At 65.4% G+C, this 908488-nt stretch carries 837 protein-coding genes, 13 tRNA genes, 2 other RNA genes, 8 pseudogenes, 3 riboswitches and 1 other annotated feature (2 of these 864 cut by a window edge); of the genes and pseudogenes, 383 read left to right on the forward strand and 477 right to left on the reverse strand.

All coding sequences use genetic code 11. The features are described 5' to 3' along the window. Positions 1 to 223, forward strand: partial view of a lasso peptide biosynthesis B2 protein gene (locus tag ACVENA_RS10780; RefSeq protein ID WP_449328793.1) — the 3' end only. It extends 368 nt beyond the left edge of the window; only the last 223 of its 591 coding nucleotides appear in the window; the start codon falls outside the window, past its left edge; its stop codon occupies positions 221 to 223. Positions 224 to 348: 125 nt separating this feature from the next. Then, on the forward strand, positions 349 to 2019 hold the full coding sequence (locus ACVENA_RS10785; protein ID WP_449328794.1) for an asparagine synthase-related protein: 1671 nt from the start codon (positions 349 to 351) through the stop codon (positions 2017 to 2019). Here the strand turns inward: ACVENA_RS10785 and ACVENA_RS10790 are convergent. The 4 genes from ACVENA_RS10790 to ACVENA_RS10805 form a co-directional block, all read right to left on the reverse strand. Further along, positions 1916 to 4342 (reverse strand): prolyl oligopeptidase family serine peptidase, encoded by a 2427-nt coding sequence (locus ACVENA_RS10790; RefSeq protein ID WP_449328795.1) that lies wholly within the window; start codon positions 4340 to 4342, stop codon positions 1916 to 1918. The two genes, ACVENA_RS10785 and ACVENA_RS10790, sit on opposite strands and share 104 nt — an antisense overlap. Before the next feature lie 23 nt (positions 4343 to 4365). Next, entirely contained in the window at positions 4366 to 7413 is a 3048-nt protein-coding gene (locus ACVENA_RS10795) for a TonB-dependent receptor domain-containing protein (protein ID WP_449328796.1), read from the reverse strand. 106 nt (positions 7414 to 7519) lie between these two features. Further along, the gene (locus ACVENA_RS10800; RefSeq protein WP_449328797.1) at positions 7520 to 8521 is read right to left on the reverse strand and encodes a FecR family protein; all 1002 of its coding nucleotides are present in this window, start codon (positions 8519 to 8521) and stop codon (positions 7520 to 7522) included. Positions 8522 to 8531: 10 nt separating this feature from the next. Then, the gene (locus tag ACVENA_RS10805) at positions 8532 to 9059 is read right to left on the reverse strand and encodes an RNA polymerase sigma factor (protein WP_449328798.1); all 528 of its coding nucleotides are present in this window, start codon (positions 9057 to 9059) and stop codon (positions 8532 to 8534) included. A gap of 517 nt (positions 9060 to 9576) precedes the next feature. Here ACVENA_RS10805 and ACVENA_RS10810 point away from each other — a divergent pair. Then, on the forward strand, positions 9577 to 9843 hold the full coding sequence (locus ACVENA_RS10810) for an EexN family lipoprotein (protein ID WP_449328799.1): 267 nt from the start codon (positions 9577 to 9579) through the stop codon (positions 9841 to 9843). Positions 9844 to 9864: 21 nt separating this feature from the next. Here ACVENA_RS10810 and ACVENA_RS10815 read toward each other — a convergent pair whose 3' ends face one another. The 15 genes and pseudogenes from ACVENA_RS10815 to ACVENA_RS10885 all read right to left on the reverse strand — a co-directional run bounded on the left by ACVENA_RS10815 (position 9865) and on the right by ACVENA_RS10885 (position 23502). Continuing rightward, positions 9865 to 11169 (reverse strand): type II toxin-antitoxin system RelE/ParE family toxin, encoded by a 1305-nt coding sequence (locus ACVENA_RS10815; protein WP_449328800.1) that lies wholly within the window; start codon positions 11167 to 11169, stop codon positions 9865 to 9867. Beyond that, on the reverse strand, positions 11159 to 11446 hold the full coding sequence (locus tag ACVENA_RS10820; protein ID WP_449328801.1) for a ribbon-helix-helix protein, CopG family: 288 nt from the start codon (positions 11444 to 11446) through the stop codon (positions 11159 to 11161). Before ACVENA_RS10820 ends, ACVENA_RS10815 begins: the two co-directional genes overlap by 11 nt. A 78-nt stretch (positions 11447 to 11524) precedes the next feature. After that, a complete protein-coding gene (locus ACVENA_RS10825; RefSeq protein ID WP_449328927.1) occupies positions 11525 to 11926 on the reverse strand; it encodes a helix-turn-helix transcriptional regulator in 402 nt (133 codons plus the stop codon). Beyond that, positions 11817 to 12044, reverse strand: a complete 228-nt coding sequence (locus ACVENA_RS10830; protein ID WP_449328802.1) for a DUF2274 domain-containing protein — start codon at positions 12042 to 12044, stop codon at positions 11817 to 11819. Before ACVENA_RS10830 ends, ACVENA_RS10825 begins: the two co-directional genes overlap by 110 nt. After that, entirely contained in the window at positions 12037 to 13257 is a 1221-nt protein-coding gene (locus tag ACVENA_RS10835) for a TrbI/VirB10 family protein (protein ID WP_449328803.1), read from the reverse strand. Before ACVENA_RS10835 ends, ACVENA_RS10830 begins: the two co-directional genes overlap by 8 nt. Continuing rightward, positions 13250 to 14071, reverse strand: a complete 822-nt coding sequence (gene trbG, locus ACVENA_RS10840; RefSeq protein WP_449328804.1) for a P-type conjugative transfer protein TrbG — start codon at positions 14069 to 14071, stop codon at positions 13250 to 13252. The genes ACVENA_RS10835 and trbG (ACVENA_RS10840) overlap by 8 nt, the downstream gene beginning before the upstream one ends. Continuing rightward, positions 14068 to 14865: a conjugal transfer protein TrbF gene (gene trbF, locus ACVENA_RS10845; protein ID WP_449328805.1), complete on the reverse strand. Its 798-nt coding sequence runs from the start codon at positions 14863 to 14865 to the stop codon at positions 14068 to 14070. Before trbF (ACVENA_RS10845) ends, trbG (ACVENA_RS10840) begins: the two co-directional genes overlap by 4 nt. Positions 14866 to 14868: 3 nt before the next feature. Then, on the reverse strand, positions 14869 to 16173 hold the full coding sequence (gene trbL / locus ACVENA_RS10850; protein ID WP_449328806.1) for a P-type conjugative transfer protein TrbL: 1305 nt from the start codon (positions 16171 to 16173) through the stop codon (positions 14869 to 14871). Between the two features lie 122 nt (positions 16174 to 16295). After that, the gene (gene trbJ / locus ACVENA_RS10855) at positions 16296 to 17021 is read right to left on the reverse strand and encodes a P-type conjugative transfer protein TrbJ (RefSeq protein ID WP_449328807.1); all 726 of its coding nucleotides are present in this window, start codon (positions 17019 to 17021) and stop codon (positions 16296 to 16298) included. Further along, positions 17018 to 19474, reverse strand: coding sequence for a conjugal transfer protein TrbE (gene trbE, locus ACVENA_RS10860; RefSeq protein ID WP_449328808.1), 2457 nt, complete (start codon positions 19472 to 19474; stop codon positions 17018 to 17020). The genes trbJ (ACVENA_RS10855) and trbE (ACVENA_RS10860) overlap by 4 nt, the downstream gene beginning before the upstream one ends. Next, positions 19468 to 19740, reverse strand: coding sequence for a VirB3 family type IV secretion system protein (locus ACVENA_RS10865; protein WP_329626526.1), 273 nt, complete (start codon positions 19738 to 19740; stop codon positions 19468 to 19470). The genes trbE (ACVENA_RS10860) and ACVENA_RS10865 overlap by 7 nt, the downstream gene beginning before the upstream one ends. Then, the gene (locus ACVENA_RS10870) at positions 19737 to 20072 is read right to left on the reverse strand and encodes a TrbC/VirB2 family protein (protein WP_449328809.1); all 336 of its coding nucleotides are present in this window, start codon (positions 20070 to 20072) and stop codon (positions 19737 to 19739) included. Before ACVENA_RS10870 ends, ACVENA_RS10865 begins: the two co-directional genes overlap by 4 nt. Before the next feature lies 1 nt (position 20073). Then, positions 20074 to 21093 carry a P-type conjugative transfer ATPase TrbB gene (gene trbB / locus ACVENA_RS10875; RefSeq protein ID WP_449328810.1) on the reverse strand — a complete coding sequence of 340 codons (1020 nt, stop codon included), beginning with the start codon at positions 21091 to 21093 and terminating at the stop codon, positions 20074 to 20076. After that, positions 21090 to 21494: a ribbon-helix-helix protein, CopG family gene (locus ACVENA_RS10880; RefSeq protein WP_449328811.1), complete on the reverse strand. Its 405-nt coding sequence runs from the start codon at positions 21492 to 21494 to the stop codon at positions 21090 to 21092. Before ACVENA_RS10880 ends, trbB (ACVENA_RS10875) begins: the two co-directional genes overlap by 4 nt. Before the next feature lie 3 nt (positions 21495 to 21497). After that, positions 21498 to 23502 (reverse strand): annotated as a pseudogene (locus ACVENA_RS10885) (conjugal transfer protein TraG). Between the two features lie 344 nt (positions 23503 to 23846). Between ACVENA_RS10885 and ACVENA_RS10890 the strand changes: the two are divergent. From ACVENA_RS10890 to ACVENA_RS10905, 4 genes are all read left to right on the forward strand, one after another. Then, a complete protein-coding gene (locus tag ACVENA_RS10890; protein ID WP_449328928.1) occupies positions 23847 to 24215 on the forward strand; it encodes a transposase in 369 nt (122 codons plus the stop codon). 222 nt (positions 24216 to 24437) lie between these two features. Beyond that, entirely contained in the window at positions 24438 to 25004 is a 567-nt protein-coding gene (hslV, locus tag ACVENA_RS10895; protein WP_449328812.1) for an ATP-dependent protease subunit HslV, read from the forward strand. Positions 25005 to 25006: 2 nt separating this feature from the next. Then, entirely contained in the window at positions 25007 to 26308 is a 1302-nt protein-coding gene (gene hslU, locus ACVENA_RS10900) for an ATP-dependent protease ATPase subunit HslU (RefSeq protein WP_449328813.1), read from the forward strand. Between the two features lie 359 nt (positions 26309 to 26667). Beyond that, positions 26668 to 27606 (forward strand): IS110 family transposase, encoded by a 939-nt coding sequence (locus ACVENA_RS10905; protein ID WP_449328814.1) that lies wholly within the window; start codon positions 26668 to 26670, stop codon positions 27604 to 27606. A gap of 146 nt (positions 27607 to 27752) precedes the next feature. Here the strand turns inward: ACVENA_RS10905 and ACVENA_RS10910 are convergent, their stop codons facing one another. Beyond that, a complete protein-coding gene (locus ACVENA_RS10910; protein ID WP_449328815.1) occupies positions 27753 to 28304 on the reverse strand; it encodes a hypothetical protein in 552 nt (183 codons plus the stop codon). Between the two features lie 329 nt (positions 28305 to 28633). On the opposite strand from ACVENA_RS10910, the gene ACVENA_RS10915 reads away from it, so the two are divergent. The 6 genes from ACVENA_RS10915 (at position 28634) to ACVENA_RS10940 (ending at position 34615) form a co-directional block, all read left to right on the forward strand. After that, the gene (locus ACVENA_RS10915; RefSeq protein WP_257550979.1) at positions 28634 to 29494 is read left to right on the forward strand and encodes a helix-turn-helix domain-containing protein; all 861 of its coding nucleotides are present in this window, start codon (positions 28634 to 28636) and stop codon (positions 29492 to 29494) included. Between the two features lie 117 nt (positions 29495 to 29611). Further along, entirely contained in the window at positions 29612 to 30547 is a 936-nt protein-coding gene (locus ACVENA_RS10920) for a tetratricopeptide repeat protein (protein WP_449328816.1), read from the forward strand. After that, positions 30501 to 31502, forward strand: a complete 1002-nt coding sequence (gene tilS, locus ACVENA_RS10925) for a tRNA lysidine(34) synthetase TilS (RefSeq protein WP_257550983.1) — start codon at positions 30501 to 30503, stop codon at positions 31500 to 31502. Before ACVENA_RS10920 ends, tilS begins: the two co-directional genes overlap by 47 nt. A 98-nt stretch (positions 31503 to 31600) precedes the next feature. Next, the gene (gene ftsH / locus ACVENA_RS10930) at positions 31601 to 33544 is read left to right on the forward strand and encodes an ATP-dependent zinc metalloprotease FtsH (RefSeq protein ID WP_257550985.1); all 1944 of its coding nucleotides are present in this window, start codon (positions 31601 to 31603) and stop codon (positions 33542 to 33544) included. A gap of 40 nt (positions 33545 to 33584) precedes the next feature. Then, positions 33585 to 33977 carry a hypothetical protein gene (locus ACVENA_RS10935; protein WP_449328817.1) on the forward strand — a complete coding sequence of 131 codons (393 nt, stop codon included), beginning with the start codon at positions 33585 to 33587 and terminating at the stop codon, positions 33975 to 33977. A gap of 32 nt (positions 33978 to 34009) precedes the next feature. Further along, positions 34010 to 34615: a DUF3800 domain-containing protein gene (locus tag ACVENA_RS10940; RefSeq protein ID WP_449328818.1), complete on the forward strand. Its 606-nt coding sequence runs from the start codon at positions 34010 to 34012 to the stop codon at positions 34613 to 34615. A gap of 56 nt (positions 34616 to 34671) precedes the next feature. Here ACVENA_RS10940 and rpoZ read toward each other — a convergent pair whose 3' ends face one another. Beyond that, complete coding sequence (gene rpoZ / locus ACVENA_RS10945; protein WP_257550991.1) at positions 34672 to 35016, reverse strand: DNA-directed RNA polymerase subunit omega; 345 nt, start codon at positions 35014 to 35016, stop codon at positions 34672 to 34674. Positions 35017 to 35148: 132 nt separating this feature from the next. On the opposite strand from rpoZ, the gene ACVENA_RS10950 reads away from it, so the two are divergent. Beyond that, a complete protein-coding gene (locus ACVENA_RS10950; protein ID WP_449328819.1) occupies positions 35149 to 36345 on the forward strand; it encodes a phospholipase D-like domain-containing protein in 1197 nt (398 codons plus the stop codon). Here ACVENA_RS10950 and ACVENA_RS10955 read toward each other — a convergent pair. Beyond that, positions 36342 to 36977, reverse strand: a complete 636-nt coding sequence (locus ACVENA_RS10955) for a class I SAM-dependent methyltransferase (protein WP_257550995.1) — start codon at positions 36975 to 36977, stop codon at positions 36342 to 36344. The genes ACVENA_RS10950 and ACVENA_RS10955 overlap by 4 nt on opposite strands. A 178-nt stretch (positions 36978 to 37155) precedes the next feature. Between ACVENA_RS10955 and ACVENA_RS10960 the strand changes: the two genes are divergently transcribed. Then, positions 37156 to 38430 carry an MFS transporter gene (locus ACVENA_RS10960; protein ID WP_329627639.1) on the forward strand — a complete coding sequence of 425 codons (1275 nt, stop codon included), beginning with the start codon at positions 37156 to 37158 and terminating at the stop codon, positions 38428 to 38430. 25 nt (positions 38431 to 38455) lie between these two features. On the opposite strand, the gene ACVENA_RS10965 is transcribed toward ACVENA_RS10960, so the two are convergent. Together ACVENA_RS10965 and ACVENA_RS10970 are read right to left on the reverse strand one after the other, a co-directional pair. Next, positions 38456 to 38602, reverse strand: coding sequence for a hypothetical protein (locus ACVENA_RS10965; RefSeq protein WP_257550997.1), 147 nt, complete (start codon positions 38600 to 38602; stop codon positions 38456 to 38458). Beyond that, positions 38599 to 40935 (reverse strand): CDC48 family AAA ATPase, encoded by a 2337-nt coding sequence (locus ACVENA_RS10970; RefSeq protein WP_449328820.1) that lies wholly within the window; start codon positions 40933 to 40935, stop codon positions 38599 to 38601. The genes ACVENA_RS10965 and ACVENA_RS10970 overlap by 4 nt, the downstream gene beginning before the upstream one ends. Positions 40936 to 41096: 161 nt before the next feature. Here ACVENA_RS10970 and ACVENA_RS10975 point away from each other — a divergent pair, with 161 nt between their 5' ends. After that, a complete protein-coding gene (locus tag ACVENA_RS10975) occupies positions 41097 to 41975 on the forward strand; it encodes a LysR substrate-binding domain-containing protein (RefSeq protein WP_449328821.1) in 879 nt (292 codons plus the stop codon). Between the two features lie 55 nt (positions 41976 to 42030). On the opposite strand, the gene ACVENA_RS10980 is transcribed toward ACVENA_RS10975, so the two are convergent. After that, positions 42031 to 42105, reverse strand: a tRNA-Thr gene (locus ACVENA_RS10980). Positions 42106 to 42186: 81 nt separating this feature from the next. Between ACVENA_RS10980 and ACVENA_RS10985 the strand changes: the two genes are divergently transcribed. Then, the gene (locus ACVENA_RS10985; protein ID WP_257551004.1) at positions 42187 to 42351 is read left to right on the forward strand and encodes a hypothetical protein; all 165 of its coding nucleotides are present in this window, start codon (positions 42187 to 42189) and stop codon (positions 42349 to 42351) included. Here the strand turns inward: ACVENA_RS10985 and ACVENA_RS10990 are convergent. Continuing rightward, positions 42341 to 42655, reverse strand: a complete 315-nt coding sequence (locus ACVENA_RS10990; RefSeq protein WP_449328822.1) for a DUF1905 domain-containing protein — start codon at positions 42653 to 42655, stop codon at positions 42341 to 42343. The two genes, ACVENA_RS10985 and ACVENA_RS10990, sit on opposite strands and share 11 nt — an antisense overlap. Before the next feature lie 5 nt (positions 42656 to 42660). Further along, positions 42661 to 43575: a peptidylprolyl isomerase gene (locus tag ACVENA_RS10995; protein WP_449328823.1), complete on the reverse strand. Its 915-nt coding sequence runs from the start codon at positions 43573 to 43575 to the stop codon at positions 42661 to 42663. Between the two features lie 125 nt (positions 43576 to 43700). Between ACVENA_RS10995 and ACVENA_RS11000 the strand changes: the two genes are divergently transcribed. The 5 genes from ACVENA_RS11000 (at position 43701) to ACVENA_RS11020 (ending at position 47182) form a co-directional block, all read left to right on the forward strand. Next, positions 43701 to 43791 (forward strand) — tRNA-Ser (locus tag ACVENA_RS11000). Between the two features lie 182 nt (positions 43792 to 43973). Beyond that, on the forward strand, positions 43974 to 45320 hold the full coding sequence (locus ACVENA_RS11005) for a tyrosine-type recombinase/integrase (protein ID WP_449328824.1): 1347 nt from the start codon (positions 43974 to 43976) through the stop codon (positions 45318 to 45320). Between the two features lie 186 nt (positions 45321 to 45506). Beyond that, complete coding sequence (locus ACVENA_RS11010) at positions 45507 to 45839, forward strand: type II toxin-antitoxin system RelE/ParE family toxin (protein ID WP_449328825.1); 333 nt, start codon at positions 45507 to 45509, stop codon at positions 45837 to 45839. Positions 45840 to 45849: 10 nt separating this feature from the next. After that, positions 45850 to 46149, forward strand: coding sequence for a Fis family transcriptional regulator (locus tag ACVENA_RS11015; RefSeq protein WP_449328826.1), 300 nt, complete (start codon positions 45850 to 45852; stop codon positions 46147 to 46149). A 181-nt stretch (positions 46150 to 46330) separates the two neighbouring features. Then, positions 46331 to 47182 (forward strand): endonuclease/exonuclease/phosphatase family protein, encoded by an 852-nt coding sequence (locus tag ACVENA_RS11020; protein ID WP_449328827.1) that lies wholly within the window; start codon positions 46331 to 46333, stop codon positions 47180 to 47182. Positions 47183 to 47206: 24 nt separating this feature from the next. Here ACVENA_RS11020 and ACVENA_RS11025 read toward each other — a convergent pair whose 3' ends face one another. The 5 genes from ACVENA_RS11025 to ACVENA_RS11045 form a co-directional block, all read right to left on the reverse strand. Beyond that, positions 47207 to 47593 carry a hypothetical protein gene (locus tag ACVENA_RS11025; protein WP_449328828.1) on the reverse strand — a complete coding sequence of 129 codons (387 nt, stop codon included), beginning with the start codon at positions 47591 to 47593 and terminating at the stop codon, positions 47207 to 47209. 127 nt (positions 47594 to 47720) lie between these two features. After that, positions 47721 to 48824 (reverse strand): NAD-dependent epimerase/dehydratase family protein, encoded by a 1104-nt coding sequence (locus ACVENA_RS11030; RefSeq protein WP_449328829.1) that lies wholly within the window; start codon positions 48822 to 48824, stop codon positions 47721 to 47723. Continuing rightward, positions 48742 to 50679, reverse strand: coding sequence for a hydantoinase B/oxoprolinase family protein (locus ACVENA_RS11035; protein ID WP_449328830.1), 1938 nt, complete (start codon positions 50677 to 50679; stop codon positions 48742 to 48744). Before ACVENA_RS11035 ends, ACVENA_RS11030 begins: the two co-directional genes overlap by 83 nt. Before the next feature lie 14 nt (positions 50680 to 50693). Next, complete coding sequence (locus ACVENA_RS11040; protein WP_449328831.1) at positions 50694 to 52748, reverse strand: hydantoinase/oxoprolinase family protein; 2055 nt, start codon at positions 52746 to 52748, stop codon at positions 50694 to 50696. A 537-nt stretch (positions 52749 to 53285) separates the two neighbouring features. Further along, positions 53286 to 54197 (reverse strand): alpha/beta hydrolase, encoded by a 912-nt coding sequence (locus ACVENA_RS11045; RefSeq protein ID WP_449328832.1) that lies wholly within the window; start codon positions 54195 to 54197, stop codon positions 53286 to 53288. A 98-nt stretch (positions 54198 to 54295) separates the two neighbouring features. Between ACVENA_RS11045 and ACVENA_RS11050 the strand changes: the two genes are divergently transcribed. Beyond that, positions 54296 to 55189, forward strand: coding sequence for a LysR family transcriptional regulator (locus tag ACVENA_RS11050; RefSeq protein ID WP_449328833.1), 894 nt, complete (start codon positions 54296 to 54298; stop codon positions 55187 to 55189). A gap of 2 nt (positions 55190 to 55191) precedes the next feature. Here the strand turns inward: ACVENA_RS11050 and ACVENA_RS11055 are convergent, their stop codons facing one another. Together ACVENA_RS11055 and ACVENA_RS11060 are read right to left on the reverse strand one after the other, a co-directional pair. Further along, complete coding sequence (locus ACVENA_RS11055; protein WP_449328834.1) at positions 55192 to 56121, reverse strand: electron transfer flavoprotein subunit alpha/FixB family protein; 930 nt, start codon at positions 56119 to 56121, stop codon at positions 55192 to 55194. Next, positions 56118 to 56867 (reverse strand): electron transfer flavoprotein subunit beta/FixA family protein, encoded by a 750-nt coding sequence (locus ACVENA_RS11060; RefSeq protein ID WP_449328835.1) that lies wholly within the window; start codon positions 56865 to 56867, stop codon positions 56118 to 56120. The genes ACVENA_RS11055 and ACVENA_RS11060 overlap by 4 nt, the downstream gene beginning before the upstream one ends. Before the next feature lie 205 nt (positions 56868 to 57072). Between ACVENA_RS11060 and ACVENA_RS11065 the strand changes: the two genes are divergently transcribed. Genes ACVENA_RS11065 through ACVENA_RS11075 form a run of 3 tightly spaced genes read left to right on the forward strand, consistent with a single transcriptional unit; the run spans position 57073 to position 60026 of the window. Further along, positions 57073 to 57990 carry an SDR family NAD(P)-dependent oxidoreductase gene (locus ACVENA_RS11065; RefSeq protein ID WP_449328836.1) on the forward strand — a complete coding sequence of 306 codons (918 nt, stop codon included), beginning with the start codon at positions 57073 to 57075 and terminating at the stop codon, positions 57988 to 57990. 11 nt (positions 57991 to 58001) lie between these two features. After that, positions 58002 to 59177: an acyl-CoA dehydrogenase family protein gene (locus ACVENA_RS11070; protein WP_449328929.1), complete on the forward strand. Its 1176-nt coding sequence runs from the start codon at positions 58002 to 58004 to the stop codon at positions 59175 to 59177. A 3-nt stretch (positions 59178 to 59180) separates the two neighbouring features. Beyond that, positions 59181 to 60026 carry an FAS1-like dehydratase domain-containing protein gene (locus ACVENA_RS11075; protein WP_449328837.1) on the forward strand — a complete coding sequence of 282 codons (846 nt, stop codon included), beginning with the start codon at positions 59181 to 59183 and terminating at the stop codon, positions 60024 to 60026. A gap of 4 nt (positions 60027 to 60030) precedes the next feature. Here the strand turns inward: ACVENA_RS11075 and ACVENA_RS11080 are convergent, their stop codons facing one another. The 7 genes from ACVENA_RS11080 to ACVENA_RS11110 all read right to left on the reverse strand — a co-directional run bounded on the left by ACVENA_RS11080 (position 60031) and on the right by ACVENA_RS11110 (position 71263). Then, complete coding sequence (locus ACVENA_RS11080) at positions 60031 to 61473, reverse strand: MmgE/PrpD family protein (protein WP_449328838.1); 1443 nt, start codon at positions 61471 to 61473, stop codon at positions 60031 to 60033. Positions 61474 to 61607: 134 nt separating this feature from the next. Then, positions 61608 to 64085 (reverse strand): TonB-dependent receptor, encoded by a 2478-nt coding sequence (locus ACVENA_RS11085; RefSeq protein WP_449328839.1) that lies wholly within the window; start codon positions 64083 to 64085, stop codon positions 61608 to 61610. 198 nt (positions 64086 to 64283) lie between these two features. Then, positions 64284 to 65828 carry an aldehyde dehydrogenase family protein gene (locus ACVENA_RS11090; RefSeq protein WP_449328840.1) on the reverse strand — a complete coding sequence of 515 codons (1545 nt, stop codon included), beginning with the start codon at positions 65826 to 65828 and terminating at the stop codon, positions 64284 to 64286. A gap of 137 nt (positions 65829 to 65965) precedes the next feature. After that, entirely contained in the window at positions 65966 to 67468 is a 1503-nt protein-coding gene (locus ACVENA_RS11095) for an aldehyde dehydrogenase (RefSeq protein WP_449328841.1), read from the reverse strand. A gap of 107 nt (positions 67469 to 67575) precedes the next feature. Further along, positions 67576 to 68439, reverse strand: coding sequence for a helix-turn-helix transcriptional regulator (locus ACVENA_RS11100; RefSeq protein ID WP_449328842.1), 864 nt, complete (start codon positions 68437 to 68439; stop codon positions 67576 to 67578). A 68-nt stretch (positions 68440 to 68507) separates the two neighbouring features. Further along, a complete protein-coding gene (locus tag ACVENA_RS11105; RefSeq protein WP_449328843.1) occupies positions 68508 to 69308 on the reverse strand; it encodes an enoyl-CoA hydratase/isomerase family protein in 801 nt (266 codons plus the stop codon). A 23-nt stretch (positions 69309 to 69331) separates the two neighbouring features. After that, positions 69332 to 71263, reverse strand: coding sequence for an AMP-binding protein (locus tag ACVENA_RS11110; RefSeq protein ID WP_449328844.1), 1932 nt, complete (start codon positions 71261 to 71263; stop codon positions 69332 to 69334). A 219-nt stretch (positions 71264 to 71482) separates the two neighbouring features. On the opposite strand from ACVENA_RS11110, the gene ACVENA_RS11115 reads away from it, so the two are divergent. Genes ACVENA_RS11115 through ACVENA_RS11125 form a run of 3 tightly spaced genes read left to right on the forward strand, consistent with a single transcriptional unit; the run spans position 71483 to position 74312 of the window. Next, on the forward strand, positions 71483 to 72457 hold the full coding sequence (locus ACVENA_RS11115) for a LysR family transcriptional regulator (protein ID WP_449328845.1): 975 nt from the start codon (positions 71483 to 71485) through the stop codon (positions 72455 to 72457). After that, complete coding sequence (locus ACVENA_RS11120) at positions 72454 to 73185, forward strand: nitroreductase (RefSeq protein WP_449328846.1); 732 nt, start codon at positions 72454 to 72456, stop codon at positions 73183 to 73185. The genes ACVENA_RS11115 and ACVENA_RS11120 overlap by 4 nt, the downstream gene beginning before the upstream one ends. Further along, a complete protein-coding gene (locus tag ACVENA_RS11125; RefSeq protein WP_449328847.1) occupies positions 73182 to 74312 on the forward strand; it encodes a CaiB/BaiF CoA transferase family protein in 1131 nt (376 codons plus the stop codon). The genes ACVENA_RS11120 and ACVENA_RS11125 overlap by 4 nt, the downstream gene beginning before the upstream one ends. Before the next feature lie 29 nt (positions 74313 to 74341). Here ACVENA_RS11125 and ACVENA_RS11130 read toward each other — a convergent pair whose 3' ends face one another. Together ACVENA_RS11130 and ACVENA_RS11135 are read right to left on the reverse strand one after the other, a co-directional pair. After that, positions 74342 to 75577, reverse strand: a complete 1236-nt coding sequence (locus ACVENA_RS11130; RefSeq protein WP_449328848.1) for a CaiB/BaiF CoA transferase family protein — start codon at positions 75575 to 75577, stop codon at positions 74342 to 74344. A gap of 52 nt (positions 75578 to 75629) precedes the next feature. Further along, positions 75630 to 77060, reverse strand: coding sequence for an MmgE/PrpD family protein (locus ACVENA_RS11135; RefSeq protein ID WP_449328849.1), 1431 nt, complete (start codon positions 77058 to 77060; stop codon positions 75630 to 75632). Positions 77061 to 77294: 234 nt separating this feature from the next. On the opposite strand from ACVENA_RS11135, the gene ACVENA_RS11140 reads away from it, so the two are divergent. The 6 genes from ACVENA_RS11140 (at position 77295) to ACVENA_RS11165 (ending at position 82819) form a co-directional block, all read left to right on the forward strand. Next, complete coding sequence (locus ACVENA_RS11140) at positions 77295 to 78197, forward strand: HpcH/HpaI aldolase/citrate lyase family protein (protein ID WP_449328850.1); 903 nt, start codon at positions 77295 to 77297, stop codon at positions 78195 to 78197. Continuing rightward, positions 78187 to 79044 (forward strand): MaoC/PaaZ C-terminal domain-containing protein, encoded by an 858-nt coding sequence (locus ACVENA_RS11145; protein WP_449328851.1) that lies wholly within the window; start codon positions 78187 to 78189, stop codon positions 79042 to 79044. The genes ACVENA_RS11140 and ACVENA_RS11145 overlap by 11 nt, the downstream gene beginning before the upstream one ends. A 3-nt stretch (positions 79045 to 79047) precedes the next feature. Continuing rightward, positions 79048 to 80220, forward strand: a complete 1173-nt coding sequence (locus ACVENA_RS11150; RefSeq protein WP_449328852.1) for an acyl-CoA dehydrogenase family protein — start codon at positions 79048 to 79050, stop codon at positions 80218 to 80220. Continuing rightward, a complete protein-coding gene (locus ACVENA_RS11155; protein WP_449328853.1) occupies positions 80220 to 81416 on the forward strand; it encodes an acetyl-CoA C-acetyltransferase in 1197 nt (398 codons plus the stop codon). Before ACVENA_RS11150 ends, ACVENA_RS11155 begins: the two co-directional genes overlap by 1 nt. A gap of 230 nt (positions 81417 to 81646) precedes the next feature. Beyond that, positions 81647 to 82216 carry a nuclear transport factor 2 family protein gene (locus ACVENA_RS11160; RefSeq protein ID WP_449328854.1) on the forward strand — a complete coding sequence of 190 codons (570 nt, stop codon included), beginning with the start codon at positions 81647 to 81649 and terminating at the stop codon, positions 82214 to 82216. Positions 82217 to 82393: 177 nt separating this feature from the next. After that, positions 82394 to 82819 (forward strand): hypothetical protein, encoded by a 426-nt coding sequence (locus ACVENA_RS11165; RefSeq protein WP_449328855.1) that lies wholly within the window; start codon positions 82394 to 82396, stop codon positions 82817 to 82819. Here ACVENA_RS11165 and ACVENA_RS11170 read toward each other — a convergent pair. Continuing rightward, positions 82816 to 83991 (reverse strand): CaiB/BaiF CoA transferase family protein, encoded by a 1176-nt coding sequence (locus tag ACVENA_RS11170; RefSeq protein ID WP_449328856.1) that lies wholly within the window; start codon positions 83989 to 83991, stop codon positions 82816 to 82818. The two genes, ACVENA_RS11165 and ACVENA_RS11170, sit on opposite strands and share 4 nt — an antisense overlap. Before the next feature lie 147 nt (positions 83992 to 84138). Here ACVENA_RS11170 and ACVENA_RS11175 point away from each other — a divergent pair, with 147 nt between their 5' ends. Continuing rightward, complete coding sequence (locus ACVENA_RS11175; protein WP_449328857.1) at positions 84139 to 85632, forward strand: aldehyde dehydrogenase family protein; 1494 nt, start codon at positions 84139 to 84141, stop codon at positions 85630 to 85632. Positions 85633 to 85657: 25 nt separating this feature from the next. On the opposite strand, the gene ACVENA_RS11180 is transcribed toward ACVENA_RS11175, so the two are convergent. Genes ACVENA_RS11180 through ACVENA_RS11200 form a run of 5 tightly spaced genes read right to left on the reverse strand, consistent with a single transcriptional unit; the run spans position 85658 to position 89507 of the window. After that, positions 85658 to 86068, reverse strand: coding sequence for a YybH family protein (locus tag ACVENA_RS11180; RefSeq protein ID WP_449328858.1), 411 nt, complete (start codon positions 86066 to 86068; stop codon positions 85658 to 85660). Beyond that, entirely contained in the window at positions 86065 to 86928 is an 864-nt protein-coding gene (locus ACVENA_RS11185) for an amidohydrolase family protein (protein WP_449328859.1), read from the reverse strand. The genes ACVENA_RS11180 and ACVENA_RS11185 overlap by 4 nt, the downstream gene beginning before the upstream one ends. Before the next feature lie 12 nt (positions 86929 to 86940). Further along, positions 86941 to 87429 (reverse strand): MaoC family dehydratase, encoded by a 489-nt coding sequence (locus ACVENA_RS11190; protein ID WP_449328860.1) that lies wholly within the window; start codon positions 87427 to 87429, stop codon positions 86941 to 86943. 13 nt (positions 87430 to 87442) lie between these two features. Further along, complete coding sequence (locus tag ACVENA_RS11195) at positions 87443 to 88321, reverse strand: HpcH/HpaI aldolase/citrate lyase family protein (RefSeq protein WP_449328861.1); 879 nt, start codon at positions 88319 to 88321, stop codon at positions 87443 to 87445. Positions 88322 to 88340: 19 nt separating this feature from the next. Continuing rightward, a complete protein-coding gene (locus ACVENA_RS11200) occupies positions 88341 to 89507 on the reverse strand; it encodes an acyl-CoA dehydrogenase family protein (protein WP_449328862.1) in 1167 nt (388 codons plus the stop codon). Positions 89508 to 89717: 210 nt separating this feature from the next. Here ACVENA_RS11200 and ACVENA_RS11205 point away from each other — a divergent pair, with 210 nt between their 5' ends. From ACVENA_RS11205 to ACVENA_RS11215, 3 genes are all read left to right on the forward strand, one after another. Beyond that, on the forward strand, positions 89718 to 90362 hold the full coding sequence (locus ACVENA_RS11205; protein WP_449328930.1) for a TetR/AcrR family transcriptional regulator: 645 nt from the start codon (positions 89718 to 89720) through the stop codon (positions 90360 to 90362). Between the two features lie 152 nt (positions 90363 to 90514). After that, a complete protein-coding gene (locus ACVENA_RS11210; protein ID WP_449328863.1) occupies positions 90515 to 91678 on the forward strand; it encodes a CaiB/BaiF CoA transferase family protein in 1164 nt (387 codons plus the stop codon). 358 nt (positions 91679 to 92036) lie between these two features. Then, positions 92037 to 92750 (forward strand): helix-turn-helix transcriptional regulator, encoded by a 714-nt coding sequence (locus ACVENA_RS11215; protein ID WP_449328864.1) that lies wholly within the window; start codon positions 92037 to 92039, stop codon positions 92748 to 92750. 90 nt (positions 92751 to 92840) lie between these two features. Here the strand turns inward: ACVENA_RS11215 and ACVENA_RS11220 are convergent, their stop codons facing one another. Together ACVENA_RS11220 and ACVENA_RS11225 are read right to left on the reverse strand one after the other, a co-directional pair. Then, positions 92841 to 93422 (reverse strand): nuclear transport factor 2 family protein, encoded by a 582-nt coding sequence (locus tag ACVENA_RS11220; protein ID WP_449328865.1) that lies wholly within the window; start codon positions 93420 to 93422, stop codon positions 92841 to 92843. Between the two features lie 94 nt (positions 93423 to 93516). After that, positions 93517 to 95712, reverse strand: coding sequence for a TonB-dependent receptor (locus ACVENA_RS11225; RefSeq protein ID WP_449328866.1), 2196 nt, complete (start codon positions 95710 to 95712; stop codon positions 93517 to 93519). A gap of 301 nt (positions 95713 to 96013) precedes the next feature. On the opposite strand from ACVENA_RS11225, the gene ACVENA_RS11230 reads away from it, so the two are divergent. The 6 genes from ACVENA_RS11230 (at position 96014) to ACVENA_RS11255 (ending at position 102182) form a co-directional block, all read left to right on the forward strand. Then, positions 96014 to 96772, forward strand: coding sequence for an SDR family NAD(P)-dependent oxidoreductase (locus ACVENA_RS11230; protein WP_449328867.1), 759 nt, complete (start codon positions 96014 to 96016; stop codon positions 96770 to 96772). A gap of 61 nt (positions 96773 to 96833) precedes the next feature. After that, a complete protein-coding gene (locus tag ACVENA_RS11235; protein ID WP_449328868.1) occupies positions 96834 to 99212 on the forward strand; it encodes a TonB-dependent receptor in 2379 nt (792 codons plus the stop codon). Positions 99213 to 99227: 15 nt separating this feature from the next. Next, positions 99228 to 100169 (forward strand): helix-turn-helix transcriptional regulator, encoded by a 942-nt coding sequence (locus ACVENA_RS11240; RefSeq protein WP_449328869.1) that lies wholly within the window; start codon positions 99228 to 99230, stop codon positions 100167 to 100169. Between the two features lie 131 nt (positions 100170 to 100300). Further along, a complete protein-coding gene (locus tag ACVENA_RS11245) occupies positions 100301 to 100639 on the forward strand; it encodes a hypothetical protein (RefSeq protein WP_449328870.1) in 339 nt (112 codons plus the stop codon). A gap of 26 nt (positions 100640 to 100665) precedes the next feature. Continuing rightward, complete coding sequence (locus ACVENA_RS11250) at positions 100666 to 101910, forward strand: aromatic ring-hydroxylating oxygenase subunit alpha (protein ID WP_449328871.1); 1245 nt, start codon at positions 100666 to 100668, stop codon at positions 101908 to 101910. 86 nt (positions 101911 to 101996) lie between these two features. Next, positions 101997 to 102182 (forward strand): hypothetical protein, encoded by a 186-nt coding sequence (locus tag ACVENA_RS11255; protein ID WP_449328872.1) that lies wholly within the window; start codon positions 101997 to 101999, stop codon positions 102180 to 102182. Positions 102183 to 102397: 215 nt separating this feature from the next. On the opposite strand, the gene ACVENA_RS11260 is transcribed toward ACVENA_RS11255, so the two are convergent. After that, positions 102398 to 103423, reverse strand: coding sequence for an IS110 family transposase (locus ACVENA_RS11260; RefSeq protein WP_449325887.1), 1026 nt, complete (start codon positions 103421 to 103423; stop codon positions 102398 to 102400). A 180-nt stretch (positions 103424 to 103603) separates the two neighbouring features. Between ACVENA_RS11260 and ACVENA_RS11265 the strand changes: the two genes are divergently transcribed. Together ACVENA_RS11265 and ACVENA_RS11270 are read left to right on the forward strand one after the other, a co-directional pair. Beyond that, positions 103604 to 103954: a transposase gene (locus ACVENA_RS11265; protein ID WP_003051010.1), complete on the forward strand. Its 351-nt coding sequence runs from the start codon at positions 103604 to 103606 to the stop codon at positions 103952 to 103954. After that, positions 103927 to 104751: an IS3 family transposase gene (locus tag ACVENA_RS11270; RefSeq protein WP_216313989.1), complete on the forward strand. Its 825-nt coding sequence runs from the start codon at positions 103927 to 103929 to the stop codon at positions 104749 to 104751. Before ACVENA_RS11265 ends, ACVENA_RS11270 begins: the two co-directional genes overlap by 28 nt. A 178-nt stretch (positions 104752 to 104929) precedes the next feature. On the opposite strand, the pseudogene ACVENA_RS11275 reads toward ACVENA_RS11270, so the two are convergent. Together ACVENA_RS11275 and ACVENA_RS11280 are read right to left on the reverse strand one after the other, a co-directional pair. After that, a pseudogene (locus ACVENA_RS11275) lies at positions 104930 to 105250 on the reverse strand (ATP-binding protein); the annotation flags it as partial. Beyond that, positions 105222 to 105856 (reverse strand): annotated as a pseudogene (locus ACVENA_RS11280) (IS3 family transposase); the annotation flags it as partial. The pseudogenes ACVENA_RS11275 and ACVENA_RS11280, both read right to left, overlap by 29 nt. Beyond that, positions 105459 to 105575 (reverse strand) — a sequence feature (AL1L pseudoknot). It overlaps the preceding pseudogene by 117 nt. Positions 105857 to 105943: 87 nt before the next feature. Here ACVENA_RS11280 and ACVENA_RS11285 point away from each other — a divergent pair. Further along, positions 105944 to 106282 (forward strand): hypothetical protein, encoded by a 339-nt coding sequence (locus ACVENA_RS11285; RefSeq protein WP_449328873.1) that lies wholly within the window; start codon positions 105944 to 105946, stop codon positions 106280 to 106282. Here ACVENA_RS11285 and ACVENA_RS11290 read toward each other — a convergent pair. After that, positions 106275 to 107446 (reverse strand): IS3 family transposase gene (locus ACVENA_RS11290; RefSeq protein ID WP_449328931.1). Its coding sequence is split into 2 segments (ribosomal slippage): positions 106275 to 107179 and positions 107179 to 107446, totalling 1173 coding nucleotides; the frame shifts between segments, so codons are not numbered across the junction. The two genes, ACVENA_RS11285 and ACVENA_RS11290, sit on opposite strands and share 8 nt — an antisense overlap. Positions 107447 to 107746: 300 nt before the next feature. On the opposite strand from ACVENA_RS11290, the gene ACVENA_RS11295 reads away from it, so the two are divergent. Then, entirely contained in the window at positions 107747 to 108112 is a 366-nt protein-coding gene (locus ACVENA_RS11295) for a hypothetical protein (protein WP_449325471.1), read from the forward strand. Positions 108113 to 108298: 186 nt separating this feature from the next. On the opposite strand, the gene ACVENA_RS11300 is transcribed toward ACVENA_RS11295, so the two are convergent. The 8 genes from ACVENA_RS11300 to ACVENA_RS11335 all read right to left on the reverse strand — a co-directional run bounded on the left by ACVENA_RS11300 (position 108299) and on the right by ACVENA_RS11335 (position 120981). Continuing rightward, complete coding sequence (locus ACVENA_RS11300) at positions 108299 to 109126, reverse strand: 2OG-Fe(II) oxygenase (protein ID WP_449325472.1); 828 nt, start codon at positions 109124 to 109126, stop codon at positions 108299 to 108301. A 68-nt stretch (positions 109127 to 109194) separates the two neighbouring features. Further along, positions 109195 to 112758: an autotransporter domain-containing protein gene (locus ACVENA_RS11305; RefSeq protein WP_449325473.1), complete on the reverse strand. Its 3564-nt coding sequence runs from the start codon at positions 112756 to 112758 to the stop codon at positions 109195 to 109197. A gap of 158 nt (positions 112759 to 112916) precedes the next feature. Further along, positions 112917 to 113570 (reverse strand): response regulator, encoded by a 654-nt coding sequence (locus tag ACVENA_RS11310; protein WP_449325474.1) that lies wholly within the window; start codon positions 113568 to 113570, stop codon positions 112917 to 112919. Continuing rightward, positions 113567 to 115714, reverse strand: a complete 2148-nt coding sequence (locus ACVENA_RS11315) for a sensor histidine kinase (RefSeq protein ID WP_449325475.1) — start codon at positions 115712 to 115714, stop codon at positions 113567 to 113569. The genes ACVENA_RS11310 and ACVENA_RS11315 overlap by 4 nt, the downstream gene beginning before the upstream one ends. 1262 nt (positions 115715 to 116976) lie before the next feature. Continuing rightward, positions 116977 to 117909 carry a hypothetical protein gene (locus ACVENA_RS11320; RefSeq protein WP_449325476.1) on the reverse strand — a complete coding sequence of 311 codons (933 nt, stop codon included), beginning with the start codon at positions 117907 to 117909 and terminating at the stop codon, positions 116977 to 116979. Between the two features lie 132 nt (positions 117910 to 118041). Further along, the gene (locus ACVENA_RS11325) at positions 118042 to 119433 is read right to left on the reverse strand and encodes a tetratricopeptide repeat protein (protein ID WP_449325477.1); all 1392 of its coding nucleotides are present in this window, start codon (positions 119431 to 119433) and stop codon (positions 118042 to 118044) included. A gap of 10 nt (positions 119434 to 119443) precedes the next feature. Further along, positions 119444 to 119773 (reverse strand): hypothetical protein, encoded by a 330-nt coding sequence (locus ACVENA_RS11330; protein ID WP_039337648.1) that lies wholly within the window; start codon positions 119771 to 119773, stop codon positions 119444 to 119446. A 428-nt stretch (positions 119774 to 120201) separates the two neighbouring features. Continuing rightward, positions 120202 to 120981, reverse strand: coding sequence for a pseudouridine synthase (locus ACVENA_RS11335; protein ID WP_449325478.1), 780 nt, complete (start codon positions 120979 to 120981; stop codon positions 120202 to 120204). A gap of 399 nt (positions 120982 to 121380) precedes the next feature. Between ACVENA_RS11335 and ACVENA_RS11340 the strand changes: the two are divergent. Continuing rightward, positions 121381 to 122353: pseudogene (locus ACVENA_RS11340) on the forward strand (IS701 family transposase); the annotation flags it as partial. Between the two features lie 15 nt (positions 122354 to 122368). On the opposite strand, the pseudogene ACVENA_RS11345 reads toward ACVENA_RS11340, so the two are convergent. Together ACVENA_RS11345 and ACVENA_RS11350 are read right to left on the reverse strand one after the other, a co-directional pair. Beyond that, positions 122369 to 123070, reverse strand: a pseudogene (locus ACVENA_RS11345) (plasmid partitioning protein RepB C-terminal domain-containing protein); the annotation flags it as partial. Continuing rightward, a complete protein-coding gene (locus tag ACVENA_RS11350) occupies positions 123070 to 124563 on the reverse strand; it encodes a recombinase family protein (protein ID WP_449328932.1) in 1494 nt (497 codons plus the stop codon). The pseudogene ACVENA_RS11345 and the gene ACVENA_RS11350, both read right to left, overlap by 1 nt. Positions 124564 to 124764: 201 nt before the next feature. Here ACVENA_RS11350 and ACVENA_RS11355 point away from each other — a divergent pair, with 201 nt between their 5' ends. The 4 genes from ACVENA_RS11355 (at position 124765) to ACVENA_RS11370 (ending at position 126785) form a co-directional block, all read left to right on the forward strand. After that, complete coding sequence (locus tag ACVENA_RS11355) at positions 124765 to 125400, forward strand: DeoR family transcriptional regulator (RefSeq protein ID WP_449325479.1); 636 nt, start codon at positions 124765 to 124767, stop codon at positions 125398 to 125400. 73 nt (positions 125401 to 125473) lie between these two features. Beyond that, on the forward strand, positions 125474 to 125791 hold the full coding sequence (locus ACVENA_RS11360; RefSeq protein WP_449325480.1) for a type II toxin-antitoxin system MqsR family toxin: 318 nt from the start codon (positions 125474 to 125476) through the stop codon (positions 125789 to 125791). Continuing rightward, positions 125784 to 126206, forward strand: coding sequence for a type II toxin-antitoxin system MqsA family antitoxin (locus ACVENA_RS11365; protein ID WP_336927648.1), 423 nt, complete (start codon positions 125784 to 125786; stop codon positions 126204 to 126206). Before ACVENA_RS11360 ends, ACVENA_RS11365 begins: the two co-directional genes overlap by 8 nt. Before the next feature lie 201 nt (positions 126207 to 126407). Continuing rightward, complete coding sequence (locus tag ACVENA_RS11370) at positions 126408 to 126785, forward strand: hypothetical protein (RefSeq protein WP_449325481.1); 378 nt, start codon at positions 126408 to 126410, stop codon at positions 126783 to 126785. A 296-nt stretch (positions 126786 to 127081) separates the two neighbouring features. Here ACVENA_RS11370 and ACVENA_RS11375 read toward each other — a convergent pair whose 3' ends face one another. The 7 genes from ACVENA_RS11375 to ACVENA_RS11405 all read right to left on the reverse strand — a co-directional run bounded on the left by ACVENA_RS11375 (position 127082) and on the right by ACVENA_RS11405 (position 133001). Continuing rightward, the gene (locus ACVENA_RS11375) at positions 127082 to 127225 is read right to left on the reverse strand and encodes a hypothetical protein (RefSeq protein WP_449325482.1); all 144 of its coding nucleotides are present in this window, start codon (positions 127223 to 127225) and stop codon (positions 127082 to 127084) included. A gap of 138 nt (positions 127226 to 127363) precedes the next feature. After that, entirely contained in the window at positions 127364 to 128527 is a 1164-nt protein-coding gene (gene metB, locus ACVENA_RS11380) for a cystathionine gamma-synthase (protein WP_449325483.1), read from the reverse strand. A 100-nt stretch (positions 128528 to 128627) separates the two neighbouring features. Then, positions 128628 to 129131: a DUF6306 domain-containing protein gene (locus ACVENA_RS11385; protein ID WP_449325484.1), complete on the reverse strand. Its 504-nt coding sequence runs from the start codon at positions 129129 to 129131 to the stop codon at positions 128628 to 128630. Next, positions 129128 to 129976, reverse strand: coding sequence for a LysR family transcriptional regulator (locus tag ACVENA_RS11390; RefSeq protein WP_449325485.1), 849 nt, complete (start codon positions 129974 to 129976; stop codon positions 129128 to 129130). The genes ACVENA_RS11385 and ACVENA_RS11390 overlap by 4 nt, the downstream gene beginning before the upstream one ends. Before the next feature lie 114 nt (positions 129977 to 130090). Further along, positions 130091 to 131131, reverse strand: a complete 1041-nt coding sequence (locus ACVENA_RS11395) for a rod shape-determining protein (RefSeq protein WP_449325486.1) — start codon at positions 131129 to 131131, stop codon at positions 130091 to 130093. Between the two features lie 231 nt (positions 131132 to 131362). Then, a tRNA-Leu gene (locus ACVENA_RS11400) sits at positions 131363 to 131447 on the reverse strand. Between the two features lie 99 nt (positions 131448 to 131546). Next, complete coding sequence (locus ACVENA_RS11405) at positions 131547 to 133001, reverse strand: coniferyl aldehyde dehydrogenase (RefSeq protein ID WP_449325487.1); 1455 nt, start codon at positions 132999 to 133001, stop codon at positions 131547 to 131549. A gap of 660 nt (positions 133002 to 133661) precedes the next feature. Between ACVENA_RS11405 and ACVENA_RS11410 the strand changes: the two genes are divergently transcribed. Beyond that, a complete protein-coding gene (locus tag ACVENA_RS11410) occupies positions 133662 to 134849 on the forward strand; it encodes an acetyl-CoA C-acyltransferase (RefSeq protein ID WP_449325488.1) in 1188 nt (395 codons plus the stop codon). Between the two features lie 268 nt (positions 134850 to 135117). Then, positions 135118 to 135585, forward strand: a complete 468-nt coding sequence (locus ACVENA_RS11415) for an RcnB family protein (RefSeq protein WP_257551029.1) — start codon at positions 135118 to 135120, stop codon at positions 135583 to 135585. 73 nt (positions 135586 to 135658) lie between these two features. On the opposite strand, the gene ACVENA_RS11420 is transcribed toward ACVENA_RS11415, so the two are convergent. Together ACVENA_RS11420 and ACVENA_RS11425 are read right to left on the reverse strand one after the other, a co-directional pair. Continuing rightward, entirely contained in the window at positions 135659 to 136636 is a 978-nt protein-coding gene (locus ACVENA_RS11420; protein WP_449325489.1) for a phosphatase PAP2 family protein, read from the reverse strand. Between the two features lie 84 nt (positions 136637 to 136720). Then, the gene (locus tag ACVENA_RS11425; RefSeq protein ID WP_449325490.1) at positions 136721 to 137179 is read right to left on the reverse strand and encodes an SH3 domain-containing protein; all 459 of its coding nucleotides are present in this window, start codon (positions 137177 to 137179) and stop codon (positions 136721 to 136723) included. A gap of 125 nt (positions 137180 to 137304) precedes the next feature. On the opposite strand from ACVENA_RS11425, the gene ACVENA_RS11430 reads away from it, so the two are divergent. Continuing rightward, positions 137305 to 138303, forward strand: coding sequence for a 2-hydroxyacid dehydrogenase (locus ACVENA_RS11430; protein ID WP_449325491.1), 999 nt, complete (start codon positions 137305 to 137307; stop codon positions 138301 to 138303). A gap of 111 nt (positions 138304 to 138414) precedes the next feature. Here ACVENA_RS11430 and ACVENA_RS11435 read toward each other — a convergent pair whose 3' ends face one another. From ACVENA_RS11435 to ACVENA_RS11450, 4 genes are all read right to left on the reverse strand, one after another. After that, positions 138415 to 138717, reverse strand: a complete 303-nt coding sequence (locus ACVENA_RS11435; protein ID WP_449325492.1) for a GIY-YIG nuclease family protein — start codon at positions 138715 to 138717, stop codon at positions 138415 to 138417. A 105-nt stretch (positions 138718 to 138822) separates the two neighbouring features. Next, complete coding sequence (locus ACVENA_RS11440; RefSeq protein WP_449325493.1) at positions 138823 to 140226, reverse strand: NAD(P)H-dependent flavin oxidoreductase; 1404 nt, start codon at positions 140224 to 140226, stop codon at positions 138823 to 138825. 84 nt (positions 140227 to 140310) lie between these two features. Further along, a complete protein-coding gene (locus ACVENA_RS11445; protein ID WP_449325494.1) occupies positions 140311 to 141492 on the reverse strand; it encodes a glycosyltransferase family 4 protein in 1182 nt (393 codons plus the stop codon). Continuing rightward, on the reverse strand, positions 141489 to 142385 hold the full coding sequence (locus ACVENA_RS11450; protein ID WP_449328933.1) for an alpha/beta fold hydrolase: 897 nt from the start codon (positions 142383 to 142385) through the stop codon (positions 141489 to 141491). The genes ACVENA_RS11445 and ACVENA_RS11450 overlap by 4 nt, the downstream gene beginning before the upstream one ends. Positions 142386 to 142562: 177 nt before the next feature. Between ACVENA_RS11450 and astD the strand changes: the two genes are divergently transcribed. The 6 genes from astD (at position 142563) to ACVENA_RS11480 (ending at position 148004) form a co-directional block, all read left to right on the forward strand. Beyond that, a complete protein-coding gene (gene astD, locus ACVENA_RS11455; RefSeq protein WP_449325495.1) occupies positions 142563 to 144008 on the forward strand; it encodes a succinylglutamate-semialdehyde dehydrogenase in 1446 nt (481 codons plus the stop codon). Between the two features lie 76 nt (positions 144009 to 144084). Next, positions 144085 to 144882, forward strand: a complete 798-nt coding sequence (cobA, locus tag ACVENA_RS11460; RefSeq protein ID WP_449325496.1) for a uroporphyrinogen-III C-methyltransferase — start codon at positions 144085 to 144087, stop codon at positions 144880 to 144882. Further along, positions 144870 to 145166: a DUF2849 domain-containing protein gene (locus ACVENA_RS11465; RefSeq protein ID WP_449325497.1), complete on the forward strand. Its 297-nt coding sequence runs from the start codon at positions 144870 to 144872 to the stop codon at positions 145164 to 145166. Before cobA ends, ACVENA_RS11465 begins: the two co-directional genes overlap by 13 nt. 1 nt (position 145167) lies before the next feature. Then, positions 145168 to 146802, forward strand: a complete 1635-nt coding sequence (locus ACVENA_RS11470) for a nitrite/sulfite reductase (RefSeq protein ID WP_257551054.1) — start codon at positions 145168 to 145170, stop codon at positions 146800 to 146802. Further along, entirely contained in the window at positions 146795 to 147220 is a 426-nt protein-coding gene (locus ACVENA_RS11475; RefSeq protein WP_257551056.1) for a DUF934 domain-containing protein, read from the forward strand. The genes ACVENA_RS11470 and ACVENA_RS11475 overlap by 8 nt, the downstream gene beginning before the upstream one ends. Continuing rightward, positions 147213 to 148004 carry a phosphoadenylyl-sulfate reductase gene (locus tag ACVENA_RS11480; RefSeq protein ID WP_257551059.1) on the forward strand — a complete coding sequence of 264 codons (792 nt, stop codon included), beginning with the start codon at positions 147213 to 147215 and terminating at the stop codon, positions 148002 to 148004. Before ACVENA_RS11475 ends, ACVENA_RS11480 begins: the two co-directional genes overlap by 8 nt. A gap of 37 nt (positions 148005 to 148041) precedes the next feature. On the opposite strand, the gene ACVENA_RS11485 is transcribed toward ACVENA_RS11480, so the two are convergent. Beyond that, entirely contained in the window at positions 148042 to 149553 is a 1512-nt protein-coding gene (locus ACVENA_RS11485) for a replicative DNA helicase (RefSeq protein WP_257551061.1), read from the reverse strand. 245 nt (positions 149554 to 149798) lie between these two features. Here ACVENA_RS11485 and ACVENA_RS11490 point away from each other — a divergent pair, with 245 nt between their 5' ends. From ACVENA_RS11490 to ACVENA_RS11520, 7 genes are all read left to right on the forward strand, one after another. Beyond that, a complete protein-coding gene (locus ACVENA_RS11490; protein ID WP_257551063.1) occupies positions 149799 to 150296 on the forward strand; it encodes a UPF0262 family protein in 498 nt (165 codons plus the stop codon). A 2-nt stretch (positions 150297 to 150298) separates the two neighbouring features. Then, positions 150299 to 151054, forward strand: coding sequence for a glycoside hydrolase family 25 protein (locus ACVENA_RS11495; RefSeq protein ID WP_257551067.1), 756 nt, complete (start codon positions 150299 to 150301; stop codon positions 151052 to 151054). After that, a complete protein-coding gene (locus ACVENA_RS11500; protein ID WP_257551069.1) occupies positions 151051 to 151500 on the forward strand; it encodes a cytidine deaminase in 450 nt (149 codons plus the stop codon). The genes ACVENA_RS11495 and ACVENA_RS11500 overlap by 4 nt, the downstream gene beginning before the upstream one ends. 163 nt (positions 151501 to 151663) lie before the next feature. After that, complete coding sequence (dcd, locus tag ACVENA_RS11505) at positions 151664 to 152218, forward strand: dCTP deaminase (RefSeq protein WP_257551071.1); 555 nt, start codon at positions 151664 to 151666, stop codon at positions 152216 to 152218. Positions 152219 to 152292: 74 nt separating this feature from the next. Continuing rightward, on the forward strand, positions 152293 to 152781 hold the full coding sequence (locus ACVENA_RS11510) for a DoxX family protein (RefSeq protein ID WP_257551074.1): 489 nt from the start codon (positions 152293 to 152295) through the stop codon (positions 152779 to 152781). A 72-nt stretch (positions 152782 to 152853) separates the two neighbouring features. After that, entirely contained in the window at positions 152854 to 154023 is a 1170-nt protein-coding gene (locus tag ACVENA_RS11515) for a saccharopine dehydrogenase family protein (RefSeq protein WP_257551076.1), read from the forward strand. A 7-nt stretch (positions 154024 to 154030) separates the two neighbouring features. Then, a complete protein-coding gene (locus ACVENA_RS11520; RefSeq protein WP_257551078.1) occupies positions 154031 to 154831 on the forward strand; it encodes an acyl-CoA thioesterase in 801 nt (266 codons plus the stop codon). A gap of 205 nt (positions 154832 to 155036) precedes the next feature. On the opposite strand, the gene ACVENA_RS11525 is transcribed toward ACVENA_RS11520, so the two are convergent. From ACVENA_RS11525 to ACVENA_RS11540, 4 genes are all read right to left on the reverse strand, one after another. Further along, complete coding sequence (locus ACVENA_RS11525) at positions 155037 to 156389, reverse strand: ATP-binding protein (protein WP_449325498.1); 1353 nt, start codon at positions 156387 to 156389, stop codon at positions 155037 to 155039. Continuing rightward, positions 156386 to 157114 carry a response regulator gene (locus ACVENA_RS11530; protein WP_257551096.1) on the reverse strand — a complete coding sequence of 243 codons (729 nt, stop codon included), beginning with the start codon at positions 157112 to 157114 and terminating at the stop codon, positions 156386 to 156388. The genes ACVENA_RS11525 and ACVENA_RS11530 overlap by 4 nt, the downstream gene beginning before the upstream one ends. A gap of 129 nt (positions 157115 to 157243) precedes the next feature. Then, positions 157244 to 157861, reverse strand: coding sequence for an EF-hand domain-containing protein (locus ACVENA_RS11535; RefSeq protein ID WP_449325499.1), 618 nt, complete (start codon positions 157859 to 157861; stop codon positions 157244 to 157246). A gap of 323 nt (positions 157862 to 158184) precedes the next feature. After that, complete coding sequence (locus tag ACVENA_RS11540; protein ID WP_257551100.1) at positions 158185 to 158358, reverse strand: DUF1328 family protein; 174 nt, start codon at positions 158356 to 158358, stop codon at positions 158185 to 158187. Between the two features lie 215 nt (positions 158359 to 158573). Here ACVENA_RS11540 and ACVENA_RS11545 point away from each other — a divergent pair, with 215 nt between their 5' ends. The 3 genes from ACVENA_RS11545 to ACVENA_RS11555 all read left to right on the forward strand — a co-directional run bounded on the left by ACVENA_RS11545 (position 158574) and on the right by ACVENA_RS11555 (position 161356). Continuing rightward, on the forward strand, positions 158574 to 159842 hold the full coding sequence (locus ACVENA_RS11545) for a bifunctional alpha/beta hydrolase/OsmC family protein (protein WP_257551102.1): 1269 nt from the start codon (positions 158574 to 158576) through the stop codon (positions 159840 to 159842). A gap of 48 nt (positions 159843 to 159890) precedes the next feature. Continuing rightward, positions 159891 to 159964, forward strand: a tRNA-Gly gene (locus tag ACVENA_RS11550). 162 nt (positions 159965 to 160126) lie between these two features. Next, positions 160127 to 161356, forward strand: a complete 1230-nt coding sequence (locus tag ACVENA_RS11555; RefSeq protein WP_449325500.1) for a tyrosine-type recombinase/integrase — start codon at positions 160127 to 160129, stop codon at positions 161354 to 161356. 7 nt (positions 161357 to 161363) lie between these two features. Here the strand turns inward: ACVENA_RS11555 and ACVENA_RS11560 are convergent, their stop codons facing one another. Continuing rightward, positions 161364 to 162458, reverse strand: coding sequence for a hypothetical protein (locus ACVENA_RS11560; RefSeq protein ID WP_449325501.1), 1095 nt, complete (start codon positions 162456 to 162458; stop codon positions 161364 to 161366). A gap of 100 nt (positions 162459 to 162558) precedes the next feature. Here ACVENA_RS11560 and ACVENA_RS11565 point away from each other — a divergent pair. From ACVENA_RS11565 to ACVENA_RS11670, 22 genes and pseudogenes are all read left to right on the forward strand, one after another. Further along, positions 162559 to 163922, forward strand: a protein-coding gene (locus tag ACVENA_RS11565; protein ID WP_257546647.1) for an IS3 family transposase whose coding sequence is annotated in 2 segments (ribosomal slippage) — positions 162559 to 162906 and positions 162909 to 163922 — 1362 coding nt in all. Because the reading frame shifts where the segments join, the coding sequence is not laid out codon by codon here. A 165-nt stretch (positions 163923 to 164087) separates the two neighbouring features. Further along, positions 164088 to 164723, forward strand: a complete 636-nt coding sequence (locus ACVENA_RS11570) for a hypothetical protein (RefSeq protein ID WP_449325502.1) — start codon at positions 164088 to 164090, stop codon at positions 164721 to 164723. A gap of 210 nt (positions 164724 to 164933) precedes the next feature. Next, a pseudogene (locus tag ACVENA_RS11575) lies at positions 164934 to 166938 on the forward strand (conjugal transfer protein TraG). Positions 166939 to 166941: 3 nt separating this feature from the next. Beyond that, positions 166942 to 167346 (forward strand): ribbon-helix-helix protein, CopG family, encoded by a 405-nt coding sequence (locus tag ACVENA_RS11580; protein ID WP_337180446.1) that lies wholly within the window; start codon positions 166942 to 166944, stop codon positions 167344 to 167346. Further along, positions 167343 to 168347, forward strand: coding sequence for a P-type conjugative transfer ATPase TrbB (trbB, locus tag ACVENA_RS11585; protein ID WP_449325503.1), 1005 nt, complete (start codon positions 167343 to 167345; stop codon positions 168345 to 168347). Before ACVENA_RS11580 ends, trbB (ACVENA_RS11585) begins: the two co-directional genes overlap by 4 nt. Before the next feature lies 1 nt (position 168348). Further along, entirely contained in the window at positions 168349 to 168684 is a 336-nt protein-coding gene (locus ACVENA_RS11590; protein ID WP_449325504.1) for a TrbC/VirB2 family protein, read from the forward strand. Next, on the forward strand, positions 168681 to 168953 hold the full coding sequence (locus tag ACVENA_RS11595) for a VirB3 family type IV secretion system protein (RefSeq protein ID WP_449325505.1): 273 nt from the start codon (positions 168681 to 168683) through the stop codon (positions 168951 to 168953). The genes ACVENA_RS11590 and ACVENA_RS11595 overlap by 4 nt, the downstream gene beginning before the upstream one ends. Then, complete coding sequence (trbE, locus tag ACVENA_RS11600; RefSeq protein WP_449325506.1) at positions 168947 to 171385, forward strand: conjugal transfer protein TrbE; 2439 nt, start codon at positions 168947 to 168949, stop codon at positions 171383 to 171385. Before ACVENA_RS11595 ends, trbE (ACVENA_RS11600) begins: the two co-directional genes overlap by 7 nt. An 11-nt stretch (positions 171386 to 171396) precedes the next feature. Beyond that, positions 171397 to 172131 carry a P-type conjugative transfer protein TrbJ gene (gene trbJ / locus ACVENA_RS11605; protein WP_449325507.1) on the forward strand — a complete coding sequence of 245 codons (735 nt, stop codon included), beginning with the start codon at positions 171397 to 171399 and terminating at the stop codon, positions 172129 to 172131. 126 nt (positions 172132 to 172257) lie between these two features. Further along, positions 172258 to 173562, forward strand: a complete 1305-nt coding sequence (gene trbL / locus ACVENA_RS11610) for a P-type conjugative transfer protein TrbL (protein WP_449325508.1) — start codon at positions 172258 to 172260, stop codon at positions 173560 to 173562. Between the two features lie 3 nt (positions 173563 to 173565). Next, entirely contained in the window at positions 173566 to 174357 is a 792-nt protein-coding gene (gene trbF / locus ACVENA_RS11615) for a conjugal transfer protein TrbF (RefSeq protein WP_067184145.1), read from the forward strand. After that, positions 174354 to 175169 (forward strand): P-type conjugative transfer protein TrbG, encoded by an 816-nt coding sequence (trbG, locus tag ACVENA_RS11620; protein ID WP_067184142.1) that lies wholly within the window; start codon positions 174354 to 174356, stop codon positions 175167 to 175169. Before trbF (ACVENA_RS11615) ends, trbG (ACVENA_RS11620) begins: the two co-directional genes overlap by 4 nt. After that, positions 175166 to 176377, forward strand: a complete 1212-nt coding sequence (locus tag ACVENA_RS11625) for a TrbI/VirB10 family protein (protein ID WP_449325509.1) — start codon at positions 175166 to 175168, stop codon at positions 176375 to 176377. The genes trbG (ACVENA_RS11620) and ACVENA_RS11625 overlap by 4 nt, the downstream gene beginning before the upstream one ends. Next, positions 176370 to 176585, forward strand: a complete 216-nt coding sequence (locus ACVENA_RS11630; RefSeq protein ID WP_067105495.1) for a DUF2274 domain-containing protein — start codon at positions 176370 to 176372, stop codon at positions 176583 to 176585. Before ACVENA_RS11625 ends, ACVENA_RS11630 begins: the two co-directional genes overlap by 8 nt. Next, entirely contained in the window at positions 176582 to 176803 is a 222-nt protein-coding gene (locus tag ACVENA_RS11635; RefSeq protein WP_082737238.1) for a helix-turn-helix domain-containing protein, read from the forward strand. Before ACVENA_RS11630 ends, ACVENA_RS11635 begins: the two co-directional genes overlap by 4 nt. A 451-nt stretch (positions 176804 to 177254) precedes the next feature. Beyond that, the gene (locus tag ACVENA_RS11640; protein WP_067184137.1) at positions 177255 to 177542 is read left to right on the forward strand and encodes a hypothetical protein; all 288 of its coding nucleotides are present in this window, start codon (positions 177255 to 177257) and stop codon (positions 177540 to 177542) included. Continuing rightward, positions 177539 to 177763 (forward strand): hypothetical protein, encoded by a 225-nt coding sequence (locus ACVENA_RS11645; RefSeq protein WP_067105493.1) that lies wholly within the window; start codon positions 177539 to 177541, stop codon positions 177761 to 177763. The genes ACVENA_RS11640 and ACVENA_RS11645 overlap by 4 nt, the downstream gene beginning before the upstream one ends. 115 nt (positions 177764 to 177878) lie before the next feature. Continuing rightward, complete coding sequence (locus ACVENA_RS11650; protein ID WP_449325510.1) at positions 177879 to 180026, forward strand: catalase; 2148 nt, start codon at positions 177879 to 177881, stop codon at positions 180024 to 180026. Positions 180027 to 180038: 12 nt separating this feature from the next. Continuing rightward, positions 180039 to 181271: an NAD(P)/FAD-dependent oxidoreductase gene (locus tag ACVENA_RS11655; RefSeq protein WP_095388157.1), complete on the forward strand. Its 1233-nt coding sequence runs from the start codon at positions 180039 to 180041 to the stop codon at positions 181269 to 181271. A gap of 196 nt (positions 181272 to 181467) precedes the next feature. After that, the gene (ybaL, locus tag ACVENA_RS11660) at positions 181468 to 183294 is read left to right on the forward strand and encodes a YbaL family putative K(+) efflux transporter (protein ID WP_449325511.1); all 1827 of its coding nucleotides are present in this window, start codon (positions 181468 to 181470) and stop codon (positions 183292 to 183294) included. 442 nt (positions 183295 to 183736) lie between these two features. Further along, positions 183737 to 183889 (forward strand): hypothetical protein, encoded by a 153-nt coding sequence (locus ACVENA_RS11665; protein ID WP_156482940.1) that lies wholly within the window; start codon positions 183737 to 183739, stop codon positions 183887 to 183889. A 126-nt stretch (positions 183890 to 184015) separates the two neighbouring features. Continuing rightward, positions 184016 to 184192, forward strand: a complete 177-nt coding sequence (locus ACVENA_RS11670) for a hypothetical protein (protein ID WP_156482939.1) — start codon at positions 184016 to 184018, stop codon at positions 184190 to 184192. 120 nt (positions 184193 to 184312) lie between these two features. On the opposite strand, the gene ACVENA_RS11675 is transcribed toward ACVENA_RS11670, so the two are convergent. From ACVENA_RS11675 to ACVENA_RS11700, 6 genes are all read right to left on the reverse strand, one after another. Then, positions 184313 to 184495, reverse strand: coding sequence for a hypothetical protein (locus tag ACVENA_RS11675; RefSeq protein ID WP_067184129.1), 183 nt, complete (start codon positions 184493 to 184495; stop codon positions 184313 to 184315). Between the two features lie 11 nt (positions 184496 to 184506). Next, positions 184507 to 185808, reverse strand: a complete 1302-nt coding sequence (locus ACVENA_RS11680) for a glycoside hydrolase family 130 protein (RefSeq protein ID WP_067184126.1) — start codon at positions 185806 to 185808, stop codon at positions 184507 to 184509. Further along, complete coding sequence (locus ACVENA_RS11685) at positions 185801 to 187984, reverse strand: glycosyltransferase family 4 protein (protein ID WP_297661134.1); 2184 nt, start codon at positions 187982 to 187984, stop codon at positions 185801 to 185803. Before ACVENA_RS11685 ends, ACVENA_RS11680 begins: the two co-directional genes overlap by 8 nt. A gap of 141 nt (positions 187985 to 188125) precedes the next feature. Next, entirely contained in the window at positions 188126 to 188260 is a 135-nt protein-coding gene (locus tag ACVENA_RS11690) for a hypothetical protein (RefSeq protein WP_255211373.1), read from the reverse strand. 1 nt (position 188261) lies between these two features. After that, a complete protein-coding gene (locus ACVENA_RS11695) occupies positions 188262 to 188507 on the reverse strand; it encodes a hypothetical protein (RefSeq protein WP_067105488.1) in 246 nt (81 codons plus the stop codon). A gap of 348 nt (positions 188508 to 188855) precedes the next feature. Next, on the reverse strand, positions 188856 to 189686 hold the full coding sequence (locus ACVENA_RS11700) for a hypothetical protein (RefSeq protein ID WP_067105487.1): 831 nt from the start codon (positions 189684 to 189686) through the stop codon (positions 188856 to 188858). A 111-nt stretch (positions 189687 to 189797) separates the two neighbouring features. Here ACVENA_RS11700 and ACVENA_RS11705 point away from each other — a divergent pair, with 111 nt between their 5' ends. From ACVENA_RS11705 to ACVENA_RS11730, 6 genes are all read left to right on the forward strand, one after another. Continuing rightward, positions 189798 to 190016, forward strand: coding sequence for a hypothetical protein (locus ACVENA_RS11705; RefSeq protein WP_067184118.1), 219 nt, complete (start codon positions 189798 to 189800; stop codon positions 190014 to 190016). A gap of 431 nt (positions 190017 to 190447) precedes the next feature. Next, positions 190448 to 190771, forward strand: a complete 324-nt coding sequence (locus ACVENA_RS11710; RefSeq protein ID WP_067105485.1) for a DUF6961 family protein — start codon at positions 190448 to 190450, stop codon at positions 190769 to 190771. A gap of 277 nt (positions 190772 to 191048) precedes the next feature. Then, entirely contained in the window at positions 191049 to 191651 is a 603-nt protein-coding gene (locus ACVENA_RS11715; protein WP_449325512.1) for a hypothetical protein, read from the forward strand. After that, the gene (locus ACVENA_RS11720; RefSeq protein WP_067105483.1) at positions 191641 to 191937 is read left to right on the forward strand and encodes a hypothetical protein; all 297 of its coding nucleotides are present in this window, start codon (positions 191641 to 191643) and stop codon (positions 191935 to 191937) included. The genes ACVENA_RS11715 and ACVENA_RS11720 overlap by 11 nt, the downstream gene beginning before the upstream one ends. Then, the gene (locus tag ACVENA_RS11725; protein ID WP_067105482.1) at positions 191927 to 192160 is read left to right on the forward strand and encodes a hypothetical protein; all 234 of its coding nucleotides are present in this window, start codon (positions 191927 to 191929) and stop codon (positions 192158 to 192160) included. Before ACVENA_RS11720 ends, ACVENA_RS11725 begins: the two co-directional genes overlap by 11 nt. Before the next feature lie 30 nt (positions 192161 to 192190). Continuing rightward, positions 192191 to 192460 (forward strand): hypothetical protein, encoded by a 270-nt coding sequence (locus ACVENA_RS11730; RefSeq protein ID WP_067105481.1) that lies wholly within the window; start codon positions 192191 to 192193, stop codon positions 192458 to 192460. A gap of 208 nt (positions 192461 to 192668) precedes the next feature. Here ACVENA_RS11730 and ACVENA_RS11735 read toward each other — a convergent pair whose 3' ends face one another. The 5 genes from ACVENA_RS11735 to ACVENA_RS11755 form a co-directional block, all read right to left on the reverse strand. Further along, positions 192669 to 192905 carry a hypothetical protein gene (locus tag ACVENA_RS11735; RefSeq protein ID WP_257551146.1) on the reverse strand — a complete coding sequence of 79 codons (237 nt, stop codon included), beginning with the start codon at positions 192903 to 192905 and terminating at the stop codon, positions 192669 to 192671. Positions 192906 to 192984: 79 nt separating this feature from the next. Continuing rightward, a complete protein-coding gene (locus ACVENA_RS11740) occupies positions 192985 to 193191 on the reverse strand; it encodes a hypothetical protein (protein WP_212597297.1) in 207 nt (68 codons plus the stop codon). A gap of 16 nt (positions 193192 to 193207) precedes the next feature. Then, positions 193208 to 193351 (reverse strand): hypothetical protein, encoded by a 144-nt coding sequence (locus tag ACVENA_RS11745; protein ID WP_212597296.1) that lies wholly within the window; start codon positions 193349 to 193351, stop codon positions 193208 to 193210. A gap of 24 nt (positions 193352 to 193375) precedes the next feature. Continuing rightward, positions 193376 to 193633 (reverse strand): translation initiation factor IF-1, encoded by a 258-nt coding sequence (infA, locus tag ACVENA_RS11750; protein WP_067105478.1) that lies wholly within the window; start codon positions 193631 to 193633, stop codon positions 193376 to 193378. Positions 193634 to 193648: 15 nt separating this feature from the next. Further along, a complete protein-coding gene (locus ACVENA_RS11755; protein ID WP_067105477.1) occupies positions 193649 to 193855 on the reverse strand; it encodes a cold-shock protein in 207 nt (68 codons plus the stop codon). A gap of 590 nt (positions 193856 to 194445) precedes the next feature. Between ACVENA_RS11755 and ACVENA_RS11760 the strand changes: the two genes are divergently transcribed. From ACVENA_RS11760 to ACVENA_RS11770, 3 genes and pseudogenes are all read left to right on the forward strand, one after another. Continuing rightward, on the forward strand, positions 194446 to 194823 hold the full coding sequence (locus ACVENA_RS11760; protein ID WP_169799620.1) for an RNA-dependent RNA polymerase family protein: 378 nt from the start codon (positions 194446 to 194448) through the stop codon (positions 194821 to 194823). Between the two features lie 569 nt (positions 194824 to 195392). Continuing rightward, a pseudogene (locus tag ACVENA_RS11765) lies at positions 195393 to 195812 on the forward strand (conjugal transfer protein TraG); the annotation flags it as partial. Beyond that, on the forward strand, positions 195781 to 195966 hold the full coding sequence (locus ACVENA_RS11770) for a helix-turn-helix domain-containing protein (RefSeq protein ID WP_082737236.1): 186 nt from the start codon (positions 195781 to 195783) through the stop codon (positions 195964 to 195966). The pseudogene ACVENA_RS11765 and the gene ACVENA_RS11770, both read left to right, overlap by 32 nt. 286 nt (positions 195967 to 196252) lie before the next feature. Here the strand turns inward: ACVENA_RS11770 and ACVENA_RS11775 are convergent, their stop codons facing one another. The 5 genes from ACVENA_RS11775 to ACVENA_RS11795 all read right to left on the reverse strand — a co-directional run bounded on the left by ACVENA_RS11775 (position 196253) and on the right by ACVENA_RS11795 (position 203450). Beyond that, the gene (locus tag ACVENA_RS11775) at positions 196253 to 197176 is read right to left on the reverse strand and encodes a cation diffusion facilitator family transporter (protein WP_449325513.1); all 924 of its coding nucleotides are present in this window, start codon (positions 197174 to 197176) and stop codon (positions 196253 to 196255) included. An 11-nt stretch (positions 197177 to 197187) separates the two neighbouring features. Further along, positions 197188 to 200430, reverse strand: coding sequence for an efflux RND transporter permease subunit (locus ACVENA_RS11780; protein ID WP_449325514.1), 3243 nt, complete (start codon positions 200428 to 200430; stop codon positions 197188 to 197190). Positions 200431 to 200433: 3 nt separating this feature from the next. Then, positions 200434 to 201600 (reverse strand): efflux RND transporter periplasmic adaptor subunit, encoded by a 1167-nt coding sequence (locus ACVENA_RS11785; RefSeq protein WP_449325515.1) that lies wholly within the window; start codon positions 201598 to 201600, stop codon positions 200434 to 200436. Between the two features lie 109 nt (positions 201601 to 201709). Continuing rightward, on the reverse strand, positions 201710 to 203017 hold the full coding sequence (locus tag ACVENA_RS11790) for a TolC family protein (protein WP_449325516.1): 1308 nt from the start codon (positions 203015 to 203017) through the stop codon (positions 201710 to 201712). A 64-nt stretch (positions 203018 to 203081) separates the two neighbouring features. Then, the gene (locus ACVENA_RS11795) at positions 203082 to 203450 is read right to left on the reverse strand and encodes a hypothetical protein (RefSeq protein ID WP_257551170.1); all 369 of its coding nucleotides are present in this window, start codon (positions 203448 to 203450) and stop codon (positions 203082 to 203084) included. Positions 203451 to 203713: 263 nt separating this feature from the next. On the opposite strand from ACVENA_RS11795, the gene dinB reads away from it, so the two are divergent. After that, a complete protein-coding gene (gene dinB / locus ACVENA_RS11800) occupies positions 203714 to 204766 on the forward strand; it encodes a DNA polymerase IV (protein ID WP_449328934.1) in 1053 nt (350 codons plus the stop codon). Positions 204767 to 204930: 164 nt separating this feature from the next. Here the strand turns inward: dinB and ACVENA_RS11805 are convergent, their stop codons facing one another. Then, positions 204931 to 206523, reverse strand: a complete 1593-nt coding sequence (locus ACVENA_RS11805; protein WP_449325517.1) for a peptide chain release factor 3 — start codon at positions 206521 to 206523, stop codon at positions 204931 to 204933. A gap of 77 nt (positions 206524 to 206600) precedes the next feature. On the opposite strand from ACVENA_RS11805, the gene ACVENA_RS11810 reads away from it, so the two are divergent. Continuing rightward, positions 206601 to 207239 (forward strand): hypothetical protein, encoded by a 639-nt coding sequence (locus tag ACVENA_RS11810; protein ID WP_449325518.1) that lies wholly within the window; start codon positions 206601 to 206603, stop codon positions 207237 to 207239. Between the two features lie 307 nt (positions 207240 to 207546). Next, on the forward strand, positions 207547 to 208350 hold the full coding sequence (locus ACVENA_RS11815; RefSeq protein ID WP_449325519.1) for an enoyl-CoA hydratase-related protein: 804 nt from the start codon (positions 207547 to 207549) through the stop codon (positions 208348 to 208350). Positions 208351 to 208406: 56 nt separating this feature from the next. On the opposite strand, the gene ACVENA_RS11820 is transcribed toward ACVENA_RS11815, so the two are convergent. From ACVENA_RS11820 to ACVENA_RS11835, 4 genes are all read right to left on the reverse strand, one after another. Then, complete coding sequence (locus ACVENA_RS11820) at positions 208407 to 208646, reverse strand: hypothetical protein (RefSeq protein WP_449325520.1); 240 nt, start codon at positions 208644 to 208646, stop codon at positions 208407 to 208409. A 24-nt stretch (positions 208647 to 208670) separates the two neighbouring features. Beyond that, a complete protein-coding gene (locus ACVENA_RS11825; protein ID WP_257551191.1) occupies positions 208671 to 209273 on the reverse strand; it encodes an HD domain-containing protein in 603 nt (200 codons plus the stop codon). Between the two features lie 69 nt (positions 209274 to 209342). Then, positions 209343 to 210065, reverse strand: a complete 723-nt coding sequence (locus tag ACVENA_RS11830) for a hypothetical protein (protein WP_449325521.1) — start codon at positions 210063 to 210065, stop codon at positions 209343 to 209345. Further along, entirely contained in the window at positions 210040 to 210606 is a 567-nt protein-coding gene (locus ACVENA_RS11835; protein ID WP_449325522.1) for a hypothetical protein, read from the reverse strand. The genes ACVENA_RS11830 and ACVENA_RS11835 overlap by 26 nt, the downstream gene beginning before the upstream one ends. Positions 210607 to 210755: 149 nt before the next feature. On the opposite strand from ACVENA_RS11835, the gene ACVENA_RS11840 reads away from it, so the two are divergent. Both ACVENA_RS11840 and ACVENA_RS11845 read left to right on the forward strand, forming a co-directional pair. Then, the gene (locus ACVENA_RS11840; protein ID WP_257551198.1) at positions 210756 to 211202 is read left to right on the forward strand and encodes an RrF2 family transcriptional regulator; all 447 of its coding nucleotides are present in this window, start codon (positions 210756 to 210758) and stop codon (positions 211200 to 211202) included. Positions 211203 to 211274: 72 nt separating this feature from the next. Continuing rightward, complete coding sequence (locus tag ACVENA_RS11845) at positions 211275 to 212480, forward strand: cation:proton antiporter (RefSeq protein WP_449325523.1); 1206 nt, start codon at positions 211275 to 211277, stop codon at positions 212478 to 212480. A gap of 179 nt (positions 212481 to 212659) precedes the next feature. Here ACVENA_RS11845 and ACVENA_RS11850 read toward each other — a convergent pair whose 3' ends face one another. Next, positions 212660 to 213094, reverse strand: a complete 435-nt coding sequence (locus ACVENA_RS11850; RefSeq protein ID WP_449325524.1) for a hypothetical protein — start codon at positions 213092 to 213094, stop codon at positions 212660 to 212662. A 152-nt stretch (positions 213095 to 213246) separates the two neighbouring features. Next, positions 213247 to 213924: a FadR/GntR family transcriptional regulator gene (locus tag ACVENA_RS11855; RefSeq protein ID WP_449325525.1), complete on the reverse strand. Its 678-nt coding sequence runs from the start codon at positions 213922 to 213924 to the stop codon at positions 213247 to 213249. 406 nt (positions 213925 to 214330) lie between these two features. Between ACVENA_RS11855 and ACVENA_RS11860 the strand changes: the two genes are divergently transcribed. The 3 genes from ACVENA_RS11860 to ACVENA_RS11870 all read left to right on the forward strand — a co-directional run bounded on the left by ACVENA_RS11860 (position 214331) and on the right by ACVENA_RS11870 (position 219393). Beyond that, positions 214331 to 215764, forward strand: coding sequence for an MFS transporter (locus ACVENA_RS11860; RefSeq protein ID WP_449325526.1), 1434 nt, complete (start codon positions 214331 to 214333; stop codon positions 215762 to 215764). A gap of 127 nt (positions 215765 to 215891) precedes the next feature. Further along, positions 215892 to 218117 (forward strand): TonB-dependent receptor, encoded by a 2226-nt coding sequence (locus tag ACVENA_RS11865; protein ID WP_449325527.1) that lies wholly within the window; start codon positions 215892 to 215894, stop codon positions 218115 to 218117. Positions 218118 to 218175: 58 nt separating this feature from the next. Next, on the forward strand, positions 218176 to 219393 hold the full coding sequence (locus ACVENA_RS11870; RefSeq protein ID WP_449325528.1) for an amidohydrolase family protein: 1218 nt from the start codon (positions 218176 to 218178) through the stop codon (positions 219391 to 219393). 245 nt (positions 219394 to 219638) lie between these two features. Here the strand turns inward: ACVENA_RS11870 and ACVENA_RS11875 are convergent, their stop codons facing one another. Together ACVENA_RS11875 and ACVENA_RS11880 are read right to left on the reverse strand one after the other, a co-directional pair. Then, positions 219639 to 220850 (reverse strand): CaiB/BaiF CoA transferase family protein, encoded by a 1212-nt coding sequence (locus tag ACVENA_RS11875; protein WP_449325529.1) that lies wholly within the window; start codon positions 220848 to 220850, stop codon positions 219639 to 219641. A 213-nt stretch (positions 220851 to 221063) separates the two neighbouring features. After that, positions 221064 to 221798, reverse strand: a complete 735-nt coding sequence (locus tag ACVENA_RS11880; protein WP_257551216.1) for a FadR/GntR family transcriptional regulator — start codon at positions 221796 to 221798, stop codon at positions 221064 to 221066. Between the two features lie 148 nt (positions 221799 to 221946). On the opposite strand from ACVENA_RS11880, the gene ACVENA_RS11885 reads away from it, so the two are divergent. Next, entirely contained in the window at positions 221947 to 223125 is a 1179-nt protein-coding gene (locus tag ACVENA_RS11885) for an acyl-CoA dehydrogenase family protein (protein WP_449325530.1), read from the forward strand. A gap of 82 nt (positions 223126 to 223207) precedes the next feature. On the opposite strand, the gene ACVENA_RS11890 is transcribed toward ACVENA_RS11885, so the two are convergent. Further along, a complete protein-coding gene (locus tag ACVENA_RS11890) occupies positions 223208 to 223771 on the reverse strand; it encodes a flavin reductase family protein (protein WP_449325531.1) in 564 nt (187 codons plus the stop codon). 87 nt (positions 223772 to 223858) lie between these two features. On the opposite strand from ACVENA_RS11890, the gene ACVENA_RS11895 reads away from it, so the two are divergent. Genes ACVENA_RS11895 through ACVENA_RS11915 form a run of 5 tightly spaced genes read left to right on the forward strand, consistent with a single transcriptional unit; the run spans position 223859 to position 229443 of the window. Then, positions 223859 to 225508, forward strand: coding sequence for an FAD-binding protein (locus tag ACVENA_RS11895; protein ID WP_449325532.1), 1650 nt, complete (start codon positions 223859 to 223861; stop codon positions 225506 to 225508). Positions 225509 to 225519: 11 nt separating this feature from the next. Beyond that, the gene (locus ACVENA_RS11900; protein ID WP_449325533.1) at positions 225520 to 226287 is read left to right on the forward strand and encodes an alpha/beta fold hydrolase; all 768 of its coding nucleotides are present in this window, start codon (positions 225520 to 225522) and stop codon (positions 226285 to 226287) included. Positions 226288 to 226291: 4 nt separating this feature from the next. Then, positions 226292 to 227065, forward strand: a complete 774-nt coding sequence (locus ACVENA_RS11905) for an SDR family NAD(P)-dependent oxidoreductase (RefSeq protein ID WP_449325534.1) — start codon at positions 226292 to 226294, stop codon at positions 227063 to 227065. A 27-nt stretch (positions 227066 to 227092) separates the two neighbouring features. Beyond that, complete coding sequence (locus ACVENA_RS11910; protein WP_449325535.1) at positions 227093 to 228361, forward strand: cytochrome P450; 1269 nt, start codon at positions 227093 to 227095, stop codon at positions 228359 to 228361. Continuing rightward, on the forward strand, positions 228358 to 229443 hold the full coding sequence (locus ACVENA_RS11915) for a zinc-binding dehydrogenase (RefSeq protein ID WP_449325536.1): 1086 nt from the start codon (positions 228358 to 228360) through the stop codon (positions 229441 to 229443). Before ACVENA_RS11910 ends, ACVENA_RS11915 begins: the two co-directional genes overlap by 4 nt. Positions 229444 to 229724: 281 nt before the next feature. Here the strand turns inward: ACVENA_RS11915 and ACVENA_RS11920 are convergent, their stop codons facing one another. Genes ACVENA_RS11920 through ACVENA_RS11930 form a run of 3 tightly spaced genes read right to left on the reverse strand, consistent with a single transcriptional unit; the run spans position 229725 to position 234004 of the window. Next, positions 229725 to 230759, reverse strand: a complete 1035-nt coding sequence (locus ACVENA_RS11920) for an LLM class flavin-dependent oxidoreductase (protein ID WP_449325537.1) — start codon at positions 230757 to 230759, stop codon at positions 229725 to 229727. Then, positions 230756 to 232279: a class I adenylate-forming enzyme family protein gene (locus tag ACVENA_RS11925; RefSeq protein WP_449325538.1), complete on the reverse strand. Its 1524-nt coding sequence runs from the start codon at positions 232277 to 232279 to the stop codon at positions 230756 to 230758. Before ACVENA_RS11925 ends, ACVENA_RS11920 begins: the two co-directional genes overlap by 4 nt. A 6-nt stretch (positions 232280 to 232285) precedes the next feature. Further along, positions 232286 to 234004, reverse strand: coding sequence for a thiamine pyrophosphate-binding protein (locus ACVENA_RS11930; protein WP_449325539.1), 1719 nt, complete (start codon positions 234002 to 234004; stop codon positions 232286 to 232288). Positions 234005 to 234062: 58 nt separating this feature from the next. On the opposite strand from ACVENA_RS11930, the gene ACVENA_RS11935 reads away from it, so the two are divergent. Beyond that, the gene (locus ACVENA_RS11935; RefSeq protein ID WP_449325540.1) at positions 234063 to 234542 is read left to right on the forward strand and encodes a hypothetical protein; all 480 of its coding nucleotides are present in this window, start codon (positions 234063 to 234065) and stop codon (positions 234540 to 234542) included. A 62-nt stretch (positions 234543 to 234604) separates the two neighbouring features. On the opposite strand, the gene ACVENA_RS11940 is transcribed toward ACVENA_RS11935, so the two are convergent. Both ACVENA_RS11940 and ACVENA_RS11945 read right to left on the reverse strand, forming a co-directional pair. Then, positions 234605 to 234680 (reverse strand) — tRNA-Ala (locus ACVENA_RS11940). Positions 234681 to 234806: 126 nt separating this feature from the next. Then, on the reverse strand, positions 234807 to 235130 hold the full coding sequence (locus ACVENA_RS11945) for a TIGR02300 family protein (protein WP_257543103.1): 324 nt from the start codon (positions 235128 to 235130) through the stop codon (positions 234807 to 234809). 125 nt (positions 235131 to 235255) lie between these two features. Between ACVENA_RS11945 and aroA the strand changes: the two genes are divergently transcribed. From aroA to ACVENA_RS11965, 4 genes are all read left to right on the forward strand, one after another. Further along, on the forward strand, positions 235256 to 236596 hold the full coding sequence (gene aroA / locus ACVENA_RS11950) for a 3-phosphoshikimate 1-carboxyvinyltransferase (protein ID WP_257543105.1): 1341 nt from the start codon (positions 235256 to 235258) through the stop codon (positions 236594 to 236596). After that, positions 236593 to 237222: a (d)CMP kinase gene (gene cmk, locus ACVENA_RS11955; protein ID WP_257543107.1), complete on the forward strand. Its 630-nt coding sequence runs from the start codon at positions 236593 to 236595 to the stop codon at positions 237220 to 237222. The genes aroA and cmk overlap by 4 nt, the downstream gene beginning before the upstream one ends. A gap of 529 nt (positions 237223 to 237751) precedes the next feature. Beyond that, on the forward strand, positions 237752 to 239464 hold the full coding sequence (gene rpsA, locus ACVENA_RS11960; RefSeq protein WP_257543109.1) for a 30S ribosomal protein S1: 1713 nt from the start codon (positions 237752 to 237754) through the stop codon (positions 239462 to 239464). Between the two features lie 207 nt (positions 239465 to 239671). Further along, positions 239672 to 239950 (forward strand): integration host factor subunit beta, encoded by a 279-nt coding sequence (locus ACVENA_RS11965; protein ID WP_257543111.1) that lies wholly within the window; start codon positions 239672 to 239674, stop codon positions 239948 to 239950. A 93-nt stretch (positions 239951 to 240043) separates the two neighbouring features. Here the strand turns inward: ACVENA_RS11965 and ACVENA_RS11970 are convergent, their stop codons facing one another. Beyond that, a complete protein-coding gene (locus ACVENA_RS11970; RefSeq protein ID WP_257543113.1) occupies positions 240044 to 240811 on the reverse strand; it encodes an ABC transporter permease in 768 nt (255 codons plus the stop codon). 112 nt (positions 240812 to 240923) lie between these two features. After that, the gene (locus ACVENA_RS11975; protein ID WP_449325541.1) at positions 240924 to 241865 is read right to left on the reverse strand and encodes an ABC transporter ATP-binding protein; all 942 of its coding nucleotides are present in this window, start codon (positions 241863 to 241865) and stop codon (positions 240924 to 240926) included. A 103-nt stretch (positions 241866 to 241968) separates the two neighbouring features. Here ACVENA_RS11975 and ACVENA_RS11980 point away from each other — a divergent pair. Continuing rightward, positions 241969 to 242054 (forward strand) — tRNA-Leu (locus tag ACVENA_RS11980). Positions 242055 to 242060: 6 nt separating this feature from the next. Here ACVENA_RS11980 and ACVENA_RS11985 read toward each other — a convergent pair. After that, on the reverse strand, positions 242061 to 242891 hold the full coding sequence (locus ACVENA_RS11985) for a sterol desaturase family protein (RefSeq protein WP_449325542.1): 831 nt from the start codon (positions 242889 to 242891) through the stop codon (positions 242061 to 242063). Positions 242892 to 242979: 88 nt separating this feature from the next. Here ACVENA_RS11985 and ACVENA_RS11990 point away from each other — a divergent pair, with 88 nt between their 5' ends. The 3 genes from ACVENA_RS11990 to ACVENA_RS12000 all read left to right on the forward strand — a co-directional run bounded on the left by ACVENA_RS11990 (position 242980) and on the right by ACVENA_RS12000 (position 246396). Next, on the forward strand, positions 242980 to 244308 hold the full coding sequence (locus ACVENA_RS11990) for an alpha/beta hydrolase family protein (protein WP_449325543.1): 1329 nt from the start codon (positions 242980 to 242982) through the stop codon (positions 244306 to 244308). A gap of 130 nt (positions 244309 to 244438) precedes the next feature. Next, complete coding sequence (locus ACVENA_RS11995) at positions 244439 to 245932, forward strand: ABC transporter substrate-binding protein (RefSeq protein WP_449325544.1); 1494 nt, start codon at positions 244439 to 244441, stop codon at positions 245930 to 245932. Between the two features lie 41 nt (positions 245933 to 245973). Beyond that, positions 245974 to 246396 (forward strand): DUF4112 domain-containing protein, encoded by a 423-nt coding sequence (locus tag ACVENA_RS12000; protein ID WP_449325545.1) that lies wholly within the window; start codon positions 245974 to 245976, stop codon positions 246394 to 246396. 30 nt (positions 246397 to 246426) lie between these two features. Here the strand turns inward: ACVENA_RS12000 and ACVENA_RS12005 are convergent. Further along, positions 246427 to 246512: transfer RNA gene (locus ACVENA_RS12005), tRNA-Tyr, on the reverse strand. An 80-nt stretch (positions 246513 to 246592) separates the two neighbouring features. Between ACVENA_RS12005 and rlmB the strand changes: the two genes are divergently transcribed. Then, on the forward strand, positions 246593 to 247354 hold the full coding sequence (gene rlmB, locus ACVENA_RS12010) for a 23S rRNA (guanosine(2251)-2'-O)-methyltransferase RlmB (RefSeq protein WP_449325546.1): 762 nt from the start codon (positions 246593 to 246595) through the stop codon (positions 247352 to 247354). An 83-nt stretch (positions 247355 to 247437) separates the two neighbouring features. On the opposite strand, the gene ACVENA_RS12015 is transcribed toward rlmB, so the two are convergent. Next, positions 247438 to 247755, reverse strand: a complete 318-nt coding sequence (locus ACVENA_RS12015) for a 2Fe-2S iron-sulfur cluster-binding protein (protein WP_449325547.1) — start codon at positions 247753 to 247755, stop codon at positions 247438 to 247440. A gap of 101 nt (positions 247756 to 247856) precedes the next feature. On the opposite strand from ACVENA_RS12015, the gene ACVENA_RS12020 reads away from it, so the two are divergent. Beyond that, on the forward strand, positions 247857 to 248474 hold the full coding sequence (locus ACVENA_RS12020) for a DNA-3-methyladenine glycosylase family protein (RefSeq protein WP_449325548.1): 618 nt from the start codon (positions 247857 to 247859) through the stop codon (positions 248472 to 248474). A gap of 293 nt (positions 248475 to 248767) precedes the next feature. On the opposite strand, the gene tig is transcribed toward ACVENA_RS12020, so the two are convergent. Both tig and ACVENA_RS12030 read right to left on the reverse strand, forming a co-directional pair. Next, positions 248768 to 250354: a trigger factor gene (gene tig, locus ACVENA_RS12025; RefSeq protein WP_449325549.1), complete on the reverse strand. Its 1587-nt coding sequence runs from the start codon at positions 250352 to 250354 to the stop codon at positions 248768 to 248770. 92 nt (positions 250355 to 250446) lie between these two features. Beyond that, positions 250447 to 250531, reverse strand: a tRNA-Leu gene (locus tag ACVENA_RS12030). A gap of 169 nt (positions 250532 to 250700) precedes the next feature. On the opposite strand from ACVENA_RS12030, the gene ACVENA_RS12035 reads away from it, so the two are divergent. The 3 genes from ACVENA_RS12035 to ACVENA_RS12045 all read left to right on the forward strand — a co-directional run bounded on the left by ACVENA_RS12035 (position 250701) and on the right by ACVENA_RS12045 (position 253569). Next, the gene (locus ACVENA_RS12035; protein ID WP_449325550.1) at positions 250701 to 250898 is read left to right on the forward strand and encodes a hypothetical protein; all 198 of its coding nucleotides are present in this window, start codon (positions 250701 to 250703) and stop codon (positions 250896 to 250898) included. 161 nt (positions 250899 to 251059) lie between these two features. Further along, positions 251060 to 252742 carry an amidohydrolase gene (locus ACVENA_RS12040; protein WP_449325551.1) on the forward strand — a complete coding sequence of 561 codons (1683 nt, stop codon included), beginning with the start codon at positions 251060 to 251062 and terminating at the stop codon, positions 252740 to 252742. 71 nt (positions 252743 to 252813) lie between these two features. Continuing rightward, the gene (locus tag ACVENA_RS12045) at positions 252814 to 253569 is read left to right on the forward strand and encodes a hypothetical protein (RefSeq protein WP_449325552.1); all 756 of its coding nucleotides are present in this window, start codon (positions 252814 to 252816) and stop codon (positions 253567 to 253569) included. Between the two features lie 15 nt (positions 253570 to 253584). Here ACVENA_RS12045 and ACVENA_RS12050 read toward each other — a convergent pair whose 3' ends face one another. Continuing rightward, complete coding sequence (locus tag ACVENA_RS12050; RefSeq protein WP_449325553.1) at positions 253585 to 254076, reverse strand: hypothetical protein; 492 nt, start codon at positions 254074 to 254076, stop codon at positions 253585 to 253587. Positions 254077 to 254386: 310 nt separating this feature from the next. Here ACVENA_RS12050 and ACVENA_RS12055 point away from each other — a divergent pair, with 310 nt between their 5' ends. Together ACVENA_RS12055 and ACVENA_RS12060 are read left to right on the forward strand one after the other, a co-directional pair. Continuing rightward, on the forward strand, positions 254387 to 255127 hold the full coding sequence (locus ACVENA_RS12055) for a hypothetical protein (RefSeq protein ID WP_449325554.1): 741 nt from the start codon (positions 254387 to 254389) through the stop codon (positions 255125 to 255127). Positions 255128 to 255196: 69 nt separating this feature from the next. After that, the gene (locus ACVENA_RS12060) at positions 255197 to 256153 is read left to right on the forward strand and encodes a hypothetical protein (protein ID WP_449325555.1); all 957 of its coding nucleotides are present in this window, start codon (positions 255197 to 255199) and stop codon (positions 256151 to 256153) included. A 14-nt stretch (positions 256154 to 256167) separates the two neighbouring features. Here ACVENA_RS12060 and gatB read toward each other — a convergent pair whose 3' ends face one another. From gatB to ACVENA_RS12085, 5 genes are all read right to left on the reverse strand, one after another. Beyond that, positions 256168 to 257634 carry an Asp-tRNA(Asn)/Glu-tRNA(Gln) amidotransferase subunit GatB gene (gatB, locus tag ACVENA_RS12065; RefSeq protein ID WP_449325556.1) on the reverse strand — a complete coding sequence of 489 codons (1467 nt, stop codon included), beginning with the start codon at positions 257632 to 257634 and terminating at the stop codon, positions 256168 to 256170. Then, a complete protein-coding gene (locus ACVENA_RS12070) occupies positions 257631 to 257930 on the reverse strand; it encodes a hypothetical protein (RefSeq protein WP_449325557.1) in 300 nt (99 codons plus the stop codon). The genes gatB and ACVENA_RS12070 overlap by 4 nt, the downstream gene beginning before the upstream one ends. Position 257931: 1 nt before the next feature. Beyond that, a complete protein-coding gene (gene gatA / locus ACVENA_RS12075; protein ID WP_449325558.1) occupies positions 257932 to 259413 on the reverse strand; it encodes an Asp-tRNA(Asn)/Glu-tRNA(Gln) amidotransferase subunit GatA in 1482 nt (493 codons plus the stop codon). After that, a complete protein-coding gene (gene gatC / locus ACVENA_RS12080) occupies positions 259413 to 259715 on the reverse strand; it encodes an Asp-tRNA(Asn)/Glu-tRNA(Gln) amidotransferase subunit GatC (protein ID WP_449325559.1) in 303 nt (100 codons plus the stop codon). Before gatC ends, gatA begins: the two co-directional genes overlap by 1 nt. A gap of 75 nt (positions 259716 to 259790) precedes the next feature. Continuing rightward, positions 259791 to 261560, reverse strand: a complete 1770-nt coding sequence (locus ACVENA_RS12085) for a DUF4153 domain-containing protein (RefSeq protein ID WP_449325560.1) — start codon at positions 261558 to 261560, stop codon at positions 259791 to 259793. Between the two features lie 409 nt (positions 261561 to 261969). On the opposite strand from ACVENA_RS12085, the gene ACVENA_RS12090 reads away from it, so the two are divergent. From ACVENA_RS12090 to ACVENA_RS12120, 7 genes are all read left to right on the forward strand, one after another. Further along, complete coding sequence (locus ACVENA_RS12090; protein WP_449325561.1) at positions 261970 to 263253, forward strand: DUF3089 domain-containing protein; 1284 nt, start codon at positions 261970 to 261972, stop codon at positions 263251 to 263253. Between the two features lie 127 nt (positions 263254 to 263380). Beyond that, positions 263381 to 263839, forward strand: a complete 459-nt coding sequence (ruvX, locus tag ACVENA_RS12095) for a Holliday junction resolvase RuvX (RefSeq protein WP_449325562.1) — start codon at positions 263381 to 263383, stop codon at positions 263837 to 263839. A gap of 14 nt (positions 263840 to 263853) precedes the next feature. Beyond that, positions 263854 to 264171: a DUF1294 domain-containing protein gene (locus ACVENA_RS12100; RefSeq protein WP_449325563.1), complete on the forward strand. Its 318-nt coding sequence runs from the start codon at positions 263854 to 263856 to the stop codon at positions 264169 to 264171. 13 nt (positions 264172 to 264184) lie between these two features. Further along, positions 264185 to 265183 carry an aspartate carbamoyltransferase catalytic subunit gene (locus tag ACVENA_RS12105; protein ID WP_449325564.1) on the forward strand — a complete coding sequence of 333 codons (999 nt, stop codon included), beginning with the start codon at positions 264185 to 264187 and terminating at the stop codon, positions 265181 to 265183. Then, complete coding sequence (locus tag ACVENA_RS12110; protein ID WP_449325565.1) at positions 265174 to 266388, forward strand: dihydroorotase; 1215 nt, start codon at positions 265174 to 265176, stop codon at positions 266386 to 266388. Before ACVENA_RS12105 ends, ACVENA_RS12110 begins: the two co-directional genes overlap by 10 nt. A 278-nt stretch (positions 266389 to 266666) precedes the next feature. Further along, a complete protein-coding gene (locus tag ACVENA_RS12115; protein ID WP_449325566.1) occupies positions 266667 to 267620 on the forward strand; it encodes a hypothetical protein in 954 nt (317 codons plus the stop codon). Positions 267621 to 267849: 229 nt separating this feature from the next. Beyond that, entirely contained in the window at positions 267850 to 269013 is a 1164-nt protein-coding gene (locus ACVENA_RS12120) for a helix-turn-helix transcriptional regulator (protein WP_449325567.1), read from the forward strand. Positions 269014 to 269225: 212 nt separating this feature from the next. On the opposite strand, the gene ACVENA_RS12125 is transcribed toward ACVENA_RS12120, so the two are convergent. From ACVENA_RS12125 to ACVENA_RS12135, 3 genes are read right to left on the reverse strand one after another with little or no spacing between them, the layout of a single operon-like run. Beyond that, the gene (locus tag ACVENA_RS12125) at positions 269226 to 270638 is read right to left on the reverse strand and encodes an SPOR domain-containing protein (protein ID WP_449325568.1); all 1413 of its coding nucleotides are present in this window, start codon (positions 270636 to 270638) and stop codon (positions 269226 to 269228) included. A 20-nt stretch (positions 270639 to 270658) separates the two neighbouring features. Further along, the gene (locus tag ACVENA_RS12130) at positions 270659 to 271330 is read right to left on the reverse strand and encodes a hypothetical protein (RefSeq protein WP_449328935.1); all 672 of its coding nucleotides are present in this window, start codon (positions 271328 to 271330) and stop codon (positions 270659 to 270661) included. A gap of 13 nt (positions 271331 to 271343) precedes the next feature. Then, entirely contained in the window at positions 271344 to 272066 is a 723-nt protein-coding gene (locus ACVENA_RS12135; RefSeq protein ID WP_257543179.1) for a ParA family protein, read from the reverse strand. 259 nt (positions 272067 to 272325) lie between these two features. Here ACVENA_RS12135 and ACVENA_RS12140 point away from each other — a divergent pair, with 259 nt between their 5' ends. Beyond that, a complete protein-coding gene (locus ACVENA_RS12140) occupies positions 272326 to 273486 on the forward strand; it encodes an SPOR domain-containing protein (RefSeq protein ID WP_449325569.1) in 1161 nt (386 codons plus the stop codon). Between the two features lie 33 nt (positions 273487 to 273519). Here ACVENA_RS12140 and ACVENA_RS12145 read toward each other — a convergent pair whose 3' ends face one another. The 5 genes from ACVENA_RS12145 to ACVENA_RS12165 form a co-directional block, all read right to left on the reverse strand. After that, positions 273520 to 274365 (reverse strand): hypothetical protein, encoded by an 846-nt coding sequence (locus ACVENA_RS12145; protein ID WP_449325570.1) that lies wholly within the window; start codon positions 274363 to 274365, stop codon positions 273520 to 273522. A gap of 25 nt (positions 274366 to 274390) precedes the next feature. Further along, positions 274391 to 276358, reverse strand: coding sequence for a pyrroloquinoline quinone-dependent dehydrogenase (locus ACVENA_RS12150; protein ID WP_449325571.1), 1968 nt, complete (start codon positions 276356 to 276358; stop codon positions 274391 to 274393). Further along, positions 276355 to 277056 (reverse strand): GntR family transcriptional regulator, encoded by a 702-nt coding sequence (locus tag ACVENA_RS12155; RefSeq protein WP_449325572.1) that lies wholly within the window; start codon positions 277054 to 277056, stop codon positions 276355 to 276357. The genes ACVENA_RS12150 and ACVENA_RS12155 overlap by 4 nt, the downstream gene beginning before the upstream one ends. A gap of 17 nt (positions 277057 to 277073) precedes the next feature. Then, a complete protein-coding gene (locus ACVENA_RS12160; protein WP_257543189.1) occupies positions 277074 to 277982 on the reverse strand; it encodes an alpha/beta hydrolase in 909 nt (302 codons plus the stop codon). Between the two features lie 194 nt (positions 277983 to 278176). Then, positions 278177 to 280387 carry a TonB-dependent receptor gene (locus ACVENA_RS12165; protein ID WP_257543191.1) on the reverse strand — a complete coding sequence of 737 codons (2211 nt, stop codon included), beginning with the start codon at positions 280385 to 280387 and terminating at the stop codon, positions 278177 to 278179. Positions 280388 to 280633: 246 nt separating this feature from the next. Here ACVENA_RS12165 and ACVENA_RS12170 point away from each other — a divergent pair, with 246 nt between their 5' ends. The 5 genes from ACVENA_RS12170 to ACVENA_RS12190 all read left to right on the forward strand — a co-directional run bounded on the left by ACVENA_RS12170 (position 280634) and on the right by ACVENA_RS12190 (position 287332). Then, a complete protein-coding gene (locus tag ACVENA_RS12170; RefSeq protein WP_257543193.1) occupies positions 280634 to 281953 on the forward strand; it encodes a DUF1254 domain-containing protein in 1320 nt (439 codons plus the stop codon). Between the two features lie 62 nt (positions 281954 to 282015). Next, entirely contained in the window at positions 282016 to 283533 is a 1518-nt protein-coding gene (locus ACVENA_RS12175; RefSeq protein ID WP_257543198.1) for a serine hydrolase, read from the forward strand. A 51-nt stretch (positions 283534 to 283584) separates the two neighbouring features. After that, positions 283585 to 284898 carry an alkyl sulfatase dimerization domain-containing protein gene (locus ACVENA_RS12180; protein WP_449325573.1) on the forward strand — a complete coding sequence of 438 codons (1314 nt, stop codon included), beginning with the start codon at positions 283585 to 283587 and terminating at the stop codon, positions 284896 to 284898. A 128-nt stretch (positions 284899 to 285026) separates the two neighbouring features. Then, on the forward strand, positions 285027 to 285800 hold the full coding sequence (locus tag ACVENA_RS12185; RefSeq protein ID WP_449325574.1) for a GntR family transcriptional regulator: 774 nt from the start codon (positions 285027 to 285029) through the stop codon (positions 285798 to 285800). After that, positions 285797 to 287332: a sulfatase family protein gene (locus ACVENA_RS12190; RefSeq protein ID WP_449325575.1), complete on the forward strand. Its 1536-nt coding sequence runs from the start codon at positions 285797 to 285799 to the stop codon at positions 287330 to 287332. The genes ACVENA_RS12185 and ACVENA_RS12190 overlap by 4 nt, the downstream gene beginning before the upstream one ends. A 180-nt stretch (positions 287333 to 287512) precedes the next feature. Here ACVENA_RS12190 and serB read toward each other — a convergent pair whose 3' ends face one another. Continuing rightward, positions 287513 to 288397 (reverse strand): phosphoserine phosphatase SerB, encoded by an 885-nt coding sequence (gene serB / locus ACVENA_RS12195; protein WP_297665258.1) that lies wholly within the window; start codon positions 288395 to 288397, stop codon positions 287513 to 287515. Between serB and miaA the strand changes: the two genes are divergently transcribed. The 7 genes from miaA (at position 288396) to bioD (ending at position 295495) form a co-directional block, all read left to right on the forward strand. Further along, positions 288396 to 289358: a tRNA (adenosine(37)-N6)-dimethylallyltransferase MiaA gene (gene miaA, locus ACVENA_RS12200; protein WP_449325576.1), complete on the forward strand. Its 963-nt coding sequence runs from the start codon at positions 288396 to 288398 to the stop codon at positions 289356 to 289358. The genes serB and miaA overlap by 2 nt on opposite strands. 75 nt (positions 289359 to 289433) lie before the next feature. Further along, on the forward strand, positions 289434 to 291188 hold the full coding sequence (gene ilvB, locus ACVENA_RS12205) for a biosynthetic-type acetolactate synthase large subunit (protein ID WP_449325577.1): 1755 nt from the start codon (positions 289434 to 289436) through the stop codon (positions 291186 to 291188). A 148-nt stretch (positions 291189 to 291336) separates the two neighbouring features. After that, positions 291337 to 291852: an acetolactate synthase small subunit gene (gene ilvN, locus ACVENA_RS12210; RefSeq protein ID WP_297665264.1), complete on the forward strand. Its 516-nt coding sequence runs from the start codon at positions 291337 to 291339 to the stop codon at positions 291850 to 291852. Positions 291853 to 291977: 125 nt separating this feature from the next. Further along, the gene (gene ilvC / locus ACVENA_RS12215; protein ID WP_449325578.1) at positions 291978 to 293012 is read left to right on the forward strand and encodes a ketol-acid reductoisomerase; all 1035 of its coding nucleotides are present in this window, start codon (positions 291978 to 291980) and stop codon (positions 293010 to 293012) included. A 41-nt stretch (positions 293013 to 293053) separates the two neighbouring features. Beyond that, the gene (locus ACVENA_RS12220) at positions 293054 to 293659 is read left to right on the forward strand and encodes a DUF6151 family protein (protein ID WP_449325579.1); all 606 of its coding nucleotides are present in this window, start codon (positions 293054 to 293056) and stop codon (positions 293657 to 293659) included. A gap of 94 nt (positions 293660 to 293753) precedes the next feature. Beyond that, a complete protein-coding gene (locus ACVENA_RS12225) occupies positions 293754 to 294890 on the forward strand; it encodes an 8-amino-7-oxononanoate synthase (protein ID WP_449325580.1) in 1137 nt (378 codons plus the stop codon). Next, complete coding sequence (gene bioD, locus ACVENA_RS12230) at positions 294887 to 295495, forward strand: dethiobiotin synthase (protein ID WP_449325581.1); 609 nt, start codon at positions 294887 to 294889, stop codon at positions 295493 to 295495. The genes ACVENA_RS12225 and bioD overlap by 4 nt, the downstream gene beginning before the upstream one ends. A 6-nt stretch (positions 295496 to 295501) precedes the next feature. On the opposite strand, the gene ACVENA_RS12235 is transcribed toward bioD, so the two are convergent. The 9 genes from ACVENA_RS12235 to ACVENA_RS12275 form a co-directional block, all read right to left on the reverse strand. Continuing rightward, positions 295502 to 297043, reverse strand: a complete 1542-nt coding sequence (locus ACVENA_RS12235; RefSeq protein WP_449325582.1) for a long-chain-fatty-acid--CoA ligase — start codon at positions 297041 to 297043, stop codon at positions 295502 to 295504. Between the two features lie 17 nt (positions 297044 to 297060). Continuing rightward, positions 297061 to 297999: an NAD(P)-dependent oxidoreductase gene (locus tag ACVENA_RS12240; protein ID WP_449325583.1), complete on the reverse strand. Its 939-nt coding sequence runs from the start codon at positions 297997 to 297999 to the stop codon at positions 297061 to 297063. Next, positions 297996 to 299297 (reverse strand): phosphopyruvate hydratase, encoded by a 1302-nt coding sequence (gene eno, locus ACVENA_RS12245; RefSeq protein WP_257543231.1) that lies wholly within the window; start codon positions 299295 to 299297, stop codon positions 297996 to 297998. Before eno ends, ACVENA_RS12240 begins: the two co-directional genes overlap by 4 nt. After that, positions 299294 to 300316, reverse strand: a complete 1023-nt coding sequence (locus ACVENA_RS12250; RefSeq protein ID WP_449325584.1) for a phosphotransferase family protein — start codon at positions 300314 to 300316, stop codon at positions 299294 to 299296. Before ACVENA_RS12250 ends, eno begins: the two co-directional genes overlap by 4 nt. Before the next feature lie 70 nt (positions 300317 to 300386). After that, entirely contained in the window at positions 300387 to 301295 is a 909-nt protein-coding gene (locus ACVENA_RS12255) for a fumarylacetoacetate hydrolase family protein (protein WP_257543235.1), read from the reverse strand. A gap of 86 nt (positions 301296 to 301381) precedes the next feature. Further along, the gene (locus tag ACVENA_RS12260) at positions 301382 to 303718 is read right to left on the reverse strand and encodes a TonB-dependent receptor (RefSeq protein ID WP_449325585.1); all 2337 of its coding nucleotides are present in this window, start codon (positions 303716 to 303718) and stop codon (positions 301382 to 301384) included. Positions 303719 to 303788: 70 nt separating this feature from the next. Further along, on the reverse strand, positions 303789 to 305054 hold the full coding sequence (locus ACVENA_RS12265; RefSeq protein ID WP_449325586.1) for an MFS transporter: 1266 nt from the start codon (positions 305052 to 305054) through the stop codon (positions 303789 to 303791). 38 nt (positions 305055 to 305092) lie between these two features. Then, positions 305093 to 305464, reverse strand: a complete 372-nt coding sequence (locus ACVENA_RS12270; protein ID WP_257543241.1) for a carboxymuconolactone decarboxylase family protein — start codon at positions 305462 to 305464, stop codon at positions 305093 to 305095. A gap of 42 nt (positions 305465 to 305506) precedes the next feature. After that, positions 305507 to 306424 carry a VOC family protein gene (locus tag ACVENA_RS12275; RefSeq protein ID WP_257543243.1) on the reverse strand — a complete coding sequence of 306 codons (918 nt, stop codon included), beginning with the start codon at positions 306422 to 306424 and terminating at the stop codon, positions 305507 to 305509. A gap of 214 nt (positions 306425 to 306638) precedes the next feature. Between ACVENA_RS12275 and ACVENA_RS12280 the strand changes: the two genes are divergently transcribed. After that, positions 306639 to 307652 (forward strand): LacI family DNA-binding transcriptional regulator, encoded by a 1014-nt coding sequence (locus tag ACVENA_RS12280; protein ID WP_449325587.1) that lies wholly within the window; start codon positions 306639 to 306641, stop codon positions 307650 to 307652. A gap of 13 nt (positions 307653 to 307665) precedes the next feature. Here the strand turns inward: ACVENA_RS12280 and ACVENA_RS12285 are convergent, their stop codons facing one another. Both ACVENA_RS12285 and ACVENA_RS12290 read right to left on the reverse strand, forming a co-directional pair. Further along, positions 307666 to 308259 (reverse strand): malonic semialdehyde reductase, encoded by a 594-nt coding sequence (locus ACVENA_RS12285; RefSeq protein ID WP_257543248.1) that lies wholly within the window; start codon positions 308257 to 308259, stop codon positions 307666 to 307668. 179 nt (positions 308260 to 308438) lie between these two features. Next, positions 308439 to 309059 (reverse strand): TetR/AcrR family transcriptional regulator, encoded by a 621-nt coding sequence (locus ACVENA_RS12290; protein ID WP_449325588.1) that lies wholly within the window; start codon positions 309057 to 309059, stop codon positions 308439 to 308441. A 127-nt stretch (positions 309060 to 309186) separates the two neighbouring features. On the opposite strand from ACVENA_RS12290, the gene ACVENA_RS12295 reads away from it, so the two are divergent. Genes ACVENA_RS12295 through ACVENA_RS12310 form a run of 4 tightly spaced genes read left to right on the forward strand, consistent with a single transcriptional unit; the run spans position 309187 to position 314570 of the window. Next, on the forward strand, positions 309187 to 311535 hold the full coding sequence (locus ACVENA_RS12295) for a TonB-dependent receptor (RefSeq protein ID WP_449325589.1): 2349 nt from the start codon (positions 309187 to 309189) through the stop codon (positions 311533 to 311535). Continuing rightward, complete coding sequence (locus ACVENA_RS12300; protein ID WP_449325590.1) at positions 311535 to 311885, forward strand: c-type cytochrome; 351 nt, start codon at positions 311535 to 311537, stop codon at positions 311883 to 311885. Before ACVENA_RS12295 ends, ACVENA_RS12300 begins: the two co-directional genes overlap by 1 nt. Beyond that, a complete protein-coding gene (locus ACVENA_RS12305; protein ID WP_449325591.1) occupies positions 311885 to 313300 on the forward strand; it encodes a D-arabinono-1,4-lactone oxidase in 1416 nt (471 codons plus the stop codon). The genes ACVENA_RS12300 and ACVENA_RS12305 overlap by 1 nt, the downstream gene beginning before the upstream one ends. Then, complete coding sequence (locus tag ACVENA_RS12310) at positions 313293 to 314570, forward strand: alanine racemase (RefSeq protein WP_449325592.1); 1278 nt, start codon at positions 313293 to 313295, stop codon at positions 314568 to 314570. The genes ACVENA_RS12305 and ACVENA_RS12310 overlap by 8 nt, the downstream gene beginning before the upstream one ends. 16 nt (positions 314571 to 314586) lie before the next feature. Here the strand turns inward: ACVENA_RS12310 and ACVENA_RS12315 are convergent, their stop codons facing one another. After that, positions 314587 to 316761 (reverse strand): S9 family peptidase, encoded by a 2175-nt coding sequence (locus ACVENA_RS12315; RefSeq protein ID WP_449325593.1) that lies wholly within the window; start codon positions 316759 to 316761, stop codon positions 314587 to 314589. Positions 316762 to 317073: 312 nt separating this feature from the next. Here ACVENA_RS12315 and ACVENA_RS12320 point away from each other — a divergent pair, with 312 nt between their 5' ends. Continuing rightward, complete coding sequence (locus tag ACVENA_RS12320; protein WP_449325594.1) at positions 317074 to 319203, forward strand: TonB-dependent receptor; 2130 nt, start codon at positions 317074 to 317076, stop codon at positions 319201 to 319203. 50 nt (positions 319204 to 319253) lie between these two features. On the opposite strand, the gene ACVENA_RS12325 is transcribed toward ACVENA_RS12320, so the two are convergent. The 3 genes from ACVENA_RS12325 to ACVENA_RS12335 are packed head-to-tail and all read right to left on the reverse strand — an operon-like array spanning position 319254 to position 321785. Continuing rightward, complete coding sequence (locus ACVENA_RS12325; protein ID WP_449325595.1) at positions 319254 to 320261, reverse strand: histone deacetylase family protein; 1008 nt, start codon at positions 320259 to 320261, stop codon at positions 319254 to 319256. Beyond that, the gene (locus ACVENA_RS12330) at positions 320258 to 320833 is read right to left on the reverse strand and encodes an FMN-binding negative transcriptional regulator (protein WP_449325596.1); all 576 of its coding nucleotides are present in this window, start codon (positions 320831 to 320833) and stop codon (positions 320258 to 320260) included. Before ACVENA_RS12330 ends, ACVENA_RS12325 begins: the two co-directional genes overlap by 4 nt. Next, on the reverse strand, positions 320820 to 321785 hold the full coding sequence (locus ACVENA_RS12335) for an alpha/beta hydrolase (RefSeq protein ID WP_449325597.1): 966 nt from the start codon (positions 321783 to 321785) through the stop codon (positions 320820 to 320822). The genes ACVENA_RS12330 and ACVENA_RS12335 overlap by 14 nt, the downstream gene beginning before the upstream one ends. Before the next feature lie 174 nt (positions 321786 to 321959). On the opposite strand from ACVENA_RS12335, the gene ACVENA_RS12340 reads away from it, so the two are divergent. Then, complete coding sequence (locus ACVENA_RS12340; protein WP_449325598.1) at positions 321960 to 322718, forward strand: helix-turn-helix domain-containing protein; 759 nt, start codon at positions 321960 to 321962, stop codon at positions 322716 to 322718. 114 nt (positions 322719 to 322832) lie between these two features. Beyond that, positions 322833 to 324359, forward strand: coding sequence for an amino acid permease (locus tag ACVENA_RS12345; RefSeq protein ID WP_449325599.1), 1527 nt, complete (start codon positions 322833 to 322835; stop codon positions 324357 to 324359). On the opposite strand, the gene ACVENA_RS12350 is transcribed toward ACVENA_RS12345, so the two are convergent. Beyond that, positions 324314 to 324529 carry a hypothetical protein gene (locus ACVENA_RS12350; RefSeq protein ID WP_449325600.1) on the reverse strand — a complete coding sequence of 72 codons (216 nt, stop codon included), beginning with the start codon at positions 324527 to 324529 and terminating at the stop codon, positions 324314 to 324316. The genes ACVENA_RS12345 and ACVENA_RS12350 overlap by 46 nt on opposite strands. Positions 324530 to 324640: 111 nt before the next feature. On the opposite strand from ACVENA_RS12350, the gene ACVENA_RS12355 reads away from it, so the two are divergent. Beyond that, positions 324641 to 325936 (forward strand): glycoside hydrolase family 1 protein, encoded by a 1296-nt coding sequence (locus ACVENA_RS12355; RefSeq protein WP_449325601.1) that lies wholly within the window; start codon positions 324641 to 324643, stop codon positions 325934 to 325936. A 42-nt stretch (positions 325937 to 325978) separates the two neighbouring features. Here the strand turns inward: ACVENA_RS12355 and ACVENA_RS12360 are convergent, their stop codons facing one another. Genes ACVENA_RS12360 through ACVENA_RS12375 form a run of 4 tightly spaced genes read right to left on the reverse strand, consistent with a single transcriptional unit; the run spans position 325979 to position 332576 of the window. Then, entirely contained in the window at positions 325979 to 328102 is a 2124-nt protein-coding gene (locus ACVENA_RS12360; RefSeq protein WP_449325602.1) for a beta-N-acetylhexosaminidase, read from the reverse strand. A 22-nt stretch (positions 328103 to 328124) separates the two neighbouring features. Next, positions 328125 to 329678: a carboxylesterase/lipase family protein gene (locus ACVENA_RS12365; RefSeq protein ID WP_449325603.1), complete on the reverse strand. Its 1554-nt coding sequence runs from the start codon at positions 329676 to 329678 to the stop codon at positions 328125 to 328127. 3 nt (positions 329679 to 329681) lie between these two features. After that, entirely contained in the window at positions 329682 to 331919 is a 2238-nt protein-coding gene (locus tag ACVENA_RS12370; RefSeq protein WP_449325604.1) for a beta-glucosidase, read from the reverse strand. A 24-nt stretch (positions 331920 to 331943) separates the two neighbouring features. Next, on the reverse strand, positions 331944 to 332576 hold the full coding sequence (locus ACVENA_RS12375) for a TetR/AcrR family transcriptional regulator (RefSeq protein ID WP_449325605.1): 633 nt from the start codon (positions 332574 to 332576) through the stop codon (positions 331944 to 331946). 81 nt (positions 332577 to 332657) lie between these two features. On the opposite strand from ACVENA_RS12375, the gene ACVENA_RS12380 reads away from it, so the two are divergent. After that, entirely contained in the window at positions 332658 to 333554 is an 897-nt protein-coding gene (locus ACVENA_RS12380) for a sugar phosphate isomerase/epimerase family protein (protein ID WP_449325606.1), read from the forward strand. Here the strand turns inward: ACVENA_RS12380 and ACVENA_RS12385 are convergent. After that, a complete protein-coding gene (locus ACVENA_RS12385; RefSeq protein ID WP_449325607.1) occupies positions 333549 to 334403 on the reverse strand; it encodes an SGNH/GDSL hydrolase family protein in 855 nt (284 codons plus the stop codon). The genes ACVENA_RS12380 and ACVENA_RS12385 overlap by 6 nt on opposite strands. Before the next feature lie 132 nt (positions 334404 to 334535). On the opposite strand from ACVENA_RS12385, the gene ACVENA_RS12390 reads away from it, so the two are divergent. After that, positions 334536 to 336806 carry a TonB-dependent receptor gene (locus tag ACVENA_RS12390; RefSeq protein WP_449325608.1) on the forward strand — a complete coding sequence of 757 codons (2271 nt, stop codon included), beginning with the start codon at positions 334536 to 334538 and terminating at the stop codon, positions 336804 to 336806. Between the two features lie 214 nt (positions 336807 to 337020). On the opposite strand, the gene ACVENA_RS12395 is transcribed toward ACVENA_RS12390, so the two are convergent. Next, entirely contained in the window at positions 337021 to 339003 is a 1983-nt protein-coding gene (locus tag ACVENA_RS12395) for a hypothetical protein (protein WP_449325609.1), read from the reverse strand. Between the two features lie 333 nt (positions 339004 to 339336). On the opposite strand from ACVENA_RS12395, the gene ACVENA_RS12400 reads away from it, so the two are divergent. From ACVENA_RS12400 to ACVENA_RS12420, 5 genes are all read left to right on the forward strand, one after another. Continuing rightward, positions 339337 to 340590: an adenosylmethionine--8-amino-7-oxononanoate transaminase gene (locus ACVENA_RS12400; protein ID WP_449325610.1), complete on the forward strand. Its 1254-nt coding sequence runs from the start codon at positions 339337 to 339339 to the stop codon at positions 340588 to 340590. A 200-nt stretch (positions 340591 to 340790) separates the two neighbouring features. After that, positions 340791 to 341237, forward strand: coding sequence for a hypothetical protein (locus ACVENA_RS12405; RefSeq protein WP_449325611.1), 447 nt, complete (start codon positions 340791 to 340793; stop codon positions 341235 to 341237). Positions 341238 to 341291: 54 nt separating this feature from the next. Next, complete coding sequence (locus ACVENA_RS12410; protein WP_449325612.1) at positions 341292 to 341930, forward strand: YceI family protein; 639 nt, start codon at positions 341292 to 341294, stop codon at positions 341928 to 341930. A gap of 311 nt (positions 341931 to 342241) precedes the next feature. Further along, positions 342242 to 343906 carry a 2-isopropylmalate synthase gene (gene leuA, locus ACVENA_RS12415; RefSeq protein ID WP_449325613.1) on the forward strand — a complete coding sequence of 555 codons (1665 nt, stop codon included), beginning with the start codon at positions 342242 to 342244 and terminating at the stop codon, positions 343904 to 343906. A gap of 26 nt (positions 343907 to 343932) precedes the next feature. Next, positions 343933 to 344274 carry a hypothetical protein gene (locus ACVENA_RS12420; protein ID WP_449325614.1) on the forward strand — a complete coding sequence of 114 codons (342 nt, stop codon included), beginning with the start codon at positions 343933 to 343935 and terminating at the stop codon, positions 344272 to 344274. 17 nt (positions 344275 to 344291) lie between these two features. On the opposite strand, the gene ACVENA_RS12425 is transcribed toward ACVENA_RS12420, so the two are convergent. Further along, the gene (locus tag ACVENA_RS12425; RefSeq protein ID WP_449325615.1) at positions 344292 to 345143 is read right to left on the reverse strand and encodes a DUF7946 domain-containing protein; all 852 of its coding nucleotides are present in this window, start codon (positions 345141 to 345143) and stop codon (positions 344292 to 344294) included. Positions 345144 to 345188: 45 nt separating this feature from the next. On the opposite strand from ACVENA_RS12425, the gene ACVENA_RS12430 reads away from it, so the two are divergent. The 7 genes from ACVENA_RS12430 to ACVENA_RS12460 all read left to right on the forward strand — a co-directional run bounded on the left by ACVENA_RS12430 (position 345189) and on the right by ACVENA_RS12460 (position 349368). Then, positions 345189 to 345857: a hypothetical protein gene (locus ACVENA_RS12430; protein ID WP_449325616.1), complete on the forward strand. Its 669-nt coding sequence runs from the start codon at positions 345189 to 345191 to the stop codon at positions 345855 to 345857. A gap of 75 nt (positions 345858 to 345932) precedes the next feature. Then, positions 345933 to 346952, forward strand: coding sequence for a hypothetical protein (locus tag ACVENA_RS12435; protein ID WP_449325617.1), 1020 nt, complete (start codon positions 345933 to 345935; stop codon positions 346950 to 346952). Between the two features lie 393 nt (positions 346953 to 347345). Continuing rightward, a complete protein-coding gene (locus ACVENA_RS12440) occupies positions 347346 to 347552 on the forward strand; it encodes a cold-shock protein (RefSeq protein ID WP_257543305.1) in 207 nt (68 codons plus the stop codon). 3 nt (positions 347553 to 347555) lie between these two features. Continuing rightward, positions 347556 to 347819: a translation initiation factor IF-1 gene (gene infA, locus ACVENA_RS12445; RefSeq protein ID WP_136173950.1), complete on the forward strand. Its 264-nt coding sequence runs from the start codon at positions 347556 to 347558 to the stop codon at positions 347817 to 347819. A gap of 66 nt (positions 347820 to 347885) precedes the next feature. Next, the gene (locus ACVENA_RS12450; RefSeq protein ID WP_449325618.1) at positions 347886 to 348038 is read left to right on the forward strand and encodes a hypothetical protein; all 153 of its coding nucleotides are present in this window, start codon (positions 347886 to 347888) and stop codon (positions 348036 to 348038) included. Positions 348039 to 348063: 25 nt separating this feature from the next. After that, positions 348064 to 348261: a hypothetical protein gene (locus tag ACVENA_RS12455; protein WP_449325619.1), complete on the forward strand. Its 198-nt coding sequence runs from the start codon at positions 348064 to 348066 to the stop codon at positions 348259 to 348261. A 135-nt stretch (positions 348262 to 348396) separates the two neighbouring features. Continuing rightward, a complete protein-coding gene (locus ACVENA_RS12460) occupies positions 348397 to 349368 on the forward strand; it encodes an NAD(P)H-dependent flavin oxidoreductase (protein WP_449325620.1) in 972 nt (323 codons plus the stop codon). On the opposite strand, the gene ACVENA_RS12465 is transcribed toward ACVENA_RS12460, so the two are convergent. From ACVENA_RS12465 to ACVENA_RS12525, 13 genes are all read right to left on the reverse strand, one after another. Next, the gene (locus ACVENA_RS12465) at positions 349365 to 349844 is read right to left on the reverse strand and encodes an AHH domain-containing protein (protein WP_449325621.1); all 480 of its coding nucleotides are present in this window, start codon (positions 349842 to 349844) and stop codon (positions 349365 to 349367) included. The two genes, ACVENA_RS12460 and ACVENA_RS12465, sit on opposite strands and share 4 nt — an antisense overlap. Then, positions 349844 to 350665 (reverse strand): hypothetical protein, encoded by an 822-nt coding sequence (locus ACVENA_RS12470; protein ID WP_449325622.1) that lies wholly within the window; start codon positions 350663 to 350665, stop codon positions 349844 to 349846. The genes ACVENA_RS12465 and ACVENA_RS12470 overlap by 1 nt, the downstream gene beginning before the upstream one ends. Positions 350666 to 350766: 101 nt before the next feature. After that, entirely contained in the window at positions 350767 to 352725 is a 1959-nt protein-coding gene (locus ACVENA_RS12475) for a potassium transporter Kup (RefSeq protein ID WP_449325623.1), read from the reverse strand. A gap of 57 nt (positions 352726 to 352782) precedes the next feature. After that, positions 352783 to 353433 carry a tetratricopeptide repeat protein gene (locus ACVENA_RS12480; protein ID WP_449325624.1) on the reverse strand — a complete coding sequence of 217 codons (651 nt, stop codon included), beginning with the start codon at positions 353431 to 353433 and terminating at the stop codon, positions 352783 to 352785. Continuing rightward, positions 353430 to 353867 carry a cytochrome c-type biogenesis protein gene (locus ACVENA_RS12485; RefSeq protein ID WP_449325625.1) on the reverse strand — a complete coding sequence of 146 codons (438 nt, stop codon included), beginning with the start codon at positions 353865 to 353867 and terminating at the stop codon, positions 353430 to 353432. Before ACVENA_RS12485 ends, ACVENA_RS12480 begins: the two co-directional genes overlap by 4 nt. Then, the gene (locus ACVENA_RS12490; RefSeq protein ID WP_449325626.1) at positions 353864 to 354394 is read right to left on the reverse strand and encodes a DsbE family thiol:disulfide interchange protein; all 531 of its coding nucleotides are present in this window, start codon (positions 354392 to 354394) and stop codon (positions 353864 to 353866) included. Before ACVENA_RS12490 ends, ACVENA_RS12485 begins: the two co-directional genes overlap by 4 nt. Further along, positions 354391 to 356358, reverse strand: coding sequence for a heme lyase CcmF/NrfE family subunit (locus ACVENA_RS12495; RefSeq protein WP_449325627.1), 1968 nt, complete (start codon positions 356356 to 356358; stop codon positions 354391 to 354393). The genes ACVENA_RS12490 and ACVENA_RS12495 overlap by 4 nt, the downstream gene beginning before the upstream one ends. A 106-nt stretch (positions 356359 to 356464) precedes the next feature. Continuing rightward, a complete protein-coding gene (gene ccmE, locus ACVENA_RS12500) occupies positions 356465 to 356902 on the reverse strand; it encodes a cytochrome c maturation protein CcmE (RefSeq protein ID WP_257543316.1) in 438 nt (145 codons plus the stop codon). Beyond that, positions 356899 to 357054 (reverse strand): heme exporter protein CcmD, encoded by a 156-nt coding sequence (ccmD, locus tag ACVENA_RS12505; protein ID WP_449325628.1) that lies wholly within the window; start codon positions 357052 to 357054, stop codon positions 356899 to 356901. The genes ccmE and ccmD overlap by 4 nt, the downstream gene beginning before the upstream one ends. A 3-nt stretch (positions 357055 to 357057) precedes the next feature. Further along, a complete protein-coding gene (gene ccmC / locus ACVENA_RS12510) occupies positions 357058 to 357795 on the reverse strand; it encodes a heme ABC transporter permease CcmC (RefSeq protein ID WP_449325629.1) in 738 nt (245 codons plus the stop codon). 97 nt (positions 357796 to 357892) lie between these two features. Further along, entirely contained in the window at positions 357893 to 358246 is a 354-nt protein-coding gene (locus tag ACVENA_RS12515) for a YbaN family protein (RefSeq protein ID WP_449325630.1), read from the reverse strand. 96 nt (positions 358247 to 358342) lie between these two features. Then, positions 358343 to 359392, reverse strand: coding sequence for a Glu/Leu/Phe/Val family dehydrogenase (locus ACVENA_RS12520; RefSeq protein ID WP_449325631.1), 1050 nt, complete (start codon positions 359390 to 359392; stop codon positions 358343 to 358345). A 97-nt stretch (positions 359393 to 359489) separates the two neighbouring features. Beyond that, positions 359490 to 359566, reverse strand: a tRNA-His gene (locus ACVENA_RS12525). A 102-nt stretch (positions 359567 to 359668) separates the two neighbouring features. Here ACVENA_RS12525 and ACVENA_RS12530 point away from each other — a divergent pair. Both ACVENA_RS12530 and ACVENA_RS12535 read left to right on the forward strand, forming a co-directional pair. After that, on the forward strand, positions 359669 to 360349 hold the full coding sequence (locus ACVENA_RS12530; protein ID WP_449325632.1) for a prolyl hydroxylase family protein: 681 nt from the start codon (positions 359669 to 359671) through the stop codon (positions 360347 to 360349). A gap of 66 nt (positions 360350 to 360415) precedes the next feature. Further along, on the forward strand, positions 360416 to 361036 hold the full coding sequence (locus ACVENA_RS12535; protein WP_449325633.1) for a hemerythrin domain-containing protein: 621 nt from the start codon (positions 360416 to 360418) through the stop codon (positions 361034 to 361036). Between the two features lie 149 nt (positions 361037 to 361185). Here ACVENA_RS12535 and ACVENA_RS12540 read toward each other — a convergent pair whose 3' ends face one another. Next, the gene (locus ACVENA_RS12540) at positions 361186 to 361935 is read right to left on the reverse strand and encodes an SIMPL domain-containing protein (RefSeq protein ID WP_297662980.1); all 750 of its coding nucleotides are present in this window, start codon (positions 361933 to 361935) and stop codon (positions 361186 to 361188) included. A 133-nt stretch (positions 361936 to 362068) separates the two neighbouring features. Between ACVENA_RS12540 and ACVENA_RS12545 the strand changes: the two genes are divergently transcribed. Continuing rightward, positions 362069 to 363847, forward strand: a complete 1779-nt coding sequence (locus tag ACVENA_RS12545; RefSeq protein ID WP_449325634.1) for an ABC-F family ATP-binding cassette domain-containing protein — start codon at positions 362069 to 362071, stop codon at positions 363845 to 363847. Between the two features lie 170 nt (positions 363848 to 364017). Here the strand turns inward: ACVENA_RS12545 and ACVENA_RS12550 are convergent, their stop codons facing one another. Then, on the reverse strand, positions 364018 to 364500 hold the full coding sequence (locus tag ACVENA_RS12550) for a DUF6456 domain-containing protein (RefSeq protein WP_449325635.1): 483 nt from the start codon (positions 364498 to 364500) through the stop codon (positions 364018 to 364020). A gap of 84 nt (positions 364501 to 364584) precedes the next feature. Here ACVENA_RS12550 and ACVENA_RS12555 point away from each other — a divergent pair, with 84 nt between their 5' ends. Together ACVENA_RS12555 and ACVENA_RS12560 are read left to right on the forward strand one after the other, a co-directional pair. Continuing rightward, positions 364585 to 365145, forward strand: a complete 561-nt coding sequence (locus ACVENA_RS12555; RefSeq protein ID WP_449325636.1) for a helix-turn-helix domain-containing protein — start codon at positions 364585 to 364587, stop codon at positions 365143 to 365145. A gap of 108 nt (positions 365146 to 365253) precedes the next feature. Then, positions 365254 to 366423: a glycosyltransferase gene (locus tag ACVENA_RS12560; protein ID WP_449325637.1), complete on the forward strand. Its 1170-nt coding sequence runs from the start codon at positions 365254 to 365256 to the stop codon at positions 366421 to 366423. Positions 366424 to 366439: 16 nt separating this feature from the next. Here the strand turns inward: ACVENA_RS12560 and ACVENA_RS12565 are convergent, their stop codons facing one another. The 4 genes from ACVENA_RS12565 to yajC all read right to left on the reverse strand — a co-directional run bounded on the left by ACVENA_RS12565 (position 366440) and on the right by yajC (position 370143). Beyond that, entirely contained in the window at positions 366440 to 367033 is a 594-nt protein-coding gene (locus ACVENA_RS12565; protein ID WP_449325638.1) for a hypothetical protein, read from the reverse strand. Between the two features lie 118 nt (positions 367034 to 367151). Continuing rightward, the gene (gene secF, locus ACVENA_RS12570) at positions 367152 to 368132 is read right to left on the reverse strand and encodes a protein translocase subunit SecF (protein WP_449325639.1); all 981 of its coding nucleotides are present in this window, start codon (positions 368130 to 368132) and stop codon (positions 367152 to 367154) included. Positions 368133 to 368150: 18 nt separating this feature from the next. After that, positions 368151 to 369764, reverse strand: a complete 1614-nt coding sequence (gene secD, locus ACVENA_RS12575; RefSeq protein ID WP_449325640.1) for a protein translocase subunit SecD — start codon at positions 369762 to 369764, stop codon at positions 368151 to 368153. 49 nt (positions 369765 to 369813) lie between these two features. Next, a complete protein-coding gene (gene yajC / locus ACVENA_RS12580) occupies positions 369814 to 370143 on the reverse strand; it encodes a preprotein translocase subunit YajC (RefSeq protein ID WP_257543337.1) in 330 nt (109 codons plus the stop codon). 232 nt (positions 370144 to 370375) lie between these two features. Here yajC and ACVENA_RS12585 point away from each other — a divergent pair. Then, positions 370376 to 370452: transfer RNA gene (locus ACVENA_RS12585), tRNA-Pro, on the forward strand. A 138-nt stretch (positions 370453 to 370590) separates the two neighbouring features. Here the strand turns inward: ACVENA_RS12585 and ACVENA_RS12590 are convergent. After that, the gene (locus ACVENA_RS12590) at positions 370591 to 372042 is read right to left on the reverse strand and encodes an alpha-L-fucosidase (protein ID WP_449325641.1); all 1452 of its coding nucleotides are present in this window, start codon (positions 372040 to 372042) and stop codon (positions 370591 to 370593) included. 511 nt (positions 372043 to 372553) lie between these two features. On the opposite strand from ACVENA_RS12590, the gene ACVENA_RS12595 reads away from it, so the two are divergent. Both ACVENA_RS12595 and ACVENA_RS12600 read left to right on the forward strand, forming a co-directional pair. After that, complete coding sequence (locus ACVENA_RS12595) at positions 372554 to 375049, forward strand: TonB-dependent receptor (protein ID WP_449325642.1); 2496 nt, start codon at positions 372554 to 372556, stop codon at positions 375047 to 375049. A 9-nt stretch (positions 375050 to 375058) separates the two neighbouring features. Further along, positions 375059 to 376498 (forward strand): MFS transporter, encoded by a 1440-nt coding sequence (locus tag ACVENA_RS12600; RefSeq protein WP_449325643.1) that lies wholly within the window; start codon positions 375059 to 375061, stop codon positions 376496 to 376498. A 51-nt stretch (positions 376499 to 376549) separates the two neighbouring features. Here ACVENA_RS12600 and ACVENA_RS12605 read toward each other — a convergent pair whose 3' ends face one another. Continuing rightward, entirely contained in the window at positions 376550 to 377188 is a 639-nt protein-coding gene (locus tag ACVENA_RS12605; protein WP_257543391.1) for a TetR/AcrR family transcriptional regulator, read from the reverse strand. A 100-nt stretch (positions 377189 to 377288) separates the two neighbouring features. Here ACVENA_RS12605 and ACVENA_RS12610 point away from each other — a divergent pair, with 100 nt between their 5' ends. Continuing rightward, complete coding sequence (locus ACVENA_RS12610; protein WP_257543393.1) at positions 377289 to 378263, forward strand: Coq4 family protein; 975 nt, start codon at positions 377289 to 377291, stop codon at positions 378261 to 378263. Between the two features lie 13 nt (positions 378264 to 378276). On the opposite strand, the gene ACVENA_RS12615 is transcribed toward ACVENA_RS12610, so the two are convergent. Beyond that, positions 378277 to 379623 carry an oxygenase MpaB family protein gene (locus ACVENA_RS12615; RefSeq protein WP_449325644.1) on the reverse strand — a complete coding sequence of 449 codons (1347 nt, stop codon included), beginning with the start codon at positions 379621 to 379623 and terminating at the stop codon, positions 378277 to 378279. Positions 379624 to 379862: 239 nt separating this feature from the next. Between ACVENA_RS12615 and ACVENA_RS12620 the strand changes: the two genes are divergently transcribed. After that, complete coding sequence (locus tag ACVENA_RS12620; protein ID WP_257543398.1) at positions 379863 to 380606, forward strand: sulfite exporter TauE/SafE family protein; 744 nt, start codon at positions 379863 to 379865, stop codon at positions 380604 to 380606. Positions 380607 to 380645: 39 nt separating this feature from the next. On the opposite strand, the gene ACVENA_RS12625 is transcribed toward ACVENA_RS12620, so the two are convergent. Then, positions 380646 to 380987 carry an EF-hand domain-containing protein gene (locus tag ACVENA_RS12625; protein ID WP_257543400.1) on the reverse strand — a complete coding sequence of 114 codons (342 nt, stop codon included), beginning with the start codon at positions 380985 to 380987 and terminating at the stop codon, positions 380646 to 380648. Between the two features lie 98 nt (positions 380988 to 381085). Further along, positions 381086 to 382063 (reverse strand): NADPH:quinone oxidoreductase family protein, encoded by a 978-nt coding sequence (locus tag ACVENA_RS12630; RefSeq protein ID WP_257543403.1) that lies wholly within the window; start codon positions 382061 to 382063, stop codon positions 381086 to 381088. A gap of 72 nt (positions 382064 to 382135) precedes the next feature. On the opposite strand from ACVENA_RS12630, the gene ACVENA_RS12635 reads away from it, so the two are divergent. Next, the gene (locus ACVENA_RS12635) at positions 382136 to 382711 is read left to right on the forward strand and encodes a glycoside hydrolase family 108 protein (protein WP_449325645.1); all 576 of its coding nucleotides are present in this window, start codon (positions 382136 to 382138) and stop codon (positions 382709 to 382711) included. Positions 382712 to 382767: 56 nt separating this feature from the next. Next, entirely contained in the window at positions 382768 to 383181 is a 414-nt protein-coding gene (locus ACVENA_RS12640) for a holin family protein (protein ID WP_449325646.1), read from the forward strand. A gap of 160 nt (positions 383182 to 383341) precedes the next feature. Here the strand turns inward: ACVENA_RS12640 and ACVENA_RS12645 are convergent, their stop codons facing one another. The 11 genes from ACVENA_RS12645 to dapA all read right to left on the reverse strand — a co-directional run bounded on the left by ACVENA_RS12645 (position 383342) and on the right by dapA (position 396774). Next, a complete protein-coding gene (locus tag ACVENA_RS12645; RefSeq protein WP_449325647.1) occupies positions 383342 to 383815 on the reverse strand; it encodes an SRPBCC family protein in 474 nt (157 codons plus the stop codon). Then, positions 383812 to 386478 (reverse strand): alanine--tRNA ligase, encoded by a 2667-nt coding sequence (alaS, locus tag ACVENA_RS12650; RefSeq protein ID WP_449325648.1) that lies wholly within the window; start codon positions 386476 to 386478, stop codon positions 383812 to 383814. The genes ACVENA_RS12645 and alaS overlap by 4 nt, the downstream gene beginning before the upstream one ends. A gap of 210 nt (positions 386479 to 386688) precedes the next feature. Further along, positions 386689 to 387282: a hypothetical protein gene (locus tag ACVENA_RS12655; protein WP_449325649.1), complete on the reverse strand. Its 594-nt coding sequence runs from the start codon at positions 387280 to 387282 to the stop codon at positions 386689 to 386691. Next, positions 387272 to 387898 (reverse strand): glutathione S-transferase family protein, encoded by a 627-nt coding sequence (locus ACVENA_RS12660; protein WP_449325650.1) that lies wholly within the window; start codon positions 387896 to 387898, stop codon positions 387272 to 387274. The genes ACVENA_RS12655 and ACVENA_RS12660 overlap by 11 nt, the downstream gene beginning before the upstream one ends. Positions 387899 to 388524: 626 nt before the next feature. Further along, positions 388525 to 389598, reverse strand: a complete 1074-nt coding sequence (recA, locus tag ACVENA_RS12665) for a recombinase RecA (RefSeq protein WP_257543417.1) — start codon at positions 389596 to 389598, stop codon at positions 388525 to 388527. A 229-nt stretch (positions 389599 to 389827) separates the two neighbouring features. Continuing rightward, on the reverse strand, positions 389828 to 390178 hold the full coding sequence (locus ACVENA_RS12670; RefSeq protein ID WP_449325651.1) for a response regulator: 351 nt from the start codon (positions 390176 to 390178) through the stop codon (positions 389828 to 389830). Further along, positions 390171 to 392543 carry a response regulator gene (locus ACVENA_RS12675; RefSeq protein WP_449328936.1) on the reverse strand — a complete coding sequence of 791 codons (2373 nt, stop codon included), beginning with the start codon at positions 392541 to 392543 and terminating at the stop codon, positions 390171 to 390173. Before ACVENA_RS12675 ends, ACVENA_RS12670 begins: the two co-directional genes overlap by 8 nt. Before the next feature lie 95 nt (positions 392544 to 392638). Beyond that, positions 392639 to 394693: a M13 family metallopeptidase gene (locus ACVENA_RS12680; RefSeq protein ID WP_257543422.1), complete on the reverse strand. Its 2055-nt coding sequence runs from the start codon at positions 394691 to 394693 to the stop codon at positions 392639 to 392641. 86 nt (positions 394694 to 394779) lie between these two features. Further along, positions 394780 to 395406, reverse strand: coding sequence for a DUF2062 domain-containing protein (locus ACVENA_RS12685; protein WP_257543424.1), 627 nt, complete (start codon positions 395404 to 395406; stop codon positions 394780 to 394782). Further along, entirely contained in the window at positions 395403 to 395888 is a 486-nt protein-coding gene (gene smpB, locus ACVENA_RS12690; protein ID WP_237838242.1) for an SsrA-binding protein SmpB, read from the reverse strand. The genes ACVENA_RS12685 and smpB overlap by 4 nt, the downstream gene beginning before the upstream one ends. A gap of 10 nt (positions 395889 to 395898) precedes the next feature. Then, positions 395899 to 396774, reverse strand: coding sequence for a 4-hydroxy-tetrahydrodipicolinate synthase (dapA, locus tag ACVENA_RS12695; RefSeq protein WP_257543429.1), 876 nt, complete (start codon positions 396772 to 396774; stop codon positions 395899 to 395901). A gap of 100 nt (positions 396775 to 396874) precedes the next feature. Between dapA and ACVENA_RS12700 the strand changes: the two genes are divergently transcribed. The 3 genes from ACVENA_RS12700 (at position 396875) to ACVENA_RS12710 (ending at position 400132) form a co-directional block, all read left to right on the forward strand. Beyond that, on the forward strand, positions 396875 to 398902 hold the full coding sequence (locus ACVENA_RS12700; protein WP_449325652.1) for a transglycosylase SLT domain-containing protein: 2028 nt from the start codon (positions 396875 to 396877) through the stop codon (positions 398900 to 398902). Between the two features lie 5 nt (positions 398903 to 398907). Beyond that, positions 398908 to 399390 (forward strand): transcription elongation factor GreB, encoded by a 483-nt coding sequence (greB, locus tag ACVENA_RS12705; protein ID WP_449325653.1) that lies wholly within the window; start codon positions 398908 to 398910, stop codon positions 399388 to 399390. 91 nt (positions 399391 to 399481) lie between these two features. Beyond that, entirely contained in the window at positions 399482 to 400132 is a 651-nt protein-coding gene (locus tag ACVENA_RS12710; RefSeq protein WP_449325654.1) for a hypothetical protein, read from the forward strand. A 6-nt stretch (positions 400133 to 400138) separates the two neighbouring features. Here the strand turns inward: ACVENA_RS12710 and ACVENA_RS12715 are convergent, their stop codons facing one another. The 3 genes from ACVENA_RS12715 to ACVENA_RS12725 form a co-directional block, all read right to left on the reverse strand. After that, entirely contained in the window at positions 400139 to 400294 is a 156-nt protein-coding gene (locus tag ACVENA_RS12715; RefSeq protein ID WP_449325655.1) for a hypothetical protein, read from the reverse strand. A 72-nt stretch (positions 400295 to 400366) separates the two neighbouring features. After that, an RNA gene (rnpB, locus tag ACVENA_RS12720) (RNase P RNA component class A) lies at positions 400367 to 400753 on the reverse strand. A gap of 317 nt (positions 400754 to 401070) precedes the next feature. Next, positions 401071 to 402603, reverse strand: coding sequence for a class I adenylate-forming enzyme family protein (locus ACVENA_RS12725; protein ID WP_449325656.1), 1533 nt, complete (start codon positions 402601 to 402603; stop codon positions 401071 to 401073). A 65-nt stretch (positions 402604 to 402668) separates the two neighbouring features. Between ACVENA_RS12725 and ACVENA_RS12730 the strand changes: the two genes are divergently transcribed. After that, on the forward strand, positions 402669 to 403376 hold the full coding sequence (locus tag ACVENA_RS12730; RefSeq protein ID WP_449325657.1) for a winged helix-turn-helix domain-containing protein: 708 nt from the start codon (positions 402669 to 402671) through the stop codon (positions 403374 to 403376). A gap of 199 nt (positions 403377 to 403575) precedes the next feature. Here ACVENA_RS12730 and ACVENA_RS12735 read toward each other — a convergent pair whose 3' ends face one another. The 7 genes from ACVENA_RS12735 to ACVENA_RS12765 form a co-directional block, all read right to left on the reverse strand. Further along, a complete protein-coding gene (locus ACVENA_RS12735; RefSeq protein WP_449325658.1) occupies positions 403576 to 404265 on the reverse strand; it encodes an N-acetylmuramoyl-L-alanine amidase in 690 nt (229 codons plus the stop codon). Positions 404266 to 404332: 67 nt separating this feature from the next. Continuing rightward, positions 404333 to 405205, reverse strand: coding sequence for a CheR family methyltransferase (locus ACVENA_RS12740; protein ID WP_449325659.1), 873 nt, complete (start codon positions 405203 to 405205; stop codon positions 404333 to 404335). Further along, entirely contained in the window at positions 405202 to 406314 is a 1113-nt protein-coding gene (cheB, locus tag ACVENA_RS12745) for a chemotaxis-specific protein-glutamate methyltransferase CheB (protein ID WP_449325660.1), read from the reverse strand. Before cheB ends, ACVENA_RS12740 begins: the two co-directional genes overlap by 4 nt. A gap of 10 nt (positions 406315 to 406324) precedes the next feature. Next, positions 406325 to 406699 carry a response regulator gene (locus ACVENA_RS12750; protein WP_257543449.1) on the reverse strand — a complete coding sequence of 125 codons (375 nt, stop codon included), beginning with the start codon at positions 406697 to 406699 and terminating at the stop codon, positions 406325 to 406327. 72 nt (positions 406700 to 406771) lie between these two features. Next, a complete protein-coding gene (locus ACVENA_RS12755) occupies positions 406772 to 407209 on the reverse strand; it encodes a chemotaxis protein CheW (RefSeq protein ID WP_257543451.1) in 438 nt (145 codons plus the stop codon). Next, positions 407206 to 409587, reverse strand: coding sequence for a chemotaxis protein CheA (locus tag ACVENA_RS12760; protein WP_449325661.1), 2382 nt, complete (start codon positions 409585 to 409587; stop codon positions 407206 to 407208). The genes ACVENA_RS12755 and ACVENA_RS12760 overlap by 4 nt, the downstream gene beginning before the upstream one ends. Before the next feature lie 109 nt (positions 409588 to 409696). Continuing rightward, on the reverse strand, positions 409697 to 410338 hold the full coding sequence (locus ACVENA_RS12765; RefSeq protein WP_449325662.1) for a histidine phosphotransferase family protein: 642 nt from the start codon (positions 410336 to 410338) through the stop codon (positions 409697 to 409699). Positions 410339 to 410607: 269 nt separating this feature from the next. Between ACVENA_RS12765 and ACVENA_RS12770 the strand changes: the two genes are divergently transcribed. The 3 genes from ACVENA_RS12770 (at position 410608) to ACVENA_RS12780 (ending at position 412990) form a co-directional block, all read left to right on the forward strand. Further along, a complete protein-coding gene (locus ACVENA_RS12770) occupies positions 410608 to 411564 on the forward strand; it encodes an RluA family pseudouridine synthase (RefSeq protein WP_449325663.1) in 957 nt (318 codons plus the stop codon). 80 nt (positions 411565 to 411644) lie between these two features. Next, complete coding sequence (gene rpoH, locus ACVENA_RS12775; RefSeq protein ID WP_257543459.1) at positions 411645 to 412547, forward strand: RNA polymerase sigma factor RpoH; 903 nt, start codon at positions 411645 to 411647, stop codon at positions 412545 to 412547. Between the two features lie 56 nt (positions 412548 to 412603). Continuing rightward, positions 412604 to 412990 carry a cupredoxin domain-containing protein gene (locus ACVENA_RS12780; RefSeq protein ID WP_449325664.1) on the forward strand — a complete coding sequence of 129 codons (387 nt, stop codon included), beginning with the start codon at positions 412604 to 412606 and terminating at the stop codon, positions 412988 to 412990. A gap of 144 nt (positions 412991 to 413134) precedes the next feature. Here ACVENA_RS12780 and ACVENA_RS12785 read toward each other — a convergent pair whose 3' ends face one another. After that, a complete protein-coding gene (locus ACVENA_RS12785; RefSeq protein ID WP_449325665.1) occupies positions 413135 to 413929 on the reverse strand; it encodes a transporter in 795 nt (264 codons plus the stop codon). Between the two features lie 100 nt (positions 413930 to 414029). Between ACVENA_RS12785 and mtgA the strand changes: the two genes are divergently transcribed. Further along, complete coding sequence (mtgA, locus tag ACVENA_RS12790) at positions 414030 to 414707, forward strand: monofunctional biosynthetic peptidoglycan transglycosylase (protein ID WP_449325666.1); 678 nt, start codon at positions 414030 to 414032, stop codon at positions 414705 to 414707. A gap of 154 nt (positions 414708 to 414861) precedes the next feature. On the opposite strand, the gene ACVENA_RS12795 is transcribed toward mtgA, so the two are convergent. The 7 genes from ACVENA_RS12795 to ACVENA_RS12825 all read right to left on the reverse strand — a co-directional run bounded on the left by ACVENA_RS12795 (position 414862) and on the right by ACVENA_RS12825 (position 422083). Further along, entirely contained in the window at positions 414862 to 415398 is a 537-nt protein-coding gene (locus ACVENA_RS12795) for a J domain-containing protein (RefSeq protein WP_449325667.1), read from the reverse strand. A gap of 283 nt (positions 415399 to 415681) precedes the next feature. Next, positions 415682 to 416467: a polyphosphate kinase 2 family protein gene (locus tag ACVENA_RS12800; RefSeq protein ID WP_449325668.1), complete on the reverse strand. Its 786-nt coding sequence runs from the start codon at positions 416465 to 416467 to the stop codon at positions 415682 to 415684. A 77-nt stretch (positions 416468 to 416544) separates the two neighbouring features. Further along, a complete protein-coding gene (locus ACVENA_RS12805) occupies positions 416545 to 417417 on the reverse strand; it encodes an alpha/beta fold hydrolase (RefSeq protein ID WP_449325669.1) in 873 nt (290 codons plus the stop codon). Positions 417418 to 417530: 113 nt separating this feature from the next. After that, positions 417531 to 419312 (reverse strand): aspartate--tRNA ligase, encoded by a 1782-nt coding sequence (gene aspS / locus ACVENA_RS12810; protein WP_449325670.1) that lies wholly within the window; start codon positions 419310 to 419312, stop codon positions 417531 to 417533. Positions 419313 to 419510: 198 nt separating this feature from the next. Continuing rightward, a complete protein-coding gene (locus ACVENA_RS12815; RefSeq protein ID WP_449325671.1) occupies positions 419511 to 420389 on the reverse strand; it encodes an LOG family protein in 879 nt (292 codons plus the stop codon). Positions 420390 to 420436: 47 nt separating this feature from the next. Continuing rightward, a complete protein-coding gene (locus ACVENA_RS12820) occupies positions 420437 to 421297 on the reverse strand; it encodes a cupin-like domain-containing protein (protein ID WP_449325672.1) in 861 nt (286 codons plus the stop codon). A gap of 78 nt (positions 421298 to 421375) precedes the next feature. Continuing rightward, positions 421376 to 422083, reverse strand: a complete 708-nt coding sequence (locus tag ACVENA_RS12825; RefSeq protein WP_449325673.1) for an extensin family protein — start codon at positions 422081 to 422083, stop codon at positions 421376 to 421378. Positions 422084 to 422250: 167 nt separating this feature from the next. Between ACVENA_RS12825 and ACVENA_RS12830 the strand changes: the two genes are divergently transcribed. The 3 genes from ACVENA_RS12830 (at position 422251) to ACVENA_RS12840 (ending at position 426339) form a co-directional block, all read left to right on the forward strand. Next, positions 422251 to 423378 (forward strand): phosphoserine transaminase, encoded by a 1128-nt coding sequence (locus ACVENA_RS12830; RefSeq protein WP_449325674.1) that lies wholly within the window; start codon positions 422251 to 422253, stop codon positions 423376 to 423378. A 108-nt stretch (positions 423379 to 423486) separates the two neighbouring features. Continuing rightward, a complete protein-coding gene (serA, locus tag ACVENA_RS12835) occupies positions 423487 to 425073 on the forward strand; it encodes a phosphoglycerate dehydrogenase (RefSeq protein ID WP_449325675.1) in 1587 nt (528 codons plus the stop codon). Between the two features lie 150 nt (positions 425074 to 425223). Then, positions 425224 to 426339, forward strand: coding sequence for an ATP phosphoribosyltransferase regulatory subunit (locus ACVENA_RS12840; RefSeq protein ID WP_449325676.1), 1116 nt, complete (start codon positions 425224 to 425226; stop codon positions 426337 to 426339). Positions 426340 to 426430: 91 nt separating this feature from the next. On the opposite strand, the gene ACVENA_RS12845 is transcribed toward ACVENA_RS12840, so the two are convergent. Further along, the gene (locus ACVENA_RS12845) at positions 426431 to 426808 is read right to left on the reverse strand and encodes a DOPA 4,5-dioxygenase family protein (RefSeq protein ID WP_449325677.1); all 378 of its coding nucleotides are present in this window, start codon (positions 426806 to 426808) and stop codon (positions 426431 to 426433) included. Positions 426809 to 426943: 135 nt separating this feature from the next. Here ACVENA_RS12845 and ACVENA_RS12850 point away from each other — a divergent pair, with 135 nt between their 5' ends. After that, entirely contained in the window at positions 426944 to 428233 is a 1290-nt protein-coding gene (locus ACVENA_RS12850; RefSeq protein WP_449325678.1) for an adenylosuccinate synthase, read from the forward strand. Here ACVENA_RS12850 and ACVENA_RS12855 read toward each other — a convergent pair. Further along, the gene (locus ACVENA_RS12855; RefSeq protein ID WP_449325679.1) at positions 428223 to 429116 is read right to left on the reverse strand and encodes a haloalkane dehalogenase; all 894 of its coding nucleotides are present in this window, start codon (positions 429114 to 429116) and stop codon (positions 428223 to 428225) included. The genes ACVENA_RS12850 and ACVENA_RS12855 overlap by 11 nt on opposite strands. Positions 429117 to 429194: 78 nt before the next feature. Here ACVENA_RS12855 and ACVENA_RS12860 point away from each other — a divergent pair, with 78 nt between their 5' ends. Both ACVENA_RS12860 and ACVENA_RS12865 read left to right on the forward strand, forming a co-directional pair. Beyond that, complete coding sequence (locus tag ACVENA_RS12860) at positions 429195 to 429692, forward strand: L,D-transpeptidase family protein (RefSeq protein ID WP_449325680.1); 498 nt, start codon at positions 429195 to 429197, stop codon at positions 429690 to 429692. Between the two features lie 15 nt (positions 429693 to 429707). Next, positions 429708 to 430298, forward strand: coding sequence for an NADPH-dependent FMN reductase (locus tag ACVENA_RS12865; protein WP_449325681.1), 591 nt, complete (start codon positions 429708 to 429710; stop codon positions 430296 to 430298). A gap of 5 nt (positions 430299 to 430303) precedes the next feature. Here the strand turns inward: ACVENA_RS12865 and ACVENA_RS12870 are convergent, their stop codons facing one another. After that, complete coding sequence (locus tag ACVENA_RS12870) at positions 430304 to 430789, reverse strand: DUF2721 domain-containing protein (protein WP_449325682.1); 486 nt, start codon at positions 430787 to 430789, stop codon at positions 430304 to 430306. Then, positions 430789 to 432009, reverse strand: a complete 1221-nt coding sequence (locus tag ACVENA_RS12875; RefSeq protein WP_449325683.1) for an LL-diaminopimelate aminotransferase — start codon at positions 432007 to 432009, stop codon at positions 430789 to 430791. The genes ACVENA_RS12870 and ACVENA_RS12875 overlap by 1 nt, the downstream gene beginning before the upstream one ends. Before the next feature lie 115 nt (positions 432010 to 432124). Here ACVENA_RS12875 and ACVENA_RS12880 point away from each other — a divergent pair, with 115 nt between their 5' ends. The 3 genes from ACVENA_RS12880 to clpS all read left to right on the forward strand — a co-directional run bounded on the left by ACVENA_RS12880 (position 432125) and on the right by clpS (position 435314). After that, a complete protein-coding gene (locus tag ACVENA_RS12880) occupies positions 432125 to 433906 on the forward strand; it encodes a PHA/PHB synthase family protein (RefSeq protein WP_449325684.1) in 1782 nt (593 codons plus the stop codon). Between the two features lie 122 nt (positions 433907 to 434028). Then, positions 434029 to 434757, forward strand: a complete 729-nt coding sequence (locus tag ACVENA_RS12885) for a phasin family protein (RefSeq protein ID WP_449325685.1) — start codon at positions 434029 to 434031, stop codon at positions 434755 to 434757. 191 nt (positions 434758 to 434948) lie between these two features. Beyond that, positions 434949 to 435314, forward strand: coding sequence for an ATP-dependent Clp protease adapter ClpS (clpS, locus tag ACVENA_RS12890; protein WP_257543505.1), 366 nt, complete (start codon positions 434949 to 434951; stop codon positions 435312 to 435314). A 102-nt stretch (positions 435315 to 435416) separates the two neighbouring features. On the opposite strand, the gene ACVENA_RS12895 is transcribed toward clpS, so the two are convergent. Beyond that, positions 435417 to 435908 carry a winged helix-turn-helix transcriptional regulator gene (locus tag ACVENA_RS12895; RefSeq protein ID WP_449325686.1) on the reverse strand — a complete coding sequence of 164 codons (492 nt, stop codon included), beginning with the start codon at positions 435906 to 435908 and terminating at the stop codon, positions 435417 to 435419. A gap of 192 nt (positions 435909 to 436100) precedes the next feature. On the opposite strand from ACVENA_RS12895, the gene ACVENA_RS12900 reads away from it, so the two are divergent. Together ACVENA_RS12900 and ACVENA_RS12905 are read left to right on the forward strand one after the other, a co-directional pair. Continuing rightward, entirely contained in the window at positions 436101 to 436826 is a 726-nt protein-coding gene (locus ACVENA_RS12900; protein WP_449325687.1) for an SDR family oxidoreductase, read from the forward strand. 200 nt (positions 436827 to 437026) lie between these two features. Then, complete coding sequence (locus tag ACVENA_RS12905) at positions 437027 to 437626, forward strand: DsbA family protein (RefSeq protein ID WP_449325688.1); 600 nt, start codon at positions 437027 to 437029, stop codon at positions 437624 to 437626. Between the two features lie 165 nt (positions 437627 to 437791). Here the strand turns inward: ACVENA_RS12905 and ACVENA_RS12910 are convergent, their stop codons facing one another. Beyond that, positions 437792 to 438754 carry a DUF3011 domain-containing protein gene (locus ACVENA_RS12910; protein ID WP_449325689.1) on the reverse strand — a complete coding sequence of 321 codons (963 nt, stop codon included), beginning with the start codon at positions 438752 to 438754 and terminating at the stop codon, positions 437792 to 437794. Positions 438755 to 439143: 389 nt separating this feature from the next. Between ACVENA_RS12910 and murA the strand changes: the two genes are divergently transcribed. After that, on the forward strand, positions 439144 to 440427 hold the full coding sequence (gene murA / locus ACVENA_RS12915; RefSeq protein WP_449325690.1) for a UDP-N-acetylglucosamine 1-carboxyvinyltransferase: 1284 nt from the start codon (positions 439144 to 439146) through the stop codon (positions 440425 to 440427). Here murA and ACVENA_RS12920 read toward each other — a convergent pair. The 6 genes from ACVENA_RS12920 to ACVENA_RS12945 all read right to left on the reverse strand — a co-directional run bounded on the left by ACVENA_RS12920 (position 440414) and on the right by ACVENA_RS12945 (position 446047). Then, positions 440414 to 441679, reverse strand: a complete 1266-nt coding sequence (locus ACVENA_RS12920) for an alpha/beta hydrolase family protein (protein WP_449325691.1) — start codon at positions 441677 to 441679, stop codon at positions 440414 to 440416. The genes murA and ACVENA_RS12920 overlap by 14 nt on opposite strands. 35 nt (positions 441680 to 441714) lie before the next feature. Continuing rightward, positions 441715 to 442674 (reverse strand): DMT family transporter, encoded by a 960-nt coding sequence (locus ACVENA_RS12925; RefSeq protein WP_449325692.1) that lies wholly within the window; start codon positions 442672 to 442674, stop codon positions 441715 to 441717. Next, positions 442671 to 443681, reverse strand: a complete 1011-nt coding sequence (locus tag ACVENA_RS12930; RefSeq protein ID WP_449325693.1) for a threonine aldolase family protein — start codon at positions 443679 to 443681, stop codon at positions 442671 to 442673. The genes ACVENA_RS12925 and ACVENA_RS12930 overlap by 4 nt, the downstream gene beginning before the upstream one ends. Before the next feature lie 42 nt (positions 443682 to 443723). Continuing rightward, positions 443724 to 444449, reverse strand: a complete 726-nt coding sequence (locus ACVENA_RS12935) for a hypothetical protein (protein ID WP_449325694.1) — start codon at positions 444447 to 444449, stop codon at positions 443724 to 443726. 69 nt (positions 444450 to 444518) lie between these two features. Then, on the reverse strand, positions 444519 to 444725 hold the full coding sequence (locus ACVENA_RS12940; RefSeq protein ID WP_449325695.1) for a hypothetical protein: 207 nt from the start codon (positions 444723 to 444725) through the stop codon (positions 444519 to 444521). Positions 444726 to 444829: 104 nt separating this feature from the next. After that, positions 444830 to 446047 carry an argininosuccinate synthase gene (locus ACVENA_RS12945; RefSeq protein WP_449325696.1) on the reverse strand — a complete coding sequence of 406 codons (1218 nt, stop codon included), beginning with the start codon at positions 446045 to 446047 and terminating at the stop codon, positions 444830 to 444832. 443 nt (positions 446048 to 446490) lie between these two features. Between ACVENA_RS12945 and ACVENA_RS12950 the strand changes: the two genes are divergently transcribed. After that, entirely contained in the window at positions 446491 to 447741 is a 1251-nt protein-coding gene (locus ACVENA_RS12950; protein WP_449325697.1) for a cytochrome P450, read from the forward strand. 139 nt (positions 447742 to 447880) lie between these two features. Here ACVENA_RS12950 and ACVENA_RS12955 read toward each other — a convergent pair whose 3' ends face one another. Next, positions 447881 to 448165, reverse strand: a complete 285-nt coding sequence (locus ACVENA_RS12955) for a hypothetical protein (RefSeq protein WP_449325698.1) — start codon at positions 448163 to 448165, stop codon at positions 447881 to 447883. Positions 448166 to 448333: 168 nt separating this feature from the next. Here ACVENA_RS12955 and ACVENA_RS12960 point away from each other — a divergent pair, with 168 nt between their 5' ends. Beyond that, positions 448334 to 449407: a tetratricopeptide repeat protein gene (locus tag ACVENA_RS12960; RefSeq protein WP_449325699.1), complete on the forward strand. Its 1074-nt coding sequence runs from the start codon at positions 448334 to 448336 to the stop codon at positions 449405 to 449407. A gap of 54 nt (positions 449408 to 449461) precedes the next feature. Continuing rightward, complete coding sequence (locus ACVENA_RS12965; protein ID WP_449325700.1) at positions 449462 to 449899, forward strand: DUF1801 domain-containing protein; 438 nt, start codon at positions 449462 to 449464, stop codon at positions 449897 to 449899. Between the two features lie 11 nt (positions 449900 to 449910). Here ACVENA_RS12965 and ACVENA_RS12970 read toward each other — a convergent pair whose 3' ends face one another. From ACVENA_RS12970 to ACVENA_RS12980, 3 genes are all read right to left on the reverse strand, one after another. Continuing rightward, entirely contained in the window at positions 449911 to 451068 is a 1158-nt protein-coding gene (locus ACVENA_RS12970; protein WP_449325701.1) for a pyridoxal phosphate-dependent aminotransferase, read from the reverse strand. A gap of 92 nt (positions 451069 to 451160) precedes the next feature. Further along, entirely contained in the window at positions 451161 to 452405 is a 1245-nt protein-coding gene (locus ACVENA_RS12975) for a class I SAM-dependent methyltransferase (protein ID WP_449325702.1), read from the reverse strand. A gap of 161 nt (positions 452406 to 452566) precedes the next feature. Further along, entirely contained in the window at positions 452567 to 454279 is a 1713-nt protein-coding gene (locus ACVENA_RS12980; protein ID WP_449325703.1) for a class I adenylate-forming enzyme family protein, read from the reverse strand. A gap of 135 nt (positions 454280 to 454414) precedes the next feature. Here ACVENA_RS12980 and lgt point away from each other — a divergent pair, with 135 nt between their 5' ends. From lgt to ACVENA_RS13010, 6 genes are all read left to right on the forward strand, one after another. After that, a complete protein-coding gene (gene lgt, locus ACVENA_RS12985) occupies positions 454415 to 455236 on the forward strand; it encodes a prolipoprotein diacylglyceryl transferase (protein WP_449328937.1) in 822 nt (273 codons plus the stop codon). Continuing rightward, complete coding sequence (locus ACVENA_RS12990; RefSeq protein ID WP_449325704.1) at positions 455229 to 456293, forward strand: class I SAM-dependent methyltransferase; 1065 nt, start codon at positions 455229 to 455231, stop codon at positions 456291 to 456293. Before lgt ends, ACVENA_RS12990 begins: the two co-directional genes overlap by 8 nt. After that, positions 456290 to 456808 (forward strand): GNAT family N-acetyltransferase, encoded by a 519-nt coding sequence (locus tag ACVENA_RS12995; RefSeq protein ID WP_449325705.1) that lies wholly within the window; start codon positions 456290 to 456292, stop codon positions 456806 to 456808. Before ACVENA_RS12990 ends, ACVENA_RS12995 begins: the two co-directional genes overlap by 4 nt. After that, entirely contained in the window at positions 456805 to 457566 is a 762-nt protein-coding gene (gene pgeF, locus ACVENA_RS13000) for a peptidoglycan editing factor PgeF (RefSeq protein WP_449325706.1), read from the forward strand. Before ACVENA_RS12995 ends, pgeF begins: the two co-directional genes overlap by 4 nt. 131 nt (positions 457567 to 457697) lie before the next feature. Continuing rightward, positions 457698 to 458981 (forward strand): MFS transporter, encoded by a 1284-nt coding sequence (locus ACVENA_RS13005; RefSeq protein ID WP_449325707.1) that lies wholly within the window; start codon positions 457698 to 457700, stop codon positions 458979 to 458981. A gap of 82 nt (positions 458982 to 459063) precedes the next feature. Continuing rightward, positions 459064 to 460356, forward strand: a complete 1293-nt coding sequence (locus ACVENA_RS13010; protein WP_449325708.1) for a cystathionine gamma-synthase family protein — start codon at positions 459064 to 459066, stop codon at positions 460354 to 460356. Positions 460357 to 460511: 155 nt separating this feature from the next. Here ACVENA_RS13010 and ACVENA_RS13015 read toward each other — a convergent pair whose 3' ends face one another. Further along, entirely contained in the window at positions 460512 to 461231 is a 720-nt protein-coding gene (locus ACVENA_RS13015) for an HAD family hydrolase (RefSeq protein WP_449325709.1), read from the reverse strand. Between the two features lie 89 nt (positions 461232 to 461320). Between ACVENA_RS13015 and ACVENA_RS13020 the strand changes: the two genes are divergently transcribed. The 5 genes from ACVENA_RS13020 (at position 461321) to ACVENA_RS13040 (ending at position 465382) form a co-directional block, all read left to right on the forward strand. Then, positions 461321 to 462427 carry an MlaE family lipid ABC transporter permease subunit gene (locus ACVENA_RS13020; protein WP_449325710.1) on the forward strand — a complete coding sequence of 369 codons (1107 nt, stop codon included), beginning with the start codon at positions 461321 to 461323 and terminating at the stop codon, positions 462425 to 462427. Beyond that, on the forward strand, positions 462427 to 463293 hold the full coding sequence (locus ACVENA_RS13025) for an ABC transporter ATP-binding protein (protein ID WP_257543558.1): 867 nt from the start codon (positions 462427 to 462429) through the stop codon (positions 463291 to 463293). The genes ACVENA_RS13020 and ACVENA_RS13025 overlap by 1 nt, the downstream gene beginning before the upstream one ends. Further along, entirely contained in the window at positions 463293 to 464234 is a 942-nt protein-coding gene (locus ACVENA_RS13030) for an MlaD family protein (protein ID WP_297665032.1), read from the forward strand. The genes ACVENA_RS13025 and ACVENA_RS13030 overlap by 1 nt, the downstream gene beginning before the upstream one ends. Positions 464235 to 464245: 11 nt before the next feature. After that, positions 464246 to 464842 carry an ABC-type transport auxiliary lipoprotein family protein gene (locus ACVENA_RS13035; RefSeq protein ID WP_449325711.1) on the forward strand — a complete coding sequence of 199 codons (597 nt, stop codon included), beginning with the start codon at positions 464246 to 464248 and terminating at the stop codon, positions 464840 to 464842. 219 nt (positions 464843 to 465061) lie between these two features. Continuing rightward, positions 465062 to 465382, forward strand: coding sequence for a DMT family transporter (locus ACVENA_RS13040; RefSeq protein ID WP_449325712.1), 321 nt, complete (start codon positions 465062 to 465064; stop codon positions 465380 to 465382). Positions 465383 to 465546: 164 nt separating this feature from the next. Here the strand turns inward: ACVENA_RS13040 and pepN are convergent, their stop codons facing one another. Further along, the gene (gene pepN, locus ACVENA_RS13045) at positions 465547 to 468141 is read right to left on the reverse strand and encodes an aminopeptidase N (RefSeq protein WP_449325713.1); all 2595 of its coding nucleotides are present in this window, start codon (positions 468139 to 468141) and stop codon (positions 465547 to 465549) included. Positions 468142 to 468188: 47 nt separating this feature from the next. On the opposite strand from pepN, the gene ACVENA_RS13050 reads away from it, so the two are divergent. Next, the gene (locus tag ACVENA_RS13050; RefSeq protein ID WP_449325714.1) at positions 468189 to 468980 is read left to right on the forward strand and encodes an SDR family NAD(P)-dependent oxidoreductase; all 792 of its coding nucleotides are present in this window, start codon (positions 468189 to 468191) and stop codon (positions 468978 to 468980) included. Between the two features lie 28 nt (positions 468981 to 469008). Here ACVENA_RS13050 and ACVENA_RS13055 read toward each other — a convergent pair whose 3' ends face one another. From ACVENA_RS13055 to ACVENA_RS13075, 5 genes are all read right to left on the reverse strand, one after another. Beyond that, positions 469009 to 470274 carry a DUF445 domain-containing protein gene (locus ACVENA_RS13055; protein ID WP_449325715.1) on the reverse strand — a complete coding sequence of 422 codons (1266 nt, stop codon included), beginning with the start codon at positions 470272 to 470274 and terminating at the stop codon, positions 469009 to 469011. A gap of 234 nt (positions 470275 to 470508) precedes the next feature. Then, positions 470509 to 473925 (reverse strand): efflux RND transporter permease subunit, encoded by a 3417-nt coding sequence (locus tag ACVENA_RS13060; RefSeq protein ID WP_449325716.1) that lies wholly within the window; start codon positions 473923 to 473925, stop codon positions 470509 to 470511. 43 nt (positions 473926 to 473968) lie between these two features. Continuing rightward, on the reverse strand, positions 473969 to 475147 hold the full coding sequence (locus ACVENA_RS13065; RefSeq protein WP_449328938.1) for an efflux RND transporter periplasmic adaptor subunit: 1179 nt from the start codon (positions 475145 to 475147) through the stop codon (positions 473969 to 473971). Between the two features lie 353 nt (positions 475148 to 475500). Then, on the reverse strand, positions 475501 to 475773 hold the full coding sequence (locus tag ACVENA_RS13070; RefSeq protein ID WP_257543578.1) for a GlsB/YeaQ/YmgE family stress response membrane protein: 273 nt from the start codon (positions 475771 to 475773) through the stop codon (positions 475501 to 475503). 116 nt (positions 475774 to 475889) lie between these two features. After that, positions 475890 to 476156 carry a GlsB/YeaQ/YmgE family stress response membrane protein gene (locus ACVENA_RS13075; RefSeq protein ID WP_449325717.1) on the reverse strand — a complete coding sequence of 89 codons (267 nt, stop codon included), beginning with the start codon at positions 476154 to 476156 and terminating at the stop codon, positions 475890 to 475892. Positions 476157 to 477137: 981 nt separating this feature from the next. On the opposite strand from ACVENA_RS13075, the gene ACVENA_RS13080 reads away from it, so the two are divergent. Together ACVENA_RS13080 and ACVENA_RS13085 are read left to right on the forward strand one after the other, a co-directional pair. Beyond that, entirely contained in the window at positions 477138 to 477422 is a 285-nt protein-coding gene (locus ACVENA_RS13080) for a BrnT family toxin (RefSeq protein ID WP_449325718.1), read from the forward strand. Positions 477423 to 477468: 46 nt separating this feature from the next. Then, positions 477469 to 477663: a helix-turn-helix domain-containing protein gene (locus ACVENA_RS13085; RefSeq protein ID WP_449325719.1), complete on the forward strand. Its 195-nt coding sequence runs from the start codon at positions 477469 to 477471 to the stop codon at positions 477661 to 477663. On the opposite strand, the gene ACVENA_RS13090 is transcribed toward ACVENA_RS13085, so the two are convergent. The 11 genes from ACVENA_RS13090 to ACVENA_RS13140 all read right to left on the reverse strand — a co-directional run bounded on the left by ACVENA_RS13090 (position 477664) and on the right by ACVENA_RS13140 (position 487053). Beyond that, on the reverse strand, positions 477664 to 478056 hold the full coding sequence (locus ACVENA_RS13090; protein WP_449325720.1) for a hypothetical protein: 393 nt from the start codon (positions 478054 to 478056) through the stop codon (positions 477664 to 477666). Then, positions 478056 to 479045 carry a quinolinate synthase NadA gene (gene nadA / locus ACVENA_RS13095; protein WP_449325721.1) on the reverse strand — a complete coding sequence of 330 codons (990 nt, stop codon included), beginning with the start codon at positions 479043 to 479045 and terminating at the stop codon, positions 478056 to 478058. The genes ACVENA_RS13090 and nadA overlap by 1 nt, the downstream gene beginning before the upstream one ends. Before the next feature lie 72 nt (positions 479046 to 479117). Continuing rightward, complete coding sequence (locus ACVENA_RS13100) at positions 479118 to 479741, reverse strand: DUF4230 domain-containing protein (protein ID WP_449325722.1); 624 nt, start codon at positions 479739 to 479741, stop codon at positions 479118 to 479120. Beyond that, entirely contained in the window at positions 479738 to 480505 is a 768-nt protein-coding gene (locus tag ACVENA_RS13105) for a hypothetical protein (protein ID WP_449325723.1), read from the reverse strand. Before ACVENA_RS13105 ends, ACVENA_RS13100 begins: the two co-directional genes overlap by 4 nt. After that, positions 480502 to 481419: an MBL fold metallo-hydrolase gene (locus ACVENA_RS13110; protein ID WP_449325724.1), complete on the reverse strand. Its 918-nt coding sequence runs from the start codon at positions 481417 to 481419 to the stop codon at positions 480502 to 480504. The genes ACVENA_RS13105 and ACVENA_RS13110 overlap by 4 nt, the downstream gene beginning before the upstream one ends. Positions 481420 to 481672: 253 nt before the next feature. Continuing rightward, the gene (locus ACVENA_RS13115) at positions 481673 to 483379 is read right to left on the reverse strand and encodes a M56 family metallopeptidase (RefSeq protein ID WP_449325725.1); all 1707 of its coding nucleotides are present in this window, start codon (positions 483377 to 483379) and stop codon (positions 481673 to 481675) included. Then, entirely contained in the window at positions 483376 to 483744 is a 369-nt protein-coding gene (locus ACVENA_RS13120; protein ID WP_257543599.1) for a BlaI/MecI/CopY family transcriptional regulator, read from the reverse strand. The genes ACVENA_RS13115 and ACVENA_RS13120 overlap by 4 nt, the downstream gene beginning before the upstream one ends. A gap of 352 nt (positions 483745 to 484096) precedes the next feature. Then, complete coding sequence (locus ACVENA_RS13125; protein WP_449325726.1) at positions 484097 to 485821, reverse strand: cytochrome c biogenesis protein DipZ; 1725 nt, start codon at positions 485819 to 485821, stop codon at positions 484097 to 484099. A gap of 278 nt (positions 485822 to 486099) precedes the next feature. After that, positions 486100 to 486432, reverse strand: coding sequence for a Grx4 family monothiol glutaredoxin (gene grxD, locus ACVENA_RS13130; protein WP_257543603.1), 333 nt, complete (start codon positions 486430 to 486432; stop codon positions 486100 to 486102). Positions 486433 to 486482: 50 nt separating this feature from the next. Then, entirely contained in the window at positions 486483 to 486716 is a 234-nt protein-coding gene (locus tag ACVENA_RS13135; protein WP_257543605.1) for a BolA/IbaG family iron-sulfur metabolism protein, read from the reverse strand. Positions 486717 to 486726: 10 nt separating this feature from the next. Continuing rightward, positions 486727 to 487053, reverse strand: coding sequence for a DUF1476 domain-containing protein (locus tag ACVENA_RS13140; RefSeq protein WP_257543608.1), 327 nt, complete (start codon positions 487051 to 487053; stop codon positions 486727 to 486729). Between the two features lie 210 nt (positions 487054 to 487263). Between ACVENA_RS13140 and ACVENA_RS13145 the strand changes: the two genes are divergently transcribed. The 7 genes from ACVENA_RS13145 (at position 487264) to ACVENA_RS13175 (ending at position 506565) form a co-directional block, all read left to right on the forward strand. Continuing rightward, positions 487264 to 490359, forward strand: coding sequence for a CHAT domain-containing protein (locus ACVENA_RS13145; protein WP_449325727.1), 3096 nt, complete (start codon positions 487264 to 487266; stop codon positions 490357 to 490359). A gap of 4 nt (positions 490360 to 490363) precedes the next feature. Then, complete coding sequence (locus ACVENA_RS13150) at positions 490364 to 492439, forward strand: CHASE2 domain-containing protein (protein WP_449325728.1); 2076 nt, start codon at positions 490364 to 490366, stop codon at positions 492437 to 492439. Then, complete coding sequence (locus tag ACVENA_RS13155; protein ID WP_449325729.1) at positions 492426 to 493190, forward strand: hypothetical protein; 765 nt, start codon at positions 492426 to 492428, stop codon at positions 493188 to 493190. Before ACVENA_RS13150 ends, ACVENA_RS13155 begins: the two co-directional genes overlap by 14 nt. Positions 493191 to 493469: 279 nt before the next feature. Beyond that, positions 493470 to 495218 (forward strand): ShlB/FhaC/HecB family hemolysin secretion/activation protein, encoded by a 1749-nt coding sequence (locus ACVENA_RS13160; protein ID WP_449325730.1) that lies wholly within the window; start codon positions 493470 to 493472, stop codon positions 495216 to 495218. 30 nt (positions 495219 to 495248) lie between these two features. Beyond that, positions 495249 to 503987, forward strand: coding sequence for a hypothetical protein (locus ACVENA_RS13165; protein ID WP_449325731.1), 8739 nt, complete (start codon positions 495249 to 495251; stop codon positions 503985 to 503987). Positions 503988 to 504033: 46 nt separating this feature from the next. Next, the gene (cysS, locus tag ACVENA_RS13170; RefSeq protein WP_449325732.1) at positions 504034 to 505512 is read left to right on the forward strand and encodes a cysteine--tRNA ligase; all 1479 of its coding nucleotides are present in this window, start codon (positions 504034 to 504036) and stop codon (positions 505510 to 505512) included. Positions 505513 to 505620: 108 nt separating this feature from the next. Next, a complete protein-coding gene (locus tag ACVENA_RS13175) occupies positions 505621 to 506565 on the forward strand; it encodes a D-2-hydroxyacid dehydrogenase (protein ID WP_449325733.1) in 945 nt (314 codons plus the stop codon). 40 nt (positions 506566 to 506605) lie between these two features. Here the strand turns inward: ACVENA_RS13175 and ACVENA_RS13180 are convergent, their stop codons facing one another. The 7 genes from ACVENA_RS13180 to pyk all read right to left on the reverse strand — a co-directional run bounded on the left by ACVENA_RS13180 (position 506606) and on the right by pyk (position 516112). Beyond that, positions 506606 to 507454, reverse strand: a complete 849-nt coding sequence (locus ACVENA_RS13180) for a metallophosphoesterase (protein ID WP_449325734.1) — start codon at positions 507452 to 507454, stop codon at positions 506606 to 506608. A 49-nt stretch (positions 507455 to 507503) separates the two neighbouring features. Then, a complete protein-coding gene (locus tag ACVENA_RS13185) occupies positions 507504 to 509441 on the reverse strand; it encodes a cytochrome c3 family protein (protein WP_449325735.1) in 1938 nt (645 codons plus the stop codon). A gap of 18 nt (positions 509442 to 509459) precedes the next feature. After that, complete coding sequence (locus ACVENA_RS13190) at positions 509460 to 510341, reverse strand: hypothetical protein (RefSeq protein WP_449325736.1); 882 nt, start codon at positions 510339 to 510341, stop codon at positions 509460 to 509462. Then, positions 510341 to 512776 (reverse strand): cyclic nucleotide-binding domain-containing protein, encoded by a 2436-nt coding sequence (locus ACVENA_RS13195; protein ID WP_449325737.1) that lies wholly within the window; start codon positions 512774 to 512776, stop codon positions 510341 to 510343. The genes ACVENA_RS13190 and ACVENA_RS13195 overlap by 1 nt, the downstream gene beginning before the upstream one ends. A gap of 411 nt (positions 512777 to 513187) precedes the next feature. Next, positions 513188 to 513577, reverse strand: a complete 390-nt coding sequence (locus tag ACVENA_RS13200; RefSeq protein ID WP_449325738.1) for a DUF3060 domain-containing protein — start codon at positions 513575 to 513577, stop codon at positions 513188 to 513190. An 82-nt stretch (positions 513578 to 513659) separates the two neighbouring features. Beyond that, positions 513660 to 514433 carry an arginyltransferase gene (locus ACVENA_RS13205; RefSeq protein ID WP_449325739.1) on the reverse strand — a complete coding sequence of 258 codons (774 nt, stop codon included), beginning with the start codon at positions 514431 to 514433 and terminating at the stop codon, positions 513660 to 513662. Between the two features lie 224 nt (positions 514434 to 514657). Beyond that, positions 514658 to 516112: a pyruvate kinase gene (gene pyk, locus ACVENA_RS13210; protein WP_449325740.1), complete on the reverse strand. Its 1455-nt coding sequence runs from the start codon at positions 516110 to 516112 to the stop codon at positions 514658 to 514660. Between the two features lie 107 nt (positions 516113 to 516219). Between pyk and ACVENA_RS13215 the strand changes: the two genes are divergently transcribed. The 15 genes from ACVENA_RS13215 (at position 516220) to pal (ending at position 525912) form a co-directional block, all read left to right on the forward strand. Next, the gene (locus ACVENA_RS13215; RefSeq protein ID WP_449325741.1) at positions 516220 to 516540 is read left to right on the forward strand and encodes a DUF1244 domain-containing protein; all 321 of its coding nucleotides are present in this window, start codon (positions 516220 to 516222) and stop codon (positions 516538 to 516540) included. Between the two features lie 63 nt (positions 516541 to 516603). After that, entirely contained in the window at positions 516604 to 516846 is a 243-nt protein-coding gene (locus ACVENA_RS13220) for a DUF2312 domain-containing protein (protein ID WP_058814959.1), read from the forward strand. 21 nt (positions 516847 to 516867) lie between these two features. After that, on the forward strand, positions 516868 to 517185 hold the full coding sequence (locus ACVENA_RS13225; protein WP_257543645.1) for a YbjQ family protein: 318 nt from the start codon (positions 516868 to 516870) through the stop codon (positions 517183 to 517185). 57 nt (positions 517186 to 517242) lie between these two features. Beyond that, entirely contained in the window at positions 517243 to 517989 is a 747-nt protein-coding gene (locus ACVENA_RS13230; RefSeq protein WP_449325742.1) for a YebC/PmpR family DNA-binding transcriptional regulator, read from the forward strand. A gap of 96 nt (positions 517990 to 518085) precedes the next feature. Further along, positions 518086 to 518559, forward strand: coding sequence for a crossover junction endodeoxyribonuclease RuvC (gene ruvC / locus ACVENA_RS13235; RefSeq protein WP_449325743.1), 474 nt, complete (start codon positions 518086 to 518088; stop codon positions 518557 to 518559). 293 nt (positions 518560 to 518852) lie between these two features. Beyond that, positions 518853 to 519452, forward strand: coding sequence for a Holliday junction branch migration protein RuvA (gene ruvA, locus ACVENA_RS13240; protein WP_449325744.1), 600 nt, complete (start codon positions 518853 to 518855; stop codon positions 519450 to 519452). Beyond that, on the forward strand, positions 519449 to 519859 hold the full coding sequence (locus ACVENA_RS13245) for a GFA family protein (RefSeq protein ID WP_449325745.1): 411 nt from the start codon (positions 519449 to 519451) through the stop codon (positions 519857 to 519859). Before ruvA ends, ACVENA_RS13245 begins: the two co-directional genes overlap by 4 nt. A 68-nt stretch (positions 519860 to 519927) precedes the next feature. After that, the gene (locus ACVENA_RS13250) at positions 519928 to 520269 is read left to right on the forward strand and encodes a GIY-YIG nuclease family protein (RefSeq protein WP_449325746.1); all 342 of its coding nucleotides are present in this window, start codon (positions 519928 to 519930) and stop codon (positions 520267 to 520269) included. Then, positions 520247 to 521311 (forward strand): Holliday junction branch migration DNA helicase RuvB, encoded by a 1065-nt coding sequence (ruvB, locus tag ACVENA_RS13255; protein WP_449325747.1) that lies wholly within the window; start codon positions 520247 to 520249, stop codon positions 521309 to 521311. The genes ACVENA_RS13250 and ruvB overlap by 23 nt, the downstream gene beginning before the upstream one ends. Before the next feature lie 105 nt (positions 521312 to 521416). Continuing rightward, positions 521417 to 521881 carry a YbgC/FadM family acyl-CoA thioesterase gene (locus tag ACVENA_RS13260; RefSeq protein ID WP_449325748.1) on the forward strand — a complete coding sequence of 155 codons (465 nt, stop codon included), beginning with the start codon at positions 521417 to 521419 and terminating at the stop codon, positions 521879 to 521881. Continuing rightward, positions 521875 to 522573, forward strand: a complete 699-nt coding sequence (gene tolQ / locus ACVENA_RS13265; RefSeq protein WP_329626713.1) for a protein TolQ — start codon at positions 521875 to 521877, stop codon at positions 522571 to 522573. The genes ACVENA_RS13260 and tolQ overlap by 7 nt, the downstream gene beginning before the upstream one ends. Continuing rightward, positions 522573 to 523079, forward strand: coding sequence for a protein TolR (gene tolR, locus ACVENA_RS13270; RefSeq protein WP_449325749.1), 507 nt, complete (start codon positions 522573 to 522575; stop codon positions 523077 to 523079). The genes tolQ and tolR overlap by 1 nt, the downstream gene beginning before the upstream one ends. A gap of 9 nt (positions 523080 to 523088) precedes the next feature. Beyond that, entirely contained in the window at positions 523089 to 523916 is an 828-nt protein-coding gene (locus ACVENA_RS13275) for a hypothetical protein (RefSeq protein ID WP_449325750.1), read from the forward strand. After that, positions 523913 to 525292 carry a Tol-Pal system beta propeller repeat protein TolB gene (tolB, locus tag ACVENA_RS13280; RefSeq protein WP_449325751.1) on the forward strand — a complete coding sequence of 460 codons (1380 nt, stop codon included), beginning with the start codon at positions 523913 to 523915 and terminating at the stop codon, positions 525290 to 525292. The genes ACVENA_RS13275 and tolB overlap by 4 nt, the downstream gene beginning before the upstream one ends. Before the next feature lie 110 nt (positions 525293 to 525402). Next, on the forward strand, positions 525403 to 525912 hold the full coding sequence (gene pal, locus ACVENA_RS13285) for a peptidoglycan-associated lipoprotein Pal (RefSeq protein ID WP_449325752.1): 510 nt from the start codon (positions 525403 to 525405) through the stop codon (positions 525910 to 525912). Positions 525913 to 526027: 115 nt separating this feature from the next. On the opposite strand, the gene ACVENA_RS13290 is transcribed toward pal, so the two are convergent. From ACVENA_RS13290 to ACVENA_RS13360, 15 genes are all read right to left on the reverse strand, one after another. Then, positions 526028 to 526807 (reverse strand): prepilin peptidase, encoded by a 780-nt coding sequence (locus ACVENA_RS13290; protein ID WP_449325753.1) that lies wholly within the window; start codon positions 526805 to 526807, stop codon positions 526028 to 526030. A gap of 138 nt (positions 526808 to 526945) precedes the next feature. Beyond that, positions 526946 to 527662, reverse strand: coding sequence for a type II secretion system protein N (gspN, locus tag ACVENA_RS13295; protein WP_449325754.1), 717 nt, complete (start codon positions 527660 to 527662; stop codon positions 526946 to 526948). Continuing rightward, positions 527659 to 528141 carry a type II secretion system protein GspM gene (gene gspM, locus ACVENA_RS13300; RefSeq protein ID WP_449325755.1) on the reverse strand — a complete coding sequence of 161 codons (483 nt, stop codon included), beginning with the start codon at positions 528139 to 528141 and terminating at the stop codon, positions 527659 to 527661. Before gspM ends, gspN begins: the two co-directional genes overlap by 4 nt. Beyond that, entirely contained in the window at positions 528138 to 529271 is a 1134-nt protein-coding gene (gspL, locus tag ACVENA_RS13305; RefSeq protein ID WP_449325756.1) for a type II secretion system protein GspL, read from the reverse strand. The genes gspM and gspL overlap by 4 nt, the downstream gene beginning before the upstream one ends. A gap of 13 nt (positions 529272 to 529284) precedes the next feature. Further along, positions 529285 to 530292, reverse strand: a complete 1008-nt coding sequence (gene gspK / locus ACVENA_RS13310) for a type II secretion system minor pseudopilin GspK (RefSeq protein WP_449325757.1) — start codon at positions 530290 to 530292, stop codon at positions 529285 to 529287. Next, on the reverse strand, positions 530289 to 530999 hold the full coding sequence (gspJ, locus tag ACVENA_RS13315; protein ID WP_257543683.1) for a type II secretion system minor pseudopilin GspJ: 711 nt from the start codon (positions 530997 to 530999) through the stop codon (positions 530289 to 530291). Before gspJ ends, gspK begins: the two co-directional genes overlap by 4 nt. An 8-nt stretch (positions 531000 to 531007) precedes the next feature. Then, positions 531008 to 531370, reverse strand: a complete 363-nt coding sequence (gene gspI, locus ACVENA_RS13320) for a type II secretion system minor pseudopilin GspI (RefSeq protein WP_257543685.1) — start codon at positions 531368 to 531370, stop codon at positions 531008 to 531010. Then, positions 531360 to 531836, reverse strand: coding sequence for a GspH/FimT family pseudopilin (locus ACVENA_RS13325; protein WP_449325758.1), 477 nt, complete (start codon positions 531834 to 531836; stop codon positions 531360 to 531362). The genes gspI and ACVENA_RS13325 overlap by 11 nt, the downstream gene beginning before the upstream one ends. Continuing rightward, positions 531811 to 532293: a type II secretion system major pseudopilin GspG gene (gene gspG, locus ACVENA_RS13330; protein WP_449325759.1), complete on the reverse strand. Its 483-nt coding sequence runs from the start codon at positions 532291 to 532293 to the stop codon at positions 531811 to 531813. Before gspG ends, ACVENA_RS13325 begins: the two co-directional genes overlap by 26 nt. Before the next feature lie 4 nt (positions 532294 to 532297). Beyond that, on the reverse strand, positions 532298 to 533512 hold the full coding sequence (gspF, locus tag ACVENA_RS13335) for a type II secretion system inner membrane protein GspF (RefSeq protein WP_449325760.1): 1215 nt from the start codon (positions 533510 to 533512) through the stop codon (positions 532298 to 532300). Further along, positions 533505 to 534998, reverse strand: coding sequence for a GspE/PulE family protein (locus tag ACVENA_RS13340; protein WP_449325761.1), 1494 nt, complete (start codon positions 534996 to 534998; stop codon positions 533505 to 533507). Before ACVENA_RS13340 ends, gspF begins: the two co-directional genes overlap by 8 nt. Further along, positions 534995 to 537199, reverse strand: a complete 2205-nt coding sequence (gene gspD, locus ACVENA_RS13345) for a type II secretion system secretin GspD (protein ID WP_449325762.1) — start codon at positions 537197 to 537199, stop codon at positions 534995 to 534997. Before gspD ends, ACVENA_RS13340 begins: the two co-directional genes overlap by 4 nt. Positions 537200 to 537204: 5 nt before the next feature. Beyond that, complete coding sequence (locus tag ACVENA_RS13350; RefSeq protein WP_449325763.1) at positions 537205 to 538071, reverse strand: type II secretion system protein N; 867 nt, start codon at positions 538069 to 538071, stop codon at positions 537205 to 537207. Between the two features lie 296 nt (positions 538072 to 538367). After that, on the reverse strand, positions 538368 to 541112 hold the full coding sequence (locus ACVENA_RS13355; protein ID WP_449325764.1) for a TonB-dependent receptor domain-containing protein: 2745 nt from the start codon (positions 541110 to 541112) through the stop codon (positions 538368 to 538370). 80 nt (positions 541113 to 541192) lie between these two features. Continuing rightward, entirely contained in the window at positions 541193 to 542818 is a 1626-nt protein-coding gene (locus ACVENA_RS13360) for a hypothetical protein (RefSeq protein ID WP_449325765.1), read from the reverse strand. Between the two features lie 316 nt (positions 542819 to 543134). Here ACVENA_RS13360 and ACVENA_RS13365 point away from each other — a divergent pair. After that, a tRNA-Leu gene (locus ACVENA_RS13365) sits at positions 543135 to 543221 on the forward strand. A 74-nt stretch (positions 543222 to 543295) separates the two neighbouring features. Here the strand turns inward: ACVENA_RS13365 and ACVENA_RS13370 are convergent. Then, positions 543296 to 544195 (reverse strand): hypothetical protein, encoded by a 900-nt coding sequence (locus tag ACVENA_RS13370; protein WP_449325766.1) that lies wholly within the window; start codon positions 544193 to 544195, stop codon positions 543296 to 543298. A 193-nt stretch (positions 544196 to 544388) separates the two neighbouring features. On the opposite strand from ACVENA_RS13370, the gene ACVENA_RS13375 reads away from it, so the two are divergent. Continuing rightward, a complete protein-coding gene (locus ACVENA_RS13375) occupies positions 544389 to 546401 on the forward strand; it encodes a M3 family metallopeptidase (protein ID WP_449325767.1) in 2013 nt (670 codons plus the stop codon). 113 nt (positions 546402 to 546514) lie between these two features. Next, on the forward strand, positions 546515 to 547540 hold the full coding sequence (locus ACVENA_RS13380; RefSeq protein WP_449325768.1) for a formylglycine-generating enzyme family protein: 1026 nt from the start codon (positions 546515 to 546517) through the stop codon (positions 547538 to 547540). A 161-nt stretch (positions 547541 to 547701) separates the two neighbouring features. Here ACVENA_RS13380 and ACVENA_RS13385 read toward each other — a convergent pair whose 3' ends face one another. From ACVENA_RS13385 to ACVENA_RS13395, 3 genes are read right to left on the reverse strand one after another with little or no spacing between them, the layout of a single operon-like run. Next, on the reverse strand, positions 547702 to 549111 hold the full coding sequence (locus ACVENA_RS13385) for an efflux transporter outer membrane subunit (RefSeq protein WP_449325769.1): 1410 nt from the start codon (positions 549109 to 549111) through the stop codon (positions 547702 to 547704). Next, complete coding sequence (locus ACVENA_RS13390) at positions 549104 to 552271, reverse strand: multidrug efflux RND transporter permease subunit (RefSeq protein WP_449325770.1); 3168 nt, start codon at positions 552269 to 552271, stop codon at positions 549104 to 549106. The genes ACVENA_RS13385 and ACVENA_RS13390 overlap by 8 nt, the downstream gene beginning before the upstream one ends. Before the next feature lie 10 nt (positions 552272 to 552281). After that, positions 552282 to 553463: an efflux RND transporter periplasmic adaptor subunit gene (locus ACVENA_RS13395; protein WP_257543698.1), complete on the reverse strand. Its 1182-nt coding sequence runs from the start codon at positions 553461 to 553463 to the stop codon at positions 552282 to 552284. A 109-nt stretch (positions 553464 to 553572) separates the two neighbouring features. On the opposite strand from ACVENA_RS13395, the gene ACVENA_RS13400 reads away from it, so the two are divergent. Continuing rightward, positions 553573 to 554208 carry a TetR/AcrR family transcriptional regulator gene (locus ACVENA_RS13400; protein ID WP_257543699.1) on the forward strand — a complete coding sequence of 212 codons (636 nt, stop codon included), beginning with the start codon at positions 553573 to 553575 and terminating at the stop codon, positions 554206 to 554208. Here the strand turns inward: ACVENA_RS13400 and ACVENA_RS13405 are convergent. The 4 genes from ACVENA_RS13405 to ACVENA_RS13420 all read right to left on the reverse strand — a co-directional run bounded on the left by ACVENA_RS13405 (position 554205) and on the right by ACVENA_RS13420 (position 559211). Then, positions 554205 to 555542 carry an efflux transporter outer membrane subunit gene (locus ACVENA_RS13405; RefSeq protein ID WP_449325771.1) on the reverse strand — a complete coding sequence of 446 codons (1338 nt, stop codon included), beginning with the start codon at positions 555540 to 555542 and terminating at the stop codon, positions 554205 to 554207. The two genes, ACVENA_RS13400 and ACVENA_RS13405, sit on opposite strands and share 4 nt — an antisense overlap. Positions 555543 to 555556: 14 nt before the next feature. Next, on the reverse strand, positions 555557 to 556774 hold the full coding sequence (locus tag ACVENA_RS13410) for an HlyD family secretion protein (RefSeq protein WP_449325772.1): 1218 nt from the start codon (positions 556772 to 556774) through the stop codon (positions 555557 to 555559). Further along, the gene (locus tag ACVENA_RS13415; RefSeq protein ID WP_449325773.1) at positions 556771 to 558453 is read right to left on the reverse strand and encodes an MFS transporter; all 1683 of its coding nucleotides are present in this window, start codon (positions 558451 to 558453) and stop codon (positions 556771 to 556773) included. Before ACVENA_RS13415 ends, ACVENA_RS13410 begins: the two co-directional genes overlap by 4 nt. Before the next feature lie 122 nt (positions 558454 to 558575). Continuing rightward, positions 558576 to 559211: a cation transporter gene (locus ACVENA_RS13420; RefSeq protein WP_449325774.1), complete on the reverse strand. Its 636-nt coding sequence runs from the start codon at positions 559209 to 559211 to the stop codon at positions 558576 to 558578. Between the two features lie 69 nt (positions 559212 to 559280). Between ACVENA_RS13420 and ACVENA_RS13425 the strand changes: the two genes are divergently transcribed. Then, on the forward strand, positions 559281 to 559691 hold the full coding sequence (locus ACVENA_RS13425) for a MerR family transcriptional regulator (RefSeq protein ID WP_257543704.1): 411 nt from the start codon (positions 559281 to 559283) through the stop codon (positions 559689 to 559691). A 62-nt stretch (positions 559692 to 559753) separates the two neighbouring features. On the opposite strand, the gene ssrA is transcribed toward ACVENA_RS13425, so the two are convergent. Together ssrA and mscL are read right to left on the reverse strand one after the other, a co-directional pair. Further along, positions 559754 to 560108: a transfer-messenger RNA gene (gene ssrA, locus ACVENA_RS13430) on the reverse strand. Between the two features lie 109 nt (positions 560109 to 560217). Then, positions 560218 to 560634: a large conductance mechanosensitive channel protein MscL gene (gene mscL, locus ACVENA_RS13435; protein ID WP_257543705.1), complete on the reverse strand. Its 417-nt coding sequence runs from the start codon at positions 560632 to 560634 to the stop codon at positions 560218 to 560220. 118 nt (positions 560635 to 560752) lie between these two features. Here mscL and ACVENA_RS13440 point away from each other — a divergent pair, with 118 nt between their 5' ends. From ACVENA_RS13440 to ACVENA_RS13460, 5 genes are all read left to right on the forward strand, one after another. Then, positions 560753 to 561355 (forward strand): LemA family protein, encoded by a 603-nt coding sequence (locus ACVENA_RS13440; protein WP_449325775.1) that lies wholly within the window; start codon positions 560753 to 560755, stop codon positions 561353 to 561355. A gap of 1 nt (position 561356) precedes the next feature. After that, positions 561357 to 561881 carry a TPM domain-containing protein gene (locus ACVENA_RS13445; RefSeq protein ID WP_449325776.1) on the forward strand — a complete coding sequence of 175 codons (525 nt, stop codon included), beginning with the start codon at positions 561357 to 561359 and terminating at the stop codon, positions 561879 to 561881. Next, on the forward strand, positions 561878 to 562699 hold the full coding sequence (locus tag ACVENA_RS13450) for a TPM domain-containing protein (RefSeq protein ID WP_449325777.1): 822 nt from the start codon (positions 561878 to 561880) through the stop codon (positions 562697 to 562699). Before ACVENA_RS13445 ends, ACVENA_RS13450 begins: the two co-directional genes overlap by 4 nt. Before the next feature lie 12 nt (positions 562700 to 562711). Beyond that, a complete protein-coding gene (locus tag ACVENA_RS13455) occupies positions 562712 to 563392 on the forward strand; it encodes a TPM domain-containing protein (RefSeq protein ID WP_449325778.1) in 681 nt (226 codons plus the stop codon). A 155-nt stretch (positions 563393 to 563547) separates the two neighbouring features. After that, on the forward strand, positions 563548 to 564093 hold the full coding sequence (locus ACVENA_RS13460; RefSeq protein WP_449325779.1) for an NUDIX hydrolase: 546 nt from the start codon (positions 563548 to 563550) through the stop codon (positions 564091 to 564093). A 160-nt stretch (positions 564094 to 564253) separates the two neighbouring features. Here ACVENA_RS13460 and ACVENA_RS13465 read toward each other — a convergent pair whose 3' ends face one another. The 5 genes from ACVENA_RS13465 to carA all read right to left on the reverse strand — a co-directional run bounded on the left by ACVENA_RS13465 (position 564254) and on the right by carA (position 570627). Further along, positions 564254 to 564889 (reverse strand): rhomboid family intramembrane serine protease, encoded by a 636-nt coding sequence (locus tag ACVENA_RS13465; protein ID WP_449325780.1) that lies wholly within the window; start codon positions 564887 to 564889, stop codon positions 564254 to 564256. Between the two features lie 16 nt (positions 564890 to 564905). Further along, entirely contained in the window at positions 564906 to 565382 is a 477-nt protein-coding gene (greA, locus tag ACVENA_RS13470) for a transcription elongation factor GreA (RefSeq protein WP_257543712.1), read from the reverse strand. 96 nt (positions 565383 to 565478) lie between these two features. Further along, on the reverse strand, positions 565479 to 568799 hold the full coding sequence (gene carB / locus ACVENA_RS13475) for a carbamoyl-phosphate synthase large subunit (protein ID WP_449325781.1): 3321 nt from the start codon (positions 568797 to 568799) through the stop codon (positions 565479 to 565481). Then, positions 568799 to 569383: a hypothetical protein gene (locus tag ACVENA_RS13480; protein WP_449325782.1), complete on the reverse strand. Its 585-nt coding sequence runs from the start codon at positions 569381 to 569383 to the stop codon at positions 568799 to 568801. The genes carB and ACVENA_RS13480 overlap by 1 nt, the downstream gene beginning before the upstream one ends. Continuing rightward, positions 569380 to 570627, reverse strand: a complete 1248-nt coding sequence (gene carA, locus ACVENA_RS13485; RefSeq protein WP_449325783.1) for a glutamine-hydrolyzing carbamoyl-phosphate synthase small subunit — start codon at positions 570625 to 570627, stop codon at positions 569380 to 569382. Before carA ends, ACVENA_RS13480 begins: the two co-directional genes overlap by 4 nt. Positions 570628 to 570759: 132 nt before the next feature. Here carA and ACVENA_RS13490 point away from each other — a divergent pair, with 132 nt between their 5' ends. From ACVENA_RS13490 to ACVENA_RS13520, 7 genes are all read left to right on the forward strand, one after another. Beyond that, entirely contained in the window at positions 570760 to 571212 is a 453-nt protein-coding gene (locus tag ACVENA_RS13490; protein WP_449325784.1) for a GatB/YqeY domain-containing protein, read from the forward strand. Between the two features lie 100 nt (positions 571213 to 571312). Then, on the forward strand, positions 571313 to 571699 hold the full coding sequence (locus ACVENA_RS13495; protein WP_449325785.1) for an endonuclease domain-containing protein: 387 nt from the start codon (positions 571313 to 571315) through the stop codon (positions 571697 to 571699). Further along, positions 571699 to 573576 carry a DNA primase gene (gene dnaG / locus ACVENA_RS13500; protein WP_449325786.1) on the forward strand — a complete coding sequence of 626 codons (1878 nt, stop codon included), beginning with the start codon at positions 571699 to 571701 and terminating at the stop codon, positions 573574 to 573576. The genes ACVENA_RS13495 and dnaG overlap by 1 nt, the downstream gene beginning before the upstream one ends. A gap of 38 nt (positions 573577 to 573614) precedes the next feature. Continuing rightward, positions 573615 to 575627, forward strand: coding sequence for an RNA polymerase sigma factor RpoD (gene rpoD / locus ACVENA_RS13505; protein ID WP_329628877.1), 2013 nt, complete (start codon positions 573615 to 573617; stop codon positions 575625 to 575627). Between the two features lie 379 nt (positions 575628 to 576006). Further along, on the forward strand, positions 576007 to 576705 hold the full coding sequence (locus ACVENA_RS13510) for a PspC domain-containing protein (RefSeq protein ID WP_449325787.1): 699 nt from the start codon (positions 576007 to 576009) through the stop codon (positions 576703 to 576705). A gap of 243 nt (positions 576706 to 576948) precedes the next feature. After that, positions 576949 to 577635, forward strand: coding sequence for a DUF6975 family protein (locus ACVENA_RS13515; RefSeq protein WP_449325788.1), 687 nt, complete (start codon positions 576949 to 576951; stop codon positions 577633 to 577635). 99 nt (positions 577636 to 577734) lie between these two features. Next, positions 577735 to 578580 carry an AAA family ATPase gene (locus ACVENA_RS13520; protein ID WP_257543723.1) on the forward strand — a complete coding sequence of 282 codons (846 nt, stop codon included), beginning with the start codon at positions 577735 to 577737 and terminating at the stop codon, positions 578578 to 578580. Between the two features lie 128 nt (positions 578581 to 578708). Here ACVENA_RS13520 and ACVENA_RS13525 read toward each other — a convergent pair whose 3' ends face one another. The 4 genes from ACVENA_RS13525 to guaB form a co-directional block, all read right to left on the reverse strand. After that, positions 578709 to 580106, reverse strand: coding sequence for a methyl-accepting chemotaxis protein (locus tag ACVENA_RS13525; RefSeq protein WP_449325789.1), 1398 nt, complete (start codon positions 580104 to 580106; stop codon positions 578709 to 578711). A 255-nt stretch (positions 580107 to 580361) separates the two neighbouring features. Continuing rightward, on the reverse strand, positions 580362 to 580886 hold the full coding sequence (locus ACVENA_RS13530) for a tetratricopeptide repeat protein (RefSeq protein WP_449328939.1): 525 nt from the start codon (positions 580884 to 580886) through the stop codon (positions 580362 to 580364). Positions 580887 to 580918: 32 nt separating this feature from the next. Next, on the reverse strand, positions 580919 to 582109 hold the full coding sequence (locus tag ACVENA_RS13535) for an RsmB/NOP family class I SAM-dependent RNA methyltransferase (RefSeq protein ID WP_449325790.1): 1191 nt from the start codon (positions 582107 to 582109) through the stop codon (positions 580919 to 580921). 55 nt (positions 582110 to 582164) lie between these two features. Next, entirely contained in the window at positions 582165 to 583622 is a 1458-nt protein-coding gene (guaB, locus tag ACVENA_RS13540) for an IMP dehydrogenase (RefSeq protein WP_257543732.1), read from the reverse strand. Positions 583623 to 584009: 387 nt separating this feature from the next. Between guaB and ACVENA_RS13545 the strand changes: the two genes are divergently transcribed. Together ACVENA_RS13545 and ACVENA_RS13550 are read left to right on the forward strand one after the other, a co-directional pair. Further along, complete coding sequence (locus ACVENA_RS13545) at positions 584010 to 585251, forward strand: MFS transporter (RefSeq protein ID WP_449325791.1); 1242 nt, start codon at positions 584010 to 584012, stop codon at positions 585249 to 585251. Positions 585252 to 585305: 54 nt separating this feature from the next. After that, positions 585306 to 586436, forward strand: coding sequence for a diguanylate cyclase (locus ACVENA_RS13550; RefSeq protein WP_449325792.1), 1131 nt, complete (start codon positions 585306 to 585308; stop codon positions 586434 to 586436). A 122-nt stretch (positions 586437 to 586558) separates the two neighbouring features. Here ACVENA_RS13550 and ACVENA_RS13555 read toward each other — a convergent pair whose 3' ends face one another. The 10 genes from ACVENA_RS13555 to coxB form a co-directional block, all read right to left on the reverse strand. After that, positions 586559 to 587449, reverse strand: coding sequence for a class I SAM-dependent methyltransferase (locus ACVENA_RS13555; RefSeq protein WP_449325793.1), 891 nt, complete (start codon positions 587447 to 587449; stop codon positions 586559 to 586561). After that, positions 587442 to 588839 carry a threonine synthase gene (gene thrC / locus ACVENA_RS13560; protein ID WP_449328940.1) on the reverse strand — a complete coding sequence of 466 codons (1398 nt, stop codon included), beginning with the start codon at positions 588837 to 588839 and terminating at the stop codon, positions 587442 to 587444. Before thrC ends, ACVENA_RS13555 begins: the two co-directional genes overlap by 8 nt. Before the next feature lie 28 nt (positions 588840 to 588867). After that, the gene (locus ACVENA_RS13565) at positions 588868 to 589509 is read right to left on the reverse strand and encodes an SURF1 family protein (protein ID WP_449325794.1); all 642 of its coding nucleotides are present in this window, start codon (positions 589507 to 589509) and stop codon (positions 588868 to 588870) included. Beyond that, a complete protein-coding gene (locus ACVENA_RS13570) occupies positions 589493 to 589888 on the reverse strand; it encodes a DUF983 domain-containing protein (RefSeq protein WP_449325795.1) in 396 nt (131 codons plus the stop codon). The genes ACVENA_RS13565 and ACVENA_RS13570 overlap by 17 nt, the downstream gene beginning before the upstream one ends. 1 nt (position 589889) lies before the next feature. Next, the gene (locus tag ACVENA_RS13575; protein ID WP_257543746.1) at positions 589890 to 590765 is read right to left on the reverse strand and encodes a cytochrome c oxidase subunit 3; all 876 of its coding nucleotides are present in this window, start codon (positions 590763 to 590765) and stop codon (positions 589890 to 589892) included. An 81-nt stretch (positions 590766 to 590846) separates the two neighbouring features. Continuing rightward, positions 590847 to 591428 (reverse strand): cytochrome c oxidase assembly protein, encoded by a 582-nt coding sequence (locus tag ACVENA_RS13580; protein ID WP_257543748.1) that lies wholly within the window; start codon positions 591426 to 591428, stop codon positions 590847 to 590849. After that, positions 591425 to 591574 (reverse strand): hypothetical protein, encoded by a 150-nt coding sequence (locus ACVENA_RS13585; protein ID WP_257543750.1) that lies wholly within the window; start codon positions 591572 to 591574, stop codon positions 591425 to 591427. Before ACVENA_RS13585 ends, ACVENA_RS13580 begins: the two co-directional genes overlap by 4 nt. Further along, entirely contained in the window at positions 591571 to 592482 is a 912-nt protein-coding gene (locus ACVENA_RS13590; RefSeq protein WP_257543752.1) for a heme o synthase, read from the reverse strand. The genes ACVENA_RS13585 and ACVENA_RS13590 overlap by 4 nt, the downstream gene beginning before the upstream one ends. 73 nt (positions 592483 to 592555) lie before the next feature. Next, positions 592556 to 594226, reverse strand: coding sequence for a cytochrome c oxidase subunit I (gene ctaD / locus ACVENA_RS13595; protein ID WP_257543755.1), 1671 nt, complete (start codon positions 594224 to 594226; stop codon positions 592556 to 592558). A gap of 16 nt (positions 594227 to 594242) precedes the next feature. Then, positions 594243 to 595364, reverse strand: coding sequence for a cytochrome c oxidase subunit II (coxB, locus tag ACVENA_RS13600; protein WP_449325796.1), 1122 nt, complete (start codon positions 595362 to 595364; stop codon positions 594243 to 594245). A gap of 229 nt (positions 595365 to 595593) precedes the next feature. Between coxB and pyrE the strand changes: the two genes are divergently transcribed. The 6 genes from pyrE to ACVENA_RS13630 are packed head-to-tail and all read left to right on the forward strand — an operon-like array spanning position 595594 to position 599578. Beyond that, complete coding sequence (gene pyrE, locus ACVENA_RS13605) at positions 595594 to 596178, forward strand: orotate phosphoribosyltransferase (protein WP_449325797.1); 585 nt, start codon at positions 595594 to 595596, stop codon at positions 596176 to 596178. Then, complete coding sequence (locus tag ACVENA_RS13610; RefSeq protein ID WP_449325798.1) at positions 596175 to 596918, forward strand: pyridoxine 5'-phosphate synthase; 744 nt, start codon at positions 596175 to 596177, stop codon at positions 596916 to 596918. The genes pyrE and ACVENA_RS13610 overlap by 4 nt, the downstream gene beginning before the upstream one ends. Continuing rightward, positions 596915 to 597166: a hypothetical protein gene (locus ACVENA_RS13615; RefSeq protein ID WP_449325799.1), complete on the forward strand. Its 252-nt coding sequence runs from the start codon at positions 596915 to 596917 to the stop codon at positions 597164 to 597166. Before ACVENA_RS13610 ends, ACVENA_RS13615 begins: the two co-directional genes overlap by 4 nt. Continuing rightward, on the forward strand, positions 597163 to 597564 hold the full coding sequence (acpS, locus tag ACVENA_RS13620) for a holo-ACP synthase (protein ID WP_449325800.1): 402 nt from the start codon (positions 597163 to 597165) through the stop codon (positions 597562 to 597564). Before ACVENA_RS13615 ends, acpS begins: the two co-directional genes overlap by 4 nt. Positions 597565 to 597566: 2 nt before the next feature. Beyond that, entirely contained in the window at positions 597567 to 598412 is an 846-nt protein-coding gene (lepB, locus tag ACVENA_RS13625) for a signal peptidase I (protein WP_449325801.1), read from the forward strand. An 11-nt stretch (positions 598413 to 598423) separates the two neighbouring features. Then, the gene (locus tag ACVENA_RS13630) at positions 598424 to 599578 is read left to right on the forward strand and encodes an AI-2E family transporter (protein ID WP_257543771.1); all 1155 of its coding nucleotides are present in this window, start codon (positions 598424 to 598426) and stop codon (positions 599576 to 599578) included. A gap of 36 nt (positions 599579 to 599614) precedes the next feature. Here the strand turns inward: ACVENA_RS13630 and ACVENA_RS13635 are convergent, their stop codons facing one another. Both ACVENA_RS13635 and rpsU read right to left on the reverse strand, forming a co-directional pair. Further along, positions 599615 to 600127: an FKBP-type peptidyl-prolyl cis-trans isomerase gene (locus ACVENA_RS13635; protein WP_257543773.1), complete on the reverse strand. Its 513-nt coding sequence runs from the start codon at positions 600125 to 600127 to the stop codon at positions 599615 to 599617. A 406-nt stretch (positions 600128 to 600533) separates the two neighbouring features. Further along, positions 600534 to 600740, reverse strand: coding sequence for a 30S ribosomal protein S21 (gene rpsU, locus ACVENA_RS13640; RefSeq protein ID WP_003047635.1), 207 nt, complete (start codon positions 600738 to 600740; stop codon positions 600534 to 600536). A 269-nt stretch (positions 600741 to 601009) separates the two neighbouring features. Between rpsU and ACVENA_RS13645 the strand changes: the two genes are divergently transcribed. The 4 genes from ACVENA_RS13645 to ACVENA_RS13660 all read left to right on the forward strand — a co-directional run bounded on the left by ACVENA_RS13645 (position 601010) and on the right by ACVENA_RS13660 (position 604784). Further along, on the forward strand, positions 601010 to 601774 hold the full coding sequence (locus ACVENA_RS13645) for a class II aldolase/adducin family protein (RefSeq protein ID WP_257543775.1): 765 nt from the start codon (positions 601010 to 601012) through the stop codon (positions 601772 to 601774). 27 nt (positions 601775 to 601801) lie between these two features. Further along, complete coding sequence (locus ACVENA_RS13650) at positions 601802 to 602347, forward strand: (2Fe-2S)-binding protein (RefSeq protein WP_105998231.1); 546 nt, start codon at positions 601802 to 601804, stop codon at positions 602345 to 602347. Positions 602348 to 602471: 124 nt separating this feature from the next. Next, positions 602472 to 603395: an RcnB family protein gene (locus ACVENA_RS13655; protein WP_257543779.1), complete on the forward strand. Its 924-nt coding sequence runs from the start codon at positions 602472 to 602474 to the stop codon at positions 603393 to 603395. A 117-nt stretch (positions 603396 to 603512) separates the two neighbouring features. Further along, positions 603513 to 604784 carry a metal-dependent hydrolase family protein gene (locus ACVENA_RS13660; protein ID WP_257543781.1) on the forward strand — a complete coding sequence of 424 codons (1272 nt, stop codon included), beginning with the start codon at positions 603513 to 603515 and terminating at the stop codon, positions 604782 to 604784. A gap of 7 nt (positions 604785 to 604791) precedes the next feature. On the opposite strand, the gene ACVENA_RS13665 is transcribed toward ACVENA_RS13660, so the two are convergent. After that, entirely contained in the window at positions 604792 to 607374 is a 2583-nt protein-coding gene (locus tag ACVENA_RS13665) for an EAL domain-containing protein (protein ID WP_449325802.1), read from the reverse strand. A gap of 555 nt (positions 607375 to 607929) precedes the next feature. On the opposite strand from ACVENA_RS13665, the gene ACVENA_RS13670 reads away from it, so the two are divergent. Next, positions 607930 to 608961, forward strand: a complete 1032-nt coding sequence (locus ACVENA_RS13670) for a fatty acid desaturase family protein (protein ID WP_449325803.1) — start codon at positions 607930 to 607932, stop codon at positions 608959 to 608961. A gap of 209 nt (positions 608962 to 609170) precedes the next feature. On the opposite strand, the gene ACVENA_RS13675 is transcribed toward ACVENA_RS13670, so the two are convergent. The 5 genes from ACVENA_RS13675 to ACVENA_RS13695 all read right to left on the reverse strand — a co-directional run bounded on the left by ACVENA_RS13675 (position 609171) and on the right by ACVENA_RS13695 (position 613498). After that, positions 609171 to 609944 carry an HvfC/BufC N-terminal domain-containing protein gene (locus ACVENA_RS13675; protein ID WP_449325804.1) on the reverse strand — a complete coding sequence of 258 codons (774 nt, stop codon included), beginning with the start codon at positions 609942 to 609944 and terminating at the stop codon, positions 609171 to 609173. Beyond that, a complete protein-coding gene (bufB, locus tag ACVENA_RS13680; RefSeq protein ID WP_449325805.1) occupies positions 609937 to 610788 on the reverse strand; it encodes an MNIO family bufferin maturase in 852 nt (283 codons plus the stop codon). The genes ACVENA_RS13675 and bufB overlap by 8 nt, the downstream gene beginning before the upstream one ends. Before the next feature lie 56 nt (positions 610789 to 610844). After that, the gene (locus ACVENA_RS13685; RefSeq protein ID WP_257543793.1) at positions 610845 to 611156 is read right to left on the reverse strand and encodes a hypothetical protein; all 312 of its coding nucleotides are present in this window, start codon (positions 611154 to 611156) and stop codon (positions 610845 to 610847) included. Between the two features lie 116 nt (positions 611157 to 611272). Then, positions 611273 to 611755 carry an asparaginase domain-containing protein gene (locus tag ACVENA_RS13690; protein ID WP_449325806.1) on the reverse strand — a complete coding sequence of 161 codons (483 nt, stop codon included), beginning with the start codon at positions 611753 to 611755 and terminating at the stop codon, positions 611273 to 611275. 141 nt (positions 611756 to 611896) lie between these two features. Continuing rightward, the gene (locus ACVENA_RS13695; RefSeq protein WP_449325807.1) at positions 611897 to 613498 is read right to left on the reverse strand and encodes a lysine--tRNA ligase; all 1602 of its coding nucleotides are present in this window, start codon (positions 613496 to 613498) and stop codon (positions 611897 to 611899) included. Positions 613499 to 613618: 120 nt separating this feature from the next. Between ACVENA_RS13695 and ACVENA_RS13700 the strand changes: the two genes are divergently transcribed. The 3 genes from ACVENA_RS13700 (at position 613619) to ACVENA_RS13710 (ending at position 617472) form a co-directional block, all read left to right on the forward strand. Next, a complete protein-coding gene (locus ACVENA_RS13700; RefSeq protein WP_449325808.1) occupies positions 613619 to 613987 on the forward strand; it encodes a PilZ domain-containing protein in 369 nt (122 codons plus the stop codon). A gap of 145 nt (positions 613988 to 614132) precedes the next feature. Then, the gene (locus ACVENA_RS13705) at positions 614133 to 616874 is read left to right on the forward strand and encodes an ATP-dependent DNA helicase (protein WP_449325809.1); all 2742 of its coding nucleotides are present in this window, start codon (positions 614133 to 614135) and stop codon (positions 616872 to 616874) included. A gap of 46 nt (positions 616875 to 616920) precedes the next feature. Continuing rightward, positions 616921 to 617472, forward strand: coding sequence for a SixA phosphatase family protein (locus tag ACVENA_RS13710; RefSeq protein WP_449325810.1), 552 nt, complete (start codon positions 616921 to 616923; stop codon positions 617470 to 617472). A gap of 387 nt (positions 617473 to 617859) precedes the next feature. Here ACVENA_RS13710 and ACVENA_RS13715 read toward each other — a convergent pair whose 3' ends face one another. The 5 genes from ACVENA_RS13715 to rpmF form a co-directional block, all read right to left on the reverse strand. Continuing rightward, positions 617860 to 618258 carry a MerR family transcriptional regulator gene (locus ACVENA_RS13715; RefSeq protein ID WP_449325811.1) on the reverse strand — a complete coding sequence of 133 codons (399 nt, stop codon included), beginning with the start codon at positions 618256 to 618258 and terminating at the stop codon, positions 617860 to 617862. A gap of 14 nt (positions 618259 to 618272) precedes the next feature. Beyond that, positions 618273 to 618566: an integration host factor subunit alpha gene (locus ACVENA_RS13720; protein ID WP_257543808.1), complete on the reverse strand. Its 294-nt coding sequence runs from the start codon at positions 618564 to 618566 to the stop codon at positions 618273 to 618275. A 172-nt stretch (positions 618567 to 618738) separates the two neighbouring features. Further along, positions 618739 to 619704: a beta-ketoacyl-ACP synthase III gene (locus ACVENA_RS13725; RefSeq protein WP_449325812.1), complete on the reverse strand. Its 966-nt coding sequence runs from the start codon at positions 619702 to 619704 to the stop codon at positions 618739 to 618741. Beyond that, a complete protein-coding gene (plsX, locus tag ACVENA_RS13730; protein WP_449325813.1) occupies positions 619701 to 620735 on the reverse strand; it encodes a phosphate acyltransferase PlsX in 1035 nt (344 codons plus the stop codon). Before plsX ends, ACVENA_RS13725 begins: the two co-directional genes overlap by 4 nt. A 23-nt stretch (positions 620736 to 620758) precedes the next feature. Then, entirely contained in the window at positions 620759 to 620935 is a 177-nt protein-coding gene (rpmF, locus tag ACVENA_RS13735; protein ID WP_053553947.1) for a 50S ribosomal protein L32, read from the reverse strand. A gap of 327 nt (positions 620936 to 621262) precedes the next feature. Here rpmF and ACVENA_RS13740 point away from each other — a divergent pair, with 327 nt between their 5' ends. Continuing rightward, positions 621263 to 621703, forward strand: a complete 441-nt coding sequence (locus ACVENA_RS13740; RefSeq protein WP_257543820.1) for an MAPEG family protein — start codon at positions 621263 to 621265, stop codon at positions 621701 to 621703. A 33-nt stretch (positions 621704 to 621736) separates the two neighbouring features. Here ACVENA_RS13740 and ACVENA_RS13745 read toward each other — a convergent pair whose 3' ends face one another. Next, positions 621737 to 622402, reverse strand: a complete 666-nt coding sequence (locus tag ACVENA_RS13745) for an MBL fold metallo-hydrolase (RefSeq protein WP_449325814.1) — start codon at positions 622400 to 622402, stop codon at positions 621737 to 621739. Between the two features lie 243 nt (positions 622403 to 622645). Here ACVENA_RS13745 and ACVENA_RS13750 point away from each other — a divergent pair, with 243 nt between their 5' ends. Further along, positions 622646 to 623005: a hypothetical protein gene (locus ACVENA_RS13750; protein ID WP_449325815.1), complete on the forward strand. Its 360-nt coding sequence runs from the start codon at positions 622646 to 622648 to the stop codon at positions 623003 to 623005. A 31-nt stretch (positions 623006 to 623036) separates the two neighbouring features. On the opposite strand, the gene ACVENA_RS13755 is transcribed toward ACVENA_RS13750, so the two are convergent. The 3 genes from ACVENA_RS13755 to ygfZ form a co-directional block, all read right to left on the reverse strand. Beyond that, positions 623037 to 623612 carry a retropepsin-like aspartic protease family protein gene (locus tag ACVENA_RS13755; protein ID WP_449325816.1) on the reverse strand — a complete coding sequence of 192 codons (576 nt, stop codon included), beginning with the start codon at positions 623610 to 623612 and terminating at the stop codon, positions 623037 to 623039. 18 nt (positions 623613 to 623630) lie between these two features. Continuing rightward, a complete protein-coding gene (locus ACVENA_RS13760; RefSeq protein WP_449325817.1) occupies positions 623631 to 624203 on the reverse strand; it encodes a hypothetical protein in 573 nt (190 codons plus the stop codon). 179 nt (positions 624204 to 624382) lie between these two features. Continuing rightward, the gene (gene ygfZ, locus ACVENA_RS13765; RefSeq protein WP_449325818.1) at positions 624383 to 625114 is read right to left on the reverse strand and encodes a CAF17-like 4Fe-4S cluster assembly/insertion protein YgfZ; all 732 of its coding nucleotides are present in this window, start codon (positions 625112 to 625114) and stop codon (positions 624383 to 624385) included. A gap of 151 nt (positions 625115 to 625265) precedes the next feature. On the opposite strand from ygfZ, the gene pyrC reads away from it, so the two are divergent. Continuing rightward, positions 625266 to 626288: a dihydroorotase gene (pyrC, locus tag ACVENA_RS13770; RefSeq protein WP_449325819.1), complete on the forward strand. Its 1023-nt coding sequence runs from the start codon at positions 625266 to 625268 to the stop codon at positions 626286 to 626288. A 201-nt stretch (positions 626289 to 626489) separates the two neighbouring features. On the opposite strand, the gene rarD is transcribed toward pyrC, so the two are convergent. Beyond that, entirely contained in the window at positions 626490 to 627407 is a 918-nt protein-coding gene (rarD, locus tag ACVENA_RS13775) for an EamA family transporter RarD (protein ID WP_449325820.1), read from the reverse strand. 10 nt (positions 627408 to 627417) lie between these two features. Next, entirely contained in the window at positions 627418 to 627639 is a 222-nt protein-coding gene (locus ACVENA_RS13780; protein ID WP_257543835.1) for a hypothetical protein, read from the reverse strand. 182 nt (positions 627640 to 627821) lie between these two features. On the opposite strand from ACVENA_RS13780, the gene ACVENA_RS13785 reads away from it, so the two are divergent. From ACVENA_RS13785 to ACVENA_RS13800, 4 genes are all read left to right on the forward strand, one after another. Beyond that, positions 627822 to 628220, forward strand: coding sequence for a glycine zipper 2TM domain-containing protein (locus tag ACVENA_RS13785; RefSeq protein ID WP_257543837.1), 399 nt, complete (start codon positions 627822 to 627824; stop codon positions 628218 to 628220). 164 nt (positions 628221 to 628384) lie between these two features. After that, a complete protein-coding gene (locus ACVENA_RS13790) occupies positions 628385 to 628936 on the forward strand; it encodes a GNAT family N-acetyltransferase (protein ID WP_449325821.1) in 552 nt (183 codons plus the stop codon). Next, a complete protein-coding gene (locus tag ACVENA_RS13795) occupies positions 628933 to 629373 on the forward strand; it encodes a DUF1330 domain-containing protein (RefSeq protein ID WP_449325822.1) in 441 nt (146 codons plus the stop codon). The genes ACVENA_RS13790 and ACVENA_RS13795 overlap by 4 nt, the downstream gene beginning before the upstream one ends. 253 nt (positions 629374 to 629626) lie before the next feature. Beyond that, the gene (locus ACVENA_RS13800; RefSeq protein ID WP_449325823.1) at positions 629627 to 630379 is read left to right on the forward strand and encodes a hypothetical protein; all 753 of its coding nucleotides are present in this window, start codon (positions 629627 to 629629) and stop codon (positions 630377 to 630379) included. Between the two features lie 196 nt (positions 630380 to 630575). Here ACVENA_RS13800 and ACVENA_RS13805 read toward each other — a convergent pair whose 3' ends face one another. Together ACVENA_RS13805 and ACVENA_RS13810 are read right to left on the reverse strand one after the other, a co-directional pair. Further along, a complete protein-coding gene (locus ACVENA_RS13805) occupies positions 630576 to 630758 on the reverse strand; it encodes a CsbD family protein (protein ID WP_257543845.1) in 183 nt (60 codons plus the stop codon). A gap of 110 nt (positions 630759 to 630868) precedes the next feature. Next, on the reverse strand, positions 630869 to 631579 hold the full coding sequence (locus ACVENA_RS13810; RefSeq protein WP_449325824.1) for a Crp/Fnr family transcriptional regulator: 711 nt from the start codon (positions 631577 to 631579) through the stop codon (positions 630869 to 630871). A gap of 149 nt (positions 631580 to 631728) precedes the next feature. On the opposite strand from ACVENA_RS13810, the gene ACVENA_RS13815 reads away from it, so the two are divergent. Continuing rightward, a complete protein-coding gene (locus ACVENA_RS13815; RefSeq protein ID WP_449325825.1) occupies positions 631729 to 633114 on the forward strand; it encodes a DUF1254 domain-containing protein in 1386 nt (461 codons plus the stop codon). 59 nt (positions 633115 to 633173) lie between these two features. On the opposite strand, the gene ACVENA_RS13820 is transcribed toward ACVENA_RS13815, so the two are convergent. Genes ACVENA_RS13820 through thiS form a run of 4 tightly spaced genes read right to left on the reverse strand, consistent with a single transcriptional unit; the run spans position 633174 to position 635164 of the window. After that, a complete protein-coding gene (locus tag ACVENA_RS13820; RefSeq protein WP_449325826.1) occupies positions 633174 to 633794 on the reverse strand; it encodes a nucleotidyltransferase family protein in 621 nt (206 codons plus the stop codon). A gap of 40 nt (positions 633795 to 633834) precedes the next feature. Further along, positions 633835 to 634611 (reverse strand): bifunctional sulfur carrier protein/thiazole synthase protein, encoded by a 777-nt coding sequence (locus ACVENA_RS13825; protein WP_449325827.1) that lies wholly within the window; start codon positions 634609 to 634611, stop codon positions 633835 to 633837. 2 nt (positions 634612 to 634613) lie between these two features. Next, entirely contained in the window at positions 634614 to 634964 is a 351-nt protein-coding gene (locus ACVENA_RS13830; protein ID WP_449325828.1) for a VOC family protein, read from the reverse strand. Next, positions 634964 to 635164 (reverse strand): sulfur carrier protein ThiS, encoded by a 201-nt coding sequence (thiS, locus tag ACVENA_RS13835; RefSeq protein WP_449325829.1) that lies wholly within the window; start codon positions 635162 to 635164, stop codon positions 634964 to 634966. The genes ACVENA_RS13830 and thiS overlap by 1 nt, the downstream gene beginning before the upstream one ends. Positions 635165 to 635242: 78 nt before the next feature. Between thiS and ACVENA_RS13840 the strand changes: the two genes are divergently transcribed. From ACVENA_RS13840 to ACVENA_RS13855, 4 genes are all read left to right on the forward strand, one after another. Continuing rightward, complete coding sequence (locus ACVENA_RS13840) at positions 635243 to 635683, forward strand: type II 3-dehydroquinate dehydratase (protein ID WP_449325830.1); 441 nt, start codon at positions 635243 to 635245, stop codon at positions 635681 to 635683. 68 nt (positions 635684 to 635751) lie between these two features. Beyond that, positions 635752 to 636237, forward strand: coding sequence for an acetyl-CoA carboxylase biotin carboxyl carrier protein (accB, locus tag ACVENA_RS13845; RefSeq protein ID WP_449325831.1), 486 nt, complete (start codon positions 635752 to 635754; stop codon positions 636235 to 636237). Positions 636238 to 636245: 8 nt separating this feature from the next. Further along, on the forward strand, positions 636246 to 637607 hold the full coding sequence (gene accC, locus ACVENA_RS13850) for an acetyl-CoA carboxylase biotin carboxylase subunit (RefSeq protein WP_449325832.1): 1362 nt from the start codon (positions 636246 to 636248) through the stop codon (positions 637605 to 637607). A 153-nt stretch (positions 637608 to 637760) separates the two neighbouring features. Continuing rightward, the gene (locus tag ACVENA_RS13855) at positions 637761 to 639134 is read left to right on the forward strand and encodes a L,D-transpeptidase family protein (RefSeq protein ID WP_449325833.1); all 1374 of its coding nucleotides are present in this window, start codon (positions 637761 to 637763) and stop codon (positions 639132 to 639134) included. A gap of 126 nt (positions 639135 to 639260) precedes the next feature. On the opposite strand, the gene ACVENA_RS13860 is transcribed toward ACVENA_RS13855, so the two are convergent. Further along, positions 639261 to 640028, reverse strand: a complete 768-nt coding sequence (locus tag ACVENA_RS13860) for a murein L,D-transpeptidase catalytic domain family protein (protein ID WP_449325834.1) — start codon at positions 640026 to 640028, stop codon at positions 639261 to 639263. A gap of 169 nt (positions 640029 to 640197) precedes the next feature. Here ACVENA_RS13860 and ACVENA_RS13865 point away from each other — a divergent pair, with 169 nt between their 5' ends. Both ACVENA_RS13865 and ACVENA_RS13870 read left to right on the forward strand, forming a co-directional pair. Then, on the forward strand, positions 640198 to 640542 hold the full coding sequence (locus tag ACVENA_RS13865; protein WP_449325835.1) for an arsenate reductase family protein: 345 nt from the start codon (positions 640198 to 640200) through the stop codon (positions 640540 to 640542). Between the two features lie 199 nt (positions 640543 to 640741). Then, entirely contained in the window at positions 640742 to 640948 is a 207-nt protein-coding gene (locus ACVENA_RS13870; protein WP_449325836.1) for a hypothetical protein, read from the forward strand. Here ACVENA_RS13870 and recF read toward each other — a convergent pair. After that, the gene (recF, locus tag ACVENA_RS13875) at positions 640932 to 642044 is read right to left on the reverse strand and encodes a DNA replication/repair protein RecF (protein WP_449325837.1); all 1113 of its coding nucleotides are present in this window, start codon (positions 642042 to 642044) and stop codon (positions 640932 to 640934) included. The two genes, ACVENA_RS13870 and recF, sit on opposite strands and share 17 nt — an antisense overlap. A gap of 332 nt (positions 642045 to 642376) precedes the next feature. Here recF and ACVENA_RS13880 point away from each other — a divergent pair, with 332 nt between their 5' ends. Continuing rightward, positions 642377 to 642505, forward strand: a complete 129-nt coding sequence (locus ACVENA_RS13880) for a hypothetical protein (RefSeq protein ID WP_257543888.1) — start codon at positions 642377 to 642379, stop codon at positions 642503 to 642505. 58 nt (positions 642506 to 642563) lie between these two features. Further along, positions 642564 to 642743, forward strand: a complete 180-nt coding sequence (locus ACVENA_RS13885; RefSeq protein WP_257543890.1) for a PspC domain-containing protein — start codon at positions 642564 to 642566, stop codon at positions 642741 to 642743. Positions 642744 to 643061: 318 nt separating this feature from the next. Here ACVENA_RS13885 and rpoC read toward each other — a convergent pair whose 3' ends face one another. Next, positions 643062 to 647345, reverse strand: coding sequence for a DNA-directed RNA polymerase subunit beta' (gene rpoC / locus ACVENA_RS13890; protein WP_449325838.1), 4284 nt, complete (start codon positions 647343 to 647345; stop codon positions 643062 to 643064). Positions 647346 to 647398: 53 nt separating this feature from the next. Then, on the reverse strand, positions 647399 to 651577 hold the full coding sequence (gene rpoB / locus ACVENA_RS13895) for a DNA-directed RNA polymerase subunit beta (protein WP_449325839.1): 4179 nt from the start codon (positions 651575 to 651577) through the stop codon (positions 647399 to 647401). A 363-nt stretch (positions 651578 to 651940) separates the two neighbouring features. Here rpoB and ACVENA_RS13900 point away from each other — a divergent pair, with 363 nt between their 5' ends. The 4 genes from ACVENA_RS13900 (at position 651941) to ACVENA_RS13915 (ending at position 654233) form a co-directional block, all read left to right on the forward strand. Continuing rightward, complete coding sequence (locus ACVENA_RS13900; protein ID WP_257543927.1) at positions 651941 to 652555, forward strand: hypothetical protein; 615 nt, start codon at positions 651941 to 651943, stop codon at positions 652553 to 652555. Between the two features lie 172 nt (positions 652556 to 652727). Beyond that, positions 652728 to 653237: a DUF2975 domain-containing protein gene (locus ACVENA_RS13905; RefSeq protein ID WP_449325840.1), complete on the forward strand. Its 510-nt coding sequence runs from the start codon at positions 652728 to 652730 to the stop codon at positions 653235 to 653237. After that, the gene (locus tag ACVENA_RS13910; RefSeq protein ID WP_257543931.1) at positions 653237 to 653461 is read left to right on the forward strand and encodes a helix-turn-helix domain-containing protein; all 225 of its coding nucleotides are present in this window, start codon (positions 653237 to 653239) and stop codon (positions 653459 to 653461) included. The genes ACVENA_RS13905 and ACVENA_RS13910 overlap by 1 nt, the downstream gene beginning before the upstream one ends. Then, positions 653451 to 654233 carry a hypothetical protein gene (locus ACVENA_RS13915; protein ID WP_449325841.1) on the forward strand — a complete coding sequence of 261 codons (783 nt, stop codon included), beginning with the start codon at positions 653451 to 653453 and terminating at the stop codon, positions 654231 to 654233. The genes ACVENA_RS13910 and ACVENA_RS13915 overlap by 11 nt, the downstream gene beginning before the upstream one ends. Before the next feature lie 217 nt (positions 654234 to 654450). On the opposite strand, the gene ACVENA_RS13920 is transcribed toward ACVENA_RS13915, so the two are convergent. From ACVENA_RS13920 to ACVENA_RS13930, 3 genes are all read right to left on the reverse strand, one after another. Further along, entirely contained in the window at positions 654451 to 655128 is a 678-nt protein-coding gene (locus ACVENA_RS13920) for a DUF4197 domain-containing protein (RefSeq protein ID WP_449325842.1), read from the reverse strand. Between the two features lie 275 nt (positions 655129 to 655403). Further along, on the reverse strand, positions 655404 to 657215 hold the full coding sequence (locus ACVENA_RS13925) for a diguanylate cyclase (RefSeq protein ID WP_449325843.1): 1812 nt from the start codon (positions 657213 to 657215) through the stop codon (positions 655404 to 655406). Between the two features lie 100 nt (positions 657216 to 657315). Next, positions 657316 to 657924, reverse strand: a complete 609-nt coding sequence (locus ACVENA_RS13930) for a TetR/AcrR family transcriptional regulator (protein ID WP_449325844.1) — start codon at positions 657922 to 657924, stop codon at positions 657316 to 657318. A gap of 84 nt (positions 657925 to 658008) precedes the next feature. Between ACVENA_RS13930 and ACVENA_RS13935 the strand changes: the two genes are divergently transcribed. Then, on the forward strand, positions 658009 to 659454 hold the full coding sequence (locus tag ACVENA_RS13935; protein WP_449325845.1) for an 8'-apo-carotenoid 13,14-cleaving dioxygenase: 1446 nt from the start codon (positions 658009 to 658011) through the stop codon (positions 659452 to 659454). Here ACVENA_RS13935 and ACVENA_RS13940 read toward each other — a convergent pair. Both ACVENA_RS13940 and ACVENA_RS13945 read right to left on the reverse strand, forming a co-directional pair. After that, complete coding sequence (locus tag ACVENA_RS13940) at positions 659375 to 660235, reverse strand: NTP transferase domain-containing protein (protein WP_449325846.1); 861 nt, start codon at positions 660233 to 660235, stop codon at positions 659375 to 659377. The two genes, ACVENA_RS13935 and ACVENA_RS13940, sit on opposite strands and share 80 nt — an antisense overlap. Next, the gene (locus ACVENA_RS13945) at positions 660232 to 661254 is read right to left on the reverse strand and encodes a D-alanine--D-alanine ligase family protein (protein WP_449325847.1); all 1023 of its coding nucleotides are present in this window, start codon (positions 661252 to 661254) and stop codon (positions 660232 to 660234) included. Before ACVENA_RS13945 ends, ACVENA_RS13940 begins: the two co-directional genes overlap by 4 nt. A 138-nt stretch (positions 661255 to 661392) precedes the next feature. On the opposite strand from ACVENA_RS13945, the gene ACVENA_RS13950 reads away from it, so the two are divergent. Together ACVENA_RS13950 and ACVENA_RS13955 are read left to right on the forward strand one after the other, a co-directional pair. Further along, positions 661393 to 662907: a hypothetical protein gene (locus ACVENA_RS13950; protein WP_449325848.1), complete on the forward strand. Its 1515-nt coding sequence runs from the start codon at positions 661393 to 661395 to the stop codon at positions 662905 to 662907. Between the two features lie 130 nt (positions 662908 to 663037). Continuing rightward, positions 663038 to 664009, forward strand: coding sequence for a hypothetical protein (locus tag ACVENA_RS13955; RefSeq protein WP_449325849.1), 972 nt, complete (start codon positions 663038 to 663040; stop codon positions 664007 to 664009). A 104-nt stretch (positions 664010 to 664113) separates the two neighbouring features. On the opposite strand, the gene rplL is transcribed toward ACVENA_RS13955, so the two are convergent. Beyond that, positions 664114 to 664491, reverse strand: coding sequence for a 50S ribosomal protein L7/L12 (rplL, locus tag ACVENA_RS13960; RefSeq protein ID WP_257543950.1), 378 nt, complete (start codon positions 664489 to 664491; stop codon positions 664114 to 664116). A 56-nt stretch (positions 664492 to 664547) separates the two neighbouring features. Further along, complete coding sequence (rplJ, locus tag ACVENA_RS13965) at positions 664548 to 665063, reverse strand: 50S ribosomal protein L10 (RefSeq protein ID WP_449328941.1); 516 nt, start codon at positions 665061 to 665063, stop codon at positions 664548 to 664550. A 473-nt stretch (positions 665064 to 665536) separates the two neighbouring features. Here rplJ and ACVENA_RS13970 point away from each other — a divergent pair, with 473 nt between their 5' ends. Together ACVENA_RS13970 and ACVENA_RS13975 are read left to right on the forward strand one after the other, a co-directional pair. Continuing rightward, positions 665537 to 666103, forward strand: coding sequence for a PadR family transcriptional regulator (locus tag ACVENA_RS13970; RefSeq protein ID WP_449328942.1), 567 nt, complete (start codon positions 665537 to 665539; stop codon positions 666101 to 666103). Continuing rightward, on the forward strand, positions 666103 to 666420 hold the full coding sequence (locus tag ACVENA_RS13975; protein ID WP_449325850.1) for a DUF2218 domain-containing protein: 318 nt from the start codon (positions 666103 to 666105) through the stop codon (positions 666418 to 666420). The genes ACVENA_RS13970 and ACVENA_RS13975 overlap by 1 nt, the downstream gene beginning before the upstream one ends. A gap of 1 nt (position 666421) precedes the next feature. Here ACVENA_RS13975 and ACVENA_RS13980 read toward each other — a convergent pair whose 3' ends face one another. The 3 genes from ACVENA_RS13980 to ACVENA_RS13990 form a co-directional block, all read right to left on the reverse strand. Continuing rightward, positions 666422 to 669220, reverse strand: coding sequence for a DUF3857 domain-containing protein (locus ACVENA_RS13980; RefSeq protein ID WP_449325851.1), 2799 nt, complete (start codon positions 669218 to 669220; stop codon positions 666422 to 666424). A gap of 94 nt (positions 669221 to 669314) precedes the next feature. Further along, positions 669315 to 670712: an amino acid permease gene (locus ACVENA_RS13985; RefSeq protein ID WP_449325852.1), complete on the reverse strand. Its 1398-nt coding sequence runs from the start codon at positions 670710 to 670712 to the stop codon at positions 669315 to 669317. Positions 670713 to 671029: 317 nt separating this feature from the next. Further along, complete coding sequence (locus ACVENA_RS13990) at positions 671030 to 671317, reverse strand: 4a-hydroxytetrahydrobiopterin dehydratase (RefSeq protein ID WP_449325853.1); 288 nt, start codon at positions 671315 to 671317, stop codon at positions 671030 to 671032. 51 nt (positions 671318 to 671368) lie between these two features. Here ACVENA_RS13990 and ACVENA_RS13995 point away from each other — a divergent pair, with 51 nt between their 5' ends. From ACVENA_RS13995 to ACVENA_RS14005, 3 genes are all read left to right on the forward strand, one after another. Continuing rightward, on the forward strand, positions 671369 to 671800 hold the full coding sequence (locus ACVENA_RS13995; protein WP_257543960.1) for a metallopeptidase family protein: 432 nt from the start codon (positions 671369 to 671371) through the stop codon (positions 671798 to 671800). A 23-nt stretch (positions 671801 to 671823) separates the two neighbouring features. Then, the gene (ccmA, locus tag ACVENA_RS14000; RefSeq protein WP_449328943.1) at positions 671824 to 672408 is read left to right on the forward strand and encodes a heme ABC exporter ATP-binding protein CcmA; all 585 of its coding nucleotides are present in this window, start codon (positions 671824 to 671826) and stop codon (positions 672406 to 672408) included. 103 nt (positions 672409 to 672511) lie between these two features. Continuing rightward, positions 672512 to 673159: a heme exporter protein CcmB gene (locus ACVENA_RS14005; protein ID WP_449325854.1), complete on the forward strand. Its 648-nt coding sequence runs from the start codon at positions 672512 to 672514 to the stop codon at positions 673157 to 673159. 16 nt (positions 673160 to 673175) lie between these two features. Here the strand turns inward: ACVENA_RS14005 and ACVENA_RS14010 are convergent, their stop codons facing one another. The 12 genes from ACVENA_RS14010 to ACVENA_RS14065 all read right to left on the reverse strand — a co-directional run bounded on the left by ACVENA_RS14010 (position 673176) and on the right by ACVENA_RS14065 (position 682960). Next, on the reverse strand, positions 673176 to 673406 hold the full coding sequence (locus ACVENA_RS14010; RefSeq protein ID WP_449325855.1) for a hypothetical protein: 231 nt from the start codon (positions 673404 to 673406) through the stop codon (positions 673176 to 673178). 26 nt (positions 673407 to 673432) lie between these two features. Then, the gene (locus ACVENA_RS14015) at positions 673433 to 674404 is read right to left on the reverse strand and encodes an alpha/beta hydrolase (protein ID WP_449325856.1); all 972 of its coding nucleotides are present in this window, start codon (positions 674402 to 674404) and stop codon (positions 673433 to 673435) included. After that, positions 674401 to 674613: a toxin-antitoxin system HicB family antitoxin gene (locus ACVENA_RS14020; protein WP_257543971.1), complete on the reverse strand. Its 213-nt coding sequence runs from the start codon at positions 674611 to 674613 to the stop codon at positions 674401 to 674403. The genes ACVENA_RS14015 and ACVENA_RS14020 overlap by 4 nt, the downstream gene beginning before the upstream one ends. A gap of 10 nt (positions 674614 to 674623) precedes the next feature. Then, the gene (locus ACVENA_RS14025) at positions 674624 to 675526 is read right to left on the reverse strand and encodes an SPFH domain-containing protein (RefSeq protein ID WP_449325857.1); all 903 of its coding nucleotides are present in this window, start codon (positions 675524 to 675526) and stop codon (positions 674624 to 674626) included. 365 nt (positions 675527 to 675891) lie between these two features. Further along, positions 675892 to 677991 (reverse strand): M3 family metallopeptidase, encoded by a 2100-nt coding sequence (locus tag ACVENA_RS14030; protein WP_449325858.1) that lies wholly within the window; start codon positions 677989 to 677991, stop codon positions 675892 to 675894. Positions 677992 to 678328: 337 nt separating this feature from the next. After that, entirely contained in the window at positions 678329 to 679198 is an 870-nt protein-coding gene (locus ACVENA_RS14035) for an SMP-30/gluconolactonase/LRE family protein (protein ID WP_449325859.1), read from the reverse strand. Between the two features lie 168 nt (positions 679199 to 679366). Next, on the reverse strand, positions 679367 to 680065 hold the full coding sequence (gene rplA, locus ACVENA_RS14040; RefSeq protein WP_257543981.1) for a 50S ribosomal protein L1: 699 nt from the start codon (positions 680063 to 680065) through the stop codon (positions 679367 to 679369). A gap of 2 nt (positions 680066 to 680067) precedes the next feature. Then, a complete protein-coding gene (rplK, locus tag ACVENA_RS14045; RefSeq protein WP_058808269.1) occupies positions 680068 to 680499 on the reverse strand; it encodes a 50S ribosomal protein L11 in 432 nt (143 codons plus the stop codon). A 157-nt stretch (positions 680500 to 680656) separates the two neighbouring features. Then, positions 680657 to 681586, reverse strand: coding sequence for an acyl-CoA thioesterase (locus ACVENA_RS14050; protein ID WP_257543987.1), 930 nt, complete (start codon positions 681584 to 681586; stop codon positions 680657 to 680659). Positions 681587 to 681677: 91 nt separating this feature from the next. Further along, complete coding sequence (nusG, locus tag ACVENA_RS14055; protein ID WP_242777348.1) at positions 681678 to 682214, reverse strand: transcription termination/antitermination protein NusG; 537 nt, start codon at positions 682212 to 682214, stop codon at positions 681678 to 681680. Positions 682215 to 682248: 34 nt separating this feature from the next. Next, positions 682249 to 682446, reverse strand: coding sequence for a preprotein translocase subunit SecE (secE, locus tag ACVENA_RS14060; protein ID WP_257543992.1), 198 nt, complete (start codon positions 682444 to 682446; stop codon positions 682249 to 682251). A 193-nt stretch (positions 682447 to 682639) separates the two neighbouring features. Beyond that, a complete protein-coding gene (locus tag ACVENA_RS14065) occupies positions 682640 to 682960 on the reverse strand; it encodes a DMT family transporter (RefSeq protein ID WP_257543994.1) in 321 nt (106 codons plus the stop codon). 739 nt (positions 682961 to 683699) lie between these two features. Between ACVENA_RS14065 and ACVENA_RS14070 the strand changes: the two genes are divergently transcribed. Genes ACVENA_RS14070 through ACVENA_RS14080 form a run of 3 tightly spaced genes read left to right on the forward strand, consistent with a single transcriptional unit; the run spans position 683700 to position 687678 of the window. Next, the gene (locus tag ACVENA_RS14070; protein ID WP_449325860.1) at positions 683700 to 685760 is read left to right on the forward strand and encodes a TonB-dependent siderophore receptor; all 2061 of its coding nucleotides are present in this window, start codon (positions 683700 to 683702) and stop codon (positions 685758 to 685760) included. Further along, positions 685757 to 686338, forward strand: a complete 582-nt coding sequence (locus tag ACVENA_RS14075) for a hypothetical protein (protein WP_257543998.1) — start codon at positions 685757 to 685759, stop codon at positions 686336 to 686338. The genes ACVENA_RS14070 and ACVENA_RS14075 overlap by 4 nt, the downstream gene beginning before the upstream one ends. Beyond that, complete coding sequence (locus tag ACVENA_RS14080; RefSeq protein WP_449325861.1) at positions 686335 to 687678, forward strand: PepSY-associated TM helix domain-containing protein; 1344 nt, start codon at positions 686335 to 686337, stop codon at positions 687676 to 687678. Before ACVENA_RS14075 ends, ACVENA_RS14080 begins: the two co-directional genes overlap by 4 nt. A gap of 53 nt (positions 687679 to 687731) precedes the next feature. Here ACVENA_RS14080 and ACVENA_RS14085 read toward each other — a convergent pair whose 3' ends face one another. Together ACVENA_RS14085 and ACVENA_RS14090 are read right to left on the reverse strand one after the other, a co-directional pair. Then, positions 687732 to 689027 (reverse strand): HAMP domain-containing sensor histidine kinase, encoded by a 1296-nt coding sequence (locus tag ACVENA_RS14085; protein ID WP_449325862.1) that lies wholly within the window; start codon positions 689025 to 689027, stop codon positions 687732 to 687734. After that, positions 689024 to 689728 (reverse strand): response regulator transcription factor, encoded by a 705-nt coding sequence (locus tag ACVENA_RS14090; RefSeq protein ID WP_449325863.1) that lies wholly within the window; start codon positions 689726 to 689728, stop codon positions 689024 to 689026. The genes ACVENA_RS14085 and ACVENA_RS14090 overlap by 4 nt, the downstream gene beginning before the upstream one ends. Positions 689729 to 689896: 168 nt before the next feature. Here ACVENA_RS14090 and ACVENA_RS14095 point away from each other — a divergent pair, with 168 nt between their 5' ends. The 6 genes from ACVENA_RS14095 (at position 689897) to ACVENA_RS14120 (ending at position 695862) form a co-directional block, all read left to right on the forward strand. After that, complete coding sequence (locus ACVENA_RS14095) at positions 689897 to 690226, forward strand: BA14K family protein (protein WP_449325864.1); 330 nt, start codon at positions 689897 to 689899, stop codon at positions 690224 to 690226. A gap of 63 nt (positions 690227 to 690289) precedes the next feature. Next, positions 690290 to 690991 carry an EF-hand domain-containing protein gene (locus ACVENA_RS14100; RefSeq protein ID WP_449325865.1) on the forward strand — a complete coding sequence of 234 codons (702 nt, stop codon included), beginning with the start codon at positions 690290 to 690292 and terminating at the stop codon, positions 690989 to 690991. A gap of 142 nt (positions 690992 to 691133) precedes the next feature. Further along, positions 691134 to 692537 carry an efflux transporter outer membrane subunit gene (locus ACVENA_RS14105; protein ID WP_449325866.1) on the forward strand — a complete coding sequence of 468 codons (1404 nt, stop codon included), beginning with the start codon at positions 691134 to 691136 and terminating at the stop codon, positions 692535 to 692537. After that, complete coding sequence (locus ACVENA_RS14110; protein ID WP_449325867.1) at positions 692534 to 693931, forward strand: efflux RND transporter periplasmic adaptor subunit; 1398 nt, start codon at positions 692534 to 692536, stop codon at positions 693929 to 693931. The genes ACVENA_RS14105 and ACVENA_RS14110 overlap by 4 nt, the downstream gene beginning before the upstream one ends. A gap of 3 nt (positions 693932 to 693934) precedes the next feature. Continuing rightward, complete coding sequence (locus tag ACVENA_RS14115; RefSeq protein ID WP_449325868.1) at positions 693935 to 694657, forward strand: ABC transporter ATP-binding protein; 723 nt, start codon at positions 693935 to 693937, stop codon at positions 694655 to 694657. Beyond that, the gene (locus tag ACVENA_RS14120) at positions 694654 to 695862 is read left to right on the forward strand and encodes an ABC transporter permease (protein ID WP_449325869.1); all 1209 of its coding nucleotides are present in this window, start codon (positions 694654 to 694656) and stop codon (positions 695860 to 695862) included. The genes ACVENA_RS14115 and ACVENA_RS14120 overlap by 4 nt, the downstream gene beginning before the upstream one ends. 41 nt (positions 695863 to 695903) lie before the next feature. On the opposite strand, the gene ACVENA_RS14125 is transcribed toward ACVENA_RS14120, so the two are convergent. The 4 genes from ACVENA_RS14125 to ACVENA_RS14140 form a co-directional block, all read right to left on the reverse strand. Next, positions 695904 to 698213 carry an arylsulfatase gene (locus ACVENA_RS14125; RefSeq protein ID WP_449325870.1) on the reverse strand — a complete coding sequence of 770 codons (2310 nt, stop codon included), beginning with the start codon at positions 698211 to 698213 and terminating at the stop codon, positions 695904 to 695906. Next, positions 698210 to 699433, reverse strand: coding sequence for a lipase family protein (locus ACVENA_RS14130; RefSeq protein ID WP_449325871.1), 1224 nt, complete (start codon positions 699431 to 699433; stop codon positions 698210 to 698212). The genes ACVENA_RS14125 and ACVENA_RS14130 overlap by 4 nt, the downstream gene beginning before the upstream one ends. Beyond that, complete coding sequence (locus ACVENA_RS14135; protein ID WP_449325872.1) at positions 699433 to 701889, reverse strand: TonB-dependent receptor; 2457 nt, start codon at positions 701887 to 701889, stop codon at positions 699433 to 699435. Before ACVENA_RS14135 ends, ACVENA_RS14130 begins: the two co-directional genes overlap by 1 nt. Positions 701890 to 702027: 138 nt before the next feature. Continuing rightward, positions 702028 to 702897, reverse strand: a complete 870-nt coding sequence (locus tag ACVENA_RS14140; RefSeq protein WP_449325873.1) for an alpha/beta fold hydrolase — start codon at positions 702895 to 702897, stop codon at positions 702028 to 702030. Positions 702898 to 702978: 81 nt separating this feature from the next. Here ACVENA_RS14140 and ACVENA_RS14145 point away from each other — a divergent pair, with 81 nt between their 5' ends. Both ACVENA_RS14145 and ACVENA_RS14150 read left to right on the forward strand, forming a co-directional pair. Further along, a complete protein-coding gene (locus ACVENA_RS14145) occupies positions 702979 to 703698 on the forward strand; it encodes an SDR family NAD(P)-dependent oxidoreductase (protein WP_449325874.1) in 720 nt (239 codons plus the stop codon). 76 nt (positions 703699 to 703774) lie between these two features. Further along, the gene (locus ACVENA_RS14150) at positions 703775 to 704419 is read left to right on the forward strand and encodes a TetR/AcrR family transcriptional regulator (protein WP_257544029.1); all 645 of its coding nucleotides are present in this window, start codon (positions 703775 to 703777) and stop codon (positions 704417 to 704419) included. Positions 704420 to 704425: 6 nt separating this feature from the next. On the opposite strand, the gene ACVENA_RS14155 is transcribed toward ACVENA_RS14150, so the two are convergent. Genes ACVENA_RS14155 through ACVENA_RS14175 form a run of 5 tightly spaced genes read right to left on the reverse strand, consistent with a single transcriptional unit; the run spans position 704426 to position 709938 of the window. Then, entirely contained in the window at positions 704426 to 705592 is a 1167-nt protein-coding gene (locus ACVENA_RS14155) for a thiolase C-terminal domain-containing protein (protein WP_449325875.1), read from the reverse strand. Next, complete coding sequence (locus ACVENA_RS14160) at positions 705592 to 705990, reverse strand: Zn-ribbon domain-containing OB-fold protein (protein WP_449325876.1); 399 nt, start codon at positions 705988 to 705990, stop codon at positions 705592 to 705594. The genes ACVENA_RS14155 and ACVENA_RS14160 overlap by 1 nt, the downstream gene beginning before the upstream one ends. A 1-nt stretch (position 705991) precedes the next feature. After that, a complete protein-coding gene (locus ACVENA_RS14165; RefSeq protein WP_449325877.1) occupies positions 705992 to 707212 on the reverse strand; it encodes a cytochrome P450 in 1221 nt (406 codons plus the stop codon). Positions 707213 to 707222: 10 nt separating this feature from the next. After that, positions 707223 to 708722, reverse strand: a complete 1500-nt coding sequence (locus ACVENA_RS14170; RefSeq protein WP_449325878.1) for a class I adenylate-forming enzyme family protein — start codon at positions 708720 to 708722, stop codon at positions 707223 to 707225. Between the two features lie 37 nt (positions 708723 to 708759). Beyond that, a complete protein-coding gene (locus ACVENA_RS14175; RefSeq protein ID WP_449325879.1) occupies positions 708760 to 709938 on the reverse strand; it encodes an aromatic ring-hydroxylating oxygenase subunit alpha in 1179 nt (392 codons plus the stop codon). A gap of 120 nt (positions 709939 to 710058) precedes the next feature. Here ACVENA_RS14175 and ACVENA_RS14180 point away from each other — a divergent pair, with 120 nt between their 5' ends. From ACVENA_RS14180 to ACVENA_RS14190, 3 genes are all read left to right on the forward strand, one after another. Further along, positions 710059 to 711675, forward strand: a complete 1617-nt coding sequence (locus ACVENA_RS14180; RefSeq protein WP_449325880.1) for a GMC family oxidoreductase — start codon at positions 710059 to 710061, stop codon at positions 711673 to 711675. A gap of 1 nt (position 711676) precedes the next feature. Next, positions 711677 to 712681, forward strand: a complete 1005-nt coding sequence (locus ACVENA_RS14185) for an acyl-CoA dehydrogenase family protein (protein ID WP_449325881.1) — start codon at positions 711677 to 711679, stop codon at positions 712679 to 712681. Between the two features lie 380 nt (positions 712682 to 713061). Further along, positions 713062 to 713892 carry a 23S rRNA (adenine(2030)-N(6))-methyltransferase RlmJ gene (locus ACVENA_RS14190; RefSeq protein ID WP_449325882.1) on the forward strand — a complete coding sequence of 277 codons (831 nt, stop codon included), beginning with the start codon at positions 713062 to 713064 and terminating at the stop codon, positions 713890 to 713892. Positions 713893 to 714027: 135 nt separating this feature from the next. On the opposite strand, the gene ACVENA_RS14195 is transcribed toward ACVENA_RS14190, so the two are convergent. Further along, positions 714028 to 715233 (reverse strand): acyl-CoA dehydrogenase family protein, encoded by a 1206-nt coding sequence (locus tag ACVENA_RS14195; protein ID WP_449325883.1) that lies wholly within the window; start codon positions 715231 to 715233, stop codon positions 714028 to 714030. A gap of 4 nt (positions 715234 to 715237) precedes the next feature. Further along, positions 715238 to 716650, reverse strand: a complete 1413-nt coding sequence (locus ACVENA_RS14200) for an aldehyde dehydrogenase family protein (protein WP_449325884.1) — start codon at positions 716648 to 716650, stop codon at positions 715238 to 715240. Positions 716651 to 716767: 117 nt separating this feature from the next. Here ACVENA_RS14200 and ACVENA_RS14205 point away from each other — a divergent pair, with 117 nt between their 5' ends. Both ACVENA_RS14205 and ACVENA_RS14210 read left to right on the forward strand, forming a co-directional pair. Next, positions 716768 to 717178, forward strand: coding sequence for a GFA family protein (locus tag ACVENA_RS14205; protein ID WP_449325885.1), 411 nt, complete (start codon positions 716768 to 716770; stop codon positions 717176 to 717178). Further along, the gene (locus ACVENA_RS14210; protein ID WP_449325886.1) at positions 717175 to 719379 is read left to right on the forward strand and encodes a CoA transferase; all 2205 of its coding nucleotides are present in this window, start codon (positions 717175 to 717177) and stop codon (positions 719377 to 719379) included. The genes ACVENA_RS14205 and ACVENA_RS14210 overlap by 4 nt, the downstream gene beginning before the upstream one ends. A 776-nt stretch (positions 719380 to 720155) precedes the next feature. Here ACVENA_RS14210 and ACVENA_RS14215 read toward each other — a convergent pair. The 5 genes from ACVENA_RS14215 to parS all read right to left on the reverse strand — a co-directional run bounded on the left by ACVENA_RS14215 (position 720156) and on the right by parS (position 724705). Beyond that, on the reverse strand, positions 720156 to 721181 hold the full coding sequence (locus ACVENA_RS14215) for an IS110 family transposase (RefSeq protein ID WP_449325887.1): 1026 nt from the start codon (positions 721179 to 721181) through the stop codon (positions 720156 to 720158). A gap of 228 nt (positions 721182 to 721409) precedes the next feature. Then, positions 721410 to 722138 (reverse strand): IS21-like element helper ATPase IstB, encoded by a 729-nt coding sequence (gene istB, locus ACVENA_RS14220; protein ID WP_031304487.1) that lies wholly within the window; start codon positions 722136 to 722138, stop codon positions 721410 to 721412. Then, positions 722125 to 723639 (reverse strand): IS21 family transposase, encoded by a 1515-nt coding sequence (istA, locus tag ACVENA_RS14225; protein ID WP_021238707.1) that lies wholly within the window; start codon positions 723637 to 723639, stop codon positions 722125 to 722127. The genes istB and istA overlap by 14 nt, the downstream gene beginning before the upstream one ends. A 200-nt stretch (positions 723640 to 723839) precedes the next feature. Beyond that, positions 723840 to 724277, reverse strand: coding sequence for an RES family NAD+ phosphorylase (locus tag ACVENA_RS14230; RefSeq protein ID WP_449325888.1), 438 nt, complete (start codon positions 724275 to 724277; stop codon positions 723840 to 723842). Next, complete coding sequence (parS, locus tag ACVENA_RS14235; RefSeq protein WP_449325889.1) at positions 724274 to 724705, reverse strand: type II RES/Xre toxin-antitoxin system antitoxin; 432 nt, start codon at positions 724703 to 724705, stop codon at positions 724274 to 724276. Before parS ends, ACVENA_RS14230 begins: the two co-directional genes overlap by 4 nt. Positions 724706 to 725024: 319 nt before the next feature. On the opposite strand from parS, the gene ACVENA_RS14240 reads away from it, so the two are divergent. Then, the gene (locus ACVENA_RS14240; RefSeq protein WP_241940809.1) at positions 725025 to 725846 is read left to right on the forward strand and encodes a phytanoyl-CoA dioxygenase family protein; all 822 of its coding nucleotides are present in this window, start codon (positions 725025 to 725027) and stop codon (positions 725844 to 725846) included. Here ACVENA_RS14240 and ACVENA_RS14245 read toward each other — a convergent pair. Then, positions 725839 to 726492 (reverse strand): TetR/AcrR family transcriptional regulator, encoded by a 654-nt coding sequence (locus tag ACVENA_RS14245; RefSeq protein WP_449325890.1) that lies wholly within the window; start codon positions 726490 to 726492, stop codon positions 725839 to 725841. The genes ACVENA_RS14240 and ACVENA_RS14245 overlap by 8 nt on opposite strands. Positions 726493 to 726668: 176 nt before the next feature. Between ACVENA_RS14245 and ACVENA_RS14250 the strand changes: the two genes are divergently transcribed. From ACVENA_RS14250 to ACVENA_RS14260, 3 genes are read left to right on the forward strand one after another with little or no spacing between them, the layout of a single operon-like run. After that, positions 726669 to 728177: an MFS transporter gene (locus ACVENA_RS14250; protein ID WP_449325891.1), complete on the forward strand. Its 1509-nt coding sequence runs from the start codon at positions 726669 to 726671 to the stop codon at positions 728175 to 728177. Continuing rightward, positions 728174 to 728608, forward strand: a complete 435-nt coding sequence (locus ACVENA_RS14255) for a hypothetical protein (RefSeq protein WP_449325892.1) — start codon at positions 728174 to 728176, stop codon at positions 728606 to 728608. Before ACVENA_RS14250 ends, ACVENA_RS14255 begins: the two co-directional genes overlap by 4 nt. Before the next feature lie 3 nt (positions 728609 to 728611). Further along, a complete protein-coding gene (locus ACVENA_RS14260) occupies positions 728612 to 731890 on the forward strand; it encodes a carboxyl transferase domain-containing protein (protein ID WP_449325893.1) in 3279 nt (1092 codons plus the stop codon). Between the two features lie 42 nt (positions 731891 to 731932). On the opposite strand, the gene ACVENA_RS14265 is transcribed toward ACVENA_RS14260, so the two are convergent. Genes ACVENA_RS14265 through ACVENA_RS14275 form a run of 3 tightly spaced genes read right to left on the reverse strand, consistent with a single transcriptional unit; the run spans position 731933 to position 736849 of the window. Further along, the gene (locus tag ACVENA_RS14265) at positions 731933 to 733507 is read right to left on the reverse strand and encodes an AMP-binding protein (RefSeq protein WP_449325894.1); all 1575 of its coding nucleotides are present in this window, start codon (positions 733505 to 733507) and stop codon (positions 731933 to 731935) included. A 25-nt stretch (positions 733508 to 733532) separates the two neighbouring features. Then, positions 733533 to 734381: a phytanoyl-CoA dioxygenase family protein gene (locus tag ACVENA_RS14270; RefSeq protein WP_449325895.1), complete on the reverse strand. Its 849-nt coding sequence runs from the start codon at positions 734379 to 734381 to the stop codon at positions 733533 to 733535. 26 nt (positions 734382 to 734407) lie between these two features. Further along, positions 734408 to 736849 (reverse strand): TonB-dependent receptor, encoded by a 2442-nt coding sequence (locus ACVENA_RS14275; RefSeq protein ID WP_449325896.1) that lies wholly within the window; start codon positions 736847 to 736849, stop codon positions 734408 to 734410. Between the two features lie 435 nt (positions 736850 to 737284). Between ACVENA_RS14275 and ACVENA_RS14280 the strand changes: the two genes are divergently transcribed. Together ACVENA_RS14280 and ACVENA_RS14285 are read left to right on the forward strand one after the other, a co-directional pair. Next, positions 737285 to 739456 carry a CoA transferase gene (locus tag ACVENA_RS14280; protein WP_449325897.1) on the forward strand — a complete coding sequence of 724 codons (2172 nt, stop codon included), beginning with the start codon at positions 737285 to 737287 and terminating at the stop codon, positions 739454 to 739456. A gap of 110 nt (positions 739457 to 739566) precedes the next feature. Next, the gene (locus ACVENA_RS14285) at positions 739567 to 740328 is read left to right on the forward strand and encodes a sulfite exporter TauE/SafE family protein (RefSeq protein WP_449325898.1); all 762 of its coding nucleotides are present in this window, start codon (positions 739567 to 739569) and stop codon (positions 740326 to 740328) included. Positions 740329 to 740402: 74 nt separating this feature from the next. On the opposite strand, the gene ACVENA_RS14290 is transcribed toward ACVENA_RS14285, so the two are convergent. From ACVENA_RS14290 to ACVENA_RS14330, 9 genes are all read right to left on the reverse strand, one after another. Then, complete coding sequence (locus ACVENA_RS14290) at positions 740403 to 740861, reverse strand: MaoC family dehydratase (protein WP_449325899.1); 459 nt, start codon at positions 740859 to 740861, stop codon at positions 740403 to 740405. Between the two features lie 43 nt (positions 740862 to 740904). Next, positions 740905 to 741891: an NAD(P)H-dependent flavin oxidoreductase gene (locus ACVENA_RS14295; RefSeq protein WP_449325900.1), complete on the reverse strand. Its 987-nt coding sequence runs from the start codon at positions 741889 to 741891 to the stop codon at positions 740905 to 740907. Positions 741892 to 741977: 86 nt separating this feature from the next. After that, positions 741978 to 743039: a phosphotransferase family protein gene (locus ACVENA_RS14300; RefSeq protein WP_184095170.1), complete on the reverse strand. Its 1062-nt coding sequence runs from the start codon at positions 743037 to 743039 to the stop codon at positions 741978 to 741980. Beyond that, complete coding sequence (locus ACVENA_RS14305; protein WP_449325901.1) at positions 743039 to 744034, reverse strand: NADPH:quinone oxidoreductase family protein; 996 nt, start codon at positions 744032 to 744034, stop codon at positions 743039 to 743041. The genes ACVENA_RS14300 and ACVENA_RS14305 overlap by 1 nt, the downstream gene beginning before the upstream one ends. 62 nt (positions 744035 to 744096) lie before the next feature. Further along, complete coding sequence (locus tag ACVENA_RS14310) at positions 744097 to 745347, reverse strand: acyl-CoA dehydrogenase family protein (protein WP_449325902.1); 1251 nt, start codon at positions 745345 to 745347, stop codon at positions 744097 to 744099. A gap of 67 nt (positions 745348 to 745414) precedes the next feature. Then, a complete protein-coding gene (locus ACVENA_RS14315) occupies positions 745415 to 747799 on the reverse strand; it encodes an acyl-CoA dehydrogenase (RefSeq protein WP_449325903.1) in 2385 nt (794 codons plus the stop codon). Further along, positions 747796 to 748539, reverse strand: a complete 744-nt coding sequence (locus ACVENA_RS14320; RefSeq protein ID WP_184095176.1) for an enoyl-CoA hydratase/isomerase family protein — start codon at positions 748537 to 748539, stop codon at positions 747796 to 747798. Before ACVENA_RS14320 ends, ACVENA_RS14315 begins: the two co-directional genes overlap by 4 nt. An 11-nt stretch (positions 748540 to 748550) precedes the next feature. After that, positions 748551 to 749327 (reverse strand): SDR family oxidoreductase, encoded by a 777-nt coding sequence (locus ACVENA_RS14325; protein WP_184095178.1) that lies wholly within the window; start codon positions 749325 to 749327, stop codon positions 748551 to 748553. 62 nt (positions 749328 to 749389) lie between these two features. Further along, positions 749390 to 751750, reverse strand: a complete 2361-nt coding sequence (locus tag ACVENA_RS14330) for a TonB-dependent receptor (protein WP_449325904.1) — start codon at positions 751748 to 751750, stop codon at positions 749390 to 749392. 273 nt (positions 751751 to 752023) lie between these two features. Here ACVENA_RS14330 and ACVENA_RS14335 point away from each other — a divergent pair, with 273 nt between their 5' ends. Genes ACVENA_RS14335 through ACVENA_RS14345 form a run of 3 tightly spaced genes read left to right on the forward strand, consistent with a single transcriptional unit; the run spans position 752024 to position 755964 of the window. Next, positions 752024 to 753169, forward strand: coding sequence for a serine hydrolase domain-containing protein (locus ACVENA_RS14335; protein ID WP_449325905.1), 1146 nt, complete (start codon positions 752024 to 752026; stop codon positions 753167 to 753169). Further along, entirely contained in the window at positions 753157 to 754620 is a 1464-nt protein-coding gene (locus ACVENA_RS14340; RefSeq protein WP_449325906.1) for an AMP-binding protein, read from the forward strand. The genes ACVENA_RS14335 and ACVENA_RS14340 overlap by 13 nt, the downstream gene beginning before the upstream one ends. 9 nt (positions 754621 to 754629) lie before the next feature. Continuing rightward, the gene (locus ACVENA_RS14345; protein ID WP_449325907.1) at positions 754630 to 755964 is read left to right on the forward strand and encodes a TetR/AcrR family transcriptional regulator; all 1335 of its coding nucleotides are present in this window, start codon (positions 754630 to 754632) and stop codon (positions 755962 to 755964) included. Here the strand turns inward: ACVENA_RS14345 and ACVENA_RS14350 are convergent. Together ACVENA_RS14350 and ACVENA_RS14355 are read right to left on the reverse strand one after the other, a co-directional pair. Continuing rightward, positions 755961 to 756533, reverse strand: coding sequence for a carboxymuconolactone decarboxylase family protein (locus tag ACVENA_RS14350; protein WP_257544111.1), 573 nt, complete (start codon positions 756531 to 756533; stop codon positions 755961 to 755963). The two genes, ACVENA_RS14345 and ACVENA_RS14350, sit on opposite strands and share 4 nt — an antisense overlap. A 20-nt stretch (positions 756534 to 756553) precedes the next feature. After that, the gene (locus ACVENA_RS14355; RefSeq protein WP_449325908.1) at positions 756554 to 757435 is read right to left on the reverse strand and encodes a crotonase/enoyl-CoA hydratase family protein; all 882 of its coding nucleotides are present in this window, start codon (positions 757433 to 757435) and stop codon (positions 756554 to 756556) included. Positions 757436 to 757584: 149 nt separating this feature from the next. On the opposite strand from ACVENA_RS14355, the gene ACVENA_RS14360 reads away from it, so the two are divergent. Beyond that, positions 757585 to 758727, forward strand: a complete 1143-nt coding sequence (locus ACVENA_RS14360) for an acyl-CoA dehydrogenase family protein (protein WP_449325909.1) — start codon at positions 757585 to 757587, stop codon at positions 758725 to 758727. Positions 758728 to 758735: 8 nt separating this feature from the next. Here ACVENA_RS14360 and ACVENA_RS14365 read toward each other — a convergent pair whose 3' ends face one another. Then, the gene (locus tag ACVENA_RS14365; protein ID WP_449325910.1) at positions 758736 to 759599 is read right to left on the reverse strand and encodes an SDR family oxidoreductase; all 864 of its coding nucleotides are present in this window, start codon (positions 759597 to 759599) and stop codon (positions 758736 to 758738) included. Between the two features lie 181 nt (positions 759600 to 759780). On the opposite strand from ACVENA_RS14365, the gene ACVENA_RS14370 reads away from it, so the two are divergent. Next, positions 759781 to 760407, forward strand: coding sequence for a TetR/AcrR family transcriptional regulator (locus tag ACVENA_RS14370; protein WP_184095194.1), 627 nt, complete (start codon positions 759781 to 759783; stop codon positions 760405 to 760407). 7 nt (positions 760408 to 760414) lie between these two features. On the opposite strand, the gene ACVENA_RS14375 is transcribed toward ACVENA_RS14370, so the two are convergent. From ACVENA_RS14375 to ACVENA_RS14395, 5 genes and pseudogenes are all read right to left on the reverse strand, one after another. After that, entirely contained in the window at positions 760415 to 762331 is a 1917-nt protein-coding gene (locus tag ACVENA_RS14375; RefSeq protein WP_449325911.1) for a flavin-containing monooxygenase, read from the reverse strand. Between the two features lie 156 nt (positions 762332 to 762487). Continuing rightward, entirely contained in the window at positions 762488 to 763897 is a 1410-nt protein-coding gene (locus ACVENA_RS14380; RefSeq protein ID WP_449325912.1) for an MFS transporter, read from the reverse strand. A 731-nt stretch (positions 763898 to 764628) separates the two neighbouring features. Continuing rightward, positions 764629 to 765654, reverse strand: a complete 1026-nt coding sequence (locus ACVENA_RS14385) for an IS110 family transposase (protein WP_449325887.1) — start codon at positions 765652 to 765654, stop codon at positions 764629 to 764631. A gap of 252 nt (positions 765655 to 765906) precedes the next feature. Then, positions 765907 to 766227, reverse strand: a pseudogene (locus ACVENA_RS14390) (ATP-binding protein); the annotation flags it as partial. A gap of 768 nt (positions 766228 to 766995) precedes the next feature. Beyond that, a tRNA-Trp gene (locus ACVENA_RS14395) sits at positions 766996 to 767071 on the reverse strand. A gap of 93 nt (positions 767072 to 767164) precedes the next feature. On the opposite strand from ACVENA_RS14395, the gene ACVENA_RS14400 reads away from it, so the two are divergent. Both ACVENA_RS14400 and ACVENA_RS14405 read left to right on the forward strand, forming a co-directional pair. Then, positions 767165 to 768103: a DMT family transporter gene (locus tag ACVENA_RS14400; RefSeq protein WP_449325913.1), complete on the forward strand. Its 939-nt coding sequence runs from the start codon at positions 767165 to 767167 to the stop codon at positions 768101 to 768103. Continuing rightward, positions 768100 to 768717: a glutathione S-transferase family protein gene (locus tag ACVENA_RS14405; protein WP_449325914.1), complete on the forward strand. Its 618-nt coding sequence runs from the start codon at positions 768100 to 768102 to the stop codon at positions 768715 to 768717. Before ACVENA_RS14400 ends, ACVENA_RS14405 begins: the two co-directional genes overlap by 4 nt. 217 nt (positions 768718 to 768934) lie before the next feature. Here the strand turns inward: ACVENA_RS14405 and ACVENA_RS14410 are convergent, their stop codons facing one another. The 31 genes from ACVENA_RS14410 to ACVENA_RS14560 all read right to left on the reverse strand — a co-directional run bounded on the left by ACVENA_RS14410 (position 768935) and on the right by ACVENA_RS14560 (position 802935). Continuing rightward, the gene (locus ACVENA_RS14410) at positions 768935 to 770494 is read right to left on the reverse strand and encodes a fatty acid--CoA ligase (RefSeq protein ID WP_449325915.1); all 1560 of its coding nucleotides are present in this window, start codon (positions 770492 to 770494) and stop codon (positions 768935 to 768937) included. 98 nt (positions 770495 to 770592) lie between these two features. Then, the gene (locus ACVENA_RS14415) at positions 770593 to 771210 is read right to left on the reverse strand and encodes a DUF938 domain-containing protein (protein WP_449328944.1); all 618 of its coding nucleotides are present in this window, start codon (positions 771208 to 771210) and stop codon (positions 770593 to 770595) included. An 11-nt stretch (positions 771211 to 771221) separates the two neighbouring features. Continuing rightward, positions 771222 to 771668 carry an ABA4-like family protein gene (locus ACVENA_RS14420; protein ID WP_449325916.1) on the reverse strand — a complete coding sequence of 149 codons (447 nt, stop codon included), beginning with the start codon at positions 771666 to 771668 and terminating at the stop codon, positions 771222 to 771224. A 140-nt stretch (positions 771669 to 771808) separates the two neighbouring features. After that, positions 771809 to 772147: a hypothetical protein gene (locus ACVENA_RS14425; RefSeq protein ID WP_449325917.1), complete on the reverse strand. Its 339-nt coding sequence runs from the start codon at positions 772145 to 772147 to the stop codon at positions 771809 to 771811. Further along, positions 772144 to 773667 carry an aminomethyl-transferring glycine dehydrogenase subunit GcvPB gene (gcvPB, locus tag ACVENA_RS14430; protein ID WP_449328945.1) on the reverse strand — a complete coding sequence of 508 codons (1524 nt, stop codon included), beginning with the start codon at positions 773665 to 773667 and terminating at the stop codon, positions 772144 to 772146. The genes ACVENA_RS14425 and gcvPB overlap by 4 nt, the downstream gene beginning before the upstream one ends. A 32-nt stretch (positions 773668 to 773699) precedes the next feature. Continuing rightward, positions 773700 to 775058, reverse strand: coding sequence for an aminomethyl-transferring glycine dehydrogenase subunit GcvPA (gcvPA, locus tag ACVENA_RS14435; RefSeq protein WP_449325918.1), 1359 nt, complete (start codon positions 775056 to 775058; stop codon positions 773700 to 773702). Between the two features lie 3 nt (positions 775059 to 775061). Next, complete coding sequence (locus tag ACVENA_RS14440) at positions 775062 to 775880, reverse strand: glycosyltransferase family 2 protein (protein ID WP_449325919.1); 819 nt, start codon at positions 775878 to 775880, stop codon at positions 775062 to 775064. 39 nt (positions 775881 to 775919) lie between these two features. Further along, positions 775920 to 776291, reverse strand: a complete 372-nt coding sequence (gcvH, locus tag ACVENA_RS14445; RefSeq protein WP_449325920.1) for a glycine cleavage system protein GcvH — start codon at positions 776289 to 776291, stop codon at positions 775920 to 775922. A 3-nt stretch (positions 776292 to 776294) separates the two neighbouring features. Then, the gene (gene gcvT / locus ACVENA_RS14450) at positions 776295 to 777428 is read right to left on the reverse strand and encodes a glycine cleavage system aminomethyltransferase GcvT (protein WP_449325921.1); all 1134 of its coding nucleotides are present in this window, start codon (positions 777426 to 777428) and stop codon (positions 776295 to 776297) included. A gap of 53 nt (positions 777429 to 777481) precedes the next feature. After that, positions 777482 to 777589: riboswitch (glycine riboswitch) on the reverse strand. After that, positions 777590 to 777687: riboswitch (glycine riboswitch) on the reverse strand. A 59-nt stretch (positions 777688 to 777746) separates the two neighbouring features. Further along, a complete protein-coding gene (locus tag ACVENA_RS14455; RefSeq protein WP_449325922.1) occupies positions 777747 to 778391 on the reverse strand; it encodes an NAD(P)H-binding protein in 645 nt (214 codons plus the stop codon). A gap of 67 nt (positions 778392 to 778458) precedes the next feature. Further along, complete coding sequence (locus tag ACVENA_RS14460; protein WP_449325923.1) at positions 778459 to 779631, reverse strand: deoxyguanosinetriphosphate triphosphohydrolase; 1173 nt, start codon at positions 779629 to 779631, stop codon at positions 778459 to 778461. Beyond that, positions 779628 to 781448, reverse strand: a complete 1821-nt coding sequence (locus ACVENA_RS14465) for an SPOR domain-containing protein (protein ID WP_449325924.1) — start codon at positions 781446 to 781448, stop codon at positions 779628 to 779630. Before ACVENA_RS14465 ends, ACVENA_RS14460 begins: the two co-directional genes overlap by 4 nt. Before the next feature lie 83 nt (positions 781449 to 781531). After that, a complete protein-coding gene (ftsZ, locus tag ACVENA_RS14470) occupies positions 781532 to 783001 on the reverse strand; it encodes a cell division protein FtsZ (RefSeq protein ID WP_257544151.1) in 1470 nt (489 codons plus the stop codon). A gap of 151 nt (positions 783002 to 783152) precedes the next feature. Beyond that, positions 783153 to 784409 carry a cell division protein FtsA gene (ftsA, locus tag ACVENA_RS14475; protein ID WP_449325925.1) on the reverse strand — a complete coding sequence of 419 codons (1257 nt, stop codon included), beginning with the start codon at positions 784407 to 784409 and terminating at the stop codon, positions 783153 to 783155. Between the two features lie 3 nt (positions 784410 to 784412). Next, positions 784413 to 785354: a cell division protein FtsQ/DivIB gene (locus tag ACVENA_RS14480; protein WP_449325926.1), complete on the reverse strand. Its 942-nt coding sequence runs from the start codon at positions 785352 to 785354 to the stop codon at positions 784413 to 784415. Then, positions 785351 to 786274 (reverse strand): D-alanine--D-alanine ligase, encoded by a 924-nt coding sequence (locus ACVENA_RS14485; protein WP_449325927.1) that lies wholly within the window; start codon positions 786272 to 786274, stop codon positions 785351 to 785353. The genes ACVENA_RS14480 and ACVENA_RS14485 overlap by 4 nt, the downstream gene beginning before the upstream one ends. Continuing rightward, positions 786271 to 787143, reverse strand: a complete 873-nt coding sequence (gene murB / locus ACVENA_RS14490) for a UDP-N-acetylmuramate dehydrogenase (protein WP_449325928.1) — start codon at positions 787141 to 787143, stop codon at positions 786271 to 786273. The genes ACVENA_RS14485 and murB overlap by 4 nt, the downstream gene beginning before the upstream one ends. A gap of 116 nt (positions 787144 to 787259) precedes the next feature. Continuing rightward, positions 787260 to 788693, reverse strand: coding sequence for a UDP-N-acetylmuramate--L-alanine ligase (gene murC, locus ACVENA_RS14495; protein ID WP_449325929.1), 1434 nt, complete (start codon positions 788691 to 788693; stop codon positions 787260 to 787262). After that, positions 788693 to 789874, reverse strand: coding sequence for an undecaprenyldiphospho-muramoylpentapeptide beta-N-acetylglucosaminyltransferase (murG, locus tag ACVENA_RS14500; RefSeq protein ID WP_449325930.1), 1182 nt, complete (start codon positions 789872 to 789874; stop codon positions 788693 to 788695). Before murG ends, murC begins: the two co-directional genes overlap by 1 nt. Next, positions 789871 to 791106 carry an FtsW/RodA/SpoVE family cell cycle protein gene (locus tag ACVENA_RS14505; RefSeq protein WP_449325931.1) on the reverse strand — a complete coding sequence of 412 codons (1236 nt, stop codon included), beginning with the start codon at positions 791104 to 791106 and terminating at the stop codon, positions 789871 to 789873. The genes murG and ACVENA_RS14505 overlap by 4 nt, the downstream gene beginning before the upstream one ends. A gap of 4 nt (positions 791107 to 791110) precedes the next feature. Next, positions 791111 to 792418 carry a UDP-N-acetylmuramoyl-L-alanine--D-glutamate ligase gene (murD, locus tag ACVENA_RS14510; RefSeq protein WP_449325932.1) on the reverse strand — a complete coding sequence of 436 codons (1308 nt, stop codon included), beginning with the start codon at positions 792416 to 792418 and terminating at the stop codon, positions 791111 to 791113. Next, entirely contained in the window at positions 792415 to 793485 is a 1071-nt protein-coding gene (mraY, locus tag ACVENA_RS14515; protein WP_449325933.1) for a phospho-N-acetylmuramoyl-pentapeptide-transferase, read from the reverse strand. The genes murD and mraY overlap by 4 nt, the downstream gene beginning before the upstream one ends. Further along, positions 793485 to 794861, reverse strand: coding sequence for a UDP-N-acetylmuramoyl-tripeptide--D-alanyl-D-alanine ligase (locus ACVENA_RS14520; protein WP_449325934.1), 1377 nt, complete (start codon positions 794859 to 794861; stop codon positions 793485 to 793487). The genes mraY and ACVENA_RS14520 overlap by 1 nt, the downstream gene beginning before the upstream one ends. Further along, entirely contained in the window at positions 794858 to 796297 is a 1440-nt protein-coding gene (locus ACVENA_RS14525; protein ID WP_449325935.1) for a UDP-N-acetylmuramoyl-L-alanyl-D-glutamate--2,6-diaminopimelate ligase, read from the reverse strand. The genes ACVENA_RS14520 and ACVENA_RS14525 overlap by 4 nt, the downstream gene beginning before the upstream one ends. Continuing rightward, on the reverse strand, positions 796297 to 797991 hold the full coding sequence (locus ACVENA_RS14530) for a peptidoglycan D,D-transpeptidase FtsI family protein (protein WP_449325936.1): 1695 nt from the start codon (positions 797989 to 797991) through the stop codon (positions 796297 to 796299). Before ACVENA_RS14530 ends, ACVENA_RS14525 begins: the two co-directional genes overlap by 1 nt. Next, complete coding sequence (locus ACVENA_RS14535; protein WP_449325937.1) at positions 797988 to 798602, reverse strand: hypothetical protein; 615 nt, start codon at positions 798600 to 798602, stop codon at positions 797988 to 797990. The genes ACVENA_RS14530 and ACVENA_RS14535 overlap by 4 nt, the downstream gene beginning before the upstream one ends. Further along, the gene (rsmH, locus tag ACVENA_RS14540) at positions 798596 to 799588 is read right to left on the reverse strand and encodes a 16S rRNA (cytosine(1402)-N(4))-methyltransferase RsmH (RefSeq protein ID WP_449325938.1); all 993 of its coding nucleotides are present in this window, start codon (positions 799586 to 799588) and stop codon (positions 798596 to 798598) included. The genes ACVENA_RS14535 and rsmH overlap by 7 nt, the downstream gene beginning before the upstream one ends. Continuing rightward, positions 799585 to 800085 carry a division/cell wall cluster transcriptional repressor MraZ gene (locus tag ACVENA_RS14545; RefSeq protein WP_449325939.1) on the reverse strand — a complete coding sequence of 167 codons (501 nt, stop codon included), beginning with the start codon at positions 800083 to 800085 and terminating at the stop codon, positions 799585 to 799587. The genes rsmH and ACVENA_RS14545 overlap by 4 nt, the downstream gene beginning before the upstream one ends. A gap of 296 nt (positions 800086 to 800381) precedes the next feature. Then, positions 800382 to 801623 carry a Gldg family protein gene (locus ACVENA_RS14550; protein ID WP_449325940.1) on the reverse strand — a complete coding sequence of 414 codons (1242 nt, stop codon included), beginning with the start codon at positions 801621 to 801623 and terminating at the stop codon, positions 800382 to 800384. Beyond that, positions 801620 to 801967 carry a hypothetical protein gene (locus ACVENA_RS14555; RefSeq protein WP_257544191.1) on the reverse strand — a complete coding sequence of 116 codons (348 nt, stop codon included), beginning with the start codon at positions 801965 to 801967 and terminating at the stop codon, positions 801620 to 801622. The genes ACVENA_RS14550 and ACVENA_RS14555 overlap by 4 nt, the downstream gene beginning before the upstream one ends. Beyond that, entirely contained in the window at positions 801964 to 802935 is a 972-nt protein-coding gene (locus ACVENA_RS14560) for a cysteine synthase A (RefSeq protein WP_257544193.1), read from the reverse strand. The genes ACVENA_RS14555 and ACVENA_RS14560 overlap by 4 nt, the downstream gene beginning before the upstream one ends. Positions 802936 to 803130: 195 nt before the next feature. Here ACVENA_RS14560 and ACVENA_RS14565 point away from each other — a divergent pair, with 195 nt between their 5' ends. The 5 genes from ACVENA_RS14565 to ychF all read left to right on the forward strand — a co-directional run bounded on the left by ACVENA_RS14565 (position 803131) and on the right by ychF (position 808497). Continuing rightward, positions 803131 to 805203, forward strand: a complete 2073-nt coding sequence (locus ACVENA_RS14565; protein WP_449325941.1) for a TonB-dependent receptor — start codon at positions 803131 to 803133, stop codon at positions 805201 to 805203. A 412-nt stretch (positions 805204 to 805615) separates the two neighbouring features. After that, on the forward strand, positions 805616 to 806242 hold the full coding sequence (locus ACVENA_RS14570; RefSeq protein ID WP_257549582.1) for a 50S ribosomal protein L25/general stress protein Ctc: 627 nt from the start codon (positions 805616 to 805618) through the stop codon (positions 806240 to 806242). A gap of 168 nt (positions 806243 to 806410) precedes the next feature. Further along, positions 806411 to 806980 (forward strand): aminoacyl-tRNA hydrolase, encoded by a 570-nt coding sequence (gene pth, locus ACVENA_RS14575; RefSeq protein ID WP_257549580.1) that lies wholly within the window; start codon positions 806411 to 806413, stop codon positions 806978 to 806980. After that, positions 806977 to 807396, forward strand: a complete 420-nt coding sequence (locus tag ACVENA_RS14580) for a GNAT family acetyltransferase (protein WP_449325942.1) — start codon at positions 806977 to 806979, stop codon at positions 807394 to 807396. The genes pth and ACVENA_RS14580 overlap by 4 nt, the downstream gene beginning before the upstream one ends. Before the next feature lie 3 nt (positions 807397 to 807399). Then, positions 807400 to 808497 (forward strand): redox-regulated ATPase YchF, encoded by a 1098-nt coding sequence (gene ychF / locus ACVENA_RS14585; RefSeq protein ID WP_449325943.1) that lies wholly within the window; start codon positions 807400 to 807402, stop codon positions 808495 to 808497. A gap of 217 nt (positions 808498 to 808714) precedes the next feature. Here ychF and fabG read toward each other — a convergent pair whose 3' ends face one another. The 5 genes from fabG to ACVENA_RS14610 all read right to left on the reverse strand — a co-directional run bounded on the left by fabG (position 808715) and on the right by ACVENA_RS14610 (position 812080). Next, positions 808715 to 809455 carry a 3-oxoacyl-[acyl-carrier-protein] reductase gene (gene fabG, locus ACVENA_RS14590; protein ID WP_449325944.1) on the reverse strand — a complete coding sequence of 247 codons (741 nt, stop codon included), beginning with the start codon at positions 809453 to 809455 and terminating at the stop codon, positions 808715 to 808717. A gap of 11 nt (positions 809456 to 809466) precedes the next feature. Further along, a complete protein-coding gene (locus ACVENA_RS14595) occupies positions 809467 to 809922 on the reverse strand; it encodes a GxxExxY protein (RefSeq protein WP_449325945.1) in 456 nt (151 codons plus the stop codon). 45 nt (positions 809923 to 809967) lie between these two features. Next, on the reverse strand, positions 809968 to 810906 hold the full coding sequence (fabD, locus tag ACVENA_RS14600; RefSeq protein WP_449325946.1) for an ACP S-malonyltransferase: 939 nt from the start codon (positions 810904 to 810906) through the stop codon (positions 809968 to 809970). 114 nt (positions 810907 to 811020) lie between these two features. Further along, entirely contained in the window at positions 811021 to 811848 is an 828-nt protein-coding gene (locus tag ACVENA_RS14605; RefSeq protein ID WP_449325947.1) for an LD-carboxypeptidase, read from the reverse strand. Between the two features lies 1 nt (position 811849). Beyond that, positions 811850 to 812080: a hypothetical protein gene (locus ACVENA_RS14610; RefSeq protein WP_449325948.1), complete on the reverse strand. Its 231-nt coding sequence runs from the start codon at positions 812078 to 812080 to the stop codon at positions 811850 to 811852. Positions 812081 to 812125: 45 nt separating this feature from the next. On the opposite strand from ACVENA_RS14610, the gene ACVENA_RS14615 reads away from it, so the two are divergent. The 4 genes from ACVENA_RS14615 (at position 812126) to rplI (ending at position 815106) form a co-directional block, all read left to right on the forward strand. Next, positions 812126 to 813505, forward strand: a complete 1380-nt coding sequence (locus ACVENA_RS14615) for a Mur ligase family protein (protein ID WP_449325949.1) — start codon at positions 812126 to 812128, stop codon at positions 813503 to 813505. A 350-nt stretch (positions 813506 to 813855) separates the two neighbouring features. Further along, complete coding sequence (rpsF, locus tag ACVENA_RS14620; protein WP_257544208.1) at positions 813856 to 814221, forward strand: 30S ribosomal protein S6; 366 nt, start codon at positions 813856 to 813858, stop codon at positions 814219 to 814221. Positions 814222 to 814232: 11 nt separating this feature from the next. Next, entirely contained in the window at positions 814233 to 814457 is a 225-nt protein-coding gene (gene rpsR, locus ACVENA_RS14625; protein WP_037554562.1) for a 30S ribosomal protein S18, read from the forward strand. A 13-nt stretch (positions 814458 to 814470) separates the two neighbouring features. Beyond that, positions 814471 to 815106: a 50S ribosomal protein L9 gene (gene rplI, locus ACVENA_RS14630; protein WP_257544215.1), complete on the forward strand. Its 636-nt coding sequence runs from the start codon at positions 814471 to 814473 to the stop codon at positions 815104 to 815106. A gap of 285 nt (positions 815107 to 815391) precedes the next feature. On the opposite strand, the gene folE is transcribed toward rplI, so the two are convergent. Then, a complete protein-coding gene (gene folE / locus ACVENA_RS14635; RefSeq protein WP_257544217.1) occupies positions 815392 to 815988 on the reverse strand; it encodes a GTP cyclohydrolase I FolE in 597 nt (198 codons plus the stop codon). A gap of 436 nt (positions 815989 to 816424) precedes the next feature. On the opposite strand from folE, the gene ACVENA_RS14640 reads away from it, so the two are divergent. Further along, positions 816425 to 819460, forward strand: coding sequence for a TonB-dependent receptor (locus ACVENA_RS14640; protein WP_449325950.1), 3036 nt, complete (start codon positions 816425 to 816427; stop codon positions 819458 to 819460). A 111-nt stretch (positions 819461 to 819571) separates the two neighbouring features. Here the strand turns inward: ACVENA_RS14640 and ACVENA_RS14645 are convergent, their stop codons facing one another. Next, positions 819572 to 822166, reverse strand: a complete 2595-nt coding sequence (locus tag ACVENA_RS14645) for a TonB-dependent receptor (RefSeq protein ID WP_449325951.1) — start codon at positions 822164 to 822166, stop codon at positions 819572 to 819574. 282 nt (positions 822167 to 822448) lie between these two features. Between ACVENA_RS14645 and ACVENA_RS14650 the strand changes: the two genes are divergently transcribed. Further along, complete coding sequence (locus ACVENA_RS14650; RefSeq protein ID WP_449325952.1) at positions 822449 to 823054, forward strand: cytochrome b; 606 nt, start codon at positions 822449 to 822451, stop codon at positions 823052 to 823054. 23 nt (positions 823055 to 823077) lie between these two features. Here ACVENA_RS14650 and ACVENA_RS14655 read toward each other — a convergent pair whose 3' ends face one another. Genes ACVENA_RS14655 through ACVENA_RS14700 form a run of 10 tightly spaced genes read right to left on the reverse strand, consistent with a single transcriptional unit; the run spans position 823078 to position 833750 of the window. Then, positions 823078 to 824727 carry an AMP-binding protein gene (locus tag ACVENA_RS14655; protein ID WP_449325953.1) on the reverse strand — a complete coding sequence of 550 codons (1650 nt, stop codon included), beginning with the start codon at positions 824725 to 824727 and terminating at the stop codon, positions 823078 to 823080. Further along, positions 824724 to 826316, reverse strand: coding sequence for an AMP-binding protein (locus ACVENA_RS14660; protein WP_449325954.1), 1593 nt, complete (start codon positions 826314 to 826316; stop codon positions 824724 to 824726). The genes ACVENA_RS14655 and ACVENA_RS14660 overlap by 4 nt, the downstream gene beginning before the upstream one ends. Beyond that, the gene (locus ACVENA_RS14665) at positions 826313 to 827722 is read right to left on the reverse strand and encodes an aldehyde dehydrogenase family protein (RefSeq protein WP_449325955.1); all 1410 of its coding nucleotides are present in this window, start codon (positions 827720 to 827722) and stop codon (positions 826313 to 826315) included. The genes ACVENA_RS14660 and ACVENA_RS14665 overlap by 4 nt, the downstream gene beginning before the upstream one ends. 12 nt (positions 827723 to 827734) lie before the next feature. After that, positions 827735 to 829963 carry a TonB-dependent receptor gene (locus tag ACVENA_RS14670; protein WP_449325956.1) on the reverse strand — a complete coding sequence of 743 codons (2229 nt, stop codon included), beginning with the start codon at positions 829961 to 829963 and terminating at the stop codon, positions 827735 to 827737. Positions 829964 to 829986: 23 nt separating this feature from the next. Continuing rightward, positions 829987 to 830457, reverse strand: a complete 471-nt coding sequence (locus ACVENA_RS14675) for a cytochrome C (RefSeq protein ID WP_449325957.1) — start codon at positions 830455 to 830457, stop codon at positions 829987 to 829989. Continuing rightward, on the reverse strand, positions 830454 to 830894 hold the full coding sequence (locus tag ACVENA_RS14680; RefSeq protein ID WP_449325958.1) for a c-type cytochrome: 441 nt from the start codon (positions 830892 to 830894) through the stop codon (positions 830454 to 830456). The genes ACVENA_RS14675 and ACVENA_RS14680 overlap by 4 nt, the downstream gene beginning before the upstream one ends. Beyond that, on the reverse strand, positions 830894 to 831448 hold the full coding sequence (locus ACVENA_RS14685) for a methylamine dehydrogenase light chain (RefSeq protein WP_297665146.1): 555 nt from the start codon (positions 831446 to 831448) through the stop codon (positions 830894 to 830896). Before ACVENA_RS14685 ends, ACVENA_RS14680 begins: the two co-directional genes overlap by 1 nt. Positions 831449 to 831478: 30 nt before the next feature. Beyond that, the gene (locus ACVENA_RS14690; protein WP_257544243.1) at positions 831479 to 832069 is read right to left on the reverse strand and encodes a redoxin family protein; all 591 of its coding nucleotides are present in this window, start codon (positions 832067 to 832069) and stop codon (positions 831479 to 831481) included. Next, positions 832066 to 832584 carry a MauE/DoxX family redox-associated membrane protein gene (locus ACVENA_RS14695; protein WP_257544245.1) on the reverse strand — a complete coding sequence of 173 codons (519 nt, stop codon included), beginning with the start codon at positions 832582 to 832584 and terminating at the stop codon, positions 832066 to 832068. Before ACVENA_RS14695 ends, ACVENA_RS14690 begins: the two co-directional genes overlap by 4 nt. Further along, a complete protein-coding gene (locus ACVENA_RS14700) occupies positions 832584 to 833750 on the reverse strand; it encodes an amine dehydrogenase large subunit (RefSeq protein ID WP_257544247.1) in 1167 nt (388 codons plus the stop codon). Before ACVENA_RS14700 ends, ACVENA_RS14695 begins: the two co-directional genes overlap by 1 nt. 147 nt (positions 833751 to 833897) lie before the next feature. On the opposite strand from ACVENA_RS14700, the gene ACVENA_RS14705 reads away from it, so the two are divergent. Next, entirely contained in the window at positions 833898 to 834557 is a 660-nt protein-coding gene (locus tag ACVENA_RS14705; protein WP_257544272.1) for a TetR/AcrR family transcriptional regulator, read from the forward strand. A gap of 62 nt (positions 834558 to 834619) precedes the next feature. On the opposite strand, the gene ACVENA_RS14710 is transcribed toward ACVENA_RS14705, so the two are convergent. The 5 genes from ACVENA_RS14710 to ACVENA_RS14730 form a co-directional block, all read right to left on the reverse strand. Beyond that, on the reverse strand, positions 834620 to 834790 hold the full coding sequence (locus ACVENA_RS14710; protein WP_257544274.1) for a hypothetical protein: 171 nt from the start codon (positions 834788 to 834790) through the stop codon (positions 834620 to 834622). A gap of 169 nt (positions 834791 to 834959) precedes the next feature. Further along, positions 834960 to 837170 carry a beta-glucosidase gene (locus tag ACVENA_RS14715; RefSeq protein WP_449325959.1) on the reverse strand — a complete coding sequence of 737 codons (2211 nt, stop codon included), beginning with the start codon at positions 837168 to 837170 and terminating at the stop codon, positions 834960 to 834962. Between the two features lie 25 nt (positions 837171 to 837195). Then, the gene (locus ACVENA_RS14720; protein WP_449325960.1) at positions 837196 to 838935 is read right to left on the reverse strand and encodes an arylsulfatase; all 1740 of its coding nucleotides are present in this window, start codon (positions 838933 to 838935) and stop codon (positions 837196 to 837198) included. A gap of 65 nt (positions 838936 to 839000) precedes the next feature. Continuing rightward, on the reverse strand, positions 839001 to 841292 hold the full coding sequence (locus ACVENA_RS14725) for a TonB-dependent receptor (RefSeq protein WP_449325961.1): 2292 nt from the start codon (positions 841290 to 841292) through the stop codon (positions 839001 to 839003). 150 nt (positions 841293 to 841442) lie between these two features. Then, positions 841443 to 842501, reverse strand: coding sequence for a LacI family DNA-binding transcriptional regulator (locus ACVENA_RS14730; RefSeq protein ID WP_449325962.1), 1059 nt, complete (start codon positions 842499 to 842501; stop codon positions 841443 to 841445). Between the two features lie 139 nt (positions 842502 to 842640). On the opposite strand from ACVENA_RS14730, the gene ACVENA_RS14735 reads away from it, so the two are divergent. After that, positions 842641 to 843570 carry a formylglycine-generating enzyme family protein gene (locus tag ACVENA_RS14735; protein ID WP_449328946.1) on the forward strand — a complete coding sequence of 310 codons (930 nt, stop codon included), beginning with the start codon at positions 842641 to 842643 and terminating at the stop codon, positions 843568 to 843570. Between the two features lie 305 nt (positions 843571 to 843875). Here ACVENA_RS14735 and ACVENA_RS14740 read toward each other — a convergent pair whose 3' ends face one another. From ACVENA_RS14740 to ACVENA_RS14755, 4 genes are read right to left on the reverse strand one after another with little or no spacing between them, the layout of a single operon-like run. Further along, positions 843876 to 846014, reverse strand: coding sequence for a TonB-dependent siderophore receptor (locus ACVENA_RS14740; RefSeq protein WP_449325963.1), 2139 nt, complete (start codon positions 846012 to 846014; stop codon positions 843876 to 843878). Positions 846015 to 846062: 48 nt separating this feature from the next. Then, positions 846063 to 846350 (reverse strand): DUF3325 domain-containing protein, encoded by a 288-nt coding sequence (locus tag ACVENA_RS14745; protein ID WP_449325964.1) that lies wholly within the window; start codon positions 846348 to 846350, stop codon positions 846063 to 846065. After that, entirely contained in the window at positions 846347 to 847888 is a 1542-nt protein-coding gene (locus ACVENA_RS14750) for a PepSY-associated TM helix domain-containing protein (protein WP_449325965.1), read from the reverse strand. The genes ACVENA_RS14745 and ACVENA_RS14750 overlap by 4 nt, the downstream gene beginning before the upstream one ends. 20 nt (positions 847889 to 847908) lie before the next feature. Continuing rightward, positions 847909 to 848214, reverse strand: coding sequence for a hypothetical protein (locus ACVENA_RS14755; RefSeq protein ID WP_449325966.1), 306 nt, complete (start codon positions 848212 to 848214; stop codon positions 847909 to 847911). 163 nt (positions 848215 to 848377) lie between these two features. Between ACVENA_RS14755 and ACVENA_RS14760 the strand changes: the two genes are divergently transcribed. After that, a complete protein-coding gene (locus ACVENA_RS14760) occupies positions 848378 to 850507 on the forward strand; it encodes a TonB-dependent siderophore receptor (protein ID WP_449325967.1) in 2130 nt (709 codons plus the stop codon). A 202-nt stretch (positions 850508 to 850709) separates the two neighbouring features. Here ACVENA_RS14760 and ACVENA_RS14765 read toward each other — a convergent pair whose 3' ends face one another. From ACVENA_RS14765 to ACVENA_RS14790, 6 genes are read right to left on the reverse strand one after another with little or no spacing between them, the layout of a single operon-like run. After that, entirely contained in the window at positions 850710 to 851024 is a 315-nt protein-coding gene (locus tag ACVENA_RS14765; RefSeq protein WP_449325968.1) for a 2Fe-2S iron-sulfur cluster-binding protein, read from the reverse strand. A 3-nt stretch (positions 851025 to 851027) separates the two neighbouring features. Next, positions 851028 to 851471 carry an SRPBCC family protein gene (locus ACVENA_RS14770; protein WP_449325969.1) on the reverse strand — a complete coding sequence of 148 codons (444 nt, stop codon included), beginning with the start codon at positions 851469 to 851471 and terminating at the stop codon, positions 851028 to 851030. A gap of 25 nt (positions 851472 to 851496) precedes the next feature. Next, positions 851497 to 852822, reverse strand: coding sequence for a CitMHS family transporter (locus ACVENA_RS14775; protein WP_449325970.1), 1326 nt, complete (start codon positions 852820 to 852822; stop codon positions 851497 to 851499). An 11-nt stretch (positions 852823 to 852833) separates the two neighbouring features. After that, positions 852834 to 853142 carry a DUF4387 domain-containing protein gene (locus ACVENA_RS14780; protein ID WP_449325971.1) on the reverse strand — a complete coding sequence of 103 codons (309 nt, stop codon included), beginning with the start codon at positions 853140 to 853142 and terminating at the stop codon, positions 852834 to 852836. Continuing rightward, positions 853135 to 854520, reverse strand: coding sequence for an acyclic terpene utilization AtuA family protein (locus ACVENA_RS14785; protein WP_449325972.1), 1386 nt, complete (start codon positions 854518 to 854520; stop codon positions 853135 to 853137). Before ACVENA_RS14785 ends, ACVENA_RS14780 begins: the two co-directional genes overlap by 8 nt. Continuing rightward, the gene (locus tag ACVENA_RS14790; protein ID WP_449325973.1) at positions 854517 to 856760 is read right to left on the reverse strand and encodes a TonB-dependent receptor; all 2244 of its coding nucleotides are present in this window, start codon (positions 856758 to 856760) and stop codon (positions 854517 to 854519) included. The genes ACVENA_RS14785 and ACVENA_RS14790 overlap by 4 nt, the downstream gene beginning before the upstream one ends. Before the next feature lie 155 nt (positions 856761 to 856915). On the opposite strand from ACVENA_RS14790, the gene ACVENA_RS14795 reads away from it, so the two are divergent. Then, positions 856916 to 857590 carry a Crp/Fnr family transcriptional regulator gene (locus ACVENA_RS14795; RefSeq protein ID WP_449325974.1) on the forward strand — a complete coding sequence of 225 codons (675 nt, stop codon included), beginning with the start codon at positions 856916 to 856918 and terminating at the stop codon, positions 857588 to 857590. 170 nt (positions 857591 to 857760) lie between these two features. Here ACVENA_RS14795 and ACVENA_RS14800 read toward each other — a convergent pair. Beyond that, positions 857761 to 857835, reverse strand: a tRNA-Gln gene (locus ACVENA_RS14800). 199 nt (positions 857836 to 858034) lie between these two features. After that, the gene (locus tag ACVENA_RS14805) at positions 858035 to 859120 is read right to left on the reverse strand and encodes a branched-chain amino acid aminotransferase (RefSeq protein ID WP_449325975.1); all 1086 of its coding nucleotides are present in this window, start codon (positions 859118 to 859120) and stop codon (positions 858035 to 858037) included. Between the two features lie 91 nt (positions 859121 to 859211). Between ACVENA_RS14805 and ACVENA_RS14810 the strand changes: the two genes are divergently transcribed. Beyond that, entirely contained in the window at positions 859212 to 859721 is a 510-nt protein-coding gene (locus ACVENA_RS14810) for a MarR family winged helix-turn-helix transcriptional regulator (protein WP_449325976.1), read from the forward strand. Here the strand turns inward: ACVENA_RS14810 and proC are convergent. Together proC and ACVENA_RS14820 are read right to left on the reverse strand one after the other, a co-directional pair. Further along, positions 859718 to 860548 carry a pyrroline-5-carboxylate reductase gene (gene proC / locus ACVENA_RS14815; RefSeq protein ID WP_449325977.1) on the reverse strand — a complete coding sequence of 277 codons (831 nt, stop codon included), beginning with the start codon at positions 860546 to 860548 and terminating at the stop codon, positions 859718 to 859720. The genes ACVENA_RS14810 and proC overlap by 4 nt on opposite strands. A 22-nt stretch (positions 860549 to 860570) precedes the next feature. Continuing rightward, on the reverse strand, positions 860571 to 862253 hold the full coding sequence (locus tag ACVENA_RS14820) for an alkaline phosphatase family protein (protein WP_449325978.1): 1683 nt from the start codon (positions 862251 to 862253) through the stop codon (positions 860571 to 860573). 166 nt (positions 862254 to 862419) lie between these two features. On the opposite strand from ACVENA_RS14820, the gene ACVENA_RS14825 reads away from it, so the two are divergent. The 5 genes from ACVENA_RS14825 (at position 862420) to ACVENA_RS14845 (ending at position 866603) form a co-directional block, all read left to right on the forward strand. Next, the gene (locus ACVENA_RS14825; protein WP_449328947.1) at positions 862420 to 864264 is read left to right on the forward strand and encodes a protein-disulfide reductase DsbD family protein; all 1845 of its coding nucleotides are present in this window, start codon (positions 862420 to 862422) and stop codon (positions 864262 to 864264) included. Further along, positions 864264 to 865004 (forward strand): TlyA family RNA methyltransferase, encoded by a 741-nt coding sequence (locus ACVENA_RS14830; RefSeq protein WP_449325979.1) that lies wholly within the window; start codon positions 864264 to 864266, stop codon positions 865002 to 865004. The genes ACVENA_RS14825 and ACVENA_RS14830 overlap by 1 nt, the downstream gene beginning before the upstream one ends. A gap of 62 nt (positions 865005 to 865066) precedes the next feature. Beyond that, positions 865067 to 865618, forward strand: a complete 552-nt coding sequence (locus ACVENA_RS14835) for a TspO/MBR family protein (protein ID WP_449325980.1) — start codon at positions 865067 to 865069, stop codon at positions 865616 to 865618. 36 nt (positions 865619 to 865654) lie between these two features. Next, positions 865655 to 865966 carry an accessory factor UbiK family protein gene (locus ACVENA_RS14840; protein ID WP_449325981.1) on the forward strand — a complete coding sequence of 104 codons (312 nt, stop codon included), beginning with the start codon at positions 865655 to 865657 and terminating at the stop codon, positions 865964 to 865966. A 130-nt stretch (positions 865967 to 866096) separates the two neighbouring features. Next, complete coding sequence (locus tag ACVENA_RS14845; RefSeq protein WP_449325982.1) at positions 866097 to 866603, forward strand: YbjN domain-containing protein; 507 nt, start codon at positions 866097 to 866099, stop codon at positions 866601 to 866603. Positions 866604 to 866836: 233 nt separating this feature from the next. On the opposite strand, the gene ACVENA_RS14850 is transcribed toward ACVENA_RS14845, so the two are convergent. From ACVENA_RS14850 to ACVENA_RS14875, 6 genes are all read right to left on the reverse strand, one after another. Beyond that, positions 866837 to 867790 (reverse strand): right-handed parallel beta-helix repeat-containing protein, encoded by a 954-nt coding sequence (locus tag ACVENA_RS14850; RefSeq protein WP_449325983.1) that lies wholly within the window; start codon positions 867788 to 867790, stop codon positions 866837 to 866839. A gap of 125 nt (positions 867791 to 867915) precedes the next feature. Further along, entirely contained in the window at positions 867916 to 870537 is a 2622-nt protein-coding gene (metH, locus tag ACVENA_RS14855; RefSeq protein WP_449325984.1) for a methionine synthase, read from the reverse strand. Positions 870538 to 870559: 22 nt separating this feature from the next. After that, positions 870560 to 871084: an N-acetyltransferase family protein gene (locus tag ACVENA_RS14860; protein ID WP_449325985.1), complete on the reverse strand. Its 525-nt coding sequence runs from the start codon at positions 871082 to 871084 to the stop codon at positions 870560 to 870562. Next, the gene (locus ACVENA_RS14865; RefSeq protein ID WP_449325986.1) at positions 871084 to 872151 is read right to left on the reverse strand and encodes a homocysteine S-methyltransferase family protein; all 1068 of its coding nucleotides are present in this window, start codon (positions 872149 to 872151) and stop codon (positions 871084 to 871086) included. The genes ACVENA_RS14860 and ACVENA_RS14865 overlap by 1 nt, the downstream gene beginning before the upstream one ends. Positions 872152 to 872263: 112 nt before the next feature. Next, a complete protein-coding gene (metF, locus tag ACVENA_RS14870; protein ID WP_449325987.1) occupies positions 872264 to 873202 on the reverse strand; it encodes a methylenetetrahydrofolate reductase in 939 nt (312 codons plus the stop codon). Beyond that, complete coding sequence (locus ACVENA_RS14875; RefSeq protein ID WP_257544323.1) at positions 873199 to 874179, reverse strand: ArsR/SmtB family transcription factor; 981 nt, start codon at positions 874177 to 874179, stop codon at positions 873199 to 873201. Before ACVENA_RS14875 ends, metF begins: the two co-directional genes overlap by 4 nt. A 225-nt stretch (positions 874180 to 874404) precedes the next feature. Here ACVENA_RS14875 and ACVENA_RS14880 point away from each other — a divergent pair, with 225 nt between their 5' ends. From ACVENA_RS14880 to ACVENA_RS14905, 6 genes are all read left to right on the forward strand, one after another. After that, entirely contained in the window at positions 874405 to 874728 is a 324-nt protein-coding gene (locus ACVENA_RS14880) for a hypothetical protein (RefSeq protein ID WP_449325988.1), read from the forward strand. A gap of 163 nt (positions 874729 to 874891) precedes the next feature. Next, positions 874892 to 875221, forward strand: a complete 330-nt coding sequence (locus ACVENA_RS14885; RefSeq protein WP_449325989.1) for an entericidin EcnAB — start codon at positions 874892 to 874894, stop codon at positions 875219 to 875221. Positions 875222 to 875296: 75 nt separating this feature from the next. Next, positions 875297 to 875497 carry a hypothetical protein gene (locus ACVENA_RS14890; protein ID WP_449325990.1) on the forward strand — a complete coding sequence of 67 codons (201 nt, stop codon included), beginning with the start codon at positions 875297 to 875299 and terminating at the stop codon, positions 875495 to 875497. 34 nt (positions 875498 to 875531) lie between these two features. After that, a riboswitch (ZMP/ZTP riboswitch) is annotated at positions 875532 to 875624 on the forward strand. A gap of 22 nt (positions 875625 to 875646) precedes the next feature. Further along, a complete protein-coding gene (locus tag ACVENA_RS14895; RefSeq protein WP_449325991.1) occupies positions 875647 to 876336 on the forward strand; it encodes a DJ-1/PfpI family protein in 690 nt (229 codons plus the stop codon). Positions 876337 to 876506: 170 nt separating this feature from the next. Further along, positions 876507 to 876923, forward strand: a complete 417-nt coding sequence (locus ACVENA_RS14900) for a hypothetical protein (RefSeq protein WP_449325992.1) — start codon at positions 876507 to 876509, stop codon at positions 876921 to 876923. Between the two features lie 31 nt (positions 876924 to 876954). Further along, complete coding sequence (locus ACVENA_RS14905; RefSeq protein ID WP_449325993.1) at positions 876955 to 877434, forward strand: N-acetyltransferase family protein; 480 nt, start codon at positions 876955 to 876957, stop codon at positions 877432 to 877434. 10 nt (positions 877435 to 877444) lie between these two features. Here the strand turns inward: ACVENA_RS14905 and ACVENA_RS14910 are convergent, their stop codons facing one another. From ACVENA_RS14910 to ACVENA_RS14920, 3 genes are all read right to left on the reverse strand, one after another. Then, complete coding sequence (locus ACVENA_RS14910) at positions 877445 to 878569, reverse strand: S41 family peptidase (RefSeq protein ID WP_449325994.1); 1125 nt, start codon at positions 878567 to 878569, stop codon at positions 877445 to 877447. A 76-nt stretch (positions 878570 to 878645) separates the two neighbouring features. Beyond that, complete coding sequence (locus ACVENA_RS14915) at positions 878646 to 878843, reverse strand: hypothetical protein (RefSeq protein WP_257544340.1); 198 nt, start codon at positions 878841 to 878843, stop codon at positions 878646 to 878648. A 9-nt stretch (positions 878844 to 878852) separates the two neighbouring features. Next, positions 878853 to 879983, reverse strand: a complete 1131-nt coding sequence (locus ACVENA_RS14920; protein ID WP_449325995.1) for an acyltransferase family protein — start codon at positions 879981 to 879983, stop codon at positions 878853 to 878855. A gap of 92 nt (positions 879984 to 880075) precedes the next feature. Between ACVENA_RS14920 and ACVENA_RS14925 the strand changes: the two genes are divergently transcribed. Beyond that, a complete protein-coding gene (locus tag ACVENA_RS14925; RefSeq protein ID WP_449325996.1) occupies positions 880076 to 880939 on the forward strand; it encodes a LytTR family DNA-binding domain-containing protein in 864 nt (287 codons plus the stop codon). A gap of 99 nt (positions 880940 to 881038) precedes the next feature. On the opposite strand, the gene ACVENA_RS14930 is transcribed toward ACVENA_RS14925, so the two are convergent. Further along, complete coding sequence (locus ACVENA_RS14930) at positions 881039 to 882556, reverse strand: acyl-CoA carboxylase subunit beta (protein WP_449325997.1); 1518 nt, start codon at positions 882554 to 882556, stop codon at positions 881039 to 881041. A 56-nt stretch (positions 882557 to 882612) separates the two neighbouring features. Between ACVENA_RS14930 and ACVENA_RS14935 the strand changes: the two genes are divergently transcribed. The 5 genes from ACVENA_RS14935 (at position 882613) to ACVENA_RS14955 (ending at position 887061) form a co-directional block, all read left to right on the forward strand. Continuing rightward, positions 882613 to 883119 (forward strand): thioredoxin family protein, encoded by a 507-nt coding sequence (locus ACVENA_RS14935; protein WP_449325998.1) that lies wholly within the window; start codon positions 882613 to 882615, stop codon positions 883117 to 883119. Beyond that, positions 883116 to 883889, forward strand: coding sequence for an SDR family NAD(P)-dependent oxidoreductase (locus tag ACVENA_RS14940; protein ID WP_449325999.1), 774 nt, complete (start codon positions 883116 to 883118; stop codon positions 883887 to 883889). Before ACVENA_RS14935 ends, ACVENA_RS14940 begins: the two co-directional genes overlap by 4 nt. A 115-nt stretch (positions 883890 to 884004) precedes the next feature. Further along, positions 884005 to 885606 (forward strand): S10 family peptidase, encoded by a 1602-nt coding sequence (locus tag ACVENA_RS14945; protein WP_449326000.1) that lies wholly within the window; start codon positions 884005 to 884007, stop codon positions 885604 to 885606. Then, positions 885606 to 885977 (forward strand): hypothetical protein, encoded by a 372-nt coding sequence (locus tag ACVENA_RS14950; protein WP_449326001.1) that lies wholly within the window; start codon positions 885606 to 885608, stop codon positions 885975 to 885977. The genes ACVENA_RS14945 and ACVENA_RS14950 overlap by 1 nt, the downstream gene beginning before the upstream one ends. A 181-nt stretch (positions 885978 to 886158) precedes the next feature. Continuing rightward, complete coding sequence (locus ACVENA_RS14955) at positions 886159 to 887061, forward strand: DMT family transporter (protein WP_449326002.1); 903 nt, start codon at positions 886159 to 886161, stop codon at positions 887059 to 887061. A 184-nt stretch (positions 887062 to 887245) separates the two neighbouring features. On the opposite strand, the gene ACVENA_RS14960 is transcribed toward ACVENA_RS14955, so the two are convergent. Further along, complete coding sequence (locus tag ACVENA_RS14960; RefSeq protein WP_449326003.1) at positions 887246 to 888202, reverse strand: L-threonylcarbamoyladenylate synthase; 957 nt, start codon at positions 888200 to 888202, stop codon at positions 887246 to 887248. Between the two features lie 55 nt (positions 888203 to 888257). Between ACVENA_RS14960 and ACVENA_RS14965 the strand changes: the two genes are divergently transcribed. The 6 genes from ACVENA_RS14965 to ACVENA_RS14990 all read left to right on the forward strand — a co-directional run bounded on the left by ACVENA_RS14965 (position 888258) and on the right by ACVENA_RS14990 (position 897875). Then, the gene (locus ACVENA_RS14965) at positions 888258 to 890000 is read left to right on the forward strand and encodes an acyl-CoA dehydrogenase (RefSeq protein WP_449326004.1); all 1743 of its coding nucleotides are present in this window, start codon (positions 888258 to 888260) and stop codon (positions 889998 to 890000) included. 115 nt (positions 890001 to 890115) lie between these two features. Continuing rightward, positions 890116 to 892407 carry an EAL domain-containing protein gene (locus ACVENA_RS14970; RefSeq protein ID WP_449326005.1) on the forward strand — a complete coding sequence of 764 codons (2292 nt, stop codon included), beginning with the start codon at positions 890116 to 890118 and terminating at the stop codon, positions 892405 to 892407. A 1000-nt stretch (positions 892408 to 893407) separates the two neighbouring features. Further along, positions 893408 to 895357: a ribonucleoside-diphosphate reductase subunit alpha gene (locus tag ACVENA_RS14975; RefSeq protein ID WP_449326006.1), complete on the forward strand. Its 1950-nt coding sequence runs from the start codon at positions 893408 to 893410 to the stop codon at positions 895355 to 895357. Positions 895358 to 895477: 120 nt separating this feature from the next. Continuing rightward, a complete protein-coding gene (locus ACVENA_RS14980; RefSeq protein WP_449326007.1) occupies positions 895478 to 896542 on the forward strand; it encodes a ribonucleotide-diphosphate reductase subunit beta in 1065 nt (354 codons plus the stop codon). A 128-nt stretch (positions 896543 to 896670) separates the two neighbouring features. After that, complete coding sequence (locus tag ACVENA_RS14985) at positions 896671 to 896901, forward strand: hypothetical protein (RefSeq protein ID WP_449326008.1); 231 nt, start codon at positions 896671 to 896673, stop codon at positions 896899 to 896901. Between the two features lie 98 nt (positions 896902 to 896999). Continuing rightward, positions 897000 to 897875 (forward strand): toll/interleukin-1 receptor domain-containing protein, encoded by an 876-nt coding sequence (locus tag ACVENA_RS14990; RefSeq protein ID WP_449326009.1) that lies wholly within the window; start codon positions 897000 to 897002, stop codon positions 897873 to 897875. Between the two features lie 179 nt (positions 897876 to 898054). Here ACVENA_RS14990 and ACVENA_RS14995 read toward each other — a convergent pair whose 3' ends face one another. Continuing rightward, positions 898055 to 898594 (reverse strand): hypothetical protein, encoded by a 540-nt coding sequence (locus ACVENA_RS14995; protein WP_449326010.1) that lies wholly within the window; start codon positions 898592 to 898594, stop codon positions 898055 to 898057. A gap of 152 nt (positions 898595 to 898746) precedes the next feature. Between ACVENA_RS14995 and ACVENA_RS15000 the strand changes: the two genes are divergently transcribed. After that, positions 898747 to 898905, forward strand: a complete 159-nt coding sequence (locus tag ACVENA_RS15000) for a hypothetical protein (RefSeq protein ID WP_449326011.1) — start codon at positions 898747 to 898749, stop codon at positions 898903 to 898905. A 130-nt stretch (positions 898906 to 899035) separates the two neighbouring features. Then, positions 899036 to 899497, forward strand: coding sequence for a hypothetical protein (locus ACVENA_RS15005; RefSeq protein WP_449326012.1), 462 nt, complete (start codon positions 899036 to 899038; stop codon positions 899495 to 899497). Positions 899498 to 899645: 148 nt separating this feature from the next. On the opposite strand, the gene ACVENA_RS15010 is transcribed toward ACVENA_RS15005, so the two are convergent. The 7 genes from ACVENA_RS15010 to mnmA form a co-directional block, all read right to left on the reverse strand. Further along, entirely contained in the window at positions 899646 to 899885 is a 240-nt protein-coding gene (locus ACVENA_RS15010; protein ID WP_257544388.1) for a DUF2171 domain-containing protein, read from the reverse strand. A gap of 119 nt (positions 899886 to 900004) precedes the next feature. Beyond that, on the reverse strand, positions 900005 to 900565 hold the full coding sequence (locus ACVENA_RS15015; RefSeq protein ID WP_449326013.1) for a thermonuclease family protein: 561 nt from the start codon (positions 900563 to 900565) through the stop codon (positions 900005 to 900007). A gap of 128 nt (positions 900566 to 900693) precedes the next feature. Next, positions 900694 to 901002, reverse strand: a complete 309-nt coding sequence (locus ACVENA_RS15020) for a hypothetical protein (RefSeq protein ID WP_449326014.1) — start codon at positions 901000 to 901002, stop codon at positions 900694 to 900696. 56 nt (positions 901003 to 901058) lie between these two features. Then, a complete protein-coding gene (locus ACVENA_RS15025; RefSeq protein WP_449326015.1) occupies positions 901059 to 901745 on the reverse strand; it encodes a DsbA family oxidoreductase in 687 nt (228 codons plus the stop codon). A gap of 33 nt (positions 901746 to 901778) precedes the next feature. Continuing rightward, positions 901779 to 901919: a hypothetical protein gene (locus tag ACVENA_RS15030; protein ID WP_257544398.1), complete on the reverse strand. Its 141-nt coding sequence runs from the start codon at positions 901917 to 901919 to the stop codon at positions 901779 to 901781. Between the two features lie 93 nt (positions 901920 to 902012). After that, entirely contained in the window at positions 902013 to 902435 is a 423-nt protein-coding gene (locus tag ACVENA_RS15035) for a hypothetical protein (protein ID WP_449326016.1), read from the reverse strand. A gap of 53 nt (positions 902436 to 902488) precedes the next feature. After that, on the reverse strand, positions 902489 to 903625 hold the full coding sequence (gene mnmA, locus ACVENA_RS15040) for a tRNA 2-thiouridine(34) synthase MnmA (RefSeq protein ID WP_449326017.1): 1137 nt from the start codon (positions 903623 to 903625) through the stop codon (positions 902489 to 902491). Between the two features lie 144 nt (positions 903626 to 903769). On the opposite strand from mnmA, the gene ACVENA_RS15045 reads away from it, so the two are divergent. From ACVENA_RS15045 to ACVENA_RS15055, 3 genes are all read left to right on the forward strand, one after another. Beyond that, positions 903770 to 904153, forward strand: a complete 384-nt coding sequence (locus ACVENA_RS15045; RefSeq protein WP_257544404.1) for a hypothetical protein — start codon at positions 903770 to 903772, stop codon at positions 904151 to 904153. A gap of 2 nt (positions 904154 to 904155) precedes the next feature. Continuing rightward, positions 904156 to 904455: a CtrA inhibitor SciP gene (sciP, locus tag ACVENA_RS15050; protein WP_242770829.1), complete on the forward strand. Its 300-nt coding sequence runs from the start codon at positions 904156 to 904158 to the stop codon at positions 904453 to 904455. 154 nt (positions 904456 to 904609) lie between these two features. Next, positions 904610 to 904891 (forward strand): hypothetical protein, encoded by a 282-nt coding sequence (locus ACVENA_RS15055; protein WP_449326018.1) that lies wholly within the window; start codon positions 904610 to 904612, stop codon positions 904889 to 904891. An 87-nt stretch (positions 904892 to 904978) separates the two neighbouring features. Here the strand turns inward: ACVENA_RS15055 and ACVENA_RS15060 are convergent, their stop codons facing one another. Next, complete coding sequence (locus ACVENA_RS15060; RefSeq protein ID WP_329626935.1) at positions 904979 to 905590, reverse strand: GNAT family N-acetyltransferase; 612 nt, start codon at positions 905588 to 905590, stop codon at positions 904979 to 904981. A gap of 158 nt (positions 905591 to 905748) precedes the next feature. Between ACVENA_RS15060 and ACVENA_RS15065 the strand changes: the two genes are divergently transcribed. Beyond that, a complete protein-coding gene (locus tag ACVENA_RS15065) occupies positions 905749 to 906156 on the forward strand; it encodes a helix-turn-helix transcriptional regulator (protein ID WP_257544413.1) in 408 nt (135 codons plus the stop codon). Between the two features lie 34 nt (positions 906157 to 906190). On the opposite strand, the gene lepA is transcribed toward ACVENA_RS15065, so the two are convergent. After that, on the reverse strand, positions 906191 to 908014 hold the full coding sequence (gene lepA / locus ACVENA_RS15070) for a translation elongation factor 4 (protein ID WP_257544415.1): 1824 nt from the start codon (positions 908012 to 908014) through the stop codon (positions 906191 to 906193). Positions 908015 to 908093: 79 nt separating this feature from the next. Beyond that, positions 908094 to 908488, reverse strand: partial view of a hypothetical protein gene (locus ACVENA_RS15075; protein WP_449326019.1) — the end only. Its footprint extends 664 nt past the window's final position; the window shows 395 of its 1059 coding nt (coding positions 665-1059); the start codon falls outside the window, past its right edge — the gene reads right to left on this strand; it ends in the stop codon at positions 908094 to 908096.

The following is a 908488-nucleotide window of genomic DNA, read 5'->3' on the forward strand; positions in this document are numbered from 1 at the left end:
ATGGCTATGGTTGCCGCGGCGGCCGAAATGCCTGTTCGGCTCCTTCTTCCTGCTGCATTTCCTGGCCCGATACGGCTTTCGCGCGGACTGGGTCTTTGGCGTACAGCTTTTCCCGTTTCGCGCCCATTGCTGGATCGCGGCAGAGGACGAGCTTCTCAACGAGGCTCCACATGCGATCGAGGATTATCATATCATCTGGGTTTCGGCGCCCGCGACGCAATGACACCCTTTCTCATCCTGTCATGGCCTCTCGACGGCGGATCATCCGAAGCGACGGCGCGCGGCCTTCGCGCAAATCTGGTCGCGCTGCACCCAAGCTGGACGCTGCTGCTCGATGAACCGGGAAGATTGATCGCGATCAAGGCAGGCGGCCGCGTCATTAGCGGACGGTGCGGCGGCCACCCCAGCTTCCTCATCGGCGATGTATTTTCGGGCGGCCTGCGCTCGATCGACCGGATTTTCGCCGAGACGATCGATTTCGCCGAACTCTGTCGCAAGCTTTCCGATGATTTCTGGGGCGCCTATCTGGCCGTGCAGACGCGCGAGCCGGGGAACGTCTCGGTCTTTCGCGATCCGATCGGAATGCGGGATGGGGTTCGCTGGTCGCGATCGGGGCTTCATCTCATTGCATCCGACATCCTCCCCTGGCTTAGCCTTTCGGCCCCCGACGAACTCGCGATCGATTGGCGCCGGATCAGCGAACTTCTGTTCGCCTCGTCAACGGTAGCGGAGGCCACGCCCCTTCTTGGTGTCGAGACGCTCGAACCGGGCGCCTTGCTGACACTCGGCGACGGCGATGCGTTGGCACGCCGTTTGTGGGTGCCGCGCCGTCATTATGATGACCGCGCTCAGCCCGCGGGCGCCGACGAGCTGCGCCAGATCACGACCCGCTGCGTTGATGCCTGGCTGACTGCCTATCCCCGCCCTCTCCTTGAATTATCGGGCGGGTTCGATTCCGCCGTCATTGCCGCCGCTGCCACCCAAGCCGGACAGGAGATCAGTTGCGGCGTCAATGTGTTCGCCGACGATTCCGCAGGCGACGAACGGCGCTATGCCCGCGACATAGCGCATCTCCATGCCCTCGCCTTGCACGAGATCTTCATGCCGGTGGGGGAGTTCGCACTGACCGATCTCGAAGACATGCCGATCGGTGTGCGTCCGGGCCTTGGAAGCACATCATTGGCGCACGATCGCCTCCTCGCGAATTTCGCCGAGGCGCGGGGCGCAGACACGCTGATCACGGGACATGGCGGCGACGCGGTCTTTTTTCAGCATCCCACACCGATAATCGCCGCCGACCCCAGCTTTCCCCGCACTGCGTTCCAAGCCTATGCGGACCTTGCCCACTGGAGCAAAACGTCGATCTGGACGGTGGCACGCCATGCCTTCCGCATCGGCCCCGGCGGAGGCGCGGCATTCTTCGATGATGCGATGACGTTACGTCCCCTCGGCTCCGTCGCGCGCGAACCGCGCTCAACCTGGGCCGGTGATCTCGAAGGCCTGCCGCCCGCAAAGGTGCTACAAATTGACGCGATCGCCGGCGACCGCAGCGCGTTCGGCCCCTCGTGGCGAAGCCAATCGCTGACCGTGGTGCATCCCCTGCTTTCACAGCCGCTAGTCGAACTGATGATCGGGACCGACGTCTTTCATCTTACCGAGGGCCAACGCGACCGGGCGCTCGCACGCCACGCCTTCCGGAAGTTTCTTCCAGCATCGATCGCAGAACGCAGGGGCAAAGGCGCGCTCAACTCCTATTTCGGAAGGCTGCTTGCCGCGAGCGCATCCTTTCTGCGGTCGTATCTGCTCGATGGTCAGCTTGTTCGGAATGGCGTCCTCGACGGCGAGCGACTCGATGCGATGCTCGATCGCGATATCCTGATGCAAATCGACTATTATGGCGAGCTTCTCGCGGCCCTCATCGTCGAGCAATGGGCGCGGGCCTGGGTCGATCGACTGGATGTGATCCGGCGGGATCGCAACGCATCCTCGGATTCGAAGCCGTCCGCTCGAGCCAACTGAAGATACGCTCATAGAAATCGCGCAGATTGGCCGGGCTGCCCACGACATGCCCCTCACCCCAGTAAGTCACCAGCTCCGCATCCTTTTCCTGACGGGCGAGCGCCATGAAAAGCTGTTCGGCGCCCGCCAGGGGCGATGGATCGTTATCGGCGGCAACGATCAGCAAGGGCGTCCGAATCCGCCCCGCCTGATAGACCGGACTGGCGGCGATATATCGCGCGGGGTCGGTCCACGGGGTCACGCCAAGCCCACCCTGCCCTGTCTCCGCCCATGCGAAATAGGATGCAGGGCCGAAACCCATCTCGGGTGCGAGCCGCGTCGATTGCCCCAACGTCCCGGTGACCGCTGCCAGGTCATAGACCCCCGCCGACGCGATTCCCGCCGCATAGCGGCAGCTATCAGCAAGGATCATCGCGACCGCATAGCCGCCGAAACTATGCCCCCACATCGCGATGCGCTCGCGGTCGATCAGTCCCGTCGCAACCGCCGCGTCTACCGCGCGGCCCGTATCCTCGACGAAAGCCGGCGGCTCGTTCGTGACGAAGGGTCTCGTCGGCAGGCTGGGCAGCAGCACGGCATAACCGCGTCCGGCAAGTATCTGGGCGCTCGTATAGAAGCGGGCGGCACCTAGCCCCTGTCCGCCGGGCTCGGCGTCGCCATAGCTCGCGCCGGGATAGGGGATTACCACCAGCGGCAAAGGCCGGCCATCTCGATCGCCCGGCGGCAGATAGAGCCATGCTATGGCTTCGCGCCCATCGGCGAGTCTGTAGGACAGCTTTCGGGCACGCGCTGGCTCGACATCCGAAAGCCGGGCATTTGCCGTCGCAATCGTTTCGGCGCGATCGTCCGACACGAGCGTCAGCGACTTGACGCCCTGATCGGTCGATCGGCGCAGAAGCAACATCCGCCCATTGTTTGGCACATCGACCGCTTCGATCCGTCCGCTCGAGCCGGTCGTTACTGTGCGATCCGACAGGACGTCGCCCATGAACGAGACTTCGCCGGACCGCGCCTTCCAGCCGATCGTCCGCCCATTGGAGATTTGAACATCGGGGCCGAAAAGCCGTCTCGGCCCCGGAGCATCAAGACACCAGATGCCGTCGGCCGTCGACATCGCCGCCTGGCAAGCCGGTGTCGTCGACAGGCTGGGCCCGACCTCGGCCAACGTCGAGGTCAACGGGTATGCGCGATCCCGGCGCACGACATACCAATCGACACGCGGGTTCTCCGTCCCCGTCGCGCGGGCCAACAACAGAAGGTCGGTCCCGCGCCAATGAAAGGCGATGCGCGCGGTCCCATCGGGAAATTCGGTCACGGCAGGACGGACACCGGGTGGATCGAGGCGTTCGAGGGACCGGTCATCAATCGACAATTGGACCAATCCAGCGTCCTTCCAATCCTGCCTTCCGCGCCGCGCAACAAAGGCAAGATGCCTGCCGTCGGGCGACCACTGAGGCCGCCACAACAGGTCGCAATCGCCGCAGGGGCGCGTCAACTCGTGCTGCCGCAGATCATAGAGGGCCAGCCTTTGCCGAAAGGGAACGTCGATCTGGCTGACGGCGCGATCCTGTGGAACCGGTGCGTCAGCCCCCTGCTCGACAAGCGCCAGATGTCTACCGCCCGGCGCCATCGCCACCGAGACGAAACGCCCCGTAGCGAGCCGCCGCATCTTTCCCGACCCGGCATCGATCGCGACCAGCAGCTTGCCGGGCGCCGCCGCGCCGTCTTGCTGAAATCGGCCGCTGCCGATCACGGTGACGGCGGACGCACGCCCCGATCGCGTCGCCTGCCACCGCTCGGGCAGGACTTCGGCCGCATAGTCTAGGCTACGGAGCCGCCACGGCAGTTCGCCGCCGGAAAGCGTAATTACGACGAGCGTGTTCGGGGATCTCCATGCGAGCGTCGTGTAGAAGGGATCATAGTCGGGGGTGACATCAAGCCAGCGGGCCGCCCCGCTCGCCATGGTCACGATGCCGAGTTGCCAGCGGTCGTCTTTGAGCCGACCTACCGCGAGATAGCTGCCGTCGGTGGAGAACCCATAGGCGATCACGCCGGGCTCCGGATCGCGAAGCAGCGGAACCGCACGCCACGGCGCCTCGAGATCGACGCGATATAATCGTGAGCGCAGAACATCGTGACTCGGCAACATGTCGAAGCGGCTCATCACCAGGAAAGGTTCGAGCCGTTCGAAGACCAACCACCGATTCTCTGGGTCGAACAAGGTCTTGCCGAACCCCTCGGTCTGGAGAAGATCATCGACGGTAAAGGCCCGGGCCGCTGCCCGCTCGCTCGTGCCGAGCGAAAGCAGGAGCGCGGCCGCCATAAGCGCGCGCTTGAACATGATGCTTACCAGCGCTTGGTGATCTGGATCGAGACGAGGCGGCCGACGGCATCGGCATTGGCGGCGTCATAGCCGAGTCCGGTCAGCGCATCATAGAAGGGCGGATCGCGATCGAAGAGATTGCGCACATTGAGCGCGATGCTCGTTCCTCGAAGCGGGCTGTCGTCGGACGCGTTCCAGCCGAGATGCGCATCGACGGTGATCCAGGAGCTTATGCGGGCACCGGTGAGATCATCACGATAGCCATTGACGAAATTGACGCCGACCAGCGCATCAAAACCGCCGCGTCGCCAGCTTGCCGTTGCCCGCCCGCGAAAATCGACGGGCCGTCCGGCCAAGTTGCGTTGATCGACGACGGCGGACACCGGCGTCGTTTGCTCGCGGAACGCCAGAAGCCAGGCCCCATTTGCATCGAGCGCGAAGATGTCGGCACCGCTTTGCACCGTATAGCCTAATGCCAGATCGATCCCGCGGACGTCGGTCGTGGCGGTGTTGACGAACCGGGTGTCGATGACCGCGGCGATGCTGTCGACCGGGAAGGAGGCGTCGCCCCCGGCGAGCCTGGCGATCAGGGCGGAAACATAATCCCTGTCGGCGGCATTGTTCGCGGGATCGACGAGCCGGACAAAGGGCGCGAGATCGGGATCGGTGAGCGTCTCGCGAAATCGCAGCCCCGCCGGCCGATCGATGCGCCGGTCGAAGATGGTTCGAAAGAGCGTCGCATGGGCGCGCAGGCCTGGCAGCGCAGTTGGTGCGAGTTCCGCACCGACCGTCCAGCTAAGCGCACGCTCAGGCTCAAGGTCGGGATTGCCCCCTGCGAGTTGAAGAACGCGCACCGTTCCCCCATTGGCGTTCGGCACGAACGCGCCGCTGACGCCCGACTGTCCGCGCAATTGCGCGAGATTGGGGGCGCGGAAGGAGGTTCCGTAGGTCCCGCGCAGCGTGACGCCATCGACGGGCGTCCAGGTGATGCCGAATTTGGGGTTCGCCGTGGTTCCGAAGTCCGGATAATGTTCGATGCGGCCGGCGAGCGAAAGATCGAGACGTCGAAAAGCGGGCCGCGCATTCTCGGCGCCGAAAAGCGGGACGCGCAGCTCGGCAAAGGCAGCGGCAATCGTCCGGACGCGCTCGACCGGGGTTCCGATCCTCGGCGTGGGCGTCACGAAAAAGGATGAATAGCGGCTTTCATAGGACTCGCGCCGAATGTTCGCACCGGTTGCGAGGCGGACCGCGCCTGCCGGAAGATCGAACAGAGGACCGTCGGCTTGCAGATTGCCCGTGGTGACGCGGTTCGCGTTGCGGCTTTCCGTATAACCGCTGCCGATGGCGGTGAGAACAGCCGGTTGATTGGCATTGCCGTCGCCATAGGGGTTGAAATAGCCGTCGCGCGCCGGGTTATAGGCCGTGGCCGGGTCGTCGGGAATCGTGCCGAGAGCTTCGGCGATGATCGCTTCGTTGGGCAGATTGTCGGTAAGATGATATTCCTTGGACTGAGCATAGGCGCCATAGGCCGAAAGCTTCCACGATTTGCCAAGATCGATATCGACAGCGCCGACGAGACCGAAGGTGTCCGACCAACCGGTATCGCGTGTCGTGCCGATTTCGCGTCCAAAGGAATAGCCGATCAGATCGGAGGACGCGCCGGTCGGCGACACGAACCAGGGATTATCGGGCGTGACCGTCAAGATCGTCGCGTAACCCGAGCTCCGGCTTTCAAAACTCCGCCGCGTGTAGCGGCCTTCGAGCGACAATCGGACCGACTGGCCGATATCCTGTCCGATATATGCATAGAGACTGTGTCGCTTCTGTCGCGGCGAGAGATAGACCCCGCGCTGATAATCCTCCAGATTGACGGCCCCCGCGAGAAAATCGGCTGGCTGCAGGTTGGTCCCGTCCTGCCCGCGCGGTATCGCATAGGACACGTCGAAGCCACCCGTGCCGGGATCGAAGCCCAGAATATTTCCGGGAGAGCTGAAGACATAGCGGTGATCGGTCCCGCCGAGCGGCCTGAGGTCCGCCGAGCGTGCGAAGCGGCGGTCGTCCGCCAGCAGCGGGGTCCGGTTATAATATTCATAGGACAGCAGCGCGCTGCCACTATCCCAAGCCGTCCCGGCGGTCTGGTAAATCTGGAATTCGCGCAGGCCGCCCTTGGTGACGGTGCCATAGCGCATTCCGGTTTCGAGGCCTTCGACCCGGTCCTTCATGATGATGTTGACGACACCGCCGACCGCGTCCGAGCCATAGATGGCCGACGCACCGTCCATCAGCACCTCGACGCGTTTGACGACGCTCATCGGGATGGTCGATACGTCCGCGAAGTCGCCGAGGGCACCGGCCCCGGCGATACGCCGCCCGTTGACGAGCACGAGGGTCGCCGACGCACCAAGACCGCGAAGATTGACCCCCGTCGCAAGCGTCGCGTTGGTCCCGCTGCGATCGGTAAAGGACAGCGCGCTCTGCTCGGTCGCCGTGCCACCGAAATTGCCAGGTAGTCTCTGGAGGAGATCGGCAACGGTCGAATAACCGTTGCGCTCAATTTCCTCGCGGTCGATCGTCCGCACATGCGAACCGACCGGGGCATTGCCACGGATGTTCGATCCGGTGACGATGATTTCCTCGATATCCCTTGAATCCGGTCTCGACTCCGACCCGCTGCTTTGTGCCGCCGAGCGAGCGGCGGCTCCGGCATCTACTGGCAACGCGGATATTGGGTTCCCGGACCGCCGGAGCCGCTGGCGCGGCTCGATCATGATCACCTTGTCGTTGACGCGCCGTACCCGCAGGTTGCTGCCGGCCAGCAGCCGTTGCAAGGCGGCCGACGGCGACAAGCGTCCCTTGAGGGCAGGAGCGCGCCGGCCCGCGACCGTGTCGGGCGAATAGATGAGCTGCAATCCCGATTGGTCGGCGAACAGGGTGAGCGCCGACTGGAGCGACCCCGCGGGAATATCGAACGCGATACCGTTGCGCGCCGATTGCGCTTGAGCCGGAGCGCCCACCGCGACCGCGCTCGCGACGACCATGCAGGCGGTCGTGCAGCGGAAAATTGCAACCATCCATTTCAATAGCATCACTTATCCCCAATTTGTCGCACAGTCGAGGGTGAAAGCCTTCGCTGCGTCGTTGCTGTCGGGGATGAGACGTGCGGCGATGCATGCGACCCTAATGGACGGCGGAATTTTCCTGCTCGCGATTCCGATCTGCGATAAGATGGATACGCCCCTGACCATCGATGCTCTGCCGCAGAGGCAGGAACGCCGTGACCGCAGTCACGAAGCTGGCGGTATCGCCCGCTTCGAACGAGCCGCTGATGCGCCTCGAACCAAAATCGGCCGCGTCGAGCATGACGGTCGAGCCGCCATGCCAGTTCATCTCGGCCAGCGCTTCGGCAAGCGGCGCGCCATCGAAGACAATCCGCTTCTCCGCCCACGCGGCGACCGCATCGGCTTTGACCTTTCGGACGCGGGGGCCCTTCACCGGCCATTGCCATTGTTCGCCGGCCCGTAACGGATCGACCGAGCCATCGGGCGCGCGCACCGTCACGCCGCCTTCGATCAGGGTGACGAGAATGCGTTCGCCGTGCCGCGAAACGTCGAACCGGGTTCCCGTCGCCGTGACGGTCACGTCGCCAGCCTTGACGGTGAAAGGCCGTGCCTTGTCCTTAGTGACGTTGAACAAGGCTTGCCCCTCCCCGAGAACAAGCCGCCTCTCCTCCCCAGTGAAGCGGACGCGCACCTCGGTGGCGCTGTTCAGGCTGAGGCGCGATCCGTCGCGGAGGGCAATGGTCCGATGCTCGCCCGCGGCTGTCGCATAGCTCTGTCCGGCGGGAGCGAGAAACGAGTAGCCAGCCGCGATGCCGATGACGAGAACCAAGCTCGCAGCCAGCCAGAAGGCCGACCGCGGCAATGCACGGAAAGGCGTGCGGCGACGCCGGCGGGCGGTTGCATCTTCGATCGCACGCAAAATGCCCGGTCGCTCGCCGACCTTGTCGGCCGATGACCAAAAGCGTTCGGCTTCCTCGAACGCCTCGGCATTGCCGGGCTGCCGCCGCCACGCGAAATAGTCATTGAGAGTGCCTTGCGACACGGGAAGCGTCTTCAGCCGAGCGAACCACTGTGCTGCCTCGGCACGCCGCCGTTCCGCTTCACTGTCCTTGTCGTCCATAGGCCGCCGCTTAGCTCCGCAACCTGCTGGCGCACAGTTCGATCGCCTTGCCGATGCGCCATTCGACCGTCTTCACCGAGATCCCGAGTTGATCGGCGATATCCTTGTTCGTCAGCCGCCGAAATCGGCTGAGCACAAATACATCACGCAGGCTTTCGGGCAAATCGAGAATCGCGCGCTCAAGTTCAAGCAGGCTTTCCTGCTCCGCCATCGCGGCTGGATTGATGCTTTCCTCGGCGCGAACGAGGCGCAGATGTGCGATCCTTCGTTTGTCGCGGCGAAAGCGATCGCGAAACAGATTGAGCGCGATACGGGAAAGATACGCACGCGGATGCTCGACGTCCGCCAGAGAGGTGCGGATAACCCGCAACCATGTGTCCTGAACGATATCATCGGCATCCGAAGGTTGAAGGCGGAGCGTCCGGCATAGAAAACCGTGCAGCCAAGCCGAATGGGAGCCGTGCCATTCGCGCAGCGCTCGCCCCTCGACATCACTCGGGTCCAGCGGGTCTGCCACCTTGAGAAAAGAGTCGGCCACCGCGCCACCCTTTCACCTCTCGAGGAAGAGGCGCCGGCCTTTCGGCCGCAGGGAACACCCATGCGGGAGCGCAGCGGGCGCGCGGATAGCGGCACGCCATCGTCGGCCGAAAACAGCCGATAACCCTTCGCCGCAGCGAGGCGTCGGGGCGGTTCATTGCATAGGGGGTTCCACGCCCCTGCCACTGGCCTTCCAGTGGCTCCGTTAGACTGAGTCATTTCGCCGATCATGACAAGCCCGAAATAATCCGCAGATTTCGGCCAATTTTCAATTGGGCCGTCAAAAAGAAGGCAAATGATGGGAGGGGTGGGTGTTGGAACCTCCTATGCAGAAGCCCGCGATCTGTCCGAACACGCCTGTGCGTTGCCACACCCCTCCCGGCACGAAGTCCGATCCATAACGCGGCACCGGAAAATGGCCTATCAGGCGGCGTCTCATTCAGCAATCCGCGTGGACCACCGATTTGGTCCTCCCCCGGATCGGATGATACGCTTGCCGCGCAGAACAGGAGGATCCCATGAAATCCCGCGTCATCGGAGCAACGCTCATCGGAACGGCGATCTCCGGCTGTGGTCAGGCGGAACCGCGCAGCAAGCAATATTTCGACACTCATATCGACGAGGCTCGGCAGGTCGTCGAGGGTTGCCGGGACGGGTCAGTTCGCGGAGGCGAATGCGACAACGCCGAATTGGCAGTCAATCAGACAGATGCCAAGGAGCGGGCCAAAAGATTCCTCGGCGACGGCAAAGCGTACACGCCTCGCCAGGCTACCAATGTCCCTTAAAGAAGATGAGGGCTAATGACGCTACTGCGCAAGCCGTTCTTCGCAGATCGCCTTGGCCAGCGTTTGCAGGTCGGTGATACGGTCGGTCAGCCAGTCGAGTTCGTTGTCGTCGATCTTGTAATGCTCCGAATAGCGCGCCTTGACGTAGGCGGCGCGCAGCAGTTCATAGCAGCGCTTGCCGAATTTGGTGTCGGTCTTCCAGACCCCCATCAGGCGCTCATCGAGCTGTTCGGCGCGCTTCGACAGGAAGTTGAGATTGTGCGATTTCGGCTGGTAGAGAACCAGCACCAGCATGATACAATAATAGGCCCGCTCCATCGCTTGATGAAGATTGAAGGCGGCCTCGTTTCGCCATTTTGCTTGTTCTTTGGGATTATGTTCGGATTGCGCCCGCCCACGAGCATACTGAACGAAACCGAGCGACCTATCGATACCGGAGAAGTTATTTTCGTAATATAGCTCCGCCTCTTCGCGCGCTTCCTCCGCGCTCAGTTCACCGGGTTTCTCCAGCGGATGCCCCGGCTCCTCGAAAAGCGCGATGCCCTCCTTATAGATATCGACCCAGAAATACCGGCCTCGCCGGAGCTGATAGTTCATATCGTCGAGACTATGGATGATCAGATTGAGCGGCTGCGGCCAGCCGCGCTCGGTGAGCATGTCGACCATCCGGTCTTCCGCTTCGTACCAATATTTGGACGCATCGGTCAGATCCTCGTGGTCGACGATGACGAGCAGATCATAATCCGAGAAATAACGACCGACCGGATCGACGACATGCTTGCCGCGCGCGTAGGAACCGAAGAGGATGATCTTGAGGACGCGGCCGTTGCGGCGATGATCCGCGGTGCTGCCGCCGGTCGCCTTCGCGAATTCCTCGAGCAGAATCTGGACGGCGCTTTCCATGTCGCGCTGCGCGCGGCGGGGGAGATTGGCGATGCGAGCTTGCAAATCACTCACGGCCTTCGTCATCGCCTCCATCGTGCGCGGCGCCAGCGGCTTGCGCTTGTCCTTGCGGTCGATACCCGCATCCTCGGCCGTCACAAAACGTCGCCGGTGATGCAGCAAACGCAGTATGACGACCGCTTCCTGTTCGATCCGATAGACAAGCAGGAAGGGCGTGTCGGGTATCCGATATTCACGGGCACCGGCGATCCGCCCAACACGCGACAGATCGGGATCGTCCGCGAGCTTCGCCACCGCCGCCATGATGGCATCGCCGACGGCGATAGCAAGTTTCGGGTTACGCTTTGCGAGATATCCGAGCTGGCGGGCTCGACTGTCGTTCGCCTTGGGCAACCAATAGATTGGCAGGGATTCAGGACTCATCACGGCGCTCTATCTCGCCCCTCTCCCGTTCCCACTCCCCGGTGATCGCCTCGTTCGAGAAACGCTCCGACCGCGGCTTGCCGGTATCGTGCATCGCATCGTCGATCTCGCGATGCAGCCAACGCTCGTGCGCGACCTCTTCTTCATGGCGTTCGACGGCTTCGCGGATCATCCGGCGGAGGAGTTGCGCCGCCGACAGGTCGCGCGTCTCAGCCATCGCGGCGAAGGCCTCTTTCAAAGGCCGGTCGAGCCGGAATGTGAAGGTGACATCGGTCATCGTCCGTCTTCTTCTCCCGTCAGCATTTCGTTGAATCAAATGTAACACACTATAGGATGGGTAACCATAGCGATGCCGCTATGCCACCCTATCCGGTCGTCGAGAGTGGTCCGAAATCCATGCTAAGGGATACACTCCCCCCTCTCCTACGTATCGCTGCCTCCCCTCGAAACCGTCTTTTACGTCCGCAATCCGTGCGACGATTTCGCGTTCGCTCCATCGCGAGGCGGAAGGGGCGAGCTTATAGGGCTTGGGGAAACGGCCCTGCTGGATCATCAGATATACCATAGATTTGCCGAGCCCGACCCGGCGGCAAACCTCTGGCAGTTTCAGGAAGCGTTCGGGCTCGCCCCAGTCTTCGGGCATCGCGCTATTTCCGCCGCGAACGGGACGATCGAGCCTTTGCAAAGCCGCGGTCGCTGGCAAGGAAGCTATCCAGCATGAACGGGATAAGGTCCGGAACCGACTCCCGCTGGCCATATGCGGCTTCGTAAGTGTCAGCATAGGCATTCAGCGCCTCGAGCAGGTCCGGCATGACACTGATCGTAATCTTGACCGGCGTTCGCTCGGGCAGTTTCGGTAATTTGAGATCAGCCACGCCCGCCTCCCCACGGCTTCCCGACGACAATATCCTTGTGGACGACGACGCGAAGCGGCCAGCCGGGGCGGACGCGCAAGGTCGGCTGAATATCGAGATCGCGGGTAACGAGCTGATCGCCAGCCCGCGTTCCGTTCTGCTGCGTGGATTGGCGAATAGCGCGCACAAGGTCGCTTTCACCATCGCTCCATCCGAGTTCAGTGCCGACGCCGAGCAAGGTCGATAATGCGACGCCCTTCAAAAGCTGCCATGTGTGCCGGTCGATCTGGTCGGACAGCCCCGCATAGCCCTGCGTGTCGGTCGCCGGCACATTGTCGATGCGGATGGACGATCCATCGGGGAGGATGATGCGCTGCCAGACGACCAGCGCCCGACTCTGGCCGAACGCGACCACGCTGTCATAGCTGCCAACGAGCCGCGAGCCTTGCGGTATCAGCAGGCTTTGCCCCGTCACGCTGTCATAGACATTTTCGGTGATCTGCGCCGTTACCAGCCCCGGCAAGTCCGAGTTGAGGCCCGTTATCAGGCTGGCCGCGATGACGCTGCCCGCCTGCACGGTCCAGGGCGAGACGGGCGCGGTCAACCTGTGCGGGTTCACGTCGCTTTCCTCGTTGGTGCGGCCGATCATCGCATTTTTGCGCTGCTGCCCGTTCGGATCGTTTCCGGCCTCCACGGACGCCGGCAATTCGGACACTTGTTCTGGTTCAACCGCGACGGGGCGAGCAGATGCGACATTCCCTGGGACTTGCAGCATCACGCCCGACTCCCGCGCCGCGCGCTGTTCGGCCGCAATACGTTGGCGTTCGGCCTCCGCTTCCTGCGCTACGCGCCGCGCGGCCTCGTCACTCGAATCCGCCATTCCGATTTCGCGTTGGTGGTTGAGGATCGGGCGTCCCAAATCTCCAGGCAGCGGTGCGCCGAGCTGCGGCACGTCGCCATAGCTGGTCGGCGCGCCCGCGAACGCATCGGCGGGCGCTTTCGCGCGATGCAACTTGTCATCGGCGGGCGCGACGATGCCGATGCTCGCCGGTTTCAGTGCCAGCCACGCCACGCCGACAATCGCGGTCGATCCTGCGGCGGCTATGGCGACGATCGCTCCGCGACGGAAACGAGCGACACGCCCCGGCGCGGCGCGCAGCACGAGAGTTTCAGGATCGGCCTTGGGCGGTGCGGTCTGTGCGGCCTTTGCGGACGGTTCGACGGGTTCAGTCACGGCCGCGCCTCCGCTTCGGCTGCACCGTCTCGACCCGCACGACCTTCTGCTTCTTGCCACCAAGGCGTAGTTCGGCAGCGCCGAACAGGCGATCGACGACATAGTAACGACCCGCGACGCGGTAGTTGACGAGCTGGGCTTTGCCATCCTCGCCGATGACGAACAGGGGCGGCGCTTCGCCGACCGCGATCGACGGCGGAAATTCGATGAATGTCTGCCGCCCATCGTCGAAGGCGCGCGACGGCCGCCAAGATGGCTTGTCGCCCGAAATCGCATAGTTGAAATTGAGTCGTTCGACGGCGAGACCAGATGCGACCGGCGTCGCCGCCGCTGCCGCGTCCTGCTCCCGGCGCAGCGCAATCAGCTCGTCCTGCGGATAGCTCCACGACAGCGCCGCCATCGCGCCGGTCGCCCGGCTCGCCAATTCGATGTGATACACCCGCTTGTCAGTCGTGATGACCAGATTGGTGCGCAGCCCCGCCGCAAAGGGCTTCACGAAGATATGCGTGCGCTGGCTCGCGCCACTGCCGCTGGTCGTGTCGCCGACGGTCCAACGCACCGTATCGCCCGCGGCAACCGACGTGATCGTCTCGCCGGGCTGCAAGGCAATGTCGGTGATGCGCTCAGGCGCAGCATAGAGTCGATAGAGGCTACCGTCATTATAGGGATAGACTTGCACCGCGCCGACGAATCCTGCGCTCGCCGGCTCGCGCAGCGCGGCCTTGTTGGCGGCGGCGACCTTCGTGGTCGGCTGGGCGGCAGCGGGAACGGTGAGCGCAAGGACGCTCACCGACAGAATGACGGCGCGGATCATGGTTTATTTCCTTCGGGTGCTGGCAAGGGTTCGGGGGTGAGCGGAAAATCCGCAGGCGGCGCGAGCAGATCTTCGGGCGACGGAAAAGGCTCGAGCGGCTTCAGGACGTCGGAGTCGAGTTCCCGGCTCCAGTCGATCGCATCGACATAAAGGCCGAGCGGGTTCTTGCGCAGCACGTCGGCCGAGCGTGGCGGCTGCACCTTGACGGTCAACATGGCCGTCCAGCGCGACGTGCTGGCGAGGCTACCGCGCTCATATAGCTGCTCGGTCCATTTGACCTGAAAGCTGTTGTCCGATGCGCGGACAACACTCGTCACCTGGACGGAAACCGTGCGTCGGCCAACATCGGCGAACGGATTATCGGCGCGGGCATATTCGCCAAGGAACAGCGACGCGCGCTCGGTCGCGAAGTCGTAGGCCGACAGCCAGTTCTCGCGCATCAACACCGGGTCGAGCGAGCGCGAGCGGACGTTTGTGATGAATTTGCCAAGGTGCCAGGCGATCTGCGGGTCGGTCGCCTGATACTCCGTGTCTGCCGGCGCGACCGCCCGCGCCTCACCGAGAGTGTCGACCTCGACGACATAGGGCACAACACGGCTCTGCATCGACTGCCACACCAGCGCGGACGACAGGCCGATCGTGAGGAACAGGCCGCCGAACGCCATCAGCCGCCAGTTCTTCGCCTGCGCGCGCGCTGCGCCGATGCGCTCGTCCCATAGTTGTCCTGCGCGTTGATAGGGAGTTTCGGGCTCCGGCGTCCGCCCGTAGCGCTGCATGGATCGTTTGAATCTCATAGTTTAATCCCTTTCCTTGATGTCCGGTGTAATTCCGGCGCCGCCGCGATCGCCCGATTGAACGGCGTGGATCGCCATCTGACGGCGGTGTCGGCTGGCTTGGGTGGCGTGGAGCTTTTGTGCCCATGCGGGCGGCGATGCGTCGCCACCTGCGGCGCTACCGCCGACCGCGCTCGATGCGCGGCTGGTTCCCGCAGCCCAGGCGGCTTGCTGACCGCGCGCGGCGGCAGCGCGAAGGCCGAGGGCATTGTGCATCCGGTTGGCGGCGGCTCCTTTGGCGGCCGAAGCCATGCCACCGATGCCGGCGCCGACCGTGGCGGCCCCGGACGTTTCCTGGCCCAGCTTGTAGGCGGTCGAAGCGGCGCTCCCCATCGCCGTTCCGGCGCGAAGCGCCCCGAGACCGGCGCCGGCAACGCTCCGCGTAGCGGCAACAGCGCCGGCGCCGCCCATCGCGAAGCCGCCTGCGGCCAATGCGCTTGTCGCGACGACGGAACCGGCGCCAAGTTGCGGCGCGCCCGCGACCAGCCCCGAGGCGATGCCGGGGCCGAAGATGGCAAGCCCGAACAGCGCGAGGCTCGCGAGCATCAGAGACACCGCCTGCTCGATCGATACTTCCTCGCCCGCTATCGCACTGGTGAAGTCGGCGAAATAGTTGGAACCGATGCCAACAATGACCGCCAATACCATGACCTTGATGCCGGAACTGACGACATTGCCCAACACGCGTTCGGCGAGAAATGAGGTGCGATTCCAGAGTGCGAAGGGAACCAGCACGAAGCCCGCAAGGCTCGTCAACTTGAACTCGAGAATGGTGATGAAGAGCTGAATCGCGAGGATGAAGAAGGCCGCGATGACGATGACCCATGCGATGACCAGCACCGCGATCTGGACAAAATTGTCGAAGAAATCGATCGGCCCCACCAGTTCGGCCGCCTGTACAAGGAGCGGCCAAGCCGCATCGAACCCGGTGCCGGCGAGCCGCCCGGGCATCAGCAAATCCTGCGCACCGATCGTGCTGCCGCCCGCGGTCAGTCCCAGCCCGGCAAAACTGCGGAAGATGATGTCGGTCAGCGTCGGAAAGCTGTTCAATATCAGCGCAAAGGCGCCGACATAGAGAATCTTCTTCAAAAACTTGCCGATGACATCGTCCTCACCGCCGAGCGCCCAAAACAGGCCGGCGAGCGTGATGTCGATGCCGATCAGGATCGTCGTCAGGAAGCCAACGTCACCGCCGAGCAGCCCGAAACCGCTGTCGATATAGGCGATGAACGCCTGCATGAACTGGTCGATGACATTGAGATCCTGCACCTGCAGACTCCTGGATCAAGGTGAAATGTGTCGCGGGACCGGTCCCGGAGAGAGGGGAGCGGAATCGGCCCCGCGACGGAACGGCGCTCGTCGGGGAACTGGGGCGCAGCGCCGCCCCAAGCTCACTGGCGCGGCGTGTAGGCCTTGCCGTCGCCGAGGAATCGCGTCGTTCGCGCCTGCGCTTCCCGCGCGCTCTGCGTCCGCCGCGCGGCTTCGAGCGATTGGCTGCGGAACTGTGCCGCCATCAGGTTCTGGAGTTGGAACTGTTGCTTGGTCGCGAGGGCAAGAAGCTGGTTGGTTGCCTGCTGTGCCTGCAAGCTGCCTTCCGCACCCTGACTCTTGGCGACTATCTCACTGAGCGTCTGGGCGTCATCGCGGACATTCTCGACGATGCCGGATTGCACCGCCATCGTCTGGCGGAAGGATGCCATCTCATTGTCCAGCCGATGCTTCGCCGCCGCGATGCGCTGGTCGCGTTCCATTACCTCGCCGACGCTGCCCGGGAACTGCCGGCGAAATTGCTCGCCCAATTGATCGACGCGAAAGTCGATGCCTTGCGCCTGACCCATCAGCCGGTCGATCTCGCCGAGCGTCTGGCGAAGCTGGTCAAGTTGCGGGAAGTCGATGCGGCTGAGGTTCTTGCCCTGGTTGACCAGCATCTGCGCCTCGTTCTGGAGCGACTGGATTTGCTGATTGATCTGCTGGAGCGTGCGCGCGGCAGTGAGCAGGTTCTGCGAATAGTTCGCGCCGTCGAAGACCGGGATGGCATAGGCCGTCGGCACGGCCGCGATCATCGCGGCGCCGATGGCGCCGGTTCCGAGCAAAGCGGCGATGACATATTTCTTCATGAGGCTTCTCCTTCGGGGGATCGGGCGGCGGGAAAGGCGGCAAGCAGGTCGGCCGCCCATGCGAGGCCGGCTTGGGTCAGGAAGCGCTCGGCAAATTCGCGCGGACCGTGTTCGGCAAGGAGCGCGTCGATGGCCTTTTGCGTGTCGGGATCGGACGCGCCGCACAGCGCGAGCGCGACCGGGTCTAGTCCGAGTTCGAACAGCCGGTTGCCGCGAGCCGATTGCAGATAATATTGGCGCTTCGGGATCGCGCGGCTGACCAGCTCGATTTGCCGCGCATTGAGGCCGAAGCGGACATAGGCCGCCTGGCTCTGCGGCTCGATCGCCCTGTCGTTCGGCAGCAATATGCGCTGCGGACAGCTCTCGATGATCGCGGGCGCGATCGTTGAATCCGCAATGTCGGCTAGCGATTGCGTCGCGAACACGACGGCGACATTGCGCTTTCGCAGCACCTTGAGCCATTCGCGGATGCGCGCGGCGAACAGTGGGTGGTCGAGAAACACCCAGGCTTCATCGAGAATGAGCAGCGTCGGCCGCCCGGTGAACCTCTCTTCGAGCCGATGGAACAGATAGGTCAGCACCGGGGCGACGACGCCCGCTTGCCCCATCAGCGCCTCGGTCTCGAAACATTGCACGTCGGCAATCGCAAGGTCGTCCTCAGCGGCATCGAGCAGTCGCCCGAATGGCCCTTCGAGCGTATATGGCGCGAGCGCGACACGCAGCGGCGCAGACTGCAAGAGCAGCGACAGACCGGTCAGCGTTCGTTCCTCGACCGGCGCGGCGGCGAGATTGGTCAGCGCCGACCAGACCGCTTCCTTGACCTCCGGCGTGACCACGATCATTTCATGGGCGAGCAAGGCACCGATCCATTCGGCCGCCCATGCCCGCTCGTCCGCCCGGTCGATATGCCGTAGAGGTTGAAAGGCGATGGCCTTCCCGCCTTCGTCCTCGCCGCCAAGGCCGAGCGCATGATGCGCGCCGCCCATCGCCAGCACCGCAGCGCGCGCCGAAAAACCCTTGTCGAAAATATAGACTTGGGAATCGGGGTAGCGCCGGAACTGCAAGGTCAGCAACGCGAGCAGCACCGACTTGCCCGCGCCGGTCGGGCCGACGATCAACATATGCCCCACGTCGCCGACATGCGTTGAAAGCCGGAACGGCGTCGATCCGCTGGTTTCCGCATAGAGCAGCGGCGGGCCGTCCAGATGCGCGTTGCCCGTCGGTCCCGCCCATACCGACGATAGCGGCATCAGGTGCGCGAGATTGAGCGTATGGACGATCGGCTGGCGGACGTTCGCATAAACATGGCCTGGCAGGCTCGATAGCCACGCCTCCACGGCGTTGATCGTCTCACGGATGCAGGTAAATCCCAGCCCGTTGACGATCCGCTCGACCGCGCGCACCTTCTCTTCGACGCGGCCGCGGTCGCTGTCGGTCACGGTGATCGTGGTCGTCAGATAACCGAAGGCGACATGATCGGCGCCGAGCGCCTGTAGCGCCAGGTCGGCATCGACGACCTTGTTGTCGGCGTCGGAATCGAGAAGCTGCGCCGGCTGATTATAGATGACCTCGCGCAGCATCGCCGTCACCGACTTGCGCTTGTTGAACCATTGGCGGCGCAGCTTCGTCAGCGCCTTGGTCGCGTCGGTCTTGTCGAGCGCGATGAAGCGCGTCACCCAGCGATAGCCGAAATCCTCGTGGTTCAGCGCGTCGAGGATTCCGGGGCGGCTGACATTCGGGAATCCGAATATGGTCAGCGTCCGCACATGCTCGTCGCCAAGCATCGGCTCCAACCCGCCGGTCAGCGGCGTATCGATCAATATGGCATCGAGATACATCGGGGTTTCGGGAACCGCGACGGCATGGCGACGCGTCGAGATGGTGCCGTGGAGGAACGTCAGCGTCTCGGCGTCGGTCAGCGCCCGGACCTCGGGCATGAAGCCCGCGAACAGGTCGAGCGCCCTATCGGTCTCGGCGATGAAGCTGGCGAGTGCCTGCCGCCAGTCGCGGCCTTTCACATCATCGCTGCGCTCGACCAGCGCGCGGCCCGCCGTATCGGCCTGATCGGGCGACGGCAGGAATGTCAGCGTTACATAATAGCGGCTCTCATAATGCGCGCCCGCGCTCTCGAATGCCGCGCGCCTCTCCTGATCGACCAGCCAGGACGCCGCATCGGGAAAGTCGCTGTCGGGATAGCCCAGCGCCTCGCGCCGTTCGGTCTCGAAGTGGATCGCCCAGCCGGACCCGAAACGCTTGAGGACATTGTTCGCCCGCGCGCAGGCCGCGATCAATTCGGCCTGCGTCGCCGATTCCAGGTCCGGCCCGCGAAAGCGCAAGGTGCGCTGAAAGCTGCCGTCCTTGTTCAGCACGACGCCGGGCGCGACGAGCGCGGCCCACGGCAGATGATCGGCGAGGCGGTCGGCGGTGCTGCGATATTCGCGAAGGTTCAGCATGTCAGATACCCCCGTTGGCGGAGGTGCCGAGCGAGGACGGGCGCAAAATCGGGGTCGCGCTTCGCGGCGAATACCGCGAGCGTGTGACCCGCCGCCCACATCACCAGCCCCGCAATCCATTGCTGCAAGCCGAGGCCAAGCGCGGCGGCGACGGTGCCATTGACGATTGCGATGGCGCGCGGCGCGCCGCCGAGCAGGATGGGTTCGGCCAGCGCGCGGTGTATCGGCGCCTCGAAGCCTTCGATGTGTTGGCCCGCGCCGATCATGCGACGAGCGCCCCGCCGCCGAAGGAGAAGAAGGACAGGAAGAAACTCGACGCGGCGAACGCGATCGACAGCCCGAAGATGATCTGGATCAGGCGGCGGAAGCCACCCGCCGTCTCGCCGAACGCGAGCGTCAGGCCGGTGACGATAATGATGATGACGGCGACGATCTTGGCAACGGGGCCTTGGACCGATTCCAGAACCTGCTGCAACGGTTCCTCCCACGGCATCCCCGATCCGGCGGCCTGCGCGGTCGCGGCAAGGGCGATGCCGAGCAATGCCGCAGCCGCGGCGGTTACGGCCTTGTTCGGTTGGCGGACGCGGGACAGGCGCATGTCATTCTCCTTCAAATACGGTGGAATCGGGGGTGAGATCGTGGACGGCGTAACCGCCCTGTGCGTCGAGGCCGGCGACACGCGCGATGCTATCGACGCGGCGCGCGAGGCCACGCCCGGATATGAACACGATCATGTCGATGGCCTCGGCAATCAGCCGGCGCGGGACGGTGACGACGCTCTCCTGAACAAGCTGTTCGAGCCGATAGAGCGCGGCGTCCGCGCTGTTCGCATGGACCGTCGCGATGCCGCCAGGGTGGCCGGTGTTCCATGCCTTGAGCATGTCCAGCGCCTCGCGCCCGCGAACCTCGCCCACAATGATGCGGTCGGGCCGAAGGCGCAGGGTCGAGCGCACAAGGTCAGCCATCGTCACCGCGCCGGTTCCGCTCGGGCCGATCGCGCGGGTGCGAAGTGCTACAACATCGGACGCGGCGCATTGCAGCTCGCGCGTGTCCTCGATGATGATGACGCGTTCGTCGAGGCCGGCCATTTCGGCAAGCAGCGCGTTGGCGAGCGTCGTCTTGCCCGATGACGTGCCGCCCACGACAAGGATATTCCGACGCTCGACGACGGCCATCGACAGCAGCCGCGCGGTGTCGGCCGACATGATGCCGTCGTTCACATAGTCGAGCAGCGTATAGATACGCGCGGCTGGCTTTCGGATCGAAAAACAGGGCGCGAGGCTGACCGGCGGCAAGACGCCCTCGAACCTTTCGCCCGCGCCTTCGCCGTGCGGGGGCAGTTCGGCCGATATGATCGGGGCGGCCGCATGGGCTTCGGTGCGCGCGTGACTCGCGACCAGGCGAATGATGCGTTCGATCTGCGCCGGGTCGTAGCGGGTGCCGGTGTCGATCCGGCCCTCGCCGAGCCGATCGAGCCGCAACACCCCATCGGGGTTCACCATGATCTCGATGACGGCGGGATCGGACAGCGCCGCCGCGATCCCCGGCCCCATAGCGGTGCGCAGCATCGCGCGGCGGCGCCCAGAGGACTTATTGGCGTCGGAAAGCGCGTCGGTCATGGCAGTGCCTCGGTGATGTTCTGGGAGTCGAGTGTCCGCTTGCCGCCCGCGATCTGACGGCCAAGCTGGGCGATGAATCGCTCGAAACGCTGATTGCCGGTCGCAAGCGCGGCGGCGTCCGCTTCGGGGAGCGGCGCGGTGACGGTGAGCTGGTAGCGCACGAACAGCGCCAACGCCTCAAGCACCACCTCCATGTCGCGGCGGCCCGCGGCAATTTCGCGCGATATGCGGTCGAGCCGGACTTTGAGGAGGTCGTCGACCTCCTTGGTCGCGCGGCGAGCGAGCCAGTCGCGCAGCGCCTCGTTGACGATGCGCGACTTGTTGCCGCCGCGCCGGAGGACCAGCGCGTCGAGCGCGTCGCTCAAGTCGCTATCGATATAGAGATTTTGCCGGACCTTCATCGCCTACAGCCCCGGCAACAGGTCTTGGGATTGCGATTGATTGATCGCGTGGCCGCGGACCAGCGACGCACGAACACGGTCCATGACGCGCTTGTCGGCCGCGGTATCGGGATCGTCGCGCTCAAGATCGGGCAATTCGAGCTGCGTCGCGGGTTCGGTATGCGGCGGCGTCTCGTCGATCGACGGGTGTCGCTGCTGCTGCAAGCCGCCGTCCTCGTCCGTGCCGCCGTCCTCGTCGGCCTTGCCGAGCCGGCCATCGGGTGCGCTGACCAGCCCGGTCCAGTCGTCGGGACGGCTCTTCGGGCGGTCGGGATAGTCGCCCATCGCAAGCACGGGCGGCGGCACGAGCCGTGCGCGGAAATTGGCATCCTTGTAATATTGCAGCTTCTTCGCCCGGATCGGCGCCATGCCCGACACCAGCACCAGCTCTTCGGCGGGCGGAAGCTGCATCACCTCGCCCTGCGTCAGCAGCGGGCGCGCCGTCTCCTGCCGGCTGACCATGACATGCGCGAGCCAAGGCGCGAGCCGATGGCCGGCATAGTTCCGCATCGCTCGCTGCTCGGTCGCCACGCCGAGAGCATCGGAAACCCGCTTTGCCGTGCGCTCGTCATTCGTGGAGAAAACGACGCGGACGTGGCAGTTATCGAGGATCGAATTATGCTCGCCGTAGGCTTTATCGACCTGATTGAGACTCTGCGCGATCAGATAGACCCTGATCCCGTAGCCGGCCATGAAGGCAAGGCTCGTCTCGAAGAAGTCGAGCCGCCCCAACGCCACGAACTCGTCGAGCATCATCAGAAGCTCATGCTTGCGCGGCATCGAGCTTCTCCGTGAGACGGCGGCCGATCTGATTGAGCATCAGGCGCACAAGCGGCTTGGTGCGGCTAATGTCGGACGGCGGAATGACCAGATAGAGCGAGACGGGATGATCGGCTTCGACCAGATCAGCGATACGCCAGTCGCAACGCGACGTAACCTCCGCGACGGTCGGGTCGCGATAGAGGCCAAGAAACGACATGGCGGTCGAGAGGACGCCTGAACGCTCGTTCTCCGATTTGTTCAGCACCTCGCGCGCAGCCGATGCAACGACGGCATGGACTTGCGGCGCATCCTTCGTGCCGAGATGATTGGTGGTCATCATCCGGCGCAGCGTCGTCGTGAACGGGCGCTGCGGATCGGACAGGAAGGTCGCGACGCGGGCGAGCGTCTTTTCTTCCTCGGCGTAGAGGATGTGGAGGATCGCGCCGACCAGCAGGCTGTGGCTGGTCTTCTCCCAATGGTTGCGCCGTTCCAGCACGCCTTCGGGATCGACAAGAATATCCGCGATGTTCTGAACGTCGCGAACCTCGTTCGCGCCCTTCCTGACCTCCAGCAGCGGGTTATATTTGGCCGACCGCGGGTCGGTCGGGTTGAACAGCAGAACGTGCGAAAAGCGTGCGCGCCAGCCTGCGGTTAGTTGCCAGTTCTCCCCCTTGATGTCGTGGATGACCGCGGAACCGGTCCAGCTTAGCAGCGTCGGGATGACGAGGCCGACGCCCTTGCCCGAACGCGTCGGCGCGAACGCCATGACATGCTCCGGGCCGTCATGGCGTAAATAGCGCCAGCGCAGCCGACCGAGAAATACGCCCGCGTCTTGGAAAAGACCCGCCTTGCCGATCTCGCGCGACGTCGCCCATCGGGCCGACCCGTAGGTTGTGACATGGCGCGACTGGCGGGCACGCCAGAGCGAGCCGGCGATGGCAGACGCGCAGCCGAGAAAACCGCTCGCCCCCGCGATCATCCCCGCCTTGTCGAAAACCTCCGGCGCATAGGCCTCGTAATGATACCACCAAGGGAATATCGCCCATGGGCGATAGATCGGCGTGTCGAACAGGGTGAACCAGGCCGGACCTAGCTGCGACTGATAGCCTAGCTGGGCGGCACACCATTGCGTCGCGGCCCAAACCCCCGCGATGACGATGGCGAACACGACAAGGATTTGGCCGATGAGCAGCTTGGTCGGGGTCACGATTTTGCTCCGGAGGGACGGGGGCGTCCCAATTCGAAGAAGATCGCGCAAATCGATGGCTGTGCGGAATCACGTTTACGCCATAACCCGCCACATTGCGCCAGCGTTGGGAGTTTCTTCCGAATTAGAGCCCAATCTCAGCCGAAATGCTGATCACATCGATCTCGCTTGGCTGATAGCTTGCCCCCAATCGGCCGAGTATTTCAGACGATCCCGCCCCGTTTCGCCGTGAGACCGATCACAGGAAAACCAATAGTCACATCGCCTCGAAAACGTGGCCCTCCATCGCTGCGTCAAGTCGGCCTATCGCGCTCGATGAGAGTCTCGCGACGAAGGCGCAACTTCTGCGCTCCATTCCGGGAATCGGTCCCGCCTCGGCCGCGATGCTGATCGCTGAAATGCCTGAACTCGGGAGGATGACGGCAGGCGAAGCCGCGTCCATGACCGACCTTGCTCCGGTGCCGCATGACAGTGGTGCAATGCGCGGCAGGAGAACAATCGTTGGAGGACGGCGAGCGCTGCGTCATGTGCTGTTCCAGGCCGCGCTCGCCGCTACGTGTCACAATCAGATGCTGAAACCAGTAGTCAAGCAACTCAAAGAGCGCGGGAAATCCCACAAACTTGTCATCATCGCAATCGCACGCAGGCTCGTCACAATCGCCAATGCCGTCCTCAAAACGGCTTCGCCGTGGCGGCCATATCAAGCCGCTTAAACACAGTTGCTAGATAACCGCCTTCCAATTCCATATCCCGAAATCGCCTCAAGGAGGAATCTTCATATCCAGAAATAGTTGCAGGATGGGAGAGTCAAAAAATGCAATTAATTGCACACGATTATCCCCTCCACGACAATGAGCAATTGTCCCACTTTTTTGCGCGACACCTTTCCCCGACATCCCTTGCGGCGCGGGAAGCCATCTCCCATATCCCCGCCCATGACCAATCCCCATGCGCAAAGTGCCGCGCCCTGGCACGGAACCACCATTCTTTCCGCCCGCAGTGCAGACAAGGTCGTCGTCATCGGCGACGGTCAGGTGTCGATGGGCCAGACGGTGATGAAGCCCAATGCGAAGAAGGTGCGCCGCCTCCACGACGGCAGCGTCATTGGCGGTTTCGCGGGCGCCACCGCCGACGCCTTCACCCTGTTCGAGCGGCTCGAAGCCAAGCTCGAACGCCACAACGGACAATTGCTCCGCGCCGCGGTCGAACTCGCCAAGGACTGGCGCACCGACAAATATCTCCGCAACCTGGAAGCGATGATGATCGTCGCCGACAAGGAGGTGACGCTGGTCATCACCGGCAACGGCGACGTGCTCGAACCCAAAGGCGGGATCGCGGCGATCGGCTCGGGCGGCAATTTCGCGCTCTCGGCGGCGCGCGCCCTTGCCGATTATGAGAAGGACCCCGAGGTGCTGGCGCGCAAGGCGATGGAGGTGGCCGCCGACATCTGCGTCTACACCAACGACCAGTTCACCTCCGAAACCATCGAAATCCGGACATAAGCATGAACAAGGACCTGACTCCGAAGGCGATCGTCGCTGCCCTCGACACGCACATCATCGGCCAGAACGCCGCGAAGCGCGCGGTCGCCGTCGCGCTGCGCAACCGCTGGCGTCGCCAGCAGCTTTCGCCCGATCTGCGCGACGAGGTAAGCCCCAAGAATATCCTGATGATCGGCCCGACGGGCTGCGGCAAGACCGAGATTTCGCGCCGCCTTGCCAAGCTGGCCGACGCGCCTTTCATCAAGGTCGAGGCGACCAAATTCACCGAGGTCGGCTATGTCGGCCGCGATGTCGAACAGATCGCGCGCGACCTTGTCGAGGAAGCGGTGCGCCTCGAAAAGGACCGCCGCCGCGGCGCCGTGCGCGCCGCCGCCGAGGAAGCCGCGATGGAGCGACTGCTCGACGCGCTCACCGGCAAGGGCGCGAGCGAGGCGACGCGCCAGAGTTTCCGCCAGCGCATCCGCGAAGGCCATCTCGACGACAGCGAGGTCGAGATCGAGGTTGCCGACGCGCCGAACATGCCGTTCGATCTGCCCGGCCAGCCGGGGCAGATGAGCATGATCAACCTGTCGGACATGCTCGGCAAAGCCATGGGCGGATTGCCCAGGAAGCGCCGCAAGCTGAAGGTGATCGAGGCCGCGACGCGGCTGATCGAGGAAGAACAGGACAAGCGCCTCGACCAGGATGATGTCGCGCGCGTCGCGCTCGCCGATGCCGAGGCGAACGGGATCGTCTTCCTCGACGAGATCGACAAGATCGCGGTCAGCGACGTGCGCGGCGGCTCGGTGAGCCGCGAGGGCGTGCAGCGCGACCTGCTGCCGCTGATCGAGGGCACGACGGTCGCGACCAAATATGGTCCGATGAAGACCGACCATATCCTCTTCATCGCGTCGGGCGCCTTCCACGTCGCCAAGCCGAGCGACCTGCTCCCCGAATTGCAGGGCCGCCTGCCGATCCGCGTCGAACTCGGCGCGCTGACCGAGGAGGATTTCGTCCGTATCCTGAGCGAAACCAAGGCCGGGCTTCCCGAACAATATGCCGCGCTGCTCGGCACCGAGGGCGTGACGCTGACCTTCACGCCCGACGCGATCGCGCGCGTCGCAAAGCTGGCGGCGGACGTGAACGAGAAGGTCGAGAATATCGGCGCGCGCCGTCTCCAGACGATCATGGAGCGGCTGGTCGAGGAGATCAGCTTCACCGCCGAGGACGTCCCCGACACGACGCTCGCCATCGACGCTGCCTATGTCGACAAGCAGCTCGCCGATGTCGTGGGCGACACCGACCTCAGCAAATATGTGCTGTAGGGTGTGAGGTCTGGCTTATAGTGGTTCCCAAATCTTCGTCATTCCCGCGAAAGCGGGAACCCAGTGTGGAGTCAGCCGACGCACGCTCTGGGTTCCCGCTTTCGCGGGAATGACAAAGGTAAGGGATGAAGACTGTCGCTCACCTGCCGACTATAAACTCTCGTCATCCCGGACTTGTGTGGAGTAGATGTGGTTTACTGATTGCATCGGCCGGGATGCGCATCCCGGCCGATGCGGGCAGGAGGCCGTGGTATCGGACTGGCTGGCACAGCCGAGGTCAAGCAAGGCCCTGTCCGCTCCCTTAGACCCCGAACGGTTGATCGGGCGCGAGCCCGCACCACAAGCCAGGGAGCGAGGCCATGATAGAGGACTGTATCGTTGTTGGCATAGACGTATCGAAGCTGCGGTTCGACGGCTATGCTCACCCTTGCGGCAGGCGCCTGAACGCAGGCAGTTCGGCCAAGGATATCGCGATGCTCACCCGCCAGGTGGCGGAGCTGTCGCCGACCGCAGTCGGTCTGGAAGCATCGGGCGGCTACGAGCGCAAGCTGGCCGACAGCCTGCATGCCGCGGGCCTCCCGGTCTACATCCTGCCCCCCGCCCGCGTCCGCGGTTTTGCCCGGGCCCTGGGTCAGGCGGCCAAGACCGACGCCATCGATGCGGTGATGATTGCGCAGTATCTGGCTGCCACCCACCACCGGCTCAAGCCCTACGCTCCGGACCCCGCGCGGGTCAGGCTGAGCGCACTGGCCGCGCATCGCCGCCGCCTGGTCGCCGAGAAGAGTGGGCTTGCCAGCCAGCTCGACACGATCGACGAACCCGTTGTTCGCAGCATGATCGAAGCACGGCGGCGCGCAATCGTCCAAGACGTCAAGGCGCTCGACAAAGCGGTGCGGGACCTGCTCGCCGCCACGCCGCACCTGCGCCGACAGCACGCGCGCCTGTGTCAGGTGACGGGCGTCGGACCCATCTTCGCCACCACCCTCCTGGCCGATCTGCCCGAACTGGGCCGGGTATCGACCAAGGTCGCCGCCGCTCTCCTCGGTGTCGCCCCCCATGCCCGCCAGTCCGGCAACTCCAACCGGCCAGGCCGATGCGCCGGTGGGCGCAAGCATCTACGCGACATCGCCTATATGGGCACCCTCAGCGCCATCAAGGCCAGGGACCCCCTCCTGCAACCCTTCTACGCCCGGCTGCGCAGCAACGGAAAACCCTTCAAGCTCGCCATGGTCGCTACCATCCGAAAACTCATCACCATCCTTAACGCCATCGCACGATCAGACCCCGCCTTCGCTTAATTATCCACGGTTGCTTGATCCGGGATCCATTCATCCGGCGCCGAGAGAATGGATCCCGGATCAGGTCCGGGATGACGATGTGAGATAGGTCCGCTTGAGGCCGTCTCCCGACAATCCCCATCAGGCGGCCATGAATGACGGGCCCGCTAACCGCCTTTCTTCTTCTGCGCCCGCGCCGCGCGGACGCCTTCGATGAACTGTTTTTCGTTCACTTTCACGGCCAGCCCCTTATCCGACAGGAAAAAAGCGGCGCGCGGCATCGTGATATTGCCTTCGCTGGTGGTCAGCACTGCGCCCTGCGCCACGATTTCCTTGATCTTGCCCAGCACCGCCGCACCGTCGGCGCTGCGCACCGCCGCCCCCGGTTTCAAGGCGCCATCGACCGCCGCTGCATCGGCCTCGGCCTCCTTCAGCACCGCGAGGATCTTCGCCTTGGGCGCCTTGAGGGCCGGCCCCTTCGCTGACTTCACGAACGCATCTTTCGGCACGACCAGACCGTTGCCGTCGATCGCCACCGCGACCTTGTCGCCCGCCACCTTGACGATCTGCCCGACCTCTTCGCCATTCTGGTCATAGACCTTCGTGCCGGGCGTCAACGAAGCGGCCGCCGCCGCGCCCTGCGCGCACGCAGGGGAAGCCGCAAGTGGCGCAAGGCCGGCAAGACACAGCGCGATGAGCGCAGCGGAGGGTTTGAACATGAAGGCTCCTGTCGAACGGTAATGGCCCGTCCGTGACGCATCGCACGCGGTCACACCAAATACTTAGCTGCCCGGCCGTGCTGCGGATACGGCGAGCCGACGAAAGGCCGCCCGGACGAACAGGAGAAAAATCGCTGCCGTCCCGTAGCAAGATTATCGATCGATCAGTCCTATGGACCGGTCCTTCGGCATCTGCCTTCGGCCGAAACCCGTAACCGCTTATTTTCAGCCGTTCGTTTGCCGGACTCCATTTGACTTTCGCGCGCCGTCAATGCGATGAACGGCCCGCACGGTCGAACCGGGTTGCAACGACCGGCAAGGAGACAGCGATGGCAGACGAGGAAACCGCCCCCGAGCAGGGCGAGTTGGCGATCACGCGCACCGGCGACAAGCTGCGGTTGGCGCGCGAGGCCGCCGGCCTGTCGCTCGCCGACGTGGCGACGCGCACGCGGATCACCCAAAGGCACCTCGACGCCATTGAAAAATCCGATTTCTCCGAACTGCCGGGCCGGACCTACGTCACCGGCTTCGCGCGCGCCTATGCCCGCGCAGTCGACCTGCCCGAGGCCGAGATCGCGGCCTCGATCCGCCGCGAGCTCGAAGAGGATCAATATGGCGCGCGGCCGGTCTACGAAGCCTATGAGCCGACCGACCCGGCGCGCCTGCCGACCGCGCGGCTGACCTGGACGCTCGTCATCGTCGCGCTGCTGCTGGTGTCGGCCTATGGCGTCTGGCGTTTCCTGTCGGTCGAACCCGACGAGGCGCTGATCGCGGCGCAGAACCAGGCCGCCGAAGATTCGGAGGCCCCCGCCACCCAGGCCGCGCCCGCAACCGCCCCGGCGAAGGCCGGCGCCTCCGTCGCCGCGAATGCGCCGGTCGTGCTGACCGGCCTCTCCGAAGTGTGGATCGGCTTCGACGACGCCAAGGGCAAGACCGAGAATTGGCGGACGCTCGACCCCGGCGAAACCTATGAGGTGCCCGCGGCCTATATCGAACAATTCACGCTTCGCACCAGCATCCCGCAGGCGCTGAAGGTCACCGTGGGCGGCCGCGACGTCGGCCCGATCGGCCCCGCCGACACGCTGATTAAAGGCATCTCGCTGAAACCCGCCGACCTCGTCGCACGCGCCGGCGGCGGCACCGGAGCGGCTACCCCGGCATCGACGCCCGCGCCGAAAACCACGCGTTGAGGCCGTCATCCCGATGAAGCGAAGCCGCGGCGCGCCGAAATAGGTTTGCGCGTCCGCCGTTTCGGGCGTTATGAAGGCCGGGATAAAATTGGTTAATCTGTGGGGGCCTATCGGCAAATGATGAAGCATGTCACTCTCATGGGCGTGGCGGCGGTCGCGATCGCGGCGGCCGCGCCTGCTCAGGCGCAGGACCAGACCGTCACCAAGCGCGTCGACCGGCTCGAAAAGGAAATGCGCGCGGTCCAGCGCCAGGTTTTTCCCGGCGGCGCTCCAACTTTCTTCGAAGGCGAGATCGCGCCCGACAATACGCCGGGCGAGCGCGCCAAGGCCGCGACCCCGGTCGCGGACCTGACCGCACGGGTCGATGCTCTCGAATCGCAGCTCCAGACGCTGACCGGCCAGACCGAGCAGAACGCCTATCAGCTCCGCGAGCTCGAAAAGCAGTTCACCGCCTACAAGGCCGAGATGGACAGGCGCTTCCCCGCCGAAGCGGCGCCCGAGGCGACCCCTGCCAGCCTCCCGGTAGTGCCGACGGTGAAGCCGACGCCCGCCGCCACGACGGCGGCAGCGCCCGCAAAGAGGCCCGCCGTAACGCCGGCCAAGGCAGCGTCCCCCGACGCCGCGCGCCTCGCCCTGGTCAAGAAGGTCGAAATCCCTTCGACCGGCAACGAACAGCAGGATGCCTATAATTATGGCTTCCGCCTCTGGGACGCGAAACTCTATCCCGAGGCGGAAACCCAGCTCAAGACCGTCGTGACCAAATGGCCGAAGAGCAATCAGGCGAGCTTCGCGCAGAATCTGCTCGGCCGCGCCTATCTCGACGAGGGCAAGCCCAGCCTCGCCGCGGTCGCTTTCTATAATAATTACAAGGATCGGCCGAGCGGTCCCCGCGCCCCGCACAGCCTGATGTATATGGGCGTCGCGCTCGAAAAGCTCGGCCGCAAGGCCGACGCCTGCAAGGCGTTCCGCGAGCTCGACGATGTGTACGGCGACAAGGCGCCGCAGGATGTCCGCACCGATGCAGCCGCCGCAAAAGCAAAAGCAGGCTGCTGACAGCAGCGAGGCCGTCGAACGGCTCGGGCGCGACCTCGCCGCGCTAGCGGGCGCGGACTGGCAGCGGCTGCATTATGGCGTCGCGGTCTCGGGCGGTCCCGACAGCATGGCGCTGCTGTGGCTGATGGCGACGCTGCTGCCCGGTCAGGTCCGCGCGGCGACGGTCGATCACGGTCTGCGCAAGGGCTCGGACGAGGAAGCGCGCATGGTCGCGGGCTTCTGCGCGCGCGAGCATATTCCGCACGACACGCTACTTCCGCCGGCGCCGATCCGGGGATCGACGCAGGCGGCGGCGCGCGCCGAGCGCTATCGCCTGCTCGACGGGTGGCGGCAGGATCATGGCATCGCGCATATCCTGACCGCGCATCATGCCGACGACCAGCTCGAGACGATCGTCATGCGGCTCAACCGCGCGAGCGGGGTCGGCGGCCTGGCCGCGATCCGCGCACGCAACGGATCGGTGCTGCGGCCGCTGCTGCACTGGCGGCGCGACGATCTGATGCGGATCGCGTTCGACAACGACATCCCCTTCGTCGACGATCCGTCGAACGCCGACGACCGCTTCGACCGCGCGCGGCTGCGCCACGCGCTGCGCGCGCAGACGACGCTCGATGTCGAGGCGGCGGCGCGCTCGGCGCGCTGGCTGGCCGAGGCCGACGAAGCGATCGACTGGGCGGTCGAGCGGCTGATCGCCTCCTGGCCCGATGCGTCCGATATCGCGGTGATCCGCGACGAAGGCTATCCGCCCGAGATCTTCCGCCGCGTCGTCACCCAGCGGCTGCGCGCCAACGATCCGGGGCTGGCGCTGCGCGGCGCCTCGCTCGACGGCGTCATTGCCGCGATGAAGGCGGGCCGGCGCGCGATGGTCGGCGCGCTGCTGATCGATGCGGTTCCCGGCCTCGCCGGCACGATCTGGCGCATTTCCGCCGCGCCGCGACGGAAAGCGCGCGCCTAGGGCGAATTGGCTCATTGTCATTTAACCCGATTATCCTACATTATCGGGAGAGAAGCGCCGCGTGCGCGAATTTTGGCGCGAATTTGGGAAAGATTCCGATGCAGGACGATAAGGAACCGCAGGGCAACCCCTGGATGAAGAGCGTGATGATCTGGAGCGGCATCCTGCTTGCCATGCTCCTTGTCGCCTCGATCTTCGGGGGCGCGGCGCAGCCGACCGGCAACACGCTCGCCTATTCCGAATTCCGGCAAAAGGTGCAGGAAGGCGCGGTCAAGCAGGTCGTGCTGTCCGAAGATCGCGTCACCGGCGAGCTGACCAACGGCGACCGCTTCACCGCCAATATCGTGCGCGACCCCGAGCTGCTGAAGATGCTCAACGACAATAATGTCAAATATGACGGAAAGCCGACCGAAACGGGCAATATCTGGGTCTATCTGCTCATCCAGTCGCTGCCCTTCCTGCTGATCCTCGGCATCGCCTTCTTCGTCTTCCGCCAGGTGCAGAAGAACAACGGCTCGGGCGCGATGGGCTTCGGCAAGTCGCGCGCCAAGATGCTGACCGAAAAGCAGGGCCGCGTGACCTTCGACGATGTCGCGGGGATCGACGAAGCCCGCGAGGAGCTGGAAGAAATCGTCGAGTTCCTGAAAGACCCGACCAAATTTTCGAAGCTTGGCGGCCAGATTCCGAAGGGCGCGCTGCTCGTCGGCTCGCCCGGCACCGGCAAGACCTTGCTTGCCCGCGCGATTGCGGGTGAGGCGGGCGTGCCCTTCTTCACCATTTCGGGTTCGGACTTCGTCGAGATGTTCGTCGGTGTCGGCGCGTCGCGCGTCCGCGACATGTTCGAGCAGGCGAAGCGCAACGCGCCGTGCATCGTGTTCATCGACGAAATCGACGCGGTCGGCCGCCATCGCGGCGCCGGGCTCGGCAACGGCAACGACGAACGCGAGCAGACGCTCAACCAGTTGCTCGTCGAAATGGACGGCTTCGAGGCGAACGAGGGCATCATCATCGTCGCGGCGACGAACCGCCCCGACGTGCTCGACCCCGCGCTGCTACGTCCGGGCCGCTTCGACCGTCAGGTCGTCGTGCCGCGTCCCGACATCGAGGGCCGCCAGAAGATTCTGGAAGTCCACACGCGCAAGAAGCCGCTCGCGCCCGACGTCGACCTCCGCCGGATCGCGCGCGGCACGCCCGGCTTCTCGGGTGCCGATCTCGCCAACCTCGCGAACGAAGCGGCGCTGCTCGCGGCGCGCAAGGGCAAGCGCCTGATCGCCTCGAACGAGTTCGAGGAGGCCAAGGACAAGGTGATGATGGGCGCCGAACGCCGCTCGATGGTGATGACCGAGGACGAGAAGAAGGCGACCGCCTATCATGAGGCCGGCCACGCGCTCGTTTCGCTGCATGTCGAGGGCAACGACCCGCTGCACAAGGTCACCATCATCCCGCGCGGCCGCGCGCTGGGCGTGACGTGGAACCTGCCCGAGCGCGACCGCTATTCGCAGAATATGAAGCAGATGAAGGCGCGGCTCGCGCTCTGCTTCGGCGGCCGCATCGCCGAGCAGCTCATCTACGGCAAGGACGAGCTCAACACCGGCGCCTCGAACGACATCCAGCAGGCGACCGACATGGCGCGCGCGATGGTGATGGAATATGGCATGTCCGAAAAACTCGGCTGGCTGCGCTATCGCGACAATCAGGACGAGGTCTTCCTCGGCCACAGTGTCTCGCGCGCGCAGAACATGTCCGAGGAGACGGCCAAGCTGATCGATGCCGAAGTCCGCCGCCTCGTCGAGGAAGGCGAGAATGTCGCGCGTAAGGTGCTGACCGACAATCTCGACGAGCTTCATCTGCTTGCCGGTGCGCTGCTCGAATATGAGACGCTGTCGGGCGAGGAGTCGAAGCGCGCGATCAAGGGCGAAGACATCGGCCGCGACAATGATCAGGGCAAGAACGGCAACCCGGTTCAGGGCCATGCCGGCGGCCTGCCGCAGATCAAGCGCAAGCCGCGCCCGTTCGGCGACGCCAACCCGCAGGGCGTCTGATTCAGACCTTGTTCATTGATTTGGCACGATTCCGGTCCGCATGATCAACGGGGAAATGCGGATCGGATCGGCTTTTGCCGCACTCGGCGCAGGCGCTTTGCTGTGCGGCATGGCGCCCGGCGATATGAGCGTCGCGACCTTTCTCGCGCGCGCCGGTTCGATCGAACGGCTGGGGCCGCTGGCGATCGCAACGCCCGAGGCGCATTATCTGAAAGGCGAAGTGATCGCCGCGGGCAAGCGCTACAAGGCGCGGATCGACGCCGAACGCAAGGCCGGGCGCCGGACCACGAGTTGCCCGCCCGAAAGCGGCACGCTCACCCCCGAACAATGGCTGGCCCATCTGCGCAGCTATCCGCCGCAGTCGCGCAAATCGATTTCCATCTACTCGGCGTTCGACGGACTGATGCGGAAACGCTATCCCTGCCCCGCCTGATGCGGCGCGCATGAGGCGAAGAAGGGTGCGGCATGACGATCTATTGCGATGAATCGGGCGGACTCAATACGGGCGCGATGACCTTCGCGGCCGTGATGCTCTCCCCCGATGCGGCCGCGGCGATCCATGCCCGCTTCCGCGCCGTTACCGGGCTGCGCGGCGAGCTCAAGGGCAGCCGGATCAGCCTGACCGAGCGCGCCTATCTGCTCGAACTCTTCGATCGCGCGGGCGGACGGGCGTGGGTCGCGGTGGCGAAGCGCGACAATCTTGCGCCGCCCGCCGATGGCCGGCTCGCGACCGATCTTGCGCTCTATACCGCGCTGCTCGATCTCGCGGTGAGCAACTGGCTTCCCGAAACCGGCGGCGTCTGCACCGACGTCGTGATCGACGATGGTCGCTACGACCCGGTGATCCTGGCCGGTGTGCGCGAAACGATCCAGGCCGGGCTCGCCGGCTGGGGCCAGGCGTCGCTCGCCGACAGCCGGCGCTCGGACGGCGTGCAGATCGCCGACGTGATCGCGAACAGCCTGTTCAACGTCGAGATCGGCTCGCCGCGCGCGCACCGCATCGGCGTCATCCTCGAACCCATGCTCGCCTCGCGCGCGATCCGCATCGCAGAACTCACGAAGCTCCTCTGAATCAAGAAGGGCCGCGGTTTCCCGCGGCCCCCTTGGTTATCGACTGTCGTCGGCGCTTATTCGAAGTCGCCGCCGCCACCGGCCGGGCTGCGCGGCGGCGCGGCGGCGGTCAGGCGAAGCGCTTCGGCCGAACGCGCGATCGAGCTGATTTCGTCGGGCGTATCGTCATCGTCGACGACCACCTTCTGGAGCGAACCGACGAGCGCATCGCCGAGGTCGGTGGGACGCACCGTCTGCTCGGCGATTTCGCGCAGCGCGACGACGGGATTCTTGTCGCGGTCGCGATCGACCGTCAATTCGGAACCGCCCGAGATTTCGCGGGCGCGATGCGCGGAAAGCAGCACCAGATCAAAGCGGTTGGGAACCTTGTCGACGCAATCTTCGACGGTAACGCGGGCCATTGTGTTTCCTTAGAAGCGGAGAGGCCAGCCAGAGGCATGGCGGCAAGCGCTGCGCGCTAGCAGCGGGCGCCGCCGATGTCAATAAAACCCCTGCCCTTGCGGGCTCCACGCCCCCAAGCCTATGAGCAAGACATGACCGAGCCCGATGCCGCCGCCGGCCCCCTTGATACGTTGAAGGCAGACGTGGCGGGCCATCGGCTGGAGGTCATCTTCGACGGCCAACGGAGGCTCGAACGGCTGCTCGCGCTGATCGGTGGCGCGATCCGCAGCGTCGACCTGATCATGTATATTTTCGAGGACGATGATGCCGGGCAGCAAATTCTCGGCGCGATGACCGCGGCGGCGCGGCGCGGCGTGCGTGTGCGCGCGGTGATCGACAGCTTCGGGTCGGGCGACATATCCGACAGCCTCTTCGCGCCGCTCCGCGCCGCGGGGGGCAGCGTCATCTTCTTCTCACGACGCTGGCGGTCGAGCTATCTCGTCCGCAACCACCAGAAATTGCTGCTGATCGACGGCGAAGCCGGCGTGACCGGCGGTTTCAACATCGCGAATCCCTATCTCAGCGACCGGCGGACGCATTGCTGGTTCGACCTCGGCATCGTCATCCGCGGCCCCGTCGTCGCGGACATGACCGCTTGGTTCGAGGCGCTGCACGATTATACCGTCCACGACGACGGCAAGCTGCTGGTGCTGCGCCGGCTGATCCGCGAATGGCCGGTCGATGGCAAGCCGCTGTCCTGGCTGGTCGGCGGTCCGACCCAGCGCCTGTCGCCCTGGGCGCGAATGGTGCGCGGCGATCTGGTCGGGGCACGGCGGCTCGACATGGCGATGGCCTATTTCTCGCCCGGTCAGGGGATGCTCCGGCGGCTCGGCCGGGTCGCGCGGGCGGGGAAAGCGCGCTTCGTGATGGCGGCGAAGTCGGACAACCCCGCCACGATCGGCGCATCGCGGCTGCTCTACGGCTATCTGCTCCGCCAGAAAGCGGCGATATGGGAGTATCAGCCGTGCCGGCTGCACATGAAGCTGATCGTGATCGACGACATCGTCCACGTCGGCACGGCCAATTTCGACATGCGCAGCCTGTTCCTGAACGTCGAGGGGATGCTGCGCATCGAGGATGCGGGCTTCGCGCAGCAGATGCGCGACTTTCTGGACGGGCTGAAAGGCGATTGCGAGATCGTCACGGCCGCGAGCCACAAGGCACGGGCGAGCTGGCTGACGCGGCTGCGCTGGACGCTCGCCTGGTTCGTCGTCGGCGTCGCCGATTATACGGTGACGCGGCGGCTGAATTTCGGGCTGGGGGAAATCGATCCCGAGAGCGAGATTTAGTCCTTCCAGCCCCAGAATAGGAAGCAGGGCGGGACGTTCACCCATTCGAACGCATTGTCGATGCGCCGGAAATGGGCCGCGAGGAAATCGCGGGCGCGGGCGCGAAACTGATAGACGAGGAAGGCGCCGCCCGGACGCAGCACGCGGTGGGTCGCCGCGGCGATCGCGGGGCCGACCCCCGCCGGCAGCGTCGAGAAGGGCAGGCCCGACAGCACATAATCGGCCTGCTCGAAGCCATGCGCGCGGACGATCTCCTCGACATCGGCGGCCGAGCCGTGGACCGCGATGAAGCGGCTGTCGCGGATGTCCCCCCGCAGATATTCGATGAAATCGGGGTTGGTATCGATCGCGATCAGCGTCGCATCGCCCGCCATGCGTTCGAGCACCGGGCGGCAGAAGGTGCCGACGCCGGGGCCATATTCGACGAACAATTTCGTATTCTTCCAGTCGACCGGGCGCAGCATGTGGCGGATCAGCGTCGGCGAGGACGGGACGATCGACCCGACCATGACCGGATGCTTGATAAAGCCCTTCACGAACATCCCCCACGGTCCGAAAAAGCGCTTCAGCTTCTCGCGGACCCGGCGGATCGGCGAGACGGTCGATTGGGCCTGCGCCCGAGGATTGGTCATGACGGCTTTCGCATTGTTGCGGCTGAATAAGTGCGTGGCAAAATCGGCCCGCCAGCGCAAGGAAAGAGTCGGTCTTGACACTGGACAGCCCCCCTTTCGCGTGTAGGAAGACGCTGACCGCGGCGCAGGGCGACCGAAAGGGGACGAGGTGACGGCCAAATCGATTCCTGCCGACCGCATGGCGGTGCTGTTCGCGGTCATGCTCGTTGCCGCCGCCGGCAACACCGCGATGCAGTCGATCCTGCCCGCGATCGGCGCCAAACTTCGCATTCCGGACGTCTGGGTCAGCCTGGCGTTCAGCTGGTCAGCGCTGCTCTGGGTGCTGACCGCGCCCTATTGGGCGCGTCAGTCCGACAAGCGCGGCCGCAAGGTGCTGATGGCGCGCGGGATCATCGGCTTTTTCCTGTCGATGGCGCTATGCGGCCTCGCGCTGTGGGCGGGCCTGTCGGGCTGGCTCGCGGCCAGCACGACCTTCATCCTCTTCGCGCTGTTCCGCAGCCTCTACGGCGGCTTCGGGTCGGCATCGCCGCCGGCGGTGCAGGCCTATGTCGCGGCGCGCACCGACGCAGAGGAGCGCACACAAGCCCTGTCGCTCGTCTCCTCGTCCTTCGGCCTCGGCACCGTCATCGGCCCCGCCGTCGCCCCCTTCTTCATCCTGCCGATCTTCGGCCTCGCCGGCCCGCTTCTCGTCTTCGCGGTCATCGGCATGATCGTGCTGGTGATGCTGCGCTGGCGGCTTCCGAACGACACGCCGCGCTTTGCCGCCCGCGGCGCGATCGCCCCCTATCCGCTTTCCGCCGGCCCTGCCGAGCCGACCGCCGAGGACGAGAATGACCGCGATCCTGCGACGCAGGAGTCGCTCGGCTGGCGCGACGAGCGCGTTCGTCCCTGGCTCTACGCGGGCTTTTTCGGTGGCCAGGCGCAAGCAATGATGCTCGGCGTCATCGGCTTTCTGATCCTCGACCGGCTGCACCTGCGGCTGAAACCCGACGAAGGTGCCGCGATCACCGGCATCGTGCTGATGGGCGGCGCCTTCGCGACGCTGCTCGCACAATGGGGGCTGATCCCGCTGCTCAAGATGACGCCGCGCACGACCGTGCTCTATGGCGCCGCCTTTGGCGGGACGGGCATCATCATGACGGGGCTGGCGCAGGATATGCACGCCATCGTCATCGGCTTTGCGTTCGCGTCGCTCGGCTTCGGTCTCTTTCGTCCCGGTTTCACCGCGGGTGCGTCGCTATCGGTCCCGCGCCGTGATCAAGGCAGCGTCGCGGGCATGACCGCATCGATCAATGGGTCCGCCTATATCATCTCGCCCGCGATCGGCGTGTTGCTCTACAACTGGCACGCGATGGCCGCCTATGGCCTGATGGCCGCCTTCTGCGCCTGGCTGGTGGTGTGGGGCTGGTCCGCGCTACGGCAGGACCAGACTGTTCCGGACATACATATTTAGAGCAAGATCGCATTGCCTTCACTCGTCATTGCGAGGAGCGAAGCGACGCGGCAATCCAGAGCGTGCGTAAACCGCCCTGGATTGCTTCGCTTCGCTCGCAATGACGAGCGAGGAAACCAAAGTCATCAAGCTCCCGCGCCATCCCGGCCTTCGCCGGGACGAGCAGGTTCAATCCTTCGTCTCTTCGGGCGGATCGTCGGGATGCTTCCGCTCGCGCATCGGCTTGAGCATCCCCGGCGCGAAGAAACCGATCGGATCGACGCTCATCGCCGCCTGCTTGATCTCGCCCTGGATCTTTTCATAATCCCTTTCCATGGCTTCGGTCACCGACGCCCGCGTATCCTTCAGCGCCGCCTCGAAATCCGCCATGGTGACGACATCGCTGCTCAGCGACCGCTTGAGCGCCGCAAGACCCGCGCGCCGGACGAGATCTTCCAGATCGGCGCCCGTGAAGCGCTCGCTGCGCTCGGCCAACGTGTCGAGCGACACATCCTCCGCAAGCGGCATCCTGCCGGTGTGAATCTCGAGAATGCGCTTCCGCCCCTCGGCATTCGGCACCGACACATAGATGAGTTCGTCGAGCCGCCCCGGACGCAGCAGCGCCGGATCGATCAGGTTCGGGCGGTTGGTGGCGCCGATAACCACAACCGACTGCATCTCCTCGATCCCGTCCATTTCGGCGAGGATCGTGTTGACGACGCGCTCGGTCACCTGCGGCTCGCCCGACGTTCCGCTGCCGCGCGCGGGGACGAGGCTGTCGAGCTCGTCGATGAAGACGATCGTCGGCGCGACCGCCCGGGCTCGCGCGAACAGCCGCGCGATCTGCTGCTCGCTCTCGCCATACCATTTGGACAGCAGGTCCGACGATTTGATCGAGATGAAGTTCGCGTCGGATTCGCGCGCCGCCGCCTTTGCCAGCAGCGTCTTTCCGGTTCCGGGCGGGCCATAGAGCAGGAAGCCTTTCGCCGGGCGAATGCCGAGACGGCGGAACGCTTCGGGATTTTTCAGCGGCAGTTCGATCCCTTCGATCAATTTGTCGCGCGCGGCATCGAGGCCGCCGATATCGCTCCACCGCGTCTTCGGCGCCTGCACCATCACCTCGCGCATCGCCGAAGGCTGCACCCGCTTTAGCGCATTGTTGAAGTCATCGCGCGTGACGCGTAATTCCTCCAGCACTTCGGGCGGGATCGTCCCGTCCTCGAGGTTGAGCTTCGGCATGATCCGCCGCACGGCCTCGATTGCCGCCTCGCGCGTCAGCGCCGCCATATCGGCGCCGACGAAACCGAAAGTCGTGCGCGCGAGTTCGGCCAGATCGACATCCTCACCAAGCGGCATACCGCGCGTGTGGATGCCCAATATCTCGCGCCGCCCGCTCTCGTCGGGAACGCCGATCACGATCTCGCGGTCGAACCGGCCCGGACGGCGCAGCGCCTCGTCGATCGCATCGGGACGGTTGGTTGCCGCGATGACCACCAGGTTCGTCCGCGGTTCCAGCCCGTCCATCAGGGTCAGGAGCTGCGCGACGATGCGCTTCTCCGCCTCGCCCGTCACCTGCCCGCGCTTCGGCGCGATCGAATCGATCTCGTCGATGAACAGGATCGACGGCGCGGCCTTCGTCGCGGCCTCGAACACATCGCGCAGCCGCTTTTCGGATTCGCCATAGGCGCTGCCCATGATCTCGGGTCCGTTGATCAGGAAGAATTGCGCCTCGCTCTCGTTTGCGACCGCGCGTGCGAGACGCGTCTTGCCCGTTCCCGGCGGGCCGTGGAGCAGCACGCCGCGCGGCGGATCGACGCCCAACCGGCGGAACAGTTCGGGATAGCGGAGCGGCAGCTCGACCATCTCGCGAAGCTGGTCGATCGTATCGCCAAGCCCGCCGAGATCGTCGTAGGTGACGTCGGTGCGCCGCGTATCCTGCGGCTCCTGATATTCGGGAAGCAGTTCGACTTCGGTATTCTCGTCGATCGTCACGATCCCCTTGGGGCTCGCGGAGACGACGAGCAGGCGCACTTCGGCGAGCGCATAGGCCGGTGCGTTGAGCATCTGGCGCAATTGTGGCGGCATGTCGCCCGACGGCAGCCGCTGCTGCCCAGCGGTCGCAACGGTGTCGCCCGCGACGAGCGGGCGGCCGAAGAAGCTGCGCTTCAAGGCATTCGCCGAACCCTGAAGCCGCAGATTTTCCTGCGCGGGCGCAAAGACGACGCGCGTCGCGGGGCGCGTTTCGGCGCGGCTCAACTGCACCATGTCCCCGGCCCCGGCCCCCGCGTTGGCGCGCTGCAGGCCGTCGAGGCGGATGACCTCCAGCCCCTCGTCCTCGGCATAGGGTGCGACGACGCGCGAAGCGGTCTCGCGCTTGCCGCTGATCTGGATGACGTCGCCTTCGGTCACGCCAAGCTGAGCCATCGCCGATCGCGGGATACGGGCAATGCCGCCCCCGCTTTCCTCGGCGCGCGCATTGGCGACTTGCAGTTTGACGCTTTTCTCTTTTACCGCGGCGTCGGCCAAATTCTTTCTCCCGCAAAGAGGTCAATATGCGGAAGATAGGATGGTCGTTCCCGATTTTCGACCCCCGTTCGCTCGGAACGAGCAGACGCCAATTACGCCGCACCGCACAAATTTTCTGGCATGTCAGTAAGCGCCATGCCATCACCGCCGCCGAGACGATCATGCAACGCCTTCCCCCCCTCAGCAGCATGGAAGCCTTTCTCGAGGTCGCGCGCCACGGCACGGTGAAGGCGGCCGCGAGCGAGCTTGGCCTGTCGATGCCGGCGCTGTCGCGGCGCATCCAGACGCTCGAGCACGCGGTCGGCCGGCCGCTCTTCAACCGTCACCACCACGGCCTCAGCCTGACCGAGACGGGACGCGAGCTGCAGGAACAATTATCGCCGATCATCGACGATCTGCGCGGAGTGCTCGGCCGTGTCGGCAGTCCCGACGCATCGCTGCGCCTGCACCTCAATGTCCTGCCGCTCTTTGCGCAGCAGCGGCTCTTTCCGCGCCTTCCCGAATTGCGCCGCCTGCACCCCGAACTACATATCGATCTCGACACGCTGTCGCACGCCGAGGCGCGGCTCGGCGAAGGGATCGACGCCGCGATCGCGCTCGCACGGTCGATCGATCCGGCGCTTTACGCGGCACGGCTGGACCAGGACAAGGTTTTCCCCATCGCGGCCAAGACGCTGACCGACGACGGCCGCGCGATCACCGTCCCCGAACAGTTGCAGCGCCTGACCGTCCTGCTCCACCGCGAAATGCCCGAGACCTTCGCGGAGTGGCGGAAGGCGGTCGGTATGCCCTATCTCGAACCGGCGGGGATCGATTTTTTCGATTCGGGTCCGTTGATGCTCGAAGCGGCGGCACAGGGTATCGGGGTCGCCTTCATGCACGGCCATCATTTTGACGATGCACAGGACCCGCGGCTCGTTCGCCTGTTCGATTTCGACGTCGACAGTCCCTACAGCTATTGGTTCGTCTGCCGCCCGCGCGCGCTGCGCCAGCCGTCGGTCAAGCTGTTCCACGACTGGCTGCTGTCGGCGCGCATCTAGGGCCGGCCCCGTCTTGCCGGGTTGGGCCGAGCCATTGGCCGAATAATCCGGAAAATGGTGCTGCTGGAGAGGATTGAACTCTCGACCTCACCCTTACCAAGGGTGCGCTCTACCACTGAGCTACAGCAGCATCCGGGACGCCCGCGAACAGATGCTCGCTGGGCAGGCGCGGCCTATGGCGGGGCGCCTTGCCGCTGTCAAGGTGCGAGGCTTGACGCTGCGCCGATTTCGCCGCATCGCCCCCCTTGTGAGCAAACCGCCCTCCCCCGCCGACCTCGAACGCGAGCGCCGCCTGGCCGAGGCGCTGCGCGCCAACCTGCGCAAGCGCAAGACGCAGGCGCGCGAGGCGAAGGCGGAAAACCCGCCTAAAGACTGACGGTCACCGTCACCGCGTCGCCCTCGGCAAGGTTTTCGGCCTTGCGGACCGCGGCCTTGACCGGAAGCAGCCAGCCGCCGCTTTCGCGGTGCGGAAAGACCGAGGTGTTCCAGCGCGTGTCGCCGATCGTCGCGCGCACACGGGCCGAGCCGAATCCCTTGCAGCCATCGAGCCACTGGCCGCCGATCGCGGCGAGACGAATCCCGTCGGCGGCCTCGCCCGCGATGGTCAGGAAGAACCACGCCGCCGGCGCGGTCGCCGACTGCCAGCGCCAGAGCGGTGTCGTGACGGTAAAATCCTCCACCGCGCCTATTTCGCGGCGACAGGCCGGATCGGCACCGCGATATTGCAGATGTCGGCGCCACCCGCGGGCGTGATGAAAAAGGGATCGCGACGGTTCTTCCGCGCGTCGGCGTAGCGCGCAAAGCTCGCACTGTCGGTCGACAGATATTCGAATTTCGGCTGCTCGGCCGTAGGCAGATCGGTCGCGAGCCGGATCGAAACGATCGGCACCTGCTCCTCCGCGCGCTCATAGACACCGAGGTCGCCCGTGCCGCGCGGCAGGCTCGACAGATGCTCGATCCCGCTGATCACGCGGCCGACGACCGCGATATTGCGGTCGAGATGGCGCGGCGCGTGGCCGATCACGGCATAGAGTTCGGCGCCCGAGCCCGTATCGGGCGACATGTTGCGGCCGACGCCGACCGCGCCGTAGCAATGGACCGGCCACCAATAATCACCGCTCTGGGCAAGCGGCCAACCATCCCTGATATCGGCCGCCTCGGCATAGGAATCGACCAGTTCAAGCCGGCCGAGTTGTTCCTCTTCGGCGGCAGGCACGCGCTGGACATACTCACTCTCCGGCACCGTCACCAACCCCTTCGGCAGCGGCTTCTTCTCGGTCGGATCGCCCCATTGCGCGACATAATTGTCCTGCACGCGGGTGACGGCGGTGCCGTCCCACCAATGCGCGGCGGCGAGCTTGCGGATATTGCCGATCCAGCCCTGGCTGAAGGGCGGCGGCATCAACTGGATGACGACGCGGCGCGGGTGGCCCTTCGCATCGGGCGCGAGGTCCATGACGAGCAGGTCGGACGGCGCGATCGCGATCCAGTCGCTCGCGGGCGCCGCGGCGGCAATCTCGCCGGGCGACGGGATCAGGGCAGGCTCTCCGGCATGAACTGGAAGAGCGAGCAGGGCGGCGGCCAGAAGCAGATGTCGCATCGCGCCTGTCTGCCACGCCCATCCGACTTGCGAAAGACCCGGCAAGCGATTAGGGCGCCCCTTCCAGAGCGAATTGGAGCATCCGATTCACGCTTCGTGCTCCGCACGAAACGACCGGGTGCAGCGGAGCGGTGGCCGAGTGGTCGAAGGCGCTCGCCTGGAAAGTGAGTATACGGCAAAACCGTATCGAGGGTTCGAATCCCTCCCGCTCCGCCAGACACCTGTCCGCAGGGGTCCGTAAAAGTCCGGTTATATCGACTTTTTCTCTCTGAATTCCGATGCTTAGCTCGCCTGATTTTCCGTAGCGGTTCAGAGCCGTTCGGAGCCATCCAGTACCAATCCGGGTACTGATCCATGGTATCGGCGGTCCAAAAACATGGTATCTTCGGAGAAGAGAAATGCTGAGCGATATCAAGGTCAAAGCAGCAAAACCGCGTTCAAAACCCTATAAGATGTCGGATGGCGGCAGTTTGCTGCTCCTCGTAACCCCCAGCGGCGGCAAATTATGGCGCTGGAATTACCTCTATGACGGCAAGCAGAAGAGCATGGCCTTCGGGGCCTGGCCGCTGGTCTCGCTTGCCGATGCGCGCGGCAAGCGCGACGAAGCAGCTGCCATCCTGAACGAAAAGCGCGACCCTGCCATCGTCAAGCGCCTCAAGATCGAAGCGATCCTCGAGGCATCGCGCCAGACGTTCGAGCGCGTCGCCCGCGATTGGCATGCCAACGCCAAGTCGCAATGGGCCGTCGTTCACGCCGCCGACGTCATCCGCAGCCTCGAACGCGATGTGTTCCCGACCATCGGCGACCTTCCCATCGCCGATCTCTCCCCGCCCCTCCTCCTCGGGGTCTTGCGCGAGATCGAGGCGCGCGGCTCGATCGAGACCGCGAAACGCATTCGCCAGCGTATCTCCGCGGTATTCGTGTTCGGCATCGCCCAGGGCATCGTCGAGCGCGATCCCGCCGAGAAGCTCGGCGCGGTCCTGAAACCCTTGCGCAAGGGACGCCAGCCGGCCATCGTCGAGCTCGAACCGCTGAAGAAGATGATCATTGCCGCCGAGGAAGATTATGCCCGCCCGATCACGCGGCTCGGTCTCCGTCTCCTCGCGCTGACCGCGGTGCGCCCAAGCGAGCTTCGCGGCGCGCATTGGGCCGAATTCGAGGATCTCGACGGCAAGCTCCCGCTCTGGCGTATTCCCTCGGCGCGCATGAAAGGCGATCTCGACCGGAAGGACGAGATCGGCGGCGACCATCTCGTCCCGCTTCCCCCGCAAGCGGTTGCCGTGCTCCGCGCGATCTGGCCGCTCACCGGCGAAGGCGATCTGGTCTTCCCGAGCAACCGGCACCCGCACCGTCCGATGAGCGAAAATGCCATCGGCTATCTGCTCAACCGCGCCGGCTATCACGGACATCATGTCCCGCACGGGTTCCGGGCCGCCTTCTCGACGATCATGAACGAGTGGGCCGAGCGGCACGGCAAGGACACCGACCGCGCCATCATCGATCTCATGCTCGCGCATATCCCCAAGCAGATGAGCAACAGCGAAGGCGCCTATAACCGCGCCGCCTATATGCCGCGCCGCCGCGAACTCGCGACCATCTGGGCCGACATGCTCAGCGAAGGATTGCCCGCACCCGCCCTGCTGATCGATCGGCCCGTCAAGGCGATCGGCGGCCATTCGCGGCGCAAGACCTTGCCCCCTGTCGAAACGGATTTCCGATTCTCTCCGCGACGGCGAGCAGCCTGAGCCGAACATTCCGGGATGCCATGGTTTTACGAGGCCGTGGCGTCCCTGGCTTGCCGACGCTCGCCCAGACAGCCCTTGACAAAATGTATCATATATGACACATGCCGAACACGGGCGATTTGCCCGGTCCTAGCAAGTCAAAATGGAGAAAAGTCATGGAATATCTCGGAAAACGGGAGCTGATACATGTACGAGGTGCTATTTCATAAGACGGCTGCAGGAAACGAGGTCGTCCTCGATGTCCTTCGTGGCCTTTCCGCAGATGACAAGAAGGTGGTGGGAGAAGATCTGAAAACGCTGCAACTCGGCTATCCCATAGGAATGCCGCTTTGCCGTCAGGTTGGAAAACTCTGGGAGCTGCGCAGCACGCTGCCTTCCAGGCGGGAGCTTCGGCTCCTCTGGTTCTTCCACAAGGCGACGCAGACGATCATCGTCGTGCATGCGTTTATCAAGAAGACACAGAAAACACCCCAGAAAGACATCGATCTCGGAGAAGCCAGGAAGGGAGAATATAGATAGGAGGCTCAATATGGAGGTCAAACGGGATCGACGCGATCCCCGCGAACTGACTTCGCTCGACGCCTGGCTCGACGAGGAAGGCATTCGCGATGAAGTCTCCACCACGGCGATCAAGCGCGTGATCGCTTACGCTCTTCGTGAGGCCATGCTGGAGCAGAGCCTGACGAAGGCCGCCATGGCGGAGAAGATGCACACGAGCCGCAAGCAGCTTGATCGGGTGCTCGATCCGGACGAGCATAATGTGACGCTCGATACGCTCGCGCGCGCCGCGCGGAGCGTCGGCCGCAGGCTGAAGGTGGAGCTGGTTTAACCCTCCGCCCTCTCCTGCCGCGCATCCCATACAGCCGGCTCATTGTCGGATTTCTGTTCGCCGCATTTCGCATGGCACGGCATCATCTGCGATTGCACGCTGCCGGTCCCGAGCCCAGAAGCGACCGATGAAATCACCGATATCGCTTGCTTTCGCTGTCGCCCTCTCACTTTCGGCATGCGTGCCCACCGCCGCGCCGCCTGCCGCGTCCGCGCCGGTCGACCGTCCGCTCAAACTCGCAAGCTGGAATCTCGAATTCCTCGCCGAGAAGGACGGGGTGGGATGCAATCCCCGCACCGAAGCCGACTATGGGGCGATGCGCCGGATCGCCGACGGGCTCGACGCCGATGTCATCGCCTTCGAGGAGGCGGAAAATCCCGCCGCGGCGGCGAGAGTGTTCGATCCGCGCCGCTATACCATCGTTATGGAAGGCAGGCCGTGGAACCCGGGCGGCACCTGCGGCGGCAAATATCCGGAGCAGACGGTCATCCGCCAGGCGGTGGGCTTTGCCGTCCGCAAGGGTATCGCCTTCGATCGCAACGCCGATGTGATCTCGCTGATGGGCGGCAACGAGCAATTGCGGTCGGGCATCGATATCCTGCTGAAGCCCGCCGGGCGCGAGCCGATCCGGCTGCTCGGCGTTCACCTCAAATCGGGTTGCTTCGCCGGCGATACCGCCAAGGCCTGCCCGATATTGCTGGACCAGATACCTGCGCTCGAGACGTGGATCGATGCGGCCGCAAAAGGGCCTGCCCGCTTCGCTATTCTCGGCGACTGGAACCGGCGCCTCGCCCTCCCGGGTGATCGGGTCTGGGCGGAGATCGACGATGGCGAACCGGCAAACAGCGATCTTCGGCTAGCCGATGAAGGCATACGTCCCGAATGCGATCCGCGCTACGACAGCTTCATCGATCATATCGCGCTCGATCGCCGCGCCGCTACCGATATGCTCGCCTTTGCCGAGACGCGCTATGCGGAGGGCGAGAAACATTATTCGGACCATTGCCCGATAGCGGTGACGCTGCGCCGGTAATATGGCACCGGTGCGGGGCCGGCCTCAGTTCGCCGGCGGGCGCGGCCCGACTGGTCCTATATAATGGCGCATACCGTGGAGACGCATATGCGCCTTCACCGCTTCGGCCCCTTGCGGCAGCGTTTCGAGCAGGTCCATCAAAGCTCTGATCCGCCCATTATAATCGGCGCCGCGAAAGGCATGCTCGCGCCGCTGGTCGGCCTCGGAGAGCTCCGCTGAGGGCTCGCTGTAGAAACGGCTGCAGCTATATTCGGCCCAGCCGAAGAGCGCCTTGCCGTCCGGGCCCATATGAACCGAGCCGCCGATCTCGCAAAATTTCTCGAGCCATGCCGCGGCGAACAGGTCGAGCCCCGGCGCGAGGTCGGCAGGGATCCCGTTTTCGCCGCCTGCCGATCGATCTGACGCGGTCATTGGAGCCTCCTCGATGCTGAAGACGCGCCATCTGCTCGTCCGTAAGCCAGAACAAATCATTCATCTTCCAGGCCCCTTATCGCGAGCCTGGATCACAACCGTCACATCAAATCAACGAGTCATGACCCTAGTACTGTTTTTCAGAATTCTGCCTGTCAAACCATGCGACCACGCGTCCGATGCCTTCGGCGATCGTGACTTGCGGCGTCCATCCGATATGGTCTTCGGCTGCCTTGCGACTGAACCCCTGCTTGTGCGAAACAGGAAGGGCGAGCCGGGTCGGATCAACGCGAAACTCAGGCTTCATGTCGGAGCCGGCGGCAGCGATGATCAACTCGACGATCTCGCGCTGCGACGTATCGTCGCCCGACACGATGTTGAGGCCGAGGCCAGTGGCCGCGCTTTCCATGCCCATCAGATTGGCCCGCGCGACATCGCCGACATAGACATAATCTTGGACGCCGCTGCCATCGCCTTCGATAACCGGCGCGCGTCCTGCACGCACGGCTTCATAGGCCTCCACCATGCGGGTCGCATCGAGCGCCCGCTTGTGCAGGCGCTCGCCGTAGATTGCCGAATAGCGAAGCCCCAGAAACTCGATACCGTGTTGCTGTTCGTAGAGCCGCCCGATGCCCTCGCCGATAACCTTGGAGGCACAGTAAATGATGACGCCGGGCTGCATGCCCCCCCAACGCAAAGGAGAATCCTCGCTGTTCGGTTCGTCTCCGACCGCGCCGTAGACACCCACAGAGGAGCTGAACACGACTTTCTTCACGCCCCGATACCGGCATGCTTCCATCACATTCTGCATACCGCGGATGTTGACGTCGATCCCCATCCACGGGTTCGCCATGATCGGCGCGGCGAGGAAGCCCGCAACCGCAAAGACGCCGGCTGCGCCTTCAAACGGATCATAGAGTTCGTTCAGGCGAAGGATATCGCCGCGAACGAAGCTGCATCGCGTATCGTCCAACAGATGATCGATGTTATCCGTCGATCCCAGCGCGAGATTGTCGAGGAGAATGATTTCGCGCGCGCCAGCCGCAAGAAGCTGCTCGCCTATGTGCGATCCCAGTAGGCTCGCCCCGCCGACGACGACGAATTTCTGATCCTTTATCGCAGGCATTTCAATTCTCCGGATTTGCGGTTTACGCAGTATATTCGCGGCGAAGGCGCGCAGTCGCGTCTTCGTCGATCGATATCCCTTCGGGGTCGTGCTGCGGATCGCCAAGGATCACCACGCCATAGTCGCGCGCCGCGCGCTCGATGCTGACATATTCATTGCGAACGTCGGCGAGGACGTTTGCCGGATCCCGATCGAAGGGCGCCCCCCACCCCCCGCCGCCGTTGGTAATGTAGCGCGAGATCGTCCCGGGCGCGGTCTTCCAGACCGGCTCGCTCGCATAATAGTGATATTTACCGTCTTCGGGATCGAGCGACCTGGTTTCCGGGTCGAGGACACCTGCCACGGGAACGCTCGATCCATAAACGTCCGCGCCTGTCGCCAGCAGTCCCGTGAGCCCCTGCTGCTCGGGTGGAAAGAACCACACGGCACCGCAAGGTCCAGGTTCGCCGCCATTGGCTCCGACGCCGCTCGGCGCCCGGGTCCGGAACGGGGAGCTGTAATGCTCGGCGTCGGTGAGCCAGAGCGTGTCCTTGAGGTTGGCCGCCCCGCCCCGCCGTGTCCCTGCGCCCCCCGTGTCGATCGCATGTTCCTTGCGGAGGACGACGACGGGCGTGTCCGCCTCGATGGACTCGGTGGCCGGGTCGAGATTGTTGAGGGTCAGGAGAACGGTATAGCTGTCGCCATCGCTATCCTTCGTCGCACCCCAAGGCCCATGTTCGCCGCCGCACTGGCACACATTGGCCCATGGCGTACCGTCGGCATGGACCCCATAGGCATTATGCGTGTTCGTCGACCCATAGTCGCCGCCGACGGCATTTTCGCCGAGAACCGGATTGAGCGCGTCGAGGATCGCTGCGACCAGCGCGCCGCTGCTTTCCCAGAACATCATGATGGCGCCCTCGGGCGGAAGCGACGTCAAAATCGTCCCCGGCGGCGCGGCGAGGTCGATATCGCGCCACGTCCCCGAGGTGAAAGGCGCTTCCGGGTCAAGGAGGATCGTCAACGCCACGCCCACGGCGGTTTTCGCATCGAGGATCCCGCAGTTGATTGAAGAGCGTGCCTGTGCCGACGTGCCCGAGAGATCGGCCTCGATGTGATGTCCGCGCTTGCGAAGCGTGACGACCACCCGATAATCGAGCGTGTCGTCGACGCCATCGGCATCGATGAGGGCCGAGCCCTCATAGTCACCGTCCGGTATCCCCGCGATGGCCATGCGCATGCGCTCCGCCGATGCGTCGCAGGCATATTCCAGGGTGCCGCGATAAGCGTCGAGGCCATAGCGGCGGATATTCTCCAGAACGAGGCTTTCACCCAGTTCGAGCTGGTGCGCGATGCTGTAGAAGTCGGGCAGGAGCAGGCCGCCGAAGCGCGAATTATCGAAGATGAGGCTGAACGTCGACCGCACCGGCTTGCCCGCCGACCAGAGCAGCATCGGGGGGATCACCAGCCCATTTTCATAGACATTGCGCTTCGTGGCCGAAAATCCGCCGGGCACGGTGCCCCCGATGTCGAGCTGATGCGCGCGCATGTTCACGAAGGAGACGAGTTCACCCTCGAAGAAGACAGGTCGTACGAACAACACGTCGTTGACGTGGGTGCCGCCACGATAGGGATCGTTGCAGATCAGGATGTCGCCGGGCTGCAGCGCCTCGGGCGTATATTCGGCAACGCTGTTGCGGACCGCATCGCCCATCGTCCCCAGAAAGACGACCAGGCTGTTGCTGACCACGGGCATCGGATAGTCCATCTCGGGCGGGCCACTGATGGTACAGGCAAAATCATACCAGTCGCGGATGATCGGCGAGAAGGCCTCCCGCATGAAGCCGGTCGACATATGTTCGACGGCGAAGCGAAGCCGATTGAGCAGCACCGATGCCGTGAACCGGTCGCACTTGTAACGCGCAGCAAATTCGCCGTCGGGGAGATTGCGGAGCAGCACGGTCGAGCTCCCCGTTTGCATCTTTTCCATCATCTTCACAGCGTTTCGCTCCGACGAATGAGAAGTTCACCATAGCGGCCGACCAGGGCATATTGTCCGGCACCGACATGGGTGGTCGACAGTCCCTCCTCGATGAGCGCCGGACCCTCGATGCGGTCGTCACGGCAAAGCGCCGCGCGATCGAATACCTGCGCTTCCCGGCGCCCCTCGCCGCTCGCGTCCTCAAGGTCGCCAAGGTAGCGTAGCGTCACCGTGCGCGTCGGCATCAGCGCTACCGCCGGGTCGCGGACCGCCGCCTCGGGATATTCGACCTTGGGCGTGTCCAACACGGCACGTACGCGAAAGACGACGCCCTGCACCGGAAAGTCCGGAAAGCGATTGCCCGAGCGCAGTTCGTAGGTGTCGTGAAATGTCGCCAGCATCGTTTCGATCGCGGCCGCATCGATCTTGCCGTCGGGCGCCGGAACGAAGGGCGTCTCCCAGCTCTGCCCGGCCAGCCTCGCGTCGAAGCTGCGCTCGAAGGTGACCGCTGCCCCCGCGTCAAGTTCGCCGCGAAGCTGCTCTTCCATCGTGCTGTAAAGATCGTCGATCTGCCCGGCGACATCGGGCGTCAGCATGGCGTAGAGGCTGCGGCTCGAACTGAAGACCTGGTCCGCGGATAATAGTCCCAGCGCCGAGAAGAGGCCGGGATTCGGCGGAACGATAACCTGCTTGCACTTGAGTGCGTCGAGAACGCCGGTCAGCAGCATCGGCCCGGCGGCGCCATAGGCCATCAGACTATAGTCGCGCGGATCGACGCCATTCTTGATTGCGACGTTGAGCAGACCTTCGGCGATATTGTTGGTCGCGATTTCGAAAGCGTAGCGCACCCGCTGCGAAAGCGAGAAGCCGCAATCCAGATTTTCGAAGGCCTGCTCGGACAGGGTCCGGTCGAGCTGGATCGCTCCGCCGGCGAACTTGCCGGGATCGAGAATGCCGATCATGAGAAATGTATCGGTGGTCGTAGGCCGCGCGCCGCCCCGGCCATAGCAGGCGGGGCCTGGTGTCGATCCCGCGCTCTCGGGGCCAACTTCAATCTCCCCGGCTCGCCCGATCTGGACGATGCTGCCGCCCCCTGCTCCGATCGCCGATACATCGATCGCGAGCGAGTTGACGATCAGATCGTGCTCGAGTTCGAACGATGTGTTCACGAACGGCGCGCTGTCGGTCACGATGCTGATATCGCAGGACGTGCCGCCGACATCGGCGCACAACAGATTGGGTTCATCGATCAGGCGGCCGAAATGCGCGCTTCCCACTGCTCCGGCCGACGGGCCGGAGAAGACGATCCGGTAGGGCCGTTCCATCGCCCGCTCGACGGGCACCAGCGTTGCGGCGCAATCCGCGAAGTTGAGCTCGCCCTTGAACCCGGCCGCAGCAAGACCAGCTTCGAGCCGCTGCGTGTAGCTGCCGTAGATGATCTTCATGAAGGTATCGACGATGGTCGTCGACGCACGGGCATATTCGCGAGCGAGCGGTGAGACGTCGCTCGAAATCGAACAGGGAATGTCTCCGAGAATTTCCGCCACGAGCTCGCGCAGCCGCAGTTCGTGACGGCTGTCGACATAGGCGTTGATGAGGCAGATCGCGACGCCTTCAACCTTGCATCGGCCCAGCAATTCGATCTGCTCGCGGGCATGGTCTTCATCGAGCGGAAAAAGCTCGGATCCGTCGGCCAGCATGCGCTCGCGAATGCCGCGCCGAAGATATCGCTGAACGAGAGGACGCGCCGCGTCGCCGAAGCTTCTCCGCCAGCGCGGATCAAGGATCGCCGACGCCGGGCGCCATACACGGCCCATGTCGAGAATGTCCCGATGGCCCTCGGTGGTCAGAAAGCCGATTTTGGGAAGTTTGCGGGTGATGACAGCGTTGAGACCGTGCGTGCTTGCATGGTTGAACAGCGCAGCGTCCGCAGCGCCGAGAAGCGACGCCCCCTCTATGATCGGACGCGTGACGTCGCCATAGTCAGTCGACAATTTGGCCGTCTCGATCTTCCCGCCGCGAAGCGACACGACATCGGTGAAGGTACCGCCCACATCGACCGCGATCATCGGGCCGCATCCTTGATTAAATCGGAAAGCAGGCTGATGGGCCCGAGGCGTGGCCCGCGTTCTCGACTGACCGAGTGCAGGCAGCGATCGCATTTGACAGCCTGAAACCAGCCTCCCTCGGAGTTTACGGGGTAGCTGTGGAGGCTCTCGCTTTCGCAGGCCGGGCATTGTCCGCGCACCGGTTCGCGATGCAATGCAAGAGGCGGGCTCGTGACGCGATGGGAAACCATCGGTCTAGACGCCCGCAACGACAACATTGGCCGCATCGCGGTCCGAGACAGTCACGGGGTCGGCAGGAAGCCCTGCCACATATAGTCTTGCCATTTCTCCGACCTCTCCCGAGCGCAAGGCAATTATGCTGCCTCATCAAGCCGGGGCGCGCCGCCGAACTGGCGCGCGCCCCTGTGGCCTACGGGATAGTTGCTGCCCGGCACCGGCACATTCCCCATTAAGAGGGACAGTGCCGTCCCGGATGACGGCGCGACCTCGTACCGAGGCGCGCCGCATAGATGATGTGAGGCCCCTTCCCGCGCCCCCTCAGGCCGCGAGATGGTTTCTGTAGAAGGGCGCCAGATTGGCCATCGCCTCGTCGACGGCCGCAGGCTGGTCGTACAATGCCAGATGCGTGCCGCCCTCGACGATATGGAGATCCTTCTGGGCACTTGCGGCCTTTGCGAGGATATCCTTGCTGAACCACAGCGACCCGGCATCGCTGCCCGCAACGAGTTGCAACGGCTGGGTGAGAAGGCTGTCGGCGAGGTGGAAGGCGTCGAAGGTGACCAGCGGCACCAGGCTGCTCGCGGGAAAAAATCCCGGGGCGTTGCAATGCTGCGCCCGGGGAGTCCGGTAATAATCATAGGCCTCGCGCATGTCCCGATCGTCGACGCCATCGAGACTGGTGGGCGAGAAAGGAATATTGTCGCCCTCACCGCCCTGCGCGCGCACGGTCCGCTGCGCCGATCCCATTTCGAGCAAGGCGAGCGACTGGCCGATATCGCCCGTTCCATCCCAGCCCCGGCGAAACATGTCGCCGATATTGACGGTGCTGACGCCGCCGACCGCTTTCACGCGCCGATCGGCCATCGCGGCATTGATCGCATATCCGCCCCCGGCGCACACGCCGAGGATACCGACACGATCCGGATCGACGAAATCCTGGGTCACAAGATAGTCGATGGCAGAGCGGGCGTCTTCCACGCGCGCATGGGGGTTTTCCGTAGACCGCGGTTCGCCGCCGCTTTCGCCCTGGAAGGAGGCATCGAACGCAAGCGCCACAAAGCCTTCGGCGGCAAGACGAGCGGCATAAAGGCCGGCGGTCTGCTCCTTCACGCCGCCACCCGGATGAACGCACGCAATGGCGGGATAGCGCTTGCCCTCTTCGAAATCGGGAGGGAGGTGCAGATTTCCTGCCAGCGTCAGGCTGCCGTTCGAAAAGGTCACCGATTTCATGTTCAAAACTCCTGCATGAATTACCGAACAAAATAGGCCGTGGTGACATCGTCGATTAGATACTATAATCGGTATATTAAAATAAGCGGAGCTAATGAATGAAGGGCGAAGATCTTCGCGACCTCAGTGCCTTCACGGCGGTTGCCGAGGAAGGCAGTTTCACACGCGCGGCGGCGAGGCTTGGCGTGTCCCAGTCCGCGCTCAGCCAGACAATCAGGTCGCTGGAAGAACGTGTGGGAATAAGGCTCTTCTCGCGCACGACACGCAGCGTGAGCCTGACCGACGCAGGCGAGCGGCTGTTTGCCGACGTCGGACCTTCGCTGGGCGAGATCGATCGCGCCTTCGCATCGCTGAGCGACTTGCGCGATCGTCCGGCCGGCACGATTCGCATCACCGCCGACGAATATGCGGCGCACAGTGTGCTATGGCCCGCGATCGAGAAGTTCCTTCCCGGTTATCCCGACATCCGGATCGAGCTGACAACCGACTATGGGCGCGCCGACATCGTGAGCGACCGTTATGACGCTGGTGTCCGGCGCGGCGGGCTGATCGCCAAGGACATGATTGCCGTGCGGATCGGCCCCGACGTCCCGATGGCCGTGGTCGGGACGCCAGCATATTTCGAGCGAAATCCCATCCCCAAATCGCCGCGCGAACTGGTCGCGCACAATTGCATCAACCTGAGGCTGCCGACGCACGGAGCCTTCTTCACCTGGACGTTCCGGAAAGGAAAGCAGCAGGAGCAGGTCAAGGTCGACGGGCAACTCGTGTTCAGCAGCATCCTGCAGGTGCGCGATGCCGCGGCCGCCGGCTGCGGCCTGGCTTATCTCCCTCTCGACTATGTGCGACAAGAGATTGAGCGCCGCCAGCTGGTCGAAGTGCTGACGCCCTGGCGACAAATATTCGAGGGATTTCACCTCTACTATCCGAGCCGCAGGCAACAAACCCCGGCGCTAGCCGCCTTCGTCAAGGCGGTGCGCTACCGCGCCTGAAGCTATAGTTTCTCCTGTAGCTCCGGAACCGCGTTGAAGAGATCGGCGACGAGGCCGAAGTCGGCGACCTGGAAGATCGGGGCATCCTCGTCCTTGTTGATCGCGACGATCGTCTTCGAATCCTTCATTCCGGCGAGATGCTGGATCGCGCCCGAGATGCCGATCGCGAAATAGACTTCCGGTGCGACGATCTTGCCGGTCTGGCCGACCTGATAGTCGTTGGGAACATAGCCCGCATCGACCGCTGCGCGCGAAGCACCGAGCGCGGCACCGAGCTTGTCGGCGAGCGGGACGATGACTTCCTGATATTTCTCGCTCGAGCCCAGCGCACGACCGCCCGACACGATGATCTTGGCCGAGGTAAGCTCGGGACGATCCTGCTTGGCGATTTCGGCGCCGACAAAGCTCGACAGGCCGGCGTCGCCGCCGATCGATACGGCTTCAACGGTGCCCGAACCGCCCGAGGTGGCGGCCTTCTCGAAGGCGGTGCCGCGGACGGTGAGGACCAGCTTCGGATCGCTGCTCTCGACGGTCGCGATCGCGTTGCCGGCATAGATCGGGCGGGTGAAGGTCTTCGGACCCTCGACCGACAGGATTTCCGAAATCTGCATCACGTCGAGCAGCGCGGCGACGCGCGGCGCGATATTCTTGCCGGTGGTCGTCGCGGGCGCGACGAACGCATCGTGCGACCCCATGAGGTCGGCGACGAGCGGCGCGATATTCTCGGGCAGGTTGTGACCGAAAGCGGCATTGTCGGCGACGTGGACCTTGCCGACACCCGCAATCTGCACAGCAGCCTTGGCTACGCCGTCGACGCCGGCACCGGCGACGAGCAGATGGACTTCGCCGAGCTTCGAGGCGGCGGTCACCGCGGCGAGCGTGGCATCCTTGACGGCGCTGCCGTCATGTTCGACCCAAACGAGCGTTTTCATGAGTGCACTCCCATCGCTTTGAGCTTGGCAACCAGTTCATCGACGTCGGCAACCTTGACGCCGGCCGAGCGGACGGGCGGTTCCGAAACCTTGACCGTCTTGACGCGCGGCGTCGTGTCGACGCCGTAATCGGCCGGCGACTTGGTATCGAGCGGCTTCGACTTCGCCTTCATGATGTTCGGCAGCGAGGCGTAGCGCGGTTCGTTCAGGCGAAGGTCGGTGGTGACGATCGCGGGAAGCTTGAGCTTCACCGTTTCGAGACCGCCATCGACTTCGCGCGTCACGCTGACGCTGTCGCCCTCGACGTTCACGGCGCTGGCAAAGGTGCCCTGCGCCCAGCCGGTCAATGCAGCGAGCATCTGGCCGGTCTGGTTGTTGTCGCCGTCGATCGCCTGCTTGCCGAGGATGACAAGGCCGGGCTGTTCGGCATCGGCAATCGCCTTGAAGATCTTCGCAAGCGCGAGCGGTTCGACGTCGTCGTCGGTCTGGACGAGGATCGCACGGTCGGCGCCCATCGCAAGCGCGGTGCGAAGCGTTTCCTGCGCCTTCGCCGGGCCGACACTGACGGCGACGATCTCGGTCGCAACGCCCTTTTCCTTCAGGCGGATCGCTTCTTCGACCCCGATCTCGTCGAACGGGTTCATCGACATTTTGACATTGGCCAGGTCGACGCCGGTGCCGTCGGACTTGACCCGCGGCTTGACGTTATAATCGAGCACCCGCTTCACGGGGACGAGGATTTTCATGAGCATCTCCCTGCTGAGTGGGCGATCAGGCGCCAACCCTTTTCGGAGCGCGCCAACTGCCATCCTGCCCCGCCCCTGTCCAACCATGCGCCGCCTCATACTCCCTGCCCTATAGGGAAACCCTATGGCGGGAGGCCCCGCGCTGGCGAGAGCCGACGTCTGCATTTATCAGTCGCGCATTCGAAATCGTTCGGGAGAGAGTGAAATGGCGAATTGTCTCGAAGGCAAGGTGGTTGCGATCACCGGCGCAGGGCGCGGCATCGGCCGCGAACTTGCGCTACATTGCGCGTCAGAGGGCGCGGCCGTCGTCGTCAACGATCCGGGCGTCGCGCAGGCGGGCGATGGCAGCGACGCAGCACCGGCCCAGACGACTGCCGACGATATTGTTGCGGCCGGCGGCAAGGCGATCGCCAATTTCGGCAATGTTGCCGACCCGAAAGAAGCTGCCAGCATCATCGAAGATGCCGTCCAGCATTTCGGTCGCATCGATGGTGTAGTGAATAATGCGGGCATTCTTCGCGACACCATCTGGCACAAGATGAGCTACGAGGACTGGAAAAGTGTCATCGAGGTCAATCTGACCGGCGTCTTCAACGTCTCGAAGGCCGCGACACCCTATTTCCGTGAGCAGCAGTCGGGGAGTTTCGTGCACTTCACCTCGACCAGCGGCCTAATCGGCAACATCGGCCAGGCGAATTATTCGGCCGCGAAACTCGGCGTCGTCGCCTTGTCACAATCGATCGCGCTCGACATGGCCCGCGCCAGCGTGCGCTCGAACTGCATCGCGCCCTTCGCATGGAGCCGCATGACCTCGTCGCTTCCGACCGATACGCCCGAGCAGCAGGAGCGCGTGAAGCGCATGCAGGAAATGTCGGCTGACAAAATCGCGCCGCTCGTATCCTTCCTCATTTCCGACGCGGCGAAAGACGTATCGAACCAGATATTCTCGGTACGAAAGAACGAGATTCTGCTCTTCTCGAAGCCGCGCCCGATCCGCTCCATGGCCAAGCTCGAGGGCTGGACTCCCGAAAGCATTGCAGGTGAACTGCTTCCGGCGTTCCGCCCGAGCTTCGCCCGCGCCGACGAAGTGTCGGCCCATGTCTTCCCCTATGATCCGATTTGAGGAGCAGAATGATGGGCAGCGCCAATCCGGGCATGGACGAGGATATCTTCGAGCAGTTCATCGAGCAGTTGCAGCGCTATGTCCGCGAGCGGCTGCTGCCGGCCGAGAAGACGATCATCGAAGCGGATGAGATCCCGGCCGACATCGTCGCCGAGATGCGCGACATGGGCCTGTTCGGGTTGACGACGCCCGAGGAACATGGCGGCGCGGGGCTGAACGTGACGCAATATGCGCGTACCATCAACGCCCTGTCCTATGCGATGCCCGCGTTTCGCTCGCTGGTAACGATCAACACAGGGATGTTCTGCGCGGCAATCAAAAATGGCGGCACGGCGGCGCAGAAAGCCGAGTGGCTGCCACGGATCGCCGCAGGCGACATCGCGAGTTTTGGGCTGACCGAACCCGGCTCGGGATCGGATTCGGCGGGGCTGCAGACGACTGCAACACAAACCGATAATGGCTGGGTGCTCAACGGCACCAAACGCTATATCACCAATGCCCCGTTCGCAAAGGTAGCGCTGATCATGGCGCGCACATCCAAGGACAATCTGCCGAAAAACGCCCATGTATCGGCGTTTATCGTGCCGATGGACACGGTGGGTGTATCCGTGGGCAAGCCCGACAAGAAGATGGGACAGGCGGGCAGCCAGATCGCCGACATCATCCTCGACGACGTCAGCGTCGGCGAGGACGCCTTGCTCGGCGGCGAGCTCGGAAAGGGCTTCGCTTTCGCAATGATGAGCCTCGATACGGGACGGATCTCGGTCGGTTCAGCGGCGACGGGCTATGCGCGCCGTGCGCTCGACAGCGCGATCCGCTACGCCTCCGAGCGCAAAGCCTTCGGCGAACCGATCGCCAATTTCCAGCTGATCCAGCAGATGCTCGCCGACAGCGAGATCGAAATTTATGCCGCCGAGGCGATGATGGCCGACGTCACGCGCCGTGCCGATGCTGGCGAGAATGTCCTGCGCAAGGCGGCAGCGTTCAAGGTGTTCGCGACCGAAATGTGCGGCCGGGTCGTCGATCGCGTGGTCCAAATCTATGGCGGCGCCGGATACCTGGCCGAGTATGACGCCGAGCGTTTCTTCCGCGATGCCCGTCTCTATCGCATCTATGAAGGCACGACGCAGATCCTGCAGCTCCAGATTGCGAAGCATATGCTGCGCGAATTTGCGGCCGCGGCCTGACTCATGAACGACTGGGATGCCTGGATCGGACGCAGCGAGACGCGCCACGACCATGTCGAGGCCGCACAGCTTGTGCGCTGGCTCGCGACCTTCGATCGGCCCGGAACCGGTAGCCACGAGGTTCCGCAAGGGTTCCACTGGTGCCTCGCGACCCCGGACGCACCGACAACGGCCCTGGGGCCGGACGGACATCCGCGCCGCGACGGCGGCCCGGACGGTTTCTTGCCGCCCGTTCCGCTGCCCCGCCGGATGTGGGCAGCGAGCAAGGTCGAGTTTCTCGCGCCGCTCTGCGCCGGGCGCGCTGTCGAACGTGTCTCGCGCATCGCTTCAGTTACCGAAAAGTCGGGAGGATCGGGGCGCCTCGTTTTCGTCGAAGTCGAGCACGACACCCGTTCCGACGGCGAGACCCTGCTGCGCGAAACCCAGTCGATCGTATATCGCGAGGCTGCGCCCCCCGATGCACCGCTCGCGCCCCCGGTCGGCGACGGCAGTTTCGATCCGGCATCGTGGGAATTGCATCGCGAAATCCGTCCGTCGGAGGCACTGCTCTTCCGCTACTCGGCGTTGACCTTCAACAGCCATCGCATCCATTACGATCTCGCCTATGCCCGCAATGAAGAGCGTTACCATGGGCTCGTCGTGCAGGGTCCGCTCACTGCGACGATGCTTCTCGATCTGGCGCGGCGCCGCCTTGGCGATAACCGGCTGCGGCAATTCGCGTTCCGCGGCCTCTCTCCCGCAATCTCCAGCGAACCGCTTCACCTCGTCCTGCGCGGCGAGCAGGATCTCGAACTCGCCGCGTTCGCCGGCGACGGGCGGCAGGTCATGCAGGCGTCCGCCTCCTGCTAGCGGGTCAGGCGGCCGCCTGGGTCCGCGAGGCGGGAGCGGTCGCCGCCATCAGACCCGGTATGTCGCGGCAGCGTTCGAGGTCCATGAGTCCCTCGACCAGGCGGTCGATCTGGCTGTCCGGAATGACGCCGGCGGCGTTGTGGCGAAACTTGGTGACCAGTTCGTCGACCGTGAGCGCAATACCATCCTCGGGCGCCTTGCTGCCGCGCGGAAAGCGCCGCTCGCCGCGATGCATCTCACCGCGCGCGGTGATCTCGATAATCGCCGGTCGGCTGGCCGCGTTGCCGGTCAGAAGCTTCACATAATCGGGATGCACTTCGTGCGTGACCCGGTCCATCAGGCTCATGACCGACTTTCCGAACACGAGGTCCGGGTCCATCCATTCCTTACCGGGCTTCACGCGATGCGCCGCGACGGCAAGACCGTGCGCGATACTGAACTGCGCATCGTGAACCGTCGTCACTTCGCGGTTGAGCCATACTGGCTGCTCGACGAACCCCTCGACATAAGCCTTGATATGCTCGATCTCGTGCGGCTTGATGTCATGCGTGTCGAGGATTTCGGTCATCGCATCGACCAACGCATGCAGAATGCGGCAATGCGGATAGGGTTTGAACCCCTGCTCGGCCGGAAAGCGCCATTCGCTGCCGAGGGCGTCGGTGATGGGCCCCGGTTCCCACCGCTTCGTACCGATGAAGCGCGGAAAGCCGTATTGCCGGTCGTCGAGGACCATCAGGTCGCCGCGGTGGCCGAACTCGGCCATATGGGCAGCGTTGAACGCGGCTTGCGTCAGGACGCCCGCCTGGAGGTATTTGATCGTCGAACTCGGCGCATGCTGGAACCAGGCGGCTTGCGACTGCACGGGGGCGATGCATCCCGCGATGCCCAGGGCGTGCGCTATCGTCTCGGTCGCCGCACCCTTGACCTTGAGAATTGCGGCGGTCGCACCGAAGACCGTGCTGCTGTAGCCATAGATTTCGGGCGGCAAGACCTTGCCGTCCTGCGTATCGCGCAGATAGTCCATCGCCTTTCCAAGCCGATAGGACATTTCATGCGCCAGGGCGACCGCCTCGATGAGGGCAGCTCCGCTTGCGCCCTCCTGTTCGGCCATCGCGAGCGCGCCCGGGAGAACATAGGGACACACATGTCCCGGCGGCAGGATCGCGTCCATGTCCAGCGTGTTGATGAGTTCGCCGTTGGCGAAGGCTGCACCGAAGATCGACACTTTATCGCCGGTTCCGATGATGGTGGCGGGGCCGGACCTACCGCCGGTTAGCCGACCATAGTCGATCCCGGCCTTGCCCTTCGGCTGTTCGGTCGACGCGAGTGCGCAGCCGATAGAGTCGAGGATGATGAGCTTGACGTCTTCGACCACTTCGGTGGGAAGATCGGCCAGCCGCGTGCCCGAGGCAAAGGCTGCCAGTTCTTCGACAATCGTTCCGGACACGGCCGCTCTCCCAACGCGATCATTCGCTTGGCTCCGTGGATAATGCGCCGGGACGTTCCGCGCACTCCCCCTGGTGAGGGACAAAAGGAACCGCGCGGCCGTCTTCCGCGCGGTTCCTTCCACTTTTTGGCCGATCAGCGAAAATTGTAGCTGAGCGTCACGCCGTAGGTCGCGGGCCGCCCGGCGAAGCGCGATACCGTGTCGTAGCCCGACACGACGTTCGACCAGTAATATTTGTTGCCGATATTCTTGCCCCAGATGAAGGCGCGCCACTTTCCGTCGCTGTCCTCGACGCCCAGCTGGGCATCGATCAGCGCATAGTTGCCGATGCAATAGACGCAATTGGTCGAAGCGGCGTTGATCGTCGACGGGTTGACGTCGCCGCCGAGCGTCGCAATCGTTTCGGAGCGGTAGTTGATCGTGGCGCCCAGCAAAAGGTTGAGGTTCGACGTGATCGGCGGGTTGTAATTTCCGCTGAACGCGACCTGATGCTTCGGGGTATAGGGGATGGGCGTCCCTGCAAAATCGACCCCGGTATCGCCGCCCGCATTGGTGCCGACGAAGCGATCGATCTTCGCATCGAGGTAGGTATAGGCTGCATTGAACACCAGATGGTCCGAAGGGCGCATCGTCATCTCGAGTTCGAAGCCCTTGATGGAAGACTTCGGAATGTTGCGAAGCACGTCGAGCTGGCCAAAGGTCGGATCGGTGAGCTTCGTACGCAGCTGCTTGCCGGCATAGTCATAATAAAAGCCGGCGAGATTGAGCTGCAGCGCCCGATCGAGAAGCGTGGCCTTGATACCGCCTTCATAGGCGAGAACCGATTCCTGCCGTGCCGGTTCGTACTGGTTGAGGGTGGAGCCGGTGATCGACGGGAAGCTGCCGGCCTTATAACCCTTGGACACGTTCACGTAGAGCAGCGTATCCGGCGTGACCTTGTAGTCGGCGCCGACGCGCCAGGAGACATTATCTTCCTGAAGCGTGCTGATGTACGCACCCGTGCCGCCATAGGGGAGATAGTCGACCGCGGGATTGGCCGGCGATTCCGAGTTGACGTTGATCGAGACGCACTCGCCCGGAGCGTAGGGCACGAAGGCCTGGCCGGAATAGAGCGAGCCGAAGAATTTGATTACGTTCCCGAATGGATAGGGCGGTCCCTGGGGATCGCTTTGGCAGATGTTCGCCTTGTTGCGCGCATTGGTATAGCGAATGCCGCCTTTCACGGTCAGATTTTCGAGAAGATCATATTCGACGTTGCCGAAGAAGGCGTAGTTGCGCATCCGCTGGTCGTTGGCGAGATTGTCGACGCTCAGGGGGAAGCCGTAAAGCGAACCGAAGCCGACCCTCGCGGACGAGTTGAAATAGTCGATATTCAGTTCCTGATAGACCTTGTCCTTCTCGTAATTGGCGCCGACGACGACGCGAAACGGGTTCTGCGGATTGTTGGCGAAACGCAGCTCCTGGAAGATCGTCTCGATCCGGCCGATCGTCAGCGGAACATCGAGCGCATTGAGCGGCAGGCCGTCGGAGTCATTGCCCTGCCGCTGTCTGAATTTTGTGTAGGCAGAAAGCGACGTGATCGTTCCGAAGTCGCCGATGTCGAAGTCTGCGCGAAGCGACGCCTGCCACATATCATTGTCGGCGAACGGTATCTTTCCGGGCCCGAACAGGCTCGATCCGAGCGACCAGTCGGCCGCGCGTGCCCCGCCGGGCGAGAAGGGCGCCGCTACGACTGCGGGGTCGCGAAAAGCGCCTGCCGGGAAGCCGAACGGCACGCCGATATTCTCGTTCTGGAATTGCAGAGCAATGTGCTGGGCGGCCTGCGTCTCGCTCTTGTCCTTCCAGCCGTTGAGGTTGAGCAACAAACGCACAGACGACGAGGGCTCGAACGCAAGCTGGAAGCGCCCCATATAATTCTCGACCTTGCCGTTCGTGTCGCCGGGGCGGCTGCTGCTCTTCTGCCAGCCGTCGGCGAATTCGGCGCGGCCCGCCAGACGGGCGGAAAGCCCGGCGCCGAGAGGACCACTGACAAAGCCCTCGACATCGACCTGGTTGAAACGGCCGTAGGTCAGCGAACCGCCGGCGGCGAAGCTGTCGGTCGGCTTCGCAGCGATATAGTTGATCGCGCCGCCCGTGGCATTCTGGCCGAACAGCGTTCCTTGCGGTCCCTTCAAAATCTCGACGCGCTGGAGGTCGAAGGTCGAGTGCGACGTCAGAACGGGAAAGGACAGCGGGATTTCGTCGACATAGATGCTGACCGAGGGATAGGCACCGATCGAGGTTTCATAAAAGCCGACGCCGCGCAGCGTATAAACCGGCGTGCCGTTTGGCGCTGCGGCGTAGGAAAGGCTGGGAACCCGGGTTGCGATATCGGAGAGCGAGGTGAGGTTCTGTTGCTGCAGGGCATCCCCGCCGAGAACCGCAGCCGTGACGCCGACGTCGTTCAGATTCTGCTCGCGCTTGTTCGCGGTGACGACGATCTCGTCATATCCTCCCGTCCGAGCTGCCTCGGATGCAGGCTCCACCGGCGCCTCTTGCGCCGCCGCGAGATTCGACCATGCGAGGGCCACGACCGCAGCGCCCGACAGCCGAAAAACATTACGAAGTGTCATTCTCTCTCTCCTCCCGTCCCCAAGCGGCCTGCCGCAATCTTCGACGACATGGTCCGGCGCTCACGCGCAATGAGGTCTTTTCGTTAATCCGCAGCGCTGCTCCTCTCGAAGCCAGCCCGGCTCACAATCTACCAATCCACCGTTAGATTTTTTACTCGATACAAGCTTCTGCCTATGCCTCCTCCGTCGCGCCCGCCATCAGGCGTCGAGATTGAGCATCACCGTCTTCGCCTCGGTATATTCTTCGATTGTCGCCCAGCCGCCCTCGCGGCCGATCCCCGACCGCTTGATCCCGCCGGCCGGAGAGTTCGGCATCACCGAATAGCCGTTGATGCCCACCGACCCGGTGCGCATCGCCTTGGCGACGCGAAACGCCCGGGTCAGGTCGGTGGTGTAAATGCCGCCGGAAAGCCCATATTCACTGTCATTGGCAATCCGGACCGCCTCCGATTCCTCATCGAACGGAATGACGCACAGGACCGGCCCGAAGATTTCCTCGCGTGCCACGCGCATGTCATTGTCGACATCGACGAACAGCGCGGGGTTCACCCAGTTGCCCGCCGCAAGGTCGCCGCCCGGCTTGTCGCCCCCGAACACCAGCTTCGCGCCCTGCTCCTGTCCGAGCGCCACATAGCCGAGCACCTTGTCCAGCTGGCGTTTCGAGATGATCGGCGCCGAGGTGGTCGCCGGATCGAAGGGGTCGCCGAAGCGGACCTCGCGCACCTGTTCGCTTGCATGATGAACAAATTCGTCGACGATCGACCGGTGCACGAGCGCGCGGGTCGGGGTCGAACAGACCTGACCCGACAGGAAGGTCGAGCAAAGGCCCATGAGGTTGCGCGCCGCGGTACGAACATCGCGCGTGTCGGGAAAAACAAGTGCGGCGCTCTTGCCGCCAAGTTCGAGGGTCAGGCGCTTCATGTTGCTGCCGGCAGCCGACATGATCTTCTCGCCGACGAGCGGGCTGCCCGTGAAACTGACCTTGTCCACCCCGGGGTGGGTCGAAAGCGCCTCGCCGGTCACGGGTCCGCCCGTCACGAGGTTGAACACGCCCGGAGGCAAATCCGATTGTGCCAGAATGTCGGCCAGTTTGCTGATGGCAAGCCCCGCCAGCTCGGAGGGCTTGAGAACGACCGTGTTTCCGCACGCGAGCGCCGGAGCGACTTTCATGGCGAAGGTCATCACCGGCCCGTTCCACGGCGTGATGGCGGCCACGACCCCGATCGGCTCGCGGAACGTCATATAATGGAGGTTGGTGGTGCCGGTATATTGCGGAAATGTCTCACCGGTGATCTTGTCGATCCAGCCCGCATAATGGTCGAACATGTCGCCCGCGACGCGACCCGACACCCGCCCGCCTTGGCTGAAGGTGATCGGCATGCCGTTATCGAGCGTCTGGAGATGGGCGATCGCTTCCTCGGCAGCATAGATCGCGTCCACGATCGGTTGCAGGATCCGCTTGCGCTCGCGTGCCGCCATCCGGGGCCACGGCCCGTCGTCGAATGCGCGCCGTGCGGCGGCGACCGCCTGATCGACTCCCACCTGCCCTGCCTCGAGAAAACTCGTGACGACCTCATTTGTCGCGGGATGGATCTGATCGTAGCGGCTGTCGCCGAACTCGCACCATTTGCCGTCGATATAGAGATTGCCCGGGCGGACGCCGAAGCGCTCGCGCATCGTCATGACGCTGCTCGTGGCCGGGCCATTCGCGGTCGCAGCAGGAGACATCGGGGCGGTTGCCATCTGATCCAATCCCTTTCGCGAGCAGCCTGGAGATGACCGCATCGCATTTGTGTCGAGGCCCATGGCCTCTCATTATGCGATGAAGCTAATGCGTGATCGCAGCTTCGGCATTCCCTGTGTTGGGGGACATCGGGTCTTCACGCATAGGGATCCGCGAACGCGCCCGAGGCGCTCATCACGGTGGTGCGCAATTCCTGATAAGCTTCAAGCGCGCCCGCCCCGTTTTCGCGACCCCAACCGCTCGTCTTGAAGCCGCCATAGGGGGTGGACCACCGGAGGTAGCGATAGGTGTTGACCCAGACCATGCCCGCCTCGATGCGCTGCGACACGCGAAGCGCGCGCCCCAAGTCCTGCGTCCAGAGTCCCGCGGTCAGCCCGAAATCGCTATCGTTGGCGATGGCGATGGCCTCGTCCTCGTCGTCGAAGGGAATGATCGACACCACGGGGCCGAAGATTTCCTCGCGCGCGACGCGCATATGATTGCCGACTCCGGCGAAAATCGTCGGCTCGACGAAATAGCCCGCCGAAAAAGCGCCCTCGAGACGCTTGCCACCGGCGACGAGTTCGGCCCCCTCTGCCTGGCCCAGCGCGACATAGGACAATGTCTTCTCGAGTTGCGCGGCATGCGCCTGCGGTCCCATGTGAGTCGCCTCGTCGAGCGGCATACCGACCTTCACCCTGCGCTGCCGCTCCCGAAAAGCCTCCACGACCCGATCATAGATCGATCGCTGGACGACGACCCGCGATCCCAGTGCGCAGGCCTGACCGCAATGCGCCCACGCCGAAGACGTCGCGGCATTGATTGCGCTTTCGAGGTCGCAGTCGTCGAACAGGATATGCGCGGCCTTGCCGCCGAGTTCGAACGTGAAGCGCTTCAGCGTGTCCGAGCCGTCGCGCAGCATCCGCCGGGCGGTGGCGCCCGAGCCGGTGAAGGAGATTTTCGCGATGTCCCGGTGCTCGACCATTCGCGCGCCCGCGACGGCGCCCGTTCCCGGAACGACATTGATAACCCCCGGCGGAATCCCGGCCGCTTCGGCAATACGGGCCAGTTCGAGAGACGTGACCGCGGTGAATTCGGAGGGTTTGAGCACGACGCTGCACCCGGCGGCGAGGGCCGCGCCGATCTTCCAGCATGCGGTAAGCAGCGGGACGTTCCAGGGCGTGATGGCGCCGACGACGCCGACGGGGACATTCGTGGTAAAGGCGTGAATCCCTTCGTCGAGCGGAATCGTGCGTCCTTCGCTCTTGTCGGCAAGCGAGGCGAACCAGTGATACCATTGCGCATGCGCGCCAATATCCATTCGCGTCTCGCGGATCGCCCGGCCGCAGTCGCGTGTCTCGAGTTCGGCGAGCCGCGGCGCTTCCTCGCGATAGAGTTCGGCAAAGCACCGAAGAAGCCCCGCACGCTCCCAGGCGGCCATCCGTCCCCACGGACCCCGCATCGCCTCGCTGGCGCTCGCAACGGCGCGATCGATATCGGCCGCCCCGCCCGTCGCGACGCGCGCCCACGGACGGCCACTGGAAGGGTCGATCGTCTCGATTAACTCGCCGTCGAGGGGCGCGACCCACGCGCCCCCGATATAGAGACGGTTCCATTGGGGGATGTCTCGTGAAGCGGAATCGCCCGGGATCGTTGCCACGATTTCATTCCTCTCGCCTTCAAGCGACACGTTCTCACGACGCGTCAGATGGCGGGAAAGATCGGGAGATGACGGAAGGCGCACAATCCCCCGATCAGGGGATTGGATCAGTCGGGGAAACGAAGAGGTTCGATCACGGTCCGGCCGACATGCGCGTAGAGCTCCAGATACCAGAGCAGCAGTTCGCGATGGCACCCGATCCCCAACCGCTCGTACAGCCGCTTGCGGTGGGTAAGCACCGTTTCCTGACCAATTCCGAGGTCCACCGCGATCGAACTGGCGCTAAGGCCGTAGAGCAGGCGCGCGGCCACCTGGAGCTCGCGGGGAGACGGTGTCTGCGGAGCCAGTGCCATCGTGTTCTCGATCATCGAAAGCGATGTCAGGGCCTGGATCATCCGCTGGCTTTGGGTGACTGCCTCGACATGCTTCACGACCATAGGGAACACCATGCCCGTTGCGGCGTCGAGCCGCCGGGCATCGTCCGCACCCAATATCCCGCTGTCGGAGGGGCGCAACATGCTGAGGCCAAGAACCCCGAACGATTCGCGGTTGAACAGCATCAACCGCTCGCGCAGTCGCTGCCTCGTATAAAAGTCGCGAAGCTCGCTGACCGCGCCTCCGCCACTGTCGAGCTGGAACAGCCTCGGCTCGCCGGCATCCACCCGGCTCCCTTGCTCCATGTCGCGATCGACCAGCCAGAGGCGGCTGCGCAAATAATCCTGGGTCTGCCGAACCGCTATCGCCGAGCCATCCCGGCTGAGCTCGGACACGACGCGCGGTTTATCGCCATCGAAGAGAAAGACGTGGACATGCTCGGCACCGCATATCTGACCGAGGCAGCCGAGCATTTCGTCATAGAAAGAGGGCCTGCCGATGGCGCCAAGCAGCCGCGTCAGCGATGGATCCGCTATCCCAAATGGCTCGCCCGGAGTCCCGCGCCGCGGTCCCAGGCTCGTTTCGCGCTCAGACATCTCTCTCAGCTCCGGCTCCCCGCCTTTCCTGTTTCCTGCAAAATAGCGTAGCGCTGCCCGCGAGTCATCTATTCCTTGCCAAAGTCAGGCGCCCGCTTCTCGCGGAAGGATGCGAGGCCTTCGCGCGCCTCCGGCCCGCCGAAGCCCATCATTTCGAGCGCGAGGGATGCGTCGAACGCCGGCCCTGCCGCGCGCATCCAGTTGTTGAGCGCATGCTTGGTGAAGCGGATCGCGGTCGGCGCGCCGGCGGCAAGGCGCTTCGCGACCGAAAGCGCCTTCTCCTGCAGTTCGTCGTCCTCGACGCACAGCGATACGAGGCCGATCCGTTCGGCCTCCTCACCGCTCACCGGATCGCAAAGGAGCAGGTGATATTTCGCTTTTGCCATGCTGCAGAGCAACGGCCACAAGATGACTGCGTGATCCCCGGCAGCGACGCCGAGCCGCGTGTGGCCATCGGCGAGTTTCGCGCTCTTGGCCGCGATCGAGATATCGGCAAGAAGGCCGGCGACCAGACCGGCACCGACCGCCGGCCCCTGGATTGCGGATACGATCGGCTTGGTACAATCGAGGATGTTGAAGACGAGATCCCGCGCCTCCTGCCACACCCGAACCTTCGCGGCGTAACTTTCGGTCAGTTCCTCGACGAGAGAAAAGTCTCCGCCGGCCGAGAAGGCGCGCCCGGCCCCGCACAGGATGACGGCGAGCACATCGGGGTCCGACGAGATATCGCGCCAGATTTCGGTGATCTCGACATGCCCCTGCCGATCGAGCGTGTTGAGTTTGTCGGGCCGATTGAACGTCAGGCGCAACACGCCCGGAGAGGGCCAATCGATGTCGAAGGCCTGATAATGGGCATAACGATCGCTCACTGTTTCTCTCCTCACGCTGGCGTTCAGGCGGCTTGTCTTGCCGACCGCAGTTCTTCGATGGCACCCGGGTTGTCGAGAGCCGACAGGTCGCCGAGCGGCTGATCGGTCCAGACCCGCTTGATGACGCGTCGCATCACCTTCGAACTGCGCGTCTTGGGAAGCTGGCGTACGAGGTGAACGCCGCCGGGTTTGAACGGTTTTCCCAGACGATCGGCGACATGACCCGCCACCGTCCGCGCAAGCTCGCTCCCGTCGCCGGTCCAGTCCGGCATACATATGACAAAGACGAGCAGCTTTTCGCCCTTCGTCGCGTCGGGTACACCGATTGCGGCAGCCTCGCTGATCGCGTCGAGTTCGAGCACGACTTCTTCGACTTCCGCAGGACCGAGGCGCTTGCCGGCAATCTTCAGCGTATCGTCCGACCGGCCGAGCATGAAGAAGGAGCCATCGTCGAGTTGCATCGCCAGGTCGCCGTGGATCCACATCCCGGGCGTGGTCCGCCAATAGCTGTCGAGATAGCGCTCATCGTCCTGCCAGAAGGAATGCGTCATTCCGACAAAAGGCGCCCGGATCGCGAGTTCCCCGACCTCGCCCACAAGCGCTCGCCCTTCGGCGTCGACGACCGCGACGTCGATGGCGGGCGACCCCGTGTTGAAACCCGAAGGCCGGATCGGTTTCACCACGACGCTCGAGAGAAGCGCGCCCGAAACCTCGGTGCCGCCGGTGTAGTTGATAAGCGGGACGTCAGCCCCGAAAATCCGCTGGAACCATGAGAAATGTTCGGGATCGATCCCCTCGCCTGCAGTGATCAGCAACTCGACGCTCGACCTGTCACCGGCGAGCGCGAGTTCCTCGTTGGCGGCGAGCCCGCGGATCAATGTCGGAGCCGAACCATAATGCGTTACGCCGTGGCGCTCGACGACGCGGCTCATCCGCGACCAGTCGGGATAGTCGGGCGCCCCGTCGTAGCAGACGAGAGTGGCGCCCCGCAGAAGCGCACAGGACAGGACCAGCGTGCCGGCAATCCAGCCCATGTCGGCGGGCCAGCAATAGACCTTGCCCGGCCCGACGTTGAAATGGACGAGCGAATCGTGCGCGATCTTGAGCGGAAAGCTGCCGTGCGTGTGAACCGCGCCCTTCGGCTTGCCGGTTGTCCCCGATGTGTAGATGACCATGAAGGGATCGGACGGGGCCATCCGCTCGGCGGGCCCGGCGTCACCAGCGGTTTCCGCGATCGCACGCCAGCTCAATCCGCCTGGCGGGACCTCTTCGCCCTTCCAGATGATGGTTTCCAGCGACGGCAACTGGCTCGCGGCTGCCTCGACTGTGGGAACGAGATCGACCCGGCGACCGCGTCTGTCGAAACCGGTCGTCGCGATCAGGGCACGGACCGAGCTGGGTTCGAGGCGCGAGACGATGGCGTCGGCCCCGAAACCGCTGAACAGCGGGACGACGATCGCCCCGATATAGGCAAGGCCGAGAAGCGAGATCGTTGCCTCGATGCCATTCTCGATGAGGAGACCAACCCGGTCGCCGCGGCCGATTCCCTGCGCGCGAAGGCCCGAGGCGAAGCGTCGCACTTCCCCTCCGAGTTGTGCATAGCTGAGGGTGCGAACGGTGCCGTCTTCCTGCTCGGCAACCACAGCCCGCTGGCTCGCCGTCCGGGAATCGGTGCACCAGGCGAGCACGGTATCGACCCAGTTGAGCTCGCCTCCCGGGAACCATTCGGGAAATTCGGGGCCGCGATCGAAGCGGGCATAGGCGTCGGGACGCCGCGACCACACGATCCCCAGTTCATCGATGACCCGCATCCAATAGTCGCCGGGCCGCGCGACGGACAGGCGGTGGAGTGCGTCATAGTCCTCGACGCCGAAGGCGTGTACCCACTGGCTCACAAGCGCCCCGTCGACCTGGGCGCGGCTCGGCCGCCACATATTGCTATCGTCGTTCGACATGCCTTGATCCCTTGGAGCGCGCCGTTCGCGCTCGCATCCTCTCACGTGCAATTCTCTCCCTTGCGCCCCTCCTGCGCAAGGCACGGCAAAGGCCGATTGACCTCTTACCTCGACAAGGCATAGGGTAACCCTATGGCCTAGATCAGGAGTTTTGACGTTATGTCCTCACCGCAGCTCGCGCATGAGCGCTCGCTTCACACGGCAAGAGAGTTACCCGCCTTGGACGTTCGCCAACTCCATTATTTCGTGACGCTCGCCGAGCAGGGATCGATTTCCTCAGCGGCCGCGACCTTGCAGATGGCGCAGCCTTCGCTCTCGGAAAACCTGATGCGCCTCGAAAAGAAGCTCGGAGTACAGCTCGTGGTGCGCAGCGGCCGCGGCATCATCCTGACCGAAGCGGGTCAATTGCTTGCCAAGCACGGCCGCGAGATCGTCGACGCCGCCGGACGCGCCATCGACGAGATTCGCCATGTCGGCGAGGAAGCACGCGGGCCGGTGTCGATCGGCCTGCCTCCCTCGCTCGGCATATTGCTGAGCGTCCCGCTCGCCGAGACGATCCAGAGCGAGCATCCCGACGTGAAGCTCCGGATCAGCGAGGGCATGTCGGGCAATATCGCCGAGTGGATCGAGGAAGAGCGCATCGACATCGGCTATGTCTACGAGGTTCGCGACAACCAGGACCTGCTCTTCCAGCCCTTGCTGCTTGAGAAGCTCTTCCTCGCGACGGCTCCCGACAATGTCCCCGACTGCATCAATTATGACGATCCTGCCTCGCCGACGATCCGCGGGATCGACCTGGAAAAGCTGCCGCTCGCCCTCCCCGCCAGCACGCACGGCGCGCGAAAGGTCGTCGAGCGGTTCGCCCGCTCGGCGGGAATGAAGCTCGATATTGTTGTCGAGATCGACTCGCTGCCGCAGCTCATCACCATGGCGACCCGCGCCAGCGCCTATACGATCCTGCCCCATGCGGCCGTCATCGACGAGGTGGCGGCCGGCACGATCCGTCTCTTCGAAATCGTCGAGCCGACCATGACGCGCACCGCCTATCTGCTGCGCAAGCGGTCCCGCCCGATCACCCGGGCCAGCCAGGCGGTGCAGCAGTCGATCAGCCTGATCGTGCGCGAGATGATCGAGCGCTTCCAGCTCGAAGCCGCCGTGGTCGATGATATGTCGCTGCAGAAAGATCGGTCATGAGTTCGATCGAACGTGCCGAACTTGCGCGCGCGAGCCACGCAGCGGACACGCCTCGCGCCGCGGCCTTGGCCGACCTGCTGGCCGAGCGATACAGTTGCCGGGATTTCCGCGACGAGCCGGTCCCCGACGCCCTGATCGACCGGATGCTGACGATCGCGCAAATGTCGCCGTCCTGGTGTAATACCCAGCCATGGCAGGTGACGATCACGTCCGGCGACGCGACCGAGACACTGCGCGCCGCGCTGCTCGCCGACCTGCACGACGGCGGATTCACCGGCGAGCCCGACATCGAATTTCCGTCCGCCTATAGCGGCGCCCGGCTCGATCGGCGGCGCGAGGTCGGTTGGCAGCTCTACGAAAGCGCCGGAATCGCAAAGGGAGATCGCGAGGCGTCCGCCAGGCAGGCCTGGGAAAATGAGCGTCTCTTCGGGGCGCCACATGCTCTGTTGATCCACGCGCCGCGCGAGCTCGGAGCATATGGGGCGGTCGATTGCGGCGTCTATCTCGGCATTCTTCTCCTCGCGGCGCAGAGCCTCGGCCTCGGTATTGTTCCCCAGGCCGCGCTCGCGCGGCACGCGTCGCTGATCAAACGACAGTTCGCGCTGCCGGACGATCTGATTTTCATCGTCGGGGCATCCTTCGGCTTCGCCGACTACGACAGTCCCTTGAACCAGTTCCGGTCACGGCGCGCGCCATTGACCGAAAGCATCAGGAAAGTGAATCAATGACCCGCCTGCCTCTCGATGGCCTCCTTGTCGTTTCTCTCGAACAGGCGGTCGCCGCGCCGCTCGCAAGCAGCCGCCTCGCGGACGCGGGCGCGCGCGTGATCAAACTCGAGCGGCATGAGGGGGATTTCGCCCGCGGATATGACAATTATGCCGCCGGCCATTCGACCTATTTCACCTGGCTCAATCGTCACAAGCAATCGGTCCGGGTCGACTTGTCGGACCCCGCCGATCGCGATCTTGTGCATGCGATGCTGGCCGGTGCGGACGTGTTCATCCAGAATCTCGGCCCGGGGGCCGCCGGGCGCCTCGGACTTGGCGCCGCAGACCTGCGCGCCGCCTATCCACGCCTCATTACATGCGACATCCGCGGCTATGCGGAAGATACGCCCGACGCCAAGCGCAAGGCCTACGACCTGATGATCCAGGCCGAGTCGGGGTTGTCCAGCGCCACCGGAACCGAAGCCTCGGGACCGAGCCGCATCGGCGTTTCGATCTGCGATATCACGACCGGCATGACCGCGCACGCGCAGATCCTCGAAGCGCTCTACAGGCGCGAGCGCACCGGCGAAGGCAGCGCCATCTCGGTTTCCTTGTTCGATGTGGCAGCCGAGGCGATGAACATCCCTTTCATTGCCGCCCGCAACGGCGGTCCGCTTGCGAAGCGGGTCGGGCTCGCCCATCCGTCGATCGCGCCTTATGGCGCGTATGAATTCCTCGACGGAACGCTGCTGATCGCGGTGCAGAGCGAGCGCGAGTGGGCGCAGCTATGTGCCGGCATTCTCGGAGACGCCTCGCTGGCAACCGACAGCCGCTTCTGCTCGAATTCACTGCGCGTTGCGAACCGCGCCGAACTGGAACAGGTGGTCGGCGCGGCACTCGGGAAACTGACGACGCATGAAGCGATCGGCAGGCTCGAAGCCGCCAAGATCGCCTGGGGCCGCGTATCCGACCTTAAGGATCTGATGGCGCACAGCGCGCTTTCGACGGCGGCGGCGACCGCCGACGGCGACGAGGTCGTCATGGTGGCTGGCCCCGCCGTCGTCGATGGCGAGCGCACGGGCGGAGGCCGGGTGCCGTCGCTCGGCGAGCATGATCTGATTGTCCGCGAGGAATTCGCGCCGGCCTGAACCCGACGCGAACTGTGCGCGGGGCGAATTCAGATCGTCCCGCGCGCCCTGAGCTGCTCGACCGCTTCGGCCTCGAAGCCGAGGAGGCTTCCGAGAACGTCGGCATTCGATGCCCCCAGCTCCTCGGCCGGCCGGTCGAAGGCCGCATAGGCCCCGGAGAAGCGGATCGGCAGGCCCATTCCGGTCGCGCCGACCTTGCCATGGCGCGGATGTTCGAGTTCGACGACGGCACCGCGCTCACGCAATTTCGGGTCGGCGAGAACTTCGAGGGCGGTTCGCACGGGACCACATGGCACTTGCCGCGCCATCAGCGCATCGACGACCTCGGTGGTCTTTCGACTTCGCGTCCAGGCTTCGATCATTTCGTTGAGCTCACCGGCATGCTGCATCCGCGGCCCGCGCGTGGCAAAGCGCGGATCGGCGAGGATATCGGGACGCTCCATGGTTTCGAACAATCCTCGCATCCAGTCGGGAGCAAAGGCCACGATCGCGACATGTCCGTCGATGGTGGGGTAAACGCCGAAGGGCACGAGCCGGTCCTGGAAATTCCCGGACCGTGTCGGATATCCGGCCCCGCTGAAAATCTCGAAATGCTCTTCGGCGACCAGCGAGGCGAGGCAGTCGAGCATCGACACTTCGATATGCTGCCCCTTGCCCGTCCGACCGCGCTGAATCAGCGCAGCGAGGATGCCGTTGCAGGCATAGAGCGGAGCCAGCAGGTCGGCGATCGGAAGACCGAAGCGCGTCGGCGGACCATCGGCGAAACCGGTCACGTCCATGATCCCCGAGAGCGCCTGGACGATGATGTCCATGCCCTTGGTGCCGGGATAGATGCTGGGCTCTCCGAATGCCTTGATCGAGGCGTACACGATCGCCGGATTGACCGCGGCGATATCGTCATAAGCGACACCGAGCCGGCCGGTCGCACCCTCGCTCATATTCTCGATGACCACGTCGCACTGCTTCGCGAGATCGAGCAGGATCGCGCGGCCTTCGGCCGACTTGAGGTCGAGCGTCACGCTCTTCTTGTTGCGCGCGCGATTGAGGATAGTGAGCGACACGTCGCCGGCCTCGGCCGAGCCGAAATGAATCCCGTGATCGCCGACATGCGGCGGGTTGGTTCGCGCGATATCGCCCCCCGCGGGCGATTCGATGCGGATCACCTCGGCCCCCATTCCGGCAAGGAGCAAGGAACCATAAGGTCCGGCTAGCGCCACGGTAAGGTCGAGGACGCGGATGCCCTCCAGCGGTCGCTGCATCGTCATTTCGCTTTCCTAACTTCCTCTTCCCGCTGCCGTGCCGCCTCGATGGCCGGTTTCACTTGCAAAACAGCGCCGTGAAATTGTCGACCGGGCCGCTGCCGCCCAGCTGCCGGACGCCCATGAGCAGCGCCGTCGTCTTTTCGACGCCGATGACATTCTCCGCGAGTTCGCGGAATTTGCGCTCGAGCTGTTCTTCGCTCATCGGATTTTCGACCGTTCCCGTCGAATCTTCCACGAACAGATGCTCGGAGCTGCCGTCCTTGAAGGTCAGAACCACGTCGGCGACGAACTTGCCGGGATACTGACGGTCGAGGTCCGCATCCTCGGTCATCCGCACCCGGCGTGCCAAAGTCAGGATTTCGCCTTCGTCGGAAAGGTCGAGACGGTCTTCCTTCGCCGCCACATGCACCTGATAACCGTTGCCGAGCCCGAGCAGCGTGAACGCGAGCTGGACCGGCAGGCTGTATTGCACATGCTCGATGGTGCGAGGCGTATAGGCGTTGGCGTTTTTTGTCCCCACGGGGACATTGGCCGATCGCTGGATGCGAACGTCGACATGCTCGATCTCGGCGGCGCGTCCGGCATATGGCGTCACGGCGTCGATATAGCCATGGATGCACCCGCAACAGAGATAGGGCTTGATCCAGACCTTTTCGATTTCGAGCGGCCGTCCGGGCGCGAACCAGGCGGACGCCTCCGGCCCGACATCGAGGCCGAGAAAAGTCCGATAGAAGCCCTTGTTCCCGGTCAGATAGGCCACCGGCCCCGTGATGCCGTGCGCCGCCATCTGGGCCGCGCGGATCCCCCCTGTCGTCCCGATGCCGGCGTGAACGCGTTTGATCGAGCCCCCGCTCGACGTGTATTCGGTCGTTCCGGAGGCGTGGCTCATGGCGATCGCGAGCGCATGGGCGGTTTGTTCGCGGGTCAGCTTCAGGAGCCTGGCGGCCGTCGCCGCGGCGCCGAAGTTCGCCAGCATGCAATGCGGATGATAGCCGCGGCTCAACAGCTCGGGCGCGGCGATCGAACCGATCCGGGTATAGACTTCGTAGCCGACTACCATCGCGGCGAGCATCTCGTCGATCGTCGCGCCCGCTTCCTCGCCGAGCGCCAACGCGGCCGGCACGACGCAGGAGCCCGGATGGCTCGCGCTCTCGCGGTGGGCGTCATCATATTCGAAGGCATGACCGAAAGTGGCATTCACCATCGTCGCATCGATAGCGCTCATCCGGTCGCCGTAAACAGTGACCCGCGCGGTCCCTGGACGCTGCTGCGAGCGGACGAACTCTAGCGCGTTCTTCGACCAGGGAAGCTGCGAGCAAGCGACCTGATTCGCTATCTGGTCCTGGACCAGCCGCCTCGCAGCGATACGCGCACCCTCCGTGAGATCATCGACGGAAAAAGCCCCGACGAAATCGAGGATCGCCTCTTCAAGGGTTGCTGTCCGGACCGGGGTGTTACCTGCCGGGCTGTCCGTCTCGTCAATCATGGTCGATGAGGCCATCTCGCTATCATCCTCTCGTTGCAGTCCTTCGGATCGGATCCGCTTCGGGTCATAGAGTTACCGGTCGCCTCCCCTTCTGCCAACGCACGCGCCGATGCCATAGGACAATCCTATACCTAGCTCAGGACGCAGCCGCCGTGCCCTTTCCGCGCGAAGACGAAGATGCGAGCAACGCGCCCATCGCGGTCCGCGGAGTCGGGACGCCCGGGAAGGATCTGGATGGTGCATCAGCATGAAAAGCTTTCGCTGCGGAGCTTGCTCTTCGTTCCGGCCGACTCCGAACGAAAGCTGGCCAAGGCGATCGAGTCCGAGGCCGATGTCGTCATTCTCGATCTGGAGGATGCCGTCGCGCCGCCCGCCAAGGACAATGCGCGCCGACTAGCGTCCGACCTTCTCGGTTCGCCGCGGCGCAAGCGCGTCGCGGTCCGTATCAATGCCGCCGATACACACTGGCATCTCGCCGACCTTGCTGCGATCGGACGCCTGGCGCCCGATATCATAATGCTGCCCAAATGCGGTGGCGGCGCCGATATCGATCGGCTTTGCGCGCAATTGTCGGTTCTCGAAACCGCGGCGGGCATCGCGCTCGGATCGACCAGGATCCTGCCGCTCGTCACGGAGACGGCCGCGGCCCTCCGGACAATGGATTATCGCGACGCGAGTCCCAGACTGTGCGCGCTGGGCTTTGCCGGCGAGGACTTGGCGGCCGATCTCGGCGTAGCGGCGCGCGACGAGGCCGGGATGAACCCGTTGCTCACCGATGCGCGGCATATGGTCGCCATCGCCGCCGCAGCCGCTGGCGTTGCCGCCGTCGACACCCCGTTTCCAGACCCGCGCGACGATGCCGGCCTCGCCCGCGAAGCGGCCGCGGCCGCGCGCACGGGCTTTTCGGGCAAGATGTGCATCCATCCCGGCCAGCTGGCGGAGGTGCAAGACGCCTTCACGCCGAGCGACGCCAGCCTGGCGTGGGCGCGGTCGGTAGTCGGAGCCTTCGCGGCATCGCCCGACGAAGGCGTTGCGCTCCTCGACGGCAAGATGGTCGACCGGGCGCATCTGCGTCTTGCCGAGCGGCGTCTCGGTCAGGTTCCTTCGCGCGAACGGGAGATCGCCCATGCCGATTGATGCCGAAAAGCTGCTGCGATTTGCGATACCGAGCGTACGGCAGGCAATGACGCCGAAGGACGCGGCCTTTTATGCCCTGTCCATCGGCATGGGCCGGGATCCGATCGATCGCAAGCAACTGCCCTTCGTGGATCCTTTGGCCGGCCCCGCGGCCATGCCGGCAATGGCTTTGGTCCTCGCCCATCCGGGTTTCTGGCTCGGCCACCCGGACTCGGGCGTCGATCCGCTGGCGGTCCTTCATGCCGGGCAGGCACTCGAGCTGTTCGGCCCCGTGCCGGTCGCGGGCGATGTCGAAAGCCAGACGCGCATCACGCACCTTGTGGACAAAGGGCCGGGCAAGGCCGCCTTGATCCACAGCGAAACCGAACTGGCTGGCGCCGATGGCATACGCTTCGCCCGGCTCGACCGCACGACATTCATCCGCGGCGGCGGCGGCTTCGGCGGGAGCGACAGCGGGCCGGTCAAGGCGTCGCCCCCGCAGCCCGAAGGGGATCCCGATCTGGCCGTCGATCTCCCCACCGGGCGGGAACAAGCGTTGATCTATCGCCTCAATGGCGATTTGAACCCGCTCCACAGCGATCCCGACGTCGCTGCCAAATCGGGTTTCGACCAGCCCATTCTCCACGGGCTTTGCACCATGGGCGTGATCGTCCACGCTCTTCTGCGCGGCCTTCTCGATTATCGCGCCGATCGCCTCCGCGCGGTCAGCCTCCGCTTCGCCTCGCCGGTGATCCCCGGCGAGACCATCCGCACCGAAATCTGGAAGAGCGGCGCCTTTCGCGCCCGCGTCGTCGAACGCGATGTCGTCGTCGCCGACCAGGGCTGGTGCTCCTCGTCGCAGGATTAAAACATGCAAATGAGCCCATTCGATAGCGAGCATTTTCCCGAGATCCGGGAGGGCGTGCGGCGCCTCTGCGCGGAGTATCCCGGCGAATATTGGCGCGAGCTCGATGCCAAGCGCGAATATCCGACCGCCTTCGTGCGGGCGCTGACCGAGGCGGGATATCTGTCCGTGCTGATCCCCGAGGAATATGGCGGCTCGGGTCTCGGTTTGTCGGCGGCGGCTGCCATCCTCGAGACGATCCAGGCCGAAGGCTGCAACGGCGGTGCCTGCCACGCGCAGATGTACACCATGGGGACGATCCTCCGCCATGGCTCGGAGGCGCAAAAACGCGATTATCTCCCGAAGATCGCAACCGGCGAGCTGCGGCTGCAGGCGTTCGGCGTCACCGAACCGACAAGCGGCACCGACACCACCGCGCTGCGCACGACCGCAGTTCGCGACGGCGACGATTATGTCATCAACGGTCAGAAGATCTGGACGAGCCGCGCCGAGCATAGCGACCTCATGCTGCTCTTGGCGCGCACGACCCCGCGCGACCAGGCGGCGAAGAAGACCGAAGGTCTGTCGACCTTCATCATCGACATGAAGAAAGCGCTGGCGGACGGCTCGCTGACGATCCGGCCGATCCGGACGATGATGAACCACGCAACCACCGAAGTCTTTTTCGACAACATGCGGATCCCTGCCGCCAACCTCTTGGGTGAAGAAGGAAAGGGCTTCCGCTACATCCTGTCCGGAATGAACGCCGAGCGCGTCCTGATCGCGGCCGAATGCGTCGGCGATGCAAAATGGTTCACGAAAAAATCGGTCGATTATGCCGGCGAGCGCAAGATTTTCGGCCGGGCGATCGGCCAGAATCAGGGCATCTCCTTCCCGATCGCGCGCGCCTACGCCAATATGCGCGCCGCCGAGTTGATGGTGCACGAAGCGGCGCGGCTCTACGAGATCGGCGCCGCGAACGGCGCCGAGGCCAATATGGCCAAGATGCTCGCCGCCGACGCCTCGGTCGAGGCCGGCAATGTCTGCATCCAGACGCATGGCGGATTCGGATTTGCCGAAGAATATGACGTCGAACGCAAATTCCGCGAGACGCGGCTTTACCAGGTCGCCCCGATCTCGACCAACCTCATCCTGTCCTATCTCGCCGAGCATGTCCTCGGCATGCCGAGGAGCTATTGATGCGCCGCGCCGCTATTGTCAGTCCGCTACGTTCGCCCGTCGGCGCCTTCGGAGGGAGCCTCCGCGATATTCCGGTCGAAACGCTGGGCAGCATCGTGACCAATGCCGTCATCGAGCGCAGCGGGATCGATCCGGCGCGGATCGAGGATGTGGTCTTCGCTCAAAGCTATGCCAATAGCGAAACGCCTTGCGTGGGGCGCTGGATCGCGCTGTCGGCCGGACTTCCGGTGGAGGTGCCCGGGATGCAGCTCGATCGCCGTTGCGGCGGCGGGCTCCAGGCGCTTGTGACGGCCGCGATGATGGTGGAGACCGGCGCGTGCGACGTCGTCCTTGCCGGCGGCGTCGAAAGCATGAGCCGCATCGAATATTACACGACCGACATGCGCTGGGGCAAACGGTCGGGCACGACACAATTCTACGACCGCCTCGATCGCGGCCGGGAGCGGTCGCAGCCGGTGGAACGCTTCGGCTATATCTCGGGCATGATCGAGACCGCCGAAAATCTTGCGGCCGACTATGCGATCGGCCGCGAGGAGGCGGATGCATATGCTGCAGCGAGCCAGCAGCGCGCCGCGGCGGCGTGGTCGGAGGGGCGGTTCGCGGACGAGGTGGTCGCCATCCCTGTTCCGCAACGCAAGGGCGACGCGATCGCCTTCGAGCGCGATGAGGGCATTCGGGGCGATACGACCGTCGACACGCTCGCCAGGCTGCGGCCGCTCACGAAGGACGGGACGGTGACCGCGGGCAATGCCGCGCAGCAGAATGATGCCGCCGCAGCCTGCCTGATCGTCGCCGAGGACAAGCTCGCCGAACTCGGCCTCGAACCGATGGCCTTCCTCACCGGCTGGGCGGCAGCGGGCTGCGACCCCGCGCGCATGGGGATCGGGCCCGTCCCGGCGACAAGGAAGCTGCTGGCGAGATTGGGGTTGTCGCTCGCCGACATCGACCTGCTCGAAGTCAACGAGGCATTCGCAGTCCAGGTCCTCGCGGTGCTGCGCGGACTGGGCTGGGAAGACCATGACCGCCTCAACGTCAACGGCTCGGGCATTTCGCTGGGCCATCCGATCGGTGCGACTGGCGTGCGGATCATGACCACCCTGCTCCACGAGATGCAGCGCCGCGAGGTGCGCTACGGCCTCGAGACGATGTGCATCGGCGGCGGGCAAGGCATGGCAGCGATCTTCGAGCGCGCCTGAGCCGACGCGACGACCTCCCTCCGAATGCGTGGAGCTTCTGAGTCCCCGTGCCTTCCGGAACAAAATCGGCCTGACCTCGTGGTGCCGTGCCGCCGTCCCCAATGTTGGGGGCAGCGGTGCCGCGCTGCGAGGTCCAGAGTCGTTCCTGACAGGCAATGCCGCAGGACCGCAGCGAAGCGGGAGCGCGTGCGGGAATGTCTCCCGGAAGTCGGGGCATGAGGAGGATGATTGTGACTGTATCGAAGCAAAAGGGTTGGAAGTGGGCCGCCGCCGCGGCGATCATGATCGGAGGCATCGTCCAGACACCCGTTGCCGCCCGGGCGACGGAGGAAGGCGTGAAGCCGGAAGTCGAATTGCAGGGCGTCGATCGCCTGCTCGCCATGGAGGACATGAAAAACCTGCGACTGACATTTTGCCGCTCGCTCGACGGCCACGACTGGACATCCTTGCGGGCAACGATGGCAGATGATTTCGAGCTCTATCTGGCCGATGAAAGCGGAAACCCCGGCAGCCCCCTGGCGAAGCCTGTCACGATGACCGGCGCGGACAATTTCATGGGCTTTGTCAAGCAGTTGCTGGCTCAAGGTCAGTCGATCCACATTTGCACCATGCCGCAGTTCCTTTATGTGGGAAAGGACCGTGCCCGCGCGTTGTGGTTCATCAATGGCTACGGCAACATTGGAGGACAGACCGGCCTCGGCTTCGAGCGCGTCGTCGAGGACTATATCCACGTCAATGGAAAGTGGCTGATCCAGAAAGCCGATGCGCGGGGCACGGCCCACGTAACCTTCTCGAAATAGCTTTCGAGGCGAGGGCCAAAAGACGATCATGCAGCAACAGCCGCCGCTGCAGCTGTTGCTGCCTCCCCTTTGGGTCGCCTCCCCGCCGCACTCGCTCTGAAACGAAAAACGAGGGTCCGGGCGCTCCCATTTCTCTGCGAGGCGTCGCGAGTTGGGGGCTGTCGCGACGGCGAACGAATGTCGCTCGATTTCCTTGTCCACGAGCCGGCTCACGAAGAGGACATGAAAATGGACGGGCAGATCGAGCACAGCAAGTTGACGCGTTCGGTCGGTGAATTCGAAGCCATGCTCGGCCGGATTACCGACCTGGCGGACAAAAATTTCGACGACCATCGCAGGGAGGCTGTCAGGTTGCGCCGGTTGATCGCCGACCAGACCGCCACGATCCGGTCGCTCGGCGAGGCCGCCTATGCCGGGTCCGAAAGCCTGGAAGTATTTCGTCAGGAATTTTCGAAGCTGCGAACGGCTATGGCGCTTCACTATTCGGCATGGGCGGTTGTCTCAATCGACCTCGAAAATCCCCTTTATCTCGCCTCTGTGAGCGCACTGCGTAAGGCAAATCGGGACTTCATCGCCTGGATCAAGCTCAGCCGGCCCCACTAGACGATACCATGGGCCTGCAATGCGGCGATGTCGCAGACACCGACGGATTCGAGTATCTCGGCGCTATGCTCGCCAAGCAGCGGAGGGCGTCGCGCCGCGCCGGCAGCGCCGGGAGACAGGCTTGCGGGCGCGCGTGCAAGCGAAACGCCGTTGCTCCCGGGATAGTCGACCTTTTGCAGATAGGTGTCCGCGAGCCCCATCGCACCACCCATGACGTCGGCGGGCGTGAGTACCGGGCTTGCACCGATATTATGCGAAGAAATGGTGGCGAGGCATTCGCCGAGGCTGCGACCCGCGGCCCATTCGGCCATGATGACGCTCAATTCAGCGCCGTTACGCCCCCGCTGGATGTCGTCGACGAAGCGCGGATCGCCGAGAAGTTCGGGGCGGCCAACCATCCTGGTCCATCGCTTGAACATTCCGGTTCCGATCACCTGCATGATGAACCATCCATCCTTCGCCGCATACATGTCGGACGGCCCGGCGATCGGGCTCCGGTTGGCAATCGGTTCGCGGATATTCGTCCCGGCTTCCTGTTCGATCAGGACCGGGTTCATGATATTGAGCGCGGTTCCCGCCAGCGTCGCCTCCACGAGACTGCCCTCGCCTGTCTTCATGCGCCGTATGATGGCTCCCAAAGTTCCGAACGCCGCAGAAATGGCGGTCGAATAGTCGACATAGGAGGTTGCGGAGCGATAGGGCTTGCCAGGCTCGCCGGTCAGGTAGATTGCCCCGCTGATCGCTTGGCCGACGCCGTCGAACCCCACGGCCTCCGCCAGAGGACTGTCTGCGTCGAAAGCCCCTATGCTCGTCAGGATAATATCGGGCCTGATCTTTTTCAGCGCTTCATAGTCGAGGCCGAAGTGGCGGAGCGCCCCGGCCGAAAAATTGGCCACCACCACATCCGCGGACGCGATAAGGGCGCGCAGGACCGGCTTCGCTTCCGAAGCCGCTATGTCGAGCGTAAGCGATTTCTTGCCGCGGTTCGCTTGCAGAAACATCGCCCCCTCGCCCTCCGTGGTTGCCGGCATCAGGAAGCGATCGTCACCGCCCCCCGGGCGTTCGATGCGGATGACTTCTGCCCCGAGATCGGCGAGGAGTGCGGCACAGAAGGGCCCGGCGATGTAGCGACCGAAATCCAAAATTCGAATGCCATCGAGTATCCCCGTCATCGCTACGCTCTCCAATTTTCTAACAGTTGACCGATAGATTATAGAATTCTAACGTGCAAGCGCAGTCCCGCAATCGGGGGAAAGGCGACGCGGCCCGCCAAATTCGAAGCAGGCCCGGTCCGCCACTGCAAATAAGGAGAAGGATCCATGGCCGCCGAATCCCCCCCCGCCGTCAGCCTGTCGCACCAGCGCGCCCTCGACTGGATTGCGGCTGGACCGAAGCATATCTGGATCGGCGGAAACTGGCGGGAAGCCGAGACGGGCGCCCTTCTCGATTCGATCAATCCGGAAACCGAGACCAGGCTGACGAGTATTGCCGATGCGAGTGCGGCCGATGTCGACGCGGCGGTGGTAGCGGCGAGACGTGCCTTCGAGGCATCGTCCTGGGCCGGCATGACGCCGCATCAACGCACCAACGCGCTGCTCCGCATCGCCGATATCGTCGAAGCCAATGCCGGAGAACTGGCGGTGCTGGAGTCGCTCGATAACGGCATGCCGCTCTGGTACAGCACCGCCGGGGTCGCGGCGGTCGTCAACCAGTTTCGCTACTATGCCGGTTGGCCGACCAAGATCTTCGGTGCGACAAACCCGAGCGCGCCCGACGTGTTCAATTACACGCTGCGCGAACCTGTCGGTGTATGCGGCCAGATCATCGCTTGGAACGTCCCGCTCGTGATGGCGTCGATGAAGATTGCCAACGCGCTCGCATGCGGAAACACCGTCGTGCTGAAGCCGGCGGAGCTGGCCTCCTTCACCACCCTTCGCCTCGCCGAGCTGATTGCCGAGACCGATCTGCCGCCGGGCGTGGTGAATATCGTCACGGGCCTCGGCGCGAATGCGGGTGCGGCGATCGCAGGACACGCGGGCATCGACAAGGTCGCGTTCACCGGCTCGACCGCGGTCGGAAAGCAGATCATGCGTGCTGCGGCCGACAATATGAAGAAGGTGACGCTCGAGCTTGGCGGCAAGTCGCCGAACATCATCTTCCCCGACGCAGATATCGACAAGGCGCTCGAATTCGCGGTGCGCAGCTTCTGCGGCAATTCAGGCCAGGTCTGCTCGGCGAGTACACGCGTGCTCGTTCACGAGGATATGCACGACGAGATCGCCGATCGGGTCGCGGCCATGGCAGCGACCTACAAGGTGGGCTCGCCCTTCGATCCCGAAACCAAGCTCGGACCGCTGGTATCCGCCACACAGCGCGAGCGTGTGATGGGATATGTCGATGCCGGCAAGGAAAGCGGCGCCACGCTGCGCTTCGGCGGCGCGCGCGTCGGCGAGCGGGGCTATTTCGTCCAGCCGACCGTATTCAGCAACGTCGACAACAGGAGCAGGATCGCCCAGGAGGAGATTTTCGGCCCGGTCGTCACCATCATCCCGTTCAGGGACGAGGCAGACGCGATCGCGAAGGCCAATGATACGACCTACGGGCTCGCGGGCGCGGTCTGGAGCCGTGATTTCAGCCGCGCGACCCGCGTGGTCAAGGCGATGAAGGCCGGACGCATCTTCATCAACAGCTACGGCGACTCCGATCCCGTCATGGCCTTCGGCGGGTACAAGCAATCGGGCCTCGGCCGCGAATATGGCCAGGAATCGATCGATGCCTACACGCAGGTCAAGTCCGTCTGGGCACGGCTCTGAAGCGCCCAGCGCCATCGCCGCGCGGCTAGTCTCCCAGCGGCGGTGTCTCGGGCACCGGTGAAAAATGATGGGCCCGAATGCGCCCGCCTGCACCGCGCAGAACAAGCAGGCTGGTACGAAGCTGCGACCGGGTTTGATGGCCGCCAGCCAGCATGAAGGAGAATTCGGCGGATCCCTGCGCGAAGAAGCAAGATGTATCGACGGCAAGAAGCTCCTGCTCGACCAGTTTCAAGGTCGCCGAGACGATGACGCCGCGGTAGGATTCGAAATATTCCGCGATCGCCGCGCGCCCGACCGCATGCCCTTCCCGCCCCCCGAACAGCAGGGCGTCCTCGGCATAAAGGGCGGCGAGCTCCGCTGGGTTCCAATCGGCAGCGGCCTCGCTCCATTGCACCGCGAGATGCGCAAGCAGGTCCCTGTCTTCGGCAAGGCTCATATTCGGAATATCTTCGAGGCGGTATCGCTCATGATCGCGCGGCGCTCATCACTTGAACGGTCTGAAATCAGATCGCGAAGGACCGCAATCAACTCGCCATAGGTGCTGAAGTAGAGCGATTCGACGGGCCAGTTCGAACCCATGAAAGACCGCTCGACGCCGAATTCTTCGATAACGGCGTCGGTCACGGTCTTCATGCGGTCGAACGTCCAGCGATGATCGGTCATCGCAAGCCCCGATATCTTGCAGGAAATATTCGGATGCTTCGCCAGGCCGCCGAGCGCGCGCCGCCATGCCTCGATATCGCCAGCTTCCCGCGACAGCGGCAAGCCGCAATGACCGAGAATGATGCGGGCGGAAGGAAAATCGCCGGCAAGCTCTCCGAGGAGAGCGAATTGCTCGAAGGTGGCCGGTTCCTCGAAAATCAGATCGCGATCGACGAGGGCAGAGAAGCCGCGCCGAAAATCGTCCGCCGGGGCGTTGGCCAGTCCCCATAGCATGCGCACACCGCGAAAGGCCGGATAGGCCAGATGCCGGTCGAGCAGCGCACCGACGTCCGGATCGGCCAGGTCGGCGCGCCCGACAATCGCCATCGGCAGCCCCAAGCGCTCCGCTTCGCCTTGAAGCCACCTCGTTTCGGCGACGGGCTCCGCTCCAAAGGCGGCTTCGACATGGACGAGCTTGGTCAGCCCCTCGGGGAGCGCCGCCTTGAGAAACTCTTCGGCCGGAAAGTCGCGAATGATGGGCGAATAATCGCCAAGGATCGCCTCCCATTCTTCGCTGACTCCGTCCAGCCAGCTGTAGTGCAACCGGCTGCGGTCGATGAGATGGATATGACTGTCGACCCAAGGCTCTGCCATGTGCCCTCCTCCCTATGCGGCTTCGAGCGACGCCTTCTTGAGCATCAGCCCGGTCCGGCGCAAGCTGACCACGAGTTCGTCCCGCTGGTTGTGCCCGCGCGTTTCGAACTCGACGATACCGGCGTGCGGCATCGACTTGGACTCGCGGCGGCTGATGATTTCGGTTTCGGTATAGATCGTGTCGCCGAAGAAGACCGGTTTGGGAAATTTGACGTCCGAGAAGCCCAGATTGCCGAGCGTCGTCCCCAGCGTCGTGTCGCCCACCGTCACGCCGCAGACCAGTGCCAGCGTGAACAGGCTGTTCACGAGGCGCTGCCCGTACATGGTCGTCTTGCAATATTCCTCGTCGAGGTGAAGCCAGGCGCTGTTGTAGGTCAGCGAACTGAAGACCAGATTGTCGTGCTCGGTCACCGTGCGAGTGATCGAATGCTTGAACACCTTGCCCGGCTCGAGCTCTTCATAATATTTGCCGGTGGCGAGTTCCTGATAATTTACAGCCATCGTTGTTCTCCTGTCAGCCCAGCGCTTCGGCCAGCGCGATGATGTCCTGCGCCGTCTTCGCGTGCGCGATGTCGATATGCTCGCCGTCGTATACGACCGACGCGCGCCCTTCGGCCTGCGCCGCTTCGAGCGCCGCGATCATCCCGCGATAATAGGCCACTTCGTCTTCGGAAGGGCTGTACACCTCGTTGATGATGGGAACATTCGACGGGTGGAGCGCGAGTTCGCCGTCCATCCCGAGGGCACGATCGTTGAGCGACGACGCCCGCAGCCCGTTGAGATCGCGGATCTGCTGCCACACGCCGCCGATCGGGCGCTTGCCCGCCGCGCGTGCCGCCATCACGATGCGCGATTTGAGATACAGCGTCTCGCGGCCCCCGGGCGACCAGACGGTATTGAGCGCGCGCGCGACATCGGCATTCTTTGCGGTCGCACCGACGATCGCGGTAACGCGCGGAACGCAGGCGATCTCATAGGCATCCTGGAGCGCCTTTGCGGTTTCGAGCAGCGGAATGAGCCCGAGCGACCCCAGTTCGACCCCGTTTCGCGATTCCGCCTCGGTGATCATCGAGGAGGCGGTCACGACATCCTCATAGCCATTGGGCTTCGAGATGTAGATGCCCTCGACGCCCGGCCGCACGACGGCGAGCAGGTCGTCGAGATCATAAAGATGCGGGCTTCGGTTGATGCGAACATAGAGCCGCTGCTTGCGCTCGAGCAGCCAGTCGATCTTGCTTGCGACCAGTGCGCGCGCGTCGGCCTTCTCGGCGATCGGAACGCTGTCCTCAAGGTCGAGAATGAGCGCATCGGCGCCGGCGCCCGCCGATTTTTCCAGCATATTTTCCTTGTTGCCCGGAACGAACATGAAGGAACGGGTCGGTTTCAGTGCCATGATAATTTCCTCGCGGGGGTCAGTAGGATTTGGGGAGGCCGAGCTTCTTCTCGGCGATGTTGCTGAGGATCATCTGCGGGCTGACCGGCGCGATGTAGGGAACCCACATTTCGCGGAGGAAGCGCTCGACGTGATATTCCTTCGCATAGCCAAATCCGCCATGCGTGAGGATCGCCGTCTGGCAGGCTTTCATACCGGCCTGTGACGCGAGGAGTTTGGCGGCATTGGCCTCGGTTCCGCACGGGATCCCCTGATCGAGCAGGCTCGCTGCCGCCATGATCATATGGTTCGCGGCCTCAAGTTCGGCCCAGCTTTGCGCCAGCGGATGCTGGATACCCTGATTCTGCCCGATCGGACGATCGAAGACGATGCGGTCCTTGGCATATTGCGTCGCGAGGCGGATCGCGGCCTGCCCGATGCCGACGGCTTCCGCGGCGACGAGGCAGCGCTCGGCGTTCATGCCGTGGAAGATATATTCGAGCCCCTTGCCCTCGTCGCCGATGCGATCCTCGACCGGGACGGGCAAGCCGTCGATGAACATCTCGTTGGAATCGACCGCCTTGCGGCCCATCTTCTCGATCTCGCGGACGTCGATATAGTTGCGATCGAGCTTGGTGTAGAAGAGGCTCAGCCCTTCGGTCTTCTTCTTCACCTCTTCGATCGGCGTCGTGCGGGCGAGGATCAGCATGTGATCGGCAACCTGCGCGGTCGAGATCCAGACCTTCTTGCCCGAGATGATATATTTATCGCCCTGGCGCTCGGCCTTGACCTTGAGCTTCGTCGTGTTGAGCCCGGTGTCGGGCTCGGTCACCGCGAAGCACGCCTTGTGCTCACCGCGCGTGAAGGGCGGAAGAATGCGTTGCTTCTGTTCCTCGGTTCCGAAGAGGACGACCGGGTGCAAGCCGAAGATATTCATGTGAATGGCCGACGCGGCCGCGAGGGCGCCGCCGCCCGAGGCCACCGTACGGAGGAAGAGCGCGGCCTCGGTGATGCCGAGCCCTGCCCCGCCATATTCTTCGGGCATCGCGATGCCGAGCCAGCCGCCCTTGGCGACTTCCTGGAAATATTCTTCGGGAAAGCCGCCCTTCAACTCGCGTTCGAGCCAATATTCGAGACCGAACTTTTCGCAGATCTTTTCGGCCGCCTCCACGATCGCCCGCTGATCGGCGCTCAATGTATAGTCCATGCCGTCCTCTCCCTTTCCGTTCGACTCGAATTTCTGCAAATTTTCTAACAGTGGTTAGACAGAATAATTTTGCATCGTCAATCGTTCTCCCTTGATTTTCCGACAGCCGGACGGCAGCAACAACCCGACGACTGCCATAGGACAATCCTTTGGCTCGCTGGCGCCGACCGATAGTGAAGGGAAAAGACATTGGCCGAAACCAAGCCAAAGGTGCCGGAAAAGCGGCTCAAAAAGGGAGATTTGACCCGCGCTGCCATCCTGGCTTCCGCCGCGAGGCGCTTCGCGGAGAAGGGCTACGCCGATTGTTCGCTGCGGGACATTGCGTCGCTCACGGGGATGAAAGCCGGCAGCGTCTATTATCATTTCCCGTCGAAGGAAGTGCTGCTCGACGAGGTTCTTCTCGCTGGCATCGACCGGCTGACCAAGACAGTGACCGATCGCATGGCCGCCCTGGGCGACAAGGCATCCGCAACCGAGTTGATGCGGGCGATGATTCACGCGCACGTCACCTCCTTTCTCGACGTGCGCGACGATGCGAACACCTATTTGCGGATTTACGAATATCTGCCCCCGGTGATGAAGCGACGGACGCGCAGCAGCCGTCTTGGCTATGCGCAAATCTGGTTCGATACGTTCGACCGCGGGGTGAAGGATGGCGAATTCTCGCCGAGCATCGACCGCATCACCTTCATCTCTTTCCTGCTCGATTCGATGAATGGCGTGATCGAATGGTTCCGTCCCTCGCGAATGACCATCGATGGCGTGTGCGAGATGATCGAGTCTGCCGTGCTCGAAGGCATATTGACCGAGAAGGCCCGCTCCAGCGGGCTCTCGCGGCGGCGCGTGCCCGCTTGAACGGGCCGACGATGCCTATCCGGCGGGCCCGCCGCCGATGGAGATTTTCTAACGACGGGCCGATTATTATTGCAAGACGCTCCAGCGCACCCTAGCTTCGGGAAAAGGCATGTCGTCGCGTCCGCGTCGACGCCGCGAGTGGAGACGATGCGATGTCAGGACCGCTTTCCGGGCTGAAGGTGATCGAGATTGCGGGGCTGGGGCCGACCCCGTCATGCGGAATGATGCTCGGCGACATGGGCGCGGAGGTCGTTCGCGTCGATCGCGTTGCCAAGTCCGATCTCGGCATCGACATCCCGTCCCGCTTCAACCTTCGCGACCGCAACAAGCGCTCGATCGCGATCGATCTCAAGCAGCCTGACGGGATCGAGGCCCTCCTCAAGCTCGTCGAAAAGGCCGACGTGCTTATCGAGGGTTTCCGTCCCGGCGTCGCCGAACGGCTCGGCTTTTCCCCTGCCGCCTGTTTCGAACGCCGGCCTTCGCTCGTCTTCGCGCGTGCGACGGGCTGGGGCCAGGATGGCCCGCTGGCGCAAACCGCGGGCCATGACATCAACTATATCGCACTCACCGGCGCGTTGGCCATGATGGGTACGCCGGGCGAGCCTCCCGCGGTTCCGCTCAATCTCGTCGGAGACTATGCCGGCGGTGCGGCCTATCTCGCATTCGGAATCATGTGCGCCGTTTATGAGGCGCGGACGTCGGGTCAGGGCCAGGTCGTCGACGGCGCGATCGTCGACGGCGTAACCGGGTTGCTGACGATGTTCCATGCGATGCGCCAGTCGGGTGAACTCGCGCCCGAGCGCGGCGCCAACCTGCTCGACGGCGGCGCGCCATTTTATACGACCTATGCCGCCAAGGATGGCAATCATGTCGCGGTGGGCGCCCTCGAAGGACGCTTCTACGAGATCCTCGTGAAACACCTCGGGCTCGACGCTACCGCGCTGCCCGACCGCAACGATCGCGCAAACTGGCCGGCGCTGCGCGCCGCCTTTTCGCAGGTCTTCGCCTCGCGCACGCGCGATCAATGGGCAGCGCATTTCGAAACATGCCCCGACGCCTGCTTCTCGCCCATTCTCTCGCTCGAGGAGGCCGACAGCCATCCGCACAACCGCGACCGCGGCATGCTTGTCGACTTCGACGGATTGCAGCATCCGGCGCCCGCGCCTCGCCTTTCGCGCACGCCGGCATCGATCGAAAGTGCGCCGCCACTGACCGGCGCACATACATCGGCGGTACTGGCCGAGTGGGGCTTCGACGCCGCACGGATCGAGGACGGACTCGCTAGCGGGATATTCTTCGATTCCAGCCGCGGCTGAACCTGGCTTTGAGACCTGCGTGTCCTGCGAGGCTCGGTACGACCGGGGCACAAGAAAATCTAACGCGCGCTTGATTTTCTTGTGCCAAGGACTAAGCTCATCCCCATAAACGGCAGGATTGCGATTCCCTTCCGGCGTCCTTCCATCACGGCCACGACGCCGGACGCCGGGAACATGATCGAATCTCAAGCCAAAAAAAAGAAATGGGAGGGTGCCTATGTGCCCGTATGACAGGGTAGAATTTTCCACCCCCTCGCCTTCGAGCGATGCGGTTTTGCGATACACGGGCCTCGGAGGCCTTATCGACGTCGTGGGCAGGCCCGATTTCGAAGGGCAGCTCGCGCGGCAGCTATCGCAGATGTTCGATTCCGAATTTGTGCATATTTGCCACCTCCCGACGGCGCAGCCCGAGATGGTAAAGTCGCTGGCGCAGGACGGCAGCCGCCGTGCGGAGGAGCAGAGCGCGTCCTATCTTGCACGCAAGATGTGGCAATTTGACCCGACGATCAATGCCGGCAGCCGCTGGGAAGACAGCGCGCCGCTTTTTTCCCAGCTCGATATCGCCGCTCCCGAGACCAAGGAACTCAAACATTTCTACGAGGCCGCGAATATTCGCGAACGTGTCGTCGTCTACGGGAAAGGTGCCGACGGCCATCTGGGACTGAGCATTGTCCGCACCGCCGCTCGCGGGGCGTTTACGGGCGAGGAGCGCTCGCGTATCGGACTGATCGGCGAAATCGCTTTTCCGTTGCTGGCGCGTCACTATGCGCTCGTGAACGAGCGAAATATCATCTCCTCGGCGCTATCTTCGCTTCCGCTGATCGAGAACTGCATCGCACTGTCGGGTCACACCATTCCGCGCCGCGAGGCGCAGGTCGCGGCCCGCATGCTATATGGCATGACATGTGAAGGAGCGGCGCTCGATCTGTCGATCGCCTATGAGACGGCGCTCAGCTACAAGAAGCGCTTCTACCAGCGGTTCAATCTCGGCGGCTTCCGGGACCTGCTGAGCTGGTACCTCATGCAATTCTCCGGCACCTGTCATCTGCTTTGCGGCACACTCAAGCATTGAAAGTCACCGCGCGACCGGTTTGCGATCGCGCGGTGACGCCCCCTTTTTCGTACGATCCGGGAAGACACCGAATGCCCCCGTGCGCTTGTCTTACTTGGCGGGTGCGGGCGCCGGCGGCGGGAAAACGGCGCTTGCTTCGATACGCGCGTCGGCCTTGCTGATCAGCCACTTGCCGTTGACCTTCACATAATCTTCGACGACGCGCTCGAACCCCAGGCCCGACTGGCCGCCGATCTGTCCATAGCCATTGATGAACCAGAGCGCGCGCGCGCTCTCTTTACCGACATATACGAACTGCGGCATCGTGCAGATATGGATCGACTGTCCCTGGCTCAGCAGAGTCTTGGCGAGCGTCACAAAATTTTCGGCGCCCTTCGTTTCGAGCGGCGGACGAGTGGCGGTCTGACCCGGGCCGCTGTTGTCGGCGAAGTATAGTTCGAATCCGTCGGCCATCGTCGCGCGAAGGGCCTCCCAGTTGTGATTGTCGAGCGAGCGGCAGAAAGTCAGGCGGAGATTCTTCATCTCTTCCATCGCCAGAAGTCGGTCGACGCCGGTGATCTCGACGGCGGGCTTGTTCGCTGCGGTCGGTTCCGCGGCGCCGAGCGCCCCCGAAACGAGTGTCAGCGCCAGCACAGCACCGCCGCTCAATAGAATCCGGCCCAGTCTCGCCATATATTTTCTCCCAAGATTTGCCTGTCGAATGAGGCGTTACGATTTCAAAAGAGGATGCCCGGCCGCATCGCATTGGATGCAGCCGGACATCGGCTCAGTAGGTGAAAGAGATCGAAGCACCGATGACCCGCGGCGGCGCCCAGATCGCGTAGGTCCCGAGCGGGCCGCCCTGATATTGCTGCGGGCGGGCGTGGTCGGTGAGATTGGTGACGAACAATTCGCCGCGCCAGTGCTTGTCCGCGGTCGTGTAAGAAATATTCGCTCCGACTTCCGCATAGGTGTCGACGGGGAAGCCGAGGTTCGCGACATTATAATTCTTCGTCGCGGCATTCACATTGGCCGAAAGCTGGACGATGCCGGACCCCACGTCGATGTCATAGCTCGTTGCCAGATTGCCCGACCATTTGGGCGAACGCGGCATCCGCGTACCGTCGGCGGTGACGTTGATCGTTGTCCAGGTGCCGGGCAAGGCCGTGCTCGGCACGAACTTGGGGGCATTGGCGAAGCGAATGAACTTCGCGTCGAGATAAGCCCCTGCCACGCTGATCGTCCATTCGGGTGTCGGACGGAAATTCAGCTCCAGCTCGGCACCATAGGTGCGCGCCTTTTCGGCGTTGACCGAGTTGGTCTTGGACGGGTCGTTCGCGTCGACCGCGGTCACCTGGACGTTCCGGTAATCATAATAGAAGGCCGCGGCGTTGAGGCTGAATCGCGGAGCGCTGTGCTTGAACCCGACTTCATAGGCGTTGAGATTTTCCGGATCGATGATGATCGGCGCCGCGCCCGAATAGGTCCCGGTCTTGTAGCCGCGCGAATAGGAGGCGTAGACATTCGTTCCCGGATCGATCTGGTAACGGATCGCCGCGCGCGGGGTGAAGCTGTTCCAGCGCTTGTGATCGGGAATATTGGGATCGGGAATACCGGGAATATCCCTGAGCGGAACGGGCTGACCGGTCGCGCTGTTGACGATCGAGAAATCCTTGCGCTCGGTGCTGTAGCGCCCGCCCGCGGTCAGGAACAGGCCCGGCGCCACTTCGTAGGTCGTGTCGAGGAAGGCGGCGACCGTTTCCGATTTGACATGCTGGAAGTTGCCGCCGATCGAAGGCTGCCCGAAAATGATCGACAGGCCGCTGTCCGCTTCGCGGATCTTTCCCCAGTAATAATAGAGTCCGGCAACGAAATCGAGTTTGCCCACCTTGCCGTTGAGCGTCATTTCATTGGAAAAAGTCCGGTAGAACACATCGTTGCTGACGTGGAAGAAGCTGACCTGGGACAGGTCCGCGTCAGCCAGGAACCGGTTCTTGTCGGCGCGGTAGCTGGTCACGTTCTTCAGGGTCAGCGCATCGTCGATTTCCCAGTCGACGATCGCGGTGCCGGCGTCGGCGACATTGCGGTTGATCGGCTTGCCGTTCGCGGAGGTTTCCCATGGCTTGGTTGCGATGACCGGCGTGTCGAGGCCGAACAACCCGGCCAGCAGCGTGATGCCCTCGAAGCCGTCCGGATTGTTGAGGCCGAGCGCCGTGGTGTCGAACGCATAGCTGTGTTCGTACATCAGGCGGACGCTGAGCCCCTCGTTATTGGTGAGGAGGATTTCCGGGCGGACGAAAAACATCTTGGCCCGGGCATCGTCGTCGGCCCCCGTCACGATGTTCTTCGTATAGCCGTCCGACTTGCGATAGCTGACCGAGAGGCCCGCCCGGATATTGTCGGTAAGGGGGCCGGAGACATAGCCTTGCGCCCGCATGTCATTATATTCGGCATAGCCAAGCTTGAAGCGGGCGGTCAGCACATCGGACGGCTCCGACGTGGTGATGAGGATCGCCCCGCCGGTCGAGTTGCGGCCGAACAGCGTGCCCTGCGGTCCCTTGAGAACCTGCATGCCGTCGATGCTCGGAAGATCGAAATTCATGCCGCGCGTATTGGGCAGATAGACGCCGTCGACATAGACCGGCACGCTCGCATCGAGCGAGCCGCTGAGGAGCAGCGTCCCGACACCGCGCAGCGTCGGCATGAAGGTGGGCGCCTGTCCCTCGAAGCGCAGGCTCGTTACCGACTTGCCGAGATCGAAGACCGAGTTGATCTGCTTCGTCGCCATTTCCTCGGAGCTGATCGCGTCCACCGAAACCGGCACGTCGACAAGCCGCTCGGACCGGCGCTGTGCCGTGACGATGATGTCGCCCGAGCTGTCGGCATGGGCGGTCGAGCTTTCCTCGGCCGGCGCCTCCTGCGCCCAGGCCTGAGCGGGAACAAAGGCGACCATCGCGCCGCAAAGCAATGCAGAAACTTTCACAAACCCCTCCTCAATCTTATCATATTTCGGGCGCTCCGTCCCGATTTCGCTTATCATCCCGGGGCACGCGCTACGCAGACCCCTCTTCCAACTTGACTGCATCGTGGCGCGGTTTCGCCGCGCCGGATGCCCCCATCGCTGGGGACAGCCGACGGCAGCGGCGTAAAAGCTCCAAAAAGCTCGCCTAACGCACTGGGGACAAAGAGCCTGTCCCCAGCGATGGGGGCTTCTCCCGACCGGCCCTGCTGGTAGCCGACGCCGATGGAATTTGCGCCCGAGCGACGGGCGACGGGAGAGAAATATGGCTGGGATTGAAGGACGGTCGATCATTGTAACTGGCGGGGCCAGCGGCATCGGCGAGGCCGCGGTGCGATTGCTCGCGGAAAATGGCGCGCAGGTTACCGCGGCGGACCTCAGCACCGAAAAAGGGGAAAGCCTCGCATCAGAATTGCGCGCGAAGGGACAGGCCGTTCAGTTCATCCGGACCGATATTGCCCAGGAAGCCGACGTGCGCGCGATGGTCGATTTCGCAACCGACAGCTATGGCCGGCTCGACGGTGCCTTCAACAACGCGGGGATCGCCAATGCGCCGGGCCTGCTCGGCGACTTGCCGTTCGAAGAATTTCAGCGCGTCTTCGGTATCAATGTTTTCGGCACCTTCCTGTGCATGAAATATGAGATCCAGGCGATGCTGCGCACGGGCGGCGGATCGATCGTCAATACCTCATCGGTGAGCGCGCTCATTTACGATACGCAGCTGGCGGCCTATTCGGCGTCGAAGCATGCGATCACCGGCCTGACGCGCGCCGCCGCCGCCGAATATGGCGAGAAGGGAATCCGCGTGAATGCGATCGCACCGTCGGCGACCCGCACCCCCCTCTATCTCGAATATGTCGAGGCGAACCCCGATTATATCGCGAAGCTCGAAGGCGCGCATGCCCTGCGCCGCGCTTGCGAACCGATCGAACAGGCCCGCGCCGCCATGTGGCTGCTGTCCGACGACCCGTCTTTCGTTACGGGCATCACGATGCCGGTCGATGGCGGGTACACGCTCTACTGAATCAACGGCAGCACGATCCGGGCGAAACGATCCGACTGCGCCCACCGGGGAGGATAATGACATGATGAAGCTTGCGAAATTACTCCTGACGACGACAGCCGGACTGGCCTCGGCGATCGCGGCTCCCGTGTTGGCGCAGGATGCGCCGGAGACCGGCGACGAAGCTTCGCAGGCGAACGAGATTATCGTCACCGCGAACAAGCGCGAGCAGCGTCTTTCCGACGTCGGCGCGACGATCTCCGTCCTGAGCGGTGACGCACTTGCCGAGCGCCAGATCAGCAGCATCGAGGACATTGCCCAGTCGGTCCCGGGCATGTCCTTTGCCAATTCGGAAAATGGTACCCCGATCCTGACGCTGCGCGGCGTCGGCTTCATCGAATCCTCGCTCGCCGCCTATCCGACCGTCTCGACCTATGTCGACGAGGCGCCGCTGCCCTTCGGTGCGCTTGCGGTGCACTCGGCCTATGATCTCGATCGCGTCGAAGTCCTCAAGGGGCCGCAGGGAACGCTGTTCGGCCAGAACTCGACGGGCGGGGCGATCAACTTCATCGCCGCCAAGCCGACGCGCAATTTCGCGGCCGGCGCGAGCATTTCCTATGGCCGCTTCAACGAGATCAACGGCGAAGCCTTCGTCAGCGGGCCGCTCAGCGACACGCTGCGGGCACGCGCGGTCGGGCGTATCGAGAGCATGGACGGCTGGCAGGTCAGCAATTCGCGCCCCGACGACCGCAACGGCAAGGTTCGCAATTATATGGGGCGCCTGCTCGTCGACTGGGAGCCGGCGCCAACCGCGCGCTTCAGCCTCAACATCAACGGCTGGAAGGACAAGAGCGAGCCGGTGGCGCCGCAATATATCGGCTATACGCAGCAGAACCCGATCGGCAATCCGGTTGTCCCGACCGTGGCCTTCTCGCCCGAAAGGCCGCGCGCGGCCGATTGGGGCGGCCCGACCTCGGTCTTTACCCCGTTTGGCGACAGCAGCTTCTGGCAGGCGTCGCTGCGCGGCGATATCGATCTCAGCGACAGCGTCACGCTGACCTCGCTCACCTCCTATCTCGAGCTCGATCAGCGCCAGTCGGCTGATCGCGACGGTTTGCCCTATGAGGTCAACGACATTTTGAGCGATGGCTCGATCAAGAGCTTCTTCCAGGAACTGCGCCTCAGCAATGGCGATAGCGGACCGTTCCGCTGGGTCGTCGGCGCCAACTACGGCAAGAGCAAGGTCGATCAGTCGGTCAATTTCCGCTTCGACTATACGTCGGTCAACGAGACGGTGCTCCAGGTGTTCGGTTATGACCTCAGCGAGGCGACCTATACCAACTTCCAGGATCTCAAAAATTATGCCGTGTTCGCCAATGGCGAATATGACATCGCCGATGCGCTGACGCTCAAGGCGGGCATCCGCTATACCAAGTCGAAGGCGGCCGCGGCGATCTGCAATAGCGACTATAGCGGCGATCCGCTCGGTACGGGCGCGTTCATTTACGACTTTTCCAATGGCGGCGCATTCGGGCCGTTCACGCCCGGCAAATGCTTTGCTGGCAACGATCTCGGCGTCACGGTCAACGGCGTCGCACCCGGCGCACCGGGCGAGTTCCGGGGGACGCTCAACGAGGACAATGTCTCGTGGCGGGTGGGGCTCGATTATAAGGTAGCGCCGCGGACCCTGCTCTATGCGAACGTCTCGCGCGGCTACAAGGCAGGCAATTTCCCTGCGGTTTCGGCGACGACCTTCATCCAGGCCCGCGCGGTCAAGCAAGAGTCGGTGACCGCCTATGAAGCCGGTCTCAAATCGTCAGTGCTCGACGGCGCGCTCCAGATCGACGCCGCAGGCTTCTACTATGATTATCGCGACAAGCAGATCCGCTCGAAGGTACAGTCCTTCTTCGGAATCCAGGACGCTCTGGTCAACGTCCCCAAGTCGGTGATCAAGGGCTTCGAGCTCGAACTCTCCGCCCGCCCCACCACCGGCATGACGACTTCGCTCGGTTTCACCTTCGTCGATGCGACGATCAAGAAATTCGTCGGCATCAGCGGCGGCGGACTGCCTGCCGATTTCTCGGGCACGCGCATTCCCTTCGCGCCCAAATACCAGCTTTCGGCCAACTTCGATTATGAGTTCCCGGTCGCGGGTTCGGTCAATGGCTTCTTCGGCGCTGGCGCCAACCTGCGGTCCGATACGATTTCGGTCGTCGGCGGGGACACCAATGCGCCGAACGCGATCCCGGCGAACAAGAAGCTCCAGGGGATCGACGATTATGTTCTCGTCGACGCGCGGGTGGGCGTGGCCAGCGCCGACGGACGGTGGCGCCTCTCGCTCTACGGCAAGAATATCTTCAACCAATATTATTGGAACAACGCCATAACATCATCGGATGCGATCGCCCGCTTTGCCGGGATGCCCGCAACCTATGGCGTCAATCTCTCCCTCAAGCTCTGAAGTTGGCCGTACCCATTGCTGCGCTGGCGGGCCGGTCCCGCCAGCGTGACAATCTCTCTCGCCCGGGATAAAAGGGCCGCATCTGCCGCGAAATTGCGCGAGAGGATGATGATGGCCCGGGAAATTGGCGCGAATGGTCTGGGTCTGCCGGTGGTCGAGCTCGGCGGTCCCGGTTCGAGTCCCTATGCAAGGATGTTCGACGCGATCGGACGCGGCAATCTCGAACAGGAGATGCTGCTGTTTCTCCACGAACTATGTGGAGCGGACTCGGTTCATTTCTTTCGTTTGCACGGCGGTCCGCCCGACATCAGGAGCGGCGCAAGCATTTCCGGGCAAGGCATCGCGGATACGCAGGCACGGACATATCTGGCCGGCGGATATTGGCGCGGAGACCGGGAAATGCAGAGCGTGGGCATGGGCCGCCCCGCACCCGCACTGTACCAAATGGACACCCGCGAGGCTCCGACAAGCGAATTGCGCGACTTCTACAGAAAACAGCGCCTCGTCGAGCGATTGATGGCCTGCGGCCGAACGGCAGCGGGCATCGTCGGGTTCAGCGTGATGCGTTCGGCTCCGAGGGACTTGATCGCAAGCTCCAACCTCGATCGCATCGGCGACGCTTTCTCGCGTATTTTCCCGATTTTCGCCAAGCATATGGAGGTTTGCGATCGCGGCAGTCGCCTCGCGGACTCGCTGACCGATCTCGCGTCGATCGAGCAGCGGCTCCTCGCCTTGTCGATCCCGCCGCGGGAAAGGCAGGTCGCCGCCCGTCTGCTCTACGGCCTGACGGCAAGCTGCGTTGCAGCGGATCTCGGAATCGGAACCGAGACCGTGAATACGCATCGCAAGCGCCTTTACGAACGGCTTGGGATCAGCAGTCATCACCAACTGACGATCTGGTTTCTCCGAAATGGCGTCCAGGCGCCCGGATCGCCCCCCGTTCCGTCGCAGGCCTGAAGCCGCTCGTGCCGAAGCCTTGTCCCCAAGGAGGGGGATTGCCGGCTTGCTGACCGCTTCCTAGCCTCTTCATCTCAAAGAAGCCCAGACGGCAATGCAGCCGATCGGGACCGAAGATGGGAAGAGAAGCCATGGGCAGACTGCCGGCCGGGTTCGAAGAACTCGAGACATTCGTCGATTACTGGGATGTGCCGACCTCGAACGCGCGCTGGAACCGGCGCGCGGGCGCCGACTATGAAGAGATCCTGCGCTTTTACACCGCGATGACAGCGCGGATGGAAGAGGCGACGGTCCATGTCGAGCAATATCCGCTTAACGATATGCCCGAGGACGCCGCGTGCCTGTTCAGGCTCCTGCTCGCCTTGATGCAGGCCTCGATGGCCGTCGAACTGCACAAGGCGGCGAGAGTGCCGCACTCTCCCTTCCCACATGCCCTCGAGATCAGCACCGGCCTGCGGCCGTACGGCTGAAGGCAAGATCGGCGGAGACCCAATCGATGAACGAGATGAGCAAACTCTATCCCAAGCTTGCCGACCTGGTCGGCGTCGCGACCGGGCCCATGGCGGCGAGCCTTTATACGGACCCCGAGCATTTCGAGAAGGAGCGCGAGCGGATCTTCCGAAGGGCGTGGCTCATGGTGGGCCGCGAGGAACGTATCGCCGAGCCCGGCCAGTTCTTCGTGAAGGAGGTCGCGATCCTGGGCGCCTCGATCATCATTACCCGCGCAAAGGACGGTGCCGTCCGCGCGTTTCACAATGTCTGCTCGCATCGCGGCAACCAGGTCGTCCTCGAGAGCGAAGGCAAGCAAAGCCGCTTCACCTGCCGCTATCACAGCTGGACATACAAGAATACGGGCGAGCTGATCGGTGTGCCCGACGAGAGCGGCTTCTTCGATTTCGACAAGAAAAAATGCGGCCTCACTCCCGTAGCCTGCGAAACCTGGGACGGGTGGATTTTCGTCAACCTGCAGCCGAAGCCCGAAGTGAGCCTCACCGAGTTCCTCGGCGAGTTCGGCAAGGAGTTCGCCGATATTCCGTACCCGCACGCCGACAATTGCATGATCATGCGCGGCGAGATCAACGCGAACTGGAAATGCCTCGCCGATAATTTCAGCGAATTCTATCATCTTTTCTCGATCCACCCGAAGACATTGGCGCCCGTCTATGCGGGGAAGGATAACCCCTGCAGCCGACCGATCGACGCGGGGTCATTCGGTCCCCATCGCTCGGTCTCCGGATGGCTCAACACGAGCTACGAGCCGCCGAAGGACTGGATCGTCGTCCGCTGGCTCTATCCGGCGAACGCCACGGTAACGGGAACACAGCAGGAAGGCGCCGCGAACCCCCTCGCCGACCACCCGCGCGTGAATCCGTCGAAGCGCAAGGATTGGTCGAGCGACGTCAACTGGATATTCCCCAACTGGCATATCCAAGTGTCGGCAAGCCGCTTCTGGACCCATGAATTCTGGCCGCGCAGCATCAACAGGTCGAGCTGGGAGATGCGCTGGTATCAACCCGAGGCGACGACCGTGCGCGAGCGTCTCCAGCTGGAGCATTTCACCGCGACGATCGCCGATGCGTTCCTTGAGGACCTCGCCAACATCGAAAGCACCCAGCGCGGAATGGAATCGGGAGCCAAATCGCTGGTGTATCTGCACGAGGGAGAAGTGCTCGTCCGGCATTCTCTCGAGCAGGTCGACAAATGGACCCGCGCAACGAGCGTCGCCGACGCACTCGGTTGAGCGACAGGTCCGGCCGGCGAACCGTCCCTTCGGCCAATCCAGGCCTCGCGCCGTTTGCCAATCGGGCGCGGGGTGGGAGAGTTTGATTGTCCGAACATAGCGAAACGGAGCAGAGGCTCGACAATCCGCTCTCGTGGTACGTCCTGGCACTGCTCACGGCGTCCTACGCGCTCGCCTATATCGACCGGCAACTGCTCAACCTGGTTGTCGATCCGGTCAAGCGCTCGCTGCTCCTGACCGATACCGAGCTAAGCTGTCAAACGGCCCTTTAATTGCGGGTATCTGTCAAGCCTGCATATTGATCCGAACCGGGGTCATGGTCCTTTTCGAGGTCATGCCTCATGATGATGTCCGGGTCGGATGCCTCAACGTGCGCAACGCGGTCCTGGAAGTCCGCAGCCGTTTGAACGAGGTCACCGCAACCACCGTCCCGGTGGATCATCACAGGTCTGGCGTCAGGCCTGCAATCTCAGGGTGGGTATGACGGTCAGGCAGGCTGCTTCCCCCACTCGAACTCGGTTCCATCCACCCAGATACAATGAAGGATGATGGCGAGCTTTCGGGCGACCGCGACCTGCGCCTTCTTCATGCCACTTCGCTTCGCAAGCCGCAGCCCCCACGCCTTGAGCGAGCACCACCGCTTGGTTCGATGGAGCAGCACGCTGGCCGCCTCGAACAGATAGGCGCGTAACAACCGGTCGCCCCAGCGCGAGATTTTTCCCGTGACGTCCATTTCACCCGATTGCTTTCGGCGGGGCGTAAGTCCGAGATAAGCGCCAACCTTTGCCGCATTCTGGAAACGGGTTGGATCGTCGATCGTGTGACGATATGTCAGGGCCGTGACGACGCCAATGCCCGGCACGGTCATGAGCCGCCGCGTCGTTTCATCCTCTCGCGCAAGGTCGCGGATTGTTCGGTCGATCTTTTCCAGTTCGCTACAAGTCTGTTGGTGCACGGATAGCAGCGGCCGAAGAATGGGGCCGAGAGCATGGCCATCGGCGATGAGGTCGTTGACCCGCCGTTGGAATTGCCCGCCGGCAGCGCGTGGAAAGAGCAGACCGCATTCCTTCAGCATAGACCGCATCTGGTTTTCGAGGTCGCGCCGGACCCGTACCAATCGGGATCGACACACGAGGATGGATCGCGCGGTCTGGCTTTCTTCACTCTTGACGGCAACCTCCCGATACCAGCCGACCCGGACGAGTTCCGCCAAACCGCGAGCATCATTCTCGTCGCTCTTGTTCATGCGAACGGACAGGGCCGCATGGGCGTGACGCGCATCGATGCAGACCACGGGCAAACCGGTGCGCTTGAGTTCATGCCAGAGCCAACTCGACATGGCGCCCGTCTCGAGGCCGACGCGTTCGGCATTGGGAGCTTTCTTGGCGATGACCGCCGCCAGCACGCCCGGATCGGATTTCACCCGGCCCTGGTGTATGGGCCGTCCTGCCTCATCGACGATGCAAATCGACGTTTCCTTTTGCGATACGTCCAGTCCGACATAGTGCTTCATGGCGATGCTCCTCCGTTACGATGATTTCTCGCATCCTGCAGCTGTCGCGCCCAAATGAGAACAACGGCAGCAATTACGTCATCGTGTTCAAAAGGGACCCCCGATTGGAGTGGGCCCCTTGGGCCGGACAGGGAAGCATAGTTGGATTGACCGGTTGGCCGGGCTTTTGGAGAAGAGCCCATGGCAAGACACCGATCCCATAGCGTTGAGTTCAAGCGTCAGGTCGCACAGGAGTTTCTGAACGGCGAGACGCTTCACGGCCTTGCCAAGCGGCATGATATTTCCCGGCAGTTGATCCGCATCTGGGTGGCGAAGTATGAGGCCGGTGCCCTTGATGACGATGCGCGGGCGGCGGATCTGATCCAGGAATATGAGGCGCGGATTGCCGCACTCGAACGCCTTGTCGGCAAACAGGCGCTGGAGCTGGAGTTTTTAAAGGGGGCTCTGCGCGACGCACCGCGGCCGAGAAGCGCCAATACATCCGTGATCACCGGCCCGGCGGGATGTCGATCGCACGAGGATGTCGGCTGATGGGCATCGCACGATCGACATTCTATCATGAGCCGACCCAACCGATCGGCGATGCCGAACTGGTAGCTGCTATCACCGTGATCTGCGATGAGTTCGAAGCTTATGGCTGGCGCCGCGTGCAGGCCGCGCTCCGCCATCAGGGCGTGATCGCGAACCACAAGCGGATCAAGCGATTGATGCGCGCGCATGACCTGCAGCCGCGCCGTCGCAGGCGTTATACCGCAACCACCGACAGCGATCATGACCTGCCAGTCTTTCCGGATCGCTCGAAGGATATGATTCTTGATGGTCCCGATCAACTCTGGGTGGCGGACCTGACCTATGTCGCCATCATTGGCGGCTTTGCCTATGTCGCGATCGTCCTCGATGCCTGGTCACGCCGCGTCGTCGGCTATGCGATCGGAAGATCGATCGATGCGCGGCTCGCAGTGGCGGCGCTGAAGGTGGCGATCGAACGACGGCGCCCGCGATCAGGATGCGTGCATCATTCTGACCGCGGCAGCCAATACGCATCCCGGATTTATCGAGCGATGCTCGCCGATCATGCCATGGTCGGCTCGATGAGCCGGCGGGGCAACCCGTACGATAACGCCAAAGCGGAAAGCTTCATGAAGACACTCAAGGTCGAGGCGGTCTATCCCATGGCATTCGAAACCTTCGACGATGTCGCCGACCAGCTTCCTAGGTTCATCGACGACATCTACAACCAACGCAGATTGCATTCCGCGCTCGGCTATGTCAGCCCCGCGCAGTTCGAGCAGCAAAACTCCCGGCTCATGGTCAAATCAGCTGCGTGACCCTGTCCGGCCCAAGGGGCCCACTCCAGATCGGCGTCGAAGAGGGACCCCCTTTTCGGATAATATGATGCTGGTTTGTTGAAGATGGCCTTGCGCTGCGTGCGGCGGAGGGCGGGCGTAGCCCGACCGGAGGCGCGCGCAGCGCAAGATAGATTTTTGAAGGCGCCGAAGGTGGCTGTCAGCTGCGGTTTTTGAAGCGCCAGCTGTCGTTGCCCGTCTCGACGATATCGCAGTGGTGGGTGACGCGGTCGAGCAGCGCCGTGGTCATCTTGGGATCGCCGAACACGGTCGGCCATTCGCCGAAGGCGAGGTTCGTGGTGATGATGACGCTGGTCCGCTCATAAAGCTTGCTGATGAGGTGGAACAGCAACTGCCCTCCCGAGCGGGCGAACGGCAGATAACCGAGCTCGTCGAGCACGATCAGGTCGAGCCGCGACAGCTGCGCCGCCAGGGTCCCGCCTTTGCCGATCCGGGTCTCCTCTTCGAGGCGTGTCACCACCCAGGTCGCGCATCAGCCGCTCGATGGTGCATCGCGCGACGGCGAAGCCCTCGCGGTTCATCTGTCGCCAGACCTTGCGCACCCCGTAAACGCCGAAGTTCTCCGCAAAAACGCGGACCACCTCGGGCTTCAGATCCCGATCGCGCCGGGCACGATCTGATAGCCTTTCAGGATCTCGTCGCTGAGCGACCCGCTCGTGGTAAGTGGATGGGGCGATCGGCAGAACCCGGCAGATCGGCTCGACCCCATAAACCTCACGATGCTCATCAATGAAGGCAGTCATCGCCTGAACGGGCGGTCGAGCTCCGCCTGGGCAAAATATGCCGACGCCTTGCGCAGGATCTCGTTGGCCTGGCGCAACTCGCGGTTCTCGCGTTCAAGGGACTTGAGGCGATCAGCCATCTCGGTCGGCACACCGGCGCGCTTGCCGCTGTCGACCTCGACTTTCTTCACCCATTCATGAAGCGTCTGCGGAACGCAGCCGATCTTCGCTGCGATCGACACGATGGCTGCCCACCGTGATGGATGATCGCCTTCGTGATCTAGGACCATCCGGACCGCACGTGCGCGAACCTCAGGTGCAAATTTGTTCGTTGTCTTACTCATCACAGGCCCTTCCTCTCAGGAGTTAGGGCCTCCGGCAATCCCGGGGCGGTTCATGACGACGTTCCCGATCAAGCTGACGATGAAGCGGTGCAGGCATTTCGTCAGGGACTCATCCAGACGCTATCGGATTTTGATCAGGACGAATTACGCCCCGCAGAACAGCGATCGCGCAGAATCCGGTCTCTCGCGGATGGCAAGGGCGTTGCTTCGCTTGCGACAATCGTCATGCAGCAGCTCGGTGATGACCAATCGCGGGAATTCGATCGACAGCCCGATCGGCTTTGTAGGAGCATATGGGTCTACCTAAACGCGCGCGAAACATTCGAGGATGCCGAGAGCTTTCATTTTGCCCGGCAGTTCCGCGACCATGGCAAACTCTATGACTGGACTGCCCGCGATGACTGGTCCGGTTGCATAGTTAGTTGAAGATCGCCTCCGATGCCAGCCTGGGCGGGAGGCGGAGCGCAGCGGAGCCGAGCGGCCAGGCTGGCATCTTGATCGTTTCCGGAGTCGGTGGTTGGTATCCGAGGCTGCTGTGCGGCCGGAGGCGATTGTAATGATCGCGCCACCATCCGGTGACGCACCGGACCTCCTCCAGGCTGTAGAAGATTTCACCATTGAGCAGTTCGTCGCGAAGACGGGCATTGAAGCTCTCGATATAGCCATTCTCCCATGGGCTGCCGGGCTCGATATAGAGGGTAGTGACGCCGAGCCGCCCGAGCCATTCACGCACCGCATGGGCAACGAACTCGGGGCCGTTGTCGGACCTAATATGCTCGGGTGGGCCATGTTCGATGAACAGATCGGCGAGGACCTCGATGACGTCGTTCGACCGGAACCGCCGCAGCGGCACCATCGCCAGGCATTCCCGGCTATGCTCGTCGATGATGTTGAGCATCCGGAACTTCCGGCCGTTGTGCGTCTGATCCTCGACAAAGTCGTAGGGCCACACATGCCCGCGGTGCAGCGGGCGCAACCGGATGCACGACCCGTCGCCAAGCCAGAGCCGGCGGCGCTTCGGTTGTCTCTTCGGCACCTTTAAACCCTCCCGCCGCCAGATGCGCTCGACCACCGACAGGCTGACCTGCCAGCCGGCATGCCCGAGCAGCGCATGGATACGGCGATAGCCGTAACGGCCATAATCCTTCGCCAGCGCGATGATGTTGGCCGTCAGGCGTCGCTCGTCGGCATCATCTCTCGGAGGATGTCGCTGTGTCGAGCGGTGCTGGCCGAGCACGCGGCAGGTCCGTCGCTCCGATACCGGCAACGCACGACGAACCTGCTCAATAGCCTCGCGGCGACGGGAGGGGCTCAAAAAGTCAGCTTCGACGCCTCTTGCAGGATCGCCTTGTCCAGCGCGAGGTCAGCAACAAGCCGCTTCAACCGCGCATTCTCCCGCTCCAAATCCTTCATCCGCCGCGCCTGATCAACCTTCAGGCCGCCATATTCCTTGCGCCACCGATACAGCGTCTGCTCGGATATACCGATCTGGCGGCAAGCCTCGACCGCCGTCGATCCCCGCCCCACAAGCACATCCGCCTCACGCAGCTTCGCGATAATCTGTTCCGGCGTAAAACGTTGACGTCCCATAACTTTCTCCAATTCTTTCGCCACAATCGGCTCTCTCTCTAGAATTGGACCAGTTTTTCCAAGGCAGACCAGGACCGTCGGCACTGGCCTTGAGGGCTGGCCGATCGGCTGATCTCCCCCGGGGGGAGGTCGAAACTCTGGGGCCTGCGGGACGGAAACCGCGCTTGGCCCAAACTTTTTACGCTCGCGAGTTAGCGACCGGGGGTGGCGACCAAGAAAGTGACGGAAAACCCGTCTATTTGACTGGATAGGGCCCGCAAACAGAGCGTTAGTCGTCTCCGCCAACCACGGAGACCCACGATGACCAATTCGACCCTGCCGACCCGCAACGAAGGGTGGGGGTTCTACGGCTCCACCGCCGGGTTCACGGATGCGGACGCGGCTTGGTCGATCGCCTTTCCGGCGGTTGCCAAGGCGACCGGCGCAACCGCCGAAGGGATACGGGACTTTCTCGACAGCCGCCACGGCCGCCACTTCGCGGACGACGTGCACAACGGGATCCACGCCGGCCTCGGTCTCGAAGCGGCGATCGACGCCGCCATCACCCGCTGGATCGGCTGGACCATCAGCCGCACCACATCGCGCGAAACCGGCATCCCCAAGGGCCTGCCCTACCTGACCGGCTTCGTGACCCACTTCGCAATCGAGGCCGAACAGGCCGACTGACCGCGTCGGCTAACTGACGATCGTGATTGCCGACTGGGGGCGGGCAGCTCTTTATGGGGCCCTCGGCGTCCCATGCTTCAAGGGGCATTGCGCTGTGAAGGGTCCCGGCTAAACGCAGGCGCTGCGGCTGTTATACTCGTCGAGAAAGAAAAGGCGTTGGCATGCCGTCGCAACCCTGATGCAGGGTCAGGCGAACATCCCGGCCCGTTGCCAGTAAGTCATGACTACCTTTTCGCCCTGCATAACAGGTAGCCCGGAATGAAGGCTGGCGGGATCTCGGCGGCCCTTTACGTCCACGTTGCGGAAAATCACCGCTGATCCGGGTTGAGGACACACGGTGAGCCCGCAAGACGGGAAAGCGGTGCCGCCGCCCGCTTCCGGGCTTTGCAGATAGACCAACACCGTATTCACCCGCTGCCCGCCACGCGCGGTGTGAACTGCGCCGCCCGCGCCACCAGGAAATGAATCGAAGTGCGCCCGGTATTCCTGCCCCTCACGATAGTGCAGGATCTGCAGACCCTCGCCATTGGCAACGGGCCAGTTGGTGAGCGCCGCTAGCCGGTGTTCGATCCGGTCGATCAAGGCGGTTTCGGCGCGCTTCAGCATCACACCTGAGCTGGTCCGTTCCGGATGGGGCAAATTCTCGCCGCTGGCCTCATCCACAACCGTGGAGCGATGCAGACCCCGATCGTGGGCATAAGCGAGCAACTCGGCACATTCGGCCGATGACAACACGTTTTCGCAAAGAGCGACGGCAGGGCTGGCGAGACGCAGGATCACTTTGATCTCGCGTCCCTCGCACCGGATCATCCCCGTGTCCGGGACAACTGGCAGAGCTACGACCGGCGCCGTCAGGCTGGGAAATACCTGCGCGATGCCAGTTGCAAGAGCTGCCCGTGCATCCGCCTCATTCCATCCGGCGGCAATCATCCGGACTTGCATGTCCGCCGGATCGCAGCCAGCGGAGAGGTTGCTGGCGATCCATTCCTGCCAGCTTGGCTCAGATCCTTGCATCTCCTCCCTTTCGATCGGACTGGTTCCTGCGCGCCAAGCTTATGGTCCCGCGCGCAGGAACAGCTGGTTCAGAACCCGAAATGGAGCGAGGCGCTCACCGAGAACGGATTGCCTCCGGCGTTGCCCACGGTCTTGTGCGCCGAGAGGGAGAGCACGCCATTGCGTCCGATCCGCTGGTCGATGTCCGCGCCCAGGCGGGCATGGTCGCGGTCCACCGCATAAATGCCGCCCGTGCCACCCATGCCCGTGCCGATGATCTGGAATGCCGGACCGCCGTCGAACCGGTCGAAGCGGTGGACATATTCCCCGCGCAGACGCAGCGTGGTTGGCTCGGCTAGGGCGAAGCGACCGGTCAGGCCAAGGCGCCCTTCCGAAGCCTCGTCAACCGAGCGGCCGACAGTGACCGGGAAGCCGCCGCCAGTTTCAGTATAGCCATCAACCGTCACCTGGCTCCAGGAATAGCTGATCGTCGGGGTCAGTCCGAAGCTGTCGCTTCCCACCATGTCGAACCAGTCAAGCCGAGCGCGCAGGGCAACCCCGCGGGCATCGGTAGAGCCGGTGCTGGTGTCGGTGTTTGCACCATTGAGGTAGTTCCGCCGCAGGTTGACGTTCCAGTCACCATAGATCGCCGTCGCGCTCAGCACGGCACCGCTCTGGCCGAGCCGCAGGTCGGCCTCGGCCACGCCGTGCCAGCCTTCCAATTTCTGCTTGCCGCCGAGCGTCAGGTCGGAATCCGACCGGTCATAGCCGATCCCCGCCCCCAGCCGCAGCGGGCCGGCATCGACGCAGGCGCCAGCTTCGGCCAACACGGAGTCGGTGTCGTTGCGGCCATCGCGGCGATAGTCCAGCACGGTCCACGCGCAGCCGCGGCCCGGCTGTACATAGTCGGTCAGGATGCGGTGATGTGCACCCCACATCATCAGCCCGAGGCCACCTTGCAGCGCGCGGTTGGGCGCCGCCTGCATCACTGTTGCGCTGAAATCGTCCAGACCGATGACGCCCGTGCCCGGTGTCGGCGTCGGCGTCGGAGTGGGTGTCGGCGTCGGAGTGGGTGTCGGCGCCGGAGTAGGTGTGGGCGTCGGAGTAGGTGTGGGCGTCGGCGTGGGCGTCGGAGTAGGTGCGGCCCCGGCTACGCGGGCAATATAGCCTTGCTGGTGTCCGTTGATGAGCCCGTAGCCCACGACGACATTGCCATCGTTGCTGACGCCAACAGCGTCTTCATAGCTGTTCAGGCCGTTGTTAACGCCGCTCGCAGCCAGCCAATCGGCTACCGTCTGTACGTTATTACCGGCCCAGCGCACTGCAAAGGGCAGGTTGCCGGTCACCCCTTGAACCGTCACGGGCACCAGCGCCTCGCCTACGATCACCGTGCCATCCATGTTGACCGCGCTGGCAGTCGACCTGACCTGGTTGGGAACCTTGGGCAGCGCGATCATCCCGGTGTCCTGTGTCCACTTGGTGGCGATCCAGTAGTCGTTCCGGTTGACATCATTGCCGGTGATCGCGGTGCTCTCTCGCGCATAGCCAACCACGGTGTTGCCATCGCCGGAAATGTCGTTGGCGTAGCTGCCGCCCAAGACCGAATGCTGCGCAATCGTGCCGAGCGATTGATATCCGCCGGTCCGTGTCCAGCGCCCGGCGTATCTGACATCGTCAAATTTTCCGTCGACAGCTGTCACTATTGTTCCCCGACCTTGGAGGACGGAGAAGGCCGAACCATCGTGGGAAAGAGAGTTGACCAAAAAGGTCTCGGGTAAACCCGAAGCCGACGTGGCCTCCAGCACTTCGGGGGCTCCGCCCTCGGTCCAAAGCGCCACCGAAGCAGCGGCCGTCGTTCCGGCGACGACCCGGCCATCGCCGCTGACCGCGACGGCCTTATACCACGCGCTGCCATCGGGGTTGGCAAGAACCGTGGGGTTGCCGTTTATCCACTTAACGGCGACGTATCCGGTCGTATCGGTGACCGAGGTCGGCGCTGCATGTCCGACCACAACGGAACCGTTCGCGGATATTTCTTCCGGCATTACCGAAGCGTATCCCACCGGATTGGCAAGCTTCGTCGCGCCGGTGGAGGTAAAGACATAGGCTTCCCGCAGGACTTTTCCGCCGACAATTTTCTGATCATACCCTAGCGCCGAGTTCCCGTCGCCCGAGACATCGACGAATCTCGCGCGACTTGAGTCGCTTTGGATCCCGTTCTCGAATGCGTCAGGGCTGCCGGAAATCTGCTCAGACCCGGTGAGCGGGCCAAACGGCCCGGTGGGAATAGGAGTAGGTGTCGGCGTAGGAGTAGGCGTAGGGGTCGGGGTGGGAGTAGGTGTCGGGGTAGGCGTGGGCGTTGGTGTCGGAGCGGGTGTTGGCGTCGGAGTAGGTGCGGCCCCGGCTACGCGGGCAATATAGCCTTGGTTGTGTCCGTTGATGATACCGTAGCCCGCGACGACATTGCCATCGTCACTGACTCCCAATGCCTCCTGGTACATGTTCGTACCGCTGGCCACCCCATTGGCGGCCAGCCATGCCGCAACCGTTTGCGCATTTCCGCTGGTCCAGCGCACGGCATGGGATTCGTTGACCACGAAGGTGCCGATGGTCTGTCCGGGAACGATTGCCTCGCCTACGATCACGCTGCCGTCGGCATTCACGGCAGTGGCAACGGATGCGAGCTGGTTTGTCAGCTTTGGCAGGGCGACCATGCCGTCCGCCTCGGTCCACTTGATGGCAATCAGGTTGTCGTCTTTGTACAGATCGTTGCCCATGATGCCGCCCTGCTGCGACGAGCCGACGATCGTTCCGCCATCGGCTGAAATATCGTTCGCGAAGCTGGTCGCGAGGGCGGCGGAATGGCTGGCAAGAACGCCCAGTTCGACAAATCCGCTGGCGCGGGTCCAGCGCAGGGCCTGGACATTGGGGCCAACCGGAGTGGCGCCCGAATATTGCTGGCCGCGCCCACCGATGGCGGCGATGACCGAGCCATCTCTCGAGATGCCAGTAATCTCAGCATTGAAGGTCATGCCATTCTGCACGGGACTGAACGTGCCGACTTGCAGCAGTTGTTCGGGGGCGGCGGTGCCCGTCCACAGGATCGGGATGTTGAAGCCCGATATGCTTGCCAGACCACCGATCACATTGCCGTCACCGCTGACCGCAACCGCCCTGTAGTTTCCCGCGCCGGTGGGTTGGGCGAGGATTGTGGGGGTGCCGTCAAGCCACTTTACGCCAACCATGCCGCTGAAATTCGTGCGCGCGGTCGGCTTGGCCTCGCCGACGATCACCGAGGCATCGTCGGAAATCCCGGCGGCCGTGAAATGGAGGTAACCCGTGGGCGCCATCAGGCTGGTGGCACCAGCAGGGGTGAAGACCCAAGCCTCGCTTACCGGCAGATTGTTGACCAGCTTGTTGTGAAACCCGATGACCGTCGTTCCGTCTCCGGAGATATCCACGAATTCCACGGTATTGCTGTCGCCGTTCGATCCGTTCTCTGCCGAATCCGGACTCCCGGGAATCTGCTCTGAGCCAGTCACCTGTCCGAACGCAGGTGCAGGCAATCCTGCCAGCAGGACAATTGACCCCAACGTACCCACAATTGCGGTCGTGGTTTTCAATAGAGCATTGGTTGCAAACTTGCCGGTCATCTTTGAAAGTGTCCCCTTTAGGCGCCCGCGCGCGCAGTACCGCGAGCCCATCCGTGCCTAACTGGACTTTGAGAGAGGATGCACCCCCTGTTCAGGGGGGGCTAACGCGGCGGACGCAATTCACGGAAAAGAAACAACACTTCCAATCCCCGGTACAGTCATTTGTCGGCTTTTCCGCCATAAGACAGGCCAAGTTGGGCCGCATGCCACGACGCTTCGGCCCGGCTCGAAATCCCCAGCTTGCGGTAGATCACCTTGATATAGCCCGAGACGGTATTCTCGCTGAGCATGAGCTGCGCGGCGACTTCGGCATTGCGCATGCCGCGTCCGATCAGGGTCAGCACTTCCAGTTCGCGCGACGTCAGGTTGACGGTTTCGCCTGCTGCCGGCCCGGTCCGCCGAAAATGCTCCATGATCCGCCGGGCAATGGAGGGAGAAAGCGCGGGCACCCCTTCCTTGATCTGCTGCAATTGGCGGATGATGCCTTCGCGTATCTGCTCCTTCAGTAGATAGCCCGAGGCGCCAGCCGAAAGCGCGCCGACGATAGAGCTGTCATCGGCCATCGCGGTGGTGACGATGCAAATGGTGTCGGGAAAGGCCGCGCGCAGGCGGCGCAGCACGTCCAGTCCCGACCCGTCTGGCAGGCGCAGGTCGATGAGGGCCAGGTCGAACACTTGCCGATCCATTGCGGCGAGCGCATCGCGCACGCTGGATGCGCCTGTCACCCCGCAGCCCGGAAAAGCCTCGACTGCGATCTCGCCCAGCCAGTGCAGCGTTTCCGATACATCTTCCAGGATCAGCACGGATTTCATGCAGGGACGCCTTTCAACGGAAAGCGCACTTCGATCATCGTTCCGCGCATCCCCATGGCCGCTCCGCGCGAAACCGTCATCGTGCCGTGAAGCGCAGTCGCGCGTGAGCGCATGTTGCGCAGACCGTTGCCCGCCGGCGCGGTGTCAGGATCGAAACCCTTTCCATCATCCGCAACCATCAGCACAAGACCTCCCGTCGTATCCCCCAGGCGAATGCCGACCGTCGAGGCCTCGGCATGACGCAGCGCGTTGCCTACGGCCTCGCGCAGGATCGAGCGCATGGCGGCCACCGATTGCGGTGGCAGTTCCGCTTCAGTGTCGACCTGCCAGACCAGTCCAATGTCAGCGGATGACAGCAGGTCGGCAATCTCCACCCTGAGGTCCGCCATCAGCTCGGCAAGGGTCAGTCGCTCGCCCGCGCTGTTGTTGATGATTTCCCGGAGGTCCGCGAGCGTGTCGCGGATCAGTTCATCCTTGCGCGCCGGATCGCGGCTGTGCAGCGCGCCGAGCAGTTGTACGCCGATATTGTCGTGCATGTCGCTGGTTATGCGCTGGCGCTCTTCGGCAACACCTTTTTCGTGGGCCAAGCGGCTGGCGATGGCGTGATCCAGCATCGCGCACAGTTCGCCCGCCCTTGCCTGCTCACGCGATGAGAACAGACGACGACCGTGCATGGCATGTACGAGCCGAAGCGGCGGCAGCGCCCCGGTGGCGGGGATGGCAAGGGCTGCGCCTTCATCAATCACCGTGGGCTTGGCAATCGCTTCACCCGCCACGATCTTCAGCGGCTGGAACACCCGCTCGAGCAAGGCGCGCCAGCGGACCATGCGTTCCGCCTCGCCCTCTGCGAGCGCGATGGCGAGCATGTCCTGGAAACTTGCCTTGCCCTCTCCGCCACGACGGAACAGCTTGCGCGCAATCATATCGCGCAGGGGCAGGTAAAGGAACGCGACCAGCACCAGCGCCAGCCCGAACGCCGGCGCGCGTTCCAGCGCGATCCACGAGATGAGCGCCGCGTCCACCGCGATCAGCAAGGCGGCGCCGGTCATGTAGAACAGGATGCGGAAGGCCCAGCGGTCGAGATCGAACAGCCGGTACCGGGCGACGCCGATGGCCATGCCGGCGTGGATCAGGAGGAAAAAGGCAAAGGCATAGCCCTGCGGCAAGCCGGGCATCAGCCCGATCAGGCTGGGGGCGATGACTGTGAATACGAAAGCCCCGGCCCCAACTGCGACCGACAGGCTGAACCAGCGCACCACCGCCCGTGCGCCGGGGTCGCCACGCGAGTGCCAGTACTGTAGCGCCGCTGCCAGCAGGATGCCGATCATCTCCAGCATCGTCGGCAGGTGCGAGCCGGCAGGAGGTCCGTCGAACACCTGCATGGAGTCCGCCAGCCACCAAGCCCCGAACAGTACGAACGGAGCCCATAGCCAGCGGGCCAGAACCAGGGGCGTGGGATATCGCAGCAGCAGCGCGATCATCGCCGCGCCAAATAGCAGCGCGCCGCCATGGTTCATCACCGACAGGCCACGGAACAGGCCGCCATCGAGGGCGAGTTCCCGGGTGCTGTAAAGTGCGGCTGGAAAGGTGAAAACAAGAATGCCAAGGCTGGCCAGGGCGAACAGGCGCGCGGCCGGATCGTCACGTCGCAGCGCCCAGACCCAGCCGCCGATCAGAAAGCTCGACAGGCCGACCAGCATCTGCACCCAGAAGGCGGGGGGAAGATCGCTGAGTGGCCGCATTCTTGCGGGTGAAACCCTCGTTTGTCGCAGCGCGTTGCCGTCCATTGCCTCGATCGAGACACTCTGGCCGCTCACTAGCCCGACAAGCGCGGACTGGCGGGCAAAGAAGTGCCGCATGTCGGCATAGGTTGCCAGCGTGTCCGGCTCTTCGATCAGGTCGCCGGCCTCGATCGCAACTCTATGTCCGTCATTTCCGCGAAGGGCCGTAACCTGCGCCGGGCCGGTCAGGGATCGATCAAGGCCCGGCGCAGGCGCCGCGTGGATGGCGCCGGTTTCATCGGCGGCGAACGTCACGCCCAGCCATGGACGGCTGATCGCCAACTGAATCAGGACAGCGCCGGCCATCAGTCCGGCCAGAACCAGCCCGATCATTACAGTTGCCAACGACAGTCGCGCGATCATGAAAGTTATTCGCCCCCCGATATTACTGCCTCGGTTGCCAGACTTAACGGCGGCGGGGATTCGCGCCACCCCCTGAACAGGGCATTCGCACAAGACGCTATCCTCTGAACCGGGGGATGGGTCCGGTGGCTTGTGGCTCGCCGTATTGCTGCCCGTCGCAACCGTGTTGCTGTGCACCTATGGCTTGACCGATATGGTCCCTGAAGCACGTATTGCTTCAATCCTATCCACCTCTGACGTTTTGAGCGCTGCTGCATTGGTTACAGCTGCGCTGACCGCTGGAGGAGCAGACAACGTCTCAGCTGTAGTGATTAGCGTGCCAGCGTGATCTGCAGCCATCAAGGTCCGCATGTGGGCCGGTTGCCGATTGGCGGGTCTTGGCCAGAAGAGGGGCTGAAGCAGTAAATCAGCTTGCAGGCAGCTTTGGCAGGCCAACTCGTGTCTCAATCCGGGAGATGGACGGATCGCGGGTTTCAAGCTCAGGCCCGAGCCCTAATCGCCGCTGCGCGAGGCGATAGGCTGATAGCACCCTTCGCCCCAATCACCGGAGGTCTGTTACGGCCACGTAAAGAAGAAAACAGCCCGTCACGAGCATCAAGGCAAACACGGCCGTCATCACCCAGAAATAGAAGGGCTGTCTATCTGCGCGGACGTATATCCATCCCGACTTGTCGCGCAGGTGCCGGTTCCGGAGCGCCGACCACAAACCTTCCAGTCCGATAATAACGGACAGCACTCCAAGAAGAAACTTCATGTTAAAGGACGTCCGGAGGCCGATCCAGCCGCAGCAGCGGGAATATTCTCCGCCTGGGGCAGCGTCAGGTAGCTATCTCGACAGACCTCTTCCATTAACCGGCCTTCCATCTCGAGCCAGTGTGGGGACCGAAACCCTGATTCAGAGACCCGCTTGTCATATAAGTCACCATCCCGAAAACGCTCCTGCCGAACCCTCCGGAATTGCGACGTTTCGCAATCATACTCGTTGAGAAAAGCGTCAGTCAGCAGGGAACCGTCCAGCGTCAACCGGACAGACCATGACCAAGCCGTTCTGACGTGCTGTGCGGTCTGGTCTGGCGCCGAGAGATAAGCTCCCCAGCGGTCATGCTGGCTGAGAACGTATACCTGTTCGGCAAGCGGCGCCGACTGCGGCCCGGGGGAAATCAGGAGTGTCGTCGCAAGGACTACCGTCGGGATCATAAGACACTCCACGCGGCGGCTCCGGAACCGCCGAGGGCGGCTGTAGCCATGTTTCAAAGGCGTCGTCAGGGCCGGGGCGGCGAGCTGTTGGGTGAGGCAGGCCTGAATCCGCCGGTGGCCACGTTCCATTCGAGGGGGACAGCCGCGCAGAACCCACCAGCAAGACACCGCGGACCGTCGAGCAGCCATGCGGGCGCGCGGTCTACCTGAAAAGACGGCCAGCGACCCGGCGCCGCAGCAAAGGCTCGGGAAGCGCCGTCCGTCCCATTGGAGACCCAAACTTCATAGCCATAGTCCGAAGCGGCTTGGCCCTTACAGGCGCTAGGCGCTTCAATAACCCAGTCCCGCTGGCCGTCTCCGTTCAGATCCGGTGTTGAAGCGACGGCGGGGTAGGAGATGTTAAACTCTTCGGGGTCGTCAGCGTTGCCACAGGCGCGACGCCCGCCGAGATGGCGGTCGACCACTGGTGCCGGGATGTTGTATGGCAACACGGGCCTCCCATCACTGTCGCCAAGATCCACGGTCTCCTCGCTAAAGCCGCTTACGATAGCTTCGCCATCGGCGTTTGGACGCTCGGAAAGACTGCGGGCGACCGGGTCCCAGGCCCATGCGAGGCGACATACTTCGCGGGGGGACGAGCAGTTCAGGTGGTGAAACGATGCCTCCAGTCGGACTTCGTCCCCGATATTCCGAATAACCAAATCCCAGGCTTGACGGTCAAACACGCGCATGAAGTGATCGCCGTCGCTGACGTACAGGCTGTGGCGACAGCCTCCTGTTCCGCAGAAACGTTGGTCCTCCGGCCACCGGATTAGCCAGTCCAAGACCCCATCCATGCTGACATCAACTGGTATAAGCACGCCGGGAGGCGTTTCCGTCAACAGGGGCGAACGGTTGGTAGGGTCCTCGATATCGAACGATGCACGGTTCAGTTCGTCCAGGACATACCAGCTGAATCCGGAAGGGGGCTCCTGCGCAAGAACGACGGTCGGCGCCAAGGCGAGCCAGAGGCCTGCAAACACGGCCCTTCCCGGTTGGCCTAAGACCATTGAGTTCGCCATCCCCCTAAACAACCCTCCGTTACAAGGATGGGCGATCCCCCACCGACATGTTGCTAACTGAACAGGTCGTCACCTCTTGGGCTTGCTGCCCATGCCCACTCTCTGGCCAGACGCTGGTGCAACCGTCTGCGGAATGCCCAGACGGCGCATGGCCTGCTGCACCTCGTCCATAGCCAGGGTATCGAGGGCATCCTGGAAGCCCAGTGCCGCAGCCGCCTGCAGCAATTCGATCCCGCGCTGCTCGTTGCTGGTGATGCCGGCCTCTCCCACAAAGGTCATTTTGCCCAATACGGTCAGCGATTGTGGGTCGTTCTGTGCCGCGCCCAACTGCACATAGCGTAGGCCTTCGGGAACATTTTCGGGCACGCCCTGTCCCAACATCAGCGAAAGACCGTAAGCACCCTGCGCCTCGGGATGGCCCAGGTCAGCCGCCCGGCGAAACCATTCCAGGCCAGACGCCTCGTCCTGCGCCACGCCTTGCCCGGTCATGTAGAGCTGACCCAGAAACGACATACCACCCGGATCGCCCGCTTCGGCGGCGCGACGAAACATGGCCACGGCTCCCTGCAGGTCTTGTGTGACGCCGCGCCCAACAAACATCATCCGCGCCAGTTCGGTCATCGACGGGCCGTGGCCCTGGTCAGCCGCGAGGCGGGCATAGTGGGCTGCGCGTTCCCAGTTCTCCGCGGTTCCCACGCCCAGTTCGTAGACGATGGTACCGAGAGCAACCTGGGCAAACAGTTCGCCCGCATCGGCTGCCCGCTCCAGGTTGGCCACGGCAACAGGATCACGCTGCCCATCTTCCAAGCCGCTGAGCCGATAGAGCCCGTTCAGTCCCGCGCCGTATGAACTGCCTGCAGCCGCCGCCCGGGCGGTGGCGTCAAGCGCCAGCGTCCGATCCTGCGGGCCGCCGATCCCCTCGTGCGCAAAATAGCCTAGGTTGGCCAGCGCCTCGGCATGGCCGCGTTCGCCCGCGGTGGCAAACCAGCGGCGCGCCTGGGCATCGTCCCGTGGGACGCCGGCATATCCGGTGTAATAGAGCCGGCCGAGGTTCCACGCACTTTCGGGATTGCCGCCTTCTGCCTCGGCGAACAGCCGAGCCACCACCTGTTTGGACGTTTCCTGCTGATGGATGATGTACGTGCGGCGATCGACCACGGACTGCGGTCCCCCGCTTGACTGATTGCCGCGGCCAAGCGCAGCCGCCAGCCCGTCCAACGGCGTGCCCATGCCACCCGATCCGGACGAGGAAGACGAGGGGGACGAGCCGCTGCCCAGCGAACGCTGCTGCTCCAGCCCGGCCTGGAAGGCCCGGTCGGCTGCAGCGCGATCATTGGCGGCGTCTTGCGCCCGCATCGATGCCATCATGCGCTGGCGGTTGGCCTCGTCGTTGGCGGCGCTCCACTGCGCTTGCGTGGCCTGCGACACGGCGAGTAGGCCGACTGTCAGCAGCGCATGCAAAAATCGACTGCTAGCCACTGAAGGGCACCCCTGGGCCTACCGGGCCGTTGTGGTTCTGACGAATGCTCATGATGAACTCCATCGCGTCCTTCTGCTGCACAAAGAATTTGCAATATTCGGACAATTCGGGGTCGGATGCATAGCTCTTGTCGCGCAGCGTCGCGGCGAATTTCGCGGCAAGCGCCGCCATCGACGACTCTTCGGCGGCAACCGGATTGGTCCACAAAAGGCGGTTCTTACTCGGCTGGATCGCTACGCAGGCGCCGTAGCCCGACCGGGCATGGGCGGGGGTTGCCGTGAGCGCCATCGCGAGGGTGGCGGCGGTCAGTAGGATGCGCATTAAAGTTCTCCCAATCAGGAATGTGCGGTGGTCCTTAGAGATAATCAGACAGGACTTCCCGAAACGAAATAAACCACTCATAAATAAAAAACTGGCGGTGCGACGGAATCGCACCGCCAGAGCTACCTTCAAGAAGCTCCATCGCTGAAGCACCTTGGAGGCCGGGTCGCCCCTTCATAATGAGCTGTCCGCTCACCGCCGCACACCCCCCGAACGGGGGGGGCAAAGATAATATCCCACGCCTCGGGTGATCTGCCCCCTTCTGAGTGGCCCAATTTCTATTTCAGAATTGGCCATGAAGGAGGAATGGAATGGCAAGGAAGCACAAGGCCTTGCATCTCGGCACCGACCTCATGTTCTTTTACGAAGGCGGCTGCAAACGGCGGCGGGACACGCGCTCCATCTATCACCTTTAGTTTACTGTAAGGCTACCGCACGCCTGCGTGCTCGTTCGGGCTCAGAGGCCGGGTCTGTCCCTTGGCGAGATCGCCGAGCGACACCCCGCCGATGGCAACGCGCACCAGCCGCAGCACATTCGCGCCGCGCGCGGCGACCATGCGCCGAACCTGCCGGTTGCGCCCTTCGGTCAGCACGATCTCGATCCAGCTCGACCGCCCGGAGGTGCGCAGCAGCCTCACCGATGCGGCGCTGAGCCGCTCGCCGTCATCCTCGACCGGTTCGGAAAGGGCAGACACCAAACGCTCGTCCGCGGCGCGGTCGATCTTGACGTGATAGGTCTTCGTGACGCCCGAAGCTGGGTTCATTAGCCGTTCGGCCCACTGGGTGTCGTTGGTGAGGAAAAGCAGCCCTTCGCTCGCTTTGTCGAGTCGGCCAACCGGCGCAAGAAACGGCAGTCCTTCGGGAAGGCAATCGTAGACCGTGCCGCGCTGTTGTGGATCGCGCCGCGTGGTGACGGTCCCGCGCGGCTTGTTGAGCACGAGGTAGATCTTGTCCTGCGCGATGATCTTGCCGCCATCGACAGCAATCACCGCCTTGGCCATGTCGACCCGCAGGCTGGCACTGCGGGCCGGCCTGCCATCAACCAGCACCCGCCCGGCCTCGATCAGGGCCAGGGCCTCGGTTCGCGAACAATGTCCCAGCTTCGATAGCGCGCGCGGCAAGCTCACGGTAGATGCCGCATGGGAAGGCGGCCGGACGCGCCGGGTGACAGAGCGCATGGCGCCCTGCCTGAAATCGTGACGGGACATGGTCTGGTTCCGCCTTCCGAAGCCGCATTTTCGGGAAGGAGCATGGCTGGAACGGAAATATGCAGAAAGCGTGGCACTGCGCGGATATCCTGACCCCGGGCAGCCGCAAGTGCGCCCGGGGCTAGATGCCCGCGATTAGTCTGCCGGCGCGCAATGCGCGGTGGTAATTGCCATCCGTCATGCGGCCCTCATCGGCCCGTCGACTGCAGAATCCACCCCCAGTTCGCGCGAAATGGAATCAAGCGCCCCAGTTTGCTTCATGATGTCTGCAATGTTCATCGTGGCACCTTTCTGTAAAATCGCCCGGACGCAGCCTGACGAGGACAATCAGAGGTAAGATGCCTTGCTAGCACTACTTTGGCATAATTTGAATTTTGCGATTCCCTTGAGGCGATTTCCCTGATTCATAGGAAACCAGCTTTCTGGGAGGCTGGTGATGGTAGAAGACTGGCGTGGCGATCTGGAGGAATGGCTGAAGCCATTCCTCTTGGCTTTGCGGCATAAAACCCGAATGCGGCTGTGCCCTGCGTACATTGCGGGTCTGATCGGCCCGGGTGACCGCAAGAGTGTCCAGCCGATGGCGGCGCGCGATAGCGAGTTTGGTTATGACCAACTCCATCATTTTGTTGCTGAAGGCGTGTGGGAAAGCGCCCCGCTTGAGGCTATTCTCCTGAAAGAAGCCGACCGTCTTGTGGGGGACGAGGCCGGATATCTTGTCATTGACGACACAGCGTTGCCGAAGAAAGGCAGCCATTCGGTCGGGGTGGCGGCGCAGTACGCCTCTTCGCTTGGCAAAACATCGAACTGTCAGTCACTTGTTTCAGTCACTCTGGCATCGCGGGAAGTGCCGGTTATGGTGGGCCTGCGTCTCTTCTTGCCCAACAGCTGGACGGATGATGTTGATCGTATGGATCGGGCCCGTGTCCCGCCAGAACGCCGGGTCGCCCTGACAAAGCCGGAGATCGCGATTGAGGAAATTGATCGTGTCATTGCCTCTGGTGCCCGGTTCGGCTGTGTGCTGGCTGATGCAGGCTATGGGTCGAGCGGGCCGTTCCGCCAAGCCTTGAGCGAACGGGGCTTGCTGTGGGCAGTGGGCATATCCCGGCGCCAGAATGTGTATCGAGCGGACGTCGGACTGATTTTCCCGAAAGCTGCGACCGGAAATCGACGCAAATACCACGTGCCTGATGATGTTGCCGTTTCTGCCGAAATGATGCTGGCCGATGCAAAATGGCAGAAAATCAGTTGGCGGCGCGGGACTAAAGGCCAACTGACCTGCCGATTTGCTGCTCGTCGCGTCCGGGTGGCGGATGGCCACAGGCATCGCATGGGTAAAGTCGGATTTCTTGACGAGGAGGCGCTGCTTTTCGGCTTCGCGTTGATAGACCTGCAGCAGGTCGTTTGCTGTGATGCGACGATTTCCTGCGCGCGGCCCCATGCGGCTGGAGCCGATGCCCTTACTTCGGCTGCGAAGGCGATGATCGAGCAGGCGGCGGACGGAGGCGAGCTTCTTTCCCTTCAGCTTACCGGTCTCGTAAGCCTCCAGCAGCAGGTTCTGGGCTTCCTCGGTTTCGGCGCGAGCGACCTCGATCGCCATGGTGACGGGGATCAGGCCGGTTTCGACCGCGGCCAACAGCCGTTCCTCGCCGCGTTCGAGCAACGACACCACCATGCTGACCCACGAGTTATGGACACCGATCTTCCGGGCGATGTCCGCTTCACTGTACCCGCGCTTCCGGAGCTCACCGATCTCGCGCATGACGTCGATGGGGCGCTGCACCCGGCGGGCAATATTCTCGACCAGGCTCATGACCAGGCATTCGTCCTCGGCCGCCTCGATCACAACGGCCGGGATCTCCGTCTGCCCGAGCATCTGAAAGGCCTCGAGGCGACCTTGCCCGCATACCAGGTCGTACCGGGGGCCGCCGGGCCCCAGGCGTCGGCTTACGGTAATGGGGCGCTTAAGGCCGATCGCTTCGATGTTGTTCACGATCTCTCGGTGCTGCCGCTTGTTGCGCGAGCGCGGGTTGAGCACGGTGATCCGGGAGATCGGGATCATTTCGATCTGCTGGGGGCGTGATTCCGTCATCAGGCGGCCTCCGCGATGCGCACTGGGGCGGCGATGTCATAGAGGTAGTCGAGGGTATCAAAGCGGTAGGCGTCGAGACTGAGGCCATTGTCTTCGGCCAATCGCACCCGGTCGGACGCGACATCAAGGCGGGGGAACAGGTAGAAATCGAGCGGTGCCCGGTTGTCAGTGTCCATGCGCACGACAATGGTGATGTCGGGCATGACCGAGGTATCGAACCGCAGCTTCCAGCGCAGCAGCCCAGTCGACGTGGTCTGGCACCTGGCGATGACGACCGACAGGCTGAATTCGCCGTTGACGATCACCCGGTCGGTCTCGAGATCCTGCCAGGCTTCGCTGCCCTGTTCACGCAAACCGTCGAGCACTTGCCGCAGGACATCGGGACGTAGCTTGCGCAGGTCCCGGTTGATCGCAACGTAGCGGTAGTCCCGGTCCGGGGTGAACCCGACCAGGCTGTAGGCACGCAGGAGGCTGCCGAACCGGGAACTGTACGCGCTGCTCGATGGCAGACCGTCGCATTCGTCGATGATGATGCCGGACAGCAGGCCCTTGCTGGCGTAGAGGCCCCGAAGCGCTTCCAGCATTTCCTCGTCGGACAGGCGGAACGAGCGCGCCGTGATGATCGAATGGGCCGCCTCGAACAGTTCCCGTTCGACGATCCCCTCGAATGCGCCCTGTGACCTGATCCACATGTCCGGGGCGTTGCGAACCCGCTTCTTCTTCAGCTTGAACGAGCGGCGGTTCCAGACATTGTCGCCGACATACTTCTCGTTGATCAGGAGCTGGTGGACGGTGCCGCGCGTCCATGGGCGTTCAAGGTCGGTGAGAATGCCGCGGGCGTTGAGTGCCTCGGCGATCTCGCGCTCGGTCTGCCCATCATGGACGAAGGCTCGGTAGACCTCCTGCACGACGGCAATTTCCTCGTCCGGCCCGGGTGTCAGGATCACGCGGTCGGTCTGCAGGCTCTTTTGCTCACCGCGGCCGAGCACCGCCTTGGTCGCGCCGTGTTCACCGATCAGCGTCCTGCGCAGGCCGAAGCCAGCGGGGCCGCCCTGGCGGTAGCCTTTCTCGATGAGCCGCCCCTGGCCGGCAAAAACCTTGACCGAGAGCTCTCGGCTGTATTCGCCAGCCATGGCCCGCTTGAAGCCCTTGAACATGGTGCTCATCGGTGAGCCGTCATTCTCGAACTGTTCGGCGCAATAGGCGATCTGGATCCCGGCACGGCGGCAGATGTATTCGTAATAGGCGCTTTCGTCGGCGTCCTGGAAGCGGCCCCACCGGCTGACATCGTAGACCAGGATCATCTCGAAATCGGCAGTGCCGGATTCGACGTCGGCAATCAGGCGCTGCAGCGAAGCACGTCCGTCGATCGACAGGCCGCTTTTGCCGTCGTCAGCATAGGTGCTGACGATCTCAATACCCCGCGAGGACGCATAATGGCGGATCGCATCGGCCTGGTTCTCGGTCGAGTATTTCTGGTGATCGGTGGACATGCGGACGTATTCGGCGGCCCGCAGGGTTGGGGCCTGCGTGTCCTTGTCGGGTTGATCGTCCTCGTCCTGCCCGTTCCTCAAGCGTCGCCCTTTCCGGTTCAGCCGCTGCAGCAGTCCAGGGCATCCACCAACTGCAGCCCGAAGAGCACCTCTGCCTACCGTTCCGCTCGCACGTGAATGTAGCGGTGGAAGGAGCGGAGGATGTTGCCGAAAAAGGGCAGAATGTTGCACCCTTGGAACGGGCTGGCAAAGTCAGCGAAGGACTATGCGGAACAGATCGCGGACGCCTTGCGCCGCGAGCATGATGAGACCCACCGAACGGTGAAAACCATCATGCGCTGGACTGGCGCCAGCGAGCGCAGCGTGAAGAACTGGGTGAGCGGGGTTTCCGGTCCAAGCGGTTATTTTCTAATGAGACTTTGCATAAAGTCTCCGACTGTTCGTGAACTGGTCCGGCAGTTTCTGGCCGACATGGATCCGTCAACGGCACCGGCAGAAGCACTCCCGAATGGCACGGCTGCGTCATTCGCGAACGGCCCGGCCGGGTCAGGATCTGGAGCCCAATTGGGCCTCTTCAACGGCGTTAATGGTGACACGAATGGTGACATTAATGGTGACATCCATGTCACCATTAATTTGCCGCTGAACGAGCGCCAGGAGTGGCTGCTGGCGCGAGTCGCGCAGGGCGACCGATGCACCGTTGAAGACGTCGTCCTGCACTGGCAGGTCAGCATCCGCACCGCGAAACGCGACATTGCCAACCTGAAGGACAGAGGGCTGATACGATATCTGGGCCGCCATCGGCGGGGATTCTATGTGGCAAGCCGACAAACCTAGCCGCGCGCGACCACCGGCGGGCCGACGGAATCGGCCCTCTTGAAAAAACACCACAGTGGTGTTATCAAGGGCAATGACCGAGAAGCGAAAGCCGACCTATGACATTGAAGCGGTCAAAGCCGTTTTCTCGACGGTCGAGAAGCTCAATGTCACAGGTTCCGCTCTGAGAGGAGCAGCTCCGCTTGGTTTTGGCCGAAGCGAGATCGTCGCAACCATCCAGACGATCGAGCGGCGCCATTTTTATAAGTCCATGACATCCTTTGCTGATCATCGGGTCTGGCAGGATGTCTACCACGTTCCCTCGGAACAGGGGGCTTTGTACGTCAAATTCACGGCCGATGCCGTGACCGAGTTTTTGCTTCTGTCGTTCAAGGAGAAGGGCAATGACTAACCCCACCTGCCCGGAAACGGGCCAGCCGATGTTCCGCGACGTTCGGCCGATGACCATCACCTACAAGGGGCACGAATCCACCTTCGACATGCCCGGCTGGTATTGTGATGCAAGCGACGAGAGCATTCACACCGGTGACGACATGAAGGTTTCCGATCGGGCCCTGAACCGGCTCAAGGCGCAAGTCGAGGGCCTGCTCGAGCCCGAAGCGGTGCGCCGGATTAGGAAGCGCCTGCACCTCACCCAGAAGGATGCTGGCCGTCTGATTGGTGGTGGGCCCAACGCCTTCCAGAAGTACGAGAGCGGCGACGTGGTTGTCAGCCATGCGGTGATGAGTGCCCTGCTGCTGCTCGACAGGGATCCGTCCGGCCTATCAGTTCTGAAGCAGAGGGTGCATCGGAAGGAGGCCGCATAGGCCTCTTGCGATTGCCTTTCCGCAATTGCCGACCGCAACTTTTCGCAGGCTCACTGCCTGTTTAGATGCCCTTCGATGAGAGAGTTCGTCCGCAAGCTCTCTCCCACCGCCAAGATTTTGATGTCCGTATCGTATCGATCGGTGCCCTGCCCGAACGATCGAAGTCCCTCCCCCTTCATTCTCCCCCATAAGGAACCTGCCATGCTATTCCTCCAGGAAGCTGCGGCACAATATCACGAGCGGATCATCTGGATCGGCACGACCACCGGATTGCCCGACGCCATCCTGCACATCCATGCCGGGATGTTCATTTTTCTGGCGGCAAGCCTGCTGACGGGGCGATCCTTCGATCGCCTCCTTCCGTTGCTGACGGTCATTCTGCTGGCCGGGGGAAATGAGTGCCTGGATCGCATCCATCTCGGCAATTGGAATTGGCCGGACACGAAATCCGACCTGATCAACACGATTGCGTGGCCGCTCGCCATCTATGCAACCGCCCATCTACACCGGATCATCCGATCGGCCCTGAAGCGAAGCGCGAGGGCAGACGGCCCGGCCGAAGCGGCGGCGGAAATCTAGGGCGTGATCGGGCTAGAGCGACGTGCGCTTAATCTGCAACGCCCCTTGTCCGTTCGTGTCGAGCGAAGTCGAGACACCCATCGGCCTTGCGCTGCCCCGATGGGTGTCTCGACTTCGCTCGACACGAACGGGACGGTGGATCAGATTTAAGGCTCGATGCTCTAAAACCGAAACACCAGCTATCCCGTCATCCCCCGAAAGCCGGGATCTCGCCGGCGCGCCAGAACGACAGGGTGAGATCCCGGTCTTCGCCGGGATGACGATTCTGTCCGAAACGATCATGTTCCGGATCGCCGTCATTCGGCGGGGCCGTGCCGCCAATATTCGCCTCGTAAACGACGGCGGTGGCGCGCCTTTTTGACGGCGCCCATCACGCCATAAACGATCAGCGCGATCAGAAACGCGGCCACGATCGCTGCATAAAGATATCTGTGTTCCACCGGGTAAGCTCCACGAACTTTCCCCCCCCCCGTGCGAGAACGCCTATATCAATTATGTTTCAGGATAGCGAATCTGTCGGCCTGATTCCTATACCGGGTTGGCGGAATAGCTGGATTTCGCCCCGAAGGGATGAAGTGTCAGCAAATCGCCAGCGCCGCCTCCAGATCGCCCAGCAAATCCTCCTCGGCCTCGAGACCGACCGAGACCCGGAGCAGGCCGGGACCGATTCCCGCCAGCGCCCGGGCTTCTTCGCCCATGTCGGCATGAGTCATTGTCGCGGGATGGACGATCAGGCTTTCGACCCCGCCCAGCGATTCGGCGAAGGTGAAGACGCCAAGCGCGGCGATCAGCCGCTTCACAGCTTCGACGCCGCCCGCCAGCTCGAAGCTCAGCATCGCGCCGAAACCCGATTGCTGGTGCGCCGCGAGCGCATGGTCGGGATGGCTGACCAAACCCGGATAGTGGACCGCCGCAACTGCTGGATGACGGCTTAGCATCTCGGCGATCGCCATCGCATTGCCCTGCTGCGCGCGCATCCGCGCGAACAGGGTGCGGAGGCCGCGCAGCGTCAGCCAGGCGTCGAACGGCGATCCGCCGCAGCCGACGACATTGGCCCAGTGCGCGACGCGCTCGAACCGCACGGCGTCAGCGGCGATCACGGCGCCGCCGATCACGTCGGAATGGCCGTTCAGATATTTGGTCGTCGAATGGACGACATAGTCGGCGCCGAGCGCGATCGGCTGCTGCAGCGCAGGCGACAAAAAGGTATTGTCGACCGCGACCGCCGCCCCCGCCGCTTTTGCGCGCGCCGCAAGCGCGGCGATGTCGACGACGCGGAGCAGCGGGTTGCTCGGCGTCTCGATCAGCAGCAACGCGGGCGCCTCGGCCAGCGACGTCGCGACCGCAGCGTCGTCGCGCTGGTCGACAAAGCGCAGCGATACCTGCCCCAGCGCCTCGCGCGCCTTGAGCAACCGCATCGATCCACCGTAGCAATCGTGCGGCGCGACCACGCGCGCGCCGACGGGAAGCTGCGACACGATCAGATCGAGCGCCGCCATCCCGCTCGACGTGACGACCGCCCCGGCGCCGCCCTCCAGCTTCGCGAGCGCGCTCGCCAACAGGTCGCGGGTCGGGTTGCCGGCGCGGCCGTAGTCATAGGCGCGCGGCACCTCGAACCCCGCGAATTCATAAGTGCTCGACAGATAGAGCGGCGGCGCGACGGCGCCGAAGGCCGTGTCGCCCGCAACGCCGTGCGCCGCCGCGATCGTCTCGGGTCGAAGCGAAGGGTTCGGCTTGTCCATGGCGTCTTCCTGTCTCGATGGGATGTCGCGGGCCTGTTGCGCAGCCTGCCGGGGTTCGACAAATGCATATTCTTCATGGCTGACGCGCGAAATTTTGCCGTCAAACCGCCCCATCGGACGAAGGCCCGTTCGCATCCAGAAAGGCGGCGGCGCTGTCGATATTAACCCGGTGGCTTTCCAGCATGTCGCGCAGGTCGGCATGGAGCGCGTCGTCGCGGACCCGGCGCATCAGCTCGGCGAGCTTGCGCACCACCCATGCCTGGCCGCGATTGAGAAAAGCGAGGCGTTCGATCGGGTCGGCAATCGCCATCGCCTTGCCGCGGAACGCGCCGCACCTGCGCGACGGGGTGCCGCCGAGCCGCCGGATCTGGCGCGACAGCATCGCGCACCAGCGCGCTTCGTCGGCGCGGACCGCCCGCATCATCGCTGCATGGTCGGCGCTCACCGCATCGTCGACGCTCGCCAGCGCGACGCGCGCGCCCGCACGTTCGGCCTCTAGCAATTCGTTGAGCGCGGCCACTATCTCGTCGCGCGGCGCATAGCCCATATAGACGTCGTCGGCTTCGGCGCCGTAGCAGACCGGCGAGGCGCGATCGCCGCTCATGCCGCCTCCGCCGCCGCCGCGCGCAGCCCGCGCCGGATGCGCTCCATCACGCCCGCGTCCGCCGTCGCCGAATGGACGACATGCGCCGAATAGGAAAAGGCGGGGCTGTCGGCGACGATCGCCAGCCGCCCCTCGGCGAGATGCGGCCGGATAAAGCCTTCGCGGAAATAGCCGCTGCCGCCGGTGGCGAGGATATAGTCGAGCGCGAGCGGCCCATAGTCGATCGAGACCACGGCATTGGGCTGTTCGGGAAAGGCCGAACGATAGCCCGCGGCGAAATCCGCGCCCCAGTCGATCGCGACATGATCCTCCGCCGTCAGTGGCCAGTCAGTGGGAGTCGTGCGAACGAGAACGAGCTTCTCCTCGAACAGCAGTTCGGCGACGACGCCCGGCAAGGGCGGCGCCGCGTAGACAACCGCGACATCGAGCGACCCCTCCTGCACGCGCTCCATCAGCCTGTCCGAGGTGTCGATCGACGTGCTGACCGCAATATCGGGGCATTCGCGGCGCATCCAGAGCAGCCAGTGGCGCAGCAGCGGGCTCCACAGGCTGAGCTCCGCGCCGATCGTCACCACCGTGTCGCGCCCCGGCGGCAGCGCGATCGCGCGCCGCGCGCGGTCCCAGACCTGGACCATCGTCGTCGCGAAGCGGAGGAATTGCTCGCCCGCCGGGGTCAGCCGCGCGCCCGCCTTGTTGCGGATGAACAATGGGCGGTCGAGTTGTGCTTCGAGGCCGCGGATGCGCGCGCTGACCGCGGTCTGGGTGAGGTTCAGATTGGCTGCGGCGCCGACAAAGCTGCCGGTTTTTACGATCTCCAGAAAGGTGCGCGCGACAGCGACATCCATATCGATTTTATTTCTGAACCGCCCATTGCAATCAATTTCTTGCTGCATCCTAGGCGCGGCGGCGCCGTCTGGCAAGGCGGCTTGGCGCCCGTTGAGCGGGTTCCCCGCCGCCGGTCAGGCGGCGAGCAGCACGTGGCGATAGGCGCTTTCCTCGAACGCATGGCCCGCGCCCGTCGCGACGCAGGTCAGCGCATTGTCGGCGACGCGGACGGGCAGTCCGGTGGACTCGGCGATCGCTTGGTCCAGCCGCCGCAGCAACGCGCCGCCGCCGGTCAGCGTGATCCCCTCGTCGATGATGTCGGCCGCGAGTTCAGGCGGCGTTCCCTCAAGCGCGGCGCGCACCGCGCTGACGATCTGCGACACCGGCTCGGCGAGCGCGTCGGCGATCTCGGCCTCGGTCACCGCCACCTCGGACGGACGGCCGTTGACGAGGTCGCGGCCTTTGACCGCCATCGACAGGCCCGCGCCGCCGGGCGCGACCGCCGAGCCGATGGTGAGCTTGACGCGCTCGGCGGTCATTTCGCCGATCATCATATTATGCTTCCGGCGGATCGACGAAGCGATCATGTCGTCCATCTTGTCGCCGCCGACGCGCACCGAATTGCTGTAGGCGACCCCGCCGAGCGACAGCACCGCGACCTCGGTCGTGCCGCCGCCGATGTCGACGACCATCGTGCCGAGCGGCTCGGTGACCGGCAGCCCGCCGCCGATCGCGGCGGCGAGCGGTTCCTCGAGCAATTGCACGCTCACCGCCCCCGCGTTCGATGCCGCGTCGCGGATCGCGCGGCGCTCGACGATCGTCGAGGCGGTCGGCACGCAGACGACGACGTTGCTGCGGCGGCGCAGCCGGGTCGGACCGCCGAGCGCCTTGTCGATGAAATGCTTGATCATCTGTTCGGCGACTTCGATGTCGGCGATGACGCCGTCGCGCAGCGGGCGCAGCGCCTCGATATTCGAGGGAGTCTTGCCCATCATCAGCTTGGCGTCGTTGCCGACGACCTTGACGCTGCGCACGCCGTCGCGGGTTTCGAGCGCGATGACCGACGGTTCGTTGAGGACGATCCCCTGCCCGCGAACATAGATGACGGTGTTCACGGTCCCGAGGTCGATCGCGACGTCATGGGCGTGGGGCGAAAAGCGCTGGAGAAAATTCATTGAAGGGGCGGCACCTTGGAAAAGAACATGGACCTGGAGCCAACGGTCCCGCCCCCCGGCCTCCCGCCCTCTCCATCCGCCGGGCATGTGGAAAGCCGGGCGCAGCGTCAATTGCGCGGTGAGGCAGGCCGTGGGTTTCCCGCGCCTGACCGATGTTTGCGCAGCCCGCTGACGCCACACGGCGCGCGCTTTACCCAAAAGGCCGCCGGGGCGACCGAAATATAAGGGAAATGGTGCCCCTGGCCGGACTCGAACCAGCACTCCTTGCGGAACTCGATTTTGAGTCGAGCGCGTCTACCAATTTCACCACAGGGGCCCCCGCGCCTGATCCATCAGGCGCTAGGCATCTTTATGCGACCGGTGGTCGCAATCAAGACGGAGCGTGCCCTAATGCGCCGCCCCTGCCCTTGCCAAGCTATTTCTTGAGTTCCTTCGCCAGCGTCTTCGCCGTCGCCTTGCCATAGGGCGGCTTGAAACCCGCGAGCCCCGCGACGTCGATCTTGGGCTGGCGATAGACGGCGCGTGCGTGGCTGAAGGTGCGGAAGCCGTCGATCCCATGGTAATTGCCCATCCCCGACGGCCCGACTCCGCCGAAGGGCAAATCCTCCATCGCGTTGTGAAACAGCACGTCGTTGACGGTCACGCCGCCCGAGATGGTGCGCGTCAGCACGCGCTCCTCCTCGCTCTTGTCCTGCCCGAAATAATAGAGGCCGAGCGGGCGGTCGTGGCCGTTCACATAGTCGATCGCCTCGTCGATCGACTTGTAGGTCTTCACCGGCAGGATCGGGCCGAAAATCTCCTCCTGCATCACCTTCATCTCGTCGGTGGCGCCGCGGACAATATGGAGCGGCATCTTGTGACCGTTGGCGCTCGCGAAATCCTCGCCCGCCGGATTGACCTCGATCACCTCGGCGCCCTTTTCGCGCGCGTCGGCGAGATAGCCCTGCAGCCGGTCGAAATTCCGCCCGTTCACGACCGAGGTGTAGTCGTCATTCTTGAGCAGCGTCGGATAGAGCGCCGCGACGCCCTTGCTGACGCTGTCGATCACCTCGCCTTCCTGATCCTCGGCGACGAGAAGGTAATCGGGCGCGAGGCAGATCTGCCCCGCATTCATCATCTTGCCGAGCGCGACGCGCTGGCCGACGAGATCCTTGTTCGCGCTGCGCCCGATGAAGGTCGGCGACTTGCCGCCGAGTTCGAGCGTCACCGGCACCAGATTATCGGCGGCGGCGCGCATGATATGCTTGCCGACGCTCGTCGCGCCGGTGAAGATCAGATGGTCGAACGCGAGCTTCGAGAAGGCGATGCCGACCTCCGCATCGCCGGTGAACACCGCCATTTCGGTCGCGTCGAAATAGTCGGGGACGAGCCGCGCCATCAGCGCCGACACATTTTCGGTGAATTCGCTGGGCTTGATCATCACGCGGTTGCCCGCGGCGAGGATGCCCGCCATCGGCACGAAGACCATACCGATGGGGAAATTCCATGGGCTCACGACGCCGACGACGCCCTTCGGCTGATAGACGACCTCGGCCTTCGCGCCGAGCAGGCCGAGCGGAAAAGTGGGTTTGCGCTTCTCGCCGCGCGACCAGGCGGCCAGATGTTTCTTCGCATGTTTGAGCGCGCTGACCGAAGGCATGATGTCGGTCATCAGCGTCTGCTCACGGCTGCGATGCCCGAAATCCTCGCTCACCGCCTTGGCGAAATCCTCGGCATGATCGACGAGCAGCGCGATCGCGCGGTCGATCCGGTCGGTCCGCACCCCCAGGCTTTCGGGCATGGCGGCGGTAAAGCTCGCCCGCTGCGCCGCGAGCACGTCGCCCATGCGCGCCGTTTCGCCGGCGATATCCTGCTTGATGGCGGTGGCCATGACCCGTCTCCCCTAAGAATTGCGGCGATGTTTGATCATGGCCGCGAGCGCGTTGCAAGATGAAACCTGCACGCGACGCAATCCGGGGTCGACGGCGGGACACCCGAGCCGTGTGAAACGCGGACGATCGGGAAGGCGACCGGTCGCGGACAAGAAATCCTCCCCGGCACGGGGAGGGGGACCACCGAAGGTGGTGGAGGGGCAGGTGCGTCATGGCGCGCCTTTTCCGGACCAAAGCGTAAACCGAGGGTGCCCCTCCACCATGCTTCGCATGGTCCCCCTCCCCGTGCCGGGGAGGATCGGCTATATCCGCTCCCCACCCCTTTCCAGTCGTTCATCGCGTTACGGCGACAGTGCCCCCCCCAAAAAACGCCCTCGCGGCAAAATCTCTTTCCTACAATATCCCGCCATGCTTCAAGGTTGCGGATGAACGGCACCCTTCCTGCCCCGGCACGCGATCCGCCCGCCTGTCCGCCGCCAGAAAAGCCCGACGGGATCGTCATTGGACTGAACTTTACTGAACTTTGACGCGATGACGGCGCCAAGGCTCGCCCCCTCCTCTCGAAAGAAACGCGCGCTGGGAGATGCCCCCTCTTTCGCAGGTGCAGCATTTCGGCTAATCCATCCGCCGAACCTCTTTCCCTTACGGAGTCTCCCGCCATGACCGCCACCGATCCCGTCGTTTTCCTGTCCTATGCCCGCACCCCGATGGGCGGCATGCAGGGCGTGCTGTCGGACGCGAGCGCGACCGATCTCGGCGCCACCGCGGTCAAGGCCGCGGTCGAGCGCGCGGGCGTCAAGGGCGACGATATCGAACGCATCTATATGGGCTGCGTGCTGCCCGCGGGCCTTGGCCAGGCGCCGGCGCGGCAGGCCGCGATCAAGGCCGGGCTGCCCAAGTCGGTGCAGGCGACGACGGTGAACAAGGTCTGCGGTTCGGGAATGCAAACCGTCATCATGACCGCCGAAGCGCTCGCCGCGGGCAGCATCGACCTCGCCGTCGCGGGCGGAATGGAATCGATGACCAACGCCCCCTATCTGCTCAAGAAGCACCGGTCCGGCGCTCGCATCGGGCACGACACCGCCTATGACCATATGTTCCTCGACGGGCTGGAGGACGCCTATGAGGCGGGCCGCGCGATGGGCACCTTCGCGCAGGATACCGCCGACGCCTACCAGCTCGGCCGCGAGGCGCAGGACGATTATGCGATCGAATCGCTGAAGCGCGCGCAGGCGGCGATCGCCGACGGCGCCTTTGCCGCGGAGATCACGCCGGTGACGCTGACCACGCGCAAGGGCGAGGTCGTCATCGACACCGACGAACAGCCCGGCAAGGGCAACCCCGACAAGATCCCGACGCTGCGCCCCGCCTTCGCCAAGGACGGCACAATCACTGCCGCGACCAGCTCGTCGATCTCCGACGGCGCCGCCGCCGTGGTGCTGACGCGTCAGTCGGTCGCGGAAGCGAAAGGGGCAAAGCCGGTCGCGAAGCTCGTCGCCCACGCCGCGCACGCGCAGGAGCCCAAGGATTTCACCATCGCCCCGGTCGGCGCGATCAACAAGGTGCTGGCGAAGGCCGGCTGGTCGATCGGCGACGTCGACCTGTTCGAGGTCAACGAAGCCTTCGCCTGCGTCGCGATGTTCGCGATGCACGACCTCGGCATCCCGCATGACAAGATCAACGTTCACGGCGGCGCGACCGCGCTCGGCCACCCGATCGGCGCCAGCGGCACGCGCATCATCACGACGCTGATCGCCGCGCTCCAGCGCCACGGCAAGACGCGCGGCATCGCGAGCCTGTGCATCGGCGGCGGCGAAGCGACGGCGGTCGCGGTCGAGCTGGTTTAATATCCCGCCATCCACGCGAAGGCGGGGACCGCTGACGGCCTTGTGCTATGCCGATAGCGGCCCCGCCTTCGCGGGGACGACGATTGTGGGAAAGTTCCGGATTCCTGCCGCAGCCTTCCCCCATCCCGCCGCAATCTCGCGACAGATTGCGACACTCATGACCTCAAAATAAACGCCGCATTCCGCTTCGGTTCAAATCGAATCGCTTAGACCGTTCCCAGTCATCGGGCAGATCCCTCTCCCCCTGACGATGCAAAGGAATGGCACCATGAAGAAGATGAACTTTCTCACCGCCGGCCTGATCGCCGCGATGATGATCCCGGCCGCCGCGCAGGCGCAGACCGGCGAACTCCGCCGCGACCGGCAGGACATCCGTCAGGACCAGCGCGACCTCCGCAACGCGCAGCGTTACGGCGACCACCGCGATGTGCGCGACGCGCGCAAGGACGTGCGCGATTCCAAGCGCGAATATCGTCAGGACGCCCGCGACTGGCGCCGCGACGCGCGCTACCAGAATTATCGCGCGCCGTTCAAATATCAGCAGTTCCGCGTCGGCCAGACGTTGCGCTCGACCTATTATGCGCCGGCCTATCGCCCGACCTGGGACAGCCGCTGGGGCGTGCCGCGTGCGGGCCGCGGGCTGACCTATGTCCGCCACTATAACGACCTGCTGCTCGTCAACGTGCGGACCGGCAAGGTGGTGAAAGTCTATCGCAACGAGTTCCGCTGGCGGTAAGCCCTGACCGAAAATCAAGAGAAAGGCCGGATGGGCGACCGTCCGGCCTTTTCGCGTGCCGGAATGACGCCCCTCAGGCCGGCAGCGCCGAAGGCATGGCGGCAGGCCGCAGCAGCGCCCGGGCGATCGACGATATCCACGGCCGGCTCACCAATATGCGGGCCAATGCCATGGCCGCCGCCGCCAGAGCAATCCCCGCGAACACGTCGACGAAATAATGAGCCCCGTCGACCGGCGTCGCAAGCAGCATCAATCCGGCCCACCCCGCCCCTGTCCAGCCGACAGGCCCGAGGCGCGTAAAACCCCAGATAAAGATCGTACCGAGTGCGGCATGATAGCTGGGAAAGGTGATGATGCCCTGAAGGGTGGCGATATCGATCCGGCGCAGGCTGCCGTCGCGCAGCCCGATGAAATCGGCCTGGTGCAGATAGGCCGCCGCAGGGTGGAGGTTCGGCAGATCGTCGGGGGTAAGACCAAGGTGGACATAATTGCTGATCGCCGGCGTCAGCCCCGAAATCAGTACCGCACAGGCCCCCGACAGGATCGCGGCGCAGATCACGATCCGCATGGCCCGCCATTTGCCAGCAATGGAAAGTGCCAGGACCAGAACCAGCAATTGCGGCACCATGGTCGTATAAGCGTAGCGATAGAGCCCGCCGATCGACGGATGATCGTTCACCCAGCGCACATAGGCCAACCAGTCGAGCCCCAGCCACAGATCCCAGCGCCGAAAGCTTTCGTCCCACAGCGGCCCGCCATGCGCGGCGACCATGTAGCTGAGGACTGCGCCCGCCATGGAAAAGAGAATGATTTGCAGGACGCAGGTGAGGAGCGCCGCGAACGCCGGGCGAACGCGATAGCGTGTGTAGAAAAGATTAGCCGCCCCCAGCATCGCGATCATTGCCGCCGAACTGGCAACCCCGTCCATGGAAAAGGCGAAGGGAGCACGTATCTGGAAGCCGACCACGAGCGCGAAGCAAAGGCCGATAAGCAGCCAGGAGGCGTCATCGAAACCTTGCGATACCGTTTCCTGGGGCGCCGCGTCAGCCATGTTTCGAGCCCATAGCCCGACGCCCATAAAATTTGATTAATGACCGGTGACCATGAACCGCCGCCTGTTCAATCGCTCCGGAATTCAGTCGCCCCAGATATGGTCGGTTTCGATCCAGCCGCGGCGGCCGCCGACGTCGAACCGGCACCAGCCGTTCTTGCAATCGGTGATGCGGCCGACGACGCCCGGCTCGGCGCGATAGGCGACCGCGGCCGAAACATCGGGCTCATCGCGCATCGGGCGAATGCCGCCAGTGACGATCGCGGTGCGCGTCCGGCTGAGCAATCGCGCCGCCATCCAGCCTTGCGTGCCGTCGGGATCCTCGATCTTGCGCCAAGTCTCGAAGCGCGCGATCACCCGCACCGGCAGATCCTTGCGCCGATATTCCCAGAGCACCGGAACGTCGGGCGACGGCCCCTTGCGCATCCGCGCCTCGTCGACGCTGATCGAGGCCCAATAGGGCAGTTCGACATCGGATTGTGCGGCAGCCGGTCCCACGACGGCAAGCAGCGCGGCTGCGGCGAGAATCTGGCGGCTGGTCATGCTTCAGCCTTGTCAAAATCGGCCCGTCATTTCAACCGCTCACCGCAGTCGGAGCAGTGTTCGTCCACAGCCTCTCCGCGCCGCGCCCCCTTGACCCCGCTGCCGCGCCGCGCTCTATCGGCGCCATGCCCGATTCATCCCGTCCGAAACGCCCCCGCGTCATCGTCACCCGCCAGTTGATGCCGCCTGTCGAGGCACGCATGGCCGAGCTTTTCGACGTCGCGCTGTCGGCGTTCGACCGTGCCTTCACGCGCGAGGAGTTGAAGGCCGCGGTCGCCGATTGCGACGTGCTGGTGCCGACGGTGACCGACGAGATCGACGCCGAAATCCTGGCCGCGGCGGGCGAGCGGCTGAAGCTGATCGCCAATTTCGGCGCCGGGGTCGATCATATCGACCTGTCCGCCGCGCGCGCGAAGGGGATCATGGTCGCGAACACGCCGGGGGTCTTCACCGAGGACACCGCCGACATGACGATGGCGCTGATCCTGTCGGTCCCGCGCCGCCTTGCCGAGGGCGAGAAATTGATGCGGTCGGGCAAATGGGAAGGCTGGGCGCCAAGCACGATGCTGGGCCACCGCGTCGGGGGCAAGCTGCTCGGCATCATCGGCATGGGGCGCATCGGGCTTGCGGTGGCGCAGCGCGCGCGTGCGTTCGGACTGTCGATCCATTACCACAACCGTCGCCGCCTTCCACAAGCGATCGAGGAGGAACTGGGCGCGAGCTATCATGCGAGCATCGACACGCTGCTCCGCATCAGCGACGTGGTGACGATCCATTGCCCGCACACCAGCGAGACGCACGAAATGGTCAATGCCGCGCGCATCGCGGCGATGAAGCCCACCGCTTACCTCATCAACACCGCGCGCGGCGAGATCATCGACGAAAAGGCGCTGATCGCGGCGCTCAAGAGCCGCCGCATCGCGGGCGCCGGGCTCGACGTCTATGCGCAGGAGCCGGTAGTCGATCCCGACCTGCTCGCGCTCGACAACGCCGTGCTGCTTCCGCACCTCGCCTCGGCGACGATCGAGGGGCGCGAAGCGTCGGGCGAGAAGGTCATCGCGAACATCCGCGCCTGGTGCGACGGGCACAGGCCGCCGGATCAGGTGCTGGAGGGGTGGGTCTGAATCGCTAACATTGCGCTCGGCCGCTCTGGATTGCTTCGTCGCTGCGCTCCTCGCAATGACGAAGCTTCATGAGGCACCGTCATTGCGAGCGAAGCGAAGCAATCCAGAGTGTCACTCACTGCCGTCGAGAATATCGGGCCACAAATCGCGCCAGAGCGGATTTTCCGCCTCGATCAGCGCCAGCTTCCTGGCGCGGCTGCCCGCCTTGATCTGTTTTTCTCGTGCAATCGCCGCTTCCATGGTCGCGTGCATTTCGTACCGGACGAGCATCTTGCAATCATGGCGCGTGGAGAACCCGCCCAGCCCTTCTCTATGCTGCCACACGCGCTGGACCAGATTCGAGGTCATGCCGGTATATAGCGTCCCGTTGCGCCGGCTCGCCATGATATAGACCGCGGGCTGGCGTTCGCGCATGACCCTTTCCCCAATAAGCCTCGTCATTGCGAGCGCAGCGAAGCAATCCAGAGCGGTTTACGCTACTCTGGATTGCTTCGCTGCGCTCGCAATGACGCGGTGTATTTAATCCCCCGTCAATATCCGGTCGACGAGTTGCTTCACCGTCGGGGTGAAGTTGTTCGAATAGAAGGGATCGGTCTTAAAGTTGAACGCGGCGTGGCCCGCGAACATCAGATTCTGTTCGACATCGCCGCCGTGCGCGATGTCCTGCAGTGTCTTCTGGATGCAGAAGCTGCGCGGGTCGGCAAGGTAGCCGGTGGTGTAATCGTCATGGTCCTTCCACGACGAGAAACCACAGTGCGACAGGCAGCCCATACAATCGGCCTGGTCCTTGCGGATCGTGCCCTTGTCGGTCTCGGTGACGAAGACGACGGTGTTGTCGGGGGTCTTGAGCGCTTCGGTATAGCCTTCGGCCACCCAGTCGCGCGCGCGGTCGCGGTCGTGCGGGGTGACCCAGAAATTCTTGCCCTTCACCCCGACGTCGAGCTGGACGACGTGATCGCCCGCTTCCTGCTTCGAATAGGGAATCTGGCGCTCCGAGCGCGCTTCGAGGTCGCGCAGGAACGGATTGCGCACCGCGCTGGAATAGAAGCCCGTAGGCGAAAAGCGGTGGAGCAGCACGTCGCCCTCGTCGAGCGTGCGCAGACGGTCCTTCCATCCCTGCGGGATCGGGCTTTCCTCGGTCAGCAGCGGGCGCGTGCCATATTGGAAGACGATCTGGCCGAGTTCGGGATTGTCGATCCAATGCTCCCAGTCGCGCAGGTACCAGACGCCGCCCGCCATCACGATCGGCACATCGTCCGAAATCCCCTCGGCGCGCATCGTGTCGCGCAGCGCCTTGACGCGCGGATAGGGATCCTCGGGCTTCAGCGGGTCTTCGGCGTTCGACAGGCCGTTGTGCCCGCCCGCGAGCCAGGGGTCCTCATAGACCACCGCCGCCATCAGGTCGGCGACCTTGTGATAGGCGCGCTTCCACAGCGCGCGGAAGGCGCGCGCCGACGAGATGATCGGCAGATAGTTCACATTGTGCCGCGCCGCGATCTCGCTGAGCTTGTAGGGCATTCCCGCGCCGCAGGTGACGCCGGTGACGAGCCCGCGCGTCTTTTCGAGCACGCCTTCGAGTACCTGCTGCGCGCCGCCCATTTCCCACAGGACGTTGATGTTGATCGCGCCCTTGCCGCTCGCGATGTCATAGGCGCGCCGCACCTGCTCGACCGCGCCGTCGATGGCATATTGGACCAGTTCCTCGTGGCGTTCCTTGCGAGTCAGCGCGCGATAGATTTGCGGAATGATCTTGCCGTCGGCGTCATAGCTGTCGGCGTTGACCGCCGACACGGTGCCGATCCCGCCCGCGGCGGCCCAGGCGCCGCTCGACATATGGTTGGTTGCCGAGACGCCCTTACCCCCCTCGACCAGCGGCCATACTTCACGCCCCCCGTAAAGAATGGGCTTCAAACCTTTGAACACTATAAACCTCTTTCTCTCCACCGCGACGCACCCACGCCGCAGCCCCCATATGCCGTTTCCGTAAGCGGAAAACGGCAACTTTTGTCAATCGACGCCGATCCAGCGACCGCTGAACAGGCCATATCCGTCAAGCGCGCGAGCATAGAGCTTTTCATAGGCGCCGACCATCCTTGATTCGTCGAAGCGTTCGGCCGCGACACCGCGGTTTTCCCGCCCGACCCGCGCGCGAAGCGCCGCATCCGCCGTCATCCTTGCCAACGCCGCGCGGAACGCCTGCTCGCCTGTGGCGATGTACGGCCGGTTCGCCTCCGCAACCATCGCCGCGACATCGCCGACATCGGAGCTGACGACGGGAAGCCCCGCCGCCATCGCCTCGATCACCGCGATCGGCGCCTGTTCGCTGCGCGACGACAGCGCGAGCAGGTCGAAATGCCCGATCCAGCGCGCGGGTTCGGCCATGAAGCCCGGCATCACCAGCCGGTCGGCCAACCCGCAGGCGGCCGCTTCGGCGGCGATCGCGCCCCGTTCCGGCCCCTCGCCGACGATCACGAGCCGGACGGTCGACGGCAGCGCCGCCACCGCGCGCGCCAGCCGCGGCAGGTCCTTGACCCTGCGCAGCCCCGCGACGGTGCCGATCACCACCTCGCCGTCGCGGCGCTCTAAGCCCGGAATCGGGATCGACGGTCCGGCGGCATAAGCGGCGACGTCGATGCCGTTGCGGATCAGCCGGGCGCGCGATCCCGCGTGCCATTCGTCGGTCGCGATCCGCTGAAGCAGCGTCGACGGCACGACGACCGCCGCCGCGGTGCGCAGCCCGACGCGCCGGAAAAGATTGCGTTTCCAATTGCGCCGGACGCTTTCATCCTCGTTGAAGCCATCCTCGTGATGGATCAGTTCGGGCATATTGCGCGCGCCGCGCGAGCGCAGGAGGCGGCGCGCCATCACCCCGTCCATCGCGCCCCAATTATAGCTCAGCACCAGCTCGAAATTCCGCATGTAGCGCGCCAGGTCGCGGTATCGTCCCAGCGACGGCTTGCCATATAACGGCGGGGCATCCTGCGGGAAATCGACGACGATATCGGGGTCGATCGCATCGCGCGCGCCGAGCGCTTCGGGCACTGCCGACAGGATCGTGTGATGCGCGCGCGCGCGCATCAGGTTCATCAGTCGCACCGCGCGCGCTTCCTTGCCGCCGAGCGAAAAGCTCGAATGAAGGTGCAGGATACGGACCGGCCGGTCGCGTTCGAGCGGCTGCGCGTTGCTCACGCCGCCGGAAGCTCGGCGATCCACGCGTCGATCGCGGCGCGGGCTTCGGCCTCGTCCATCGTCGGCGCATGGCCGACCCCCGACACCTCGACGAGCCGCGCGTGCGGCAGTTCCTTCGCCATCTTCTTCGCTGCGGCGACCGAGAGGATGTCGGAAAATTGTCCGCGCAGGACCAGCACCGGTGCGTCGCCGAACGCGCGATAGGCGGGCCACAGGTCGACTCCGGCATCGCCGCCGTTCGGCACGCGCAGCGGCGCCGCGATCTGCTTGTCGTAATCGGCGACGATCCGCCCCTCGGGGGTCAGCCGGTGGGTGCGCTTGGTGAAGCGCAGCCAGTCGTGGATGCTGTAATCCGGATAGACCGCCGCATTGAGTTCCGCCACCGCGCGCGCCGCGTGAACCCAGGTCGGCTGGCTGCCGCCGGTGCCGATATAGTCGCGGATGCGCTCGAGCCCCGCCTGCTCAAGCTCGGGCCCGACATCGTTGAGCAGCGCGCCGGTGACGCACCCCGGCTGCGTCGCCGCGAGCAGCATCGAGACGAGCCCGCCAAGCGAGGTGCCGACGGTGACGCAGCGTCCGATCGCCAGCTCGTCAAGCAGCGCGACGACGTCCTGCACATAGGTCAGCGGAACATAGGTCATCGGATCCTTGGCAAAGGCGCTTTCGCCGCGGCCGCGGAATTCGATGACGATCACGCGCCGCTGCGACACCATATGCGGCGCCAGCGCCTCGAAATCGCGGGCGTTGCGGGCGAGGCCGGGCAGGCACAGGATCGGCGGCGCCGCGGCCGCCGTTTCGGGCCCCGGATAGATGCGCGCGTGCAGCCGGACGCCGTCGTGCGACCACCAATAATGGTCGTCCCATTCGCGCCCGCTATCCTGTCTGACCGTAATCGACCGTCCCCTTGGCTCCGTGTCCGCCCCGTCTATCGCCAACCGGCGCGGGGGCGCAAGCCATCGCGCTCGATCATCGCCTCCGCCCTTCCGTTCCCATCCGAACCCAAACGGATCAAGATGTTGCCAGCCAGCCGGTTGCCGCCACCCGCTTTCGCCGATAAGAGGCGCAGGACCATGAGCGAAGAGCTGCTTTCCTTTGAACCCGCGACCGGAAACGAGCTGTGGCGCGGCGCGGTCAGCGACGTCGACCGGGAGATCGAAATCGCGCGGCGCGGCTGGCCCGAATGGGCGGCAAAGGCCCTCACCTTCCGCTCCGAAACGCTTCGCCGCTTCGCCGACCGGGTCAAGGCCGAGGCCGATACGCTCGCCGACCTGATCGCGCGCGAGACGGGCAAGCCGCTGTGGGAAGCACGCACCGAAGTCGAATCGGTCGCGAACAAGGTCGACATCTCGATCAAGGCCTATGCCGAGCGCACCCCCAACCGCCGGATCGAGGGCGCGATGGGACTGCGGAGCGCGGTGCGCCACAAGCCGCACGGCACGCTCGCGGTGCTCGGTCCCTATAATTTCCCGGCGCACCTGCCGAACGGCCATATCGTCCCCGCGCTGCTCGCGGGCAATTCGGTACTATTCAAGCCCTCCGAAAAGACCCCCGCAACCGGCGCCAGGCTCATCGAGCTGTTCCACAGCGCGGGGGTGCCGCAGGAGGTGCTGCGCCTCGTCATCGGCGGCCCCGACATCGGCAAGGCGCTCGCGGGCCATGCCGGGCTCGACGGCCTGCTGTTCACGGGCTCGGCGCGCACCGGCATCGCGATCAACCGCCAGTTCGCGAGCCAGCCGGGCAAGATCGTCGCGCTCGAAATGGGCGGCAACAACCCGATCGTCGTCTGGGACACCGCCGACATCGCCACCGCCGCGATCCTGGTGGTCCAGTCGGCTTTCCTCAGCGCCGGGCAGCGGTGCAGCAACGCGCGCCGCCTGATCGTCAAGGACAGCCTGGCCGACCGGCTGCTCGATGAGGTGAAGACGCTCGCCAACCGGCTGATCGTCGACCATCCGCACGCCGACCCCGCGCCCTATATGGGGCCGGTGATCGACAATGAGGCCGCCGACGGGCTGACCGAAAGCTTCCTCGTGCTGATGTCGAACGGCGGCCAGGTGATCCGCCACATGACGCGCCCGGTCGCCGGCCGGCCCTTCCTGACCCCCGGCATCATCGACGTCACCGCGATGCCCGAGCGCCCCGATATCGAGTTGTTCGGCCCGCTGCTCCAGGTCGTCCGCGTCGACAGCTTCGAGGCCGCGATCGCCGAGGCGAACAACACCGCCTTCGGCCTCTCCGCATCGCTGATCGGCGGCACCCCGCAGCTTTACGACCAGTTCTGGGCCAATGCCCGCGCCGGGGTGATCAACTGGAACCGCCCGACCAACGGCGCCTCCTCCGCCGCCCCCTTCGGCGGCATCGGCCTGTCAGGCAATCACCGCCCGAGCGCCTTCTACGCCGCCGACTATTGCGCCTATCCGGTCGCGAGCAGCGAAAGCGACGCGATGCGCGCCTCGATCGGCGTCGGTTTGCGCGATCCCGAAGGGTCGCAGTTGGTGCGAAAAAACTTTCTCTGATCTCGGCAAATTTTGCTTCATCGCCGTCAATAAAGCCTGTTTTGCCATTCGGGCCGCGCGGCAGCATCTACCCTGCATGGCAAAGACTCTCCCTCCCGCGGGCAAGCTGTGGCTCGTCGGCGCCGGGCCCGGCGACCCCGACCTGCTGACGCTGCGCGCCGCGCGGCTCATCGCAAACGCCGATCTGATCGTCCATGACGGGCTCGTCGGCGACGGCGTGCTCGCGCTGATCCCGGCGCATGTCGAGCGGATCAGCGTCGCCAAGCAGCGCAGCCGCCACACGATGAAGCAGGGGCTCATCAACGAACTGATCGTCCGCGAGGCGCGCACCGGCAAGCAAGTCGTGCGGCTGAAGGGCGGCGATCCCTTCATCTTCGGGCGCGGCGGCGAGGAACTCGACGCGGCGCGCGCTGCGGGGGTCGACTGCGAGGTCGTCCCCGGCATCACCGCCGCCGCGGGCTGCGCCGCGCAGGCGGGCCTTCCCCTCACCCACCGCGAGGATGCGAGCGCGGTGAGCTTCGTCGCGGGCCAGTGCAAGGATCTGAGCGATCAGGACTGGTCGGGACTCGCGGGGCACGGCCGCACGCTCGTCATCTACATGGGCCTCGCGACCGCCTCCGCCATTGCCGACAAGCTGATCGCCGACGGCGTCTCGCCCGGCCTGCCCGTCGCGGTGGTCGAGCGCGGCACCAGCGCCGACGCGCGCGTGCTGCGTACTTTGCTCACCGACCTCGGCGATCTCGTCGCGCGCGAGCGGGTGGCCAGCCCCGCGCTGATCATCGTCGGCAAGGTCGCGGCGCGCGCCGATGCGCTCGACTGCCTCGGCGCCCCCGGAATTTCGACTGCTCTGAAGGACATCTCATGCGAATCTTAACCGGCAACGACCTGAAAACAGGCGCCGTCATCTGGTGGACCGGCCGCGGCTGGTCGATCCATGTCGAGGACGCCGCCGACGTCGGCGAGCATGGCGAGGCGATCCTCACCGCCGAGGACGGCGCACGCCGCGTCAACGGCGGTTATATCATCAACGCCGACGAAACGCCGAAGGGCCCGCGCCCGGCGCACATCAAGGACCGCATCCGCGCGCTCGGCCCGACCGTGCGCCCCGACCTTTCCCTGAAACCCGCCGACCCCGCGTCCGGCGAATGGGTGATCTGACATGTATAAATATGACCAGTACGACCAAGCGATGGTCGATGCCCGCGTCGAGGATTTCCGCGACCAGGTCCGCCGCCGCATCGCCGGCGACATGAACGACGACCAGTTCAAGCCGCTGCGGCTCAAGAACGGCCTCTATCTTCAGCTTCACGCCTATATGCTGCGCGTCGCCATTCCCTATGGCACGCTCGATTCGCGCCAGCTTCGCAAGCTCGCCGAGATCGCGCGCAAATATGATCGCGGCTACGGCCATTTCACGACGCGGCAGAATCTCCAATATCACTGGATCAAGCTGGAGGAGGCACCCGACATCCTCGCCGAGCTGGCGACGGTCGAGATGCACGCGATCCAGACCAGCGGCGAGAGCATCCGCAACATCTCCGCCGACCAATATGCGGGCGCCGCCGCCGACGAGATCTGCGACCCGCGTCCCTGGGCCGAGTTGCTGCGGCAGGCGACGAGCTTTCACCCCGAATTCAGCTATTTGCCGCGCAAGTTCAAGATCTGCGTCATCTCGTCGCCCGCCGACCGCGCGGCGCTGCGCTGGCACGACTGCGCACTGCGCATCGTGCGCAACGAAGCGGGCGAGGAAGGCTTTGAGGTCTATGCCGGCGGCGGCATGGGGCGCACCCCCTTCATCGCCTACAAGATTCGCGACTTCTGCCCGGCGGCGCAGATCTTCTCGTACATCCAGGCGATCCTGCGTGTATGGAACCTCCATGCGCGGCGCGACAATATCCACAAGCAGCGGATGAAAATCCTCGTCCACGATCTGGGCGAAGAAGAATTCCGCCGCCAGGTCGAGGAAGCGTTCCAACATTTCCTGACCCTCGGCACCGATTTCCCGCAGGCCGAATATGACCGCATCGCGGCCTATTTCACCCCGCCGCCGTTCGAGACGGGCCTGTCCGAGGAGATCGACCGGTCGGACCCCGACTTCGCCCTGTGGGTCGATCAGCAGGTCATCGCGCATAAGGCGCCGGGCTATGCGATCGCCAACATCAGCCTGAAGCCGATCGGCGGCATCGGAGGCGACGTCACCGCCGAACAGATGGAGGTCGTCGCCGACCTTGCCGAGCGCTACAGCTTCGACGACGTCCGTGTGACCCACGCGCAGAACCTCGTCCTGCCGCATGTCCGCAAGGTCGACCTCTACGCGGTATGGGAAGCGCTGCGCGAGGCGAAGCTCGCCGACGCGAACCTCGACCTCGTCACCGACGTCATCGCCTGCCCCGGTCTCGATTATTGCACCCTCGCCAATGCGCGCTCGATCCCGGTCGCACAGAAGATTCAGCAGCGTTTCGCGGACATGGACCGTCAGCGCGACCTCGGCGAGCTCAAGATCAAGATTTCGGGGTGCATCAACGCCTGCGGCCACCACCATGCCGGGCACATCGGCATCCTCGGCGTCGACCGCAAGGGGACCGAGAATTACCAACTCCTGCTCGGCGGTTCGGGCGCGGAGGATACGACGCAGGCCAAGATCACCGGCCCCGGCTTCGACGAGGACGGCGTCGTCGACGCGGTCGAGCGCGCGGTCGAATGTTATCGCACGCTCCGCGATCCCGGCGAGCGCTTTCTCGACACCTATCGCCGCGTCGGCTTCGACGCCTTCAAGGAGGCTATTTATGGCTGATGCGCTGCGTTTCCGGAACGACGACCCGATCGAGGAGCCCGCGGTCTCGCTCGACGCCTTTCTCGAACAGGATAGCGCCAGCGCCGTCCGCATCGAGGCGGGCGACGATCCGCGCCAGCTGATCCCGCACCTCGCCCGCGTCAAGCTGGTCGAGATCGGCATCCCGCGCTTTCGCGACGGCCGCTGTTTCACGTCGGCGCGCATTCTGCGCGAGGCGGGCTATGAGGGTGAACTGCGCGCCGAGGGCGATGTGCTCGTCGACCTCGTCTTCTTCATGCGCCGCTGCGGCTTCGACAGCTTCGCGCCGCAGGCGGGGCTGAACCGCGCCGACGTCGACGCATCGCTCAGCCGCTATGCGAACGTGTATCAGCACGCCGCCGACGGCGCCGTGCCGATCTGGAAGCTGAGGCATGGCTGAGGTGAAGGCCCTGCCCGAAGACCGCACCCGCGACCGGATCGACGTGGCGCCACGCTTCACGCAGGCCGACGTCATCCGCCTCAACAATCTGTTCCGCGGCCAGGATGCGGCGGAAGCGGTCGCGAGCGTGATCGGCGCGGGGCTGCTCGGCGACACCGCGATCGTGTCGAGCTTCGGCGCCGAGAGCGCGGTGCTGCTGCACCTCGTGACGCGCGCCGCCCCCGATATGCCGGTGCTGTTCCTCGACACCGGCAAGCATTTTCCCGAAACGCTCGCCTATCGCGACGAACTGGCAGCGAAGCTCGGGCTCAATCTGGTCACTGTCACGCCCGATCCGGACGAACTCGCGGCGAAGGATGCGACCGAGCTGCGCTGGTCCTACGACCCCGACGGCTGCTGCGAGATTCGCAAGGTCAAGCCGCTCGAAAAGGCGCTGACCGATTTCGACACGTCGATCACCGGCCGCAAGGGTTTCCAGGCGTCGACCCGCACCGGCCTGCCGCGCTTCGAGCTCGACGGCGGCACCGGACGCCTGAAGTTCAACCCGCTCGCCAACTGGACGCGCGAAGACCTCGACGCCTATTTCGCGGCGCACGACCTGCCACGCCACCCGCTCGAGGCCGAGGGCTATCCCTCGATCGGCTGCTCGCCCTGCACCTCGAAGGTCAAGCCCGGCGAAGATCCCCGCGCGGGCCGCTGGCGCGGCTGGGACAAGACCGAATGCGGTATCCACACCGCGGTGACGCCGATCGACGACGATCCGGCGAACGATCCGGCGTTCTGACTACTCGTCGCCCCAGCTTTCGCTGGGGCGACGTTATTTATTCATAATCCGCATAGGCCTGGCTCTCGTCGGCGAGATCGCTGAACTTCGTCGTCTTCGCCTCGAAGTGCAGGCGCACCTTGCCGGTCGAGCCGTGACGCGATTTGGCGACGATGACTTCGGCCAAGCCGAAGACGCGCTCCATCTCGGCCGCCCATTCCTCGTGCGCGGCGTGAATCTTGACGTCGTCGCCCTCGACCGGGCGCTTGGGCTCGCGCGCCGCGACATAATAATCCTCACGGAACACGAAGAGCACCATGTCGGCGTCCTGCTCGATCGAGCCCGATTCGCGCAGGTCGGAAAGCTGCGGCCGCTTGTCCTCGCGGCTTTCGACCTGACGACTGAGCTGCGAGAGCGCCATGACCGGAACATTAAGTTCCTTCGCCAATGTCTTCAATCCACGCGAGATTTCGGAAATTTCCTGCACGCGATTATCGCCGCTCCGCGACGAGCCCTGAAGAAGCTGGAGATAATCGACGATGATGAAGCCGATGCCGTGGCGCCGCTGCAACCGCCGCGCGCGGGTGCGCAGGCCCGCGATCGTCAGCCCCGGCGTGTCGTCGATGAACAGGGGCAGCGTCTGGAGCGCCTGCGCGGCGCGGCTCAATTGCTGGAACTGCTCCTTGCTGATCTTGCCCATGCGCAGCGCTTCGCCCGATACCCCCGATTGCTCGGCGAGGACACGCGTCGCGAGCTGGTCGGCAGACATTTCGAGGCTGAAGAAGGCAACCTTCGCGCCCATATTCTTTTCGGGCGGGATGCCGTCTTCTTCGTCGCGGCGGAAACGCTCGGCGGCATTATAGGCGATGTTGGTCGCGAGCGAGGTCTTGCCCATGCCCGGACGGCCCGCGAGGATCATCAAGTCGCTGTTATGCATGCCGCCGATCTTGGCGTTCATGCTGCCGATGCCGGTGGTGATCCCCGACAGGTGCCCGCCCGAATTGAGCGCGCGCTCGGCCGCCTGCAGCGCGGTGAGGCTCGCGGCGTTGAAGCTCTTGACCGTCCCCATTTCGGCCTCGCCGCCCGCAACGCGGTAGAGCGCGGTTTCGGCTTCCTCGATCTGCGCCTGCGGATCGACGCTTTCGCTCGTGTCGAGCGCGCTATCGACAAGGGTGCGGCCGACGCCGACGAGTTCGCGCAGCAGCGCGAGGTCGAAAATCTGCCGCGCGAAATCGCGCGCGCCGATCAGCCCGGCGCCGCTGCCGGTGAGCTGCGCGAGATAGCCGACCCCGCCGACCGCCTTCATCGCCTCGTCGGCTTCGAAGAAAGGCTTGAGCGTCACCGGGGTCGCGATGCTGTTGCGCTCGATCAGCGCCATCGTCTGCTGAAAGATGCGGCCGTGGAGCGGCTCGAAGAAGTGATCGGGGGTCAGCGCGACGGGCAGATCCTCGACGACTCGATTGTCGATCAGGATCGCGCCGAGAAACGCGGCCTCAGCCTCGATATTACGGGGCAATTGGCGGTCTTCCCCGGTTGCGGCCGGGGTGGGAAAGAGGGCGAGTTCGGGCATGGGGCGGTATCATGCGCCGCCGCTTGAGCCTGCGCAACGGATGATCGTGCATTCTGCATTATTGCTGTGGGCGGTCTGTGCATAAGTCTAAAAAAACCCGTTCGTGTCGAGCGAAGTCGAGACACCCCTCGGGGTGGGGCAAGCTCGATGGGTGTCTCGACTTCGCTCGACACGAACGGACTAAGAGGATGGTGACATCCGCCCCCCTTGCCCTTCGCGGCGCGGCAGGTAGAAGCACGGACAGCATGTCCGACGCCGCCCCCTCCCAACAGCGCATCATCTCGATCGACCTCGACGAGGGCTCGATCATCTGGCGCAACCCCGACGTCGAGCAGGAACGGCGCGTCGCGATTTTCGATATCCTCGAGGAAAACCGCTTCGTTCCGCAGCGCGGCCACCCCGACGGCTATGCCGGTCCCTATCGGCTGCGGCTGCGCGTCGAGGACGGCCGGCTGATCTTCGAGCTCAGCCGCGAGGATCATTCGCCGCTGGAGGCGATCATCCTCGGCCTCGGCCGTTTCCGCCGCCCGATCCGCGATTATTTCGCGATCTGCGACTCTTATTATCAGGCCATCAAGACCGCGACCGCGCAGCAGATCGAGACCGTCGATATGGCGCGGCGCGGGCTGCACAACGAAGCGGCCGAGATGCTGATGGACCGGCTCGACGGCAAGATCGCGGTCGATTTCGACACCGCTCGGCGATTGTTCACGCTGATCTGCGTCCTCCACATCAAGGGCTGACGATGGCGACGGGGGCACGCAGCAGAGGCAAGGCAGCCACGCCGCCCCGCGATTGGCGCAGCGCGGCGGTGCGCGTCCTCCGCCGGATCGGCGGCGCGCTGGTCCTGGTGTTCCTGCTTGCCGGTCTCGCGCTCTGGTGGGCGTCACGCTGGACACCGTCGCGCGAACTCTTCCCGACCCAGGGGGTGACGATCGACGCGAGCAACGGCGAGGTGCGCTGGGGCTCGATCAAGGCCGCGGGCGCCGATTTTGCCTATGTGGTGGCGACGGCAGGCGACAAGGACGTCGATCCGATGTTCCAGCGCAATCTGGCGGGCGCACGCGCGGCGGGGATTCCGGTCGGGGTCATCCATCGCTACAGCCTCTGCGGCCTCGCGACCGACCAGGCCGCGAACTTCATCCGCCACGTGCCCCGCCGCGCCGACATGATGCCGTCGGTCGTCTGGCTCGATTTCGATGACCACTGCCCCGACCGCCCGACGCGCGCGCTGCTGCGCTCTGAACTCGCAACCTTCCTCGCGCAGATCGAAGCGCATATGGGGCAGGAAAGCCTGATCGCGCCCAGCGCGGGGTTCGAAGCCGACTATGGCGTGACGGGGGCGATTTTCCGCACCGCGGCGATGCGCAGCGACTTCTTCGAGCCCGATTATGGCGCGCATCCCTGGACGATGTGGCAGGCGAACCATTATCTTCGAGTGTCGGGCGCCGACGGGACGGTCGGATGGAATGTGCTGCGTCCCAAAGGAGAGATGCGATGAGCGATGGAAAAGCCGCCCTGATCGACGCCGCGCGCGATGCCGCGACGCGCGCCTATGCGCCTTATTCGGGCTTTCATGTCGGCGCCGCGCTTTTGCTCAAAAATGGCGACGTCGTCACCGGAGCCAATGTCGAGAATGCAAGCTATGGGCTCACCCTCTGCGCCGAGACGAGCGCGGTCGCGAAGATCGCGAACGAGGGCTGGATCGGCGAGCTCGCCGAAGTCGCGATCGTCGGCGGGCGTCCCGACGGCGACGCGCTGATCGGCAGCGATCCCGTGCATCCCTGCGGCCGCTGCCGCCAGATATTGAATGAAGCCGCCGAGCGGTCGAAGACCGACATCCTCATCCACTGCGCTTCGGGCGACGGCGGTGCGGTGAAGAGCTATCGGCTCAGCGAACTGCTCCCCGCGTCCTTCGGGCCGAAGGATCTTGGGTTGATCGATTAGGCGGCTGTGCCCCTGCGAAGGCAGGGGCCCATCTCCGAGCCGATCGACATCCTGCCAACGCTTGCCTGGTATCGCAGCGGCGGGTGATGGGCCCCTGCCTTCGCAGGGGCGCGGTTTGAAACATCGGCTTGCGCAAAACACGCGGGCCCGACAAGACAGCCGTATGAGCATTCTTTCCGACAAATGGATTCGCGAAGCCGCCCAGACGCAGGGGATGATCGAGCCATTCGTCGAGGCCCAGCGCCGCGACGGCTGCATCAGCTACGGCCTCTCCTCCTACGGCTATGACGCCCGCGTCGCGCCCGAATTCAAGATTTTCACCAACGTCGACAGCGCGGTCGTGGACCCCAAGGATTTCGCGTCGAACAGCTTCGTCGACCGCGAAACCGACGTCTGCATCATCCCGCCGAACAGCTTCGCGCTCGCGCGCACGGTCGAATATTTCCGCATTCCGCGCGACGTGCTCGTCATCTGCCTCGGCAAGTCGACCTATGCGCGCTGCGGCATCATCGTCAACGTCACCCCCCTCGAACCGGGCTGGGAAGGCCATGTGACGCTCGAGTTTTCGAACACCACCCCCCTGCCCGCGAAAATCTATGCCAATGAAGGCGCGTGCCAGTTCCTGTTCCTGCAGGGCAACGAGCCATGCGAGACGAGCTACGCCGACCGCGCGGGCAAATATATGGGGCAGAAGGGCGTCACGCTGCCCAAGCTGTAAATCCGCGGAACCGCCGCGCCCTCTCGCGCGTCCTTTCCGCACAAGCGGACGGGGCGCATGTTGGAGGATGCCCTATGTCCATGATCGCCGTCTTCATCGGCCGCCTGTTCATCGCGCTGATCTTTATCGTGTCGGGGATCAACAAGCTGATCCACGTCACCGATACCAATGCGATGATCTCCGCCGCCGGCCTGCCCGGCTGGCTGGCCGTTCCTACCGGATTATTCGAGCTGGTCGCGGGCGTCTGCATCGCGCTCGGCATCTATGCGCGGGCTTTCTCGCTGCTGCTCGCGGGCTTCGTGCTGCTGACGATCCTCTTCTTCCACCGCGACTTCACCGATCCCATGCAGGCGATGGCCGCGATGAAGAATCTGGCGATCGCGGGTGGTCTGCTCTGCCTCTTCGGCTATGGGCACACGCGTTGGAGCTATGACGCGCTCCGCCGCAGGCGCCGCGACGAGATCGAGGCACACAATGCCGAACTCCGCGCCGCGCGCGCCGAAGGTCAGGCCGAAGCCGCGGGCGCGCCGGTCGTCGTCAAGCGCCCCTGGTGGCGCTTCTGACGCTTCGCGCTTGGCATCGCAGCCCGCCTGCGCTAGCCTTCACTTAACGTTTACGTAAAGGGAGGGTTTTCCATGGCATCCCGCGATCTCGACATCATCGTCTATGGCGCGACGGGCTTTACCGGCCGCCTCGTCGCCGAATATCTCGCGCACCACTACAAGAGCCGCAAGGACGCCCCAAAATGGGCGATGGCGGGGCGCAGCCTCGCCAAGCTCGCCGAGGTGCGCGACCTGATCGGCGCCGACGAAGAAACCCCGCTGATCGTCGCCGACGCGAGCGATCCCGCGAGCCTCGACGCGATGGCCGCCCGCACGAAGGTCGTGCTCACCACCGTTGGCCCGTATCAGCTTTACGGCGACGCGCTCGTCGCCGCCTGCGTCCGGGCCGGCACCGCCTATGCCGACCTCTGCGGCGAGCCCGGCTGGATGCGCGAGATGATCGACGCGCATCAGGACGCGGCGAAGGCCTCGGGCGCGCGGATCACCTTTTCCTGCGGCTTCGATTCGATCCCGTTCGATCTCGGCGTGCTGTTCCTGCAGGCCGAGGCGGTGAAGCGCCATGGCAAGCCCGCGCCGCGCGTCAAGGGCCGCGTCCGCAAGATGGCCGGCGGCGCCTCGGGCGGCACGATCGCCAGCCTGACCGAAACGCTGAAAGCGGTGGCGAAGAAGCCGTCGCTTGCGCTGCTGCTCAAATCGAGCTTCGCGCTGACGCCGGGCTTCGAGGGGCCGTCGCAGCCGACGGGTCTGATCCCCGAATATGACGGCGCGACCGGCACCTGGACCGCGCCCTTCGTGATGGCGCCGATCAACACCAAGAATATCCACCGCACCAATTATCTACTCGGACATCGGTGGGGCGCGGATCTCGTCTATGATGAGATGGTGATGACGACGATCGGCGACGCAGGCAAGGCGATGGCCGAAGCGATGGCGAAGGCGAACCCCTTCGGCGACGCCAAGCTGCAACCCGGCGAGGGGCCGAGCAAGGAAGAGCGCGAGAACGGCTTCTACGACATCCTGTTCGTCGGCGAATATCCGGACGGCACGACGATCCGCGCCAGCGTTCAGGGCGACCGCGACCCGGGCTATGGCTCGACGTCGAAGATGCTCGCGGAGACCGGCATGGCGCTTCTCGAAAACAAGGGTGACGGCGGCGTCTGGACACCCGGCGCGCTGCTCGGGCAGGCGCTGATCGACCGGCTGACCGCGAATGCGGGGCTGACCTTCCAGATCGAAGAATAGGAAAGCGATGACGACCTCTCCCAGCGCACTCGATGCGCTGCTCTCCACCTTGCGCGTCGACGGCGATGCCGCGACCGCGCATATCGGCGAAGGCTGGATGCAGGGCCGCACCGCCTATGGCGGGATCAGTTCGGCGGTCGCGCTCGCCGGAACGATGCTGCTGCATCCGACCGAAACCCCGCTGCGCTATGCCCAGATCAGTTTCGTCGGCCCGGTCGGCGGTGATTGCAGGGTCGAGACGCGCGTGCTGCGCCAGTCGAAATCGAGCCTGTTCGTCGACGCCGGCGTGTCGAGCGAGCAAGGATTCGGCACCGCCGCGGTCTTTGCCTTTTCGGGCGACCGCGCGAGCCATCTCGACCACAACCGTCTGACCATGCCCAACGCGCCCGCCCCGGAGAGCCTGCAACCCGTGCCCGAGCACAAGGTGCGCCCGGCCTTCGCCAGGCATTTCGACATGCGGCCGACCACCGGCCCGCGCTTCGGCTGGAAGCAGGAGAGCGGCGAATATCTGACCTGGGTGCGCTTCACCGAACAGCCCGCGTGCCACCCGGCGGTCGCGCTGCTCGCCCTCGGCGACGCGCTGCCGCCCGCGGCGATGGCGCTGTTCAGCGAATTCGGCCCGATCAGTTCGATGAACTGGACGGTCAACATGCTGAACGGCACGCCCGCGACCGACGACGGCTGGTGGCTGCTGTCGGCGAAGACCGCTTATGCCCGCGGCGGCTTTTCGGTGCAGGACATGATGATCTGGAACCGTGCCGGCGAGCCGGTGCTGAGCGGCAGCCAGGGAATCGCGATCTACGCCTGATAACGACCGGAAGCCGGCCCATCTTGCATCGTCATCCCGGACTTGATCCGGGATCCATTCATCCGGCGCCGAGAGAATGGATCCCGGATCAAGTCCGGGATGACGAGAGACTGAAAGTCGCGCGCAGCATCTCTTATCTTCGTCATTCTCGCGAAAGCGGGAATGACGAAAGTTAGGAAGGGGCAGCTCTCAACCCAACGCCGCCTTACGCTTGGACCGGCAGTTCGATGATCGCGTCGAGTCCGCCTTCCGCCCGCGCCGCGAGGGTCAGCGAACTGCCCTCCCCCTCGGCAATGTCGCGCGCGATCGACAGGCCCAGTCCCGCGCCGCCGGTCGCGCGGTTGCGCGACTGCTCGCCGCGCGCGAAGGGTTCGATCAGCGTAGCGATCTGTTCGGGGGTCAGGCCGGGCCCATCGTCGGACACGACGATCCGCGCCATCCCGCCGTCAACCGCCACCGACAGCCGGGCGCGGATACCATAGGCCAGCGCATTGTCGATCAGGTTGCGCAGCGCACGACGGAGCAGCATCGGGCGCGCCCGCACCATCGCCGGAGCGACGTCGCCCAGGCTCACATCCTTGCCCTGTTCGCAATAATCGCCCGCCAGTTCGCCGAGCAGCGCGCCGAGGTCGATGCGCTCCTGCGCTTCGGTCCCAGCGCCTGAGCGGGCGAGCGCCAAAATGTCGGCGAGCATCGCGGTCATTTCCTCGATCGAAGCGATCATCTTGTCGCGCAATGTCGCATCCTCGACCTGCTCGACGCGCACGCGCAGGCTAGCGAGTGGGGTGCGCAGATCGTGCCCGACCGCGCCGAGCATCCGATCCTTGTCCGACAGCATCGTCGCGATCCGCGCGCGATAGCCGTTGAAGGCGGCGATCAGATCGCGAACGTCCGATGGCCCCTTCTCGGCCAGCGGGATCGCGTCGCGCAGCCCCGGATTGGTCCGCGCGGCGCGGGTCAGCCCGCGTAGCGGCGCGGCGGCACGCCAGGCGATGACCATGATCGGGATCAGCAGCAGCAGATAGAGCGACAGCGTCTGCCAGATCAGAAAGCCCTGAATCCGGTTGCTGCCTGGGCCGATACGCGTGCGCACGGCGAAATAGCGGTCGCCGACTTTAGCGCTGACGAAGACCGGCCGCGGCATGTCGGCGCGCGCCGTGCGTTGGCGCTGCGGCAGCACCCAGGCATCGACCTCCTGAGCGGGGATTTCCGCCTCGTCGAGCAGACCCGCGACATAGGCGGCGAGGTCGGGGAGATGCGCCGCGCCCGGCGGCACGGGGGGCGGCAGGTCCGAGATGACGAGCCGCTGGTTGCGCTCGCGCGCCTCACGCGAATCCTGGGCGCGTGTGTCCTGAGGACGCCGCGTGTCGCCGCGCCGGTCGCGCTCGATCGCATCGATGATCCGCGCCACCGCCATGCCGCCGCCGTGCGCGAAGCTCTGCTGCCGCTGCCCACGCGACAGCAGCACGAAATTGACCGCCTGCGCGATGAACAGCATCACCGCGACCGCGAAGACAAGCTGGCCGACAAGGCTGCGGGGCCACAGGCGCAGGGTCACGCCGCCGGGCCCATCCGCCGGACCTCGCAGGCGAGCGTATAGCCCCCGCCCCACACGGTCTTGACGAGTTGCGGGTGCGCGGGATCGACCTCGATCTTCTTGCGCAGGCGGCTGACCAGATTGTCGATCGCACGGTCGAAGATGTCAGCCTCGCGCCCGCGCACGAGGTCGAGCAGCCGGTCGCGGCTCATCACCTGGCGCGGATGGCGGACGAGCGCATGGAGCAGATGATATTCGCCCGACGACAGCGCGACCTCCGCACCCGCCTCGTCGACGAGCACGCGCTCGACCTCGCGCAGCACCCAGGGGCCGAAGGCATAGCTCGTCCCGCCGGGGTCGAGCGCGCGGCCGTTCGCCTGCGTCCGGCGCAGCACGGTGCGGATTCGCGCGACCAGTTCGCGCGGGTTGAAGGGTTTGACGACATAATCGTCGGCGCCGATCTCCAGCCCGATGATGCGTTCGGTGTCCTCGGCGCGCGCGGTGAGCAGGATGACGGGGATGCTGCTCGTCTCGCGCAGGTGGCGGGTGAGCGACAGCCCGTCCTCGCCCGGCATCATGATGTCGCTGACCACCAGATCGACGCTCTGCGCACGCAACACCGACCGCGCCTCGGCGGCGCTCGCCGCGTCGGACACGGCAAAACCCTGCGCCTCCAGATATTCGGACAGGGGTTCGCGGATCGAGGGTTCGTCGTCGATCAACAGGATGCGCGGCATATCGGTCATGCGTCGTCCATCAAATATAGTTCGCCCACCGGCCCGCGGGAGGCCGGTGGGCGATAGCTGGCAGGGACGGCACGCAAAGGCAATGCCGGGAGGGGGATGGCTGTCCTGCCGCCACCCCTGCCAAATGGCTTATTCGCTGGCGGGAGCGGCCGGGGCGGCGGCGCGCTTGGCGCGCCACTCGGCCGCCTTCGCTTTCCATGCCTCACGCTGCGCAGCGCGTTCCTCGGCGGTCACCTGGCCGTCCTTGTTCGCGTCGGCCGCATCGAAGCGAGCGAGCGCCGCGGTCTCGAACTTGGCCTGGCTGATCGCCTTGTCGCCGTTCGTGTCGGCCTTGCCCATCATCATGCCGCCACGCATGCCATGGCGTCCACCGCGCATCCCGTGATGACCGCGCATGCCGCGCTTGCCTTCGGTCGCACCGGCGTCGGCACGCTTCTCGCCGCGCTTCGCGGCGCGATCGGCGCTGTGCTGGTCCCACTCCGCCTTGCTGATGCTGCCGTCCTTGTTCGCATCGAGCCGCTCGAACATCTTGGTCTGCATCGCGGCGCGGCGCGCGGCGCGGTCGCTCGCGTCGATCTTGCCATCCTTGTTGGCATCCATCTTCGCGAACCGCTCGGCGGCATGGGCCTGCGCCTCGGCGCGGGTCAGCGTGGCGTTGGCATCGCCCTTGGCGCCGCCCGGCGCCGCGAGCACGGGAACGGCGATCAGCGCCGCGCCCAGGGTCAGGAAACTGAGTTTCTTCTTCACGTAACGAACTCCTCATCAGGGGGACGGCGGTGCGTCCCGATGAGACGGTTCTAGGCGCGGTTTGTCCCACGCCCTTGCCGGATGGGCGAAAAATTGTCGCAAATTGTCGCAAAATCGTCGCGCCGTTCATGGAGCCGCAAGCGGACAACCGCCGGAAACGAGTAAGCCCCGTCGCATCTCTGCGGCGGGGCTTCCCTAGGCTCCATCCGAAGATGCGAGCCAAATCCTACTCATTCTTTCGATCAAGTAGATCAATGAAACGCCTGCCCTGCCCGATGGTTCCCCGCGCGGTGAAAATAGGGCCGGGAAGGACGCCCGGCGGCTCAGGTGATCTTCTTCGCCGCCGCCGCGCCGAGAACGAGGAACAGGACGACCAGCGCCAGGCCGACGAAGAACAGGATTTTCGCGATACCGGCCGCGGCCCCCGCGATGCCGCCAAAACCGAGCACCGCCGCAAGCAACGCGATCACGGCAAAGATCAGAGCCCATTTGAACATCCGAATTCTCCTTGTCCGGCGGACGCACGGGGCAGCATCCCGAACCGGCATATGCCGTTTGGGAGGACGACCCGCTGTCGCGCCTTGTTTTCTATCTATCGAGTGCGCTGGTTAAACGGTGACCGCGGCCGAAAGTTCCTGTTGGACAATCGACGTATCAGGCCTGACCATCGCATGGCAGCGCCGGAGTCGGCGCCCGATTGGGAGAAAACGCCATGGTCACGCGCCCGTTTCGCTTTTCGGGATCGACCGGAAAGCAGCTTTCGGGGCGGCTGGAAATGCCCGGCGGGCGCGTGCGCGGCTGGGCAATCTTCGCGCATTGCTTCACCTGCGGAAAGGACAATCGTGCCGCGACGCGCATCGCGAGGCTGCTTGCGCGGCAAGGGATCGGCGTCCTCCGCTTCGACTTCGCGGGGCTCGGCGACAGCGAGGGCGATTTCGCCGACAGCCGCTTTTCGTGGGACGTGCGCGACCTTCAGGCCGCGGCGAAGGCGCTGGTGGCCGAGGGCAAGCCGCCGTCGCTGCTGATCGGACACAGCCTGGGCGGCGCGGCGGCGATCGCGGCAGCGGTCAACCTTCCCGCGATCCGCGCCGTCGCGACGATCAACGCGCCCTTCGACGTCGCACATACGCTCCACCAGTTCGATCCCGCCGCGCTCGCCGCGATCGACGCGCAGGGCGCCGCCGACGTGCTGCTCGCCGGGCGGCGCTTTCGCGTCGGACGCGGGCTCATCGACGATCTGCGGGCGCAGGATCAGGGTGCGCGCATCGCAGCATTGCGCCGCCCGTTCCTCGTGATGCATGCACCGCGCGACGACACCGTCGGGATCGAGAATGCGACCAAAATCTATGTCGCCGCGCGCCATCCCAAGAGCTTCGTCTCGCTCGACGACGCCGACCATCTGCTCAGCCGGCCGCAGGACGCAGAGCGCGTCGCCTTCATGATCGCGGCGTGGACCGCGCCCTATCTCACACCGCCGGCCGATCCGCCCGCAGCGCAGGTCGACGCCGAAGCCGAGGAGACGCGCGAGGGAAAATTCCAGGTCGTGATCAGCGCCGGCGATCACGTTTTCCTCGCCGACGAGCCGGTCGGCGTCGGCGGGCTGGGGTCAGGGCCGAGCCCGTTCGATCTGCTCTCCGCCGCGCTCGCCGCCTGCACGACGATGACGCTGCGCCTCTATGCCGACGGCAAGGGCTGGCCGGTGACGCGGATCCGCACCGCGGTCGGCCACGAAAGGCAGCCGGGCGAAGCACGTCCTGATCTCTTCAACTGCCGGATCGCGATCGAAGGCGCGCTCGACGCCGATCAACGCACCCGAATGATGGAAATCGCGGAGCGCTGCCCCGTCCACCGCACGCTCGAACAGGGGTCGCGCTTTACCTTGGCCGAAGGCGAGCCCCCTGCCCCGTGCGACCCGCCCGAGGCACACCGCGAAGCGATGGACCGCGCAACTGAAGGCCCGGCGACGGACGGTGTGGCGTAGCGCTTGACGACAGGCAGCCAAAATGGCAATCGCGCCAGCCTTGGACACGCGGGTATAGCATAGTGGTAATGCTCTAGCCTTCCAAGCTAGCTAGGCGGGTTCGATTCCCGCTACCCGCTCCAGACCCCCTTCCGAGAACGTCCGGCAACGTCCAAAAAACGGCTGATTTCTGCCGATTTTTTTGCTATAACTGTCCACGTTGATGCGGACGTATCTCAACGCACCCGGAAAATTTGAGGGTATTTTTGAGGGTATGTCCCGAGCGATGATGGAGAGATACCCTCATGGGACTGACGGCGGTAGCGATCAAGGCGGCGAAAGGCCGCGACAAACAATACAAGATGAGCGATTCGGGCGGGCTCTATCTGCTCGTCACGCCATCCGGGCGGCGATACTGGCGGATGAACTATCGCTTCCTTGGTAAGGGCAAGACGCTTGCATTCGGCATCTGGCCGGATTTGGACCTTGCCGGGGCCAGGGCCAAGCGAGATGAGGCCCGGCGGCTGCTAGCCACTGGTCAGGATCCGGCAGAGCAAGCCCGGCTAGACAAGGCGGCGGCGAGTGTCGCGGCGGCAAACACGTTCCGGGCGGTCGCCGAGGAATGGCTAGCCAAAGTCGAGAAGGAAGGCCTTGCGCCTGCCACGATGAAGAAGAATCGCTGGCTGCTCGACTTTTCCTACCCATCGATCGGGCATCGACCGATCGCGGAAATCAAGCCGTTTGAATTGCTAACCTTGTTTCGCAAGTTTGAATCGAAGGGAAAGCACGAAACCGCCCACCGCCTGCGGAGCATTTGCGGTCAGGTGTTTCGCTATGCGATCGCCACCGTTCGGGCGGACCACGATGTTGCCGCCGACCTGCGCGGGGCGTTGATTACGCCGAAGGTGACGCATCGCGCCGCCATTACGACGCCAACGGAGGCCGGCGCCTTGCTGCGCGCGATTGAGGGCTATGAGGGTCATCCGTCCACATTGGCGGCGTTGCGCCTCTTGCCCCATATATTCGTTCGCCCCGGCGAATTGCGTTATGCCGAATGGAAGGAGTTTGACCTCGACAACGCGGTCTGGACCATTCCCGCGAGCAAGATGAAAATGCGCCGGGTCCACAAGATTCCGCTTTCCCGTCAGGCGTTGGAAATCATCGCCACGCTGGAACATGACGCCAGCTTGAGCCGCTTCCTATTCCCTTCGCTGCGCTCGGCCAGTCGCCCCATGTCCGAAAACACCATCAACGGCGCGCTGCGTCGTCTCGGCTACGCCAAGGACGAAATGACAGGGCATGGCTTCCGCGCAATGGCGAGCACCTTGCTCAACGAAATGGGCCGCTGGAACCCCGACGCGATCGAACGGCAACTCGCCCATGCCGAAGGCAATGCGGTGCGGCGCGCTTATGCCAGAGGCGAATATTGGGACGAGCGCGTTCAGATGATGCAATTCTGGTCGGATGAGCTGGATCGCTTGCGGAAAAACTTCGAGCCGGTGAAGCTGGTCGTGGGCGAACGGCGTTGGGGCTGACGGCCGATCAGTCGGGATAGGTCCAACGATCCACGTCCGCGATGGATTCGATGACACCCAAAGAGCGTAAAAGCGGGTCGCGACGATCGGCCGCGACGTCGGCCCATTTGAGCCATTGCGCCACAGTCATGCCGTCGATCACCGCATCCATGTCGAGGTCGGTTTCCCGCATGGCAGCGACGAAGCGGCGAACCAGCGATGTTGTGCGCCATGCTTCGGCATATTCGGTAAGCCGCCGAAAGCGATTTTTGTCCAAGCGGCGCTGCGCTTGCTGTTCGCGCTGCTGCTTCGCCCGCATTTCATAGAAGCGCGCGCGTTCCTCTTTCGCCTCACGCTCGGCGGCAATCGCCGGGAGTGCCAAGATCACGGTCGCCACAATATCGTTAGCGAGTTGTTCGAGGCGATACGTTGGGCCTTCGCACCATTTTCGGCGAAAGCCTGCGGGCAGCCAGCTTGTCACCTCGAATATGAGGTCGCCGGTCGATTCCAGATCGCAGCGCATCACGTCTGGACCCTTGGCGCGCGCGCTCCATTCGTCCGGTGCGGTCGGTATCTTGACCCGCCTCATTCGATAGCGAAGCTGAAATACGATCGCATCGAGGCCCGAACGCGCCGTCATTTCGCCGCGCTCATTGCGTCCCAAGGTTACCCCGTGCGCGCCGAGCGTCTGACAAATGGCGTTGAGGACAGACAGAAGGCGGCGATCGGCCTTGTTGAACGGCGCGACCTTCTCCCACTCCCGCGAGCCGCGATCATAATATTCCGCGCGCGCGCGAAGCTCCTCTTTGCGGGAGGCGATCCGTTCGGCAACGATCGGATGAGACTGAATCAGCCGGTCGGAAATGCGAACGGCAGGCAACTCCGCCTTTAGTTGTTCGACTTGCGACTTTGGTGTCATGGGCTGTTCCGCCAAATCGGATGTACGAAAAACGATCGCGTCCGCGCCTCGCTTCCCGGCAGGAAGCGGCGGCTTCACGCCACCGCGCTTGCCGACCGCGAGCTTGCTCCAATGGCCCGGAGACGGTCGCGGAATGTCCTCGCGCTCGCACAGCCTGGCAAGCTGCTGGTCGGTAATCCCAAAATCTTCTGCAAGGCGCGTCATCGGCTTTTGCCAGACTGTCCGCCGTCAGCACCAATGGCGCATATTTGAGGTTGTGATTTAAGGAGGATTTGGGCTTCGTCGTAGTGACGAAGGAACGAAGATGAAGCCCAAATCCTCCTTGAAAAAATCGGCGCCGAAGGCCCCAGCTGAGCGGGTGGTGAAGGACATACGGCGTGCGACGCGCCGGCACTTCTCTGCAGAGGACAAAATCAGGATCGTGCTGGAGGGGCTGCGCGGCGAAGACAGCATCGCCGAGCTGTGCCGCAAGGAAGGCATCGCCCAGAGCCTGTATTACACCTGGTCGAAGGAGTTCATGGAAGCGGGCAAGCGTCGTCTGGCCGGCGATACCGCCCGAGCTGCGACCACCGGCGAGGTGCACGACCTGCGCCGCGAAGCCCGTGCCCTGAAGGAATGCGTGGCCGACCTGACGCTGGAAAACCGTCTGCTCAAAAAAAGCATGATCGCGGATGGGGGCGACGAAGAATGAGGTATCCCGCATCTGAGAAGCTCGAGATCATCAGGATCGTCGAGCAGTCGCATCTGCCCGCCAAGCGGACGCTGGACCAGCTCGGCATCCCCCGCCGGACCTTCTATCGATGGTATGACCGCTACCTCGAAGGCGGGCCGGAGGCGCTGGAGGATCGGCCATCGGCGCCGAGCCGGGTGTGGAATCGCATCGGCAACGATATCCGGGACCAGATCGTCGAGATGGCGCTGGAGACGACCGAGCTATCCCCTCGCGAACTGGCGGTGCGGTTCACCGACGAGAGGCGCTACTTCGTGTCGGAAGCCACGGTTTACCGCCTGCTCAAGGCCCATGATCTGATCACCAGTCCGGCCTATGTCGTGGTCAAGGCCGCCGATGCGTTCCACACCAAGACCACCCGACCGAACGAGATGTGGCAGACCGATTTTACCTACTTCAAGATCATCGGGTGGGGCTGGCTGTACCTGTCAACCGTGCTCGACGACTTCTCACGCTACATCATTGCCTGGAAGCTGTGCACCACCATGCGGGCCGAGGACGTCACCGACACGCTGGACCTCGCCCTGGCGGCTTCCGGATGTGACAGCGCCACGGTGCTGCACAAACCCCGACTGCTCAGCGACAACGGCCCGAGCTACATCGCTGGGGAACTGGCCGAATATATCGAGGCCAACAAGATGACCCATGTCCGCGGTGCCCCGATGCATCCGCAGACCCAGGGCAAGATCGAGCGCTGGCACCAGACCCTCAAAAACCGCATCCTGCTCGAAAACTACTTCCTGCCTGGCGAACTTGAAGCCCAGATCGAGGCCTTCATCGACCATTATAATCACCGCCGATACCACGAGAGCCTCGGCAACGTGACGCCTGCTGACGCCTACTTCGGCAGGGCACCCGCCATCATCAAACAGCGCGAAAGGATCAAACGACAGACTATCGAATATCGGCGCTTGCAGCACCGAAAGCTCGCCGCCTAATATCAATCCCAAGACGAGGCCCGCTCTCCGCTAATTTACGCCACGAGTTGCGCCAAATGTTCTGACGACGGACACTGAGTGGAAACACGTCTGGGTGATCTCTAGACGTCCTTCTCCTCTCATTGCCATTTCTATCGTTGGCACAACCTCCTATGGCTTCTCACGATGGCCAATATCTCCTCCAACAAACAAATCCGCTGGAACCAGTTTCGCAGGACCGCCCGTGACATATTGGCGAGATCACGTAGTTCATGTGGAGCAGCCGATCCCGTAGGCGATCTCGCTCGCGCAATGGAGCGCGCCTATGCGGCCGGGGCTGTACAGGTGGCGCAGCCCACCGATAGTCTCGTCGTCGATGGTGGCATCCGGTGGGACGCCATCCCTTCGCGTACTCGCACCATGCTCGAATATTTGGGCAGTATAGTTTATGATTACCGCGACGACATTCGCGAGGGCACCTTGCTTGCTGCGCTTGAAGGTGCCGCGGCGATCGGCCGGAAAGGCGACAGGGTCCGTTTCAGTTTTTGGATTTCCGAAGAGAGCGATAACGGCCGTGTTCTTCATCTTTGCGAGACGCCGAGCATACAACACGAATTTGCGGCTACTTCGGCATCGGCGCTGATCAGGATGGAAATCTTCACCAAGATCAAGATCGATCCGCCAACGCAAATTGCAAAGCTGACACCGCTCGGCCTCAATACCATATTGTCGGCGGTGGAGGCCGGCCACATCTTCATTCCGCACCTTCATCTTGGGTCGCGATGGCCCGTTAATCCTGCGAACGGGGCCGATCACTTCTGACCGGCGAGATTGTGGTTTCATCGGCCAAATCATGCTTTCGGTTGCGGAATTTGGGCCTGAACGACGAAAGTCAGGTGCGAAGCCGACGCGAACAGCCATTCAAGCTGCGCCGCGCAGCGTCATCGCGCGTCATAACCGTCATATGCGATTTTTCCGGTCAGGCTGATTTTTAGGCCGCCGACGCAATGCCTGCGTCGCCGGGAGAATCCCTTGACGCCTACCAAGCTCCTTGTCGGACAGATTTTCGTCGTTTTCGCGATGGTGATCGCGGGCGTGTGGACCGCAACGCAATGGTGTGCGGCACAGCTTGGCTATCAGCCGCAACTTGGGCCGGCCTGGTTCGTCCTGTTCGACACGCCGGTCTATCGGCCGTGGGCGATATTTCCGTGGTGGTATCACTACGAAGCCTACGCGCCCGCGGTTTTCGACAAGGCCGGGATGATCGCCGGGGCCAGCGGCTTTCTCGGCTGCGCGTCGGCCATCGCCGGTTCGCTCTGGCGCGCGCGCCAGTCGCGCCACGTCACGACATACGGCTCAGCGCGCTGGGCGACGAAAGGCGAAATCGACCGCGCCGGCCTGTTCAATGACAACGGCGTCTTTCTCGGCCGTCTGCGCGGGAGCTACCTTCGCCACAGCGGTCCGGAGCATATCATGGGTTTTGCGCCGACCCGTTCGGGCAAGGGTGTCGGCCTTGTCATCCCGACGCTGCTGAGCTGGACCGGCTCGGCCATCATCCATGACATAAAGGGCGAGAACTGGCAGCTTACCGCAGGCTGGCGCGCGCGCTTTTCGCATGTCTTGCTGTTCAATCCCACCGACCTGCGTTCGGCCAAATATAACCCGCTGCTTGAGGTCAGAAAGGGCGCGAACGAAGTTCGCGACGTTCAGAACGTGGCCGATATTCTGGTTGATCCGGAGGGGTCGCTGGAACGGCGGAACCACTGGGAAAAGACCAGCCACAGTCTCTTGGTCGGCGCGATCCTCCACATTCTCTATGCGGAGGAAGAAAAGACGCTCGCCCGCGTCGCGACATTCCTCTCGGACCCGCGCAGACCTTTCGTCAGCACCTTGCGCCGGATGATGACCACCAATCATCTCGGCACGAAGGACGCGCCGCAGGTCCATCCCGTTGTCGCCAGCGCGGCGCGCGAGGTTTTGAACAAGAGCGAAAACGAACGCAGCGGCGTCCTTTCGACGGCCATGTCTTTCCTTGGCCTCTATCGCGACCCGACGGTCGCGGCCGTCACGTCGCGCTGCGATTGGCGCATCGCCGATCTGGTCGAGGCCGACCACCCGGTATCGCTCTATCTGGTCATTCCGCCATCGGACATTTCGCGCACCAAGCCGCTTGTGCGCCTGATGCTCAATCAAATCGGTCGCCGCCTCACGGAGAAGCTCGATGCAGCGCAAGCATGAGCTTCTGATGATGCTCGACGAGTTCGTCGCCTTGGGGCGGCTCGACTTCTTCGAGACGAGCCTAGCCTTCATGGCGGGCTACGGGATCAGGGTCTATTTGATCGCGCAATCGCTCAATCAGGTCGATAAAGCCTACGGCGAGCATAATTCGATCCTCGATAATTGCCACGTCCGCGTCGTTTTCTCGACGAACGACGAGCGGACGGCGAAGCGGGTTTCCGATGCTCTCGGCGTCGCGACCGAACAGCGCGCCATGCGGAATTATGCGGGGCATCGGCTCGCCCCCTGGCTCGCGCATGTCATGGTCAGCCGACAGGAGACGGCGCGCCCGCTGTTGACCCAAGGGGAGGTGATGCAGCTTCCGCCCGCCGACGAGCTGGTTCTTGTGTCGGGCATGGCCCCAATCCGGGCGAAAAAGCTGCAATACTACAAAGACGCTAACTTCCGTGCGCGGCTCTTGCCGCCGCCCGCACTCGCCCTTGGCGACTATGCCGACCGACCGCCAAGCCGTCCCGACGACTGGACCGGGCTGCTCAGCGCGCCGGATAGCCGGCTCGGCAAGGCCGATGACGAGGGCGGTGCGGACGAGGACGGCGGCTTGCAGCAGCAGCGGCACCCGTCGATCGAGGAAAGGTTGCAGCAGGCCGAACCGGCGACGCAACTCGAATTGCCGGACCTCGAGCGCGACGACCCCGACGCGGCGGCCGACAAGCGCGTCATGGACCGCGTTCGCGCCTCGCTGGTGCGCGGCCACGCCATGAACCAATCGCAGTCCCAAGACCTGCTGCCGGGGCTTTAGGCGATGAAGGTCCGGCAGAATCTCTACATCGACAGCGACTTGAGCGATGCGCTCGACGCGCTGGTGATCCGACGCGGCGGCAACAAGTCGCGTATCGTCAACGAGGCGCTTCGCGATTGGCTGGCGCGCCGCGCGACCAAGGAAATCGACGACCTTCTGAAAGTCCGGCTCGACCGCATATCGCGCGAGGTCGCTGCGGGCCGCCGCGACATGGAGGTCGTGTTGGAGGCGCTGGCGCTGTTCGTGCGCTACCAGCTTACCGTCACCGCTCCGCTGCCTGAAGCCGACGCCGCCGCGCTCGCAACCGGAAACCAGCGTTTCGAGCGATTCATCGCCCAGCTTGGCCGCCAGATCGCGGGCGGCAAGCGGACGCTCGACACCCAGAACATCATCGAGGCCCAGCCATGACCGACGCGCTTTCCGTAGATCGCCGCCGCGCGATGCTCCGCACCGCGATGGGACCGGGCATCGCCGCCGCGCTGTCCGACCCCGCCGTCATCGAGATCATGGTGAACCCCGATGGGGTCTTGCGGCTCGACCGGCTCGGCGAGGGGCGCATCGACACCGGCACACGCTACGACCCGGCGCAGATCGAACGCATCATTCGCCTAGTCGCGAGCCACGCGCGCACCGAGGCCCATGCGGCGGCGCCGATCATATCGGCCGAACTGCCACCGCACGGCGAGGGCGCGGGCGAGCGGTTCGAGGGCGTCTTGCCCCCGGTCAGCCTCGCGCCCTGTTTCTCGATCCGAAAGCCGGCCGCGCGCATCTATACGCTGCTCGATTATGTGAAGGACGGCATCATGTCGGCCGACACTGCGCGGCTGTTGTCGATGGCGGTTGTCGAGCGGCGGAACGTCCTGGTCGTGGGCGGCACGTCATCGGGAAAGACGACGCTCGCTAATGCGCTGCTCGCGGAAATGGCAGGCCTCGACGAGCGCGTCATCATCATAGAGGACACGCGTGAGTTGCAATGCGCCGCGTCCGATGTGGTAGCGCTTCGCACCCGCACCATTGGCCCCACCGGGGCCGGCGCGGTCACGATGGCCGACCTTGTGCGCTCGACGCTTCGCCTTCGCCCCGACCGCATCATCGTTGGTGAGGTGCGCGGGCGCGAGGCGCTCGACATGCTCAAGGCGTGGAACACCGGCCACCCCGGCGGCATTGCGACGGTCCACGCCAATAGCGCGACCGCGGCGCTCTATCGGCTCGAACAGCTTGTTCAGGAGAGCGTCGTCACCGTTCCGCGACGGCTGATTGCCGAGGCAATCGACATGATCGTGTTCATATCCGGGCGCGGACTCGCGCGGCGCGTCGATAGCGTCGCGCGCGTCGTCGGCCTCGACGCGCACGGAAATTACGCCGTCCGCGACCTCACCCCCGAAACCACCGCTTTTGAAGGAGAATGACATGCGCCTGTCCCGCGTCCGCGAACCCAACAAGATCATAACCGCCGCCGCTGCGGTCCTGCTTGGCCTGGCTGTCGCCGCCACCGCGCAGGCGGCCGGATCGGGTATGCCGTGGGAGCAACCTCTCCAACGGGTTTTGGAATCGGTGCAAGGGCCGGTTGCCAAAATCATAGCCGTTATCATCATTATCGTGACCGGGCTGACCCTCGCGTTCGGGGAGACGGCGGGCGGCTTCCGCCGCCTCATTCAGATCATTTTCGGGCTGTCGATCGCGTTCGCGGCATCGAGCTTTTTCCTGTCCTTCTTTTCGTTCGGCGGCGGGGCGCTCATCGCATGACCGGCGCCGGCGGCCATATCGAAGGCTTTGAAGCTCCGATGCACCGCGCGTTGGCTGAACCGGTCCTGCTCGGCGGCGCGCCGCGCGCCATCGCAATCGTCAACGGCACGATCGCGGCGGCGCTGGGGCTGGGCTTGCAGCAATGGATTGCTGGCCTCGCAATGTGGGCGCTTGGTCACACGGTTGCGGTGTTCGCCGCGAAGCGCGACCCGGATTTCGCGCCCGTTCTCGCGCGGCACCTTCGGCAACGGGGGTATCTGTCATGCTGAACCTGCGCGAATATCGCAGCCGGGCCGATCGGCTCGCGGATCATCTGCCGTGGGCGGCGCTGATTGCCCCCGGCGTGGTGCTGAACAAGGACGGCAGCTTTCAGCGCACCTTGCGCTTTCGCGGGCCGGACTTGGAGTCCGCAACGGAGGCCGAGTTGGTCGGCGCTTGCGCGCGCGCGAACAATGTCCTCAAGCGTTTCGGATCGGGCTGGGCGCTTCACATGGAGGCGGAACGGCGCGAGGCGCTGGGCTATCCCGACAGCGGCTTTCCCGACGCCGCATCATGGCTGGTCGATCGGGAGCGCCGTGCGGCGTTCGAGAGCGCGGACGCGCATTTCGAGAGCCGCTATTATGTGACGCTCACCTTCCTGCCGCCGCCCGATCAGGCGGACACGGCGGGCCGCGCACTCGTCGAACGCAGCGACGACGTGAAGGGCCGCGACTGGCGGCAGGCGCTTGCGAGCTTCATCGCCGAAACCGATAGGGCGCTCGACCTGTTTTCGGGCTTCATGCCCGAGGTGCGCGCGCTCGACGATGGCGAGACGCTGACGTTCCTCCACGGCACCATATCGACGCGCCGCCATGCCGTCGCGGTCCCCGAGACACCCATGTATCTCGACGCCATATTGGCCGACACGCCGCTGACCGGCGGCCTCGAACCCATGCTTGGCGATCAGCATGTGCGGACGCTGACCATTCTCGGCTTCCCGAACGTCAGCCGCCCCGGAATCCTCGACGCCCTCAATCACGAAGATTTCGGCTATCGCTGGGTGACGCGCTTCGTGGCGCTCGACAAGACCGACGCGACCAAGGCGCTCACCAAGCTGCGCCGCCAGTGGTTCAACAAGCGTAAGTCGGTGACGGCGCTCTTGCGCGAGGTTATCTATAATCAACCGGTCCAGTTGCTCGACAGTGATGCCGACAACAAGGTCGTCGATGCTGACCTGGCATTGCAGGCGCTCGGGGCCGACCATGTTGCGTTCGGCTATCTGACCACGACCATAACCGTTTCCGATACCGATCGCGCCCGCGTCGAGGAAAAGGTGCGCGCGGTCGAGCGCATCGTCAACGGGCTGGGCTTCACCTGTATTCGCGAGAGCGTCAACGCGGTGGAGGCGTGGCTGTCGAGTCTGCCCGGCCATGTCTATGCGAACGTCCGCCAGCCGATCATCCACACGCTCAATCTCGCGCACCTTATGCCGCTGTCGTCGGTATGGGCGGGACCGGCGCGCAACGCGCACCTCGACGGCCCGCCTTTGCTCTATGCCGAAACCAGCGGCTCGACCCCGTTTCGGCTTTCGACCCACGTTGGCGACGTGGGGCATATGATGATCGTCGGACCGACCGGCGCAGGCAAGTCCGTGCTGCTGACGCTCTTGGCGTTGCAGTTCCGGCGTTACCCCGACTCCCAAGTCTATATCTTCGACATGGGGCGGTCGGCGCGCGCGGCGACGTTGGCGATGGGCGGCGCGCATCATGGTCTTGGGCTTGGCGGCGATGCGGGCGAGACGATCGCCTTCCAGCCATTGCGGCACATCGACCAGCCCGACGAGCGGGCATGGGCGGCCGAGTGGATCGGCGCGTTGCTCGCCGGGGAGAATGTCCCGATAACGCCGGAGGTCAAGGAAACGGTCTGGTCGGCGCTCACCAATCTCGCGACCGCGCCGGTGGAGGAACGGACCCTGACCGGCCTGTCGCTGCTGCTGCAATCGACATCGCTGCGCTCGGCGCTCGCGCCCTATACGCTCGAAGGGCCATTCGGCCGCCTGCTCGACGCGGCCGAGGACGACCTACATATGGCCGACGTCCAATGCTTCGAGATGGAAGCCTTGATGGGGTCGGAAAGCGTTGTCGCGCCGGTCCTCTCCTATCTGTTTCACCGTCTCGAAGAACGATTCACGGGCAAGCCGACGCTGCTCATCCTCGACGAGTCATGGAAATATATCGACCATCCGCTGTTTTCCGAGCGCATCAGGGAATGGCTGAAAACCGTCCGCAAGAAAAATGTTTCGGTCGTCTTTGCCACCCATAACCTTTCGGAGATTGCCGCCAGCGCGATTGCGCCGGTCCTCATCGAAAGCTGCCCGCAGCGCATCCTGCTTCCCAACGATCGGGCGATCGAACCGCAAAGCCAGGCCGCCTATGTCCGTTTCGGTCTCAACGAACGGCAAATCGAGTTGGTCAGCCGCGCGGTGCCGAAGCGGCAATATTATCTGCAATCGGCGCGCGGCAACCGGCTGTTCGAATTGGGGCTAGGCCCGATCGCGCTCGCGCTTTGCGGCGCATCCGATCCCGACACGCAAAAGCGCATCGACGCGCTGCTCGCCGCCCATGGCGCAGACGATTTCGTCGGCTGGTTCCTCTCCGATTCCGGCCTCGAATGGGCGGCTGACGCGGCCGCCTGTTTCCCCGCGTCCCCCGTGCAACCCTAAGGAGATATGAGATGAAGAAATATGTCATCGCCGCCCTGCTCGGAACCGGCATCGTCGGCGCGATCGGTGCGGGAATGCTCGCCACCGCGCCGGCCTCCGCACAGATCAGCGTGTTCGATCCCACCAACTACACGCAAAATCTGCTGACGGCCGCGCGGACGCTCCAGCAGATCAACAATCAGATCCAGAGCCTTCAGAACGAAGCCCAGATGCTCGCGGGTCAGGCGAAGAACCTCTCGCGCATCGACTTCCCGCAGCTCGACCAGCTTCGCCAGAAGCTCGGCGAGATCGACAAGCTGATGGGGCAGGCGCAGGGCATCGACTTCCGCGTCGACCAACTCGACGAGCGGTTTCGGCAGCAGTTTCCCGACAGCTTCGGGACCGCGCTGAAACGGGACCAGCGGATTGCGGTCGCGAAACAGCGGCTCGACAATGAAATGGCCGCGTTCCGGCAGACCATGCAGGTGCAGAGCGGTATCGTCGAGAATGTGCGCGACGACGCGCAGGCGCTCGCCGCGATCGTCGCCAAGAGTCAGGGCGCGGAGGGCAGCTTGCAGGCGCAGCAGGCCACGAACCAGCTTCTTGCCCTGACCGCGAAGCAGCAATTCCAGCTTCAAAGCCTGATGGCGTCGCAATTCCGCAAGGAATCGCTCGAAGCCGCTCGCCGCGTCCAGAGCGAGCGCGAGGCGCGCGACCGGGCGACCCGATTCCTCGGCACCGGCAAAGCCTACACGCCGCGCAATTGAGCTTGGGGCGGCGCTGCGACCTAGCTCCCCGTCGAGCGCCGTCCCGTCGCGGGGGCCGACCGGCTCCCCCTCTCCCCCGGCGGCCCCCGCGACACACTTCGACCTTCCAACAGGAGTCCCGCGACGATGAACGATATGAACATCATAGATCGCTTTTTGCAGGCGTTCATCGCTTATATCGACAGCGGTTTCGGGCTGCTCCACGGCGATGTCGGATTCCTCGTTACCGTCCTGATCGGCATCGACATTACGCTCGCGGGCCTCTTCTGGGCGCTCGGCGGCGAAGATGACGTTATCGGCAAGTTCCTCAAGAAAATCCTCTACGTCGGTGCGTTCGCGCTGATCCTCAACAGCTTCCCGATACTGACCGACATTATCTTTCGGTCCTTCGCGGGTCTTGGCCTGACAGCGGGAGGCGGCGCGATCAGTGCCGAGGATTTGTTGATGCCGGGGCGGCTCGCGGGAACCGGATTTGAAGCGGCATGGCCGCTGCTCGAACAGGCAAAGGAATTGCTCGGCCCGATCGACTTCTTCACGAATTTTATCGAGATCGTCGTCCTGTGCCTCTCGTGGGCGATCGTTCTCGCCGCCTTCTTTGTCCTCGCGGGGCAAATGTTCATTTGCATCATCGAGTTCAAACTGACGAGCCTCATCGGTTTCGTCCTTGTGCCGTTCGCCTTGTGGAACCGGACCAGCTTTCTTGCCGAGCGCGTTTTGGGGTCAGTCGTCAGTTCCGGTATCAAGGTGATGGTGATCGCCGTCATCGTCGGCATCGGCTCCAACTTCTTCTCCGAATTGACCAGCGGACTGCTCGGGCAGGACGTCGATCTCGCACAGACCATGACGCTCGCGCTGGCGGCTCTCGTGTTCGCCCTGCTCGCCATCTTCTGCCCGTCGCTCGCATCCGGCCTGATTGCCGGCGCGCCGCAGCTTGGCGCAGGGTCGGTTGTCGCCACAGCCGCACTTGCGGGCGGAACGGTCGTCATGGGCGGCGCCGGCGCGCTTGCCGCCGCGCGCGGCGCAGGGGGCGCGGGCCTGGCCGCGCTGCGCGCAGGCACGACGATGGGAAGCGCCGCGTCTATGGCTTACAAGCTAGGGCAGGAAACATCGGGAGCCTCGACGGTCGGCGCAGGCATCGGCGGCATGGCGACGGCCGCCAAAGGGGCCGCCGCCAACCGGATGCGAAACGCCCTTGGCCTTCGCGCCGCCGCCGAGCGCGGCCAGCAGGCCGCGTGGGCGGCGGGAACGACGGGCGCGGCGCCGACGGGCGGGACCGCCGCGGCAAGCGCCGGAACCACGCCGCCCGCATGGGCGCAAAAACTCCACGCCACCCAGACCAGCAGGCACCGCCGCCAGATGGCGATTCACGCGATCCAATCAGGCGACCGCGGCGGCGCGGGCGCTGCCCCCGACATCAAAGAAAGGGATTAAGCCATGAAATTCAAAAGAGCCGTGCAGCGTTACGGACAGACACCCGAACCGGAGCCGCACCACCAGCGCGGCAGCCAGGCTTGGGACGATCGCTTGGGGTCGGCGCGCGTGCAAGCCTATAACTGGCGCTTGATGGCGTTCGGCGGACTGTTGCTCGCGACCGGCCTGTCGGCGACGCTGATATGGCAGTCGATGCAAAGCCGCGTCATCCCCTATGTAGTCGCCGTCGATAATCTCGGTCAGGCGCAGGCGATAGCACCCGCCACCAAGGACTATCGGCCGACCGACCCGCAAATCATGTGGCACCTTGGCAGGTTCGTCGCCAACGTCCGGTCGCGCTCGCTCGATCCGGTCTTGATGCGCCAGAATTGGCTATCGGCCTATGACTACGCGACCGAACGCGCGTCGCTCTTTCTCGGCGAATATGCTCGCGCCTCCAATCCTTTTGCCGATGTAGGGCACCGCACCGTGTCCGTTCAGGTGACGAGCGTGGTCCGCGCGTCCGACACCAGCTTTCAGGTGAAATGGACCGAACAGGCATATGAGCGCGGCAGTCTCGCCAGCACCTCGCGCTGGACCGCCATTCTCACCGTGAAGATGCAGCCGCCGCGCTCGGCCGACGTGCTGCGTAAGAACCCGCTCGGCGTCTATGTCGATGCGATCGACTGGTCGCAGGAATTGGAAACCCCCGCCGGTCGAGCCACGCCGCAGCCGCAGGCCGCGACCGCGCCGCCCGCAGATATGTCGCTCGATACCGAACAATCGCCGCAGACCCCCGAAAGGAATGAACCATGATCCGCGCCGTCATGCTGTCGGTGAGCGTCCTTGCGCTTGCCGTTCCGGCCGCCGCCCAGCCCACCGCGAAGGTTTCGGCCGCCAACAAGGCCGCACTCCGTGAGCCGTCGAACGCCGGTTATCTCGGCGCGGTGCAAATCTATCCCTATAGCGACGGGGCGCTCTATCGCCTCTATGCCGCGCCCGAGCGCATCACCGATATTGTCTTGCAGCCGGGCGAAGCCGTCACATCGGTTGCCGCTGGCGATACCGTGCGCTGGACCGTGGGCGATACGACCAGCGGCAGCGGCGCCGAGCAGCGCACCCATATTTTCGTGAAGCCCTATTCGGCAGGGCTTCACACGAACCTTGTCATCACGACCTCGCGGCGCGTCTATCATATCGAACTCGAAAGCCGGTCGACTGGCGCAATGGCCGCGCTGTCGTGGACCTATCCGCATGATGAAATGATTGCGCTTCGCCGCCAGCAGGACGCCGCGAGCGCCGCCGCGCCGATCGCGTCGGGCCTCGCGATCGAGGGGCTGAATTTCAATTACGCGATCAGCGGCGACAAGCCGGCATGGCGTCCCGTCCGCGCCTTCGACGATGGAAGGCAAACCTTCATCGAGTTTCCGCCGTCGATCGCCGTGGGCGAAGCGCCGCCGCTGTTCGTCATTGGCGAGGACGGCGAGGCCCAGCTTGTGAACTATCGTGTCGCAGGCCGTTATTATGTCGTCGATCGTCTGTTCGGCGCGGCCGAGTTGCGCCTTGGCGGCAAGAAGCAGAAGGTCGTGCGGATCGAGACGGCTCAGCCGAAGCGGAGGGCCAAATGACCAACCCCGCGACTTCACCCGCAGCGCCAGCCAAGGCCGACCCCGAAACGCTGGTCTTGCGCGCGGCGCCGGGGCGCGTCACCCGGTTTCGACGCGGCGCAATCATCGCCATTGCCGCCGTAGGATCGACCGCGATTGTCGGCGTTGCATGGCTGGCGCTGAAACCGGCGAGCATTGGCCTGATTGCCTCGACCGATGACAAGCTGGTCGGGGCGAAGGCGCCGCCCGATGCTCTCGCGGGCGCGCCCACTGACTATGGCGACGTGCCGCAGCTCGGCGCGCCGCTGCCCGGTGATTTGGGGCGGCCGATCCTCAATCATCAACGCGGGCTGGAAATGCTGCCGGACGATACCGGCGACGAGGCCGCAAGGCGTGCGGCCCGAGAGGCCGAAGCCGAACGCCAGCGCATCGCTGCCGAACAGCGCGCGGCGCGCGAGTCTAGCGTGATGTTGCAGGTCGCCGGAAACACCGCATCCGCTCGCCTTGCCGCAGTCGCGGCGGAACAGACGCCCGAATTGCCAGCGCCCGCGCAGATCGCCGATGACCCGAACGGACAGCAGCGCAAGAACGCGATGGTCGGTAAGGCGAACGATGCCGGCGACGTGAATCCGCACAGGCTGACCGCACCCGTCTCCCCCTGGACCTTGCAGGCTGGCAGCGTCATCGCGGCGAGCCTGATTACCGGCCTCAATTCGGACCTTCCGGGTCTGCTGACGGCGCAGATCACCGAAAACGTCTATGATAGCGTGACAGGGCGAAGCCTGCTTATCCCGCAAGGCTCGCGGCTGGTCGGCAGTTACGATAGCGTCGTCGCGTTCGGCCAAAGCCGCGCGCTGGTGGTCTGGCAGCGCATCATCCTTCCCGATGGTTCGTCAGTCCGCATCGACAATGTTCCCGCGACCGACACGCAGGGCTATGCGGGCCTCGCCGACAAGATCGACCGGCACACATGGCAGCTCTTGAAGGGCGTCGCGCTCTCGACGCTGCTTGGTGTCGGCTCGGAATTGAGTTTTGGCAGCAGCGAGAGCGACCTTGTTCGAGCGATCCGCGAGTCCGCGCAGCAGAGCGGCGCGCGCGCGGGCGACCAGCTCGTCACCCGCAATCTCAATATCCAGCCGACTATGCGCGTCCGGCCCGGCTGGCCGCTGCGTGTCATCGTCCACAAGGATATTGTCGTCGGGCGGCCGTGGGGAGGCGGAAATGGCTGACCTGAAATTGCCGAAGCTGCCGGAGCGAACGCCGAAGAGAATCACGTTCAACGCCATGCCGGGTTTGTTCGAGGCATTGAACGCTTATGCCGACGCTTACGAAGCGGCATACGGCAGGCGTGAATCCGTGCCGGACCTTATTCCTGCAATGCTTACGGCTTTCATCGAAACCGATCGCCGCTTTCACCGAGGGAGGCGGAAGCCATGAGCAAGATGCAGAGCAGGCAAGGGCCGCAAGTTGCGTCCGAGGACCGCCACCATATCGAACCGATCAGCGTCCGCATATCCGCCGCGGTTAAACTCACTGGCATTGGACGGTCGACGCTCTACGAACTCATCAAGGCCGGAGAGCTAGAAACTGTAAAAGTCGGTCGATCGACCTTCATTCGATACGCCAGCCTCAAGCGCCTGTTCGAGAAAAGCTAGGGCGCCGCGAGCGAGCCGCAGGGGATGGCCGGCAAAATCTCTTGCGCCTGTCTATAGGCAATTTACCCTGCAATTCTCCGTTTTTCGTCAGATGCAGGGTAATGGACCGGCAGGCCCGCCACCGAACTTTTTCGATTCCCATTTTCGCGAAGTTCGACCCTCTATTCGATTCCCATTTTTCGTTATAGTCGCGTGAGGGTGTCAGCGAGGGTATGTCTCGGCCGATTGGAAATAATATTCATTATAAACATCATCTTAGGAAGGTGATGCGGCTCCCTGCTTCGACGAAGGACAGGCACGGCTAGGGGCGAAATGTCGCGGACCGCGGCCCTTGGATTTTCGTCCTTACAATCCGTGTGTACAAACCCATATAGTATCTATCGCGGCCCTCCTTTTTGTAAGCCGCCGCGGCTGAGAGCCTGTGCTCCCGCTTACGCAGAGGAGCCACGCCATGAATCGCCCCGACACCGCCGAAAGAACCGTCGCATCGTCTCGCCCCGTGCGCCATTTCCACAAATATCGAAGCCCGCTCTCCCTCGATCATGCCCGGCGTCAGGGTGACATCAGCCAGCTTGCCTATCTGGTGATGGGCGGACGCGACCCTGCCATCGCCTTTCTCAATGGAGAAAATGTCGTGCTTGGCGGAAGGCCGCTCGCCATCGCAACCGCCAGCCCGGAGGGCTATGTGCAGGTCGCGGAGATCATCCGCTCTGGTGCTTCCGTGCCGGAATCGACGTGAGCCGCGCGATCAACCTCGCGTTGCCTGAGGCCGATGTCAGGGAAATCTGCCGTGCGTCGGGAGTGGCTATCAGTGCGATCGAGCGGTTGCCGTCAGGCGGCACGCGCTTGGTCTGCACGACCAGTAGCGGCGCCGACGAAATCCGCCTCAGACTCGCTGGCCACCTGATCGAAGGCGCGGTCGATCGATTCCGCTTCTATAGGCCATCCCCGACCGGTTGATGGCATGCAATGGCGCCGGAGGCGGCCTAGCTCGATCAGAAGAAAGCGGGCGCGACGAAACTTAGGGGGAAGCCGCGGGTTGAGACCTTATCCCCGCTGACCGAAGGATCCGATCATGGCGAAGAAGCCCGTGCCGTCACCCGCCGCAGACCATGCACTTCGTGACCACCAACCGGGAGAGGGCCAGCCGGCGCCGATTGACAGCAGAGGCGATGGCGATGAACTGCATCAGCAAGTCGGAGATGGAGTCGCCGATGCGGCGGCTTATCTCACCGATAATTTCGGTCACCGGATTTCGGACAACCAGAATTCGCTCCGCGCCGGTGAGCGCGGACCGACGCTGCTCGAGGACTTCGTCCTCCGCGAGAAGATCTTCCATTTCGACCATGAGCGCATCCCCGAGCGGATCGTCCACGCCCGCGGTTCGGGCGCGCACGGCGTGTTCGAGTGCACCAGGGCAATCCCCGGGCTGACCAAGGCTTCGATCTTCCAGAAGGAAGGCGCGACCTGTCCGGTCTTCGTTCGCTTCTCGACCGTCGCGGGCGGCGCCGGGTCGGTCGACACGCCGCGCGACGTGCGCGGCTTTGCGGTCAAGCTCTACACCGAAACCGGTAATTGGGATCTGGTCGGCAACAATATCCCGGTCTTCTTCATCCAGGACGCGATGAAGTTCCCAGATCTCGTCCACAGCGTGAAGATGGAGGCCGACCGCGGTTATCCGCAGGCGGCGAGCGCACACGACACCTTCTGGGACTTCATCGGCCTGATGCCCGAATCGATGCATATGATCATGTGGGCGATGTCCGACCGCGCGATCCCGCGCAGCTTCCGCATGATCGAAGGCTTCGGCGTTCATACCTTCCGCTTCGTCAACGATGAGGGTGCGGGCAAATTCGTCAAATTCCACTGGAAGCCCGTGCTCGGCATCCAGTCGACGACATGGGACGAGGCGGTCAAGATCGCCGGTGCCGATCCCGATTTCCTGCGCCGCGACCTGTTCGAGGCGATCGATGCCGGCGACTTCCCGGCGTGGAATCTCGGCGTGCAGGTCTTCGACGAGGCGTTCGCGGCAAAGCAGCCCTATGACGTGCTCGACGCCACCAAGCTGATCCCCGAGGAGGATATCCCCGTCGAGATCGTCGGCCGCATGACGCTCAACCGCAACGTCGACAATTTCTTCGCCGAAACCGAGCAAGCCGCCTTCCTGCCGTCGAACATCATCCCCGGCATCGATTTCAGCAACGACCCGCTGCTGCAGGGCCGGCTCTTCTCCTATCTCGACACGCAGAAATCGCGGCTGGGAACGACCAATTTCCACCAGATCCCGATCAACGCGCCGAAATGCCCCTTCCACAATTTCCAGCGCGACGGGATGATGCAGACGCTCGTGCCAACGGGGCGTGCCAATTACGAACCCAACAGCCTTGCCGAAGCCGGAGAGCATGGCGGCCCACGCGCGAGCGCCGAAACGGGCTTCTCGACCTACATGGCCAATGACGAACGGAACGACCCCGCGCAGAAGCTGCGCATCCGCGCCGAACTGTTCGCCGACCATTTCACCCAGGCGCGGCTCTTCTACCTGTCGCAGACCGCGAATGAGCAGGCGCATATCGCCTCGGCGCTGGTGTTCGAGCTGTCGAAGGTGACGCTCGATCATGTCCGCGCGCGTGTCGTCGGCCAGCTCCGCAACATCGACGAGGATCTGGCGAAGCGCGTCGCCGCGGGCCTCGCGATCGACCTGCCGGCGAAGGAAAAGGCCGCGCGCGCCGCGGTTGACCTAAAACCCTCCGCCGCGCTGTCGATCCAGAAGAATGCCGATGACACGATGGAGGGCCGCAAGGTCGCGATCCTGTTCGCCGAAGGGTCGGACAAGGCGGCGATCGACAAGCTGAAAGGCGATATCGAAAGTGCGGGCGGCACCCCCTTTCTCGTCGCGCCGAAGGTCGGCGGGATCAAGGTAAAGGGCGGCACGCTCAAGGCCGACGGCCAACTCGCCGGATCGCCTTCGGTGCTGTTCGACGCGGTCGCCTCGATCCTGACAGAAGAACAGGCCAAGGCGCTTTCGGTGCAGGGTGCGGCGGTGCAATGGTTCATGGACGCCTATGGCCATTGCAAGACCATCGCCCACGACGACGCGACGCAGCTGCTGCTCGACAAGGCGGGCGTCGAAAAGGACGGCGGTGTCGTCGCGATCGACGCGTTCGCCGACGTCGGCACGCGGCGCCACTGGGCGCGCGAAGCCAAGGTGCGCGATCTTGCCTGATCGCCCACGTTGATGACGGCCGCGTCCGCGACCCGTCACCGCGATCTTCGCACCGGGCGGTCGATCTGGTCGGCGCGGCGTCGTCCGGCGATCTCGTCAAAGCCGTTGACGCGCGATATCGTGTGCGATGCGGTCGTCGTCGGTGCCGGCGTATCGGGCGCGCTGATCGCGGAGGCGCTGTCGGAAGCGGGTCTCAGGACCGTCATCGTCGATCGCCGCGGCCCCGCCGAAGGATCGACCGCAGCATCGACGGCTATGCTGCAATATGAACTCGACACGCCGCTCTCGCTGATGGCCGCGCGTATCGGGCGCGAAAAGGCCGAGCGCATCTGGCGCCGCTCGCGCCAGGCGGTCGATGCGCTGCGCGAGCGGACCGAGCGGCTGGGCCTCGCCGTCGACGGCGCGACGCGCGGTTCCATCTATCTCGACGGCAATGTCCTCGACGCCGACGGCCTGGCGCGCGAAGCCGACGCCCGCCGGCGCGCGGGTTTCGAGGTCGAGCTTCTCAAACCCGCCGCGGTGTTGGAGCGCTACGGGATCAAGGGACGCCATGCGCTGATCGGTTTCGGCAATTATTCCGCCGACCCGCGCCGGATGACCCTTGGCTATCTGAACGCCGCCATCGCGCGCGGCGCCCGGCTCTATTCGCCGGTCGATATCTGCGACATCGACGCGCGCGAAGACGGCGTGACGCTTCACAGCGCGCGCGGTCCCGAGATCCGTGCGCGCCATGTGGTCATGGCGACGGGCTACGAGATGATGAAGGGCATCCCGCGCAAGGGAAACAGGATCATATCGAGCTGGTCGATCGCGACCCGCCCTCAGCCCCGCGCCATCTGGCCGACGGCCGCGATGATCTGGGAAGCCGCCGACCCCTATCTCTACATCCGCACCACCCCGCGCGGCGAGGTCATATGCGGCGGCGAGGATGAGGAAATCGCGGACGCGGGCGAACGCGACGCGAAGCTTCCCGGCAAGATCAGAACCCTGTCGCGCAAGCTCGCCGCGCTGCTGCCGGGAATCGACGCGACTCCGGTCCATGGCTGGGCCGGCAGCTTCGGCGACAGCCCTGTCGGCACCCCGACGATCGGCCGCATCCCGCGCATGCCCAACTGCTATGCAGCCATGGGTTATGGCGGGAATGGCATCACCTTCTCGATGATGGCGGCGCAGATGCTGCGCGGGCTGATCTGCGGCTATGGCGATCCCGACGCGGACCTCGTCAGCTTCCATCGAAAATTCTAGGCGGGTCCGCGCAACGCAGTCGCGCCATCGCACCTGTCAGTGTCTTTTCCTGCTTCCGATGAGCAGCATGGTCTTGGCGCCGTCGCTGGTGTAGGGTCGATCCTTCACCGCCACCGATAGCGCGGCCGCTTTACCCATCGGCGCTCCATCATACCGAGTGCCGCCGGCATGGCGGCTCTTTCCGAAAGGATCGCTATTGCCCCATGACACCAGCCTTCTCGCCATGCTCGTTATGGGACTGGTCCTCGCTTTCATCGGCGGATTCATTGCCAGCAGGCTGAAGCTGCCGCCGCTCGTCGGCTATCTGCTCGCAGGCGTGGCGGTCGGCCCCTTCACTCCCGGCTTCGTCGGCGATGCTGCGCTGGCGAACCAGCTCGCGGAGATCGGCGTGATCCTGCTGATGTTCGGTGTCGGGCTGCATTTCTCGATCAAGGATTTGGTCGCTGTCCGCAGGATCGCCATCCCCGGCGCGCTCGTCCAGATCGTGGTTGCGGCCCTGCTCGGGGCGGGCCTGGTGCATCTCTGGGGCTGGACCACCGGGGCGGGCCTGGTTTTCGGTCTTGCCCTGTCGGTCGCGTCGACCGTCGTGCTGCTGCGCGCGCTCGAGCAGCGCAATACGCTCGATTCGATCAACGGCCGGATCGCCGTGGGTTGGCTGATCGTCGAGGATCTCGTCATGGTGCTGGCCCTTGTGTTGCTGCCGGCGTTAGGGCGCGCGCTGGGAGGGGAAGGAGCTTCGGGCGGCGCGGGCGATATCGCGCTCGTCTTGCTTGTCACGCTCGGAAAGGTTGCGCTGTTCCTTGCGCTTGTCCTGATCGTCGGAACGCGCGCCGCGCCCTGGATATTGGAACGTGTCGCCCGAACGGGCTCGCGCGAATTGTTCACTCTGTCGGTTCTCGCGACCGCGCTCGGTATCGCTTTCGGCTCGGCCGCCCTGTTCGGCGTGTCCTTCGCACTCGGCGCCTTCTTTGCTGGCGTGATCCTCAGCGAAAGCGATTTCAGTCATCGGGCGGCCGCGGACTCGCTGCCGTTGCAGGATGCTTTTGCCGTCCTGTTCTTCGTCTCGGTCGGGATGCTGTTCGATCCGGGCATCCTGGTCCGTGAACCGTCCGCCGTTCTGGCAGTGCTGGCGATCATTCTGGCCGGCAAGTCGGTTGCGGCGTTTGGGATCGTGCTGGCCTTCGGCTATCCGGCGCGGACGGCGCTGACCGTCTCGGCGAGCCTGGCGCAGATCGGCGAGTTCTCCTTCATCCTGATCGGCCTGGGCGTCACCTTGGGGCTGGTCGAGGCGGAAGCGAGGGACTTGGTCCTCGCCGGCGCGCTGCTGTCGATTACGCTCAATCCGCTCGTCTTCATCGCTTTCGACGGCTTCGAGAGATGGCTGCGACGACGACCGCGGCTGTTGGCATTGCTGGAGCGGGGAGGCGATGAGAGCCATTCCCGTCTGCCCGACGCGAAGCACAGCAGCTTTCGCCATCACGCGGTCGTTGTCGGCTACGGCCGGGTCGGGCGCGTGGTCGGTAGGATGCTCAAGAGCGAAGGTCTTCCCGTTATCCTCGTCGACAAGGATCGACGCCGCGTCGAGGCGCTGCGCGAGCGCGGCATTACGGCCATCTATGGCGAAGCATCGACCCCGGGTATTCTCGAGGCGGCGGATATCGCCCAGGCGCGGCTGCTCGTGATCGCGACGCCGGATGGCTTTCAGACACGGCGCATCATCGAGATCGCGCGCGAGCTCAATCCCGAAATCGACACCGCGATCCGGACCCACAGCGAAGCCGAGGTCGCCCATCTCGAAGGTCAGGGCGTCGGCCTCGCGATCATGGGCGCGCGCGAGCTGTCGTTCGGCCTCGCCGGCTATGCGCTGCGCAGCCTCGGCATTTCGAAGAAGCGCGTAGCGGCCATCGTTCAGAAGGAGCGCGTATCCGGGGAAGGCGGCGCGTTCGAGCGCCGGCCCGACATACCGCCTCGCGAAGCGCCAGAACTGCGCCAGCGCCGGGGGGATGACGAGGATGCAGGCTGATCCGGTGCGCAGGCCCATTCTGCGTGGCGAATTGATGCCCGCATCATGTCCGTCTGTGATAGGATGTGTCATCACCCGATTTCGATCGCAAGCTTCCCGTGACTGAGAGACCTCGAGCTCCCGCTTGCCCAGCGGGAGTCTATTCGATGATTTCCATCCACGAACCCTCGCGATCTTTCGGCCGGATCATTCGGTTGTGGAACCGGCTTCTCCATCACGGGCTGGAACATGTTCCGCAAACGATGGGAAACGCGTTTCACCAGTCGCGGCGCCGGCGACACGACCTCGAGCGCGCAATCGAAAGCTGGGAGCGCGAAAACGACGCCTGCTCGGGGGCGCCGCAAACAGCCCATCCTCAAGTCGTGTCGTCGTCTTCTGTCCAGCATGCCCTTGAGCAATGGGACAATGAGGGCGGAGCACAACCAGCGAAAGGAACGCGATCATGATACTGCACAATCTCTTCGGCCGTCACCTCGTCGATTTCAAGGCGAGCCACTGGGATCGGGGGCGCTTCGTCAGCCATTGCACCGTTTGCGGTTGCGAGATGGTCAAACTACCCGGCTTGGTATGGCAGGCGAGCGGACGGCGGGGCTGAGACGATCGGCTCTGCCGCTCGACCGGACGGAATCGCTCTATTAGCGACCCGGCATGATAAACAGGAACAATGCCCTATCCCGCGCGTCTTCTCCATGCCCACTACCGGGCAATTGAAGAGAGGAGAATGGTCATGGTCAACCCCGACCAGAACCAGACCGGCAGCCAGCCGGGCCGCAAGTCGGAAGGCGAGCGCCAGCCCCAGCAGGAGGACGGCGGCCGCCGTCAGCCCGGCCAGCCGGACCGCGACAAGCGGCCTCAGCAGGGTGGAGAAGCGGAAAAGCCGGGCAAGCAGAGCAGCTAGTCCGAGCTAACCGATCGTCCCCAGGCCGGGCTGCGTGTCGATACGTGGCCCGGTTTCGTTTTGGAAGTGTCCTGCCGCGCTTCAAGTCATTCCCGCTCGCCGACAGTATCCGATTTTCCTTCACATGCGGGAACGGCATGCCTGTGCAACCGCGTCGGCAAGGCTGGCATAGCGATAGCCGTCTAGGAGATAGGTCGCGGCGGGCACGCGGGTAATGCCGTATCGATCGAGTGTTTCACGCTCGGCGGCGTCGATACCGCCGCATTTGCATGACCGGTCGTTGCCGGACGGGGTCTTGTCCATGTCGAAGCCTTTCAATCCTTGAGCTGGTCGAGAAGTGTCGTGATCCTGATCGTGGCGACGGTCGAAAAGGCGTCCGATATGGCATAGGGAAGCAGGATGCGCTCTCCGACCTTGATGGCGCCGCACGAATAGACGACGTTCGGGACATAGCCATGGCGCTCCGCGGTCGCGGGCTGGACGAGCGGTACGCGCGAGCGCCCGAGCACGCGCGAGGGATCGTCCTTATCGAGCAGAACCGCGCCGATCGAATAATGGCGTACGGGGCCGACGCCATGGGTGAAGAGCAGCCAGCCTTCGTCGAGTTCGATGGGCGAGCCGCAATTGCCGATTTGGACGAACTCCCAAGGATATTTGGGCTTCACGATCACCTCGCCGAGGCTCCATTCGTGGAGGTCGTCCGACAGGATGAGGTGCAGGCTCTCATTGTCGTGGCGCGCGATCATCGCATAGCGCCCGCCGATCTTTCGCGGAAAAAGCGCCATCCCCTTGTTGTGCGCCGCAGCGCCCTTGAGCGGTGCCAGATGGAATGTCACGAAGTCCCGGGTTTCGATCAGCTCCGACCTTATGCCGCTTCCGCTGTAGGCGGTGAAGGTCGCATAATAGATGGTCTGGCCTTCGTCGTGGAAGGCGACGAAGCGGGCATCCTCGATCCCGTTCGCCTGCCTCTCGGTGACGGGGAAGATCACCCGCTCCGCGATGTCGCTGGCGGGATCGAAGCCGAGTTCCAGACGATCGCCGACACGGGCGGTCACGACGGGCGTCGCGGCGAGCCGCGCGGGCGGGTCGATGGTAACGGTTCCGTCGGCGGCCAATATTCCCGACCGGAACGTCAGGGAAGAGATGTGGCCTTCGCCGACCGCGCGCAGGCTAAGGATGAAGCGGCGGCATCCTGCGGCGACTCCCGACTGGTCGGGGTGCGGCACGATGCTGGGATTGAACAGCGCGGCTGCTTCGAAGCTGTACTCATGAAGAAAGTAGGCGCCGACGAGCTGACGCTGCGCCTGCGAGAAGCTCTTGTGAGCTGTGAAGGCATCCTCCATTTCCGCGGCGCGCCGTTCGAATATTGCGGGGAGGTTGCGGTGCCGGTCGTCGAAGTTTCGCAGCGTTTCGGCAAGCAGCGCGTCGGTCTCGTCCGCGGTCATTGCGAGGACGCGGTCGACGATGTGATTGGCGCGGGTCTTGTCGACGGGATGCAGGTCTCGGGGTTCGACCGCCGGCCGGAACGGCCGGACGACGACGCGCGACGGGTCGGGCCGCAAGTGAAGCGCCTGCCGGTTGAAGAAGGGTGCGGATGGCGGAGCCCCGTCAGGCATTGATGGCTTCGTGTGTGGATGGGCTCGGCTGTGACGGCGCCCGCCGGTCCGCCGCTCTCAGGCGCTGCATATCGGCCAGCGCGAGCAGGAAGGATAGCACCGATTCGGCCCCCCGGTTCTCGTTCGCGCGGTCCGGGTGGAGGCCGTCGCGGCAACTGCCCGTCGCGAGGTCAGCCAGCTTGATGCCGAGATCGTTCGCGCCAAGAAACCATGCGAAGGCGCGCTCGGCTTCCGCACGCCACGAAGAGTCTGGATCGACGCCTTTCGCCGCGATACAGGCCGCGATCGTCGCGCAAGCCTCCAGCGGCTGTTGATCGAACGGTTCGGGACTATTGCGCGAGGTCATCAGGAAGCCATGCGAGCCGACGGGCCGGAAATGACCTTCGGGCGCCGTCTGCATCGCCACCAACCAGCGCAGACTTCGCAATCCCGCTTCGACCATGGTCGCCGAGAGCGCTGCGGCGCCCGTGACGATCAGCGCTTGCGGCAGCCGGGCGTTGTCATAGCTGAGGCCATTTTCGAACCATGTCCATTCGGGACCTTCCTGTTCGCCCAGCAACCTTTCGAGGCGGCCGGCGAGTTCGGCACGCAGGCGCGCGGCGGCATGATCTTCGGCATAAACCGCGCAATAGGATGCGAGGCCGAGCAAGGTGAACGCCCAGGACCGCGGTGAGGTGAAGGCCTCGACGTCGGCCAGCGCCTCGCTGAACAGCTCTTTTGCCCAGCGCGCATGGCCAAGGGAGCAGGCACGCGCACTATAGGCGCCCAGCGCCCAGAGCGTCCGCCCGTGACTGTCCTCCGAGCCCGCATCTTCCAGCCATCGCCGGTCGAAGCCCATGAAATTGCGAAAACGCCGATTGCCCGGATTCCAGCCGTGCTGGATGAAGGCCGCGAATGTGGATGACAGCCGGCGCGCCAGCGGCGCATCGGGGCCGCCGGCGAGACCGCAGCACAGGAGCAGCGCCCGTGCATTGTCGTCGATGCAATATCCATGACTGCGGTCGGCGATTGCGTGAACGGCATGCTGGAATATCCCCGTGTCGTCGGACATCGCGGCGAGATGGTCGAGCGAGATCGGTGGGAGGTCGGGTTGGACGTTCGTCCGCAGGCGGACTGGCCCGGGTTCGGGCATCCCCGCCTGGCCGCCGGACGCGAGCCTGCGCTCACGGCAAGCCTTGCGAAAGCTCGCGGCATAGCGCCGCGCCGAATTGGCCCAGATCATGGGGCGGCTCGCCGCATAGGCCTTGCGCCCCATCGCCAGACGTTCGGTGTCGTTGCCCAGCAGATCGGAAATCGCCGGGCCGAAGCCTGCCGGATTGTCGAACGGGATCAGGACGCCCGACCCGTCGGCGAGCAACTCGGCGGCGTGCCAATAGGGCGTGGAAACGACCGGACGCCCCAGACCATGCGAATAGGCGAGCGTTCCCGACGTCATTTGCGCCGCCGCCAGATAGGGCGTCGCATAGACATCGCACATCGCGATATGGTCGAGCAGTTCGGGGCGGTCGACGAAACGGTTGATGAACGCGACATGGTCATCGAGGCCAAGCTCGCGTACCCGCGCCGTCAGCGTGTCGCGATAACGCTCGCCCTCACGGGCCAGCAAGGCGGGGTGGGTGGCGCCCATCACCACATAGAGGACATCGGGCGTGCGCCGGACAATCTCGGGCATGGCCTCGATCATCGTCTCGATACCTTTGTTCGGGCTCATCAGCCCGAATGTCAGGATCACCTTGCGATCGGTAAACCCCAACCGCTCCTTGGCGGCTCGCGCCGAGGCGAGCGGAACATCGGGAATGCCGTGGGCGATAACGTCAATCTTCCCCGGATCGGCGCCATAGACATTGATCAGCATGTCGCGGGCCTTGTCGGCCATGACGACCACCCGCGCCGATGCGGTAACGATATCCTTCATGACGCGGCGCTGCGCCGTGGTCGGCCGATCGAGAACCGTGTGCAAGGTGGTGACGAGCGGCGCATCGAGCCTCGCTACGAGGCCGAGAATCAGCGCGCCTGCCTCGCCGCCGAAGATGCCGAACTCATGCTGGAGGCAGACGAGATCGAACGCCTCGCGATTGATGAAATCGGCGGCGGCGCGATAGTCGGCCACCTGGCCCTGCCGGATTGTCTTGCGGACGGCTGGCGGAAATTCGTGGTCGCCGCCCGGCTCGATCATCGCGACAATGGCCGTATCCGCAACCTCGCCGAGCGCGCCGACCGCGAGTTCGAGGTCGGTCGTGAAGGTGGCTATGCCGCAGCGGCGCGGGAGGGCATTGCCGACGAACGCGATCCGCAGCGCCGGCGTGTGCAGGCCATCTCAGTGCTTGCCTTTCGGTTTGGCGGTCATTTTCACCGCAGACGCCTCTTGGGCGGCAAGGGCAGTGAGTGCTTTGGGTTTTGCTGCCTTGGGCTTGCGGATCTCGCGATTGCTGCGCTTTTGCGATTTTGCCATGTCAGACGTCCTTCCTTTCGATCATCCGATACGAGAATTCGTCCGAACGCCGCGGGCGGGCCGAAGCGATCGCTCCGCTCCGGACATTCGGAGAAAGATAGGGACGGTGACGGTAGGGGAAGGATTTGAAGCACTGACCGAGGCTTTCGATCTTGCGCCGATATCGCATGACCTCCGAGGGTTTGGTCGCGGCGGAATAGCGCATCAGCGCGATCTGTTCGTCTTCGAGTAGCTGATTGAGGCACATGGTGCGTGCTCCTGCATCAAGCGAGAGCACAATTTTTGTCCCTCTGTCACATGGAGCTTGTTCAAAATTCAGGTGATGAGGGCCTTATACCACGGATCGCGCAAACCACCCCACGAATTCGGGGCAATTCGAATGCCTATATGTTTATCATTGCGGCCAACACTTCCCGGGCAGAGCGACACCAACCTGACGGCAATGGCTATGATCTGTTGATTTTGGAGGATTTGCGCGCGGTTGCGAACGCAGTCGGCCGCACGCCTCGCCGGGGGCAATCGACCGCATTCGTATCGAGCCCGTTCGCTATTGGCTTGTCGTTTCCGCAGCGTTGCGCCGCGCGCGATCAATTCATTAGTCCTGCCTGGGCGGCCTGCCTATGTCATGGAGCGTATGAAGGCGCTCGCCGACGATTTGCCAGATATGGGCGGCCCCGCGATCGCCAAGGCGAACCGCCCCGGCTTCCTCGTCGACGGCAAATTGTTCCGAAGCATTGCCGTAGCGATATTCCGCGTCGAGCATCGCCCTTGAAATGACCTGTTCGCGATCAGGCGCATCGGCTTGTTCGCTCAAGCTGCGCTCCCGAATCCGCTGGCGGAGGAGTTCGGCGCGTTCATCATGGATGTTGACGTTTCGCCAAGTCTCCAAGGGCAATTGCCCGGTATGGCCGCGCGCGATGTCCTTGTCCGTCGATGGCCATGCAGAGCCGGGATTGACGGCGCTGCTGCTCCCACCGTCGTCCATCGATATATTGTCGGCAAGCGCTGCGAGCGCCATTTCATCGTATCCGAGCGACCGATAGATATCGCGGCCGATGACCCAGCGCGCTTCTTCTATCTCGGCCAGTCGATCGACTATATCTTCGAGTGCGGAGGCGCTGCGTTCTTGGGGCGTCATGCTGAGCGCCTTATGAATGAGAAGCTCGGCAATGAATGTGTCGCCGAGGAAATCCGCATATCCGGCAGCCTGCTCCGAGGTTGTCGGGTCGGCTTTGAGGCGGGCGGAACCGGGCCGCCTTTTGTCGGCAGGCCCGTCGTCGAGACCGCGCCGGTCGCGATATTCGGCGATCCGCCTGGCATAAGAGTCGGACAGATCGAAGCTGGACGGAGGATGTCCGTCGCGCCGCGCCCGGCTTACGGCAATCAAGGCCATCTGATGATGATAGAGAAGTTGATCGAAATCCATATTCCGTCTCCCGCGTGCGGGAGCGCGAAAGTCTCTCGGTCGCCAACATGCAAAAATGAGGCTGACGATACCCCCGTAGGTGGTGCGAACAACCGCTCTTTACAAGGCCAGATGGTCGCGCTGACCCGTTTCGCAGCGAACCACCGCGGTATCGTTGCGATCCCCAAGTCTGTGCGCCAGGAACGCATGGTCGAGAATTTCGCGATCCTCGACTTCCAGCTCGACGACGAGGATCTCGCCAGGATCGCGACCCTCGATCGGAAGGCCAGCAGCTTCTTCGATCACCGCGACCCGGCGAAGGTGAGGTGGCTCGGTACCCGCAAGCTTTAGGTCGATGAAAGGCTTCGCGCCGTCCCGGCGCGACGCAAATGCCGCACATGATCGAGAAGGCTGCCGCGACGGCGGTTCAACTTATGCCTGCCGAGACGGCCGAGCTTAGCCAAAGCCGAACAACCGCGGCGCGACGGCATTCCAGATGTCACTGCGTGCGATCCGCGACTCGGTCGTGTGGAACGGAATCAGGATCAGCGCAGCCCGGAGCGGTACCGGATGAATCGGTTCCACCCAAGCCCCCCAAGATCTGAATCATAGGACCCTCTCCCGGAAAATCGCCGGAAATCGTCTGGCTCGTCGGCTGTGGTCTTGGCTGTGAAGCGACGGGGTGCCACCGGCCAAACATTTGGTCAGCCGTTCGAAGCGCGCCGGATTTTGGATTCCCGCAAGGCCGGCGATATATTCGGGAGATAATTGGAGTCGCACCTATGGGAACGAAGGCCACTCGCGACCTGTGGGGCCAAGCCCTCGCCATCGAAAATCAGTTTGGCGATCGTGGGCCCGAGGTTCTCGCACGGCGTATCGACCGGCTGCGCGATGCTGGTGAAATCGAGGACGCGGAATTCTGGTCGCAGGTCGCCGGATGCCTGACCGATCTGCATGCGATCCGCCTGCCGGGCGCTTGCGCCGTCAATATGGACGGGCCGCGCGGCCAGCGCCAAAGTGCACACACGCCATGCAATTCGGCCTCGCCGGATACACCCGCGGAACGCGTGCAATTGAACTCAGTCGATCAGTTTCAGAGTGATTAGCTCGACCCTTTCTCTTCGACGGGTTCAATATCGGCTATCAAAGCACCCAGGCTGAATTTCGGCGCCGCTCGGTTGTCGGCTGCAAGCCGCTGTCGATCCGCAGCATTGCGAGCCGGCAAGCACGGGGCCGAACCCCCTCTCTTGTAAATGAGAAGCCGCTACCCCATCTCCATGAGATCGTCGGCGTCCTTTCGCTTGCCGGGGACTGAGAGACCATCGCGCTCCCGCTGAACGGGAGGTGGACGTGGATCTCAATCAACTCCTTTATCATCACCAGATGGCGCTGATCGCAGCGAACCGCGCCCACCGCGATGGGCGGCCCCACGCCAATTTCGATCTTCCGCGCTATTATGCGAAGCGGATCGGCGAGTATCGCGCGCGGCGCGGCCTCGGCGTCGGTCCGGCCCTCATGGCCGATCGAGACGGCGGCCCGCGCGCGGATCCTCCGACCTCGGCACAGGGCGACGACTATCCGGTTTTTCTTGGCGACACGCTGGTTGCCGAACTTCTCGTCAACAAGGCGCTGGCCATGACCGAGGCCGAGCGCGCGGCATGCGCGCTGGGCGGCATAGCCGAGCGCTTGACCGATCTCCACGAAGAGCTGTGGGTCATCGGACACGATATCTACCAGGCCCTCGATCTCGACGAGGAAAAACTCGCGAAGCTGGCTGCCGACCTGCCTCCGCCCCCCCCCCACGAACGGCAGGCCGTGCATCTGCGGCCTTTCCGCCCGCAGTCGGACGAGGGCATCGTCCATAGCTATGTTGACCAGTTCAGCGTGGGAAGCTTTCGCTATACCAATATCGAGGATGCCCGCGCCGCGCTGCGTCGTCAGCGCGAGAGCGCTGCGAATTCCGGGAGGCAAGCCAATGATGCCTGACCGCAAGGAGATGCCGGCGGCGCGCGCGCGGACCAATCCGTTCAGGCGGCGCCGGCCCTTCGCACCGCTTCCGCCGCAAGAAGCGAAGCGTCAGGGCGCGATCAGCGCGCTCGCTTTCCAGTTGCTCGGCGGGCGCGATCCCGCGCTGACCTTCCTGAATGGCGAAAGCGCCGAATTGCGCGGCCGCCCGATCGCAATCGCCACCCTGAGCGATACGGGCTACGCTCTCGTCGAGCGGGAAATCCGCTCGCGCGCGGCCGAGACCGGTGAGCGCCATGTCAGGTGATCGGGAAGCCGCGCGGCATATCACGCGCACATGGTTCGAGTGGGAAATCGACGGGCTGGCACGCAAAGTCATTCTTGTCGTCGAAACCGATCTGGCCATGCAGCCCGACGAGCAGGACTATGACGCGCTTACTCTCGACATGCTGCGTACGGAAGCGATCGCCCGGTCGCGGGCGTCGCCCGGCGCGATCGATCGCATTCGCATCGTGCCCGTTCGCTACTAGTGGCCATGACACAGGGATGGAGCATCCGGCATGGCCGATTATGAAATCACCGGCATCCGGCAAGGCGGGATGGACGGACGGACGCATCATATCGAGGCGGTAAAAGTCGGCGAAAGCCTGTTCCTCGTCGATCAGATCATCGACTGGACGAAGGACGAGGTTCATCGCTTCTGGATATGGTTCCAGGAAGAGAGGATCGATATCGTGGCGCTACAGCACGGCTCGTCGCGGCGTTTTTATCTCACCGTCGACGGTGGCGGTTTCCCGCCGGCTGCTTTGCTGTCGCTCCCGCGCGTTTGATAGCGCGCGGGATTTGGACTTTCTGCTGCACCGGAAATCGTGCGGGCCATCGCGAAGAGACTTCGGACGATCGGGCAAATCTCCATCGCAAAAGGGCCTCGCATCTGCATGCGAAGCCCTTTCATCCTCTGCGCTCGTGACCAAAGGAAGCCCCATTGGCCTTCCCGGGTCGCGAGGAAAGCCTTTGTCATACGACAATAGGCCGATGCTAGGCGATGTCGAGCGCGATCGCGCCCGAGCCGGTCTTTATCACCGCGACGGGCCGCCGCGCATGCGCGCTGCTATATCCGACAAAATCAGGTTCGAGACCGCGTTTTTCGCGAAACCGGTTGATCCGCCGGGCATAATGGTTCGGGAGATCGAAACCGGCGGGTGCTTCGCCGGCGCGGTGTGCCCGGTCGGCAGCGATCACGGCCATTTGATGATGATAGAAGAGCTGGTTCATATCCATGATGGTGTCCTGGTGGGGCCTTTCGTCATGCTGACGGCCGCCGTGCCGGTGATTCAGGTTCGCGCTCGCGGATTCAGGCGAGACATTGGGCACGGACCGCTTCGGCGAGCCGATCCCTGTCAGCGCGGGCCTGTTCGGATTTGAACTGGCGGTTGGCCAGCGCGTGCCACGCGGCGGCCGAACGGAGATTGCGCTCGCGAACCAGTGTCAGGTCCGCCGCGGCGGCGGCGGCCTCGCATCGCTCGGCCTGTTCGCGATAATTGTCGCTGGTTGCTGCCACGGCGCTTTCCTTTCGTTCAATCGATCATGTCGGCGATCAGCCGCTTCAGTTCGCGGCGCGAGAGCGTTGGCGAACGGCGCGGCGTGCGGCCTATCACGATCGGATTGCCTGCCAGCGGGAGGCCGGCGAGCGCGGGTAGAATGGTGTTGGTCTGAAACATATTGGTCTTCTTGATTCTCAGGTGTCAGCGGCGCTTGCGCGCGCCGCCGGCTGGACCGCCGGGGCCGCGATCGCGGTAGACGATGCGGCCCTTGGTCAGGTCATAGGGCGTCATTTCGACGCGGACGGCGTCGCCGACCACCGAACGGATACGAAAGCGTCGCATCCGTCCGGCGGTATAGGCGATCAGCCGATGGCCATTTTCAAGGATGACGCGGAACCGCCCGTCGGGCAGGATTTCCTCGATCGAGCCCTCGAAGCTGAGGACATCTTCCTTGGCCATTGCCGAAGGGCCGGGTCAGGCCGCTTCGAGATTGACCGCGGAGATCTTGCCGTCGCGGCCGGTTTCCAGTTCGTACGAGACGCGCTGGTCCTTGCCCAGCGACGCCATTCCGGCGCGCTCGACGGCAGTCACATGGACGAAGCTGTCGCCCGAGCCGTCTTCATTCGAGATGAAGCCATAGCCCTTGTCGCTGTTGAAGAATTTGACTTTGCCGATCGGCATGAGTGTTTCCTTTCACGAAAACAGGATATCCGCCGGCAAAAGCACCGACAGAGCTGGAAGCGTGAGAAGGGAAGAATCGCCCCGGAGCGGGGTATCAAAATTCCGTCGCAGGCGACGTTAGCAACTGTGATATGGGCCATCCTTTTCGAAAAGTCAAGTTTCTGCCTGGATTTTCATTAAATGGCGAGGGCGGTGTTTCCTGTTTTTCTCTTTGAGGACTGGAATTATTCAATCGCAGCTTCTTACGGTCGCGGCCTCTCGTCGCCTTCTCGACCTGCTGGCGGATCTGCGCGATGCGCGTCGATGTCAGCTCTGGTGCCGATATAAGCGTCGTGTGCTCTGCATGAGCTATTGATTGGGACGTCGCCAACGCGGCGGGATTGGCTGGATGTATCTATGTCCGTGCCGGGCGGAATAACCACCTTCCAGAGCCGCACAATGCATAGCTTCCTATGTCTTCTGCAATAAGCGCCGTTCCAAGAGGCTTGCGAAACCACGGCGGCCATCTGCGATAATAGCGACGGTTAAGGGGGCAACGGAACTTCAGCCTGCGGTTCGGTTTAATTCAATCGCCATTGTTAGCGTCTGTCGTGCTTGACCATTCGGCTCTCGGCGCGGCGATCGCTTGCGTCAACAACGCAGTCTGGCCAGTGTCGATATATGTAGACGACATCATCGTGTCCTCGCACGATGTTGCGACGGTTGATCATGCTTTGAGCGAAATACGCGCTGCCGCCGATGCATCCGGCTTCGTTATAAATGATGCCAAGTCCGATGGGCCCGCAGCAGAGATCACCGCTTTCAACATCCATATCGGTAGCAGGCGTATGGAAATTGCTGCTGATCGGATGGTCGAATTTCTCGAAAATATTCAAGGCGGTTCGGACGAACAAGTCGCCGGAATCCTGAATTATGTCGGTAGCGTAAATGAAGGTCAGAGGGAGCTACTTGTAGCTGGGAGGGACTAACCCGAATCTATCGGCTTTCAAATACCGGATACGGGATGGCTATAAGCGCCCTTCGGTCGATCACGGTATCCGCAAAAGGTAGGATGCTCCGGCGGCCAGCCGCTCTGTCGGAACGCTATTCGCCCAAAACGCTGAAAGTGTTGAGGAACCTTCGAAAGTCGCGGCCTCGTCGATCAATTTCCTATTCCGCGCTCCGCGGCGCGGTCTCCTAGCACTAACTGTGCTCGGCCAAATGCCCAAGCATGTCGAGTAATACCGTACGGCGTGCGGCATCGTGCTCGACCGGCCGCTGGCGGAGAGCGAAAAGGACGGCGGTGCCCGCATTTCGGCTCGGGCTCATCAGAGGTGGAACGGCCGACATCAGGCGCGATGCAGTCACGCCGATACCTATAGCGAAATCTGATAGCCCTTCGCACTGCGTCGCGGCGCGTCATCACGCGCCATAACCGTCATATGAGATTTCACCGACCCGGCTGATTTTTGGGACGCCGACGCGATCCCTGCGTCGCCGGGAAAATGTCTTAACGCCTACCAAACTCCTTGTCGGACAGATTTTCGTCGTTTTCGCGATGGTAATCGCAGGCGTCTGGATCGTCACGCAATGGTGTGCGGCACAGCTAGGTTATCAGCCGCAGCTTGGACCGGCATGGTTTGTCCTGTTCGACACGCCGGTCTATCGGCCGTGGGCGATATTTCCGTGGTGGTATCACTACGAAGCCTACGCGCCCGAGGTTTTCGACAAGGCCGGGATGATCGCCGGAGCGAGCGGCTTTCTCGGCTGCGCGTCCGCCATCGCCGGGTCGCTATGGCGCGCGCGCCAGTCGCGGCATGTCACCACATACGGCTCCGCGCGCTGGGCTACAAACGGCGAGATCGACCGCGCCGGCCTGCTCAGCGACAGCAGCGTCTTTCTCGGCCGCAAGCGGTGGCGCTATCTTCGCCACGACGGGCCGGAGCATGTCATGGCCTTCGCCCCGACGCGCTCGGGTATGCGTCCGCATAGCCGCCGCGGTGAAACTCACCGGCATAGGTCGATCGACGCTCTACGAACTCATCAAGGCCGGCGAGCTTGAAACGGTAAAGGTCGGTCGATCAACCTTCGTCCGATACGCCAGTCTCAAGCGCCTGTTCGAGAAAAGTTAGGTGCCATGAGCGAGCCGCAGGAACGACAGGCAAGATCGCTCGCGCCTGTCCATAGGCAATTTATCCTGCAATTTCGCGTTTTCGCCAAATGCAGGATGAAGGACAAGTAAGCCCCACCACCGGCGTGTTCGATTCCCTTTTTTCGCGTTTCATCCCTCTTTTCGATTCCCATTTTTTCTTTGTGGTCGCGTGAGGGTATGTCCTGTCCGATCGGAGAGAATATTCAATATTAACATGCCATTAGGTGGATGGTGTGGCTCCCGCTACCCTCCATTCTCCACATCGCCTATACATGATCGCCCTTCTCGCACGCGGCGTCGCCGCGTTCGATCTGAAGCGTCGCATGTTCGATCTCGAACCGGTCGTGCAATTGGTCGGCCACGCGCCGCCGAACCTGCTGCTCGTCTTCCGACGCGTCGACGACCACATGGGCGGTCAAGCTCCGGTCGTCGCCGGCGACCGACCAGAGGTGCAGGTCGTGGACGCTCGCGACGCCCGCGACATCGGCGATGGCCGCGCGCACCGCGTCGAGATCGATGCCGCGCGGAACACCCTGAAGCAGGATGTTCGTCGTATCGCGCAGCAATATCCAGGTGCGCGGCAGCACCCACAGGCCAATGGCGATGGCGACGGCCGGATCGACCCAGGTCCAGCCGGTCAGCCAGATGAGCGCCGCGGCCAGCAGAACGCCGACCGAACCGAGCATGTCCGCCCAGACTTCCAGATAGGCGCCCTTCACATTCAGGCTCCGGTCGCGCCCGCCGGCGAGCACGCGCATCGCGATCAGATTGACCACGAGCCCGAAGAAGGCGACGACCAGCATACCGACCGAGCCGACCGGCTGCGGATCGAGGAAGCGCTGGACGCCTTCATAGAGAACATAGCCCGCGATGGCGAAGAGTAGCAGCGCATTGAACGACGCGGCGAGAATCTCGAACCGTCGATAGCCATAGGTGCGCTTCTTGTCGGCCGGCCGCTGCCCGATCCGGATTGCCGCCAGCGCAATCGCCAGCGCCGCGGCATCAGTGAACATATGCGCCGCATCGGACAGGAGAGCGAGGCTGTTGAACAGCCACGCCCCCGCCAGTTCGGCGATCAGGAAGCTGCCGGTAAGGGCAAGCGCGATCGAAAGGCTGCGGGCGTTCGCACCGGCCGCATGGTCGTGCGCATGACCCCCGCCACCTTCGCCATGGTCATGCTGATGTCCCATCGAATCTCTCCTTATTCCCTGGCCGGCTGATCGGGTGAAGCCCAGCGCCATCTGCCGAAGCGCGGACGTCCTTCGGAGCCGAGCACGACCTTTGCGATGGCGGGCAGCACGAGCAGCGTCAGGATCGTTGCCGCGATCAGGCCGCCGATCACCGTCGTCGCAAGCGGCTTCTGCACCTCGGCGCCGGTTCCGGTTGCGATCGCCATCGGCACAAAGCCGATTGCGGGCACGAAACCGGTCATGATCACCGCGCGCATCTTTTCGCTCATGCCGTCGCGGATCGCGTCCGCGAGCGCAATGCCCTTCTCGAGCCGGTCGCGGATCGCGGTCATGACGACGAGGCCGTTGAGCACCGCAACCCCTGCCAGGCAGATGAAGCCCACCGCCGCCGACACCGAGAAATTGATCCCGGTCAGCGCCAGCGTGAACACCCCGCCCGCGAGGCCCAAGGGCACCGCAAGGAACACCGCCGCGGCCCGGCCGAACCCGCCGAGCGCCAGATAGAGCAGCGCGAAGATCGCCGCGAAACAGAGCGGGACCACGATCGAAAGGCGGTCCGACGCGGCCTGAAGGCTTTCGAACTGGCCGCCCCATTCGAGATAATATCCCGCGGGCAACTTCACCTTTGCGATCTTTTCCTGCGCTTCGGCGACGAAGGAGCCGGCGTCGCGCCCTTCGAGGTTCACCTGGACGACGACGCGCCGCTTGCCATTCTCGCGGCTGATCTGGTTGAGCCCTTCGGTGAGCCGGATCTGGGCGACTTGCGAGAGCGGGATCTGCCCTCGCGCCGCGCCCGCCTGCGGAAGCAGGATCGGCAGCGCACGGATGTCATCGAGATTGACGCGGGTCGCGTCGGGAACGCGGACCATGATATCGAAGCGCCGGTCGCCTTCATAGAGGAGGCCCGATTCACGCCCGCCGAGCGCCGCCGCGATGGTGTCGGCGACCTCCTGCACCGTGAGGCCGTATCGCGCTATGCCATTGCGATCGAGCCTGACGTCGAGGGTCGGCGCGCCGCCGACCTGATCGGCCTTGACGCTGCCTGCGCCCGGGATTGCCTGCAGCACGCGCACCATCTCGTTCGCAGCGAGCGACATCTTGTCGAGGTCATCGCCATAAAGCTTGATGGCGACATCGCCGCGAACGCCCGCGATCAGTTCGTTGAAGCGCAATTCGATCGGCTGCGACACCTCATAGAGTTGGCCAAGGACGCCCGCCGCCGCCTTCTCGACGCGCGCGATCACCTGTTCCTTTTCCGTCACGCCCGCAGGCCATTCCGCCTTGGGCTTCAGAATGACGAAGCCGTCGGAGACATTCGGCGGCATCGGATCGGTCGCCACCTCGGCGGTGCCGGTCTTCGAGAACATCATTTGGACTTCGGGAAGGCCGGTGATCGCGGCTTCGACCTTGCGCTGCATCGCGAGCGACTGCTCGAGACTGACCGAAGGAACGCGCGTCGAGGCAAGCGCCATATTCTTCTCGTCGAGCTTGGGGATGAATTCCGATCCCAGCAGGCCGAAAACGGGAATCGCGAGGAGGAAGAAGGCAAGGCCGCCCGCGATGAAGCCCCAGGGTTTCGCGATCGCCTTGTCGAGCAGGGGCAGGTAGCGCTCCTTGGTCTTGCGGATGACCCAGACTTCCTTCTCGGCGACCTTGCCGCTGATCATCAGCGCGACGAGCGCCGGGACGAGAGTGATCGCCAGAATGAAGGCCGCGACCAGCGCCAGCATTATAGTGATCGCCATCGGCGAGAAGGTCTTGCCCTCGACGCCGGTGAACATCAGCAACGGCGCAAAGGCGAGCAGGATGATGGCCTGGCCGAAAACGGTCGGTTTGATCATCTCCTGCGACGCGCGCATCGTTTCTTCGAGGCGTTCGCGGAGCAACAGCAACCGGCCCTCATGCTCCTGCCGGTGCGCCAGGCGTGCAAGGCAATTCTCGATGATGATGACGGCGCCGTCGACGATCAGGCCGAAATCGAGCGCGCCGAGGCTCATCAGATTGCCGGGCACGCGAAAGGCGTTCATTCCCATCGCCATCATCAGGAAGGAAAAGGGAATGACGAGCACCGCGATGATCGCCGCACGCCCGTTGCCGAGCAGCAGGAAGAGCGCGGCAGCGACGAGCAGCGCGCCCTCGGTCAGGTTCTTCTCGACCGTTCCGACGGTGGCGTTAACCAACCTGGCACGGTCGAGGACGATCTTGACCTCGATGCCGGGAGGCAATGTCTTCGCGATCTGATCGATCTTCGCCGACACATCCTCGGCGACGGTACGGCTGTTTTCCCCGATCAGCATGAGCACGGTGCCGATCACCGCCTCCTTGCCGTTCATGCTGCCGGCGCCGGTACGCAGGTCGCCGCCGATCTTCACCTCGGCGAGCTGGGCGACGGTGACCGGCACGCCGCCGCGCGTCGCGACAACGGCCCCCCGTATCTCGTCGACCGAGCGCACGCGGGCATCGACGCGCACCAGATAGGCCTCGCCGCCGCGGTTGTAGTAATTGGCGCCGACCGCGAGATTGGCCCGTTCGAGCGCTTCGCCGAGTTCGCTGTAGGAGATGCCGAAGCTGGTGAGCTTGGTTGGATCGGGCTCGACGACGAAGGTCTTGGCGTAGCCGCCGATCGAATCGACCCCGGCGACGCCCGGCACCGCCTTGAGCTGCGGGCTGACGATCCAGTCCTGCACCGTGCGCAGATAGCCGGCCTTCGCGATATCGTCGGTGAGCCTTTCGCCCTCGGGCGTCAGATAGGCGCCGTCGGGCTGCCAGCCGGGCCGGTCCGTAACCGTCTTTGCCCCCTTGCCGTCCGGTTTGGCATAACCGACGGTATACATGACGACTTCGCCGAGCCCCGTCGTGACCGGCCCGACTTGCGGCTGCGTCCCGTCGGGCAGATTTTCCGCTGCCTGGCGGAGCCGCTCGCCCACCTGTTGCCGCGCGAAATAAAGATCGGTCGAATCCGAAAAGATGGCGGTGACCTGGCTGAACCCGTTGCGCGAGATCGAACGCGTCGTCTCCAGCCCCGGGATGCCGGCGAGTGAAATTTCGATCGGATAGGTGACGAGCTTTTCTATCTCGACCGGCGACAGGCGCGGGTCGACCGTGTTGATCTGGACCTGATTGTTGGTGATGTCGGGAACCGCGTCGATCGGCAGTCTGGTGAGCTGCCAGACGCCGAGCCCGGCGACGATGAGAAAGAGGAAAAGCACCGCCCAGCGCGCGCGGACGGAAAGCGCCATCAGTTTCGCGATCATGGCTTAATGCTCCTCGCCCGCGCCCTTGCCGAACTCGGCCTTGAGCAGAAAAGCGTTCTTGGTGGCGATCGTCTCGCCGGCCTTCAGCCCCGCAAGAATTTCGACCCGGCCGGCGCTGCGCTGGCCGACCGTAACCCTGCGGGCCGCGAACCCATCCTTCGTTCGCACGAACACGACATCGCGGCCCTCGAGAGTCTGAAGCGCCTCCTCGGCAACCACGATCCGGCTGGCGCCGGCGTCGGCGCCGCGGCTCGGAAGCAAGCGCACGCGCACGGCAAGCCCGGGCTGGAGGGCACCGGATACGTCGAGCACCGCGGTCGCCGACCGCGTGTCGCCCGCCAGCCCCGGGGTGACAGCGCGCACGCGCGCATCGATCGCGCGCCCATCGGGCAATTCGACGATCGCGCGATCGCCGGGGCGGAGCCGCTGCGCATCGGTCGGGCCAACGGCGGCTTCGATCTGAATCTTGGAAGGGTCGGCGACCCGGAACAATTCGACTTCGGGCTGAACGAACGCGCCGAGGCTGACATTTTCCGCGGTGACGCGGCCCGTGATCGGGCTCGCGACCACGACGCTGCCGCCGTCGCGCGTCACTTGTGCGGCGCGAGCCGCAGCGCGGGCGCGCTGAGCTTCGGCCGCCGCCACCGCGGCTTCAGCCTGCGCCTGCTCATAATCGACGCGCGCCGACACCTTCTGTTCGAAGAGGGTCTTTTCGCGGTGGAGAGTCTTCTGCGCGAGCGCCGCCCGCGCCTCAGCCGCCGTGCGTTCGGCGGCGATCTGCGCCGCGTCGCGGCTTTGCACGATCGCCAGCGGTTCGCCGGCGCTCACCGGATCGCCGAGCCGCTTGAAGACACGGGTGACCGCGCCGCCCGCCCGCGCGGTGACGACGGCCTCGCCGCCCGGCGCCGCCGTGACCGTCGCCTGCGCGATGATTTCGGAGCCGAGGCCGCCGACGCTGATCGTTTCAACGCCGATTTCGGCCGCCTCGATCGCGTCGGGCGTGATGGCGAGGCGGTCGGGGGCGACCTCGCTTTCGGTTTCGCCCTCGCCGTCCAGCACGGGAGCGGCGGCGGGGTCGGCAGTGCAACGGGCAACACCGAAGCCAGTGGCGGCAGCGAGAGCCATGGCGCCCGCTATGGCACCCAAAAGGCGATTGTCCTTGGTGATCATCGAATGTCTCCACGAAAAGGGAGGGCGCAGGGCGAAGCCGCTTGCGCGCAAGGGAATGGATGGCGGGGGCCGCGGTGCGAAACGCGACCGTCCGGTACGGGCGGCGCGATCATGGCTGATGATCCGCGTCGCCCTCGGCAGCCGCCTGCCGCGCGAGAATCGCCCGCGCTTCGGCACGCGCCCGGCGCGCCGCGATGAGTTCGGTCCGCGTCGCAGCATAGGCCTGCTGCGCGTCGATATATTCGACGAGCGACGATTTTCCGGCGCGATAGGAAAGCTCGGCGAGCCGCACCCCTTCGCGCGCCTGCTCGATCCCGGCGCCGTCGAGCGCCGCGAGGCGCGCTTCGGCCGAATCGAGGTCGGCGCGGGCGTTGGCGATCGCCGCCGCGGCCGTCACCACCGCATTCTCGCGCCGGGCGGCCGCCGCCGCGACGTCCGCACGCGCCGCCGCGACATTGCCCTGGTTGCGGTCGAAGATCGGAAGCGGCATCGACAGGTTGGCGACGAGCGCCCGGTCGCCGGTTTCGCGAAGCTGGCGAACGCCGAGGCCGACGCTGGGATCGACGCGCGCTTCGGCCCGCTGGCCGCGGAGCCGTGCCTCGGCGATCGCCTGCTCGGTCTCGGCCAGTCTGACGTCGAGCGTCGCACGCGCATCCACCTCGGTCGATTGCGTCGCGATTTCGCCGTCGATCAATTCGGCGGGCGGCGTCGCCACACCGAGCAGCGCCGCGAGCGACCGGCGCGCGGTCGCCTCCCCCACTTCGGCCGAGCGAAGCTGGGCACTTGCCTGGACCAGCGCGGCGTTGGCGCGAAAAGCGCGGAGCGGCGGTTCGTTGCCGGTGTCGACCATCGCCTGCGCGACACGGACGAGTTCGCGGGCCCGCGCCTCATTCTCTCGCGCAAGCGCCAGATCATCGCGGGCGGCGACGGCGGCCGCGAACTGGCCGCGAACCTCGAAGGCGAGATCGGCGCGCGCGATTTCGAGCCGGTATTGCGCCGCCACGAACTCGGCATCGGCAAGCGTCATGCGCGCGCGCCGTCGGCCGCCGAGGTCGAGCCGCTGGTTGATCGACATCGTCGTTTCGAGGCCGGCGAACCCCGAATAGGGTCCGGTGCCGGCAAAATTTTCGATATCGATGTTGAGGGTAGGGTTGAAGCGATAGCCGGCCTGGCGCTGGCGGCCGCGCGCGGCCTCCACCTCGGCAGCAGCGGCGAGAACGCGCGGCGAGCGCGCGTCGGCTTCTTCCATGGCCTGCGCCAGCGTCAGTCGGGCAGGGAGCGGACCGGCGCGGACCGTCGGCCCGGCGGGAGGGTGCGGACCGACAAGCGCGGGGCCCGGCGCCTGGGCGGCCGCGCTCGCGCTGCTTCCCGCAGCCATGAGCGCCGCGACCGTCGCGGCGGCAACTATAGGGTTCATGAAGGAAAGACTCCTGACAATGACAGGGAAAAGCGCGGCCCCAAGGGCGCGCAAACCTGGATTGTCAGGCGATGGGGGGGCGGAACGTCCCGGTGAAGGCGGCGGGCGGAACGACCGCCGACGGAGCGCGGCCATGCGTCACGGCATGAACCACCGCGATCGGCAGCACGGCGATAGCGGCGGGCACGCCCGAATAATGACCATGACAGCCATGTACCGTGACCGGCGATTGCTGATCCTCCGACGGCGAATCCTGCGATGCCTTGACGACGATCTGAACGCACCCGTCCCAATCGCGCATCTCATTCGCCGTGACGGGGGTCGCGGAGACCGGGGTCGGCTGCGCGCAGTCTTCCGCGGCGTGAGCGATCGAACCCGCAACCGTGCCCGATGCGAGGAGAAGGGACAGCAAGAGCAGAAGCACCCGTCTCATCGAGCCCGCTCGTAGCATTGTTGATTCGCCTTGCAAAGCGAAAGCACGAAGCACGCGGCCAAAAATATCGTTCAATTTCGTGATGTTATCTCATTTCTGTCGACCGGAGATGAAGCCGGGGCCCGCTCGCGGCGCGCGCAGTCATCGCACGAGGCGTTGAGAACATTAAGGAAACATGCTAATTCGCGCGCGTGGAAGACGCCGCAGACCCTGCGCCGGGAGACGGCACGGACCCGCCGGTCCGCAAGATCATCCATGTCGACATGGACGCCTTTTACGCGTCGGTCGAACAGCGCGACAATCCGGCCCTGCGCGGCAAGCCCGTCGCGGTCGGGGGTTCGTCGCGGCGCGGGGTGGTCGCCGCCGCCTCCTACGAGGCGCGCAAGTTCGGCGTGCGTTCGGCGATGCCGAGCATCACCGCGAAGCGCCAGTGTCCCGACCTGATCTTCGTGCCGCCACGCTTCGACGCCTATCGCGACATCTCGCACCAGATCCGTGCGATCTTCCGCGACTATGCCGACGAGGTCGAGCCGCTGTCGCTCGACGAAGCCTATCTCGACGTCAGCCACGACAAGGCCGGGCTCGGCAGCGCGACCGCCGCCGCAAAGCTGATCCGCGAGCGCATCCGCCGCGAAACCGGCCTCACCGCTTCGGCGGGCGTTTCCTACAACAAGTTCATCGCCAAGCTGGCGTCGGACCAGAACAAGCCCGATGGCATCACGATCGTCCCGCCGGGCAAGGGGGCGGCGTTCGTCCAGACGCTGTCGATCCGGCGTTTCCACGGCATCGGTCCCGTCACCGCGGCGAAGATGGAGGGGCTCGGCGTCTTTTCGGGCGCCGACCTTGCCGCGAAGGAGATGGCATGGCTCGCCGCGCATTTCGGTAACAGTGCCGAATGGCTGCACAATCTGGCGCGCGGGATCGACCATCGGCGCGTGCGGTCGAACCGGCCGCTCAAATCGCTGGGCGGCGAGCGCACCTTCTTCAACGACCTGATTGCCGACACCGAAGTCCGTGAAGCGCTCGCGCATGTCTGCACCGTCGTCTGGGACCGCGCGGCGAAGCGCGGCGCGCGCGGCCGGACGGTGACGCTGAAGCTGCGCTACGCGGATTTCAAGACGATCACGCGGGCGAAATCGGTGCCCTTCGCGATCGCCGATGGCGCAGGGCTGCTCGCGGTCGGCGAGGCGATCCTCGCACCGCTGCTGCCGGTCGAGCAGGGCATCCGCCTGCTCGGGGTGACGCTGAGCAAGTTCGAGGGCGAAGAGGATGAGGAAGACGCGGCGGGGCCGGCCGACCTGCTGAGCCTGATTTGACTCGCACGAAGCCACGAAGCCACAAAGAACTTCCCTCTCTTCCGTTTGTGCTGAGCTTGTCGAAGCACCGTCCTTCCTTCGACGCCCGAAGAAAAGAACGGCCCTTCGACAGGCTCAGGGCGAACGGATTGGAGAGTATCTTCGTGGCTTCGTGCGCGCGCCGATTACCCCGCGTCGGCGAACCGCCGCTCCTTGGTCGCGGTAAAGCGGATCGCCGGATGGCGCTGCGTCACATAGCCGACCTCCCACGCATCTTTCGCCATGAACACCGGCGCACCGTCGCGGTCGGTGGCGCTGGCACCGCGGTGGTCGGCCTGGAACGCCTTCAGCGCCGCGGGATCGTCGCTGGCGATCCAGCGTGCGGTGTCCCACGGCGACGCCTCGAGCTTCGCCTCGACCTTATATTCGGCGTCGAGGCGGCTGATCAGCACCTCGAGCTGGAGCTGGCCGACAACGCCGACGATCATGTTCGCGCCGATCTCAGGATAGAAGACCTGGATGATCCCCTCCTCCGCCATGTCGTCGAGCGCCTTGCGGAGTTGCTTGGTCTTGGTCGGGTCGACGAGCGCCACGCGGCGCAGCAGCTCGGGGGCGAAGTTCGGCAGCCCGGTGATGGTGATGTCGGTGCGTTCCGACAAAGTATCGCCGACGCGCAAGGTGCCGTGGTTCGGGATGCCGATGATGTCGCCGGGAAAGGCTTCTTCGGCCATCTCGCGGTCCTGCGCGAGGAACAGCATCGGGCGGCTGATCGCGATCGCCTTGCCCGTCCCGCCCTGCATCAGCCGCATTCCGCGCTCGAACTTGCCCGAGCAGAGCCGCATGAAGGCGATGCGATCGCGGTGCGCGGGGTTCATGTTCGCCTGCACCTTGAAGACGAAGCCGGTGACGGCCTCGTCGCCCGGCTGCACCGGCGCGGGCTCGGCGGGCTGTGGCTGCGGGCCGGGCGCATGCGCCGCCAGCGCGTTCAGCAGATCGACGACCCCGAATTCCTTGAGCGCGGAGCCGAAATAAACCGGCGTCAGATCACCGTCCCGGTAGGCCGCGACGTCGAAGGGGGCGTAGCAGGCCGACGCAAGCTCGGTTTCCTCCTTGAGGTGCGCAAGCGCGTCGGCGCTGAGTTCGGCCGCCAGCGCCGCATCGTCCAGCCCCGACACCGCGACGCGCTTCCCCTCGTACATGCGTGAGGCATCGCCGCCGGGCTTCATGATCGCGGGATCGACGAGGTCGTAGATACCCTCGAACTGCCCACCCATCCCCGCGGGCCAGTTCATCGGGCAGACGTCGAGCGCGAGGCGGTCGGCGACCTCGTCGAGCAGTTCGAAGGGCGGCAGGCCTTCGCGGTCGACCTTGTTGACGAAGGTGATGATCGGCACCGAGCGCAGGCGGCAGACCTCGAACAGTTTCAAGGTCTGCGGCTCGATGCCCTTGGCGGCGTCGATCACCATCACCGCGCTGTCGACCGCGGTCAGCGTGCGATAGGTGTCCTCGCTGAAATCCTCGTGCCCCGGCGTGTCGAGCAGGTTGAAGACGAGCCCCTGATGCTCGAAGGTCATCACCGACGAGGTGACCGAAATTCCGCGCTGCTGCTCGATCTTCATCCAGTCGGAGCGCGCGCGCCGCGCGGCGCCGCGCGCCTTCACCTCGCCCGCCATATGGATCGCGCCACCCGCGACGAGCAGCTTTTCGGTCAGCGTCGTCTTGCCCGCGTCGGGGTGCGAGATGATGGCAAAGGTGCGGCGGTCAGAATGCTTGGACATGGCGCGGGCGCCTAGCAGGTGGCGGCAATTGTGGAAAGGGGCTGGCATCGGCGCCGCGCCGGACGCATGGTCGGACGATGCGAACCTTGCTCATCGCCTTTGCGCTGCTCGCCTCCCCCGCCGCCGCGCAGGATTCGCCGTTCGTCGGCGAATATGCCATCGCCGAAGGCCCCGATGTCGGCGGCGGCCTGCTCATCCGCAACGACGGCCGCTTTCAATATGGGCTTGCCGCGGGAGCGCTCGATGAACGCGCCGAGGGGCGCTGGGAAGCCCGCGGCGACAGGATCTGCCTGACCACCGAGCCCAAGCCGGTGCCGCCGGCGATGGCGAAGGGCACGCCCGGCGCGATCGACGGCGCGGTGCCCACCATCGTCGTCACCTGGGCGAACGGCGGGACGGTCGCGGGCATCGATTTCACCATCGGCTTCGACAGCGGCGATCCGATCGACGGCTATACCCAATATGACGGCTGGACCATGCCCGACGACGACACGCGTATCCCGCGCTGGGTCGAGGTGCGCGAACCGGTCTACGACATCACCGCGCCGCGCTTCGTGCTGACCGACGCCGATGGCGGCAAGCTGCATGTGATCATCGAGCCGAACGATATCGGCGTGGCCGATTTCGAAGGCGCCTGCGCCGAAAGGACCGAACGCGGCCTGACGCTGCACCGCGCAGAGGGAGAGATGCGGTTCGTGCGACTGGGGAAGGATTAATATTGGGGGCCAGGGTGGCCGTGGGGTGGGGAGCTGCCGTTTGAAGGCAACGCGGGTTTCCCCTCCCGCAAGCGGGAGGGGCAGCGAGACTTACGAACTTTGTTCGTTAGTCGCAGCGGGGTGGGCAGATGCAACGTCGCTGCCCACCCCCAGCCCCTCCCGCCTGCGGGAGGGGAGAAGAGTGCCAGCTCCCGGTCGAAATCGGCCCCGCACCTTCACTCGCCCTCCCCCCTTGCGCTCCCTCTCCAAATGCGCCAAAACTTTACGTGAACGTAAAGGTAAAGCCCCCGCGAGAGGATATTTCCCCATGACCGACACCCCGACCTTCGATACGATCAAGTTCGACGTCGCCGACCACGTCGCGACGATCATGCTCAACCGCCCCGAGCGGCTCAACTCGATGCCGCCGGCGATGGCCGACGATATCCGCACCGCGCTCGATTATCTGCCGGTGCTCGGCGCGCGGGCATTGTTGATCACCGGCGAAGGGCGCGGTTTCTGCTCGGGCGCGGACCTTGCGGGCGACCGCAGCGGCTCGGCGGTCGGCGGCGGCGCGAACAGCCGCAAGGCGCTGCGCAACCATTACAACCCGATGCTGCTCGCCCTCGCCAATCTCGACATTCCGGTCGTCGTCGCGGTCAACGGCCCCGCGGCGGGGGTCGGGTGCAGCTTCGGCCTGTCGGGCGATTTCACTATCGCGGGCAAGAGCGCCTATTTCCTCCAGGCTTTCGTCAACATCGGGCTCGTTCCCGACGGCGGGTCGTCGTGGATATTGCCGCGCCTCGTCGGCCTGTCGCGCGCGACGCAGATGATGATGCTCGGCGAAAAGATCGGCGCCGAGCAGGCCGCCGACTGGGGCCTGATCTATAAATGCGTCGAGGATGCCGAACTGCTGACCGAGGCGAAGGCGCTGGCGGCGCGGCTCGCGAACGGACCGACCGTCGCGCTCGGCACGATGCGCAAGATTTTGCGCGAAGGTCTGTCGCAAAGCTATGCCGACACGCTCGATGCCGAAGCGAGAGGCCAGTTCATCGCCGGCAACAGTGCCGATGCGATGGAGGGTATTCTTGCGTTCCAGCAGAAACGCAAAACCGCGTTCGCGGGCAAGTAAGAGCCCACTACATTACGGCCCCGATGGAAGTCGGGGTCGCTTTTTCCTTCAGAACCTCACCGGCGGGAGCGATCTCCCCTCATTCCAGTCACGAAGAAATCAATGCCGTTTACAAAAATTGCTCCAGCGAGGAATGCCGACAGGAAGAGCACATAGTTCCAATAATCCTCGCCGCTAATTTCAACGCCGTCGCGAATTTTCGACACGATTTCCAAAATCACAATGCCCAATACACAGAGAAGCACGAACAGAAAGAACTTGTTGAAGCTCTTCATCACTTTGAAGCGGCGCCACATCTCTTGTTCTCAATATTCGCTTCGTTATTCGGCAGCTTCCTCGACCATCGCCTTCTTGTAGATGCTGTTGCGCGGATAGGCGCAGAGACGCTTCACCATCGGCTCGAAAAATTCGAGCGGCAGCGACTCATAATCGGGGTCGAAGGCCGGCGCGTCATATTTCTCGCAGAACTCGGCGCAGGCCGCCGCATAGGGATGATCCGCGAACTGGTCGCGCATGTCGCGGTCGAGCCCCAGATAGTGGAAGAAATAATGGCCCTGGAAAATGCCGTGGTGCTGAACGATCCACAGATTCTCCTCCGACAGGAAGGGCTTCAGGATCGCTGCCGCGACATCGGGGTGGTTGAAGGCGCCGAGCGTGTCGCCGATGTCGTGGAGCAGCGCCATCACGACATATTCCTCGTCGCGCCCGTCGCGGTGCGCGCGGGTCGCGGTCTGCAGGCAATGTTCGAGCCGATCGACCGGAAAGCCGCCATAATCGCCGCCGAGCAGTTTCAGATGGTCGAGGATGCGCGCGCCGTTGTTCGGCGCGAACTCTTTCTGCTCGCGCGCGATGATGTCCCAGTCTTCCTGCGTCCCGTCGATCATCGACCGGAAGGTCGCATGTTCGTGCGTCCTGTCGTTCATGGAGCCTCTCCCTTATCGGGAGCAGCTTATGCCATCGGTTCCGATTTGCAACTTTATAGCGGGAAACGCCTATTCGACCGCATAGGTCACGCCATATTTCAGCGCCTCGTCGAGCGTCAGGCAACGCCGCGTCGATTTGTCGGGACCGCTGCCTTTTACCGCCTTTTGCCGATACATGACGTCGGTCAGCAGTTTGCGCGACACGCCCATCTTGATCAGAAAGGCATTATCCTCGCTCGCGAGCAGCGCGCTGTCCTGTTCGACGTCGCCGATCAATTCGGTGGTCGCATCGGTCCCCAAGGCGACGCTTTCGTCGATCGCGGCACGGTCGCCGGTGCTGGTGAACATATGGACGATAAATTGGCCGCCCGGTTCGATCACCCGCGGCTGACCGCCCATGAAGACGAAATTGCAGGCGCTGAAACAGGCCCAGCCCGACGGAATCCGGGTTCCGAGGCCAGGAAAGGACCGGATGACGCGGCCCGCCGCATTGCCCGCACGCGCATCGCCTCCCGGCGAGCGAAGCCATATCTCGCTGACGTCGGGGTTGGCTTTCAGCGCGGCCGCCAGACGGTCGGGAAGCCCGGCGTCGACCCGCCCCTCCCCCAACATCACCTTCATGCCGCCGCGCTTTTCGACCGTCAGCTTCATCGTGGGATTGGTCGACCAGTTCGGATTGAGCGGACAGGTCGGATTGATCGGGTCCATGTCGGTAGCCGCGCCGAGGGTGGCGAGCGCGACGACGCCCGCCAGCAGGCGCGCGAGCCTAGGCCGCGAGCGTATAGCGTGCATCGCCCGGCCCCTTGCACATGCGCTTGCTCACCTGCGTCTCCTCGCCGTCGACGATGATGAAGTCGTTGACGGTCATGCACTTGCGCCCGCCGCCCTCCTGATTGATCGACGCGATCGTCGACGATCCGCTGACATTCTCGCGCGTTTCGCTGGTCCAGTTCGCGGTCGCGCCGACCTCTTCGCCGCGGGTGATCTCTTCGGTCGCCTTGGCCGCCTGGACCTGCTCGGCCGGGTCCAGCTTGCACGCGATCGCGTCGGTCAGCGTCCCGCTCACCTCGGCGATCGGCACATAGGAATAGACGCCGGCCTTGCTCGCCGCGTCGCCGACCGCGTCGCGGATCACCCCGCCCAATATGCCGCGCCCGACGCTGCTGCCCTTCTTGCCTTTCGGACAGCCGCCATTGTCGTCGCTGCTCGGGCTCGGCGCCGGGCTCGGCGTCGTCACCTTGCGGAGCAGGCTGCCGAACTGCGCCTCGGCGGGCGCCGCCGCCAGCATGCAAGCCGCCAGAACCGCTGGAATACCCCAGATTTTACGCATCATCGATCAACCCTCATCGCACCCGTTTACGGGCCATCATGCGATCCCATTGGCATCGGTTCATGCCACCCGCTGTGATTTTCATCAACAGCGCAAGATAATCTCATCCAGACAGGTTGAATTAAGGCTGAATATGTCACACTAACCCTGCCATGCTGTCGCAAAAGACCCGCTATACGATCCGTGCCTTCCAGCATCTTGCCGACCATTGGGGCAAGGGGCAGGTGCAGCTTGCGGACATTGCCGACGCGCAGAATATCCCGCCGAAATTCCTGACCGTCATCCTGTCCGAAATGGCGCGCGAGGGGCTGCTCATTTCGCAGCGCGGCCGCGATGGCGGCTATCAACTGGCATTGCCCCCGATCGACATCAGCTATGGCGACCTCGTCCGCCTGACGCGCGGATCGCTTGCGCTCGTCCCCTGCGCCGCGCGCAACGCGCACGAGCATTGCAAGAATTGCCTGCCCGAATCCGATTGCCGGCTGCGCAGCCTGATGCTGAAGGTGCGCGACGACACCGCGTCGATCCTCGACCGCATCACGCTGGCCGACCCGATCGTGCTGGAACCTTTGTTCGAGAAGGACGAAGCGGCCGAATAACGTCGCCTCACCAAAAAGAGAACGTTCTCAAAATGGCTTGCCGCATCGGTGGCGACGCGATAGCCAGTCGATATGGGCTTTGCGGTCGACCTTCTCTGCTTTCTTGTCGTGCCGTTTCTCTGCTGGCGCCTCGTTCGCGGCGCGGTGCCGATGGCGGTCCTCCCGATTCTGACCGGCCTCGCGATCGCCATCGCCGCCGATCGCTTCGGTTTCGACAAAGCCGCGCTCGGTCCCTCGCCGCTCGGCGAGGCGGTCGGATGGTGCGGCGTGCTCGCGCTCGCCTTCAGCGCCGGGCTCGAAACACGCACCGCGGCGGACCAGCTTCCCCCGCTTGGGAAACAGGCGGTCGGCTCGGCGCTCGGCGCGCTCGCCCTGCCCTTCGCTATCGGTTTCGCGGTGGCGCTGTCGGGGTTGCTCGATCTCGTCCTGCTGCGGCCCGCGGGCGTATCGCCGCTGCTGTCGGCGGGCGCCATCGCGCTATGCCTCGCGGTCAGCGCACTTCCCGTTCTGGTCGGCATCGTGCGCGAGCTGCCAATGATCGACCGGCCGCTCGGCAATCTCGCGCTGCGGATCGCCGCGCTCGACGATGCGGTGCTGTGGAGCGGGCTTGCGCTGCTGCTTTTCCTTCACAACGGTGAGAGCCGCGCAATGGCCCTGGACGGGCGGGCCTGCCTCGCGGCGCTCGGCCTGCTCGCGTCGATGCCGCTGCTGCGCGGCCGGATCGATCGCTTCCTCCCCGACCATCTCGCGGCGACGGCGGCGATCGGTCTCTTCTATCTGGCAGCCGGAGCCTGGGCGACGACGGTGCTCGGCCTGCACGAACTGCTCGGCGCCTATTTCGCGGGCGCGATGGCGCCGCGGCGCCTCGCCGAGCGGCTGATGCCCGAACGTCTCGGCAAGGTGGCGCTGTTCGGCCTGTCGCCGCTCTTCTTCGCGCATCGCGGGCTCAGCATCGACGGAGCAGTGGTCACGCCCGCGGCGCTGGGCGTCTCGCTACTTCTCCTGCTCTTTGCCGGCACGGCCAAGCTCGCCGCGGTGCATCTGGTTCCTCCCGCAGGCGGCATGCCGCCACGCGAACGCATGCGGCTCGGGCTGCTGCTCCAGTGCAAAGGGCTGATGGAGATCGTCGCGGCGACGATCCTGGTCCAGTCGGGACTGATCACGCCGACGGTCTTCGCGGTGCTTGTTACGCTAGCGCTCGTGTCGACGACACTGACCGTACCGCTGTTCCGCCTCGCCTCGCGCGTGGCGACGATCCGGCAGGCGTCAGCCCTTTAGCGTATGATCGGGAGGCCAGACCGAAACGCCGCCCCATCTTCTCGTAACCCCGGCGAAGCCAGTCGCGCCGATGTCAGAGGCCGGCCCTATGTTCGCCTGCCCCATCCGCCGCAATCTGTCCCGCGGACAAACGAGATTGCGTCTTCATCGACCGACCTTTCCGACAAGGGCGGCTATCGTCATAGCGTTATGTCGGCCATATGATCGTGCATTTTGCCAAGCACATGGAGCAGAGTTTTTGGCGCCTTGCGCATATCGCCATGCATCGAGACGCGGCCAGCCTTCGCCATTGCCGCGCTATGCGCCGCCTGCGCCGCAATATCTTCGGGCGTCGCCCGCCCGCGGTGCAATCGAGCTGCCGGAAGCATCGCCGCATGGTCGCCGCGGATGACGACATCGGCCGCGATCTCATCCTCGAAAAACTCGACGCCTTGCCCGGTGATTCGGGCAGCAAGCACGACCGTCTCGCCGTCCGGGGGAACATCCGTGATCACTTCGCACATGCTGAAATCGGCTTCCGGAAAGGAGGCGCGATGCTCGGCGACCAGGTTCGTCAGAATTCCGTGCATCGCCGCACGCCAGTCACGGGTCGCATAGACAAAATGTTCCGACATCGCCCACACTCGCTTGCCGACCGCACAGCCCCATGGGCCGACGGGCTTCGATCGCCAAGGCCCCCAGCCCAAACCTCTCCGCAAACGGAAAGGCCGCGCGTTTCGACAGGCATCGGCCAATATGGTGCAATTATATTACTATTTTTCCCGTGTCAACCCGAGCCATATAGATCGAGGATCGAGGCCTCGCCCAGTTCGCCCAGCACGATATCCTTCAATCGCTGCATATGCTGTCGCCATACGGCTTCGGCAGCCTCCGCATTGCGCGCGTTGATCATTTCGATGAGCATCGTGTGGTTGGCGAGCGCCGTCCGATTGAGTTCGAGCTGATCTTCGCGGGCTCGCGCCACGAAATGCGTGGCGTGTCGCCGGAATATTTCGTCTAGCATTCCGGTCATCAACGTCAGCACGGTGTTGCCCGCCTGCTGCATGAGAATGCGATGCAATTCGGCCGTCGCAAGCGCGAACACGTTGAAATTCTCGATATTCTCGCGTTCGCGATCGAGGTGCGCCCGCAAGGCTTCGAGGTCATCCTCGGTGCGAGATTCGGCGAGCGCGCGCATCAGGGGCGGCTCAATAATGAGCCGAGCTTCGAGCACTTCCTTGAGCGTGGCGCCACGGATCTGCAGGAGCGATCCGATCGACTTGGCGGCGATCTCGTCGCTGGGCAGCCTGATCCGCGCACCGCCATGCGCGCCGCGTTTTACCTCGATCAGCGACTCGGCCTCGAGAACCCGGAAGGCTTCGCGCAGCGAGGAACGCGATACGTTGAACTCGCTCATCATGTCCGCCTCGGACGGCAGGGCGTCGCCGGCCTTCAGTTCGCCCAACACGATGCGTCGCCTCAATTTTTCCGAGATGAGCTCGGCCGCCTTGGGCACCCGGATCGATTGCGAAGCGCCCCCGCCCCCTGCGACCGCCCCCCGCATCTTCACTCTGCTGACCAACGATCGCTCCTTTCCCAAGCTGTTCCAGATCGCGCTGTATCATCGGCCGCTTAAATAGGCCATTCAGTTGTAAGATTATTTGAGATGATGCCGCGACCGCTGAGCATGGACGGATTCTCGCGTCCGGCCGCAGGAAGAAGGTCCGCAATTTCCCTCTATTTGGCGATGTCTCCCAATGCATCCTCCTGGCATGGTTCGCCGGAAAGATAATTGGTGCACTCTTTTCTTGCGAAGGTCGGCGGTTTCGCACATGGTTGAAAAAACACCGATCAATAAGCTGGGAGGCGACGTGACCTTGGAAGCGCAGATGGCGGGGCTTGGCCCCGAGGAGAAGCCCGCGCGCATCGCCGAATTGACCGGTTGGCGGACGATCGCCTTTGCAAGTCCGTCCTTCGCCCTCACCGCGATGCTGTTGCCGGTGCTCATGTATCTGCCCGATTATTATGCGCACGAACTCGGACTCGGCCTCGCAACCATTGCCTTCGTCCTGTTCACGGTACGCAGCGCCGATATTGCATTCGACCCCGTTCTGGGGTTGATGATGGACCGGAGCCGGTCGCGCATCGGGCGTTACCGTTCCTGGTTCGTGACCGGCGTCCCGCTGGCGATGACCGCAATCTACATGCTCTACAACGCCCCCGTCGGCGTGACGGGAGTCTATCTGTTCCTCTGGCTCGCAATCGCCAATGTGGGGCAATCGATCAGCTATCTGGCGCATACGTCATGGGCCGCATCGTCCGCCAGAACCTATGATCACCGTTCCAGCGTATTTGGTTGGCTGATGGTTTTCTCGGTGCTCGGCATGTTCCTCATCATGGCGCTGCCGCCGGTGCTCAGTCTCACGCTCGGCTGGACGCGGCCGCACGGCGTTCAGGCGATGGGCTGGCTGATGATCGTTTCGCTGCCGCTGACCGCGATCCTGGCGCTCGCCGCCGTTGGCGAACCGCCGGCCCGACCGGCGCTGGCCCATCCGTCGGCGCGCGAACTCTTCGCTCTGCTTCGGCACGGCCTCGTCGTCCGCCTGCTCGGCGCGGATATCGTATGGGGCATTGGTCCCGCCGTTGCGGCAACGCTGCTCTTTACCTTTTTCGACAGCCTCAAGCTGATCGATCGCGATATCGCCGGTCTGGCGCTGCTCGCCTATTTCATAGGCGGGATGGTCGGAGCGCCGCTCTGGATCCGCATCGCAAAGGGCAGAGGCAAACATCGCGCACTGATGTGGTCGGGGCTCACCTATGCCGTCGTGCAATCCGCGATCCTCCTCGTGCCGCCAAAGCAGGTCGCGCTATCGTTGATCGTGATGGCCATCGCGGGGCTGCCCAGCAACGCGGGCCCCATCCTCATTCGCTCGATGATGGCGGACGTCGCGGATGAAGTGCGGCTCTCGACCGGAGTCGACCGGATGTCGCTTCTGCTTTCGCTCCTCTCATCGATCGGCAAGATCGGATCGGCGGTCATGACCGGGGCGGCGCTCTACATCCTCAGCCTCGTCGACTTCGACATCAAACTCGGCCCGGACAACAGCGCGAGCAGCCTTCATGTTCTCGCGTTCCTCTATGCGCTCCTGCCGGCATCGACCGGCCTTTTCACCGCCTGGATCATCCGCGGCTATCGACTCGACGCCCGGGCCCATGCGGAAATTCGTCGTCAACTCGATGAATTGGATGCGAAAGCACCCCAGGAAACCGGAATTTTGGGGGCTACCCGAGCAACAAACAGCTAAAAAATTATATTTAGGGTATTGAGTGCACTATTTATCCGATTTATGATGGCGACGCCGGGCCGCCCTCTGCCACCGAGGCAGGAGCGGCCTGAGCATCGAACAACAAAGTCTCTGGGGAGAGGCACGAATGCGTTACAACGCTTATATCCTGCGGGCATCCTTGCTCGCCACAGCCGCTTGCGCCGTGCCATTTTCCGCCGCGCACGCTCAGACCGCCGCACCGGTTGCGACACCGCCGGCCGACCGCGTCAGCGATATCGATGACGAGATCGTCGTCACCGCACAAAAGCGGGCGCAGAATGTGAAGGATGTCCCGATCGCGATGACCGTCATTGGCGGGAAGCGGATCGAAGACAATCAGATCACCAGCTTTCACGATATCGAACGCATCGCTCCCAGCTTCAAATCGCTGCAACTCGGCGATGCCCGGGCCTCGACCATGAACATGCGCGGCGTCAGTTCGGTCCAGGGCAATCCGGGGCGCCACTCGTCGCTGGGCGTCTTCGTCGACGGCATTTTCATGGCGCGGACCGGGATGGCATCGTCTCAGGATTTTCTGGACATCGAACGCATCGAGGTTCTGCGCGGCCCGCAAGGGACGCTGTTCGGGATGAATACAGCCGGGGGATTGGTCCATATCATCACCCGCAAACCCAGCGTGTCCGATGTGTCCGGCCGCGCCGAGGTTGTCGTGGGCGAATATGACACCTTGGAAGCACGCGGCTATCTGTCCGGACCGATCGTCGAGGGCAAGCTCGGCGCCAGCATTTCGATGGCGAAGAGCACGCGCGGCGGCTTACTCTATAATTCGGTTCTCGATCGCCGGGTGGATGACGAGAACAAGTTCAGCGTGCGCGGCAAGCTTTTTTACACCGCCGACAAATTCGATGTGCTGATTTCGGGAGATTATCACAAGGAGACCTCGATCTGCTGCAGCGCGGTATTCACCAAAGTGACCGGCACGCCGACAACCGCCAGCGGATTCTATCCCGTCACCCCTCCGCCGGGCTATCCGTTCAGCCGGATCACGATCCAGGATGGGCTCAGCACCAATCCCAACAGCGGCGGCGGCGTCAGCATGGAGGTCAACGTCGATATCGGCGACCACAAGCTGACATCGCTCACCGGCTGGCGCCGGTGGACGGTCCGATCGGTCAACGATCCCGATTCGGTGGATTGGAATTTCCTGAACGGGTTCCTCATCTATCAGGCCCACAAGCAATTCAGCCAGGAACTCCGCCTCACCTCACCCGCCGAGCAGAATCTCACCTATGTCGCGGGCCTATTCTTCTACGACCGCCGTTCGCGCGACTATGAGGATCTGCACATCGGTCCCGACGACCGACCGCCGGTATTGGTCGAAGGACAGGCAGCGATCACCGACTCGATCGTCAAGGACCGCAGCTATGCCGTCTTTGGGCATATGGAATATAAGCTGACCGACAAGCTGACTCTCGCAGCCGGTGCCCGCTACACTTGGGAACCGCAGAAATTCAGCTTCGATCAGAAATCCCAGATATATATCTATCCGAACTTCGGACAGATTTACCGCGACCGGACCGACAAGGCTCTCACGTGGAAAGTCGATCTTCGCTATGCGTGGACGCCGGAACTGACGACCTATGCCAGCCTCGCGCGCGGCTTCAAGCCGGGCGGGATGACGATGACGCGCGTGTCGAGCCTGTCGGGCCTGATGTTCGAGGAAGAGAAGAACCTCAATTACGAACTCGGATTGAAAGGCGTCTTTCTCGATCGCACGCTTACGGTCAATGCGGCCGCATTCTATACGACATATAATAATTTCCAGACGACCGCGTTCGACGGCACGCGCTACATCACCGCCAATGCCGATGAGTTCATCACCAAAGGCGTGGAACTCGAAGGCCATTGGGCGCCTTCCCGGCGCTTTTCGCTTTCGTTCGGTGCCAGCTATGTCGACGCGCACTATACCGACTTCAAGAACGGTCAATGCAGCGGGGTGACCGGGCCCTGCGACCTTTCGGGCAAGCGCCTGAACGGCTCGGCCAAATGGAACGTCAATGCGGCTGCAAGCTATACCGCGCCGATCACCGATGGCCTCGATGGCTATCTTCGCCTGGACTATGCCTGGAAGAGCGATATCTATGTCGCGCAGGATCTCAACCCGTTCACGCGGATGCCGGCTTATGGCGTGCTCAACGGGCGGATCGGCGTCAACAGCGCGGACGGCTTCTCTGTCGAGGTTTTCGCGAAGAATCTGCTCGACAAAAACTACCTGCTCTACGCTTATGGGCTACCCTTCGGTTCGGGGGGGTATGTCGGCTATGTCGGCGCGCCGCGCCTCTTTGGCATCCGCGTCTCGAAATCCTTCTGATCCGCCACGTGCACGGCCGATCGAAGCCGATCGGCCGCTGCCAAATAGGAGAGATTCCATGTCCTATGTCCAAAATGAAATCGTCCATGATGCCGACGCGCATATCGTCGAATTGCCCGATTGCCTCGATCCCTATTTCGATCCGGGGATGCTCGAAACCTATCGGGAGGCCCGCAATCAGGAACGCGAATTCCGCGCCCGCATGGCCCCGCTGATCGAAAAGGGCGTGTTCGAGCAGTTCGCGGCAAAGCATGACGATCCCGAATTCCGCGCCGGGGCGGACGAGAATGTCCATAACCGCAAGATGTACGAAGCCGCAGGCGCCTTTCGCGCCGATGACCGGCCCCGCGTCCTCGATCTGCAGGGCTATGCCAGTCAGTTGATCTTTACCTCGCTCTGTCTGCGCAATTTCGACTTCGACGCCGGCACGAACATGGATCTCGCCTATGCGTCCGCCCGCGCGCATAATCGGATGATGACCGATTATTGCTCGGTCGATCGCCGGCTTTTGCCTGTGGCCTATATTCCGATCGCCGACATGGAACGCACCCCCGCTGAAGCCAAATATGCCATCGAGCTCGGCGCCAAGGCGCTGATGATCCCCGCCCATCCCCCCGAAACCCATTCGCATGCCCATATCGATCTCGAGCCGCTTTGGGCGATCGCCCAGGAGGCGGGCCTGCCGATCGTCTTTCACATCGCCGGCACGCAGTTTCCCCGCGGTTACAAATTCACCGGCCGTGCCAATGTGAATGATACGGTCAGTGGCGGTGACGGCGATCATAATTCGCTTGGCCTGATCGCGATTCCGCATCCCATCCTGCTGACGCTCGCCGCGCTCATGTTCGATGGCGTGATGTGCAAATTCCCCAAGCTGAAATTCGGCGTCATCGAACTGGGCGCATCATGGCTGCCGAGCTTCATGAAGCTGCTCGACTCGAGCGTCATGGCGTTCGCACGGCACGAAGAGCGCCTGCGCAAGCTGACCGCAAAGCCCAGCGAAATCGTCCGCCGCCAGGTCCGCGTGACTCCCTATCCGACCGACGATACCGGTTGGATCATTGCCAATTCGGCGCCCGAAATCTGCATGTATTCCTCCGACTATCCGCACCCGGAAGGCGGACGCGATCCGATGAAGCATTTTCGGGCCTCGATCGCGGCGGCCAACCTGCCCCGATCATCGGTCGATGCATTCCTGCGCGAGAATTTCATCGACATGATGGGCGACGGGCTGGCTCCGGACCTGCGCTATCCGAAACATCTGACGGCGGCCTGAGTCCTCTCACCAAGGCCCACTTGTCGGGCCGGCGCTTCCATGCGCCGGCCCGTCTTCTTTGAGCGCTGCCCGCAAAAAGGGCGCGCACGCACCACCCCGCCCCAGCGCCGCTTTTCCAGCGACAAGGACGACGTGGCGGAACATGATCGAACCGACCGAAGGCGACCGAAGGCGGTCGGCCTATGCAGCGGACAGGCCAGCGGTGCCGGTGTGCGTTGATGACGGGGACGGCGAGCGCCGTGCCGTCAGGCGGACATCGCCTGCGCCGGCGGCAGCATCGCCTCGACTTGTTGCTCGTCGACCCCCAGCCCGGCAAGGATCGCCCGCGTGTCCGCGCCGAGCCCCGCCACGCGGCGGGGCAAGGCGCCGTCCCGGGCCATGCGAAAGGCCGCGCCAGGCACCGGCACGGGCGACCCGCCGCCCGCCAGTTCGACGAAGGCGATCGCCGTCGTCGCGTCCGCGACCTCTTCCTCGTAAAGTTGCGCGACGCTGCGCGCGACACCGCACGCGATTCCGGCGCGCTGTAATTCGGCGAAAGCCTCCTTCGAGCCGCGCTCGGCGAACCACGATCGCGTCGCCTTGATCACCGTCACCGCCAGGGCCGGATCGGCAGCGAGGTCGAGCTTCTTGCCGGCTTCGGGAACCCATTCGGGATGCCCCAGCAGACCGCACAATGCTTCCCACATGCCGGGCGTGCCCGGCAGTATGAACATCGGCGCATCCCGCGTCGCGAACATCTCGAGCATTCCGCGGCTGGATCCGCGTCCCGGCGTCTCGCCCTTCACGCCCGCGGCGGGGACATGATAGCTGAGCTGCGAGGTCATCGATTCGAGCATCGAAACCGATACGAAGCGACCGACGCCGGTACGGCGCTGCTCCCATAGCGCGCACATTACCGCATAGGCGGCATTCATGGCGACCGAATGATCGGCCATGAAGAAGGGGCTAATCAACGGATCCCCCCCTGCCGGACCATTGAGCGAGGCATAGCCGCTCATCGCCTGAATGGCCGGATCGAATGCCAGATAGTCGCGCCGCGGATCGTCGACGCCATAGCCGGTGATATGAACCATCGAGGCGCGTGGATTGATGGTGTGCAGCCGTTCGAAACCGAAGCCCAGCTTTTCCGGTATGCCGAGCGCGTAATTGGTGACGACGACATCGGCCCAGCGAAGAAGTGCATCGAGCGCCGGAGCGCTCGCCGGGCTCCGCAGGTCGAGGGCCGCGCTTCGCTTCCCGCGGTTGTGGCAAGCGAAAGCCAGGCTTTCGCCGTCATCCGCGAGCGGCGGCGAGTGGCGGCCCGGCTCACCGCCAAGCGGTTCGAGCTTGATGACATCCGCACCCTGGTCCGCCAACATCATCGCGCAATGCGGGGCGGCTATATAGTGACCAATTTCCAATACTTTGACATCGGTTAGCGGACCGGACAGCCGCTCCGAATCGCTCTTCTCGGCCATGAATATCCCTCCCTATTATTAGTATAATGATATATCTTTTTTTGGAGATGACAATGTGGAAGACGCGAATGTTCGCCGGCGCCCGTCAGGAATTTGCCACGGATTTCATGGTGGCAGGCCCGGGCGTGCGACGCCGCTGCCGCCTCGGCTGAAGCCGCTGTTCGCGGCGCGATGGTGGAGGTCTTGCAGACGGCCTAGGCCGATCGCCGCGCCTCAATACAAGTCGAGGACCGTCGTCTGGCCGAGCTCGCTGCCGATAATTTCCCGCAGCTGGTCCATATGATCCTGCCATATAGTTTCGGCGCGTTTGGGTTTGCGGGCGGCGATCGCGTCGACCAACGAGCCGTGATTGGCCAGCGCTTTCTGATTGAGCGCGAGTTGATCCGGGCGGGACCGGCTCAGAAACCGCTCGACATGCCGCACGAATATATCGTCGAGCATGCTGACGATGACCGCCAGCGCGACATTGCCCGCCCGCTGGACAAGCAGCCGGTGAAATTCGGCGGTCGCCCGGCCGAACCGGTCGAAATCCTCGATGACGGCGGCTTCATGCGCCACATGATCGCGCAGCGCCTGAATATCCTCCGCAGTGGCCGCTCCCGCCAGGCGGGCAGCCAGGCGAGGTTCGAGAAAGGCGCGCGCCTCGAGCACCTCGGCAAGCGTCGCGCCTCGAAACTGGAGCAGGAACCCCAGGGTTTGCGCCGTGGATTCCTCTTGCGGCGTGCAAATGCGCACGCCCCCCTTGGCGCCGCGCAGGACGCGGACAAGTCCCTCGGCCTCCAGCAGGCGGATCGCTTCGCGTAGCGTCGGGCGCGATACGTCGAACTGCGCCATCATGTCCGCTTCGATCGGCAAGGCGCTTCCTTCGACCAGCTCACCGAGCACGATGCGGCGTCGGATGGCCTGGGCGATGATCTCCGCCGCCTTCGGAATTCGCACTGGCGACATTCGATCCATCATTAAATTGGTCCTTTACCGATAAAGCCGCCTGTTCGGCCTGTCATTTCCACCTGCCGCCTTCCTCCCCTAGCCTTGCGCGCGCGCCAAGTCATCAAAACTGGTTGATTCTCATAATTAGTAATATAATTTAGATAAAATGAAAAACCAGTTGAAAAGCCAGTCGCATCACTTTCGTCGGGAAACGCGGGCGTGGCTGGAAACCCATTGTCCGCCGGAAATGCGCGGCCCCGGCCATGGCGAGGAAGATCATTGCTGGGGCGGCCGCGACCCGGATTTCAGCAGCGCCGCCCAGAAGAACTGGATGGAGGCGATGGCGGACCGCGGCTGGACCGCGCCCGATTGGCCCGTCGAATATGGCGGCGGCGGCCTGTCGCCCGACCAATGCGGCATATTGCGGCAGGAGATGGACCGCATCGAAGCGCGCAATCCGCTGTTCAGTTTCGGAATCTCCATGCTGGGGCCCGCGCTGCTCAAATATGGAACGGAGGCTCAGAAGAGGCGGTTCCTGCCCGAGATCGCGCGCGGAGAGATCCGCTGGTGCCAGGGATATTCCGAACCGGATGCCGGATCGGACCTCGCGGCGCTGCGGACGCGGGCGGAGGACAGGGGCGATCACTGGCGGGTCAACGGGCAGAAGATATGGACCAGCCACGCGGACAAGTCCGACTGGATATTCTGCCTCGTGCGCACCAACACGGCCGCCCCGAAACATCAGGGGATCAGTTTCCTCCTGTTTGACATGGCCAGCCCTGGCGTGACGACGCGGCCCATCCGCCTGATCTCCGGCTACTCGCCTTTCTGCGAGACTTTTTTCGACGATGTGCGCGTGCCCAAGGATCAGATCGTCGGCGAGGTCGACAGGGGGTGGGACGTTGCGAAATATCTTCTGTCGCACGAACGCGAGATGATTTCGGGGCTGGGCTTGCTCGGTTCGGACGAGGCGCTGGGACAGGAATTCGCCGAACGACTGGCCGGCGATCCGCTGTTGCGCGCCGCAGTGGCGGAATTCGACGTCGACGCTCTGGCCTTTCGGGCGATGAGCGAACGATTCATCGACGAATTGCGAGATGGCCGCGCCCTGCCCGCGGGATCCTCGGTGATGAAATATGCCGCGACCGAACTCCACAAGCGGCGCCACGAACTCCGCATGGCGCTCGGCGGATCGCAGTCGCTGGAATGGGAAAGCGACGCAACCGCCTTCGGTCTGCCGGCGCGCGAATGGTTGCGAACGAAGGGCAATTCGATCGAAGGAGGAACAAGCGAGATCCAATTGGGCATCATTGCCAAGCGCCTGCTGAACTTGCCTGGGTCCTGATCGGCCGTCGCCGCGCCTGTGCGGCTCGCGGCCGATATCCCCTTGCCTCCTCTCTTGCCGCCGGGGCCTAGCGCGCGTCGCGTCAGCACCGGAACGCTCCATCGACATAGATCAACGGGCTGACATCCCCGGCAATGCGAACATCGATCACCCGCCCGACGAAGACGCCGTGCGTTCCATAAAAGAGGGCCTGCTCATACCGGCAGGCGAAGCTTGCCTGAGCGCCTTCGAGTATCCAGCCGCCATTGGCGGCCCTTTGCCACCCGGCATCGGAAAAACGGGCCTCGCCCGAAGCGCCCCCGGCGCAACGTTCGGCGATATCGCGCTGCGAAACATCCAATATGTTGACGCAGAAGTCGCCTCCTTCCTCGAGCAGCGAAAACATCGATGCCGACCGATTGGCGCAGATCAGCAGGGACGGCGGATCCATCGACAGTTCCGAAACGGCGGTTGCCGTCATCGCGGCGCGCCTGTCGCCGCGATGCGCTGTCACGATCACGACGGCCTTCGCCAAACGGCGTAGTCCCAGCTTCAAAGCTTCGGCCACCGCACGGGCCTCGATCGCGCCCTGTTCCGCCAGATTGTCAGTCGCCAAAAATTTTCTCCTTGATGGGACATCCACGCAAGCCTCGCGACGCCGCCGCATTTTTTCGGATGCGTGTTGGAAAGGTCAAAATTCCGCTTTTCAAAATCAGTGCTATAATTTAGATATTAATAGAGAAGAGGAAAGACTTTGCGCAAGAGCGAACATTTCTGCGACTTCCTGGTGCTCGGCGGCGGCGCGGCCGGAATGACCGGCGCGCTCGCTGCGCGCCTTGCCGGGCTGGATGTGCTGCTCGCCGAAAAGGAAGCATGGGTGGGGGGCGCAACGGCGCTGTCGGGCGGGACCATATGGCTCCCCGGAAGCCATGTTCTCGCGCAAAATGGCATCGCGGATTCGCGCGAGGATGGCCTGCGCTATCTCGATGCGCTGATCGGCCCCGATCAGGATGCCATCGATCGCGATCGCGTGACGGCATTCGTTCGGGAGGCGCCGGCATTCGCCGCTTTCCTCGACGAACAGGGACTGGCGCTTCGTCATGCCCGCGGCTGGTCCGACTATTATGCCGAACTGCCCGGCGGCCTCGACATCGGGCGCACATTATATTGCGACACGTTCGACTTGCGCGACCTCGGCGCGGACGAAGCCTTGCTGGCCCCCGGCGCCCTGTTCTCCGCGGCGCATTCGATCGAGGTGTCGAAGATGGCGCTCGGCGTGCGCTCGTTCGAAGCCGCGTGTATCGCCCTCCGGGTCGCCGCGCGGTCAGTCCGGGCCAAGGCGACCGGCGCACGGCTCGCCACGCGCGGAAAAGCGCTCATCGGCCGGATGCTGCGGGCGGTGCGACGAAGCGGCGTGGACCTCTGGTGCGGGGCGCGTCTCGTCGAACTGCTTGTCGAGAACGAGCGTGCGGTCGGGGCCGTACTGGACCGCGACGGAACACGGATCCGGGTGGTCGCGCGCAAGGGAATATTGCTTGCCACGGGGGGATTCGCCCGGGATGCGCTGTTGCGGGCGCGCCATCAGGCACCCGTCGGAATCGACGCCACCATGGCTCCCGGCGGGGACACCGGCGACGGGATTCGTGCCGCTCGGGATGCCGGCGCAACCCTGTCGATGATGGAGGAGGCGTGGTGGGTTCCCGGCACGAAAACCCCGACGGGGCCCATGGTTCATGTGTGGGATCGCTGCTTTCCCCATTCGCTCGTCGTGGACACCCAGGGCGAACGCTACATGGATGAGGCCGGCCCCTATATGGAGGTCGGCCAACAGATGATCGCCCGCCACGCCAAGCTCGATACCGATCATAGCTGGCTGATCCTCGAGAGCCGGCACCGCAACCGATATGCTTTCGGCATGGCCCCGCCGATGATCACACCGGCCGGATGGATCGAAAGCGGATTTCTGATCCGCGCCGGGTCGATCGAGGAACTTGCCGGGCAAATGGACGTCGAGCCCGATCGGCTTCGCGCCACTCTCGATCATTTCAACCGCGGTGCCAGAGCAGGCCGCGACGATCGATACGGCCGGGGAACGAAGGCGATCAGCCGCTATTATGGGGATTGGCGGGTCAAACCCAACCCCAATCTGGGGCCGGTCGAGCAACCGCCTTTCTATGCCGTGCGCCTCTATCCCGGCGACGTCGGGACGGCGGGCGGAGTCCGCACCGATGCCCATGGGCGCGTGCTGGATTCGAACCTCCGGCCGATCGCCGGCCTTTATGCGGCAGGCAACACTGCAAGCGGGATTTTCGGCCCCTGCTACCCGGGAGCCGGAGCCTCGATCGCGCCGGGAATGCTGTTCGGGATGCAGGCCGCGCGACATGCGGCGCAGGAGGCCGCGTGATGCTTCGGGACATGACCATGACCATCGAGGAAACGGCGGCCGGCCCGGTCGCCCTTTACAGCGGCGGCGCGGGCACCCGTCCGTTGGTTCTGCTGCATGGCAACGGCCATTCGATCCATGAATTCGATCGCATCGTCCCGCTGCTGGCCGACCAATATAGGCTGCTCGGCTGGGATATGCCGGGCCATGGGGCGTCGAACGCCGCGCGCTTCGACCTTTCGATCGACGAGCGGGCGGCGCTGCTCGGCGACATGCTGGCCGGGCGAACGCAGGAACCGGCCGTTCTGGTCGGCACCTCGATCGGGGCTTTCGTTGCCGCCGCGCTCGCCGTTCAAAGACCGAACCAGGTCGCGGCGCTGCTCCTGGTCGAAATGCAGGTGCGCGATCGAGCTTGGTGGGACGCAGGATGGCCGTTGGTGAACCGGATGTTCGGCGTTCCCCGACAGGATGGCGATGCGGTCCAGGCCCGGCTTTGTTCACCGCTCGACGACGCTCTTCTCGGACGGTGGAACGCCGATCGCGAGCAAGCCGGCGCGGAATCGATGATCGCCGCCATGGAAGCCATTCGCGATCATGATGCGGCGGCAACCCTGAGCGCGCTGACCGTCCCGACGCATTTCCTGTTCGGAGAAAAAGGTCCGGCAGCCGACTGCATCGAGGCCGCGCGGCAGTGCGTCCTCCATGCCAGTTGCGGAGTGGTCCCGGGGGCCGGACATTTCGTTTCGATCGACCAGCCGGAGTCTTTCGCGGCGGCGATCGCCGGCGCGGGTGAGCAGTAAGCTGATGTCGCTCGATTTCCTCTCCTTCCCGGTCGGCAGCGCGGCGATCGTTACGGGCGCCGCCAGCGGAATCGGCGCCGCGACGGCGCAGATGCTGTGCGCCGCGGATGTGACGGTGATCGGCATCGATATCGACGCCGATCGCCTTCATTCCCTGGGCCTCGGCCCGATCTTCCACCCCTATGTTCTCGACACCGGCCAGCCCGACGACGTTGGAGAATATATCGGCAAGATCGCAGCCCGCCATGGCCCGATCGCACATCTGGTGAACAACGCGGGACCGCCGTCCTCCCTACCCCTGAGCATCGAAGAGGGGCTGGCGCAGACCGCGGGCAGCGTCCAGCGCGTTACAGCCGCATGGATGGCGAGCCTGCCTGCGGACTCCGTCCACGCCAGTCTGGTCAATGTCGCCTCGGTGGCGGGCGCCGTGGCCGGTGGGCCGCCGCCCTCGCTCGTGACCGGGCGCGGCGGCTCCGCCGACAATGGCTGGTACCCGGCGGGCAAGGCGGCCATTGCCGGCTTGACGCGCTGGCATGCCGTGTCCGCGGCCGGCCGCTATCGGGCCAACGCCGTGGCGCCGGGCATCACCCGAACCCCGCGGCTTCACGACATTGCCGATGGCGCCTACGGCCGCGACGTCCTCGCCCGCACGCCATTGGGACGGCTGGGGGAAGCAGCGGATGCGGCGCGCGCGATCCTCTTCCTCCTCAGCCCGGCCGCCTCGTTCATCAACGGTCAGACCCTCGTCGTCGATGGCGGCGGCGGCCTTGCCTTTTGACTCTCGCTAGCACGAATGAAAGATCCGATGACCGAAACAAGCGTTGACACGACGGCCGGCGTTGGCCGGGAAGATTGGGAAAGGCGCACGACGAAGCGCACCGGTGCCGGACTGGTGTCCGACCCCTATCCGAAGCTCGCCGAGTTGCGCGGCCGGGGACCGATCCACCGCGGATCGACGTTCGAACTCTTCGGCGTGCCCGACCCGATGGCGGAGGTCTGGCCGGAAGCCCAGCGCTTCATTTCGGTCGGCTATGACGTCACCGAACAGATATTGCAGGACAATATCGGCTTCTCCAACGCGGGCATCCGCAAGATGACCGAATATGTCTTTGGCGAAATATCGTTGATGGGGTCGGACGATCCCGAACATCGCAAATTCCGGGCGCTCGTCCAGCCCGCCTTCACGCGGCACGGTCTCGAGATATGGAGCGGCTTCGTCAGGCCGCGCCTCGATCAATTGATCGCAGGATTCAAAGCCAGAGGATCGGCCGACCTCTATTTCGAATATTGCGCCGAGTTTCCCGTCTATGTGATCGCGATGGTACTTGGCGTGAAGAAGGAAGATCTCGAATGCTTCCACGAATGGACTGCGATGCTGCAGATCGCGGCCGCGCCCCCCGACGAGGCGCGCAGCGCCCGCCTCGCCGTCGAGGATTATATGCGCCGGATTATCGAGGACAGGCGAAAGAGGCCGCGCGATGACATCATCAGCATGCTTCTGGAGCGCGAGATCGAACTGGACGGCGTTCGCGAGAAAATCGGCGAACGACATCTGCTGGGTCTCATCAACAATCTTCTGCCCGCGGGGGCGGGGACGACCTTCCGCTCGTTGGGCATCCTGCTCGTGACGCTTTTGGAACGGCCCGAGTTACTCGAGCGCCTCTATGTCGAACGCGAACGGATTCCCCGGATCGTCGAGGAAGTGCTGCGATGGAACGGACCGGTTCTATTCGCGCCGCCTCGCCTCGCCACGCGCGACTGCGTGATCGACGGGGTCGAGATCCCGGCGGGATCGATCGTCGAGGCCGCGATCGGTGCCGCCAATCGCGATCCGGAGCGTTTCGAAAATCCCGACATGTTCATGCCCGATCGGAACCCACGCGTGACCCTGGCCTTTTCGACCGGCGTTCATTATTGCGCCGGATCGCAAGTTGCCCGGATGGAGTTGACCGCCGCTGTCAACGCGCTGCTCGACCATCTGCCGAAACTGCGTTTCGACGATAGCCGGCCCCGACCGCAAATCACCGGTCTCATGTATCGCATGCCGACCGGCGTGCCGGCGAGGTGGGGATGAAGGCCGCGATCTTCGTCGCAGCGGGCGAAGACCTGCGATTGGAAGAGGTGGAGAGCCTGCCGCCGGGCCCTACCGACGTGCACGTCCGCATCGACGCGACCGCGCTGTGCCAGACCGACGCGGCGGTTCGGCGCGGCGATCATCATTATGGATCCCCGGTGCTCATGGGGCACGAGGCAAGCGGAACGGTTCTGGCTGTCGGCAGCCATGTCTCGGACCTTCGGGTCGGCGACACGGTGATCAGCTCGTCGGCTCCCTCATGTGGGCGCTGCCACCACTGCGCCGCCGGCCGGCCGCATATCTGCATCCTGTCGTCCAGCCTGCGGTCGGTGCCGCGCGCGCGGCGCGCGGACGGGTCGGTTGCGACGGCGCTTTTCGGGCTGGGCACTTTCGCGGAGGAGATGACCGTCGATCAGGCGTCGCTGGTCGCTATCGATACCGAGCAGCCACCCGAATCACTGGCCCTGATCGGATGCGGTGTCACCACTGGCCTGTCGACCGTTCTCAACCGCACGCAATTGTCGCACGGCGGGACGCTCGCGGTCATCGGCTGCGGGACGGTGGGGCTCGCCGCGATATTGGGCGGCGGACTGAAGGGTGCGGCCACCATCATCGCCATCGACCCCAATCCGGCGCGTCGCGACGACGCGCGGCGACGGGGCGCCACCCACGCTCTCGATCCGGCCGAAGGCGATCTCGTGGAGACGGTCCGCGCGGCCACCGGCGGGCTGGGGGTCGATGCGACCATCGATGCGGTGGGCGCTCCCGCTACCGTAGCGCAGGCCCAGGCAATCACGCGCAGGGCGGGAGAGATCGTCGTCGTCGGCATGCCGCCCGCCGACGGCCGCTTCGAACTCGCTGCTTTGCCCTTTTTCCTTTCCGAGCAGCGGCTTTCGAGCGCCCTGTTCGGCTCGTCGCAAATCCGCCGTGATTTCCCGGCCTTCGTGCGGCTTGCCGAAACGGGAAGGCTCGATCTTGCGGGCTTCATCAGCCGCATCCTCTCGCTCGACGAGGTCAATGCGGGACTCGACGCGCTATCGCGGGGAGAAATCCTCCGCGCGGTGATCCGCCCCGGCCGCTAGGGTCCGTACTCCATTACAGCGGCGTCGAGGTTTGAGGCAAAATGGCCCAGTGCGAGGAGAGAAGGCGAAGGAATATGTCAATATTTCGAGACTTCTCGACGAAGCAATGGGCCATTTTGATCAAATCCCTTCGGGACGCGCAAATGGCTTCCATCTCGGCCCGAAAGCCGCTTGCAAGGACCACCGGCCCTCGCGGCGCGTCTTTCGGCCCGATCTGTTCGCCATTTGGGCGCCTCGACGCCGCTGTAATGGAGTACGGACCCTAGGCCGGGGCCTTTGATTCAGGCTACCGCGCTTTCCTCGACCGGCTGCCCGGAAAACTCGCCCAACACCTCGCGAGCGAAGAAACGCAGCCGCTCGACTCCGCCCCAAGGATCGTTGAACAGCACATAATCGACGCCGACGGCTTCCAGCTCTTTCAGCCGGGCGATGCAGGCCTCCGGCGTGCCGATCACCGTCGATGCTTCGGTTGCGCCCTGCGACGAATCCAGCATCTGCGATCCGATGACGGGGGCTTCCCCTTCTTCGTTCGGCACACGGGCGGTCGCTGCCAGCATCGCGATCGCCTTCAGCCTGCGATCCACTTCCGCGCTCCGCTTTGCATCATCATCGACCAGCAACAGTCCGCGCGTCACCGCAATCTGGTGCGACCGCGCCTCTACGCCGCGAATCACCTGCTCGTCGCGATACCAGGCGATGCGCTGACCGATGGCCTGCGTGTCGCTGAACTGATCGAGAAGCAGCGACTGCCCGCGCGCCGCAGCCTGGCGAATCGAGGCTTCACTCTGCGCCGCGACCCAGATCGGCGGATGCGGCTGCTGCACCGGCTGCGGCTCGACGATGATGTCGCGATAGCGCCAATATTGCCCCTGATGCGACCAGCGATCACGTGTCGTCCAGCTTTTCAGGATCAGATCGATGGCCTCGTCGAAGCGTGCCGGAGCCGTCGCGGGATCGACAATGAAGCCATGGAATTCATTCGGCCGATACCCGCGGCCGATACCGAAATCGAGCCGGCCGTTCGATACGACATCGACGGTCGCGGCCTGCTCCGCCATCAGCACCGGATTGTGCCAAGGCAGCACGGTCACGCCCGTGCCGAGACGCATTCGGCTCGTCAGACCGGCCAGATAGGACAGCAGGGTCATCGAGGCGCTCAATTGTCCCGCACCGGTAAAATGATGTTCGACGAGGAACAGGGATTCGAACCCCAGTTCCTCGGCCTTCACGACATAGTCGATAAAGCTGCGATAGGACTGGCTGTCGCCGGTCTGGTCGGCGCCGCGGGCGGCCCCACCAAAAAGTCCGAACTTCATGATGATCTCCCTCGGTTGGGTCGTATGATGGTGATCGCATCGGCGGCCTGTGCCCCTTCCAGCCGCCGTTTCAGCGCCAGCTTGTCCACCTTGCCGATCGCGTTTCGGGGCAGGCTGTCCAGAAAATGATAGGCGACCGGACGTTTGAACCGGGCGAGGTGCCGCTCGACATCCGCTTCGAGGCGGCGCCGGACATCGTCTGCCGCGGCGCCATTTGCGGCAGCGACGAAGGCAACGGGCACCTCACCCATCACATCGTCGCTTCTGCCGATCACGGCGACTTCGGCGACAAGATCGGTCGCTGCCATCACCTGCTCGAGTTCGGAAGGATAGATATTCTCTCCGCCGCGGATGATCAGGTCCTTCTTGCGCCCGGCGATCGTCAGCCACCCTTCGGAATCGAGGCAGCCGAGATCCCCGGTTCGCAGCCAGCCATCGGTCAGCACCTCGGCCGTTTCCTCCGGCCGTTGCAGATAGCCCGTCATGACATTGGGGCCTCGAACCCATATTTCGCCCACGCGGCCTGGCGGACAGCGACGGTTTCCAGTTCCCATGATGGCGATTTCGATCCCCGGCATGGCTTTCCCCACGCTTCCCGGACGGCGCGGGCCTTCAAGCGGGTTCAGCGCCGCACCGACGGTCGATTCGGTGAGCCCATATCCTTCGATGACCGGAACCCCATATCGCCCCTCGAACGCCGCGATCGCGCCGGCCGGCATCGGGGCCGCGCCGCAAATGGCGAAGCGGAGCCGGGGCGCGCGCGCCACCTCTCCCTGCTCGCCCGACAGCAGCAGATACATGGCGGGCACCCCCGAAAAATAGGTGGCGCCGCTGCGGCATATGCTCTGCCAGAAACTGTGCCGGTCGAAGCCTTTCAGGATATGCGCCCGCCCGCCCGCGGCCAGAGGCGCAAGGATGCTGACCAGCAGGGCATTGACGTGGAATAGCGGCAGCACCAGCAAAGACAGTTCGTCGCGCATGGCCAGCGCGGCATGAATCGACTTGATCATCGCATCGATATTGCCGTGGCTCAGCATGACACCCTTGGGTCGCCCGGTGGTGCCGCTGGTATAGATCAGCAGGGCGGTTTCATCGGCGGCGACGCCGGGGTCGGGCAGGACGGCGCCGGAGGGCACGAGGCAGGCGTCGACCGACAGGAGCGCAACCTTCGTCCCCGCGATATGATTGGCGGCTTTCGCATCGACGAGGACCAGGCGACTGCCGGAATCCTCGATCTGGTACAGGGCTTCGCTGCGCGTCAGATCGGGGTTGATCGGCATGAAGGCGGCGCCGAGCCGCCATGCCGCGAACATCGCCACGACGATGTCGAGACGGTTGGGCAGCATCGTCGCCACGACATCCCCGCGGCCGATGCCTTGCTGCACGAACATGAAGGCCAGACCGGCGACCTCGGCGGCGAACTCATCGGGCGACAATGCGCGATGCTCGTCCCGGATCAGGGTGCCGCCGTTCTGTGGGCCAAGGGCCCAGTGAAGATGTACGGGTCGAAAATTCTCCATCGACCGTCATCCCATCCCATAGGCGCCGAAGGCCGATGCCGCCGACGGATCGATGCTGCCCCAATCGACGCTGGGCGACGCGTCTTCCGACGTCAGGATGTCGATCACGACGGGCCCTTGCGCCGTCCAGGCTTCGTCGATGGCCTCGATCGCCTCGTCGATTGTTTCGGCCCGATAGCCGCGTGCGCCCATCGCCCGTCCCATGGCCGCGAAATCGACCGGGCCGAAGGTCGACCGGGGGTGGATATCGAGCATCTTTTCGCCCTGCATGATCCAGCCGAATCCGGCATTGTTGAGGATGACGAAGATGATCGGCAATTGGTGGCGAACCGCGGTTTCGACCTCGCCGATCCAATAGGAAGTCGCGCCGTCGCCCGATACCGCGACGATGCGTCCGCCGGGGCGTTCGCGCTGGGCAAACGCAGCGCCGATCGCGGCGCCGCCGGCCCAGCCGATGCCCGCCAGGCCGCGCGGCGCCAGAAAGAGGCGGCCGCTCCCCCGCACGCGATAGCGCGATGCGGTCCAACCCGACGCCAGGCTGGCATCGGACACGAGGATGGTTCCCTCGTCGGCGCGTTCGGACAGGGCGGCGACCACTTGTTCCGGCGCAACCCGCGGGTCGGTATCGGACGTGCCGGGCTGCCCGGGGCAGTCGGCAGGATCGATCCGCCATGCGGCGCGCGATGCGCGGCCGTCGAGTGCCTCGCGCAAGCGGCGCGCCGTCCGTCCCGCATCGGCACAGATTGCCAAGGACGCGGGAATCGCCCGCCCCAACTCACCGCCGTCGCTGTCGACATGGATCAGGCGCTGCGCCGCCGACGGCAACCGCCACAGAAAGGAGTTGAATTGCGCGAACTTGGACCCCAGCACCAGCACGACATCGGCTTGCCGAAGCGCGACGCTCGCTTCGACGGCACCGAAAACGCCCACGACACCGCGCGCGAGCGGGTGATGTTCGTCGATGACGCCCTTTCCGTTGATCGATGTGACCACCGGAATCGAATGACGCTCCGCCAATGCGACGACCTCGGCCGCCTCGCGGCTGCTCAAGGCGCCGCCGCCTGCCAGGATCAGCGGGCGCTCCGCCTCGGCGAGCATTTGCGCGGCGCTGGCAATGTCTTCTGATCCGGGGTCGGCGCCGTATCGCGGCCAGCGCCCGCCGTCAGGATCCGCTGCGACCGGCGGCTGCGCTGCCGCCGGTGCGAAGAAGATATCCTCCGGTATTTCGAGCGCCACGGGGCCGGCGCGGCCCGTCACGGCAGTGCGCACGGCCTCCGAAAAGGCTGCGCGCAACCCCGTGGACGTATGGACCCGGCTGACCCGCTTGGTGACGCTCTGCAGCATCATTTGCTGCTCCATCGCCTGCGAGGCCACGCCGCGAACGCGCAGATGCTCGCGCTCGGTCTTGACGTCCGCGACGATCGCCAGAACCGGGATCGCCGACGCATAGGCTTCCGCCAGGCCGGAGACGAGATTGGTTGCCCCGGGGCCGACCGTCGCGTCGCAGACTCCGATACGCCCCGAGACGCGGGCATAGGCATCTGCCGCGCAGGCGGCATTGCGTTCGTCGCGCATCAGCACATGGCGAAAACCGGTGCGGCGGGCCGCCGCATAAAGCGGGATCGTCTGGCCGCCGGGGACGCCGAAGCAAACCTTTGCGCCAATCGATTCCAGGCATTCGATCAGCGCGTCGCCGACGCTGCGCTGCGGGTCACTCGGATTCATACCTACTCCCTGGAATGATTCATCGATCATCTAATTTCTATAAATTATCTATCTGATTATGACAAATCAACCCCTCTTAAATGACGTGGGTCGCGACGGCGTCATGCCGGTGAATCTCGATATCCGGCGGCGGCCGGACGGATCGATGTCGCTCAGCTCCAACCACCCGCTGCCGCATGCTTCCGATATCGCTTGCGTCGCGATCGAACCGGCGCGCCTTGCCGGCGACAAGGCGGCGCTTGCCGGCCACGGACCGAGGAACGATGAAGAATCGTGGCATTCGCCGATTTCGCGCAGAAAGCGTGTGGGATTGCCGGATGGTCGGTCGATCGCGTCCGGTCCGGCGAACCGCCGGCGATCGTCACCGACAACAGACCTGAAGTGGCGATCGCCTTCATCGGGGACGACGCGAACCTGGTTGCGGCCGCCCGGCCTGCCGTCGACCGGCAACGATATTCTCGACCTGGCGCTCCAGCGTAATCGCAAAATAAAAAAGGCCCGCTTTCGCAGGCCTTCTCAGGAAAATGGTGGCACCTGACGGATCGGACCGTCAATCTCCAATATGCTATAAGGAGCACTCGACTGCGCCGATATGGAAAATGGTGGAGCCTAGCGGGATCGAACCGCTGACCTCTACAATGCCATTGTAGCGCTCTCCCAGCTGAGCTAAGGCCCCGTGCCATTTTGCGGGTCGCCCTGGGTGGTGCGACCGGGACGCCGCCTTTACCAGCGCGCGCCCGTTATGCAAGGGGCCAAATGCATCGAGCGATGCTTTTTTGACCCCTTGTCATCAAATGCGACGTCAGCTTTCGTCGTTGCCGTCGTCGCCGGTATCGACGCCCAGATCGTCGTCGCCGCCGAGGTCGACGTCGTTATCGGGCGAATCATTATCGTCGTCGACATCGACGTCCAGATCCAGATCCTCGTCGACGCCTTCTTCCTTGGGCGTCTTGCCGGGCTTCTCGGCCTGCTCGAACGGCATCGGCTGCTTCGATTTCAGCACCGATTCCGGGATCCACGCATAGCCGCAATTGATGCAGGTGACCGGATCATCCTTGGTCAGATCATAGAATCGGGTGGCGCATTTCGGGCAGCTACGCTTCGCGCCCCATTCAGCCTTTATCATATGTTCCTCTTAAACCTTTGAAGGTGTGAGATAAATTTCGGAGAAAGGGCGGCGCCGAAACGGCCACCCGTCAAATCGGCGTGCGCCTTGCCAGATTGTTTGCCCGCTGTCAAAAGCCGCTCGCGATGACAGACCCCAACCCCAACCCGCGCCCTAGTCCGCGCGCCTTTTCCGCCTCCGGTCCGCTCCAGGGCAGGATCGCGATTCCCGGCGACAAGAGCATTTCGCATCGCGCGCTGATGCTGTCGGCACTCGCGGTCGGGACGAGCCGCGTCACCGGCCTGCTCGAGGGGCATGACGTGCTCGCGACGGCGGCGGCGATGCGGGCGATGGGGGCGAGCATCGAACGCACCGGCGACGGCGAATGGGTAATCGACGGCGTCGGGGTCGGCGGGCTGCTCCAGCCACGCGAAGCCGTCGACATGGGGAACAGCGGCACCTCGACGCGCCTCTTGATGGGCCTCGTCGCCAGCCACCCGATCACCGTGACCTTCACCGGCGACGCCAGCCTGTCGGGACGCCCGATGGGGCGCGTGATCGATCCGCTGAGCCAGATGGGCGCCGACATCACCGCCTCGCCGGGTGGCCGCCTGCCGCTGATGGTGCGCGGCCTCGCCCCCGCGATCCCCCTCGCCTACCGCCTGCCGATGGCGTCGGCGCAGGTGAAGAGCGCGGTGCTGCTCGCGGGGCTCAACACGCCCGGCATCACCGAGGTGATCGAGCCGGTGCCAACCCGCGACCATAGCGAACGGATGCTGCGCGGCTTCGGTGCCGACCTCAGCGTCGAAACCGATGCCGACGGCACACGCCATATCCGCCTCCGCGGCGAGGCAGAATTCAAGCCGCAGACCATCGTCGTTCCCGGCGACCCCTCCTCGGCCGCCTTCTTCATCGTCGCAGCGTTGATCGTCCCCGGATCGGACGTCGTCATCGCCAATGTCGGCCTCAACCCGACGCGGGCCGGACTCGTCGAAGTGCTGCTGGCGATGGGCGGCAGCATCGAGCTTCAGAACGCCCGCGAAGTCGGCGGCGAGCCGGTCGCCGACCTTCGCGTCCGCCACAGCAGCCTTCGGGGCATCGCGGTCGATCCGGCGGTCGCGCCGAGCATGATCGACGAATATCCGATCCTCTTCGTCGCTGCGGCGCTGGCGGAGGGCCGTACCGTGACGACGGGGCTCGACGAGCTGCGCGTCAAGGAAAGCGACCGCTTGGCCGTCATGGCGGCAGGCCTCGCCGCGATCGGCGCGCGGGTCGAGGAAGGCCCCGACGGCCTGATCATCGACGGCACCGGCAGTGATCCACTGCCCGGCGGCGCGACGATCGCAGGGCATCTCGACCATCGCATCTGCATGAGCTTCGCCATCGCCGGGCTTGTCAGCAAGGCGCCAGTGACGATCGACGATATGGCGCCGGTCGCGACGAGCTTTCCCAATTTCGAGGCGCTGCTCGCGAGCCTGCAATCATGATCATCGCCGTCGACGGGCCCACCGCGTCGGGCAAGGGCACGATCGCGCGCGCGCTCGCGGCGCATTTCGGACTGCCGGTGCTCGACACGGGATTGCTCTATCGCGCGGTCGGCTATCAGACGCAGCTCAACCACGGCGATCCCGATAATAGCGCCGACGCGATCGCCGCATGCAGCTTTGCCGACAGCCTGCTGGACGATCCGGCGCTCCGCTATGAAAGTACGGGCGGCCTCGCGAGCCGCGTGTCGGTGCATCCCGCGGTTCGCAAGGCGCTGTTCCAGCGCCAGGTCGATTTCGCAAACCAGCCGGGCGGCGCGGTGCTCGACGGACGCGACATCGGTACGGTGATCGCGCCGCACGCCGATGCCAAGCTGTTCGTCACCGCCTCGCCCGAGGAGCGCGCGCGCCGCCGCCATGCCGAGATGCTGGGGCGCGGGGTCGATATCACCTATGACACGGTGCTCGCCGACATCCACGCCCGCGACGCCCGCGACACCGGCCGCGCCGACGCGCCGCTGATCCGCGCCGGGGACGCGCTGCTGCTCGACAATACAGCACTCGACCGCAACGCAGCGATCGCGGCGGCGATCGCCTTTGTCGAGGGCAAGGCCGGGACGCGCAGCTGAAAGAAGGCTTCGCGCAGAGATCGCAGAGGATTTTAGTTCACGCGGAGACGCGAAAGCGCGGAGATTATGGCTCGGGCCGATAGGCCCCTTCATGCTCCGCCCCGTCGCGGTTCCAGACAGGTTACAGGAGAAAGCCGCTTCGCGGCGGGCGCCATCTCTCCGCGCCTCCGCGTCTCCGCGTGAATCCCTTTCCTCTCTCCCTCTGCGGTCTCTGCGCGAATCCCATTTGCTCTGCCGTCGATGACACGGTCACGCAGATCGGCCTTTTTCCTTGCCGAAAGCCCCACCCGCGCCTATATGCCCGCCGTCCGACGGGCGTTTTGCCGGTCGAGGCACGGATGAACCGCCGCTCTTACCGGAGCGTCGGGCGTGATGGGGTGACCTCGTCGCGCCCTTTTTGCTTTGTCCGTGTTTCGTCCGCGATATGCCTCGAGGATGTCTTGCCTCGCATCCGGCGGGCAGGACGGATCGGCCACAAGACCAGCGGACCCAACCGCTTGGCCGGAACAATGAAGTAAGGATATCATCCATGGCCACTACGGCTTTCCCGACGCGCGACGATTTCGCCGCGATGCTCGACGAATCGCTTGGTGGTGCCGACGGCGGCTTTGAAGGCCGCGTCGTCAAGGGCACCGTGACCGCGATCGAAAACGACCTGGCAGTGATCGACATCGGCCTGAAGAGCGAAGGCCGCGTGCCGCTTCGCGAATTCGCGATGCCGGGCCAGAAGGCCGACCTCAAGGTCGGTGACGAAGTCGAAGTCTATGTCGACCGCGTCGAAAACGCCAATGGCGAAACCATGCTCTCGCGCGACCGTGCTCGCCGCGAAGCCGCCTGGGACCGCCTGGAGGAAGAATTCAACAAGGAAGCCCGCGTCGAAGGCGTCATCTTCGGCCGCGTCAAGGGCGGCTTCACTGTCGACCTCGGCGGCGCCGTGGCGTTCCTTCCGGGTTCGCAGGTCGACATTCGCCCGGTGCGCGACGTCGGCCCGCTCATGGACCTGCCGCAGCCGTTCCAGATCCTCAAGATGGATCGCCGCCGCGGCAATATCGTCGTGTCGCGCCGCGCCATCCTCGAGGAAACGCGCGCCGAACAGCGCTCGGGCCTGATCCAGAACCTCGAAGAGGGCCAGATCATCGAAGGCGCGGTCAAGAACATCACCGATTATGGTGCGTTCGTCGACCTCGGCGGCATCGACGGCCTGCTCCATGTCACCGACATGAGCTACAAGCGCGTCAACCACCCGAGCGAAGTCATCAACATCGGTGACACCGTCCGCGTCCAGATCATCCGCATCAACCGTGACACGCAGCGCATCAGCCTGGGCATGAAGCAGCTCGAAAGCGATCCGTGGGAAGGCGTCGCCGCCAAGTATCCGGTGGGTGCGAAGCTCAAGGGCACCGTCACGAACATCACCGATTACGGTGCGTTCGTCGAGCTCGAACCCGGCATCGAAGGCCTGGTCCACGTCAGCGAAATGTCGTGGGTCAAGAAGAACGTCCACCCCGGCAAGATCGTCTCGACCAGCCAGGAAGTCGACGTCATCGTCCTCGAAGTCGACAGCGACAAGCGCCGCATCTCGCTCGGCCTCAAGCAGGCCCAGTCGAACCCCTGGGGCGCGTTCGCCGAAACCCACCCGGTGGGTTCGGTCGTCGAAGGCGAAGTCAAGAACGCCACCGAGTTCGGCCTGTTCGTCGGCCTGCCCGGCGACGTCGACGGCATGGTTCACATGTCGGACATCGCGTGGGGCATCTCGGGCGAGGAAGCGCTGCATCTCCACCGCAAGGGCGAGCAGGTGCAGGTCGTCGTTCTCGACGTCGATGTCGAGAAGGAACGCATCAGCCTCGGCATCAAGCAGCTTGAAAAGGGCGCCCCGGCCGTTGGCGGCGGCGCGGCCGCTTCGGGCTCGCTGAAGAAGAACGAGATCGTCACCGTCACCGTCCTCGAAGTCCGCGACAACGGCCTCGAAGTGCAGGCCGGCGACGATGGTGCCACCGGCTTCATCAAGCGCGCCGACCTTGGCCGCGACCGCGACGAACAGCGCGCCGAACGCTATCAGGTCGGACAGAAGTTCGACGCGATGGTCACCGGCTTCGACCGGTCCAAGAAGCCCAGCTTCTCGGTCAAGGCGCTGCAGATCGCCGAAGAGAAGCAGGCCGTCGCGCAGTACGGTTCGTCGGACTCGGGTGCGTCGCTCGGCGACATCCTCGGCGAAGCGCTGAAGGCGGGCAAGAAGGACTGATAATTTCACGTCCTCGCCGTCAGGCAACAGAAAAGGCCCGCGGAGTGTCCCTCCGCGGGCCTTTTTCTTTCGGTGATATATTTTGACCGAACAGTGATTCATGATACTCTCCCGCCCGCGTTGGGAGGGGTCCTCACGCACATGGAGCCGGCAACGACCGGATGACCTGCGCCCGCGGGGCGCGCGTGACTATATTAGGGGAAGCACATGATCCGGTCGGAACTGGTGCAGAAGATCGCGAGCGAGAACAGCGATCTGCGCCTTGAAGAGGTGGAACGCATCGTCGATGCCTTTTTTGATTCCATCGTGGACCAGCTCGCCGGCGGCGGGCGGGTCGAATTGCGCGGTTTCGGCGCCTTCTCGACGCGATCACGCGAATCGCGCACCGGCCGCAACCCGCGCACCGGCGCCCCGGTCGCGGTGAACGCCAAGAACGTGCCCTATTTCAAGCCCGGCAAGGAAATGCGCGAGCGGCTGAACGACTGAGGATTCACGCCTCGTCATTGCGAGCGCAGCGAAGCAATCTCCAGTCCGATGGCTGGAGATTGCTTCGCTGCGCTCGCAATGACGAAGTCGGCCTCAGTTCTTGAGCCGATAGCCCGTCCGGAACATCCAGAAGATCACCGCCAGGCACAAAGTCAGGAACAGCGCGACCGCGCCCATGCTGACGCCGATGCCGACGTCGCCCTGCCCGAAGAAGGTCCAGCGGAAGCCGCTGATCAGATAGACGACCGGGTTGAACAGCGTCACCGTGCGCCACGCCGCGGGCAGCATGTCGAGCGAATAGAAAGCGCCGCCCAGAAAGGTCAGCGGATAGACGACGAGCAGCGGGATCACCTGCAACTGCTCGAAGCTCTGCGCCCAGATGCCGATGATGAAGCCGAACAGGCAGAAGGTCACGGCCATCAGGATCATGAAGGCGACCATCAGCACCGGATGCGCGATCTGGACATCGACGAACAGATGCGCGGTGGCAAAGATGATCGCCCCGATGATCACCGACTTGGTCGCCGCCGCGCCGACATAGGCGATCAGCAGTTCCAGGGGCGACATCGGCGACGACAGCATCTCATAGATCGTGCCCGTCCATTTCGGCATATAGATGCCGAAGCTCGCGTTGCTGATGCTTTCGGTGAACATCGTCAGCATCATCAGCCCCGGCACGATGAACGCGCCATAGGGCACCGTACTGACATCGCTCATCCGGCTGCCGATCGCCGACCCGAAAACGACGAAATAGAGCGTCGTGGTGATGACGGGCAGCATCAGGCTGGTCCAGAAGGTACGCCCGAAGCGCGCCATCTCGAACAGATAGATCGAGCGGATACCGCGGAGGTTCTGGATCATCGGCCTGCCTCCAGATAAATAGGGACAGTCCCTATTTTTGGGGTCGCGGTAGGAGCGGGCCGCACGGACGTGGAAGAAAAATAGGGACTGTCCCTATTTATCGACGTGTCGGTCATGCCGCCTGCTCCGCCTTCGTTTCGTGGACGAGCCCGACGAAAATATCCTCGAGCGAGCTTTGCCGGGTATGAAGGTCCTTGAACGCGATGCCGAGGTCGCTCATCCGCCGCAGCAGCGAGGGCACGCCCGTCGCCTCGGCCTGGCTGTCGAATTCATAGACGAGTTCGTGCCCCTCACCCGCCAGTTCGAGCGTCCACTCGCCGAGTTCCGCGGGCACGGCGTCCAGCGGCTCGGCCAGATTGAGGGTCAGCGTCTTGCGCCCCAGCTTCTTGATCAGCGCGTTCTTTTCCTCGACCAGGATCAGCTTGCCCTTGCTGATCACCCCCACCCGGTCGGCCATCTCCTCGGCTTCCTCGATATAATGGGTGGTGAGGATGATCGTCACGCCGCGCTCGCGAAGCGAACGCACCATGTTCCACATGTCGCGGCGCAGTTCGACGTCGACCCCGGCGGTCGGTTCGTCGAGGAACAGGATTTCGGGTTCGTGGCTGAGCGCCTTCGCGATCATCACGCGGCGTTTCATGCCCCCCGATAACTCCATGATCTTGCTGTTCCGCTTGTCCCAGAGCGACAGGTCTTTCAGCAACTGCTCGATGAAGGCGGGATCGCTGGGCTTGCCGAACAGTCCGCGCGAGAAGCTGACCGTCGTGATCACCTTCTCGAACGAATCGGTGTGGAGTTCCTGCGGCACCAGCCCGATCATCGACCGCGCGGCGCGATAATCGCGGGCATGATCGTGCCCGCCGACCGTCACCGTCCCGCCGCTTGGCGTGACGATGCCGCAGACGATGCTGATCAGCGTCGTCTTGCCCGCGCCGTTCGGTCCGAGCAGCGCGAAAATCTCGCCCTTGCTGATGGAAAGATCGACGGCGGCGAGCGCCCGATGGCCGCTCTTATATGTCTTGGAGAGACCGGAAATTTCGAGGACTGGAGTCATTCGACCGCGAATAGCGGAGCGACCCGCCGCGGTGAAGCTCCAAACGTGACGCACCAAACAGCGCTTGACCTCTTCGGGTCCATCCGCTTGACCGGCTGCGCGTGCGGACGTGGCGAAATCGGTAGACGCAGCAGACTTAAAATCTGCCATCCTCTGGATATGCGGGTTCAAGTCCCGCCGTCCGCACCAGCTTTTTCAGGCTTCCATCAATTGCTGAACGGGGGCCGGCCCCTTCGCCGCCTTTTGCCGCGGCCAGAGCCCGAAGGGCTCGAGCATCTCGTACAGAAAGCCTCCGCTATGGCCTTCGACTCCCGTCGGCTCGCGACACGGCTCCGGCGATGGCTGGAACGTGCCGTGCAGCCGGTCCCACAACGTGAAGATCGTCGCGAAATTGGTGCCGGCCATCGCTTCGTCGCGGACATGATGCCAGCGGTGCGCCGAAGGCGAGATCAACAGGGCGCCCAGCGGCCCCAGCGTCCAGCGCAAGTCGGCGTGGATGAAATAGCCCCAGGCGTTGCGGACGATCCCGTTGAGCGCCACCGCCCAGAGCGGAAAGCCCGCGAGCGCAAGGGCGGCCGAATCGATCGTGGTCGTCGTGAGCCGGTTGACCGGGTGCATCCGGTTCAGCGAGAACCAGCTCATCGCGCGATCCGAATGATGGGTCGCGTGAAAGCGCCACAGCAGCGGACAATGTTCGATCCGGTGGCGCCAATAGCCGACATAATCGCCAAGGACGACCGCCGCCAGGCCCGTCACCGCCGCCGGAATCGCCGTCCAGACATGCGCAAGACCCGCCGAGGGGCCGACCCATGCGATGATCCACGCCGCCGGCAGCGCGACATAGGGCAGGACCAGCAGCATATCGAACAGGAAGATCAGCAGGTTCGTGCGCCATTCGCCGACCGCGCCCCGCGCGTCGGCAATCGCCCGCCCCCGCCCCTTGGCGAGCAGCGCCAGCGCGCAAAAGAAGGCAGCAAAGGGGATCAACGCCGCCCACATGGCGATACTGTTCGCAAACCAGCCCATGGACGGCTTCTACCCTGCGAGTGGTGAATATCCGGTTGCCGGGTGAAGGGGTGGCCTTGCGCGTGCGTGCGTCTTAGGATGCGCCGCGATGCGCTTCCTTCTTTCCGCCGCCGTTCTGCTGCTCGCTGCCGCAACGCCCGCCCTCGCGGCGTCGCCCGCCGCCGACGCGAGCGCCTGCGCCCCCGCGACATACCGCCTGTCCAACGGCGGCGTGATCGACCTTGCGGCATCCGACCCCGGCACGCTGCGCTGGCGCGATCTCGACGGCGCGTCCGGCAAGCTCGTCGCGGCAGACGGCAACTGGGTCAGCCAGTTCGGCTGGACCGGCCGGCCCGATGGGCACCGGTTGGACCTCGCCGACTGCGCCGCGGGCCGGATTGCGTTCGACGGCACCCCCGCAAAGCGCATCCCTTTCGTCACGCAGGAAACGACCTTCACCAGCCACGGCACGCGGCTCGTCGGCCGCCTAGTCCTGCCGCCCGGCAAGGGGCCGGTGCCGATCTTCGTCCTGCTCCACGGTGCCGAGTTCGATTCGGCGCGCGACGGCAACAGCCTGCAGCGCCTGCTTCCTGCCGCCGGGATCGGTGCCTTCGTCTATGACAAGCGCGGCACCGGCGCGTCGGGCGGCGCCTATACGCAGGATTATTCGCTGCTCGCCGACGATGCCGCCGCCGCGCTCGCCGAGGCGCGGCGCCTCGCGGGGAAACGCGGCGCGCGCTTCGGCTTTCAGGGGCCGAGCCAGGGCGGCTGGGTCGCCCCGCTCGCCGCGACGCGCACCGATATCGACTTCGTCATCGTCAGCTTCGGGCTCGCGGTGTCGGTGGTCGACGAGGATCGCGAGGCGATTGCTTTTCAGATGGGACTCAAGGGCTATGGCCCCGACGTCATTGCTAAGGCGCAGGAGATCGGCGACGCCGCGACCCGCGTGTTCGAGAGCGGCATGACCGAGGGGATCGCGGAACTCGACGCGGTGCGCGCGCGCTATCGCGGCGAGCCGTGGTACAAGGACGTCTACGGCAACTACACGCACATCATCCTCGGCATGAGCGCGGAGGATATCCGGACCAAGGGCGCGCAGTTCCGCTTTCACACCCCCTTCCGCTACGATCCGATGCCGACGCTCCGCGCGGTCAAGGCGCCCCAGCTCTGGGCGCTCGGCGGCATGGACATCGACGCCCCGTCGGCCGAAACCGCGCGGCGGCTGAAGACACTGATCGCCGCCGGCCAGCCGATCACCCTCGCCCTCTTTCCCAAGGCCGAGCACGGGATGACCGAGTTCGAGACGGCGCCCGACGGCAGCCGCCTGTCGACCCGCTACACCCCCGGCTATTTTCGCCTGCTCGTCGATTTCGCGCGGGGCGGCAAGCTCGCGGATCAGTATGGCGACGCGGCGATGACACGCCCGGCCGGAGATTGAGCGCGGGTATCGATCTTCGTCCTTGCGAGCGAAGCGAAGCAATCCAGAGTGGCATAACCCGCCCTGGATTGCTTCGCTGCGCTCGCAATCACGATTCCAATTCCTGCCATCCCGCTCTAGGATAGGCGCGATGCGTTTCCTTCGCCCCGCCACCGCCGTTCTGCTCACCGCGTCCGCGACGCTTGCGCTCGCCGGGTGCGGGCTGTTCGGCAGCGGCGGTCCGGTGAAAATCGCCGCGATCGGGCCGCTGAATACCGCCGCCAACCCGCTGAACGGCGAATTGTCGGCGGCCAATGCGGCGTTGCTCGACGCCTCGGCGCAGGGCCTGGTCAGCTTCGACGGCGAAGGACAAATCGACACCGGCCTCGCCGAACGCTGGACCGTCACCGCCGACGGGCGCAGCTATATCTTCCGTATCCGCGAGGCGAAATGGACCAACGGGCGCAAGGTGACCGCCAACGACGTCACGACGGTGCTGCGCGCCTATCTCGCCCCGGCGAGCCGCCACCTGCTCAAGTCCGACTTCCCGGAGATCGACACGATCAAGGCGATGACTGACAGCGTCATCGAGATTCGCCTGTCGGTGCCGCAGCCGAACATGCTCGACCTGCTCGCGCAGCCGTCGATGGCGATCGTTTACAAGGGCATGGGCTGGGGGCCGATGCGGGTGCACAGGGTCGGCCGCGCGGTCCTCCTCTCGCCCGCCCCCGACCCGCTGGCAGAAGATCCGGAGGCGGCCGAAGCTGCCGCCAATGATCCCGCGGCGTCGATCGAGCTGATCGGCACCTCGCCGCAGGGCGCGGTCGCGCGCTTCAGGAACGGCTATGCCGACGGCGTCGTCGGTGGGCGCTTTTCGACCCTGCCCTATTTCGCCGCGACGAATATCGGCCGCTCGCGATTGATCGTCGATCCCGCGCCCGGCCTTTTCGGCCTCGCCTTTTCGCGCGCCGAGGGTTTCCTCGCGACCGACGTCAATCGCGATGCGCTGTCGCGCGCGATCCGGCGCCAGCGGCTCGTCGATGCCTTCGGGCTCACCGAATGGCAACCGCAGGAGGCGCTCCGGCCCGCCGTCTACCGCCGCGACGGCGGACCGGAGCCGCTGCTGCCCGCCTGGACCGCCTATGACGAGGCATCGCGCCAGATCCAGGCGAAACGCGCCGTCGATGCCTGGCGCCATGCCGGCCGCACGATCGACCCGCTGCGCATCGCGGTTCCCGACACGCCCGGCGGGCGCATCCTCTTCGCCTATGTCGCCGCCGATTTCGCGGCGATCGGGCTCGAAAGCAAACGCGTCGGCATGAACGCCGCGTCGGATCTCCGCCTGATCGACGAGGTCGCACCGAACGACGATGCGCTGTGGGCGCTGCGCCGCTTGTCGTGCCAGCCCGACACGCTCTGCAACCGCGACGCACAGCAGCTCATCGACGCCACCATGACCAATATCGACGCGGGTCAGCGCGCGCGCCAGGTCGGCGAGGCGGAGGCCGTGCTCGCACGCTATGCCCCCTTCATTCCACTCGCGACCCCGTTGCGCTGGTCGATCGCGTCGCAGCGGCTGACCGGGATGCGCGCCAACGCCCGCGCCGCGCACCCATTGAATCACCTGATTGCCTTACCTAAGTAATACAGCGGCGCGCACCCCCGGCGCCCTCTGAAAGGACCCGCATGGCCCCTTCCACCCCTAATCCCGACGCGATATTCGACGCGCTGGTGTCGAACCGCCGCGATCCCGCCGCGCTTCGCAAGCGGATCGAGACGCTCGAATATCTGCTCGAACGCAGCTTCGTCATCCCCGGCATCAATCGCTCGGTGGGGCTCGACGCCATCGTCGGCCTCGTCCCCGTCGTCGGCGATGTCATCACCGCAACGATGGGCGCCTATATCATCTGGGAAGCGCGCAACCTGGGTATGCCGAAATGGAAGATCTTGCGGATGATCGGCAACCTCGGCGTCGACACCGCGCTGGGCGCAATCCCGATCGCGGGCGACGCCTTCGACTTCCTGTTCCGCTCGAACAGCCGCAACCTCAAAATCATCCGCAAGCATCTCGACAAGCACCATCCGGGGACGATGATCATCGACCAGTAGGGCATCGGGTGCCGATCGGCGAAAAGGATATGGTGGACAGGGCTGGATTCGAACCAGCGTACGGAAACCCGGGCAGATTTACAGTCTGCTGCCTTTAACCACTCGGCCACCTGTCCATGGGGCCCGCTTTGGGAAGCGGTCCAATGGCGAAACGAGACTTGCCTGTCAATGGCAGTCATGGGAAAGGCGCCCCATCATGCGTCAATTTTCTCGCCATCGTCGTCCCGCTGGCCAAAGCCAGCGCGGACAGGCTATTCGCTTCTGGGGCCGCCATGCCGTTCTGGCCGCGCTCGCCAACCCCGAACGCCGCGTCAAGCGCATCTGGGGCACCCGCGAAGCGCTGGGGCAACTCGATCTGCCACCGGTGATTCCGATCAGCTACGCCGACGTCGCCGACCTCGCTCGGCTCGTGGCGCGCGACGCGCCGCATCAGGGGCTGGTGATCGAAGTCGACCCACTAGAGGAGGTCTATCTCGGCGACCTGTTGCAGGAGGAAAGCGACGCGGGCAGCACGCGCCCGCTGCTGATCCTCGATCAGGTCACCGACCCGCACAATATCGGCGCGGTGCTGCGTTCGGCCGCCGCCTTCGACGCCGCCGCGATCGTCACGCAGGACCGTCACAGCCCGCCCGAAAGCGGCGTCATCGCGCGCTCGGCCTCGGGCGCGCTCGAAAGCGTGCCGTGGGTCCGCGTCGTCAACCTGTCGCGCGCGCTGGAGGAGATCGCCGAGGCGCAATATTGGCGCATCGGGCTGATGGGCGACACCGACACCACCCTCGCCTCGACGCTCGACGGGACCAAGGTCGCGCTGGTGCTGGGGTCGGAGGGCGACGGAATGCGCCACAATGTCATGGAGCATTGCGACGTGCTGGCGAAGCTGCCGATCTCCCCGCGGATGGAGAGCCTCAATATCTCGAACGCCGCGGCGATCGCGCTCTACGCGGTCGCGACGGCTTGATCGTCGTCCCAGCGAAAGCTGGGACCGCTATCGTCCGTGCGGAACGCCGGAGACCCCAGCTTTCGCTGGGGTGACGATCAAACTCAATCTTCCGCCGCGATCCGCACGCGCAGCCCGTCGAGCGCGTCGCTGAACGGGATCTGGCATGACAGGCGCGAATTTTCGTCGCGGTCGGTGGTCGAATCGAGCAGGTCGTTCTCATCCTCGCTCATCGCCGGCATCGCATCCTTGTTGCCGTCCTCGACATGGACATGGCAGGTCGCGCACGAGCAGCAGCCGCCGCACAATGCGAGCAGCTCGTCGAAGCCCGCGTCGCGGATATTCTCCATCACGGTCAGGCTGGTGTCGCCTTCGATCTCATGTTCGGTCCCGTCGCGCGTCACCACAATCAGCTTGGCCATGCTCGTCCCCATATGGTTTGATTCGGATGGCCTATGTCGCGCGTTGCGCGCCAAATCAAGCGCTGCTACGGAAGCGATGCGAACAAAAGGAGAATATCGCGATGAGCTTCGGTCAGGAGCAGTTGAATGCGGGAATCGACGCGATCGCCGCGATCGACGCCAATTTCGCGCGCGCGCTCGGCAATGCCGGCTATCCGCCGCCGCGCATCCGCGAGCGCGGCTATACCACCCTGCTCCGCACCATCGTCGGCCAGCAGGTCAGCGTCGCCGCCGCCAATTCGATCTGGAACAAGCTGGAGGCCGCGTTCGGCGAGGGTTGCCCGGCGGAGGTGATGGCCGCCGCCGAGTTCGACGCGCTGCGCGCCTGCGGCCTGTCGGGGCAGAAGCAGGGCTATAGCAAGAGTCTCGCACAGCTCGTGCTCGACGGCGCGCTCGATTTCGACGCCCTCCCCGCCGACGACGAGGAAGCGATTGCGCTGCTCACCCAAGTCAAGGGTATCGGCCGCTGGTCGGCCGAAATCTATCTGCTGTTCGCCGAGGGGCGTCCCGACATCTGGCCCGCGGGCGACCTTGCGGTGCAGGAAGCGGTCGGCCGTATCCTCGGCCTCGGCGCCCGGCCGAGCGAAAAGCAGGTCCGCGAGCTGGCCGAACCGTGGCGCCCGCATCGCGGCTCGGCGGCGATCTTCAGCTGGCATTGTTATAATATGGATGTGATTTAGGGATACTCTCACCTCATCATTGCTTCGCTACGCTCGCAATGACGGATTTCACGCAAAGGCGCGAAGGCGCAAAGAAGACTTCCATTCAAACCCGTTCGTGCTGAGCTTGTCGAAGCACCGTCCTTCTTCAAAGTTCAAAAGAAAGAGCGGCCCTTCGACAAGCTCAGGGCAAACGGCTTTTTTACGGATGATCTTCTTCTTCGCGCCTTCGCGCCTTTGCGTGAGTCAAAAAAGAAAAAGGCCGGGCGGAGCACCCTCCACCCGGCCTTTGATCGCTTGCGAAACGAAGAGGCTTATTTCTTCGCCGCCGCCTTCTTGGCTGGAGCCTTTTTGGCAGGCGCGGCCTTTTCTTCGGTCTTTTCCTCGGCGTCGGCCTTGGGAGCAGCCTTTTTCGCCGCCGGCTTCTTCGCCGGGGCTTCGGCCTTCTCGGCCTTGGCCTCTTCCTTCACCGCGTCCTTCTTGGCAGCGGGCTTTTTCGCCGCCGCCTTCTTGGCGGGCTTGTGGTCGTGGTCATGGTCGTGACCGCAGTCCGGACCATGGACGTGACCGTCGTCGTCGGCCTCGATCGCCGCCTCGATCTCCTCGCGCGTCACTTCGCGGTCGCTGATCTCGGCCTTTTCGAACAGGAAGTCGACGACCTTGTCCTCATAGAGCGGGGCGCGGAGCTGCGCAGCGGCGAGCGCGTCCTGCTGGACATATTCGACGAAGCGCTGGCGATCCTCGGGACGATACTGCTGCGCCGCCTGCATGATCAGCCGCTGCATTTCCTGGTTCGACACCTGCACGCCGTGCGCCTGGCCGATTTCCGAAAGGAGCAGGCCCAGACGGACGCGGCGCACCGCGATCGCATGATATTCGTCGCGATCCTTTTCGAGCTCGGCCTTCGCCGCCTCGGGGTCTTCCTCGTGGCTCGCTTCATGCTCGAGCTGCTGCCAGATCTGGCCGAACTCGGCCTCGACCATCGTCGGCGGCACCTCGAAATCATGAGCGGCGGCGAGCTGGTCGAGCAGCTTGCGCTTCATATAGGTGCGGGTCAGGCCGTTCAATTCCTGCTCGACCTGGTCCTTCATCAGCTCCTTGAGCTTGTCGAGGCTTTCGAGGCCGAGCGATTTCGCGAATTCGTCGTCGATCTTCGACGCGGCCGGAACCTTCACTTCCTTCACCGTCACGGCGAATTCGGCGGGCTTGCCCTTCAGATTTTCGACCGGATATTCGTCCGGGAAGGTCACCTTCAGCACCTTTTCGTCGCCGGTCTTGACGCCGACGAGCTGGTCCTCGAAGCCGGGAATGAGCTGGCCCGAGCCGATCTCGACCGCCATGTCCTCGCCCGTGCCGCCGTCGAAGGCGACGCCGTCGACGCTGCCGGCGAAATCGATGATGACCTGGTCGCCCTGGGCCGCCTTCTTGGTCTTCGGCGCATCTTCGAAGCGCTTCATCTGCGCGGCGAATTCCTCGATCTTCGCCATCACCGCCTTGTCGTCGGCGGGAACGGTCAGCCGTTCGAGCTTCAGCCCGTCGATCGACGGGGTCGCGATGTCGGGCAGCACTTCGAGCGCGACGGTCAGCTCGGCATCCTTGCCGCGCTCATAGCCGTCGGCCAGCGTCACGCCGGGCTGCAGCGCCGGGCGCAGCTTTTCCTTCGCCATCAGGTCCTTGACGCCCTGGTCGATCGCCTTGTTGAGCGCGTCGGCGTTCAGCGCCTCGCCATGCATCTTGCGGATCAGGTTCGGCGGCACCTTGCCGGGGCGGAAGCCGGGCATCCGCACGGTCGGCGCGATCGCCTTCACCTCGTCGTCGACGCGCGCGTCGATATCCTTCGCGGTGATGGTCAGGCGATATTCGCGCTTCAGGCCTTCGTTCAGCGTTTCGACGGTCTTCATTGCCTTGGTCTTATCCTTGCTCAAAATCTCGTATCGATGAACCCCGCCCGAAAGGCGGCGTTCCCCAGTGTCCGGCCAAAGCTCGCGGAGCGTGGTGCGGGCGAAGGGACTCGAACCCCCACATCTTGCGATACTGGTACCTAAAACCAGCGCGTCTACCAATTCCGCCACGCCCGCTGAGAGCTTTCGGCCGGATGCACGAAATCGCGCGCTGCCGCGCACGCCCGTGCGGGCCGCGCGGGGCTATAGCAGAGACGCCGCCAAGGGCAAGGGCGGACCTTGCGTTCTGTCCGCGGGCCGGAACATGCGCCGCGCCGGTTCGTTGATCAAGCCAAGGAGAATCGCCATGACCGCCGCCCCCGACCCGCTTCCGAAACCCAAACCCGACACGATCGAACCGCAGGCGCCGCCTGAAAAGCCGGTCCAACCAACCCCGCTCGAAGACCCCGCCGGCCAGCCGCAGGAAATCCCCGGAGGTCCAGGCGGCGGCGACATCGACCAGCCCGGTCGCGGCCCGAGCGAAGTGCCGCCGCAGCAGATTTGAGCCCCTTCCTTCGTCATTCCCGCGAAAGCGGGAACCCAGAGCGCGCGTCGGCTGACCCCACGCTGGGTTCCCGCTTTCGCGGGAAAGACGAAGATAGGTAGCAAAGAGAGACTTGACCTCCTCCCCCCTTCCCCGCCACGGTTTCGGCGAGGGAGAGAGACATGAAATCCATCGCCACGCTCGCGGCGCTGCTATTGATCACCGCGCCCGCCGCCGCCGAGGAGGCGACGCTCTATCGCGGCGGGACGATCATCACGATGGACGGCGATTCGCCGCACATGGTCGAGGCGGTCGTCGCGAAGGACGGCCGGATCGCCTTCGCGGGCGACGAAAAGGCCGCGCGCACCGCCGCGGGCAAGGACGCGGCGATCCACGACCTCAAGGGCGCGACGATGCTCCCCGGTTTCGTCGACGCCCATTCGCACTTCGCGGTCGCGATGCAGATGGCCGACGGGCTCGACCTCTGGGACAAGACGCTGCCGCCCGTCACCGACATCGCTTCGCTGCAAGGCGTCATCCGCGACTATATCGCACGCAAGGCGATCCCCAGGGACGGCTGGGTGATCGTCTGGCAATATGATCATGAAAAGCTCGCCGAAAAGCGCCACATCACGCGCGCCGAGCTCGACGCGGTGGCCGCCGACCGCAAGATCGTCGTGCTCCACCAGTCGCTCCACGCGCTCGTCGCGAACAGCGCCGCGCTCTCCGCCGCGAAGCTGACCGACGCCAGCCAGCCGCCGCCGGGCGGGATGATGCTGCGCGACGCCGACGGGCATCTAAACGGCGTCCTACTCGAAAAATCGACCTTCCTGATGCTCGCCGCGATGCCGCAGCTCTCGCCCGAGCAAAAGCTTGCGCGGCTCGACGCGGCGCAGCAGCGTTATTTCGCGGAAGGGTACACCCATGCGCAGGACGGCGCGACGATGCCCGGCGACCTCGCCTTCTTCACCGGCCCCGCGGCGCGCCAGCACCTCCAGATCGATCTCGCGCTGCTACCGCTCTACACCGGGCTCGACGCGCTGCTCGCGCAGCCCGACATCCGCTTCGGCCAATATGACGGCCATGTGAAATTGCAGGGGATCAAGGTCATCCTCGACGGGTCGGTGCAGGCGCGCACCGGCTATTTCACCCGCGACTATGCCCGCGGCGCGCCCGACGGCAGCCACCCCTGGCACGGCGCCCCCGCGATGGATCAGGAAGCGTTCGACGCGCTCGTCAAAAAGGTCACCGAACGCGGCTGGCAGGTCTTCGTCCACGCCAACGGCGACGCGGCGATCGACATGGCGATCAAGGGCTTCGATGCCGCCGGGATCACGGCCGCCGACGACCGCCGCCCGATCGTCATCCACTCGCAATTCCAGCGCCGGGGCCAGCTTGCCGACTACAAGCGCATCGGGGTCGGCCCCTCCTATTTCTCGAACCACGCCTGGTTTTGGGCCGACGTCCACCGCACCAATTTCCCGAAGGAGGTCGTCGATTTCATCAGCCCGCTCAAGTCGGCACGCGCGGCGGGACTGATCCCGTCGAACCACAGCGATTACAGCGTCACCCCGCTCGACACGCGCTTCATGCTCTGGACCTCGATGGCGCGCGTCTCGCCGACCGGCGTGATCAGCGGCCCCGACGAGCGGCTGGGCGCCTATGAAGGGCTACAGGCGCTCACCACCGGCCCTGCGTGGCAGGCGTTCGAGGAAAATCGCAAGGGCCGGATCAAGGCCGGACTCCTCGCCGACTTCGTCATCCTCGACCGGAATCCGCTGACGACGCCGGTCGACGCGATCCGCGACATCAAGGTGCTGGAGACGGTCAAGGAAGGCACGAGCGTCTGGAAGCGCGCCGACTGACCGCTTTGCAAAATATCAAGGAATCGATCGTCAATCGGTAGTAGTTTTCTTGATCGCAACAGGAGTCTCCGATGCGCCACCCGCTTTCGCTTCTCGTCCTCGCCTCCGCCACCTTGCCGCAGATGGCGGCCGCCCAATCGGCATCGGACGTCGCCGATCTTGCCGGGGCGCGGGCAGCGGGCGGCGAGACCCAGCTTCTCGCGCGCGGTTATGAAGCGCGCCACTCGACCGTGGTCGGCGAGCAACGCTATACCTTCTGGTTCAACGCCCGCACCGGCCGCTGCCTGTCGGTGTCAACCGCCGATGGCCGCTATGGCGCGCTGATTTCGGTGCCACCCGAAAATTGCGACGCCGACGAAAGCCGGGCCGAACCCGATCACGACGCCCGGCGCGTCGATGCGCCGCGCGACCCGGGCTCGCTGATTCTGGTCTGCTATGGCGCCGGCACCCGCGCGACGGTTCAGAACAATCCCAGCTACAAATGGAATCCCCACAGCCATAAATGGGAATGGAGCAACACGCTTTCCAACGGCACGCAGGGGTTCAATAGCGACGTCCAGATCGAGCTATATGGCGACCATGGGCGCATCCAGCTCGGTCCGAAGCTCGTTCCGCCGATCCATTCGGGCGACGATCACGGCTGGTGGGATCTCGACAACCTGGTCGTGACGTCCGACAGGATCAGCGCGACCTATCGCCTCAACGGGCTCAACAAGCCGAAACTGGCGATCGACCGCCGCTCGGGCCGGATCACGATCGAGGGCATGACGCCCTTCTCGGGCCAGTGCGACGCCGGTGATTGGGGCGCGGGCCAGCGACGCTTCTGACTCGCGCCGCGCCGCCTATTCGGTGCAGAAGCGCACGAACCGCGCGATCGCATCCCTGCCCTTTGCCGTCGCGGCCATGTCGGTCGTTTCGCCCGACGCGGTCAGGCGCAGCCAGCCGTTGGCGGCGAACGCGCGGATCAGGGGCGAACCGCCCGCGATCTCTTCGGACGAGAAATAGGGCATTTCCTCGGCGTCGGTGGTGCCTTTGAGGTGCAGGCGGGCGTCGCCCGACGTCAGTTCGATCGCGCTCAGTTCGGGATCGCCGCCGGTGATGCTCGCGAAGATGCGGTTTCCGCCCTCCTCGCAGGCGAACGCCAGCGGCTGATCGTCGGTATCGGCGACTTCATAGGCCAGAACCGCGCTTTGCGCGCGCTCCGCGTCGTCGACCCGCATCGTCCAGTCGTAGCCGTCGGTCACCACAGGCGCCTCTCCGCCCGCTGCGGCAGCGGCTCCGCCCATGGTCGCAAGAACCAGCAGCGCGCCGGCCGAAAACCTGTTTCGCATCATCTCTTCGCTACCTCGTTCCGATTGCAATTCCAGTGTGTTAGCGATCACCGGCGGCGGACGTCAATGCTTTTGGGGCGGCGGCATATTTCCGGAATGGCGCGAAAAGCCCTTGCAAAGATTCCGGCGCAAATTAGCAACGGGATCGTCCGGCCATTCGGTCCGGTCACGGGGGTTGCTACATCAAACCGGACCTGCGGCTTGCCGCGCCGTCGAATGCCGCTCATTCGATCGCGCGTCTGCAAGGAAGCGCGGCGATTCCGCTCGAATGTCGCCCCTGTTTGGGAACAGGGGGTCGACAATGACGAATATTATGCGAACCAGGGCCGTTATCGCGACGATCGCCGCAGCCTGCGTTCCGATCATGGCGGCGGCCGCGCAGCCGGCATCCGATACCCCGGCCGAAACGACCGCGGTCGCGGCGGAGGAAGCCCCCGCCCCCGTCGCGCCGGTCGATGCCGCGGCGCCGTCGGTCGAAGCGGCGCCGGTCCCGGACTGCGAGCTTCATGTCTTCCCGACCATCGAGGGGCAGGCGATGACCACCGGCTGGCTGTCCGGCTTCGGCATCGTGGGGGCGGTCGCCGATGCCGCGTCGAACAAGAACCGCAATATCAGCGAAGCCGAATATCTGAAGGAAGCCCTGGGACCGCAGATGCAGATCGACGCGCTGCAATCGATCGACCTCCTCGCGGCGCTGAAATTACCGCCGTCGCAGATCATCTATGAAACGCCGATCGCCGACCGCAAGATCAGCACCAAGGCGACGACCCGGCTCACCCAGTCGGCGGCCGCCTGCTACGTCGAACTGATCATCACCCAGAATTTCTATACCAAGAAGGCGATCTACGGCCGCTCGCTCAACAACCGCTTCATCGTCAAGGATTTCCGCACCGGAAAGAAGGAGACGGCGATGGTCAAGGGGCGCGGCGGCAACGGCCTTTCGATCTTCCCGCCGAAGACCGGCGAGGAAGAGGCCGCCGCCAACCAGGAATTGCGCGAGGTTTTCGTGAAGAATTTCCTCGAATTCGCCAAGGGTTACGCGCCCGCCAAATGATTGGGGATGGGGGTGACCGTCGCTTCCTGCGGCGGCGCCCTGTATCCCGTTCGTCACAGGAAGCCCGCCTTGCGCCTGCTGATCGGCCTCTGCCTTGCCGCCGTCGTTGCGCCCGCCGCGATGGCGACGCCCGCGCCCACCAAACCCTCGGCGATCGTCGCCGAACGCGACCGCGCCGCCGACGGCCGCGCGGTTCAAATCATCCTCGCCCAAAACTGGATCGAGACGAGCGTCGACGTCGGGCGCGTTGCCAGCTCGGCGGGCGGCGGCGGCCTGATCGGCGCGATCATCATCGAGTCGATGGACGACAAAGGCAGACGGATGCGCGACACCGCCGTCCAAAAAGCCGAAACGACCGTCGCGCCGCTACGCCAGGTGCTGGGCGATTTCGACGCCGATGCGCTGGTGCTCGCAACGACCCGCGCGGCGCTCGGGCAAATCGGCTGGTTCCGCTCCCGCGACATCGCGCTGAGCAAGGATGCCTCCGCCGATGGCCGCCGCGCCTTCGCCGCGTCCGCCGATGCGCCGCAAATCGCGTTCGTCGCCTACAGCTACGGCCTGTCGCCCGACTTCACGCAAATCCGCGCCGTGGCCGAAATTTCCCTGGCCCATAAGGAAAAAGACAAAGCGCGCGGCGCCGCGCCCGCGCCCTATTATCGGCAGACGATCACCAGCGTCGTGCAGTTGGATCGGCGATCCTATGCACAGGAGGACAATGTCGCCGCATGGGCCGCGGATCGCGGGCGCCGGGCAAGGGCTGCGCTGGACAAGGCTTTCGGCAGCCTCGAACGAACGATCCCCTACGCGCTGAACCTGACCGAGGCCGAATTACAGCGCCTGACCGGCAAGGATCGCGAAAAGGCTTTCGGTGCCGGCTTCTATGGCCCGCTGATCGCGCGAGATCCGGACGGCGGAATGCTCCTCTGGTCGAAGGGGCTCGTCCATGTGGAAACATTGCCCCCGACGGAAGCGCGCGGTGCGCCGACCGTCCCGGCAAACGGAGTCCCCGCAAACGAAGAGGGCTGACGAAGCCCGGCCGGTCAGCCGAGCGCCTTCTTCAGCAGTTCGTTCACCACCTGCGGATTCGCCTTGCCCTGCATCGCCTTCATCGTCTGGCCGACGAAGAAACCGAACAAGGCTTCCTTGCCGCCCTTATACTGCTCGACCTTGTCGGCGTTGGCGGAAAGGACCTTGGCGATCTCGGCCTCGATCGCGCCGGTGTCGCTCGTCTGCTTGAGGCCTTCGCGATCGACGATCGCCGCGGCGCCGTTCCCGCTTTCGAGCATCTTCTCGAACACCTGCTTCGCGATCGTCCCCGAAATGGTGCCGTCGGCGACAAGGCCGAGCAGTTCGGCGGCCTGCGCCGGGCTGACCGGCGATTCCGAAATGTCCTTGCCGAGCCGATTGAGCGCACCGAACAATTCGCTCGTCACCCAGTTCGCCGCCGCGACGGGTTTCGCGCCCGCTTCGAGCAAAGCGTCGAACCAGCGCGCCGCCTCGACCTCGGCGGTCAGCACATCGGCGTTATAGGCCGAAATCCCCTCGCTCAGATAGCGCGCGCGCTTGGCGTCGGGCAGTTCGGGCAGGCTTTCGCGGCACTCCGCCAGAAACGCGTCGTCGAGGATCAGCGGCAGCAGGTCGGGATCGGGGAAGTAGCGGTAATCATGCGCATCTTCCTTCGACCGCATCGAGCGCGTCTCATTGCGGTCGGGGTCGTAAAGCCGCGTTTCCTGCACCACGGTGCCGCCGCTTTCGATCAGCTCGACCTGACGCTTCGCCTCGCCCTCGATCACCGCCATCACGAAGCGCACCGAATTGACGTTCTTCGTCTCGGTGCGCGTTCCGAATTCGTCGCCGGGTTTGCGGACCGACACGTTGACGTCGGCGCGCATCGAGCCCTCTTCCATATTGCCGTCGCACGAGCCGACATAGCGCAGGATCGAGCGCAGCTTGCGGACATAGGCCCCGGCCTCGGCGGGCGAGCGCATGTCGGGGCGCGAGACGATCTCCATCAGCGCGACGCCCGATCGGTTGAGGTCGACATAGCTCATCGTCGGATGCTGGTCGTGCATCAGCTTGCCGGCGTCCTGCTCGACATGGATGCGCTCGATCCCGATGCGCTTCGCTTCGGGCAGACCCGCCTTTTCATCGGCTTCGATCGTCAGCGAGCCTTCGCCGACAAGCGGATGATAAAGCTGCGAAATCTGGTAGCCCTGCGGCAGATCGGCATAGAAATAATTCTTGCGGTCGAACCGCGACCATGTGTTGATCTCGGCCTCAATCGCCATACCGGTGCGCACCGCCTGACGGATGCACTCGCGGTTCGGTACCGGCAGCATCCCCGGCATCGCGGCGTCGACCAGCGACACCTGCGTGTTCGGTTCCGCCCCGAACGTCGTCGCGGCGCCCGAGAACAGCTTGGCGTTGGAGGTGACCTGCGCATGGACCTCGAGGCCGATCACGACCTCCCACTCGCCGGTTTCGCCCTTGATGCGATAGTCGCTCATTTCCAGTTGCACTCCAAACCTTCGGTATGGGCGAAGCCGTTGTAAATCGTCGCTCCACCGCTTGTCACATCCAACACCACGACTCCGGTCCACTCGACATGGCGAGGGTGCATGGAGACGGTCATGCCGTCATATTTATGGCCCGCTTGGCTGACCTTGCCACGCCAGCCCAATCCAGGCTGCCCGACATCCACGCCCGTTTCCGAAATATTGATCTCGAAAGGGTCTGCCAATTCGCCGTCGATAGTTTCCAAGAAACCCCATCCGTAGACGGGTATGACGACGACCGGGGTCATCTTACCACCATTTCTCCGCCCGCGCGGTAAAGCCCGCCCGCGCCTCGATCGCCAGCCCCGCGTTGAGCACGCCCTGCTCGTCGAACGCCTTGCCGATGATCTGCAACCCCAGCGGCAGCCCTTCGCGGTTCAGCGCCGCGGGGACCGACATCGCGGGCAGCCCCGCGAGGCTCGCGGGCACCGCGAACACGTCGTTGAGGTACATCGCCAGCGGATCGGCGGTCTTTTCGCCCAGCCCGAACGCCGCCGACGGCGCGGTCGGCGCGAGGATCACGTCGCACGACGCAAACGCCTGTTCGAAATCGCGCGCGATCAGCGTCCGCACCTTCTGCGCCTGCGTGTAATAGGCATCGTAGAAGCCCGCCGACAGCACATAGGTGCCGATCATGATCCGGCGCTTGACCTCGGGCCCGAAGCCGTCGGCGCGCGTCGCGGCGTACATGTCCTGCAACCCTGCCTTTTCGGGCAGATCGCGCAGACCGTAGCGCACGCCGTCATAGCGCGCGAGGTTCGACGACGCCTCGGCGGGCGCGATGATATAATAGGCGGGAAGCGCATATTTGGTGTGCGGCAGGCTGATCTCGACGACGTCGGCCCCCGCATCCTTCAGCATCGCGATCCCGGCATCCCACATCGCGTCGATGTCGGGGTCGATGCCCTCCAGCCGATACTCCTTGGGAATACCGACCGCCTTGCCCTTGAGATCACTCGACAAAGCCGCTTCCCAATTCGGCACTGGCAAATCGAGGCTCGTCGCGTCCTTGGGATCGAAGCCCGCCATATTTTCGAGCATGATCGCGCAGTCGCGCACATCGCGCGCCATCGGCCCCGCCTGGTCGAGCGAGCTCGCAAAGGCGACGATGCCCCAGCGCGAGCAGCGGCCATAGGTCGGCTTGATCCCCGAAATGCCGGTGAAAGCCGCAGGCTGGCGGATCGAGCCGCCAGTGTCGGTCCCGGTCGCCGCGGGGCAGAGCCGCGCCGCGATCGCCGACGAACTGCCGCCCGACGAGCCACCCGGCGCGAGCGCCGCATTGCCGCCGTCCTTGCGCCGCCACGGACTGATGACGTTGCCGAAATAGCTCGTCTCGTTCGACGATCCCATCGCGAACTGGTCGAGGTTCAGCTTCCCCAGCATCCCCGCGCCCGCATCCCACAATTTCTGCGACACCGTGGACTCGTAGCGCGGCACGAAACCTTCGAGCATATGGCTCGCGGCGGTCGTCTGGACGCCGCTGGTCGCAAACAGATCCTTCATCCCGATGGGCACGCCCGACAGCGGCTTCAGCGTCCCTGCGGCGCGGTCGGCGTCGGCCGTCTTCGCCGCCGCCAGCGCAAGCTCGGGCGTCTCGACGATGAACGCGTTGAGCGCCTTCGCGCCCGCGACATTGGCGTTGAACGCCTCCGCGACTTCGACGGCGCTGAAATCGCCCGCGCGGTGCCCGTCGCGAATCTGCGCAACGGTCAGGTTGGTAAGCTCGGTCATTATTCGATCACCTTGGGAACGCCGAAAAAGCCGTGCTGCGGCGCAGGCGCGTTCGCGAGAATATCGTCGCGGCGGTTGCCGCCGGTCAGCGGGTCGGCATCGACGACATCGTCGCGCAGCCGTAGCGTGTTCGGAATCACCGCCGTCATCGGCTCGACCCCGGTCACATCGACCTCGCCGAGTTGCTCGACCCAGCCGAGAATGCCGTTCAATTCGCTTTCCATCGCCGCGGCTTCGGCATCGCTGATCGCGATGCGCGCCAGCGACGCTATTTTTCGGACTGTTGCCTGATCGATTGCCATCTTGATCGCCTTATCGGGAGAAGCTGGGCCGCTAGCATTGTGTCCGGCGCGCTTCAAGCGGCGCCGATACCGATGCTATTGGAAATCCTCACCCACCGGCACGCCGTCCACGAAAACCTGGCTTCGCGTGACCGTCCGCACCTCGACCGCCGCATGCTCCAGTTCGTAGATCGTCGGCCCCCTGGTCCGGCCGCCGGGACGAAACGCGCCATAATCCTCGGCCCAGACGGCGGTCTTGGGATCGCGAGCGAACAGCGCGACACTGTTGCCGCGGCCCACGACCGCAATCCGCCCCTCGTTCAGTCGATAGGCGATGCACGGCGCGGTCCGACACATATCGCGCGCGTCGAGGACCGCATACGCCTCGACAGGCAGCGTCGCGCCGGCGGGAAGCACCCGCACCTTCTGTGCGATCGGCTTTGCGGCATAGGCGATGTCGCTCTTGTCAGGCCCGCTGTCGGTCAGATTGAGCTCCCAGCGATTCTTCGCCTTGAGCGCCCATCCCGCAAGGTTCGCGCGCGTCTTGTCGGGGGATGTCGCCAGCTTTGCGAGCGCGCGGCGCCCGGCAGGTCCGAAATCGAACGCCAGCGCCGCCCAGTCGAATTGTTCGGCCTTGACCGTCCCCGACTTCAACCGGGCAAGCTGGTCGCGCGTCGAAATCGCTCCGAAATCCACGACCGGCAGCGCCAGGACCAAGGCCAGCAGCATCAGCCCGATCGCCAGTTTCTGCTGCAACGGCCGCAAGAGGTCGTCGAAATCCTGCTGCCCCCGCACGACCGACCACAGCCCGGCGACGCCATAAGCGAGCGCGATCGCCGCCGCGATAACGCCCCACAAACGCTCGGGGGTCCAGCCATATTGGACCACCCGCAAATACATCGAATAAAAGGCGATCGCCGCCAGCGGCAGCACCGCAGCGACCAGCGCCGCCGCCGCGACGTGCAGCAGGCGATTGCCCGCGCGCTCGTCGCGCCCGCTGCCAATCGCCGCATTGGCGAGCAGCACCGCGAAGGCCGCCGCCGCCAACATCAGCGCAGCGGTCGAAAAGCCCGATTCCCACAGCGACGTCAGCCCGGTTCCGATCAACGACAACAGGAACAGCACGAGGGCGGCGGCGAGCACCGGCGCCAGCACCGCGAGCACGATCATCACCAGCCGCTGCAAGGTCGCGACCAGCCCGTCGCGCTCGCGCAGCAGGCCAACGGCGCCACCGAACGCCGCCCCCGCCAGCATCCAGCCGAACCATTCGTCGTTGAGCAGCCGTTCGATCAGGTTAATCCCGATCAGCTTGAACATCTGCCCGATCAGCACGATCAGCAAAAAAGTCACGCCGACGAACGCCAGTCCCGCCGCGCCGATCACCGCATCGGCCCAGGCGTGGCTGTGCAGCCGCGCATAGGGCATCTGCCACAATTTCCAGAAGCGCCAGTCGGGCGCGACGTCGCGCCGCGTCTGGAACAAGGGCGTCGCGACGAGCACCGCGAGCATCCCCGACCAGAACGGCCATTCGAACGGCGATCCGCCGACATTATAGCCCGCCGAATGCCAGGCGATCAGGCCGATGACGGCGCCCCACGCCAGCGCGAAGCCCGCCGCCCAGTGCCAGCGCCGCCGCTCGACCCCGAGCAGGAACACCACGGTCGCGACGGCGACGAACGCCGCGAGCGCGTCGCGGCCCGGCGCGTTCTGAGAACGGTCGATCAGCAGATGAAAGATCAGCCCCGCGATCGTTCCGGCCAGCGCCATGATCCACGGCCGCAGCGGCCAGGGCGGGTCGCTGTCGTCGAGCCTTGCCGAAAGACGGGGCGACTCAGGGGCGGGCGGGTTGGCGGGCGCATCGGTCATGCGCAACGTCTAACCTCAAAACACGCCGTGCTGAACTCGTTTCGGGACAGCGACGCAGTTTGAAGAGTTGGGATTGTCGGGATTCACATATGAACTGATATGAGGATTCATCATGTTCCCCCGCGAAGGCGGGGGTCCAGAGCGGGCTGGCGTTGCGCTGCTCTGGACCCCCGCCTTCGCGGGGGAACACGGTTTTCCATAATCGGACAGCTGAAAGCTGAATCCCCACACTCCATAGAGTGCAATCTCGCCTCCCGCGTCACCCCGGACTTGATCCGGGGTGACGAAGTATCGCGATCTCCGAAAAAACGCCCCATCGCCTTGGAAGCGAGGTCAATATGACGAGACATTTGAAGGCGCGGTCGCGAATAGCTAGATAGCGCTCAAATCCTCTCCCATGGAGCCCCCTTTGGCCCGCAAATTCCTCTATATCATCGCCGCGATCATTCTCCTCATCCTCGGGGTCGGCATCGCCTATCAGCTCAATCCGGGCTGGTTCGGCCGCGTCGCCTTCGTGCCGAGCACCGAATTCGTCGAGCAGACCGTCGCCGCGCCGAACACCTATGACGATCCCAAAATGTGGTTCGCGCGCCCCGGTCTCGACGCCGATCCGTCGGACTGGCGCCCGCCCGCGACCGACGAAACCGCACCGGCAAAGGACGCTTCCGGCAAGCTGATCCCGCCGGCCAAGGCCGCGGCCCCCGCTGACGCTGCCGAAGCGGCCTTTCCCAGAGGTGACGCAGCGGTCTTCTTCGTCCACCCGACGAGCTATTACAGCAAGGCAAGCTGGAACGCCCCGCTCGACGACGCCGACGCCAATTACCGCGCGAAGCTGTTCATGCAGGGCATGGCGAGCGCCTTCGGCGACGCGGGTCAGGTCTGGGCGCCGCGCTACCGCCAGGCGACGCTCGGCGCCTTCCTGGCCGAGGATCGCGTCACCGCGGGCAAGGCGATCGACGCCGCCTATCGCGACGTCGAACAGGCATTCGACGCCTTCGTCGCTTCGATCCCGAAGAACAGGCCGATCATCCTCGCGGGCCACAGCCAGGGCGCGCTGCATATCGAAATGCTGATCAAGAACCGGATCGCGGGCACCGCGCTCGCAAAGCGGATCGTCGCGGCCTATGTCATCGGCTGGCCGATCAGCCTCGACACCGACATGGAAGCGCTCGGCCTTCCCGCCTGCCAGACGCCCGAGCAGAAGGGCTGCATCCTGAGCTGGGCGACTTTTGCCGAGCCCGCCGACACGGCGATGGTCACCGGCGCCTATGACGGCACGATCGGCTTCGACGGCCGCCCGCGCGCGGGAACGCGGATGCTCTGCACCAATCCGCTCACCGGCATTCCCGACACCGCCGCCGGCCCCGACGCCAATATCGGCACGCTGAAGCCGAGCGCGGGCTTCAAGGCGGGAACGCTGATCGCGGGCAAGGTCGGCGCCCAATGCGACGCCGACCGCGGCTTCCTGCTGATCGGCGATGCCGACGCCGCGAAGAATTATGTCGTCGCGGGCTATGTGCTCCCGGGCAATAATTACCACGTCTACGACATCACCCTTTTCTGGGCGAACGTCCGCGCCGACGCGCTGCGGCGGCTGGCGACCTTCGAGGGCAAACCCTCGCCGGTGCCGCCCCCGGCGGCGCCGGTTGCGGCGGCGGCGCCCCTTTCTCCTCCCTCGTCACCCCGGACTTGATCCGGGGTCCCGCTCTCGCCCATGGCCTCCAATCCGTTCGTGTCGAGCGAAGTCGAGACACCCATCGATCGCGCCCGCCTTCGGGGCGTCTCGACTTCGCTCGACACGAACGGTTAGAGAGGTTTTGATGATCACCACCCTCGCCCCCGATTTCGCCGCCGCGCTGCCGAACGGCGGGCGCCTCGCGGGGCTCGACGTGGGCACGAAGACCATCGGCGTCGCGCTCTGCGACGCCGGGTGGAGCTTCGCGAGCCCCGACAAGACGATCCTCCGCAAGAAATTCTCGGTCGATCTCGAAGCGTTGAAGGCCGTCATCGCGGCACAATCGGTCGTCGGCCTCGTCGTCGGGCTTCCGCTCAGCATGGACGGGACCGACAGCCCGCGCACCCAGAGCACCCGCGCCTTCGCGCGCAACCTCACCCCGCTTGCCCTGCCCGTCCTTCTCTGGGACGAGCGCTGGTCGACCGCTGCCGTCGAACGCGCGATGATCGCCGCCGACGTCAGCCGCGCCAAGCGCGCCGAACGCGTCGACAGCGCCGCCGCCGCCTTCATCCTGCAAGGCGCGATCGACGCGATGACGCGCTAAAAGGGGCAGCATATTTGACCGTCTATATCCTCGCCTGGCTGATCGCCGTGAACCTGATCGCCTTCGTCGAGATGGTTTGCGATAAACGCTATGCCGAGGCGGGGATGCGCCGCACGCCCGAATCCCGGTTGCTCCTCTGGGCCTTTCTCGGCGGCGCGCTCGGAACGGTTTGCGCCGCCCGCTTCGCGCGTCACAAGACGCGCAAGCAGCCGTTCGCGACCTGGATGCTGATCTGGCTCTGGGTCGACATCATCCTACTCGTCCTGTGGGCACTTGGAATATTGGAGCCGCTGCTCGTCTCGGCGCTTGCGAAAATCGCCGCAGCCGCCTAGACGCTCGGCTTTAATGACAAGCGCCACGACAACCCGCCCCGCCAGCGATTATCCGCCCGGTGGCGATGCCTTTCGCCATCGCCACCTCACCGGCATCGCCCAGCTCACCCCGTGGGAAATCTCCTACGTCCTCGACGCCGCCGAACAGTGGGTCGAGCTGAACCGCAGCGGCGCCGCCAAGCACGACGATCGCCTCGCCGGGCTCACCATCATCAACGCCTTTTTCGAAAATTCGACCCGCACTTTGCTGTCGTTCGAGATCGCGGGCAAGCGGCTCGGCGCCGACGTCGTCAACATGCACGCCGCGCAGTCGAGCGTGAAGAAGGGCGAGACGCTGATCGACACTGCGATGACGCTGAACGCGATGCGCGCCGACGCGATCGTCATCCGCCATGCGTCGTCGGGCGCGGTGCAGCTCATCGCCGACAAGGTCGACTGCCCGGTGCTCAACGCGGGCGATGGGCGCCACGAGCATCCGACGCAGGCCTTGCTCGACGCGCTGACGATCCGCCGCCGCAAGGGACGGGTCGAGGGGCTGACCGTCGCGATCTGCGGCGACGTGCTGCACAGCCGCGTCGCGCGCTCGAACATCCTCGCGCTCACCCTGCTCGGCAACGAGGTGCGCGTCGTCGCGCCGCCGACGCTGATCCCGCCCGCGATCGATCGGATGCATGCTATCGCCTTCACCGACATGGACGAGGGGCTGAAGGATGCCGACGTCGTGATGATGCTCCGTCTCCAGAACGAGCGCATGGACGGCGCCTACCTGCCCAGCCCGCGCGAATATCACGCGCTCTACGGCCTGACTCCGCAGCGCCTCGAACGCGCGAAGCCCGACGCGATCGTTATGCACCCCGGTCCGATGAACCGCGGGGTGGAGATCGACAGCAGCGTCGCCGACGATCCCGCGCGCTCGACGATCACCGAGCAGGTCGAAATGGGGGTCGCGGTGCGTATGGCGTGCCTCGATATCCTGACGCGCCGCAAGCGGGGAGTGCCGGGATGGAACTGAAGCCGCTCCTCATCCCCAACGCGCGCCTGCTCGGTGGCGAGAGCGCGAGCCTGCTCGTCGTGGACGGACGCATCGCCGCGCTGAACCCGGCCGAAACGCCCGAAGCTACCGAAACCGTCGACGCCAGGGGCCAGTGGCTCGCCCCCGGCATCATCGACCTCGGCGTCTTCGCGACCGACAAGCCCGCCTTCCACTTCGGCGGCATCACCCGCGCCGCGCTGATGCCCGACAGCGGCCCGCTCGACGGCGCCGGGCTCGTCGAACGCGCAGCGAAAGCCGGCAAGCCCGACCTCTGGGTCCACCCGCTCGCCGCCGCGACCAAGGGCCTCGCGGGCAAGGAACTCGCCGAGATCGGGCTGATGAAACAGGCCGGCGCGCGCGCCGTCGCCACTGGCCGCGCACGCATCGCCGACGCGGGCGTGATGCGCCGCGTGCTCGCCTACGCCGCCTCGCTTGGCCTCACCGTCATCGCGCACGCCGAGAACGAGGGGCTGACCGCGGGCGCGGTCGCAACCGACGGCGAAATGGCGACGCGGCTCGGCCTCGCGTCAGCGCCCGCGATCGCCGAGGCGATGGCGATCGCGCGCGACCTGATGCTCGCCGAGGAGACCCGCGCCGCGCTTCATTTCCGCCAGGTCACCACCGCGCGCGGGCTCGCGCTTGTCCGCGACGCCAAGGCGCGCGGCCTTGCCGTCACCTGCGGCATCACCCCCGCGCATCTCTTCCTCTCCGACACCGCGATCGGCGATTTCCGCACCTTCGCGCGCCTGTCACCGCCGCTCCGGAGCGAGGACGACCGCCACGCCTGCCTCGCCGCCGTCGCCGACGGCACGATCGATGTCCTCGCCTCGGGCCACGACCCGCGCGGGCCGGAGGACAAGCGCCTTCCCTTCGCCGAGGCCGCGCCCGGCATGGCGGGAGCCGAGACCCTGCTCGCGATGGGCCTCCAACTCGTCCGCGACGGCCATGTCACTCCCGCCCGCCTCTTCGACCTTCTCGCCGCCAATCCGGCGAAACTGCTCGGCCTCGACGCCGGCCGCCTCGATGCGGGGCTGGAAGCCGACCTGATCCTGATCGACGAGGGCACCCCGTGGCAGGTCGATGCCAAGAAGATGGCGGCCTACGCCGGCAACACCCCCTTCGACGGCATGCCGGTGCAGGGTCGCGTGACGATGCTGTGGAAGGGTGGTCAGCGCATCCGCTGAGCTGGGCTGGCATCCGGGAAATTCGACCATCTTGTTCCCCGCGAAGGCGGGGGCCCATCTTCTGCGGTTCCGTTATCGGGCAGAGTGCGCTGAGCGCGATACGCCCGGAGATGGCCCCCGCCTTCGCGGGGGAACAAGGCGTATGCCGAAATCCCAAGCTTTAGAAGTTCTTGAGAACTCCATGAAGACACGCCCCGTCCCGGCCGCCTAAAACCGGCGCCGTTGGAGATTCGAGGGGAAATCTCATGCGCTTTTCGACCCATTTCTCTCGCCTCATCTTGAGCGGCATGCTTGCGGCGGCGCTCGCGGCCTGTTCGGGACCGGGCGATCAGGGAGCGGCTTCTGCCGATGCCGCGACAACCGACGGCGCCCCCGGCGCTCCCGCCACGGTCGCGGCGAAACCGGCGAGCGGTCCCGCCGGTTGGACGCTGCCGATGCGGGCTAGGAGCCTTGCCGCAAGCGACTATGACGCGATCATGAAGACGGCCGGCTTCAAGAAGTTCGGCAAGGTCTGGGCGGCCGATGCGGATTCGGCAAAGGAAGGCTGCAGCGCCGGAATCGACGACAGCCAGTTTGCAAGCGAACCGTCGATCCGCGACCTCAACGGCGACGGCAATCCCGAAGTCGTCGTCAGCGACTCCGGCCTTTATTGCTATGGTAACACGGAGCGGGGATTTGCGATCGTGAGCTGGACGGGCAGCAGTTGGAAGCAACTGATCAACAGCTCGGGCATTCCGATGTTCGTCCCGCGCAAGGGCTCGCCGTGGCCCGATATCGAGATCGGCGGTCCCGGCTTCTGCTTCCACCGCGTGCGCTGGTCGGGCAAGGATTATTCGGCCGACGGCGGCTGGTTCTACGACGGCAAGCCGTGCAAGAGCCCGGAGGAACGCGACCGGGAGGAACAGGCCGCAACGGCTCCCGCCCCTGCGGCGCCCGCGGGCCAGCCGAAGATGGTCGCGGGCCTCCCGATCCCGCTCGGCTTCTATATCCTCGGGACGAAATGCGCCGGTGCGCTGGCGAATGACGGCATCCTCGTCACCCCGACGCTGTGGCAGGACGCCGACGGCGACTATGCGATCAAGCCGGTCAAGAACCTCGGCGGCGGAAAATACAGGCTCGGCGACGCGGCCGACGTCGTGCAGGTCACAGGACCGCGCAGCTTCATTGCCGAACCCGGCGAGGAGTATCAGCGCGTCTTCACCTGGTGCTCGGCGACCGCGCCGCTCAGATGACGCCGCGATCGGCAAAAAAGAAGCCCGTCGGTGAACCGGCGGGCTTCAAGATAAACGGAACGATTATGGTGGATCATTCCGTGCTTGGGTCGCCCCGGATGATTGGCCGATCGCGAAGACAATTTCGCTACCCGATCGGGTAGCATTGCATTTTTTTCCGCCGCATTGTTTGGTGCCCAAGGGCCGTCCTCGACGAATCCCGCCGCCGCTCTTTCAGCCGGGGACGACAGTGCCGATCGATTCCGTTCAGAAGTCTTCGCCCGATACCGACACCGCCGCCGAATGGGAGGTGCTGAACGAGCTGATCGGCCGCATCTATGATTCGGTGCTCCACCCCGAACGCTGGAACGACACGCTTGCGCGCATCACCGGGGCACTCTGCCCGCTGAGCTGGGAGGCCGCGTTCGTCATATGGGAAAGCACCAGCCCGCCGCGCGCACGTTTCGTCGCCGCGACCGGGCTCGCCGCGGGCATCCAGGAAATCTACACCGCCGTCTATGCCGGGAACCACCCTTGGTCGCGCAAATTCCCGCGCTATGCGAACGGCAGCGTGGTCGACAGCTACGACATCATGACCCGCGAGGAATTCTACGAGTCCGAATTCTTCCGCAATTTCCTGAAACCCTATGGCATCGACCGGCTGGTCGGGGTGCTGCTCGACCGGCGCGGCGGTGAGCGGCTGGGATTGATGCTTCCCGGCCCCGGCGACCGCGATGCCGAGAAACTGAAGCGCGGCCTGCGCATCCTCGCCCCGCATATCCAGCGCGCGATGCGGATCAGCGACCGCATCGCCTCGCTCGAACTCGCGGCGGGCGCCGCGCGCGCCGCCGCCGACGCCGCACCCTTCGCGATCTTCAGCCTCGACGAGCAGCTCAATATCCTCGCCGCCAACAGCCGCGCCGCGCGCTATGCCGAGGCGGGTTTCATCCGCCTCGCGAACGACCGGTTCGCCTTCACGCACGGCGCAAGCCAGAAGAAGCTGCTCGACCTCGCCGCCGGCCCCGCGCCCGCGGGGCTCGCCTTTCAGGCCGTGAACGAGTCCGGCGCCGAATGCCCGGTGCTCGCTGCGCGTATCACGCGCCAGTCGGCCGAACAGATCGGCGGAGTCCAGCTCGGCGCCGCGCTGGTCGTCACGCTCGGCAGTTCGCCGGGCGAGACCCCGGTGGTCGAGATCGACCGCGTCGCGCAATGGTTCGCCCTGACTCCCGCCGAAGCGCGCCTCGCGGTCGCGCTCGCGGCGGGGCAGACGCTCCAGGATTATGCCGCGCTCCGCGCCGTCAGCCTCAACGCCGCGCGCTTCCTGCTCAAGGGCATCTTCCGCAAGACCGGCGCGACCAGCCAGGCCCAACTCGTCGCGACCCTCGCGCGGCTGCCGGGAAGCTCACAAGGCTAAAGGCAGTTTTGGGGTGGGGAGCGGACATCTACTAACGGCTCCCGTCATCCCGGCGAAGGCCGGGATCTCGCCGGTGCGACATGGCGATAGGGTGAGATCCCGGCCTTCGCCGGGATGACGGGGTTCGGTCGAAACCCGCCAAAAGAAAAAGGGCGCAGCCCCGCAGCTGCGCCCCTCCCCTGTCCTCGCTTGCGCGAGGCCCCCAAATTCGGTCAGCGCGCCGCCATGCGCACCGGCTTTGCCGCCGCCGCCCACTGGATGCTCTCGCTGCCGCCCATCTGCCGGATGAAACAGGTCTGGCCCTTCGCCTTGAGTTCGCCGCACAGCTTCGACGCATCGGCGCGGGTCGCAAGGCCGTTGACGGTCAGACGATAGAAGGTGCGCCCGTTCACCACCGCGGCGTGGCTCGACGCCGGATAATTGCCGAGCATCGCGCTCCGCTGCTTCAGTACGCCCCATTTCTCCTTGGCGATGCCCAGGCTGTCATAGGCGCCGAGTTGCACCGCCCAGCCCGAAGGCTTTTTGGCGTCGAAAGCCATCGCCCGCGGCAGGATCTTGGTCGCCAGTTCGAGCGCTTGCCGTTGCGCCGGGCGGATCGCCTCGACATGGTCGCCCGCGACGCGCGGCGCGGCGCGATAGGGTTTGGCGTCGGCCAGGATGATCTCTGCCGGCTTCGGCTGCGGCAGTTCGGTGACCGGCACCACGCCGTTTTCGTCGCGCGCCGGCATCGGCAGTTCGACGGTGCGGATCGGGCTCGGCGCGGCCGAGGCCAGAACCGGCGCGGCCTCGACGGGCGGCGGCGGCGCAAAGGCCGCGACCGGCGCCGGGTCGGCGCTTGCCAGTTCGACGGGCGCATCGGCGGCCGCCATTTCGGTACCGCTGTAATTGCTCAGCGCCAGGCGCACCGGCATCCCGGCATCGGCCCGCGCCGCGGTGCCGAGCAGGCTGGCGACGCGCATTCCGGCATCGGGCTGTTCGGCGAGCTTCGACCATTCGAGCATCCGCGCCTCGACCTTGTCGAGCGACAGGTCCTGCGCGGCGAGGATGCGCGCCTGCGCCCAGCGGCCCGACAGTGCGAACGCGAGCGCCAGATTCTGCCGCGTCCGCGCGGTGGCGTCGGGCGCCCGCGCGGCTTCGGTCAGCATATAGATTGCCGAATTACTGTCGCCGGTCAGCGCGAGCGCGAGCCCCATGTCCGACGCCGGAACGATGTTGAAATTGCGCTTCAGCAGGTCGTTTGCCTGATCATTCTTGCCCTGCGCGATATAGGCGAGAGTCAGCGCGATGACGGTGTTGCCGTCCTTCGCGCCCAGTTCCATCGCGTCGCTCAGCGCCGAGGTCGCCGACGAAAAGCGCCCGTCATTCAGATAAGCCTGACCGAGCAGCGCGCGATAGGTCGCGTCGCGCGGGCTCGCGGCGACCGCGGCTTCGGCGAGCGCCACCGCCTTGGTCGGCTTGCCGGCCTCGAGCGCGTCGCGTGCCTTGTCGGCGGCCTTGGCGGCCGTCGCGGGCGCGCGGTTCGATTCGGGCGCGGCATTCGCCATCTTCGCCATCCCGCTGCATCCGGTGACGACGCTCAGCGCGAAACCCGAAACCGCGAGGTTCTTCAGCAATTTGCGGTTCATCGAAAGTCCCCCCATCTCGTTCAGGACGCCTGTGTCCGGCGCGTCGGCCGCGCCGCCGGCAGGCGGCTCGCCATCGCGTCGATCTCGGGCAGCGAGGCCAGATATTCGTCGAGCAGGTCGGTCAAGATGACCTGCGACGAGCGGTTCGTCACCGCGCTCGCGAGGCGCAGGCGCAGGTGGCGCTCGGCGTCGAGGCGCAGCGTGAAGGCCGCCTTCTCGCGCGCCCGCAGCGCGCGCGGCGCGCGCTCCTTCTTCGCTTGCGGCGCGGGTCGCGTCTCCACCTTGCGCGCGACGGCGGCGACGCGGTCGAGCAAAGATTCCTGCTGGCGCACGATTTCGGGCACGTCGATCGCTTCCGGGGTCGCTTCGGGCTCGAACCCGGCGGCGAGCGCATCGGTCAGTTCGTGACCCACCGACTCCTCGACCGCATGTTCGGCCTCCGCATTATGCGTCAGCACCGATCCGGCGAGAAGCGGCTTCAGGTCGACCATGCGCGCGGGTTCGGCCGCGGCATTCTGGTCGGGATCGACGTCATAGCCCATGTCGTTCCAGCCAAGGTCGTCATAGCCTTCGCCGGTCATCGGCGCGGCGGCGCCCATGCCCAGCGGCGCGCGGCGCATCGCGGGACGCGCGCCGCCTTTGCGGGCGAGCAGTCCGGCGGACAGCGAAGCGAGAGGTTTGGGTTCGCCCATCATTCCGCTCCCCTTACTGGCCCGCGATGCGGCGGCCGAAGCCACCGCCCATCGGGCGGACCGTGCCGTAACCCGGCTGCGCGGGCATCGGTGAGGAGAAGATGGTGCGGCGGAAATTCTTTTCGAGCCGGTCGTTGACATAGGTCCAGAGCTGGCGGATTTCCTCGGCCGAGCGGCCATTGGGATCGACCTCCATCACCGTGCGGCCGTCGATCATCGACGCGGCATAGTCGGTGCGATGGTGCAGCGTGATCGGCGCCACGGTGCCGTGCTGCGACAGCGCGACCGCGGCCTCGCTGGTGATCTTCGCCTTGGGGGTGGCACCGTTGACGACGAAAACCAGCGGCTTGCCCGCGCGTTCGCAGAGGTCGACGGTTGCGCCGACGGCGCGCAGGTCATGCGGGCTCGGCCGCGTCGGAACGATGATCAGTTCGGCGACGCCGATGACGCTCTGGATCGCCATGGTGATCGCGGGCGGCGTGTCGATGACCGCCAGCTTGAAGCCCTGCTGTCGCAGGATTTCGAGGTCGGAGGCGAGCCGCGCGACGGTGGTCTGCGCAAAGGCCGGAAGATCGGTTTCGCGCTCGTTCCACCAGTCGGCGAGCGAGCCTTGCGGGTCGATATCGATCAGCACGACCGGCCCGGCGCCGGCAAGCTGCGCCTGCACCGCCAGGTGCCCCGACAGGGTGGTCTTGCCCGACCCGCCTTTCTGTGAAGCCAATGCCAAAACGCGCACTGATGTCCCCCTCGACAATCTGAAATCGGCGACGGGATGCCATGCGGGGCGCTAAAATTGAGTTAACGATGATAAAAAGAAGGTGAACGACCTGCGCACATCCATGGTAAACGGACCGTTGATACCATTGTGTCCCGATCCGGCACGGAGTCGGTTTGCCCCTAGATGATGCTAACGCGCTGTTAGCCCTTTATGGGTAGGGCACCGTCCCGGGGACTGCCGGCGCCCGTCGCGCGCCGCAAGTCATTGGAGAATCGACATGCCTTCTTTCCGCGCCGCCACGTTCCTGGCCCTGCCGCTCCTCGCGCTCGCCGCGCCCGCGCACGCCGACGTCAAGGCGGGGGTCGAGGCCTGGCAGGCGGGCGATTATCAGCAGGCGGTCGCCGAATGGCGCCCGCTCGCCGTCGCGGGCGACGCCGACGCCGAATTCAATCTCGGCCAGGCCTACAAGCTCGGCCGCGGGGTTCCCGCGGACCTCGCCCAGGCCGAAAGCTGGTATCGCCGCGCCGCGAAGCAGGGGCATCTCCAGGCCGAGGACAATCTCGGCCTCATCCTCTTCACCGCGAACAAGCGCGACGAGGCGATGCCCTATATCAAGGCGTCGGCGGCGCGCGGCGAACCGCGCGCGCAATATGTCCTCGGCACCGCGATGTTCAACGGCGACTATGCCGCGAAGGACTGGCCGCGCGCCTATGCGCTGACCAAGCGTGCGAGCGACGCGGGGCTCGGCATCGCCTCGGCGCGGCTCGTCCAGCTCGACAATCTGATCCCGCTCGATCAGCGGCAGGCGGGGCTCGCCATGCTGCCCGAGATCGAAAAGGACGAAGCACGCGCGCGCCTCGCCGCGGTCAATGCCGCCGCGCCCGAGCCCGCAAAGCCCGCGCCCTCGCCGATCCGGACCGCGAGCCTTCCCGTCTCGACCCCCGGCGCCACCTACACGCCGCCGCCGGTGATCGCTCCGGCCAAACCCGCACCAACGCTCTCGACCCCGGCCGCCGTCGCCGCCGCGACCGCCGCAGGCGAAGCGACCGCCGCCGCCACCGCAGCCAAGGGCGGCGCCCCCGGAACCACTTACGCCGCGCCGCCCGAAAGCGGCAAGCTGCCGCCGAAGCCCGAAGAGAAACCCGCGGCGGCCCCGAAACCCGCGCCGCAGCCGGCGAAAGCCGCCGTTGCCGTCCACAGCGGCACCAGTCCGTGGCGCGCCCAGTTCGGCGCCTTCGGAGTCGAAGCGAACGCCCGCAGCCTCTGGAAAAGCCTCGAAAAATCCTACCCCGCCCTCGCCGGGCGCACGCCCGTCTATACCAAGGCCGGCGCTGTCACCCGCCTCCAGACCGCCGGTTTCGCGAGCAAGGCCGACGCCGAAAACCTCTGCGCGGCGGTCCGCAAAGGCGGCCAGGCGTGCCTGGTGGTGAGCCAATAGTTCGGCCTTCTCTGGGGCCTGCGCTACGCCGCCTCAGGGAATGACTCTCTTGTCATTGAGGAAATCGACATCGGGATTCTCCCCGATGAAGGTCGATATGTAATCCACATAGGGGAATTCGCCGCCCCAGCCCGGCTTCGTGAACGCGGGCGGGGTATCGACGAAGGCCTTGCACCACGCCTTATAGTCGTCAAACCACAGTTCCTCGACGCGGCCGTAGCGCGGCCGGTTGTCGGGGGCGAGCTTCTCCGCCGCCGTGGCCGGGTCGGCCGGATCCTCGAGGGTGCGATAACCGAAATATCGCCGCAAGCCCGGCACTTTCGCCATTTCCGGGACGTGCGTGCCGAGCAGCCATTTGTCGCCCTCCGCCTCGCTGACCCCCGCGGGATAGCGGAAATAGATCACCCAGCGAAAATAGGGAGTTTCCTTGGGCGGTACCCGCCCCTGAAGATAGACTTGCTGGGGATTGACCGGGACGATCACCGGCTGCGACCGCGCGAAGGAGCGGTCCGCCCAGCCGCCGGGCGGCGGATCGAGCATGTCGACGAGCGGATTATTCTTTCGGCCCTCTGCGAAATCGCCGAGGCTGTCGTAATAGATTTCGGTCATCCGCCCGCGCCACACATGATAGCGCCGGGCGACGTCGTCGGGCACGATATAGCTGCGATAGGACAGATAATTCTTCTGCCAGGCGCGCATGGCGCGATGCATCTGCTGCGAATGATAGGTCATGTACCAGCGATCGAGCGCGCCCAGGTTGGTGAGGTCGGGAACGTCGATCATGATGTAGATCTTGACGGCTTTCGGGTCCGCCGTGTCCGCCCTCGCCGGAGCCCCGGCCGAAAAGGTCGCCGCGAGGACCAGGCCCAATCCGATCATCCACCTCCGCATCGCAGCATCTCCTTCATGCCAGGCCCAGGGCGACGAGCTTGTGCGGCCACACGCGGAATCCCATCGCGTAGACGATCCGCTGCTGCCCATCGATCGAATAGGTCATCGGCGCGCCGAGCACATGGCCGGGGAGCGGCGTTTCCGCCACCAGCTCGCCGGTCAGCTTGTCATAGGCGCGCAGCACCTTCTTCGCGTGGCGGGGGTCGTGCGGCCCCTCGCCGACGAAAAGCAAGGTCTTGGTCGCCAGCGGCGCGGTACGCTGCTCCGACCCGATCCACCCGAGCTTGAACGGCGCGAAACGCGGGTCGTCGGTTGCCCCCGGCCCGTTGGCACACATCCACAGATGTTTGCCCGTATTGAGATCGATCGCCGTGATCCGGCTGTAGGGCGGCTTGATCAGCGGCAGCCCCGCCGGACCGTTCACCACCCCCGCCGCGCCCGCGATCTCGGTATTCACGGGCCCGGCGGTCGCCAGCTTGCCATTGTCGTCGAGCGCGAGTTGCGAGACCGAGGAGTGCGAGGTGACATAGAGAATCCCGGTCTCGGGATCGACCGCCGCCCCCTGCCAATTGGCGCCGCCGGTCCACGTCGGATGGATCAGGGTCGGCGTCCTGCCGACCGGCGTGTAAAGCGGGCCGTAGCGATAGCGCGACAATATCCGCTTCGCCTCTTCCTTGATCTCCGGCGTGAAGTCGACGAGCAGATCCTCGCTCATGCCCTGCGATTCGAACGGCGGCGGCCAGGTCGGATGCGGCTGGGTGGGCGCGCTATGCTCGGTCGCGAGCTCGCTTTGCGGGACCGGCCGCTCCTCGATCGGCCAGACCGGCTTGCCGTTGGTCCGGTCGAAGACGAACAGATATCCCTGCTTGGTCGCCTGCGCGACCGCCTTGATCGGCTGGCCGTCGACGATGATGTCGACGAGGTTGGGCGCGCACGGCAGGTCATAGTCCCACAGGTCGTGGTGGACGCACTGATAATGCCAGCGGCGCTTGCCCGTCTCGATGTCGAGCGCGATCAGGCTGTTGGCGAACAGATTGTCGCCCGGGCGGCGCCCGCCATAGACATTGTCGGTCGCGCAGGTGCCGGGCAGATAGACGAGCCCAAGCTCTTCATCGGCGCTCATCGGCGCCCAGATGTTCGCGTTGCCGTTCCGTTCGGCGCTTCCGCCGTGCCAACTGTCGTATCCGAACTCGCCCTTCGTCGGCACCGTGTGAAAGGTCCAGCGCAGCGCCCCCGTGCGCGCGTCGAACCCGCGCACGTCGCCGGGCGGCATGATCGGCAGCACGGGCTGATCGTCGATATAGCCGCCGACCACCACCATGTTTCGCGCGATCAACGGCGGGCCGAAACAGCCGTAAAGCACGCTCGGCTTCGTCGGAACGGGCCGTTGCAGCCCGACCCTGCGCAGATCGATCTCCCCATTGGTGCCGAAATCGGCAATGGGCGTCCCGGTCGCGGCATCGAGCGCGATCAGCCGGGCATCGCAGGTGGCGAGGAAGATGCGGCGGTCGTCGCCGTCGGCCCAATAGGCGACGCCGCGATGCTGAAAGCCCTTGGTACTCGGCTTGCCGTTGGTCCAGGCTTCGGGATTATAGACCCAGATCGTCCGGCCGGTGCGGGCATCGATCGCCGCCGCCTGACTCATCGCGGTGGCGACATAGAGGACGTCGTCGACCATGATCGGCGTGACCTGGAATTCGCCGGGCCGAAGGTCGGGATGCGCGGCGATGATGTCGCGGTCGGGCGATTCCCATTCCCAGACGACCTGCAACTGCGCAGCGTTGGTGCGATCGATCTGCGCGAGCGGCGAATATTTGGCCGAGCTGTTGAGCCCGCCGTATACGGGCCAATCGGTGCGCAGGGCATCGGCGGCGGGCCCGCGCGGCTTGCCCGCCTTCGCGCGCGCGAAGGCGACGCCGGGCATGGCGAGACCGCTCGCTCCGGCAAGCAGGAAGGTTCGGCGCGACAGGGCCTTGTTCATGGCTTTTCTCCGAACGCGCGGCGGGGGTCCGGATGGAGCGAGCGGCGCGTGATGAGTACGGTGGCGCGGGCCGCACCGGCAGCAACATCGCGCTGGCGCGATTTGATCGCCGCCGCCATCAGCTGATGGGCGTAGAGCGATTCGATCTCGGACTCGACCGAACCGGGCCGGTGCAGCCGCTGCTGCCACAGCGCCAATCGTCCGACATGGATCAGCATGCGCTGCGCGATCAGGCTTCCCGAATGCTGACCGACGAAAGCGCCGATCGTGAAGGATATCTGGTACATCTTCCCCTTGTCGGCGGTGTCGGGCAACAGCGCGGCGTCGCCGGGGACCAGGCGATCAAGCTCGGCGAAGGCCGTTTCGGGCATGCGCTCGGCGGCCAGCGCGGCGCAGCGGGCATAAACATCCTCGAGGATGCCGAGAATGTCGAGGAACTGGTCGATATCGATATTGGTGACGCGCGCGCCGCGCCACGGCAGAATCTCGACGAAGCCGACCTGCGCGGCGAGCCGCAACGCCTCGCGCGCCGATGGTCGGCTGACCTGATAGCGATCGGCGATTTCCTGCTCGCGCAGCGGCATTCCGGGCTGAAGCCGTTGCACGATGATCTCGCGGATCAGCGCTTCCGACAGCCACGCGTCGGTGGTCCGGTTGTCGCCCGCGCCCTTGGCCCTGACCGCCTTCTTCGCCATCATCCGCAAACCAGGACCATTTATTGCAATCCGATCGATCCGAGGAATTTATCGGCCGCATCGGTGTAAGCGCCCTTGGTTCCGAGCAGCGCGTTGATCTCGCCGTGCGTCATGTCGACCGGGAAGGTCGTGATCCGTGCGCCCAGCGCCTGCGCCCGCTTCGCGAATTCCTCTGCCGGGGGGCAGGCGTCGGCGCGCTTCGACGAGCAGACGAGCAACATCGGCGTCGGCGCGGTCTTGAGCCGCAGGGTCGGCGACGCCGCGCTCCACAAGGCCCGGTCGGTGCCGAACGCGCGATCATAGAGATCGAAATGCCGCCGCTCCATGACCGCGACGACATCATAGGCCGCGCTGTCGAGCGCGATCGTGCCGAGCCAGGGCTTGGCGCCCGCGTCGCGGGCGATCTCGGGCGCCGCCGCGAGCAGCGAGACCAGATGCGCGCCCGCCGAATGGCCCATCAGGACGACGCGCGCCGGATCGCCGCCCCATTTCGCGGCATGGCTCTGGACATAGGCCAGCGCGTCGGCGACGTCGCCCGCCTGCGCCAGGGGATCGGCGCTCGGCACCATCCGATAGTTCACCGACACCAAGATATAGCCCTTCGGCAGCCAGTGATTCACCTTGTTGTCGACGACGGGCGGGCGCGCCTTGTCGCCGCGCCACCAGCCGCCGCCGTGCACCATCACCAGGATCGGAGCGCGTTCGGCCTTCGCCGGCCGGTAGAGGTCGAGGCGCTGCGCCGGGTCGCTGCCATAAGCGATGTCGCGTTCGATCCGGGTGCCGGCGGGCGGCGGAACATGCTTCATCGGCGCCTCGTCCGCCCACGCCCCCGCACGGGCGAAGCCGCGTTGCTGGGCCGCCGCGCCCGCACCGATCACCGCGCACGCCGCCAAGGCGCCGGCGAGAAGAAATTTGGTCGTTGCCGTCATTGTCGACTCCTATCGATGTCGCGCCCATCGCGCGGCGATGCGCTCAGCGGACCATGTCCATCAGGGGCAGCCAGAGCTGCTGATCGAAATCCTTGTCGGTTGCGGCCGCGCCGGTCGCGGCGCATGGTATCGCGCCCGCCGTCAGAGCCGCCCTTCCCCGCCCGCGCGCCAGTCGCCACCCGCGCCATCGCATCTCAGAAGGCGACCTTGATGCTGCCGCCATATTCGCGCGGCGAGTTATAGAAATTATTGTTGCTCACGGTTTGCAGCAGATAGACGCGGTCGCCGACGTTGCGGACGAAGAAGCGGAGTTGCACGCGATCGATCGTCAGGCTCGCGGTAAGATCGACGATCGTGTAGTTGGACAATTTATCGTCGTTGGTGGCGTTGAAATAGCCGCCATGTTCGGTCCGCATATTGGCGCCCAGGCTGGCGACTGCCCGCCCGCCCAGCGGCACCCGCAAGACCCCGCCGAGATTCAATTCGAGGTCGCGCGTCTGGTTCGCCCGATTGCCGGACAGATCGACGAGCGTGCCGGTATTGTCGAGGATCATAGCCCCCTTGTCGAAGCGCCCGTCGCTGGTCGACACCGCCGCGTTGAGGTCGAGCCGGCCAAAGCCGAGATCGATCCGCCCGCGCGTTTCGAGCTCGATGCCATAGATGCGATTGCCGCCGACATTCTGCAGGATGAACTGCGGATTGGTGATGCTCGCCGCGGTCAGCGACTGCACGTTGCGGGTTTCGGTGTAATAGGCCGCGAGATTGACCGTCCAGGCGCGGTCGAAGAATTCGGCCTTCCAGCCAAACTCGCCGCCATAGACATATTCGGGATCATAGGGGATCAGCTTTTCGGCATCGGGGATGTCGGCCGGAATGCTGGTGTTGAAACCGCCGGGGCGATAGCCCGTGGCGAAGCGCGCATAGATCATCTGCGCATCGTTGAACTTGTAGCGCAGCGTCGCGGTCGGCAGGACGCGGGTCCAGCTTTGCCGCATGTCGAACGACGTCGTGTTGGTCAGCGAACTGCTGTTGCTGGCCGAACGATCGAAATCGATGCTCTTGCGGTCGCTCTGCACGCGCAGCTCAAGGTCGAGATTGAGCTTGGGCGTGATATCATAGCCCAGGGTCGCATAGGCCGCGAACGAGCGCAGTTTCTCGATGCTGAGGTCGCTGCGGAACTGGCGCCGCAACGCGACGGGGGTCGCCGAACCATCGACGATGACGACGTCGTTGGATTTGTTGATCAGCCCGTCGATCCCGACGACCCACGACCAGCGCCCGCCCGACCGCGGCGAGGCGAGATAGATTTGCGCGCCGCCGTTCTCGAAGCTTTCCTTCTCGTTGTTGCGCAGCGTCACCGGCTGGCCGCCGAGAATGACGCCCTTGTAACCGAGGAAATGATCATAATCCTCGTCGTACCGGCTGCCCGTCCGGTGCTTGTAATCGAAGTTGAAATGCCAGTCGCCATAGCCGGTGGCGACCGTGGTATCCCAATAAAGCGCGCGTTGCTTGATATGGGCATAGGCCTCGGTACTCAGCACGCGCTCGAAAATGCCGGGATCGAGCGGGTCGCCATTGTAGAGCGTCTCCCGATAGCCGAGGCTGCCGAAGCCCGGCGTCCGGCTGTAATAATTCTCGAACGTCAGCCGCGTATCGACGCTGTCCGACGGTTTCCACGCCAGCGCCGCGCGCAGCCCGGTGCTGCTGCTCTGGTCGACGATGTGGCCGGTGGTGACGTTGGTGATGTGGCCGTCGTTCTGGTCGATCACGAATCCGCCCACGCGCGCGGCCAGCTTGCCCTCGACCAGCGGAACGTTGACCACGCCTTCGAGGTCGAGCGCTTCGACGCTGTCGTAACCGGCGCTCACCCATCCATTCGCATCGTCCAACCCCGGCTTGTTCGCGATCGCGTTGAGCGACCCGCCCACCGCGTTGCGGCCATAGAGCGCGCCTTGCGGGCCGCGCAGGACCTCGAGCCGCTGAAGGTCGAACAGGTCGAGCCGCGTGAGCGTGCGGCCGCCGAACTTGCCGCCCGCGGCATAATGGCCGTCGCGATAGATGCCGGTGGCGCTTTCCGACGAACTGATCCGCCCGCCGCCCTGCCCGCGAATCGAGACGTCGCCGATGAAGGCGGGGCCGCTGGTGACGAGCGTCGCGCCGGGGATCTGGCGGATCATGCTCGCGGCATCGTCGACGAGGAGGTCGGACAATTGCTCGCCGCCGATCGCGGTGATCGCGGCGGGGACGTCCTGCGCGGTTTCCGCGACGCGGCGCGCCGTGACGACGATATCCTGATCGTTCGGCGCCGCCCCGGACGCGCCGGAGGCCGTTTGCGCAAATGCCGGCGCCGCAATTGCCAAAGCGATCGCCCCTGCACTGACCCCGATCAGTCTTCTCTTGCCCATATCACCCTCCCATCGGTTTGTTTGCGCCCTTGTCATATAATCTTCCATTATTGTCAAACGATATGAAGATGGAGTAACGCCATCCTCCAGCCGCCTCGCGGTTCTATCCTCGATATATTTTATAAAAATCCCTTATATTTCCATAAATTCCGGTGACAGACGGAGCATGGCTATTGACCTTCGCCTATAATTATTGTTAGACAAAATTGCATCGACGGACAATAAACACCACGGGGAGAGGTCGAGATGCTGGATCGCAGACATTTGCTGGCGGCGGGCGCTGCGGCGATCGGCGGGACCGTTTTCGGGGGCCGGGCCCTTGCCGCGACGCCGTCGCTTCGCGCTGCGGCGCGCGATGCCTGGCTCTATTCGGTCCCGTTGATCGAGGTGGCGAATGTGCGGCGGCGAATCCTCACCAAGGGTCCGGCGAACCATTTCGTCCACAACCGCAACCTGACCAACATCCAGACGCAGAAGGTGACGTCGCCGAACAACGACACCATGTATTCGCATGCGATGCTCGATCTTGCGGCCGGGCCGGTCGAATTGACGCTGCCCGCGACCGGCGACCGCTATTTTTCGGTGCAACTGGTCGACATGTATACCAATACGGTCGCGGTGCTGGGCACGCGCACCACCGGGGGGGACGGCGGGCGGTTCATCGTCGCGGGGCCCCATGGCGATGCCCCCGCCAATGCGATCCGGACCCCGTCCGACTGGGCCTTCCTCCTCGCGCGGGCGCTGGTCGACGGCCCGTCGGACGTCGCCGCGGTTCGCGCCGTGCAGGACGGGCTGGCGATCGAGGGGGCGGGCGGCCCCGCCCCGACAATCGCGGTGCCCGCACGCGACGCGCCGTGGCGCGACTATTTCGCCGGAGCAGCGGCGTTGATCGCCGAATCGCCGCCGCCGGTGACCGACGACGCGCTGTTCGACCGGATCGCGCCGCTCGGGCTCACCCGCTCCGGCTTTCGGCCGCCCGATTTCCCGGCGGAAGCGATCCGCGAGATCGAAGCGGGACTCGCCGAGGCCCGCGCGATCGCCGCGCAGTCGCAGCTCGGCAAATTGACCAGGGACGGCTGGGCTTATCCGCCGTGGGATCTCGGCCGTTTCGAACAGGATTATGAATTTCGCGCCCAGATCGCGGTGAGCGGCCTGTTCGCCTTGCCGCTCGAGGAGGCCTTCTATACCCGCTCGACCGGCGACGCCCCCGACGGCCTGTTCCACGGCGACCGCTATCACCTGCATTTCGCGCCCGGTGCGCTGCCGCCCGTCGATGGTTTCTGGTCGATGACGCTTTACGAAGCGACCGGCGACGGGCAATTTTTCTTCACGCCCAATCCGATCGAGCGCTACGCGATCGGCGACCGCACCGAGGGGCTTGTCCGCAATCGCGACGGCTCGATCGATATCTGGATCGCCCGCCAGGATCCCGGCCCCGCGCGCCGGGCCAACTGGCTTCCCGCGCCAGAGGCCAAGCCGTTTGTGCTCTCGATGCGCGCCTATGTGCCGCAAGCGCCACTATTGAACGGAGTTTATCATTTTCCGCCGCTCGCTCGATATGGCTGAGCTTGCGTGGGCAATCACCTGATACCGCTCGATTATACACTCTCAACTTGGGGAGATGACCGATGATTGACGATTGCCGACACCGATTTTCGCGCCCCCGCGATCGCCGCGTCGAAACAGCGCTGGCCGGCGTCGCGGCCTTGTTTCTCGCCGCCTGCGGGGAGGGATCGGACTATGCGGCGATCGCCGACGCCCCGGTCATCGTGCCCCAAACGCTTGCGGCGACGCGAAGCACGCTCGTTACCCCGCCGACCCCGACCGGCCTGTTCGTCAACCCCGCCTATGACGATGCGACCGGCGACACATCGGCCTATATCGGCTGGGATTCCGCCCCCGGCGCCACCGGCTACCGCGTGCGTTACAAGATCAACGGCGGCACGCTGCACGTCAACACGGTCGGCGCGACGCCGGGGACGCAATTGACCGGGCTGAGCCCCGGCGATCAGCTGACGGTCACCGTCGTCGCCTTTTCGTCGGGCGGACTGTCGTCCGCCACCGATCCGGTAAACGCGACGCTGCCGCACGCCCGGACCACCGCCGAAGACACCAACTATAACAATGCCGCCGACTATTCGGAGGAGGCCTCGAACGGCGGGGTCGCGGTGGTTGTGCTGCAGCACGGCCGAAAGGTCTTTGAACGTTATGCGGACGGCTACAACAACGAACCGCATATTCTGGCGAGCGGCACCAAGAGCTTCAGTTGCGCACTCGAAGCCTTTGCCGAGCAGGACGGGTTTCTGAACCTCACGACCAACGTCTCGTCGCGCATCACCGACTGGCAGAGCGATCCCGACAAATCGCCGATCACCGTGCTCCACCTGCTCGGTCTCAATTCCGGAATGCACGGCAATCCGGCCTATTCGCCGCGGACGGTGCCCACACTCGATACCTATAATCTCGCGGTCAACGAAATCGACAGCGGCAATCCGGCGGGGGGCAATGCGTTCATCTATGACCCGCTGTCGTTCCAGAATTTCGCGCTGCTGTTCCAGATATCGTCCGGCGGCACCTACGGCAGCGGCGGCGCCGTCACCGGGGGCACCGACCCGGTCGATTATCTGCAGACGAAATTATTCACGCCGCTTGGCATCGCATCCACCTCCTATGGCTGGACCCGCGACGTGCAAGGGCACCCCCAGATGGCCGGAGGCGCATCGTTCAGCGCAACCGACTGGCTGAAATACGGGCAGTTCATGCTGCAGAAGGGCACGTGGCAAAGCGCTCGTCATCTGCCGGCGGCAACGGTCGATTATTGCACCGCCGGCACCGGGACGGGCGGCTATACGAATCCTTCCTTTCATGGCTACGGACTGACCTGGTGGCTGAACCGCCATTATGACGGCACCTATGACGACGACGTCGATATCGTCCCCGCCGCCGCGCTGCCGATCGATCCCGACGACGACCAGATCGCGCCCGACGTTCCCGAGGATATGTATATGGCGGCGGGCGCGGGATTTCAGCGGCTCTACGTCATCCCGTCGCTCGATCTCGTCGTAGTCCGTTTCGCGGACGACTCGGCATCGTCGGATTATTCGGACAATATATTCCTCGGCAAGCTGATCGGGACGGTGTCGTAAATGCCGGCACATGCGGATCGACCAACGTCGCGCAGGCGTGGGATATCGCCGATGCGATGGACCGCGGCCGCCGCCGGAATCGCCTTTGCCTGCCTGACCATGCCCGGCGCCGCGGCGCAGGACGCCGGCCCCGCGTCGAACCCCGCGCTCAGCACCGGACAGGGCGAGACCGAAGCCCATCCCTATCTCGGCGGGCGCATCTATCAGGCGACGGCGTTCGGCAACAGCTTCATGGTGCCGACACCCGACGGCAATGTCATCATCGACACGTCGAACGCGCGCGCCGCCGAACGGCACCATGCGTGGCTCACCAAGGTTTCCGGCGCGCCCGTCCGCTATGTCATCCTGACTCACGCCCACACCGACCATAGCGGCGGACTTCCACTGTGGCGCGGGCCCGGCACGCATGTGATCGCACAGGAGAAAGAGGGCGAGTTTCTCGACTATCGCGCGCGGCTGAGCGGCCTGTTGGCAACCCGCGCGAGCGCGCAATATACCAAAACGGGCAGGACCGTGGTGAGCCACGCCAATCCCGGCAATCACGCCGCGGGGCCGCTCGCCGACATAGTGTTCGACAAGGAATATCGCTTTACGCTCGGCGGACTGACCTTCGTCTGTTTCGCGGCGCCGGGCGAGACGCCCGACATGCTCAATGTCTGGATTCCCGAGCTCAAGGCGCTCTTCATCGGCGACAATTATTACCAGTCTTTCCCCAATCTCTACACGCTGCGCGGCACCGAACCCCGGCCGGCGCTCGACTATGTCGCCTCCATCGACAAGGTTCTGGCGCTGAAACCCGCCATCGTTCTGCCCAGCCACGGCGTCCCGATCGAGGGCGCCGACACGGTGCAGCGGGTGCTGACCCGCTATCGCGATGCGATCCTCTATGTCCACGACGCCACGGTGAAGGGGATGAACGAGGGCAAGGACGTCTATACGCTGATGCGCGACGTCAAGCTGCCGCCGTCGCTCGACGTCGGCGAGGATTATGGCAAGATCGCGTGGTCGGTGCGCGGTATCTACGATGCCTATATCGGCTGGTTCGATGGCGACCCCGCCTCGATGTATCCGGTGTCGCCCGACGAGGCCTATGCGGAACTCACGCGCCTGGCGGGCGGAGCGGACGCTGTCGCCGCCCGCGCGCAGGCGCTGATCGCGGATCATCGGGCGGCGACCGCGCTGCGCCTGACCAGCGCCGCCCTGGCGGCCGATCCGGCCAGCAAAGCGGCCCTCAAGGCGCGGATCGCGGCGTTCGAGGCGCTGCTCGCGGCCTCGCGAAACTCGAACGAGAACGGCTGGCTTCGCAAAGGCCTGTTCGATGCGAAAGCGGCGCTCGCCGGACCTGCGACCGGGGAAGAACCATGACGGCTTGTTGGAAAGAGGCGCTGCCTATACTGCCGCAAAGGACGGAATCCCGCCGTCGATCGGCGCAAATCATGCGGCGCGAGCCGGGGCGCAATGCGCTCCCCCGCTTCGCGCACGAGGTAAGAAAAATGGCAAAGAGCAGCGGCAGAAGCAGGAACAGCGACGATAATCGCACCACCGACGCCTGGCTTTCGGAAGCGATCATCCGCGAGATCATCGTCCAGCGGCACCAGCCCGGAATGCCGCTCCGCGAGAATGAGATCGCCGAGCGCTACGAGGTCAGCCGGCCCTCGGCGCGCGAAGCGTTGCGGCTCGCTGCGCAGGCGGGCTTCGTCGAGATCCTGCCGTGGCGCGGCGCCCGCGTCGCGAATATCGATATCGACCAGTTCATCGATGCGCTCGGCATATTGGAGGATATTTATGCGCGCTGCGCGGCGCTGGCGAGCGAGCATATGCCCGAATCCGCCTTCGCCGAACTCGATCGTCATATTCCCGCCGACGCGGCGCACCTGCCCGATACGGCGGACAAGGGGCAGCTATACCGCCTGTCCTTCTCGATCGGCGCCTTCATCGGCCGGCATTCGGGCAGCCCGATCGCCGAACGGATGCTGCTGCACATCGGCCGGCTCGTCCTTTGGCAGCAGCGCCTGCATTTGCCCGGCACCGTCGAAACCGAAGTCGAATCGCTGCACGCCCATCGGCTCATGGCGGCGGCGATCAAGTCGCGGCAACGCGATGTCGCCGCGAGCGCCGCGCGCGCCATCGTGCTGATCACCCGCCGGTCGCTGCACCCGGCGCCGGTCCGCGAATCCGATCGCTCGACGCTCGCGAGCCTCGAATCGATCGGCCAATCGATCCGGCCCGCATCGGCCGCAGGCACATCAGGGAAGGATCGCGAATGACCCATGCGAAAAGGGCACAGCGCCCCACCGGCCGCCGGGTGGCGGCGCGGCGCGTCTTGACGACGGCGGCTACCGTCCTGGCCGCTCTTGCACTCGGCGCCTGCGCGGCGCCGCGCGAACGGGCGACGGCGACCCCGCCCGTCGCGGCCACCGACCAGCCGAACATCATCCTGATCGTCGCCGACGACCTCGGTCACGGCGACCTCAGCGCCTACGGCGGCGCCATTCGCACCCCCAATATCGACGCGCTGGCCCGGTCGGGAATCCGCTACGATACCGCCTATTCGACCGCGCCGATCTGCTCCCCGTCGCGCGCCGGATTCCTATCCGGCCGGTTTCAGGGGCGCTTCGGCTTCTATTACAATCTCGTCGGCCGCGACGTCGGCATGCCGGCCGACGAGACGACGCTCGCCGAAGTCGCGAAGCAGGCGAACTACCAGACCGCGATGATCGGCAAATGGCACGTCGGCGACGGGGTCGGGCGCCACCCGCTCGACCAGGGCTTCGACAGCTTTTTCGGCTTCCTCGGCGGCGCGACCAGCTATTATCCCGACGGCACCAAGGGACTGGTGACCACCGACAGCGGCGAAGGCAAGCTCATCACGCGCAAGCGCTTTCCGATCATGGAGGGGCGCGAAACCGTCGACCCGCCCGGCAACATCACCGATGTGTTCACCGACCGGGCCGTAAAATTCGTCGGATCGGGACATGATCGCCCCTTCTTCCTCTATCTAGCCTATAATGCACCGCATTCGCCATATGCGGCAACGAAGGAAGATGTGCAGCCATTTGCGAAGGATCCGTCGCCGCAATCCCGAATCTACAAGGCGATGATTGCAAAGCTCGACCAGAATGTCGGGCGGCTGATGGGCGCCTTGAAAGCGCACGGACTTGATCGTCGAACGATTGTTTTTTTCATCAGCGACAATGGCTGCCCCAACTATGCCGAAGGCGCCTGCTCCAACGCGCCTTTCGCGGGATGGAAAGCCTTTCCGCTCGAAGGCGGCGTGCGCGTGCCCTTCATCCTCAGCGCCCCCGGACGGGTGAAGCGCGGCCAGGTCGAGGCGCGCCCGATCTCGACGCTCGACATCATGCCGACGATGGCGGCCGCGATGCACCGGCCCGCGCCGCTGCAGAGCGAGGGACAGAATCTGCTCGCCGCGTCCGCCCTGCCGGCGGATCGGACGCTGTTCTGGCGCATGGGGCCCAATCACTGGGCGCGGAGCGGCCCGTGGAAGCTGATCACGATCAACAAGGCGGCCGAGGTCCAAACGCTCGCGGATGTGATGGGGAAACCCCTGCCCGACGGCACGCAGCTCGGCATATCGCCGCTCGGACAATGGCAAATGCTCTTCGATATCGTCCGCGATCGGGACGAAGCGAACGACCTTTCGTCGCAGCAGCCCGAAGCCGTCGCGGATCTGGAGCGCCGTTTCGATCGCTGGGATGAAAAGAATATTCCCCCGGCCTTCACCAGCCGCCGCGAATTCCGGACCGAGATCGACGGCAAGAAGGTCCAGTTGATCTTCTGACGGCCTTTTCCTTCCGCTACGGGGTGGAGAGCGGACTTTGACTACCTATTCTCGTCATCCCGGCGAAGGCCGGGATCTCGCCGGTGCGTCATGGCGATAGGGTGAGATCCCGGCCTTCGCCGGGATGACGGTAAATGCTCGAAATCCGCTCTTCCCTCCAGGGTCGCAGCAATTCGGCCCCTACCCCAGCACCCAGCTCCGCCGCGGATAGCCCTGCGCCCAGAGCAGCGCGGTCAGGTCGTGATGGCGGACCACGGCGTCGGCGGCTTCGGCCGCGGCGGCGTGGGGGTAATAGCCGATGCCCAGCCCGGCCGCGGTCAGCATCGGAATGTCGTTCGCGCCGTCGCCCACCGCCAGCGTCTCGGCGAGCGGCAGGCCGTGCTTCGCCGCCTCGCTCTTCAGCGTCTCGAGCTTGGCATCCTTGTCGACGATCGGCTCGTTCACCGTGCCGGTCAGCTTGCCGCCCTCGATCCGCAATTCATTGGCGACGACCCGGTCGAAACCGATCGCCTCGCCCACCGGCCCCGCGAAGGCGGTGAAGCCGCCCGTCACCAGCACCGAATGCGCGCCATGCGCCTTCATCGTCTGGACGAGCGTGCGCGCGCCGCGGGTCAGGCGGACGCGCTCCATCCGGCATTGGGTCAGCACATCCTCGCCCAGCCCGCGCAGCAGCGCGACGCGCTCGGTCAGCGCGCCGCGGAAATCGACTTCGCCGCGCATCGCCCTCTGGGTGATCGCCGCGACCTGATCCTTGATCCCGGCGTAATCGGCCAGTTCGTCGATGCATTCGCAGCCGATCATCGTCGAATCCATGTCGGCGATGATCAGCTTCTTGGTGCGGTCGCCGAACGGCTGGACGACGATATCGAGCGCGCCATGGTCCATCTTCGCCAGTTCGGCGCGCGCGCTGACCAGGCTTCCCTGAAAGAAAATGTCGGCCGCATCATGCTCGTCGATCCAGTGCGGCGCGCCGACATCGTGCCCCGTCATGTCGAGCCGGTCGATCGCTTCGCGAACCACCTCGTCGGTGAGCTTTCCGGCTGCTATCAGCGTGGCAACGAACATGGCTTCTCCTTCTGTCTCTTCCGTTCGCGGGCGGCCGCCCGTCGCACTTATCGCCGGACCCACGGCCAGCGGCAAGAGCGCTTTGGCGGTCGCGCTCGCAAAAGCCTGCGGCCGCGCGGTGGTGATCAACGCCGACGCGAGCCAGGTCTACGCCGACCTCGCCATCCTGTCGGCGCGCCCGGCCATGACCGAGATGGAGGGCGTGCCGCACCGCCTCTTCGGCCATGTGGACGCCGCCGAAGCCTGCAACGCCGCGCGCTGGGCCGCCGAAGCGCGCGGCGAGATCGCGCGCGCCCACGCTGCGGGCGACACCCCCATCCTCGTCGGCGGCACCGGCCTCTACATCCGCACCCTGCTGTTCGGCATCGCGCCGGTACCCGAAATCAACTCCGCCATCCGCGAGCAGGTTCGTACCCTCCCGGTGGCCGAAGCCCATGCCGCGCTTACGGAAGCCGACCCCGAAGCCGCCGCGCGGCTCCACCCCGCCGACGCCACCCGCGTCGCCCGCGCGCTCGAGGTCGTCCGCTCGACCGGCCGCCCGCTCGGCGAGTGGCAGCGCGCGCGCGAAGGCGGCATCGCCGACGACATCGCCCTCACCCCTATGATCCTCCTCCCGCCGCGCGACGCGCTGCGCACCCGCTGCGACGCGCGCCTCGTCCAGATGTTCGAACGGGGCGCGATCGCCGAAGTCGAAGCGCTGCTCGCGCGCCGCCTCGACCCCGATCTGCCCGCGATGCGCGCGATCGGCGTGCCGCAGATCGCGGCCCATCTGGCGGGCACGATCAGCCGCGACGAAGCACTCGCGCAGGCGCAGGCCGCGACCCGCCAATATGCAAAGCGCCAATATACGTGGTTCCGCCACCAGCCCCCCGCCGATTGGCCGCGTCACGAAGAATCATTAAACATCGATTCTATCAATAAAATAGCAATTTTATTACGTGATAGACTGTTGACAAGATAGAATCATGCACCTATTGCCCGCAACCCTGTTGCAGCGCACAAGCGCTGCCTTACGGCTGTTGAAAGGAGTTTCGTCGTGACGGAAATGAGCGGTGCCGACATGGTGGTTCAGGCGCTGGTCGACCTCGGGGTCGACACGGTGTTCGGCTATCCGGGCGGCGCGGTCCTTCCCATCTATGACGCGCTCTACAAGCACCCGACGATCAAGCACATCCTCGTCCGCCACGAACAGGCGGCGACCCACGCGGCGGAGGGCTATGCCCGCTCGACCGGCAAGCCCGGCGTCGTGCTCGTCACCTCGGGGCCCGGCGCGACCAATGCCGTCACCGGCATCACCGACGCGCTGATGGATTCGATCCCGATGATCGTGCTGACCGGCCAGGTGCCGACGACCTTGATCGGCACCGACGCCTTCCAGGAGTGCGACACCGTCGGCATCACGCGCCACTGCACCAAGCATAATTATCTGGTGATGGACCCCGACCGGCTCGGCCCGATCCTGCACGAGGCCTTTCACATCGCGACCCACGGCCGCCCCGGCCCGGTGGTGATCGACATTCCGAAGAATGTGCAGGTCGCGACCGGCACCTATTCGGTGCCCGAGATCATCCAGCACGCCAGCTATCGCCCGCAGATCGAGCCCGACGCCGATGCGATCGCCGCCGCGATCGACATGATCGCCGCGGCCGAGCGCCCGGTCTTCTACACCGGCGGCGGCGTGATCAACGCCGGGCCCGGCGCGAGCGCGGCGCTGCGCCAGCTCGTGTCGCTGACCGGCGCGCCGATCACCTCGACCTTGATGGGGCTCGGCGCCTTCCCCGCCGACGATCCGAAGTGGCTCGGCATGCTCGGGATGCACGGCACGTACGAATCGAACATGGCGATGAACCGCGCCGACCTGATCATCGCGGTCGGCGCGCGCTTCGACGACCGCGTGACCGGCCGCCTCGACGCCTTCGCGCCCGAAGCGAAGAAGATCCACATCGACATCGACCGCAGCTCGATCAACAAGATCGTCCCCGTCGACCTCGCGATCGCGGGCGATGCCGGGCGCGCGCTCGACGCGCTGGTCGCGGCGTGGGCCGACAAGGGCCACAAGGCGCGCGACTATGGCGAATGGTGGCGCCGCATCGACGGCTGGCGCGCCGCGCGCTGCCTCGACTTCCCCGAAAAGAAGGACGCTGCCGCCGAAATCATGCCGCAGCGCGCGGTCAAGGCGTTGTTCGACGCGACACGCGGCCGCGACCCGATCATCACCACCGAGGTCGGCCAGCACCAGATGTGGGCGGCGCAGCATTTCGGCTTCTCGGCCCCCAACCGCTGGCTGACCAGCGGCGGCCTCGGCACGATGGGCTATGGCTTCCCCGCCGCGGTCGGCGCGCAGATCGGCAATCCCAACCGCCTCGTCGTCTGCATCGCGGGCGAGGCCTCGCTTCAGATGAACATTCAGGAGATGGGCACCGCGGCGCAATATCGCCTGCCGGTGAAGATCTTCATCCTCAACAATGAATGGATGGGGATGGTCCGCCAGTGGCAGGAACTGACCTACGAAAGCCGCTATTCGAACAGCTATTCGGACAGCTTGCCCGATTTCGTGAAGCTGGCCGAGGCCTATGGCTGGACGGGCCTGCGCATCGACACGCTCGGCGAGCTGGAGGACGGCATCCGCACGATGCTCGACACCCCCGGCCCGGTGATCGTCGACTGCCGCGTCGCGAAGCTCGCCAACTGCTTCCCGATGATCCCGAGCGGCGCGGCGCATACCGACATGATCCTCCAGCCGAGCGACGTCACCGGCACGATGGACGACGAAGCGAAAGCGCTGGTGTGATGATGAAAAGCGAAGCGATCCTCCCCCACCGGGGGAGGGGGACCATGCGAAGCATGGTGGAGGGGCACGTGCCCCATGAAACAGCATTTGGGCGAGGGTGCCCCTCCACCACCTTCGGTGGTCCCCCTCCCCGTTCCGGGGAGGAATCATGAAAATCACCACCGAAGCGGGCGAGCGTCATGTGCTCGCCGTCACCGTCGACAACGAAGCCGGGGTGCTCGCCAAGATCACCGGCCTGTTCACCGCGCGCGGCTATAATATCGAAAGCCTGACCGTGGCGGACATCACCGCCGACCATGCGCTGTCGCGCATCACCATCGTCACTTCGGGCCCGCCGCCGATCATCGACCAGATCATCGCGCAGCTCGACCGCCTCGTCCCCGTCCACAAGGTCGTCGACCTTGCCGACCACGAAGCGCATGTCGAGCGCGAGATCGCGCTGGTCAAGGTCGCGGGCACCGGCGACAAGCGCATCGAGGCGCTGCGCATGGCCGACGTGTTCCGCGCCAAGGTGGTCGACACGACGCTGACCAGCTTCATCTTCGAGATCACCGGCAACAGCGACAAGGTCGACCGCTTCATCGCCTTGATGCGCGAATGCGGCCTCGTCGAAGTCGGCCGCACCGGCGTCGTCGCCATCGCCCGCGGCGCGGAGGCGCTTTAGAGTTTACCACCAACCTTCGTCATCCCGGCGAAGGCCGGGATCTCGCCGTGGCAGCCTGACGCAAGGGCGAGATCCCGGCCTTCGCCGGGATGACGATCAAGCAAATATACGAAGGGGTTTATCCAATGCAGGTTTACTACGATCGCGACGCCGACCAGGATCTGATCAAGAACAAGAAGGTCGCCATCCTCGGCTACGGCAGCCAGGGCCACGCCCATGCGCAGAACCTCCGCGACAGCGGCGTGCGCGAGGTCGCGATCGCGCTCCGTCCCGGTTCGGCGACCGCGAAGAAGGCCGAAGGCGCGGGCTTCAAGGTGCTGTCGAACAAGGAAGCCGCCGAATGGGCCGACGTCATCATGATCGCCGCCCCCGACGAGCATCAGGCGAAAATCTATTATGACGACCTCGCCGACAATCTGAAGCCCGGCGCCGCGCTCGCCTTCGCGCACGGCCTCAACATCCACTTCGGCCTGATCGAGGCACGCCCCGACATCGACGTCTTCATGGTCGCGCCGAAAGGCCCCGGCCACACGGTGCGCAGCGAATATCAGAAGGGCGGCGGCGTCCCCTGCCTGATCGCGGTCGCGCAGGAAGCCAGCGGCAACAGCGGCAACGGCCACGCCAAGGCGCTCGCCCTCAGCTACGCGTCGGCCGTCGGCGGCGGCCGCAGCGGCATCATCGAGACGACCTTCAAGGAAGAGTGCGAAACCGACCTGTTCGGCGAACAGGCGGTGCTCTGCGGCGGCGTCACCCACCTGATCCAGGCGGGTTTCGAGACGCTGGTCGAGGCGGGCTATGCCCCCGAAATGGCCTATTTCGAATGCCTCCACGAAACCAAGCTGATCGTCGACCTCCTCTATGAAGGCGGCATCGCGAACATGCGCTATTCGATCTCGAACACCGCCGAGTACGGCGACATCAAGACCGGCCCGCGCATCATCACCGACGAGACCAAGGCCGAGATGAAGCGCGTCCTCGCCGACATCACCTCGGGCCGCTTCGTCAAGGATTTCGTCCTCGACAACCAGGCCGGCCAGCCCGAGCTGAAGGCCAGCCGCAAGGCCGCCGCCGCGCATCCGATCGAACAGACGGGCGCCGAGCTGCGCGCGATGATGCCGTGGATCGCCAAGAACAAGCTGGTCGACAAGGCGGTCAACTGACGACGCTTCCGCCATCGCGGGCAAGGGGCTAGGATCGGACCATGCCGTCCGACCTTCCCTTCGCCTGCGAATGCGGCGCCGTTTCCGGAACGCTGACCATCGACGCCGGGGGCGATCACGTCATATGTCATTGCACCGATTGCCAGAATCTCGCCCATTATCTCGGCCACGAGCCGGTGCTCGATGCGGAGGGCGGGACGGCGCTGTACCAGACGCGGTGCGCGCGGATGCGGCTGAGGTCGGGCCGCGACCGGCTCGCCTGCGTCCACCTCACCGACCAGCCGACGCTGCGCTGGTATGCCAAATGTTGCCGGATGCCGCTGTTCAACACCTATGCGAACGGCAAGCTGCCCTTCATCACGGTTCAACTCGCCGCCTGCGACGCGACAACGCGCGACCGGCTCCTCGGCGCCACCGGGGAACATCTTTTCACGCACGAGGCGATCGGCGACGCCAGCGACCTTCGCAAGATGTCCATGGTCACGCTGATGCGACGCTTCTTCGTGCGCGCCATCAAGGACGTCGTCTCGGGCGACCGTCGCCGCGCCGCGCTGTTCGATCCGAAAACGCTCGCCCCCATCGCCCCGCCGCACCGGCTGACCGCCGAAGAGCGGCAGAATCTGTGGCACAATCGATCCCACCAATAACTTCGTCATTGCGAGCGAAGCGAAGCAATCCAGAGCGGTTTACGCGGGCTCTGGATTGCTTCGCTTCGCCCGCAATGACGGACAGGGACGCAGAATGACCATCTCCCCCTTCCACGCCCACCGCAAGGGTCTCGACGCGCTCGCCGCCGCCGATCGCCGCCGCGCGCTCGCGCCGCGCGCCGGCGCCGATTTCGCCTCGAACGACTATCTCGCGCTCGCCGGCTCCTACGCGCTCAATGAAGCGCTGGCGGCGGGTCTTCAGCGCGGGCTGCCGGCGGGCTCGGGCGGCTCGCGCCTGCTGCGCGGCAATCATGACGAGCATGAGGCGCTCGAAGCCCATGCCGCGCGCCATTACGGCAGCGAGGCAGCGCTCTTCTTCCCCACCGGCTTCGCCGCCAATGCCGCGCTGTTCGCGACGCTGCCGCAGCGCGGCGACCTCGTCGTCCATGACGAACTCATCCACGCGAGCGCGCACGACGGGATGAAGCTCGGCCGCGCCGGGCGCGTCGACGCGCACCACAACGACGCGCAGGCATTCGACGACATCATCGCGCGCTGGCGGCGCGGCGGCGGCAGCGGGACGCCGTGGATCGCGGTCGAAAGCCTCTATTCGATGGACGGCGACCGCGCCCCGCTCGCCGATCTCGCCGCGGTCGCCCACCGCCACGACGCCGTGCTCATCGTCGACGAGGCGCATGCGACCGGTGTCTACGGTCCCGCGGGCCAAGGCCTCGCGCACGATCTCAGCCGCCGCGACAATCTGATCACTCTCCACACCTGCGGCAAGGCGCTCGGCTGCGAAGGCGCGCTGCTCTGCGGGCCGGCGATCGTCCGCGACTTCATCGTCAACCGCGGCCGCCCCTTCATCTTCTCGACCGCGCCGTCGCCGCTGACGGCGTGGCTCGTCCGCCAGGCGCTCGAAATCGTCGCGAACGAACCCGAACGGGCGGCACGCCTTCAGGGCCTCGTCCGCCGCGCCGAAACCCGCCTCGCCGCGCTCGGCCTGCCCGCCAGCGGCAGCCAGATCATCCCGGTCGTCATCGGCGACAACGGCCGCACGATGCGGATCGCCGCCGCGCTGCAGGCCGCGGGCTTCGACGTCCGCGGCATCCGCCCGCCGACGGTGCCGGAGGGCACCGCGCGCCTTCGCATCGCGATCACCCTCAACGTCGGCGAGCGCGAGGTCGATGCAATGGTCGACGCGCTGGCCACCGCGATGGCAGAGGCATGACCCGCTTCGTCGTCACCGGCACCGATACCGGCATCGGCAAGACGATCTTCTCCGCCGCGCTCGCAGGCGCGCTCGGCGTCCCCTATTGGAAGCCGATCCAGTCGGGCCTCGAAGAGGAGACCGACAGCGAAATCGTCGCGCGCCTCGCGGGCGTTTCTGTGCGCCCCGAGGGCTACCGCCTCGTCACCCCCGCCTCGCCGCACCTCGCGGCCGAAATCGACGGCGTGGAAATCGACCCCGACGCGCTGACGCCTCCCGATGGCGCCTTGATCGTCGAGGGGGCCGGCGGCGTCCTCGTCCCCGTCACGCGCACGCTGCTTTACGCCGACCTGTTCGCGCGCTGGCGCATCCCGGTGATCGTCTGCGCACGCACCGGCCTCGGCACGATCAACCACAGCCTGCTGACGATCGAAGCGCTGAAACGCCGGGGCGTCGCAATCCACGGCCTCGCCTTCCTCGGCGAAGCGATGCCCGACAGTGAGGCGATCATCGCCAAGCTCGGCGGCGTCCGCCGTCTCGGCCGCCTGCCCATCGTCGATCCGCTGACGCCCGAAGAACTCGCCGAAGCCTTCGCCGCAAACTTCGATTCAGCCGATTTCGGCTAGAGCGGATCAGCCGGGCTTCTTTGCGGATGCCGCCAGCTCTTCCCTGATCGCACGGCGAAGAATCTTGCCGGCGCCGTTGCGCGGCAAGACGGCGAAACGCGCGATCCGCTTGGGAATCTTGTAGGCCGCGATCCGCCCGCGCATCCACGCCGCGATATCGGCGTCCGCGACGCTCTCGTCGCGCAGCACGACCGCGGCCGTCACCGCCTCGCCCCAGCGCGCGTCGGGCAGGCCGACGATCGCCGCCTCGACGATCGCGGGATGTGCGGACAACAAAGATTCGACCTCCGCCGGATAGACATTCTCGCCGCCGCTGATGATCATGTCGTTGAGCCGGTCGCGCACGAAGAGATAGCCGTCCGCGTCGAGATAGGCCGCATCGCCGGTCAGCAGCCAGCCGTCGCCGTCGATCGCCTCCGCGCTCGCTTCGGGCCGGCGCCAATAGCCGCTGAGGTTGGCGACCGACCGGATGGCGATCTGTCCGGTTTCACCGGCAGGCAGTCTCTCGCCCGACGGGCCGCGGATTTCGAGTTCGACGCCCGGCAAAGCCTTGCCCGCCGAGGCGAGGCGCGGATTGCCCGGCCGATGATCATCGGGCGCCAATGCGACGACGGTTCCGGCGGTTTCGGTCATGCCATATTGCTGCGCGAAATCGCAGCGAAGCCGCTGCATCGCCCGGTCGAGCACGGCGAGCGGCATCGGGCTTGCGCCATAGAGCACCGTCTTCAGCCCGCCGAAATCGATCGCGTCGGCGCGCGGATGATCGATCAGAAGCTGCAACGCCGCGGGAACGAGGAAAATCTTCGAAAAGGCCCGCTCGTCGATCAGCGTCAGGATCGCCTCGGTATCGAATTCGGGCAGGATGACGCTCGGCCGCCCCGAATCGAACGCCATCAGCGCCCAGCCCATGCCGCCGATGTGGAACATCGGCATCGCGAGCAGACCGACGTCGCGCTCGTCCCAGCGATACCAGTCGAGATCGCGCCACGCAGGCCGCGCGCCGAGCAGCGCGCGGTGGCTGAGCATCGCCCCCTTGGGCTTGCCGGTCGTTCCCGAAGTATAGAGCTGAAGCGAAATATCCTCGGCCGTTCCCGCAACGACATCGGACGCATCGGCATCGGCGCCGTCCAGCCACGCGCCCCATTCGCTTCCCAGGCCGACGATCCGAATGGCGAGTCCCGCGCTCGCCTGCCGCGCGATTGCGTCGAACTCGGGGGAGACGAACAGGATCGGCGCCTCGGCATCGGCGACGATGAAGGCAAGCTCGCCCGCGGCAAGCCGCCAGTTGAGCGGCACAAAGGTCGCGCCCACCATGTTCGCGGCGAGCCACAATTCAAAGCCTGAAATATGGTTCTTCGACAGCCAGGCGACGCGGCTTCCCGCCCCCACGCCGTCGCGCCGCAAAGCGGCCGCGACACGCCGCGCACGCGCCTCGAACGCGGCGAAACCGATCGCTTCGCCATCGACGACGAAAGCCGGCGCATCGGGGGCGGCGACGGCCAGATGACGCGCAAGTGCCGGGAAGGTATCGCGCTGCTCGACGCTCATCGCCGCTTCATCCTTTTTCAAACGACCTGATGCAGCAGCGGCTCGCCCGCCGCCAGCCGCCGGTAATTCTCGCCCGCGACCGCCATGCTGCGCGCCAGCGTCTCGGGCGTCAGCCAGGCGAGGTGTGGCGTCGCGACGATCCCGGGCAACGTCAGCAACGGGTTGTCCGCCCGCACCGGTTCGGCCTCGAACACGTCGAGCCCGGCGCCGCGCAGCCGTCCTCCGGCGATGGCATCGTAAAGCGCCTTTTCGTCGACCAGCTCGCCACGCGCCGTGTTGATCAGCACCGCCCCCGGCCGCATCCGGCCGAGCCGGGCGGCATCGACGATATGGCGCGTCGCATCGGTAAGCGGCACGTGCAGCGACAGGATGTCGCTTTCGCCGAACAGGGTATCGAGATCGACCGCGCGCCCCGGCGCATCGGGCGCCGCGGCGGGATCGTGGCGCAGCACGCTGCCGCCGAGCGCCTCGATCGCCCCGGCAAGCCGCCGCGGCACTTCGCCGAAGCCGAGGAAACCGACCGTCCGCCCGCATATTTCGCCGCAGGAATCGATCAGCGCCGGCTCCGGCGACCATCGGTGTCCGCCCTTCGTCATCGCGTCGAGCGCGGGGATGCGGCGCAGCACCGAAAGCATCAGCCCCAGCGCCAGCTCGGCCACCGCCTGGCTGTTGGTGCCGGGCATGTTCGCGACCGCGACGCCGCGCGACCGCGCCGCGTCGAGGTCGATCGTATTCACCCCGACGCCGATCTTCTGGATCAGGCGAAGCTGCGGCGCTCCTTCGATCATCGCGCGCGTCACCGGCTTCAGCACATGGAGCAATATTTCGGCGTCGGCGATCTCGCGGGCGAAATCGGGACTCTCCTCGTCGACCACCACGATATCCAGCCCGTCGGCGAGCCCCGCGAGCGACGCGCGAAAACCGGGGCTCGCGCCATAATGGAGGACCGCCTTCATGCGCCGAGGGCCGCCGAAACGCCGGGCGCGAAGGCGCGGATGCCGTCGAAGCGATTGTCGGCCCCCAGCGCCTCCTCGATCCGCAGCAGTTCGTTCCATTTCGCCATGCGCTCCGAGCGCGCGAAGGAGCCGACCTTGAGCTGGCGGGCGTTCCAGCCGACCGCGAGATGCGCGATCGTCACATCCTCGGTCTCGCCCGACCGGGCCGACACGATCGTCCCCCATTGCCGGCGCTGCGCCGCGTCGAGCGCCGCCTTCGCTTCGCTGAGCGACCCGGCCTGATTGACCTTGACGAGCACTGCATTGCACGCGCCCGCCGCCGCCGCCGCGTCGACGCGGTCGCTGTTGGTGACCAGATAATCGTCACCGATGATCTGGATGCGTCCGCCGAGCCGCCGCGTCACCGCGACCATGCCCGGCGTGTCGTCCTGCCCCACCGGATCCTCGATCGACAGGATCGGATAGCGCGCGGCCCAGTCGCAGACGCGCTCGACCATCTCCTCGCTCGACGACCGCGCATCGTCGAGCGCGAGCACATAGCCATTGCCCTCGGCAAACTCGCTCGCTGCGATGTCGAGCGAGATGAAGACGTCCTCGCCGGGGCGATGGCCGGCGCGCTCGATCGCTTCGACCAGCGTTTCCAGCGCCTGTTCGTTGGTGTCGAACATCGGCCACCAGCCGCCCTCGTCGGCAGTGCCGACCATGCGGTCGCGGTCCTGCATCACCTCGCCTGCCGCGCGATAGACGTCGCCCGTCACCTCCAGCACCTCGCGGATCGATGCCGCCTTCGGCACCATGATCATGAAATCCTGGATGTCGGTGCGCCGCCCGGCGTGCGCGCCGCCGCCGAAGATCTGGATTTCGGGCAGCGGCAGCGAGACCGGGCCGCCGCGCGACAGCCAGCGCCACAGCGGCACGCCCTCGGCCGCGGCGGCGGCGTGCGCGGCCGCCATCGATACCGCGACGGTCGCATTGCCGCCGACGCGGCCCTTGTTCGGCGTGCCGTCCGCGCGGCAGAGGCGCGCGTCGATCTGGTCCTGCTCGCGCGCATCGGCGCCGATCAGCAACGGCGCGATCTCGCCGTTCACCGCCGCGACGGCGCGCTCGACCCCCATGCCGCCGAAGCGGCTGCCGCCGTCGCGAAGGTCGACCGCTTCATATTTCCCGCGCGAAGCCCCCGCGGGCGCGATTGCCCGCCCGATGGCCCCACCGGCAAGATGCACTTCCGCCTCGACGGTCGGCCGCCCGCGCGAATCCCACACCGAGCGGGCGCGGACTTGAGCGATATTGTTGTTCATCGGCTATCCAATCTTTCGAACCACATATGTTTGAGCGCATCGATGTCGTCGCCGTTTTCGGCGGGGAGATGCAGGAAGTCGCGTGCGAAACGGCGGACGAAGGCGCGTTCGGACGCGTTCAGATATTCGACCGGCGACTTGCCGTCGACGCGCGCGAGGAGCAGCGCGGCAAGCAGCGGCGCGGTGCGGCGCGACAGGGCCGCCACCTCCTCCCAACCGGCATCGCCCAGCCATGCCCCGGCAAAGGCGCCGCACGCATCGCGGCTCGCCCTGGTCCCGAGCTTGAGCGCCTTGAGCAGCAGATGGGTCAGGCAGAAAGCGGCATCGAAGGCCGGATCGCCGTGCCAGGCGCATTCGGCGTCGAGGAACAGCGGCCCTTCCGCCGCGCACAGGATATTCTTCGGGCTGACGTCGCCATGGACGAGCGCGACCTTGGTGCGTGCAAGCGACGCCGCGAGCGCGCCGATCCGTGCGGCGAGATCGGGATGCTCGGCCGCCGTCGCGTCGAGATAGGGCGATATGCGGAGCTGTCGGAACAGTTCGTCGCTGGCGAAATCCCGCGCGACCGTCTCGTCGGCGCTGCTGCGGTTGTGGACGAGCGCCAGTGCCGCCCCGACGCGCCGCGCGAAATCCGCATCGACACGCCCCGCGAGCAGTTCCGCTTTCCACACCGGATGCGCGGCGGCGTCGAACCATTGCATGACGAAGAGGTTGCGGTCGGGCAGCGAGGCCAGCACGTGCGGCGCGCGCACGCCCCATGCCTGCGCGCGGCGCAGCCACAACACTTCATACGCCGAGCGTTCGACCGGCGCGTTCCATTCGGCGGCGACGCGCAGGCGCGGCAGCGCGCGCTTCACCCCGACCGAACGGCCGGGCAGATCGACGCGATAGACGTCGCACGACACGCCGCCCGCGATGGAGACGATCCGCCGCACCTCGCTCTTCGCCGCGATCACCCCGCATTCGAGCAGCGCCGACACGACCGTATCGGCGTCCGCCGACGCGGCGGCTGGAGACAATCCCTGTATCAACGCGAACTCCGCCCGCTGTTGGCGGGAGAGCGCCCCTTGGGCCGCCCTCCCCATTCCCTCACTCGGCGAGCAGCCGCGTTTCGAGACGGCCCAGCCCCTCGACCTCGGCCACCATCACGTCGCCGGGCTTGAGATAGGTGTCGGTCGCCATGCCGACCCCCGCGGGCGCGCCGGTAAACAGCAGGTCGCCCGGACGCAACGTGCTGTGCGAGCTATAGGATTCGATCAGTTCGCCGACCGACCAGATGAATTCCTTGGTCGTCGAATCCTGCTTCAGATCGTCGTTGACCCACAGCTTCAGCCAGAGATTTTCGATGTCGACGAAAGCGGCGGGGACGAGCCACGGGCCGACCGGCGCCGAATGATCGAAGGATTTGCCGGCGACGAGGTCGAACTGGCGGACGTGGCGCGGATTGAACTGCCAGTCGCGCGCCGACAGGTCGTTGCCGACCGCATAGCCCGCGATGTGCTGCGCGGCATCGGCGGCCTTGATGTTGCGGCCTTCCTTGCCGATCACGACGACGATCTCGACTTCCCAGTCATATTTCTTCGTATGGCTGGGGAACGGGATGTCGCGGTCGGCGGCAAGCTGCTGGTCGGACGCCTTCAGGAAGAAGAGGCAGTCATAATCCTCCTTCTTGATCTCGCGCTTGGCGTCCTTACGCATGTGGCAATAATAATTCATCCCCGCGCAGACGATCTTCTTGGGGTTGGTGACGAGCAGGTCATAGCGGACGCCGCCTTCGCCGGGGACGAGCGCGGTCTTCGCCGCTCCGTCGAACGCCGCGACGGCCTTTTCCAGTTTGGCAAAGCTCTCGTCCCACGCGGGAAGCAGGTCGAGCAGGCCCTCGTCGGGCCGCTGGATCAGTCCCGGTGCGACGTCGCTCAGCGCCCAGAAACGCTCGCCGATCTTGACCGCGGGAACACGCTGTCCGCCCTTTTCCAGAACGCAAAGTGCAAAGCTCATATCTTCCTCCGATAATGTGGGGCGATGATGGGAAGCGGCCATGCCATCGCCAGCCACCAGGGCTAACGATAGCATGGCCGACCCGATTAACGGCTGCCGAAGCTCTTGCGGAATTCCACGCCGATCAGGCGCGGAGTGCCGACGTTGACGATATTATATCCCAGCGTCCGGTCGAGATCGACCGCGCCGACGATATACTCCTTGTCGAGCAGATTCTTCGCGAAGATCGCGACATCGGCATCGAGTTCGTCGACGTGCAGGCTGATCCGCGCATCGACGAGGCCATAGGCCTTCTGCGTCACGCTCGACTGCACCAGCGCGGCGGGACGAAGCGATGTCGCGCTGCGCCAGTTCCAGCCGGCGATGAACTTGAGGTCGCCGATCGAGGTCGGGAGCTGGTAGGTCAGATTCGTCGCCAGCGTCCAGCGCGGAACCGGGAAGCGTTCGTCGCTGCGGTCGCCGATGATCGGATCGGCGAAGCTCGAATAGCTTGCATCGGTATAGCTCGCGTTGACGTTCAGCGTCAGCGCATCGGTCGGCTGGGCGGTGATTTCGGCCTCGACGCCGTTGATCTTCGCCTTCGCGGCGTTCGTCACCAGCGTCGTCGCGCTGCCGACCGGCGGCTGAATGCTCGTGCTGCGCTGAATATCCTCATAGATGGCGTGATAGCCGGCGAGGTTCAGGCGCAGGCGCCGGTCGAGCAGATCGAGCTTCGCGCCGATTTCATAGTCGGTGACGGTCTCGGGCCGGAACGGGTTGAAGGTGCGCGGATCGGATGCCTGGCCGCGCAGATTCTGGCCGCCGCCCTTGAAGCCGCGCGAGGTGCGGGCATAGAAGAGCGTTCCGGTGCCCGGCGTCCAGTCGAGGCTGAGCAGATAGGACCAGTCCGAATAGGTGTCCGACAAATAGCCTTCGCAGGCGCCGTCGATGCGGATCGAAACCGGGATGTTGCAGCCGAGCGCGTTGCGGTTGCGCGTCAGCAGCGATTTCGTCTCTTCGGTCCAGCGTAGCCCGGCGGTGATGCGAACCGCGTCCGACACGCGATAGTTCGCCTGTCCGAACACCGCGACGCTCTTGTTGGTGACGTCGCCATCGCTGATCCCCGGATTGGTCGGCAGGATCGGCGGCAGCGTGCGGCTCACCGTGAACTCGTTGCCCGTCTCCTTCGAATAATAGCCACCGAGGATCCACGACAGGCGCTCGGCCGGATCGGACAGCAATTGCAGTTCCTGGCTGAACACCTTCGACTTGGTCACATAATGGGGCTCGAACAGCACGATCGGCGTGCCGTCGAAATCGACATAGGAGTCGCGGTCGGCCCAGCGGTTGGCGGTGATCGACTTGAGGCTCAGATAATCGCTGACGTCGAACTCGATCGTTCCCGACACGCCATAGCCTTCATAGTCGTTCGCCTGCGGCGAGGTCGTCGGCGCATCATAGAAGGAGCCGGCGCTGTTGCCGATCAGTGCGGTCTGCAGATAGGCATAGGCCGCCTCGCGGTTCGCCGGCGTGTCGGCGAGGCCCTGCTGCGCCAGCGTCGCGCGCAGCAGATTGGTCGGCGCGGGCAGAACCGAACCGGTTTCCTGCGGATAGGGGTTAAGCCACGACAGGCGCGTGATGATACCGTCGCCCTTGATTCGCTGATAATCGCCCGACAGGTTGATGCGCAGGCGGTCGCTCGGCGCGAAGGCGACGTTGATCCGCCCCGTCTTGGTGACGTCGCCGCCGATCCGCTCGCCGAGCAGGTTGCGGCCATAGCCGTTGTTGCCCGAATATTGGAACACGCCGCGCACCGCGAGCACATCGCGAACCAGCGGCACGTTGAGTGCGCCGGTCGCTTCCATCTTGCCATGCTCGCCCAGCACCATGCTGACGAAACCGCCCGTTTCCACGAGGTCGGGCTGGCGGGTCGTGATGCTGACCGCGCCGCCGGTGGTGTTCTTGCCGAACAACGTCCCCTGCGGACCGCGCAGCACCTCGACGCGCTCGATGTCGACCATCGCGGCGCGCAGGCCGATCGAGCGCGGCAGATAGACGCCATCGACATAGACGCCGACCGGCGAGTCGAGCGTCATCAGCGCATCGGTCGCCGACTGGCCGCGCATCGAGACGAGCAGCGCCGACGGGTCGGCGCTCGACATCTGGGTGAAGAAGCTGGGGGTCGAGGCGGCAATATCGGTGATATCCTTCACCGAACGGTCGATCATCTGCTCGGCGCTGACCGCGGTGATCGCAACCGGAACGTCCTGGACGCTCTCGGCCCGCTTGCGCGCCGTCACCACGATGTCGCCGATGCCCGACGACGCGGCCGCGCCGTCCGCGTCCTCGGTCGGCGCGCCGCCGTCCTGCGCCATCGCAGGCAAGGCCGCCAGCAGCCCCCACGAGGCAGCCCCGATCAACAGGGTCGTCTTGATGGTCTTCATATAGTCCTCCCGCTCTTGGCGGCCGCTTCGGTCAGTCCCGCGGCCGTCGTTCCAGATGATGATGGTGAATTCAGGCCGCCCGCTCTTCCCCGCTTCCCCAATCGGGGTAGCGGCCGAGCAAGGTGATGAAGGGAACGGCGATCAGCAGCGCCGAGGCGATGAAGACGAAATATCGCTCATAGCTGCCGTAGCTGTCATAGATATGGCCGGCGATGACCGGCCCGATGCCGAAACCGACCGAATAGAAACCGAAGCCGATGCCATAGAGAAAGCCGTAATTCTTCTGGCCGAAATAGACGCTGACCAGATAGGCGATCCCCTCGAGCTCGGCGCCGAGCGCGCAGCCCGCGAGGGCACCCGCCGCGATCAGCCAGGCGATGTCACCGTTCGCCGAGTAGAAGATCAGCGCGGCCAGCGCCGGCAGGATGAACGCCGCTCCGGCGACGAAGGGCGCGTGCAGCCGGTCGAGAAGCAATCCCGTCGCGACGCGGCCCGCGAATGCAAAAGGACCGAAGGCGAGCGCGAAGACCGTCGCGGCCTCGGCGGGCGTCGCGCCGGCATCGGTGACCATCGACGGCAGATGGACCATCAGCCCGCCGAGCGACATCGACACCAGGAACCCGGGGATGAAAATCTGCCAGAGGCGCCGGTTGCGCAGCGCCTCGCCGATCTCGGCCCCGTGGCCGAGCGCGCGGGGCAGCGCGGCCTGCACGGTTTCGCCGACCGCGCGCGCCCGGCGGCGCAGCAGATCGCGTTCGTCATAGAGGAAGAAGATCGCCAGCGGCAGCACGACGCAGAGTGCCGAGGCCGCGAGCGCCGGATAGACGGCGCGCCAGCCCATGGCACCCATCGTCTGCGCCGCAACGAAGGTGAAGACGATGTTCGCGATCGGCAGCCCGGTCATCGTGATCGCGAGCGCCAAGCCGCGCTGTTTGGCGAAGCGGCCCGCGACCGCCTTGGTCCACACGACCAGGCTCGCAAAGGGCGCCGCCAGCGCGACGAAGACCCAGGCGAGATACCAGGTCCATATCTGCGACGTGGTGAGCGAGACCGCGGCGAGCGCGCTCGCCTTTGCGATCACCCCCGCGATGGCGACCCGGCGCGTCCCGAAACGGTCGAGCAGCGCGCCCACCAGCGGGCTGAGCAGCAGCGCGCCGATGGTGGTGATGGTGAAGCTGACCGAGATCGCCGCCCGCGACCAGCCGAGTTCGGCGGACAGCGAAGGGATGATCAGGCTGAGCGCGACGGTCTGGATCGACGAGGTCGCGGCGCCCGCGATCCCGACGAGCACCACCGGCCAGCCGGCACGCCATTCGGCGAGGTTGGTCCCTTGCATCGTCCTGCTTTCGTGAAAGGCGGTGGGAAGCGCGGCGGTCAGGCGGCGTCGAGTTCGGCGTAGATTTCGTTCGCCGCGCGAAAGGCGTCGAGCGCCGCGGGAATGCCGCAATAGACGGCGCTGTGCAGGATCAGTTCCTTGACCGTCGCGCGGTCGACGCCATTGGTCACCGCGAAGCGCAGGTGCAGCTTGAATTCCTCCAGATGCCCGCCGGCCAGCGTCATCGACAGCGTCAGCAGGCGCCGCGTATCGACGTCCAGCCCCGGCCGGCTCCACACGTCGCCGAAGGCATAGCGCAGGATCAGGCCGCGCAGATCCTCGTCGAGGCCGGGCGGCGGCGGAACGTCGCCCGCGATCTTCTTGCGCATGGCCAAGCCGCGGTCGAACGCCGCGTCGCGCGATTCCTGCATCTGCCTACTCCCAATATCTCGATTCTGCTGCGTGTGCGCCGATCAGTCGCGGAAGTGGTCGGGCATGTCGCCGCCCCACTGCATTGCGGTTTCGGGGCCGCGCTGGTGATAGCCGGTGGGATATTCGTCGTTCAGATAGTCGCTGTCGGTGACGTGCTCGACGCGGAAATCCGAAGGATCGTACCAATAGTCCGACAGCGCGCCGCCGACCGCGTGGCGCAGCACGCCCCAGGCGGGACGATAGCCCTTCGCCGCGAGATGCTGGTGCCCCATATGCACGGCATCGACGTCGATCGTCTCGAAACAGGCGTGCTGCGCCGTGTTCGCCGGCCCCTGAAAGACCGCGATATTATGATGGTCGACATAGTCCTTGCCGCGCGGAAAGCGGATGAAGGCGCCCGCGCGATGCTCGCCGACCATGATGACATCCGACAGATAGGCGCCCAGATTGTCGACATACCAGTCCATCAGGCGACCCGGATCGGGCGTGTTCTGGACGACATGCGCGAGGCGAAGCACCGGCGCGGGGCCGCGCTCGAAGATCGGAAAGCGGCCGCGGCGCTGGACGATATTGCCGGTGTTCAGCGGCACCGGGGGGCGCGGCAGCGCAACGGGCTCGAGCTGCCGGAGGCCGTGAACCAGTTCGATCGCATTGCCGTCGGCGTCCTCGATCGCGATCTGCCGGCCGCCCCAGGGAGTCGCGCCGTCGGTCACGGGAACGTCGAAACGCCGCGCCAGCGCCTCCAGCGCCTCGGCGCTCTCGACCTCGAAACCGAGCCCGCCGAAGCTGCGCGGGCCGCGTTCGGCGACATAGATGAAGGGGCGGCTCTCATAGCCGCGGAAATAGACGCGCCGCTCGTCCTCATGCGACACGAACAGGCCGAAGTCCTCGAAGAAGCGCTTGATCGCCTCCATATCGCCTTCGTGGCGGAACAGGACGTGGTTGACGTTGCGAATCATCTCTCGCTCTCCCTCATCTCGATTGCGCAATCGATAGCATAAACTTTACCGATGGCAACGCCCTTGTTGCGACGCGCGTATTGCGGCTCCTTCCGCCCTCGCCTATGCTGCCTTGGACGAGCTGCACGGCCCCGGGACCAGGCCCGGCCTCCTACATCGGCGGCGGCGGGTTTCGATGGGTGTCCAGACAGCAACCGCGGGGGATGCGAGGCGAATGGTAACAACCAAGGACATTGCAAAAAAACTAGGATTTTCAGTATCTACTGTTGGACGCGCCTTGTCCGGCGATGCGCGGATCAGCGAGCGGACGAAGCACGCCGTGCGCGCCGCGGCAGAGGAGCTCGGCTATGTCGGCAACCTCCCCGCGCGCATGATGCGCGGCGGATCGAGCAACCTGATCGGGCTGATCCTCCCCGATATTCAGAACGACTTCTTCGCCTCGATCGCGCAGGCGCTTTCCGAAAGTTGCGACCGCCAGGGCTATCGGATTGTGCTATCGATAACCGGCGACGACCCCGAAACCGAAGTGCGGCACATCCGCGATTTCGTCGGCGCCCGCGTCGCCGGGATCATCCTGGTGCCGAGCGCCGACCTGAAGCGCGAAAGCATTGCGCTGCTGCGCCAGGTTCCGCATGTGCAACTGCTTCGCTACGCCGGCGGCCCCGACGATCTCTGGTTCGGAATCGACGACAGCGACGCGATGGAGCGGGCGACGAGCCATCTGCTCGACCTCGGGCATCGACGCATCGCCTATGTCGCGGCGTCCGAACGCCTGTCGACCGGACGGCGCCGCCTCGAAGGGGTGCACAACGCCTATCGCAAGCGCGGCATTCCGCCATCGTCGCTCGCGACCTTCCTCGACGCGCCGACCTCGACATGGGGCGAGCGCGCGGTGCACGAGATGCTGGCCCTGCCCGAGCGTCCGACGGCGATCCTGTCGGGCTCGGCGCATGTGACGATGGGCATTATCGTCGCGCTTCGCAGGGCTCAGATCGCAATCCCGGATCAGATGTCGGTAATCGGTTTCGGCGATCCGAACTGGTGCGAATGGTGGCAGCCGCCGATCACCGTCATCCGCCCGCCGATTCAGTCGCTCGCGGTCAATTGCGCCCTCTGGTTCATGGACCGGCTACGCACGCCCGAGGAAAAGCTGGCCAGATCCTATCACGCGACGAGTTCGTCCGAACTGATCCTGCGCAGTTCCACCGGCACGCCCGCTTCGCGATAAGGCCGCGCGCCGGTCAGGCGATACGGTTGAAACGCTCGAAATCGGGGCGCGGGCTGCGCTCGAAGATGCTCGCAGGATCGCCATAGCCGAGCGTCGAGATGAAATTGCTCTTCACGCTCGGCCGATCGCCAAAAAAGGCGGCATCGACGGCGGCGTTGTCGAACCCCGACATCGGCCCGGTATCGAGCCCCAGCGCGCGCGCCGCGAGGATGAAATAGGCGCCCTGCAGGCTCGAATTGCGGAACGCCGTCGTGCGGGCGAGCTCGTCCTTGCCGACGAACCAGCTCCGGGCGTCGGTGTGCGGCAAAAGCTCGGGAAGATAGTCATAGAATGCGTTGTCCATCCCGATGATCGCGGTGACCGGTGCCTTGCGGACCTTGTCGGCATTGCCCGGCGAAGCGAGCGTCGCGAGCCGCTCCTTCGCATCCTCCGATACGCACCAGACGATACGCGCCGGCAATCCGTTGGCGCTGGTGGGGCCGAATTTCACGAGATCCCATATCGCGCGAAGTTGTGCCTCCGCAACCGGCCGGTCGAGATATCCGTTGTAGGATCGCGCGGTGCGGAACAGTCGGTCGAGGATGGTGTCGTGAAGCGGTTCGCTCACTGCCGGATCTCCTGTGGCAATAGGGCGGCGGAGGTGCGGCAGCCCCGGCGGCGCGGGGCGCCGGGGTGCATGCGCGCCCACGCCTGGAAACGAGCGGCAGCCCTTGGAACGATCTTCGGCGCCGCGCAAGCCCGCATCTGGAAATCGCGGCGATCCGGCGGCGGGCCCTGTGTCGGGAATCAGTCGAGAAGCGCGAGCGTCGCAAGCCTTTGCATCTGCGCGGTTTCCGCCAATATGGCCTCGCGTTCCATGCCGCTTTCCGCGTGCAGCAATTCGGTGGCGACATAGCCGAACTCGACCAGCATCCGCATACGGAGCCAGATGAGCTCGCGCGGATATCCGGGCAGCATCGGAACATAGATCTCAGTCAGCTTGTCGGTGACATAGCGGTGCGATTCGATCCGGACATGTTCGAGGCGCGGGCTCGAATGGAGCGCGCGCTCGATCCAGATTCCGCCCGGTTCGGCTTCGGTGATCTCGGCGGTTTCGCGCAACAATTCCAGGGTGTTTTCGGCATAAGCGCGAATGCCGCCGTCCAGATGCCGGTCAAGCCAGCGTTCGAGCGCTTCGTTCTGACGGTCCATCAGCCTTTTGCCGAGGGCGACGACGACCTCATATTTGTCGGCGAAATAATAATAGAGCGCGGGCGGAGTCACGCCGGCGCGCTCGCAGATCAGGTTGGTCGTGACGCGGTCGATGCCGAACTCCGCGAGCAGCTCGCCCGCGGTATCGAGCAGTTTCTCGCGGGTGGATCGCTTGCGCTTCCCCGGCGGCACGTCCTTCGGCTTCGATTTCGTCACGATGCTTCCATCCTCATTCGCTCCATCCTGCCTAGCACATCGCCTTACCCGGATCGAAATGAGCGTTGCGCTGTTATAGCAAACACTATAATATAGTAATAGCTATAACAGGTCTGGGGATGTAAAAATGTCGAAATTCAAGGGTGAACTGCGATTCTCCGTCGCCGTGCTGGCGATCGCCGCGATGTCCGCACCGGCCGTCGCCACGGCGCAGGATCAAGGAAGTGTCGCCGAATCCGGCGAGGGCATCGGCGACATCGTCGTCACCGCGCAGCGCCGCGAACAGAATTTGCAGGACGTGCCGGTCGCGGTCACTGCTTTCTCGGGCGACACCATGGCCGACCTCGGCATTCAGTCGAGTTCGGACATCGCGGGCGTCGTTCCGAACCTTGAAATCGGCCTTCCCGGCGGCGAAGGCAACCAGCCGCTGATCTATATCCGCGGCGTCGGGCTTGCCGACACCAACTCCAACAATGCCGGGCCGAACGGCGTCTATGTCGACGAAGTCTATATCGCCTCCCCCGGCGCGCAGACCTTCCAGCTTTTCGACCTCGACCGCGTCGAGGTGCTGAAGGGTCCGCAGGGCACGCTCTATGGCCGCAACGCGACCGGCGGCGCGATCAATTTCATCACCGCAAAGCCGAGCCGGGATTTCCAGGCGCAGGCCTCGCTCTCCTATGGCTCGTTCGACACGATCACCGGCGAAGCCGCGATCGGCGGGCCGATCTCCGACGCCGTGCGCTTCCGCATCTCGGGCACCGGCACCCATTCGAACGGCTATGTCCACAATCTGCTGACCGGCCGCCGCGAGAACGGCCAGGGCAGCTTTGCGCTGCGCGGCCAATTGGCCCTCGATATCACCGACAATTTCGACGCGCTGCTCAATGTCCACGGCGGCAAGGTCGACGTCCGTTCGCCGCAATATCGCAGCCTCGGCCTGCTCGATCCCGACACCGGCTTCACGACGCCCTGCGCGCCCGATGCGATCATGGCGAACCAGTGCGGCAACGTCTTCGGCTATGTCAGCCCCGAAGGCTTCTACGACGGCAATTACGACCGCAGCGACCGGCTGGTGGTCAAGAATTGGGGCACGTCGGCACGGCTCAACTGGCATTTCGGCGACATCACGCTGACGTCGATCTCGGCCTATGACTGGAACGACAAGCTGCACCGCGAGGACACCGACGCCAGCCCGTTCCGCCTTCTCGACATCGACTATGGCGTGCGGTCGAAGGCCTTCACGCAGGAACTGCGCCTGTCGGGCACGGGCGGCGGCGTCAACTGGGTGGTCGGCGGCTATTATCTGCACGAGACGCTGAACCAGAACCAGACCGGCGACCTGTTCGGCGAGGTGCGCGCCGCCCTGCCGGACGGCGCTGGCGATCCCGACGGGCTGGCGACGGGCGGCATCCCCGTGCTCTTCTCGCGCACGCTCAATCGCCAGACCACCAATGCGGCGTCGATCTTCGGCCAGGCCGAGATCGAACTGACCCCGGCGCTGCGCGCGACCATCGGCGGCCGCTACAATTACGAGCGCAAGCGCTTCCTCGCCGAGGCCCGGCTGGAGGAGAACAGCATCATCGTGCCCGATGAGGAAGGCGGCGAAGGCGCCGTCACCGTCGCGCCAATCCCCGGCGGCATCATCCCGCTCTATGCCTTTGACAACCGCAAATCGTTCAAGAATGTCTCGTTCAAGATCGGGCTCGATTACGACATTGCGCCCGACGTCATGGCCTATGCAAGCATCTCGACGGGCTTCAAGAGCGGCGGCTTCAACGGTGGCTTCCTGAGCTTCGACCCCACCGAAGCGGCGTTGCAGGCGCAGCCGTTCGACGAAGAGACGCTGACCGCCTATGAAATCGGGCTGAAGTCGACCCTGTTCGACCGCCGCCTGCGCTTCAACGCCGCGGCCTTCTATTACGACTATAAGGATTTGCAGCTCTATACGCTGATCAACACCGGCGCGATTCCGCTGTCGCTGCTCGACAATGCCGCGAACGCGACCATCTATGGCGCCGAGTTCGAGCTGATCGCCAAGCCCGCCGACCGCTTCGACATCACGCTCAACCTGGGCCTGCTCGATACCGAGGTGAAGGATTTCGTCACCGCGACCGCCGACTATTCGGGCAACCGGCTCGCGCTGTCGCCGACCGTGACCTTCAGCGGCACCGCCAATTACGAGGTGCCGGTGTCGGACAAGCTGGCGATCGCGTTCCAGCCCTCGGCCTCCTATCGCAGCGGCCAATATTTCTCGGCCGACAACAGCCCCCTCCTCAAGCAGAAGGGCTATTGGCTGCTCGGCGGGCGCATCGCGCTCAAGGACGAGGACGGGCGCTGGGAAGCGGCGGTGTTCGGCCGCAACCTGACGCGCAAGAAATATATCAATTACGCCGTCGATCTTTCCGATTTCGGTTTCATCGAACAGTTCCGCGGCGAACCGCGGATGTTCGGCGTCGAATTCCGGGTCAAATATTGATGCGCGCGCTCCGCTTTCTGCCTGCGGCACTCCTGCTGGCGGCCTGCCAGTCGGAGCCGCCGCCGGCCAAGCCGCTGACGCCCGAGGAGAGCGCGGCGCTCAAGCCCGCCGACGCGCGCATCGCGGGCCTCTACGACCAGGCGTGCAAGTCGTGCCATACGGTCGCCGACACCGGCGCGCCGCTCACCGGCGACCGCACCCAGTGGGACAAGCGCTGGGCGAAGGGCGAGGATGCGCTGCTCGCCAGCGCGGTCCAGGGCCTCAACGGAATGCCCGCAGGCGGGCAGTGTTTTTCGTGCACGCCCGATGATTATAAGGCGCTTATTCGCTTCATGGCGGGGAGGAACTGATGGGCAAGGTAACGCGGCGCGCGCTGATCGCGGGCGGGAGCGTCATCGGGATCGGCGCGATCGGTGCCGGCGGTCTGGCGGGGCGCAACTGGCTGCGCGACCGCGAGCCCGCGGCGTTGGCGACGCAGGACGCCAAGGGCCATCTCCTCTGGTCGAACTGGTCGGGCATCGCGCACAGCTATCCCGAAAAGCGCGGCGCGCCGAAAAGCGAGGAGGAATTGCTCTCCATCCTGACGAGGGCCCCCGCCCCGGTTCGCCCCGTGGGATCGGGGCACAGCTTCACCGCGCTGGTGCCGACCGACGGCACGCTGGTGACGCTCGACGGCATGGCGGGGCTGGTCAGCCACGACGCCGCGAAGAATCAGGCAACGGTGCGCGGCGGCACCCGCCTCGCCGACCTCGGCCCCGCGCTCGCGGCGATCGGGCAGGAGATGATCAACCTTCCCGACATCAACAAGCAATCGATCGCGGGCGCGATCGGTACAGCGACGCATGGCACCGGACGCGGCATCCAGGCGGTGCACGGGTCGGTCGTCGCGATGCGGATCGCGACTCCGTCGGGCGAGATCATCGACTGCGACGCCGCCACCCGCCCGGAGGTGTTCAACGCCGCGCGCGTCGGGCTGGGCGCTTTCGGCGTCGTGACGCAGGTCACGCTCCAGAATCAGCCGCTCCACCGCATCCTCAAGCGCACCGAAGTGCGCCCCACCGAAGATGTTCTGGAGGATTGGCCGTCGCTGCGCCAGAAGCACCGCAACGTCGAATTCTATGTCCTGCCCTTCACCGGCCACTCGGCGGTGATCACCAACGACATCACCGACCGGCCGGTCAAGCCGCGCGGCCCCGACGCCGACACCGAAACGCTGATGGGCCTCAAACAGCTTCGCGACTGGTTCGAATTCGCTCCCTCGCTGCGTCGCAAGCTCGCGGCCGAGGAGATGGCGAAGGTTCCGCCCGAGGAGATGGTCGACGAAGGCTGGAAACTGCTGTCGAACGAGCGGCCGGTGCGTTTCAACGAATGCGAATATCATCTGCCGATCGAGGCGCAGATTCCGGCGCTGCGCGAAGTCATTGCCGCGATCGAGGAGCATCGCAAGGACGTCTTCTTCCCGATCGAGGTGCGCGTGATCGCGCCCGACGATGCCTGGCTCTCCCCCTTCTACCAGCGCGAGAGCGGGTCGATCGCGGTCCACGCCTATTACCGCGAGGACCATGATTTCTTCTTCACCATCGTCGAGCCGATCTTCCGCCGCCACGGCGGCCGCCCGCACTGGGGCAAGCTCCACAGCCTGAAGGCGCGCGACCTTGCGGCGCTCTACCCGCGCTGGAAGGAAGCCGGCGAGGTGCGACGCGCGCTCGATCCCGAGGGGCGGATGCTCAACGATTATCTGAAGGGAATCTTCCTCGATGGCTGAAGCTGGACGGACGAAACGCTGGACCCGCCGCGCGGCGATGGTCGGCGGCGGGCTCGCGGTCGTCGGCGGCGCGGCGGTGCTCGCCTCGCGCAAGAGCGATCATGGCGGCGCCCACGATGCTTATTTCCTCGCGCTGACGGCGGCGCTCCGCAAGGCGGGCGTCGCGCATCCGGTGCTCGTGATCGACCAGGCGCGGCTCGACCGCAACATTGCCGCGGCGCGCGCGACGCTGAAGCCCGCCAATCTGCCGCTGCGCGTCGTCGTCAAGTCGCTGCCCGCGACCGGGCTGATCGACCATGTCGCGCGCGGCATGGCGACGAACCGCTTCATGGTGTTCAACGGCGCGATGCTCGACATCATGGCGGCGCGGCCCGACGCCGACCTGCTGCTCGGCAAGCCGCTGCCCGCGATGGAATATGCCGGGATCGTCGACAAGGTCGGGGCCGAGGCGGCGGGCCGCATCCAGTGGCTGATCGACACCCCCGCGCGGCTGAAGCAATATGCCGACATCGCCGCGGCGCGCGGCACGAAGCTGCGCGCCAATATGGAAATCGACGTCGGCCTCCATCGCGGCGGCTTCGCCGACGGCCAATCGCTCGCGGCGGCGGTCGACCTCGCCCGCACCTTGCCGCATGTTACCGTGTCCGGCCTGATGGGCTATGACGCCCATGTCCCGAAGATGAGCGATCCCGACGACGCCTATGCCGCGTCGCAGGCGCTTTATCGCACCGCGACCGGCGTGCTGCGCGAGAAGCTCGGCGTCGCCCCCGCGTCGCTGACGCTCAACGGCGCGGGCAGTCCGACCTATGCGCGCCACGCGCAGGGAACCGCGGCGAACGAGGTGTCGGTAGGCTCGGCCTTCGTCAAGCCGGCCGATTTCGACCTCCCCTCGCTTGCGCGCCACGTCCCCGCCAGCTTCATCGCCACCCCGGTGATCAAGGCGAAGCGCATGGAACTGCCCGGCAACGAATGGTTGACCGGACCGCTGACCTTCATGGACCCCAACGCCGCGCGCGCCTTCTTCATCTACGGCGGTCACTGGCTCGCGACGCCGATATCGCCGCCGGGATTGCAGTTCAGCGACCTCTACGGCCGGTCGAGCAATCAGGAGATGCTGACCGGATCGACCCATGTCGCGCTGAAACCCGACGATCGCGTCTTCTTCCGCCCGAACCAGAGCGAGGCCGTCTTCCTGCAATTCGGCGATATCCTGCTGTTCGACGGGGCGGCGATCACGGGCACCTGGCCGACCTTCCCGATATCGGCCTGACCGGCACCGCGCCGCGTCACCCCACGCAGCGCATCGCAAAGGCCCAGAACAGCGCCGCCTCGGCATATTCGCTCTTGAGGTCGCCGCTCCCCTGATGGCCGCTGTCCATATTGGTCAGCAGCATCGCGGGATTGCCGCTGGTCGACCGGTAACGCACCTCGGCAACCAGCTTCGCGGGCTCCCAATAGGACACACGGTCGTCCTTGAGACCCGCGGTGCAAAGCAGCGGCGGATAGGCGGCGGCGCGCACATTCTCATAGGGCGAGATCGACGCGATATAATCATAGGCCGCCGGGTCGGCGAGCGGGTCGCCCCAGTCGGGGCGGAACAGCGGAACGAGCGGATGGCTCGCGTCGCTCATCGTGTTGAGCATGTCGACGAAGGGCACTTTCGCGATCACCCCGCCCCACAGGGTCGGCGCGATGTTCATGCTCGCCCCGACAAGCAGCCCGCCGGCCGACAGGCCAAAAGCGACGACGCGGCCCGGCGCCGTATAGCCTTCGCGGCCGAGATATTCGGCCGAGGCGACGAAATCGGTGAAGCTGTTGCGCTTGGTGAACTTGCGCCCGCCGAGGAACCATCGCCGCCCCTTTTCGGATCCGCCGCGCACATGCGCGATCGCGTAGCGCCAACCGCGATCGACCAGCGCCAGCGCGGGGATCGAAAATTCGGGATCGCTCGGCACGCCATAGGCGCCATAGCCATATTGGAGCAGCGGCGTGCTGCCGTCCTTCGGCGCACCGCGCCGCGACAACAGGGTGATCGGCACCATCTCGCCGTCGGGCGCGGGCGCGAACAGCCGTTCGACCTCATAATCGTCGGGGTCGAAATGGGCGACCGCCTGTTGCTGCACGACCGTCTGGCGGCCGTCGGACAGACCGACCTTGATCCAGCGCCGCGGCGATTTGGGCGACTGGTGGACGATCAGCACATCCGCCGCGCCATAGCTTTGTTCGGCGGGCACCTCGATCGCATAGGCGGGATCGGGAAAGGCGACGCGGCTTTCGCTGCCGTCGGCGCGCAGGATCGCAACGCTGTGCTGACCGTCGATCCGCTCGAGCCGGACCAGCCCCCTGGCAAAGGGGTGGACCGACAGGATCGGCGTCCCCGGCCGGTGCGGGACGAGCACGCTCTTGACCCTGAAATCCCCGGCATCGAGGCGCAGCAGCTTCCCGTCGAAAGCATCGTCGGCATCGGTCGTCGCGACCAGATCGCCATTCCATTCGTCGATGTCGTAGAGCACGCCCGGCCGGCGCGGCCAGACGACCACCGGCTCTGCGCTTTCGGCGCCGGCGCGGATCAGGCGGACCTCGGCGGTGTCGGGCCCCGACAGCGTCAGCGCGACGAAACCGTCCGCGGCGGTGCGCCGGACGCCCATGAAGATCGCGGGGTCGTGCTCCTCATAGACGAGTTCGGTCGCCTTGCCGTCGACCGCGGTGCGATAGAGGCGGGTCGGACGATTGCGCGCGTCGCGCCAGATCCAGAAGACCCACTCGGACGACGGACCGAAGACGAGCCCGCCATAGCCATAGGCATCCTTGTCGACGAGGGTGCGGACGCTCCCGTCGCGATTGTCGCGGATACAAATGCGGTGGCGGTCGTTGCCGATCACATCCTCGGCCCAGACGAACCAGCGGTGGTCGGGGCTCGGCTGATGCCCGGTGCTGCGGAAATAGGGCTGCCCCGCGGCGCGGGTCGCTTCGTCGAGCAGAATTTCCTCGGCACCGCCGCCCTTGCGGCGACTGTAGACGGCGTGGACCGCGCCCGGCGGGACGGCGGAGGAATAGGTCCAGCCGTCGCGTTCGAGCGGCGGCGCCGCGATCGCGCCCGCCGAGCGGGCGAGCATCGCCGCGGCCAGTTCCCCGCGCAGGTCCGCAAGCGGCTCCAGCATCGCCTCGGCATAGCCGCTCTCGGCCGCGAGCATCGCGGCGACGGGTTTCGGCAGGTTGGTCCGCGTGCGCTCGCCCTTGGCGGGAATGAATTTCATCCAGCTATAGACATCGTCACGCTTGCGGCCGAGCTGGACGATCTCGTGCGAAATACGCGGCGGTTGCGGCGCCGCGATGGCGGGCCAGCGCCCGGCCAGGCGCCGCGCCTTTTCCGCCGCCCGCACGAGCGGCCCCGCCACCAGCGCGGCGATGGCGACCGAAGCCCCCAGAAACCGCCGCCGCCCGAAATCCGCTTTGCCCATGACTCGACCCTTCCCGTGCCGCACTCTCGTATCTGGCGCAGCTTATGGAACGCTGGCGGCCTGTCAGCGGCGATCAGGCCGCGCAATCCATCCATCGGGCAAATCCGCACCCGCCACGGCGCCGCATACAATAGATCGCTGGCCCGATAGGATGATATAATGGCCCGACCCTCGCCGACACGATCCGGGAAGCTGGTAGCGTCACGATTGGAATTTTCTACCAAGAGGGAGGCGAAAATGTCCTTTGCATCGGTTAAGGGCGCGGTTGTTTGTGGCATTTCCTTGCTTGCCCTTGGGCAGACATCGGCCGCGATGGCGCAAAATGCAGCGGCGGGTACCGACGACAGCGAAATCGTCGTCACCGCGACCAAGCGCGAACAGTCGGTCCGCGACGTTCCGGGATCGATCTCGGCGGTCAGCGAAGCGACGCTGCAGAAGATCAACGCGCAAAGCCTGTCCGACTATATCACCCGCGTTCCGGGCGTCGTCTTCAACGACTATCAGCCCGGCGTGTCCGAAGTCGTGATCCGCGGCATCGCCTCCTCGACCTATCATGAGGCGAACCAGGCGACGACGGGCTATTATCTCAACCAGGTGCCGCTGATCGAGCCCGGCTTCCCGCTGGTCATTCCCGACGTCGACAGCTTCGACGTCAATCGCGTCGAGGTGCTGCGCGGCCCGCAGGGAACGCTCTTCGGCTCTTCGTCGCTCGGCGGTGCCGTCAACTATGTCGTCAACGAGGCCGACCCGAGCCGTTTCGACCTCGGTTTCGAGGGTGACCTGTCGTCGACCCGGCGCGCGGGCGAGGTGAATTATGCCGCGAAAGCGATGGTCAACCTGCCGATCGTGACCGACAAACTCGCGGTGCGCCTCGTCGCGCTGCAACGCGTCGACGCCGGCTATCTCGACAACACGCTACTCGGCAAGGACGGCAGCAACGACCTGCGCGTGCGCGGCCTGCGCGGTTCGATCGTCTTCACCCCGACCGAGACGACGACGATCTCGGCGCTCAGCATGTATCAGGAATATGATCTCGACGATCAGACCTATGTGCTCTTCGGCCCGCCCAAGACCTTCGACCGCGCGACCAACGTCGCCGAGTTCCAGGATACCAGCTTCATGCTCCACAGCCTGAAACTGGAACAGGATCTCGGCTTCGCGACGCTGACCGCGATCGGTAGCCACACCGAGAAGAAGGCGAACCTTGCGTTCGACAATTCGATCTTCGGCGGCAACGACCCGCGTACGAACACCCCCGAACTCGCGAGCAGCGTCGGCAAGTCGAAGACCGACTATGCCGAGCTTCGCCTCGCCTCGCCCGACGGCGGCCGCTTTCGCTGGCTGATCGGCGCCAACTACACGCGCCTCCGGTCGGCCAACACCGACGGCACCTATATCGAGGGGATCGCCGACTATATCGACGCCAATCCGGGCGAGTTCGACGGGCAGCCGGGCGACACGCTCGCGCCCGGCGACCTCGCGACGCGGACGGTCAGCAGCAATCGCGTGACCGAAAAGGCGATCTTCGGCGAAGCCTCGTTCGACATCGTCGACACGCTGACACTGACCGTCGGCGGACGTCTGTTCGAATATCGGTCGAGCCCGCGGCTGCAATATCTGCCGAACGCCAATCTGATCGCGCCGTTCGACTTCGCGCCGGGGACCAGCAAGGATTCGGACTTCATCCCGAAGGTCTCGCTGACCTGGAAGCCGTCGGACAACGCGATGATCTATGCCCTCTATTCGGAAGGCTTCCGCATCGGCGGCATCAACGTCTATGCGGCCGCGGTTCCCGGCCTGCCGCTGACCTTTGCGAGCGACACGACGAAGAATTACGAAATCGGATCGCGCTTCGACCTGATCGACAAGACGCTCACCGCCGATATCACCGTCTATCATATCGACTGGAACAACATCCAGGCGCGGCTGTTCACGCCGGTCGACTTCAACGCCTATACGGTGAACGGCGGCGGCGCCGACGTCGATGGCGTCGAGCTCAGCCTGACCTTGCGCCCGACGCGCAACCTGACCTTCGCGTCGAACGTCTCCTATAACGACGCCCGCCTGTCGACGCTGCTGCCCGACAGCTTCGCGCCGGGCGGCGGCTATGCGAAGGGCAGCCGCCTGCCGGGCGCGTCGGAGTGGATACTGTCCAACTCGGTCGATCTGACCTTCCCCGACGCGCCGCTCAAACCTCGCTTCAACCTGTCGCACCGCTATATGTCGGGCGCGCCGGTTGCCTTCGGAGCGACGCTCGAAAAGGGCGATTATCACATCGTCGACCTGAACGCGTCGATCACCGTCGCCGATCGGATCGAGGTCGGGCTGTTCGCGAAGAATCTGTTCGACCAATATGGCATCCTTAACGCCCCCTTCTCGTTCGCCGGGTCGGTGCAACGGCCGCGCACGATCGGCGCGACGGTTCGCTTCAGCCTGAACTAAGCGCGTAGAGAGGCCGCCCCGCCGGATTGGCGGGGCGGCCTTTTTCTGTTTCAGAAGCCGGAAAGAAACGCCGCGACGTTGGCGCCGAGATCGCCGACGGCATAGCCGCCCTCCATCACGATCAGCACCGGAACGCCCAGTCCCCCGATCGCCCGCGCCAGTTCGCCATAATCCTCGCGCTCCAGCGCGAAGCTCGAAATCGGGTCGCTGCGGTGGGTGTCGGCGCCGAACGAGACGATCAGCAGCTTCGTACCCCAATCCGCGATGGCGGTCAGCGCCGTGTCGAGCGCCGGGCGATAGGCCGCGCCGTCGGTGCCGCGCGGCAGCGGCAGATTGAGCGTCGTCCCCTCGCCCGCCCCCTCGCCGCGCTCGTCGGCATGGCCCCAGTAAAAGGGATAGTCGGTGCGCGGATCGGCGTGGATCGAGGCGAAGAAGACATCGCCGTCTGCGTAGAAGATGTCCTGCGTGCCGTTGCCGTGGTGATAATCGATGTCGAGGATCGCCACCGGCCCCAGCCCGCGCGCCTGCGCCGCGCGCGCGGCGATCGCGGCATTGTTGAGGTAGCAATAGCCGCCCATATAATCGCGCCCGGCATGATGGCCGGGCGGGCGGCAGAGCACGAACGCATGCGCCTCCCTGCTCGTCGCCAGATGGTCGAGCCCGGTCAGCGCGCCCTGCGCCGACCAATAGGCCGACAGCCAGGTTCCTTCGGCGATCGGGGTGCCGGCATCATAGCTGTAAGCGCCGAGTTCGGCATCGATCCGGCCGAAGCCGAGCGGACGGCGGCGGCGGATCGGAAAGGTGTAGCCGATCGCGTCGCCGCTCCGCCCCGCGGCTATCCAGCCGCGATGCGCGCGCTCCAGAAAGTCCAGATAATCGGCGTCATGCACCGCAAGCAGCGGCGCCATGCCGAAATCGCGCACCGGCTGCCAATCGTCCAGCGCGGCGACGATCGAGCGCGGCCGCTCGACATTTTCGGCGAACGGCACCCAGTCGCCGTTGTGCAGTTCGCGAAGCGGCGCGTGCGCAGTCTGGCGTTCGTCGAAGAAAAGTTTCACGGCCGCGCCTGTTCCTCCATCCACGCCGCAAGCGTGCGGTCGGGATGGCCCGCGACGATTTCGGCGAAACCCGTACGGCTTTCGTCCTGTCCCAGCTTGAAGCCGGTCTCGACCGACACGACGTGCGCGCGAAAGGCGACGATGTGCTGCAGCAAGGTCTCGCGGCGCGGTCCGACCCGATCGGTCGACCAGCGATCGCCCTCGAGGTGCGCCGCGAGCCGATCGATTGCATCGCGCGTCTCGTCTTCGACGATATCGACATCGACGACAAAGCGCAGCACCGCATAATTCCAGGTCGGCGCCCAGTCTGGCTGCGACAGCAGCGACGGGGAGACATAGCCTTGCGGCCCGTTGAACAGGACCAGCCCGCGCCGGTCGGCGGCGAAATCGGACACCAGCGGATTGCGCCGCCCGCAATGGCCGAAAAGCGCGGTAACGCGGCCGTCGGCATCGGTTTCGGCGATCAGTGGCAGCGGGCTCGCATGAAACGCGCGCGAAACGGCCCAGGCCAGCGGATAGTCGGCAATCAGCCGCGCGACATCGGCCGCTTCTCTGGGTTCACAGCGAATCATTCCCGACGATCTCCCTTATCCACGCCGCTTGCTCGTCGAAGGCGCGCGCGGCAAGCGGCGCGATCGATACCGCCTCGAGGAAACTGTGCGTCGCCCCCGCATAGGTGACGGCGCGGACGGGCACCCCCGCTTCGCCGAGCCGCGACGCGAACGCATGGTTGCAGTCGGCCAATATGTCGCATTCGGCGATCGCCATGAAGGTCGGCGGCAGCCCCGTCAGGTCAGCGCGCAGCGGCGCCACCAGCGGGTCGGCGAAGCGTTCGGGCCCATCGACATAATCGGTCCAGAAAGCGTCCATCTCGTCGGCCTCCAGCGAATAGCTGCCATCGCCGAACCGGGCATAGCTCGGCGTGTGCTCGGGTGCAAAGGCGCCGTAGTTGAGGAGCATCCCTGCGGGCACCGACTGGCCGCGCTGGCGCCGGAGCAGGCAGGTCGCCACCGACAGATTGGCGCCCGCCGAATCGCCGCCGACAAGGATGCGATCGGCGTCGAGATTCAACGCCTCGGCCCGCGCCGCGATCCAGTCGAGCGCCGCGGCGCATTCCTCCAGCGCGACGGGAAATTTGCTTTCGGGCGCCCGGCTGTAATCGATCCCGATCACCGCGATGCCCGCGCGCGCCGCATATTCGCGCATCAGCCGGTCGTGCGTATCGACGCTGAACAGCACCCAGCCGCCGCCGTGGATATAGAGCATGACGGGCAGCTTCTCGCCCGCGATCGGCCGGTGGAGGCGCAGCCGGATGCCGTCCATGTCCATATCGACGCTTTCGGCCATGATCGGGCCACCCTCGCGCCACGGGCGGCGCACGCGCTCGGCGATCGCGCGGCGCTCCGTCAGGCCGCCTCCGGCGGACGCGCCCTGCTCGGCATAAGCGGCGGCGATCCCGTCGACGAAGCGCCGGACATCGGCGTCGACCCGGTCGCCCTGCGCCACGCTCAAGCCATCGGGCATATGGATTTTCCTCTCCGCTTTGCTGCTCCTCCGGCTGATAGCGCCCGCGATCGTGCCCCTATCGCCCGATCGGGCCAATCACCGCGCGGGTCAGGCCATTGCCGCCGCCGCATCTGGCCAGAAGCGGCTCTGGCCTGTAAGATAGGCTTAGCCAACATATGTGGGAATTGGGCCATGAAGCACAGCATCGACATCCTGCGGACGGCGCGGCCGGTGATGGCGCTGCAGGACGAATATCCCGCGGGATATATCGATCCGATGCACAGCCACGATCATATCCAGATCCTCTATGCCTCGACCGGCGTCATGTCGGTGCGGACCCCCGAAACCAGCTTCGTCATCCCCCCGCAGCGCGCGATCTGGCTTCCCGCCGGAATGAAGCACGAGGTCGCGTGCCGCGGCCCGGTTTCGCTGCGGACGCTCTATCTGCCGAACAGTGCCAGCGACCGCGACCGCATATGCCGCGTGTTCGAAGTGTCGAACCTCGTGAAATCGCTGATTCTCGAGGTTGTGGATTTCCCCCCGCTCTACGACATCGGCGGGCGCGAGGGACGCATCGTCGAGCTGCTGCTCGACGAGATCGCGCGGATGCCCAACGCCCCCTATCAGGTGTCGATGCCGACCGACCCGCGCCTCCTGCGCGTCTGCAACGCCATCCTGTCCGATCCCGCCGACCCGCGCGACATCGACGACTGGGCGCGGCTCGCCGCGATGGGACGCCGGACCTTCACGCGCAGCTTCAAACAGGAAACGGGAATGGGCCTTGCAGTATGGCGCCAGCAGGTGCGGCTGATGGAGGCGCTGTCGATGCTCGCGGCGGGCGCCTCGATCACCCGCGTCACCTATGACGTCGGCTACGACAGCCCCAGCGGCTTCGCCGCAATGTTCCGCCGCGCCTTCGGCGTTCCACCGAGCCAGTATCTGAGGCAATAGCGCCCTTTCTCTGCAATAGCGCCCGTTCCCGACGATATTCCGCCCGTTCGCTGGCGCCGGCCAGGGCGGGCCGCATAATCTTCGCTTCCGCAATCCCTGCGGGAGAGGAAGACAATGGGCGAGGCACCATCGGGCAAGGCGCCGTCGCGGCGCAAGTCGGTCGAGGCGATCCGGCACGAATGCGAAACGGCGGCGATGCACCGGACGCTGGGGCCGTTCCAGCTCGTCATGATCGGGGTCGGCTGCATCGTCGGGGCGGGCGTCTTCGTGATGACCGGGACCGCGGCCTCGCACCATGCCGGGCCGGCGGTCGCGCTGTCCTTCGTCATCGCGGCCTTCGCCTGTCTGCTCGTCTGCCTCTGCTATGCCGAACTGGCGTCGGTCCTGCCCGCCTCGGGCGCCTCCTATTCCTATGCCTATGCGGTGCTCGGCCAGGGGTTCGCCTGGGGGCTGGGCTGGATGCTGATGCTCGAATTCGGCCTCGCCGGGTCGGCGCTCGCCGTCGGCTTCTCAGGCTATTTCACCAGCCTGCTCGGCGATTTCGGCCTGATCGTCCCCAAGGCGGCCGCGACGCCGTGGCTGCTGGCCGTCGCGGCCCCCGACGGGATGTCCTTCGCGGTCAGCGGCGGCCTTAACCTCGTCGCGGTGGCGGCGCTTGTCGCCGCCATGCTCGTTGTGATCCGCGGCGTCGCCCATTCGGCGGCGATCAACGCGCTGCTCGTCGTCGTCAAGATCGGCGTGCTGACCGGGTTCGTGATCGTCGGCGCACGCCACATTGATGCGGCGAACCTCACGCCCTTCATCCCCGCCAACGAAGGCGGCTTCCGCTTCGGGGTCGAGGGCGTGTTCCGCGCCGCGTCGATCCTCTTCTTCTCCTATCTCGGTTTCGAGGCGGTGGCGGCGGCGGCGGCCGAGGCGCGCCGGCCGCAACGCGACGTCCCGATCGGCATCGTCGGCGCGCTGATCGCCAGCACCCTGCTCTATGTCGCGGTCGCTCTGACGCTGACCGGCATCGTCTCCTATCGCGCGCTCGACGTTCCCGATCCGATCGCGATCGCGGTGAACGCGATCGGCATGCCGGTCTTCGCGGTGGTCATCAAGGTGGGGGCGCTCGCCGGCCTCGGCTCGGTCCTGCTGGTCAACACCTATGCCCAGTCGCGCATCTGTCATGCCATCGCCCGCGACGGGCTGTTGCCCCCCGCGCTCGCCCGGCTGCATGCGCGCTATCGCACCCCGGTCGCCGCGACGATCTCGGTCGCGACGATTTCGGCGGCGGCGGCGGCGGTCCTGCCGATATCGCTGCTCGCCGACCTCGTCAGCCTCGGCACCTTGTGCGTCTTCATGACCGTCGCGATCGCGGTGATCGTGCTGCGCAACAGCCACCCCGACCTGCCGCGGCCCTTTCGCGTCCCCTTCGGCGGCGTTCGCCTGCGCGGGCGGTGGATCGGGACGGTACCGGTGCTCGCCCTGCTCTCGTGCGTCCTGATGGGCGCCCCGGTGCTGACCGACATCGCGTTGAAGGCGGCCTCCGGCGAGTGGATTCCCGCGGCGATATTGGGAAGCTATATCGCCGCGGGCGCCGCGCTCTATCTTTTCTATGGCCGCCCGCGCACGGCGGGAGGCGCTCCCCTGGATGTTTGAAGCGCCGCGGCGTCGCGGCTGCGGATCGCATCGCCGAACAGCGCGGCGGTCACCGTCGCGGCGTGGCGCGCGTCGTCGACCAGCCCCGACCAGTTGAGGAAGCTGTGGCTGAGCGAGGCATAGTTGAGATAGGTCACGCTGACCCCGTCCCGCTCGAGCCGCCGCGGCACAGCCGATTTCGCATTCCCCGCCTGCCGCCCCCCCGGGGCGCCCCGATTTTCCTTGCTTCCCATCGGCAAACCATCCATTTACAGTCTGAATTGACCGTAAGTGGAGGGTATATGGAACGTCGTGACTTTCTGGGCATGGCCGGCAGCGCGGCAGGGGCGGTGCTGATGGCCGGACCGGCGACGGCCGCACCCGGCAAAGGGCGCGCCGGGTTCCTGTGGGGCACGGCCGGCGCCGCTTATCAGGTCGAGGGCGCGAACGTCGCCAGCGATTTGTGGGTCATGGAGCATGTCGTGCCGCCGATTTTCGCGGACAAGTCGGGCGACGCCTGCGACGTCTATCACCACTTCGACGAAGACATCGCGCTGTCCGCATCGCTCGGCTTCAACACTCATCGCTTCGGGATCGAATGGGCGCGGATCGAGCCCGAGCGCGGGCAGATTTCCGAAGCCAGCCTCGCCTATTACCGGCGCGTTCTCGAATCCTGCGAACGCCGCAAGATGAAGGCGGTCGTCACGCTCAGCCATTTCACCGTCCCGCGCTGGGTCGCCGCGAGCGGGGGCTTTGCCGATCCCGCCAACGTCGAGGCGTTCGCCGCCCATTGCGCGCGTGTCGTCCAGCATATGGGCGACAGGATTCATCTCGCGATCACCTTCAACGAACCCAATCTCGCGACCGTGGTCCGCTGGAGCGGGCTGTCCGAACAATACCGCCCCTATATCGAGGCTGCGCAGAAAGCGGCGGGTGTCGCGCAAAATGCCCCGAACTGGTCGAGCCCGATGCTCGCGGGCGACCGCCAATATGACGGCATCGTCGCTGCTCACACGCAGGCGATTACGGCAATGCGTGCCGCCGGGGCCGCTTTCCCCATCGGCTTGTCGCTGGCCATTCCCGCCGACACCGCCGCCGGTGGCGACGACCGCGGCCTGAAGCGCAAACAGGCCGAGATGCTCGACCGCTGGCTCGCCGCGCCGGGCGATTTCGTCGGCATCCAGACCTATACCGGCGGCGAAGTCGGGCCCGATGCCGACGTTCCGCCCGCGCCGGGCATCGAGGTCACGCAAATGGGCTATGCCTTCACCCCGGGCGCCATCGAGGGCGCGATCCGGCTGGTCGCGGGCCGCACCGACCGCCCGCTCTACGTGACGGAGAATGGCGTCGCGACCGAGGACGACCGGCGCCGCATCGCCTATATCGAAGGCGCCGTGGCGGGGGTCGAACGCTGCCTTGCCGACGGCATCGACCTGCGCGGCTATATCCACTGGTCGCTGCTCGACAATTGGGAATGGGTTGCCGGCTATCGGCCGAAATTCGGCCTGGTAGCGGTCGAGCCCGGGACGTTCCGCCGTATTCCGAAACCCTCGGCGCGCTTCCTCGGCGCCATCGCTAAACGCGGCGGGCTCGCCTGATCGACGGGGTGCGGCACCGGCGCGACGCCGGTGCCGCACCCGCTATCGGGCGGCGGCGTCCACCAGCGCGCTGACCCCCGGGCCGATCTTCACGATCAGGTCGGCGGCGGGCTGCGGGCGCAGGAAGGAATCGAACGGCCGCCACGAGGCCGCTTCCTCCGCTTCCAGTCGCGCCAGCAGGTCCTTCGCCTTTTGCGCCTGCGCGGCGGGCAACGGCTTCCCTGCCTCCAACGCGTCGAGCGCGTCGAGACCGGCAGCAGCGGCGGCGGCGATCGAGGCAGCGGTCGGACGCGCCGGCTCCAGCATAGGGTTGCCGGCCGCGAGCGCCGTGAAGCGCGCTTCCATATCCCGCCAATCGCTGAGCCGCGCGCGCAGCGGCGCACCGAGCGCGCGCTCGCCGCCGACATAGCGCATCGCCTCCTCTGCAAACCGCCGCGCGACAAGGCTGTCGACCGGTGCTGCGTCGGCAAGGGCGTTCAGGGGCTGGACGATGCGCTGGCCCGCGAGCATCGCCTTGATGCGATGGTCGTGCGCCATGTTACGGACCGGCCCGGTGATCGCCAGCAGACCGGCGACCGCGCCATCGTCGTCGGGCGCGATCCGGGCGGCGATCCGCTGCCGGTTCGCCCGATCGTCGAGCCCACTGACGGTGAGCTGCGCCGACACCACCGCGAGCCGGCGGTACATGTCGGCGGTGTCGGTCGTGCTGGCCGGCGACCAGAATCGCTCGGCCAGCGCGGCGGCGCGCGGCCACAGATGATGGTCGATCAGCTCGTCGGTCGCGATCTCGCCCCACAGCGGCGCCTCGGCCCCGATCAGCCATTTTTCCTGCTCGGCCGACAGCGGCGCGCGCGGAAAGTCGACCAGCGCGTCGGTCACGACATTCGCAAGCAGCGGAGAAAGCCCGCGCAGCGCCTCGGCATGGTCGGGCGTCAGCCCGGCCGCGGCGGTCGCCGCGGGGTCGATGCCGTAATGATAGCCCGCGGGCATCAGCAGGTTGAGGTAATAGCCCGCCGACATGATCGTCGGCTGCCCCTTCGCGGTCGCGTCCGCCATCGCGTTCGACGTCTGCCAGGCCTGGACGATGCTGTCCTTGGGGAGTCCCGCGTCCGACACTTCCTCCCATCCGATGACCGTCTTGCCGAGCCGGCGCACGATAGCCGCCGCGCGGCGCAGGAAATAGGCCTCGACCGCCTTGCTGTCGGCCAGATTTTCGCGCGCCATCAGCGCCTTCACATCCTCCGCATCGGCCCAGACCGTCCGGGAAACCTCGTCGCCGCCGATATGGAAATGCGGGTCGGGAAACAGCGGCGCCATTTCGCCGAACAGACGCTCCAGAAAGCGGTAGGTCTTCTCCGATGCCGGGTTGAGCGCGACCTCGGGCTGGCCGAGAAACATCGTCTTCGAAACGGTGCCGACCTCGGGATAGGCGGTGACGAACGCACGGCTGTGGCCGGGGACGTCGAATTCGGGAACGATGCGGATACCGCGATCGGCCGCATAGGCGACAAGGTCGCGAATCTCGGACTGCCGATAAAATTCACCGTCGGCGTTGAGCCTCGGATAGCGCCGGCTTTCGACGCGAAAGCCCTGATCGTCCGACAGGTGGAGGTGAAGCGTATTGAACTTCAGCCGCTCCATCGCGTCGATCTGCCGCTTGAGCGTCGCAACCGACAGGAAATGCCGCGCGGGATCGAGCATCACCCCGCGCCAGGCAAAGCGCGGTGCGTCGGCGATCGTCTGATGCGCAATGGCGATGCCCGACGGCGAAAGCCCCGCGAGTTGCCGCAGGGTCGCATAGGCGCGCAGCACGCCGGTGGGGCCGTCGGCATCGATGACGACGCCCCCGCTCTCCACGGTCAGGCGATAGGCTTCGCCGCGATCGGCGCCGTCCTGCGCCGACCGGCAGGTCGCGCGCACCGGCACCGGCTTCGCGGGATCGAGGATCAGCCCCGTCTGCCGCAGCACGTCGCTGCCCAGCCGGGCCGCGGCGCGGCCGAGCGCCGCCGCATCGCCGCACCCCTGCCATTCGGCCTTCAGCGGCCCTTCGACCCGCAGCACCCCGGTGCCGTTCGGGACCACCGACACCGGCAGCGGCATCAGCGCGGGCGCCGCATGACAGGGGAATGCGACCAGCGCGGCCACCAGTGCTCCAAAATATCTCATCCCCGCATTCCCCTTTGTTCGATCAGTTCGCGGCTTCGGCCTGCGCCTCGGTCACATCGAGGCGCGCTTTCCACGGATCGGCCTTGACCACCGCCCGCCCATCGGCCTGAAAGTCCAGCAGCGGGTCGGCGGCTGCGGTAACTGGCGTCCACGACGGCAGGCCCGCGCCATTGGGGTCGCCGGTGCGGGCGAAATTCACCCAATAACGATGCATCGTGGACGCGACCTCCGCATCGGTCGCACTCACCTTGTCGCCCAGCAGCGCGCCCAGCGTGTCGAACGTATAGACGACCTCGCTCGAATGTTCGGCGCCCTTGGTCGGCTTGCCGCGCTGCGCTTCGGCGACGTAGGAAAAGCGAAACAGCCAGGCGGGTTTGCCGTTCGCCGCGATCGTGCGCGCGACGAGCCGCGCGAGCTCGATCATCGTCCGGTCGCGGCCGATCATGCCGTTGACGTCGTCGAGCGTCGCGGTGCCGGCGGGATCATAGGCGGCGCTCGCCTCGGCCGCGCGCGGTCCGAACGCCGCGAAGGCCGCATCCTTCGATGGCGAGCGATTGAGGCCGAGGTCGGCCTCGTCCGATCCGACGATCATCGGCAGCGATGGTGCGGCTTTCAGCGCTTCGGCGGGTTGCGCGGTGACGATACGGCCATCGACGATCGGCCCCGAAAAGCGGCTCCGCTCGCCGAGGAACAACATGCCGAGCGCGGTCAGATTGCCCGCGATCTTTTCGGCCGGCAGCGCGCGCAGCCTTTCCAGCGCCGCCGCGTCGGCCCCTTCGATGCCAACGCTCGCGGCAAAGGCAACCCCGATCTTCTCGGCCGAAGGATGCGCTTCGCTATCCGCCGCCAGCATCTGCGCGCCGAGCAATTGGGTGCGCCCGCCGCCCGACTGTGCGATCACCCGCCGGAACAGGCCCTGCGCGAGCGGGGAGGCCGCCAGCGCGAGCACCGACTCGCCGCCCGCCGATGCCCCCATGATCGTCACATTGTCCGGATCGCCGCCGAACGCGGCAATATTGCGCTTCACCCATTGCAGCGCCGCAATCTGGTCGAGATAGCCGTAATTGCCCTTCGGCTCGTCGGGCCGCTCGGCGGACAGCGCCGGGTGCGCGAAGAAGCCGAAGCGCCCCAGCCGGTAATTCGGCGCGACGAAGATCACGCCGTCGCGCGCAAAAGCGGCGCCCGAGGCCTCGGCCGGCACATTCGACCCCGACACGAAGGCGCCGCCATGGATCCAGACGATCACCGGCCGCTTTCGGACCGACGCGCCGGCCGGGCGCCAGACGTTCAGGTAAAGGCAGTCTTCCGACGGCTCGAACGCCGGATCGGCCGCCGGTCGCATACAGTTATGCCCGAACCGCGTCGCCGCGCGCACGCCCTGCCAGGGGGTGACGGGCTGCGGCGGCCGCCAGCGCAGGTCGCCGACCGGCGGCGCGGCGAACGGCACGCCCTTGAAGACCTCGGCGCCCTCTTCGGACGCTCCGCTCACCCGGCCCTCGGCGGTCGCAACCTCCTGCGCGGCCGCAGGCACGGCGATCGCCGCGAACAGCAAGACCGCGATAGACAAGCCCCGCACGGGTCAGCGCGCCCGGTCTTCGGCGGCGGCGCTCAGGACCGCACTGCCGGTCAGCATCGGCTCGCCCGCCGATTTGCCGACGAAGAAGCGATAGTCGCCCTGCGGCCGCGTCCAGCGCCCGGCGGCGGCGTCATAGGACAGAAGCAGCCAGGGATCGGCGTCGATCGTCACGACGCGGCTTTCGCCGGGCTTGAGGCTGACCTTTGCCCAGCCCGCCAGTCGATGCGTACGGCCCGGCGCCGCGACATAGAGCTGCGCGACCTCGGTCCCTTCGCGCGTCCCCGTATTGGTGATCCGCGCCGTGACGCTCAGCGTGCTGCCGCCGCGAGACTCCAGGCCGCCATAATCGAAGCTGGTGTAGGTCAGCCCGTAACCGAAGGGAAAAAGCGGCTTCGCGCCGGTCCGCTCGAACCAGCGATAGCCGATGTCGCTCCCCTCGACATAGTCGATCGGGAAGGGATCATATTGAACCCCGATCCCCAGCGGACGCTGCTTTGCCGGGTCGTATCCCACTACCGTCTTGTGCGGAAGCTGCTCGGCGCTGGCCGGAAAGCTGATCGGCAGCCGTCCCTGCGGCGCGCTTTTCCCGGTCAGGATCGCTGCCATCGCCTCGCCCCCGCGCTGACCCGAGAACCAGGCTTCGAGCACCCCGCCGACCTTGTCGAGCCACGGCATGGCAACCGGATTGCCCGTCTGAAGAACGACGACCGTCCGGGGATTGGCGGAGGCGACGGCATCGATCATCGCATCCTGTCCATCGGGGAGCGAGAAATCGGCGTGGTCGATACCCTCCATCTCGGGCTTGACCGCATAGATGACGACCAGATCGGCCGTCTTCGCCGCGTCGGCCGCGCGCGCCGCATCGCTGCCGTCGTCGAAGCTGATCGCTACGCCCGGCAACGCGGCCTCGAGCGCCTTCAGCGGCGAGGAGAGCCCATAGCTCGGCGCGAGGAGCGCCGACAGCGGATTGGCGCCGGGCGCGTCGCGATAGACGCCGCCCCACGGGATGACCTGCGACGATCCGCCGCCGATCGGCACGCCCTTGTCGGCGTGGCGGCCGATAACGACGATCGACTTCGCCGTCGCCGCGAGCGGAAGGATGCCGTCGTTCTTGAGCAGGACCATCCCCGCCTCGGCCATCGCCTGCGCCCGCGCGCTATGCGCTTCGCGGTCGATCGCGCCGCCCGGCGCCGCGCGATGGTCGAGCGCCCCGACCCGCGCCATCGAACGGACGATGCGCAGCGCCATGTCGCGCACCCGCGCCGCTTCGACCTGACCCGCTTTCACGGCGGCGGGGAGGTCCGCGAAATAATCCTTGTCCTGCGGCGACTGCTGGTCGAGCCCCGCCGCGATCGACGGCGCAAGGCTGTGCACAGCGCCCCAGTCGGACATGACCCAGCCCGGATAGGCCCAGTCGCCCTTCAGCACATCGCGCATCAGATGGGCATTCTCGCACGCATAGGTGCCGCCCACCTTGTTATAGGCGCACATGACCGATGCGGGCCGGCCGCGCTTGATGCCGATCTCGAAGGCCAGCAGATCGGATTCGCGCAGCGCCGCTTCGTCGATCCGCGCGTCATAGACGAAGCGCCCGCTCTCCTGCGGGTTCAGCGTGAAATGCTTGATCGTCGAGGCGACGTGGCGGTCCTGTATCCCGGCGATCTGTTCGCCGACGAGCGCTCCCGCGAGCAGCGGATCCTCGCCAAGATATTCGAAGTTGCGCCCGTTCCGCAGTTCGCGCGCCAGATTGACGCCGCCGGCGAGCATCACGTTGATGCCCTTTGCAAAGGCTTCGGCGCCGATCAGCCGCCCCGCCTCGCGCGCCATCGCGGGATCGAAGGTCGCCGCGAGCGACAGCGTCGCGGGCAGCGCGGTCGATTGCTGGCCGGGACGCAGATAGCCGATGTCGGCAACCCCCAGGCTCGCATCGGCGAGATGGAGCGCAGGGAAGCCGACACGCTCGACCGCGGGCACGAAACCGGCGGTGCCGATCGCGCCCTCGGGCTTCGGCTGCCGCATCGCTTCGGGAATGAAGGGCGGCAGCGGAATGCCGAGGTCGAGCAGGCTGCCGCCCGACACCGATTTGGTCAGCGACATCTGCTCGTCGAGCGTCATCGCATCGACGATCGCCACGGCGCGATCGTCCGCCGCTTTTTCCTGCTGCTTGGTCATTCCGTCCGCCTGTTTGGCCGTCACCGGCGTGGCAATAATCGTGGCAACCGCCATGATGGCGGTGGACATGGCGCGTCCCATTTCCCTCTCCTGTTATGTGGTTTTTTCCGGCTCTACCGACAGGACGCCGGTCTGGAGGCCCGCCTCCATCAATCGCTTGAGCACCTTCACCGAATCGCGGATGCTGCCCGGTGCGGGGGCCAGAACCTGCGCGACCGACAGGCCGCGGATCGCCCAGACGACGAGCCGCATCAGCGCCATCGCACCGCGCGAATCCCCCGGTGCGGCAAGGTGCGTGAAATCCAGCGCTTCGCGTTCGATCCGCGCCTGGACCGGCGCAAGCTTCTCGCAAAGCTGGGGGTCGCTGCGCGAACCCTGCAATATCTCGAGCACCGCGACGCCCGACGGCCGGCTCAGAACCTCCCACGCCATGTCGGGATAGGCGAGCAGCCGCTGCTGCGGATCGTCGATGCCTTTCAGATAGTCGCGATAGTGCCGCACTTCCTGCTCGAAGACCGCCTCGACCACAAAGGTCATCAAATCGGCCTTGGTCGGAAACTGGTGGAGCATCGCCCCCCGGCTGACCCCCGCCTTTTCGGCGACGAGCATCGTCGACGCCGCCGCATAGCCATGCGCGTGCAGCGCATCGATCGCCGCCGTCAGCAACGCGTCCCGCGTGCCTGCGCTTCTTTCCGCCTGTGTCCGTCGGCGCACTTTCTCGGCCATCCATCCACTCCACACTTACAAGCAGTATTGACCGTAACATATGTGCGCCATAGGATCATGACAAGCATAAAGGAGCACGCGATGATCGAACGCCGTCACTTTCTTGCCGCCGCCGCGGCCGCGGCGATGCTTCCCAAGGGAGCCGTTGCGGCTTCGCCCAGGCCGGTCATCGGGGTTCAGCTCTACATGGCGCGCGAGCTGCTCGCGAAGGATTTCGAAGCGACGCTGGCCGCCATTGCCGCGACCGGGGTGCGCCATGTCGAATTCGCGGGCTTCTATGACCGGGACGCCGCCGCCATTCGCAGGACGCTGGCCGACAACGGCCTCGTCGCGGTCGGCGCCCATGCGCTGCGCGCCGACATGGACGATGCGGAGATCGATCGGCTGATCGCGCAATGCGCCGGGATCGGCATGGATTATGCCGTCGCGCCGGTGCCGCTCGTTCCGGCCTACCGGGCGCTGGTCGGCAAGTCCGACAACCCTTTTCGCGACGCGATCGCCGCGCTGACGCGCGATGACTTCCTGCGCACCGCCGACCGCTTCAATGCCATCGGCGGCAAGGTCCAAAGCGCCGGAATGCGCTTCGCCTACCACACCCACGGCCTCGATTTCCTGCGCTTCGACGGACGCTATGCGTTCGACGACATGATCGAACGCTGCGACCCCGCGTTCGTCGATTTCGAACTCGACGTCGGCAATACCATTGCTGCCGGGGTTGATCCGCTCCCCTATCTCGAACGCCTCGGCCGCCGCGCGAGCCTGGCGCATCTCAAGGATTGGCGCGGCCCCATCGAGCCGGCGGTCGACCGCATTCCGCCGACCGCGCCGATCGGCGAAGGCGTCGTCGACTTCGCGGCCGTGATGCGGGCGATGACCGCAGCGGGCGTTCGCTACGCCTTCATCGAAGAGGAGGAGACCCCGGCGGACCAGGTGATCGCCGCCATCCGTTCGGCCTATCGTCACCTCGGCCGCCTATGATGCCGTGCGCGCCGCCGACGCCAGCGCGCGCTCGGCGACCGGGCGCATGACGGCATAGCCCGCGGCGTTCGGGTGAACGCCGTCTTCGGAATGCGCTTTTGCCAGCCCCTGCCCGCCGTCATCGAGCGCGGCATGATAGTCGGCGAAGACCAGCTTCTTTTCCGTGGCGAGCGCCCGAAGCCGTTCGTTCAGCGCCGTAATCGCTTCGACCGGCGCGATGTCGGGCCGCCAGTCGAAACGCCGCGCGGGCAGCACCGAGCCCAGCACCACCTCGATCCCGTGCGCTTCGGCCAGGTCGATCATCGTGCGGATATTCGCCTCGATCCGGTCGAGCGACGTCGGCCCGCCGTTCCCGGCAATGTCGTTGGTGCCCGCCATGATATGGACGACGCGCGGCTTCAGATCGATCACATCGGCGCGAAAGCGCGCGAGCATCTGGGTGGTCGTCTGGCCGCTGATCCCGCGATCGATGCGGTCGCCAGTGAAGAAGTCCGGCTGTTCGCGCAGCCATAATTCGGTGATCGAATCGCCGAGGAAGACCGTCCGGTTCGGGGTCGCGGGCGGCAGATCGCGATTCGCGGCGGCGTAACGGCACTCGCCCGCAAAGTCGGCGAGCAGCAAATCCTGCTGCCATTTCGTATAGATAGCCATGCCCTCCTCCGAACGCGGCGGCAGCGGCTCGCCCGCCGCGAGCGCGGTCTGCGCACGCGCCAGATAATCGGCGACGATCGCGGGCATCGGCGGCAAGGCCGCGCAGGGATCGGCCAGGACGCCGACCGCAGGCACGGGCCCCGCGGCCGCAAGCGGGGTCGAAGCCAGAACCAACGGCATGAAAACAAAAGATTTCATGAAACATTCCTCCCCATATCACCGCATCATCCTATCACCCGGGCAACAACTTACAAGCGGTCTTGACTGCTTTTATCTTACAGGCCTATCAAGCGGCATCGGCGCCGCGAGCGCCTTGTTGGGGAGGTTATCATGGTTCGATTTGGCGCGCGGCGCATTTGGCTCGCTTCGGTTGCGGCGGTCGCGCTGCCTGCGACACCTTTATGGGCGCAGGACGCGGAGCCCGGCGCGGCGGCGACCGGCGACGAGATCATCGTCACCGCGACGCGGCGCGAGGAGCGCTTGCAGGATGTCCCGCTGTCGGTGACCGCGGTCTCGGCGGAAAGCCTGGCGCAGTCGGGGCTGAAGGAAGTCAGCGACATCCAGTATCTCGCCCCGAACATCACCTTCTCCGCGACCAATCCCGTGTCGAACGGCGGCGGCTACCAGATCCGCGGCGTCGGCACCCAGACCTATGACAGCGGCGTCGAACAGACCGTCGGCCTGGTGATCGACGGGGTCGTCATCGGCCTGTCGCGCGACCCCGGTTCGACCGGCTTTGCCGACATCGAACGCATCGAAGTGCTGCGCGGCCCGCAGGGCACGCTGTTCGGCAAGAATTCGAGCGCCGGGGTGATCCAGGTCGTCACGAAAAAGCCGCGCATGGACGATGCCTCTTTTTCGCTCGATCTCAAATATGGCGAGCGCAACGACCGCGTCGTGCAGGCCAGCGCCAATATTCCGCTCGGCCAGACCCTCGCGCTGCGCCTGTCGGGCTACAGCAACGGACAGGACGGCGCGATCCCCTATGTGCTGACGCCGGGACGCGCGGTGGGCGACCGCCGCAACAACGGCATCCGCGCCAAGCTGCTCTGGGAGCCGTCGGACAATCTCTCCTTCCTCCTGTCGGGCGAATATCAGACCGCCTTCGCGCGCGACGGCCAGATCATCCAGTCGCTCGGAACCAGCGCCCTGTTCAATTCGCAATTTGCCGGCTTTGCCGAAAAGCCGGGTCCGAACGTCTATAAAAGCTATATGGATGGCGACTGGACCGCGGACACCTCGCTCTACGCGGGTTCGCTCGAAATCAACGCCGGCATCGGCGATCACACGCTGACCTCGATCACCGCTTACCGAAAGCTCAAGACGCTCCAGCTCTCCGACATCGACGCCTCGCCCGCGAACGTCTTCAACAACAGCGACGGCGGCGTCGACAGCCATCAGTTCACGCAGGAGCTTCGCCTTACCTCGCCCGGCGGCCAGCGCCTCGAATATGTGCTCGGCCTCTATTATTATCAGACCGAGAACGGCGGCTACGCGACCCAATATGGCAACTATTACGGCCTGTTCGGGGTGCCCGTCGTGGTCGGCGGCGGCCGCCGCGACGCGACGAACAAGGTGCGCAGCCTCGCCGCCTTCGGCAATGTCACCTTCGCGCTGACCGACGCCGTCAAGCTGATCGGCGGGCTTCGCTACACCAACGACCGGAACCACGGGACGCTCGTCGTGTCGAAGCTGCCCTTCCCGGCCTACGCGCTCAGCGTGCTTCCCGATTACGACGGCACGGTGAAGGCCGATAATGTGTCGGGCAAGGTCGGCGTGCAGTTCGAACCCAGCCGCGACCTGATGCTTTATGCGACCTGGTCGACGGGCTTCAAGGGCCCGGCGATCGACGGCACGGCGGGCATCATTCGCGAGGTCCGCCCCGAAACGGTGAAGAGCTGGGAAATCGGCCTCAAGAGCAGCTTTCTCGACGGGAAAGGCACTTTCAACATCGCCGCCTATTGGTCGAACTATCGCAATTTCCAGGCCCAGACCTTCGACATCACGATCACCCCGCCGGCCTTTTACCTGTCGAACGCCGGGCTGCTGCGCGCGCGCGGCATCGAGGTCGAAACGGGGTTTCGCGTGACCCCGGCGCTGCGCCTCTCGGCCAGCGGATCATATAATGACGCGACGTTCCGCGACTATGACGGGCAATGCTATCCGGGCCAGCCGATGTCGCCGGTGGTCGGCGAGGGCTGTTACGTCGTTCCCGGCACGACGACGACCGTCGCCAATTATCGCGGCTTCCGCCTGCCCAATGCGCCGAAATGGTCGTATATCCTGCGCGCGGATTACAAGCAGGCGATCGGCGGCGACATGGCGATCGACGCCGCGGTCAATTGGGCGTGGCGCACGAAGACCCAGGCCGTGATCGGCGATCCGAAAGCCGAAATCCCCTCCTATGGCCTGCTCAACGGCACCATCGGATTCGGCGCGGCGGACGGCAGCTGGCGGGTCGGCATCTATGCGCGCAACCTGCTCGATAAGCGCTTCTATGCGCCCTATGCCGCGGGTGTGATCAATCCCGACGGCTATTCCAAGATCGTCATGCCCGAAGCGTTCAGAACCATCGGCGGCACGCTGAGTTTCCGCATCTGATCCGACCTGCCGACATTCCGTCTGCCTGTCTGAATCAAAAGCGGCGTTGCCGACGCATCCGTCTCTCTTAATCGTCATCCCGGCCTTCGCCGGGATGACGGAAGACATGCCGGTCAGCGTTGCGCCGTGCAGCAGGTTGATGGAGCCGGCGTGCCGAAAAGACGCTTACCTTCGTCATTCCCGCGGAGTCGAAGCCGGAGCAGGCCGGGAACGGTCACTGCGCTTTGCGGTCAAGAGTGGCTGCCAACCGGTCCAGCTCGGCAGACGCCGCCCTGTCCCAAGCATTTCGTCCGAGCATCTGTTGGACGTTTGAAATGGCGACTTCGACGGAAGTCGCCTTGCTAAAGTTGACGACATCCCGCGCTTCCGTGAGCACGGCAGAAGCGAAAGATGCCGGCGAGAACAGGTTGGGCGCCGCCTTGAACAAGCCGAGATAGTCTCTTTCATATTTGACCGTCTGCCACTGCTGAATGAAAAACCAGAGGCCGAAGCGTATCGCATCGACGGTCTTAAAGCGGGTGCGCCGCGCCATCGCGGGAAAAACCATGGCGGCGGCAAAATAATCATGCTCCTGATCGATCATCCTGATCCAATCCCGAAGCACTTCGAAACCTGTGTCATCAAGCATCGCGAGGGTTAGCGCCGCCTCCGAAAGGGCGCCGGGACTATGGTTGGACGGACCCGATGCGATCGGCCCGAAACCGTTCGTTTCAAGTTGTCGCGCAGCGCTTCCATAGCTTCTCATGAGGTGCCGCAATTCAGGCAGGATCAACTCGATGTCCGCTGCCGCCATCTTGCGGATCGTCTCGAAGAATTTCTTCTCGCCGATCGTCCGTTTGTCGACCCGAAACCGAAACTGAAGCTGCTCACCGAAGACGAGTTGATCTAGCCCGCGTTCTTCGATTCTTCGGCGTATCTCCATGAGCGTCTTCGCTACATCGTGACCGGTCCACCCGGCGCATTCGACAAGGTGGCTTGATCGCTCGCGAACCATTGCCTCAATCGCATTGATCGCTTCGTCTGAAGGGCGGCGTGGTTCCGGCTCGAGTTCCCCCGGAACTGAGATGGTCTGCCCTACATCGCCTTCCAGCGACACATGACGCAAGCCGACGTCGGTGACACTGACCTTCCCTGAATAGCGCGATTCGACTTTTCGCGTGCCTTCGACCAGCCCTACGGTGAAGCCTTGGCAATCCTCGTCCCACTTGATCCCGTCGATCCGTTCGAAGAAGCTTTTGACCAAACGCGTTTCGTGAGAATCCTCGTGACAGGTCAGCAGCAGTTGGTCATGCCCATTCCAAGCCCTGTGATCCTGCCGATCCGCCAAAGGATCAAGCACCGCCACGAGATCGGCGGACAGTTCTTGCTCGGAATAGTAGCAGATGACCAGCCGTCGCTCGACGCCAAGTGGATCAAGACGAAAAAGTTCCAGTGCGAGGCCGAAGCTGCGCCCCTTGTTCCGGGCAAGGTCGGGGTGCCCCTCCCCCCGCTCTTGGGAGGATGAGGTTTTTGGCGAAAACAATTCCGAAAGAAACGCCCTCACTCGGCGTTCGTCGCGCGCTGGCGTGCCTGACCTGATCACCGAGCCGAGGTGCGGACGTAGAGCCCAGCGTCCATCGGGACTAAACCAGCCCAATATACCACAATGGAGGTGGAGATGGTTCCACGCGATCAGATCGGTCGTGCTGACCCGCACGTCCGCGCTTATCGGATCGAGCACAGCCACCTCATTCAAGCCGACGCAAATGATATGCCCGTCGTCGCGCGGCAAGACGACATGTGCGTGAAAGTCCGGGGCGATCGCTATCCTTCGGTTCACCTTGCCGTCGACCGAGAGTTGACGAAGATACTGGGCGGGATTGGGGAAGTTGAAATCTCGCTTTTTAGTCGACTCGATGACAAAGACCGACCGATGCGTCGGTGCATAGCACCATGGGTGCGCCTCGCCCGGCCTGCTGTATGTGTTAAGTCGATCGCTGGTCTCAATGTTGGTTCGGTGCTGCTTTACTGTGTCGAAAATGGCGACGCTGGTGTCCCTGGAACCCCGCCTGCCGATCGCCAGCAAATATCGCTCGTCGAGCGCGATTAGCTCCGCACGGCGATCCTCGAATGGCAAAAAATGCCAGGCGCTGTCAGTCCCCGGATCGATTTCGGCAACGGTCAGATCGGCATCGAGCGAAAATGTTCGAATATCCATGTCGTCCTAACACGATAGTGGTGATCTTGACCCGGTAACATCCGCAGCCACTCTCGTGAAGTTTGCCTGTCTCGGAGATTGCTTCGTAAGCGACAAAAATTTCGGGGTGAGCCGCAGCTTCTGGATGATTGCAGCGGTGGCCGACGATGAACGGCCGCGTCCACGCTCACGAAAAACTCCCGAAGCAGACAGCCTCCAAACGGCCAGAACCATCGGTGTCCGCGTCTTCGCCGGGATGACGAACGATAAAAACCAGCCATAGGCTGGCATTCGATCCGCAAGGGTGCCACTGGGTTCCCGATTTCTCGGGAATGACGAACATTCGAGGGTGAAATGACAAGCTCCCCCATCTGGCACCCTTTCACCCAGCACGGCCTCGGCGACCCGATCCCGCTGATCGCGCGCGGCGAGGGTGCGCGGCTCTACGGCGCCGACGGCCGATACTGGATCGACGCGATTTCGAGCTGGTGGGTCACAACCCACGGCCACGCGCACCCGCGCATCATGGCGGCGATCCGCGCGCAGACCGAAAAGCTCGACCAGCTCATCTTCGCAGGCTGGACCCACGAACCCGCCGAAACCCTCGCCGCCGAACTGATCCGCATCACCCCCGATCCGCTCACCCGCGTCTTCTTCTCGGACTCGGGCTCGACCAGCGTCGAGGTCGCGCTCAAGATGGCGCTCGGTTACTGGTTCAACATCGGCGAGGCGCGTAGCCGCATCCTGGTGATGGAGCACAGCTATCACGGCGACACGATCGGCGCGATGTCGGTCGGCGAGCGCGGCGTCTACAACCGCGCGTGGCAACCTCTGCTCTTCGACGTCGGCACCATCCCCTTCCCGCACGCGGGGCAGGAGCAGGCCGCGCTCGACGCACTCGAAGCCGCCTGTGCACAGAAACCCGCCGCCTTCATCGTCGAACCCTTGATCCTCGGCGCCGGGGGCATGCTGATCTATCCCGCGTGGGTGCTCGCCGAAATGCGCGCGATCTGCGCCCGCCACGGCGTCCTCTTCATCGCCGACGAGGTGATGACCGGCTGGGGCCGCACCGGCACCCGCTTCGCTTGCGACCAGGCCGGGGTGATCCCCGATATCGTCTGCCTGTCGAAGGGGCTGACCGGCGGCGCGATCCCGCTCGCGGTGACCTTGTGCAGCGAGCCGATCTTCGCCGCGCATCTCTCGACCGACCGCGCGAAGACCTTCTATCATTCGTCGAGCTACACCGCGAACCCGATCGCCTGCGCCGCCGCGGTCGCCAATCTCGACATCTGGCGCGACGAGCCGGTCCAGCAAGGCATCGACGCCCTCGCCGACGCGCAGGCCGCGCACCTCGGCATGCTCGCCTCCGACCCGCGCGTCGCCGATCCGCGCCGCCTCGGCACCATCGCGGCCTTCGACATCGTCGCTCCCGATTCGGGCTATCTCTCGACCCTCGCTCCCCGCCTGATCGCATTTTACCGCGACCGCGGCGTCCTCCTCCGCCCGCTCGGCAACACCGTCTACGTCATGCCCCCCTATGGCATCACCCCCGACGAACTGGCGCAGGTGTGGGGGGCGATCGCGACATCGCTCGACGATCTCCGATAGCGCTGCCTCCATTTTCTCTCGTCACCCCGGACTTGATCCGGGGTCCCGCTACCCGAATATGCCAAGCACCGAAAAAGCGGGATTCCGGGTCGAGCCCGGGCTGACGAAGCGGGAATATCTACCGATGCCCCAATTCGGCTGAGGTTCATCTTCGCCGCCTATATCTATCCGCAGGGGATGGTCGTCAGGGAATGCACGCGATGAAAAGACCCGCCCCGTTTCTGATTCTCCTCTTCGCCTCCACCTTGGCCGGCGCCGCGCCGGCGCACGCGCAGGACGAGGATCTGGCCCAGACCGGCTCTCCTCCCGAACGCGTGTCGGTTCTCTATACCTACGGCAACGAACCCTGCCCCGAACCGAAGGAGGACGAGATCGTCGTCTGCGCGCAGCAGCCCGAATCCGATCGCTATCGCGTCCCCAAGGCGCTGCGCCACAAGGAAGAAGATAGTTCGGTCGGCGGCGGCTCCTGGGCTTCGGCGGTCGAGGGCAATAGCTACGGGGCCGCCGCGGCGAGCCGCCCGAACAGTTGTTCGCCGGTCGGCAGCTACGGCTACACCGGCTGTACCGCTGCCGCGCTCCGCCAATGGTTCGCCGAACGCCGCGCGATGGGCGCCGCGAAAAACGGCGCCGCCGCCGCACAGAATTGACGCTGCCCCTGTCATTCGCCTAGCCTGCGCCTCCCCCAAACAGGAGGTTCCCCCATGCATCGCTTCGCTCCCCTCGCCGCCATCCTGCTCGCCGCCGTCGCGGTGCCCGCCGTCATCGCCCAGCCGCCCGCGAGCGCGCCCGGCGCCCCCGACAAGACGCGCGTCACCGCGGGCACCTATGCCGCCGATCCCAACCACACGATGGTCGTCTGGAAACTCGATCACCTCGGCTTCAGCAACTACACCGGCATTTTCGGCGACGTCACCGGCACGCTCGTCCTCGATCCCGCCAATCCCGCGGCGGCCAGGGTCGATGTGACGATCCCGGTCGCCAAGGTCACCACCGCGAGCGCAGGCCTCACCGGCCACCTGCTCCGCCCCGGCAAGGACGGCGCCAAGCCTGATTTCTTCGGCCCCGCCGCCGCCGACGCCCGCTTCGTCTCGACCCGCGTCGTCCCGGGCGACGACGGCGACGAGGCGAAGGTCACCGGCGACCTCACCCTCAACGGCGTCACCCGCCCGGTGACGCTCGACGTCGATTTCCACGGCGCGGGCGCGATGGGCGGCAAGCAGACCGTCGGCTTCGAGGCCGAAGCGACGATCCGCCGCAGCGACTTCGGCCTCGGCTTCGGCGTCCCGATGGTCGGCGACGAAGTCGAACTCGAAATCCACGCGGCGTTCGAGAAGCAGTAAAGCCGTCGCCCCTCGCTACCCAACCGTCATCCCGGCGAAGGCCGGGATCTCGCCCTATCGCCATAATGCACCGGCGAGATCCCGGCCTTCGCCGGGATGACGAATGCCGCCCCCCAACGAAATTTCCGCACCTCCCCCTTGCATCGCGGGGCATTTTGCATCATGGGAGCGGCCATGCGCGGCAACGCCCTTCTTCTTCTGCGACTTACACGCCCTTGGGCGTGACACTGGCTGCGCGCTAGTCGCGGCCACCCGCTCAAGGGTCCGATCGACACAGCATAGCAACCGACAGCAGAAGAAGTTCCAAACCCATGACCATGCTCCGCGACCCCTCGGTCAAATATTCCGCCTTCCCGCAGGTTCCCCTGGCGAACCGCGAATGGCCCGGCCGCGTCACCACCCAGGCGCCGATCTGGCTCTCCACCGACTTGCGCGACGGCAACCAGTCGCTGATCGACCCGATGGACGCCGAAAAGAAGACCCGCTTCTTCGACCTGCTCGTCAAGAGCGGGTTCAAGGAGATCGAGGTCGGCTTTCCCGCCAGCGGCGCGACCGATTTCGACTATATCCAGAACCTTGTCCGCTCGGGCCGCATCCCCGACGACGTCACGCCGCAGGTGCTGACGCAAAGCCGCGCCGACCTGATCCGCACTAGCTTCGACAGCCTCGCGGGCGCGAAAACCGCGATCGTCCACGTCTATAACGCGGTCAGCCCCGCGTGGCGCAAGATCGTCTTCGGCATGGAGATGGACGAGATCAAGGCGATCGCGATCGAGGGCGCGAAGCAGCTCCGCGACAATGCCGCGCGCCTTCCGCAAACCAACTGGCGCTTCGAATACAGCCCCGAAACCTTCTCGACCGCCGAGCTCGATTTCAGCATCGCCTGCTGCGAGGCGGTGATGGACATTCTCCAGCCGACCGCCGAAAACCCGATCATCCTCAACCTGCCCGCGACGGTCGAGGCGGCGACGCCGAACATCTACGCCGACCAGATCGAATATTTCGGCAAGAACCTGCCGAACCGCGACCGCGCGCTGATCAGCCTGCACACCCACAACGACCGCGGCACCGGCGTCGCGGCGGCCGAACTCGGCCTGCTCGCGGGCGCCGACCGCGTCGAGGGCTGCCTGTTCGGCAATGGCGAGCGCACCGGCAACACCTGCCTCGTCACCGTCGCGCTCAACATGTACACGCAGGGCGTCGATCCCGAACTCGACTTCTCGAACATCGACGAGGTCATCCAGACGGTCGAATATTGCAACAACCTGCCCGTCCACCCGCGCCATCCCTATGGCGGCGAGCTCGTCTATACCGCTTTCTCGGGCAGCCATCAGGACGCCATCAAGAAGGGCTTCGCCGCACGCGAACGCCAGAATGACGAAAAATGGGAAGTCCCCTATCTCCCCATCGACCCCGCCGACCTCGGCCGCAGCTACGAAGCGGTGATCCGCGTCAACAGCCAGTCGGGCAAGGGCGGCGTCGCCTGGGTGCTCGAACAGGACAAGGGCCTGAAACTGCCCAAGAAAATGCAGGCGAGCTTCAGCCACGTCGTCCAGGCAGTCGCCGACGAAACGAGCCGCGAACTCGGCGCCGACGACATCTGGCAGGCGTTCGAGCGCACCTATCTCGCCGAGGGCGGCAAGCGCTTCCAGCTGGTCGACTGGGCCGAGACGCATAGCGGTACCGACCGCATCTTCGCCGGCAAGCTCACCATCGACGGCACCGAACGCAGCGTCAGCGGCCGCGGCAACGGCCTGATGAGCAGCGTCGTCGCCGCGCTCGCCGAAAGCGGCGGCCCGCTGCTCGACATCGTCGATTACAGCGAGCACGCGATCGGCCAGGGCAGCAATGTGCAGGCCGCGGCCTATGTCGAATGCCGCACGGCGGACGGGAAAAGCCTGTTCGGCTGCGGGCTCGACACCGACGTCGCGACCGCGAGTGTGCGGGCGATCTTGTCGGCGGCGAATGGGGCGTAAGTGGTTCATCGGCTAAGGATCACCCAATGGCTTACAAAGATGTGCTCGATATCATTGCGAGTTGGGCAGCGATTCTTACCGCTGCTGTCGCTTCATTCGGCTATGGCCGATTTCTGCTTGCGCAGTGCGCACGACGTAAAAAACTAGAAGACTATTTGCGTGAAGAGAAGCTGTCCTCTTATGATATGGGACAGCGAACGGTTATGCATTTGATGTCAAATCTATCTATGACCGAGACCGAAGTCTTACAGGCGGGTTTTCAGAGCAAGAAAATCTCATCATCACCAGGTCAAGATGAGAGAGGGCGAGCAGATCGAATCTTCTTTGAATACTCAGGAAATGATATTTCGAACTCGAAAAAATTCTGACCAATTTTTAGAATATTTTATTCGTTCGCCGAAGCATACATAATAACATACTTCTTTGGCCTCCCGTCAAGGGCAAGTATTCTAGTGAACTTTATCTTGATAGTCTTTCCGGTCTTGCTGGTATATTGATGCAGCCCCCAAGAAAAATAAGATCCGTATCGAGACAGCACATCCTTCGTCATAGAAAACGGTACGGTACGATTGAGATCAAAATCGAACACGCCTCCGTGTCCGGAGTTTCCATAAAAACCACTTACCGAGACGTCTTTTGTGATCTGTTCGCTATCGTGAACGCTAGCCTTCATGAAAGCCTTGGTGCTTTCGTTCATGTGGGCAATGGGATCAAAGCCCCCGATCCATTCAACATCGTTAGCACCGTTCCCAATGACATCGTGTGCTCGCCGAAGCGACGGCTCCGTTATGGCAACCAGTGCTTCAATATCGCCACTCTTTTTGGATAAAAGCGCAGCCGTCTCATTGTTCAACGGATCGGGATCAATCCCAATGTTGCGTGCGATGACCCTATGCACCAACCCGTAAAGAAGGCCACTCGCTCCCGCCGATATACTTGCCACCTCGAAAACGGAGGAAGGCTGACTTTGGAGTAGGACGGCAAAATCAGCGATAATGCTACCGGACCTCATCGGCTTGGCATGAACCGCATGCCGGCCAACGAAATCGCCTCTGTGTCGAATTTCTCCCGTTTCGACGTAGTTTGTGATCAGCGAAAGTGTCCAAGCGGCACCCGCTAAGGCCGTAAAGCCGTCATATGCCTCAATCTCGTGACGATCGGACATATCGCCAGTCAATTTGAGTTTAAACGAAGCAAGCTCCAAAGTTCGACACTCCCCTCCGCCCGTCTTTTCCATTAAGCTTCAATTTCAGAACGCAGTCAAATTTTGGGGCGGTCCTATATGATACCTGACGTTGCTATTGGCGCGATCGCCGCAGCCCTAATCGGCGCGATTATCTCGCTTGTTGGCCTAATTGTCTCGAAAGAATCCAAGGTATCCGAATTTCGGCAATCCTGGATCGATTCATTAAGGAGTGAACTGTCGACGTTCCTCGCCAGCGCGAACTCGATTGCGAGTGCAAGAGAGATAGAATATCGGAACAATAAGGAACGCCTCGAAACGCTGCGCCCTATCTATGAGAGGCTGAATGAGACCTATTACTCCATTGCGCTGCGATTGAACCCGACGGAAACTGAATCGAAAAATCTCAGAGGATGCATCGTCAGAATATCAAACTACGTGAACTCCGGTCAGCAATCAGACTTCTCAAAGTTCGACTCCGATAGAACGGATTTTATCAATCTATCTAACATTGTTCTAAAAAGGGAATGGAAGAGGGTAAAAAGGGGAGAGCCCGTTTACAAAGTTGCGCGATGGATTGCCACCAGCGCAACGCTATTCCTGATAGCAATTGCATCGTACTTGGTTTTCCATTCACCTCGGCAGCCTCGTCCAGACACTACGATATCAACGGGAATACCGGCACCGAAGCAAAAGCTGAACATTGCTCAGCCCGGTCCAAAACCGGTCAGCGACAAAGAGAAGGCGGCAGCGACAACGCCCAAGTAGCGCAGATTTTCCCTTTCCTACATTGTACCCATATGGTTCATTCTGTCGGCTTCACCCAACCAAAAGGACGAACCGATGGACGACACATCCCGCAACCCCGCGCATATTCCCGTCCCCGCCAGCTATCACTGGACGCCCTCGCTCCAGCGCGAGTTTCTGGAGGCCTTCGCCACCAACGGCTCGGTGAAGATCTCTGCGGCAAAGGTCGGCATGTCGCCCGCCGCCGTCTATCAGCTCAAGCAGCGGCCCGAGGGCGCGGCGTTCCGGCTCGGCTGCGCGGCGGCGCTGCTGATCGCGCGCGGGCGGCTCGTCGACGAACTGCTCGACCGCGCGATCTGGGGGCATGACGAGATCACCACCGTGATGCGCGAGGAGGACCGCAGCCTTTACAAGCGCCGTCGCATCGACAGCCGCCTCGGCCTCGCGATGCTCGCGCGGCTCGACAAGATGGTCGAAACCCGCGCCCGCGCGGGCGAGGAGATGCTGGCGCAGGTCATCGCCGGCGACTGGCCGGGCTTCCTCTCGCTCTTCGACGCCGCCGCGGCCGCGCGCACCGCCGCCGCCTCGGCCGAAGCGGCGCCCGACAGCGAACCCGACGCCGGCGCCGAAGCCGCACCCGCGGCTGGCCCGACCGAGGGTATGGCCGCCGCGCTCGCGCTCTGGCTCGCGGGCCGCGACAATCGCGCCAACCCGCTCGCCGCCCTGTGGCAGGGCACCGCAATCGCGAATGAAGTTGCGCAGTTTTCCGCCGATCCCGGCGAGGAGCCCGCAGGCGCCGGCGAAGAGGGGCCGACCCCCGAGGAGGAGGCCGCGGCAATGACCGTCTGGCACGACGATGTCACCGGCGACCTGCGCACCAATTTCCCGCCCCCCGACGACTATCTCGGCATCGAGGAAGGCCGGTTCGGCGACGAGGATTATGAGCGCTCGCTCGACCCCGACGAGGAGGACGCCTGGGAAGCCGCCGTCGCCGAGGCCCATGCCCCCTTGCGCCGCGCCGGCGAAGCCGCCCGACGCGCCTTCTTCGGCCTCCCCGACCCCGCCAACGATCCCGCGCCGGAAAGGGCGGACCCGCGCAAGGCAGCCGGCGCCTGATCTTTTTTCCTCGCTCCCGCCTCTCCCCGTCACCCCCGCGAAGGCGGGGGTCCAGCTTCTTCGCGCCTTCGCGTGAAACCGGGAAATCTCACGCAAAGGCGCAAAGGCGCGAAGCGAGCCACCAGTGCGGCAGCGCTGTATCCCAACGTGCACCTGGGTTCCCGCTTGCGCGGGAATGACGAAGGCAGGGGAGCGAGGGAATCGAAGGAGCCACCATGAAACCAGCCCGCAACCTTGACTTTTCGGGCCCAATCCCCCATATCGTCGGCGCTAACGTCGCCTGCGACGGAAATTTACGGGCCCTTTCGGGGCACTATCTTCCCTTCACACGCTACCAGCTCCACCGGTGTCTTTTGCCGGGGGATTCTCCATTTCCGTGAAAGGAAAACCATCATGCCGATCGGCACCGTCAAATTTTTCAGCCAGGACAAGGGCTATGGCTTCATCGAGAACGAGGACGGCTCGGGCGACAATTTCGTCCATATCACCGCCGTCCAGAGCGCCGGGATGACCACGCTGAATAAGGACCAGCGCGTCTCCTACGACCTCGAAACCGGCCGTAACGGCAAGACCTCGGCGATCAACCTCCAGTCGGCCTGATCCTTGGCCAAAGAGGAATTGATGACCTTCGAAGGGCAGATCGACGAGATTCTGCCCGACGGACGCTTCGGCGTCGTGCTCGAAAACGGGCACCGCGTGATCGTCTATACGGCTGGCCGGATGCGGCGTTTCCGCATCCGGTCGGTCGTCGGCGATGCCGTCCGCGTCGAAATGACGCCCTATGACCTGACCAAGGGCCGCCTCGTCTACCGCGAACGCGGGGGCGGGCCGGTCCCCCCCAGCCAGCGCAAACGGCGCGGGCTCTGACCGAAGGAGCCGGTGCGAAACCGTGCCGGCTTCCAACAACCAAAACACTGAAGTTTAAAGATAAAGATGATGACTATGTTCAATAATAATTCGATTTTCCCCGCTCTGCCCGCGCTGTCGCTGGCCGGAAGGGCGCAGACGGCAACCATGCCGCGCCGCCGCCGCCCGACGCTGTCGCGCCGCGAGCTTCGGCGTATCATCGCAGATATGGTCGACTGACCCAAAGCTGAAAGGAGGCGCCGCCGTGTCGGCCACCATCGATTTCTATCTCGCCCAGGCCGAAAAATGCTCGGCGGAGGCCGAAGCCTCGCCGCTGACTCAGGTGCGCGACCGCAATTTGCGCGCCGCGGCGGCGTGGCAGGCGATGGCCGACAAACTGCTCCACGCCGAAAGGCTGCGTGCCGAAAAGGAGCAGCACGCGGCCGCCGCGGCCCGGGGCTGAGCCCCGCGGGGAACATCGGCCCCGACTCCCGTCTCGGCCTCCCCAGCCCTGGCATTATCGCTATGCCATCCTCTCTTGCGCGACCTTCCGTTTACGTTAAGGTCAGTTTCAAACCGCAACCGGAGAGACTGATTCATGGCCCTTCCCCCGATCTTCGACCGTCTGCGCCTGCCCGTCATCGGCTCGCCTCTGTTCATCGTTTCGGGGCCCGAACTCGTCATCGCCCAGTGCAAGGCCGGGGTGGTCGGCAGTTTTCCCGCCCTCAACGCCCGCCCGCAGTCGCTGCTTGACGAATGGCTGCACCAGATCACCGAGGAGCTTGCGGCGTGGGACCGCGCCAACCCCGATCGCCTCTCGGCCCCCTTCGCGGTCAACCAGATCGTCCATAAATCGAACGACCGCCTCGAAGCCGACATCGCGACCTGCGAGAAGTGGAAGGTGCCGATCACGATCACCTCGCTCGGGGCACGGGAGGAACTCAACCAGGCGGTCCATGGCTGGGGCGGCATCACACTTCACGACGTCATCGACGATCGCTTTGCCCGCAAGGCGGTCGAAAAGGGCGCCGACGGTCTGATCCCGGTCGCGGCGGGCGCGGGCGGCCATGCCGGCCGCCAGTCGCCCTTCGCGCTGATCCAGGAAATCCGCGAATGGTTCGACGGCCCCGTCGCGCTGTCGGGGGCGATCGGCCACGGCCGCTCGATCCTCGCCGCGCAGGCCTGCGGCGCCGACCTTGCCTATATCGGCAGCGCCTTCATCGCGACCGCCGAGGCCAATGCCGCCGACGGCTACAAGAACGGCATCGTCGAGGGGCGCGCCGCCGACATCGTCTACTCGAACCTCTTCACCGGCGTTCACGGCAATTATCTCCGCCAGTCGATCGTCGCGGCGGGAATGGACCCCGACGCGCTGCCCGAAGGCGACTTCAAGACGATGAACTTCGGCTCGGGCGGGAATACAAAGGCCAAGGCGTGGAAGGATATCTGGGGATCGGGCCAGGGCATCGGCGCAATCCGCGGCGTGCGCCCGGTCGCCGACTTCGTCGCCGAACTCGAAGCCCAATATATCGCCGCGCGCCGCGAGCTGGAGGCGAAAGTCCGCCTCTAGGCTTCGCCGAACAACCGGCCGATCGCGTCGTCCAGATAGGGGCGATCAGCGAACAGCCGCATCGGGTCGCGGCGGTTGAGCCAGAAGGCGCCGCCGTGCCGGTCGGTCAGCGCCCGCCGCATCACATCCTGCAACAGGCGTAACCGCATCGTCGCGGTCCGCCGGGCGGCGCCAGGATCAGCGGACGCCTGCAGCGCGAAATGGGCGCGAATCCGCTCGACCCGCGCCGCCAGCACATCATTATAGTCGCGGTGCGGCCCGCGATGAAGCGCGTGGCCCGACGACAGTGCCGCGCTCTCGCATCCCGGCAACATCAACCCGTTGCGGTCGAAGCGGTGCAGCGCAAAGCCATCGGCGCGGAGTTGGTCGAACATCGCCGCCATTTGCGGCCGCCGCAACAGACCGACCGGGATCAGATGGTGGCGCTGGAAACCGGCACGGGGCGGCGGCGCGCCTTGCCACCGGCGCCCCGCCATCAAAGGTCGCTGCCGAATTCCACGCGGACAGTGCCGCTCCCATCCGCTTCATCCGCCACCGGAGTCAGCGACACCCACTCGCCGGGGTCGAGCCCGCGGAGCCGCCGCGGCGCGGCGACCGGGCCGTTCAACAGGATATCAAGCGCCAGCCGTGCCAGCCGCCGGACCATTTCGGCAACCGTCCAGCCCACGGGAATCCGCCCCTCGATCTCCTGTCCGCCGAACAGCGCCAGTCCCCGGGTCCGGACGATCGCCCCGCCGCCCGGCGCATCGCTGCGGCGAAAGGCGACGAGATGCAGCACCGGCGGCATCCCGCTCGCCAGCATCTCGGCGATCGCATCGCGAAATTGGGGCGCATCGGTCCACAGCCGCGCCGGCGCCCAGAAAATATGGCTCGCGTCGAACAGGTCGATCAGCAGCACCATCGCCTTGAAGAATTCGCGCAAGCGCACCGCCAGATCCCCGGCGGTATCGAGGCCTCCTTCCGCCTCCGGAATCACCGCCCACACACGCCCCGCATCGCGCCATGTCTCGTCCAGGCGCGATGCGAGCTGGCTGGTCGCGGGGTGCAACGGATCGGCGAGGTCGAGCGCATCGGCCGACGCACGCCCGATCAGCGCCGAGGTCGATCCGAACCGCACGCGAACCAAAGGCGCCTCGGCCCGCATATCCTTCGTCGTCACGGTTTCGGGACGAAGCCCCATGCGGCGGAGCGCACCCATGAATCCGGCTTCGCCGCCGTCGCTCATTCTCCCGACGATCAGCGCAAAGGGTTCCGGCACCACCGGCATGATCGGCCTGTTGCTGCTCTCCGTCCGCATGTCGCTGGTCGCCCTGCCCGAGGGATCGATCCTGCATCGCAAGACTTGTCCGAATGTTCAAACGCTTATTCTGACATTGCGGTAAGTTAACCCGGCGAACGTCAGATCGCGACCTGGCTCCCCAGTTCGACAACACGGTTCGTCGGCAGGCGGAAATATTCCATCGCGCTTTCCGAGTTGCGCAGCATCCAGGCGAACAATTTCTCGCGCCAGATCGGCATGCCGGGCTTGCTCGCGGCGATCAGCGTCTGGCGCGACAGGAAGAAGCTCGTCTCGAGCATCTTGAACTCGCCGCCGCAGCCGGTGACGCGCTTCAGCGCCTCGGGGACATCGACCGGCTGCATGAAGCCGTAATTCAGCACCAGCCGGTGGAACCCCTGCCCCAGGTCGTCGAGCTGGCAGAGCCGCTCCTCCTGCACGAAGGGCACGTCGGCGATCTTGATCGTCAGCAGGATGATGCGTTCGTGCAGCACCTTGTTGTGCTTGAGGTTGTGAAGCAGCGCGTGGGGCACCCCGTCGGACGAGGAGGTCATGAACACCGCGGTCCCCGGCACCCGCGTCGCGCTGTTCGCCGCCGACTTGACGAAGATCGGGATCGGCATCGCGCCCTCGGCCATTTCCTGCTGCATCAGCTTGCGCCCGCGCGACCAGGTCGTCAGCATGGTGAAGATGGTCAGGCCGATCGCCAGCGGCACCCAGCCGCCGTCGGGCACCTTGATCAGATTGGCGCCGAGATAGGCGATGTCGACGATGAAGAAGACGGCGAGGATCGGAACCGCCTTCCATGCCGGCCAGCGCCAGAGCACGAACAGCACGACGCTCATCAGGCAGGTGTCGATGAACATCGCGCCGGTCACCGCGATGCCATAGGCCGCGGCGAGATTGCTCGACGATCCGAAGAAGAGGACGAGCAGGATGACCATCACCATCAGCCCCCAGTTGACCACCGGGATATAGATCTGCCCCTGCGCCGAGGCGCTGGTGTGGTCGACGCGCAGGCGCGGCATGAAGCCGAGCTGGATCGCCTGCTGGGTCAGCGAGAAGGCGCCCGAGATCACCGCCTGGCTGGCGATGATCGTCGCCAGCATCGCCAGCAGCACCACCGGCACTTTCCACGCATCGGGCATCATCAGGAAGAAGGGATCCTGGATGAGCTGCGCGGTCGGCGCGACCTCGCCCGCGAGCACCATCGCGCCCTGCCCCATATAATTGAGCATCAGCGCGGGGAGCACGAAGCAGAGCCACGACAGGCCGATCGGCGCGCGCCCGAAATGCCCCATGTCGGCATAGAGCGCCTCCGCCCCCGTCACCGCGAGCACCACCGCGCCGAGGGCAACGAAGGCGGTGAAACCGTCGAGCCAGAAGAAGCGCAGCGCATTGATCGGGTTGAGCGTGTGCATCACGATCGACGGATGGTCCACGATATGCGTCACCCCCAGGATCGCGAGCATCAGGAAGTAACAGAGCATGATCGGCCCGAACAGCGCCCCGACCTTCGCGGTTCCGCGCGACTGGATCGCGAACAGTCCGATCAGGATGGTCAGCGCGATGGGCACGATATACGGTTCGAACCCGCGGCTCACATATTGCAGGCCCTCGGTCGCCGACAGCACCGACATCGCCGGGGTGATCATCGAGTCGCCATAGAAGAGCGCGGTCGCGAACACGCCGAGCAGCACGATCGGCCAGGTCCAGCGCTTGCCCTCCGACGAGCGGCTGATCAGCGCCAGCAGCGCGAGGCTGCCCCCTTCGCCCTTGTTGTCGGCCTTCATGATCGTCAGCACATATTTGAAGGTCACGACGAGCATCATCGACCAGAAGACGAGGCTCAGCACGCCATAGATATGCAGCCGGTCGGCCTCGATCGAATGATGGCCGGCGAAAGTTTCGCGGAACGCATAGAGCGGACTCGTTCCGATGTCGCCGAACACCACGCCGACCGCGCCGACGGCAAGCTTCAGCTTCCCATCGCTATGATGTCCGTGGCCGTAATGGGCCGTTTCGGCAGTCGTCGTCGCGCGTCCCGCGCCGCTTTCCGCCCGTTGCGACTCAGCAGTCATGGCGCGCCCTTTAGACGAGCCTGCGCAAGGATAATAGGTTCCAAATCGGGACGCGCTTCAGGGGCCCGCGGGCGACTCGGGTGCCGTCCCCGGGCCCATCGCCTCGCGAAGCTGCGCCAGCCGCATCTCTAAGTCGGGGCGCCACGGCGCGTCGGCGGGGGAGCGCTGCAAAAGCTGGTTCCACACGGCCTCGGCACCCTTCAGGTCGCCGCTCTGCGCCATCGCGAGTCCCGCGAAAAAGGGCGGCGCGGGATGGCTCGGATCGCGCTTCGCCGCCTCGTCGAACGCCAGCGCCGCCGCGGGCGACATCACCCCGCCGCCATGCGCGACGAGCGCATTGCCGAGCCCTACCCACAGGTCGACATTGTCGGGATAGCGCTCGAGCCCCTTTTCAAGCGTCTGGGCCGCGAGCTCGGTCTTGCCGGTGCGCATGAAGCCGTCGGACATGCCGATCCATTGCGCTGCCGGGCCGAAGCGGTTGGCCATCCCCTGCTGCCGGTCGGTGATCGCTTCGCCGAAACCTTCGGGCTCGGTCGCCTTGGCGACCGGATGACCGGGCAGCGCGGGACTGCCCTGCAAGGCATAGCCGGTCAGCCCCAGCATCACCGCCGCCCCGGCGAGCGGGCGCGATGCGGCGGGCAGTCGGCCGAGCCAGAAGATGCCTCCCACGGTCAACACCGCTGCGATCAGGATGAGCAGCCAGATCATGCCTCGCTATCCCCTTCGCCGTCGTTGTCGCCGCGCCGGAAGCGCCCGAAGGCGAGCCAGCCGCCGAGCGCGAGAAACAGTAGCGGCCCGAGCCACAGCAGCGCGGTCGCCGCGTCGAACGGCGGATCATAGCTTACCCAATTGCCATAGCGCGCGACGAGCCATTTGCGGATCGCATCGGGGCTCTCCCCCGCCGCGATCTTGGTGCGCACCTCGTGCCGCATGTCCCCCGCGAGCGGCGCGTCGCTGTCGGCGATCGACTGTCCCTGACAGACGAGGCAGCGCAGCGTTTCCATCAGTTCCTTGGCCTTAGCCTCCTGCGCGGGATCGCGAAGCTGCTGATAGGCATAGGGCGCGGGCGGCAGGCGGTCCTGCGCCGCGATCGGCGCCGCGAACGATGCGAGCAGCGCGGCAAAGATCAGCCGCCCCTTCACTTCATCTTCTCCAGCTTGGCGACGATCTCCGGCACCTGATCGGCGAGGATCACGCCCTGAATCTGCTCGCGGATAATCCCCTTGCCGTCGATCAGGAAGGTTTCGGGCACCCCCGACGAACCGAGCGCAATCTGGACGCTGCTCTGCTGGTCGGACCCGATCCGCTCGAACGGATTGCCGTTTTCCCGCAGGAACTGCGCGACATCCTCCGGCCGGTCGCGGATCGCGATGCCGTCGATCGGCACCCCCGCAGCTTTCAGCGCTTCCAGCTGCGGCGCCTCCGCGCGGCACGGGATGCACCAGCTTGCAAACACATTGACCAGCCGCGGTTTGCCGTCGGCGAGCTGGCTGCTCTTCAATCCTTCGACGCCGGCAGTCGCGGGCGGAAGATCGAACAGCGGCATCGGCTTGTCGATCCATTGCGACTGGATCAGCGTGTCGTTCGGCACCGTCAGACGATAGATGAACGCGCCGAACAGCAATCCCATGATCGCCAGCGGCACGAACAGAACCCAGCGGCTCCTCATGCGAAACGCTCCTGCGCCTTGCGCGCGCGCCGCGCGCGCCAGATTTCGAGCAATTGCGCGCGACCGAGCAGCGACAGCGCCGCGCCGATCGCGATCAGCGCCCCGCCAAGCCATATCCACCACACGAGCGGCTTCCACCACAGGCGAAGCTGATAGCGGTCGGCGGTCCCGTCGGGTCCGGTCACCGGCTGCCCGAGCACCGCGTAAAGTTGCCCACCCGGCCGCGTCAGCAGCGCCGCTTCATTGGTCTCGGTCGGCGGTCCGCCCATCAGCCCGGGGAAGGTCCGCGCCGCCGGATGCAGCGTGAAAGAGGCGCCCGACGGCGTCGTCGCGATCAGCGTGCCCTCGATCGCGGTGTAATTCGGCCCCGCGATCGGCTTGACACCCGCGAATTTTACCGAGAAGTCGGCGACCGTCACCGTCTCGCCCGGCGCCGCGGCGACGAGCCGTTCCTTGATGAAGGCGCTTTCGGCGCCCATCCCGGCGAGCGCGACCGCGACCCCGAAATGCGCGATCACCATGCCCCAGGTCGGCAGCGGCGTGCGGCGGAGGTTGCGGCCCCAGAGGGGCGCGAGGCTCGCGACCCCGACCAGCCCCGCGACCGTTATGCCGAGCAACGGCAGCACCCCGACCTTGCCCCCGAACAGGACCAGCCCGAACAGCACGATCATCGCCGCCAGCACCGCGACGGGCAAGCGCGACCAGAGCTTCTTCCCATCGTCCTTGCGCCAGCTCAACAGCGGCCCTGTCACCATGACGAGGCAGAGGATCAGCGCCAGTGGCCCCGCGACCTTGTTGTAATAGGGCGGGCCGACCGAAATCTTCTCCCCCATCGCCTCGGCGACGATCGGATAGAGGGTGCCGAGCAGCACGAGCGCGAGGATCGTCGTCAGCAGCAGATTGTTGATGACTAGCGATCCCTCGCGGCTCAGCAACGCGAATTTCTTGCCCTCGGCGACCGCGCCTGCGCGGAACGCGAAGAGCGTCAGCGCTCCACCGATATAGATGAACATCAATGCGAGCAGGAAGGTGCCGCGCTCGGGATCGACCGCGAAGCTGTGGACGCTGGTGAGCAGCCCCGACCGGACGATAAAAGTACCGACCATCGACATCGAGAAGGCGATCACCGCGAGCATCACCGTCCACGCGCGCAAGGCATTGCGCGTCGCGGTGACGCTGACCGAATGGAGCAGCGCCGCACCCGCGAGCCACGGGATCAGCGAGACATTCTCGACCGGGTCCCAGAACCACCAGCCGCCCCAGCCGAGCTCATAATAGGCCCAATAGCTTCCAGCGGTGATGCCCAGCGTCAGGAAAATCCAGCTCCCGAGCACCCATGGCCGCATCGCGCGCGCAAAGGCGGGACCGATCTCGCGCGTGATCAGCGCGCCGACCGCGAAGCTGAAGGCGACCGAAATCCCGACATAGCCGATGTAGAGCGTCGGCGGATGGAAAGCCAAACCGGGGTCCTGGAGCAGCGGGTTGAGCCCCTGCCCGTCAGGCGGCGCTACGGGGAGCCGCTTGAACGGATTCGATGAGAAGAGAAGGAATGCGAAGAAGCCAAGGCTGAGCGCCGCCTGCGCCGCAAGCGTCGCGATCAGCGTGTCGTTGCGCAGCCTTTTCTCGAAGATCGCGACGAGCGCGCCCGATAGGCCGAGGATCGTCAACCACAGCAGCATAGATCCTTCGTGATTGCCCCACGCTCCCGCCACCTTGAACAGCATCGGCTTCAGGCTGTGGCTGTTGCGTACGACGAGCTCGACCGACATGTCGGACCGCACGAATAGGGTGATGAGCAGCAGGAAGGCGACCGCGGTCAGCACCCCCTGTGCGACGCTCGCCGGGCGCACCAGCGCCGCTAGATCGTCCTTGCCGGTGCGGACATAGGCTATGCCCGCGACAAGCGACAGGCACGCTAGCGCCGCCGCGATCCACAGGAGCGCAAGACCGAGTTCGGCGATCATGGATTCGTCGCCCCCGCGCAGGCGGGGGCCGCGGTCGTTTTACGCGGTGATGCTGGATTTTGCCTCCAGCGGCCCCCGCCTGCGCGGGGGCGACGGTAAGACATCATCATTCCCCCGGCACCAGCTTCATATTCTTCGGCATCTCGCCCATCTGCGGCGGCATATAGCGCTCGTCATGCTTGGCGAGGATGCGATCGGCCACGAAAACGCCATCGGCGCGCAGCCGGCCGTCAGCGACCATCCCCGCGTTCTCTGCGAACAGGTCGGGGACGATGCCTGTGAACTGGACCGGGATCGACGCCTTGCCGTCGGTCGCGGTGAAGCGGATCGTCACGCCGTCGCTCTGGCGTTTGATACTGCCCGCTGCGACCATGCCGCCCAGCCGCATCGCCTCGCCGACCTCGGCCTTGCCCGCCTTCACTTCGGCGGGCGTGCGGAAATAGGCGGCCTCGTCGCGAAGCGCGCTCGCCGCGAGCACACCCGCGCCCGCGACACCCCCCAGCGCTACCAGCGCCAATATCAGTCGTTGATGCTTCGCTTTCATTTGCGGTCCCTACGCAGTGCGTCGCTGCGCTTTTCTGCCTTCGCCATCGCACGCCAGCTATGCCACAGCACCGCGCCGGTGAGCAGCGCCGTCAGCGCATAGGCCGCGACCACATAGGCCCATTGCCCACCCCCGCTGATCACCCCCGCCATGGCTCAAAACCCCTCGTCGTCGTCGGCCAGCCGCCGCAGCCTTGCCGCAACGCGGTTGTCGGCGATGATCCGCCGCATCCGCATCAGCACGATCGCGCCGAACAGCAGCGAAAAGCCCAGCACGGTCAACCCCAGCGGCCACAGCAGCGAGCCGTCGATGCTCGACCCGCCCAGCGTGATGCTCGGCCCCTGATGCAGGCTGTTCCACCACACGACGCTGCGGTTGATGATCGGAATATTGACCGCGCCGACCAGCGCATAGATCGCCGCGCCGCGCGACAGCGACCCGCCCTGCCGCTGGCCTTCGTCGCCCGTCGTCAGCGCGATGAAGCCGGCATAGAGAAAGAGGAGGACGAGCATCGACGTCATCCGGCCGTCCCATTCCCACCAGGTGCCCCAGGTCGGCTTACCCCAGATCGACCCGGTCGCGAGGCACAGCGCGGTGAAGACCATCCCCGGCACCGCGATCGCCCGCGCCGCGATCCCTGACAGCGGATGGCGCCAGACGAGCTGCACGAGCCCCGCGATTGCGAGCGAGGTCCAGCCACCCATGCCAAGCCAGGCAGAAGGCACATGGACATAAAGGATTCGGGCGGTCTCGCCCTGCTTCGCTTCACCGGGCACCATCGTCAGTCCGGCAAAGGACCCGGCGAGCAAAAGCAGCAACCCGACGCCGAGCAGCCACGGCGTCAGCGGCTTGGCGATCGCGAGAAAGCGGGTGGGGTTGGCGTAAGCGTGCATCGGTCTCGCGTCGTCTTTAGGTGAGGCCGGTTTGCCGGTCCAGTGAATTGCCTGGCGCGACCCGGCGGCGCTTCTCTCGCCCGCCGGAGCTGCGAGGTCAAGCCTCCGGCCGCGTCCAGATCCAGCTCCCGGTCACCGCCGCCGCGATCACCGGCGCCATCACCCACGGCCAGGGCGAAAAGATCGCCGCCAGAACGATGCTGAACGCGAAGGCCGCGGTCGCCGCAACCTTGCCCTTGCGGCTGATCGCGCCCTTCTCGCGCCACACGACGATATGATGGCCGAATTGCGGGTGGGTCAGCAGCCAGGTCTCAAGCCGCGGCGACGAGCGCGCGAAACAGAAGGCGGCGAGGATGACGAACGGTACGGTCGGCAGCAGCGGCAGGAACGCCCCGATCGCGCCGAGCCCCAGCGACGCCCAGCCGGCGACCAGATAGAAATGCCGTTTCATCGCCGGCGAGGCTTAGCGGGTTTTCCCGCTGACGCCATCCTATACCGTCGCTCCTGCGATCCCATGCCGTCGCCCCCGCCTTCGCGGGGGCGACGCTCAGCCTCTACCGATCAGCTTCTGCGCCATCCGGTCGGCCACGACCGACGCCGGAGTGCCGCTCGCCTTGCTCTCGGCCCATATTTCGGCGAGGCGGCCGGGGATCGCCTGAATGCGGCTCTCGACCTCTTCGCGGCTTCCCTGCCCCAGATATTCGAGCGCGACGTTGATGATCCCACCCGCGTTGATCACATAATCAGGAGCATAGACGATCCCGCGATCGTGAATCCGCTGTCCGTCAGCCTCGGTCGCGAGTTGGTTGTTCGCCGCGCCCGCGACGATCGACACCTTCAGCCGCTCGATGCTCTGTTCGGTCAAGGTCGCGCCGAGCGCGTTGGGGCTCAGCACGTCGGCCTCGACGTCCATGATCGCCGCCGAATCGGCGAGTTCGGCGCCAAGTTCCTCGGCGAGCGCCTTCGCCCGCGCCAGATCGACGTCGGCAAGGATCAGCTTCGCGCCGTCGGCCGCGAGCCGCCGCGCGACGCCTTCGCCGACACTGCCGACGCCCTGCACCGCGACGCGCACGCCTTGAGCGCTGTCGGTGCCCAGTTTCTCGCGGATCGCCGCCTTGATCCCCAGATAGACGCCCAGCGCAGTCAGCGGACTGGGATTGCCCCCCACCGCGTCGCCCGCCGCCGGAAGGCCGCTGACATGGCGCGTCGCGCGCGCAATCTCGACCATGTCGGCGACCGACATGCCGACATCCTCGGCGGTGACATACGCGCCCCCCAGCGATTCGACCGCGCGACCGAAAGCGGCGAGCAATTCGGGGGTCTTCGCCTGCCCTTCGTCGGCCAGGATCACGCCCTTGCCGCCACCCAGCGGCAGGCCCGCCATTGCATTCTTGTAGCTCATCCCGCGCGACAGGCGCAGCGCGTCGGTGATCGCCGCGGCGCGCTCTGGATAATGCCAGTATCGCACGCCGCCCGCGCCGGGGCCGAGGTGCGTCGAATGGACCGCGATGACCGCCGTGAGGCCGCTGGCGCGATCGCGGAACATGTGGACATGCTCATGATCGTCGAAATCGGCGAAATCCCAGACAGCAGACATGCGCGACTCCTCGCGTTAGAAAATTACGTCAAAGCGTAATAATCCGTCACGCGCCCCGAGTCACCCCAAAAGCTGCTGCGCGCGAAGATAGAGAAAATGGGGCGACCAATGGGGCTCGAACCCACGACCTCCGGTACCACAAACCGGCGCTCTAACCAACTGAGCTATGATCGCCACACGTCGGGCGAAACCGCCTCTGACAGCGCGCGGCGATAGGCGCGGGGCCTTTTGTCGTCAAGCATTGTTCGCACGGGATCGCGCCATTAAAAGCACGGCATGGCGGACAATGACCATGTCGACATGCAGGCTTCGGGTGCCGACCGCACTGCCGAGCGGCTCGCGGCGGTCCCCGGCATCCGGCGCGCGCCGTCCCCCAAGCTCCAGCAATATATGCTCGCGCGCTTCCTGGACGCCGACACCTGCGCCGCGCTGATCGCGCTGATCGATGCGCAGGCGCGGCCCTCGACGATCGCCGACCCCAATGGCGACGACGCTTTTCGCACCAGCTCGACCTGCGACCTCGACCATCGCCATCCGGCGGTCGCCGCTGTCAACGACCGGCTCCACGCCCTCACCGGCATCCCACTCGAATATGGCGAGCCGCTCCAGGGCCAGCGCTACGACGTCGGTGAGGAGTTCAAGGCGCATACGGACTATTTCGACCCCGACGGTGCGGACTGGGAGACCTATTGCGCGATCCCCGGCCAGCGGAGCTGGACGCTGATGATCTATCTCAACCAGCCGGCTGCGGGCGGCGCGACGCGTTTTCTGTCGACGGGAAAGCTGCACCAGCCCGAAACAGGCAAACTGCTCGCCTGGAACAACGTCCGGCCAGACGGAACCCCCAACCCCGAAACGCTCCATCACGGGATGAAGGTGCGCAAGGGGCGCAAATATATCATCACCAAATGGTTCCGCGAACGGCCCTGGCCGTGGGCAGCGGGGGAGTTGGGCTGACCCGCCGTCGGAACCATGATTTCCGGCCTGCGTTCGGAAAGGACTGGCCAAAGGAGTGGGACCGACATGACAGTACGAACGATCGATCGCGATACGGCGAAGCGCAAACCCGCGGCGAAGGCCAAGGTCGAGGCCATCGCGAAGGCAAAGGCGGTCGCACCCGGCGTCGCGGCGCGGATCGGCAGCACCCCCAAGACGAAATTCCGCGGCGACCCCGATATTTTCGGTCGCCTCGTCGAGGATCACGACCGCCATCGCGCCCTGCTGGCGATGATCGAGGAGACCGAAGGCAAGTCGCCCGATCGCCAGGCGCTGTTCAAGGAACTGGTGAAAGAGCTCAAGGCCCATGCCGCGGCCGAGGAGCAGGCGCTATGGTCAAGCGTGCTGCGCGATCCCGAAACCACCGACTTCGCGCGCCATGCGATCGCCGAGCATAAGGAGATCGACGACATGCTCGGCGACCTCGCCGCCCGCGACATGGCATCACCCGGCTGGCTGCGCCGGTTCGCCGCGCTCAAGGAGGAATATCTCCATCACGTCGGCGAGGAGGAGCAGGAACAGTTCGTGGCCGCCGAAGCGCATCTCGGCGCCACCGACGTCCGCTACATGCGCCGCGTCTTCAACCGGCGGAAGAAAGAGGAAAAGGCAGCCGCCAGGGTCGAGCCGAAGATCAAGCTCAAGCCCTGACGCGCGCGCTGCCAAGAACGGCGCGCCCTGAATCTGCACCACCCAATTCCGTTCGTGTCGAGCGAAGTCGAGACATCCATCGATATGGTGCGAGGCCGATGGGTGTCCCGACTTCGCTAGACACGAACGGGACGATAGGTGAGATTAAATTACCGCACCAGCCGATACTGAAAGCTCAGCGTCAGCGTATTGGCGACCTGACCCGGCTCGACCGGCGTCGCTTTTGCCGAGCCGGCATCCATCGCCTGCAGGCGCACCATCGGCATCGGCGGCTGCGGCCCGCCGAAGCTGCCTTCGCCGATCGCCACCAGCTCGGCGCCGCGATAACCCGCGAGGCGCGCATAATCCGCTGCCTTCGCCTCGGCTTCCTTGATCGCCGCGCCGCGCGCACCGACCAGCTGCGCGTCGGGGTCCTTCATCCCGAACCACGGCCCGTCGACATTGGTGCCGCCCGCCGCGACCAGCGCGTCGAGCAGCGGCCCGATATCGTCGATCTTCGGCGTCGTCGCGCGAACGCTGTTCGACACCTGATAACCGAGGAAGCGCGGCGGCTGGCCGTCGCTGCGGTTGCTGTAGTCATATTGCGGCGACAGGTTGATGCCGCTCGTCTGGATATCCTCGGCCTTGATCCCGCGCGCCTTCGCCGCGGCGATCAGCTTGTCCATCGCCGCGGCATTGGCGCGCATCGCCTCGACCGCCGTCGGCGCGGTCGTCGTCACCCCGGCGCCCACGGTCGCCTGATCGGGGCGCGAGCGCACTTCCTGGCTGACGCTGAAGGAAAGAATGGGTCCCTGCACCGTAGCTGTCGTCACCGTCGATCCTCCCTGTTGGGCAATGGCGGGCACCGCCGCCATCAGCGCGATACCGGCCGCCATAGCGGTGAGCATTTGCTTCGTCATTTCATTCTCCTGTGGACCGGAGTTCCGGCCGTAACTGATGACCACTCCGTAACGCTGACGGAGCGAACCCGTTCCGGCCTTGCCCTCGCCGCGCTTGCATGACGCTGAACGCATATGTAGCGAGCCGTTCATCATGGCAGCACCCATTCTTTCATATGAGGGCCTTGGCCTCGTCCAGGGCAGCGGCTGGCTGTTCGAGGATCTCGACATCTATGTCGGCGCGCGCGACCGGCTGGCGCTGATCGGCCGCAACGGCGCAGGTAAGACGACCTTGCTCAAGCTGCTCGCGAACCGCATCGACGCCGACAAGGGCAAGCGCACGATCGTCCCCGGCACCCATGTCGTGCTGCTCGAACAGGAGCCCGACCTGTCGGCGTTCGACACGCTGATGGATTACGCCACATCCGGCGCCGACGCCCCCGCCGAGCACGACGTCGCCGCAATCGCCGACCAGCTCGGCATCGACATGACGCGCACCGCCGCCAGCGCCTCGGGCGGCGAGCGCCGCCGCGCTGCCATCGCCCGCGCCTTGGCGCAGAATCCCGACGTGCTGCTGCTCGACGAGCCGACCAACCACCTCGACCTCGCGGCGATCGACTGGCTCGAAAACTGGCTCGCGCGCTACACCGGCGCCTTCGTCGTCATCAGCCACGACCGCACCTTCCTCACCCGCCTGACGCGGCAGACGCTGTGGCTCGATCGCGGCAGCATCCGCCGCAAGGAAATCGGCTTCGGCGGCTTCGACGGATGGACCGAAGCGGTGTTCGCGGAGGAAGCCCGCGCCGCGCAAAAGCTCGATTCCAAGCTCCGGCTCGAAGCGCACTGGCTCGAACGCGGCGTCACCGCGCGGCGCAAGCGCAACCAGGGCCGGCTCGAAAAGCTCAAGGAAATGCGCGCCACCCGCGCCGCGATGATCGGCGGCCCCGGCGTCGCCAAGCTCGGCCTCGCCAACGATGACGTCCGCTCGAAATCGGTGATCGTCGCCGACCATATCAGCAAGCGCTTCGGCGACCGCACGATCATCAAGGATTTCGATTTCCGCGTTCAGCGCGGCGACCGCATCGGCATCGTCGGGGCCAACGGCGCGGGCAAGTCGACGCTACTCAAGCTGCTGACCGGCGAGATCGCGCCCGACGAAGGCACCGTCACGCTCGCCCCGACGCTCGACGGCATCGTCATCGACCAGCAGCGCAGCCTGCTCTCCCCCGACAAGACGGTGCGCGACATCCTCGCCGACGGCGGCGACTGGATCGAGGTGCGCGGGGTCAAGAAGCATGTTCAGGGCTATCTGAAGGATTTCCTCTTCGACCCCGCGATCGCCGAGGCGAGCGTCGGCGCGCTGTCGGGCGGCGAGCGCTCGCGCCTGCTGCTCGCCCGCGAATTCGCCCGCGAATCGAACCTGCTCGTCCTCGACGAACCGACCAACGACCTCGACCTCGAAACGCTCGACCTGCTTCAGGAAGTGATTGCCGACTATGAAGGCACCGTGCTGCTCGTCAGCCACGACCGCGACTTTCTCGACCGCACGGTGACGGTGACGCTCGGCCTCGACGGCTCGGGCAAGGTCGACATCGTCGCGGGCGGCTATGCCGACTGGGAAGCGAAACGCGCGAAGCCGGCGGCGGCGAAGGCAAAAGCCGCCGCGACCGATGCCTCGCCGCCCCCGCCGCAGGCGCGCAAGAAGCTGAGCTATAAGGACCAGCGCGACTACGACCTTCTCCCCGGCAGGATCGAGGAAATCGAGGTGGAAATGGCGGGGATCGAGACCGAATTGTCCGACGGCAGCCTGTTCACACGCGACAATGCGCGCTTCAATGCGCTGACCGGCAAGCTCGACCAGCTGCGCGCAGAAAAGGCGGCAGCCGAAGATCGCTGGCTGGCGCTGGCCGAAGAGGTCGAGGCGCTGGGATAACGTCCGCATTGGGGTGGGAAGCTGCCCCTGCCCACCTTCGTCATTCCCGCGAAAGCGGGAACCCAGAGTGGGGTCAGCCGACGCACGCTCTGGGTCCCCGCTTTCGCGGGGATGACAAAGTTAGGAGAGTCCGGGCGTCCGCAATCGGTCGTTTCGGGTCACAAGAATCATCACCCCACCCCATAAAACCGCGCCAGCCGGTCCAGCGCCAGCCCCAGCACCAGCTTCCCCGACCGCGCCGGCCAACCGAGGCTCTTTTCCGCGCCGCCGATCCCCTCACCCGCGCAGATCACGCGCCAGCAGATGTCGGCGAGCCCCGGCCCGGCATGGTCTATCGCGGCGTGGAAACGCCGATGCGCGTCGATCCGCGCGAGCGAGGCATCCGCCCCCCGCGCGCCGCCGCGGCTCTTCGCGGGGGGCGCGGCGTCCCAACGCATCGTCAGGCGCGCCGACAGGCCCGCGCGCTCATAATCGGCGCGCAGACGATCGCCCGCCGCAAGCTGCGCCGGGGTCAGCATCCCACGCGACGCAAGCCACGCGATCGGGCTTTCGGCGGCATTGACCGTGACGTGGCGCATCACCTGCGGCCCCGTCTTGCCAGGATCGAGCCGGTCATCGGGGTGAAGGCGGGTTTCCAGGCGGCGTGCGGTCATGCGAATCTCCTTCTTGGCACGCTCCCTTGACATTGGATGATTTTGTAGGAAAGAAGAAACCGATTTGGTTATCGGAGTTCTTTCATGATCAACAGCATCCGCGCCGTCCGCCGCGCCAAGGGCCTGACGCTCGAGGAGGTCGGCCAGCGCTGCGATCCGCCGACGACCGCGCAGACGATCGGCCGCCTCGAGACGGGCACGCGGACGCTGTCGCTCGGCTGGATGAACCGCATCGCCAAGGCGCTGGGGGTCGAGGCAGCCGAGCTTGTCCGGCTTCCGCAGGACACCCGGCTCACGATCACCGCGCTGCTCGGTGCCGATGGCGCGCAGGCGCCGAGCCGCGTCGAGCAGGCGATCACCGCGCGGCCGGGCGAGGATATGGTCGCGGTGCGCGTGACCTCGTCGATCGGCGATTATCGCGCGGGCGACGAAATATGGTGCCGCCGCATCGAGGGCGACTGGGCGAGCGCGCTCAACCGCGACCTGCTCGTCCCCCGCCCCGCCGGGCGCTTCTTCTTCGCGCGGCTGCTCAACGTCGACGGCGAAAAACTCCATCTGCTTCCGCTTGGCACCGGCCAGCGTCAGCAGGTCGTAAGCAATCCGCCCTGGGCGGCGATGGCGGTGCGGCTGATCCGGTCGCTCTAGCTCCACTCCGTTTGCCCTGAGCTTGTCGAAGGGCTGTCCTTTTCTTCTCCGGCGACAAGGTAGAACGGTGCTTCGACAAGCTCAGCACGAACGGATCGAGGAGCCAGCATGAATTTTCCCCTCCGCATCCTCTCCATCGCCACGCTCTTCCCCGACGTCGCGCGGCCGACCTTTGGCCTGTTCGTCGAAAAAAGCCTCCGCGCGCTCGCCGCGCAGCCCGGCATCGACCTCACCGTCGTGGCGCCGGTCGGCCTGCCGCCCTTCCCGCTATCGCTGCACGGCCGCTATCGTGCGCTTCGCGATCTGCCACGAACCGAACGATGGAACGGCCTCACCGTCCATCGCCCGCGCTTCGCCTTGATCCCGCGTTACGGCGCGCGCTTCAATCCGGCGCAAGTCGCGTGTGCCGTGCTGTCGGCCGTGCGCGGGCAGACCTTCGACGTGATCGATGCGGAATTCTTCTATCCCGACGGTCCCGCGGCGATGCACGTCGCCGAGGCGCTCGACCGGCCCTTTTCGGTCAAGGCCCGCGGCGCCGACATCAGCTATTTCGGACATGATCCCGCAACCCGGGCGGCGGTGCTCAACGCCGCCGATCGCGCTGCGGGCCTGCTCGCCGTATCGGATTCGATGCGCCGCGACATGGGCGCGATCGGTATCGATGCCGCCAAGGTCGCGGTTCATTATACCGGCATCGACACGGCCCGCTTCCACCCCGGCGACCGCGCCGCCGCGCGCGCCGCGCTCGGCATGGACGACGCTCCGGTCATCGCAACGGTCGGCGCGCTCATTCCGCGCAAGGGCCAGGCGCTGGTGATCGAGGCGTTGCCCGACCTTCCCGGCGTTCATTACTGGCTCGCGGGCGCGGGCGAAGAGGAAGGCAGCTACCGCGCGCTGGCCGAGCGGCTCGGCGTCGCCGACCGCGTCCACCTGATGGGGTCGGTCGCCAACGCGGACCTGCCTTTTCTCTATCGCGCCGCCGACGTCGTCGTCACGCCGTCGGTCAGCGAAGGCCTCGCCAATGCCTGGGTCGAAGCCCTCGCTTGCGGCACGCCGATCGTGATCAGCGACGCGGGCGGCGCCGCCGAACTCGTCACCTCGCCTCTCGCCGGCCGCATCGCCCAGCGCACGCCGCAGGCCATCGCGGCGGCGGTTCAGGACATCCTCGCCGCCCCGCCTTCACCGAGCGAGGTTGCCGCCAGCCTCGGCGGCCGCTTCGACTGGGACCGCAACGGCCGCGAACTGGCGGCGCATCTCCGCCGCTGCGCCGAACGATGAGGGCCGGACCGCGGGTTCAGGTTTCGCGGGCCAGAATATCCTCGACATATCGTTCGATCTGGGCAGCATAGTCCTCCCGGACACCGGCCCTTTGCCCCTTGGTCTTGCTGATGCTCGCCATGAGCAAAACGGGTATCGCCAACAGCGCCAGGCCGATCACGACCGCTTTGAATTGCCCGAGGAAGGACCCGAAAAGCGCGGCGGCGATGATGATGACCACCGCAAGACAACATCCGTTGAGGTTCGCCATGGGTTTCGCCATCAGCTCATCGATGCGATTTCCGAATATCTGATATCGTCCCGTGCTGTGGTTCACCATCGCCACGCCGACATCGCCGCTGGAATCGGAGCTGCTGGCCCATAGCAGCGACAGGTAATGTCCCTCGCGCGCACCGATGCCGGCATTGTTGATCTTCACATCGATTTCGCGCCCGTCCTCCCGCTGGAGGAAGACCTGCATGATCTCGGTCTTGGACGACGAAATATGCCCGCCGTTGCTCCATATGACGCCGCTGACGTCGGTTTCGGACCACACGCGCAGCGAAACGGCAATGCCGGAGTCGCGGGTGAAGTTCAGTTGTTCGCCGCTGTTTGTGCTGACCCGTCCCATATATCTCCCCTGCCGGACGACGACGTCCTTTCAAGCCGGGGACAATGAAGACGAAAGCGGCGGCGAAGTCCTGACGCACTTCTCAAGAAATTGTGAAGGCCCGGGTCGAAGCCGAAACTCACACCACCGCGCCGTCGTCCTTGCGGGTGATGCGCTCGGCGCCTTCGGTCGCGGCGCTGGTACGCGGGACGAAGCTCTGCGGGCCGACCTTCAGCCACACCAGCACCGGCGTCGACATCAGGATCGACGAATAGGTGCCGACGAAGACGCCGAACAGCATTGCCGCGGTAAAGCCGAAGATCACGTCGGGGCCGAAGACCAGCAGCATCCCAAGCGCCAGCATCACCGACACGCTGGTCATCACGGTGCGCGACAGCGTTTCGTTGATGCTGAGGTTGAGCAGCGGCACGATCTCCATCTTGCGGTATTTCTTCAGATTCTCGCGCACACGGTCATAGACGACGATCGTGTCGTTCAGCGAATAGCCGACGATCGTCAGCAGCGCCGCGATGCTGTTGAGGTCGAACTGGAGCTGCGTCACCGCGAACAGGCCGAAAGTCAGCGCCACTTCGTGGAACAGGCGCCCCAGCGCGCCGACGCCGAACTGCCATTCGAAGCGGATCCAGATATAGATCGAGATGCCGAGCATGGCGAGCGCAAGGCTGAGCGCGCCGGTGCGGATCAACTCGCCCGACACCTTGCCCGACACGGTCTCGACCGAGCCGGTGTGCGCGGTCGGAAAGGCCTTGTGGATGCCATCGACGAGCTGCTTGCCCGCGCGGTCGGCCGCCGCCTTGTCGCCTTCGGGCAGCGCGGTGCGGATCGCCACCGCCTTGTCGGACCCGAATTGCTGGATCGTCGCTTCGCCGAGGCCGATGTCGCCGACCTTTTCGCGAATCTCGTCGATCTTCGGCATCGTGCCGGGGAATTCGACGCGGACCGACTGGCCGCCGACGAAATCGACGCCTAGGTTGAGGCCCTTCACCGCGACCAGCGCGATCGATATGGCGACGAGGATGAAGCTCGCGGCCGACGCGACCTTCCGCCAGCGCAGAAAGTCGATGTTCGTGTCCTCGGGGACGAGTTTCAGCAGACGCATCGTTTCGCTCCCTTTCTCTTAAATGTTGATGGTCGCCGGACGCTTGGCATGCAGCCAGCGGGCGGCAAACAGACGCGTGACGGTGACGGCGGTGAAGACGCTGGTGACGATGCCGATGGTCAGCACCACAGCAAAGCCCTTGATCGGGCCGGTGCCGAACCAGAACATCAGCGACGCGGCGATGACGTTGGTGACGTTCGCGTCGAAGATCGCGCGGCTGGCCTCGGAATAGCCGAGTTCGACCGCCTGGAACACGCGTCGCCCTCGCTTCAGTTCCTCGCGTATGCGCTCGTTGATCAGCACGTTCGCGTCGACCGCGGCACCGATCGTCAGCACGAAGCCCGCGATGCCGGGCAGGGTCAGCGTCGCGTTGAACCCCGCCATGATCGCGATGATCAGAAAGACGTTGAAGAAGAGCGCGAGGCACGCATAAACGCCGAAGCGGCCATAGACGACGAGCATCAGCACGAGCACCGAGACCGTCGCGATGATGCCCGCGATCGCACCCTTGCGGATCGAATCGGCGCCGAGCTCAGGCGTCACCGTCCGTTCCTCGACCACCGTCATCTTGACCGGCAGCGCGCCCGAGCGAAGCGAGATGGCGAGGTTGTTCGCGGTAGCGACCGAGAAGCTGCCTGAAATCTGGGCGCTGCCACCCAGGATCGGCTCGTTGATCGACGGCGCCGAGAGCACCCGGCCATCAAGCACCATCGCGAAACGCTTGCCGACATTCTGCGCCGTCACCTTGGCAAAAGTCGCCGAACCGCCCGAATCGAAGCGGATGTTGACGACCGGCTGGCCCGACTGCCCATCATAGCCCTGCTTCGCATCGAGAAGTTGCTCGCCGCTGATCATGACCTGGCGGCGCAGCACCTCGAACGGGGCACCGGCACCGGCGCCGTCGGCATAGGGCACGATCTCGCTTCCCACCGGCACCCGGCCCGCCGCCGCTTCATTGGGGTCGGCATTGGCGTCGACCATGCGGAATTCGAGCCGCGCGGTCTTGCCGATCAGATCCTTCAATTGCTGCGGATCCTGAAGGCCGGGCACCTGGACGACGACCCGATCGTCACCCTGGCGGATGATCGTCGGTTCGCGCGTGCCGAGCGCGTTGACGCGCTTGTCGATGATGTCGCGCGCGGTATCCATCGCGTTGGCGATCGCCTGCTTCTGCCCCGCCGCGGTCGGCGTCAGCACCAGGCGCGTCGTGTCGACGACGTCGATGTTCCAGTCGCGCTGGCCGGTGAGCCCCGCGCCGCGCGTCTCGTTGAACAGCCGGTCGCGCGCTTCGTCGAGCTTCGTCTGGTCACGGACGAGAAAGCTGATCTTGCCACCCGCGGTCGACAGTTCGCCGATCGCGATGTCGTCGTCGGGCCCGCGCTCGCCGCGCATCGCCGCGCGCACGGTCTTTTCCATGTTGGCGAGCTGGGTCTTCTGGAGATCGGAGACATCGGCCTCGAGCAACAAATGGCTGCCGCCTGCAAGGTCGAGGCCCAGATTGACCTTCATCTGCGCGAAGGACGGCAGCTTGTCGAAGGTCTTTTCGGGCAGGAAGCTGGGGATGGTGAAGAGGATGCCGAGCAGCAGGATGATGCTGATGCCGATGGTCTTCCAGCGCGGGAAATCGAGCATAGGGAAATTCCGGTTCTGGGCGCCGCCGACGCCGGCGGCGCCGGAGGCGTCAGTCGTTCGCGGGCTTCGCGCCGGGCTGCAGGACGTCGGAGATGGTCGATTTCACCACCTTGATCTTCACGCCCTGCGCAATTTCGATATCGGCGAAATCATCATCGACGCGCGTCACCTTGCCGACGATGCCGCCGCCGGTCACGACCTGGTCGCGCGGTTTCACCGCTGCGACCTTGGCGCGATGTTCCTTCATCCGCACCTGTTGCGGGCGGATCAGGAAGAACCAGAAAACCACGAAGATCAGCAGATAGGGCACCAGCATGATGAAACCGGCGGCCCCGCCCCCGGAGCCAGCCGCCTGGGTCAGAAGCAGATTGGTCGACATGAATGAAAGACTTTCTCTTTGCAGCATCGCCCTCTCCCCCGGGGAACGGGCGCGCAAATAATGGCGCGGCGCCTATCACGCGGGGAATTTCGACGCAACCGCTCGCTGCGCGCCCTCCCCCCACGCGGGCCGCGCTGACATGGGGAGGCAGACGGCGAGATCAAGCCATGGCTTCCCGCTTGCATCCCCCGCCAAGCCGCGCTAGGGGCCTCGCCTGCCCAATCGGGCCGGTCGGGACGTAGCGCAGCCTGGTAGCGCATCACACTGGGGGTGTGGGGGTCGGAGGTTCGAATCCTCTCGTCCCGACCAATTTTCCTTATAAATCAAATATACGAATGCGGGAATACGGCCCGACGACAAAGGTGCCAGACCCGCTCCGGCGCCTGCCGAATATTCGCTATGCGAGACATCTCGGGCGCTTCTACGCCGTGGCGACAAGCATCAACTCTAAACCGCAACGGCGACAGCCGTGCCAACCGCGTCGAAGCAGGGAGACGCGAAGGTCAGTTGCAGATCGGCACCGCGTGCCTCGAGCTTGACCGGGCTGCCATCGCCGAGACGGACGCCCTCGCCCGAGAGGGCCAGATTCCTGACCACCAGCCGCGTGTGCGCCACCGCCCCCTTGACGATCAGGTTCACGCGCCCCGGTGCGGCGGTGAAGCGCACGGCAAGCCCGCATTCGGTCTCGCCATCCGATCGTGTCCACGGCCGCGTGCCATAGACGGCATCGCCATTTGCGCGAAGCCAGGCGCCGAAGCGTTTCAGGCGGCGAAGCTGCTCGTCGGGGATAGCGGCGTCGGTCGCGCGCGGCCCGACGTTGAGCAGCAGATTGCCGTTGCGCGACACGGCATCGATGAAATCATGGATCAAGGTTTCGGCGCTGGCGTAGTCGCTTTCATCGTCGTTGCGGTTGAAACCGAAGCTGTGACTCATCCCGCGGGTCGCTTCCCATTTCTTCGCCTGCGTCTCGGCGAAGGCCGCATATTCGGGAGTCCGGAAGTCGCTATGCGGAATTTCCGGGGGGATGATCCCCTTCGACGCATCGGCGCCCTGCCTGGCAACCGCGGCCCTGATCTTGCGATCGACATATCGCCGCACGAGCGGGATTTTGAGCAGATCGCGCTGGAGGCTCGCCGCCACCCAGCGATCGTTGACGACACCGTCGGGCACGGCCCGATAATAGTCGGCGAAAAGCCGGTATAGCGGCCCCGGCCGCGTCGGCCAGCTGATGTCGTTCCACAGCACCGACGGTTCGTAGCGGTCGATCAGTTCGCGCACCTGTGCCATCGCATAAGCGGGATAATCGCCGCCGGGCGTCGAAGAGAGGAAGTCCCCGAGGGTTCGCAGCGGGCGCCGATTGAAGGTCCAGTCGATCCCGCCCGAATAATAGACCCCGAACCGCAGCCCCGCAGCCCGCACCGCTGCTGCAAGTTCCCCGACGATGTCGCGCTTGGTCGTCCATCCCGCCTGATGCGGGTTCGCGACCCCGCTGGGCCACAGACAAAGCCCGTCGTGATGCTTGGTGACGAGCACGACATAGCGCGCACCGGCATCGCGAAATGCCTCCGCCCAGGCCGAAGGATCCCAATGATCGAGTCCCGCCTCGAACGGCTGCTTGAAATCCTCATAGGGCGCATCGCCATAATGCGCCCGGTGGAATTCGGCCGAGGGGGTTCCGGGCACCTTGATCGCATTGCAATACCATTCGGTATAGGGAACCATCGCAACCGCCCGGTCATAGTCCTTGGCGAAGGCCTCGCCGATCGAGCCGAGGCGCGGGGCGAAGCCCGGGATGGCAAAGGCGCCCCAGTGGATGAAAATCCCGAACTTCGCGTCCTGATACCAGTCGGGAACGCCGCGCGCGTTGAGTTCGGCGAGCGCCTGGGCGTTGGAGGCCATCAGCCGCGCCCTCCACCGATGCCGCCCATCGATCCCGTCAATCGATCCGTGGCGCGTGAATATCCTGCCATCCCATGTCTCCCCAGGCCCGCCCTCTTCGTGGCGACGACTTCCGTGACGCACGGCGGCGCGTCGATCATGATTATTCTATAGTGATAGAAAAATATATTATGCAATGACAATATCGGCGGCAGCCGAAATCGCAGGAGAAAATAATTCTCTATTTTCCATATGGATAAGCGAATCACGCTGGGCGCTGAAAATCGTGCGGACAGGCCAGCACCGCCGCCCCTCGCCGCAAATCCCGCATGTTCGATATATGATTATAGACTAATATATAAAACACCTCTAACGATGATGCCCGGGGGATGTCGCAACGGCATTTCACCGCACATAGCGTGGGATCCGCACCAGCGGGCCCATCGCGCCAATAATCGACCAGCAGGATCGCTGGCGGCGGGAGAGGCGTGGTATGCGAAATATATCTTGGATGTTTGCGAGCGTCGCATTCATGGCGATGCCGGCTGCGGCTCAGACGCAGGCCGCCGCCGGGGATCAGTCTCCGGCGGCAGCGGAAGGCTCGGGCCTGACCGAAATCGTGGTGACGGCGGAAAAACGGACCGCCAACCTGCAGGAAGTGCCGCTGGCCATATCGGCCTATACCTCCGATGCCCGCCAGCTCGCCGGCATCAACACGCTTCAGGATTTCGCCAACTTCACCCCCGGATTGAGCTATTCGGCGGGCAATGACCGCGTGTTCATTCGCGGTATCGGGCGCCAGACCAACACCAACGGCAGCGATCCGGGCGTTTCGACCTATACCGACGGCATCTATGATGCCTCGACCACGTCGATCGCGGCGTCGGATTTCTTCATCGACCGCATCGAGGTGCTGCGCGGCCCGCAGGGCACGCTCTATGGCCGCAATTCGATCGGCGGCGCCATCAATGCGATTTCCAAAAGACCGACCGAGGACTTCAGCGCCGACCTGCGCGGCGCGGTGGGCAATTATGGCCTCTACACGATCGAAGCGTCGGCCTCGGGCTCGCTGACCAAGGGACTGCGCACTCGGCTGGCGGGCGGATATTACAAACAGGAGCGCGGCTATTTCAAGAATGAGGCTGGCGGGGTCAGCGAGGGCGGCCGCGGCGAGCGCCGCTATATCGAGCTGCAGCTCGAGGCCGATCTCGGACCCGATGTGACGGCCTGGGCCAAAATCTTTTCAGGCCGCAGCGATCTCAATCCGCACCCGCTCAACCGCGTGGGCGCGTATGACTTTTCTCCCTATCCGACGGGAGCGATCACGCCGGGCGCGGCCTTCGGCTATCTGATCCCCGGAGTCGTCGCGCTCGACCCGAATCCGGTGCCGCCCGGCGCGACCGACATTCGGCATTTCAGCGCCGACACGACGCAGACCGAACGCCTGCGCGGCAACTTCGGGGCGACCGGCGACATCAAATGGTCGCTGCCGACCTTCGATGTCCGCCTGCTCGGCGGCTTTCAGAAGTATCGCCTCGACAATAGCTACGAACTCGATGGGACGAGCGTAATTTCCTATCCCTTCCCGCTCGCGCCCGGCGGCGGGATCTGCACCTTCATTCCCGGCTGCGGACCGCTCACCGCTTTTCCGTCGACGCAGCTCAACCTGTATAACAAGAAGAGCTTCGGCAGCGGCGAGCTCAACCTGACGTCGAATACCGACGGGCCGCTGCAATGGGTCGCGGGCGTCTATTATTATCAGGAAACGCTGGCGCAGGAATCGCATTTCAACGCGCCCAACCAGCCGCAGCTCCGTGCGCCGGCCAACGGCCCCGCCAACCCGCTGGGCGATTTCGTCTATGCCGCCTCGACGCTGACCACCAAGTCGTCGGCAGTCTTTGGCCAGATCGACTATCGCCTCACCGACTCGCTGCGCTTCACGGCCGGCTTGCGCTACACGCATGACCGAAAGAGCGGCGCCGAATATTTCCGCATCCTCTGCTTCGGCTGCGGCGGTTTCTCACCCGACCTTTATGGCTCGGCGACACCCGCCCTCGATATCACCGCATCCCAGATTTCGACGCTCGATGCGCCGGGCGTCGCGTCGGCGGTGACGATCGATCCCGCGACCGGCATTGCCCGGCGCGGACTGGCCAATAGCTGGAATGCACTGACCGGCACCGTAGCGGTCGAATGGCAACCCAGCGACGATCAGCTTGCTTTCCTCCGCTATAGCCGTGGCTACAAGTCGGGCGGCTTCAATGCCGGCGGCATTTCGGTGCTGCCGCAGACCGGCGCCGAGCATATCGACGCCTTCGAGGCGGGCTACAAATATTCGATCGGCAGGCGGCTGCGCATCAATCTCGCCGGCTTCTATTATGATTATCAAGGACTTCAGGTGCCGTTGACGGTATCGCAGCCGGGCGGCGCGCAGCTCACCCAATTCTTCAACCTCAAGAGCTCGCAAAGCTATGGCGCCGAGTTCGAGTTCGCCTGGCAACCCGCCGACGCGCTGCAACTGTCGTTCAACTATGGTTATGGCCATTCGCGGATCGACAGCGGATGCTGCTTCGTCGACGGACAGGATCCGCTGGCGGTGCAGCCGGGCGCGCAGCCGTCGGGCCCGGCGGTGGACGGCCAGCAACCGCAAAGCGTTGCCGGCGCCCGGCTGTCCGACACGCCGCGCCACAAGCTGGCGCTCAACGCGATGTACAGCATCGACTTCGAACCGGGGACCTTGTCGCTGTCGGGCAATTATGTGCTGCGAAGTTCGGCTTACAGCAACATCTTCAATCGCCCCTACAACCGGATGCCGTCGTGGGATCAGGTCGATCTGCGTGCGATCTGGACCGGCAGGGACGACCGCTATCGCGTCATCGCCTTCGTCAAGAATCTGTTCGACAGCAAAGGATATGACAGCGCGCAGGGCAATCTGCTCGCATCGTCGCCGACGCTGGAGGTTGCGCAGTCCTATTCGCTGACGCCGCCGCGAACCTATGGCCTCCAGCTCGAATTCCGGTTCCGGTAGGCCGCGCGCGTGAGCAAGAGCGAACCGCGTCCGGCCGACGTCCTGCCGTTCAGGACGCGGCTGCTTTATGGTTCGGGCACCATCGCCTTTGGCATCAAGGATCACGGCTTCAACGCACTCCTGATGCTGTTCTACAACCAGGTCGTCGGGCTCCCGGCCGCCTGGGTGGGGTCGGCGATCATGATCGCGATGGTCGCCGACGCGCTGTTCGATCCGCTGCTCGGACAATATTCGGATAATGTCCGCACGCGCTGGGGGCGCCGGCATCCCTTCATGTATGCTGCGGCGCTGCCGATCGCCCTCTTCTACCTGCTGCTCTGGACGCCGCCGGAGATGGCGCATGGCGCGCAGTTCGCCTGGCTCGTCGCCACCGCAATCCTCGTGCGTTTCTCGATCAGCCTCTACGAAATACCCTCGACCGCGCTGCTCGCCGAATTCACCAGCGATTATGACGAACGCACCAAGCTGGTCGCGGCGCGCTATTTTTTCGGCGTATGCGGCGGAATCGCGATGACGGTGGTCACGTTCGGCTATTTCCTGCGGCCGACACCGGCTCAACCGGTCGGCCATCTCAACGCGAGCGGCTATGTCACCTATGCCTGGGTGGCGGCGGCGATCATGATGCTTTCGGTCCTGATCTCGTCGCTGGGAACGCAGAAGGAGGTGCTGAAACGTCCGCCGCCGCCGCCGGTCGTCAAGGTCCCGATCGGACGGATGCTGCGCGAGATGCTCGGCGTGCTGGTTCACCCCGCCTATATCTCGATCCTGCTCGCCAGCCTCTTCTTTGCCGTGGCATCGGGACTCAGCCTGTCGCTCGGCGTGTATTTCTCGACCTATTTCTGGGAACTCAGCGCCAGCCAGATCGCGACGGTCGCCTCCACTGCGATCGTCGGCATCCTGCTCGCCTTCGTCGTTGTCCTGCCGTTGTCGGCGCGGTTCGGCAAGAAGCCCGCGGCGATGCTGATGTTCAGCCTGTCGCTGATCTCCAGCATACTTCCCCTGGCGCTACGCCTTGCCGGCCTGTTTCCCGCCAATGGCGACCCGCTGCTGCTGTGGCTGCTGATGGGGCAATTCGCCTTCAACATGATGACGACCATCGCCGGCGGCATATTGGCGGTGTCGATGGTTGCCGACGTGACCGACCAGATCCAGCTCGAAACCGGCCGCCGCTCCGAAGGCCTGCTGTTTTCGGCCGCGACCATGGTCAACAAGGCCATATCGGGCATGGGGATCATGCTGGCGGGGCTGCTGCTGTCCTTCGTCGGCTTCCCCGACAATGCGCAGCCCGGCCGGGTCGGCGCGGGCGCCCTGCACGGGCTGGCGACCATCTATATCGCGGCGCTGACGGTTGCGACCGCGATCGCGATCATCTGTCTCGCCTATTATCCGATCAGCCGATCCAGCCATCAGGAGAATATCCGGCGGCTGGGCGCCGCCCCGGCCGAATGATCGAGCAGGTCGCGGCCGGCGGTGCCGCAATTCCGCGCAGTTGATCTGTCCCTAGGCGCCGGGACGCGCCAGTGGCAGGCCGCCGGCCAGCACCGCTTCGGCGGCGTCGAGCAGCCGTTCGTTCTCGGCAACCAGATCGCCGGCCCGGCCGCTTTCGATCCAGCTGTCGAACGCCATCCGTCCACCCGCGACGAGCATCGCGGCGGCCATCTGCGGGCGGCGGTCCTTTGCGGGATCGACCCCCAGTTCGTCGGCGATATAATCGGTCATCAGTTCGATCTGGAGCCGCTGATGCCCATACCACACGGGGAGTAGTTCGGGCTCCCCGGCCAGCGCGCGGCCAAGGTTGATCTGGCCATCACCGTCACGCTCATACGCGTGCGCGAGCCGCACCACCTGATTGCGCCAGAACGTCAGAACCGGCACGCCCTGCGCGCGTTGCGTCGCGACCACGGCCTCGAACCGCGTGCCCGCCGTGGCGGCGATCGCTGCCGCAAGATCGCGCTTCGATGCGAAATGCGTGAACAGCGTCGTGATATGAATGTCCGCGGCCTCTGCGATCGCCGCCATCGTCGCGTCGGCGTAGCCCAGCGTGACGAACAGGCGCCGCGCCGCTTCCTCTATACGCTGGCGCGTCCGCGCTTTTGCCGCAGTCCGCCGCGGGAAACTGACTTTGGTTGGTTCGTCCATGCGCCGCTTATAGCCATTGTCGCACGAAGTGCTAGCTATATAAGTTGATCATTATATTCTTATAGGATAATCTCCGAACCGAGCAGAAATCGGGAGATTGATGACCATGATCGATATGTCGTTGCGCAAGGAATTCGAACAATGGGTCGAAACGGCCCGACCGCCGTTGGCGGACGAGCCGGCACTGGGCCTCGCCGCGCTGATGACGACGGCCGCTTTCGTCGATCCTGTCGCCCAGGTGCCGATCTTCGACGCGATTTCGGATGCCACCGGCGCGAGCAGCGATCCCGCCGAACGCGCCGCACGGATCGCGGACGCGCTGCCCTGGACGACCGACGGCAAGCCGCGCGTCGCCCTCCCGCGCGCCTTGTGGGACGGCTTCTGGGACATCATCGCCCGGCCGCCGTCGCCTGGAGATAGCGAGCTCGACCTGACACTCGCGGTCGTCGCGCTCGGCAATCATTATGACCGGCGGATGATCGACGCTTGCGAGGCGGCGCTGCTCGAATTCGATGGCGTGCACGAACTGATCGCGCAGCCCGAGGTGCGGCTGACCACCGCCGATCTGGAACGACACGCGGCCGACAGCCTGGCGCACGACCTGTTGTCGATGCTGACCGCCAACGGTTACGATATCGAGGTGATCGACGCCGACACCGTGGTCCTGCCTGGCGACTATCCGGCGCAGAACCGCACGAACCGGCGCATTCTCCAGCTCCACGACGTTTGGCACCTGGTCGGGGGATATGGCTTCACCCCCGCAGGCGAAGTGGCGATCTCGGGCTTTCAGATGGCGCAGTTCGGGCAGAATTATTCGACGCGCTTCCTCGCGACGGTGGCGACCAAGGCGGCGGTCGATATGCCCGCGCTGCTGGACATGCTGCTGTCCGTGACGTTCGACGGCTGGCGGCACGGGCGCGCGACCAGGGAATTGATCGCGGTTCCCTGGCACCATCGCATCGCCGATCCGATCGAGCGCGTCCGCGCCGACCTCGGCATCCGCCCGCTCGACAGCGCGGCGGTGCGAATGATGGAGGCCTTCACTCCGACGATGCAAGAACAGGGGGCGCCTTGATCGGCGCCCCGGATCACTCGGCGGGCACCGGCGTGGCCGACGGGCGATAGTGCGCAGCATCGGTCGTGAAGTCGGCATGGCCATAGCTGGTGAGCTGGGCCTTGAGCTTCGCGATCAACCGGCGATCCGCGATCCCGCGCAGCCCGGGAATATGCGCCGCGAGCGCATAAAGCCGGATGCGGGCATAAATGAACAGCCCGGCGGCGGCGGCCAGTGCGACATCGCCGGCGGTCAGCTTGACGCCGATCGATGCGGCCTTTGCCTTGTCGCCGCCCATAAAGCTCTTGACGAAGAACAGCTTGGCAAAGGCGCGCTCGAATGTCTCGTGGATGCGCGCGCCGAGGGAATCGTCGGGACGAAGATCCGCCGCCATCGTCGCGCGCAGCAACTCGCCGCAGGTGGCGTCGTCATATCCGCTCAGCAGCGTGCCGCTTCGTGCGTTCATCAGATCGACGATCCCCTGCGGCGTGTCGGCAAGCAATTCCTCGGGCAGACCGAGCAGAAAGCAGCGATAGCGCGCCAGTTCGACCGTAGCGCGCTCCGCCGGGGTGAATTCGTGACGCCCTTCCTCTATCATCCTGTATGACAGCAAAAAGACCGAGATCAGTCCGGCGGGCATCTGGTCGACCTGCGGGATCGGAATGCCGTACACGTCCATGTCCCAGTCCTTCGGACGCCGCAGGACATTGGCGCGGACCATCGAATGCATCAGCCGGACCATAGCCGCGGCTTTGAAGCCGGGGCCGTGCCGTTCGAGCGCCCCCGGCAGCAGCGAGGTGGTGAAGAAGGTTGCGGTATCCTTGACGCGGCGCGCCGCGGTCTGGCGCGACAGCGTGCCGGTGATCGCCATCGGCAGCGCGGCATATTTGTTCATGAAGGTCGCGATGAAGGCGCCGCGAATGATGAACGGGCCGAAATTGGCCGCCGAGTTGCGGTCGATCCGCGCCCCCTCCTCGACCAGCTTCATGTCGAGCCAGTCGGGAATCCGTTCCATATCGCGGATGAAAGCAACCAGTTCGGGTGGCGCCTCCGGCACATTCTCGACACCTTCGTCGCAAGCGCGCGTCAGCATATCGACGAGCGCGCGGAAACCATGCTCGCGCATCAGCGCGGCATAGGCGTCGGCGGTCAGGTCACCGATCATCGTATAGGCGCGGATGAACTCGATCCGATCGGGGTCGGCAAGCAGCGCATCGCGGTCGCGATCATATTTGCCCGACAGCGCGGTCGGATCGCCGGGCGTCGCCGTGAAGCGTTCGGGAACGGCGCGAAAATCGACCTCGCCATACATGGCGGGAATCCGCTCCCGCTGCGATTCCACCTTCGCCCACAGATTGTCGAGCCCCGCGCGTGTGATCAATGTTCGTCTCCCTTTCGACGAGATGGCAACGATCATATGTATCAATTGATACAAATTCAAGCGGCACGCATGAAACCGTGCCGACGCGCCACCCGACAAATCCGCTCGCCCCGATCCGCACCGCCTCTGACGCGTATCGCAAGCGCGAGGAAATCGGCGCCCGCATCTATAATCCGTGCTTGGAGCGCAGCCCGTTCGGACGGATGGCCCCAACGCGTTGGTCACGCTAAGGGGCGACAATGCAGGTCAGCATCCTGATCGTGATCGCCGCCTTTCTGACCTCGATCCTGTCGGGCCTGTTCGGCATGGCGGGCGGGCTCGTTTTCATGGGTCTGCTCGCCTGGCTGCTGCCGGTCGCGACGGCGCTGGCGCTCCACGGCACGATCCAGTTCGCATCCAACGGCTGGCGCGCCTTCCTGCACCGCGCGCATATCGTCTGGCCGGTTCTGATCTGGTTCGGGCTCGGCGCCGCGGCCGCGGTCGGCTTTTTCTCGGCGATGCTGTTCGCGCCGTCGAAATTCTATGTCTTCCTGGGCCTCGGTCTGATGCCGATCCTCGTCTGGCTGCCCGAACGCTGGTTGCCGCTCGATGCCGCGAACCGCTGGCACGCGCTCGGCGGCGGCTTCGTTTCGACGGGCATCGCCCTTGTCGCGGGCGTCTCAGGCCCGGTCACCGACATGCTGTTCATCAACACACGGCTCGGCCGGCATCAGATCGTCGCGACCAAGGCGGTGATGCAGGCGATGGGCCATGCGTCGAAGATTTTCGTCTATGGCGGCGTCCTGCTGAGCAGCACGGCGCGCACGGCGATGCCGCTCGGGGCGACCGTCATCGCGATCCTTGGCTCGATGGCCGGGATCATGGTCGGCGGTGTGCTGCTCGACCGGATCAGCGACGCGCATTTCCGCGCCAGCCGCCGCTGGCTGCTGACGCTGATCGGCGCCACTTTCCTCTTGCAGGCGATCCGGATCGCGCTGGCTTGATGGCCCCCTCCCGCCGGCGGGAGGGGGGTGAGCCTGCGTTCAGCTCGCGTCGTCGGGCGCATTCTCCGGCTCGTCCTGCGGCGGCGGCGCAGCGCGCGCCTTGCGCATCGATTCCATTTCGTTCTTGTCGATGAAACCGTCGCCATTGGCGTCGAGATGCTTGAAGAAAGCGTCGACCCGTTCCGGCGAGGCCAATGACGGATCGCCCTGCCGCTCGGCGCGCATCTGGGCCATTTTCGTGATCTCGGCCTTGTCGAGCTTGCCGTCGCCATTGGCGTCCATCATGTCGAACATGCGGCCGCCGTCGTGCGGCGGCTGCGCCGAGGCCGCGACCGGCAGCGCCGCACCGACCATCACAGCCATCATCATCAATCTCTTCATTTCCCATCCTTCATCTCGTTCGGCGAAACCGCCGGGGCACCCCGGCGCGGAGATGGGGGCGCGAATGTCGCAAAATTATGGCAGCCGGAAACGGCCCGTCACGGCCGCAGCACGACCTTTCCCACCACCTCGCGCCGTTCGAGCATCGCGAAGCCCTCGCGCCAGTCGGCGAGGTCGAGCGCGGCGTGGACGTGCGGGCGAATCCGTCCCGCGGCCGCGAGCGCGTCGATCGCCGCGACATTCTCCGCGCCGCGCTCGGGAAAGCGCCGGCCATATTCGCCAGCGCGCACCCCGACGACCGAAAAGCCCTTGATCAGCGGTATGTTCACCGACACCTCGGGGATGCGCCCCGACGCAAAGCCGATCACCAGCAGGCGCCCGCCGAAGGCGATGCAGCGCGTCGATTCGTCGAAGACGTCGCCGCCGACCGGATCGAAGATGACATCGGCCCCCTTGCCGCCGGTCAGCGCCTTCACCGCCTCGCGGAAACCGGGCTCGGCCGCGATCATGGCATCGGGGGCGTAGGACCTCGTGATCGCATCGCGTTTGGCCGCGCTGCTCGCCGCCGCGATCACCCGTACGCCGAGCGCTTTGGCGAGGTCGACCGTCGCCAGCCCGACGCCGCCCGCCGCACCGTGGACGAGCAAGGTTTCGCCCGGCTCGATCCGCGCACAGCGGACAAGCGCGACATAAGCGGTCAGATAAGCGACCGGGTAGGCGGCGGCTTCGTCCCAACCCAGCGCTTCGGGCTTACGCCGCAGCGCTGCCGCCGGAACGACAGCATATTCGGCCATGGCGCCGAAGCGATTGCCGCCGACGACCGCGTCGCCCGCTTGCCAGCCGGACACGCCCTCCCCCACCGCATCGACCTCGCCCGCGAACTCCAGCCCCGACACGAACGGCAGGTCGGGTTTCAACTGATAGTCGCCGCGCGTCATCAGCAGGTCGGGGAAATTGATCGCTGCCGCGCGCACCCGCACCCGCACCTCGCCCGGCCCCGGCTCGGGAACCGGCAGGTCGGCGAGCGCGGCGCCCGCATGGCCGGGCAGAAGTTCGCGCACCTGCAAAGCCCGCATGGAGAAAAGCCTTTCCTACATTGTTCCCATATGGTTCGTTATGCCTGTCCAACGAACCCAAAGGAGCGAATCATGCCACGACCCGACCCGTCAAGCTGCGACGCCGACGCACTGATCGATGCCGTCATCGACCGCGAAGGCCGCTATGTAAACCATCCCGCCGATCGCGGCGGCCCGACCTGCTGGGGAATCACCGAAGCGGTCGCGCGGTCGCAGGGCTATGCCGGAGCGATGCGCGACCTGCCGCGCGCCGAGGCGGCGTCGATCTATCGCCGTCTCTATTGGCTGCGCCCGGGCTTCGACAAGGTCGCGCTCCGTGCCCCGAAGATCGCCGCCGAGCTGTTCGACACCGGCGTCAACATGGGAACCGGCACCGCCGCGGGCTTCCTTCAGCGCGCGCTCAACGCGCTCAACCGCGCCGCGCGCGACTATCCCGACATCGCGGTCGACCGCGAGATCGGCCCGCGCACGCTGTCCGCGCTCGACGGCTTGCTCAAGGCGCGCGGCAACGGCGGCGAGACCGTCCTCCTGCGCGCGATGGAGGCACTGCAAGGCGAACGCTACATCGCGCTCGCCGAACGCCGCCCGAGCCAGGAAGCCTTTCTCTACGGCTGGCTCGCCAATCGCATCGGCAACGCAAGTCGCTGATTTCAAAAGCCCCCAGGTGACAAGTTTGACAAGTTAAGGATGAAAGGAACGCCAACATGAGCATCATCGAAGGCCTTATCGGCCCCGTCGCCAAGCTGATCGACAAGATCATTCCCGACCCCGAGGCGCGCGACCGCGCCAAGCTCGAACTCTTGAAGCTCGAGGGCAGCCAGGAAATGGACGCGATTCGGACGCAGATGACCGCGATCGTCGCCGAGGCGAACAGCGCCGACCCCTGGACCAGCCGCGCGCGGCCGAGCTTCCTCTATGTCATGTATGCGCTGCTGCTGTGGGCAATTCCGATGGGCCTGATCGCGGCCGCGCGCCCCGAAATGGCAAAGAGCATCGCCGAGGGCATGAACGCCTATCTCGCGGGCATCCCCGAACCGCTCTACGCACTCTTCGGCACCGGCTATCTCGGCTACACCGCCGCGCGGGCGTGGGGTCAGGCAAAGGGGGTTAACGGCTGAGAATGTCGCCCCACACGAAGATGGGGCGATTTTTTAAGTTCACGCGGAGACGCGGAGACGCGGAGAAGGAAGAAAGGGCGGCAAAGCCGCCAATCTCTTAATCCTCCGCGTCTCCGCGTGAACCAGATCCTCTGCGCTCTCTGCCCTCTCTGTGCGAATCCTATTCCACCACCGCCGCCAGATTGGCGAGCGACGAATTCAGCCCCGCCTGATGATCCTTCGCCGAAATCCCCGGCGGCACCTGATGCGCGTCGATCGTCACCAGCGTGCCGCCGCCCTTTCGCGACAGATACCAGTGCATCGCCATCGTCCCCGAAAAGCGCGGATCGTCGGACTCGAACTCGACTTCCCAGACGATCAGCCGCCCGTCGTCGAGCGTCGGGATATACACCTCGACGATGTCGCTGTCGTCGTCGCTCTTGGTCTCGATATCGGGATCGTCGAACGTCAGCCGCATCCGAAAGCCGCCGCCTGCACGCAGGTCGCAATGATCGAAAGTCCCGGTCGCACCTTCGGGCGGCAGCCAGCGCGCCAGCATCGCGGCGCTGGTGAAGGCCGCGAACACATCGGGCAGCGGCGCCGCGATCAGCCGTTCGGCGTGATCGGTGCGCCGCGTCTTCTTCGTCGGTTTCAAATGGTCGCCGCCAGCGCCGCAATGACCGCCGCGACCGCATCGTCGGCGGCCTTGCCGTCGGGTCCGCCGCCCTGCGCCATGTCGGGTCGCCCGCCGCCGCCCTGCCCGCCGAGCGCGGCGACAGCGGCCTTGACGAGATCGACGGCATTGTGGCTGCCGGTCTTGTCATCGGTCACCCCGACCGCGACCGACGCGCGCCCGTCGTTGATCGCAACGAGCATCGCGACGCCGCTGCCGACCTGTTTCTTGAGCCCGTCGACCGTGCCGCGCAATTCCTTGGGATCGAGCCCGTCGACGACCTGCGCGAGGAAAGCGGTGTCGCCGACCTGCTCGACCGCGGGCGCGCCGCTCGCCGCTCCGCCGCCGCCCCCTGCACCCCCGAGCGCCAGCGCCTTCTTCGCATCGGCGAGTTCACGCTCGGCTTTCTTGAGTTGCTCGGCGAGCGCCACGACGCGCGCCGGCACCTCGTCGGGCGAGGTCTTGAGCGCCGCCGCCGCGCTTTTCAGCGCTTCGTCGCGAGCATTCAACCATTGCCGCGCCGCCTCGCCAGTCAGCGCCTCGATGCGGCGAACGCCCGACGAGACCGCGCTTTCGCCGACGATCTTGAACAGCGCGATGTCGCCGAGTGCACGGACGTGCGTCCCGCCGCAAAGTTCGACCGAATAGCTGTGGTCGTCGGCCTTGCCCATGCTGAGCACGCGCACTTCGTCGCCATATTTCTCGCCGAACAGCGCCATCGCGCCCGCCGCGATCGCGTCCTCGGGCGTCATCAGCCGCGTCGTCACCGCTTCGTTGGCGCGGATCTGCGCGTTCACATCGGCCTCGATCTGGGCGATCTCTTCCGGCGTCAGCGCCTTTGGATGCGAGAAGTCGAAGCGGAAGCGATCCTCGGCGACCAAGCTGCCCTTCTGCGTCACATGCCCGCCGAGCCGGCCCCGAAGCGCCGCGTGCAGCAGGTGGGTCGCGCTGTGATTGGCGCGGATGCGGTCGCGCCGCGCGGCGTCGACGGTAAGCTGCACCGTGTCGCCGACCTTCAGCGTCCCCGCCTCGAGTTTCGCCTGATGCGTGTGCAGGCGACCGAGCGGCTTGCCGGTGTCGCTGACGCTCGCTTTCGCGCCCTCCAGCGTCGCGATCGTCCCCGCGTCGCCCATCTGGCCGCCGCTCTCGCCATAGAAAGGCGTCTGGTTGGTGAGCACGACGACCTCGTCGCCGGTCTTCGCTTCGTCGATCGGCTTGCCGTCACGCACCAGCCCGATCACCGTCGCCTCGCCCGCGGTCGAGGTGTAGCCGGTGAACTCGGTGCTGCCGTTCGCTTCGGCGAGATCGAACCAGATTTCGTCCGACGCCTTGTCGCCGCTGCCCTTCCACGCCGCGCGCGCCGCCGCCTTCTGCTGCGCCATCGCCGCATCGAAGCCTGCACGATCGACCGCGATATCCTGCGCGCGCAGCGCATCCTCGGTCAGGTCGTAAGGGAAGCCATAGGTGTCGTAGAGCTTGAACGCCGTTTCGCCGGGCAGCGTGTCGCCCTTGCCCATGCCGACGGTCGCCTCGTCGAGCAGGCGCAGCCCCTTGTCGAGCGTCTGGCGGAACTTCGTCTCCTCGCGCTCCAGCGTCTCGGCAATCAGCGGCTGAGCGCGGATCAGCTCGGGATAGGCGACGCCCATCTCGGCGGTCAGCGCGGGGAGCAGCCGGTGCATCAGCGGGTCCTTGGCGCCGAGCAGGTGTGCGTGGCGCATCGCGCGGCGCATGATCCGGCGCAGCACATAGCCGCGCCCCTCGTTCGACGGCAACACGCCGTCGGCGACAAGGAAGCTCGACGCGCGAAGATGGTCGGCGATCACGCGGTGGCTCGCCTGGGTCGCGCCCTCGGCCGCAACCCCGGTCAGGTCGACCGACGCCGCGATCAGCGCCTTGAAGGTATCGGTGTCGTAATTGTCGTGGACGCCCTGCATCACCGCCGCGATGCGCTCCAGCCCCATGCCGGTGTCGATGCTCGGCCGCGGCAGGTCGAGCCGTTCGCCGCCCGGAAGCTGCTCATATTGCATGAACACCAGATTCCAGATCTCGACGAAACGGTCGCCGTCTTCCTCCGGCGATCCCGGAGGGCCACCCCATATATGGTCGCCATGGTCATAGAAGATTTCGCTGCACGGACCGCACGGCCCGGTGTCGCCCATCGACCAGAAATTGTCGCTGGTCGGGATGCGGATGATGCGCTCCTCGGGCAGCCCCGAAATCTTGCGCCACAGATCGAACGCCTCGTCATCGGTGTGATAGACGGTCGCGGTCAGCTTTTCCGCCGGCAGCCCCCAATCCGTGGTCAGCAGCGTCCAGGCGTGCGTGATCGCCTGTTCCTTGAAATAATCGCCGAAGGAGAAATTCCCCAGCATTTCAAAGAAAGTATGGTGCCGCGCCGTATAGCCGACATTGTCGAGGTCGTTGTGCTTGCCGCCCGCGCGCACGCATTTCTGCGACGAGGTCGCGGTGCTGTAGGGGCGTTTCTCCAGCCCCGTGAAGACATTCTTGAACGGCACCATGCCCGCGTTGACGAACATCAGCGTCGGGTCGTTGTACGGCACCAGCGGCGCCGAAGCTTCGATATGATGTCCCGCCTCCCCGAAATAGTCGAGGAAAGAGCGGCGAATGTCGTTGGTCGATGTCATGCGCGCGAATTAGGGATTTTGTCGCGGTGCGACAAGTCGATTAGTGGCGATGACGGTGATCGGATTTTCCGAAACCCTCACCGTTTCCCCGAGCGAAGCCGAGGGGCACGTTCGAGCGAAGCGAGAACCCGCACCGTCGCAGCCTCGACTTCGCTCGGCAGAGCCCCTCGGCTTCGCTCGGGGAAGCGGATGACACCCGTCGGCCGTTGCTCAAAAAGAGGTCGCGATCCCCTTGCCCAGATAGCAGGGAAGCTGATGCAGCACATCCGCCTTGGGCACCCCATCCTCGATCAGTTCGGGCGGCACTTCGGAGGTGTCGGTGCGCACGACGGTGAAGGGGCTTGCGGGGTCGGTGCGGTGGACGACGACATAGCCGCAATCCATCGTGCCGTCCGGGCGGTCGCCGCGGAAATCGAAGGCCGCGTAAAGCCCCGGCGGCTGGCCCGCGGGGTCGGGATACCAGCTCAGCCGCAGGATGCGGAGCTTTCCATCAGCCCACAGCGCCGACCGCTTGCGCAAGTTCATTTCCCACTCGAGCCGCGGGTTCGACGCCTGGAACGACAGGCGCAGCATCGCATAGGCGGCGGCATAATCGCGCCGCGCCAGCGCCGCGGCATAGGTGGCGAAGCGGTCGATCGCGCCCTCCTCGTCGGCCGCGGTCGGCGCGAACGCCCTGCCGTCAGGAACGACGATGTTGCGCTCGACCTCGGGCCCCAGCGTCGGCGGCGCCGCGAGCGCGGTCGAAGCGCCCGCGAGCAGCAGTGCCGCCGCTGCGGCAAAGAGACCCCGATGTTCAATAGCCATAATAGGCCCCGCCCTTGTCGCGCGCGCGCCGCCATGCCGGCCGGTCGTGACAGGCGTTCACGAAATTCGCGAGCTTCGGATAGCGCGGTGCCATGCCCTGCATGATCGCAACCTCGGCGGGAAAGCTGAGCATCACGTCGGCCGCCGACAGATCGGAGCCGACGAAATGGCCCGCGTCGCTCACCCGGCTTTCCATATAGGAAAAATGCGAATCGAGCTGCTGGGCGATACGCGCTTCGAGCGGCGCCGCCGCTTCGCCCAGCCGCGCGGTATAGATGCGTAGCAGGATCGGCGTCATCGCCGACCCCTCGGCGAAATGCATCCATTCGAGGTGGCGGACATGATCGTCGGTGCCGCGTTCGGGAACCAGAGCGCCGCCGCCATGGCGTTCGCAGAGATATTCGACGATCGCCCCCGATTCGGTAATCACCTTGCCGCCGTCCTCGATCACCGGCGACTTGCCGAGCGGATGCACAGCGAGCAGTTCGGGCGGGGCGAGATTGGTCACCGGATCGCGGTCGTAGAATTTGATCTCATAGGGCGCGCCGATTTCCTCGAGCAGCCACAATATGCGCTGCGAGCGGCTGTTGTTCAGGTGATGGACGATCAGGCTCATTGTGCTTTCCTTCGGCTCGCATCGGGTCGGATGACGATTTGAAGCGCTCATGCGCAGAAAGGAAGACAATTCACGCAAAAATGGCGAGAGTCTGCAGGTTTCAGCGCATCCGAGAAACAATCTATCGCCTGCGGACTACAAGATGCCGAACGATTTCTCTCCCCATTCGCGCGGTTCGCCCGATTTTCGAGGAATGGCGGGTTTCGACCGGAAGCGGACCTATCTTGCATCGTCATCCCGGACTTGATCCGGGATCCATTCTCTCAGCGCCGGATGAATAGATCCCGGATCAAGTCCGGGATGACGAGAGACTGAAAGTCGCGCTCAGCATCTCTTATCGTCGTCATTCCCGCGAAAGCGGGAACCCAGAGCGTGCGTCGGCTGACCCCACTCTGGGTTCCCGCTTTCGCGGGGATGACGAAGGTCAGGAAGGGCAGTTCCCCACCCCAATACCGCCGCCGCATCATATACCGCGGAACCGGCAGCGAGGAATCAACGGCGGGCGGGCCGACCTGCGAGAGGGACAGGTGCAGGTGCGATGCAGCCGCAAGGAGGCTGCGGGGCCCGCCGCCGTCGGCCGGCCGGTCCGTGGGAGAGGAAACCGGCCGGATGGCGTTCAGAATCGATCAATCGTCGCCGTCATCGTCGGGGCCGGTCATCATTTCCTCGGCCACCGCGTCGGTGCGGGTGCGGATCGCGCTTTCGAGGCGCTGCATCAGCTCGGGATTCTCGGTCAGGAAGGTCTTCGCATTCTCTCGACCCTGGCCGATACGGATCGAGTCATAGCTGAACCAGGCGCCCGATTTTTCGACCAGTCCGGCCTTGACGCCGAGGTCGAGAATTTCGCCGATCTTGGAAATGCCCTGCCCGTACATGATGTCGAATTCGACCTGTTTGAACGGCGGAGCGACCTTGTTCTTGACGACCTTGACGCGCGTCGTGTTGCCGACGATTTCGTCGCCATTCTTGATCTGGCCGGTGCGGCGGATGTCGAGGCGAACCGAAGCGTAGAATTTGAGCGCGTTGCCGCCGGTCGTCGTCTCAGGATTGCCGTACATCACGCCGATCTTCATGCGAAGCTGGTTGATGAAGATCACCATGCAGCGCGAGCGGCTGATCGATCCCGTGAGCTTGCGGAGCGACTGCGACATCAGGCGCGCCTGGAGGCCGACGTGGCTGTCGCCCATCTCGCCCTCGATCTCGGCGCGCGGGACGAGCGCGGCGACCGAGTCGACGACGAGGACGTCGATCGCGTTCGAGCGCACCAGCGTGTCGACGATCTCCAGCGCCTGTTCGCCGGTGTCGGGCTGCGACACGATCAGTTCGTCGATGTCGACGCCGAGCTTCTTGGCATAGACGGGGTCGAGCGCATGTTCGGCATCGACGAAGGCCGCGGTGCCGCCCATCTTCTGCGCCTCGGCGATGCAGTGCAGCGCGAGCGTGGTCTTGCCCGAGCTTTCGGGACCATAGATTTCGATGACGCGGCCGCGCGGCAGACCGCCGACCCCCAAGGCGATGTCGAGCCCGAGCGAGCCGGTCGAAACCGCCTCGACCTGCATCGCTTCCTTCGAGCCCAGCTTCATCACCGAGCCCTTGCCGAACGCGCGATCGATTTGCGCGAGCGCGGCGTCAAGCGCCTTCTGCCTGTCCGTTCCGTTCACTGATTTCCCCGATTCGACGAGTGACAATTGTCCGGCCATTGCCGTCCCTTTCCTGCTCTAGAGCGACCGCGGAAGCATCGCAACGCCTGCCTCATGTGCCACATTTGTTCTCATGGAACAAGAGGGGAACATACAATGTTCTGGAATTGTCATTGCGAGCGAAGCGAAGCAATCCAGAGTGTTTGAAAACCGCCCTGGATTGCTTCGCTTCGCTCGCAATGACGAAGTGTAAGAACGGCGGCATCCCCCGCCTGTGGGGGGCGACGATTCAGGCTCCGAACTCGCCTATCGCCGCCTCGATATCGGTGAGGCGGAACGGCTTGGTCACCAGCCGCCGGTGCGCGTGCGCGGGCGGGATCACGTCGCCGCCGCCCGAGGTGAAAGCAAAAGGAATGCCTCGCGCCGCGAGCGCGTCGGCGATCGGCCAGCCCTTTTCGTCGCCGAGATTGATGTCGATCAGCGCACCCGCGAGCGATTCGGCGGCGATCACCGCCAGCGCCTCGCCGTTCGTCGTCGCCTGCGCGGGCTCGGGCAGGCCGAGCGCGTCGAACATATCGGCGAGCATCATGCCGATCAGCACATCGTCCTCGACCAGCAGGATGCGCGGCGCGTCAGCCATGGTCCGCCCGATGCGCGGCTTCGTCGAGCGCCGCCGACACCGCTTCGGTCAATTGCGCAACCGAAAAGGGTTTGGGCAGGAACGCGACGTCGGCGATGTCGATCGACTGACGGAGTTGCTCCTCGGCATAACCCGACATGAAGAGCACCGGCAGCACCGGCCGCTTCGCGCGCATCGCGCGCACCATCGCCGGGCCGTCCATCGTCGGCATCACCACATCGCTGACGATCAGGTCGATCTTTTCCATCCCGGCGAAACGCTCCAGTCCTTCCTCGCCCTGCGAAGCGGTGACGACGCTATAACCCGCACGGGTCAGCGCGCGTTCCGCGACCGCGCGCACCATATCCTCATCCTCGACGAGCAGGATCGTGCCGGTGCCCCACTGACTCTTCTTCGGCTTCGCCGCCGGCGCGGGCGTCGCGGGCCCGTCGCTCCCCGCGCGGTGGACGGGGAGATAGATGGTGAAACTGGTCTCCCCCGGCCGGCTGTCGGCAAAGATGAAGCCCGCCGACTGCTTGATGATGCCATAGACGGTCGACAGGCCGAGCCCGGTTCCCTTGCCGACATCCTTGGTGGTGAAGAAGGGTTCGAAGATCTTCGGCAGCACGTCGGCGGGAATGCCGCTTCCGGTATCACTGACCTTCAGCGCGCTATAGTCGGCGGGGGGCATGAATTCATTGCCCATCTGGCGCACGTCGGCGGCCGACACCGGATAGGTCTCGATCGTCAGCGTCCCCGCACCCGCCATCGCATCGCGCGCGTTGACCGCAAGGTTGATGATCACCTGTTCGAGTTGTCCCGGGTCGGCGCGCACCGCGCCAAGCCCGCGGCCGTGATGCACGGTAAGCTGGATGGTATCGCCGATCAGCCGCTTGAGCAGGTGCGATACTTCCGAAATCACGTCGGGAAGCTGCAATATCTGCGGACGCAGCGTCTGCTGGCGCGAGAAGGCGAGCAATTGCCGCGTTAGGCTCGCGGCGCGATTGGCATTGCTGCGAATCTGCTGGATGTCGTCATAATCGCTATCGCCCGGCGTGTGGCGCATCAGCATCAGGTCGCAGGCGCCGAGCACCGCGGTCAGGATATTGTTGAAATCATGCGCGACGCCGCCCGCGAGCTGACCGACCGCCTGCATCTTGGACGCCTGCGCGACCTGGCGCTTGAGGCGCGATTCCTCGCTCGAATCCTTGAGGCTGAGCAGCACCGCCGCCTCGCCGAGCCCGCGCACGCCGACGACGCGCATCGACACCGGATCGTCGCCCTGCCCGATGAGCCGGATCGACAAATCGCCGCCGACTTGCTGGCCGCTGCTGTGGCGCCGGATCATGTCGGCAAGCGGCCCCTTGTCCTCTCCGACCACCAAATCGCCGGGATAGCGCGGCGGGCGCCCATCGCCGATCCCCGCGGCGCGGACGAAGGCGCGATTCATGTAAAGGAAGCGCCCGTCACGATCGACCAGCGCCAGCCCGAAAGGCAGCAGCGACAGCAAGGTCTCGACATAGGTCTGCGCGGCGCCGCGATCGGCGGGCCCCATCTCCTCGTCGAGCATCGCGAGCAGCACCGGGCCATGGCCGTCGGCCGGCGTCAGCGGGATCTGGAGCATCCGCACTGGCGTCGCCCGTTCGCCCTCGCGTGCGAAAGTGAGCGTCCCCGCATCGTCGAGCCGCAGCAGAGCAGCAACGTCGCGCCCGGCATAATGCGCCTGCCCGCCCTCATCGAACGCGCGGAGCAGAAAGGCCTGGTTGGCGGTGCGCAGCCGTCCTTCGGGGCTGACCAGCGCCGCCATGATCCCCGCGTGCCCGAGGGTGCGGCCAGCGGGGCCGTCGAGATGGCGCATCACCTCGTTCGCGAGGTCGAGCCGCTCAAGCGCGGCGAAACGCCAGACGAGATAATCCTCGGCCTGCCCGGTCCGCGTCACCTGCGCCTGCAATTGCAGCGGCCCGACCGCGATGTCGCTGGCGTGCCCCTCGCCATCGCGCCACGCGGCGCGCCCGGCGTTCTTGAGCAAGTCGGCACCGCGACCGTCGAGCGGCAGCCCCGGCGGAGTCACGAAACCGCCCATCCACGTCGCGAACAGGTCGTTGGCGCAGACGAGCCGCCCCGCGCGGTCGGTCACCGCGATCGCGACATCGTCGTGGTTGACCGCCGCGCGCAGCATCGTCCAGTCGGGCAGCGCCGCCTCGCCGACGGCCACGGCCGGAAACAGCCGGCGCGCGAGAAGGACGCCGCCGACGGCGATCGCGAGTCCGGCGAGGAAGCCGGCAGCCAGCACCGCATTGCCCGTCGCCCAGAACAGCAGCGCGACCGACAGCAAGGCGAGCCCGCCGACGATCGCGGCATCCAGCCGCGACAGCGCCGCAAGCACCGGAACCGGCCCCGCGGAGCCCGCCCCCCGACTGAAATCCCCATCAGCGGCAGGCAGGCTTTGCGCGGTCAACGACACTCTCTTCTATGGGCGCATCACCAGATGCGGACGCGATCCTTGGGCGCCAGATAGAGTTTCTGGCCCGGCTTGACGTTATAGGCCTTATACCAAGGGTCAAGGTTGCGCGAGACCCAAGCCCGCTGAATCGACGGCGAATGCGGGTCGGTCGTGATGCGCTGCGACAGATTCTGCTCGCGATAGTTGCGCCGCCACACCTGCGCCCAGCCGAGGAAGAAGCGCTGATCCCCGGTCAGCCCGTCGATCACCGGCGCCTCCTTGCCGCCGAGCGACTTCTTGTAGGCGTCATAGGCGATCGTCAGACCGGCGAGATCGCCGATATTCTCGCCGAGCGTGAACTCGCCGTCCAAATGTTCGCCGGGCAGCACTTCATACGCGCTGTATTGCGCGACTAGCGCCTTGCCCGCGGCCTCGAACGCCTTGACGTCGGCGGGGGTCCACCAGTCGGCGAGTTTGCCCGTCTCGTCATATTTCGCGCCCTGGTCGTCGAAATGATGGCTGACTTCGTGGCCGATGACGGCGCCGATCCCGCCATAGTTGATCGCCGCGTCGGCCTTCGGGTCAAAGAAAGGCGGCTGCAGGATAGCGGCGGGGAAAACGATCTCGTTCATCCCGAAATTGGCGTAGGCATTGACCTCCATAGGGGTCATTCCCCACTCCCAGCGACGGATCGGCCCGCCGAGGCGGCTGATATTGTCGTCGTGCGCGAACTGGTTCGATCGCAACGCATTGCCGAACAGATCGTCGGCCTTGATTTCCAGCTTGCTGTAATCCTTCCAGCGGTCGGGATAGCCGATCTTGGTCGTGAAATTGGCGAGCTTCTTCTTCGCCTTCACCTTGGTCGCAGGCTGCATCCAGGTGAGGTTGCCGATCCGCGCGTCCAGCGCCGCGAGGACGTTCTTCACGAGGACATCCATCGCCGCCTTGGTTTCGGGCGGGAAATATTTCGCGACATAGTCCTGGCCGACCGCTTCGCCCAGATTGCCCGTGGTGAAATCGACCGCGCGCTTCCAGCGTTCCTGCATCTGCGGCGTCCCCGACAGCGCGGTGCCATAGAAGGAGAAGGCCTCCTGGGCGACCGCGTCGGGCAACTCGCCCGAGAAACCGTCGAGGCTGCGGACGAGCAACGCATCGCGCAGCACCCCGATCGGCGCGTCGGCGATCAGCTTCGCCTCGCCGGTCAGCGCGCTCGGCTGCGCGACCAGAATCGCATCCTCCTTGACCCCGACGCCGCGGATGAAGGTCGTCCAGTCAAAGCCGGGCGCGGCCTTGGTCAGGTCGGCGATCGTCATCTTGTTATAGACTTTGGTCGCGTCGCTGCTGTCGTTCTTGTCCCAGTGGACGGTCGCGACCTGCTTTTCGAAGTCATAGATCGCCTTGGCGCGTGCCGCGGCATCCTGTTCGCCCGCCAGCGTCAGGACATTCTCCAGATGCTTGAGGTAGGCGGCCTGCAACTTCAGGTTGCGCTCGCCGTCCTTCAGGTAAAAGTCGCGGTCGGGCATGCCGATGCCGCCCTGGAACATCGTGTAGATATAGACGTCGGGATTCTTGTCGTCCTGCCCGACATAGCCGCCGAAGAAATGCGACACGCCGCTGCGATCGGCCTCGGCGAGCAGCGCGGGGAGCCCGGCCTTGTCGACGGCGCGGATCTTGTTCAGCCACGGCTCGATCGGCGCCAGCCCCTTCGCCTCGACCGCCGCCGAATCGAGATAGGAGGCATAGGCGCGGCCGATCATGCTGTTCGGATCACCCTTGGCCGCCTCGAGAATTTCCTGCGTGCGCTTCTGCGACAGGTCGGCGAGCGCGGTGAACATGCCGTAGTTCGACTTGTCGGCCGGGATCGCGGTGTCCTTCGCCCAGGTGCCGTTGGCATAGGCATAGAAATCGTCGCCGGGCTGAACGCTCTTGTCCATGCCCGAGAAGTCGAAGCCGAAATCGCCGATTTCGGGCTTGGCGGTATCAGTCGCGGGCGTCGTAGCAGCGGTTTCCTGAGCGAAGACGGGCGTTGCCGCCATCAGCATCGCGCCAAGCGCAGCGGTCGCCATCAGGCGCGAAGAAAGGTTCAAAGTCATGATGTTCCCCAGATAGATAGTGCGAAGAACGCGCCGGGGCGCGATCTTGCGATGGGAACAGCTATAGGCGCGCGGGCCGCCGCGGTTCAACCGGCGGCAGTGTCGCTCGTCGATGCCTCAAGTCGTTGGTCGCGCGCGCGGCGAATCTTGCGCCGCCAGCGCAGGCGAATCCAATTGTCCCAGATGACCGACGCCAGAATATAGCCGACGATCGCCGAGACCGCCGAAATCACGAACAATCCGCCGAGCCCGCCGAGCAGCGCCGGCCCGGCATTCGCGGTGAACCATTGCCACCAATCCGAAAGCGAGGCCGATCGCTCGTAGAGCGCGTAAAGCCCCGCCATATTGGTGTGCATCCCGAACAGCACATTGCCGAGCCACACCGAGGCGGCGAGGATCAGCGGGGTCGTCACCGGGTTCGACAAAAAGGTCATCGCCGCCCCGATCGGGATATTGGCACGAAACGGCAGCGCGAGCAGCGCGACGCCCAGAATCTGGACGCCCGGAATCAGGAAGAAGATGCCGACGAACAGCCCCAGCGCGGTGCCGCGCCGCACCGAGGTGCGCGTAAAGCGCCACAAATGGCTGTGCGCGACGCGGTGCGCGAAGGGTTTGACGAAGCGGCTCGCCAGCAGCTCCTCGCGCGTCGGCGAGTTCCGGCGTATCCAGTTCATCAGGAACGCCTTGTCGCGCGGCTGACCTCCCCCGCTCATCCGCGATCCTTCATCAGCCGTTCCTTGTCGCGCTTCCAGTCGCGCTCCTTGATCGACTCGCGCTTGTCGTGCGCCTTCTTGCCCTTGGCGAGCGCGAGCTCGACCTTGGCGCGGCCGCGGCTGTTGAAATAGACCGACAGCGGAACCAGCGTCATACCCTGCCGCATCACGCCCGCGTGCAGCTTGTTGATCTCGCGCCCGTTGAGCAGCAATTTGCGCGGCCGCCGGGGCTCATGGTTGAAACGGTTGCCGTGGCTGAATTCGGGGATGTTGGCGTTGATCAGCCATACTTCGCCGCCGGTCACCTCGGCATAGCTTTCGGCGATCGTCCCCTCGCCGAAACGCAGCGATTTGACCTCGGTCCCCTGCAAGGCGATGCCCGCCTCGAACACCTGTTCGATGGCATAGTCGAAGCGCGCGCGCCGGTTCTCGGCGACGACCTTCTTCTTGTCGAATTCGGCTGCGGACTGCGGACGGGCCATGAAACGGAACCTAGATTACTCCCGCCGCGGAAAGCGCGGCATCGACGGCCTGGCGCGATGCCTCGGACGCATCGATGATAGGTAGGCGCACTTCGGGCGAAAACCAGTCATGGACGCGCGACAGCGCATATTTGACCGGGCCGGGCGACGCGTCGGAGAACATCGCCTTGTGCAGGTCGAACAATCGGTCATGCAGCGCCAGCGCGCCGGTCCAGTCGCCCGATGCACAGGCCGCGGCGAAATCGGCGCAGAGGCGCGGCGCGACATTGGCGGTAACCGAAATGCAACCGACGCCGCCGAGCACCGCATGCGGCAGCCACAGATCGTCGTTGCCGCTAAGCTGACAGAAATCGGCGGGCGTGCCCGCGCGCTGGACCGTCACGCGGGCGAGGTCGCCGCTCGCATCCTTGATCGCGACGACCGAAGGGATTTCCGCGAGCCTGCACATCGTCTCGGCGCTGATGTCGGTGACGGTGCGGCCGGGAACATTATAGACGACGATCGGCAGGCTGCTCGCTTCGGCGAGCGCCTTGAAATGCGCGATCAGCCCTTCCTGCGTCGGCCGGTTGTAATAAGGCGCGACGACCAGTGCCGCGGTCGCGCCAGACTTCTCGGCGTAACGCATATGGCGGATCGCGGTCGCGGTGTCGTTCGATCCGCAACCGGCGATCACGGGCACGCGCCCCGCCGCCGCTTCGATGCAGGCGTCGATCACCTGATAATGTTCGTCGAAGCCCAGGGTTGGGCTTTCGCCGGTGGTGCCGCACGGCACGAGCGCGCTCGTTCCCTCGTCGATCTGCCATTCGACCAGCCGTTTGAACGCCGGCGCATCGAACGCACCGTCGCGAAATGGCGTCACCAAGGCGGGAATCGACCCCGAAAACATGCTCCGCTCCTTTACAAAGACTCCGGCGCGGCCATAGGATCGGCCGGCGCGCACGCTATTGAACGTCTATTCAGCGCCCCGCAAGGAGTTTGGCATTACCATGGCCGGCATGATTTCGCTGACCCGCATTTCCCGTCTGGCGCTCGCCGCCGCCCTTCTCCTCCCCAATGCTGCTCATGCGAGCGAACTCACCCCCGAACAAATGGCCTGGTATCGCGCCCAGATGGGGCTCGCGGCCCAGTCGGGGACGCCGCCGTCGACCAGCTCGGTCGGCGATGCGGTGCTCGAGTGGCGGCGCCTGACCGCGACCAACACCGCCTCCTTCGATCAGCTTTCGCGCTTCCTGATGGCGAACCGCGACTGGCCCGACGCCGACAAGCTGCGCGTGCGCGCCGAAAAGGCGATCGCGCTCGACAGCTACGATCCGCAGCGCACCCTCGCCTTCTTCCAGACCTATCCGCCGCGCACACCGAGCGGCGAGCTGCGCTACGCGCTCGCGCTCAACGCCGCCGGCCGCCGCGAAGACGCGAATGCCGCCGCCCGCCGCGCCTGGACCGGCGGCATCGTCGACGAGATGGAGGTAAGCCGCGCGCTCAGCTTCTTCCCAGGCGCCTTCAGCCTCGCCGACCATGATGCACGCATGGACCGGCTGCTGTGGACGGGCTCGACGATCGCCGCGGGCCGCCAGCTTCCCTATGTGTCGCCCGAAAAGCGCGCGGTCTTCGCGGCGCGCCTCGCGATGCGCAGCGGCGCGGTCGACGCCGCGCTGCAGGCCTCTGCGGTCGAAAGCGCCAACCCGTCGCTTACCCGCACCGATGCCGGATATATCACCGATAAGGCCACCTGGCTGCGCAAGGCGGGCCGCGTCGGCGAGGCGCGGTCGCTGCTCGCCGCCCCGCGCTCGCTGGCGAAGGCGCCGACCGACGCCGAGGAATGGATCGAAACGCTGCTGACCAATGCGCGGCAAGCCGACGCCGCGGGCGACAAGCTCACTGCCTATAATATCGCGAAGCAGATCGATGACAGCTTCGCGCCCGGCGTGGTGATCCGCGAAGCGCCGCTCGGGGTGCGCGACGATTATACCTCGCTCGCCTGGCTCGCCGGCCAGCTCGCCTTCAAGAGCCTCGGTCGCCCCGGCGAGGCGGTGCGGCTCTATGCCGCCTATGGCGAAGCCGCACGCTCGGCGCAGACGCGAACCAAGGGTTTCTACTGGGCGGGCCGCGCCGCGCTCGCCGCGGGGGACCGCGACACCGCGAACCGCTATTTCAACGACGCCGCGCAGCATTACGACCAGTTCTACGGCCAGCTTTCGCTCGAACGGCTCGGCCGGCCGCAGCCCAAGCCGGCGCCGAACCCGACGATCGCGGTCAACGGCGACGAGCGGCGGGCCTTCGACGACAACCGGCTGGTGCGCGCCGCCCGCGCGCTGGGCGAGATCGGCGCGTGGCGCGAGCAGTCGCAGTTCCTGCGCGCCATCGCACAGCGCGCGACCACGCCCGCCGACCATGTCCTCGCCGGCCAGCTCGCCGCATCGATCGGCCGCCCCGACCTCGGCGTGATGATCGGCCGCAGCGCGCAGGCGAACAGCCTCGACGCGGTCGAGGTGTCGGGCTTCCCGACCGTGCGCGTGCCCTCGGGCCATGAAGGCAACTGGACCTTCATCCATGCGATCACGCGGCAGGAAAGCCAGTTCGACCGGCAGGCGATCAGTCACGCCGGCGCGCGCGGGATGATGCAGCTCATGCCGGGCACCGCACGCGAAGTCGCGGGCAAGCTGGGTCTCAGCTACGACGCGGGCTCGCTGACCAGCGACACCAATTACAATCTCACGCTCGGCTCGACCTATTTCCAGCAGATGCTGAGCTATTTCGGCGGCAGCTACCCGCTCGCGGTCGCGGCCTATAACGCCGGACCGGGCAATGTGAACAAATGGCTGCGCGCCAACGGCGATCCGCGCGGCGGCGGCATCGACATGGTCGACTGGATCGAGGCGATCCCGATCTTCGAGACGCGCAACTATGTCCAGCGCGTGCTCGAAAACGCCGTCGTCTACGACACGCTGCGCGAGGGGCGGACGCTGCCCCAGGCCCCGCTGAGCTTCTACCTCGGCAAACGCAATCCGGGGTAGGCCCCATGGCGGGGGACAAGACCAACATCATCAGCCCGGCCGGCTTTGCCGCGCTGCGCGCCGAATATGACGCGCTGTTCGGGCAGGAACGGCCGAAGCTGGTCGAAACGATCAGTTGGGCGGCGGGCAACGGCGACCGCAGCGAGAATGGCGATTATATCTATGGCCGCAAGCGGCTGCGCGAGATCGACCGGCGGCTGGGCTTCCTCGCGCGGCGGATGAAAGCGGCGCGCGTCGTCGATCCGGCCGAACAGCCCGACAAGAGCCGCGTCTGGTTCGGCGCAACGGTCGAACTCGCCGCCGACGACGATGCACGCCGGACCGTCACGCTGGTCGGCGACGACGAGGCCGATGCCGGCGCCGGCCGGATTGGCTGGAACAGCCCCCTCGCCCGCGCGCTGCGCGGCGCCGCGGTCGGCGACCTCCGCACGGTACAGCTTCCTGCGGGACCGAAACTATGGGAGATCATGACGATCCGCTATCCCTGACGGAGGCCCTGTCCGCCGGACTGTGAGCGCGATCATAAACGAGGGCAAGCCGCGACACTAAAGACGGGGCAAAGACAGGGGAGGAAGCGAAATGCGGACGCTGGTTCTGGCGGCGACCTTGGCGGCATCGGGCCCGGTGCAGGCGATGCAGCCGCCCGGGATTCCGGTTCTGACCGACGAGGAAATCCGCGCCGACCTCAAGAACGGCGAGGATATCGAAACCCGCGTCGACGGCGACATGAACGGCGACGGCGCTATCGACACGGCCTATATCGTCCGCGGCGAAGATACGCGCTGGCTCCACGTCCGCTTTGCCGCGCGGGGCGAATATGATCTGTATCACGAACCCGCCGGGAGCGTCGAACTCGACGCCTTTCCGCTGGGACCCGCCGAAATGAGGGTGAGCAAGGGCGTATTGGTCGTCAGGGACCTGACGGGCGGCACCACGGCGGTGTCGGCGACCTATCGCTTCCGTGGCGACAAGGCACGGCCGAAGATGCGGCTGATCGGGCTCGACGCGACGCTCTACAGCCGGACCTATGCTCATGACGGCGCCGAAATGAGCTGGAACCTGCTGACCGGCGACGTCATCGCGACGAAGATGAAACTCGTCGGCAGCGGCGAGAACGCGAATTACGATAAATCGGCGGTCAAGCGTTTCAAGCGACCGGTCACGGCGCTGTATATGGAGGACACGCCGAACGCAGAAAAGACGCTCGACATGGCGATGAAGGGCAAATGAGCCGGATCAGCCGCGCAGCAGCGCCGGCACGATCCATATGGCCGACAGCACGACGATCACGGCCAGCAGCGAAATCGCCAGGACATAGCGCACGCCCTGCTCCTTTACCCCGCCGCTCGCTTCGGTTTCGGTCACCTCGACATGGTCATCGACGACTTGCATGGCTCGTCTCCCTTTCTGGTCCGCATGAAACGCGGGGCGGCTATGCGCGGTTCCGCGCACGGGATGGAGAGAGGCGCCAGAGGGTCTGTAAGCCGGGTTCTGTCCACCCCGTTGCCGGGGATGGGCGATCATTCCTCTAGGCGTGCGGTTGCCCGAACGCTCAAGCAGTCAACCCGGACGGCGGGGCCGGAACCAGCCCTGAGTTCCCTCTTGCCATCCCTATTCGACCTTGCTCCCGGTGGGGTTTGCCGTGCCGCGTCCGTTACCGTCCGCGCGGTGCGCTCTTACCGCACCCTTTCACCTTTCGCCGGGCCGAAGCCTTTGGCGGTCTCTTCTCTGTGGCACTTTCCCTGACCCCCTCGCGGGGGCCGCCGGACGTTATCCGGCACCGTGGTTTCCGTGGAGCCCGGACTTTCCTCCCCCGCGCCTGCGCGCAGCGGCGATCGCCCGACCCTCTGGCGGGAGGGAGTATAGCGCGAATGGACGGCCATTACGAGCGATTGTAGGGACCGGCTGCTTTGGGGTGGGGAGCAGCCCTTTCCCGACTTTCGTCATTCCCGCGAAAGCGGGAACCCAGAGTGGGGTCAGCCGACGCACGTTCTGGGTTCCCGCTTTCGCGGGGATGACGAAGAGGAGAGATGCTGAGCGCGACTTTCAGACTCTCGTCATCCCGAACTTGATCCGGGATCCATTCATCCGGCGCCGAGAGAATGGATCCCGGATCAAGTCCGGGATGACGATGTTACTCAGGCCAGTTTCCGGCCGCTACCCGCCATTCACCCTGCATAGGCATCGCGCAATTCGCGCTTCAGCACCTTGCCGATCGCACTGCGCGGCAGTTCCTCCACCACCTCGATCGCGCTCAGCCGCTGGGTCTTGCCGACCTTGGCGTTGCAGTCGGCGCGCACCGCTTCGGCGTCCGCGCCGTCCCTCAGCACGACGAAGGCGACCGGCGTCTCGCCCCACTCCTCGCTCGGCATCCCGACGACGGTCGCTTCGACGACGCGCTCGTCGGCGTTCAATATCGCCTCGAGGTCGCTCGGAAAGATGTTGAAGCCGCCCGAGATGATCATGTCCTTGGCGCGGTCCATCAGGGTCAGGAAGCCGTCCTCGTCGATGCGGCCGATGTCGCCGTGGCGATAGAAGAGGTTTCCCTCGGCATCGTGCCAGTGCATCGCCTTCGTCGCATCGGGGCGGTTGTTGTAGCCGGTCATCATCGCCGGCGAGCGGCCGACGACTTCGCCGACCGATCCTTGCGGCAGTTCGTTGCCCTCTTCGTCGATCACCTTGGCGACATGGCCGGGTGCGGGCTTGCCGACGGTGTGGAGCTTGTCGGGGAATTGATGCGCCTCGAGGATGAAGGCCGCGCCGCCCTCGGTCATGCCGTAGATTTCGACGAGCCCGCCGGGCCAGCGCTTCAGCACGTCGGCCTTGAGCGCGGCGGGGAAGGGCGCCGAGGTGCAATATTTCATGATGAAGCTCGAAAGGTCGAAGCGCTCGAAATCCTCGAGCGCCATGATCCGCCGATATTGCACGGGCACCAGCATCGTGTTGGTCGCGCGCTCGCGCTCCGCGAGTTCGAGGAAACCGCGCGCGTCGAATTTCTTCATCAGCACGACCTGCCCGCCCGATCCGACGGTGGGGAGGAAGCTCGCCATCGTCGTGTTCGAATAGAGCGGGGTCGACAGGATCGTCACCGCCTTCGGTCCATAGGCCGGAACCCCGCGCTGGATATGCTGCCAGCGCATCGCATGGCTGTGGACGATGCCCTTGGGCGTGCCGGTGGTGCCCGACGAATAGATGATGTTGAACCCGTCGAGCGGATCGATCGCGACCGGCTCGGGCTTCGTGCCCGCGGGCGCCATCCACGCGTCCAGCGCCGTGCCGACGGTGCTGCCGTCCATCGCGATGCGCTCGCGCGCGGCGATGCTCTGCCCTTCGAGGCTCGCGGCCGCCGCGCTGTCGAGGAACAGGTGGCGCGCGCCGGTGTCGGCGATCATCGCCGCCATCTGCTCGCCGGTCGCGCTGTTGGTGATCAGCCCGGCGACCCCGCCGGCGCGCAGCGTGCCGAGGATCACCGCCATCTGTTCGACGCTGTTCAGCCCCGCGATCGCGGTGCGGTCGCCCTTGGCGAAGCCCTCGGCCTGCAGCCGTGCCGCGATCCGGTCGATCGTTGCGTCCAGTTCGGACCAGCTCAGCCGCCGCGCCGGGTCGGCGGCGGCTATGGCATCGGGACGTTCGGCCGCATGGGCGCGGACGAGATCGGGCAGGGTGGCGAAGTCGGCTTCGAGCAAGGTGGCACTGGTCATGACTCGGGGTTAGCACAGCGGAGGCGCGGCGCAATGCCGCGCATGGCGGATCGGGGGAGACGCGAATGGAAGCGATCGGCGCGGCGGTGGACGAGGACAGGACGCCGCTGGTCGCCGTCTATCATCCGCTGCGCGACCGGGCCTTGTTCGATTCCGTAACGGCGGCGGGGCATCGTGCGCATATCCTGCCCGCGCCGGTCGGCGGGCTCCGCCCCTGGCTCGATTGCTGTTTCGACCTTCTGGTGATCAATCCCTTTCTGGGCTGGCAGGAGCCGTCCGCGTTCGTCCGGCTCGCGCGCAGCATCGCGGGGCGCCGTCCGCTGCTTGTCCTGTCGGATCGCGATTCGCTGGGTGACCGGATGACCGGGCTGACCCATGGTGCCGACGACGCGGTCGGCTGGACCGACAATCTGCCCGAACTGCTCGCGCGCATCGCCAGCCTCATCCGCCGCAGCCGGCTCGCGGCGGGGCAACTCGGCGAAGGCGAGCTTCGGATCGACCTGATCGACCGGCGGGTCGAGCGCGCGGGGCGGCTCATCCGCCTGCCGCTGCGCGAGTTCGACCTGCTCGCCAATCTCGCGCGCGTTCCCGACCGACCGCTGTCGCGCTCGGCGCTGCTGAAGGCGGTGTGGCGGCTCGATTTCGACCCCGGAACCAACCGGGTCGAGGTGCATATGTCGCGGCTTCGCGCCAAGGTGGACCGCGATTTCGCCTGGCCGATGCTGCGCACGGTAAAAGGCCACGGCTACGCGCTGCGCTCGCGGCCGGATTGACGATCGTCAATTCCGCTTCGTCCGCAGAATGACGACGGCTTTGGGGTGGTGGGGAGCGGACCTTGCCACCTCGTCATGCTGAACTTGTTTCAGCATCCATGGCCTGCGCTCTCGTCAGGCGCTGCGCCGAAGGAAACGACAGGCCATGGACCCTGGGGTGACGAAGGTTGTATGACCGCAATCGGTCGCCAGCCGCCGATCAATTCCCCTCGGGCTGGGGCAGCAGCAGCGCCAGCAGGATCGCGCGGCATTCGCCGTCGATCGTGCCGTCGATCAGTTCGGGCCGGAACCGCCGCTGAAACGCGACGGTCGCCGCGAAACCGTCGGTCACGTCGTAACCGAAGCGCTCGAGCGCGAGCAGAAAGCCCGCATCGGTCCACAAGGGGTCGGTCAGTTTCCTGGTCGGGCGCGGCAGTGCAAGGCGGCGGCGCGCGAGTTCCTCCCACGGAAAAAGCTCGCCCGGATCCTGCTTGCGGGTCGGCGCAATGTCCGAATGGCCGACGACATTGCCGCGCGTGATCGCATAGCGATCCTTGATCTGGTGGACGAGACGGACGACCGACGCCACCTGCGGATCGGGAAAGGGAACATAGCCCCATTCGTGCCCGGGATTGACGATCTCGATCCCGATGCTCGCCGAATTGATATCGCTGACCCCGCGCCAATGCGACTTGCCCGCGTGCCAGGCGCGCTTGTCCTCCATCACCATCTGCGTGATCTGGCCATCCTCGCTGACGACATAGTGCGCCGACACCTTCGCGTCGGCATCGGCAAGTCGATCAAGGGCTTCGGCTCCGGTCTTCATACCGGTATAATGGAGGACGATCATCGATATGGGCAGCACGCGCTCGTCGAAATTGGGTGACCAGCGTTCGATAAAATCGCTCATGCGTCTTGCGGTCCATCCTGTCCCTGCCCTGTCTCTCCCCTGCGCCAGCGGGCAGGAAAAAGCAAGGTCAGGCGGCGGCTTGCGGGGCCATGACCGGTCGGCGGACCTGCTGGTCGGCGGGCTCGTATAGGCCGCGCAGCCGCGGGCTGGCGACGAACTGGTCGGTCTGCCCCAGCACCGTCTCGCCCGCGCCGAGGATGAGGAAGCTTTGCGGCGCCGCCACCGCGCGCAACCGCGCAAACGCCTTTTGCCGCATCGGCAACGAGAAATAGAGCAGCAGGTTGCGGCAGAAGATCAGGTCCGCAGGTGCGGCGAGCGGCGGCCGGTCGATCAACATGTTCTGGACCGAGAAATCGACGCGGCGGCGCAAATCGGCCTTTGCGAGCCAGCCCGCTTCGGTCTGATCGAACCAGCGCACCATGCGCTGCACCGGCAGGCCGCGCTGAATCTCGAACTGGCTGTAAAGCCCGACGCGGGCGCGGCCGACCGCGTGATAGCTGACGTCGGTGCCGACGATATCGACGCGCCACCCGGCCCATTTGCTGTCCTGTTCGGCCAGCAGCATCGCCATCGAATAGGCTTCCTGCCCCGTCGACACGCCGCAATGCCAGATCGTCAGCCGCCGATCGCGCAGGTTGATGCGATGGATATATTCAAGCGCGCTGTTAGCAATATCGTCGAACACACTATGTTCACGGTAGAAATAAGTTTCGTTGTTGAGCATCGCATCGACCGTGTCGTCGAGCAGCTGGCGGCTGTTCGAGGTCACGAGTGCGGCGACGAGCGCGTCGAGATCGCCGATGCCGTGCCGCTGCATCACCGGTTTCAGCGACATCTCGATGCGCCAGATGCGGTTCGGCGACAGCGTCTGCCCGGTCCGCGATTCGAGCACGCCCATCAGCACGCGATAAGCCGACTCGCTCGCCGTCCCGCCCATCATGACGGACGGCGCCCGGGAAGATAACCGCGCAGCATCAGCGCGATCGCGTCGGGGTTGAGCGTCGCCGCCGCGAGCCCGGCCTTCGCCACCGCGCCGGGCATCCCCCAGATCACGCAGCTTTCGGGCGCCTGGGCAAAGATCGTCCCGCCCGCCGCCTTGAGCCGCTGCGCGCCCTGCGCGCCGTCGCGGCCCATGCCGCTCAGCACGACCGCGACCCCGCCGGCGCCATAGGCCTCGGCGACCGACGCGAGCATCGGGTCGGCCGACGGACAGCAGCCATTCTCAACCGGCCGCCGGTCGAGCGCAATCTCGCGGCGCGCTCCGTTCGCGATCACCATCAGATGCGCGTCGCCCGGCGCGAGATAGATATGGTCCCGTTCGACCGCCATCTCCGCCTCGGCCACGCACACCTTGCGCCTGGTCATCGTCGCGATCTGCCGCGCGTAAAATTCCATGAAGGCATCGGGCAGATGCTGGGTGAGCAGGATCGGCGCGGTGATCCGGGGATCGAGATGGGTCAGGAAATTGGCGAATGCCGGAATACCGCCGGTCGACGCCGCGACCGCGATACATTCGAGCCGCTGGTCGGCATCGACCGCGACCGCCGCCGGGGGAACCGGCGGGCGAAAGGCGATGCGCGCCGCCGTGGGAACGGGTTCAAGCTGCCCGAGCGACAGGATGCGGGCGGTCAGCACTTCGGCAAAGCGGCCCGAGAAACTGCCGCGGCCGGGCTTGGCGAGCGTGTCGCTGGCGCCGAGCGCGAGCGCTTCGATCGCCGCCGGGCCGCCTTCGACGCAGTTCGACGACAGGATCAGCACGCGCGCATTGGCGGCGCGTTCCAATATGTGCGGCAGCGCGTCGATGCCGTTCATTCCCGGCATTTCGATATCGAGCACGACGACATCGACGGGTTCGCATGCCAGAAAGGCCAGCGCATCATGCGCCGAGGCCACCGAGGCACAAACCATCAGCCCCGGCGTCTGGGCGACGATGCGTTCGAGGATACTGCGGACGACGAGGCTGTCATCGACCAGCATCACGCGAACGCTGCGGCCTGCGGGGCGTTCGGTCCCCTGCGGATCGGTTGGAAGAAGGGCGGAGCGCGCCATCGACCGAGCCTCAGGCCACGCCGACGAGTTGCAGCTTTCCTTCGAGCGTTTCGCGGTCGAACGGCTTCATCACATATTCGTCGGCGCCCGCCTCGATCGCGGCACGAATATGGTCGATGCTGTTCTCGGTGGTGCAGAAGACGACGCGCGGCCGATCCTCGCGCCCGAAATCGAGGTCGTTGAAGGCACCGAGAAATTCCATTCCGCTCATCACCGGCATGTTCCAGTCGAGCAGGATCACGTCGGGACGGTTGGCGCGGCAAAAGGTCAGCGCCTCCTGTCCGTCGGCGGCTTCTTCCACTGAAAAAGCCATGCTTTCAAGGATATGTCGTGCGACCTTGCGAATGACTTTGCTGTCGTCGACGACCAGACAAGATTTAGACATTTATGCCTCCGACCCCCGGGGTTGACGCCAGCTTAGGGCGAAGGGGTGTGCAGGGTGTTAATACGACCGGCATCACGCGGCCTTAAGCGCGGGCAGCGTGATAAAATGCGCCGGGTCGACGACGAGCAAGGATTGCCCCTCATGCTCGATCATCGCTTCGGCGACGCGCGCCCAACCCGGAAGCAGCTTGCCGGTGACCCGCGCCTCGGGCGCATCGATGAAACAGACATCCTCGATCGCGTCGGCGAGCAGCGCATAACCGTGCTCGGCGACATCGACGACGACGACGCGTTGGCCTGCAACCGCGGGAACCGGGGCCAGGCCGACAACGACATGCGGGTCGATCAGCGTGAAGACGCGGCTGCGCAGCGCAAACAGCCCCGCGACATGCGGCGGCGCGGCGGGCACCTCGACCGGGGTGCCGACCGCGACGACCGAATGGATCGAGCGGCTGCGCAGCGCGACGCGCGTGTCGGCGATGCGCGCGATCAGATAGAGTTTTTCCATCATGGGCGCCCTCCCCCGACATGGCGGCGCAACGCGTCGAGCAGCGCGCCGCGATCGTAGCGATAGACAGTGTCGTCGTCGGCGCCCGCCGCCGCTGCCGAAGCGCGCAGCCGGATCATCGGCACATCGCCGCCATCTTGCGCACAAATGCCCGCATCGGTCAGGCAGAGCAGCACGTCGGCCGCTTCGTCGGAGCCCTCGCTTATCACACGGTAGCCCGCGCTCTGGAGGATCGGCGCCAGGAAGTTACCGCCCCACCCGTCATGGTCGTCGGCGATGCGACACACCGGCTGGCGCGCGGCAGGCGCGGCGGCGAGAGCGGGCGCATATTGCTCCATCAGCCAGAAGGGATCGACGATCTCGACCGGCTCGCCGTCGATCAGCACCACACCCGCGATCAGCCCCGGCGCCGCGGCCGGCTGGGTCATCTCGGGCAAGCGGACGATATCGATCACCGCCTCGATCGGATAGCAGAGCACCATCTGCCCGTCGTAGAGGCGGAGCAGCTTCAGCGCGCCATGATCCTCGGGCAGCCGCGCGGCATGGACGGGGAAAATGTCGTCGCCGATCTGCACCTGGATGCGGCCGGCACTTTCGAAAAGCGCCAGCGCCGGCACTTCCTCGACGCGCTCGATGACCGACAGGCGGACGCCGCGCGTACGGCCACCGACGTCGCGGAACAAGAGAAGCTGCGCGGCGCCGCGTTCGGCGGCCGCGCTGGCGTCGGCCTCGATCGCGCGGTCCGTGCCGCGCCCCGCTTCCGACGCATCGATCGCCGCAGCGGCGAGAATCCCCTGGACGTCGAGGAGCAGCACCGGCCGGCCATTGTCGGGAAGCGTCGTGCCCGCATAAAGCCCCGTCGCCATGATCATCGGCGCGGCGGGCTTGATCACCAGTTCCTCATGGTCGTGGATCGCCGCGACGCTCAGCGCGTAGCTCTGCCCCTGCCCCGGCCGGACGAGGACGAGCGCGCGGTCTTCGACATCATCGCCCGGGTCGCGCTCGCGGCCGAGGACGGTTTCGAGGCGAAGCAGCGGGAAAGGCTCGCCGCGCACGGTGACGAGTTCGCCGCCGCCAATGCGCTCGATGCGGACACTGTCGTTCGTCTCGAGCAGGATTTCGCGCACCGAGCCGCGCGGAATCGCGAAATATTGCCCCGCCGCGCGGACCATCAGGCCCGAGATGATCGTCAGCGTCATAGGCACGCGCAGCACGACCGCCAGGCCGCGCCCTTCATCGTTGCGCAGGTCGACGACGCCGCCGATCTTCTCGACATTCGCCCTGACGATATCCATGCCGACGCCGCGGCCCGAAATGGCGGTGATCTTCGCCGCCGTCGAAAAGCCGGGACGAAAGATCAGATCGAGTTTTTCGCGCGGGGTCAGCGCCCGCGCGTCGGCCGCCGACAGCAGCCGCGCCGAAATCGCCTTCTGGACCAGCGCGTCGCCCGACAGGCCGCGCCCGTCGTCGCGCACCTCGATCTCGATCTGGTTGCCCGACTGGCGCGCCGACACCGAAATGCTGGCGGTGATGTCCTTGCCCGCCGCGACGCGGTCGTCGAGTGTCTCGATGCCGTGATCGATCGCGTTGCGGACGATGTGGATCAGCGGGTCGCGGATATTCTCCATCATCTCGCGATCGAGTTCGACTTCGCCGCCGCTGGTGGCGAAGCGGATTTTCTTACCCAGATCCTGCGCCAGGTCGCGAACGATGCGCGGCAGCGGAGCGAACAATTTGTCGATGCGCTGCATCCGCATCTGGCTGACCGACTGGCGCATGCCCGCGATCGAATCCGACAGGCGGTCGAACGAGGCGATCAGCGCGGGATCGGCGCCCGCGTCGCGGAGCATGCGCGCGAATTCGTTGCGCGCCAGCACGATGTCGGTGACCCCCGTCATCACGCTGTCGAGCAGCGGCAGCGGCACGCGAATCGTCCGCCATCCCTGCGCATCGGTCGCCAGATCGTCCTCACGCCGAAGCTGGATTTCGCCACCGTCGATCGGTGCTGGGGGAGCGTCTGCCGCCAAAGCCGCGATCACGTCGCCATCGTCGCCGACAGGCTCTGCGCCGTCCTGCCCCAGCATCGCGCAAAGCTGCGACAGGCGATCGATGATGCCAAGCACGCCGGTGACGAGCGCGGCGTCCGCGGGGCGGTTGCCGCGGCGAACCTGATCGAGCGCATCCTCGGCGGCATGGGACAGCGCCGTGACTCGCGGCAGCGCGAGGAAGCTCGAACTGCCCTTGATCGTGTGAACGAGGCGGAAAATCGCATCGAGCCCGGCGCGGTCGGCGGGGTCCGCTTCCCACGCCACCAGCGCCCCGCCGGCCTCGGCGAGGATTTCCGCCGTTTCGGCAAGAAAATCAGTCAGCAGATCGTCCATCGCGTATCGGCGCGCCCCAAAAATTCGAGGCTCCACCATGGCCGACAATGGTTAATGGAGAGTTTGCTCTTGGGAGAATCTGAAAGATTATCGCGCTAAAATCTGGCGCTCAGCGCTCCTTCAGCACCGCCCCGACCAGCAGCGAGGTCGGCGTTTCCCTGGCGAGCATCACCGTTCCGCCATTCTGCTTCGCAACCGCCTGCACGAGCACTGCGGGCGCGGTGCGCGAGGTCATCGCGCTCGCGCCTTCCCCCTCGGCCAGGATGCGCTCGACATCGGCATCGAGGAACAGGCGTTCGGCCTCGACATGCAGCGCGATTTCGATGCCCCCACCCTGATTTTCGCAGCCGACGTCGAGCCGCCCGCCGCGCACCAGCGCATCGACGAGCAACAGCGACAGGTTGAGGATGATCTTGACCGCGGGCTTGGGCAGCGGATCGGCGCCGATCATCCAGTTGAGCTCGATCGCGCGGTCGCCGATGATCCCCTCGATCGCCGATTTCGCTTCGTCCGCGGGAACGCGCTCGCCGAAACCGCCCGCCGACCCGAAGGCTAGGCGAAAGAATTTGAGCTTGTTCGCCGACGTCCGCGCGCTCTGTTCGAGCAATTCGATGCAGCGCGCGCGCATCTCGGGGTCTTTTTCGTCGGCCAGCAGTTCGAGGCCGTTGGCGAACGCCCCCACCGGGCTCAGCAGATCATGGCACAGCCGCGAGGCCAGCATGGAGGCGAAATCGACGCGATCGTCGGACATGATGGACAGGCTCCCCGCAGACCGGACCTTTCCGGTTCGCGCCTGCTCCCTAAGGCAGGGACATGGTTAAGGGCAAGGGCGAAGCCCACCGACGACTATCCGCGCCCCGTCCGGGGACCAACTTCGTCATCCCGGCGAAGGCCGGGATCTCGCCGGTGCGGAAGAACGAGCGGGCGAGATCCCGGCCTTCGCCGGGATGACGGAATGGAGGGGCGGTCTGCTACACCAGTTGCCTTGAAATTCCGCCCCTCGGCCCCACATTGTTGTCAATGTTGGGGGACGACGAAATACTGACCGTGACGCTTTCGGACGCCGCCGCCGGGCTGCGGCTCGACCGGGCGCTCGCCGAGGCGCTTCCCGACCTTTCGCGCGAGCGGTTGAAGACGCTGATCAAGGGCGGCCGCGTCGCCGATGCCGCCGGAACCGTGCTGTGGGACCCGTCAACCAAGACCGCGACCCCCACGACGCTGGCGGTCCGCCTTCCCGCCCCGACCCCCGCGCACAATATCGCGCAGGATATGAACCTCGTCATCGCCTATGAGGACGAGCATCTGATCGTCGTCGACAAGCCTGCCGGGATGGTCGTCCACCCCGCCGCGGGCAATCTCGACGGCACGATGGTCAACGCGCTGCTTCACCATTGTGCGGGACAGCTTTCGGGGATCGGCGGCGTCGCCCGCCCCGGCATCGTCCACCGCATCGACAAGGACACCAGCGGGCTGATCGTCGCCGCAAAGCACGACAAAGCGCACGAAGGCCTCGCGAAGCAATTCGCCGCGCACAGCATCGACCGCCGCTATCTCGCGCTCGCGACCGGGCGCCCGATGCCCGCGAACGGCACCGTCGACGCCGCGCTCGGCCGATCGAGCACCAACCGCAAGAAGATGGCGGTGGTCGCCGAAGGACGCGGCAAGCATGCGATCACCCACTACCGGACGATCGAACCGCTGAAAGGCGCGACCTTGGTCGAATGCCGGCTCGAAACCGGCCGCACGCATCAGGTGCGCGTCCATATGGCGCATATCGGCCATCCACTGGTCGGCGACCCGGTCTACGGCCGGGTCAAAAAGCCGCTTTCGGAACTATTAAAAGCCCGTAATTTCGCGCGTCAGGCGTTGCACGCGGCCCATTTGGGCTTTATTCATCCAGTGACAGGTAACCCGATCGCACTCGACAGCGAACTCCCCCGGGATATGCGGGAACTGCTCGATGAATTGCGCGTTTAAGTTTCGAATGAAAATCTATCTCGACCGCTGGATGCAACCGCGGCATTCTCTCCTCTGAAATATTAGGGAAGACGCTAAAAATGGCTCATAAAAGCAATGTTCCGGCCACGGTGCCCGCGCTCGGCGGTGAGGCGAGCCTGAACCGCTACCTGGCCGAGATTCGCAAATTTCCGCTGCTGACGCCCGAGCAGGAATATATGCTCGCGAAGCGCTTTCAGGAGCATGGCGACAATGAGGCGGCGGCGCAGCTCGTCACCTCACACCTCCGCCTCGTCGCGAAAATCGCGATGGGCTATCGCGGTTATGGCCTGCCGGTCAGCGAGCTGATCAGCGAGGGCAATATCGGCCTGATGCAGGGCGTGAAGAAGTTCGACCCTGAACGCGGCTTCCGTCTCGCCACCTATGCGATGTGGTGGATTCGCGCCTCGATCCAGGAATTCATCCTCCGCTCGTGGAGCCTCGTGAAGATGGGCACCACCGCGGCGCAGAAGAAACTGTTCTTCAACCTCCGCCGGATGAAGAATAATCTCGACGCGTTCGAGGATGGCGACCTCAGCCCCGAAAATCTCAAGAAGATCGCGACCGACCTCGGCGTGACCGAGGACGAGGTGGTCAGCATGAACCGCCGCATGGCGATGGGCGGCGACACGTCGCTGAACGTGCCGATGGGCGAGGACGGCGACAGCCAGTGGCAGGATCTGCTCGGCGACGAGGGCCCGCTCCAGGACGAACGCGTGGCCGAGGCCGAGGAACGCGACGTGCGCCACGCGCTGCTGAGCGAAGCGCTCGCGACCCTCAACGAGCGCGAACGCCACATATTGACCGAACGCCGCCTGACCGATGACCCCAAGACGCTCGAAGATCTGAGCCAGGTCTATGACGTCAGCCGCGAACGCGTACGCCAGATCGAGGTACGTGCCTTCGAGAAGCTGCAAAAGGCGATGCTCAAGCTCGCGGGCGACCGCCGCCTCATCAACGCCTGAGCCGAAAGATCGCGGGTGCCCTGACGCGCCGGACGTTCCGGCCGAGGAGACATGCCATGCGTATCCTTTCGTTCACTCTCGCGGCTCTCGCCCTGTCCGTTCCCGTCACCGCCGCCGAAGCGCCGGCGACGGTGACGGTAACGCTGGCGAATTTCAGCTTCACGCCCGCCGACCTGCACCTCCATGCCGGCCAGCCAGTGACGATCCATTTCACCAACGGCGGCTCGGGCGGGCATGATTTCACCGCTCCGGAATTCTTCGCCGCCGCGACGATGGACGCCGCTAACCGCGCCCGCGTCGAGGGCGCCAAGGGCCGCGTTTCGCTCGGCAAGGGCGAAAGCAGCGACGTGACGCTGACGCCTAGGACAGGCACCTACAAGGCGCATTGCTCGCACTTCATGCATTCGTCGCTGGGCATGACGGGCAAGGTCGTCGTCGACTGAGATAGCGGTCGCCCCCAGCCCTTTAAAAGGCACCCTGCGCTCCCGCGAAGGCGGGAGCCCATCTTCGGCCGATGCCATTTTGAACCGGCAGGAGATGGGTCCCCGCCTTCGCGGGGACACGCGGCTTTTCTACGTCGGCTACAGTCAGAAGCGCCGCACATATCCCGCATAAAGCTGAAAGTCCGGGCTATCGCGATTGAGCCCGAGGTTCACGCCCGCGTCCCATTGGCTGTCATCGCTGGTCTGCCACCCCGCCGAAAGCCCCGCCAGCCACTCGCTCGCGTGCCCGGCCGGATCGCGGTCGCGGGTGAAGGAAATCTCGGTCGATACCGACACCGTGTCCGACAGGTCAAAACCCAGCCCCGCAACGGTGCCATAAGCGAGATGCCGGCCATCGCCGTCGCCGTCCACCGCGGCATCGACGTGCGGCGTCAGCCCGATCGACACCGGCCCCGCCTCGATCCCGATCGGAACGAGCAGCCCCGCGCCCCAATCGCCCGCCCCCACCCCGCTGCCGCCAGTCGGCAGGCTGGCATAGGGCATCGCGGCGATCGAAAAGCCCGATCCGTCGGGATTGCGCAGATTCTGCCGCAGCGCAATTGTCACGTCGCCCGTGCGCGTCCGCTGGCGCACGGTGCCGAGCGCCGCGTCGCGCTCGCGGATGTGGCCGATCGCGGTCCATCCCACCTGCGCCTCGAGCGACGGGGTCAATCCGATCCGCAGCAGCGCGTCGCCGGCCAGGACCGTGTCAGTGCGCTCAGGCCCCTCCTGCTCGCGCGTCCAGTCAGCAAGCCCGAGTTCGAAGACGATCCGCCCCGGCTCGACGGTGCAGGCCGGGGTACCGAGACCGGGGCGATCCGGGCAAAGATCGCGCCCCTCTTCGGCCATCGCCGGGCAAGCAGCGGCGAGTGCCACGAGCAGAACGAATCCGCGGCCCATCGAGCGAAGCCTGGGGCGATGATCGGGTCTTTTCCTTTGCATCCCGCTCGACTACGCCGGATCGATGCGAAGGAAAAGCAAGGCGCGCACGAAATTCACGATGGGACGGCTTTTCAAGACCACGGCCAAGATCGTCCTTGGCTTCATCCTCGCCTCGGTTCTCTGGGTGCTACTTTACGCGGTGGTGCCGCCGCCGGTAACGCTGACGATGCTGCTCGACGGCAACGGCATCACCAAGGATTGGACGAGCCTGTCCCATATCGATCGTACGATGGTCCGCGCCGCAATCGCCGCCGAGGACGGCAAATTCTGCAGTCATGACGGTTTCGACCGCGAGGCGATCGAGCAGGCGATCGAGCGCAACGCGAAGGGCAAGCGGATGCGCGGCGGCTCGACGATCAGCCAGCAGACCGCGAAGAATGTCTTCCTGTGGCAGGGCAGCGGCTGGACCCGCTACCTCCGCAAGGTGCCGGAAGTGTGGTTCACCTTCCTGATCGAAAAAATCTGGGGGAAGCGGCGGATCATGGAGGTCTATCTCAACGTCGCCGAAACCGGTCTCGGCACCTATGGCGTCGAGGCGGGGGCGCAGCGCTATTTCAAGCATGGCGCAAGCAAGCTGACCCCGCAGGAAGCCGCGCGCATCGCCGCGATCCTGCCGCTGCCCAAGAAGCGCGAAGCGATCAACCCCTCAGGCTTCACCCGCCGCTATGGCAACTCGATCCGCGCGCGGATCGGCGTCGTCGGACGCGACGGGTTGGATGGGTGCGTTTATAAATAGCGTTGATTTGGGGTGAGCGAACATTCCCCATCTTCGTCATTCCCGCGAAAGCGGGAATCCAGTGTGGGGTCAGCCGACGCACGCTCTGGGTTCCCGCTTTCGCGGGAATGACGAAATTATGAGACGCAGAATGTCAATTATAGTTTGCCGCCTGCTAAGCCGGCTTCCAGCTCTTCCGCTCTTCGGCCTGCTTCAGCACCTCGAACGCCGCCTGCCCCGCGGCGAAGCGCTTCGCCGCCTCGGCGTCGCCCGGCTTGACGTCGGGATGGCATTCCTTGGCGAGATTGCGCCACGCCCTCTTCGTCGCCTCGAAATCGGCGTCGGGTTCGAGGTCGAGTATCTCCAGCGCGCGCATCTCGTCGGCGCTACGGCTGCCGTCGCCCGATCCGCCCCAGGCATAATGCTGCGCACGGGCGTAACTGCGCGCGCCGCGCGCTTCCTCTGCCGCGCGTTCGGCGGCATCCTCGGCGGACAGGCCGGCGAAATAGTCCCAGCCGCGATTATATTCGGCAGCGTGGGTTTCGCAGAAATACCAGCGTTCGGGGCTGTTCGGCGATTTGGGCGCGGGGCAGTTGCCGGGGTTGGTACAACCGTGGCGGTCGCACAGCCGAACCTTCTGCGTTTCACGCGACGAACCATAGGGGCGCCAGCGGGGGAAACCCCAGTCGTCGGATCTCTTGGCGCGGCTCATCGCGCCCATGTAGCGATTGGGAGGCGCGATGGCTAGGCGGCGGCGCTCAAAAAAGCACGCAAATAGGCCTTTCCTACATTATTTCGCCGTGCCAGCCTCGCGCTTCGGCTCTTTGCAATCGTCAACCGCTCCGGCCGCGCCAACCACCTCCGACTCTCTTCTTAAAGCAACAAAGGAGACAGTTTGGACGCGCTCATCCGTATCTTTTGTCGCTTTAAGCGCCGAAGTCGACCGCCGCCAAAGCCACAAAGAACGCAGGCTCGAATATCCATGCTTTGCGCGCTCAGTCTTTCGCCTCGTAACCGAACGCCTTGTGCGCCAGCTTGACCACCGCGGGATCGAGATCGGGCGGCGTCATCGGCACCGCGGCCTCCAGCGTTTCGGCGATATGGGTCAGCGCGGCGATGCGCGCGGCCTTCTTGTTGTTGCCGTCGATTACCTTCCACGGCGCCCAGCGCGTGTCGGTCTGCTGGAACATCTCGTTCATCGCGGCGAGATAATCCTTGCGCTTCGCGCGGTTGCGATAATCCTCGGCACCGGTCTTCCAGCGCTTCCACGGGTCGTTCAGCCGGTCGGCGAAGCGCTTGTCCTGCTCATCCTGCGTGATGTGGACGAACAGCTTGACAAGATGAGTGGCGCTGCCGGTCAATTGCGCCTCGAACTCGTTGATCTCGTCATAGCCCTTGCGCCATTCGGCTTCGGTCGCGAAGCCCTCGACGCGCTCGACGAGGACGCGGCCGTACCAGCTCCGGTCGAAGATCGAGATTTCGCGATTGCCGGGCAATCGCTTCCAGAAGCGCCAGAGGAAATGGCGCGCCTTCTCCTCGTCGCTCGGCGCGCCGATCGGCCACACCTCGAAATAACGGGGGTCAAGCGACGCAGTCAGCCGCTGGATGATCCCGCCCTTCCCCGCCGCGTCCCAGCCCTCGAGCATGATGACGCTGCGCTGGCGGTGGGTGATGTGTGCCGCCTGCAATCGTTCGAGCCGATTCTCGAGCGCCGCGAGATCCTTGCCATAGTCGCCGTCATATTTGGCGCCGGTTTCATAGTCGGAGAGCGAGATGGTCATCGCGCCTTCCTATCCAGTCGCGGGCGCCGAACCAAGCGGGCGATGCATTCTGTCCGGTTCCGGCACAGCCGGACGCGTCAAAGCGTGGCGGCGATCAGGTCGGCGACGCGTCCCGGCGCTTCCATCGGGATGAAATGGCTGTGTTCGTCCCAGAGTTCGTCGCGCTCGGCATGGAGCGCCGGACCCAGGCCGGTCCGGGTCGGGCTCTGCGAAAAATCCATCGCGTCGCCGCGCGTCCCCTGCGGCGCGCGGATCAGCGTCACCGGTGTTGCCACATCGCCGAGCCAGGCGTGCGGGTCGGTGCGCAGCGCATTCTGGTACATCGAAGCTTCGAGCGCCGGCGGACAGGCGAGTTCATAGCCCTCGCCCGACGCTGCAGGCAGCAGGCCATGGTCGCAATAATCGGCGAGTACCTGCGGCTCCCAGCGGCTGTAGGGCAGACGATCGGCAAAACGCGCCCGCATCTCCCCGGCGCTCGCCCATATGTTGCGGCGGCGCGCGACCGGATGCTCGGCCGGATCGGGCACCGGCAGCGCATCCTGCCCCCGATAGAGGCCGGGGTCCATGATCACCGGGTCGACGAGAATCAGATGGCGAAAGGCATCAGGCCGCTCGGCGGCGAGCCGGGTCAGCACATATCCCCCCATGCTGTGTCCGCAGCCGACCAGCGGCGTCCCCGCGAAACGATCGACAAGCGGCAGCAGCGCCGCGGCATTGCCGGTCCAGTCCGCGAGCGAGACGGGCTTGAAGCTGCGCCCATGGCCGCGATGATCGGGCGCGATGACGTGGGTTTCCGCCGGCAGGGCGGCGACGACCCGGTCCCACAGCCGCGCATGGAAACCCGTCGCATGGAGCAGCAGCACCGAAGCCCCCGCCCCCGGCGCGCCCCACTCGAACCAGCAGATATCGCCGTCCGCCGTCGCGATCCGGTGTTCCTGAGGCTGCCCCATCTAAATCGTCATCCCGGCGAAGGCCGGGATCTCGCCGATGCGTCGGGTCGAGACGGTGAGATCCCGGCCTTCGCCGGGATGACGAAAAAATGAGGCAGGCGCTTTATCCAAGTTCAGCTCTTCGGCCCGTCCACCAGGCGGATGCTCAGTTCCTTGAGCTGCTTCTCGCTGACCGGCGCCGGAGCACCCATCATCAAATCCTCGGCCTTCTGGTTCATCGGGAAGACGACGACCTCGCGGATGTTCGGCTCGTCGGCGAGCAGCATGACGATGCGGTCGACCCCCGGCGCCGAACCGCCGTGCGGCGGCGCGCCATATTTGAAGGCGTTGATCATGCCCGCGAAATTGCTGTCGACATCGGCCTGACTATAGCCCGCGATCTCGAACGCCTTGTACATGATGTCCGGCCGATGGTTCCGGATCGCGCCCGACGAGAGTTCGACGCCGTTGCAGACGATGTCATATTGCCAGGCGAGGATATCGAGCGGGTCTTTCGTCTCGAGCGCTTCGAGTTCGCCCTGCGGCATCGAGAAGGGATTGTGGCTGAAATCGATCTTGCCGGTGTCCTCGTCGGCCTCGAACATCGGGAAGTCGACGATCCAGCACATCTCGAACTTGTTCGCATCGATCAGGTCGAGTTGCTCGGCGACGCGAGTGCGGGCAAAGCCCGCGAGCTTCGCCGCCACGGCTTCCTTGCCCGCGGCAAAGAACAGCCCGTCGTCGGGGCCGAGGCCGAGTTCGGCGGCAAGCGCGTCCATCTTCTCCGGCCCATGGTTCTTGGCGATCGGACCGCCCCATTCGCCGCCCTTGCGCGTCGCATAGCCAAGGCCAGCAAAGCCCTCGCCCTGCGCCCAGCTGTTCATGTCGTCGAAGAATTTGCGGCTCTTCTCCGCTGTCCCCGGTGCCGGGATCGCGCGCACCACATCGCCCGCCGCGACGATGTCGGCGAAGCGCCCGAAGCCCGACCCCGTGAAATGCGACGACACGTCGGTGATGATCAGCGGGTTGCGCAGGTCGGGCTTGTCGTTGCCGTATTTCAGCATCGACTCGCGGTACGGAATGCGCGGAAAGCTGCCCGCCGGGGTCACCGACCGGCCGTTCGCGAACTCCTCGAACACGCCCGCGAGCACCGGCTCGATCGCATTGAACACATCGTCCTGCGTGACGAAGCTCATCTCGAAGTCGAGCTGGTAGAACTCGCCCGGCGAGCGGTCGGCGCGCGCATCCTCGTCGCGGAAACAGGGCGCGATCTGGAAATAGCGGTCGAAGCCCGCGACCATCAGGAGCTGCTTGAACATCTGCGGCGCCTGCGGCAGCGCATAGAATTTGCCGGGATGAACGCGGCTGGGCACCAGATAGTCGCGCGCGCCTTCGGGTGACGAAGCGGTCAGGATCGGCGTCTGATATTCGGTGAAACCCTGCTCGACCATGCGGCGGCGCAAGGACGCGATGACGTTCGAGCGCAGCAGGATATTGGCGTGCAGCCGCTCGCGGCGCAGGTCAAGGAAGCGATATTTCAGGCGGATATCCTCGGGATATTCCTGCTCGCCCGCAACCGGCATCGGCAGTTCGGCCGCCGCCGACTGGACCGAGACGTCGCGCGCGCGCACTTCGATCGCGCCGGTCGGCAGGTTGGTGTTCACCGTCTCCGCCGAACGTGCGACGACGTCGCCCGTGATCGTCACGACGCTTTCGGCGCGCAGGCTATCAAGGGTCGCGAACGCCGCATCGCTGCTGTCGGCGACGATCTGCGTCAACCCGTAATGGTCGCGCAGGTCGACGAAGAGCAGCCCGCCATGATCGCGCTTGCGGTGCACCCAGCCCGAAACGCGGACATTCTGGCCGACATCCCCGGCGCGAAGCTGGCCGCAATTATGGGTGCGATAGGCGTGCATTTCGATCGTCTTTCAGTGATTGGAAAATATCACGCGAACGTGATTTATGGCCGCGCCTAAGGCAATGCGGCGCACCATTTGTCAAGGGTTGAGGCAGGAATCGGGTTCGCGCGGCGGCGCGGAAACGAAGAATGAGGTTCGCGCGGCATCCGCGGATGGCGCAGAGAAATGGAAGGGCGCCCGGCCGCCCGTCCACCTCTATTGAGAGGAATGTTCGGTGTTCGCGTAGAACTCCTGGATGATGTTCCACGCCTCTTCGGCGGTCTCGACGAACTGGAACAGATTGAGGTCGCGGGCGCTGACGACGCCTTCCTCGACCAGCGCCTCGAAATTGACGACGCGGTTCCAGAATGTCTTGCCGAACAGCACGATGGGGATCGGCTTGATCTTGCCCGTCTGGATCAGCGTCAGTAGCTCGAACATCTCGTCGAAGGTGCCGAAGCCGCCGGGAAAGACCGCGACCGCACGCGCGCGAAGCAGGAAGTGCATCTTGCGAAGCGCGAAATAGTGGAACTGAAAGCTCAGCGACGGGGTCACATAGCGGTTCGGCGCCTGCTCGTGCGGCAGCACGATGTTGAGGCCGATCGACTCGCGCCCCTCGTCGGCGGCACCGCGGTTCGCGGCCTCCATGATCGACGGCCCGCCGCCCGAACAGACGACGAAGTGGCGGCAGCCGTCCTCGTCGCACGGCACCTGGCTCGCGAGCCGCGCAAGCTTGCGCGCCTCGTCATAATATTTGGCCTTGGCCTTGAGGTGGCGGGCGATGTTGCGCTGGACGTCGTCGGTCGCCGCGGCTTCGAGCCCATCGGCGGCCTGCGGCTCGGGAATGCGCGCCGAGCCATAGATGACCAGCGTCGACTCGATCTTCGCCTCGTCGAGCAGCAGCTCGGGCTTGAGCAGTTCGAGCTGAAAGCGCACGGGGCGCAGATCCTCGCGCAGCAGAAAATCCTTGTCCTGAAAGGCGAGCTTATAGGCCGGATCGGCGGTCTGCGGAGTGGTGGTCGCCTGCTTGGCGAATTGCGCGTCGTCCTTTGCCTTGTGGAAACGCGAACGATGGGGTTGCTTGTCTTTTGCCATTAGCGAGCGGCTACTCGCTTCGCATGGCTTTGCCAAGCCGGGGGTCGCTATCGGGACGGAAACCTCGCTTCGATCCGCGTCAGCGCGCGCTGAGCATAGGATTTCAGGCGATTGTTCCGCGGATAAAGGCGCGGCGCGGCCGGGTTCAGCCCGCGCGCGCGCAGCCGGCGGTTGAACCGGCAGGCGTCGGCATGGTGAAAGCTCCATTCGCTGCGCCATGTGAGCGACAGCGATACCGAAACCGCGTCGTGCGTCTGCACCCAATGCGGCGCGAGGATCGGAACATAGATCGCCTCGCCCGGCGCGATGTCGATCGCCCGGCCGCGCGCCTCCCATTCCTCGCGCCAGGGCAGGTTGCGCGGCCCCCCGGCGAAATATTGCTCGAAGAAGGGCTGGCCGATGATGTCGGGATCGGCGGTCGGGAACAGCGTCATCGTCTTCGAACCGCGCGCCTGGAACAGGATATTATATTCGGGGTCGAAATGCAGCGAGGTCACGGCGCGCGGCGAGGAGATGAAGATGAATCCTTCCAGCCGCATCATCGCGCCAGTGCGCGATTCGACCAGCGGCTCGATCTCGCCCAGCACCTCGCGCATCAGCGCGGCATAGGCGGGATCCTGATCGATCGTCTTGAGCAGGACCCACGACCCGCATTGGTCGATCTGCGCGATCGTGTCCTCGACCGAAAGACCGTTGGCGGGCGTATCGGCATTGGAAATGCCCAGCGGCAGATCGACCGCCGCATTATGTTCGAGGCTTTCGGGGCGCAACCGGCCGGCCAGCTGCCGCAACGCACCCAGTTCCAGCAACGGATGGCCGGCAATCTGGTGCGTCAGATGCGTCGGCACGCCGGGATAAGCCGCGGCGAAGGTCGCATGCGCTTCGCGGGAAAAGACAGGGTCCGCCATGCGCTCAGTCTATGACACGCGAGTAAAACAATGGTTAGGCAAAAGATCGCCCGCGGAGCCACGCGGAAGGCGGCCCCGTCAACGGCAGTAGCCGTTCCCGCTCATGTCGAGATGGAAGTGATTGTAATGCGCCGCATTGTAGTCGGGGCTCAGCACCGTGCCGAAGCGGCGGCACGCCGATTTGTGGAGAGCGCGGAGGAAATCCTGCGACGCCTTGTCGCCCTTCCACCCACCGTCGAGCATGATCCGCCGCCCGTCGGCGAGCACGAATCCCGCGACGTCGATCGCGTTGGAAGAGGCGTGCTGCGATAGCCGCCCCGAGCGGCCGCCATAGATATTGCGGCAGCTGTAGGTGCCATAGGTCTCGATCTTCACGACCTCGGTCCTGAAATATTGGCGCGCGGCGGGCTTTACCGCATAGCGCGCCCAGGCCGCGAAATTGCGCGCGAGCGGACAGGTCATCGGTCCTAGGTTCGTCACCGGCGTGCCGATGTCGAGCAGCTTCACCGAATCGATGGAGCTGCACCCGCCGCCATGATCCTGGTTCGGCAGCGGGGTGAAGCGCACCCCGGCCTGCTTGAGGTCGAACGCGCATTGCTGCGCCTCGGCGCTGGTGAAGGACGGCGTTCCCGTGATCTGCGGGCGCTGGGGTGTCGACGTCGTCGCGGCCGTCCGTTTTCCGCCGCCCTGCTTCATCACATCGGGCGCGCCGAAACAAGCGGTTAGCGCCATCATCGCGGTCGCGGCGATCAGGATTCGGGGCCTCAAGAAAAGCGGAATCGGCATGGCGTCAAAATACCGACGATATCGTTAACAAGCCGTATACCTTTTTACGGCTCGTCGAAAATTTCGCGCGGCTTACGCATTTTGTTTGACAGTTATGCCCCTCTCCCTAAACGCGGCGCCGGGCCACGCGGTCCCAACGCCGCGCGCGCTCTCTGCAAGGAGAGACTATGATGAGTGAAGTGACGACGCCACAGGTGCGCCCGACGCGCCCCTATTTTTCTTCCGGTCCCTGCGCCAAGCCGCCGGTCTGGTCCCCCGAAAAACTGAACACCGAATCGCTGGGCCGCTCGCACCGCGCCAAGATCGGCAAGACGCGCCTCCAATATTGCATCGACCTGATGCGCGAGATGCTGCAGCTCCCCGACACGCACCGCATCGGCATCGTTCCGGGCAGCGACACCGGCGCCTTCGAAATGGCGATGTGGACGATGCTGGGCGCGCGGCCGGTGACGACGCTCGCATGGGAGAGCTTCGGTGAAGGTTGGGTCACCGATGTCGCCAAGCAGCTCAAGCTCGATCCCACCGTCATCCGCGCCGATTACGGTCAGCTTCCCGACCTCAACCAGGTCGACTGGTCGAACGACGTTCTCTTCACCTGGAACGGTACCACCAGCGGCGTCCGCGTTCCGGACGGCGACTGGATCGCCGGCGACCGGCAGGGCCTGAGCTTCGCCGACGCGACCTCGGCCGTGTTCGCCTATGACCTGCCGTGGGACAAGATCGACGTCGCGACCTTCAGTTGGCAGAAAGTGCTCGGCGGCGAAGGCGGCCACGGCGTGCTGATTCTCGGCCCGCGCGCGGTCGAACGGCTCGAAACCCACACCCCCGCCTGGCCGCTGCCGAAAGTGTTCCGTCTGATGTCGAAGGGCGCGCTCGCCGAGGGCGTGTTCAAGGGCGAGACGATCAACACCCCGTCGATGCTCGCGGTCGAGGATGCGATCTTCGCGCTCGAATGGGCGAAGTCGCTCGGCGGTTTGGGCGGCCTCAAGGCGCGCAGCGATGCCAATGCCGCGGCGCTCGACAGGATCGTCGCGGAACGCGACTGGCTCTCCCACCTCGCCGCCGATCCCGCCAGCCGCTCGAAGACCTCGGTCTGCCTGTCGGTCGCGGGCGCCGACGCCGACTTCATCAAGCAGTTCGCCGGGCTGCTCGAAAAGCAAGGCGCGGCCTACGACATCGCGGGCTATCGCGACGCGCCTCCGGGCCTCCGCATCTGGTGCGGCGCGACCGTCGACACCGCCGATATCGAAGCGCTCGGGCCTTGGCTCGACTGGGCTTACGCCTCGCTGAAATAATGTCTGTGTGTCCCCGCGAAGGCGGGGACCCATCTCCTGCCATTTCATTCCGCAAGCATCGGGAGCTGGGCTCCCGCCTTCGCGGGAGCACACGGAAGGTTTAATTCTATGACCGCACCCAAAGTTCTGATTTCCGACAAAATGGACCCCAAAGCCGCCGCGATCTTCAAGGAACGCGGCATCCAGGTCGACGAAATCACCGGCAAGACGAAGGACGAGCTGATCGCCATCATCGGCGACTATGACGGCCTCGCGATCCGCTCGGCCACCAAGGTCACCCCCGACGTCCTCGCCGCCGCGACGAACCTGAAAGTCGTCGGCCGCGCCGGGATCGGCGTCGACAATGTCAACATCCCCGAGGCGTCGAAGCAGGGCGTCATCGTGATGAACACCCCCTTCGGCAACAGCATCACCACCGCCGAACATGCCATCGCGATGATGTTCGCACTCGCGCGCCAGATTCCCGAAGCCAATGCGCTGACCCAGGCAGGCAAATGGCCGAAGAACGACTTCATGGGCGTCGAACTGACCTCGAAGACGCTCGGCCTGATCGGCTGCGGCAACATCGGCAGCATCGTCGCCGAGCGCGCGCTGGGTCTGCGCATGAAGGTCGTCGCCTTCGACCCCTTCCTGACCCCCGAGCGCGCGGTCGAGCTCGGCGTCGAAAAGGCCGACCTCGACACGCTGCTGGCGAAGGCCGATTTCATCACGCTGCACACGCCGCTGACCGACCAGACGCGGAACATCCTGTCGAAGGAGAATCTCGCCAAGACCAAGAAGGGCGTGCGGATCATCAACTGCGCGCGCGGCGGGCTGATCGACGAAGCGGCACTGAAAGAAGCACTCGACAGCGGCCATGTCGCGGGCGCGGCGCTCGACGTCTTCGCGCAGGAACCGCCTGCGGCCGACCATCCGCTTTTCAGCACGCCGAATTTCATCTGCACGCCGCATCTGGGCGCCTCGACCGACGAGGCACAGGTCAATGTCGCGATCCAGGTGGCCGAGCAGATTTCGGACTATCTGCTGACCGGAGGCATCACCAACGCGCTCAATGTGCCGAGCCTGTCCGCCGAGGAAGCGCCGAAGCTGCGCCCTTATATGAGCCTCGCCGAAAAGCTCGGCAGCCTCGTCGGTCAGCTTGCACACGACAATCTCACGACCATCTCGGTCGAGGTCGAAGGGGCTGCCGCCGAACTCAACCTGAAGCCGATCACCGCCGCGGTGCTCACCGGCCTGATGCGCCGCTATTCGGACAGCGTGAACATGGTCAACGCCCCGCACCTCGCGCGCGAGCGCGGCCTCGACGTGCGCGAGGTTCGCCATGACCGCGACGGCGACTATCACACCCTCGTCCGCGTCACCGTGGCGACCAGCGACGGCGACCGCTCGGTCGCGGGCACGCTGTTCAGCAACGGCGACCCGCGCCTCGTCGAGATGTTCGGGATCAAGGTCGAGGCCGACCTCGACGGCCACATGCTCTACATCGTCAACGAGGACGCGCCGGGCTTCATCGGCCGCATCGGCACTGCACTCGGCGAAGCGGGGCTCAACATCGGCACCTTCCACCTCGGCCGCCGCGCCGCGGGCGGCGAAGCCGTGCTGCTGCTCAGCCTCGATTCGCCGATGCCCGAGCCCTTACTGTGGCAGCTCTGCCAGCTTCCCGGCGTGAAGACGGTGAAGGGGCTGAAGTTCTGATCCGCCCAGTTCCCCTCCCGCTTGCGGGAGGGGTTAGGGGAGGGCATGTCGAGGGTCCGGCTTGAAAAAACAGGCCCTCCCCCGACCCCTCCCGCAAGCGGGAGGGGAGAAATATTGAATCCCCCTCGCCACCCGCCTAAGGCCACCCCCATGACCAAGGCTCCTGCCCTGTTGCCCGAAGGGCTCCGCGACCGCCTGCCCGCGCAGGCCGAGGCGGCGTCGCGCGTCATCCGCGCGCTCGTCGACGCGATGCGCGCGCACGGCTATGGCCGTGTGTCGCCGCCGCTCGCCGAGTTTCGCGAGACGCTCGGCGGCGATGACGACCGCACCGCGCGCGACCTGCTCCGCTTTACCGATCCGGTGTCGCAGCGCACGCTCGCGCTGCGCCCCGACATCACGCGACAGGTCGGCCGCATCGCCACCTCGCTGCTCAAGAGCGCACCACGCCCGCTACGCCTCTGCTACGCCGGACAGATTGTAAAACTGCGCGCGAGCCAGCTTCGTCCGGCGCGCGAGATGCTGCAGGTCGGCGCCGAACTGATCGGCAGCGACAGCGTCGCCGCGGCGCGCGAGATCGTCACCGTCGCGATCGACGCCTTGGAGGCGGCTGGCATCGGTCCCGTCACCATCGATTTCACCCTGCCCGACGTCGTCGATCTGCTCGCGGGCGGTCCGCTTCCGGTCGCGGCGAGCGTCGAGAGCCTGCGCGACGCGCTCGACGCGAAGGATGCGGGCGCGCTCGTCCGCCTCGGCGCCGAGGCATGGCTGCCGCTGCTCCGCGCTGCCGGCCCCTTCGACCAGGCGCTCGCCGACCTCCGCGCCTTCGACACTACCGGCGTCCTCGCGGCACGAATCGACGCGCTCGAGGCGATTGCCGCGCCGGCGCGCGGCCGTGCCAGCCTGACGCTCGACCCGACCGAACGCCACGGCTTCGCCTATCAAAGCTGGTTCGGCTTCCAGATTTTCGTCCCCGGCCAGGGCGACGCGATCGGCCGCGGCGGCGGCTATGCGATCCCGGTCGGCGAGACCGAGGAAGAGCCCGCAGTCGGCTTCTCGCTCTATCCTGACCCGCTCATCGACGAAGGACTCGGCAACGAAAATGGCGCCGAACGCCGTATCTTCCTTCCCCTCGGCCACGATCCCGCCATCGCCGCGAGCCTGCGCGCCGACGGCTGGCAGACGGTCGCGGCGCTGTCCGACGGCGACGATGCGAAGCGGCTGGGGTGCGGTTTCGTGCTGGGACCGGACGGGCCGGTAGAGGTTTAGCCAAGGTCGTCGCCCCGGCGAAGGCCGGGGCCTCACCCTCACGTCCTGATCGACCGACGAGATCCCGGCCTTCGCCGGGATGACGGATACCCTAAAAATCCGACACCCCGAACCGCGGGATTCCCTGATTAACGCCCGGCGGATCGAGCACGGTCACATCGAGTTCGACCGGCGTGCCGATCCAGTGCGCAAGGCTGGTATGGTCGGCGAGATCATCATCGGTCAGCGGATGAACGAGCGCGCGCAATCCCGTCTTCTCGATCGCCGCGATCACCGCGCTGCGCGCCGCACCAAGGAAATGCACCTCATATTGCGCGATCGGATGCGGCCCGACCCCGCCGTCGGTCATCGCGCCGACGAACAGAATCGCGGGGTCGCGGCCGAAGCCGTCGCGCAGCGCCGTCGCAGCGGGCCGTTCGGCGGAGTCGTAATAGATATGGGCGTGATAGGGGGCGTCGGGGTTCGTCATATATTCTCCTGCGCCCTCCCCTAAAGGCGAAGGGCCGGATATGCCACCACCACCCTTGCCTCTCCGGCCAAATCCGCTAAGGCCGCGCCGGGCTTCCGCTCTGCGTTTTCGGGCCCGGTTCAGCAGGACAGCATCATGGCAAATGTCACCGTCATCGGGTCGCAATGGGGCGACGAGGGCAAGGGCAAGATCGTCGACTGGCTCGCCAGCCGCGCCGACGCGGTGGTCCGGTTCCAGGGCGGCCACAACGCCGGCCATACGCTCGTCGTCGGCGACCAGACCTACAAGCTGTCGCTGCTCCCCTCGGGTATCGTCACCGGTACGCTGTCGATCGTCGGCAACGGCGTCGTACTCGATCCCTGGGCGCTGCGCGACGAGATCGCCAAGCTGCGCGGCCAGGGCGTCGTGATCAACGCCGAGAATTTTGCAATCGCCGACAATTGCGCGCTGATCCTGCCCTTTCACCGCGACCTCGACGCACTGCGCGAGACCGCGGCGGGCGCGGGCAAGATCGGCACCACCGGGCGCGGCATCGGCCCCGCCTATGAGGACAAGGTCGGTCGCCGCGCGATCCGCGTCTGCGACCTTGCGCACCTCGACAAGCTCGATCCGCAGATCGATCGCCTGACCGCGCACCACGATGCGCTGCGCGCCGGCTTCGGCGAGCCGCCAATCGACCGCGAGCGACTGAAGGCCGATCTCGCCGAAATCGCCGACTATGTGCTCGAATATGCCCAGCCGGTGTGGAAGCGCCTCAAGAAGGTGCGCAAGGCGGGCGCGCGCATATTGTTCGAGGGCGCGCAGGGCGTGCTACTCGATGTCGATCACGGCACCTATCCCTTCGTCACCAGCTCGAACACGGTCAGCGGCACCGCGGCGGCGGGATCGGGGCTCGGCCCCTCAGCGGTCGGCTTCGTGCTCGGCATCGCCAAGGCCTATACGACGCGCGTGGGCAGCGGGCCTTTTCCCACCGAACTTGAGGATGAAACCGGCCAGAAGCTGGGCGAGCGCGGGCATGAATTCGGCACCGTCACCGGGCGCAAGCGCCGCTGCGGGTGGTTCGACGCGGTGCTGGTGCGGCAGAGCTGCGCGGTATCGGGCGTCACCGGCATCGCGCTCACCAAGCTCGACGTGCTCGACGGCTTCGACACCATCCGCATCTGCACCGGCTATCGCCTGCGCGGCAAGATCCTCGACTATTTCCCCAGCCACGCCGCCGACCAGGCCGAGGTCGAGCCGATCTATGAAGAGATGGACGGCTGGCACGAATCGACCGCGGGCGCGCGCAGCTATGCCGACCTTCCCGCGCAAGCGATCAAATATATCCAGCGCGTCCAGGAACTGATCGAGACCCCGATCGCGCTCGTCTCGACCAGCCCCGAGCGCGAGGACACGATCCTGATCCGCGATCCGTTCAGCGACTGACGCCTGCGGCCGCGACGTCGCGGATCGCCGCGACGAAGCCCGCGGGGTCGTCCTCCTGAATGAAATGGCCGCCGTGCAGCGTCCGGTGCGGCATGCCCGCCGTCCCCGGCACCCGGCCGAGGAACAGCGCATCGCCGCCCCGGGTGATCGGATCGCCGTCGGAAAAGCAGCAGAGGAACGGCTTGTCGAAGCGCTCCAGCGCCGCCCAGGCGCGCTTCTGGTCGGGCACCGCGACATTGTCGCCGAGCGGCACGAACGACGGATAGATACGCGCCGCGACCTTCGACGCTTTCGTCGGGAACGGCGCATCATAGGCGGCGATCTCTTCAGCGCTCAATTCGCGCTTTGCGCCCGCCTTGACGATCCTGCCGATCGGAAAGACCGGGCTGTAGCGCGAGAAGGCCCGCCAGATCGCAAAGGCGCGCGGTGCCGGCTGACCCTCGGGCAATCCGCCGTTCGCCAGCGCGACTCCGGCGAACCGCTCGGGCATTTCGGCGACGAGGCGCAGACCGATCAGTGAGCCCCAGTCCTGACAGGCAAGAATCATGTTCCGAAGGTCGAGCGTCTCGATCCACGCCCGCATCCACGCGACCTGCGCGGCATAGCTGTAATCTGCACGATCGAGCGGCTTGTCCGAACGGCCGAAGCCGATCAGGTCGGGCGCGACGACGCGAAAGCCCGCCTCGACCGCGAGCCCGATCATGTGGCGGTAAAGATAGCACCAGGTCGGTTCGCCATGCAGCATCAGTACCGGCTGGGCATCGGCGGCGCCTTCATCGACATAATGAGCGCGAAGTCCGCCCGCGATCTCGACATATTTCGGCGCGTAAGGCCAGTCGGGCAGCCCCGCGAAGCGTGCGTCCGGCGTGCGATAAATCCGCATATATTTCCCCTCTCCCCGGAAACAGCTTAGCCAGCGTGCGGCGCTTGTCCATGCAGGGCGATGCGTTAAAGTGCCGCGATGCGCACCGCTGCTGCCTTCTCGCCGCTTCTCATCGCCTGCGGCACCGCCCATGCGCAGCCGCCGCTTTCCGCCGGGACGACGGTCGACCGGCTGCTCGTCGACAAGAGCGACCGCGTGCTGATCGGCTATGCAAAGGGCCGGGAGGTCGTGCGCTATACCAATATCCGCTTCGGTGACGCCCCGATCGGGCACAAGCGTTTCGAAGGCGACGAGCGCACGCCCGAGGGCGACTATCGGATCAGCGGACGCAATCCGAACAGCCGCTATCATCTGTCGCTGCGCATCTCCTATCCCAATGCCGCCGACCGCGCCTATGCGAAGGCGCGCGGCCGTTCGCCGGGCGGCGACATCTTCATCCACGGCCAGCCGAACGGGCGGCCCGGCCTGCCGATCGCGCGCGACTGGACCTACGGCTGCATCGCGCTGTCCAACGCCGAGATAAAGCAGCTATGGGATCGCGTGCCCGACGGCACCCCGATCACCATCCGCCCCTGAACCGGAGTTTTTCGCATGGCACGCCACATTCTCGTTTTCTATGGCAGCTATCGCCGCGACCGGCAGGGTATCAAGCTCGCGCGCTGGATCGTCGACGCCCTCGCGGCACGCGGCGACCGGGGCGAACTGATCGACGCGCAGGCCGTCGGCCTGCCGATCCTCGACCGGCGGCACAGCGATTACCCGGCGGGCGAGGCCCCCGCCGCCATGGCCGCGCTCGCCGCGACGATCGCCGCCGCGGACGGCTTCATCTTCGTCGTCGGCGAATATAATGGCGGGCTGCAGCCGGGGCTCAAGAATCTGGTCGATCATTATCTGCCCGAATTCGCGTGGCGCCCCGCCGCCATCGCTTCCTATTCGGCCGGGCCCTTCGCGGGCGTGCGCTCGGCCACCGCGTGGCGGACAACGCTGGGTGCGATGGGAATGGTCGTCACGTCGACCCCGCTCGGCCTCGCGCGCATCGGCGGCGCCTGCGATGCCGAGGGCCGACCGACGGGCGAGGACGGCGTGCGGCTCGAACGCGCCTTTCCGCGCTTCGCCGACGATCTCGGCTGGTGGATCGACGCCGCCGCGGCGCAGCGGGCCAAGGTCGACCCGCCCTTTTGATCGCGTCAGCGGCGGCGCTCGCGCTCGCGCCAGCCCGCTTCCTCGAGCTCGAGCAATTCCATCGGCACATGGATGGTACGGATCGCCAGCCGCACCTCGATCAGGAAGAGGATCAGCGACGCAAGCAGCAACAGCGTCGCGACCACGAACACCCAGGCCGCCGCGACATTCAGGTCGAGCCCGGTGAACGCCTGAGTGAACAGCAGGGCGACGAGCAGGCAGACGACGATGCCGCACGCGACCGCCGCGCCGATCGAATTGTTGATCACCTTGATCCGGCGGTCGACCACGCGCAATTCGGCGACGATGCGCTCATGCTCGGGGCCTTCGCTGTTCGCCCAGCGATCCATCAGCGCCCGCGACCGGTCGACGACGCGCGCCAGCCGCCCGGTGAAGACGTTGAGCAGACTCCCGGTCGCCACCAGCAGAAAGACCGGCGTGACCGAGAGCTGGATCGTCTGCGCAATGGCGCCGATCGCGGATGCCGCCATCAGCCCCCGCCGCCGGCCGCGACCGAGGGCGTGTTGACGCCGTGCATCGCCAGGAATTTGCGCACGTTGCGCGCGGCCTGCCGGATGCGCTGCTCATTCTCGACCATCGCGATACGGACATAGCCTTCGCCGTCCTCGCCATAGCCAACGCCCGGCGCGACCGCGACCTTGGCGTGGGTCAGGAGCTGCTTGGAAAACTCCAGGCTGCCCATTTCCTTGAGCGCAGGGGGCAACGGCGCCCAGGCGAACATCGACGCGGGCGGGCTCGGAATGTCCCAACCGGCGCGGCCGAAGCTCTCGACCATCACGTCGCGGCGCTTCTGATAGAGTTCGCGGTTCTTCGCGACGATGTCCTGCGGGCCGTTGAGCGCGGCGCAGGCCGCGGCCTGGATCGGCGTGAACGCGCCATAATCGAGGTAGGACTTCACGCGCGTCATCGCCGCGATCAGGCGTTTGTTGCCGACCGCGAAGCCCATGCGCCAGCCCGCCATCGAATAGGTCTTCGACATCGAGGTGAATTCGACCGCGACGTCCTTCGCGCCCGGCACCTGCAGGATCGAAGGGGTCGGGTTACCGTCGTAGTAAAGCTCCGAATAGGCAAGGTCGCTTAGCACCCAGACCTTGTTCTCCTTCGCCCAGGCGACGAGGCGTTCGTAGAAGGCGAGGTCGACCGCCTCGGCGGTCGGGTTCGACGGATAATTGACCACCAGGATCGACGGGCGCGGCACGGTGAAGGCCATCGCGCGGTCGAGCGCGCGCCAGTAATTCTCGTCGGGCGTCGTCGGCACGCTGCGGATCGTCGCGCCGGCGATGATGAAGCCGAAGGTGTGGATCGGATAGCTGGGGTTCGGCGCGAGCACGACGTCGCCGGGGCCGGTGATCGCGGTCGCGAGGCTGGCGAGCCCTTCCTTCGACCCCATCGTCACCACCACCTCGGTCTCGGGGTCGAGGTCGACGTTGAAGCGGCGGCCGTAATAATTGGCCTGCGCGCGGCGGAGGCCCGGAATCCCCTTCGACTGCGAATAGCCGTGCGCGTCGGGCTTCATCGCCACTTCGCAGAGTTTCTCGATCACATGCGCGGGCGGCGGCAGGTCGGGGTTGCCCATCCCTAGGTCGATGATGTCCTCGCCCGCGGCGCGGGCGGCCGCACGCATCGCATTGACTTCGGCGATGACGTAGGGCGGCAGGCGCTTGATGCGATAGAATTCATCTTCGGACATGGGAAACTAGAACAACTCCTTTTCGTTATGAGCAGGTTGACGCGAGCGGCAATCTCGCCAGCCGCATCGCGGCTTGTTATAGGCATTATATCCGCACTGACCAGCAGGAACGAGCATGAGCGATACCGGTAAGGACGAGACGACCGAAGCGCCGAATCCCTTCATGCCGTCGCCCGAGGACATGCAGCATTGGGCGAGCGTCATGGGCCGTGCGCAGCAGATGATGCTCGACTATGCGATGGCTCAGGCGACCGAGGGCAACGGCGCCGCGGCGAGCCTGTTCGATCCCGCAAGCTGGCTGCAGAATCCGACGACGCAGGCGTGGGCCGAGCAATCGGCGCGGATATGGGAACAGGGCGCCGCCTTCTGGACCTCGCTGACCGCGTTGAAGCCGCCGTTCGTGGCCGCCGCCCCCGACGCCGACGCGCCGAAGGACAAGCGCTTCGCCGATCCCGACTGGACGCAGAATCCGGCCTTCGCGCTGATCCGGCAGACCTATGGCCTGCTCGCCGACCAGTTGCTGACGACGACCCGCACGATGGCGGGGCTCGACGAGCACGCCCGCGCCAAGATGGAGTTCGCGGCGAAGAGCATGACCGAGGCGCTGTCGCCCACCAACCTCGCGATCACCAATCCCGAGGTCATCCGGCGCGCGGTCGAGACGCGCGGCGAGAGCCTGCTCAAGGGCCTCAAGCATATGCTGACCGACCTCTCGCGCGGCCAGCTCAGCCATGTCGACCCCGATGCATTCGAGGTCGGGCGCAATATCGCGACGACGCCGGGCAAGGTGATCCACGAGACCGACCTTTACCAGCTCATCCAATATGCGCCGACGACGAAGGACGTCTTCACCGTCCCGCTCGTCATCTTTCCGCCGTGGATCAACCGCTTCTACATCCTCGACCTCAACCCCGCGAAAAGCTTCGTCGCCTGGGCGGTCGAGCAGGGCCTGACCGTGTTCATGGTGTCGTGGAAATCGGCCGACGCGTCGATGAGCGAAATCGTCTGGGACGATTATATCGCGGCGCAGGTCGACGCGATCGACACGGTGCGCGACCTGCTGGACGTGCCGCATGTCCACACGATCGGCTATTGCGTCGCGGGCACGACTCTCGCCGCGACGCTCGCCATGCTTGCCGCGCAGGGCGAGGCCGACAAGGTGAAGTCGGTGACCTTCTTCACCGCGCAGGTCGATTTCGAGCTCGCGGGCGACCTCAAGATGTTCGTCGACGACCAGTATCTCGCGCTGCTCCAGCAGCTTTCGGCGGGCGGCTTCCTCGACGGCCGCTACATGGCCGCGACCTTCAACAGCCTGCGCGGGCGCGATCTCATCTGGAATTATGTCGTCAGCAATTATCTGCTCGGCAACGACTATCCGCCGTTCGACCTCCTCTATTGGAACGGCGATGTCACCAACCTGCCCGCGAAGTGGCACCGGCAATATCTGGTCGACCTCTACCGCGACAACCGTCTGGCCGTTCCGAACAGCCTGTCGGTGATGGGCACGCCGATCGATCTCAACAAGATCGAGACGCCTGCCTATATTCAGGCGGGGCGCGAGGACCATATCGCGCCGCTCGCCAGCGTCTGGCGGCTGATGGATCATCTGGCCGGGCCGAAGACCTTCCTGCTCGCGGGCTCGGGCCATATCGCGGGCGTGGTCAACCCGCCCGCCGCGGGCAAATATCAATATTGGACCGGCGACAACGACGCCGCGACGCTCGACGACTTCGTCGCGGGCGCGACCGAGACCAAGGGAAGCTGGTGGCCGCACTGGATCGGCTGGATCGCAGAGCAGGACAGCGCGAAAACGCCGGCGAAAGGCGCGCGTGTCCCCGGCAAGGGCGCCAGAAAAGCGATCGAGGACGCCCCCGGCCGCTACGTCAAACAACGGTAATATCGGGGCTTTATAGCGCTTTCGGGCCGGCACTCCGATTATTTTGTGCACTGCACAATTTTTCTCTTGAAATCGCCGATCCACTCCTATATTGTGCACTGCAACATAAAGGAGTTGTCCCGATGGCTACCAAGATGGATAGTGCCGAAAAGGCTTTCGAAGCCGCGACGCTGGAAACCGCCGCCAAGCCGGTGGCCGCTCCTGTCGCGCCGACCGTTGCCGCTCCCGCCGCAGCGCCCGTGAAGACCAAAACCGTCGCGGCGAAGGCCAAGCCGGTCCAAAAGAAAGCCGCAAAGCCGGCAGCGAAGAAGGTCGCTCCCAAGAAGGCGGCCGCAAAGACCATTGCCCCCAAGACCAAGGCCGCACCGAAGCCGGTTGCCGCCGCCGCCAAAGGATTCAAGACCATGAACGACACCGTCAAGAAGTTCGCCGAAGACGCCAAGACCCGCGCCGAAGCGCTGACCGCCGACTTCCAGGAACGCTCGAAGGAAGCGCTCGCCAAGTCGAGCAAGCTTGCCGAGGAAGCCGTCGAATTCAACAAGGCGAACGTCGAAGCGCTCGTCGAAGCCGGCAAGATCGCCGCGAAGGGCATCGAAACCCTGGGCCAGGAAGGCGTCGCCTTCGCTCGCAAGAGCTTCGAGGACACGTCGGCCGCGCTGAAGGGCTACACCGCCGTCAAGTCGCCGACCGAATTCTTCAAGCTTTATGCCGAGAACAGCAAGAAGGCGTTCGACGCCGCTGTCGCGCAGACCTCGAAGACCAGCGAACTCGTCGTCAAGCTGACGAACGACAGCTTCGCGCCGATCTCGAACCGCGTGTCGGTCATCACCTCGAAGATGAAGGCAGCCTAAGGCTTTCCTCTTCCCGTTGGCGCGGGCCTTCCCCCCTCCTCTCCCCGTCCGCGCCGACATCCCAAGACCGCTCGCTTCCTCCCCGGAAGCGGGCGGTTCTTGCTTTTGCGGAAACCGCATGGCGAACAATCGGTAAAAATGCCGACACCCGCCCTCTTGCGATTCCGCCCCGGCTTGCGATATTCCCGATGATGATGCTTCCCGCCTCCATTCCTCACATCGTCCGCGCCATGGCGGGCAAGGATGACGATACGTCCGGCACCCCCGGCGTCGGCATCGCGACGCGCACACGCGCGAAGCCCAAGAAGCCGTCGATGTACAAGGTGCTGCTGCTCAACGACGATTACACGCCGATGGAGTTCGTCGTGATGGTGCTGCAGCGCTTCTTCAACATGGACATCGAGCGCGCGACGCAGGTGATGCTCCACGTCCACCAGCAGGGCGTCGGCGTCTGCGGCGTCTTCAGCTACGAGGTCGCCGAGACCAAGGTCACCCAGGTGATGGACGCCGCGCGGCAGAACCAGCACCCGCTGCAATGCACGCTGGAAAAGGCGTAACCTCCCGTCAATCCGTCATCCCGGCGAAGGCCGGGATCTCGCCGGTGCATTATGACGATAGGGTGAGATCCCGGCCTTCGCCGGGATGACGACGGGAATGCTCTACCCGCCCCGCGCCGCCTGTTCGGCCTTGAGCGCCGCCGACGGCTCCCCCTTCAAATCGCCATAGCGAAGCGGTTCGCCGCAACCGGGACAGACCGTCGCTGTCCCGACATTGGCGCCGCACGCGCGGTGCGTATAGCGCATCGCCGGCCCGCCCTCGGTTTCCCCGGGGGCATAGGCCCAGCGCTCGCTCCAGTTCCGCATCGCATAAAGGACGTCGAACAGATCCTTGCCCTTGGCGGTCAGGCGATACTCATGGCGCGGCGGCCGCTCCTGATAGGCGTGGCGCTCGACCACCCCCTCGGCGACCAGCCGCTTGAGCCGCGCCGAAACGAGTTGCGGGCCAAGCCCGGTGTTCGCCGCGATCGCCTCGAACCGTCGCCGCCCGAAGAACAGGTCGCGCAGGATCAGCAGCACCGCGCGGTCGCCGAGCAGCTCCGCCGATCGCCCGATGGGGCAATAGGTATCCGACAGATCGGCACGCTTCGGCACGACCGGCTCCCCACCCCGTCATTGCGAGCGCAGCGAAGCAATCCAGAGTAGCGTATACCGCTCTGGATTGCTTCGCTGCGCTCGCAATGACGAAATTTCGGTTCCCGACCTCATCGGCCCACTCTTCACACTAAAAACCCCTTGTCACTATGATTATCATAGTTACTATCGCCCGCAAGAGGAGATTCGCTTATGTCCGCAGCCGTCATCATCGGCGCCGGCGACGCCACGGGCGGCGCGACCGCGCGCGCCTTCGCCGCCGAGGGGCTCACAGCCTGCGTCAACCGCCGCGAACGCAATGCCGACGCGCTCGAAACGCTCGCGCAGTCGATCCGCGATGACGGGCACCAAGCGCGCGCCTTTCCCGGCGATGCGCGCGAAGAGGACGCGATGATCGCCCTGTTCGATCGCGTCGAGGCAGAGGTCGGCCCGGTCGAGGTCGCGGTGTTCAATATCGGCGCCAATGTGAATTTCCCGATCGCGGAAACCACCACCCGCGTCTTCACCAAGGTTTGGGAAATGGCCTGCCTCGGCGGCTTCCTGATGGGCCGCGAGGCGGCGAAGCGCATGACCCCACGCCGCCGCGGCACCATCCTTTTCACCGGCGCGACCGCCAGCCTGCGCGGCGGATCGGGCTTCGCGGCCTTCTCGGGCGCCAAGGCGGCGCTGCGGATGCTCGCGCAGTCGATGGCGCGCGAACTGGGGCCGCAGGGCATCCACGTCGCGCATGTCGTGATCGACGGCGCGATCGACACCGAGTTCATCAAGGGCCGTCATCCCGATTTCGATCGGGCCAAGGCGCAGGATCTGATCCTGAATCCGCAAGCGATCGCCGCCAATTATGTGATGCTCCACAAACAGCCCAAAAGCGCGTGGACGCACGAACTGGATCTTCGCCCATGGGGAGAAAAATGGTGATGGAAATTCCCTCTCCCCTTGCGGGAGAGGGTTGCGGAGACTTGGCGGCTCTGCCGCCTAGTCATAGCTGGGTGAGGGGTATGCGATCCGCAGGATCGCGCGAGCTTTGCTCGCAACCCCTCATCCAAGTCCGCCTAATCGCTTCGCGATAAGGCCCCCTATCCTTCTCCCGCAAGGGGAGAAGGGAAAGGATTTGAAGCATGACCAAGACTCTCGAACTCATTTTCGACTTCGGCAGCCCCAACGCCTATCTGACCCTGAAGGTGCTGCCCGAACTGCTCGATCGCACCGGCGCGGACCTGGTCATCACGCCATGCCTGCTCGGCGGCATCTTCAAGGCGACGGGCAACAAGGCGCCGATGGTCCAATATGCCGACGCGCCCGCGAAGCTCGCTTATGAAAATCTGGAAATGCGGCGCTTCATCGCGAAGCACGGCCTCACCAAATTCCGCCTCAACCCGCATTTCCCGGTGAACACGCTGCTCATCATGCGCGGCGCGATCGTCGCCGAGTACGAGGGCATTCTCGACGACTATGTCGATGCGGTGAACCGCGCGATGTGGGAAGACGGCCTCAAGATGGACGATCCCGAGGTGGCCGCGGCCTTTCTCTCGGCAAGCGGCTTCGACGGCCCCGCACTGCTCGCGCGCACGCAGGAACCCGACATCAAGGCAAAACTCGCCGCCAACACCGAGGCCGCGGTCGCGCGCGGCGTGTTCGGCATCCCGACCTTCTTCGTCGGGGACGAGATGTTCTTCGGCAAGGACCGGCTCGATCAGGTCGAGGAAGCGCTGGGTTGAGGGCTGATTGCGACCGAACCCCGTCATCCCGGCGAACGCCGGGATCTCACCCTATCGCCATGACGCACCGGCGAGATCCCGGCGTTCGCCGGGATGACGGGAGCCGTTAGTAGATGTCCGCTCCCCACCCCGAAGCCGGCGCCAACGCATTCCTGACGCCGCTCCTCAGTTAAAATCGAGCTGAACGATCTCCCTCGGCGTCGCGCGGCAATACATTTCGAGCGATTTCGCGCCGTCGGGATAGGTCGCGGTCATCGCGGCGCGGATGCGCCAGCCGCCGTTGCCCTGCTCCAATGAGACGAGCTTGTCGTAGGACAGCCGCGTTCCGCCGGTTGCACCGATCTGCCGTGCGGCGTCGTTCATGCAATTCTGCACCGACGAACGCGAAGCGCTCGGCAGACCGGAGAGGTCGGCACTGAGCGTCGCGGGGCCGCTCGCGGCCGGCGGCGACGTACTTTCCTGCGTGCTGCCGTCGTCCTTCTTCTTTTTCTGGCTTGCAAGCAAAGCGAGCAACCCGCCGGCAACGACGATGCCGCCGATGATCAGGCCGGTGCTCGGCCCCTTGTCTTTTTCGGGTTTCGGGCCGGGCAGCGGCGCGAGATTGGCGTAGCCATAGCCGAATTCGGCGCGGCAGCCGTTCGTCACCCAGATCAGGTTCGCGTCATACCCCCATTGGCGCCCGGCGTTGCATTTGCCGCCGAGTTTGCGGAGCAATTCGACGCGCCCATTCGTCTGGACATTGCATTGCTCGTAGCGATTGTTGCGCGACTCGCAGCGGAGCGTCCCGGCATAATCGCGATCGGGATAGGAACCCCCGCTCGAATAGCCGTAGCGAAATTCGGCGCGGCACCCACCCGAAACCCATATCTGATTGGCGTCGAAACCCCAGTCGCGCCCTTTCGAGCAGCGCCCGCCGATCACGCGGACCAGTTCGACGCGGTTGCTCGTCTTGACCTTGCAACGCTGCTGCTGGTTGTTCCGGGATTCGCAGCGGATCATGCCCGCATAGCCCTCGTTGGAGCCCGGCGGCGGCGGATAGGGGTAAGTGGTCTGGGCAAAGGCCGGAACGGCAAGCTGGCTGACGACGAACGATACGGCGGTGACGGCCGTGACGACGGGATTTCGCATAGCAGTTTCTCCCCTGTTGAATGCCTTGCCCTACAGTCCTCATTTCCTTCGACTAACCTGCGCCGGATGGTTTCACATTTTCACCGCGAACGCCATCGCCAAATGCCGGACGCCGCAAACGAATGCGGGAAAGCAAATCGGCTTTCCTACTTTATTCCGCCGTGCTTATCCTGCGCACGAAACAGGCCGTGCCCCCTCGCCCTGAAGCCATGAAGGACATGATTTGGATGCGCACATGCGGACCCTTTGTGGCTTCAGGCAATCGGCTTGCGGTTCGGCTTAAAGCGACAAAAGAGACGAACCGGATACGCACGTCCGTATATTTTGTCGCTTTAAGCATCACTGCGGCATCCGCTTGCGCGCATCCGCGCATCCGCTAAGGACAGCCGATGGATCAAATCGTCATTCGCGGCGGCCAGCGACTCAAGGGCCGTATTCCCATCTCCGGCGCCAAGAATGCCGCGCTCACCCTGTTGCCCTGCGCGCTGCTCACCGACGAGCCGCTGACCTTGCGCAACCTGCCACGGCTCGCCGACGTCGACGGGTTCGGGCACCTCCTCAACCAGCTCGGCTGCTCGACGACGATCGAGGGGTCGCGGCCCGAGGATTTCGGCCGCGTGATGACCGCGCGCGCGACCACCCTCACCTCGACCGTCGCGCCCTATGACATCGTGCGCAAGATGCGCGCCTCGATCCTCGTCCTCGGCCCGCTGCTCGCACGTGCGGGCGAAGCGACCGTGTCGCTCCCCGGCGGCTGCGCGATCGGCAACCGCCCGATCGACCTCCACCTGAAAGCGCTCGAAGCCTTCGGCGCCGAAATCGAGCTCGCCTCGGGCTATGTGAAGGCGAGCGCCCCCGGCGGACGGCTGGCGGGCGGCAAGTTCACCTTTCCCGTCGTGTCGGTCGGCGCGACCGAGAATGCGGTGATGGCGGCGGTGCTCGCCAAAGGAACCTGCGTGCTCGAAAATGCCGCGCGCGAGCCGGAGATCGTCGACCTCTGCAACTGCCTCGTCGCGATGGGGGCCGAGATCGACGGCATCGGCACCGAAACGCTGACGATCGAAGGCGTCAACCGGCTGCACGGCGCGACCTATCGCGTGATGGCCGACCGCATCGAGGCGGGCAGCTACGCCTGCGCCGCGGTGATCACCGAAGGAGACGTCGAACTGGTCGGCGCCAAGGCCGACGAGATGGAGGCGACGCTCGCCGCGCTGCGCGAAGCCGGCGCGACGGTCGAGGAGACCAAGGCGGGCATCCGCGTTGCCATGTCGGGCCGCGCCGAGCCCGTCACCCTGTCGACCGCGCCCTACCCCGGCTTCGCGACCGACATGCAGGCGCAGTTCATGGCGATGGCGACGCTCGGCACCGGTGCTTCGCTGTTCACCGAAACGATCTTCGAGAACCGCTACATGCATGTTCCCGAACTGGCGCGCATGGGCTGCGACATCCAGGTCAAGGGCCGCACCGCGATCGTCCGCGGTGTCGACAAGCTGATCGGCGCGCCGGTGATGGCGACCGACCTGCGCGCCTCGATGAGCCTGATCATCGCCGGTCTCGCCGCCGAGGGGCAGACCGAAGTCAACCGCGTCTACCACCTCGACCGCGGCTATGAGCGGCTGGAAGAGAAGCTCCAGGCAGTCGGTGCCGACATCGAACGGATCAGCGCGGGGTAAGATGCTCGGCGCGGCCGTAAGCACCGCGCACGTCGCCTTTGATCCAGTCGCCGAGCAATTTCAGATAGCCGTCGGTGATCCGCGTGACGTCGCGCGATCCGTCGGGGTTCTGGACATATTCCCACATGCCGTGATCGGTCTGGGGAAAGAGATAGACGTCGACCGGCTTCCCCACCGCCTTGAGGTCCATCAATGCGCCGCGCGTCGTTTCGATCGGCGCTTCACGGTCCTCGCCCGCCAGCACCCACAACAAGGGCGTGTCGAGCTTTTTGAGCACCGCGACCGCGTCATAATCCCAGATCAGCTCCAGATTGTCGAAGCGCGCCCGCCCGATCCGGTGCAATTCGGCGTCGGAGAGACGCGCCATCGCGCCGCTATATTCGCCCTCCACCTTCGCGGCCCACGACTTGCCCGCCATCTCGCTCCGCACCGCATCGAGCTCGGCATAGCCCTGCGTGAAGTTGGACAGCAGCAAGGTTGCGGTCGCCTTCGACAGGCGGTCGACGAGTGCCTCGGCATCGGCGCCCAGTCCGGCGGCGCGGACTTCCGACACCATCTGCTCGCGGTCCTCCTCGATCGGCGAAGCGACAAGACCGAAGCCGACCGCGACGAAATCGGCCTTGGTCAGCGTCGCGGCGCGCGGCGCGACCCAGCCGCCCTGGCTGCCGCCGAAGAAACCCGCGCGACCGAACCGCCCCGCCGCCATCCGTCGTGCCGTGTCGAGCGCCTGCGCCGCATCGGTCGCGAGCAGCTCGAAATTCTGCGTATATTCGCCTTCAGACCCACCGGTGCCGCGCTTGTCATAGACGAAGACCGACAACCCCTGCGCCGCCATCGCATAGCCATAGAGGCCGCCGATCGGCGAACTGCGTTCAGAACCGTGCACCATCACCACCAGCGGGCGCCTGGGGTCGGCGCCCGGCGGCTCGATCAGCATTCCGGCCAGCTTCGTCTCGACGCTGTCGAAGGTCGTCGGGGTTTCGCGAAAAGCGATCCGCGTCCACGCTTTGCCCGCGACGGTCACCGCGCTCCCATTGCAGGCCAGCGGCGCGCCGGCCTCGTTCGTGGCCCCGCGGCGCCCGTCGCGGAACTGGTAGCGAAGGCCCGGTTCGGAAACCGCCGGTGACGGCACCAACACGACGAAATCGCCGTCCGCGGCGCGATAGGTTCCGGGCTGGCAGGCGCCTTGGGCCGATACCGGAGTTGCCGCGGCGGCGGCGACAAGGGCGATTGCGATGGAGAGGATTTTCATGAAACCGTCTTATCGACATAAGACAGCCGTGACAATCAGGACTCCGGTTCGACCGGGACCGACACCATATTGCCGCTGACCGACGGCCGCTCGGGCCGCTTCGCCACGGCGATCACCAGCCCGACGAGCGCGACCGCGCCGCCCGCGATCGACAGCGGCGCCCAGCGATAGCCCTCGAACGCCGTCGAAAAACCCATTGCGATGATCGGGATCAGCACGCTCGACCACGCCGCCTGCCCCGGCCCGACCGCGCGGATGACGTTGAAATAGAGCGGAAAGGTCACCGCGCTCGCGACGATACCGAGGTAAAGAATACCGCCGAGATAGACGGGCGTCGCCTCGATCACCGGTGGCCCTGTAGTGATCCAGGCATAGCTGCCATCGGCAAGTGCGCCGAACAGCATCGCCCACGCGATCATGACGACCATCGATTGCGCCCGCGCGATCGCGGTCCCTTGCATGACATTGGCGGTCGACGCGCTCATTACCCCCGCAAGCGTCAACGCGGTGCCGAACAGCACCTCGCCCGCGCCGAGCGCCGCGGCGCGATATTCGTGGAGGATCATCAGCCCGACCCCGACGATCGCGATTCCGGCGCCGGCGAGGAAGCGCTTCTCCAGCGGCGATTTCAGAAACAAGCGCCCGAGCAGCGTATTCGGCACGATCAGCAACGCGAAAAGCACGGCGACGAGCCCCGAAGTGATATGCTGTTCGGCGCGATAGACGAAATTGAAGTTGAAGGTGAACTGCGCGATCCCGAGCAGCACCGCAAAGGCCATGGCCTTGGGTTCCAGCAACAGGCGTTCGCGCCGGAGCGCCGCAAAGGCGAACATCGCGATCGCCGCCACCGAAAAGCGATAGGTGACCGACCAGCTCGGCGGCACGACGCCGAGCTGCCCCTTGATGACGATCCACGTCGATCCCCAGATCAGCGTGACGAGCGCGAAGGGGATGAGGATGCGCGGGGCAAGCAGCGTCGCCGGCTGCTCGTTCATAGCGCCGCGATGGCGGCCGCGAGCGGCGCGACCGCCGCGGCATCCTGATCCCAGCTTGTGACGAGGCGCGCCGCGCCTTCGCCCCAGTCGTAGAAATCGAAGCCCCGGCCGCGCAGCGTCGCCGCTTCGGCCGCGCTCAACCGGACGAACAGTTCGTTCGCCTCGACCGGATACATCAGCCGGTTGCCGCACGCCGCGGCCAGCGCTGCGGCGCCGGCATTGGCCCCGCGCGCATTGGCGAGCCAGAGGTCGTCTTTCAGCATCGCGCGAATCTGCGCCGCGACGAAACGCCCCTTGCTGAGCAGGTGGCCGCCGCGCTTTTTGAGTTCGCGCACCCCGGCGCCGCCGCTGCCGCCGAAGAAGACGAGCGCTTCGGCCATCATCGCGCCATTTTTTGTGAAGCCGAAGGACAGGGCATCGACCCCGGCCCGCCACGTCACATCGGCGGGCGAACAGCCGAGGAAAGCGACCGCATTGGCGAAGCGCGCGCCGTCCATGTGCAGCTTCATGCCGTTGGCTCTGGCGATCTCGCTGATCGCACCCACCTCGTCCGGCCGCCACGCCAGCCCATATTCGGTCGCATTGGTGATGCTGATCGCGGCGGGCTGCACCTGATGGACGTCCTTGCGGATGCCGGCGATCCGCGCCTTCAGCGCCTCGGCGTCGATCTTCGCCCCTGTGCCGGGCAACGTCATCAGCTTGGCGCCGCCTGAATAAAAGGTCGGCGCGCCGCACTCGTCGACCTCGATATGCGCTTCCTCATAGCAGAGGATGCCCTGCCACGGCCGCACGAAATGGGCGAGGATAATGCTGTTCGCGGCGGTGCCGGTCGAAATCCAGACGACTTCGCATGTCGTCTCGAACAGTTCCGAAAAGGCCGCGTCGAGCGACTGGCTGAGCGTGTCGCCATCATAGGCGGTATCGACATGATTGGCGACGGCGAGTGCCTCCATCACCGCGGGATGCACGGCGGCGGCATTGTCGGAGAAAAAGCGCGAGGCGGTCATCGAGCCGCCCCTTAGCGCAGGAAAGCGCGCCGCGCTAACGCATTAATTTTTTGAGAGTCCCGCCGGATCATCGGCATCGTCACCGCCCGCGGTGCCATGCGCGAGGCTGGCACCGCCGACGACGCCGAGCCCGCCCGCCATGCCCATTCCGCCGCCCATGCCACCGCCGCCGCCGCCGCGCCCTCCTCCCCCGCCGCCTTCGCCGCCTCGGCCCGAACCGCCGCCTTTTCCGCCGCTCGAAGGCCGGGTCGGGCCTTGCAGCGGGATCGCCGAGTCGGACGGCACGGGATCGAGATCGAGCGCGTCGCGAATGAAGTCGCGCAGCGCGACGACCAGATCATGGACGTGGACCGGGCGCCCCTCGACCAGTTCGCGCGCAGCGCGGCTCGCGAGGCGGACCTGGTCGGCGGTGCCGAGCAGGATGATATCCGACAGCGCCGCCTCGACCGCGTCGCGAATCCGGCGCGGCCGATCCGAATCGGCGCCCGCGACCTCCGTTCCGGCAGCCGTTTCGGCCCCGGCGCGGCGGAGGTCGCGCAGATGACGTGGATCGACGGCCAGATTGCCGGTGAACGAGCCGCCGAGCGTCTTGTAGGCCGCGATCAGCGTCCGCAGCCGCTCGTTGATCTGGCGGTTGATCCGCTCGCGGCGCTGCTGGATCGTCATCATGACCACCAGGCGGATGCCGACGCCGATCAGCGTGAAGAGCGCCAGCCCGAGCAGGGTGGCCCCGATGCTCTGCCACGAGGAAAAATCGAAATTACGCACCGGCGATGTCCCCTGCGGCGAAAGGCCATCCCTTCTGCCGCCTGCCCGGCGACCGCGCCACCCCCAATATCAGTCGTCCTGATCCTGGTCATGCTCGTGGCGGTGGCGATACATCCAATAGCCATAGGTCCGCGACCGCCGGGCGAAATAGTCCCCCGGCAGGATCAGCCGCGTATAGGTTCCGTCGCGCGTCATCAGTTTCGCGATACGGGGAAAGAGCAGCGAACAAGGCCGCCAATCATAGGGCGAAGATTCTTCGGACTGGCCGTCGGACATCGGCCACCAACCTTTCTGTCGGCAGCACCCCCGCGAATCCTATAGCATTCCGCCGCCCGATCGCCAATCCGGTGGCGAAGGGACGCGCCCGCCGTCCCGCAGGATCAGCGATCGCGCCGCGCGAGCAGCTTCAGGCGCAGCGCATTGAGCTTGATGAAGCCCGCCGCATCCTTCTGGTCATAGGCGCCCGCGTCATCCTCGAAGGTCACATGGCGTTCGCTGTAGAGGCTGTGCGGCGACTTGCGGCCGACGACGCTGGCATTGCCCTTGTAGAGCTTGAGGCGGACGGTGCCGCTGACCTTTTCCTGGCTATGGTCGATCGCCGCCTGCAGCATCTCGCGCTCGGGCGCGAACCAGAAGCCGTTGTAGATGAGCTCGGCATATTTCGGCATCAGCTCGTCCTTGAGATGCGCCGCGCCGCGGTCGAGGGTGATGCTTTCGATCCCGCGATGCGCGCGGGCATAGATTTCGCCGCCGGGCGTCTCGTACATGCCGCGCGATTTCATGCCGACGAAGCGGTTCTCGACGAGGTCGAGGCGGCCGATCCCATGCTTGCGGCCCAGATCGTTGAGCGCCGCGAGCAAAGTTGCGGGCGACATCGACTGCCCATTCAGCGCGACGCCGTCGCCGCGTTCGAAATCGATGGTGATATATTCGGGGGCGTCGGGCGCGTCCTCGGGGTTCACCGTGCGCGAATAGACATAGTCGGGGGTTTCTTCCCACGGATCCTCGAGCACCTTGCCCTCCGACGAGGTGTGGAGAAGGTTGGCGTCGGTGCTGAACGGGCTCTCGCCGCGCTTGTCCTTCGGCACCGGGATCTGGTTCTTCTCGGCGAAGTCGATCAGCGCGGTGCGGCTGGTCAGGTCCCATTCGCGCCACGGCGCGATCACCTTGATGTCGGGATTGAGCGCATAGCAGGACAGTTCGAAGCGCACCTGATCATTGCCCTTGCCCGTCGCGCCGTGCGCGACCGCGTCGGCGCCGGTTTCCTTGGCGATCTCGACAAGCCGCTTCGAAATCAGCGGCCGCGCGATCGAGGTGCCGAGCAGATAATCGCCCTCGTAACGCGCATTGGCGCGCATCATCGGAAAGACGAAATCGCGGACGAACTCCTCGCGGACATCGTCGATATAGATATGTTCGGGCTTGATCCCCATCAGTTCGGCCTTGGCGCGCGCGGGCGCCAGTTCCTCGCCCTGTCCCAGGTCAGCGGTAAAGGTCACCACCTCGCAGCCATAGGTCACCTGCAGCCATTTCAGGATGACGCTGGTGTCGAGCCCCCCCGAATAGGCAAGGACGACGCGCTTGATGGACTCGGACATGGGGACACCTTCTGGCGGGAGACAGTGCGGGCGCGGCTAGCAGGCCCGCCCGCGCGGCGCAACGGGCTGATCGGGCGAACAGGCGGAAAACTGCGCAACTTCACGCGCAATGCGGGGTCGCGCGCGTCGCGCCGGCAGGGCAGCGGCGCTTAAAGCGACAAAGGATACGGTCGTGCGCGCCGAAAACGTCTCCTTTGTCGCTTTAAGGCGGGCCATGGATGAAGGCGGTTTCGAGCACGAAAAGAGACGGAAGCGCGACATGTGATGGAGGCTAACCCAGCGCGGTTTTGTAGGACAGCGGCTTTTGCAGGTGGACTATTTAGGGGTTTTCGCACCTGTCACCGTAATTATCCTGTCACCGCAATTCCGGCTGCGGACCGCTTGCCGACTATCGGCCGCTCGCTTATGCCGGGAAAACCATGGTCTTGCCGGGGAGAGGGGCAGTGCGCGACGCTTTGGCCGATACGGGATGGCAACCGGATCTGCACAGCTATGAATTCGAAAGCGATCCCGTCGCGACGCTGAACCAGCTGCGCGCGGATGACCCGGTGCACTGGTCGCGTCACGGCTACTGGTATCTGACCCGGCACGCCGATGTCGCGGCCGTGCTCAAGGATGCCGCAACCTTCTCCAATATGGGCGCGGGCTTCGGTGCGACCAATCCGCTCGCCAGGGCAAGGCCGGGCGACAATGCCTCGGCGACCGAGCAAAGCATGAGCGAAAGCCTGAACCGCTCGTTCAACCAGATGGACGCGCCCGACCATACGCGCATCCGCCGCCTCGTGCAGGGCGCCTTTTCACGGCGGACGGCGGAGGGGTGGCGCGCGCGCATCGCGGCGGTCATCGACGAACTGCTCGACCGGGCCGCGACCGGCGGGCGCTTCGATCTGGTGACCGATTTCGCCTTTCACCTGCCGATCATCGTCGCGAGCGAGATCATCGGCATTCCTGCCGGGGATCGCGAGGATTTCCGCGTCGCGCTCGCCAATGCCGAAATGCTGATGGCGCCCAAGAAGGACGAAGAAAGCTGGCGAGCCGCGCTCGCGTCCGGCCGCTGGATCGGCGGCTATCTGAACGATCTGGTCGCGCGGCGCCGCGCCGAACCGCGCGGCGACCTGATCGGCGAGTTGATCGCGGCCGAGGAACAGGGGCAACGGCTCGGCGACGGCGAATTGCTCGCCGCCGTGGGCACCATCTATACCGCCGCCGGAACGACGACCGAGCGGATGATCTCTTCCGGTCTGTTCCTGCTGCTATCGCATCGCGACCAATGGCGGCTGCTCGTCGAGGATCGCGAGCGGGTGCCGCGGGCGCTGGAAGAAATCCTGCGCTTTCACCATCCGACACAATCGACATCGACCAACCGCCGCTGCACCCGCGACGTCGAGTTGGGCGGCAAGATGCTGCGCGCGGGCGACACGGTGCGCCTGGGCCTGGGCGCCGCCAATCGCGACCCCGCCGTATTTGCCAACCCCGATCGCTTCGACATCGCGCGGACGGACGGCGCGGCCCATCTGAGCTTCGGCTATGGTCCGCATTTCTGCATCGGGGCGTCACTCGCGCGGTTCGAAACGCAAATGGCGATCGAGGCGCTGCTCGGCCGCTGGCCGCACCTGCGCCTGATCACCACCGGGCCGGAGAAGGACCCGGCACGACCCGACCGCTATCGCGAGATTCTCGTCGCCACGCGTTGAGGCGCGGGGGTCGGAATTCCAGCAGCAGCGACAGCAACAGGCTGGAATTACGTGAATTACGGTGACAGGTGCGTAAACCCCTAAATTCCAATTGGGGATTTCCGCACCCGTCACCGCAATCCAATTCCACCCTATTCCCTCACCGTTTCGTCTTGCCCGGATGGGGCCAGCATTTTTCGCAGCGGCGCCAGCATGTGACGCCGGGCATGGCGTCGCGCGACCGGGTCGGGTGGGGCGGGCGCACGCCCGCGGTGATCGCGGGGTCGAGGCCTTCGGGAACCGCGGTCTTGTGGCACATCATGCAGTTGCGGCGATAGAATTGCGGCGTCATCGCCGGTTCCTGCGGCTTTGCAAAGGCCGGATCGGTGGCGATCAGCCCGACCGCGAGCAGGGACAGCAACAGGCTGGATAGAAGCGACCGCATGATCTTTCCGCCTTTCCCGACTCCGGAAATGGAAAGCCAAGATTAGAACGCAATCTCCGAAATGAAACCATCCCTTCGCCCTCTTCGGTTCGCTGGCGCGTTTTTACAAGTTTGCCGGCGCGCAGTGGTTTAAACTTACGGCGGGACCATGCGTCGAGGGGGGATGGGATGCGGGCTTGGCTGGCTTTCGCGGCGCCGTTTCTGGTGCTGACGGCTTCGGCATCGGGCGCGGGGGGTCAAGGATCGATGCCTGACCCGACGCGCGAATATAATCAGCAGGTCGATTGCCATAATGCCTATGACCGGCTGGTGAGCGACCGCAAGGGCGGCACCGCCGTGTCGGCGGCGGCGATCGCCTGGGCGCAAGGCTATGAAGCCGGGGCCAATGCGGGCACCCCCTGCCCCGCGCCGCTGCCCGAGATGACCGCGCGCGGCGGCCATTGGCAGATCCGTACCCCCGAAGGGCGCGACGCGACGCGCCTCTATATCGAGAAGCAGAAGGATCCCGCCGCGCTGATGGAGCTCGGCCTCTCGTGGATCAACGGCAGCGTCCCCGGCGGCACCCCGCAGGACGGGCTGGCGCTGATGCAGGAGGCGGCGAAGCTCGGCGATCCGGTCGCGCTCTACAATGTCGGCACGCTCTACTCGGCGGGCATCATCGGCGGGAAGAAGGATCATGCGACCGGCTTCGCGATGATCGAACAGGCCGCCGCGGCGGGCCATGTCGATGCGCTCTATCGCAGCGGGCTCTATTATCAGGAAGGGCTCGGCACGAAGAAGGACCCCAAGAAAGCCTTTGCAGCGTTCAAGGCGGCGGCCGAGCGCGGGCACCTTTATGCGACGATCATGGCGGTCGACATGATCAACAGCGGCACCGGCACCAAGAAGGATTTCGCGCTTGCCTATCGCCTGTCGCGGATCGTCGCCGACCAGGGCGAAGTCTATGGCGCGGTGATGGCAGCCTCGTCGCTGCTCCAGATGAAGAACCCGCTGCCCCATGAGGACGAGATTCTCTATTGGATGGATCAGGGGATCGCGAAGGGTGACGACACGATCCGCGGCCAGCTCATCCCGCTCAAACAGCAGGTCGCCGGCGCCTTCACCAAGGCCAAGGCTCCGCCCGAATATAAGCCGCGCGTCTGGAAGGCTTGCCCGATGAAGACGGTGTGCGTCGTCAACCATTATTCGGGATTGCAAAGCTGCACGACCAACAAGGATTATTGGAACGACTGCGACGGCTGAGCGGCGATTTGGCACAGCGCCTTCGACTCGCTATCCCGACGTCGGAGACCAGACATGGGCAAGACCGAAAACAAGACACGCGCCACCGACGTCACCGTCGCAGATTTCATCGCCGAACTGCCCGACGCGCGGCGGCGCGAGGAGGCGGCGATCGTCGATGCTATCCACCGCCGCGTGACCGGGCTGGAGCCGAAGATGTGGGGACCGTCGATCATCGGCTATGGCAGCTATGACTATGTCTATGACAGCGGGCGTTCGGGGACGATGTGCCGGGCGGGTTTTTCCCCGCGCAAGGCGGCGATGACGATCTATCTGATGGAGCATTACGGCGACCGGCAGAAGGAGGCCGACGCGCTGTTCGCGGCACTCGGCAAGCACAAGACGGGCAAGGTCTGTCTCTATATCAACAAACTTGCCGACGTGGACCTGGGCATTCTCGAACGCCTCGTTGCATTGGGCTGGGCGGAGATGAACGCGAAATATCCAACCTGAGGCAACAAGTTCTAACCGGACACCGGCCAGCGGCTGCCGAACCATTCCTCCAGCCGCGCGCAAGCCTCGCGCACCATGTCGGTGGTCACGGCATAGCTGAAGCGGATGAAGCCGGCGCCGCGTTCGGGGTCGAAATCGAGCCCCGGCGCCGTGGCGACGCCGGTGTCCTCGAGCAGCCGCTTGCACAGCGACAAACTGTCATCGGTCAGATGGGCGATCGAGGCATAGACATAGAAAGCGCCGTCCGACGGGGCGATGTCGGTGATGCCGATCCGGCCCAGGCAATCGATCAGCAACTGGCGGTTGCGGCGGTACATGGCGACGCGCGCGTCGAGTTCTTCCTCGCAGTCGAAGGCCGCGAGCGCCGCCTGCTGGCTGAGCGCGGGCGGCGACAGGAACAGATTGCCGAGCCGCGCGCGCGCTCCCGCAACCATATCGGGCGGGCAGACGATCCAGCCGAGGCGCCAGCCGGGCATGCCGTAATATTTTGAGAAGCTGTTGATGACGAAGGCGCCGGGGTCATATTGCAGCATGCTGTGCGTTTCGGCGCCGTAGCTCAGCCGGTGATAGATTTCGTCGGAGATGATGCGAACGCCGCGCTCGCGGCAGGCATCGGCAAGCTCGGCGAGCTCGGCGGGCGGAATGATCGTTCCGGTGGGGTTCGCGGGGCTCGCGACGATCAGCCCGTCGGGCGCGGGATCGGCTTCGCGGATATGACGCGCGTGGATCTGGAAGCGGTCGGCCGCCCCGCATTCGACCTCGACCGGGATCATCTGCAAGGCGCGCAGCGAATTGCGATAGGCGACATAGCCGGGCCGCGCGGTCATCACGCGGCTGCCCGCCGCAAAGCCGGTCAGCAGCGCCAGCACGAGCGCCGGGGAGGCACCGCAGGTCAGCAGGATACGCTGCGGGTCGAGGTCGACGCCATATTGGTCACCATAGAGTCGCGCGATGCGCCGGCGCAGCGGCACGCTTTCCCAATAACCCATGTCGGGCTCATCCAGCGCTGCGCGCGCCGCCGCGACGGCACCGGCGGGGGCGCCATCGGCGGGCTGGCCGAACTCCATATGGATCACCGACCGCCCTTCCGCGCGCAGCTTGCGCGCGAGGGCGCTGATCTCGATGGCCTGGAACGGCGCGATGCCCTGCGACGGGGGCGAATTGGTCATGGTGCGATCCTGCAAGAGTATAGAGAGGGGATGGCCCCCGGCCGGCTCATAGCTCTTTGGCCGTGGAGATTCCAACCAAGGGATTCCCCTGTTCAGACAGTCTCGCGATATGTCACTTCGGCCTCGGCCATATAGTCGCGCGCCAGCGGCAGGGCGTGGCGGCTGCGCGCGAACTGGATCTGGTAGTTGCCCATCCCGCCGCTTTCGAACGCCGCGGTCGCGCCGGCGAGGTAAAAGGTCCACATGCGGAAGAAGCGCTCGCCCATCATCGCCACGATCTCGGCCTCGTGCGCGAATGTCCGTGCATACCATTGGCGCAGCGTCAGTGCGTAATGCAGCCGCAGCGTCTCGACATCGGTGACGATCAGTCGGCTCTTCTCGCTCGCCGCCAGCGTCTCGCTGAGCGCGGGGATATAGCCGCCGGGGAAGATATATTTGCGCGTGAAGGCGTCGGTCGCGCCCGGCTTGCCGAAGCGCCCGATCGTGTGGAGCAGCATCACCCCGTCGGCGGTCATCAGATTCGCACAGGCGCGGAAAAAGACGTCATAGTTCGGCGCGCCGACATGTTCGAACATGCCGACCGAGACGATGCGGTCGAACCGCCCCGGCTCGCGCGCGGCAAGGTCGCGATAGTCGATCAGCTCGAAGCGGACGCGGTCGGCGACCCCCACCGCCTCGGCACGCTGCCGGGCGAGCGCGAGTTGTTCGTCCGACAGGGTGATCCCCAGCACCTCGACCTGTTCGAGCTTCGCGAGAGTGATCGCCATCCCGCCCCAACCGCAGCCGATGTCGAGCACGCGCTGCCCCGGTTTCAGCGCGAGCTTTGCCGCGATATGCGCCTTTTTCGCCGCCTGCGCTTCGTCGAGCGTCATGTCCGCGCGCGGCCAGTAAGCGCAGCTGTACTGCATGTCGGCGTCGAGGAAGAGGCGGTAGAGGTCGTTGCCGATGTCGTAATGATGCTGGACATTGGCGCGCGAGCGGCGGCGGCGGTTGACCGAGCCGAGCCGCGTCTTCACGCCCTCGATCCGCCGGCCCAGCCACGTCTTGTCCTTGAGCTTCGCCCCGCGATCCCACGGCGTGTTCATGCGCAGGAGGCCGATCAGCGCCATGATGTCGCCGTCGGTCAGTTCCATCTCGCCGTCCATGAACGCCTCGGCCGCGCCGAGACGCGGGTCGAGGATCACGCGGCGCATCGCGCGGCGGGTGGCGAAGCGCACCGCGACGTCCGGAAACCCCGGCGCAGACTCGCCGAAATGCTCGGCATGGCCGTCGGGATCGACGACCGTCAGCCGGCCGTGACGAATGACGCGCGACAGGAAGGGGCGGAGAATGGACATGGGCGCGACCTCATGATCTTTTGGGCCCCTGCCGGTTCAGGATAGCGAGATTGCGTTCATAATCAATGCAGTCGCCGGGAGAGGGCTCGAATTGAAGCTGTTCGTTGTTGCGACTCCGGCTTTCACCGGAGTCGCAATGATGCCAAGCTGGACAAGCGAACTTAAACGACGACCTCCGCCGCATATTGCTCGCGATATTGCGTGCGCAGGGTCACCTTATCGATCTTTTCGCTGCCGAGCTTGGGCAGCGCGTCGTTCGACATCCATATCCGCAGCGGCACCTTGTAGGGCGCGAGGCGCTGGCCGAGGAAGGCGGTCATGTCCTCGGCGGTGACGGCGCTGCCGGGTTTCATCCAGATCACTGCGCCGACGACTTCGCCCAACCGCTCGTCGGGCAGGCCGAAGACCGCGCATTCGTTCGCCTCGGGGTGCTCGTAGATCGCGGCCTCGACTTCCTGGCAGCTGATATTCTCGCCGCCGCGGATGATGATGTCCTTCTTGCGGTCGACGATGAACAGATAGCCGTCCGCGTCGACATAGCCGAGGTCGCCCGAACGGAAATAGCCATTGTCGAAGAAGGCCGCCGTCGTCGCTTCGGGGTTGTTCCAATAGCCCTCGAAATTGCATACCGAACGGATGCACACCTCGCCGACGCCGCCCTGCGGCAGTTCGTCGCCATTGTCGTCGAGGATCGCGAGATCGACGAGCGGTTTCGACGCGGGCCCTGTCGACAGAGGCTTTTCGAGGTAATTTTCGTTGATGATGCCGCAGCCGACGGCGTTGGTTTCGGTCAGGCCATAGCCGAGCAAGGGCTTGCCGTCGCCCATCTCGGTCGCGAGGCGGCGGACATGTTCGGGCGGGCGCGGCGCGCCGCCGCCAGCGTAGCTCTTGCACGTCGACAGATCGTAATTCTTGCGGTTCGGGCTGACGAGAATCTCATAGCTCATCAGGGGCACGCCGACGAAATAATTGACCTGTTCGTCCTGGATCAGCCGCATCGCCTCGTCGGCGCTCCATTTCGGCATCAGCACGAGCTTGCGGCCGAGTGCGAAGCTCTGGAGGAATACCGGGATTTCGGCGGTGACGTGAAACAGCGGGGTGCAGATCAGCGTCGCGGGCTGGATATCCGACATCTGCCCGTCCTCGGTCAGCAGATGGACGATGCTCGCGGTCTGCGTCACATAGTTGAAGATCGCCTGCACCACCGCCTCGTGCCGCGAAAAAGCGCCCTTCGACTGGCCGGTCGAGCCCGAGGTGAAGAGGATCGTCGCGAGATCCCGGCCGGTCAGCGCCGGCAATGCGGTGTCGGCGCCGCCGCCCGCGTCGGTGATCGGCGCAAGCGCGGCGCCCAGCGGCTGTGCGATATCGAGGGTGATCAGCTTCGCGCCGTGCTTGATGCCGGGTTCCCGAAGCCGCGCGGCGCGCTGGACGTCGGCGATGACCAGCATCGCTTCGGCATCGTCGATCCCCGCCGCCAGTTCGGCGCCCTGCCACCAGCCGTTGAGCAACGTCGCGCAGCCGCCCGCGAGCAGGATGCCGAGATAGGCGACGCACCACGCGTTGGCGTTGCGCATCGCGATGGCGACGCGGTCGCCGCGCTGCACGCCATGCCCGTCGACCAGCGCCGCCGCGACCTTGCGCGCGGCGGCATAGGTCTGCGCGAAGCTCAACCGTTCGTTACCCTCGACCAGGAAGGTCGCATCGCCGTGCAGCGCGCTGAAATAGGCGACATAGTCGGCCAGATTCGTCGGCGCGTTGGTGATGAAGGGCAGTTCGCGGCCGAAACGTTCGACGGAGCCGACCTCGATCGGACCGCCCGGACCGGTGATCAGGTCATAAGCGGCGTCCAGGCGCAGATCGAGCGCGGAAGGCATGGGGCATCTCTCCTCTTGGTCTCGCTCGCCTTACCCCCTATGGGGAAGGCCTCTCCTGGGGAAGGACAGCGCGACTATATGTTTCTTTTTGCAACCTTAGCCGAAGCGACGCAATATCTTAACTTCCGGGAATTCATGGGAGAGCATAGCGAGATCGCGTTCAGCGTCTTCGGCCTGCCGATCCGCTGGTATGCGCTCGCCTATCTGGCAGGAATCTTCCTCGGCTATTGGTATCTGCTCAAACTGATCGCGCAGCCCGGCGCCCCGATGGCGCGCCGCCACGCCGACGACATGATCTTCTATGCCATGCTCGGCATCATCCTCGGCGGCCGGCTCGGTTATGTCCTCTTCTATAATTTCGAGGTCTATTCGCAAAAGCCGCTCGATATCTTTCGCCTGTGGGACGGCGGCATGTCGCTGCACGGCGGCGTGATCGGGGTACTGATCGCCATCTGGTATGTGACGCGCCAGGAAAAGCTCAGCTTCCTGCGCTTTTGCGACTATATCGCCTGCGTCGTGCCGATCGGGCTGTTCCTCGGCCGTCTCGCCAATTTCGTCAACGGCGAGCTGTGGGGCCGGGTCGCCTATGTCCCTTGGGCGATCGTCTTTCCGAACGGCGGCCACGAACCGCGCCACCCGAGCCAGCTTTACGAAGCCGGGCTCGAAGGGATCGTGATGATGGCGGTGCTCGCCTTCTTCTTCTGGCGCACCAACGCACGCTACAAGCCCGGATTCCTGTTCGGGCTCGCGGCGATCGTCTATGGCCTCAGCCGCTTCACCGTCGAGTTCGTGCGCGAGCCCGACGTCCAGCGCCAGTGGGTGGTCGACATGACCGGCCTGTCGATGGGCCAGTGGCTGACGGTGCCGATGATCCTCGCCGGTGTCTGGCTCGTCGCAACCGCGAAGGGACGCCGCCAGCGCGTCGAGCCGATCGCGGGGACGGACAGCGTTGCGTGACGGTCCGCCGACCCCCGAACGCCTGATCCAGGATATCGCCGCCGCCCGGCCGACGACGATCGCCGACTATATGGCGGCCGCGAACGCGCATTATTATGCGACGCGCGATCCGCTCGGCGCGGCCGGCGATTTCACCACCGCGCCCGAGGTCAGCCAGATGTTCGGCGAACTGATCGGCCTGTGGATCGCCGACCTCTGGACCCGCGCCGGGAGCCCGCCGTTCCGCTATGTCGAGCTCGGCCCCGGCCGCGGCACGCTCGCCGCCGATGCGCTGCGCGCGGCCTCCCGCTTCGGTTGCACGCCGCTCGGCATCCATCTCGTCGAGACGAGCCCGGTCCTGCGCGCAGCCCAATCGGCGCGGCTGCCGGAGGCCGAGCATCATGACGAGATCGACGCGCTGCCGGGCGACGCGCCGCTGGTCATCATCGCGAACGAATTTTTCGATGCGCTGCCGATCCACCAATATGTCCGCACCGCCGAGGGCTGGCGCGAGCGCATGGTCGAACGGCGCGACGAGGCGCTGACGCCTATCGCGGGCGCGATTCCAGCCGACGAGGCCATTCCCCCTGCCCTCCGCGACCAACCCGACGGCACGATCGTCGAGACCGCCCCGGTCGCAGCCGCGATCATCCAGCGCTGCGCCTTCCGTCTCGCGCGCCAGGGCGGCGCGATGCTGGCAATCGACTATGGTCATGCCGGTCCCGCCGCAGGCGACACGTTGCAGGCGGTGCGGGCGCATCGCTTCGCCGACCCCTTCGCCGATCCCGGCGAGACCGACCTGACCGCGCATGTCGATTTCGCCGCGCTCGCCGAGGCAGCGCGGCCCGCGGGCGTCACGGTCACCGATCTTGCGACGCAGGGCGACTGGCTGCGCCGGCTGGGCATCGACGCCCGGCTAAAAACATTGGCGGCGGCCGCACCCGAGCGCGCCGACGACCTCAAGGGCCAACGCGACCGGCTCGTCGAAGCCGATGCGATGGGCGATTTGTTCAAGCTGATCGCCTGCACCGCCCCCGGCTGGCCGCAGCCGGCAGGATTTGCCGGAGACCCCGCATGACCACCATCCAGCTTGCGAACGCCGAAGAGGCCGCGGAACTGTCGCGCTTCGCCGAGGCGTCCTTCGTCCACACCTTCGGCCATATCTATGACCCCGCAGACCTTGCCGCCTTCCTCGCCGACTGGAATCCGCCCGCCCGCATCACGGCGCAGATTGCCGACCCCGAATGGACCATCGCGCTCGTCCGCGGCGAAGACGGCGCGATCCTCGGCTTTGCCAAGCTCGGCCCGATCGATTTCCCGATCCCCGCGGGGCATCCCACCGACGACGCGACCGAACTTCACCAGCTATACGTCGCACTCGAGGCCAAGGGCACCGGAATCGCGGCGGCACTGATGGACTGGGGAATCGCCTGGGCGCGGGAGCGTGCGTCGATCCTCTATCTGTCGGTCTTTACCGAAAATCCGCGCGCGCAGGCCTTCTATCGCCGCTATGGCTTCGTCGACATCGGCCGGAATCCGTTCCGTGTCGGCAATCATATCGACGAGGATCGTATCTGGAGACTCGACCTGTGACCCCAATCTTTGCCACCGCCGCGCCGCTTGCGGGCGTGCCGCACGGCTTTTTCGGGCGCCGGGGGGGCGTGTCGAGCGGCGACCTCGCCTCGCTCAACTGCGGGCTCGGATCGGGCGACGACCCGGCGCTGATCGCCGAGAACCGCCGCCGCGCCGCCGAAGCGGTCTTGCCTGGCGCGGCGCTCACGGGCCTCTATCAGGTGCACGGAAACCGCTGCGTCGTCGTCGACGCGGCGAGCGATCCGGCCGCGCGGCCCGAGGCCGATGCCTTCGCGACGCGCACCCCCGGCCTACTACTCGGCATCCTCACCGCCGATTGCGTGCCGGTGCTGTTCGCCGATGCGGCGGCCGGAGTCGTCGGCGCCGCCCATGCCGGGTGGAAAGGCGCGATCGCCGGGGTCACCGACGCGACGCTCGACGCGATGGAAAGCCTAGGCGCGACCCGCGCGCATATCGTCGCCGCGATCGGCCCGTGCATCGGCCGCGCGTCCTATGAAGTCGACGAGGGGTTCGTGCAGCGCTTCGTCACCGACGACCCGGCGAACGAGCGTTTCTTCGCGGCGGGCAAGCCGGGGCACGCGATGTTCGACATCGCCGCCTATGTCGCCGCGCGCCTCGCCGCGGCGGGGGTCGGCACCGTCGCGATCGGCGGGCAGGACACCTACGCCGAGGAAGCCGATTATTTCAGCTATCGCCGCGCGTGCCACAGGCAAGAGAATGGCTATGGGCGGCAAATTTCGGTGATCGGGCTTGCATGACGCCGCAGAAACCGAAACCACGCCCGTCATCCCGGCGAAGGCCGGGATCTCGCCCCATCGTTCTGACGCACGGGTGAGATCCCGGCCTTCGCCGGGATGACGGGTAAAGGCCGACGGAATTGGGGGACGGAATGAAAGCTCTGGCGATACCGCGCAAGCGCCTGTTGTCGATCATCGGCGGATCGGCGGGCAATCTGGTCGAATGGTACGACTGGTTTGCCTATGCCGCCTTCGCCATCTATTTCGCCCCGGTCTTCTTTCCAAAGGAAGATCCGACCGCGCAGCTTTTGAGCACCGCGACGATCTTTGCCGTCGGCTTCGTCATGCGGCCGATCGGCGCATGGGCGATGGGGCGTTTCGCCGACGCGCGCGGGCGCAAGGCGGGGCTGACGCTGTCGGTCGCGCTGATGTTCGGCGGCTCGCTGCTGCTCGCCGCCGCGCCAACCTATGCGCAGGCGGGGCTGTTCGGCCCCGCGGTGCTGATCGCCGCGCGCGTCCTGCAGGGGCTGTCGCTCGGCGGTGAATATGGCGCGAGCGCGACCTATCTCTCCGAAATGGCGCCGCGCGCGCATCGCGGCTTCTGGGCCAGTTTCCAATATCTGACGCTGATCGGCGGCCAGCTTTGCGCGATCTTCGTCGCGATCGTGCTGCAGGCCTTTCTGACCGAGGCCGAACTGACCGCCTGGGGCTGGCGCATTCCCTTCGTCATCGGCGCGCTGCTGGCGCTCGGCGTCTATGTGCTGCGGCGCAGCCTCGCCGAAACGCCGTCGTTCGAGAATCAGGCGGTCGACCGCCCGGTTTCGACCGCGAAGCTGCTCTGGAAGGAGCATCGGCGCGAAAGCATCCTCGTCGGGATGCTGTCGGCGGGCGGCGGGCTCGGCGCCTATACCTACATCACCTATATGCAGAAATTCCTGTTCAACAGCGTCGGCTTCGACAAGGAGACCGCGACCTGGATCATTGCCGCGGCGCTGCTGTGGTTCGCGGCGATGCAGCCGGTGTTCGGCGCGCTCGCCGACCGCTTCGGACGCAAGCCGATGCTGCTGCTGTTCGGGATCGGCGGCGCGATCGTCGCGGCGCCGACCTTCTTCGCGCTCGAAACCGTCACCTCGCCGGTGACCGCGACGCTGCTGATCCTCGTGCCGCTGACCCTGCAGAGCGGCTATACCGCGAACAATGCGCTGGTGAAGGCCGAACTGTTTCCCGCGCATATTCGCGGGCTCGGCGTCGCGCTGCCCTATGCGATCGGCAATGCGATCTTCGGCGGCACGGTCGAGATGGTCGCGCTCTGGCTCAAGGGTCAGGGGGTGGAATGGCTCTTCTACTTCTACGTTGCGGGGGTGATCGCGATGGCAGGCGTCGCGACCTTGCTGCTGCCCGAAACGAGGGACCGCAGCCTGATCGCCGAGGATTGAGCGGGAGATTGGCCCGCGCAATTTAGTTACAATCGAAACCGGTGCTGTTATAGCGTGGCCGATCATTCACAGGAGCATTCCCATGGCCATGCGCGGCACCCCCAAGACGAACGGCAAGAAAATCGGCGACCGCGACCTCAGTCCCGCGACGCTGATGATGGGGCTCGGCTATGATCCCGTGCTGTCCGAAGGATCGCTGAAGCCGCCGATCTTCCTCACCTCGACCTTCGCTTTCGAAAGCGCCGCCGCGGGCAAGCGCTTCTTCGAACATATCACCGGCAAAAGACAGGGACCCGCCGACGGTCTCGTCTATTCGCGCTTCAACGGGCCGAACCAGGAAATCCTCGAGGACCGGCTCGCGGTCTGGGACGGCGCCGACGACAGCCTCGTCTTTTCGAGCGGCATGTCGGCGATCGCCACGCTGCTCCTCGCACTCGTCGGTCAGAACGACGTGATCGTCCATTCGGGGCCACTCTACGCCGCGACCGAAACGCTGATCGCGCGCATCCTGTCGCGCTTCGGGGTCAGCTTCGTCGATTTCCCCGCCGGGGCATCGCGCGAGGAGCTCGACGCGATCCTCGCGCGCGCCAAGGCGCTCGCCGACGAAAAGGGTGGCAAGGTGTCGCTCGTCTATCTCGAAAGCCCGGCGAACCCGACCAATGCGCTCGTCGATGTCGAGGCGGTGCGCGCGGCGCGCGACGCAGCGTTCCCCGGCGAGCAAAGGCCCGCGATCGCGATCGACAACACCTTCCTCGGCCCGCTCTGGCAGCAGCCGCTGAAGCAGGGTGCCGAACTCGTCGTCTACAGCCTCACCAAATATGCCGGCGGCCATTCCGATCTCGTGGCGGGCGGCGTGTCGGGCGACCAGAAACTGATCGACGTCATCCGCCCGATGCGTAACACGATCGGCACGATCTGCGACCCCAACACCGCGTGGATGCTGCTGCGCAGCCTCGAAACGCTCGAACTGCGCATGAGCCGCGCGGGCGAGAATGCGCTGAAGGTCTGCACCTTCCTTCGCGATCATCCGAAGGTCGAGGGGCTCGGTTATCTCGGCTTCATTGCTGATCCGCGCCAGAAGGATATTTTCGACCGCCATTGCTCGGGCGCGGGGTCGACCTTTTCGCTGTTCATCAAGGGCGGCGAGACCGAGAGCTTCCGCTTCCTCGACGCGCTGAAGATCGCGAAGCTGGCGGTCAGCCTCGGCGGCACCGAGACGCTCGCGAGCCACCCCGCCGCGATGACCCACCTGTCGGTCCCCGACGAGCGCAAGAAGGCGCTGGGCATCACCGACAATCTGGTGCGCGTGTCGATCGGGATCGAGAATGCCGACGATCTGATCGCCGATTTCGCGCAGGCGCTGGACGCGGTTTGAGCATGGCGCGGTCCATCTAATGGGTTGGTCGCGATTGTTCCTCTTGTCGTCATCCCGGCGAAGGCCGGGATCTCGCCGGTGCGTCATTACGATAGGGTGAGATCCCGGCCTTCGCCGGGATGACGGATGAACAAATGGCGGGAATTGATCGCCGGCTATCTCCTCCCCCGCCAATCCACCACCTGCCAGCCCATCGTCGGCGCCAGCTTCTTCAGCTTGCGCGACGGCGTCGTTGCGACCGCTTCGTTGGCGAAGTGCAGCATCGGATGGTCGGAGACATGGTCTGAATAGGCGCGGATATACGCCTGATCCCGCGTGATGTCATTCGCGGCGAGCCAGTCGGAGATGCGCGCGAACTTCGCCTCGCCATAGCAATTGTCGCCCGCCAGCCGCGCGTGGACATGGTCGCCGCCGTCGGCCTCGTCGAGCCGCGTCGCAAGCACGTCGTCGATCCCGAGCCGCCGCGCGATCGCATCGACATAAAGGTGGAAGGACGCGGTCGCGAGGAGCAGCCGATACCCCGCCGCGCGGTCGGCGGCGATCTGGTCGAGCGCCGCGGCATGCAGCCCGCGCGCGATCACCTTGTCGGCATAGCTTTCGGCGAGCGGCGCGATTTCGCTGCGGCGGAAGCGCTTGCCGACGAGCAGGCGGAGGTTGATCGCTTTCAGCCGCGACCGGTCGATCAGGCGTAGCGCATAGCCCGAGCCCGCGAGCCCGACGAGCGGCAGCAGCAGCAGGCGCCACGGCTGGCGCCGCCTCGCAACATGCATCAGGAACCCGCTGTAAGTCCCTGATCGCGTTATCGTCCGGTCCATGTCGTACATCGCGACGCGATGAACGGGATCGGGTGCGGACGGGGCGGACGGCGTTTCCATGGAACCGACAATAGGGCGCCGCGCCGCTGCGGCCAAGGGGCGGGAATTGCTTGCCGTACCAGGGCAAATAAGACAATGTCCCCCGCGAGATGGTGGCCAGGGCGGACTTTGATTACAGCGACGGCGCCGACGGGGCCGCGGTTCGCTTCACCGGCCGGCTGACGCTGGCGCGTCTCGGTGACCTTCCGCAAAGGCTGGACGCGGTCGGGCCGGTCGCGTCGATCGACCTGTCGGAGGTCGAACGGATCGACACCGTCGGCGCCTGGATCGTCACCCGCACCGTCAACGAATATGGCGCCAAGGTCACCGGCGCGAGCCCCGAGGCCGAGCGGCTGCTCGAAGCGCTGAAGGACGACAAGAGCGAATATCGCGTCCACCGCGACCGCCGCTCGGCGATCGAGCGGATGCTCGAACAGGTCGGCGCGGCGAGCCTCGCGGTCTGGGGCGAATTGGTCGGTATCATCGATTTCTTCGGCGCGATGATCATCGCGCTGGGCATCCAGATTCGCGCGCGGCGGCGGCTGCGCTGGCACGCGGTCGTCACCCGTTTCCAGACCGTCGGCGTCGATGCCCTCCCCATCATCGGCCTGATGAGTTTCCTGATCGGCATCGTCATCGCGCAGCAGGGCGCGGTGCAGCTCGAACAATTCGGGCTGGAGGTGTTCACGATCAACCTCGTCGGCCGCGCCTCGATCCGCGAACTCGGCCTGCTGATGACCGCGATCATGGTCGCGGGGCGATCGGGGTCGGCCTTCGCGGCGCAGATCGGCACGATGAAGCTGACCGAGGAAATCGACGCGATGCGCACGATCGGCGTCTCGCCGATGGAGGCGATCGTGCTGCCGCGCGTCGCCGCCTCGACGATCACCATGCCGCTGCTCGGCTTCTATGCCAGCATCTGCGCGATCATCGGCGGCGGCGTCTTCTGCTGGGCGGGGCTAGAAATCCCCCCGCTCACCTATGTGCAGCGGCTGCGCGAGATCATCCCGATGCACGATTTCTGGATCATGCTGATCAAGGCGCCGGTGTTCGGCATATTGATCGGCGTCACCGGCTGCTATGAGGGGATGCAGGTGCGCCAGAATGCCGAGGAAGTCGGCAAGCGCACGACCTCGGCGGTTGTCGCCGCAATCTTCCTCGTCATCGTCCTCGACGCCTTTTTCGCGGTCTTCTTCTCGTCGCTGGGATGGAATTGATGAGCGAAGAGATACAGGCCGAGATTCGGGAAGAGCTTGCGGCCGCGGAAGCGGTGCGGCCCGAGACGTTCGAATATGCGATCCGCATCCGCGGGCTGCGCAACCAGTTCGGCGACGCGGTGATCCACGACGGGCTCGATCTCGACGTGCGCTCGGGCGAGATTTTGGGCGTCGTCGGCGGATCGGGGACCGGCAAGTCGGTGCTGATGCGCTCGATCGTCGGGCTCCAGACCCCGACCGCGGGCGAGATCGAAGTTTACGGCAAGACGCTCGACACCATCACCGACGCCGAGGAATCGCGCGACCTCCGCCGCCGCTGGGGGGTGATGTTCCAGGGCGGCGCGCTGTTTTCGACATTGAGCGTGGCCGAGAATATCCAGGTTCCCTTGCGCGAATATTATCCGCGGCTCGACCAGCAATTGCTCGACGAGATCGCCGCCTACAAGGTCTCGATGGTCGGCCTGCCTCCCGACGCCGGCCCCAAATATCCCGCCGAACTGTCGGGCGGCATGGTCAAGCGCGCCGGTCTCGCCCGCGCGCTCGCGCTCGACCCCGCGCTGCTCTTTCTCGACGAGCCGACCGCGGGGCTCGACCCGATCGGCGCCGCCAAATTCGACGAGCTGATCCGCGAGCTCGCCGACACGATGGGGCTCACCGTCTTCCTGATCACCCACGATCTCGACTCGCTCTATGCAACCTGCGACCGCGTCGCGGTGCTGGCGGAGAAGAAGGTGATTGCGGTCGGCACCATCCCGGAACTGCTTGCCACCGAGCATCCGTGGATACAGGATTATTTCAACGGCCCGCGCGGCCGGGCGGCCGCTGGCTGCAATATCGCGGCAGAGCGGCAGGATAGGAAAAGCTGATGGAAACACGCTCGAACAATGTGCTTGTCGGCGCGTTCGTCCTCTTCTTCATGGCCGCGCTCGCGGTGTTCTTCGTCTGGCTCGCGAACGACAGCGGCGGCACGAAGCGCGCATACGACATCTTCTTCAAACAGTCGGTCGACGGCCTCAACAAGGGGGCGCAGGTGCAATTTTCGGGCGTCCCCGCCGGGCAGGTCCGCGAAATCGCGCTGTGGCCCGACGACCCCCAGTTCGTCCGCGTGCGGATCGAGGTGAACGAGGGCGTGCCGATCCTGCAGGGCACGACCGCCGCGCTCGAAGGCGTCGGCTTCACCGGCGTCTCGCAGATTTCGCTCGACGGCGCGGTCAAGGGCGCGCCGCCAATCACCGACAAGGGGCCGGCGGGCAAGCCCGTCATCCCGACGCGCGTCGGCGGGCTCGGCGAGCTGCTGAACACTGCGCCGCAGCTCCTGCAGCGCCTCTCGACGCTGTCCGAACGGCTCGCCGAGCTGGTCGACGACGAAAACCAGGCGAGCATCAAGGGTATTCTCAACAATGTCGAGGCGTCGACCGCGATTCTCGCGCGCAACGGCCCGGCGCTCGAAAAGGCGCTCGCCGACACGCGCATCGCGATCCAGCAGACGGGCAACGCCGCCGAGCAGATCGGCAATCTCGCCGCTTCGGCGCAGGGGACGATCGACCGCAACGTCGACCCGGCGATGGCGAATCTGCGCGATACGCTGAAATCGGCGAATGAATCGATGAAGACGCTGGAGGCGGCGATCGCCGACGCGCGGCCGGGGCTCAAGACCTTCAGCGACACCACCGTTCCCGAAGCCAATGCGCTGATCCGCGACCTGCGCCGCACCTCCGCCTCGCTGTCGAGCCTGACCGACAAGCTCGACCAGCAGGGCGCCGGCGCGGTACTCGGCGGCAGCAAGCTGCCCGATTACAAGAAATGAGGATGCCGACAATGCGAACGCTCCGCACTTCCCTGCTTGTCGCAACTGCGGCGGTGACGCTTTCCGGCTGCATCGGGCTCGGCGGCAAGACCCCGCCCTTTCTGCTGACGCTCGACGCCGACGCAGCGCCGACCGCCGGGACCGCGCGCACCGCGAGCGATGCGGCGACGCTGACCATATTGATCCCCACGGCGCCGCAAAAGCTGCGCACCCCGCGCATCCCGGTGCAGCAGGACGACGCCAGCGTCGCCTATGTCAAGGACGCGCAATGGGTCGAGGCGCCGCAGCGCCTGTTCCAGCGGCTCGTCTCCGAAACCGTCGCCGCGCGCACGTCGCGCGTCGTGCTCGACGAGGGGCAATATCTGACCGCGCCGGGCGAGCAGCTCGCGGGGCAGCTCATGGACTTCGGGGTCGACGCGCGCGCGAACGAGGCGGTCGTCGTCTATCAGGCGATGCTGGTCTCGGCCGGCGGCAAGAGTGTCACACAGCGCCGCTTCGAAGCGCGCGAGCCGATCGCTGGCAAGGTCGAGGCGAAACCCGTCGGCGAAGCGCTGACCGCCGCCGCGAACAAGGTCGCAGTCGAGGTCGCGGACTGGCTGGGAGGCTGATCTTCTTTTGGTAAAAGGGCCGCGCGCTCCCGCGAAGGCGGGAGCCCATCTCCGATCGGCGCGATCTTGAACCGATGGGAGATGGGCCCCTGCCTTCGCAGGGGCACGACAGTCTTTCCCTTCCGCCGATCATGCTTTAAGGGCGCCGCCTTGCGTGCCTCTTTCGGGTTTCCGGCATGCGCTCTCTCCACGAGCCCGCCTGTACGAAAGGACATGCTCGTGGGATGGATCATCCTCGCTATCGCCGTTTTCACCGAAATCTGCTGGGCGCTCAGCCTCAAATGGGCGGCGACGCTCGGGACGTGGCAGGCCTCGGCGGTTCCCGTCACGCTGAGCTTCGTCAACATGGCGCTGCTCGCGCTGGCGATGCGCGAGATTTCGGCGGGCACCGCCTATGCGATCTGGACCGGGCTCGGCGCGGTCGGGGTCATCATCGGCGGGATCATCCTGTTCGGCGAGAAGGTGAGCGGCGCGCAGGTCGGCTTCATGGCGCTGATCGTCGTCGGCGTGGTGGGGACGAAGCTGTTTTCGGCGGGGTGATGAAGGTCGGTAAAGACCAGTTGAGGACGCCCGGCATTTCCTAACTTTGTCATCCCCGCGAAAGCGGGGACCCAGAGCGTGCGTCGGCTAACCCCACACTGGGTTCCCGCTTTCGCGGGAATGACGAAGGTGGGGAGAGGCAGCTTCCCACCCCAAAGCCGCCCTTACCCCAGCAAGCTCTTGCTAGCCTGCTCAGTCGTATCGCGCGACAGGGCCGGCTGCGCCAGGATGCGCTCCAGTTCGGCCCGCATCATCGCCGCCCGCGCATCGTCAAAGCGGCGCCAGCGGCCGAGCGGCGGGATCATCTTCGCTGCGGTCTGCGGATTCTTCGGATCGAGCGCGATGACGAGGTCGGCGATCAGCCGGTAGCCTGCACCGTCGGCCTGGTGGAAGGCCGCCTGGTTGCCGGTGAAGGCGCCGTAGAGCGACCGGACGCGGTTGGGGTTCGCGAGGGTGAAATCGGGATGCTCCGCCAGCGCCTTCACCGCGGCGACCGAGTCGGGACGCATCGACCAGGCCTGCACCTGGAACCATTTGTCGAGCACGAGCGGATTGTCGCGATAGCGCTGGTAGAAGATGTCGAGCGCCGCCACGCGTTCGTCGCTGTCGCCATGCGCCAGCGTCGCGAGCGCCGCCTGTCGCTCGGTCATGCCGTCGGCGTCCGAGAAGACGCCGAATGCCAGCGCCGCGCTGTCGGCGCGGCCGGTCGCGGCAAGATAGGCGAGCGCGACGCCGCGCAGCCGGCGGCGACCCTTGGCGGCGGGGGTGAGTTCGGTCGCGGGCGGTGCCGTCTCGGCGAGTATCGCGCGCCACTCACTCTCCAGCGCATCGCCGATCACCGCCTGCAGTGCGAGCCGTTCGCGCCGGATCGCGTCGGGGTCGACAGTGACCATCTGGTCGCCGATGAAGGCTTCGCTCGGCAGCAGCACCGCCTCGGCGACGAAAGCAGCGTCGGCGGCTCGCCCGGCGAGCGTCTGCGCGACCGCAGCGATCCCCGCCTGGGCATCGGCCTTTTCGCCCGATACCGCCGCGACGAGTGTGTCGAGCATCAACTGCTGCAACGCCTCGTAGCGCGCGAAGGGATCGTCGTCGTGCGCCGCGAGCCAGGCGAGTTCGCCCGGCGCGCGCTCGAAATCGACGATCACGGGCGCCGAGAAACCGCGATTGACCGAAAGCGCCGGGCGCGCCGCGAAGGCGCCAAGCGCGATACGCTGCGCGGCATCGGTCAGCGTGACGAGCGTGTCGGGCAACGCGGCGCCGCTGCCGTCCATCGCGAAGGCGGCGATGCGCAGCGGCATCATCGCCGGCGCCTTGTCGGGCTGCCCCGGCGTCGGCGGCACCGCCTGCGCGACGTCGAGGAACCAGTCGCCGTTCTCCTCGACCAGCGCCAGTCCCAGCCGCGGCGTCCCCGCCTGTTCGTACCAGCGGCGGAACCGGGTCAGGTCGATGGCCCCGCCCTCCTCCATCGCGCGCACGAAATCCTCGCACGTCGCGGCCTCGCCGTCGTGGCGCGCGAAATAGAGGTCGGTGCCCTTGCGGAAACGCTCCGACCCCATCAGCGTCGCCATCATGCGGATGATCTCGGCACCCTTGTTGTAGACGGTCGCGGTATAGAAGTTCGAGATCTCCTGATAGCTGTCGGGGCGGATCGGGTGCGCGAGCGGCCCCGCATCCTCGGGGAATTGCGCGGCGCGGAGCAGCCGGACATCCTCGATCCGCTTGACCGCGGGCGAGCCCATGTCGGCCGAAAAGCTCTGATCGCGAAAGACGGTGAAGCCTTCCTTCAGCGAGAGCTGAAACCAGTCGCGGCAGGTAACGCGGTTGCCCGACCAGTTGTGGAAATATTCGTGCGCGACGACGCCCTCGATCCCGTCATAATCGACATCGGTCGCGGTGTCGGGGTCGGCGAGGATATAGCGGGTGTTGAAGACATTGAGCCCCTTATTCTCCATCGCCCCCATGTTGAAATCGCTGACCGCGACGATGTTGAACAGGTCGAGGTCATACTCGCGACCGTAGACGCGCTCGTCCCATGCCATGCTGGCCTTAAGCGCCTGCATCGCGTGATGGGTGCGATCGACGTCGCCTTCGCGCACCCAGATGCCGAGTTCGACCTTGCGGCCCGACAGGGTGGTGAAATGGTCACGATTGACGACGAGATCGCCCGCGACGAGCGCGAAGAGATAGGAAGGCTTCGGCCACGGGTCTTCCCACAGCGCCCAATGGTTACCAGCATCGCCCTCGCCCGAGGCGACGCAATTGCCGTTCGAGAGCAGGATCGGGAAGCGCATCTTGTCGCCCGCCATCCGCACCTTGTAGCGGCTCAATACGTCGGGGCGGTCGGGGTGGAAGGTGATACGGCGGAATCCCTCGGCCTCGCACTGGGTGCAGAGCATGGCGTTCGAGGCATAGAGCCCCATGAGCTGGCTGTTCGCCGCCGGGTCGATGACGGTGTCGACCTCTACCGTCGCCACGGCGCGGTCACCCAGGTCGACGATCAGGTCGGGCCCTTCCATGCGCCAGCCGTTCCAGCTTTCGCCGTCGACGCGAACATCCTGCGGCGCCAGCCCGTCGCCGCGCAGCGTCAGCGGCACCGGCGCATCGGCGTGGCGAACGACCGACAGCGCGCTGCTCACCCGCGTTTCGTCGATGCCGAGCGCGAAATCGAGCGCGATGTCGGGGATCTGCCATTCGGGCGGGCGATAGTCGCCGCGATGGATGGTGACGGGAACGGCGGGAGAGGAAGAAGCGTCGGTCATGCGCGAAGGTCTAGGCGCGGGGCGCCAAGCGCGCAATAAGCGCTGCGATGGCGAAGATGCTGATTTTCGGAATGGGTTATGCGGCGGGGCACCTCGCCGACCGGCTCAGCGCGCGCGGCTGGGAGGTCGTGGGCACCACGCGCGATGGCCGCACGGGCAGCCCGGCCTTTGCGGACGAGGCCGCGGTGCTCGGCGTGCTGCGCTCGGCGACGCATATCCTGTCGTCGGTGCCGCCCGCCGATGGCGCCGATCCGGTGCTCGCGCGCTATCGAGAGGCGATCGCCGTCGCGCCCGCGACCTGGGTCGGCTATCTGTCCTCGACCGGAGTCTATGGCGACACCGGCGGGGCGTGGGTCGACGAAAGCGCGCCGGTCAGGGGCCGCCGCGCCGACCGCAACGCCGCCGATGCCGCGTGGGCCGCGCTGCGTGGCGATGCGCGCCTGTTCCGCCTTCCCGGCATCTACGGCCCCGGCCGCTCGATCCTCGACCGCATCGGCGAAGGCCGCGCGCACCGAATCGACCTACCCGGCCAAGTGTTCAGCCGCATCCATGTCGACGACATCGCGAGTGGCGTCATCGCCTCGTTCGCGGGACCGGCGGGGATATATAATCTCGCCGACGACGAACCGTGCCATCAGAACCGGCTCGTCGAATGGGGATGCGCGATGCTCGGCGCGCCGGCGCCACCGCTCCAGTCGCTGGACGATGCGGGTCTGTCGCCTGCCGCGCGCGCTTTCTATGCCGAGAACCGGCGCGTCGCGAACGGCAAGGCGAAGCGATTGCTAGGGTGGGCGCCGAAATATCCGACGTGGCGCGAGGGATTAGCCGCCTGCTTGTAGCCTCGTCCCCCAAAGGCGGGGGCGACGGTCAGATCCAGATATCCACCGCGTGGATCGCCACCCCCACCAGCCCGCCGACCAATGTGCCGTTGATACGGATATATTGCAGGTCGTCGCCGACCGCATTTTCCAGCCGGTCGGTGATCGTCTTGGCATCCCAGCCGCGGATCGTGTCCGACACCAGCTTCAGCGCCGTCTCGCCATAGCTGTCGACCATGCCGACGACCGCGCGGCGCGCGTAGCGGTTGAGGGTGCGCTTGATCGCCTCATCCTCGCCGAGCATCGCGCCGAACTGGGTGACAAGCTCGCCGATACGCCCCGCGAGCATCGTTTCGGGATCACGCGCCGCCTTGAGCAGCGCGCTGCGTCCCTGTTCCCACAGGCCGTCGAGCCAGCGCTTGACCGCCTTGTTTTCGAGCAGTTCGTCGCGGACGTGCGCGACCTTGGCCTTGACCTCGGGATCGTGCTGGAGGTCGAGCGCCATCTTGGCGAGGCCTTCCTCGACGCGGAGGCGCAGCGGATGCGTCTCATCCGCCGCCATTTCGGCGAGCAGCTTCGACAGCCCCGCGACGATGCGGTTCGAGATGCTTTCGTCGAGCCCCGTGAAACGCACGATCGCATTGCTGTTGTCGTGGACCATCTGGTGGATCAGATGCTCGTTAAGTTCGAGCGTCTTCGACCCCCATTTGACCATCGCGTCGAGCAGGGGCTGGTGCCGTCCCTCGGCGAGCGCCGCCTGCATCGCCTGGCCGAGCAGCGGCGCGACGTCGAGTTCGCGCAGGCGGTCGGCGATCGCCGACTTGACCATGCCGCCCAACCGTTGCTGGTCGAGCGCGCCCAGCGCATCGGCGATGATCCGCGAGGCACCGAGTTTGAGCCGCCCGCCGCCCTCGGCGGGCTGCGCCAGGAATTTGCCGACCGCCCCCGCCACGTCGAGCGTCTGCATCTTGCGCGCGATCAGCCGCGGCAGCAGGAAATTGGTGAGCAGGAAGCGCGCGAGCGTGTCGCCGATGCGATTCTTGTTGCGCGGCACGATCGCGGTGTGCGGGATCGGCAGTCCCATCGGGTGGCGGAACAGGGCGGTCACCGCAAACCAGTCGGCGAGGCCGCCGACCATCGCCGCCTCGGCAAAGGCGCGCACGAAGCCGACCGCGGGATGGACGTCCTGATAATATTTGGCGGCGACGAAAATCGCCGCCATCACGATCAGCAGCCCGGTCGCGACGACGCGGATATTGAGCCCACCGGTCGGAACGGCGACGCCAATCGGCCGGGGAGAAGCGCGGTCGGTCATCTTCATCAAATGGCGAAACGCGCCGAAGGTTGCAACCGGCGCGGCTCCGTTGAACCGTGTATTCCAGAAACACCGATTCCCCGAGCGAAGCTGAGGGGCCATGCCGAGCGCAGTCGAGGCTGCGACGGTGCGGGTTCTCGCTTCGCTCGAACGAGCCCCACGGCTTCGCTCGGGGAATCGGATCGTTCAGGTTTCACGCGGCTCGGCATGAACCATGACGGTTCCGGCCTTCCCTCACTCCGCCGCGTGCGGCGCCGGCGCGGCGTGCGGCTTCGTGTCGTCGCCCTTCCGGTAGGTCAGGAGATTGCTGGAGAAGAAGCGGCCAAGGCGCTTTTCGATGCTGTCGGCGAGGCTGAAGCCCGCCGGAACGATCAGCAGGGTGAGCAGCGTCGACAGCGTCAGGCCGCCGATCACGACGACGCCCATCGGCGCGCGCCACGCGCCGTCGCCCGACAGCGACAGCGCAGTCGGCACCATGCCCGCGACCATCGCGACCGTGGTCATCACGATCGGCTGCGCGCGCTTGCGGCCCGCATCGAGCAGGGCCTCGGTCTTGCCGATGCCCTTGTCCATCTCCTCGATCGCGAAATCGACCAGCAGGATCGAGTTCTTCGCGACGATCCCGAGCAGCATCAGCAAGCCGATATAGACGGGCATGGAGATTTCCATGCCGGTGATCAGCAGGCCGAGCAGGCCGCCGAGCGGTGCCAGCAGCAGCGACGACATATTGACCAGCGGCGACAGGAAACGGCGATAGAGCAGCACCAGCGTCGAGAAGACGAGCAGCAGCCCCGATACCACCGCGATGGTGAAGTTGATGGTGAGTTCCTGCTGCATCTTCGCCTCACCCTGCAGGATCTTGCGCACCCCCTGCGGCATGTTCTTCACCGCGGGCAGCGCATCGATCTTCGCCTGCGCCTGGCCGGTGACGAGACCGGGGGCAAGGTCGGCGCCGATCACGATGCGCCGCGTCTGGTTATAGCGGCGCAGTTCGGTCGGGCCGGCACCGAAGCCGATTTCGGCCACCGATTTGAGCGGCACGGTGGTGCCGCTCGACGTCGGCACGGGCAGGTTCTCGATCGTCGCGAGGCTGCGGCGCGAATCTTCGGAGAGCAGCACGCGAATCGGGATCTGGCGATCGGAGAGCGAGAATTTGGCCACATTCTGGTCGATATCGCCGAGCGTCGCGATGCGGATCGTCTGGCTGAGCGCCGCCGTGGTGACGCCCAGTTCGGCGGCCAGGTCCATGCGCGGATTGACGATGATCTCGGGCCGCGGAATGTCACCCTCGATGCGCGGCGAGCGGATTTCCTTGAGTTTGCTCATCTCCGCCACGATCTTGAGCGCGTGCTTTTCGAGCAGCGCCGGGTCGTCGCCGCCGATCACCATCGTGATGTCACGGCCCGAAAAGCCGCCCGACTGGCTCTGGAAAGTCACGCGCGCGTCGGGAATGGCGGTCAGCTTGGGCTGCAACCCGCGTTCCCAATCGACGCTGCTGACGTCGCGGTGTTTCTTGAGCGTGATGAAGGCGTTACCGCCGCCCACCTCGACATCGTAAAAGGCCTTTTCGACCACCGGATTATTGTCGAGGATTTGCCCGATCTGGCGGGCGATATGCTCGCTCTGCGCCAGCGTCGATCCCGGCGGCAGCTCATATTTCACCTGACTGAAATCGCCGTTCGTCGTCGGCTGGAACTGCTGCGGCAGCGTCGCGAACAGGACGATGCTCATCACGAAGGCGGCGAAGCCGATGCCGACGATCCACACCCGATGGTCGGAAAGCCGCGCCCGGGCGCGCCGCGTCATGAAGGCGGCCCAGCGGGTAAAGGCCCACCGGCGCATCCCCATCGCGTAAGCGACACCGCCCACGACGATCTGGAGCAACCCGACGACCAGATAGGTCATGACAATCGTCAGCGGCGTTTTCAGCAGGAAATGCAGCGCCGGATTGGGGCCGTCCTGGCCGACGGGAACCGGCTGGTAATAGCTTATCACCATTGCAAGCCCCGCGAGCGCCGCCGCCGCCAGCGGCACGGACAGAAAGGCGAGCCGCGTCGGCACCTCCTCATAACGCGCGCGCACCGCGCGATGCTTCGAATGATCGAGCGTCCAGGCGAGGATGCGCTCATAGCGGTCGACCCATGGCCCCCCGGCATGCTCGGCCTCGCCCTGCGCCGACAGGAAATAGGCGGCGATCATCGGCGTGATCATGCGCGCGACCGCCAGGCTGACCAGCACCGCGAAGACGACGGTCAGGCCGAACTGGATGAAGAACTGGCCCGAAACACCGGGCATCAACGCAACCGGCAGAAAGACCGAGACGATCGACATCGTCGTCGCGACGACCGCGAGACCGATCTCGTCGGCGGCGTCGATCGCCGCCTGATAGGCGGTCTTGCCCATGCGCATATGTCGGACGATATTCTCGATCTCGACGATCGCATCGTCGACGAGCACCCCCGCGACCAGACTGAGCGCCAGCAAAGACAGGCCGTTCAGCGAAAAGCCCATCAGATCCATGAACCAGAAAGTCGGGATCGCCGACAGCGGGATCGCCAGCGCGCTGATCAGCGTCGCGCGCCAGTCGCGCAGGAACAGGAAGACGACGACGACGGCCAGCACCGCGCCCTCGATCATCGCCGCCATCGAAGTGCGATATTGCTCCTTCGTGTCTTCGGTGCGCGTGAAGAGCGTGTTGAAACTGACCTTCGGGTTGTTCTTCTTGATCTCCGCGAGTTTCTTGACCGCTTCGTCGTGGACGGTGACATCCGACGCGCCCTTCGCCTTTTCGATCGAGAAGGCCAGCACCTGCTTGCCGCGAATCTTGGCGAGATTGCGCTGCTCGGCATAGCCGTCGGTCACCTTGGCGACATCGGTCAGCCGAATCGTCCGCCCGTTGCCGATCGAGATCCGTGTTTCGCCGAGTTGAAAGGCGTTCGCAGCGTTGCCGAGCACGCGGATCGCCTGTTCGGCCCCTGCGATTTCGGTGCGGCCGCCGGCGGCGTTGACGTTCACCTGGCGAAGCTGCTGGTTCACCTGGCTGGCGGTCAGGCCATAGCTTTGCATCCGCGCGGGATCGAGGACGACGCGGATTTCGCGATCGACGCCGCCCGACCGACTGACCTTCGCCATGCCGGGGATCGAGAGCAGTTCCTTGGCGACCGTATTGTCGACGAACCAGCTAAGCTGTTCGAGCGTCATGTCGGTCGCCTCGACCGCGAAATAGGTGATCGGCCCGCCCGCGACGTCGACGCGCGCGACCTGCGGTTCGAGAATGCCGTCGGGCAGGTCGCTGCGGATCTGCTGAACCGCCTGATTGACGTCGTTGTAGGCGCGATCGATCGGCGTTCCGATTGCGAACTGGACGAAGGTGCGGCTGTTGCCCTCACCGACATAGGACGACATTTCATCGACGCCGCTGACACTACGGATCGCGGCTTCGACGCGCTGGGTCACCTGCGTCTCGAGCTCGGACGGTGCCGCGCCCGGCTGTATGACGACCACCTGCACCGCCGGGAATTCGACGTCGGGCTGTTGGTTCACGTCCATCCGGTTGAAGCTGACGATGCCCGCGAGCAGCAGCAGGACGAACAGCACGACCGGCGGCACCGGATTGCGGATGCACCAGGCGGAAATGTTGCGAAAGCTCATGATTCAAACGCCTTTTGCGCGCGCTGTCCGGACGCGATCGATGTTATTGCGACGATTTCTGGACCACCGGCTTGACCTTGTCGCCGGGGTTGAGGAAGGCGCCCGCCAGCACGACGACCTTTTCGGTGCCGGCCAGGCCCGAGGCGATCGACACGCCGCCGTCGGTGACCGTGCCGACCTTGACCGGGCGGCGCTGGATCTGATTCCTGTCGTCGACGATCAGCACGAAATTGCCTTCGGGGCCGCTTTGCACCGCGCTTTCGGGAAGCAGCGGTGCCTGTTCGGTGCCCGCCACCAGCCGCGCATCGGCAAAGCCGCCGGGGCGCAGCGCGCTGCTATAGGGAACCGCAATGCGCACCGTGCCCTGCCGCGTGTCCATGTTGACGATCGGCGAGACCTGCCACACCTGACCCGCGATCTTCAGCGCGGTGCCGACGGGGGTCACCGTCGCGCGGGTGCCGACCTTGACGCGTTGAAGATCGGCCTCGGCAAGCTGCGCCAGCATTTCCATCTCGCCGCCTTTCGCCATGCGGAACAGGACGCCGCTGCCCGCCCCGACAACCTGCCCCGGTTCGACCTGGCGCGTCAGCACCAGCCCCGCCGCGGGCGCGACGATGTTGAGCCGGCCGTTGCGCGCAACCGCCTCCTGATATTGCGCCTGCGCGACGCGGACGCGCGCATTCGCCGAATCGCGGGTCGCGCGCTTGCGGTCGAGATCGGCCTTCGAGATGAAGCCGCGGCCGACCAGCGCCTGCGCGCGGTCGAGCTCCGACTGCGCGATATCGGCATCGGCCTGCGCGACCTTGATCGAGGCGGCAAGGCTCGCTGCCTGCTGCGCCTGCACCGACCGGTCAATGACGGCGAGCGTCTGTCCGGCGCCGACCCACTGGCCGGGCTCGACGAGCACGCGAACCACCTGCCCCCCTTCGCCCGCGATGCCGACCGGCATCTCGCGCCGCGCCGCGATCGTGCCGTTGACCGAGATCGCCGCAACCACCGGCACGCGGCCCGGAACCAGGACCGTCACATTGGGGATGGTCTGCGCGCCGGCTCCCCCGGCACCGTCCGCCGATGCCGCACCGCCGCCCTTCGCGCTCGAAAAGGCGAACCAGGTCGCAGCGAGCGCGAGCGCGATGAGCACGACGCCGATGATCAGCCGCGTCCGCTTGCGGCGGTTGTCCGCCTCTTCGTAATAGCTTTGCGTCCCCGCCAGGCTGTCCATCGAATCCACTTTCCGTTCGTAGTTCACGCCACGTCCCCTCCGCCGCCCGCGGCCGCCGGTCGCGCGTCGCCGTCGGCAAAGCGCCCGGCCCGCGGGGGCAGGATATCCTCTGAAGGTGTGTTATCCTATTAAATCACCGCGTGCAAGAGGCCAAAGATTGCCGCTTCTCCGTCCCCCCAAGGAGCGGCGCCCCGCCCCCTCAGGGAACAGCGCAATAAGGAGGCCGGCTCATGATTTCCAGTGTTTGTGTCGATGGCAATGGGGGCGGCCGACCCGGGTCGACCGCCCCCATTTCAGCCGGTTCCGATCCGGACCGGATCGGGACACCAGCTTTGGTCAGAGCGCGCCTTGCGTCAGCGCACCCGGCCGCGCCGGAACAGGTTGATGACGGCGAGCAGGATGATCGCGCCGATGAAGGCGGTCACCAGCGTTCGCCAGTCGAACGCATCGCCGCGTAAATGGCCGCCGCCGAGGAAACCGCCGAGCAGCACCCGGCCGAGGATCGAACCGATACAGCCGACGATGATGTTGAGGAAGATGCCTTGCTGGGCATCGGTGCGCATCACGATGCTGGCGAGCCAGCCGATGATGCCGCCCATGACGAGTGCGATAATGAAATCAATCATGTTCTGACCCCCTACGATCATTATGGTGCCTGATGGAACAGGCGGGTCGATGCTAACCTAAATATCTGCAATCGCCTAGCGAAATGGCGGCGCGCGCGCGGCGGGCATCGGCGCGCTCAACGAACGCGGCCGCGCCGGACAAGATTGATGGCGGCAAGCAGCACGAGCGCCCCGACGAAGGCCCAGAGCAATCCGATCGTGTCGAAGCTCGCGAGGCTGGCTCCACTGTCGAAGAGACCGCCCAGAAAACTGCCGAGGAACGCGCCGCCGACACCGATGACGATGTTGAGGAAAATGCCCTGTTGCGCGTCGGTGCGCATGACGATGCTCGCGAGCCAGCCGATGGCACCGCCGACGATCAGGGTGACGATGAGTCCGCTCATGACCCTCCCTCTCGCGAGTCGGCCGGAGATGCGCCCGCCGCTCGGTGATGGACGGATAATGCGAGAATGGGCAGAAAGGTTCCCGGCCGCCTCCCCGAAGGGCGCGGCCGGGACAGGGGGATCAGTTCCGGTCGGGGAACTGCTCCGGGTCGCAACGACGCCGATAGGCGACCGTCGCCGACCGCGATGTGATCGCCGTCACAGGCGGACGACATTCGAAGAAGAGATCTCGCGAACGGATACCGGAACCCGATGATCGGCATCGTCTTTGCCAGCGAAGCGGATTTGCAAGCGAAGCGGAACGGGCCCGTGTCGACGCGCTCGACGAAAGACGGCCCCCGCGCGAGGCGCATGCGAAATGGGGGCCGGCATCGCTGCCAACCCCCACTATCCGTTTTCGTTCCCGCACCGCGCTCCGCGTCAGGGCGCTCCGCTCGTCTTTCGACCAGCGATCGCACCGAGGCGTCGCAACCGGTACCGAACCGATCCGGCGATGGTTCGGTCGGCCCCCTTTCGGGGGCCGGCCTCACCTGGAAAGCCCTTCATCATCTTGTCCGAGCCTCTGCCGAAGCAGTCGCTCTTCCGAAGCGATGGACTGCATTTCCTGTCCGATCGGGTCCGCCTCAACTCGTGGGAATCGCTGCGTTCCGTGACCGGGTACCGGTCGATGTCCTCGTCGGTTCTGCCCGTTTCCGTCCGGCTGGTCTTGCAACCACCCTTTGGGTTTCGGCGATCCGGCGTCTCTGTCGTCCGATGATTGGAAGCTGTCACGAACCAGCCGAACCGCCAACAGAAAAAGCGCGCAAAAGCCCCGCAAACCTTCCGCGCTTGTGGATAAGTCCGGCATTAGCAACAAGCGGATTCGCTGCAGCATTTTTGTAACAGCACCGCAGCATTTTTGGATTCAATTGCTGCAGCGCACCAAGCAAATCACGACTGCGACTCGCTTGCGCATACTATGTGAAACACATATACTGCAGCATGGACGTTGAATATGACGCCGACAAGGACAGCATAAATCGGTTCAAGCATCGGCTGCCCTTGGCTTTCGGCGAACGGATATTCGCCGATCCCGATCATGTGATCGTGCCGACGATCCGAATCGGCGATGAAGAGGAACGCTACAAGGCTATCGGACTGGTGAGCGGCAAACTGTACACCGCCGTCCATGTCTGGCGCGGTCATGTGGTGAGAATAATTTCAGTCAGGCGGAGCAATGCACGTGAACAAAGAGACTATGATAGCGATACCGGCGGACCCGAATGATCCCGAAGACCGGGACGTTTCCGTCGCCGGCCTGCAACGCGGCCTGATGGGCCGCCGCATCCGGATGCTCCGCAACCGGCTCGGCATGAGTCAGGACGAATTCGCGCGTGCCTATGGCATCCCGGTCACCAGCATCCGTCAATATGAGATCGGCCGCCACATGCCGCCTCCGGCGGTACGCGCCTATCTCAAGGTGATCGCGGCGGAGCCGGAGAGGACAAAGCGCGCGGTGGCGGGCTGATCATCGCGGGAGTTGAGCTTCCAAGCGGAGATGACCAGTTGCCATATCGATATACACGACCCGCCAACGCTTGCCGCTCTTCTCAGAAGGCACCCAAATCTGTGCATCTTCATAGCTGACGCCTGGTTCGCCGCTGATCAATATGGCATCAATCCAGCCGTCAAATTCTTCTATCGCCCTTTCTGCGTGCACGAGACGCCTTTTATTTCCGGACTTGGAGCCCCAATTATCGATCGACGATTTGTGCAATCGCGTGTCGTAGGACAGGTCGTCCCAATTCATTTGTCGTTTCCAGATCGTGATGCACACGCCCGTAGAATTTTCGGCACTCCAATCTTGCCGAACGTTTTCAAGCCGGTAGCCAAGCTCTTTGAACGCAGCGGAGTACAGCATCACGCCCGCCCCAAGTCTCCCTTCCCGACCGTACCCGACGCCATTTCGAGCATCCGGTCGAGGCTCCTCTTCGCGGCGACGCGCAGTTCCTCGTCCATCTCGATCCGCGGCTGTAGGTCGCGTAGCGCGAGGTAGAGCTTTTCCATCGTGTTGAGCGCCATATAGGGGCAGATGTTGCAGTTGCAGTTGCCGTCCGCGCCCGGCGCGCCGATGAAGCTCTTCTCGGGCAGCGCCAGTTCCATCTGGTGGATGATGTGCGGCTCGGTCGCGACGATCAGCGTGTCGCCGGGAAAGCTCTTCGCGAATTGCAGGATGCCGCTCGTCGACCCGACATAGTCGGCATGGTCGATGATGTGCGGCGGGCATTCGGGGTGCGCCGCGACCGGCGCGTCCGGATGCTGTGCCTTGAGTTTCAACAGTTCGGTCTCGCTGAACGCCTCGTGGACGATGCAGACGCCGGGCCAGAGCAGCATCTCGCGCCCGAACTTGCGGTTGAGATAGCCGCCGAGGTGACGGTCGGGGCCGAAGATGATCTTCTGCTCGGGCGGAATCTGGTCAATGATCGTCTCGGCACTCGACGAGGTGACGATGACGTCGCTCAGCGCCTTCACCGCCGCCGAGCAGTTGATGTAGGTCAGCGCGATATGGTCGGGATGCGCGGCGCGGAAGCGCGCGAACTGTTCGGGCGGGCAACTGTCTTCGAGGCTGCACCCCGCGTCCATGTCGGGCAGCACGACGATCTTTTCCGGCGACAATATCTTCGCGGTCTCGGCCATGAACTTGACGCCGCAAAAGGCGATGACGTCGGCGTCGGTATCCGCCGCCTTGCGCGACAGCTCCAGCGAATCGCCGACGAAATCGGCGAGATCCTGGATTTCGGGCTTCTGATAATAATGCGCTAGGATGACGGCGTTGCGCTCCTTGCGGAGGCGGTCGATTTCGGCGCGCAGGTCGAGGCCCGAGAGAGACTCGCGGATGGGAGCAGTCATGGCTTTTCCTTATATGGTCCTTGCCGTGGCGAACCCCCTACACCGCGACCGGTGGCAGGGCAATTCGCCGCGTCATTCGGCGAAGCGCGCGGTCACCTTGGCGTCGATCCCCGCGGCTTTCAGCGGCATCGCGAAACTCTGCTCGACCGCGGCGCGCGCGGCATTCTGCGCAAGCCGCAGCGGCGTCGCGCCCTTGGCCTGCCGGATCAGCTCTTCCTGCGCCGCCTTGCGGTTCGCGGCGTCGAGCGTCTTTTCGGCGTCGGTGAGCGTCAGCAGGATGACGCCGTCGCGATATTCGCTGATCGCGTCGATATCGATCTCGGGCCCTGCGAGGCGCAGCGGCGGCAGCGTCACGGTCAACGCGTTCGTGCTGCCGTCCCAGTCAAGGTCGGACTGGGCAAGCCGGCCGAGGTCGAGCTCGTAGCGGACGGTGCCCGGCATGATCAGCGTCTTCTTCGCCTCCAGCCCGAGCCGCGACTGCGTCGAGGTCACCACCGCGACATAGCGCGCGGTGAAGGGCACGAGGACATTCTGCTCGCGCAGCCCCTGCAGGCTGGCCGCAACGACGGTCTCGGGATCATAGCCGCGCTGCCAGTCGCGCCAGGCGGACACCGCCCACCAAGCGGCGAGCGCGAACAGCGCCGCCGCGGCGAGCAGGATCAGGCGGGGAAGCAGACGGGGTGCGGTCCGGGTCATGGGACAGTGTAATCCGAACAATCGGGCAAGGGCCGATCGGGTTCGTAATGCGCGGTCGCGGCATCGTAGCGCAGCAGCCGGTCATAGGTGCAGGCGGGATCCTCCGCGCGCACAAGGTCGGCGCGCTTCAGCTTCGTGCCGCTATTGTCGTCCGACCGGCGCGACGTGCGCGGAAAGGCGGTCGCGACGGTGCGATAGGTCAGCGAAGGGAAGACGGCATCGCCGGGGGAAGCGGCGGTGGTCAGCCCAGCGCCGAACTCATATTCGTCGTGGCACGCCTCCATCCGGTCCTTCATATCGGCTTCGGAAAAGCAGGCGCGGATCATCAGCGAGCCGTCCCAGGGCAGTTCGATCGCCTCGCCCCCCAACCGCGCCGCACCCGGCGCCGCGCCGAGTTCGAGCAGGTGAAGCTGCGACGCCGAGCCTCCACCGCCCGAATACATGCTCGTCTGCCCGCTGAGGACACCGACGAGGTAACGCGGCGCACCGCCCTCATCCTTGCCCCGGATCAGCATGGGCCACAGCGTCACCGTCTCCGCCGCGGCAAATGCGGGCAGCGGCAGCGAAGCGGATGCGGAACCGGGCGATACGACGCGCAGCACGGCTTCACTCGTATCGCCGTCTTCGACCGGAGGAACCTCCAGGCACAGGCTATGGTCGGGCAGGCATTGGCTTGCCCCTTCGCCCGCTACCAGCGCGACGACCGGGTCGGACGCGGGCGCGGTGGTTCCCGCGGCAGCAGCCAGAATCAGCGACAATATCATGCAAGCTCCCATTGCTCTTCGCGGGCGCGGACGATTCCCCGCGCCTTCAGGTCGAGCAGGTGCGCCAGCACCGAACGGCCGGCCGCACCCGTCAGGCGCGGATCAAGCCCCTTGTACATATGGCTCACCATGACCGGGATCACAGCCGCCCCTTTTTCGAGTTCGCGCAAGATCTGCCGTTCGCGCTGGCGGCGATGACCGAGCATCCCGCGCACGAGCTGCCGGGGCTTGCTCACCGCGGGGCCGTGGGCGGGATAATAGACACGGTCGTCGCGGTCGTAGAGCTTTTGCAGGCTTGCCATATAGGCCGCCATGTCGCCGTCGGGCGGACTGACGACACTGGTCGACCAGGCCATGACATGGTCGCCGGTGAATAGCGCACTGCTTTCGACCAGGGCGAAGCAGAGGTGGTTCGACGTATGTCCCGGCGTTGCGACGGCTTCGAGCGTCCAACCATCACCCGATACCCGCTCACCGTCGGCGAGCACGCGGTCGGGAGCATAATTCGGATCAAAGGCGGAGTCGGCGCGCGGGCCGTCGTCCGAAAGCGCAAGCGGCGCGCAGCCGATGATCGGCGCCCCGGTCGCCTCCTTGAGCGGCGCGGCGGCAGGGCTATGGTCGCGGTGCGTATGGGTGCAGAGGATCGCGGCGACGCGCTGGCCTTCCACGGCACGCAGAATCGCGTCGACATGCCCCGCGCCATGGGCGTCGGGCGGATCACCGATGCTCATCCCCGACCCCGTCGGACCGGGATCGATCACCGCAACGTCGCTGCCCGCGCCGACGATCCAGGTCTGGGTCCCGGTGAAGGTATAGGGCGACGGGTTGGGCGCGAGCACGCGGCGCACCAGCGGTTCGTGCTGCTCGCACTCGCCGGCGCGGATCGTGTCGGGCCAGGGCTTGTCTTCGCTCATCCACCCCATGTGGCATCGCACCCGTGAAAGGAAAAGAGCGCGGGGGCGAAAAAGCGTCGGGCCGAGGGTTTCCAGCAAGGTGACCCGCCTCGTCATTGCGAGCGAAGCAAAGCAATGATGGGGTCATGTCGAGAACGAGAGAAAGGGAGCGGTCCATCCCGCTCCCTTTCCCCGCCCCTGCCGCGACCCTACCGGGGACGAGGGTCGGCGGCGAAGCTGGCGGGCCGCAAGCGTCGGCTCGCGGCCCGATCTGCTATTTGTCGGCTTTCTCGGTCTCGGCGATCGCCTTGTCGAGGTCGGCGGCGACCTTGGCGCGCATGCTTTCCGAAAGCGACCGCGCCGCCTCGCCGCGCGCGAAGCTGTCGCGCGCCTTGCGGAGCGCCGAGAGCCGCGCCGCCCTGCTTTCCGCCGTATCGCCGCAGCGGATCATGACCACCCGGCTGTGCGTGCCGCCGTCCTTTTCGTCCCGATCGACGATCGGCGCCGGGGCCGCACCATTACCGCAATGCGCGACAGCCATCGCGCGGCCATCGCTCGCGCTCCAGCCCGTCGCGGGTATGGGCGGCATAGGCGGCATCGGGGGAATCGGTGCGAAGGCGGTGGTGAAGCGCGCCTTGCGCTTCGCCTCGAGCTTGTCGGCGATCTCATCGGCCTGCGCACCGGTGACGCCCTGTTCCTTGAGCGTCGCGATGATGTCGTCGCGCGACAGGCTGCCCGGCATCGAAAATTCCAGGCGGCGCGCCTGGGGCGCCGCGCCGTCGCTCGTCTCGCTACGCTCGCGGATCACCATGCGATGCACTTGGTGCTTCTTGCCGTCGCCGGCCGTGCCGTCGCCCTGTCCATCCTCCTGCGAGGTAAAGATCATCAGGCCATGTCCTTCGGGAGCAGCGGGCGCTTCGGGCGGCAACGGCGCTTCCGGCGGCAGCGGCGCTTCGGGGACGGCAGGCGGCTCCGGCGGCGCGGGAGTATCCAGATCTTGCGTTCCGGCGCTGGCGGCGCTCGCCGGCACCAGCGTCGCGGTCGCCGCGAGTACGCCGAGCGCCGCGCCGCCGACCAGCAACTTGCCGACCAGACCGCGCTTTTTCGAAATATCGTCTCTCGTGAGCATCGTCAGCCTCTCCTGCAAATTGTCGTGAACCGCCATCGGCGCCGCGAGCGACAACCGCGAGCCGACCGCCGCCTTGGCGATCGCGGTAGCGTAGCGGGCCGTGCGAAGACCCCTGGGAGCATCATCCGCCATCGTCAGCACGCGCGCGTCGCACGCCGCTTCCTGATCGAAGCGGAAGGCGCGGATCGCCCGCCAGGCGAAGGGATTGAACCACTGCGCCGAAAGCAGCAGCAGCGCACCGGCGTTGGCCCAAAGGTCGCCGTGGCGATGATGCGCCAGTTCGTGATCGATCGCGAGCGCGCGTTCCTCGGCGACATAGCGCGCGAAGAAATCCTGCGGCACCGCGACGAAGCGCCGCCACAGGCCGAAGGCGACCGGGCCGTCGACCGCGCCGGTCATGATCAGGCGGATCTTGCCGAGCGGTTCGAGTTCGACCGCACCGTCCAGCACCGCGTCCCGAAAGCGCCGATGCGCCGCCCAGGCCGAAATCAGCACGAAGAGAGCGCCAATTGCCCACAGGATGAAAATCAACGGCAGCGCGTCGGCAAGCGCCCAGGTGGAACCCGAGGGGGCGACCGCCACAGCGGGCGTTCCCGCCGCACGGGCCGCTTCGACCATCTCGATCAGCACCACATCGGCCGGAACCGTCGGCGTCGCCGCAACCGTCACCGGGTCGGCGAAGGGCAGCGGCGGCAGGATCAGCCGCAATGCCGGCACCAGCCACAGCGCATAGGTCAGATGCGGCCCGAAATGCCGCGCAAAGGGCTTGCGGATCAGCAGCACCGTCAGGACGAGCAGCGCGGTGGCGATCATCGTGTCGCCCCACGCCTGAAGGATCATCGCGCCGCTCATGACTTGAGCTTCCGCAGCAAGGCCTCGATCTCGGCGATGTCGGTGTCCGACAGCGCCTCGCGCTCGGCGAGATGCGCGATCAGCGGGCTGACGCGGCCGCCGAACAGGCGGTCGACGAAGCGCTGCGATTCCTCGCCGACCGCTTCGGCGCGGTCGATCGCGGGGCGATAGAGATAGCGGCGCCCATCGGCCTCGGCCGTCACCGCGCCTTTCTGGACGAGCCGCGCGAGCAAGGTCTTGACCGTCGCTTGCGTCCATCCGTTGATCGTGCCGATCCGCCGGGTCAGGTCGGCGGCGGTCTGCGGGGCCTCGTCCCACAGCGCCGACAGCACCTGCATCTCCGACTCGCTTGCTCGCTCCGCCATATCGGAACCCCTCCCTTGCTGGCGCCTGTTCGCAATACGACTACAAGTGTAGTCATTCGGCTGAACGCCGGCTGAACGAAGCGAACGCCTATGTGTCGGGATTTTTGACACCCCCATCCATCGGTAAGACATCGCTAACCAGCGTCTCGCGCCCGAAACGGCGAAGGCGGCGAATTGGCACGGGGCTTGTATGGTATCCGATGTTCCCGAGTGTTCCGCTCAATGGAGCGGTGGGGGGCATCGGTCTGGTCCCTGATGCCCCCTGCCCCCACCGGGACAACCCCACTTACCCCCGAAGCAGACGGGGGGCGGAGCGGCCGTCAGGCCCCGCCCCCCGGACGCTCTTCCGCCATCAGCCAAAAGTGAAGGCAAAGGCCTGAACGCCGGGGTCCAGAAATTCGATCTGGAAGGTCCGATCGCGCGGCGCCTGTTGGCGCACGAGTTGATAGAGCCGCTGCCCGGTCACCACGCCATTCCCCTGCGCATCGGTGTCGAGACCGTGATCAGCGCCCGGCGCCTTGCCGTCGATCGTCACTCGAAACCGCACCGGCTTCTTCGCATCGGCGGCGCCGAGAACGAGGTGCAGATCGCGGCCGCGAAAGCGGAAGGCGATGCGCGCACCGGATGCGGCCGACACCGCATGTTCGCCGCCGACGATCCACGCGCCGCCGAGCGCCCAGTCGTTGCGCTTCACGAGCATGGGCAGCGCATAATCATGCCGCGCATCGCGCGCGAACCCGCCCGGCGAAACGAAATTCGCGGCGCGGGCGTAACCGACATAGGTTTCGGGCGAACGATCCTTGCGCGAGCTTTCGGCCTCGCCGACGCCGGTCGCAGCGACCTCGACCGCGTCCATCGTGCCGACCGCACCGCCGTTTTCGGCGATCAGCCGCTGGATGATCCGTTCGGACTCGGCATAATGGCCTTCGCCGAAGCGCGCCGCGCGGATGCGCCCCTTGGCGTCGATGAAATAATGCGCGGGCCAATATTTATTGTCGAAGCCGCGCCAGATCGCATAGCGATTGTCGAGCGCGACCGGGTAAGTGATGCCAAGGTCGGCGATCGCCTTGCGCACATTGGCGGGGTCGCGCTCGAAGGCGAATTCGGGGGTATGGACCCCGATCACCACCAGCCCCTTGTCGCGATATTTCGCCTCCCAAGCCTTCACATAGGGCAGCGTCCGGAGGCAGTTGATGCACGAATAGGTCCAGAAATCGATCAGCACGACCTTGCCGCGCAGTTCCTCGGCAGCGAGCGGCGGCGAATTGAGCCAGCCTGTTGCGCCCGCGAGCGACGGGAACACTCCCTTGTCGGCCAGCATATCGTCGCCGGGCATCGCCTTCGGCATCGCGCCGTCGGGGTGCAGCCGGTCGAGCAGCGACTGTTCGAAGCGCGCGGTGCTCGCGAGCGACAGGCGCGTGAGCAGCCCGGTATCGAGGCCGAGGCCGATCGCGACCACCCCCGCCAGCACCGCCGCGCCCAGCCCCCGGCGCAGCCATTCGCTGGCGCGGATCGAGCGCTTCATCGCCGCGAACACCCGTCCGCCGACGAGCAGCGCCAGCGCAAGCGAGGTCGCCGCACCGAGCGCATAGGCGAGCAGCAGCAGCGACGTCGCGGCGCTCGCGCCGTTCAGCGCAGCGCCGGTCAGCAGCAACCCGAGCACCGGCCCCGCGCACGGCGCCCAGAGCAATCCGGTCGCAAACCCCAGCAGCAGCGAGGAGAGGAAGGTCGAGCGCGCTGAACCCGCGGCGTTCTGCGACAACCGGGCGCCGAGCGCGACTAGCGGCCGCGTCGCGCGGTCGGCAAGCGACGGAAAGAGCAGCAGCAGCCCGAACAAGCCGAGAATGACGAGCGCGGCGATGCGCCCGTATGCATTCGCCTGCACGACCCAGCCGCCGCCCACCACCGCCAGCGTCGCGACCCCCGCAAAAGTGATCGCCATCCCGATCAGGAGGGGCAAGCCGCTGCGCACGAAGGGCTGATCGGCGCGCGCGAAGACGAAAGGCAGCACCGGCAGGATGCACGGGCTGACGATGGTCAGCGCGCCGCCGAGATAGGCCAGTAGGAAAAGGATCACGCGCCACGCCTCACATGCTTCGACCGGAGATATGTTCCAGATACGAAGCCGGGCGTCGAGACGTTACAATCGACGCCGTCGCCCCCGCGCAGGCGGGGGCCGCTGGCGGCATGGCGCCGCCCATTTTGGAATCGTCATTGCGAGCGCAGCGAAGCAATCCAGAATGTGCGTAAACCGCTCTGGATTGCTTCGCTGCGCTCGCAATGACGAAGGATGCCAATCACATTTGGCTAAAGCTTCCAGCGGCCCCCGCCTGCGCGGGGGCGACGGGATGAGTTCTACTCCGCCCGCGTCGGAACGCCGTCCATCAACTGGTGCAGTTCGCCGGCTTCCCACATCTCCATCATGATGTCGCTGCCGCCGATGAATTCGCCCTTCACATAGAGCTGGGGGATCGTCGGCCAGTCGGAAAATTCCTTGATCCCCTGACGGACCTCCATGTCCTGCAGCACATCGACGGTGTCATATTCGATGCCGAGCCGGTCGAGCATCGCGATCGCGCGCGACGAAAAGCCGCATTGGGGAAACAGCGGCGTGCCCTTCATGAACAGCAGGACGGGGTGGTCGGCGACCAGCTTGGCAATGCGGTCGTGCGTGGCGGGGTCGCTCATATCAAGTCTCCGGTGGCGCGGGTGCGCCGAAAAGGGTTCGCGTCTCGCCCCTATGAAGGAACGGCGGTGGTCAATTGCAAGGCATGAAGTTCGCCGCCCATGCGTCCGCCGAGCGCGGCATAGACCGCCTTGTGCTGCGCGACGCGGGTCAGCCCGCGAAAGGATTCGCTGACGACATGCGCCGAATAATGCTCGTTATCGCCCGCCAGATCGGTGATCGTCACCACCGCGCCCGGAAGCGCCGCCGCGATCATCGCCTTCAGATCATCTTCGCGCATTCCCATCGGACCAGCCTCAATTCTCGCTGTCGATGAACTGGCGGCGCGCCTCGGCCGCCTTTTCGTTGAGCGCGGCACGAATTTCGGCATCGCTGATCTCGACCTGCGCGGCGGTCAGATCGCCCGCGAGCTTGCGGATCACATCCTCGTCACCCGCTTCCTCGAAATCGGCCTGCACCACCGCCTTCGCATAGGCGTCGGTCTCTTCGGGGGTCAGGCTCATGCGTTCGGCGGCCCATTCGCCGATCAGCCGGTTGCGGCGCGCGATGATACGGAACTGCACGTCCTGGTCGCGTGCGAATTTCGCTTCATGGGCCCGTTCACGATCGTCGAATGCGCTCATCTTGTCCTCTTCAATGGGAAAATCTCCCCTCCAGATAGGTCGCCCCGTGCCGGCGCGCAAGGCGGCTGTGCGGCAGATCACTTCCCTTTTGCAGGCGAAGGGTTTAGGGTCCGCGGCGACGGGAATGGGTCGTACCGCAGCGTATAGACTGCGCCATGCCCCCGACATCGCAGGCATGGCGCGTCGAAGCTCGTCTTTGGGGGATTGGTGATGACCGTTCGACGTCCGTTTTTCGTGCCGATTCTGGCTGCGCTCGTCACAGGCGTATCGTCCCCCGCGCTGGCGCAGCCCGACGACCCGACTCTTCGCGACAGTTTCTCGATCGGCGATCAGGGCGGCGCGCTCTGCGAGGTGCAGGCGACGGTGCGCGATTCAGTGATCAAGGGCATGTTCGACCGCGCCTGGGTGATCGTCTGCCGCGACGCCAGCCAGCCCGTCGGCTATGTCCGCACGTTGCGCGCCGGCGCCGACGAGGCCCGCGCCCGCATCGAGACGGGCCGCACCGGAGCCATCGCCTGCGCCGCCGACGGCACCTGCACGGTCAAGGACAGCGATGTCGCGTGGCAGACGCGGATCGAGGCCGTCGGCAACACCGCCTATACGGTCGAGGGTTTCGCCGCCTATGGCGACGCGCTGAACCTCGCCCTCGAATCGATCCGGCACAGGAAGATCGCGTCGGGGCAGATCAAGGTCGCGACAACCTCCATCGGCGGCGGCGACGGTTTCGCGCGGACGCTCGCCGGAACCATCGACGTCGACAAGGCGCTGGCCGAGGGCTATCGCCGCAACCATAGCGGCGACTACGCCGAAGCCGCCGAATTTTTCGAAGCGCTGTCGCTTCGCACCGAAGGCGACCAGGCGGCGGCCGGCATCGATCCGACCGAATTCACGCTCAACCGCGCGCTTCAACGCTCGAATCTCGGCGAATTCGCGGAAGCCGACCGCCTGTTCGCGGAGGTCGAGGCGATCCCGACGAGCGACCCGGTGCAGCTTCGCCTCCGCCGCAATTTCCGCGCGATCCACGCGCTCAATCAGCGCGATTACGACGGCGCCGCAGCGCTGCTCGAAACGCCGATCCCGCCGCTGACCAACGAAGTCCAGGTAGAGGGGAGCGCGGTGACGCTCACGCCCCAGATCGTCGCCGGGGTCAACAGCGGTGCCAATGCGCGCGCGGTGCGCCAGGCGGGCGACCGCGAACGGCTGACTCCGACCGAACGCGCGCAGATCATCGACGCGCAGGCGGTTCACCTGCTCGGCACGGTCGAACGGCTGCGCGGTGATGCGAAGGCGGCGAAAGCGGCGCAGATCAAGGGGCTCGCCGACGCGCTCGCGGTGCGCGAAGGGCGCGTGACCTCGATCGTCCGGCTGCGCTCGCAGATGCTCGGCGAGCTCGCGCTTGCCGAAGAGGCGCTTGGCGACAAGGACGCCGCCGACGCGCGCTTCCAGGAATCGATCGGCGCGCTTGCGGTCGAATATCCGGAAACCAACGCGCTCGCATCGGCGCGCGCGCGCTATGCCGCCTTCCTCACCCGGCAAGGCGAGGACGACAAGGCGCTCGCCATCTATCATGATGTCGTCGCGGCGCTCGCCGGTTCGCAGCGCTCGACTACGGGCATGGCGAATATGATGGCGCCCTATTACCGCTTGCTCGCCAGCCGCGCCGCGACCGATCCCAAGGCCGCAGGCGACTTTTTCGTCGCCAGCCAGCTCCAGGTCCGCCCCGGCGTCGCCGACACGCAGGCGCTTCTCGCGCGCGAATTGTCGGCGGGCAGCGACGACGGCGCGCGCCTGTTCCGTCAGGCGACGACGCTGAACCGCGATGTCGAGCGCGCGCGGATCGAGGATGCGCGGCTCGCGCAAATGCCCGAAACGGCCGAGGTCAATGCGATGCGCGCCGACCTCAAGATCCAACTCGACAATCTGTCGTTCCAGCAGGCCGAAACCGTCACCAAGCTGGCCGCCTATCCGCAATATCGCGTCGTCGCGCCGGGCAAGCTCGACCTTGCCGAACTGCAACAGGTGCTGCGTCCCGACGAAGCCTATCTGAAGATGCTTGTCGTCGGCGATTCGGTCTATGCGATGCTGATCGGCCCGGGCGACGCGACCTTGTGGCGCAGCGACATCAGCGCGCAGGGGCTCGAAAACGCGGTCGACACGATCCGCTCGACCATCTCCATCGTCGAGAATGGCAAGCGCGTCACCTATCCCTTCGACGCAGCCACGGCGCGCAAACTCTATACCCAGCTCTTCGGCCCCGTCGCCGATCGGCTGCCGAGCGTCCCGCACCTGATCTTCGAGCCCGACGGCGCGATGCTGCGGTTGCCGGTCAACCTGCTCATCACCTCGGACACCGGGCTCGCGGCCTATGAACAGCGCCTGGCCGACCCGAACGCCGACGCGTTCGACATGCGCGGCATCGCCTGGCTCGGCCGGTCGACGCGGCCGAGCACCGCGGTGTCGGCTCTGTCGTTCCGCAACGCGCGGCAGACGGCGCCCTCCGACGCCAAGCACGAATATTTCGGTCTCGGCGAAAATCTGCCGGTGCGGGGCGGCGTCCTGCCGTCGCTGGGCACCCGCGGCGCGGCCGGCGGCGGCGTCGACGGAAGCTGCCAGTGGGACGTCAGCCAGTGGAGCCGGCCGATCTCCGCCGCCGAACTCGTCACCGCGAGCAGCACGATGGACCGCGGCGCCGCGACGCTGCTGACCGGCGGCGCCTTCACCGACACGGCGGTCAAGAGCCGCGGCGACCTGTCCGATTATCGCATCATCCACTTCGCGACGCATGGGCTCGTCACCGCACCGCGCCCCTCCTGCCCGGCGCGGCCCGCACTCGTCACCTCGTTCGGTGATCAGGATTCGGACGGCCTGCTGACCTTCCAGGAGATTTTCGACCTGAAGATCAACGCCGACCTCGTCATCCTGTCGGCGTGCGACACCGCGGGCGCCGCGACCGTCGCGGCGACGCGCGAGGCAGGCGTCGCAAGCGGCGGCGGCAACGCGCTCGACGGGCTGGTGCGCAGCTTCATCGGCGCCGGCGGGCGTTCGGTGATCGCCAGCCATTGGCCCGCGCCCGACGATTTCGACGCGACCAAGCGGCTGATCGGCGGCCTGTTCACGGCGCGGCAGGGCGAAAGCATCGCCGATGCGCTGTGGACGAGCGAGATGCAGCTCATGGACGACAAGCGCACCTCGCACCCCTATTATTGGGCGGGCTTCGCGATCATCGGCGACGGCGGCCAGCCGCTGCTCCACGGCGCCACGGCCACGGCGCAAACGGAAGGGGCCGCGGGCCGCTCGGCCCTCTGATCTGATGGCGACGGCGACCACCGATCTCGCGCCGGGGGAGGCGCGCCCCGCGGCCGTTCCGCTACGCAAGCGCGTCCGCCGGCTGGTGATGCAGCTTGGTCCGTCGCGCATGGCGGCGACGATCCTGTTCCTGATCGTCGCGATCCTGTTCGCGCGGCTGAGCTGGCAGATGCCGCTCGTCGGCGACGCCGAACGCGCGCTTTACGACGCGCGCGCGACGCTGATGGCGCCGCATGTCGGACAGGACAAGCGCATCGTCATGGTGACCTATGACGACGAGACGCTGTTCAACACCGGCATCCGCTCGCCGCTCGACCGCACCTATCTGGCGAACGCGCTCGCCAATCTCGATCAGATGAGCCCGAAAGCGATCGGCATCGATATCGTCTTCGACTCGCCGCGCCCCGACGATGCTCTGCTGAAGGCGCAGCTTCGGGCGATGAAAACTCCGACATGGCTCGCCTATGCCGAGCAGGCGAGCAATCCGAACACCATTTTCTATGAACAGCAGAAATATCTCGAATCCTATCTGGCCGAGGTGACGACGGCCAGGACCAAGCCGACAAGCGTGCTGTTCCGGACCGACAGCGACGGCGTGATCCGCAACTGGCCGGACCGGCCGAAGAATCTGCCGCCGCTGATGGCGAATGCGCTTGCCCCGGTCGATCCCGCGCACGCCAATTTTCAAGGCAATATCCGCTTCCTCGTGCCCGCGCGCGTCACCAAGGGACAGGAAGAGCCTGTCTTTTCCAAGATTCCGATCGACACCTTTGCCGCGCCGATGGACGCCGATACGCGCGCGGCCTTTGCGGAGATGATCCGGGGCCGCTATGTGCTGATCGGCGGCAATGTGATCGACAACGACCAGTTCAACACGCCGCTCAGCCGCTTCACCGATCCCATCACCGGGCTGCATGAAACGATGATCGGGCTGGAAGTCCACGCGCATATGCTGGCGCAGCAGCTCGACAAGGACTGGTCCAATCCGCTGCCCGGCCCGGCGCTCTGGGTGCTGGCGGTCCTCGTGGTACTCGCGGGCGGGCTCACCAGCCTCATCGATATGCGCGCACGCTGGGTCGCGCTCGCTTTCCTCGGCCAGATGGCCTTCTTCGCCGCTTTCCCCTTCTGGCTGCAGGGCCACCATGTCGACACCACTACCCTTCCCGCCTTTGGCTGGGCGATCGGCTGGCTGTTCGGCTATGCCGGGGTCGGCACCGCCGCGCGCACGATCGGGTCGCGCCAGCGCGCCTTCGCGCAGTCGGCGCTCGGCAAATATCTGCCCGCCGACATCGCGGCGCAGATCATGCGCGACCCCGACCAGCTCTCGCTCCACGGCGAGCGGCGCAATATCTATTGCATCTTCACCGACCTCGAAGGCTTCACCAAATTGAGCCATGCTACGACACCGGAAACGGTCGCGCGCCTGCTCAACGAATATCTCGACCGCCTGTCGGACATCGTGCTCGATCATGGCGGAACCATCGACAAGTTCGTCGGCGACGCGGTTGTCGCCTTCTGGGGAGCGCCAATCAGCCGGGCGGACGATGGCGAAAAGGCCGCCGCCGCGGCGGTCGCCATGTATCAGGCGGGCGAGGCCTTCCGGGTCGACCTGGCAGCCGAGGACGTGCCGCCGATCGGCATGACCCGTGTCGGCCTGCACGTCGGCGACGCCATCGTCGGCAATTTCGGCGGCGAGGGGCGCATCCAATATACCGCGCTCGGCGACAGCATGAACACGGCATCGCGGCTCGAATCGGCGAACAAGAGCCTGAAGACCGGCGTCCTCTTTTCGGCCGAAGCCGCTGAACGCGCGGGCCGCGACGATCTGGTGCCGATGGGCCGCGTCACGTTGCGCGGCCGGGCACAGCCGGTCGACGTGCTGACACCCCGCCCCGACCTGTCGCCCGAACAGCGCGCGCGCATCGCGGCGCTTGTCGCGGCGCACGCCGTGGGCGATAAAAAAGCCTATGTGACCGCCGCCACAGCATTGCGGCAGGAGTTCGGTAAGGATTCCTCCATCATGTTCCTGATCGAACGCCTGAACGAGACCGAAAAGGGAGAAAGCTATGTCCTTTCCTGATGTTCCGATGCGGCGCATCGGCCTGACCGCCGCTGCCGCCATCGCCGTGGTCGCCTTTGCCGGCACCGCCGCCGCGCAGTCGATGGTCGTGCGCTCGACGGGGCCTTCCGCCGGCAAATATCCGACCGGCACCAAGCTCAAGTCGACCGACCGGCTGACGCTCGTCTCGGGCGACAAGATCGTTCTCATGCAGGCGGGCAAGACGCGCACGCTGTCAGGGCCCGGCACCTTCGGCGCGACCGGCACCATCCAGGCCAGCCAGTCGATGGGTGCAACGGTGACGCGGATGCTGTCGACCGGCCCCACGATGCGGTCGCGTGGCGGATTTTCACGCGGTGCGGACGAACCCCCGCCGGTCGACGTTCGCGCCCCGAACCTGTGGCTGGTCGACTTTCGCGAAGGCGGCACCTTCTGCGTCGCCGACCCCGCGCGGCTGACGCTGTGGCGGCCGAACATGGACACCGACCAGCTTTTGAAGATCGAGCAGGACGGCAAGGAAGAGACGGTCGCGATCGTCGCCGGCGCGAATTTCCGCAAATGGCCGACCGAGGCGATGCCCCTGCAATATGGGGTCGACTACCGTCTCTCCGGCGCGGGTCTGGCGAAACCGGTCACCATCCGCTTCACGCCGATGGGACCGCTGCCCGACAGCGCCGAAAGCTCGGTCGACATGCTGATGGCAAAGGGCTGCACGCCGCAACTCGACCGGCTGGTCAGCGCGATGTCCGACAGCGAAACAACGGGTGGTTAATGCGAAAGGGCGGGCATTGAACCCGCCCTGCCCATCTGATAATAGTGCGAAAAAGCTGCCATAAAGAAAAGCGGCAAAGTCCTTTCCTTGGGTCGAAAATTCGCACTGCCGGGCAACCGGCGGGGCATGAGCTATGGGTGCGCGCGGCATGACGTGCGCACAGGTGCGCAAGGGGTAGGGATGACGGGCATGGGGGTTCTGGAGCTTGGCGGAAACGCGCGGTCCGCGCGCGATCGAATCCGCAAGACGATTTATAAAACAGGCGCTTGCTCGGCGGGATTGGTCGCGCTGAGCGTGCCGCTGGCGGCGCAGGCCCAGGTCGCGCCCCCGGCCGCGTCGTCGGTACCGACACGCGAGGAAATCCAGCGCCCCGCCCTGCCCCCCGCGACGCCGCCGGGCGAACGGGTGATCGCGGCCGACGACAGCATCGAACGCGCCCCCTGTCCGCTCGCCAATCCCGAATTCGCCGATGTCATGGTGACCGTGCGCGAGGTGCAATTCTCGGGCGGCGAAGGCATCGACACGTCGATGCTGGGCGAAAGCTGGCACGACAAGGTCGGACAGAAACTGCCGGTCGCGGTGGTTTGCGACATCCGCGACCGCGCCGCCACGATGCTCCGCGCCCGAGGTTATCTCGCCGCGGTGCGCGTGCCGCCGCAGACAATCGACGACGGCGTCATCAAGCTCGACATATTGTCCGCGCGGATGACGCGGGTCGAGGTGCGCGGCGACGCCGGCGCGAATGAAGGCCTGCTTCAGCGCTATCTGTCGCGGCTCGACGATCAGCCGGTGTTCAACATCGCCGAGGCCGAACGTTATCTGCTCCTCGCCCGCGATATCCCCGGCCTCGACGCACGGCTGACGCTGCGCCCCGGTGCGGTGCCCGGCGAAGTGGTCGGCGAGGTCACGGTGGTCCGCACCCCCGCCGTCTTCGATTTCAACGCCCAGAATTTCGGTTCGAAGGATGTCGGCCGCTGGGGCGGAATCGCGCGCGCGCGTATCGCCGGCCTGACCGGCATGGGCGACCTGACCACGGTCAGCTTCTATGCGACGCCCGATTTCGACGAACAGAATGTGCTCCAGCTCGCGCATGAATTTCGCGTCGGCGGCGAAGGGCTGCGTTTCGGCGCGAGTTACACCTACGCTTGGACCCGCCCCGACATCACCGGCTTCCCGGTCAAGTCGAACACCCAGATCGTCAGCCTGTTCGCTTCCTATCCGCTCGTCCTGACGCAGGCGCGGCGCGTGACGCTGGGCGGCGGGCTCGACATCATCGACCAGGACATCAAGCTCGGCCCGCTGCCGCTCAACCGCGACCGCATCCGGGTGCTGAACCTGCGCGCCGACGCGGGCTGGATCGACCCGGCGTCGATCGCGGGCAAGAACGGCTACAGCCCATCGGAGCCGCGCTGGTCGCTCGGCGCCTCGATCGAGGCGCGGCAGGGACTGAATGCCCTTGGCGCCAGCGACGATTGCGGCCCCGGCGGGGCGGCCTGTTTCCTGCCCGGCGCGATCCCGCTGACCCGCATCGAGGCGAAGCCCGACGCCTTCCTCGTCCGCGCCAGCGCGCAGGCCGAATGGCGGCCCGCGAAATCCTTTACGCTGGCGGTCGCGCCGCGCGCGCAATGGGCCAGCGATCCGCTCGTCGCCTATGAGGAATTTTCGGGAGGCAATTTCACCGTCGGCCGCGGCTTCGACCCCGGCACGGTGATCGGGGACAGCGGCGTCGCGGTGTCGGCGGAGGCGCGCTACGGCTCGTTCATCCCCGGCAACACAAAAAGTTTCGCGGTCCAGCCGTTCGTCTTTTTCGACGCCGCGTGGGTGTGGAACAAGGACAGCAGCTTCAACGGGCTCAATCCGCAAAAACTCTATTCGGCCGGCGGCGGCCTGCGCCTTGCCTATGGCAATCTCGGCCGCCTCGACATGACGCTGGCCGTGCCGCTCAACAAGGGCGGCTTTCTGGCCGAGCGGCCCGATCCGCGTTTCCTGGTATCGCTCACCACCCAGTTCGGCGTGAAGGCGCGCTGAGCCATGACCTTTGCAGCAAGGACCACCGCCATGCGTGCCACCGCCACTCCCTCGCCCGTTCGCAACGGCAAGCGGCGCCTCCTCAGCAGTTGCGCGATCGCCGCCGGCATCATGGCGCTCGCTTATGGCGGCCCGGCACAGGCGCAGGTCGCAGGAAGCGCGCTGAACCCGCCGGGTACCGTCACGATCGGTACCGATGCGGCGAACCACACTACCAATGTGAGCGTTACCGATGCCCAGACGATCATCAACTGGGTGCCGACCGACACGACCGGGACCGGCGACATAGATTTCCTGCCGTCGGGCAGCACTTGGAATTTCAACGGCACCGGCGACTATGTCGTTCTCAACCGCTTCGTGAACGGTGCGGGCGGCTCGCTCAGTCGCCAGATCGCGCTGAACGGGGAAATCAACAGCTATATCGGCCTGACGTCAGGCACGCAGGGCGGCAGCATCTGGTTCTACAACGCAGGCGGCATCCTGATCGGCAGTTCCGGCGTGATCAATGTCGGCAGCCTCGTGCTGACGACAAGCGACATCGACACTAGCGGGGGATTTTTCGGCTCGCCCGATCCGACCGACCCGACGGTCCGCAGCATCCGCTTCATGGCCACGACGCCCGGCAGTACGCGCGGGGTCACCGTGAACGGTGAAATCCATGCGAACCAGCTGGGTGCCCCCGGCAGCAGCTATGTCGCGCTCGTCGCGCCGCGCGTCACACAGGCGGGGCGTGTCGAGGTCTATGGCTCGGCCGCCTATGTCGCCGCCGAAGCGGCCGACATCACGATGAACGCGGGGCTGTTCGACATCCAAGTCGGGGTCGGCGCCACAGGCGGCCAGGCGATTACCCACACCGGCATCACCACGGGCCCCGAACAACAGGCGACAGGCCCCGCACAGCGCATCTACATGGTCGCGATCCCGAAGAACGACGCGGTGTCGATGCTGGTGTCGGGTCAGGTCGGCTATCAGGACTCGGCGACGACGGCGCAGACCGATTCCGCCGGCCGCATCATCCTGTCGGCGGGCTATGACGTCACCAATAATGCGCTCACGGGAGATACGTATCTCACCCGCAACCCCACCACCGCCGCGGCGGCGGACATCACGGTCAACGACATCATCTTTCGCAGCAATGTCGAGGCCCATGCCAGCGGCGCCTTTCTGGGCCAGCCGTTCGGCGTCGTCCCGACCGGCGGCCCCTTCACCTTCGTTCCCCCGCCGCAGCAGGGCCGCTTCGCAATTCAGGGCGACGGCTTCTTCACCGGCGACACCAGCGCCACGCTGACCATCAATGCAGGCCGCATCGGCTTCGTGACGGGCAATCTGAGCGTCGTCTCGGGCGGTAACGCCACGACACCCGGCGATGCCGCGATCAACGTCGCTGGCGGCCAGCTCTCCGTCCAGGGCCTCACCTCGATCTCGGCGCCGGGCTTTTTCGGCACCGCGACCGGCGACACCCAGGGCGGCAGCGCCGGCCTGACCATCACCAATGGCGGGCAGATGATCGCCAGCGGCGGCCTCTCTCTCTCCGCCGATGCCTTCGGCGGTTTCGACGACGGCGGCCTGGCGAGCGGCGACGGGACCGGCGGCTCGGTGACGCTCACCGTCGCGGGCGCGGGCAGTTCGCTCAGCGGCGGCGATATCTATCTTCACGCCAACGGATATGGCGCGCTGCCCTCATCGGGTTTCGACATCGCGGATACCGGCGGCGCGGGAACCGGAGGGACCGCGACGGTTCGCGTCCAGAACGGCGCCAGCCTTTCCACCACGGCGGAATTGACGCTGGAGGCCAATGGCCAAGGCGGCTTCGGCCTCGACCAGTCGGGAATCGGGCACGGCGGCGACACGCTGGTCGAAGCGACCGGAGCCAATAGCTTGCTGCAGGCATCGCAGACCAGTCTCGCGGCCACCGGGATCGGCGGCGGCGGCGACGTTGACGACCCGCTGACCGGCCCCGTGGCGTCGCAGAACGGCGGCGAAGGCATCGGCGGCACCGCGACGCTGCGCTTCAACGCCACCGGCACCTCGCCCCGCAGCACCGGCCTCACCGACATCGACGTATCGGCGGCGGGCGGCTCTGCCGGCGATTTCGATGCGGCGAGCGGCGAAAATGCACGTGGCGGCGACGCGACCGGCGGCGACGCGGTGGTCGAGGTGCTGGGCGGCAACGCGCAGATGACCTCGCTCACCATCAATGCAAGCGCCGTCAGCGGTGAGGGCCGTAGCGGTAGCGGCACGACCGCGCGAAGCGGCGACGCCGAAGGCGGCACGATCGCCATTTCGGCCGTCGGCGCCGGATCGGTGCTGGGCCTGTCCGGCGGCTCGGTCCTTCTCGACGCCAGCGGCACCGCCGCCACGGGCCTCCACGAAAATGCCGGCAGCGGCAGCGGCGGCACCATCGGCGTTTCGGCGACGACCGGCGGCACGATCAGCGGCATGGCCATCCTGTCGGGCAACGCCTTCGGCGGCAGCTCGAACATCTCCCCGCTGCTCAGCGCCGGCACCGGCACCGGCGGCTCGGTCGATTTCCTCGCCGACACCGGCGGCACCCTCTCCGCCCAGGCCTATCAGGCGCGCGCCAACGGCAGCGTCGTCAACACCGACGGCAACAACGGCGCCGCGCAGGGCGGCAACGTCTCGATCATCGCGCGCGGCGGCGGCACCGTCGCCGCGACCGCAGCCGGCGTCTCGGAACTGGAGGCGGCAGCTATCGACGGGATCAGCGCCGACGGCAGCACCGCGACCGGCGGCGGCATCCGGATGATCGCCGATGGCGGCGCGATCCGCCTGCGGGGTGTCACGCTGAATGCCGACGCCACCTCGGGCCGCGACGATCCGGGCAGCGCGTCGCTGGCGACGGGCGGGGCGATAGCGATCGGGGTCGGCGCCGGTGCGAACAGCATCTTGTCGGTCGATACGCTCGAAGCCCAGGCCAACGGCATCGCCGGCGCCTATTATGACGGCTTCGTCTCCGGGCCGGGCGATGCGCGGGGCGGCACGATCACGCTCGACATGCAGGGCGGTAGCCTCACCACTTCGACGAGCACGACCGGCATCGCCTTGTCCGCGGACGGCATCGGCGGTGACGGCAGCGAAGGACGCGGCGGCAGCGTCGCCTTCACCCAGACCGGCGGCGCCGTGACCACCGGCAATGTGCTGATCACCGCGAACGGCGAAGGCGGCGAAGCGGGCAACGGCATCGGCCGGCTCGCGACGCTCAGCTTGACTGGCGGCACCTTCAACACCAACGGCGGTTCGGTCGTCGTGACGGCGAACGGCGAGGGCGGACAGGGTTTGATGGGCAATGATGACCCCGATTTCGGCCGCGACGGCGGCACGGGCGGGTTGGGTCAGGGCGGAACGGCGACGATCACTATCGGCGGCACCGCGGTCGTCAATGCGGGCGTCCTCGGCGCCTATGCCAGCGGTACCGGCGGCAGCGGTGGCGACTTCTTCACCGACGGTCTCGAAGCGGGAGCAGGCGGCGCCGGCGGAACCGGCAACGGCGGCCTCGCGACGCTCAACCTGATTTCGGGCAGCCTGACCTCCGATATCGTCGTGGCCGAGGCGCGCGGCAATGGCGGCACCGGCGGCACCATGTATTCGTCGAGCAGCACGGGTCCGTCGATCGGCGGCGGCGTCGGCGGCGACGGCGGCGCGGCCGCCGGTGGCACGGCAACGCTCAATCTCGGCACGACCGCCTTGACCCTGGGCCCCTCCGGCGGATTGTCCGCCCGCGCGATCGCGACCGGCGGCCAGGGCGGCAACGGCCCGTCGGAAGGCACCGGCGGTGACGGCGGCCTCGCCGAAGGCGGCACCGCTCAGGCGATCATCGACAATCATGACGCCGGCCTGCTGACGCTCGCTCTCGACAGTAGCGCAGCGGGCGGCAACGGCGGCTTCGGAGATTCGGGCGACGCCGGCAATGGCGGCGACGCCATAGGCGGCACCGCGCGTGTCGAAGCGAATGGCGCCGATGCCGAAGCCGTTGTCTCGCAGAGCAATTTCCTTACCAGCGCGACCGGCGGCAACGGCGGCACCGTCTTCGGCGATTCCCTGGCAGCGCCGACCGTCGCCGGGCGCGGCGGCAACGGCGGATTCGGCGCGGGCGGAATCATCGAGATCGCCGCGAGCAACGGCGCGACGATCGGCCTCAGCGGCGATTTCAGCAGCAGCGGTACCGGCGGCAACGGCGGCAACGGCGGCAACAATCTGAACGCGCCCATGCTCACCGGCGGCGGCGGCGGGACCGGCGGCGGCGCACTCGGCGGCATCGTCCACCTGTTCGCCAACGGCGGCACCGTCACGTCGGACGGCGCGCCCGTCGCGATCACCGTCGGCGGCGTGTCCGGGGCCGGCGGCAACGGCGGCACCGGATCGGGCAGCGACGGCAATTTCGGCGGCACGGTTGCCGATCAGGGCGGCACGGTCGTCATCGAGGCGCTGACGACACCCGGCGGCACCGGCGGGATCGCCCTCGGCGACACGAGCATCCAGGCGAACGGCAGCCTTGCCGGGCGCATCGAACTGCGTGCCGACAACAGCGCGATCACGATGAACAGCCTGACCGCCGAAGCGACGGGGTATGCGGAGCCGGTCAACGGCAACACCACTCCGGCATCGCCCGGAATCTTCCTGACCGCGACCGGCGGTTCGATCGCCACGACGGCCGCCACGGGGGGCGACATGACGCTGCGCACCAACGGCGGCGTCGACATCGACGCGCAAGGCGACGGTCAGGTGAGCGCCACCGGCAATCTGACGATCGACGCTTTCGATACGGTCCATGTCACGCATACGGATCGCGGCGCAGCGCCGACGCTTTCTGCCGCCGGCGACCTGTCGATATCGAGCGGGCTCAATATCAACGCGGACCCCGGCACGCTGCTGAGCGCCGGCGGCACGCTGACGCTTCAGGGCATCGGCCCGGTCTCCAGCGTCATCGCGGATCGGATTTCGGGCAGGGATATCGTCATCACCGCCAACGACCTCGCCGTCATCGAACATGCCGAGGCGGTGGACGACTTCCTGGCCAATACCTACAGCTTCCGCACCGGACTCAATTCGATCATCGCCGGCGGCGATATCGACATCAATGTGGTGACGACCGCCGATCTCGGCAATTCGACCGCGGGCGGCCATATCGCCGTCACCGCGCGATCGATCGACTTCAACAATGCGAACGCGGGCACGTTCGTGTCGCTGAATGCGTCGGGCACGGGCGCCACCGACGGCATCGTCGGCACCAATATCACCGCCGACGGCGGCGTCAGCCTTAATGGACGAAGCGTCGACATCGACGGGACCGTTCAGTCCGGCCAATCGCTGTTCGTGACCGCGAACACGGGCAATGCCGCGATCGGTCTGGCCAATGTCGCAGGCGATATTTCGGTCTTTGCCGGTACCAATCTTTCGGGCACCTATCGCGCGGGCGGCAACGTCAATCTCAATGCCAATGGCAATGTGACCGCCGAAGCCGATGCCGCGGGCGGCTATGTCGACCCATCGGGCAGTTTCACCTCCGAAGGCTATGTGTTCGCCGAGGCCGACGGCAATGTGACCCTGACGAACAGCAGCGCTGCAACGATGCTGGGCGTTCAGGCAAACGGCGCGGCGAGCCTGACCGGAGCGAGCGCAGGCGAGGATGTCTTCGTCCTTGCCGGAACGACGGCGACGCTGTCGGGTATCACCGCCGGCGACGACCTGACCGTCCAGGCCAACGGGCTGGTCAGCGTCACCAACGCCGCGACGACCGGAACCGGCCGCGACGACCGCAGCATCGTCTATGCTCCAATCTCCTCGTCGCCGACGATCTCCTTCCTGCAGATCGTGACGACGCCCGCCGATCTGTCGAACATCACGTTGACGGGGGACGCGGGCATCGCCGCCGCCAATGTCCGCGCGTTCAACAATCTGACCGCCACCTCGGGCGGCACGATCACGGCGACCGGACCGCTGGTCGCGGGCGGCAACCTTGACATCGGCGCGGTGGGCGCCGTCAACCTGGCGGATGCGACCGCGGGCGGCTTCATCGACATCGACGGACAATCGATTGCCTTCGACGCGCTCGACGCAGGCGGCTATGTCGATCTCGACACGACCACGTCGGAAGGCGATCCGGGCACGGTCAACGGGGCATCAATCGTCGCGGGCGCGGACGTCCATCTGGCGGGCAGCAGCATCGACACCGACAGCGTCACCGCCGCCGCTTCGCTTTCGGCGACCGGCACGACCGGCGCGGTCGCGATCGACAACGCCGCCATCACCGGCAATATCTCCGTTTTGGCAGCCGGGAACATCAGCGGCACCTATAGCGCCGGCGGCGATGCGCTGCTGAGCGCGGGCGGCAATGTCGTCGCGTCGGTCAGCGCGACGGGCGGCTATCCCGACTCGTCCAACCCCGATCTGCCGAGCGGCGGCAACGTCTATGTCGATGCTGCCGGCAACGTCACCCTGACCGACAGCAGCGCCGGCGGGATGTTCGGCGTCAATGGCCGGTCGGTCGCGCTGACCAACGCCGCGGCGGGCGAGGACATGCTCATTCTCGCGCAAGGCCCCGCGACCCTTTCGGAAATCAGCGTCGGCGACGATCTCGATGTGCGGGCCACGGGTGCGATCATCGCAAATGACGTACGCGCGACCGGCCTCGGGCCCGACGGCTTCCTGCTGAACTATTCCCCGACGGGCGGCTTCACCATCGGGCAGGGCGAAGGATCGACCTCGCTCGACGGCGCCGACATCGACCTCCGCTCGTCAGGGGCCTCGATCGGCGCGAGCGACCTGTCGGCGGGCGACGACATCTTTCTGACCGCCGCGACGACGATCGCGCTCGACGGCGGAACCACACTGGGCCTCGGCGTCACCGGCGGCGACAGCAGCATCTTCACGTCGGGTGGCGGCACGACCTTGTCGGGGCTCGATGCCTTTAGCGACGTGATCGTCAATGCGGCCGGGGCCGTAGGCGTCAGCGGCCCCGTGCAAGCGGGCCGCGATATCGCGATCGACGCCGCCAGCGTCCAGCTCGCCGATCTGGCCACCCCGGCCGGCGCTGTGCTTCAGACGCTCACGGCGGGCCGCAACCTCACCATCACCTCGGCGGCAGGCATCGATGGCGGCCGCATCCTGGGACAGGGGAATGTCACGCTGACCGCCGATGACGCGATTGCCGTAACCGGCGTCGCGAGCGGCGGCGACATGAACCTCGCGGGTGCAACGGGAATTGCCGCCGACCGGGTCGAAAGCGGCGGCGCGACGACTCTCGCCAGCAGCGATGGCCTCATCAACCTCGGCTCGCTGACATCGACCGGAGATGTCGACGCGAGCGGCGATAGCCTGTTCATCGGCGATGGCGGCAATCTGACCTTCGCCAATCTGGTCACCGATGTCGGCGATGCGGCGGTTCGCACGAGCGGCGATTTGGTCGTCGTCAACGGCAGCATCGCCGGCCGTGTCGACCTGGCCAGCGCTGGCGAGCGGATCAGCATCGATACGCTGACCGCGAACAGCGGCAACATATCGGCGACAAACGGATCCGTCACGCTGAACAATGTCACGGTGACGAGTTCGCTCAACGCAAACGCCTTCACGTCGGTGCAGATCAGCGGCATCGTGACCGGAGAGAATATCACGCTGGCGTCCGGCGATATCGAGATCGGCAGCGCCGCGCGCGTCGGCACGGCAGGCGTGACGCAGGGGCTGTCGTTCCAGAACAGCAACAACGAGCAGCAGACCTTCGTCGGCGGCACCGGGACGCGCGATGGCTATCATATCGATGCCGACGAGTTGACGCGCGTCTTCGGCAACAATGTCGATATATTTGCGCCGGAGGTATTCGTCGCCGCCCCATCGCTGGTCGGCGGAACCGCGCAGCCCGATGTCGTGGTCGACGACTTCACCATGACCGCGGGCGGGTCGGGGGCGAATCTCGGCGCCACCGGATCGCTGTCGATCTTTACGCCGGGCAAGATGCGCGTTCTGGGCGATGTCCAGTTGACCGGGCTTTCGGACACCAACGCGCTCAACCTGCGCGCCGACACGGCGCTCGAAGTCCTGTTGGGTCAGGGTTCGGTGCGCCTGGTCGGCGCGAACGACGCACCGGGCGGACAGCTCAACATGCGGTCGAGGGATATCATCGTCGCCACGCCGGAGGCCATCGACGACGTTGCCAATGCCACCACGCTCGAGGCGATCGAAACGCGGCTGGCGCAGAACGACGGCATCACCCTCGACGAAGGGGCGCTTTTCGCGCGCGGCATGAACTTCAACGGCAATGTCTATGTCCAGAACAGCGGCAGCGGCACTGACTATGCCCAGCGGCGCGGCCTGACCTTCGGCGCCGGCGGGCTCAATGTCGCGACCGAAGGCAATGCGCGGATCGTGCTCAACGGGGTGCATCTGGGCCCGAACGGGCAGGTAACGGGGCTCGACACGATCCCGCTGCTGACGATCAACGGCGGCGGCGTGGTGGTCCCGTCCGATCTCTACAACCCGGCGGCGACCTTCAACGGCTGCCTGATCGCCGGCGTCGCCGCCTGCTCCTTCGTCCCACCCGAGCAGCCCGACTATGAATCGAACTTCCCGGTCCAGGACGTGATCGAGAAGGAAGTCGATGGCGACGATGACAGCGGCGACGGCACCAGCCTGCCGACCGCGCTGATCACGATGCGCGCCCTCGACCCGCTGACCGGCGAGCCTTTGCTCGACGATCCGGTGACCGGCGCGGGCAACGACGATCTGTGGACGCCGACCACCGACACGCAGCCCTGAGCCTTTCGGTTGACGGACCACCCCGGAGCGGGGCAAGGGCGCGGATATGACCGACGCCCCTGCCCCGCTCGCGGATTCCGGCGCGCCTCTGCGGCTGTTCAACAGCCTGACGCGCCGCTTGGAAGATTTCCGACCCGTCCATCCCGGCGAGGCCCGCGTCTATAGCTGCGGACCGACGGTCTATAATTATCAGCATATCGGCAACATGCGCGCCTATGTCTTTGCCGACACGCTCGGCCGCACCCTGTCGTTCAAGGACTATGCGCTCCGCCACATCATCAACATCACCGACGTCGGCCACCTGACGTCGGACGCCGACGCGGGCGACGACAAGATGGAAAAAGCCGCGGCCTCGCAGGGCAAGTCGGCGTGGGATGTCGCGGCTTTCTATACCGCCGAATTCAAGCGCGACCTCGGCTGGCTGGGCGTCCGCGATCCCGCCAAATGGACCGTCGCGACCGACTATGTGCCGCGGATGATCGCGTTCGCGGAGCGTATCGCCGATGCGCATTGCTACGAGCTCGACAGCGGCCTCTATTTCGACGTCTCGACCGTCGCCGATTACGGCCGCCTCGCGCGCGCGGTAACCGACGAGGGAGAGGGACGGATCGAGGAGGTCGAGGGCAAGCGCCACGCCGCCGACTTCGCGATCTGGCGCAAGACGCCGCCCGGCGAGACGCGCCAGATGGAATGGGATTCGCCCTGGGGCCGCGGCGCGCCCGGCTGGCATCTCGAATGTTCGGTGATGGGTGAGGCCGAGCTCGGGATGCCTTTCGACATCCACACCGGCGGCATCGATCACCGCGAGATCCATCATCCGAACGAGATCGCGCAGAACCAGGCCTATCGCGGCTGCGGCAGCCTCGACTGCGCCGAGCATTCGGGCGCCCGGATGTGGATGCACAATAATTTCCTGATCGACCGCGGCGGCAAGATGTCGAAGAGTTCGGGCGAGTTCCTGCGCCTGCAACTGCTGGTCGACCGCGGCTATCATCCCCTCGCCTATCGCCTGATGTGCCTGCAGGCGCATTACCGGTCGGAGCTGGAATTTTCGTGGGAAGGCCTCGGCGCCACACTGACGCGGCTTAAGCGGATGGTGATGGCGGCCGCGTCGGTGCGCGATGCCGACGAAGCGGAGATCGCCGACCGCCGCCTTGCCGACCTGCTCGCCAAATTCGACGCCGCCATGTCGGACGACCTCAACACCCCCGTCGCGCTCACCTTGCTCGAAGAGGCGGCGGCGATGAAGAAGGTCGACGCCGGTCAGAGGCGCGCCGCGCTGGCGGCGATGGACGCCGTGCTCGGCCTGCAACTGCTGACGCTGTCACGCGAGGAGCTGCGGCTTCGGCCAAAGGATGCGACGATCGACGAAGCCGCGATCGGCGACATCCTTGCCCGCCGCAAGGACGCGCGCGCGGCAAGGGATTTCACCGCCTCCGACGCGCTACGCGACGAGCTCATCGCAGCGGGCGTGGACGTGATGGACGGCGATCCGCTGGGATGGGACTGGCGGCTGGACAATTAATTCCCCTCCCGCTTGCGGGAGGGGTTAGGGGAGGGCATGTTGGCCCGACCCGTTGCGTATTTGGACAGGCCCTCCCCCGGCCCCTCCCGCAAGCGGGAGGGGAGATGCATGACCAAGACCATCACCGTCCTGTCCGGCCTGATCCGGCCGCTCGTCGAAAGCCGCCTGCCCGGCTGGGCCGAGCCGCGCTTCTTCATGAGCAAGGAAGAGGCGATGGCTCTCGCGCCCGACGCCGAGATCGGCTGGTTCGACATGTACGACAAGAAGGACATGGCCGCCGCCATCACCGCGGCGACGAAGATGAAGTGGCTCAACTCGATCTATGCCGGGGTCGACGGCATGCCGCTCGACCTGCTCAAGGAACGCGGCACGGTGGTGACGAACGGCGCGGGGATCAACGCGATCACCATCGCCGAATATGTCGTGATGGGAATGCTCACGGTCGCCAAAGGCTATCGCGACGTCGTCCGCGCGCAGGAGCGGCGCGAGTGGCTGATCGAATCGCCGGGCAAGGTCGAGCTCTACGGATCGAAAGCGCTGCTGCTCGGCTATGGCGCGATCGGCAAGCTGATCGAGGAACGGCTGAAGGGCTTCGCCGTCGACATCACGGTCGTGCGCCGCTCGCCCGGGCCGAACACTCTGACCCCCGACCAGTGGCGCGCGCGGCTCGGCGACTTTGACTGGGTGATCCTCGCGGTGCCCGCGACCCCCGAAACCGATGGCATGATCGGCGCCGCCGAACTCGCCGCGATGAAGCCGACCGCGACCCTGATCAACATCGCGCGCGGCGCGGTGGTCGATCAGGACGCGCTCGTCGCCGCGCTCGACGCGAAACAGATCGCGTCGGCCTTCCTCGATGTCACCACCCCCGAACCGCTCCCCGCCGACGATGTGCTGTGGAGCCTCGACAATGCGCATATCACCATGCACCTGTCGGGCCGCGCACAGGACAAGATGTTCGTCCGCGCGGCGGAGCGCTTCCTCGATAATCTGGGCCGCTGGCACAAGGGCGAGCCGGTCGAGCCACGGGTGGATTTGACGCTGGGATACTGACCCATCGCCCCCGCGAAGGCGGAGGGCGACGGAAAAGCCCTCAAATCGGCCGTTCGGCCTTCAGCTCGCGCACCAACGGCTGGAGCCGCTCGTCATATTTGGCGAGCATCGTATGTGCCCCAGCATGGTCGTAGAAGCTCACAAGTTCGCGCCCGTTCCAGCGGTGGATCGCATAGGCGGGGTCTTCGGCGACGATCATCGGACGATCGTCGGGCTTGTTCTCGTCGATCGGGCGAAGGTCGAGCGAGACCTGCGGCGCGGTCGACGAGCAGATGGCGATCGTGCGCCCTTCCCACGCGACGGTGACGGCGCGGTGGAGGTGGCCGCAAATGAGGCCGCGCACCTGGTCGTGGCGGCGGACGACGTCCGTGAAGCGATGCACCCATGGCTCGTCAGGATGGGTGTTCATCCATTCGATGCCGCTTTCGACGGGCGGGTGATGCATCACAATATAGGTCGGTTTGTTCCGGTCCTTCGCCAGTTCGGCGTCAAGCCACGCCGCGCGCACCTCGCAGAAGGCGCCGCCGTGGCGTCCCTCCTCAAGCGTGTCGATCGTGACCAGTCGCAATTCGGGCAACTCGACCGCATATTGGATGAAGCCGTTGCCGTCGTCGAAGCCCGGAAACTGCGCGTGAAAATTATCGCGCAGGTCGTGGTTGCCGACGCTCGGCCACACCGGAAAGGGACAGCGCGAGAAAGCGGTCGCCAGCCGGCGGTAGCTGTCGGGATCGCCGCGATCGGTGATGTCGCCGGTCGCGAGCAGCAGGTCGGGACGGTTCGGCCCCTCGATCAGCACGTCGAGCACGTCGTCGAGCCGCTTGCGGTTATATTCCGCGGGGTTGTCAGGATCGAAACCGATATGAATATCGGTGATCTGGGCGATCAGCATGTCCGTCCTCTGCCCCTGCTCCGGCCGCCTGGTCGCGGCCGCCCCATCGTCATCCGCCCTGCCTTGCGAATCCCAGCACCGGTGTGCGCCATGTCACATCATAAAGATGACGCCGCGCCGGGCCTGTGATCGCGGTCACAGCATAGACGCCCGGGCGTGGACGATCGGTAACCGTCGCGACCTTTTTCTTGCGCTCACGCTCCGGCATCCACGGCTTGCCCCCGTCGCTGTGATATTCGTGGCACATGGCGCACGAGGATCGGGTCGGCTCCTTCACCTTTGCAATCGTGGCGCCGCTTTCGCCGACATGGCAGGTACGGCACGGTGCGAGCCCCGGAACCAGCAGCTGTTCGGAGCGCTTCGACCGGGGCGCTTCGGTATGGCAGGTCGTACACTCGACCTTGGCATGACCAGGGTCGGCGTGATCGAACCAGCCCTTCGACAGGAAGCGCGGAGACTGGACGACCTTCTGGACGCGCCAGCGGTTGCCCGATACCGGCGCAAAGATCGTGTGACAGTCGTAGCAGGCGCCGCCCTTCGAGAAGACCGCGCGCACCGCATCCTCTGCGCGGTTCGGACGCACGGCGACTTCGCGGAAATAGATGTTATAGACCTGCCCCTCGGCATAGGCACCCGGCCGCCGCCGTTCCATGCCGCCGAGTTGCAGCGGCCGCGTCGGCGGGGTCGAGCGGTAATAAGCGAAAAGATCGGCGACGACCTGATCGGGTTCACCGTGGCGCAGGGTCCGCGTGACACCGCCGACGGTCTCGAAAGCGAGGCTGTGGCACATCGCGCAGTCGCGCTCCATCTCGACCGGCTTCATCCGCACCCCGTCGCTCTCCGGACGATGGCAATTTTCGCATTCGAGCTTGTTGCCGAAATCATAGCGGCCTCGGAAGCTGGTCGCCATGCGGGCGACACCGCTGGTCGCACTCAAGTGAATGTCGTGCGGAAATTTGAGGCCGTTATAGTCGAGCGGCGCCTTGCCCGAGGCACGGATCGGCTTGGCGCCCGGCGCGGCATGGACCCACGGGCGGAACTCGGGATGCAGCGTGCCGAAATCGGCGGCATCGGCGACCGTCGGCTTGAATCCCGCATCGATCAGCCGCGCCTTCATCCCGTCGTGGCAGTCGGCGCAGAATTTCTGCGGCGTCGCGGGCATCGGCCCCGCGCCCTCATGCTCGGTATGGCAGTCGACGCATCGTCCCTGCGGGCGGTTGAAGGTCTTGGCAAAGCCCGCGAGAATGCGCTCGCCCACCCCCGGCGGATGGCGCGCGGCGAGCAGCATCGCGGTCGGCGCATTGGCGTGCGCCATGCTCATCGCCTTGTGCTCGCCGGTGTGGCAGCCGACGCACGCCTTGTCGGTCACCGCGACGAATGGCTCGACGTGGCACGCTTGGCAGTCGCCTTTCAGATTGGCGTGGGCGCTCGACAGCGGCCCCGACGACCAGGCCATGTCGGCGTGATAGCCCTGCGGCCGCTCGTCGACATTGCGAAAGCTGTGCCACGCCCAGATCGGTCCGATCAGGAAAGCGAGCAGGACGATGATGCCGAAGGTCCAGGCGCCCATGCGCTTCCCCGGCATCACCCCGGCGAGCGAAAAGGCTTTGGCCTCGTCGACATCCTTCGACGACTGCGACAATTCGTCGATCCGTTCGACGAGCAGGATGATGGCGTCGCCCTCGCGCGCGATGGTCAGGCGGTGGCCGCCGAAGCGCAATTCGGCGCCAGCGGCGCTGTCGATGTCGGCGGCATCGACGGTGCGGCCGTTGAAATCGAACCCCAGCCCCTCGCTCGCCGCGACGCGGACATGGCGGCCGTCGGCGCTCGTGATCGCCGCGTGCTGCGGGTTCACGGCCAGATCGGCGATATGAATGACATTGCCGGCGTCGCGGCCGAGCGTGATCGTATCGCCCGGCAGCGCCTGGTCGCGGATGATCTGCTTGCCCGTCTTCGTCGTCGAGATACGGCGCAGGATGAAGCTCATGGTCCCCTCTCCCCCGCCTTACCAGTAGAAGAAGACGCTGATGATGTGCGCCGACAGCGCCGCGATCAGCGCAAAGGTCAGCGGCACATGCACATAGAGCCAGATTTCGAGCAAAGCCCGAATGCGCAGATGCTGGCGCAGCCGCGCAAGCGCCACCTCCTTCTGCGAGAGCAGGCCGACCACCTTCTCGCGCGCCTCGGCATCGCTGCTCCGCGATACGCGGAGCGCACCGAGCGCGGCGGCGGTCGCGCAGCGGGGATAGCGCCCCGACAATCGCGCCATGATGCCCCCCGCGAACGGATCTTCGTCGAGCGCCGCGAGCACCGGGGCGGTATCCTCGGGCGTCAGCGGCTGCGCGGCGGTGTGAAGCTGGCGGTCAAAAGCGCGGATCGCCTCGAGCATCTGCATCTGCGTCATCTCGTCGCGGTTATTCGACAGCGCGGCGGGCAAGGTCGCATAGACGGTGACGCCGTACAGTCCCGACAATATCACGAGCATCATCAGCACCCAGGCGAGCGTGTGGACGTTCCAGCCGAGCTGGAAGCCGGTGTGCCACGTCCCGATGACGATCAGGCTCAAACCCAGATAGACATGCGCCGAGGTCCAGGCCTTGAGCGACCAGTAATCGCTCGTCATCTTGCGCTTGCGATAACCGAGCGCGGTCAGCCACAGGATCAGCAGCGCCCCGATCGTCCCCAGCGTATAGCCATACCAGGTGCCGCCGCTCGGCCGCGGTGTGACGTCGATCAGCGCATAGGAGACGATGATCAGCAGGCAGAGCCCGCCCGAAATCTTCGCCCAGCGGAAATTGGCGTAGCGCAGAAATCCTTCGTGCCGCCGCTCGCGCACGCGCTCGGTCTGGGTCGCCTTCGAGCGGCGCCGCTGAAAGAGCGATGCCATCAGCCCGCATCCTCCTGAAGCCGCGCGATCGACAGGAACTCCTCGGGCGACACGCGGATTGCAGCGCCCGTTGGACAGGCGCGCACGCAGGCCGGGCCACCAGCGATGCCCTTGCACATGTCGCACTTCACCGCGATCTTCTTCGGCTTTTCGTCGCCCAATTGCTTCTTGGTCCATTTGGGCGACGGCTCGCCCGGGCCGGGGCCGAAGCCGGTAAGCAGCCAGCGCAGCAGGCTCGGCTTCTCGGGCGGCGCCGCTTCCATGCGGATCACGCCATAGGGGCAGTTGCGCATACAGTTGCCGCAGCCGATGCAGCCCGGCTCCATGAACACTTCGCCATCGGGACCGCGGTGGATCACGTTCGGCGGGCAATCGGCCATGCAATGCGGATGCTCGCAATGGCGGCAACTCGTCGGCACATGCAGATGCGCAAAGGTCTTGCCCGCCTCGCGGTCGAGCCGCGACAGGCCTTCGTGACTATCGGCGCAGGCCTTCTCGCAATTGTCGCAACCGACGCAGAGATTTTCGTCGATCAGCAACGCGTCGGTCGCCTCGCCCAGCCCCTCCTTCATGATGAAGCCGGCGGTATCGGAATAAAGGTCGACCGCGCTCGAATAGCTGGCTTTGCGCGATTCGATGAAGCTGTTCATCTGTGCACGCTCGGCCACCGCGGCCTCGGTCGCTTCGCGCACCTTCGGCCGCGCCGCGAGCATCTTGCGGAAGCTCTCGCCGGTCAGCTTGATGACCTCGCTGCCGACCGCGGCCTTCACCGTCGCATTGCGCGGCGCGCCGCTCAGCACGCCCATCTCGCCGAAGAAGCTGCCGGCGGGCAGATAGCGCAGGAAGATCGGCTTGCCGCCGATGTCCTTCTCGACGACCATCGATCCCGAGCGGATGACATAGACGTCGTCGCCCTGTTCGCCTTCGGTCAGCACCACCTTGCCCGCGGGGATGCGCTCGACCTCGGCGGTGTCGACCACGGGCTCCAGATCCTCGACGGTCAGCCCGCCCTTGAATATCTGGAGAAGCTGGCGTTCGAGCGAGATGCGGTTGATCACGCGCTTGGCGCCCGGCACCGCGGCCATCAGCTTGAGCGCCGCGGTGCGCGACACTTCGACGAAGATACTGTCCTCGCCTGCACGGATCGTCGCGCCGCGCTTGCGGCCGGAGATCAGGCCGACCTCGCCAAATATCGATCCCTGTTCGATCGGCACGGTGACGCCCGGCGCGACCTCGACTTCGGCATGGCCGTCAGCGATCGCGAACAGCGACGATCCAGGGTCGCCCTTCTCGAACACCACCTCGCCCTTGCGGTAGAAGGCGACCTTCGAATCGAGCATGAACTCGCGCATCTGAAGCGGCGAGACGTCGGCGAAGATGCGCACCCGCTCGCGCAGATAGTCGAGCCATTCGGTCACCGATTTCTGCTGCGGCAGGCCCGCAAAAATCGCCGCCAGATCCTTTTCGTCGGCGGGGGTCAGGCTGGTGTTGCCGTTGATGAACTCGACGACGTCATAGCCCTGGTTCATGCAATGCTTGATCAGCGGATAGCCCGCGAGCGCGCCGATCACGAAGATGCCGGGCACCGTCGATTCAAAGGTCGGCGAAAGTTTCGGAAAGGCTTCGCGGTCAGGGCCGGTGAACTCGATCCCCATCGATTCGACGAAGCCGCGCGGCGCGACCGAGCCCAGTCGCGCGACGATGACGTCGCACTCGATCTTCTCGTCGCCATTGGGCGTCTCGAGCGTCAGCCAGCCGGGTTCGACCAGCTTGGGCTGGGTCTCGGTGCGGATCGACAAAAAGCCGTTCTCGCCGGCCTCCATCATGTCGGAGACGTTCTTCGCCTTGGCGCGCGCGAAATCCTTCGATCGGTTGAGGATGGTGACGGTGTTCTCCAGCGCTTCCTCGGCGACGCCAAGCGCATTTTCGATCCCCGCGTCACCCGATCCAACGACTGTGATATGCTTGTCCTTGAAATCCTCCGGATCGTCGACCTGATAGATGATGTGCGGCAGATCGGCGCCGCCGCAGCGCATCCGGTTCGGATTGCCCTGCGTCCCGATCGCGAGGACGATCGTCTCGGCGTGATAGACGTCGCCTTTCGCGGTCCGAATCGCGAACGCGCCTTTCTCGCCCGTCACTTCGGCGACATCGGCGTGCTTGACGACATTCACCTTGTTGTTGGCGGCATCCTCGTCCCAATTGCCGAGAATATATTCTCGCGCACCCTCGGCAAAGCGGCAGTCGGAGCGCAGGTCCAGCCGCTCGGGCGTCGCGAGGACGCGCTTGCCCTTCTGATATTTGAAGATGGTGTCGGAGAGGTGATCGGTCTTTTCGAGCAGGACATGGCTCATCCCGAGCTGCCCCGCGCGCGCCGCGGCACTGAGCCCGGCGGGCCCCGATCCGATGATCGCGACCTTCACGACATCGCTCATGCGCGCGCATCCCCGCGGCGGCGGCGATCATGTCCGGCGATGAAGCTGACGAAAGCGCGAACAGGCATCCCAATCCCCCAAATCGCCCACCCCTGAGCGACCACCTATGGATGCGACCCGGACTTATGTCCTGGACGAAGAGCTATGCCCTTGAAAGCGGGAAAAGGTCAACCGGCGAGAGGCTGCTGCGAGACGTTCGCAACTAGTGGATGAGAAGCGGAAGTGTCCTCCATCCTAATCCATTTCCACCGTCATTCCCGCGAAGGCGGGAATCCAGCTTTTTCCTTCCTTCGCGCCTTTGCGCCTTTGCGTGAGATTGATTGAATTTCACGGGAAGGCGCGAAAGCGCGAAGATTAAAGGGGAAAGGGAAAAGCTGGATTCCCGCCTTCGCGGGAATGACGATGAAGGGGCTACCGTCCCGGTCGGACCTGATTGTCGACGCCGCTCACCGCCAGCTTCGGCCTGCCCTTTCCGGCAATCCGCCACGTCACGACATTGTCGACGCCCGACACGGTGAGCGGGGCACCGGGGCGCAGGGTGATGCTGATCTGGTTGCCGACGCCGTTGACGGTCAGGCCGGGACAGTCACCGACGAAGTCGATATGATTGTCCGAACCCGATACCTGGGCGGGCTGTCCACCGCAGTCGATCTGATGCGCCTGATCGACTCCGCTGACGGCTGCTCCGTCACGCGTTCCGGTGCCGTTATTCCGCTGCGCGGCAAGCGGCGTGGCGGCGACGGCGAGGCTGGCGGCAAAAGCTGGAAGCACATATTTCGCAGCGGCATGATAGCGGAACAAGGTCGTCTCCTTCGTTCCCCGCCTCGAAAATTCCCTTGCCCGTCAATGCTATGGAAAGAGGTCCGCGTCAACGGGCCAAGCGTCAGGCCAATTCGAATATCGCCGCGATGCGGTCCGATGCGATCGGCTCGAAGCGTGACCAGCCATCGGGGCCAAGCTTTTCGAGCGGGCGGAAGCGCGCCTTATACGCCATGCGCGCTGACCCTTCGATCCAATAACCGAGATAGACGTAAGGCAATCCGGCTTTCGCCGCGCGCAGCACATGATCGGCGATGATATAGGTGCCCAGTCCTTCGCGCAGCGGATGGTTGGCATCGAAAAAACTGTAGATCATCGACAGCCCGTCGCCCTGCCGGTCGGTCAGGCAGCAACCGACGAGGCGGCCGCGGCTGCCGTCGGCGGTCGGTTCGCGATATTCGATCATATAGCTGTCGACCGGAGTCTGCTCGACCATGTCGGCAAAATCCTGCTCGTCCATGTCGGCCATGCCGCCGTTGGGATGGCGCGAGCCCAGGTAGGAACGCAGCAACGCATATTGCTCCTCGGTCGCCCAGGACTTGCAGGCGGTGGCGACGAGGTCGCGGTTGCGGCGGATCGTGCGCTTCTGCGAGTTGCTCGGCGCGAACTCGGCGGCGCAGACGCGCACCGACACGCAGGCCGTGCAGTCGGCGCAGCTCGGGCGATAGGCGACCGACTGGCTGCGGCGGAACCCGATGCGGCCGAGCGCATCGTTCAATTCGTTCGCATTGGGACCGCTAAGCTCGGTGAAGACCTTGCGCTCGGTCTTGCCCTCCAGATAAGGACAAGGCGCGGGGCTGGTGACGAAGAAGCGCGGAAAACGGAACGGTGCGGACACGCGAGACAGACCTCCGGACGATGATGCGAACCCTTCCCACGCGGGTTCCGACACGCGACTTGCACCGACTATGCCGCCTGCCGTCAATGGTGCAAACATCATTTACCATTTTTGTCCGTCCCGGACTGAATCAACTCCGAAATTTTCTGAATCGCGCGGTAACTTTTGTGTCGGATTGAATCAAAACTCTCCAGCCTTCGCCGGGATGACGGAACAAATAGGCGTCAGCTATAGCCGCGCAGTTCGTCCCCGGTCAGCGTCGCGACATGCAGCACGTTGGTCGACCCCGGCGTGCCGAAGGGAACCCCCGCCATCATCACCAGCTTGGCGCCCGCCGTGCCGATGCCGTGGCGCAGCGCCATGCGCTTGCCCTTGGCGATCATTTCCTCGAAGCTGCCGATGTCCTTGGTCGGCACCGCGTGCGCGCCCCACAGCAGCCCCATGCGCCGCGCCGCGTCGCGCTTCGGCGTCAGGACGAGCAGCGGCGCATTCGGACGCTCGCGCGCGACGCGGCGCGCGGTCGATCCCGATGCGGTGAAGCAGATGATCGCATCGGCGGCAATCGTCTGGATAATATTCCCGGCCGCCTCGGCGAGCGCATCGGCCGTCGTCGCATCAGGCGCGGTTTCGGTGAAGTGCAGGCGGCGGAAATAGTCGGGATCGCTTTCGACCGAGCGTGCAATGCTGTCCATCATCGTCACGGCTTCGACCGGCCAGGCGCCCGCCGCCGTCTCAGCCGAGAGCATGATCGCGTCGGCGCCGTCATAGATGGCGGTCGCAACGTCGGACACCTCGGCGCGCGTCGGCGAGGGCGAAACGATCATCGATTCGAGCATCTGGGTCGCGACGACCACCGGCTTGCCCATCGCCCTTGCGGTCGCAACGATCCGCTTCTGCAGCGGCGGCACCGCCTCGGGCGGCAGTTCGACGCCCAAGTCGCCGCGCGCGACCATCGCAGCGTCGGCGATCTCCAATATCTCTTCGAGCCGCTGGACCCCCGCGGGCTTCTCGAACTTGACGAGCAGCGCCGCCTTGCCGCCGATCAGCCGCCGCGCCTCAGCGACATCCTCAGGCCGCTGAACGAAGGAGAGCGCGATCCAGTCGACATGCTGTTCGAGCGCGAAGCTCAGATCCTTGCGGTCCTTTTCGGTCAGCGCCGCGAGCGGCACGACGACATCGGGAACATTGACGCCCTTGCGGTCCGAAATCCGCCCGCCGACCTCGACGATCGTCTCGATCCGCTGGGACGAAACCGCCTGCACGCGCAGCACCAGCTTGCCGTCGTCGACGAGCAGCCGCGTGCCGGGTTCGAGCGCGGCGAAGAGTTCGGGATGCGGCAGGTGGACACGCCCCGCGTCGCCCGGTGCCTGGTCGGTGTCGAGGACAAAGTGCTCGCCCTTCACCAGTTCGGCGGGCCCGTCCTTGAAGGTGCCGACGCGCAGCTTCGGCCCCTGCAGGTCGACGAGGATTGTCGTCGGCCGGCCGGTGTCCTTCTCCAGCGCGCGGATCGCGGCGATCACCTTGGCGTGGCCTTCATGGTCGCCGTGGCTCATATTGACGCGAAAGGCATCCGCGCCCGCACGGTGGAGCGCTGCGATCATCTCGGAATTCGCGCTCGCGGGGCCGAGCGTCGCCAATATGCGCACCTTGCGCTGGCGGGGCGTGAAACTCTGGACCACAGATGCTCCGAAGACTGGAAAAATGACAGCCGCCTGCCTAGGCGCTCTGTCGCGGCGAAGGCAAGCCGCGTATAGCTATGCAACGCCCGAGACGAAGGAATTTCGCCATGTCCTGCAGCGACGACCAGACCGCGCCGAACGACGCGCTCGACAGCCTCGACGATGCCGCCGCCGCCGCAGCCTTCCGCCGCCTTGTGCGCCTGCTCCAACATCGCAGCGACGCCGCGAACATCGACCTGATGGGGCTCGCCGGATTCTGCCGCAACTGCCTCGGCGACTGGATCGCCGAAGCGGGCGCCCTGGACAAGGAAACCGGCCGCGCGATAATCCACGGAATGCCCACCAAGGAATGGAAAGCGCGCTTCCACGTCGCCGCGACGCCCGAGCAGCTCGCGCGGATGGAAGAAAGCATGGCCAAGAATCCCTGACCTCGCTAGGTGAGCGCCGAGGCGATTCTCGCCACCCCATCCAAACCTCAAGCGGAGTATAAAATGAGCGAAGCCACCGTGTCCGACGAACAACTGCGCCTTTTCATCGAGCGCATCGAGCGGCTGGAAGAAGAGAAAAAGGGCATCGCCGACGACATCCGCGACGTCTATCTCGAATCGAAATCGCAGGGCTATGACCCCAAGATCATGCGCCAGATCGTGCGCCTCCGGAAAATGCCCGTCCACGACCGCAAGGAAATGGAAGCGATCCTCGACGTTTACAAATCGGCGCTCGGAATCGCCTGAGCCCCCAACAGGAGAGTGACGATGTTCAGCACCACGACCAACAGCATCGAAGGCCATCCGGTCCGCGAATATCTGGGCATCGTCACCGGCGAAGTGATCGTCGGCGCCAACCTGTTCCGCGACCTGTTCGCGAGCATCACCGACATCGTCGGCGGCCGCTCGGGCAAATATGAGGACGTCCTCGCCCGCGCGCGCAAGGAAGCGCTCGGCGAGATGGAGGCGGAGGCCGCGAAGCTTGGCGGCAATGCGGTGATCGGCGTCGACCTCGACTATGAAGTGCTCGGCCAGAACGGGTCGATGCTGATGGTGTCCGCCAGCGGAACCGCCGTGGTTGTGTGATCGCCGATGCCGCGCTAGTGGCGGCGCCACATTTTTTTCCATTCAGTGGAGGTAGCTGTGGCCGGCCATAGCAAGTTCAAGAACATCATGCACCGCAAGGGCGCGCAGGATAAGAAGCGCAGCGCCCTTTTCTCGAAGCTCGCGCGCGAAGTCACCGTCGCCGCGAAGATGGGCCTTCCCGATCCCGACGCCAACGCGCGCCTGCGTGCCGCCGTCAACGCGGCCAAGGCGCAGTCGATGCCCAAGGATAATATCCAGCGCGCAATCGACAAGGCGGCGGGCGGCGACGGCGACAATTACGAGGAAATCCGCTACGAAGGCTATGGCCCCGGCGGCGTCTCGCTGATCGTCGAAGCGCTCACCGACAACCGCAATCGCACCGCGACCAATGTCCGCACCGCCTTCGCCAAGAACGGCGGCAACCTCGGCACCAGCGGCAGCGTCAGCCACGGCTTCGACCGCCTCGGCCTGATCAGCTATCCCGCGAAGGCCGGCGACGCCGACACGGTGTTCGAAGCCGCGCTCGACGCGGGCGCCGACGATGTCGAATCATCCGAGGACGGCCACGACATCTGGACCAGCGTCGACAGCCTGCACGAGGTCGCGAAAGCGCTCGAAGCCAAGCTCGGCGAGGCCGAAGGCGTCAAGCTCGCATGGAAGCCGACGCTCAAGAGCGAAGTCGCCGACGAGGCGACCGCGCAGACGCTGTTCAAGCTGATCGACACGCTCGACGACGACGACGACGTTCAGACCGTGTGGGGCAATTACGAAATCCCCGACGCAGTGATGGAAAAGCTTGGCTAAAAGTCAAAAGCCGTTCGCATCGAGCGAAGTCGAGATGCCCATCGGTCGTGCGCATCTTCGGGGTGTCTCGACTTCGCTCGACACGAACGGAACATAGTGATCATCCTCGGCCTCGACCCTTCGCTCAGTTGCACCGGCTGGGGCGTCATCCGCGTCGAAGGCAGCCGGATCAGCCATATCGCCAACGGCCAGATCAAGACCGACGCCAAAGCCCCCCTGCCCGACCGCCTCGCGCATATCGACACGATACTCGCCGCGGTGATCGCCGACCATATGCCGGGGTGCGCGGCGGTCGAGGAAGTTTTCGTCAACGACAATCCGCAATCGACGCTGAAGCTCGCCCACGCGCGCGGCGTCGCTTTGCTCGCCTGCGCGCGCGGCGGGCTGCCCGTCGCCGAATATGCCCCGCGCCTCGTCAAGAAGGCGATCGTCGGCACCGGCGGCGCGGCGAAGGAACAGGTGCAGGCGATGCTGCGCGTGTTGCTCCCCGGCGCCAAGGTCGCGGGGGCGGATGCCGCGGATGCACTGGCGGTGGCAATCTGCCATGCTAACCACCGGCCTCGTTTTTAAGAGAAATCTCACGCAAAGGCGCAAAGAAGAAGAATCTCACACGAAGACACAAAGATGCGGTCTCGATCATATCGTTGAGCGGGGCATCCGGCGTCCCGAATTTCCTGCCGGACTTCGTCCGGCCATGAAATGGGCCGTTCGCGCCACGCGGCCGGCGTCCGTGTAGAAAATCGCCCTCTTTGTGTCTTCGTGTGAGAATATTCTCTTCTTCCTTCTTCGCGCCTTTGCGCCTTTGCGTGAGACATTCTTCCTTCCTTGTTCCCTTTTCATTCCTACCGCGCTAGCACGGCGAAATGATCGCGAAACTCACCGGACGGCTCGACAGCAGCGGCGCAGGCCATGCGGTGATCGACGTCGGCGGCGTCGGCTATCTGGTCGAGGCGTCGGCGCGCACGCTCGACGCATTGGGCGCGGTCGGCAGCGACGTCACGATCCACACCGAAATGCTCGTCGGCGAGGATTTCCTGCGCCTGCTCGGCTTCGCACGCGCCGAGGAGCGCGACTGGTTCCGCCTGCTCACCAGCGTCCAAGGCGTCGGCGCCAAGGTCGCGCTCGCGATCCTCTCGGCGCTCGAAATCGGCGACCTGCAACGCGCCCTCGCGAGCAGCGACAGCGCCATGATCGCCCGCGCCAACGGCGTCGGCCCGAAGCTCGCGCAGCGGATCGCGCATGAACTGAAGGACAAAGCCGAGGCGCTGGGCGGTATCGTTGGTTCGAATCCCTCCGTCTCCGCTGCATCCGGCCCATTCGGCGACGCCGTCGCCGCCCTCGCCGGCCTCGGCTTCAAGCCCGGCGAGGCAAGCGCCGCCGTGGCGGCTGCCAGCGAGGAACTGGGCGCGGGGGCGACGCTGGATGCGCTCGTCCGCGCGGCGCTCAAAAAAGCGGCCAAATGACCGACAGCATCCGTCACGCATCCTGCCGCTGCGGCCAAATCCGCATCGCCTGCACCGGTGAGCCGATCCGCGTGTCGGTCTGCCATTGCCGCGAGTGCAAGGCGCGGAGCGGCAGCGCCTTTGCCGCGCAGGTTCGCTTTTCGGCCGAGCAGGTCCGCATCGAGGGCGAGGCGAACGCCAAGATGTGGCAATATACCGGCGGCAGCGGCAACACCGCCGACTTTTTCTTTTGCGGCACCTGCGGTTCGGGCGTCTGGTATAAAGCCCGGCCCTATCATGACGCCTATGCAATACCGCTCGGCAATTTCGAGCCGGGCCATGGTTTCGTACCCGATTATTCGGTTTACGAGGACCGGATGGAACCTTGGGTTTCGATTACCGGCGAAGGGGTCGAACACTTTGACTGAGTGCCCACCTTCTCTCCCTTTCGTCATGCTGAACTTGTTTCAGCATCCATGGCCCTGAGCGCGCGGCCATGCGCGACATCTTTCAGCCCTGCACCTATATTCTCGCGAGCTATCCCAATGGCACGCTCTACATCGGCGTCACCTCGAATCTCGTCCAGCGCATCTGGCAGCACCGCAACAGCGCGACCAAAGGCTTTTCGGCAAAATATAGGACCTATCGCCTCGTCCATTTCGAACTGTTCGGAACCATGGCCGATGCCATCACCCGCGAAAAGCAGCTCAAAAACTGGCACCGCGCATGGAAGATCAACCTGATCGAAGCCGACAATCCCAAATGGCGCGACCTGGCCTTCGAAGTCGGCGCCGGGCCGATCGGCCAGGCCATGGATGCTGAAACAAGTTCAGCATGACGAGATTTATGGGTATCGCGAAACCGTGACCGACCTCACCACTCCTCTCCGCACCCCCGAGGACGCCGACGCGGCGCTCCGTCCCAAGTCGCTCGCCGAGTTCGTGGGCCAAGCGGCGGCGCGCGAGAATCTGCGCATCTTCATCGAGGCGGCGAAGGCACGGGGCGACGCGCTCGACCATGTGCTGTTCTTCGGCCCGCCGGGGCTCGGCAAGACGACGCTGGCGCAGATCGTCGCGCGCGAGCTCGGCGTCGGCTTCCGCTCCACTTCAGGCCCGGTGATCGCCAAGGCGGGCGACCTCGCGGCGCTACTCACCAATCTCGAGGACGGCGACGTCCTGTTCATCGATGAGATCCACCGCCTCGCGCCCGCGGTCGAGGAAATCCTCTATCCAGCGATGGAAGACCGCGCGCTCGACATCATGATCGGCGAAGGACCGTCGGCGCGCAGCGTCCGCATCGACCTGCCGAAATTCACGCTGGTCGGCGCGACTACGCGACAGGGCCTGCTGACGACGCCGCTGCGCGACCGCTTCGGCATTCCGGTGCGGCTCAATTTCTATACGCATGGGGAGCTGGAGCAAGTGATCGGCCGCGCCGCGCGGTTGCTCGGTCTGGGCATCGCACCCGACGGCGCGCTGGAGATTGCGAAGCGCTCGCGCGGAACTCCGCGCATCGCCGGGCGTCTGCTTCGCCGGGTACGCGATTTCGCGACGGTGGCGGAGGCAGCGGTCGTCGATGCAAAGGTCGCCGACGCCGCACTCAACCGGCTGGAGGTCGATGCGCTCGGCCTCGACGCGATGGATCGGCGCTACCTGACGATGATCGCCGACATCTATCGCGGCGGCCCCGTCGGCGCCGACACGCTCGCGGCGGGGCTCAGCGAGCCGCGCGACACGATCGAGGATGTGATCGAACCCTACCTGCTCCAGATCGGCCTGATCGCCCGCACCGCGCGCGGGCGGATGCTCAACGCCAGCGCGTGGAAGCATCTCGGCCTCAATCCGCCTACCGGCGCTCAGGACGGATTATTCGACAAGTAGGAATCCCGGTTTCCCGCCCCTTTCATCCACCAATCGGCCGCGACTTGCGACGAACTGTTGAAGAGGGCTTTGCGGCGAGTCGATGCCCCGCTATCGGTCTTAACCATGGCGGCCGTTCCTCCTCCCTTCGTCCCCGGCGCCTTCGTCGGGGCCGCGCATCATTACCGGGCGCGCGTCTATTTCGAGGACACCGACCTGTCGGGCATCGTCTATCACGCCAATTACCTCCGCTACATGGAACGCGCACGGTCGGACATGCTGCGCCTCGCGGGCATCGACCAGCGCGCGGCGATGGAGAGCGGCGAGGGCGCGTGGGCGGTCACCGACCTGACGATCAAATACCGCAGCCCCGCAAAGCTCGACGACGACCTCACCGTCGTCAGCACCGTCGAGGTGGTACGCGGCGCAAGCGTGATCATCGCGCAGCGCATCCTTCGCGGTCAGGACACGTTAACAGAGGGGCGTGTTACCGCCGCCTTCCTGTCGCCCGAAGGCCGGCCGCGCCGCCAGCCCGCGGGCTGGGCCGACCGCTTCACCGCCATCATGAATGGAGAGACCAACCCTTGCTAGACAATATCAAGCTGGCCGCCGACGCGGCGACGCTGTCCCCCATCGCGCTGTTCATTCAGGCCGACATCATCGTCAAGGCGGTGATGATCGGGCTGCTGCTCGCGTCGATCTATGTCTGGGCGGTGATCATCACGCACGGCCGCAGCGTCGGCAAGCTGATGCGCGCGTCGGAGGGGTTCGAGCGCGATTTCTGGCGCGCCGACAATATCGACAAATTTTATGACAAGAACAGCGGCGAGGAACTGCCGAGCGCGAAGATCCTCGCGGCAGGGATCGGCGAATGGCGCCGCTCGACCAAGGGCCGGAATGTCGACCGCGAAGGCACGCGCGAGCGGCTGGGTATCGCGATGAACAGCGCCGTCGCGGGCGAGGTCGACCGGCTGGCCGAGAAGATCGGCACGCTCGCCACCATCGGCGCGGTCGCGCCCTTCGTCGGCCTGTTCGGCACCGTCTGGGGCATCATGCGCAGCTTCACCGCGATCGCCGCGTCGAACAACAGCAGCCTCGCCGTCGTCGCCCCCGGCATCGCCGAGGCATTGTTCGCGACCGCGATCGGCCTGTTCGCCGCCATTCCGGCGGTGATCGCCTACAACGCCTTTTCGCAGCGGCTAAACCGGCTCGAATCGCGGCTCGGCCGCTTCGCCGACGGGCTGCACGCGATGTTCAGTCGCGAACTGGAGGTTGAGGGCTGATGGCTATGACCGGCCCGTCCGGGGGCGCAGGACGAAGGCGCGGGCGCGGCACGCGCCGTGCGCCGATGGCGGAGATCAATGTCACCCCGCTCGTCGACGTGATGCTGGTGCTGCTGATCATCTTCATGATCACCGCGCCCCTGCTCGCCTCCGCTGTCCCGATCGACCTGCCCGAAAGCCGCGCCAAGCCCGTCGAGACCGAGGAACAGGAACCGATCCAGCTTTCGATCAACGGCGACGATACTCTTTATATCGGCGACGAGGTCGTTCCCGAAGCCGAGCTTCCCGCGCGGCTCGACGCCATCGCCGGCGCGCAGAAAGCGGGCGACAAGCCGCGCCAGATCATGCTGCGCGCCGACAAGGGGCTCGACTATGGCCGCGTGATGCGGGTGATGGGCGAGCTCAACCGCGCCGGGCTGACGCGGATCGCGCTCGTCACCACCGGATCGGATGTCCCGGCCCCGGCCGAAGCGGCGGTCACCGATGGTTCAGAGACGAATCCCTAGGCTGTGACCATGGCTGCGCAAACGGCACCGCGGGGGAATCAGAAGACCGGCATCGCGATCGCGGTGGCGCTGCACGTCGTCGTGATCGGCCTCTTGTCGATTCAGTGGACCGGCGGCGACCGGCGCTTCGACAATCCGCCGATGGAAGTCGACCTGGTCGCCGAGACCGCGGCGCAATCCTCCGCGCCGGTGATCAGCGACACCCCGCCCGCCGCGCGGCTGGGCGAGGAGGACGCCGAGGACATCGCCGCGCCGCCCGAGCCCGTCCCCGCGCCGCCGCTGCCCGAGCCGGTCGTGCGGCCGACCCCGGCCCCCGCGCCGAAGCAGGTCGCGCGCGCCGTTCCCGCACCGCCCAAGAAAACGCCCCCCGCCGCGCAAAAGGCGACGCCCAAGCCCGCGCCCAAGGCGCCGGCAAAGAAGCCGACGAGCCGCCCGACCGGCCGCCTCGACGGCATCGTCGATGGTTTGTCGCGGGCGCAGCCCAAGCAGCCCGCGAGCAAGGGCGCGCCCGCCGCGACGACCTCCGCCGAGGTCCGCCGCTCGATCGACGTCAGCATCAAGGCGAAAGTCGGCCCGCGCTGGGACCGCTGCAAGGTCAGCGGCGTCGACGTCGAGAAACTGAAGACCGTCGTCAAATTCCGACTGACCCCCGCGGGCGCGCTCGCGGGCTTCACCAGCGTGACGACGTCAGGCCAGAACGACAGCAACCGCTTTCAGGTCGAACGCCACCAGGAATGCGCAAAGAAAGCGGTCGAGCTGGCCGCGCCCTTCGATTTGCCCGAAGAAAATTACAGCTATTGGCAGAATTACACATTGGACTTCGACAAGGTGAGATGAGCATGACTCTTGCGAGATATTTGATCGCCGGCCTCCTGATGACGGTCGCCAGCCCCGTGGTCGCCCAGACCCAGTCCGTGCAGCCGCCTGTCGTCCAAGCGCCAGCGGATGGCCCGCGCGAATCGATCACCGGCACGCTGTCGCAGGATCGCACCGTCATCGCGGTCCCCGCCTTCGCGACCCCGGCGGCGGTCAATGTCGCGGGGCTCAACACCGCCAGCCTCGGCAAGCAGATTTCCGACGTCATCGCCGCCGACCTCGAACGCAGCGGGCTTTACGCACCGCTCGGTCCCGGCAGCGTCCGCGCGATCAGCATGGCGGAAGTGCGCGCGCCGCAATTCGCCGACTGGCAGGCGCGGAATGCCGAGAATGTCGTCCACGGCTTCGTGCAGGCGAGCGGCACCGGCGGGCTCGTCGTTGGCTGCTACCTCTACGACACCGATCTCGGCAGCGAGCTGGTGCGGCAGGGGTATGAGATTCAGCCCGCCGACTGGCGCCGCGCCGCGCATAAATGCGCCGACGCCATCTATTCGCGCCTGTCGGGGGAATCGCCCTTCTTCGACAGCCGCGTCGCCTATATCGCCGAAAGCGGGCCCAAGGGGAACCGCATCAAGCGGCTGGCGATCATGGATTCGGACGGCGGCAACCACCGCTTCATCACCAACGGCCAGGCGCTCGCGCTAAGCCCGCGCTTCTCGCCCGATTACAAGAAGATCGTCTATGTCAGCTATTTGAACGACCGAGTCCGCGTCTTCATCTACGACGTCAATGCGGGCACGCAGAAGCTGGTGACCGAAAGCAAGAATGCGACCTTCGCGCCGCGCTGGTCGCCCGACGGCCGCCAGATCCTCTATTCGATGGCGGTCGGCGGCAATACCGATATCTATCGCATCTCGGCCGAGGGCGGCACGCCGGTGCGGCTCACCAGCACGCCGGGGATCGACGTCGGCGGCAGCTTCTCGCCCGATGGCAAGAAGATCGTATTCGAAAGCGACCGCTCGGGCGGCCAGCAGCTTTACACGATGAACATCGATGGATCGAACCAGCAGCGGATCAGCTTTGGCGGCGGCCGCTATGCGACCCCCGAATGGTCGCCGCGCGGCGACCTGATCGCCTTCACCAAAATGGGCGGCGGCGAGTTCCGCGTCGGCGTGATGACCCCGTCGGGCGGTGGCGAGCGGCTGCTCACCAATAGCTGGCAGGACGAAGCGCCGACCTGGTCGCCGAACGGCCGCGTCATCCAGTTCTTCCGCACCACGTCGGGCAAGGCAGGCAAATCGTCGCTGTGGCAGGTCGACCTGACCGGCGTGAACCTGCGCCGCCTGCCGACGCCGCAGGACGGATCGGACCCGAGCTGGGGGCCGATCCTGCCCTGACGGCGGTCGCGGAACCAAAGGAAATCCGCGGGGTTTGACTCTTTGCGTTCAATGCAGGTTAATGCCCCGCGGTCACGACTGAAAAACGCAACAACAAGAGGACAGAAGACATGACGATGCGCAAAACCACCGCGATGATCGCGGCGATCACCATGCTTGCTGTGGGTGCCTGTGCGAAGAAGGCGCCGGAACAATTGCCGCCCGCGCCCGAGGGAACGGGCACCGATACGGGAGCCAACACCGGCGGCGTCGTTCCCGGATCGCAGGAAGACTTTGTCGCCAATGTTTCGTCCGACCGGATCTTCTTCGGTTTCGATCAATATAACGTCGATGCCGAGGATCAGGCGACGCTGCAGAGCCAGGCGCAGTGGCTCGCGCGCAACCCCGCGGTGCGCGTCACGCTGGAGGGTCACGCCGACGAGCGCGGCACCCGCGACTACAACATCGCGCTTGGCGAGCGCCGCGCCAATGCCGCGAAAAATTATCTCGCGACGCTGGGCGTCGATCCGAGCCGGATCGACGTGATCAGCTACGGCAAGGAACGCCCGGCGGCGCTCGGCTCGAACGAGGAAGCCTGGGCGCAGAACCGCCGCGCAGTGACCGTCGTCATCGCGCGCTGATTTTCGCCGACTGACGTCGGCGGGCGGCACCGGCCCACTCCCCCACCCGGCCTCCCCAGTTTACTATCCTTAGGAAGGCCGGGTGGGGGAGTGGGCCGGTGCCGGATCATTCCAGCTAGCTGGAACCGATAAGCAGCGGCCATAGCGGCACCGTCGCCCAGGCGGCGGCGCAAGCGAAAAGACCGAAGGGGACCGGCCGTCGAGCCAACGGCCGGTCCCCTTTTCCGTGCGCGACAAGCGCCCAGAGCAGCCCGCCGAGGCTAGCGAGCAACAGCAGCAGCGGCAGCCCCTGCCAGCCGAGCCAGCAGCCGATCGCCGCGACGAGCTTGGGGTCGCCACCGCCCATTCCTTCATCGCTGCGCAGGCGGCGATAGGCCCAGGCGATAACCGCGAGAACCAGCCCGCCCGCAAGCGCCCCGATCCAGCGGTCGAGCAAGGGGACGCCAAGCATCGGACCGGCCAGAAGCAGACCAGTGATCGCGAGCACGGCATTGAGCCTGTCGGGCAGCCAGAAATGCCGTGCGTCGAGCAAGGCGAGCGGCAGCAGCAGCCAGCCGAACAGCGCCCAGAGCCAGCCCGCGGTGCCGGGCAAGAGCGCCAGCGCGACAACGCCGATCAATCCCGAAGCGATCTCGACCTGTCCGTGAAACGGATCGATCCGCACCCCGCACCGCGCACACGCTCCGCGCATCCAGAACACCGACAACAGCGGCACCAACTCCCACGCGCGAAGCGGCCGGCCACAGCCGTCGCATTGCGAGCGGCCCAATACCGATCGTCCAGCGGGCCAGCGTAGCACCAGCGTCGCGATGAAACTGCCAAGGGTAAGGCCGATCAGTCCGGCGAGAAGGACGGCGGCGCCGAAAGGCAGGGCGTCGAGGATCGATCCAATCATCTCCGGCCCTTCCCGCTCCGCCTTTGCTCAACCCTGTGTCCCCGCGAAGGCGGGGACCCATCATCCGATCGGTCCCGGATCGCACCGGCCGGAGATGGACCCCCGCTTTCGCGGGAGAACGGGGCTTTCAGACCATCCCTAAAACCGCCCCGTCGCGGTCAGCACATATCCGTTCGCCCCCGGCTTGAACCCCAGCACCGTCAGCGCCGCCGCCATCGCCGGGTCGCGATCGACGTTGATCGCGAATTGCGCACGATAAGCCCCGCGCGCATCGAACGACAGCGCCAGCCGCTCCATCCCCGACTGGCTGGCGAGCACCGCCCGCGCGCGACCGTTCGCACAGGCAATCGGCCCCAACAGCCCGCGCGACAGGTCGAGCCCAGCGATCGGCGCGGCCACCATCAACTGCAGCCGCCCCGCCGCCTCGACGCATTGTCCGGCATCGTCGAAACGCACCGACACACCCTCGAAACGGATCGTGTCAACTGGAACGATGCCGAGCCCGCCCGACAGCGAAGTCGCGCCGTTGACGTCGGACATGCCGCGCGGATCGCTTCCGTGAAGCCGCCCCGACAGCGCGCCAAGTCGTTCATCGGCGCGTGTGAAGGCAAGCTCTGTATTGCCGCCGAGCAACGCGAGCGGCGACAGGCTCGCGCGCACCGTGCCGAGCGGCAAGACGCCGAGCCGCGCGTCGATCAGCGTCCCCGACCACACCGACCCGCGAACCTCGCGCGCCGCGATGCCCGCATCGGCCGCGCCTGACAAAGACAGCGCGAGCCGCATCGGAAAGGTCGTGATGATCAGCAGCAGAGCGAGGAGCGCCGCACCGATAGTCCAGCGCCTGCGCTCGCTCATTGCCCGGCCTTTCTGAGTTCGGCGGTCATGCCGACGGTGCCGTCGGCGGCCGGGGTGATCGTCAATTGATCGACGACGAAGCCCTGCGCCTCGAGCGAGGCGAGCCAGTCGGTCAGCACTGGCGCCTTGGCGGCCGCGATGGCGATCGTCGCCTGCCCCTGTCCGCGCGCTTCGTTGCGATCGAGCGTCAGCCCGATCTCGCCCGCCGACTGCGCGAGATACTGGTCGATCGCCACCGCATCGACCGCCGCGGCGAGTGATTTCGCTGGTCGCTGCGCGAGCAATTGCAGTTTCGCTGCGAGGCGCCCCTCGCGCTCGACCGCGGCGCTGTGCCGGCTTTCGAGGTCGGCGAAGGCGGCAACCGCCGGCCGTCCGAGCGCCCAGACCAGCACGAGGGTCGCCAGCACGCCCGCGACGCCGACGAGCCAGCGCTCGCGCATCGACAGGCCGTTCCACCAATTCTTTACCGCGTCCATCATGGCACCGCCCGAATTGTCACATTCGCCATTTGCTGGCCGTCGGTTCCCGCCATCGGCTGCGCCGTGATGCGATAGCCGTGCGCCTGCAACGCGAGCAGCACCGCGTTGATGTCATCGACGCGCGGCGCGGCGAGCGTCGTCGTCAGCGTGCCGTCGGTGCGGTGCGCCAGGCTCTTGAGCGTCACGCCCGGCGTATCGCGCATCGCATCGTAAAGCGCCGACGCCGGAACCGAGAAAGCGAGCGGTCCGCCGCCCGCCGCGGCGAGGCGCCGGTCGATCTCCGCTTCGGCCGCTTCGGCGTCAGGCGCAGCGACGCCCGCCTTTTTCGCCATTTCTACAGTTGCTTCGTCGGCGCGGCTACTATCCGACATCAGCCGGATCGCATGAACGACCGGCACCATCAGGCTGACCACGACTAATGCGATCAACAGCCGCTTCGCCAACCGCAACAGCGCCGGATCGACGGCCCAGTTCCGCTTCGGCTTCCACGCGCCGCTGAGCAGGTCGAGCGGCGGCGCGGCAAGCGAGAGCAGCAGTGCCTCGCGCATCTGCGCGGCATCGAGCGGCGCGATCGTCCGTTCGCCGGCCATCAGCGGATCGAGTTCGGGGTCGGACAGAAAGGCGTGATCGGCGGTGCGGACGATCGTCTCGCTCCCGACCTCGGCGGCCCAGAGCGTTTCCGCCTCGGGCGGCGGCACGGCCGCGGCCGCGGGAAGGATCGCATCGGGCGACAGTCCCTGCGCCGCCAGCCAGTCGGTCCACGCCGTCATCGCGGCGTGGGTCGTCACCGCGACCGGGACCGCCTGCCCCGCCTCGGCGGGCTGGCCCGCGACGACGTGCAGCGCGGACGCCTCGCCCAGACTGTCCTTCAGCGCATCGAGCCGCGCCGCCGCCGCCGCCTGCGCCGGGGCGGCATCAGGGTAATGGTGCCAGCGCAGCGGCACGTCGGCAGCGGGTGCCAGCGCGATCAGCCGACCGTCGGCAGCGTCGTCCTGCGGGCGTTCCCATGCATCGACCCAGCCGTCGTCCTGCCCCGAATCGACAATGACGCCATCATCGACGCGCAGCCACGCCGGGCGCACGGCCGTTTCGTCCGCAAGCGCCGCCACCGGGGGCAACCAAAGGATCAACGTGCGGCTCATCTCAGTCGCTCTCGCCCCAGTCGCGGCGAACGATCAGCGGCGACGCCTGCCCGGCGCCGGCCGCGCCGCCATTGGCATCGATGAGCGACCTTGCCGTCAAAACCCCGTCCCCCATCGTCACCTTCGTCGTCAGCATCAGCCAGCGACTGTTCACCCCGGCCTGTTCGGCGACATCCTGCGGCGGCTTGCGCCCCTCGAACGCCCGCGCATCCCAGAATCTCATGCTGCTGCCATAGCCGCCGGCGGGCCGCGTCGCCAGCGCCGCGCGCGCATCGGCGACAGTCAGTTCGCCGGGCATCAGCATCGCGATCAGCGGCGCCTGTTCGGGCGCCAGCGTGTTGACGTTGAGCTTCACCGGATCGGCCTCGGGCAGTACGCATATCCAGGGTTTGAGCTGCGCATAGATTTTCGGGTTCACGCCGCGCACCGCGCGCAGCTCGCTGATGTCCGCCATCTTGCGGTTGGCGGCGAGATAATGCGCCTGCATCCCGCGATAGACATTGTCCTCGGCGCCAAGCGGCCCTTCGTTGCTGTCGCTGTCGATCCAGTCGGCGGTCGCGCCCGCGATCTGCTGCGCCTGCCCGTCATCGATGCCGACCAGTTTCATCAGCGCCGCGAACTGGGCGATCGCTCCCGACCGCTGGCTGAGCCGGCCCGGCGTCACTTCGGCCACCAGGCTGTTGAGGTTGAAGCAATTATTGGCATCGGTCAGCCGCGCCCGCCCCTCGCCGCCGGGCAGCGGCAGCGTGAAGTCGCGCCCCAACCAGCCGCCCTCGAGCGTCAACCGCGTCGGGTCGCGCGAGACGAGGCTGGCGACGCGCCGCAGCGCGATCTGCTCGGCGGCAAAGGCATAGGCACGCCCCTGATCGACCGTCGCGGCGCTGCCGGCAATGCGCGTCGCCAGCATCAACCGGTCGAGCGCGGTCGCCGCGATCACCGCCATCACTGCGACGAGCAACAGCACCGCCAGCAGCGCGGCGCCGCGCTCTCGCTGTTCGTCGCGCATCATGGCGCAGCCCCCTGCACGGGCGGCGGTGGGGGGGCAGCCGGAGCGGTCAGGAACAGCATCGTCAGCGGGGCGCGGCCGGTGCGGGTCAGCCGCACCTCGACTGCGCGCGGCAGGCGGTCGCCGGGGTCGCTCGTCCAGCTTTCGGACCAGTTGCCGCGCTCGTCGCGATAACGGACGGCGACGCTCGCGACTTCATCGACCAGCCGGTCGCCGTCGGAGAGCGCGGTGCCGTCGAGCATCGGCTGCGTCGCACGGCGCCATTCGCCGCCGACCAGCGCATAGCCGACACGCTCGACCTCAGGCCGCGCGCTGCCGTCCGACGGCGCGCCCGCGTGAACGAAAGCGAAGCCCGAGGCGGAGCCCAGAAAGGCGGGCACGGCTTCACCCGAAGGGCCGCGCGTCGAACGCTGCACCGCCTGCGCCAGATCGTTCGCCATCACCGCGCGCACGCGGTTGAGCCCGCTCATGCCTTTCAGGCGTTGCTGCACCGCGTCCTGCGTATCGACGCTGCTGCGGAGCAGGCCGACGCCCATCGCCGCGATCGCCGCGAAGATCGACAGCGAAACGAGCATTTCGACGAGCGTGAAGCCGCGCTCGTCGCCCCTTTCGTGCTCCCCTGCGAAGGCGGGGGTCCAAAGAGCGCGCGCGCACCGTCGCTCGAGGGCGCTCTGGGTCCCCGCCTTCGCGGGGACACACGGTGGGGTCATATCCTCCCTCACCGCGACGGCCTGATAATCGTCAGCGCCGCCTGCCCGCGCCCGCTTTCGGGCCGCACGATCAGGTCGATGCGCAGCAGCGCGGCGTCGGCGGTCGGCGCGACGCGTTGTTCGATACGCCAGTTTCGTCCCGCATTGGCGACGCTGCTCGCGCTTGCCCCGATCGTCGGCGGTGACGGGTCGGTCCATAGCTCGACCGCGCGGTTCTGCGCGACGATCCCCGCCATCGTACTTTCGTCGAGATCGCCCGCGGTGCGCACCGCATAAGCGTCGAGCCGCACCAGCGTCAGCGCCGCGATGCTGATGATGCTGAGCGCGACGAGCATTTCCAGCAGAGTGAAGCCGCGCGCGTCATCGGCCACGGCTGACCTCCCCCATCGCGGAGATGCGCACGATTTCGCGCGCATCGCCGCCGCTTAGCACGACCGCCTGCGGCGTCGGACTGGTGCCGATGCGGTCGAAGCGGACGCGGGCCGCCGCCTGCCCGTCGCCCGCGACGAAGCGGATGCCGCTCGGCCAGTTCCGCTGTTCGAAGGCGCGGCCCGGAAGCGGTTGCCATGCGCCGTCGACCCGCCGCTCGAAGCCATAGCCCGAGGGCGCGAAATTCACCGATATGCTGCGTCCCTCGATGACCGCGACGTCGCGCGCGGCGGCGAGGCGCGCGGCGAGCCGATCGGCTTCGCTGCGCACTGTCCGCTCCTCGCCGGGGATCGTCAGCACGACCGCGGTCGCGGCGAGGCCGAGAATCGCGAGCACGACCATCAGTTCGACGAGCGTGAAGCCGCGCTCACCGGGGAGCGGCTCAATTTTCTCCGTGGATGTCGGCATTGTCGTCGGTTCCGCCCGGCGCGCCGTCGGCGCCCATCGACCAGACGTCGAACGCCTTTCCGTTCGCGGCGGGCGCCTGATAATTATAGGGCCGGCCCCAGGGATCGCTCGGCAGCTTCTTGATATAGCCGCCGCGGCGATAGCGTTCGGGTTGCGCGAGCGCGGGCGGCGCGGTGACGAGCGCGTTCAGCCCGTCGGTGGTCGCGGGATAGGCCAGATTGTCGAGCCGATATTGTTCGAGCGCGCTTCCGAGCGTCGCGATGTCGGCCTTCGCCTTGGTCACCATCGCCTTGTCCTGGCTGGGCAGCACGTTGATCATCACCACCGTCGCGAGCAGCCCGATGATGAAGATCACGACCATCAACTCGGTCAGCGTGAAGCCGCGCTCGTCCTTCCGGCGGCGAGCGGGCCGCGACGGGTCGAGCATAAGGCGAAGGAAAAGCTGCATCAGCGACATGATATTATAGCCCCGCAAGGTTCTGCAACTGGAGGATCGGCAGCAGGATGGAGAGGATGATGAGTGCGACGCACGACCCCATAACGACAATTATGACAGGTTCGAGTAAGGCCATCGACGCGGCGGTGAAGCGATCGAACTCGCGCTCCAGATAGTCGGCGGCGCGTTCGAGCATCTGCTCCAATCGCCCCGCGCTTTCGCCGCTCGCGGTCATATAGACGAGCAAGGGCGGAAAGACCCCGGCATCGCGCAGCGCTGCCGACAGGCTGCCGCCCGCGCGCACCTGATCGACGATTCCCGCGGTCGCGGTCGCCAGCGCCGCATTGCGGATCGTCGGCACGGTGAGCCGCAGCCCCTCGACCAGCGGCAGGCGGCTCGACACCATCGTCGAGAGAGTGCGGGCGAAGCGCGCGGCATAAAGGTCGCGGAGCAGCCGGCCGATCAGCGGCAGGCGGAGCAGCCGCGCATCGATCGCCGCCTTGAACGCGGGACGGTGCATCGCGCGGACCCAACCGAAAACGGCACCGGCGATCAGCAGCAGCGCGAGCCACCACCAGTTCGCGGCGAAGCTGGAAATCGCGATCACCGCGCGGGTCAGGAACGGCAATTGCTGCCCGACATCGTCGAACTGTTCGACGACGCGCGGCACGACGAAGATCATCAGCGCCGCGACCACGCCGATCGCGACGAAGGCGAGCACGACGGGATAAGCGAGCGCGGCGATCAGCTTTCCGCGCACTTCGGCCTGGCGTTCGAGCAGGTCGGCGAGGCGCGCGAGGATCGTGGTGAGGCTGCCCGTCGTCTCGCCCGCCGCGACCATCGCGCGATAAAGCGGCGGAAAGCTGCCCGGCTGGCGCGCCATCGCATCGGCGAGGCGGCGGCCTTCGAGAAGCCCCGCGTGAACGTCGCCGATCACCGCGCGCGCGCTTTCGGCCTCGCTCTGGCGCGTCAGCGTGCGCAGCGCCTCTTCGAGCGGCGCGACCTCGACGAGCGTCGCGAGCTGGCGCGTGAAGAGCGCGAGCTCCTTGTGGCCGAGCTTGTCCTTGCGGAAAGCGAGCAGCGAGCGGCCGGCGGGCTTCGCCCCTGCCTCCTCGACCGCGACGATATGGAATTTGCGCGCGATCAAGCCGGCGCGCGCGGCGTCGTCGTTCGCGGCGGTCAGCCGCCCCTTGCGCTCGCGGCCCTGGGGATCGATCGCCACATAGCGATAATCAGGCATCGACGTCCTCGCGCCGCGCGATGCGGATCGCTTCCTCGGGCGTCGTCAGCCCCTTCGCGACCATCGCGCGCGCCGCACTGGCAAGCGTCGGCGCTTTCAGGAAGGCGTGCTTGGCGATCATCGCCTCGTCGCCGCCGGCGTAGATGTAGCGGCGCACCGTCTCGTCGACGCGGATCGCCTCGAACACCCCGACGCGACCCTTGAAGCCGGTGCCGCCGCACGCCTCGCAGCCTTTCGGCTTCCAGATCACCGTGCCGATGTCGAGACCGAGCACCGCGGCGACGCTGTTGTCGGCCTGCACCGGCTCGCGGCAATGGTCGCAAAGCTTGCGCACGAGCCGTTGGGCAAGCACCGCGCGGAGGGTCGAGGCAAGCAGGAAGGGCTCGACCTTCAAATCCTTGAGGCGCGTGATCGCGCCGACCGCGTCGTTGGTATGGACGGTCGAGAGGACGAGGTGGCCGGTCAGCGACGCCTGCACCGCGATGTCGGCGGTTTCGCGGTCGCGGATTTCGCCGACCATCACGACGTCGGGGTCCTGGCGCAGGATCGCGCGCAGCCCCGCCGCGAAATCGAGCCCGACCTTGGCATTGACCTGCGTCTGGCCGACGCCATCGACGGCATATTCGACCGGGTCCTCGACGGTCAGGATGTTGCGCTGACCATCGTTGAGCTGTTTCAGCGCGGCATAGAGCGTCGTCGTCTTGCCCGATCCCGTCGGCCCGGTGACGAGGATGATGCCGTTGGGTTCAGCCAGTGCCTCGCGCAAGATGCGGTCGGCCTCGCCCGACAGGCCGAGAACGTCGAAATCGATCCCCGCCGTATCCTTGTCGAGGATGCGCATCACGACGCGCTCGCCCGCGCGGCTCGGCAAGGTCGAGACGCGAACGTCGACCGCCTTTCCGGCCAGCGTCAGCGCGATCCGCCCGTCCTGCGGCACCCGGCGTTCGGCGATGTCGAGGCGCGCCATCACCTTGATGCGGCTGACGACGACAGGCGCGACGTGCGGCGGCATGCGGAGGTGCTCGCGCAGCACGCCGTCGGTGCGCATCCGCACGACGAGGCCGCTTTCATAGGGTTCGACATGAATGTCGCTGACGCCCTGCCGCACCGCTTCGGCGATGATCGCGTTGATCAGACGGATCGCCGGGGCGTCGTCGGCGCTGTCGAGCAGATCCTCGGCGCTCGGAATGCCGAGTTCGAGGTCGCTGCCGCCCACGGTTCCCGCCATCGCCGCCGCCGAGGCATCGACGGCATAATGGTCGGAGAGCAGCCGGTCGAAGTCGGCCGGGCTCGCGGTCGCGACGCGGATCGGCTGCGCGAGATAGCGCTTCACCTCGATCAGCACCGCGGGGTCGCTGCCCTCGCGCAAGGTAGCGAGCCAGCGCCCTCCCTCGTCCTCGGCGATCACCACGCCGTGCGTGCGCGCGAACGCATAGGGAATATCGACCGGCGGCGCGGGCGGCGCGGGCGGTTCGGCGTCGGTCACGGATGGTCTCCGGCTGGCGGAGCGGGCGCCTGCGAGATCGACGGCGGAACCTCGGCAGGCGCGACGGTACCGCCCTGCCCGCGCAGCGCGGGCAGGTCGACCGGACCGACGGTCACATCGTCCGCCGTCGGGGGCGACGGCGGGGTCGTCCCCATATAGTCGCGCACCAGCGTGTCGATCGCGGGCTCCTCATTCGGGTTCCGCTGCAACTGGAAGTCGCGGATATAGCCATAGCGGCGCGCGGTGAGCGCGGCGTTATCCTCGCGGCTGCGCAGGATCGTCGGGCGGATGAAGACCATCAGATTGGTCTTCGACCGGCTGCGGCTGCGCGACTTGAAGAGTTCGCCGACCAGCGGAATGTCGCTGAGCAGCGGGATGCGCTCGATCGTCCGGCGCTCGTCGTCGTTGAGCAGACCGCCGATCGCGAGGATTTCGCCGTCGTCGACGGTCAGCACCGTCTCGAACGAGCGCTTGTTGAGGATGAGGTCACTGTTTCGCGACGACACCGGCCCGGCGACGCTCGACACTTCCTGGCGCAGGAACAGCTTGACCTCGCCCGCGCCGTTCACCTGCGGCGTGACCTCCAGCTTGATGCCGACCTCCTCGCGCTGGACGGTGCGGAAGGCGTTGTCGAAATTATCCGAAAGCGCCTCGCCGGTCGTAATCGGCACTTCCTGCCCGACGAGGAATTTCGCGGCCTGATTGTCGAGCGTCACGATATGCGGGGTCGCGAGCAGGTTCGACGTCGTGTCCGACTTCACCGCGTTGATGATCGCGCCGAACACCGTGTTCTTGCCGATATCGCCCGCGAAGCCCGCGAAGCCGCCGGTCGCCGAGAGCAGCGACGCCGCCGCCGCTTCCTGCAGGCTGCTGCCGAGCGCGCTCGACGTCTGGGTGACGACCGTGGTGCCGTCCACCGTGGTCTTGTCCTCGGTCAGCTTGGTCGCCGCATAGGCGCCGCCGAGGGTGAAGATGTTCGGCTGCGCATTGCTGTAATTGGTCGCGACGAAGGGGATGTTCTTGCCGCCGAGCAGGAACTGGACGCCGAGGCGCTTCGCGGCATCGTCGCCGATCTCGACGACGATCGCCTCGACGAGCACCTGTTCGCGGCGGCTGTCGAGCTGGCGGATCAGCTCGCCGAGCATCCGCTGCACCTCGCTGTTCGCGGCGACGATGATCGCGTTCGCGCCTTCGTAGCGGGTGACGATCGCCGGGCCGCGCGTCGCGATGCTGCCGCCCGATCCGCTGACCGAGGTAGGCGTCGTCGCCGCGGGCGCGGCGCTTGGAGTCGGCGCGCTGCCGCCCGTCGTCGTCGAGGAGGATGTCGCCGGCGGCAAGCCCGCCTTCTGCGCCGGATCGCTGCCGCCGCCGACAAGCTGTTGCAAGGTCGGCAGCAAGGTTTCGGCATTGGCATGTTCGAGCCAATAGACGCGCAATTCAGTCCCACCCGCCGCCTTGGCATCGAGGTCGTGCGCCATCGAGACGAAGCGCGCGACCAGCGCCTGATCGCCGCGCAGCGCGATCGCGTTGCTGCTGTCGATCGGTACGATCGCGAGCGGCGCCTTCGCCCCCTCGCCCGCCGCCGGGACGAGCGCGGTGAGCGCGGCGGCGATCTCGCGCGCACCGGCATTCTTCAGCGTGACGATCTGGCTGGTCGAGCTGTCGCGGTCGATGCTCGCGGCGAGGGTGCGGATGCGGCGGATATTGTCGGCAAAATCGGCGACCACCAGGCTGTTGGCGTTGCGGTTCGCGGTCAGCGATCCCTGCGGGCTGACGAGCGGGCGCAACGTCTCGACCGCCGCGACGGCGTCGATATGCTTGAGGCGGATGATTTCGGTGACGAACTGGTTCTGCGCCGCGCGGTCGCTGCCGATCCGGCCGGGCTGCGCCGCCGCGCCGTCGATCGGCTGGATGCGATAGGCGCCGTTCGGCCCCGGCACCGCGACCAGCCCGTTCGAGCGCAGGGTCGACAGGAAAATCTCGAAATATTCGCTGCGCGACAATGGCCGGTCGGTGACGACCGACACCTTGCCGTTGACGCGCCCGTCGATGACGAAGGTGCGCCCGGTGATCCGCGCCGCATCCTGGATGAAGGCGCGGATGTCGGCGTCGCGGACGTTCAGAGTATATTGCGCGAGCGCCGGTCCCGGCGTGGCGGAAACGAGCGCGGCGGCGAGCATCAGGGACAGTTTGAGACGCATGGGACCTATTTCGACAAAAGGATGGCGACGGGAACGACACCGGCACCGCGCTCGACCTCGAGCGAGAGGCGCGCGCCGGGCGTGAACTGGTTCGCAAGAGCGGCGGCATCGCCCGCCGAGGCGATCGGGCGGCCGTTCACCGAGCGGATGACGTCGCCGGGCTTCAACCCCGCGGTGCGAAAGACCGTGCCGTCGCCCTGCGGCTGGACGACGAGGCCGGTGATCCGGCCGTTTTCGGTCCGCGGCGCAAAGCCGACCCCGGCCTTGAGTGCCTCGGGAGTCATCGCGCCTTCCGCTGCCGCGGCAGCGCTACCGACCTCGGGCGTCGGCGCGGGCAGCGCGGGATTAGCAACCGGCGCTTCGCCGCTCTGATCGAGGAACAGGCTTTCGCGCGCGCCGCCGCGGTCGAGCAGCACATGGTCGAAAGCCACGCCGACGAGCTTCACCCCCGGCGCGATCTCCTCACCTACGGCATAGCTGGTCTGCACCCCGTCCTCACCCGCTATGATCGCCGATCCACCGCCGGTCGCTTCGTTGAGATTGACGCCGAACAGCGTCAGGCCGAGCGCCGTGACGGTGGCGTTCGTCGGCCCCTGCTGCGCGGTGCGAAAGAAGGGATCGATGCTCGAGAAGAGCGCACGGCGCTCCGCCGGGGACGCGATGACCGCGGTCTGCGGCTGCCACGCGCCGAGCGGCGACAACGGCACGACCAGCGCCCAGAGCAGGCGAATGCATTGCCAGATCAGCAAGGCACCGAGCAGCCCGACGAGCAGCAACGGCAGAACGTCGCGCGGCGCCCGTTTGCCGATGCGCAGCCACGACGGCAGCGCGCGCGGCAGCCGAACGGCCGATCCGGTCATCAGCACTGCCATGGCGTCGTCCCTGTCCCCCAACTGAAAAGCTGCATCGCGAATCGCCTAGGCGCGATCGATGACAATCAGTTGACGGGAAGATTACAGTTTTTTGTCAGAGGGGCGAGTCCGGGAAAACCGGGCAGTCGAGGGCGTCCGCGAGAAAGCCGGACTGGATCAATTTGCGCCGTCATTGAGAACGCAGCGAAGCAATCCAGCGCGGTTTACGCGGGCTCTGGATTGCTTCGCTACGCTCGCAATGACGAATTTTCTCGATTTGCCGCCCCTCCTCTGAGGAGGAGGGGCTTGAATGCGGGTCAGAATTTCACCGATCCGCCGAGCGAGAAGGTCGCGCCGGGCTTGTACAGATTATAATAAATCCGGTTGCCGCCCGATTCCTGCATTTCCTTATATTTGGTGCCGAGCAGGTTTCGCGCCTCGAACTTGAGCTCGAATTGCTTGCCGAAGATCGGGATTCCCTGCCGCGCGACGAAGTCGAGCTGGACGCCGGGCCGTTCGAAGATGTCGGGCTGCCCCGACGGTCCGCGCCGCGTGACGCGGTCGGAGGCGTAGGAAATCAGGATCGTCTGCTGCGACAGGCGTTCGGTATCCTCCAGTCCCAATTCGACGTTGACCAGATGGTCCGACTGGCCGGTCAGCGGCGCGCCGTCGCGAAAGAACTGGCTCGCCAGCGTCGCGCCGGTAAAGGGATAGGCCCGCACCGGATCGTCGGCCCCGACCTTCAGCTTCGACTGCGACCAGGTATAATTGCCGATGAACACGGCGCGGCGGTTGGCCCAGAAACCTTCGCCCCAGCCCCTAAGGTCGAAATATTTCTTGAACTCGAACTCGACGCCATAAAGCGTCGCCTCGGGCGCGTTGGCGAAGCGGGTCGTCACGCTGTTGCCGTCGAAGCTGGCATAGGTTTCGATCGGATTCTTGATCTTCTTCCAGAAGCCGCCGATCGACACGCGCTGTTCGGGCGCGAAATACCATTCGAAACGGCCTTCGGCGTTGTAGAGCTGGCTGTCGACGAGCTGCGGGTTGCCCTGGAAATTGCGGTTGGTGTCGGGGTCGTAATAGGTCTGGAACACCAGTTCGCGGAACTGCGGCCGCGCGATCGTCTTCGACGCGCTGAGGCGAATCTGCATCTGCGGCTGGATCTCATATGTCAGCGTTGCCGCGGGGAGCAGATAGTCGCGGCTGAGGTTCGTCGCCGGCGGCAGCGTCGGGCTGACCGTATAGACCTGAACCGGCGACACGCGCTGGACCGCGCTTTCATAGCGGGCGCCTATATTGACGTTGAGCTGGTCGAGCAGGTCGGCCTGAATCTGAAAATAGGCCGCATGATTGCGCAGGGTCGCGCGGAAGGTCGGATTCGACCCCGTACTGTCGACCAGGCTGATCCCCGTCGGGCTCGGGTTCGCCGGGCAATCGGGATCGGTCGGCGGATTGAGCGGCGGGAAACAGATCATCGTCTGCGACAGCAGCAGGTCGGGCCGCAGCAGCGAGACCGCGATCGGGATATTATTGTTGCCCTGGAACAGGAAGTCGCGGCGCTCGGTAACGCGGTTGGTGTCGCTATAGGCATAGCCGTAGACCGCCTTGACGCGCGGCGCGATTTCCCACGTCAGGTCGATCCCCGCCGAATAGAGATCCTCGTTGAGGTCGGAGAAGGCGATCGACGCGCTGCCCGGCCGCTGGCCGGTGTTCAGTGTGTTGGTGAAGAACTGGCCATAGGGATCAGTCGGGCTGTTCGAGCGGCTGTAGAGGAAGCTCAGTTCGAACGGCGCCTCGCGCTGCGAATTGGCATAGCCCGCGCGAACGTCGATGCCGAGGTCGTCGAACGGCTTGAACTCGCCGACGAACTGGGTGTCGATGAGCTGGCGCGCATACCAGGCGGTGTCCTGATACTGGAAGCTGACGCCCGGATTCGCGTCGGCGGTGTCGGGACGATCCTCGGCGCCGAGACGCGCCTGCTTGATCGTGTCGCGGATATAGAGGCTGGTCCAGCGGACCTTGTTCTCGCCGAACTCGGCGCTGAGCCCCAACAGCGCGTTGGCGACGACGCGGTTGTCGGTGATCACGCGGCGGATGTCCGTGTTGAGCGACGACAGGTCGAGCGCGTTCGCGGTCTGCTGCGTCACGGCGCGGCTGCGCCATTTGCTGGTGTAGCCCGCGGTCGCGATCAGGCCGATCTCGGCGCCGCCGAGGTCCCACGCCTTGCCGCCGGTGATATTCGCGCCCCAGTTGACGGGCATGTCGTCGTTGCGCTGGACGATGCCGTTGCGCGCGGTGACGAACTGGCCGGCGATCGCCTGCTGGTTGACGCTGGGGTCGTTGATGCGCAGGCCCGAGGCGCGCCACGCGGCATAAGCGGGCGGCAGCTTGCGGCCGCCGTCGCCGAAGCCGGTCCAGTCGCTGCCGGTGCCGTAATAGGTGTAGCCGAGGCGGCCGGTGGTTTCCGAATTGCCGCCGATGCTCGCGCCGATCTCGAGGAACGGCTCGCGCGGCACCGCCTTGGTCGTCAGGTTGATCACGCCGCCGCCGAATTCGCCGGGAAAATTCGCCGAATAGCTTTTCTGCACCAGCGACGAGGCGATGATGCTGGAGGGGAAGATGTCGAGCGGGACGACGCGCTTCAGCGGCTCGGGGCTCGGCAGCGGCGAACCGTTGAGCAGCGCGAGCGAATAGCGGTCACCGAGCCCGCGGACATAGACGAAGCCGTTGCCGACGACGCTGAGGCCGGTGACGCGGCCGAGCGCGCCGGCGATATTGCCCTCGCCCGTCCGCGCGATGTCCGCGGCGCCGAGGACCGAGACGACCTGCGGCGCGCTGCGTTCGATATTGGCGGTGCGGCGGCCGGTGACGACGATATCGGCGCCGGGGATCGAAATATCGGTCTCGTCATCCGCGGGGGCGGCCGCATCGGCGGACGCCGGGTCGGCGGCGGCTGGCGCGGGGGTCTCCGCTGTGGGCTCCGCTTGCGCCATCGCCGCGGCGGGCGCGACGAGCGCGGTGGAGATCAACAACAGGCGGACGAGCCGGAGCGGCTTGGACATGACGATTTCCCCAGAAAGCGGGCAGAAACATTCGTGGGAGGGAGCGGCACGCACCGCTCCCTCCCATCGGAGCAAAGGCCTCAGGTGGTCGGCAGCGAGGTGCAGAGCCCCGTGTTGCCGGTGCCGAAGTCGGCGGTTGTGCTGTTGCAGGTCCAGCCCTGATACCAGGTGTCGCTGGCATCCTTGACCGCGCCGACATAGCTCGTCTTGTCGAAGAAGCCGGCGCGGGTCAGTTCGATGCCGTTGAACACCTGTCCGTTCAGCGTCGACACATCGAACGCCGCCACCTTGGTCTCGTTCGCCCCGTTGATGAACAGGCTGGCGAAGGTCGGCGTATAGGCGTCGTCATTGCCGTTCGAGCCGGTGCCGAAGATCGACGCCACCGCGCCCGCGGTGATGCCGCTGTCGATATATTTGGGCGACGCGCACTGCATCAGCACCGAGCGGAAGATCGGCGCGCCATATTCGTCGATCGCGGCGCTCTGCGTCCCCGATGCGGTCTGCGTCCGGCTGATGTTGATGCAGGGGTTGGTCGGGCTGACCAGCACCGAGTTGTAGAGGCCATAGTCGGTGCCGCCGCGCAGCAGGATCGACGCCTTGTCCGACGAGGCGTTCTGCGAATTCTGGAAGAAGACGAAGTTCGCCACCCGCGTGTTCTGGCGCGGGTTGTTGCCGTCGAGCGCATTGTCGGTATCGGCCTCGATCATCGCGTCGCCGATATTCGGACGCTGCACGACGATACCGTATTGGAAGTTCGCCTTCGTGCCGACGTCGGTGTCGAGATTATCGTCCTCGGCGCCGACCGCGATGAAATATTTCATATGCGCGTGACCGCCGAACACTTCGACCGCGTCGTCGGAGCTGTTGTACGACATGATATGGTCGATCTGCGTCGCCGATCCGACCGCCTGCAGCGTCAGTGACTGAAGCTCGCTGTTCGAGGAGAGGACATAGCCCGAATAGCGGATCTGGACATAGCTCATCCGGCCGCTGTTGTCGTTGGCGAGGCTGCCGCCATAGAGCGCGTCGTCGACCGCGCCTTCGGTCTGGCGCTCGCAGGCGTCGGTGCCCGGCGCGGCGCCGGTGGCAGCGCAGTCGGTGACCGGGGCGCGACCGCTCAGCACGACGCCGCCCCACTGACCCGACGAGCTTTCGGTGTTGAGGCCCTGGACGTTGTCGCGGCTGGTGAAGATGATCGGCTGGGTCGCGGTCCCGACCGCCTGGATCTTGTTGCCGCGGTTGACGTTCAGCCACGACGGCCCCGATTCGCCATAGAGGATGACGCCGGGATCGATCGTCAGCGTAACGTCGGGCTTGTCGCTCGCTTCCTCGGTCGGCCCCTGATCGTAACCGACATCGACGCGGCCGTTGATGCGATAGAGGAGGCCGGCGATCTTCGGCAGCGTCGAATTGGCGGTGATGCGCGCGGGCAGCGTGCAGACGCGCCAGCTGCCGAGCGCGCTATTGCTGATCGTGCCGGCGTCGGTCAGCGCCCCGCCGCCGATGGTCGGGCAGCCCGCGGCCGGAGTGACGGTCGGCGTCGGAGTCGGCGTGGGGGTCGGGGTCGGCGTAGGAGTCGGCGTCGGATTGATGATGATCGTACCGCCCTCGCCCGGCGACGCGACGTCGTCGGCGCCGCAGGCGGCAAGGGTGGAACAGGCCACGCTGGTTAGCATGATCAGACGAACGCGTGCGAAAGCCGCCATGAAATTCTCCGTTCCCGGTGTGCGCACGAGGGGCGCTGTGAAAAACCACCGGCGAACAAAGGAGGATGTGCCGCCCCGCCCCCGGTGACGCCGCCACTAGGGTGATTCGATGACGGTCTGACGCCAGAGCCGTGACAGTCCGATGACGCTTCGGGGTCGCTTCGATGACATCCGCAAAAAGCGCTGAGGTCCGCGCCTCCGCGGTGCGACCGCCGGGCGACGAAATAAAAGCGGCGAAGCTCGCTTGCATCGCCCGAAAAGCTTTGCTAGGCGCCCGCTCCTACCTGGTGCCGGCCCGTCCGGACCATCATGATGTGCGGTCGTGGCGGAACTGGTAGACGCGCAACGTTGAGGTCGTTGTGGCCGAAAGGCCGTGGAAGTTCGAGTCTTCTCGACCGCACCATGTACATTGATTTATCGATATGTTCGGACCATTTGCCTCGGCTGCCGTCGGGGCGACCGGGAGGTATGTCGCCCCTATGGGGCGTCTGCACGGGGCCGCCTCGCCGCCGCTCCGGTCAGATCGTGATTGGACATGCCCTCGGCGATGAAGCGGTCGAGGCTTTTGAGGAGGCGGGGTTCCAGGCTGATCCGGCGCTGCGCCTGGTCGATGCGGATAAGATCCTGCGCCTCGGCCGCCAGCAGAAGCTGGCGAACATGGGTGCGCGAGACCGCGAAGCGGCGGCCGAGTTCGGCCAGCGACAGATCGACCGTCGGCGTCCCGCATTCCAGCGCGTCCCGGGCCAGTTCGATCAGCACGAACACGCCGGCATCGCGCATGAGGAAGAGCAGAATATCGGGGTTGCGGAGCAGGACCGTCGCCGACTGCGCGAAGATGCCGGTCGCGACCCGCCGCTGGGCACGCTGGAACGTCCTGTCGCCACCGAGCGGGAGGCGATAGTCGGTTTCGCCGAACAGGCTCGCGAGCGGCGCATAATGGGCGATCAGCCACTCCTGGTCGTGCGCCAGCATCCGGGCGGTCGGAATCAGCAGGCGCACGCGTCTATCCAGCGGGGAGACCCGGCTTTCGAGGAAATCGGTGTGCACCAGCCTGCCCACAATCTGTTCGATTCGCCGCGGGCTGGCGAGGCCGAACAGCGCCAGCGCCTTTTTGAGGTTGCCGATCGTCGGCCATGTGTTCCGATCGTCCGGCCGATATCCGGCCTCCATGCAGATGGCGACGGCGAAGACCACGATCCGCACCGCCTCCATCAGCAATTTGTTGAGGAACGGATCGTCGCCGTAGAGTGCGAGCACCTTGTCGAAATAGGCTTTGCGCGCGTGCGGGAAATCCGGATGGCGAAGGATCGATTCGGCGGTCCAATAATCGACTCCGAAATGGGGATCATGGGCCTTGGCGAGACTGACTGCGTTCACGCTCTTACTTTGCGATAATCGACGTCTATTGAGCGAAAAAGCGTGTAAGAGCTATGGACTGGAAAATATACGCAAAAATTTCCAGCGCCAACCTGGCCGGAGTGCGCTAGCGAGCCAAGGGGAACATTCGGGCGGACGGCGACGATCGATGGAGCTGGCCCGCACCGAAGCCATTTCAAGGGGGAAGACCATCATGCCGATGCTGCGTTCGTTTGCGTTTTCGCTGTTGCTCGCCGGAACGGCGGTGCCCGCACTCGGCGCGGGCTATCAGCCCGTATCGGACGGCGTCATCGGAGCCGTCAGCGCGGCACCGAAGAGCGCCGCCGAGGTTAGCGCGCAATGCGACGCCCGTCTCGATGCGCTGGCGAGCCTGCGCGCGCGCGTCGAGGCGATGCCGCTGTCGACCGCGCCGTTGGATTTGCTCGCCGCCTATGACGACCTCTACAATCTCGCCTTCACCACCGCCTATACCGAACCGGGCGTCATCAAGGACACAAACCCCGATGCGGCGATCCGCAAGGCGGCCGAGGACTGTTTTCAGCGCGCCAGCGCGGTGCTGGTCGATCTGGGCATGTCCCGACCCATTTACGAGCGCCTGCTGACGGCCGGAAAGGCAGATATTTCGCCTGCCCTGCGCCACATGGTCGACCGCCAGCTCGATTCCTACCGCCGCCTGGGCGTCGACAAGGACGAAGCGACGCGGACGCAGATCGGCGAACTCCAGAATCGCATCACCGCCGCCTCGATCGAGTTCGAGGGGAATATCTCCGCCGACGCCCGCACCGTCACGGCGACTCCCGAAGAGCTCAAGGGCATGCCGCAGGACTGGCTCGCAGCGCATCCGGCGGGGCCCGACGGGCTGGTGCAGATCGGCATGAGCTATCCCGACGTCATGCCGCTGTCGCGCTATGCCGACCGCGCGGACGTGCGGAAGCGCGTGATGACGGCCTTCGCGAACCGCGCCTATCCCGCCAACGACGCGGTGCTGCGGCGGATCATCGACGATCGGGCCCAATTCGCCGGCCTGCTCGGCTATCCCGATTTCGCAGCCTATGACTTCGCCAACCGCATGGCGGAAAATCCCGAGCGGGTGCAATCCTTCCTCGACGAGATCGACCGCGTGGCCCGGCCGATCGGCGAGGCCGAGGCGGGGCGGATGCTGGCCCGGTTGCACAAGGACGATCCGTCGCTCGCCTCGCTCGGCTCGTGGAGCAGCAGCTACGCGCTGCGGCTCATCCGCAAGGAGGATTATCAGGTCGATCCGGAACAGGTTCGCCAATATTTCGCGTTCGACAAGGTCCAGGCCGGCATCCTCGACCTGACACGCGATCTGTTCGGCGTCGAAATCAGGCCCTGGAAGACCGAGGTCTGGCACCCGGACGTCCGCGCCTTTGAAATGGTACAGGACGGCGCGGTCATCGGCCGCTTCTACCTCGACATGCATCCGCGCGAGGGCAAGTTCACCCACGCCCAGATGGCGCCGCTGCGCTTCGGCATCAAGGATCGCGTGCTGCCGGTCGCGGTGCTCGAGACGAACTTTCCCGACGGCCTGATGGAGCATAATGACGTCGTCACTTTCCTCCACGAATTCGGGCATCTGCTGCACTGGATCTTCGCCGGCGGGCAGGACTATGCCGCGCAAAATCCGATGGAGCTGGAAAGCGATGTCATCGAGGCACCGTCGCAACTGCTCGAGGAATGGGTGTGGGATTACGATACGCTGAAACGCTTCGCGACCAACGCGGCGGGCGAACCGATCCCGGCCGCGCTGGTGGAGAAGATGAACGTCAGCCGCCGCTTCGGGGAAGCGTTCGCAACGATGACGCAGCTCGGCTATGCCGGCGCCTCGCTCGCTTTTTATTCGGGCGTTCCCAAGGATCGCGATCTGGCCGCGGTCTATGACGCGGCCTATAATCGCTACGCTCTCGCTCCCAACCCCGAAGGCACGCACGGCTATGCCGCGTTCGGCCATCTCACCGGCTACGGCGCGTCCTATTACACCTATCAATGGTCCAAGGCGCTCGCGAGCGATCTGCTCAGCGAATTCCGCAAACATGGCCTGCGCGATCGGGTCACCGCCATGCGTTATCGCAACCTGATCCTCGCGCCCGGCGGGTCGGCGTCGATGAATCAGCTCGCGCGAAATTTCCTCGGCCGCGACTGGACGGTGGACGCCTATCGGGCGGAGTTGCAGTCGGGCCGGTAGCTGGCGGCAGATCGGGGTTCCTTGCCGCGGGGCTTTCCCCTATTCGATGCGGCGGCGCGGGTATGAGGTCGCGACCGGGGCAATGATAGGCCCGCACGAGGGGAGAGAAGGTCATGCCGCGTCGCACATTCACGCTTTTCGGCGCGCTGCTGACCGCGGCGTCGCTCGCGGCGCTGACCGGATGCGGCGGAGAGGGTGCGCCGCAGGCGAAGGAGGAAGCGGCGGCCCATGCGCGCACCTGCCCGCGCATCGCCGACACGCCGGTGCGCCTCGCTGGCGGAACGTTCGAGATGGGCGAGGAGGATGTCTATGACGAGGAGGGGCCGGTGCGGACGACCACCGTCCACGGCTTCTGGATCGATCCGCACGAAGTGACCAACCGCCAGTTCGCCGCCTTCGTCAAGGCGACCCACTATGTCACGGTCGCCGAAAAGCCGGTCGATCCCAAGCAGTTCAACGTCCCCGCCGACCGGATTCCACCCGACATGCTGAAGCCCGGATCGGCGGTCTTCACCCCGCCCGACTTCCCGTCGAACCGCTACACCGACTGGTGGAAATATGTCCCCGGCGCCTCTTGGAAAAAGCCCTATGGTCCGGACGGTCCCGGCGCGGTGCCCGACGAACCCGTCGTTCATCTCGCGTGGGATGATATGGTCGCCTATGCCAAATGGGCGGGCGGGCGCATCCCGACCGAGGCCGAATGGGAATATGCAGCGAGCGCCGGGCAGCGGTCGAAGAATGTCCAGCCCGAAGAGGCGAACAGCTGGCAGGGCGCCTTCCCCAATTACAATGCGGAGACCGACGGCTTCAAGGGCGTCGCCCCGGTCGGCTGCTACAAACCCAACGCCAATGGCCTCTACGACATGGTCGGCAATGTGTGGGAAGTGACGTCGGACTTCTTCCGCCCCGGCCACGATCCGAAGGACAGCGATGATCCCAAAGGCCCCGACGAAGAATCGGCCTATGATCCGTTCAGCCCCGACGTCCCGTCGCGCACGGTGAAGGGCGGCAGCTATCTCTGTGCGCCCAACTATTGCCAGCGCTATCGCCCCGCCTCGCGCCAGGGACGCGACCCGGGCATGGGGACGAGCAACGTCGGTTTCCGCCTCGTTTACGACACGCCGCCTGTGGCTGGTTAGGGCCGATAGTTCAGAACACCGTGCGTTTTAACCCGCCCCCTCTCTTCCGTTTGTGCTGAGCTTGTCGAAGCACCGTCCTTCTTCTGGCGGCGCTGAAAGAAAGAACGGCCCTTCGACAAGCTCAGGGCGAACGGCGGAGGTTTAACGCACGTCGCTCTATATCAAGACGGTTCGACCAGCCCCCCGCCCAGCGCGACATAGAGCGTCACCAGATTATCGACCTGCGCGCGGCGCAGCTCGATCAGCGCCTGCTCGGACGCGAAGAGGTTGCGTTCGGCGTCGAGCACTTCGAGGTAGGTCGACACCCCCTCGCGATAGCGCTTGCGCGCAAGGTCGGCGATGCGGCGCGTCGCCTCGGTCCCGCGCTCCTGCGCCTCGACCTGCTCGGCGAGATGGCGGCGGCCCGCGAGCGCGTCGGCGACCTCACGGAACGCCGACTGCACCGTCTTCTCATAGGTCGCGACCGCGATATTCTCACGCGCTTCGGCGACGGTCAGATTGCCCTTGTTGCGGCCAAAGTCGAAGATCGGCAGGCTGATCGTCGGGCCGAAGCTCCACGTCAGCCCATTGTCGCCGAACAGGCTGTCGAGCGACGAGGAGGCGAAACCGATATTCCCCGTCAGCGAGATCGACGGGAAGAAGGCGGCGCGCGCCGCGCCGACATTGGCGCGCGCGGCGCGAAGCTGTTCCTCGGCCTGCAAGATGTCCGGCCGCGCCACCAGCAGGTCTGACGGCAGCCCCGCGGTCAGCGCCGGCGGGCGCGACTGGTCGACGAGCGGCAGCGGCGCGGGCAGGTCGGCCGGAAGCGGTCCGCCGACGAGCACGGCAAGGAAATTGTCGGCCTGCGCCTTCGCGAGCTTCAAGCTGGCAAGCTGCGTCTCGGCCTGCGTCAGCAGCGTCTCCGACTGGCGATAGTCGAGCGCCGAGGTCACCCCCGCGTCGAGCCGCAGTTTCGCGATGCGCAGCCCCTCGCGCCGGCTGGTCACCGTCGCTTCGGCCAGGACGATCTGCTCCTCCGCCCCGCGCGCGGCGAAATAGGTCGAGGCGGTGTCGCGGATCAGCGAAAGGCGGAAGGCGCGCTCGGCCTGCTGGGTCGCGAAATACTGGCTGCGCGCCGCTTCGGACAGATTCTTCACCCGCCCCCAGAAATCGAGCTCGAAGCCGGTGACCCCGACCCCGACCGAATAGCGGTTCGATGTGTCGGGCCCCGGCGGCGTGGTGAAGGCCGAAAAGGCGCGGCTCCGCGTCGCGTCGGCGCTCGCCCCGACGGTCGGCAGGCGGTCGGCATCCTGGATGCGATATTGCCCCTTCGCCTCCTCGATCCGCGCGACGGCGATCGCGAGGTCGCGGTTGCGCTCGAGCGCACGCGACACCAGCGCCGCGAGCTGCGGGTCGGCGAAGAAATCGCGCCACGAAATCTCGGTCGCGCGCTGGCCGAGCGTGACGTCGTTCGCAAAGCCTTCGGGATAGTCGGGCGCGGTCGAGAGCGGCGGCCGCGTGTGCGGTGGCGCAAGGTTGACGCACCCCGACAGCATCGTCGCCGCGGCGAGAAGCAGGATCGGCTTACGCATGGGTCGGCCCCTCCTCATGATGGCTTTTCTCGGACGGCGCCGGGGGCCGCTTGCGGCTCAGCCACTTGCGCACCGACAGGTAGAAGAGCGGGATGAAGAAGATGCCGAGCAACGTCGCGGCGATCATGCCGCCCATCACGCCGGTGCCGACCGCGCGGCGGCTCGCCGCCCCCGCCCCGCTCGCGATCACCAGCGGCACCATGCCGAGAATGAAGGCCATGCTGGTCATGATGATCGGGCGAAGGCGCAGCTTCACCGCCTCCATCACCGCGTCGAGCGTCCCCTTGCCTTCGGCCTCCTGCTCGATCGCGAATTCGACGATCAGGATCGCGTTCTTCGCGGCGAGCCCGATGATCGTGATCAGTCCGACGTTGAAATAAATGTCGGCGGACAGCCCGCGCAGCATCGAGAAAAGCACCGCGCCGAGCACGCCCAACGGCACGACGAGCAGCACCGAAACCGGCACCGACCAGCTTTCGTAGAGCGCCGCGAGCAGCAGGAAGACGACGACCAGCGACAGGCCAAGCAACATGCCGATCTGCCCCGCCGACTGCTTCTCCTCATAGGAAATGCCGGTCCATTCATAGGCGAAGCCCGCGGGCAGCGCCTGCGCCAGCCGCTCCATCTCCGCCATCGCCTCACCGGTCGACTGGCCGGGCGCGGGCTCGCCCGAGATCGTCATCGCGGGATAGCCGTTGTAGCGCTGAAGCTGCGGCGCCTGCGCCGACCATTCGGCGGTGCTGAACGATCCGAAGGGCACCATCTCGCCCGCCGCGCTGCGCACCTTGAGGTCGAGCACGTCCTGCGGCGTCATCCGGCTCGCGGCGTCGGCCTGGAGCAGCACGCGCAGCACGCGGCCCTCGCGGGTGAAGTCGTTGGCATAGGCGCTGCCGAAGCTGATCGCGAGCGTCGCATTGACGTCGCCGATCGACAGGCCGAGCGCGCGCGCCTTGATGCGGTCGATGTCGACCTTGAGCACCGGTGCATCCTCCTGCCCTTCGGGCCGGACGTTGGCGAGCGTCTTGCTCTGCATCGCGCCGCCGAGCATCTGGTTGCGCGCGGCGAGCAGCGCGTCGCGGCCCGCCCCGCCGCGGTCCTGCAGCTTGAAGGTGAAGCCGCTCGACGTGCCGAGCTCGGGGATTGACGGCGGGCTCAGCGAAAAGACGAACGCCTCCTTGATGCCCATGAAGGCGCCCATCGCCTTGCCCGCGATCGCGTCGGCGCTGTTCTCCTTGCCGTGACGTTCCTTCCACGGTTTCAGGGGGGTGAACATGATCGCGTTCGCCTGCCCTTGGCCGAAGAAACTGAAGCCATGGACGAGCACGGTGTTCGCGACCTGCGGCTGCCCGGCAAAGAATTTCTGCACCTCGTTCGCCGCGACATTCGTCCGCTGCGTCGTCGCGCCCGGCGGCGCCTGAACGACGGTGATCAGAAAGCCCTGATCCTCCTGCGGCAGGAAGGAGCCCGGCAGGCGGAAAAAGAGCAAGGCGGTGATCCCGACGAGCGCCAGGAATACGCCGAGCCAGCGCAGCGGCGCCGACAGCACGCGGCCGACCTGCCCCTGATAGCGGTCGGTCGTGCGCCCGAACCAGCCATTGAAGCGATCGAAGAAGCGGTCGACGCGCGCGCCGATCGGCCCGCTGCGCTTCGCCGCATCGTGGGGCTTGAGCAGCGTCGCGCAAAGCGCCGGGGTCAGCGTCAGCGCGAGCAGCGCCGAAAAACCGATCGAAATCGCCAGCGTCAGCGAGAATTGGCGATAGATGCCGCCGGTCGATCCGGGGAAGAAAGCCATCGGGATGAACACCGCGATCAGCACGAGCGTGATGCCGATGATCGCCGAGGTGATCTGGCTCATCGCCTTCACCGTCGCCTCATAGGGCGAGAGATGCTCCTCGCTCATGATACGCTCGACATTCTCGATCACGACGATCGCATCATCGACGAGGATGCCGATCGCGAGCACCATGCCGAACAGGGTCAGCACGTTGATCGAGAAGCCCGCGAGCCAGAGGCCGAGGCACGCGCCCGCGAGCGCGATCGGGACGACGACGCTGGGAATCACCGTCGCGCGCCAGTTCTGGAGGAACAGGAACATGACGAGGAAGACGAGCGCCATCGCCTCCGCCAGCGTCTTGACCACTTCCTCGATCGACAGGCTGATGAAGGGCGTCGTGTCATAGGGGATCGACCAGGTGACGTCGGGTGGGAAGCCCTTCGCCAGCTCGTCCATCCGTTCGCGGATACCCTTCGCGGTCGAAAGCGCATTGGCGCCGGGGGTGAGCTGGACCGCGAGCCCCGCCATCGGCTTGCCGTTGAGTTCGGACGAGAAGAGATAGCTCGCGGCGCCGAGTTCGACGCGGCCGACGTCGCCCAATGTCACCGCCGACCCATCGGGGTTGGCGCGCAGGATGATGCTTTCGAACTGCTCGGGCTTGGTGAAGCGGCCCTGCGTCGTGATCACCGCGTTGAGTTCGGCCCCCTTGGCGAGCGGCTGGTCGCCGAGCTGGCCGCCCGGAGTCTGGCTGTTCTGCTCCTGCACCGCGCCGAGCGCCTCGGCGGGCGAGAGGTGATAGGACGCGAGCTTCTGCGGATCGAGCCAGATGCGCATCGCATATTCGGGCGCGAAGGCCTGAACGTTGCCGACGCCGTTGACGCGGCGCAGCTCGTCGAGCACGCGCGTGTTGGCGAAATTGTTGATCTCCATCGGGTCGGTCTTGCCGCTCTTCGACGTGATCGCGACGATCAGCAGAAAGCCCGAATTGGCCTCGGTCACCGAAATGCCCTGCCGTCGCACATCCTCGGGCAGGCGCTGCTCGACGCGGCGCAGGCGGTTCTGGACCTCCATCTGCGCATTGTCGATGTCAGTCCCCGCCTCGAAGGTCAGGGTGATCGACGCGGTGCCGTTCGATTCGCTGGTCGAGGCCATGTAGAGGAAGCCCTCGACCCCGTTCAGTTCCTGCTCGATCACCTGCGTGACATTCTGCTCGAGCGTCCCGGCGTCGGCGCCGGGATAGGTGACGCTGATCGTCAGCGACGGCGGCGCGACCGACGGATATTGCTCCACGGGAAGCCCGCGCAGCGCGATGATCCCGGCCATCAGGATGCCGATGGCGATGACCCACGAAAAGATGGGCCGGTCGATGAAGAAACGGGGAGACATGCGATCGGCCTCAGCGCTTGGCCGGTGCGGTCTTGGCCGGCGCGGTTCGGGCCGGCTGGGGCCGGGCCGCGGCGGCTCCCGCGACCTTCACCGGCTGTCCCGGCTGCACCTTTTGCAGGCCGTCGACGATCACGCGGTCGCCCGGCCGCAACCCGTCGAGGATCGCCCATTGCCCGCCCTGCATCTCGCCCAGCTTCACCGGGCGCAGCGTCGCGACATTCTTGGCATCGACGATCATCACCGTCGCGGCGTCGGCGGACAGCTTGACCGCGCGCTGCGGGATCAGAATGCCGTTCGGCCGCACCCCCGCCTTGATGCGCGCGCGCACGAACTGTCCCGGCAGCAACGCATTGCTCGCGTTCGGGAATTCGGCGCGCAGCGCCGCGGTGCCGGTCGCCTCGTCGATCGACAGGTCGAAGAAATCGAGATGGCCCGTCACCGGATAGGGCGTGCCGTCCTCAAGGATCAGCTGCACTTCGACGCGGCCGACCGGCGGGAATTGCAGCCGTCCCGATTCCATGTCGCGGCGGATCGCCATCAGGTCGGAGCTCGACTGGCCGAAATTGACATAGACGCGGTCGATCTGCTCGATCGTCGTCAGCAGCGTGCCCTGCGCGGCGCTGACCAGCGCGCCCTCGGTCACCTCGGCGCGTCGCGCCCGGCCGCCGATCGGCGCGGTGACCGTCGCATAGCCCAGGCTGAGCCGCGCCGAATCGAGATTGGCCTGCGCCGACTGGACGTCGGCCTCGGCGGTCCGCTGTGCCGCGACCGCGGCGTCATATTCCTGCTTGCCGATCGCTTGCTCCGACAAGAGCGGCTGATAGCGGTTCACCACCTGCCGCGCGTTCGCCGCGGTTGCCTGCGCGCGGGCGAGCTGCGCGCGCGCGGCGTTGACGTTCGCGGTGAGCTGCCGCGGATCGATGCGGAACAGCGCCTTGCCCGCGGCGACATAGCTGCCCTCCTCGAACAATCGCCGCTCGACGATACCGTCGACGCGCGCGCGCACTTCGGCGGTGCGATAGGCCTGGACGCGGCCGGGCAGTTCGATGACGTTCGGCACCGGCTGGGTGCCGACGGTCACGATATTGACCTCGGCCGGCGGTGGCGCGGGCGGCGCCTCGGACGAGCAGGAAGCGAGCGCAAGTGCCAGCGCAGCGCAGGCGGCGCTTGCCACGGGACGAAGGCGAATCATATGGACCCCTGGAAAATCGATGTTTGCTGAACGTGGAACGGGCCGGAACCGTTGCGTTGAATCGCCGTGTAATATAAATTACAGACAAGAGCAAGGGAGAGAAGACGCGTTGGACAAGTGCGAATCGACGATATGTCAGGCGGATAGGCCAACCCCGCGCGAGCGGCGGCACGAGGCGATTCTCGACGCGGCCGAAACCTTGTTCATCGAACAGGGCTATGACAGAACGAGTCTCGCCGAAATCGTCCGGCGGTCGGGCGGCTCGCTCGCCACGTTATACGAACTTTTCGGCAACAAGCAGGGACTGCTTCACGCGATCGCGACCCGCTGGCGCGACCAGGCAATGCTGAGCCGCATGGAACGCATCGACATCGCGGCGCAATCGAACGTCGAAACGCTGATGAATTATGTCGAAAGCGAGCGCGAATTCCGCCGCTCGCCGCGCGCGATCGCGCTGATGAAGATGCTGGTTTCCGAATGCCTTCGCGACCGGGACTTCGCGCTGCAAATCTATCGCGACCTGCATATGCCCGCGGTCCGCGAGCTTTCGGACCTGTTCGCCGACTGGGCTGCGACGGGCGAAGCCGAAATCGACGATCCCGAAGCCGCGGCGCAACTGTTCATCTCGACGGTCTCGGGCGATTCGATGCTCAGCGCCCTGGCGGGGGTCGAGGACGGGATGCTCGACGAGGATCAGGTCCGCTGGCGGCTCCGGCCCTTCTTCGCGCATTTCCGGATCGTTTAATCCACCCCTCCCCCAAGCGCCTGATAAAGCGCGACATAAGCGGTCAGCCGGTCGGCACGAAGCTGGATCAGCGCCTGATCGACCGCGAGCAGCGCGCGCTGCGCGTCGATCTGTTCGAGATAGGGCGAATAGCCGGCGCGATAGCGGTTGGTCGCGTGGCGCAGCACTTCGGCGACGGCGGTGTGCTGCGCGAGCAGCGCCTGTTCCTGCGCGCCGAGCCGGTCGATCAGCGCAAGCTGGTCCTCGACCTCGCGGAAGGCGGTGAGCACCGACTTGCGATAGGCGAAGGCCGCCTGGTCGCGCTGCGCCGTCGCGACGTCATATTGGCCCTGCAGCCGCCCGCCCTGGAAGATCGGCGCCAATATGCTGCCGCCGATCGACCAGATGCTGATCGGATCGCCAAGCAGGTTCGACGCCACCGCCCCCGCCGACGCCGAAAGCCGAATCTGCGGCAGGAACTGCGCGCGCGCGGCGCGCAGATTGGCGTCGGTCGCGGCGAGCGCATATTCGGCTTGCGCGATGTCGGGCCGGCGGCGGACGAGTTCGGAGGGCAGAACGGCGGGCACTGCCGGGGTCGCCAGTGCATCGAAATTCGCCCCGCGCGCGATCGCGTGCGGCGTGTCGCCGACGAGCAAGGACAGCCCATTTTCCTGCCGCGCGATCGCCGCCTCGATCGCCGGAATCTGCTGTTCGGCGGCGCGATATTCGGCCTCCGACTGCCGCAGTTCGAGCTGGGACGTATAGCCTGCCTCGGCGCGGTCGCGTGCGATGCGCAGCGCCTCGCCGCGCGAAACCAACGTTTGCTTCAAAAGCGCGCGCCGCGCGTCGAGCGCCAGCAGCGTGATATAACCGCTCGCCGCCGCCGCGCTGACCGACAGCGTCGCCGCCTCGCGCGCCGCCGCGACCGCCGCGGCATTGGCGCGCGCAGCATCGCGCCGCGCCGCATTGCCGCCGAACAAATCGATCTCATAGGCCGCCTGGAACGTCGGCTGCGCCGAAACGCTCTCGCTCGGCTGGCCGAAGGCGTTGACCGTCCGCGCTTCCGATCCCGGCAGGCTCGCCGACAGCGTGGGCAGCAGCAGCGATCGCGCGACGCGCTCCTGCGCCCGCGCCTCGGCGACGCGCCCCGCGGCGATAGCGAGGTCGCTATTGTTCGCGCGTGCCTGCTCGACGAGCGCGGTAAGCTCGGGATCGCCGAAACGCCCCCACCAGGCGGCGTCGATCGCGCCGTCGGCGGGCAATGTCGTGCGCCAATCGGCGGGCGGCGCGACCGTGCTGCCCTCGGGACGCGGCGTCAGCGCCGGCACGCAGGCGCCAAGCAGCAATGGCAGCAAAAGCGCGGCGCCTCTCACCGTCCGCCATCCGTATCGGCGCTGCCCGTATAGACGGTGGCGACGACCGACATGCCCGGCCCCAGCCGCGCCGCGAGCTTCTGCCCCGGATCGATGCGGATGCGCACCGCGATGCGTTGCGGCACCTTCACGAAATTGCCCGATCCCGTGTCGGGCTTGATGACGCTGAACTCACTTCCCGCCGCGGGCGCGACGCTCTCCACCGTGCCCTTGAGCGCTTCCCCGCCGAGCGCGTCGACGCGCATCCGCGCCTTTTGCCCGACACGGATGTTCGCGGTTTGCGATTCCTTGAAATTGGCGACCACCCAATGCGTCTGCGGCACCAGATACATGAGCTGGGTGCCGGGATTGACGAGTTGGCCGACGCGCACCGACACCTCGCTGAGACTGCCCGAGCGCGGCGCGCGGATCACCGTGCGGCCAAGGTCGATGGCGGCGAGCCCGCTCGCTGCCTTGGCATTTTCCACCCCGGCTTCCAGCCCGCTGCGCCCGACGGTGACCGAGCGCACCTGCTCGACCGCGATCTGGTGCTGCGCCTGCGCCTGGCGCACCGCCGCCTCGGCCTGGCGGAGCGCCGCGAGCGTCTGATCGCGCTCGCGCAGCGACACCGATCCTGCGTCGACGAGCTCATTGACGCGCCGCATGTCGGCCTGCGCCCGCTGAAGCTGCGCCTGCGCGTTGGCGACCGCGGCGTCCTGCAACCGCACCTGCGCCTCGGCCGAGCGCTGGCTCTGCTCGCTGTTGCTGAGGCTCGCGCTCTGCGCGGCGATATTCGCCGCCCCCTGCGCCGCGCGCTGGCGATAGATGCTGTCGTCGATCCGCACGAGCACTTGTCCCGCCGCGACACGCTCGAAATCCTGCACCAGCACTTCGGTCACATAGCCGCCGACCTGCGGCGCGATGATCGTCGTCTGGCCGCGGATATAGGCGTTGTCGGTGGTCTGGCTGTCGGGCCGGAACGGCGGCAGGCCCCAAGCATAGAGGATGGCAAGCGCCCCGGCGAGGATGATCGCGCCGAACAGGATGATCCGGCCGCGCGACTGCGGCGGCCGCCAACCCGCGGGCGGCGGGCCGATCTGATCGTCGGGCGATCCCTTGTGCGCGTCGGGCGCAGGCTCCGCGGCGGGGGCGGATGCCTGCGCCTTGGGGGCGAGAGCCTTTGGCGCGGCCTCGGGCGTTTCCGGCTGCGGCGTATCGGACCTGTCGTCACTCATTGGTTCTGCGCCCTCATCTTCTGCAATGCTTCCAGTTCCTTCGCCAGCGGGTTGTGCCCGCGCCGCCGGTCGTGAAGCCAGCGCGCGAACATCAGCACGAACGCCAGCGCCGACAAGACGCCGATGACGAAGAATACGTCGTTGAACGCCAGGATCGTCGCCTCGCGCGCCGCCTCGCGCACCACCTGCGACCCGGCGACCGCGCTGCGCAGCACCGGGTCGGTCATGTCGCCGGTGAGCGCACCCGCCAGGCTGTTGATCCCCTGCGCGACCGCGGGATCGTTGGTCGAGATGCTTTGTCCCAGCGTCATCAGATGCGCCTTGGTGCGCAGCGTGTGAAAGGCCGACAGCGCCGCGACGCCCGCAAGGCCGCCGAGGGTCTGCGACAGGCTGAACACCCCGACGAAGCTGACGAGATAGGACGGCCCCTTGGTCAGCGCGCGGAGCAGCCCCTCCATCATCATCGGCCCCATGAAATAGACCGCGGCGAAGGCGATCGCCGCCTGCGAGAAATAGAGGTTCACCGGCCCGGTGCGCAGTCCCGAATGGGTGTCGAGAAAGGCGCCGATCGCGATCACCGCGAGCGACACCAGCACCGGGCGGCGCAGGTCGGTGGGGTCGAGCCGCAGGATCGCGAGGATCGCCCCCGCGAGCGTCGCGCCGGTCAGCACCCAATAATAGGATACGAGTTGGTCGTTGATGAGCCCGGTCGCCGCCAGCAATCCCGAAGCACCGAAATTCTGCTCCGACGTCAGCACGCGCACCAGCGCGCCGATCAGCGCGAACTGGACCAGCGCCGCGCTGCCCATCCAGCGCGTCTGGAGCATCGGGTTCTGGCGGTTGTGCTCGATCAGAAACGCCGCGCCGATCAGCACGACCGACGCCGCGAGCGCGCCACCGAGCCAGGGGGTCGACCACCATTGGATGCGCCCCTGAACCAGAAAGGCGCAGAGCAGCCCGACCCCGGCCGCCAGCATCGGAAAGGTCAGCAAGTCGAGCTTCTCGAAGGATTTGATCGTTTCTCCCGGCGGCACCTGCAACAGAAAGACCAGCCCGACCGCGACGAGCGACAGCGCGAACTGAAAGTCGAACAGATGCGACACGTCGCCGTCGAAGAGCAGCAGCGGCGAGATGGCACGCGCAAAGGGCACCGCGACCTGCGTCAGGCCGATCGCGAGCAGAAAGCCCGCGATGCGCTTTTCCGCGGGCAGCCCCTGCATCAGGTAAAAGGCCGCGAGCGTCGTGAGGCCGCTCGCGGCGATCCCCGACACGCCGCGCGCGATCAACTCCATCCGGTATCCGGCGTCGAAAAGCTGAAGGAAATTGGCGACGAGCAGCGCGATCATGATCACGCGCACGAAGCGCTGAATGCCGAACTGCTGGCGCGATTTATAGAGCAATATGCTCATGCACGCGTTCGTCATGTTGTAGGCGACGGTCACCCAGCCGCCTTCGGCCGGGGTCAGGTCCATATGTCCCTGAATGCTCGTCAGGTTCGCGATCAGCAGGCCGTTGGTGAAACCGCCGACGATCGCGAGATAGAGGCCGATGAAGAAATAGCCGATCTTGCGCAGCACCGGATGGTCGGGCGACGCCGGCGAGCCCGGCATGAAGGGGCGCTCGTGCGGCTTGAAGACATATGGCTGCGCCGGCGCGGCGGTGGCGCGCGCCTCAGCCATGCGACTCGCTTCGCGCTTCGACGGCGTTTTTCCGCGCGCTTTGCAGGATCGGGGCCATCGGCATCGTCACCGCACAATATGCGCGGGCGCGGCGCGCGAAAACCTTTTTCGCTATCGGTTCGTCACGCGGCCTCGCCCGCCGCCGCGCCCGCCAGATCGCTGCGTGCATGGCGGAACACGTCGATGCTGCCCCAGATGGCAAGCCCCGCCATGATCGCCGCGACCAGAAGGTCGGGCCAGCCCTGCCCCGTGCCGAACACGCCGAGCGCCGCGGCCATCACCGCGAGATTGCCGATCGCATCGTTGCGCGAGCAGACCCACACCGAGCGCATGTTCGCGTCGCCGGTGCGCCAGCGATAGAGCATCAGCGCAACGACGACATTCGCGACCAGCGCCAGCGCGCCGATGAGTCCCATCGTCTCCGCCTCGGGCGCCGTGCCCGCGATGAAGCCCCACACGGCGGATGCGAAGACCCAGAGGCCGAAAGCGAGCATCGTCGCCGCCTTGAGCAGCGCCGCCCGCGCCCGCCAGCCGATCGCCATGCCCGCAACGCCCAGGCTGATCGCATAATTGGCGCTGTCGCCCAGAAAATCGAGCGCGTCGGCCTGCAACGCGCGCGAATCCGCCGCAACGCCCGCGACGATCTCGACCCCGAACATCGCCGCATTGACGATCAGCGCGATCCACAGCACGCGCCGCCAGCGCGGATCGTTGAGCGCGGTCTTGCCGCTTTTTCCAGCACAGCATTGATCGGCCATCGCCGAAGCCTCCTTACATCGTCGAGTCGGCGTCCTATATGCAGCCTGTAGCCACTACAGGGTCAAGCGATGAAAATCGGCGAACTGTCGCGTGCCACCGGCACCAACATCGAAACCATCCGCTATTACGAGCGGATCGGCCTGCTTCCGCCGCCCGCGCGCACCGACGCCAATTATCGCAGCTATGATGGCGGGCACCGCGCGCGGCTCAGCTTCGTACGCCATTCGCGCGACCTCGGCTTCACGATCGAGGAGATAAGGTCGCTGCTCGACCTGTCGGACCATCCCGACCGGGATTGCGGCGAAGCCGACCGGATCGCGACCAGACACCTGCAACAGGTCGAGGAAAAGATCGCGCAACTATCGGTGCTCCGCGACGAGCTCCAGCGCATCGTCGGCCGCTGCCGCGGCGGACTCGCGGGCGACTGCCGCGTGATCGAGGCGCTGGGGGATCATGGACAATGCGAGGGCGCGCATTGAACCGAAGGTGGAAATTGGGGAAAGGTGGGACGATTCTGTTGCCCGGCTCGTCCCCAGCCGCTGGTATCCGATTCTGTTGCCCGGTTCGGTCCGAACCGCGTTCTATTTGAATAACCTTAGGCCGTGAGGCTTATCGGTTACGCAGCCAGAGCGAGTGCTTCGTTATCGTTAGCACTTATAGGTTTGAGCCTTGAACGGGTTACTCAGCCCGGAAGAAAACATCGTCTTTGAACACACGTCGATCCTGGTTCGGCCCCGTCAGAAGCCCGCTTTTCCTTGCGGATCGGCGGGTTTGTGGTGGAGCCGCCGGGTACTGCCCCCGGGTCCGCTGTGTCTATTCCACGACACCATTTATCCTCATAGCCGATCGAAACCGGCAGAATTGATATAGGGTGTGATCAGACGGTTGGAAAGGGCGCTTACCGCAATTTCCACCTTGTTCGTCACCCCGGCGAAGGCCGGGGTCTCGCCAGTGCGCATAACCTTGGCGGCGAGATCCCGGCCTTCGCCGGGATGACGGCTCAGATTATTTCTTCCGCAATTCGTCGCGGATTTCGGTGAGGATATCGACCTCAGTCGGCCCCGCGGGCGCATCGGGGCCGCGGCGCGTTACCCGGTTCACCATCTTGACCAGCATGAAGATGACCCACGCCAGGATCAGGAAATTGATCACCGCGGTGATGAAGGCGCCATAGCCGACCATCGCGACGCCGGCCTTCTTGAGCGCGGCATAGTCGGTCGCGGCGATCCCGTCGGGAACGCTGCCGAGCAGGATGAACTTGCTCGAAAAATCGACCCCGCCGAAGATCCAGCCGACCAGCGGCATGATCAGATCCTCGGTCAGCGAGCCGGTGATCGTTGCGAACGCGCCGCCGATGATCACACCGACCGCCAAATCCATGACATTGCCCTTGGCAATAAATTCCTTGAATTCCGACAACATGTTGCTGCTCCCCGGATGATATATTCCGTGGCGCGAAATTGCCGCGACGATTGCGCAAAGGCAAGCACGATCCTATTATGTGTATTGTTGCGGCAAAACGCCGCGCGAGGGAGCCTTGATGACCATGACCTATCGTTCCGCCCGCTGGCTGATCGTTCCGCTTGCCGCCGTCTCGCTGTCCGCGTGCGGCATCAACAGCGTTCCCACCAAAGAAGAGGCCGCAAAGGCCAAGTGGGCGAATGTCGAGGCCGCTTACCAGCGGCGCGCCGACCTGATCCCCAACCTCGTCGAAACCGCGAAGGGCGCCGCCAAGATCGAGCAGTCGACGCTCGAAGGCGTGATCCAGGCGCGCGCGTCGGCGACGCAGGTCAAGCTCAGCACCGACGACCTCGAAGACCCGGCGAAGGTCCAGGCGTTCCAGCAGGCGCAGGGCAATGTGTCGAGCGCGCTCGGCCGCCTGCTCGTCACCGTCGAACAATATCCCGAGCTCAAGAGTCAGGCGCGCTTCGCCGACCTGATGACCCAGCTCGAAGGCACGGAGAACCGGATCAATATCTCGATCCAGGACTATAACAGCGCGGTGCAGGATTATAACACGACGATCCGCACCTTCCCCGACATCATCGGCGCGAAGATCGTCCACGGCGCCAAGCCGATGACGCCGTACAAGGCGATCACGCCGAACGCGAACGTCGCGCCCAAGGTCGACTTCGGCCAATAAGGTGCGCGCCGCTGCCCTTGCCGCTCCGCTCGCGATCCTGCTGGTCGCGGGCGGCTGCAAGGCCGCACCTGAACCGGCCGCCGCAAAGGAAACGGCGGCGTGCGACGGCGTTCCCCAAATGGCGCTCGCGGGCCGGGTGACCGATGCAGCGGATATCCTGAGCGCCGAGGAGGAAGCCCGGCTGTCCGATCGTCTGCGTCGCTACGAAGCGCGGACCAAGCACCAGATGGTTGTCGCGACGGCCGCCAGCCTCAACGGCGCCCGCGTCGACAATTTCGGAACCTGCCTCGGCAATCGCTGGAAGATCGGGCGGCAGGGTCATGATGACGGGATACTCATCCTCATTGCCCCCAACGAACGGCAGATGCGGATCGCCACGGGCACCGGCATGGAAAAGATACTGACCGACGACAAAGCGCTGGCGATCGTCCATCGCATGACACCCTATTTTGCCAAATCGGATTACGCGGGCGGCCTGTCGATCGGAATCGACTCCATCGCCGCCCAGACCGGAGACACACCATGAGATCGCTTCTGCTCGGCTGGGCGCTGGGCCTTTCGCTGCTCGCGGCGCCCGCGACCGCACAGACTTTTCCCAAACTCTCCGGCCGTGTCGTCGATCAGGCGGACATCATTCCGCCCGCGGAGGAAGCCCATCTCGACACCCAACTCGAACAGCTTGAAAAGACGACCGGTCATCAGTTCGTCGTGGCGACGGTGAACAGCCTCGAAGGCAATGACATCTCCGATTATGGCTACAAGCTCGGCCGCGACTGGGGCATCGGCGGCAAGGACAACAACGACGGCGTCGTCTTCCTGATCGCGCCGAACGAGCGACGGATGAACATCTCGGTCGGCTATGGTCTCGAACCCGTGCTGACCGACGCCTTGTCGGGGCGCATCATACGCGACACGATCACCCCGAAATTCAGGGACGGCGACTTTCCCGGCGGCATCCAGGCGGGCGTCGATGCGATCGCGCAGCAAATCCAGCTCCCGCCCGAGGAAGCCGCCGCGCGCGTCGCCGCCGCCGACAAGGCCGAACGCGACCGCGCCGACGACGGCGATTTCGGTGGGCTCTTCTTTATCGGCTTCATCGTCTTTATCTTCTTCGTCCTGCCAATGCTGTCGGCCTTCCGCGGTCGCGGCAAGCGGCATCGCAAGAACCGCCCGTGGGGCGGCGCGCCGATTATCGTCTGGGGCGACAATGACTGGGGCGGCGGCGGCGGATCGTCGTGGGGCGGCGGGGGTTCCTCATGGGGCGGCGGCGGCTTCGGCGGAGGCGGAGGCTTTTCGGGCGGCGGCGGCAGCTTCGGCGGCGGCGGCGCCTCGGGCGGCTGGTAAGGGAGCGGAACGATGAAAGTCAGCCACGTCAGCGAAGCCGATCACGACCGCGTCACCGCCGCGGTCGCCGCGGCCGAGGCGCATACGAGCGGCGAGATCGTCACCGTAATCGCGGCGCAATCGAACGATTATGACGATGTCGCGCTCGTCTGGGCAAGCGTGATCGCCTTCCTCGCCATGTCGATCGTCGCGCTGTTCCCCGATTTCTATCAGGGGCTTTATTATCGGATTACCGGCGGCTGGGGCCACGAACTCACCGCCAACCAGTGGCTGGGAACGGTGATCGCGATCGGCGTTCTCAAATGGATTGGCGTATGGCTGATTTTGCTCTGGCGTCCGCTGCGCCTGTGGCTGACGCCGCGCGCGATCCTGGCGGCTCGCGTGCGCGCCCGCGCGATCGATCTGTTCAAGGTCGGCACCGAGGCGAAGACATTGGGCCGCACCGGCATCCTTCTCTACGTCAGCCTGCGCGAGCATCGCGCCGACATCGTCGCCGACGAAGCGATTGCCGCCAAGGTCGCGCCCGAGGTCTGGGGCGATGCGATGGCCGCGCTGATCGACCTCGTCCGCAAGGGCCAGCCCGGCGAGGGCATGGCCGAAGCGGTGCGCCAGATGGGCACCGTCCTTGCCGCGCATTTCCCGCGCGGGAGCGAGAATCCCAACGAACTGCCCGACCGTCTGATCGAACTGTGAAGGCCGCGTTCGCCGTCCAAACACCGATATGAGATTCCGTCATCCCGACGAAGGCCGGGATCTCGCCGGTTACGATAGGGCGAGATCCCGGCCTTCGCCGGGATGACGATTTGATCATGCCCCAACCGGCACGCAAGCCGCTGAAAGGACACCCTATGCCCATCCCCTTCCCCGACACGCCGATCGAAACCCGCTGGGAGGGCCGCTTCATCACCGTCAAACAGCAGGGAACGTGGGAATATGTCTCGCGCTCGCGCGGTATCCACGCCGCGGTGATCCTCGCGATCGACGAAGCATCCGAGGGGCGCCACGTCCTTCTGGTCGAGCAATATCGGGTGCCGCTGAAGGTCCGCTGCCTCGAACTGCCCGCCGGTCTCGTCGGCGACGATACCGCGGGCGAGGCCTCGGAAATCGCGGCGCGGCGCGAACTGGAGGAAGAAACCGGCTATCGTGCCGCCGACTGGCGCACCGTCGGCGAATTCTACAGCTCGCCCGGCATGGTGAGCGAAAGCTTCACGCTGCTCGTCGCGAAAGAACTGACCAGGGTCGGCGACGGCGGCGGGGTCGATGGCGAGGATATCACCGTCCATCGCGTCCCGCTGAACGGCATCGAGGATTTCATCGCGGCGAAACGCGCCGAAGGTTGCGGGATCGACGTGCGCGTGGCGATGCTGCTGGCGGGCGGGTTGCTGGCCGAATAGCGGCTTTCGACCAAACTCCGTCATCCCGGCGAAGGCCGGGATCTCGCCGGTGCGTTATAGCGATAGGGTGAGATCCCGGCCTCCGCCGGGATGACGAATATGGTTGGGCAACAGCCACTCCCTACCCCGAAGCCACCGTCACGCGGGCACGGACTATCGCTTACCGCCCCCCGAACCGCCAGCGCAGCAGCGGCCTTGCCAGTAGCAGCCCTGCCAGAAATCCTCCGACATGCGCCCAGATCGCGACCGCGCCGAACCCGCCGCCGCCCGCGAAGCCGAGCGCGAGCTGCAGTCCGATCCACGCCGCGGCGAGCCAGAGCGCGCGCACCCAATGCGCCGGGATCGGCCCGATCGCCGAGGTCTGCGTGCGGCTGAAGATCAGCGCGAACACCGCGAGCAGCGCCGAAATCGCGCCGCTCGCCCCGATCATCGGGATGACCGACTGCGGGTCGGCAAGGAACTGTGCGAGCGCGCCGGCATAGGCGCCCGCGAGCAGCAGCACCGCCATCGCCCTCGCGCCTAGCGGTGCCTCGAGCTGGCGGCCGATGAACAGCAGCATCACCATGTTGAAGATCAGGTGCAGCCAGCCACCGTGAAGGAAGGCCGAACTGAGCGGTGTCAGGAAAAAGGGCAGCATCGTCCCCGGCGGCGCGATGACCTCGGTTCCGAACCGCGCGGGAATGAAGCCCGCGCGCATGATCGCCTCGCCCTGAAAGCCGGTGATCTGGAGCAGGACGAAAAGGACCACGCAAACGAGCGCAAAGCCCGTGACCAGCGGCGCGTCCTGCGGCTTCATCGTCCGCGCTCCGAAATCAGACGAATTCGATCTTGGTGACCAGATAATATTTGTCGCCCGCGGGCACCGTCACCTCGATCTCGTCGTCGACCTTGCGGCCGATCAGCGCGCGGCCGAGCGGCGAGTTGTAGCTGATCTTGCCATCCTTGGCGTCCGCCTCGGCCTGACCGACGATCTGGTAGCGAACCGGCTTGTCGTCCTCGTCGGCAAGGGTGACGGTCGCGCCGAACACGATGCGGTCGCCCGACAGCGTCGTCGGATCGATGATCTGGGCGCGCGACAGCCGGTCCTCGAGGTCGCCGATCGAAGCTTCGACCTGGCCCTGACGCTCTTTCGCGGCGTGATATTCGGCATTTTCCGAAAGGTCGCCATGCGCGCGCGCTTCCTCGATCGCATCGACGATGAGGGGGCGTTCGGCTTTCAGAGCCGCGAGCTGCGTGCTCAGCTTCTCATAGCCTTCTGCCAGCATCGGCACCTTTTCAACGCTTGCCATTATCCTGTTGTCCTTCGTCAAAAATTCCGCCTCGGCGGGTGAGCGCCGGGCGGCTGAGCCGCTGTTTCCGTAATGTCGGGGAGGTGGAGCGGTCCCTCAATAATAGTCTTGTAGCGGTTTCACTTCAAGAGAGTGCGCGCGCAGCGCACCGATCGCGTGGGTCGCGGCGTCGCTTCCCGCCGCGGTCGTGTAATAAGCGACGTCGGCCGCCAGCGCCGAGGCGCGGATCGACTGCGAATCCTGCAAGCTCTGCCACCCTTCGGTGGTGTTGAAGATGAGCTGGACGTCGCCGTCCTTGATCCGGTCGACGATATGCGGGCGTCCTTCGGCAACCTTGTTGACGCGCTCGACCGCGATCCCCTGTTCGGCGAGATAGGTCGCGGTGCCGCCGGTCGCGATCACCTGCCACCCCCAGCCGACGAGGCGGCGGACGGCATCGAGGATGCGCGGCTTGTCGCTGTCCTTGACCGACACGAACAGCCGGCCGCTGGTCGGCAGCCGGTCGCCTGCGCCGAGCTGCGCCTTGGCGAAAGCCAGGTTGAAATTGCTGTCGATTCCCATGACTTCGCCGGTGGACTTCATCTCGGGCGACAGCACCGGATCGGTGCCGGGGAAGCGCGCGAAGGGGAAGACCGCTTCCTTCACCGCGACATGCGCGATGTCGCGGTTGATCGTCGGCAGGTCGGCGAGCTTCTCGCCCGCCATCACCCGCGCCGCGATCTTGGCGATCGGCGAACCGACCGCTTTCGCCACAAAGGGCACGGTGCGGCTGGCGCGCGGATTGACCTCGATCAGGTACACCTCGTCGTCCTTGACCGCGAACTGGATGTTCATCAGGCCGCGAACCTCAAGCGCGCGCGCAAGCGCGTCGGCCTGCCGCTCGATCTCGGCGACGATATGCGGCGACAGGCTGTACGGCGGGATCGAACAGGCGCTGTCGCCCGAATGGACGCCGGCCTCCTCGATATGCTGGAGCACCCCCGCGACGACCACATCGGTGCCGTCGCACAGCGCATCGACATCGACCTCGATCGCGTCGCGCAGATAACGGTCGATCAGCACCGGCGAGTCGCCCGATACCTGCACCGCGGTCTCGATATAATGTTCGAGCTGCGCCTGGTCGTCGACGATCTCCATCGCGCGGCCGCCGAGCACATAGGAGGGGCGCGTCAGCACCGGATAACCGATGCGCGCCGCGACCGCGACGGCTTCCTCGCGGCTGCGCGCAATGCCGTTCTCGGGCTGCTTGAGGCCCAGCTTGTTGACCAGCGCCGCGAAACGCTCGCGGTCTTCCGCAAGGTCGATCGCATCGGGCGAGGTGCCGAGGATCGGGATTCCCGCTTCCTCCAGCGCCTGCGCCAGCTTGAGCGGCGTCTGGCCGCCGAACTGGACGATCACGCCGACGAGGGTGCCCTTCGACATTTCGACGTGGAGGATTTCGAGCACATCCTCGGCGGTCAGCGGCTCGAAATAGAGGCGATCCGACGTGTCGTAATCGGTCGACACCGTCTCCGGGTTACAGTTGACCATGATCGTTTCATAGCCCGCCTCTTCGAGCGCGAAGCAGGCGTGGCAACAGCAATAGTCGAACTCGATCCCCTGCCCGATCCGGTTCGGCCCACCGCCGAGAATGACGACCTTCTTGCGGTCCGACGGGTTCGCCTCATTCTCGGGCTCGCCGAAGGTCGGCGCTTCGTAGGTCGAATAAAGATAGGGCGTCTTGGCGGCGAACTCCGCCGCGCAGGTGTCGATCGTCTTGAACACCGGCCGCACGCCGAGCTTGTGGCGCAGCGCGCGCACCTCGGCCTCGGTGACGCCGCCGGTCATCGCCTTGACCGCTTCGTGGATCAGTCCGCTGCCGCGCGCGGTCGCGCGCTGTGCGCCGGGCTGCAAATTCGCCGATTGCAGCGCCAGATAGGCAAGCCGCTTGTCGGAGAAGCCCATCGCCTTCAATCGCCGCAGCCCCTCGGCATCGCGCGGCAGGCCGTTGCGGCAGACATCCTCCTCGGCCGCGACGATCTCGGCGATGCGTTCGAGGAACCACATATCATAGCCCGCGACGCGGTTGATCTCGGCGAGCGGCAGCCCTTCGCGGATCGCCTGCGCGGTGTTGAGCAGCCGGTCGGGGGTGCGCTGGGCGAGTTCGCTGCGAAGCTGATCGTGCGTGGCGCCCTTCAGCCGCTCGACGAAGTTGAAGCCCGAAAGTCCGGTTTCCAACCCGCGCAGCGCCTTTTGCAGGCTCTCGTGGATCGTGCGGCCGATCGCCATCACCTCGCCGACCGACTTCATCGCGGTCGACAGCGTCGCCTCGGCGCCCTTGAACTTCTCGAAGGCAAAGCGCGGGATCTTGGTGACGACATAGTCGATCGTCGGCTCGAACGACGCCGGGGTGACGCCGGTGATGTCGTTCATGATCTCGTCGAGCGTGTAGCCGACCGCGAGCTTCGCCGCGACCTTGGCGATCGGGAAGCCCGTCGCCTTCGACGCGAGCGCCGAGGAGCGCGACACGCGCGGGTTCATCTCGATCACGATCAGGCGGCCGTCCTTGGGATTGACCGCGAACTGCACGTTCGAACCGCCTGTTTCGACGCCGATCTCGCGCAGCACCGCGATGCTCGCGTTGCGCATGATCTGATATTCCTTGTCGGTCAGCGTCAGCGCGGGAGCGACGGTGATGCTGTCGCCGGTGTGGACGCCCATCGGATCGACATTTTCGATCGAGCAGATGATGATGCAATTGTCCTTGCGGTCGCGCACCACCTCCATCTCGAACTCCTTCCAGCCGAGGAGCGATTCCTCGATCAGGACTTCGGTGGTCGGCGAGGCGATCAGGCCGCCGCGGACGATATGCTCGAATTCCTCGCGATTATAGGCGATGCCGCCGCCTGTGCCGCCGAGCGTGAACGACGGGCGGATGATCGAGGGCAGCCCGGTGCGTTCGAGCACCGCGAACGCCTCTTCGAGCGTGTGCGCGACGCCCGAACGCGCGCTTTCGAGCCCGATCTTGTCCATCGCGTCCCGGAATTTCTGCCGGTCCTCGGCCTTGTCGATCGCTTCCGCATCGGCGCCGATCATCTCGACACCATATTTGGTCAGCGTGCCGTCGTTGAACAGCGCCAGCGCGGTGTTGAGCGCGGTCTGCCCGCCCATCGTCGGCAGCACCGCGTCGGGGCGCTCCTTCTCGATGATCTTGGCGACGATCTCGGGCGTGATCGGCTCCACGTACGTGGCGTCGGCAAGATCGGGATCGGTCATGATCGTCGCCGGGTTGGAGTTGACGAGGACGATGCGATAGCCCTCCTCCTTCAGCGCCTTGATCGCCTGCGTCCCCGAATAGTCGAACTCGCACGCCTGACCGATAACGATCGGGCCGGCGCCGATGACGAGGATGGATTTAATGTCGGTTCTTTTGGGCATTATTTCTGTTCTTCTTTTGCGGGCTGCGCGTTGCCGATAAAAACGAAATGGACGCCGTGCTCCTCAGCGTCGGACGCGACAAACATGTTGCGAAGACAAGCGAGCTTCTCAGTCAGCGCATCGAAATCTGTGCCCTGAATAAAATCTGGCCGGACGGCGACTTCCGAAGCGCTCCATACCATCAAAGCTCCACCGCTATTTAGTCCGCATGCCGTCTCCAATGCCTCAATAAAACGATCCAAGTCTTGCTGAGGATCAAAAGCAGGGAGTAGATGCAGAAAATCTTTAGATAGCAGCCATTGAGTAGCATCTGCCTTTTCCTTTGGACGGTCTTCTCGCCAAGAAAATTCGTAGAAGGCAGCTCGCTGTTCTTCCTTTTCGATCTCCAAAGTGTAGAAAGGGTGAACTGCTGACTTGAGGCATTTCAGCTTGCTTTCCGAAACTTCTCCCAAATCGCTAATGTAAACCATATCGGATTGAAATTCATCTATATATTCAACGCGGATATTATCTGGCGGAATGCCACATTGAACCACAGCCTGAATTGTTTGCTCGTAGCTCGGCGGTGGCGGCAGATCGATCACTTCAACCCGCCCACAAATTTCTCGAACAGATAGAAGCTGTCCTGCGGCCCCGGGCTCGCCTCGGGGTGGTATTGCACGCTGAACGCCTGTTTCCCCGTGATCGCGAGGCCGCAGTTCGATCCGTCGAACAGGCTCTTGTGCGTCTCGACCACGCCATCGGGCAATGTCGCGGCGTCGACCGCAAAGCCGTGGTTCATGCTGGTGATCTCAACCACGCCGTCCTCGGCGCGTTGGACCGGGTGGTTGGCGCCGCGATGGCCCTGGTGCATTTTCACCGTCTTGGCGCCCACCGCGATGCCGAGCATCTGATGGCCGAGGCAGATGCCGAACAGCGGAATATCGCGGTCGAGCAGCCCCTTGATCACCGGAACCGCATAGTCGCCCGTCGCCGCGGGGTCGCCGGGGCCGTTCGACAGGAACACGCCGTCGGGCTTGTGGCTCAGCACTTCGTCGAGGCTCGCGGTCGCGGGCACCACGGTGACGCGCGCGCCGGCCTTCACGAGGTTGCGAAAGATATTGTCCTTCGCGCCATAGTCGATTGCGACGACATGGGGGCGACCGTCTCCCCTCCCGCTTGCGGGAGGGGTCGGGGGAGGGTCTGTTTCGGTCGAGGCGGAGGTCGACATGCCCTCCCCTAGCCCCTCCCGCAAGCGGGAGGGGGACTGGTAGCCTTTGCCCAATTCCCACGTCCCCGCATCCCAGTCGCCCGTATCCGTCCGGCTGACCTGCTTCGCAAGGTCCAGCCCCTCCAGCCCCGGCCATGCCCGCGCCATCGCGAGCAGTTCGTCCACGTCGAACTTGCCGTCGGGGCTGTGCGCGATCACGCCGTTCGGCGCGCCCGCATCGCGGATACGGCGGGTCAGCGCGCGGGTGTCGATACCCGCGAGCCCGATCACGCCCTGTTCGGCCATCCATTCGGGCAGCGTCTGGACGCTGCGGAAATTGCTGGGCTGCGTCGGCAGTTCGCGCGTGATGGCGCCGACCGCGCCATGCACGCCGCGCTCCATATCCTCCGGGTTCGCGCCGACATTGCCGATGTGCGGAAAGGTGAAGGTGACGACCTGCCCGGCATAGCTCGGGTCGGTCAGGATTTCCTGATAGCCGGTCATCGAGGTGTTGAAGCAGATCTCGCCCACCGCGGCCCCGGCGGCGCCATATCCCACGCCCCACAGGATCGTGCCGTCGGCAAGGACGAGGACGCCGGTCGCCCCGAAAGGCGCGACGGAAGGATTGGCTGGTGCCATTTAATCTGCTCCGGATGGAAGGCTAAACGGCCGACCAAGTAGGAGCCAAAAAAATGATTCACAAGCTATCGGATTGTGAATCTTGCCGCTAGAGAGGGCCTTTCCGAAATTTGCAGCGCAAAGAGGACACGCATGATTCGCGATGACATCAAGGCTGCGCAGGTTGCCGCGATGAAAGCGGGCGACAAGGCGCGTTTGGGCACGATCCGGCTGATGCTGGCGAAGATCAAGGACCGCGACATCGAATTGCGCACCGGCACCGCGCCGGCCGACGACGATGTGCTCGTCACCGACGTGCTGCAGAAGATGGTCAAGCAGCGCCGCGAATCGATCACCATGTACGAACAGGGCGGCCGCCAGGAACTCGCCGATGCCGAAGCCGCCGAAGTCGTCGTGATCGAGGACTTCCTGCCCGCGCAGCTTTCGGAAGAAGACGCGGTTGCCGCGATCAGGGCGATCGTCGCCGAACTCGGCGCAGCGAGCCTCAAGGACATGGGCCGCGTGATGGCGGCGGTGAAGGAACGGCACGGCTCCGAGCTCGACATGAGCAAGGCGAGCGGGTGGGTGAAGGCGGCGCTCTCCTGAGACATGCCCTCCCCTAACCCCTCCCGCAAACGGGAGGGGGACAGACGGCCGCAAATGCATTCTCCCCTCCCGCTTGCGGGAGGGGTTGGGGGAGGGCCTATTGGACAAGGGCTACAAACGACCGACCGCACGCTCCCGCGAACTCCAGCTGAACGCCACCGACGCCGAACGCAAGCTCTGGGCGCAAATCAATGCCCGAAAGGTTGCGGGCGTCCGCTTCAATCGTCAGTTCCCCATCGGGCCCTTCATCTGCGATTTCGTCTCGCGAACGGCGAAGCTCGTCATCGAAGTCGATGGCGGGCAGCACGCGGCTGATGTAGCGAAGGACGAAGCGCGCACGGCCTATCTGGAAGCACGGGGTTATCGGGTGATCCGGTTCTGGAACAATGATGTGTTGGAGCGGATCGAGGGGGTCGTGAGCGAGATCAAGCGCGTCCTCGAAACATGCCCTCCCCCGACCCCTCCCATAAATGGGAGGGGAGATTAGTGGCCCTTACCCCGCAATGGCTGGACGAACTGCGCGCGCGCATTACCCTCTCGACCCTCATCGGCCGCACGGTGAAGATCACGCGCGCCGGCCGCGAATATAAGGCGTGCTGCCCCTTCCATAACGAAAAGACGCCCAGCTTCACGATCAACGACGAAAAGGGTTTCTACCACTGCTTCGGCTGCTCGGCGCATGGCGATGCGATCCGCTGGATGACCGACCAGCGCGGCCTCTCCTTCATGGACGCGGTCAAGGAGCTCGCCGCCGAAGCCGGCATGGACGTCCCCGCCCCCGACCCGCGCGCCGCGAAAAAGGCCGAGGAGCAGGCGAGCCTGCGCGACGTGACGCAGGCCGCGGCCGACTGGTTCACCCAGCAGCTCGGCAGCAGTAACGGCGCCCCCGCGCGCGATTATCTGAAGAAGCGCGGCATTTCGGATGCGACCCGCGCGGCCTTCGGCTTCGGCCTCGCGCCCGACAGCCGCAGCGCGCTCAAAGAGGCGCTCAAGAAATTCCCGACCGCGATGCTCGTCGAATCGGGGATGCTGATTTCGGTCGAGGACAAGGAGCCCTATGACCGCTTCCGCGGCCGGCTGATGATCCCGATCCGCGACGCGCGCGGCCGCGTGATCGCGTTCGGCGGGCGCATCCTCGGCGACGGCGAGCCCAAATATCTGAACTCGCCCGACACGCCTTTGTTCGACAAGGGCCGTACCCTCTTCAACCTCGACAAGGCGAGCCCCGCGTCGCGGCAGACCGACCGGATCATCGTCGTCGAGGGCTATATGGACGTGATCGCGCTCGCCGAGGCGGGGATCGCCGACGCGGTCGCCCCGCTCGGCACCGCGCTCACCGAAAATCAGCTCGGCCTGCTCTGGCGGATGGTGCCGGTGCCCATCCTCTGCTTCGACGGTGACGCAGCGGGGCAGAAGGCCGCGATGCGCGCGGCGATGCGCGCGCTGCCGCTGCTTCGCCCCGGTTTCAGCCTTGCCTTTGCGACGCTCCCCGCCGGGCAGGATCCCGACGACCTCGTCCGCGCGCGCGGCACCGAAGGTTTTGCGGCGGTCCTCGACGAAGCGCAGCCGCTCGTCGAACGGCTCTGGACGCACGAGGTCGCGGCCGGGCCGCTCGCGACGCCCGAGGAGCGCGCCGCCTTGAAGACGCGGCTCCTCGCCCACGCCGACGCGATCGAGGATGCCGACGTGCGCCACCATTATCGCGAAGCCTTCCGCGAGAAACTCGACATTCTGTTTGCCCGGCAACGCCCCGATCGCGGCCCGCGCATGCCCTGGGCACCGCAGCCGCAGCGCGGCGGCCGCCGCTTCGTGCCCGACCCGCGACTCCAGCCCCCCGCCGACGAAACGCGTGCGCTCAGCCGGACCGGCATCGACGCACCTTATGCGGCCGCGCTGCTCGGCGGATTGCTCCGCTATCCCGAGGCCATAAGGCGCAACGAGGAAGCGCTTTTCCGCCTCGCCATCCCCGATTCCGGCGACGCCGAATTGCTGGGCGTGATGCTTGACATCGCAAATGCCCAGGAAGGGCTTGATTGCGAGGGGTTGCTTGCCATATTGGAGCCCATGAAAGTGTATAATAGGGCGACGACATTGCTCAGAGCCGACGGAATGCACTTCTCATTCAATCGAAGGCTTGAAGGCGAAGAGGCTGATGCAGCACGCGAAATCGCGCTGCGCGACCTCGACGAATATATCGGCGTGCTGGTCACCCAGCCCGAAATCCGCGCCCGGCTGGCAGAGGCCACCGCGGATTTCCAGCGCACGATGGATGAGGAAGGATTTGCGCGGCAGCAAAAGCTGCGCGCGATCGACAAGGAACTGACCCGCCGCCTGGCCGCGCTGTCCGACAGCAGCAGCCAGTGAAGACCGACCCTTTTGATGCCCCTAGGCAGGAAGATTTGATGGCCACCAAGAACGAAGCCGACACCGACGCCCCGCTGATCGACCTCAACGAAGCCGACGTCAAAAAGCTGATCGCGCGCGGCAAGAAGCGCGGTTACCTGACCTATGACGAGCTCAACGAGGCGCTGCCGCAGGACCAGATGTCGTCCGAGCAGATCGAGGACATCATGTCGGCGATCTCCGACATGGGCATCAACATCGTCGAAAGCGACGAGGATGTGCAGGAAGAGGCCGAGCAGGAGGTCGATGACGAGGTCGATGTCAGCGCCGGCACCGGATCGGTCTCCAACCCCGCGATCGAGAAGAAGAAGGAAACGATCGACCGCACCGACGACCCGGTGCGCATGTATCTGCGCGAGATGGGCGCGGTCGAACTGCTCAGCCGCGAGGGCGAAATCGCGATCGCGAAGCGCATCGAGGCGGGGCGCGACACGATGATCCTCGGGCTTTGCGAAAGCCCGCTGACCTTCAACGCGATCATCGAATGGTCGAACGCGCTCAACAACGGCGACATGCAGCTTCGCGAGATCGTCGACCTCGAGGCGATGCTCTCGAAGGATCCGGCGCCCGAAAATCTCGACGACGAGGCCGAGGGCGACGACGGCGAGATCAGCGAAAAGACCGCCGGCGTCTCGTTCAAGGACGAGGATGAGGTCGAGGAAGAACCGTCCGCCGACGGCGACGACGAGGACGGCGAAGGCACCTCGGGCAAGCGCGAGAGCTTCGAGGAAGACGACGAGGACAATACGCTGAGCCTCGCGGCGATGGAAGAATTGCTCAAGCCCGACGCGCTGGAGAAATTCGCCGCCATCACCAAGAGCTTCAAGGCGTTCCAGAAGCTGCAGGAAGCGCGGCTCGAATCGCTGTCGGGCGGCGAGGAATTCCCTGCGGCATCGGAGAAGAAATATCACAAGCTGCGCGAGGAGCTCACCGCGCAGGTCGAAAGCGTGCAGTTCCACGGCACCAAGATCGAATATCTCGTCGACCAGCTCTACAGCTACAACCGCCGCCTGACCGCGCTCGGCGGCCAGATGCTGCGTCTCGCCGAGCGGCACAAGGTGCCGCGCAAGTCGTTCCTCGACAATTATGTCGGGCGCGAGCTCGAGGAGAACTGGCTCGATAGCGTCAGCGGCATCGACAAGAAATGGGCCGCTTTCGCCGAGAATGAAGCGGGCGCGGTCGACCGCATCCGCATCGAGATTTCGGAAATCGCGCAGGCCGCGGGCATGAGCCTGACCGAATTCCGCCGGGTCGTGAACATGGTCCAGAAGGGTGAACGCGAAGCGCGCATCGCCAAGAAGGAAATGGTCGAGGCGAATCTGCGCCTCGTCATCTCGATCGCCAAGAAATATACGAACCGCGGCCTGCAGTTCCTCGACCTCATTCAGGAAGGCAATATCGGGCTGATGAAGGCGGTCGACAAGTTCGAGTATCGCCGCGGCTACAAGTTCAGCACCTATGCGACCTGGTGGATCCGGCAGGCGATCACCCGCTCGATCGCCGACCAGGCGCGCACGATCCGCATCCCGGTCCACATGATCGAGACGATCAACAAGCTGGTGCGTTGCAGCCGCCAGTTCCTCCACGAAAGCGGCCGCGAACCGACGCCCGAGGAAATGGCCGAGCGCCTCTCGATGCCGCTCGAAAAGGTCCGCAAGGTGATGAAGATCGCCAAGGAGCCGATCAGCCTCGAAACCCCGATCGGCGACGAGGAAGACAGCCACCTCGGCGATTTCATCGAGGACAAGAACGCCGTCATCCCGGTCGACGCCGCGGTGCAGTCGAACCTCAAGGAAACGGTAACACGCGTTCTGGCGTCCCTCACCCCGCGCGAGGAACGTGTTCTTCGCATGCGCTTCGGCATCGGCATGAACACCGACCACACGCTGGAGGAAGTCGGCCAGCAGTTCAGCGTGACCCGCGAACGCATCCGCCAGATCGAGGCGAAGGCGCTGCGGAAGCTCAAGCACCCGAGCCGCAGCCGCAAGATGCGCAGCTTCCTCGACCAATAGTTTTGGGAACATTCCCGACAGCAGACACCCCGCCCTCGCCGGCGGGGTGTTTTGCTTTGTCGACATGTGGTGTCCGTTAGCAACCGGTTGCGGACCTAATCCTCCCTGCGGCGGAGCCGTGGGGAGGGGGACCGCCGCGAAGCGGTGGTGCAGGGGCCGCGACGGTTGCGGCAGCGCCCCTCCGTCAGCGCTTCGCCAAAGGCGCAGTTTATCCTGAGCGCCTGCCAAGGCAGTCGAAGGGCGCTGCCACCTCCCCATCGCTGCGCGACAGGGAGGATCATCAGCAATGCGACAAAACTCCGTCATCCCGGCGAAGGCCGGGATCTCGCCGATGCGTCATGGCGATAGGGTGAGATCCCGGCCTTCGCCGGGATGACGAATGTGGCTGGGAAGGGCCGCTTCCTACCCCAAAATCGTCATCGGCATCGATTTTGGCAATCACCATAAGCACCGTTGTTTCGCACTTCGGATCAAGCTGTTGCCGGAATGCTGCATCGCACAATTTTTTCGCTGCCTCTCTTTAAATGTTCATATTTGCCGCCCAGATAGCCTTGCGTCATCGCGACGGGAGGGCTTCATGCGCGGTTCAGGCGCCACCCATCAAATGGCGAACATTCCCACTCGATGGGAAATGATTCGAGGTCCAGGGCAGGTGACCGGCATCGGCCGGCGCGGGAAAAGCCCGGAAATTCGGGGGCTGCACAAATTGGCACGGCCTTTGCGATGCACTCGGCATCGGCACGGGGCGATGCCCGCAGCCAAAGGGAAAGACAATATGATGGAAAACGAAACCACCAATCTCTTCCGCCGCCGCGACACCTTCTTCGGTATCTGCGAGGCCGTGGGTCAGGATTTCGGCTTCAACCCGCTGTGGCTTCGCCTCGCCTTCATTGCGCCGCTTTTCTTTCTGCCGGTGCAGACTTTCATCGCCTATTTCGCGCTCGGTGCCGTCGTGCTGCTGTCGCGGCTTCTCTTCCCGAACAAGGCCGCCGCTGCTGCCGCGCAGCCGCTGCCGGCCGTCGTGGAGGACACCGCGCCGGCTGGTGAAAAGATCGGCGAAATGGCTCTCGCAGCCTGACAGGCGGCGGGCCGCCCCCACCCCCGATCGGCGCTCCCCGGCGCCGTCACCGGACCGGCAAGCTTCCCCGGGCTTGCCGGTCCTTCCGTCTCCGCTTCCGACCGACCCGTCTCTATCCGGCACAGCAATGCGACGAATCGAAGGTCGCTCATAAACGGGGCGTTTACGACGTTGGCTTAAGACGGAACGCTCGAAATCCACGCGATGGGGGGACCAGCCCACGCAGCAGGCAAGGATCCAGCGTTGAGCTCATCGACCCAGCCCCAATCGGCCCGACCTCTGTCGCAAGCGCGCGGCGTCGCCGAACTGCTCGATAATCTGGTCGCCAGCGAGGGCACCGGGGCTCATCCGCACGTCCGATCCGGCGCGCTGTCGAGCGGGCCCGAGGCGATGCGCAATCTGGCCGACGCCGTCCATTTCCTCTGCCTGCTCCATGGCCGCTATCCCGGCGTCGTCGACAGCGCAGCGCGCAAGGCGGTCGATCCGGCGTCGCGCAAATGGATGGAGGAAGCGGCGCAGGCCTTCGCCCAGGAACGCGCCTTTCTGTCGAAGATCGCCGCCGCGGTCGGCCCGATGCCGAGCACGCAGGGGCAAGCGCAGTGCGAAGCCGCCGTCGCGGCGCAGCGCCGCGCGCTCGACATGCTCGCCGAATCGGATCGCCAGGGCTGCGCGATGGGCGCCGCGATCGCGCTGACGCTCGACTGGCGCACGATCCGCGTGCTGCTCGACATCAGCGCGCAGCGGCTCGAACTCGCGGCGCCGCGCTGCACCCTGCCCGACCTGCGCGACACCGCTCGCGTCGCAGCGCAGATCGCCGACGGCCCCGCGGTCGAACGCGCGATCGTCTTTGGCGCCCAGCAACTGATCGCGCAGCACAGCGGTCTATGGGATCTCCTCGCCGCCCGCGCCGCCAGCCGATCACATCCCTGACCTGCGCTCTTCCGCGGGCGATAGGGGAGATTCGCTTGCACCCCCTGCCGCGCTGTGCCATTCGCTTGACGTTCACGTTAAGGGAAAGGCAGCGCACCGATGCGTTTCGAAGGAACCAGCGCCTATATCGCGACCGACGACCTGAAGGTCGCGGTCAACGCCGCGACGATGCTTCGCCGGCCGCTGCTCGTGAAGGGCGAACCGGGCACCGGCAAGACCGTGCTGGCCGAAGAGATTGCCAAGGCGTTCGACGCGCCGCTGATCACCTGGAACATCAAGTCGACGACCAAGGCGCAGCAGGGCCTTTACGAATATGACGCGGTCGCGCGCCTGCGCGACGGCCAGCTCGGCGAGGAACGCGTCCACGACATCCGCAATTACATCAAGAAGGGCAAGCTGTGGGAAGCGTTCACCAGCCCCAAGCTCCCCGTCCTGCTGATCGACGAGATCGACAAGGCCGACATCGAATTCCCGAACGACCTGCTTCAGGAACTCGATCGCATGGCCTTCCACGTCTATGAGACCGACGAGACGATCAGCGCGAAGGAGCGACCGATCGTCGTCATCACCTCGAACAATGAAAAGGAACTGCCCGACGCCTTCCTGCGCCGCTGCTTCTTCCATTACATCAAATTCCCCGACCGCGACACGATGGCGGACATCGTCGAGGTCCATTTCCCCGGCATCCAGAAGACGCTGGTCAGCCGCGCGATGGACATCTTCTACGAAGTGCGCGACGTGCCGGGGCTCAAGAAGAAGCCGTCGACCAGCGAGCTGATCGACTGGCTGAAGCTGCTGCTCGCCGAGGACATGCCGCTGGAGGTGCTCCAGAACCGCGACGTCGGCAAGGCGATCCCGCCGCTCCACGGCGCGCTGCTCAAGAATGAGCAGGACGTGATGCTGTTCGAAAAGCTCGCCTTCATGGCGCGGCGGCAGGGCGCTTGAGCCTAATCCGGTAAATTTGATTGTGTGTCCCCGCGAAGGCGGGGACCCATCACCGGTCGGCACCATCTTGCTCCTACAGAAGATGGACCCCCGCCTTCGCGGGGGAGCACGACCATTATCTGCGCGCCTTAAAGCTGGTACGCCACCTCGACGTCGCCCCAGCGACGCCCATTGATGACCGCCGGCATATAGACGTTGCGCACGGTCAGATAATTGATCCCGTCGCCCTCCTGCCGATAGACGGTCATGAAGAAGGGCGCACTACTGCGCTTCGCCGCCATATCGGTCTCGTCGAGCAGGATGCGGCCGTTGCGGCAATGCGCAGTGTCATGCTCCAGATCGCCGGTCGGCGCGCGCGAGCAATCGGTGATGTGTGTCGGCAGAAAGCCGTTCATGTCGCCCGCCGACGACATCTTGATCTCGGGATGTTCGGCGACGATCTGGTCGAACAGCGGGCGCCAGTTGGCGTCGGCCCAATCGCAGAGGCTGGTGCGGAAGCGTTCGGGGTTCGACCCCGGCACGCGAACATAGTCGGTGTCGAACAATTGCTCCATCGTCAGCTTGCCGTCGGCGATCGCATCCTCGGCCAGCGTCACGAAGCGGTCGCGCACGCGCGCCGCCAGTTCGACGATCGCCGAGTCCGCGGGGCTGACCCCAGCCGAAATCACCGCGTTGAACATGCGGTTCGACACATGCTCCATCGACAGGATCGAATCGCGGGTGCCGTCGAGGATCGCGCTGTTGTCGCGCACCGAAGCGACCACATGGTCCATCGCCTCGCGCACCTTGGCACCGTTGGCATGGACCATCGCGCTCGACTGCGCGATGCGGTCGCTCTGGCCGTCGAGCAGCGCGACGAGATGCGTCGCATCGTGCAGCGCGTCGGTGATCGTCTCGAACTGCGCCTCGGCGCGGCTCGACTGCTCGACCCCCGACTGAATTTCGGTGACCAGCCCGCTCGCTTCGGCGGCAAGGCTGCCGATCGAGCGGCGGATTTCGTCGGTCGCTCCGCGCGTGTTCTGCGCCAGCTTCTTCACTTCCGACGCCACGACCGCGAACGTGCGCCCGGCATCGCCCGCGCGCTCGGCCTCGATCGCGGCATTGAGCGCGAGCATGTTGGTGGTCTTGGCGATCTGTTCGATCGACTGGCTGACCTGCTGCACCTGTTCCATCACCGCGGCGAAATTGGTGACATGCGTGCCGAGCCGGGCGACGAGATCGATGACCGAGCGAAATTCGCTTACCGCCAGATTGACGCGCTCCGCGCCCGCATCGAGCTGTTCGCACGCCCGCGCCGACAACAGCTTCGCCTCGTCGGTCGAATCGGCGATCTGGCGCTGGTCGGCTTCGAGCCCGACGACATATTCCTCGAGCCGCCCGAGTTCGGCGATCTGGCGCTCCATCTGATCGGTCGCCCGCTTGATCCGTCCCGCGGCATCGCTGCATCCGACGGCCAGCTCGCCGCAATCGCTGGCGACCGACTGGTCGAGCATCTGCGCCGCCGGATTGATCGGATCATATTTCATTGCGCTACCCACGTCTCTGAAGGATCGCGAAGCTATGCCCAACATTGGTTAATGGGGCGTCAATGGGTGTGTGGCCGAGATGCCGGTTTGGAAGTGGTCAGCGGACGTTTCCCCTTCGTCATTCCCGCGAAAGCGGGAACCCAGAGCGTGCGTCGGCTGACCCCATACTGGGTTCCCGCTTTCGCGGGAATGACGATCAAGGATAAGTCCGTTTCCGGTCAGGAGAAGCGTTCGACGGCGCTTCGCGCGCGATGGTCAGTTCTGGCCGGTCGCCCCGACCGTCGCCACCGGCTTGGGCGCGATTGCCTCCGCCGCGACGACGCGCTTGGTGTCGCTGGTCGCGATCGCCTTTTCGAGCGCCGCGACTTGCGGGCATTTATCCTTGCACAGCCGCTGCGCCTCGGCGAGCTTTTCGCGTGCCAGTTCGAGCGCGCCCTTGTCGGCGAGCGCTTCGCCTTGGCCGGTTAGCGCGGTGAGATCATTGGGTTCGAGCAGCAGCGCCTCGCGATAGAGAGCGATCGCCTTGCCCGGCAGGCCCTGCGCCCGCGCCACCTGCGCCATCGCGATGACCGCCGAACGGTTCCGCGGGTCGGCGGCGAGCGCCGATTCATAATAATCGACCGCGCCATTCAGATCGCCCGCGCCCTGCGCCGCCTCGCCCTGCTTCTGCAAGGTGACCGAGGACGGCAATATGTCGCTGTCGGCGCGCTGCGCATCGGAGGCGACCGGCATACTGGCGAGGACAAAGCCGGCACCCAGAGCCAGAAAACTGACGCGCATCGCATTCTCCCATGTCTTCATGTCGGGCGATGCTAACATGGTGCCGTCAGCCGTGCGAGGAAAAATCCGTCGCAACCGTCGCGCGCCGGAGTCAGCAGAAAACCGCCGCCCGCCGCGCGTCCGACGCCTTCGGGCAGACAGGATTCGTCGGCGGTCCAGCCGGGATGCCGGTTCAGAAATTCGTCCACCTGGGCCCGCCCCTCGCGCGCGATGATCGAGCAGACGGCATAGAGGAGTTTGCCGCCCGGCGCTACAAGATCGGCGCCGATGTCGATCAGCTTCGCCTGATCGGCAAGATGGCGGTCGAGCCGCGCGGGCGTCAGGCGCCAGCGCAGTTCGGGGCTGCGCCGCCATGTGCCGCTTCCCGAACAGGGCGCATCGACGAACACGCGCGTCCCCCGACCCTGCCAGTCGGCGAGCATCGCGCTCTCCTGACCCGGATTGAGCAGCCGCGTTTCGAGCCGCGTCGCGCCCGCGCGTTCGGCGCGCGGCAGGAGTTGCTGGAGGCGCGCGCGATTGGTGTCGCAGGCCAGGATATCGGCGCCATTGCCGGTGCAGGACGCGATAGCGAGCGTCTTGCCGCCGCCGCCGGCGCAGAGGTCGACGATCGCCTGCCCCGGCGCGGCATCGAGCGCCGCGGACGCATATTGGCTCGCGGCATCCTGCACTTCGAAAAGACCGTCGGCATAGGCGGGATGCTGGACCGCCGCGGTCTCGGGCGGCAGGCGCCAGCCGTCGGGCGCGCCGGCGATCGCTTCGCCATCAGGAAACAGCGCCGCAAGCGCGTCGCGGTCGGCTTTGATGCGATTGGCGCGCAGGTCGAGCGGCGCGCGGGCGAGCATCGCTTCACCTTCGCCGGCATCCACGAGCGGGTCGAACAGGTCGAACAGCGCCTGTGCAGCAAGGCCGGTTTCAGCGCGCGCTTCACCGGGCGCGATCGGTGCGGGGCCATAGGCCGAGCCGTCGAACAGCTCGATCAGCGCCGGATCGGCATCGGCGAGCGCGAGCATCGCCGAGCGCCCCGATGGCGGCGCCGAGCGCACCGCGCGGATCGCGTCATAGACATGACCGCGGATCGCACGCCGGTCCTTCGACCCCGCATAGCGGCGCGCGCGCATCGCTTCGGCGAAGATCGCATCGGCCGGCGCCCCACCCTCGCGCGCCGCGGCAGCGATGGCGTCGAGGATTTCGATCGCGGTCTGGAGGCGAGCGGCGGGGGTCATGAACCCCCTCCCCTCCCGCCTGCGGGAGGGGATGGATGTGTCGTTGCGTCACGAATCACCCCACCGGATAATTCGGCGCCTCGCGGGTGATCGCGACATCATGAACATGGCTTTCGCGCAGTCCCGCATTGGTGATGCGGACGAACTTCGCGCGCTCGCGCAAATCCTTGAGCGTGCGGCTGCCGGTATAGCCCATCGCCGCCTTCACGCCGCCGACGAGCTGGTGGATCACGTCTTTCGCGGCGCCCTTGAACGGCACCTGGCCCTCGATGCCTTCGGGAACCAGCTTCATCTGGTCCTTGATGTCCTGCTGGAAATAGCGGTCGGCCGAGCCGCGCGCCATCGCGCCGACGCTGCCCATGCCACGATAGCTTTTGTAGGTCCGGCCCTGGAACAGGAAGGTTTCGCCCGGTGCCTCGGCGGTGCCCGCAAGCAGCGAGCCGACCATCACGCTCGACGCGCCCGCCGCGAGTGCCTTGGCGATGTCGCCCGAGGTGCGCAGGCCGCCGTCGGCGATCACCGGCACGCCCAGCTTCTCCGCCGCCTCGACGCTGTCGAGGATCGCGGTAAGCTGCGGCACGCCGACCCCCGCGACGACGCGCGTCGTGCAGATCGACCCCGGGCCGATGCCGACCTTCACCCCGTCAGCGCCGCAACCGATCAAGGCTTTGGTCGCCTCCCCGGTCGCGACGTTGCCCGCCAGTACCTGCACCCGGTTCGAGAGCTTCTTGATCTTCTCGACCGTCGCACCGACCCCCTTGCTGTGGCCGTGCGCGGTGTCGACGACGATCAGGTCGCATTCGGCGTCAAGCAAAGCCTCGGCGCGCTCGATCCCGCTGTCCCCGGTGTTGGTCGCGGCGGCGACGCGCAGGCGTCCGTTCTCGTCCTTGGTGGCGTCGGGATAGGTAACCGCCTTTTCCATGTCCTTGACGGTGATCAGCCCGATGCAGCGATAATCATCATCGACGACGAGCAGCTTTTCGATGCGGCGCTGGTGGAGCAGCTTGCGCGCCTCGTCCTGCCCGACGCCGGGGCGGACGGTCGCGAGGTTTTCGGCGGTCATCAGCTCGCGCACCGGCTGGCCCGGATTGTCGGCGAAACGGACGTCGCGGTGGGTCAGGATGCCGACGAGCTTGCCGCCGGGCTCGACCACCGGAATGCCCGAGATCCTGTGCTGGTCCATCAGCGCGGTGGCATAGGAAAGCGGCGCGTCGGGGGTGATGGTGATCGGGTTGACGATCATCCCGCTCTCGAAGCGCTTGACCTGCCGCACCGCCGCCGCCTGTTCCTCGATCGTCAAATTGCGGTGGAGGACGCCGATGCCGCCGATCTGCGCCATCAAGATCGCCATGTCGGCCTCGGTCACCGTGTCCATCGCCGACGACAGGATCGGGATGTTGAGGCTGATCTCGCTGGTAAGCTGCGTCGACAGATTGGCGTCGGAGGGCAGGATGTCCGACGCGCCGGGCACCAGCAGCACGTCGTCGAAGGTCAGGCCGGTGATGATTTCCATGGGTGCCACTTTCTGATGCGGGCGGCGCCTGCCCGCGGGGTTCGGGGCGGCACACGCGACTCGTTTGGTGGCGGCCCATGTAACCAGTCGGAGCCAAGCGCGCCAGTGGGGAAGCACGATTATTTCACGGCCGGGGCCGGGTGGGAGGATCGGAGGGATGCTGGATGACGAACGTCTGGAAACGACCGATTGCAGCCCCCTACTTTGTCATCCCCGCGAAAGCGGGGACCCAGAGCGTGCGCGGGCTGACCCCACACTGGGTTCCCGCTTTCGCGGGAATGACGAAGATGGGGAATGGCCGCTCCCCACCCCAAAGCCGCCACATAAACCGAAAAAACTTTCCGCTCCGATTGCACCCGCCCCCCGGCGCAGCTACGCGCTTGATTCGTGAGCGCGACGCAGACATCTTCCCCGCCTTCTTCTCTCGCCCCCTTCCGCTATCCCGCTTTCCGCGCGATCTGGATCGCCAATCTCGCCTCGAACATGGGATCGATGATCCAGTCGGTCGGCGCCGCCTGGCTGATGACCGAACTGACTCCATCGCATCAGCTCATCGCGCTGGTCCAGGCGGGCGCGACGATCCCGATCCTGCTGCTCGGTGTCTTCGCCGGGGCGATCGCCGATAATTTCGACCGCCGCCGCGTCATGCTCGCGGCACAGACCGGGATGCTGATCGTCTCGGCCGCGCTGACGGTGACGACGTGGATCGGCGCGATCTCGCCCTTGCTGCTGCTCTTCTTCACGCTTTCGGTCGGCTGCGGCACCGCGCTCAACGGCCCCGCGTGGCAGGCGTCGGTGCGCCTGCAGGTCGGCCCCAGGGACCTGCCGCAGGCGATCGCGCTCAACAGCATCGCCTTCAACCTCGCGCGCAGCGTCGGCCCAGCGCTCGGCGGGCTGCTCATTTCGCTCACCGGCCCCGCCCCCGCCTTCGCGATCAATTCGATCAGCTATCTCGCGCTGATCGTCGTGCTGCTGCGCTGGCATCCCGAAGTCGCGCCGCCGCAGCGCACGCCGATGCTCGCGGCAATCGCGACCGGCATCCGCTTCTGCGTCCAGTCGAACCCGGTGCGGCGCATCCTGACCCGCGGCTTCGCCTTCGGCATCGCGGCGATCAGTTTCCAGGCCTTGCTCCCCGCGCTCGTCCGCGACCGCCTGCACGGGACCGAGACGATCTATGGCCTCTGCCTCGCGGCCTTCGGCGCCGGGTCGATCATTGCCGCGCTGCAGGTCGGTTATCTGCGCCGCCGCTGGGGCAGCGACCGGATCGTCAGCACATCGGCGCTGGTCTTCGCCGCGGCGCTCGTGCCGATGGCGCTCGTCCCGTCGGTTGCGGTGGTGATGGCGTCGACCTTCGTCGCGGGGCTCGCCTGGGTATCGACGCTGACCACGCTCAACGTCGCGATGCAGCTTCGTTCACCCGAAGCGATCCTCGGCCGCTGCCTGTCGATCTATCAGGCGGTGACGTTCGGCGCGATGGCGCTCGGCGCCTGGCTGTTCGGCCTGCTCGCCGACCTCTGGTCGCTGCCCGGCGCGCTGGCGTCATCGAGCGGCTGGCTGGTGCTGACCGCGCTGCTCCTGCCCTTTCTGGCGCCCATGCCGGGTCGCGACGAAGGCCGCATCGACCGCTGAGCAAATTTTGCGCCGACACTTAAAACCGGACCACGCACGCCCGTTAAATGGCGCATGACCACTCACGCAACACCATCGAACGAGCCGGTAGGGCGGCTCCTGGGCTGGCTGGGGCTCCGCGCGCGCAGCGGGACCTATGAAGAAGGGAGCGAGGCCCCGCCGGGGTCGCGCAACCTGGTCCGCGAGGCGCGTGAGCAACTGCTCGGGGCGATGACGTCCTTCCTCCTCAATCACGATCTCGACATTTCGCCCGCCAACCTGCTGATCGCGCACAGCGCCTTTTCGGGTATCAACCCACGGCTCGCGCGCCAGATCGCGGCGCGCTCGCAGATGCACGAGGGCGTCACCCAGCAATGGCTCGACGAGCTGATGGAGCAGGAGCCCGTCGTCGCCGATCGCGCCGATCTCGACCGCATGGTCGCGCGGCTCGAATCAAACCTCGAAACCTTCCACACCAACACCAAGGCGGCGCGCAGCGCGACCAGCGAATATGGATCGAAGCTGGAGGCGCATGTCAGCGACCTCGAACAGGTACAAAAGACCGGCGAACTCGTCTCGCACCTCGCCGACATCGCCAAGGTGATGCTCGAACGCACGCGGCACGCCGAGGACGAGATGCGCAAGAGCGAGGATGAAGCGAAGGCGCTGCGCCGCAGCCTCGCCCGCGCCAAACGCGACGCCGAGATCGACTATCTGACCGGCCTGCCCAACCGCCGCGCCTTCGAGGTGCTGCTCGAACGCCATCATGAGGAAGCGCGCGGCGCGTGCGAGCCATTGTCGGTCGCCTTCTGCGACATCGACGAGTTCAAAAAGGTCAACGACGTCCACGGCCACGAAGCCGGCGACCGCGTCATCAAGCTGATCGCCGACACGCTGGCGCGGATTTCCAACGATCATTGTCATGTCGCACGCCACGGCGGCGAGGAATTCGTCATGCTGTTCCGCGGCCTGCCGCCGAGCGAAGCGGCGAAGCGGCTCGACGAAGCGCGCGAAAGCCTGTCCGAGCGGCGGCTGATCAACCGCAAGACCGACCAGCCCTTCGGCCAGATCACCTTCTCGGGCGGAGTTGCCGACGTCTTCGGCTATGCCGAGGTGCGCGCGGCGCTGAAAGCCGCCGACGAAGCGCTCTATCGCGCCAAGGAAGGCGGGCGCAACCGGATCGAGCTGGCGACACCGGAAAGCTGAAAGCCAACGTCACCATGATCCGTTTGTGCTGAGCTTGTCGAAGCACCGTCCTTTTCTTTGCCCTCGCCAAGAAAGAACGGCCCTTCGACAAGCTCAGGCCAAACGGATTTTTGGATGACTTTTTACCGGCTCCACCGCGCAAAGATCGCGGTCGGCAGCAACAGCCCCCGCGCCTCCTCGCGCACCGCCAGTTCGCCGCATTCGACCTTGCCCGGCAGGTCGGCGAAAAGCTGCGCGAGCAGTTCGCCGATCGCGAGCGCCGACATGCGGACAGCGTAAACGGTCAGGAACAGCGCCCGGCTGTCGGCGTCGAGCAACTGGCGGCAATCGGCGAGCAGGGGCGCCAGCCCCTCTTCGAGCTGCCAGCGCTCATTGTTCGGCCCGCGCCCGAACTTCGGCGGATCGAGCAGGATCGCGTCGTAGCGCCGCTCGCGCCGTACCTCGCGCGCGGTGAACTTTCCGGCGTCGTCGACGATCCAGCGGATCGGCTTGTCGCCCATCCCCGCGAGCGCCGCATTCTCGCGCGCCTGCGCGACCGATTTCTTCGACGCATCGACATGCGTCACCGCAGCGCCCGCCGCGGCGAGCGCCTGGCTGCCGACGCCAGTATAGCCGAAGAGGTTGAGGAAGGCGGGATCGGGCTTGTCCGCGATCTCGCCGCGCAGCCAGTCCCACACCGGCGCCATGTCGGGGAAGAAGCCCAGATGGCGGAACGGCGTGCAACTCGCTGTGAAGCGCGTCTCGCGCCAGCCGAGCGGCCAGCCTTCGGCGGGGACGGGCTTGTTATAATACCAGCGCCCGCCGCCGTCGTCGTCCGACGCTGGGATGAATTCGCCGTCGGCCTGTTCCCATTCGCTCGTGGGGAGCGCGGGTTGCCACATCGCCTGCGGTTCGGGACGGATGAAGCGGTAGGGGCCATAGCGTTCGAGCTTGCGCCCGCCGCCGCTGTCGACCAGCCCGTAATCGTCCCAAGCCTCGCCGACGAGCGTGACGAGGGGCTGCAGCTCAGCCACGCGCCGCCTCGACCAGGATATGCGCCTTTACCACGTCATAGTCGCCCGGAAGCGTCACATAGCGCTCCTCGCGCTCGAACAGATTGCCGAGCCGCGCGGGAAGCGACGGGCGCACGCCAGTCGCGCGCTCGACGGCATCGCGGAACTTCGCCGGATGCGCGGTCGCGAGGGTGACGACGGGAATGTCGGCGTCGATATCGAGCGAGCGAGCGGCGGCGAGGCCGACCGCGCTGTGCGGGTCGATGATCTGGCCGCCATGCTCCTGCGCCCAGCGCAGTGCGAGCGTCATCGCGTCGCCGTCGACCCGCGCGCTCGTGAACAGGTCGCGCGCGCCGCGCAACATATCATCGGGGATCGTCATCGCGCGATTGGCGTCGAACTCGCCCATCATGCCGGTGATCGCCGCGCCGTCACGCCCCGACAGATCGAACAGCAACCGCTCGAAATTGCTGCTGACCTGGATGTCCATGCTGGGGGTCGCGGTCGGGGTGACGCTGCCCGCGCTATAATCTCCCGACGACAGCGCGCGGTGAAGGATGTCGTTGACGTTGGTCGCCACCACCAGCCTTGCCACGGGTAGCCCCATGCGCGCCGCGACATAGCCCGCGAACACGTCGCCGAAATTGCCCGTCGGCACGCTGAACGCAACGGGGCGATCGGGTGCGCCGAGGCGGACGGCGGCGTAAAAATAATAGACGACCTGCGCCATCAGCCGCGCCCAGTTGATGCTGTTCACCGCCGACAGGGTCAGTTGGCCCCGCGCCTCGGCATCGCCGAACAGCCGCTTCACCATCGCCTGGGCATCGTCGAAGCTGCCGTCGATCGCGATATTATGAACATTGGGAGCGAGCACCGTCGTCATCTGGCGGCGCTGGACGTCGCTGACCCGGCCTTCGGGGTGGAGCATGAAGATGCGGATATGCTCGCGCCCCGCGACCGCCTCGATCGCCGCCGAGCCGGTGTCGCCCGAGGTCGCGCCGACGATGGTGAGGTCGGTCTCGCCGCCCGCGAGGAATTTTTCGAAAAGCTGGCCGAGCAGTTGCAGCGCGACGTCCTTGAACGCCAGCGTCGGGCCGTGAAACAATTCGAGCAGCCAGTGACGATGGTCGAGCTGCACCAGCGGCGTCACGGCATCGTGGCTGAACCGGCCATAGGCGGCCTTGCAGAGACCCCGCAGTTCCTCCTCGCTCAATATGTCCGCAACGAAGGGCGCCATCACCCGCACCGCGGTTTCGACATAATCGAGCCCGGCAAGCGCGCGAATTTCGTCCGCCGACATCTGCGGCCATTCGGCCGGCACATAGAGCCCGCCGTCGCCGGCGAGACCGGCAAGCGTGGCGGCACGGAAGTCGAGGGTCGGCGCGGAGCCGCGGGTGCTGATATAGTCCATCACGGGAATGCGCCCTAACGGCGCGCCGTCACCGCTGCAAGCGGCGGCGCACCGCGAGGACGTAGATAATCAGCGCGATCGCGGCGAAGAAGAACCATTGGACGGCATAGGCGAGGTGATTGTTCGGCAGGTCGGCCCCCGACGGCACCTCGCTGGCGCGCAACCCCGGAACCGACGTATCGGCGACGAGCATCGCGCGCGCGGGCACCGCTTTCCCCGTCAGTCGCTGGATCAGCGTCGGCTGCTCCGGGCCGGGAACGATCGTCCCCTGCACCGTTCCGCCCTTCCACGCGGGCGGCGTGAAATCGTCGGCGATCCCGACGTCGATCAACACGCCCGGCCCCTCGGCGCCGGTGCGGCAGTCGGCGATCATGCGGATGCCCGTTTGCCCCTTGCGGTCGGTGCCGCCGCGCGGATCCCATTTGACCACCTCCAGGCAAACGACGCTGCTCTTGCGAAACAGCATCGCGTCAGGAACGGGGGGTAGCTTGGGATAGGTCACGAGCGACGACATCGCCCGGTTGCGCTCGTAAAGCGCGATCAGCGCTTCCTTCTCGCCCTTGCGCTGAAGCTGCCAGACGCCGAGCGCGACCATCACCGCGGCGGCGGCGAGCACAAGGATGGTCGGGATCACCGGCCAGCGGCGCGGCGCGTCAGGGCTTTCCGTCATCGCTGAGCTTTCCTTCGGCGGCCTGCCGTTGATGCTCGCTGGCGAGCAGCGCCGCCTTACCGACGCGCAGGCCATAGATCACCGCGACGATCGTCAGCGGCACCCACAATATCACATGCACCCAGATCGGCGGCCGCACCGCCGCGTCGAGCAGCAACGCCAGCACGATCAGCAGCGCACCGACGATCAGGGTCAGAAAGGCCGCAGGGCCGTCACCGACATTGTAGCGGCCGTAATCGAGCCCGCACGCCGGGCAGCGCTCGCGAAAGCGGGCCGCGCCCTCGAACAGGCCCGGCGCCCCGCATTCGGGGCAGGTCGCAAAAAGGGCAGCGCGCCAGACCGGCGGCTGCCCCTTTGCTGCTGGTTTGTCGCCCGGCAATTTAGTGCGCAGCGACCGGCGCGCCCCAGCCGCCCCAGACATAGACGATGATGAAGAGGAACAGCCACACCACGTCGACGAAGTGCCAATACCAGGCGGCCGCTTCGAAGCCGAAATGCTGCTGTGGGGTGAAATGGCCCTTGTAGGTCCGAACGAGGCAGACGATCAGGAAGATCGTGCCGACGAGCACGTGAAACCCGTGGAAGCCGGTCGCCATGAAGAAGGCCGAGGTATAGTTGATCGTGCCGAAGGGGAACGGTGCCTCGGCATATTCATAGGCCTGGATGCAGCTGAAGGTCACGCCGAGGATGATCGTCAGCCACAGGCCCTTTTTCAGCCCCTCGCGGTCGCCGTGGATCAGCGAATGATGCGCCCAGGTGATCGTGGTGCCCGAGCAGAGCAGGATCAGCGTGTTGAGCAAAGGCAGCGAGAAAGCGTCGATGACATGGATGCCCTTCGGCGGCCAGACGGTGATCGCGGAGGCGCCGTCCTGCCCGAACAGCGAGGTCACCGCGCCGTCGACGATCTCGACCGGCACCGGAAAGAGCGAGAAATCGAACCACGCCCAGAACCAGCCGACGAAGAACATCACTTCGGATGCGATGAACAGGATCATGCCATAGCGCATGTGAAGCTGGACGACCGGGGTATGGTCGCCCGCGTGCGCCTCGGCGATGACGTCCGACCACCAGCTGAAGAAGGTGGCGATCACGCCCGCGACGCCCAGGCCGAACACCCACTTCCCGGCGCCGCCGAAATAATCGGCGTGCATCCACATCACCCCGCCGAAGAACATGACGAGCGCCGCGATCGAGCCGATCATCGGCCAGACGCTGGGGTTTACGAGGTGATAGTCATGATGTTTGGCACCAGCCATGTCGCAGTTCCCGTTTTTTGCCCCAGCCCGGTGATTCCCCATCACCCGCCGGTCCTGGATTAAGACTCTTCGATCGCGGCCTTAGCTCGCCTTTTTGTCCCCGTCTACAGGGTGGAAGGTGTAGCTGAGGGTGATCTCTTCGATGTCGCGCGCGTCGGGGTCGTCCTTGATCTTGGGATCGACGAAGAACAGCACCGGCATGCGAATCTGCTCCCCCGCCTTCAGCGTCTGCTGCGTGAAACAGAAGCACTGGATCTTGGTGAAATATTTGCCTGCGGCGTCGGGGGTGACGTTGAAGCTCGCGGTGCCGGTCAGGTCGTGCGTCGATTCATTCTGGGCGATGAAGATCGCCATGTCGCGCGCGCCGATGCTGACCGTGTCGGTCGGATGCTCGGGATAGAATTTCCACGGCAGTCCCGGCGCGACATTGGAGTCGAAGCGCACCGAGATGGTGTCGCTGAGAACCTTCGGCGTTTCGGCCGCCGCGACGGGATCATAGCGCTGCGTCGTGCCGCCGAAGCCGGTGACGCGGCAGAAGAGATTGTAGAGAGGCACCGCCGCGAAACCGAGCCCGACCATCGCCACCGCGAGCAGCGCGGCGAGCGAAGCGGTCTTCGCGTTCTTGGACATGCGGGCGATCGGGCGGGGCATCAGGGCGGTCATGAATGCGGCACCATCCGCGCCATTGTGATGAAGAAGAACAGCAGCGCGAGCGCCCCCAATATCCAGCCCATCAGGTTCGCCCGGCTGCGCTGGCGGCGACGATATTCGGCCTCGTCGAATGGCTCTTGCGGATTTTCGTCGGTCATAGCGGCCACCAATGATCGGCGACGACCGCGCCGAACAGGATGAAAAGATAGGCGATCGAATAAGCGAAGAGCCGCTTTTCGGGCTGCATCCGGTCGTCCTCGCCCGTGCGGCGCGTGCCGACCTGGATCGAGAGCAGCACGAAGAGCGCCGACAGCAGCACGGCGGTCCAGCCATAGAGCGCGCCGGTATAGCCGAGCGGCCAAGGCGCGATTGCCGCCGCCGCCATGATCAGCGCATAGAAAAGGATCTGGCGCCGGGTCGAGCTTTCGCCCGCGACGACCGGCATCATCGGAATGCCCGCGGCGGCATAGTCCGAGCGCACGAACAGCGCGAGCGCCCAGAAATGCGGCGGCGTCCACAGGAAGATGAGCAGGAAGAGCAGCACCGGCAGCGGCGCGACGCCGCCCGTCGCAGCAACCCAGCCGATCAGCGGCGGAAAGGCCCCCGCGGCGCCGCCGATGACGATATTCTGCGGCGTCCGGGGCTTCAGCCACATCGTATAGACGAAGACATAGAAGAGGATCGAGACGGTCAGCAGCAGCGCCGCCTGCCAATTGGCGGCGAACAGCATCAGAAAGACCGAGAAGGCGGCGAGCCCGACCCCGAAGTGGAGCGCGGTCTGCGGGTCGAGGCGTCCTGCGGGAAGCGGCCGCCCGGCGGTGCGCTTCATCTTCGCGTCGAGCCCCGCCTCATACCATTGGTTGAGCGCCCCCGACGCCCCCGCCCCCAGCGCGATCGCGAGGATCGAGGAGAAGGCGAGCACCGGATGGACGCTGCCCGGCGCCGCGAGCAGGCCGCAAAGCGCCGTGAACACGACGAGCGACATCACGCGCGGCTTGGTCAGCGCGAACAGGTCGCGCCAATCGGCAGGCAGCGACATTTCGCCATGGGTCAGGCTCTGCGCCATCTCAACTCCGGCCTTCAGGGAAACGCCCCCCGCCGACATCCGGCAGGGGGCGGAACCGTTCAGGCGATAGACGTCACGCGATCCGCGGCAGTTCGTTGAACTGGTGGAACGGCGGCGGGCTCGACAGCGTCCATTCGAGCGTCGTCGCACCCTCGCCCCACGGATTGTCGGCGGCCTTCTTGCCCGCGAACAGCGAATAGACGAGGTTCACGAAGAAGAAGAGCATCCCGACCGCCATGATCGCATAACCGACCGACGAGATATAATGCCAGTAGGCGAAGCCTTCGGCATAGTCGGGATAGCGGCGCGGCATGCCCTGCTGACCCAGGAAATGCTGGGGGAAGAACAGGATGTTCACGCCGATGAAGAAGATCCAGAAGTGGAGCTGGCCCAGCGTCTCGCTGTACATCCGGCCCGACATCTTCGGGAACCAGTAATAGAAGCCGGCGAAGAGCGAGAAGACCGCGCCCAGCGACAGCACATAGTGGAAGTGCGCGACGACATAATAGGTGTCGTGCAGGTTGGTGTCGACGCCGCCGTTGGCGAGCACGACGCCGGTCACGCCGCCGACGGTGAACATGAAGATGAAGCCCAGCGCCCAGACCATCGGCGTCTTGAAGCTCAGCGAGCCGCCCCACATGGTGGCGATCCACGAAAAGATCTTGATGCCGGTCGGGACCGCGATGACCATCGTCGCCGCGGTGAAGTACATCTTCAGGTTCACGTTCATGCCGACGGTGAACATGTGGTGCGCCCACACGATGAAACCGACGACGCCGATCGCGACCATCGCATAGGCCATGCCGAGATAGCCGAAGACCGGCTTCTTGCTGAAGGTCGAGATGACCTGGCTGACGATGCCGAAGCCCGGCAGGATCATGATGTAGACTTCGGGATGGCCGAAGAACCAGAAGAGATGCTGGTAGAGCACCGGATCACCGCCGCCCGTCGCATCATAGAAGGTGGTGCCGAAGTTGCGGTCGGTCAGCAGCATGGTGATCGCCGCGGCCAGAACCGGCAGCGACAGCAGCAGCAGGAAGGCGGTGACCAGCACCGACCACACGAACAGCGGCATCTTGTGCAGGGTCATGCCCGGCGCCCGCATGTTGAAGATGGTGGTGATGAAGTTGATCGCGCCAAGGATCGACGCCGCACCCGCAAGGTGGACCGAGAAGATCGCCATGTCGACCGCGGGGCCGACCGAACCGCTGGTCGACAGCGGCGCATAGAGCGTCCAGCCGGTACCGGCGCCAAGGCCGCTGCCGCCGGGGAAGAACATCGAGGCGACGAGCATGACGAACGCCACAGTGGTCAGCCAGTAGCTGACGTTGTTCATCCGCGGGAAGGCCATGTCGGGCGCGCCGATCATCAACGGCACGAACCAGTTGCCGAAGCCGCCGATCATTGCCGGCATGACCATGAAGAAGATCATGATCAGGCCGTGCGCGGTGATCATGACGTTCCAGAAATGCTTCGCCTGCACCTCGGTCGCGGCGGGGTCGAAGAATTGCGCCCAGCCGTGGAGATACTGGATGCCCGGTTCGGCGAGTTCGAGGCGCATCATCCCCGACAAGACGCCACCGACGATGCCGGCGATGATCGCGAAGATCAGGTAGAGCGTGCCGATGTCCTTGTGGTTCGTGGACATGAACCAGCGGACGAAGAAGCCCGGCGTGTGGTCGTGGTCATGATCATGCGCATGATCGTGGCCGTGGGATGGTGCAGTCGCTGCGATATCGGTCATCTGTCGGACCCCTTGATTAATTCTTGGCGGCAGGCGCGGCGGCGGGAGCCGCAGCCGGCGCTGCTTCGGGTGCGGTGGCGGCAGGCGCGGGAGCCGGCGCGGCGGTCGTGGTCGCGGGGACCGGACCGGCGGGCGCGGGTGCGGCCGGAGCCGCGGCGGCGGGCGCCGGACCGTCGGGATTGCCGCCCTTCGAGCGGACCCAGGCCTTCCACTTGTCGACCGGCAGGACCTCGACCGCGATCGGCATATAGCCGTGGTCAACGCCGCAAAGCTCCGAGCACTGGCCGTAATAGACGCCGACCTTGGTCGCGGTGAACGTCGTTTCGTTGGCGCGGCCGGGAACCGCGTCCATCTTGGTCCAGAAGGCCGGGACCGCGAAGCTGTGGATCACGTCGGACCCGGTGATGATCAGCTTCACCTGACGCCCGACGGGAACGACCATGCGGTTGTCGACGGCGAGGTGATAGGGTTCGCCGCGCGCCTTCGCCTGATCTTCGGGCAGGATTTTCGAGACATATTCGGCGATGCCCTGGTCGGGGTAGGCATAACCCCAATACCATTGATAGCCGGTGACCTTGATCGTCAGCGCATCCTTCTTCGGCGGCTCATATTGCGCCGCGAGCAGGCGGATCGACGGCACCGCGATCACCGCGAGGATCAGCACGGGAATCGCGGTCCAGATCACTTCGATGAAGGTGTTGTGCGTCGTCTTCGACGGCACCGGGTTCGCGCCGGCACGGTAGCGCGCGATCACCCAGAGCAGCAGGCCGAGCACGAACAGCGTGATCACCGTGATGACGGGCAGCAGGATATAGTGATTGAACGTATAGGCCTGCTCGCCGATCGGGGTAACCTGCGGCTGGAAATTGATGTCGCCGTCGACCGGCTGGCCGATCCCGGCGGTGGGCTTCATGGGCACATAGGTCGCATCGCCGGCAGGCGCGGCCGCCTTGGCGGCGTCGGCCGGTGCGGGCGCCGCGGTGGTCGCCGCCGCATCGGGCGCTGCCGGAGCCGGAGTCGCCGTCGTCGTGGCCACTGGCGCCGCGGCGGGTGCTGCCGCCGGTGCCTGCGCGTGCACGGCGCCCACCGCGCCGAGCGACAAAGCCGCTGCGATTACAAGGGATTTCAAGCTCTTCATAAGGATAGTGCCGCCCGTTGCCTGTTGTTCTTATCGATGCCCCAACCCCTTTGTGCGGACACCGGACATGCGTCACGGCAGCCGTCCCCAAGGCTGAATCTCGCGGGCGCTATAGACCCGCTTGCCGCTTGCCTCAAGCATCTCTAACACTATTTTCCGGCTGGCAAATCTTCGCCACCGAAACCCGCCCCTCGCAGGCGGGTCAACAGGAACAAAAGACCCTTCTCCCATGACCGACGATGAAATCCTGGCCGAGTTCCGCGCCGCCGATGCGCTGTTGCAGGGGCATTTCCTGCTCTCCTCGGGCCGCCACAGCGAATATTATCTGCAGTGCGCGCGCGTCCTGATGGACACCGAGCGCGCCGGGCGGCTCGCCGCCGCACTCGCCGCCAAGCTGCCGCGCGACCTTCGCCAGGCGATCGATCTGGTCGTCTCGCCCGCGATGGGCGGCGTCATCATCGGCCATGAGATGGGCCGCGCGCTCGGCAAGCCCGCGATCTTCGTCGAGCGCCCGACGGGCACCTTCGAACTGCGCCGCGGTTTCGCCATCCCCGCCGGCGCCAAAGTGCTGATGGTCGAGGACGTCGTCACCACCGGCCTCTCGTCGCGCGAAGCGATGGAGGCGGTGCGCGCCGCAGGCGGCGAGATTCTCGCCGAGGCCGCGCTCGTCGATCGCTCGGCGGGAAGCAATATCGACCTCGGCGTTCCCTTCTATCCGCTCGTCGCGATCAATTTCCCGACCTATGCGGCCGACGAACTGCCGCCCGAACTCGCGGGCACGCAGGCGATCAAGCCGGGGAGCCGCGCGAATTGAGCACGCCGCCGTCCAGCCGCCTGCGCCTCGGCGTCAACATCGACCATGTCGCGACGATCCGCAACGCGCGCGGCGGCGACCATCCCGATCCGGTGCGCGCGGCGGAAATCGTCGCGGCGGTCGGCGGCGACGGCATCACCGCGCATCTGCGCGAAGACCGGCGCCACATCCGCGACGACGACCTCGCGCGCATCCAGGCCGCGACCAGCCTGCCGCTGAACCTCGAAATGGCGGCGACCGACGAGATGGTCGCGATCGCGCTCCGCCACGCGCCGCACGCCGCGTGCATCGTCCCCGAAAAGCGCGAGGAGCGCACGACCGAGGGCGGCCTCGACGCCGCGGGGCAGCATAATCATCTCGCGCCGATCGTATCGCGGCTGAACGACGCCGGCATCCGCGTCAGCCTGTTCATCGAACCCGACGCGCGTCAAATCGAAGCGGCGATGCGCCTCAAGGCGCCGGTCGTCGAATTCCACACCGGCCGCTATGCCCATGCCGAGGGTGAGGATCGCGCCGCCGAACTCCGCCGCCTCGCCGACGCCGCGGCGCTGGCATGGAAGAACGGCATCGAACCGCACGCAGGCCACGGGCTGACCTATGAGAATGTCGTCCCGGTCGCCGCGATCCCGCAGCTCGCCGAACTCAACATCGGCCATTATCTGATCGGCGAGGCGATCTTCACCGGCCTCGAAACCGCGGTGCGCCGGATGCGCGAGTTGATGGACGAGGCGCGGGGATGAGCAAAGCAGCGTCAGTTCACAGAATTTGGCGCGAGACCGAGCGCATTGCCAAGATATGCCCGTTTATCATCGCCCTGATCGTTGTTGCGAACCTCTGGCACGACCATCAGCAAGGCCTACCTTTTGACTGGCTGCAGGTCGTCGCAGGCGCTGCAATGATGCTTGCGGTTGGGGCGGTTTATCTCTTTTGCCGCGCAACATTCAAATTCGTGCTGGCCAGGATGCCATCAGGCGAGCACCATATATGATCATCGGCCTCGGCTCCGACCTCTGCAATATCGAGCGCATCCAGGCGTCGCTCGACCGTTTCGGCGAGCGCTTCGAAAAACGCGTCTTCACCGACGTCGAACGCGCGAAGGCAGCGCGGCGGCCGTTCACCCGCGCGGGCACCTACGCCAAGCGCTTCGCCGCCAAGGAGGCTTTCTCCAAGGCGGTCGGCACCGGCTTCAAGCGCGGCGTGTTCATGAAGGACATCGGCGTCGTCAACGCGCCCGCGGGCGCGCCGACGCTGGCGCTCTCCGGCGGCGCGGCGGCGCGGCTCGCGGAGATAATCCCGCCGGGGCATAAAGCGCATATCCACCTGACGCTGACCGACGACCATCCGTGGGCGCAGGCTTTCGTCATCATCGAGGCAATCAAGGACTGAGCATGGCGAAGAACAAGGCGGACAAGGAAGACGGCGGCTGGGGCAAGCTGATCCGCGATATCGTGGTGATCCTGATCCTCGTGCTCGGCATCCATAGTTGCGTCGCCAAACCTTTCTATATCCCGTCCGATTCGATGATGCCGATCCTGCGCAACGGCGACCGGCTGATCGTCAGCAAATATCCCTATGGCTGGTCCTATGCCTCGGCGAGCTTCCACCTCGCGCCGAAAACGCCCGGCCGCTGGTTCGGCAAGTTGCCCGCGCGCGGCGATATCGTCGTGCTCGAACATCCGGTGACGCGCGTCGACTATATCAAGCGCGTGATCGGCCTGCCCGGCGACACGATCGAGCTGCGGGGCGGCGCGCTGATCATCAACGGCAAGCCGATCAAGCGCGAGGTCGAGCCGATGCTCTCGGTCCCGGTCGACGCCAACATGCCCGGCCCCGACAGCAGCCTCGGCCGCTTCCTGACCCGCGACGCCAGCGGCAAGGACGTGCTCGAACTGCCCATCGTGCGCGAAACGCTGCCCGGCGGCGCGACCTTCGACACGATCGACATGGGGCCCGGCTACATGACCGACGATTATGGGCCGATCAAAGTGCCCGCCGGTCACCTGTTCCTGATGGGCGACAACCGCGACGGCAGCGCCGACAGCCGCGTCGCCGTCAGCCAGAAGGGGCTCGGCGGCCCGGTGCCGTTCGATGCGATTGCGGGCCGCGCGGAGATCATCAGCTTTTCGACCGACGGCACCGCTGAATGGTATAATCCGCTGAGCTGGTTCGGCGCGTTGCGCGCAGACCGCGCCGGAACCAACTTGCGCCCCGCGCATGATGGAAATGCGAAATAGGGAGCGACGGCATGGCGACGGCGAAGGGAACGACCAGAAAGACGAGCACGACGCGTGCCAAGGCGTCCACCTCCCCCGCGCCGCGCGCCGACGAGCATGGGGACGAGCATAGGGAAGCCCCCGGCCCCACCGAGATTCGCAGCCAGCTCGTCCGCACCGAGCTTTTGAAAGCCGGCGTCTGGCTCGGTCTCACCTTCGCCATCGGCGTCTGCATCGTGCTGATCCAGCCGATCCTGCTCATCTTCGCGGCGATCGTCGTTGCGGCGATCCTCGACGGCGGCACCCGCCTGATCGGCCGCGTCCTGCCGATCGGCCGCGGCTGGCGGCTGCTGATCGTCTGCCTTTCGCTTGTCGCCTTTCTCGTCTGGACAGTGATGTTCGCGGGCTCGCAGATCGCCGATCAGGCCGCAACGCTGCAAAAGGTCGTGATGGGCCAGGTCGAGCGCATCGCGGCGTGGGCGAGCGCGCACGGCATGGGCGACGTCCAGCTCGACACCAAGACGATCACGGAGAATATCGCGGGCACCGTCGGGCGCGTCACCGCCGCGGTCGGCACGGTGCTCGGCGCGCTGACCAGCCTCGTCATGGTGGTCGTGCTCGGCATCTTCATCGCGATCGAGCCGCGGCTCTATGAACGCGGCGTCGCGTGGATGCTGCCGATGAAGAGCCGCGAGAATTTCTATATCACCACCGCGCGCATGGGCTTCACGCTGCGCCGGCTGATGGCGGGGCGGCTGCTCGGGATGATCGTCGAGGGGATCGGCACCTGGCTCGCCTGCCTCGCGGTCGGCATTCCGATGGCGGCGCTGATGGGACTGCTCACCGGCCTGCTCGCCTTCATCCCCAATATCGGCGCGATCGTCTCGGGCGTGCTGCTGGTGCTCGTCGGTTTTTCGGCCGGGACCGACGCCGGCCTGTGGGCCATCGCCATCTATTTCATCGTCCAGACGGTCGACGGCTATCTGATCGTCCCGATGGTCGCGAAACAGACCGTCGACCTGGCTCCCGCGCTCGTCCTCGGCGCGCAGATATTGTTCGGCGCGCTGCTCGGCATCATGGGGCTGTTCCTCGCCGACCCGATCGTCGCGATGATCAAGGTCGCGCTCGAACGCGAAGCCGAGCGCAACGCAGGGGTGCAGGCGAAAGCGGCGGCTTCCTTAGCCTAAAGCCCGTCGCCCCCGCGATGGGGGACGACGATCAAATTACGGCTGCGGCGCCGGAGCCGGAGCGCCCGGCGCGCCCTGCTGGTGCATCTGCTGTTGCTGCATCATCTGCTGCATCGCGCGAACTTCGGCCTCGGATTTGAAATCGAGCAATTCGACGTCGAAATAAAGCGTGCTGTTGCCGGGGATCGGGCCCTTGGCCTCCGCGCCATAGCCCTTTTTCGGCGGAATGACGATCTTGTACTTTCCGCCCTTCTGCATCTTTTTGAGCGCTTCGCTGAAGCCCTGGACTACGCCGGTCACGGGCATCGGCGCCTGCTCCTGCTGGTCGAAGACCGTCCCGTTGCCGAGGCGGCCGGTATATTTGATAAGTACGATATCGCCGTCGGTCGGGCTCTTGCCCTCGCCGGCCTTCACCACCTCGAACTCGCGCACGACGGTTTGGCACCAGGCGAAGCCAGTGCCCGCGACGAGCAACGCGATGAGGCCGATCCACATCAGCCAGAGGCCGCCCTTGCTCACCGGGCGCAGCGGAACCGTCGTGACGCTCATCTCATTGTCCTTCCCCTGCCCAGCCGGAGATGGTCCGGCAGAGCGAAAATATCGGCGACGCCTATAGGCGGATGCGGGCGGCAGGGTCCAGAGCAATTATCCCCGACCGGCAACCCTGATGTCCGGTTTGGGGTGGCGAGCGGACGTTGAAGGATGGCGCTATTTCCCCCTCCCGCAAGCGGGAGGGGCAGCGAGACTTACGAACTTTGTTCGTTAGTCGCAGCGGGGTGGGCCCTTGCACCGTCGCTGCCCACCCCCAGCCCCTCCCGCTTGCGGGAGGGGAGAAGATAGGCCCGCTTCCGATCGCGACCAGCCCTTTGCCGCCCCCCATCTTCGCACACGAAAAAGGGCGCCGCGTTGCCGCGGCGCCCTTTTCTCGAATCAGGATCCCGAAGGGAAGACGGTCCTACTTGATACCGTCGCGCTCCATCCGCTTGCGCTCCATCTTGCGGGCGCGGCGGACGGCGGCGGCACGCTCGCGGGCGCGCTTTTCGCTGGGCTTTTCGTAGTGACGGCGCAGCTTCATTTCGCGATACACGCCCTCACGCTGCAGCTTCTTCTTGAGCGCGCGAAGGGCCTGGTCGACATTATTGTCGCGAACGATGATCTGCATACGCCGTGTCGTCTCCTGTTCGTCAAAACGATCCGGGCCACCGGATGATCCGGCCCGCCGTAAATCGCCGATATTCGGGCAATAAAAAGAGCGCCGCGAAAGCGCGACGTTCCGATGCAGCGCCAACTAAAGGGATTCGCGCCGAAATGCAAGCCCCCGCGCGGCGAGATGCGGCACGAACGCCGCAGAAGGCCATCGGGCGGGATTGTGCCCCGCCCCACGCCTGTGGCATAAGTAGCAGGACGAAACTAACATCAAAGGGACAGGCCATGGCGACCCAGCTCAAGCGCAACAGCAAATATAGCGAAGCCGAATGGACCGCGCGGCAGGAACTTGCTGCCTGCTACCGCATCTTCGCGATGATGGGCTGGGACGAGATGATCTTCAACCATATCACCGTGAAGGTCCCCGACGAGGAGGGCAGCTACCTCATCAACCCCTATGGCATGCATTTCAGCGAGGTCACCGCATCGAGCCTGATCAAGATCGACATCGACGGCAACAAGGTCGACGAGGATAACCCCTGGCACGTCAACAAGGCCGGCTTCGTCCAGCACAGCCTGTTCCACCGCATCCTGCCCGACGCGCACGCGATCATCCACACCCACACCACCGCGACGACGGCGGTGTGTGCGCTGGAGGGCGGGCTCCAGCCGGTCAATTTCTATGCCTGCAACTTCGCCGGCCAGCTCGCCTATCATGATTTCGAGGGCGTGACGGTGCGCGAGGAGGAGGGCGAGCGGCTGGTCGAGAATCTCGGCAACAAGCGCATCCTGATGCTGAAGAATCATGGCCCTGTTGTCATGGGCAAGACGCTGACCGAAGCCTTCATCAAATATTGGGCGCTGCAGCGCGCCTGCGAAATCCAGCTTGCGACGATGAGCATGGGCAAGCCGATCACCGTCCCCGACGAGGTGATCGCGGTCCACCAGCGCGACCTCTACATGGCCGCCATCCCCGGCCAGGCGGGCAAGCCCGAATTCGACGCGATGGTCCGCAAGGTCGACAAGATCGACACAAGCTGGCGTGACTAATCCACCCGTTCGGCTAAGACCGGCGGCATGACGAAATTCTCGGTCAACGATCGCCCGGTCGAATATCGCATGGACCCCGAAACGCCCCTGCTGTGGGCGCTGCGCGACGCGTCGAACCTGACGGGTACCAAATATGGCTGCGGCACCGGCGAATGCGGCGCCTGCACCGTCGATATCGACGGCGAGGCGATTCGCAGTTGCATGGTCACCATCGCCGAATGCGAAGGCCGCTTCGTCACGACGATCGAGGGGCTGACCCGCGATCGCAGCCATCCGGTGCAGCAAGCGTGGGTCGCCGACCAGGTGCCGCAATGCGGTTTCTGCCAGTCGGGAATGATCATGGCCGCCGCCGCGCTGCTCCGGAAGAACAGCAATCCCAGCGACGCGGAGATCGACGCGGCGATGACCAACATCTGCCGCTGCGGCACCTATCCCCGCATCCGCGGCGCGATCCGCCGCGCCGGCCGCGTGCTGCGCGGCGAGGAACGCATCGCCGCCGCGCCGCCGCCGGGTATTCGCCCCGCCGACGCGGCGCGCGCTGTGCCGGCGCTCAAGGCTCCGCACGAACGCTGATCGTTCATCTAGCTGAACCGCAGGCAACAACCGGGTTCAGCGATGATGCATCTTGCCCCCGGTAAATTTCGATTCATCTTCCCGATCGGCCGGGTGCCGTATGGGACATTGGAGTATCCTCAAGATGAAGAAGATGTTCGGAGGCTTGCTGATCGCCGCGACAATCCTGACCCCCATCGCGCCCGCCGCCGCCCAGGCGAACGGCGAGCGCATCCAGATCGCCCAGCGCGAGCGCGGCGACCGAGGCTCGCGCGGCTCGGAAGGCCGACGCGGCGGCAATTGGAACGGCGGCCAGCGTGCCGAACAACCGCAGCGCCAGTCGCAACCGCAGGCGCGCCCAGTCCAGCAGCGTCCGGTCCAGCAACCGCAGGTTCAGCGCACACCGCGTGGCGACCGCAATGGCTGGAACGGCCAGCGCGGCAACACCGCCCCGCGCCAGTGGCAGGGTCAACGCGGCGACCGTCAACGCGCGCAACAGCCGCCGGTTCAGCGCCCGGCGCCACAGCAGTGGCAAAGCCAGCGCGGCGGCGCCTATGATCGCAACCGCGACGGCCGCGTCGATCGCCAATGGGACCGGAACCGCAATGGTCAGGTCGACCGCCGCTACGACCGCAATCGCAACGGGCAGGTCGATCGTCGCTACGACCGGAACCGCAACGGCCAGCTCGACCGCCGCTGGGATCGCAACAACGACAACCGGATCGATCGCCGCTATCGCGACAGGCGCGCCGACAACAGGAACTGGAACCGTCAGTGGCGGAACGATCGCCGCTACGACTGGCGCAGCTACCGCGACCACAATCGCGGCTATTACCGGATGCCGCGCTATTACAACCCGTATCGCGGACGCAGCTATACACGGTTCAGCATCGGCTTTTCGCTCGGGTCGCTTTTCTATGGGCAGCGCTACTGGATCAACGATCCCTGGTACTATCGCCTGCCCCCGGCCTACGGCGACTATCGCTGGATCCGCTATTATGACGATGCGCTTCTCGTCGACGTCTACAGCGGCCGCGTGGTCGACGTGATCTACGACTTCTTCTGGTAATATCCTTTCGGTTGTCAGAAGAGAAACTGAGGGGGTCGGATTTCCGGCCCCCTCTTTTTATGCGCTTGCCCTCCTTCCTTCCGCGCGTCACGATGCCGGCACGACAGGGGAGAGATCATGCGTAAACTTGGGTTCGCCGCCGCCGCGGCGGTCGCGCTGATGGGTAGCAGCGCCATCGCGAAAACCACGATCGTCTATGCCGGCCACCTCATCACCGACGCCAGCAAGCCCGCCGAGGGGCCGTCGACGGTCACCGTCACCGACGGCCGCATCGTCTCGATCGCGCCTGGCCGCGCCGCGCCGCCCGCAGGTGCCGAGGTCGTCGACCTGGGCAACAAGACGCTGCTTCCCGGCCTGATCGATCTCCACGTCCATCTGACCGGCGATCCCGGCGGCGACTATCGCAGCGAAGCGGTCGATCCCGACGAATGGGGCGTCGTCGTCGGCGCCAAGAATGCGCGCGTCACGCTGCGCGCCGGCTTCACCACGGTGCGCGAGGCGGGGTCGGCGCAATATACCGCCTTCTCGCTCCGCCGCGGCACCGCCGAGGGCTATATCGAGGGGCCGCGTATCATTGCCGCCGGGCCGCCGCTGGCGATCATCGGCGGGCATGGCGACACGACGGGCTTTCGCGAGGACATTCACGCGGTACTCGATCAGGGCTATACCTGCACCGGCGCGGTCGAATGCGCGGAGAAGGTCCGCAAGGCCTCGCGCGCGGGGGCCGACGTCATCAAGATCACCGCAACCGGCGGTGTCCTGTCGCAGCAGGGCCGCGGGCTCGGCGCGCATTTCTCCAATGCGGAGATGGAAAGCATCGCCACCACCGCCCATTCGCTGGGCCTGAAGGTCATGGCGCACGCGCATGGCGCGCGCGGGATCGAATCGGCCGCGACGGCGGGGATCGACAGCATCGAGCACGGCACCTTCGCCGACGAGGCGGCGCTCAAGGTGATGAAGGCGAATGGAACCTATATGGTCCCGACGCTGATGGCGTTCGAGGGCATTCGCGAACGGCTGGGCAAAGGCATCTATACGCCGACGGTCGAGGAAAAGGTACGGATGACGCTGAGCGATGTCGGCAAGGCGATGGCGCGCGCCAAGGAAATGGGGATACCGATCGCCTTCGGCACCGACGCCGGGGTGTTCGAGCATGGCCGCAACGCCGGCGAATTCGCGCTGCTCGTCAAATATGGGCTGACCCCGCGCGAGGCGCTGGCGAGCGCGACCACCATCGCGGCGCGGCTCCTGTCGATGGAGGACGAGATCGGCCGCATCGCGCCCGGCATGTCCGCCGACATGATCGCGGTCGACGGCGATCCGCTGACCGACGTCCGCACCCTCGAATCGGTCGATTGGGTGATGGCGCGCGGCCGGGTCGCGGAGTAACGCGACGTCACGCCGCGCGATAGGCGCGCTGCTTGAATGCCCTCGGCTGCGCCGGGGGTCCGGCGAAGATCGTCATGTCGATCGCTTCGACAAAGCGCACCCCGACGCGATTGCCCGCCGACCAGCGCGCCTCGGCATCGAGCCGGACGTCGGGGGTCAGCTCCAGCGTCAACGGCGTGCCTTCGGGCACGTTCCACAGCCCCTCGATCAGCGCGCCGCGCGACGACAGGTTGCGGACGATGGCTTCGTAGTGGTAGCCGCCGCTTTCCACTTGAATCCTGCGGAAGGTCCGCATCCGGGGTTCGCGCGCGCTTTTGAAGCCGCGCGCGACGACGCGCCCGCCGCCCTCGCGCAGCAGCGCCAGCACCTCGCCCAATTCAATCGGACGCCCATAGATATAGCCCTGGACGTGGCTGCAGCCGAGCGCGCGGACGAGCGCGAGATCGTCGTGCGTCTCCACCCCCTCGGCGGTCGTCTCCATGTCGAGCGCGGTCGCGAGGCCGACGATCGACGAGATGATCGCGGCGTTCATGCTGCTCTTGTCGGCGGCGCCGAGCACGAAGCTCTGGTCGATCTTGATCTTGTCGAACGGCGCCTTCTTCAGATAGCCGAGCGCCGAATAGCCGGTGCCGAAATCATCGAGCGCGAGGCGAACGCCGGTGCGCTTCAATTTCTGGAACATCTCCAGATTTTCCGGGCTTTCGTCGAGGAAGACGCCTTCGGTGATCTCGAGCTCGAGCTGGCCGGGTTCGATCCCTGCCGCCGCGACCGCGTTCAGGATCGTCGCGGGCAGCTTTTCGTTGGCGAACTGGCGCGGCGAGACATTGACCGCGACGCGGTAGCCGGGCCCCAGCCGCGCGATCGTCGCGCAGGCGGTGCGGATGATCCACTCGCCGATCGGGACGATCAGGTTCGATTCCTCGGCGACGGGGATGAATTTCGACGGGCTGACGACCTCGCCGCCCTCGCGCCGCCAGCGGATCAGCGCCTCGAACCCCGTGACATGCTCGCGCTTCACGTCGACGATCGGTTGATAGAGCAAGGTCAACTCGTCCCGGGCGAGCGCGTCGCGCAGCGCATCCTCGATCGCCTTTCGCTCGCTCGCCTGATTGTGCATCGCGTCGGCGTAGAAACGATAGACGCCGCGCCCCGCATCCTTGGCCGCGTAGAGCGCGAGGTCGGCGTTACGGACGAGCGCCGACGAGGACACCCCCTGCCCTTCGGACACCGCGATGCCGATCGACGAGCCGATCCGCACCTGCTCGCCCTCGATCGCGAAGGGCTTGGCGAGGCTGAGGATGATCGCATTGGCGATGCCGGCCAGTTTCTCGGGCTGGACGATCTGCGGCAGCACGATCTGGAACTCGTCGCCGCCGAGCCGCCCCACCTGCCCCTTGTCGCCGACGATCTGGGTCAGGCGCCCCGCGACCTGTTGCAGCAACTGGTCGCCGACCGGATGGCCGAGCGTGTCGTTGACCGCCTTGAAGCGGTCGAGGTCCATCAGCAGCAGCGCGCACGGCTGCGCCTGCCCCATATGGTTGCGAAGCGCGCGTTCGAGCAGGTCGGTGATATGGAGGCGGTTGGCGAGGCCGGTGAGCGTGTCATAGCGGGCAAGCTGGTTGATTTCGCGCTCCGACCGTTTCTTGTCGGTAAGGTCGGTGCCACTGCCGCGAAAGCCCTGGAAATTACCGAGTTCGTTGCTGATCGGGTGGCCCGAGATCGACCACCAGCGTTCCTCGCCCGACACCGCCGCCTGGACGGTGAGTTCGTTGAACGGCGTCCGCGACGACAAGCTGAATCCCAGCGTCCGCTCCTCGCTCTCGTCATTGCCGACGCGCTTGCGGATCAGGTCGGTGAACGGCCGGCCGAAAAGCTCCGATTGCGGGATGCCCAGCTTCGCCGCGACCGGCGGCGAGATATAGACGAGATGGCCATAACGGTCGGTTTCCCAGAACCAGCCACGCCCCGCCCGCTCGAAATCGCGCATCAGCCCAAGCGCGCGCTGCTGCTCGCTGATCGTCCGCCGGCTGGCGTGCGTCGCGCGGCGCTGGTGCCGGACATCCTCGCGCAACATGACGATGAGGAGCCCGAGAAAGACGAGCCCCGCCACCCCGAACGGCCACGACGCGATGCCGATCGCGCCGCCGAGCGCCATCGCTCCGGCAAAGGCGAAAAAGGCCGGACGGACGATCGCCGCGGCGGCGGCGGCGACGAGGATCGAGCCGAGCTTGATGGCCGAAAAGGCATCGAAATAGAGGCGGCCGTCGTGCGCCGCGGTCGCGGCGAACATCGCCGCCGAATGCAGCATCGTTCCGGTGATGAGAAGCGCGAAGCAGGCCCCGACCCCGCGCCGCAGCCAGCGGCCCGAAGGCGGCGGCCGGACTCGCGAAAGCTGGCCGAGAACCGTCAGGACAAGGTCGCAACCAAGGCCGGCGGCCATGACCAGCCACAGCGACGGACGCGCGAGAAAACCCGCAACGCCGGGAAAGAAGGCAAAGGCGAAAAAAGCCAGCACGCGGGCGATGAGGACATAGTGCCAGAGCTGCGCGACACGCATCAGGCGCGCCACGAACTCCGGTGTCGCGAGCAACGATTCCCCTTCGGGCAAATCGCTGGCCGCCGGCCGTACGATGTTGAATCGAACCCCCAAATTCCGCCCATCCCGCTCGTCTGGTCCAACCATCCCTCTGTCCGCAGGCGGGTTACCAAATCCTTACCGCCGACCGCCGATTGCCCCCATTGCTGTGCCATTATGGGTGGCAATAGGGTGTGAGAAGCGCGGCATGATTTTGCGTCCCGGCAAAAGCCGGGGAGCCGATAGGAAAGAAGGCCATGCTGGCCGTTTCATGAGATTCGCGCAGAGGCGCAAAGATCGTAGAGATTTCGGTTCACGCGGAGACGCGGAGACGCGGAGAGACAGCGTTCGCCGCGAAGCGGCCATCCCCTGCAAACGTTGTGAAAAAACGGAGCGCCTGCGCGAAATGGGACCTATCGGCCCAGCCCCTCCGCGTCTCCGCGTCTCCGCGTGAACTATTCTCCTTTCTTCTCTGCGGTCTCCGCGCCTCTGCGCGAATTCTATCCACGCCGGCTTTCCTCCTGAAACGGAGGGGGTTGGGTTTCGGTTCGCAACTTGTTAGGGTGGATCATGTCCGCTGTCCGCCTCCTGCCGCCCAACCGCTTCTTCGATCGCACCGAATGGGCCGCGATCACCGCCCCCTCGCGCTGGCGCGGCGTCTGGCTGGTCGCCCATGCGTGGATCGTCAGCATCGCGGCGGTCGGACTCGCGGCGTGGAGCGGTCATCCGCTCGCCTGGCTGCTCGCGATTATCATCGTCGGCGGGCGCCAGCTCGGCCTGGCGATCCTGATGCACGAGGCTGCGCACGGCCTGCTGCACCCCAACAGAAAAGTGAATAATTTCCTCGGCCAATGGCTGACCGGATCGGCCGCCGGATCGGACCTGATCGCCTATCGCACCTATCATCTGCAGCATCATAAATATACGCAGCAGCCCGAAGACCCCGACCTGTCGCTGTCGAAACCCTTCCCGACCACGCGCGCCAGCCTGGGGCGCAAGATATTGCGCGACCTGTCCGGGCAGACTTTCTTCAAGCAGCGCATGGCGCAGTTCGGATATGCCTTCAAAGGCCTGCAGGCGATGCTGCGCGGCGAGCGGGGCGACAAGAAGGGTGCGAGCACCAAGGCGGGCACGCCGTTCAACAAGCAGTCGGATGACGGCGTGACGTCACCGACGGTCGACGTCGCGGGCGCGATGGCGGTGACCCGCGCGGTCGGGCGCTTTCTGCTGGTGCAGGCCGTGCTGCTCGCGGCGTCGCTGCTGCTCTATGGCTGGACGCCCTGGTTGCTGTGGATCGCGGGGCTCGCGACGACCTTTCAGCTTTTCCTCCGCATCCGCAACATCGCCGAACATGCGTGCACGACCACCGGCAGCGACGATCCCTTCACCCATGCACGCACGACGCACGCGGGCTGGATCGCGCGGGCGACGGTCGCGCCCTATTGGGTGAATTACCACGCCGAGCATCATCTGTTCATGGGCGTCCCCTGCTATCGCCTGCCCGCGGTCCACGCGATGCTCGGCCGGCAGGGTCAGCATGAGGCGATGACGATCGCGCCGCATTATCGCGCGGTGCTGCGGCAGGTGACGGCGAAGGGTTAGGACGGATCGACATTTGGTTCTGGCGGGCTGCAAATGGCGCCTTTCCGCGCTTCCGGTGCTCACGTGCAAGAAGCACGCTGCGCTCCGGGTCACGGAAAACCACCATTTTCGCTCCGCCATCTCCCAAATGTCGATCCGTCCTAGAGCGCGATCCTTCCTGATCGATCGTCATCCCGGCAAAGGCCGGAATGACGAGATAAGGCAGGGTTTCAGTCTAACCCAAGCACCAGCACCCCATCGGCAAGCCATTGGCCGAGCCAGCCGGCAAGCTCCTCCATCGCGGCGGCCTCTCCGACCGCTTCGATGACATGGGCGCTGAGCCCGGTGAAGGTCGCGCCCGCTGCGAGCCGCGCGAGCGCTCCCGCCTCGATTTCGGACAGGCTGCGGAAATGCGGCTGCAGGCCGTTTCGCCAGACGAGCAATGCGACGGGTTCCGTGAGCTCGACCGGCTCGGGCGGTTCCTCCCCGTCATCGAGCGCGCGCCATAGCGCCGCGACGTTGAAGCGCGCCGACAGCAGGCTCGCGGACGGATGGAGCCTCAGCGGCTGATCGAGCCACGTCTCGCCCAGCCCAGCCACGCGGACGGCATCGAGCGCCGGAACATCGGGCGCGTCGAACGCCGCGCGCAGAGCCAAGTCGAGCCGCGCCAATTCGGTAAGTTCGCCGTCGTCCGGAAAATTCTCGGCCAGGAAAGCCGCGAAACCGCCGCCATAATGGCGGAGGTTGCGCGTCGTCGACGGGTGGGCGGCGACATAGGCACACGCCACATTATCGAACTGTTCGTCGCCGAGCCAGGCGTGCAGCCGCTCGTGATGATCGGCGAGCACGCCGGTCAGGCTGGCGCGGTAATTGTTGCGATAGATGGCAAGCCGCTTCGCCGCGCCGACACGCGCGTCGTCGACGATCAGCGCCCCGGCATCCGCATCGTCCTCGACGATCGCCGCGAGAAAGCGCCGCTGAACCTCGCGCAGCGGCTCAGGCATCGACGCCCTCCAGCGCCCGCGCAGCGACCGTCCGCGCGCGGTCCAGCTCGGCGATCACATCAGCGAGCGGCGGAATAGCATCGTCGCGCTCGATCATCGTCGCGACGGGACCAAACATCTCGATCGCCGTCGCGTACAAGTCCCACACCGCATCGCAGACATCAGCATCGTGGGTGTCGATGACATAATCGCCCATGTCGCTGTGCCCCGCGAGATGGATCTGCTGGATGCGGCCAGCGGGCAAGCCGGCCAAATAGTCGAGCGGGTCGAAACCGTGGTTGCGCGCGCTGACATAGATATTGTTGACATCGAGCAGCAGCAGGCAGTCGGCGCGTTCGGCCATATCGGCGAGGAAATCCCACTCGCTGCGATCCGACGAGCGGAAAGTGACGTAGCTCGACGGGTTCTCGATCAGGATGCGGCGGCCGAGAATATCCTGCACCCGGCCGATATTGTCGACGACGCATTGCAGCGTCGGCGCGTCATAGGGGAGCGGCAGCAGATCGTGGCTGTTGTGCGCGTCGATCCCGGTCCAGCAGAGATGGTCCGAAATCCACAGCGGCTCGACCCGTTCCGCCAACGCCTTGAGATCGGCGAGATAGGCCCTGTCCAGCGGCTCGTCCGACCCGATCGACAGTGACACGCCGTGCATCACCATCGGATAGTCGGTGCGGATGCGGTCGAGCATGGCGAGCGGGCGTCCGCCCGGCACCATGTAATTTTCGGAGATGATCTCCAGCCATTCGACCGGCTGCGGTCGCTCAAGAAAATCGGGATAATGGTCGGGGCGCAGGCCGAGACCAAAGCCCGGCGACGGCACTGTCCGGCAATCCTCTGCGCGCACCTTCGCTCTCCGTCGGCGGTTCGGGCCCGGCACCGGCCGGACCCGTCCGTTCGCGCTCAGACCGCGATCTTGCCGCCGTCGGTCAGGCATTTGCCCGCGGCGAGCTTCTTGAAGCCCTTGCCCTTGCAACTGTTCGCGCCCGCGCAGCTATTGCCCGCGGTGCTGCAGCCGGCGTCGCCGCTGCACGAGCTCGCCTCGGTCTTGCAGTCCGAGGTGCCCTTGCAACTGTTGACGCCATAGCATTTGACCGTGTCGCTCGCGCCGACGCGCTTGGCGTGCGGCGCCGGGTCGGCGGCGAGCGCGGCACCCGAAAGCGCGACCGCGGTCGCCGAAGCGGCGATGAGACTGGCGAGTTTGTGGCTGTTCATGTGATCGTCCCTTCCCTTGGCTGTCCAGATAGAAGTGGGGCGACTCGTCGCCCGCTGTTCTTGTCACACGACCCGGCGGCCTTGTCGCATGATCTCGATCACAGGCGAAAGGAAATTCAGGTCCCGGCGCGGAAGCGTCCGGCGGCGCGGTCCTTCACCGTCGTCGCGGGGTCGAAGATCATCCCGTTCATCGCGACATAGACGCCGGGCGGCAGCGTCTGCACCGCGGCGAGCGCGAAGCCGACGTTGAATTCGGCGTCGCTCGCGCGCACCGACGCCGGCTGCATCGCGCCGGTGAGCACGATCGTCTTGCCCGCGATCCCCGCGAGCACGCGCCCGGTGACGACCATCGTGTCGGTGCCGTGGGTGACGAGGATGCGGTCGGCATCGCTCGCGGCGACCGCGGCGCGGATCGTCTCGCGGTCGGCATCGTCGAGCTCGAGGCTGTCCTTGCGCATGAGCTGGGTGACGCGGTGCGGGACGTGGACATTATTCTCGCGCAGCATGTCGGGGATCGCCGCGGGGCCGATCTGAAACTCGCTCAAGGCGTCGAAATAGACTTTGTCTATCGTTCCGCCGGTGGTGAAGATGTCGATCATCAATCTAGCCCCTTCATTCGCAACATGCGTTCCAAGAGCCGATCGCCCTGAGCTTGTCGAAGGGCCGTTCTTTCTTTCGGCGTCGAAAGAAAAAAGAACGGCGCTTCGACAAGCTCAGCACGAACGGATTACAGGATTTCCCTAGTCCAACGCTTCCGCAATCAACCGCCGCGTATTCGCGATGCCGAACAGCGCGATGAAGCTGCCCATACGCGGCCCAGCGCTCGACCCGAGCAGGGTCTCGTAGAGCGCCTTGAACCAGTCGCGAAGGTTTTCAAAGCCATAAGCCTCGTCCTTGCCAATCTCGTAGACGATGTTCTGGATATCGTCGGCGGGCGCATCGGCGGGCAGCGCGGCGAGCCGGTCGTCGAGCGCCTTCAAGGCCGCGCCTTCACCGCCCTGCGGCTTGCGGCGGTTCAGCGTCGGCGCGACGAAATCGCGGTTATAGGCCATCGCGTTGTCGATCAGCCGGTCGAGCTCGGGATACGTCGCGGCATTCGCCCCTTCGACATATTGGCCGAGGTAGCGCCAGATCTGATCCTTCGAGGCATCGGCGCCCATCACCCCGACGAGGTTGAGCAGCAGGCCGAAGGTCACCGGCAGTTCGGCTGCGGGCACATCCTCGCCGCGCGCGACATGGACGTGGTGCACGGGATTGCCGAGCTTCTTGTCGCCGTCCTGCGCCGGATAATTGCCGCGCATCTGAAGATATTCGTCGACCGCCTTCGGGATCACGCCGATATGGAGCTGCTTCGCCGCCTTGGGCTCGCGATAGGCGAAAAAGGCAAGGCTTTCCTCGCTCCCGTAATCGAGCCACTGTTCAAGGCTGAGGCCGTTGCCCTTCGACTTGGAGATCTTCTCGCCCTTTTCGTCGAGAAACATCTCATAGATCAGCCCCTCGGGCTTGCGGCCGCCGAGCGCCTTGGCGATCTTGCCCGACTGGATGCCGCTGTCGGTCAGGTCCTTGCCGTACATCTCGTAGTCGACGCCCAGCGCGACCCAGCGCATCGCCCAGTCGACCTTCCACTGCAGCTTCGCGCCGCCCGAAAGGATGCTGTGCGTGATCGTCTCGCCCTCGTCCTCGAACGAGACGAGCCCGGCGTCCGCGTCGACGACGGTCACCGGCACCTGGAGCACGATGCCCGAATTCGGGCTGACCGGCAGGATCGGCGAATAGGTCGCGGCGCGCTCGGCCCGCAAGGTCGGCAGCATGATGTCGAGAATGTCCTGATTGTGGCGCAGGACATTCTTCAGCGCCTCGTCGAACGCGCCCGACTTGTAGCGCTCGGTCGAGCTCACAAACTCATATTCGAAGCCGAAGCGGTCGAGAAATTCGCGCAGCATCGCATTGTTGTGATGCGCGAAACTCTCATACTTGCCGAACGGATCGGGGATGGCGGTGAGCGACTTGCCGAGATGCTCGCGCAGCATCGCCTGATTGGGCACATTGTCGGGAACCTTGCGCAGCCCGTCCATGTCGTCGCTGAACGCCACCAGCCGCGTCGCGGCGCCGCCGGTCAGCGCCTCATAGGCGCGGCGGACCATCGTCGTGCGCAGCACTTCGTTGAACGTGCCGATGTGCGGCAGGCCCGAGGGGCCGTAGCCGGTCTCGAACAACACGGGTTCGCTGCCCGGCTTGCCATCGGGATAGCGTTTGACCAGCTTGCGCGCTTCCTCGAACGGCCAGGCCTTGGACGTTTGCGCAGGCGCGCGCAGCGAAGGATGCAGGTGCAGGTCAGTCATGGCTGCGCCCATAGCGGCAAGATCGGCCAATTCGAAGGCAAAAGTGCCCACATGGGGCACATCCCGGTTGCGAGATCATCATTACCGGAAAATTTACCATGTCGGGCCTAGCTTCCCCCCATGACGAATTTTCGCGCCCCCACGGCACGCAGCCACAAGCGGACTCCGGTCTCGATCGAGGTCATGGTCAACGGCGTCCTCAACTTCGTCGGCGGCCGCATCGCCGACCTGTCCGAGGGCGGGGCGCGGATCGACGGGGCGAGTATGCCGGCGCGTTCGCGCTGCGAAATCCATTATGCGGGCGAGGTCACCTACGCCGTCGTCATGTGGTCCGAGTTCGACCGCATGGGCGTGCGCTTTCCCTATGAATTGACGCACGGCGCACTTTACAAGGCGCTGGAGGCCGCGCGGCGGAGCGCCGCGACGGAGACGCCGCCGGTGTTTCTGAACCAGCGCGCGCCGGTGTTCGGACGGCGGGGGCTGAACTAAACCCAACCGCCAGACCCAGCTATCGTCATCCCGGCGAAGGCCGGGATCCCGCCGGTGCGTAACAATGCAACGGCGAGATCCCGGCCTTCGCCGGGATGACGGGGTTGGCCTTGCCGCGTTCCTCTTTTGTCCCTAGCGTGGGGCCATGCTCCCCCGCGTCGATCCCCTGGCCCTGCCCGCGCTCCATGCGAGCCATGTCGGCATCTGGATCGCCGATGCGGGCGGGCGCGTGCAGCGGGTCGGCCGCGGCGAGGCGATCGCCGCTGTTGCCGCGACACCGCACCTGCTGCTCGGCGCCACGCTGACCGGCGACCGGCTCGGCTATCCCGAATTGTCGGGGCTCGACCTGCTCGAGCTGTTCGCCTTCCTCTATCCCGCGCGCTTCGCGGTCCCGACCCCTGCGGGAATTGCCGCCGCGCTCGGCCTGACGCCCCCCACGCGCGAGGATGACATTGCCGTCTTTCTGCCGCAGGCGGCGGCGGCGATGCTCGCGAGCCTCGACGACCCGGACTGGCCCGAGCGCGAGGGGGCGTGGCACGCGCTGCAGGCGCTCGGCCGCCAGCGCTGGCCATGGGCCCCGCTGCTGCAATCGCGGCTCGATCCGCCGGGCAAGGCCGATCGCTGGCTGTTCGCGCGCCTGCCCGAATGGGAGGAAGCGCCGCCGCGCGCGCAGCCAAGGCAGGTGACGGTAAATCCCGACGACGTGACGGCGCGGTTGGACCGGCTGACCGGCGACGGCGCCGAGCGGCGCGCGGGGCAGCAGGATTATGCCCGCGCCGCCGCCGCGATCTTCGGCCCGCGCGCGCGCAAGGACGCGCCCGAAATGCTGGTCGCCGAGGCAGGGACCGGGATCGGCAAGACGCTCGGCTATCTCGCTCCCGCGAAACAATGGATCGACCAGTCAGCGGGCGCGGTCTGCATCTCGACCTTCACCAAGGCGCTGCAACGCCAGCTTTCGCGCGAGACCGAGAAGCTCTACCCCGACGCCGCGACGCATCGCGAGAAGGTCGTCGTGCGCAAGGGGCGCGAGAATTATCTCTGCCTGCTCAATCTGGAGGATGCGCTGCAGGGCGGCTTCTCGGGGCGCGCGGCGATTCTGGCGCAACTCGTCGCGCGCTGGGCCGCCTATACGCGCGACGGCGACATGGTCGGCGGCGACCTGCCCGGCTGGCTCCCGGCGCTGTTCCGCCGCAACGGCACGACGGCGTTGACCGACCGGCGCGGCGAGTGCATCTATGCCGGCTGCCCGCATTTCCGCAAATGCTTCATCGAACGCTCGGCGCGCGCGGCAACGCAGGCCGACATCGTCATCGCCAACCACGCGCTGACGATGGTGCAGGCCGCCCGCCCACGCGATGGGGGCGCGCCCGCGACGCGGCTGATCTTCGACGAAGGGCATCATCTGTGGGACGCCGCCGATTCGATGTTCGCCGCCGCGCTGACCGGACAGGAAGCGGTCGAGATCCGCCGCTGGGTTCTCGGCCCCGAAGGCAAGTCGCGCGGGCGGCGGCGCGGGCTCGCGGCGCGGCTCGCCGATGTCGCAAGCTATGACGAGGCGGGCGAGCGCGCGATCCAGGCGGCGATCGCCGCGGCGGGCGAACTGCCCGGCGAAGGCTGGCTCGGCCGGATCGCCGAGAAGGAACCATGGGGCGCGATCGAGCGGCTGCTCGTCGCGGTGCGCGGGCAGGTCTATGCGCGCAGCGTCGACACGCGCACCGCCGACGCGGGCTATGGCCTGGAGACCGAACTTGCCGACCCCGATCCCGAACTGGTCGCGGCGGCGGCGGGAGCGAGCGACGCGGTCGAGGCGCTGCTGCGGCCGCTGCTGGCGCTCGGCAAACGGCTCGACGCGCTGGTCGAGGACCCGCCCGACTGGCTCGACGGCCAGGCGCGGGCGCGAGTCGACGGCGCGCGGGCGAGCCTCGGCACGCGGATCGACACGCTGGGCGGCTGGCTATCGCTGCTCGGGCGCGTCGGCGGCCCCGCCGATCCCGATTTCGTCGACTGGCTCGCGGTCGACCGCTACGACGGGCGCGAGTTCGATCTGGGGCTCCACCGCCACTGGCTCGACCCCGCGCGTCCGGTCGCGGAGGTCGTCTACCGCCCGGCGCAAGGCGTACTCGTGACCTCCGCGACGCTGCGCGGTGGTGGGCGCAGTGGATCGGGCTGGACCGACGCCGACATCCGCACCGGCGCGCGCCATATCGACGGCGGGGTGCGGCATTTCGCGGTGCCGAGCCCGTTCGATTATGCACGCCAGTCCGAAGTGCTGATCGTCACCGACATCGCGCGCGGCGACCTTCCCGCGCTCGCGGGCGCCTACAGCCGGCTGATCGAGGCATCGGGGGGCGGCGCGCTGGGGCTGTTCAGCGCGATCCGGCGGCTGCGCATCGTCCATGCGCGCATCGCCGACCGGCTCGCGCGCGCCGGGCTGCCGCTCTATGCCCAGCATGTCGATCCGCTCGACACCGGAACGCTCGTCGACATCTTCCGCGCCGACCCGCACGCCTCGCTGCTCGGCACCGATGCGCTGCGCGACGGTGTCGACGTGCCGGGCGATTCGCTGCGGCTCGTGATCATGGAGGGGGTGCCTTGGCCGCGCCCGACGATCCTGCACGCGGCGCGGCGCGCGGCGCAGGGCGGCAGCGCCTATGACGACAGCGTCATCCGCGCGCGCATCGGCCAGGCCTTTGGCCGCCTGATCCGCCGCGCCGACGATTTCGGCCAGTTCGTGATGCTGTCGCCGAGTTTCCCGTCGCGGTTGCTGAGCGCCTTTCCCGAGGGGACGCCGATCCGCCGCCTGCCGCTCGACGAGGCGGTGAACCATGTCGCGGCCGCCAATGTGCAGCAGCGAAAAAGCGCATATCCTGCCTTTTCACCGTCATGAGTTTGCGGCAGAAGGCCCGGAACGAGGGGACAGGCGGGGAGCGATCTTGAAGAGTTTGACCATCCTGCGGCACGCGAAATCGGGTTGGGACGTGGCTGTAGAGCGCGATTTCGACCGGCCGATCAACGCGCGCGGGCGGCGCGGCGCCGAACTGATCGGCCAATATGTGAAGCGGCACGCGATGCCGGTCGACCGTATCGTCGCCTCGCCCGCGGTGCGCGTCACCGAAACGCTCGACATCTTCCAGCCCGCCGCGGGCCTCGACGCGATCGAGCCGGTCTGGGACCGGCGTATCTATCTCGCCTCGGCGGCGACGCTGATCGACGTGCTGCGCGACACCGGCAAGGACGCCAAACATCTGCTGATTTCGGGGCATAATCCGGGGCTGGAGGATCTGGCGCTGATGCTCGCGCCCGAAGAGGGCGGCGGGAACTTGCGCGCCGCGGTCGAGGAAAAGCTGCCGACCTCGGCGCTCGTCCGGCTCGAGCTCGACATCGCCGACTGGCAGGACCTCGACGTCAATCAGGCGCGGATCACCGCCTTCGTCCGCCCGCGCGACCTCGACCCGGCGCTCGCGCCGGCGATGGATGATGATTGACGGGAACATTGGCCTTGGGGTGGGGAGCGGACGTAAGGAAAGGCAGCTACCCCTACTAATACATCCTATTAAAAGACTATCAGAGAAGCCAACGCTTCGGCAATAATCATCACCTGTTGGCTATCATTGCGACTATGCCCACAGCGAAAAACGTTACGCCAATCCAGATAGTTCCAACTGTATAGTAAGCAAGAATAAAAATTATAATCAGTATAAGAATTTTAATAGAGTTTGGGACTGAACTAAACTTCACGATTTATCTTCACCCCATAATCGCCGGCTACCGTCTGCCTCATCAGCACTTACGCGAAGGCCCACACCCGTTGCGCGGGTCTCTGAATTTTAGAGATAATTCCAGCGTCCGCAATCGGTCACTAGCCGACCTTCTCAGCCCAATGCCGCCGCAAGCCGCTGGCGCAGCGCAACCAGCGCCTCCACCGAGACCCCATGCGATGCGGCGACCGGCGTTGCAGCCGGAGGCGCCGACGGCTCAGCCGAGACCGTGCCATTGGCCTGCGACAAGGCCTTGCGCGCGCCTTCGACCGTGAAGCCCTTCACATGCAGCAGATGGTGGATGCGTTCGGCCAGCGCGACGTCCTCGGCGCGGTAATAGCGCCGCCGCCCCGACCGCTGGAGCGGGCGGAGCTGCGGAAAGCGCGTTTCCCAATAACGCAGGACATGCGTCGGCACGCCGATGCGATCGGCGAGTTCGCCGATCGCGAGCATCGCGCTCGCCGCCTTGCCCCTGTCCGCGCTTCCACCCGCGCCATGGTCGGAATCAGCCATGCGCCATACCCAGGCTATTTACCGGCGACGCGAGCACGCATCGACTGGCTGGCGCGAAAGGTCATCACCCGGCGCGGCAGGATCGGCACTTCGATCCCGGTCTTGGGATTGCGGCCGATCCGCTGCGCCTTGTCGCGCAGCACGAAGGTGCCGAAGCCCGAAATCTTCACATTCTGCCCATTGGCGAGCGCGTCCGACATATGGTCCAATATCGATTCGACGATCGTCGCCGATTCATTGCGCGACAGGCCGATCTGCTGGTTGATCTTCGCCGCGATATCGGCGCGCGTAAGCGTCCCTGACGTCATCTTCTTCCCTTCCCCTCCTGAAGCGGATGCAACCCAAAGGTTCCCGGAAGGCCCCCCGAGTCCCGCTCCCTATGTAACAAAAGCGAATAAATCCTCCAAACTGAATTGGATGGAGCGAGGAGTTGATGCGGTGAACATATTCCCTCCCACAAGCGGGGGAGAATCGCTGGAATCAGACGCGCAGGACCGCCGCGCCCCAGGTGAAGCCGCCGCCCATCGCCTCGAGCACGACGAGGTCGCCGCGCTTGATGCGGCCGTCGCGGACCGCGAGGTCGAGCGCGAGCGGCACCGATGCCGCCGACGTGTTCGCGTGCTGGTCGACGGTCAGCACGACGCGCTCGGCGGGCAGGCCCAGCTTTTTCGCGGTCGCGTCGATGATCCGCTTGTTCGCCTGATGCGGCACAACCCAGTCGATGTCGCTGGCGGCCAGCCCGACCTCTTCCATCACCTCGCCGAGCACCGACGCCAGATTGGTGACGGCATGGCGGAACACTTCGCGGCCCTGCATGCGGACGTGGCCGACGGTACCGGTCGTCGACGGGCCGCCGTCGACATAGAGCATGTCGCAATATTTGCCCTCGGCGTGGAGCCGGGTAGCGAGGATGCCGCGATCGTCGGCGACTTCCTCGGCCGACAGGACAACCGCGCCCGCGCCGTCGCCGAACAGGACGCAGGTCGTGCGATCCTCCCAGTCGAGGATGCGGCTGAACGTCTCGCTGCCGATCACCAGCGCGTGCCGCGCGGCGCCGGTGCGAAGCATCGAATCTGCGACCGACAGGGCATAGAGGAAGCCCGAACAGACGGCGGCGACGTCGAAGGCGATGCAATCGGGCGCGCCGAGCAGCGCCTGCACCTTGGTCGCGCTGGCGGGGAAGGTGTTGTCGGGGGTCGCGGTCGCGACGATGATCAGGCCGATGTCCGAGGCATCGAGTCCTGCCGCCGCCAGCGCCTGTCTCGCCGCCGCGGCGCCGAGCGTCGCGGTCGTCTCGTCGGGTTCGGCGATATGGCGAAAGCGGATGCCGGTGCGCTCGACGATCCACTCGTCGCTGGTATCGACGCGCGTCGCGAGTTCGGCGTTGGAGACGCGCGTGCGCGGCAAAGCCGAGCCGGTGCCGGACAAAATCGCGCGCAGAGTCATGCCGCGGCGCTCCCACGGAAATTGGCGAGATCCTCGGTCACCTGACGCGTGATATCCTTTTCGATGAGTTCGGCGCAGAGGTGGACGCAATTCGCGACCCCCTTCGCATCGGCGCTGCCGTGACTTTTCAGCACGACGCCGTTGAGCCCCAGGAACACCGCGCCATTATGGTTGTTGGGATCGAGATGGTGGCGCAGCAATTCGGTCGCGGGGCGCGAGATCAGGAAGCCGATCTTCGAACGCACCGACGAGGTGAAGGCGCGGCGCAAGAGGTCGGTAACGAAGCGCGCCGTTCCCTCGATCGTCTTGAGCGCGATATTGCCCGAGAAACCGTCGTGGACGACGACATCGACCTCGCCGCGCGACAATTTGTCGCCCTCGATGAAGCCGGCGAACTGCATCGGCAGCCCCTCGGCCTCGCGCAGCAGCGCGGCGGCGTCGCGGATTTCGTCGGTGCCCTTGAGTTCTTCGGTGCCGATGTTGAGCAGCGCGACGCGCGGCTTTTCCAGGCCCATGGCGGTGCGGGCATAGGCGGCGCCCATGACCGCGAACTGGACCAGATTGTTCGCGTCGCAATCGGTGTTGGCGCCGAGGTCGAGCATGACGACGTCATTGTCGCCGAGCGACGGCAGCAGCGCCGCGAGCGCCGGCCGGTCGATCCCCGGCATGGTGCGCAGCGCGACCTTCGCCATCGCCATCAGCGCGCCGGTGTTGCCCGCCGAGACGGCGCCGCCGGCGTCGCCGCGCTTCACCGCGTCGATCGCGAGCCCCATCGAGCTGCCGCGACCGCCGCGCAGAGCCTGGCTGGGCTTGTCCTCGCCGGAGACGACCTTGTCGGTGTGGATGATCTCCGACGCCGCGCGCAGGTTCGGGTGGTTTTCGAGCGCGGTCTTGATCCGCGTCTCGTCGCCCACGAGCAGGAAGCGCAGACCGTCGTGCTGGTGGCGCGCCATCGCCGCGCCCGCGCACATCACGCGAACGCCCACGTCACCGCCCATCGCATCGATCGCGATTCGCGGTGTCAGGCTCATTTTCTGGCGCTCTCCGGCTTGGCTTAGGCGCCAGCCACCACTTCGCGGCCGTTATAATGGCCGCAGGCGTTGCACAGGTTGTGCGGGCGCTTCAGCTCGCCGCAATTGGGGCATTCCTGAAAGGCTTCGACCTTCAGGCTGTCGTGGCTGCGACGCATGCCGCGCTTCGAGGGCGAGGTTTTTCGCTTGGGGACGGCCATGTTATTTCCTGCATTCCTATATGTTCAATCGAATCGGCGAACCCGAACATGTCACCTCCGTTGCCGGAAATGACTGGCCCGCCCACCGCGCCGAAGACCTGTTACCGCCTGAAAAGCGGCCGGAAATCTTCCGCCGGTGGGTGCCTCAACGCCTGTTGGTGTCGGGTGCCGGATCGGGCGCGGCTATAGCGTTTTTGCCCGCAAAGGCAACCCCCGAGGCAAAGGGGCGATCGACGCTCCCGCGAACAGGAAGCGGCCTTGCCCTGCCCCTCCGTCAATGCCACATCTCCGTCCTTGCCGGAATCCCGGCCAACAGGGGGGGACTATATGATCATCTTGCCGATCAGCCTGACCATTGCCGCGGCCGCGGCGCTGCTCAATCTCTGGCTCAGCGTGCGCGTCGGGCGGGTGCGGACGCGGGAGAAGGTCTTCGTCGGCGACGGCGGCAACGAGGCCGTCACGCGGCGGATGCGCGCCCACAGCAATTTCGTCGAGAATACCGCTTTCGTGCTGATCCTGCTCGCGCTCGTCGAGCTCGGCCTGGGGCCGTCGATGGCGCTTTGGGCGGCCGGCGCGCTCTATCTGGTCGGCCGCATCCTCCATGCGCTCGGCATGGACGGGATGCGCTGGGGCCGCATGATCGGCACCATCATCACCATGCTGACCCAGCTCGGCCTCGCGATCACCGCGCTGACCGTCGTCTATACGACCCCGGTGAGCTTCGGCGCGGCGAAGGCCGTGCATACGGAAGTGGTCGCACCGAATTGATGATCGCTCCTCCCGCTTGCGGGAGGGCTATCTTCAGGTCCCCACCACCCCATCGGCGACATAGGGGTTCGTCCTCCGCTCCTGCGCGAAGCTGCTGTGCGGACCGTGACCGGGCAGGAAGATGGTGTCACCGCCGAGCGGCCACAGCTTCTGCGTGATCGAATCGAGAAGCTGCTGGTGATTTCCGCGCGGAAAGTCGGTGCGGCCGATCGATCCCTGGAAAAGCACGTCGCCGACGATCGCGAGCTTCGAGGGCCCGTGATAAAAGACGACATGGCCGGGCGTGTGGCCGGGGCAGTGGATGACGTCGATCTGAAGATTGCCGACCGTCACCTTGTCGCCGTCGACGAGCCAGCGGTCGGGCTCGAACGGCTCGCCCTCCATGCCGAAACGCGCGCCGTCCTCGCTCAGCTTTTCGATCCAGAAGCGGTCGTCCTCGTGCGGCCCCTCGATCGGCACGCCGAGTTCCTTCGCGAGCACCCCGGCCTGACCGCAATGGTCCATATGACCGTGCGTGACCAGGATCTTCTCGACCTCCACCCCGGTCTGCCGGACCGCTTCCCGGAGCTTGTCAAGGTCGCCGCCGGGATCGACGAAGGCCGCCTTGTTGGTTTCAGTGCACCACAGCAAAGTGCAATTCTGCTGGAAAGCGGTGACCGGCACGATCGCGGCCTTCAGCGGGGGATTGGGAGCGTTCATGGCAGCCGATGTGGGGAAATCGCCGGGGTTTGGCAAGAGCAACGCCGCCGGCGGCTCGGGTGCCTAAAGACGGTTTGCGACCGATTGCGGACATCGACGAAGTGGTGCATGCTACTTGCTGACTGACAGGCGAGAAGCGCAATGGGTGGCTTAATTCGGAAGCTCGGCACCAGGCAGTTCTGGAGGCCCATCATCCAATGCCTCTTTTTGATGGCGACAGGCGCTTGGTTGCTCATTGCTTATATGACGACGCGTATGTCGGTTACAGATCAACTGAGAGACTTGAGCAACGACGTTCATCTTGGATGGTGCATTCTGTCTGTCGCATGGTGCATCTCAGCCCCTCGTAACAACGAGGCCGATCGCGACTTGAGCCCAGCGCGTAGCGGAACAACCGTAGTTGCAGTTTGCGGTATCGCTGCAGCGATATTTCTTTCGCGAGATGCGGATTGGCCTGAAGGTCTTGTTGTGCCGGGACTGATCCTGTTCGGCACCGCTGTGATCGCACTTTTCGTCTACCGCTTCGCATCACGCCATGCTTCGGAGATTGGCGAGGCGCGCTTTAATACCATGGCAAGTTCGCGGCATCGGGACAGCCGGTAGCGTCCGCTTCCTACCCCAAGCACACCCCGCCTCACCGCAGCGTCATCGTATCGCCTTCGACATTCACCGCGTCGAGCTTGGCGAGGAAACTCTGGCCGAGCAGCGAGACGCCCATGTCGGCGTCGATCACCGCGGCCTCGACGTTGCGGACCTCGATGCCGTCGACCTCGACGCGGTCGAGCATCGTGATGCGCATCGGTATCTGGCCGCCGGCCGTCTGCGCCATGCCCGCGACCGGCAGACGGTCGACGTCGATCCCGATCGCTTCCGCATCGCGGCGCGTCAACGCGACGAGCGAAGCGCCGCTGTCGACGAGCATGCGGATCTGCGTCCCCTGCACGTCGGTGTCGGCATAGAAATGCGAATCGGAGGCGCGCCGGATCCGCACTTCGCTCGGCCGCGACGCGGCGGCTTGAGCAGGCGCCGCGGCGGCATCCCGCCCGCGCGTCGTCCAGTTGCTTTCGCCGGCATAGGGATCCGGCGCGGATGCCGCGGGTGTTTCGGCCTTTTGACGGCCCGCGATGCTCGCCACACCGATCGAGCCCGCCGCGATCATCGCGGCCAAAGTGATGAAACGCCCCAACATGGCGCGCTTGTCGCAGATCATGATTGGGGAATGGTTAAATCAGCCCTCGACGAAGGCGCGCCAGCGCGGCGCGCCGTCCCGCACCGAATAGGCGATGCGCGCGCACGCATAGGGGCGCCCCGGCGCATTGTCCGCTTCGCGTGCGGTGCGCGGCCATGCGGTGTCGGCTTCGCCCTGCGCAGCCCAGCAGACGATCGCCTCGGCCTCGGGTCGCGCGGCGATCGCGGTGCGATCCGCGGCGTTCAACATCGCGGGCGGCTGCCACCCCAGGATGATGCGGCGAGTGCCAGCCTGCCCGGAAAGCGCATGACCGAACGGGCCGTCGCGGTCGCGCAGCAAGGCGGCAACGCGCGCGCGGTCGGGCGCGCCCAACCACGGCCCGCCGAGCAGCGGGGCCCAGCGGCTTTCCTCGCCCGATCGCAGCGCGGGCAGCAATTCGTCGGCCGCCGCTGCGAATCGCGCGGTCCATGGCGAATCCGGGGCGAGCGGCGCCAATAGCGAGGGGGCGGCCGCTTCCTCGGGCGCGATCGGCACGAGCGGCGGATCGGCGGCGAGGACCGGAGCAACCGGGAGAGCGGCGGCGAGCGCCGAAGCGATCAGAAGGGCGCGCATGGCGGTAAATCTACCATGCCCGCCTGCACTTGTCATGAACCGCGTCGGGTGGACGGCGATGCCGCTCGAAGAAAGAGCCGCGCCACACTTTCGTCACCCGGACGCGATCCGGGATCCCGCTTTTCACCTTCGCTGAGCGGGACCCCGGATCAAGTCCGGGGTGACGAGGGAGGGGGTCGTCAGGAACCGCGGTCGGCGGTGAGCGCTTCGCGCATCCAGCCGGGCGCCCCGGCGGGGTCGATATTCTCGACTCGGCGATGCTCGACCGACCAGCCGAGTTCGGGCCAGGCGACGACCTGCCGCTTGTCGTCGGCCTCGCCGATCGGCACGACCACCAGCCGCCGATTGACCTTCTGCCGCCAGTTCATTCGCGCCGTATTCTCCTGCCCGACATAGCAGCCCTTGGTGAAGCTGACACCGTTCAGTTCGGCGGCGTTGCATTCGAGCCAAAGCGTCGTGCCGTCGCCGAGCTCGGCGCGCGCCTCGGTGACGCCGAGCGACAGGCGGTGCGCCTGCCAGGCGGCATCGCCCCCCTCCCCTTCATCCGCGGGCGCAAGCCAGCGCTGGCCGAGGTCGGACAGACGCGGATCGACGACGCCGAGGTCGCCCTCCTTCGCCCAGTGGACACCGAGTCCCTCCTCGCGCGCGATTGTGATCGCGCGGCGGAGGCGATAGAGCGTCAGGCGCCTGGTTAGGTCGTCGGCGGCGGCGCGCTCGCAATCGATCAGCACATCGTCCTCGTCGCCCCAGATCAGGAAATCGAACAGCACCTTGCCCTGCGGGGTCAGCAGCGCCGCCCAAACCGGCAGATTGCCCGAAACGTCATTGGTGACGAGGCCTTGCAGAAAGCCGCGCACATCCTCACCCGAAAGTCGAAGGAGCGCGCGGTCGTTGAGGGTGGTATTGGGCATAAACGGAAAATAGGGCGGCGTGCCGACAACTTAAAGCCCCTCCCGCAGGCGGGAGGGGTTTGGGGTGGGCCTGGACGTCAACTTCAGCTAAGCGCCGCCACGGACTCGCCCACCCCCGGCCCCTCCCACCTGCGGGAGGGGGGAGAAGATCATGACCGACCGCCTGACGATCCGCCGCCCCGACGACTGGCACGTCCATCTGCGCGACGGAGCGATGCTGGAACAGGTCGCGCACCATACCGCGCGCCAGTTCGCGCGCGCGATCGTCATGCCGAACCTGTCGCCGCCGGTGACGACCGCGAAGGAAGGCGCGGCCTATCGCGACCGCATTCGCGCCGCGGTGCCACGGGACCTCGACTTCACGCCGTTGATCGTCGCTTATCTGACCGACCACAGCGACGCCGACGAGCTGGCGCGCGGCCATGCCGAGGGCGTGTTCACCGCGGCAAAGCTCTATCCGGCGCACGCGACGACGGGCAGCGCGCATGGCGTCACCGACATCGCGAACATCATGACTGTGCTCGAACGCATGGCCGAGATAGGCATGCCGCTGCTGATCCACGGCGAGGTCACCGATCCTGACGTCGATATCTTCGACCGCGAGGCGGTGTTCATCGAGCGCACGCTGGCGCCGCTGGTCAAGACGTTGCCGACCCTCAAGATCGTTTTCGAGCATATCACGACGACCGAAGCGGTCGATTTCGTGAAGGACGCGCCCGCCAATATCGGCGCGACGATCACGCCGCAGCATCTCCATATCAACCGCAACGCGATGCTCGTCGGCGGCATCCGCCCGCATGCCTATTGCCTGCCCGTCGCCAAGCGCGAGCAGCATCGGCTCGCGGTGCGCGCAGCAGCGGTGTCGGGATCGCCCAAATTCTTCCTAGGCACCGACAGCGCCCCGCACGCGGTGCATACGAAGGAGGCCGCCTGCGGCTGCGCGGGCATCTTCAACGCACCCTACGCGCTCGAATCCTATGTGACGGTGTTCGACGAGGAAGGCGCGCTCGACAGGTTCGAAGGGTTCGCCAGCGAGCATGGGCCGAATTTCTATGGCCTGCCGCTCAATGGCGGGACGATCACGCTGGAGCGCGGGGAAACGGTCGTGCCGGAGCGGATCGGCGAGGTCGTTCCTTTCCATGCGAGCGAAACGCTGGGCTGGCGGCTGGTTTAGAAAAATCTCACGCAAAGGCGCGAAGATTCCATCCCCGTTCGTGCTGAGCTTGTCGAAGCACCGTCCTTCTTCATCTCTGAAAGAAAGAACGGCCCCCTTCGACTGACTTGTCAGTCGCTCAGGACAGGCTTCGACAAGCTCAGGGCGAACGGATACAAACTTTTTCTTCGCCCCTTCGCGCCTTTGCGCGAGACCATATGATCAAGCTGTCCCCATGGCCCGCTCGGCGCGCACCTTCCTCCACATGTCGAAACTGAACACCGCGATGCTGATCCAGATCAGCACGAAGCAAGCGAGTTGCACGGGTTTCAGCGGCTCGTGGAACGCGAACAGGCCGAGCAGAAATTGCAGCGTCGGCGCCAGATATTGCGCGAAGCCGAGCGCGGCATAGCTCATCCGCCGCGCCGCGGTCGCGAACAGCAGCAGCGGCACCGCGGTCACGATCCCGCCCGCCATCAGCAGCAGACTGATCGAACTGTCCGCCCCGAAACCGCGCGCGTCGCCGACCCACAGATACCAGCCGGCGGCCGCGAGCGCCAAGGGCATCAGCAGCGTCGTCTCGATCGCGAGGCCGGGCAGCGAGCCCACCGGCACGATCTTGCGGATCAGGCCATAGAAACCGAAGGTCAGCGCCAGCGTCAGGCTGATCCACAGCGTGTCGAGCGCGCCCGCGAGCAGAATCGCGACCCCTATCCCTGCGATGACGACCGCGACGAGTTGCAGCCGGCCGAGCCGTTCGCCGAGAAAGAGCATCCCCAGCATCACATTGATCAGCGGATTGAGATAATAGCCGAGGCTTGCTGCAAGGACGTGGCCGGTGAAGATCGCGAAGATATAGACGAGCCAGTTGACCGCGATCAGCAGCGCGCTGGCAAGCAGCATCCGCAGCACGCGCGGGTCACGGAGCGCCGCGAGATAGTCGGTGATCTGGCGGCGAAAGACCATGATGAGAAAGCAGAGCGGCAGCGACCAGATGATGCGCTGCGCCAGCACCTCGACCGCCGGGACGCTTTCGAGCAGTTTGAAGAACAGCGGAACGAAGCCCCAGATCGTATAGGCGGCGAGCGCATAGGGCAGGCCGCCCCGATCGCTCCCCGCGGGGGCGGAGGAAAGTGCCATGATCCTTCGATCAGATGATGCCGCCGCCGAGCATCAGGCGAACGACGCCGATGACGATGACGACGATGTTGAGATTGCGCCCGCTGGTCCGGTTCGACATCGCGCCGAGCGCCAGCCCGACGACCGCGATCGGCACGACCACCCAATTCGCCCAGCCGAGCAGCGGAATGAAGGCGGGAATGGCGAGAATCAGCGCGATGACGCCGATGACGATCGAGGCGATGTTCAGCATGTTTCTACATGTCGCATGGCCGCGCGCCACCTTCAAGGCCCTTTCGGTTCGTCGATGGATTCCCTCGCTTCGTCTCGTTGCCTCAGGTTCATGCAACGGCTTTCGGACCCGGCTCGTTCTCTCCTCGAAGCGCCCGGTTCCGTTCGGAACGGAGGCGCCGAGACCAGGAAAGGATTTGAATAATGCGTATCTTGACCAAAGGCATGATGGGCCTGTTCGTCGCGGCCAGCGTCGTCGGCACCGCGCCCGCCTATGCCGGCGTGTCGACGGCCGTCCCCGGCTATCATCAGGCCGAGGCGTCGGCGGATTATTACAAGAAGCGCAAGCATAACCGCAATTATTACGCCTCGCGCGACCAGCGCGTGAACAGCAACACGCGCATCTGGCGCGGCAGCGACGGCCGTTACCGCTGCAAGAAGGACAATGGCACGACCGGCCTCCTGATCGGCGGCGCGGTCGGCGGCCTCGCCGGCCACGAGATCGCGGGCAATGGCGACAAGCTGCTCGGCACCGTGCTCGGCGCCGCGGGCGGCGCGCTGCTCGGCCGTGAGATCGACAAGGACAAATATCGCTGCCGCTAAGCGACAGGAACCCGTCGCGGGTGTGGGTCCGAGACCCCTCCGCCCGCACCACGTGATGGAGAGGGCGCCGGTCTAACCACCGGCGCCCTCAAATTTTTCGTGGGCCTTGCCCCGCGATCCCGCTTGCCGCACAAACAGCGGTCCATCGCTGCGGGAGAAGAGACATGTTGAACGGCCCCCTGCTCGTGACCGAGCGGCTGATCCTGCGCCCGCCCGCAACCGAGGATTTCGACGCCTTTGCCGGCATGTGCGCCGAAGAAGAGACGATGCGCTTCATCGGCGGCACCTGCCCGCGCTCGGCGGCATGGCGCCAATGGTGCACGCTGGCCGGCGCATGGCACATTCGCGGCTTTTCGATGTTCTCAGTGATCGAGCGCGACAGCGGCGAATGGGTCGGCCGCCTCGGCCCGTGGGAGCCCGACGGCTGGCCCGCGCCCGAAATCGGCTATGGCGTGCGGGCGAAATTCGCCGGCAAGGGCTATGCCTTCGAGGGCGCAGTCGCGGCGTGCGACTTCGCGGTCGAATTTCTGAAATGGCCCGAACTGATGCATAGCATCGATCCCGCCAACACGCGCTCGCAGGCGCTGGCGAAGCGGCTCGGCGCGACGAACAGCGGCCCGACCCGCCTCCCCGCCCCCTTCGAAAACGCCCCGGTCGACGCCTGGACGCAGAGCGCCGACGCCTGGCGCGTGAAACGCAAGGAGTTCCAGCCATGACCGACCGCCACGTCGACCCCGAACGCGCGCAGTTCGACGCCTTCAAGGCGCTGCCGCGCGACACGGTGATTCACATGCTCAACCTCGTCCGCTTCAAGGACAAGGCGACCTATCCCACCGATCACGCGCTCGCGGGCGCGAACCTCAGCGGCGCCGAAGCCTACGCACATTACGGGCGCGACAGCGGTCCGGTGTTCGAGCGGCTCGGCGGCCGCATCGTCTGGCGCGGCGCGATGGAGGCGATGGTGATCGGCCCCGACGGCGAACATTGGGACGCGATGTTCGTCGCCGAATATCCGAACAGCGGCGCCTTCATGGCGATGGTGACCGATCCGGTCTATCGCGAGGCGGTCGTTCACCGCCAGGCCGCGGTCGAGACTTCGCGGCTGATCCGCACGGCGCCGCGCGAGACGGGTTCGGGGCGATTTGCCGATTGATCCAGCACGTCATTGCGAGGAGCCGAAGGCGACGCGGCAATCTCCAGCCATTGGCCTTGCGCAAGCTCGATGGCTGGAGATTGCTTCGTCGCTGCGCTCCTCGCAATGACGAGGAAGACTTGCGGAGGATGTCGATTCCGTCTCGCTCCGGCACAGTTTTGGGCTAACAAAGTCTTACCCGTTAACGCATTTTATTTGGGCCTTTTTAACCAGGATCGGGCATTCCGGGCGAGATATTAAGGGAGTGTTAGCTATGATCGTGCGGGGCAAATGGCTGATCGCGGGCCTGATGGCGGCGGCGACGGTGCCGCTGGCGGGCTGCCGCGACAATCCGGCCGCCAAGGCCGACCTCCAGCCGCTCGACGACGGCCTGACCGACAGCGACCCGGCGGTCAAAGGCGCGCTCGAAGACAAGATCATGGTCGATCCCAAGCTGACCGGCCAGGCGAACCGCAACGCCGCGGCGCCGGGCAACCGGCCCGTCGACGGCGGCGTCCCCGGCATCGCGGCCGGCAAGGCGGCGGCCGCCGCCGAAGCCGCGGCGGCGCAGGCCGCAGGCAAATTGCTCGCCGCGCCGAAAGCTCTGCCGTTCGAGGAAGGCTGCAATGGCGATTGCGCCGCGAAGCGCCCAGTGACGATCGGCGCGCTAGCGCGCGAGCAGCAGAAGGGAAGCTGCGACGCCAAGCTGACCTATGGCAATGCGTGGGCCGACCGCCTGCCCGCCGCGTTCAAAGTGTATCCGCTCGCGACGCTGCGCGAGGCCGCAGGGGTCGCCGGCGGCAAGTGCAACATCCGCGTCGTCAATTTCCAGACCGCCGCCTCGATCCAGGGCGTGCTCGATTATTATCACACGATGGCGGTGCGCGCCGGCTACACCAGCGACCACCGCGTGCGCGGCAACGAGCATATGCTCGGCGGCACCAAGGGCGACCTCGCCTATGTCGTTTTCGCACGCCGCGACGGCGGCATGACCGACGTCGATCTGGTCGCGTCAGGCGGGAAATAAGACGCGGGCACATCGAGCGTTAAATCTGTGTCCTGAGACATCTTCGTCACCCCGGACTTGATCCGGGGTTCCGCTTGTCGCCGTCGCTGAGCGGGACCCCGGATCAAGTCCGGGGTGACGAAGAAAATGCTACTCTGCCCTAGAATAAAAGGCCCCGGAACTCCGGGGCCTTTCGCTGCGTGACGATACGCGATCGTCAGATTTTGTCGCCGAGCGCGCCCTTGACCTTGCCCTTCAGATTCTGGGCTTCGCCCTTGCGCTCCTGCGCCACGCCTTCGGCGCGCAGCCGTTCGTTGTCGGTCGCCTTGCCGACCGCCTGCTTCACATTGCCGGCAGCTTCGTTGGCGAGGCCCTTGGCCTTGTCCGTCAGTTCACCCACGGGGTTTCTCCTTGGTTTTTCAGAGGCGAAAGGGGTGCGCCTCTTGCCGGATCAACGAGGCAGCGCCCCGCTTGTTCCCCCTTGCGGGACCAACGGCCCCGAAGCAGGGATCATCCGCTCGCGGCGATGTCGTCGAGCGCCGCCGGGCTCAGGATCGTGACGCGATTATAGTCGACCGCGATCAGCCCCGCCGCCTCGAACCCGCGCAGCAGTTTGTTGATGCTCTGTCGCGTCACGCCGAGCATCGCGCCGAGCTGTTCCTGCGGTAGGCGCAGCGCCAGTTCGATCCCGGCCGCGCCCGCAACGCCGTGAATCCGGGCAAGATCGGCGAGAGTCGCCGCCATCCGCTGTTCAAGCGAGCCGAGCTTCTGATTGTTGAGCTGACGCAGGCTGTCGCCGTGCCGCGCGCACATCAACAACGCGATGTCGCGCCAGAGAATGGGATCGGCATCGAGGATCGCCGCCAGCCCGTCGCACGGCAGGTGCAGCAGCACGCTGTCCTCATAAGCGGTATAGACATAATGGATCGGCGGCTCGGCAAGCAGGCGGACGATTGCGAGGATTTCGTGGGGTCCCTGCAGGCTCAGCACGAATTTCTTGCCCGCCGCCGACGCGCGGCTGACCTCGACCTCGCCCGCGGCGATGACGAACGCCTCGCGCCGTTCGGGATCGCGCGCGAAGATTTCGGCACCGCGCGGGTATGACTCCGCCCGCGCGATCACCGCGACCTCGGCAAGCCGCGCCTCGGGCCAGCCGGCGAACAGCGGGCAGAGACGGAGCGCGGCGAGGCGGCCCCCATGCGACCATGCTCCCTGGCTCACTATCATTCGCGCCTTCCCCCATTTCGTCGTTGCCATCCCGGTCTAAACGCGAACCGCAAGTTCCCAAAGAGATTGTCGGCGCGATGACAGACTGACGAACCACCCGCCCCTATGGCCCGCTCATCAACATTCCACAGGAGCGTGATTCGATGAAAAGCCTGCTTGCCCTTCTGGCGATGGCGGTCGCCTTCGCGACCGGCGCGGCGCACGCCGCTCCGGTCAGCGAGGACGACGCCTATGCCATCGGCCTTGAGGCCTATACCTACGCCTATCCGATGGTGCTGATGGAAACCACGCGCCGCGTCTCGACCAACGCGAGCGAAGGCCGGATGCGCGCGCCGATGAACCGGTTCGGGCATATGCGGACCTATCCCGACGCGACCTTCAAGGACGTCGTGCGCCCCAATGCCGACACGCTCTATTCGCCGCTGTGGTTCGATGTCGGCAAGGAGCCGCTGATCATCACCCTGCCGAAAACGGCGGGCCGCTATCACGTCGTGCCGATCATGGACATGTGGACCGACGTCTTCGCCGCGCTCGGCACGCGCACCACCGGCAATGACGGCGGCATCGTCGCGCTCGTCGGGCCGCACTGGCAGGGAGTGTTGCCAAAGGGAATGCGGATGGTCCGCAGCCCGACCGAGATGGGCTGGATCATCGGCCGCATCCAGACCAACGGCGCCGCCGATTACGACCATGTTCACGCCCTCCAGGCGAGCTATGCCGCGACGCCGCTGTCGGGCTGGGGCAAGCCGCAGGCGCCCGCGGCGCTGAAGTCTGATCCGACAATCGACATGAAGACGCCGCCGGTCGAGCAGGTCGCGAACATGACCCCCGCCGCCTTCTTCGCGCTGTTCGCCGAAACGCTGAAGCACAATCCGCCGCACGCCAGCGACTATGCGGTACTGGCGCGGATCGAGCGCGTCGGGCTGGTTCCGGGGCAGAGCTTCGACCTCGCCGCCGCCGATCCGGCGGTGCAGCGCGGGCTGACGCGCGCCGCCGCCGATGCGTGGCAGCGGATCGTGAACCGGCGAAAGGGCGTCGCGCTCACCCGCAACAATTGGGTCGCGATGGGCAATGCGCTCGGCGTCTATGGCAATGATTATCTCCAGCGCGCCTTCGTCGCCTTTGCCGGCCTCGGCGCGCTGCCGCCCGAGGAAGCCATCTATCCGATGGCGCCGCTCGACGGCGACGGCAAGCCGCTGACCGGCGCGTCGCGCTATGTCCTCCATTTCGACAAGGACCAGATTCCGCCCGCCGACGCCTTCTGGTCGCTGACCATGTACGGCGCCGACCAGTTCTTCGTCGCCAACCCCATCGATCGCTTCGCGATCGGCGACCGCGACAAGCTGACCTTCAACGCCGACGGCTCGCTCGACCTCTATATCCAGAAGGAGAATCCGGGCGCCGACAAGGAAGCCAACTGGCTGCCCGCCCCCGACGGGCCGTTCAGCATGAACCTGCGCCTCTACCTTCCGCGCCGCCCGGCGCTCGAAGGAAGCTGGATCGCGCCGCCGGTCAAGCGGGTGCCCTAGAGTGTTTTCAAGTCAGGTGGAACCACCTGACGACTCGGAAAACACGGTAAGACAAGAATCTAGAGTGCCGGTTTTGATTCCATCAAAACCGGCACTCTAGCTTCGCTCCAGGGCAGGATTTCGAGGTCGGGCCAGAAGCGGCGCCACCGCGCCGCCTTCTTCCCGAAATAGGCTTCGGTGATCTGCGCGGCATTGGCGCGAACGCGCGGATGCATCAGGTCGGCAAGCCCGAAGGGCGCGAGGATGTCGCGGCCGTCGCCGCCGCGCAGCCCGACCGCCGAAGAGGTGGTCGGAAAGGTGGCGATGGCCCCCGCGATCGAACGATAGGGTTCGATCGCATAGCCGAACCTGGCGCGATACCAGAGGTGGACCCGCGCCTGATTCTTCACGTCGACGCGAACCGGCAGGTCGGCGAACAGCGCGGCGATCCGGCGCTCGGCGGCAAGCTCGGTCTCCTGCGACAGGTCGCAGCCATCGAAATAGACGATGTCGACATCGTCGATTCCATGATGCGCGTCGAACCCGAACACCTCGTTCCAGCGCGCCTGCGCGACAAGGCTTCCCGACAATCGGGCATCGGGCAGGTCGATCGCGTGCCAGCGGTCGAGCAGGCAGCGGATCGCCGGATGCCGTTCGGCAAGATCCCACAAATGCCGGGTCAGCTCGTCGGAGTCGGCCATGCCGACACCTTAGCAGCGCGCCCGGCGGATGATATGGGCGTCAGATCAATCCCGCGAGCGGGCTCGACGGATCGGCATAGCGCCGCTGTCCCATGCGGCCCGACAGATAGGCGTCGCGCCCCGCCTCGACCGCGAGTTTCATCGCGCGCGCCATGCGAATGGGGTCCTTCGCCTCGGCGATCGCGGTGTTCATCAGCACCCCGTCGCAGCCGAGTTCCATCGCGACCGCCGCATCGCTCGCGGTGCCGACGCCGGCATCGACGAGAACCGGCACCGACGCGCCCTCGACGATCAGGCGGATCGTCACGCGGTTCTGGATGCCGAGGCCGGACCCGATCGGCGCGCCGAGCGGCATGACCGCGACCGCGCCCGCATCCTCGAGCTGCTTCGCGGCGATCGGGTCGTCGACGCAATAGACCATCGGCAGGAAGCCTTCCTTGGCGAGCACCTCGGTCGCCTCGAGCGACTCGCGCATGTTCGGATAAAGCGTCTTCGCCTCGCCCAGCACTTCCAGCTTCACTAGATCCCAGCCCCCGGCCTCGCGCGCCAGCCGCAGCGTGCGGATCGCATCGTCGGCGTTGAAGCAGCCCGCGGTATTGGGCAGGTAGGTGATTTTCTTCGGATCGATATAGTCGGTGAGCATCGGCGCATTCGGGTCCGATACATTGACCCGGCGCACCGCGACGGTGACGATTTCGGCCCCCGAGGCTTCGACCGCGGCGGCGTTCTGCTCGAAATCCTTATATTTGCCGGTGCCGACGATCAGCCGCGACGTGAAGGTCCGTCCGGCAACGCTCCAACTGTCGATCTTGTCCACATTCAATCCTTGTTCTGAACGATATTCGCGATGTCGCCGAGCGGGTCGCGAACGAAGAAGCGGCGGACGCCCCATGGTTCGTCGCGCAGGGCATAGACGATCTCGTGCCCCGCTTCGACGGCGCGCGCATGGACCGCGTCGACATCGTCGACGCCGACCGAATAGGCGGGACGCAGCCCCGACGGGTCTTCGCTGAGAATGCTGATCTGCACCATCGGCTGCTCGGCCGAGCGATAGATGGTGATGAAATCCATCGCCATCGCGGTCTCCAGCCCCAGCACCTCGTTGAAGAAGCCTGCCCCCGCCTTCGGATCATCCGTGTAGCGATTGGGTATGATGCGCGCGACGGCCATCAACCGCCGCCCACGAAATGGACGATCTCCAGTGCGTCGCCCTCGGCGAGCGCGACATCGGCCAGCGTCGAGCGCGGCACGATTTCGCGATTGCGCTCGACCGCGACCTTCTTCACGTCGAGCCCCAGCGACGCGACGAGGTCGGCGATGCTGCCTGCGCGCACCTGCCGCTGCTCCCCGTTGAGGACGATCGAAATCAACGCCGCACCCTTGCTTTGCCTTTTGCCGAGCAGCCCATATAGGGGGAGCGTCCGTTGCCGCAACCGAAAGCCCGCCTTTTGCCCGACAAACCCCTCATCTATGTCTTGAGCGGCCCCAATCTCAACCTGCTCGGCACGCGCGAGCCCGAGATTTACGGCCACGATACGCTGAACGACATTCACGCGCGGCTGGAGGCGCAGGCCACCGAACTGGGCCTCCGCGTCGAGTGCCGGCAGACGAACCATGAAGGCGTGCTGATCGACTGGCTGCACGAGGCCTATGTCGAGGGTGCCAAGGCGGTGCTGCTCAACGCGGGCGGCTATACCCACACCTCGATCGCGATCCACGACGCGATCAAGTCGATCAAGGTGCCGGTGATCGAGGTCCATCTGTCGGACCCGCTGAGCCGCGAGCCGTTTCGCCATGTGAGCTATGTCGGCATGGCCGCCGCCGCGCATTTTGCAGGCCATGGCGCGCAAAGCTATACGCTGGCGCTGGACGCCGCCGCCCGTCTCTGACAAGAGGGCGCCATCAGAACAGGGGTCAGGCACCGCCAGACCGGGGCCGCAACAACAGGAAAATTCTCATGGGTGACCATAAAGACAATGGCATCAACATCGATCCGGCGTTCGTGCGCGCGCTCGCCGAACTGCTCGACGACACGCAGCTTTCGGAAATCGAGGTCGAGGACGGCGACCGCAAGGTGCGCGTCGCGCGCACGCTGACCGCCGCCGCAGCGCCCCTCGCTTTCGCGCCGGCTCCCGTTGCCGCACCCGCCGCTGCCCCGGCTGCATCGGTCGCCGCTCCCGCTGCTGCGGCACCCGCCGCCGACGCTTTCGCCGACGCGGTGAAGTCGCCGATGGTCGGCACCGTCTATCTCGCGCCCGAACCCGGCGCCCCCAATTTCGCCGCGCCCGGATCGGCGGTGAAGGCCGGCGACACCATCCTGATCATCGAGGCGATGAAGGTGATGAACCCGATCGTCGCTCCCGCCGCGGGCACGCTGAAGGCCGTGCATGTCGAGAACAGCCAGCCGGTCGAGTTCGACCAGCCGCTGTTCACCATCGGCTGATCCACCCGATGGCTATCGAAAAGCTCCTGATCGCCAACCGCGGCGAGATCGCGCTGCGTATCCACCGTGCGTGCCATGAAATGGGCATCAAGACGGTCGCGGTCCATTCGACCGCCGACACCGACGCGATGCACGTCCGCCTGGCCGACGAAGCCGTCTGCATCGGCCCGCCGGCGGCAAAGGACAGCTATCTCAATATTCCGGCGATCATCTCGGCGGCCGAGATCACCGGCGCCGACGCGATCCACCCCGGTTACGGCTTCCTGTCGGAGAATGAGCGCTTCGCCGAGATCATCGAAGCGCATAACATGATCTTCGTCGGGCCGAAGCCCGAACATATCCGCACCATGGGCGACAAGGTCGAGGCGAAGCGCACCGCGGTCAAGCTCGGCCTGCCGGTGGTTCCGGGCTCGCCCGGCGCGGTGACGTTCAGCGAGGAGACCAAGAAGCTCGCGCAGGAAATCGGCTATCCGGTGCTGATCAAGGCCGCATCGGGCGGCGGCGGGCGCGGCATGAAGGTCGTTCCTGACGAGGACAGCCTCGAAAGCCTGATGGGTCAGGCCTCCAGCGAAGCGGCAGCCGCGTTCGGCGACCCGACCGTTTACATGGAAAAATATCTCGGCAACCCGCGCCACATCGAATTTCAGGTCTTCGGCGACGGCAACGGCAATGCGATCCATCTCGGCGAGCGCGACTGCTCGCTCCAGCGCCGCCATCAGAAGGTGCTCGAGGAAGCCCCCTCGCCGATCATCTCGGCCGAGGAGCGCGCGCGCATGGGCGGCATCTGCGCCGACGCGATGGCGAAGATGGGCTATCGCGGCGCCGGGACGATCGAGTTCCTGTGGGAAAACGGCGAATTCTTCTTCATCGAGATGAACACGCGCATCCAGGTCGAGCATCCGGTGACCGAGATGATCACCGGCTTCGACCTCGTCCGCGAGCAGATCCGCATCGCGGGCGGCGCGGGACTGTCGGTCCGGCAGGAAGACCTCGAATTTCGCGGCCATGCGATGGAATGCCGCATCAATGCCGAGGACCCGCGCAGCTTCCTGCCCTCGCCGGGCAAGGTGACGAGCTATCACGCCGCGGGCGGAATGCATGTGCGCGTCGATAGCGGACTCTACGCCGGCTATTCGATCCCGCCCTATTACGACAGCATGATCGGCAAGCTGATCGTTTACGGCCGCAGCCGCGAAAGCTGCATGATGCGGATGCGCCGCGCGCTCGGGGAAATGGTGATCGGCGGCGTCAAGACGAACATCCCGCTGCATCAGGCTTTGCTCGCCGACCCCGACGTGATCCATGGCGATTACACGATCAAATGGCTGGAGGAATGGCTCGCGCGGCAGGATGAAGAGGGTGCGGGCTGACACCCACCGTCACCCCGGCGAAGGTCGGGGTCTCGTCGCCCGGTCATGACGCACCGTCGAGATCCCGGCCTCCGCCGGGATGACGATTTACCTGCGCCGAGCTGTGCCCCAGCTCACTTTAACTACGTGATCTTTTTGGCTATGGCCTTCGCCATGGTCAAAAACTCCCCCCTCGCCCTGCGCCACCCCGCGGCGCTGCTCCTCTCCCTGACGCTGCTCGCCGCCCCCGCGATCGCGCAGACCAACGTCAAGGAGGATTCGGTCGTCCTGCAGCCCGACAAGGTCAAGGACGACGCCCCCGTGGTCGAAACGATGACACAGGCCAATCTGCCCGACTGGTCGAAGGCAAACGCCAAGGCGCTCCTCGGTTTCATCCAGAGCGTCGGCGACGAAGGACTCTTCGCCAAGGATTACAATCCCGACGCGCTGCAGGCCGCGATCGACGGCGGCGATCAGGACAAGCTCGATCAGGTCGCGACCGACAGCTTTCTGCTGCTCGCGACCCATCTGCGCGACGGCCGCACGCCCAATGTGGCACGCAAGCAGTGGTTCATGACCGACAGCGATGTGCAGACCGAGCCGCTGGTCGCGCTGCTGACCTCGGCGCTGACGTCCAATTCGGTCCCCACGGCGCTCGCCGGGCTCGACCCGGTGCATCCCAATTTCGCGGTGCTGAAGACCGCGCTCAAGAGCGCGAAAACCCCCGCCGACGCCAATGCGATCCGCGTCAACATGGAACGCTGGCGCTGGATGCCGCGCGATCTCGGCGAGCGCTATGTCGTCAGCAACGTCCCCGAATATCTGACCCGTGTCATCCATGGCGGCACGGTGATCGCGACGCACAAGGCGGTCGTCGGCAAGCCGTCGACCCCGACGCCGCAGCTCAACCCGATGGCGACCGGCATCATCGTCAACCCGACCTGGACGCTGCCGCGCAGCATCATCGCCGAAGGCATCGGCGCGACGATCGCGAACAATCCGGCGCGCGCCCGCGCGCAGGGCTATACCTGGACGGGCAGCGGCAAGACGCTGTCGGTGGTGCAGCAGCCGGGCGCGAACAATGCGCTGGGCGTGATGAAGATGGAGATGCTCAACCCGCACGCCATCTACCTTCACGACACGCCGTCGAAGGGCGCCTTCGCCGCGGCGGCGCGCGCCTTCAGCCACGGCTGCATCCGCACCGAGCGCGCGCTGCATTTCTCGGGCCTGATGGCGGTCTATTTCGCCGGCAAGAGCCCCGAGGAATTCGGCGAGGCGATCGCTAGCGGCAAGACGACGAAGTTCAGCTTCGACGACCCCTTCCCCGTCTATGTCGCCTATTGGACGGTCGTTCCGGGCGCCAAGGGCGGCATCACCAAGCTCGCCGACATCTATGGCCGCGACGCCCCCGTCGTCGCGAGCTTCGCCAAACCCGGCCGCGCCGCGGCGGTGGTGATCTCGCCCAATCCGCCGGTCGTGGTGCCGACGGCGCCGGTGACGCCGGCGGCGACACAGGCCGGCAAGCTGGGCGATAGCGGGATTTATTGATTAGCCTTGTCATTGCGAGCCCTTCGACTGCCTTGCAGGCGCTCAGGATAAACTACGCGAAGCAATCCAGAGCGGTTTACGCTACTCTGGATTGCTTCGCTGCGCTCGCAATGACGATCCTGTGATTTAATCCGCCGTCTTCGGCAGCGTCCCGCTGCTCGCGCTGGTGCGGATGATATTCTCGGTCCCCGGCAGCGGCTCCGTCGGCATCGGAAAGCTCGGCATCGGCGGCGGCGCGCTCAGCTTGTCGGCGAAAAGCAGCCGCCCCGGCCCCAGCTTGTAAAGGACCATCGGCAGCAATTCCTCGCCGAAGACGAAGCAGCCCTCGCTGCGCCCCAGCTTGCCCTGCGTCGCGATCAGCGACGGTTCGGCATACCAGGCGCCGTGGATGACGATCGCGCGCATGTCGGCGTTGCTGTTGTCGGCCTCCAGCCCCGCGAGCCGCATCGAGGATCCGTTCGCGCCCCAATAATAATCGCTGGTGCGATAGGCACCGCGCGACGAGGCCAGGCTGCCTGGCGCGTTCGAGAAGCGCTTGAGCCAGCCGTCGTGCTGCGGGTCCGACCCACGCCCGTGGGTCACCGGGAACATCTCGATCTTGCCGGCCACCATATCGATCAGCGCAAAGCGCGGGCGCGACGAGGGCAGGCCGAAATCGACGATACCGACGCGGTCGGTCTGGTGGATGGCGCGCGATTGCAGCGCCAACTGCTTGCGCGCGACGGCGAGATAGTCGACCGGCGCCTGCACGGGTGCCGGAGGCGGCATGGTTCCCGGCGTCGACGGCTGCGCCATCCAGTCGGGCAATTGGGCGGCCCGCGCCGACGTCGCGGCGAGCGCCCCCGCGCCCGCCAGTCCCGCCAGCAATGTCCGCCGATCGATCAGTTCATTCACTTGAGTAGCAACCCCGCATTGGCCGCCTCTGGCGGTCCCTCGATCCTCGCATAGATCGTATCCGGGCCGGAAAAGGCAAGCTGGTGGTTCCCCTTCATGCGGGCAGATGTGCCATATATGCCATGAATAGCGGGTTTACGCTGCGGTAAGCTGTCGTTAGGGCGGGGGCATGAAGGCAGTCATCTGGCACAACCCCGCCTGCGGCACCTCGCGCAAGACGCTGGCGATTCTCGAAGAGACCCCCGGCGTCGAGGTCGAGGTGATCGAATATCTGAAGACCCCCTATACGGCGGACAAGCTGCGCCAGCTTTTCCGCGATGCCGGTCTGACCGCGCGCGAGGCGCTCCGCCTGCGCGGCACCGACGCCGAGGAACGCGGGCTGGCGAATGCGGACGAGGATGCGATCATCGCCGCGATGACCGGCAACCCCGCCTATGTCGACCGCCCCTTCGTCGAGACCGAAAAGGGCGTCCGCTACTGCCGCCCGCAGGACCGGGTGCGCGAGATTCTCTGACCGCGACGGCGGCTTTGGGGTGGGAAGCGGACATCTACTAACGGCCCCCGTCATCCCGGCGAAGGCCGGGATCTCACCCTATCGCCATGTCGCACCGGCGAGATCCCGGCCTTCGCCGGGATGACGGTGTTCGGTCGCTTCCCTCCATTCCTTTCCTTCGCGCTGGACAGAATCGCTTCCCCCTCGCTACCCGCGCGGCATGGGAATCACAGCAACGATCATGAACACCGCCACCGGCGAGCCACTCCAGAAAATGAGCTTCAACCGGATGCCGAAACCGTGGGCCAGCTTCACGCTTGCCACCGGCGAACTCGTCACCGCCGAACGCATCGACGTCGGCAAACCCGCACCGGGGAAATTCGCAGCGCCGATCAGCATCTGGGTCACGGTCAAGCCGAAGGACTGATCCGCCCGCCGGCGATCCGGAATCGCGTCACCGGGCCCGGCATGTCGGCGAACAGCGCCGCCTCGGTCCCGGTCAGCCACGCCTGCCCGCCCTGCCCCGCGAGCCGTTCGTAGAGCGCCGCGCGGCGCGAGGGGTCGAGGTGCGCCGCGACCTCGTCGAGCAGCAGCACCGGCCGTGCGCCCCTCCCGCGCGCGACGCAGTCGCTGTGCGCGAGGACGAGCGAGAGCAGCATCGCCTTCTGCTCGCCGGTCGAGCAGCGCGCCGCCGCGCGCCCGGTCGCGGCGTGGACAGCAGAGAGGTCGTCGCGGTGCGGCCCTGCGGTCGCGCGGCCCGCGGCAGCATCGATACGGCGGCGCGCGGCGAACAGGGTTTTCAGCGCCTCGATATCGTGGGGCGTCTCTCGCGCGCGGCCCTCGCCATCGACCAACGTCAGCAGCGGCCGCGCGAACGGCGCGTCGGGCTGGTCGGCGAGTTCGCCCGACAGCGCCGCGAGCGTCGCGAGCCGCGCGGCGTCGATCGCGGCGCCATGCTCGGCGAGTTGCGCCTCGAGGCTGGCGAGCCATTGCGGATCGGCCTGCCCCGGATCGGCGAGCAGCTTGCCGCGCGCGCGCAGCGCCGCTTCGTAGCGGTTGCTGTGCTGCGCGTGACGCGGGTCGAGCGCGAGAACGAGGCGATCGAGGAAACGCCGCCGGTTGCCCGCGCTCTCGACGAACAGCCGGTCCATCGCAGGGGTGAGCCACAGGATCGCAATCCACTCGCCGAGCGAGGCGGCCGCGGCCGGTGCGCTATTGATCCGCACGATCCGCCGTCCCGGATGCGCGGGCTCAATCCCCGTCCCCAGCGCCACCGGCGGCAGGTCGGCCCCCGCGAGCACCTCGGCGAAAATGGCGAAGCCGCCGCTCGCGCCGTCGCGCACCATGTCGGACAGCGGCGCGCGACGCAGCCCGCGGCCGGGCGCGAGCAGCGAGATCGCCTCCAATATGTTCGTCTTGCCCGCGCCATTGTCGCCGTGCAGCGCCACCAGCCCCGGCCCCGCCGCCATGTCCGCGCCGGCATGATTGCGAAAATCGGTCAGCGAAAGGCGGGTCAGCGTCATGCCCGATTGCGACTACCGCACGCATCCGCCCCGCGCCAGCCTTCAACTTTCTCGTCACCCCGGACTTGATCCGGGGTCCCGCTCAGCGACGGGGACAAGCGGGACCCCGGATCAAGCCTGTCCTGAGCTTGTCGAAGGGTCCGGGGTGAAGATATTGCGAATTTCCTATAATCGGTAATTTTCACCATATCACCGCAAAAATCTCGTTGAAATAAAATATCTAAACCCCAAAAACCCCGGTTAACTGCCAATGAATGAAACTGGCACGCCTCCTGCAATACATTGGGCATCCACCGGATGGCCCGGCGGACCCATATAGGAAGGACAAGATCATGGCCCATTTCAACGTCGACTCGCTCAAGAGCTACGCCATCGCGGCGGTTGCTTCGCTCTATTGCTCGATGCTGTTCCTCGCCGCTGTCGGCCCGAACGCTGCGCATTTCAGTGGGCTGGTCGCCTGACCAGCCCCGAAAGGCCACCAAGAACGCCGGCCGTCCGGCCGGGATCGAAAGGAAAGACATGAACCAGGGTTTTCGCAAGAATCGTCGCAGCGGGATGATCTTCGGCGTGTGCGCCGGGATGGCCGACCAGTTCGGCATCGACGTCTTGTGGACGCGCGTCGCTTTCGTCGCCCTGACCTTGCTGGGCTTCGGCCTGCCGCTGCTGCTGTACCTCGCCGTCGCGATCCTCGCGCCCTAGGACAGCGAAGGGCCGGCGGCCGCAAAGGCCAGTCCCGCCGGCCCGCATATTCCCCAAAGAACCAAGGGCCCGCCGGTCATGCCGGTGGGCCTTTTATTTTGTCGAGCTACTATCTTTTATCGCGCCACTATTTCGTCATTCCCGCGAAAGCGGGAACCCAGTGTGGGATCAGCCGACGCACGCTCTGGGTTCCCGCTTTCGCGGGAATGACGAAGAGGGAAGATATCCGCTTCCAACCCCCACGCGCCGCCCAAAGAAAAAGCCCCGCCGGATCGCGCCGGCGGGGCTCATTTCTGTTGGGCCGTCGGGCCGAGGGGCTTATTCCTCGCCTTCGCCTTCCGGACGATCTTCGACCATCACGTCGTCGGTGGTGAAGTCCTCACCCTGCACCTTGCCCAGCGGATCGTCGCCGATCGCGGCTTCGGGGCCCTGTGCCAGTTCGGCTTCATGTTCCTCGGCGGCGGTCTGCGGCGCGATCAGATGCGCTTCGGTCGCGTTGCGCATCGCCGCACGCAGCGCCGCGTCCTTCGACGAGGCGGTGACGCGGACGCGGTTCATGGCCGCACCGGTGCCCGCCGGGATCAGGCGGCCGACGATGACGTTTTCCTTCAGACCCTGCAGCGAATCGACCTTGCCCTGCACCGACGCTTCGGTGAGGACGCGGGTCGTCTCCTGGAAGGACGCTGCCGACACAAAGCTGCGCGTCTGGAGGCTCGCCTTGGTGATGCCCAGCAGGACCGGGCGTCCTTCGGCGGGCTTGCCGTTCTTCGGCAGCTTCGCGTTATATTCCATCATCTCCAGATAATCGAGCTGTTCGCCCGGCAGCAACGTGGTGTCGCCGCCGCTCGTGATCTCGACCTTCTGCAGCATCTGGCGAACGATCACCTCGATGTGCTTGTCGTTGATCTTCACGCCCTGGAGTCGATAGACTTCCTGGATTTCCGCAACCAGATATTCGGCCAGCGCCTCGACGCCCATGACGTCGAGGATGTCGTGCGGGTTCGGCGAACCGCTGATCAGCGCGTCGCCGCGCTTGACCTGATCGCCTTCCTGCACTTCCAGAACCTTCGACTTGGGGATCAGATATTCGATCGGATCGCCTTCTTCCGGAACGATCGCGATCTTGCGCTTTGCCTTGTAATCCTTGACGAATTCAATGCGGCCGCTGATCTTCGCGATGACGCTGTTGTCCTTCGGAATACGCGCTTCGAACAGCTCGGCAACTCGCGGCAGACCGCCGGTGATGTCGCGCGTCTTCGACGCTTCGCGGGTGACACGCGCCAGCACGTCGCCCGCCTGCACTTCCTGACCGTCCTCGACCGACAGCATCGTGCCGACCGCGAGCAGGTAGCGCGCGGCTTCGCCCGACGCATCGTCGAGCAAGGTCAGGCGCGGCTGCAGGTCTTCCTTCTTGGACCGGCCCGCCGAGCGATATTCGATCACGACGCGCTGGGCGATGCCCGTCGCTTCGTCGACCTGCTCGATCAGCGTCTTGGTATCGACCAGATCCTGATACTTCACGACACCGGGTTTTTCGGTGATCAGCGGCATGGTGAACGGATCCCATTCGGCAATCCGGTCGCCCTTCTTCACCTTCTCGCCGTCCTTGTGCATGATCTGCGCGCCATAGGGCAGCTTGTGCGAAGCGCGCTCGCGGCCTTCGCTGTCGATGACCGCGATTTCACCCGAACGCGACAGCGCCAGACGGCGGCCGCGCTGGTCGACGATCGTCGCCATGTCGCGATATTCGATCGTGCCGTCCGAAATCGCTTCGGCGTTCGACTGCTCGTTGACCTGCGCCGCGCCGCCGATGTGGAAGGTCCGCATCGTCAGCTGCGTGCCGGGTTCGCCGATCGACTGCGCCGCGATGACGCCGACCGCTTCGCCGATGTTCACCGGCGTCCCGCGCGCAAGGTCGCGGCCATAGCATTTGCCGCAGACGCCCAGCGTCGCTTCGCAGACCAGCGGCGAACGGATCTTGACCGACTGAACCTCGGCCTCCTCGATCCGCGCCGTCGTCGCTTCGTCGAGCAGCGTGCCCACCGGCGCGATGATGTTGCCGTCCTTGTCGGTCACATCCTCGAGCGTGGTACGGCCGAGGATACGCTCGCCGAGCGAGGCGATCGTCGAACCGCCCTGCACGATCGCGCGCATTTCCATGCCGCGTTCGGTGCCGCAGTCATCCTCGATCACGACGCAATCCTGCGACACGTCGACGAGGCGGCGGGTCAGATAGCCCGAGTTCGCCGTCTTGAGCGCCGTGTCGGCCAGGCCCTTGCGGGCGCCGTGGGTCGAGTTGAAATATTCAAGGACGGTCAGGCCTTCCTTGAAGTTCGAGATGATCGGCGTTTCGATGATCTCGCCCGACGGCTTGGCCATCAGGCCGCGCATCCCGGCAAGCTGCTTCATCTGCGCCTGCGAACCACGCGCACCCGAATGCGCCATCATGTAGATGGAGTTGATCGGGGCCATGCGGCCGTTTTCGAGCTTCGGCGTCGCGCGGATTTCGTCCATCATCGCGTTCGCGACCTTGTCGCCGCACTGCGACCAGGCGTCGATCGCCTTGTTGTACTTTTCCTGCTGCGTGATCAGGCCGTCCTGATACTGCTGCTCGAAATCCTTCACCAGCGCGCGGGTTTCGTCGACCATCCCTTCCTTCGAGGCCGGGATGATCATGTCATCCTTGCCGAACGAGATGCCCGCCTTGAACGCGTTGCGGAAGCCCAGCGCCATGATGGCGTCGGCGAACAGCACGGTCTCTTTCTGGCCGGTGTGGCGATAGACCTGGTCGATCACGTCGCCGATTTCCTTCTTGGTGAGAAGGCGGTTGACGACGTCGAAGGGCACGGTGTGCGACTTCGGCAGGCATTCGCCGATCAGCATGCGGCCGGGCGTGGTCTCGAACCGCTTCAGATATTCGTTGCCCTGCTCGTCGGTCTGCGGAACGCGGCTGATGACCTTCGAGTGCAGCGTGACGGCACCCGTATAAAGCGCCTGATGCACTTCGGCCATGTCGGCGAGCAGCATGCCCTCGCCCGGTTCGCCTTCGCGCTCGAGCGACAGATAATAGAGACCGAGCACCATGTCCTGCGACGGCACGATGATCGGCTTGCCGTTCGCGGGGCTGAGGATGTTGTTGGTCGACATCATCAGCACGCGCGCTTCGAGCTGCGCTTCCAGCGAGAGCGGCACATGGACCGCCATCTGGTCGCCGTCGAAGTCGGCGTTGAACGCGGCGCAGACCAGCGGGTGAAGCTGGATCGCCTTGCCTTCGATCAGCACCGGCTCGAACGCCTGGATGCCGAGGCGGTGAAGCGTCGGGGCGCGGTTCAAGAGGACCGGGTGCTCGCGAATGACTTCGTCGAGGATGTCCCAGACTTCCTTGCGTTCCTTTTCGACCCACTTCTTCGCCTGCTTCAGGGTCATCGACAGACCCTTGGCGTCGAGGCGCGCGTAGATGAACGGCTTGAACAGTTCGAGCGCCATCTTCTTCGGCAGGCCGCACTGGTGCAGCTTGAGTTCCGGCCCGGTCACGATGACCGAACGGCCCGAATAGTCGACGCGCTTGCCGAGCAGGTTCTGACGGAAACGGCCCTGCTTGCCCTTGAGCATGTCGGACAGCGACTTCAGCGGACGCTTGTTGGCGCCGGTGATCGTGCGGCCGCGGCGGCCGTTGTCGAACAATGCGTCGACGGCTTCCTGCAACATGCGCTTTTCGTTGCGGACGATGATGTCCGGCGCGCGCAGTTCCATCAGCCGCTTCAAGCGGTTGTTACGGTTGATCACGCGGCGATAGAGGTCGTTCAGATCCGACGTCGCGAAGCGGCCGCCGTCGAGCGGCACCAGCGGGCGCAGTTCGGGCGGAATGACCGGAACGACTTCCAGGATCATCCACTCGGGACGGTTGCCCGATTCGATGAAGCTCTCGACGACCTTCAGGCGCTTGATGATCTTCTTGGGCTTCAGCTCCGACTTGGTCGTCGCCAGATCTTCCATCAGGTCGACGCGTTCCTGTTCGAGATCGAGATTCTCGAGCAGCACGCGGATCGCCTCGGCGCCGATCCCGGCGCTGAACGCGTCTTCGCCATATTCGTCCTGCGCGTCGAGCAGTTCGTCCTCGGTCAGAAGCTGGAACTTCTCGAGCGGGGTCAGGCCGGGCTCAAGAACGATATAGGCTTCGAAATAGAGGACGCGTTCGAGCTGCTTGAGCTGCATGTCGAGCAGCAGGCCGATGCGCGACGGCAGCGACTTCAGGAACCAGATGTGCGCGACCGGCGCGGCGAGCTCGATATGGCCCATGCGCTCGCGGCGGACTTTGGTGACCGTGACTTCGACACCGCATTTTTCGCAGACGATGCCCTTGTATTTCATGCGCTTGTACTTGCCGCACAGGCACTCATAATCCTTGATCGGACCAAAGATGCGCGCGCAGAACAGGCCGTCACGCTCGGGCTTGAACGTGCGGTAGTTGATGGTTTCGGGCTTCTTGATCTCGCCGAACGACCACGAGCGGATACGCTCCGGGCTCGCGATGCCGATCTTGATCATGTCGAAGGTTTCGGGCTTCGCGACCGGGTTCATGAAGTTGGTAAGCTGGTTCATATGTCTGCTCCATCTTCCCCTCTCGCGCCGGGCGAGAGGGGTGAGGAAAAATCTTATTCGGCGGCTTCGGGAAGAGCTTCCGGACCTTCGTCGGGGTCTTCGTCCGAATAGGACGAAAGCTCGACGTTGAGGCCCAGCGAGCGCATTTCCTTGACGAGCACGTTGAAGCTTTCGGGAATGCCGGCCTCGAACGTGTCGTCGCCCTTGACGATCGCTTCGTAAACCTTGGTGCGGCCGATCACGTCATCGGACTTCACCGTCAGCATTTCCTGCAGCGTGTAGGCGGCGCCATAGGCCTGGAGTGCCCAGACCTCCATTTCCCCGAAGCGCTGGCCACCGAACTGCGCCTTACCGCCCAGCGGCTGCTGAGTGACGAGGCTGTACGGCCCGATCGAACGCGCGTGGATCTTGTCGTCGACGAGGTGGTGGAGCTTCAGCATATAGATGTAGCCCACGGTCACCTTGCGGTCGAACTTGTCGCCGGTGCGGCCGTCGTACAGGTCCGACTGGCCCGACGAGTCGAGACCCGCCAGCGTCAGCATGTTCGACACATCGGCTTCCTTGGCGCCGTCGAACACCGGCGTCGCGAACGGCACGCCGACCTTCAGGTTCGACGCCAGTTCGACGATGCTGTCGGCATCGCGTGCCTCGATGTCGGCCCGATATTCGGCGCCATAGACCTGCTCCAGCGACTCCTTGACCGCTTCGGGCATCTGGCCGCCGGTCGCATCGGGGTTGGCGTCGCGCCAATCCTCCAGCGCCTGCGTCACCTGCCGCCCGAGGCCGCGTGATGCCCAGCCGAGGTGCGTCTCCAGAATCTGCCCGACGTTCATGCGCGACGGCACGCCCAGCGGGTTGAGCACGATGTCGACCGGCGTCCCGTCTTCGAGGAACGGCATGTCCTCGTTCGGCAGGATGCGCGAAATGACACCCTTGTTGCCGTGACGGCCGGCCATCTTGTCGCCCGGTTGCAGCTTGCGCTTGATGGCGACGAAGACCTTGACCATCTTGAGCACGCCCGGCGCCAGTTCGTCGCCGCGCTGCAGCTTCTCGACGCGGTCTTCATACTTCGCGTTGATCCGCTTGATCGCGTCGTCATACTGCGCCTTGATCGCCTCCAATGCGGTCTGCGCATTGTCCTCGACTACCGCGAGCTTCCACCAGTCGGCGCGGTCGAGGTCGACGAGCATCTGCTCGGTGACCTCGTCGCCCTTCTTCAGGCCCTTCGGCACCGCGCTGGTCGTCTGACCGATCAGCAGGTCCTTGAGGCTGGAGAAGGTCGCGCGGTTGAGGATCGCGCGTTCGTCGTCGGCATCCTGCTTCAGGCGCTCGATTTCCTCGCGTTCGATCGCGATCGCGCGCTCGTCCTTGTCGATACCGTGGCGGTTGAAGACGCGGACCTCGACGACCGTTCCCGACACGCCCGGCGGCAGGCGGAGCGAGGTGTCGCGCACGTCGCTCGCCTTTTCACCGAAGATGGCGCGCAGAAGCTTTTCTTCCGGCGTCATCGGGCTTTCGCCCTTCGGCGTGATCTTGCCGGCCAGAATGTCGCCCGGGCCGACTTCGGCGCCGATATAGACGATGCCCGCCTCGTCGAGGTTGCGCAGCGCTTCCTCGCCGACGTTCGGGATGTCGCGGGTGATGTCCTCCGGCCCGAGGCGCGTGTCGCGGGCGGTGACTTCGAATTCCTCGATATGGATCGAGGTGAAGACGTCGTCCTTCACGATGCGCTCGCTGATGAGGATCGAGTCCTCATAATTGTAGCCGTTCCACGGCATGAACGCGACGAGCACATTCTTGCCGAGCGCCAGTTCGCCAAGCTCGGTCGACGGACCGTCGGCGATGATGTCGCCGGTGCGGACGACGTCGCCGACCTTCACCAGCGGACGCTGGTTGATGCAGGTCGACTGGTTCGAGCGCTGGAACTTCTGCAGGCGATAGATGTCGACGCCCGACTTGCCGGGTTCGACCATGTCGGTCGCGCGGATGACGATACGCGTCGCGTCGACCTGGTCGATCACGCCGCCGCGGCGCGCCGCGATCGCCGCGCCCGAATCCCGGGCGACGGTGCCTTCCATGCCGGTGCCGACGACCGGCGCCTCGGCGCGGAGCAGCGGCACAGCCTGACGCTGCATGTTCGATCCCATCAGCGCGCGGTTGGCGTCATCGTTTTCGAGGAACGGGATCAGCGAGGCCGCGACCGAAACGAGCTGCTTCGGCGACACGTCCATCAGCGTGATCTGCTCGCGCGGCGCCATCAGGAATTCGCCCGCCTCGCGCGCCGAAATCAGCTCGTCGATGAAGCTGCCGTCGGGGTTGAGGTCGGCGTTCGCCTGCGCGACCGTGTGCTTCGATTCCTCCATCGCCGACAGATAGACGACCTCGTTGGTCACCTTGCCGTCGATGATCTTGCGGTACGGCGTCTCGATGAAGCCGTACTTATTGACCCGCGCAAAGGTCGCGAGGCTGTTGATCAGACCGATGTTCGGGCCTTCGGGCGTTTCGATCGGGCAGATGCGGCCATAATGGGTCGGGTGAACGTCGCGGACCTCGAAGCCCGCGCGCTCGCGGGTCAGGCCGCCCGGCCCGAGCGCCGAGACGCGGCGCTTGTGGGTGACTTCGGACAGCGGGTTGGTCTGGTCCATGAACTGCGAAAGCTGCGACGAGCCGAAGAATTCGCGCACCGCGGCGACCGCGGGCTTCGCGTTGATCAGGTCGTTCGGCATCACCGTCGACACGTCGACCGACGACATGCGCTCCTTCACGGCGCGCTCCATGCGGAGCAGGCCGACGCGATACTGGTTTTCGAGCAGCTCGCCGACCGAACGCACGCGGCGGTTGCCGAGATTGTCGATGTCGTCGATCTCGCCCTTGCCGTCCTTCAGGTTCACCAGCTCCTTGACCACGGCGAGGATGTCCTCGCTGCGCAGCGTGGTGACCGTGTCCTCGGCATCGAGGCTGAGGCGCATGTTGAGCTTGACGCGGCCGACGGCCGACAGATCGTAACGCTCGGGGTCGAAGAACAGACCGCCGAACAGCGCCTCCGCGGTCTCGCGCGTCGGCGGTTCGCCGGGGCGCATGACGCGGTAGATGTCGCTGAGCGCCTGATCGCGATCCTCGGCCTTGTCGGCCTTCAGCGTGTTGCGGATCCAGGGGCCGGTGTTGTTGTGGTCGATGTCGAGCAGTTCGAGCTTGTCGATCCCCGCCGCGTCGAGCTTTTCGAGATTCTCGGCGCTCACTTCGTCGCCGGCCTCGATATAGATTTCGCCGGTCGCTTCGTTGATCAGGTCATAGGCGCTGTAGCGGCCGAAGATTTCCTCGGTCGGGATCAGCAGCGTGTCGAGACCGTCCTTCGCCGCCTTGTTGGCGAGGCGCGGGCTGATCTTGTGACCGGCGGCGAAGACGACTTCGCCGGTCTTGGCGTCGACGACGTCGAACGCGGGCTTCGATCCGCGCCAATTCTCGACGACGAAGGGAACCTTCCAGCCATTCTCGGCGCGCTCGAAGACGAGGCGGTCATAGAAGGTGTTGAGGATTTCCTCGCCCGTCATGCCCAGCGCATAGAGCAGGCTGGTGACCGGCAGCTTGCGCTTGCGGTCGATACGGACGTTGACGATGTCCTTGGCGTCGAATTCGAAGTCGAGCCACGAACCGCGATAGGGGATCACGCGGGCGGCGAACAGGAACTTGCCCGACGAGTGGGTCTTGCCGCGGTCATGGTCGAACAGAACACCCGGCGAACGGTGCATCTGCGACACGATGACGCGCTCGGTGCCGTTGACGAAGAAGGTGCCGTTCTCGGTCATGAGCGGCATGTCGCCCATATAGACGTCCTGCTCCTTGATATCGAGCACGCTACGGGTGTCGGTCTCGCTGTCGACCTCGAAGACGATCAGGCGCAGCGTGACCTTCATCGGCGCCGCATAGGTGATGCCGCGCTGACGGCATTCCTCGACGTCGTACTTGGGTTCTTCGAGCTCGTAATGGACAAAGTCGAGTTCGGCGGTGCCGGCGAAATCGCGAATCGGGAAAACGCTGCGCAGCGTCTTTTCGAGGCCCGACACATAACCGACCGACGGATCCGAACGCAGGAACTGCTCATAGGATTCGCGCTGCACCTCGATGAGGTTGGGCATTTCCACCGCTTCGTGGATATTGCCGAACAGCTTCCGGATTCGCTTGCTTGCGGTTGCTTCGAGGGCCTTGCCCACCGACTTCGCCTTGGTCGCCATAAGTGATTGTCTCGCCTTCGTAAAATTAGTCGCGAGCGCAGCAGAGACGCAAAAAGGCCGCGACCAACCGTTGCCGGTTTACCGCAGCTTTCCAACGCATCTCGAAATCCCTACCGCCCTATTCCTGTGGCCCGTTGCGCAACGTCAGACCGCTTCCCGGACGATCGGGTGTGAAGGCGATATAGGATTTGGGGGGTGCAGTGTCAATGGAAGCGCATCACCGAAGACAGCAATCCGCTCGTCACCCCGGAACAGAACGGCTCATCCCGCCTCGGCCACGGTTCGGCCATTTTGGCATGGCCCATGCCGCCTTCGCGCGTTCAAGCGTCTCGACCGTTCAAAATGTCAGGAGAGATTACAACGATGCGTAAATATGCAGCCTTTCTTACCTCCCTTGCCCTTGGCACCGCGATGGCCGCCGGTGCGCCCGCCTTCGCGCAGGCACCCGCCGCCGCGCCCGCCGGCCCGACGCTGACCGTCGGCACCACCGTCTACGACAGCGAAGGCCAGACCATCGGCCCGATCGCCAGCTCGGACGGCGCGACCGTCGTCGTCACCGTCGGCGACAAGCCCGCCGCGCTCCCCGCAAGCGCTTTCATGCAGACCGACAAGGGCACCGCGATCACGCTGACCCTCGCGCAGCTCACTGCCGCGCTCGACCAGCAGGCCGCCGCCGCCGATGCGCAGCTCACCGCCGCGCTTCAGCCGGGCGCTGATATCAAGGGCGTGAACGGCGGTTCGGTCGTCGGCAAGGTGAAGACCGCCGACGCCGAGGGCGTCGTCGTCACCACCGCGCAGGGCGACGTCCGCCTGCCGCGCAAAGCCTTCTTCGTCGCGGCGCACGGCCTGTCGACCAGCTTCTCCGCCGAGCAGTTCGCGGCGGCGGTTGCCGAAGCCAAGGCGCCCGACGCAGCGGCAACGGATGATGCGGCGGCCGATGCCGACACGACATCCGACGCGGCGAAACCCGCCAACTGATCTTCGCGATCGGCAGCAAAAGGCGCGAGGGCAACACTCTCGCGCCTTTTTCTTTGCGCGATAACGCCGCCCGCAAACCCCATACCTTTGTCCTGTCTCCCGATCCCGATATATCGACTTGCAATATAGTTCATATCGTTTATCGATATGTCAGCTATCAACGTCGAACGGGATGCCCATGCTGCTCTGGAGCCGCCGGCTGCTGGCCGGATTGAATATCCTCAACTGGGTCACCGGCCTCGCGATCGTCGCAGCGCTGGGCTGGGTCGGCTTCGCCGCGCCCGACATCTTCCTCGAGCGGGCCCGGCCCTATCATGTCGCCCATCCCGAAGCCGCGATCGCGTGGCTGCGCTGGGTCACCTTCATCACCGCCCCCGTCATCCTGCTCGCGCACGTCATCCTGACCCGACTGATCGCGATCATCGACGCGGCGCGCGCGGGAACGCCCTTCATCGCCGCCAACGCCGCGCGGCTGCGCCATATTGCCTGGGCGCTGCTCGGCATCCAGTTGCTCGACCTCGCCTTCGGGCTGGTCAGCATCCGCGCGAGCACCGCGACCGGCGAATATTTCGGCTGGAGCTTCGGAGTCACCGGCTGGCTCGCCGTCCTGCTCCTCTTCGTGCTCGCCCGCGTCTTCGAGCGCGGCGCCGCGATGCAGGACGAGATCGAGCGGACGATCTGATGGCGATCCGCGTCCAGCTCGACGATCTCCTCTGGCAGCGGCGCATGACGCTGACCGAGCTCAGCGAGCGGATCGGAATCACCGTCGCCAATCTGTCGATCCTCAAGACGGGCAAGGCGAAGGCGATCCGCTTCTCCACGCTCGACGCCATTTGCCGCGCGCTGGATTGCCAGCCCGGCGACCTGATCCTGTTCGACCCGAAGGAGCCCGCCGATGAAGACTGACATCCAGGCCATCTATCGCCACGCCTGGGCGTTCGCGCGGCTTTGCCCGCTGCTGTTTCTCGTCCCCGTGCTCGCCGAACTGGCGCAGCATGTCGTCGAGTGGCAAGCCGGCATGTACGACGGCATCGCGGGCGCGAAGGCCGCCGAGGCCGATACGCTGCGGATGCAGTTCGGCTTCGCCAAGACGCTAGCGCTGCTGCTGCCCGGCTATTGGTTCATGCGCTACATATTGTTCTGCGGCGACGCGGCACGGGCACGGCGGATCGAATGGCCCGCAATCGGACTGTGGCTGATCCTCTTCGCGGTCCAGGGGATAGAACAATGGTGGGCGCTGTTCGGCCCGCCGCTGACCGGCCTCCTTGGCCTTGCAGGTGAACCCGCGCGCTGGACCGGCTATGGCCTCGCGCTCGCCGGAGTGATCCTCGGCGTCTATCTGACGGCGTGGAATGCGGCGTGGGCGGCGGGCAATGCGGCGATCGGGCCGTTCCGGTCGATCCGCATCATGACGGGCAGCTTCTGGTATACCATTCTGCTGATGATCGCGGGCATCGTGCCGCTGATGATCCTCCATTATGCGCTGAGCTTCGGCGCGATCTTCGCGCCCGCGATCCTCGACTGGCCGCTGCTGATCGTCGACGCGCTGGCCGTCGGCTATCTTGCGCTGGCGATGACCGGCGTCTCGGCGATCGCGGCGCGCCACGCAGCGGATCGCAAGGCAGTCGATCTGGTCGGCGGCGGCGCGGATGCCCGATCCGCGACGCCTGCGATCTAGGCGCAGAGAGAATGGCCGCTTGCGACCGGAAGCAGACCTATCTTCTCCCCTCCCTGCAAGGGAGGGGACGGGGGTGGGTGGCCGCCGAAGGCGGCGCTCTTCTTTCCGGCTCGCTACGCTCGCTACCCACCCCTAACCCCTCCCTTGCAGGGAGGGGGATATCCGCTCTCCACCCCAATGCCGCCACTCCCGCAAATGCGGAACGTTCCGAGACCGCCTAGAATATCCCCTTGAGCAGCCTGCCCGGATCCCTGCGCAGCGCGGCTTCCTCATTGCCCATATAAAGGAAAATGCCCTTGAGCGCCTGATCGGTGACCGAATTGGTCAGGCCGTCGTGGCTGATCCCCGCGATCGAAAGGAGCTGGCTGCTGCCCGACAGCTGGTCGAGCTGGCGATAGGCGCCGACCTCGTCCAGCGCTCCCGCGATCAGCGGCCGCACCTTGTCGCCAAGCAGCCCGCCGGCGCTCGATTGCAGATAGCGCGTCGCGCCGTCTCTCTTCGACACCAGCGACGGCACGTCGTTCCAGCCCAGATTGTCGATCGCGGCGCGAAAGATCGGCTTCGCCTCGCCCGCCGCCTTGCCGCCCGCATCGTTCAGGCTTTTGGTGAGCCCGGCCGTCAGCCCCAGCTTGTCGCCCGCACCGAGCAATTTCGATGCAAGCTTGCCGCTCGCGCCGGGAAGCAGGATGCGTACCGCGGTGTCGGCATAAAAGGCGCCCGGCTGGGCCAGCCGGTCGAGCGCATTGTCCGACGCATTGGCGATCAACCCCTTGACCCCGGGCTTCGCGGTCTTCGCGGTCTTCGCCAGCGCGGTAGGGATCAGTCCCGCCACCGCCAATCCCGCCGCGCCCGCCAGCAGCATCCGCCGCGCGATATAGTCTTCGTCCCGTTCCATGGCGCCCTCCCGTTCCGTAAGATGCGGGTTTATCAGCAAAACCGGCCGCGCCAAAGCCTGCTTTGTTTGTCGGCATTGGAGTGGAAAGCGGACGGTGAGGGATGGCGCTACTTTCCCCTCCCGCAAGCGGGAGGGGCAGCGAGACTTACGAACTTTGTTCGTTAGTCACAGCGGGGTGGGCCCTTGCACCGTCGCTGCCCACCCCCGACCCCTCCCGCCTGCGGGAGGGGAGAGGAGCGGCCGCAACCGGCCGAAACCGGACTCTTCGCCCCCCATCACGCCGCCATGCGCAGCCGGTTCCGTCCCTCGCGCTTGGCGATATACAGCGCCTGGTCGGCGCGCTGGAGCAAGGCCTCCGCTTCGCCTTCACCGTCATAGACCGCAAGCCCGATACTGACCGTCGCCGGCGGCAGCCTGCCGTCGGCGTGCCCCTCGGCCTCGATCGCGATACGCAACCGTTCGGCGACCATTTCCGCCGCCTGCGCGCTCGACCGCTGCAGGATGCAGACGAATTCCTCGCCGCCGAAGCGGCCGACCAGATCCTCGTCGCGCAGCGATGCCTTGGCGCGGCGCGCGACGCGGCGGATCACTTCGTCGCCGGCGGCGTGGCCGTGATCGTCGTTGATCCGCTTGAAATGATCGATGTCGAAGATCGCCACCGCCAGCGGCACCCCCCGCTCGCGCGCGCCAGCCAGCGCTGTCTCCAGAAAGCTCAGCGTGTGGCGGCGGTTCGGCAGGCCGGTCAGCATGTCGGTGTTGGCGACGCGCTCGGCGGCGCTGCGGGCCGCCTCCAGGATGCGGGCATTCTCGACCGTTTCCGTCACGTCCTGCACGGTGCCGAAGATGCCGACCGCGCGGCCGCCGCGCCCCCGTTCGATCGAGCCGTGCGATTTGACATGGCGGATCGCCCCGTCGGCGCGGACGATCCGGCCCTGATATTCGAACGGCTCGCCGGTGCGCACCGCGCGCTCCAATATCGCGCGCACGGCGGCGCGATCCTCGGGCAGATATTGCTCGACACTATACTCGACATCGACCGGCTCGCCGGGCTCGAGCCCATGGACGCGATAGGCCTGGTCGGACCATTGAATCGTCCAGCGGACGAGGTCTACGCGCCAATGACCGACGAGCGCCGCGGCTTCGGCCTGGAGCAGCCAGCGGTTGCTCTGCCCGAGCCGTTTCGCGAGCCGGCGCTGCACCACCAGCAGTGCCGCGAGCGGCAGTGCGGTGAACAGCAGGGTGATGAAATAGAATTGCAGGAACAGCACGCGGCTTCGCTGGCTGCCCTCGATCGCGGCGACCGGCCCGATCCCCTGCCCCGTCATCCACGACGCGACGATCGCGACGATCAGCATGCCTGCGGCGGCACCGAAGGGGCCGAGCCGATAGGAAGCGGCGATCACCGCAACGGTCGGCAGAAAGGTGGCGGGGAAATGCGACTGCGAAAAGGACAAGGCGGTGAGCGCTGCCGCAAAAGTCAGCAGCGCGACCGCTTCGACGATCGTGGCACGCGGGACGTTGGCAAGCGCGCGCGTGTCGACCAGCCGCGCAAGCATCACGATCGGCGGCGCGACGATCAGCATGCCGAGCGTCACGGTGGTCAGCCACGAAAAGAAGAAGTCGATGCCGCGGCCCGTGAGACCGGGGGCCGCAAGCGTTCCGGCGAGCGCGGCGGCGACCGAAGCGCTGAGCGCACCCGCCGCCAGCACGGCAACACAGAAATTGGCGACCGCGCGCGGCTCCATGAAGGACAGTTCGCCTGGAACGCGGCGGCGGATCAGCCACAGCGCCGCCCCCGCCTCGGCCGCATTCGCGATCGTGAACGCGGCGGAGATGACGGCGCTCGTCCCGCTCAGCATATTCGCCGCGACGCTGGCGGCGGCCATGGCGACGAAGGACGCCGGGCGCGCCCGCGCGGGCATCAGCAGCAACAGCGCGAGGAAATAGCCACTCGGCGGCCAGATCGCGGCGATGTTGTCGGCCCCTCTGGTCGCGTGAAGCGACAGGCTGGCGAGCAGGCCATAGCCCGCCATCGTCAGCAACGGCCAGAATACCGTTTCGACTCCGGGGGAAAGCGACCGCTTCATGACCCCGGCCTAACCGAAAACGGGAAAATAAACCGCTAATATCGCGCGCGGCCACCCCGCATTTCATCGCAGAATCATGCGCTGTCGCAGCGCGGTGGTTTCAATCGACGCCGCCGAAGGTCATGCCCACCACCTGCTCGACGAGCGCCTCGTCCCATTCGATGCGCCGGTCGAGCACCAGCATCGCGAGCCCGTGGACGAGCGACCAGGCGTGGAGCGCGGCGACTTCGGGATTGTCGAGATAGGGCATCGTCTGCGCGACCCCGGCGCGAAGCAGATTATAACCCACCTCGCCCCCGTCGGCGCCCGGCTCGCAGCGTTCGGACATCTGGCGCGTGAAGCTCAGCCGGAACACGGCCGGTTCGTCGTGCGCGAAGCGGACATAGGCGATGCCCGTCGCAAGGAAGCCCGCGCGGCCGCCGCCCGCCTTGAGCCAGGCCTGCGACTGGAGCGCGCCGAGCCGCCGCAACCCCTCGTCGGCGAGCGCATCGAGCAGCGCCTCCTTGTCGGGGAAATGGCGGTAGAGCGCGGTCGCGCTGACCCCGACGTCGCGCGCGAGCGCGCGCAGACCGAGGTCGGTTCCATCGCCGTCCGCAAGCCGCCTGAGCCCCGCCGCGATCACCGCGGCGCGCAGGTCGCCATGGTGGTAGGAGCCCGCGCTCCTGGTGCCGGCATTTTCCATGTTGACACTGTTATCTTCATTCGCCATGTTGTCACCGTAAACATTTCGAGTCGCCGACGCAACCTCCCGCTGCGCGGCACTTTCGCAAACATCCGCTTAAGGAGCATCACCATGGCGAGCAACGTCGAAACCCTGATCCGCGGCGCGGTCAAGAAAGGCATCGGCAAGGTCGCCGACTTCAACCGCAAGCGCCTCCCCCGCCCGACCGACGCGCACCCCTTCCTCACCGGCATCCACAAACCGATGGAGGAGGAATTCACGCTCGAAGCGCTCCGCGTCGACGGCGAGATCCCGGCCGCGCTCACGGGCCGCTATCTCCGCAACGGTCCCAACCCGGCGATCGCGCCCGATCCCGCGAGCTATCACTGGTTCTCGGGCGCCGGCATGGTCCACGGCATCCGCATCGAAGGCGGCAAGGCCGAATGGTACCGCAACCGCTGGGTGCGTGGCACCGAAGCCTGCGCGGCGCTGGGCGAGGAGATTCCGGCGGGCCCGCGCGAGGAGGGCGGCTTCGACGCCCCCAACACCAATGTCGTCGGCATCGCCGGCCGCACCTTCGCGATCGTCGAGGCGGGCGGCAAGCCGGTCGAACTCGACTATGAGCTGGGCACGATCGCGCACAACCCGTTCGACGGCACGCTGACCGGCAGCTACACCGCGCACCCGCACGAAGACCCGTTCACCGGCGAGCTTCACGCGATCACCTACAAGGGCGACGCCCCGAGCACGGTGTGGCACGTCGTCCTCGACAAGGACGCGCATGTCGTCCGCGAGGAAGCGGTTGCGGTCAGCGATGGCCCGTCGATCCACGACTGCGCGATCACCGAACATTATGTGCTCGTCTTCGACCTGCCTGTCACCTTGTCGATGAAGATGCTGCTCGCGGGCTATCGCTTTCCCTATGCGTGGAACGAAGCGCATCCCGCGCGCGTCGGTCTCCTCCCCAGGACAGGTCGGGGCGACGAGATCGTCTGGGTGCCGGTCGAGCCCTGCTATGTCTTCCACCCGGCCAACGCGTACGAGACCGCGGACGGCAAGGTGATCGTCGACGTCGTCGCGCACGAGACGATGTTCGCGAACTCGAAGCGCGGTCCCGACAGCGAGACATCGCGCATGGAGCGCTGGACGATCGATCCCGCCGCCGGCACGACGGTGCGGACTGTGATCCACGATCATGCGCAGGAATTCCCGCGCTACGACGAACGGCTGACGACGCGGCCTTATCGCTATATCACCAGCGTCGCGATCCCCGACGGCACCGCATCCGAATGGGCGCTCGCCGATACGCGGCTCTTCCGCCACGATCTCGCCGAGGGCACGACCGCGATCCATGATTTCGGCCCCGGCCGCCACCCCGGCGAATTCGTCTTCGTGCCGCGAAGCGAAACGGGCACCGAGGACGACGGCTGGCTGATCGGCCTCGTCGTCGACATGAACGACGAGACCACCGATCTCGTCATCCTGAACGCCGACGACTTCAGCGGATCACCGCAAGCCGTCGTTCACCTGCCGCATCGCGTTCCGCCGGGATTCCACGGCAACTGGGTCGCGGATTGATCGCATCTAGGCGCCGCATCAGCGCCTCGGTCACGCGCAGCGACCGTTCGTTGTCGACATCGATCGCCGTCGCCCCGTTACTGACCAGCAGCGGGGCGATGTCGACTTTCAGATGGCGCGAGATGCGCTGGAAGACATGGTGGATCGGCCCCAGCCCGAAGCGGAAGCGGAGCAGGTTGACGAGGCCGAAGGCCCGCATGATGCGGAACGGCTTCTTGACGAACTGTCCGCCGCCACGAAACGCCTCGGCGGCTTTCAGCGCGCTGCGATCGCCGATCCAATAGGCGTTGCAGTTCGACACCGCGACGTCGGAAAATTCATAGAAGCGCCGCTGCCCCTCTGGATGGACCGCCAGCACATCCTCGCGCCGCGCGAGCGCAATCCCCGCGCCGGCGCCGAGCCGGGCGGCTTCGCTGCCGATCTCGGCGATCGTTTCGGGGGTGAGCAGGCAATTGTCGGCGGTGGTGATGAACAGTGGAAACGGGGCCCGGTCGGCTACCGCGAGCACCGAGTCCGCCAGATTGTCGGCAGCGGGCACCACGACGAGCCGTTCGCCGAGCCGGTCGATTACCGGATCGGCGAGATCATCGCGCAACGTTCGATGATGCGTCGAAACGAAGATTCGCTGCGCCGGGGACTGTGCCGCGCTTTCGAGGACATGCGCGATCATCGGCCGTCCGGCAACGGGGACCAGGCATTTGTCACCGACGCCATGCGCCTCGGCCAGCGCATCGACCGCGCCGGGACGGCGGCCCGCGAGGATGAGGATCGAGCCGCTCATGCCGCGTCGCGTTCGCGGCCCGCGCCGAGCTGGCGGATCATGCTCTCGGCGACGATCGTCTCAATGAGGTCGGCCTGGGTGAAGCCCGCGGCGACCGCGGCGCGGCCGAATACTTTCTCGGACCACAGGTTGCAGTTGAGATTGACCTCGAGCAGCCGGATTTCGCCGGTTTCGAAATCGATCCGAAACTCGAAGCGGCCATAATCGAACGGCCAGAACACCTCCGCCATCCGCGCCGTATAATCGATGATCTTCGCGGCCAGCGCGCCCGCTTCGAACAGCTTGAGGCTGTATTTGGCGCTGCGATCGACGAGGTCGCGCTTTTCCTGATAGGTGCGCAGATGCGTCGGATCGGCCTGCTCGAAAATCATCATCGGCAGCAGCGCGGGCGCGCCGCGGCAGGTGATCACCGGCACCTCGACGTCGCTGCCGTCGAGGAAGGGTTCGACGATCGCGTCATGGTCGAGCGCGTGGACCTCTGCGATCGCCTGCGCGAGGTCGATGCGGTCGTGCGCGTCGCGAATGCCCCATGATGCCGAGCTGTTGTTCGGCTTGACCACCCACCGCCGCGCCGGCGGACAGCGCGCCGCATCGACCGGCGCACCGCGCCGGAACAGCGCCCAAGGCGCGGTCGGGACGCCGCGCGCGGCGGCTTCGAGCTTGGTCAGATGCTTGTCGTCGGACAGCCCGCGCACGATCGGCGACGCGCCCACATAGGGCAGCGCCAGCCGGTTGCAGAGCAGGGGCAGCAGCATCTCCGAATTATAGAAGCCGCCGCGGTTGAGCAGCGGAAAGACGAAATCGGCCTCGGGCCGTGCGAAGAGCGCGGCATAATCGTCGGCGACGACGAGCGGAATGCCCAGCCCCTCCAATATCTCGCGCGTCTCGCGGTGATAGAGGGCGTGATTGCCGTCGTCGGGGTGCAGGCCGCCGGTCCAGCGAGCGTGCTTGGCGATGAAGAGAAGCCGCTGCGTATCGCGAAAACGATCGGGCAGGCGTGTCGGTTCGAGATGGCTCATTTGCATGTCGGGGTTTCACCACGTCCAGGTTGCGCCGCGATGACTCTTCAGTGACGGCGCTGAAACCAAAGCGCAAAATCCCTGTCATCTTGCCGCGCTAGGCGGCTTGCATCTCCCCTTTCCCAGGACGCACCCGCCATGTTGTTCGCCGCCGACGCTTTCGACGATCGACGCCCGCCCCCCATCGACCCTGCCGTCGCCGCCCGGCTCGCCGACGCGCTGGCGAGCGGCGGCGATCAGCGCATCCGGCCCGGCGCGGACGGCCGCAACCTCTATCATGCCACGGTGTTGCCGACGGACGCGCTCGCTTATGGCTCATCGACGATCAGCAGCCTATCGGAGCATGGCTTCGCGACGCTGCTCGATCACTGGCGCGACCGGCTCGGCCGGCCGATGACGGCGGACGCCTATGCCGAGGCGCTGGCCATGCTGCGCCGGCGGCTGGTCGACCATTTCAGCCTGACCGATACCGCGATCGTCTTTGCCGCATCGGGAACCGATCTCGAATATGTCGGCCTGGCTGCCGCGCACGACGGACGGCCGATCACCGCCGTTCTGCTGGGCCGCGACGAGGTCGGCAGCGGCTGCGTGCACAGCGCCGCGGGCCGCTTCTTCGCCGATGAAACCGCGATCGGCGCACGCGTCGTGGCGCGGACCCCGATCGATCCCGCCTTCGCGGACACCGAACTCGTCGATGTCGCGGTCCGCGACGCGGCAGGGCGCCCGCGCGCATCGGCGGCGGTCGCCGCCGAGCTTGCCCGGCACATCGAACGCGCCGCCGCGCAGGGCCGCCGTGCGGTCGTCCATGTCGTCCACGGATCGAAATCCGGGCTGACGCTGCCCGCCATCGCCGACGTCGAGCGACTGGCCGCGACGCACGGCGACGCCGCGCTCTTCGTCGTCGATGCCTGCCAGCTTCGCATGACGCCGGGTGCCGTGCGCCGCTACCTCACGCTCGGCTGCGTCGTGCTGATGACCGGGTCGAAATTCGTCGGCGGCCCGCCGTTCAGCGGCATCGCGCTGGTTCCGGGCGCGGTCCGCGACCGGGCCCGCCCGCTGCCCGATGGTTATCGCCGCCTCGCGGCGCGTGCCGAATGGCCGGCGGACTGGCCCGGCGCGGACAGGCTGATCGCATCCGGCAATTTCGGGCTGCTGCTGCGTGTGCAAGCCGCGATGATCGAGATGGAGCGCTTCGCCGCGCTTCCGGGCGAACAGGTTGCGCATGTGATTGCACGCTTCAGCCATCATGTTCTGCGGCTGGTCAAGCGGCTCGAACTCGCCGAAGTCCCCGGCGCGGGAACGAGCTGCCTCGCGACCGAAACGCTGCGCACGCTCGACCTGTCGGCGCGCTGGCCGGGCTGCGACTTCGACGCGGCGCGGGCCATGCACGGGCTCATCGCGCGGCAATCGCGCCAGTGGCTGGGGCACGAGATTCGCCTGGGCCAGCCGGTTCGGACGCACCAGATGTCCGACGGGCGCCCCGCGGGGACGCTGCGCCTCGCGCTCTCGATGCCGCTGATCGCGGACCTCGCGGCGGTTCCCGTCCCGGCGCTCGACACGCGGCTCGATCGCGACATGGCACTTGTCGGCGCGGCGATATCGGCCGCCGCCTCGATCGCGCTGGCAACCCCGCGACCCGCTCGCGTTGGCTGACCGCAAAAGCGGTTTTTGGACGCGACGAACGGGGCAGATTCCTCGTCCTGCCTCCGGTCGGGCACGCCTTGCCCCGGAAGCCGACGGTTTTCGGCAGCGCTTTTCGCGCGCCATTCGTTTGTCCGTGACTATGACGAAGAATATCGCCCTCTCCCGCCCCGCCTTGAGCGCGATTGCCGCGTTCGTGGCTCTCTCCACCCCCGCTGCCTTCGCGCAGGAAATGCCGACGGTGACGATGACCCCGCCGGTCGCGCCGACAACGGTCCCGGCGCCCGCTCCCGCCCCGACGACCACGCCGCCGGCGGCTGAAACATCGGCGCCGCAGCCGGTCATTCGCGTTCCCCTCGACCTAGCCCCTGCCGCGCCCGCGCCCAAAGCCGCCGCGCCGAAGGAAGCGGCCCCGGCTCAGCCCAAGCGCGCCGTCGCGAAGCCGCGCGCTGCTGCTCCTGCCGCGCCGGTCATCCCCACCGCCGCGCCGGCGGTGGAGGACGCTGCGCCCATCGTGCCCCCGGTCGCCGCACCGATCGAACCCGTTGCCGAAGCCGCTCCCGCACCGCAACCGGTCGAGCGCGCCACCACCAACGACAGCAATCTTCTTCCCTGGGAGATCGCGGGCGGTGCCGCCGCGCTGCTGCTGATCGGTGGCGCCGGCCTCGCCTTCGCTCGCCGCCGCCGCGCGACGAACGAGGTCTGGGAGTTCGACGAAGCCCTCGCCGATGCCGAATGGGTTCCGGGCGCGGCTACGGTCGCGGCCGAACCGGAGCCCGAGCCGGTGATCGCACCGCAGACTTCCCCAACCTTCGCAGCGGCGCCGAGTGGCAGCATGGGCCGCCACGAAGCGATGGCGATGGCAGGCCCGACGCCCGGCAATCCCTTCGCCACGCTGCAGAAGCGCCTCGCCCGCGCCCGCTTTCTCGACCGGCAGGAACGCGCCGAATATGAAGCGACGCTCGCGGCCCGGAAGGATATGCGCCGCAAGCCGGTGAGCGCCTGGGAAATCGCACAGCGCGAAACCCCGACCACCGCTACCGAACAGGAGGTCCGCCGCCTCGAACCCGGCCGCGCCCGCAAGGATCTGAAGCCCGGCTGGACGCGCAACTGACCGCATCTTTCGCGGCCAAGAAAAAAGGGCGGTGCCTCGCGGCGCCGCCCTTTTTCTTTTCGTCGGAATGGAGCCGGCGATCCGGCCCCCGCCCGCAAACCGAATTACTTCAGTTCGACGGTCGCGCCGGCGGCGGTCAGCTTGGCCTTCAGCTCTTCGGCTTCGGCCTTGCTCACGCCTTCCTTGACGGCCTTCGGCGCACCTTCGACGAGCGCCTTGGCTTCGCCCAGGCCCAGGCCGGTGATCGCACGGACTTCCTTGATGACGTTGATCTTGTTGCCGCCGTCACCCGTCAGGATAACGTCGAATTCGGTCTGCTCTTCAGCAGCAGCGGCGCCGGCGCCACCAGCGGCCGGAGCGGCAACCGCAACGGCAGCGGCGGCCGAAACGCCCCATTTTTCTTCGAGCAGCTTCGAAAGCTCGGCAGCTTCCAGAACGGTCAGCGCCGACAGGTCTTCAACGATCTTTGCGAGATCAGCCATTTTCATTCTCCATCAGAACCGGGAAAGCCCGGTGAATTGTTACGGTAGGTAAAAGTTTATGCCGCTTCCTTGGCGCCATAGGCACCAAAGACCCGCGCCAGCTGACCAGCCGGGGCTGCCGCGATCTGGGCAACCTTGGTGGCCGGAGCCTGGAGCAGACCGACAAGCTTGCCACGCAGTTCGTCGAGTGACGGCAGCGATGCAAGCGCCTTCACGCCTTCCACGTCGAGGATCACATCCCCCATGCCGCCGCCAACGATTTCAAGCTTGTCGTTGGTCTTGGCAAATTCCACCGCGATCTTCGCAGCCGCGACCGGATCGGTCGAGGCGGCAATGGCCGTGGGGCCGGTCAGCAGGTCGCCGATACCGGTGTAGGAGGTGCCATCGAGCGCGATCTTGGTCAGGCGGTTCTTCGCGACCTTGAAGCTCGCGCCCGCGTCGCGCATCTGCTGGCGAAGCACCGTCGACTGGGCGACGGTGAGGCCGAGGTTGCGAACAATCACAACCGAGGCGGCATTCGACAGCGTAGCGTTCAGCGAGGATACGGCTTCGGCCTTTTCAGCACGATCCATGCCTGTTTCTCCACTCATGCCCGAACGCACGCAGAAACGTGCGACCGGGCCGCTAACACACGCAAAAGCCATGCGGGACGAATCCCGCCTGTCCTTTACGCAACGATGTCCGATGGGGTCGGTCAAGCCGCGTCACCTGCATAGCAGGCGGGCGACCGATAAAAGACTGTCCCCGTCTCGGTTGGACATTAAGAAGGGCAAATTCCCTTCACCAACTGTCTCGGACGGAATTGCCGCAAGCGAACCCGCGACAACACGGGGGCGCTCATAGCGGCTATGGGGTGGAAGTCAAGGATAGCGGCGGATGTTGGCGAAAGTGTCGCGCAATGTGCGGGAAGCCTCTTGCAAAGTCTGTTTCAAGATATATCTTAGACACATCGAATCGCACAAAGGAGTTTAGAATGCGACACGAAATGAACCGGCACGGCTGCGACAAGCGCCATGCCATGCATCGCGCGATGATGCGCGAGACGATGCGCCGCGCCATGCACCGGGGCGGACGCGGCTTCGGCCATGGCGGCGGTTTCGGCCGCGGCTTCGGCGGACGCCACGGGCATGACGACGATGGCCGCGGGCGGCGCCGGCGGATGTTCGATAGCGGCGAGCTACGGCTCGTGCTGCTGAAACTGATCGCCGACGAACCGCGTCACGGATACGACCTGATCCGCCAGATCGAGGAGCTGACCGGCGGTGCCTATGCGCCGAGCCCGGGGGTCATCTATCCCACCCTCACCCTGCTGGGCGACATGGGGCTGATCGAGACGGCCGACAGCGACGGCGCGAAGAAATTGTTCGCCGCCACCGACGCCGGCCGGGCCGAGCTCGACACCAACGCCGATGCCGTCGCGGCGCTGATCACCCGCCTGACCGAAGTCGGCGAAGAGCGCCAGCGCACCGACAGCGCCTCGGTCCGCCGCGCGATGGGCAATCTGCGCACGGTGCTGATGAACCGGCTCGGCGACCGCGACATCGAGGAGGCGACGCTGCACGACATCGTCGCGCTGATCGACGAGGCCGCGCAAAAGATCGAGCGGCTGTGATGCATAGCGCAGCCGCCGACGTGCCGACCCCTCACGCGAGCAAATATCTGCAGCAGCTCTGCAAGCATTGGCAGCACAATCTCGCGGTCGTCTTCACCCCCGAGCACGGCACCGTGACCTTCCCCAAGGATGCGCGCGGCGCCGACTGGGCGGCCGATGCGCTGGTGACGTTCGATGCCGGACCCGACGCGCTGTCGGTCCGCATCGACGCCAGCAGCGACGCGCATCTGGAGGCGATGCAGGAGGTGGTCGCGCGCCACCTCGACCGCTTCGCGTTTCGCGAAGCGCCGCTGGCGTTCGACTGGCAGCGGGGGTGAGCTAAGGCTTCAGCCCGAAGCGGGCATAGTCGCGCTCGGTCGACGGCGACATCTGGCGCGCGATGGCGAGATCGGTGGCGGCGTCGGCCCCGCGCCCCGTCCGTTTGTAGACGAGCGCGCGCAGAAAGCGGCTCGACCCCATGGCCGGCACCTGCAACAGCGCGGCGTCGAGGTCGCGCAGCGCGTCTTCGTCGCGCCCCATACGCATCCACACGAGTGCGCGGCTATCGAGGATCGCGGCGCTGCTGTCGCTGAGCTCCATCGCCGAAGTGCAGTCCTTGAGCGCGGTATCGAGCGCGACGTTGCGCGTCGCCTTGATCCAGCAGCGCTGGTTGAGCATCGCCGGATTGCCGGGCTTGGTCGCGATCAGCGCGTCGAGTTCGTCAATCGCGGCCTGTGCGTCGCCATATTCGCCGACCAGCGCCGCCTTGACCGCGCGATAATCGTCGCGCGTCTTGCCGCCGAGCGCGATCCGATCGTCGAGCATCTTCGTCGCCGCGGCAACGTCGCCGCGCTCGGCGGTCAGGTTCGCGACGGTCGATATGGCGTCGATCGACGAGGGGTCGAGCTTGCGCGCCGCCTCGGCATCGACGAGCGCGCCGGCGCTGTCGCCCAGTTCGCGCCGCGCCGACGCGCGCGCCAGATAGGCGTCGACCGAGGGCAGCAGCGCGATCTGCCGCGTCAGCGTCTGAACCGCGCCCTTGTAATCGCCGATTCCCCGCTGGAACGAAGCGCTGCTGGTCAGCGCAGTGATATTTTCCTCGTCGGCCTCGGCGGCGTTCTTTTTGTATATGGCCTCGATCGCGTCGATCTGCGAGCGCGACGCCGCCTGCGCGAGATTCCAGCGCCGCGTCGCAGTGTCGGGCGCGACAAGGCGCGGAGTGCGCGCGAGGATCGTCGCCACCTTGTCGCGCTGGGCGGCAACCTCCGCCGCCGGAATCTCGATTCCCGACGAGGTCAGCGTTTCGTCGACGGTGACCGTGCTGCCCGCGAGCGTCACCGATCGGTCGACGTCATAACCGGCAAAGCGATCGTCCAGCGGCGCCACCCCGTCGAGCGTATAGCCGCGCCCGCCATCGGGAAGCTTGATCCGGAACCGGTAGCGCGCCCGGTCGGGAGCGGCGGTCACGACCGGAATATCGGCCCACGCGGCGCGGGCACGGTCGGGCTCGAACGAAATCAGGTCGGGCACGCGCGAAATCCAGCGCTCGGTGCGCAGATCGCGACGTTCCCACCCCGACGCGAACACGCCGCGCGCCTTGATCGTCACGCTGCCGTCGGCGGTGTCGGGAGTGGCGGCCAGCGTGTCATATTGCGCTTCGCCGACATAATGCTGGAGGAATTGCTCGTAGAGCTGGCGCGCTTCCTTCGGCCCGAGCTGCGACCCCGCCAGCGTCAGCAGATTGGCGAGCTGGCCGCGCACGACCATATCGAGATCGATCACCGACGGCAGGTCGATGCTGCTGCTTTCGTCGGCGGCGATCTGAAGGTCCACGGCGGGCCGCGCCGGGGCATGCAATTCGATCTTCATCGGGTCCGCGCCCGCGGCGCGAACGGGCAGCACATAGCCGAGCGCGGGAGTATCGCGAATGTCGGCAAGCCGGGTGCCGAGCATCGTTCCGTCGAGCCACAGGCTGTCGCCGCCGATCGTCGCGCGCACCAGAACATGGTTGAAGGCGAGCGCGCTCGGCACGCGCGAGGGCACCATGTCGCCGAGCGACGCGTGCGCCATTACCGGTTCGGCCTCGATCTTCATCGCGCGCAACATCGCCAGCAGCAGCAGCGTCTTTGCCTTGCAGTCGCCATAGCGCACGTTCCACGTCTTGGCCGGCGGCTGCGGCACATAGTTGCCGCCGTCCATCCCGACCGCGAGATAGCGGACCTTGTCCTGCACCAGTTGCAGCGCCATCGCCGCGCGCTTCAGCGGATCGTCGGTCGCCGCCATGATCGCGGCGACCTCGTCCGCGAGCGGGCTGCCGTCCGCGATCGTCCCCTCGGTCGCATAGAGCGGCGCCATCACCTTCGACACATCGGCCCAGCTCGTGAAGGTCGACGCCTCGATGATCGGCAGGCGCTGATAACGGACCGGCGCGTCGTCGGGCACTTCGGCCGGCTTGGGCAGCGGCAGCGCGACCGGCAGTTCCATGAAATCGCCGCTGCGCCGCGCCTTGGGTTCGGCGCCGCCCGCAAGGATTTTCCACCGCGCCGCTTCATCGGCGCGCCACGACAGCTTGTAACCCGCCTGTGCGACCCGCGCCGGCTCGGCAATCAGCGGCAGCATCGCCTGCGCCCGCCCGCCGAGCGCACCGTCCTTGACCGTCGTCGACATGCGCAGCCGCAGGATGTCGCCGGCGCGCAGCCCCTCAACCGGCAGCGTCGCCGACAGGATGCCGGTCAACTCGCGCTGTTCGAGCGATTGCTCGCGGCGCAGCACGGTGAATTTCTGCCCGCCGGCGAGCGCGTCGATCTCCGCCCCGTCGCGCAGGATCACGAGCTGGTGGATGATCAGGTCGCCCTTGTCGGGCGCCCAAGCCACGGTGATATTGCTATATTGCGACAGCTCCTCCGGGGTGCTGAGCTTGATCGCGGTGTCGGCGTAATTCCACACCGTCGCGCCGTCGATCCGCTGCTGAAAATCGAGCACCGCGAGCCCGCCGGTCACGCTTTGCGGGTCGGCCAGCTTCGCCGGGGTGACCCATGCGGGTGCGGGCTCGTACAGCGGCTGCTCGCCCGCCATCGCCATGCTCGCCGGTGCGACCAGCATCGTCGTCGCCAGCGCAAACCGCCTCCATCGGGTCATCGCCCCATTCCCCCGTCATCGACTGCCCTTCACCCTGCCTGCATGGGCAAGGCGTTCAATGCAACCGCTTTTGCATCCGAAACACGCCCATCGATCAGGCCACGATGGCGTTGCGCCTGGCGTAGAGGAAATAGACGGCGAGCCCCGCGATGTTCCAGACGCCGAACCAGAGCTGCGTCTTCACCGGCAGGCTCAGAAAGAGATAGAAACAGCCGAGCACTGCGATGATGCCGACCACCCACGGCATCGGCGCGCGAAAGGTGCGCGGCGCTTGCGGAGCGCGGCGGCGCATGATCAGCATGCATACCGACACCGCCGTGAAAGCGGCGAGCGTCCCGGCATTGGCGAGCGCCGCCAGTTCGTCGAGCGGAATGAAGCCCGCGAGGATCGCGACGACGACCGCGGTGAAGATGGTGATGCGCACCGGCGTCCCGCGCGCCGAGACCTTGGCGAGGCTGGCCGGGAGCAGCCCGTCGCGCGCCATGGTGAAGAAGATGCGGCTCTGCCCGAAGAAGAAAGCAAGGATGACGGTCGGCAGTGCGATCACCGCCGAGATGCCGAGGTATTGCGCGGCGCGCGCCTGCCCCAGTTCGCGCAGGATCAGCGCCAGCGGTTCGGGGCTGTTCGCGAAACGGCTGTAGGCAATCGCACCAACCGCCGCAAACGCGACGGCGATATAGATCAGGACGCAGGCGATCATCGACCCGACGATCCCGATCTTGAGGTCGCGATCGGGGTTCTTCGTTTCTTCGGCCGCGGTCGCGATCGCATCGAAGCCATAGAAAGCAAAAAAGATGATCGCCGCTGCCGCCATTACCCCGCGCTCGACGCCGTCGGCGCCCATATGCTTGGCAAAGCCATAGGGGCTGAAGGGCTCCAGATTGGCGGCGTCGAAGGCGGGAAGCGCCACCGCGACGAACACGACCAGCGCGGCGATCTTCACCAGCACCAGGATCGCGTTCACCGTCGCGCTTTCGCGGGTGCCGAACAGCAGCATCCCCGCGACGACGGCGATGATCGCGATCGCCGGCAAATTGACGATGCCGCCAAGCTCCGGTCCCTGCATCAGCGCCATCGGCACGTCGGCCCAGGCGTGGAGCAACGGCGCGGCATAGCCCGACCAGCCGACCGCGACCGCGCTCACCACCAGCGAATATTCGAGGATCAGGCTCCACCCGACGACCCAGGCGATCAGTTCGCCGATCACCACATAGCTGTAGGTATAGGCGCTGCCCGACGCCGGGATCATCGTCGCCATTTCGGCATAGGCGAGCGCGGCGCAGGCGCAGATCAGCCCCGCGATGGCAAAGGACAGGATCACCGCCGGTCCTGCCTTGTCGGCGCCGACGCCGATCAGCGTCAGGATGCCGGTGCCGACGATCGCTCCGACCCCAAGCGCGACGAGGTGCGGCCAGCTCAACGTCCGCGCGAGGCCCACTCCGTGCGGCTGGTCGGGAACGATCGCCTTGCGGCGCAGCAGGCTGTCGGACATGCGGTGGCTCCCCCTTTTTCCTGATGCTGCTTGTAAGGGAGTGACGCGTCAGCGCAAGATAACAACAAGGCGCTGTGCCGGGTGGGGCGGATATATGAGTTCACGCGGAGACGCGGAGGCGCGGAGAAGAAAGAGAAATATTTCGCGCAGAGAGCGCAGAGGTGATCGTTGCGGCCTGCGATCATGCGCTTCCCTTCCGCCTTCAAGGGGCGGCTACGCCGCCGATATATTCCCTTTCTCTGCGCCCTCTGCGATCTCTGCGCGAATTTTCTCTTCTCTCTTTCTTCTCCGCGCCTCCGCGTCTCCGCGTGAACCCGTCAAAGCAGCCCCTCGATCGCTTCCGCCAGCTTGGCGTCGCGTTCGGACAATCCGTCCGCGTCGTGCGTCGTCAGCAATATGTCGACGCGGTTGTAGACGTTCGACCATTCGGGGTGATGGTCCATCTTCTCTGCGATGATCGCGACGCTCGCCATGAAGCCGAAGGCCTGTGCGAAATCGTCGAATTTGAACTGGCGCGTGATCGCGTCGCGTGACGGCTCGTGCGTCCATTCGGGAAAGCGGGCGAGGAGCGCGTTGCGTTGCGCGTCATCGAGTTTCCGGACCATCTTTTTTCTCCCGCTGGTAAAGGCCGAGCGCTCGCCATAAGGAAGGGCGCGATGAGTGACAACCACGCCCTGTCCACCAATCTACCCGGCGCCTGGACCGCGGCGGCTCCCGACGCCGACGCCATCTTCGCGATGGCCGAGGCAGCGCTCGAAACGCTGCCCGCGGTGTTCCGGCCGCATATCGAGGGGGTGGTGATCGCGGTCGAGGAGTTCGCCGACGACGAAACCCTTGCCTCGCTCGGCATCGAGCATCCCTACGACCTGACCGGCCTCTATGAAGGCCGCCCGCTGACCGAGCGCAGCATCGACCAGAGCGGCGGGATGCCCGACCGGGTGACGCTTTATCGCATCCCCATCCTCGTCGAATGGATCGAGGAGGGCGAGCGGCTCGACGGACTGGTGCGCCATGTGCTGATCCACGAGATCGGTCATCATTTCGGCTTTTCGGACGAGGATATGCACGCGCTCGAGGACATGGCGTGAGCGCGCCTCCGCGCGCGGGTGGCGTGAGCGAACTGCTGCGGCTCGACGGGATCGCGTGCATCCGCGGCGACCGGCTGCTGTTCGAGGGGCTGTCGCTGACGCTGGCGCGCGGCGACGCCTTGTGGCTGCGCGGCCCCAATGGCGCCGGCAAGTCGAGCCTGATCCGCCTCGCCGCCGGGCTGCTCCGCCCCGCCGCGGGTACGGTCACGCGCCGCGAGCGCATCGCGCTGATCGACGAGGCGACGGCGCTCGACACCGAACTCCCCTTGCGCCGCGCGCTCGATTTCTGGGCGCGGGTCGATACGGTCGACGGCCATGCGGTGGACCGGGCGGTGGCCGACATGGCGCTGGCGCCGCTGTCCGACGTGCCGGTGGCGATGCTCTCGACCGGGCAGCGCAAGCGCGCCGCGATGGCGCGCGTGATCGCGAGCGGCGCGCCGATCTGGCTGCTCGACGAGCCCGCGAACGGCATGGACGACGCGGCGCAGGCGCGGCTGGTCGGTGCGATAGCAAAGCACCGGGCGAACGGAGGCGCGGTCCTGCTGGCCTCGCATTTCGCGCTGGGCGTTCCCAACCTCGCCGAACTGGATATGGGGGCGCTGGTATGACGCCCCCCACCATCGTCATTGCGAGCGTAGCGAAGCAATCCAGAGCGGTTTACGCACACTCTGGATTGCTTCGCTACGCTCGCAATGACGAAGGAAAGAAGCAATGACCGCGCTCCTCGCCCTCTTCTGGCGCGACCTCAGGCGCGCGTGGGGCAGCGGGGCGCTGTGGCTGCCGGTGGTCTTCTTCCTGCTCGTCGCGACCGCTTTCCCCTTCGCTGTCGGGCCCGATGCGCCCTTGCTCGCGCGGACCGGCGGCGGGATGATCTGGGTCGCGGCGCTGCTCGCGGCACTGCTGCCCATCGACCGCCTCGTCCGTCCCGACCGCGAGGCGGGGGTGCTCGATCAGCTCGCGGTGCGCGGCTTCGCCGACGAAGCCATCGCCGCGATCAAGATCGCCGCGCACGCCATCGGTTTCGGTCTGCCGCTACTGATCGCGCTGCTCCCCGCCGCCGCGCTGCTCGCGCAGGATGCGGCGCGGGTCGAGGTGCTCGCGACCGGGCTGCTGGTCGCGATCCCCGCCCTCGCCTCGCTCGCGGTGCTGAGCGCGGCGCTGACCGCGAATTTGAAGGGCGGGAGCGCGATCGGCGGGCTGCTCGTCCTGCCGCTCGCGGTGCCGCTGCTGATCTTCGGCGCCGGAATGCTCGACCCGTCGGGGCGCGGGGCGCTCAAGCTGCTCGCGGCGGCGAGCCTGCTACTGACGGGGATCGGGCCGTTCGCGGCAGGCGCTGCGCTGCGGGGGCTGCGGGAATAGCCGCGTTCAGCCGAAGTCAGCCGCCCTCGGTCTTGGCGCGGTAAAGCGGCAGCGGTGCAAGGACCGCCAACATAACGAAGGCGGTCATCATTGCCGGCCTGTCGTGCAGCAGCATCGAAACGCCGGTGATCAGCGCGACATGCGCCGCCAACAGCGCCCAACCCTGCCACGCGATCGGCAGGCCGCTGCCATAGCCGCGCTTCTTGGGGCGGAACCAGGGACGTCCATCGAACAGCAGGTGCAGCATGGCTTTCCTTTCGGGGTTTCGGCCCGTCAGCTCCGGGGCCGGACGAAAGCGGCAATCGCCTCGACCACCGCCGGATCGATGGGCAGCGCCGGGTTGGTGTAGGTGGCGATATTGGCCGCCGGACCATCGCCCACGACCTGTTTCAGCGTGTGGCTCATCCCTGCGACCAGCACGAGCCGCGCTTTCGGCTGGGCGGCAGCGAGCGCTTCGGCATCCCGCCGCGACACCTGCTTATCCTCGAGGCCCGAGACGATCAGGACCGGCTTGCCGATCTTCGCGATCAGCAGGGCGGGATCGTAGCGGAAGACGTCGATCAGATAATCCTGGACCGCGGGATTGAACAGTCCTTGCGCCAGCGCCGGGTGCATGGCGGACACGTCGACATGCTCGCCCTTGGCGAGCGCGTCGATCGCGGCATCGGCGTCGGCGGCGATCGGCGCATTGGCGGGGTTCGCCGCAATCTGTTCGTGCATCACGACATTCAGCTTTCGCCCGGCCGTCGAAAGCAGGACGAGGCCGCAGACGTCGGGATCGTTCGCGGCGGCGAGCGCGACGAGCCCGCCCTCGCTATGGCCCGCGACCCAGATGCAGGGCCGGCCGGAGCGCTCCTTGAGCATCTTGACCCAACTCGCGACGTCGGCGGCATAATCGCCGATCGTTACCTTGTTGGGGTCAGCGATCGCGGCGTTGCTGCCGAACATGCCGCGCTTGTCGATGCGCGCGGTCGTAACGCCTTTGGTCGCCAGTGCTTCGGCCAGCAGCCGATAGGTCGATGCCGCGACGCCCAGCGGATTGTTGCCGTCGCGGTCGGTCGGCCCCGATCCGGGGATGATCAGCATCACCGGCGCGTCGGGCGCTTCGGCGGTCAGCAGCGTGCCCGCGAGCGGACCGGCCGGACCGGGCGCCTCTATCCCGGCACTTTGCGGGACGGCCGCCACGGAGACGCCGGCCAAAGCGCCGGCCGCCGCGATCGCGACAAAAAGCCTGGCTGTTTTCATGTGTCGTCTCCGCTTTCCGCGCGCGGGCGTCCGCGCTTCGGCTGTTCGCTTGGCTTGAAGCTCACGCCGCGGCGGCCAAGTGCTTCGCGCAGCAGGATTTCGATCTCGGCGTTGGCGCTGCGCAGTTCGGCGGCCGCCAGCCGCTCGATCGCGGCGAAGAGCGCCGGATCGAGGCGGAGGGCAAAGGCTTTCTTGGCGGGCGCGGGCATCGCTCGATCCTCAATAGAGCGAGCCGGCGTTGACCACGGGCTGGGTGTCGCGCTCGCCGCACAGGACGACCATCAGGTTCGAGACCATCGCCGCCTTGCGCTCGTCGTCGAGTTCGACGACATTTTTTTCGCTGAGCTGGGTCAGCGCCATCTCGACCATCGTCACCGCGCCCTCGACCAGCTTCTTGCGCGCCGCGATCACCGCCTCGGCCTGCTGGCGGCGCAGCATCGCGCCGGCGATTTCCTGCGCATAGGCCAGGTGGGTGAGGCCGCATTCGTCGACGGTGATGCCGGCGACCTCGAGCCGCTCGATCAGCGCTTTCCTGAGTTCGACCCCGACCTCGTCGTGGTTGCCACGCAGCGTGATTTCCTGATGCTCGATGTCGTCATAGGGGTAGCGCGAACCGATCGCGCGCACCGCGGCCTCGATCTGCGCCATGACGAATTCCTTGTAATCGTCGACGTCGAACAGCGCCTGTGCGGTGTCGGTGACGCGCCATACGACCTGCGCCGCCATCTCGACTGGGTTGCCGCGGAGGTCGTTGACCTTGATCTTGTCCGAAATGACGTTGTTCGCGCGCACCGCGATCTTCTTGCGCGACAGCCAGGGAAGGATCCAGCGCAGCCCGGTCTCGCGGTCGGTGCCCTTATAGGCGCCGAACAACTGGATCGCGGCGGCTTCGTTCGGATTGATCAGGTAGAAGCCGCACAGGATGAGCGTGCCCAGGGTCGCCGCGAGAACCACGACAACCCATTTCCAGACGAGCTGAACCTCCGCCGTCCCGTTGCTGATCCCCGCCCACAGCGCGACGCCGAGCAGCGCGAGCCAGATCAGCAGCATCAGATAGCCGCTCTGCGTATTGGCGCGCGTCTCGCGACTGCGGTTCAGCGCCGGTGTCCCACTCTCGATCATGTTTCCCTCCGAATCACTCGATATAAAGATGATATCATATTTATATCGTTTTTGGGGACGGTCAATCGGGATTTGTGAAGGAGGTAGTAGCGGCCTTGGGGTGGGGAGTGGCCCCTTCCTAATTTTCGTCATTCCCGCGAAAGCGGGAACCCAGAGCGCGCGTCGGCTGACCCCACGCTGGGTTCCCGCTTTCGCGGGAATGACGAAGACAAGAGATGCTGAGCGCGACTTTCAGATTCTCGTCATCCCGGATCAAGTCCGGGATGACGATGCAAGGTGGGTCGGCTTCCGTTCGTTTCCGTGCATTCGCACAGACAAAACAAAGGGGGCACGAAGGCCCCCTTTGCTCCCCGGTTATCCAAAAGTCATTCGGTCGGGAAACCGCGCTTCGCCAGCAAGGCCTTCACGTCGGGGTCGCGGCCGCGGAAGGCGCGATAGGCTTCGGCGCGGTCGGTCTCGTTGCCGGTCATCAACAATATGGTACGGAACTTGTCGGCGACGGTGCGGTCCCACGGGCCGCCGGCTTCCTGGAACGCCGCCCAGGTGTCGGCGTCCATCGTCTCCGACCAGAGGTAGGAATAATAGCCCGCCGAATAGGCATCGCTCGAAAACAGGTGCCCGAACTGCGGCAGGCGGTGCCGCATGACGATTTCCTTCGGCATGCCGATTTCGGCCAGTGTATCGCGTTCGAACTTGTCGATGTCGGTCACCGGCACCTTGCGGTCGTGAAGCTTCATGTCGAGGATCGCGCTCGCCAGATATTCGACCGTCTCGAACCCCTGGTTGAACTTGTTCGAGGCGAGGATCTTGTCGACCAGCGCCTGCGGCATCGGCTCGCCCGTCTGATAGTGCGTCGCGAATTTCGACAGCACCTCGGGCGTCATCAGCCAATTCTCGTTCACCTGGCTCGGATATTCGACGAAGTCGCGCGGTACCCCGGCGAGCGCGGGATAATAGACGTGCTGCAGGAAATAATGGATGCCGTGCCCGAATTCGTGGAACAGCGTCGTCGCATCGTCGAGGCTGACGAGCGTCGGTTCGCCCTTCGCGCCCTCGGTGAAATTATTGTTGTTCGATGCGAGCACGTTGCGTTCGCCGCCGAGCCCCTGCTCGCTGCGATAGGTCGTCATCCACGCACCCGAGCGCTTTCCGTCGCGCGCGAAATTGTCGAGATAGAGAACGCCGACATTGGCGTTCGTCTTGAGGTTGTAGACCTCGAACGTCTTCACCTTGGGGTCGAAGACCGGGATCGTCCCGGTGTTTTCGCGGAAGCCGAGGTCGTAGAGTTGCCCCGCCTCCCAGAACATGGCGTCGCGCAGCTTGTCGAGCTGAAGATAAGGCTTCACCTCGCTTTCATCGAGGTCGTATTTCGCCTTGCGGACCTTTTCGGCATAATAGCGATAGTCCCACGGCTCGATCGTCAGCTTCGGACCCTTGCCGGCCTTGGCTTCGGCGTCGGCGATCGCCTGCATGTCGGCGACTTCCTCGTGGACGCGCGCGACCGCGGCGGGCCAGACCTTCATCATCAGCTTCATGGCGTTTTCCGGCGTCTTCGCCATCGTGTCGGCCATGCGGTAGTGCGCGTGGGTCGGGAAGCCGAGGAGCACCGCGCGTTCCTGACGCAGTTTCAGGATTTCGGCGATCGTCGCATTGGTGTCGTTGGCGTCGCCATTGTCGCCGCGATTGACGAAGGCGCGCCACACCTTTTCGCGTAGGGCGCGGTTGGTCGCGTTCTGGAGCACCGGCTGCGCTGAGGAGCGCGTGTTCTTGATCGCCCACTGGCCGGGCTTGCCCTGCGCCTCGGCGGCGTCGGCGAGCGAGGCGACGAAGCCCGGCGCGAGGCCGTCGAGTTCGGCCTTGTCGGTGACATAGGTATAGAGCTTTTCGTCGCCGAGCAGCTTCGACGAAAAGGTCGAGAACAGCCCTTCGAGCTTTGCGTTCAGATCGACGAGCTTCGCCTTGTTCGCGGGCGACAGGTTCGCGCCGTCGCGCACCATCTCGTCATAGCTGCGCTCGACGATGCGGATTTGCTGGGCGTTGAGGCCGCTGGTCAGCCTTTTGTCGTAGACCGCCTTGTAGCGCGCGAAGAGCTTCGGATCGAGGAACAGCTCGGTGTAGAATTTGGTGAGTTTCGGGCTCCATTCGGCGTCGATGTCCTCGACGCGGTCGTTCGACTTGTTCGACGTCTGGACGCCCCACAGGGCGAAAACGCGGTCCATTGTCTCACCCGCGAGCTGCATCGGGACATGGGTATTCTCGAACGTCGGCTCGGCGGGATCGTCGATCACCGCCTGCACCTCGGCCTTCACCTCGGCCATGCCCTTGGCGAAGGCGTCGGGGAAGAGTTCAGGGTCGAGCTTGTCCCACGGCGGCACCCCTTCATAGGGGCCGGTCCAGGGCTGGAGCAGCGGGTTCGCGTCGGCGGCAGCGGCGGGCTGGGGAGCGGTCTCGGCGGCGATGGTCATTGGACTATAACCCACAAGCAGGGCGGTCGATGCAAGCAGGACCGACATGGAACGGACAAAAGGCGGCGCGCGGCGCGGCATCATCATATCTCCCCGGAAGACTGGTTTCGAACGAAACCATATGGGAGAGCTTTAGCGCGAGGGAGGATGAGGGGGCAAGGGTTGGGGAACGGTTTCTCCCATCCGTCACCCCCGCGCAGGCGGGGGTCCAGCTATATTCTTCCTCTTCTTTGTGCCTTCGTGCCTTTGTGCGAGTTTCTTTTGGGCTCGCACAAAGGCACGAAGGCACAAAGAAAGCTGGACCCCCGCCTGCGCGGGGGTGACGGGGGACGTTGATTCAGCCCCCGAACCCCGGCTGCGCCAGTCCCGGCACGTCGACGCGGAAGGTGAAGAGGCCGCCCGCGTGGGGCTGGTCCCGGCGCTCTTCGTCGGTCAGGCTCTTGCCCGAGCTCGTCACGAAGGCGGTTTTCATGTCCGCCCCGCCGAGCGCGATCATCGAGGGGCGCTGGACCGGCAATTCGACGGTCTGGAGAAGTTCCCCCGCGGGCGACAGGCGCACGACGCGCCAGCCGTCCCACAGCGCCGACCAGTAGCAACCCTCGGCGTCGACCGTGCCGCCGTCGGGGCGGCCGGTGCCCATCTCGAACTGGTGGAACAGCCGCCCTTCGCCGAGCGCGCCGGTTGCGGGATCGGCCGCATAGGCGGTGAGCGCGTGGGTCGGCGTGTCGGCGTGGTAGAAAGTCCGCCCGTCGGGGCTGAATGCCGCGCCGTTGCTGGTCAGCAGCCCGCCCAACATCACTGTCAGCGACCCGTCGGAGTCGAGGCGATAGAGGGTCGCGGCGGGGTTCGTCTTGTCGCTCGTCACGCTGCCGACCCAGAAACGCCCCGCTGCGTCGACGCAGGCGTCGTTGCAGCGCTGCTCGGGGATGCCCGTCAGCATCTGCGGGCCGAAGGGACGCGGCGGCTCGCCCCAATGGTCGATCAGCGCGCAGCCGTCCTTGAGGCCCGCGATCAGCCCGCCGCCCGCGCGGGGCGCGACACAGCCGACCGGACCATCGAGCTGCATCGTTTCGGTCCCGCCCGTCGCCGGGTCGGTGCGGTGGATGCGGTGTGCGTCGATATCGACCCAATAGAGTCGCGCCTCGGCGGCATGCCAACGCGGCGATTCGCCAAGCAGCGCGCCGGCGTCGAGTAGGAGGTCGACCATGGACGAGGGCTTAGCGCGGGGCGCCGCGTCTGCCCAGCGTCTGCAAACCTATTCGCTGTGCCGTCCCCCGTTCCATATCGGCGCAGCGGGAAGGCCCCTCCGCGGGCGGCCCATAAGAAAAGGGCCGGAGTTTCCCCCGGCCCTTCCCTAAATCGATGTCGGTGCCGATCAGGCGCCGGCGACGTCCGCCGTGTCGATCTTCACGCCCGGGCCCATCGACGACGACAGCGCGATCTTGCGGACATATTTGCCCTTCGCACCGGCCGGCTTGGCCTTGACGATCGCGTCGACGAAGGCGTCGAAGTTCTGGCGCAGCTTTTCCTCGCCGAACGACAGCTTGCCGATGCCGGCGTGGATGATGCCGACCTTTTCGACGCGGAATTCGATCTGACCGCCCTTGGCGGCCTTCACGGCTTCGGCGACGTTCGGGGTGACGGTGCCCAGCTTCGGGTTCGGCATCAGGCCCTTCGGACCCAGCGTCTTGCCGAGGCGGCCGACGATGCCCATCATGTCCGGCGTCGCGATGACGCGGCCATAGTCGAGGTTGCCCGCGAGCATGTCTTCCATCAGATCTTCGGCACCCACCTTGTCGGCGCCGGCGGCCAGCGCCTTGTCGGCATTGTCGCCGCGCGCGAAGACCGCGACCTTGACGTCCTTGCCGGTGCCGGCGGGCAGCGTGACGACGCCGCGGACCATCTGGTCGGCATGACGCGGATCGACGCCCAGGTTCATCGCGATTTCCAGCGTTTCGTCGAACTTGGCCGAGGCCAGCTCGCGCACCGTCTTGATCGCTTCGTCGACGCCGTGCAGCTTCAGCGCGTCGACCTTGCCCTCGAGGGCCTTCTGCTTCTTGGTCAGCTTGGCCATGTTCAGCCCTCCGTCACTTCGAGGCCCATCGAGCGGGCGCTGCCTTCGATGATCTTCGTCGCCTGTTCGATGTCGTTGGCGTTGAGATCCTTCATCTTGATCTCGGCGATTTCGGCGAGCTTCGAGCGTGCGATCTTGCCGCCGCTGATCTTGCCGGGCTCCTTCGAACCCGATTTCAGGTTCGCGGCCTTCTTGATCAGATAGGTCGCCGGGGGCGTCTTGGTGACGAAGGAAAAGCTCTTGTCGGCGAAGACGGTGATGATGGTCGGGGTCGGCGTGCCCTTTTCCATGGAATCGGTCGCGGCGTTGAATGCCTTGCAGAATTCCATGATGTTGACGCCGCGCTGACCCAGCGCCGGCCCGAGCGGCGGCGACGGGTTGGCGGTGCCGGCGGGCACCTGCAGCTTGATGTAGCCGCTGATTTTCTTGGCCATGATGGCCTCCTTTCTTTCTGTCGCCCCGGACCATGATCCGGAGCTCAAAATAAGCGGTCGAACGGAAGAGCATCACCCCCTCCTCCCGCGCGGAATCACGCCCGTATCTGACGCGAAGCGGCGCCGTTAGCCGCAAACCGGCCGCAAAGCAAGGCTTTTAGCCCTGCGGAACCAGGCGGATCAGCCCTTCCTGCACCGCCGATGCGATCAGCGTGCCGTCCTGGCGATAGATGAGGCCGCGATTGATACCGCGCCCGCCGCCGCCCCAGTCGCTGTCCATGACATAGACGAACCAGTCGTCGACGCGAATGTCGTCATGGAACCACATCGCATGGTCGAGGCTGGTCGAGAACAGCCCCGGCTGGGTCCAGGTCAGTCCGTGCGGCACCATCGCCGACGACAGCAGGCCCATGTCCGACGCATAAGCGAGCAGCGCACGATGGGTCAGCGGATCGTCGCCGACGGGGGCCGCGATGCGGAACCATTCATAATGCATCGTCGACGCGGCACCCGCGGGCGGGCGGAAGCTGCGCACCTCGAACGGGTGGTTGGTCGCCATTTGCTCGAGCCGCGCGTCGTCGATCAGCGGATCGGCAGCGATCACGTCGCCGAAATCACGGCATTGTTCGGGCGGAAGCAGCTCGGGCATCGGCGCCTGATGCGTCAGCCCCTGTTCCGGCGCCTGGAACGAGGCGGTGAGGTTGAAGATCACCTTGCCGTCCTGTCGCACGACGACACGGCGGTTCGCGAAGCTGCGCCCGTCGAAATCGCGGTGAACGCGGAAATGGAGCGGCTTCGCCTCGTCGCCGCCACGCAGGAAATAGGCGTGAAGCGAATGGACGACCTTGCCCGGATCGACGGTGCGTGCGGCTGCCACCATCGCCTGCGCGATCACCTGTCCGCCGAAGATGCGCTGACGCATCGGCTTCCTGAAGGCCGGAAAGGTAAACTCATCGGGCTCTTCGGCCGCTTCGAGATCGAACAGCTTGACGACGCGGCGCACGACGCGCTCGCGGTCGATCGAGGCGTGAATGGCGCGCGCGCGATCGGCACGCGCCTGAATCGCCTCGGGAGAGAGAGTTGTCACCAGGGGGCCCCTTTCCGTCATCCCGGCGAAAGCCGGGATCGCTCACGGTCACCCATGCCGCCAGCGGCCCCGGCGTTCGCCGGGGCGGCGCTTATTTCATCCGTTCGACCTGCTCGAAATCGAGTTCGACCGGGGTCGCGCGGCCGAAGATCGACACGCTGACCTTGACGCGCGCCTTGTCGAAATCGAGTTCCTCGACGACGCCGTTGAAGCTCGCGAACGGGCCTTCGAGCACCTTGACCTGATCGCCGATCTCGTAATCGACGCGGATCTCGGTCTTGGGACGTGCCGCAGCCTCTTCCTTGCTGTTGAGGATGCGCGCGGCCTCGGCCTCGCTGATCGCCTGCGGTTTGCCCATCGAGCCGAGGAAGCCCGTGACCTTCGGCGTGTTCTTGACGAGGTGATAGACATCGTCGGTCATCGTCAGCTTGGCGAGGACATAGCCGGGGAAGAATTTCCGTTCGGCCTGCACCTTCTTGCCGCGCTTCACCTCGGTGACGGTCTCGACCGGCACCTCGACCGATTCGACGAGCTGCGACAGCCCCATGCGCTCGGCCTCCGCGAGCACCGAATCGCGGACCTTGTTCTCGAAGCCCGAATAGGCGTGAATGATGTACCAGCGCGCCATGATGCGTGTCCCTTTTATCCCTGCGGTGCCGCGCTTAGCGCGCGAGCGACGTCAGCCAGCTGACGATGAATTTGAAAACCGAATCGACGCCGAAGAAGAAGAGCGCGAGGATGGTCGTCATGATCAGCACCATGATCGTCGTCTGCACCGTCTCGCGGCTCGACGGCCACACGATCTTGGTGGCTTCGGTTTTCACCTGGTTGACGAATTCGCCAATCTTGGGCCTCGCCATATCGATCGTCCTGTCCTTCAAGCGCCGTGGGTTCCGGCCAGATGGGTTGCCGCCCCTGCCGCGTCAAGCGGGCTTTGGGCAAGTGTCCGCCCACCCTCCCCGGCGATGCCGGCGAAAGGCGGAAGGAAACGGCGCAACTGTCCGAATGGGCGGCCTTTACCCGCGCGCCCCGGCCTTGGCAAGCGATTGCGGCTCAGGCGGGCGCCGACAGCTTCATCAGCACCAGCCCCGACACGATCAGCAGCGCGGCAACGATCCGCATCGCGCTCGCGGTCTCGCCCAGGACCGCGATGCCGACCAGAAACGCCCCCACCGCGCCGATCCCGGTCCAGATGGTATAGGCGGTGCCCAATGGCAGCGATTTCATCGCCAGCGACAGCAAGGCAAAGCTCGCGATCATCGCGGCGATGGTGACGGCGGTCGGTCCGGGCCGCGTGAACCCTTCCGACTGCTTCATCGCGGCGGCCCAGACGACTTCGAACAGACCGGCGATGACAAGATAGATCCAGGGCATGTCAGCCTCCTTCGAGGACCCAGGCCCACGATTTACGGGTTCGAGGCGTCGAAATGGCGAAGAGATCGGGTTTGGGCGGGTGCAGCGGGTAGCATCGCTACCCGCAAGGCCGCGCAGGCCCGAGATCGAAGCCATTTCGGCGTCGCTTCGCGATTTGACCGATTTTGCCCATGGCTTCGTCGAAAAGTCTTGAAATATATTCATATTCCTTCGCCTTTCCTCCTCGCCCTGAGCAAAATCGCTTCAAACCTCGAGCCCGTAAATCGTGGGCCTGGGTCCTAAGCTGCCGGGCCGTCCCGGACCTGATACCCGCCCCGAAACCCGACGAGGCCGGCGGGGACGTGGCCCCTTTTTTGGCGCGATCCGGCGCGATGCGCACGCCTTCACAAATTCTTTAGATCGTCTTCAGGACATCCAAGTCAAGCGCCGATAGACCAGCCCCACCTCGCATCTCTCCATGCGACCCAGGGATGTGGGTAGCCCCGTCGCGCCATCGGCTCGGCGGGGTTTTTCCTGCACTCGTTTGTCCCGCGAAGGCGATCGCCACCCGGTCGGGGTGACCGGCCGCGCTTTCTATCGGCGCAGTCAGAGCGTCGCCAGCACAGCTCCCGCCCTCCAGCGCCCAGCGTATATGGTCCCCGGCCGCAACCGATGCATATTTCACGATGGACGTTGCTAATGAGATTGACTCGCATTAGTAGCCCTCGCGAATAGCAATCGAGCTCGAAGGGGGCCTTTCATGACAGCCGCGCGTTTCACCCTGCTGGTCTGCACCGCACTTGCAAGCGGGCAGGTTCTCGCCGAGGAGGCCGCATCGACGGCAGAGGAGTCGCAGGACCAGATCGTCGTCACCGGCTATGCGGGAACCAAGACCGATACCGCGTTGATGGAATTGCCGCAGCCGATCAAGGTGATCACCGCCGAACAATATGAGGCCCAGGGGGCGATCAACATCAGCGACACGGTGAAATATGCCGCGGGTGTCCTGGCCAATCCCTATGGCCGCGACACCCGCGTCGACGGCTTCAACGTGCGCGGCCTCGACGCGTTGCAGTTCCGCGACGGCATGCGCGACATCTTCTCCTATTATGCCAGCATCACTTCCGACCCCTATAATTTCTCGCGCGTCGAAATCGTGCGCGGCCCCGCCTCGGTGCTGTTCGGCCAGGGCTCGATCGGCGGCATCGTCAATCTCGTCAGCAAGACGCCCGACTTCGACACGCGCGGCGAAATCAACCTCGTCTATGGCAGCTATGACCGCAAGGAAGTGCTCGGCGACTTCAACCTCGCGCTCGCCGACAATCTCGCGGTCCGCTTCGTCGGCCGCGCGCGCGACGCCGACACTTATGTCGACCATGTGCCCGACGACCGCGTGATGTTCGCGCCCTCGATCCGCTGGCAGCCGACGCCCGACACCGACGTCGTGCTGACCGGCCTCTATCAGGAGGACGATACCGGCTCGACCTCGCAATTCCTGCCGATCGTCGGCACCTTCAGGCCCAACACCGTCGCCGGCGAACAACTCGATCGCTACACCTTCGTCGGCAAGGCCGGTTGGGACCGCTATGCCGGCCGTTCGCTGCAAGGCGGCGGATCGATCACGCATCGCTTCTCGGACAATGTGACGCTCAGCCTGAAGGCTCGCTATATCGACAGCGACCTCGAATATAACACCCATTATGCCGACAGCTATACGAACCCGCAGGATCCTTTCTCGGTCTACGGCACCAATGGGCGCACCATGCTCCTCATCGCCGACGCCAGCGACGCGCGGATGAACGTCTTCTCCACCGACAATAATCTCCAATTCAACTTCAACACCGGCGCCAATATCGAGCACAAGCTGCTGGTCGGTCTCGATTACAGCTGGAACAAGGTGCAAAAGCGCTATGCTGGCGGCTACGAACTCGTCGACCTCTACGACATCGATTATGATGCGCTACTGACCTATGATCCGACCGGCCCCTTCACCTCGGAAAGCCAGAAACAGCTTGGCATCTATGTCCAGGATCAGATTCGCTTCTATGACCGCGTCTCGGTCGTGCTCGGCGCGCGCCGCGACCGGGTCACCGGCTCGTCGGGCCAGAAGGACAATGCCACCACCTTCCGCGCCGGGATCATCGGCGAGATCGGCGCGGGCTTCTCCCCCTTCTTCAGCTATACCGAAAGCTTCCTGCCGGTCGCCGGTCGCATCGACAATGGCGACGGCAGCTTCGGCGATCCCTACCGGCCACAGACCGGAACGCAATATGAGGCGGGCGTGAAATGGCAGCCCGCACCCGGCACGCTCGTCACCGCCACCGTCTTCAAGATCAAGGAGCGCAATCGCGTCCTTTATCTGGCGGCCGGCGGCACGACCCAGTCGGGCGAACTCAACACCAAGGGTTTCGAGATCGAGGCCAGTCACACCCTGCCTGGCAATTTCGAACTGCTGGCCAACTATGGCTATGCCAAGCTGAGGTCGGAAACCAACACCAGCCTCGATTACATGCCGCGCCACACCGCGTCGCTCTGGTCGACCAAAAGTTTCGGCCTCGCCGATGAAGCCCGGCTGCGCCTGGGCGCCGGCGTCGTCTACAGCGGCAAGAGCATCTCGACCAGCGACGTCTGGTCGATCGTCACCCCGTCGCGCACGACGGTCGATGCGCTGGCGGAAATCAACTGGAACAGCTGGCGCTTCGCGATCAACGCCACGAATCTTCTGGGCAACAAATATTTCGCCTCCTGCCTCGCGCGTGGCGACTGCTTCATCGGCGCGCCGCGCAACGTGATGGCCACGGTCGGCTACCGCTTCCGGTGAGCGGCGCCTCGCCCCTCGTCTGGGCTGGCGCGGCGACCGCGATCCTCGGCGTGCTGCTGCTTCGCCGCGCCTGGGGCCTGCCCCGGCGCTCGGCGGCGCTGAACGGCGCGGCGTGGGCGCTGCTCCTTCTCGGCGCCGCGCTCGGTATCGCCGGCAACGGCGCGTGGGGCGCGGCCATGGTGTCGCTGTTCGGCATGGGGACAGCAGCGCTGCTTCTCGCCGGGGCCGCCGCGACCTCGCGGCCGGGCAAGACACGCGCGTCGGACCGCAAGGCACACATGCTCCCCGCGCAGGGCGAGCCGCGGCGGATCGGGCGCCGACTGCTGACCTTCCTCGTCACCGTGCCGCTCGCGATGCTCGTCTCGCTGCTGGTGGCGCTCGCCGCACGCGCGCTCGCGGCGCTCGGCGGCTGGGCGGAGGCCGACAGCAACGCGCTCACGCTGTTGCTGTTGCCGCTCCTCTGGGGCATCCTCGCCTTCGCACTGCTGATGATGCCGTGGCGGCGCACGCAGATTCTGTGGCTGCTGCTCCCCGCGGCGGCGAGCCTCGGGCTGATCTGGATCGGAGGGGCTGCATGACCGGACCGGTCGACAAGGGGATGGTGCAGCAAGCCCTTTCAGCGCACGCCGCGATCGGGCTGCTCGCCTCGGCGCTTCTCTATCTCGTTTGTCTGACGGGCACGATCGTCGTCTTCTATCAGGAATGGCAGCGGATCGAGCAGCCCGCGGCGCCCGAAATGGCGCGCATGGCGCCAGACGCGGTGCAAAAGGCGGTCGCCGCGGTCCTGGCAACCGAAAAGGGCAAGCCCGCGACGACGCATCTCTATGTCCATCTGCCCGTCCCCGACCTGCCGCGCGCGACGATCACGACCGACAGCCAGGCAGTCCACGTCGACGCGACCGGCGCGATAGCGGAGCCCGAAGGGAACGCCTGGTCCGAATTCCTGCTCGCGGTCCACTATTCGCTCAACATCCCCGGGCTCGTCGGCCTGATCATCGTCGGCCTGTTGGGGGTGATGATCGTCGCGCTGTCGCTGTCGGGCGTGATCGCCCACCCGCGCATCTTCCGCGACGCCTTTCGCCTGCGCGCCCGCGACAAGGAAGGAGTCGGGCTCGCCGACTGGCACAACCGGCTGAGCGTCTGGTCGCTGCCCTTTGCGCTCGCGATCGCGCTTACCGGCGCGATGATCGGGCTCGGCACGATCGGCACCTACGGCCTTGCCGCGAGCTTCTACAAGGGCGACGTCGAGGCGGCCTATGCGCCGATCTTCGGCGGCGAAGCCAAGCCCGACCCGCGCCCCGCTCCGCTCGCCGATGTCAGCGCGCCGCTTGCGTGGATCGCCGCCACCCATCCCGAGCTGCGCCCCACCTACATCATCCTCCACGACCCCGGCACGCGCGGCCAGCATGTCCAGCTCCTCGCCGAACATCCGCAGCGGCTGATCTACGGCGAAAGCTATAATTTCGACGCAGACGGCCGTTTCCTCGGCGCGGTCGGGCTCGCCGACGGCCATCTCGGGCAGCAGATGGCCGCCTCGACCTACAATCTCCACTTCGGGAATTTCGGGGGGCTCCCGGTCAAACTCGCCTATTTCGGGCTCGGCCTCGCGCTCACGGTCGTCGTCGCGACCGGCACCTCGATCTGGCTCGGCAAGCGCGCGCGCCGCGGCCTTCACGAACCGAGGCTGCGCAGCCTGTGGGACGCGGTGCTGTGGGGCGTGCCGCTCGCGCTGACGCTCACCTTCCTCGCACGGATACTCGCCGGCAACGCCGCGCCGCTCACCGCGATCTTCTGGACCCTCACGGCGCTGATCCTGCTTGCCGCCGCGATCCGCCCCGAACCGCGGCCGAAGCGGCTTCTGCAAGGATTCTTCCTTGTCAGCCTGGTAGCCAGCCCGATCGCCGTGCTCGCGGGATAATCGCGCCCGCCTTGGGATGGGAGGAATGCGGACCTTGCCGTTGGCGCTTCACCCTATTCGGAAGGCAATTCCGTGATCGGAATGCGGAGACGAACGACCAGACCGCCCCCCTCGCGATTACTTGCCGCAATCGTGCCTCCATGAATGGCGATGCCGCGCTTTGCGATCGCCAGCCCCAAGCCGAAACCCAGGCTTTCCTCGCTTTCCCTGGCGAACGGCTCGAACATCGCGTCGATGCTCGCTTCGTCTATTCCCGGTCCCCGATCGGCCACCAGGATACAATGGGCTCCGGCCTCCAGCCTGTAGTCCACATCCACCGGATTTCCGGCCTCCGAAAACCGGATCGCGTTGCGAATGACATTGTCGATCGCCCGCCGGATCGTTTCGGCGTCCCCACGTATCGGCGGAGCATTGTCGATAGACGGCGTCTCTTCGCGCCGGACGATCGCAACGCCGTGCGAATCCGCCTCGAACCGCGCATCCTCCACCACGCTGCGGAGCACACCGGCAAGGTCGAAATATTCATCTCCCTCGGCGGCAAGATGCTCGGATCGCGCCAGGCTGAGCAACTCACCGACGAGCGTGTCGAGACGCGCCGCCTCGCGATCGATGCGCGCAAGGGACGCTTCTGTGCGTTCCGGCGACTGCCGCGCCAATCCGATGGCAAGTTGCAACCGCGCCAGCGGCGAGCGCAGTTCATGCGAGACATCATGAAGCAGCCGATCTCGCGCCGCAACGAGTTCCTCGAGCCGCTGCGCCATGCTGTCGAAATCGCGGGCCAGGTCGGCGATCTCGTCGCGTCGGTTTCCGATAACCGGTGCCAGCCGCTCCGAAAGCCGCCCCTGCGCCAGCCGATCGAAGCCCGTGCGAAGGCGGTTGATGGGCCGTGTCAGATATCGCGCCAGCACCGCCGCGAAGAACAATCCGCCGATCACGCCGAGCGCGAGCAATTCCATCGGCATGTTGAAGATATCGGTTCGGCGCGGCGCATCACGATACCAATAGTGGAGACGAAAGTCCTGGCGTCCCGGTCCGGTGACCTCCCGCGACAAGGATTTCGAGAACTCCGGCACCGGCGGAAGAGCCCGCCGGTTCTTTTCGACGAGTTGCAGGCGCACGCGCTGGCCGTCGGGGAGCGAACGCGACAAATTTTCGAATCCTTCCCTGCCCGATCTTTCGACCTCGCCCCCGGCGGCGGACAGGAGCGTGGGGGCCATCTGTTCGACCATGAAACGCTCGGGCGGACGATCGTCGCGCCGCAACTGGAAGAGCAGCCAGACGCCTTGCGTGATCGCAAAGAACGTAAGCCAGAAAGCGAGCAATATCTTCCAGAACAATCCCGCCTTCACGGCAAACTCCGCAGGCGATAGCCCACACCGCGCACCGTTTCGATGCCGACCTGTCCGTTCGAGGCGCCTTCCAGCTTGTGCCGGAGATTGCTGATATGGACATCCACGCTGCGGTCGTAGGACTGGCGCGCGCGTCCCAGCGCGTGCAAGGACAATTCGTCTTTTGTCCGCACCTCGTCGCCGGCGCGCAGCAACGCGGCGAGCATGTTGAACTCGGTCGCGGTCAGTTCGATCGGCACCGCTTGCCAGCTTGCCCTTCGTTCGCCGACGCGAACAACCAGTTCGCCGGATTGCAGGGTCGATCCGCGCGGCGCGGCAGGCGGCGCCTGCCGGCGCAGTATCGCGCGAAGGCGGGCCACCAACTCTCTTGGATAATAGGGTTTCGCGACATAATCGTCGGCCCCGAGTTCGAGCCCGACCACGCGGTCGACCTGATCGCCCTTCGCCGTAAGCATCAGCACCGGCAAATCGCTTGCCTGCCGGATCTGCCGCAACGCCTCGATACCGCTCAGGCGAGGCAGCATGACGTCGAGCACCACCGCATCATATTCACCCGACAGGGCATGCGCGACACCTTCGGCGCCATTGAAGACGGTCTCGACCTCGAATCCTTCGCTTTCCAGATACTCACGCAGCATCGCGCTGAGATCGACGTCGTCGTCGACCAGCAGGATGCTCCGGACGGGGATATCCTCTTCCATCGCCCCGTGCATCGTTCAGTCGCGAGGGCCTGTCACCCCGTCTTTTCACAAATTTTACGTTCCGCTTGCGAACTCTTGACCCCGACGCGGCGCGCGATCGGTCATATCGGTCGCATCCCCCCTCCGCCCGCCTCTCCAAGCGGGTCGACCGTCAGAAGGAGTAGTGCCGTGAAGTTTCTGATCCATTGTGCCGTCGGCGCGGCGATGATCGTCGCCACGCCATCGCTTGCCGCCGCGCAGCCCCGCGAGCCGCACAAAAAGGCGCAGCCGGCGCCCGCGCCGAAACAGGCATCGCCGGCCCGGCCGTCCGCCAATGAGCCTTATGGCCGTTGGGACAGCAGGTGGGGCAACCGGCCTTCGGCGCCGCCGAAGCACTGGACCAAGAAAGGCGACTGGTATCGCCACGTCCGGGCCTGCCAGCAGAAATATCGCTCGTACAACGCGCGGACCGATACCTATCGGACCAGTGCCGGAAAGACGCGTCGCTGCCCCCTTTGACGCGCTTTCCCTGGGCCGGGTGCGTCCCTGCGCCCGGCCCACATCTTTGAAATAGAGAGATTGATGAACAAGAGCCTACTTCTCATGCTTGCCGTGCTCGCAGCGGCCCCCGCAAGCGCCCAGATGGGCGGCGGGGGCGGGCCGCCGGGTGGAGCGCCCCCCGCGGGTGGCCCGCCGGGCGGCGGACCGCCGCGGATGAAGCAAATCAAGCCGGTCAATCGGGCGAGTTTCGACAAGATCGTAACCGGCATGTTTCGCGATGCCGATCCGAATCACGACGGCATCGTGACCATCAAGGAGATCCGCGCGATTGCCGGCGCGCGGCGCGACGTCCTGATCGCCAAGCGGTTCGAGCGGATCGACACGAACAACGACCGCACGATCAGCCGCGACGAATTCTTCGCCTGGCAACACGGTCTCGGTTCGCTTGCGCAGTCGGAGGACGCGCAGGCGATCGACCACGACGGTCTCGTCCCCGAGACGATCGAACCCGAATATGGCAATGAAATGGAAGCGCGTCTGCTTCTCGGCCTGATCGAACCGCTGAGCGCCGGTCTCGTCGCAAAGGCCAATCTGAACTATGATGCCGGCCTCTCGGTCGAGGAACTGCTCGCCTATGAAGGAAAGCGATTCGATGCCGCCGACCGTAACGGAGATGGCGCGATCTCGATGGACGAAGCGCGCCAGCCCGAAGGTCGGCTGCCCGGCGGTGTGCTCGGCCTGCCTCCCGGGCGTCCGCCCGAACCGCCCGCAGGGAGCCCCTAGTCTTGCGCCGCGAACATCCGTCACGGAAACGAAGTTTGCATTGCGGCGTTACCCGCTTGCGCGGCATTCGGAATGCCGTCATGCGGCATGTCGATCGGAGGGACTGTTGACCGGATCAGATCGAACCTATGCAAGCCTCCGAATGATCGGCCAACCGCGTTTGCTGGCAGTCCTCGTCGCTTCGGCAACGCTCGCGGCCTGTGCTGTCGGCCCCGACTATCGCCCATCGACGCCCATCGATCTCGGCGTGCCCTCGACCTATAGCGAGGGCCGCACCGCCGCGACCGACCCCGCCGAACTGGCGTCCTGGTGGCAACGCTTCAACGACCCCGTGCTCGACCAGCTCGTGGACCGCGCGATTTCCTCCAACCTCGATATCGCGCAGGCAAAGGCGCGTCTGCGTCAGGCCCGCGAAGCATCGATCCAGGCGGGCGCCGACCTGCTCCCGACCGCCAGCGCGAGCGGAAGAGCCGGCCGCAACATCGACAGCAAGGGCCCCGACAGCAGCAGCTATTCGCTGGGAATCGACGCCGACTGGCAGGTCGACCTGTTCGGCGGCGGACGCCGCGCCGTGGAAGCGGCCCGCGCCGACGAAGCCGCGAGCGGCTACGACCTCGCCTCGGTACGCATCGCGATCATCGCCGAACTCGCGACCAACTATATCCAGCTTCGCCTCGCGCAACAGCAACTTGGCATCGCCGAGGATACGCTCCGCTACCAGCGCGACAATTATGACATCGCGCGCTGGCGCGTGCAGGCGGGCCTCGCTTCCTCGCTCGACGAGGAGCAGGCGCGCACCCAGCTCGCGCAGACCGAGGCGAGCCTGCCCGAGTTCCGGACAAGCATCCGCGGCGCGCTGGGCCGGATCGCGGTACTGACCGCCCAGGCGCCCGGCGCCGCGACCGCATCGCTCGAAACCGCCGCGCCGATCCCCGCGCCGCCGTCGGGCATCGCCGCGGGCTTCCCCGCCGACACGCTGCGCCAGCGCCCCGACGTCCGCTCTGCCGAGCGCGGCCTTGCCGCCGCCACGGCCCGCGTCGGCGTGGCGAAGGCGCAATTGCTGCCGTCGCTCAGCCTCAGCGGTTCGCTGGGGACGAGCGCCTTGACCACGGGCGGCCTGTTCGACGCGATCACCGGATCGCTGTTCGCGGGGATTTCGCAGCTATTGTTCGACGGCGGCGCGCGCGCGTCGCAGGTGCGGTCGCAGCAGGCCGCGGTCGACGGCGCTTACGCCGCCTATCGCCAGACGGTGCTCACTGCGCTCGAAGATGTCGAAAATGCGCTCGTCGCGGTATCATCGGCCGACGAGCGCGGTCGGCAATTCGCGATCGCGCGCGAAGCCGCGAACAACAGCGCGATTCTCGCGCGGCTGCAATATCAGTCGGGGCTCACCGACTTCCAGACGCTGTCCAACATCGAAACCTCGTTGCTCTCGTCGAGCAACAGTCTCGCCAGTTCGCGGGCGGCTGAGGCCCTCGCGGTCGTTCAGCTTTACAATGCGCTCGGCGGCGGATGGCAGACCATAGAGAATGGAAACGGCGAATGACCGAAGCACAGGCGGCGACGCAGAATCTCGATGAATTCCTCGGCGTAAAGCCCGAAAGCGCGTGGATGCGCCGCGGCAAATGGCCCGCGATCGCGCTGCTCACGGTCCTGATCCTGTTCGTCCTCTATCGCTGCTTCGGCCCCGCGGAAGCGGCCAGCTATTCGACGCAGGCGGCCGAGCGCGGCGCGCTGACCGTCACCGTATCGGCGACCGGCAATATCAAGCCGATCAATCAGGTCGACGTCGGCTCCGAACAGTCGGGGCTGATCACCCATGTCTATGTCGACGTGAACGACCGCGTGACCAAGGGGCAGCTTCTCGCCTCGCTCGATACCGCGCGCCTGCAGGATTCGGTCGTCCAGGCGCAGGCGAGCGTCGCGGCGGCGCAGGCGAATGTCGGCGAGGCGCAGGCGACGCTCGCGCAGGCGAATGCGACGCTGGCGCGGCAGGAGGAGGTATCGCGCCTCTCGGGCGGCCGCGTTCCCTCGAAAACCGAACTCGATGCGGCGCGCGCCGATCAGAAGCGCGCCGTCGCCTCGCTCGCCGCATCGCGCGCGCAGGTCGCGCAGCAGCAGGCGGCGCTCGGCACGGCGCAGACCAATTTGTCCAAGGCGCGCATCTATTCGCCCGTCACCGGCGTCGTGCTGTCGCGCGATATCGAACCCGGCCAGACCGTCGCCGCGTCGCTCAACGCACCGGTCCTCTTCACCATCGCCGAGGATCTGAGCCAGATGGAGCTGGAGGTGTCGATCGACGAGGCCGACGTCGGGCAGGTCAAGGAAGGGCAGGACGCGACCTTCACCGTCGACGCCTTCCCCGGCCAGCGCTTTCCCGCGAAGATCACGCGGGTCAATGTCGGATCGAACAGCAGCGGCAGTTCCTCCTCCTCCTCTTCGTCGTCGTCCTCGACGACGAGCAGCAGCAGCGGAACGGTGGTTGCCTATACGGCCATCCTGTCGGTCGACAATGCGAAGCAGATTCTGCGTCCCGGCATGACCGCGACCGCCGACATCGTGACGATGAGCAAGAAGAATGTCCTGCTCGTCCCCAATGCGGCACTCCGCTATCGCCCCACGACCGAAGGGCAGAGCACCGATTCCTCGAAGGGCGGGATCACCAGCGCGCTTGTCCCCCGCGGGCCGCGGCGGAGCAGCAATCGCGCGGAACGGAGCGTCACCACCGATCGCGGCGCGCAGCAGACCATCTATGTCCTCGGCGCCGACGGCCAGCCGCAAGCCGTGCAGATCACCACCGGCGACACCAATGGGACGCTGACCGAAGTCGCGTCGGGCAAGCTCAGCGCCGGCATGAAGGTCATCACCGGACAGCTTTCCGACGGGAGTTCCGACGCGTCCGCAAGCAGCGGGCAATCCGGAGCCCGGAAGGGCGGCTGAGCGATGGCCGAGCCGATCATCCGCCTGTCCGGCATCACCAAGACCTATGGCGAGGGGCCGACCGCCTTTCAGGCGTTGAAGGGCGTCGACCTCGACATCATGGCGGGCGATTTCATCGCGGTGATGGGGGCTTCGGGCTCGGGCAAGTCGACGACGATGAACATATTGGGCTGCCTCGACGTGCCGACGCACGGCTCCTACCTGTTCCGCGGCCACCATGTCGAGGCGCTGACGCGCGACCAGCGCGCGCTGCTGCGGCGGCGATATTTCGGTTTCGTCTTCCAGGGCTTCAACCTGCTCGCGCGCACCAGCGCGCTCGAGAATGTCGAGCTGCCGCTTCTTTATCGCGGCGATCCGAAGGCCGAACGCCGCGACGCCGCGCTGGCGGCGCTCGACAAGGTGGGGCTCAAGGACTGGTGGGACCACACCCCCGCCGAGCTGTCGGGCGGGCAGCAGCAGCGCGTCGCCATCGCGCGCGCGATCGTCACCCGCCCCGACGTGCTGCTCGCCGACGAACCGACGGGCAATCTCGATTCCGAACGATCGATCGAAATCATGGAATTGCTGTCGGAGCTCAATCGCGACAGCGGCATCACCGTGCTGATGGTGACGCACGAGCCCGACATGGCCGAGTTCGCCCACACGCTGGTGCATTTCAAGGACGGGCTGGTCGAGAGCATCGAGGTCAATGAGGCGTCGCGGGCGCGCAGGGAAGCGCAGCCGTGATCGGCACGACCCTGCTCCTCGCGCTGCGCTCGATCCGCCGCCATATGCTGCGCTCCTTCCTGACCGTGCTCGGCATCGTCATCGGCGTCGCCGCGGTGGTGACGATGGTGACGCTGGGCAATGCGACGACCGCCGCGGTGCAGAGCCAGATCTCCGCGCTCGGCACCAACATCCTGCAAATCCGCCCCGGCCAGGGTTTCGGGCGCGGCGGCGGCGGGCCGCGGCCGCCCGATTTCGAGATGGCCGACTTGGGCGCGATTTCGCAGCAGATCGCCGGCGTCACCGCAGTGGCGCCTCAGGCGCAGACCAGCGGCACCGCCATCTACGAAGGCGCCAACTGGTCGACGACGGTGAACGGCACCACCGACGCCTATTTCACCGTGCAGCCGTGGCCGCTGGTCGAGGGCCGCACCTTCACGCCCGCCGAGGAGGAAGCGGGCAAGGCGGTGTGCATCATCGGCAACACCGTGCGCCAGAACCTGTTTCGCGGCGGCAGCGCGGTCGGCGCGCGCTTCCGCATCAAGGGGGTGAGTTGCGACGTGATCGGCGTGCTCTCGACGCGCGGCCAGGGCGGTTTCGGCGGCGACCAGGACGATATCGTCATCATGCCGGTGAAAGCGGTCCAGCGCCGCTTTACCGGCAATCAGGACGTCTCGGTGATGCTCGTCGGCGTCGACCAGAGCTTTTCGACCGAGCAGGTGCAGGCATCGATCACCGATCTCTTGCGCGAGCGGCGCAAGATCACGGGCGGCAAGGACGATAATTTCAACATCTTCGACACCAAGCAGATTTCGGACACGCTGACCGGAACCACGACCCTGCTGACGCGCATCGTCGCGGCCGTCGCGGCGATCTCGCTGCTCGTCGGCGGGATCGGGATCATGAACATCATGCTGGTGTCGGTAACCGAGCGCACGCGCGAGATCGGCATCCGCCTCGCGATCGGCGCGGTCGCGCGCGAAGTGCTGATGCAGTTCCTCGTCGAGGCGATCGTCCTTTCGTGCCTCGGCGGCCTCGCGGGCCTCCTCATCGCGCAACTCGCGATCGCGATCCTGTCGCCCGTCATGCAGGTGAGCTGGATGTTCGACGCCCAGATCAACATCATCGCCTTCGCAATCTCGGCGGTGATCGGCGTCGTGTTCGGCTATTTCCCCGCCAGGCGAGCGGCGAGCCTCAATCCCATCGACGCGCTGAGGCATGAATAGCCCCACAAGGCGCGAGGGAAGCGTTAAATCGTCACTGCGGATTAGCGCTGCGGCGATGAAACGACGAAGCTGGTCTCGCCGATCTTGCCGTCGAACGGGAAAGGCGCATCGATGCCGTCGAGGACGGTGGTGCCCGGATCGGACCCGATGTCGAACGTCTCGTTCCCCGAAAAGAGGAAGACGGAGAGCGCACCCTGGAAAGGTGACGTGGCGACATCCTTGCCGTCGACGCTGATCGTCGCGCGCGCTTCCTCGGGGCCGATCCGGTCGAAGCGAAGGCCGATTTCGGATTTTCCGGTCAGCCTGCCGGGCGCCGCGAGGCGCGACAGCTTGCCGTCCATCGTCCGCAGCGCCAGAATGGGGACGCCCTCGCGCAGATAGAGACCGAGGCCACCGAACCGGCCCCCCATCGCCATCAATGTCCCGTTGCCGCGCTGCCCCGGATCGACGGCCATCGTCATCGTGAAGCTGTGGGTGTGGATCGGCGGAGCGAGCGCTTCCGGAATCCGGCTCACCCGTCCCTGATAGCGGAACAGGCCGCCGGTCTCGGCCAGCCGGCGCTCCGCCTTCGCGGCCATCAGCCGCTGCGCCGCCCCGGTGTTGGTCAGCGGGTAGACGTTATATTTCCTCGCTTCGCGGTCGAACAGGCGCTGGAGTTCGGCCAGCTTTCGCGGATTCTGCGCGGCGAGGTCATGCAGTTCGTTGAAATCGCGCCGCTGGTCGAAAAGCTGCCATCCCTGATCGGTGATCGGAGGCTGCTTCTTGAAATCCCAGGTCTGCAGCCGGTGCGGCATGACCGCCTTCCAGCCGTCCGCCCAGATGGAGCGATTGCCGTACATTTCATAATATTGGACTTTTTTGGCGTCCGGCGCGCCCGCATCGGCGAAGCTATAGGCCAGCGACGTGCCGCTGATCGGTTGCTGGCGGACGCCGTTGACGATCGCCGCGGGCTTTACGCCGGCGGCTTCGAGAAGTGTCGGCATCACGTCGCTGATATGGGCATATTGGCGGCGGACCTCGCCATGCGCCGCGATCCCCCTTTGCCAGGCGACGATCAACGGAACGTGGATCCCGCCTTCGAACGCCGTCTGCTTGTAATAGCGGAAGGGCGTGTCACCGGCGACGGCCCAGCCGACGGGATAAAGCGGATAGGTGCCGCGCCGCCCCCATTCGTCAATATGCGCCAGATTCTCGTCGACCGTGGCGAAGCGCCCGTTCGCCATCAATTGCTCGCTATAGGTGCCCGACACCGCGCCCTCGCCGCTTGCGCCATTGTCGGAAGTGACGACGATGATCGTGTTGTCGAGTTCACCCTGTGCCTCGAGCGCATCCAATATCCGCCCGAACTCATGGTCCGCATGGGCGAGCTGCGCGGCAAAGGCCTCCATGGCGCGCGCATAGAGGCGGCGTTCGTCCGCCGAAAGTTCGGCCCAGGGCTTCATGCCCTCGGGTCGCGGCGGGAGTTCCGCGTTCGCCGGCACCAGCCCCAGCGCCTTCTGCCGCGCGAGTATCCTTTCCCGCGCAACGTCCCATCCCGCGTCGAATTTGCCGCGATAGCGCGCGAGCCATTCGTCGGGCGCATGGTGCGGCGAATGCCCGGCGCCGGTGGCCCAATAGAGGAAGAAGGGAGCCCGCGCGCCTCCTGCCGCCCGCCGCGCACCGATCATCGCGATCGCCCGGTCGGCCATGTCGCTGCTCAGATGATAGGCGGGATCGGCCGGAAGCGGCGCAGGACTGTGGTCGCTCCACAGCAGCGGCGCGAAATTGTCCGCATCATAGGAAAGGAAGCCGTAGAAGCGATCGAACCCCTGCCCGCTCGGCCAATAGGTGAAGGGGCCGGCGGCCGACGCGTCGCGCGGCGGCAAATGGTCCCACTTGCCGACAGCGAAGGTTTCATAGCCCGCCTGGCGGAGATTTTCGGCGATGGTCCCCGCGCTGCGCGGGACGAGCGCGTCCTGCCCCGGAAAGCCGATCGCCATCGCCGAATGCCCGCCGACATGGACTTCGTGCGAATTGCGCCCGGTCAGAAGAGAGGCGCGGCTCGCCGAGCAGATCGGGGTCGAATGATAGTTGGAATAGCGCAGCCCCATCGCCGCCACGCGGTCGATATTGGGGGTATCGACGAGGCCGCCATAGGACGACAATTGTCCGAAGCCGGTATCGTCGATCACCCAGACGAGAATGTTCGGAGCGCCCTGCCGCGCCGCGGGCCGCACCACGGGGCCCTCCACCGACGTGTCGATCGTCCGGCCGATCACCGCCTGCCCGGCAGCGGCCGGCACCGCGGCGACGACGGCCGTAGCGGCCAGTGCTAGCCAGGACAGCCGCGAACGAAGTTCGCCTGTTTTCATGAAGCTCGACAGGTGGCGGCGACAGGAGTGCCCTCGACCGCCGCTCTGGCAAAGCCGATGGCTTCGGCGGCGGCCGCGTTCACGACGCCCGAATGGTCCTTGTCCTTGTAGATGCGGGCCTCGACCGTGTTGCCGCGGCTGCACAGGTCATTGACCAGCGTCAGCGTCGTCATCGGCAGCGCGGCGGTGTCGGTCGAGCCGATCCCGAAGAACAGCGGCATGCCGAAGGTCAGCGACGGAAAGGATCGCAGGTCGACATCGGTATCCCAGAGCGTCTTCAACATGCCGGGCCGAAAGGTGCGTGCCGGATCGAGGCCCTTGTCGGCGGCTTCCTGCATCAGTTCGGGCAGGCAGGCGCTGCCGACACGGGCCTCCAGTTCGCGGCCCTGCGGCGTGAATATCTCGTCGGCCGACAAATCCGGATGGATACGGCTCAGTTCATAGCCGATCATCGCATAGGCGCCGGTGACCATGACGTCGGTCGCGCTCGAGGCAAGGCCGCTTTCGATCGCGGCTTTCGACAGATTGGGCGCCCCCGTCGCCACGACGCCGCGGATCGCGAGATCGGGCGCATAGGCGGGTGCATAGCCCGCCGCGGCGACGACCGCCCCCGCGCCCTGCGACTGCCCGGCGAGGATAACCCGGTTCGCCGCATGATAGCGCGGCGTGGCGAGCAGCGCCCGCGCGCTGTCGATCAGGCTGTAGGAATGGGCGCGATAATTGGAATAGGGATGGATCCCCGGCGTCCCCAATCCCTGATAGTCGCTGGCCACCACGATGAAGCCGCCGCTCAGCCAGCTCGACAGATATTGGCTGTCGCGCGCCCCGCGCGGCCGTGCCGACGGCGCGCAGATGTCGGCGATGCCCGTGGTGCCGTGCGCCCACGCCATGATCGGCCATCCGCCGGCCGGCGGCTCGCCCTTCGGCACGAATACCGCGGCGGATACCGCGACCACGCCATGATCGGTGATGCCGTCGCGCGCCGTGTAGAGGATGCGGACCGCTTTCGCCGCGCCGGGCACCGAATAGTCGCCGGGCAGCGGCTCTTCGGCGATGACGGCGCCCGGATCGGCGGGGAGCGCACCGCGCCAGTCATAGAAAGCGGGGAGACCGCCGTCGCCGACATCGCTCCCGCCGGGGGCAGCGCGAAGCGCGGGCGACAGGACCATCGCCGCCGCCAGCACCACGGCGACGCGTGGCGACGCCCGCCCCCGCCGCATCAGAATTTCACCGACGCTTCGAGATAGATTTCGCGCGGATTGTCGACGAAGGCCGACATGTCGGCGAGCACGCCCGGCCCTGTGGTGCCCGTGCCGGTGCCCCCGGCGAACGGAATGTCGGAGCCGCCGGTCACGACATATTTGTTGCCGAGGTTGCGGCCGATCAGCGCAAGGCTCCAGCGCTTGTCGGGGCCGTTGAGCCGCAGCGACGCGTCGAATTTGGTGAAGCTCTTTTGCACCGCGTCGGGACGCAGCGTGTCCGAGAAATTATATTTGGAGCTGTAGCTCATATCGCCATTGAGTTCGAGCGACCAGCCCGACGCCGACAGCGGCACCTCATAGCCCGCGCCGAGCCGCCCCGCCCAGCGCGGCGCCTTGGGCGGCGTCCGGCCGTCATAATCCTGGCTTGTATAGGCCGAATCCGGATCGGCCGGATTGGACTGGAGCAGGTTGCACCCCGCTGCAATCGTCTGGCCAGCGTAGCATTGGCCGATATAGTCGCTGTACTGCGCGTGGTTATAGGCAAGCGCGCCGCGGAGCGAGAAGCCGCCCGAGCGCCAGTTGAAATCGCCCTCGATGCCTTTCACGCGCAGCGTGCCCGCGTTGGCGACGACCTGGCCGATCGTCACCGGATCGAAATTCTGCACCTGCAGGTCGAGATAATCGTAGAGATAGGCGGTCGCGTTGAGCGAGAGCGCGCCGCCGAGCAGGATGGCCCTTGCCCCTGCTTCGCCGCCCCGTGCCCGTTCGGCGCCGAACTGACCCGCCGCGACGCTGGCGGCGGGGGTCAGCGACTGCGAAATGTTGAAGCCGCCCGATTTGAAGCCTTCCTTATAGGCGGCATAGAAGGTCAGGTCGCGCGAAGGCTTGTAGCGCAGCGTGACCTGCGGCGACACGTCGCCCTCGCGATAGCGATCTTCGAGCGGCGGAAGGTTCGACGGAAAGGCCGTCGCGAAAGCCGCATGTGCCGGCAGCGCCCGCTGATAGGAATCGCGCGATTCATAGCTCCAGCGCGCGCCCGCCGCGAGTTCGATCGCTTCGGACAGATTGGCCGTCACCTCGCCGAACGCCGACATCGAACTGCCGCTGAAGCCATTGTCGCGCTTGAAGGTGACATAGGTGCCGCTGGACGGATCGATCGGCACCGGGAAGATATAGGCGTCGGTGTTGAAGATGAACTTGTTGCTCGACGCGAACAGCCCGAACAGCACGTTGACCGGCCCGTCCCATTTCGACTGGAAACGCAGCTCCTCGGCGGTCTGGCGATAGTCGGCGAGCTGCGAGAAGCTCGCCGGATAGGCTTCGCCGGACACATTGTTGAGGTCGGTCTGCTTGAAGCGGTAATAGGAGGTGATCGACGTCACGTCGAAGACGTCGCTGGTCAGCGTCGCGGTCAATATGCCGTAGCCCGACTTGAGACGCGAATACATATGCCCGTCCCCGGCGTAGCGGTAATTCGCTTCGGCCACCGCGACCGGCAGGGTCGAGCTATCCGAGCGGCCGTTGATCGCGCAATCGGCGTTGGGGCTGGGCGGGATGCCGTTCGCGGCGAAGGGCGTCGTGCGGCCGCTGCCGCAAATACGCTCGATCAGGTCGGTCGGCCCGCCGTCCTTCTGATCGGTATAGCCCGTCTTGAGCTGAAAGCTCAGGTTGGGCGCCGCGTCCCATTCGATCGTCGCACGGCCGCTGTAGGTGCGGCCGCCGCCACGATATTTGCTGTTGCGGTGCCGTTCCATGCCGAGCGGGTCGAGATAGGTTTCCGCAGCGGTGTTGGTGAAGGCGCCCTCGCTGTCCGAGAGACGGAACGCCAGGCGCGCGCGAAGCGTGTCGGAGAGCGGGCCGGAGATATAGCCTTCGCCATATTTCTCCTTAGCCTCGAAGCCATAGCCCGCCTTGAAGCCCGCCTCGAAAAAGTCCTTCGGGCTGTTGGTCGTGACCGAAATCAGGCCCGCGGTCGCATTTTTGCCGAAGAACAGCGCCTGCGGCCCCTTGAGCACCTCGACCCGCTGGACGTCATATTGGCTGAGGCTGATCTCGCGGCCCCGGCTCATCGGCATACCATCGACGACGAAAGACACCGATTGATCAAAACCGGCGCTGAGCGCGGTCGACCCCACGCCGCGCAGAAAGATGCTGGCCGAAGAGCCGGAGGCCGCCTTGCCCGCAACCATCGTCGGAACGAGCGAGGCCATGTCGGTGAATTCGGTGACCGCATAATTGTCGAGCGCCGCACCGCCCAATGCGGTGATCGCGACCGGCGCGTCGATCAGGCGCTCGTCGCGGCGGCGTGCGGTGACGATGATCTCGCCCTCGGTCGGGGCATTTGCCGTCTCGCCCACGGGCGCCGCTTCGGTCGCGGCGCTTTGGGCATGGGCGGGAAGCGCCATCCCGGCGGCGGCGATGATCGACGCCAGACAGGCGTGGCGAATAGCGCGAAGCGAAGCACTGCGGTCCATGACGAGTCCTCTCCAAAACGGGCCGTCATCTTGCGGCCTTGCGCAATAACCTATCCTCATTAGATTTAATGTCAATCGAGAAAATTAACGCCGTAAGGTTTTAGGGATTTTCCGATAAGACCATGAATCCAATTGCCTTTATGGTGTCGATCGGGCTTCTGCCGACAGCATTTTCCGGGCAAAGGCGATCACGCCGTCGTTGAAGGCATCGTTGCGATCGCCGGCGATCATATGCCCGGCCCCCGCCACGTCGAGCAGTTCGAGCCGCGGCACGATGCGCCGAAAGGCGGCGATGCCGGCGTCGCTGACGACGTCGCTGGCAAGGCCGCGCACCAGAAGCACCGGCAGGTGCGGCAGACCGGCGAGCGACCGCGCCGCGTGCTGAACAACGCCATGATGATGTTCGGGAGCGTCGGCGATGATTCGCGGATCCCAATGCCAGCGGAATCGCCCATCCGTCCCCAGGCGGAGATTCTTCATCAGACCGCTGCTGTCCGCCGATGCCTTGCGCCGGGGATTATAGGCCGCGACCGCCGCGGCGGCGGCGTCGATGGTGGCGAAACCGCCCAAATGGTCGCGCATGAAGGAGACGATGCGGTCGATGCCGCGCGGATCGGGCTGGGGCACGATATCGACAAGCACCAGACCGGCCGGACGGAGCCCACGATCGATCGCGACGATCGACGTCGCCCCGCCCAGCGACGCGCCGACGAGAAGGAAGGGCACATCGAGATCCGACGCGATCGTCGCCAGGTCGTCGGCGCGGTCGGTCAGTTGATAGGCGCCTTCGGGCGACCAGTCGCTCTCGCCATGCCCCCGCGCGTCATAGTTGACGACCTGAAACCCTTCGGCGAGCAGCCGCTCGACCGCGCGGCTCCAACTATGTCGCGTCTGCCCGCCGCCGTGGAGCAGAATGACCGCGGGGGCATCCGCGCTGCCGCCGCGGTCGGCAACCAGCCTGACGCCATCGCGCGCAACAAAGACGGTTCGCTGCAAGTCGCTGGTCATGGCCTGTCCTCTCCTGCTTGCCAAAAGCCTGCGCCTCGCGTTATCTAACGTCAATAGTTTTATGAGATCGGGAGAAGCAGGATGATCCGGTTCGATTTTCACGGCAAGCGCGCGCTGGTGACGGGGGGCACGCAGGGGATCGGCCTGGGCATCGCGGCGGCGTTCGCCGACAGCGGGGCCGATGTGATCGTCACCGGAACGCGGGCGAGCGCGGGGGAATATCCGGACGATCTGTCGCGCTTCGCCTATGTGCAAGCCCGCCTGGACCAGCCCGCCGACCGCACCGCGCTGGTCGACACGGCGGGGCCGATCGACATTCTCGTCAACAATGCCGGTCAGGCGCACCCCGACGAATATTCGATGGAAGGTTATGGTCGCGTGATCGAGGTCAACCTCAACGCCGCCGCCGAACTCTGCTATCTCTTCCATCCGGTCCTGCGCGACCGCGGCGGTGCGATCGTCAATGTCGGCTCGTGCGCCAGCTTCATCGCGATCGGCCATGCGCCGGCCTATACGGCGAGCAAGACGGGCTTGCTGGGATTCACCCGTGCGGTCGCGGACCAGTGGACGCGCGACGGCATTCGCGTCAACATGATCGCCCCCGGTTTCATCGAGACGCGCATGACCGCGGGCGTCCGCGCCGACGAACGCAAGGCGGGCAATACATTGCGCGCGATCCCCCTCCGACGCTTCGGCAATCCCGCCGAGGTTGCCGCCGCAGCGCTGTTCCTCGCCTCGCCCGAGGCATCTTACATCACCGGCCAGAGCCTTGTCATCGACGGGGGCCTGATGTTGCGGTGAGAGATAAACCGACTCCTTTTAGGCTGGCACTTGCACGCCTCTGCTGCCATGAGCGGCCGAAACAGGGGAAATCCTTTTGGCACGACCATCCAAACCGCTGATCTCGCGCAGCAATGCCGCCGAAGCCGCGCTCGAGGTGATCGACGAACATGGGCTGGAGGCCCTGAGCCTCGGTCTCGTCGCAAAGAAGCTCGGCGTCCGTCCGCCGTCGCTCTATCATCATTTCAAGGACAAGTCGGAGCTGCTTCAGGAAGTCGCGCGCATCATGCTCGTGCGCATCACGCTGATGGACAGCGGCGATGAATCCTATGAGGAGCGCATCATCGACATCTGCGTCTCGACGCGCCGCGCGATGCTCAAGCATCCCAACGCCGCGCCGCTGATCCTGCGCTATTTTCCCAAGCATATGCTGCTGGCCGCCTATGACCGGGCAGCGCGCGACGAACCCTTTCCGACATCGATCCAGCTTGTCGTGATCGAGGCGATCGAGCGGCTGACCTATGGCACCGCGCTGTTTGAGGCGGCGGCGCGCGCCCGCGGCGTCGCGCCGATGCCCTTTGTCGATCCGGGCAAATATCCCAATCTCGCCAAGGCGATCGCCGACAGCCCGTTCGACGATGAGGAGCTGTTCGTCGAATCGCTCCGCATCTTCCTGACCGGAGTGCGCGCACGCCTCGATCAAGGCACGGTCGGCAAGTCGCTCAAACCCGCGACGGCCTGACGGGATTCACGGCACCTCGTTTCCGAAGATCGCCGAGCTGACGGTCGGCGCGCCGGGGCCGCCTGCGAGCAGGCATGTCCGGGCGCCGGGCACCGGATTGGCGGACTCGCCGCGCAATTGCTTCACCGCCTCATAGGCGGTGCCGATGCCGTGGATGAAGCCTTGCGCGAAATTGCCGCCGCCGGTGTTCACCGGCAGCTTGCCGGTGGGCGCGATCAGATTGTCGAAGCGGACGACCTCGGCGACATTCTCATAGGTGCAGAAACCGTGGTCGATCAGCGAAGCGACGCCCTGCGCGCTGAAATTCTCATAAAGCTGGACGACGTCGATGTCGGCGGGCGACAAGCCTGTCTCGGCATAGAGCCGCCGCGCGATCGGGCGGAAACCCGCGGTCGGATAGAGCGCTTCGTCGTCATTCTCGAGCAGATCCCCCCACCCTTTTTCGGCGCCGTTCGCGCAGCCGAGCAGATAGACGGGCGGCTTCTTCAGGTCGCGCGCGCGCGCGGCCGACACCATCAGGAACGCGGCGGCGCCGTCATTCTCGCGGCTGCAGTCGAACAGGCGGAACGGCTCGGCGATCCAGCGCGAGCGACGCATCTCTTCCAGATCGAGCTCGGTCCGATAGGCCACCGCCTCGGGGTTGCGCGATCCGTGATAATAGGAGGCGCGCACCAGTTCCTCGGCGACCGATCGCGGCACGCTATGATGTTCGTACATGCGGTTGGCACGGATCGCGCAGACCTGCGCCGGCGCGACGATCCCCGCCGCGAGCATATGATCGTTGAGATGATGCGCCATCACCGCCGCCGACAGACGCCCGCTCGATCCTTCGACCAGCGCGCGGAAGACGACGACCGCGCTCGCCTGCCCCGACAGGATCGCCGCCGCGGCGAGCCCGAACGCGCCCGCAACGCCGCCGCCGCCGCCGCCCCAGACGACACTCGACCATTTGAGCTCGCGCGTGCCGAGCGCCGGCATCAACCGCACCGGCTCGTTCTTGTCGTCGCCGTAGGAGACGAAGCCGTCGACTTCGGCGGGATCGAAGCCCGCATCGGCGCAGGCGGCGCGGATCGCCTCGGCCAGCACGCCCTGCTCGGGCAGCGGCGAGGCGCCGCGCCGGTACTGGCGCATTCCGATGCCCGCGACCGCGGTGGTTCCATAAAGCGGATGCATCAGCCGCGGCTCCAGATGATCGTGGGAATGTCGCGGCCTTCGACGCGCGTCGCGCCGATGCGCCCCGTGATGGCCTCGCCGATCAGCGGATCGATCTGGCCGGGATCGTCGAGGCGCCCGAGCAGACGGATGCCGCAATCGTCGACCGTCGCGACGATAGAGACGAACGGCAGATCGAGGCTTTCGGTGAAGCCGAAGCGGTGCCACGTCCGGGTCCAGGAAAAGATGGTGCCCGCCATCGCCCGCTCGACCCATTGGATTTCTTCGCTGCCGCACGTCCCGCAGCGGCTCAATGCGGGCCACAGCCATTCGCCGCAGCCGCCGCAGCGCGGGAGCAGCAGCCGCCCTTCGGCCAATCCGTTCCAGTAGGGCGCGTCGGCGCCGTCGTTGATATTCATCTCAAACCGCCGCCGTCCATTCGAGGGGCAGCGTTTCGAGCGCCATCACCGTGCCGATGCGAAAAGCATGGCGTTCGCCCGGCGTCGCGCGGAAGGCAGGGATGCGCTTCACCCACTCCTCGGTCAGGATGCGCAGCTCCGCGCGGCCGAGGACGTGTCCGACGCACAGATGCGGCCCCGACGAGAAGGTCAGGTGCGCGCTGTTCTTGCGGTCGAGATCGAAGAGGCCGGGCGCGTCATATTTCGCGGGATCGCGGCTGCCGAGACAAAGGATGTTGAGCACCATCTCGCCCTCGCGGAATTGCGCTTCGCCGATCTGCTGATCCTTCACCACGAGCCGGGGCGTGTTGACGACCCCATAGAGGCGCAGCGCTTCGTTCACGAAAGCGGAAATCAGCGACGGGTCGGCGGCGAGCCGCGCCTGCACCTCGGGCATCCGCGCGAGTTGCTGGAATGCGAAGCCGGTGACGTTGGTCACCGTGTCCATGCCGCCGAGAAAGAGGACGAAGCTCATCGCCAGAATTTCGTCGTCGCTCATCGTGCGCCCGCCGACGTCGACGGCGATGAAATGCGACATCAGCTTGTCGTCGGGCGCCGCCTTCTTCGCCTCGATCAGCGCCTTCATCTCGCCGAGGATCGCGGCGCTGAGCCGTCCCATCTCGGCCTCGTCGTTCTGGGCCGAGAAAAAGGCTTCGGCCAGCGCGCGGAAATCGCCGAGGCGCGACAGGTCCATGCCCATCAGTTCCATGAAGACGCTGACGGGGAACAGTTTCGCCACATCGGCCTGAAAATCGCAGGCACCTTTCGCGGCGACGCCCTCGACCAGTTCGACCGCCCATTCGCGGATGCGCGGTTCGAGCGCCTTGATCGCAGTCGGCCCGAACATCGGCATCATCGCCTTGCGATAGGGCAGATTCTCGGGCGGATCGAGGCTGAGCGGGATGAAGAAGGGCGGATTCTCGACCCGCGGAATCTGCATCTCGCGCACCGAGAAATGCTCGGGATCGAGGACGATCCTGCTGATCGCATCGAAGCTCTTGACGATCCAGTGTCCGCCGTTGCGCCGCGTCCAGAAGATGTCGGGCGCGTCGGCAAGCGCAGCCGCATAGGTTCCCTGCACATCCTCGCCGATGCGCGGATCGGCATAGATGTCGAAATCGAAGACGAGATGCGCCGGGATATGCGGCGGCACCGAGGGGGCGGCGTGGTCCAGGGCGGTCATGTCGGGCTCCTCATCGCACGCGCTCCATCGTCTCGTGGGCGCGCGCATAAAGCTCGCGCACCGCGGGTTTGGACAATTTGCCGGTGGCCAGCCGCGGCAGCGGCTCGGCCGAAAAAGCGACGTAGCGCGGCACCTTGTAGTTCGAGAGATTGATGTTGCAGTGATCGATCAGCGCCGCGACATCGACCTCGGCCGCGCCATGGTAGACGACGAACGGCGTCTCCCCGAATTTGGGATCGGGCGCGGCGATCGCCAGCGCCTCGACGATGCCGGGAAATTCGCACACTACTCGCTCGACCTCGGCGGCCGAGATATTGAGCCCGCCCGAGATGATCAGGTCCTTCATCCGGTCGACGAAGGTCAGCAGGCCGCGCTCGTCGAGCATCCCGATGTCGCCCGACCAGAGCCAGCCGTCGCGGATCGCCTTCGCCGTCTCTTGCGGGTTGCGCCAATAGCCCTGCATCATGCCCGGCGAGCGCATGACGATCTCGCCCGGCTCGCCAGGGTCGCAGGGGCTGCCGTCGGGGCGCAGCACGCGCACCTCCATGAAGATGCCGCCCCAGCCGCATTTCTCGGGCTCGTCCATCGCCAGATGCTCGGGCATCATCGTGACGTTGCCGCCGACCTCGGTCTGGCCGTAGATCTGGCGGATCGTGATCCCCTTCGCCTTCCAGCTATCGAGAAGCTGCCGGCTGACGCGCGCGCCGCCCGCGGCGGCCAGGCGGATCGACGACAGGTCGGCATCGGCGAAACCGGGGCAGCGCGCGATGGCCTCGAAGAAGGTCGGTACCGCGCCGAAGCAATTGATCTTCTCGTCCTCGATCAATCGCAGGATCGCGTCGGGAACGAAGGCGGGCTCCATGAAGATGGTGCAGCCCTGCGTCGTATAGTGGACGAGCTGGACGAAGCCCGCCGACGTGTTGAGCGGCGCAAGACTGATGATCCGCGCGCCCACCGAAGAGGACGGCTCCTCGAGCGACCAGCAGGCGGCATAGGCAGTCATCGAACGGTTGGTGAAGACGACGCCTTTCGGCTTCGCCGTCGACCCGCTCGTCGCGATGATGACCACCGGGGCATCGGGCGCCGGATCATGCGCGGGCGAAGCGGGGGCGCCGTGACGCAGGGCCTCGACCTCGGCCATCGGCCGGGGCGTCAGACCCGCCGCAGCGACATTGGCCGCGAAGTCGGGCGCGGCGAAGGCGAAGCGCGGCTCGGTCGTCTCGCAAAGTTCGCGAATTTCGCGCGGGGTGAAGCGGAAATTGACCGGATTGACGATCCCGCCCGCACGGATGATCCCCATGATCAGCGCGCAATAGGCGAGGCTGTTCGTCGAGCAGATCGCGACGCGGTCGCCGGGCTTCAGCCCATCGGCCTCCAGCATCGCGGCCACGCGATCCGACCACGCCTTGTAATCCGCATAGCTCAGCCGGTCGCCACCCAGCACCACGGCCGGCTGCTCAGGCCGCATCCGCGCCCACCAGGCGATCGCGCTCGACAATGTCTGCGCCATTAGTCCCTCTCCATCCGGTCTGCCGCCGGTTCAACGATCACAGAAGTGCTTCGATCGCTTCATAATAGCGCACGATGTTCGTCTCGAGCCCGCAATAGACGGTTTCCTCCGGCACGCCGGCGCCCAGGCCCTGCTGGCTGATCTCGGCCGCCCGGAAATCCTCGCCGCCGAAGACTCCGAGGATCAGTTCATAGGAGCGCGCGAACACCTCCTCGGCCTTGGGAGTCGATGCGGCCTCGGGTGTCAGCATGAAATATTCGACCGTCGTGCGGTCGGGGCCGCGCGGCATCAGCAGCATGACGCTGGTATAATATTGGCTCGTCACCAGGACGCAGTTGGGGAAAGCCGTATAGGCGTGGGTGACGAGCTTGTGGACGTTCGCCGCCGGATCCTCGTCGAGCATTTCGGGGACATAGCCGATACGTCCCGATACCTGCCGGATATTCGGCCCGAACATGTCGACGATATTGGGGGCGTCCTGAAACTTGTCGCCGATCGACGCCGCGTGCAGGCGCTGGACATGATAGCCTTCGAGAAAGGGTTCGAGCACCACTTTCCAGTTCGCCTTGAGGTCGAAAGACTTGCGGCCGTAGACATGCGCCGACGCTATACCGAGCGCGACAAAATCCTCGGCGACCTGTTCGGACAAGTTGGACCAGTCGGCCGGGATATCCCGATTGAGCTGGACATAGACGATGCCGCCCCATTCGCGTGCTTCGAGCTCGACGAGTCCGCGCTTGCTCTTGTCGAGATCCTGAAAGGCCTCGCTGCGCGACACGCCGATCAGCTTGCCGTCGATACCATAGGTCCAGGCGTGATAGGGGCAGGTCATGCGCCCCTGCTTGTGGACCGCGCAATCCTCGATGATCTTCGATCCCTTGTGCTGGCACGCGTTGACGAAGGCCTTGATCGTGCCGTCGCGAGTGCGCGAAACGAGCATCGGGAAGCCGTAGCTGTCGTTCGCGACGACGCTGCCGGGTTCGAGCAGCGCCGACACGGTGACCGGAACCGGATAGCGGCGGAAGATTTTTTCCTGTTCGAGATCGAATCGCTCGCGCCCGGTGAAGATCGCATTGGGGCGCGTCGCACCGAAGAGGACGACGACCGCGTCCTTCTCGGCCGGGATCTTGCGGATCGCCGCGATCTGGCTGGGCGTCAGGTTGGCCAAAGTCGTCAGCTTGCGGGCGGGCCGCGCAATGTCTGCAACATCGCTCATTTGCAGATTCCTCTCCTTATTGTCGGGCATAGCCTATTCCACCCTTTACCTAATGACAATAGTTTTTTATGAGGACTGCGAGGGCGCTGCAAAAGCGACCGGAATCGAGGGATAATGAGGATGGATTTCGACTATGTCATCTGCGGGGCCGGCGCGGCGGGGTGCGTTCTCGCCTATCGATTGTCGGAGAATCCGGCGATCAGAGTCGCGCTGATCGAAGCGGGGCCGCACGACCGCCATCCCTTCATCGCGATGCCCAAGGGGCTTGCCAAGGTGATGCAGGACCCGAAGCACCTCTGGGTTCATATGAGCGAGCCCGAGGCGTCGACCGCGGGCCAGTCCGAAGCCTGGGTGCGCGGGCGCGTGCTCGGCGGGTCGTCGTCGGTCAACGGCATGATGTATGTGCGCGGCCAACCCGCAGACTTCGATGCGATCGCAGAGAAATCGAGCGACGATTGGAGCTGGACCCATATCGGCGCGGCCTATCGCGCCTTCGAAAGCCATGAGCTCGGCGCCGCCGAGACGCGCGGCGATGCGGGGCCGATGAGAATATCGATGCCGACGCAGCGCCTGCCGATTTCGGATGCGCAAGTCGCAGCGGGCGAGGCGATGGGGTGGGCCAACAAGCCCGACGTCAACGCGCCCGACGACCAGGTCGCGATCGGCTATGCCCCGCGCACGATCTGGAAGGGCAAGCGCCAGAGCGCCGCGCAGGCCTTTCTGCGCCCAGCCGAGAAGCGCCCCAACCTGACCGTGCTGACCGACCGCACCGTCGATCGCGTGATCTTCGACGGCTCGCACGCGGTTGGGGTCGAGGTCGTCCATGACGGTGCGCGCGAAACGATCGACGCGGCGCACGAGATCATCGTCTGCGGCGGCGCGATGGCCAGCCCGGCGATCCTCGAACGTTCGGGCATTGGCGACCAGGACCGCCTCGCCGCGCTCGACATCCCGCTCGTCCATCACAACCCCCAGGTCGGCGAAGGGCTGATCGAGCATCGCGGCATCATCATGCAATGGAAGCTGACGAAGGAGGCGCTGTCGCAGAACCGCGTCTTCGGCGGCTGGCGCCTGCTGCTCGCAACGCTGCAATATTACCTCACTGGCGACGGGCCGATGTCGGCCGCCGCCTATGAAATCGGCGGCTGGTTCAAGACGCGGCCAGGACTGAACCGTCCCGACGCCCAGATGCTGATCGCGCCCTTCAGTTTCGACATGGCGACGCAGCGCACGCAGCTTGAGAAGCATCCGGGCATGAACGCGGTCATCTATCCGCTGCGCCCCACTTCGCGCGGGAGCATCCATATCGCGACGCGCGACCCCGATGTCGCGGCGAGCTTCAAGCCCAATTATCGCGCAACCGAAGAGGATCGCGCCGCGATGATCGGCGCAGTGCGCGTGATGCGCGCCTATGCGAAACAGGCGCCTCTCGCGGGCATGATCGCCGAAGAGACGATGCCGGGGCCTGCGTTCGGTACCGACGCCGAAATCCTCGATGCCTACGACCGTTTCGGCACCTGCGGCTATCATGCGGTCGGCAGCTGCCGGATGGGCAAGGATAAGGATTCGGTCGTCGATCCGGCGCTCCGCGTGCGCGGCGTCGAGCGGCTGCGCGTGGTCGACACCTCGGTGATGCCCGCGATTCCGTCGGGCAATACCAATGGGCCGACGATGGCGATGGCCTGGCGCGCCGCCGACATCATCCTGCGCGATGCGCCGCAAGCGAAAGCAGGTTGAGATGGACTATAGGGACGCTCTCGATGCGCGATTCGACCGGCTGAAATCCGGCGAGAACGGTTGGCAGGCGCTTGCCGATGCCGGCGTGCTGGGCCTGCCCTTCGCCGAGACCCATGGCGGACTTGGCCTGTCGGCGCGCGACGGCTTTGCGGTGCTCGAAATCCTCGGTCCGCGCGGGATTGCTCTGCCCTATCTCGAATGCGTGCTGCTCGCCGGCGCCTTGCTCGACCGTGCGGGCGGCGACCATGCGGCGCATTGGCTGCCGCGCGTCGCATCGGGCGAAGCGAAGCTCGCCTTCGCATGGATCGACGACCGCGAGCCCGCGCGCGCCGAAGCGGGCGCCGCGGGCTGGCGCTTGTCGGGCGGCAAGCTGCTGGCCATCAGCGCGGCCGAAGCCGATGCGGTGATCGTCACCGCCGCGACGGACGATGGCGCCGCGGCCTTCGTGATCGCGCGCGAGGCGCTGGCGATGAAGGCCTATCCGACGATCGACGGACGCCGCGCCGCCGACCTGCTGCTCGACGATGTCACCGTGCCGCCCGGCGCCAGGCTCTCGCTCGACCCCGACGACATCGCTCAAATCCGCGACATCGGCGCGGCCGGCATTGCGGCCGAAGCCGCGGCGATCATGGCGCGCCTCGTCGCCGACACGCGCGACTATAGCGTCCAGCGCGAACAGTTCGGGCAAAGCATCGCACGTTTTCAGGTCGTCCAGCACCGGTTGGTCGATATGCATATCGAGGCGCGCCGCGCTGCGGCAGCTGCGGCCCTTGCCGCCGATGCGCTCGACCTTGACGGGGCGGAACGCGCGAGGGCGGTCAGCGCCGCCAAGGTCACCATCGCGGACGCCGGCCGCTTCGTCGGACAGAATGCGGTGCAATTGCACGGCGGCATGGGAATGACCGAGGAATTGCCGGTATCGGCGCTGTTCAAGCGGCTGACGGTGATCGAGAGCGAGTATGGCACGCGCGACGCGCATCTCGCACGCTATATGACGCTTAGCTAAGGCGTCTGCGCACGGTCGTTCGAGATTTGTAGCGGGTGGAATGCCAGTGCCAGCTAACGACCGATTGAGGACGCCCGGCATTTCCTAACTTTGTCATCCCCGCGAAAGCGGGGACCCTGAGCGTGCGTCGGCTAACCCCACACTAGGTTCCCGCTTTCGCGGGAATGACGAAGGTGGGCAGGGGCCGCTCTCCACCCCAAAGCGGACAGTCTCTGCCGGTTTGGTCGGATCGCAACTCGGACTTGAGGCCCAGCGCAGAATGTTTTGAAGGTTTCCGTCCGACGCTATACGGGCACCGGATTGGTTGCTTCCATCGCTTCGCGCCGGGCTCCGCACCCAGCCGTTCGCATAAAGGCAGATCGCCAGGATTTTGAATTACAATGAATTATCGTCATAGCTTTCATGCCGGCAATAGCGCCGATGTCGTAAAGCACAGCCTGCTCATCGCCCTCGTGCGAGCGTTGCAGCTTAAAGAGAGCCCGCTCACCCTGATCGACACCCATGCCGGTTGCGGGCTGTACGACCTTGGCGGCGATGAGGCGAGGCGCACCGGCGAGGCTGTACAGGGCGTGGTACGCGCCTTTGCCGACACGAACCCGTTGCTCGACGACTATCGCGCCGCCGTGCAGGCGGTAAATGCCGAGGAAGAACCGCTCCTCTACCCCGGATCGCCGCGCTTCTTGGCGCAGCTTCTGCGCCCGCAGGATTTTCTGATCCTGAACGAGAAGCATCCCGAAGACACCCATGCCTTGCGCGGCGCGATGCGCGACACTTCCGCCGCCGTGCATCAGCGCGACGCCTACGAGTTTTGGCTGGCGATGCTGCCGCCTCGCACCGCGCGCGGCGTGGTGGTGGTCGACCCGCCGTACGAGCAGATTGATGAACGCGCCCGTATCACCGCCACCCTCGCAGCCGCCAGCCGCAAATGGGCGCATGGCGTGACGGTGGTCTGGTATCCGCTGAAAGACCGCGCAATGCATGTGCGGTGGAAGGCGCAGCTACGTAAGCTCGGTATCCTGAAGTTTCTGGTGGTGGAGCATTGGTTGTACGATAGCGATCAGCCCGACATCTATAACGGCGCGGGCCTTTTTATCGTCAACCCGCCCTACGCCTTCACGCAGGCGCTGCCGCCTCTGCTGGAAGCGCTGCGCGCCGCGCTGGCGCCCGAGGGGCATAGGGGAAAGATCACAACCGACTGGTTGGGCGATTAGAATAAACCCTCATCTTCGCCTTCTCCCAAAGGAAATTCCTTCAACAGGCGCTTTGACGTCGGAAATTCCAGCATGGCTTCGCGTGGCATATCTCTGGCGTAAGGAAGCCGGAAGACCGGGGTTGCGACACGCGGATCAGAGACCCAGTTCGGCCTTCGCCAAAATCCCCCGCTGAATCTCGTTGGTCCCGGCATAGATGCTGCTTGCGCGCTCGTTGAGATAATGAAGCGGCGCAATCGCCTGCCACACCTCGCCGCTGCAATAATCGTCGGGGTCGTGGCCGGGGATCGGCCCGCCGGGCATCGCGACGCCCGGCTGAAAGGCCCGTGCCAGCGGCCCTGCCGCGTCGAGCGCGAGTTCGGTCGCGCGCTGCTGCAATTCGGTGCCGAGAATCTTCATCATCGACGCATCGGCACCGGTCGGCGCGCCCGCCGACAGCCGTGAGAGAATGTCGCTTTCGAGCCGCGCAAGAATATCGCAGCGGATACGCGCCTCGGCCATGCGGACTTCGAGCAAGGCGCGCGCATGCCCCGCGGGCTGCGCGGCGACCTGCCCGGCCAGTTCATCGAGCGCCACATCGATCTCGGGCGCATAGGCGCTGCCGCCGCGTTCGAATTCGAGCAGATATTTGGCGACGGTCCAGCCCTTGTCGATTTCGCCGAGCACGTTGGCGACCGGAACGCGGACATCGTCGAAGAAAATCTGGTTCTGGATATGCTCGCCCGACGCCATGACGATCGGGCGCACCTCGATCCCCGGCGAGGTCATGTCGATCAGCAGGAAAGTGATCCCCTGCTGCTTGCGTTCGCCCTTCGCCGTGCGGACGAGGCAGAAAATCCAGTTCGCGACATGGGCGTGCGTGGTCCAGATCTTCGTGCCGGTGCAGACGAGATCGTCGCCGTCGCGCACCGCCCTCATCTGCAGCGCGGCAAGGTCCGATCCGGCGCCGGGTTCGGAATAGCCCTGGCACCAGACATGCTCGCCGCTTAGCATCCGCGGCAGGAAAAAGGCCTTCTGCTCTTCGGTGCCAAAGCCGATGATCGCGGGGCCGCACATCTTGATCCCCATCGGCGACACCGGCGGCGCGCCCGCGCGAACGCGCTCGCTCGCGAAGATATGGTGCTGGACGACGCTCCAGTCGCAGCCGCCATATCGGGTCGGCCAGGCAGGCGCCGCCCAGCCCTTCGCATGGAGTTTCGCCTGCCATGCCATTTGCGACTCATGGTCCGCATAGACGCTGGTCATCAGCTTGCCGGCCCGGCGAAGCTCGGGCGTGAGTTCGGCCGCGAAGAAGGCGCGAACCTCTTCGCGGAATGCTTCGTCTTGCGCGCCGAGTTGCATCGGCTCAGGCCGCTTTCGGAATGAAGATCGCCTTGGGCCGGGTGAATTCGAGCAGGCCGGGAACGCCATTTTCCTGCCCGAAACCCGACTGCTTCGCGCCTGCGAGCGGGGTAAAGGGTGTCGATTGGAGATTCTGGTTGATCCAGACGGTGCCGGTGTCGAGCCGATGCGCGATCGCGGTCGCCGCCTCGACGTCGGCCGACCACACCGCGCCGGCGAGGCCATAGTCGCTGTCGTTCGCGCGCGCGATGACATCGTCGATGTCGGTGAACTTGAGCAGCGGCAGCACCGGGCCGAAGGCTTCCTCGACGACGACGCGGCTATCCTCGGGCGGATTGTCGACGAGGGTCAGCGGCACGAAATAGCCTTTCTCGGGAACCGGCCCGCCTTCGAGCAAGGTCAATCCATTGGCGCGGGCATCGTCGAGCAAGGCCAGGACGCGGCGATATTGCGGCTCGTTCTGGATCGGGCCATAGCGGTTGCCCTGCTCCGCGCCGTCGCCGACGGGCAAGTCTCTCGCAAGCTGGTGCAGCCGGTCGCGCAGACGGTCATAGATGTCGGCATGAATATAGAGCCGCTTGGTCGCGACGCAGACCTGCGCGGTGTTATGGAAGGCGCCCTCGAACAGTTGCGCCGCGACGGCGTCGACATCGACGTCGGGCAGCACGATCGCGGCGTCGTTGCCGCCGAGTTCGAGCGTGATGCGCTTCAGATCCTTCGCCGCCGATTCCATCACGCGGCGCCCGGTCGCGGTCGAGCCGGTGAAGCTGATCTTCGCAAAGCCCGGATGCGCGGTCATCAGCGGGCCGAGCGCGTCGCCGCCGCTGATGATGTTGATCACGCCCGCGGGGAAGATGTCGCGGACGAGTTCGCCGATACGCAAGGTACAGAGTGGCGTGAAGGGCGAGGGTTTCAGCACCAGCGTGTTACCCGCCATCAGCGCGGGGCCGATCTTCCACGAGGCGAGCAGTACGGGGAAGTTCCACGGCACGATGCCGCACACCACCCCCAGCGGCACATGATGGACCTCGATCCGCCGCGTATCCGAATCCTCGGTGACATCGACGGGAAGGTCGAGCATCGTCGTCGCCTTCATCCACATCGCCGCACCTAGGATTTCGGCCTTCGCGCCGGGAAACGGCCGCCCCTGTTCCTTCACGAACAGCGTCGCGAGTTCGTCGGCATGCACCTCGATCGCCTCGGCCGCTTTCATGAGGCAGGCTTTGCGCTCGGCGAGCGGCGTGTCGCGCCAGGCGGGAAAGGCGCGCGTCGCGGCAGCGACCGCGGCGTCGAGATCGGCGGCATCGGCATCGGGCGCGGAGGCGAACACCTCGCTCGTCGCGGGGTTGCGGACATCGATCACCGCCCTGGCGGCGACCGCTCGGCCGTCGATCGTCATCGCAAATTCGTCGCTCATCTGCCTCTGCCCTCTTGTGCGGCCGATCCTTGTCGGCTCCATTGTCATCTGCGCCTTTACAAACTAACGACGTTAGATAAAAGCGCAAGCACGAAAAGCGAAATGGGAGAGCGAGCGATGTCCGAAATCGAAGGCGGCTGCAATTGCGGCGCCGTCCGATACCGCCTGACGGGCGATCCGCTCGCCGTCGCCGTATGCCATTGCAGCAATTGCCGCCGCCAGTCGGGCAGCGCCTTTTCGGTCAATGTTGTCGTCCGCGACGAGGCGATGCAGATGACGGGCGACGTCGCGACGTGGGAGGATCGCGACACCGAAAGCGGCCAGCCGGTGCTGCGACAATATTGCGCGGCGTGCGGCTCGCCGATCCGCTCGCTATCGGCGGCATCGCCCAAGGTGGCGATCGTCAAGGCGGGCACCGCCGACGATCCGGGCCGGTTCGTCCCCGCCATCCACGTCTGGACCTCGTCAGCGCTGCCGTGGGTCGAGATCCCCGCCGGTCTGCCGCAATTTCCACGCAACCCGGCATGAGCGCCGATCGCCCGCTGTCGGGGCTGCGCGTCGTCGATCTCGTCGAGGGGCCGCTCGCGCCGATCACGCGCTATCTGGCCGAACTCGGCGCGCGCGTCGACCGCTTCGTCGCCGCGACGGGAGATGCTGCGGACGTTGCCGCCAATGTCGGAAAGATCGTCCACTCCGGCGCCCCGGATGAAAGCCTACTTCGCCGCGCGCACATCATTGTGTCGCCCCCTTCGGCGGCAATCGACCATGACGCCCTGATGGCCGGCAATCCGGCGCTCGTCCTGATGCACGTCAGCAATTTCGGAACGGGCAACAGCTTCAGCGAATGGAAAGCCAGCGACGCCGTGCTGCACGCGCTGTCGGGCAGCCTGTCGCGATCGGGCCTTCGCGGCCGCCCACCGCTGCTCCCGCCGGGCGAACTCGCATGGCAATGCGCCGCGGCACAGGGCGCCTATGTCGTGCTCGCCGCCTGGTACAAGGCGTTGCGGTCGGGACGCGGCGACCGCATCGATTTTTCGGCGCTCGACGGCGCGATGCAGGCGCTCGATCCCGGTTACGGCGTCAACGGCAGCGCGACGATGGGACGCCCCGTCCATCTTCTCTCGCGCGACCGCCCCGCCAGGGGAACCCAATATCCGATCTTTCCCTGCATCGATGGACAGGTCCGCATCTGCATCCTCGCCCCGCGACAATGGCAGGGCATGTTCCGCTGGATGGGAGAGCCGGAGGCGTTTGCCGGCCCCGAGTTCATGAAGATCAGCACGCGGCAGCAATCGTCCGAATTGCAGGCCGCGCTTGCCGATTTCTTTCGGCTACGCACCCGCGCCGAGCTGGAGGCCGAAGGTCAGGCGCATGGCGTTCCCATCGCCGGCCTGTTGAGTTTTGCGGAATTCGCCGCAAGCGAGCAGGTTGCGGCGCGGCAGGCCCTGACCGACGCATCCTTTCCCGATGGCACACGCGCGCTGGTCGCGAACGGCGTGCTGACGATCGACGGCATTCGCATGGGTCGGTTCGGCGAAGGGGTAGAGGGCGAAGCGCCGACACCGGGCAATGCCGAGATCGCACGTCCGTTCGAGGGTCTCAAGGTTCTCGACCTCGGCGTCATCGTCGTCGGTGCCGAAGCCGGCCGGATGTTCGCCGACGGCGGCGCCGATGTCGTGAAGATCGAGAGCGCCGCCTTTCCCGACGGATCGCGGCAATCCTATCTCCCCTATGGTCTGTCGGTCAGCTTTGCGGCGGGTCATCGCAACAAGCGCAGCCTGGGTCTGGACCTGCGGCAGGAAGAGGGTCGCGCGCTCTTTCTCGATCTGGTGCGCGAAGCCGATGTCCTGCTGTCGAATTTCAAGCCGGCCACGCTCGACGCGCTCGGCCTCGATGCCGCGACGCTTGCGGCGATCAACCCGCATCTCGTCATGACCGACAGCTCGGCCTTCGGTCCGACGGGCCCCTGGGCCAGGCGGCTCGGTTACGGACCGCTTGTCCGCGCCGTCACCGGCCTCACGCATATGTGGCGCTATCCTGACGATCCTGAAAGTTTCAGCGACGCGGTGACGGTCTATCCCGATCATGTCGCCGGCCGCATCAGCGCCCTCGGAGCGCTGGCGCTGCTCATCCGGCGCGAACGGACGGGGCGCGGCGGCAGCGCGAGCGTGTCGCAGGCCGAGGTGATGCTGGCGCAATTCGCCGCCTATCTCGCGCCCGGCGGCCGCAGCGAGCCAGTCTCCGCCGTTCTCCCCGCGACCGGCGACGATGCATGGTGCGTCGTCACGGTCGATGGCGATGAAAGCGATCTTGCCGATATTGCCATGGCGGTTGCAGACCAGGACGCAATGGCGGCGGCAAAGGGGCTTCAGGCGAAGGGAATCGCTGCGGCTCCCATGCTGCGCGTCGCCGATTTGACTGGCTTTCCTTATTATCGCCAGCGCGGCAGCTTTCGCAGCGACGCGCACCCGTATCTGGCCGAGCCGGTCATTTCCGAACGTCATACGGCGCGCTTCCTGTCCGAAAGCAGCTCCCCTTCGAGCCCGGCGCCGCTTGCGGGCGAGCAGAGCATCGACATCGTGCGCGAGTGGCTAGGCAGGAGCGAAGCCGAGATCGGGCGGCTCGTCGAAACACATATCCTCCAACCGACCGAAAACGAAGTGTTCGAAACGATCCGCAAGCATCTGGATGATCGCAACGAGCACGCTCGACCAGCGGCCGCTTCATGACCTTACAACGGCAGTTTTCCAGTCGCGGTCGGACAGATTGCATGGACCAGATCGGGCGAAAACAGCCATTCGAACGTCGAAATTCGCCCTCAGGATTCGAACCCGCGGCATTAATTCGAGCGTCGCCGGCACTAACCGCCTCCAAATTTTCTAACGCTTGGCGATTCGAAATCCCGGCGTTTAGCGATTGGGAGAAGAAACCCAAAAATCCTGGGCGCCTCCGGGCGCATTCTTCGGAAGACTTTGTGCTGCAACGAGTGGGACGTCCCGGGTCCTCATGAGACCCTTTGCGACGCCGGCCTGGCAGGGGCAGCAGGATTCGGCATGCCAGATCAACAAATTGTTTTTAAACAGGAATATTCTTAATATTGCCAATCTACCAGCAAAATCACCGACCTCTTCTTGGGCTGTAGAGGCACTTTATAGCCCCATTATCGACCAGCTCAGCATCAAATGGGATGGAGTGAGACAGCACATAAGCGACCGCTCTGCACATTGTCGGCTTGGCCGTCCCACATTGCCGGATCGAGTTCAGCCCACAATTGTCAAACGGCCCTTTAATTGCGGGTATCTGTCAAGCCTGCATATTGATCCGAACCGGGGTCATGGTCCTTTTCGAGGTCATGCCTCATGATGATGTCCGGGTCGGATGCCTCAACGTGCGCAACGCGGTCCTGGAAGTCCGCAGCCGTTTGAACGAGGTCACCGCAACCACCGTCCCGGTGGATCATCACAGGTCTGGCGTCAGGCCTGCAATCTCAGGGTGGGTATGACGGTCAGGCAGGCTGCTTCCCCCACTCGAACTCGGTTCCATCCACCCAGATACAATGAAGGATGATGGCGAGCTTTCGGGCGACCGCGACCTGCGCCTTCTTCATGCCACTTCGCTTCGCAAGCCGCAGCCCCCACGCCTTGAGCGAGCACCACCGCTTGGTTCGATGGAGCAGCACGCTGGCCGCCTCGAACAGATAGGCGCGTAACAACCGGTCGCCCCAGCGCGAGATTTTTCCCGTGACGTCCATTTCACCCGATTGCTTTCGGCGGGGCGTAAGTCCGAGATAAGCGCCAACCTTTGCCGCATTCTGGAAACGGGTTGGATCGTCGATCGTGTGACGATATGTCAGGGCCGTGACGACGCCAATGCCCGGCACGGTCATGAGCCGCCGCGTCGTTTCATCCTCTCGCGCAAGGTCGCGGATTGTTCGGTCGATCTTTTCCAGTTCGCTACAAGTCTGTTGGTGCACGGATAGCAGCGGCCGAAGAATGGGGCCGAGAGCATGGCCATCGGCGATGAGGTCGTTGACCCGCCGTTGGAATTGCCCGCCGGCAGCGCGTGGAAAGAGCAGACCGCATTCCTTCAGCATAGACCGCATCTGGTTTTCGAGGTCGCGCCGGACCCGTACCAATCGGGATCGACACACGAGGATGGATCGCGCGGTCTGGCTTTCTTCACTCTTGACGGCAACCTCCCGATACCAGCCGACCCGGACGAGTTCCGCCAAACCGCGAGCATCATTCTCGTCGCTCTTGTTCATGCGAACGGACAGGGCCGCATGGGCGTGACGCGCATCGATGCAGACCACGGGCAAACCGGTGCGCTTGAGTTCATGCCAGAGCCAACTCGACATGGCGCCCGTCTCGAGGCCGACGCGTTCGGCATTGGGAGCTTTCTTGGCGATGACCGCCGCCAGCACGCCCGGATCGGATTTCACCCGGCCCTGGTGTATGGGCCGTCCTGCCTCATCGACGATGCAAATCGACGTTTCCTTTTGCGATACGTCCAGTCCGACATAGTGCTTCATGGCGATGCTCCTCCGTTACGATGATTTCTCGCATCCTGCAGCTGTCGCGCCCAAATGAGAACAACGGCAGCAATTACGTCATCGTGTTCAGAAGAGGGACCCCCTTTTTCGGATATGATGTTGGTTTGTTGAAGATGGCCTTGCGCTGCGTGCGGCGGAGGGCGGGCGTAGCCCGACCGGAGGCGCGCGCAGCGCAAGATAGATTTTTGAAGGCGCCGAAGGTGGCTGTCAGCTGCGGTTTTTGAAGCGCCAGCTGTCGTTGCCCGTCTCGACGATATCGCAGTGGTGGGTGACGCGGTCGAGCAGCGCCGTGGTCATCTTGGGATCGCCGAACACGGTCGGCCATTCGCCGAAGGCGAGGTTCGTGGTGATGATGACGCTGGTCCGCTCATAAAGCTTGCTGATGAGGTGGAACAGCAACTGCCCTCCCGAGCGGGCGAACGGCAGATAACCGAGCTCGTCGAGCACGATCAGGTCGAGCCGCGACAGCTGCGCCGCCAGGGTCCCGCCTTTGCCGATCCGGGTCTCCTCTTCGAGGCGTGTCACCAGATCGACGGTGTTGAAGTAGCGGGCGCGAGCGCCCCTTCGCACGACATTGGCGGTGATCGCGATGGCGAGGTGGGTCTTGCCTGTCCCCGTGCCGCCGACCAGCACGATATTGCGGCGAGGCGGGAGGAAGGAGCCATCGTGAAGGGAGCGGATCATCTCCTCATTGATCGGTGTGCCCTCGAAGCTGAACCGCTCCAGGTCCTTCACCACGGGCAGCCTCGCAGCCGTCATCCGATAGCGGATGGAGGCTGCATCCCGGTGGGTCGCCTCAGCACGGAGCAGGTCGGTCAGTATCTCCATGGTGGTGCGCTTGCGCTGGAGGCCGGTGGTGACCGCCTCGTCGAACGCCGCCGCCATGCCCTTGAGTCCGAGGCCGCGCATCGTGTCGATCATATCATGCCGCTGCATCATAGCCTCGCAGCAGATCATAGCGGGCACAGTCGGCGAGCGGAGGATGCTGCAGCATCCGGTCTTCCGAAGTGACGATGCTGTGGGGTGTCGCCGGCTCGCGGCGCCGGGAGAGGATGTTGAGGATCAGCTCGTCGCTGGCCGTTCCGTTCGCCAACGCTTCGCGCACGGCAGCCTCTACCGGCTCCAGGCCATCGGTGAGCACCGCCGAGAGGACCCGCACGAACCTGCGATCGGCCTCGTCCCCGGTGCCGAGCCTTCGCCGTAATCGGTGCAGGGCGGGCGGCAGATCCCAGTCCTGGAACGGTGCGCCGTTACGCAGCGCGCCGGGCTTGTGCGCGAGGACCGGCAGATAATGCCAGGGATCGTATATCGTGCGGTTCCGACCGAAGTGGCGCTCATGCTCCCCGACGATCGCATCGCCGCAGCGTATGACGATGCGATCGGCATAGGAGCGCACCTGAACGGTCCGGCGTGCGGCCGTCGACATGACCGAGTAGCGGTTGCGATCGAAGCTGATGAGGCAGGTGCCGGTGACGGCATGCTCGCTCTCATGGAAGCCGTCGAACGGTGCCAGGATCGGCTGCAGGGCCGGTCGCTCCATATCCAGCGCCTCGGCGACGGTAATATCCCCGCGTTCGGGATGGGCATGATGCTCGGCCCAGCGCCGGCACTCGGCCTCCAGCCACCCGTTGAGCTCGGCCAGGCTGGCGAACCGGAGTCGCGGCTGGAAGAAGCGGCCTCGGATCGTCTGGACCTGCTGCTCGACCTGGCCCTTCTCCCATCCCGCCGCCGGCGAGCAGGCGGTCGGCTCGACCATGTAATGATCGGTCATGATCAGGAAGCGGCGGTTGAACACACGCTCCTTGCCGGTGAACACGGCCGTCACCGCCGTCTTCATATTATCGTAGATACCGCGTCGCGGCACACCGCCGAAGAACGCGAACGCCCGGGCATGGGCATCGAACAGCATCTCCTGGCCCTCGCGCGGATAGGCCCGGACATAGGGTGCGCGCGAGTCGCAGAGACGCATATGCGCCACCTTCACCCGCATCGGCTTGCCGGCGATCTCCACATCCTCGTGGCTCCAGTCGAACTGGTAGGCCTCACCCGGCTGGAAGGTCATCGGGATGAACGCCGGTGCGCCTTCGCCAGCATCCTTCCGCCGCGCAGCACGCCAGCGCGCCGCATAGCGGCGCACCGCATCATAGGATCCATCGAACCCCTCGCGCACCAGCAGGTCATGGATACGCGTCATCCGTAGCCGATCGCGGCGGCCGCGACCTTCGTTCTCCTCAAGCAGCGCATCGAGACGATCCTGATAAGGACCGATCCGCGGCAGCGGCTGGACTTTGCGCTGATAGTTGAACGCCGCCTCCGGCGACCGGATCGCTTTGCGGACGACCTTCCGCGACAAACGAAGGTCACGAGCGATCGCCTTGATCGCCTTACCCGCTGCATGCTCACGCCGAATCCGAACCACTGTCTCCACGATCAACATCCCGTTCTCGCCAACTGATCAAAACCAGTCGGCCGACTAAATCCCCGGGATGAAGGGGTCCTTTTTGCACGCCGATCACCCCACGAAGGGGGTGCCTATTGCACGCTGATCCTCACCCACAATTGTTATCACAGTCCACGCTCCAAGCGCGACGGTGCCTCGCTGATAGGAGGATCCCCGAAACCGAGCCTAGCTGGGATTCAGTGAATGAGACGCGGGTCCAACTGGAACGGTTCGTTCGCAATAATCGTCACCCGGCTCATCTCGGCGTGTCGGACGTTGAGCAGGATATTCCATTCCTGCGGCACAACGACACTTCGCACCCGAAGAGATAATGCTTCTCCATTGACGAGAAAGGCATCACCCTGGGCGAGGCACGCTGCATCGTCGGCGGGATCGGCATCGAACTGATACGATGGCGCATCGTCCGGAACCTCGATAGTCAGAAGACGCAGATCATCGGGGAGCAACTCGGCGGGCAGGTCGAGATGCACGAGTATCTCCAGAACCGCGAGAGAGGGTGTTGCTGCCGTATAGATCATGGGCCGGCCCGCCGAGTTCCAGCGCCCGCCCCAAAGACGGGCGCCCTCCCCGTCCAATGCGATATGGGCGGCCTTGCAGAGCCGATAGACGATCACGCAGCAATGCCGTGCTCGATCCGTCCCAACAGGGCTTCAACCGCACGCGCGCCGCGGTCGGTATCGGCCATCGCGAGAGGCGTCTCGTCATCGAGAGCGCGGTTCTTGCGGTTCAGCCAGTGCTGTGCCTTGTCGGGATTGCCGAATACTTCCTCGGCCGCGGCGACGATGCCGACTACGCGCAGCAGGCGATCGGACTCGTCCTGTTCCAGTGGCTGCGCAGCCTGCTTGCGCCGCTTGAAGGTGCGAAGGTTGATGACCTTGGGGTCAAGCAGATTGAACGGAAGCCCGGCTGCTTCCAAAAAATGCTCTACCGCCTGGGTCGGCACGCCGCGACGCACGAGGCGGACGATATCCCGCTCGTTGTGAAGCGGTCCCGTCACCGCCTCGCCGCCAAGCAACTCCTGAATTCGTGCAACCGCCGTCATCTTACACCTCACAATATGCCGATCTGATACCGGCATATTGCAGATATAGGTTGGCAGGGGGCAATCGGCAAGCCGCTAAATCCGGTCTTCTATCCACAAGGGGAAACGCGCAGTCCAGAAACGGAGAGAAGTGGACCTCGCTATCGACGGCACAGCAATGAGCTGATGGGTTAATAGTGGGTGTTGAGACTGCGGGCATTGCGCACACACGGAATTTTGCCGGCGTGGGAGCGCGCTTTCGTCATGCGCCAACAGAGAAAACATCTTGCGCGGCATTGGTAACGTGTTACCTATCTCCCGACAGAGGAGATCAAATGCCATGCAAAAGCTGCACGACCGCATTATCGAACAAGGGCTCGAGGAGAATGTCGCCGAGTTGGACCGGTGGGGATACACCATATTCCACGACGAGCGCACCGACCGGATTGTCGATGACGTCCGTGAGGCAATCATTCGCACCGTGGCGGCAGGAGATGAAGAAAAAGCCCCGACGCGTTTCACGATATTGGGCGAGGACCCCATCTTTGCCGACGCCATATCGACGCCAAAGCTTTTGACACTGGTCGAGTATCTACTCGGCAAAGGCGCACTTTTCTCGCAATTGTCCGGCTCGCGCCGGCGCGCAGGAAAAGGCTCTCTCGGTCTCCACGCGGACAATAGCTGGTTTCCCGCACCCTTCCCGGAATGGGAGATCATGTGCACGGCCTGCCTGGTCACCGACGAGTTCACCGAGGAATCCGGCGCGACGCTTGTCGTTCCGGGTTCGCACAAGCTGAAGCGTCATCCATCGCCCGAAGAACGCGCAGAGCCGGAAGGCGCGCAACCCATCGTCGCATCCAAGGGCGCGATCTGCCTGTGGGACGGATCGGTATGGCACGGCAATTACCCACGCCAGATCCCCGGCGAGCGTGTCGTTCTGCACATGACGTATACGCGGATCGGCATGCAGCCGATCGAGAATTACGACCATCTGGGCGAGGATTGGTTCGCCGGCAAGGACCCCGAACTCCCCCGCTTGCTGGGCCGGGAAATCTTCCTCGGACGCAGTCCGACATTCAAACAGAACGACCGCGAGTTGCTGCGCAAGACATACGACCAGGTCCACGGGTCGGAATTCTGGCAGAAGCGCGGGATTACCTGACGGGGATCGCTGCTCCGCCGGGATAATCCTGAATCGCTTTGTCGTAAGTCCGGGCGCTCATGTGCAGCCGCTCGACACATTGCGGCATAGCGACGCCGGCAAGCGCGAGCGAAAATCCAAAGCAGATTTTCTGTCCGGCGAGCCAGATGTCGAAATCGCTGGACGCCCAGTTGCGCAGGTTCGCCGCAAACAGGTCGGTGAGGATTTCGGCGATATTCGTGATGTCCAGATCATCGCGCAGGAAGCCCTCTTCGATCGCCCGGCGAACCATATTGGCATAGATTGGCAGCATCTCGCGCGCGGGCTCGGTTTCGTCGCCGCCCGAAAACGCCTGGGTTGCCCGGAACAGCGCCCGATAGAAGGGCTGCTCGCGCGCATAAAACTCCATGCCGAGCAACGTCCGGTCGAAGAACATCTCGAGCCGATCGATGGACCGGTAATTTCTGACGATCTCCCTGAACTCTTCCTGTTCCGATTTGAGCAGTGCGCGGATGATGCCGTTCTTCGACCCGAATACCTCATAGGGCGTGCGCAGACTGACCTGCGCGCGCGCCGCCAGCGTCCGCATCGGCAGATCGAAGTTTCCCGTCTCGCGAACAATAGCCTGCGCTGCCTCCAGCAAGGTCACAGCTCGCTTATCGAACATATGGCCGCCCCGGCCCACCCCGTCTTCGGCATCCGTCATAACACCGCCGCTATATCGTCTGTTTCACCTCCTGCAACCCACCTCATTGACTAGCCGATCGCGCGATGGCATGCCGTTGGTAACGTATTACCATAAGATTCGCGCGCGATCGATGGGCGTGAAAAGTGGAGAGCAGGATGAAGGAAGCTGTCCCGGGGTTGCCCCCGGCCATCGATGCCACGCCTTCGCCCGATATCGGTGGGGATTCTCGCGATAACAGGAGCGCCGACCGGCTCTCGATCAGGACGAAATTGGGATATGGCCTCGGTGAAATGGCCGAGGGCGTGAAGACCGCGACGCTCGAGACATTTCTCTTTTTCTATTATGTCCAGGTCATCGGGCTGCAGGGCTCGCTGGTCGGTCTCGCCCTTCTGATCGCCTTGCTGTTCGATGGCATTTCAGACCCGCTGATCGGACAATTGTCCGACCGGACCGCTACGCGGCTCGGCCGCCGGCATCCCTATCTCTATCTGGCGCCGATACCGCTCGCTTTCGCCCTCTATATGCTCTTCGATCCGCCTGCAGGCCTCGGGCAATGGGGGACGTTTTTCTGGTTGCTCGGTTTCACCGCCTTCTGCCGGCTGATGCAATCCTTCTATTTCATCCCCCACATGGCGCTCGGCGCCGAACTTTCGACCGATTTCGACGAGCGGATTTCGGTGTCCGGCTACAGAAATATCTTTGCGTTTACGGGGCGCTTGATCGTCCTTGCGGTCGCTTTCAGCATATTCTTTCGCGCGACCCCCGAATATCCGCAGGGGCAGTTGAACGAGGCGGCCTATCCCCCGCTCGCGCTGACCTGCGGCGTGATTGCGCTGATTGCGATTCTGGTGTCCGCCGCAACAACCCAAAAACGTGCGATGCAATATTATTCCCGGATGCAGTCGCAAGGCCGCGGCCAGTTTCACGAACCGATGCTCAGCAATCTCGTCAATGCTTTCCGGCTCCGCACCTTCGCGATCTACTTCATCGCGATCCTGATTTCCTATGTCCTCGGCGGCGTGCAGGCGGCCCTCGCGGTGCACGTCAACACGTTCTACTGGAAGCTGCCGACATGGGGGATCCAGTGGGTGTTCCTCGGCGCGGCCTTCGGCTTCATGCTGGGCTCATTGTTCGCTCGCGCACTGGCCGACCGGTTCGACAAGCGCACGGCCTATGTGGCATCGGTCGTGTTATCGGTCGCGCTCAACGTGGCACCGATAGGTCTGCGAGAGACAGGCCTCCTCACCCCTCCCGACAGCCCCGAAGCCTTGACCGCCCTGCTCGCCGCGGCGGCCTTTTTTGCATCGCTTGCCGGCGGCCCGGCGATGGTGATTGCCGGCGCCATGCTCGCGGACATCGCCGATGCGTATGAGCTGCGGTTCAGGAGCCGCAGCGAGGGCTTTCTGTTCGGGGTCAGCGCGTTCACGCGGAAGGCGGCGCTGGGGCTCGGCGGGGCGCTGGCCGGGGTCGCGCTCGATCTGATCCGCTTCCCCCAAGGCGTCGCGGTCGACGCCGTGCCGCGCGACGCCGCCGTCCATCTGGCGCTTCTTTATGGCCCCATGATGCTCGTTTTCACCGCAATCGCGATGTCGATCATGTGGTTCTACGACCTCGACCGCGACAAGCATGCCCGCATCCTGCACGAACTGGAATCGAAAGAATGACGATGAATTTTGCTGACCCACGGTGGATAGAACGGATCAAGGAGCTGCTGGCACAACTGGTCGCTGACAGCAGTGACCGCCTGGCAGGCCATCATTTCTCGCTGTCCGAAACCTTTACCTCCGTTCCTCCCGAGGGAGGAACCAGCTTCTGGGCCGCCCAGATCGAAGACGGCGCGGTTCGGTTCAGCGATGCGCCCAACCCTGACGCCGATTTTGCGCTGGTTGCCGAGCATGCGGCTGCGCTGCCGGGGGCGATGCTGATCTATGACGGCGCCACGAAGGAGATGCTGGACGCGGCCAACGATCACCGGCGCGCGATGATTGCCGAGGGACGCATGACGATCCGCGTCGGAAACCACAAGGCGTCGGAACCGGTGATGGCGGTCTTGCGCCAGCTTCACGACACGATCGCGCGCGAAACGGCGGCCTAGATCATGCAGAAACTGTTCATAGCCAATCGTGGCGAGATTGCCGTTCGTATCGCTCGCGCAGCAGCCGCTCGCGACATCCTGTCCGTCGGCATCCATTCCGTTGACGACGGCGACGCCTTGCACATCCGCAGGACCGATGAGGCGGTCGCGCTTCCCGGAACTGGCCCCGCCGCCTATCTCGATGTCGAGGCGGTCGTCGGCGCAGCGCGCAAAGCAGGCTGCGATGCCGTCCATCCCGGCTATGGTTTCCTGAGCGAGTCCGCTGAACTTGCCCGGCATTGTGAAAAGGCAGGCCTGGTCTTTGTCGGCCCCACGGTCGCGACGCTGGCGTCGCTCGGCGACAAGGCCAGGGCCCGCGCGATCGCGCTGGCGGCCGGGATTCCCGTTCTGCCCGGAAGCGACGGGCCGGTCGACGTCGAACAGGCCCTCGCCTTTTTCGATCGTCACGGCCCGATGATGATCAAGGCGGTGGCCGGTGGCGGGGGGCGCGGCATGCGGCCGATCAACGATCGCGAGGCAGTCGCCGACACGCATCGGCGCTGCAGTTCGGAAGCGCTCGCCGGTTTTGGATCGGACGCCGTCTATTGCGAAAAGCTCGTCGGCCGCGCGCGTCATGTCGAAGTCCAGATCGTCGGCGACGGCACCGGTGACGTCGTCCATCTGTGGGACCGCGAATGCAGCTTGCAGCGTCAGCGGCAGAAGATTGTCGAAATGGCCCCCGCACCCGGTCTCGACATGGCGCTGCGCCACCGACTGTTCGATGCCGCCATCGCTATCGGCAGGGCCGTGAAGTATCGCGGCGTCGGGACGGTGGAGTTTCTCGTCGATCTGGATACCGGCAGCTTTTACTTCATCGAAGCCAATGCCCGGCTGCAGGTCGAGCATACGGTGACCGAAGCCGTTACCGGGCTCGACCTGGTCGATATCCAGTTGATGCTCGCAGATGGAGCGTCGCTCCGCGACCTCGACCTGCTGCAGGATCGGATTCCAGCCCCGCGCGGCATTGCCATTCAGGCACGCGTGAACGCGGAAACGATTGGCGCGGACGGGATGCCGCGGCCGTCCGGAGGCCGCATCCGCCGTTACGAAGTGCCGGCGGGCCCCGGCGTGCGTGTCGACGACTGCGGCAGCCAAGGATATCAGCCCAATCCCCGCTTCGACAGCCTGCTCGCCAAGGTGATCGTCACCGCGCCGACCGGAGGTCTCGCGAGCGCGACGCGGCTGACCGACCGCGCTCTCGGCGAGTTTTCCATCGACGGCATCGACACCAATCTCGCCTTTCTGCGGGCGCTATTGCAGCATCCCGAGGTCGCGGGCGGGACGTTCGACACATTGTTCATCGAGCACAATCTGGATCTGCTTCTCGAACGTGCAAACGAATTGAAGCCCGATCCGTCGCTCAGCCCCGCCGACGAAGCACAATCGCCCGATCGCGTGATGGAAGCGCCCGCCGGAACGATCGCGATCGCGGCACCGATGACCGGCTCGCTCATCGCCCTGCTGACGGAAGCGAACGAGGCGGTCGCGGCAGGCCAACCGATCGCGATCATGGAAGCGATGAAACTCGAACATGTCATAACCGCGCCAACCGCAGGCTATGTCCGGCTATCGCCGCACGCGGTCGGTGCAGTTATATCGGAGGGCAATCCCATCCTGTTCTTCGAGGAAGCCGATGTCGGCCTGTCAGCGATCGAGGCCAGCGCGGACTTCGACCCCGACCATATTCGCGCCGACCTTGCCGAATTGCAGGCACGCCGCGCGCTGACGCTTGATGCCGCCCGCCCCGATGCCGTCGCGAAGCGGCGGGCCCGCGGATATCGGACGGCGCGGGAGAACGTCGCCGACATCGTCGATGAAGGCAGCTTCATCGAATATGGCTCGCTGGTCATCGCGGGCCAACGATTGCGCCATCCGGTCGATCACCTCGTCCGCACGACGCCAGCCGACGGCATGGTCACTGGGATCGGGCGGGTCAACGGCGACATATTCGGCGCCGATGCGTCGCGCTGCGTCGTGATGTCATACGACTATACGGTCCAGGCCGGCACACAGGGCCTCAAGAATCACGAAAAGACGGACCGAATGCTGGAATTGGCCGAGCGCTGGCAGCTTCCCGTCATCCTGTTTGCCGAAAGCGGCGGCGGTCGCCCCGGCGACACCGACCGGCCAGCCGGCGGCGGCATATTCAATACGCGCGCCTTTGCGCTGCAAGGTCGCCTGAGCGCGCTTGTGCCGCAGATCGCGATCGCCAACGGCCGCTGCTTCGCCGGCGCCGCCGTTTTGCTGGGATGCTGCGACGTCGTGATCGCGACAAAGGACACCACGATGGGCGTCGGTGGACCAGCGCTGATCGAAGGCGGCGGCCTCGGCGTCTACACGCCGGAAGAGGTCGGCCCGGCCGATGTCCAGGCGGCGGGCGGGGTCATCGACATTCTGGCCGAAGACGAAGCCGATGCCGTGCGGATCGCGCAGAAATATCTGTCCTATTTCCAGGGACGCCTGCCCACGTGGGAGGTTGCCGACCAGCGGCTTCTACGCGGCATGGTCCCGGAAAATCGTCTGCGGGCCTATGATGTCCGCCAAATCATCGAGACATTGTCCGACATCGGCTCGGTCCTCGAGCTTCGTGAAAAATTCGGCCGCGCGGCGATTACCGCGCTGGCGCGGATCGAGGGCCGCCCGGTCGGCATCATCGCGAATAACTCGGCATATCTGGGCGGTGCGGTCGATGCCGATGCCGCGGACAAATGCTCGCGATTCATGCAATTATGCGACGCGTTCGACATTCCTATCGTCGTTCTTGCCGACACGCCGGGCAATATGGTCGGCCCGGAAGCCGAAAAGACGGGGCTGATCCGGCATTGCTGCCGGATGTTCGTGACCGGCCCGAACCTGACGGTTCCGCTGTTCTCGGTCGTCCTGCGTAAAGGCTATGGCCTTGGCGTGATGGCGATGGTCGGCGGCCACAGCCAGGCGCCCTTTTTCACCCTGTCGTGGCCCACCGGCGAATTCGGCGGCATGGGACTGGAGGGTGCAGTGAAGCTGGGATACCGCAAGGAGATGGAAGCGATCGCCGATCTTGACGAGCGGCAGCGCTGGTACGAACAGCGCGTCGCCGCATCCTATGAAAACGGCAAGGCGATCAGCACCGCGATGGGTTTCGACTTCGACGAAGTGATCGACCCCGCCGAAACGCGGGCGCATATCGTCGCGGGGCTCGAAAGCATTCCCGCCCCCGTGCGAACCGGCAAGAAAAAGCGCCCGTTCATCGACAGTTGGTGATGAAAAGAGGGGCCGCCGCGGCCCCTCATAATTACCGCGCGATCAAGCGAGCCGGTCGAAGGTGTCGGTCGTGACTCCCTCCGCGCGCAGCAGGTGTTTCTGCACCTTTTGCGTCGGCGTTTTCGGCAGATCGGCCATCGTGCGGATATAGCGCGGCAGCATGAAGCCGGCCATGCGCGGCTCCAGAAACTCGATGAGCTTTCGCGGATCGACCTTTTCGCCCGGCGCGGGCGCCACCACAACCATCACGTCTTCCTCGCCAAAGGGGCTTGGAACGCCGATCGCGGCGGCCTCGCGGATCGACGCGTGCGAGCAGACATCGCTCTCGACCTCGAAGGAAGAGATATTCTCGCCGCGACGCCGGATCGCATCCTTGATCCGGTCGACGAAGAAATAATTGCCCGCCTCGTCCCGCCGGAACACGTCACCGGTGTGGAACCAGCCATTGCGCCACGCCGCCGCGGTCGCTTCGGGATTGTTGAGATAGCCGGTCGTCATCGACCAGGGACGGTCGCAGCGCAGGATAAGTTCGCCGATCTCGCCATCGACCACATCGATGTCATGGGCATCGACGAGCCGCGCCTCGACCCCGGCGCGAACCGTGCCGCAGCTTGATACCGGAAAATTGCCGCCCGGCTCGGCCACCAGCGGGGTCGATATCTCGGTCATGTTGAAGCAGGTCCGCACTTCGCACCCAAAGCGGCTTTCGAAGATAGCGGCGTCCTCGGTATAGGGCACCATCATGACCGATCGCAGCGGATGATCGCGATCGTCGTCGCGCGGCGGCTCCTTGGCGAGGAAAGCGGCCATTACGCCGAGGAGGACAAGGCAGGTGGTCCCGGTCTCGCGTACAACGCGCCAGAAATTCGAGGTCGAAAACTGCGTGATCAGCGCAAAGGACGCCCCTCCATAAAGCGCGAGCAGAACGCCCCCGGTGCCGGAGATATGGAACAGCGGCAGCGCGACGAGATAGCGATCCTCGGGCCCGACATAGCCGAACGCCGCGTTGACCGATGTATAGCTGTGACAATAGGTGACAAGGACGCCCTTCGAAGGGCCGGTCGTTCCCGACGTATAGATCACCATCTGCACGTCCCACGGCATCACCTGTGCCGGCGCCGCGACCTGCGGCCCGTCAAGGCTCCGCCACTCGTGAAAGCGTATGCCGTCCATTGGCTCGGGCGTATCTCCGAGCACGACAATGTCGGCCAGGCGGGCTCGGTCGATCGGGCGCAACCGTTCGACAAGATCCGATTGCGCGATCATCAACCGCGCATTCGCATTCGCGACTACGTGTTCGAGGATATTGCCGCGATACGCCAGGTTGATCGGAACATAGATTGCACCCAGCCAGTTGATCGCCAGCCAGACCGCAACCGTTTCCCGCCCGTTGGGCATCCAGACATTAACGTAATCGCCCTGCTCGACGCCAAGCGAGCGAAGCCCGCCCGCCAATTTCCGGACGATGGCCAACGTCTCGGCATAAGTCCAGTTGCTGCCGTCATCGAAGATTGCGAATGGCTTGTCGGGCGTTTCCCGCGCGTGGCGTTCCAGCAGCGGTCCCGTCACGCAGGCCTCCGCCGATGGCACCGCGCTTCCACTCCAGATATCGCTCATTTCGTCTCCTTGGCGGCGTAGCCGGTCAATATCCCTGCGGGCCGTGAACCAGGCGGTAGGTATGGCGCAGTTTTTCCTGATCCGTCTGCCCGCTCGTTTCGGTGGTCGAATGGAAGAAAAGGTCGCGGCCGAGGAGGCCGCGAAGTTCGGAGGCATTCTGTTCCAGCCATGCATCGTCGAGATGGCTGTAATCGTCGATCGGCTGCATCCCCAGCCGCGTGAAGGTCGTATGCAGCACCACCCGTTCGCCGGGCGTTTTACGCGCGTAATTGCCGTGCCACACCGACCCGTCCCACAGGCAGATCGATCCTTTCGGCGCGACAATGGCCTGGGCGCCTTCCAGCGACTTGCGGACGTCGCGCGGCGGATGGCGCTTTTGCTTGTGCGTCCCCGGAATGATCATCGTCGCACCATGTTCTTCGGTAAACTCGTCGGTGACCCAGCAGGCGGTGCACATGATTTCCCACGACGGAAACGGCTCCGGGAACCAGCTATTGTCCGCGTGCAGCCCCAGATTTCCGCCGCCCGGCCCCCGGATCGTTCCCAGAAGCTGGCTCAACAGCATCCCGCGCCCGAGAAGGAATTCCGCCAGCGCCAGTAGTCGCGGAACCGTGACCGCCTTCGCAAAGACCGGGTCGCGGCCGAGCAAAAGTCCTGCGCGCCGCCCCTTGTTTTCGGCATCCGACGTCTGCGAAAGCCGCAGGATTGCCTCGCGCAGTTCGTCGGTGATCGCGTGAGCGGCGGGATCCTGGATGATCGTGTAGCCATCCTCCACCAGATCGCGCGCATTGTCCCACAAGTCGAGTTCGTCGAACCGCGCGCTCAATTCCGGCGAGATACTGTCCACGCCGGGACGGATCTGTTGCGTTGCCATATTTGCGCCTTCCTAGTGCTAGCGTCCTAGAATTTCTTCCAGACCTGGAGTCCGAACATGCGCGGCGGGGCATAGTTTGCCGCGGCGAAGCCGAGCGTGTGAAGCTGCGCGACCTTGCCCGTGGCATAGAGCTTGTCGGTGAGGTTGTTCACGAAGACCGCGCTGTTCCAACCCGATCCGCCCACGTCGCGAAGTTCCGCCCGCAGATTGACCGTACCGTATGAGGCTTGCGAGATGGCATCGAGCCCGCCCGGATAGAGCTGAAGGTCACGCGCCGCCGCCGCTACATAATATACGCGGCTCTGCGCGAAGATCGACGCCGACAGCCCGAGTTCGCCGACGTCAGCACCGAGCGGCGCGGTGTACTGGAACGTCACATTGCCCGAATGTTTCGGCATATAGGGCAACGGGTTGTTGCTAAGATCGAGGAAACAGACGCCATCCGGCGATTCGGGGACGCAAACCGCGTCGCCGGGGCGTGCCGTGTTATACGGATCGACGCCCGTCCACGTCTTGTATTTCGCATGGTTATAGGAATAGCCGAAATTCACGCTGAAGCTCGGGTCGAACACCACTGTGCCTGCCACTTCGACGCCGCGCAGCTGGATTGCGGCGATATTGGCGAGGTAGCGATAGGATACGCCATCGACGAGGCCGAGCAATGTCTGGGCGATATTCTTGTAATCGGTGTTGTAAGCGGCGGTATTCAGCCGCACCGCCACATCGCCAAGATAGAATTGGGTCTTGAGGCCGATCTCCTGCGTGTTCACCGTCGCAGCATCATAGACGGGCTTATAGCCCGGAAGATTAGCGCCGGGAGGCGGGCTGATCGCATTCACGCCGCCCGGAACATAGGCCCGCGTTGCCGAGGCATAGGCCATGATGTCGGGCGTGAACTGCTGCTGGATGGACAGCGTATAGTTATAGCCCTTGCTCTTCGTGGCCGAATTCGTCTCGGTCGTCCCCGGCTCGAAACTGCCCGTGACCGCATTGCGGACCGGTGCGACCGTCGTCAGCGCGGAATCGGACCAGCTGTAGCGATACCCGCCGGTGATGCTGAGGCCTTCGATACCGGCATGCGAAAGGTCGAGCGTAGCCTGTCCGAAAACCGCCTTTTCTTTCGCCACCGACCGCTTGATGAAGCCTACCGCATTCAAATAGCCATTCGGATTGCCGTAGAGCTTGTAGACGTTCGTGGTGCCTTCCATGTTCTCGGGCGCCCGCTGGTGCTGGTAAAAGCCCCCCACATTGGCCTTCAGCAGACCGTCCCACAGCTCGGCCTGGAGTTGAAGCTCGTTGGTGTAGGTGTGAAGCGCGGGGCCCAGCTTGGCCCTCAGCATCGTCCCCACCTGGTTGTTTGAACCGAAATTGCTGTAGTTCGCGGAAGCGAAAGCCCCTTCCTGCAGGATACCCCCGACGCCGTCATAGGAACCGGCGCTGTTCGAGGTGAAGGAGTCGAACGAGAAGATGTTCTTGATGTTGATGCGTGTCGAACCGGTATCGATCGCCTCGATCAGCGTGTTGTTGACGACGCTGGCATGCTTCATCTGGGTCAACTGCGCCTGCCCGTCATAGGTGGGGGCGGTGATGCGTGCCGCCTTTTTCCCGCCCTGCTCCAAACGCGCTGTCTCCGCCTCGAGTATGGCGAGAAACGCAGGAGTCAGATTGGCATGGGTCGGCTTGTACCCTGCCAGCACCGAACCGGTCGCCGACTGGTCGATGTTTTCGTAGGAAGCGAAAAGCGTGTTCTCCAGCGCCCCGGACTTGAACGCCACGCCAAGGCGGTACTGCTGGTTGTTGACGTCATCGAGACGCTTGCTCGTCCCGAACTGCTTGGTGTAGCCGCCGACGCGATTGGCGTTTGCGGCCAGGCGGATCGCGAGACGATCGTCGATCACAGGAATGTTCACCACGCCCGTGAACTGAACCCGGCCATAGGTGCCCACGGTCATGTCGACCAACCCGCCCCACTTGTTGAATTCAGGCTTTTGCGGGGTGATCAGGACGGCACCGGCCGCACTCGATCGCCCGAACAACGTGCCCTGCGGGCCGTTCAGCACCTGAACCGATGCGATATCGAGAAAGGGCGCGCTGGCAATGCCGCCACAACATGGAGCCTCGGCAAAATAGGTGGTGACGCCGGCCGACAGGCCGCGCACCGAGAAGCGGGCGTTCATGTCGTTGAAATAGGAAACGACGCTGAGCGAAGGCGCAAGCTTCGGCAGATCCTTGACCGCGATCACGCTTTCCGTGCGCAACATGTCTCCGCTTACCGCGGTGACCGAGGTTGGGACGCGCTGCAGATTCTCTTCCACGCGCCGCGCGGTGACGATGATGTCGGTGAAGCCCGGATGGCTCGCCCCCTCATCGGCGGGTTCAGGCGGAGCGGCTTCCTGGGCCGCAGCATGGGCGACGTGAAACAGCGTCAGCGGCAGCACCGCGGACGACAACAAGAGCCTCTTCAACATGCCCTATCCTCTTCCTGTCCCAGCGCCCACGATCGCGGGTCGCCACTGATTATGTTTTTTCGCGCCCCAAGGAACCCAGCGGCCTTGGATGTCCGCAAATTGCCTTGGTAACGCGATACCAATGGTTATCGTCGAACCGGAGCCAGTGTCAACAGACTTTCGGTAGCGCGCGCCGTAAAGAAACAAGATATTGTTATACTGTGTTATTTTTTCCCGATCCCACCCTCCCAGCGCGATTCTCGTCGCCCCAACCGGCGCATCGCACCCACCAACGCATATGGCTCTTGCCTCTCATTGGTAACGAGTTATCATTTATCGCGACCCACCCCTCTGGTCTTCGGACGCGGGTTTGGAGTCGATCGACGGAGAGGCCACTCGATGGAATTGCACACTCGCGCCGAAGCTCGGCCGCTTGACGGAATTGCGGTCCTCGAAATGTCGGACGACGTCGCCGCGCGTTACTGCGGCCGGATCCTGTCCGTCCTGGGCGCCCGTGTGTGGCGCGTCCGCAATTCGTTCCCCCGCGATACCGATGCCGTCGACCTCTGGCTCGACCAGGACAAGTCGTTCATCGACACCTTCGACGAAGGGCTCGGCCGGCTGGCGGAGACCCCGCCTTCACATCGCGCGGTTCTTGTTGGCCAGTCGCCGGCGGCTGTCGAAGCGGTCGACACGTTCCTCGCCGAACAGGGTTTCGACGCGCTCCGCCTCGGCATCACCTGGTTCGGTCACGACGGGCCCTATCGCGACTGGCAGGGCGACGATGCCCTGATTCAGGCACTGATCGGCATCGCCGCATCCTTCGGCGCCGCCGACGGACCGCCGATGCTTCCGCAGGGCTTTGCACCCCAAATCACCGCCGGCGCGACGCTCGTCGTGGGGTCGCTCGCCGCGCTCTGGTCGCGCAAGCGAGGTCGCGCGGCAAAGCGCGTCGACGTCAATATTTTCGAAGCGGCCATGTGCTTCACCGAACCCTCGCCGCCCCTCGCCGAAGCAGGGTCCGCTTCGCCTGGCCGCACCGGGATCAATCGCTTTGCGACGAACCATCCGACCACCGTCTACCCGACGCGCGACGGCTGGATCGGGGTCACCGCGCTCACGCCCGCTCAATGGGCGGCGCTGGCCGATATGGTCGGCCATCCCGACTGGGCGACCGATCCCCGCTTCGCGACGTCGCTCGCGCGCGTCGAAAACGCCGAAGCCCTCGACGCCGCATTCGCTGCAGTCCTGTCCGGCGAAACCACCGATCACTGGTTGATGGAGGGCCAGCGCCGCCGCGTCCCGCTCGCTCCCGTGCCGAACCATCGCGAGCTTCTGGCAACGCCGCACTGGCGCGAGCGCGAAAGCTTCGCTCCGCTGCCGGGTGCCGAAGGCGTCATCGCACCGCTGTTACCGTTCCGCATTCACCACGACGGGAAGGCTTTCGCCGAACAGCCCCCCGAAAGCCCGCCCGCCGCGTCGCTCGACGGCGTGTGCGTTGCCGATTTCTCGATGGGCTGGGCGGGACCGATGTGCACGCGGCTGCTTGCCGATCTCGGTGCGGATATCATCAAGGTGGAGTCGGAGACCCATTATGACTGGTGGCGTGGCTGGGAACCGCCGGGGGCATCCGACCCGCCCAAATATGAAGTGATGCCCGCCTTTCTCATCATGAATCGCAACAAGAGAGGCGTCTGCCTCGACCTTACCGACGAACGCGGACGTACACTTGCTGAGACGCTGGTGCGCCGATCGGACATCGTGATCGAAAATTATGCACCCGGAGTGATGAAAAAGCTCGGTCTTGACCCCGACCATCTGCTCGGGCTCCGTCCGGGTCTTGTCATGGTATCGATGGGCGCCTTCGGTGCTTCCGGCCCCTGGAGCTTCTTTCGCGCCTACGGCTCCACCGTCGAGCACGCCTCCGGCATGCCCCATGTCAACGGCGAAGCCACCTGGCCGCCTGTCCTGCAGCATACCGCGCTCGGAGATCCCGTCGCCGGCATCTATGGTGCCATCGCCGCGCTTGCCGGCCTTCACGGAAGGGCAGCGCTTGGCGGTACATGGTGCGACCTCGGACAGGTCGAATGCTTGTTCCAGCTCGGCGCCGACGCCATCATTCGCGCACAGACCGAAGGCCCCCCGCAGCGGCTCGGCAGTCGTTCGACGCACCATGCGCCGCGCTGCGTCGCCGCCGCGAGCGACGGCTATGTGGCGACCGTCGTTCGGGACAGCACGCAATGGGCCGCTCTCACCCGCTGGCTGGGCAAACCGGAATGGGCCACGGAGTGGACAAGCATCGCGGATCGCAATCTCCACGGCGACGCGATCGAGTCCGCGCTCCATGCATCGGTGGCATCGATGACGGCGGCCGAGGCAGCCGAGGCGCTCCAGGCTTCGGGCGTTCCGGCCGCGCCGGTCAACAGAGCCGAAAATCTTCCCGTTGAAAGGCATCTCAGCCAAACGGGAGCCTGGACCCGGATCGAGCGCCGCTACGTCGGCAGCCACTGGAGTACTGCGCCGGTCATCCGCATCGATGGCCCCCGCCTGTCCATATCACGCCCGGCACCGACCTTGGGAGAGCATGGCGACGAAATCATGGCAATGCTCGCGGGTACGCCGGTGTAATCGCTAACCTAACCAGCGGATGAGCGCAGTCGGCTCTTGACTGAAACGGGCATCGCGACAAAAGGCGCCAAACAACCGGCCTGTCGCGGCCCGAGGGCCGGAGTCGCACAATGATCGATCTATCGACGATATTCGTCGCCGCGGGCGCCGGGATGCTTGGCGGCGCGATGAACGCGCTCGCCGGCGGCGGAACGTTCGCCACGCTGCCCGCGCTGATCGCGCTTGGATTGCCGGCGAATATCGCCAATGCCACATCGAATGTCGCCCTGCTCCCCGGTGCCGGAACGAGCGCCTGGGCGTATCGGAAAGAACTCGGGCCGGTCGCCGGCATATCGGTTCGCCCGCTCGCGGCGCTGACCTTCGTCTTCGGGTTGGTCGGAAGCCTGCTTCTCGTCCTGACGCCGACCAAGACGTTCGACATTCTCATCCCCTGGCTGCTGCTTTTTGCTTTCGCTGTGATGGCGTTCGGCAAGCGCGCCGCCGACTGGCTGCACGCGCGGGTTACCATCGGCCGGCCGACGCTGCTGGCAGCGCAGGTGCTGCTCGGCATTTACGGGGGCTATTTTGGCGGTGGTGTCGGCCTGATCACCACCGCGCTTTACGGCCTGCTCGCGAATATCCGCCCGCGCGAACTGTTCGCGATCCGCACCACGATGCTGGCGGTCGCCAACCTCGCCGCGGCGTTTATATTCATCGGCTTTGCGATGGTGTGGTGGTGGGCGTGCGTGCCGATGCTGCTGGGCTCGATCGCCGGCGGCTGGTTCGGTGCGCTGATCGGCAAGCGGCTTTCACATCGCGCCGTGCGCGTGTGGACGCTGCTGCTCACCGGCTTCACGACGATCATTTTCTTCGTGCGAGCCTACGGCGCGTAAAGATGGCCCAGACACGATGATGCATGGGAAAGTCCAGCCAGTGAGGCACTCAAGTCACCGATGTCTTGATCACGCTACAAGAAATATTGGCTCAACCATTCAGCTATCAGGGCGGGTTTTGCCTCTCCCTCGATTTCAACCGAAAATTCGAGAGTCTGTTGCCACTGACCCGGCCGTTTTTCTTCGAGCTCGAGCAGCTTGAAATGGCCGCGCACGCGTTTACCTGAACGGACGGGCGTCAAGAAACGAAGCTTGTTACAACCATAGTTGACGCCCATCTTCACACCTTCGGGGCGCGGACAATCCGATTTTTCGATCATGTCGGGATAGAGCGAAAGGGTCAGAAAGCCGTGGGCGATGGTGCCGCCGAACGGAGTCGATTTCGATCTTTCAGGATCGACATGGATGAATTGGTGATCGCCGGTCGCATCGGCGAACTTGTCGATCATGGCCTGATCGATCCGAATCCATTCGGAGGTACCAATCCGACCGCCAATCAGTTCCTTCATCTTTTCGGATGGAAGTGATGCCATTTCTCATTCCTTCAATTGCTGTTCCCATATAGTCATGCTGACCCTACGCCGCCGTGCGTATGATGCGGTTGGCGGCGGAGGTCATGATTTTGCTGGCTTGCGACACGATTGTATCGACGAGGCTGTTACAGTCGGGGATATCCTGAATTAGTCCCTGGCTCTGCCCAACCGCCCAAGCGCCGCCATCGACATTCCCCCCGGCAATGACCTCCGCGCGGGCGCGGGCGCCGGAGACAAGGTCTCGAACGGCATCGATGCCCAGGTCACAGTTCCGCTGAATCTCGACGACCTTCTGCGAGACCGCATTGCGCGCGACACGTGACGTGTTGTGCAAGGTCCGGTTGATCAACATCGTATCCCTCTCAGTGCTGGACACGATATGCCGCTTGATGTTCTCGTGGATTCCCGATTCTTTCGTCGCCATGAAGCGGGTCCCCATATTCACCCCTTCGGCCCCCAGCGCGAGGGCAGCCGCCAGGCTGCGGCCATCCGCCATTCCCCCCGACGCGATCACCGGCACGCGCACAGCGTCGACCGTCGCCGGAAGGAGGACGATCAGGCCAACGTCATCCTCGCCGGGGTGTCCGGCACATTCGAAACCGTCAATCGAGACAACGTCCACTCCCAGCTTTTCCGCTGTGACCGCGTGACGAACGCTCGTGCATTTGTGGATGACCTTGACGCCATTGGCCTTGAGGAAGGGGAGGTAATCTGCCGGACTACGGCCTGCGGTCTCGACAATCCTCACATCGCAATCCACGATAGCGCGGCAATATTCGTCGTAAGGGATTGGATCGAACGACGGCAACAGCGTCAGGTTTACGCCGAACGGCCGGTCAGTAATCGCCCGGCATCGTCCGATTTCGTCGGCGAGATCATCGGCCGTTCGCGAATGATGCGCGGTAATGAAACCAAGCCCGCCTGCGTTCGCCACGGCCGCCACCAGCGGGGCGTATCCCACGCCCGTCATGCCGCCCATGACAATCGGGGCTTCGATTCCGAACATATCGGTAATGGCGGTCCTAATCATTTCGATACTCCTCCCGTTTTTTTGCGCCACGCCCCCTCTCCACCCGCATCACGAGGTTGCGGGTGAAGTCGACGCCTCTGAACCACCTAGCTTTGAACGACCGTCTTTTGAGCGAAAGCCCAAGCGCTTTCGGCAATCAGCGGAACACGTGATCCCGTCACGTCGGCCGTTGCGCCGGATGCGTTCCCATCGAGGAACCGCCGCCTGATGCCCTGGGTAATTCCGAGTTGGCGAAAACGGCAGAAGGCGAAGTACCAGTTGAGGTCGGCCATATCGCGCTGCGCGCCGACCATTTGTCCGTATCGGGCCACCATCTGTTCGAGGGTCGGAATACCCGTTCCGGGACCACTGATGCCAGCTAGGCCCGCATGACCGTCAACTGGTGTGACCCAGTTGATCAGGAAATAGCTCAGATCGGCCAGCGGGTCGCCGATCGTTGACAACTCCCAATCGAGAACGGCCTCAATACGTCTGCCGTCATGCGAAAACATAAGGTTGTCGATGCGATAGTCGCCATGCACGATTGTGGTTCGTTGCTGCCTCGGCATCGTGCGTGGCAGCCAGTCGATCAGCTTTTCCACATCCGGCAAATCCTCAGTCTGTGAAAGGCGATACTGCCTTGTCCAGAGCTGAACCTGTCGCTCCAGATAATTCCCGGCCTTGCCGAAACCAGCCAGCCCCGAACGTTCGTAGTCGATGTCATGAAGTTCGGCGAGGCGATCGACGATCTCGAAATAAATCGCCGTGCGCTGTTCGATGTCGCAGCCGGGTAACGCCCCATCCCAGAAGGTCGCTCCGTCGACCATCTCCATCACATAGAAGACCGAGCCCACAACCGACTCATCTTCGCAAAGCGCAAAGGGTTTGGCGACGGGATAGCCCGTGGGATGCAACGCGGCCAAAAGCGTATATTCCCGTTCGATGGCATGCGCCGACGGCAGCAATTTCCCAAAAGGCTTTCGGCGAAGGACGTAGCATCCACTCCGGGCAGCGATCCTGTATGTCGGATTGGACTGCCCAATCGCAAATTTCGTATAGGTCAGGGGTCCCACAAAACCGGGGATATTGTCAGCGAGCCAGGCCTCAAGTCTCGTGATCTCCAGGTCCTGAATATCCTGGACAGCCGCCGTCCCTTCATTCCCCGACATCAGGGCGCAACGACGAGTTTGCCGATGGCGCTGCGGTCGCCGAGCTTGGCGATGGCCTGACCGCCGTCGACGAGAGCATAGGTGCCGGTGACGCGCGGCTTGATCTTGCCCTGCTCCCAAAGCTGGAACAGCCGTGCGATGTTGGCGCGGTTGCGGTCGGGCTCGCGTGCGACGAAGGCGCCCCAGAAGACGCCCGCGATGTCGCAGCTCTTGAGCAGGGTCAGGTTGAGCGGCAGCCGCGGAATGCCCGCGGGGAAGCCGACGACGAGATAGCGTCCCTCCCACGCGATCGAGCGCAGCGCGGGTTCGGCATAATCGCCGCCCACCGCATCATAGATGACGTTGGCGCCGTTCGGGCCGACCGCTTCCTTGAACCGGTTCGCAAGCTCCTTCGACTGATCCTTGTCGAACGGCTGGCGGCCATAGACGACGACCTCGTCGGCGCCCGCCTCGCGCGCGATCGCCGCCTTCTCCTCGCTCGACACCCCGGCGACGACGCGCGCGCCGAACGCCTTGCCGAGCTCGACCGCGGCGATCCCGACCCCGCCCGACGCGCCGAGCACGAGCAACGTGTCGCCCTCGGCGATATGCCCGCGATCGACGAGCGCGTGGATGCTGGTGCCATAGGTCATCAGCAGCGAGGCGCCCTCGGCGAAATCATGCCCCTCGGGCAGGTGATAGACATTGTGGACGCCGACCGCGACCGCCTCGGCCATGCCGCCGTTGCCGCAGCCCGCGATCACCCGGTCGCCGACCTTGAACCCGGTCACGCCCTCGCCGATCTCGGCGACCAGGCCCGCGACCTCGCCGCCCGGCGCGAACGGGCGCTCGGGGCGGAACTGATATTTATCCTCGATGATCAGCACGTCGGGGAAGTTGACCGCGCAGGCCTTCACGTCGATCACGATCTGGCCCTTGCCCGCGCTTGGGCGCGGCAGCTCGCCTAGGGTCAGCGTTTCCGGGCCGCCGGTGGCGGTCGACAAGAGAGCCTTCATCTTCCTTCTCCTTCTTATGCTGTGCTCGTGCCGCCGTGGGCCCGACAAGATGCGTTTCCGCTTCAATCCTGATGTCGCGCCAATTCGGCCCGGCCGATGACCATGTAATGCACCTCGTCGGGGCCGTCGGCGAAGCGCAGATGGCGCACGTCGGTGTAGAGCCCTGCAAGCGGGGTCCATTGCGAGATGCCGGTCGCACCATGGATCTGGATCGCCTGATCGATGATCTGGCAGACGCGCTCGGGAATCATCGCCTTCGCCATGCTCACCCAGACGCGCGCCTCACGGTTGCCGAGCAGATCCATTGCCTTCGCGGCCTTGAGCACGATCAGGCGAAGCGCCTCGACGTCGCAGCGCGCCCGTGCGATGACTTCCAGATTCTTGCCGAGTTGGGACAGCGGACGTCCGAACGCGCTGCGCGAATTACCCCGCTTCACCATCAGGTCGAGCGCAACCTCGGCCTTGCCGATCGTGCGCATACAGTGGTGGATGCGGCCCGGGCCGAGGCGCATCTGCGAAATATCCATCCCGCGTCCTTCACCGAGCAGGATGTTGTCCTTCGGAACCCGGACATTGTCGAAGCGCATGTGCATATGGCCGAACGGCGCATGATCTTCTCCAAAGACATGCATCGGACCAAGGATTTGCACACCCGGCGTATCCATCGGGACGAGAATCTGCGAATGACGCCGCTTCCCGCTTGCCTCCGGATTGGTGCGCACCATCACGATCAACAGCTTGCAGCGCGGATCGCCTGCACTGCTGATGAAATATTTCTCGCCGTTGATGACCCAGTCGTCACCATCGAGCACGGCGCTGGTTTCGATATTTTCGGCATCCGACGAAGCGACGTGGGGTTCGGTCATCGCATAGGCCGAGCGAATTTCCCCGTTCAGGAGCGGCTTCAGCCAGCGTTCCTTCTGTTCGGGCGTGCCGACCATTTCGAGAACCTCCATATTGCCGGTGTCGGGTGCGGAGCAATTGAGCGATTCCGATGCGAGCAACGACTTGCCGAGTTCGGCGGCAATATAGGCGTAGTCCAGATTGCTGAGCGGCGTGCCCGTGTCGCCGTGCGGCAGAAAGAAATTCCACAGGCCCGCCGCCTTTGCTTTCGCCTTCGCCCCGTCGAGTAGTTCGAGTTGCCCCGGTGCCCAGCTCCAGCGATCGGCACGCCCTTCGCCCAGCCGGAAAAATTCTTCGGTGATCGGGTCAACATTTTCGGCGATATGGCGTTTCACCGCTTCGAAGAGCGGCTGCGCCTCCTTCGACATCCGCAAGTCGTTGAGTTCGGCTTCAAGCTCGATTTCAGTCATGATTTACTCCATGAAATGCGTACCGGCGCTCCTGCGAGGACGGTAATGGACGGTATGATCCCGTTCGCTATCGCGATGGCGACTGTGCGGGAATCGCGCTGAAGGGGAGGTTCTTGTCGGCGCGCATGTCCGGCGGCATTCCCAGCACATGTTCGGCAAGAATATTGCGCAGGATCTGATCGGACCCTCCCTCGATCCGAGTGGCGGGCGCACGGAGCAACATGCCCTGAAACCGGCCACCGAACGCGCATTCGTCTGTTCCGGTCAATATCCCCGCTTCGCCCTGAAGCTCGATCGCGAACCCTGCAATGTCCTGCATCATCTTGCCCGCGACCAACTTGATGATCGAGTTTTCGGGGCCAGGCAGCTCCCCCTTCGCAAAGCGCGAGAGAGAGCCGAGCATGAAATTCTCCAGCCCCGCCGCCTGACATTCGAACCTCGCCAGCCGGGATATGACATGTCTATCCGCGACCGCCGATCCAGTTTCGAGTTCCAGTGCTCCACAGTAGTCGAGAAGATCGTCGAAGCCCGTCGGCATTTCGAGTCCGATCGCCAACCGCTCGTGCGAGAGCGTCGTCAGCGCGACGTTCCATCCATCGCCGATGCCGCCGAGCCGCTGTGTGTCGGGAATGCGCAGATCGTGAAAGAAGACCTCGGCAAAACCGCTGTGATCGTTCATCTGGCGGATTGGCCGCACCTCCACACCCGGCGCGCGCATGTCTATGAAAAAGGCAGTCAATCCCTTGTGCTTGGCGACATCGAAATCAGACCGGGCAATGAGCAAGCCCCAGTCGGCATATTGACCACCGCTCGTCCATATCTTCTGGCCGTTTATCACCCACCCGTCACCATCGCGGTCGGCGCGGGTGCGGAGTCCCGCAAGGTCGGAACCTGCCGCCGGTTCGGAAAACAGCTGGCACCACACATCCTGACCCGACGATATTCTGGGCAGGAGTTCAGCCTTCTGCTCGTCGCTCGCGAAGTCCATGAGCGTCGGGGCGCACATGCCCTGTCCGTTGTGGAAGAGGTTCGACAGACGAGCGAAACACCCTTCCTCCTGATGCCAGATGATCCGCTCCATCGGCGTCGCGCCGCGTCCGCCATAAGTGGTAGGCCAGCCGAGACAGGCCCAACCGGCATCGTGTTTCCGCTGCTGCCACGCCTTCTGCGCCGCCAACGCATCGGGTCCGAGGTCGAGCGCGCCGACCGGCGAGCGTTCAATCGCCTCGCGCAAATGCCAGGGCGCATTGGCTGCAACCCATGCACGTGCAGAGGCACGAAATTCGCTCTCGGCGGCATTTTCTTCATTGACGCTGACCGCCTCGCTGCCGCCAGCCCCCGACCGGCGGCCTTCGATCAGAATTCTTTCCCAGCGCCGCGCACCGCCCAGCGACTGCCCCAGCGCCTCTGCCCGGCGATAGAAAAGATGCGGATCGCTATCCCACATGAACCCCGTCCCGCCGTGAACCTGTATCGTGTCGGCGGCGACGTGGCCGAAAGCTGCCGAGGCGCTCAGATGGGCTCTGGCCGCGGCCCATTCTGCCTCACCTGCCATATCTGCAAGTGCCCAGATCGCGCGCAACGCGTTAGCCCGCGCTATCGCAAGCGACACATGCATGTCGGCGAGCAATATCTTGACTGCCTGGAACGACCCGATCGGTCGCCCGAACGCAAAGCGTTGCCGGGCGTAATCGCAGGCTGAGACGAGCGCCTGTTCGGCGCCGCCGATCTGCTCGAAGGAGACGAACACGGCGGCGCGCGCCATGGCTTCACTTATGATCGCGGAGCCATTCCCTGCAGCGCCGATAGGCGATGTCGCAGCGCCATCGAACTCGATCCGCGCATGACCGCGCGTCGGATCGATCGTCGATAACGGTCGCCGGACGACGCCATCCTGATGCAAGTCAACGAGGAAAAGCGATTCATCGCGCTCACCTTCCCGCGCCACGACAATAGCATGGTCGGCGATCATGCCATCGGGAACGAGATGTTTTCTGCCGTATAGTTTCCCGGCGCGGACCTCGCTGGCCGTCGGCACCTTCCGGCCCTTGGGGTCCATCTCGATGGCCGCCAGCGTACCGATCGCCTGCCCACGCGCAATGTCCGGCAGCAACAGCGCCTTCTGCTCGTCATTCCCCACAGCTTTCACTATCTCGGCGAAGAGGTAGATGGTCGATAGCGACGGGATCGGAGCAAGCACGCGTCCGAGTTCTTCGGCAATGACGCAAATTTCGACGGGACCGAGTCCATATCCGCCATATTGCTCTGGAATTGCCGCGCCTATGCATCCCATTTGCGCGAGCCCGGACCATAGCGCAGCACCGAAAGCCTGCCGGCCTTCCAGTGTTTCACGCACCAGCGAAGGCGGGCAGGCATCAGCGAGAAAGCGCCGCAGGCTTTCGCGCAATAGGTCCTGTTCTTCGGAAAACTCAAAGCCGAAGAAACCGCTCATGTTTCGCGCCGCGTAAAACGCGCGAGCCGTTCATAGGCGTCGGGGCCACCGCCTTCGGTGCGAAAACTCTCGTGCGCGATTCCGGCTCCGATCGGCAGGCCGTCGGTTTCGAGCAGCAACCGCTTGTTCGCACGATGGCTGAACCACGAGTGGTCGAGAATTTCGGCGACGATTTCTCCCAGCCGATCGTCAAAGCAGTCGTCGGCGACATGCTCGTTGGCGAGGCCGATCGCGGCCGCCTCTTCGCCCGAATAGGTGCGGCAGGTGAACATCATTTCCTTTGCCTTGGTCAGGCCGACCCGGCGCGGCAGTCGCTGCGTCAGACCCCACACAGGGGTCAGCGCCCATTTAGCATGGGTATCGGCGAAGCGAGCGTTGGCCGACGCGACGATCAGGTCGCCTGCCAGCGCAAGTTCAAGACCGCCGGTATAACAATAGCCATGAACAGCCGTGATCACTGGTTGCGGCAGGTTGGCGAGACGCTCGATCGTCTCCGACTGGAAGTTGGGTGTCGGCGGCTCCTCTCCCTGCTCGATATCGGCGAGGTCGTGGCCGGCCGAAAAGCAACGGCCGGCACCGCGCAGCACGACGACCCCGATGCTGGTGTCGCCCGCGATATCATCGATGTGTCGCCGCAGTTCCTTGAACATCGCGACGGTCAGCGCGTTGAGCTTTTCGGGCCGGTTGAGCGTCAGCATGGCGCATCCCGCAGCGTCGGTCCGGATGATCTGGTCGGTCAACGATAATCTCCTCAGCGCGAGCCCTGCCCGTCGTCGACCTTGATGATCGTGCCGGTGACGAAGTCGGAGGACGGGGAAACGAGAAACATCAGCGCGCCATCAAGCTGTTCGGGGCGCCCGATGCGTTTGCGCGGAAAGGCCGACACCATCTGGTCGCTCATCCGCGCGAACATTCCGTCGGTCATTTCGGAAGCGAAAACACCGGGCGCGATGCCGTTCACGTTGATGCCGAATTTCGCCCACTCGACTGCAAGCGTCTCGGTCATGCGAACGAGCGCACTTTTCGTCACCGAATAGAGCGCTGCGGCGCCGCCCGAATATTCGAATGCGGCCATCGACGCGATGTTGACGATCCGGCCCGGAGTCTTCGCCGCGATCAGTCGCCGAGCAACCTCGGTTGACAGAATGAAGGCGCCGCGCATGTTGGTGTCGATCACCTGATCGATCTTTTCAAGCGTCAGCGCGGTCGCGTGCTGGGCGTCGGGAACACCCGCATTGTTGACGAGGATCGAAACCGGACCAAGCCGCCGCTCGATCTCGTCGACCACCGCGGCGATGCCGCCGACCGCCGCGACATCAAGCGCGAACGGTTCGGCGACACCCCCCTCCGCGCGGATTTCGGCAGTCAACTGGTCGAGCCGCTGGGCGCGCCGCGCCGCAATCGCCACCTTGGCGCCGCATGCGGCCAATATCCTGGCGAAACGCCAGCCGAGGCCAGACGACGCTCCGGTCACCAAGGCCGTCTGTCCGGAGAGGTCGAATGAAAATTCAGGAGCGGAAGCAGTCAAAGAAAATATCCTGAGGAGGAAGCGGCGCCGGCAGCAAGGAACCGGTGCCGCCGAGAGGAGAGTCAGGGCTGGAAATTATAGGTGAAGGTCAGACCAAAGGTCCGAGGCGCCCCCGTCATGCGGTTGAACACGTCGATGCTGCGCGTCGCCGAGGTGTAGTAATATTTGTCCCCGACATTATTCATCCACGCCATCAGGCGCCATTTCTTGTCGCTATCGGCAAAGCCCACGCGCAGATTGACCAGCGCATAATCCTCGACGACCAACTCGGGCAGCCGGCCGAGCTCCGAATTGGTGGTGGAACGATAGCTGGCGCTCGCACCGAAGATCGCGTTCAGCCTGTCTGAAACAGGCACCTCGTAATTCACATCCCCCGAAAGCTGCCATTTCGGCGAATTGGGAAAGGCCTGGCCATTGAAGTCGGCTGTGACGCCGTTGGGGTCTTCGGCGACGAATGGCGCCGTGATCTTCGAGTCGACATAGGATGCGTTGCCCGTGATATCGAGCCCGCGGACCGGCGACCAGGCGAGTTGCAGTTCGGCACCGTTGATCCGCGACTTGGGCACATTGAGCAGCCGCAGCAGACGCCCGAAGGAGGGGTCGGCCACGATGCCCAGCAGCTGCTTGTCGCGATAATCATAATGATAGATCGCCGCGTTGAGCTGGAAATCCCGCGAGAAGGCCGCTTTCAGCCCGGCTTCATAGGCGGTCAGCGATTCCTGCAGCGTCGGATCATATTGCGCGGTCGAGGTCGCGGCGAGCGACGGATACCCCCCCGCCTTGTAGCCACGGCTGACGTTGGCATAGACTTTGACGTCGTCGGCGATTTCGTAATCGGCGCCAAAACGCCACGACACATTGTCTTCCTTCAGCCGGCTCGTGACGAGTTGCGGAACCTGCAACGCATCCGCGGTGATACAGCCGCCCGCCGGAATCGGTGCCAGCGCGGGCAGGCCGAGAACGACAGTGCGGACGAAATCATGGAAGCCCGAGAAGACCTGGTTCGTGACGCCGTCGATGTCGCGCGTGCAGCCAACGAAGCGGTTGTTCGAATTGGTGTAGCGTACCCCCGCCTGCAGGGTCAGCGCGTCGGTGAGCTTGAATTCCGCATTACCGAAAAGCGCATAGGTCGTGATGTCCTGATCGTGGCGGAGCCCGAACGAGTAGAAGGGCGGCAGGCCAAGGCCGACGAAGGCGTAGGCCTGGGTGCTTTCGCTGAGATCACCGCTCACGCGCTCGCGCGTCTTGTCGTCGGCATAGTTGGCGCCGATAACGACATAGAGCTGGTCGGTCAGATCGCCGGCGATCCGCAATTCCTGCGCAAAGGATTCGATGTCCCCCATCGTGCGCTGGGTGAGCCCGATCAGCGGCGTTCCATCGAGGTCCTGAAGCTGGTTCTGGTTATATTTGCTGTAGGACGACAGCGACGTCAGCGTCAGCTGGTCGTTGAGATCGTAGTCGATCCGCAGATTCGCCTGAAGGAAATCATTGTCGCGCGCATAATCGCCGGGGTTGAAATCGGTCGCGCGATTGTTTCGCGGCGGCACCACGAGCGTCGCAAGGCCGGGGATATTGGCCGCCGCCGTCGGATCGCTCGGCCGGGCAAGAAGATATTGCGGCGACTGGTTATCCGACCGGTCCAGAAAACCATTGAGGTTGAGATTGACCCTCAGCGCTTCGGCGGGCGTCCATTCGAGCAGGAAGCGTCCGCTGATCAGATTCTTCTTGCCGTTGGTGTCGCCGGTCGTGGTGCTGTACTGCCAACCATCGGCCTGTTCCGATTTCACCGCCAGGCGGAATTTCAGCGTGTCCGAGATCGGGCCGCTGACGAAGCCGCCCAGCGTCACTTCGTTGAATCGGCCATATCCGGCGGTCAGCGATCCCTTGAAAACGTCAGTGGGCTTGGCCGCGATCAGGTTGATCGCACCGCCGGTCGCATTCTGGCCGAACAGCGTCCCCTGCGGCCCTGCCAGAACCTCGACGCGCTCGAGATCAAGGAAGCCGCCGCGCGTCTCGACCGTGAAGGGGATCGGCGCCTCGTCCTGATAGACGCTGACCGTCGGCCGTCCGCCGAGCGCGATGTCGTTGAAGCCGACCCCGCGCAATGTGTAGATCGGCGTTCCGATGCGCGATTCGGTATAGGTGAAGCCCGGGACGCTGTTCGCAAGATCGACGGTGCTGTCGATTCCGCGGCTGGCGAGTTGTTCCGCCCCAAAGGCCGTCACCGACAGCGGAACATCGTTCAGCGCCTGTTCGCGCTTCTGCGCGGTCACGACGATCGTGCGGTCGGCGTCGTCGGACGGCGCGGCCTCCTGGGCCGCGGCCGCGCCGCCAGCGGCCAGGGCCCAGGTGATGGCAAGCGCGCAGGCGCCGAGCGCAATCGGACGGCACCCTGCTGTCAATGATATAGAATGATCGTTCATCTCGACTCTCCCCACCGCGCTCTTGTCGCCGGGGCGCTGCAGTCCCGCACCGGCCCCGTAACGAAGCCCCGGCACGCGATCGCCTTCCCCCGCATTTTTCCTACATCCGCGGATGTTGCCCTTCATATATGCCGGCTTCTGCTTGTCAATCTTTTTTCAACACCAACGTATGCATATATATTTCTACGTTGATTTAATTAGCGACCCGCGATAAACCGCTCTTCGGGCCCCGCCGTTCGGACGGAGGCATCACGCCGTCATGGGAGAAGGCGCTTGGAACAGCCAATCGAAGGATTTGTCGCGCCGCAATTCGCCGCCGTGCGCGACGCATTTGCAGCCAATTTCGCACGCGAAGACGCCTATCGCGAACTCGGGGCGTCGCTGGCCGTCTATGTGAAGGGCGAGTTGGTCGTCGACCTTCACGGCGGATGGCGCGACGCGGAGCGTACGACGCGCTGGACCCCCGACACACTTGTCAACATCTGGTCGGCCACGAAGGGCCTGACCGCAATCGAGGTTGCAATGCTCGTCGAGGCCGGAAAGCTCGATTATGCGACGCCGGTCACCGATTATTGGCCCGAATATGGCGCCAACGGCAAAGGGGCGACCACCGTCGGGCATATCATGTCGCATCAGGCGGGACTTCCGGGACTAGAAGAACCAACCTCGCTGGAGGATTTCTACGACTGGGACGTCGTGGCCGATCGCCTCGCTCGCCAGGCCCCGTTGTGGGAACCCGGCACGCAGAATTCCTATCATGCGATGACCTACGGCTTTCTGGCGGGCGAACTGGTCCGCCGCGCGTCGGGGCTCACCCCGGGCCGTTTCCTGGCCGAGCGCATCGCAGCGCCGCTGGCGGCGGACGTGTTCATCGGCCTGCCCGAAAGCGAGGAGCCTCGCGTGGCGCCGCTCGTCCCTTCGCCGCTCCAGCGCGAATTCACCCTGACCGGCGTGCCGCGCGCGGCAGTCATGGCAGTGACCAACCCCCTGATGGTGGCAACTCACCCGAACGAGCGGGCCTGGCGGGCGGCTGAAATTCCCGCAGGCAACGGCCATGCGACCGCGCGCGGCCTCGCGCGGGTCTATGGCGCGCTCGCCAACGGAGGCACGCTAGATGGCATCCGGATGATGCATCCAGAGACGATAGCGAAGCTCGGCGAATTGCAGACCGACCGCGTCGACATCCTCCTCGGACATCCCGCTTACTGGCGCCAGGGTCTCGCGGGGAACATCGACCGCATGTACGGGCCCCACGCCGACACAACGATCGGGCATTCTGGCTGGGGCGGATCGTTCGGTTGCTTCGACCCCGTCCATCAGGTCGGCATCGGCTATGTGCTCAATCAGATGGGCGACAAGACCGTCGGCGATCCACGCTGCACGCTGCTTTGCGGGGAGATATTCGAATGTCTGCGTTGATGGACACGCTACCGCTTGCTTCGCTGCTTGCCCATCATGCGGCACTCAAGCCGTCGACGGTGGCGCTTTCCGACGAAAGCACCGCGCTTACTTGGGCGGAACTGGAAAGCCGTACCAATCGGGTCGCGCGCGCGCTCCTTGCGCATGGCGTCCAGACCGATGACCTGATCTCGATCGCATTGCCTAACGAAAATGCGTTCCTCGAGGCCTGCTTCGCCTGCTGGAAAGCGGGCGCGACGCCGCAACCCTTGTCCTCGCGCCTGCCGCGGGCCGAGATGGAGGCTATCATTGCGCTCGCGAAGCCCTCGATCATCATCGCACGGCCCGACCTCGAAATCGGCCATCCCACTATCACTTACTTCGATTTGCTTGCGGCAGAAAGCGACGATACTCCATTGCCGCTCGTAATCGCCAGCTGCTTCAAGGCACCGACCTCGGGCGGCTCGTCGGGGCGGCCAAAGCTGATCCTGTCGGGCGAACCCGCGACGATCGACGTGTCGATCGCCTCGGCGTGGCGCCTCGGCAGCGAGGATGTCGCGTTGATCCCGGGGCCGCTTTATCACACCGGCCCTTTCACAACGGCGATCAACGCTATGGCGGCGGGCACCAAGCTTGTCGTCCAGCCGCGCTTCGATGCCGAAGCCGTTCTGGAAGCGATCGACCGGCACAAGGCAAGCTGGCTTTGCCTGGTACCGACGATGATGAACCGCATCTGGAAACTGGACGATGCGGTGAAGGCGAAGTACGATATCACATCGCTGAAAACGATGTGGCATATCGCCGCCCCCTGTCCGGCGTGGCTGAAACAGGTCTGGATCGACTGGATCGGCGCCGGCGCGGTCTGGGAGCTTTATGGCGCGACCGAAAGCATCGCCGGCACTGTCATCGACGGCACCGAATGGCTCGCGCATCGCGGATCGGTTGGCCGGGTTTTCTCGGGCCAGATCAAGATATTCGGCGACGACGGTCGGGAACTGCCGCCTGGCGAAACCGGCGAAGTCTTCATGCGCGCGGCCGAGGAGGGACAGGTGACCTATCGCTACGTCGGCGCCGAAGCCAACACGCGCGGCGAATGGCATTCGCTGGGCGACATGGGCTATTTCGACGCCGAGGGCTATCTCTACCTCGGCGATCGCCGCGGCGACATGATTCTTGTCGGCGGTTCGAACGTCTATCCCGCCGAAGTCGAGGCCGCGATAGAGGAACATCCCGACGTCCAGTCATGCGCGGTCATCGGACTGCCCGACGACGATCTGGGCGCACGCGTCCACGCGATCGTTCAGCCGCGTCCCGGGCTGCCCAATCTCGCACTGCAGGAGTTCGTCGCCGAAAGGTTGGTCCGCTACAAACAGCCGCGCAGCTATGAGTTCACTGACGCCCCTTTACGCGATGCCGCCGGAAAGGTACGCCGGTCGCGGTTGCGGAGCGAACGGATCGCCGCCGGGGAGTAACGATTCATAGTGAATATCGCGGGCGTCTCTCGACCGAAACGGACGGAAACCGCCGCGCCGAATTCCACGTCACCGGCGGATGAACGCGGCCCGCCTAAAAAGCCGCGCGGGCGCCCATCGACCAAGGCACGCAAGCGCGAGGAACTGATCGACGGAGCCACCGCGCTGTTCAACGCGCGGGGAATTTCGGCGACGAGCCTGACTGACGTCGCCGACGTCCTCGATCTGTCTCGCGCCACGGTCTACTATTATGTCAGCGACCGCACCGAACTGGTGTTCCAATGCTATATGCGCGCATGCGAACTGGCAGCCGAGGATCTGGCGCAAGCGAGCCTCGCCGCCAACGGCTTCGCCCGGGTAGCGACCTATATCCGGCGCGCGCTCACTCCCGACCGGCCCCCCGTCGCCGTGATGACCGAAATCAATTCGCTCACCCCCGACATCGCAAGCCTGATCCGCAAGGCCAACGACCGCAACGTCACGGCTCTTGTAGGTTTCATCGCGCAAGGGATCGACGACGGCAGCATTCGCCGCTGCGATCCGGTCGTGGTCGCGCAGGCGATCATCGGAATGCTCGCCTGGTCGCAATTGCTGCCGCAGTGGTCCGATCAGGGAAGCGGGCCGAAGTTGCGGCACCGCGCGATGGAGAGCATGATCGACCTGCTGACCTCGGGCCTCGCGGCCGATCGGGCGATGCAGTTCGAATGCCCCGTGTCGGCGGAGCAATTCCAGCCGAAGATCGAGAATATCTTCGATCGAAAGGAATCGGCGAACTTCAAGGTCGCGCAGTTACTCGCGACCGCATCTGCGCTGTTCAACCGCAACGGGATCGAAGCGACCTCGCTCGACGAGATTGCCGCGGCGATGGGTCTGACCAAGGGCGCGGTCTATCATTATCTCGACGACAAGGCGGATCTGGTCGAACATTGTTACGAGCGTTCATTCGAGCTGTATGACCGGTTCGTCGATGCGGCGCACGCGCATGGCGGCAACGGCCTCGAAGCCGCAATGATCAACGCGCATCTCAACATCCAGGCGCAGGCGGGGACGCTGTCGCCACTCATGCCACAACCGGGGTTCGAGGGAATGCCCAAGACCATTCGCGACCGGCTGCACCGACGCGCGAGCAGCCAGAACAGCGCCGTTGCGCGTGCGCTGGCGATGGGTGCGGCGGAAGGGGTGGCGCGCGAATGCGATGCGCCGCTCGTCACCCACATGTGCGCTGGCGCCTTCGGCTGGCTGCCTAAATGGCTGCCGGTGGTCGGCGGTCCCGACCCCTTCGATATCGCTGACGCGATTTGCGATCTGCTGTTGCGCGGACTGACGCCCGAACCCGCCGATTAGATCGGGTCTACAAGATCGGGATCGAAGTGAGCGCCCTCGTCGATCTGGATGCCGAGCGCGTTCACGATCCGCCCGACCTGCGCATAATGTCCCGACGTCAGCACGATATCGACCATCTCCTTGGGGGAAAAATGCCGCGCCATCTCCTCCCAGGTCGCGTCGCTGATGAAATCATCCGCCATCAGTTCGTCGCACGCGGCGATCAGCACCGCATCGGCCCGGTTCCAGCAATGATCGGGCCGTCGGTCCTTGAGCGCCAGGAGTTCGCCGTCTGTCAGCCCGGTTTCGCGGCCGATGCGATGGTGATGTGACCATTCATAGGCGGCCTTGCCACGATAGGCGGTGCGCAGGATGACGATTTCCTTGAAGCGCCCCTGAAGGTCGTTCTTCCGGCCCTGGATATAGCGTCCCCAGGCGGTCAGCCCCTTCATAGCCTCCGGAAAGCGCAGCATCGTGCGAAACAGATTCGCATTCCGGGCCAGCGGGTGGACCGAATCGAGAATGTCTCGCTGCTCGGCGTTCAGTTCGGTGTCGGGTAGCGGTGGAACCCGCGGAGTCCGAAGGCGCATATCAGTCTCTCCTACGTTGATCAGTAAAACGACGGGACACTGCGACCCGGATACATGTCGGGCAGTCCGTCCGAAACGCGATCGGGATAGGTCGGCGCGCGTTTCTCGAGGAACGCGGTCACGCCTTCCTTGACATCGGCGGACAGCCCGCGCGCCTGGATCGCCCGGCTGTCGGCGCGGTGCGCGTCCATCGGGTGCGCCGCGCCCAGCATGTCCCACATCAGCCGCCGCGTGACGGCGACCGAAACCGGCGCGCAATGGTCCACGATCTCGCGCGCGATCGCCTGCGCCGCCGCCATCAGTTCGTCCGGCGCGTGCAGCGATTGCACCAGCCCGCGCGCCAGTGCTTCCTCCGCGGGCAGCACCCGCCCACTGCAGGTCCAGGCGAGCGCGGTGCCAATGCCGACGATACGCGGCAGGAACCACGATGCAGCGGCGTCGGGCGCGATTCCCCGGCGCGCGAAGACGAAGCCGAACCGCGCGCTGGTCGATGCGATCCGGATATCCATCGCCAGTTGCATCGACGCCCCGACCCCCGCCGACGCACCGTTGACCGCGGCGATCACCGGCTTGAGGCTGTCGAAGATCCGCAGCGTGACGAGCCCACCGATGTCGCGGTAGACGCCGTTCGCCTGCGGCAACGCCTCGGCGCCGTCATAGCCGTTATAATCGAAGGTGTTGCCGCCCGCCCCCAGATCGGCCCCGGCGCAAAACGCACGCTCGCCGGCGCCGGTGACGATCACTGCCTTCACGGCGTCTTCGGCGTCGGTGATGTCGAAGGCGGCGATCAAGTCGGTCGCCATCTGCGGCGTGAACGCATTCATCCGATCGGGCCGATTCAGCGTGATCGTCGCAACGCCATCCTCGACCGCGAATAGCAGGGTTTCGAAATCCTTGGTCACGCACTTCTCCCGACCGGACCGACCTTCTCGCGGTTCCTCCGCAAATTTATATATCTGACGCTAATATTATTTTCCATACTTTATTGTATTAATAAATAGGCTATCGCTTGACCCGGACGGCGCCGGCCGATCGAAGGGAGAAGACGACCATGCTGCAAACCCACAACCGCACCGCCTTCACCGAAAGCCACACGCTGTTTCGGGACGAGGTACGCAAATTCTTCGCAAAGCACCTTCATCCCAATCTCGACCGCTGGGAGCGCGACGGCATTGTCGATCGGGATTTCTGGCGCGCCTGTGGCGCCGCGGGGTTGCTCTGCCCCACCACGCCCCCCGAATATGGCGGACTGGGCGCCGATTTCGGCTACAACATCATCATCGATGAGGAGATGACATACGCCGGGTGCTCGGCGGGCCTCGGCCTGCAGTCGGACATCGCCGCCGATTATATCCTTTCCTACGGCTCCGAAGATCAGAAGCGGACATGGCTGCCGCGGATGATTTCGGGCGAGGCGATCGCGGCGATCGCGATGACTGAACCGTCGACCGGGTCGGACCTGCAGGGAGTCCGCACGACCGCGATCCGCGACGGGGACGATTATGTGATCAACGGGTCAAAGACCTATATCACCAACGGCCAGAACGCCGATATCGTGATCACCGTAGCCAAGACCGATCCGGCGCAGGGCGCCAAAGGCATATCGTTGATCCTCGTCGAAGCGGAGCGCTCCGGCTTTACGCGCGGGCGCAACCTGGACAAGATCGGCCAGCATTGCGCAGACACGTCCGAACTCTTCTTCACCGACGTGCGCGTTCCCGTTGCCAACCGGATGGGTGCCGAGGGGGCGGGCTTCGGTTATCTGATGTCGCAACTGCCGCAGGAGCGGCTCAGCATCGCCGCCGCCGCGCAAGCCGGGGCGCAGCGGGCCTTCGACGAGGCGGTGCGGTTCACCAAGGAACGCCGAGCCTTCGGGCAGCCGGTCTTCGATTTCCAGAATACGCGCTTCACGCTCGCCGATCTGGCCGCCGAACTGCAGGTCGGCTGGGCGCATCTCGACTGGTGCATCGCACGCCATATCGCCGGCGACCTTACCGCCGTCGAGGGGTCGGCGGCGAAGCTCTGGCACAGCGAACTGCAATGGAAATGCTGCGATGTCGCGCTGCAACTCCACGGCGGAGCGGGCTATATGAACGAATATCCGATCGCACGCCTGTGGCGCGACGCGCGCGTCCAGCGCATCTATGGCGGCACGTCAGAAATCATGAAGGAAGTGATCGGCCGGTCGCTCTGACCGGCCGTTCACCCCTGTCCGAGGAACATCTCGCCAACCATCGCCTGCATCTTCCGGCCATCTGGATCGACATCGGTCTTAAGGCGGCAAAGCTCCTCGCCCCAGGGTGATGTGCGCATACGGACCGGCGGCGTCTCGGACCGGGCGCAGGACAGAACGACCGCCGCCACCTCCTCGGCGCTCTGATAGGGGCTGTTCGCCCACTCGCGGCCCTGGACCGTTCCCATATATTGCTCGAGGACGGGGCGATATTCGTCGTCGAGGATGCCGCCGGTCGCCGCAAGCTGGGCCAGCGTGCTGTTCGCGAATTCCGACTGGATGCCGCCCGGCTCGAGAATCGTGAAATGGATGTTGAACGCCGGCCCGACATAGCAGGCGAGGGCTTCCATATAACCTTCGAGCGCAAATTTGGTCGCACAATAAATCTCGTTGAAGGGCTGGCCGACCAGCCCGCCCACCGACGATATCGTCAGCACGCGCCCTGATCGCTGACGCCGCATATGAGGGAGTACCGCCTTGGTGCAGCGAATGACTCCCATCTGATTGACGTCGACAACGGCGGCGATCTCGGCCTCGGACGCCTGTTCGGTCGATCGGACGAAGCCGACGCCAGCGTTATTGACAAGCACATCGATCCGGCCGTCGATCGCGATGATCTCCTCCCCAACCGCCGCGATGCTTGCGCTGTCGCGAACGTCAAGCCGGCGAATTTCGATCGCGACCCCCGCCTCGGCAGCGCGGGTCGCGAGGCCGTCCCGTTTCGCAAGGTCACGCATCGTGGCATAGACCTTGTACCCTTCGCGCGCCGCAGCCACGGCGAGCGCTTGCCCCAATCCCGTCGAGCATCCCGTGATCAGCATCGTTTCCGACATGCGTCCTCTCCACCTCATCCCAATGCCCTGTTCTCAGGTGCCCCCGCTCCCATCAGTTTGTCAACTATTCGATACATTGTAATTTTATTTAAAATCTCGCGCGCTGTCGACGGCTGATGCAATAGGCTCTAGATATCGTCGTGGTACGCAGACAGAAACGAGCCGCGCCGGACGGACACCCATGCAATCAGAATCATCGCTTTCCACCGCCACCCGCTCCAAGCGCGCACCCAAGCAGGCGCAGCTTGGGCGCACGACGCGGGCGATCCTCGACGCAGCGGCGGCCTTGCTGGCCGAATCGGGTTATCGCGCGCTGACAATCGAACAGATTTCTCAACGCAGCGGCGTTGCAAGATCGAGCATCTATCGCCGCTGGCGCAACACGGCGGAGCTTGCCATCGATGCCTTCGACACCGCGCTGGGACCCAATCCGCCCATCCCCGACGAAGGCGATATCCGGTCGGATCTGGTCTTGCTTTACAAGCGCTTCACGCGGATTCTCGAACGTCCGATCTGGCGCTCGGTCTTCCCCTCGATCATCGAAGCGTCGCAGACCGACAGCCGCTTCGACGGGCTGCTGAGCGCCCTGGTGGGCGCGCGCCGGGAAAGCGAGCGCAGCATTTTCCGGCGCGCGATCGAACGCGGCGAGATACGCGCCGATGCGCCAGTCGAATGGGCGCTCGACGCGATGACTGGCGCCTATTACCATCGTTTGCTGATGACAGGCGCGGACCTTGGCGAAGAAGGAATGACCGAATGGCTGGTTGATAGCATCCTGACCCGGATGCGCGTGCCACCCGAATCCTGATGGCGGATCATTCGAACCGGAACTCGTCGAAATCGGGCGTCCTGATCAGCGCATACCATTGTTCAAGCGTCCACGGCAGGCTGACGCCTGGACGGCCGAAGCTGTTAATATAATATCCGCCCCCGCCACCCTCCTCCTCCAGCAGCATCGCCTTCAGTGCGACGTCCATCCGGTCGTTGTAGGATTGATACGCCTCGTGCCGGACCTCGAAACTCCTGGCATCGCCTTCGATCGTATGGGTGATGAGGCCGCAGATATAGCGTGAAAGCACCTCTATCCACGAATGAAAGCTGCCGGTGACGATGCCCGCGTTGGGGCCGTACATGATCGCGAAATTCGGGAATCCCGGCAACGTCATCGTCAGGTGCGCGCGCGCACCGTCCTTTTCCCACAAATCCTTGAGCGTCACACCCTCGCGGCCAATATATTCGACCGGCCACAAATAGCGCTCGACGTCGAAGCCGGCCGACAGGACGACGAGATCATAATCCTCCAGCGTGCCGTCGTTGGCGATAATCCCTGTTTCGGTGAAGCGGGCGATGCCGTTCGTCTGCAATGTCACATTGTCGCGCAACAGCGTGTCGTACCAGTCATTGTCGACGACCAATCGGCGCGATAGCGGTGCATAATCAGGGATCAGCTTGGCGTAGAGTTCGTCGTCGTCGCCGACCTTGCTGCGAACATAGGCTTTCAGGTCCTCGCGCAGCCGGTCGTTCTTCTCGTTGATAAGGCCGCCGTTCGCGCGCCATTCGGGGTCAAGTATCTGAAGATCCTCGACCTGTAGTTGCGAAGTGAAATGATGGTAGGAATACCAGGCTGCATAGCCAGGCATATTGTCGAGGAGCCAGCGCAATTCGGTCGATACGGGATTGCGATAGCCGGGGGTGGGATTCACCCAGTTCGGAGTGCGCTGATAGATGGTCAGCGACCCCGCGGTTTCGGCCACTCCGCGGACGAGCTGCGCACCCGTCGAACCCGTGCCAATGACCGCGACGCGCTTGCCCGCATAATCATAGCCATGGTCCCATGCGGTCGTGTGGAACATCTTGCCGCCGAAGGTCTCAATCCCCGGAATGTCGGGGAGTCTGGGCGTGCTGAACAGCCCGCTCGCACTGATGACAAAATCGCTGTCGGTCGTTTCAACGCGGCCGTCGGGATGACGGACCCGCAAGGTCCATTTCGCCTTTCCCGCGTCCCAGCGCGCATCCTGCAACGCGGTGCTCAGATGGATCCGGTCGCGCAGTCGATATTTGTCGACGATATGCGCGAGATAATCCTGTAGCTCGGCCTGGGTCGCATAATGGCTCTTCCAAGGATAGTCCTTCTCGAACTTGAATTGGTAGATGAAGGAGGTGATATCGACCCGTGCCTCGGGATAGTCGTTGAGATACCATGTGCCGCCTATGCCTGCCTGGCGATCGATGATCCGGTACGGAATATCCAGAAGATCCAGCTGAATGCCCGCGAGCAATCCGCTGAACCCCGCCCCGACGATGGTGACGTGATATTGGCCAAGGATTTCGGCGGCCGGCTTCTTCTCCCAGCACGCACGACGCGCGAAACCCTCGAAGCTCAGATCCTCCCAGCCGAATTCCAGATGTTCGACCGACAGCGTCTTGCCAAGAAACATCTCCATCATCGCCGCCGCCTCGGCTCGCGTCGGTGGCGGCGCAGCGCGCGGAGCATTGAGCAAATAGGCCAGCGCCTTCTCCTGAATCCGGTCATAATGCTCGCGCCGGACCCTGGTGAAGAGAAAGGGGCTACCATCGCGGCCTTCGGTCGCGACCTCCATTGCGGCAAGTTCGGGGTCGCGTGTCTGCTGATACAGCGCAAGCCGCAGCACGTTCATATTCGCTTGCTTCAGCATCCGGCGAATGAAGGCTTCGTCCTGACCATCTACTGCCAGCGCATGGACCGACGCCATAATTCCCTCCGAGCATATCCTGATCGCGACTCGATCTTTATTCGATATGAATATGTTTCGTTTAATGTGCAACGCCGATTATCCATCACCCCCGCGGCTGAGGCGCGAGCGAGTTTCGAAACGAGAAGAAATCGCGGACGCCAGGGAAGGCTTCCATCACTGGCCCTGAGCGGCCGCGCCGGACGCTCGCTTGTCGAGTTCTTCGATCACGAAGGCGTGACGCGTCCGAGTGACGGGATAGCGGAGGAGCAGAGGCAGCGATGAGAACAGCAGCAGCGATGGCAGCGCGCCCCACAGCAGACCGAGGTGGTTGATCGCTTCCACCCCAGGAAACGGCGGCTGGCCCGCCGCGTTCGCTGGCCCTTGGGCCGAAAAGCCGATGAACTGGAGCCCGACACCCGCCACGAAACCGCCGATCCCCGTCGCCGCCTTGATCCCCAGCATCAGCGCGGCAGCGTAAAGCGCCTCCCGCCGGACGCCGAACAGATAGTCGTGTTCATCGACCGCGTCCGCCATCATCGAAAACAGGCAAATGACGAAGAGGGTGGAGGCCGCGCCGAGTATGATCGCATTCGCCACGAGCAGCGCCAGGCTGAGATTTGTGCCGATGGGCAACACGCCGGCCAGCGCCAGCAGCGTGATCGCGACCGTATAGCCTGCGGTGCCGATCACCGCGCAGACAATACCGCTGCGCTTTTCCACGACGCGCAGCAGCAGTCCGGCCACCGGCAACCCCAGCGCCTGCCCCACCACAAGCACCATCAACGGTAATTGGAGTTGGTCCGCAGACACATGCCAAAAGTAACGGAAGGCATGGATATTGAGAGCTAGCGTGATGCCCTGTCCGACCAGAACCAGAACAGCGGCAGCGAACAGACGCACGAAAGCGGCATTGCGGACCAGATTCGCAAGCTCGGTTACGAAGCGCGGCGACGTCTCCTCAACCGGCGGGGTCGGGAGCGCCAGAACGGTCCTGCGGATTCCTGCCAGGCAGGCCGTGCCGAAGAGCAGGATCAGCAAGGCAAGCCAGGCGCCGAAAAGACGGTAAGCATCGGGGGATTGGAGCTTGTCGCCCGACAGGATGACCGCCGAGCCGGGTATCAGGCACGCGAGCGTGCCGAGGAAGATGAACAGGGCGCGAAACCCCGAAATCGCCGATCGCTCGCCGTAATCGTCGCTGAGTTCCGCCGTCAGCGCGGCATAAGGCAGCGCGAATATCGAGAGCGCGAGGCGTAGCGCGACGTTGAACAGCAGCACATAAAGGAACAGACCGGCCTCGCCGAGCCCCTCGGGGATCGAGAAGATCGCAAAGGCCGACCCCGCCATCGGTACCAGAGCTGCGGCCATGAAAGGGAGCCTGCGTCCCCAGCGCGACCGGTACCGGTCCGATGTGCGGCCGATCAGCGGATCCAGCAGGGCGTCGAGCGTCAGCGACAGAAAGAAAACGAGCCCGGCGGCGGAACCCGAGAAACCGCAAACCGCCGTTAGATAATAGAGAAGGAAGGTGTTCAATCCGACCTGGGTCGCCGCATCGACTCCCTGCCCGCTACCGTACAGGATTTTCACCGAAAGCGGCGGCTTGCCAGCACTGGCGCCTATATGAAACATCAACGTCTCCCTTTATCTGGGGCCGCCTCTAGCGTTGCCAGATCATCTGCACAATGCTCGGAAAGCGAGGGCGTAGTCGCGCGGATCGACACGGTGACGCAGGGATGCAGGTGCCCCGGGGCTTGCCGCCGTCGCGAGCCCCTTCGTCATCATATGGGTCGTCGGACCGATTCGCTCGATATTGATCCCCTGCGCTGCCAGCGAGTGGGCCGATCAGTGCCCCAATAGCGAATGCAGCCCCGCGCTTATTCGCACGCTCATCCGACCGAACGACTAACGACTGCTTTTATGGCCAGCCCAGCTAGGGTTGAACGGCTTGGATCGGCCGCAGTGCCGCCAAATCCTGCGTCTCGATCGCGGCCGTATTTGCAGCAAGAATGCCGAGCGCTTGCGATTGTACGTCAGGGTGCGCGTTTTGCAGCGCCTCGGCCAGACCACGAGTGCCGTGCGCCCATGTGTCAAACGGCCCTTTAATTGCGGGTATCTGTCAAGCCTGCATATTGATCCGAACCGGGGTCATGGTCCTTTTCGAGGTCATGCCTCATGATGATGTCCGGGTCGGATGCCTCAACGTGCGCAACGCGGTCCTGGAAGTCCGCAGCCGTTTGAACGAGGTCACCGCAACCACCGTCCCGGTGGATCATCACAGGTCTGGCGTCAGGCCTGCAATCTCAGGGTGGGTATGACGGTCAGGCAGGCTGCTTCCCCCACTCGAACTCGGTTCCATCCACCCAGATACAATGAAGGATGATGGCGAGCTTTCGGGCGACCGCGACCTGCGCCTTCTTCATGCCACTTCGCTTCGCAAGCCGCAGCCCCCACGCCTTGAGCGAGCACCACCGCTTGGTTCGATGGAGCAGCACGCTGGCCGCCTCGAACAGATAGGCGCGTAACAACCGGTCGCCCCAGCGCGAGATTTTTCCCGTGACGTCCATTTCACCCGATTGCTTTCGGCGGGGCGTAAGTCCGAGATAAGCGCCAACCTTTGCCGCATTCTGGAAACGGGTTGGATCGTCGATCGTGTGACGATATGTCAGGGCCGTGACGACGCCAATGCCCGGCACGGTCATGAGCCGCCGCGTCGTTTCATCCTCTCGCGCAAGGTCGCGGATTGTTCGGTCGATCTTTTCCAGTTCGCTACAAGTCTGTTGGTGCACGGATAGCAGCGGCCGAAGAATGGGGCCGAGAGCATGGCCATCGGCGATGAGGTCGTTGACCCGCCGTTGGAATTGCCCGCCGGCAGCGCGTGGAAAGAGCAGACCGCATTCCTTCAGCATAGACCGCATCTGGTTTTCGAGGTCGCGCCGGACCCGTACCAATCGGGATCGACACACGAGGATGGATCGCGCGGTCTGGCTTTCTTCACTCTTGACGGCAACCTCCCGATACCAGCCGACCCGGACGAGTTCCGCCAAACCGCGAGCATCATTCTCGTCGCTCTTGTTCATGCGAACGGACAGGGCCGCATGGGCGTGACGCGCATCGATGCAGACCACGGGCAAACCGGTGCGCTTGAGTTCATGCCAGAGCCAACTCGACATGGCGCCCGTCTCGAGGCCGACGCGTTCGGCATTGGGAGCTTTCTTGGCGATGACCGCCGCCAGCACGCCCGGATCGGATTTCACCCGGCCCTGGTGTATGGGCCGTCCTGCCTCATCGACGATGCAAATCGACGTTTCCTTTTGCGATACGTCCAGTCCGACATAGTGCTTCATGGCGATGCTCCTCCGTTACGATGATTTCTCGCATCCTGCAGCTGTCGCGCCCAAATGAGAACAACGGCAGCAATTACGTCATCGTGTTCAAAAGGGACCCCCGATCGGCGTCGAAGAGGGACCCCCTTTTCGGATAATATGATGCTGGTTTGTTGAAGATGGCCTTGCGCTGCGTGCGGCGGAGGGCGGGCGTAGCCCGACCGGAGGCGCGCGCAGCGCAAGATAGATTTTTGAAGGCGCCGAAGGTGGCTGTCAGCTGCGGTTTTTGAAGCGCCAGCTGTCGTTGCCCGTCTCGACGATATCGCAGTGGTGGGTGACGCGGTCGAGCAGCGCCGTGGTCATCTTGGGATCGCCGAACACGGTCGGCCATTCGCCGAAGGCGAGGTTCGTGGTGATGATGACGCTGGTCCGCTCATAAAGCTTGCTGATGAGGTGGAACAGCAACTGCCCTCCCGAGCGGGCGAACGGCAGATAACCGAGCTCGTCGAGCACGATCAGGTCGAGCCGCGACAGCTGCGCCGCCAGGGTCCCGCCTTTGCCGATCCGGGTCTCCTCTTCGAGGCGTGTCACCATCGTCAGAGGCCTCTAGAAAGGCAAAGTTCGAAAATCCCCCCTCAGTCATTAGAGCATATTAGCCGCCCCAAGGTTTCGCTCAAGTTATCAAATCACTGGGCGTTCAGGCAAAGCGGGAAAATCGCCTGTGATCCTGCATATTGCATCTCGTTTCAGCCGACGTAATTTTTGCAGGCTTTCACTAAGTCATGGAAATCACAAGAGCGACTTTGCCTTTTACAACGAAATCCGCAGAAATCCGTGCGGAGTCCCAGCTCGGGAAACCTCAGATGAACTCAAAACCCACGGCTGCCATCCTGCCCGCAAGCCATTTGGAGACGCCAAAATAGGGAACACCTCCCTAAACGCAGCGAGGCCGAAACCGTCCAGATTTGGTCTCGAAGCGACACCATTGAGCACGACGACGGAATGACCGCTTCGGGGAGAAGCAAATTGTAGTCGGAATGCCTGAGATCGGGCGCAAGCAGCCATCCGTGGCCTCTTAGGATTCGAACCTGCGGCATAAATTCAAACGCCGTTCAGCACCTAAGCTCTCCAAATTGTTCTAACAATTGATGATTCGAAGTCGGGGGCATTGGGTGCTTATCGGTAGGGATTGAAGAATCCCTGCTTCCTACCAGCACTCCTACCAACAAATGCGATAGGCTGGGACATGTCACAAGCCGCGGCGATGGGACGTCGCGGGACGATTTGGAACCATCTCGGCAAGATTTTCTGCGAGTTTCGCAGTCGAGAGCGTGGGATGTTCTGGGACATCATGAAACGGCCTGGCAGGGGCAGCAGGATTCGAACCCGCGACCCTCGGTTTTGGAGACCGATGCTCTACCAGCTGAGCTATACCCCTAGGCCGGAGTGCGCCCCTAGCCCGATTGCGGGGCGCGGGCAAGAGGGATGACGGGTTGCTTATCGCAACTCGCCTGATATGCGCGAAGGCCGCATGACCGCCGCCGCGTCCCCCTCCTCCGCCGCTCCGCAGCATTATCTCGGCGGTATCGCGCTACGCCTGCTCGCGATGGCGAGCCTGTCATTCATGTTCGTGCTCGTGAAATATATCGCCGCGGACGGTATCCACATCGTCGAAAGCCTGTTCTGGCGGCAGGCGATGGTGCTGCCGCTGCTCGTCCTGTGGGCGCTGACCCATGGCGGGCTCGGCCTGTTCCGCACCCGGCGGATCGGCGTCCACGCGCGCCGTGCCGCGATGGGGCTGACCGGAATGGCGCTCAATTTCGGCGGCATGATCTATCTGCCGATGGCCGAGGCGACGACGATCAACCTGTCGGTGCCGATCATCTGCGTCTTCCTGGCCGCCGCGCTGCTCGGCGAGCGCGTCGGGCCGGCACGCTGGAGCGCGGTGTTCGTGGGCTTCGCCGGCGTGCTGATCGTCCTCAATCCGACCTCGCTGCTGACCCAGGGTTTCGCTGGCGACCACGGACTCGGCACGCTGATCGCGCTCGGCGGCGCAGTGATGACCGCGCTGATCACCATCCAGGTGCGCGACCTCGGCCGCACCGAAAGCGCGCTGACGATCGTCTTCTGGTTCAGCCTGATCTCGCTGATCCCGCTCGGCCTTGCGCTGCCCTTCGTCATCACGCCGCACGGGGCGGCGGAGTGGGGCCTGCTCGCCGGGCTCGGCCTGCTCGGCGCGGTGGCGCAATTGTCGCTGACCGGCGCGCTGCGCCTTGCGCCGGTGTCGGTGGTGACGCCGATGGACTATTCGAGCCTGCTCTGGTCGATCGCCTGCGGCTGGTGGTTCTTCGGCACCCTGCCCGCCGACACGACCTGGGCGGGGGCGCCGCTGATCGTCGCGAGCGGCCTGTTCATCGCCTGGCGCGAGCATCGCCGCCATATCGAACGCGTGAAGGAAGTCGCCGCATGAGCCAGCCTATCCTCTATCATTGCCCCGACGCGCGCTCGCTCCGCTGCCTGTGGGCGGTCGAGGAGGCCGGGATCGATGTCGATCTGCGCATCCTGAAATTTCCGCCGCGCGCCTTTGAGCCCGACTATCGCGCGGTAAACCCGCTGATGACGGTGCCCGGTTGGGTCGAAGACGGACGACTGATGACCGAATCGGCCGCCATCTGTGAACGGATCGCCGAAGGGACGGAGTTGGAGGCCCGCCGCGACGAGGCCGATTATTGGGATTACCGCAACTGGCTCCACCGCAGCGACGCGACGCTGACCTTCCCGCTCGCGATCATGATCCGCTACACCCGCGTAGAGCCCGAGGAGCGCCGTCTGGCACAAGCGGTCGCGGACTATAAGGCCTTCTTCGGCGGTCGGGCGCGGAGCGTCGAGGCGGCGCTGACGGACGGGCGCGAGTGGCTGGTCGCGGGGCGCTTCACGATCGCCGACATCGTCATCGGCTATGCGGCGTTTCTGGCGACCACGCTTGGCGCGGAGGATGTGCTGGGCGAGGCGACGAAGGACTGGCTGGCGCGCTGCATGGCGCGCGAGGGATTCATAAGGGCGCGGGCGCGGCAGAAGGTTTAGCCGCGACGTCTGCTGTGGGATGGAGAGCTGCCGTCGCCGCTCCTCCCCGGCACGGGGAGGGGGACCATGCGAAGCATGGTGGAGGGGCACCCTCGGTTTACGCTTCGATCCAGAAAAGGCGCGCCATGACCCACCTGCCCCTCCACCACCTTCGGTGGTCCCCCTCCCCGTGCCGGGGAGGATATCTTGTCCGCTCCCGGTCGTTAGCCGCTCCCCCTCAATTCACCATCCGCTCATATCCCTCCCAATAGGGCGCGCGCAGATCCTTGCGCAAAATCTTGCCTGACGCATTCCTCGGCAGCGCTTCGATCACATCGACGCTGCGCGGAGCCTTGAAGGCGGCGATGCGGTCGCGGGCCCAGGCGATGATATCGGCTTCTTCGATGGTCATACCGGGTTTGGCGACGACGACGGCCTTCACCGTCTCGCCCCATTTCGCGTCTGGGATACCGATCACCGCGACCTCCTGCACCGCGGGGTGGCCGAAAATCGCGCTTTCGACCTCGGCAGGATAGACATTCTCGCCGCCCGAGATGATCATGTCCTTCATCCGGTCGTGGATGAAGAGATAGCCGTCCTCGTCGAGATAGCCCGCGTCGCCGGTGTGGATCCAGCCGTCCCCGGTCATCGTCTTCGCGGTCGCGTCGGGCAGGTTCCAATAGCCGAGCATGTTGTTCGACGAGCGGGTGACGACCTCGCCGACATCGCCCGTCGGCACTTCCCGGCCGTCGGCACCAAGGATTTTGATCTCGACGCCGGGCAGCGCCTTGCCCGCCGAGCGCATCCGCTTGTTGCCTTCGGGGTCATGATCCTCGGGCGGCAACATGCAGATGGTGCCGGTGGTCTCGGTCATCCCATAGGCCTGGATGAATTCGGCGCCGAACATCCTGATGCACTGGCGCAAGAGGTCGAGCGGGATCGGCGCGGCGCCGTAGAGGATATATTTGAGGCGGCTGTAATCGACGCTGGCGCAGCGCGGATGCATCAGCAACATCTGAAGCGCCGCGGGGACGATGAAGAAGCGCGTGACGCCATGCTGCTCGACCGCGTCGAACACGCCGTCGGGGTTGAACTCGGCGAGGATGATGCCGGGCAGCCCCGCGGCGAGCGCCATGATGCCGAGGCCGGTGCCGCCGATATGCGCGCAGGGCATGGCGACGAGCACCGCCTCGTCATCGTCCCATTTCGTATAGGCGAGGTCGGCGTCGGCCGAATTTTTGCGCAGCGCGAAGAGGTTGCGGTTCGACAGCACCGCGCCCTTGGGATTGCCGGTCGTGCCCGAGGTGTAAAGTTGCAATACGGCGTCGTTCGGTCCTGAGGGTGCGAAGGCGGCGCGCGGCGTGCTGTCGATCAGCGCGCGCGCCTGATCGGCGCCGATGATCCGCGGAGCGTGGTCGAGCTTGCCGGCAAGCTGCTCCGCCGCATTCTCGAAGCCGGGCCCCGTGAAGACGATCTTCGCCTTCGTATCATTGACGATATAGGCCCACTCGGTCGGCGACAGCCGCCAACCGATCGGCGCCATCACGATGCCCGCGCGCGCCGCGCCGAAGAAGATGGTGAAATAAAGGTCGCTGTTCTTGCCGATCCACGCGATCCGGTCGCCCTTCTCCAGCCCCGCGGCGAGCAGCGCGCTCGCGACGCGTGCGGTGCGCTCGTCGAGCTCGGCATAGGTGAAAACCCGGTCCTCTTCGCGCATCGCGATGCGATCCGGCCGATCGGCCGCCCAATGGGTCATGAATTCGTCGAACGTCACCAGGTCCGAAAGGTCGGCGGCCATCGATTCTCTCTCCTCGAATCGCGTTGCTTTTTGCAATCGATGGCAAAGCTAGCGGCTCGGCGCGCGGGGGAAAAGCGCGTAGATGTGACAGGGTGCAATCAGCGGCGATGAAAGAGCAGCATCAGATTGTTCGCGGGCATCCCGCGGCGTTCGGCAAAGGCGAAGCCAGCGGCGGAGGCGGCCGCCTTGACCGCATCCAGATCGCGCAGCCCCCAATCGGGATCGCGTTCCTTTAGCGAGCGGTCGAAGGCCAAATTCGAGGGAGCAGTTGCCACCTCGCTTTCGAGATAGGGACCGTAAAGAATCAGCGGCGCACCTTGTGGCAAGACGCGCGCAGCCCCGGCGAGAAGCCCCCGCGTCGCCGCCCACGGGCTGATATGCACCATGTTGATGCATAGCAGCGCGTCAGCCGTGCCCACCGGCCATTCGGGCGCGGCGGCATCGAGCAGGAGCGGCGGCGCGATATTGGCAAGGCCGGCTTCGACGCGCCAAGCGGCAATCGAAGCCAGGGCGGCCGGATCGGGATCGCTCGGCTGCCACTCGAGGCCGGGAAAGGCAGCCGCGAAATGGACGGCGTGTTCGCCCGATCCGCTCGCGACCTCCAGCACAAGGCCCGCGGGCGGCAGCCAGTCGGCGAGCACGGCGGCGATCGCGTCGCGATTGCGCACCGTCGCGGGGGCGTGACGCTTTGCTCCCGCGCCGCCGTCCTCCGCCATCCACGGCCGGGTCACGCGGCGCGCGCCTGCGCCCGTGCGCGGCCTTCGCGAACAACCAGCCAGCAGAACAGGCCGACCGGCCCCGCCATCAGGGTCAGGAACAGGAACGGCAGTTGCACGAGGCGGCCGAAGTCCTTGTTGTCGGCATCGCGCGCGATCCACAGGCCGGTGAACAGGTCGAAGGCGAGATAATGGACCCAGCCGAGCGTCGCTCCGCCCGGCGCCGCGAACAGCTTCATCACCCCGGCGAGCGAGGTGAAACTGCCGCCAGTCCCGCCAGGATCGATCCCGCCGGTCAGGAAACCCGTGATGAGGACAATATACAGAAGGCAAAGCAACGACACACCGGCATACAGGATGGCGGACAATGTCCGCGGACTGCGCGGCGCGAAGGCGAGCAGCAGCCAGCCGGCGATCGCCCAGTAATTGGCGATGAGGTAAAGGCCGTTCCAGCTCATATGCGTTCTCTCCCCAGATCGGCTTTTCCGTCATTGCGAAGAGCCGAAGGCGACGCGGCAATCCAGAGCGTGCGTAAACCGCCCTGGATTGCTTCGCTTCGCTCGCAATGACGGATATCTGAAACTGACATTATTGCGCCCTAAATCACCGCGCCGAGCCCGAAGAGCAGGATGCCGCCGAACAAGGCGATCAGGCCGGTCGTCAGGATCAGCAGCGTCATCCGCGCCGCAGGCAATCGCCGCGTCGCGAAGAATGCCGCCGCCAGCCCGACCCCCAGCGCGATCAGCGGCGCGTAGAGGAAGGCCCAGTCATAGCTGAACTCGCGCCGGGCGCGCACCAGTTCCCATTGCTCGACGATCAGCCCATAGAAGGTGATCGCGGCGAGCCAGATCGCAACGAAAACGACCGCGAACAGCGCCCCGCCGGCAAGGCAGCCGGCACCGGGGCGCTTCACCGCGCGGTCGTCGACGCCGTTCAACTGCCGCCGACCTCGGCCTCGCTCCACGCGAGCACGGGCTTGCGCGCCGCGAGCGTCTCGTCGAGCCGGGCGCGCGGGGCGAAATGCGGCGCCGACTTGAGCGCCGGGTCGCCGTTCTTCGCGCGCAGCGCGATGCTGCGCAGCGCACCGATGAATTGGTCGAGCACCGCCTTGCTCTCGGTCTCGGTCGGCTCGATCAGCATCGCACCATGCACGACGAGCGGAAAGAAGACCGTCATCGGATGATAGCCCTCGTCGATCAGCCCCTTGGCGACGTCGAGCGTCGAGAAGCCTTCGGCCAGCCCCTTGTCGCTGAACAGCGCCTCGTGCATGCACGGACCCGATGCGGCGAACGGCGCGTCGAGCACATCCTCGAGGCTGCGCAGCACATAGTTCGCGTTGAGCACCGCATCCTCGGCGACCTGCTTGAGCCCGTCGGCGCCGTGGCTGAGGATATAGGCGAGCGCGCGGGTGAACATGCCCATCTGGCCGTGAAAGGCAGTCATCCGGCCGAAGGTCTGCGGATGATCCTCGCCCGCATTTTCCTCCTCGATCAGGCGGAAGCGACCGTCTTCGCTGGTGACGAAGGGCAGCGGCGCGAAGGGCGCGAGCGCTTCGGACAGCACCACCGGTCCCGAGCCCGGACCGCCGCCACCGTGCGGGGTCGAGAAGGTCTTGTGCAGATTGATGTGCATCGCGTCGACGCCTAGGTCGCCGGGGCGAACACGCCCGACGATCGCGTTGAAATTGGCGCCGTCGCAATAGACATAGCCGCCCGCTGCATGGACCGCATCCGAAATCGCCTTCATCTCGCGCTCGAACAGGCCGCAGGTGTTGGGGTTGGTGATCATCACCCCCGCGACGTCGGGCCCGAGCCGTGCCTTGAGCGCCGCGAGGTTGACGCGGCCCTCGCCGGTCGCCGGAATATCCTCGACGGTGAAGCCCGCGAAGGCGGCGGTGGCGGGGTTGGTGCCGTGCGCGCTTTCAGGGACGAGGATGACGCGGCGGTCCTCGCCGCGCGCTTCCAATGCCGCCTTGATGCAGAGGACGCCGCAAAGCTCGCCATGCGCGCCCGCCTTGGGCGACATGGCGACGCTGTGCATCCCGGTGAGCGTGATCAGCCACTCGGCGAGTTCGTGGATCACCGCATAGGCGCCCTGCACCGTTTCCTGCGGCTGGAGCGGGTGGACGTCGGCGAAGCCCGGCATCCGCGCGACCTTTTCATTGAGGCGCGGGTTGTGCTTCATCGTACAGCTTCCGAGCGGGAAGAGGCCGAGGTCGATCGCATAATTCTGCCGCGACAGCCGCGTATAGTGGCGCACCGTTTCGGACTCGCTGAGCCCCGGCAGGCCGATCGGCGCCGAACGCGCGAGCGCGCCGAGGTCGGCGGCGGGCGCGGCCTCGTCGAAATCGACGCCGGTCGTCTCGCTGCCGCCGATCTCGAAGATCAACGGCTCCTCGAGCATCAGTGCGCGGTTGCCGGTGAAGGTCGTCGTATCGTCGACGCCGCCGGCGTTCATTTCGGGGCGCCACCCGGCGCGGTTGAGCGCGGTCATGCCAGCACCTCCTTCAGCGCCGCGGCAAAGGCGGCGATATCCTCTTCGGTCACCGTCTCGGTCACCGCGACGACAAGCCCGTTCGCGAGCGCGTCATTGTCCGGGTAGAGGCGGCCAAGCGAGACGCCGCCGAGAATGCCCTTCTCCGCCAGCTCATGGATGACGGGCCGCGCCGCCTTCGGCAGGACCAATGTAAATTCGTTGAAGAAACCGCCGTTCAGCAGCGATACGCCCGGCACCTTCGCGAGTTCGGCGGCGGCGGCCTTGGCGCGGCCATGGTTGATGCCCGCCAATTGGCGGAGCCCCGCCTCGCCGAGCAGGGTCATATGAATGCTGAACGCCAGCGCACAAAGCCCCGAATTGGTGCAGATATTGCTCGTCGCCTTTTCGCGCCGGATATGCTGCTCGCGGGTCGAGAGGGTCAGCACGAAGCCGCGCTTGCCGTTGGCGTCGGCGGTCTCGCCGCAAAGGCGGCCCGGCATCTGGCGGACATATTTGGCCTTGCAGCCGAACAGTCCCAGATAGGGGCCGCCGAACTGCAATCCAACGCCGATCGCCTGCCCCTCACCCACGACGATGTCGGCGCCCATTTCGCCCGGCGCCTTGATCAGGCCGAGCGCGACGGGCTCGGTCACCACCGCGATCAGCAGCGCGCCCGCAGCCTGGCAGGCGCCCGCCAGCGCCGCCATGTCGTCGATGCGGCCGAGGATGTCGGGATATTGGACGACGACGCAGCTCGTCTCCTTGTCGACCGCCGTCGCGAGCGCGGCCCAGTCGGTGCCGACCTCAAGCGCCGGATCGCCATCGACGAGCACATCGCCGGTATAGTTCGCCATCGTCCGCGCGACACTGCGATAATGCGGATGAAGCCCGGTCGAGAGCAAAGCCTTGCTGCGCCGCGTGACGCGCCGCGCCATGACAATCGCTTCCCAGCAGGCGGTCGAGCCGTCGTACATCGAGGCATTGGCGACGTCGGTGCCGAGCAGGCGCGCGACCTGGCTCTGGAACTCGAACAGCATCTGCAGCGTGCCCTGCGCGATTTCGGGCTGATAGGGGGTGTAGGCGGTCAGGAACTCGCCGCGCTGGATCAGATGATCGACGCTCGCCGGGACATGGTGGCGATAGGCGCCTGCGCCGAGGAAGAAAGGCCCGTCGCCCGCCGCCATGTTCCGCCGCGCGAGCGCCGCCATATGGCGCTCGACCGCGAGCTCGCTGGCATGGTCGGGAAGCCCGGCGATCGTGCCGTCGAGCCGCGCTTCGGCGGGCACGTCGACGAACAGATCGTCGATCGACGCCGCGCCGACGGCGGCGAGCATCGCCGCGCGGTCGTCGCTGGTAAGGGGAAGGTAACGCATGAACTACTCCGTGGAAGAGGCGGAATGGACAGAGAAAAGTTGAGCGAGGTCGGGAAGCGACCCCTGGAAGATCGCGGGGCCGCTGTGCGTCGTGCGCACCCACGGCGCGAGCCAGATGCGAAAGCCCGCATCGCGCGCGCGGCGGCAAAAGGCATAATCGTCGGACAGCAATTCACGGCTGTCGGGGTCGATCATCGGCAGGAAGAAGCTCGGCTCGCTGTCCGCGACGCCGTGCGCGGCGCGCTCGCCGGGGTCGGTGCGGAAGGCAAGCTCGGGGTGCCGCGCGCCAAGCCCATCGAGCACGTCGCGGCGGATCAGCATCATCCCCGTCCCGGCTCGCGTCAACTCGACGAGGTCGGTCAGCGCGAACCGCTGGTCGCGATGCAGGAAATGCAGCGCGAACTCGCCGCCGAAGCGCGCGAGGTCGCCCGGATCGTCCTTCGCCATCCCACGCTCGACCGCGCGTGCGACGTTGGACCAGTTGACCATTCGTCGCGGGCAAGCGGCGGCAAGGATCGCGCAATCGTCCCGCTCGCGCATCGCGGCCAGCATCGAAAAGACGTCGTCAGCCGCGAAATCGATATCGGCGTCGACGAACAGTAGATGGGTGGAATCGCTGGCGCGGAAGATCGCCGCCAGCAGATCGCGCGCGCGCGTGATCGACGGCTGGTAAAGAATGAACTCGAAGCGCACCGCGACGCCCGCCGCCTGCGCCTTCAACGCGAGGTCGAGCGCCGCGCGGACATAGCTACCCTGCGCCCCGTCATAGATGGGCGTCGCCACCATCAGGCGGCAATCGGCGAGGGCGGCGGATGCGCTCACATCATCTCCCCCCTCCCGCAGGCGGGAGGGGAGGACAAGTCAAAGATCGGCGATGAAGGCCTTGTAGGCTTCGGCGTTCATCAGACCGTCGAGCTGGCTCTTGTCGGTCAGCGTCATGCGGAAGAACCAGCCTTCGCCCTCCGGGTCGCTGTTGACGAGCGCCGGATCCTCTTCGAGCTGGCCGTTGCCTTCGGTCACCACGCCGTCGACCGGCGCATAGACGTCGCTCGCGGCCTTGACCGATTCGACGACCGCGGCGTCACCGCCCGCGGTGAGTTCGGCGCCGGTGTCGGGAACCTCGACGAACACGATGTCGCCGAGCTGGCTCTGCGCGAAGTCGGTGATGCCGACCGTCGCGATGTCGCCGTCGACATCGACCCATTCATGCTCTTCGGTATAATAACGCGGCATCGGTCAGCCTCCCTGTTTGCGGACATAATGATGGGGAACGAAGGGCATGGCGGCGACGGTGCAAGGCACGCGCTTGCCGCGAACTTCGGCGGCGATCGCGGTGCCGGGCACCGCGTGATCGCGCGGCACATAACCCATGGCGATCGGCGCGCCGACGCTGGGGGCAAAGCCGCCCGAAGTCACGACGCCGATCTCTGTGTTGCCGTCGAACAGCTTCGCGCCTTCACGCACCGGCAGCTTGCCATCGACGAGCAGGCCCACGCGCTGGCGCGGCGGACCGTCGGCAAGATGGCCGAGAATGCGCGCGGCGCCGGGGAAATTCGCTTCCTCGCGGCGGCGCTTGCCGATCGCAAAACCAAGGTCGCCCTCGATCGGATCGGTGTCTTCGCTGAGATCGTGGCCGTAGAGGGGAAGTCCCGCTTCGAGCCGCAGGCTGTCGCGCGCACCGAGCCCGATCGGTTTCACCTCATCCATCGCGCACAGCGCGTCGGCAAAAGCCGCGAGCGCTTCGTTCGGAAGCGAGATTTCGAAACCGTCCTCGCCGGTATAGCCCGAGCGGCTGAGCGCGATCGCATGGCCGTTCCAGGTCGCCTGCGCAGCCTGCATGAAGACAAGGCCGGCGCTTTCGGGAACGAGACGCGCGAGCGCTTCAGCCGCCTTCGGCCCCTGCAGCGCGAGCAGCCCGTGATCTTCCCTGTGATTGAGGGTGACATCGTCGGGGAGATGCTCGCGCAGATGTGCGATATCGTCCCACTTCACGGCGCCGTTGACGACGATGCCGAGCTGGTCGCCCTCGTTGGTGATCATCAGATCGTCGAGTATGCCGCCATCCTCGCCGAGCAGCAGCGAATAGCGCATCCGGCCGGGCCTCAGCGCCGCAATGTCGCCGGGGACGAGCGCTTCAAGCGCTTCCACGGCGCCTTCGCCTTCAAGACTGAGCTGCCCCATATGGCTGACGTCGAACAGACCCGCATTCTCGCGCGTCCACTGATGTTCGGCCATGATGCCTTCATATTGGATCGGCATCCAATAGCCGGCGAATTCGACCATCCGGCCGCCCTTCGCGCGGTGCCAGGCGTCGAGCGGCAGCGTTGCGGTGGGAACCGCTTCCTCGCCCGTAAAGTCCGTTTCGGTCATGTCAGTCTCCCGCGGTTGACATGGCAAGGCGCGGCCCGATGCCGTCCTGTCGCCATGCCCCCTCTGTCACGGGAACCTGAGAGTTTCCCCTGCGAGAACGCAGAGTTACCCCTTCGGTGGTCCCGACGACCTTCGCCGGAACGCTTTCCAGAGTGTCCGTTCCAGCCTGCGCGGTCCGTTGACCTGAGAGTTTCCGGGGCGGTTGCTCCTTCGGTGGCGGTGCAGGTCGCCCTGCCCCGCGCTCTCCCGCGCGGCCGGCCGAATCTCCGCAAGGAGACCCGACAGACGCCCGAGCCTTGGCGTCGCCTTTTTGCGGAGTCAATCGGCGAGCGCGCGGATCGCGTCGTTTTCGTGGATATAGACGCCGGACGCCCGCTCGCCGGTCAGGGTGACGATCGCCTGTGCGACCCTTTCTGCCGGAATCGAGCGATAGCGACGCAGCGATCCATGGAGCAGCGCATCGGTCAGCGGCGCCGCGACCATCGCAATCCCCTCGCCCAGCCGCGGCGGCCCCTGACGCTCGCCGGTCAGCAGGCCGGGGCGAAGCAAATCGAGCCGGTCGAACGCCAGCGCGCGAAGATCATCCTCGACCTCGCCCTTGGTCCGCAGATAGAAATTGGAGGCTTGCGACGACGCCCCGACGCTGCTGACCGCGATCATATGCCGCGCGCCCGCCTCCTTCGCGGCCCGCGCGCAAGCGAGGGCCAGATCATGATCGACCGCCCGAAAGGCTGCCTGCGACCCCGCCTGCCGGATCGTGGTGCCGAGACAGGAGATGAGGGTCGCAGGTCGCCGGCCGGCGATGATCGCGGGCCATTGCTCGCTGGGCGCAACGTCCATCTCCGGCTGCGAATCTTGATAATCGGGCGCGCGGCGGACGAGGATCGTCGCCGCGACCGACCGCGCCACGATGCCGCCGACGAGGCCGGTTGCGCCAAGCAGCAAGATGTCGGGTGACGCCATGGGGCGATCCTAAGCTGCGCCGGGTCGGGTTGGCAACGTGGGCCTGTGGTTATTTTCGCACCGTCGATCAGGCGTGCGCCAACGCCTCCGGCACCGCCCCGCGCCCAAATATCTCCGCAAAGCGGTCAATCGCAAAGCGGTCGGTCATGCCGGCGATATAGTCGCCGATATGGCGCACCGTCGCGCTGTCGCCTTCGGGCAGGCGCGACGCCCAATCCTCGCCCATCAGGCGCGGGTCGGCCGCATAGGCGCCGAACAGGCGCGACACCACCTCCTTCGCGCCCGCCGCCGCCTCGATCTGCGAGGGATGGTGGTAGAGGTTCGCATACATGAAGCGCTTGAGGTCGCGCTCCGCCCTCGCGAGTTCGTCCGAGAAATCGCCGAGCGTGCAGCCCGCCGCGCGGACCTCGCCGACGCTCGCGACCCCGGCGGCGGCGACGTTCGCTTCGGTCGCGGCGATCACGTCGTTGACCATGACGCCGATCTGGTCGCGCACCAGTTCGCGCAGCAAGCGGTCGCGCGGCGCGCCGGGAAAGCGGCCCTCGACGGCGCGGTAATTGGCGGCGACGAACGGCTGGCCCATCAACTGGTCGAGCGTCAGCAATCCCGCGCGCAGCCCATCGTCGATGTCGTGATTGTCATAGGCGATGTCGTCGGCGACCGCCGCGATCTGCGCCTCAAGGCTGGCGTAGCTCGCAAGGTCGAGCGGAAACTCGCCGTCGATCTCGGCCAGCGCCCAGCCGGGACGACGCACCGGGCCGTTATGCTTGGCGAGCCCCTCCAGCGTCTCCCAACTGAGGTTCAGCCCGTCGAAGCGCGGATAGGGACATTCGAGCCGCGCCAATGTCCGCAGCGTATGGCCGTTATGATCGAAGCCGCCGTGATCAAACATCGCGGCCTTCAGCGCGTCCTCGCCGGCATGGCCGAAAGGTGGGTGGCCGATGTCATGCGCGAGGCACAGTGCCTCGGTCAGATCCTCGTTGAGGCCGAGCGCGCGGGCAATGCCGCGACCGATCTGCGCGACCTCGATGCTGTGAGTCAGGCGGACGCGGTAATGGTCGCCGTCGGGCGCGACGAAGACCTGCGTCTTGTGGCGCAGGCGGCGAAAGGCGATCGAGTGGATGATGCGGTCGCGGTCGCGCTGAAAGGCGTCGCGCGGGCCGCGCACGACGCGGCCGGGTTCCTCGTGGCGGCGGCCGCGGCTCTGCGCCGGATTGCTGGCGCAGGCGGCGACGCTCATTTGACCGGGTCGACGCTCTGGCCGGCGTCGCTGTTGAACAGGAATCCGTCGCCGCCCGCCTTCTTGTAGTCGCCGAGCCAGTCCTGCGCCGCCGCGCGATCCTTGAACGGCCCGACGAGCAGGCGCCGCGTCTTGCCCCATTCGGTCGTCGCGGCCGATTTGCCCTTGAACAGCGCGGGGTTCTTCTTCGCGAACTTGCCATAGTCGAACGCCAGCGCCTTGGCATTGGCGCCGGTCGCGATCTGCACCCAGATGCGCGCGGGATTCGCTTTCTTTTCGGCCGCTTCGGCCTTGGCTTTCGCGTCGGCTTCGGCCTTCGCCTTGGCGGCCGCCTCTTCCTTCTCGCGCTTCGCCTCTTCGGCGGCGTCGGCGCGCTTCTTGTCCTCGCGCAGCTTGGCGAGCGTATCGGCACCGATCGCATTGTCGGGCCGCGCCAGTTCCTCGGGCGGAATCTCGATCGAGCTGGCGATAGCGGCGAGCGAGGCCAGCGGCGCCTCGGGCGTCACCGCGCTTCCCGCCGGGGCGATCGAAGGCGGCGGCGTCATGGGAACCGCCGCCGGAGCCGGCGCGGGGCGTCCGACGTCGGCGATCGAAAAGCCGGGACCGACGGGGGTCGACGACTGCACGGGATTGGTGCCGATCGGGGCAACGGGCGCAGCCGTGGAGGGGGCAGGCGCTGACGAAACGGGGGCGGGCGGCGTGGCGATAGCCATTTCCGTCCTTGCGGGAACCGGCGCCGGACTGCCGGCGGCGGAGGGAGCGGGACTATGCGCGGCGGGAGGCTGCGACGCGGGCGGAGTTGCCGCTGGAACGGGTACCGCGGATGCTGCCGGGCGCGGCGCCGGCGAAACGGCCGGCACGGGTTTCGGCGCCGGTTTCGAAGCGGGTTTCGGCATGGCCGATGCTGGCGGCTTACTTCGTTCCGCCCTTTTGCCGGTTGTGACTGCGGGCGGAGGCGTCGGAGCCGGCGTCGCGGCGGCGACCTGCACCGGCTTGCGGCGCGGGCCGAGCTCGCCGCTCGGGAAGCGACCGAAATGCGCGGCGGCGGCTTGCTGCGCCGGGTTGAGCCGGTCCATCTGCGTCAGATAGGGCAGGATATTCTGCGCGAGCGCCGGCGGCATCGTCGCATTGACGATCTCGGTCGCCTCGGCATCGCGGCCGTTCATCGCCAGGATCATCGCACGCAGCCGCCATGCCGCACGATCCTGCGCGCGAAGCTGCGGGGTCAGCAACTGCACCGCGCGATCGGGCTCGCCGCTGATCCCGAGCGAGAGCGCATAACGGCGCGTCACCTCGTCATTGGGGGCGATCGACAGCGCGAGCTGATAGTCGCGCTGCGCCGCATCCTGCTGTCCCAAAAGGTCGCGCGCGAGCCCGCGGTCGGCGAGGAACAGGCGCTCAGGCGCGCCGAGAAGCTGCGCTTCGCCGAAATAGTCGAGCGCGCGCGTCGGGCTTTCCATGTGGACCATCGCCGAGCCGAGCGCCGCCTTGACCGCGCCATCGCGCGGGCTCGCCTGCTCGGCGCGGGTCAGAAAGCCGACCGCGGCGCGATAATCCTCGAGCTCGTTCGAAGCGCGCCCGGCATCGAGCAGCGCCGCGGCGTCATTGCTGTTCGTCGCCAACCGCCCGAGCGCCGACGACAGCAGCGTTCGCGCCGCGGTGCGCTTGTCCATCGCCGCTTTCGTCGCCGCGTCGGGCGTCGCTGCCTGAAAGGCAAGCGCAGGCGTGGCGATCGCGCTCGTCAGCAGCAGCGCGCCCGCCACCGCGGCCAGGCGCCGGGCCCGTCCGGGTCCGGCGGCCCAACCCTGTCGCCGCATCGCTTTCCATGGCCGCAAGGGCAAGTCAGATCATCCCGATTTCAGGCCCGCCTTGCCCGGAGCAACGGCCGCTTACTGCCCTGTTACTGGTTGTTCTGCCGTCCGAGGAAGCGCGGGATATCGACCCCGTCCTCCTTGCCCTCTTCGCGGTCGGCGGTCGAACCGCGCGACAGGCGCGACATGCGCTCGAACAGCGTTCCGCCACCGAGCGAGCGCGCAGGCGCATCCTCGGCAGGCGCAGCGTGCGGGGCTGCTTCGGCAGCCGGGGCGGCAGGCTGATAGCCGGTCGGAGCCTCGGGCTCGCTGAGCACCAACTCGTCAGCGGTATCGTCGTAGCGCGCCGCGACCTGCGAGAGCTCCATCGGCTCTTCCTCGGCAACGGCTTCGGCGGGCGCTGCGGCCTGCGGCGCGTCGCCGAGCGAGAAGCCGGGGGCCGGGTCATTGTCGGTTTCGACAGGAGCCTCGACCGGCGTTTCGGGCGCGGCCGCCTCGACAGGCTCCTCTGCGACCGGAGCCGGTGCGACGGTGCGCGCGGGCTGGAACGAGAAGCTGCGCGTCGCGGGCGCAGCCTGCGCCGACGTGTCGCCGGTGCTGTCGATGCCGGTCGCGACGACCGACACGCGAATCTTGCCGTCGAGATTGTCGTTGAAGGCGCTGCCCCAGATGATGTTCGCGTCGGGATCGACCAGTTCGCGGATGTGGTTCGCGGCCTCGTCGACTTCCATCAGGCGCATGTCCTCGCCGCCGGTGATCGAGATGATGACGCCCTTCGCGCCCGCCATCGACACGCCGTCGAGCAGCGGGTTGGCGATCGCCTTCTGCGCCGCCTCAAGCGCGCGGCCGTCGCCTTCGGCTTCGCCGGTGCCCATCATCGCCTTGCCCATTTCGCGCATCACGCTGCGCACGTCGGCGAAGTCGAGGTTGATCAGGCCGGGCATGACCATCAGGTCAGTGATGCCGCGGACGCCCTGCTGGAGCACTTCGTCGGCCATGGTGAACGCTTCCTTGAAGGTCGTGTTCGGGTTGGCGACGAGGAAGAGATTCTGATTGGGGATGACGATCAGCGTGTCGACATGGTCCTGAAGCTCGGCAATGCCCGAGTCCGCCGACCGCATCCGGCGCTGCCCCTCGAAGGTGAAGGGCTTGGTCACCACGCCGACGGTCAGGATGCCGCGGTCGCGCGCCGCCTTGGCGATCACCGGCGCCGCGCCGGTGCCGGTGCCGCCGCCCATGCCCGCCGCGACGAAGCACATATGCGCGCCGTTCAGCGCTTCCTCGACCTGCGCGATGCTTTCCTCGGCCGCCGCGCGCCCGACCTCGGGCCGCGAACCCGCGCCCAGCCCCTGGGTGATCTGCGTCCCCAGCTGGATGCGCCGTTCGGCCGGCGAGGCGTTCAGCGCCTGCGCGTCGGTATTCGCGACGATGAAATCGACGCCCTCGACGCGGGCGGCGATCATGTTGGCGATGGCATTGCCCCCGGCGCCGCCGACCCCGATCACCGCGATGCGCGGCTTCAGTTCATCGACCTGCGGCGGGCCAATATTGATGCTCATCCACTCATCTCCCTGTGCGGCGGACCTGCGCCGCGTCCCTCACCTTGCGACCCATCCGGACGTCAGTCCCACCGTCCGGAATTCTGTGACCGCATTGCACTATTGTGACGTGGGAATCACCCAAAAAATTAACCTTTCCCACGTCCGTCCCTCAAAAACTGCTTTTGAGAGCGGCCATCAATCGATTGATGATGCCCGGGTTCTTCGGCCGATAGACATCCTGCGCCATCATCGGAAGATCGCGAAGGTCCACCGGGTCCGACGCGGCATAGAGAACCAGACCCGCGAGCGTCGCGAAAGCCGGACCGCCATGAGCATCGGGCAGGCCGTGCAGCCCGCGCGGTCGCCCGACGCGCGCAGCGCGGCCGAGCGCGCTTTGCGTGTAGTCGGCGAGCCCTTTCAGGTCGGCGCCACCGCCGACCAGCACGACCTGGCGCCCGACCGGCCCGACGAAATGCAGGTCTTTCAGCGTCCGGCCGATGTCGCCCATCATCGCGTCGAGGCGCTGGCGGATCACCGCGACGAGCTGCGCCCGCGTGATACGCGGCGAATCGCTGCCCGCGGGGGCGCCTGGATCGAGCTCGATGATCTCATTATTGTCGCGCGGAGAGGCAGAGGCCGAGCCATAGAAGCTCTGCAGGCGCTGCGCCTGGCTGCGCCGGATGCCGAAGGCCGAGGCGATGTCGTCGGTGATGTCGCTCGCGCCGAAGGGCAGCGACGCCATCTCGACGAGCATTCCGCCGGCATAGAGCGAGACGGTGGTGACCGCGGCGCCAAGCTCGACCAGCGCAACGCCGAGGTCGCGCTCCTCGTCCGACAGGCAGGCGAGCCCGGCGGCGATCGGCGAGGCGACCACGGCGTTGACGTCGAGATGCGCCTGCCGCACCGCCGCCTCCAGATTCCGCACCGGCGCGCCGTCGGCCATGATGATGTGGATGTCGACGCCGAGCCGGTCGGCGTGGAGCCCGATCGGGTTCTTGACCCCGGTCAGCCCGTCGAGGGTATAGAGCGCGGGCTGCGCATGGAGGATCATCCGCCCCTCGGGATCGATCCCGGCGCGGCCCGCGGCGAGCAGGTCGTCGATATCCTCCTGCTCGATGCGGTGACCGCCGAGCTCGCTCTCGATCGGCGCGACGTCGCTCAAGAGGCTGCCCGCCGAAAAGCTGACCCAGACGTCATCGATGTTGAGCCCCGCGATCCGCTCGGCCTGCTCGATCGCCTCGCGCACGATATGTTCGGTCTGCTCCATGTCGGCGACATAGCCGCGCTGGACGCCGCGGCTCTCGCGCTGGCCGGTGCCGAGGACATGGAGCTGGCCGTCGGCAGTCTGCCCCGCGATCAGCGCGCAGACCTTCCACGACCCGACATCGAGCGCGGTGATGATCTTTTCGATGCGGGGCGGCGCCATGGCTTATCCCTTCTCCGCCGAAGCGGCGGCGGCAACGGCATCGGCCGCATCATGCGCATCGTCGAGCTTCGCGGGCGCCACCTGCCCCTCGTGCGGCAGGCGCAGCACGAAACGCGTGGGATCGCGCATGTCGAAGCGCAAGATGCCGCGGCCGAGCAGCCGGTTGGCGCCGTCCATATGCGCGAATTTGGCGAGCGCCGCCTTCGCCTCGACCTCGCCCTCGGGAAGCGACAGCGTCTCGCCGCTGCGGAAACGCAAATCCCAGCGGCGGTTGCCGACCCAGGTCGCGCCCGCGAGCAATTCCTTCAGGGAGCTTGCCTCGGCCAGCAGCCGGTCGAGATCCTGCGCACGGCGGTTCGCGTGCGGGCCGATGACGAGCGGCAAGTCGGGCATCGTCGCGACGCTGACGGGTTCGAGCACGACGCCCTTCGCGTCGATCAGCGACAGGCGATTATTATGCTGCCAGATCGCCGCCGGGGTGCGCTCGACGATATCGACGACGAGCGTGTCGGGTAGGCGGCGCGAGACGCGCGCATCCTTGATCCAGCCATAGCGCATCAGGTCGTGGCGCACATCGTCGAGATCGACCGCCGCCATCGAGCGGTCCTTCTGCGCGAGCGCGATGTCATAGACCTTGAGCCGATCGATGCGGTCGGCGCCGACGACCTCGACCTTCTTGACCTGAAAGCCCGCGCGGCCGACCGCCTGCGCATATTCCTCGTGGATTTTCGCGGTAACGCCGGTCGCGTGCGCGGCGAGCGCAACCGCGGCGGCGAGGCCGATGCCGATCGTCCAGTTGGCGGCGCGCTGCAGCGTCGCGGGGCTGACCGGCAGCGCGTTGATCACCGCGTTGAGGCGCGACTTCTGGATTTTCCGCCTTTTCTTCGGCGCGCGCGCGGGGCGGCGCGGGGGCGCCTTGCCACGCTTGATCCGCGTGCTGCTCATAGGGCTTCCTCCACGATGCGCTCGACGAGTTCGGCATAATCGATGCCGATCGCGCGCGCCTGTTCGGGCACGAGGCTGAGCGGCGTCATGCCGGGCTGGGTGTTGACCTCCAGCAGATAGATGCCGGCAAGGCCATGCTCGTCGTCCCAGCGGAAATCTGAGCGCGACGTCCCCTTGCAGCCGAGCAGCCGGTGCGCCTGGACCGCTAGGTCCTTCATCCGCTGCGCGATGTCGGCGGGGATTTCGGCGGGACAGACATGCTGGGTCAGTCCCTCGGTATATTTGGCATCATAGTCGTAGAAGCCCGATTTGACGCGCAGTTCGGTGACGCCGAGCGCGGTGCCTCCGAGCACCGCGACGGTCAGCTCGCGCCCCTTGATGAACGGCTCGGCGAGCAGGCGGTCGAATTCCTGCCACGGGCCGACGGCTTCGCGCGCGATCGGGTTGCCGTAATTGCTGTCGTCCTTGACGATCGCGACCCCGACCGACGAACCTTCGTTGACGGGTTTCAGCACATAGGGGCGCGGCAACGGGTCGACTGAAAACAGGCTTTCGCTGTCGACCATCGTCCCCGTCGGCATCGGCACACCATGCGGCACCAGCGCCTGCTTCGTCAATTCCTTGTCGATCGCGATCACCGAGGTGACGAGCCCGCTGTGGGTATATTTGAGGCCCATCAGGTCGAGCATCCCCTGCACCGTCCCATCCTCGCCGGGAACGCCATGGAGCGCGTTGAACACGATGTCGGGCTTCGCCTCGGCGAGCCGCAGCGCGACGTCGCGGTCCATGTCGATGCGGGTGACCCTGTGGCCGCGGCTCTCGAGCGCGTCGGCGATATCCCGGCCGCTCATCAGCGACACTTCGCGTTCGGCGGACCAGCCGCCCATCAGGACGGCGACATGCCACGGACCCCGGCTCATTTCTCGATTCCCACGCGCTGAATTTCCCATTGCAGTTCGATGCCGCTCTTCGCCTTCACCCGGCGGCGGACTTCCTCGCCGAGCGCTTCGATGTCGGCGCTCGTGGCATCGTCGGTGTTGATCAGGAAATTGGTATGCTTCTCGCTGACCTGCGCTCCGCCGACGGCGAAACCGCGGCACCCCGCCTCGTCGACGAGCTGCCACGCCTTGTGGCCCTCGGGGTTCTTGAAGGTCGAACCGCCGGTCTTGGATCGCAAAGGCTGCGAGGCTTCGCGGCTCGCCGCAATGCGGTCCATTTCGGCCTGAATGGCGTCGCTCGCGCCGGGGCGCCCGCGGAAGGTCGCGCCGATCACCACCGCGCCTTCGGGCAATTCGCTGTGACGATAGGTGTAGCCGAGGTCGGCAAGCGGCAGCGTCCGGCGCTCGCCCGAACGCAAAACGACCTCAGCCTCGACCAATATGTCCTTGACCTCGCTGCCATAGGCGCCGCCGTTCATACGGACGAAGCCGCCGACCGTGCCGGGGATCGAGCGCAGGAATTCCAGCCCCGCCACCCCGGTGTCGCGCGCGGTCGAGGACACGAGGATGCCCGACGCGCCGCCGCCGCAGCGCAGCGTCGTCGCGTCGAGCGCCTCGACCTTGGCGAAGGCCTTGCCGAGCCGGACGACGACACCCGGAAAGCCGCCGTCGCGAACGATGAGGTTCGAGCCGAGGCCGAGCGCCATCACCGGAATCGCCGGGTCGAGATCGCGGAGGAAATCCGCGAGATCGTCGGCATCCTTCGGCTCGAACAGCCAGTCCGCGGGGCCGCCCGACTTGAACCAGACCAGCGGCGCCAGCGGGGCACCGGGCGTGAGCTTGCCGCGCACATTTTCAAATGCCGTTTGCCCTGAGCTTGTCGAAGGGCCGCTCTTCCTTTCTTCCGACGCAAAAGAAAAGGGCGGTCCTTCGACAAGCTCAGGACGAATGGTTTTGGGATCGGAGGTCACTTCGCGCCCTCCACCGCCGCCGCCAGCCCGGCCGCGATCTTCGTGATGTCGCCGGCGCCGAGGCAGATGATCTTGTCCCCCGCGCCGATCTGGCCCGCCCCGATCGTTTCGCCAATCGCCGCGGCCAGTGCATCGGCATCGGCAACGGTCGATGCGTGACGATGCCCGCGATCCTTCAACCCCGCGACCAGCGCGTCCGACGACACGCCGTCGATCGCACTTTCGCCCGCCGCATAGACGGGCAACGCGAGCACCATGTCGGCGTCGTTGAACGCCTGCTGGAAGTCGTCCATATGATCGCGCAGACGGGTAAATCGATGCGGCTGGACCACCGCGACGACGCGCCCCGCCCCGGCACCCTCGCGCGCCGCCGACAGAACGGCGCGGATTTCGACCGGGTGATGGGCATAATCGTCGATCACCGTCACGACGCCGCCCTCGGCGGCAATTTCGCCGACCTTGGTGAAGCGGCGCTTGACGCCCGCAAAGCCCTCGAAACCCGATACGATCTTGGTATCCGGCACGCCCATGTGCAGCGCCACCGCGATCGCCGCGAGCGCGTTCTGGACATTGTGGCGCCCCGACATCGGCAGGTGGATGCCCTCGATCGTCCGGCTGTTGCCGTCGCGGTCGCGCACGACGACGTCGAAGCGGTTGCCGTCGGGCCCCGGCGTCACATTGGTGCCGCGCACGTCGGCCTGCGCGGAAAAGCCGTAAGTGACGATGCGCCGGTCGCGGATGCGCGGGATAATCGCCTGCACCTCAGGATGGTCGAGGCAGAGCATTGCGGCGCCGTAGAAAGGCACATTCTCGATGAATTCGACGAAGGCGCCCTTGATCGCGTCGAAGCTGCCATAATGGTCGAGATGCTCGGGATCGATATTGGTGACCACCGCGATCGTGCCGTCGAGGCGCAGGAAGCTGCCATCGCTCTCGTCGGCCTCGACCACCATCCAGTCCGACGCGCCGAGCCGCGCGTTCGAGCCGTAATTGTTGATGATGCCGCCGTTGATCACCGTCGGATCGACCCCGCCCGCGTCGAGCAGCGCCGCGACGAGGCTGGTCGTCGTCGTCTTGCCGTGCGTCCCGGCGACCGCGACGGTCGATTTGAGGCGCATCAGTTCGGCGAGCATCTCGGCGCGGCGGACGATGGGAATGCGGTGCGCGAGCGCCGCCTCGACCTCGGGATTGCCGCGCTGGACCGCGGTCGAGGTGACGACGACCGCGACGCCTTCGACGTTCGCGGCTTCGTGGCCGATCGCAACCTTGATCCCGCGTTTCCTGAGGCCTTCGACGACATAGCTGTCGGCGATGTCGCTGCCCTGCACCTGATAGCCGAGATTGTGCATCACCTCGGCGATCCCCGACATGCCGATGCCGCCGATGCCGATGAAGTGGATGATGCCGATATCGGTCGCGACGCCGCGCATCAGGCGTCTCCCGCGCGGGTGGCGGCGATGCTACCCGCGACCGCGGCGCGCGTCGGGGCGCCGACGCGGATCACGTCCATCATCGGCGGCGCGGCGAAGGACTCGACCAGATCGGCAAGATCGCGCGTCGCTTGCGGGAGCCCGCAGCTCGCGGCGCGCTCGGCCGCTTCTTCGAGCGCGCCGGGCTCGAGCGCCATGCGCTGGATATGCTTCGCGACCTCGGCGGCGGTGAAATCGGGCTGCTGGAAGGAAATCGCGCCGCCCGCCTGAACCAGATCGACGACATTATAGGTCTGGTGATTATCCATCGCGTGCGGATAGGGCACGAAGATCGCGGGCCGCCCGGCGCAGGCGAGTTCGGCGACGGTCGAGGCGCCCGCGCGCGCGATCACCAGATGCGCCCAGCGCAGCCGCTCGGGGAAATCGGCGATGTAGGGCGCGCATTCGGCGGCGACGCCGAGTTCGGCATATTTGGCGCGCACCGCCGCGATATCGTCCTCGCGCGCCTGCTGCACGACCTGCAAGCGGTCGAGCAAAGCGCGCGGCAGCATCGCGATCGCGGCGGGCACGACGTCGCTCAGCACCGTGGCACCGAGACTGCCGCCGACCACGAGCAGGCGGAAGATGCCGTCCTCGGGCAGCGGCGGGAAGCCGTCCTCGCGGATTGCGATAATCTCGTCGCGCACCGGATTGCCGGTGATGTGGAGTTTCATCTCGTGCCCGGCCGGGAAGCGCTGGATGTTGCGATAGGCAACCGCGACCGCATCGACGCGCGGCGCCATCATCCGGTTGACGCGGCCGAGTACGGCATTCTGTTCGTGGATCACCCGCGGCCGCTTCGTCGATCCCGCCGCGAGCAGGCTGGGCAGCGAGGGATAGCCGCCGAAGCCGACGACGACCGCGGGGTCGAAAGTGCGGATCAGGTCGATCGCCTGCCTGCGGCCCTTGCGGATCGCGAGCGCGGCCTTCACCCAGCCGACGGGGCCGCCATGGACGCGGCCGGCGGGCAGCACATGCGTTTCGAGCTCGGCGGGCGCGCCCGGAATTTTCAGGCCGCGGTCGTCGCTGACCAGCGCGACGCGGTGCCCGCGCGCAATCAATTCGCCCGCCAGGGCATAGGCGGGCAGCATATGGCCGCCGGTCCCCCCGGCGGCGAGCAGAAAGTGGCGCGTTGCTGTCATCGCTTGTTCCAGTTGCGGGTCATCGACACCCGCGCGGCATAGGGGTTTCGCCGGGTCAGCGACAAGAGCAAACCCATACCGATCGACAGCGCAATGAACGATGAGCCGCCATAGCTGATGAAGGGCAAGGTCATGCCCTTCGACGGAAAGAGCTGGGTGTTCACCGCCATGTTGATCGTCGCCTGCCCGCCGAACTGCGCGATCAGCCCCGCGACCGCGAGGATCTGGAAACTATCCTCTTCGTCGAGCAGGCGGACGAGGACGCGGACGATGATCGCGAGGAACAGGATCGCGATCGCGATACAGGCGATGATCCCGAATTCCTCGCCGATGACCGAAAAGATATAGTCGGTGTGCGCCTCGGGCAGCTTGAATTTGGCGAGCCCCGCGCCGGGGCCGGTGCCGATCAACCCGCCCGCGGTGATCGTCGCGTGCGCGCGATCTTCCTGAAAACTGTCGCCCTCACCGAACAGCCAGCTGTTGATGCGCTGATTGGCGACCGAATAGGTGAAGTAAGCGATGACGAGCCCGGCGAAGCCGCTCGCCGCGAGAATGCCGATGATCCGCATCGAAAGCCCCGCGACCATCACCAGCACCAGCCAGGTGCCGAGGAAGATGATCGTCTGCCCGAGGTCGGGCTGGCCCATCAGCAATATGCCGATGATGCCGGTCAACACGAAGGACAAAGGCACGACGGGAAGGCTTTGGTCGTGGAGCCGCAGCGACAATATCCACGCCAGCGATACCGCGAAAAAGGGCTTCAGGAATTCCGACGGCTGCAGGCGGAAAACGCCGCTGCCGATCCAGCGCTGCGCGCCGTTCACCGACGTGCCGATCAGCGGCACAAGGAACAGCAGGACAAGAAAACAGATGGTGCCATAGATGGCAAAGCGCCGCGCCTGCGCCTTGGGCAGCATCGACACGCCGAGCATGACGGGCACGCCGACGATCACCCACATGAGCTGGCGATAGAAATAATAGAGCGGGTCGAGGCTGGCGGTCGTCGTCGACAGCTTTTGCGCCGCGACCGGCGACGCCGCCGCGACCGCGACCAGTCCGACCGCGATCAGCATCGAGACGAGCAGCAGCAGCACCCGGTCAATTTCCCAGAACCAGAGGCCGAGCGGTGTGCGGTCGGCGCGACTGAGGCGCGGGCCGCGCCGCTTGGCCGTCCGCGTCGTCGCGGCGATGACCGGGCGTTCGGTCGCATTCATGTCGGTCCCCCCGCTCATATCCTCATCCATCTCCCAACGCTCGAACGAGGTCGCGGAACGCGTCGCCGCGCTGCTCATAGTCCCAGAACTGGTCGAACGACGCGCAGGCGGGCGAGAGCAGGACGATGTCGCCGGGCTCTGCCGCCGCCGCCGCATGCGCGACCGCGGTCGCGAGATCGCCTGCCCGGTCGATCGGGATCGCATCGCCGATCTCGGCCGCGAAAGCCTCGACCGCCTCGCCGATCAGATAAGCGCGCTTCACATGGCCGAACCAGGGACGGCAGGCGGACAGGCCGTCGCCCTTGGCCTGCCCGCCGGCGATCCAGTGCAGACGCTGGTCCGGCGCCGGCGGAAAGGCCGCCAGCGCCGGTGCAGCGGAAGCCGCGTTGGTCGCCTTGCTGTCGTTGTACCAGCTGGCGCCAGCGGCTTCGCCGACCCATTCCATGCGATGCGGGAGCGCCCGATAGGTGGCGAGCCCGCGTTCGATCTCTTCGTCGTTCAGCCCCAGCGTCCGGCAGACGGCGATCGCGCACACCGCGTTCTGCGCGTTGTGCGGTCCCTGCAGCGCGGGCCAGCGCGCCTGGTCGGCGGGATCGATGTCCTTTGCCGAGACGCGGTGGAGACGGTGATTGATGCGCCCGGCGATCATCCGCGACGGATCGTCGTCGACCGCGACGATCGCGACCTGATCGCGGTGCTGCAACGAAAACAGCCGCGCCTTCGACGCCGCATAGCCCGCGAAACCGTCGTAGCGGTCGAGGTGGTCGGGGGTCAGATTGGTCAGCACCGCGACGTCGCAGGCGAGACTGTGCGCGAGGTCGATCTGATAGCTCGACAATTCGAGCACATAGACCCCTCCCTCGGGCAAGGGATCGCGCGACAGGATCGGCAGGCCGATATTGCCGCCCATCAGCGCAGGCACCCCCGCGCTGTCGAGCATATGGGTGACGAGCGCGGTGACAGTCGACTTGCCGTTGGTGCCGGTGATGCCGACGACCTTGTGCGGCGGCAGATCGGGACGCGCTTCGGCGAACAGCTCGACGTCGCCGATCACCGGGACATGCGCCTCACGCGCGTGCGCGGCGATCGGGTGGCGGTTGAGCGGCACGCCCGGCGACACGACGACGCCCGCGAAACCGACGAGATCGATGGCGAGCGGATCGGCGATATCGGCGTTCAGCGCCATCGCCTCGTCGCGCGCTTCCTCACGGTCGTCCCACGCGGTGACGCCCGCGCCGCTGGCGACGAGCGCCTCGACGGTCGCCAGCCCCGAGCGCGCCAGCCCCAGCACCGCATAGCGGCGGCCGGCAAAGGCGCGCGACGTGATCACCGCAGCTTGAGCGTCGCGAGCCCCGCGAGCGCGAGGATGATCGAGACGATCCAGAAGCGAATGACGACGGTCGATTCGGGCCAGCCGAGCTGCTCGAAATGATGGTGGATCGGCGCCATGCGGAAAACGCGCTTGCCCGTTCTTTTGTACCAGAAGACCTGGATGATCACCGACAGCGCCTCGACCACGAACAGGCCGCCGACGAGGACGAGCACCAGCTCGTGCTGCGCGGTCACCGCGACCGTCGCGAGCGCACCGCCGAGCGCGAGGCTGCCGGTATCGCCCATGAACACCGCCGCTGGCGGCGCGTTGAACCACAGGAAGGCAAGGCACGCGCCGATGATCGCGGCGGCGAAGATCGCGAGTTCGCCGGCGCCGGGAACGTGCGGGATGCCGAGGTAGCCGGCGAATTTCACGTTACCCGACAGATAGACGATGACGAGGAAGGTCAGGCTGGCGATCATCACCGGAAAGGTCGCGAGCCCGTCGAGCCCGTCGGTCAGGTTCACCGCATTGCCGAAGCCGACGATCAGCACCATCGCGAAGATGTAATAAAAGGGTCCGAGCGGGATGTAGACGTCGTTGAAGAAGGGCAGATAGAGGTCGGTGCCGGTACGCGAAACGATCAGCAGCACCGCGACCGCGGCGATCGCGAACTCGATCAGCAGGCGCACGCGCCCGGGAATCCCGCGATGGCTGGCCTTGGTCACCTTGTCGAGATCGTCGAGGAATCCGACCGCCGCGAACCCGCCGGTAACGAACAGACACGCCCAGACGAAGCGGTTCGACAGGTCCATCCACAAGAGCGCGGAGATCATCAGCGAAATGAGGATCATCAGCCCGCCCATCGTCGGCGTGCCCTTTTTCGCGAGATGGCTTTGCGGGCCGTCGTCGCGGATCGGCTGCCCCTTCCCCTGCCGCATCCGCAGCATCAGGATGAAACGCGGCCCGATCCACAGGCCGATGATCAGCGCGGTCGCGACCGCGGCGCCCGAGCGGAAGCTCAGATAGCGGATGAGGTTCAAAGCCCCCGGAAAGCCCAGCCATTCCGCCAGCCAATATAACATCAATAATCCCCGTTGGTCAGCGCCGTCACCACATGCGACAGGCCGACGCTGTTCGATCCCTTGACCAGCACCGTGTCGCCGGGCCAGATCACGTCCTTCAGCCGCGCGGTCGCGGCCGGGTGGGCGGCCACATGCTCGAATTCGATGCGTCCCTCAAGCGCTTTGGCAAGCGGCGCCATCTCTTCGCCGACAAGCAGGGCGAACCGCACGCCCGCCGCGACGAGCGGAGCCGCGAGCGCGGTGTGATAGGCCTCGCCATCGGCGCCAAGCTCCTTCATCGCGCCCAGAATCGCAACCTTGCGGTCGCCGGATTCGGCCGCGAGCTGTTCGATCGTCGCGGCCATCGAAGCGGGATTGGCGTTATAGCTTTCGTCGATGACGAGGATCGAGCCGCCGGGCACCTGGACCCGGTGGCGCGCGCCGCGCCCGGCGAGCCCGCCCATCTCGGCAAAGGCCAGCCCCGCGGCGGGCAGGTCGCCGCCGACCGCCTTCACCGCAGCGAGCACCGCAAGCGCATTCGACACCCAATGCGCGCCCGCCTGCGCGATGGTGAAACAGAGCAGCGCATCCTGCACCTGCGCGGTGACGAGCGATCCGCCCTGCCCGTCGGGCAGCCAGTCGACCGCGCGGACGTCGGCGCCCTCGCCGAGCCCGAAGCTGACGATATGCGCGGCATGCTGCTCCGCCTTGGCGCGCAGCCGCGCATAATGCGGGCTGTCGAACGGCAGGATCGCGGTGCCGCCTGGTTCCAGCCCTTCGAAAATCTCGCCCTTCGCGTCGGCAATCGCCGCTTCGCTGCCGAAATATTCCATATGCGCGGGCGCGATGGTGGTGACGATCGCGACGTGCGGGCGCACCATGCGGGTCAGTTCGGCAAGCTCGCCCGCGTGATTCATCCCCATCTCGAACACGCCGAAATCGGCGGTCGACGGCATCCGCGCGAGGCTGAGCGGCACGCCGACGTGGTTGTTGTAGCTCTTGACCGAACGGTGCGCCTTGCCGGGGCGGAAGCGATCGAGCGCGGCGAACAGCGCCTCCTTCGTCCCGGTCTTGCCCGCCGATCCGGTGACGCCGATGATCCGCCCGTGACTGCGCGCGCGCGATGCGGTGCCGAGCGCGTTGAGCGCGGCGACGCTGTCGGCGACGCGGACATGCGGAAACTCGATGTCGGTCTCGCAGACGATACCCGCGGCGCCCGCCGCGATCGCCTTGTCGATGAACTTGTGACCGTCGGTCGCCTCGCCCTTCATCGCGATGAACAGGTCGCCCTTCGTCACCTCGCGCGAATCGAAGGCAACGCCCTGCACCGTGAAGTCGGCGCTGGCCGTCCCTCCCGTAGCAGCCGCGATAGCGCGTGCGGTCCACAGCGGATTCATGCCGCCTCCTCGCGCGCGACCGCGACATCGTCGAAGGGAAGGATGCGCATCGCCTCGCCGCGCCCGACGATCTGGCCCTGCTCGTGACCCTTGCCCGCAATGCAGACGATGTCGTCGGCGCGCGCCTCGATGATCGCGGCGGCGATCGCGGCGCGGCGGTCACCGATGATCTGGGCATCCGGCGCGCCCTCGGCGATCGCGGCGCGGATCGCGGCGGCATCTTCGCCGCGCGGATTGTCGTCGGTGATGATCAGGACGTCGGCCTTGGCGGCGGCGACCCGGCCCATTTCGGCGCGCTTCGCCTGGTCGCGGTCGCCGCCGGCGCCGAAGACGAGGATCAGCCGGCCCGCGGCGTGCGGGCGGAGCGCGTCGAGCGCGGCTTCGATCGCATCGGGCGTATGTGCATAATCGACATAGACAGGTGCGCCCGCCCGCGTGATCGCTGCGCGTTCCAGCCGCCCGCGCACCGGCTGGAGCCGCGCGAGATTGGCGAGCGTCTGCTGCACGTCGCCGCCGGTCGCGATCACCAGCCCGGCCGCGACGAGCGCATTGGCGACCTGATAGGCGCCGATCAGCGGCAGCGTGACCTTCTGCGCCAACGCCCCCGCCTGGATCAGCAGCGACTGGCCGAGCTGGGTCGGCTCGCGCGAGACAAGGCGCAAATCCTCGCCGTGCGTGCCGACGGTCAGCGTGCGGAGGCCGCGCTGCTTCGCCGCATATTCGGCGGCGGGCGACCATATATCGTCGTTCCAGATGACGGCCGTGCCGTCGGCGTCGACAACCTCGCGGAACAGCCGCATCTTCGCGGCCATATAGCTGTCCATATCGCCATGATAATCGAGATGATCGTGGCTGAGGTTGGTGAAGGCGGCCGCCTTCACGCGCAATCCCTCGGTGCGATACTGGTCGAGGCCGTGGCTCGACGCCTCGAACGCCGCGTGGGTCACGCCTTCGGCCGCGAGGCCCGACATGTTCGAGAGGAAGGTGACGATGTCGGGCGTCGTCAGCCCGGTCGCGGCGCTGTCGTTCGAGGTGGTGATGCCGAGCGTGCCGATCGACGCGGCGTGAAAGCCCGCCATGCGCCAGAGCTGACGCGTCATCTCGACCGTCGAGGTCTTGCCGTTGGTGCCGGTCACCGCGACGCAGGTCGCGGGAAAGCGGTGAAAGAAGCGCGCGGCGATATGCGCGAAGGCGCGGCGCGGATTGGCGTCGGCGATGTGGACCGCCCCCTCGACCTTCGCCTCGGCCCGCGCGACGACGGCGATCGCCCCGGCCTCGACGGCGGCGGGGATGAAATCCTCGCCATTGAATCTCTCGCCGACGAAGGCGCCGAAGATCGTGCCCGGGGCAACCTTGCGATGGTCGATCGCGAGCCCGGTCACCACCGGGTCCGCCCCTGCCAGACCATGATCGCCTGTCAGCGCGGACAGGCGCATTATTCGCTTTCCCCGTTCTTCCAGAGCAGCGGGGTCAGTTCGGACACGTCGACGTCGCGGCTTTCGTCGGGGAAGACGCCGAGCATCGGACCCGCGCGCATCACCACCTTCTTAACCACCGGCGCGACGGTATAGCCCGCGGTACGCTGGCCCGAACTGAAGGCATTGCCCTTCGGCTCGTCGATCATCGCGATGACGACGTAGCGCGGATTGTCCATCGGGAAAACGGCGGCGAAGGTCGAGACGAGCGAGTGACGGCGATAGCCGCCCGCGCCCGGCTTTTCAGCGCTACCGGTCTTGCCGCCGACGCGAAAGCCCGGCGCGTCGGCCTGGCGGCCGGTGCCGTCCGAGACGATCAGGCGAAGGAGCTGGCGCATCCGCGCGCTCGTCGACGCCTTGAAGACGCGATGCCCCTGCGGCGGTGCCTTGTCGCCGAGCTTCACAATCGTCGCGGGGCGCCAGATGCCGCCGTTGACGAGCGCGGCATAGGCATTTGCGAGATGCAGCGGCGTCACCGCGATGCCGTGGCCGTAGCTGGTCGTCATCGTCGACAGCCGGCCCCATTCCCTGGGCCACAGCGGAAAGGCGCGTTCCTTGAGTTCGATGGCCGGACGCTTGTTGAATTCGATGCTGCGGAACATCGCCTCCATCTTTTCCTTGCCGAGCTGGTCGGCGATCTGCGCGGTCACGATGTTCGAGCTGTGGATCAGCGTCTCGGGCACGTTGAGCCAGCGTCCCATCATGTGCGAATCGCGAATATGAAATCCCGCGATCGCGAGCGGCTTGGTCGCGTCGTAGCGTTTCGCCATGCTGGTCACGACGCCGCTGTCGATCGCCGCGCCGATCGACAGCGGCTTGATGACCGATCCCAGCTCATAAAGATTATAGGTCACCGCGTTGCGGCGCGCGGCCATGTCGCCGGCGATCAGCTTGTTCGGATTATAGGTCGGCAGCGAGGTCATCGCCAGCACCTCGCCGGTGTGGACGTCGAGGATGATGCCCGCGCCGCCGATCGCCTCCAGATTGGTCACCGCGTTGCCGAGCTCGCTTTCGAGCACGCCCTGAACGCGCGCGTCGATCGACAGCGCCAGCGGCTCGCCGCGCGTCGCCTTGTCGGTCAGCTGCTTGTCGAACGCGCCTTCGACCCCGGTGACGCCGTGCCCCTCGGCATCGGTGAAGCCCAGCACCTGCGCCGCGAGGCTGAGCTGGGGATAAAGCCGCTCCTTTTCGCGCGGAAAGTCGAATCCGACATCGCCGATCGCGTTCACCGCCGCGACCTGATCGGGCAGCGCGCGGCGGCGGATGTAGGTCGGGCGCGGACCGCTGAGCTTCGCCAGAAACTCCTCGCGCGGGGTATCGGGAAAGATCTTGACCAGCTCGTCGGCCAGATATTGCCGATTGTTGAGCAGCTTCTCCGGCACGACGCGGATCGAATAGCCGTCGATCGTCCGCGCGAGCGGCACACCGTTGCGGTCGACGATGTCGGCGCGCGCGGGAATGAAAGTCGCCGCGCCATCGCCATGCCCCGACGAGGTATCGAACAGCGCGAAAAACAGCAGGCGCATCGAAATCAGGAAAAAGGCCGCCATGAACAACAGCATGAGCATCATCAGCCGCTGCTGCGCGGTCAGCAATATCTGCTGCCGCACTCCAGCGGTGCGCACCCGGGCCGGACGGACGACCAGCGTGTTCATGGAGCGGTCTTGCCTCCCGCCGCTTCGCGCGCCGCGGCGCGCTTGAGGTCGGCGAGCGTCGATTCGGCGAGCAACTGATCCTCGATCATCTTGAGCTGTTCGCGGCGGCGGGTCGGCGCCATGCGCGGCGGCGAATCGCTCTGCACGGCGGTTTCGGCCTGCGCGAGAACGACGGGCTTTTCAGCCGCGGGCTTGGTCGCCGGCTTTTCGGCGGCGGTCGTGGCCGACGCGGGGGTGCCGACCGGGCTCGCTCCCACCGGGCTCACCATCGCCATCAGCACCGGCGCGACCTCGTTGGCGCCGCGCGCGCGCGGCAGGCCGTCGAGCGAGGCGAGTTGACGCTCGCTCTCCAGATATTGCGAAGCCGACGGCGCCGAATAGCCGAAGCTGTCGGCGTTCCACTGTTCGAGCTGGCGCATCGAGGCGCGCACCGCGAGTTCGGATTCGAGATAGCGGATATTCGCCTGCGTCCGGTCGATCTGGCGCTCGATCCGCGTCAGTTCGCTGCGCGTCGCCGCGACCTTCAGCGAGACCGGATAAAGCGCCATCGCGAAGAGGAGCACGAGCAGGACCAGGCCGATTCCCTGGAGCTTGCGGGCCGCCATCAGCATGACATGGACTCCTTCTTGATCGATGAACCGGGCCAGGCCGGGGCCGCGGTGCGCACCGCGCTGCGCAGCGTTGCAGAGCGTGCGCGGGGATTGCGCGCCTCTTCCGCCTTCGACGGGCGCACCTTGCGCGCGGGCGGATCGAAAGTTGCGGCCCGCGCCGGAGATTGGAGCGCGGGCCGGTGGCGCGATCCGCCGGCGTCGCCGCCGCTGCGTGCGCGCAGGAAATTCTTGACGATGCGGTCTTCGCTGCTGTGGAAGCTGACCACCGCGAGACGGCCGCCGGGACGCAGCACGCGCTCGGCGGCGGCAAGCCCCTCGGCCAGTTCGTCGAGTTCGCCGTTGATGTGGATGCGGATCGCCTGGAAACTTTTGGTCGCGGGATCCTTGGGCGCGCCGGGCGGATGGCGAAGCGCCTTGCGGATCACCGTCGCCAGTTCGCCGGTGCGCGACAGCGGCCGCGCCGCGACGATCGCGCGCGCGACGCGGCGCGACTGGCGCTCGTCGCCATAATGATAGAGGACGTCGGCGATCTCCTCCTCATCGGCGCGATTGAGCCACTCGGCGGCGCTTTCGCCCTCCTGCGCCATGCGCATGTCGAGCGGGCCGTCCTTTTGGAAGGAAAAGCCCCGCGCGTCGCGGTCGAGCTGCATCGACGATACGCCGATGTCGAAAGTGATGCCGTCGACCGTTTCGATCCCGCGCTCGGCGAGCAGCCGGTCGATCTCGCCGAAGCGGCCGTGGATCAGCGTCAGCCGGCCATCGGCCTCGGCGACCAGCGCCTGCCCTTCGGCGATCGCGTCGGGGTCGCGGTCGCACGCGATCACCGCGGCGCCCGCCGACAGCATCGCGCGCGTATAGCCGCCGGCGCCGAAGGTCGCATCGACGTGGCGCTCGCCGGGGGCGATGGCAAGAGCGGCGATGACTTCTTCGCGGAGGACCGGATCGTGCCGAGGATCTCGGGGCAGGTCTCGGGGGAGTTCGGTCACTTTCGCGCCTTCCCCCTGGTCTGTTCCCAGGCCCCGGCCAATCGCCGCAGCACCGGATCGGCCTCGGCGCATTCGGCGAGCGTCGGCAGCCACCATATCTCGAAGCGGCGGCCCGACCCGACGAAGGCGGTCGCGCCCGCCTCGCCCACGCGGTCGCGCGCGGTGAAATTGGGCAGGAAGCGCCCACTGTCGTCGAGGGTATAGGCCTCGGTATAGCTGAAGCGCTTCTTGAACGCCTCGTCCTCGTCGAAATCGAGGTTGCGGGTCAGCGCGGTGTCGCGGTCGCGCTCGATCTCGTCCGACAGGCGATCGTACTGATCCTGCCCATAGGCGACGAGGCACGGCAGCTTTTCGTGGAAGCCGACCCAAAGCACGCGCTGGCCGTCCGCATTGAGGGGCACATTGTTGCGGAACTGCGAGGGGACGGCGATGCGTCCCTTGCCATCGATCGCGGCAAAGTTGGTGCCCGAATAACGGCCGGGCGTCACAACTGCCATCGCTGAAGCCCCCTGTCTCGCGCCACCGGGCAATATTTCCCTGCGCCCGGAATCGACAGATTCGGGCCGAAAGACTCAGGCGGAGATTGCCCCTCTCCGATTCCTGCCTATCAAGACTCCATCGGGGTGGAAAGGGGTATTTTAGGGTGAGATAGGGATATTACGCCCCAAATAGGTGATTTCGCGATGAAATGAGCGCCAAAACGGGTCCGGACGCCGCAATGCAGGGCCCGAGGCATGGGAATGAGAGGAGAATCGATCGCGGAAGCGGCCGGGAAGTCGTTGCTTTCGCCTGCCTATTCGCCCGCCTGTTCGATGGCACGAATCCACAAGGGTCGCAGGATTGCCTGCCTGCCGCGCGGCCAGAGGGACGCGGCGAGCCATTCCATCGTGTCGGCCCGCCGCAGATGCGCCGCCCAGTCGGGCGCGGCCCTCCAGAGCGGCGCGAAGATCAGATCGGCGTCGCCGACGAGCCAGGCCTCGCCCCGGTCGATGCGGCAATGGAGGATGCGGCGGCCGGCATGGGCCTGACAGGTGGCGGGAAACCGCTCGAACTGCCCCGCGCTGAACAGGCGCAGCCGCGCGCCGTCGATATCGATCGCCAGCGGCCCCCGCTCGCCTGCCGGAGCGGCGCCGAGCGTCACGCCCCAATGATCGAGCAGCGGGGTCAGCAGGCTGGTGACCGGCGGATTGCGCGGATCGCCGAGCGGGTGGCGCGCCGGCCAGCCCGACAGGGCGTCGGCGAGGATGACCGCGCGCCCGCCCCCACGTACGAAAGCATCGACGGCGACAAGCTCGCGCGGCGCGAGCGCGCGCGGATGCGCGAGGAACAGCGTGCCGCCCGGCGCGGGCGGATGGTCGATCAGGCTGTCGATCAGGCGCACCGGCCCCGCCGCCTCGATCCGCTGCAAGGCCGGGTCGTCGCTCATGCCTTGCGCGATCATCGCCGCCATGTCGCCATCCGCCGACCAGCGCAGCGGCAGGCCGGTGAGCATGGTGACGGGGGCGCCCGCGGCGGGTGGAGCGCGATAGAGAGCGGCGAGCAGCAGATGCGACCCGGCAAACCAGACCCCGATAAGCAACAGCGCAACCATGCCTCGCACCGCCCTGCCCACCCGCCACCGCGCCAGATGGGCGGCAAGCCACGCGACCAGCACGGCCCCGACACCAACCAGCCCCAGTTGCGCCCAAGGCATTTGCCCCGCGAGCAGCAGAGCAAGAATCGCCTGCGCCGGCAGGAGCAGGAGCACCACGACAAGAAAGCCGTGTTCCCCCGCGAAGGCGGGGGTCCGTCTCCGGTCGGCGCTATCTCGGTCCGGCCGGAGATGGGTCCCCGCCTTCGCGGGGCCACGCAGCTTGTTTTCGCGAGCTTGTCGCCATCGCTCCAGAAGCACCAGCACCAACGCCAGCCACGGCAAAACCAGCGCCGGATCGATCCGCCCGAGCGCCGCCTGCCCGCCCGCGACCCATGCCAGCACAAGCAGCACCGACACCGCAACGGCGGCGTCGAGCGCAGCCGGGCGGCGGCGCGCGGTCACTGTTTCGATTGGCGGGCCCGCGCGAGCGCTGGATCGGGTTCGAGGTCGGGAACCGCGGGAGCCGGCTGCGGCGCCTTGACGCCGCCGACCTCATTCTGGTCCTTCGACACCGGCTGCACGCCCAGTTCCTCAAGCGGCGCGCTGCCGGCCTTCGCGGCATCGAGCGGCGCCATCTGCGTCGTCGCTGGGGCCTCCTGCGCCGCATTCTGGCGCGCGCGATCGCCGATGAGCCCCGCCATGCCGACGAGCAGCAGCACGGTCAGCAAACCGGCAATCCCGATCTGAAGCCGGCGCATCGAATCATTCACCGGCGCGGGCGGGGTCGTCGCGGAGGGTCCGGTCATGCCGCCAGCCCTTTGCTCGCGAGCCATTCGGGATTGTAGAGCGTCGACAGATAGCGAAAGCCGCTGTCGCAGAGGATCGTCGCGATCCGCTTGCCCGGCCCGAGCTGCCGCGCCAGCGCCATCGCGCCCGCGACGTTGATCCCCGACGACAGGCCGAGGCACAGCCCCTCCTCATCGAGCAACTGGCGCACGACCTTCAGCCCCTCTTCGTCAGAGATGCGGAACTGGGTGTCGATCGGCGCCCCTTCCAGATTGGCGGTGATGCGGTTCTGCCCGATGCCTTCCGCGACGCTCGATCCTTCAGGCTTCAACTCGCCGCACTGATAATAATTATACAGCCCGGCACCGTGCGGATCGGTGAGCGCGACGGTGATGGCGGCATCCTTGGCCTTGAGGCCCAGCCCCGTCCCGGCGATCGTCCCGCCGGTGCCCGCGGCGCAGGTGAAGCCGTCGATGCGGCCGTCCATCTGCTCCCATATCTCCTCGGCGGTGCCGAAGATATGCGCCTTGCGGTTGGCGATATTGTCGAACTGGTTCGCCCAGATCGCATTGTCGGTTTCCTCGGCGATGCGGCGCGAGGTGTGGACGAAATGGCCGGGGTTGGCAAAGGGCGCGGGAGGCACGAGCACAAGCTCGGCGCCGAGCGCGCGGATCGTCGCCATCTTCTCGGCGCTCTGGTTGTCGGGCATGACGATGATCGTCTTGTAGCCCAAGGCATTGCCGACGAGCGCGAGCCCGATGCCGGTGTTGCCCGCCGTCCCCTCGACGATCGTCCCGCCGGGGCGCAGGCTGCCGTTCGCTTCGGCATCGCGGACGATATAGAGTGCGGCGCGGTCCTTCACCGATCCGCCGGGGTTGGCATATTCGCACTTGCCCCAGATTTCGCATCCCGTCGCCTTGCTGGGGCCTTCGAGCAGGACGAGCGGGGTGTTGCCGATGAGGTCCAGGCTGGTTTTGGCAATAGTCATGCCCTTGATCTAGGACCGCCGCCCCAGCGCCGCAAGACAGCTTCGCTTGCCCCAAGCACAGGCCCACTTCGTCGACCAACGGGGCACGAGCGCCGACGAACGGCATCCATCGTCGCTGCACAACCCTTGTCATTGTAACAGTATATCATTACTGGCGTCGGCGACTTGCCGTCCCGAACAACAGGAATCCCCTTCATGCGCCTTCTCTCCTCCACCGGTTTCACGCTCGCCCTGATGATCGCCGCCCCCGCCTTTGCGCAGGATGCCGCGCCGCAGCCGACCGGCGACGACGATTATCACACCGACCAGGCGATCGTCGTCACCGCGCCCTACGTCCGCAGCCTCGACATCCTCGGCAATGTCTCGGTGATGGAGGGCGAGAAGCTGGCGCAGGATATCCGCGGCCAGATCGGCGACACGCTCGCCGCACAGCCCGGTGTTTCATCGAGCAGCTTCTCCCCCGGCGCCTCGCGCCCGATCCTGCGCGGCTTTTCGGGCGAGCGCGCGGCGGTGCTGGTCGACGGGCTCGGCGCGATCGACGCCTCCTCGACCTCGGCCGACCATGCGGTGTCGATCGATCCGCTGACCGCCGAGCGCATCGAGATCCTGCGTGGCCCCTCGGTGCTGCTCTTTTCGAGCCAGGCGGTCGGCGGCGCGGTCAATGTCTTCGACCGCCGCATCCCGCGCAGCATTCCCGAAAGCCCCTTCCACCTCGATGCGCTCGCGAGCTACGGCACCGCCGCCGACGACAAGAGCATCGGCGCCTCGATCGACGTGCCGGTCGGCCAGCGCTTCGTCGTCCACGCCGACGGCAATTATCGCGATTCGAACAATGTCCGCGTCGGCGGGCTGATCTATGCCCCTGCCCTGCGCGCGCATCTGCTCGACCTCGCGGCCGACGCGACCGCCGACGGCGATGCCGACGAGGCGGCGCGGCTGACCGACGCCGCGAACAGCCGCGGCAAGGTGCCGAACAGCCAGAGCACCAGCAAAAGCGCCGGCGTCGGCGCCGCCTTCATCGACGACGGCGGCTCGCTCGGGATCAGCTTCGGCTATCTCGCGGATGAATATGGCATCCCGCCGCGCGCCGACATCGACGAGGTGCCGACGATCAAGGCGCGCCAGTATCGCGTCGACTTGCGCGGCGAGGTCGAGCTCGGCGACGGACTGTTCGAGAAATTGCGCGTGCGCGGCGCCTATGCCGACTATGCCCATACCGAATTCGACGATGGCGAGCCCGGAACCCGCTTCACCAACCGCGGCATCGAGGCGCGCGCCGAACTGGCGCAGAACGACCGCGGCGGCTGGCGCGGCGCGAGCGGCGTCCAGTACAGCTTCCGAGACTTCGCGGCGATCGGCGACGAAGCCTTCCTGCCCGCGAACGAAACGACGCGCATCGCGGCCTTCACGCTGCAGGAACTCGAACGCGGTCCGGTGACACTCGAAGGTGCGCTGCGCCTCGAAAAGTCCCAGGTCCGCGCCGAAAGCATCGGCTTCGACCGCTCGTTCAGCAGCCTGTCGGGTGCGGCTGGGCTCAGCTATCAGCTCGCCGATGGGCTCAAGGCCAGCGTCTCGATCTCGCGCAGCGAGCGCGCGCCCTCGGCCGAAGAACTGCTGTCCGACGGCCCGCACGCGGCGACCCTGACCTATGAGCGCGGCAATCCGAATTTCGCCAAGGAAACGAGCTGGGGCGGCGAAGCCTCGCTGAAGTTCAAGCGCGACGGCTGGTCGGCGGGGCTGACCGGCTATGCGAGCCGGTTCGACAATTTCATCTATGAAACCGACACTGGCCTGATCGCCGACGATCTGCCCCTGTTCGAGTTCCGCCAGAACAAGGCACGCGTCTGGGGTTTCGAGTTCGAGGGCGCCGCGCCGCTCGCGCAGATCGGCGGCTTCCATATCGGCGCCGACGCGACCGCCGACATGACGCGCGCGAAGATCGTCGACGGTCCCTATGTCCCGCGCATCCCGCCGCTGCGCATCCGCGGCGGGCTGGAGGCATCGAGCGAGCGGCTCGACGCGCGCGCCGAGGTCGAATGGACCGACGACCAGACCCGCATCGCGGCGTTCGAGACGCCGACCAAGGGCTTCACTTTGGTCAACGCCTCGCTGACCTGGCGCCCGCTTCCCGAAACCCGGCACCTGTCGCTGACGCTCGCCGCCGACAATATCTTCGACGTCGACGCGCGGCGCCACGCCAGCTTCACCAAGGATTATGTGCCGCTCGCCGGCCGCGACATCCGGATCACGGCGCGCGCGAGTTTCTAGCAGGAGGCCCCTTTGGGGTGGGGAGCGGCCATAAAGCCCTCTCCCCTTCAGGGGAGAGGGTTGGGAGAGGGGGAGGCGTCCACGCCCCTCTCAACTCCGGCTAGCCGGTAAACCGGCAAGCCTGCGTATCTCTCCCCTGAAGGGGAGAGAGCCGCCATGAGCAATAGCTTCCGGTCGCTTTCAGACTTTCGTCACCCCGGACTTGATCCGGGGTCTCGCTTGTCACCGTTGCCGAGCGGGACCCCGGATCAAGTCCGGGGTGACGAACAGGGATGGGGCCGCTCCCGGTCGAGAAGTGGCCATCCCCCTCCCCGCTTGCATTTCCGCCGCTTCCCCGCTATGCGCCCGCGCTTCCGTCATGGTCATCCCTGGAGGCGTGGCGGAACTGTGTAACCGAACTCGGAGAATAACTATGAGCGATCAGCTGACGCTGACGGCCGAGACGCGCGAACGCGGAGGCAAGGGAGCCTCGCGCGAGCTGCGTCGTAATGGCCGCGTCCCCGCCGTCGTCTATGGCGGCAAGGAAGAACCCCTGATGATCCACGTCGAGGAAAAGCTGCTGATGAAGCAGCTGATGACGGGTCACTTCATGAACTCGGTCGTGATGATCGACGTCGACGGCAAGAGCATTCGCACGCTGCCGAAGGACGTCGCTTTCCATCCGGTCAAGGATCGTCCGATCCACGCCGACTTCCTGCGCATTTCGAAGGACGCCAAGGTCCATGTCGAAGTGCCGGTCGTGTTCGCGAACGAAGAAGCCTCGCCCGGCCTGAAGCGCGGCGGCGTGCTTAACATCGTTCGCCACGAGCTGGAACTGGTCTGCGAAGCGGACAAGATCCCCGACGAGATCACGATCGACGTCACCGGTTTCGATGTCGGCGATTCGATCCACATCAGCAATGTGACACTGCCGAAGGGCAGCGAAAGCGCGATCACCGACCGCGACTTCACCATCGCGACCATCGTCGCCCCGTCGGCGCTCAAGTCGAGCGACGGCGACACGACGAAGGACGAGGGCGAAGCCGCCGAAGAGGCTTGATCGCCTGAATAGGAATAAAGAGCAGCGTGCACCCGCGAAGGCGGGTGCCCATCACCGGACGGCTCAAGATAGCACCGGCCGGTGATGGGTCCCCGCCTTCGCGGGGACACGGCTGCTTTATTCGACAATGCTATCGTCATCGCTCTCGCGGCGGGGAAAGGCACTGTCATGCAGCTCTGGGTCGGCCTCGGCAATCCCGGGCCCCAATATGCGATGCACCGCCACAATGTCGGCTTCATGGCGGCCGACGTCATCGCCGACACGCACGGCTTTTCCACTCCGGTGAAGAAATTCCAGGGCTGGATTCAGGACGGCCGTATCGGCCGCGAGCGTGTCCTGCTCCTGAAACCCGGCACCTTCATGAACGAAAGCGGCCGCAGCGTGCGCGCCGCGATGGATTTCTACAAGCTGACGCCGCAGGACGTCACCGCCTTTTACGACGAGCTCGACCTCGCGCCGATGAAGGTGAAAGTGAAGCGCGGCGGCGGCGCGGCGGGGCATAACGGCATCCGCAGCATGATCGCCCATATCGGCGACGATTTCCGCCGCGTGCGCATCGGCATCGGTCACCCGGGGCACAAGGACCGCGTCACCGGCCACGTCCTCGGCAATTATCACAAGAGCGAAATCGAGCCGCTGACCGACCTGCTCGGCGCGATCGCCGCCGAAGCGGGCTGGCTCGCCGACGGCGACGACGTACGATTCCAGAACGATCTGGCGCTGCGGCTGCAGCCGTGACGGCGGTCCGCGCCGCGACGCCCGTCGATCGCGACGCCGTGATCGCTCTGTGGCAAAGCTGCGACCTCACCCGGCCGTGGAACGACCCCAGCGCCGATTTCGACCGCGCGCTGGGCCACGACGCCTCGACGATCCTGCTCGCCGAAGCAGAAAGCGCGATCGTCGGGACGGTCATGGTGGGGTTCGACGGGCATCGCGGCTGGGTCTATTATCTGGGCGTGCGGCCCGACTGGCGCGGGGGCGGGATCGCGCGCAGGCTGCTCGACGGCGGCTGCGACTGGCTTGCCGCGCGCGGCTGTCCGAAGGTCGAATTGATGGTTCGGGATGGCAATCCCGCCGCGGGGCTCTATGAGCGCCTCGATTGGGAATATCAGCCGGTGCGCGTCTTTGCGCGATGGCTTGGTCAAAAGGGTTAGAAAATGGGTTTCAAATGCGGGATCGTCGGGCTGCCCAATGTCGGCAAGTCCACCCTGTTCAACGCGCTGACCGAGACGCAGGCGGCGCAGGCGGCGAATTATCCCTTCTGCACGATCGAGCCGAACATCGGCAACGTCGCCGTGCCCGACGCGCGGCTCGACAAGCTCGCCGCGATCGCGGGCAGCCAGAAGATCATCCCGACCCAGCTCGCCTTCGTCGATATCGCGGGGCTGGTGCGCGGGGCGTCGAAGGGCGAAGGTCTCGGCAACCAGTTCCTCGGCAACATCCGCGAGGTCGACGCGATCGTCCACGTCCTGCGCTGTTTCGAGGATGACGACATTCAGCATGTCGAGAACAAGGTCGATCCCGTCGCCGATGCCGAGACGGTCGAGACCGAACTGCTGCTCTCCGATCTCGAAAGCCTCGAGAAGCGCGTCCCCGCCTTTCAGAAGAAGGCGACCGGCGGCGACAAGGAGGCCAAGGCCGCGGCCTCGGTGCTCGGCCAGGCGCTCGATCTGCTGCGCGCCGGCAAGCCCGCGCGGCTGACCGAGCCCAAGGACGTCGAGGAAGAGCGCATTTTGAAGCAGGCGCAGCTTCTGACCACCAAGCCCGTCCTCTATGTCTGCAATGTCGAAGAGGGTAATGCCGCGACCGGCAACGCCCACAGCGAAGCCGTCTTCGCGCGCGCCAAGGCCGAAGGCGCGCAGGCGGTGATCGTCTCGGCGGCGATCGAGAGCGAATTGGTCGGCATGGACGCCGACGAGCGCATGATGTTCCTAGAGGAGATGGGCCTCCACGAAACCGGGCTCGCGCGCGTGATCCGCGCCGGCTATGAATTGCTCCATCTTCTGACTTTCTTCACCGTCGGGCCGAAAGAAGCGCGCGCCTGGACCGTCCACAAGGGCGCGAGCGCGCCCGAGGCGGCAGGCGAGATTCACAGCGATTTCCAGAAGGGTTTCATCCGCGCCGAGACGATCGCTTTCGACGATTATGTCACGCTGGGCGGTGAGGCCAAGGCGCGCGAAGCGGGCAAACTGCGCGCCGAGGGCAAGGGCTATGTCGTGCAGGATGGGGATGTGATGCACTTTTTGCATAGCTGACACCGACTTCGCCCCAAAAGGGCGCAGGGCGGCTTTGAAGTGGGAAGCTGCCCCTCCCCACCTTCGTCATTCCCGCGAAAGCGGGAACCCAGTGTGGGGTTAGCCGACGCACGCTCTGGGTCCCCGCTTTCGCGGGGATGACAAAGTTAGGAGATGCCGGGCGGCCGCTTCCGGTCGTTAGCAGCCGTTCAGTCGCGAACGTCCCAACGTCGCGATGTCACGACAGCATCGCCATCCCGCCGTTCACGTGCAGCGTCTGCCCGGTAACATACCCAGCTTCCTTCGACGCGAGATAGACGACCGCCGCGGCGATATCGCTCCCCTCGCCCATCCGTCCCGCCGGGATGCGCTGGTTGAGCGCTTCCTTCTGCGCGTCGGGCAGGTCGTCGGTCATCGCGGTGGCGATAAAGCCCGGCGCCACGCAATTCGCGGTCACGCCGCGGCTCGCCAGTTCCTGCGCCAGCGCCTTGGTCATGCCGGTGACTCCCGCCTTCGACGCCGCATAATTGGCCTGCCCCGGATTGCCCGTCGCGCCGACGACGCTGGTGATCGAGATGATGCGGCCGAACCGCGCCTTCATCATCGGCTTCGCGGCGGCGCGCGCGAGGCGGAAATTCGCCTCGAGGTTGATGCGGATCACATCCGACCATTCCTCGTCCTTCATCCGCATGATCAGATTGTCGCGCGTGACCCCGGCATTGTTGACGAGAATATCGAGCTGACCCAGCGCCTCGAGCGCCGACGGCACCAGCGCATCGACCGCCGCGGCATCGCCGAGGTTGCACGGCAAGGCAACATGATCGCCGCCAAGGCTGTCGCGAAAGACCCCCAGCTTGTCGGCATTGGATCCCGACACCGCCAGCCGCGCGCCCTGCGCCGCAAGCGCCTGCGCGATGGCCGAACCGATGCCCCCCGAAGCGCCGGTAACGAGGGCGGTCATGCCGGTGAGATCGAACATAGTCTTGTTCCTTATTTCTGCATCCGGGTATCGGATGTCGGTATAGAATGATTTTCGCGCAGAGACGCAGAGAGCGCAGAGTCCTTATGGTCGTTCACGAGGCGGCGTATGCCGTCCTTCAGGGTAGCCTGACCAAAGTTGATCAGCAGTCCAACGGGCAAATGAAGCAACTTCAAATAAGTGAGAACCTGCTTTGAATGAACAGGATGCACAGCGTCGGTTGACTTGATTTCGACCACCAGCCGTTCGTCGACCAATAAATCGACACGGGCGACCTCGGTAAATTCAACTCCATCGAAAATGATGTTGATCGGCCATTGCCGATCAACCTTATATCCCATTGCAGCCAATCGTCCGGCCAGAAGCGTCTCATAGACGCTCTCCAGCAGCCCTGGTCCGATTTCACTGTGCAAGCGCATCGCAACGCCGATCACATCATGCGAAATCTGATCGATATGTTGCGTCATAATCTCTGCGATCTCTGCGATCTCTGCGCCTCTGCGCGAATCTTTTCAAAGAGTTTTCAGCAGCGCTTCGATGTCATCCATCGAAATGACGCTCACCGTCTCGACCTCGCCCGATGCGCTGCGCTTGACCATCGGCGACAGCACCTTGCCGCCGAATTCGATGAACTGGCCGACGCCGATGTTCTCCATCGCGCCGACACTCTCGCGCCAGCGGACACGGCCCGTTACTTGCTGGACGAGCAGGTCGCGGATCGTGCCGGCGTCGCTGACCGGGCTCGCGGTGACGTTCGCAACCACCGGCACCAGCGGCGCGGCGGGCGGGTTCGCGCCGAGCGCCTCGGCCATCGCGTCGGCAGCGGGCTGCATCAAGGGGCAATGGAAGGGCGCCGATACCGGCAGCAGGACGCCGCGCTTGATTCCGAAATCCTTGACCAGAGCGACCGCGCGCTCGATCGCGCCCTTGTGGCCCGAGATCACGACCTGCGACGGATCATTGTCGTTGGCAACGGTGCAGACCTCGCCCTCGGCGGCCGCGTCGGCGAGCCTTTGCGCGGTGTCGATGTCGGCGCCGAGCAGCGCCGCCATCGCGCCGACGCCGACCGGCACCGCCGCCTGCATCGCCTGCCCGCGCGTCTTGAGCAGCCGCGCCGCCGTCGCAAGGTCGAAGGCGCCGGCCGCGCACAGCGCGCTATATTCGCCGAGGCTGTGGCCCGCGACATAGGCGGCCTTGGCGGCGAGCGTCACGCCGCCCTCCTTCTCCAGCACGCGCAGCGTCGCGACCGCATTCGCCATGATCGCGGGCTGGGCGTTTTCGGTGAGGGTCAGTTCATCCTCGGGGCCTTCACTCATCAGCTTGAAGAGATTCTGCCCGAGCGCCTCGTCGACTTCCTGAAACACTTCGCGCGCCACCGGCGACGCATCGGCGAGCGCCTTGCCCATGCCGACCGCCTGGCTGCCCTGACCCGGAAAAATGAATGCGCGCATGGCCCTGCCTCTCTTCATTCGTCGTCCCAGCGAAAGCTGGGACCGTTGGCTTTCCCGCTCCAGCGATCCCAACTTGCGCTGGGATGACGGAAATGGATGGCCGCGCCTATTCTTTCACCCCGCGCGATGCAAGCCGAAGGGCACGACCTTGTTCGCCGCGTCGTGCCCGATGTCGGCGCGGCCGAGCCATGGGACGCCGGTGCGCGCGCACCAGTCGCGGGCGATCTCCTCGGCTTCCATGCCGAACGGCCGGTCGTTCTCGGGCACATCGCTGACGCGCCCCAGTCGCAGCCCGGCGAGTCCGCGCGGTGCCAGACAGGTCGCGACATGGAAAAAGGCGCGGTCGAAGGCGTAGAGATATTCGCTCACCTCCTCGACCAGCAGCACATGCCCCGCAAGATCGGGTTCGAGCGGCGTGCCGAGCAGCATCGACAGCGTCATCAGGTTGAACGCCGCATGGCGCGCGCCATGCTCCAGCCCCGCCTCGCACGCCGCCGGATCGCGCGCGACGAGCCAGTCGAGCGCGCGCATCACCGCCGCATCGCCGCCCGCGCGGCGAATGTCGGCGACCATCGGGCCGTGCGCAACATGATCGAAGCCGTCGCGATAGAGACACCCCAGCAGATTGCCCTGATCCGAATAGCCGAGAAACGCCTTGCCCCGCGCGACCGGGGTCATCGCCGCGACCGCGTCCTCGGCGATCCGGCACGCGCCATAGCCGCCCCGCGCGAACCAGATCGCGTCGATGTCGGGGCGGTTCGCCATTTCGACCAGCGCGGCGAAACGATGCCCGTCCTCGCCCGCGAAATGGCCGTGGACCGCGAAACATTGCTCGTCGAAGATCAGCTCGACGTCGGGATAGCCGATCGCGGCGATCGCGCGCACCGCTTCGGCATCGTCAGGCAATATGGGGGTGGAAGGAGCGACGATTCCGATACGCATTTTAATTCTTCCAAGCTGTTCCCAGCTCTTGATCGAACCACATTTCTGTATCGTAGCTCACGCCGGTTGTTGTCCGGAAATCTAGATAGTTTGGATATTCTGACTTCATCCAAGCATAAAACGAACCAAAACTCAGTTCATCACTTGACCGCCCCGTTTGTTCAGGAAGCTTCTGCCACAAGCTTACCATGTGCCTGATGCCTCGTTCCGCCTCGGCCTTTTTCATTGTCACTGCACCATCCTTGCCAAGCGTTCGCCAAGCCCATATCGCGCCGCCATGTCGGAAAACAAATCCTATTTCTTCTGCGGCATCGGCGGGTCGGGCATGTTGCCGCTCGCGATGATCGTGGCGGCGCGGGGCGCCACGGTCGCCGGGTCGGATCGCAGCCGCGATCAGGGGCGCACGCCCGGCAAGTTCGACTGGATCGAACGGCAGGGTATCGCCCTCTTCCCGCAGGACGGCAGCGGCGTCGCGGCGGGCCAGACGCTCGTCGCCTCGGCCGCGATCGAGGACAGCGTGCCCGACATCGCCGCCGCGAATAGGCTCGGCCTCGCACGCCTGACCCGCGCCGACCTTAATGCGGCGCTGTTCAACGACGCCGCACAGGCCATCGGCGTTGGCGGCACCAGCGGCAAGTCGACCGTCACCGGCATGATCGGCTGGATATTGGAACGCGCCGGCCGCAAGCCGACGGTGATGAACGGCGCGGTGATGCGCAATTTCGCGAGTCCCGACACGCCTTTCGCCAGCGCGCTCGTCGGCGACGCCGCCACTTACATTAGCGAAGTCGACGAAAGCGACGGCTCGATCGCTCTCTACCGCCCCGATGTCGCCGTGGTCACCAACATCAGCCTCGACCACAAGAGCCTGGCCGAACTTCATCAGCTCTTCGGCGACTTCGCGGCGAAGGCACGCGTCGCCGTCGTCAACGCCGACGATACGGAATCGGCTCCGCTGCTCGGCGGCGGCAATGTGATGCGCTTCGGCTTTTCCGAGATGGCGGCGATGCGCGGCAGCGATTTCGAAGCCTTGCCGGACGGCTGCCGCTTCACGGTCCATTTCGCGGGCGACACCCATGACGTCCACCTGCGGATGCCCGGCCGCCACAATGCCGCCAACGCCCTCGCGGCCATCGCGGCGGCGCGCGCCGTCAATGTGCCGGTCGCGGAAGCAGTCGCGGCGCTCGCCGAGTTTGCGGGCCTCGCGCGCCGCTACGAAGTGCTCGGGCAAGCAGGCGGCGTCACCGTCATCGACGATTTCGCGCACAACCCCGACAAGGTCGCCGCGACGCTCGCTGCGGTTGCCGAGCTGCCGGGCCGTGCTCTGCTGTTCTTTCAGCCGCACGGCTATGGCCCGCTCCGCCAGATGGGCAGGGAACTTGCCGCGAGTTTCGCCAATGGGATGCGCGACGGCGACAAGCTCTACGTCAGCGACCCCGTCTATTTCGGCGGCACCGTCGATCGCAGCACCGGCAGCGAAGCGCTGGTCGCCGCCATCGTCGGCGCGGGCGCCGAGGCCGTCCACCTTACCACCCGCGCCGAATGCGGCGCCGCGATGCTGGAAGAGGCGCGGCCGGGCGACCGCATCCTGATCCTCGGCGCGCGCGACGACACGCTGACCGAGTTCGGGTACGATCTGCTGGAGAAACTGACATAATTCCTTCTCCCCTTGCGGGAGAAGGATACGGAGCCTTGCGCCGCAGGCGCTAGGCGCAGTTGGATGAGGGGTTGCGAGCCTTTGGCTCGCGCGGTCCCGCGGACCGCCGCCCCCTTACCCAGCTTCGACTAGCCAGCAAGCTGGCAAGTCTTCACCACCCTCTCCCGCAAGGGGAGAGGGGACTCTGCTTGATTTCCGCCCGCGAATCTGTATAGGCGCCCGCATTCGGGGCGAGGCCTTGTGCCTGTCGCCCCGTTTGCTTTGCACGAACAGGCAAAGCCGGACGACAGCCGGAGGGGTTTCGCGATCGGCGCGGAATCAGCGATCGGCCAAATCGAAGGACGCGAACCATGCCGTTTTACGAGCATGTCTTTATCGCGCGTCAGGATCTGAGCCAGGCTCAGGTCGACGCGCTGGCGGAAACCGTCACCAACGTCATCGGCGAGTATAAGGGCACGGTCCACAAGACCGAGACCTGGGGCCTCAAGCAGCTCGCCTACAAGATCCAGAAGAACCGCAAGGGTCACTATGTGATGCTCTCGGCCGAAGTCACCGGCGAAGCGATCGCGGAGATCGAGCGTCAGGCTGCGATCAACGAAGACATCATCCGCTGGCTCACCATCAAGGTCGACGAACTCGAAAAGGGTCCGTCGGTAATGATGCGCAAGCAGGAACGCCGCGGCGGCCGTGGCCGTGACCGCGACGGCGAAGAATAAGGAACAGCACCATGGCACGACCCTTTTTCCGCCGCCGCAAGACCTGCCCCTTCAGCGCGAAGGACGCACCGGTCATCGATTACAAGGACGTCCGCCTGCTCCAGGGTTACCTGTCGGAGCGCGGCAAGATCGTCCCGTCGCGGATCACCGCGGTATCCACCAAGAAGCAGCGTGAGCTGGCGAAGGCGATCAAGCGCTCGCGCCACATCGGCCTGCTCCCCTACATCGTGAAGTAAGGAGGGCAGCGTCATGGAAATCATCCTGCTCGAACGTATCGAGAAACTGGGCGGTATCGGCGATGTCGTCACCGTCAAGAACGGCTTTGCCCGCAACTTCCTGTTGCCCAACAACAAGGCGCTGCGCGCGAACGACGCGAACCGCAAGCTGTTCGAAGCCAACCGCGCGAAGATCGAGGCCGATAACGCCGAACGCCGCACCGCCGCCGAGGGTCGCTCGAAGGACATCGACGGCAAGCAGGTCGTTCTGATCCGCCAGGCGTCGAACACCGGCCAGCTTTACGGCTCGGTTTCGGTGCGCGACATCGTCGACGCGCTGGTCGAGGACGGCGCCGCAAACATCACCAAGGCGATGGTCGAGCTCGAACGCCCGATCAAGTCGCTCGGCCTGTTCGACGTCAAGGTCAAGCTGCACCCCGAAGTCGTCGTGACGGTCGGCGTCAACGTCGCCCGCTCGCCCGACGAGGCCGAGATGCAGAAGCAGGGCATCGACGTCATCGCCGCGATGTTCGAGGAAGAACAGGCTGCCGCCGCCGCGGTCGCGCTGGAACCCGACAGCGAGGACGAGTTCGAGGAAGCGACCCCGCCGTCGGAAATCGCCGCCGAGGAAACTCCGGCCGCGGACGCAGAGGAAGGCGAAGAGGCCTAAGGCCGATCTTCTTCCCGCGAGACAGAAAAGGCTCCGGAACCCAGCGTTCCGGAGCCTTTTTCTTTACCTGAAACAGTCGGTGCGGACGCCGACTTCGGGGTGGGGAGCGGCCGTTGAAGGATGGCGCTCCTTTCCCCTCCCGCAAGCGGGAGGGGCAGCGAGACTTACGAACTTTGTTCGTTAGTCGCAGCGGGGTGGGCCCTTGCACCGTTGCTGCCCACCCCCGACCCCTCCCGCCTGCGGGAGGGGAGAGGAGCGCCCGCAATCGGTCGTTTCCAGCCACCCTCAATATCCCATCAGGCTCAGCACTTCCTTGCGGCTGCGCTCGTCGTCGAGGAAGCAGCCGAGCAGGCGGCTGGTCACCATGCCGACGCCGGGGGTGCGGACGCCGCGGCCGGTCATGCAGCCGTGCTGCGCATCGATCACCACCGCGACGCCTTGCGGGTGCAGATTGTCCCAGATGCATTTGGCGACCTCGGCAGTCAGCCGCTCCTGCACCTGCAGCCGCCGCGCGAAACCGTTGAGCACGCGCGCGAGCTTCGAGATGCCCACGACGCGGTCGCGCGGCAGATAGGCGATCGACGCCTTGCCGGTGATCGGCGCCATATGATGCTCGCAATGCGACTGGAACGGAATGTCCCGCAGCAGCACGATCTCGTCATAGCCGCCGACCTCCTCGAAGGTGCGCGACAGGTGAACCGCGGGATCGTCCTCATAGCCCTGGCAATATTCGAGCCACGCGCGCGCCACGCGCCGCGGCGTGTCGATCAACCCCTCGCGCGCCGGATCGTCCCCGGCCCATTCAATCAGCGTCCGGACCGCGTCGAGTACATGACCGGGCACGACCGGTTTGCCGTCCGGGCCCAGTTCCACTTTTGTCATCACCCCGTCCTTACTGTTGCATCGATGCCGCACATTTCGCCATGAAATGGGCGATGCGCAACCCCGCAAACCCAAGAAATTCCTGCGCCGGGCCAAGTTTACGTTGCGGAATCTGTGCTTTTCCAGCTTTGGGACTCACTTGAATTTCCGCGCATTTTCGGCGCAAACAAGTGGCTTGACGCTTTCGTCAACTCGGCGCACCTTCATGGTCATTACAGAGTTCGCTCAAGCGGACCGTAATCCGGAGAGCCCGGCGTAGTCCCCGACGCCGGTGGGAGAGGACGATGACCAGCACAGCTGGCAAGCGGGATATGCCGAGGCACCAGACCGATCCGGTCCGGCGCCCTTTGCCACGTCTGGTCACCATCCCTCCCCTTTAAGCACAAATTCGAGTTTGGGCGGCCCGCGACGCGGGTTCGAAAAAGGGAGGATGTAAATGAAGTTCAAGGGACTGATGGGTTCGTCGATTCTGGCGATGGCGGTGGCGACACCGGCCTATGCGCAGGATAGCGGCGGCTCGACCACCGACGCCTTCGGCGGCGAGATCGTCGTCACCGCACAGCGCCAATCCGAACGTCTGCAGGACGTGCCGATCGCGGTCAGCGCCTTTTCGAGCGAAGCGCTCGAAGCGCAGCAGATCAAGACGCCGTCCGACCTGCAACTGACCCTGCCGAACGTCACCTTCACCAAGACCAACTTCACCGGCGCCAGCTTCACCATCCGCGGCATCGGCGACCTTTGCGTCGGCACGACCTGCGACAGCGCGACCGCGATCCACCTGAACGGCGATCCGTTGTTTTCGACCCGCCTGTTCGAGACCGAATTCTTCGACCTCGAACGCGTCGAAGTGCTGCGCGGCCCGCAGGGCACGCTGTTCGGCCGCAACGCGACCTCGGGCGTGGTCAACGTGATCACCGCGAAGCCGAAGCTCGGCGCGTTCGAAGCCGCTGTCGAGGGCGAATATGGCAATTATGATTCGCTCAAGGGCAAGGCGATGATCAACATCCCCCTTGGCGACACGGCCGCCTTCCGCATCGCGGGCATCTATCTGAACCGCGACGGCTATACGAAGAACACCTTCCTCAACACCCGCATCGACGACCGCGACCTTTATTCGGTGCGCGGCTCGTTCCGCTGGGAACCGACCCCCGACACGACGATCGACCTGCTCGGCTCCTATTTCCACGAACGGGACCAGCGCACCCGCATCCAGAAGCAGCTTTGCCAGCGCGACCCGACCGGCATCCTCGGCTGCTTGAACAATCGTCTCGACAATTCACCGTTCAACGGCAACGCCACCTTCACCGCGGCGCTGACATCGAAGGAATTCCTGGCGATCCGCGGCATTCCCAATGGAACGGTCACTGCGTCCAACCCGCTAGGTCTCGATTTCTCGCTGGGTAGCCTCTACGGCCCTGACGTCTACGCCAATACGACGATCCCCAACGATCCGCGGACCGTCAACACCGCCTATACGCCGAGCTATTTCACCAGCGAGCTGACGCTGCAGGGACGGATCGAACATAATTTCGGCCCGATCTCGTTGCAGGTGTCCGGCCAGTATCAGAAGGTGAAGCTCGACGCTTCGCAGGACTATAACAGCAATGTAGGCGATCGGTCGCTCTATGCGACGGGCCTTCAGACCCTGCAAAATGCAGCCGATGGCATGTATGGAGCAGGTCTCCAAGCCTATCTCGGGCCGGTTGCGGCGGCGATCATTCCGAACGGCCCGACGGGTCAACTCTGCACCTCGCTGGCGGAGGAAACCGGCCTCGGTTCCTTCGGCGGCAACAAGATTTGCAGCGACCAGTCCTTGCAGTTCGACCGCTCGAATCAGTATAACAGCAGCTGGTCGGTCGAAAGCATCGTGACGAGCGACTTCGACGGCCCGTTCAACTTCCTGGTAGGCGGCATTTATGCCGACTATCACCTGACCGAGAACAGCTATTATGTGAACGCCTTCCCGATCGACTATCTGGCGGGCGTGCTTGGAGCGTTCACCGGCCTGGGAAGTCTGGCCGATGCGGATCCTTCCAATAATCTGCCGCCGGCATTTTTGGGCACGCCCTTCTTTCGCAACAACACCGACGATCTGAAGATCAAATCCTACGGGATTTTCGGCGAAGCCTATTTCGAATTCAACGACCGGCTGAAACTGACCGCCGGCCTGCGCTACAACAACGACAAGAAGAGCGTGCTCGCCCGTTCGACACTGGCAAGCTTCCTCGTGCCCTTCGGCCAGACCGGCTCGGCGTTCGATTCACCCTTTGTGGCGACCTTCGACGCCGACCCCGGCACGCCCGGAAACCAGATTATCCAGGCGCGTAGCGTGAAGTTCAACAAGCTGACCGGCCGCGCGGTGCTCGACTTCAAGCTGACCGACGACAATCTGCTCTATGCCTCCTATTCGCGGGGCTATAAATCGGGCGGCATCAACCCGCCGCTGCAGCCGATTTTCGCGGTGCCTGAATCGTTCAAGCCCGAGCAGGTCGACGCGTTCGAAATCGGGTCGAAGAACACCTTCGGAAATGGCGCGCTTCAGCTCAACCTGACGGCCTTCTACTACAAGTATAAGGATCTGCAGCTCAGCAAGATCGTCGCCCGCACCGCGGTGAACGACAATGTCAGCGCCGATATCTATGGCTTCGAGGTCGAAGGCATGGTCCGGCCGGATCCGGACTGGGTGATCAACCTCGGCTTCAGCTATCTCCACACCAAGGTGACCGAGGACAAGTTCACCAGCAACCAGCGCGATTTCGGCGGGGGTCGCGAGGACGCCGTCATCCTCAAGGACATCACGAACGCCGCCAACTGCGCCGTCGGCTCGAAGACGGGGAATGTCGCGGGGATCAACCAGTTCGTGAACGGCGTCCAGACCCTGATCAACCTCGGGATCGTGCCGGGCGTACAGGGCGGTGCGGGGTTGCAGGGCACGACCGCCTTCCCGGCCGACGGCGGCATCGCCTCGACGGGCGCGTACAGCATCTGCGCGGTGATGGAAGCGGCGGCGGCGGGCGCCTTCGCCAACCTGCCCGCCCCCGTCGCCGGTCTGTCTGTCAATCCCACCGCGCTCGGCGGGGTCGATTATTACTCCGCCGGCATTCCGGTCAATATCAAGGGCAACCAACTGCCGCAGGCCCCGAACTACAAGTTCAGCGCCGGCGTCCAGTATACGGCGCATATGGGCGACATGACGCTCGTCCCGCGCTTCGACCTTGCCTATACCGGCGAAAGCTATGGCAGCATCTTCAACGGCAACGTCAACCGGATCAAGGGCTATGCCCAGGTTAACGCGCAGTTGCAGCTCAACGGCGCCGACGACAAATGGTATGTGAAGGGCTTCATCCAGAACCTGTTCAATTCGAGCAGCGTCACCGGCCTCTACATCACCGACCAGTCGTCGGGTAACTACACCAACATCTTCACGCTCGAACCGCGCCGCTATGGCATCGCGGCCGGGATGAAGTTCTAACGCCACCGGCGGCAGCGCCAAAAAAAGGCCCCGGTCTCTCCATCGAGAGGCCGGGGCTTTTTCTTGTCCGCTGGGACCGGGCGGGACGGCGAACCGCCCCGCGTGCGCACATCAGAATTTGAAGCGGCCGGTCACGCCATAGGTGCGCGGCTGGCTGGGATAGCCCGACACGCTGCCCGACTGGGCGACGGCGTTGAACACCGTCGTCAGATATTGCGCATTGGTGAGGTTGCGGCCCCACACGCCAAGCTCGAACCCGTTGGTCAGCGCAACGGTGAACGAGGCGTTGAGCTGGTTCACCTCGCGCTTCAGATTCTGCGCCACCGTCGCCGGAAGGCCGAGCAGGCCGTCGACGATCTGGGTCGGGCTTTCATACTGATAGTCGACGTGCATGATCGCCTTGGTCCCACCCGCAAATTCGTGGGTGTAGGTGCCGCCCATCGAGACCGACAGGTCGGGGATGCCCGCGGGCTTCAGGCCCGACAGGTCGCCGAAGGCCGATTTGACAAAGCTGTCGTATTTGGGATCGAGCCAGGTCACCGCAAGGTTCAGGTTCAGGCCCTGCACCGGCCGCACCGACCCGTCGAACTCGAGCCCCCAGGTCGACTGCTTGCCCGCATTGGCGAGCGCGAAGCCGGTGCCGGTGAAGACGTTCGACTGGAAGCCCTTGATCGACTGTTTGAACACCGCGAGGTTCAGCGACGCGACCGACCACTGCGCCTTGAGGCCCGCTTCATAGACGGTCGACTCTTCCGGCGCCGCGAAGCGCGTGCCCGCGACGAGGTTCGGCGTGCCGAGACCACCCGAAATGATCGCCGGCAAATCGCTGGCGAGCGGACGGCTGTCGCGCGACAGGTTGACCGAGCTCGCCTTGAAGCCGGTCGCATAGGTCGCATAGACGTTGAGCGTATCGGTCAGCTTATAGGCAAGGCGCGCGCTGTAGCTGAAATCGCCGTCGTTGGTCTTGCCCGGCTCGACGCTGTTCGGAACGTCGAGGAAGGGCGGCAGGAACTGGAACGCCTTCAGCGGATTGAGCGGGTTCGCCGCCGGGTTGTTCTGGTTGGCGTTCGCGAAGGCCTGGAACTGCGCGAAGGTCGCCGCGGTTGCCGGATTGGTCGCAAATGCCAGAACGGCCGCCGGATCGTTCGGATTGACACCCGCCTGCTGCAGCGCGCCGCCGAGTATCAACTGGTTGCGGAACGGCGCATAGACCGGGGCATCGAGGTCGATACCGGAGAAGACGTCGGTGCTCGTCACGTCGGTCGAGAAACGCTTCTTGTCCTTGGTGTAGTTGCCGCCAAGGGTCAGCGTCAGGCGATCGCTGATCTCGAAATCGAGCGTGCCGAAGATCGACCAGGCGGTGTTCTTCATCCGGTAATATTCGTCCATGCCGTCGCCGACGTGGAAGAAGGAATTGCTCGGCGCGCCAAGTGCTGCTTCCAGCGTTCCGACGCTGAGCGCGCCGCCGCTCGCGGCCTGGATTAGCGCATTGCCATAATCCCGGAAATCGCTGCCAAAAGCGATCTGGCTGTGCTGCCTGATCTTCTCGTTGAAATAATAGCCGCCGACCAGGAAGTTGATCGGGCCGTCGAAATCCGACGCCAGACGCAGTTCCTGGGTGAAGGTGTTGATCGCGGTATCGTCGGACTTGCGGCCGATCAGGTCGGCGCTGGTGAAGTCCGAATCCTGGTTGGTGTCGGCGCGCACCTGACGATAGGCGGTGATCGAGGTCAGCGCCATATTGCCGAGATCATAGTCGATCTGGCCCGACCCGCCGTAATTCTCGATCCGGTTCGACGACAGGAAATTGTTGTAGACGCGGTAGGAGAAGGGATTTTCGGCATCGACGCTGGTGCCGCCGGCCAGGAAGTCGGTGATCGGCACGGTCGGGCCGGCGATGACGTTGCCGGCGATGCAGCAATTCTCGTCGATCTTGTCATAGTCGCCGATCAGGCGGATCGACAGCGCGTCGGTCGGCTCGAACAGCAACTGGCCGCGCACGCCCCAGCGGTTGCGGTCGTTGACGTCGGTGTCGAGGTTCAGGTCGCGGGCATAGCCGTCGCGGCGGTTGAAATTGGCGCCGAGCGAGAAAGCGATGGTGTCGCTGATCGGGCCGGTGATGTCGCCCTTGAGGACGATGGCGTCATAATTGCCGTAGCTCGCCTCGACCGAGCCGCCGAACGTATATTGCGGCTTTTGCGTGACGATGCTGATGACGCCCGCCGAGGCATTCTTGCCGAACAGGGTCGACTGCGGGCCGCGCAGCACCTCGATGCGCTCGACATTGGGAAGGTCGCCGATCTGGGCGGCCGAGCGCGAGCGATAGACGCCGTCGATGAACACGCCGACCGAGGGTTCGATGCCGGGGTTGTTCGCGCCGTTGCCGAAGCCGCGGATGATGAAATTGGTGTTCGCGCTCGACTGGAGCTGCGAAACGCGGAGGCTCGGCACCGCCGACTGCAGGTCGATGAGGTCGCGGATCTGCGCGTTCTGGATGTCGGCGGCCGAGGTCACCGAAACCGCGATCGGCGTGTCCTGCAGCGTCTGCGAGCGCTTCGACGCGGTGACGATGATGTCGTTGCCATAGTCGGTGACATCCGACGTCGCGGCCGCCGCATCGTCGGCGGGGGCCTCCTGGGCAAAGGCGAAAGCGGGGGTGGTGGCGCACAGCATGGTGGCGCCCAACAGGATGTTGCGCAAAGTCATGGTGTCTCTCTCCAGACCACCGGAGCGCGGCCCGTCGGGGCCTGTGGAGGGGGAGATGCTCCGGCGGTGACGGTGGCTGTAAGGCTCCGCCGCGCGGCGTCAACGCGCAGGACCGGAACAGGCCCATTTTGCGGGCATTCGTGACTTAAAAGCAACAGTTTACGCTACGGCAATGAGCCCCGACCCGATAGACGCGCGCGAGCGGAAGAGCGGCGACGGCCCGTGCGGCCGGTCCTTGAGATGCCGCATGCATCCGAAATGCCTCCCGCGCGTTGATGCTGCATGGCGACCGTCCCCGAAGCCACGCCGCAGGAGCGGCTGCTGCGCTATGACAATGGCGCGGTGCTGCTGCACTGGCTGACGGCGCTGATCGTGGTGGCGCAGTTCGTCGTCGGTTTCACCTTTGCCGGCATGGAACGCGGCGCGGCGCGTGGCGATCTTTTCACCGTCCACAAGACGATCGGCGCGACGATCCTGGTTCTCGCGCTCGTGCGGCTCGGCTGGCGCCTTGTTCACCCGCCGCCGCCCTTCCCGACCGAATTGCCGCGCTGGGAACGCATCGCGAGCGTCTGGACGCACCGGGCCTTCTATGTCCTGCTCATCGCGCTTCCATTGACCGGGCTGATGGCCGTGTCGGGAGGCGCGAGCGCCGAGGGCAAGACCAGCACCGCGCTGCTTGGCGGCATTCCCCTGCCGCTGGTCCCCGGCGTGTCGGACGATGCCGGCGAAGCGATCGGCGGCATCCACGAACTGCTCGTGTTCGTGACGCTGGCGCTGCTCGTGCTGCACGTCGCCGCGGCGCTCAAGCATCAGATCGAACGTCAGCGCGCCGCAGGGCGGATGCCGCCTTTTCAGGCTCCGGGCGAATCCTCCGTCCCCGCGCCCTGACTTTCCGCGATCGTCGGCGCGCCTTATCCCTTCAGCAGTTCCAGCGTGCGCTCGCGCATCGCGAATTTCTGCACCTTTCCGGTCACCGTCATCGGAAAGCCGTCGACGAAGAGGATGTGGCGCGGAATCTTGAAATGCGCGATGCGGCCCCGGCAATAGGCGCGCACAGCATCCTCGTTCATTGCCGCGCCTTCGCGCAACAGGATCCAGACGCACAATTCCTCGCCATATTTCCGGTCGGGAATGCCGACGCCCTGAACGTCGAGAATGTCGGGATGAGTGAGAAGATATTCCTCGACCTCGCGCGGATAGATATTCTCGCCGCCCCGGATCACCATGTCCTTGATGCGCCCGACGATCCGGCAATAGCCCGCCTCGTCGATGGTCGCGAGGTCGCCGGTGTGCATCCAGCCCTCGGCGTCGATCGCTTCGGCGGTTCGCTCGGCGTCGTCCCAATAGCCGAGCATCACCGAATAGCCGCGCGTGCAAAGCTCGCCGGTCTCGCCGCGCGCGACGATGTTGCCGCCAAGGTCGATCAGCTTGACCTCGAGGTGCGGCTGGACGCGCCCGACGGTCGATACGCGCAGGTCGAGCGGATCGCCCGGATCGCTCTGGAAGCTGACCGGGCTGGTTTCGGTCATGCCATAGGCGATGGTGACCTCTTCCATATGCATCCGGTCGATCACCTCGCGCATCACCGCCATCGGGCACGGCGACCCCGCCATGATCCCGGTGCGCAGCGACGACAGGTCGAACCGGTCGAAATCGGGATGGTTCAGCGCCGCGATGAACATCGTCGGCACGCCGTAGAGCGCGGTGCAGCGCTCGGCCTCGACGGTTTCGAGCACCGCCTGCGGATCGAACGCCTCGGCCGGATAGACGATCGTCGCGCCGTGGACGACGCAGGCGAGGTTGCCCATCACCATGCCGAAACAATGATAGAGCGGCACCGGGATGCACAGCCGGTCGGCGGCGGACAGCCCGATCCGCGCACCGACGAACGCCCCGTTGTTCAGGATATTGCGGTGCGACAGCGTCGCGCCCTTCGGAAAGCCGGTGGTGCCGCTGGTGAACTGGATATTGACCGGCCCATCGGGATCGATCGCGATATCCGCGAGCGCGCCGGTGGCGTCGCTGGCAAGCGCCGCGAACGGCAGGCAACCGGCGTGGGGCGCGTCGCCGAGCACCACGACGAGCCGCAGGTCGGGAAGGCGCGCGGCGCGCAGTTGACCCGGCGCCGCCGTCGCCAGTTCGGGCGCGAGTTCGCCGAGCATCGCCACATAATCGCTGCTCTTGTGGGACGGCGCGAAGATCAACGCGGCGCAGCCGACCTTGTTCAGCGCATAGTCGAGTTCGGCGACGCGATAGGCGGGGTTGATGTTGACGAGGATCAGCCCCGCCTTCGCGGTCGCGAACTGGACGATCGCCCATTCGGCGCAATTGGGCGCCCATATGCCGACGCGGTCGCCCGGCTTCAGCCCGCGTTCGAGCAACCCCGCCGCGACCGCATCAACCCGTGCCTTGAGCGCGCGCCACGTCCAGCGCACGCCCTGATGCCGGACGACCAGCGCCTCGCCCTCGGGATCGCGAAGCACGGCCTGGTCGAAGCAATCGCCGATCGTCCTATCGAGGAGCGGCGGAGTGTTCTCGCCGCGAACGAAGCTGTCGGTCATCCGTCCGCTTTCCCGAACTCTGCATCGCGCAATTCCTTGCGCCGGATCTTGCCGCTGACCGTCTTGGGCAGGCTGTCGACAAACTCGATGCGGCGCGGATATTTATAGGGCGCCGTCGTCCGCTTCACATGATCCTGCAACGCCGTGACGAGCGCGTCGGACGGGCGGTGGCCCGCCGCGAGGACGACGAAGGCCTTCACCACCTCGCCGCGCGTCGGGTCGGGGCTGGCGACGACGGCGCTTTCGGCGACCGCTTCATGCTCGAACAACACGCTCTCGACCTCGAACGGCCCGATGCGATAGCCCGAAGAGAGGATGACGTCGTCGGCGCGGCCGACGAACCAGAAATAGCCGTCGGCATCGACCGTCGCGCGGTCGCCGGTCAGATACCAGCCGTCCCTGAACACGCTCGCGGTGCGGTCCGCGTCGCCGCGATAGCCGAGGAACAGGCCGGGCGGGCGGCGTTCGCCGACGCGCAGCGCGATGTCGCCCTCCTCGCCCGGCGGCAGGATGTCACCGTCGTGGCCGATCACCGCCAGATCGATTCCGGGAGTCGGGCGCCCCATCGCGCCCTGCCGCGCCGCGCCGGCGCGGTTGCAGCAGAGCAGCACGGTTTCGGTCTGGCCATAGCCGTCATGGATATCGAGCCCGGTCGCCTTCTTCCACAGGTCGATGACCTCGGGATTCAGCGGCTCGCCGGCGCTGACGCAGTGGCGGAGATGGGGGAAGGATCGTCCGTCCAGATCGGCGCGCACGAACATGCGATAGGCGGTCGGCGGCGCGCACAGCGTCGTCACCGGATGCGTTTCGAGCAGGTCCATCGCGGCGACGGGGTCGAAGCCCGGCGCATGGTGGACGAAGATCGCCGCGCCCATCAGCCACGGCGCGAACAGGCTGCTCCACGCCGCCTTCGCCCAGCCGGTATCGGACATGTTCCAGTGCAGGTCGCCGGGGCCGAGATCGAGCCAGAAGCGGCCGGTGATCTCGTGCGCCAGCGGATAGCCCGCGCCGTGGATCGTCATCTTGGGCTGGCCGGTGGTGCCGCTGGTGAAATAGCAGAGCGCGGGATCGTCGAACGCGGTGTCGGCGATCTCGGCCAGCGGTTCGGCGGTCGCCTTGGCCGCGCTGTAATCGATCCATCCGGCGCGAGCGCCGCCGATGTGGATCAGCGGAATCGCGGCATCGACGGGGGTTTCATCGACGCGCGGCGCGACATCGACCCCGGCGACGATGCAGCGCGCCTCGGCCGCGTCGCAGCGATAGGCGATATCCTTGGGCGTGAGCTGGACGGTGCCGGGCGAGGCGATCGCGCCGAGCCGCAGGCAGGCGAGCATCAGCTCCCACCACTCGATCTCGCGCGACATCAGGATCAGCACCGTGTCGCCGCGCCCGACGCCCGCGGCGCTGAGCACTGCGGCGGCGCGCGCCGCATGATCAGACAATTCGGCGAAGCTGCGATCGACGACGGTGCCCGCGCCGTCGGTCCACAGCATCGCGCGATCGCCGGGTCTTTCGCTCGCCAGCCGGTCGATCGCGTCGCGCGCGAAATTATAGCGCGGCGGCGGGTTCCACTCGAACGCCTCGCTCATCCGCCGCGCGCCACGTTGATGACCGACAATTGCGTATATTCGGCGAGGCCTTCCTCCGCCTGTTCGACCCCGAGGCCGGAGGATTTGACCCCCGCCATCGGAATATGCGGGCCGATCGCGACATGCTGGTTCACCCACACCGATCCGCTCTCGATGCGCTCCGCGACCGCCAGCGCGCGATCGACGTCGCGCGACCACACCGACGCGCCGAGGCCATAGGGCGACGCATTGGCGCGCGCGACGACATCGTCGACGTCCGAAAAGCGGATCACCGGCAGGATCGGGCCGAACTGTTCTTCGTCGACGATCTGGTCGCCGTCGGTGACGTCGCGGACGATCGTCGGGCGCAGGAAATAGCCCGCGCGGTCCATCGCCTCGCCGCCCGCGACGATGGTGCCATCCTTGCGCGCGCTTTCGAGAAAGGCCTTCACCTTCTCATATTGCGCCTTGTTCTGGATCGGACCGATCTGCGCGCCCTGCGCCAGCCCGTCGTCGACCACCGCCGCCTCGGCCAGCCGCGCCAGTTCCTCGCACATCGCATCATAGATGCTGTCGTGGACATAGGCGCGCTTGATCGCGAGGCAGACCTGCCCGCAATTGAGGAACGCCGCGTTGAAGATGCCCTGCGCGGTGGCGCGAACGTCGACATCGTCGAGCACGATCCCCGGATCGTTGCCGCCGAGTTCGAGGGTCAGCCGCTTGAGCCCGTCCGCAGCGCTCGCCATGATCTTCTTGCCCGTCGCGGTCGATCCGGTGAAGCCGACCTTGGCGATGCGCGGATCGGCGGTCAGATAGCCACCGAGGTCATTGGCATCGACGATGATGTTGACCACCCCCGGCGGGAAGATTTTCTGGCACAGCTCGCCCAGCATCAGCGCGGTCACCGGCGTCGTCGGCGCGGGCTTGAGCACGATCGTATTGCCCGCAATCACCGCCGGTCCGATCTTCCAGCAGGCGACGAGCAGCGGGAAATTCCAGGCGATGATCCCTGCGACGACGCCCAGCGGCTTGCGGCGGACCTGGATCAGTCCGTTCGCATCGTCCTGGATCGTCCGTTCGGCGATCTCCAGCGTCGCATAATGGCGCAGATAGCCGTCGGTCCAGGCGAGTTCCCCCTGCGCTTCCGCGAGCGGCTTCCCCTGTTCCTGCGTCAGCGCCCGGGCGAATGTGTCGGCGTTGGCGGCGATCGCGTCGGCCAGTTCGGCGACCTTCGCCTGCCGCTCGGCCAGCGGCACCTCGGCCCAGGCGGGAAAGGCCGCCGCCGCCGCCTCGATCGCCTCGTCGGCCTGCCGCTCCGACGCGCGCGCGACGGTCGCGAACACCTCCTCGGTCGCGGGGTTGATGACGTCCATTTGGTGATCGCCATCGACCAGCCGTCCGCCGATCAGCATCTTGTATTCAGACATGCCTCTCTCCGATCAGAATTTCGCGCCCACGGTCACGCCATAGGTTCGCGGAGTCCCGACATGGTTATAGTCGAAACCGAAGCCCGCGAGCAGGTCGACGCGCGAGGTGAAGTAGAATTTATTGGCGAGATTCTTGCCCCAGACCGACGCCGTCCAGCGCCCGTCGGCCGATTCCCAGTCGATATGTCCCGACAACAGGGCATAGGATTTCTGCCGCAGCCGGGGGACGTTGAGCACCTCGAAATATTGGTTCGACGAATAGTTGAGGTCGCCGTGCAGGCTGACCTTGCCGCTGCCGCCGTCGATCACCGTCGCGTCGAAGCCGCCGGTGAAAGTCAGCTTGGGAGCGTTCGACAGCCGGTTGCCGCTGACGTCGACGCCGCTCACCGTGCCGCGCTTGATCTTCGTGCTGAGCAGGCCAAGGCCGCCGCGCAATGTCACCATGTCGCCCGCGCGGACGGTCAGTTCGGCCTCGCCGCCCTGAATGCGCGAACGCGGGATGTTGAGCAGGGTTTGCGCCGCGGTCCCCGGATCGACGTTGATGAACTGCTGGTTGCTGTAGGTATAATGGAACATCGCCATGTTGAGCGTGACGCGGCGGTCGGCGAACTGGCTCTTCAGCCCCAGTTCGAACGCGTCGATCTTTTCGGCCTTCGCTACCGACAGTTCGGACGGATCGAAAAAGGCCTGCGCGTTGAAGCTCGGCGCGCGATAGCCGCGGCTGTAATTGCCATAGACCATCACGTCGGGGTTGATCTTGTAATCGGCGCCGATCTTGCCCGACAGATTTTCGGTGCTGTAGTCGAGCCGCGACGGCGGGATCAGGTTCGCGACGAGGACGCCGTCGACACCAAGAGCGTTCGATTCGAAATTGCTCTGCACGCCCTTGTCGTAGGTGAAGCGAAGGCCGCCGCGCAATGTGAGCTGATCCGTGACCTCGAAGCTCATGTCGGTATAGAGGGCATAGCTTTTCTTGACCTGATCGAAGCTGTTGCGGAACAGGCAGGCGAGCGGAAGACCGGCCGCGCAGTCGTCGACGTCGATCACGCCGTTGCCGTCGACGTCGATGTCCTTGCCGATCTCGAAGGTCGTTTCGATATAGACTTTTTCGCGATTGAAATAGGCGCCGAGGATGAAGTTGAACGGGCCGTCGAAATCGCTGGTCAGCCGCAGGTCCTGCGCGAATTGCGTTGCCCGGTCGGTATAGGGGATTTCGAGCAGTTCGGTCGCGGTTCCGTCGGTGTCCTCATAGAAGGCCAGCCGGCCCTTGTCCCACGAGGTAACGCTGGTGATCGCGAGCGCGTCGCTGAGATCGACGGTGCCGGTCAGCGACACCGACCAGGTGCGCGCGCGGCGGCGGTCGGTGACGTTCGCCTCGATCTGGCGCCGCCCCAGACCCGGACGGTTCACTGCCTCGGGCTGGGCATAGATGCCATAGTTGCGCGGGTTCTGATAACTGGTCGAGGCGCGGAGCACGAAGCGCGCGCTGTCACTCGGCTCGAACAACAGGCTGCCGCGCACGCCATATTCGCGCACGCTGGCAAGGTCGGGCTGGCCAGGAAGCTGGTTCTTGAACCAACCGTCGGCGCGTGCGAAGGTGAAGGCGACGCGCGCCGCCAGCGTTTCACCGAGCGGCACGTTCAGTGCGCCATTGGCCTCGTAGCGGTCGTAATTGCCATAGCCGAGGTTCAGATAGCCGTCGGTGCCGCCCAGTTCGGGCGCCCGGCTGATCAGATTGACCGCGCCGCCGGTGGTGTTCTTGCCGTAGAGCGTGCCTTGCGGCCCGCGCAGCACCTCGACGCGCTCGAGATCGTACATGGCGACGCCGAGGAACGCGAAATTGCCCTTGTAGACCTCGTCATAATAGGTCGCGACCGGGCTCGCCTGGTTGAGGCTGTAATCCGACATCGACACGCCGCGCAGCGCGAAGATCGGGGTGTTGTCGCCGACGGTCGAGGTGAGCTGGAGATTGACGATCTTGCCCGCGAGTTCGTCGGCCTGCGTCACCCGCTGCTTGTCGAGCGCATCGCCGCCGAGCGCGCTGACCGCGATCGGCACGTCCTGGAGCCGTTCGGATCGCTTTTGCGCGGTGACGACGATGTCGGTCCCGTCGTCGGCGACCGTCTCGGCCGGAGCGGGAGCGGCGGGGGCTTCCTGCGCCAGCGCCGGAACCGACGCTCCGGTCAGCAGCATCAGCAGCAGCATGGGGCGCACCGCCCCGCCTTCATTCACCTTGATCATCGAACATCCTCCCTGTTTTTTTGCTATTTCCCTGTCGTCATTTCCGCTTCGTCAAAGTCCGCCACCAGCCGGGCACGCACGGCGCTCGCTTCGGCCCGCAGCGGCTTGCTCCGCAGCCGACCGATTTCGGCGGCGGTGTAGGGTTTGAAATCGGCGGGCAGATGCGCGGGGTCGAACCGCGCTAGCGACCAGTTCACTACCTCCGCCAGATCGGCATCGGACAACGCCGCCGTCGCGACGCCCGGTACCCGCGCCAGATACTCGCGTCCGCCCGGCACCTGCAGGAAACGCGCGACGAAGCCCGCCATCGTCGGGGTCGTCTGCGGCGTTCCCGTGGCATCGGGGCGGTGGCATCCCTGGCATTGCAATATCCAGTGCTGCCGCGCGCGCACCGGATCGGCGACGCCGGGCATCGCGTCCGGACTGGCCGGGCCGGGTGTCGCCACGGCCGCCCCGGTCGCCAGCATCAGCGCGGGAACGGCCAGCCATTTCATTTGCCGGCGGTGCCCGGCTGCAGACGCGCCACGGCGGCAGGAGCAAGCGAGGCGCCCCCCGCGCGGTAGCCCGCGATTTCCTTTGCGGTGAACGCTTTCGCCGACGAACCGCGGACCACATGGTTGAGGACCGAGGCGATTTGCGCGTCATTGAGTCCGGCCTGCGCGGGCATCGTCCCGCGATAGATTTTTCCGGCAACGGTGATCGGCCCCGACACGCCGCGGATCACGACGAGCGCGAGGTAGCGGCGTCCGGCGGCCGTCGCCGCGAGCGCGCGGACATCGGCCTTCAACGGCGGAAAGGCGCCGGGCACGCCCGATCCATCGGCCAGATGGCAGGCCGCGCAACGCTTGTAGATCGTCGCGCCGTCCTGCGCGGTCGCCGGCGCTGCCGCCGCCAGCGCGGCCAGGGCAAGGAGGGTCGCCAGCCGCCGCATCACTGCTGCTCCAGCGCGACGCCGAGGATCACGGCGGTCGAGCAATTATAGACCGAACTCGAGGTGCCGAGGCACCAGTTGATGTCGTTGTTCGCCTGCGGGCGGACCATCGGCCGGTCGTTTTCGTTGCGGTTGCACAGGCAGCGCCCGCACGAGGATTTGCCGCAGCAGTCGTTATAGCTGATGATATAGGCGCGGTTGTCGGCGGGGTTCTGGCAGGTGCCGATCCAGGTGATCGGCGACATTTCGGTCCCCGGCGGGCACGAGCTCGGCGAGCCGCCGCAGCAGCTGCACAAAAATCCGTCGATCGCGCAATAGCGCCAATAATCGCATTTCGTCTGGTCGCCGGGATCCTGCGGATTGCCGCTCGATTGCGGCGCGACCGGATCGCCGCCGCCGCCGTGGGTCTGCGCCTGCGCCCGCGACACCGGCAGCACCGGGATGACCGCCGCGCCGGTCAGCGCGCCACCGATCAGCGTCAGCAGGCTGCGCCGCGAGGTCGCGCGCGCGACGTTGCGCGTCACCTTTTCCGAAAATTTGTCGAGACCCGACATATCCGTCCCCTTCCTGTCGTTTCGCCCGGCTCAACCGCGCGCGAGATAATCCTGAATCGAGGCGACGCGGCGTTCCTTGGCCTCGAACAGGCTTTCCAGATGCTCGCGATTGTTGACGAGGCCGAGCGAGGCGATGCGGCCCTCCTCGTCGATCAGCACCGCATAGGGGAGCTTCGAGACGCCGAGCGACCGGCCCAGTTCTTCCGACAGGACATAGTCGAAACCGGTGAGCCCCTCGGCGATCGCCAGCCGGCGGTGCGCGGCGGGATCGCCATCGCTCGCCAGCACCACATCGAGCCAGTCGTGCTCGGCGCCGCTCGCCGAGCGGACGATGGGGAGCAAAGTCTTGCAGACCGGACAGTCGGGCGAGAGAAAGAAGAGGAGCTGGCCGCGGCGATGACGCTTGCCGCCGATCGCGACCTGTCCGCCGTTCAGCGTGTCGAGCGTCATCGCGGGCGCCATGTCGCCGACATTGACCTTCTGGTGCAGCGTCAGCGCGCCGGCGGGTGCGATCCGCTCGTGCAGAACGCCGACCTGCCGCGCGAGCGCCGCGACGAGGACGCCGAGAACGGCGATGGCGATCCAGAGCAATATTTGCGAAGCGAGGAAAAATCCGGTCATCGAGTGACACTCCTGCGAGGTGCGGGAAGGCTGGCGAGCTCGCCGGCAGCAAAGAGCAGCGCGACAAAGGCGAGGGCGGCGAAGATCGACGGAATGTCGATGCCGCCGCCCCCGGCGGGAGAGAGGCAAAGCAGCAGCGCGGCGGCGGCGAGCGCCAGGGCGCGGATGATGGCGAAGCGGCCGATCCCGCTCTTGCGCGCACCGAAATCGCAGCCGCAATCGAGCCCGCCGTCGCCGCGCCGCCGCGCCGTGAGCAAGGCAGCGCCATATCCGGCCCACAGCAGCGCGGCGAGCAGCGCGCCGGTCGGCCGCGAAGCGGGAAAGAACAGCGCGAGCGCCGCCGCGAACTCGGTCGCAGCCGCCGCTATCGTCACCGGCATCGCGACGGCGGGCGACAGGCGCAGCAGGCCCGCGGTCGCCCGCGTCAGCCGCGCGCGCTCGACCAGCTTGTGCGCCGCCGCAGTCGTCAGGACGAGGGCGAGGAACAGCGCGAGGACGGGAAGCAGGGCGGCCATCAGCGCGCCGCCGTCATCGTCATCGGATCGTGCACGACACTGACGATCGTGCGGACGAACGCGCCGCTCGCCGCGTCATAGACGTCGAGCGATCCGTCGGGTCGCGAGGCGACGAGCAGCGGCTTTTCCTGCTGCGTCGCCTCGATCGACACGCTGTGGTTCCTGAGCGCGATGCGGCGGACCAGCGTCTTCGTTTTCGGATCGATCACCCACGCTTCGGTCCCGCCGTCCTTGTGCGTTCCCTCGCCGCTCTTGGGGTTCATCAGGATGTAGAGCAGCCCGGCGCGGTCGGCCGAGATCACCTGCCAGCCGCCCGGGCGCCATTCGGGTTCGCCGCCATCCTGCTTGGGAAGCGCGAAACTGCCGAGATCCTTGGCAGCGGCGCCTGAAAAATCGATTGCGCGCACATGGCCCTTGAAGCTGACGAACCAGCCCGTCCGCCCCACCATCGCGGGGGTCATGAACAGCGGATCGTCGTCTATGTCGTTGAACACGGCGCTGGTCACGGCCGGCCCGGCCTTGCCCGCGGCGTCGAGCGCGATGCTGGTCATCGTCCCGTCGGCGCAGAGCGAGGTGAAGCCGCGCGGCCCGGTCGGATAGACGAGCGAGCAACCCGGAAGCTCGATGTCCGACAATATCTTGCGGCCGTCGAGATCGACGACGGTGACCGACGAGCCGGGCGTGAAGTTGAACACCAGCGCCCATTTCTCGTCATTGGTGAGTTGCAGGCTGTTGCGCAGTGTGACGAACAGCCCGCGCTTGCCGCCGGGCAGGACGATCTCGTCCTTGGGGGTCAGCGTCTTCGTGTCCCAGATGGTGATGACGTCGGTCCGCTCGCCGCGCGTCAGCCGCGAATAGAAGGTTTCGCCGACATAGATTTCGCCGCGCGTGGTCGAGGGCAGCATGACGCCGAACTGCGCGACGGGAATCTGTCCGCGCAGATTATTATTCTCGGCACCGACGTCGACGATCGCCGCACGGCCGTCGGGCAGGCTGTTGAAGTGCAGGTCCTGCACGAAGACCCAGCTGCCCGGATAATGTTCGGGAAGTTCGGCGACGGTCGGGACCGGCTCTTCGGGCAGCGGCTGCGGATAGTCCGCGGCACTCGATGCGCTCGCCGACATCAACAATATGGCAAGAGCCGCCGCTCGGTCGATGCGCGCCATCCTCCGTCTCCCTCATCTGTTGCACCGGGCTCTGGTGGCCCGCATCCAAACATTATGCGATCGACTAAATTTAGTCAATCGAGTAAAGTCGGACGCTTGCCCGAGAGAGGCGAGTTGGCTACGCGGAAGCGCAGGAGGCCAAGAAAATTGACCAATTTCATCGTTCCGGACCTGAAGATCGCACCGCGGATCGGGGGTTATGCGCGCGGTCAGGATGGCTTCGAACAGATATTGCGGTCGGCCCTGTCGCTGCTCGTGAACCACGGCGCATCGGCTTTGACGCTTCGCCGCATCGCCGCCGAGTCGGGCATGAACGTCGGCAGCCTCAACTATTATTTCAGATCGAAGGAGGATCTGATTCGCGAACTGCTGAATGCCGTGATCAGCAGCTATGAAGAATCCTTCGACGAGATCCTCCACGAACCGGGCGCGAGCGCGGAAGCGCGGCTCGGGAATCTGGTCGCGCTAATCCTCGAGGACATCACCACCAAGAAAACGACGCGATTCTTCCCCGAACTCTGGGCGATGGCGAACCACGATGAATTCGTTCACGACCGGATGAACGATCTTTACGAGCGCGCGCGCGCCTCGCTCAATGAACTCATTGCCGAGATCAATCCAGCGCTTCCGGACGACGAGCGCGAGATATTGGCGCTGTTCATTTCGGGGTCAATGGAAGGGATGACGATGTTCGCGGGCTATGAAAAGCCATGGCGCAAGCAGATGCCGATGCTCGAAGTGATCGCGCGCCGCTCGTTCATCCATCTGGCGCGTACATTGCGCCCGGGCGAAATCAAAAGGTTATGACAAAAAAAAAGGCCGGCCCGCGGGTGCGGACCGGCCTTTTCGGACGGAGAGGATGAGGCCGATCAGTGGGCCTTCTTTTCGACCTTCTTCGCGGCGACGTGCTTGGCCGGGGCCTTCTTGGTCACCGCGGTCTTCGCCGGCTGGCTGGCGGGCGCGGTCGCCGCGAAAGCGGTTCCGCTGACGATTGCGAGCGACAAGGCACCGGCGGCGGCGAGTTTGGCAACGTTACGCATGGACTTTCTCTCCTTGACTGTTGATCCGCCCCTTCCAGTGCGGGCGAAGCCAGGGGAGCCGGTCCATGCCAGGGTCAGGGGGGATGGTGCGGACCGGCTCGACCCGACGAGAACGGGATAGACCCGTGCGCCTGCCCGGCGCATGACCGCCGCATTACAAGACGGTCATCTAGGACCGATCCTGCCAGACACGTGCCTTCAGCGACACCGCGACGGGCGTGGAGAGGGTTTCGGCATCCTCGCCGAGTGCGAAGCGATAGTCGCCCTTGGCGATCGTCCAGCCGGTCCCGTTCCAGTCGGCGAGCAGCCGCGGATCGATCGTCAGCCGGATCGTCCGTTCGGCCCCCGGCGCCAGTTCGACCCGCTGGAAACCGACCAGCCGCCGCACCGGCTTGCCATCGCGCGACACGAGATAGAGCTGCGCCACCGTCGCGCCCGCCCGCTCGCCGCTGTTGCGGACGGTGAAGCTGGCAGTCGCGCCGTCGGTCCTGAGCCCGTCCGTCGCGAAGCGCGTGTAGGACAGCCCATGGCCGAACGGGAACAGCGCCTTCACCCCGGTCCGCGCATTCCACCGATAGCCGACGTCCGACCCTTCGTTCATCGTCGCGGTGACGTGCGTGTTTTCGGGCGTGCCGTAGCCGGGGATTGCGGGACGCGGCAGCGTGTCGGTCGATGCGGGAAAGCTGACCGGCAGGCGGCCCGACGGATTGACCTTGCCGGTCAGCACGTCGGCGATCGCCGCAGCGCCCTCCTGCCCCGGATACCAGGCAGCGACGACCGCCTTCACCTTGTCCAGCCACGGCATGGCGACCGGATTGCCCGTTTCGAGCACGACGATGGTGTTGGGATTGGCCGCGACGGTCGCCTCGACGATCGCGTCCTGATTGCCGGGAAGCGACAGGTCGGGCGAATCGAACCCCTCCGCCTCATATTTGCTGACAAAGACGATCGCGACGTCGGAGCGCGCGGCGAGGGCGGCGGCGTCCTGCGGATAGAGGCCGGGATCGAAACCGACGTGCGCCTTGGGCAGGGCTTCGCGCAGCGCGGCGAGCGGCGCGCCCGCGAACCAGCGCTCGATCCGCCACGCGCCGATCGATCCCTCGCCGCCGCCAACCGGGATTGATGCCGCCCAGCCGCGCGGCGGCAGGCCCTGCGACGAGCCGCCGCCCGACAGTACGCCGACATGCGCGTTGCGGCCGATCACCGCGACCGAGCCGACGTTGGCGGCGAGCGGCAAGGCGTTCGTGTCATTCTTGAGCAGCACGATCCCCTGCTCGGCGATCCGCCGCGCGACCGCAGCGTGCGCCGCCATGTCGACCGCGGGCGCCGGACCCGCATCGACCAGCCCGTTCGCCTTCATCGAACGCAGGATGCGGCGAACCATGTCGGACAATCGGTCGCGCGTCAGGCTGCCGTCGGCGAGCTTGGCCTTCAGCGGCGCGTCGAACCAGACCTGCTTGTCGAGCTGCTCGCCCGCCTGCTGGTCGAGACCCTTGACCGCGAAGTCGGCGCCCGACACCGCGCCCCAGTCGGACATCACCCAGCCCTTGTAGCGCCAGTCCTTCTTGAGGACGGTGTTCAGCAGATGGTCGTTGCCGCACGCCTTTTGCCCGTTGACCAGATTATAGGCGCACATCACCGAGCCGGGATGGCCGCGCTCGATCGCGATCTGAAAGGCGAGCAGGTCGCTTTCGCGATGCGCCGCCTCATCGATCTCGGCGTTCCATGTGTGGCGGTTGGTCTCGTTCGAATTGAGCGAGAAATGCTTGACGGTCGAGACCACCCCCGCCGACTGCGCGCCGCGCACCGCCGCGCCGCCCATGATGCCCGACAGCAGCGGATCTTCGGAAATATATTCGAAATTGCGCCCGTTCCGCGGATCGCGGATCAGGTTCATGCCGCCGCCGAGCAGGACGTTGAACCCCTTGGCGCGCGCCTCGCTCGCCACCGCCTCGGCGCCCGCGAAGGCCAGGTCGGGGTTGAAACTCGCACCGAGCGCAAGGCCGGCGGGCAGCGCGGTTGCACTGTCGCCCTTGCGGATGCCGAAGGGGTTGGTGACGCCCAGGCTGGCGTCGGTCGCGCGCTGCGACGGGATGCCGAGGCGCGGCACGCCCGCGACATAGCCCGCACCCGGAATCACGTCTTTCGGCCATTTCGCCTGCCATTCGGGGTCGGCATAAGGTCCGATCGGAATCGGCATGAAGCCGTGGAGCAGCGAGAAACGCTCGTCGTCGGTCATCTGCGCTTCGGTCTTCGCGGCCCAGTCGTCGGCCGCCGCCTCGGCCGCCGCGAACGGTGCCGCCTGATCCTTCGCCGAAGCCGTCATCGCCGCGCTCCCCAGAAGCATCGCCAGCGCCATCGTCGCATAATGTCCTCGCATCCTTACCGCTCCCCTGTTTCTGGCTTCATCCTTCGTGTCCGGCAACCGGGTGCCGATCGAACATGTCGGACAGCCGGCACGTCAGCGCCCCCGGCTGCGCCAGCACGCCGTTGCCGTAACGCGCCCATTGATCGTCCCACAGCGCCTTCAGTTCGGCGACCTTGGCCGGATAGCGGGCGGCGAGATCGGTGCTTTCCGAAAAATCACGGTCGAGGTCGAACAGCTCCCAGCGGTCGTTCGCATAGGGCTGGTCGCAATCGTGGAGCGCGACCGCGCGCCAGCGGCCGCTGGTGATCGCGCGATTGCCGCGCAACTCGAAATATTGGACCTGCCGGCCGGGCGCCTTGCGGCTCTGCACCGTCGGCAGGAAGGAGCGGCCCGCGACCGGAATCTGGGCCACGCCGCCGACAACCGGATCGAAACGCGCGCCGACTGCTTCGAGCAGGGTCGGCGCGATATCGACGACATCGACGAACTGCCGCCGGATCGCGCCCGGGTCCGTCACATGGCGCGGCCAGTGAAAAATCATCGGGGTGCGGGTGCCGCCCGAATAGGGCCACAGCTTGTATCGCCGCAGCGGCGTGTCGCCGACCATCGCCCACGGGCGCGGATATTCGGCCTGCGTCCGCGCGGTTCCCAGGTCGTCGATGCGCGCGCGCTGCTCGGCCGGAGTCAGGCTGTTCGCGCGATAGAGCCCGTCGAAGAAACCGCTCTGCCCCGCCTCCGACGCCGCACCATTGTCGGACAGAAGGATGATGATCGTATTGTCGAACAACCCCTGTTCGCGCAGCGCGCCCAGCAGGCGGCCGATCTGCCGGTCGCAATGCTCGATGAAACCCGCATAGACCGCCATATAACGGGCAAAAACGGCCTTTTCGTCATCCGACAGTTCGGTCCACGCCCGGTCGCGCGGTTCGCGCGGCGGCAGACGGGTATTGGCGGGGATCAGCCCCATCCGCTTCATGCGGACGAAGCGGTCCTCGCGGACCTGGTCCCACCCCTTTTCGTAGATCGCGTCATAGGGCGCCGAATATTCGCGCGGCACCTGGATCGGCGAATGCGCGGTGCCGAAACCGAGGTTCATGAAAAAGGGGCTGTCGTTCTTTTCCGCGACATGGCGTTCGATCAGGTCGATCGCCTTGTCGGCGAGGTCGACCGACAGATGATAGCCGGCGGGAAAGTCGCGGCTGATATAGGCATTATTCTCGACCAGCTCGGGCCGATACTGGTCAGTCCAACCCCTCGGAAAGCCGTAGAAATAGTCGAAACCGCGCTGGAGCGGCCAATTGTCCCGCCCGGTGCCCTCCCCCAGTTCGTCCATCGGGATCATGTGCCATTTGCCGACCGCCCAGGTGGCATAGCCCCGCCCTTGCAGCGCCTGCGCCATCGTCTGCGCATTGCCCGGCATCCGGAACAATCGCGCCATCTGGGGATCGCCCGGCAGCACCGCGGCGACATCGGGCACGTCGGGCATGTTGACCGTGTGGCAATTGCGCCCGGTCAGCAACGACGCGCGGGTCGAGGCGCAGACGGACTTGGTGTCGAAATGCACGTAGCGCAGCCCTGCCTTGGCAAGGCTGTCGATCGCCGGGGTGCGGATCTCGGCGCCGAAACAGCCGATATCCGAATAGCCCACATCGTCGAGCAGGATGGTGATGATATTGGGCCGCGGCCCCGCCCTGCCGAGCGCGCGCGCGGACGCCAGGCCGCACAGGGTCGTGGTAGCCAGAAGGGTGCCGACGAAGCGGCGGCGGGAATAATCCATCGATCGGCTCCATATTCCGGCGGGGACGCGGCGCACGCGCCGGCGTCCCCGCCGTCTGCGATGGGTCAGAAGCGAACCCGGCCTTCGACCCCGAAGGTGCGGAAGGCATCGGGGGTCAGCAACTGCGTGTAACCGGCGCCCGTCGCCGACGTGTCGAGCAGACCGGCACCGATGAAGCTCGCGAAATGCTTTTTGGTCAGATTCTTGCCGAATAACGAAACGCCATAGCGGCCGTCCTGCGTCTCGAGCGACAGGCGCCCGTTCAGCAGACCGTAACCCGGCTGCGCGGTGTTCGGGTCGCGATAGCCGAACAGCGTCTTCGACCGATAGGTGAACGCCAGATTGGCGCTGCCGCGCAGGGTGCTGCCGATGTCGGCACCATAGTTGGCGTTCAGCGTCCACGCCCATTTCGGCGCGTTGGTCAGCGCTTCGCCGGTCACGTCCTGACGGCCGCCGACACAGCCCTGCGCCGCGGTCTGCCCGGCATAGCAGCTCACGACCAGCCCGCGCACCTCGGTATCGGTAAAGGCAAGGTTGCCCGACAGATTCAGCCCGTCGACCGGCCGCAGAATCGCCTCGACCTCTGCCCCCTTGGTGATCAGCTTGCCCGCGTTGGTGAGCTGGAACGAGGTCAGGAGCGCGCTGTAGGTCTGCGCCTGGAAATCGGTGAAAGTCTCGTAAAAGCCCGTGACGTTCAGCGTCAGCATCCGGTCGAACAGCGTCGTGCGAACGCCGGCTTCCCAGTTGCGCGCGATCTCGGGCCGCAGCACCGCCAGCCCCGCATCGACCGTCACCGCGGTCAGATTGTTGAGCATGTTGAGCGCCGGCCCCTTGTAGCCGCGCGTATAGGTGGCATAGGCCATGACATCGGGCGACGCCTGATATTGCACGCCCAATTTATAGCTGAGGTCGGTGTCGGTGGCCTTCAGCGTCGGCGCGACATAGGCGGGTCCGCCAAGGCTCGGCATCGCCGCGACGGCGCCCGGCAGGATCGTCCGGTCGAAATGCGCCACCGCCTGCTCGGAAGTCAGGCGAAAGCCGCCGATCAGCGACAGGCTGTCGGTCAGATGCCCGGTCACCTGTCCGAAGGCTGCGACATTCTTGGTCGTGATGTCGCGGTCGACCTGGTTGCCGAGATAGAGGTCGCCGGGCAGGTTCACGACCAGCTTGCCCTTCACCTGCGTCTGGCTGACGACGTCCTGCCAGAAATAGAAGAGGCCGACGACATATTCGATCGGCTCGCCCGCGGGCGACGTCAGCCGCAGTTCCTGCGTGAACTGCTGCTGTTTCTGGCGGGCGTTGTTGAGGCTCACCACCGGCAGCGGAACGCCATCGGGGTCGTTGTTGTCGAACACCTTGAACTCGCGATAGGCGGTGATCGAGGTGATCGTCTGGCCCCCGAGTTCGGTGTTGATCTCGACCGACGCGCCGCCGGTCTTCTGATGGTTGAAATAATCGCCGTCGATCGTCACCTCGCGGTTGAGCGGGCCGAGCGTCTGTCCGGCGAGCAGGTCGGCGCGTGTGTCGCCATTGTAATAGACCGTCGTCGGCAGCACCGAGCGCACGGTCGAGACACAGCAATTGCGGTTGCTCTCGCCATAGTCGCCGATCACATAGATCGAGGTGACGTCGCTCGGCTCGAACAGCAATTTGCCGCGCACGCCCCAACTGTCGTTGTCGTTGAGCTTTTCGCCGTTGACGGTGTTGGTGATGATCCCGTCGGCCTTCGACCGGAATCCCGAGATGCGCAGCGCTGCGCGCCCCTGATCGAGCACCAGCGAACCCGTGGCTTTCAGGCGGACATCGTCGAAGGTGCCATAGCTCGCCGACGCCTCAAGGCTCGATTCGTTGAGATCGGGCTTGCCGGTGACGACGTTGAGCGCGCCGGCCGAGCTGTTCTTGCCGAACAGGGTTCCCTGCGGCCCGCGCAGCACCTCGATGCGCTCGATATCGTTGAAATCGAAGAAGGACGCCGCCGAGCGGCCGATGACGACGCCGTCGATCACCGTCGAGACCGAAGGCTCGACGCCGTCGGAGAAGTTGAGGGTGCCGATGCCGCGGATCGAAAGCCCCTGCCCGCGCGTGTTGGCGCTGTTGGTGAAGCCGATCGAGGGCGAAACCAGCGATAGCTGTTCGAGCCCGCTGACCCGGTTGTCGGCCAGCGCCGCCGCCGACAGGACCGACACCGAAACCGGCACTTTCTGAAGATTTTGCTCGCGCTTTTGCGCGGTCACGACGATCTCGTCGCCCGAGACGTCGTCCGCCGGAGCGGGCGCCTCCTGCGCGTGCGCGGCAACCGGCGCCGACAGCGCAAGGACAGCACTGCCCATCCAAAAGGCTTTGCGGCGATATGTCATGTCTTCCTCCCCAGATTGCCGCCGTCGCCATGGCGACAGCAGCGAAGTCCTGCCCTCGAATGATTCGGGACAACGTTGTCTCGACCTCCTAAGACGGCATCGGCCAATCGTCAATATCGGGCGTTCGATCGATGAAAGCGGCGGCCGGTCTCAGTCCGGCGCCGGGGCGAGCGACTGACGCGTCGCGAGTTCATACGGCATGGTCACGACCCGGTTCCAGTCGGCCGCGGCCCCTCCTTCGCGGGCGATGAGCCGTTCGCCCGCGATCCGCGCAATGTCGATCGTGGGCTGGCTGACGGTGGCGAGGCGCGGCCAGCTATGTTCGGAAATGGCGAGGCCGCCGAACCCCACGAGCGACAGTTGGCGCGGCACTTCGATACCGCAATCGACCGCCGCCGCGAGCACGCCGGCCGCCATTTCGTCGTTCGCAGCGAAGATCGCCGTCGGCCGCTCGGAAAGCGACAGCAACTCGCGCCCCTTCTCGAACCCCGAGGTGAACAGGAAATTGCCCTGCCGCACCTCGACCGTGACGCCGGCAACCCGGCGCACCGCCTCAAGGAAACCCGTCCGGCGTTCGCCGAGCGCGACGTGGCTGCGGGGGCCATCGATGAAGCCGATCCGCCGATGCCCGCGCGACAGGATCGCCTCGCCCACTTCGCGCGCCGCACTCTTATTGTCGATGACGAGGCAGAGCGCGCGGTCGAGATCGAGCCCCGGATTGATCCGCGCGCAAGCGATGCCGCGGCTGTCGAGCAGATCGAGCACCCACGGCGTGTCGCACAGCGGCGGCACCAGAATGACTCCGTCGAGCTTCACGAGATCGAGGAAGCGGCCCAGCATCGCCTGCGCTTCCGGCGTGCCGCCGGGCGAGATATTCTCGATCACCAGATGATATTCGGCCGCGTGGCAGGCCTGCAGCAGCCCCAGGATCACGTCGGCGGCGTAGCTCGGCATGCGGCGGTCGGGTTCGGGCGATTGGGCGATCGTCTGCGTCTGCGACCCGACGATCAGCCCCAGCGCGTGCGCCTTGCCGCCGCGCAGCAGCCGGGCGGCGCGATTCGGCTTGTAATCGAGGTCGCGCATCGCCTTTTCGACCCGCGAGCGCAGGTCCTCGGCGACCGTCGGCGCGCCGTTCAGGACACGCGAAACGGTCTTGAACGACACGCCCGCATGGTTGGCGATATCGATGATCGTGACTGGCCGCTTCAAAAATCCTCCCCATGCTGCGATCGTTGAGCTAACCGCCCCCTGACGATAGACGGCGGCGGATGCAAATCAAAGCCGGCCCGAAGCGGGGGTGACCATGCGCAACACGAACGGCGAGATTTCCGCAAACGGGCCGCCGGGCATGGTCTTCCTGCCCGGCGGAACCTTCGCCATGGGATCGCGGAATTTCTACCCTGAGGAAGCCCCCGTCCGCCAGGTGCGGGTCGATGGCTTCTGGATCGACGCCGCGCCCGTCACCAACCGCGACTTTGCGCGCTTCGTCGCCGTGACGGGGCATGTCACGGCCGCCGAAATCGCGGCCGATCCCCGCGATTATCCGGGCATGCTGCCCGGCATGGATCGCCCCGGCTCGCTTGTCTTTCGCAAGACCCGCGGCCCCGTCGATCTCGGCAACCCCGCCAACTGGTGGCGGTTCGAATTCGGCGCCGACTGGCGCCATCCGGACGGCCCCGAAAGTTCGATCGCGGGGTTCGAAGATCATCCGGTCGTCCATATCGCCTATGCCGATGCGGAGGCTTATGCCGCATGGGCGGGCAAGGCGCTGCCGACCGAGGCGGAATGGGAATATGCCGCGCGCGGTGGCTTGGACGGCGCCGACTATGCCTGGGGCGATGAACTGGCACCCGGGGGCGCGATGCTCGCCAACTATTGGCAAGGCCTCTTTCCCTTCGCCAACCAGCGCCTCGACGGCTGGGAGGGCACCTCGCCGATCGGCAGCTTCCCCGCCAACGGCTTCGGGCTGCACGACATGATCGGCAATGTCTGGGAATGGACGCAAGACTGGTGGTCCGCACCCGCGGCGAGCATGAAGCGTCCCGGCAAATCCTGCTGCGCGATCGACAATCCGCGCGGCGGGCCGCTGCGGCGGAGCTATGACCCCGCCCAACCGGATATCCGCATCGGCCGCAAGGTGCTCAAGGGCGGCTCGCATCTTTGCGCCCCCAACTATTGCCAGCGCTACCGACCGGCCGCCCGTCACCCTGAAACCATCGACAGCTCCACGAGCCATATCGGTTTCCGCTGCGTGGCCCGAAGCGCCATCGAATCCTGACCTGTCAGAAATCCAGCCACCGGCCATTGTCCCGCCGAAGTAATGGCCGACGGCTCGGCTTCCAGCACCGAGCCCCTCCAGCGTCGTGGGTTCGCGTGCCGTTGCCGGAAAATTGTCGCTGGCATCGAGGACCGCCTCGGACAGTGCGCGCCCGAAATCTCGTGATCAGCCGGTAATCAGCCAAGTCCGTGCCATGTTGCGCCTGAGCGCCGATGCGGCGAAGGTCCCCGCAAATGTCCTGCCGGCCCGAAAGACGGCCGACGGCACCTTGGACGCCGTGAAATGCCGTTAGCTCAGCCCGTGCCTTAAAATCGCTTCGACAAGCTGAGCCGCCAACTCCGCGGCTCGCCCGGTGTCACGCGGTCGACGCAGCAACTGTCGGGGAAATAGCGCTTGTCGAACAGATTGTTGACGTTGAGGCGGATCGTCCAGTCGCGATAGGCATAGGAGAGACCGGCGTCGAAGAGCGCATAGCCCGGCAGCGCGAACAGCGACAGCGCATCGAAATTACCGTCGAAATCCAGATCTTCGGGGTAATTGTTACCGACCTTGCGGCTGTTGTACTGGAAGCCCGCGTTGATCCCCAGATTGGCGAGCGGACCCGACGGCACGATATATTCGCCGAAGATATTCAACCCATGCTTGGGCACATTCTGAAGCCGCGCGCCGACCGGCAGCAGATTATCCTTCGTGATCGTCGCGTCGAGATAGGAATAGGCGATGGCGAGCGTCGCGCCGGGCGCGGGATGCCAGGTGCCCTCGACCTCGATCCCGCGGCTGCGCTGCTCGCCCGTCGTGATGTAGAAGAAGGGGTTGGCCGGGTCCTCCGTCGCGACATTCTGGCGCCGCAAGTCGAAGACCGAGATCATGCCGCTCAGGCGGTTCCCCGACTGAAACTTGATCCCAGCCTCGACATTGCGCCCCGTTTCGGGCGGCAACGTGTCACCGTCGACGGTGAAATAGCCGGGCTGCGGCACGAAGGACCGCGACCAGCTCGCATAGAGCGCGGCGCCGGGCGCGACATTGACCGTCGCGCCGATCCGCGGGCTGAATTTCCTGTCCTTCTGCCCGTCGGCGCTCGCCCAGTCGTAGCGGCCGCCCAGCGTCAGCGTCGCGACATCGCCGAAATTCAGATGGTCCTGGATATAGAGGCCCGTCTGCCGCGTCTTGCCGCCGCCCGCATAGGCGGCCGCCGGATCGTGGATGAGCGGCGTGTCGAAATCGGGATCGAGCAGGTCGAGTGGGTTCGCCGCCGAATCGAAATTGCTGGCATCGTCACGATAGGCACTCTTGCTGCTGCGATAGTCGAGCCCGACCATGATGTCGTGCTTAACGATGCCGGTCGCGACCTTCAGCGCAAAGCGGCTGTCGACCGCAATGTCCTTGTCGCGCTCGTAGAAGGGACCATAGATATAGCGTCCGGCGATATGGCCCTGCTGCACGCCATCGACAATATCGCTATCGACGAAGCCCGCCCAGAAAACCCAGTTATTGTAGAATGTCTTGCGATCGGTGTAGCGGAGCGTCTGGTTGAACGACAGCGCATCCGAAAATTGATGGTCGAAGACATAGCCGGCGTGAACATAGCGCTGGTTCTGGATCGCGTGATCGACCTCGTCATTGTTGATCGAAAAGTCGATCGGCTGATCACCATAGGCCCAGGGCAGCACCGTTCCCCACGCTGACACCGGCGACCACGGCCGGTCGTGGTTGCGCTCGTAGCGGCCGAGCAGCGTGAGGCGCGTCGCCGGGCTGATGTTCCACGTCAGCGACGGCGCGACATAGATGCGGTTCTTCGACGCGAAGTCGACGAAATCGCCGCTGTCGCGGAACAACAGGTTGATGCGGCCGAGCAGCGCACCGTCGGCGGTGAGCGGCGCATTGGCGTCGAGGCTCGCCTCGACGAGGCCGTAGGAGCCGGTCGCGATCGAGGCATCGGCGAAGCCTTCGGGCTTGGGGCGCTTGCTGACGAGGTTGACGATGCCGCCGAGCGGCGCCGAGCCGAAGAGCATCGACGCCGGTCCCTTCACCACCTCCACCTGTTCGAGCCCGGCCAGCTCATTGTTGGTCCCTGCCGAGTTCAGGCTGGCGAGCCCGTCGAGATAGACGCTGCCATAGGCCGCGTCGAAGCCGCGAATCTGATAGGCGTCGTAAAAGCCGTAGGTGCTGCTGCGCGACACACCCGCGACGCCGCGCAGCGCCTCCGCCAACCGCGTCACTCCGCGTTTCTCCAGATCCTCGGCGGTAATCACCGAAATCGCCTGCGGCGTCTCGATGAGCGGAATGTCGGCCTTGCCGGCCTCGGGAACCGTTTCATATCGGTCGGCGGTGACGACGATGTCGCGCTGCGTCTGCTCGTCGGCTTCGGCGGCCGCGGCGGGCAAGGCGAGGATGAGCGACAGCGCGGTCCCGACGATCAGACGGCCGGCAATGGTCCTGGACATGAGCAATATTCCTTAAGGGGGTCGAAGGTGATCGGCGACGGGCGGCCTTCAGCGGGCCGAGGATTTGCGGGATGAAAGCCGCGCGAGATAAAAAACGATGAGCAGCGCGCCGGCACTGAGCTGACCGAACCATTCGAGCGTGCCGCGAGCCCAGCCCAGCCCGACTCCCGCAATCGCGTAGGCGAGCAGCAGGCAGAGGAATCCGCCGCCGCGCAGCCATTTCGAGACCCCGGTAGCGAGCTTGCGACCGACAAGGTCGCGCTGATGCCGGTCGCGCGCGAGGCAGAGCAACCCAAAACCGAGCGCAGAGAGAAGGAAGAGGAGGAGGTGGATCATGCCGCCTCCGCCCTGGATGCGGCGGCCGCGCGCGCCGAACGCCGCGGCGCCGTTCGCGCTTGCCCCTGGCGCGCCACCTTGACCGCAGCCAAGCCGAACCCCGCCGCGATCGCCAGCATCGCGATGTCGAAACCGGCGAACACCATGTCGCCCGACATCAGGCTGGCGGCCAGCGAGCGGCCGGTCGTGAACGCGTCGACCAGCGGAACGGCGGCGAAGGCAAGCGCGGTGACGACGAGTCCTTCCAGCCATGCGCGGCGCGGCGGACGCGCGATCGACCAGACCGCGACCGCGCCCCACGCGATGAAGAACCAGGCGATTTCGCGATCCGCCCGGCCCGCGATGCCGAGCGGGATGAGGCGGTTGGCGAGAAAATAGGTGGCCATCCCGAACGGCAGACCGACGATCGCTGCGACATTGAGTTTCTCGACCAGGCGGAAACCGACATGCGGATGGTCGGGATCGGGTAGCCTGGCGCGGCGCTTGACCGTCCACAGGATCAGCCCCGAGCCGACCATCACGCAACCCGCGACGCCCGATGCGAAATAGAGCCAACGGAGCAGTGGATAGGCGAAGCGGCCGGCGTGGAGGCCGATCATCGTGCCCTCGGTCGCGGTTGCCGCCCCTGCCGGATCATGGACGTCGAGCAGCTTGCCGGTCACGCCGTCGAAGGTCATCGAACGCGGCCGGACCGACAGGCCCGAGTCGGGGGCACTCGACACGATGATTTGCGCCGTGCGGTCGCCGGGATTGAGGATGCGGACGCTGCCGGCCGCAGCACCCCACCGCCGCTCGGCTGCCGCGACCAGCGGCCCGACCGGCGTCAGCGCCGCCGCTCCCGTCTTTTCGGGCGCCGACGGCCACGGAAAGGCGACATCGTAGAACTTGTCCTCATCGGCGTAATTGGCCGCGATTCCCCACGGCATATAGTGTGTCGCGAGGCTGACGAGCCCGGTGTAGGTGATCATCAGGATGAACGGCAGGAACAGCACGCTCGAGGCGTTGTGCGCGTCGAGCCAGCTTCGCTGCCCTTTCCCCAGCCGCAGCAGGAAGAAATCGGCGATGATCTTCTTGTGCGTCACGATGCCGGAGAGGATCGCCACCAGCATCGCCATCGCCGCGACGCCGACCAGCCAGCGCGCCCAGTACCAGTTGATGTAATGGAGATCGTAGTGGAAGCGGTAGAGGAACCAGCCGCCCTGCGTCTCGCGCGCCTCGACCTTGCGCCCCGCCCCGTCGAGCCGCGCCTCGGTCGGCGCGTCGGCGGGGGCATCGGGGCCGTTCGTCCAATAGAGCTGAAGCCCCGCCGCACGCTTGCCCGCCGAATTGACCGACCATTCGCTCGCGCCCGGCGCCTCGCGCGCGAGCCAGCTCGTCGCCGCGGCGAATCCGCTCGCGGGGTCGGCGGGAACGGTTCGCACCTCGGGCGTCATCCAGCGCGTGATCTCTTCCTGGAAATAGGCCGAGGTTCCGGTGACGAAGATCGCGAACAGCAGCCAGCCGAGCAGCAGCCCGGTCCAGGTGTGCAGCCAGGCCATCGATTGCCGGAAACCGCCCTTCACAGCCGCCCGCCCCATAGAATGAGCAGCCAGTCGGCGACGCCCGCGAGCAACGCGACACCCACCAAAACCGCCCACAGCCTGACGACCGACCGCACGGCAAAAGCGATCATGGCCAAGGCAGCGAAGATGGCGAAAGAAAGCAGCGTGGCGCCTATCGACGCCTCGCTCGCGCTTCCAGGCAAGAGTCGCGCGACGAGCATGACCAATGCCGTCGTGACTGCATAGTTGAGCGGTACCGCGGCGAACGTTCGCACCGCGATTTCGCGCCGCGCCGCTCCCCCGCTGTTAACGCCCCTGCCCATCGCATTTTCCGGTTGCACGGCCCCAGGTCGCCGCGCGCCGGCTAGTGCCAAAGCCTGGCCATTATTGCAAATGATTCTTAATTGTGAGTGTCGATCGCATATTGCGCTTGAGTTGCAATAGCCATGAATCTATGTCGCCCCGACCATTTTTCAGGAGAGTAGCATGAAGATGTCCGCGCGCTTGCTGATCACGGCCTCGGCCTCGGCGCTGATCTCCATGCCGGCCTTCGCCGACGAGGCGGAAGGCAATAGTCAGGGCACATCGCGCGGCGACATCATCGTTACCGCCGCCAAATCCAGGGAAGTCGGGGTCAATGAAAGCGCATCGGCGACCGGGCTCGACCTGTCGCTGCGCGAAACGCCGCAATCGGTGACGGTGGTCGACCGCGAGCGGATCGACGATTTCGCGCTGACCACGGTCAACGACCTGCTCGAACAGACCGTCGGCATCACCGTGCAGCGCAACGAGACCGACCGCACCGATTTCACCGCGCGCGGCTTTGCCGTCACCAATCTGCAGGTCGACGGCATCGGCCTGCCTTTGCTGGGCGCGATCGACGGCGACCTCGACACGCTGTTCTACGAACGCGTCGAGGTCGTGCGCGGCGCCAACGCGATTATGACCGGCGTCGGCAATCCCTCGGCGACCGTCAACTATCTGCGCAAGCGCCCGACCGCCGCCTTTCAGGCCAATGCCTCGGCCTCGGTCGGCTCCTTCGACAATTGGCGGATCGAAGGCGATGCGTCCGGTCCCGTCGACGCCGCGGGCACGCTGCGCGTCCGCGCCATGGCCGGGCACGAGGCGCGCGATTCCTACCTCGATTATAACAAGGTTAATCGCGACGTCGCAGCGGCACTGGTCGCATGGGACGTGACCCCGGCGCTGACCGCGACGGTCGGTTATTCGCGGCAGGACAATCGCGCCGACGGCATATTGTGGGGGGCGCTACCGCTGGTCTTCAGCGACGGCAGCCGCATTCCCTACCCCCGGTCCGCCTCGACCTCCGCGCCCTGGACCTATGCCGACGTCGTCAACCAGAGCGCGTTCGGCGAGCTCACCTTTCGGCCGGGCGGCGACTGGGCGGTGCGCGGGGTCTTCACCTATAACGATCAGAAGACCGAAGCGCTGCGGCTCTATGCCTATGGCACGCCCGATCCCGAGACCGGGCTCGGCGTGACCGGGGTCAGCGGCCTCTATCCTTCCCGGAACAGGCAATATCTGCTCGACACCTATGCGTCGGGCGGCGTCAAGCTGTTCGGCCGCGAGCATCAGCTCGCCTTCGGCGTCTCGACCGGCTGGCTGCGCAGCAGCGAGGCCGAGGCCTTTTCGGATACCGAGATCGATTATGGCGACATCCGCCAGCTCGCCGGCTTCGTTCCGCCGCGGCCCACCGACTATCCCGATGCCGAGGTGCAGGGCCGCGAGCGCGATCGGCTGACGCGCGTCTATGGCGCGATCCACCTCAACCTCACCGACCGGCTGAAGGGCGTCGCCGGCCTGTCGGCGGTGTGGCTGAAGACCACGGGCGATTCCTATGGAACGGATCTGGCGCGCGACAACCACAAGCTCAGCCCCTATGCGGGCCTGCTGTTCGACATCACGCAAAACCTGACGCTCTATGTAAGCTATACCGACATCTATGCTCCGCAAAGCCAGGTCGACATCACCAATCGCCGCCTCGATCCGGCGAAGGGAACGAGCCTCGAGGCGGGCATCAAGGGAAGCTGGCTCGACGACCGGCTCTATGCCTCCGCCGCGCTGTTCCGCGCGAGGCAGCGCGGCTTGGCGAGCTATGTCGGCACCTTCGACCCCGACGACGGCCTGGGCGGCCCGACCGGCGTCGATTATTACGAAGGTCAGGACACGACGGCCAAGGGCTTCGAGGCCGAGATTTCTGGACGCGTCGCCGACCGCTGGCTGCTAAGCGGCGGCTTTACCCACCTCAAGATCCGCGACGACCTGGGCGCGGCGGCACAGACCTTCATCCCACGCAACGTCTTCAAGCTCGCCGCCACCTACGAAGTCCCCGAATGGCGCGACCTGAAGCTGGGCGCGCAGTTCCGCTACCAGAGCCGGATCAGCGGCAGCGACGACAGCGGCGGGCTTCCCATCCGTCAGGGGGGCTATGCGCTGCTCGACCTGCTCGCGGGCATTCGCCTCGCCGATCATGTCGAGGCGAAAATCAATGTCCGCAACGTGACCAACAGAAAATATCTGAACTCGCTCGAATGGGGCCAGGCCTATTATGCCGCCCCGCGCAGCGTGATCGGGACGATCCGTCTGGAATATTGAATTTTCGCGCCCACCGCCAAGGAGACCCTCGACGGATCCGCCCGCTCTCAGGGCATCTCAGCACACGCTCGAAAGTCGGGCACGAGGCGATTCTCGCCGATTGAGGACCGTCCGCTATGCGCGCGATGCACGCCGCGAGCCGGGATTTCGCGATTCGGACACATGTTTCATCATCATCCGAAGCCTTGCGAGCACAGCATCATTATTCCGCTGAAAGCCTGACAGTCAGACCATCCAGCTCGGCAGAGACGTCGATCTGGCAGGACAGCCGGCTGTACTCGTCTCGGCCTTCGACGAATTCGAGCATCAGATCTTCGGTCTCGCCCGAAGAGGGCAGACGATTACGCCATGCGGGGTCCACATGGACATGGCAGGTCGCGCAGGAACATCCCCCGCCACAGTCGGCCCGAATCGCATCGATGCCATGCCGCAGCGCCGCCTCCATCAAGGAGTGACCGACCTCCGCCTCGACATTGCGCTCGGTCCCATCGGGCTCGACAAAAATGACTCTCACCATATCTCAGTCTTCGGCCGCGAGATATCGATCGAGGCTGTCGTAGAAATGGCGTAGCCGGCGCTCCTGCCGGTTGAAGAGCATTCCTTTGAATCCCCTGGAATTGACGCCCTTCTGAAGCCAAGGGATGTTGCGCGCGTCCTGGTTATAGACCTCATTTTCGAACTTATAGTCGAGTCCGCGCCCGCGTACCGTCTTGGGCCGCTCCACCTTCATCCCCGGCTCTGCCGGCCGTTCGAACTGCTGGACCCAGAAGGTCGCACGCCCCGGATCATCCGGGTGCGGCATGTAGCGGAAGATCGAGAAGCGCTCGGCGAAAGTGTTGATCGTGATATTGGGAAAGATGAAATAGTGGAAATCGTCGGTCATCTGATCGTCCGACAGCGCCGCGACGTCATAACCCGCTTCCGTCAGCTTGGCCCGCATGCCGCGCTGCATAGCCAGCCGCATGGCGCCGCAGGTTCGCAACCAGGCGTCATCCAGCTGCGAAAGGAATCACGCCGAACAGCAGCGCCGCACCGATCAGCACGAAGCACAGGCAGAGCGCATATTTCCATGCAAAGCGCTGAAGATCGCCGAGCTCGATACCCAGCAAGGCGCATTTCAGATAGACCGCCGCGACGAGCGGGCTCAGCGAATGCATCGGTTGACCCAGAAGCGACGCCCGGCCGATCTCCTCGGCCGAAATGCCATAATGACTTGCCGTTTCGGCCAGCACCGGCACGACGCCGAAGTAGAAGGCATCGCTCGACAGGAAGAAGTTCATCGGAATCGAAAGCAGCGCCGTAATGCCCCCCAGATAGGGGCCGACTGCGGGCGGCAACACGGCGAGGATCGATTTCGCCATCGCGTCGATCATCCCGGTGCCCGCCATCACGCCGGTAAAGGCACCGGCGGCAAGAACCATCACGCCGACGCTGAGCGCGTTGCCGGCATGCGCGGTGAGGCGCGCGCGCTGATCGGCGAGCTTCGGATAGTTAACGACGAGCGCCGCGGAAAGCCCGCCCATGAACAGGACGGGCAACGGAGCGAAACGGATGATGACCATGATCATCAGGGCCAGCGTCAGTGCGAGATTGAACCAGATCAGGCGCGGCCGCAGCGCATCGGGATCGGCCTGAAATATCTCGGCGATGCGCCTGTCATCCAAATTGCGATCCTCTGTCGCCTCGCCCGCATTATCTTTGCCGAGGCGCGCGCGTTCGCGGCGGCCGAACCACAGGGCGAGCAGGAAAACGAAAAGGAGGCCCGTCGCCGCTACCGGCAGCATCGGAATGAATAGCGCCGACGGATCGACGTGCAGCGAAGCCGCGACGCGCGCGGCCGGACCGCCCCATGGGCTCATGTTCATGATGATGAAGGACATGCCCCCGATCACCGCGAAGATCATCACATCGATGCCGAGGCGCCGGTAGACGGGCAGCATCGACGACACGCCGACGAGCGCAGTCGTGGTGCCGTCGCCGTCGAGCCCCACCGCGCTCGCCAGCGTCGCGTGCCCGACCGTCGCCCGCGCCGGATCATTCCCGACCCAGGCGATGATGCGGTTGACGAGCGGCTGGAACAGTCCGGCATCGATCATGATACCGAAATAGAGAATCGCGAAGATCAGCATGACCGCGGTCGTCGCGACCTGCGTCACGCCTTCCATCATCATCGTTCCGGTCTGCATGCCCGTACCGGCAAGGAAAGAAAAGACGAGCGGCACGAAGACGAGGGCAGGCACCGCGGTCATCCGCCGCGACATAACGAGCAGCATGAACACGCCGACCATGGCGAAACCGAGAATTGCTGGTGACATGCGGCCGGTTCCTAGTCGAGATCGACGGAAAGCAGGGGAACGAAATATTGCCCCGCGTGCGAATCCGCGTCGCCGGGCGAGCCCTGAACGTGCGGGCGCGGAAAGCTGATCTTGAAGACGTGGATCGAAGGCAGCCGATACTGCCGGATCATATTCTCCGACACCCCGAACAGCCGCGCCACCGCGCGCGGCGCGAGAGCGGGCGACCCGGCGATCCGATCGAAGCTCACGGCATCCTCGCAGAAGATGTCGATCGTCACCCAGAAGGGGCCCGCGCTTTTCGACCGGATATATTTTGCGACATCGCCGAGTTTAGCCACGATCACCCTCCCCGATCGTTTCGAAGACGGTTTGGGCGAACGCATCGGGGCGGTCGACCGTGACGACATGGTTGAGCTTGAATTCATACTGGCGCCCGAGTTCGACCTCGGCCGGAGAGAAGGGAAAGGCGAAGCTCGGCAGAGGGTCGTCGGGGTTGAGCGGGAAATGGAGCAGCATCGGATTGCAATATTTGGCGATCTCGGTCGCCAGTTCCTGCGTCGGCGCCCAGACGAGCGTCATCAATCCGACCTCGTGCGGCGGCACGGCGGGCGGCACCGGATTGAGCGCGTTCATGCCATAGGCCCGGAAATCGAGGCCATAATCCGCTTCGCCCAAACCGAACACGCGCGCGATGCCGGCGCGGAGCCAGGCATCGAGACTGCCGAGCCATTCGTCGAAGCGCGCGAGCAGCTTGGGATCGGCGATCGCGCTGAACACCATCGTGCGATAGCCGTGACCGCCTGCGCCTTCGAGCTTGATCGTATAGGGTACGACCTCGGCGCGCGACCCGGTGACGCGCACGCGCCGCGCGTCGAGCGCTTCATAGCGGGCGCCCGCGGCATCGAGGATGATCCCCGGTTCCTTCAGGCGAAACGGATCGGCATTTTCATAGAGCAGATGGGCGGAGACGGTATAGGGCGTGCAACTGTTCGCGCCGTCGAGCGGTTCGATTTCGAAACCGTCGGCATCGATTGTGAAGATCACCCCGCCGCGGCGTGTCTCGACCGTGCAGAGCCCGCCGCACTCGGCAGTCTTCGCCGCGTGCCACGATGCGCCCGCCGGCAGCCCGCGCATCAGCGGCACGGCCGACAGGACCGCCGTATCGGTCGTCCGCCCGGAAAGCACGATATCAGCCCCGTCCGCAATCGCTTCCGCCAATGGCTCGTAGCCGAGCAGGCCGACAATATGCTCGCACTCCTCCACCCGTTCCGCCGTCAGCGGCAGCGCGGGATCGAGCGGCGCGGTGCGCCCCGCTTCGATATAGGGAAACAGCGCGCCGGGCCCGATTTCGGAATAAACGAGCGCGAGCCGCGCCTGGAGCCCCTCCTCGCGCGCGATCTCGCGGGCGATGTCCGCCATCCAGTCGACCCCGGCGTCGGTTCCCGATGTTCCGCACGATCCGACGAGCAGCGGGACGCCGAGCCGGTCGCGCGCGAGCATGAGCTGGCGCAAGTCGTGTTTGGTGGCCTGCCGCGTCATCTTCGACGTGCCGGTGCCGAGATAATAGGGCCCGCTATCCGTCGATCCGCCATCGACCGCGATACAGTCGGGCGCGAGCGAGACGCCGCGCGCCAGCGCTTCGTCGGGGCAGCCGGAACCCAGCACCCCCGACGGCACCAATACCTTGCACGACACGAAAGAAGGCGCTTGCGTCACTGGAATTTGGCCCGCAGGGTCACGCCCAACTGTCGCGGCGCGCCATATTGGACATATTGATAGACGCCGCCATTGGTCTGCCAGATCCGATAGACCTTGTCGGTCAGATTATGCCCCCACAGCTGTACCGAATAACGGTCGTCGAAATTATAGGTGAGGCTCGCGTCCCACAAAGTGCGCGGTTTGCGATATTCCTTATAATCGTTGATGTTGTTTTCGAACGCGTCGCTCTGATAGTCCATCGACACCTCGGCGCGCAGCCATCCCCAGGCCGCATCGCGCGCACTCTGCAGCCCCAGCGTTGCATTGACGGCATGTTTCGGCGTCCGGCTCATCCGGTTGCCCGCACCGTCGACGAAGGTAGGCGTGCCGTCCGCCAGATAGGCCGAAGTCTGGATGAAGCGCGTGAAATAGGGATGGAGATAGGTATAGCGGACGTTGGCGTCGATCCAGGTCGCGGGCTGGAAGACGAACTCGGTCTCCACCCCCTTGATCGTCGCATCGGCGGAATCGATCGCGACGCGCGTCCCTACCGGCGCCTGCGCGGCGTCGGGGACATATTTGATCGTCTGGAAATCGCGATAACCCATCCAGAAGGCCGAGACATTGGCGCGAAGCGTGCGACCGAACCAGTCGGTCTTGAGACCGATCTCATAGTTGGTCAGCCGCTCGGGATCGGTCGGAATCCGTGCCAGTTCCGCACTTCCCGGCTGTTCCTGAAACGCGCCCGACTTGAACCCCGTCGATACGGTCGCAAAGGCGAAGACATTGTCGCTGAAACGATAATCGGCGCCGACGCGGTATGTGAACACGCCCTTGTCGAACACGCCCGGCGTCGTCTCCGTATCATAGCTCGTGACCGGAGCCGCCAGCGGACCCTGCAGGCGCCGCGCCCGATAGACCTTCTTTTCCTGGGTGAAGCGTCCGCCGGCGAACAGGCGCAAGCCGAAATCGAACTTGTACTGCGCCTCGCCGAACACCGCATAGCTGTTGTTGACCGAATGGCCGAAGAAACGATTGATCGTCGTCGGCGTCGCCGACTGCTGCGTTTCGCGCTCGCGATAGACGTCGTCGCGGTTGTAGAAGACCCCGGCGACCCAGCTGAAAGGGCTATTGCCGAGCGACGAAAGGCGGCTTTCGACCGAATAGGAATCGGCGTGCTCGTTGGCCAGCACCTGCAGCCCGCTCACCGGAAGCCCCGTCACCGCGTTGGTTGCGGCATCGGTTCCGTCGAGGTCGTTCGAGAAGTCATAGTCGAGCGTCCGCCACGCCACGACCGTCGTCCAATTGGCGAAGCCGAGCGCATCGGTCGACAATTCTCCACGCAGGCCGCCGGTCTTCGATTTGGTGAACCCCAGCCGATCGGGGTTGGCGCGGCGCGGATCGGCGTAATCGGCATAGCCGACGCCCGGCGTGAACGGGTTGAGCAGCACGTTGAAGCGCGAGCTGTCCGAAAGATCCTGCTTGGCGATGTCGCCGGTCAGCAGCAGCCAGGTGTCCGGCGACAGGTCGGCCCGCACATGCAGACGGGCGCTGAGCTTGTTTTCGTCGTCGAGGGCGCGGCCGTCGAAGGTCTTGCGAAAGCCGTCGTTGGTCACCGCGCCCAGCGTCAGGCGCGCTGCCAATCCGTCGGTGATCGGCGCGTTGAGCATCAGATTGCCGTTCATCTGGCCATATTCGCCGAAGGTCAGCTGGGCATTGGCTTCGGCATGGTCGACCGGTTTGGCGGTCACGAAATTGACCGAGCCCGCAACGACATTCTTGCCCCACAGGGTACCCTGCGGTCCCTTCAGCACCTCGACGCGCTGCATGTCATAGAAGTCGATGCCCAACATGGCCGCGCGGCCAAGATAGACGCCGTCGAGGAAGGCGACCGACGACGGATCGCCGCCCGCCCCCTGATTGCTGCTGCCGACGCCGCGGAAGAAAGGACGCGGCGCAGCCTTGGGAAAAGCGTCGAAATTGATCCCCGGCGTTGCCTGCGCCAGCCTGCTGAAATCGGTAATGCCCTTTTCTTCGAGCTGGGCGCCCGAAAAGGCCGTGACGGTGATCGGTGCGTTCTGCAGCGATTCCTCGCGGCGACGGGCGGTCACGATGATCTCGCCGATGCCAGCTTCGCCGGCCTGCGTCTGCGTACCGGTGTCACTCACCGGCGAAGCCTCTTGCGCCAGCGCCGGAGTCGCGACGGTCAGGGCAAGCGCGCCCGAAGCCCGAAGCAGATTGCGTGTAGTGGATGTCATATCGCCTCTCCCGTTCCGTGAGCCGGATTGGACCGGTCCCGTGATTCGGGGGCTGTGTGCACCGAAGCGGCGCGCGAGGCATGACACCTATGTTACACAGGGCTGCGGCACGATGATGCTACAACCGCAAGAGGGAGAGAAGGCGGAACCGGCCCATGCAGAGGATCATTACCCACGAGAACTGGATCGGCGACTTGCCCGCGCCGGTCCGCGACGCGGTACTCGCCCGGACGGTCGAGGTGATCGTCGAGCCCGGCGAAGTCATCGCCGAAGCCGGCCGCGACGCGAACCGGATATTCCAGGTCGTCGAAGGCTATGTTCGTCTCGTCGGCCTGCACGAGGACGGCAGCGAAGCGCTGATCACCATCTATGTCGCGGGCAACTGCTATGCCGAGACGGCGATGGTGTCGCGACGCCCCTATAATCACACATCGGTCGCGATGGTGCGGAGCCGCATCCGTATTCTCCATGAACGCGATTTCTGGGATCTTTACTACAGCCACGCGGCGATCCCCGAAGCGCTGTGCCGGAAATTCGCCGACGCGATCAGCCGCCAGCTCGCGGCGCGCGAAATGCGCGCGACCACGCGCCTCCGCCAGCAGATCGCCAACATGTTCGCCGATTTCGCCGAGCGATGCGCCGGGAGTCCCGCCGATGGCCCGATCGAACTCGATTTTCCGTTCACGCAGAGCGACATCGCGAGCATCTTCGACGTAACGCGCCAAAGCGTGCAGCGTGAAATCACCTTCTTCAAGGATCACGGCCTCGTTGAAAAACGCGGCGGATTCTGGGTGGTGATCAATCTCCAGCGGCTGCGCCGGACGGGCTGAGGAGATGACGGCCTTGACCTGCCTTTCCGCATACCATTTGCGCAGGCTGTCCGCATCAAAGGCCTTGTCGGCGATCAAACGCAGTGAACCCGCACCTTTCGCTGGGTGCGACCTCCGCATTCGAACGCAGAGTTTCGTTTTGATTTTCAGATAGTCAATTGCGCACCGGCTGGCTGGGGCGGCAGGATTCGAACCTGCGAATGGCGGCATCAAAAGCCGCTGCCTTACCGCTTGGCGACGCCCCAACGGCCGGTGCGACGCGCGCTCTATAGCGCGGCGTCGGCGATTGCAAGGAAGGGCTTAGGCTGTATCGCCATTCAGAAGATGGCGAGTCGAAAATGGTGGTTTTCCGTGACCCGGAGCGCAGCGTGCTTTCTGCACGTGAGCACCGGAAGCGCGGAAAGCCGCCATTTGCAGGCCGCCAGAGCTGAATGTCGATGCAGCCTAGAGCCGCGTGACCCAGCCGTGGGGGTCGGGCGCAAGGCCGCGCTGGATGCCGACCAGCCGGTCCTTGAGCATGTTCGTGACCTGACCGGGGCCGCCGGCGCCGATCGTGAAGCTGCTCTCGCCGCGCGTCACCTTGCCGACCGGGGTCACTACCGCGGCGGTGCCGCAGGCGAAGCTTTCGGTGAGGCGCCCGCTTTCCGCGTCGGCCTGCCACTGGTCGATCGCATAGCGTTCCTCGCGCACCGTCAGCCCCGCGTCCTTCGCGAGGGTGATGAGCGCGTCGCGGGTGATGCCGGGCAGGATCGTACCGGTCAGCGGCGGCGTGACGATGCTGCCGTCGTCCATGACGAAGAACATGTTCATGCCGCCCAGTTCCTCGATCCAGCGATGCTCGGCGGCGTCGAGGAAGACGACCTGGTCGTGCCCCTTGGCGATCGCCTCGCTCTGCGCGACGAGACTCGCGGCATAGTTGCCGCCGCATTTGGCGGCGCCGGTGCCGCCCGGCGCGGCGCGGGTGTAATCCTCCGACACCCACAGCGACACTGCCGGCGCGCCCGACTTGAAATAATTGCCGACGGGCGAGACGATGACGAGGAAATGATATTCGGACGCCGGCTTGACGCCCAGGAACACCTCGCTCGCGTACATGAAGGGGCGAAGATAGAGCGCGCCGCCCGCGACCGGCGGGAACCAGTCGGCATCGGCGGCGACGGCTTCCCTGACCGCCGCGATGAACAATTCCTCGGGCAGCTCCGCCATCGCCATGCGGCGCGCGCTGGCGTTGAAGCGGGCGGCATTGGCCTCGACACGGAACAGCGCCATCGAGCCGTCGTCGAGGCGATAGGCCTTCAGCCCCTCGAAAATCTCCTGCGCATAATGGAGCACCGCGGTCGCGGGATCGAGCGACAGCGGGCCGCGCGGCATCACCTTCGCGTCGTGCCAGCCGATCCCCTCCTTGTAGCGGATCGACACCATATGGTCGGTGAAGACGCGCCCGAACTGCGGATCGGCGATCGCCGCCGCGCGTACGTCGTCCGCCGTAGGATCGGGGTGCGGAAGGCGGGCGAAGGCGGGAGCAAGCATGACGGAAACCCTTGTTATTCGGGATGTGACTCGGGGATGAGAGATGCGCGCCTCTTGCCAAAGGCAGGCGCTGAGCGCAACGGTAGTGACCATGCAGGATGAAAATTTTCTTTCACAAGTTCCCGCCGCCTCTGCCCTTTTCTTGCGCGAGGCCGAGGTGCGCCGCGGCATCGAATATCTGTTTTTCGGCCATGGCGCGCTGTGGCGCACGATCGACGCGCGGCTTGCCGAGCATACGCTCGGGCGCGCGCATTACCGCGCGCTCTATTTCATCGCGCGCGCGCCGGGGATCACGATTTCGGACCTGCTCGCCTTGCTCGGCATCACCAAGCAGTCGCTTGGGCGGGTGATCAAGGAGCTTGAGGCGCGCGACTATCTGACGACGCGTCCCGGCGGCCGCGACCGGCGGCAGAAGGAACTGCGCCTCTCCTCCGGCGGCCGCGCGGTCGAGGCCGCGATCTTCCAGCAGCTCCGCGACGCGATGAGCCGCGCCTATACCCACGCCGGGCAGCAGGCGGTCACCGGCTTCTGGCAGGTCAGCGAGGCGCTGATGCCCGCGCGCGAGCGCGAGCGGGTGGCGAAGCTGGGGAGCGAAGGCTAAGCGTCGCCCCGCGCAATATCCGCAAGCTCGCGGCCGCGGTCGCGCGCCGCGCGCAGCACGTTGGTGAACAGCGCCGCGAGTTGGCCGTCCTCGTCAAGCACGTCGAGCCCCGCCTGCGTCGTCCCGCCCTTGCTCGCGACCTGCGCGATCAGGGTGCCGGGCTTTTCGCCGCTATCGGCGAGCAGTGCGGTCGAACCGCCGAAAGTCGCCATCGCGAGCTTGAGCGCATCGTCGGCCGACAGGCCGAGACGCTCGCCCGCCGCGGCATAGGATTCGATGAGGCGAAAGACGAAGGCGGGGCCGCTGCCGGTGAAGGCGGTGACGAGATCCATCGTCGTGTCGTCGGCGAGCGGCACCACGGTGCCGAGCGGCGTCAGCAGCGCCGTCACCGCCGCCTCGTCAGCATCGCCGGTGCTGGCGACCGCCGAAACGCCGGCGCCGATGCGCGCGGCGAGGTTCGGGAGGATGCGCACCTGCGCCTTCGCCTCGGGGAAGCGCGCCGCGAGATCGGCGAGCGACACGCCGGCGAGGATCGACAGCAGATGGACCGCGCCCGTCGCGACCGGCGCGAGGTCGGCGGCGACCTCGCCGAGCTGCTGCGGCTTCATGCCGAGCATGATCCAGTCGGCGCCGGTCCCCGCGTCCTTCCATTCGGCCAGCGATGCGAAATGGGCGATTCCGGCGCGCGGGACTGCAAAGGGATCGACGATCGCGACCGACGCCGGATCGAGCCCTGCCGCGAGCCACCGATCCAGCATCGCGCCCGCCATATTCCCGCACCCGACCAACAGCAGTCGGCCGCCGAAATTCCGCAAAGTCTCGCTCATCGTCCCCTTCTTCTTCTTTCTTCTAACGGCAACTGCTCTCGGGCCCCGAGAGGAGGTCGAGGCAGCGGCCGTCGATCTTGTCCGCGTCGAGCGGCACCCCGATCACCGCCGCGAGCGTCGGGAGAATGTCCACCGTCATCACGGCGTTCGGTTGTTCGAATCCGGTGAGTCCCTTGCGCCAGAACAGCATCGGCACCCGCCGGTCATAATCCCACACCGACCCGTGCGTCGCGACATAGCCCATGCCCGATTCGGCGATCGGCGTCACGCGCGGTTTCAGGACGACGATGAAATCGCCCGACCGCTGCGGGTTGTAGGAGGCACGGAGCTTGTCGAGCAGGCTCCAGGTGTCGGGCGACTGTTTCGAAATCGGCCGTGCGGCCAGTTCCTCGCCGGTCACCACCGTCTCGACCTGGCGATGCGCCTTGAAGCGCGCGACCAGCTCGGCCATCGCCGCCTTGCGCTGCGCTGCGGTCAGCGCCTTCGACAGATACATATCGCCGAAGGGACCGTCGCTGTAGAGCAGAGGCTGCGGCAGGCCGAGCTTTTCGGCGACCTCTTTGCCCATCGCCTCAGGATCGAGCGACTTGTCGACGCGCTCGGCGGCCGGCCAGGCGTTCTGGCGGTTGCGCTCGGGCAGGTCGTGTCCGCCATGATCGGCGGTCAGCATGACCATATAGTCGATGCCCGTCGCGTCGAGCCGCGCGAAGAAATCGCCGAGCTGGCGGTCGAGCGCGAGCATCTGCATGCACATCTCGCTGCCTTCGGTGCCGGTGCCATGGCCGATATAGTCGGTCGCCGACAGGCCGAGGATCAAAAGGTCGGTGGTATCGCCCTCTCCCATCTTGCGCGCGGCACGAAGCGCAGCGCCCGCGGCGAGGACAGCGCCGTCGGCTTCGGGCGACGCCATGAAGCGGCGGAAATCGCCGCCGTCGCGCTGAAAATGCCAGGTGCCCACTGTGGCGCCCTTATCGCCGATGGGGATGGCGATGTCGTGCGACACGCAATCGGCGGGAAGCGCCAGCGCGGGGCGCGGTGCGGCGATCGCGGCGGCAATGGCGGTGCTCGCCTGCTGCGCGGTCGGCGACAGCGCGGTGCCGCGATAGCTCGTCAGCCCGCCGGGAAAGAGCCACATCAACTCGTCGGCCTTGCGACCGCCCATCATGATCGCGGCGCGGTCCTTACCCGCGACCGAGACGACCTGCGCTTTCGGATTGGCGGCCTTCATCCAGTCGCCGAGCGTCGCAACCATCAGATGGTTCACCGACGCCGCATATTTGCCGCTCTTCGAACTGGTGTCGGGGACCGTCTCGTCCTCGGCGCAATAGAGGCGCTTGTCGGCGCGCGCGGCCGACAGGTCGAAGAAATTGTTCGCGATGATGCCGGTGTGCGCGGGATGATTGCCGGTCAGGATCGTCGAATGGCCGGGACAGGTCTCGGTCGCGCCATGCGCCTGATAGCCCGAGGGGAAGACGACGCCCGACGCGAGCCGCGCGAGACCGCCGGTGAAATGGCTGCGATATTCGGCGAAGAGATCGGCCGAGAATTGGTCGACCGAAATGGCGATGACCAGCTTCGGCGCGGAAGTGGCCGCGGTGACCTTGGCTTCGGGAGCCGGGGCCGCCTTATCCTGCGCAATGACGGCGCCCGTGGCGGCGATCGAGAGGGTGGCGGCAAGAGCGGTGGCGAGATATTTGAACGTCACGGGGCAGCTTCTCCGATAGGGGGCGTCGGCGCGGGCTGTCCTCTCGACGAAAGCCGCCTATATGGCAAGCCTTGACGAGACGAACGGCGGCGGGCGGACAGTGGATTTGCGTAGGCATGCGATTGTGACAATTTGGCGCACCGCGCTGGCGCTGCTGGCGCTCGCGATGCTGACGATCGCTCCCGCGCGAGCGCAGGCACCGCATATCGCGGCAAAGCTCGTCGCCGAATCCGCCGCCCCCGCGCCGGGCGGAACCACCGCGATCGCGCTGACGATGGCGCCCGAAAAAGGCTGGCACGGCTATTGGCTGAACGGCGGCGACGCCGGCTTCGGGCTGCAGGTCGAATGGAATGCGCCCGAGGGGGTGACGGTCACCCCCTTCCGCTATCCGGTGCCCGAGGCACTGATGCTGTTCGGCATGATGAACCACGTCTACGAGCATCCCTATGCGCTGCTCGCCGACGTCCGCGTCGATAAAGGCGTCGCGCCGGGAACCGACCTGACGCTGACCGGCATCGCCAACTGGCTTGCCTGCACCGACAAGGTGTGCGTCCCCGAAAAGGCAGTCGTCTCGGTCGCGTTGAAGGCCGGCGACGGAAAGATCGCAGCGGCCGAGCGCACGCGCTTCGACGCCTGGCGCGCGCGGCTGCCGCAACCGCTCGACCGCGCCGGGGCGTGGGAGCGCCAGGGCGACACGGTGCGGTTCGGCGTCCCGCTGCCCGCAGACGCAGCGCTCGATGCGCCGCACCTGTTCCTCGAAACCCCGAATGTCGTCGATTATCCCGCCGCGCAAAGATTCAGCCGCAACGGCGACTGGATCATCGTCGAGACCAGGGCGAAGGGCGACGCGGCGGGGCCGGTTCAAGGCCTGCTCAAACTGTCCGACGGGCGCGGGCTGACGGTGCGCTTCGAGCCCGAAGCGGTAGGCCCTTCCGGAAAGCCGATCGCCACCGCCGCAAGCGGAATCGACATGACATTGTTCTGGACCGCGCTTGGCGGCGCGATTCTGGGCGGCCTCATCCTCAACCTGATGCCCTGCGTCTTTCCGATCCTCAGCCTCAAGGCACTGAGTCTTGCGCGGTCGGGCGGCGATGCACGCACGGCGAAGGTCGAGGCGGTCGCCTATACCGCCGGGGCGGTGCTCGTCTGCCTCGCGCTCGGGGGCCTTCTTCTCGGCCTGCGCGCAGCGGGCGAGCAGGTCGGGTGGGCGTTCCAGTTGCAGCATCCGGTGAGCGTCCTGCTGCTTCTCATCCTCGCCATCGCGATCACCCTCAACCTGCTCGGCGCCTATGAACTGCCCTCCTTCGGCGGCGGTCAAAAGCTGGCGAATCAGCGCGGCGCGGCGGGCGGTTTCTGGACCGGGGCGCTCGCTGCTTTCGTCGCGACTCCGTGCAGCGGTCCGCTGCTCGGTGCGGCGCTCGGCGCGACGCTGGTGCTGCCCGCATGGGCGGCGCTGCCGATCTTCGGCGGGCTGGGGTTGGGCCTCGCCCTCCCCTTCCTCGCCATCGGCTTCGTCCCGGCGCTGCGCAACCGCCTGCCGAAGCCGGGGCCGTGGATGGCGACATTCCGCAAGTGGATGGCGTTGCCGATGGCGCTGACCGCGTTCGCGCTGGCGGTACTGCTGTGGCGGCAGGTCGATGGCGGCTGGACCGATCGAGGCGCGCAGTCGGCGACGGCGGGCGATAGTTTTACCCCCACCGCGCTCGCCAAGGCGCGCGCATCGGGCAAGCCCGTCTTCGTCTATTTCACCGCCGACTGGTGTCTGTCGTGCAAGGCGAACGAAGCGGGCGCGATCAATCGTGAGGCTGTGCAGAAATCCTTCAGGCAGAAAGGCGTCGTCACCCTCGTCGGCGACTGGACCAATGGCGATCCGGTCATCACGCGCACGCTGGCCGAGCATGGCCGCAACAGCGTGCCGCTCTACCTCTGGTATGCGCCGGGCGCGGCGCAGGCGGAGATATTGCCGCAGATCCTGACGCCGGGGTTGCTGGCCGACAAGGCGGGCGGCTGATGGCCAAGCAGCGCGCCGACCAGTTGCTCGTCGACCGCGGGCTGGCCGAGAGCCGGACGCGCGCGCAGGCGCTGATCCTCGCCGGGCTCGCCTTCGTCGGCGACCGCAAGATCGACAAGGCGGGGCAGCAGATCGCAGGCGATGCCGCCATCAGCGTCAAGGGCCGCGATCATCCGTGGGTGTCGCGCGGCGGGATCAAGCTCGACCATGCACTCGCCCATCTCGGCTGGGACGTGAGCGGCGCGGTCGCGATCGACGTCGGCTCGTCGACCGGCGGCTTCACCGACGTGCTGCTGAGCCGCGGCGCGGCGCGGGTCTATGCCGTGGATTCCGGCACCAACCAGCTCGCGTGGAAGCTGCGGCAGGACGACCGCGTCATCGTCCACGAGCAGACGAGCGCGCGCATCCTGACCGCGGAGCATATCCCCGAACCCGTCGACCTGATCGTCTGCGACGCGAGCTTCATCGCCTTGTCGAAGGTGCTGCCGGTGCCGCTGTCCTTCGCGAAGGACGGCGCGCGGCTGGTCGCGCTGATCAAGCCGCAGTTCGAGGCCGCGCGGCACGAGGTCGGCAAGAAAGGCGTCGTCCGCGACGCCGCGGTGCACCGACGCGTCTGCGCCGAGGTCCGCGATTGGCTGACGAGCGAAGGCTGGACGGTGCTCGATATGGTCGAAAGCCCGATCACCGGGCCCGAGGGCAATGTCGAATTTCTGATCGCTGCGACGAAGCGAGCCGCTTGACGGCGCAAATTCCAGCCGCAACACCTGTAACCCGCAGAATCGCGAAAGGGGACCAGCCAAGCATGAGCGAGATTGCCACGCCCGACCAGCTCCGCATGTCCTATTGGCGCTGGGCGATGGTGACCGTGCCGGCGATCGTGCTGATCGGCAGCCTGTCCGGGCTGCTGTCGAACAGCGGCTACGGCAACCGCTGGTTCGCCGCGCTGAACCTGCCCACCATCACCCCGCCGGGCTGGGTTTTCGCGGTCGTCTGGCCGCTGCTTTATATCGGCCTCGGCCTGTCGCTCGCGATGGTCCTGCACGCGCGCGGCGCGAAGGGGCGCGGGTTCGCGCTGCTGCTCTTCTTCGTCCAGCTCGTCGCCAATTTCGCCTGGTCGCCGCTCTTCTTCGGCGCGCATCAGGTGACGACCGCGCTTTATCTGATCATCTTCATCCTGATGGCGACCGTCGCGACCGCTTTCGCCTTCGCGCCGATCCGCAGGGCGGCGGCGTGGCTGCTCGTCCCCTATATGGCGTGGCTCCTGTTCGCCGCGATCCTCAATTTCCAGATCGACCAGCGCAATCCCGACGCCGAAACCCTTGTCCCCGCCGCCGCCAGCACCCAGATAGGGTGAGGCAAGGGATCATCTCCCCGACGAAGGAATTTTGAAATGCAGAGCGAAAACCGCTTTTTCGACGATTTCGCCAAGATGGTGAACGGCATTGCCGGAACCGTCGCGGGCGCCGGCCGCGAGGCCGAGGCGGCGATGCGCGAGCGCGCGAAGGAATTCGTCGGCCGCATGGACTTCGTCAGCCGTGAGGAGTTCGAGGCGGTGAAGCAGATGGCCGCCACCGCGCGCGCCGAGGCCGAGGCGCTGAAGGCTCGGCTCGACAAGCTGGAAGGCGCGGCAAAGCCTGCTGCGACCGCGAAGCCTGCTGCCAAGGCAGCACCGAAGCCGGCCGCGAAACCGAAGGCAAAATAACCCGTCGCCCCCGCGAAGGCGGGGGCCGCCGGCAACCTTGCGCCGCGCCGATAGCGGCCCCAGCTTTCGCTGGGGCGACGATGGAATGCGCAGACTCGCCTCGCGGCGCAACACCCGCTAAAGGCCCCGCATGAGTGACGATATCTACGACGACGAAGACGGCCAAGAGGCGGCGCCGATCGACATGATCGCCTCCTATTTCGCCGCGCACGACTGGCCGCACGAGATGGTCGGCGAGGACGAGATCGTCGCGACCGCGCAGGGAAGCTGGACCGCCTATGAGCTGCGTGCGGTGTGGCGTCCCGAGGACGGGGTGATCCAGCTGCTCGCCTTCCCCGACATCCGCGTCGTCGAGGACAAGCGCACCGTCGCGCACGAAGCGCTGGCGATGATCAACGAGCAGCTTTGGCTCGGCCATTTCGAGCTATGGTCGAACAGCGGCACGATCCTCTATCGCCACGGGATGCTCGTCGGCAGCGATGCGCAACTGCCGCTCGACCTCGCCGAGACGCTGATCGAAAGCGCGATCGACGAGTGTGAGCGCTTCTATCCGGTGTTCCAGTTCGTGCTGTGGGGCGGCAAGACCCCCGCCGAAGCGCTCGCCGCCTCGCTGATCGAGACGCGCGGCGAGGCGTAATTTCGGTTTCGGTTTGCTTCGGCACTCCGCCAATCAATAAAGCGCGTCATTGCGAGCGCAGCGAAGCAATGACGAGGTATGGAAACCTGTTTCAGACTGAATCGTCATCCCGGCGAAGGCCGGGATCTCACCATATCAGCCAGACGCACCGGCGAGATCCCGGCCTTCGCCGGGATGACGAGATAAGGATCGGGGTAATTAAGTCTGACCCGATAACGATCGGGGCCTGAACTCTATCTCTTCTCGAGCTTCGTGATCCGCGGCCCCAGCTCGTTGGCGCCGATCGCCAGCGGCTCGCCGCTCCAGTCGGCGACGAACACCGACGGCCAGCTTGTTTCGGGCGACAGGCTCGCCCGGTTGCCCGAAATGGCGAGGCCGCGCGAGGGATGGTCGCGCGCTTCGGCGGCGACCGCGATCAGGGCCGAGTGATTTTCCTTGTCGGAACCTTGCACGAACAAATTGTTCACGATCCGCCCGGTCGATCCCGCCGGCAGGTCGATCATGTAATTGGTCGCCTTGCCCTGTGTGTCGTCGAAACTATTGTCGCTGACCTCGACGACCGCCGCGCGCGTCTTGAGATAATGGCCGCCGCTCCCCTTTTCGAAGCGCGTGCGGGTGACGACGACGCGGCCGTAGTTGCCCGTATAGACGCTGTGCGCGCAGCTCAGCCCGCGGTCGCAGCGGCCGAGGCGCGAGAAGGTCGAGCGGTCGATCGTCAGTGTCGCCGCCGGATCCTCGGCGGTCAAAATGCCTTCCTCGCTGCTGCGGAACAGGCTGTTCTCGACCGTGAGATCGCTCTTTTCGAGGCGGATGCCCGCACCGTTGCCGTCGGGGACGCGCATGTTCTGGAAAACGATGCCGTCGACCTTCGCCCCGGCGCCGCGCAGCACGAGCGCGGCCTTCCCTTCGCAGATTCCGCCGTCGAACACCGCACGGCCGGGCTCGGCGGCAACGAAGGCGATGCGACCCTGGGTCTGGACCGCGCAGTCGCGGTGATAGCCGGGCGCGATGCGAATCGTCCCTTCGCCATCGCCGATCGCGTCGACCGCATCCTGGAGCCGGGTGAAGCCCCGGCCATCGACCGTATAGGGCGCGCCGCCGGTCTGCGCGGGCAGCGGCGCCGGCGCGAGGAGCAGCGGAAGGGCGAGTAGCGGCAACATCGGCCGGCGGGCAAGCGTCTGGATCATGGCGGCTTTATAACAGCTTCGGCGGCGTCCGTCGTTCGCGAAGCTGGTTAACCGGCGCGCTGTCCCTTTATCGGACAACGGCCGCCACCGTCCTTAACCGTCACCTCCGCGGGGGCGACGGAGGATCAATCCAGGTTCGGCCGCAGCCAGCGCGTCGCGGTCGCAAGGTCGACCCCGCGCCGCTCGGCATAATCGGCGAGCTGATCCTCGCCCACCCGCGCGACCCCGAAATAGCTCGCGTCCGGATGCCCGAAGTAAAAGCCCGAGACCGCCGCGGTCGGCAGCATCGCGAAATGATCGGTCAGCGTCGCCCCCGACGTGTTGCCCGTGTCGAGCAGATCGAACAGGATGCGCTTCAGGCTGTGCTCGGGACAGGCCGGGTAGCCGGGCGCCGGGCGGATGCCGCGATATTCCTCCTTGATGATCGCCTCGGGCGTCAGTTGCTCGTCCGGCGAATAGCCCCACAGATCGGTGCGGACATGCGCGTGGAGCCGCTCGGCAAAGGCTTCGGCGAAGCGATCGGCGAGCGCCTTGAGCAGGATGTCGCTATAATCGTCGTGCGCCGCCTTGAAGCGCGCGAGATGCGGCTCGATGCCGTGGATCGCGACCGAAAAGCCGCCGATCCAGTCGCCGTCGGGGCTGATGAAATCGGCAAGGCACATGTTCGGGCGCCCCTCGCGCTTGGCGATCTGCTGGCGCAGGAAGGGAAGCCGGACGTGGCGTTCCTCTTCCTCGAGATGGATGATCACATCGTCGCCGTCGCGGCGGCACGGCCACAGCGCCGCGACCCCGCGCGCGTGGAGCCAGCCCTCGCCGACGATCTTCTCCAGCATCGCCTGCGCGTCGGCGAAGAGGCCGCGCGCGCTTTCGCCGACGATATCGTCGTCGAGGATCGCGGGATAGACGCCCGCGAGCTCCCACGCGCGGAAGAAGGGCGTCCAGTCGAACCATTCGACCAGTTCGGCGAGATCCCACTGGTCGAAGGCGTGGATGCCGGGCTTTTCGGGCGGGAACGGCCGGATATGCTCGTCGATCGTGAAGCCGTTGGCGCGCGCATCCTCGATCGGGATCAGCGCGCTCTGCCCCTTGTTCGCGCGCACCTCGCGGATATGCTCATAATCGGCCTTGTAACCCTCGACGAACGCGTCGCGGCCGGTGTCGCTGACCAGCGAAGTCGCGACGCCGACGGCGCGGCTCGCGTCGAGGACATGGAGCACCGGCCCTTCATAGGCGGGGTCGATGCGCAGCGCGGTGTGGACCTTCGACGTCGTCGCGCCACCGATCAGCAGCGGCATCGTCATGCCCGCGCGCTGCATCTCCTCGGCCACCGTCACCATCTCGTCGAGCGAAGGGGTGATGAGGCCGCTGAGGCCGATCATGTCGGCGTCATTCTCGTTCGCCGCTTCCAAAATCTTCGACCAGGGCACCATCACGCCCAGGTCGACGATCTCGAAGCCGTTGCACTGCAGCACGACCCCGACGATATTCTTGCCGATGTCGTGGACGTCGCCCTTGACCGTCGCCATCACGACCTTGCCCTTGCCTTTCGCGCCGGGCTCCTTCGCCGCCTCGATGAAGGGGAGCAGGTGCGCGACCGCTTTCTTCATCACACGCGCCGATTTCACCACCTGCGGCAGGAACATCTTGCCCGACCCGAACAGGTCGCCGACGACGTTCATCCCGTCCATCAGCGGGCCTTCGATGACCTCGATCGGGCGATCCATCGCGAGGCGCATCTCCTCGGTGTCGGGAACGATATGCGCGTCGATGCCCTTGACGAGCGCATGTTCGAGCCGCTTGCGCACCTCCCACCCGCGCCATTCCTCGGCGGCCTTTTCCTGCGCGGCATTGCTGCCCTTGTAGCGTTCGGCGAGCGCGATCAGCCGTTCGGTCGGGCTTTCCGCCTCCCCCTCGACCTTGCGGTTGAGGATGACATCCTCGCAGGCGTTCCGGAGTTCGGGATCGATCGTGTCATAGACATCGAGCTGCCCCGCATTGACGATCGCCATGTCGAGCCCGGCGGGGATCGCATAATAGAGAAAGACGCTGTGCATCGCGCGGCGCACCGTCTCGTTGCCGCGAAAGCCGAACGAGAGGTTGGACAGCCCGCCCGAGAAATGGACGTGCGGGCAGCGGACGCGGATTTCCTTCACCGCCTCGATGAAGTCGACCGCATAATTGTCATGCTCCTCAAGCCCCGTCGCGATCGCGAAGATATTGGGGTCGAAGATGATGTCCTCGGGCGGGAAGCCGATGCCCATGAGCAATTTGTAGGCGCGCTCGCAAATCTCGATCTTGCGCTGTTTCGTGTCGGCCTGCCCGACCTCGTCGAACGCCATGACGACGACCGCGGCGCCATAGGCCATGCATTTGCGCGCGTGGTTCAGGAATGGCTCCTCGCCCTCCTTCATGCTGATCGAATTGACGATCGGCTTGCCCGGCACGCATTTGAGCCCCGCCTCGATCACCTCCCACTTCGAGCTGTCGATCATCACCGGCACCCGCGCGATGTCGGGCTCGGCGGCGATCAGCTTGAGGAAGGTCGTCATCGCGCGCACCGCGTCGAGCAGCCCTTCGTCCATGTTCACGTCGATGACCTGCGCGCCATTCTCGACCTGCTGGCGCGCGACCTCGACCGCCGCGGCGAAATCGTCGGCGAGGATCAGCTTCTTGAATGCCGCCGATCCGGTGACGTTGGTGCGCTCGCCGACGTTGACGAAGGAGGAAGAGGAGAGAGAGGCGGTCATCGGTGGTCCAGAAGGCAAAGGGTCAGAGAGCGAGCGGGCGGGCAAGGACAAGGTCGTCATAGAGCTTGCCCCCGACGTCGAACCGGCGCGTCCCGATGTCGGCGAAACCCTGCTTGCGATAGAAGGCGAGCGCCCTTTCGTTGCGGGCATAGACGCCGAGGAGCAGGCGGCGATGATCCCGCGCCGCCGCGACCGCCTCGCGCATCAGCGCGGCGCCGAGCCCGCTGCCGTGGAAGCGCGACAGCGAATAGATGCGCTTGAGCTCGATGTCGCCGTCCTCGGCCGCGGCGAGATCGGGCGTGCCGACCAGCGCAAAGCCGATCGGGGCGCCGCCCGGCTGCGCCTCGGCAAGCCACGCCCGCGCACCATCGGCCAGCAAGGCGCGATAGGCGGTTTCGCAATGCTTCGCGGCGCAATGCGAAACGATCGCGTCGCCGTCGAGAATCCCCGCGAAGGTTTCGAGGAAGGTTGCGGCGCCGATCAGCGCCAGCGCGGCGGCGTCATCCGCTCCGGCCTCGCGGATCGTCCATGATGGTCCGTCGTCCATCAGGAGGCCGCCGCCGCAAAAGCCGCCATGGTGAAGGGTTCGAGCCCGGCGAGCCGCGTGCGCACCGGCACGTCGGGAACATGCCGCGGCGCGAGGCCATCGACAGCCTTCGCCATCGCCGCGATATGCGCGGGCGTCGATCCGCAGCAGCCGCCGAGGATATTGACCTGCCCATGCGCCGCCCATTCGCGCACCAGCCCCGCGGTCGTATCGGGCATTTCGTCATATTCGCCGAGCTCATTGGGCAGCCCGGCATTCGGATAGACCATCACCAGCGTGTCGGCGAGGTCGGAGAGCACGCGCACATGCGGGCGAAGCTGCGCCGCGCCGAACGAGCAGTTGAGCCCGATCGTCAGCGGCCGCGCGTGGCGCACCGCATACCAGAAGGCCTCGACCGTATGCCCCGACAGATTGCGGCCGCTGAGGTCGGTGAGCGTCATCGAGATCATCAGCGGCAGTTCGCGCCCGACCTTCGCCTCGGCCTCCAGCGTCGCGGCGATCCCCGCCTTGGCGTTGAGCGTGTCGAAGATCGTCTCGATCAGGATGAAGTCCGCTCCGCCCTCGGCGAGCGCGACGACCTGGTCGAGATAGACCGCCTTCAATTCGTCGAAGTCGATCTCGCGAAAGCCCGGATTATTGACGTCCGGCGACAGCGACAGCGTCTTGTTCGTCGGCCCGACCGCGCCCGCGACGAAGCGGCGGCGGCCGTCGCGCGCCGCGAATCCGTCGGCGGCCTCGCGCCCCAGCCGCGCGCTTTCATGGTTGATGTCGGCGACCAGATGCTCGGCGCCATAATCGGCCTGGCTGATCCGGTTGGCGCTGAAGGTGTTGGTCGAGACGATGTCCGACCCGGCGGCAAGATAGGCCTCGCCGATCGCGGTCACGACATCGGGCCGCGTCAGCGCGAGGATGTCGTTATTGCCCTTCTGGTCGTGGCTGATGCCGAGATTTCCCGCATAATCGCCCTCGGCGAGCTTGCGGAGCTGGATCTGGGTGCCCCAGCCGCCATCGGTCAGCAGAATGCGCTCGCGGGCAGCGGCTTTCAGGGCTTCGCGGGCACTCGTCATCGGCACTCCTCCCCATAAATAGGGACAGTCCCTATTTTTCGCGAACAGCTGCTCGCGATCTGCACCAGGGCGATCGAAAAATAGGGACTGTCCCTATTTATGGATGCGCTGGTCATGCGGCCTGATCCTTTGCCGAAGTCTTCGGGCGCAGGCCCAACAGGTGGCAGATGGCGTAGCTGAGCTCCGCCCGGTTGAGCGTGTAGAAGTGGAAATCGCGCACTCCGCCCGCATAGAGGCGGCGGCACATTTCGGCGGCGATCGTCGCGGCGACGAGTTGACGCGCGGCGGGATGGTCGTCGAGCCCGTCGAACAGCGACACCATCCACGCCGGAATCTGCGTCCCGCACATATCGGCCATGCGCCGCGTCTGCGACACGTTCGACACCGGCAGGATGCCGGGAAGGATCGGCGCGTCGATCCCCGCCGCCGCCGCCGTGTCGCGAAAGCGCAAGAAAGCGTCGGGCGAGAAAAAGAATTGCGTGATCGCGCGATTGGCGCCCGCGTCGAGCTTGCGCTTGAGGTTATCGAGATCGGCCTCGGCGCACGAGGCGTCGGGATGCACTTCGGGATAGGCGGCGACCGAAATGTCGAACGGCGCCACCGCTTTCAGTCCCGCGACGAGTTCGACCGCATTGGCATAGCCGTCCGGGTGCGCGCGATAGGGCGCGCCGCCGGGCATGTCGCCGCGCAGCGCGACGATATGCCGCACCCCCGCCTCCCAATAGGCCTCTGCCACCTCGTCGATTTCGGCACGCGACGCCTCGACGCAGGTTAGGTGCGCGGCGGGCGCGACGGCGCTTGTCGCGGCGATCCGCGCGACGGTCGCATGGGTGCGTTCGCGCGTCGAGCCGCCCGCGCCATAGGTCACCGAGACGAAGCTGGGGGCGAGCGGCTCGAGCGTGTGGAACGTGTCCCAGAGCTGCGCCTCCATCTTCTCGGTCTTAGGCGGGAAGAATTCGAAGCTGACGCCGATGTCGCCCGCGAGATCGGCGAAGAGCGGAGTCGCGGCGGCGCGGCGCGCCTCGGCGAGCGAGTTGAGGGTCGATGTCATGCCGCGAGCCTTTTGTCGTCGTTGGAAAGGGGAGCTTGCCTATCGTCGCCGGCGCGGCGGCCGAGCCACAGCTTGACCGCAAGATCGCCGCCTTCGAGCGTCTGCGTATTTTCGAGCGCCAGCCCCGCCGCCGCGAACCAGCCGCCGATCTGGGCATCGGAAAAGCCGAGGCGCGCGTGCGCCGCGAGCGTGCGCAATTCCTCGTCGGCGTGCGGCGCGAAATCGACGATCAGCAGATGCCCGCCGCCGCGCAGCACCCGCCCCGCCTCGGCGATCACCCGGTCGGGTTCGTGCGCGAAATGCAGCGCCTGATGGATGACGATGCTGTCGATGCTCGCGTCGGCAAGCGGCAGATTGAGGAAATCGCCCTGCACCAGATCGATCGGCGCCGCCTGCCCGGCAAGCTTGGCGCGCGCGAGGCGGAGCATCTCGGGGCTGCGGTCGAGCGCGGTGACGCGGTGCGCGGCGGGGGCGAAGATTTCGGCCATGCGGCCGGTCCCGGTGCCGATGTCGAGCAGATGGCCGAGCCCGCGACCGCCCATCATCGCCAGCATCGCGGCCTCGACCTCGCTTTCGGCGATATGGCGCGAGCGGATCGCGTCCCATTCGGCAGCATGGTCGGCGAAATAGCGTTCGGCCGCCGCCGCGCGCTCGGCACGCACCGCGGCAAGGCGGCGCGCGTCGTTGGCGATGACCAGCGCCTCGCCTTCCGAAAAGGGCCACGCCCCCGCCTGGGTGACGATGCCCGACACCGGCCCGTCGGTCGCGATCCGCAGAAAGACCCAGCTCCCCTCGCGCCGCCGTTCGACGATCCCGGCCTCGGCAAGGATGCGGACATGGCGCGAAACGCGCGGCTGGCTCTGGTCGAGCACGGCGGCGAGTTCGCCGATCGCGAGTTCCATTTCGCGCAGCAGCGCCACGACGCGCAGGCGCGTCGGGTCCGCAAGGGCGCGAAAAATGTCGAGCAGCTCGGCCATGAAATGGGATATAAAGCTTTCTTTATATCCGGTCAACCGAGGCACGCGCCTCCCCTCCGATTTTATGAGACGCGGGTCGATTTGCGACAAAAGGCGGGCGAAATTGCAAAAAGAGCGTTGCACCCCCCTTGGCGAGGCGGTATTTCTGCCGCCGATTGGCAAGTTCACGGGATCGATTGGGTTCCCATGCCGGTCGATCAGTTCAATCGAGAGGGGTATTCCCACATGAAGAAGTTGATCACTCTGTCGCTCGTCGCCGCTGCCTCGCTGGGCCTGGCCGCTTGCGGTGACAAGGCTGCCGACAACGCCGCCACCACCACCGAAGCCCCGGCGACCGACACCGTCGAAGGCGCGGCCGATGGCGCGATGCAGGCTGCCGAAGGCGCCGCCGACGCTGCCGCGACCGCGAAGGACGCCGCGACCGACGCTGGCGCCGCTGCCGCTGCCGGCGACACCGCCGCTGCGACGGACAAGGCTGCCGAAGCCGCCGGCGCCGCCAAGGAAGCGACCGACCAGGCGAAGGCCGCCGTCGACGCTGCCAAGAAGTAAGCGCCTTTTCGGCTTCTGGCCGGAGGAATATGGGGGTCGTCGACATATGTCGGCGGCCCCTTTCCTTTGCGCCGTCCCGCGCTGCGCGGTTGCCAAGCCGCTGATCGGCGATTAAACTTTTTCCCCAATGGCCGCCGGGCCATTGGATTTGAAAGGAAATTTCATGCGCAAGATCATCATCGCCTCGATGGCCGCCGCGGCCTTCAGCCTGACCGCCTGCTCGGACAAGACCCAGGATGCCGCCGCCGACGCCGCTTCGTCGGCCGCCGACGATGCCGCCGCCGCGGGTGATGCGGCCGCTCAGGGCGCGGCCGACGCCGCCGACGCGACCGCCGATGCGGCGAAGGACGCCGGGGCCGCCGTCGAAGGCGCCGCCAAGGATGCCGGCAACGCCGTCGAAGGCACGGTGAACGCCGCGGGCGACGCCGCCGCCAAGGCGGGCGACAAGATCGCCGACGAAACCAAGAAGGCCGAAGCCAACGACAAGAAATAAGTCGAAGCTTCGCCTTCGGGCTGGTATCGAAGGGCTCCATCCGCGGATGGAGCCCTTTTTCGTGGGAGCCGAACGATGCGAACCCTTTGGCCCGCGGCGCTGCTCGCGCTGGCGCTGGCTGCGGCAACGGGATGCAGCCGCACCGACAACGAACCCGGCCCCGGCGGCGTGACGGTCAGCGAAGCCAAGGCGCTCGACGATGCCGCGGCGATGCTCGAAAGCCGCGACGGGACGGCGGACCAGAAAAGCGCGGACGACGGCAAAACCGGCAAATAACGGCTTTCGCAGCTACCAAGGGACCGCTAGATTGCCGGAACCCCGCAACTGGCGCTGAAGATGGATATCCATCGGGGAACGGGGTTCGGCCGCATGGCCGGAAAAGCCGCGCGCCTGGGTGATCCGCTGCCGACGCAAGGAGCATCCGCATGACCGCCATTCCCCAAACCGCCGCCCAGACCACCGTCGTCTTCCTGCTGTTCCCGGGCATCACCCAGCTCGATTTCACCGCGCCTGCGCAAGCGCTCAGCCGGATGCCCGGCGCGCGGCTGATCGGCGCCGCCGCAATGCTCGACCCGATCGCGACCGACAGCGGTTTCGCGATCCTGCCGACGCATGATTTTGCAAGCGCGCCGCAGGCCGACATCCTCTGCGTCCCCGGCGGCCACGGCGTGACCGAGGCGCTCGGCGACGCGGCGACGATCGATTTCGTCGCGCGGCAGGCGGCGGGCGCGCAGTGGGTGACGAGCGTGTGCACCGGGGCCTTCCTGCTCGGCCGCGCCGGGATGCTCGCGGGCAAGCGCGCGACGACGCATTGGGCCTATACGCATCTGCTGCCGCTGGTCGGCGCAGAGCCGGTGGCGGCGCGCGTCGTCGAGGACGGTCATGTCGTGACGAGCGGCGGGGTGACCTCGGGCCTCGATTTCGCGCTGACGCTGATCGCCCGGCTGCATGGCGACGCGGTGGCGCAGGCGATCCAGCTCGCGATCGAATATGACCCCGCCCCGCCCTTCGTCGGCGGCCACCCCGACCGCGCGCCCGACAGTGTCACGGCGGGGCTCAAGACCCGCGTCTACGACGCCGCCGCGGCGCGGATCGAGGCGGCGCTCAAGGGCTAAGCTATCGTACCCGAACGTCATCCCGGCGAAAGCGGGAATGACGAGAAGATGAGACGCAAAATGCCGCTTGTCGGCCGTTTTCAGCCCTGACACCCGTCGCTGCACAACACCGTCTTTTACATCCCCATCAGCGGCGTCTAGCCTCGCACCCTCGTGCAGGAGCCCCCGCCATGACCGCCAAGCCCGACGCTATCGATCGCCTCGTCCAATTCCTGCTGCTTGTCGCCGCGATCACGACGATCGCCAACGGCGTCTTCATGCTCGTCCGCCCGCTCGACTGGTATGTCTTCATCCCCACCGTCGTCACGACCGGCCCGCCGAACGCGCATTTCATCCGCGACATCGGCCTCGCCTATCTGGGGTCGGGCCTGATCCTGCTTTATGCGACCGCAAACCCCGTCGTCCGCTGGCGTGCCGCGGTCGTCGGCGGGCTCTGGCTTGCCTTGCACGGCGCGCTCCACATCTACGAGGTGGCAGCGGGCATCTGCGGCCCCGCGACCTTCTGGGCCGACGCGCCCGGCGTGATCGGTCAGCCCGCGCTCGTCATCGCAGCGCTCGCGATCCTGCGGATTCGAAAGCGCATTTGACAGCGCACATCCGACTGGACAAAGCGCGTCCATGACCCTCTCCATCCGCCCCGCCGCGCCGACCGACCTGCCCTTGATCGCGCAGTTCATCCGCGACCTCGCCGACTATGAAAAGCTCGCGCACGAGGTGCGGTTCGACGAGGCGACGCTCGGCGAAAAACTGTTCGGGGAACGCCCCTATGCCGAGGTCGTGATCGGCGAGATCGACGGCGCGGCGCAGGGCTTCGCGCTCTTCTTCCACAATTTCTCGACCTTCGAGGGGCGTCCGGGACTCTATCTCGAGGATCTGTTCGTCCGCCCGGCGGCGCGTGGATCGGGGCTCGGCAAGGCGCTGCTCGCCTATCTCGCGAAGCTCTGCACCGAACGTGACTGCGCCCGCCTCGAATGGTCGGTGCTCGATTGGAACGCACCGGCGATAGGCTTCTACAAGGGCCTCGGCGCGAAGCTCATGGACGAATGGACCGTGATGCGCGTCGATGGCGACGCGCTTACGGCACTCGCATCTCACTGATCATACCGACCTAGCCGGGTTTCACCGTCTGCGGCTTCCGCCGTTCCATCGGCCATTTGGGCATATGCGCATCCGACAGCGCTTTCGCCTCCGCGGGCGCGATGCCGAGTTCGGTCAGCGCGCGCACCAGCGCCTCGGCAGGCGGCACCGCGATGTCGGGCTGCACGCCAACGCCTTCCCAATCCTTGCCGGTGCCCGGATCATAGGTGCGCCCGACCGGAATGAACGCGGCATAGCCGCCGCCGAGTTCCTCGCCGCGTCCGAAATGATTGGCGCCCGCGGTCGGCGCACCGACCAGCACGGCGCGGTGGGTATGCTTCATCGCCAGCGCGAAATGCTCGGCCGCCGACGCGCTCGCGCCCGACGTCAGCACATAGATCTTCGTCTTTTGCAGCCGCTCGTCGCCGTTCGGAGTCGCCCAATGCTCGCGCGTCACCATGCCCGGTTCGCCCTTCACGATTCGCAGCGAGCGGTCGCCCCCGAGCGGCCCGTCGCCCGCCTCGTCGACCGATGCGCGCGTCGCCATCGTGACGAGCCGCGTCGGCTTCGCGAACAGCCAGGGAAAAATGGCGTCCATCTGCTCGATCCCGCCGCCATTGTGGGTGCGGATGTCGAAGATGATCGCCTTCGCCTCGGCATGGTCGGCCATGAACTTCGCCGCCTCGGCGGTCACCGCGGGGTCGTCGGGAAAGACATTGAAGCGCACGAAAGCGATGCCGGGCGCAATCCAGCCGGGCTGCTCGACCGGCGGCTTTTGCGGGCGGGGCGCGGGAACCGCGGCGCCCGGTCCGGTGGGCGCCGCGCTCTCGGGAACCTTCAGCCGCAAATGGCCGTCCTCGGCCACCGCGCGCACATCGGCGTCAATCGCCGCGCCGAGCGCTTCGCCCGACAGCGCCCTGTAGCGTCCGGCCTCGATCCCCGCACGCAGCGCTGCGGCAAAACGCTTGCCGGTTTCGGGATAGACATAATCGCGATCGAGCAATGCGGCATATTTTTCGGCGATGACGTCGCCGCCGACCTCGGCTTCGGCCTCGGGTGGGGGTGACGCGGGCGCCGCCGGCGACGCAACCGACGGCCCGGCCATCATGACGGCCGCGGCCAGCAGGCCCGGCAGAAGACGCGAAGGACGAATCATCTCAATCTCCAATCCAGCCCCGGATTGGCGAAGGTGTATAACATCTATAATACGGATCAACTACATTTGTAGTCGATCATCGCTTGCGCGCAAACCAGACGAGCAACCCGCCGACGATCGCCAGCACTGCCCCATTGCGCGTCCACACCCGGTCGCCGAGCATGAAGCTGCTTTCGGGCCAGTGCACGATGTCCAGCCCCTGCAGCATCCACAGGCCGCCCATCAGAATCGCCGCGACCCCGACGATCGCCATGATCGCTTTCACCGCCGCCATGACCGCCTCCTATCGTTTCTGCAGTCCGATCAGCGGCCGCAGCCAGCCGATGCTGCGCCCGATCGCATAGAAAAGCCAGCATCCGATGACGGTCGCCGCGAGCAGCACCGCAAAGGACGGCAGCGCCGCCACGCCCGCGAGCAGCAGTCCATATCCCACCAGAACGATGATCGTCTGATGGATGATGTAAAAGGGGAACACCGCCTCGGCGAGCATCGCGCGCCACCGGTGGTCGCGGTTCCAGAAACGGTCGGCGATCCCGACCAGCGCGACGATCGCCGCCCAGCCCTGCACCAGCCGCACGATCATCACGGTCGTGACGACCCCCGCGGGCGGCCCCTCGCCCGGCGCGCTTGCCACCGCCCAGGCGACAGTGGCATAGGCCGCGAGTGCCGCCACCGCCGCGGCGGGCCAGCAGCGCGCGACCGCATCGAACAGCGCCGGGCGCACGCGCAGCAGCCAGCCGATGAAGAAGGGCACCAGATAGTGGAGATGGCTCGGCCCGTCGTCGAACAGCGCATGGGTTTCGCGATAGCCCGGAAAGGCGAACAGGATGGCGAGCCACGCCGCGAGCGGCACCACCAGCATCCCCCAACCGCCGAGCAGCCGCGCGGCGCCGTCGGCGACCCGGCTCCGCGCCTTTTCAGGGACGCCCGCCAGAACCGCGACCGCAAGCAGCGTATAGACGAAGAGATAGACGACGAACCACAGATGCTGCCACGTCGGCAGCACGATCCCGTCGAGCGTGCCGAAGCGGAAATAATCGCAGCTCCAGAAATGGAGGAAGCCCGCCGCATAGCCATGCTGGGTGACCAGCTCGATCCACGGCTGCACGGGAATGACCACGATCATGCCAAAGGCGAGCGGGATCAGCAGCCGCGCGGCGCGCGAGCGCAGGAAAGCGCCCGGCGCGCCGAGCTTCGCGAACAGCGCCGCGCTCGCATAGCCCGAGACGAGGAAGAGCAAAGGCAGCCGCCAGCTGTTCGTCGCCAGCATCGGAATTTCCACCCAGTCCATCGGCTGCGGCGTTTTGACGTGCCATCCCCAGGGCACGAAAAACATGCCGATATGATAGAGGATCAGCAGCGCGAAGGCGCCGATCCTGAGCCAGTCCATTCCATAATGTCGTTTCATGTCCATGGCGGCGAAACTCCTTTGCCGGTTCGTGCCGCTGCCGCTAATCGGGAAAGCGGCCGGCGGGCGATCCCGGCGGGACGAGAAGCGGAGCCCATGTGACGGACGAAGAGGCCCGAGGGACGAGCGGCGGCGCAGCCGGGACGAGCGGCCCCACTGGCGGGCTCAGCGCCCGCGCGCTCACCGCGCTGCTGCTGAGCGCGGTCTTCCTCTTCGGGCTCATCCGCATCGCGGCCAACGTCTATTCCTACATCGCCGACCGCGAGGGCGCGGGCGTGATCGTCTCGCCGACGATCGCGTGGATGCTGGAGGGCAGCAGCCTGATCGCCTGGGCGGTGATGATGATCCCCTGCTGGTTCGCAGTGCGCCGCATCCGCCCGCCACGCGTCGCCCTGCCGTGGACCGTCGCGATCCACGCGCTGCTCGCGATCCCGGTGTCGCTCGGCCATATCGCGCTGATGGCCGCGTTCCGCGCCGCGCTCTGGCGGCTGATGGGGCTCACCTATCATTTCACCGCGCCCGACGGCTCGCCGATCCTCTATGAATTGCGCAAGGACATCTCGGCCTATGCCGAGCTCGTCTTCATCCTCTTCCTCGTCCAGTGGCTCGTCGCGCGCTACGCCGCGCCGCCCGCCGCAGCGCCACGGCCAGCGACGCTCGCGGTCGGCGACGGCGCGGTCACCCACCATCTGCCGGTCGATGAGATCGAGCATGTCGCCGCCGCCGCCAATTATGTGGAAATCACGTGGCGCGGCCAGACGTTGCTTCACCGCGCGACGCTGACCGCGATCGAAAGCGAGCTCGCCGCCGCCGGTTTCGTCCGCATCCACCGCAGCCGCCTCGTCCGCCGCGACGCGGTGCGCCGCGTCGTCACGCTGAAGAGCGGCGATTTCGACGTCGAGATGGCCAGCGGCGCCATGCTGCGCGGCAGCCGGCGGTATCGGCCGGGGCTGGACCGTTAAACCCTCTCTTTCGTCATCCCGGCGAAGGCCGGGATCTCGTCCTTGCATCATACCGCACCGGCGAGATCCCGGCCTTCGCCGGGATGACGAAAAGGGTCGCTATCCCAGCACCCGCCACGCCAATTCCGCAAACTCGCAGAGCAGCGGCCGCGTATCCCGCGGGTCAATGATATCCTCGACCCCGAACTTCTCCGCCGTGCGGAACGGCGAGCGCACGCGATTGAGCCGCTCCCGGATCGCCTCCAGATGCGCCGCCGGGTCCTCGGCCGCCTCGAGCTCGCTCTTGTACGCGACCTCGACCCCGCCCTCGATCGGCAAGCTGCCCCAGTCGCCCGACGGCCAGGCGAAACGGTACTGGAAGCGTTCGGCATTCGACATTGCGCTCCCCGCAATGCCATAGGCGCGCCGGACCACCACGCTCGCGAGCGGCACCGTCGCGCGATAGATGGCGTTCATCGCCTGCACGCCGTAACGGATCGTCCCCGTCCGCTCGGCCTCGCCGCCGATCATGAAGCCGGGGTTGTCGACGAGATGGACGATCGGCAGCCGAAACTGGTCGGCGAGCTTGACGAAACGCTCGGCCTTCTCGCTCGTCTTCGCGTCCCACGACCCGCCCAAATAGGATGGATCGCTCGCCAGCACCGCGACCGGCCAGCCATCGAGCCGTGCAAAAGCGGTGATCGCCGCGCGCCCCCAGCGCGCGCCCATCTCGAAGACACTGCCCTGATCGAACACGGCATTCGCAATCCGCCGCATCGAATAAACCTGCTTCGCCTCGCGCGGCACGATCGACAGCAGGGCCTCCTCGCTGCGCCCCACCGGATCGCTGCACGTCGTCCGCTGCGCTCGATCGTGGATCGACGACGGCAGATAGGACAGAAAGCGCCGCGCCGCCGCGAACGCCTCGGCCTCGCTCGCCACCTCGTCGTCGACGACGCCGTTGCGCGTATGGACGTCGGTCCCGCCCAGTTCCTCACGGTCGAGCGTGTCGCCGATCGCCGCCGCGACCGCCGGCCCCGCCGCGAAAAGCTGGGACAGCCCGCGCACCATGATGCTGTAATGGCTCGCCACAACGCGCGCCGCGCCCAAGCCCGCGGTCGGCCCGAGCGCCAGCGCCACGACCGGCACCGTGTCGAGATTGGCGATGATCTCATGCCACCCCGGCACATGCGGAATATAGGTATAGCCCATATCCTCGAGCGTCTTGACCGAGCCGCCGCCGCCGGTGCCGTCGATCATGCGGATCAGCGGCAGGCGATATTCGTGCGCCATCGCCTCGCACTGGATGAATTTGCGGTGCAATGCCGCATCGGCCGCGCCGCCGCGCACGGTGAAATCGTCGGCCGAAGCGACGACCGGCCGCCCGTCGATATTCGCGCGCCCGAAGATGAAATTGCTCGCAGCAAGGTCTTCCAACTCGCCGTCGGGGCCATAGCTCCCCCGCCCCGCGATCTTGCCGATTTCGCGAAAACTCCCCGGATCGACGATCGCGTCGAGTCGCGCCCGCGCGTCCATCTTGCCGCGCCCATGCTGGCGCGCGACCTTCTCCGCGCCGCCCATCTTCTCGGCCATCGCGCGCCGCGCGGCGAGTTCATCGATCTCTTTTTTCCAGCTCATGGCCGTGAAGCTAACTGACGTTGACGGAAACGTCATGCAAAACCTATCGTACCGCCATGACCCGCCTCATCGCGTTCCCCCTTGCCGCCTTCCTGCTCCTGCCCGCCGCCGCTCCGGCAGGCGAAGCCCGCCCGATGGCCGGCGTCGCCGAACCCTACAGGACCGACGCCTTCGACCCCGACACCGATTTTATGAAAGCGATCGATGCCGCGCTCGCCGACGCGGCAGCTTCGGGCAAGCATGTCCTTCTGATCATGGGAACCAACGGCTGTCACGACAGCGCGTGGCTCGCCAATCTGATCGCGACCGATCGCTTCGCGCCGGTGCGCGAGAAATACGAGATCGTCTTCGCCGACATCGGCATGCCGCAGGTCGAGGGGCTCGGCCGCAACCCCGAAATCCCGGGACGCTTCGGCTTCACGATCAAAGGCACCCCGACGGTCGCCATCCTCGACGCCGAAGGCCATGTGCTGAACCGCAAGACGGCGCCCAAATGGCGCAATGCCGCAAGCCGCAGCGACGATGAAATCTATGCCGAACTGATGGAAGAGGAAGAGCAATGACCGATTTGAATCTCACGGGCCGCACCGCGCTCGTCACCGGCGCGTCGCGCGGCATCGGCCGCGGCATCGCGCTTGCGCTCGCCGGGGCAGGCGCCGACATCGCGGTCAATTACACGCGCGATGAGGAGGCCGCCGCCGAAACCGTCGCCGCCATCACCGCGCTCGGCCGCAAGGCCAAGGCCTATCGGGCATCGGTCGCCGACGAGGACGCCTCCGCCGCGATGATCGCCGCGATCGCGGCCGATTTCGGCCCGCTGTCGATCCTGATCAACAATGCGGGCGTCGCCAGCCGCGGCAAGGCCGTCGCCGACACCGACGCCGCCGAGGTCGAGAAATTGCTCGCGATCCACGCGGTCGGGGCGCACCGCCTGTCGCGCCTCGCGCTGCCGCAGCTTCGCCAGCATGATCGCAGCGACATCATCGTCATCTCGAGCGTCGCGACGCTCGGCCACGCCGCGAACGGCGCGCCCTATAATATGGCGAAGGCGGCGGGCGAAGCGCTGGCGCTCACCCTCGCCAAGGAAGAGGTCCGAAACGGCGTCCGCGTCAACATCGTCGCGCCGTCGCTGACCGTCAGCGACATGGGCGAACGCCTCGCGCGCGCAATCACCGGCGGCGACATCCACGATCTCGACGCGCGATTCCCGTTCGGCCGCGTTTCCACCCCCGACGATGTCGCCGCGGCGGTGCTCTGGTTCGTCAGCGACGCCAACCCCTATTGCTCGGGACAGAAACTCAACATCGACGGCGCCGGGCAGGCGCGCTTTTGACAGGCCCCGTCATTGCGAGCGGCGAAGCCGCGTGGCAATCCAGAGTGGGCATAAGCCACCCTGGATTGCTTCGCTCCGCTCGCAATGACGATTCAATGAAGATGAGATCGATCGCATGAAATTCATCACCGCCGCCACGCTCGCCTTCGCTCTCGCCGGCTGCGCCACCGCGCAATCGAAGGAAGCGCGCCCCGCGACCGAAAAGCCCGTCCCCGACGAACCGATGTTCGCAGCCACCGAGGTCGAGAGTCGCGGCTCGGTGACCGTCGGCGGCGTCGCCATTCCCTATCGCGCGGTCGCGGGCACGCTCGTCATCCACCCGAAGGGCTGGGACGACACCGTTCCGATCGAGCGCAAGCGCGATAAGGACGCCGCCGAGGACGTCCCCAATTCCGAAGCCTCGATGTTCTACACCGCCTATTTCAAGGAAGGCGCAGCCGCCGAGAGCCGCCCCGTCACCTTCCTGTTCAACGGCGGTCCCGGTTCGCCGACGCTGTGGCTCCACATGGGCGCTTACGGTCCGGTGCGCGTCGAAACGCCCGATCTCGCGCACGGCAGCGCGCCCTATCGCACCGTCGCCAACGACCAGAGCCTGCTCGACGTTTCCGACCTCGTGTTCGTCGACGCCCCCGGCACCGGTTTCAGCCGCGTCGCGGGCAAGGACAAGGCGAAGGCGTGGTTCGGCGTCGATCAGGACATTCACGCCTTCACGATCTTCGTGCGCGATTTCCTGTCGAAATACGGCCGCTGGAAATCGCCCAAATATCTTTATGGCGAAAGCTATGGGACGATGCGCGCCGCGGGGATGACGCTCGCGCTGCAAAAGCAGGACATCGACCTCAATGGCGTCATCCTGCTTTCCGACATCCTCAACTGGGACCTGATCCCCGACGATCCGCAGGTCAATCCGGGGGTCGATCTCCCTTATGTGGTGTCGCTCCCCACCTATGCCGCGACCGCCTGGTATCACAAGCGCGCGGGCGCGGGCCGCGACCTCGCCCCATGGCTCGCCGAAGCCGAAGCTTTTGCAACCGGCGACTACGCGCTCGCATTGATGAAGGGCAACGACCTCACCGATGCCGAGCGGCAGGCGGTCGCGGCGAAGCTCCACGCCTTCACCGGCCTGCCGGTCGACTACCTCCTCAAGACCAACCTGCGCATCGAATATGGCGCGCTGCAAAAGGAACTGCTCGCCGACAAGGGGCTGACGACGGGAACGCTCGACACGCGCTTCACCGGCGCGACGCTCGATCCGTTGAGCAAGGTCGCGTCGAACGATCCGCAGGGCAGCGCGATCGGCGCGGCGTATACGGCCGCCTTCAACGACTATGTTCGCGGCACGCTCGGCTATGGCGCGGGGACGCATTATGAGGGCGGGCTCGATGTCTATGAAAGCTGGGATTACAAGCACCGCCCGCCCGGCGCCGACCGCGCGCTGATCGCACTCCCCAACGTCCTCCCCGACCTCGCGGTCGCGATGAAGCAGAATCCGAAGATGAAGCTGCTCGTCACCGGCGGCTATTTCGACGTCTCGACCCCCTATTTCGCGGGCCGCTACGAATTGAGGCACCTGCCCGTTCCGAAGGAGCTTCAGGCAAACATCGCCTATAAATATTATAGCTCGGGCCACATGGTCTATGTGAACCCCGCGCTGCTCGGCGAGATGCACGGCGACGTCGCCGACTTCATCCGGCGAACCGACGGGATCGGCGAATAATGCGGAGCTTTCCTCCTGCCCCCGACCTGCATTTCCTGATCGGAAAACAGTTGGGGCAGGTTTGTCTGGACCCCAATTCGGTCCAGCTTCATTTCTGGAACGGCGGCGGCATCCATATCGACCATGACGTCGATCATGTGACGAAGAGCGGACAATCCTGCCGCTACGATTGCGCGGCCCACACGGGTCCGCCTCTCCTTCTCCATCGCCTGATCGCCCGAACCATCGCCTCGATCGACGTCGAACCGTTCCGCCTCGCGCTCCTATTCGACGACGGGCAGCGCCTGATCCTCCATTCGGAAGAAAGCGCCTTCGAATGCGGCCATATTTGGCAAAGCGACGACGATGCTTCCGAGATGATCGTTTACTGAAACCACCGACGCGGTGGCTTCGTCCGGCAGAGCGGCGGGATCGAATAATATGTGTGTCCCCGCGAAGGCGGGGACCCAGAGCGTCAAGGACAGGGCGCACGCTGTGTAACTCTGCGTCCCCGCCTTCGCGGGGACACACGGCAGCTTCATTACGCACCAATCACGCCCTACAGCCCCACCCATGCGCCCCGATTCGCCCTCCCCGCTGATCCCCTTCCTCGTCGCCTGCGCGGGGATCGCGACCTATTCGGCGATGGACGTGCTGATGAAGGGGCTGTCGATCGGCATCGGCGCTTATAACGCCGTATTCTGGCGCACCGGCGCGGGCGCACTGCTCAGCGGGGCGCTCTATTTCGCGATGCGCCCCGCGATGCCCGACGCGCCGACAATGCGCATCCACGCGTGGCGCGCGCTGTTCGTCGCGGGGATGGCGATCACCTTTTTCTGGGCGCTCGCGCGGCTGCCGATGGCCGAAGCCATCGCGCTCGCCTTTGTCGCGCCACTGCTGACGCTCTACATGGCGGCGATCTTCCTCGGCGAGAAGATCGGTCCGCGCTCGATCGCCGCTTCGATGCTAGGGCTGATCGGCGTGATCGTCATCGTCGCGGGCAAGCTTGGCGGCGGCGATTATGCGCCCGAGGCCTTGTGGGCGGTCGGCGCGGTATTCCTGTCGGCGGTCTTCTATGCCTACAACCTCATCCTCGCGCGGCGGCAGGCGAAGATGGCGGGGCCGATGGAGATCGCCTTCTTCCAGAACCTGTTCGTCACCCTGTTCCTCGCGATCGGCGCACCGTGGTTCGCCGTGGCGCCGGACACAAGCCATGCCCCGCATATTCTCGGCGCCGCGACCCTGGCGACGATTTCGCTGCTGCTCCTGAGCTGGGCCTATGCCCGCGCCGAGGCGCAGATTCTCGCGACCACCGAATATACTGGCTTCCTCTGGGCGATGACCTTCGGCTGGGTCTTCTACAACGAGCCGGTCACCTGGCCGACGATCGCCGGCGCGCTGCTGATCGTCGCAGCCTGCCTGATCGTCGCCCGCAAGACCCCGCACGGCGACCCGGTGGAACCGGCGGCGGCGTGATCTAAAAATAGGGACAGTCCCTATTTAATTTCACGCGGAGGCGCGGAGAAAGAGATTTGGGCCGACAGGACCCATTTTCTCCCGGCATTGCGTTTAGAAGAACTGTCGAAGGAAAAGGCCGCTTCGCGGCAAGCGCGACATCTCCGCGCCTCCGCGTCTCCGCGTCTCCGCGTGAACCAAAAAATCACACCGCCGCGCGCGCGAGCCGGTCGTTGATCGCCGCGCCCAGCCCCGCGTCGGGGATCGCCGCCACCGCGATCCGCGGTTTCGCGCTCGCCGCGCCCGCATGCAACGCATCGAACAGCCGCGCCGCCGCCTCGACCGCATTACCCTCGACGCTGAGCTGATAGTCGCCTGCTAGCCCGCCGAAACCGATACCGAACTCGTCGGCCTCGAACGCCGCGGCATTGAGCCGCACCGGCTTGCCCGGCGCATAATGGCTCGCGAGCATCCCCGGCGCGACGACGTCGGCGCCCGCGCGTCCCGTCACCGCCAGCCCCGAAGCCTCCGCCAGCATCGCCGCGGTCACCGGCCCCGGCCGCAATATCTGCACCGCGCCGTCCGCCACCCGCGCGATCGTCGATTCGACCCCGGCGCTTGTCGCGCCGTCGTCGATCACCAGCGCGATCCGCCCGTCGAGGCTGGCGAGCACATGCTCCGCCCTAGTCGGGCTGATCCGCCCGCTCGCATTGGCGCTCGGCGCGGCGAGCGGCGCGCCGGTCGCTTCGAGCAGCGCCTGCATCGCGCGGTGCCCCGGCACGCGCAGCGCGATCGTGGCGAGCCCCGCGGTCGCGATGCTCGCCACCGGGCAATCGTGCGTGCGCGGCACGACGAGCGTCAGCGGTCCCGGCCAGAAAGCCTGGGCGAGCGCCCGCTCCGCTTCGCCGAACACCCCCAGCTTCTCGGCCGCCGCCGGCGACGGCACATGGACGATCAGCGGGTTGAAATCGGGCCGCCCCTTCGCGGCATAGATGCGCGCGACCGCCGCCGAGTCGCGCGCGTCGGCGGCGAGGCCATAGACCGTCTCGGTCGGCACTGCGACCGGCAGCCCGCGCGCGATGCAGGCCGCCGCCCGTGAAATCGCGTCGGCGCCATAGGGGCGGATTTCGGTATCCATGCTCTCGGTTGGAGCTTCAGCCATGCCGCGCTATAGCGCCGCCTGCAACGAAATCGCCAGCAAGGAATGCTGATCTCCGATGACCTACACGCCGCCCACCACCGAACAGCTTTTCGTCCTCGATCACATCGCGCGCATCGACGCGATGGCCGCCCACGAGAAATATGCCGCCGCGACCCCCGACATGGTCGAGGCGATCGTCACCGGCGTCGGCGATTTCGCGGCCGAGGTCTACGCCCCGCTCAATCGCGTCGGCGACACGCAGAACCCCAAATGGCAGGACGGCAAGGTCACCATGCCCCCGGGCTTCAAGGAGGCTTACCGGCAGTTCGTCGAGGCGGGCTGGGGCAGCCTCGACGGCCCGTCCGAATATGGCGGGCAGGATCTGCCCTTCACCCTCGCGGCCGTGGTGATCGAGGCGCTCGGCACCGCCGACATGGGCTTTACCCTGTGCAATATTCTGACCCCCGGCGCGATCCACGCGCTGATGGCCTATGGCACCGAGGAACAGCGCCAAACGTGGCTGCCGAAGCTGATCACCGGCGCGTGGAACGGCACGATGAACCTCACCGAGCCGAGCGCGGGCAGCGACGTCGGCGCCCTCCGCTCGACCGCCGAAAAGATCACCGAAGGCGAGCACGCGGGCCTGTATAAAATCAGGGGCCAGAAGATCTTCATCACCTTCGGCGAACACGATCTCACCGACAATATCGTCCACCTCGTCCTCGCGCGCACCCCCGGCGCGCCCGAAGGAACGCGCGGCATCTCGCTTTTCCTCGTCCCCAAATACCGCCTCGATGCGGAGGGGAATCCGACGATCTCGAACGGCGTTCACTGCGCCTCGATCGAGCACAAGCTCGGCATCCACGGCTCGCCGACCGCGGTGATGGTCTATGGCGAGGGCGAGGATTGCCTGGGCGAGATCGTCGGCGACGAGATGGGCGGCATGAAGGCGATGTTCGTGATGATGAACAATGCCCGGCTGATGGTCGGTTGCCAGGGCGTCCAGATCGCCGAGCGCGCGACCCAGCAGGCGCAGCGCTACGCCGCCGAGCGCGTCCAGTCGTCGCTCGCGGGCAGCGCGGACCGCACTCCCGTCACCATCGAGCACCACCCCGACGTCAAGCGGATGCTGTGGCGGATGCGCGCCCAGACCGAGGCCGCGCGCGCGCTCATCTATTACGCATCGGCGCAGACCGATTTCGGCAAGCTCGGCGATCAGGCCGCGGCGCTCCGCGCCGACGTGCTGATCCCGCTCGCCAAGGCGCACGCGACCGACATCGGCTGCGAGGTCGCGAGCCTCGGCGTCCAGGTCCACGGCGGCATGGGCTTCATCGAGGAAACCGGCGCCGCGCAGCATTATCGCGACGCGCGCATCGCCCCGATCTACGAAGGCACCAACGGCATCCAGGCCGCCGACCTCGTCGGGCGCAAGCTCGGCCTCGCGGGCGGCGACGGGGTGCGCTCGCTGATCGACGACATCGCGCACGGCGCCGCCGATTTCCCGCAGCTCGCCGAACTGGCGGAAACCTGTCGCCACGTCACCGACTGGCTCGAACAGGCCTCGACGCCCGACCGGCTCGCGGGCAGCTATCCCTATCTCACCATGCTCGCGACCGCCACCTGCGGCTGGCTGATGGCGCTGCAGAATCGCGCCGCGCGCGCCGCACTCGACGCGGGCGAAGGCGACACCGCCTTCCTCGAGGCGAAGATCGCCTCGACGCGCTTCTACCTCGACCAGATCGTCCCGGCGGCCGGCGGCCTCGCCGCCTCGGCGCTCGCCGGCGACGCGGCGCTCGCGCCGCTGCCGGCGATCGCCTGAAGACAGCGGAAATCCTTGCCCTCTCGCACGATGCGAGAGGGCGGGATCAGGGCCATGATTAACGCAATGATAACCAAGTCGGGATAGATGCATCCGGCAATTGCCGGAGACCTGCGTGCCCAAGCTCGGACAGAAGATGATCGTCAGCTGGCGTACGCTTGCGCTGTCGCTTCTGCTCAGCATCATCGTGGGCATCAGCGGCGCGGGCGAACTGCCCGATCGGCTGATCGCCAGCCTCACCAGCCAGTTCGCCTATCGCGACGTTTCGGGCGACATCGTCGTCGTCGGCGTCGACGACCGCACGCTTGGCGCCTCACGCGGCGGCGAATTCTCGCGGCGCGACCATGCCGCGCTGATCCGCGCGATCGACCGGGCGCACGCGAAACGGCTGTTCATCGACTTCGATTATCAGCGGCCCGACGATTATGGCGGCCTCAAAAGCATCACCGCCGCGGTGCGCGCGATGGGCAAACGCGCCGTACTCGGCGTCCCGACGCGCTCGGTACCCGGGTCCGATCGAGTCGTTACCATCTTTCCCGACCCGTCGTTCGGCAAGCAGGCTGCCCAGGCAAGCCTCGCGTGGGAATATCAGATCTGGCAGGTCTGGGACGTACCGCTGATGTACGATGCCGAGGGACGTCTATTGCCGAGCTTCGCCGCAGTGCTCGCCAACAAGTCGGGCGACCGGCCGAGCGTCTTCCGGATCGACTTTTCCTACCGCACAGACAGCATCAAGCAATATAGCGCAATCGACGTGATCCGCGGGAAAGTGGGCGCACGCGAGCTCGCCGGCAAGGACGTGATCTTCGCGCCCACGGCCTCGCGCCTCTCCGACGGCCATTATCTCCCCGGTCATGATCTGGTGCCGGGGGCTTATATCCATCTCATCGCGGGTGAGACCCTGCGCCGCGGCAATCCCGTCAATCTCGGCTGGTCGCCGGCGCTCGGCTTCGCCGTCCTCATGACAATGCCGCTGCTGCTCGCGGGCCGCAGCCGTCGCTTCAGCTTCGCCGGCCTCGGCGTAGCGGCGGCGCTCGTCGTCGCAAAGGCGATACTTTCGTCGCAACTCGTCACCATCTCGGTGGGCGCGGGTTTCTTCTACCTCATGGTCATCGGCGCCAATGTTTCGCGGACGCGCCGCCGCGACTCCGCACAGCGCGAAAACCCCATCTCGGGCCTTCCCAATTTCGAGGCTTTGCGCAGTCAGGCCCCCTTCGGCAGCGCGACGGTCATCGCCGCCAAGGTCGTCAATTTCGAAGATCTCGCCGCCTTCATCCCCGGCGACGGCATCGGCAAACTCGTCGAGCAGGTTACCCGCCGCCTCCAGCTCGCCTCGCAAGGCACGGTCCTGCACCATGACCTCGACGGCACCTTCGCCTGGCTCGTTCCCTATTATCAGCACAGCCAGATCGAGGGGCAGCTCGCGGGCCTCGCCGCGCTGTTCAACGCGCCGCTGACGATCGGCGAGCTTCGCGTCGACGTCGCCATCGCCTTCGGGGTCAACGACGAGTTCGAGGGTTCGAACGCCCAGCGCCTTGCCGCCGCGCTCGTCGCCGCCGAAAAGTCGATCCGCACCCGCTCGCTGTGGACCAAATATACGCCGCGGCAAAAGGACGATGCCGGCTGGCAATTGTCCTTCCATTCGCAGCTCGAGGATGCACTGTCGGGCGGCGATATCTGGGTCGCTTTCCAGCCGCAATATGCGATCACGACCAAGGAACTCGTCGGGGTCGAGGCGCTCGCGCGCTGGACGCACCCGACGCGCGGCCCGATCCCGCCCGACGAATTCATCGTCCAGGCCGAAAGGAGCCAGGACATCTATCGCCTCACCCTGTTCGTGATGGATCAGGCGATCCGCTCGGCTGCCGATCTTCACCAGCGCGGGCTCGATATCCATATGTCGGTCAACCTGTCGGCAACCCTGCTCGACCACAGCGACCTCGTGGGGACGATCCGCGTGATGCTGACCGCACACCATCTGCCCGCCGAGAAATTGACGATCGAGATCACCGAAACCGCGCAGATCGAGAATAGCCGCCAGGCGAAGCAGACGCTCGCGCAGCTCCGCCGCGCCGGCATCCGCCTGTCGATCGACGATTATGGCACCGGCCAGTCGAATCTCGAATATCTGACCGAGATCGAGGCCGACGAAATCAAGATCGACAAGCGATTCGTGATGACGATGCGCGATTCGCAGCGGAACCTCGAAGTCGTCAAGTCAACGATCGATCTCGCACACCGTCTGGGCGCCGTCGCGGTCGCCGAAGGCATCGAAGACGCGCCGACGCTCGCGCTTCTGGGCCAGTTGGGCTGCGATGTCGGCCAAGGATATCTGCTTGGAAAACCCCAGCTATTTACCGAACTGGTGAATAGCCTCTCCGCCTCCCCCCACAGCCGCACCGCCTGACTGCCAGATTGGCAGCAATCGTTCGCGCGGGATTATAGTTAAGACTCGATTTACCTTGTCTATTAAGGTATACGCTCCGTTAACTGTTCCTCGTGGGCAGTGCCAACAGGAGATCTGACATGGGTTGGTTCTGGAAGTTCCTGGGTGGCGGCGGCACCGGTAGCGGTGGCGGCTCGGCCTAACCTGGACACAAAATCAGAAAAGGGCTCCGGACATCGTCCGGGGCCCTTTTTCTTTGCCGATTCGAGGATGCAAACCCGGCCGAGGGCCGCATTGGGGCGGGAGGCCGCCCCTTCCTAACTTTCGTCATTCCCGCGAAAGCAGGAACCCAGAGCGCGCGTCGGCTGACTCCTCACTGGGTTCCTGCTTTCGCGGGAATGACGAAGATAAGAGATGCTGCGCGCGACTTTCAGACTCTCGTCATCCCGGACTTGATCCGGGATCCATTCATCCAGCGCTGAGAAAATGGATCCCGGATTAAGTCTGTCCCGAGCCTGCCGAAGGGTCGGAATGACGGCGAAGGATGGCACCGCCGCTCCCGAAGCCCGCCATCTTCGCATGGCGTTTCGCAACCTTCCACTGCCCCCCGCGGCCGGGATCGGCGCTGCGACCGACGCCGCATTTTATCCTTTCGCGCCGCAATGGCCCAAGCCCCTAGGAAAAGCGCGGTTGGGGCCGTGGAATGCCTTTTTCCAGCGGTGAACCGAATCAAATTATCGACGAGTTGAGTCCTCAATCTGTCATTTACCGTCTTGCATCGGCGCGCCGACGTGGCACTATAGGTGGTGGGTCAACCACGGGGGCACCCCAAGAAATAGTATCGGACTGAAAGTGGCGGATTTCCGTCGCCCATGAGCCATGGGCACGGGAAAACCCTCTGTGCGCCGAAAATAAGTGCCCCCGGGGACGCGTTTAGATGCTAGGATCGGGGCTTCGCCCTGAGTCGAACAAGACAGGAACATATGCGCCGCGGCGCATAGGCAATATGAGGGCGAGTTAGATGGATTTTCGCGAGACGGAACGGGTGGAGACGAGCGACGTGGCGACGATGGAACTGGCAAAGACGGACGCTCCGGCGAAGGGCGAATCGGGGGGCGAATCGACCCCCGAGACCACCAAGCTGAACGACAGCGGCGAGCCCAAGGTTCACGCGCGCCGATTCGACGTCGCGACCGACGCCGGCCGCGACGCGCTGCTCACCGATTTCGGCAAGGAAACGCTCCGCGACCGCTACCTCCTCCCCGGCGAATCGTACCAGGACCTCTTCGCACGCGTCGCCTCGGCCTATGCCGACGACGCCGACCACGCCCAGCGCCTCTACGACTATATCTCGAAGCTGTGGTTCATGCCCGCGACCCCGGTGCTCTCGAACGGCGGCACCGGCCGCGGCCTGCCCATCTCCTGCTACCTCAACTCGGTCGATGACAGCCTCGAGGGCATCGTCGGCACCTGGAACGAGAATGTCTGGCTCGCCAGCCGCGGCGGCGGCATCGGCACCTATTGGGGCGCGGTGCGCGGCATCGGCGAACCCGTCGGCCTCAATGGCAAGACCAGCGGCATCATCCCCTTCGTCCGGGTGATGGACAGCCTGACCCTCGCGATTTCGCAGGGCTCGCTCCGTCGCGGCTCGGCCGCCTGCTATCTCGACGTCTCGCACCCCGAGATCGAGGAGTTCCTCGAGGTCCGCAAGCCGTCGGGCGACTTCAACCGCAAGGCGCTGAACCTCCACCACGGCGTGCTGATCACCGACGAGTTCATGGAGGCCGTCCGCGACGGCAAGGAATTCAACCTCCGCAGCCCCAAGGACCAGAGCGTCCGCGGCACCGTCGACGCGCGCAGCCTGTTCCAGAAGCTCGTCGAGACGCGGCTTGCGACCGGCGAACCCTACATCATCTTCATCGACCAGGTGAACCGCATGATGCCCAAGCATCATCGCGACCTCGGGCTCAAGGTCTCGACCTCGAACCTCTGCTCGGAAATCACCCTGCCGACCGGCCGCGACCATCTCGGCAACGACCGCACCGCAGTCTGCTGCCTCTCGTCCTTGAACCTCGAAACCTGGGACGAGTGGAACGGCGACAAGCGCTTCATCGAGGATGTCATGCGCATGCTCGACAATGTCCTGCAGGACTATATCGACCGCGCCCCGCCCGAAATGGCGCGCGCCAAATATAGCGCGTCGCGCGAACGCTCGGTCGGCCTCGGCGTGATGGGCTTCCACAGCTTCCTTCAGGCGCGCGGCCTGCCGTTCGAGGGCGCGATGGCGAAGTCGTCGAACCTGCGCGTCTTCAAGCATATCCGCGCGCAGGTCGATCAGGCGTCGATGCTGCTCGCCAAGGAACGCGGCCCCTGCCCCGACGCCGCCGATCAGGGCGTGATGGAGCGTTTCAGCTGCAAGATGGCGATCGCGCCGACCGCGTCGATCAGCATCATCTGCGGCGGCACCAGCGCCTGCATCGAGCCGATCCCCGCGAACATCTACACCCACAAGACGCTGTCGGGCAGCTTCTCGATCCGCAACCCGCACCTCGAGGCTTTGCTCGTCGACAAGGCGAAGAACAGCGACGCGGTCTGGAACTCGATCCTCGAACGCGGCGGCAGCGTCCAGCACCTCGACTTCCTGACCCAGGACGAGAAGGATTGCTACAAGACCAGCTTCGAGATCGACCAGCGCTGGCTGCTCGAACTCGCCGCCGACCGCACCCCCTATATCGATCAGGCGGCGTCGCTGAACCTCTTCATCCCGGCGGACGTCGAGAAATGGGATCTGCTGATGCTCCATTATCGCGCGTGGGAGCTCGGCATCAAATCACTCTATTATCTCCGCTCGAAATCGGTGCAGCGCGCCGGCTTCGCGGGCGGGGTCGAGGCCGACAACACCGCCGAGGCGCCGAAATATGAACTCAGCGCCGAAAGCACCGATTATGACGAGTGTCTGGCCTGCCAATAAGGCCGCACTCCCCCTTCCTGTCATTCCCGCGAAAGCGGGAACCCAGGACGGGGTCACGCAACACTGGGTCCCCGCTTTCGCGGGGATGACGACAGAAGATCAGAACCCGAGGAACCCGCAATGTCGCTGCTAGAAGCCCGCAAGACCTACAAGCCCTTCGAATATCCCTGGGCGTTCGATTTCTGGAAGCGCCAGCAGCAGATCCACTGGGTGCCCGAGGAAGTGCCGCTGGGCGAGGATTGCCGCGACTGGGCGCAAAAGATCAGCGACCATGAACGCAACCTGCTGACGCAGATCTTCCGCTTCTTCACCCAGGCCGATATCGAGGTGCAGGACTGCTACCACGAAAAATACGGCCGCGTGTTCAAGCCGACCGAGATCAAGATGATGCTGACCGCGTTCAGCAACATGGAAACGGTGCATATCGCGGCGTACAGTCACCTGCTCGACACGATCGGCATGCCCGAAAGCGAGTACGGCATGTTCCTCGAATATGACGAGATGCGCGCCAAGCACGACTATATGGGCACTTTCGGGGTCGAGAGCGACGAGGATATCGCGCGCACCCTCGCGATGTTCGGCGGCTTTACCGAGGGGCTGCAGCTTTTCGCCAGCTTCGCGATGCTGATGAACTTCCCGCGCTTCAACAAGATGAAGGGCATGGGTCAGATCGTCAGCTGGTCGATCCGCGACGAAAGCCTCCACTGCGAAGGCATCATCAAGCTGTTCCACACCTTCACCAAGGAACGCGACTGCCTGACCAAGGCGGTGAAGGAAGACATCATCGACACCTGCCAGAAGACGGTGCGGCTCGAGGATGCGTTCATCGACCTCGCGTTCGAACAGGGCCCTGTCCCCGGCATGACGCCGAAAGAGATCAAGCGCTACATCCGCTACATCGCCGACTGGCGCCTGGGGCAGCTCGGCTTCCAGCCGATCTACATGATCGACGAACACCCCCTCCCCTGGCTCGCCCCGCTGCTCAACGGCGTCGAGCACGCGAACTTCTTCGAAACCCGCGCGACCGAATATAGCAAGGGCGCGACCCGCGGCGACTGGAACACCGTGTGGACCAGCTTCGACAGCCGCAAGAAGGCCAAGACCAGCGAAGACGCGGCGCCCGTCAACGACGCCGAAGCCGACGGCGAAGATATGTTCAAGGCTGCCGGCATCGCCGCGGAATAACCACGCTCCAAACCCCCTCCCGCCTGCGGGAGGGGCAGCAAGACTGGGGAGCAAAGCTCCCTAGTCGCCGCGGGGAGGGCCTGCACCGCCAACCCCACGGCACAACCATAAAAGAGTCAGAGGCCAAAATGACCGACAAGCAAAAACAGAAACTCCTGATCCTCAGCCAGCCCCAGCGCGCGACCCTCGAAGGCCTCTCGAACCGCCGCCCCCAGCTCCCGACCGACCCCGTCCGCGACGAACTCGTCACGCTGGGCCTCGTGGTCAAACAGGGCGCCAAATGGGCACTGACCCCGACGGGCAAGAAGGTGCTGGCGGCGGGATCGAACCGGCGGAACAAGGGCGGGTTTTCGGTTTGAGGGATTTAAATTACTGAAGGATACTACACCGATACTGGATTGCTGAGCAGGAAGAAATCTGCTTTTGAGGCCATAAATTTTCCGCATAGGGGCATATTATGACCACAAATCTTTTTATCAGCTGGTCAGGAAAACTTTCTCAAGCCGTTGCTGGTGTAATCCACTCATGGATTCCATCTGTACTCCAAAGTGTTGAACCCTTTCTCTCGTCCGAAGATATTGAGAAGGGCACGCGCTGGTCTGATCATATTGCGCAAAAACTTGAAGAGTGCGGCTTTGGAGTTATAATTCTTACGGACGAAAATACGCTTGCTCCGTGGGTAATGTTTGAAGCGGGCGCCCTTTCGAAAATGGTCGGAAAATCAAATGTTGCCCCCGTTTTATTAAATATTCAGCCGACGAATGTTCGCCCTCCTTTATCACAATTTCAATCGGTGAGATTCGAGGAGAAAGATATTTTGAGGCTTATGAAATCAATTAATAAATCTGGAGACAGTCCAATAAGAGAAGATGCTCTAGAGAGAACTTTTTCTGCTATGTGGCCGCAATTTAAGCAAGACGTCGACAATATCCTTACATCTTTTCAAGGGTCATCGGAATTGGACTCCCTTGAAGAGGGAAAAATAGATCTTGATTCTCTGAATCTATCTGTATCGGAGCTCATAAAAGCCGTTCAGGTGCTTCAGGAAGATATTCGATCAAAAAATAATGTCGATTTAAATGAAGAGCTTAGCAGGACTTTGTTCGACATTAGAAGAAGCAGCATGAGAAATCATATCCCGAGAGGCGCCATAGAAGACCTTGAGAAATCTCTCGACATAATTGAAAAATCAATCAAGGAATCGGGAACGTCTTGTATATCCTTAGACAAAGAGGAATCTGAGGATGTTCAGATGAGGATAGCCAAGGTCACGAGATTCCTATCTCAAGAATACAGACCCCGGCCCAGATTTTCCGAAATCGAAGCACGGTAATAATTTTAAATTTAAATATCACATGGTTATAATAAATTTCTGCAGCATGTAACGTAAAAATATCCCCCATGCGCTTCCATATTACTCGAACAACATGTCAATCCCCGTATGTATAAGGGGAAAGTATCTATCTTTGCATCTTCATGTGGAATATGAATAGCTGAAGGCACTAGAAGCGTTCAATTCACCGTCACCCCGCTCGGCACTCCGCGCATTCCCGCCGCCGCGAACAGCACCCCGCCGCGCACCGCCTCGGCGGAGCCATCGAGCAAGGGCAGCAGCACCAGCGGCCGCGTGACCTCGCTATCGTCATCGACGACCAGCCGCAGCGTCGGGATGCCGAGCTGGCTGCGCTCCGTCACCACGTCGCGGATCGCGGGGAGCGGCCACGACAGGGTGCTACCGCGGTACAAACGCGCCCCGTCGTGGAAGATATAAGTTTCGCGCTGGCGCCACAGCCGCCGGCAGGTCCAGAAAACATAGGCCGCAACCAGCATCGCCACGGTCGCAACCGCATCGCCGAACAGCAGCGCACGCAGCATCGCCCCCGCCCCGTCGCCGCGCACCGGCCACGCCTGCGCCAGCGCCAGCCCGACGAAGATCAGCGCCGCAACCACCTGCCCCGCCAGCAGTGGTTTCGCCTTCAACCGTGCGATCACGATAACGGATCTCTTGGTAATGGTCCGGTCCCCCTGCTGCATCGCGCGGTAGATAGGCATGGCGGCGGCGCCGCGCCAGTCCGCCGCTCGCCGAACGCGCTCCGCCGCGGACCGATCGCCGCCCCAGCCCGACGCGCCGCCCCGTGCGCGCGGCGAGCGACTGCACGGTGCGGACAGGCTATGCTATGCTCGCATGCGAAAGGAGAAAGACCATGCAGGCCGTGACCGAAGGCGATCGCCGCAAGGAGCTCGATGTCCTCCTGGGCCAGATCCGGGCGCATCCCGAACGCGACTGGAGCGCCGCGCGCCGCCGCATCGCGACGCTGACCAAGCTGATCGCCGCTAAGCCCGCGTCCGCAAAGGCGCATTGACGGGCGCACGTTCAGCCGCTCGTCGCGCGGCAGCCGCGATTCGCCGCCGCTTTTGCAACATCTCCGCCGCCCGCCGGTTTTCGGTGCGGAGGGCGCCGCTGGCGGCTGCCCGCAACCGAGGAGATATTCGATGCGCAAGGCTCTCACCCTCATCGCCGCGGGTGCCGCGGCGCTTGCCGCCCCCGCGATCGCGCAGGTGGGCGTCGGCGGCACGGTCGATGCGACCGTCGGCGCGGGCCCCGGTCCGGTCGCCGGAACCGTGGGCGCCGTCACCGATCAGGTCGGCGATACCGTCGAGCGCGTCGACGATACGGTGAACGGCACGATCGACGAAACGAAGCTGGTCATCGCGGCGCGCGAACAGGTGCGCGCCGGCGCCCAGGTCACCGACACCACCGGCAACAGCGTCGGCACGGTGCAGAGCATCGACGGCGACAATGCGGTGATCGTCGACGGCGGCAAGCTCTACAACATCCCGCTCGCCGCGCTCTACAGCAAGGCCGACAGCGTCACCGGCCCGCTGGTGACCAAGCTGTCCAAGGCCGAAATCCGCGCCAACGCCCACGGCAGCGCGGCCGCCCAGACGCGCTGAGCTTCTCGGCGCGGCCGGGCCTCGATCGGCCCGCCGCGTCGCGACCACCCGGTCAGGACGAAACGAAAACGGCCCGCCCCGCTGTGGTGGGACGGGCCAGTTTCGAGTGCCGGGGTGCCGGATTGCGGCCCCGGCCATCTGTGTCCGGCTATTCAGCTTCCTCGAACAGGTCGACCGCATTGGCGGCGTTCGCCGACAGGCGCACCGTGTCGCCTTCGACCGCCGCGACGAGTCCGGCGGGCAGATAATGATGCTTGCCGTCGCCGCTGTCGGCCTTGGTCATCTTGATCCGCTCGCCATCGAGATGATCGACGGTGCCGATGTGGACGCCGTCGGCGCCGATGACGTTCATATGTTCCTTGATCGCGCTGTGATCATGCTCGGCCATGACAAATCTCCTTGCCGCTCCCGAAAGCGGGAGCCTTGGCGATCATACGCATGGAAAGCGAGTCGGCTCCAGCACCTCCGACGAGCCGCCCGAAAGCCGCGCCGGCCTTCGACGGAGCATCAGCACCAGGGGCGCCGATGACCTTCCCAGCGCCGCGCAAGTCCCGCGCCAACCAGCGCATCGCCGACGCTCGCACCGCCGCGCGTCACGACGCGCAGCTTGCGGCCATAGCGATCGGTATCGCGGTCGATGCTCTCCAGGCTGAACGCACCGTCATTCAGCCAGCGCTGCAACCGCTCGGTCGCCGCCTTGCCGAGCGCCGCCTCCTCGGCGCAGCGCGGCGGATGGGTTTCAGGGGTGTCGATGTCGGCGATGCGATATTTCTCGCCCTCGAACCAGAAGGTGTCGCCATCGACGACACAGTTCCGTCCGCCGCTCGTGTGGCAGAAGCCGAAGCGCGCCGACAGGCCGTCGTGAGCAGGGGCGGCGGGGGCGGCAAGAACAGCCATTCCGGCGGCCGCCCGCGGAACGGAGCCGGTCTGCAAGGCCGCGAGCGTCCCGGCGAACCCGCCGCAGACGACGAGCGTCAGCCACAGCGCGAAGCGATCGCGGCGGTTCCGGCGTCGGGATCGGGGCCTGCGCGCAGGACGTGGGGGAGGCGGACGGTAAGGACGGGCCATGCCCGCCTTCTGCCATCGAAGGCTGAAGGAAATGCCAATGAAGCACCTCCGCCTTGGCGGAGATCGGGCGCAATCGCACCCGCTCGGGCGCCATTATCGATCGATCGCGATGCGCTGCCTGCCGCCGGTCAGGGCGCCCCGCGCGGCGCGTCGTCGTCGACCCCGGCGGGCCCCAGTTCGTCTTCTTCATCGTCGTCGCTGCGTTCGCCGCGATAGGCGTCCATGTCGATCCGGCCCGATCGCTCCATCTGGCGCATATGATCGACCAGATCCTCGACATCGTCGGTTTCGTCGCGCGCCTTGACCTTGCGGCTATCCTCCAGCGAGCGGGCGCGGCGCGCCGCTTTGGCGACCGTCTGCGCCTGCGCCTCCTCGTCATCCTGTTCGCGGTTCCGCGTCTCCGGGGCTTCGCTGCTGCGCTGGGGATCGTCGATCATGGCCGGCTCCTTTCGAGGGACGACCGGGAAACGCGCGGAGCCGGGCTGCCGTTCCTTCAGGCTGCGGCTGCCAGCACCTTGGTTTCGATCACGCGAATGAAGACCTCGGGATCCTGCGCGCCGGGGACGAGCATCCGCCCGCCCAGAATGAAGGCCGGAACCCCCGTCACGTTCCGGTCGGCCCAATAGGCCTCCTCGGTGCGCACTATCTCGCCATAATCGTCACCGGCGAGCAGAGCCGCCGCGCGGCCCTGGTCGAGCCCCACCGACGCCGCGATATCGGCGAGCACCGCGGGATCGCTCACATCGCGATTGTCGGTGAAATGGGCGCGGAACAGCGCCAGCTTGAGCGCGGTCTGTACGCCCGTCGCCGCGATCTGCTCGGGGTCCTCGAACGCCCCCGCCCAGCTCAGCAGGCGGTGCGCGTCGAAGCTGTTGCGCATCCGGAAACCGGGTCCGCGGTTGAAGGTGAAGCCCAGGTCGGCCGCGATCGCCGCCATCCTGCCGCTGTTCGCGCGGCTCTGCTCCGCGCTGATGCCATATTTGCGCATAACATGGCTTGCGGCATCTTCGCCTTCGGCCGGCATGTCGCGGTTGAGCTCGAAGGGGTGCCACTGGACGCGAAAGTCCAGCCGCCCCGCGAAATGCGCCATCACCTTCTCGAACTTCAGCCAGCCGACGATGCACCAGGGGCACATCACGTCGGAGACGATGTCGATCGAAAGGCGCGGCAGATCGGTCACGGATTCATCTCCAGCCAGGGGCCGGCCGCCGCGCTACGACCTGTCGGATTCGCGGCGCTCCTTGCCCGAACGCCGGTCGCCCTTGCGGCGTTCCGGCCCTTTATAATCGGGGTCGTCGGCGACCCGCCGGTCCGTCCCCCGTCTGTCGCCGCCGCGCTTGTCCTCGGCTGCCATACGCTCCCCCTCCACCACAAAGGAAACAGAAGCGACCCAGCGCCAGTTACTCACATAATGGTTAAAAAGACAAGTTGGCGGACAACGCCCGCTTCAATGCACCGTATCGGCGGACGCCCCGGCCACGACCGGTGCAGGCCGCGACAGCATCCACCAGCTTGCGACCATCAGCCCGGTCGACAGCGCCTCGATGATCATCGCCTGGACGATCCCGGCGTTGACGAGATCGCCGCTGCCGGCCCCGATCAGCCGGCCGACCAGCGCGGTGCCATAGAGCGCGGCAGGTACCAGTAGCGCGCGCGACCAGCCGGGCATCAGCGCGCCCACCGCCGCGCCGCCTGCCGCGACGAGGAAAAAGGCCGACAGGTCGGCGCGCACCGTATTGGCGGCCGCGCCTTCGACGACGATGCCGAACAATTCGGTGAAGCTCGCCGGATCGAATATCCCGCGCAGCCCGACGATCGCAAAGAACAGCGCCCACAGCAGAACGGCGCCGCGCAAGACCCAGTTGACCATGACTCGTCTCCCCTTTTGCACGCAGGCTGCGGCATCGGGAGGGAAAGTGCAATCTATTCCGCGGGAAAGCTTTCTTCGATCCAGCCACCGCCGAGCACGCGGCTTTCGTCGGCGGCATCATAGAGCACCGCCGCCTGTCCCGGCGCGACGCCATATTCGGGGGAGGCGAAGACCAGCCGGTCGCCTTCAATGCGCGCGGGCACCGGCTTTGCCATGCTGCGCACCTTGGCAAGCACCGGCCGCGCTTCGGCCGCGCCCAGCCAGTTCGTTTCGCCGAGCCGCGCTCCCGACACGGCAAGCGCGCGCCGTGGTCCGACGATGACCCGCTTCGTCGCGGCATCGAGGCGGACGACATAGAGCGGCTCGGCCTGTCCGCCGATCTCGATCCCGCGCCGCTGGCCGACGGTATAATGAATCAGGCCGCGATGCGCGCCGAGGATGCGGCCGTCAACATGGACGATCTCGCCCTGGTCGTCGGCCTCGGGGCGCAGCTTGCGGACCAAAGTCGCATAATCGCCATCAGGAACGAAGCAGATGTCCTGGCTGTCGGGCTTGCCCGCGACGCCCAGGCCAAGGTCGCGCGCAATCTCGCGCACCACGCTTTTTTCGAGCCCGCCGAGCGGGAAACGCAGAAAGTCGAGCTGTTCCTGCGTCGTCGCGAAGAGGAAATAGCTCTGGTCGCGCGCCGGATCGACCGCGCGGTGAAGTTCGGCGCCCGCGGGCCCCATCACGCGGCGGACATAATGGCCGGTCGCGAGGCAGTCGGCGCCCAAATCCTTCGCGAGCTGGAACAGGTCGGTGAACTTCACCCCCATGTTGCAGCGCACGCACGGGATCGGCGTCCGGCCGTTCAGATATTCGTCGACGAACTGATCGATCACCGTGTCGCGGAACCGGCTTTCATGGTCGTGGACATGGTGCGCGAAACCCAGCCGGTCGGCGACCGCGCGTGCATCGCGGATATCCTGGCCCGCGCAGCAGGCGCCGACGCGCTTCGCCTTGGCGCCATGGTCGTAGAGTTGAAGGGTCACGCCGATCACCTCGGCGCCCGACCGCGCGGCGAGCGCGGCGACCACGCTCGAATCGACGCCGCCCGACATTGCGACGACGACTCGCCGGTCCTTCAGCGGTTCGGCGAGCTGAAAGTCGGCGCGAACAGCGCCGGCGGGGGGAGAAATCGTCTCGATCATCGCTCGCGCCATCTAGGGATGGATCACCCGAAATGCCAGCTTTTCCGCCGCAAGCGTCAAGATATTGACGGGGGTTAAGCTTCGCTAACAAGCCATGAAATGGGCATTTACTGGACCTTAGCCCCTCTCCGCTAGACGGATGGAATGAACGTCGACCCGTCCGATCTGCCACAGCTTGCCGGCGCGGCCCGCCTGTCGGAGCCGGGATTCGACATATTGCTCGCGGTGTCCACGGCACGCCAGGCGGCCTCGCCGACGGTTCGCATGCTGCGCGCGCGGGCGAGTCGCGAACGCCACGCGGCACGCGTTAACGCCCTCAGCCATTTTCTGGCCGCCGCGCCCGCCGCGACGGAACAAATGGCGGCGCGGCCCGTTCGTTTCCTCGACCTGTCCGATGGAGCGAACGTCCTGACCGAAACTGTGAACAGCCCGTTTACCAGAGGGTTTCAGTCGATGTTGAACCCCTTGCATGTAGCACCCTGGTTGTCGGCCTCGCCGATCCCCCACGACGAAGACAATATGGAATGAACATGATCGAGAATCAGAAAATCCGGCCCGCTCAGGTCATCGGTCCGCTCGGCGAACCGCTGACGCTCGACACGCTGCCGCCGGCGAACACCACCCGCTGGGTCGTTCGCCGCAAGGCAGAGGTCGTGGCCGCGGTCAACGGCGGTCTGCTGACCGTCGATGAAGTGTGCGAACGCTATGGCCTGACGCTCGAAGAGTTCGCCGGTTGGCAGCGGTCGATCGACCGCAGCGGTATGCCGGGCCTGCGCGTCACCCGCATCCAGCACTATCGCGATCTCTACGAGCGCCAGCAGCGCTTCTGATCGCGATCCCGTGCGACATGGTAGGAAGAGGGCGCTTCGGGCGCCCTCTTTTTTTGCCTGAAATCCGTTCGATTCCAGAGATTTGAAAATTTCTTTGCAACTCTGGCGTTCACCCGGCGTTAAGCCCCGGAGTCAACTTTGGAGAAGATTCGATATGCGCAAGACGATCATTGCCCTCACCGCCGCTTCGGCGCTCGCGCTCGGCGCCTGCCAGAGCAAGCAGGCCGATCAGGTCGAGGATCAGGCCGAGGCTCAGTCGGACGCCATCGACGCGCAGGCCGACGCCATGCCCGAAGGCCCGGCCAAGGAAGCGACCGAAGCGAAAGCCGACGCGGTCGAGGACGCCGGCGAAGCCAAGGCCGATGCGATCGACAAAGGCGTCACCCCGCCGCCCGCCGACACCACGACCCCGGCTCCCGAGCCGCAAACCAAATAAACGCGTCCCGAACGGACGATAAGGCGAAAGGCGCCGGAGCAGAACTCCGGCGCCTTTTCCATTTTGCGTCCGCCGAAGCTTTCCCGGTCACAACCGCGTCAGCGCATGGAACACGTCCTCGACCCCCGGTGCGTCGGGGTCGGCGCGCAGCGACGCGATCCCGTCCGCGACCCCGAGCGCATATTCGGCAACCCCCGCGCTTTCGGATGTCCACACCGCGCCAAGCGATTTCACCAGCCGGCGTGCCGCTGCATTCTCCGACAGCATATGGATTTCGAGCGTCAGCAGATCCTCGGCAAGGCACTGGATCAGCAGCGCGGCCGTCATCATCCGCGCGAGGCCCTTGCCCTGGAAGGCATCGAGCACTGCAATCGAGAATTCGCCCGCGGGTCCGTCGGCATAGCGCACCGCATGCACCGCCCCGATCGCCGGCCAATCGTCGCAATCGGTGCAGATTGCGCCCCAGCCGATATGGTCGTGCCCATCGACATTGACGAGCCGCTTGATCACCGCATCGGGGAGCGTCGGGGCGGGCGAGAAGAAGCGCAGATAGCGCGATTCGGCGGACAGTGTGGCGATCCCCGTGCGAAGCCGTTCTTCGTCGGCGGGGGTGATGCAGCGCAGCGACACGCGGGTTCCGTCGTTGAGCGCGCTGTGCACGACGATGTGGTCGATCGGTCGTGCCGGTGCCTCGATCATCGCGCTCACCTCCTCCGGTTCCCACAGGCTAATGGCGCGGCACGCCGCTGGCAATCGCAACGCAGCCGACAATGGGAAAAGTTGAAAGAGCAAGGGAACTTAAGGCGTTAAATGGCGTTAGGTGAAAAATTAATCTAGGTTAATGAAGGTAACGGGTCGTGCGCAATTTCTCTCTTTCTCCTTCGACGCCGGGTATCACGCCCGTCGAAGCCGTGCCCGCGGGCGAAGCGGGTCTCGCCGGGGATAATGTCAGTCCGGTTTTCGAGACGTTCGGCGAAAAGCTCTCGCGGCTCCGCAAGGCGCGGTGCTGGACCCAGTCCGATCTCGCGCAACAGCTCGGCGTGACCGAGGCTTCGGTCTGCTATTGGGAACAGAATCGTTCGCGGCCCAAAGCGGCGCGGCTGCAGGCGCTGGCTGCGCTGCTCGGCGCGCCGATCGCCGAGCTTCTGGGTGAAGCCTCGCCCAGCCGCGCGAATCTGGGTGCGATGGTGGCACGGATGCGCTCCGAGATCGCTCAGGCTGCGGGCACCAGCCCATCGAAGGTGAAGATCGTCATCGAAATGTAGGCGGGCGACGGGAAAACAACCCGCCGCCCGGCGATCAGGCGTCGTCGCCCATCCTGAGCGCGGCGATGAACGCCTCCTGCGGAATGTTGACGTTGCCATATTCGCGCATCCGCTTCTTGCCCTCTTTCTGCTTTTCGAGGAGCTTCTTCTTGCGGGTCGCGTCGCCGCCGTAGCATTTGGCGGTCACATCCTTGCGAAGCGCGGCGATGGTTTCGCGGGCGATCACCTTGCCGCCGATCGCCGCCTGAATCGGAATCTTGAACATGTGGCGCGGGATCAGATCCTTGAGCCGCTCGCACATCCCGCGACCGCGGGCTTCGGCGCTGCCGCGATGAACGATCATCGACAGCGCATCGACCGGCTCGTTGTTGACGAGAATGCTCATCTTGACGAGGTCGCCGGGGCGATGCCCTATCTGGTGATAGTCGAACGAGGCATAACCGCGGCTGATGCTCTTCAGCCGGTCATAGAAGTCGAACACCACTTCGTTGAGCGGCAATTCATAGGTGATCTGCGCGCGGCCGCCGACATAGGTGAGGTTCTTCTGCACGCCGCGGCGATCCTGGCAGAGCTTGAGAATCGCACCGAGATATTCGTCGGGGACATAGATCACCGCCTCGATCCACGGCTCCTCGATCTCCTCGATCCGGTTCGGGTCGGGCATGTCGGCGGGGTTGTGGAGTTCCATCTCGGTCGGACCGCCGTCCTTCGACCGGGTGAGCTTGAGCTTGTAGACCACCGACGGCGCGGTGGTGATCAGATCGAGGTCATATTCGCGGGTCAGCCGCTCCTGGATGATCTCCAGATGCAACAGGCCGAGGAAGCCGCAGCGGAAGCCGAAACCGAGTGCCGCGCTCGTCTCCATCTCGAAACTGAACGACGCGTCGTTGAGACGGAGCTTCTGGATGCTCTCGCGCAATTTCTCGAAGTCGTTGGCGTCGGTCGGGAACAGGCCGCAGAAGACGACCGGCTGGACTTCCTTGAACCCCGCGAGCGGCGCCGCCGCGGGCTTCTTGGCATCGGTCACCGTATCGCCGACGCGCGCCTGCGCGACGTCCTTGATCTGCGCAGTGATGAAACCGATCTCGCCGGGGCCGATCTCGGTCAGTTCCTCGCGCTTCGGCGTGAAGCAGCCGACGCGGTCGATCAGGTGGGTGGTGCCCGCCTGCATGAACTTGATCTGCTGGCCCTTCCTGAGCACCCCGTCGACGACGCGGACCAGGATCACGACGCCCAGATAGGGATCGTACCAGCTGTCGACGAGCATCGCGACGAGCGGCGCCGACGCATCGCCCTTCGGCGGCGGAATCTTCGCGACGATCGCCTCGAGCGCTTCCTCGATGCCGATCCCCGATTTGGCGCTGGCGAGCACCGCGTCGTCGGCGGGCAGGCCGATGATGTCCTCGATCTCGGCCTTCACCTTGTCGACGTCGGCGGCGGGAAGGTCGATCTTGTTGATCACCGGCACGATCTCATGATCATGCTCGATCGACTGATAGACGTTGGCGAGCGTCTGCGCCTCGACCCCCTGCGCCGCATCGACGACGAGCAGCGCGCCCTCGCACGCCGCGAGCGACCGCGACACTTCATAGGCGAAGTCGACGTGGCCGGGCGTGTCCATCAGGTTGAGCTCGTAGGTCTCGCCGTCCTTCGCGGTGTATTTCAGGCGCACCGTCTGCGCCTTGATGGTGATTCCGCGCTCTTTCTCGATATCCATATTATCGAGAACCTGCGCCGACATCTCGCGAGCGGTGAGCCCGCCCGTGAACTGGATCAGCCGGTCGGCAAGCGTCGACTTGCCGTGATCGATGTGCGCGATGATCGAAAAATTGCGGATATGGGACAAAGGCGTGGTCATGCGCGGCGCGTTAGCAGGGGTTTGCGGCGCTGTCAGCAGACGAGTGACGCCCGTTCCCGGCGCAACCGCGAACCGCCGATCATTCCAACTCCAGCTCTTGGCGGGCGGATCGGGAAACCTGCGACGCCGGACAATGAGTCCAGCGGGCACCATATTCATCGGTGACACTGGTGCGGCTGTTCACCGTGACGATTTGTTCATTGAAAACAACTTTCGCCTCTTCGATTCCGCGGAAAGTTATGCGGTAACGGTTGCCGCCCAAAGCTTCGATGTGCAATCCATCCCAATAATAAAAAAATTGCTGTCGAATCGCTTCGGCGCAGTCGCCATAGGTGGCGGGGGAAGAATAAAATCCCGCTTCGATGGGCGAGGCGGTTGCGCCGCCGCCCGCAGCGGGCTGCGCGCATCCTTCCCGATCCACGAGCTGGCCGTGATCATTGCGCCGTTCGACAACATCGATGGCGCCCCCGGTCC

The organism is Sphingopyxis sp. 550A (genome assembly GCF_053569535.1).

Bases quoted from the DNA above. Each gene is read 5' to 3' on its own strand.
- ACVENA_RS14995 (WP_449326010.1), bottom strand. From the start codon at position 898,594: ATGCCTATCTACCGCGCGATGCAGCAGGGGGACCGGACCATTACCAAG.
- ACVENA_RS14765 (WP_449325968.1), bottom strand. From the start codon at position 851,024: ATGGTGAGAGTCATTTTTGTCGAGCCCGATGGGACCGAGCGCAATGTC.
- ACVENA_RS12295 (WP_449325589.1), top strand. From the start codon at position 309,187: ATGTCGAAATTCAAGGGTGAACTGCGATTCTCCGTCGCCGTGCTGGCG.
- ACVENA_RS14405 (WP_449325914.1), top strand. From the start codon at position 768,100: ATGAGCCAGCCTATCCTCTATCATTGCCCCGACGCGCGCTCGCTCCGC.
- ACVENA_RS12235 (WP_449325582.1), bottom strand. From the start codon at position 297,043: ATGAGCGTCGAGCAGCGCGATACCTTCCCGGCACTTGCGCGTCATCTG.
- ACVENA_RS13085 (WP_449325719.1), top strand. From the start codon at position 477,469: ATGGGCCGCCGCATCCGGATGCTCCGCAACCGGCTCGGCATGAGTCAG.
- ACVENA_RS11405 (WP_449325487.1), bottom strand. From the start codon at position 133,001: ATGGCCACCGCCATCAAGCAGGATATCGCCGGCGAAACGGCGCGCATG.
- gspJ (WP_257543683.1), bottom strand. From the start codon at position 530,999: ATGACCCCACCGTGTGTCCCCGCGAAGGCGGGGACCCAGAGCGCCCTC.
- ACVENA_RS14560 (WP_257544193.1), bottom strand. From the start codon at position 802,935: ATGACTATTGCCAAAACCAGCCTGGACCTCATCGGCAACACCCCGCTC.
- gspF (WP_449325760.1), bottom strand. From the start codon at position 533,512: ATGCCTGATTATCGCTATGTGGCGATCGATCCCCAGGGCCGCGAGCGC.
- dapA (WP_257543429.1), bottom strand. From the start codon at position 396,774: ATGTTTTCGGGGTCGATTCCCGCCTTGGTGACGCCATTTCGCGACGGT.
- ACVENA_RS12750 (WP_257543449.1), bottom strand. From the start codon at position 406,699: ATGTCTAAATCTTGTCTGGTCGTCGACGACAGCAAAGTCATTCGCAAG.
- ACVENA_RS11025 (WP_449328828.1), bottom strand. From the start codon at position 47,593: ATGACCGCGTCAGATCGATCGGCAGGCGGCGAAAACGGGATCCCTGCC.
- ACVENA_RS14245 (WP_449325890.1), bottom strand. From the start codon at position 726,492: ATGTTCGATAAGCGAGCTGTGACCTTGCTGGAGGCAGCGCAGGCTATT.
- trbE (WP_449328808.1), bottom strand. From the start codon at position 19,474: ATGCTGAACCTTCGCGAATATCGCAGCACCGCCGACCGCCTCGCCGAT.
- ACVENA_RS13930 (WP_449325844.1), bottom strand. From the start codon at position 657,924: ATGGCGAATGAAGATAACAGTGTCAACATGGAAAATGCCGGCACCAGG.
- ACVENA_RS14545 (WP_449325939.1), bottom strand. From the start codon at position 800,085: ATGGCAGTTGTGACGCCCGGCCGTTATTCGGGCACCAACTTTGCCGCG.
- ACVENA_RS14480 (WP_449325926.1), bottom strand. From the start codon at position 785,354: ATGAGCAGCACGCGGATCAAGCGTGGCAAGGCGCCCCCGCGCCGCCCC.
- ACVENA_RS10795 (WP_449328796.1), bottom strand. From the start codon at position 7,413: ATGGTTGCAATTTTCCGCTGCACGACCGCCTGCATGGTCGTCGCGAGC.
- ACVENA_RS14275 (WP_449325896.1), bottom strand. From the start codon at position 736,849: ATGTTGAAGAGGCTCTTGTTGTCGTCCGCGGTGCTGCCGCTGACGCTG.
- pepN (WP_449325713.1), bottom strand. From the start codon at position 468,141: ATGACCGACGCTTCTTCCTCTCCCGCCGTTCCCGTCACCATCCATCGC.
- ACVENA_RS14535 (WP_449325937.1), bottom strand. From the start codon at position 798,602: ATGCTGATGGCGGCCCGCAAGCTCCAGGGAATCGGCCTGGTCCTGCTC.
- trbJ (WP_449328807.1), bottom strand. From the start codon at position 17,021: ATGAAGAAATATGTCATCGCCGCTTTGCTCGGAACCGGCGCCATCGGC.
- ACVENA_RS13790 (WP_449325821.1), top strand. From the start codon at position 628,385: ATGTTGAACGGCCCCCTGCTCGTGACCGAGCGGCTGATCCTGCGCCCG.
- ACVENA_RS14105 (WP_449325866.1), top strand. From the start codon at position 691,134: ATGATCGGCCAACCGCGTTTGCTGGCAGTCCTCGTCGCTTCGGCAACG.
- ACVENA_RS14900 (WP_449325992.1), top strand. From the start codon at position 876,507: ATGACCGCCAAGCCCGACGCTATCGATCGCCTCGTCCAATTCCTGCTG.
- ACVENA_RS12805 (WP_449325669.1), bottom strand. From the start codon at position 417,417: ATGGGGCAGCCTCAGGAACACCGGATCGCGACGGCGGACGGCGATATC.
- ACVENA_RS12175 (WP_257543198.1), top strand. From the start codon at position 282,016: ATGATTGACGATTGCCGACACCGATTTTCGCGCCCCCGCGATCGCCGC.
- ACVENA_RS13150 (WP_449325728.1), top strand. From the start codon at position 490,364: ATGGCGACGGCGACCACCGATCTCGCGCCGGGGGAGGCGCGCCCCGCG.
- gcvPA (WP_449325918.1), bottom strand. From the start codon at position 775,058: ATGCGTTACCTTCCCCTTACCAGCGACGACCGCGCGGCGATGCTCGCC.
- yajC (WP_257543337.1), bottom strand. From the start codon at position 370,143: ATGTCGACCAATCTGCTTCTGACCCAGGCGGCTGGCTCCGGGGGCGGG.
- ACVENA_RS12610 (WP_257543393.1), top strand. From the start codon at position 377,289: ATGACCATGATCGATATGTCGTTGCGCAAGGAATTCGAACAATGGGTC.
- ACVENA_RS14090 (WP_449325863.1), bottom strand. From the start codon at position 689,728: ATGGAAGAGGATATCCCCGTCCGGAGCATCCTGCTGGTCGACGACGAC.
- ACVENA_RS11485 (WP_257551061.1), bottom strand. From the start codon at position 149,553: ATGCCCGAACTCGCCCTCTTTCCCACCCCGGCCGCAACCGGGGAAGAC.
- ACVENA_RS12965 (WP_449325700.1), top strand. From the start codon at position 449,462: ATGGGCAAGACCGAAAACAAGACACGCGCCACCGACGTCACCGTCGCA.
- ACVENA_RS10870 (WP_449328809.1), bottom strand. From the start codon at position 20,072: ATGCGCCTGTCCCGCGTCCGCCAACCGAACAAGGCCGTAACCGCCGCG.
- ACVENA_RS14840 (WP_449325981.1), top strand. From the start codon at position 865,655: ATGCAGAGCGAAAACCGCTTTTTCGACGATTTCGCCAAGATGGTGAAC.
- ACVENA_RS11490 (WP_257551063.1), top strand. From the start codon at position 149,799: ATGTCCGACGCCGCCCCCTCCCAACAGCGCATCATCTCGATCGACCTC.
- ACVENA_RS13945 (WP_449325847.1), bottom strand. From the start codon at position 661,254: ATGAGCCATCTCGAACCGACACGCCTGCCCGATCGTTTTCGCGATACG.
- ACVENA_RS13855 (WP_449325833.1), top strand. From the start codon at position 637,761: ATGGTCAAAAACTCCCCCCTCGCCCTGCGCCACCCCGCGGCGCTGCTC.
- ACVENA_RS13795 (WP_449325822.1), top strand. From the start codon at position 628,933: ATGACCGACCGCCACGTCGACCCCGAACGCGCGCAGTTCGACGCCTTC.
- ACVENA_RS11590 (WP_449325504.1), top strand. From the start codon at position 168,349: ATGCGCCTGTCCCGCGTCCGCGAACCCAACAAGATCATAACCGCCGCC.
- ACVENA_RS13375 (WP_449325767.1), top strand. From the start codon at position 544,389: ATGCCGATGCTGCGTTCGTTTGCGTTTTCGCTGTTGCTCGCCGGAACG.
- ACVENA_RS12160 (WP_257543189.1), bottom strand. From the start codon at position 277,982: ATGACGGCAACGACCAAATTTCTTCTCGCCGGCGCCTTGGCGGCGTGC.
- ACVENA_RS11140 (WP_449328850.1), top strand. From the start codon at position 77,295: ATGGTGCATCAGCATGAAAAGCTTTCGCTGCGGAGCTTGCTCTTCGTT.
- ACVENA_RS13700 (WP_449325808.1), top strand. From the start codon at position 613,619: ATGACGAATTTTCGCGCCCCCACGGCACGCAGCCACAAGCGGACTCCG.
- ACVENA_RS14130 (WP_449325871.1), bottom strand. From the start codon at position 699,433: ATGCGGCGGGGGCGGGCGTCGCCACGCGTCGCCGTGGTGCTGGCGGCG.
- ACVENA_RS13645 (WP_257543775.1), top strand. From the start codon at position 601,010: ATGGCGACCCAGCTCAAGCGCAACAGCAAATATAGCGAAGCCGAATGG.
- ACVENA_RS14070 (WP_449325860.1), top strand. From the start codon at position 683,700: ATGACAGCCGCGCGTTTCACCCTGCTGGTCTGCACCGCACTTGCAAGC.
- ACVENA_RS12220 (WP_449325579.1), top strand. From the start codon at position 293,054: ATGCCGTCCGACCTTCCCTTCGCCTGCGAATGCGGCGCCGTTTCCGGA.
- ACVENA_RS13325 (WP_449325758.1), bottom strand. From the start codon at position 531,836: ATGCCGACATCCACGGAGAAAATTGAGCCGCTCCCCGGTGAGCGCGGC.
- ACVENA_RS12670 (WP_449325651.1), bottom strand. From the start codon at position 390,178: ATGGCTGACGCGCCGCGCATCCTGCTGGTCGAGGACGATGTGCTGATC.
- ACVENA_RS11015 (WP_449328826.1), top strand. From the start codon at position 45,850: ATGGAGGTCAAACGGGATCGACGCGATCCCCGCGAACTGACTTCGCTC.
- ACVENA_RS12630 (WP_257543403.1), bottom strand. From the start codon at position 382,063: ATGCGGGCTTTGCAGGTGCGCGAACTTCTGCCCGGCCATGCGGGCGCC.
- ACVENA_RS13910 (WP_257543931.1), top strand. From the start codon at position 653,237: ATGGCGATCCGCGTCCAGCTCGACGATCTCCTCTGGCAGCGGCGCATG.
- lgt (WP_449328937.1), top strand. From the start codon at position 454,415: ATGGGAGAGCATAGCGAGATCGCGTTCAGCGTCTTCGGCCTGCCGATC.
- ACVENA_RS11865 (WP_449325527.1), top strand. From the start codon at position 215,892: ATGCGTTACAACGCTTATATCCTGCGGGCATCCTTGCTCGCCACAGCC.
- rplI (WP_257544215.1), top strand. From the start codon at position 814,471: ATGGAAATCATCCTGCTCGAACGTATCGAGAAACTGGGCGGTATCGGC.
- ACVENA_RS13110 (WP_449325724.1), bottom strand. From the start codon at position 481,419: ATGAGCGAAGACAAGCCCTGGCCCGACACGATCCGCGCCGGCGAGTGC.
- ACVENA_RS14200 (WP_449325884.1), bottom strand. From the start codon at position 716,650: ATGAGCGACGAATTTGCGATGACGATCGACGGCCGAGCGGTCGCCGCC.
- ACVENA_RS11985 (WP_449325542.1), bottom strand. From the start codon at position 242,891: ATGGGCTGGTTTGCGAACAGTATCGCCATGTGGGCGGCGTTGATCCCC.
- ACVENA_RS12475 (WP_449325623.1), bottom strand. From the start codon at position 352,725: ATGACTGCTGAGTCGCAACGGGCGGAAAGCGGCGCGGGACGCGCGACG.
- ACVENA_RS11625 (WP_449325509.1), top strand. From the start codon at position 175,166: ATGACCAACCCCGCGACTTCACCCGCAGCGCCAGCCAAGGCCGACCCC.
- ACVENA_RS12345 (WP_449325599.1), top strand. From the start codon at position 322,833: ATGGGCGAGGCACCATCGGGCAAGGCGCCGTCGCGGCGCAAGTCGGTC.
- ACVENA_RS13815 (WP_449325825.1), top strand. From the start codon at position 631,729: ATGAAAAGCCTGCTTGCCCTTCTGGCGATGGCGGTCGCCTTCGCGACC.
- ACVENA_RS14520 (WP_449325934.1), bottom strand. From the start codon at position 794,861: ATGAATCCGCTGTGGACCGCACGCGCTATCGCGGCTGCTACGGGAGGG.
- ACVENA_RS12260 (WP_449325585.1), bottom strand. From the start codon at position 303,718: ATGAAGACCATCAAGACGACCCTGTTGATCGGGGCTGCCTCGTGGGGG.
- ACVENA_RS13675 (WP_449325804.1), bottom strand. From the start codon at position 609,944: ATGCCTGAGCCGCTGCGCGAGGTTCAGCGGCGCTTTCTCGCGGCGATC.
- ACVENA_RS13195 (WP_449325737.1), bottom strand. From the start codon at position 512,776: ATGAGCGATGTCGTGAAGGTCGCGATCATCGGATCGGGGCCCGCCGGG.
- murA (WP_449325690.1), top strand. From the start codon at position 439,144: ATGGATCAAATCGTCATTCGCGGCGGCCAGCGACTCAAGGGCCGTATT.
- ACVENA_RS10955 (WP_257550995.1), bottom strand. From the start codon at position 36,977: ATGACCAATCCTCGGGCGCAGGCCCAATCGACCGTCTCGCCGATCCGC.
- ACVENA_RS12550 (WP_449325635.1), bottom strand. From the start codon at position 364,500: ATGACCGCACGCCGCCTGGAAACCCGCCTTCACCCCGATGACCGGCTC.
- ACVENA_RS14020 (WP_257543971.1), bottom strand. From the start codon at position 674,613: ATGCCCGCGCCCGCCAAGAAAGCCTTTGCCCTCCGCCTCGATCCGGCG.
- ACVENA_RS14690 (WP_257544243.1), bottom strand. From the start codon at position 832,069: ATGACCGGATTTTTCCTCGCTTCGCAAATATTGCTCTGGATCGCCATC.
- ACVENA_RS12360 (WP_449325602.1), bottom strand. From the start codon at position 328,102: ATGAGATATTTTGGAGCACTGGTGGCCGCGCTGGTCGCATTCCCCTGT.
- rplJ (WP_449328941.1), bottom strand. From the start codon at position 665,063: ATGGATCGTGCTGAAAAGGCCGAAGCCGTATCCTCGCTGAACGCTACG.
- ACVENA_RS13800 (WP_449325823.1), top strand. From the start codon at position 629,627: ATGATCGTGCGGGGCAAATGGCTGATCGCGGGCCTGATGGCGGCGGCG.
- ACVENA_RS11065 (WP_449328836.1), top strand. From the start codon at position 57,073: ATGGCGAATTGTCTCGAAGGCAAGGTGGTTGCGATCACCGGCGCAGGG.
- ACVENA_RS14655 (WP_449325953.1), bottom strand. From the start codon at position 824,727: ATGACCGACAGCTTCGTTCGCGGCGAGAACACTCCGCCGCTCCTCGAT.
- ACVENA_RS14775 (WP_449325970.1), bottom strand. From the start codon at position 852,822: ATGTCACCAGCAATTCTCGGTTTCGCCATGGTCGGCGTGTTCATGCTG.
- ACVENA_RS11540 (WP_257551100.1), bottom strand. From the start codon at position 158,358: ATGTTCAAATGGGCTCTGATCTTTGCCGTGATCGCGTTGCTTGCGGCG.
- ACVENA_RS14400 (WP_449325913.1), top strand. From the start codon at position 767,165: ATGACCGCCGCCGCGTCCCCCTCCTCCGCCGCTCCGCAGCATTATCTC.
- ACVENA_RS11930 (WP_449325539.1), bottom strand. From the start codon at position 234,004: ATGAATCCGAGTGACCCGCAGCGCAGCGTCGGCGACGCGCTGATCGAA.
- ACVENA_RS12795 (WP_449325667.1), bottom strand. From the start codon at position 415,398: ATGAGCCGCGCCAAGAGATCCGACGACTGGGGTTTCCCCCGCTGGCGC.
- ACVENA_RS14915 (WP_257544340.1), bottom strand. From the start codon at position 878,843: ATGGCGGCGGTGAAAGCGATCATGGCGATCGTCGGGGTCGCGGCGATT.
- trbB (WP_449328810.1), bottom strand. From the start codon at position 21,093: ATGACCGACGCGCTTTCCGACGCCAATAAGTCCTCTGGGCGCCGCCGC.
- ACVENA_RS13055 (WP_449325715.1), bottom strand. From the start codon at position 470,274: ATGACCGACCGCGCTTCTCCCCGGCCGATTGGCGTCGCCGTTCCGACC.
- ACVENA_RS12420 (WP_449325614.1), top strand. From the start codon at position 343,933: ATGGCTTACAAAGATGTGCTCGATATCATTGCGAGTTGGGCAGCGATT.
- ACVENA_RS13190 (WP_449325736.1), bottom strand. From the start codon at position 510,341: ATGGCATCGCTCTTTCAGCGGCGCCGCTCGAAGGCGACCCAGACCGAG.
- ACVENA_RS10960 (WP_329627639.1), top strand. From the start codon at position 37,156: ATGGCGGTGCTGTTCGCGGTCATGCTCGTTGCCGCCGCCGGCAACACC.
- ACVENA_RS11145 (WP_449328851.1), top strand. From the start codon at position 78,187: ATGCCGATTGATGCCGAAAAGCTGCTGCGATTTGCGATACCGAGCGTA.
- ACVENA_RS11395 (WP_449325486.1), bottom strand. From the start codon at position 131,131: ATGAATTTTCTCCAGCGCTTTTCGCCCCACGCCCATGACGTCGCGATC.
- ACVENA_RS11990 (WP_449325543.1), top strand. From the start codon at position 242,980: ATGCGCTTCCTTCTTTCCGCCGCCGTTCTGCTGCTCGCTGCCGCAACG.
- ACVENA_RS12165 (WP_257543191.1), bottom strand. From the start codon at position 280,387: ATGGGCAAGAGAAGACTGATCGGGGTCAGTGCAGGGGCGATCGCTTTG.
- ACVENA_RS14025 (WP_449325857.1), bottom strand. From the start codon at position 675,526: ATGATCGAGAGTGGGACACCGGCGCTGAACCGCAGTCGCGAGACGCGC.
- ACVENA_RS13350 (WP_449325763.1), bottom strand. From the start codon at position 538,071: ATGGCAGTGCTGATGACCGGATCGGCCGTTCGGCTGCCGCGCGCGCTG.
- ACVENA_RS14725 (WP_449325961.1), bottom strand. From the start codon at position 841,292: ATGACATATCGCCGCAAAGCCTTTTGGATGGGCAGTGCTGTCCTTGCG.
- hslV (WP_449328812.1), top strand. From the start codon at position 24,438: ATGACCAATCCCCATGCGCAAAGTGCCGCGCCCTGGCACGGAACCACC.
- ACVENA_RS12940 (WP_449325695.1), bottom strand. From the start codon at position 444,725: ATGTCCGACGGCCAGTCCGAAGAATCTTCGCCCTATGATTGGCGGCCT.
- gspG (WP_449325759.1), bottom strand. From the start codon at position 532,293: ATGTCGCTGATGCAGCTTTTCCTTCGCCTTATGCTCGACCCGTCGCGG.
- ACVENA_RS10915 (WP_257550979.1), top strand. From the start codon at position 28,634: ATGGCAGACGAGGAAACCGCCCCCGAGCAGGGCGAGTTGGCGATCACG.
- ACVENA_RS12635 (WP_449325645.1), top strand. From the start codon at position 382,136: ATGCCACGACCCGACCCGTCAAGCTGCGACGCCGACGCACTGATCGAT.
- ACVENA_RS11835 (WP_449325522.1), bottom strand. From the start codon at position 210,606: ATGATGCGTAAAATCTGGGGTATTCCAGCGGTTCTGGCGGCTTGCATG.
- ACVENA_RS14010 (WP_449325855.1), bottom strand. From the start codon at position 673,406: ATGCTGCACCTGCTGTTCGATGGACGTCCCTGGTTCCGCCCCAAGAAG.
- ACVENA_RS12430 (WP_449325616.1), top strand. From the start codon at position 345,189: ATGATACCTGACGTTGCTATTGGCGCGATCGCCGCAGCCCTAATCGGC.
- ACVENA_RS12945 (WP_449325696.1), bottom strand. From the start codon at position 446,047: ATGTCCGAGTCCATCAAGCGCGTCGTCCTTGCCTATTCGGGGGGGCTC.
- ACVENA_RS12125 (WP_449325568.1), bottom strand. From the start codon at position 270,638: ATGAACCGCAAATTGCTGAAGAACCTCGCGGTTTCGGGTTTCGCGCTG.
- ACVENA_RS12440 (WP_257543305.1), top strand. From the start codon at position 347,346: ATGCCGATCGGCACCGTCAAATTTTTCAGCCAGGACAAGGGCTATGGC.
- ACVENA_RS13510 (WP_449325787.1), top strand. From the start codon at position 576,007: ATGTGGCTGGGAAGGGCCGCTTCCTACCCCAAAATCGTCATCGGCATC.
- ACVENA_RS14280 (WP_449325897.1), top strand. From the start codon at position 737,285: ATGTCGGACGACGTCGCCGCGCGTTACTGCGGCCGGATCCTGTCCGTC.
- ACVENA_RS11805 (WP_449325517.1), bottom strand. From the start codon at position 206,523: ATGTCCAAGCATTCTGACCGCCGCACCTTTGCCATCATCTCGCACCCC.
- ACVENA_RS13870 (WP_449325836.1), top strand. From the start codon at position 640,742: ATGGGAATCACAGCAACGATCATGAACACCGCCACCGGCGAGCCACTC.
- ACVENA_RS14695 (WP_257544245.1), bottom strand. From the start codon at position 832,584: ATGGCCGCCCTGCTTCCCGTCCTCGCGCTGTTCCTCGCCCTCGTCCTG.
- metF (WP_449325987.1), bottom strand. From the start codon at position 873,202: ATGACATCGACCCTCAACTCGCTCGCCGAGGCGCGCCGCGCCGCCGCG.
- ACVENA_RS11035 (WP_449328830.1), bottom strand. From the start codon at position 50,679: ATGCAAACGGGGAGCTCGACCGTGCTGCTCCGCAATCTCCCCGACGGC.
- ACVENA_RS13565 (WP_449325794.1), bottom strand. From the start codon at position 589,509: ATGACGGAAAGCCCTGACGCGCCGCGCCGCTGGCCGGTGATCCCGACC.
- ACVENA_RS11705 (WP_067184118.1), top strand. From the start codon at position 189,798: ATGGTCGCGCTGACCCGTTTCGCAGCGAACCACCGCGGTATCGTTGCG.
- ACVENA_RS14420 (WP_449325916.1), bottom strand. From the start codon at position 771,668: ATGAGCTGGAACGGCCTTTACCTCATCGCCAATTACTGGGCGATCGCC.
- ACVENA_RS12400 (WP_449325610.1), top strand. From the start codon at position 339,337: ATGACAAGCTCCCCCATCTGGCACCCTTTCACCCAGCACGGCCTCGGC.
- ACVENA_RS13380 (WP_449325768.1), top strand. From the start codon at position 546,515: ATGCCGCGTCGCACATTCACGCTTTTCGGCGCGCTGCTGACCGCGGCG.
- lepB (WP_449325801.1), top strand. From the start codon at position 597,567: ATGGCGAAGAACAAGGCGGACAAGGAAGACGGCGGCTGGGGCAAGCTG.
- trbE (WP_449325506.1), top strand. From the start codon at position 168,947: ATGCTGAACCTGCGCGAATATCGCAGCCGGGCCGATCGGCTCGCGGAT.
- ACVENA_RS11830 (WP_449325521.1), bottom strand. From the start codon at position 210,065: ATGCACGCTATACGCTCGCGGCCTAGGCTCGCGCGCCTGCTGGCGGGC.
- ACVENA_RS13460 (WP_449325779.1), top strand. From the start codon at position 563,548: ATGCCCATCCCCTTCCCCGACACGCCGATCGAAACCCGCTGGGAGGGC.
- ACVENA_RS12170 (WP_257543193.1), top strand. From the start codon at position 280,634: ATGCTGGATCGCAGACATTTGCTGGCGGCGGGCGCTGCGGCGATCGGC.
- ACVENA_RS12495 (WP_449325627.1), bottom strand. From the start codon at position 356,358: ATGATCGCCGAACTCGGTCTTGCGCTCCTGTGGATCGCGGCGGCGCTA.
- ACVENA_RS12085 (WP_449325560.1), bottom strand. From the start codon at position 261,560: ATGACCGATGCGCCCGCCAACCCGCCCGCCCCTGAGTCGCCCCGTCTT.
- ACVENA_RS12905 (WP_449325688.1), top strand. From the start codon at position 437,027: ATGACCAAGACTCTCGAACTCATTTTCGACTTCGGCAGCCCCAACGCC.
- ACVENA_RS11190 (WP_449328860.1), bottom strand. From the start codon at position 87,429: ATGGCTGTAAATTATCAGGAACTCGCCACCGGCAAATATTATGAAGAG.
- ACVENA_RS13275 (WP_449325750.1), top strand. From the start codon at position 523,089: ATGGCTGCGCAAACGGCACCGCGGGGGAATCAGAAGACCGGCATCGCG.
- rlmB (WP_449325546.1), top strand. From the start codon at position 246,593: ATGCGTCAATTTTCTCGCCATCGTCGTCCCGCTGGCCAAAGCCAGCGC.
- ACVENA_RS11570 (WP_449325502.1), top strand. From the start codon at position 164,088: ATGGCCAATATCTCCTCCAACAAACAAATCCGCTGGAACCAGTTTCGC.
- ACVENA_RS10905 (WP_449328814.1), top strand. From the start codon at position 26,668: ATGATAGAGGACTGTATCGTTGTTGGCATAGACGTATCGAAGCTGCGG.
- ACVENA_RS12855 (WP_449325679.1), bottom strand. From the start codon at position 429,116: ATGCGGATTTATCGCACGCCGGACGCACGCTTCGCGGGGCTGCCCGAC.
- ACVENA_RS14165 (WP_449325877.1), bottom strand. From the start codon at position 707,212: ATGACCGCCCTGGACCACGCCGCCCCCTCGGTGCCGCCGCATATCCCG.
- pyrE (WP_449325797.1), top strand. From the start codon at position 595,594: ATGACCGACGATGAAATCCTGGCCGAGTTCCGCGCCGCCGATGCGCTG.
- ACVENA_RS13355 (WP_449325764.1), bottom strand. From the start codon at position 541,112: ATGTCCAAGCCGCTCCGGCTCGTCCGCCTGTTGTTGATCTCCACCGCG.
- ACVENA_RS14030 (WP_449325858.1), bottom strand. From the start codon at position 677,991: ATGACCATCGCCGCCGAGACCGCTCCCCAGCCCGCCGCTGCCGCCGAC.
- ACVENA_RS14715 (WP_449325959.1), bottom strand. From the start codon at position 837,170: ATGCGAGGACATTATGCGACGATGGCGCTGGCGATGCTTCTGGGGAGC.
- ACVENA_RS13865 (WP_449325835.1), top strand. From the start codon at position 640,198: ATGAAGGCAGTCATCTGGCACAACCCCGCCTGCGGCACCTCGCGCAAG.
- ACVENA_RS11630 (WP_067105495.1), top strand. From the start codon at position 176,370: ATGGCTGACCTGAAATTGCCGAAGCTGCCGGAGCGAACGCCGAAGAGA.
- ACVENA_RS12845 (WP_449325677.1), bottom strand. From the start codon at position 426,808: ATGACGAACCCCGACGCCCCCTATCACGCCCATATCTATTACGACTCC.
- cobA (WP_449325496.1), top strand. From the start codon at position 144,085: ATGGCAAAGACTCTCCCTCCCGCGGGCAAGCTGTGGCTCGTCGGCGCC.
- ACVENA_RS14125 (WP_449325870.1), bottom strand. From the start codon at position 698,213: ATGAAAACAGGCGAACTTCGTTCGCGGCTGTCCTGGCTAGCACTGGCC.
- accB (WP_449325831.1), top strand. From the start codon at position 635,752: ATGGGTGACCATAAAGACAATGGCATCAACATCGATCCGGCGTTCGTG.
- ACVENA_RS13080 (WP_449325718.1), top strand. From the start codon at position 477,138: ATGGACGTTGAATATGACGCCGACAAGGACAGCATAAATCGGTTCAAG.
- ACVENA_RS12000 (WP_449325545.1), top strand. From the start codon at position 245,974: ATGGCCCCTTCCACCCCTAATCCCGACGCGATATTCGACGCGCTGGTG.
- ftsZ (WP_257544151.1), bottom strand. From the start codon at position 783,001: ATGAGCATCAATATTGGCCCGCCGCAGGTCGATGAACTGAAGCCGCGC.
- ACVENA_RS11520 (WP_257551078.1), top strand. From the start codon at position 154,031: ATGACGACCTCTCCCAGCGCACTCGATGCGCTGCTCTCCACCTTGCGC.
- ACVENA_RS12140 (WP_449325569.1), top strand. From the start codon at position 272,326: ATGCCTTCTTTCCGCGCCGCCACGTTCCTGGCCCTGCCGCTCCTCGCG.
- ACVENA_RS11510 (WP_257551074.1), top strand. From the start codon at position 152,293: ATGTCCATGATCGCCGTCTTCATCGGCCGCCTGTTCATCGCGCTGATC.
- mnmA (WP_449326017.1), bottom strand. From the start codon at position 903,625: ATGATCGAGACGATTTCTCCCCCCGCCGGCGCTGTTCGCGCCGACTTT.
- ACVENA_RS11920 (WP_449325537.1), bottom strand. From the start codon at position 230,759: ATGAAGTTCGGACTTTTTGGTGGGGCCGCCCGCGGCGCCGACCAGACC.
- ACVENA_RS11675 (WP_067184129.1), bottom strand. From the start codon at position 184,495: ATGGACAAGACCCCGTCCGGCAACGACCGGTCATGCAAATGCGGCGGT.
- greA (WP_257543712.1), bottom strand. From the start codon at position 565,382: ATGGCAAGCGTTGAAAAGGTGCCGATGCTGGCAGAAGGCTATGAGAAG.
- ACVENA_RS13010 (WP_449325708.1), top strand. From the start codon at position 459,064: ATGGCCATGCGCGGCACCCCCAAGACGAACGGCAAGAAAATCGGCGAC.
- rpoZ (WP_257550991.1), bottom strand. From the start codon at position 35,016: ATGGCCCGCGTTACCGTCGAAGATTGCGTCGACAAGGTTCCCAACCGC.
- ACVENA_RS11700 (WP_067105487.1), bottom strand. From the start codon at position 189,686: ATGGATTTCGATCAACTTCTCTATCATCATCAGATGGCCTTGATTGCC.
- ACVENA_RS14885 (WP_449325989.1), top strand. From the start codon at position 874,892: ATGCGCAAGATCATCATCGCCTCGATGGCCGCCGCGGCCTTCAGCCTG.
- ACVENA_RS11125 (WP_449328847.1), top strand. From the start codon at position 73,182: ATGACCCGCCTGCCTCTCGATGGCCTCCTTGTCGTTTCTCTCGAACAG.
- ACVENA_RS14310 (WP_449325902.1), bottom strand. From the start codon at position 745,347: ATGACTGAAATCGAGCTTGAAGCCGAACTCAACGACTTGCGGATGTCG.
- ACVENA_RS13415 (WP_449325773.1), bottom strand. From the start codon at position 558,453: ATGGCTGAGGCGCGCGCCACCGCCGCGCCGGCGCAGCCATATGTCTTC.
- ACVENA_RS13290 (WP_449325753.1), bottom strand. From the start codon at position 526,807: ATGATTGGATCGATCCTCGACGCCCTGCCTTTCGGCGCCGCCGTCCTT.
- ACVENA_RS12275 (WP_257543243.1), bottom strand. From the start codon at position 306,424: ATGATTCGCAACGTCAACCACGTCCTGTTCCGCCACGAAGGCGATATG.
- ruvX (WP_449325562.1), top strand. From the start codon at position 263,381: ATGATCACCACCCTCGCCCCCGATTTCGCCGCCGCGCTGCCGAACGGC.
- ACVENA_RS11410 (WP_449325488.1), top strand. From the start codon at position 133,662: ATGACCGCCACCGATCCCGTCGTTTTCCTGTCCTATGCCCGCACCCCG.
- ftsH (WP_257550985.1), top strand. From the start codon at position 31,601: ATGCAGGACGATAAGGAACCGCAGGGCAACCCCTGGATGAAGAGCGTG.
- ACVENA_RS13075 (WP_449325717.1), bottom strand. From the start codon at position 476,156: ATGAGCGGACTCATCGTCACCCTGATCGTCGGCGGTGCCATCGGCTGG.
- rpmF (WP_053553947.1), bottom strand. From the start codon at position 620,935: ATGGCCGTCCCCAAGCGAAAAACCTCGCCCTCGAAGCGCGGCATGCGT.
- ACVENA_RS13260 (WP_449325748.1), top strand. From the start codon at position 521,417: ATGGCGGCCGTTCCTCCTCCCTTCGTCCCCGGCGCCTTCGTCGGGGCC.
- ACVENA_RS11925 (WP_449325538.1), bottom strand. From the start codon at position 232,279: ATGGAGAATTTTCGACCCGTACATCTTCACTGGGCCCTTGGCCCACAG.
- ACVENA_RS14670 (WP_449325956.1), bottom strand. From the start codon at position 829,963: ATGATCAAGGTGAATGAAGGCGGGGCGGTGCGCCCCATGCTGCTGCTG.
- ACVENA_RS14195 (WP_449325883.1), bottom strand. From the start codon at position 715,233: ATGCAACTCGGCGCGCAAGACGAAGCATTCCGCGAAGAGGTTCGCGCC.
- ACVENA_RS13175 (WP_449325733.1), top strand. From the start codon at position 505,621: ATGACCAAGACCATCACCGTCCTGTCCGGCCTGATCCGGCCGCTCGTC.
- ACVENA_RS11365 (WP_336927648.1), top strand. From the start codon at position 125,784: ATGACTAACCCCACCTGCCCGGAAACGGGCCAGCCGATGTTCCGCGAC.
- ACVENA_RS11155 (WP_449328853.1), top strand. From the start codon at position 80,220: ATGCGCCGCGCCGCTATTGTCAGTCCGCTACGTTCGCCCGTCGGCGCC.
- ilvC (WP_449325578.1), top strand. From the start codon at position 291,978: ATGCAGGTTTACTACGATCGCGACGCCGACCAGGATCTGATCAAGAAC.
- ACVENA_RS14190 (WP_449325882.1), top strand. From the start codon at position 713,062: ATGAATTATCGTCATAGCTTTCATGCCGGCAATAGCGCCGATGTCGTA.
- ACVENA_RS12375 (WP_449325605.1), bottom strand. From the start codon at position 332,576: ATGGCCGAGAAAGTGCGCCGACGGACACAGGCGGAAAGAAGCGCAGGC.
- ACVENA_RS11370 (WP_449325481.1), top strand. From the start codon at position 126,408: ATGCTATTCCTCCAGGAAGCTGCGGCACAATATCACGAGCGGATCATC.
- ccmC (WP_449325629.1), bottom strand. From the start codon at position 357,795: ATGCACGCTTACGCCAACCCCACCCGCTTTCTCGCGATCGCCAAGCCG.
- ACVENA_RS12865 (WP_449325681.1), top strand. From the start codon at position 429,708: ATGGCACGCCACATTCTCGTTTTCTATGGCAGCTATCGCCGCGACCGG.
- ACVENA_RS11735 (WP_257551146.1), bottom strand. From the start codon at position 192,905: ATGAACCAGCTCTTCTATCATCATCAAATGGCCGTGATCGCTGCCGAC.
- ACVENA_RS13120 (WP_257543599.1), bottom strand. From the start codon at position 483,744: ATGGCGGAGCGAGCAAGCGAGTCGGAGATGCAGGTGCTGTCGGCGCTG.
- ACVENA_RS11270 (WP_216313989.1), top strand. From the start codon at position 103,927: ATGTCGATCGCACGAGGATGTCGGCTGATGGGCATCGCACGATCGACA.
- ACVENA_RS11165 (WP_449328855.1), top strand. From the start codon at position 82,394: ATGTCGCTCGATTTCCTTGTCCACGAGCCGGCTCACGAAGAGGACATG.
- ACVENA_RS12035 (WP_449325550.1), top strand. From the start codon at position 250,701: ATGACCGCCGCCCCCGACCCGCTTCCGAAACCCAAACCCGACACGATC.
- ACVENA_RS13880 (WP_257543888.1), top strand. From the start codon at position 642,377: ATGGCCCATTTCAACGTCGACTCGCTCAAGAGCTACGCCATCGCGGCG.
- ACVENA_RS11055 (WP_449328834.1), bottom strand. From the start codon at position 56,121: ATGAAAACGCTCGTTTGGGTCGAACATGACGGCAGCGCCGTCAAGGAT.
- ACVENA_RS14810 (WP_449325976.1), top strand. From the start codon at position 859,212: ATGCAGGATGAAAATTTTCTTTCACAAGTTCCCGCCGCCTCTGCCCTT.
- ACVENA_RS10815 (WP_449328800.1), bottom strand. From the start codon at position 11,169: ATGAGTCCTGAATCCCTGCCAATCTATTGGTTGCCCAAGGCGAACGAC.
- ACVENA_RS12535 (WP_449325633.1), top strand. From the start codon at position 360,416: ATGACAGTACGAACGATCGATCGCGATACGGCGAAGCGCAAACCCGCG.
- ACVENA_RS14875 (WP_257544323.1), bottom strand. From the start codon at position 874,179: ATGGCCGAGCTGCTCGACATTTTTCGCGCCCTTGCGGACCCGACGCGC.
- ACVENA_RS12040 (WP_449325551.1), top strand. From the start codon at position 251,060: ATGAAATCCATCGCCACGCTCGCGGCGCTGCTATTGATCACCGCGCCC.
- ACVENA_RS11135 (WP_449328849.1), bottom strand. From the start codon at position 77,060: ATGATTGACGAGACGGACAGCCCGGCAGGTAACACCCCGGTCCGGACA.
- ACVENA_RS14305 (WP_449325901.1), bottom strand. From the start codon at position 744,034: ATGAAGGCTCTCTTGTCGACCGCCACCGGCGGCCCGGAAACGCTGACC.
- ACVENA_RS14350 (WP_257544111.1), bottom strand. From the start codon at position 756,533: ATGCGCCTTCGGACTCCGCGGGTTCCACCGCTACCCGACACCGAACTG.
- ACVENA_RS11595 (WP_449325505.1), top strand. From the start codon at position 168,681: ATGACCGGCGCCGGCGGCCATATCGAAGGCTTTGAAGCTCCGATGCAC.
- ACVENA_RS13015 (WP_449325709.1), bottom strand. From the start codon at position 461,231: ATGGAAACGCCGTCCGCCCCGTCCGCACCCGATCCCGTTCATCGCGTC.
- trbF (WP_449328805.1), bottom strand. From the start codon at position 14,865: ATGAGATTCAAACGATCCATGCAGCGCTACGGGCGGACGCCGGAGCCC.
- ACVENA_RS13360 (WP_449325765.1), bottom strand. From the start codon at position 542,818: ATGGCGGCTTTCGCACGCGTTCGTCTGATCATGCTAACCAGCGTGGCC.
- ACVENA_RS11045 (WP_449328832.1), bottom strand. From the start codon at position 54,197: ATGAAATCGGTGACCTTTTCGAACGGCAGCCTGACGCTGGCAGGAAAT.
- ACVENA_RS12315 (WP_449325593.1), bottom strand. From the start codon at position 316,761: ATGGGCAAAGCGGATTTCGGGCGGCGGCGGTTTCTGGGGGCTTCGGTC.
- rpsF (WP_257544208.1), top strand. From the start codon at position 813,856: ATGCCGTTTTACGAGCATGTCTTTATCGCGCGTCAGGATCTGAGCCAG.
- ACVENA_RS12840 (WP_449325676.1), top strand. From the start codon at position 425,224: ATGACCAAGGCTCCTGCCCTGTTGCCCGAAGGGCTCCGCGACCGCCTG.
- ACVENA_RS11235 (WP_449328868.1), top strand. From the start codon at position 96,834: ATGATGAAGCTTGCGAAATTACTCCTGACGACGACAGCCGGACTGGCC.
- ACVENA_RS12540 (WP_297662980.1), bottom strand. From the start codon at position 361,935: ATGACGAAGCAAATGCTCACCGCTATGGCGGCCGGTATCGCGCTGATG.
- ruvA (WP_449325744.1), top strand. From the start codon at position 518,853: ATGATCGCGAAACTCACCGGACGGCTCGACAGCAGCGGCGCAGGCCAT.
- ACVENA_RS14845 (WP_449325982.1), top strand. From the start codon at position 866,097: ATGAGTGACGATATCTACGACGACGAAGACGGCCAAGAGGCGGCGCCG.
- ACVENA_RS11260 (WP_449325887.1), bottom strand. From the start codon at position 103,423: ATGAAGCACTATGTCGGACTGGACGTATCGCAAAAGGAAACGTCGATT.
- ACVENA_RS12875 (WP_449325683.1), bottom strand. From the start codon at position 432,009: ATGTCCGAAGATGAATTCTATCGCATCAAGCGCCTGCCGCCCTACGTC.
- ACVENA_RS12995 (WP_449325705.1), top strand. From the start codon at position 456,290: ATGACCACCATCCAGCTTGCGAACGCCGAAGAGGCCGCGGAACTGTCG.
- ACVENA_RS15020 (WP_449326014.1), bottom strand. From the start codon at position 901,002: ATGATCGACGATCCCCAGCGCAGCAGCGAAGCCCCGGAGACGCGGAAC.
- secD (WP_449325640.1), bottom strand. From the start codon at position 369,764: ATGCTCGATTTCCCGCGCTGGAAGACCATCGGCATCAGCATCATCCTG.
- ACVENA_RS14485 (WP_449325927.1), bottom strand. From the start codon at position 786,274: ATGAGCCGGGGTCCGTGGCATGTCGCCGTCCTGATGGGCGGCTGGTCC.
- ACVENA_RS11725 (WP_067105482.1), top strand. From the start codon at position 191,927: ATGTCAGGTGATCGGGAAGCCGCGCGGCATATCACGCGCACATGGTTC.
- ACVENA_RS11110 (WP_449328844.1), bottom strand. From the start codon at position 71,263: ATGTCGAACGACGATAGCAATATGTGGCGGCCGAGCCGCGCCCAGGTC.
- ACVENA_RS12530 (WP_449325632.1), top strand. From the start codon at position 359,669: ATGGCGGACAATGACCATGTCGACATGCAGGCTTCGGGTGCCGACCGC.
- ACVENA_RS13220 (WP_058814959.1), top strand. From the start codon at position 516,604: ATGAGCGAAGCCACCGTGTCCGACGAACAACTGCGCCTTTTCATCGAG.
- ACVENA_RS11215 (WP_449328864.1), top strand. From the start codon at position 92,037: ATGTTCGATTCCGAATTTGTGCATATTTGCCACCTCCCGACGGCGCAG.
- ACVENA_RS12020 (WP_449325548.1), top strand. From the start codon at position 247,857: ATGAGCTTCGGTCAGGAGCAGTTGAATGCGGGAATCGACGCGATCGCC.
- mscL (WP_257543705.1), bottom strand. From the start codon at position 560,634: ATGTTGTCGGAATTCAAGGAATTTATTGCCAAGGGCAATGTCATGGAT.
- ACVENA_RS12735 (WP_449325658.1), bottom strand. From the start codon at position 404,265: ATGAGCGATTTTATCGAACGCTGGTCACCCAATTTCGACGAGCGCGTG.
- cheB (WP_449325660.1), bottom strand. From the start codon at position 406,314: ATGGCGCGCTCCGCCCTTCTTCCAACCGATCCGCAGGGGACCGAACGC.
- ACVENA_RS14965 (WP_449326004.1), top strand. From the start codon at position 888,258: ATGACCTACACGCCGCCCACCACCGAACAGCTTTTCGTCCTCGATCAC.
- ACVENA_RS11545 (WP_257551102.1), top strand. From the start codon at position 158,574: ATGGTCACGCGCCCGTTTCGCTTTTCGGGATCGACCGGAAAGCAGCTT.
- ACVENA_RS13455 (WP_449325778.1), top strand. From the start codon at position 562,712: ATGAAAGTCAGCCACGTCAGCGAAGCCGATCACGACCGCGTCACCGCC.
- ACVENA_RS13385 (WP_449325769.1), bottom strand. From the start codon at position 549,111: ATGCGTAAGCCGATCCTGCTTCTCGCCGCGGCGACGATGCTGTCGGGG.
- ACVENA_RS14890 (WP_449325990.1), top strand. From the start codon at position 875,297: ATGCGAACCCTTTGGCCCGCGGCGCTGCTCGCGCTGGCGCTGGCTGCG.
- ACVENA_RS12305 (WP_449325591.1), top strand. From the start codon at position 311,885: ATGGGCAAGGTAACGCGGCGCGCGCTGATCGCGGGCGGGAGCGTCATC.
- ACVENA_RS13155 (WP_449325729.1), top strand. From the start codon at position 492,426: ATGTCCTTTCCTGATGTTCCGATGCGGCGCATCGGCCTGACCGCCGCT.
- ACVENA_RS13245 (WP_449325745.1), top strand. From the start codon at position 519,449: ATGACCGACAGCATCCGTCACGCATCCTGCCGCTGCGGCCAAATCCGC.
- ACVENA_RS11495 (WP_257551067.1), top strand. From the start codon at position 150,299: ATGGCGACGGGGGCACGCAGCAGAGGCAAGGCAGCCACGCCGCCCCGC.
- ACVENA_RS11470 (WP_257551054.1), top strand. From the start codon at position 145,168: ATGTATAAATATGACCAGTACGACCAAGCGATGGTCGATGCCCGCGTC.
- ACVENA_RS13920 (WP_449325842.1), bottom strand. From the start codon at position 655,128: ATGGAACGGGACGAAGACTATATCGCGCGGCGGATGCTGCTGGCGGGC.
- ACVENA_RS12380 (WP_449325606.1), top strand. From the start codon at position 332,658: ATGATCGAACGCCGTCACTTTCTTGCCGCCGCCGCGGCCGCGGCGATG.
- ACVENA_RS14745 (WP_449325964.1), bottom strand. From the start codon at position 846,350: ATGATCCACCTCCTCCTCTTCCTTCTCTCTGCGCTCGGTTTTGGGTTG.
- ACVENA_RS11815 (WP_449325519.1), top strand. From the start codon at position 207,547: ATGACCGACACCCCGACCTTCGATACGATCAAGTTCGACGTCGCCGAC.
- pal (WP_449325752.1), top strand. From the start codon at position 525,403: ATGACGATGCGCAAAACCACCGCGATGATCGCGGCGATCACCATGCTT.
- ACVENA_RS14385 (WP_449325887.1), bottom strand. From the start codon at position 765,654: ATGAAGCACTATGTCGGACTGGACGTATCGCAAAAGGAAACGTCGATT.
- ACVENA_RS11845 (WP_449325523.1), top strand. From the start codon at position 211,275: ATGGGCTTTGCGGTCGACCTTCTCTGCTTTCTTGTCGTGCCGTTTCTC.
- ACVENA_RS12130 (WP_449328935.1), bottom strand. From the start codon at position 271,330: ATGGGCGAACCCAAACCTCTCGCTTCGCTGTCCGCCGGACTGCTCGCC.
- ACVENA_RS13885 (WP_257543890.1), top strand. From the start codon at position 642,564: ATGAACCAGGGTTTTCGCAAGAATCGTCGCAGCGGGATGATCTTCGGC.
- ACVENA_RS14265 (WP_449325894.1), bottom strand. From the start codon at position 733,507: ATGAGCGATATCTGGAGTGGAAGCGCGGTGCCATCGGCGGAGGCCTGC.
- ACVENA_RS12425 (WP_449325615.1), bottom strand. From the start codon at position 345,143: ATGGAAAAGACGGGCGGAGGGGAGTGTCGAACTTTGGAGCTTGCTTCG.
- ACVENA_RS14255 (WP_449325892.1), top strand. From the start codon at position 728,174: ATGACGATGAATTTTGCTGACCCACGGTGGATAGAACGGATCAAGGAG.
- ACVENA_RS12180 (WP_449325573.1), top strand. From the start codon at position 283,585: ATGCGATGGACCGCGGCCGCCGCCGGAATCGCCTTTGCCTGCCTGACC.
- ACVENA_RS12405 (WP_449325611.1), top strand. From the start codon at position 340,791: ATGAAAAGACCCGCCCCGTTTCTGATTCTCCTCTTCGCCTCCACCTTG.
- aroA (WP_257543105.1), top strand. From the start codon at position 235,256: ATGACAGACCCCAACCCCAACCCGCGCCCTAGTCCGCGCGCCTTTTCC.
- ACVENA_RS14005 (WP_449325854.1), top strand. From the start codon at position 672,512: ATGACCGCGCTCCTCGCCCTCTTCTGGCGCGACCTCAGGCGCGCGTGG.
- ACVENA_RS11850 (WP_449325524.1), bottom strand. From the start codon at position 213,094: ATGTCGGAACATTTTGTCTATGCGACCCGTGACTGGCGTGCGGCGATG.
- ACVENA_RS14750 (WP_449325965.1), bottom strand. From the start codon at position 847,888: ATGGCCTGGCTGCACACCTGGACCGGGCTGCTGCTCGGCTGGCTGCTG.
- ACVENA_RS14565 (WP_449325941.1), top strand. From the start codon at position 803,131: ATGCGCCTTCTCTCCTCCACCGGTTTCACGCTCGCCCTGATGATCGCC.
- metH (WP_449325984.1), bottom strand. From the start codon at position 870,537: ATGACCGCCTCTCTCTCCTCTTCCTCCTTCGTCAACGTCGGCGAGCGC.
- ACVENA_RS15010 (WP_257544388.1), bottom strand. From the start codon at position 899,885: ATGGCCGAGCATGATCACAGCGCGATCAAGGAACATATGAACGTCATC.
- ACVENA_RS13025 (WP_257543558.1), top strand. From the start codon at position 462,427: ATGAGCGAAGAGATACAGGCCGAGATTCGGGAAGAGCTTGCGGCCGCG.
- ACVENA_RS14295 (WP_449325900.1), bottom strand. From the start codon at position 741,891: ATGATTAGGACCGCCATTACCGATATGTTCGGAATCGAAGCCCCGATT.
- ACVENA_RS13760 (WP_449325817.1), bottom strand. From the start codon at position 624,203: ATGCGCGCCCTTCTGATCGCTTCGGCGCTCGCCGCCGCTCTCCCGGTT.
- ACVENA_RS14135 (WP_449325872.1), bottom strand. From the start codon at position 701,889: ATGGACCGCAGTGCTTCGCTTCGCGCTATTCGCCACGCCTGTCTGGCG.
- ACVENA_RS11385 (WP_449325484.1), bottom strand. From the start codon at position 129,131: ATGAGCGGCGATCGCGCCTCGCCGGTCTGCTACGGCGCCGAAGCCGAC.
- ACVENA_RS11995 (WP_449325544.1), top strand. From the start codon at position 244,439: ATGCGTTTCCTTCGCCCCGCCACCGCCGTTCTGCTCACCGCGTCCGCG.
- ACVENA_RS14640 (WP_449325950.1), top strand. From the start codon at position 816,425: ATGAAGTTCAAGGGACTGATGGGTTCGTCGATTCTGGCGATGGCGGTG.
- ACVENA_RS14140 (WP_449325873.1), bottom strand. From the start codon at position 702,897: ATGACCAGCGACTTGCAGCGAACCGTCTTTGTTGCGCGCGATGGCGTC.
- ACVENA_RS11360 (WP_449325480.1), top strand. From the start codon at position 125,474: ATGACCGAGAAGCGAAAGCCGACCTATGACATTGAAGCGGTCAAAGCC.
- rpoD (WP_329628877.1), top strand. From the start codon at position 573,615: ATGGCCACCAAGAACGAAGCCGACACCGACGCCCCGCTGATCGACCTC.
- ACVENA_RS14110 (WP_449325867.1), top strand. From the start codon at position 692,534: ATGACCGAAGCACAGGCGGCGACGCAGAATCTCGATGAATTCCTCGGC.
- ACVENA_RS11480 (WP_257551059.1), top strand. From the start codon at position 147,213: ATGGCTGAGGTGAAGGCCCTGCCCGAAGACCGCACCCGCGACCGGATC.
- ACVENA_RS14370 (WP_184095194.1), top strand. From the start codon at position 759,781: ATGCAATCAGAATCATCGCTTTCCACCGCCACCCGCTCCAAGCGCGCA.
- ACVENA_RS12660 (WP_449325650.1), bottom strand. From the start codon at position 387,898: ATGAGCCTGATCGTCCATCACCTGAACAACAGCCGCTCGCAGCGCATA.
- ACVENA_RS14505 (WP_449325931.1), bottom strand. From the start codon at position 791,106: ATGAGCGGGGGGACCGACATGAATGCGACCGAACGCCCGGTCATCGCC.
- ACVENA_RS13995 (WP_257543960.1), top strand. From the start codon at position 671,369: ATGAGTGACAACCACGCCCTGTCCACCAATCTACCCGGCGCCTGGACC.
- nadA (WP_449325721.1), bottom strand. From the start codon at position 479,045: ATGACTGCTCCCATCCGCGAGTCTCTCTCGGGCCTCGACCTGCGCGCC.
- cysS (WP_449325732.1), top strand. From the start codon at position 504,034: ATGACCGACGCCCCTGCCCCGCTCGCGGATTCCGGCGCGCCTCTGCGG.
- ACVENA_RS11265 (WP_003051010.1), top strand. From the start codon at position 103,604: ATGGCAAGACACCGATCCCATAGCGTTGAGTTCAAGCGTCAGGTCGCA.
- ACVENA_RS14530 (WP_449325936.1), bottom strand. From the start codon at position 797,991: ATGAACACGCTGGTCGTCCGTCCGGCCCGGGTGCGCACCGCTGGAGTG.
- rpoH (WP_257543459.1), top strand. From the start codon at position 411,645: ATGGCTCATAAAAGCAATGTTCCGGCCACGGTGCCCGCGCTCGGCGGT.
- ACVENA_RS11880 (WP_257551216.1), bottom strand. From the start codon at position 221,798: ATGTCGCCAGTGCGAATTCCGAAGGCGGCGGAGATCATCGCCCAGGCC.
- ACVENA_RS12270 (WP_257543241.1), bottom strand. From the start codon at position 305,464: ATGCAGGAATCGCGCGACGCGGCGTTCGACCGCGGCTTGGCCATGCGC.
- ACVENA_RS11770 (WP_082737236.1), top strand. From the start codon at position 195,781: ATGTCATGGCCTTCGCCCCGACGCGCTCGGGTATGCGTCCGCATAGCC.
- ACVENA_RS14740 (WP_449325963.1), bottom strand. From the start codon at position 846,014: ATGTCCAGGACCATTGCCGGCCGTCTGATCGTCGGGACCGCGCTGTCG.
- ACVENA_RS13060 (WP_449325716.1), bottom strand. From the start codon at position 473,925: ATGAGCTTTCGCAACATTTCCGCCTGGTGCATCCGCAATCCGGTGCCG.
- tolR (WP_449325749.1), top strand. From the start codon at position 522,573: ATGGCTATGACCGGCCCGTCCGGGGGCGCAGGACGAAGGCGCGGGCGC.
- ACVENA_RS13070 (WP_257543578.1), bottom strand. From the start codon at position 475,773: ATGATTGATTTCATTATCGCACTCGTCATGGGCGGCATCATCGGCTGG.
- ACVENA_RS14645 (WP_449325951.1), bottom strand. From the start codon at position 822,166: ATGACTTTGCGCAACATCCTGTTGGGCGCCACCATGCTGTGCGCCACC.
- ACVENA_RS14650 (WP_449325952.1), top strand. From the start codon at position 822,449: ATGGCGACCGTCCCCGAAGCCACGCCGCAGGAGCGGCTGCTGCGCTAT.
- ACVENA_RS12145 (WP_449325570.1), bottom strand. From the start codon at position 274,365: ATGATCGGATTGGGCCTGGTCCTCGCGGCGACCTTTTCGGCCGGGGCT.
- ACVENA_RS13985 (WP_449325852.1), bottom strand. From the start codon at position 670,712: ATGTCCGACAGCCTGCTGCGCCGCAAGGCGATCGTTCCCGACCAGCCG.
- ACVENA_RS14065 (WP_257543994.1), bottom strand. From the start codon at position 682,960: ATGCCCTGGATCTATCTTGTCATCGCCGGTCTGTTCGAAGTCGTCTGG.
- ACVENA_RS14605 (WP_449325947.1), bottom strand. From the start codon at position 811,848: ATGCGTATCGGAATCGTCGCTCCTTCCACCCCCATATTGCCTGACGAT.
- ACVENA_RS12725 (WP_449325656.1), bottom strand. From the start codon at position 402,603: ATGACCAGTGCCACCTTGCTCGAAGCCGACTTCGCCACCCTGCCCGAT.
- bioD (WP_449325581.1), top strand. From the start codon at position 294,887: ATGACCCGCTTCGTCGTCACCGGCACCGATACCGGCATCGGCAAGACG.
- ACVENA_RS12830 (WP_449325674.1), top strand. From the start codon at position 422,251: ATGATGAGTGAAGTGACGACGCCACAGGTGCGCCCGACGCGCCCCTAT.
- ACVENA_RS14015 (WP_449325856.1), bottom strand. From the start codon at position 674,404: ATGAAAACAGCCAGGCTTTTTGTCGCGATCGCGGCGGCCGGCGCTTTG.
- ACVENA_RS14595 (WP_449325945.1), bottom strand. From the start codon at position 809,922: ATGACGCAACATATCGATCAGATTTCGCATGATGTGATCGGCGTTGCG.
- greB (WP_449325653.1), top strand. From the start codon at position 398,908: ATGGCGGGGGACAAGACCAACATCATCAGCCCGGCCGGCTTTGCCGCG.
- ACVENA_RS14300 (WP_184095170.1), bottom strand. From the start codon at position 743,039: ATGTCGGGGAATGAAGGGACGGCGGCTGTCCAGGATATTCAGGACCTG.
- ACVENA_RS13820 (WP_449325826.1), bottom strand. From the start codon at position 633,794: ATGGCCGACTCCGACGAGCTGACCCGGCATTTGTGGGATCTTGCCGAA.
- ACVENA_RS12185 (WP_449325574.1), top strand. From the start codon at position 285,027: ATGGCAAAGAGCAGCGGCAGAAGCAGGAACAGCGACGATAATCGCACC.
- rplA (WP_257543981.1), bottom strand. From the start codon at position 680,065: ATGGCCAAGCTGACCAAGAAGCAGAAGGCCCTCGAGGGCAAGGTCGAC.
- acpS (WP_449325800.1), top strand. From the start codon at position 597,163: ATGATCATCGGCCTCGGCTCCGACCTCTGCAATATCGAGCGCATCCAG.
- ACVENA_RS12390 (WP_449325608.1), top strand. From the start codon at position 334,536: ATGGTTCGATTTGGCGCGCGGCGCATTTGGCTCGCTTCGGTTGCGGCG.
- aspS (WP_449325670.1), bottom strand. From the start codon at position 419,312: ATGCACGCCTATCGCACCCATAATTGCGGCCAGCTTCGCGCCGGGGAT.
- ACVENA_RS12490 (WP_449325626.1), bottom strand. From the start codon at position 354,394: ATGAGGAGCCGCTGGGTTCTGTTCGTGCCGCTGGCGATCATGGGATTG.
- ACVENA_RS11330 (WP_039337648.1), bottom strand. From the start codon at position 119,773: ATGCGCATCCTACTGACCGCCGCCACCCTCGCGATGGCGCTCACGGCA.
- ygfZ (WP_449325818.1), bottom strand. From the start codon at position 625,114: ATGCCCAATACCACCCTCAACGACCGCGCGCTCCTTCGACTTTCGGGT.
- ACVENA_RS14950 (WP_449326001.1), top strand. From the start codon at position 885,606: ATGCGGAGCTTTCCTCCTGCCCCCGACCTGCATTTCCTGATCGGAAAA.
- ACVENA_RS12310 (WP_449325592.1), top strand. From the start codon at position 313,293: ATGGCTGAAGCTGGACGGACGAAACGCTGGACCCGCCGCGCGGCGATG.
- ACVENA_RS14160 (WP_449325876.1), bottom strand. From the start codon at position 705,990: ATGAATATCAACGACGGCGCCGACGCGCCCTACTGGAACGGATTGGCC.
- ACVENA_RS12335 (WP_449325597.1), bottom strand. From the start codon at position 321,785: ATGCCCGATGGCTTGAGCGTGGCGCAGGGCGACCGGGTCGACGCCGAT.
- ACVENA_RS14795 (WP_449325974.1), top strand. From the start codon at position 856,916: ATGCAGAGGATCATTACCCACGAGAACTGGATCGGCGACTTGCCCGCG.
- ACVENA_RS12395 (WP_449325609.1), bottom strand. From the start codon at position 339,003: ATGGATATTCGAACATTTTCGCTCGATGCCGATCTGACCGTTGCCGAA.
- ACVENA_RS11875 (WP_449325529.1), bottom strand. From the start codon at position 220,850: ATGGCCGAGAAGAGCGATTCGGAGCGGCTGTCCGGTCCGCTAACCGAT.
- ACVENA_RS13935 (WP_449325845.1), top strand. From the start codon at position 658,009: ATGGCGAGCAACGTCGAAACCCTGATCCGCGGCGCGGTCAAGAAAGGC.
- ACVENA_RS11790 (WP_449325516.1), bottom strand. From the start codon at position 203,017: ATGAACCCTATAGTTGCCGCCGCGACGGTCGCGGCGCTCATGGCTGCG.
- nusG (WP_242777348.1), bottom strand. From the start codon at position 682,214: ATGGCGCGCTGGTACATCATTCACGCCTATTCGGGCTTCGAGAACAAG.
- ACVENA_RS12105 (WP_449325564.1), top strand. From the start codon at position 264,185: ATGACAAGCGCCACGACAACCCGCCCCGCCAGCGATTATCCGCCCGGT.
- ACVENA_RS13030 (WP_297665032.1), top strand. From the start codon at position 463,293: ATGGAAACACGCTCGAACAATGTGCTTGTCGGCGCGTTCGTCCTCTTC.
- ACVENA_RS12225 (WP_449325580.1), top strand. From the start codon at position 293,754: ATGACCATCTCCCCCTTCCACGCCCACCGCAAGGGTCTCGACGCGCTC.
- ilvN (WP_297665264.1), top strand. From the start codon at position 291,337: ATGAAAATCACCACCGAAGCGGGCGAGCGTCATGTGCTCGCCGTCACC.
- gatB (WP_449325556.1), bottom strand. From the start codon at position 257,634: ATGAGCGACTATCGCATCAAGGGCGAAACCGGCGAGTGGGAGGTCGTG.
- ACVENA_RS12340 (WP_449325598.1), top strand. From the start codon at position 321,960: ATGAAGCACAGCATCGACATCCTGCGGACGGCGCGGCCGGTGATGGCG.
- tilS (WP_257550983.1), top strand. From the start codon at position 30,501: ATGTCCGCACCGATGCAGCCGCCGCAAAAGCAAAAGCAGGCTGCTGAC.
- ccmE (WP_257543316.1), bottom strand. From the start codon at position 356,902: ATGAAAGCGAAGCATCAACGACTGATATTGGCGCTGGTAGCGCTGGGG.
- ACVENA_RS14955 (WP_449326002.1), top strand. From the start codon at position 886,159: ATGCGCCCCGATTCGCCCTCCCCGCTGATCCCCTTCCTCGTCGCCTGC.
- ACVENA_RS11965 (WP_257543111.1), top strand. From the start codon at position 239,672: ATGATCCGGTCGGAACTGGTGCAGAAGATCGCGAGCGAGAACAGCGAT.
- gcvPB (WP_449328945.1), bottom strand. From the start codon at position 773,667: ATGAACGCCGGCGGCGTCGACGATACGACGACCTTCACCGGCAACCGC.
- ACVENA_RS13390 (WP_449325770.1), bottom strand. From the start codon at position 552,271: ATGTCTCCCCGTTTCTTCATCGACCGGCCCATCTTTTCGTGGGTCATC.
- ACVENA_RS13065 (WP_449328938.1), bottom strand. From the start codon at position 475,147: ATGGACAGCCTGGCGGGGACGCAAAGCTATTACGAAGAGGCGGACAAC.
- ACVENA_RS14145 (WP_449325874.1), top strand. From the start codon at position 702,979: ATGATCCGGTTCGATTTTCACGGCAAGCGCGCGCTGGTGACGGGGGGC.
- secE (WP_257543992.1), bottom strand. From the start codon at position 682,446: ATGGCGAGGCCCAAGATTGGCGAATTCGTCAACCAGGTGAAAACCGAA.
- ACVENA_RS13425 (WP_257543704.1), top strand. From the start codon at position 559,281: ATGAAAATCGGCGAACTGTCGCGTGCCACCGGCACCAACATCGAAACC.
- ychF (WP_449325943.1), top strand. From the start codon at position 807,400: ATGGGTTTCAAATGCGGGATCGTCGGGCTGCCCAATGTCGGCAAGTCC.
- guaB (WP_257543732.1), bottom strand. From the start codon at position 583,622: ATGGAAATCATCACCGGCCTGACCTTCGACGACGTGCTGCTGGTGCCC.
- trbF (WP_067184145.1), top strand. From the start codon at position 173,566: ATGAAATTCAAAAGAGCCGTGCAGCGTTACGGACAGACACCCGAACCG.
- ACVENA_RS11220 (WP_449328865.1), bottom strand. From the start codon at position 93,422: ATGGCGAGACTGGGCCGGATTCTATTGAGCGGCGGTGCTGTGCTGGCG.
- fabD (WP_449325946.1), bottom strand. From the start codon at position 810,906: ATGCGCGCATTCATTTTTCCGGGTCAGGGCAGCCAGGCGGTCGGCATG.
- ACVENA_RS14555 (WP_257544191.1), bottom strand. From the start codon at position 801,967: ATGACCGGACCCTCCGCGACGACCCCGCCCGCGCCGGTGAATGATTCG.
- ACVENA_RS13720 (WP_257543808.1), bottom strand. From the start codon at position 618,566: ATGACGTCAGGGACGCTTACGCGCGCCGATATCGCGGCGAAGATCAAC.
- ACVENA_RS12450 (WP_449325618.1), top strand. From the start codon at position 347,886: ATGATGACTATGTTCAATAATAATTCGATTTTCCCCGCTCTGCCCGCG.
- secF (WP_449325639.1), bottom strand. From the start codon at position 368,132: ATGCGTCTGCTGAAACTCGTCCCCGAGGACACGAACATCGACTTTCTG.
- ACVENA_RS12770 (WP_449325663.1), top strand. From the start codon at position 410,608: ATGTTGGGGGACGACGAAATACTGACCGTGACGCTTTCGGACGCCGCC.
- ACVENA_RS11635 (WP_082737238.1), top strand. From the start codon at position 176,582: ATGAGCAAGATGCAGAGCAGGCAAGGGCCGCAAGTTGCGTCCGAGGAC.
- ACVENA_RS12280 (WP_449325587.1), top strand. From the start codon at position 306,639: ATGGTAACAACCAAGGACATTGCAAAAAAACTAGGATTTTCAGTATCT.
- infA (WP_067105478.1), bottom strand. From the start codon at position 193,633: ATGGCCAAGGAAGATGTCCTCAGCTTCGAGGGCTCGATCGAGGAAATC.
- ACVENA_RS14240 (WP_241940809.1), top strand. From the start codon at position 725,025: ATGCAAAAGCTGCACGACCGCATTATCGAACAAGGGCTCGAGGAGAAT.
- ACVENA_RS13695 (WP_449325807.1), bottom strand. From the start codon at position 613,498: ATGACTGACCTGCACCTGCATCCTTCGCTGCGCGCGCCTGCGCAAACG.
- ACVENA_RS14825 (WP_449328947.1), top strand. From the start codon at position 862,420: ATGCTGACGATCGCTCCCGCGCGAGCGCAGGCACCGCATATCGCGGCA.
- ACVENA_RS11075 (WP_449328837.1), top strand. From the start codon at position 59,181: ATGAACGACTGGGATGCCTGGATCGGACGCAGCGAGACGCGCCACGAC.
- metB (WP_449325483.1), bottom strand. From the start codon at position 128,527: ATGGACAAGCCGAACCCTTCGCTTCGACCCGAGACGATCGCGGCGGCG.
- ACVENA_RS12625 (WP_257543400.1), bottom strand. From the start codon at position 380,987: ATGAAGAGATTGATGATGATGGCTGTGATGGTCGGTGCGGCGCTGCCG.
- eno (WP_257543231.1), bottom strand. From the start codon at position 299,297: ATGAACAACAATATCGCTCAAGTCCGCGCCCGCTCGGTGTGGGATTCG.
- ACVENA_RS11305 (WP_449325473.1), bottom strand. From the start codon at position 112,758: ATGACCGGCAAGTTTGCAACCAATGCTCTATTGAAAACCACGACCGCA.
- serB (WP_297665258.1), bottom strand. From the start codon at position 288,397: ATGTTCGTTGCCACGCTGATAGCAGCCGGAAAGCTCACCGACGAGGTG.
- ACVENA_RS11640 (WP_067184137.1), top strand. From the start codon at position 177,255: ATGAATCGCCCCGACACCGCCGAAAGAACCGTCGCATCGTCTCGCCCC.
- ACVENA_RS12920 (WP_449325691.1), bottom strand. From the start codon at position 441,679: ATGAAAATCCTCTCCATCGCAATCGCCCTTGTCGCCGCCGCCGCGGCA.
- ACVENA_RS13250 (WP_449325746.1), top strand. From the start codon at position 519,928: ATGCGCGACATCTTTCAGCCCTGCACCTATATTCTCGCGAGCTATCCC.
- ACVENA_RS14415 (WP_449328944.1), bottom strand. From the start codon at position 771,210: ATGGCGGAGGACGGCGGCGCGGGAGCAAAGCGTCACGCCCCCGCGACG.
- ACVENA_RS13520 (WP_257543723.1), top strand. From the start codon at position 577,735: ATGCGTTTCGAAGGAACCAGCGCCTATATCGCGACCGACGACCTGAAG.
- accC (WP_449325832.1), top strand. From the start codon at position 636,246: ATGGCTATCGAAAAGCTCCTGATCGCCAACCGCGGCGAGATCGCGCTG.
- ACVENA_RS12320 (WP_449325594.1), top strand. From the start codon at position 317,074: ATGGCGCAAAATGCAGCGGCGGGTACCGACGACAGCGAAATCGTCGTC.
- lepA (WP_257544415.1), bottom strand. From the start codon at position 908,014: ATGACCACGCCTTTGTCCCATATCCGCAATTTTTCGATCATCGCGCAC.
- ACVENA_RS15060 (WP_329626935.1), bottom strand. From the start codon at position 905,590: ATGATCGAGGCACCGGCACGACCGATCGACCACATCGTCGTGCACAGC.
- pth (WP_257549580.1), top strand. From the start codon at position 806,411: ATGCAGCTCTGGGTCGGCCTCGGCAATCCCGGGCCCCAATATGCGATG.
- ACVENA_RS13465 (WP_449325780.1), bottom strand. From the start codon at position 564,889: ATGAAGCCGCAGGACGCGCCGCTGGTCACGGGCTTTGCGCTCGTTTGC.
- ACVENA_RS12765 (WP_449325662.1), bottom strand. From the start codon at position 410,338: ATGTCCGACGATCGCGTCGATTTCGCCTCCATGCTGGCCTCGCGGCTG.
- ACVENA_RS13020 (WP_449325710.1), top strand. From the start codon at position 461,321: ATGGTGGCCAGGGCGGACTTTGATTACAGCGACGGCGCCGACGGGGCC.
- ACVENA_RS14720 (WP_449325960.1), bottom strand. From the start codon at position 838,935: ATGGATTATTCCCGCCGCCGCTTCGTCGGCACCCTTCTGGCTACCACG.
- ACVENA_RS12265 (WP_449325586.1), bottom strand. From the start codon at position 305,054: ATGCAAGGGACCAACCTCGCCGAATGGCGTGCCGGCTGGCCGGTGGTG.
- ACVENA_RS14185 (WP_449325881.1), top strand. From the start codon at position 711,677: ATGGACTATAGGGACGCTCTCGATGCGCGATTCGACCGGCTGAAATCC.
- ACVENA_RS14170 (WP_449325878.1), bottom strand. From the start codon at position 708,722: ATGGCGCAGACATTGTCGAGCGCGATCGCCTGGTGGGCGCGGATGCGG.
- ACVENA_RS11915 (WP_449325536.1), top strand. From the start codon at position 228,358: ATGAAGGCCGCGATCTTCGTCGCAGCGGGCGAAGACCTGCGATTGGAA.
- ACVENA_RS11665 (WP_156482940.1), top strand. From the start codon at position 183,737: ATGATACTGCACAATCTCTTCGGCCGTCACCTCGTCGATTTCAAGGCG.
- ACVENA_RS11170 (WP_449328856.1), bottom strand. From the start codon at position 83,991: ATGACGGGGATACTCGATGGCATTCGAATTTTGGATTTCGGTCGCTAC.
- ACVENA_RS12520 (WP_449325631.1), bottom strand. From the start codon at position 359,392: ATGTCTGCTGTCTGGGATTTCGCCGATTTCGACGATCATGAGCATGTC.
- ACVENA_RS12975 (WP_449325702.1), bottom strand. From the start codon at position 452,405: ATGTCCATTCTCCGCCCCTTCCTGTCGCGCGTCATTCGTCACGGCCGG.
- ACVENA_RS11515 (WP_257551076.1), top strand. From the start codon at position 152,854: ATGGCATCCCGCGATCTCGACATCATCGTCTATGGCGCGACGGGCTTT.
- ACVENA_RS14250 (WP_449325891.1), top strand. From the start codon at position 726,669: ATGAAGGAAGCTGTCCCGGGGTTGCCCCCGGCCATCGATGCCACGCCT.
- ACVENA_RS11910 (WP_449325535.1), top strand. From the start codon at position 227,093: ATGACCGAAACAAGCGTTGACACGACGGCCGGCGTTGGCCGGGAAGAT.
- ACVENA_RS14215 (WP_449325887.1), bottom strand. From the start codon at position 721,181: ATGAAGCACTATGTCGGACTGGACGTATCGCAAAAGGAAACGTCGATT.
- ACVENA_RS11060 (WP_449328835.1), bottom strand. From the start codon at position 56,867: ATGAAAATCCTCGTCCCCGTGAAGCGGGTGCTCGATTATAACGTCAAG.
- ACVENA_RS11905 (WP_449325534.1), top strand. From the start codon at position 226,292: ATGTCGCTCGATTTCCTCTCCTTCCCGGTCGGCAGCGCGGCGATCGTT.
- ACVENA_RS12465 (WP_449325621.1), bottom strand. From the start codon at position 349,844: ATGGCGGGGCGCCGGTGGCAAGGCGCGCCGCCGCCCCGTGCCGGTTTC.
- ACVENA_RS14360 (WP_449325909.1), top strand. From the start codon at position 757,585: ATGCTGCAAACCCACAACCGCACCGCCTTCACCGAAAGCCACACGCTG.
- ACVENA_RS13440 (WP_449325775.1), top strand. From the start codon at position 560,753: ATGACCATGACCTATCGTTCCGCCCGCTGGCTGATCGTTCCGCTTGCC.
- recF (WP_449325837.1), bottom strand. From the start codon at position 642,044: ATGACGCTGACCCGCCTTTCGCTGACCGATTTTCGCAATCATGCCGGC.
- tolB (WP_449325751.1), top strand. From the start codon at position 523,913: ATGAGCATGACTCTTGCGAGATATTTGATCGCCGGCCTCCTGATGACG.
- ctaD (WP_257543755.1), bottom strand. From the start codon at position 594,226: ATGACCGATATCGCAGCGACTGCACCATCCCACGGCCACGATCATGCG.
- ACVENA_RS14940 (WP_449325999.1), top strand. From the start codon at position 883,116: ATGACCGATTTGAATCTCACGGGCCGCACCGCGCTCGTCACCGGCGCG.
- ACVENA_RS11315 (WP_449325475.1), bottom strand. From the start codon at position 115,714: ATGATCGCGCGACTGTCGTTGGCAACTGTAATGATCGGGCTGGTTCTG.
- ACVENA_RS14700 (WP_257544247.1), bottom strand. From the start codon at position 833,750: ATGGCGCGCATCGACCGAGCGGCGGCTCTTGCCATATTGTTGATGTCG.
- ACVENA_RS13225 (WP_257543645.1), top strand. From the start codon at position 516,868: ATGTTCAGCACCACGACCAACAGCATCGAAGGCCATCCGGTCCGCGAA.
- ACVENA_RS12980 (WP_449325703.1), bottom strand. From the start codon at position 454,279: ATGCCTTCCGCGCTCGATCTGCGCCTGGACGCCGCTTATGACCTGATC.
- ACVENA_RS11780 (WP_449325514.1), bottom strand. From the start codon at position 200,430: ATGATCGCGAAACTGATGGCGCTTTCCGTCCGCGCGCGCTGGGCGGTG.
- ACVENA_RS12780 (WP_449325664.1), top strand. From the start codon at position 412,604: ATGCGTATCCTTTCGTTCACTCTCGCGGCTCTCGCCCTGTCCGTTCCC.
- ACVENA_RS11010 (WP_449328825.1), top strand. From the start codon at position 45,507: ATGTACGAGGTGCTATTTCATAAGACGGCTGCAGGAAACGAGGTCGTC.
- ACVENA_RS11555 (WP_449325500.1), top strand. From the start codon at position 160,127: ATGGGACTGACGGCGGTAGCGATCAAGGCGGCGAAAGGCCGCGACAAA.
- ACVENA_RS12815 (WP_449325671.1), bottom strand. From the start codon at position 420,389: ATGGCAAAAGACAAGCAACCCCATCGTTCGCGTTTCCACAAGGCAAAG.
- ACVENA_RS12760 (WP_449325661.1), bottom strand. From the start codon at position 409,587: ATGGACGATCTGCTGACTGATTTTCTTGCCGAAACGGCGGAAATCCTC.
- ACVENA_RS11210 (WP_449328863.1), top strand. From the start codon at position 90,515: ATGTCAGGACCGCTTTCCGGGCTGAAGGTGATCGAGATTGCGGGGCTG.
- ACVENA_RS12565 (WP_449325638.1), bottom strand. From the start codon at position 367,033: ATGGGACGGGTCAGCACAAACAGCGGCGAACAACTGAACTTCACCCGC.
- ACVENA_RS11390 (WP_449325485.1), bottom strand. From the start codon at position 129,976: ATGGATGTCGCTGTCGCGCGCACCTTTCTGGAGATCGTAAAAACCGGC.
- ACVENA_RS12685 (WP_257543424.1), bottom strand. From the start codon at position 395,406: ATGAGCGGGGGAGGTCAGCCGCGCGACAAGGCGTTCCTGATGAACTGG.
- ACVENA_RS13395 (WP_257543698.1), bottom strand. From the start codon at position 553,463: ATGATTCGCCTTCGTCCCGTGGCAAGCGCCGCCTGCGCTGCGCTGGCA.
- parS (WP_449325889.1), bottom strand. From the start codon at position 724,705: ATGACGGCGGTTGCACGAATTCAGGAGTTGCTTGGCGGCGAGGCGGTG.
- ACVENA_RS11200 (WP_449328862.1), bottom strand. From the start codon at position 89,507: ATGGACTATACATTGAGCGCCGATCAGCGGGCGATCGTGGAGGCGGCC.
- ACVENA_RS13955 (WP_449325849.1), top strand. From the start codon at position 663,038: ATGACGAAGAATATCGCCCTCTCCCGCCCCGCCTTGAGCGCGATTGCC.
- grxD (WP_257543603.1), bottom strand. From the start codon at position 486,432: ATGAGCGACCCCGCCACGCACGACCGCATTGCCAAGCTGGTCGCCGAC.
- ACVENA_RS13690 (WP_449325806.1), bottom strand. From the start codon at position 611,755: ATGATCGACATCTTCACCACCGGCGGAACGATAGACAAAGTCTATTTC.
- mtgA (WP_449325666.1), top strand. From the start codon at position 414,030: ATGGGACGGCTTTTCAAGACCACGGCCAAGATCGTCCTTGGCTTCATC.
- ACVENA_RS12590 (WP_449325641.1), bottom strand. From the start codon at position 372,042: ATGGCCTCCAACGCCCAGGCGCTCGCCGAACTCAACGCGCGCGGCGTT.
- ACVENA_RS14880 (WP_449325988.1), top strand. From the start codon at position 874,405: ATGAAGAAGTTGATCACTCTGTCGCTCGTCGCCGCTGCCTCGCTGGGC.
- ACVENA_RS14735 (WP_449328946.1), top strand. From the start codon at position 842,641: ATGGTCTTCCTGCCCGGCGGAACCTTCGCCATGGGATCGCGGAATTTC.
- ACVENA_RS11680 (WP_067184126.1), bottom strand. From the start codon at position 185,808: ATGCCTGACGGGGCTCCGCCATCCGCACCCTTCTTCAACCGGCAGGCG.
- ACVENA_RS14100 (WP_449325865.1), top strand. From the start codon at position 690,290: ATGAACAAGAGCCTACTTCTCATGCTTGCCGTGCTCGCAGCGGCCCCC.
- ACVENA_RS15045 (WP_257544404.1), top strand. From the start codon at position 903,770: ATGAACGTCGACCCGTCCGATCTGCCACAGCTTGCCGGCGCGGCCCGC.
- ACVENA_RS13100 (WP_449325722.1), bottom strand. From the start codon at position 479,741: ATGACCCGGACCGCACCCCGTCTGCTTCCCCGCCTGATCCTGCTCGCC.
- ruvB (WP_449325747.1), top strand. From the start codon at position 520,247: ATGCTGAAACAAGTTCAGCATGACGAGATTTATGGGTATCGCGAAACC.
- ACVENA_RS10790 (WP_449328795.1), bottom strand. From the start codon at position 4,342: ATGGCGGCCGCGCTCCTGCTTTCGCTCGGCACGAGCGAGCGGGCAGCG.
- smpB (WP_237838242.1), bottom strand. From the start codon at position 395,888: ATGGCCCGTCCGCAGTCCGCAGCCGAATTCGACAAGAAGAAGGTCGTC.
- serA (WP_449325675.1), top strand. From the start codon at position 423,487: ATGACCGCACCCAAAGTTCTGATTTCCGACAAAATGGACCCCAAAGCC.
- ACVENA_RS11945 (WP_257543103.1), bottom strand. From the start codon at position 235,130: ATGATAAAGGCTGAATGGGGCGCGAAGCGTAGCTGCCCGAAATGCGCC.
- ACVENA_RS10910 (WP_449328815.1), bottom strand. From the start codon at position 28,304: ATGTTCAAACCCTCCGCTGCGCTCATCGCGCTGTGTCTTGCCGGCCTT.
- ACVENA_RS13035 (WP_449325711.1), top strand. From the start codon at position 464,246: ATGCGAACGCTCCGCACTTCCCTGCTTGTCGCAACTGCGGCGGTGACG.
- ACVENA_RS14290 (WP_449325899.1), bottom strand. From the start codon at position 740,861: ATGGCATCACTTCCATCCGAAAAGATGAAGGAACTGATTGGCGGTCGG.
- ACVENA_RS14980 (WP_449326007.1), top strand. From the start codon at position 895,478: ATGTCGCTGCTAGAAGCCCGCAAGACCTACAAGCCCTTCGAATATCCC.
- ACVENA_RS12435 (WP_449325617.1), top strand. From the start codon at position 345,933: ATGGACGACACATCCCGCAACCCCGCGCATATTCCCGTCCCCGCCAGC.
- ACVENA_RS15030 (WP_257544398.1), bottom strand. From the start codon at position 901,919: ATGGCAGCCGAGGACAAGCGCGGCGGCGACAGACGGGGGACGGACCGG.
- ACVENA_RS14770 (WP_449325969.1), bottom strand. From the start codon at position 851,471: ATGCGGCTGGCTATGCAGCGCGGCATGCGGGCCAAGCTGACGGAAGCG.
- ACVENA_RS14660 (WP_449325954.1), bottom strand. From the start codon at position 826,316: ATGAGCGAGGCGTTCGAGTGGAACCCGCCGCCGCGCTATAATTTCGCG.
- ACVENA_RS14205 (WP_449325885.1), top strand. From the start codon at position 716,768: ATGTCCGAAATCGAAGGCGGCTGCAATTGCGGCGCCGTCCGATACCGC.
- ACVENA_RS13650 (WP_105998231.1), top strand. From the start codon at position 601,802: ATGACGAAATTCTCGGTCAACGATCGCCCGGTCGAATATCGCATGGAC.
- ACVENA_RS14525 (WP_449325935.1), bottom strand. From the start codon at position 796,297: ATGCGCCTGTCCGCGCTGACAGGCGATCATGGTCTGGCAGGGGCGGAC.
- gatC (WP_449325559.1), bottom strand. From the start codon at position 259,715: ATGGCAATCGATCAGGCAACAGTCCGAAAAATAGCGTCGCTGGCGCGC.
- tig (WP_449325549.1), bottom strand. From the start codon at position 250,354: ATGAAGACCGTCGAAACGCTGAACGAAGGCCTGAAGCGCGAATATCGC.
- ACVENA_RS10950 (WP_449328819.1), top strand. From the start codon at position 35,149: ATGACCGAGCCCGATGCCGCCGCCGGCCCCCTTGATACGTTGAAGGCA.
- ACVENA_RS12560 (WP_449325637.1), top strand. From the start codon at position 365,254: ATGAATTTTCCCCTCCGCATCCTCTCCATCGCCACGCTCTTCCCCGAC.
- ACVENA_RS11690 (WP_255211373.1), bottom strand. From the start codon at position 188,260: ATGGCAAAATCGCAAAAGCGCAGCAATCGCGAGATCCGCAAGCCCAAG.
- ACVENA_RS10920 (WP_449328816.1), top strand. From the start codon at position 29,612: ATGATGAAGCATGTCACTCTCATGGGCGTGGCGGCGGTCGCGATCGCG.
- pyrC (WP_449325819.1), top strand. From the start codon at position 625,266: ATGACCGACCGCCTGACGATCCGCCGCCCCGACGACTGGCACGTCCAT.
- ACVENA_RS12825 (WP_449325673.1), bottom strand. From the start codon at position 422,083: ATGCCGATTCCGCTTTTCTTGAGGCCCCGAATCCTGATCGCCGCGACC.
- ACVENA_RS14850 (WP_449325983.1), bottom strand. From the start codon at position 867,790: ATGATCCAGACGCTTGCCCGCCGGCCGATGTTGCCGCTACTCGCCCTT.
- ACVENA_RS13585 (WP_257543750.1), bottom strand. From the start codon at position 591,574: ATGACCGACGAAAATCCGCAAGAGCCATTCGACGAGGCCGAATATCGT.
- ACVENA_RS13590 (WP_257543752.1), bottom strand. From the start codon at position 592,482: ATGGCGCAGAGCCTGACCCATGGCGAAATGTCGCTGCCTGCCGATTGG.
- ACVENA_RS12595 (WP_449325642.1), top strand. From the start codon at position 372,554: ATGGCGATGCCGGCTGCGGCTCAGACGCAGGCCGCCGCCGGGGATCAG.
- ACVENA_RS12300 (WP_449325590.1), top strand. From the start codon at position 311,535: ATGCGCGCGCTCCGCTTTCTGCCTGCGGCACTCCTGCTGGCGGCCTGC.
- ACVENA_RS11415 (WP_257551029.1), top strand. From the start codon at position 135,118: ATGAAGAAGATGAACTTTCTCACCGCCGGCCTGATCGCCGCGATGATG.
- ACVENA_RS12480 (WP_449325624.1), bottom strand. From the start codon at position 353,433: ATGATCTGGCTGCTCATCCTGATCGCAGCGGTGTTGACCGTGGGAGGC.
- ACVENA_RS13490 (WP_449325784.1), top strand. From the start codon at position 570,760: ATGATTCGCGATGACATCAAGGCTGCGCAGGTTGCCGCGATGAAAGCG.
- ACVENA_RS11580 (WP_337180446.1), top strand. From the start codon at position 166,942: ATGAAGGTCCGGCAGAATCTCTACATCGACAGCGACTTGAGCGATGCG.
- ACVENA_RS14175 (WP_449325879.1), bottom strand. From the start codon at position 709,938: ATGAGCGATGTTGCAGACATTGCGCGGCCCGCCCGCAAGCTGACGACT.
- ACVENA_RS10995 (WP_449328823.1), bottom strand. From the start codon at position 43,575: ATGCGACATCTGCTTCTGGCCGCCGCCCTGCTCGCTCTTCCAGTTCAT.
- trbG (WP_449328804.1), bottom strand. From the start codon at position 14,071: ATGATCCGCGCCGTCATTCTGTCGGTGAGCGTCCTTGCGCTCACCGTT.
- ACVENA_RS11335 (WP_449325478.1), bottom strand. From the start codon at position 120,981: ATGTCCCGTCACGATTTCAGGCAGGGCGCCATGCGCTCTGTCACCCGG.
- ACVENA_RS11655 (WP_095388157.1), top strand. From the start codon at position 180,039: ATGACGGCCGCGTCCGCGACCCGTCACCGCGATCTTCGCACCGGGCGG.
- ACVENA_RS12370 (WP_449325604.1), bottom strand. From the start codon at position 331,919: ATGTCCACCGCCATCATGGCGGTTGCCACGATTATTGCCACGCCGGTG.
- ACVENA_RS14990 (WP_449326009.1), top strand. From the start codon at position 897,000: ATGACCACAAATCTTTTTATCAGCTGGTCAGGAAAACTTTCTCAAGCC.
- ACVENA_RS12880 (WP_449325684.1), top strand. From the start codon at position 432,125: ATGAGCGATACCGGTAAGGACGAGACGACCGAAGCGCCGAATCCCTTC.
- ACVENA_RS15005 (WP_449326012.1), top strand. From the start codon at position 899,036: ATGCGCAAGGCTCTCACCCTCATCGCCGCGGGTGCCGCGGCGCTTGCC.
- ACVENA_RS15055 (WP_449326018.1), top strand. From the start codon at position 904,610: ATGCGCAAGACGATCATTGCCCTCACCGCCGCTTCGGCGCTCGCGCTC.
- ACVENA_RS11130 (WP_449328848.1), bottom strand. From the start codon at position 75,577: ATGACGATGCAGCGACCGCTGGAGGGCATCCGCGTCCTCGACCTTACC.
- ACVENA_RS12640 (WP_449325646.1), top strand. From the start codon at position 382,768: ATGAGCATCATCGAAGGCCTTATCGGCCCCGTCGCCAAGCTGATCGAC.
- ACVENA_RS11710 (WP_067105485.1), top strand. From the start codon at position 190,448: ATGGGAACGAAGGCCACTCGCGACCTGTGGGGCCAAGCCCTCGCCATC.
- ACVENA_RS13950 (WP_449325848.1), top strand. From the start codon at position 661,393: ATGTTGTTCGCCGCCGACGCTTTCGACGATCGACGCCCGCCCCCCATC.
- dcd (WP_257551071.1), top strand. From the start codon at position 151,664: ATGAGCATTCTTTCCGACAAATGGATTCGCGAAGCCGCCCAGACGCAG.
- ACVENA_RS13975 (WP_449325850.1), top strand. From the start codon at position 666,103: ATGCATAGCGCAGCCGCCGACGTGCCGACCCCTCACGCGAGCAAATAT.
- folE (WP_257544217.1), bottom strand. From the start codon at position 815,988: ATGACAAAAGTGGAACTGGGCCCGGACGGCAAACCGGTCGTGCCCGGT.
- rarD (WP_449325820.1), bottom strand. From the start codon at position 627,407: ATGGCACTTTCCTCCGCCCCCGCGGGGAGCGATCGGGGCGGCCTGCCC.
- ACVENA_RS12460 (WP_449325620.1), top strand. From the start codon at position 348,397: ATGGCCCTTCCCCCGATCTTCGACCGTCTGCGCCTGCCCGTCATCGGC.
- ACVENA_RS12820 (WP_449325672.1), bottom strand. From the start codon at position 421,297: ATGGCGGACCCTGTCTTTTCCCGCGAAGCGCATGCGACCTTCGCCGCG.
- ACVENA_RS12555 (WP_449325636.1), top strand. From the start codon at position 364,585: ATGATCAACAGCATCCGCGCCGTCCGCCGCGCCAAGGGCCTGACGCTC.
- ACVENA_RS14895 (WP_449325991.1), top strand. From the start codon at position 875,647: ATGACCGCCATTCCCCAAACCGCCGCCCAGACCACCGTCGTCTTCCTG.
- ACVENA_RS11935 (WP_449325540.1), top strand. From the start codon at position 234,063: ATGACAAATCAACCCCTCTTAAATGACGTGGGTCGCGACGGCGTCATG.
- ACVENA_RS10975 (WP_449328821.1), top strand. From the start codon at position 41,097: ATGCAACGCCTTCCCCCCCTCAGCAGCATGGAAGCCTTTCTCGAGGTC.
- ACVENA_RS12545 (WP_449325634.1), top strand. From the start codon at position 362,069: ATGGCAGCACCCATTCTTTCATATGAGGGCCTTGGCCTCGTCCAGGGC.
- ACVENA_RS13215 (WP_449325741.1), top strand. From the start codon at position 516,220: ATGTCCTGCAGCGACGACCAGACCGCGCCGAACGACGCGCTCGACAGC.
- ACVENA_RS11040 (WP_449328831.1), bottom strand. From the start codon at position 52,748: ATGATCGCGGTCGATGTGGGCGGTACCTTCACCGATGTCGTGTCGCTT.
- ACVENA_RS13535 (WP_449325790.1), bottom strand. From the start codon at position 582,109: ATGACCCCCGCCGCTCGCCTCCAGACCGCGATCGAAATCCTCGACGCC.
- ACVENA_RS11530 (WP_257551096.1), bottom strand. From the start codon at position 157,114: ATGACCGATATGCCGCGCATCCTGTTGATCGACGACGAACCCTCGATC.
- ACVENA_RS12385 (WP_449325607.1), bottom strand. From the start codon at position 334,403: ATGAAATCTTTTGTTTTCATGCCGTTGGTTCTGGCTTCGACCCCGCTT.
- ACVENA_RS12255 (WP_257543235.1), bottom strand. From the start codon at position 301,295: ATGAGCTTTGCACTTTGCGTTCTGGAAAAGGGCGGACAGCGTGTTCCC.
- ACVENA_RS10800 (WP_449328797.1), bottom strand. From the start codon at position 8,521: ATGGACGACAAGGACAGTGAAGCGGAACGGCGGCGTGCCGAGGCAGCA.
- ACVENA_RS11825 (WP_257551191.1), bottom strand. From the start codon at position 209,273: ATGAACGACAGGACGCACGAACATGCGACCTTCCGGTCGATGATCGAC.
- miaA (WP_449325576.1), top strand. From the start codon at position 288,396: ATGGCTTCTCCTTCTGTCTCTTCCGTTCGCGGGCGGCCGCCCGTCGCA.
- ACVENA_RS10825 (WP_449328927.1), bottom strand. From the start codon at position 11,926: ATGGCCAGCGGGAGTCGGTTCCGGACCTTATCCCGTTCATGCTGGATA.
- ACVENA_RS13740 (WP_257543820.1), top strand. From the start codon at position 621,263: ATGATCATCTTGCCGATCAGCCTGACCATTGCCGCGGCCGCGGCGCTG.
- ACVENA_RS11005 (WP_449328824.1), top strand. From the start codon at position 43,974: ATGCTGAGCGATATCAAGGTCAAAGCAGCAAAACCGCGTTCAAAACCC.
- ACVENA_RS13655 (WP_257543779.1), top strand. From the start codon at position 602,472: ATGAAGAAGATGTTCGGAGGCTTGCTGATCGCCGCGACAATCCTGACC.
- ACVENA_RS13180 (WP_449325734.1), bottom strand. From the start codon at position 507,454: ATGCTGATCGCCCAGATCACCGATATTCATATCGGTTTCGATCCTGAC.
- istA (WP_021238707.1), bottom strand. From the start codon at position 723,639: ATGTTGATCGTGGAGACAGTGGTTCGGATTCGGCGTGAGCATGCAGCG.
- ACVENA_RS10935 (WP_449328817.1), top strand. From the start codon at position 33,585: ATGATCAACGGGGAAATGCGGATCGGATCGGCTTTTGCCGCACTCGGC.
- ACVENA_RS13745 (WP_449325814.1), bottom strand. From the start codon at position 622,402: ATGAACGCTCCCAATCCCCCGCTGAAGGCCGCGATCGTGCCGGTCACC.
- recA (WP_257543417.1), bottom strand. From the start codon at position 389,598: ATGGCCGGACAATTGTCACTCGTCGAATCGGGGAAATCAGTGAACGGA.
- ACVENA_RS14680 (WP_449325958.1), bottom strand. From the start codon at position 830,894: ATGCGGCGGCTGGCGACCCTCCTTGCCCTGGCCGCGCTGGCGGCGGCA.
- ACVENA_RS10940 (WP_449328818.1), top strand. From the start codon at position 34,010: ATGACGATCTATTGCGATGAATCGGGCGGACTCAATACGGGCGCGATG.
- ACVENA_RS11250 (WP_449328871.1), top strand. From the start codon at position 100,666: ATGAACGAGATGAGCAAACTCTATCCCAAGCTTGCCGACCTGGTCGGC.
- ACVENA_RS14665 (WP_449325955.1), bottom strand. From the start codon at position 827,722: ATGTCTGAATACAAGATGCTGATCGGCGGACGGCTGGTCGATGGCGAT.
- ACVENA_RS14790 (WP_449325973.1), bottom strand. From the start codon at position 856,760: ATGACATCCACTACACGCAATCTGCTTCGGGCTTCGGGCGCGCTTGCC.
- ACVENA_RS11425 (WP_449325490.1), bottom strand. From the start codon at position 137,179: ATGACCAGCCGCCAGATTCTCGCCGCAGCCGCGCTGCTTGCCGTCGTG.
- cmk (WP_257543107.1), top strand. From the start codon at position 236,593: ATGATCATCGCCGTCGACGGGCCCACCGCGTCGGGCAAGGGCACGATC.
- clpS (WP_257543505.1), top strand. From the start codon at position 434,949: ATGATGCTTCCCGCCTCCATTCCTCACATCGTCCGCGCCATGGCGGGC.
- ACVENA_RS14685 (WP_297665146.1), bottom strand. From the start codon at position 831,448: ATGTCGGGTCTCGACAAATTTTCGGAAAAGGTGACGCGCAACGTCGCG.
- ACVENA_RS13685 (WP_257543793.1), bottom strand. From the start codon at position 611,156: ATGAACAGCCACAAACTCGCCAGTCTCATCGCCGCTTCGGCGACCGCG.
- ACVENA_RS11295 (WP_449325471.1), top strand. From the start codon at position 107,747: ATGACCAATTCGACCCTGCCGACCCGCAACGAAGGGTGGGGGTTCTAC.
- ACVENA_RS13450 (WP_449325777.1), top strand. From the start codon at position 561,878: ATGAGATCGCTTCTGCTCGGCTGGGCGCTGGGCCTTTCGCTGCTCGCG.
- ACVENA_RS13410 (WP_449325772.1), bottom strand. From the start codon at position 556,774: ATGAGTGACGACAGGTCCGATACGCCGCAGCCGGAAACGCCCGAGGCC.
- ACVENA_RS13660 (WP_257543781.1), top strand. From the start codon at position 603,513: ATGCGTAAACTTGGGTTCGCCGCCGCCGCGGCGGTCGCGCTGATGGGT.
- ACVENA_RS14905 (WP_449325993.1), top strand. From the start codon at position 876,955: ATGACCCTCTCCATCCGCCCCGCCGCGCCGACCGACCTGCCCTTGATC.
- gspK (WP_449325757.1), bottom strand. From the start codon at position 530,292: ATGATGCGCGACGAACAGCGAGAGCGCGGCGCCGCGCTGCTGGCGGTG.
- ACVENA_RS11355 (WP_449325479.1), top strand. From the start codon at position 124,765: ATGTTGCCGAAAAAGGGCAGAATGTTGCACCCTTGGAACGGGCTGGCA.
- ACVENA_RS11120 (WP_449328846.1), top strand. From the start codon at position 72,454: ATGAGTTCGATCGAACGTGCCGAACTTGCGCGCGCGAGCCACGCAGCG.
- ACVENA_RS11070 (WP_449328929.1), top strand. From the start codon at position 58,002: ATGGGCAGCGCCAATCCGGGCATGGACGAGGATATCTTCGAGCAGTTC.
- ACVENA_RS12785 (WP_449325665.1), bottom strand. From the start codon at position 413,929: ATGGGCCGCGGATTCGTTCTGCTCGTGGCACTCGCCGCTGCTTGCCCG.
- ACVENA_RS11970 (WP_257543113.1), bottom strand. From the start codon at position 240,811: ATGATCCAGAACCTCCGCGGTATCCGCTCGATCTATCTGTTCGAGATG.
- ACVENA_RS11775 (WP_449325513.1), bottom strand. From the start codon at position 197,176: ATGGGACATCAGCATGACCATGGCGAAGGTGGCGGGGGTCATGCGCAC.
- plsX (WP_449325813.1), bottom strand. From the start codon at position 620,735: ATGAGCCTGACACCGCGAATCGCGATCGATGCGATGGGCGGTGACGTG.
- ACVENA_RS12410 (WP_449325612.1), top strand. From the start codon at position 341,292: ATGCATCGCTTCGCTCCCCTCGCCGCCATCCTGCTCGCCGCCGTCGCG.
- ACVENA_RS12515 (WP_449325630.1), bottom strand. From the start codon at position 358,246: ATGAAACGGCATTTCTATCTGGTCGCCGGCTGGGCGTCGCTGGGGCTC.
- ACVENA_RS11975 (WP_449325541.1), bottom strand. From the start codon at position 241,865: ATGACTCCAGTCCTCGAAATTTCCGGTCTCTCCAAGACATATAAGAGC.
- alaS (WP_449325648.1), bottom strand. From the start codon at position 386,478: ATGACATCGACCAACGACATTCGCCGCTCTTTCCTCGACTATTTCGGG.
- proC (WP_449325977.1), bottom strand. From the start codon at position 860,548: ATGAGCGAGACTTTGCGGAATTTCGGCGGCCGACTGCTGTTGGTCGGG.
- ACVENA_RS15035 (WP_449326016.1), bottom strand. From the start codon at position 902,435: ATGGTCAACTGGGTCTTGCGCGGCGCCGTTCTGCTGTGGGCGCTGTTC.
- ACVENA_RS14115 (WP_449325868.1), top strand. From the start codon at position 693,935: ATGGCCGAGCCGATCATCCGCCTGTCCGGCATCACCAAGACCTATGGC.
- ACVENA_RS13185 (WP_449325735.1), bottom strand. From the start codon at position 509,441: ATGAGCTTCATCCTGCGCCGTATCTCGACGACGAAGACGGGCAAGCAG.
- ACVENA_RS11810 (WP_449325518.1), top strand. From the start codon at position 206,601: ATGCGAACCTTGCTCATCGCCTTTGCGCTGCTCGCCTCCCCCGCCGCC.
- ACVENA_RS12055 (WP_449325554.1), top strand. From the start codon at position 254,387: ATGCGAACCAGGGCCGTTATCGCGACGATCGCCGCAGCCTGCGTTCCG.
- rpsA (WP_257543109.1), top strand. From the start codon at position 237,752: ATGGCCACTACGGCTTTCCCGACGCGCGACGATTTCGCCGCGATGCTC.
- ACVENA_RS13670 (WP_449325803.1), top strand. From the start codon at position 607,930: ATGTCCGCTGTCCGCCTCCTGCCGCCCAACCGCTTCTTCGATCGCACC.
- ACVENA_RS15000 (WP_449326011.1), top strand. From the start codon at position 898,747: ATGCAGGCCGTGACCGAAGGCGATCGCCGCAAGGAGCTCGATGTCCTC.
- astD (WP_449325495.1), top strand. From the start codon at position 142,563: ATGAGCGAAGAGCTGCTTTCCTTTGAACCCGCGACCGGAAACGAGCTG.
- carB (WP_449325781.1), bottom strand. From the start codon at position 568,799: ATGCCCAAAAGAACCGACATTAAATCCATCCTCGTCATCGGCGCCGGC.
- ACVENA_RS13900 (WP_257543927.1), top strand. From the start codon at position 651,941: ATGCGTAAATATGCAGCCTTTCTTACCTCCCTTGCCCTTGGCACCGCG.
- ACVENA_RS14410 (WP_449325915.1), bottom strand. From the start codon at position 770,494: ATGGCCGCCGACCTTTCGGACCTGGTGACGTTCGACGAATTCATGACC.
- ACVENA_RS13005 (WP_449325707.1), top strand. From the start codon at position 457,698: ATGAAAGCTCTGGCGATACCGCGCAAGCGCCTGTTGTCGATCATCGGC.
- ACVENA_RS12710 (WP_449325654.1), top strand. From the start codon at position 399,482: ATGCGGACGCTGGTTCTGGCGGCGACCTTGGCGGCATCGGGCCCGGTG.
- ACVENA_RS12240 (WP_449325583.1), bottom strand. From the start codon at position 297,999: ATGAAGGCGGTCCTCCATTATGGCGCGAGCCCCGGTTTTCGCGCGTCG.
- trbL (WP_449325508.1), top strand. From the start codon at position 172,258: ATGAACGATATGAACATCATAGATCGCTTTTTGCAGGCGTTCATCGCT.
- trbJ (WP_449325507.1), top strand. From the start codon at position 171,397: ATGAAGAAATATGTCATCGCCGCCCTGCTCGGAACCGGCATCGTCGGC.
- ACVENA_RS11300 (WP_449325472.1), bottom strand. From the start codon at position 109,126: ATGCAAGGATCTGAGCCAAGCTGGCAGGAATGGATCGCCAGCAACCTC.
- ACVENA_RS10865 (WP_329626526.1), bottom strand. From the start codon at position 19,740: ATGATCGGCGCGGGCCAACACATCGAAGGCTTCGAGGCGCCGATACAC.
- ACVENA_RS13105 (WP_449325723.1), bottom strand. From the start codon at position 480,505: ATGATATTGTCGCTGATTCTGGCTGCTGCCGCGGGAACCACCGCGCCC.
- ACVENA_RS11900 (WP_449325533.1), top strand. From the start codon at position 225,520: ATGACCATGACCATCGAGGAAACGGCGGCCGGCCCGGTCGCCCTTTAC.
- ACVENA_RS13925 (WP_449325843.1), bottom strand. From the start codon at position 657,215: ATGAAGCGGTCGCTTTCCCCCGGAGTCGAAACGGTATTCTGGCCGTTG.
- sciP (WP_242770829.1), top strand. From the start codon at position 904,156: ATGATCGAGAATCAGAAAATCCGGCCCGCTCAGGTCATCGGTCCGCTC.
- ACVENA_RS11720 (WP_067105483.1), top strand. From the start codon at position 191,641: ATGATGCCTGACCGCAAGGAGATGCCGGCGGCGCGCGCGCGGACCAAT.
- ACVENA_RS13750 (WP_449325815.1), top strand. From the start codon at position 622,646: ATGACGACGCGTATGTCGGTTACAGATCAACTGAGAGACTTGAGCAAC.
- ACVENA_RS13630 (WP_257543771.1), top strand. From the start codon at position 598,424: ATGGCGACGGCGAAGGGAACGACCAGAAAGACGAGCACGACGCGTGCC.
- ACVENA_RS10810 (WP_449328799.1), top strand. From the start codon at position 9,577: ATGAAATCCCGCGTCATCGGAGCAACGCTCATCGGAACGGCGATCTCC.
- ACVENA_RS14830 (WP_449325979.1), top strand. From the start codon at position 864,264: ATGGCCAAGCAGCGCGCCGACCAGTTGCTCGTCGACCGCGGGCTGGCC.
- ACVENA_RS14975 (WP_449326006.1), top strand. From the start codon at position 893,408: ATGGATTTTCGCGAGACGGAACGGGTGGAGACGAGCGACGTGGCGACG.
- ACVENA_RS11745 (WP_212597296.1), bottom strand. From the start codon at position 193,351: ATGTTTCAGACCAACACCATTCTACCCGCGCTCGCCGGCCTCCCGCTG.
- ACVENA_RS14035 (WP_449325859.1), bottom strand. From the start codon at position 679,198: ATGGTCGACCTCCTACTCGACGCCGGCGCGCTGCTTGGCGAATCGCCG.
- ACVENA_RS13725 (WP_449325812.1), bottom strand. From the start codon at position 619,704: ATGACTCTGCGCGCGATTTTGTCCGGCACCGGCTCGGCTTTGCCGCGC.
- leuA (WP_449325613.1), top strand. From the start codon at position 342,242: ATGACCATGCTCCGCGACCCCTCGGTCAAATATTCCGCCTTCCCGCAG.
- gspD (WP_449325762.1), bottom strand. From the start codon at position 537,199: ATGCGTCTCAAACTGTCCCTGATGCTCGCCGCCGCGCTCGTTTCCGCC.
- ACVENA_RS14180 (WP_449325880.1), top strand. From the start codon at position 710,059: ATGGATTTCGACTATGTCATCTGCGGGGCCGGCGCGGCGGGGTGCGTT.
- ACVENA_RS11175 (WP_449328857.1), top strand. From the start codon at position 84,139: ATGGCCGCCGAATCCCCCCCCGCCGTCAGCCTGTCGCACCAGCGCGCC.
- ACVENA_RS14285 (WP_449325898.1), top strand. From the start codon at position 739,567: ATGATCGATCTATCGACGATATTCGTCGCCGCGGGCGCCGGGATGCTT.
- ACVENA_RS12015 (WP_449325547.1), bottom strand. From the start codon at position 247,755: ATGGCCAAGCTGATTGTGGTGACGCGCGACGGGACCGAACATGAGATC.
- ACVENA_RS14340 (WP_449325906.1), top strand. From the start codon at position 753,157: ATGTCTGCGTTGATGGACACGCTACCGCTTGCTTCGCTGCTTGCCCAT.
- ACVENA_RS12715 (WP_449325655.1), bottom strand. From the start codon at position 400,294: ATGCAAGTCGTCGATGACCATGTCGAGGTGACCGAAACCGAAGCGAGC.
- ACVENA_RS13580 (WP_257543748.1), bottom strand. From the start codon at position 591,428: ATGACCGCCCTGATGCCCCGCCCGATCGCCCGCATGTCCAAGAACGCG.
- ACVENA_RS13140 (WP_257543608.1), bottom strand. From the start codon at position 487,053: ATGAGCGCATTCGACGATCGTGAACGGGCCCATGAAGCGAAATTCGCA.
- ACVENA_RS11500 (WP_257551069.1), top strand. From the start codon at position 151,051: ATGAGCGATGGAAAAGCCGCCCTGATCGACGCCGCGCGCGATGCCGCG.
- rplK (WP_058808269.1), bottom strand. From the start codon at position 680,499: ATGGCCAAGAAAATCAGCGGCTACATCAAGCTGCAGGTGCCCGCCGGC.
- ACVENA_RS12885 (WP_449325685.1), top strand. From the start codon at position 434,029: ATGGCTACCAAGATGGATAGTGCCGAAAAGGCTTTCGAAGCCGCGACG.
- ACVENA_RS11435 (WP_449325492.1), bottom strand. From the start codon at position 138,717: ATGCGCGAACGCCAGCCCGCGGTCTATATCATGGCGAGCCGGCGCAAC.
- ACVENA_RS14210 (WP_449325886.1), top strand. From the start codon at position 717,175: ATGAGCGCCGATCGCCCGCTGTCGGGGCTGCGCGTCGTCGATCTCGTC.
- ACVENA_RS11230 (WP_449328867.1), top strand. From the start codon at position 96,014: ATGGCTGGGATTGAAGGACGGTCGATCATTGTAACTGGCGGGGCCAGC.
- ACVENA_RS12900 (WP_449325687.1), top strand. From the start codon at position 436,101: ATGTCCGCAGCCGTCATCATCGGCGCCGGCGACGCCACGGGCGGCGCG.
- gcvH (WP_449325920.1), bottom strand. From the start codon at position 776,291: ATGCCGCGTTATTATACCGAAGAGCATGAATGGGTCGATGTCGACGGC.
- ACVENA_RS12730 (WP_449325657.1), top strand. From the start codon at position 402,669: ATGGAAGCGATCGGCGCGGCGGTGGACGAGGACAGGACGCCGCTGGTC.
- gatA (WP_449325558.1), bottom strand. From the start codon at position 259,413: ATGACCGAGCTTACCAACCTGACCGTTGCGCAGATTCGCGACGGGCAC.
- ACVENA_RS14155 (WP_449325875.1), bottom strand. From the start codon at position 705,592: ATGCATCCGCTTTATGGAACCACCGCGGTCGCGGGCATCGGAATGCGC.
- ACVENA_RS12070 (WP_449325557.1), bottom strand. From the start codon at position 257,930: ATGACCCCGGTCGTCGTCATACCCGTCTACGGATGGGGTTTCTTGGAA.
- ACVENA_RS13785 (WP_257543837.1), top strand. From the start codon at position 627,822: ATGCGTATCTTGACCAAAGGCATGATGGGCCTGTTCGTCGCGGCCAGC.
- ACVENA_RS13135 (WP_257543605.1), bottom strand. From the start codon at position 486,716: ATGGGAATGCGCGAAGATGATCTGAAGGCGATGATCGCGGCGGCGCTT.
- ACVENA_RS13550 (WP_449325792.1), top strand. From the start codon at position 585,306: ATGACCACTCACGCAACACCATCGAACGAGCCGGTAGGGCGGCTCCTG.
- ACVENA_RS12870 (WP_449325682.1), bottom strand. From the start codon at position 430,789: ATGGCGGCATCCGCGATCGGCGCCATTGCGCAGACGATCCAGCTCTCG.
- ACVENA_RS14375 (WP_449325911.1), bottom strand. From the start codon at position 762,331: ATGGCGTCGGTCCATGCGCTGGCAGTAGATGGTCAGGACGAAGCCTTC.
- ACVENA_RS14985 (WP_449326008.1), top strand. From the start codon at position 896,671: ATGACCGACAAGCAAAAACAGAAACTCCTGATCCTCAGCCAGCCCCAG.
- ACVENA_RS14865 (WP_449325986.1), bottom strand. From the start codon at position 872,151: ATGACGAGTGCCCGCGAAGCCCTGAAAGCCGCTGCCCGCGAGCGCATT.
- gcvT (WP_449325921.1), bottom strand. From the start codon at position 777,428: ATGACCGAAACGGACTTTACGGGCGAGGAAGCGGTTCCCACCGCAACG.
- ACVENA_RS11150 (WP_449328852.1), top strand. From the start codon at position 79,048: ATGCAAATGAGCCCATTCGATAGCGAGCATTTTCCCGAGATCCGGGAG.
- ACVENA_RS14920 (WP_449325995.1), bottom strand. From the start codon at position 879,983: ATGGACATGAAACGACATTATGGAATGGACTGGCTCAGGATCGGCGCC.
- ACVENA_RS14755 (WP_449325966.1), bottom strand. From the start codon at position 848,214: ATGGGCAGGGGCGTTAACAGCGGGGGAGCGGCGCGGCGCGAAATCGCG.
- ACVENA_RS14260 (WP_449325893.1), top strand. From the start codon at position 728,612: ATGCAGAAACTGTTCATAGCCAATCGTGGCGAGATTGCCGTTCGTATC.
- ACVENA_RS12850 (WP_449325678.1), top strand. From the start codon at position 426,944: ATGGCAAATGTCACCGTCATCGGGTCGCAATGGGGCGACGAGGGCAAG.
- ACVENA_RS14930 (WP_449325997.1), bottom strand. From the start codon at position 882,556: ATGAGCTGGAAAAAAGAGATCGATGAACTCGCCGCGCGGCGCGCGATG.
- ACVENA_RS12910 (WP_449325689.1), bottom strand. From the start codon at position 438,754: ATGCGAAATCCCGTCGTCACGGCCGTCACCGCCGTATCGTTCGTCGTC.
- ACVENA_RS13915 (WP_449325841.1), top strand. From the start codon at position 653,451: ATGAAGACTGACATCCAGGCCATCTATCGCCACGCCTGGGCGTTCGCG.
- ACVENA_RS11870 (WP_449325528.1), top strand. From the start codon at position 218,176: ATGTCCTATGTCCAAAATGAAATCGTCCATGATGCCGACGCGCATATC.
- ACVENA_RS13980 (WP_449325851.1), bottom strand. From the start codon at position 669,220: ATGACCCGATGGAGGCGGTTTGCGCTGGCGACGACGATGCTGGTCGCA.
- ACVENA_RS12960 (WP_449325699.1), top strand. From the start codon at position 448,334: ATGCGGGCTTGGCTGGCTTTCGCGGCGCCGTTTCTGGTGCTGACGGCT.
- ACVENA_RS11180 (WP_449328858.1), bottom strand. From the start codon at position 86,068: ATGAGCCTTGCCGAAGACAGGGACCTGCTTGCGCATCTCGCGGTGCAA.
- rpsU (WP_003047635.1), bottom strand. From the start codon at position 600,740: ATGCAGATCATCGTTCGCGACAATAATGTCGACCAGGCCCTTCGCGCG.
- ACVENA_RS13090 (WP_449325720.1), bottom strand. From the start codon at position 478,056: ATGCTGTACTCCGCTGCGTTCAAAGAGCTTGGCTACCGGCTTGAAAAC.
- ACVENA_RS14860 (WP_449325985.1), bottom strand. From the start codon at position 871,084: ATGGACGACGGACCATCATGGACGATCCGCGAGGCCGGAGCGGATGAC.
- ACVENA_RS14330 (WP_449325904.1), bottom strand. From the start codon at position 751,750: ATGAACGATCATTCTATATCATTGACAGCAGGGTGCCGTCCGATTGCG.
- ACVENA_RS11430 (WP_449325491.1), top strand. From the start codon at position 137,305: ATGCCCGATTCATCCCGTCCGAAACGCCCCCGCGTCATCGTCACCCGC.
- ACVENA_RS13615 (WP_449325799.1), top strand. From the start codon at position 596,915: ATGAGCAAAGCAGCGTCAGTTCACAGAATTTGGCGCGAGACCGAGCGC.
- ACVENA_RS11090 (WP_449328840.1), bottom strand. From the start codon at position 65,828: ATGGCAACCGCCCCGATGTCTCCTGCTGCGACCGCGAATGGCCCGGCC.
- ACVENA_RS11885 (WP_449325530.1), top strand. From the start codon at position 221,947: ATGAAAAACCAGTTGAAAAGCCAGTCGCATCACTTTCGTCGGGAAACG.
- gspN (WP_449325754.1), bottom strand. From the start codon at position 527,662: ATGAGCGAGCGCAGGCGCTGGACTATCGGTGCGGCGCTCCTCGCTCTG.
- ACVENA_RS11195 (WP_449328861.1), bottom strand. From the start codon at position 88,321: ATGGCACTGAAACCGACCCGTTCCTTCATGTTCGTTCCGGGCAACAAG.
- ACVENA_RS13525 (WP_449325789.1), bottom strand. From the start codon at position 580,106: ATGAAATATGATCCGATCAATCCGGCGGCGCAGATGCTCGACCAGTCG.
- ACVENA_RS14960 (WP_449326003.1), bottom strand. From the start codon at position 888,202: ATGGCTGAAGCTCCAACCGAGAGCATGGATACCGAAATCCGCCCCTAT.
- ACVENA_RS11100 (WP_449328842.1), bottom strand. From the start codon at position 68,439: ATGTCTGAGCGCGAAACGAGCCTGGGACCGCGGCGCGGGACTCCGGGC.
- ACVENA_RS12330 (WP_449325596.1), bottom strand. From the start codon at position 320,833: ATGATTCGCTGTGAACCCAGAGAAGCGGCCGATGTCGCGCGGCTGATT.
- rplL (WP_257543950.1), bottom strand. From the start codon at position 664,491: ATGGCTGATCTCGCAAAGATCGTTGAAGACCTGTCGGCGCTGACCGTT.
- ACVENA_RS11465 (WP_449325497.1), top strand. From the start codon at position 144,870: ATGCGAATCTTAACCGGCAACGACCTGAAAACAGGCGCCGTCATCTGG.
- ACVENA_RS12470 (WP_449325622.1), bottom strand. From the start codon at position 350,665: ATGCGGACGGAGAGCAGCAACAGGCCGATCATGCCGGTGGTGCCGGAA.
- ACVENA_RS11085 (WP_449328839.1), bottom strand. From the start codon at position 64,085: ATGACACTTCGTAATGTTTTTCGGCTGTCGGGCGCTGCGGTCGTGGCC.
- ACVENA_RS14835 (WP_449325980.1), top strand. From the start codon at position 865,067: ATGAGCGAGATTGCCACGCCCGACCAGCTCCGCATGTCCTATTGGCGC.
- mraY (WP_449325933.1), bottom strand. From the start codon at position 793,485: ATGTTATATTGGCTGGCGGAATGGCTGGGCTTTCCGGGGGCTTTGAAC.
- ACVENA_RS11185 (WP_449328859.1), bottom strand. From the start codon at position 86,928: ATGGCAGAGCCTTGGGTCGACAGTCATATCCATCTCATCGACCGCAGC.
- ACVENA_RS14945 (WP_449326000.1), top strand. From the start codon at position 884,005: ATGAAATTCATCACCGCCGCCACGCTCGCCTTCGCTCTCGCCGGCTGC.
- ACVENA_RS14455 (WP_449325922.1), bottom strand. From the start codon at position 778,391: ATGGCGTCACCCGACATCTTGCTGCTTGGCGCAACCGGCCTCGTCGGC.
- ACVENA_RS14365 (WP_449325910.1), bottom strand. From the start codon at position 759,599: ATGTCGGAAACGATGCTGATCACGGGATGCTCGACGGGATTGGGGCAA.
- ACVENA_RS14615 (WP_449325949.1), top strand. From the start codon at position 812,126: ATGTCGGAAAACAAATCCTATTTCTTCTGCGGCATCGGCGGGTCGGGC.
- ACVENA_RS11350 (WP_449328932.1), bottom strand. From the start codon at position 124,563: ATGTCCACCGATCACCAGAAATACTCGACCGAGAACCAGGCCGATGCG.
- ACVENA_RS13115 (WP_449325725.1), bottom strand. From the start codon at position 483,379: ATGAGCGGCGCGATGATCCTTCAGGCGTGGGGCGACACGATGATCGCC.
- ACVENA_RS12800 (WP_449325668.1), bottom strand. From the start codon at position 416,467: ATGACCATCTCGCTCTCCGACTATGAAACCGGCGCCAAATATGACGGC.
- ACVENA_RS12755 (WP_257543451.1), bottom strand. From the start codon at position 407,209: ATGATGGAAAAACTCTATCTGATCGCGCGCATCGCCGACACGCGCGTC.
- ccmD (WP_449325628.1), bottom strand. From the start codon at position 357,054: ATGGCGGGGGTGATCAGCGGGGGTGGGCAATGGGCCTATGTGGTCGCG.
- coxB (WP_449325796.1), bottom strand. From the start codon at position 595,364: ATGAAGAGCTTGAAATCCCTTGTAATCGCAGCGGCTTTGTCGCTCGGC.
- ftsA (WP_449325925.1), bottom strand. From the start codon at position 784,409: ATGGCGCCGCCCCGCATCGAAAAGATCATCACCGCGCTCGATGTCGGG.
- ACVENA_RS11670 (WP_156482939.1), top strand. From the start codon at position 184,016: ATGGTCATGGTCAACCCCGACCAGAACCAGACCGGCAGCCAGCCGGGC.
- rpoC (WP_449325838.1), bottom strand. From the start codon at position 647,345: ATGAACCAGCTTACCAACTTCATGAACCCGGTCGCGAAGCCCGAAACC.
- ACVENA_RS11785 (WP_449325515.1), bottom strand. From the start codon at position 201,600: ATGATCACCAAGGACAATCGCCTTTTGGGTGCCATAGCGGGCGCCATG.
- ACVENA_RS12925 (WP_449325692.1), bottom strand. From the start codon at position 442,674: ATGAACGAGCAGCCGGCGACGCTGCTTGCCCCGCGCATCCTCATCCCC.
- fabG (WP_449325944.1), bottom strand. From the start codon at position 809,455: ATGTTCGATCTCACCGGCATGACCGCCCTCGTTACCGGCGCTTCGGGG.
- ACVENA_RS12860 (WP_449325680.1), top strand. From the start codon at position 429,195: ATGCGCACCGCTGCTGCCTTCTCGCCGCTTCTCATCGCCTGCGGCACC.
- ACVENA_RS11755 (WP_067105477.1), bottom strand. From the start codon at position 193,855: ATGCCGATCGGCAAAGTCAAATTCTTCAACAGCGACAAGGGCTATGGC.
- ACVENA_RS12045 (WP_449325552.1), top strand. From the start codon at position 252,814: ATGCGCCACCCGCTTTCGCTTCTCGTCCTCGCCTCCGCCACCTTGCCG.
- ACVENA_RS11795 (WP_257551170.1), bottom strand. From the start codon at position 203,450: ATGAGACGGGTGCTTCTGCTCTTGCTGTCCCTTCTCCTCGCATCGGGC.
- ACVENA_RS13905 (WP_449325840.1), top strand. From the start codon at position 652,728: ATGCCCATGCTGCTCTGGAGCCGCCGGCTGCTGGCCGGATTGAATATC.
- ACVENA_RS12050 (WP_449325553.1), bottom strand. From the start codon at position 254,076: ATGATGCGAAACAGGTTTTCGGCCGGCGCGCTGCTGGTTCTTGCGACC.
- ACVENA_RS14270 (WP_449325895.1), bottom strand. From the start codon at position 734,381: ATGGCAACGCAACAGATCCGTCCCGGCGTGGACAGTATCTCGCCGGAA.
- murG (WP_449325930.1), bottom strand. From the start codon at position 789,874: ATGACAGCAACGCGCCACTTTCTGCTCGCCGCCGGGGGGACCGGCGGC.
- istB (WP_031304487.1), bottom strand. From the start codon at position 722,138: ATGCAGCGGCATGATATGATCGACACGATGCGCGGCCTCGGACTCAAG.
- ACVENA_RS11560 (WP_449325501.1), bottom strand. From the start codon at position 162,458: ATGACGCGCCTTGCAGAAGATTTTGGGATTACCGACCAGCAGCTTGCC.
- ACVENA_RS13970 (WP_449328942.1), top strand. From the start codon at position 665,537: ATGCGCCGCGCCATGCACCGGGGCGGACGCGGCTTCGGCCATGGCGGC.
- ACVENA_RS11695 (WP_067105488.1), bottom strand. From the start codon at position 188,507: ATGTGCCTCAATCAGCTACTCGAAGACGAACAGATCGCGCTGATGCGC.
- ACVENA_RS13165 (WP_449325731.1), top strand. From the start codon at position 495,249: ATGCGTGCCACCGCCACTCCCTCGCCCGTTCGCAACGGCAAGCGGCGC.
- ACVENA_RS14910 (WP_449325994.1), bottom strand. From the start codon at position 878,569: ATGATTCGTCCTTCGCGTCTTCTGCCGGGCCTGCTGGCCGCGGCCGTC.
- ACVENA_RS14465 (WP_449325924.1), bottom strand. From the start codon at position 781,448: ATGCGGCGACAGGGTTGGGCCGCCGGACCCGGACGGGCCCGGCGCCTG.
- ACVENA_RS12970 (WP_449325701.1), bottom strand. From the start codon at position 451,068: ATGACCAATTCGCCCCCGTCGCAGGGCATCGCGCCGTTCCAGGCCATC.
- rpsR (WP_037554562.1), top strand. From the start codon at position 814,233: ATGGCACGACCCTTTTTCCGCCGCCGCAAGACCTGCCCCTTCAGCGCG.
- ACVENA_RS14460 (WP_449325923.1), bottom strand. From the start codon at position 779,631: ATGAGCGTCGCCGCCTGCGCCAGCAATCCGGCGCAGAGCCGCGGCCGC.
- trbG (WP_067184142.1), top strand. From the start codon at position 174,354: ATGATCCGCGCCGTCATGCTGTCGGTGAGCGTCCTTGCGCTTGCCGTT.
- ACVENA_RS12740 (WP_449325659.1), bottom strand. From the start codon at position 405,205: ATGATGGGCGGGACGGCGAGCGAGTCGGCTTATCGCGTGCTGATGGGC.
- ACVENA_RS11420 (WP_449325489.1), bottom strand. From the start codon at position 136,636: ATGGCTGACGCGGCGCCCCAGGAAACGGTATCGCAAGGTTTCGATGAC.
- trbB (WP_449325503.1), top strand. From the start codon at position 167,343: ATGACCGACGCGCTTTCCGTAGATCGCCGCCGCGCGATGCTCCGCACC.
- ACVENA_RS13530 (WP_449328939.1), bottom strand. From the start codon at position 580,886: ATGCGCGTCAGTTTTCTGGCTCTGGGTGCCGGCTTTGTCCTCGCCAGT.
- ACVENA_RS11650 (WP_449325510.1), top strand. From the start codon at position 177,879: ATGGCGAAGAAGCCCGTGCCGTCACCCGCCGCAGACCATGCACTTCGT.
- ACVENA_RS11475 (WP_257551056.1), top strand. From the start codon at position 146,795: ATGGCTGATGCGCTGCGTTTCCGGAACGACGACCCGATCGAGGAGCCC.
- ACVENA_RS11840 (WP_257551198.1), top strand. From the start codon at position 210,756: ATGCTGTCGCAAAAGACCCGCTATACGATCCGTGCCTTCCAGCATCTT.
- ACVENA_RS11245 (WP_449328870.1), top strand. From the start codon at position 100,301: ATGGGCAGACTGCCGGCCGGGTTCGAAGAACTCGAGACATTCGTCGAT.
- ACVENA_RS13715 (WP_449325811.1), bottom strand. From the start codon at position 618,258: ATGGCTGATTCCGACCATGGCGCGGGTGGAAGCGCGGACAGGGGCAAG.
- ACVENA_RS12700 (WP_449325652.1), top strand. From the start codon at position 396,875: ATGGCCGGCATGATTTCGCTGACCCGCATTTCCCGTCTGGCGCTCGCC.
- ACVENA_RS13940 (WP_449325846.1), bottom strand. From the start codon at position 660,235: ATGAGCGGCTCGATCCTCATCCTCGCGGGCCGCCGTCCCGGCGCGGTC.
- ACVENA_RS11820 (WP_449325520.1), bottom strand. From the start codon at position 208,646: ATGTGGCGCCGCTTCAAAGTGATGAAGAGCTTCAACAAGTTCTTTCTG.
- ACVENA_RS13420 (WP_449325774.1), bottom strand. From the start codon at position 559,211: ATGGCCGATCAATGCTGTGCTGGAAAAAGCGGCAAGACCGCGCTCAAC.
- ACVENA_RS13575 (WP_257543746.1), bottom strand. From the start codon at position 590,765: ATGGCTGGTGCCAAACATCATGACTATCACCTCGTAAACCCCAGCGTC.
- carA (WP_449325783.1), bottom strand. From the start codon at position 570,627: ATGGCACCAGCCAATCCTTCCGTCGCGCCTTTCGGGGCGACCGGCGTC.
- ACVENA_RS12110 (WP_449325565.1), top strand. From the start codon at position 265,174: ATGGAACTGAAGCCGCTCCTCATCCCCAACGCGCGCCTGCTCGGTGGC.
- ACVENA_RS13635 (WP_257543773.1), bottom strand. From the start codon at position 600,127: ATGAGCGTCACGACGGTTCCGCTGCGCCCGGTGAGCAAGGGCGGCCTC.
- ACVENA_RS10820 (WP_449328801.1), bottom strand. From the start codon at position 11,446: ATGACCGATGTCACCTTCACATTCCGGCTCGACCGGCCTTTGAAAGAG.
- ACVENA_RS11715 (WP_449325512.1), top strand. From the start codon at position 191,049: ATGGCGCTGATCGCAGCGAACCGCGCCCACCGCGATGGGCGGCCCCAC.
- murC (WP_449325929.1), bottom strand. From the start codon at position 788,693: ATGCGCGGCGTCGCGACCGATATCGGCATCATCCACTTCATCGGCATC.
- hslU (WP_449328813.1), top strand. From the start codon at position 25,007: ATGAACAAGGACCTGACTCCGAAGGCGATCGTCGCTGCCCTCGACACG.
- gspM (WP_449325755.1), bottom strand. From the start codon at position 528,141: ATGATGGACGCGGTAAAGAATTGGTGGAACGGCCTGTCGATGCGCGAG.
- ACVENA_RS13145 (WP_449325727.1), top strand. From the start codon at position 487,264: ATGACCGTTCGACGTCCGTTTTTCGTGCCGATTCTGGCTGCGCTCGTC.
- ACVENA_RS12930 (WP_449325693.1), bottom strand. From the start codon at position 443,681: ATGACCGCCTCGCGCTTTTTCTCCGACAATGCCGCCGCCGTGCATCCC.
- thrC (WP_449328940.1), bottom strand. From the start codon at position 588,839: ATGGACTATATCAGCACCCGCGGCTCCGCGCCGACCCTCGACTTCCGT.
- ACVENA_RS13990 (WP_449325853.1), bottom strand. From the start codon at position 671,317: ATGGTCCGGAAACTCGATGACGCGCAACGCAACGCGCTCCTCGCCCGC.
- ACVENA_RS13705 (WP_449325809.1), top strand. From the start codon at position 614,133: ATGCTCCCCCGCGTCGATCCCCTGGCCCTGCCCGCGCTCCATGCGAGC.
- ACVENA_RS12655 (WP_449325649.1), bottom strand. From the start codon at position 387,282: ATGGCTATTGAACATCGGGGTCTCTTTGCCGCAGCGGCGGCACTGCTG.
- ACVENA_RS14935 (WP_449325998.1), top strand. From the start codon at position 882,613: ATGACCCGCCTCATCGCGTTCCCCCTTGCCGCCTTCCTGCTCCTGCCC.
- rpoB (WP_449325839.1), bottom strand. From the start codon at position 651,577: ATGGCGACCAAGGCGAAGTCGGTGGGCAAGGCCCTCGAAGCAACCGCA.
- ACVENA_RS13780 (WP_257543835.1), bottom strand. From the start codon at position 627,639: ATGCTGAACATCGCCTCGATCGTCATCGGCGTCATCGCGCTGATTCTC.
- ACVENA_RS12955 (WP_449325698.1), bottom strand. From the start codon at position 448,165: ATGCGGTCGCTTCTATCCAGCCTGTTGCTGTCCCTGCTCGCGGTCGGG.
- ACVENA_RS14570 (WP_257549582.1), top strand. From the start codon at position 805,616: ATGAGCGATCAGCTGACGCTGACGGCCGAGACGCGCGAACGCGGAGGC.
- ACVENA_RS12605 (WP_257543391.1), bottom strand. From the start codon at position 377,188: ATGGACGAACCAACCAAAGTCAGTTTCCCGCGGCGGACTGCGGCAAAA.
- ACVENA_RS12355 (WP_449325601.1), top strand. From the start codon at position 324,641: ATGGAACGTCGTGACTTTCTGGGCATGGCCGGCAGCGCGGCAGGGGCG.
- dinB (WP_449328934.1), top strand. From the start codon at position 203,714: ATGGACGCCTTTTACGCGTCGGTCGAACAGCGCGACAATCCGGCCCTG.
- ACVENA_RS11050 (WP_449328833.1), top strand. From the start codon at position 54,296: ATGAAGGGCGAAGATCTTCGCGACCTCAGTGCCTTCACGGCGGTTGCC.
- ACVENA_RS12680 (WP_257543422.1), bottom strand. From the start codon at position 394,693: ATGACTTTGAACCTTTCTTCGCGCCTGATGGCGACCGCTGCGCTTGGC.
- ACVENA_RS11730 (WP_067105481.1), top strand. From the start codon at position 192,191: ATGGCCGATTATGAAATCACCGGCATCCGGCAAGGCGGGATGGACGGA.
- ACVENA_RS14080 (WP_449325861.1), top strand. From the start codon at position 686,335: ATGACCGGACCGGTCGACAAGGGGATGGTGCAGCAAGCCCTTTCAGCG.
- ACVENA_RS12620 (WP_257543398.1), top strand. From the start codon at position 379,863: ATGCAGGTCAGCATCCTGATCGTGATCGCCGCCTTTCTGACCTCGATC.
- ACVENA_RS13755 (WP_449325816.1), bottom strand. From the start codon at position 623,612: ATGATCTGCGACAAGCGCGCCATGTTGGGGCGTTTCATCACTTTGGCC.
- ACVENA_RS14710 (WP_257544274.1), bottom strand. From the start codon at position 834,790: ATGCGTAACGTTGCCAAACTCGCCGCCGCCGGTGCCTTGTCGCTCGCA.
- ACVENA_RS13830 (WP_449325828.1), bottom strand. From the start codon at position 634,964: ATGGCCGTCGCGCGCATCATACCCAATCGCTACACGGATGATCCGAAG.
- ACVENA_RS14675 (WP_449325957.1), bottom strand. From the start codon at position 830,457: ATGAAATGGCTGGCCGTTCCCGCGCTGATGCTGGCGACCGGGGCGGCC.
- ACVENA_RS14805 (WP_449325975.1), bottom strand. From the start codon at position 859,120: ATGCTTGCTCCCGCCTTCGCCCGCCTTCCGCACCCCGATCCTACGGCG.
- ACVENA_RS12190 (WP_449325575.1), top strand. From the start codon at position 285,797: ATGACCCATGCGAAAAGGGCACAGCGCCCCACCGGCCGCCGGGTGGCG.
- ACVENA_RS14760 (WP_449325967.1), top strand. From the start codon at position 848,378: ATGAAGATGTCCGCGCGCTTGCTGATCACGGCCTCGGCCTCGGCGCTG.
- ACVENA_RS13050 (WP_449325714.1), top strand. From the start codon at position 468,189: ATGGCGAAGATGCTGATTTTCGGAATGGGTTATGCGGCGGGGCACCTC.
- ACVENA_RS10880 (WP_449328811.1), bottom strand. From the start codon at position 21,494: ATGAAGGTCCGGCAAAATCTCTATATCGATAGCGACTTGAGCGACGCG.
- ACVENA_RS11685 (WP_297661134.1), bottom strand. From the start codon at position 187,984: ATGATCGAGCCGGGCGGCGACCACGAATTTCCGCCAGCCGTCCGCAAG.
- ACVENA_RS11310 (WP_449325474.1), bottom strand. From the start codon at position 113,570: ATGAAATCCGTGCTGATCCTGGAAGATGTATCGGAAACGCTGCACTGG.
- ACVENA_RS12155 (WP_449325572.1), bottom strand. From the start codon at position 277,056: ATGATGGCGAAGAAGGCGGTCAGGGCCAAGGGCGCGGGCGACAACCGG.
- ACVENA_RS12150 (WP_449325571.1), bottom strand. From the start codon at position 276,358: ATGAACAAGGCCCTGTCGCGCCGAACCTTCCTGCTTGCCGGAGCGAGC.
- ACVENA_RS11890 (WP_449325531.1), bottom strand. From the start codon at position 223,771: ATGCGGCGGCGTCGCGAGGCTTGCGTGGATGTCCCATCAAGGAGAAAA.
- ACVENA_RS14315 (WP_449325903.1), bottom strand. From the start codon at position 747,799: ATGAGCGGTTTCTTCGGCTTTGAGTTTTCCGAAGAACAGGACCTATTG.
- ACVENA_RS15015 (WP_449326013.1), bottom strand. From the start codon at position 900,565: ATGGCCCGTCCTTACCGTCCGCCTCCCCCACGTCCTGCGCGCAGGCCC.